Below are 922746 nucleotides of genomic sequence, written 5' to 3'. Positions count from 1 at the left end.
GTGTTGGTTGAGGTTATTGTAAGGAGAAAAGCTTATGGTTACTAACGCATTTTGTTGTAAAATAGGCATTTTTCAAACAAGTATAACTTATGCCACAAAAAATGAGAGTAAGTAACCAAAGAGAATATAATGAGTTTCTAAAAAAAAGAGGAAATGTTTTTCATTTTGTTAATCAAGCCATAGAAAATTGGTATGAAAATAGTCCAAAAGTTGCAGGTGGCAATAACACTTATAGTGATAAAGTTGTAATTTTAATACACATAATAGTTCATCTTTTTAGAATTGGCTTGAGACAAGCTGTAGGTTTTGTAAAAGGTTATATGGTACAAATAGGCAAAAAACTTAAGATTATCAGCTATACACAAGCTTCCAGAAGATTTAAAAAGCTTAATTTGAAGATTGATGACCATAGAAGCAATAAAGATGATCTGGAAAATGTTGAAATTGCCGTAGATAGCACTAGAGTTAGTATCTACAATAATAACGGTGGGCATAGTAAGCTTAATATTCGAAAAAGAAAATACAGTGGTTATGGTCAAGTAAGAAAATTACATGTTATTTTAAACATAAATGATAAGAAAGCAATAAGCATGAACTACACTAGTGGTGTTGCTGTAGACTATTTGCCGGTCTGCGATATGTTAGAAGAAGTCAGTGATAAATATAACATTTGTTCTATTCGAGCAGATGCGGCTTATGATATAAAAAGTGTGTATAAAGAATGCAGAAAATACAATATTGTGCCTATTATTCGCCCTAGGAAGGATACTAAAATTTGTTTAGCTGACTACTTATCAGAAAGAAACAAGTATATTAGTAGAATTAGGTCATATGAGAATTATGAAGATGGTATTAATGAATGGAAGAAAAAAGTTAAGTATGGAGCACGGTCTTATATTGAAGTCTTTTTCTATAGGTTGAAGCAAATATTTGGGTTTGGCTTGAAAAATAAATCAGAGGTAAATCGTGAAAAAGAGCTGTTAATTAAGTGCTACTTACTGAACAAATTTACTGATATTGGTATGGCTAAATTTAAATTAGCTGCGTAAGTTCATTGTGATTTACATGCCTATCAGTGCTATGCAACAAAGCCATTCTGGATCAGAGTTTATTATATCTTCTATGTCTTGCCTAACTTGCTCTAATTGTTTTTTTGCAAATTCTATCTGTTTTTCTATATATTCCCTGGCTTTTCCTGTAACCTTATGCAAACGACACTTATTTGCGTGAACTTCATCGTTTAGATTGCGCTCAATTGCTCTTAGCTCTTTTAGTTCTTCTTGCTTTTGTGAAACTATGTATTCTATTACTTCGTCATTTTTTGTGATAAATTCAGCATATTTTTCTAGTAATTTTGCATCTAATTTATCTGTTTTTGCAAAGTGGTTGCAGGCTTTTGCAAATGCATATACCCGATTTGGGTGAGCTCTGTGAACAGCTATGTTATATTCCCGTAACAACTTTATGACAAGTTTTTCATAACCACCTGTTGATTCTACTACACATAACCTAACAAATACGTTAACTATTTTTGACTTTATAAACTCAGATATAGCTCTTTCTACATTTTCTATACGCTGATGTTTATTGTTAATTGAGATATCAAGTGTTTCTTTTGAAACATCAATACCAATGAAAACTGTTCTAGCCATTTTTGTACCTATAAATATAATCAAATAATAATGTAAATGTTGTACAGGATTGTGATTCGATCTTTTTGATCCCCCTACCGTTCGTACTCCATTTTTTAAAGCAAGGAGTGTACTGAGATGCCTACGATTTCTATCAATCAATCCAATTGACAGTATCACTCCTTGCTCATTATAGCCTTGCGGCTTTGATTTAATATACAATCCAGTTTTTTCATGATCATCAAAACGTTGTATTTTAACATAAAACGGCTACTTTTATGCTTACCAACTTAATAAAATTCCTAAATCCCAGTGTCGGAGCACTGGAATGACAGAAGAAGGAAACACTCGGATAGGGGCAATTTTAATGATACCATCATAGAGATCAGCTACTCTGATGACAACTTTTTATGCGAATAGTTTTATTGATGATATTAAAGATTTCACTATAATGAAAGTTTAAGCTAGCGTTTTTAAGGTGAACAAAGAGCTAATAAGTGAAATACCTTTACTTGAAGATAAGGCAGTTTCTGAGATTGAAAATGCTGCTTCTTTGCAAGATTTAGAAAAAGTTAGGTTGTCATACTTGGGGAGAAAGGGTCTAATAAAGGCTTATTTCGATGACTTAAAGAATATAGATGATGCAGGAGAAAAACGCGACCTAGGTGCAGTGATTAATGTTTTACGCAATAAGATAGACCAGCTTATAACAAGCAAAGAAAATGAACTAAAAGATAAAGAAGTTAAGTTAAAACTGCAAAATGAAGCAGTTGATATCACACTGCCTGTCAGACCAGAAAGAATTGGCAAGATTCATCCACTGAGCAAAGTTATAAGTGAAGTAAAGCTCATTTTTGCACATATGGGCTTCAAAGCAGTTGATGGTCCTGATATTGAAGATGAATTTCACGTGTTTGATGCGCTAAATACTCCAAGTCATCATCCTGCGCGAGAGGAGCAAGATACCTTCTACTTAAAGAATAAAATAAACGATAAAAGAATGGTGCTGCGCACTCATACCTCATCTGTGCAGATTAGAACCATGAAAAAGACAAAAACTTTTCCAATTAAAATAGTAGCTGCAGGCAGGGTATACAGAAATGACTTTGATGCAACTCACACTCCTATGTTTCATCAGATAGAAGGGCTTTATGTTAATGAAAATGTCAATATGGGCCAATTAAAATTTACTATTCATCGCTTCCTTAGTAAATTTTTCGGAGATAAAGGTCTAAAAATACGCTTTCGTAATAGTTTTTTTCCTTTTACTGAGCCTTCTGCAGAAGTGGACATAAGTTATAAAGGTAGTAAATGGATTGAAGTACTTGGATGTGGTATGGTGCATCCAAATGTCTTTAAAAATGTTGGAATAGACCATACTAAATACAGTGGCTTTGCATTTGGGATTGGTATAGAAAGGCTAGCAATGCTGAAATATCAAATTAGTGATCTAAGGAGCTTTTACGACAATAGAGTTAGTTGGCTCAACCATTATGGTTTTCATTTTTTGTCTTTAAGATAAGTGACAAACAAAGCTTATACATTTGTTGTACTTGCTGCTGGGCATGGTAAACGAATGAATTCAAGCTTGCCTAAGGTTCTGCACAAAATAGGTAATTTCTCCATGCTTGAGCATGTCATTTACAATGCAAAGCAGCTGAATCCTGAAAAAATAGTTATTGTAGTCGATTTGCCTTTAACTCAAAGGCTGAAATGCTTTGAGGGTATAAAACTAATTACACAAGAGTCAACGCTCGGTACAGGGGATGCAGTCAAAATTGCAATGAGAAACCTGAAAGAATTGTCAGATATAGTTGTTGTGCAGTATGGGGATACTCCACTAATAAAAAGCAGCACAATAACTAAAATGATAAGCTGCTTAGGAGAGAGCAATGCTTTAGTTTGTCTTGGGTTTAAAACTAATAATAAAGGATACGGTAGACTAATTATTGAGAACGGTTCCCTAAGAGAAATCGTAGAAGCACAAAATGGTAGAAATAATGATGAGGAATTTCTTGCTAATGCCGGAATAATGGTTGCACGTGAAAAGAATCTACGTGAATTGGTGGAGAAAATAGAGTGTAATAACCAAGCTCATGAATATTACTTGACCGATATCGTTGCCATTGCAGTAAAGAGTAATTTAAATGTCGGCTATGTTATTGCTGATGAGGAGGAGGCAACTGGCATAAATAATAGGAATGACCTTGCAACGGCCGAGTTTTACTTTCAAGAAGAAAAAAGAAAGTTTTTCACTAACTCTGGAGTAACGCTTGTTGCTCCAGAAACTGTTTTCTTCTCTCTTGATACGCAAATTGGTATGGATTCGATTGTTTACCCATACGTTTTTTTTGGTCCTGGAGTAAAAATAGGATCTGGTGTTAGGGTTGGTCCATTTGCCAAATGTGAAAATACAACAATAGGTGATGGTGCAATCATAGGTAATTTTGTTGAAACAAAAGCAAGTGATATAGGTATAAATACTAAGATAAAGCATTTAAGTTATATAGGAAATACTCAGGTAGGGCAGGGGAGTAACATAGGTGCAGGTACTGTTGTTTGTAATTATGATGGTAAAAAGAAACGTAAAACAAATATTGGAAGCAATTGTTTTATTGGTGCCAATAGTTCATTAATTGCACCGCTTAATGTGCATGATGACTCTGTCATTGCAGCAGGTAGCGTTATAGTGAAAGATGTGCCAAAGGGAAGTCTTGCAATTGCAAGAGAAAGGCAAGTAACTAAAAAAATAAAATAATTCCAATTTTTTTCTTGATGGTTATGCTTATATATGCATATGCTGAGATCTTAGATAAAAATGAAAAAATTATTTACCTTGTTGGTTTGTTGTTCTCTTTCAGTACCATCTTTTGGAGTTGATTGGATTAAAGATAGAATTTATACTTCTTTGTCATATAGCCGACTTGGTGTTAATTATGACGTTGGTTTTCACTATACAGATAGCGTTAAAATTTCAGTTGGCTATGTAATCAAACCTATTATTAATTCTCTAATCAAACCTACTCTTGATGAAGAATTTGGAGCAGTGGTGGGGCTTATGGCAAAGCTTCATTATCATCATAAATTTGAAAATACGGGTATTACTCCTTATATTACTGCTGGTGTTGGTGCTGTTATAGTGCGTACAATGAAGGCTAAACCTAATGTAGGTAGAGCTGATAGTATAGGTGAAAACATAAGTGCTCTACTTGGAGAGGCTTTCAAAGCTGTAGTCAATGATGAATTTTTCTTATCAAATAGGTTCTGGTATTAATCTTCCACTTTCTGAAAGAACAAGTGTTTTTGCTGGCTACAAATTGCAAAGGTTTCATAAAATTTTCCATGGAATTGAGCTAGGAGTGAGTTTTAATTTATAAACTCTGATTGAATATTTTTAGTAAAGGCTAGTGGGAAATTATATTGAAGTGAAAGTAAGTGATGTAGACTCAAATGATGATTGCAGCAGATAGTGAAAGATATGCCAATTTGCAATTGCAAGAGAAAGACAAATAACAAAAAAAATAAAATAATTCCAATTTTTTACTTGCAATTTATACTATTTTTAATATTTATATGCTTGTATATGCATATATTAATCTTTGGAGGATAAAAATGAAAAAGTTACTTACTTTGTTGGCTTGCTGTTCTTTGTCAGCACCGTCTTTTGGAGTTGATTGGATTAGAGATAGAACCTACACCTCTTCGTCGTATGGTATGCTTGGTATTAATTATGATCTTGGCTATCATTGTACAGATAGCATTAAAATTTCATTTGGTCCTGCAGTTAAACTTGTTATGAGTGAAGGGATTTTAGACGCGGGACTTATGACAAAGCTTCATTATCATTATAAATTTGAAAATACAGATATTACTCCTTATGTTACTTTTGGTGTAGGAGGAGTTGCTAAAATTCCTCTTTCAGAAAATCAAGGGCCAGACGTAGAAGAATTTTTTTCTTATCAAATAGGTTCTGGTATTAATCTTCCACTTTCTGAGAGAACAAGTGTTTTTGCTGGCTACAAGCTGCAGAAGTTTCATGAACTTTCGCATGGGGTTGAATTTGGAATGAGTTTTAATTTGTAAGCTCCGATTGAATGTTTTTAGTGAAGTCTGGTTTGAATTTTTGTTGAAAAAAAGCAAGTGATATAGGCTAAAATGATGATTGCAGTAGGTAATAGAATGTGAAAGAGAAAAGTTTGGTAATTGCAAGAGAAAGGCAAGTAGCTAAGAAAGTGATTCCGATTTTATTATGTAAGTTATGTAATTTTAACTTTTCTGTGAGTATATATGAGTATATTCATGGTTAGAGGGTAAAAATGAAAAAATTACTTACTTTAGTAGTCTGCTGTTCTCTGTCAGCACCGTCTTTTGGAGTTGATTGGATTAGAGATAGAATCTATACTTCGTCGTCATATGGCAATCTTGGTGTTAATTATGATCTTGGTTATCACTATACAGATAGTGTTAAAATTTCGGTTGGTTCTGTAGTTAAACCTATTCTCAATAGTCAGTATAACCTTGCTGGACTAGAGTTGGGACTTATGGCAAAGCTTCATTATCATCATCAATTTGAAAGTACGGATATTACTCCTTATATTACTTTTGGCACAGGAGGCATTATTGCAATGTCTCAAAAACAAGAAGGATTTTTTCCTACCAGATAGGTGCTGGTATTAATCTTCCACTTTCTGAGAGAACGAATGTTTTCGCTGGCTATAAACTTCACAAGTTCAGTAATTTTTCTCATGGGTTTGAACTTGGAATGAGTTTTAATTTATAAGCTCCGATTGAATGTTTTTAGTGAAAGCTTGAGTTTTTATTAACGTCGTAAAGTTTTCATGAGACTAAGAGAATTTGAGAGTAGTCAAGTTTTAAAACTTGACTACTCTCCACGAGGAAAAGCAGATAAAGGTAGAAGTATTTCATGTTTTTATTTATATTGACAGTATGTGTAACATCATTTACGATTAGTGTTAATAACAATAATTGATATTTGTCATGTTTGCAGTAATCGAAACTGGTGGAAAGCAGTATTTAGTAAAAAAAGGCAGCATAATTAAAGTAGAAAGATTACAAGCTGAAGAAAAAGAGGAAGTGGAAATCAATAAAGTGATTTGTGTTTCAAACAATGGCTTATCTTGTTCATCTAATGCTGTTGTTAAAGCTGAAGTACTGGAGCAGTGTAGAGATAAAAAAATTATAATCTTTAAGAAAAAGAGAAGAAAAAATTACCGTAGGAAAAATGGTCATAGGCAGTATATTACTGTTCTTCGTATCAATGAAATTAGTCTTCAAAAGTAAGAGGTAAGATATGGCAACTAAAAAATCAGGTGGTAGTTCCTGTAATGGTAGAGATTCGGCAGGGCGTCGGCTCGGGATAAAGAAGAATGGTGAGGTTATTCCAGGTAACATAATTGTACGTCAAAGAGGTACAAAATTTCATCCTGGAAAGAATGTTGGTATGGGTAAAGATCATACGATTTTTGCTAAAACGAAAGGCTGGGTGAGTTTTAGAAAATCAGCAAATAAAAAGACGTTTATTGATGTTGTGCCTACAGATGATATGCAAGCCTTGGCTTGAATAGATACGGGTCTGTAGCTCAGGTGGTTAGAGCGCACGCCTGATAAGCGTGAGGTCGGAGGTTCAACTCTTCCCAGACCCACCATTTAAATTTGCAATAGTTTTGATATCGTGTAACTAAGCGATGGTTTTACATAAGAATTCAGTAACCAGTGAATCAGTAGCAGCCGGTCATCCAGACAAAGTAGCAGACCAGATTTCAGATGCAATACTTGACGAATACCTTTTTAATGACTCTTCCTCTCGTACTGCAATAGAGACTTTAGTTACTAAAGATAATGTTATTATAGCTGGGGAAGTATTTGGGCCGAACATTGAAAATAGCAAGATTGAAAGTATTGTACGGAATACAATAAAAGATATTGGTTATGAGCATGATGGTTTCCACTGGGAAACAGTGAAAGTAAATATATTACTACATGAACAATCAAATGACATTGCAATAGGTGTGGATCAAGGTGCTGGGGATCAGGGCATAATGTATGGCTATGCAACAATAGAGACAGAAAGCCTCATGCCAGCACCCATTTTTTATGCACACTCGATTCTGAGAAATATCATGAGTATGGTCAAAGAGGTAAAGCTTGGTCCGGATGCAAAATCGCAAATCACTTTGGCGTATGAGAATAACCTTCCAGTGCGTGCTGAAAGTATTGTTGTTTCAATACAGCATCTTGAGGATCTGAGTCAATCGAAAGTGAAGGAAATAATTTATCCTTACATAGCTTCATCTTTACCTGAAGGGTGGATGTGCCCTAAAGAAAATCTCTTAGTCAATCCAACAGGTAGATTTGTTATTGGTGGACCAGTTGGTGATTGTGGATTAACCGGACGAAAAGTTATGGTTGATACTTATGGAGGCTATATTCCACACGGTGGAGGAGCGTTTTCTGGAAAAGATGCAACAAAAGTTGATAGATCCGCAGCTTATATGGCGAGATACCTTGCTAAAAATATTGTCTTTGCAGGTTTAGCTGAACGTTGTCTTGTGCAGCTTTCTTATGCAATTGGTGTCTCAAAACCTACTTCATTTTACATTGATACATTTGGCACGAATACAATAGATGAAGAGAGGATTAAAGGGTTTATTGAAGGTAACATAGATTTATCAACTAAAGGCATAATAAGACATTTATCACTTAACCATCCTATATATAAACGTACAGCCTGCTATGGGCATTTTGGTAAAGAATCGGAAAGTGATGGTGGATTTTCTTGGGAAGGTGTGGACTTATCTACTGATTTTTGTAAAGAATTTAATATAGAAGAAAAGAGAGAATTTCTTTAAACTATTAAACTCTTTTATTTCTAGCTTGATACTTATATAATAACTTATTATAAATTGTAAGTAACTCTTTAGTAACTATACTAGTTTTAATATTTATGAGGCTTGCAAGATGTCCGACAAACCAAAAGAAGAATTTTATGATATTGCTATAAAAGAATCATCTGGTCTTATTGAAAAAATAAAAGGACATCCTTTCAATGTTGAGTTGATGAATAATACGCTAGATTATGAAAAGTTCAAATTTTATCTTCAGCAGGATTTTTTATATTTAGTGGACTGTACTCGTGCTTTATTGATTGTTGCAGCTAAAGTTCATGACATTGAAATAATGAGCAGCTTAATAAATGTGGCAAGAGGAACATTTGATGTTCGGAGGCAATATAAAGAACATTTTGGAGATTGTGATTTATCTGATAATCACAAAAAATCAAGATCCTGTTCTGCCTTTACTGACTTTTCATGCGCGCTGCATATCACAGTTCTGTTGCTGAAGCTTTATCAGCATCTTACCCTTGCTTTAACATATACCAAATCATTCTACATAATATGATGAGTGAGCTAACACCCGATTAGGTTAAAAATAGCAAGTACGAAGGATGGGTCAATATTTACAATAGCAAAGCAATGAATGCTGCAATTGATGAGTTTACTAATGTTACGAATAAATTTTATAAGAAAGCTGGAGATTGTGAAAAAAGAAGGATGCATGAGTTTTTTAAGAGAGGTCTAGAGCTAGAAATAATGTTTTGGGATGAGATGTATTCTCTAGCATAGTCTGTAGTATTAACACTAAATTATGTTATAATTTATGTGATGTTCAGTGGTATAATTAAGAGCTATTATGGGTCAAATCTTTTAAAGGATATTATTGAGCATCCTTTCAATGTTGAATTAGCAAATAATACTTTAAACATAGAAAACTTCAAATTTTATATACAACAAGATGCACTCTTTTTAGCTGATTATGTTCGTACTGTTTTAATGATTGCATCAAAAATGGAGAGTTGTAACAACATTGTTCCATTTATTGAGGTGGCTAAAGGGGTAGTAGAGATTATGAAAGTGTTATACAACCACTACTTTGCTGTGTATTCCATAAATCGTGGAGAAAAGTCGCTTGAGTGTTTCAATTTTACTAACTTTCTTTTGTCTACTTCATATAGTAACGTTTATGAAGCTGTAACAGTTCTCTACTCTTGCCATTTTATATATAAAGTTGTTGTTAATAGTATGAGAAATAAAATTAAAAAAAATAATAGGTATAAGGATTGGCTTGATTTTTTTGGCAGTAGCTTGATGGAATCTGGATGTGTTGCTTTGGAAGGTATTGTTGACGAGTATTGTAACAAAGTAAGGGAAAGTGAAAGGACCAGAATGCTTGAATTATTTAAAATAACTGCACAATTTGAGTTAGACTTTTGGAACAGCGCATATAATTTTTCAAGATTTAATCAATTTCCTAAGAAATATTGACAATTTTAAGCTAATTTGTATGCTTGGTACGTATTTTTGAAGATGATATGAAAAGTAAAGAACATGATTTTCATTTAGTAGACCCAAGTCCCTGGCCAATTGCTATATCAGCAGCAATTCTTGTTCTTGCACTTGGGTTAGTTGGTGCACTCCATAAACAAATTTCTGGAATATTTGGTTTAGTTCTGGGGATCTCTGCAGTATCAGGGATACTGTTTTTTTGGTGGAGAGATGTAATAAGAGAGGCAATTTATGATAAGTGCCATACTGCCATTGTAAAACATGGACTCAAGCTTGCAATGTACTTATTTATCCTCTCGGAAGTTGTGTTTTTTATAGCATTCTTTTGTTCATTCTTTAAAGCCTGGCTTGATCCGGTTTTTTTATTTGAAGCATTTTCTCCTACAAAAAAAGTTGAATGGCCCCCTGAAGGAATTTTACCACCTGATCCGTGGTCGTTACCATTCATGAATACATTAATATTATTACTTTCTGGTACAACAATTACTTCAGCACATCATTTTTTACTTGAAAATGATAAAAAGAGCATGATTAAAATGCTGTCTATAACTATATTGCTTGGAGTTTTTTTTATAATAGTCCAAGCACTCGAGTATCATGAAGCAAGTTTTTCTCTACAAGAGGCAGGAGAGAAACTTATCTATACATCCAACTTTTACATGATTACTGGTTTTCATTGCGTACATGTTATAATAGGGATAATATTTTTATCAGTATGTTTATTTAGAGCTCGAAAAGATCAATTTACACCTCAAGATCACTTATGCTTTGAGTTTGCCTCTTGGTATTGGCACTTCGTGGATATAGTCTGGATATTTTTATTTTTGTTTATTTATTGGTTAAGCCTTTATTAAGTGATTAAAATAATAGGTCTAGATCCAGGGATGAATAAGACTGGTTGGGCCATTATCAGCCTGGAAGAAAAGAATAATATTAAATTTTTGGGTGGTGGTACCATATCAACTGATGGTAAGTTGGGTACAGGTGAACGTTTACATATAATTTTTGAACAATTAAAAAAAGTGATTTCCCTATATTCTCCTAATGAAGCTTCTGTAGAAAAAATTTTTGTTAATAAGAATCCGAAATCTTCACTAACTTTAGGATATGCAAGAGCAATTGTAATTTTAGTATTACAAATGACGGATTTGCTCATGAATGAATATGATGCGAATTATATAAAAAAGAGCATTACCGGAAATGGCCATGCTGATAAGGATCAGATTATATTTATGGTGAAGCAAATAGTTAAAAACTTAAATATAAAATGTCACCATACTGCTGACGCTCTTGCTACAGCAATTTGTCATGCTTATACGAGAAGTTCTTGTTTGATTGAGTAATTTTACATGAATTCAGTTTAAAAAAACTATTTGATGGTGTTTATTTTATCTAATGTTCGTTGCAGAATAATACATGCAGCAATTTTATCATCTATTTTTTCCGATTTTGTGATTGATATTCCGGTAATTTTTAGTGCGTGAGTTGCAAGAGATGTTGATAAACTTTCGTCTTGTAGGTATATGTTTATCTTACATTTTTTTATTATTTTATTTGCAAATTGAATTATTGCTTTACACCATTCGGTCTCTTGGTCATCTATTGTGAATGGTAGTCCTATTACCATTGATCCAGCTTCATTTTCTTTAAATATTCTATACAGACAACCTAAATCTTTGCTCATATTTCTTCTGTAATATATACTATGAGCTGTAGCTATAAGCTGTGTTTTATCGCTAAATGCTACGCCTATTTGTTTTTCTCCCATATCAAGGCACATTATGCGTTTATTTCTTGGAATAGACTTTAGAAACTCGTCTGGATTTCTATGTAGCATCTATTAGATTTCCTTTAAAGCCAAGAATAAACAAATAAGTTGTAGCGTGATATAGAACTGTAAGAACGTTCTGTAAGGCAAGGTGTCATTCGAGTAGCTGACACTGGAATCCAGCCTATTTTATCATAGACGTTGTTTTTGACATATGTTCCTAAAATCCCCTGCCAATTGTATGGTCTGCAAGCACTTTTATACCTGGTCGAGCACTGGGATGACAAGAGGAAGAGCGTTTGGATGATGGTGAGGATTACTTGAATGACGGGGAAGAGAATACTGGACGACAACTGAGTTGCCTTAAAAACATAACTTTTGTACAATTGTATTTTGGTGACAGTAAGGTATGCCCAGTCTACTGGCATGACAGACATTCATCATAATTAATATCTGTTTTTTGTTGCAATATTTCACTTTTTTTGAATATGTCATGTGAGACCTTGTCAGCTCTCTGCATTGATTGTGATCTGCAGTAATACAAGCTTTTTAATCCTTTTTTCCAAGCAAGCATATGTATTTTGTGTAAGTAGCGTTTATGCACATTGGCAGGTAAGAACAGATTTACTGATTGAGATTGACAAATATAAGGAGTTCTATCACTTGCATGTTCTATGATCCATTGTTGATCAAGTTCGTATGCTGTTTTAAATGTCAGTTTTTCATGCTTGCTAAGAAAATCTAAATGCTGAACAGAACCCTCATTTGTTGAAATTGAGGACCATGTTTCATCATTGTCTTGATTTTTTTCTGCTAGTAGTTTTTGCAAGAATTTATTTCGTACTACAAATGAACCTGTAAGTGTCTTCTGTATAAATACGTTTGCTGCATACGGCTCTATTCCAGGAGAAGTGTTGCCTGCGATAATCGAAATTGAGGCAGTTGGAGCAATAGCGAGCTTATGTGTGAACCTTTCCATTAGATCGATTTCTTTAGCGTCAAGACATGGCCCTTTTTCTTCTGCTAATTTTTTAGAAACTACATCCGCTTGCTCGCGCAAATGCTTAAATACTTTTTTATTCCATTGTTGGGCTGTTACTGATTCAAAAGGAACCATTTTACTTTGTAAAAATGAATGAAAACCCATCACGCCAAGGCCGATACTACGCTCTCTTATTGCGGAATATTTTGCTCGCTGTATTTCATTTGGTGCTTGGTTTATGAAATCCTCTAATACATTATCAAGAAAACGCATTATATCTTCTATGAAAAGCTCATTATCTTTCCATTCTTCGTAGTATTCAAGATTTACGGATGATAAACAACATACAGCAGTGCGTGACTTGTTCAGGTGATCGTAACCTGTAGTTAAAGTTATTTCACTGCATAGGTTTGACATTTTGATATCTAAATTGAGCTTTTTGTAAGGTTCTGGTTTATTGTTATTTGTTGCATTAAGAAAGATAATATAAGGTTCTCCAGTTTCAATTCTTGCTGTTAATATTTTAATCCATATATCCCGTGCTTTTACTGTTGAAATAACTTTATTGTTATGAGGGCTTATTAAATCCCATTCTTGATCATCTTCAACAGCTTGCATAAACTTATCTGTTACTATTACAGCATGATGTATATTTAATGCTTTGCGATTTGGGTCACCACCAGTTGGCTTACGTAAATCTAGAAACTCTTCTATTTCTGGATGCCATACAGGAAGATAAACTGCTGAGCTTCCTCTTCTTAAGGATCCTTGGCTGATTGCAAGCGTCAGAGCGTTTTGTACTACGATAAATGGCACAATTCCTGATGTTTTACCGCTACCTTTGACACTTTCACCAATTGAACGTAAATTTCCCCAATAACTACCTATTCCACCACCACGTGCAGCGAGCCAAACATTTTCATTCCATAGATCAACTATTCCCTTCAAGCTATCTTCAGTTTCATTAAGAAAGCAGGAAATAGGCAATCCTCTTTTGGTACCGCCGTTACTAAGTATTGGTGTTGAAGGCATGAACCACAAGTTGCTCATGTAATCATAAAGACGTTGTGCATGTTTTTTATCATCAGAATAGTAATTAGCAATACGTATAAAGAGATCTTGATAACTTTCATTTTCTATTAAATACCTATCCAATAGAACTGCTTTTCCAAAATCGGTTAATTTACTATCTTTTGCGTAATTAATAGTAATGTAATTCATAAGGCTCCTTTTATGATAATATAGAAATTTATTTGAGCGATTTCTCGATTAAGTTGTTGAATTTGTTTGTGGATGTTGTAATGCAAATAAGATACCATCAACCTGACTGCCATATATTTTACAGTAACTCATTTGACTTATTTGCATATTTGTTTCTTTTGCAACATGCTTAATATAATCTTCTGAATGACGAAAATAATCTCCTTTGTTTACAAAGTCAATACCTTTACCTTCCTTTCTTCTTACTAAACATACAATAATCCCTTTTTTGTTTGTCAATCCTTTTGCTAGTTCCAATTCTGCTAGAAAATCATGTAGATAGTGTAGCACTTCAGCAAAGATAATTACATCATACTGCTGGTTCTTCTCTTGTTTAAGAAACTCTTTCATTTCTGTATGTATTAACTCATCGTAAACAGGTTTACCTTTTATAAGGCATCCTCTTGCAATATTGAGCATTCTATTTGAGATGTCAACTCCTGTTATGCGACTTCTAATATTACTTATTTTTAGGAAGTGACCACATATTCCAGTACCGCAACCAAGGTCGAGTATATTCAGTTTAGAAGTGGAGTTGTTAAAGACTTTTGTAATTATCATGTGTACTAGTTCATGCCCTCTGTATTGTTTGGCAATTAGCCAATGCTCAACAAAATATTCACCTGTGTAATCAAAATATTGTTTTATGAGATTTTCAGGCAATTCTACGATATCTGATGTGTTTGTTATTTTTTTTAAGTAGTAAGAAGCTTCTTTGTGACTACTATCTAATTTTAGTGTCTTTGTTAAATAATTATAAGCTTTATTAGTATTTCCTACTGCAAAATGACATCTTCCAATATTATAACAGACTAGAGGTAAATTGGGGTAGAATATGCTAATTAACCAAAATCTTAACTTTGCATCTGATATATTACCTTTATAGAAGTGATATAACCCGATTTCAATGTTGGTATTTAACAGGTTTTTAGATTTTTCAAGAAACACTACAATTTCTTTATGGAGAGTATTGTATTTATCCATAATGAAATTTTTTACTTTTTTAATATTTAATAAGCCAGTGAGCTTAGATATACAATTTAAAGCAAAGTTTTTTATAAAAGATAGATTACTTTTCATACATTAGAAATACTCCAAATGTTCATTTTCATTTTTAGGTAACTAATTTTAACACATTTTATCTTACAAAATATCTTTTTCATTAATTTTTCTGTACATATCAATTTGTCGAATATTTCTCAGATTGTACTGTTTAAGATTGCTGGTATATTGTTGTTGATAATAATAGGTAAATGTTTTGTGTAAAAAGGCGTTGACATATGATTTATCAGATTGTAACATATAAAAGATTAGTTTTTAGATGTTTGAAAAGTTTTATGGTAGAGATTATTTAATCTCAATTCAATTGTAAGTTAATATTTAACTCTGCATATTCTACATATAGTCAGATAAATAAATTATTAAGAGCACTTGATGGATGCCTTGGCGTTAAGAGGCGATGAAGGACGTGGCAGGCTGCGATAAGCTGTGGGAAATTGTCAACAAATTTTGATCCGCAGATTTCCGAATGGGGAAACCCAACTAGTTTAGCTAGTTATTATATACTAAGTATATAAAGCAAACTTGGTGAACTGAAATATCTAAGTAGCCAAAGGAAAAGAAATCAACCGAGATTCTGTTAGTAGTGACGAGCGAAAGCGGAAAAGGCTAGTGATTTAAAAATAAGAATTAGAATACTCTGGAAATGGTAACCATAGAAGGTGATAGTCCTGTATAAATAGAAAGTTTTTAAATCCTTGAGTAGAGCGGGGCACGTGAAATCCTGTTTGAATATGGGGGGACCATCCTCCAAGCCTAAATACTCCTTAACGACCGATAGTGAACAAGTACCGTGAGGGAAAGGTGAAAAGAACCCCGGGAGGGGAGTGAAATAGAATCTGAAATCAAGTGCTTACAAACAGTTGGAGCTCTATATCAATTTATTGATATTTAGAGTGACAGCGTACCTTTTGCATAATGGGTCAGCGAGTTAATCTATGAAGCAAGCTTAAGCCGGTAGGTGTAGGCGTAGCGAAAGCAAGTCTGAATAGGGCGTTTAGTTTTATGGATTAGACCCGAAACCAAGTGATCTAGTCATGACCAGATTGAAGGTATGGTAAAACATACTGAAGGATCGAACCAGTTAATGTTGCAACATTATTGGATGAGTTGTGATTAGGGGTGAAAGGCCAATCAAACTTGGAAATAGCTGGTTCTCCGCGAAATCTATTTAGGTAGAGCGTTGTATGTATGTTGTTGGGGGTAGAGCACTGGATAGACTAGGGGGATTCATCATCTTACCAAATCTAACCAAACTCCGAATACCAACAATTAATTATACAGCAGACACACTACGGGTGCTAAGTCCGTGGTGGAAAGGGAAACAGCCCAGATCACTATCTAAGGTCCCAAAATTACAGCTAAGTGGGGAAGGAAGTGGAAAAACCATTACAGCTAGGAGGTTGGCTTGGAAGCAGCCATCCTTTAAAGAAAGCGTAACAGCTCACTTGTCTAAATAAGTTTTTCTGCACCGAAAATGTACCGGGGCTAAAGCTGTATACCGAAGATGTGGGTGCTTATTAATTTCGATTAATAGGCGCGGTAGCGGAGCGTTCCGTAAGTCTGTGAAGGCGGTTTGTGAAAACTGCTGGAGATATCGGAAGTGAGAATGCTGACATAAGTAGCGTAAAAGAGTGTGAAAAACACTCTCACCAAAAATCTAAGGGTTCCTACGTTAAGTTAATCTGCGTAGGGTTAGTCGGTTCCTAAGGCGAGTCCGTAAAGGAGTAGTCGATGGCAATTAGGTTAATATTCCTAAACCTCTTAAGTGTGACGGGTTTTGTATTTGTATAGGTCTTATTGGATTGATCTATGCTTAAAAGAAGCTCCAGGAAATAGCACTTATATTTATGAGGCCGTACCGTAAACCGACACTGGTGGATGAGTAGAGTATACTAAGGTGTTGAAAGAATGATGTTGAAGGAACTCGGCAAATTATACCTGTAACTTCGGAAGAAGGGTAACCTGCTTTTAGGCAACTATGAGTAGGTGGCACAAAATAGGGAGTAGCGACTGTTTACTAAAAACACAGGACTCTGCAAACACGTAAGTGGAAGTATAGGGTCTGACGCCTGCCCGGTGCTGGAAGGTTAATAGGAGGGGTGCAAGCTCTGAATTGAAGCCCCAGTAAACGGCGGCCGTAACACTGACGGTCCTAAGGTAGCGAAATTCCTTGTCGGGTAAGTTCCGACCCGCACGAATGGCGTAACGATTTCTCCACTGTCTCCAACATCACTTCAGCGAAATTGAATCCCCCGTGCAGATGCGGGGTACCCGCGGTTAGACGAAGAGACCCCGTGCACCTTTACTATAGCTTTACATTGCTATTAAAAGTGTGATGTGCAGGATAGGTGGGAGACTTTGAAGTTATGGCGCTAGCTATAATGAAGTCAACCTTGAGATACCACCCTTTACACTTTTGATATCTAACTATGTTTCATTATCTGGAACTAGGACATTGTATGGTGGGTAGTTTGACTGGGGCGGTCGCCTCCTAAAAAGTAACGGAGGCGTGCGAAGGTAAGCTAGAGCTGGTCGGAAATCAGCTTGATAGTACAATGGCATAAGCTTGCCTGACTGCGAGGCTGACAAGCCAAGCAGAGACGAAAGTCGGTCATAGTGATCCGGTGATTCTGTATGGAAGGGTCATCGCTCAACGGATAAAAGGTACGCCGGGGATAACAGGCTGATGGTGTTCGAGAGTTCATATCGACGACACCGTTTGGCACCTCGATGTCGACTCATCACATCCTGGGGCTGGAGAAGGTCCCAAGGGTTCGGCTGTTCGCCGATTAAAGTGTTACGTGAGTTGGGTTTAGAACGTCGTGAGACAGTTCGGTTTCTATCTGCCGTGGGTGAAGGAAATTTGAGAAGATCTGACTCTAGTACGAGAGGACCGAGATGGATATACCTCTGGTGTACCAGCTGTTATGCCAATAGCATCGCTGGGTAGCTATGTATAGATGGGATAATTGCTGAAAGCATATAAGCAAGAAACCCTCTTCAAAAAGATTTCCCAATTAAGGCCGTGGAAGACTACCACGTTGATAGGCTAGGTGTGGAAGCATGGTAACATGTGAAGCTAACTAGTACTAATAGCCTGATTGATTTATTTCCTTTCTATATGTGTATATGCAGTGTTAAATATTAAATTGAAATTTGTTAAGTCAGAAATTTTTATTGACTTGGTGACTATAGCAAAAATGAACCACCCGATCTCATTTCGAACTCGGAAGTGAAACTTTTTAGCGCCGATGATACTTAAAAAGGGAAAGTAGGTCGTTGCCAAGTTTATAAAAATTTCTTTTTATTTATATCTGTTCAGTAGAGCGATGAAACAAGGTAAACATAGAGTAGCTGTGAGGTAATATAACTGATCTTTTAGAATTTTGCGAAAACTTTAAAATAAAAGTAGAAAATTTAAAAGTAGAATTTGTCACCTATTTGCAAATGAGGAGGAGAGATAGCAACATTTAACAAATCATCAAACAATTGATCTTCCGAAAATCAAACTTTATATAATTGAATATTAATTAAGTTGTTGGAGATGAGGAGAAAGAAGAAGTAGCAAACTACCAAAAAGCAGATACATTTGGTCCAATAGTTAGGTGATAATTGTAGCACTCAGTGGATTTTATAAAAATTCAAAACGTGAAAATTATAAGTGATGTTTTTAATGTGAATTGAAAGCGTATCAAATAGTGAATATAGAATTCCCTCAAAATGCAAAAAGGTGTATGAGCAAATCGAATAAGAAAAGTGAGGTTTTGCGCATCAACGTGTTATAATAAAGGTAAACTTGGTTAGTGCTGAAGCAATACTGCAAGTTTTAAAGGGAAAGAAGATTTAAAAGACAGTGTATGTTGCAATCGTAATAGTCGCTGACAGGTACTTTGAAACATAGCTGGACTATTGAAGTTAAAATTCTGGGCTGTTACTTAAAAAACGCATCCACTGAATTATTTATGCTAAAAAAGTAACCGTTCACGGATTGTGAGAATGAATTAAAGAACTAAGCAGTGACAGCTACTAGATTCTGTAGCTTTTGAAAGGGGTTCTGGCCATTTAGACGTGATGTCAAAAATATCGACAACATTCTTTCCACGAATCTTTCTCCACGTTCTGACCAGGTGAAAAAGCTGTTTTTACGATAAATTACGTACCGTCTAATTTGCCGTTCTGCAAGGTTATTAGTTGTTTCTATCACTTCAGGTTTTCTTAAAAACTTCCACATCATATCCTCAGATCGTAACATCTTAGCGGCCATTCTTGAAGCTTGAGTGCTATTTGCAACCCTCGTCATTTTACGTAAAAAATGTTTTACCCTTTTCCGAATTTTTCGCACCAGTCGATAAAATCTCAAATTATCTATCAAATTTTGTTTTTTTGCCTTATCTACTACAAACACCTTATTGCTGAGCGATTTTAGTGCTTGGCCAATTTTGCTCACTTCAACATTTTTACTATGGGCAAATCTCTCAAAATCTCTTGCCAGATGTGCCCAACATATCTGTCTATTTTCACGATTGAAGTAATTGTATACAGCGTATCTATCGCTCACAACTATACCATCATATTCTGGCAGTAAACTCTTCAACACCTTCTTACCACGAGACTCGCTTACCTTCAGAAGTGTCAACGCTTTGTTTGTTATTACCCAACTCCAGCCTCTCTTTCCTTGATTTCTGTGCCCTGTTTCGTCTATATGCAAATACTCGCTTCCTTGCAACTCTTCCTTCATTTTCTCATATTCAGATGCACACTTCTTCGATACCCTGCGTTCAGTATTTGAGACTAAACCAAGGCTTATATTTAGATTAAAAATACTGCCCAAAATTTGCTGTACCTCTCTTTTTGAGTTAATAAAAAAGCCGCTAAGGCTGCTTATAACTGTTTTAGCATTGGGTCCTAGAAAATCTCTTGCAACACCTTCGGGTAAATTTGCTGTAATTCTTTTATTACATACTCTTATATGTTAAAAACAAGTCTTTATAAATGTCACGAAATGGCGGTATAAAGACACGCAGAGAGGAGGAACCGTACATACTCTTGGTCATAAGGACCGTTTTGCAGCAAGGTTCTCCTCTCTGGTTTATTATACTGAAAGTTCCGAACAACTGGTTGAGCTTTTAGGCTCGTATATAAGGGTGGAAAATGCAGTATACACATTATTTATGGAGGGATTATGAATTTATCAAATATTATTACTGGCATTGATATTAGCAAAAATAAACTAGATATCCATATTCATCCACTTGGACATCATAAAGTATTTGAAAATAACGTTCAAGCTATTGATCAAATAATCGACTTTTTGCGTTTACATAACGTAACCAAAGTTGGACTTGAAGCAACTGGTGGGTACGAAAAATTATGTGCTTATACTTTATTAAGCCATGGTTTTGAAGTATATGTCATTCAACCAAGATGGGTGAGAGATTATGCAAAAAGCCTTGGTATTGCTACTAAAACTGATAAAATAGACTGTAGCATCATCTCACGTTATGTTAGTAATACAGACATGCGTGTCACTCCTTTAAAAGTTAGTAGTATTGACTGTTTGAAGCAAAAATTATCTCGCAGGAATCAACTAGTAGAAATAGCAAAAATACAAAAAACCCAAGCTCATCAAGTAACCGATTTATCTATAATCAAACAAATGGAAGAGCTACTTGCAGTTTTACAAAATCAAATTCAAGTCTTAGAAGATGAGGTAATGGAATTAGTCGATAAAAATCAAGAGCTTAAAAAAAAGTACATGTCAATAACTAGTATACCTGGTGTAGGTGCAATAACAGCTATTACTTTTATTTGTTATCTACCCGAGCTTGGAACTCTCCAACATAAAGAAATATCCAGCCTTTCCGGAGTTGCACCTTTTAATCGAGATAGTGGTTTTAGTAAGGGAAAAAGGTGTATTCAGGGTGGTAGATCACAAATTAGAAAGGTTTTACATATGTGCATTCTTAGTGCGCAAAGGTACAATTCTTATATAAAAATCTTCTTTGATAGGCTATACAATCAATATAAAAAACCATATAAAGTTACCTCTACTGCTGCAATGAGAAAATTACTTATCCTTGCTAACTCTTTAGTAAGAGACGGTAGACTGTTTACTGAGGAGTATAGCCCTAAAACTGCTTCTATATAGCAATAGCATAGCTGTGAATAAGTACGCCCACACAAATTTTAAGTACTTATTCACAGCTACATCAATTTTTCTATTGACTTTTAACACAACTGCTACAATGTCCTCTTTGCAACCTGTACTCAGTTACAATTGGCTTAATTTCTGGCAACTCTGCCTTCTGATGAATAATTTCATCTTCTAAAGTAATCTTACCTCCACACATACAAATTGTATCAATTGTGCATCTCACTACCTCGTCTGCAGCCATTAATTCACGCTTATGCACCTTATGTCCTGGCTGACCTCCTGGTTTTTTATCACTTTTCTTTTTTGCTTTCTTACGATATATATCTCGTGATGGTGGCAGCGATGAGAATTTTGCGAATTTAAGCCCAATTTGTCTTCTAATTCAACTATTTTTGCTTTCAAGCTATCATTTTCTCTGATCAGTGCTTTTATTTCTTCCTTGAGATTAGCGTTTTCTGCTACAACCTTTTCTTGCAGCACTGTTGTCATTTACCCATTCCATATTTAGCTTCCTATCTCTTTACACTTTTATACTTACTTTGTAAACCACCTTATCTCCGTGAACGGTTACCTAAAAAAAGCTTTATTAAAAAATGAAACAGAAGTGTAAGAAAGTTGCAAAACGTATAAGGTATTACTTGAAGCTACCTATCTGAAGCAACTGGAGCTTTTCAAGTTGCGAAAAATATTTTAAAATCTGAAAGAATGATGTGAAATTTTTTAAGTAAACCAGAAAGTATTCCACTATCGCGCTGAACAGCAAATTAGGCATTATATCATTTACTGTAAAAGCTCATATTTTACGTAATCAGAGCTAGGAATTTGAAAGGATAATTTCATTATACTTAACATGGAAACAAAGAGAACTATACAATCCCCTGCCTATCGTTTTTTGAACCACTCCCTTGAACGGGTACTTTTACTTTTATCAAACTATTCTCTTATTGTAATAAGTTGCTTCTATATTTAAATTTAGCAACTTCCCTCTAGGATTATCCTTATTTTGTTCTAAGTATTGGCTTTGTTCAAATGCCATTCCCCATTGTGTACGATAGCTAGACTTTCTATATTCATAAAAACTCTCTTCAGCATTATTTGTATCGAGCTTTTTATCTTCTTTTCTTATACTCTCTACCATCAAGCACCCACATCTATTAATTTATTTTAAAAAGTTTACTTATCTTATCATAAAAAATATATCTGTAAATACTTTAGTGAAAATTTCTTCTTATTTTATCTTTCTTTAAGCAAATATTGAGGTCTTTTTGTAAATTTTTATAGCCTGCTTGCATAATGTTTTTATGGGTTAGTATTATGTAATAGTATCCTACATTACTTATATTAGAAATGCTAACTTTAGCTAGCATTCGTAATTGCCTTTTTATTTTATTTCTTTTTGCTGCTTTTCCGACTTTTTTACTGATAGCCAGACCTACTCTAATAACATGAATATACTTTTCAGGTTCTCTTTCTTTTATAGCATATAGTGATATATATACCCCTCGATAAAAAAGACTGTCAGGTGCTAATCTGTTTTTAAAAGCAAAGGAAAACTCTTTTTTTTTATGCTTACTATGCGCATAATTTATTACACCCTAATGAGCGACGCTTATTAAGAATTTTTCTTCCAGCTTTTGTTGACATACGTGAACGAAATCCATGTTTGTGCTTTTTTTTTAAATTTTTTGGTTGAAATGTTCTTTTCATTGTTTTTATATTAATATAACTATTTATTTTAAATTATTTTTCTCTATTGTCAAATAATGGTCAACTTCTATGGCATTCTTGTTGAATAAAATTTGATATATGGAAAAATGAATTTAATTATAGGCGTACCTGTTTTACTAATCCTTTTATTTTGTTTGAGTAAGTTTCAAGCAGTAAGTAAAGTTAAGTCTTATATATATTTGAGTTGTATGTGGGTGCTACCTTGTTTGTTAGCATTCTATGATGGTTATTTTATAACTTCTATTTCTATAGCGTTACTTTTTTTTATGCTGATTTTTATCTTTAAAGGTAAAAGAAATAAGATGGTAAAATTTTTGTTATTTATGGCTTTAGCAATATCACTTTTTATCACTTTATTTATAATGCTATCTATTTTTGTTCAGTCCATTTCTTTTTTTAATAAAGTAGCTATTTCAGAATTCTTATTTTGCTTAAAATGGAAGCATAATGTAGCTATTATTGGTGAAGGAGAGGTGGGGTGTTTTGGTATAGCGCCACTTTTAGTGGGGACATTACTTATAACTATTGTAGCAATGTTAGTTGCGGTGCCGCTTGGTTTATTTTCTGCAATATATATTAGTGAGTATGCGAGTGAAAAAGTGCGTTATGTTATTAATACAGCCTTACAGGTTTTGTCTGCTATTCCTACTGTTGTATATGGATACTTCTCAGTTGTATTTTTGTCTTTTTTTATAAAGCAGGTAGCGAATTTTTTTAATCTAAGTATACACTCAGAAAGTGCTTTGATTGCTGGTTTATCGATTGGAATAATGATTCTTCCTTTTATTATTTCTTTGCTTGAAGATGCTATAAGATCTGTTCCAAAAAGTTTACGTTATGGTTTTACGGCGCTTGGCGCAACACCAGCGGAAACTATATGGCATATAACAATACCTTATGCAATGCCTACAATTTTAAGTGCAGTTTTATTATCAATTTCAAGGGTGATAGGTGAAACAATGATTGTACTAATGGCTGTGGGAATCAATGCAAATTTGACCTTTAATCCTCTCAATTCAGTTACTACTATCACTGTACAAATTGCTACATTACTTACCGGAGATCAGGATTTCAATAGTGTGCAAACTCTTGCTGCTTATGCGCTTAGTTTGGTGCTGTTTGTTATTACTTGGCTATTGAATGCATTTGCACTATTTATAATGAAACGTAACTAGTAAGTGTTTTAATATTGCAAAATTTCTGTTAATAATATAAGATTTATTTTTTAGAAGTTCTTTTATAGAATTATAGTGTTAGGTGATGAAAGAGATGAATATAGGTAGAACGGTTAAGATAACTCAAGCAGTTGTTGATCTAAAATTTGAAGGCGAGTTACCTAAGATATTTAATGCTTTGAAAAGCAAACTAAAATGTAAGGGCAAGGAGCTAGTTTTAGAGGTTTCACAACATATAGGTGACAATATAGTTCGTTGCATTGCTATGGATAGCACAGATGGTATGTCAAGAGGTGATGAGTTTGTTGATACAGGTGCACCAATATCAGTTCCGGTTGGGCGCTCAACTTTAGGAAGGATTTTTAATGTTGTAGGAGAGCTTATAGATGAGTGTGGTCCTTTAAAAGGAAAGTATAATTTAGAACCTATACATAGATCACCTCCAAGTTTTACCGAGCAGAAGATACAGGAAGAGGTTTTAGTTACAGGAATAAAGGTTATAGATCTTCTTGCTCCTTATCTTAAAGGAGGAAAAATTGGCTTATTTGGTGGAGCTGGTGTTGGTAAAACAGTTCTGATAATGGAGCTGATTAACAACATAGCAAAAGCTCATAAAGGATTTTCTGTGTTTGCTGGAGTAGGAGAGAGAACGCGTGAAGGTAATGATCTTTATAACGAGATGATTACTTCGAATGTAATAGATATAAATGAGCACGAAAAATCTCAAGCCGTTTTGGTTTATGGTCAAATGAATGAACCTCCTGGAGCAAGGGCTAGGGTTGCTTTAACAGCACTAACTATGGCGGAGTATTTTCGTGATCATGAAAATCAAGATGTTCTATTTTTTGTAGATAATATCTTCCGTTTTACTCAAGCTGGCTCTGAAATTTCTGCTTTGCTTGGAAGAATACCGTCGGCTGTTGGTTATCAGCCAACTCTTGCGACTGATATGGGCGCTATGCAAGAGAGAATAGCCTCAACTACTGCTGGTTCTATTACTTCTGTACAGGCTATATATGTTCCTGCAGACGATTTGACCGATCCAGCTCCAGCAACGACATTCTCTCATCTTGATGCAACCACAGTGTTGTCAAGGCAGATAGCTGAAATGGGTATATATCCTGCTGTTGATCCACTTGACTCAACTTCTCAGTCTTTATCTGCTGAAATCATTGGTGAAGAGCATTATAATGTGGCTTCTGAAGTGAAACGTATATTGCAAACTTATAAGTCGCTGCAAGATATTATCGCAATACTTGGTATGGATGAACTATCTGATGAAGATAAAATTATTGTTGATAGAGCTCGTAAAATTCAGAAGTTTCTTTCTCAACCTTTTCATGTTGCGGAGGTATTTACTGGCATGTCTGGCAAATTTGTTTCACTTTCTGATACTATTTCTAGTTTTAAAGGAATTATTGAAGGTAAATATGATCACCTGCCAGAAGCTGCTTTTTATATGGTGGGAAGTATAAGTGAAGCAATAGAAAAGGCTGAATCAATAAAAGCTGAAGTTGGAGCCGGACATTAAAGATTATGAACACTTTTAAGGTGCAATTTTTTTCTCCTGATAATCGAATTTCATTCGATGAAGTGGTTTCGCTTTCAGTGAATGGGCTTGAAGGAGAGCTAGTGATTTTAGCTTACCATTCTCCTTACTTAATTTATTTATTGCCTGGTATAATTACTGTTCAAATGAGTAACCAGACAAAGGAAAAAGTTGTAATTGATAATGGTATATTAGAGGTTGCAAATAATAATTGTAGCATTATAACGAATCAAATTCAGGTTTTTGATCATTTGACTCATGATGAGGAATCATTAAAAAATAAGAGAGTTGGTATATATTTAAGTTATCTTGATGTCAAATCTCTTTAGGGGCTCTTTTTGTGTTCAAGAAATGAGTTTACTCTTGTCATTCCCACTTCAAGTAGCTGACACACAACTGTACGAACATTATGGTTCAGGGAAGATGTCATTCCAGTATCTTCCTTCTTGTCATCCCAGTGCTTGACACTGGGATGGCGTAACCGTTCACGGATTGTGAGAATGAATTAAAGAACTAAGCAGTGACAGCTACTAGATTCTGTAGCTTTTGAAAGGTAACCGTTCACGCAATGGCGTCAACTTAAGAGCCTTCATTAGCAGACTCTCCTAAAGACATGATGGCGTTTAGGCTTATCAACTTTGTCCATTCACGGTATAAGAAAGTAGTTTACAAAAATTGCATAATTAGTATAAAAAACAATAAACTAGATAGATGAGGGGTTGATGATAGAGGTGCTACAAGAAAAGATTGTGGTATTGGAGTCAGAAGTTGGTACTCTGAAAGCAGAGAATGATAAGTTAAGGACAAAAATAATTGAGCTAGAGGATAAGCTGGGTTTAAATTCAAAAAATTCATCGCTGCCACCATCGCAAGATGTATATCGCAAAAAGACAAAAAAGAAGAGCGATAAAAAACCAGGCGGGCAGCCAGGACATGAAGCGCACAAGCGGGAATTGATGGTAGCAGATGAGGTGGTAAAATGTTCAATTGATACAATTTGCATGTGTGGAAGCCAAGTTATTTTAGAAGAAGAAACTGTGCATCAAAAGGTTGAATTGCCAAAAATTAAACCGATAGTGACTGAATATAGGCTACAAAAAGGCTACTGTAAGGCGTGTAAGAAAAGGATCTCAGCTAGTCTGCCTGAAGGTGTGACAAGGGATCTTTTAGGAGCTAATGCAAAAGCAGTAATTAGCAGTTTTAGTGGATTTTTTATCAATTCAAAAAGGGAAGTACAGCAAATTTTGAGCAGCATATTTAATCTGAATATAAGCCTAGGTTTGGTATCAAAGACCGAGGGTAGAGTATCAGAAAAATGTATATCTGAATACGAAAAAATAAGAGAAGAGCTACGGAAAAGCAAGTATTTACATATAGATGAAACAAGCCATAGGAACCAGGGAAAGAAAGGTTGGAGTTGGGTAGTAACGAATAAAACAGCAACACTTATGAAGTTAGTTGGATCTCGCGGAAAGAAGATATTAAAAGGGCTATTGCCAGAGTATGATGGAATAGTTATAAGCGATAGGTATGCTGCGTATAATTACTTTAATCGTGAAAACAGACAGATATGCTGGGCCCATTTAGCAAGGGACTTTGAAAGGTTTTTTTACAGTAAAAATGTTGAAGTGAGCAGAATTGGCGCAGCATTAAAATCGCTGAGCAACAGGGTATTTGTGGTAGATAGAGCACGTAAACAAAACCTGATAGACAATTTAAGATTTTTCCGGTTAATGAGGAAGATTCGAAAAAGGGTGAAACATTTTTTGCGAGAGATAACAAGGGTTGCAAAAGGAACTCAGGCCTCGAGAATGGCTGCCAATATACTACGTTCTGAAGATATGATGTGGAGATTCGTGCGCAATCCTGATCTGATCGAGACAACCAATAACCTTGCAGAACGTCAGGCTAGACGGTACGTCATTTATCGTAAAAATAGTTTTTTCACTTGGTCAGAACGTGGAGAAAAGTTCATTGAAAGAATGCTTTCGATATTTTTGACTGCACGTTTGAATGATCAGAATCCTGTCCAGAAACTACAGAATTTAGTCGCTATTCCTGCCTAATTGGGAATATTCCGTGAACGGTTACTTTGAAAGGGGTTCTGGCCATTTAGACGTGATGTCAAAAATATCGACAACATTCTTTCCACGAATCTTTCTCCACGTTCTGACCAGGTGAAAAAGCTGTTTTTACGATAAATTACGTACCGTCTAATTTGCCGTTCTGCAAGGTTATTAGTTGTTTCTATCACTTCAGGTTTTCTTAAAAACTTCCACATCATATCCTCAGATCGTAACATCTTAGCGGCCATTCTTGAAGCTTGAGTGCTATTTGCAACCCTCGTCATTTTACGTAAAAAATGTTTTACCCTTTTCCGAATTTTTCGCACCAGTCGATAAAATCTCAAATTATCTATCAAATTTTGTTTTTTTGCCTTATCTACTACAAACACCTTATTGCTGAGCGATTTTAGTGCTTGGCCAATTTTGCTCACTTCAACATTTTTACTATGGGCAAATCTCTCAAAATCTCTTGCCAGATGTGCCCAACATATCTGTCTATTTTCACGATTGAAGTAATTGTATACAGCGTATCTATCGCTCACAACTATACCATCATATTCTGGCAGTAAACTCTTCAACACCTTCTTACCACGAGACTCGCTTACCTTCAGAAGTGTCAACGCTTTGTTTGTTATTACCCAACTCCAGCCTCTCTTTCCTTGATTTCTGTGCCCTGTTTCGTCTATATGCAAATACTCGCTTCCTTGCAACTCTTCCTTCATTTTCTCATATTCAGATGCACACTTCTTCGATACCCTGCGTTCAGTATTTGAGACTAAACCAAGGCTTATATTTAGATTAAAAATACTGCCCAAAATTTGCTGTACCTCTCTTTTTGAGTTAATAAAAAAGCCGCTAAGGCTGCTTATAACTGTTTTAGCATTGGGTCCTAGAAAATCTCTTGCAACACCTTCGGGTAAATTTGCTGTAATTCTTTTATTACATACTCTACAATGTCCTCTTTGCAACCTGTACTCAGTTACAATTGGCTTAATTTCTGGCAACTCTGCCTTCTGATGAATAATTTCATCTTCTAAAGTAATCTTACCTCCACACATACAAATTGTATCAATTGTGCATCTCACTACCTCGTCTGCAGCCATTAATTCACGCTTATGCACCTTATGTCCTGGCTGACCTCCTGGTTTTTTATCACTTTTCTTTTTTGCTTTCTTACGATATATATCTCGTGATGGTGGCAGCGATGAATTTTGCGAATTTAAGCCCAATTTGTCTTCTAATTCAACTATTTTTGCTTTCAAGCTATCATTTTCTCTGATCAGTGCTTTTATTTCTTCCTTGAGATTAGCGTTTTCTGCTACAACCTTTTCTTGCAGCACTGCTGTCATTTACCCATTCCATATTTAGCTTCCTATCTCTTTACACTTTTATACTTACTTTGTAAACCACCTTATCTCCGTGAACGGTTACAAACTTAGTAGCTACTGACCAAATTCATTACTAAGTAGATATTCATTTTCCACCAGAATATTCCTGATTGAGAAGCTACTTTATTAAAACATATTTTTAAATTTTTGCCAAAAACCTGGTTGATTATCATTAACCTTTGTGAAGGCTATGTTTAAACTGTATCTCAGATCATTTGGCATATTATATCTAATATTCAGTATTGAAACTTCGTTTTTATTATGAACAGAAACATCGTCATATGATAACTTTGTCGTGTAGCACTTTATATGCTTTTGCTTATCATATACTATATCACCTGATTCCCCTTCTAGTTCTACAAATTTAGTTTTTTCTGACATTCTTTTATTTTTATTAGATCCTTGTCTAGTGATATTGAAACCGGTAGTGTATTACCAGCATACTCTTTAGCTAGAAGCTCACTTTGAGGATACATTTTTATTTCCCTTCCAAAATGTGAGTCTATAAAATTATTGCTCCAAAATTTGTCTCCAGAATGTACATATTCGCCAGTAGCATACGGTACACCACCATAATTGCATTGAACTTTGTAATCTCCAACACCATTATTTTGAAAAAAATCATGAATGGCAGCGTAACTATCAGCAGCATCATTTATGTAATCCATTACCTACCCCTTAAAACCTTTTAATTTATTATATCACAAGAAATTAAATCTATCAATAAAAAGACTTTTTTTGATATCAAGTATCTAGGGAGCATATTGATAGGATTGTGACATTCGTATTTCCCAATTCTTCAAATACTGCTGGACTAATTCAGGATAATTTTCAATAATTAATAAATTTTCAGCGTTTCCCTTTTCAGCTGTCTTACTGAGGTTAAACGATCCTGTGATGACTTTTTGATTATCAACAATTATTACCTTATTATGAGCAATTTTTGGCTTATTATCGATCCAAATCGGTATTCCATTTGAAAACAATTCGCTTATGACACTATATTTTGAATGGAGTTGTGATTTATCTAAGACGACTTTAACATCAACACCACGCTCTTTGGCGTTAATCAAAGATTTTGCAACTGTTCCAAGAGTAAATGTATATTCTTGAACTAAGATAGATTCTTTAGATTGGTCTATCTCGCTGATTATCGGTACAGCACAGTCTTCTTCAGGTGAGAAGCAAACTGTTGCTTTTGGGCAAGGCGAGAATGTAGGACCCACATAGTAATACAGAGAAAAACATGCCGACAAAAATAAAAGATATAAAAGCCTCACAAACCACACCTAAATACACGGCGGTAGTCTACATCATATCTCAATCATCTGTCAACCCATATTCCTTCCACTTCTCTGTAACTTTCTTTATTATTTCCTCGCTCATTTCAATTTTTCTTCCCCATTCTCGTTTGGTTTCAGGTGGAAGTTTGTTTGTTGCATCAAACCCTATTTTACCTCCGAGACCACTTTCAGGAGAAGCGAAGTCTAAATAATCAACTGGAGCATTCTCTATCATGATTGTATCACGTACAGGGTCCATTCTTGTTGACATTGCCCACATTACTTCCTTCCAATCACGTACATTTATATCATCATCAACAACTATAATAAATTTGGTGTATAAGAACTGTTTGAGAAAAGCGAGTATGCCCATAATAATTCTTTTTGCATGCCCTGGATAAGCCTTTTTTATCGACACTACCGCTATTCTATATGAACAACCTTCTGGAGGCAGATAAAAATCTACTATCTCCGGAAACTGATTGATGAGAATCGGCACAAAAATTTCGTTGAGTGCTTCACCAAGAATTGATGGTTCATCTGGTGGCTTGCCAGTGAAAGTGCTGAGATAAATTGGATCTTTGCGCATTGTAATTGCAGTAATGTTAAACTCAGGAAACTGTTCAACAGCATTATAGTAACCGGTATGGTCTCCGTATGGCCCTTCATCTCTATACTTATCTAAACTTACATATCCTTCCAGAACGATCTCAGCATGAGCTGGAACCTGAAGAGGAATAGTTTTACAATTTACAAGCTCAAGTGGTTTTTTTCGCAGCAGCCCGGCAAATTGGTATTCTGATAAAGTCTCCGGCACCGGAGTTACCGCAGCAATAATCGTTGCAGGATCGCTACCAATCACAGCAGCCGCAGGAAACTTCATATTTTGCCCCCTCTCCTCCTTCCACCGTTTATGGTGACCTGCACCACCACGATGTGCAAGCCAGCGCATGAGAGTCGTTTTTTTATTCACAACCTGCATACGATATATTCCAAGATTGAAATTATCTTGCTTGTCTGCTGTTGGTCCTTTTGTTACCACAAGTGGCCAAGTGATAAGCGGTGAAGGCTCGTTTGGCCAGCATGTCTGAATAGGTAGCAAACTAAGATCCACCTTATCCCCAGTTAGCACCACCTCTTGACATGGGGCTTTGCTCACAACTTTGCTCCGCATCGACAATACAACTTTTAGTAGAGGAAACATTTTCACAGCATCTTTGAAGGTTTTTGGCGGCTCAGGTGATCGCAAAAATGCTAGAAGTTTACCCAGATCCCTTAATTCATCAGAATTTATACCAAGTCCGAATGCAATTCTCTCAATAGTACCAAATAAATTCACTAAAACGGGAATTGAATTTTTGCCATTTTCTGTGACAACATTTTCAAAGATGATAGCTGGTCCCTTGTTTGACAAAACCCTACGATGAATTTCTGTCATTTCAAGAATAGTTGAAACTTCTTTTTTAATTCTAATTAGATCTTTTTTTTCTTCTAATGCTCTGATGAAGTCGCGTAAGTTATTGTACATATTTTAAAAATTTTAAGCCTTTTAAGAAGTGCTTTTCCCAGCACAACTCATTCACTTATTATTATAGAGGCTCTAGAAAAATTATTCTCCAATTCGCTTTTTAAGTTTTTATATTCAGCAGTCTTTAATTCTTCATTGGTAATAAAGCTTTTCTTTATGGTTATTAAATTGCTAAATTCGGTTCCATCATTTTGATATTTACACGACCTATTTACATATAACCAAGGAGAATTTATTTCAAAATTCAAATTTTCACAATTTTTAATTTTGATATCTTTTATTATCATATGGCTTTCCTTAGTTTTAGGAACACCAATAAAAAGGTCTGATATTTGGTCAGAAGCTGTATTCACAACATCATTAAGCCAATTATCTCCTAAATTCAAAGCCGGCCCTAGATTTGTCTTGAAAATCTTATTTTTTTGCTGGAACTCATATTTAATTGTCAGATCCTCTACATTACGCAAGGTAAGGTCAGGCAATTCTAAGAACTTCTTTTCTTCTTCATCAAGATATACTCCACTAATCATACGAAAAACAGAATCTCTTAATTGCTCATCTGAATAATATAATCCAACACCTGTTAAGCCTAAGGCTGCTTCCCCTTGCACGGTAAGCTGGCCATATTCATTTACAACATTATCTTCTATAGTTAATTCACTATGGGATATCACTTTTGAATTTTCACCTTGTACAGCAGGAATCTTTATGTAATCTGCTTCCTCAGAATCGAGTACTAGAGCGTTCCTATCAGCAATGTCTGGAAAAATACCCTGTGCCATACTGACGGTATTAGTTGGATCGATCCAATATATTTTTCCATCTCTATTTGTTACTTTGATCATCACATGATTAAAATTACCCATATTAGGTAATGCTTCAGGATTAGAAGTGCTAGTAGTTCCTCTCATAACTAAAATAGGTTGAACTTTATAACCAAGTTCTTGTAAAATAGCAGCCGTGCTAGCAGAAAAGTCTTTGCAATCCCCGACTTGAGAATCAGCAATTTTCTCTAAATCTCGTGGAAAATATTTTCCTGAGACTGTGCGCCAATCTCCCATATATTGAACTTTTTCATTCAATAAAGAAGTGACTGCATTAATTTTCTCCTCATCAGTATTTTTATTGGCAGCAGATTCTGCTATAGCTATAAAAGTTGCAGGAAGTGGCTGATTAATGACGCTATGATATCCAGGAGCTAATTTTTTAGCTAAATCATCCCATTTAGATAGGCTCGACAATGATACCCAAGTGTTGTGTTTTGTATTCAATATTCCATTATGTGGCTCATTTATTGTGTTTTCATAAACTGCTCTCTTTAAAGCAATGCTTATAGAATGTACATCATCCTTTTTTTCCTCAGCAATCTCTAATACGCTTCTTGGATCATTAACTTTAATCTCTAGAGGCAATTCAGAATTGATTTTAGTATTTTCTGCTTGTAAATAATCCCCATAATACGAAAAGCTCAAGCCATAAAAATTATCAACGGGAACCTTTTTGTTAACTTGCTTATATCTTAAATATACTTCCGTACCAATTTCTATTTTAGGGAATGAGATGGTTACTTGCCTTAACTGATCGAAACCTTTGCTAGGGCTAGCCAGCGGTTTATCCTCCATCATGTCTTCAGTTACTATATATTCTTCTCCGTTGTAAGTTGTTTTAGCCTCTAAAACAGTAAAATCTGCACTATCATCATTGTAAACAAGACTGTATAGAGAGAACCTATCACGTCCGGATTCCTTGAGTATTTTTGCTTGTAGTTCTACTTCCGTTTCGTAGGTACCATCTCTATTAACATTAATGTTAACATTAGAAAATTCAACCTCAACGGAAGCATCTTCGTACTTAGCCCACCTTGCTTCAACTGAAGGAGTTATAAAAAGCACTAACAACGTTAAGTTAAAAAGAGTTTTTAAAAATTTCATTATGTTCTCACATTTATTGAAAAGTCATTCTATTAGACCCGCACAATACTACCCACAGTGTATAAACTCAGCTATTGGTTCGTTGATATAATTTATGGCCGTGTTTGTCAGTATTATACGCAGCGGTTATAAAATAATCAACTTTTTACTGCGATGTTTATAATTGCTATACGTGTCGGTAAAGACTGTCTAAAGTTTTTCAAATGACCGATATCGCCAAAATTTCTGATATAATAATATACTAAATTTACATTTTTTGATGCAAATATTTTAACATTCAACATTTCTTTACTATAATGTGTCTTATTATTTCCTTTAAGTAAGTTCATGTCTAAGATACCATTTTTATTGATTTTTATATTTGCAGTAGCAAGTTTACCAGTAATAAACAATTGGCTTTCACATCGCAGTCAAGTCTTAAACGATGATCATATAAGTGAGAGATTAGATGACTACATCAGTAAAAATTTTGATAAGATCATAAAAACTCTCCAGGAAGAGTCAGCTAAAAATAGTTATGCTAATGCAACCAAAAATAAAATTTCTCAGCATAAAAATGAAATATTTGACTCCACTTATCCTTACTCAGGGAATGAAAATAGCAATGTCATAGCTGTAGGTTTTTTTGACTATTCTTGTGGATATTGCAAGGCCATAAAGAACGATATAAAACAGTTGATCAATGATGGCAAAGTTAAGTATATCTTTAGAGATGCTCCAATACTTGGCAACAATTCTTTAAAGGCAGCAAAAGGTGCTTTAGCAACTTATTTTATCGATAAAGAAAAGTACTTAGATTTTCACTACGCTGCACTAAATCACAGAGGAGAATTTTCAGACGAAATTATATTGGGTATAGTAAAAAATATAGGGATTAACGAGGAAGATTTTAATAACTCTATGAAAAATAATGCAGACAAAATTGAGCACATGATAAACAATAGTAAACTTTTAGTAAGGGAGTTGGGAGTAGGCGGTACACCTTTTTTGATAATAGGAGATAGTCTTTTTGTAGGAAAAACTGATTTGAATATATTACGCAAAAAAGTGAATGGGTTAAAAGATTAATAAATTTCCTGCTTGACAGCACAAGAAAGTTTAAGTATAGTTAAGATATAGTAAGTAACAATATGTATAGGCTACATATTAGTTCAAGAAAAGTAGGGTAACCGTTCACGGAATATTCCCAATTAGGCAGGAATAGCGACTAAATTCTGTAGTTTCTGGACAGGATTCTGATCATTCAAACGTGCAGTCAAAAATATCGAAAGCATTCTTTCAATGAACTTTTCTCCACGTTCTGACCAAGTGAAAAAACTATTTTTACGATAAATGACGTACCGTCTAGCCTGACGTTCTGCAAGGTTATTGGTTGTCTCGATCAGATCAGGATTGCGCACGAATCTCCACATCATATCTTCAGAACGTAGTATATTGGCAGCCATTCTCGAGGCCTGAGTTCCTTTTGCAACCCTTGTTATCTCTCGCAAAAAATGTTTCACCCTTTTTCGAATCTTCCTCATTAACCGGAAAAATCTTAAATTGTCTATCAGGTTTTGTTTACGTGCTCTATCTACCACAAATACCCTGTTGCTCAGCGATTTTAATGCTGCGCCAATTCTGCTCACTTCAACATTTTTACTGTAAAAAAACCTTTCAAAGTCCCTTGCTAAATGGGCCCAGCATATCTGTCTGTTTTCACGATTAAAGTAATTATACGCAGCATACCTATCGCTTATAACTATTCCATCATACTCTGGCAATAGCCCTTTTAATATCTTCTTTCCGCGAGATCCAACTAACTTCATAAGTGTTGCTGTTTTATTCGTTACTACCCAACTCCAACCTTTCTTTCCCTGGTTCCTATGGCTTGTTTCATCTATATGTAAATACTTGCTTTTCCGTAGCTCTTCTCTTATTTTTTCGTATTCAGATATACATTTTTCTGATACTCTACCCTCGGTCTTTGATACCAAACCTAGGCTTATATTCAGATTAAATATGCTGCTCAAAATTTGCTGTACTTCCCTTTTTGAATTGATAAAAAATCCACTAAAACTGCTAATTACTGCTTTTGCATTAGCTCCTAAAAGATCCCTTGTCACACCTTCAGGCAGACTAGCTGAGATCCTTTTCTTACACGCCTTACAGTAGCCTTTTTGTAGCCTATATTCAGTCACTATCGGTTTAATTTTTGGCAATTCAACCTTTTGATGCACAGTTTCTTCTTCTAAAATAACTTGGCTTCCACACATGCAAATTGTATCAATTGAACATTTTACCACCTCATCTGCTACCATCAATTCCCGCTTGTGCGCTTCATGTCCTGGCTGCCCGCCTGGTTTTTTATCGCTCTTCTTTTTTGTCTTTTTGCGATATACATCTTGCGATGGTGGCAGCGATGAATTTTTTGAATTTAAACCCAGCTTATCCTCTAGCTCAATTATTTTTGTCCTTAACTTATCATTCTCTGCTTTCAGAGTACCAACTTCTGACTCCAATACCACAATCTTTTCTTGTAGCACCTCTATCATCAACCCCTCATCTATCTAGTTTATTGTTTTTTATACTAATTATGCAATTTTTGTAAACTACTTTCTTATACCGTGAATGGACAAAGTTGATAAGCCTAAACGCCATCATGTCTTTAGGAGAGTCTGCTAATGAAGGCTCTTAAGTTGACGCCATTGCGTGAACGGTTACAAAGTAGGTGATGTTTGCTTGCAACACAGCACGACCTTAAGTAATTAGCCTTCCTAGGCTGATTAATATATTAAAATACAATCATTATTTTGGAGTTATAACATGAAAAATTTCAACAGAAAACCAATTGCTCTTTTTCGGCAAATCAAAGGAAAGAAAAAATCGAATAAATTATTGCATAATTTAAAAAGCACTTATCCTAGAGAGCTAAAAATAGGAGCTGCTATAAAGACAGGGGATTGCTTTTTTGACTCTGTGGCTCAAGGATTGAACGAGTTAAATATAAAACCAGATCATTATTTTACTGCAAAATCATTAAGAAAAGACTGCGCAGATTATGTTGAGCAACATGGTAAACAAGATAGTTGGGCCTATAAAGCAGTAATAAAAGACGCTGCTATTGGTGGCTACTTTGTTGCGCTAGAAGGTCCATATGGTCCTATACAAGATCCAAAAACTAAAATAAATATGATAGATGAGAAAAAGACTTTTCATGAGTACTTAAAAAATATTAAGAATATGGCCACAGGAGCTGGTTCTGCACCTATATGGGGTCGTCCAAACATTGAAGGTAGAATGATATGCGACAAGTACAAAGTGGAACTTTATATTTATTCAATAGAGGAAGGTAGTCAAAAAGTTACGGTAACTAAAATTACAGCACATGATGATGATCCAGCAGTTTTTATACAAGATATAGATCTCAATCAACTAGAGATAGATAGTAGCAAAAAAACTGTAGGAGTAGTGAATTACATGAGGCATTTTGTGCCACTTCTTAGCAAAATCCCTTCTGATATAACAGAAAATCAATCAGTTTCTAATGAAGAAATCTTTGGTGAGGTTACAGAAGCTTCTGCTTCTGAGCAACCAGTACGACAAAAAAGCAGCACTAGTGAGCCGATTTTTTCGAATAAAAGCACTCCTATTTCTAATCAATCAGAGCAGAAACCACTAAAAGAAAGAGCTGCTGATAGAAGTATTGATGAAAGGAATTCACAAAATCATGAAGCAATGTTAGAAAAAACACACAATAAAACTTGTGAAAATACAGCAAAGATCTTGAGTGAAACTTCTAAGGATATGAAAAAAAATTCCAGTGAAGAAATTCTTGAAATAGGTAAAAGGGTTCCTTCCTCTAATCAATCAGAGCAAGAAGAACAATATAATATCAGAACTAGCAAAGCAGCAATTGCGCAAGATCATAAAGAACAAAAAACACAAAAAGAGAGAATTAATACCAGCGCTAGTGAGCCAATTCATACGGATACAGTAATTACTATTTCTCATCCACACGAGCAAAAAACACAACAAGAGGAAATACAAAAGAAATTAATCAATAGTTACAGAGGTGAAGCTATTTATAGCATAACTACTGTAATAACAGCTATAGCATTCACAGCATCTGCTATAGCTGCTGTTTTTACTCAACCAATTCCTTTAGCATGTCTTGCTGGAGTTGCTTTAGCCATTGCATGTGTTTGTGTATATCAGTTAACGCAGAGTCATCAAGACATTAACGAACTGAAAGGTAAGGTAGGAGAAAACAACACCTTTACTTTTTTAGAAGAAACGGGATTTAAAATTTATAGCCTGATTGATAAAGCAGCTTCAAAAATTTAAGATCTTTCCTACTTCATCTATATCAACTCAATTTTATTTTTACAGGAGGGCATATGTCATTTACAGAAATTAGATTTCCAGAAAATATATCTTATGGCTCTACTGGAGGACCGGAATTTTCGACTGACGTTGTAACAACTCATAATGGTTGTGAGCAGCGCAATATTAATTGGTCTCGTGCACGTGCCAGGTATAACATAGCTTATGGAGTTAGGTCAAACGAGCAGCTAACAGAACTCATAACATTTTTTCAGGCACGAAAAGGTAAAGCAATAGGGTTTCGTTTTAAGGATTGGTCAGACTTTACAGTTATCAATCAAGAAATTGGCATAGGAGACGATAAAAAACGATCTTTCAACTGATGAAAACTTACATAAGTGGAAAAGACAAGCATACACGAACTATTAAAAAGCCAGTGCATGATACAATAAAAATTTACCTAGATGGTGAAAAGACAGAAAAATATTCAGTGAATTATTCAACTGGAGAAATAGCATTTATGAAACCACCAGCAAAAGGTACAATAATCACCGCAAGCTTCGAATTTGATGTACCAGTACGATTTGATACAGATTACCTAAACGCTTCTATTGATAACTATGGCAGCAATAGCTGGAACAATATTCCCTTGGTGGAAGTGAAATAAATTAAGTGGGCTACCATAAGCAATGCTAAGCCTCAGTAATCAACCATATATTTATCGAGGGTTGCTGTAAGTTATCTGGGTGTACATAGGCTCAACGAGCCTATGTCTAAATTCTATTGAGCACTATTGATTTCAGATTAAGCACAATATTCAACGCTGATTTTTCGTAACCGTTCACGGATTGTGAGAATGAATTAAAGAACTAAGCAGTGACAGCTACTAGATTCTGTAGCTTTTGAAAGGGGTTCTGGCCATTTAGACGTGATGTCAAAAATATCGACAACATTCTTTCCACGAATCTTTCTCCACGTTCTGACCAGGTGAAAAAGCTGTTTTTACGATAAATTACGTACCGTCTAATTTGCCGTTCTGCAAGGTTATTAGTTGTTTCTATCACTTCAGGTTTTCTTAAAAACTTCCACATCATATCCTCAGATCGTAACATCTTAGCGGCCATTCTTGAAGCTTGAGTGCTATTTGCAACCCTCGTCATTTTACGTAAAAAATGTTTTACCCTTTTCCGAATTTTTCGCACCAGTCGATAAAATCTCAAATTATCTATCAAATTTTGTTTTTTTGCCTTATCTACTACAAACACCTTATTGCTGAGCGATTTTAGTGCTTGGCCAATTTTGCTCACTTCAACATTTTTACTATGGGCAAATCTCTCAAAATCTCTTGCCAGATGTGCCCAACATATCTGTCTATTTTCACGATTGAAGTAATTGTATACAGCGTATCTATCGCTCACAACTATACCATCATATTCTGGCAGTAAACTCTTCAACACCTTCTTACCACGAGACTCGCTTACCTTCAGAAGTGTCAACGCTTTGTTTGTTATTACCCAACTCCAGCCTCTCTTTCCTTGATTTCTGTGCCCTGTTTCGTCTATATGCAAATACTCGCTTCCTTGCAACTCTTCCTTCATTTTCTCATATTCAGATGCACACTTCTTCGATACCCTGCGTTCAGTATTTGAGACTAAACCAAGGCTTATATTTAGATTAAAAATACTGCCCAAAATTTGCTGTACCTCTCTTTTTGAGTTAATAAAAAAGCCGCTAAGGCTGCTTATAACTGTTTTAGCATTGGGTCCTAGAAAATCTCTTGCAACACCTTCGGGTAAATTTGCTGTAATTCTTTTATTACATACTCTTATATGTTAAAAACAAGTCTTTATAAATGTCACGAAATGGCGGTATAAAGACACGCAGAGAGGAGGAACCGTACATACTCTTGGTCATAAGGACCGTTTTGCAGCAAGGTTCTCCTCTCTGGTTTATTATACTGAAAGTTCCGAACAACTGGTTGAGCTTTTAGGCTCGTATATAAGGGTGGAAAATGCAGTATACACATTATTTATGGAGGGATTATGAATTTATCAAATATTATTACTGGCATTGATATTAGCAAAAATAAACTAGATATCCATATTCATCCACTTGGACATCATAAAGTATTTGAAAATAACGTTCAAGCTATTGATCAAATAATCGACTTTTTGCGTTTACATAACGTAACCAAAGTTCGACTTGAAGCAACTGGTGGGTACGAAAAATTATGTGCTTATACTTTATTAAGCCATGGTTTTGAAGTATATGTCATTCAACCAAGATGGGTGAGAGATTATGCAAAAAGCCTTGGTATTGCTACTAAAACTGATAAAATAGACTGTAGCATCATCTCACGTTATGTTAGTAATACAGACATGCGTGTCACTCCTTTAAAAGTTAGTAGTATTGACTGTTTGAAGCAAAAATTATCTCGCAGGAATCAACTAGTAGAAATAGCAAAAATACAAAAAACCCAAGCTCATCAAGTAACCGATTTATCTATAATCAAACAAATGGAAGAGCTACTTGCAGTTTTACAAAATCAAATTCAAGTCTTAGAAGATGAGGTAATGGAATTAGTCGATAAAAATCAAGAGCTTAAAAAAAAGTACATGTCAATAACTAGTATACCTGGTGTAGGTGCAATAACAGCTATTACTTTTATTTGTTATCTACCCGAGCTTGGAACTCTCCAACATAAAGAAATATCCAGCCTTTCCGGAGTTGCACCTTTTAATCGAGATAGTGGTTTTAGTAAGGGAAAAAGGTGTATTCAGGGTGGTAGATCACAAATTAGAAAGGTTTTACATATGTGCATTCTTAGTGCGCAAAGGTACAATTCTTATATAAAAATCTTCTTTGATAGGCTATACAATCAATATAAAAAACCATATAAAGTTACCTCTACTGCTGCAATGAGAAAATTACTTATCCTTGCTAACTCTTTAGTAAGAGACGGTAGACTGTTTACTGAGGAGTATAGCCCTAAAACTGCTTCTATATAGCAATAGCATAGCTGTGAATAAGTACGCCCACACAAATTTTAAGTACTTATTCACAGCTACATCAATTTTTCTATTGACTTTTAACACAACTGCTACAATGTCCTCTTTGCAACCTGTACTCAGTTACAATTGGCTTAATTTCTGGCAACTCTGCCTTCTGATGAATAATTTCATCTTCTAAAGTAATCTTACCTCCACACATACAAATTGTATCAATTGTGCATCTCACTACCTCGTCTGCAGCCATTAATTCACGCTTATGCACCTTATGTCCTGGCTGACCTCCTGGTTTTTTATCACTTTTCTTTTTTGCTTTCTTACGATATATATCTCGTGATGGTGGCAGCGATGAGAATTTTGCGAATTTAAGCCCAATTTGTCTTCTAATTCAACTATTTTTGCTTTCAAGCTATCATTTTCTCTGATCAGTGCTTTTATTTCTTCCTTGAGATTAGCGTTTTCTGCTACAACCTTTTCTTGCAGCACTGTTGTCATTTACCCATTCCATATTTAGCTTCCTATCTCTTTACACTTTTATACTTACTTTGTAAACCACCTTATCTCCGTGAACGGTTACGATTTTTCTGACTCCATTTATTTTATTCTTAAAAGTGCCTCTCTACCTTTACGTCTTAAGATTCAAGCCAGATGACCCCTATTATAGCAGCATTCATTGCATCCATACAAGCTTGGCATTCACTATCATTACACTCTCCTTCAAGCCTATCGTATTGGTTAAGTGTAATATTATCTTTATTATTTAGCATAACTTTAAAGCATTCTTCATAGTTTTTGCCAGTAGATTCACCTGTTTTGACATCAATAAGTTCGTCATTTTCAACCTTAATATCTATTCGAGAATTTGGTCTCTCTTCTTTTTTTGTAATAGCATAAGATTGTAATTGGAAAGTGTTATTATTACTCATAAAATACTCCTTAAAATTTATTCTAGTTATAGAATATAAAATTTAAGAATCTGTAAACTAGTTTTGCTCGCCACAATCTTTTTTGTAATATGGGAAATTTTTTATTGCTATGAGTTATCTAGGTACAATTAATGAGCCTGACCTATTGCCATTTAGTGTTTGCACAATTGTACATGCGCAACTTGCTTCAAAATTTCTGCTTGTTGTTGAGCATGGACATTAGCATAACCACATGCAGGAGATGCAGCAGCAGGTCTTGCAATGCACTTAGGTATTTTTGCTTGAGCATTGAGGCCAGACAATACCTCTTCTATCAATGGGTTGACAAAGAACCATCCTCCCATATTTTTTGGTTCCTCTTGACACCATGTAATTTCAGCGTTCTTATATTTTTCAAGTTCACTGCCTAGTTTATCGGCCGGGAATGGATAAAATTGTTCTAAACGCACTACTGCTATATCGTTTATTTTTTGTGCTTCAAGCATTTCAATTATGTCGTAATAAACTTTACCACTACATATTACAACTTTACGTATTTTATCACTTGCAACTAAACCTTTTCTACACTCTGGAATTACCGTAAGAAATTTTCCTTCAAAGTCAGAAAGGTTAGAAACTGCGCTTTTATGACGCAATAGTGATTTAGGTGTAAACACCACTAAAGGCTTACGAAAATCTCGATTAATTTGTCGGCGCAAAACATGAAAGTAATTTGCTGGAGTAGAGCAATTAACTACTTGCATATTATCCTCTGCGCAGAGTTGCAAAAATCTCTCTATACGAGCAGAACTATGCTCAGGTCCCTGCCCTTCATAACCATGAGGCAAAAGTAGAACTAGACCACTTGACCGCAACCACTTTGTTTCTGCAGATGAGATAAATTGGTCGATCATAATTTGCGCGCCATTTGCAAAATCACCGAACTGCCCTTCCCAGAGCACAAGTGAATATGGAGAGTCAAGGCTATATCCATATTCAAAACCCATCACAGCATACTCAGATAGTGCGCTATCTATAACTTCAAAGCGAGCTTGCTTCTCACTTATGTTGTTTAGTGGAATAAACTCTTCCTCCGTTGCTTGATTGATAAGTCTTGAATGACGGTGCGAGAAGGTGCCGCGACCAGAATCTTGTCCTGACAAGCGCACTCCTATTCCTTCTCTAAGCAATGACGCGAATGCAAGACTTTCAGCAGTTGCCCAGTCTATGTTGCTACCGGAATTTATACTTTCTATTCTGCCATCAAGTATTTTTCTGACCTTATTATTGATATTAAAACTGCTTGGAATATTGCTATTTATGTGTACACCTAATTTTTTTAGCTCATCTGGCGAGACACCAGAGTCCGTATAGTATTCATTCAAATCGTTCAACTTTGCTCTCCTGAGTTTTAACCACACTCCATCAAACCAATCAGCTTTTTTTGGAGTGTAAGTCACTGACTCAGCAAGACTCTTATCCAACCTTACCCTAAATTCGCTGCGTAATTTACTTACTTCATCACTAATTAGGACTTTCTCTGCAGCCAGCTTCTCTTCGTACAGCGTGCCTGGAGTTTTATGCCTTGATATTGCTTTATACATAAGTGGCTGAGTAAAATTTGGTTCATCGCCTTCATTATGGCCATATTTGCGGTAGCATATTATGTCAATCACCACATCCTTTTTAAATTTCTGCACATACTCCATTCCCAAATTCGCGGCAAAACTCACGGCTTCTGGATTATCTCCATTAACATGAAATATTGGAGCTTCTATTGATTTTGCTACATCAGTACAATAAAAAGAAGAGCGTGCACAACTAGGATTTGCAGTAAAACCAACTTGGTTATTAATGACAATATGGACGATACCACCTACTGTATAACCTTCAATGTTGCTCAAAGTAAGGGTTTCGGCAACCACTCCCTGCCCGATGAAAGCTGCATCACCATGAATTGACACTCCAAGCACAGATCTTATATTTTGCTTCGCTCTTACTCTTCCAGCTAGAACTGGATTTACCGCCTCAAGGTGAGATGGGTTAGGACATAAACTTAAGTGTATTTTTTTACCACCAGCAAGTGCTCGATCAGAAGAGTAACCAAGGTGATATTTGACATCACCAGATACCTCAAGACCACTTGGGTATGCAAGATTGCCTTGAAATTCAGACAGCATTGCCGCATATTCTTTCCCCATAACTTTGGTTAGAACATTAAGCCGTCCTCGGTGGGCCATACCAAGAACTATTTCTTCAATACCAAAAGCTGCAGAATCACTAATAACTCTTTCAATTGCAACAATGGCTGACTCCCCACCTTCGATAGAAAAACGCTTATATCCAGGAAATTTCATATGGAGAAATTGCTCGAACATCTCAGATTCAATCAAGTGCCTTAGTATTTCTTTTTTATCCTGAGGGCTTAGCGTATAGACCTGATTTTCAATTTTCTCCTGCAGCCACACTCTTTCCTCATAAGAGGAAATATGCATAAATTCAAACCCGATGTTCTTGCAGTAAATATCTCTATATATTTTAGCATCATGCGCTGGAGAGATATTCAAATATTTCTGATAATCTATTTCTTTATTTACATGCGGTGATAATGGATTTAAGTCCGCAAAAAAATGACCGTAAGATCTGAAGAAATTTGCTAAGCTAGAAATTGAATCATCCGACTTGACTGCGTGCTGTGCATTGCAGGCTTCCGTTTTATTCATTTCTAAATTGCTTGAAAAAATCCTATTCCAATCCTCCCCGATTGATTTATCGCCCTGCAGATAACGGCTATACATTTCTTCTACAAATTCTGCATTATCACCATAAAGGCAGCTTAGACTTAGCATAATCACTACAAAAGATATCAAATACTTATAAGTATAACTTAAGTTTTTTAAAAAAGAACTCCTTTAGTTTCTAATTATTAAGTTATACAAACACTGTAATCCGAGTTTTCCAGAAAGGGTGTCATTCTAGACTGACATCTAATCTTTCCATAAATGCTGTATTTCAACATAAAACAACTATACTCATCAACTTGTGCCCAATCATAATTCCTAGATTCCAGTGTTAGCTACTTGTTTTTTGGATTTCTATACTATTGCTGATTGAAGATTATTGAAATTTTTTGCACATTAAGGAACGCAAGCGTTTATGAGTCAGAGGATAAGTCATATAACATTTACTCGGTCTTAATACTTTGAATTTATATTTAAGTAAACGATAAACAGTAATTGGTATGAGTGATCTATTTAAAAGTGACAATTATGATAAAAATCTCAATTCTTTGATAAGAGTCATAAAGCTGAAGGATACAAAAAAAATTAATGAACAATATGATGAAACACTGAAAGATTTATCTCAAGCTCTGAAGAATTTTACAAACAACGCAAAAGATGTAGCCAAATTTGTTATATATAGCGACTTGAATAATTATGTAGAACCTTTGAGCACAAAGCCACTCGGTTTTATTGGAACATTAAAAGGGATATTAGATAGAGTCTTGGGAAAAGATATTCCAACTAATGATAATGACATAAAAATTTTGTTGGTGATGAATTATCAGGTTTCACTATAGAAAAAGCAGCCGAATACACAAATATTTTAAGTACAATTAATCTATTCAAGAAAGGACTTAAAGAAATTTTAGATTCGAAACAGAGTGGAAAAGGCAATAAAGAACATAAATCATACGAAGTAAGCACGGAAAATAAAACGACATCAAAGCAGAAGGAAGATACTCCTAAGCTGCAAGAAGGAAAACAGCCGGTAGGAAAATTAGTTATGAAGAGAATAAAACGGCCAACAACAGCACCTCCGCCACCTCCTACTGCCTCAAAAAAGGTACACTTTAAACCAGAAATAGAGAATGTATCTCCTGAAGATTCAGGCTATGAAAGTTCATTAAGTGAAGAGTCTGGACATGAGGAAATATCAAATTATCAAGAGAAAAGTAGTAAATCTTCAACAAAAGATTCGGAAGACTCAAAGTTAGCTAAAAAGGAGCCAACTCACAAAACGAAACCTAAGAAAAATGCAGGAACAAGAAGAGGATATAAAAAGAGACAGGCTCCAGAGCCACCAGCGCTAAACGCTACCAATCAAGAAATTAGGCAAGAAACTAAAGAAGATAAATCTGAAATACTGTCAAATCCTAAAAGGCTAGATATTGTTGATCAACAAGTGAGCACGAAACCAATAATAGTAGAAGTGACTTCGCAAAAATCAGCTGAAAGTAAACCAATCCTGAAAAAATCTGCTGATAAAGCAGCATCAGAAGTAAAAGCGGTTATTATAAAAGAAAAAGTAAATAGCAAGAAGGACGGTAGAGTAAAGTCAATAGTAGGAAAATTTGAGCAAAATCAAGTTGCTAAGAGCAAAGCCACCACTGCAACACAAGCAGATATCGGTATGAAGAAAGATCCTGCACCATCGCAAAAAACTGCCTCCCAATCTCACTCATTTCCGGTAGGAAATAAAAGATCTAAAATGAACCCCATAACAGCAAAGTCCGATTCTAAACTTCCGGTTAGTAAAAAACCTCTTCTCACTCATGTTAGTGTAAAGAAAATAGCTGCACGATTTGAAAGCCATGGGAAGAAATAGTTGTAACCTATTGAACAAACCCTATAATATCCTTGATCTTTTTTATATTGTTATTTGCAATCTCTGCTGCTTTTTCTGTACCTTCTTTTAATATTTTATGTAAATGGAGCTGATCCTTCAAAAGACCGTTCAACTTCTCACGTATGGGTGATATAACACTGATGATTAAGCCAGCTAACTCTTTTTTAAAGTGTTTCATATCATGTTTATTCACTTCTTCACACACTTTTTCCACATTTAAATCACTAAGCACTGAATAAATGTTTACCAAATTGTTTACTTCTGGACGGCACTTTAAAGTAGCAAAATCAAAGCCTAGAATTGAATCTGTTTTTGCTTTTTCTATTTTCTTGACAATCAAGTCATCTGTATCGTCAAGGTTAATGCATGAGTATTCTGAAGAATCAGATTTGCTCATCTTGCTTGCTCCATCTCTTAAGCTCATTATCCTTGATGTACAATCCAAAGTTAAGATTTCAGGTATGATGAAATGACTACATTTATAATGATTGTTAAAAGCTGATGCAATATCACGTGCAAGTTCTAAATGCTGTTTTTGATCATCGCCAACAGGAACATATTTAGTTTGATACAGCAATATATCCGCAGCCATAAGTACTGGGTAGCTATATAACCCAAGAGAAGCTTTTTGTCTATCGCTTCCAGCCTTATCTTTAAATTGAGTCATACGATTAAGCCAACCAATTGGTGTATAGCACCCTAGCAGCCAGCCCAATTCTGCATGACCACTAACTGCGGATTGATTGAAAATAATCGACTTTTCCGGATCTATTCCACATGAAATATAAGTTGCTGCTGCTTTAAAAATATTATTTTTTAATTCATTTGCGGGAAGCTTATTTGCTGTGATTGCATGAAGATCAACAACACAAAAAAGAGATTTATATTTATCCTGCAACCCTATCCACTGCTTAATTGCACCAAGATAATTGCCCAAGTGTAATACTCCACTTGGCTGAATACCTGAGAAGACAACTTCTTCCATACCTTGAGTGTTTTATTAGTTACTTTCGCAATCAGCAGATTTTTTAGAAAGAATAACCATTGCAGGACGAAGCAACCTATTTTTAATTGTATAACCAGTTTGTAATACTTCTACAATAGTGCCAGGCTCTTTTTCATTATCTTCTCTTTCCACAACAGCTTGATGTAAATTGCTGTCAAAAGAGTTACCTATTGGATCTATTTCTTCTATTCCATGTTTTTTTAGATCACTCACAATCTTTTGGTGCGCCACTTTTATTCCTTCATGAATAGGATCATCATCTTTCAAGTTTTCCATTGCTTTTTTTAAATTGTCACAAGAGTCGATCATATCACGTGCAAATTTTGTGACTGCATAATCACTTGCATCGCTAATTTGCTTTTGCATTATACGTTTAACGTTTTCATTATCCGCAACAGCGCGACGTAAATGATCTTCAAGCTGAACTGCACGTTCTTTTAATATATTAAGCTCTTCACTTAAATCACCTATTTGCTGATCTTCTTGATCATCCCCTTTTCGTTTACTGACCATATCTGCAAATTTCTTTTTTTTCTCTTTATTACTATCTGACATATCATTCACCCTTACAAACTTAATAAATATATAACAATCAATCTAAAAATATCAAGCGTTAGCTATCCTTGTCTTTCTATGCTTGCATTTAAAAAGTCAATCAAAGCAGTTTTATAAAGAGAATCAGAAAAAGTATCAATATTACTTTGCGCCATATTAATATAGTGTTTAGCTTCTTCCATAGAAACATGAATGGCATTATGATGATTAATATATTGTAATGCTTGGTCAAAATTGTGTCTAGCTGAAGAAAAAGATTTCTCCCAGAATTTTTGTTCTGATGGGCTGCCTTTTTCATATGCTATAATAGAAGGTAAAGTAACTTTACCTTCAAAGAAATCTTTTCCAAGTTGCTTTCCTAAAGTGCCTTGATTAGCAGTATAATCTAGCACGTCATCAATTATTTGGAATGCCATACCAAAATTAAACCCGAAATTCCTTAGCCTCTCTGTTTCGTCACTTGTGGCTCCAGATACTACTGATGCAGCCTCGCAGCATGCAGAAAATAAAGATGCTGTCTTTTCTCCAATGATATTAAAATAATTTTTCCTAATTGTGTTAGGGTCAAAACGCGTTGTCATCTGCTTTATCTCACCCTTGACAAGCAAATTAGATGCCTTAGATAAAATAGAGAGAACACTTAAATTCCCACAGTCTATAAGCCATCTAAATGCTAAGGTCAATAATAGATCACCAACTAAAATGCTTGATTTATTCCCCCAAATTTTATTTGCTGTTGCAACTCCATGGCGTGCCTTACTTTCATCAAGCACATCATCATGAAGTAAAGTAGCGTTGTGTATAAATTCTACCGATGCAGCAATGTTGATCCTACTCTCTCCAGAGTAATTCAGCATTTTACAAATAATAAAAATGAGCTTAGGCCTTATCTTTTTTCCTCCTGAATTAATAAGATGAGATGTAATATCGGTAGCAAGCTTAGTACCTTCATCATTGACATTTTTGAAGATAAAGTCATTCATAGCCAATAAATCAGAAGATACAATATCATCTAATTTACTACTTTTTGTTAAATCAGTGTTTAGCATTTAAGAGGACTTATGCTTCTTGCCCTTGTACTTTCTCAACTTTTTTCTTTTCTATTTTTTTCGATTCTGTTTCTAAATCTACTATGCCTTTTTTAATGAACCACATTACCCTTTCAGTTGCTTGCGCTCCTACACTTAGCCAATGTTTTAATCTATCAGCTTTTACCACAACACGATTTTTATTGTCTTTTGGCAACATTGGATCATATTGTCCTATTCTCTCAATAAAGCGCCCATCTCTTGGTGCTCGTGAATCGGCTACAACTATCCTATAAAAAGGACGTTTCTTTGCCCCAAACCTTGCTAACCTTATTTTAACTGCCATGTCAACCTTTATTCATATATTAATTACAATTTAAATACAATAAACAGCTCAAGTCAAACTAATTGTACCTCTTTTACCTAAAAATACAATATAGCCCCCTCCAATCACTCATAAAAGGAAGATAATAAACTTTTTTATATATCATCAATCATAGCATGATTAACTTCTACTCTATATTTTGATTTTAGATAGCTAATTAACTGTTCCTTTAGCGATATCATCACACGTTTTCCGGTATCAAGCATGTTTAATTTACCATTTGATGAATGCATTTCTTTTAGAACGCCTATTATAATTTCATTATTGTATTGAATAGGATCTGTTACCGAATTAGTTGTTTTCATATTGAAAATCTCTTCTATGAAAGAAAAAGGGTAGTTTTGTTCATTGCGTTGTATTTGCTGGCCTTTAACCAATTTTATACCTTGCATTTCTTCCAAATCTGTCTTTTCTCTTAGTTGAACTGCTACTTCTTGTCCCATTTTAAACATTCTTTCTTTTATAAATTCACTACGCCAAAGCTTTATGGCTGATTCCCTACTTTCTTCAAAATTTTGTAATTTAGGAGGAACGATATCACTGATTTTTACACCAACAACAGTATCTCCAACACCCTTAAAATAATTCTTCTGATCTTTCTCGCGTGAAAAAATGAAAGAAATGAAATCACTGGAATTTCCTACTTCATTACCACTTTGGTCTTTCCCACTAGCATCTACTGGACCAATGGTTTGTATAGGTAAATTGTAATTATTGGAGATTTCTTCAATCGTTGCACCATTGTATATCTTATAATTCACTTGATTTATGAAATCATTGACTTTTTCAAAAGACTTTTGATTGGTTAAAACTGACCTTATGTCTTTTTTTAAATCAACCAAGTCTTCATCAGAGATTTGATGTATGCTTTCTACCTTTATTACGTGCCATCCAAAATTGCTTGTTAAAACTTCACTTACTTCACCTGTTTTGAGAGCAAATACCTTTTCTCTCATATTTTCAGGTAAGAAATCCTTAGTTATATTATTTACTCTGGTTTCATCGAGTTTCACTTTATTAAACTCTTCTATTATTTGTTCAAAGCTTGCTTTACTTTCTTCAAGTGCTCTTCTTGCTATTTCAGCTTTTTCTTTGGTAGGAAATATCACATTGAATATGTCTCTTTGATTTTTAAGTTCCTGATGTTCTATTATACTATCAACCTCTTCATCTGAAATTCTGATTTGATCTTCAAAATATTTTTGATCCAGAGAAATGTATTGCGCAGTTCGATACTCAGGGTAATAAAAATTGGACTTATTTCTTTCATACAAATCAAGTAAGGCTTGATCATCTGGTTCAGGAACGTCTGTAATTGCATCCTCAGTTATTTTAACAATATCAACTACTCTAGTTTGGTAGCGATTTTTGTATATCTGCTCATCAACACCCTCACCAAAAGTTACCGGATAATTATCTTTAAATAACGAAGTCATGAACATTATTGCAGGCAGGATTTTCTCTAGTTTTTCTATATATTCCTTTTCTGTTATATGCAGGCTATTTAGAGTTTGATGGAATTTATTATGGTCAAATTCTCCTTTATCGTCCTGAAAGTACTTGGTATTTTTTATATGGCTTTTGATAGATTCTTCTCCAACTTTTAATCCAAGTTCGCTAATTAGGTTAAACAATAGTTTTTGCTCTATAAGTGCGTTAAGTAAATCATATTTCAGCTTTTTTACTTGTTCTTTACTTACATCAGATCCAGAAATTTGCTTTTCATAATTTTGATATAGTAATTTATATTCATCTGATGTTATAACTTCCTTTCCTACTTTAGCTAATTCTTTCCTTTCATCATCATTTGATAAAAGATTGCCAATCCCCATAAAGATTAATAAGCAAACTAAAAGGAGAACGATTGCCTTGGTAAAAAAATTTCTAATACTCATTGTAAACTCAGTTAACTAACACTTAAATTTAGAATAGCAATAATTTAATATTTGTAAATCTATTAACAAATTAGCTAATATATGTAATATTGTAGTGTATTAAATTGAATGGAAGCTTATATTAACCTAAGAGCCTGTAAGTGATCTCTGAATATGTTAAGATGAGGTATAGTTGACATGAGGTAAAGTATGAGGAATACATATCCAAGTGACATAAGTTGTGAAAAATTCGAAAAGATTAGACTAATTTTAGAAAGCGTGCGAAAGAAAACAAAGCCAAGAAGATTAGGTTTATATGAGTTATTTTGTGGTGTGCTTTATGTACTAAAAAGTTGTAAGTTAAAAATGTGATATAAAAGAGATAAGAGGGAAAGATAACCCTACTCACTATAGGAATAGGGCTATCACGGGCGTGTGCGACCGAATGAAAGTTGGTATTACAACCGTAGCCATCAAGGTAAACTAGCCCCATCTCTCGATACGTTTGAATAGTTGCATGGGACATATGTATGCACCCGTTTACAATCTTAAATTAATTAAACTATCGAGGTTATTTATTATGATTACATCTTATCAAAATTTCATTGGCATTGATATCGGAAAATTTAAAAATGTTGCTGCAGCTTATAACCAAAGGAGCGCTATCAAGTTTGACAATGATGCTACTGGTTGGCAACAGTTGTTTCAAAAATTTTCAGATATCCTACCTAATTCTCTAGTAACTTTAGAAAACACTGGAAAATATGAGCTTGGCTTAGCACATTTTCTTGTTGATAAGAATGTTGCTGTACATCGAGCTAATACTCGTAAAGTAAAAAGTTTTATCATATCACATGGAACTTTAGCAAAGACAGATCAATCAGATGCAAGAGCCCTTGCTCAATATGGTTTTGAACGCTATAGTGCTCTATCTCTATTTGTGCCTATGTCAAAAGAACAAACCGCCTTAGTTGCACTCTGTCAACGTCGTGATGACATTACACAAATGAGAACTCAAGAGAAATGTAGGCTTGCAGCACCTGAAAACGACTATATAAAGGAAAGTTGCCAAAAAACAATAGACTTTTTTACCAGTCAGATAAATGAGTTCAACGATGCCATACAAAGAATTATTGATAAAAATCCAGAGTTACAAAAGCGTCAAAAGATCTTGAGAACAGTGCCAGGAATAGGTCTCAAGTTATCACAAGTTTTTGTGTGTCTAATGCCAGAACTTGGCCACCTAAACAAAAAAGAAGTTGCAAGTCTTGCTGGAGTTGCTCCACATCCAAAAGAAAGCGGTAAAACTATTGGTTACCGAAGGATAACAGGTGGTAGGAGCAATGTTCGTGCAAAGCTTTTCACAGCTGCTATGGCTGCTGCAAGATCTAAATCTGCACTTGGTGCTTTTTATTCTGATCTTATTGGTAGAGGTAAAAAGAAGATGGTAGCTATAACAGCTCTAATGCGAAAAATCATAGTAATTGCCAATGCAAGACTTAAAGAAGCAATTAATATGAAATAAAAAATCTGTATAGAAAATAGGTTAACGAATATGTGCGTCTACACACATTTAAAGCACATATTCGTTAACCATAAAATCTAAGCAGTGCTTGCTGTTTGATATAAATTTCTTTCTGTATAAACTAGGGTTTTTGTTGCCAAAATACATTTTTCAATTGAATAAAAATACAAAATTATCAACAAATGAGACTAAATTCAAAAAATTTTAAAAAACATAGTTGATGGTTACAACGTTTTCGATGAGATTATATGGAAAACTGGATTCCAGTGGGCTTTGTTGCATAGGTCAAATAAAAAGAACTGGCAGTTACTGACAAAATTCACTATAAGACAAGCATTTAACCTACTAAAGAAAAATATGCCACAAAAAATGAGAGTCAGTAACTGCCATGAATATAACAAATTTCTCCAAGAGAGGGGAAATATTTTTTATTACGTCAATGATGCCATAGAAAATTGGTACGAAAAAGGTCCAAAAATGGCTGGTGGCAACTATATTTATAGCGATAAGGTCGTGATTCTGGTTCACATAATAACTTATTTATTTAGAATAGGTCTGAGACAAACAGCGGGATTTATAGCAGGGTACCTTGAGCAAGTAAGGAAAAACTTGCAAGTTATTAGCTATTCCCAGGCCTCAAGAAGGCTTAAAAAACTTAACATCAAAATTAATGATCGAAGACATGATAAAAATAATACAGAAGATATTGAGATTGCCATAGATAGTACTGATCTACAATAATATTCCAGGTCATAGCAAGGCAAATGGTACAGATAGAAAGTATCGCCGCTATGAGCAAACAAGAAAACTGCATGTAATGCTAGAGATAGGTAGCAAAAAAGTTATAGCAGCAAAATACAGTGGCGGAGTTTATTCTGACCACTATGGAGCATGTGATCTTATTGCAAGGATTGATGTTAAATATAATATAAGCACACTATATGCAGACAGGGCATATAATCGAAAGAAGTTATACAAACTGTGCGATGAGCTTGACATAAAGACAAGGATTCCTCCGCAAAATAATTCAGTAGAGCATCCAAAGTTGGATTATATGGATGAGAGAAATTCTACAATCAAGCTCATAAAGTCATATGATGAAGATGGTATGAAGAGGTGGAAAAAAGAGATAAATTATGGGAAGAGATCTTATATAGAAAGTTTTTTCTCGCGACTGAAGCAAACATTTGGGTTTAGTTTTAGAAACAAATCTGAGGTTAATCGTGAGAGAGAACTGCTACTCAAGTGTTATTTGCTTAACAAATTTACTGATATAGGCATGGCTAAATTTGAGATAGCTTCATGAATTTATTCCACGTTACCTATTATCCGAAGAGTGATGCAACAAAGCCATCCCAGTATCAAGCACTGGGATGACAGGAAAAGGGCTACTCGGATGACATCCTTTTTTTCCTGGATACCAGTCGCATGACACTACTATATAGTAGGTCCCAATTTTATTCCAGTCTGGGATCTTCTTTCAAAAATTCAAAACAATCTATTAAAAAGGAGAATATTATGTCTACAATAATTTTATCATCAATTTTAAGTAAAGCGGGCAGTATTTTTGGGCCAATTGGCCAGATTGTTGGCTCAGAACTCGGTGCTCTGCTTGGTGCACAGCTTGATAATGCAATATTTGGTCTTGATGCCGAGCAAAAGATAACGCATGGGGCGAGGTTGAAAAATCTGCAAGTTCAAACCTCAACTTATGGCAAAGCAATTCCAATTATCTATGGCACTGCTCGCATTGCTGGAAACATTATTTGGTCACAGCCAATAAAAGAGGAGGCGATAACCACTCAAAATAAAACAGGAAGAGGTATAAATATTACATATAACTACTATGCAACACTCGCAATTGCAATTTGCAAGGGGAAAGTAGAAAAATTAAATAGAATCTGGGCGGATATAAAATCGCTTAGTTTTGATGAAATAGATTATACTTTTTACCACGGCAGAGAAGACCAAAACCCTGATCCGTTTATGTTATCAATCGAAGGTGAGAAGAATGTACCAGCTTATAGAGGAATATCTTACATAGTCATCAAAAATTTCCCTTTGGCAGACTATAGTAATCGTGTTCCGGTGTTTACATTTGAAGTGCAAACTGCACTGAAGCTCAGTGGATTCTTAGTAGCAGAAAACATTAAAAATATCAATATCATACCAGGTTCAGGGGAGTTTGTGTATGATACGAAAATACAGAAGAAAATTGCACGAGAAAAAATAAGCAGTAGTCAATATATTCCCTATGGACCGGTACAAAGAGTAAATCACAATAATCACACAAAAAAGAGCGATGCTATGCTTTCTTTGGACCAATTGAAGGAAAGTTTACCAAATGTTGAATGGGCATCGGTAGTGGTTAATTGGTTTGCAAGCAGTTTGAATATCAAAGATTGTAAAATATATCCTGCAGTTGAATTTCAAGACGATTCTGCTATAGTGCCTGATGATTGGCAAGTGGGAAATATAACCAGGGATAATGCCCAGCTCATTTCAAAAGATAATCATGGAAATCCAAGATATGGTGGTACAGTTAGCGATGCAGCACTAATAAGATATATAGAAGAGCTGCATAGCAGAGGTTATAAGGTGATGCTCTATCCAATGCTCTTGCTTGACACAAAAAACAAAGAGTGGCGAGGAAAATTGAGCGGTACTCCTCAGGATATAAGTGATTTTTTTGAGAATCAGTATAGCAAATTCATAGAGCATTACACGAGCATTGCCAAACAAACTAAAGTGGAAGGGTTTATTATTGGTTCTGAGTTTGCTCAGCTTACCAGAGTAAAAGATGTAGAGGGTAACTATCCTGCAGTAGCAGAACTAGTTAAAGTTGCAAAGCAAGTAAAGCTTCAGCTTGGAAAAGAAGTAAACGTAACTTACGCTGCCGATTGGAGTGAGTATCATTCATATGATGGTTGGTATAATATGGATGAACTTTGGTCTTCACAGTTCATCGATGTTATTGGCATAGATGCTTATTTTCCACTCACCGATGGCCCAGAACCTCCTTTTGGCTATTCCGCGAAAGATGTAACGGGTGGTTGGAGCAGTGGGGTAGGGTATGATTATTTTTACGATTACTCAAAAAGTGATCCTGAGAAAATAAAGTATAATGACAGCGAATATGCGTGGAAAAATATCGAGAAATGGTGGAGTGAAGTTCATGTAAATCCAGGTGGTAGTAAAACAAAATGGCAACCAAAAATGAAGAAAATATGGTTTACCGAATATGGATTTCCCAGTATGAACGGCTGCACTAATGAGCCCAATGTGTTTGTTGATAAAGGTAGTATAGAGAGTAAATATCCACGATACTCAAACGGAGAGGTGAGCTTTCTTTCGCAGAAAACTGCAATCGAAGGAACATTAAAAAAGTGGCAAAGCTCAGAAATGGTGGAGAAAATGTTCCTCTGGGCGTGGGATGCAAGGCCATTTCCTTATTTCTCCAATTTATGTGACATGTGGGCTGACTGCCATAACTGGCAGACCGGGCACTGGATTCAGGGAAAAATTTCACAACTTAATGTTTCCAATGTTTTGTCTGATCTGTTGCAAAAGGTAGGTCTCAAAGGCGATCAGTTTGATACAAGTGATGTTAAAGGATTACTATCTGGGTATGTAATAAATGATCAGCAACCCGTACGCTCAATTATTAAAATGCTGCGAAGGTGCTATTTTTTGATGTGGTTGAACAGAACTCAAAACTGAAATTTATTCAAAAGGGCAGGGGAGTGACAACTGAAATACCAATTGGCGAGATGGTTACCAATAACGTTGCAAAACTTGTTAATATTAGTCAGCTAGATTTAAATAGTAAAGTCAATGTTGTCTATTTTAACCGCAATTTTGGCTATCCAATTGATGTGAAATATGCTGAACTGCCAAAGCAGGGCAATGCTGCAACAGTTGAAATACCTCTCATTATGGAGGAAGGGGAGGCGCAAAATATAGCTGAAGTTTTACTTTATTCTTCGTGGCAAGAGAGAAATGTATACAACTTTAAGCTCCCGATAAAATATGCATGGCTTTTACCAAGTGATGTCATAGCAATTTCAGATGGCGAGAATGTACTAGACACAACTTAATCTGACAGCAACGAATTAACTGACAGAAGAATTGAGGTAGTTAAAACTAATATCAGTCTCTTGTTTAACGTTACTAATATTTTTCTGAAAAGCAATGTGTTTGCTATCAAGAAAAGTCTGCATAGGCGTTTTACCATAGCAATATTTACCTGAGTGAGGCCTGGTCTCATTGTAAGAGCGTAACCAATGATCAACATCTATCTGCAAATCTTCTAAAGAACTGTAGATTTTCTTTCTAAAGATAATATTGTAACACTCATCTTGCATAGTTTTATGAAACCTTTCGCATATGCCATTAGTTTGTGGTGAATTGGCTTTAGTTCTTGAATGATCAATATTTTCAATTCCCAAATAAAGCTGATAAGCATGATTTTCTGGTTTGCCACAATATTCTGTACCTCTATCAGTCAAAATGCGCAATAATGGCACGTTTTGTACATCGAAAAATGGTATTACTCTATCATTCAGCAAGTCGGCAGCGGTAATAGCAGTTTTATCTGTATAAAGCTTAGCAAAAGCCACTCTCGAATATGTATCAATAAAAGTCTGCTGGTAAATGCGCCCAACGCCCTTGATATTGCCTACGTAATAAGTATCTTGAGACCCTAAATAACCTGAGTGTTCTGTTTCAATTTCACCGTGAGCTTCTCTTTGCTCTTTAACTTTTTCCAATGCTGCAAGTTGCTCTTCAGTTAAAATTATGCCGTCTTGTGCAACCTTTGCTTCAAGGGCTTTAAGTCTTTTTTTGAACGTTTCAATGTCATTTCTTAGCCATACAGATCTTACGCCACCTTCGGAAATTATTACACCCCTTTTTCTCAGCTCATTTGCAGCTCTTTGTTGTCCATATGCTGGAAATTCTGTAGCTATGCCAATTATTGCCCTTTCTATATCTTCGGAAACTCTGTTTGCTAATAGGGGTTTTTTCTTACTTATTTCATGTAATGCTCCTTCTCCCCCACTTTCATATAACTCCTTAAATCGATAAAATGTATCACGCGAATAACCCATCACCTTACACGCTTGTGATACGTTACCTAATTGCTTTGCTAGTTCTAATAACCCTAACTTTGGTTTTAGTATTTTTGTTTGTATCGTACTCATATCTAACACTCCTTTCTTTTATTATTTTATAACTTACTTTTTTAAAGTGTCAGATCAAGTTCTATCTAATACAGAACGGTAATCCTTGTTTTCATCTCTCTCTATAGGTAGTAGATCGGTATACTCTTGACCAGCATTGTAAAATTCTTCAAATTCTTTCTTATATGAATCAGTTTTTTGATTATCAGCAGTTTCAGGATTTTCGCAATGATCCTTCCACAACTCGCCAAATGCATCTTGTACAAGCTCTTTCTCAATATCTTTAAGTACTGAAGCAACAAATGCTTTGCCATGATCCGTATCTATTTCTCTTGTTCCTTTTTTGTTAAATATTTCGTCATTATATATATCATCACTATTAAAAAGTTCGCTTCTGCGGTACTTAGCTCCTTCCTTAAATGCAATAATAAAATTTTTATCTATTTCTTTTCCGTTAATAATAAAATTCATCCTTTGAAAATCTAAGAACATTGTTTCACCGGAATTCGCTAATTTATTATCTTGATTTGTTCTTAATTTACTAAAATTGAATTCTTTAGCTGTAGCCTTTAATCTAACTACTGGATTCTTCTTTGCCTCTTTCATGATTAACACCTTACTATAAATATGCTGTAAGTTGTATCATATAATGATAAATAATTTGATAAGATATTAAGAAAACTGATAGTATATTTTCGAATCCCATTTATAGTACTTTAAACCTGTATGAGGGATTTATAAATAAAGATAGAGATTTATAAGTTTTCTCTACAGCTAAAATCCTCAGCTCCAGGAGTGAATTTTCCTACACCACAAGCAAATGGTCCTGTTGTAACGTCAAGCCACTTATCCTCTCTTGAACCTTTAGACATTCCTTTTACTAACTGCTTCGCCTGTAAAAGTTCCTGTACCATACGTTCTAGTTTGTCTCTTCCCATATTGTGAAAAATTTCAGGTAGCCTATGCCGTTGTTTATATACTCCTGTGCTTCCTGTATGAGTAAATGGATGTCCTGCAATAGCAGATCGTTTAATTGCATTGATAAGGTATATCTTAAGACTTTTATCACTAACATCTTTAACTTTTAATTGCGCTGTTATATCTTCTAGTAGTCCTGTTTCTTGATTTCTTAGGTAAGTACGTACAGTGCGATCAGCTAACCCATTTGCTTTAACAACTGCCCCGGAAAATAAAGCATTTTGTCTTGGAGTCTCACCCATTGACCTAAAGATTTCTTGCTTAGCTGTATCTTCTATTGGCCAAAAAGCATATGAACATCTAACACCATTAACAAGGGCAGAGGTACCTCTAATTGCATCTCTTGCTTGCTCAACAGTTAGTATAGGTTTTTCTCCTTTTGGTTTTCTCATATGGTGAGCAGTAATAATTGAAGCTCCAGTACTACACGCTAGATCAGATAGCAAACACATCAGATAATCTCCTACAGCAGGATGGCTTTGTTGCATAGCTAGTGTTGGTTGAGGTTATTGTAAGGAGAAAAGCTTATGGTTACTAACGCATTTTGTTGTAAAATAGGCATTTTTCAAACAAGTATAACTTATGCCACAAAAAATGAGAGTAAGTAACCAAAGAGAATATAATGAGTTTCTAAAAAAAAGAGGAAATGTTTTTCATTTTGTTAATCAAGCCATAGAAAATTGGTATGAAAATAGTCCAAAAGTTGCAGGTGGCAATAACACTTATAGTGATAAAGTTGTAATTTTAATACACATAATAGTTCATCTTTTTAGAATTGGCTTGAGACAAGCTGTAGGTTTTGTAAAAGGTTATATGGTACAAATAGGCAAAAAACTTAAGATTATCAGCTATACACAAGCTTCCAGAAGATTTAAAAAGCTTAATTTGAAGATTGATGACCATAGAAGCAATAAAGATGATCTGGAAAATGTTGAAATTGCCGTAGATAGCACTAGAGTTAGTATCTACAATAATAACGGTGGGCATAGTAAGCTTAATATTCGAAAAAGAAAATACAGTGGTTATGGTCAAGTAAGAAAATTACATGTTATTTTAAACATAAATGATAAGAAAGCAATAAGCATGAACTACACTAGTGGTGTTGCTGTAGACTATTTGCCGGTCTGCGATATGTTAGAAGAAGTCAGTGATAAATATAACATTTGTTCTATTCGAGCAGATGCGGCTTATGATATAAAAAGTGTGTATAAAGAATGCAGAAAATACAATATTGTGCCTATTATTCGCCCTAGGAAGGATACTAAAATTTGTTTAGCTGACTACTTATCAGAAAGAAACAAGTATATTAGTAGAATTAGGTCATATGAGAATTATGAAGATGGTATTAATGAATGGAAGAAAAAAGTTAAGTATGGAGCACGGTCTTATATTGAAGTCTTTTTCTATAGGTTGAAGCAAATATTTGGGTTTGGCTTGAAAAATAAATCAGAGGTAAATCGTGAAAAAGAGCTGTTAATTAAGTGCTACTTACTGAACAAATTTACTGATATTGGTATGGCTAAATTTAAATTAGCTGCGTAAGTTCATTGTGATTTACATGCCTATCAGTGCTATGCAACAAAGCCCAGCAGGATCAGCATTTATATCTGCATGAATAAATGAAGCAAGTGGATCAAATACTATCAGTTTTAGATCTTTTATTTCCTCGAGCTGCTTCATGATTGATTCAAATTCAGGAGAAATTTCAACGATTTTACCACGAACATTTCTGAGTATTGTAAGTGATCCTCTGACATTTGGCAGTGGTACAATAAATAATTTATCTTTATGTTTTAACCTTTCGCACTTAGGGTCGAGTCGTTCTAAGCGGCGGTGTATCTCACTTGCATCATCTTCTGCTGAAAAAATTACCACTGATCCATGCTCAGTAACAAATGAACCAAAACTACATATCTGATCTTTATCACTTATAACTTTAAGTGCTAGATCAAGAAGAAGCATGCCTTTACCTGTATCTCCCATAGCAGCCACTATTGAAGTAACTCCTAAAGGAAATACTCCCTCAACAAGAAACTTTTGCTCTGGTACCGGACCTACAAAGCGTTCTGCACTCCAGTCTAAAATCTTTAGTGGCGGTTTAATTATTACTTTTTTTGCGTTGTTCTTGATAAAATCAGAGACGTTTATGCTTTCTTGTAAATAGTCAGCAGCATCCCAGCCTTTCGGTTTATTCTCTGGAATTTTAATCATAGAAAGTGATGCAATACCTAAACTAATAAGTTTTGTAGTAGCATTTTCAGCATACTTTTTACCTGGTTCATCATTATCTGGCCAAATAATAATATTTTTACCTTTAAGTGGAGTCCAATCTGTTTTCTCAATAAGTGCATTTGCTCCAGACATTGCTGTTGTTGCTGTAATACCTTGTTTTATCAGCTCTTCTGCACATTTTTCTCCCTCAACCAGAACAACTTTATCGGACTTTAAGATACCTGGAATGTTGTAGAGTGGTCTTATCTCTGGTGTTCCAAAGTCGGATCTTTTAATATCAAAAGGAAGATATCGCTTTCCATTATCATCATAACGATAGACTCTAACAATAGCTTGGCCGTTTTCATCGTAATAATCCCAATATCCAGTTGGATTACCTGAGTTTTGAAATGACCAAGCCACTGAGCTATAGAAGTCATTACTTCAGGAAACTCTATTCTCGTACTTTTTCTATGTACTCCTGCCCAAAGATCAATGATATCACCACCTTCTCCTGTTGCAAAATCATGCCATAGGCCAGCTTCACTGCCACTTAATTCTACTACTAGACTCTTGCCTTTATCACCTTGTATATTGCCTACATAAAACTTATCACTACGAAAAATCCCTCTTGGCAATAGATAAGAAAGGCATGATCTGATATTTAACAGAAGCTGAGCTTTAAGTTGTTCTTTTTCTACTAAAGGTGCATTTTTTCGTGGAGCTGCAGTATTAAAATCACAATAGATACCCATAAAATCTCCAATATATTTAAAGTTTAGAAATTTGGTTAAGCTGTAGCTATCCAGCGTCCGTTAACCATATTTATGAATTTTGTTGGTATTGGTTTGCCGTTTTTAAGTTCGTACATCAATTGCAGAGTATTCCTTTCTGGCCTAAATATCATTATTCCAGATGTATATAAACTTCTTAAAACATTAGCACCACTCAATGCTTGAAATGGATTCTTTTTTAACGTGGTTGTTGACACTTTTTTGGTGTAATGTGTAACTATTACTCCAGCCGTAGGATTAGTTATAGAGCGTAGTTCATCAATACCATTTTGCAGAAAAGAGATCATACTCCTATAATCAAAAAGAGAGTCTATCACTATAAGATCAACTGTTTTTACATCGAGATTTTCCGACATAATTTCTTTTATTTTTTCCACATTCAAAGTTAACTGTACTTTTTTAGTAATAACTAAGTTTTCTGTTCCTTCATCAAGGATTTTCTTGCTGATTCTTAGCTTCTGTAAGCGCTCTCTTATGTAATCATATTCCATTTCATTCTGTAGATAGAATATCTTAAGTGGCCTTGCAGGCTTCATACCAAGAAATGATACTACTACCCCTACAACAACATTGCAAGCATTGATTTTTTTCCATATGAAAAGAGTCTGGAAGCTCTTTTACTCTAAACACGATGTTTACATCCTCAAAATTAATCTCAATTCGCTTAACTAACGTTCTAATAATATCACGTTTAGTTAGCCAGTCTGCATTATTAAGACTTGAGTTAATACTAGAGGAAAACCCCTCTAAATTTGTTACTACTAGAGTTAACTCTTGTGTGAGTTTTTTCTGATCAAATATCTTTTTCTTTTGTTCTTCAACCATTTTTAAGTTTTGTTTCATTGCTTTAATTCTTGGCTCAAATTCTTCTTGATCAATATATTCTTGAGCATAACTATCAATTAACCTTGCAATACCTCGTTTTAATTTATCTTCTTGTGTTTCAAGCAAAGCGCTTTTTTGATCTAGTGGTGATTTTTTAAGTTCTGAAAGTCTACGTTTATACTCCTCTAATATTCTATTCGGATTTTTTAATAGATGTTTCACCTCTTCCCACACAGCCATGTCTAATGTATCTGTACGAATTAATTTGTTGTTACACATTTTATTACCGCCAAAACGGTATGAATCCGTGCCAACACAACGATAATATACCTGATTATTAGTTTTTTTCCCCTCCTTATTCCTTGCAGTGCTAGTACCATAATATGCATAATTGCAAAGCTTACATACTACTAAACCTTGCAATAAATGTCTTGCTCCTCTTTGTCTTGTTCTTGCTATTTTTCTATTCTCAGCTAATTGTTCTTGAACGATTTCAAATAAATCTTCGCTTACTATACTAGGTACTTTAATATAAATCCAATCCTCTTTTGGAACAGGATAAGTAGAATAATTATCTTTTGGATGCTCGCAGGAGTTTTTTTTCGGTCTTATATGTTTTAGTTTTACGCCAAACCTTGTTTTACCAAAAGCTGCTTGTCCTTTATAAGCAGAGTTTTTTAACATACTCAAAACTACAGCCCTATCCCAATACTCTTTTCCAGTTCTCGTCATAATGGACATAGCACTTAGCCTACGACATACTTCTCCTATACTGGCTCTTTCTCTTCCTACCCAAGAGAATACTTTACGAACAACTTCAGCTTCTTCTTCATAAATCTCAAATAAGGCCTGTCCTGTTTCTGTATTTTTGTTTATATAACGATAGCCATAAGGAGCAGCACTCATTACACTTATACAACCCTTATTTGCTGCATAAATCTTTCCTCGACGACTTCGTTCCATGATTTTTGCACGTTCGTATTCTGCTATCATACCTTGCATTTGTAATAGTAATTGAGATTCTGGATGGCTTTGTTGCATAGCTAGTGTTGGTTGAGGTTATTGTAAGGAGAAAAGCTTATGGTTACTAACGCATTTTGTTGTAAAATAGGCATTTTTCAAACAAGTATAACTTATGCCACAAAAAATGAGAGTAAGTAACCAAAGAGAATATAATGAGTTTCTAAAAAAAAGAGGAAATGTTTTTCATTTTGTTAATCAAGCCATAGAAAATTGGTATGAAAATAGTCCAAAAGTTGCAGGTGGCAATAACACTTATAGTGATAAAGTTGTAATTTTAATACACATAATAGTTCATCTTTTTAGAATTGGCTTGAGACAAGCTGTAGGTTTTGTAAAAGGTTATATGGTACAAATAGGCAAAAAACTTAAGATTATCAGCTATACACAAGCTTCCAGAAGATTTAAAAAGCTTAATTTGAAGATTGATGACCATAGAAGCAATAAAGATGATCTGGAAAATGTTGAAATTGCCGTAGATAGCACTAGAGTTAGTATCTACAATAATAACGGTGGGCATAGTAAGCTTAATATTCGAAAAAGAAAATACAGTGGTTATGGTCAAGTAAGAAAATTACATGTTATTTTAAACATAAATGATAAGAAAGCAATAAGCATGAACTACACTAGTGGTGTTGCTGTAGACTATTTGCCGGTCTGCGATATGTTAGAAGAAGTCAGTGATAAATATAACATTTGTTCTATTCGAGCAGATGCGGCTTATGATATAAAAAGTGTGTATAAAGAATGCAGAAAATACAATATTGTGCCTATTATTCGCCCTAGGAAGGATACTAAAATTTGTTTAGCTGACTACTTATCAGAAAGAAACAAGTATATTAGTAGAATTAGGTCATATGAGAATTATGAAGATGGTATTAATGAATGGAAGAAAAAAGTTAAGTATGGAGCACGGTCTTATATTGAAGTCTTTTTCTATAGGTTGAAGCAAATATTTGGGTTTGGCTTGAAAAATAAATCAGAGGTAAATCGTGAAAAAGAGCTGTTAATTAAGTGCTACTTACTGAACAAATTTACTGATATTGGTATGGCTAAATTTAAATTAGCTGCGTAAGTTCATTGTGATTTACATGCCTATCAGTGCTATGCAACAAAGCCATTCTGGATTATCGCTAATTTGATAATTTAAAAAAATGACTTCCACTCCTAATTTCTTAAACTCTTCAAGTAATATCATCTGATATGCATACTTACGAGATAAACGATCAGGAGAATGAATATAAACCTTATCAATGTTACCTTCTGCTATTTTATCACGTAATTTTTCCAAACCAGGACGGATTATGTTAGAACCACTATAACCATTATCAATAAATTTATATTCATTTAATAATTTATGTCCATCCATACTAATTTGATTCTCTATAGCAGCAATTTGGCTTGCTATTGTATCTTCTTGTGCTTGCCTCCCTGAAGAAACTCTTGCATATAAACTAACTGTTACCATTTTACCGTCCTCAAATCTACTTTCTTATATTCAGAGTTTTCTTCCTTTTTGCTCGCTTTTATTGGTTTACTTAACACTAATTTTTCATATGCATCTAATAGATACAACTCTGCTAATCGATTTACTTCATAACTACAACTAATCCGCACTATTAATTTCTTGTTGCCCATGAGCTCTACCATATATTATCCATCGAGACATATGGTTATTTGATCATTAGCTCTATAAATAAATTCAACTCTCCGTTCTTTTTGTAGAAGCTTTCGAGAAATAGTCTTCTCAAGTTTCAGGTTTATTGCAATATTGTTGGCGGAGTCCCTGCTGACATATTAGCGAGCCAAGAAATCAAAAAGTCACTTTTGCCGATTTTAGGTGGGCCACCCAGTACCAATAAGCCTCTTTTTGTTAAAATTCTTGGTGAGATTATATCCTCTGGTATTGGCGATCGATCGTCCAAGTATTCTTTCACACTGAAAAAAGGAATTTTTTGACCAATAGTTAAAAAGTTTTGTAGCATATAATAACCTCCTATATGTTGGGCGTGACAGGTTGAATTGCAAAAGCTTTAGTTTTAATTTTTGTAAGAAGTTTTCCTAGATGCGGTTCTTCAACCATATTAAGGCAACCACTTCGATCTTTAGCAGGATATCCCCAAGAATTAATCGTCTGACAGACAAATGAACGAACCTCTGTACCATCATCTTTCTTGATTCCAACCATACTGATTACCTCATCAACAATACCTGGAATTTCACTTGCAGTTTTAGCTCCTTCACATTGAGGTAGCCAAGTTGAGCGATTGAAATCATCGAGGTATTGTCCAAGAGTTCCAACTGTAATGATGTCTTTATTTGGAATATGTTGAAACTGATTGAGCCAAGCCATCATTTCTTGAGCAAGTAACCCGTAAGCAGCTCTCATATCTTGTTTTCCTGATCTTTCAGAAAAAGCTTCAGGTTGCATTTTTGACCATAAAAGACATAAACGCGAGGCTACTGTAATACTATCGATAAAAACACATCGATACTTGAGAAACTCCGAAGCAAGCTCTTTGTATTTACTGGATACATGCTCATAGTGTCTTTGGCTATATGCTGAGTCAGATTTTAACGCAGGATTAGGACCACCTATGAGACATGCAATATCTCTTGCCTCATTCCAAGTACGAATACTTACAGAATCCCCTTGCCAATCTTGAACAGCAAGTAAACCTGCCTCAAAATCAAGACAAAGTGTTGGTTCATTTATGGTCTTTAAGAGACTAGTTTTACCTATACCATAAGGACCAAAGATGACCATTTTTATACCTGTTTGAACTTTTAGCCGTTCATTGCTGTTCATTATTTTCATTTTTCTCCCAGTACCTAAATATATATGTACGATGACCTAGGCAATTCGTCCGCAATTTGCAAAAAAAAAATTTTGAGCAAATATAATCGAGAGCTTATAACTTCTCTAAAACTGAGAATTTATCGCGTATTCGTTCTAGTGTGCGATAGATAGTTGTCTTTGGTATTTTGGTTATTACAGAAACTTCAGTAATAGTAAATACCTTAAGTAATTGACATAAATTACTATCTTTTTCAGACAAAGTTGAAATTATATTATTTATATCAGTGCGAATTATCGCTTCGATTTCCGAGTTCCTATGATCTGGAATATCGTCGTTTATATCATCAAAAGTTATATTACGTTTTAGACATAACTGATTGCGTAACATATTGCGAGCACAATAATTAGCTAATCTAGCAACGAAAGTACTAAAACTACTTCTTTTCTCATCGTGCTGGTTAAGATATTGCCAAACCTGACAAAAAAGCTCTTGTTCTATATCTTCGAGACTTTCGTTAATAAAACAGCTTTTGGATTTAAGGCGCGAAGCTTGAAATCTCACATGTTTAACAATTGTAGAATCGATTCCTTGATAAGAATTCTTCATAAAAACTCCAAAAGTTTCATGAATAGAGATTTTTACCAAGACTTTGTATGACTAATTTATTATAAAAAAGTAGTAATAATTTTTTTATCTAAAAGAATAAAATCTTTAAAAATTAAAATAAGATTTAAACGTTTTGATACACTACTGAAGCTACTTTTTCATAGGTAAAAAACTACCAATTTCGTACCTAATTTCTGAGTTACTAATTAGTATTTCAGAAAGCAGTAATCGTTAAGTTATTGATAATATTGTCTTTTTTATGTTCTATTCCTAAAAGCCGTTTCTAAAGTTAAGTGGCTAAAATCGGCCAGTAAAGAGGGTTTACGGATTACTGAAGTCTTATATATATTATATATATATTTAAATACAGGTAAAATATAATATATGATAATATAATAATATAAATATTGGCGTAATATAAGTTATGTAAAATAGTTATTAAGATAAGTAAAGATGAAAAAAACTCAAATGGCAGGATATGAAATTTTTTTTAATTTTTTTTCAAAATTGCGGACGAATTTGCGAGTCATCGTACATATATATTATACAGGGCATTGAACTTTAATTACACAAAGGAGTTTTTGTACGTCAATCTTAACGCTAGATCTCGGCAAGCAAACCGGCTGGGCAATTCTTACAGATGGAGTAATTGAAAGTGGAAGCAAAAGCTTTCATGGTAGCCGTTTCAGTGGAGGTGGAATGTGTTTTTTAAGTTTTCACAATTGGCTTAATTCTTTGAAACATGAGTTCACTGCAGTGTATTTTGAGGAAGTAAGAAGACATCTAGGAACTGATGCAGCGCATTGCTATGGCGGTTTTCTCGCAGTTCTGTCTGCTTGGTGTGAAGAGAACAATATTCCCTACCAAGGTGTTAATGTTAAAACTATAAAACGCTTTATAACAGGCAAAGGCAATGCAAGTAAGAGTGAAGTTATTGAAGCGATACGTGAAAAAAGTTTTTCACCTAGAGATGATAATGAGGCCGATGCTTTGGCATTAATGTTCTATATTAGTAAAGATATTAATAAGACAAAAAACCCATAAAAAGTGGGTCCTTTCAGCTAGAATGGCGGATTTGGTGGGTCAGACCCCAGGCCTTCTCTAGCGTCAGATATATTTTGAATATTAACTTTTTAATTATTAAGATATGAATTTAGCAATCCACTACTATCCTACTCGAAACCTAGTTGAATATGAGCGTAATCCTCGTAAAAATGATGACGTAGTAAATAGAATGTGTGCTTCAATCAGGGAATTCGGCTTTCGTATACCAATAGTTGCAAAAAGTGATGGCACTGTGGTTGATGGTCATTTAAGACTTAAAGCAGCAAGAAAACTTGGTATGGAAAGTATACCAGTGGTCTTAAGTGATAATTTAAATGAACCACAAACTAAAGCTTTTCGATTACTGGCAAATCAATCAGCTAATTGGGCAAAGTGGGATGATGAGCTTTTGAAAGTAGAAATTCAAGAGTTAGAAGATTTACAGTTTGATCTTAAAATGACTGGATTTGAATTAGAAAAAGTTCAACATTTCCTTGATGATTTAGATAGTGAAAAAGAAGATTTTTCTGACTTGGTTGGTGATGACAAAAAGGTAGAAATAACAAAACCAGGTGATCTATGGATTTTAGGTGATCATCGAATCTATTGTGGTGATAGCTCTGTAGTTGAATCATATAAAGCGCTGTTAGATGATAAAATGGCAGACATTACTGTTTGTGATCCTCCATATAATGTTGATTATGGTAGCAGTCAAGAAAGAGAGGATAAAAAGATACTAAACGATAATCAAGGTGAAAAGTATGAGCTTTTTCTCTATGATATTTGTACTCATATTTTAGCATATACTAAAGGTGCAATTTACATCTGTGCATCATCATCAGAGTTTTCAACGTTGCAAAAAGCATTTGAGGAAGCGGGAGGAAAATGGTCAACTTTTATCATTTGGGCGAAGAATCACTTTACGCTAGGAAGATCAGATTATCAAAGACAATACGAAGCAATGCTTTATGGATGGAAAAGCGGCAATAAACGTGAGTGGCATGGCGGTAGAAATCAAAGTGATCTGTGGTTTTATGATAAGCCAACGCACAATACACTACATCCAACAATGAAGCCAGTAGAGCTAATGGAGAGAGCAATAGTAAACAGCAGCAGATCAGGAGACATAGTACTTGATCCATTTAGCGGTTCTGGAAGTACACTGATTGCATGTGAGAGAACAGGAAGAATTTGTAGGACAATAGAGCTAGATTCAAAATTTGTAGATGTAACCATAAAACGTTGGCAAGTGTACACAGGTAGGGAAGCAATTCTTTCTGGTGCTGGTAAAACTTTTTCAGAGATTCAAGAAGAAAAACAGTAAGAAAAAAGTGGAAAAGATAACGCAAACAGAAATTTAGTAAGCCTTGGTAGTTGTAATATTAATTTACTGGTATATACCGTATTTTAATGAGTTTAGCGTAACAAATAACTTTGGATTAAATGTGGTGTACTCAATGAATCAAGAAAAGACGTCAGCTGGAGTAGTAACGTCGCAAACAAATAATGAAGCATCGTTTTCTGAAGAAGTAGAAAATAATGTTTCAAATTCTACACTATCTGTTAAGGAGAGAATTGAATTGTTTGAAAAAGGTACGAAGCAAGAACCTGACCTGAACACTGAATGCAAACTAGCTTCTTTAAATGTGATTAGCAATAGTAGCGATAGCAGTATTACAGCAAAAATAGACGAAGCAGGTGCTGATTTTTCAGTGAGTTGTTCTTCTTTAGTATTTGATGATGGTAAAGACATAGAGGACGAATTTAATGCAGTTTGTGAGGCAAATGGAATAGAATATAACCGTCCGTATTCTCTTGATCAGCTTGAGGCAGCATCCAACACATCTTCCAACCCCAAAATAGACAATACAAAAGAAATGCAAAAAGAGGAAGAGGATAAAGAATTAGGAGATAAACCAAAGCCGTTACCTAGGAATGGAATGTTGGAGAAGGACAATATTAGAAATGTAGCTCCACCTTCACCTAGAACAGCAGAAAATCATCGGTTGAGTATTATTCAGGATATTGCACCACCAAAGCTACCACATTCTTCTTTCCAATTAAATGGAGAAAAATGTGATGAGCAAGAAGCTATAGGAGAACCTATGTATGCAACTATAGACAAAAATAAAAAATTCTCGAAAAGAGGTTTAGATGGTGAAATAAACGATCAAAGTCCGGAGATGGAAAAGTCAAATTCTGAAGAAACATCAATTAAGAAAGGATCAGAAGATATAATTGATGAACCTGTAGATCTGAATACAAAATTTTTAAAAAAGAGTTTGGAAGGAAGTGATAGTGGAATAGACAATAGAAGTGCAGAGATGACAAGATCAAATTCTCAAGTAACAGAAATGAGTGAGTTTTGTGGCAGGCAAGGATGGGGGGATATGTCATTAAATCATGATAGTCCAGTTACACTTTCAACTAGCCCATCAGAAAAAAGTGATAATGAAGAAACCCCGTTAATTAAAAAAGAAAAGAAAACAAATAGAATTTTGCCAAGAGTAAAATATGCAATGCAGCAGAAGGAATTTGTAATTTTCGGTATAGCTGCTGTTGCACTTAGCGCTTCTGCAGCTTTGGTATATCTACAGGATAAAGGACAATTTATTGCATTTTTTGCAAACAGCCCTCTCTATATTACTATGCCAATGATAGCAATTACTTCATTGCTTGCAATTAGCACAATATTTTGTGGAATAAAGCAATTTAGAGATACTGAGGAGTGTCAAATAGGGGGAAAGAATGCGAATGAAACTTTGAATCAGGTGCTAAAGTATCAACCAAAAGATAAAGTAATAAAATCAGTCAAACTGGAATACAGCAATGGTACTCATTCACATTTTACACTTAACGCTTGGAAGGGTAAGAACAACTTCATTAATATTGACGACAAAGTCATTAGTAGAAGAAATAAAGTAGAATCAGTAATCAAAGATAGGCCATTATTTACAGCATTATTAAGCAGTTTGGTTGCTGCAAATATAGTATTGCCTTTATTACTGTACGTGGAAGGAGGTATTAATAGTGTACAGAAGTTTTACCAGAACGCTTTGATTAATAACGTAGGGCTATCAGTACTTGTAGGCTCGAGTATACTTGCACTATCAGTGATATTCCTTGGAGTACATTACTACAGAAAAACAAATTGCACAAATCTTGTATATTGTGAGGAAAGAATTGAACCAGAAAAAGTTAATGGAAAGTTCATTGAGGAAATAAAGGAAGCAAGGACAAAAGTGCTTGAAGAAAACCATAGTAAAGATGCCAAATGCAGCAGTTTAACGCTAGAGCAAGTAGTGGTTGAATCTCATAACTACAAAGATGCAATTTATAGTATTAGTTGAAAATGGCCAAATTTCACTATGTAAAAAGAAAGCAGCTATAAACCGGAGTACTTCGCTCTATATTAGTAAAATATCTCTAAGACGCCGGCAAGTATAAACAGGTAGGAAATTGCTGATACTGGCAAAACCTTTTCAGAGATTCAAGAAGAAAATTCGTAGAAACAAGAGAGAGGAGAAAAAAAAGTGAAAATCACACAAACAGAATGGGCAAGAGAGATAGGAGTATCAAAGCAATATGTCTGTTATTTAGTAAAAAAAGGAATAGTTGAGTTGGAGGATGGTTTGATCAATAGAGAACAAGCAAATGAAGCGGTGGCAGCAATAAGAGATCCAAGTCAGCCACTTAGGAGGAAAAATCCAGAAAACGAAAATACAAATAACCTTTCTACAATGTTGCTAAAAACGCGAATAAAAAATGAAATGGAGCGAGGAAGGTTGCTAGAAGCAAAGGCAAAAGCTGAAATAGGAGAACTTGTAGCAGTAGAGGAAGTAAAAAGTGAGGCATTTAACGTAGCAAGAGTTGTACGTAATAATTTGCTTAATGTTCCAAATAGAGTTTCAGCACTGCTTGCATCACTGAGTGACACTGAAAAAATTCACGAGACGCTAACTGAAGAGATTACAAACTCACTTGAAGAATTATCTAACGCTAAATTTAAAATATAAAAAGATTTTGAATACAAAATGGCTGATAACTTAAGTTTAGAGTTAATAAAGTGTTTAATCAATCAACCTGGATTAGATGTTAATGTCAGAGGGTTAAACGGAAAAACTCCACTGCATTGCGCTATAGAGTTTGATGAATTAAGCATGGTAGATTTGTTACTCACGAAGAAGAACATTAATCCTTTTGTGGAAGATAATGAAGGTAAAACATCTCTTGATTACGCCAAAGAAGGGAAAAAAGCAGAAATATTACAAGCACTAATTAATAACAAGTACGGGTCAGAACAAGATAGCTTACTTCATTTAGCTGCAATGATAGGTGAAATTAATGCAGTGAGATATTTGATCAGAAAAGGTATTGACGTTAATGTACGAAATGCTTTGCACCATACTCCATTACATCTAGCAGCAGGCATAGGACATGCAGAAGTTGTAAAGATTTTGATAAGAGAAGGAAAAGCTGAAATAGATGTCTTTGATGCACGAAATCAGACACCAATGCACTATGCAGTTAATAATAAAAAGTTGGAGATAGTAAAGTTACTGCTGAAGCTTGGAGCAGATGTGAATAGTGCACGCATGGGACAAAACTCAATGAAATTGTCACCTGTGCATATAGCTGTAAGTAATGCTAATTACGATGAAAGAGACTTATGTCTTGATATCCTCAAATCCTTAATAAAGGAGCCTAATGCTCAAGTAAATTTGCAAGACTACGAAAATAAAACACCACTACATTATGCTGAAAGACTAAAAACAATAGAAGTTTTACTAACGCGAGAAGATATAGACCCTCTGGTAAAAGACGATAGCGGTAAAACACCATTTGATTACGCTAAACCTGAGATAAAGAAGGCTTTGATGAGTAATAAATACGGTTCTGAAAAGAATAGTCTACTCCATTTAGCTGCACAAAGAGGAGAAATTGAGATTGTAGATGCAATTTTAAGAGAAGAAATCGATATTGATATTGTAAATAATAAAGGTTTATCACCGGTTTACCTTGCTGCGGAAAAAGGGCATTTACATGTAGTAAAGTTATTGCTGAAAAAAGGAGCAAATTATACACCTGTTTTACATTTAGCAATTAAATCAAACAATTTAGAGTTACTTAAAGTTTTGTTTACTGAAAAAAATGGGTCTTTGCTCTGCAGAGATACCGTTGTTAATTTTCCAACCCTTCATAATAAATATATAGCACAGAGAGAAATAGCAGATAAAAGGACGAAAAAACATAATAATATTATCTGCATCTATACTACAGTCAGCGCAATAGCAGTAGCAGTATATATAGAGTTGATAACAACAACAATAAGCAGTGCAATCATTTTTGCAACAATAACAGGGGTATTTGCGCTTGTTATAGCAATAATGATAAGTGAGATGAGCAAAAGATATATAGAAAAGGAATTTCAGAAAAAGATGTTTATGGAATTGGATGAGTGTAGTTCTATTGTTAATGATGTCGAGATAGAACCAGTTATGAGTAGATGCAGACAATGATATACGCTACATCTTTTTCTGAAGGTTTAAGGCCAGATCCCCAGCTTAAAGTATCAGAGTGGGCGAATGAGTATCGAGTTTTAGCGCCAACTGCAGCATCAGAGCCAGGTAAATGGAGAACAGAAAGAACTCCTTATTTAAAAGAAATAATGGATTCACTATCACCATCTTCACCTGCAGAAAAAGTAGTATTCATGAAAGGAGCGCAGATTGGGGGAACAGAAGCTGGCAACAATTGGATTGGCTATATCATCGATCAAACACCAGGTCCAATGCTGGTAGTACAGCCAACAGTTGAAATGGGAAAACGTTGGTCGAAGGGAAGATTTGCACCGTTAATAGAGAGTACACCATGTTTAAAAAGTAAAGTAAAAGACCCAAGGTCAAGAGATTCAGGGAATACTGTACAAAGTAAGGAGTTTCCAGGTGGAATAGTAGTAATAACTGGAGCGAATAGTAGTGTAGGACTGAGATCTATGCCAGTAAAATATCTCTTTCTTGATGAAATAGATGCCTACCCAGGAGATTCAGGAGGAGAAGGAGATCCAGTACTGCTCAGTATTGCTCGAACTAATACATTTGCAAGGCGAAAGATTTTTTTAGTATCGACACCAACGATTCATGGAATAAGCAGAATTGAGAAAGAATTTGAAGCAACAGATAAGAGATATTTTTTTGTTCCTTGTCCGTATTGTAATTACTATCAAGTTCTAAAATGGTCACAAATAAAATGGGAAGATAAAAATCCAAGTACAGCACACTATATATGTATAGAATGTGGTGAAAAGATAGAAAATCATCAAAAGACAGAGATGCTTGAACGTGGAGAATGGAGAGCTACAAATCAAGTACACAATAGCAAAGTAATAGGATTTCACCTTTCAAGTCTTTATAGCCCAGTTGGGTGGTATAGTTGGCAACAAGCAGTAGAGGATTTTCTGCATGCAAAGGAAAGTGAACAATTACTGAAAGTTTGGATCAACACAACGCTTGGAGAAACCTGGGTAGATAAAGGAGAAGTACCTGATTGGAAGCAATTATTTAACAGGAGAGAATTTTTTCAGATTGGCACAGTACCAAGGAGAGAAGTGGTACTTACTGCAGGAGTAGATGTCCAAAAAGATCGTCTAGAGGTGGAAGTTGTAGCATGGGGAAAAAGTCGTGAAAGTTGGTCAATAGACTACCGAGTATTTGAAGGAGATACAGGAAGTAGAGAAGTATGGAAAAAGCTTTCGGAGCTCCTCAATCATCATTTTATTGGTGAAAATGGGCTTGAATATATGATAAGTATGATGGCGGTTGATGCAGGGTATGCAACGCAGGAAGTTTACAACTGGGTGAGAAGTCATCAAGGATCTGGAAGAGTAATGGCAGTGAAAGGTGTAAATAAAGCCCTAGTGCCACTTAGTAGCCCAAGTAGAGTAGATATAACAGTTGGAGGGCAAAAGCTGAAAAGAGGAATAAAGCTCTGGCCAGTCGGAGTATCGATATTAAAGTCAGAGCTTTTTCAATTACTTAATATTTTAAAAGAAGGTGAAGAAACACCGCCAGGGTATTGTCATTTTCCCGAGTATGCACCTGAGTATTTTAAGCAACTAACGGCAGAGCAATTAGTCAGCAAAGTAGTAAAAGGATATACCAAACAAGAGTGGCAAAAGGTAAGAGAAAGAAATGAAGTACTAGATTGCCGAATTTATGCAAGAGCAGCATCGATAGCACTGGGAATAGACAGATGGCCAGAGAGTAAATGGAATAGTTTAAGTGAAAAACCGGAAAGTAAAAAATCAAAGAAAATAGTCAAAAGCAAATGGATCAGCAAGTAATAAATGTATAACGAAGATTATTTAATTCAAGTCGAAGAAGCGATAAAGAAGCTGCAAAACGGAGGTAACCGTTCACGCAATGGCGTCAACTTAAGAGCCTTCATTAGCAGACTCTCCTAAAGACATGATGGCGTTTAGGCTTATCAACTTTGTCCATTCACGGTATAAGAAAGTAGTTTACAAAAATTGCATAATTAGTATAAAAAACAATAAACTAGATAGATGAGGGGTTGATGATAGAGGTGCTACAAGAAAAGATTGTGGTATTGGAGTCAGAAGTTGGTACTCTGAAAGCAGAGAATGATAAGTTAAGGACAAAAATAATTGAGCTAGAGGATAAGCTGGGTTTAAATTCAAAAAATTCATCGCTGCCACCATCGCAAGATGTATATCGCAAAAAGACAAAAAAGAAGAGCGATAAAAAACCAGGCGGGCAGCCAGGACATGAAGCGCACAAGCGGGAATTGATGGTAGCAGATGAGGTGGTAAAATGTTCAATTGATACAATTTGCATGTGTGGAAGCCAAGTTATTTTAGAAGAAGAAACTGTGCATCAAAAGGTTGAATTGCCAAAAATTAAACCGATAGTGACTGAATATAGGCTACAAAAAGGCTACTGTAAGGCGTGTAAGAAAAGGATCTCAGCTAGTCTGCCTGAAGGTGTGACAAGGGATCTTTTAGGAGCTAATGCAAAAGCAGTAATTAGCAGTTTTAGTGGATTTTTTATCAATTCAAAAAGGGAAGTACAGCAAATTTTGAGCAGCATATTTAATCTGAATATAAGCCTAGGTTTGGTATCAAAGACCGAGGGTAGAGTATCAGAAAAATGTATATCTGAATACGAAAAAATAAGAGAAGAGCTACGGAAAAGCAAGTATTTACATATAGATGAAACAAGCCATAGGAACCAGGGAAAGAAAGGTTGGAGTTGGGTAGTAACGAATAAAACAGCAACACTTATGAAGTTAGTTGGATCTCGCGGAAAGAAGATATTAAAAGGGCTATTGCCAGAGTATGATGGAATAGTTATAAGCGATAGGTATGCTGCGTATAATTACTTTAATCGTGAAAACAGACAGATATGCTGGGCCCATTTAGCAAGGGACTTTGAAAGGTTTTTTTACAGTAAAAATGTTGAAGTGAGCAGAATTGGCGCAGCATTAAAATCGCTGAGCAACAGGGTATTTGTGGTAGATAGAGCACGTAAACAAAACCTGATAGACAATTTAAGATTTTTCCGGTTAATGAGGAAGATTCGAAAAAGGGTGAAACATTTTTTGCGAGAGATAACAAGGGTTGCAAAAGGAACTCAGGCCTTGAGAATGGCTGCCAATATACTACGTTCTGAAGATATGATGTGGAGATTCGTGCGCAATCCTGATCTGATCGAGACAACCAATAACCTTGCAGAACGTCAGGCTAGACGGTACGTCATTTATCGTAAAAATAGTTTTTTCACTTGGTCAGAACGTGGAGAAAAGTTCATTGAAAGAATGCTTTCGATATTTTTGACTGCACGTTTGAATGATCAGAATCCTGTCCAGAAACTACAGAATTTAGTCGCTATTCCTGCCTAATTGGGAATATTCCGTGAACGGTTACAAACGGAGAGCGAGTAGTATCAATTGCATATGGTGATCATGTGGTAAGATATGCAGAAGTAGATATAAATGATTTACTAAACTTAAGACAACGAATTAAAGCTGAGCTAAAGATTGCTGGAGTGGAGCCAAAGAGGAAAATTATTTTTTCAACGAGTAAAGGAATTTTATAAATGCTACTAAAAACCTTCAAACAATTATTCAACAAGCCAAAAATCAAAAGTTCAGCCTGGGATGCAGCAGGCTCAGGAAGAAGATTTTTTCACTTTCAACCAGAGTTAGGAAGTATAAACAATTTGCTGTCTCAAAGCCTTGAAACTTTACGTAGTAGATCACGTGATATGGTGAGAAAAAATCCTTACGCTGCAAATATAATTGATACGATAGTAAGTAACTCTATTGGAACAGGAATAAAACCACAATCAAAAGCAAGAGATGGAGAATTTCGAAAGAAAGTGCAAGAATTATGGCTAAAATGGACAGATGAAGCAGATAGCTGTGGAATAAGTGATTTTTATGGATTACAAGCTCTAGTATGCAGAAGTATGATAGAGGGAGGAGAATGTTTTGTACGTTTAAGAACGAGAAAGCTGGAAGATAGATTTTCTGTGCCATTACAACTGCAAGTACTTGAGTCTGAACATTTAGATAATAAAACAAATCAAACTTTAGGAAATGGTAATGTAATAAGAAACGGGATTGAGTTTAACAAGCTTGGGCAAAGAGAAGCATATTACCTATTTAAAGAACACCCTGGTGAAGGCTCGTTTGGAGAATCAGTGAGAGTGCCAGCAAATGATGTTTTACATATTTATAGACCATTAAGACCTGGGCAAATCAGAGGGGAGCCTTGGCTTTCTAATATACTGCTGAAGCTTTATGAGCTTGATCAATATGATGATGCAGAGCTGGTGAGAAAGAAAACTGCAGCAATGTTTGCTGGATTTATTACGAGACTTGATCCAGAAGCAAATATCATGGGAGAAGGTGAAGCAAGTGAGCAAGGAGTAGCACTATCTGGCCTGGAACCTGGAACAATGCAGCTTTTAGACCCAGGAGAGGACATAAAATTTTCAGAGCCATCAGATGTTGGAGGAAGTTATGAAGCGTTTATGAGACAGCAACTGAGGGCAATAGCAATAGGTACAGGAATAACATATGAGCAGCTAACAGGAGATTTAACAGGTGTTAATTATTCATCCATTCGGGCAGGGTTGATAGAGTTTCGCAGAAGGTGCGCAATGTTACAGCATAACGTGATAGTGTTCCAGTTTTGTAGACCTATTTGGAATAGATGGCTAGAATTAGCAGTGTTTTGTGGAGAACTGAGTATAGATGAAAAAGTAGTAAAAGCAGCGAAAGAAGAAGTAAAATGGATACCACAGGGATTTGATTGGGTGGATCCACTGAAAGACCAGCAATCGCAGCAAATGGCAGTAAGGAATGGATTTAAGAGTCGATCGGAAGTAGTATCAGAAATGGGTTACGATGTTGAAGAAATAGATCAAGAAATAGCAGAAGATCAAAAACGTGCAAATAGTCTCAACTTAATGTTTGACTCTGATTGTAAAGGATTATGATGCTCTTAGGAAAACCATTAATGCTTGAACCAAGGAGTTTTGAGCTATTGTCATTAAACAATCAAAAACATCCCACGTTTAAAAACATAAAGCACTCCATCAAAAGTAACGTAGAAAGAACTGCAATTATAGCAATACATGGAATCTTGACTAAAAAACCAGGTGCGTTTGATGAAATGCTCGGGATGACATCATATGAGCAAATAGAAGAACAAATCAAACAAGCATTAGCAGATAGTAGCATAGAGACAATTATGCTGGAAATAGATAGCCCCGGAGGAGAGGTAAACGGTATATTTGACCTAGCTGACTTTATTTATGAATCAAGAGCAAAAAAGAGGATAATAGCGATAGCAAATGATGATGCATACTCTGCTGCATATGCTATAGCTTCAAGCGCTGAGAAGGTATTTGTGAGCAGAACTTCTGGTGTTGGCAGTATTGGAGTAATAGCAAGTCATATAGATCAAAGTAGATTTGATGAAAAGCAAGGTGTTAAGTACACCACAATCTTTGCTGGTAGTCGAAAGAATGATTTAAACCCACATGAGCCAATGACGTCTGAAAGTCTGGGAAGCTTACAAAAAGAAGTAGACCGACTATATGAAATGTTTTTGCAGCTAATAGCAAGGAACAGAGGTCTTTCAATTGAAAAGATTCGATCAACAGAGGCAGGGCTATATTTTGGGGAGAAAGCAGTAGAAATAGGCCTTGCAGACGGAATGACAATTCTTTCATCTATTAATAAAAACAGGAGTATTACTATGAATGAACAAACTACAAATGACCTAGAAACTGATAATTTAACCAAGTATCGTACTGAAGTTCTTGAATTAATACGTTTATGTAATTTATCGAAGATGCCAGAAAAGATAGGAGAATTTATTGAGCAAAGTGTAAGTGTTGAGCAAGCTAGGGAAGTTTTAATGGAATTACTTGCAGAGAGAACAAAGAAGACAGAGATACTGAGTGCAATACCACAGAATTCAGGAGAAGAATTGATGATGCAGGTAGCGAAAAGTCGTAGGAGTTAAAGTATTTTTATAACCGCCGTATATAGCATTGATAAAAGCGGCGGTAAGCAGTTAAGGAGAGAAATTTATGAGTTGTATAAGCGAACAAAATAATCTGGGTGACTTATTAAAGTATGAGGCATCAAGTCTATATTCAAGAGATCAGATAACAGTAGCAAAAGGGCAGAACCTAAAGCTTGGTACAGTAGTGGCTCTCGATAAAGATAGCATGGTTAAGATAATAAATCCAACTGCCACAGATGGTACACAAACAGCGATAGGTGCAGTAGTAAGTGATGTAAATGCGACAGAAAATGCTAAAGCAGTAATTATTACTCGTTGTGCAATACTAGCAGATCATGCGGTTGTGTGGCCAGCAAATATCACTGAAGAGCAGAAAGTTGCAGCAATAAAGCAACTTGAAGCACGAGGGATCATTGTCCGCAAGGGAATTTAACTAAAATTAATAGGAAAAAAAGGAGAGAAAAAATGCAAAATCCATTTACAAATACAGCATTTAGCATGACGGCACTAACAAATGCGATAAATATATTGCCGATAAATTATGGACGAGTTGAAAATCTAAATTTGTTTCCAAGTAGGTCAGTAAGATTTAGACATATTACCATAGAAGAACACAACGGAGTATTAAGTTTATTACCAACGCAAGTACCAGGGGCGCCAGCAACAGTAGGAAAAAGAGGAAAAAGAAAGGTAAGAACATTTACGATTCCACATATTCCGCATGATGATGTAGTGTTACCAGAGGAAGTACAGGGAATAAGGGCATTTGGATCAGAAAGTGAACTTAAAGCGCTAGCAGACGTAATAACTGACCATTTACAGCTAATGAGAAACAAACATGCAATAACATTAGAGCATTTGCGAATGGGAGCGCTGAAGGGAATAATTTTAGATGCTGATGGGTCAGAATTATTAAATCTGTACAACGAATTTGAAATAACACCAAAAGTAGTAAATTTTGCACTGGGAACAGCAACAACAGATGTAAAACGTAAGTGTCTGGAAGTATTGCGGCATATAGAAGATAACCTAAGTGGTGAATATATGACTGGAATTCATGCCTTGGTAAGCCCTGAGTTTTTTGATGCACTAACTTCTCATGCAAAAGTAAAAGAAGCATATGAAAGATGGCAAGAAGGAGCAGCACTTCGAAATGATATGAGGTCAGGGTTTACATTTTGTGGCATAACGTTTGAGGAATATAGAGGGCAAGCAACTGACCCTGAAGGAACGGTTAGAAGATTTATTGTAACCGTTCACGGAATATTCCCAATTAGGCAGGAATAGCGACTAAATTCTGTAGTTTCTGGACAGGATTCTGATCATTCAAACGTGCAGTCAAAAATATCGAAAGCATTCTTTCAATGAACTTTTCTCCACGTTCTGACCAAGTGAAAAAACTATTTTTACGATAAATGACGTACCGTCTAGCCTGACGTTCTGCAAGGTTATTGGTTGTCTCGATCAGATCAGGATTGCGCACGAATCTCCACATCATATCTTCAGAACGTAGTATATTGGCAGCCATTCTCGAGGCCTGAGTTCCTTTTGCAACCCTTGTTATCTCTCGCAAAAAATGTTTCACCCTTTTTCGAATCTTCCTCATTAACCGGAAAAATCTTAAATTGTCTATCAGGTTTTGTTTACGTGCTCTATCTACCACAAATACCCTGTTGCTCAGCGATTTTAATGCTGCGCCAATTCTGCTCACTTCAACATTTTTACTGTAAAAAAACCTTTCAAAGTCCCTTGCTAAATGGGCCCAGCATATCTGTCTGTTTTCACGATTAAAGTAATTATACGCAGCATACCTATCGCTTATAACTATTCCATCATACTCTGGCAATAGCCCTTTTAATATCTTCTTTCCGCGAGATCCAACTAACTTCATAAGTGTTGCTGTTTTATTCGTTACTACCCAACTCCAACCTTTCTTTCCCTGGTTCCTATGGCTTGTTTCATCTATATGTAAATACTTGCTTTTCCGTAGCTCTTCTCTTATTTTTTCGTATTCAGATATACATTTTTCTGATACTCTACCCTCGGTCTTTGATACCAAACCTAGGCTTATATTCAGATTAAATATGCTGCTCAAAATTTGCTGTACTTCCCTTTTTGAATTGATAAAAAATCCACTAAAACTGCTAATTACTGCTTTTGCATTAGCTCCTAAAAGATCCCTTGTCACACCTTCAGGCAGACTAGCTGAGATCCTTTTCTTACACGCCTTACAGTAGCCTTTTTGTAGCCTATATTCAGTCACTATCGGTTTAATTTTTGGCAATTCAACCTTTTGATGCACAGTTTCTTCTTCTAAAATAACTTGGCTTCCACACATGCAAATTGTATCAATTGAACATTTTACCACCTCATCTGCTACCATCAATTCCCGCTTGTGCGCTTCATGTCCTGGCTGCCCGCCTGGTTTTTTATCGCTCTTCTTTTTTGTCTTTTTGCGATATACATCTTGCGATGGTGGCAGCGATGAATTTTTTGAATTTAAACCCAGCTTATCCTCTAGCTCAATTATTTTTGTCCTTAACTTATCATTCTCTGCTTTCAGAGTACCAACTTCTGACTCCAATACCACAATCTTTTCTTGTAGCACCTCTATCATCAACCCCTCATCTATCTAGTTTATTGTTTTTTATACTAATTATGCAATTTTTGTAAACTACTTTCTTATACCGTGAATGGACAAAGTTGATAAGCCTAAACGCCATCATGTCTTTAGGAGAGTCTGCTAATGAAGGCTCTTAAGTTGACGCCATTGCGTGAACGGTTACGATTTATTGAGAAAGATACAGGGCACTGTTTTCCACTAGGAACAGCAAGCACGTTTACAACATATTTTGCACCAGCAGACTTTAATGAGACGGTGAATACTCTCGGACAGCCACTCTATGCAAAACAAGAGCCAAGAAGATTTGATAGAGGGACCGATTTACATACGCAGTCAAATCCTCTACCAATGTGCCACCGCCCGGCCGTTTTGGTCAAGATCGTTGCAGCATAACAATACTGGTAGAGTAACTACAAAGTGGTGAGGCACAGAACGACTCTACCGGTATGCGCTTTCTTAGCATGTAAAGGTTAGTATATCAAAAAGAAATATGCAAGAGAATATTAAGCGATTATTAGAAGATTGTTTTGCCCATTTAGGAGAAGTGGCTTTATATAAATCAAAGGATAAGTCATATATGGTACAGGTGTTAAAGCAAGAGCCAGATAAATTATACGAGATTGGTGAAGGGCAATTTGTAGGAGAAACTTTAGTGTTGGAAATAAGTGCGTTTGATGTACTGCAGCCAATTGTAGGAGATATTTTTGTTATAGGTGACCGTAAATATAAAGTATATTCTCCACCGCTGCAAGATAATTCAGGAATGGTATGGAAAATTCGAGCGTCAGGAGTATAAATGCGTATTAACACCGGTAGTATTATACAAAGTATAGATGCTGAAAGGAAAAAAGTGGAAAAAGTGACGGTGAGTGCATTAAACAAAACAGCAATATGGCTAAAATCAAAAGCAGCTAAGGAAATTAGTGAGGAAAAGAGAATAAAATTAAGTTTGATAAGAAAGAGATTAAGAATTTTTAAAGCAAAAACAAGCAGATTAGAAGTGTTAATTAGAGCAAATCTCTACGACATTAGAGCATCGACAATTGGCAAAATACAAAAAACAAGAAGAGGTGCGAAAGTAGGAAAGCATGAGTTTATAGGAGGATTTGCAGCAGTTATGCCAAAAGGAAATAGCGGTATGTTTAAACGTGAAGGAAGGGCAGCATTGCCAATAAAGGAAGTTAAGTTGCCACTCGAACCTGAGGCTTCAAGGATAATAGGGAATCTTGTTAATTATGAAGTTGAAAAGGTATTTGAAAAATATTTTATACATTACATGAGTTAAATTATATGCATGACAAAGTTCTGGAAAGATTTACATAAAGCAATTTGCAGCACACTGAAGGAAGAAATACTGGCTATACAGACATGTGAAATTTATCCAGCAATAAGGAAAGAATTAGTAGCGCCAGCGGTGTTTGTAGAACTAACAAGTTTAGAACCAGGTAAAGATGCAGGTACTGATGAATTAGCATTGAAAGCCAGGTTTGAGGCGAGGATTGTAGTTGATGGAACAGTAGAGGATTCCTCGGTAGTTGTTAGAACATTAGCTGCTGAGGTTGCGAGAGTAGTAAATAAAAATACTTGGAATGTGGAAAATGTTTCACCAGGAGAATTTATCTCTGCGGAAATTGACGGATTTAGACCCGAATTAGATGCATATTTGGTGTGGATGGTTGATTGGAGTCATCAGCTTCATTTAGGTAAATCGATATGGACAGAAAATAAGATTAAGCCACATACGATTATAATAGAAGAAAATGTTAGAGAGTAATTTTGCTATTTCAGAGCTGCAAAGAAAGTTAGCAAACATTGTACGAATAGGAGTTGTAAAAGAAGTAGATTATGAGAAAGCAAAAGTAAGAGTGAAGATAGGAGAACTTTTAACAGATTTTCTTCCATGGATAACTTCTAGAGCAGGAGAGGAAAGAAGCTGGCTACCACCAAGCATAAATGAACAGGTAGTAATATTGTCACCATTGGGAGAGTTATCATTAGGAGTAGTACTAGCTGGAATATATCAGCAAAATTATTCTGCTCCAGAGAATAGTGAAATGATTAACAGTTTAGTATTTCAAGATGGAACAAAGTTATTGTATGACAAAGAGAGCAAGAATCTTGAAATTTCTGTAGTGGATAAATTAAATTTCAAAGTAGGAAAATCAGAGATAGAAATGACAAAAAGTGGAATAAAACTGAAAGCAGAAAGGATCGACTTAAATTGAACAAAGGAATAGTGAGGTTAGGAGACTACTGTGGAGAAGCTATACCACATTTCTGCATTAGCGGAAGTAATAATGTTTTTGTAAACGGTAAGTCAATATGTAGACAAGGAGACAGTTTTAGTGAAGGAAGAGCATTAACTGAAGGATCAAAAACAGTGTTTGCAAATGGTCTTAGTGTAGGAAGAGTAGGAGATATAGTTTCATGTGGGTTTAAAGTAATAAAAGGCAGTGAAAGCGTTTTTGCAAAATAGAAATGAAGGGTATGGATGCTAAAACAGGAAAAACGTTAGAAGGAATAGAGCACTTAAAGCAGTCGATAATTGATATACTGACCACTCCTATTAACAGTAGAATAATGAGGAGAGATTATGGCTCAAGATTATTTGAATTAGTGGATAAGCCAGTTAATCGTGATTTAACACTAGAAATTTACGCAGCAACTGCAGAAGCTTTGGAAAAATGGGAAAAGAGATTTAAGTTAGAAAAAGTAAAAGTTGAAGGAGTAAAAGAAGGGAGAGTAACATTGAATTTAGAAGGTGTCTATCTTTCAGAAGGCAAGTTCATAAATATTAGTGGAGTAGTTGTTTAGAAATGCAAACATCTAATATTATTGAAAAACTAAGATATGAGGAAATATTTTCGAGAATGAAGGAAGAGTTAGTAAAGCGAGATGCAAGTTTTACAGGATTGGTAGAAAGTGATCCAGCAATGAAGGTATTAGAAGTAGCAGCATGGCGAGAACTTTTGCTTAGAGAAAGAATAAATGAAGCTGTAAAAAGTAATTTACTAAAATTTGCAACGGGAGAAGATCTTGGTAATTTAGCTGAATTTTATGGAGTAGAGAGAGAAAAAGAAGAAGAGGACGAACGATTTAGAAAAAGAATAAAAGCAAAAATAAAAGGCTGGAGTACAGGAGGAAGTAAAGAGTATTATCGTTATCAGGCACTGTCAGCAGATAGTAGAGTAAAAGATGCATTAGTAGAATCACCTATACCAGGGAAAGTACAAATTTCAATCTTATCAACACAATTATCCACAACTGGCATAGTGTCAGAAGAACTACTAGAAATTGTAAAAAAGCAGGTTACTAGAGATGATATAAGGGTTTTAACAGATACGATAACAGTAATTGGTTGCAATATTACGGAAATAGATATTCACAGCAGAATGAGCATGAGTCCTGTAATATCAGAGGAAGAAATCAAGAAGCAGTTTATTAAGAAGTTTGAATTAGTAAAAAGATTAGGGTGGAGTGTAACAAGATCATGGATAATAGCGAATCTATTTGTAGATGGTGTAGAAAATGTGGAATTGATCGAGCCAAGAGAGGATGTTGTGGTTCTGGGAAATGAATCTGCAAATTTGAAAAATTTAAAGATTGAGTTGAATTAATGTTATTGCCACCAAATGCAACAAAACAGGAAAAAGCGCTAGTAGATGCGATAGATTATAAGGTTGATCCAAGCTGTATTAGAGGATTTAAATTTAGATTGGAAGAAGAAACATTGCCGTGGATAATAGAAGAATATGGTTTAGAAGAAATACTACGCTGGGTAAAAGATAGAAGAAAAGCAGTAGTAGAAGGAGTAAAATTTCAAAGACTGCGAGGAACACCTAAATCACTTAAAATAGCACTCAAGTGGGCAAATATAGAAGACATTACAATCATCGAAGAACCACCCGGTAAACACTTTTTTGAGTTGCAAGTAGGGATAAAAGAGGTACCAAATGACTTCTTCGTAGATGCAGTAGTAGAGCTGGCAAAACTATCACTGCCTGTAAGATCGAGGTTGATGAGGATTTTTAACGATTATTATAATGTGCAGAGATTTATATTGGATGAGAGTTTATTTGGAGATCTTCTTTCTGATTATTCAGGGGTAAAAATAGAAAAAGATGGACCAGTGTTATCATTTGGAAGAGTAAATTTTTCAGGTCTAGTGGTCCAGTTATTAGGATTATAGAAAACTATCTACGCGATCATTATGAACGAGCTTTAAGCAATGATATATATCGCCTAGATGTAGCAATCCTTGGAGAAACAGAGCCTCACACAAAGAATTATAACGGTATTTATGAAAGAAATCATTTGTGGTACAACTTAAAAGCACTATATCCATTACCACAGAGTTTATTACCATCGATTAAATTTGCAAAAGCGCAGATAGTATTATCAGATCAACTATGTTTTTTAAAATTTTTTGAATTTAGTTTCATTACAACTTTTGTTTGTAATTTTGTTTTTTATTCGAGTAAAAAGTGCATTTTTGACAATAAAAACCCTAACTTAATCATAGAAAAATTTTGTATCAAACAACAGTTACTGCTTAGATCTTATGGTTAACGAATATGTGCTTTAAATGTGTGTAGACGCACATATTCGTTAACCTATTTTCTATGCAGATTTTTTTAATTCACATTGACTGCTTCTTTAAGCCTCGCATTGGCAATTACTATGATTTTACGCATTAGAGCTGTCATAGCCACCATCTTCTTTTTACCTTTACCAACAAGCCTTGAATAGAAGGCACCAAGCGCAGACTTAGTAACCGTTCACGCAATGGCGTCAACTTAAGAGCCTTCATTAGCAGACTCTCCTAAAGACATGATGGCGTTTAGGCTTATCAACTTTGTCCATTCACGGTATAAGAAAGTAGTTTACAAAAATTGCATAATTAGTATAAAAAACAATAAACTAGATAGATGAGGGGTTGATGATAGAGGTGCTACAAGAAAAGATTGTGGTATTGGAGTCAGAAGTTGGTACTCTGAAAGCAGAGAATGATAAGTTAAGGACAAAAATAATTGAGCTAGAGGATAAGCTGGGTTTAAATTCAAAAAATTCATCGCTGCCACCATCGCAAGATGTATATCGCAAAAAGACAAAAAAGAAGAGCGATAAAAAACCAGGCGGGCAGCCAGGACATGAAGCGCACAAGCGGGAATTGATGGTAGCAGATGAGGTGGTAAAATGTTCAATTGATACAATTTGCATGTGTGGAAGCCAAGTTATTTTAGAAGAAGAAACTGTGCATCAAAAGGTTGAATTGCCAAAAATTAAACCGATAGTGACTGAATATAGGCTACAAAAAGGCTACTGTAAGGCGTGTAAGAAAAGGATCTCAGCTAGTCTGCCTGAAGGTGTGACAAGGGATCTTTTAGGAGCTAATGCAAAAGCAGTAATTAGCAGTTTTAGTGGATTTTTTATCAATTCAAAAAGGGAAGTACAGCAAATTTTGAGCAGCATATTTAATCTGAATATAAGCCTAGGTTTGGTATCAAAGACCGAGGGTAGAGTATCAGAAAAATGTATATCTGAATACGAAAAAATAAGAGAAGAGCTACGGAAAAGCAAGTATTTACATATAGATGAAACAAGCCATAGGAACCAGGGAAAGAAAGGTTGGAGTTGGGTAGTAACGAATAAAACAGCAACACTTATGAAGTTAGTTGGATCTCGCGGAAAGAAGATATTAAAAGGGCTATTGCCAGAGTATGATGGAATAGTTATAAGCGATAGGTATGCTGCGTATAATTACTTTAATCGTGAAAACAGACAGATATGCTGGGCCCATTTAGCAAGGGACTTTGAAAGGTTTTTTTACAGTAAAAATGTTGAAGTGAGCAGAATTGGCGCAGCATTAAAATCGCTGAGCAACAGGGTATTTGTGGTAGATAGAGCACGTAAACAAAACCTGATAGACAATTTAAGATTTTTCCGGTTAATGAGGAAGATTCGAAAAAGGGTGAAACATTTTTTGCGAGAGATAACAAGGGTTGCAAAAGGAACTCAGGCCTTGAGAATGGCTGCCAATATACTACGTTCTGAAGATATGATGTGGAGATTCGTGCGCAATCCTGATCTGATCGAGACAACCAATAACCTTGCAGAACGTCAGGCTAGACGGTACGTCATTTATCGTAAAAATAGTTTTTTCACTTGGTCAGAACGTGGAGAAAAGTTCATTGAAAGAATGCTTTCGATATTTTTGACTGCACGTTTGAATGATCAGAATCCTGTCCAGAAACTACAGAATTTAGTCGCTATTCCTGCCTAATTGGGAATATTCCGTGAACGGTTACACAGCAACACGTATAACTTGGTCACCAGTGTTTTGTCATGCAGGAGAGGAGTATGCAATAGTACTGCTTACTGATGATCCTGGTACCGCAGTAAAGATAGCAGAACTTGGCAAATATGATGCAGTAAATAGCCGTTGGGTAACAAGCCAGCCATATCAAGTAGGAGTATTACTGTCATCAAGCAATGCAAGCACCTGGACTCCACATCAAAATTTAGATTTAACGTTTCGACTACTAGCTGCAAAATTTAGTGAAGTTTCTCATGTTGTTGATCTGGGCAAAGTTACTGTAAATAATGTATCAGATTTAATTGTTTTGACGAACGTCGAAAAAGTAGCATTTGATACCAATGTAGAATTTATTCTGACAGATGAAGAGGGAAAAGAAAACTTTTTGTCTGATAATTTGCCGCTTGCACTGCGTGAAAGACTATCTGGAGAGTTAACGGTAAAAGCAAGCCTAAAAGGAGGGCGAGAAAAAAGTCCAGTTCTTTATCCTGGACTACAGCTAGTTCTAGGTAATCTTTCAGAGTCTGGAGATTATGTTACAAGAAGTATTACAGCAGGAGCTAACACTAAAATTACCATAACGTATGATGCGCTAATACCTGGCACTGCAGATGTTAAAGCATATGTACAAAAAAACGTGGATTGGCAATTAGTAAATTTAACATCAGGAAAACCAATTGGAGAAAATTGGGTGGAAAGAACCCACGTACTGACAAACTTTAATGCCAGTGAAACAAGGGTAAAATTGGTTTTAAGTGGTACGGTTATCTATCGGCCAAAGGTAAAAAACTTGCGGATTGTTATAACATAAGAAAAATGCCAAATGATAAAACAAGGCGTGGATATCCTTTACCGCATCCAGAAAATATTGCAGTTCAAGATGTGGTACGTATCCGTACTACAATTGAGAAAATAGATGAAGATATTACCGAAAGAGAAGATGAGCATAATCAACTTAAGAGTAATTTTGAGCGGTTTAATTTTGAGACTTTTTTAAATTTTTGGAAATGAAAGAAGCAATATACCAAAGGATAAAGGATTTAGCAGCAAATAGCACACCTGATCAACTGGCATATCTTGCAAAATCGCTGGAATTGATAGCAGATAAAAAAGCTATTTCCAACGTTGTACAGATGACTGAAGTAAAAGGAATAATTGATGCACTACAAAAAAGACTTAAGGATTTAGCAGAAAACAGTACTCCAGATCAATTAGCATATCTTGCTAAAGCATTGGAATCAATAGTCGACAAAAGTGCAGTTTCTGAAATTGTACAGATGACTGATGGTAAGCTAAAAGAACTTCTTGATAGTACAAAAAAACACTTAACTGATCTGGATAATAAAAAAGCTAGTTCTTTAGCAGTGATCTCTGAATCAGAGAAGCAGTTATTAAAGAGAATTGATGAAAAAGGAACAACAAATTTATCGCTACTTGATACGAGAAAGAATGCCAATATTGCAGCAATAAATAGCATTAGTAATAGTCATAAAGATGGTCTTAAAGGTTTAGTGAATAACTTCCGTACTGTTAATGATGTACCAAGTGGCTCATCAATCATGAAAGAAGTAAGAAATCGTCATATGATTGAACCTGGAGCATTACCTTTTTTATTTGGTGTACTAAGTAGAAAAAATAATTACTTTGGCCACGGAACTTTTACAACTGAGCTTGGTCAGTGGAGTAGTGATGTAACAAAAACAGACTATATGCTACAACTACTAGCAGGTACTCACACATATGATACAAGCTATGTTAGTTTTTATCGGCCAAGACAACTCAGTTTTTTAGAGGGAAGCAAAGGTACATTTATCTATGGAGAATCATACCCAAGATTTATGTATGATGGATTTTCTGAGCAATTCAATATGCTGAAATACCCTTATGCTGAATTGGGAGTAATATTCGTAAAAAACACAAGCAATGTAGATATAAGTAAAACTCTAAACTTTGTTGGATCTGCAATGTGGTATAAAGAAGAAGTTAATTATGGAGGAGCAGGATTATTTATAGGTACACCTGATAAAACTAATACAAGGAAGTCAGAGATTTCGAGAATTACTTGGACACGTATTTACCAGCATGAAATTAACAGTCCTGAATTTATTGCATCAGGTAACATAATCATTCCAGCAGGAAAAACCGTTACAGTGTTACTTTATACGTCATCTAATCTTCACTCAGAAGGTGAAAGAGTTGGTGAGACACCTGAGTTCTTTGCAAGTGAGCACACGTATAGCACAATCTATGGTCAATTTATTCAGTGGGGAATATATAACTTTCGCAGCAATTTTCTGACTACAGGACTTGAAATAGATGTAGAGAGAACACTAAGAGCTTGGCAGTGTCCTGGGTTAGATGCAACATATAAACTTTGGCATTAAAAAATATATAAGTTGAAAACAAAATACTTTAAAACAAGCCAGAGAGAATTTTTATTGGTAATTGTTTAACAGGAGGGGAAAATTGTTCAACGCAGTAAAAAGAATATTTAAGAAGAGCTATTGCAAAATGCGAAATTTTCTACACTTTCTAGTTTTTGTCTTTATTTTTATAAATATACTAAACCTTAAAAAGTAGCAATCAGAAGAAGAAAATTAAAAGAGTTTTCTTGACAATTTTAAAGAGCAAGTTTTAGCAGATAACTATATGACAGAGGAATTTTTGCACGGAGTAAATGTTATAGAGGTAACCTCTGGAGCAAGGTCAGTACGTACAGCTAAATCATCAGTGATAGGTGTAATTGGTACTGCACCTGAAGCAGATGAGCAAAAATTTCCGCTAAATAAACCAGTGTTAGTTGCAGGAAGCTTAAAGGAAGCAGCAAAGCTTGGAAGGAGTGGAACTCTTTTCTCAGCAGTAAAAGGAATATTTTCCCAAATTGGTGCAACAGTAGTAGTTATTCGAGTTGAAGAAAGTGATCCAAAATTAAAAGAAGAAGAGACGCTGAAAAATATAATTGGCGGTGTTGATAAAGAGACTGGAGAGTATCAAGGGATAGAGGCATTCCTCAGTAGTGAAAGTATAGTTCATGTTGCTCCAAGAATATTAATTGCACCTCAGTTTACTCATCAATTGCCTGAATCTGAAAATCCTAAAAACCCAGTAGTAGCAGCTTTGATAGGAGTAGCAGAAAAGCTGAGAAGCATAATAGTAGCAGATGGACCAAATACCAATGATGAAGAAGCAATCAAGTGGAGAAAAAGTGTAGGCAGCTCAAGAGTTTACGTAGTTGACCCATGGATTAAGTTATTTATTGAAGGAAAAGAAAAAATCTTGCCATCGAGTCCATTTGTAGCTGGTTTAATAGCGAAAGTAGATAGCGAGCAAGGCTTCTGGCACTCACCTTCAAATAAAGAAATAAACGGTATTGTTGGAACAAGCAGGCCTATTGATTTTACGCTCGGTAATACAAATTGTAGAGCAAACCATTTAAATGAAAATGAAGTAACAACGATAATTCATCAAAATGGCTATAGGCTTTGGGGAAATAGAACATGTTCAAACGATTCGAAATGGGCTTTTCTATCAGTAAGGCGCACTGCAGATTTAATTAACGATAGTTTACTTCGAGCTCATCTCTGGGCAGTTGATCGCAATATCACAAAAACTTATATAGATGATGTGATTGAGGGGGTGAATTCTTATTTGGCCAATTTAAAAGCCCAAGGAGCGATTATCAGCGGAAAATGTTTCCAACACCTGAATTCAATACACCAGCAAATATTGCAAATGGCAAAGTGTATTTTGACTTTGAGTTTACACCACCGTATCCGGCTGAACAGATTACTTTTCGTTCACGTTTGGTTAATAGTGAAATATCGTAATTTTATTAAGGGGAAAAAAGATGCTACCAAAGATTTTAAAGAATTTTAATATATTCGTAGATGGTCGGGGTTATGCAGGAAAAATAGATGAAATAACCTTGCCAAAACTTACCATAAAAACAGATGAATATAGAGCTGGTGGTATGGATATTCCAATAAATATTGACATGGGCATGGAGAAATTAGAAGCAGACTTTACTTTTTCTGAATACGATACAGAGCTCTTTCGGCTATTTGGGTTGATAAATGGAAATTCGGTATCTTTGACGCTCAGAGGTGGAATGCAAGGTAGTGGTAGTAATGATATTGAAGCTGTAATAATCAATTTAAGAGGCATTTTTAAAGAATTTGATTTTGGTAGCTGGAAACCTGCTGAAAAAGCCACTCTAAAATGCACTGTAGCTGCTCATTATTATAAACTTACGATAGGTGGCAATGAGCTGATAGAGATCGATGCTGAAAATATGATTAGAAAGATAAATGGTGTTGATCAAATGGCCTTGCTGCAAACGGTTTTAGGTATTTGACAAAATCGCATAAAAATGTTAAAATGTAAGAAGTTGTAGGTATATAGTTGATATGGATTCTAAAGCTCATACAAATTCCATAGAGCAGGAGCAGCTAGCTAATTTACTTGTTAGTGTAGCTCAATCTCAAGACAAGTCCGTTTTAAAATTATTAACTGAGTTAATGGAAGAAGAAATTGAAGATATGGAATTGTCTAAGATTGCTGATGAACGCTATAAAGAAAAGAGGGTTAAACATCAAGATGTCTTTTGGGATTAAACCTTACAATATAGACTATTCAGAATCTGTTATAAAGAAGGACATTCCAGCTCTTCCAGCAAAAGTAAAGTTGATGATTAAGAAGGCAATAATGGAGCGTCTAACAGTTGATCCAATTGGACTTGGAAAGCCATTAAAGCACAACTTAAGTGGGCAACGTAGTCTACGAGTAAGTACCTACCGCATACTCTATTACATAGATGTACCAGAGCATACAGTAGTCATTACTTCAATTGAACATAGGAAAGATTCTTATCAAAGCTAATCCTATTTATAGCACCATAATCATAATAAAGAAATTAGTTATGTAAAAGCCGATATAGACTTTTATTTAATTAACTTTTTAAGGAGGAACATGCAAGCTATAACACTTAATAACCCAATAACAGTTGATGGAATTTCTGTTTCAGAACTTACCATTAGACGTCCAAAAGTTAGAGACTATTTGGCAATAGAACGCATTAATGGTAGTGACCTAAATAAGGAAGTGACTTTGACTGCCAACCTGACATCAGTTGCAAAAGAAGCAATTGAAGAGTTAGATATTGCTGATTATGTAAAAATGCAAGAAGTATTAAAGGATTTTTTTTCACCAATTATCCAAAAAACTTGAGATTAGAAATACTAGTGCTTGGCTCTATCATAGGTGGTGGAGTTGAGCACATTCTTGATATGGAATTTAACGAATTTATCTTATGGGCAGAAACAGCAAAGAGGTCTAAATGTCAACGTTATCTATAAAAATCGGAGCAGTCTTAGATGGCAGCTTTAATACTGTAATAAAAGGAAGTAGTAGTCAACTTACTCGTCTTGGTGAGAACATAAGAAAGCTTGACTCATCTTTAAAATCAGTATCAAAATTTAAGCAGTTGGGTAGTGATGTTTTAACTAGTAGAAGGTCATGGAAAGGTTTTGAGGATCAGGTAAAATCTTTAGCTAAACAAATGAAAGCAATAGAGAAACCGAGCAAAACTTTAAAAGCTGAGTTTGACAAGGCCAAAACCTCCGCAACAAAAGCAAAAGAAGCATATTTAAAAAATAGAGATGCTTTGCATTCATTCAATGAAGAAGTAAGGAAAAGTGGAAGAAATGTTCAGTCCTTGATAAAGGATCAGCATAAACTTGGTGCTTCTGTGGGTATGCTAAAAGGTAGATATAGCAAGTTGAGTACTGCCATCAAAGATCGGGACATGTTTTTGGGGAGAAAAGCATACTTTAAATCACAAATGGTAGAAACGGCTGCACTTGCACTTGGGTTTGCAACTCCAATTAAAGTTGCGATTGACTTTGAAAGTGCTATGGCTGATGTTAAGAAAGTAGTGCAATTTGCTGAGGATGAAGCAGCTCACAATCAAGGAGCCGCAGAATTTGGTCAGACATTAAAGGAACTGTCCCGTACGATACCACTTTCGGCTGCTGAGTTAGCTAAAATTGCTGCAAGCGGTGGACAACTTGGTGTTAAAAAAGATGATCTGATTAAGTTTACGACAACAGTGGCTAAAATGTCCACAGCATTTGATATGTCTGCAGAGCAGGCAGGTGATTCTATAGCTAAACTTGCCAATATCTATGGAATAGATGTAGACAGGATGGAGTGGGTGGGTGACATTATAAACCACTTATCAGATAAGACTGCTGCTAAAGCAAAAGATATGGTTCAAGCGCTTGCTATAGTTGGTGGTACTGCAAAACAGTTTGCTTTGGTATTAAGGAGACAAGTAGTTTAGTAAATGCCTTTATTAGCTTAGGTAAGCAACCAGCAAAAGCAGCAACTGCAATAAATGCTCTACTTAGTAAACTCCAGACTGCTGAGGGACAAAGCAAAGAGTTCAAGGCAGCATTAGAAGACATGGGAATAACTGCAGAAGAGATGACACAAAGGATTGGTGAAAACGGTCAAGATGCACTACTTTATTTTTTTGAAACTATGGAGAAAGTAGATAAACAGGAACGTTCTCAAATCCTCCTTAAGTTATTTGGTCAAGAATACCAAGATGACGTTGCGTTACTAGTTGGAAGCTTAAAAAATTTTAAAGAGGCTATAACTCATGTAGCTAACGAAAAAGAATTTGAAAAATCCATGCAAAAAGAATTTAACAATCGTGCAGCAACTACAGCAAATAATTTACGACTACTGAGAAATGCAATAGCAGAAGTAGGAATGAATTTGGGCTCAGTAATGCTACCTCCTTTAAAATGGGTAAGCAGTCTTTTAAGGGAGATAACTAACCCTATAGCTCGATTTGCAGAAAAATTTCCAGTTATTACTACAGGAATAATGAGCACCATAGCAGCACTAATAGGTCTTAAAGTTCTAGTAGTAAGTGGTGGTTATGCATGGAATTTAATTAGAGGTGGAATGCTCGCTTTCTCAGTTGTTTTGCATGGGATACTGAAGCCTGCACTAATATCACTAGCAACATATGCTATTCCAGCGGTAATTACTGGACTGAGTGTTTTAAAAGCTGCAACTCTGAGCTTAGCAACAAAAGCCTTTCCTCTACTCTCATCAGTTATACCGGTAATAGTAACAGGACTCAGGGCAATTACATTAAGCAACCCTATAGGGCTTTTAATTACTGGACTTGTCACAGGCGCAGCTCTTGTTATAACTAACTGGCAAAAGGTGAAAGACTTTTTCTCTAGCTTTTGGAAATCGATAATAAAACCCATAGAAGAAGCTTTTTCATGGGTAGGAAATACTATTAGCAGTGTGTTTGGAAAAATCTCTGAGAATAGTCCACTAAAAGAATTTGAAAAAAGAAAAAGTATTGTTACTGAAATAAAAGCAGTACATACTCCCCTAAAGAGTAATATTCTCAACAGTGAAAATCCTTTGTTAGGTAACAGTATAATTAAAGAATTTTCCAAGAGAAATCAGAATAGCTTCAGAATCAAAAGCCTTATTGAGGAAAAAAATCCACAGAAAATGATAAGATATTTGCAGATTTTGCAACGAGTAAGTTTGAAAATAAAGAACAGAAAACTATGAATCAAACTCAAAACATCACTAATAATTACACTATCAGCATTAAAGCAGAGCCAAATCAAGATATTCGTAGCCTTGCAGATGAAGTAATAAAAAGGATAAGAGAAAAATCACGAGACGTTATGTTTGATACGGTAGATCCTATTTATTGATGTTGTCTTTTGGTCCATATAAACTTACCCCAACAAGTTTAAAATATAGCAAAGAGAAGCTTTGGAGTGTAGTTGAGTGTATTGGTAAGCAATTGCTACAGAATATTGGTCAGGGAGCAGAAAATATAGATTTAGAAGGAGTAATTTATCTTCATAATGGATTAGATCAGTTAAAGAATATGAAAGAAGCAGAAAAACCTAACATTTTAGTTGATAGCATAGGAAATGTTTTGGGGCAATTTGTAATTACTCGCTTTGAAGAAAAGCAAACATCATTTTTCCCTTGTGGATTGCCGAAAAAAGTTGAATTTAATTTAAGTTTGAAGCGTTATTCATGACTATATACTACTTAGCAAAAGAAAATGATATGTTAGACTATATTTGCTGGAAGCACTATGGATTTACTTCAGGAGCAGTAGAAATAGTATTAGAAGAAAACCCTGGACTTGCGGAATATGGAAGTTTTTTACCGGCAGGACTGAAAATTAAGCTGCCTATAATTGAGAAACCTCTACAGAAATCAATCTTGAAGATTTGGGGGTAAGATGCAACCAGAGTTTATCATTGAAGGGTATGAGTTAGCAAAAGATCGCTTGGTGTCAATGCATGTTACTGATGAATCAGGGACTATAGAAGATATAGCTGAAATATGTGTCGATTACAGGGATGATAACATAAAAGTTCCAAAAGAGCTAAAGATTGCTTTGGGATATAGAGAAACGGAGGTACTACCCATAGGTATATATAGAGTCAATGAAATTACAGTACAAAGTCCACCAAAAACCTTAATAATCAAAGCTCATGCAACAAATTTGATGATATCACTAAAGGAAAAAGTATCCAGAGAGTGGCACCAGATTACGTTAGGTGATTTAGTCAAAGAAATAGCAAATAAACATGGGTATGGATATAAAGTTGCTGAAGAATTTAAAAATGTTTTGATTCCACATATTAATCAAATAGAAGAAAGCGATATAAGTTTGCTAACCAAAATAGCAATAGAACGTGAAGCAATTGCAAAGCTAGCTGGTGGATACATACTTTTTATTCCAAAAGGTGCAGCAAAGTCAGCAACGGGAAAAGCCTTAGGAACAACGACTATTAGACCTCAAGACACAATTAATTGGAAAGTGCATTTTACTGTACGTGATAAATACAATTCAGTAGTAGCAAAATGGCACAGCTATGAAAAGGGTGAAACTATTAAAGAAACAGTTGGTAGCGGTGAACCAAGTTATATCATGCTAGAAATTCATCCAAATGCAGAGTGGCTTTGTTGCATAGCTAGTGTTGGTTGAGGTTATTGTAAGGAGAAAAGCTTATGGTTACTAACGCATTTTGTTGTAAAATAGGCATTTTTCAAACAAGTATAACTTATGCCACAAAAAATGAGAGTAAGTAACCAAAGAGAATATAATGAGTTTCTAAAAAAAAGAGGAAATGTTTTTCATTTTGTTAATCAAGCCATAGAAAATTGGTATGAAAATAGTCCAAAAGTTGCAGGTGGCAATAACACTTATAGTGATAAAGTTGTAATTTTAATACACATAATAGTTCATCTTTTTAGAATTGGCTTGAGACAAGCTGTAGGTTTTGTAAAAGGTTATATGGTACAAATAGGCAAAAAACTTAAGATTATCAGCTATACACAAGCTTCCAGAAGATTTAAAAAGCTTAATTTGAAGATTGATGACCATAGAAGCAATAAAGATGATCTGGAAAATGTTGAAATTGCCGTAGATAGCACTAGAGTTAGTATCTACAATAATAACGGTGGGCATAGTAAGCTTAATATTCGAAAAAGAAAATACAGTGGTTATGGTCAAGTAAGAAAATTACATGTTATTTTAAACATAAATGATAAGAAAGCAATAAGCATGAACTACACTAGTGGTGTTGCTGTAGACTATTTGCCGGTCTGCGATATGTTAGAAGAAGTCAGTGATAAATATAACATTTGTTCTATTCGAGCAGATGCGGCTTATGATATAAAAAGTGTGTATAAAGAATGCAGAAAATACAATATTGTGCCTATTATTCGCCCTAGGAAGGATACTAAAATTTGTTTAGCTGACTACTTATCAGAAAGAAACAAGTATATTAGTAGAATTAGGTCATATGAGAATTATGAAGATGGTATTAATGAATGGAAGAAAAAAGTTAAGTATGGAGCACGGTCTTATATTGAAGTCTTTTTCTATAGGTTGAAGCAAATATTTGGGTTTGGCTTGAAAAATAAATCAGAGGTAAATCGTGAAAAAGAGCTGTTAATTAAGTGCTACTTACTGAACAAATTTACTGATATTGGTATGGCTAAATTTAAATTAGCTGCGTAAGTTCATTGTGATTTACATGCCTATCAGTGCTATGCAACAAAGCCATGCAGAGTCAGCACTGAGTGCAGCAAATGCCAAGTTGAAACAATTGAAACGTAATAATGAGACTTTAGAAATGACAATACCAGGTAATCCAGAGTGGCTTTGTTGCATAGCTAGTGTTGGTTGAGGTTATTGTAAGGAGAAAAGCTTATGGTTACTAACGCATTTTGTTGTAAAATAGGCATTTTTCAAACAAGTATAACTTATGCCACAAAAAATGAGAGTAAGTAACCAAAGAGAATATAATGAGTTTCTAAAAAAAAGAGGAAATGTTTTTCATTTTGTTAATCAAGCCATAGAAAATTGGTATGAAAATAGTCCAAAAGTTGCAGGTGGCAATAACACTTATAGTGATAAAGTTGTAATTTTAATACACATAATAGTTCATCTTTTTAGAATTGGCTTGAGACAAGCTGTAGGTTTTGTAAAAGGTTATATGGTACAAATAGGCAAAAAACTTAAGATTATCAGCTATACACAAGCTTCCAGAAGATTTAAAAAGCTTAATTTGAAGATTGATGACCATAGAAGCAATAAAGATGATCTGGAAAATGTTGAAATTGCCGTAGATAGCACTAGAGTTAGTATCTACAATAATAACGGTGGGCATAGTAAGCTTAATATTCGAAAAAGAAAATACAGTGGTTATGGTCAAGTAAGAAAATTACATGTTATTTTAAACATAAATGATAAGAAAGCAATAAGCATGAACTACACTAGTGGTGTTGCTGTAGACTATTTGCCGGTCTGCGATATGTTAGAAGAAGTCAGTGATAAATATAACATTTGTTCTATTCGAGCAGATGCGGCTTATGATATAAAAAGTGTGTATAAAGAATGCAGAAAATACAATATTGTGCCTATTATTCGCCCTAGGAAGGATACTAAAATTTGTTTAGCTGACTACTTATCAGAAAGAAACAAGTATATTAGTAGAATTAGGTCATATGAGAATTATGAAGATGGTATTAATGAATGGAAGAAAAAAGTTAAGTATGGAGCACGGTCTTATATTGAAGTCTTTTTCTATAGGTTGAAGCAAATATTTGGGTTTGGCTTGAAAAATAAATCAGAGGTAAATCGTGAAAAAGAGCTGTTAATTAAGTGCTACTTACTGAACAAATTTACTGATATTGGTATGGCTAAATTTAAATTAGCTGCGTAAGTTCATTGTGATTTACATGCCTATCAGTGCTATGCAACAAAGCCATCCAGAGTTATGTGCAGAGGCAAAACTTAATCTTGTAGGATTCAATCAGGATATAGATGGTGAATGGGTAATTGATAGAGCAGAACATATTTTAAATAGCTCAGGATATTGTACTACATTATCAGCGTCTTTGAGTAATTATGTTTAAGAGAAAATAAGTACATTGTTGATTTAATGCAAAAAAAATGCCGAACATGAGCAAGAAACAAGCTACATTGTGGTTTATATTGGTAATAGTATGCATTGTTATTACGTATTACTATCAAAAATCCAAGACCGCTGAAGAGTATCAGAAAATGTTAGAAGTGTCAGCTAAGAACTGTGACTTAGAAACTGTAAAATCATTAGTAAAAAAAAGTAGAGATGATTCAAATATTAGCAAAAAGGCATTATATTATGCTTCAGAGAAAGGATGCTTAGAAATTGTTACATTTCTATTAGATCAAGGAGTAGATATAAATATTAGTTTAGCACTACTTGGTGCTGCTGACGGTGGTCAATTAGAGGTTGTAAAACTTTTGTTGAAGAGAGGAGCTAACCCTCATATTAGAGGTTGGAAAGAACAAACTCCAAGAGCTAGGGCATTTAAAAGATCATTTTATTATAGAGATAAACCTTATAGAGAAATTATAGACCTGCTTGATCAGGCGGAAAAACAGTATAAACCAAAGCAGTAAACCGTATGTACAACACGCAGTACAAATTCTCAATAACACAAATTATGCAAAATCAAAAGATTCCAATCACAGTAATAGTAACGATGCTAATACAGACCATAGCAACAATTTGGTGGCTTGCAAAGCTGGATTTACGGGTACACATGCATGATAAATTTGTAGAACAAAATAATGGATTAGCTATTATGGTATATCGTCTGGAGGAGAAAGTAAAAAACCTCTCTGAAGAGTTGGATGAGCTTAAAGCTGATTTAAAGTAATTACTCTTCTATTTTTGGTGTGTAAGCATCAGATTGAGATTGACGATCCTTCCAGTTTTTGATGTATTGCTCGACTAATGGAGGATCTCCTGTTATAATTAGTAGATTCTCAGCGTTTTTTTTTCTGTGCGGCGTCAGAGAAATTGAGTAACCGTTCACGCAATGGCGTCAACTTAAGAGCCTTCATTAGCAGACTCTCCTAAAGACATGATGGCGTTTAGGCTTATCAACTTTGTCCATTCACGGTATAAGAAAGTAGTTTACAAAAATTGCATAATTAGTATAAAAAACAATAAACTAGATAGATGAGGGGTTGATGATAGAGGTGCTACAAGAAAAGATTGTGGTATTGGAGTCAGAAGTTGGTACTCTGAAAGCAGAGAATGATAAGTTAAGGACAAAAATAATTGAGCTAGAGGATAAGCTGGGTTTAAATTCAAAAAATTCATCGCTGCCACCATCGCAAGATGTATATCGCAAAAAGACAAAAAAGAAGAGCGATAAAAAACCAGGCGGGCAGCCAGGACATGAAGCGCACAAGCGGGAATTGATGGTAGCAGATGAGGTGGTAAAATGTTCAATTGATACAATTTGCATGTGTGGAAGCCAAGTTATTTTAGAAGAAGAAACTGTGCATCAAAAGGTTGAATTGCCAAAAATTAAACCGATAGTGACTGAATATAGGCTACAAAAAGGCTACTGTAAGGCGTGTAAGAAAAGGATCTCAGCTAGTCTGCCTGAAGGTGTGACAAGGGATCTTTTAGGAGCTAATGCAAAAGCAGTAATTAGCAGTTTTAGTGGATTTTTTATCAATTCAAAAAGGGAAGTACAGCAAATTTTGAGCAGCATATTTAATCTGAATATAAGCCTAGGTTTGGTATCAAAGACCGAGGGTAGAGTATCAGAAAAATGTATATCTGAATACGAAAAAATAAGAGAAGAGCTACGGAAAAGCAAGTATTTACATATAGATGAAACAAGCCATAGGAACCAGGGAAAGAAAGGTTGGAGTTGGGTAGTAACGAATAAAACAGCAACACTTATGAAGTTAGTTGGATCTCGCGGAAAGAAGATATTAAAAGGGCTATTGCCAGAGTATGATGGAATAGTTATAAGCGATAGGTATGCTGCGTATAATTACTTTAATCGTGAAAACAGACAGATATGCTGGGCCCATTTAGCAAGGGACTTTGAAAGGTTTTTTTACAGTAAAAATGTTGAAGTGAGCAGAATTGGCGCAGCATTAAAATCGCTGAGCAACAGGGTATTTGTGGTAGATAGAGCACGTAAACAAAACCTGATAGACAATTTAAGATTTTTCCGGTTAATGAGGAAGATTCGAAAAAGGGTGAAACATTTTTTGCGAGAGATAACAAGGGTTGCAAAAGGAACTCAGGCCTCGAGAATGGCTGCCAATATACTACGTTCTGAAGATATGATGTGGAGATTCGTGCGCAATCCTGATCTGATCGAGACAACCAATAACCTTGCAGAACGTCAGGCTAGACGGTACGTCATTTATCGTAAAAATAGTTTTTTCACTTGGTCAGAACGTGGAGAAAAGTTCATTGAAAGAATGCTTTCGATATTTTTGACTGCACGTTTGAATGATCAGAATCCTGTCCAGAAACTACAGAATTTAGTCGCTATTCCTGCCTAATTGGGAATATTCCGTGAACGGTTACACAAATAGATCTCCTGTCTTTTTTATAATAGAAACTACCGGAGTTTTAGTCATGGAATATATTGCTAAACTAGCCAGTGCAACAGCAGCAAATGCTAAAACACTTATTCCAAGTGGTGTAGCTGCAAAAACTGCAATTGGCGCTAAAATCGAAGTTGAAGACACCCAATACGGTGTTGAAAGTGCTACTGCTGTGCCTATAACATACAGAGAAGTAAGCGCTACAAGTGCAATGTTTGTTTTGTGACGGTGGTTTTTAAAAATTGACATAATTTCCTCTTAAAATAAGTTAATAATATATTAATATTATATATCAAAAAATCAATACAGTCAACTTACATATAAAAAACTACCTACCGCTTGAGCCAAAGCCCCCTTCATTGCGGACGGTTTCTTCTGTGCAGAATTCTTCTCTGTCATCCCAAATTACCTGAGATACAGGATTGATGAGGATTTGTGCGATTCTATCTCCTCTTTTTATTTCATATGGCTGATTACTTAGATTGATTAGGCAAACTTTAACTTCACCTCGATAATCGGAGTCTATAGTGCCAGGAGAATTTAAGACAGTGATTCCATATTTTGCAGCAAGCCCAGAACGTGGGCGAACTTGTCCTTCAAAACCGTTTGGTATTGCAATCACAATGCCAGTTGGAATAAGTAACCTTTCAAGTGGATTTAAAATAATAGAGTCGTCCAATGCAGCATAAAGATCCATGCCAGCACTCTGCATAGTTGCATAACAGGGAAGAGGCAAGCTTTTGCCATGTGATAACTTTTTTATTTCTACTTTAATTTTATCTCTTTGCATTTTTATTCACCAGTTATGAAAATTTGATTGTAGCATGTAAATTATGCCTGTAAAAGATAAGAAAACTACTTGACAAATTTTTCAGCTTCCTTACTATAAAATTGAAAGTGTTTTATTACCTTCAATCTGTTCAGATTAAACGACAAAAGTATTATACAGTTGGCGTCTTATAAATCTTTCCGCTATGCGCACTTTATGTCTTCACAATAATTTCTACCTAATATAAGCTGAAACGGGCTTATAAAACGTTTAAATACAGTATAGAACGCCAATTTTTAGGATTAGAGAGTAACAACTAGCTAACGCTTTTGCCTTTTTTGCAATTAGTAATAATATTTTGGATTAGTTAGGAGTCTTATAGAGATGTCATTCCAGCACTTGATGCTGGAATCCAGCCTTTCTGCAATCTCATCGAAAACGTTGTACCACCTTTCTATGCTAGTTTGCTTGTGAGCAACTTAGATCCCAGTGTCTGGGCACTGGGATGACAAAAAAGGGCTACTTGAATGACATACTTGAATTTACGCTATAAAGTGAACCGGTTTGGTGTGCTGCTGTTGTTTGCAGTATTGTAGTGCTAATTTTTTACTTCGGTAGTCTTTTTATTGTCATTATAATTACAAGAATAGTTGAGGCCAATTAATATGAAAACTTTTGCAAAAAATTTTAAAGGTAAGGAAAGAAAGCTAGAAGAGTTCAATGAGAAAGTTGAAGACATATCAGCTGTAGCTCAAGATAAGTTTGCACATGAACTTGAAAATATCGCATATGAAAGTGTGCAGAAATTTCGCAGTCTACTTGCTAAAGAAATAAACTCCACTTTCAATAACATTCATTCTCAGAATGTCAATCTACTAAAATCTGGCTTAGTAAACTTGATCAATAAAAAAGGAGAAACAGCGTTAATACGTTCTCTTCTCAATATACTTGTACGATAGAGTTGCTGCTGCAATTTAATATTAAGTGATAACTAAAATAAGTAAGATTTTTTATGGATAAGTCTTACTTATTTTAGCTATATATAGAAAAGGAGGGTTGTTATGTCAACAAGACTAAAGTATCCAATTATAAATATACAACGTAAGTCTAAGCCTAAATCTTTTCCAGTAACTTTAGGAGAGGTTAAATCTTTTTTACGAATTGAAAATGATCAAGATGATAAGTTGATTTCAAGTTTTATTTTTATGGCAACTGATTATGCTCAGTGGCATATGGAAAAGTCTCTAGTAAAGCAAACGTGGCAAGTTTCATATGAAGGTTATATACCTCGTAGAATCTATTTAAGCTATGGTCCTGTGAATAAAATAATATTGGCTACTGATAAGAATAGAAAACTTAGTTATTATTTTAGTGATATAGGAAGCTATATTGAATTTTTCAATTATTTGAGCATAATAAGAGCTGATGTTGTATATGAAGCTGGTTATGATAGTGTTCCTGAGCAAATAAAGCTAGGTGTTATACAGCATGTTTCTGCTCTCTATAAAAATCGTGAATCAGAAGTAAGTAGCCATTTATCTGAAGTGAAGAAGGTGTATTCTCCATTTCGCGAACCAAAGGTTGTTTTGTAGTTCCTGTTTGTCATTCAATAGCAGATACAACAGATGGTGTCATACCAGTACTTGGATCAAGATTGCGAGTAATGAATTGGGTTTTGTGAGTATGGGTTTTGCATTATAGAATGAAGTGTTTTTGGTTAAGAAAACTGGATTCCAGTGCTTACTGTACAAAAATTGTAACTTAATTCCATAAGGGAAGGTGTCATTCCAGCGCTTACTGTAAAAACAGTAACCGTTCACGGAATATTCCCAATTAGGCAGGAATAGCGACTAAATTCTGTAGTTTCTGGACAGGATTCTGATCATTCAAACGTGCAGTCAAAAATATCGAAAGCATTCTTTCAATGAACTTTTCTCCACGTTCTGACCAAGTGAAAAAACTATTTTTACGATAAATGACGTACCGTCTAGCCTGACGTTCTGCAAGGTTATTGGTTGTCTCGATCAGATCAGGATTGCGCACGAATCTCCACATCATATCTTCAGAACGTAGTATATTGGCAGCCATTCTCGAGGCCTGAGTTCCTTTTGCAACCCTTGTTATCTCTCGCAAAAAATGTTTCACCCTTTTTCGAATCTTCCTCATTAACCGGAAAAATCTTAAATTGTCTATCAGGTTTTGTTTACGTGCTCTATCTACCACAAATACCCTGTTGCTCAGCGATTTTAATGCTGCGCCAATTCTGCTCACTTCAACATTTTTACTGTAAAAAAACCTTTCAAAGTCCCTTGCTAAATGGGCCCAGCATATCTGTCTGTTTTCACGATTAAAGTAATTATACGCAGCATACCTATCGCTTATAACTATTCCATCATACTCTGGCAATAGCCCTTTTAATATCTTCTTTCCGCGAGATCCAACTAACTTCATAAGTGTTGCTGTTTTATTCGTTACTACCCAACTCCAACCTTTCTTTCCCTGGTTCCTATGGCTTGTTTCATCTATATGTAAATACTTGCTTTTCCGTAGCTCTTCTCTTATTTTTTCGTATTCAGATATACATTTTTCTGATACTCTACCCTCGGTCTTTGATACCAAACCTAGGCTTATATTCAGATTAAATATGCTGCTCAAAATTTGCTGTACTTCCCTTTTTGAATTGATAAAAAATCCACTAAAACTGCTAATTACTGCTTTTGCATTAGCTCCTAAAAGATCCCTTGTCACACCTTCAGGCAGACTAGCTGAGATCCTTTTCTTACACGCCTTACAGTAGCCTTTTTGTAGCCTATATTCAGTCACTATCGGTTTAATTTTTGGCAATTCAACCTTTTGATGCACAGTTTCTTCTTCTAAAATAACTTGGCTTCCACACATGCAAATTGTATCAATTGAACATTTTACCACCTCATCTGCTACCATCAATTCCCGCTTGTGCGCTTCATGTCCTGGCTGCCCGCCTGGTTTTTTATCGCTCTTCTTTTTTGTCTTTTTGCGATATACATCTTGCGATGGTGGCAGCGATGAATTTTTTGAATTTAAACCCAGCTTATCCTCTAGCTCAATTATTTTTGTCCTTAACTTATCATTCTCTGCTTTCAGAGTACCAACTTCTGACTCCAATACCACAATCTTTTCTTGTAGCACCTCTATCATCAACCCCTCATCTATCTAGTTTATTGTTTTTTATACTAATTATGCAATTTTTGTAAACTACTTTCTTATACCGTGAATGGACAAAGTTGATAAGCCTAAACGCCATCATGTCTTTAGGAGAGTCTGCTAATGAAGGCTCTTAAGTTGACGCCATTGCGTGAACGGTTACTAAAAACATTGTAACTTAATTCCATAAAGGAAGGTGTCATCCCAGTGCTTGACACTGGGATGGCTTTGTTGCATAGGTCAAATAAAAAGAACTGGCAGTTACTGACAAAATTCACTATAAGACAAGCATTTAACCTACTAAAGAAAAATATGCCACAAAAAATGAGAGTCAGTAACTGCCATGAATATAACAAATTTCTCCAAGAGAGGGGAAATATTTTTTATTACGTCAATGATGCCATAGAAAATTGGTACGAAAAAGGTCCAAAAATGGCTGGTGGCAACTATATTTATAGCGATAAGGTCGTGATTCTGGAAGGCTTTGTTGCATAGCTAGTGTTGGTTGAGGTTATTGTAAGGAGAAAAGCTTATGGTTACTAACGCATTTTGTTGTAAAATAGGCATTTTTCAAACAAGTATAACTTATGCCACAAAAAATGAGAGTAAGTAACCAAAGAGAATATAATGAGTTTCTAAAAAAAAGAGGAAATGTTTTTCATTTTGTTAATCAAGCCATAGAAAATTGGTATGAAAATAGTCCAAAAGTTGCAGGTGGCAATAACACTTATAGTGATAAAGTTGTAATTTTAATACACATAATAGTTCATCTTTTTAGAATTGGCTTGAGACAAGCTGTAGGTTTTGTAAAAGGTTATATGGTACAAATAGGCAAAAAACTTAAGATTATCAGCTATACACAAGCTTCCAGAAGATTTAAAAAGCTTAATTTGAAGATTGATGACCATAGAAGCAATAAAGATGATCTGGAAAATGTTGAAATTGCCGTAGATAGCACTAGAGTTAGTATCTACAATAATAACGGTGGGCATAGTAAGCTTAATATTCGAAAAAGAAAATACAGTGGTTATGGTCAAGTAAGAAAATTACATGTTATTTTAAACATAAATGATAAGAAAGCAATAAGCATGAACTACACTAGTGGTGTTGCTGTAGACTATTTGCCGGTCTGCGATATGTTAGAAGAAGTCAGTGATAAATATAACATTTGTTCTATTCGAGCAGATGCGGCTTATGATATAAAAAGTGTGTATAAAGAATGCAGAAAATACAATATTGTGCCTATTATTCGCCCTAGGAAGGATACTAAAATTTGTTTAGCTGACTACTTATCAGAAAGAAACAAGTATATTAGTAGAATTAGGTCATATGAGAATTATGAAGATGGTATTAATGAATGGAAGAAAAAAGTTAAGTATGGAGCACGGTCTTATATTGAAGTCTTTTTCTATAGGTTGAAGCAAATATTTGGGTTTGGCTTGAAAAATAAATCAGAGGTAAATCGTGAAAAAGAGCTGTTAATTAAGTGCTACTTACTGAACAAATTTACTGATATTGGTATGGCTAAATTTAAATTAGCTGCGTAAGTTCATTGTGATTTACATGCCTATCAGTGCTATGCAACAAAGCCATTCAGGTTCACATAATAACTTATTTATTTAGAATAGGTCTGAGACAAACAGCGGGATTTATAGCAGGGTACCTTGAGCAAGTAAGGAAAAACTTGCAAGTTATTAGCTATTCCCAGGCCTCAAGAAGGCTTAAAAAACTTAACATCAAAATTAATGATCGAAGACATGATAAAAATAATACAGAAGATATTGAGATTGCCATAGATAGTACTGATCTACAATAATATTCCAGGTCATAGCAAGGCAAATGGTACAGATAGAAAGTATCGCCGCTATGAGCAAACAAGAAAACTGCATGTAATGCTAGAGATAGGTAGCAAAAAAGTTATAGCAGCAAAATACAGTGGCGGAGTTTATTCTGACCACTATGGAGCATGTGATCTTATTGCAAGGATTGATGTTAAATATAATATAAGCACACTATATGCAGACAGGGCATATAATCGAAAGAAGTTATACAAACTGTGCGATGAGCTTGACATAAAGACAAGGATTCCTCCGCAAAATAATTCAGTAGAGCATCCAAAGTTGGATTATATGGATGAGAGAAATTCTACAATCAAGCTCATAAAGTCATATGATGAAGATGGTATGAAGAGGTGGAAAAAAGAGATAAATTATGGGAAGAGATCTTATATAGAAAGTTTTTTCTCGCGACTGAAGCAAACATTTGGGTTTAGTTTTAGAAACAAATCTGAGGTTAATCGTGAGAGAGAACTGCTACTCAAGTGTTATTTGCTTAACAAATTTACTGATATAGGCATGGCTAAATTTGAGATAGCTTCATGAATTTATTCCACGTTACCTATTATCCGAAGAGTGATGCAACAAAGCCATCCCAGTGTCAGAGCACTGGGATGACACTCTACTGGTGGAGATTGCTCTAAAACTACAATGTTTGCCTGGGCGTTGAGATGGCACCCTTCTGGTAGATTCAAATCACAATGTTTGTATAGTTGTGTGATCTGACACTGATTTTTTTTTACGGATTCCAGTATTGCATGCTGAAATAACATCAAAGAATACATTGTTAACTTCTTACTCAAATAATGGTTAATAAAAAGAGGTATATTTCTATACCTGTTCTATTTGGACTTCAATTATAGGTCTTTTTAGTAAATATTCCTTTAAGATACTAAATATTGAACTTTCAATCTTATTTCTTATTTTTTTTATCGGTTGTGGACTAAATGCTGACTCAACCTTCTCTATGATCTTTTGCATAATGGCTGCATCTTCTTGCGCTTCGAAAACACCAGGTGCAAATACTTTTGGCTTAGCGAGCAATTTGTTTTTCTTATTCACAATTGCTGTTACTACAATAACCCCAGCATCTCTCATTCTCTCACGCATCTTTATAACGCTGCATTCTGGATGGCGTAGCAACGTACCATCAATACCAAAGTAGTCAACATCAATTGAACTAACTTTTTCTCCATTCTCCAAATTAACAATATCACCTGGTGCAATCATTATTGCTTTTTTCACACCGCACTCTTTAGCGAACTTTACATGTGCATCCGTATGAATATACTCACCATGAACTGGAATAGCTATCTTAGGTTTTATCAAAGAATACATTTCCCTTAGCTCTGCTTTTACTGGATGTCCGGAAGCATGAACATTCTCTGTTTTTTCAGTAATAACTTCCACTCCCATCTCAATAAAGGCATTGAGCATGTTATGTGCACGAGTTTCATTGCCAGGAATGATTTTTGATGAAAAGATCATGGTATCACCTTGCTGCATTTTAAATGCTTGATGACTCTTATTAGCAAGCCTTGAGGTTGCTGCCAGTGGCTCACCTTGACAACCTGTGCAAAGTAGCACCAGCTTTTCCCTTGGAAAATTTACTGCCTCCTTTGCTTCTAGAAACTCAGGAGAATCAGTTAAATAACCACTATCCTGAGCAACTTTCACTATTCTCCATAAAGATCTGCCAAGTAAAACCACTTTTCTATTTAGTGCTTGTGCAGCTTTAGCGATAGTCTCAATTCGCGCCACATTTGAGGCAAATAGCGATACAGCAATCAATTTTTTAGACCGCTTTATTATATTGTAAATATTATCATAAATTTCACTTTCTGATTCAGGGTCGTGTTTGCTCAGTATGTTTGTTGAATCACAAATTGCTGCAAGTAGATCACCTTTATCGCCAATTTCTTTTAAACGCTCTATATTAGAAATTAATCTAACAACAGGTTTTGGATCAAATTTCCAGTCCCCAGTATGAAGTGCACTACCTGCTTCAGTGCTAATTAATATTGAATTTGCCTCAGGAATTGAGTGAGTTACATTTATAAACTCAACGGTAAAAGGACCCAAATTTATGCTGCCATTTATGTCTACCTCTTTCACAGGTACCACACCTTCCAATCGAAACTCCTTTAGTTTCTCCTTGAGAAAATTAACTGTAAATTTTGTTGTATATATGGGACATTGCAAATCTTCCCACAGATGAGGCACTGCACCACAGTGATCTTCATGTGCATGTGTAATTATTATTCCAAGCAAATCTTTTTTTCTTTGAGCAATAAAATCTACATCAGCAATGAGTAGCTCAACACCTGGCATAGTTTCATCTGCAAAACCGATACCAAGGTCGATCATAATCCACTTGCCTTGATAATGATATAGGCTAACGTTCATCCCAATTCTTCCTACTCCTCCAAGAGGAAGAAATAAAAACTCATTTTTGTTTATGTTCATTAATTTTAAATTATTAAAATGCGAGGATAGCAAAACTTCGACCTTAAATAAAGGAATTTATCACTTTTGCATAACTTAAAAAAATCTTTTCACTAAAAGAGAAGGCTTTCAAATTGGTAAAAAGAATTAAGTGTAGACAGCTACCTCTTTATATCATTTAGCAAATTTCTCATTTTTTTTTTACTTTTCCAAAGAATCCTTCAGATTTCTGCTCTACACTTTCATGTTCCCCTTCCTCAAGCGCTTTTAATAGCTCAATCTGCTTTTGGGTTAAATTCTTTGGATTTAAAGTCTCAACTATTACCTGTACGTATAAATCACCACGAGCATGTGAGTTCATATATGGCATACCCTTTTCCCTACAACGTAGTTTGGTACCAGTTTGAGTGCCTTCAGGGACCTTTACTTTTATTTTAGCTCCATCAATTGATTGAATATCGATTTCACCACCAAGTACTGCTAGTGTCATTCTTATAGGCACTTTACAGTGTAAATCTGCTCTATTGCGAGTGAAGATCTGATGAGTAGCTATTTTCACACATACGTATAAATCTCCGCTTTTTCCACCTCTTGCTCCAGCTTCTCCTTTACCACTGACCCTTACCTTAGCTCCTTCTTCTATGCCTTTTGGAATTGAAACGGAGATATTTACTTCATCTCTTTTACGTCCACTTCCACCGCATTTCTTACATTTATTTTGTATTATTTCTCCTTCCCCATAGCATGTAGTACACGTTCTTTCAATGGTAAAAAAGCCCTGTTGAGTTCTAATTCTACCGCTTCCCTGGCATGTGTTGCACTGAACTGGTTTGATTGCTCCTTCGCTACCTGTGCCTTGGCATGTATTACATTTTATATTTGTCACATAATGTATAGGTGCTTGTATTCCTTTAAATGCATCTTCCAAGGTAATTTTAAGGTCGTAGCGCAGATCTGCTCCAGATACTCCTGTTGTACTTCTTTTTGTTCTTGACCTACTTGTACTGCCGCCGAATCCTCCACCAAAAAAATCGTTAAATATATCACTAAAATCCCCTCCAGCTTGGCTGAAATCAAATCCACCGGAAGCACCATCGTGACCATAACGATCATAACCTGCTCTTTTTTCAGAGTCAGATAGAACTTCATATGCAGCTGTTACTTCTTTAAATTTTTCCTCTGCTTCCTTATTACCAGGATTTCTGTCAGGATGATATTTTAATGCTAGTTTTTTATATGCCTTTTTTATCTCGTCAGTACTAGCATTTCTGCTCACTTCTAGCAGATCATAGTAGTCTTTTTTGTTCATATATAATAGCTCAGTATTTTACCTTTAAAGATAGGTATTACATATATGAATTTCAAGTATGACCTCTATTTCCTATAAAATATGGTGCACCCTGAGCGACTTGAACGCCCGACCTTTTGATCCGTAGTCAAATGCTCTAATCCAACTGAGCTAAGGGTGCTTGCACAAAGCTGACTTTAACAGATTTTATAGCTTATTTCAATTGGTTTAGCTAAAAATAAAACTCTTATCATGTATGAAACCTGTAAGAAATTGTACTAGCTCTCTTAAAGGATAACTTAAGTTAACAGTTTCCAATTACTTTGATTTTAGAACCGCTATCCGAATAAGAGCTTTTCACATTATACTGCCAAGCTGCTAACAAATAGCGGAATGACGGTTATAGTTAAATCTAAACTATTTTGGCTATATCAGAAGACGGGTTATGCAGAAACCTTAAAATACTTCTTGCTTGCCAAGGAGAATAAATACATTCCTACAAACAAGCAGATACTCAATATCGATGCATAGGAAAACTTGAAAATTAAATCTTTAATATATATTGATAAGCATTTACCTGCAGAAATTTTGTATAGTAGTCCAACACAAATAATCGTACTATCAATGACCGATGCTATAATTAAAGTGATGAAATTTGCCATATGAAAATTCAATTTGTTATCTAAGTGAGGAAAGTCACCTCTCCCCACTCGACTTCAAAACCTTACTATTACCCATAAGTATATAAATGGTAAAAAGCTGCTATTTTACTAATTCAATTTAGTACTATAAATAGACCTATGGTCTAAAAATGAAATATATGATGAAAGGAAGTATAAATACCTCAACTAGTGAATGGGCAGAAAGTGAATTTGGGATTGTTAATTTTGGCGATATAAGATTAAGTAAAAGGCTTTTAAAAGTAGTTAATAGTTTTGCTGAATCGCCTGAATGTTCAATAAATCAAGCTTGTAAAGATTGGTATCAAAGTAAAGCAGCTTATAGATTTTTTCAAAATGATGCCATTTCTGAAAGAAAGATATTAGACAGTCATATAGTTAAAACTGTTGAAAGAGCTAAAGAATATTCAACTATTTTAGCTATCCAAGACACGAGTTATATTTCATATAAAAATCATAAAAAGGCCAAAGGATTAGGGATTATAGCAGCAAGATTAAGATCTGAAACAACCAATTTTAAAACCCATGGATTAGTGATGCATACAACATTTGCAGTTACAACAGAAGGACTACCTATAGGATTATTAGATCAAAAAATTAGTACTAGACCTCCCTTAGCTGAAGACCTAAGAGAGTTGAAAAGGAGAAGCCATAACACTGCTGTTCCTATAGAAGAGAAAGAAAGCATACGGTGGATAGCATCACTAAAAGACTCTACTAATCACCCTGGATTAAAGGATGTTAAGGTAGTTACCGTTTGCGATAGAGAAGGAGATATTTATGATTTATTTGAAGTTGCTTCCACTAATCAATCTCTTTTTGTAGTAAGAGGAAATCAAAACAGAACAGTAAACAAGAGATCAACTTATTCTGAAAAAGGTGGTGAAAAGTTGTGGGATTTGATGAATCGTATGCCTTGCCAAGGAGAAATTCAAATAAGTATTCCTACCCGTGATAATAGGCCTAAAAGAACAGCAGTGTTAGAAGTAAAGTTTAGTAACTTTGTGATGAATGCATCAAAAAACAACGCTAGACGTAAGACTCAAAAACTTCCTAATTTAAATTTGAATGCTGTCTATGTTATAGAAAAGTATTCCCCATTTGGCGAAGAACCTATGAACTGGATCTTATTGACAAATATAAGTGTTAATAATTTTGAAGAAGCAGTAGAAAAAATACAATGGTATTGCTTAAGGTGGAGAATAGAGGTCTTTCATAAAATTTTGAAATCCGGTCTTAAAGTTGAAGAATGTAGACTCCAAACAGCAGATAGATTGATCCGCTTTCTTACAATAATGAGTATAATTGCATGGAGAATATTTTTTATTACATTAGTAGCTAGAACAAATCCCAATCTTCCTTGTACTATCATACTGACTGATGAGGAGTGGAAGGTTTTGTATACAAAAATGCTAAAAACAAAAAACTATCCTGAAGCCCCACCACCCATAAGAAAAATCGTGAGGTGGGTAGCTCAATTGGGAGGGTTTTTAGCTCGCAAAAATGACTTAGAACCAGGTCCTATAGCTTTGTGGAAGGGATGGAAACGTCTCTTTGATTTAGCAGAAGGATGGAGACTTGCTCATGAATCCTATATTTATGGGTAATAGTAAGCTTCTATTCAAGGCTTGTTGGTAAAGGTAAAAAGAAGATGGTGGCTATGACAGCTCTAATGCGTAAAATCATAGTAATTGCCAATGCGAGGCTTAAAGAAGCAGTCAATGTGAATTAAAAAAATCTGCATAGAAAATAGGTTAACGAATATGTGGATAAATACGTCTACACACATTTAAAGTATTTATACACATATTCGTTAACCATAAGATCTAAGCAGTAACTGTTGTTTGATACAAAATTTTTCTATGATTAAGTTAGGGTTTTTATTGTCAAAAATGCACTTTTTACTCGAATAAAAAACAAAATTACAAACAAAAGTTGTAATGAAACTAAATTCAAAAAATTTTAAAAAACATAGTTGATCCGATAATATAACTTGCGCCTTTGCAAACTTAATTTCCGGCAATAAGCTCTGCGGTAGAGGATATAGTGCTTTTAAGTTGTACCACAAATGCTCTCTTTCATAAATGCCTTGGTAATCCTTTATGTGAGGCTCTGTTTCTCCAAGTACTGCCACATCTAACCGATATACATCATTACTAAATGCTTGCTCATAATGAACACGAAAAGTACTAAACTTAAAACTTGGATTTAAGATTTTTAGCTCAAATGCGTTCTTTCTACCAAATGACAACACTGGTCCATCTTTTTCAACTTTTCTACCTGAATAGTCTGACAATAAGCTGCCGAATAAACTTTCATCTAAAATAAACCTATCAACGTTATAGTGATCATTGAAAATCCTCATTAGCCGCGATCTTGCTGGTAACGATAGTTTTGCAAGTTCTACTACTGCATCCACAAAAAAGTCATTTGGAACATCTTTTATTCCTATCTGTAATTCAAAAAAGTGCTTGCCAGGTGGCTCCTCAATAATTGTAATATCTTCTATATTTGCCCATTTTAGTGCTATTTTTAGTGATGCTGGAGTTCCTCTCAGTCTTTGAAATTTTACTCCTTCTACTACGGCTTTTCTTCTATCTTTTACCCAACGCAGTATCTCTTCTAAACCATATTCTTCTATTATCCACGGCAATGTTTCTTCTTCCAATCTAAATTTAAATCCTCTAATACAGCTTGGATCTACTTTATAATCTATCGCATCTACTAGCGCTCTTTCCTGCCTTGTTGAATTTGGTGGCAGTAACATTAATTCAACTCAATCTTTAAATTTCTCAAATTTGCACATTCATTTCCCAGAACCACAACATCCTCTTTTGGCTCGATTAATTCTACGTTTTCTACACCATCTACAAATAAATTCGCTATTATCCATGATCTTGTAACATTCCATCCCAGCCTTCTACTTGCTTCAAACTTCTTGATGAACTGTTCCTTAATTTCCTCCTTTGATATTACAGAACTTATGCTCATTCTGCTGTCAATATCTATTTCCTTAATATTGCAACCAATTACTGTTACTGTATCTGTTAAAACCCTTATATCATCTCTATTAACTTGCTTTCTTACAATTTCAAGTAGCTCTTCTAACACTATGCCAGTTATGGATAATTCTGTTGATAAGATTGAAATTTGTACTTTCCCTGGTATAGGTGATTCTACTAGTGCATCTTTTACTCTACTATCTGCTGACAGTGCATGATATTTATAATATTCCTTACTTCCTCCTGTTGACCAACCTGCTATTTTTGCTTTTACCCTCTTTCTAAATCTTTCATCCTCTTCTTCTTTTTCTCTCTCTACTCCATAAAACTCAGCCAAATTATCAACTGTCGCAAATTTAAGTAAGTTACTCTTTACTGCTTCATTTATTCTTTCTCTAAGCAAAAGTTCTCGCCATGCTGCTACTTCTAATATCTTCATTGCTGGATCACTTTCCACCAATCCTGTAAAGCTTGCATCACGCTTCACTAACTCTTCCTTCATCCGAGAAAAAATCTCTTCAAAGTTCAGTGGTTCGATAATATTTGGCTGCTGCATTTTTAAACAACTACTCCATTAATATTTATGAACTTACCTTCTGAAAGATAGACACCTTCTAAATTCAATGTTACTCTCCCTTCTTTTACTCCTTCAACTTTTACTTTTTCTAACTTAAACCTCTTTTCCCATTTTTCCAAAGCTTCTCCTGTTGCTGCATATATCTCAAGTGTTAAATCTCTATTTATTGGCTTATCCACTAACTCAAATAATCTCGACCCATAATCCCTTCTCATGATCCTACTGTTAACAGGAGTGGTCAGTATATCAATTATTGATTGCTTTAAGTGCTCTATTCCTTCTAACGCTTTTCCTGTTTTAGTATCCATTCCTTTCATTTTTAGTCTGCAAACACGTCTTCACTGCCTTTTCTTACTTTAAACCCACATGAAACTATATCTCCTACTCTTCCTATACTATAGCCATTTGCAAACACTGTTTTTGATCCTTCAGTTAATACTCTACTTTCTGTAAAATTATCTCCTTTTCGGCAAATTGGCTTACCATTTACAAAAACATTGTTACTCCCACTAATGCAAAAATGCGGTGTTACTTCTACACAATAATCTCCTACTCGCACAACCGATTTATTCATTTAATTAAGGTTTATTTTATCTGCCTTCAATTTTATTCCACTTTTTGTCATTTCTATTCTCGATCCCCCAGCTTTCAGTGTTATTTTGTCTACTACTTCAATCTCTAAATGATGCTTTTCCTTATCATATGTAAACTTCGTCCCATCTTGAAATTTTATACTATTTATTTCTTTTTTATTCTCTGGTGCATGGTATTTTTCCTGATATATTCCTGCTAACACCACTCCTAATGATAGTTCACCAAGAGGAGAAAATACCATAACCTGTCCATCAATATCTGGCGGAGACCAATCTCTATCTTTTCCTGCTTTACTTGTTATCCATGGCAGATAATCTGTTACAATATCTCCTATTTTAACTCTTACTTTTGCTTTTTCATAATCTATTTCTTTTACAACTCCTATACGAATGATATTCGCTAATTTTCTACTTAGCTCTGAAATTGCAAAATTATGATCCAACATTTATATTTCCCACGTTTATGGTATGTGGCTTAATCTTATTTTCTGTCCATATCGATTTACCTAAATGAAGCTGATGACTCCAATCAACCATCCACACCAAATACGCATCTAACTCCGGCCTAAATCCGTCAAGGCTTTGTTGCATAGCTAGTGTTGGTTGAGGTTATTGTAAGGAGAAAAGCTTATGGTTACTAACGCATTTTGTTGTAAAATAGGCATTTTTCAAACAAGTATAACTTATGCCACAAAAAATGAGAGTAAGTAACCAAAGAGAATATAATGAGTTTCTAAAAAAAAGAGGAAATGTTTTTCATTTTGTTAATCAAGCCATAGAAAATTGGTATGAAAATAGTCCAAAAGTTGCAGGTGGCAATAACACTTATAGTGATAAAGTTGTAATTTTAATACACATAATAGTTCATCTTTTTAGAATTGGCTTGAGACAAGCTGTAGGTTTTGTAAAAGGTTATATGGTACAAATAGGCAAAAAACTTAAGATTATCAGCTATACACAAGCTTCCAGAAGATTTAAAAAGCTTAATTTGAAGATTGATGACCATAGAAGCAATAAAGATGATCTGGAAAATGTTGAAATTGCCGTAGATAGCACTAGAGTTAGTATCTACAATAATAACGGTGGGCATAGTAAGCTTAATATTCGAAAAAGAAAATACAGTGGTTATGGTCAAGTAAGAAAATTACATGTTATTTTAAACATAAATGATAAGAAAGCAATAAGCATGAACTACACTAGTGGTGTTGCTGTAGACTATTTGCCGGTCTGCGATATGTTAGAAGAAGTCAGTGATAAATATAACATTTGTTCTATTCGAGCAGATGCGGCTTATGATATAAAAAGTGTGTATAAAGAATGCAGAAAATACAATATTGTGCCTATTATTCGCCCTAGGAAGGATACTAAAATTTGTTTAGCTGACTACTTATCAGAAAGAAACAAGTATATTAGTAGAATTAGGTCATATGAGAATTATGAAGATGGTATTAATGAATGGAAGAAAAAAGTTAAGTATGGAGCACGGTCTTATATTGAAGTCTTTTTCTATAGGTTGAAGCAAATATTTGGGTTTGGCTTGAAAAATAAATCAGAGGTAAATCGTGAAAAAGAGCTGTTAATTAAGTGCTACTTACTGAACAAATTTACTGATATTGGTATGGCTAAATTTAAATTAGCTGCGTAAGTTCATTGTGATTTACATGCCTATCAGTGCTATGCAACAAAGCCATTCTGGATTATCGCTAATTTGATAATTTAAAAAAATGACTTCCACTCCTAATTTCTTAAACTCTTCAAGTAATATCATCTGATATGCATACTTACGAGATAAACGATCAGGAGAATGAATATAAACCTTATCAATGTTACCTTCTGCTATTTTATCACGTAATTTTTCCAAACCAGGACGGATTATGTTAGAACCACTATAACCATTATCAATAAATTTATATTCATTTAATAATTTATGTCCATCCATACTAATTTGATTCTCTATAGCAGCAATTTGGCTTGCTATTGTATCTTCTTGTGCTTGCCTCCCTGAAGAAACTCTTGCATATAAACTAACTGTTACCATTTTACCGTCCTCAAATCTACTTTCTTATATTCAGAGTTTTCTTCCTTTTTGCTCGCTTTTATTGGTTTACTTAACACTAATTTTTCATATGCATCTAATAGATACAACTCTGCTAATCGATTTACTTCATAACTACAACTAATCCGCACTATTAATTTCTTGTTGCCCATGAGCTCTACCATATATTATCCATCGAGACATATGGTTATTTGATCATTAGCTCTATAAATAAATTCAACTCTCCGTTCTTTTTGTAGAAGCTTTCGAGAAATAGTCTTCTCAAGTTTCAGGTTTATTGCAATATTGTTGGCGGAGTCCTTGCAGCTATTTGTGCTAACTCTGTAGCCGATAGTGGTATTGTACGTGATAATTCCTTTAATTTCTGACCAAATTCTGCGGCTTTTTTATCATGAATTGCATCATCCTCATCAAATTGCACGACTTTCTTAACATCAGCCATAGCACTTTCAAAGTCAATCGCAACTTTAATTGGCGCTGCAAGCGTTAGCCCTAGCCCAATAGTCTCTATAATTTGTGACTTAAAATGTGCTTTGCTTGCTAAAAAACTTTGGTGACTACGTATTGCAGACCCAAGCTTACCATACTTACCTTTTAGCACTTCAATAGAAGAACCAAGTTTATATTGATCACTTACTAATGACTTAATATTTCTTCCACTTTTTCTTACTTCTTCATTAAATGAATGCAAAGCATCTCTCTTTTTCAAATATGCTTCTTTTGCTTTTGTTGCAGAAAACTTAGCTTTATCAAACTCAGCTTTTAAAGTTTTGCTTGGTTTCTCTATCGCTTTCATTTGTTTAGCTAAAGATTTTACCTGATCCTCAAAACCTTTCCATGACCTTCTACTAGTTAAAACATCACTACCCAACTGCTTAAATTTTGATACTGATTTTAAAGATGAGTCAAGCTTTCTTATGTTCTCACCAAGACGAGTAAGTTGACTACTACTTCCTTTTATTACAGTATTAAAGCTGCCATCTAAGACTGCTCCGATTTTTATAGATAACGTTGACATTTAGACCTCTTTGCTGTTTCTGCCCATAAGATAAATTCGTTAAATTCCATATCAAGAATGTGCTCAACTCCACCACCTATGATAGAGCCAAGCACTAGTATTTCTAATCTCAAGTTTTTTGGATAATTGGTGAAAAAAAATCCTTTAATACTTCTTGCATTTTTACATAATCAGCAATATCTAACTCTTCAATTGCTTCTTTTGCAACTGATGTCAGGTTGGCAGTCAAAGTCACTTCCTTATTTAGGTCACTACCATTAATGCGTTCTATTGCCAAATAGTCTCTAACTTTTGGACGTCTAATGGTAAGTTCTGAAACAGAAATTCCATCAACTGTTATTGGGTTATTAAGTGTTATAGCTTGCATGTTCCTCCTTAAAAAGTTAATTAAATAAAAGTCTATATCGGCTTTTACATAACTAATTTTTTTTACTATAGTTTTTGTGTTTGATTAACGATCCTTCATACTAAATTTCTCAATATAAAGATGATAGTAGGGTTTATTTTTCCTCAACTTGAATTAATTCTTGAACTTCATCGACAGAAAGACCTGTACACTTGACAATAGTGCTAATATCAACATTATTAGTCAACATCGCTTTTGCAACTTCAATCTTTCCTTCAATCTTTCCTTCAATCTTTCCTTCAATCTTTCCTTCAATCTTTCCTTCAATCTTTCCTTCTTTTTTGGCATCATCAAGTTTTTGAGCAAGGACAGCCTTTTCATCAAGAATACGCTTTATCTCTCCTTCATATGCTAAAAACTCCTTTTCTGACCAGTTAAACCTATTTAGCTCTTCATACGCTTTTTTGATTATTACGTCACTTCCTGTTATCCTTTCCAATTCTTCTTCACTTGTTTCATCAGCGTACTTAAAAAAATACACCCACTTCTCAACTATATTTGAAAGCTGATCTTCTTTGGTTTTGGGAAATTTAGGCAATTCAATAAATACAAAATAAAAATCTTTTAGATCATGTTCATTAGTATCTTCATCGCGAATAGTGTGCTTTGATTTATACTCGGACTTATCAGGAAATAAAATACAATCTGCTATAGCAATAAAGATAATTTCCTTAAGGTTATGGTATTGATCACCTTTATCTGCTTGTCTTGAATAGGCTTTAGCAGCGTAATATTGGGCACGTTTTTCAAAGCCTTTGGTTTTAGCGACCTGCATCTCAATTATCCATTGCACTCCTGTGGAATCTCTACATAGCACATCAACAATACTTTGCTTTTTAGATGCAATATCAGGATCTTGAATAGTACTTAAAAACTCTATATCCTGTATTGCATTTTTGCCAGTAAAGCTCAAAATATCATTTAGAAAGTGAATGAGGATATCTTTATTCTTTTCTGTACCAAAGATACGGCGGAATGCTACATCATTCTTAGGGTCGAGAAATTTAGATAAAGCCATAGCACAAATGCCTAAAAAACATCAATAATTATACAGTATTATCAGTAATTTTTCAATAAAGAAGTGAAAAGGCATCCGTCTATTACATTAAATCCCTAGAATCGTTTGCAGCAAGGCCATTTGATCCACACCGTTAATCTTACGGATCATATTCTCAGCATCGATTTCTATTAATTCATTACCACCTATCGTAAGTTTATAGTAATGGGCAGCTACAGTGCATTTTAGAGTGGCTTTTTCAGCAGGTTTCCAGCTACCAAAATCAAATTCTTTGAATATGCCTCTGAGGTTGATAATTACTCCTTCAATATCATTACTACCACTTCCTTGCATTCCACCACGAAGAGTTAAAGATACTGAATTTCCATTTATCAACCCAAATAGCCGAAAAAGCTCTGTATCGTATTCAGAAAAAGTGAAATCTGCTTCAAGCTTTTCCATGCCCATGTCAATATTTATTGGAATATCCATACCACCAGCACGGTACTCTTCTGTTTTTATGGTAAGCTTTGGTAGCGTAATTTCATCTATTTTTCCTGCATAACCACGACCATCTACAAATACGTTAAAATTTCTCAGTATTTTGGGTAACACTTCGCTTTCTCCTAACTTATTACACTATTATTTACAAGATGGGATCTGAATATTATTTGCTCAGCTGGATATGGCGGTGTAAACTCAAAATCAAAAGACACTTTTCCGCTTGCAATATTTGCCGGTGTATTGAGTTCGGGAGTTGCATAACATTTTCCACTGATAATCGCTCCTTGTACTTTTAAATTGGCCAAATAAGAATTCACCCCCTCAATCACATCATCTATATAAGTTTTGGTGATATTGCGATCAACTGCCCAGAGATGAGCTCGAAGTAAACTATCGTTAATTAAATCTGCAGTGCGCCTTACTGATAGAAAAGCCCATTTCGAATCGTTTGAACATGTTCTATTTCCCCAAAGCCTATAGCCATTTTGATGAATTATCGTTGTTACTTCATTTTCATTTAAATGGTTTGCTCTACAATTTGTATTACCGAGCGTAAAATCAATAGGCCTGCTTGTTCCAACAATACCATTTATCTCTTTATTTGAAGGTGAGTGCCAAAATCCTTGTTCGCTATCTACTTTTGCTATTAAACCAGCTACAAATGGGCTTGCTGGCAAGGTTCCTTCTTTTCCTTCAATAAATACCTTAACCCAAGGGTCAACTACGTAAACTCTTGAGCTGCCTACACTTTTTCTCCATTTTATTGCTTCTTCATCATTAGTATTTGGTCCATCTGCAACAATAATTGCTCTTAATTTTTCTGCTATGGAAATTAAAGCACTCACTACTGGATTTACTCCATCTATTTCAGGTAACTGATGAGTAAACTTAGGAGCAATTAATATTCTTGGAGCAATATGAACTATGCTTTCACTACTGAGGAATGCCTCTATCCCTTGATACTCTCCAGTCTCTTTATCAACACCGCCAATTATACTCTTCAGCGTCTCTTCTTCTTTTAGTTTTGGATCGCTGTTTTCACTTTCTTCAACTCGAATAACTACTACTGTTGCACCAACTTGAGAAAATATTCCATTTACTGCAGAAGGCAAAGTTCCTTTTTTCCCAAGCTTTGCTGCTTCTTTTAAGCTTCCCGCTATTAATACTGGACTACTCAGTGGAAATTTTTGCTCGTCAGCATCAGGTGCAGTACCAATTACACCTATCACTGATGATTTAGCTGTACGTACTGTCTTTGCTCCTGAGGTTACCTCAATAACATTTACGCCATGTAAAAATTCTTCAGCCATTTCTTTGTATTTTTTTCCTGAAATCATCTAGCAAAGTCTGTAGCTCATTTTCACTTTTAGCTTCTTCAATCTTTCTTTTGGCTAAATCTTCAAGCTCTTCACATTTAATTATTGCTTTTACTGCTTTTTTCACTTTTTCCTCAATTATTCTTGCCATTTCAATAACTGTAATACCACGTACTTTTGCTAAAGGCTCTATAATTTCTGCATCCTTTTCATTCATAGATTCTGGTGCTGCTAAAATGTTCTCTGCGGCTTTCGCTTGAATCTCATAAGATTTAGCTTTTTGGTGAGAATGCCCTGCGTATTGGTGAGTATAGTTATCATAATAAGCACGAAGATTAGAAAGTGCAGAAAACTTCGCATTTTGCAGTAACTCCAATTCAATGTCTTCTTGATTTCGCTGAGCAATTTTTCCTCCTTCTGTTAAACAATAGCTTTTTTGCCAATCAAAATCTTCTGGTGCTTCATACCAATCATTTCCAGTTGGCTTACTTTCAAGCGTTGTTGTTTCAACTTGTTTATCATTCTCAAATCTAATGTAGATAGACATTGTTTGTTACCTCCAGAGCTCATAGGTTTCAGATAATCCTGGACATTGCCAAGCCCTTAGCGTTCTCTCTACGTCCACCTCAAGCCCTTTGGTGAGAAAATTGCTGCGAAAATTATATATTCCCCACTGAATAAATTGACCATAGATTGTGCTATACGTGTGCTCACTTGCAAAGAACTCAGGTGTCTCACCAACTCTTTCACCTTCTGAGTGAAGATTAGATGACGTATAAAGTAACACTGTAACGGTTTTTCCTGCTGGAATGATTATGTTACCTGATGCAATAAATTCAGGACTGTTAATTTCATGCTGGTAAATACGTGTCCAAGTAATTCTCGAAATCTCTGACTTCCTTGTATTAGTTTTATCAGGTGTACCTATAAATAATCCTGCTCCTCCATAATTAACTTCTTCTTTATACCACATTGCAGATCCAACAAAGTTTAGAGTTTTACTTATATCTACATTGCTTGTGTTTTTTACGAATATTACTCCCAATTCAGCATGGCTTTGTTGCATAGCTAGTGTTGGTTGAGGTTATTGTAAGGAGAAAAGCTTATGGTTACTAACGCATTTTGTTGTAAAATAGGCATTTTTCAAACAAGTATAACTTATGCCACAAAAAATGAGAGTAAGTAACCAAAGAGAATATAATGAGTTTCTAAAAAAAAGAGGAAATGTTTTTCATTTTGTTAATCAAGCCATAGAAAATTGGTATGAAAATAGTCCAAAAGTTGCAGGTGGCAATAACACTTATAGTGATAAAGTTGTAATTTTAATACACATAATAGTTCATCTTTTTAGAATTGGCTTGAGACAAGCTGTAGGTTTTGTAAAAGGTTATATGGTACAAATAGGCAAAAAACTTAAGATTATCAGCTATACACAAGCTTCCAGAAGATTTAAAAAGCTTAATTTGAAGATTGATGACCATAGAAGCAATAAAGATGATCTGGAAAATGTTGAAATTGCCGTAGATAGCACTAGAGTTAGTATCTACAATAATAACGGTGGGCATAGTAAGCTTAATATTCGAAAAAGAAAATACAGTGGTTATGGTCAAGTAAGAAAATTACATGTTATTTTAAACATAAATGATAAGAAAGCAATAAGCATGAACTACACTAGTGGTGTTGCTGTAGACTATTTGCCGGTCTGCGATATGTTAGAAGAAGTCAGTGATAAATATAACATTTGTTCTATTCGAGCAGATGCGGCTTATGATATAAAAAGTGTGTATAAAGAATGCAGAAAATACAATATTGTGCCTATTATTCGCCCTAGGAAGGATACTAAAATTTGTTTAGCTGACTACTTATCAGAAAGAAACAAGTATATTAGTAGAATTAGGTCATATGAGAATTATGAAGATGGTATTAATGAATGGAAGAAAAAAGTTAAGTATGGAGCACGGTCTTATATTGAAGTCTTTTTCTATAGGTTGAAGCAAATATTTGGGTTTGGCTTGAAAAATAAATCAGAGGTAAATCGTGAAAAAGAGCTGTTAATTAAGTGCTACTTACTGAACAAATTTACTGATATTGGTATGGCTAAATTTAAATTAGCTGCGTAAGTTCATTGTGATTTACATGCCTATCAGTGCTATGCAACAAAGCCAGTCCGGTTTTGAAGCTTACTATTACCCATAAATATAGGATTCATGAGCAAGTCTCCATCCTTCTGCTAAATCAAAGAGACGTTTCCATCCCTTCCACAAAGCTATAGGACCTGGTTCTAAGTCATTTTTGCGAGCTAAAAACCCTCCCAATTGAGCTACCCACCTCACGATTTTTCTTATGGGTGGTGGGGCTTCAGGATAGTTTTTTGTTTTTAGCATTTTTGTATACAAAACCTTCCACTCCTCATCAGTCAGTATGATAGTACAAGGAAGATTGGGATTTGTTCTAGCTACTAATGTAATAAAAAATATTCTCCATGCAATTATACTCATTATTGTAAGAAAGCGGATCAATCTATCTGCTGTTTTGTATTAGATAGAACTTGATCTGACACTTTAAAAAAGTAAGTTATAAAATAATAAAAGAAAGGAGTGTTAGATATGAGTACGATACAAACAAAAATACTAAAACCAAAGTTAGGGTTATTAGAACTAGCAAAGCAATTAGGTAACGTATCACAAGCGTGTAAGGTGATGGGTTATTCGCGTGATACATTTTATCGATTTAAGGAGTTATATGAAAGTGGGGGAGAAGGAGCATTACATGAAATAAGTAAGAAAAAACCCCTATTAGCAAACAGAGTTTCCGAAGATATAGAAAGGGCAATAATTGGCATAGCTACAGAATTTCCAGCATATGGACAACAAAGAGCTGCAAATGAGCTGAGAAAAAGGGGTGTAATAATTTCCGAAGGTGGCGTAAGATCTGTATGGCTAAGAAATGACATTGAAACGTTCAAAAAAAGACTTAAAGCCCTTGAAGCAAAGGTTGCACAAGACGGCATAATTTTAACTGAAGAGCAACTTGCAGCATTGGAAAAAGTTAAAGAGCAAAGAGAAGCTCACGGTGAAATTGAAACAGAACACTCAGGTTATTTAGGGTCTCAAGATACTTATTACGTAGGCAATATCAAGGGCGTTGGGCGCATTTACCAGCAGACTTTTATTGATACATATTCGAGAGTGGCTTTTGCTAAGCTTTATACAGATAAAACTGCTATTACCGCTGCCGACTTGCTGAATGATAGAGTAATACCATTTTTCGATGTACAAAACGTGCCATTATTGCGCATTTTGACTGATAGAGGTACAGAATATTGTGGTAAACCAGAAAATCACGCTTATCAGCTTTATTTGGGAATTGAAAATATTGATCATTCAAGAACTAAAGCCAATTCACCACAAACTAATGGCATATGCGAAAGGTTTCATAAAACTATGCAAGATGAGTGTTACAATATTATCTTTAGAAAGAAAATCTACAGTTCTTTAGAAGATTTGCAGATAGATGTTGATCATTGGTTACGCTCTTACAATGAGACCAGGCCTCACTCAGGTAAATATTGCTATGGTAAAACGCCTATGCAGACTTTTCTTGATAGCAAACACATTGCTTTTCAGAAAAATATTAGTAACGTTAAACAAGAGACTGATATTAGTTTTAACTACCTCAATTCTTCTGTCAGTTAATTCGTTGCTGTCAGATTAAGTTGTGTCTAGTACAGCTGTTTGGAGTCTACATTCTTCAACTTTAAGACCGGATTTCAAAATTTTATGAAAGACCTCTATTCTCCACCTTAAGCAATACCATTGTATTTTTTCTACTGCTTCTTCAAAATTATTAACACTTATATTTGTCAATAAGATCCAGTTCATAGGTTCTTCGCCAAATGGGGAATACTTTTCTATAACATAGACAGCATTCAAATTTAAATTAGGAAGTTTTTGAGTCTTACGTCTAGCGTTGTTTTTTGATGCATTCATCACAAAGTTACTAAACTTTACTTCTAACACTGCTGTTCTTTTAGGCCTATTATCACGGGTAGGAATACTTATTTGAATTTCTCCTTGGCAAGGCATACGATTCATCAAATCCCACAACTTTTCACCACCTTTTTCAGAATAAGTTGATCTCTTGTTTACTGTTCTGTTTTGATTTCCTCTTACTACAAAAAGAGATTGATTAGTGGAAGCAACTTCAAATAAATCATAAATATCTCCTTCTCTATCGCAAACGGTAACTACCTTAACATCCTTTAATCCAGGGTGATTAGTAGAGTCTTTTAGTGATGCTATCCACCGTATGCTTTCTTTCTCTTCTATAGGAACAGCAGTGTTATGGCTTCTCCTTTTCAACTCTCTTAGGTCTTCAGCTAAGGGAGGTCTAGTACTAATTTTTTGATCTAATAATCCTATAGGTAGTCCTTCTGTTGTAACTGCAAATGTTGTATGCATCACTAATCCATGGGTTTTAAAATTGGTTGTTTCAGATCTTAATCTTGCTGCTATAATCCCTAATCCTTTGGCCTTTTTATGATTTTTATATGAAATATAACTCGTGTCTTGGATAGCTAAAATAGTTGAATATTCTTTAGCTCTTTCAACAGTTTTAACTATATGACTGTCTAATATCTTTCTTTCAGAAATGGCATCATTTTGAAAAAATCTATAAGCTGCTTTACTTTGATACCAATCTTTACAAGCTTGATTTATTGAACATTCAGGCGATTCAGCAAAACTATTAACTACTTTTAAAAGCCTTTTACTTAATCTTATATCGCCAAAATTAACAATCCCAAATTCACTTTCTGCCCATTCACTAGTTGAGGTATTTATACTTCCTTTCATCATATATTTCATTTTTAGACCATAGGTCTATTTATAGTACTAAATTGAATTAGTAAAATAGCAGCTTTTTACCATTTATATACTTATGGGTAATAGTAAGGAATAGAAGGCACCAAGCGCAGACTTAGACCTTGAAGCAGACATCGCAGCTGTAAAAAGCTTTTCACGAACGTTGCTTCTGCCACCACTTATTCTGCGATAACCAATAGTTTTACCACTTTCTTTCGGATGAGGTGCAACTCCAGCAAGACTTGCAATTTCTCCCCTACTTACATAACCAAGTTCTGGCATTAGACACAGAAAATCTTGAGATAATTTTGCACCTATTCCTGGAACTGTTTTAAGGATTTTTTGGCGCTTTTGTAACTCTGGATTCTCATCAATAATTTTTTGTATGGTATTGTTGAGCTCATCTATCTGGCTATTAAAGAATTCAATAGTTTTCTGACAGCTTTCTTTTATATGGTCGTTTTCAGGTGCTGCAAGCCTAGATTTCTCTTGAGCTCTCATTTTTGTAATGTCATCACGACGTTGACAAAGTGCAACTAAGGTTGTTTGTTCTTTTGACATAGGTGCAAATAGAGATAGAGTACTATAGCGTTCAAACCCATACTGAGCAAGGGCTCTTGCATCTGATTGATCAGACTTTGCTAAAGTTCCATGAGATAGAACAAAGCTTTTTACTTTGCGAGTATTAGCTCGATGTACAGCAATATCTTTATCAACAAGAAAATGTGCTAAGCCAAGCTCATATTTTCCAGTGTTTTCCAGAGTTACTAAAGAATTAGGTAAGATATTTGAAAAATCTTGAAACAATTGTTGCCAGCCAGCAGTATCATTGTCGAATTCGACAGCGTTCTTCTGTTTGTGAACTGCAACAACATTTTTAAATTTTCCGATATCAATGCCAATAAAATTTTGATAAGATGTAATCATAATAACCTCGATTAGTTTTAATTAATTTAAGATTGTAAACGGGTGCATACATATGTCCCATGCAACTATTCAAACGTATCGAGAGATGGGCTAGTGTACCTTGATCCGAACGGTTATAATACCAACAGTTGGTCGGTCGCACACGCCCGTGATAACTCTATTCCTATAGTGAGTAGGGTTATCTTCCCTCTTATCTCCTTTATATCATATTTTTAACTTACAACAGTTGGAATTTAGGAGAAATAAACGCATGTTTTCCAGTTGGTAGTGTAGAGGAAAGAGGGAATAAATTTGTATTGGGAAACGATAAACTTTCAGGGCAACGTTGGAATTTAAAACACAAACCAATTTTAGAAAGGTTTAGCGTTACTCACAACTATAAAGTAGAAAATTATACAGATCAGAAGGTCAGAAAATATGTTTTAGCAGAACACAACGTTTACTATAAAAATGACTCAGATTCAGAGCAAAAAGACTCAATACACGAATTAGAAAATTACATTTTAGTGTTTTACCCAGGAGTACTTAGGTGGCACGAACATCGACATTTGCACAGAAGTTGGAAAAGTAGTCAAGTAATATCTCTAATAAGCTAAGCATTTATATTTAGATCCTCATATATTATATTAATAATAGGTAAAAGTGTATGAAATAAAAAGAAAAAGACTTGCTTTCTTATGCTAAAATAGACATGACTTGAATAGCAGCAGGTAAATATAAGAAATTTATCTGACGCTAGAAAAGCTAATTTTGTGAGGTATGAAATGGTGCGCCAAGAAGTGCTTGGAGAACAGTTGGTGAAAATCCAACATAAACAAAGTCTAGCCAACAGTTTAGAACAGACCACTATGTTGCATGAGGTAACGAGTGTAATAGAGCTAGTGGAATGGACAATGCAGGGTACAACGAAAGTGAAGGGATTGAGTCCCGAAATACCTGAAGACATAGAGGTCGACATTTTCATTTCGGTGGAAGACAGCATGAGGGATAATGCAAAGGCGAGTTATCACTCACTCTATCGGGATCTGAGACCGTGCCATGTATTGAAATGGACTTCAAGTGAACTTGGGAGATCCTATGCATTCCTATAAAGGTACGCTGGAACAAGTCAACAAAGGCAAGAACTAGCGGAAGATGCAGAGGAAGTCGGACTGATTGATAGTACTCGGAGTGTGGGAAAGCCACGTACAAGGGGAAGCGATCAGCAATATAGTAACTGGTATAGGGATTGCTATGCCAATACAACGGAGGTTGGAATAACATGCAAGATAAACTAAACCAGATAGCAGTAAGAGCAAAGCAAGATAAGCGACTGAAATTCACATCGCTAATACATCTAATAAATGTAGGAAACCTTGCAGAGTGTTATAAAGAGCTAAAGCGTAACAAGGCTTGTGGAATAGACTGGGTAACAGTGGAAGCTTACGGAGAAAATCTAAAAGAGCGACTGGAAGGACTAGTGGATAGTATGAAGGGAAAGCAATATCAACCACAACCGGTGAGGAGGGTGTATATACCAAAAGCCGGAAGTAAAGAGAAACGCGGACTCGGAATACCATCAACTGAGGATAAGTTGGTACAGATTATGCTGAAGAAGATATTAGAAAATATTTACGAGGCAAACTTTCTGGACAGCTCATATGGATTTCGACCTGGAAGAAACTGTCATCAAACGGTAAATGCACTAGATAAAGCAGTTAGGTACAAACCAATAAACTACATTGTAGAAGTGGATATCAAGAAGTTCTACGATAATATACAGCATAAATGGCTAATGAGATGTCTAAGGGAACGAATAACTGACCCAAATTTACTGTGGTTAATAAAGCGTTTTCTTAAGGCAGGGATAGTTGAAGCTGGATATTATGAAGCAACAAAACAAGGTACACCCCAAGGTGGTATAGTAAGTCCTGTATTAGCAAATATATACTTACATTATGTGTTGGATTTATGGCTTGAAAAGAAATTTAAACCAAGATCCAGAGGATATATACAACTAATAAGGTTTTGCGACGATTTTGTGGTTTGTTGCGAAAGTAAGGTAGACGCGGAAGAATTTCTGGAATTACTGAAACAAAGGTTAAATAAATTCGGGTTGGAAGTATCTGAAAACAAGACCAGAGTAGTAAAGTTTGGCAAGAGGGAGTGGCAACAAGCGATAAGAGAGAAACGAAGGACGGAAAGTTTCAATTTTCTGGGGTTTACGCACTATGGTGCAAAAAGTCGTCTTGGTAGATTAATGATGGGACATAAAACCTCAAAGTTAAATCTAGCCAGAAAACTAAAAGAAATCAAAGAGTGGTTGGAAAAAGTCCGCGGAAGTATTCGACTTAAAGATTGGTGGCAAGTACTGAAGGCTAAATTAACAGGACACTATAACTACTTTGGTATTAGCGGAAATTATTGGTGTTTAAAACAATTTTATACATCAGTAAGAAAGCTAGCATTTAAATGGATAAATCGGCGTAGTCAGAAAAAGAGTATGACCTGGGAACAGTTTGTACACTACGTAGAAGTAAATCCATTACCAAAGCCAAAAATACATTTTTCTTTATATGCATAAGAGGGACGACTGTGAAAACTAATATTGATGAGCCGTGTGCGGGAAATCTGCAAGCACGGTTCTTTAGGGGGAGTTGTAGTAATAAAACTCAAACGAGAGGAGTAAAGCTACAGCTTCTACCAAACAGTTTTAGCAAGAGTAAGTTTTTTAAAGAAGTATCAAGTAACGATATTAATAAAAGAAATGAAGAAGGAGAGACGATATTGCACCAAGCAGTAGAAATCTCCGATTACACAACAGTGAGGTTATTAATAAAAAAAGGGGCAGAGGTTAATGCAAGAGATAAAAATGGTTATACACCTCTGCACTGTGCAGTATTCGCAAAAAGTTTAGAAAATGTAAAAGTGCTGCTAAGAGAAGGAGCAGAAGTAAATGCCACTCAATATGTCACTGGATGTACGCCACTCCACTCTGCGTGCAAAGGAGCAGGAGTTGAAATAATAAAAGAGCTGGTAAAGGCTGGAGCTGAAGTTAATCAACTGAATAAGTACGGCGCAACGCCAATGTATTACATCTGGGAAAGTGAAAAGTATCGTCTATGTGATAGCAAAGAGAGTGAAAAGGCGAGTAAATTTTTGAGAGAAAAAGGAGGAATAACAAAAAGTAGAGAACTGACGTGCTATGGAATAGAGGGGCTAGTGGGAGAAATAGCAGACATGTTGAATGGGAGTTATTTGCCGGAGTTAAAAATAATAGAGATAGGAGAAATAAGGAAGAGAGACAAATCGCTAATAAAGAAAGAATGTCAAAATTTAGCAAGCAAGATAATGAACCAAGTGAACGAAATGATAGATGAGGTAGCGAAAAGGAAGGTTTAAAAGAGGGATTTAAATTTAAAGAAAAGGTGAGGTGGATTATGTTAAAGCTTGGCAAATTTAATAAGTCAGCAAAAGAATTATTAGAGAACTCATATAAAAATATTTATGAAAGAGACAGAACAGCTCTGCATTATGCAATAGACGCAAAAACAGTGAGGTTATTAGTCGAAAAAGGAGTGAATGTGAATGCAGCAGATGTAGGAGGATACATAGCACTGCACCTAGCGGTAACGGAGAAACGTTTAGAAGTCGTGAGAGAATTGATAAAATCAGGAGGGAATGTAAATGCTGAAGAGTATGGCAGTAAATGTACTCCATTGCACCTTGCATGTATGGTGGGGAAAGTAGAAATAGTAAAAGAGTTAGTGGAAGCAGGAGCAGAAATAGAGCAAGAAGATAAGTTCGGAATGACAGCAATGGATTATGCGAAAAATAGTAAAGAGATAACCGAGGTATTAAAGAAAGAAACAGACAGAATTGAAAAGCTATTTATGAAGGGCTAAAAATATGGAGAAAGAAATAGAAAAGAAAGTAATGAATTTAGAGAAAAAAACGTTAGAAGAGCTAAGGAGAGTTTGGAAGAAGGTATATGGAGAAGAAGCGCCTAGATACTCAAAGAAATATCTGATACCAAGATTATCTTATAGAATGCAGGAGGAAGCGTATGGAAAAATGTCAAGAAAGGGGACAAAAAGACTAGAGTATCTGGCAGATCGGCTAGAGAAAGGAAAAAGAATAAGTAGCGATAAACTACCAGTAGAAGGGACAGAATTAATACTAGAGAGAGGAGAAGAGACACATGCGGTAATGGTAACAGATAAGGGTTTAATCTACAGAGAAGAATTTTACACGTCATTATCAGCAGTAGCCGGAAAAATAATGGGAATGAGCTACAATGGGCCGCTTCTATTTGGAATGAGAGATAAGGAGAAAGAATGCTGAAAGAGGTAAGATGTGCGATATATACTAGGAAGTCAAATGAAGATGGTCTAGAACAAAAGTTTAATAGTCTTGATGCGCAGCGAGTAGCATGTGAGAAATATATAAAGAGCAAAGAAGGTTGGGTAGCATTGGCAAAAAGGTATGATGATGTCGGCTATTCAGGAAAAAACTTAGAAAGACCAGCGATAAAGGAATTGTTTGAAGATGTAAAAAAAGGAGAAGTAGATTGTGTAGTAGTATATACGCTAGATAGGCTATCAAGGGAAACAAAAGACAGCATTGAAGTAACATCATTTTTTAGAAGGCATCGAGTAAATTTTGTAGCAGTAACGCAGATATTTGATAATAATACGCCAATGGGAAAGTTCGTGCAAACAGTGTTATCAGGAGCAGCACAACTAGAAAGAGAGATGATTGTAGAGAGAGTAAAAAATAAAATAGCAACATCAAAAGAGCAAGGGTTATGGATGGGTGGAACTTTACCGCTTGGGTATGATGTAAAAGATAAAGAATTAATAATAAATGAGAAAGAAGCAAAGACAGTGAAGCATATATTTGAAAGGTATTTTGAGCTGAAGTCAATGGCAGAACTGGCAAGGGAATTAAACAAAGAAGGATACCAAACAAGGTCTGATATTTTTAAAAAGGCAACGGTGAGAAGAATAATAACGAATCCAATATATATGGGAAAAATCAGGCATTATGAGAAAGAGTATGAAGGAAAGCACGATGCAATAATAGAAAAAGAAAAATGGCAAAAAGCACAGGAATTGATAAAGGATCAGCCATATAGAAAAGCAAAATATGAGGAAGCATTGCTTAGGGGAATAATTAAGTGCAAGAGCTGTGAAGTAAACATGACGCTGACATACTCAAAAAAGGAGAATAAAAGGTATCGATACTATATATGTAATAATCACTTAAGGGGAAAAGGTTGTGAATCAATAAATCGGACTGTAGTAGCCGGAGAAGTAGAAAAAGAAGTGATGAAGAAAGCGGAGCAGCTATATGAAAATTGGAAAGAAAAGACCGAAGAAGAATGGAAAAATTTAAGTTTTGGAAAGCAGAAAGAAGTAGTGAAAAAGTTAATAAAGGGAGTAATGGTAAAAGAAGGTGAAATAGAAGTGAGTTCAGAGGATAAGGTGGAATTTATACCAATGTGGTTAAAAAAGAAAGGAAATAAATGCACAGTAGTAGAACCGGAAGGCAAAACAAATAATGCGCTACTCAAAGCAGTGGTAAGAGCCCATCTGTGGAAACGTCAACTAGAAGAGGGAAAATACTCAAGTGTGAAAGAGCTGAGTGCCAAAATTAATATAGGTACAAGACGTATACAACAAATTTTAAGATTGAATTATTTAGCTCCAAAAATAAAGGAAGACATAATAAATGGGAGACAGCCAAGTAATTTGAGGCTAGTAGATTTAAAAGAAATACCGATGCTGTGGAGTGGGCAGATGGAGAAATTTTATGTGTATTAAATAAGACTCAACCTGACAAGTCAGTTATAATAACCTCTATTAATCACACGTATATTTATTACAATTTTAGACAAAACTGTTAATATAGAAACTATACTAGACAACGACAGTCGAAATAGCATGTAACTATATATTTGCAGCATACATTCTTTTAACTACTATTGAATGGCAATAAGGATCATAATAAACCATTTTGTGAATTTTTCATAATATCTAATTAAAAACTCTGGGGCAAAAATTAAAGTAACTAATCTCTACCCCGTAAACATTAGCAACTAGTAACCATATTATCTACTACACTAGTGACACCAGGGACAGCCCATGAAGCAGTTCTTGCTTCTTTACGTTCATCAAAATTTCTTATTTTACCTTTGAGAGTCACTTTACTACCATCAACCTCTACTTGAACATTATTTGCATCTATGCGCGCATTACGCTCAAACTCCTTAGTAATTTTATCTTTCACCTCTACTGCATCAACACTAGGTTTTACTTTTATATCATTAGTAAAATATGTCACTCCGTATAGATGTTGTACAGCTTTTCCTGCATATTCTTTCTGATAATAATACTCAACATCACCAGTTAAAGTTAAATGTCCATTTTCCAAAGTTACTTTAATTTGTTGATGCGGGACAAAAAAACTCCACTTCAAAGTAGTAAGAGCAGCTTGGACTATGTCATCATCATTTCTCTTGTAGTCTGGTGTAAGATCCACTTCTAACTCATTAGCTATACCTTTAATTTGTTTAAGTTTTTGTACTGCTTTTTCAGCTAAACATTTTTCAGCATAGCTTTTGACTTTACCACCCAATATGACTACACTATTATCCTTAATTGAAATAGTTATATTTGATTCATCAATACCTGGTTCAAATCGTAACTTGTCCATAACGTTCGTATATAATTCACCACTTGTTACCATAGAGCCTCCAAATTTATAAAAAACCTCACCTCCAAGCCTTAACGTAGGTAAGAAACAAGACATTTTATAATATCTCAATTAAATGATTGTTTGTCAAGCAAATTTTTCGTAATAATTTAATTTATTTTTTGATGACATTACCAGCAAAAGTAGAGAAGACGTTTTTGTCATGAAAATAATGAATCAAATTTCTAAAACAAGTGATGAATGCCTTTGACCAACAGTGAGTAGAAGATTAAGTGTATTTGCAATTGGTGCTTAAAGCCTAATAGGCAATTTAAATGACTCAAGTATTTGATTTACACGGCAAGACATCAATTATCACAGGCGCTTCAGGCGTTCTTGGAGAGCAATTTGCTCGCACTTTGAGTGATGCAGGTGTACGTGTTTTGCTTATAGGCTGAAGGATAGAGAAACTTGAAGCATTTGCTTTGGAGATTAAGAACTCCAAGGCCATCCAAATTGATATATACCAAATAAAGATCGATATCTGCGTAAATAATGCTGGGATTGCTTCTTTGACACCTATCTTTAAGGAAGATAAAATACTGATTTTGAAAGCATTATTCAAACGAACTTGATAGGTGTGTGGTATGTAACAAAAGCAGTTGCTGGTCATATGAAATATAACAACATTCATGGTAGGGTCGAGAACTGGCGCGCCTCTTTAGGGTTTGGTGGCTGATCCATTATTTTCATGTTGGTCCTCAATCCAAAATTCCCATGTTTACGTTTCCAATTCCCGCCTCATCAAACGCAGCATGCGGATTTCCCGCACTACGCTTTCCTAGTAGATTCTTACCAAAGTTTATAACATATTGTGCTGGTAAGGCTTTCGGAACGTAATATCTTATTCTATAGTCCGAATATAGACCAAGGGTCTCATATATACATTCGCTACTCCACCTTTTCCAACCAAATCCTTTTGCTTTTCTGGCTTGCATCATATTGCGTCTTGTTTTCTTCTCTACCCACTGTTTAACGTAGCTGAAGCTTCGACTTGAGTTTCCTATTCTAAAGTAGTTTACCCACCCTCTCAATATCGGATGGCTTTGTTGCATAGCGAGTAGAGATGGGAGAAAAAAAGGGAGAAAATCTAAAGAAAGTGGTTACTCTATTAAGAAATGAACATTTTGTAGAGTATATGCCACAGAAGATGAAAGTCAGTAGTCATAAAGAGTATAATCAATTTTTAGAAAAAAGAGGAAATGTCTTTCATTTTATCGATGAAGCTATAGAAAACTGGTACGAAAGTTCAGAAAAAATTCCTGGAGATTTATAGCGATAAGGTTGTTATTGCAGTACATATAGTTGTTAATCTATTTAGAATAGGCTTAAGGCAAGCAGTTGGATTTATAAAAGGATATTTACAAAGTATAGTGAAGAATCTCCAAGTATTCACAAGCTTCTCGTCAAACTTAATTTGAAATTATGTGACCACAGAACAGATAAAAATGACATAGAGAATATTGAAATTGCTATAGATAGTACTGTAATCCATATTTATAGTAACAGTACTCAACATAACAAAGATAACGCCAAGATAAGGAAGTATAATGGTACAGATCAAATAAGAAAGCTACATGTTGCTTTGGACGAAAACAGCAAAAAGGCAATAGCAATTCGATATACTAATTTTCTGTAACCGTTCACGGAAATAAGGTGGTTTACAAAGTAAGTATAAAAGTGTAAAGAGATAGGAAGCTAAATATGGAATGGGTAAATGACAACAGTGCTGCAAGAAAAGGTTGTAGCAGAAAAGGCTAATCTCAAGGAAGAAATAAAAGCACTGATCAGAGAAAATGATAGCTTGAAAGCAAAAATAGTTGAATTAGAAGACAAATTGGGCTTAAATTCGCAAAATTCTCATCGCTGCCACCATCACGAGATATATATCGTAAGAAAGCAAAAAAGAAAAGTGATAAAAAACCAGGAGGTCAGCCAGGACATAAGGTGCATAAGCGTGAATTAATGGCTGCAGACGAGGTAGTGAGATGCACAATTGATACAATTTGTATGTGTGGAGGTAAGATTACTTTAGAAGATGAAATTATTCATCAGAAGGCAGAGTTGCCAGAAATTAAGCCAATTGTAACTGAGTACAGGTTGCAAAGAGGACATTGTAGCAGTTGTGTTAAAAGTCAATAGAAAAATTGATGTAGCTGTGAATAAGTACTTAAAATTTGTGTGGGCGTACTTATTCACAGCTATGCTATTGCTATATAGAAGCAGTTTTAGGGCTATACTCCTCAGTAAACAGTCTACCGTCTCTTACTAAAGAGTTAGCAAGGATAAGTAATTTTCTCATTGCAGCAGTAGAGGTAACTTTATATGGTTTTTTATATTGATTGTATAGCCTATCAAAGAAGATTTTTATATAAGAATTGTACCTTTGCGCACTAAGAATGCACATATGTAAAACCTTTCTAATTTGTGATCTACCACCCTGAATACACCTTTTTCCCTTACTAAAACCACTATCTCGATTAAAAGGTGCAACTCCGGAAGGCTTTGTTGCATAGCACTGATAGGCATGTAAATCACAATGAACTTACGCAGCTAATTTAAATTTAGCCATACCAATATCAGTAAATTTGTTCAGTAAGTAGCACTTAATTAACAGCTCTTTTTCACGATTTACCTCTGATTTATTTTTCAAGCCAAACCCAAATATTTGCTTCAACCTATAGAAAAAGACTTCAATATAAGACCGTGCTCCATACTTAACTTTTTTCTTCCATTCATTAATACCATCTTCATAATTCTCATATGACCTAATTCTACTAATATACTTGTTTCTTTCTGATAAGTAGTCAGCTAAACAAATTTTAGTATCCTTCCTAGGGCGAATAATAGGCACAATATTGTATTTTCTGCATTCTTTATACACACTTTTTATATCATAAGCCGCATCTGCTCGAATAGAACAAATGTTATATTTATCACTGACTTCTTCTAACATATCGCAGACCGGCAAATAGTCTACAGCAACACCACTAGTGTAGTTCATGCTTATTGCTTTCTTATCATTTATGTTTAAAATAACATGTAATTTTCTTACTTGACCATAACCACTGTATTTTCTTTTTCGAATATTAAGCTTACTATGCCCACCGTTATTATTGTAGATACTAACTCTAGTGCTATCTACGGCAATTTCAACATTTTCCAGATCATCTTTATTGCTTCTATGGTCATCAATCTTCAAATTAAGCTTTTTAAATCTTCTGGAAGCTTGTGTATAGCTGATAATCTTAAGTTTTTTGCCTATTTGTACCATATAACCTTTTACAAAACCTACAGCTTGTCTCAAGCCAATTCTAAAAAGATGAACTATTATGTGTATTAAAATTACAACTTTATCACTATAAGTGTTATTGCCACCTGCAACTTTTGGACTATTTTCATACCAATTTTCTATGGCTTGATTAACAAAATGAAAAACATTTCCTCTTTTTTTTAGAAACTCATTATATTCTCTTTGGTTACTTACTCTCATTTTTTGTGGCATAAGTTATACTTGTTTGAAAAATGCCTATTTTACAACAAAATGCGTTAGTAACCATAAGCTTTTCTCCTTACAATAACCTCAACCAACACTAGCTATGCAACAAAGCCACTCCGGAAAGGCTGGATATTTCTTTATGTTGGAGAGTTCCAAGCTCGGGTAGATAACAAATAAAAGTAATAGCTGTTATTGCACCTACACCAGGTATACTAGTTATTGACATGTACTTTTTTTTAAGCTCTTGATTTTTATCGACTAATTCCATTACCTCATCTTCTAAGACTTGAATTTGATTTTGTAAAACTGCAAGTAGCTCTTCCATTTGTTTGATTATAGATAAATCGGTTACTTGATGAGCTTGGGTTTTTTGTATTTTTGCTATTTCTACTAGTTGATTCCTGCGAGATAATTTTTGCTTCAAACAGTCAATACTACTAACTTTTAAAGGAGTGACACGCATGTCTGTATTACTAACCTTACTATTACCCATAAGTATATAAATGGTAAAAAGCTGCTATTTTACTAATTCAATTTAGTACTATAAATAGACCTATGGTCTAAAAATGAAATATATGATGAAAGGAAGTATAAATACCTCAACTAGTGAATGGGCAGAAAGTGAATTTGGGATTGTTAATTTTGGCGATATAAGATTAAGTAAAAGGCTTTTAAAAGTAGTTAATAGTTTTGCTGAATCGCCTGAATGTTCAATAAATCAAGCTTGTAAAGATTGGTATCAAAGTAAAGCAGCTTATAGATTTTTTCAAAATGATGCCATTTCTGAAAGAAAGATATTAGACAGTCATATAGTTAAAACTGTTGAAAGAGCTAAAGAATATTCAACTATTTTAGCTATCCAAGACACGAGTTATATTTCATATAAAAATCATAAAAAGGCCAAAGGATTAGGGATTATAGCAGCAAGATTAAGATCTGAAACAACCAATTTTAAAACCCATGGATTAGTGATGCATACAACATTTGCAGTTACAACAGAAGGACTACCTATAGGATTATTAGATCAAAAAATTAGTACTAGACCTCCCTTAGCTGAAGACCTAAGAGAGTTGAAAAGGAGAAGCCATAACACTGCTGTTCCTATAGAAGAGAAAGAAAGCATACGGTGGATAGCATCACTAAAAGACTCTACTAATCACCCTGGATTAAAGGATGTTAAGGTAGTTACCGTTTGCGATAGAGAAGGAGATATTTATGATTTATTTGAAGTTGCTTCCACTAATCAATCTCTTTTTGTAGTAAGAGGAAATCAAAACAGAACAGTAAACAAGAGATCAACTTATTCTGAAAAAGGTGGTGAAAAGTTGTGGGATTTGATGAATCGTATGCCTTGCCAAGGAGAAATTCAAATAAGTATTCCTACCCGTGATAATAGGCCTAAAAGAACAGCAGTGTTAGAAGTAAAGTTTAGTAACTTTGTGATGAATGCATCAAAAAACAACGCTAGACGTAAGACTCAAAAACTTCCTAATTTAAATTTGAATGCTGTCTATGTTATAGAAAAGTATTCCCCATTTGGCGAAGAACCTATGAACTGGATCTTATTGACAAATATAAGTGTTAATAATTTTGAAGAAGCAGTAGAAAAAATACAATGGTATTGCTTAAGGTGGAGAATAGAGGTCTTTCATAAAATTTTGAAATCCGGTCTTAAAGTTGAAGAATGTAGACTCCAAACAGCAGATAGATTGATCCGCTTTCTTACAATAATGAGTATAATTGCATGGAGAATATTTTTTATTACATTAGTAGCTAGAACAAATCCCAATCTTCCTTGTACTATCATACTGACTGATGAGGAGTGGAAGGTTTTGTATACAAAAATGCTAAAAACAAAAAACTATCCTGAAGCCCCACCACCCATAAGAAAAATCGTGAGGTGGGTAGCTCAATTGGGAGGGTTTTTAGCTCGCAAAAATGACTTAGAACCAGGTCCTATAGCTTTGTGGAAGGGATGGAAACGTCTCTTTGATTTAGCAGAAGGATGGAGACTTGCTCATGAATCCTATATTTATGGGTAATAGTAAGTATTACTAACATAACGTGAGATGATGCTACAGTCTATTTTATCAGTTTTAGTAGCAATACCAAGGCTTTTTGCATAATCTCTCACCCATCTTGGTTGAATGACATATACTTCAAAACCATGGCTTAATAAAGTATAAGCACATAATTTTTCGTACCCACCAGTTGCTTCAAGTCCAACTTTGGTTACGTTATGTAAACGCAAAAAGTCGATTATTTGATCAATAGCTTGAACGTTATTTTCAAATACTTTATGATGTCCAAGTGGATGAATATGGATATCTAGTTTATTTTTGCTAATATCAATGCCAGTAATAATATTTGATAAATTCATAATCCCTCCATAAATAATGTGTATACTGCATTTTCCACCCTTATATACGAGCCTAAAAGCTCAACCAGTTGTTCGGAACTTTCAGTATAATAAACCAGAGAGGAGAACCTTGCTGCAAAACGGTCCTTATGACCAAGAGTATGTACGGTTCCTCCTCTCTGCGTGTCTTTATACCGCCATTTCGTGACATTTATAAAGACTTGTTTTTAACATATAAGAGTATGTAATAAAAGAATTACAGCAAATTTACCCGAAGGTGTTGCAAGAGATTTTCTAGGACCCAATGCTAAAACAGTTATAAGCAGCCTTAGCGGCTTTTTTATTAACTCAAAAAGAGAGGTACAGCAAATTTTGGGCAGTATTTTTAATCTAAATATAAGCCTTGGTTTAGTCTCAAATACTGAACGCAGGGTATCGAAGAAGTGTGCATCTGAATATGAGAAAATGAAGGAAGAGTTGCAAGGAAGCGAGTATTTGCATATAGACGAAACAGGGCACAGAAATCAAGGAAAGAGAGGCTGGAGTTGGGTAATAACAAACAAAGCGTTGACACTTCTGAAGGTAAGCGAGTCTCGTGGTAAGAAGGTGTTGAAGAGTTTACTGCCAGAATATGATGGTATAGTTGTGAGCGATAGATACGCTGTATACAATTACTTCAATCGTGAAAATAGACAGATATGTTGGGCACATCTGGCAAGAGATTTTGAGAGATTTGCCCATAGTAAAAATGTTGAAGTGAGCAAAATTGGCCAAGCACTAAAATCGCTCAGCAATAAGGTGTTTGTAGTAGATAAGGCAAAAAAACAAAATTTGATAGATAATTTGAGATTTTATCGACTGGTGCGAAAAATTCGGAAAAGGGTAAAACATTTTTTACGTAAAATGACGAGGGTTGCAAATAGCACTCAAGCTTCAAGAATGGCCGCTAAGATGTTACGATCTGAGGATATGATGTGGAAGTTTTTAAGAAAACCTGAAGTGATAGAAACAACTAATAACCTTGCAGAACGGCAAATTAGACGGTACGTAATTTATCGTAAAAACAGCTTTTTCACCTGGTCAGAACGTGGAGAAAGATTCGTGGAAAGAATGTTGTCGATATTTTTGACATCACGTCTAAATGGCCAGAACCCCTTTCAAAAGCTACAGAATCTAGTAGCTGTCACTGCTTAGTTCTTTAATTCATTCTCACAATCCGTGAACGGTTACAATTTTCTTTCACATGATAGCATCTAAAATACTAAAGGAAATGGGTGATATCTATAAGATTAAGTCTCTGCGTGCAGATGGAGCTTATGATACAGATAATTTATATAAGTTGTGCAATCAATACAATTTGAAACCCATCATAAAGCCAAGAAAAAATCTGCAGCAATATAGATTATCTATCAGAAAGAAACAACAACATTAGTATAAGGAAAACTTACAATTTAACCCACTGGAAAAAGAAGACAAGGTATGAAATACGTTCACGTATCGAGAGTTTTTTCCTGAGGCTCAAAAAAACATTTGGATTTAGTTTTAAGAATAAATCTGAGGTAAATCGCTCTCAAGAGGTGCTTTTAAAATGCTATTTGATTAATAACTTTACTGATATAGGTATGCCTATTTTCAAATTTGCCTCGTAAATTCCTTTCATTACTCCTCCTCATTCCTTGCCATTCAACAAAGCCACCCATCTTGAAAACTTCAGAAAAACTTACTTGTCGCTTTTAACCTGCTTAAATTTCCAAAACCAATCTATTTGGATCTTCTATGTAATTTTTGATTTTCACAAGGAAAGTAACTGCTCCTTTGCCATCAACTATTCTGTGATCGTAAGAGAGGGCAATGTACATCATAGGTCTGATTTCAATTGAGCTACTTACAGCAACTGGTCTATTTTGTATTGAGTGCATGCCAAGTATTCCAGATTGCGGAGGGTTTATTATCGGAGTAGAAAGAAGTGAACCATACACACCACCGTTTGAGATAGTAAATGTTGCACCTTCCATTTCCGATACTTGCAGCTTACCTTCTCGTGCTTTTTTGCCAAGAGCAACTAAAGTTAGTTCAATTTCAGCAAATGACATTTGATCAGCATCACGAATAACTGGTACAACAAGACCTTTGTCAGTGCCAACAGCAACACCTATGTCATAGTAATTTTTATATACAATTTCATCACCTGAAATCTCAGCGTTAATCTCACGAATTTCTTTTAGTGCTTGCACTGCTGCCTTTATAAAAAACGACATGAAACCCAGTTTTATTCCATATTTCTTTTCAAAAGTTTCTTTATACTTTGCCCTCAGATCCATGACGTTTTTCATGTCAATTTCATTGAACGTGGTCAGTATTGCAGCAGTATTTTGCGATGCTTTCAAACGAGCAGCAATGACTTGCCTTATTTTGCTCATTTTCACTCGTTCTTCTCTTCTCTCTCCACTTGCTACGCTTTTTGGCGATTCATATTGTTTTACCGCAGGTTGTTCAGCCTTACTCATATGGTCTATCACATCTGCTTTGGTTACTCTGCCTCCCATGCCAGTTCCTTTTACATTTTCTGCACTAATTGCATTTTCTTCCATAATTTTACGAGCTGAAGGGGCATCTTTTTTATCAGGGCTTTCGCCTTTATCTTCTTTTTTCACTTCTTCTTTTACTTCTCCTACAGCAAGTTTTGCCAATAATTGATCAGGGCTGATTACATCATCTTCTTTCACAAGAAATTCGGTTATTTGTCCTGAAGCTTCTGCAGTTAATTCTAGTGCTGTTTTGTCAGTCTCAATTTCAAAGATCAAGTCATCTACTTTTATTGCTTCACCGATATTTTTCTTTATTTTTACTATACCTTCCGTAACCGATTCACCACCAAGAGTTTTTGGCGCTCTGATTTCTATAATTTTGCTCATAAAACAACTTCTTTATAAAACTTTCTATAAATTTATACATGAAAAGAAACATAAATAAACTAATAAATTCATTAGGCCTTTTATCATAATGCTTGATTATTTCTTTTTTATATATTTAAAATTAAAATACTAAGTAAATTGAAATAAGATTATGGATTTTGATAAAGCAGGCAATGCAAGTGAGGAGAATGAAGAAGATTATGGATATTATGATAATTTTGATTACGAGGAAGATGAAAAAAATGATCCGAATAACTTCGCTAAAGAAGCACTAGAAAATAAAGGAAATGATACTGATAATGAAAACCGTGTTGATGATGGTCAGTTTTATATTAATGAAGAAATACTTAAATACATATTTGAAAGCGGTAAGTTTAGTGATGAAGATATTACAAAATTATTAGAAAATAAGGAAATTCTTGAACGCATCAATTCGTTTGCTCCTGAAAGATTTCAACTCATACTTAATAGTGGTAGGTTTAATGGTACCATTATTATAGGATTACTAGAAAGTCAAAATGCTACTAGGAACATCGATCTTCTTGATAAAGAAACGTTGAAATATATAATTGAGAATGATAAATTTAGTCTTAAAGATATCATAAAATTACTGAAAGATCAGGAAATTCTTGAACGCATCAATTCGATTGCTCCTGAAAGATTTCAACTCATACTTAATAGTGGTAAGTTTGATGATATCAATATTATTGTAGAATTACTAAAAAATAAGAAAGTTGCTAAGAACATCAACCTTCTTAGTGAAGAACTGTTTGAACAAATAGTTAAGAATAATGAGTTTAGTAGTGAACATATTATAAAAGCACTAGAAGATCGAGAATTTATTAAGCTTATCAAATTGATTGATCCTGGAAAATCTAAAATCATACTTAATAGCGATAAGTTTAATGATACCAGTGTTATTGTAGAACTACTAAAAAACAAGGGAATTGCTGAGAACATCAATATTATTAGTGAAGAACTGCTTAAATACATAGTTAAAAGTGATAGGTTTAGTAGTGAATATATTATAAAAGTACTAAAAGATCGAGAATTTGTTAAGCTTATCGATTTGATTGATCCTGGAAAATCTAAATCCGTATTTAGGAAATTTGATTATACCATTATTATAGAATTACTAAAAAATCAGGAAGTTGTTGAACGCATCAATTCGATGAATCGTAAAATATTTGACTTAATATTTAACTATTCTGATCAAGGATATATTATGAATTTACTGAAAGATCAGAGTTTATTTGATCAAATCAATTCTCTTGATGAGAGTAAAGTGAGTATCATGAAAAGTGATTATTTTTTTACAGATAAAGAGATTGCAGAAATACTAAAGACTTCATTACCTCAACTCCATTCTATTGATGGTAATAGATTAAAAATTATATGCAAAAGCATTAAGTTTGATTCTACAGATGTTAGAGAAATACTAAAAGATCAGAGTCTATTCGTTCGAGTCAATTCTATCGATCTTGAAAAACTTGAACTTATATCTAGTAGTAGTAAATTTGATCGCTCCATGGTTATGGATTTACTAAAAAGTCGGAATTTTATCGATTCTATTGATACTGAAAAATTTCGACTTCTACTTGATAATGCAAGCTTGAATGACAAAAGGATTATAACACTACTAAAAGATCAAAATGCTGTTGAGAAGATCAATTCTGTTACCACTAAAGAGCTAAAAGCAATAACAGATAATGTTACTGGTAAGGTATTTGTCAATATATTTAAAAATTTTAAACCTAGCGTAAAGTCGACTTTGAGGCTTGCTATACTCCTGCGTAAAGCTGGTAAAATTACAGATATTAATATCGATTACTTGAACAACAAGGAACGTATTTACGAAGATATAATTAAATATGTTCCCCAAGAGCTGGACATAAATATAGAGTCACTTATACCACTCCCTACATTTAAAAGATATACTGAATGCGAAGAACCTGTGTCAAAATTATATAATTTATCTTTAGAGCAGGTTATTGAGAATATAAATCCACATAAAAGAGCCAGGTATTCCTAACACCACTAAATTCATTTGTTTATAATAATTTCACTATATCGTAAAACCATCTATATCAGACTATTTTTACTATATTTTCTTGGTAAAATCACTGGCAGCTGACACCGAGGTTGAGAAAATTTTTGTAATATAGACTATCAATGATTTTTCAGTAATAATATAGTTTTAGGTGGATATAGTGAACGTTTCATACAGAGATATAGACATTAAGCTAATTAGAACAGGTTGAATTCAAATGTTGAATCTAGAATCTCTGCCAAAACATCTAGCAATTATTATGGATGGTAATGGTAGGTGGGCAAACAATCAAGGAAGGGTAAAAATTGATGGCTATAGAAAAGGCAGTGAGGTTGCATTTGATATTGCTAAGCATTGCACAGTCCTGGCCATACCTTACTTAACTTTGTATGCATTTTCCATGGAAAATTGGCTCAGATCTGAAAACGAAACAGACTACCTATTTAATTTATTTTACTCCACTTTAACTAATCAAGATAAAATGAAATTCATTTACAATTGTAACATTAAGTTAAATTTTATTGGCAATTTAAGTCTATTGCCCAGTAAAATATTCGATCAAATCAAAAAAGCAGAAGAAGTGACACATAAGAACGATGGTCTATTACTCACTGTTGCAGTTAGTTATGGAGCAAAGCAGGAAATTATACATGCTATCAACAACGTCATAAAAGGAAATATTGATTGCGTATTGGAAGAGGAATTTGAAAAATTTCTGTATACTAAAGATTTGCCAAAATTGGATTTATTAATTCGCACTGGTGGCGAAAAAAGGTTAAGCAATTTTTTATTATGGCAAGCAGCTTATGCTGAATTGTATTTTTGTGATACTTTGTGGCCCGATTTTTCTTGTCAAGATTTGACCAAAGCACTAGAAGATTATACAAAAAGAGAAAAAAAATATGGTAGATAATAACTTTATGGTTAGAATATTGTCCTCAATAGTAATATTACTCATATTTTCTTTTGCTACATATTTCAGTGATTTATCATTTTATCTACTAATTTTTTCAATTGCAGTTTTATCTTCTTTTGAATGGTATAATCTAACTCAGGGCAATAGAATCTTATACATTTTCGCATTACTATTAATCGCACTACCAAATGCCTCGCTAATATGCCTATATAATCTACCACAGGGAAAATATGCATTAGTATGGCTTATCTTAACTATTTGGAGCATCGATATTGCTGCCTATTTTTTCGGCAAAAATTTTGGTAAAACTAGAATTTGTCCAATCATTAGCCCTGGGAAAACTTGGTTAGGACTTTTTGGTGCAGTCTTAGCTGGAATAGTGTGTGCAATTTTTGGCTCAATATTTTTGAGTTTATTTCCAATTTTTTATTCTCCAATAATTGGTTTGATAGTTGCTATTCTAGCCCAACTTGGAGATTTCACTGAGTCACTCATCAAAAGAGTTTACAATGTTAAAGATAGTGGAGGTATTATACCAGGCCATGGAGGAGTACTCGACCGTATGGATAGTTTCATTTTTACTGCCCCTCTCATTGCTATTTACATAAGCTAAAAAAATGAAGTACTATTAACCTTTGGTTCTTTCCTTCTTGCTTATTACTTTCACCTCAACAGATTGAAATTCTTCGGCACTCACTATTTCATCCATTGACTTATTACAATAAGGACAATACATTTCTCCTTCTTTGTGTAAGTATACTATTGGATGACCAGAACCATCATCATTCTCATCACCACGGCAGCAAACTATTACATTATTATCCCTCACTTTTAACATGTCTCTCCTTTAGCTTACAATATTTTACACATCTAACATACTCGTTTGGAAATAAAAAAGACAACAAATACTTATTCTCCATTTTCTACCCTATTTAGATTAATCAATTCACTTTTGACACTTTTTGACACAAAGTTGCTAACATCTCCTCCTAATCTCGCTATTTCCTTTACAAAACTTGATGAGATAAATTGAGTATCCTCAGATGCAGGAAGAAATATAGTTTCGATTTCAGGAAAGAGCTTATAATTTACCCAACTCATTTGAAACTCGTAATCAAAATCCGATACTGCTCTCAGTCCTCTAATAATAACAGAAGCATTTTGCTCTTTGGCAAACTTCACTAGCAACCCATTAAAGGATATAATATCTGCATCAATTCCTGCTCCTTTCACTTCATTTTTAGCCATGCTTGTGCGCAGTCTTATGTCAAAATTAGTATGTTTATTAACATTCTCTGCAACACCAATTATCAACTTATCGACTAGCTTACATGCTCTTTTTATTATGTCAAGGTGCCCAAAAGTTATGGGGTCAAATGTACCAGGATAAATTCCTATTTTGTTACTAATGTTCATTCTTTGTTTCTATACTTCAAAAACTTTTGATGGACATGATAACGTTTTTTATCTAAAAATGAAAGTACGTAGTTGGCCTGATAGCTCAGTTGGTAGAGCAAAGGACTGAAAATCCTTGTGTCGCTGGTTCGATTCCTGCTCAGGCCACATTCTTTTTCTTAATGTTCTATAATATATTATAATATTAATATAATTATTTAGGAAATAATGTATAAATGTTACAATAGAATATTTAATATACTATTAATTACATTTCTACTATTAAGTAATATCGCTTATAGTGAAAAAGTAAACAAAGAATTATCTGCTTTGACAGTGGAAAATGCAGTAAATTATAATATAATTGTTGGTTTATTGCAAACAGATGAATCTCAAAATATCTATGAGATATTCAATAATTTTGGGGTTAAAACTATATTCATTGACTACGACAAAATAATTAATCTAAAAGAAATCCAAGAAGAGTTCGCAAAACAAGATGAAATATTGGCAAAAAAGCTGATACTAGATCGAATAAAAGTTGAAGTTGCAAAATTTATCAAAGAGCAAAAGATAAACAGAATATTTATTTCAGATAACTTTCATTCAGCTCTTAACCCTTACCGCCAGCTTGTGAATGAAGCAATTGTAAAAACAGTAGATGACAATCCTACAATTCATTTGCTTGCCATATGCGGTGGTTTACAAGACATTATGCATGCAAAAGAAATTGAAATAACAAATGTTGTTAATGATGAGAAGAATCATTTAAAATCATCATCCTATCCACAAAAAGAGAATATATCTCTTCAGCAGATAAAAATTGTTCCAGGTAGTCGTTTGGAAAAAGTGGTAGCTAGATTTTTACTACCTAATCAAAATGGCTGGTTTTCAACTTATTTTCCGAATGCTCATTCAGGTACAGTAAGTAATACTACAGAGAATAGAAGAAGGCTAGAGCTACTTGGATATAAAATTGCAGCATTTGCCAATGACGGGGTAATAGAAGCTATCGAAGATAAGCATGGTAATATTTACTTTCAAAGTCATCTAGAAGCCCTTGTTGTCAAATCAGATAAAAACTCTCGTTTGTCAAGCCAAAAGGTACGTCAGGTTTCAACACTAGTTGCTATAGCGATTATAAATGATTTTCTTCATCGCGTTTAATGCTAAAATAAGGAAAATCATTTAATGTCATGCCAGTACCCTTTTTCTTGTCATTCCAGTGCGTGACGCTGGAATGGCTTTGTTGCATAGGTCAAATAAAAAGAACTGGCAGTTACTGACAAAATTCACTATAAGACAAGCATTTAACCTACTAAAGAAAAATATGCCACAAAAAATGAGAGTCAGTAACTGCCATGAATATAACAAATTTCTCCAAGAGAGGGGAAATATTTTTTATTACGTCAATGATGCCATAGAAAATTGGTACGAAAAAGGTCCAAAAATGGCTGGTGGCAACTATATTTATAGCGATAAGGTCGTGATTCTGGATGGCTTTGTTGCATAGCACTGATAGGCATGTAAATCACAATGAACTTACGCAGCTAATTTAAATTTAGCCATACCAATATCAGTAAATTTGTTCAGTAAGTAGCACTTAATTAACAGCTCTTTTTCACGATTTACCTCTGATTTATTTTTCAAGCCAAACCCAAATATTTGCTTCAACCTATAGAAAAAGACTTCAATATAAGACCGTGCTCCATACTTAACTTTTTTCTTCCATTCATTAATACCATCTTCATAATTCTCATATGACCTAATTCTACTAATATACTTGTTTCTTTCTGATAAGTAGTCAGCTAAACAAATTTTAGTATCCTTCCTAGGGCGAATAATAGGCACAATATTGTATTTTCTGCATTCTTTATACACACTTTTTATATCATAAGCCGCATCTGCTCGAATAGAACAAATGTTATATTTATCACTGACTTCTTCTAACATATCGCAGACCGGCAAATAGTCTACAGCAACACCACTAGTGTAGTTCATGCTTATTGCTTTCTTATCATTTATGTTTAAAATAACATGTAATTTTCTTACTTGACCATAACCACTGTATTTTCTTTTTCGAATATTAAGCTTACTATGCCCACCGTTATTATTGTAGATACTAACTCTAGTGCTATCTACGGCAATTTCAACATTTTCCAGATCATCTTTATTGCTTCTATGGTCATCAATCTTCAAATTAAGCTTTTTAAATCTTCTGGAAGCTTGTGTATAGCTGATAATCTTAAGTTTTTTGCCTATTTGTACCATATAACCTTTTACAAAACCTACAGCTTGTCTCAAGCCAATTCTAAAAAGATGAACTATTATGTGTATTAAAATTACAACTTTATCACTATAAGTGTTATTGCCACCTGCAACTTTTGGACTATTTTCATACCAATTTTCTATGGCTTGATTAACAAAATGAAAAACATTTCCTCTTTTTTTTAGAAACTCATTATATTCTCTTTGGTTACTTACTCTCATTTTTTGTGGCATAAGTTATACTTGTTTGAAAAATGCCTATTTTACAACAAAATGCGTTAGTAACCATAAGCTTTTCTCCTTACAATAACCTCAACCAACACTAGCTATGCAACAAAGCCTTCCTGATTTGAAGGAAAAAAGCAAACTGCTAACTAGCTATAAAGGTGTTGGACGGAAAACCGCAAGTATCCTACTCATAGAGGTACCTGAACTTGGCAGGTTAGATAATAAGGAAATAGCTTGTCTAGTTGGAGTTGCACCAAAAACTAGTGAAAGCGGAAGGAAAGTAAGCAAGGCCCAAGTCATAGGTGGCAGATTTTATGCTCGAAAAGCATTATACATGTCTGCTGTGGTTGCAATGCGTCATAATAAAAAAATGAAAGTATTTTACCAGCGTTTAGTTGACTCCGGCAAAGCCGCTAAAGTTGCTTTAGTTGCTGTAATGAGAAAAATCATCATTTGTTTAAATGCTATGATAAAAAACAATAATTTTTATCTTGATGTTTAAGACGGTAGATGCCAGTGTCTGGGCACTGGCATGACATTATGGAATTTGGGCTCCAGTGTCAACTACTCTAATGACACCTGATTATGATGAAAGAAATCTAATGATTTATATAAACCCCATAGCATGTCGAACGAAGCTTTTTTTAAGAAAATCTGAATTTTCAACTACCATTAAACCAAGATTGCTCAGAACTTTAACGCAAAGTATTCTGTTGGAAAATATTCTATTTAGTCCATCAGTTGCAAGTGCCATAGTAAAATTATCAAAGTATCTATCACGTGAAATTTTCTTCAATAGATAATTACTGCCAACATCAATGCCAGAGGATTTTGCAGCAGTTATTTGTCTAATAACACTCTCTACATCTCTCATTCCAAGGTTAAGTCCTTGACCTGCAACTGGATGGATTGAATGTGCTGCATCGCCAATAAGCAAAATTCTGCTTTTATGAAGCTTTCTCGCAAAAGTAAAACTCAAAGGGTAAGATTTTCTTTCACCCTCTAATTCAATTTCTCCAAAATAAGAACCAAATCTTTTTTTGAGTTCTATGATAAACTCGTCTTCAGATAAGCTCATCAGCATTTTTGAAATTTCGCATTTTTCTGTCCAAACTATTGAAGAAGTATAGCCACCTTTCATTGGCAAAATTGCAAATGGACCACCAGGAAAAAACCGCTCTACAGCTAAGTTTTGGTGATGTAGTTCATGTTTTACATTAAATACCATGCTATTTTGTTTATAATCAAATTTTATTATTGTTATAGAAAACAACTCTGGCAGCTTAGAGTTTTTACCTTCAGCGCAGATAAATAGCGATGATATCAATTTTTGATCATTATCAAGAGTAACTTCCACGTATCCTTCGTCACAAGCGATTGTTTTATAGAAACGTGGAGAATATATATTGAGTTTATGCAAAAAATTATTATTAATTGCATTCCATATAATAGCGCTCTTGATTACATAACCCATTGGCTCTTCACCAACCATTTTATGGTCATAATGAACAGTAAATGGGCTATCTCCATCTAATATGCATATATCAAGTATTGGTTCAGCTTCATCTTCTAAGAACTGCCAAATCCCTAATTTTTCTAGTATTTTTTTTGACCCTTGAGAAATGGCAAATGCTCGATTATCATCAACTGCACGTGGTAAACTATTTTTCTCAATTACGGCTACAGATACAGAGTCATTACTCAGGCCAATAGCAGTAATAAGACCAATTAGCCCACCACCTGAAATGATTACATCGTAATTCATTTTATTTACCTAAAATTACATTTTATTCGTTTTGAAAATAGTTTAAATAAACTTCGTAGATGCTGGACTTCTTATCACTACCTTAGTATACCTCAGATTAGTAATAAAGTATTAATTATTTTATTAAAGGAAACAGCTTATGACTACAGATTGCAAAAAAGAATTACTAAATTGCATTAACAAGTACAGAGAAGAACTTGCAGAAAATAAAGCAGCAATTAGACAAACTTTAACTAGCGATAAAATTAATATAAGCGATTACTTTTATCAGGTTGATAAAATCTGTAACGAAGAAATATTTAATGCAGGAAGCGAGTGTTATGGTACAAAATATGGTGGGAAACAAAAATATACATATGATGAGTGGAAGCCAAAAATTGAAAAATCTAACGCTAACGAGTTGTTAAAAGACAAAAATTTGCAAGAAACGTTAAAAAGCAAAGATTCGCAAGAAGAGTTAAAAGGCAAAATATCAAAGAGTCTTGAGGATTATAAACAGTATCATGAAAAGGTTCTGTCGCATTTGTAGGGAAGTAGAAAGAAGAATGATATAATTGTCTAAAAAAAAGCAAAGATGTTTCGTATCAATCAAAAATTGTTGCCATATTTCAAAGGATTTAGCTTTTCAGCGGATGTTATCTGTATACATGAAATGTCGATTCTCTTTGAGCTATCGAAATTTGGAAGAAATGATGAGTATAAGGGGAGCAAAATGCTACGTTACAAAGGTGGGTTATCACCACTGATAGATGAGGCAGTAAGGAAAAGAAAGAAGCAGGTTGGTAGTAGTTGGAGAGACTTACATTAAATTAAACGGTAAATGGGTTTATTTATATACTGTAGACTTCCTCTTGTGTGTTAGTAGAGACAAGTCTGCAGCACTTGCATTCTTTCGTAAAGCCTTCAGGAGTAACTATCTTCCTGAGAAAATTGTAATTGATAAAAGCGGCAGTAATACTGCTGCTCTTGATGATTTGAATGCAGAAATTTCTGAAGATTACAGTCCTTCAAATAAAATATCTAAATAATATTGTTGATAGATTTATCAAAAAACTAATAAAGCCAATGCTTGGGTTTAAAAGCTTCCATTCCGCAAAGATTACCATCACAGGCATAGAAAATATTCGTATGATTCAAAAAAGACAAATTATTAAATAATGTTTCTACTTTTGAGAATTTTGCTATGTTAATGGCTTCATAACTCCTATAATCCCACCTTTAATGATCTTCTTTCCTATGGTTTATAGATGCGACAGAACCTTTTTTATAGGATTGGGGCTAAAGAAAACTTGCATGTAAATGTATCAAGGTATAAAATTATAAATATTAAGAATGAATAGGTTAGTTATGAATCTTGTAACAAAATCCGCTATCGATTTTACTGCTTCGGCTGTTCTTGCTAGTGGAAAAATAGTTGATGATTTCTGTTTAAGTAAACATATAAAGGATAAGTATGCTGTCCTTTTTTTCTATCCACTTGATTTTACTTTTGTCTGTCCAACTGAGTTGATATCATTTAGCAACAAAATAGAAGATTTTTCAAAACGTAATGTTGAAGTGATAGGAATAAGTATAGATTCAAAATTTTCACACTATAAATGGCGAAACACTCCAGTTAATGATGGTGGTATTGGAGAGGTTAGCTACAATTTAGTGTCTGATATCAAAAAGTCTATATCAAGAGACTATGGGGTCTTATATGATGACTCAATTGCACTAAGAGCAACTTTTGTTATTGATGATAAGTTTGTTGTACGTCATCAATCGATAAATGATTTTCCTTTAGGGCGTAATATCGATGAGTTTATTAGAATTATTGATGCAATAAAACATAATGAAGAGCATGGTGAAGTATGTCCAGCAGGGTGGAAAAAAGGTAAGCCAGCAATGCAGGCAAGCGATGAAGGAGTGGCTGATTATCTAAACTCACACAGTGCAGAATTATAAGTTGAGTACAAAAGTTCTTATTATTGGATCTGGAGCAGCGGGTTATGCTGCTGCTATATATGCAGCACGTGCAAATTTAGAGCCAATTGTAGTAACAGGAATGCAACCTGGTGGTCAGCTTACAATTACTACGGATGTTGAAAACTATCCAGGTTTTATTTCTATACAAGGTCCAGAACTCATGGAACAAAAGAGGTTGCATGCAGAGAAGGTGGGGGCAAGGATAATAGATGACGAAATAAAAAGCGTTGAACAACTTGAGGATTCTAATGAGTATAGATTTAGATCTTGTGGTAATGCTAGTGACTACTATTCGAATGCAATTATAATCGCAGCTGGTGCGCAAGCGAAGTGGCTTGGCCTGGAGAGTGAAAAGAAATTTCAAGGTTACGGAGTTTCGGCATGCGCAACTTGTGATGGTGCATTTTTTAGAAATAAAGTTGTAGCTGTGGTTGGTGGTGGAAATACTGCTGTTGAAGAAGCAATATTTTTAACTCGATTTGCTAAGGAAGTTATACTGATACACAGGCGTGATAAGTTAAGAGCAGAGAAAGTAATGCAAGACAGGCTCTTTAAAAATGATAAGATAAAGGTAATATGGAATCATACCGTAGAGCAGATTCTTGGAGAAGAAAATCCTAAAAAAGTTACTGGCATTACAATTAAATCGACGAAAACCAATACAGTTCAGGAATTAAAAGTGGATGGAGTGTTCATTGCAATTGGGCATGCACCAAATACAGGTATTTTTAAGGGCTTTGTTGAAATGGATCAGCAAGGTTATATAATTACGAAACCTGGAACAACTCTAACCAGTAGGGCAGGGGTGTTTGCTGCTGGTGATGTTCAAGATAAGGTATATCGCCAGGCAGTAGTTGCAGCAGGTACAGGGTGCATGGCTGCACTTGATGCAGAAAAATTTTTGGAATCATAATTAGTTCTAAAATTTTTAACTAAATTACTTGCAATTTTCTTTGTTTTTTTTATAATTATGTCAATAAATGTAACCGTTCACGCAATGGCGTCAACTTAAGAGCCTTCATTAGCAGACTCTCCTAAAGACATGATGGCGTTTAGGCTTATCAACTTTGTCCATTCACGGTATAAGAAAGTAGTTTACAAAAATTGCATAATTAGTATAAAAAACAATAAACTAGATAGATGAGGGGTTGATGATAGAGGTGCTACAAGAAAAGATTGTGGTATTGGAGTCAGAAGTTGGTACTCTGAAAGCAGAGAATGATAAGTTAAGGACAAAAATAATTGAGCTAGAGGATAAGCTGGGTTTAAATTCAAAAAATTCATCGCTGCCACCATCGCAAGATGTATATCGCAAAAAGACAAAAAAGAAGAGCGATAAAAAACCAGGCGGGCAGCCAGGACATGAAGCGCACAAGCGGGAATTGATGGTAGCAGATGAGGTGGTAAAATGTTCAATTGATACAATTTGCATGTGTGGAAGCCAAGTTATTTTAGAAGAAGAAACTGTGCATCAAAAGGTTGAATTGCCAAAAATTAAACCGATAGTGACTGAATATAGGCTACAAAAAGGCTACTGTAAGGCGTGTAAGAAAAGGATCTCAGCTAGTCTGCCTGAAGGTGTGACAAGGGATCTTTTAGGAGCTAATGCAAAAGCAGTAATTAGCAGTTTTAGTGGATTTTTTATCAATTCAAAAAGGGAAGTACAGCAAATTTTGAGCAGCATATTTAATCTGAATATAAGCCTAGGTTTGGTATCAAAGACCGAGGGTAGAGTATCAGAAAAATGTATATCTGAATACGAAAAAATAAGAGAAGAGCTACGGAAAAGCAAGTATTTACATATAGATGAAACAAGCCATAGGAACCAGGGAAAGAAAGGTTGGAGTTGGGTAGTAACGAATAAAACAGCAACACTTATGAAGTTAGTTGGATCTCGCGGAAAGAAGATATTAAAAGGGCTATTGCCAGAGTATGATGGAATAGTTATAAGCGATAGGTATGCTGCGTATAATTACTTTAATCGTGAAAACAGACAGATATGCTGGGCCCATTTAGCAAGGGACTTTGAAAGGTTTTTTTACAGTAAAAATGTTGAAGTGAGCAGAATTGGCGCAGCATTAAAATCGCTGAGCAACAGGGTATTTGTGGTAGATAGAGCACGTAAACAAAACCTGATAGACAATTTAAGATTTTTCCGGTTAATGAGGAAGATTCGAAAAAGGGTGAAACATTTTTTGCGAGAGATAACAAGGGTTGCAAAAGGAACTCAGGCCTCGAGAATGGCTGCCAATATACTACGTTCTGAAGATATGATGTGGAGATTCGTGCGCAATCCTGATCTGATCGAGACAACCAATAACCTTGCAGAACGTCAGGCTAGACGGTACGTCATTTATCGTAAAAATAGTTTTTTCACTTGGTCAGAACGTGGAGAAAAGTTCATTGAAAGAATGCTTTCGATATTTTTGACTGCACGTTTGAATGATCAGAATCCTGTCCAGAAACTACAGAATTTAGTCGCTATTCCTGCCTAATTGGGAATATTCCGTGAACGGTTACCAATAAATTATAGATTGAGGAGAATTTAGTATGCTTTCGAGAAGTAATGTAGGTTTTAGAAGAAGTGTTGTTAATGATACAGGATTACGAGCTCAAAATCAAACAACTTCAGGACAATCAACAACAAAATTATTTAAAGCTATTGATGAAGGAAAGCTAGGAGATTTTGAGCGAGCTCTGGAAGAAGGTGCGAATGTTAATACGTTTGATCAGGGATATACACCATTAATGACTATTATCATGGGTGTTGATGATAGTCCTACAAACTTAAAAATGATGACTTTGCTTTTACAGCACCAGAATTTAAATATTAATGCTCAAGAAACTAAAGAATCCAATACAGCTCTACATCTAGCCTTTCTCATGGAAAATAGGAATTTTGTACAGATGTTACTTAGACATCCTAACATGAATACAAACATTAAAAACAAAGTTTTTCTTCTTTAGGATCAATATCTTGAGCCTCGATATAATGGTTTCAGAGCAGAGCTTATAAAACATGCAGAGTACAAACAATGGTTTTTTTATACTCCTCAGGGATATATTGAAAAAATAGGGCGAATACAAAAAAAGGAGTTTCCACATCTTACAATAGAAATACAAAAAGCACAAACAGGAAAAGAATTATTAGATGCTCTTTCTAACAGAAATATTGACCGAGCAAAAAGACTATTAAATCAAGAACTCAACCCTAATTGTTGGAAAAGAAATTCAAATGGAGAAATAGAAACACCACTTAGCCTGATTATCAAATCATGTTTACAAGGAATAACAGAGGAAAATAAAAAAGAAGTACTGACTAAATTTTTAAAACATAAAGACCTAGATTTTAGTCAAATAAAACCAATACCAGCTATAGAGCAAAATTCAAGATTGAAGCAAATCATTGAAAAAGCTATGAAAGAGCGATTAACTGATGCTATTAATAGAAAAGATTTGGATTATGTAAAAAAATTAGTAGAAGATAATTGCTTCATAAATCGTGCAATTGTCACCGCTGTGTTGAGGAATGTTAATAATCCAATTGAATCTATTAAAAATTATCTCAATGAGAAATTTCCTGCAAGTATGGAACAGCCTTCAGCAAATGCACATAATGTTGCTCCGGAAATAAACGATGAGTTTATTGCTCAAGAATTGCAGCGACTTGAAAACCTGGAAGGTGAACTTGAAAGAACAAAGGCTCAACTTGCAGAAAAAGAGCAAGAGTTGAATAGGACCGTAGATGAAAGAACAAGAGACACTGACAAAATTTCACAGTTAGAAAGGGAGTTGAGACAAGTAAGGCAGGATAAATCAGGAAAGAATTCACACTCTCACTGATCAAGTAGCTCGACTTACTAGAGAAAAAAGTCAACTTGAAAACCTTAGAGATGAGCTTGAAAGAACAAAAATTCGACTTAGAGAAAAAGAGCAAGAGCTGGATAGGGTCGTAAGTGAAAGAACAAGAGACACTGACAAAATTTCACAGTTAGAAAGGGATTTAAGGCAAGAGAGATTAGAACTTCAAGCTCAAAATCAAGACTCAAAGAACAAAAACAGAAAACTTTCAGAAGCAAGCATTTATAATAGAAGGCAAAGTAACTATGCCTCTGCCTCTTTTGTGTTATCTGGAGCGTTTGCTATTGGTGCATGTTTAACAATATCGAATTTAGAAATATGTATTTCACTTGCTGTAGCTGCACTTGTTTTCATTGCAATTGGGTGCTACTGTTCATATAAAGCAAGTACAGTACTGAGTGATGTGACAAGCACTGAATTTGGTAATGTTATCAGTTTAAGATAGAGTTAAGGTTTTTACTTCTTCTCTAAACTCTGCTGAAAGTTTTATACATCCTGAAAATACCTTGATAATTCGAGTGAATGTGAACCTGAGTGGTTTCAAGACTTAAATAGTTGTTGTAAACTTGCTTTTATTATCTTTTAGTTTAAGAAATTAAAAATTTAACGATGAGAATTATAATTACAGACCAAAGTAAAAAGTAGGCTTTTCCATTTGATCTATTTTTCACTTGTAATTTTTTGTCAGCTATTAGGTTTAATTTTTCTATAAGGCTAAATATTCCTTGGATTGTTTTGATGGGATAAGAGCTTTTAATTTTTTCCCTATACCCTATTTTACTTTCATGTTGACTGTTTATCCATGTTTCAACTACTTTCCACATATTGATTTCTGGATAGACTTTCCTACATGTTCCTTCTAATAAAATCATAGTTTTCTGCAGCAATAACAATTGTGTTTGAACTTTCATATCAAAATCACCAGTTATTTTTAGTAGCTGAGTAAGTAATCGAGCAAATGAAATCTTCTGTATAGGCTGTCCAACAATGGGCTCACCTATTGCTCTGCAAGCTGTAACAAAATTTCTATGCTGTGATGGAACATAACCGGCTCTAAAGTGCATTTTTGCAACGTGATCATAATCCCTATTTAAAAAGCCTTTGAGTATCTCTATAACGTAATAGCATGTCTCACGATCTATTCTACCCATGATTCCACAATCCAGGGCAATAATATTGTTATTACTATCGATCATTAAATTTCCAGGATGCATATCAGCATGAAAAAAACAATCCCTATATACCTGATTACAAAAAGATTCTATAAGATTGATAGCTATTTGCTTTCGGTTATTCAGCTTTTCAACTTCGTATATTGGTATAGCTTCCATCCATTCTAATGTTAAAACCTTTTTTGAAGTTCTACTCCAATCTATTTCAGGTACGTAGAAACCTCTGTCATGTTTAGTATTTTCCTTCAGTTCCGAAGAGTGGGCAGCCTCAAAGCGTAGATCTAACTCTAATCGGCAAATTTCAGCAAAAGTTTTGACTAATTCAACTGGCTTCAGCCTTTTTGATTGTTCACTAAATTTTTCTGCAATTTCTGCAAGCCAAGAAAGCATTTTTATATCCCTTGAGAATGTTTTCTCAATATTTGGCCTCAAAACCTTTACAGCAACTTCCTTACCCTCAATTGTAACTGCTCTATGCACCTGAGAAATTGATGCTGCTGCAATTGGCTTTTCAGAAAAACTTGAAAAAATGTCGCTTAATTTACAATTAAACTCACTTTCTATAGTTTTAACTGCTATTTTATACGAAAATGATGGCAATCTATCACATATCAATAGCAAGTTATTTGTTATGTCCTCATTTAAAATATCAGTGCGTGATGAAATGGATTGCCCAAATTTAATGAACACCGGACCTAATCTTTCAAGAGCACGCTTTAGTTTATGACCTTGTATTTTATTTATTGATTTTTTTGATGGTGGAAGTAAATAAGGTAACACATTGTAGCGTGTTAGCACTGTAGTTATTTGCAGAAGACGTAGAATATTTTGAATCATTTCGCTGCGTAACTGCCAAATATTTCATTTATCTCCATAATTTCATCAGGTTTACCTTGACAATAGATAGTATTATTTATGCAAATTATGTAATCTGAGGATGGTAGAGCAGAGTTAAGGTCATGAGAAGTCATGAGAATCGACACTGATCGTTCTTTTGCGATTTTATTTATAATATCATAAAATTTAGCTCGTGCGTTAATATCCATTGCACTGACTGGTTCATCTAAAATGATCAAATCAGATTCTGAAATTAAACAACGTGCAAGTAGCAGTAGTTGTGTTTGTCCTGCAGAAATTTCTAATACTTGATTCTTTAAAATGTTACCGATGCCAACCAATTCTATTGCTTCTGTAACAATGGGTTGATTTTTCTTCAATTTCTTCGAGGAGCTATTGAAAAGGAAAGACTCAACTGTTATTGGCATCAAATTACCAATACTAAAATTTTGTGGCATATAGCTAATTTTTATATTGTCAGCGAATACAATACTGCCAATAAAACCTTTATTTATACCAGCAACTGCTTTCACTAAAGAGGTTTTACCTCCGCCATTTGGACCAAGTATTGTAACTATATCTCCTCTTTGTACTGATATGTTGATATTATCAAGAACTTTTTTATTACCGTATGAAAGAGTAAGGTTTTCTATTTTTAGAATGCAGTTATTGACACTACTTAATTTTTTGGCAAAAATTGACTTCTTCTCAATATTTATATGAGACATTTACTGATTTTTTTTCTATTACTTTCACTTACACTATACTACAATAGTGCCTTTTCATCCAATTTAAAAATTGTAGCTACAATCAAACCTATACACTCACTTGTAGCTTCTGTTACAGATGGGATTTCAAAGCCAGAATTACTAATGTACGAAATAGTGTCTGAACATAACTACATGCTCAGGCCTTCAGATGCAAGTAAATTAGAATCTAGTAATATTATATTTTATATCGATGATTCTTTGGAAACATTCATTAAAACTTTCGCTAAAGAAAATAAGAAGTTAATACCGCTATCAAGTGCAATCGATCTACTTCCTGCTCGACCACATTCATTTTCTAGTCACATTCAAGATGAAAAAGATTTGCATATTTGGCTGAGTCCTGAAAATGCAAAAAGTATGATACTTTCTATCAGTGCAACATTATCTAATATAGATAAAGAAAATGCCTATCGATACAATACTAACGCAGAGGAGGCTATAAGAAAGATAGACCAAGAAGTAGAAAAAATTACGAAAGAATTGGATGAGTTAAAAAATCAAAAATACATAGTTACTCACGATTCTTATCAATATTTCGAAAAATATTTTGATTTAAGTTACCCAAGCGCCATTCTTTCTATAGAAGAGGATTCTTACATAGGTATGAAGAGTTTAATGAAATTAAAAAAGGTAATGAAAGAGGAAAACGTTAAATGTATTGTTTCTCATTCACGAGAGGATAGCATAAAGCCTAATGTCTTTTCTAGTGACGTAAAAATGGTGATTCTTGATCCTATTGGATCAGATGTAGAGCCTGGAAAGGATGCATATCTAGATATAATCAGCAGCATTGCACAAAATTTCAAGTCTTGTTTCACTGAGTAATGAGTTCTTTTATCTATTCAGATAGCATTGCAAACTTAGTGCTTTCTATTCCAATCACAACTATACCGACATTATCTACCAGAAGTATATCATCCCAGTATCAAGTACTGGGATGACACCTTCTACTACGCAAATTAACACAATGTCCGCACGGCTATACACGTGATGCTGGAATTCTTAGCACACCTTTTGATTTATGAAAAATCAGTGTCTGCATTTACTTCTATTTTTTTATCTATTTTATTTTGCCATTTTACTGCTTACTCTGTATTCAAATTACATGAACCTTTTTATATTAGGCAAGCTCAGGTTATTTTTACGTTTATATATTGATCCGATCTAGTCCAATAAACCCTCTAAGGAAAACCCTTAGATTTTTGACCTACTAACGTGTGACAGTAACCGTTCACGGAATATTCCCAATTAGGCAGGAATAGCGACTAAATTCTGTAGTTTCTGGACAGGATTCTGATCATTCAAACGTGCAGTCAAAAATATCGAAAGCATTCTTTCAATGAACTTTTCTCCACGTTCTGACCAAGTGAAAAAACTATTTTTACGATAAATGACGTACCGTCTAGCCTGACGTTCTGCAAGGTTATTGGTTGTCTCGATCAGATCAGGATTGCGCACGAATCTCCACATCATATCTTCAGAACGTAGTATATTGGCAGCCATTCTCGAGGCCTGAGTTCCTTTTGCAACCCTTGTTATCTCTCGCAAAAAATGTTTCACCCTTTTTCGAATCTTCCTCATTAACCGGAAAAATCTTAAATTGTCTATCAGGTTTTGTTTACGTGCTCTATCTACCACAAATACCCTGTTGCTCAGCGATTTTAATGCTGCGCCAATTCTGCTCACTTCAACATTTTTACTGTAAAAAAACCTTTCAAAGTCCCTTGCTAAATGGGCCCAGCATATCTGTCTGTTTTCACGATTAAAGTAATTATACGCAGCATACCTATCGCTTATAACTATTCCATCATACTCTGGCAATAGCCCTTTTAATATCTTCTTTCCGCGAGATCCAACTAACTTCATAAGTGTTGCTGTTTTATTCGTTACTACCCAACTCCAACCTTTCTTTCCCTGGTTCCTATGGCTTGTTTCATCTATATGTAAATACTTGCTTTTCCGTAGCTCTTCTCTTATTTTTTCGTATTCAGATATACATTTTTCTGATACTCTACCCTCGGTCTTTGATACCAAACCTAGGCTTATATTCAGATTAAATATGCTGCTCAAAATTTGCTGTACTTCCCTTTTTGAATTGATAAAAAATCCACTAAAACTGCTAATTACTGCTTTTGCATTAGCTCCTAAAAGATCCCTTGTCACACCTTCAGGCAGACTAGCTGAGATCCTTTTCTTACACGCCTTACAGTAGCCTTTTTGTAGCCTATATTCAGTCACTATCGGTTTAATTTTTGGCAATTCAACCTTTTGATGCACAGTTTCTTCTTCTAAAATAACTTGGCTTCCACACATGCAAATTGTATCAATTGAACATTTTACCACCTCATCTGCTACCATCAATTCCCGCTTGTGCGCTTCATGTCCTGGCTGCCCGCCTGGTTTTTTATCGCTCTTCTTTTTTGTCTTTTTGCGATATACATCTTGCGATGGTGGCAGCGATGAATTTTTTGAATTTAAACCCAGCTTATCCTCTAGCTCAATTATTTTTGTCCTTAACTTATCATTCTCTGCTTTCAGAGTACCAACTTCTGACTCCAATACCACAATCTTTTCTTGTAGCACCTCTATCATCAACCCCTCATCTATCTAGTTTATTGTTTTTTATACTAATTATGCAATTTTTGTAAACTACTTTCTTATACCGTGAATGGACAAAGTTGATAAGCCTAAACGCCATCATGTCTTTAGGAGAGTCTGCTAATGAAGGCTCTTAAGTTGACGCCATTGCGTGAACGGTTACCGTGTGACACTTTAGGTTTTAGAGCGTTTTCTGTGTTTTATACTTTATGTTTATTAATTGTGTAATGATCAACACTATGAGTTTCACCTTCCCTTCCATTATATCTCTGAACTCTATTATTAGAGTATAACTTGATTATAAACTATATATAACAATAAACTTACTTTAATTTTTCTTCTTTAAATAATACGTGTCTTCTGACCACTGGGTCATACTTCCTAAACTCGAGCTTTTTGGGAAGGTTCTTAGGATTACGTTTTTTTACACAAAAATAGCCTGTTAGTTTCTCTTCTCCAGTTTTTGTTGTTTTAGTTGCAGTGCTAACTAGCTTGACAAGCAAAGAAGCATTTTTTTTCGCCATAATTGTTAGTGATATAATAAACTCTATGCAAGTTTAGAACGCAAAACACTGAAAGTCAACCCAATAATGCAGGTCGCAAAATTCTTGACAATCAATAATATATTAAGTAGTATAAAAAGATTTCAGAATGAAAAGCAGACGGTAAATAAGTGGCGAGTGATGGCAAAAGGTTATTATTGATAGAAAGTACTACCTGTTCTAACGAGGTAAGGGTTGCCCTACTAGTTAATGGTAGGGTTGTAGAGTTTGAACAAGAATTCAAGGAAAAAAGACAATTAAGAGGTAATATATACGTTGCTTATGTAAAGCGTATAGAGCCTGCTTTGCAGGCCGTGTTCATTGAGTATGGAAAAAATAAGCAAGGTTTTTTGTCTTTTTCTGAGATATCTCTAAATTACTTTAATATTCCAGAAAAAGAGAAGGAAATTTTCCCTGACGAAGGCTATTCGAGCGGTGTGGACTGTTCAAATGATAATTGCACAGAAGAAGGCCTGGATTCTACAGCTAGTAATGAATCCAGCAGTGGTTTTGTGAGGGAGGTACCTTTACATAGAAAATATAAGTTACAAGATGTGATTTCAGTAAATCAAAAGTTATTGGTTCAATTAACTAAAGAAGAACGAGGAAATAAAGGAGCTTCATTTACAACATACGTAACTTTGGTCGGTAGATACTGTGTTTTCATGCCCAATTCCATAAGTAGGGGTGGAGTATCTCGCAGAATTGAAGATACCAACGTTAGAAAACAGTTAAAGGATATATTAAATTCAATAAATTTACCAAAAGGCTCAGGTTTAATAGTAAGAACTGTTGGTGCAGGAAAAAGTAAGAAAGAAATTGAGCAAGATTACGATAATTTGACCTTATTATGGCAAAATATCCAGCAAAACTTCTCTTCTTTAAATGTTCCATCATTAATTTACAACGAAGCAGATGTAGTTATGAGATCTGTACGTGACTTTTGTAGTAATGATACAGAAATTATAGTATCTGATAGAGAAGTTTGTGAAGCGGTAAGAAAATACACTAAAAATGTGTTACAAGGGAAATTAAGTCCTAGGTTATATAGAGGCTCTGTTCCAATCTTTACTTACTATCGAGTCGAAGATCAAATTTCTGAATTATATAGCAATAGAGTAGAATTACCATCTGGTGGGTCTTTGGTGATAACCTTAACTGAGGCATTTGTTTCAATAGACGTAAATTCAGGGAAAATGACAGGAGAAGATAACATAGAAGAAACAGCTTATAGAACTAATATGGAGGCATTATCTGAAATATCAAGGCAAGCGAATCTCAGGGGCTTATCAGGGTTAATAGTTGTTGATTTTATTGACATGTTGAAACTTGAGTATTGCAAAAATGTTGAATTTGCTATCAAGCAGGCGTTTAAAGATGATAAAGCTAAAGTTCAATTTAGCTTTATCAATGACTTTGGTTTAATGGTCTTTTCAAGACAAAGAATTAAACCAAATATACAGGAAATTAATACTACAGAGTGCTTACGCTGTAAAGGTATTGGAAGAGTGAAATCAAACGAAGTGGTTGTTGCATCGATACTAAGGGATTTGCAACATATTGCTAATAAAAATCAAAATAAGTCCTTTGATTTAATAGCACGCAGTGCAGTTATAGCGCACATTTTTAATAATAAGCGTGATATGGTTTCTACAATCGAAAAAGAGTTCAATATTACATTAAATGTTAGTATTGATAATAGTTTAGATGCAGATACATTTATTTTAAAGCAAGGAGACCATATTAATTTTAATGATTATAAGCCATTGCAGAATTCTGGATGTCAAATTGTGAATAGCAGGGATAAAGAGGCTGGTAGTTCAGATAAACTACCGGGCAACTTTTGGTTAACTAAATGGCTTTCGCGCCTTTTGGGCTCTAACAACTAAACGGGACTTGTAATTAACGAGTTTTATACTTATATATTTTACATCAGATAATATTTAAAAGGGAGTATTCATTATGGGAAGAGCAATAGGTATAGATCTTGGAACAACAAATTCTTGTGTTGCAATAATGCAAGGCAAGGATACAAAAGTAATTGAGAATAAAGAAGGAGCAAGAACTACTCCATCTATAGTTGCATTTACTTCATCTGGAGAAAGGTTGATTGGTGCTCCAGCAAAAAGGCAAGCAACTACCAATGCAAGTAATACTTTTTTTGCAACTAAGAGATTGATAGGTCGCCAATATAGCGATCCTGAAATGAAGAATCTAGGTGTACCGTATAAGGTATTTGCAGCAAAAAATGGTGATGCATGGGTTAAAACAACTGATAGTAAAGAATACTCTCCTAGTCAAATTGGTGCATTTATACTACAAAACCTGAAAGAAGCAGCTGAGGCTTATCTTGGGGAAGAAGTAAAGGATGCTGTGATAACAGTGCCGGCGTACTTCAATGATTCTCAACGTCAAGCAACAAAAGATGCAGGAAAAATTGCTGGATTAAATGTCCTCAGAATAATTAACGAACCAACTGCTGCAGCACTTGCTTATGGTCTTGATAAAAAGCACGGACACACAATAGTAGTGTATGATCTTGGTGGTGGTACATTTGATGTTTCAGTTCTTGAAATAGGTGACGGAGTTTTTGAAGTAAAGGCTACAAATGGTGATACTCACCTTGGAGGGGAAGACTTCGATAATGCAGTAGTAAATTATTTACTGGGTGAATTCAAGAAAAGTAATGGCATTTATTTGAAAAACGATCCAATGGCTATGCAAAGAATCAAAGAAGCTGCAGAAAAAGCAAAGGTAGAATTGTCAAGTGCAATGGAAACAGAAGTAAATCTACCGTTTGTTACAGCTGATGCAAGTGGCCCAAAACACTTAAATATGAAGCTAACAAGAGCAAAGCTTGAAAGTTTAGTGAATGATTTAATTGAAAGGACTATAATTCCTTGCAAAAAAGCTCTTGAAGATGCTGGTTTGTCTGCTAGTCAAATTGGTGAAGTAGTTCTTGTTGGTGGCATGACTCGTATGCCAAAAGTCATAGAGAAAATTAAAGAATTCTTTGGCAAAGATCCACATAGAGGAGTTAACCCTGATGAAGTTGTAGCAATTGGGGCTGCAATACAAGCAGGAATTATTCAAGGTGATGTAAGAGATGTGTTACTACTTGACGTAACTCCACTTTCTCTTGGTATTGAAACTCTAGGGGGAGTGTTCACTCCACTTATTGAACGTAATACTACTATTCCCACAAAAAAATCTCAGGTATTTTCAACTGCAGAAGATAACCAAACAGCCGTTACAATTAAGGTACATCAAGGTGAAAGAAAATTGGCGATTGATAATAAACTGCTTGGTCAGTTTAGTTTAGAAGGAATACCACCTGCTCCTCGCGGGGTTCCTCAAATTGAGGTGACATTTGATATAGATGCAAATGGAATAGCGCATGTTTCTGCAAAGGATAAAGCTACTGGAAAAGAGCAAAAAATACGTATTCAGTCTTCAGGTGGTTTATCGGAGGATGAAATAAATCGGATGGTGAGAGAAGCTGAGGAAAAAGCACAAGAAGATGAAAAGCGTAAGAAATTTATTGAAGTGAAGAATCAAGCGGATAGTTTAGTTCATTCTACAGAAAAATCTCTGACAGAATATGGTGATAAAATTTCTCCAGAAGATAAATCTGCTATTGAAAATGCAGTTAATGAGTTAAAGGAAGTGAGTAAATCTGACAACATTGATGATGCTGATTCAATACAACAGAAAGTTACTAACCTCTCTCAGTTATCTATGAAACTTGGAGAAGCTATGTATAAGGAATCTCAACAACAACAAGGTGGAGAAAGCTCATCCACAACAAATAATGAGGAAGAAAAAGTAGTAGATTCTGATTATCAAGACATGGATAATAAAGAAGAGAATAAGTAATTCGATTGTCATCCCAGTGCCCAGATACTGTGGGATGACAAGAGGAGCGTATTGTTGCTTAAAGGAACTATTGTGGATATTATTAAGACAATAGAAGAAAAATTACGCGATTCAATAGGTGTAATTGATATTAATATTATCGATGAATCAGCAAAGCATGTAGATCATTATTTTGCTTCTTCTTCGACACTACCTTCACATATCAAATTAGTATTAATATCTAACGACTTTTCTGGAATGAGCTCTTTAAAGAGGCATAAATTGATCTATGAATTATTAAAGAGTGAAATAGAGCGATTACATGCGATTTCTCTTCACTTGTATACGCAAAGCGAATACAATCTAAAAAATAAATAATAAAAATGTGAACGAAGAGTCTTTATTAGTTAAAGCAGGAAGAAAATTTAATGATTATAAAGGGTCGATGAACCCACCAGTTTATCATTCTTCTACTATATTATTTCCTACTTACAAGGACTACTTAAATGCAGCAAATGGAGAAAGTATATACGATGTAATCAATGATGGTGTTGCAAGGGATTACAGTTACAGTAATGTTGGTACGCCTACTGTTCATTATTTTTCAAATGCACTGGCTGAAATTGAGGGTAGGGGACAAGCACTCATCTACCCTTCTGGATTATTTGCACTTACTTTTGCTATTTTGACTTTCACTAAAGCAGGTTCGCATGTCTTGATACAAGATAATAGTTATTATAGGCTAAAGAGATTTGCCGAAAATGAGCTACCAAAAAGAGGAGTAGAAGTAACTTTTTATAATCCGACACAGGATATAACTGATTTAGTTCAGAGTAATACTTCACTCATCATGATTGAGACTCCTGGTTCCATAACGTTTGAGATTTCAAATATAGAGCATATAGTAAAAGTTGCTAAAGCACGTGGAATCGTAACCGTTTGTGACAATTCATGGGCCACTCCTTTGTTGTTTAAGCCGCTTGATTATGGAATTGATGTTGCACTATACGCGGTGACAAAGTATCTAGCCGGTCACTCAGATCTAGTGATGGGAGCTATGGTTGCTGAAAGTAAAATTTTTAAATTGCTTTATGAGAGCTATAAAAATTATGGAGTCACCATTCAATCGCATGACTGTTACCTTGCACACAGGGGACTTAGAACACTGCAAACACGCATGAGGAAGCATCAAAGTACAGCAATGCAAGTAGCAAAGTGGCTGGAAAAACATCCAAAAATCAAAAAAGTCTTATACCCCGCACTTTTTTCCTATTCTCAGCATGATTTATGGAAAAGTTATTTCAAAGGGGCAAGTAGCGTATTTAGTATAGTACTCGATAGAGAATATTCATGTGAAGAACTAGGCTGCATGGTTGATCACATGAAAGTTTTCGGCATTGGTGCTTCTTGGGGAGGATGTGACAGTTTGATATTACCAGTAGACCATAGATCTATGTCAAGATCTGTAATGAATTCAGATTATGGTGGAAGTTTTGTGCGAATATTTTGCGGACTAGAAGATCCTGAAGATTTGATTTTTGACTTGAATACTGCATTAATAAGACTGCCATGTTCAAGTGTTAAAGATGATTGTGAGACTGAAAGAGCTACTGCATAACATTGTAAATGCTGACTTTGATATTGAAATCAAAGGCGTCACATGTAATCCTAAGAGAGTTAAAGAAGGTTACCTTTTTGTTTGTGTGTCAGAAAGGAGTAAAGAACACGTAACATGTCTTCCTAATGGATGTGTACACAACTGTGTAGACGTTGTAATACAAGGGGCCAAGAAAGATGTCATCCCAGTGCTCAGACACTGGGATCCAGAAAATTTAATTGTAAACAAGCATACTAGACAATTGTATAATGAAAACTGGATTCCAGTGTCCGCTACTCGAATGACAAGTACTCCAAGTTTTGCAGTGCTTTACCACTCGGACCCTCAAGGAATATACAGTGAAATAGTCAGCAGGTTTTATCAATTCAAACAACCTAAATATGTTGCTGCTGTAACTGGTACGAATGGTAAAACTTCAGTGGTGGAATTTTGTCGCCAGATTTGGCAAGATAATGTAGCGTCTATAGGAACACTGGGAACATGTGTCAATAATAATAGAAAAGATAATAGCCTTACAACGCCAAGTGCAGATGATCTTTATTCCACATTGCGTGACATAAATAATAAGAACGTAGAACACTTAGCATTAGAAGCTTCAAGCCATGGAATCGATCAATACAGAATCCATGGACTCAGGCTCAATGCTGCAGCTTTTACTAATTTTTCTCAAGATCATTTGGACTATCACAAAAGTATCGATGAGTATTTTGAGGCCAAGAAAAGGTTGTTTGATGAGGTATTGCCAAAAGAAAAAACAGCGATTTTAAATGCAGATATAGGCGAATATGGAGAGTTGCTCAACATAGCTGAAAAGCGTGGCAACAAAGTTATAACCTATGGAAAAAAAAACTCTGACATTACTTTATTAAAGCAGATACCCACTGCCAATGGTCAATACCTAACAATTCAAATCGGTGATGAAATTTATAACGCATTTTTTCCGATTTTTGGGCAATTTCAAGCATATAATTTGTTGTGTGCAATCGGTATAGTTATTTCATCTGGTATGGACTATCAAAGAATGTGTATAGATAAACTCGCTTCTCCACCTGGAAGAATGGAAAAAGTGAACACTTTTGCATTTGTCGATTACGCTCATACTCCAAGTGCACTCAAACAAGCTCTGTTGTCTTTAAAATGGCACTTCAATAAAAAGATAGTTCTAGTGTTCGGTTGTGGCGGGAATCGTGATCAAACAAAACGTGCAGAGATGGGTAAAATAGCACAAATGCTTGCAGGTAAAGTTATAGTCACAGATGACAATCCGCGTGATGAAGATCCGGGGAAAATTCGTCACGATATTTTGTTACATTGCCCTGATGCACTGGAGATAGGAGATAGAAAAAAAGCTATAGAGAAAGGTATAAATATAGCACATGATGAAAATATGATTCTGCTAGTTGCAGGAAAAGGACATGAAAGATTCCAAATAATAGAAGGCCAATCCCTTGAATTTAGTGATGTTGAAGTTATTAGAGAGGGCCAAAAATTTGCTACTGCTGTTTTGCTCTCTCCTTCATCCAACGCCTGAATGGCTTTTTTCCTTAAGTCATAACTGTACGCTGCTGGCATTTTTACCTTCTTGTTATACTAAATCACTATCTTATCTTGTTCCTACTATTATGAGAAGAGCTATACAAGGATATGAAAGTGGAGATTGTGGTTACAAGATTAGTGAGAGAATATAGAAAAATTGAGGATGAAATATTGCGTGATATAGTTCATTTAGTGATAAAGGCTCTTACAGGTATAGTAGCGCTTCATAAGTAAGAATATTTTTACAAAGAATTTAATAATCACAATTTAGGCAATGATGAAAGTTCTTTAAGAAAAAAGTTTAATACTATCAAGAAAAGTTTGCATAGGCATAGCAATATAATACATAATAATCAAAATATCTAAAATTCTGTCAATTTATTTGCACAGTCAATCACTTGAGAATTCGGAAATTGATTTTTAAACCAAGTGTACTGGCGTTTTGCATAATGCCTTGTGTTTGTTTGAGCAATCTGTATTGCTTCGTCTAAAGTAATCTCCCCTTTTAAGTATCTTATAATTTCTGGTACTCCATGTGCTTTCATAGCTGGCAAATGTGGAGATGGGTTCATGCTAAGTAGGTTTTTTACTTCATCAATTGCTCCATTTTCAACCATTTCAATAAAACGAGAATTTATTTTTCGGTATATATCCTCACGTTTAGGTAGAATTGTATATACCTTAAAATTATTGAACAAAGGAGGCTGTCTATTTTCTTGCCATACAAAGATTGTCTTGCCAGTTTCAGTGATAACTTCAAGTGCTCTTGAGAGGCGATGTGAGTCATTAATAAATATTTTACCTTGAATCCTTGGATCTTTGCTTAGCACTAATTTGTAGAATTCCTCTTTACTTAAATTTTTCCTAAGTTCATTTACGTTTTCTCTCACTTCCTGGCTTATTTGTGGAATCGATGATAATCCCTTGATTAAGCTGCTAATGTAAAGCCCACTTCCTCCAGTGATGATGGGTATTCGTGAATTTTTCAGCGCGTTGTTAACTTCCCTCTTTAAATCCTCTAGCCATAAACCTACGGAATAATTTTCTCTTGCTGAAACATAACCGTATAGCCTATAAAATTCTTTCTGCTTTGGTGGTTGAGCAGTAATTACGGGAATCTCTTTGTATACCTGCTTTGAGTCACAGTTTATTATGCTAATGTTTTTATACTTTTTTATCAAGTTATCGCATAATTCTGATTTACCTGAGGCTGTAATTCCTGTAATAATTACTATATTATCCTTCATTTATATTAATTTAACTAACCTATGATAGGGTGTAGTAAAAATTTGGATTCTACAATCTAAAATTTGGAGACTTTTATGGCAGAAAATGATAACGATAACTCGTTTACTAAGCGTTTTACAAATAGGACCTCTAATGAGACAAGAGGAGGTTTTTCCAGTAAGTATTCATCTCAAAATACCAAAGAACATGCACTAGGAGCAAAAGGAAAAATTTCTGAATTGGCAAACAAAAAAGCTGAAGCCAAGGAAGCTTTTTCTGAAAGTGGCGGCATAAAGAGTAAAAGCAGAACTATCAACGAAAGATCCTTTGCTGATGCAACAAGAAGAAGTAGATCAGATCTCGTATATCTAGTTCGTGGTAAAGATCGAGGAAGATCAGCTTGGCACTATGTATTAGTTGATAAAGATAAAAGAGAAATGTTTCTGGCAAAAAGTAGAACTGGCTCTATAGATGTTGCAGATTATGGAGAGATTTTATATTCAGGATGGGGAGATGATCCACCACAGACGATAGTCGATAAAATCAATGAGGAGTTCGAATTGTAGTAAATCTGTTGTAAAAGCAACAAGGACAACATTGCAAATTTAGAGTTCAAAAGGGTTATTCCTCGAGAACTACTGCGTCAGAAAGCTGGCGTTGAATTTGTATATAATGTTGACCTTGGAGGTTTTTATGAATAATAGTGAGAGAAAAGAAAAATTGGAAACTCGCATTTTATCAAGTAGAGGCAGGTCTTTACTTGACCATGAGCTACTGGAACGTACTCTATCTGAATGTGAAGAAGGAAGAGAAGTGGCCAAAAAGCTAATAGAGCTCTTTAGTAGTTTAGGAAGGGTAATTAACGCTGACTTTCATGAGCTAAAAAATGTTACAGGAATGAATGATGGAGCAATAGCAAGTATCTTTTGTCTGAAAGAGATTTTCGATAGGATACTGAAAGGTAAGTTAAAAAAGCTGTCGATTCTTGATAACAGAGAAGAGCTACTAAAATACTTTAAAACAGCAATAGGGCAGTCACGAAAGGAAAGCTTGCGAGTAATATACTTAGATCGAAGTGGTCATTTGATATACGAGTATATTCAAGACTGTGGAACTATAGACAGAGTACCTCTATATGTGAGAGAAATAATCAAACAGGGATTACTGATCGATGCATCATCTATTGCAATTTCACATAATCATCCAAGTGGAGATACAGAACCATCAAAGGAGGATGAGGATAACACACTTACATTAGCTGCAACCTGCGAAAATGTAGGAATGAAATTAATAGATCACATAATCGTAACACAGAAGAGCCACTTTAGTTTTTATGATAGTGGTTTATTGTAATCTGTAGACCGGAAGGAAAGTTCTCCAACTTTCCTTCTTTTTTTCTACTTCATAAATTAAAAAATTCAATATAAGCTTGAGCAGCTAAAATTAGTAATGAAAGGTGGAATTAGGCAAAAAAATAAAAGAACTTAGATTATACTGTGGTTTAACACAAACTGAGTTGGGAAAGAAAATAGGCGTTTCGTATAGACAAATACAAAGGTACGAAAATAGTTCAAACCAAATTTTGGCCAGTAGGCTATACGACTTAGCAAAAGCACTATCGATTAATGTGGCTGATTTTTTTACTGATGTGCATGTCGACTCACATGAAACTTATGATGAAGAAATACTAAAATTAGTCAAAGGATATAATGAAATTAAAAGCAAAAGGTTACGTAGCGTAGTTTATATATTGGTAAAATCTTTTTCTCAAAGTTACAATGAGAGTTAGTATTGCTTCAATACCTCAGTTAATATATTAATAAATGATTGTACAAGATGAACAACATCCTATTGATAAACAAATAGGTGAAAGAATAAGGAAGAGAAGGTTAATATGCGGTTTTAGCCAAAGAGACTTAGGAAAAAAGCTCGGAATTTCATTTCAGCATATACAAGGATATGAAACTGGAGAGGTAAGGCTTGTAATTGATAGATTGTATAATTTGGCAGAAGCTTTGTCCGTTGATATGTCATATTTTTTTACCAAAGCTTCTGAAGACTTACACGATAAGGCCTTTTGTAGCGATGTGGGTAGTGAAGAAATATCAAGGCTAGTGAGGGAATACAGGAAAATTAAGGATGAAACGTTGCGTGATATTGTGCATTCAGTGATAAAAGCGCTTGCCAATAAATAATATTGCCTGAATATATCTTCAATCCACTTCTACAAGCAATGCTAGTTAAGGGTAACCGTTCACGGATTGTGAGAATGAATTAAAGAACTAAGCAGTGACAGCTACTAGATTCTGTAGCTTTTGAAAGGGGTTCTGGCCATTTAGACGTGATGTCAAAAATATCGACAACATTCTTTCCACGAATCTTTCTCCACGTTCTGACCAGGTGAAAAAGCTGTTTTTACGATAAATTACGTACCGTCTAATTTGCCGTTCTGCAAGGTTATTAGTTGTTTCTATCACTTCAGGTTTTCTTAAAAACTTCCACATCATATCCTCAGATCGTAACATCTTAGCGGCCATTCTTGAAGCTTGAGTGCTATTTGCAACCCTCGTCATTTTACGTAAAAAATGTTTTACCCTTTTCCGAATTTTTCGCACCAGTCGATAAAATCTCAAATTATCTATCAAATTTTGTTTTTTTGCCTTATCTACTACAAACACCTTATTGCTGAGCGATTTTAGTGCTTGGCCAATTTTGCTCACTTCAACATTTTTACTATGGGCAAATCTCTCAAAATCTCTTGCCAGATGTGCCCAACATATCTGTCTATTTTCACGATTGAAGTAATTGTATACAGCGTATCTATCGCTCACAACTATACCATCATATTCTGGCAGTAAACTCTTCAACACCTTCTTACCACGAGACTCGCTTACCTTCAGAAGTGTCAACGCTTTGTTTGTTATTACCCAACTCCAGCCTCTCTTTCCTTGATTTCTGTGCCCTGTTTCGTCTATATGCAAATACTCGCTTCCTTGCAACTCTTCCTTCATTTTCTCATATTCAGATGCACACTTCTTCGATACCCTGCGTTCAGTATTTGAGACTAAACCAAGGCTTATATTTAGATTAAAAATACTGCCCAAAATTTGCTGTACCTCTCTTTTTGAGTTAATAAAAAAGCCGCTAAGGCTGCTTATAACTGTTTTAGCATTGGGTCCTAGAAAATCTCTTGCAACACCTTCGGGTAAATTTGCTGTAATTCTTTTATTACATACTCTTATATGTTAAAAACAAGTCTTTATAAATGTCACGAAATGGCGGTATAAAGACACGCAGAGAGGAGGAACCGTACATACTCTTGGTCATAAGGACCGTTTTGCAGCAAGGTTCTCCTCTCTGGTTTATTATACTGAAAGTTCCGAACAACTGGTTGAGCTTTTAGGCTCGTATATAAGGGTGGAAAATGCAGTATACACATTATTTATGGAGGGATTATGAATTTATCAAATATTATTACTGGCATTGATATTAGCAAAAATAAACTAGATATCCATATTCATCCACTTGGACATCATAAAGTATTTGAAAATAACGTTCAAGCTATTGATCAAATAATCGACTTTTTGCGTTTACATAACGTAACCAAAGTTGGACTTGAAGCAACTGGTGGGTACGAAAAATTATGTGCTTATACTTTATTAAGCCATGGTTTTGAAGTATATGTCATTCAACCAAGATGGGTGAGAGATTATGCAAAAAGCCTTGGTATTGCTACTAAAACTGATAAAATAGACTGTAGCATCATCTCACGTTATGTTAGTAATACAGACATGCGTGTCACTCCTTTAAAAGTTAGTAGTATTGACTGTTTGAAGCAAAAATTATCTCGCAGGAATCAACTAGTAGAAATAGCAAAAATACAAAAAACCCAAGCTCATCAAGTAACCGATTTATCTATAATCAAACAAATGGAAGAGCTACTTGCAGTTTTACAAAATCAAATTCAAGTCTTAGAAGATGAGGTAATGGAATTAGTCGATAAAAATCAAGAGCTTAAAAAAAAGTACATGTCAATAACTAGTATACCTGGTGTAGGTGCAATAACAGCTATTACTTTTATTTGTTATCTACCCGAGCTTGGAACTCTCCAACATAAAGAAATATCCAGCCTTTCCGGAGTTGCACCTTTTAATCGAGATAGTGGTTTTAGTAAGGGAAAAAGGTGTATTCAGGGTGGTAGATCACAAATTAGAAAGGTTTTACATATGTGCATTCTTAGTGCGCAAAGGTACAATTCTTATATAAAAATCTTCTTTGATAGGCTATACAATCAATATAAAAAACCATATAAAGTTACCTCTACTGCTGCAATGAGAAAATTACTTATCCTTGCTAACTCTTTAGTAAGAGACGGTAGACTGTTTACTGAGGAGTATAGCCCTAAAACTGCTTCTATATAGCAATAGCATAGCTGTGAATAAGTACGCCCACACAAATTTTAAGTACTTATTCACAGCTACATCAATTTTTCTATTGACTTTTAACACAACTGCTACAATGTCCTCTTTGCAACCTGTACTCAGTTACAATTGGCTTAATTTCTGGCAACTCTGCCTTCTGATGAATAATTTCATCTTCTAAAGTAATCTTACCTCCACACATACAAATTGTATCAATTGTGCATCTCACTACCTCGTCTGCAGCCATTAATTCACGCTTATGCACCTTATGTCCTGGCTGACCTCCTGGTTTTTTATCACTTTTCTTTTTTGCTTTCTTACGATATATATCTCGTGATGGTGGCAGCGATGAGAATTTTGCGAATTTAAGCCCAATTTGTCTTCTAATTCAACTATTTTTGCTTTCAAGCTATCATTTTCTCTGATCAGTGCTTTTATTTCTTCCTTGAGATTAGCGTTTTCTGCTACAACCTTTTCTTGCAGCACTGTTGTCATTTACCCATTCCATATTTAGCTTCCTATCTCTTTACACTTTTATACTTACTTTGTAAACCACCTTATCTCCGTGAACGGTTACCATATGTATGCACCCGTTTACAATCTTAAATTAATTAAACTATCGAGGTTATTTATTATGATTACATCTTATCAAAATTTCATTGGCATTGATATCGGAAAATTTAAAAATGTTGCTGCAGCTTATAACCAAAGGAGCGCTATCAAGTTTGACAATGATGCTACTGGTTGGCAACAGTTGTTTCAAAAATTTTCAGATATCCTACCTAATTCTCTAGTAACTTTAGAAAACACTGGAAAATATGAGCTTGGCTTAGCACATTTTCTTGTTGATAAGAATGTTGCTGTACATCGAGCTAATACTCGTAAAGTAAAAAGTTTTATCATATCACATGGAACTTTAGCAAAGACAGATCAATCAGATGCAAGAGCCCTTGCTCAATATGGTTTTGAACGCTATAGTGCTCTATCTCTATTTGTGCCTATGTCAAAAGAACAAACCGCCTTAGTTGCACTCTGTCAACGTCGTGATGACATTACACAAATGAGAACTCAAGAGAAATGTAGGCTTGCAGCACCTGAAAACGACTATATAAAGGAAAGTTGCCAAAAAACAATAGACTTTTTTACCAGTCAGATAAATGAGTTCAACGATGCCATACAAAGAATTATTGATAAAAATCCAGAGTTACAAAAGCGTCAAAAGATCTTGAGAACAGTGCCAGGAATAGGTCTCAAGTTATCACAAGTTTTTGTGTGTCTAATGCCAGAACTTGGCCACCTAAACAAAAAAGAAGTTGCAAGTCTTGCTGGAGTTGCTCCACATCCAAAAGAAAGCGGTAAAACTATTGGTTACCGAAGGATAACAGGTGGTAGGAGCAATGTTCGTGCAAAGCTTTTCACAGCTGCTATGGCTGCTGCAAGATCTAAATCTGCACTTGGTGCTTTTTATTCTGATCTTATTGGTAGAGGTAAAAAGAAGATGGTAGCTATAACAGCTCTAATGCGAAAAATCATAGTAATTGCCAATGCAAGACTTAAAGAAGCAATTAATATGAAATAAAAAATCTGTATAGAAAATAGGTTAACGAATATGTGCGTCTACACACATTTAAAGCACATATTCGTTAACCATAAAATCTAAGCAGTGCTTGCTGTTTGATATAAATTTCTTTCTGTATAAACTAGGGTTTTTGTTGCCAAAATACATTTTTCAATTGAATAAAAATACAAAATTATCAACAAATGAGACTAAATTCAAAAAATTTTAAAAAACATAGTTGATGGTAATGTGAAATTTTACTCATGGGTGTTATTGCTCTTTTTCGAAAGTCGAAATAAGCTCTCAAGTAATTGACAATGATTGACAAACAATAGACATCGTTTGCTATGCAATATTGTATAAATCACAATGCTAGTTTTACTGAAAATTATACTATTTTAGATATAATTATAATATTTAAACTTAAGGTATAGGGATGAACCCTACAATTAGAAAGGTTTTTTGTATTCTACTTATAGTATTATTTATTTCTTTTTCTCATGTTGGAAGTGCTGCTAACTCTAATGACGATACAACTGCTCAAGTATAGCTCTTTTCATAATAATCCGGAAAGTTCATAGAAAAGCAGAATCAACAGCATGACGAAAAGATGTGAATAGAGGGATGTTTTTCCTAGCTCTATTTTTTATAGCAAACCAATGATGCTCAATTTTATTGAAATCTGGGGAATACGTAGGAAGATACAAAATTTCAGCACCAACTCCTTTAGCAAATCTTATTAGACTTATGAAAAGTAGCATTATCAAGGATAACAGTTTGTCCAGGTTCCAAAATCGGTGTCAAAAACTGCTCAAACCATTTATTAAAGATATCCATATTACAATGGCCCTCAAATGTTAACGGAACAACTATTTTTCTACCATTTAGAGCTGCAATCATGCTAATTCGTTGAGTTTTCTTTCCAGATTTTAGGGCATAAAACCGCTGTCCTTTCTGAGAATATCCATAGGGATAGTCTTCGGTATTATCAATACCAGATTCATCTATATATACTAAGTTTTGAGGTTCTTTTGTTGCTATAATTTTCAAAAATTCAGCACGTTTTTCTTCATTCCTTTCTTTGTATCCATATGTCTTTTTTTTCGTGTGAGTCCAATTTTTTTAAGAGCTCGATGAATCGTTGGGATACTAACATTACTCCAAAGCTTAGCCATTTCCGATAGAGTTTTTCCACCGTGTTTTTTGGCAAATTCAGTAAATTTATTCCAGTCGGTAATTTTGTGATTATAACCTCCATTTCCAAGTTTTTTCGACTGAAAATCTCCTGTTTCTTTTTTTCTTTGCTGCCACTCCCATAATGTAGTTCTTCCAATTTTAAATCTTGCTGCTACCGTTTCTCTGCTTTCCCCTTCGTCTAGCACTTCCATTGCTTTTTTTCTTAAATCATAACTATATGCTGCTGGCATACTTACCTTCACTACTATAAACTCTTATTTTAACCCGTTTGGACCATTATGAAAAGAGCTATAATATGTAATATTATTGGCTACGTTTGGGGAATAGGTGGACCGCTTATGACCGTAGTGATAATAGGAGCAGCTTTACTTGCAATATTTGGTAGAATGCCGTGGCCTGCTCTTTTCGCCCTCGGTGTATTTTGCGCTGTGTTTTTTGGCGCTAAAACTATTGTCATAAAAGTAATGGGTGGTATAAACTCTACAAATGCCTCTTTTATGGAAGAATGTGGAACGGGAGATAAAAAAAAGAGTCAATAGGGCTATTTCTTTCTAAAGCAGACTTGGTGCACAGCTTCAACTATATCTTCCACTTGTGGTAATGCTTTCTTTTCTAGGTTTGCAGCATAAGGTAAGGGGACATCCTTGCCGGTTACCCGTACAACCGGAGCGTCAAGGTAGTCAAATCCTTGCTCCATAACCATGGCTGAGAGTTCTGCTCCTATTCCTGCAAATGGCCAACCCTCTTCTATGCTTACTAATCTATTGGTCTTCTTAATAGAGTTAATAACTGTTTCAGTGTCAAGTGGTCTTAAGGTTCTGAGGTCGATAACTTCAGCTTCTATTCCTTCACTAGAGAGTAAATCTGCTGCATTTAACGCATCCATTAGTTTCAATGAAAAAGCAGTGATAGTTACATCCTTTCCTTCCCGTATAACAGCAGCTTTGCCTATCTCAAGTAGATAATCTTTATTTGATAGCTCAGAATCAGGAATCTCATGTTCATGACCATAAGCGATCTCGTTTTCTAGAAATATTACTGGATTAGGATCACGAATTGCAGCTTTAAGCAGACCTCTGCAATCAGAGGCAAAGTAAGGTGCTATTACTTTCAAACCTGGAACATGCGAATACCAAGATGCAAAGCACTGAGAATGTTGTGCGGCAACTCTTGCTGCAGCTCCATTTGGTCCACGAAACACTATAGGGCATCCAAGTTGTCCACCTGACATATAATTTGTTTTTGTTGCGGAATTCACAATTTGGTCAATAGCTTGCATAGAAAAATTAAAAGTCATAAACTCAACAATAGGTTTGAGCCCAGCAAACGCTGCTCCAACAGCAAGACCAGCAAATCCATGTTCGGTAATAGGTGTATCAACTACCCTATTTTCTCCGAACTCTTTCAGTAATCCTTTTGTTACTTTATAAGCACCATCATACTCTGCAACTTCTTCACCCATGATAAATACATCAGGGTCATTTTGCATTTCTTCTCTGATTGCCGTGCATAACGCTTCTCTTACACTTAAGCTTGCCATTTGTAAATCTGTAAATTTCAACTGAAATAACTATATCAAAATTACCAGGAAGCGCACAAGTTAAGTTTTACAAGCATCATGTTGCATTGAGCATTGAATACTTACTTCTTTTAATTCAGTAGGTTGCGGTGATAGTGCGTATGTAACTCCACCGACTATCAATGAAGACATCACAGAAATTGCAATCATTGATAGAATTGGTAATTGGAAAGCTACACTAAAGATAACACCTACTGTCAACATGGTTACAAGATTTACAGAAGCAATTTTTAAGAAAGACAGTTGTGCTTTTTCTGTTTTTTCTAGTAATACTTTATTTGCTTTGGTTTTGCTTAATTCACTATTAAGTGTTGTATTCTCGTTTTCCAGATCTTTTATTTTTTGCTTTAGTGATTGATTCTCTTTACTGAGCTTATCAACTATTTCTAACCGAGTCTCATGTCCAGCTACGTCACTCTTTGATTTTTCTAGTTCTTTCTCAACATGTTTTAATTCTTTACCTGGCTTTTCTAACTTCCGAATTTGGCTATCTTTCAACTGAACTTGAGTTTGCAGGCTTTCTAAAGTTTGGTTATCAACTTCATTAGCTGCCCCGTCGTAATTTATTTCGGAGTAGGAAGAAGTATCAAACGTAGTTTCAAGTGCTAAACCGTTGTCGTCACTACTAACGCTTTCACCAATAGGAGTCTGTTTACCACTATATGTAACACTTCCTATTTGCGGTGACTCAAATTTTTCTACCATATTCTTAACATCAGCATGTAAGTATTGCTCACTTACTATACTGTCACTACTTCCACACGTAACAGGAGCCTGTGCACCACTACGTATGGTATCATATTGTTTCACAGAATTTATAACATCTGCTGGTGCAGCAGTTTTTTTCTCATGCTTTGTACAAAAATTTTGTTCTGCTTCCTTTAACATTTTTACTATAGCTTCTTTATTTTCTATATTACCAATCACCTCCCTTGGAGTCTTATTTTTGCTTTTTAATGAAGGATTAACTCGATCATCACTTAGTAGTTGTTTTACCATGCTTTCATGTCCATAAGAAGCAGCAATATGCAAAGCAGTTAGCCCATCATTTTTAGAGCCATCTTTTACTCGAGCGCTAACACTTGCTTTCTTTTTTAGTAAAAGTTCCACTATTAACATATTGTTGCATGCTGTAGCAAGATGTAACAACGTCCAATCTTCTGCAGCTTCTTCTGAAATTTTTATACTAAATTGATGTTCTTTACTAAAATTTTACTAAACTTGTTGTACTCTCCTGCATCTTTTCCTTTTAACTCATTCTTTATTTTTTCAAGTAAATTATCTTCATCCAAATCGCTACTTTCACTTACCTCATTTATTATTTCAAAAAACTTCTCCTTCTCTATTGCCATAACCTTTCCCTCTCAATTTATTTTTATCACTGCATAATCTCACAAAAAAGTTAAATTTATCAAAATTCTATATTTTATATAAAATAAAATTTCCTGTTTCCAAAAATTGGTAAGCATGTTTTTGATGAGATTGTAGAAAACATACTTTTATGACACCATTTGTTGTACGAACTAACTTGGCGAAAACAGATGTTCATATAGTTGTTTGGCAAAATGTTTTGCACTAGTTATGCTACTTCGTTTTCCATAACAGTTGAAAAAATTAGTAGCAAGTTGTTGTGAGTTTATGTATTTTGAGGCTGTAATGGTCAAAGGTACATGAAGTATGATCAGAGTTAAAGGTGCAAGAGAGCATAATTTGCAGGGTATTGATGTCAATATACCAAAAAATAAGTTAGTTGTTATAACTGGACTAAGTGGTTCTGGTAAGTCTAGCCTTGCATTCGATACGATTTATGCAGAAGGCCAACGCCGATACGTCGAAAGTCTATCGGCTTATGCACGTCAATTTCTTAATATTCAAGATAAACCAGATGTTGAGTCAATCACAGGCCTCTCTCCTGCAATATCAATTAATCAAAAGTCGATCTCAAAAAATCCAAGATCAACTGTTGGAACCGTTACTGAAATTTACGATTATGTACGTTTGATATATGCACGAGTGGGAATACCTTATTCGCCTGTAACTGGGTTGCCAATAACGAAACAGGCTGTATCTCAAATTGTAGATACTATTATAGCATTACCTTTAGAAACTAAAATATATATACTTGCTCCTATTGTGCGTGGCAGAAAAGGAGAGCACTTCAAAGAGATATTGGAAATTAAAAAGCAGGGTTACGTGAGACTAAAAATAGATGGTGAAACATACAATATAGATGACTTGCCTAAACTCGACAAAAACAAGAAACATGATATTTTTGTTATTGCAGATAGAATCTCCATGTCAGATGATATAGGAAATCGACTACCAGGCAGTATAGAATCAGCATTGAGGCTGGGCCATGGCTTAATGTATGCAGAAATAGTGAACTTACCTGATAACCACAATTCCGAGTATAAAAATGGTCAAACTTTAACTTTCTCAGAGAATTTTGCATGTCCTGAGTCTGGCTTTACTCTTGAAGAAATAGAGCCAAGATTGTTTTCTTTTAACAGCCCCTACGGTGCATGCAGTTCATGCAGTGGGCTCGGTAAAAAACTAAGTGTTGATGCAAAGCTAATAGTGCCAGACGAAACGCTCTCGATATCTGAAGGTGCTTTAAAGCCAATTGGATCAATGTTCCGTCAAGTGCATACAAACTATGGATTGCTAAAAAATGCAATTCTATCACTGGCTGAAAATTGCAAATTTAGCCTTGATGTTCCGTGGAAGAATATAGACCAAAAAGTGAAGGATTTAATACTTTTTGGCTCTAGAGAAATGAAATTTCAAGGTTTGGTCAGTATCCTAGAACGCCAGATGCATTACGATGCATCACTTATTGATAGGTATTGTTCTGTTACTAACTGCAAAGAATGTGCTGGCTATAGATTGAGAAAAGAAGCACTTACAGTGAAAATTGACGAAAAACATATAGGTGAAATATCAAGGCTCAGCATCGATGAATCCCTTAAGTGGTTTGGAAATTTATCAGACAAACTTACAGAACAACAAAGGCAAATTTCAAATAAAATATTAAACGAAATAATCAAAAGGCTGACATTTTTAAAGAATGTAGGGCTAAATTACCTTACACTTGACCGTGAATCTAGCACTCTCTCTGGTGGTGAAAGCCAGAGGATCAGGCTTGCTTCGCAAATTGGCTCTGGTTTAACAGGAGTGCTATACGTGCTTGATGAGCCCTCAATTGGCCTTCATCAATGTGATAATGATCGATTAATTACCACACTTAAAAATCTGAGAGACATGGGTAATACTGTGATTGTTGTTGAACATGATGAAGACACAATAATGGCTGCTGATTATGTGATTGATATTGGTCCTGGAGCTGGCGTGAATGGAGGAAAAATCGTTGCAGAAGGAACACCAGATCAGGTACAAAAAAATTCAGAAAGCATAACAGGACAGTATTTAAGTGGAAAGAAGGAAATTTCAATTTCAAAAAGAAGAAAGCAAACAACTCAGTTCATAAAGGTAGTTAATGCTTGTGAGAACAACTTAAAAAATATAAATGTTGAATTTCCTATAGGGAATTTTATTTGTGTTACTGGAATATCAGGAGGAGGGAAATCAAGTTTAGTGATAGAAACATTATATAAATATTCAGCACACAAGATAAATCATTCATCTGCAAGGCATGGTCAATGCGACAAAATAGAAGGCCTTGAGTATATAGATAAAATTATAGAAGTTGATCAATCGCCAATTGGTAGGACCCCAGCATCAAATCCAGCAACATATGTTGGTATGTTTACTCACATCAGAAATTGGTTTGCAGGTCTCCCAGAGTCGAAGGCACGAGGTTACAATATAGGCCGATTTTCATTTAATACCAAGGGAGGAAGATGTGAAGCTTGTAAAGGTGATGGGCATTTAAAGATCGAGATGCATTTCCTACCGGACGTTTATGTGAAATGTGAGCAATGTAGAGGACAGAGGTATAACCGAGAAACATTGGAAGTTACTTACAAGGGAAAATCAATTTCTGATGTGCTTGATATGACAATAGATCAAGCATGTGACTTTTTTGAAAATCTTCCAATGATAAAGGAAAAGTTGATTTCTTTACAGGAAGTAGGGCTTGGCTATATAACGCTTGGACAGTCGTCAACAACGTTGTCCGGGGGTGAAGCACAACGAATAAAGCTGTCTAAGGAACTATCAAAGCGATTTACCGGGAAAACATTGTATATTCTCGATGAGCCAACAACTGGGTTACATTTTGAAGATGTAAATAATTTACTGAAAATACTCCATAGGCTAGTTGATTTAGGAAATACTGTTATAGTTATTGAGCACAATTTACATGTTATAAAAACTGCTGATTACATAATAGATATTGGTCCAGAGGGTGGAGTAAAAGGTGGCGAAGTGGTTGCTGTAGGAACTCCAGAAAAAGTTGCACAGACTCCAAAAAGCGTTACAGGCAAGTATCTTAAAACATATTTATTGGATCAAGTATCGACTATTTCTTAATAATTAGGTTATGAGGAGCATTTTAAAAGGTATACCTAACATATTTAATTCATGAATCTTCTCTTATTAAAAAAAGCTACAGATCTCATATTTCCAAACGTATGCGTAAGTTGTGAACGTATAATTGATAAAAGTTATGATTTATGTAGTGAATGCAATAAAAAAATCAATTTTTTAACTAAGCATTACTGTAATGTTTGTGGTGTAGTAATTCCAGATAACATTGATACATGTGGTAAATGCATCAGTAACCCTTCACCATTTAAAGTATTAAGATCAGTTTTTGCTTATGATGAACATAGCAAAAATATGATTATAAATTTTAAATTTTTTGATAATTTAAATTATGTGAAAGTCTATGCAAAGTGGATGTACAAAGCTAACAAAGACATGTTTCAAAATGCAGAGGTCATAGTTCCCATACCGCTACATAAAATACGCTTATTTAAACGTAAATATAATCAAGCAGCATTGCTCGCGAAGGAATTAAGTAAGTTATCTCACTTATCTTATACACCATTTGCAATAAAACGTATTCGTCACACCAAACCTCAAGCTGGTCTTTCACTTAAACAGCGTGAAAAAAATTTGAAAAATACTTTTAAAGTAAGTAACAGCGAAATTATCAAAAACAAAATCGTGATATTGGTTGATGATGTAGTAACAACTGGCGCAACCGCAAGGTCTTGCTCTCAGGAAATTTTAAACTCTGGTGCAAGAGAAGTGAGAGTGCTATCGCTTGCAAGAACTGTATGAAAATCAGCTTTAAGGTATAATTTTCATTTTTGAAAACTGTTTAGTGTCTTAGTACTAACTTCTGTATCATTCCTCTTAAAAAAAAGTCTAGTTATAGTGTATACGGAGTCTATAATTATAGCCCTTTTTCTAATAGTTCGAATAGCTAAATATTCTTTCTGGCTCAATTTTTTATAGCAAACCAATGGTTTAATTAAAATCAGGAGAATATGGAGGCAGATATATAACTTCAGCACTGACACTTTTAACAAATTCACTTATTTTCTATGAAAAGTTGCATTATCCAAAATCACCCAGCAAAAAGTTTGAACTAGCTATTAAAAACGTCTGTATCGCAATAGCCTTCAAAAATCATGGGCACCATAATTTTTCCCTTATTCAAAGCTGCAATCATATTTTTGAATACTCACTGCATTCAGAAAAAAATAGGTACATGCTAGTGTAATAGCACTGGATGTAATAATTGGAACAAGTAAAAAAGCCTCTATTAGTTTTCTTATAGAGCTGGCTGGTTTAATGCTGTTATTATTCAATGATGCAAAATAATTTTCACTAAGGTTGGCCATCCATTTTGCGCCAGATAAGACCCTCTCACTATTTTTTTTAGATAAGTTGACTTGTATTTGCTTTCCCATGTTTATAATTATGCTAATAATAAATATGATAAGATCAATATAAATTTTTTACTTCCGTGTTTTTTCTATTGTTGTTTATAATGACTATAGTTACATCACATATTTCTTTCAATTAAATGGATCAGTTATTTATTGCAAATCACTGACTTTTTTAATGGATTCTTTTTCTAAATAATTTCCAAAAATGTGTTTACTTTTGTTTGTAATTGTGTAGTAACTGCAACGTAAAGTTATAGGAGGTAAAGATGGATTTTGAAAATCTGAAAAAGATATTAAGTGCAATTGATAAAGATGCAAGTGTAAATAAAGATAACGTAATTAATAAAATAAAAGAGGTATTGCGAAGGGAAGATACAATAGCATATCAAGAGTGGGAAAATGAAGATTTTAGTATAAATCATAAATTCATCCAAAGTGATCCTGATGCCGAATTTACATTATTAATTGCAGCTGCAGCAGCTGGCTGTAAGGATTTAGTGAATGTTTTATTAGATAGGCATGCGGATGTTCATGTAAAAGGTGAAAATAGAGAGACTGCTTTGCATCATGCCGTTTATAGTCGATGTGTAGGTGTAGTAAATGCTCTACTAGGAAAAGGTGCTGATGTTAATGTAAAAGACAGAAGTGGTAGTACTCCTTTGCATTATGCTACTATATATAAATTCATAGATGTAGTAAATGTTCTACTAAAAACAGGTGCAGATATTAATGTAAAAGATGAAAATGGTAGTACTCCTTTGCATTATGCTACTTTAAGTAACCATGTAGAGGTAGTAGATGCTCTGTTAGCTGAAGGCGCAAGTGTTCATGTAAAAGATAGAAATGGTAGTACTCCTTTGCATTATGCTGCTAAAAATGGCTATTTAGAGATAGTAGATGCTCTACTAGACAGAGGTGCAGATGTTTATGAAAAAGATAGTTTGCAGAAAACTCCTTTGTATTATGCCATTATAAATCACCAAGAAGATACGGTAGAGAGTATAAAAGGGTTTTTAAAAAATAAAGTAGTTCAAGGTAGTGTAGTTGTTGGTGGCTTAGTTGCCATGTTAGGGAATTTTGTAACATCGACGCTTTTTATAACCGAGACAATGGAAATTACATTAACATCTGTTACGGCAGCAATAGCTGTATCTGCATCAACAGCATTAACATCTGGTTATGCTAAATATCTAATGTCAAAATTCGATAACGAAATAAAAGAAATAAAAGAGCGACAAAACGTAATGGAAGGGAGGCAAAGCTTAACAGAAGGGTGGCAAAGTGTAGATCTACAAAGCATATGTATACATAATGCTCTTTCGTAAATTTTTACTTCCGCACTTCTTTAGTGTTGCTTATAATAACTATAGATTTAGATCTTAATTAGAGGCTTTAATTACCTACTTTAAGTTATTGAATTTCTTATCATAGCATCTATCATTCCAGTACCCTGGAATGAAAGAAAAAGAACACTGAATTAAAAATACAACATACCATCTTATATCTTAATACTGCATAATACCTCGATCATAGATTGATTAAGGATGCCTTAAGTTAGTCTTGCTTTACTATGAAAAGCTTGTACTCTTTAAATGTATTATTTATAAATTAACTGTTTATAAGCTAAAATATGTCTAATAGAGCTAATATAACTTTTTTTATAGCTGGTGCTATTGCTTCCCTTACATTAATTACATCTGGAGTTTTTGCTGTAGCTCCTTACGTTGCATTTTTATCTTCAGTTGCAGCTTTAAATATAGCTCCCCCTGTTATTTTTATTTTATTTGCGCTTTCTGCAGTAGTAATTGTGTTTTCATATAAAATGATTAAACAAAATAAAAAATCTCAAGAAAACTCGAAAGCTGAAGTCTAAGAGCCGAATAAAGGGTTAAGGAAAGAAGAAAATAAGCTAACTCCAATTAAAGAAGAATTAGAAGATGGAAAGGATAAAGAAAATAAATACGGGTTTAGTGGTCTAGAAGAAAAAGTTCATAGAATTTCAGAGAATTTTGTAACGAAAGATGAAGTGAATGGGTTAAAAAAAGAGGTTAGTGATCTTTCTGCAAGGTTAATTAATAGTCCTGCAACAAAAAATGAAGTAGAAGTAAAGTTGAATATAGCATTTTATGCAAAAGGTGAAGAAAGAGGATGGAATACAACATTTAGTGATATTATATTACCAAGTGACATAAAAGAAAATTTGAGAGAGATTTGTAAATCAAAAAGCGGAGGATATCTCTTAAATGGTAAAGGAGGGACTGGTAAGAGTAGTATTTGTGAAGCGATTGCGAATGAAATTAAATCTCAATTTGCTGTTATACGTATTTCTGCATCTTCCTTATGTAATATATCGAATATAGATCAAGTTTTTGAGAGGGCAAGAAAAAACACTCCTTGTATAATTATTATGGAAGAGATTGACGGCATTGGTCTAGATCGCAAGGGTGGTAAAAACAAGAATGTAGAATCTTTAACTCATTTACTCGATAAATTGAATAAAACCTTTCTTGAAGAAAATATAGTAATTGCCACAACTAATCGTGCGAATGATTTAGACGGAGCACTAGTTAGACATGAACGCTTGAGAAAAATTGAGATTCCTGGGCTAGAGAAAGAAAGTACACGTAGGGGGATACTAAAAGAATATCTAAAAGAATTAAGCCATGTAAATATTGAAACTATTGTAAATAGTACTAATGATTTTTCAGTAGCAAATCTGATTGGTTTAGCCAAGTATATAGAAGAGGAGAGGGAAAAAATGAAAAGTAAAGGCAAAAGTACTCCTTTTTCCACTTTATGTAAAAATTTCAAGAAGGAACATAACATAAAAGATGAGCCAGATAAGAAACATCGTAACAGTAAAACTAAAAACGAGGGGTCTTCTGGAAGCTCATTCTCATCTAGAAGCTTATCTAGTAGAAGTTCATCAGTAAGCTCTTCATTGAGTGATGTATCTTCTCGAGGAAGTAAGCGGCAAATCGAGGAATAAGGAGAATTACTACACAGTCTGGGATGACGCCATGCAAGTGACACAATTCGAATCATGTCATTCCAGTGCTTGACAATAGTTTTTATCCAGAAGGGTCATTGAACTTCTAAAAGGGTGTCATTCCAGTATTGGAATCCAGGAATTTTTTGAGCACGCAAGTTATGCCAAGTTTTTTGTTGGTAAGAAAGGTTGGATCCCAGTACTGGGATGACAGGAAGAGGGCTACTCGGGTGACATCGAAGGGGCTACTTGCATGACAACAAAGGGGCTGCTTGCATAACTCAAATTCAAAGAAAAATCATTTAATGTCATTCCAGTGCGTGACGCTGGAATGGCTTTGTTGCATAGGTCAAATAAAAAGAACTGGCAGTTACTGACAAAATTCACTATAAGACAAGCATTTAACCTACTAAAGAAAAATATGCCACAAAAAATGAGAGTCAGTAACTGCCATGAATATAACAAATTTCTCCAAGAGAGGGGAAATATTTTTTATTACGTCAATGATGCCATAGAAAATTGGTACGAAAAAGGTCCAAAAATGGCTGGTGGCAACTATATTTATAGCGATAAGGTCGTGATTCTGGTTCACATAATAACTTATTTATTTAGAATAGGTCTGAGACAAACAGCGGGATTTATAGCAGGGTACCTTGAGCAAGTAAGGAAAAACTTGCAAGTTATTAGCTATTCCCAGGCCTCAAGAAGGCTTAAAAAACTTAACATCAAAATTAATGATCGAAGACATGATAAAAATAATACAGAAGATATTGAGATTGCCATAGATAGTACTGATCTACAATAATATTCCAGGTCATAGCAAGGCAAATGGTACAGATAGAAAGTATCGCCGCTATGAGCAAACAAGAAAACTGCATGTAATGCTAGAGATAGGTAGCAAAAAAGTTATAGCAGCAAAATACAGTGGCGGAGTTTATTCTGACCACTATGGAGCATGTGATCTTATTGCAAGGATTGATGTTAAATATAATATAAGCACACTATATGCAGACAGGGCATATAATCGAAAGAAGTTATACAAACTGTGCGATGAGCTTGACATAAAGACAAGGATTCCTCCGCAAAATAATTCAGTAGAGCATCCAAAGTTGGATTATATGGATGAGAGAAATTCTACAATCAAGCTCATAAAGTCATATGATGAAGATGGTATGAAGAGGTGGAAAAAAGAGATAAATTATGGGAAGAGATCTTATATAGAAAGTTTTTTCTCGCGACTGAAGCAAACATTTGGGTTTAGTTTTAGAAACAAATCTGAGGTTAATCGTGAGAGAGAACTGCTACTCAAGTGTTATTTGCTTAACAAATTTACTGATATAGGCATGGCTAAATTTGAGATAGCTTCATGAATTTATTCCACGTTACCTATTATCCGAAGAGTGATGCAACAAAGCCATTCCAGTGTCAAGCACTGGAATGACACCGTCTATTATGCAAATTACCTGCTAATTGCAATGTTCGTACAGATGTGGGTCACGCGCTGGAATAACACCCTTGGTGATAACAACTAAAGAAAAACATCAACTAGGTTTATAGTCTATCACTACTGTTTTTGCAATTTTGTCATTAAGGAACTGTTTATGCTTATCAAATGTTGCAAACAATATGATAATAATTGGTAAAATTATAAATAGACTAGAAATACTCAATATTGTATAAAAAATTATAAAATATAACACTCCAAAAGTTCCTGTTCTGATTATTGTTTGTGTTATAGTGATTTTTTCAAGTGTATTTTTGTCTTTTATATGCATACGAAGCAATAATTGTCCCGGAGTTCCACCGAATTCTATTATCGTAAATGCATAAAATGCTAATGCCAATATTAGCGCTGTTACATTAAGAATTGTTGCGTTGTCTGAAATTATTTTAACCGCATTGGGTGTTAAAGAACCTAAGTGTAACCGTTCACGCAATGGCGTCAACTTAAGAGCCTTCATTAGCAGACTCTCCTAAAGACATGATGGCGTTTAGGCTTATCAACTTTGTCCATTCACGGTATAAGAAAGTAGTTTACAAAAATTGCATAATTAGTATAAAAAACAATAAACTAGATAGATGAGGGGTTGATGATAGAGGTGCTACAAGAAAAGATTGTGGTATTGGAGTCAGAAGTTGGTACTCTGAAAGCAGAGAATGATAAGTTAAGGACAAAAATAATTGAGCTAGAGGATAAGCTGGGTTTAAATTCAAAAAATTCATCGCTGCCACCATCGCAAGATGTATATCGCAAAAAGACAAAAAAGAAGAGCGATAAAAAACCAGGCGGGCAGCCAGGACATGAAGCGCACAAGCGGGAATTGATGGTAGCAGATGAGGTGGTAAAATGTTCAATTGATACAATTTGCATGTGTGGAAGCCAAGTTATTTTAGAAGAAGAAACTGTGCATCAAAAGGTTGAATTGCCAAAAATTAAACCGATAGTGACTGAATATAGGCTACAAAAAGGCTACTGTAAGGCGTGTAAGAAAAGGATCTCAGCTAGTCTGCCTGAAGGTGTGACAAGGGATCTTTTAGGAGCTAATGCAAAAGCAGTAATTAGCAGTTTTAGTGGATTTTTTATCAATTCAAAAAGGGAAGTACAGCAAATTTTGAGCAGCATATTTAATCTGAATATAAGCCTAGGTTTGGTATCAAAGACCGAGGGTAGAGTATCAGAAAAATGTATATCTGAATACGAAAAAATAAGAGAAGAGCTACGGAAAAGCAAGTATTTACATATAGATGAAACAAGCCATAGGAACCAGGGAAAGAAAGGTTGGAGTTGGGTAGTAACGAATAAAACAGCAACACTTATGAAGTTAGTTGGATCTCGCGGAAAGAAGATATTAAAAGGGCTATTGCCAGAGTATGATGGAATAGTTATAAGCGATAGGTATGCTGCGTATAATTACTTTAATCGTGAAAACAGACAGATATGCTGGGCCCATTTAGCAAGGGACTTTGAAAGGTTTTTTTACAGTAAAAATGTTGAAGTGAGCAGAATTGGCGCAGCATTAAAATCGCTGAGCAACAGGGTATTTGTGGTAGATAGAGCACGTAAACAAAACCTGATAGACAATTTAAGATTTTTCCGGTTAATGAGGAAGATTCGAAAAAGGGTGAAACATTTTTTGCGAGAGATAACAAGGGTTGCAAAAGGAACTCAGGCCTTGAGAATGGCTGCCAATATACTACGTTCTGAAGATATGATGTGGAGATTCGTGCGCAATCCTGATCTGATCGAGACAACCAATAACCTTGCAGAACGTCAGGCTAGACGGTACGTCATTTATCGTAAAAATAGTTTTTTCACTTGGTCAGAACGTGGAGAAAAGTTCATTGAAAGAATGCTTTCGATATTTTTGACTGCACGTTTGAATGATCAGAATCCTGTCCAGAAACTACAGAATTTAGTCGCTATTCCTGCCTAATTGGGAATATTCCGTGAACGGTTACACCTAAGGTACATCCAACGTTAAATCCAATAAAATACTTTATCGCCGTTAATAAAATATGATCAAACGCAAATGCAAAAATGCGTCTCGTAACTCTTGCATAGCTTATTTTAGTATCCATACACCCCCACCCGCATTACTAACTGACATAAGAACATGTTATTAAATAACTGTAAATATGTCAACTTGTACAGTACTAGCTGCTTGTGCCACTATATTATTTGAATTAACATTAAATCATTTACAGTTAAGGAAGTTATGTCAACATCAGTCACAGTTGCGTATGGTGATGGTATCGGACCAGAAATTATGGAAGCGGTGCTGTCGATATTGCGTGAAGCGAAAGCAAAGATTTCAGTAGATATTATTGAAATAGGAGAGTGTGTTTATAGTAAAGAATGGTCTCACGGCATTTCTCCAAGTGGTTGGGAATCTATTGAAAGGACAAAGATATTACTAAAATCTCCGACGACAACTCCTCAAGGCAAAGGGCACAAAAGCTTAAACGTTGCACTCAGAAAGAACTTAGGGCTGTATGCAAACATTAGACCATGCATTTCGTATCACCCTGTTATAGAAAATAAATTCGATAAATTTGATGTTGTTGTAATACGCGAAAATGAAGAGGACGTTTACACCGGAATAGAGCATAGGCTCACTGGTGACTCGTACCAATGCACTAAAATTATTACTAGATCTGGCTCAGAAAAAATATGCAGGTATGCTTTTGAATATGCGAAAAAACATAACAGAAAGAAAGTAACTTGCCTGACTAAAGACAACATAATGAAAATGACTGACGGCGCTTTTCATGCAGCGTTTGATCGTATTGCAAAAGAATATCCGGATATAAAGGCGGAACATTATATAGTTGATATTGGAATGGCACGTGTTGCCACAGAACCCGAGAATTTCGATGTTATAGTAACTGAAAATCTATATGGCGACATATTATCAGACATAGTAGCACAAACCTCAGGTTCTGTAGGGCTTGCAGGAAGTAGCAATATAGGTAATGAATATGCAATGTTTGAAGCGGTTCACGGCTCTGCTCCTGATATTGCAGGAAAAAATATAGCTAATCCTTCTGGTCTTTTAAATGCCGCAGTACATATGTTGGTCTATATTGGTCAAGTGAGTACTGCAAAACTAATCTACGATGCATGGCTCAAGACTTTGGAAGATGGAGTACATACCGCTGATTTATATAAGGAGAAAAAGAGTAAACAAAAGGTTGGAACAAAAGAATTTGCAAAAGCTGTTATAGATAATCTAGGGAAAAAACCCACAACGTTATCTGAGCTTATAATTAGCAGTGATTTGGATAGTAAAATAAATAAAGTACAAGACCATTACGAACAAGATTACAAAGTTAAAAAGCTAGTGGGTAGTGATATAGCGCTTGCTTGGGACAAATCCAACAATTTTGATCAAATAGTAAGATTATTTGAATCGAGTAATCTGAAAATGATAGCAATATACTCAAAAGGACTTGCAATTTGGCCAGGAGGCTCAAAATCTTCAAGTGACCAAATAACCTGCAGGTTTATCGCAAATAATGAAAAGCAAGCTATTACAAATAGTGATGTAAATAACCTGCTAATCAAAATCGAAGAAAATAGCTTTGACGTGGTGAGAATGGATAAGTTGTATTTATATGATGAAAAAGAAGGTTTTTTCTCTTAATGATTGCTTAACATTTTTATGATTGCATAAAATATATAAATAAAATATACTAAAGATATAGCTTGTTTATTTGAGATATAGTCATGGGTCAACATTTCAAGTTAACTGGTCAGGAGTTTTATGATAATAATGATCTGTTTAACGTACTAGAGATAAAAGCTGAACAAATTGTAGGTAAAGATTATCAAGCTCTTAGCAAGTTTCTGAAAAAACAATATAATAAATTGATACTTGTAAACCATCCTGACAAGGGTGGAGATAAAAATAGATTTAATCAAATTTGTAAAGCTCATCAAGAGCTAAAAAAATACATTGAACCTTTAAAATCAGGAAATCCTTGTGTCAAAGTTAGTGTTGATGCTGAAAGTGATGGGCATTTAACAGCGCGTGAATTCCATTATAGGAAGAAACTATTTGAAAAATTAAATATCACTGAAGAGGAAGTGATAGGAAAGAATTTTGTTGAGCTTGCTTCCATATTGAAAAAGAAAAATAGCTCACTAGAAGAAGACTTGAAACACAAAGATAAATTAATTTGTGATATAAAATATTGGGCAATATATGGCTCACTTTTCGATGATAAAGTCAAAAAGCTAAGAAATGAGCTTGATGAGCACTTAATGAAACCTAACATGCAACTATTTAATTATATCTCTTCTTTAGAAAAGTGTGGGAGTCTAATAAGGGAAGACAAACAAGTACTAACGCAAAAGTTTATAAAACGTAGAGACGATTTGCTATCTAGTATTTTAAAGGCTAAAGTATATACCTTACTTCCTTTAGCTCTTGCTGAAGCAAGTTATTGTTATTATTTCTTGCCTATTTGGTTAATTGCCAGTAATACCTTGATGTGTTTATGCTTGCCACTAGTAGCATTAAATTCTATTATGGTGCAGTTTTTGGCTTTGTTAACAGAACATTACGGAAAAAAATATAAAAACTATGAGATTTCTACTGACAAGTATGTAAGTAGAATGAATTGTATTTACTTATGCTATAGTCTTTGTGTTTTTTACCCTTTGCCTATCTTTTTTACTTATTTAATGATAGAGGGTTTTATCTCTGGCAGTTTTTATGTTGATGTGACAATATTTGGTACTTTGTCATTGTTAGCACTGCTAGCTACTGAGATATTTAGTCCTACATTTTCAAAAGGTTGTGAAATATACACTGAAAAACACATGAAAGATTTACTTGAGGAAGATCCAAGAGATAGAGTACAAAAGGAAACTGATCTGTTAGGACGGTATGATCCACGAAAACTGTTAATGCCAATTATCATGCCTCTTGTTAGAAAATGTTTTGCAGAAGTGGCAAGCGAATTTGCTGAAAGGAATTTTGATGAGGTAAAAACTGATATGTCTGATGTTAATACTGAAGGACTATCTAATCCTCAAGCAATTGAATTTGCACAGCAAACAGTATAGTATAAGCTTTTAGCTCTATGCATGGACTCAAAAAAAGTAGAATTAATATTTGAAAAATTTCAACAGTCAAATCCTGCGCCAAAAATAGAGCTAAATTATACCAATCATTTTACGTTATTAGTTGCAATAGTTCTGTCAGCGCGGACGACCGATATAAGTGTTAATAAAATTACAAAGGAGCTATTTAGTATCGCTGATACGCCAGAAAAAATGTTGAATCTTGGGCAAAGTGAGCTGAGAAAATGCATAAGCAGTATTGGTTTATATAATTCTAAAGCAAAAAATATAATCGGGCTCAGTAAAATATTGATTGAGCGGTACAATAGCAAAGTGCCTACTAATTTCGATGATTTGGTATCTTTACCAGGGGTTGGGAGAAAGAGCGCTAATGTGTTCTTAAATTCAGGGCTTGGTATTCCAACATTGGCAGTTGATACTCACGTTTTTAGAGTGAGCAATAGGGTTGGGCTTGTGAAAGAAAAAGATGTACTTAAAACAGAGCAGTCTCTTTTGAATGTAGTGCCAAAAAAATACCTACTTTATGCTCATCATTGGCTAGTTTTACACGGTAGATACATTTGCAAGGCACAAAAACCTTCGTGTGAAACATGCATAATTCATGATTTATGTGAGTTTGAATGCAAGAGGTTAGTATCTCTTCTTTTTTAATTCAAGTAGCTCACAGAGGTGAAAAAGATTACTTTACACATTTTTCCATTTTCCTTATCATGATATGTATAACAATGTTACAAAAAATAATATCATAGAATTCAAGAAGATAATTCCTAGAGGGTTACTCATCTATAAAAGGCCGAATTTTGTTAGCTATTTAGATGTAAAAGGTAAGCTAAATTTTTATAAGGAAAAAACAATAATTAACTAAAAGAGAGCGCTGGACGAAGCAACTTAATTGGTTTGCTATTTCAACCACCATAACTCAATCAACAAATTTTGGAAAAAAACACCGTGTTTTGAGAACCTTATTTATCGACATATAAAATTTTTCTTGCCTCTTTTCAAAGAATAAAACATCTTAAATTAAGAATATTGATAATTCTTTATGGCTTTGTTGCATAGCTAGTGTTGGTTGAGGTTATTGTAAGGAGAAAAGCTTATGGTTACTAACGCATTTTGTTGTAAAATAGGCATTTTTCAAACAAGTATAACTTATGCCACAAAAAATGAGAGTAAGTAACCAAAGAGAATATAATGAGTTTCTAAAAAAAAGAGGAAATGTTTTTCATTTTGTTAATCAAGCCATAGAAAATTGGTATGAAAATAGTCCAAAAGTTGCAGGTGGCAATAACACTTATAGTGATAAAGTTGTAATTTTAATACACATAATAGTTCATCTTTTTAGAATTGGCTTGAGACAAGCTGTAGGTTTTGTAAAAGGTTATATGGTACAAATAGGCAAAAAACTTAAGATTATCAGCTATACACAAGCTTCCAGAAGATTTAAAAAGCTTAATTTGAAGATTGATGACCATAGAAGCAATAAAGATGATCTGGAAAATGTTGAAATTGCCGTAGATAGCACTAGAGTTAGTATCTACAATAATAACGGTGGGCATAGTAAGCTTAATATTCGAAAAAGAAAATACAGTGGTTATGGTCAAGTAAGAAAATTACATGTTATTTTAAACATAAATGATAAGAAAGCAATAAGCATGAACTACACTAGTGGTGTTGCTGTAGACTATTTGCCGGTCTGCGATATGTTAGAAGAAGTCAGTGATAAATATAACATTTGTTCTATTCGAGCAGATGCGGCTTATGATATAAAAAGTGTGTATAAAGAATGCAGAAAATACAATATTGTGCCTATTATTCGCCCTAGGAAGGATACTAAAATTTGTTTAGCTGACTACTTATCAGAAAGAAACAAGTATATTAGTAGAATTAGGTCATATGAGAATTATGAAGATGGTATTAATGAATGGAAGAAAAAAGTTAAGTATGGAGCACGGTCTTATATTGAAGTCTTTTTCTATAGGTTGAAGCAAATATTTGGGTTTGGCTTGAAAAATAAATCAGAGGTAAATCGTGAAAAAGAGCTGTTAATTAAGTGCTACTTACTGAACAAATTTACTGATATTGGTATGGCTAAATTTAAATTAGCTGCGTAAGTTCATTGTGATTTACATGCCTATCAGTGCTATGCAACAAAGCCATTCTTTATAGGGGGTATTATGCACGTAGGAAATTCTAATAGTCAGCAGGTAAGTCAGAATTTGCTGTCTTTTTCAGCTAATTCCTCTGATGAGGAGTACTGTGATGCTAGTGATAAGGTTGAGAGATCTTCTATATCTTGTGAAAGTGATTCTGACCTGGAGTCTATTCCTACTGTATCACATTTTAAGCAGCATACCTGGAAAGGTAGTCAGCATAAAGAAGTTGATAATATTCATCAAAGCAATCTTGATCAAAGCAAAGAAGGAATAAGAAAAATATTTAACCAAGATAAAAAACAATACATAAAGGAAAAGTTAGAAGATGGTAAATTAGTATGCTCAGGTAAACTTTCTTACGGTAGTATAGATATCAAAATACATGGTTCAGGAAGCTTATTTACTTCTAACCAAGATAATTTTGTTGCGAGGATAAGAGTTCACAATCAAGAAAGGTTAGATTTTACTAAATCTTTCATAGATGTTAAGAGAAAACTTTCTGAAAAGCTTGTAATAACCGAGATTTTAAAAGATGAATTGTTAGATAAAAGAAATACTGCTTATGGGCAGTTTAAACAACTTTTGCATGGTAGAAGTGATAAGACTGCAGATAATCTTGAGTATGCAGAGGATCTTTTACAGCTTTCCATCACACTAGAAAAATATAAGAAACTAAAAGATTTAGATACTTCAATATTAACTGATATAGCTAACAATAACTACATCTCAACTGAACTTAAAGATGTTATTCAAGGCTTGTTAAATATAGAAAAAGCTTTGCGTGAGAGAAACAAGAATTTTCCTAGACTCGATGATTCTGCTCAGCCCAGCATAAAGAATTTATTAGGAGAATTACAAAGAATTCGTAACGAGTTAATAGAGTGTCATAGAAAGTCCTTACGTGATAAATGTTCTTCCTAGAGTTCCTCACTAGCCTATTTAATGATTTCTAATATAGATGCACTGCTTGAACAACAAGCACTTCATGTAAGTAACAAAGACATAAATTTATTTTCTGACCTTGCTAATGCAATGGATGAGCAACTTTTCTCAGAATTTTTAGATAATTTGCAGGATTCTTTTTTTAGAAAGGTAAATGAAATAATGAAGTACAATTCGTTGAAGGATTTTGCGCCTTTAACTCATCCTATTTATTTTTATCTTTGTAAGAGCTTTCAGGAGTTAATTTTAGAGATTAGTAGTAAAATAGACATTCCTGTTAATGATTTGCTTAAAAAAAATGAACAAGGAAAATGGTGCTTGATAAAAACTATAAATTGGCCATCAACTTCCTCTTTAAACCACTCTCTTGAGCAGCAATATCGCTTTATCTTTACACTAATGAAACATTTTGAGCCAGGTTATTATTCTAACGAAAGGAAATTTGAGAATGATAAAACATTATGGCAATTTATCAAGAGCTTGTTTGTTAGCAGTGACGAGTTGTCAGCTATACCTGAAGAGCGCTTAGTATGGATATATATTATTGACAGTGCAATTACTAATCTGCTTTCCGAAAAAGAATTAAAGTTATTTGAACCTCTCATACAAGGCTATATGGATTTTATTAAAAACACAGAAGGTGATCATTATGAGTCATTTCGAATAGCAACACATAATGTTATAAGGTTTATAGCACAAACAAGTCCTTATCTCTCAAAAGAAGTTTCAGAAATTGATCGAGATATTTTAACAAAACAAATAAAATCTATTAAGAAGGCGTTTTTAGATGAACAATCTAGTGATTTTAGAGACTTGGTAGATGTATATAACGAGTATTGGAAGAATAGAAAATTTATTTTAGAAAAAATTCCTGATAAGTTTCCTTATGGGGAGTTCAAGCAAAACATGGAAGCAATACGTAACACACTACTTGATATTGCAAGTACTGCACTTGATAAAAAAGCAAAATCACAAGGGTTCATTAAGTACTTTAGATCGTTTAATGAATTTTTAGAGGATTTAAATAGTATAGAATTCAGTTGGTTTATTAAAGGAACTAATAATGACTTAACTGAAGTAGAAGTAGCCAATAAAGATAAAAATTCATATAAGGTTTTAGATCCTGAAAATTTCATCAAAAAATATAAGGATAATATCCCTAATCACTACTTAATTGAAATCACTCAAGATCTATTAAATAGTGTAAGTAATTTACTTGAGCAAAAAAAATGGTCTGATGACGATAATTTGAGTGCAGCAAGTGAGTTACTGTCAGCAATTAAGAAATCTTTTCTTTATCTAAAGGAGCAACCTAACTACGTGTCTTTCGATATATTCAAAGAAGAAAGTACAAAGCCGTTTATTTCTGTAGTAGGGAATAGCATATCTTATGAGGATTTTAAAAAACGAATTGGTATCATAGGGGAATCTTTTTGGTATTTAAGAAAACAAGATGAGATTGATATAGACAAAGCTTTAGAGCTATATAGAAAAGAAAACAATAATAGCACAGTAGAAACACTAAGAGATTGCTATAACAGATACTTAAAAGAATTTAACTCCTATATACAAGAGACTTCTGACAAAAATTACCAAGATAAAATTAAATTTATTACTGAAAAGGTACGGGAGCAATCAAAACAAATTAAAATTGATGAATGGAACACAAAATTCAAGAGAGAAACTTTACCTGATCTTCTTGCTGGATTAGCTGCTGTGTGGTCTATACAAGAATCAAAGGATATTGCAAGTACAGGAAAAAGCTTAAAGCCACATTGTATTCAAATATTATGCATTTTGCGATTGTTAAGTGTTGATAAAGACTCTAAAGGTGTTGATAAGCATCTTGCGCAAGTCTTAACAGGGCAAGGGAAATCGCTTGTACTAGGTTTACTCTCTTCACTATTAGTATTGACAGGTCATAAGGTCAGAACTGTTTGTTATAGTGAATACTTAGCAGCTCGAGATCAACAAGATTTTAACGGCTTTTTTAAGGAGTTTGGTATTGGTGACAAGATAACTTATGGTACATTTGAGAAGATGGCAAATGAAGTGATAAAGCCTGAGGTAAATGGCAAGAAACAAGATTTAAGAGAATTAGTTGAAGGCCGTATTTTAAATCATAGCGTGGAGCAATCTGGACAGATAAAGCAAGAGGATATCAGCAATACTATTTTACTAATCGATGAAGTAGATGTTTTCTTTTCTGATCAATTCTATGGAAATACTTATGGTGCATGTAATACTATACGTATTTCAGGACTAGCTAGTATTCAAGAGAAAATATGGGGAATGGCCAGCAAAGATTATGAAAAAAGTACTATTTTGAAAGAGGTAGGAGAAAGAAATCAAGAATTTCAAGAGTTTAATAGATTTAAATCTGGAAAATACTATCTTTTGAAGGAAGAAAAGAATGTGGTTATTGAGGAAGAGTATACTAATCAGTCTCTCTATGAAGAGCATCTTGATAAGATGATTGATGCTGCAATATGCGTTACAAAAGGAAGTGATCAAGATTGGTACATTAATAAGTATAAAATTAATGATAATGGAATTATAAGCTATAGAAAAGACAATGGAATTTATTCCATTTATACTTACTCTGGTTACTACAACATATTTAATTATTTTAGATTGAAGAAAAAAGACTTTAATCATAAAAATTATGGTTATTTGAATATAGACTGTGGCAAAGTGTCTTATGTAAAATTGCCGGAGAAATATCCTCTTATCTTAGGAGTGAGTGGTACCTTAACTACGTTAGATGATCATGAGAAAAAAGCGGTAAGAGAATTTTATAACATCAGAGAAAATTCCATCATGCCATCTTTTTTTGGTGATTCTCATTTAAAATTTAATTCAAGTGAAAATTTTTTATCTCAGGATTCAGAGGAAGAATGGCTTAACAAAATTTTCAATCATACAAATTCTAAGATGGGCTCAGGACAATCAGTATTAATATTTTTTGATACAGATACTGAAATAAACAAATTTAAAGAAAAATTCCTCGGCAAATTTGACCGCTTATACACATTAACAGAAAATACGGAAGGACAGGCTAAAGAGAAGTATATTGATGAAGCAGGCATTACAAAAACAGTAACACTAGCAACAAGAGGTATGGGTCGTGGTGTTGATTTTAAGTCTAGTGTTGCTGTAGAAAATAGCGGTGGGGTGCATGTTATACAGACATTCTTTTCACTTGATATAAAAGAAGAAACACAGATTAAGGGTAGAACTGCACGTAAAGATAATAAGGGTAGTTATGAGTTGATACTCTGTAAAGAACATTTGGTAAATGCTGGGTTTCTAAAAGAAGAAGAAAAAGAAATTACTATAAATTATGAAAGCTTGAATAAATCCAGAGAACAAAAAGTAAAAGAAAAAGGCTCAAAAAATGAGAAAAGAATTAGAGAGTCAGAAAGTAATCATAAGACAACGATGGATTTTCTTGAATCTTTTTTTCAAAAAGAATGTAGCACTAATATAGATCAGCCATCTGTGGAACCAGCAGTAAGTAGACAACAAAATAGGTAGGAGTTATATATGTTTAATGTTCAAAATCAACAGATTAGTGACAGTGGAAAAAATGTAAGCTCTTTACTGAATATTGAGCAAGCTATTGAATGTTTAAATTCTTTGGGGAGTTGGGTAGGAAATGAGCCTTGGCTAGCAAACGTGTCAGAAGAATTAAATAAACGGTATAGAGAGCTAAGGAAGGACATAAGAGAAAATACTAATTCTTGGTCTTATTCGCAGTATTGTAAACGCTTAGCTTACCACTATTTTAACCTTGCGTGCTATTATAATGATGAGCTGTTTAATAAGCATAAGGTTGATTTAGAAAGCGTAAAACAATATCTAGAAAAATGTTTAGAGAAGCTTGCTGAAGTTTCTGGAGAAGGCTATTCAGACGGGACAAAAGAATTAAAGAATGATGCTGAAAAGTTTTTGACAGAAGTAAAGAAAATACATGAGCAGCAAGAAGATCTGCTGACAAAATATAGCACTTTTAATAAATTCAAAAAGTACACAAAATTATGTATTGTTTTAGGTAGTATAAATCAGGTTCCTTTGCAACAATGCTCTGCTGAGAATAGACAGCAGATTCAAAATATTCAGCTGTTAAGAGTCATTAATATGCTAGAAGATGCAATTACTGTACCTGAGTATAAAAATACTTTCATTACTGCAGAGCAGTCTGACTATTTAGGTCAAGTGTATCAATTGGCTGGCCAACCTGCACTGAGTATACGATATAAGAGAACTAGTGACAATCTCAAAAAAACTGTAAATGCAACGAAGGAACATAGTGATAAGAAACAGGAGATAAAAGATATTATTAGCAAAGAAGTTAAAGAGTATAAAAGTAATTTAGTGCAAGTTAAAGATTATATAGAAGAAAGGCTTCATAGGTCGCTTAGCACTATTGACAATGCTTATATTGAGAGAAAATATATAAAATATTGCGCAAGGCTTTGGCTACAAGAAACAACAAATTTACTAAAAGAACTGACTGAAAGTAAAAGCCGTGCTGTTATTCAAGAAATTTTTAATTCACTAGATGATATAAAGGATTTAAGCCAGATTCCTAATCCTTTAAACCAACTTGAGTGTTACATCCTTTTAATGAAGCACTATGAATTGGTTAGGAAAGAGGATGAAAAAATTTTCATAAGTCGGTTTAAAAAAGAGTGCTTGGAACAAATAGTTGCCTATAGTGATTCTGCTGAAAAAGAATTAGTTTTTCTAGAAACTTTTGTTGACTTTTTAAGTTCCTCTAAAAATCTTCAATCAATTATTGCTGAACTGGAATTAGGAGACTTTTGTCGTGGTGATTTATCGTTTGATGAATTGATCAATAATATTATGAAGCTTGAAGTAGATACTTATGGTGAAAATCTTACAGTTTTGCAAGAAGCAACAGAGGGCTTGGAGGAAGAAGATCTTTTTTTAATAGACAAGTTTAAGGAAATTATAGGTGCTTATATAAAACCAGTAGAAATACAAAAGAGAAGAATAGATAATCGATTGGTTGTTGAAGTAAAAGGGAAGAACATTGTTGTCAGTGAAACTTTACGGCAATTAGAAAATGCACTTTTAGAAAATCCAAATATAGAGGAAGTACGTTTTGTCGGCGCTGGTATTATACATATTGATACAAACCTTAAGAGTAAAGTTTGGCAGGGAAGGAATGTAGTTATTTTAACCAAAGCAATAAAGGTTTATGATCAAGTAACCTGGGATGTATCTGGAAAAGATAACGATCATACCTATTCCAATAATGCAGGTACTGGAAAAGATGGTCATGGCAAACAAGGAGCAGATGGTTATCCTGGGGAAAGTGGTGGCAATGTTTTAATTTTAACGGAAAAGATAGAAGGCCAAGAAAACTTTACCATTATTTCACATGGTGGCAAGGGTAGTAAAGGCCAGAATGGTGGTAATGGAAGAGATGGTAAGGATGGAGTAGGTATTACGAAGGCAGAATTTGATAAAAAGTTTCCTCCTGTTGCTGATTTTAGTTTAGGGAGTATACAGAGAGAATATACAATAAAAAAGATTGTTGAGAATATTAAAAATGATTCATCAACAGTAGAAACTGTGTGGTATACAGGGGCTAATAATGCAACAATTGAAAAAATTATTAAAGATATTGAAGATATACGCTCTTATAATGAAACAGTATGTCAGATTGCAGTAGCTGGTGATACGACTCCATTACTCAAGAGTTTTGAGGAGAATATTTTTATAAAAACAGTTACAAGTCAAGGAAATGAGGTCACTTTTTCTTTTGAGCGTGGAGGTGGGCTTACAAGTCGTCAGGCTTTTCTACTCTATAAAGGATCGTTAGGACAGCCAGGGTGGCAGGGTGGAGAGTATGGATGGCTTTGTTGCATAGCACTGATAGGCATGTAAATCACAATGAACTTACGCAGCTAATTTAAATTTAGCCATACCAATATCAGTAAATTTGTTCAGTAAGTAGCACTTAATTAACAGCTCTTTTTCACGATTTACCTCTGATTTATTTTTCAAGCCAAACCCAAATATTTGCTTCAACCTATAGAAAAAGACTTCAATATAAGACCGTGCTCCATACTTAACTTTTTTCTTCCATTCATTAATACCATCTTCATAATTCTCATATGACCTAATTCTACTAATATACTTGTTTCTTTCTGATAAGTAGTCAGCTAAACAAATTTTAGTATCCTTCCTAGGGCGAATAATAGGCACAATATTGTATTTTCTGCATTCTTTATACACACTTTTTATATCATAAGCCGCATCTGCTCGAATAGAACAAATGTTATATTTATCACTGACTTCTTCTAACATATCGCAGACCGGCAAATAGTCTACAGCAACACCACTAGTGTAGTTCATGCTTATTGCTTTCTTATCATTTATGTTTAAAATAACATGTAATTTTCTTACTTGACCATAACCACTGTATTTTCTTTTTCGAATATTAAGCTTACTATGCCCACCGTTATTATTGTAGATACTAACTCTAGTGCTATCTACGGCAATTTCAACATTTTCCAGATCATCTTTATTGCTTCTATGGTCATCAATCTTCAAATTAAGCTTTTTAAATCTTCTGGAAGCTTGTGTATAGCTGATAATCTTAAGTTTTTTGCCTATTTGTACCATATAACCTTTTACAAAACCTACAGCTTGTCTCAAGCCAATTCTAAAAAGATGAACTATTATGTGTATTAAAATTACAACTTTATCACTATAAGTGTTATTGCCACCTGCAACTTTTGGACTATTTTCATACCAATTTTCTATGGCTTGATTAACAAAATGAAAAACATTTCCTCTTTTTTTTAGAAACTCATTATATTCTCTTTGGTTACTTACTCTCATTTTTTGTGGCATAAGTTATACTTGTTTGAAAAATGCCTATTTTACAACAAAATGCGTTAGTAACCATAAGCTTTTCTCCTTACAATAACCTCAACCAACACTAGCTATGCAACAAAGCCAGTATGGATTAGGCGGTCAGGGTGGACATGCCGGGGGGATAATAATAAGGCATCCAGAAAATAGCAGCCAGGAATTTAACATTATAAAAAGTACTAAGCAAGGGGAAGAAGGAGAAAAGGGAAAAGGTGGTTTATATGGTAACCATGGAAAAAATGGCCTGGATATGGGTTATTTGGATCACAAATGGTGGAGTAAAGCTAAGTTTCGTGATCAAGGTAAATATAAAGTAGAGTATTATGATAGTGATAATGACCCAAGTGATCGAGTGTGGTGTCCATATAAGAACAAATATGCTGGTATAGATGCTATCAATATTGAACACAAAAAGCAAAAAGAATATGAAGAAAGGAAGAATACTAGACAGAATAGTGAGCAACAACATCACGCACAAGCTGTAAGGAAAAAAATATTTCACAAAGTAGCATTTTAGCTAGTTATTCTCATCATTTGAGTTCTATGGAAAAAAATACATTGCAGGACTTACGATCTGATTTAGAAAATACTAAACAACAAGCCTTACAAGCAATCACTGAAAATCAAGAACAGCAGGAAAAGCAAACTACAGAATTAGGAATTAAGCGTCATTCTCCTTACCATAACAGAAGTAAGCATCATAATAATGTCTTTATTACAACATCTAGTATCACTTACAGAGAGACTATTGATGTTAAAAGTTTTATTGATAAGCTAAAAAAAGAACCATTGCTGCTAGACAATTGGTTTCAGTTAAAAAAGGCAGAACTTAATTTATCTCAGCTTAGTCAGTTATTTTTAGTTTTTGAAACCTTAAAAGGTAGCCCTCCTGAAACGAGTAGCTTACAAAATAATACAGAGCTACAAGACATAGAGAAGCTTTTGATTGATAAGTATAGACTTGCTACATTGCAAGAAGTTGTAAAGCAATTACCACCTTATCAGGAGGTTACAAATAATGTAGAATTAACACCTGAAAATGCAGCAAGATATCTCATTGAAGCAAAAGAAAATGATAACAATATTTCTCACCATATTTTAGGAACTCTGAATCAATATCTTTATGAAAATAGTACAGAACAACATGAAAAAATTTCTAAATTCAGTAAAGAAGAATTACAGAATACAGAGAATAAAGCTTTAAAATACTCAATTAGAGCGTTTGTTTTAGAAGTAGGAAAATTAGAAGAGGAACATACAGATGTTAAAAAATATTATAACGAATATAAAGAATTTCTAGAAAAACAAGAACGCAATTTGAATATATTCTTTGAAGCGTTTAAAAGTGAGTTATCTCAGCCAAGACATGCAGAAATATTTGATTTATGGATTAAAAGTGTTAAAGACAAATCTTTAATAAGTAAGCTAGAGGAAAAAATACAAGAAGATAATTTTCTAAAAGTTCTTTATGATCGTTTTAATAATCAGCTTGAGCTAGAGTATGATTGGGATAAGTGTTGTAAAGATCAAGCTATTCTAAAAGAGTATAATGATTATATTCAAGAAAAAGGCCCATTATCGGGAAGTTACAGAGAATTATTAGCCTACGTTTTTGGTATTAACATCAGATTATATGTTGAAGATCAAGATAATAGATTGTTCCTGCGAGGTGATCACAACCCTTCATCTAAGAAAATTATTCACATATTATGTAGAGACAATAAATTTATACAATTAAATATTGATAAAAGCTACTTAAAGCTAGAAGAAGAGCGCAAAAAGAAAGATAGTCTTTATGCACAGATTTTTGCAAAAATTAGGCCATTTAAACAAAAACAGGAGTTCGATGATTACTTAAATAATCAAGCTTTTCTATCCAATAACAGTCCTTCAGAAGATGAACAATATTTTAATGAAGAGGAAGATATAGAAAAAATTATAGAATACTTTCCTGAAGGGGAAAAACAACAGTTAAAAGAGCGATTGAACAAAATTACATCTCAATATATTGGGCAGCAAGGAATTTTGCATAACATGTTGAAAAGCTTTTCTAGCGAAGGAAGACATGTATCCTCTCAAGAATTATATTGTTTAGTGAACTCAATTCTAACTTCTGTTATTGAAGATAAAAAAGAATTGAATATCTTTTGTTGGATAGTTGCAGCTTATCCTCAAAAGAGTTGGATAGATGAATTGATATTATTACAACTCGAAGATTATTTCAAAAAAACATTAATAGAGAAACCTGAATGGAGAAAGTACTTATCGAAAATAGAAAGTAAGGACGTTTTACTGTTATTTAAAGTAAAGTTGGATCAACATAAATCAAGCAATCCTATTTCTACTCAATGCATTGAAGATATTCTGCATTTATTAAGTAATATTCCAAATGAAACAGTTAGTTTAGAAGGACTAGAGTTATCTGAGTGGCCTTATGCACTGAAAGAAAAATACTGGACATGCAAGCTGTCAAAATTAGTAGATTGGCAAAAGGATGACTTACCAACAGCTTCTTACTATCTTTTATCTATAGAGAATATTTTTGGCGCTCTTTTATCGGAGAAATTTATAGAGGCTCTAGAAAAGAAAAAACAAGAATTGTCACCTGATACGCTTACTAACGTTTTATCTAATTTTCATAATGAAAAATGGAATCTAAGTAAAGAAGAATTAAAAATGCTTTCTGATTGTAATAGTATTAATGAATGGAAAAACGAAATGCAGCAGAAGTTTACTGCTGATGAAAAAGAACGCAATGTAACGCAATTAGTTGAACTCATTAAGGGTAATGGTAATACTTCAAAAAGAATTTCTGACAAATTGCCAGAAATTGAGGATTCTATCAAGAGTATTTATGATGAGAAGTATGTAATCGGTGGAAAATCTGTAGGTAGTTTTACAGAAGTTGGTATTAAAAATTGGGTAAAAGAATTCCAAGGTAGAATTGGAGAAAGAAAGCGAGATATTAAAGAAACACGCAAGGAAATGATTGCTGTAATAGATAGAGCCATAGAATTAAAAAGAAGATTCAAGCTTCGTGACACTCAAAAGTTAACTGTATTGGCGTTATTGACAAATGATCGTAATACTTTAGCACAAGTATCTACTGGGGAGGGAAAATCGTTAATTGTAGTAGCAGCATCAATTATGAAAGCACTTTGTGGAGAGAAAGTAGATGTTATAACTAGTTCTTCTGTATTGGCAAAACGTGATGCTGAGGATAATAGAGATATCTATAGTTTATTTGGTATTAATGTATCACATAACTGTAGTGAAGATATTGAAAAAAGAAAGGAAGCATATTCAGGTAATCAAGTGGTATATGGTGATTTATCTAATTTCCAGCGCGATTATTTATTAGATAAATTTTACGGGAAAAATATTTTAGGAGATCGTAATTTTAACAATGTAATTGTTGATGAAGTAGATAGTATGTTGCTCGATAAAGGTAACAATATGTTGTACTTATCTCATGATCTGGCAGGACTAGATAAGCTGGAATCTGTTTACATTTACATTTGGCAGTGGATTAATAGACCAGCTAGGAACCATGAAGAAATTTCCTATGCTTTTGACACTAAAGCAATCAAAGAAGCAGTGCTAAATGACTTATATGGCTTAATAAAAAAAGAAGATATTGGAAAACTTGGGTCTGAATTAAGCGAGCAGCAAAAAAATATTATGTGGGAACGTTTAATCAAAACTGAGATATTAGATGATCAGGGCAAATTGTTAAAAGGAAACATTAATGACAATGAACTTAATAAAGTACTTTCACCTGAATTTAATTGTTACAAAGATCGTTTTCTTTACCTTTTAAAAGAGTGCATTGAAAGAGAAAAATTTATACATGTTCCCAATAATCTCAGACCGTTTATTGAACAGCACTTAGAATCTTGGATTAATAATGCTATAACCGCGTTCTTCATGAAAGCAGGAGAGGATTATGTAGTGGATGTAGATAAAACCGGAAGTAGTCCAGATCGCAATCCTAATATTACAATTCTTGATAGAGATACAGGAACAGATCAAGCTAATTCTCAATGGGATGAAGCATTACATGTATTAGATAGAACTTGATCTGACACTTTAAAAAAGTAAGTTATAAAATAATAAAAGAAAGGAGTGTTAGATATGAGTACGATACAAACAAAAATACTAAAACCAAAGTTAGGGTTATTAGAACTAGCAAAGCAATTAGGTAACGTATCACAAGCGTGTAAGGTGATGGGTTATTCGCGTGATACATTTTATCGATTTAAGGAGTTATATGAAAGTGGGGGAGAAGGAGCATTACATGAAATAAGTAAGAAAAAACCCCTATTAGCAAACAGAGTTTCCGAAGATATAGAAAGGGCAATAATTGGCATAGCTACAGAATTTCCAGCATATGGACAACAAAGAGCTGCAAATGAGCTGAGAAAAAGGGGTGTAATAATTTCCGAAGGTGGCGTAAGATCTGTATGGCTAAGAAATGACATTGAAACGTTCAAAAAAAGACTTAAAGCCCTTGAAGCAAAGGTTGCACAAGACGGCATAATTTTAACTGAAGAGCAACTTGCAGCATTGGAAAAAGTTAAAGAGCAAAGAGAAGCTCACGGTGAAATTGAAACAGAACACTCAGGTTATTTAGGGTCTCAAGATACTTATTACGTAGGCAATATCAAGGGCGTTGGGCGCATTTACCAGCAGACTTTTATTGATACATATTCGAGAGTGGCTTTTGCTAAGCTTTATACAGATAAAACTGCTATTACCGCTGCCGACTTGCTGAATGATAGAGTAATACCATTTTTCGATGTACAAAACGTGCCATTATTGCGCATTTTGACTGATAGAGGTACAGAATATTGTGGTAAACCAGAAAATCACGCTTATCAGCTTTATTTGGGAATTGAAAATATTGATCATTCAAGAACTAAAGCCAATTCACCACAAACTAATGGCATATGCGAAAGGTTTCATAAAACTATGCAAGATGAGTGTTACAATATTATCTTTAGAAAGAAAATCTACAGTTCTTTAGAAGATTTGCAGATAGATGTTGATCATTGGTTACGCTCTTACAATGAGACCAGGCCTCACTCAGGTAAATATTGCTATGGTAAAACGCCTATGCAGACTTTTCTTGATAGCAAACACATTGCTTTTCAGAAAAATATTAGTAACGTTAAACAAGAGACTGATATTAGTTTTAACTACCTCAATTCTTCTGTCAGTTAATTCGTTGCTGTCAGATTAAGTTGTGTCTAGTACAATATATTATCTATTCTAAACCCTTATTTAGCTCTGCAGAATTTTTTTGGCATTTCTACGTATCAAGATAAAACATCACAGAATTTATCGATTACTTTTTGATTACCTTCTATCATTGCATTTGCCTCTTGCTGAAGAAATTTGATGTTTTTGAGTGTAATATTGTCCATCTCAGTCGATGCTACTTTCAATTGCGATTGTATTCTTATGTATTTATCATCTATTACTTGTTCTAGTTGATAATCAACGCAATCCAATCCAGAAGCAAACATCACATTCAGTAGTGGCTTGATCCACCCTATTTTGCCAAATCTCCTTGAGTTAGCATACTTTATACTTCTATTTGTTCCACCAGTACCTATTGATAGCAGTATAATCTCATCATTTGGAAATAACCTCTTACCACTTGCATATGCACAAGCTGCTGGATTATTTGCAAAAACCCCTCCATCCACTAATACTCTGTCTATCTGGTCAATTTTTAGATATTTTGGTATGAAATAAGTAGGTGCAGCCGTTGTAGCTCTGAGTGCATCTTTTAATTTGACAAAATCTCTATCTTCTCTCCAACTCTTAAAAAAGAAAGGATAGTTGTTATGAATATCATAACTTGTTATCAGTACCTTACTTAAAGTATTTTGTAGAGTATCATCACCAAAATATTTATCCAGTACAAATTCAATATTTTTATGTGGGTATTGTGCACAGTTAAACCAAGATAATATTGATCGCCTGAAGAATGAAGATTTAAAAATATATGACCCGTATTCTTGGTAAAGCTCAACTAAATCATTTGCTGAATATTGGAGATTTCCCCGTTCATCTTTTTTGCATAACCCAGCTACAACAATTCCGCCTGTTGAAGTACCAGCCATAAGATCAAAAATTTGAGAAATAGGTTTCCTTGCTCTCTTTTCTATTTCTGCTAGAATTACTGCTGGTATTATGCCCCTTATACCACCACCGTCAATTGAAAGGATGTATTTAGTCATGAGTAGATATTTATTAGTTTTATTAACTTGCTCACTTTTATCAGGGTGTGTTTCTTGTCCAAGTACTACTGTATGTTTCACTCCTAGAGAAAATTGTACCAATCTAATAATTGATTCTATGGATCATGCTAAAAAATCCGTGTTGGTTCAGGCATACCAATTTACCTCAAAGCCTATTGCACAATCTTTAATTAGAGCAAAAAAACGTGGTGTTGATATTAAGGTTATTCTCGACGAATCGCAAGTGAGCTCAAAGTATAGCGTTATCAATGAGCTGTTTCATCAAAGAATACCAATATATATAGACTATAAACCTGCAATTTCACATAGCAAAATTATGATCATTGATAATCAAAAAATCATTACGGGTTCGTTCAATTTCTCTGATGCTGCCCAGAAAAAGAATGCTGAGAATCTATTGATCATAACTGGAGATTCTCCACTAGTTGAGCAATACATCGAAAATTGGGAAGATCGCCAATCACATTCTAAGCCTTATATGCTAGAATAGTTACTTTGAGTTAGCTTTGAATTCATCCAATTCCTCAGAAAGATTTTTTACCCGCTCTTCCAGACGATATACCGTAACAGTTAATCCATTATTTTGTTCTATGAGTTTTTCATGTATATGCACTCGTAAATCCAGTTTGGCAAGCCACCAAATCGCCGCTACCGTCTGTATTAACATCGTTACAATTACTGCGATTGGGATTTTTTGATTTTTCATAATTACTTAAATGTGGATTTATTATGGATAACTACTTTATAGTAACTACTTCTCTGATTTGTACTGTTCCTCTGCTCTAGCCAGTAACTTTATTATTTCTTTATAAGGTTTGTTTTTATCGTGTCGCGATGCCATTACAGCTATTTTTCTAGCTCCTTTTCCGTCATTATCTTTTATGTTAGGATTCACGCCTTTTTCTAATAAGAACCTTACAATTCCTAAATGCCCTTCACCTGCAGCATGATGTAAAGCTGTCCTTTTAAAAGCATTCTTATCGATTGCATTTATATTTACTTTCTCTTCTACTATTAAAAATCTAATAGTATCTAAGCATCCTTCTCTTGCTGCATAATGTAATGCAGTTTCGCTTAAGTTTGGTATTATATCTTTTACTAAAAATCTCGTTGTTTCTAAACTACAACTTACAGTAGCTACTTGTAGTATCTTTCTGTAATTCTCGTTAGCTTTGGATTTTTGGTAGCAATATGTAATAACAACACATACTATTAATGGTATAAACCATACAAAATGTATTTTATCCTTTTCATTACATTTTAGTTGACTCATATTCAGTAGTTTCTTTACATTGAATAGACTATGTACTTATTTTTCCTTAACATTACTTACTTAAAGATGCTGATAACATAGTAAGGTAACCTGAGCTATTTAGAGTATGCTCTGCTCTATTAACTATCCATTCACCATCTACTGCTTGATTAAAATCTATAAGATTAAGCTTTGCTTCTGCAAATAACTCTGGATTACCAGACATAGTTATATCTAAAGTTTCATTGTTACGCTTCAATTGTTTCAATTTGGCATTTGCTGCACTTAGCGCTGACTCTGCATGGCTTTGTTGCATAGCTAGTGTTGGTTGAGGTTATTGTAAGGAGAAAAGCTTATGGTTACTAACGCATTTTGTTGTAAAATAGGCATTTTTCAAACAAGTATAACTTATGCCACAAAAAATGAGAGTAAGTAACCAAAGAGAATATAATGAGTTTCTAAAAAAAAGAGGAAATGTTTTTCATTTTGTTAATCAAGCCATAGAAAATTGGTATGAAAATAGTCCAAAAGTTGCAGGTGGCAATAACACTTATAGTGATAAAGTTGTAATTTTAATACACATAATAGTTCATCTTTTTAGAATTGGCTTGAGACAAGCTGTAGGTTTTGTAAAAGGTTATATGGTACAAATAGGCAAAAAACTTAAGATTATCAGCTATACACAAGCTTCCAGAAGATTTAAAAAGCTTAATTTGAAGATTGATGACCATAGAAGCAATAAAGATGATCTGGAAAATGTTGAAATTGCCGTAGATAGCACTAGAGTTAGTATCTACAATAATAACGGTGGGCATAGTAAGCTTAATATTCGAAAAAGAAAATACAGTGGTTATGGTCAAGTAAGAAAATTACATGTTATTTTAAACATAAATGATAAGAAAGCAATAAGCATGAACTACACTAGTGGTGTTGCTGTAGACTATTTGCCGGTCTGCGATATGTTAGAAGAAGTCAGTGATAAATATAACATTTGTTCTATTCGAGCAGATGCGGCTTATGATATAAAAAGTGTGTATAAAGAATGCAGAAAATACAATATTGTGCCTATTATTCGCCCTAGGAAGGATACTAAAATTTGTTTAGCTGACTACTTATCAGAAAGAAACAAGTATATTAGTAGAATTAGGTCATATGAGAATTATGAAGATGGTATTAATGAATGGAAGAAAAAAGTTAAGTATGGAGCACGGTCTTATATTGAAGTCTTTTTCTATAGGTTGAAGCAAATATTTGGGTTTGGCTTGAAAAATAAATCAGAGGTAAATCGTGAAAAAGAGCTGTTAATTAAGTGCTACTTACTGAACAAATTTACTGATATTGGTATGGCTAAATTTAAATTAGCTGCGTAAGTTCATTGTGATTTACATGCCTATCAGTGCTATGCAACAAAGCCACTCTGCATTTGGGTAAATTTCTAGCATAATATAACTTGGTTCGCCGCTACCAACTATTTCTTTAATAGTTTCACCCTTTTCATAGCTGTGCCATTTTGCTACTACTGAATTGTATTTATCACGTACGGTAAAATGCACTTTCCAATTAATTGTGTCTTGAGGTCTAATAGTCGTTGTTCCTAAAGCTTTTCCTGTGGCTGATTTTGCCATGTTTTTTGAAATAAATAATATATACCCACCAGCTAATTTTACCATTGCTTCACGCTCTATTGCTATTTTCGTTAGAAGGCTTATATCACTCTCCTCAGTTTGATTGATGTGAGATATAAGTACGTCTTTAAATTTCTCATCGACTTTATGTCCATATCCATGTTTTTGAGCTATTTCTTTCACTAAGTTTTCTATGGTAATTTGATGCCATTCTTTTGATACTTTTGCTTTTAAAGATATTCTTAAATTTGTTGCATGAGCTTTTATTAGTAGAGTCTTAGGTGGGCCTTGTATCGTAACTTCGTTGACTGTATATATACCCATTGGAAAGATTCCCGTTTCCTTATAACCCAGCGCTATGTTCAATTCACTTGGAACTTCCACGTTTTCATTGCCATAATCAACGCACACCTCTGCAACATCATCTATAGTACCAGATTCATCAGTAAGATGCACCGATATTACATGATCTTTTATTCCTTCAATGCTAAATTCAGGTTTCATTTATTCCCATACTTTTAACTTCGATTTTTTTAATTGCTCTTGTATTGTAGGTAACCTGATCTTTAATCCTGCAGGCAAAAAACTTCCATACTCCGCAAGTCCAGGGTTTTCCTCCAATACTATTTCTACTGCTCCAGAGCTATATCCATAGTGTTTAAAACATATGTAATCTAACATTTCATTTTCTCGTGCTATATAATGTACTATCATATATAACGCCTTAAACTTAAGCTAAATTCTATCTTTTTTGGTAATCCACATGGAAAATACGACGTTTGCTTTTCTTCTAACCGCACAATAACAAATCTTCCCAAAACATTTCCTAAATTGTCTACTAAGATACTTGGTTCCTGATTTTCCTCAGCTTCTTTCATACTTTTTAATTGATTTAAATCATTGAGATTATGGAAATAAATTATTCCTTCTAAGTCTATATTTTCTGTACCTTGGCCAATATTTTGTAATGAAGGTATTTTACCAATACACTCAATTGTACTCCAACGGTTTTCTTTACTATACCTTAAACTTGTTGGAGAAAGCTTATGCTGACCAAGTGATAGCATTAGTAAATTGGTTCTATTGAATCAAACAGAACGTCACGCGATTTTTCTCTTATTCTTTTTATTACTGCATCAGCAAGACTACGTACATCTTGGTTAGGTTCTGCTTTTATACTTATATTAAATGTAAAAGTTTGATTAAAAATTTTTTGTTCACACTTTTCACAGTCTTTTAAAACTTTCTCTGAATTATCTGCTACAGAACTTTTTTCTGTAATCACTCTAGCACTTTCAATATTCGTTCTACTATTCGAAATTCCACTAAAAGTATTATTATTTAATAAAGGATTTCCTTTACTAAAAATACTTCTATTTTCACTGATTATCTTAGTTGTATTGCCTATTTTTGCTTCTACTGGTTTCTCAAATGCTTTTATTGGATTATCATTAAACAATTTTCCTACACCAATCCAATTTTCTATAGGTTTTGTAATTGATTTCCAGATACTTGAGAAAAAGTCCTTTACCTTCTGCCAATTAGCGATTACAAGCGCTGCACCAACTGATAGTCCAGCAACAGCAGCTCCTATAGGATTGGTTAGCGTTAAAGCTTTCAGCCCCATGATTACTGCTGGAATTACTCGTGCTGATAATGAAGTTAATACTGGTAAAAGTGTTCCGTGCAAAATAGCCTTAAAAGTTAATATTCCACCTCCAGCCAATGCAAATACATAACCAAAACCTACCACTGCAATCTTACCAATAATAAGAGCTGAAATTATACTCATTATTCCTGTAGTAATAACTGGAAACTTTTCTGCAAACCAAGCTATGGGGTTAGTTATCTCTCTTAGAATATTACTTATCCACTTTAAAGGAGGTAGCATTACTGAGCCCAGATTCATTCCCACCTCTGCTATCGCATTCCTCAGTAATCGTAAGTTATTTGCTGTAGTTGCTGCACGATTGTTAAACTCTTCTTGCATGGACTGTTTAAATTCTTCCTCATCAGCTAAATGATTTATGGCATCTTTATAATTCTTTAAGCTTCCAACTAGTAATGCAATATCATCTTGATACTCTTGACCAAACAGATCAAGAAGGATTTGCGAACGTTCCTGTTTATTTACCTTCTCTAGAGTTTCAAAAAAGTAAAGTAGTGCGTCTTGGCCATTTCTGCTAATCCTTTGTGTCATCTCTTCTGCAGTTATTCCCACATCTTCCAATGCTGCTTTAAACTTTTTCCCCTGTCCTTCAGCAGTCTGAAGTTTACTAAGTAGAGCGTTTATTGCAGTTGCTGCTTTTGCAGGTTGTTTGCCTAGGCTAATAAAGGCATTTACTAAACTACTTGTCTGTTTAATATCAAAACCAAACTGTTTTGCAGTACCACCAACTATAGCAAGCGCTTGGACCATATCCTTTGCTTTAGCAGCACTATTATCTGAAAGGTGATTTATAATATTACCTACTCTTTCCATGCCTGCTACCTCAATTCCATAAACATTGGCAAGCTTAGCTATAGAATCACCTGCTTCTTCTGCAGACATATCAAATGCTGTGGCCATTTTAGCTACTGTTGTTGTAAATCCAATTAACTTATCTTTTTGAATTCCAAGTTGTCCACCACTTGCAGCTATTTGTGCTAATTCTGTAGCTGATAGAGGTATTTCACGGGATAACTTCTTTATATTCTCACTAAACTTATTAAATTCCTCATCATTCTGAAACTTTACAACCTTCTTAACATCAGCCATAGCACTTTCAAAGTTAATCGCAACTTTAATTGGCGCTGCAAGCGAAAGACCTAGTCCTATAGTCTCCATTACTTGTGATCTATAATGCGCTTTTCTTGCTAAAGCATTTTGCTGTTTTTGTATTACAGATCCTAATTTACTGTATTTTCCTTTTAGTACTTCAATAGATGAACCAAGTTTAGTTTGATCTCTCACTAAAGATTTAACATCCTTTCCACTTTTCCTAATTTCTTCATTTAATGTGTGAAGTGCATCTCTCTTTTTAATATAAGCCTCTTTTGCCTTTGATGCCGATGCTTTCAATTTTTCGAATTCATTTCTCAGTGCTTTGCTTGGCTCTTTTTTTTCCTTCTTCTCTTTAGCAATTGCTGTAGCTGATTCTTTCGCTTTCTTCTCCGCTTCCTTCCAATTCTTCATGGCTTGAAGGGCATCATGATTTAATTGCTTAAATTTGGAAACCGATTTCATTGATGAATCAAGCTGCTTTATACTATCACCCAACTTAGAAAGCTTTGCTGCACTACCTGTCATTGCATTATTAAAACTGCCATCTAACGTTGCACCTATTTTTATTGAAAGCATTGACATTTTTTTGTTACTCCTTCACTTACTTCTAACCACTTTAGAAACTCTTTTGTACTCATATTAATAATTTGCTCAATTCCACTTCCTGTTGTTGAGCTAAGTTTTAAAATATTGAATCTTAACTCCTCTGTTCCAGCGGCGACAAAAAACCTTTTAGCACCTTCTGTATTTCTACATAATCTTTAATACATAAATCTTCAACTACTTCTTTTGGTACGGATGCTAGATTAGCAATTAAAGCTACTTCTTTTAAAGCTTCGCCTTCTATGCGTTCTATAGCAAGTAAATCTCTTACTTTAGGTTCACGTATCGATAATTCTGAGACAGAAATTCCATCAACTGTTATTGGGTTATTAAGTGTTATAGCTTGCATACTTCTCCTGAAAAAGTTAATTAAATAAAAGTCTATATCGGCTTTTACATAACTAATTTTTGTTACTATAGTTTTTGTGTTTGATTAACGATTCTTCATACTAAATTTCTCAATATAAAGATGATAATAGGGGTTATTTCCCTTCAACTTGAATTAATTCTTGAACCTCATCGACAGAAAGACCTGTACACTTGACAATAGTGTTAATATCAACATCATTAGTCAACATCGCTTTTGCAACTTCAATCTTTCCTTCTTTTTTGGCATCATCAAGTTTTTGAGCAAGGACAGCCTGTTCATCACGAATACGCTTAGTCTCCTGTTCATAGGCTATAAACTCTTTTTCTGACCAGTTAAACCTGTTTAGCTCTTCATACGCTTTTTTGATTATTACGTCACTTCCTGTTATCCTTTCCAATTCTTCTTCACTTGTTTCATCAGCGTACTTAAAAAAATACACCCACTTCTCAACTATATTTGAAAGCTGATCTTCTTTGGTTTTGGGAAATTTAGGCAATTCAATAAATACAAAATAAAAATCTTTTAGATCATGTTCATTAGTATCTTCATCGCGAATAGTGTGCTTTGATTTATACTCGGACTTATCAGGAAATAAAATACAATCTGCTATAGCAATAAAGATAATTTCCTTAAGGTTATGGTATTGATCACCTTTATCTGCTTGTCTTGAATAGGCTTTAGCAGCGTAATATTGGGCACGTTTTTCAAAGCCTTTGGTTTTAGCGACCTGCATCTCAATTATCCATTGCACTCCTGTGGAATCTCTACATAGCACATCAACAATACTTTGCTTTTTAGATGCAATATCAGGATCTTGAATAGTACTTAAAAACTCTATATCCTGTATTGCATTTTTGCCAGTAAAGCTCAAAATATCATTTAGAAAGTGAATGAGGATATCTTTATTCTTTTCTGTACCAAAGATACGGCGGAATGCTACATCATTCTTAGGGTCGAGAAATTTAGATAAAGCCATAGCACAAATGCCTAAAAAACATCAATAATTATACAGTATTATCAGTAATTTTTCAATAAAGAAGTGAAAAGGCATCCGTCTATTACATTAAATCCCTAGAATCGTTTGCAGCAAGGCCATTTGATCCACACCGTTAATCTTACGGATCATATTCTCAGCATCGATTTCTATTAATTCATTACCACCTATCGTAAGTTTATAGTAATGGGCAGCTACAGTGCATTTTAGAGTGGCTTTTTCAGCAGGTTTCCAGCTACCAAAATCAAATTCTTTGAATATGCCTCTGAGGTTGATAATTACTCCTTCAATATCATTACTACCACTTCCTTGCATTCCACCACGAAGAGTTAAAGATACTGAATTTCCATTTATCAACCCAAATAGCCGAAAAAGCTCTGTATCGTATTCAGAAAAAGTGAAATCTGCTTCAAGCTTTTCCATGCCCATGTCAATATTTATTGGAATATCCATACCACCAGCACGGTACTCTTCTGTTTTTATGGTAAGCTTTGGTAGCGTAATTTCATCTATTTTTCCTGCATAACCACGACCATCTACAAATACGTTAAAATTTCTCAGTATTTTGGGTAACACTTCGCTTTCTCCTAACTTATTACACTATTATTTACAAGATGGGATCTGAATATTATTTGCTCAGCTGGATATGGCGGTGTAAACTCAAAATCAAAAGACACTTTTCCGCTTGCAATATTTGCCGGTGTATTGAGTTCGGGAGTTGCATAACATTTTCCACTGATAATCGCTCCTTGTACTTTTAAATTGGCCAAATAAGAATTCACCCCCTCAATCACATCATCTATATAAGTTTTGGTGATATTGCGATCAACTGCCCAGAGATGAGCTCGAAGTAAACTATCGTTAATTAAATCTGCAGTGCGCCTTACTGATAGAAAAGCCCATTTCGAATCGTTTGAACATGTTCTATTTCCCCAAAGCCTATAGCCATTTTGATGAATTATCGTTGTTACTTCATTTTCATTTAAATGGTTTGCTCTACAATTTGTATTACCGAGCGTAAAATCAATAGGCCTGCTTGTTCCAACAATACCATTTATCTCTTTATTTGAAGGTGAGTGCCAAAATCCTTGTTCGCTATCTACTTTTGCTATTAAACCAGCTACAAATGGGCTTGCTGGCAAGGTTCCTTCTTTTCCTTCAATAAATACCTTAACCCAAGGGTCAACTACGTAAACTCTTGAGCTGCCTACACTTTTTCTCCATTTTATTGCTTCTTCATCATTAGTATTTGGTCCATCTGCAACAATAATTGCTCTTAATTTTTCTGCTATGGAAATTAAAGCACTCACTACTGGATTTACTCCATCTATTTCAGGTAACTGATGAGTAAACTTAGGAGCAATTAATATTCTTGGAGCAATATGAACTATGCTTTCACTACTGAGGAATGCCTCTATCCCTTGATACTCTCCAGTCTCTTTATCAACACCGCCAATTATACTCTTCAGCGTCTCTTCTTCTTTTAGTTTTGGATCGCTGTTTTCACTTTCTTCAACTCGAATAACTACTACTGTTGCACCAACTTGAGAAAATATTCCATTTACTGCAGAAGGCAAAGTTCCTTTTTTCCCAAGCTTTGCTGCTTCTTTTAAGCTTCCCGCTATTAATACTGGACTACTCAGTGGAAATTTTTGCTCGTCAGCATCAGGTGCAGTACCAATTACACCTATCACTGATGATTTAGCTGTACGTACTGTCTTTGCTCCTGAGGTTACCTCAATAACATTTACGCCATGTAAAAATTCTTCAGCCATTTCTTTGTATTTTTTTCCTGAAATCATCTAGCAAAGTCTGTAGCTCATTTTCACTTTTAGCTTCTTCAATCTTTCTTTTGGCTAAATCTTCAAGCTCTTCACATTTAATTATTGCTTTTACTGCTTTTTTCACTTTTTCCTCAATTATTCTTGCCATTTCAATAACTGTAATACCACGTACTTTTGCTAAAGGCTCTATAATTTCTGCATCCTTTTCATTCATAGATTCTGGTGCTGCTAAAATGTTCTCTGCGGCTTTCGCTTGAATCTCATAAGATTTAGCTTTTTGGTGAGAATGCCCTGCGTATTGGTGAGTATAGTTATCATAATAAGCACGAAGATTAGAAAGTGCAGAAAACTTCGCATTTTGCAGTAACTCCAATTCAATGTCTTCTTGATTTCGCTGAGCAATTTTTCCTCCTCCTGTTAAACAATAACTTTTTTGCCAGTCAAAATTCTTTGGTGCTTCATACCAATCATTTCCAGTTGGCTTGTTTTCAAGTGTTGTTGTTTCAATCTGCTTGTGGTTTTCAAAACGTATATAAATAGTCACAAATTCCTCCTCATTGCCATATTTGATCAGTTCGTTCTAACCCTGGACATTGCCAACCCCTGAGCGTCCTTTCCACATCTACCTCAAGCCCTGTGGTGAGAAAATTGCTACGTATGTTATAAATCCCCCACTGAATAAATTGACCATAGTTGTGTACATAATTTGATGCAAGCATACCTTGACTAACTTGTGTTCTGGAATACAGATAAGATGATGTGTAAAGTAATATTGCAACTGTTTTTCCTGCTGGAATCTCCACATTACCAGATCCGGCTAACTTGCTATCAGAACTCATGTATTGGTAAACATTTTTCCATACTATTTTTGAAATACTTGATTTATTAGAATTAGTGTTATCAGGAGTTCCCACAAATAATCCTGCTCCCCCGTACTCCGTACTCGAATACGATGATCCAACAAATTCCATTGTCTTATTTATGTTCACATTGGTTGTATTTTTTACAAATACTACTCCAAGTGCAGCATACGGGTAATAGTATATCTCATCATAACTACCCGAAAAACTTTTTGTGCATAACTCTCCGTAAATAAATGTTCCTTTACTTCCCTCTATAAAACTTAGTTGTCTTGGCCGATAAAAACTAACGTAATCTGTATTGTACGTATGGCTACCTGCTAGTAGTTGTAACATATAGTCAGTTTTTGTTATATCACTACTCCACTTTCCAAGCTCTGTCGTAAAAGTTCCGTGGCCAAAATAATTATTTTTTCTGCCAAGTACACCAAATAAGAAAGGTAATGACCCTGGTTCAACCATGTTGCGCTTTCTTATTTCATTTATAAGAGACGCTTTTAACTGTTCATCCCGAGTTTTTACCTCATTAGAGATGTTTTCAATTCGAGTTTCTATTTCCCTAATAATTGATGAGCCACTTGGCACATCATTAACAGTACGGAAGTTATTCACTAAACCTTTAAGACCATCTTTATGATCATTGCCAACACTATTTATTGCTGCAATACTGGCATTCTTTCTCGTATCAAGTAGCGATAAATTTGTTGTCCCTTTTTCATCAATTCTCTTTAATAACTGCTTCTCTGATTCAGAGATCACTGCTAAAGAACTAGCTTTTTTATTATCCAGATCAGTTAAGTGTTTTTTTGCACTATCAAGAAGTTCTTTTAGCTTACCATCTGTCATCTGCACAATTTCAGAAACCGCACTTTTGTCGACTATTGATTCCAATGCTTTAGCAAGATATGCTAATTGATCTGGAGTACTGTTTGCTACTAAATCCTTAAGTCTTTTTTGTAGTGCATCAATTATTTCTTTTATTTTAGCCATTTGCACTATATTAGAAATAGCTTTTTTATCTGCTATCAATTCCAGTGATTTCGCAAGATATGCCAGTTGATCAGGTGTGCTGTTTGCTGCTAAATCCTTTATTCTTTGGTATATTGCTTCTTTCATTCCCAAAAATTCAAAAAAGTTTCAAATCTAAATCGTTTAAAATTATTTTTTAGTTGATTATGCTCATCTTCTCTTTCGGTAATATCTTCATCTATTTTTTCTATAGCTCTTCGAATACGTACCACATCTTGAACTGCAATATTTTCTGGATGAGGCAGTGGATATTCTCGTTTGGTTTGGTCAACAGTCATTATGTGACAATCACTCTGAGATTTTTTACCTTAGGGCGATAAACAACTGTTCCACTTAAAACTAATTTTACCCTAGTCTCATTGCCATTAAAGTTTGTCAGCACATGAGTTCTCTCTACCCAATTTTCTCCAATTGGTTTTCCTGATGTTAAATTTACTAATTGCCATCCTTTGACGCTTTGTTCCACATATGCTTTAACATCTGCAGTGCCAGGTATTAGCGCATCATATGTTATGGTGATCTTGGTGTTAGCTCCTGCTGTAATGCTTCTTGTAACATAATCTCCTTTTTCCCCTATATTACCCATAACTAGCTGTAACCCAGGATAAAGAACTGGACTTTTTTCTCGCCCTCCTTTTAGGCTTGCTTTTACCGTTAATTCCCCATTTATTCTTTCACGCAGTGCGAGCGGCAAATTATCAGACAAAAAATTTTCTTTTCCTTCTTCATCTGTTAAAATAAATTCCACATTGGTATCAAATGCTACTTTTTCGACGTTCGTCAAAACAATTAAATCTGATACGTTATTTGCAGTAACCTTGCCAAGATCAATAATGTGAGAAACTTCGCTAAATTTTGCAGCCAAAAGCCGAAACGTTAAATCTAAGTTCTGATGTGGAGTCCAGGTACTTGCATTGCTTGATGAAAGTAATACTCCTACTTGATATGGTTGACTTGTTACCCAACGAATATTTACTGTATCATATTTGCCAAGCTCTGCTATTTTTACTGCAGTATCTGCATCATCAGTGAGTAGCACTATTGCATACTCTTGTCCTGCATGGCAAAACACTGGTAACCACTCTATACGTGTTGCTGTGCCATCTATCTTTATATCTTTTGGCTCAATATAACTTTCAGCAATGACAGTCTGCGAGGGCATTCCCACTGCTGTTTCTCTAATCTGCACAACAACACGTTTTTTGCCGCTATTTGTGAACCATAAATCTAGACCCCCTATGTGTCTGCTCTCATTTAAAGTAAATGTTTGTGCTAAAGGATCAACTCTTCTTGCTGCGATAACTCTTCTTCTTTCCTCTATGGTAATTGTTTTTTTACCAGTATAAGTTGCTTCTCCATAACTTCCTTTATCCCCGTAAAATTGCACTAATTTAGTACCGGCTGGAATATTTGCTGGTACTTTCACCTTTCCCTTTAATTTTCCCTGATTGTTAGCTGTTAACATTTGGTTTTCCAGTTTTAAGTTATAGGTTGAATGTTTATTCCGTCAAATTTTATCTCTTTAAGCTTCTCACTTGGCTCAAAACCTTCAATTTCAAAATTCTGTACTGCTTCTCTCATAAATTCAGCTTCGTATGAAGTACTTGACAGCAGCTCTGTCGTTTCTTTAACATTAAAACTCTTGTTACTGGACTTTTCCAATTAGTGGTAACCTCGGTCCAGTGGTCAATGTTTTTATTTAGAGTAATTTGCGCCGGGACTTGATCAAAAGCTTGATACGGATTAATTTTTTCTCCTTTAGTCTGTAAAAGCTGCTCCAGTACCGGTTCAAGTTTATAAGGTAAAAGATAAGGTTCTTTACCTCTTTCAACATCAATAATTTCCACATCTATAGGTAAAATTAATTCTTTGTTTACTATTGCTGCAGACTGCGAAATTCCTTGATCACGCATATCATCATCAAAGAACGAATCAACAAATACTCCTTTTTTGGTGGTAGGTTCTCTTGAATTTGCATCATTGCGTAAACGCTCCTCTGCAACCAGCGCATAAAGATCATTTATTCCTTTTTTCATTGCTTCAAGCTCATTCATCGGTACAGCATGAATAGCATTATTCACTATTTTTACCCCTTCTTTTTCTCCGTTTTTCCATGTCTGATGAATGTAGCAGAGCAAAAGTTGTCCAGAAGGTGCTTGAGGCATCGATGGTCTCCAAGAGTGGGAAATTCCTTTTATTCTTCTTACCACCCCTTTGCTATCGATAGTAATTAAATCAAAGCGTGGCATTTTCCAGGTGTAATCAATCAAAACCAAGCTGTTATCAACTGCTCCCTTTACTTTGCATCCCTCTTCACTTATATCTTCAGGACTTACATGAGTACGACAGCGGTAAGTTATTTGATAACTACTTCCAGGAGCTGGTTCTTTACCTGGTAATGACCAATCAACGTTTCCTGCGTTTAATTTGTAATCTATACTATTTTCATAAATAACATTGCCTTGTTTAATTTGAATAATTTCAAGTACTGCAGAGTCAGGTATCGGATCAATGGCTCCTGAATATGAACCATGAGTAATGGTAATGGTTTTTTGAACGGTTATATCTACTTTTTTGATTTCACTTATTGGAAAATCATTAACTTTAAGTTCCATTACTCTTTGGCTATTTGGCTGAAAAGTATGTGGTTCTGATTCAACTGATTTTATATCCGGATCTTCATCAAAAGAAACACGAATACTGTGAGGAAGTTCAATCTCATAGCCATCAACATGAGCTTTGCCCTCATTAATCACAAATATTTCTTTTTTACCTTTTTTTACCCCTTCTTCTCCCTTTTCTTCTTTGTGGAGGAACATCACTTCAAGGCCATTTACAACGTAGGAACCATTTGCCTCTTTGTCATAACGAGCAAGAGCAGTAGTTACTATATTTGCTTGTGGTGGCGGTGAATGTTCTATCAGTATCCCATTTTCAATGTTATAAATTGGATAGAACTCTCCTTCAGAAAAACGTGGAGAAAGACCTTCTGCTTGATAACCCCAAATAGTGGAAACTTTAAGCCTTGCAGCTCCTACTTCCTGATAGTTTCTTGTACCAATAGCAGGATCACGAAGGTTTTCATCCTCAAGTTCTGTAATCGTAGATTCTACATAATAAACACCTATGCGAACTGTGGTACTCAGTGGAATAACAAATTCTTCTTTTTCAACTTTTCTAACTGCACCGCGCAGATAGATTTTTCCTCCTTCAAGTGTAACTTTACCAGTTTCTCTATCTATAATACAATTGCTTCCTGTTATAACATCGCCATCACGGAATATTGCATCACCTATGCCTTTGAGCTTAGAAAGAGCATACTCCTGAGTCTCATTTAATTCTGCTGACTGCAAACCTCTTCCTGCAAGGAACAAGCTTTTTCGTATTCTTTGTCAGGATTAAAGCGGTTATAATAACTATTTAAGGTCATTTTGTTTCAAAAAGTTACAACAAATGAAAAAGTTTCCCGAGTTGCAGATGTTCTGATAAGTGGTACGGTGTGTTCTAAAACTAACAAAATTCCAGGATTTTCCACGTCTTTTGGCTCGAAATATCTCTGTCCTTCAGGTAATCCTTCTTTTATTTTAGTACCAACCATAACCCCTAATTCCCGTATAACTTGATTTGCTGCATCCGTGAAATCGAAAGTGAATTTGAGAAAAAGATTGTTGGTTGGTACATTAGAAGGGTTAAACCTCCCAGAAGGGGTCAAAAGCTCTCCATTTTCATCACCTGTGCAGAATAGCACTTCATCTGCAGTACGTCTGCCAAGTTCATTGAGCAGCTTTTCAGAAGTTATCAGCTCTGGTGGTGTGCTTTCACTATACTCTACAGTAACTTTATCACTTACTGGAATAGAGCTATTTTCCGTACGTTTAATTACACCAGTACTGCTATCAACTATATTTGGCTGATAAGTTGTTTGTCCTGTAAAAACCCTTACATCTTTAATAGTGTGGTGATCTAGAGCTATTTCACCCTCAACAAAAACTTTTTTGACCTGATGGCTACTTTCCCAATTGGCATCACCACTACCCCAAGCAAGATGTATCGGCTGCTCTTTTATACTTGCGGCTATTGCTGCCCGACCTGATTGTGTAAGAATTGACATTTTTTCCCCTCTTACTATATATATACCGGATTTCTCACAGGTTTTTCCGGAAAAAATGAAAATTTTTTTGAAGTGCATTTTTATGCTTAAACATTCTTTTATCTTAAAAAACCAGAACTACTTTTTTCTTTCGAGAATATCGAAACAATGCTTTTTGATATATTGAAAATCGAGATTAGCTAGCTCACAAACAGTTTCAAAAGATTCAGAATTTAACCATTTTATCGCTTCTTCTTTCAGCTTCACGTTTTTTCCTACTGCATCTTTCATAGCCCTCTCAATGACAGCAGTCCAGTTCGTCGTACCTCAAAACGGGACCCAATCATTTTGAACATTTTTATTTTGTTCTGGAGTAATAATTGTAGTAATCTTGTTTTTTTCTCCATATCGATCAGCTTCAATACCAACTTTTGCAGTAAATTCTAACCCGTTAAAATCAGCTATAGAGTTGATCTTTCTAGCAATAACTGCTTTTTCTGAAGTGTCATTTGAATGAATGTTCCGTGCTGACTCTAAAATACTTCTAAGCATAGAACGTCCAGCTTCTGCCCAAACATCTTCTCCTTCAACGCTTGCTTTGCCACTTTTAATGCCAATTACTTGAAAAATCTTACGTTTTGCATATAGACCTTCAGTGACAGTAAATTCAGCGTTTAAATAGATGCTGCCGGTAGCATAGCTTTTAGTGAACCAATTTTCATAACCTCCTGGTTTAATCGCCATTTTGACTTTTACTGTTGTACCTTTTGGTATCAAATTACTTTGTGATTTTGCAGTATTAAAATCAGTTAAAAAATCTGATAGCATATTGTCCTCCTATAAATTAATTGCAAAACGAAAAAAAAGAATCAACTCCATTGGTCTACAAGTTTCCAACTACCACTTATCTTATCGACAAGTTTGTTTGGCACGCGTTCACCATTACGAAGCTCAAATACTATCTGGCGTACACTGCTTTCTTCATCATGAGCAAACATCACCATACCAGTACTGTAAAATCCACGTAAAGATCCAGCACCGCTTAGGCCTTGAAATGGATCTTCTTCTAACATTTTTTTGGATAGTTTTTTTGTATGGTGGGTGAGTATTATGCCTGAATCTGGATTAATAATATTTCTCAGTCTTTCGAGTGTCTTTTGCAAAAAGAATAGCATAGCGCTATTGTCATTTTCATTGCCATATTCACTTGAGTTAAAAATGTTACGAAGAGGATCAATCGCAATAATATCAGGTTTAAAACGCTCTTTGACAACATTTTTAATTTCATCTATTTCTTCACTACTAAATGATAATTGTACTCTTGGCGTGATAATTAAGTTATTGGCAGCTACATTCAAAAGTTCGTTATCAAGTTGTTGCAACCGTTCTTTCATATATTCATATTCAATTTCAGTTTGCATGTAGAAAATTTTCAAAGGTCTATTTGGTGTCATACCAAGAAATGATCTACCTACCCCTACAACAACATTGCAAGCATTGATTTTTTCCATATGAAAAGAGTCTGGAAGCTCTTTTACTCTAAACACGATGTTTACATCCTCAAAATTAATCTCAATTCGCTTAACTAACGTTCTAATAATATCACGTTTAGTTAGCCAGTCTGCATTATTAAGACTTGAGTTAATACTAGAGGAAAACCCCTCTAAATTTGTTACTACTAGAGTTAACTCTTGTGTGAGTTTTTTCTGATCAAATATCTTTTTCTTTTGTTCTTCAACCATTTTTAAGTTTTGTTTCATTGCTTTAATTCTTGGCTCAAATTCTTCTTGATCAATATATTCTTGAGCATAACTATCAATTAACCTTGCAATACCTCGTTTTAATTTATCTTCTTGTGTTTCAAGCAAAGCGCTTTTTTGATCTAGTGGTGATTTTTTAAGTTCTGAAAGTCTACGTTTATACTCCTCTAATATTCTATTCGGATTTTTTAATAGATGTTTCACCTCTTCCCACACAGCCATGTCTAATGTATCTGTACGAATTAATTTGTTGTTACACATTTTATTACCGCCAAAACGGTATGAATCCGTGCCAACACAACGATAATATACCTGATTATTAGTTTTTTTCCCCTCCTTATTCCTTGCAGTGCTAGTACCATAATATGCATAATTGCAAAGCTTACATACTACTAAACCTTGCAATAAATGTCTTGCTCCTCTTTGTCTTGTTCTTGCTATTTTTCTATTCTCAGCTAATTGTTCTTGAACGATTTCAAATAAATCTTCGCTTACTATACTAGGTACTTTAATATAAATCCAATCCTCTTTTGGAACAGGATAAGTAGAATAATTATCTTTTGGATGCTCGCAGGAGTTTTTTTTCGGTCTTATATGTTTTAGTTTTACGCCAAACCTTGTTTTACCAAAAGCTGCTTGTCCTTTATAAGCAGAGTTTTTTAACATACTCAAAACTACAGCCCTATCCCAATACTCTTTTCCAGTTCTCGTCATAATGGACATAGCACTTAGCCTACGACATACTTCTCCTATACTGGCTCTTTCTCTTCCTACCCAAGAGAATACTTTACGAACAACTTCAGCTTCTTCTTCATAAATCTCAAATAAGGCCTGTCCTGTTTCTGTATTTTTGTTTATATAACGATAGCCATAAGGAGCAGCACTCATTACACTTATACAACCCTTATTTGCTGCATAAATCTTTCCTCGACGACTTCGTTCCATGATTTTTGCACGTTCGTATTCTGCTATCATACCTTGCATTTGTAATAGTAATTGAGATTCTGGATGGCTTTGTTGCATAGCACTGATAGGCATGTAAATCACAATGAACTTACGCAGCTAATTTAAATTTAGCCATACCAATATCAGTAAATTTGTTCAGTAAGTAGCACTTAATTAACAGCTCTTTTTCACGATTTACCTCTGATTTATTTTTCAAGCCAAACCCAAATATTTGCTTCAACCTATAGAAAAAGACTTCAATATAAGACCGTGCTCCATACTTAACTTTTTTCTTCCATTCATTAATACCATCTTCATAATTCTCATATGACCTAATTCTACTAATATACTTGTTTCTTTCTGATAAGTAGTCAGCTAAACAAATTTTAGTATCCTTCCTAGGGCGAATAATAGGCACAATATTGTATTTTCTGCATTCTTTATACACACTTTTTATATCATAAGCCGCATCTGCTCGAATAGAACAAATGTTATATTTATCACTGACTTCTTCTAACATATCGCAGACCGGCAAATAGTCTACAGCAACACCACTAGTGTAGTTCATGCTTATTGCTTTCTTATCATTTATGTTTAAAATAACATGTAATTTTCTTACTTGACCATAACCACTGTATTTTCTTTTTCGAATATTAAGCTTACTATGCCCACCGTTATTATTGTAGATACTAACTCTAGTGCTATCTACGGCAATTTCAACATTTTCCAGATCATCTTTATTGCTTCTATGGTCATCAATCTTCAAATTAAGCTTTTTAAATCTTCTGGAAGCTTGTGTATAGCTGATAATCTTAAGTTTTTTGCCTATTTGTACCATATAACCTTTTACAAAACCTACAGCTTGTCTCAAGCCAATTCTAAAAAGATGAACTATTATGTGTATTAAAATTACAACTTTATCACTATAAGTGTTATTGCCACCTGCAACTTTTGGACTATTTTCATACCAATTTTCTATGGCTTGATTAACAAAATGAAAAACATTTCCTCTTTTTTTTAGAAACTCATTATATTCTCTTTGGTTACTTACTCTCATTTTTTGTGGCATAAGTTATACTTGTTTGAAAAATGCCTATTTTACAACAAAATGCGTTAGTAACCATAAGCTTTTCTCCTTACAATAACCTCAACCAACACTAGCTATGCAACAAAGCCTTCCTGATTTGAAGGAAAAAAGCAAACTGCTAACTAGCTATAAAGGTGTTGGACGGAAAACCGCAAGTATCCTACTCATAGAGGTACCTGAACTTGGCAGGTTAGATAATAAGGAAATAGCTTGTCTAGTTGGAGTTGCACCAAAAACTAGTGAAAGCGGAAGGAAAGTAAGCAAGGCCCAAGTCATAGGTGGCAGATTTTATGCTCGAAAAGCATTATACATGTCTGCTGTGGTTGCAATGCGTCATAATAAAAAAATGAAAGTATTTTACCAGCGTTTAGTTGACTCCGGCAAAGCCGCTAAAGTTGCTTTAGTTGCTGTAATGAGAAAAATCATCATTTGTTTAAATGCTATGATAAAAAACAATAATTTTTATCTTGATGTTTAAGACGGTAGATGCCAGTGTCAGCTACTTGCATGACACCTATTTGTTCCTATGATAGTCTTATCTGTCTATCTTATTTTGCTACTCTGCTGAACAGATACGTTTCTTTTACCTTTTTTATTCTGTAAATTTTTTAGTATTTGTATGTTTAACATAAGAACCTTACTATTACCCATAAATATAGGATTCATGAGCAAGTCTCCATCCTTCTGCTAAATCAAAGAGACGTTTCCATCCCTTCCACAAAGCTATAGGACCTGGTTCTAAGTCATTTTTGCGAGCTAAAAACCCTCCCAATTGAGCTACCCACCTCACGATTTTTCTTATGGGTGGTGGGGCTTCAGGATAGTTTTTTGTTTTTAGCATTTTTGTATACAAAACCTTCCACTCCTCATCAGTCAGTATGATAGTACAAGGAAGATTGGGATTTGTTCTAGCTACTAATGTAATAAAAAATATTCTCCATGCAATTATACTCATTATTGTAAGAAAGCGGATCAATCTATCTGCTGTTTGGAGTCTACATTCTTCAACTTTAAGACCGGATTTCAAAATTTTATGAAAGACCTCTATTCTCCACCTTAAGCAATACCATTGTATTTTTTCTACTGCTTCTTCAAAATTATTAACACTTATATTTGTCAATAAGATCCAGTTCATAGGTTCTTCGCCAAATGGGGAATACTTTTCTATAACATAGACAGCATTCAAATTTAAATTAGGAAGTTTTTGAGTCTTACGTCTAGCGTTGTTTTTTGATGCATTCATCACAAAGTTACTAAACTTTACTTCTAACACTGCTGTTCTTTTAGGCCTATTATCACGGGTAGGAATACTTATTTGAATTTCTCCTTGGCAAGGCATACGATTCATCAAATCCCACAACTTTTCACCACCTTTTTCAGAATAAGTTGATCTCTTGTTTACTGTTCTGTTTTGATTTCCTCTTACTACAAAAAGAGATTGATTAGTGGAAGCAACTTCAAATAAATCATAAATATCTCCTTCTCTATCGCAAACGGTAACTACCTTAACATCCTTTAATCCAGGGTGATTAGTAGAGTCTTTTAGTGATGCTATCCACCGTATGCTTTCTTTCTCTTCTATAGGAACAGCAGTGTTATGGCTTCTCCTTTTCAACTCTCTTAGGTCTTCAGCTAAGGGAGGTCTAGTACTAATTTTTTGATCTAATAATCCTATAGGTAGTCCTTCTGTTGTAACTGCAAATGTTGTATGCATCACTAATCCATGGGTTTTAAAATTGGTTGTTTCAGATCTTAATCTTGCTGCTATAATCCCTAATCCTTTGGCCTTTTTATGATTTTTATATGAAATATAACTCGTGTCTTGGATAGCTAAAATAGTTGAATATTCTTTAGCTCTTTCAACAGTTTTAACTATATGACTGTCTAATATCTTTCTTTCAGAAATGGCATCATTTTGAAAAAATCTATAAGCTGCTTTACTTTGATACCAATCTTTACAAGCTTGATTTATTGAACATTCAGGCGATTCAGCAAAACTATTAACTACTTTTAAAAGCCTTTTACTTAATCTTATATCGCCAAAATTAACAATCCCAAATTCACTTTCTGCCCATTCACTAGTTGAGGTATTTATACTTCCTTTCATCATATATTTCATTTTTAGACCATAGGTCTATTTATAGTACTAAATTGAATTAGTAAAATAGCAGCTTTTTACCATTTATATACTTATGGGTAATAGTAAGCTTCTATTCAAGGCTTGTTGGTAAAGGTAAAAAGAAGATGGTGGCTATGACAGCTCTAATGCGTAAAATCATAGTAATTGCCAATGCGAGGCTTAAAGAAGCAGTCAATGTGAATTAAAAAAATCTGCATAGAAAATAGGTTAACGAATATGTGCGTCTACACACATTTAAAGTATTTATACACATATTCGTTAACCATAAGATCTAAGCAGTAACTGTTGTTTGATACAAAATTTTTCTATGATTAAGTTAGGGTTTTTATTGTCAAAAATGCACTTTTTACTCGAATAAAAAACAAAATTACAAACAAAAGTTGTAATGAAACTAAATTCAAAAAATTTTAAAAAACATAGTTGATCTGATAATACTATCAACGCTTTAGCAAACTTAATTTCTGGCAATAAACTCTGTGGTAGAGGATATAGTGCTTTTAAGTTATACCACTGATGACTTCTTTCATATATACCGTTGTAATTCTTCGTATGAGGCTCTGTTTCTCCTAATATTGCAACATCTAACCTATATAAATCATTACTGTAGCTTCTATCATAATGTGATCTAAAAGTGCCAAATTTAAATCTTGGATTTCCTATTTTTAGCTCAAATGAGTTTTTTCTTCCAAACGATAATACTGGCCCTTCTTTTGCTATTCTTACACCCGAGTAGTCTGAAAGAAGATCTCCAAAAATACTTTCGTCTAATATAAATCGCTGAGCATTGTAATAGTCATTGAATATTCGCATTAATCGAGATCTTGCCGGTGCAGAAAGTTTTGCTAAAGCAATTACACTATCGACAAAAAAGTCATTAGGAACATCAGAGATGCCAATTTGAAATTCAGCAAAATGCTCTCCTGGTGGTTCTTCTTGAATGGTAATATTATCAATGTTTGCCCATTTCAGCGCCATCTTCAGTGACTGTGGTGTACCGCGCAAACGTTGAAATCTTATTCCGTTTTGCTTAGCTAAGACCCATTCTTTTAATGCACTCTTAGTAGCTTTCTTACCCCAGGATAAAATTTCTCCCAAGCCGTATTCCGCTACTAGCCACGGCAACATTTCAGTCTGTGGGTTAAATTTAAATCCCCGTAGAGAATTTGCATCAAGAGAATAATTAATTATGTCTGTAAGTATTTGCTCTTGCTTTGAAGCATTTGGAGGAAGTATCACCAATTTTTACCTAACACTTAAATCACTTAAAGCAACGCATTCATTATTTTGTACAATTATGTCTTCTATTGGCTCTGTAAGCTCTATATTTTGTATACCTTCTGTAAAAAGATGAGCAATAATCCAGGACCTGGTTACATTCCACCCTAAACCTTTAGTAGACTCAAGACCTTTGATAAATTGTTCCTTTGCAGCTTCGATAACATCTTTTGATGCAGTAGGGTAAATATGCACTTTAGCATGAATAGTAATGGGAATAATACCACAGCCAATAACTGTAAGCGTATCTGTTAATACACGAATATCATCGCGAATAACGTGATTTCTGACGATCTCTAGCAATTCTTCTGAAGGTACTCCACCATTTTCTGTGGAAAGTATTGAAATCTGTACACTTCCTGGTATAGGTGATACCACTTGCGCATCTTTTACTCTCGTGTCAGCAGATAATGCATGATAGCGATAATGCTCTTTACTCCCTGCTGTTGACCAACCAACAATTTTGGCTTTTACCCGCTTCCTTAAGGATTCATCATTCTCTGACTCCTTTCTCAGCACACCATAAAATTCAGCCAAGTGATCAAGGTCATTACCTCTTGCAAAAGCAAGTAAATTTGCCTGTGCTGCATCATTAATCCTTTGCCTAAGCAAAAGTTCACGCCAGGCTGCTACTTCCAGTATCTTTATTGCTGGATCACTCTCAGTTAGTGCAGAAAACTTGCATTCCGACGCACTAACTCTTCTTTCATTCGCGAAAAGATTTCCTCAAATTTTAATGTTTCGACAATATTTGGTGTTTTCATCCTACTACCTTATACTATAATACCATCAAGGCGGATCGGCTTTCCATTTGGCAGATAGATTCCTTCTAAAATGAGAGTTACTTTACCTTCTTTTATTTCTGTTATTTGTACACGTTTAAGCTTAAATCGACGCTCCCACTTTTCTAATGCTTCTGCAACTGCTGCATAAAGCTCTTGTGCAAAACCAGGTACAATTGGATGATCAATCAGCTCAAATAACCTTGATCCATAATCTCGGCGCATAACACGAGCACCAATTGGTGTAGTTAAAATATCAACTATTGATTGTTTTAAATGCTCTATACCACTTATTGTTTTACCAGTTTCAGAATTCATACCACGCATATCACTTACCCTGCAAAGACATCATTGCTTCCTTGTTCTGCCACTGCTCCACAGGAAATTAGGTCACCAGTACGAGCAATGGCTTTGCCATTTACAAACACTGAATCTGACCCCTCAAGAAGGGATTGACTAGTATGTGGTGGTTTATAAGGGTCTGTTGATGCATGTTGTGACCATTCATCTCCTTGACGATGCACAGGCCTACCATTTACAAACACATTACTGCTTCCTCCTATGCCAGGGCTTTGTAAATAATCTCCATGTTGGTTACACATATCACCAAAACGAACAACTTTTCCCTGTTTTGCCAAACTTAAATCTTTGTCTGATTCTGAAAGTCGTTTTTGCCCTAACAATGAACCTCTTGTTTCCTCCTCTCTTCTTGACTCATCTTCACATCCTGATTCATATCCACTTAATTCTGATGTTTGAGAGGTATACTCAATATCACCAATCATAATACCCTTATCATTATTAGCTCTAACATTTTTCTCCGGCTAGTTTAAATCTATTTTTTTCGCATTTAACTTAATGCCACTCTCAGTAATCTCTAGACTTGAGTTCCCAACCTGTAAGACAATCTTTTCATCAGTTATATTTGAACTTGATTTTCCCGTTTTTAAAATAACTTCCTTACTAGTTACTTCCATTTGCGTTTCTTTCACTGCAAAAACAAGAGCTCCTTCTTCTTTGACAGAAATTGTAAACTTATGACCATTTCGGTCATAGTAAATAACTGTTCCATCTTTAAAAACAAAACCGCTTACTTCTTCCTTACTTCCTTCTGGAATAGGATATTTTTTATAATAAATTGCAGGTAAGACAATCCCTTTGGCAATTTCACCAGATGGCGAAAGTACTATCACCTGTTCTCCAATACTTGGTGCAGACCAACTTCTGTCTTCTCCAGCTCTTGCTGTTACCCATGGCAACCAGTCTGTTAATATATTACCTATCATTTTTACACGTACCTTAGCCGTTCCACAGCCTACTTCTTCGACTGTGCCAACTCTAATCAAGTTATTAAGTTTTATTAGTAAGTTCGCATCTTCAAAACTATTCATCATTTTTGCCAACCTTTACATATTTATGCTTATTAGCAACTCCAATATCAGGCGTAAACCCAATGTAAACAGTACTCGGCGGAATACTACTCTCTGCCCATACTGAATCACCAAGATGTACTTCATGCACCCACTCTACCATCCACACTAAATATGCATCGAGCTCTGGCCTAAAATCATCTCCTCCTCCTGAGATAAATTCTCCTGGTGAAATTTTCTCCACTTTCCAAGTGTTTTTATTTACCACTCTTGCTACTTCTGCCGCCAATGCTCTGACAATAATAGGTGCATTTTCTATTGTGCTATCAATCACAATTCGTGCTTCAAATTTTGCTCTCAGCGCTAATTCTTCTGTTCCTGGAAGGCTTTGTTGCATAGCTAGTGTTGGTTGAGGTTATTGTAAGGAGAAAAGCTTATGGTTACTAACGCATTTTGTTGTAAAATAGGCATTTTTCAAACAAGTATAACTTATGCCACAAAAAATGAGAGTAAGTAACCAAAGAGAATATAATGAGTTTCTAAAAAAAAGAGGAAATGTTTTTCATTTTGTTAATCAAGCCATAGAAAATTGGTATGAAAATAGTCCAAAAGTTGCAGGTGGCAATAACACTTATAGTGATAAAGTTGTAATTTTAATACACATAATAGTTCATCTTTTTAGAATTGGCTTGAGACAAGCTGTAGGTTTTGTAAAAGGTTATATGGTACAAATAGGCAAAAAACTTAAGATTATCAGCTATACACAAGCTTCCAGAAGATTTAAAAAGCTTAATTTGAAGATTGATGACCATAGAAGCAATAAAGATGATCTGGAAAATGTTGAAATTGCCGTAGATAGCACTAGAGTTAGTATCTACAATAATAACGGTGGGCATAGTAAGCTTAATATTCGAAAAAGAAAATACAGTGGTTATGGTCAAGTAAGAAAATTACATGTTATTTTAAACATAAATGATAAGAAAGCAATAAGCATGAACTACACTAGTGGTGTTGCTGTAGACTATTTGCCGGTCTGCGATATGTTAGAAGAAGTCAGTGATAAATATAACATTTGTTCTATTCGAGCAGATGCGGCTTATGATATAAAAAGTGTGTATAAAGAATGCAGAAAATACAATATTGTGCCTATTATTCGCCCTAGGAAGGATACTAAAATTTGTTTAGCTGACTACTTATCAGAAAGAAACAAGTATATTAGTAGAATTAGGTCATATGAGAATTATGAAGATGGTATTAATGAATGGAAGAAAAAAGTTAAGTATGGAGCACGGTCTTATATTGAAGTCTTTTTCTATAGGTTGAAGCAAATATTTGGGTTTGGCTTGAAAAATAAATCAGAGGTAAATCGTGAAAAAGAGCTGTTAATTAAGTGCTACTTACTGAACAAATTTACTGATATTGGTATGGCTAAATTTAAATTAGCTGCGTAAGTTCATTGTGATTTACATGCCTATCAGTGCTATGCAACAAAGCCATCCAGCAGTAGGGGATTATCTCATGTGTTTATTATCTGATTTAGCATGTAGCACTGGAGCTTCAATAATTACTGCACATCATATGAGAAAGCTGAAGGGAGAAAAGCCTATATCAACAGTAGAGCAAGCACGAGATGCTATTCGAGGCACTTCTGCTCTCGTAAATGGAGTCAGGTGTTCTTTTGCTTTTTGGCCTGTTGAAGATATGACTAAACCAATGATTTTTAGGTCAATTGGAAAAATCCCAAGACAAAATGCACTATTTTATGGAGCTGTTGTTAAAGCAAATGGCCTGGCTGATCGTACCATACGCACTTACCTAAGAAATGAAGAAACAGGGCTATTGGAAGACATCACTGAACAATTAAAAGCTCAAAATATTAGCGATAAAGATCTTAAAATATATCTTATTGATTCAATTGCGCGAGCTGCTATTTCAGGACATCCATTTACTCACACAGGAAGTGCAGGAATACATAAACAACGACATAGACTGCCTGAAGTTTTTCATAGTATGGGAAGAGATAGATTAGAGCGTATAGTGCAAGAGCTTTTACAGGCAAAGCAAATAGTTAAAGGAATGGCTAATGGTTCAAAAGAGGATAAATGGCTCGATATTAAAACAGGACCATTTGCACGTGGAGTGGGAAAATTTATTCATGGAGCTGAAAAAAACTATTTTTGATAACAAAAAACTCTATTTTTTTATAGTCAAAGTAAAAGGGTTAATACGATAACCATATGATGATCTTTGCCAACCAAGGGTTTGTATTACATCATCACGTTCAATACTTAATCCTAATTTCTCAGCAAGTGTAGATTTGATTGTTCTTTGCATCTTATTTAATGGCTTTCTGATTTGTTGTTCTAAATCTGCTTCTAAACTAAGTCCCAAGAGTTTTTCTAACTGATTAATATTGAGAAGTGTATGTTTTTCAGGTGGTAATTCTTTCTCACAGTCATGTAAAAATTGCTTGAACAATATTCGAAAAATATTAAGGCATGATGCAGCTTTTTTATTTATTACTTCAATACTATTAACATATACCATACCTTTAACCACCTGTAACTCCAAAAGCTTTGTTGGCACAATTGGTTCAACAAGTTTAAGCGAAATATATGAAGCTGGTAAAACTTGCAAAGAAGTATTTTCTACTACCTCTGCTACTCCTCTTTTAGCTGCTTCTTGAAATATCTCAGTTAAAGTTTTAAGCTGACAAAACAGTTTCACCATTGGCACTACATATAGATTCAGTAATAGATTTGGTATATCTTTTTTTAGAGTGATGAGAACTGTAGGGTGAACTCTAAGTTTATCTATAGTTAAAAATATCGCATCAGTACAAAAATCAAGGATTATTAGATTTACAATACGACCTTGATTACAAATATAATAAACTCCTTTTTCCACTTTTTCCCACATAAGTTTTGAATCATTCAACTTTGTTTCAAACCAGTCTATGACCTTTTCTGTATTTAAGTATATGGATAAGAGATGAAATCTCTGTTTTTGATAAGTATTAGGCAGAATATGACGAGAACAGTTTTCACAAATAGCGTCATCACATGCTTCATCAAAGTCTGAATCGATAAAAATCTCATTGCTACAACTTGAATCAATTACATTTGGCCAATCAAGATGATCTTCTTCACGAGAGCAAACAATATAATACCTTTCTTGCATTTTTATCAATCCAAGATCGAATAAGTATCTTGCTGCTTTAATATGATTTTGGCTTGGATTAATCCAGGAACTATTTGAACTTAAAAGATCAGCAATTTGCTCGTGAAAGGATCTTAAGGCCATAGGACTGTTCCATATGTTTCTTTAGCTCTTCTCTTTCTTTTTTATTGAGCGGATGCTCTGAATAATAAATTTCCCCACTTGATTTGAAAGAAAATGTTACCTTTTTGTTTTGGAACATTACTTTAGCTGATTGAATAGATTGTAGTATGTTGCCAATAGCTGGCTTTAAAATATGTAACTCTGGTGCAATAGGATCATACGATTTTACACTTAAAGTAAGATATGTATTACTATTTTTAAAATAATCTGACTTAAAATTTAACTCAAATATACAAATGTCAGAGTCAGAACCATCTATACATGCTTGAAGAAATTTGTGCACTTGTAATGGAAAGTTCTTACCTTGTATATTTACAAAAGTACATTCGCAGTCAAAATACCCACTTACAATGCTATTTGCTATTTCCACAGCTTTATTAGTATTTTTAGCACAGAGATTAACCTGAGTGCCATCAAGAGAAAAGTCTAAAATCATCCACTCAGGTTTATGGCCATGAACAACCTTGTTTGAATTAAGTAGTAAATCTATGTCACTTCCTCGGCGTACAAACATATATATCCGATCTTGATGATGGAAAAAACCCTGCAATTGGTTTTCGAACTTTAGTATCTGCTCTACGACTTCTCGTGACATAAATTCCTTGAATGAAGTATTTATTTGTCTTGGTGATTTCTGTAGAGCAAATGATACGAAACCTCTCTTTTGTACTTTATCAAAGTGATAGACAGATTTTAGAAGTTCACAATTTATGTGAAATAGTAAAAATAACAAGGATCTTTTATCATACTTAGTATTATTTTTTATCAGGTACGATCTCATTAACTCTTGAGTAAGGGCAAATCTTGCTACTTCACTAACTGTAGCCTCAAGTTTTGTACGATCAAAGTGGCTAATGAGATAATAGTTAAAAAGAGAGTAAGATTAACTAGCAAGTATCTTACGTTTTTGTTGAGTAGATCTATCATCGTAGTCTCCATCTTGAAAAAGCTGCCCATTTAAATGACTTTTAAAGCGATGCTGAAAAATAATGCTCAGTTGTTTACCAGAAAGGGAATCTAACCAAGACTGACGTATATTAGAATCCTGAAAACGATCTAATAAAAGGTTAACAGGAACTTCTAAGTCGCTCTCCCAGAATTTATGACTTGGATAAATCTCCATAACATATTAAATAAGCCATGTTATACATAATATGATGATTTAGGCAAAGATTTTTTGGACATAATTTCTTCAAATCTTGTATATTTATTAGGGAGAATTTGTGTGAACTAGATAGCTTTCTTAAATAAGGTGTGCATTGGTTTAGTTTAATAGAAGTCTCCTAACCTATAAAAAAAATTCACAGGAAGAAAAACATGCAAAAAGGGGAATTAACTATTAATTGCCGTTATGAGCCTCACAGATTGGCTGGTACATATTTGGCAAATGCTTATGAACAATTGTTGAAATATAAAATAAAGGAGGTAGAAGAAAATGGTAACGGTAAGCTTGTATGCAAGAGTTTCATCAAGACAACAGGCACAGGAGAATACAATAGAGAGTCAGATTGTAGAGTTGGAGCGTCGCATTAGTAGTAATGGACATGAGTTATTAGATGAGCACAGGTTTGTCGATAATGGTTATAGTGGATCAAATTTAGAACGTCCTGGCTTAGAGAGTTTACGTGATAGAGTAGCAGAAGGTAAGATTGATAAGATATACATTCATTCACCTGATCGGCTATCACGGAAATCTGCATACCAAGCGCTCTTACTCGAAGAATTTAGAAAAGCAGGATCAGAGGTTATTTTTCTAAACCACAAATTTGAGGATAACCCAGAATCTAATATGTTTTTAGGAATTCAAGGATTAGTAGCAGAGTATGAGCGTGCAAAAATTATGGAACGTAATCGCAGGGGAAAACTTCATGCAGCTAAAACTGGTCGCATAAGCGTAATGAGTAATGCACCTTATGGTTATCGCTACATAGCAAAACATGTAGGTGAAGGAAGTGCTCAGTTTGAAATTAATCAAGAAGAAGCGGATGTAGTGTGCAAAATATTTAATTGGATTGGCCAAGAAAGAGTAAGCATCAATGAAGTTATACGTAGACTTAGCGAGATACCGGTAATAACACAAACAGGAAAAGAACGTTGGAAAAGAAGTACTATCTGGAAAATGTTAAAAAATCCTGCTTATATAGGACGAGCAGCTTATGGTAAAACTAAGGCATGCTCGAAACCACAAGTAAGAAAGTCAAAAAAAGGAACTTGTGGTAGACTCAAAAATGGTCATTTTAGTAATGATAAAGAGAACTGGATTTATGTTTCAGTGCCAAAAATAATCAGTGATAATTTATTTGATTCAGTGCAAGTACAGCTAACTGAAAATAGACAAAGAGCAAGAGTACGGGAAAGAAAAGAAACGTTTTTGTTGCGGAGTTTAACAGTATGTCAGCGCTGCCAATATACTTATTGTGGTGCATATAGTAGAAATCAACGTTATTCTTACTACCGTTGTTCTGGCTCCAGGTTTAATGGCAACAGAGTATGTGACAATAAATCAATACGTACTGATGTACTCGATACAGTTATATGGGAAGAAGTTAAGAGTATATTAAAAGAGCCAGATAGGATTGCAAATGAATATCAACGTAGATTGTCAGAGAACAAAAAACCTCTACATAATCAAACACGTGAAAAGCAAGAAAATAAGTTAAGATTAAGTATCAAAAAATTTATTGATAGCTATGCCAAAGGGTTTATAAGCCAAGAAGAATTTGAGCCAAGAATTACAACAATGAAACAGCATTTGAAAGAAATTGAGGAGGAAAGAGAAAAAGTACTTGATCAAAGGAAATTACAACAAGAATTGAGCCTTGTTACAGATAGCTTAAAAAACTTTTCCTCAAGTGTTGAATCAAAGCTTGATCAAGTAGATTGGCAGACTAAGCAAAATATTATTAGAATGTTAATTCATCAAATTGAAATCAATCACAATCACTTGTATATAGTATTTCGCATAAAAAGTCTTGCAAATTTTGATCAAAATAGCCATAATAGAATTATGCAATGTTGTACTAGCAGTCAAAACGAGCAGTTGCTAATAAAATTTACTGTAAGTATACAACAGATGCGTGCTAGCCATTTCGGTATCTTAATTGCTACCATATAGGGAGATAACGGTAAACCCAGAGCTATTGTAGACATAAGTTTTAGCTATATGGTATTTGAAGTAATAAATGCAATAAAAAATAATTTGTTAGCATGCTTTCCAACAGAGACAGTATATGCTCTTTCTTGTAATGCGCTAGGTAACGAATCTATAGAAAAAATATATCGAATAAAAAAGCGTTCTCAAAACAAGCCGCTCTCTGTATTTGTTAGTAATATTGATAGTTTGATAAATATAGCAAAGGTAAAGGAAGAGTATATCGATTTAATAAACTATTTTTCTCCTGGACCAATGACCTATATTTTACCACTTCAAGATAACAGTATATTACCAAATGAGTTCTTTAAAGATAGTATAGGCATAAGAATTCCTGATCATCCTATTGCGATTTCAATATTAAATGAACTGAAAACTCCAGTAGTTGCAACTAGTATTAACATTTCAGGAGAAAAAAGTATATGCAAAGCAAGAGATATACCTCAGTCTATTAAGCAACACTTATCTGCAGTAATTGAAGATGATGAGTTAGTTTCTGGTATAGAATCTACTATTATTGACTTAACTGGAGACAAGATTAAGGTTTTAAGAAAAGGTAAAATTTCATTACAAACAATAAATAACGAATTTTCAAACTAAGATCTATAGGAGAAAGAATGAAAAAGGTGATAGGCCACAACCAAGCAAAAAAAAAGATAATGAACAACTTGTCTGTTCAATCTTGGCTGATCTGTGGTAAAAAAGGTATAGGAAAAGCAACATTCGCAAAATCCTTTTCTAATTGGTTTCTTATAAAAAATTACGATGAAGTAGCATTAGACTTACACATTGTTGAAGGTGATACAATAGGAGTGGAAAAGGTGAGAGAAATGAAAAACTTTTTGCACTTAAGCCCCATTCAATCAGAATATAAAATAGCTATAATAGATAGCTTAGAGTCAATGACTAATAATGCTAAAAATGCAATATTAAAAATATTAGAGGAGCCGCCACAAAATTCTAAAATATTTGTAATTAGCCATAAGCCATATGATGTACAAACCACCATCCGGTGTAGGTGTTTTCAGCTGAATTTACTTCCATTAACTTACGATGAAACAAAGCAGGTTGTTTCATCTCAGTGTAAATTCGACGATAAAATATTTAGTGAGATCATTACTTTGTTTCCTGGAACTCCGGGAGTAATAATAAATGCAATAAACAGTGGTGCTTATGAGTCACATAAGCATTTTTATACATTTTTCCGTAATCTAAATAATTCTGATATAGTTAATAAAATAATTAATAGTGAGATTGAGCTAGAACTAGCATCACATATAATTCAAACCTCCATTTTAGAAAGTATAAAGAAAGAAGTAAATAATGTTGAAATTCTACTAAGTCAATGGAAAGAAATAGATGAACTTTTCGTTGCTGCAAAGCAATTTCGCTTAGATAAAAAGCATGTTTTAGCTAATGTAGTTAACATCATGACACAAAAATGTAATACTTTTAACATAAATTTATGATAAAATTCTGCTAATTTAATACTGAAAGTATATAACTTGAATGATAATAAATTAACTGTATGGCAATCAATAGAAGTTTTAACAAACACTATACTGAACATGCAGAAAGAATTGAGTTTAATCAAGAATACATCTTTAGATCAAGACGTCACTTTAGAAAAAGGGAAGGAGCTATCAAGTGGCATCTATGAGGCAAATTTTAAGCTAAACAAGGCAATCAATATAGCTACTTCGCCAAGAATTGGCTATCATATGATTAATGATGAACTTGTTGTACGTAATCATATTACGAAAGAGGAAGTAAAGATCCCTAGAGATTTTCATTACTTTAAAGTTGTTAAATCCAATCACGATGATTGTAAATTAACGTTTTGTAATTTTTTAGGTAATGAGTTTTTTGAATATAAAAAGTATGATCCACAATATTCTGGTCTTTCAGATGAATATAAACTCATGGATTTTGGTAGTATAAAAAAGACTAATAATCTAAAACTTAAGGAGTATGTTGGCCATGCACCTAAATTTTTTGCTGTAGAAGGATCTATTGAGCCTGGATCTGAAAACCATGTAATTGATCTATTTGAGCTAGTCAGAGACGGTAAAGGCAAAAAAGTGGGAACTCTTGCTGATGAATTTGGTTATTTTGATGATCAAAATAAATTACACTACTATAATTATCACAAAAGTGCAGAAAGTAATACTTATGATCCTGAAAGCTTCAGTGTAAAAATGATAAATTTAGATGTGAGCAAAATTGATAAATTTCACCTTATTGCAGAACGAGGTGATATAATAATTCATCCCATTTTGGAAAATTTAGACATATTTTAAAGTTTTTTAGAGTATCCAGTATATTATATAATTGGGTTTGTATTATGGAAGATAAATTACTTGAATCAGTAAAAAACAAAAGTTACTTCAGGAAAGCAGTTGAATGGTATTGCCACAGATACCTGTTCTGCGTTGTAGAAAGATCTTGGATGGCGTTAATAGCGTTACTTCTCTTAGTATGTTTATTTTTATCACTACTAAACATATACCTATTACTTCCTGTTAAAAAAGATTTAAATTTTGTGAAGTATATGAACCACACAGAAGATGAGTTCTCTGCTATACATAAACTTAGTTTTAGTAAAAAAGAAGATGAGTACATTTCCATAGCAAGGTATTTAATAAGTAAATATATTGAAACATATGAGTCCTCTCGGACTGTTGAGCCAAAGTATCAAGAAAATTTTATAAAAAACAATTCTGTATACAAAATCTACCAAAACTTTCAGGAAAAAGTGAACAATGAAGCTGTTTCATCCACAAGAAAAATTACCAACATAAACGTAACAACATTATCTATTGACCGGTTGACCAAGAACTTAGTTACATTTGCTGGAAACGCTACTGTAGTTTTTACAGCTGAGCAAAATAAGAAGATGAAAGATTATGCTGTGGAGGTCAGCTTCACTTTGTCAAATATAAAAGCAACTCTAGCTGGAATAGTGCCATTTAAATTTATTGTTAATAGCTATAAATATAGATGATTATATTTATAACATTATTTGGTAGCTAAAAAAAATAACTAAAGTGCATATAGCAGTAATAACTGGGGGTAAAACTAGAAGCATTGGTGTCTTTTTAATAAAATAATTTCTAGAAGGTTTTGAGAAAAAGGCGTTGTAAATTATTGGTAAAAAGTATAGAGCATTGAGTATAGTACTAACAATTAACACTAGAGTTACAAACACAGAAAGTGTTACATTACTAGAGTTGAAAACAGCTTGAAAGATGAGAAATTTGCTCCAAAAAGTCGGAGCAGGAGGTACTCCTATCATGGACAATGCACCTATAGTGAATGCTATCATGCTAATTGGCATACTACGTCCTATACCGTGAATTCTATCTATATATTTTTCACCCGTTTTCGTTATTATGATACCTGCAAAAAAAAATAAAGTAATTTTTGCAAATGCATGGCAAACTAATTGAAAGATTGCAATCTTCATGCTGAATTCACTAAAAATTGAAGCGAACAATATAATATACGACAATTGGGAGATGGTAGAGTAAGCAAGCAATTTCTTTAATTCTTTTTGCTTTAATGCAATCAACGATGCAGTAATGATAGTAAATCCAGCAGCGTACGGAAGCCACCCTCCAGCAAACCAATTTTGCTGCACAAAACGTTGCATATTATCGACGCCAAAAGTGTATAATATAACTTTGATGATGATGAAAACTCCGGATTTCACAACAGCAACAGCATGTAATAGTGCACTCACAGGAGTTGGTGCAACCATTGCTTTTGGTAACCAAAAATGCATTGGCATTAATGCAGCTTTTCCTATTCCATAAATCAGCATAGCAAAACACACTGCAATAAAAGTGATGAGTGAAGTATCAAACTTGAATATTCCACCACTTACAAAATCTAAAGTATGCAATTCATTATATAATAGGCCTATTGAAGGAAAAAATAATACTAAAGAAGAGAAAAATAGTAAACCAAAGTAATAGCGTCCTGCAATTACTGATTCATTTGTTGAGTTGTAAGTAATCAGAGGGTATGTACTAATAGTTAGAAGCTCATAAAAGACAAATGTAGTGAGCAAATCTCCAGAAAAAGCAATAAACATTGCACAACTGATTGATGTTGAAAAAAAGCATAGAAAACTTGAGTGATTGCTATCAGCATAGTTATTTCTCATATAACATATTGCATATATACTGGTTAGTACCCACAAAAATGATATTAATAAACTGAATATTGCTCCACTAGACTCTAGCTTTAAACTAATATGCAAATTATTACCAAAATCCATGAGAATAAATTGAGAATGATCACCATACACCAAATATAAAGTGCATAGAGATGTATACGCAAACAGAAGCATAGAAGAAGCAACAGTAACGCTACTGTTCACTCTGGGCCATTTACTAGTAAAAGAAATAGCTAATGCACTTAAAAGTGGGATCAACGCAGTAATTAACAAATAATTCTCAGTAATAAAAAGTGGCAAGGAAAGAGATATTAAAACAAAATCCATTAAGTAATTCATCTTTCTGTTTAGGTAAAGCTAAAATTATATTCAAGTTATAGAGAATTTGCTATTTTTTAGTTGTATATCGGAAGTGTTAAATAAACCATACGCATCAAGTTAAGAAAAAGTGGCGTAAGGAAGAAAGGAAATAAGAAAAAACTATTTTATATATTAAGTAATAAAGTTAGTAATTTATAGATTTTTCTAAAAAAATATCTTATCCTAGATAAGAATTTCCTAAAAAAATAAATGTAACAAATAAAATGCCAATCTTAAATATTGCTATATTTCACGATAGCTACTTAATTTGGCACGTATGGTTTGTTAAACACTTCCAACCCCAGTTATGGATTAACCAACACAGTAAGGCTTAGAAATAGAAGGCTTTTTTGACTGCATGGAGTAGGAAATCAGAACAGAAAAAACATGAATTAGGAAATTTGTTGGCGATCTGTGTCTTGTGTGCTCAATCTCAAATTTGTTTTTCAAGGAGTCGAAAACAGTCTCAACAATCGATCTTTTCCTTAGTAAAATCTTCTCTTTCAGCGAAATCAGTGCGTTTTTCATACCTTTTTTCACTTTAGTGACGAGTTTTAGACCTCTATCGAAGAGTTTCTCAAAGAGCTCTTTCTTTATATAGCCCTTATCTCCAAACAAAAGTCCAGTTAGTTTTTTGGTTAGAGTTGGCACAGATTTTCTGTCGTCAACGTTACCTCTAGTTAGAGTAAGTGCTTGAATTTCTCCAATTTCGTTAATCACCAAGTGCAACTTGAAGCCAAAAAACCAACCGTACGTGCTCTTACTAATTTCTGCTAAACCATCAAAAACTTTGTTACTAGAGATCCTTTTTTTGTGGCAAACGGCAATCGTAGAGGTGTCGATGTAGGAAGTACCGGTCATTTTCGCTTGTTCACAGAACCATTGCAAAAGTAATGCTAAATACCACAAAACTCGCGGCTTTAAGGCAATAAATCTGTGATATGAAGGCAGCTTTGAAAACTCTGATCTATAGAATAACTGAAGATAACAAAGATAAAAAGCCTTGAAGTTTTTACATGGTGATTTATGGTATAACAGGATTATGGTTAGAATTTCTGAGTGCGCTATTTCTGTTACTCTGGTTGGTTTTTTGCCTTTTGATAAGAACCTATTTGCAAAATTATCATCTACCGCACGACAAAAATCCTCGACGCAACAGTACAGTTCTGTAATATCTTTCTTCATGGGTAACCTCTTATTATTACTAAAATACTCGAGTTTACCCTGTTTCCCCCTTCTTAGTTCTACTTTTATCTATTTTCTAATCCATAACTGGGGTTTCCAGAATTACTCAAAACCGCTACAGACTATATCTTTCTGTATAATCTTTAAATGCACCTCTATTGGAGTCAAAATGTAGTTTCACACTACCAATTGGCCCGTTTCTTTGTTTTGCAATGATCAGTTCTGCAATATTTCTAATTTTCTCCATTTTCTCTTGCCACTCTCGATGTTTATTACTTCCTTCATTTGGTTGCTTTCTTAATTCATAATATTCTTCTCTATAAAGGAACATTACTATATCCGCATCCTGCTCTATGCTTCCTGAATCACGTAAATCAGAAAGTTGTGGTTTTTTATCATCCCTTTGCTCAACAGAACGAGAGAGCTGTGATAGTGCAACAATGGGAATATTTAGTTCCTTTGCAATTGCTTTTAAACCCTGCGTCACTTCTGAGATTTCTTGCACTCTATTTTCACTACTCCTTTTTGTTGTTCCTCGAATTAACTGCAGATAATCGATAAAGACCAACTCTACATTATATAGTTGATAGAGAAGACGTATTCTGGTACGAAGAGCACTAATTGATAACGCAGGAGTGTCATCTATGATGAAAGGTAATTCGGATAGATCTGTACTAGCATTAATGAATTCGTGTAATTCAAAATCACTAATTCTCCCAGTCAGTGCCTTATAATAACCAATGCCTGAATCTATAGTAATCAATCTTGCGGTCAATTGCTCTGCTGACATTTCAAGTGAAAAGAATGCTACATAATGTTGTTTATCTGTTCTTTTTTGCAAAATCTTACAAGCATTAAGTGCGATGTTCAGCGCCAATGCTGTCTTTCCCATTGAGGGCCTTGCAGCTATAATTAACAGATCAGATTTCTGCAAACCACCAAGAAGCTGGTTTAGGTCTTGAAGTCCGGTTGTAATACCTAGAGCCTCTGGGTTATTCTTCAGCTTGCTGATCTTCTCAACCACATCTTTAATTGAACTTGCAAGCTTTATATATGTCTTATCACCTTGCTTTTTTACTGCTAAGTTGAACAACTTTGTCATTGCCTGCTCAATTTGTACCTGTGCAGGATTTTCAATGTCGTAGTTGTAACTATCGTCAACTATCTCCTGTCCGAGCTTGATTAAGCATCTCCTTAAATAAGTATCACGGATTATTCTGGTCAAGCTATAGATGTCAAGCGCAATGCTTGCCTTTGCTGCAAGTTTTGCTAGGTACTCAACTCCACCACATTCGGCAAATGCTTTATCATTCTCGAAAAACATCTTGAGGCTCAGTTCATTAGCAACTATACCGTGTTTTCTGGTTTTAGATATCTGGGTAAAAATGCTTTGATGTAGTGGATCATAGAAATTATCTGCTGCAATTATATCTTCGACTGCATCACAAATTCTATTATCACGAACCATTGCACCAATGAGCATTTGCTCTGCTTCTAAATTGTGTGGCAATTTACATATTTCTTCTCTTGAATCAATAAGATTGGCTAATTCATTCATTTTAATTTTTCAGAGTAATGATTGATTATTGTAGAATATTCAGTCCTTACTTGAAAGAGAAAAAATTTGACTAATCCTGTGTTGCTTATAGCATTAAAGTAGGCCCCTGTGGTGGAATGGTAGACACGGCAGACTCAAAATCTGTTGCTTGCAAAAGCATGCTGGTTCAAGTCCGGCCAGGGGCACTCAAATATTGGAAAATGCTTTATGTTACACAAGTTTTTTAATCGTTTATTTTCCATTCTTTCTTCGATAAATGCTATTCAAAGGGTAAAGAAAGATGAAAATGGAATATGTTACGTAACAGGACTTAGACGCTATTTGTCAGTGCTGCTTGATTTAATTATCATCGTTTTGTTCTTGCAGCTTTGCGGCCAAGCCTTAAGCCAACTCTTCATGAACTCAGAGAGCAGTAAAATATTAGGCCAAATTGCTGCGAAATATCAGATGCAAACACCATTATCTGAAGAGGAAACAGCAATGCAGAGTAAACTAATCAAGTTACTAGTTCTAAATCAGATAGTTCAATTTATTATGCTTTTTAGTTATGTAGCATATATGTGGATAAGATTTGGCGCTACACCTGGAAAGTTATTACTTGGACTCAGAGTTGTAAATGCACAAACTTTTGAAAAATTGACTCTAAAACAAGCAATAAAGAGGTTTTTTTCCTTTATATTGTCAACTTCACCACTATTCTTAGGTTTCATATGGGCAAGCTTCGACAAACGTTGCCAAACTTGGCACGATAAGATTGCAGGCACAGTAGTTGTAACAAGTAAAAGTCTTAGATGTATGGTCTCAGAACATAATAGAGTGGATTAAGGGTTCTGTCGCATTTGTAGGGAAGTAGAAAGAAGAATGATATAATTGTCTAAAAAAAAAGCAAAGATGTTTCGTATCAATCAAAAATTGTTGCCATATTTCAAAGGATTTAGCTTTTCAGCGGATGTTATCTGTATACATGAAATGTCGATTCTCTTTGAGCTATCGAGATTTGGAAGAAATGATGAGTATAAGGGAAGCAAAATGCTACGTTACAAAGGTGGGTTATCACCACTGATAGATGAGGCAGTAAGGAAAAGAAAGAAGCAGGTTGGTAGTAGTTGGAGAGACTTACATTAAATTAAACGGTAAATGGGTTTATTTATATACTGTAGACTTCCTCTTGTGTGTTAGTAGAGACAAGTCTGCAGCACTTGCATTCTTTCGTAAAGCCTTCAGGAGTAACTATCTTCCTGAGAAAATTGTAATTGATAAAAGCGGCAGTAATACTGCTGCTCTTGATGATTTGAATGCAGAAATTTCTGAAGATTACAGTCCTTCAAATAAAATATCTAAATAATATTGTTGATAGATTTATCAAAAAACTAATAAAGCCAATGCTTGGGTTTAAAAGCTTCCATTCCGCAAAGATTACCATCACAGGCATAGAAAATATTCGTATGATTCAAAAAAGACAAATTATTAAAATAATGTTTCTACTTTTGAGAATTTTGCTATGTTAATGGCTTCATAACTCCTATAATCCCACCTTTAATGATCTTCTTTCCTATGGTTTATAGATGCGACAGAACCGACATATCAGTTGATAAACAGACTAATCAGTTATTGTTTACACCTGTTTCAGCATAAAAATTATTGTAAGACTTGATTTTATACATATCACTACACATAATAGGTTTTAGTATAAATTAGTAATATGCATCCAATCATATACTTGCTTAACCTGTTACTTGATCTTTACAGCTTCGTTCTAATATGCTCAGTTGCTCTCGATTTGTTGATTAAATTGAATGTAGTTAACATGTATAATGAGATTGTAAGCAGCATAATGCAAACTTTAAACAGACTTACCCATCCTCCACTAAAGGTTATCAGAAGGTATATACAACCATTCAATGGATTAGATTTATCCGTGATGATATTGATAATAGCAATTCACTTTGTAAAATATACAATTACTTATTACTTTAAGTAGATGTTAAAAAAACAGCTAAAATCAGTGATATACTTGTCACTATTAATGTGTATATATATATCGGTTTTTAGCTATAATTATAAAGATCAATCCTTAAACACATCTACAAATGAGGAAGTAACAAATTTAGGTGGAATAGTAGGTTCATATTTAGCTGATATATTAGTTCAATTTTTTGGACTCGCTAGTATTACAATAGCTACAACCATAGTTTACTTTTTGATATCAAAAAGGCTGCTGAAAATTCTCTATTTAATATTAATCAATTTAGGAATATGTGCTACATTAGCGCAACTTTCGCTCGGTATCACTACTAGGTACATGCACAGTGGAATAGTCGGCAATACTCTAATTGGCCACTGCCCGTTTTACATATTCACAGTAGTAGCATCAATAGGTATTGTAGGATTGATTGGTTGGAAGAGAACGGTTTATTCTTTGCTTTTCCTATGTAAAAAAATATTTTCCCTTTTTACAAAGGTTCTGTTTTTCAGGTTACGTAAAACTACTGATTATTCAATAGCACCATTAGTAATAGAGGGAAAATATAGAACCACTAGACAACAACCAAAAGAAAGACAGAAAAAAGCTACCGAAGAGATTGTTAAACCACCTTCTAGCGAGTTTGAGTTTCCAAGCATTCACTTACTTTCTAAAGTAGAAGAATCTATGCAGAGAAAACAGTTGAATGCATTAGAGAGCAATAAGAATTTATCTCTGCTCGAACAGGTGCTGAGTGATTTTGGCGTGCAAGGAAAAATTATAAGTGTATGTTATGGACCGGTTGTGACTTTATACAAACTTGAACCACAAGCAGGTACAAAATCTGCAAGAGTGATTGGTCTTGCAGATGATATTGCACGTTCAATGAGTGCACTCTCTGCACGTATTTCAATAATTCGTGGACAAAATGCCATGGGGATAGAATTGCCGAATAAAGAGCGAGAGATTGTGATGCTACGTGATTTACTTGAATCGCCAGAATACCAAAATGCAAACTTAAATCTTCCAATTGCGCTTGGCAAGGAAATAAGCGGAAAACCTGTTATTGCAGATCTGACTAAAATGCCCCACTTGCTTGTTGCCGGGACTACGGGGTCAGGAAAATCAGTTGCGATTAACACGATGATTCTATCGCTCGTTTATCGATTAAGTCCTGATGAATGCAAGATGATAATGATCGACCCCAAAATGCTCGAGCTTTCAATATATGATGCAATACCGCATCTAATAACGCCAGTGGTAACAGAGCCAAAAAAAGCTGTTATTGCTCTTAAGTGGATAGTGAAAGAGATGGAAAATCGCTATCGCATGATGTCATATTTAAATGTGCGCAATGTAATAAACTATAATCAAAAAATTACAGAAGCGATGAATAGCGGAATAGAGTTGGAGCGCGTTGTACAGATTGGCTTTAACTCAACAACGGGTAAACCTTTATTTGAAAAAATACCACTTAAAATGGAGACATTTCCGTATATTGTGGTGATCGTAGATGAAATGGCAGATTTAATGCTTGTTGCTGGCAAAGATATAGAATGCTCTATTCAACGTTTAGCTCAGATGGCTCGTGCTGCAGGAATACACATCATAATGGCAACACAACGCCCATCTGTAGATGTGATAACAGGTGTGATAAAAGCAAACTTTCCAACGAGAATTAGTTTTGCTGTTACTTCTAAGATAGATAGCCGTACAATACTTGGTGAACAAGGGGCCGAACAGTTACTCGGTATGGGTGATATGCTTTATATGGCCTCTGGTGGTAAGATTATTCGAGTTCACGGTCCATTTGTAAGTGATGATGAGGTGCAAAATATAGTTGATCATCTGAAAACGCAAGGTGAGCCAAACTACATGGAGGAAATCACTCAAGAAGATGAAAATTCTTTCGCGGAATCAGAAGGTGAAACAGAAGATGAAGAGAACGATCTATACAAGCAAGCAGTGGCCATCATTCAGAGAGATCAAAAGGTTTCAACTAGTTACATTCAAAGGCAACTTAGAATAGGCTATAACAGAGCTGCAAATATTGTTGAAAGAATGGAGAAAGAAGGTATCGTCAGTGCTCCGAGTTACTCAGGAAAGAGAGAGATATTGGTAGAATAATCGCTAACTTAAACCAAGGAAAGTTATTTTAAGATCAATGTATAGTGATAGTTAATTTAATAATAATTTAAACATTGGGAATGTAAAATTATAATATATTAATTAGCTAGGGGGTTAAAAATGGGTATAACCAAATTTGTATTCGGTTTTGATAAATCAGATGTGAAAGCATTGCAGGAAAGTCAACTAGGTGATGCTGCGCAATTCCAAAATATATCTGATTTGTTAGGAAAATTGAAAAAAGATCAACAAGTTGATGCTGAGCAGTTTGAAAAAGTTTTTGGTGCATTAAAAGAATGGCAAGAAGCTCAAAATATTGATGCTAAACAGTTTGAAGAGGTATTTAGTGCATTAAAAGAGTGGCAAGAAGCTCAAAAGATAGATGTTGAGCAGTTTGAAAAAGTTTTTGGTGCATTAGAAGACAAGATTGGTACTGAGCAGTTTCAAGCTATGCAAGAGCACTTAAGCGGCTTGCAAGAAAAATTTACAGGCTTAGAAGAAAAAGTAGAAACATTTGCAGACATGGTAGGGGGACAAGAACAAGCAATACTAACTTGTGCCATAGTCAGTGCTGTTGCTGTAATAGCGGTAACTAGTTTTGTTGCATTCTGTATCTATCAGGGAGTTAAGCTTGATAAAGAGAAGAAAAACGACTTGTCTCAAGATATGCCAAGCGGAAAGTTTAATAATGTGAATGATACCGGAAAACTGAAGAATAACTTACAGCAAGGAAGAGTGTAATGCTCTTCTTGAAAGGGTGTTACGTAAAATTTGTAACACCTTAAATTTCCTTTAGATTATGTAGGTTTTGGTAGTAAATTTTTTAGAAAGATGTTTGTATTATAAAGTTGGTAGAGATTCTGATTTACTTGAAGTTTGTTAATTGGTATCTTTTAAAGCACAATATTCACTATAGTATGCTTAAGATCTTTTCTAAAGTTTTATTTATATTAATACTTTTGGTTTCTAGTTTCTTTACTGTACATAATGTTGAAGCTAAGTCTAAAGTGAAGCTTAGTAAAAGGTACATACCTCCTGGTAATCCTGGTGGTACAAATTTTCATGCAGATGAGGAATTTGCTGATTCATATAAACTATATGAAAAGCGTAGGGAGATTCTCAAGAAAAGAAAGTTACAAGGTCAAACTAATGTTAACGTAAATAAAGAAGATCTAATCAAAAAATTAAAAGAAAAAAAAATTGCTAGCCTTGATAACGAGCCAAACAACGTGGGAGCTTGCATAGTTGAAGATGGGGAGGATGCTATGATCAATCAGCATGGTATTAATCTTGCACGTTTAAAGGGTGCTGTATTTATAGATCAAGAGCCAGTTTCTCAGTATGAAAGTAAGCAGCATAAAAGTGAACAACAAAAAGGGAAAAAAGTTACTTCAACACGAGAAAAAAAAGTTTCCCCTATAAATGTTACTATAAAAGAAACTCCATCAAGAAGAACGTGCTCTCATGATTCTATTACTGATCTAAATAGAACACCACAGCATAGTTTAAATGGTTCAAGTTCATTTGGCAGTGTAGTTGACACAGTAAAATAGTGTCACGATTAATAATATGCTAGATAGAGAACTGACATTGAGTGATGATGCATATGAGTCATCGCCGGTTTCCAGGCATAAAACTCATACTGTAAAAGTTGGACAAGTGAAGATAGGTGGAAATAATCCTATAGTTGTTCAATCCATGGCACTTGGTGCACATATAGATTCTGACAACATAAAAAGCAGTGCTCAGAAATATGCAAAAGAAGTAATAGAACTAGCTCATGCAGGTTCAGAGTTGGTGCGAATTGCTTTGAACTCAGAGGAAGTAGCAAAAGCAATACCTTATATAGTAGAGGAAATAAATAAAGAAGGCTTTGATGGTAAGATATTAGTAGGCTGTGGACAATATGAGCTCTACAGGCTGATTCAGGATTATCCAGACAACATTAAAATTCTGGGTAAAATTAGGATAAATCCAGGTAATATAGGCTTTGGTGATAAACGTGATGAAAAATTTGAAAAAATTATAGAGTATGCAATAACGCATGATCTTCCTGTCAGAATTGGAGTAAATTGGGGTAGTCTTGATAAGTACCTTTCACAAAAATTAATGGATGAAAACTCCTTGTCTAGTAATCCAAAAACTTCTGATGTTATATTACGTAAGACGCTTGTAATGTCTGCTCTTGGTAGTGCAAAAAAAGCTGAAAAGATTGGCCTTAATGCAGAGAAAATAATCATTTCATGTAAAGTCAGTAGAGTGCAAGATTTAATTTTAGTTTATACTGCACTTGCAAAATCTTCCAATTATGCGCTGCATTTGGGTTTAACCGAAGCTGGTATGGGTAATAAAGGCATAATAAATACCACAGCAGGGCTTACTTATTTATTGCAAAATGGTATTGGAGACACTATCCGGGCTTCTTTAACTCAGCGCCCTGGTGAATCACGCACTAATGAGGTGGTAGTATGTCAGGAAATACTGCAGTCTATAGGTTTGCGCTACTTTAACCCTCAGGTGAGTTCATGTCCTGGTTGTGGACGCACAAGTAGCGATCGTTTTCGTATATTAACTAAGGAAGTAAATGGCTACATAAAAACTCATATGCCGATATGGAAGAAAAATAATCCTGGTGTAGAGTATATGAAAGTTGCTGTTATGGGATGCATAGTAAATGGTCCTGGAGAGAGCAAACATGCAAATCTGGGGATCAGCCTGCCTGGGTATGGAGAAAAACCTGTTTCAGCAGTCTACAAAGACGGCAAATATTTCAAAACTTTACAAGGTGATAATATTTTTGAAGAATTTAAGGAAATTATTAGTGATTATGTGGAGAAGCATTACACATAAGCCTTTCACGAGTTTGTACTTAGACTACATTCTGTTTAGTGAACGTCAAATGAGACAATAAAGAACGTAAATTTAAAAAATAGATAATAGGGTTTCTTCTGCCTTTTTTTTATATGGTAAATTTCTTAATATTTAGATTGGCCCGGAGTAGTATAGAGATGTTATTCCAGTATCAAGGACTGAAGTTTCCTGATCTACAATATTTGTACAGTTATGAAATAGATGCAATTTGACATAAAAGCTTTACTTTTTGAAATTTTGGGTTACGTTTAATTTAACATATTTCAGTGGGGAATTTATTGTAAGTAGAAAGGAAGCTTTAAAAATATTAGGTTTTGAATCAAGCGATGTGCCCAGTGAACAAGAAATTAAATCAGCGTATAGAAAATTAGCCTTGAAATATCATCCTGATAAACATTCAGAAGCTGTAAAGAAACAAAATGAGGAGAAATTTAAAAAGCTAGGTACTGCATATGAATTTCTCACTAAGGAAAATATAGAAGGGGTTAAAAATCTAACTGACGGAAATTTAAATGGAATTAATTCGCCTGAAGATTTGAGGTTTTACTTAAGTAGGGCTCTCTACAATCAGGATATAAAGTTTCTTGAAAAGCTTTTTTCCAAATTCAAAAGCAGTAAAGATGGAAGATTTGGTGATTACATCAATGAAGAACTTATTTGTATTTACTTCCCATTATCTATTGCTTTAATGCAAGCTAAAGATTCAAGAAATTATAGTATTTTGAAACTTCTTTTAGAAAATGGTGCTGATCCTAATATAAAGCTATTCCATAATGAAGCTTCGTTATACTATTATATGGTTCTCGACGACAGCAGAATTGTAGAGTTATTGTTACAATATGGTGCTGATCCTAATATGTTAGATAGAAATGGTAAAAGTCCGTTGTTTGAAGCGTTTTTGTGTGATGATGATCATATTATGGAAATACTTTTGAAATATGGTGCTAATCCTAATATGTTAGATGAAAATGGTCGAGGTCCATTATATCAAGCAATCAATTGTGACAACGATAAACGCGAAAAATATGTAGAGTTGCTTCTAAAGTATGGTGCAGATCCTAATCAGAAGGTTAATGGCTCCAGAGTTATAGAGTATGCTCCATATTCCATTAATAATGGTATAATGAATTGGATTAAAACGCTTACTTTGCCATACGGTAACAATGATAAAGTTAAAAGGTTGATGGCTGAGTACGGTGGAGTTGATAGACGTTATCTACGTGATCAAACGATACTGACTTGTTGTTGCTTAACAGTAGCTTCTGCTACTTTTTTTAGTATAGCTTCTCCTTGGTGTTATATACCAACAGCAATATTTGCACTTGCCGCGTGTTTTTTCATTAAAAATGCTGTACATGCTGCATTTTTTGCAAAAGAACCTTCTACTGAGTTTACCGAAGCTAGAGCTTGTCCAGAGATTAGTAAAAGGCTATAATATCTAAAGTTTTAGTGCTGGGTAAAGATGAGAAAAAGCATCCAGCAGACCTAAGTCAAAGGGAATGGACAAGAATAGAAAGCTACTCCAGAGTATCATACAGGAAAGGAGGAAGGTCGTCAAAGTATAGCAAAAGAGAAATATTAGAAGCAATTTTCTATGTATTGTGTATAGGTGTAAATGGCGGTATTTACTATGTGATGGGATACCAAGGAGAAAATTTAAATCATATAAAGGAAGAATATGGTATGGATATTGAGATTGTCAAAAGGCCTTCATGTAGGTTCTAAGTCAACAAAGACACACCGCCTTAGCTACTACCAATTAGGGGTTTAAAGTACAGCCAAGAAGGTGGGTTGTAGAAAGGACTTTTGCTTTAGGAATAGAAGACTATCGAAAGAATAAGATTTACTCACTGAAAATTTCATATATCTGGCTATGAGTAGAGTTATGTTAAGGAGAGAAATATGCTTGAGTTTATCAATTCCCGGACAAGTTGGGAGTGTTAAATAAACTGTGTCAAATCGCATTTTTAGTTCAACTCGATTTTTAACCTACCAGGAAAAAAGATATCAAGTTGAGAGATAGTTAAAGCCCAATCATGTATAGGCATAGTCCATTTCTCTCCTGCCTTCTTTATAGCACAATATACCTGTTTATACAAGGCATTTGTGCTGGTAAATGAGCCCTTAGTTTTAGTAAATTTTCTGATCTGTCTATGTAACCCTTCAATAGGATTTGTGGTATAAATTAACTTTCTTACAGGGCCGGAATATTTAAAATAACTAGACAGATTTTCCCAATTATTCTCCCAAAACTAAAGTATATTTTTCTCCCCATTTTTCCTCCAGTTCAAGTAAATAATTCTCGGCTATTTCTCTACTTGATATGTTTTTTTCAAATCATTCATGAAAACTTTTGCTCGATACATATTTCAGTGAATTTCTTATCTGATGTACTATACATTTCTGCTTTAGGAAATACGCTATTTATAGCTGTAGGAAAGCTTTTTAACACAAGCTATCAGAATATCATCTACTCCTCTCTCTTTTAGGTCATTTAGTACTCCCAACCAGAACTTCACTTTCAGCCAAATAAAAACCCAAAACTTCTTTTCTGCCATTTTGCTAATATGTTATACATACATTTGCTTACACAATGCCCGTCCTCCTTGACCTTAAAAAACCATGAACACTATTGGATATACAGATTGCAGCGGACGACTGCGCCATTCGTTGATTACCGGTAACAATTTGTCAGTAATACTTGATATCTCTGCTGCAGATATTTTATATTTCTTCTACATGCGATGCTATATCCCATGCCACTGGCATATGTACTTAAAACCTTTGCTTCAAGTTCGGTTGTTTGCCTTTTTCTGACTACTTGTGGCTCGAAACTTCCTTCTCTATCTCTTGGTGTCAATAGTTCAAATACTTGTCCGTAAAGTCTTTGAATTTCTTCGGTTGTTTTCTTCGCTTTCAGCCGACAAATGGTTTTCTATCTCGCCTTCCCTCTAGCAGTTTTTTATAAATGGTGTTAATGCTCCATCTCTTCCTGTCAATGGTCTTCCTTCTCGTATAGATGAGAAGATATTTGTTTCTAATTCTTTATAGTCTACCAAACCGGTAGTTGTGTTTGCTTGACTCATTGTCAAACCTCCATTTTTTTATCAATTTATTACTTTACTTCTCGGTTTGACACAGTTTATTTAACCATACGCGTCAAGTTAAGGAAATATCGTGAAATATAGCAACATTTGAGATGGGCATTTTATTTGTTACATTTATTTTTTTAGGGAGTTCTTATCTAGAAGAAGATGATTTTTTCAGAAGAATCTATAAATTAATAACTTTATTACTTAATATATAAAATAGTTTTTTTTCGTTTCCTTTCTTCCTTATACCACTTTTCCTTAACTTGACGCGTATGGTTTATTTAACACTCCCGCATTTCCAAATTTTGTGAAGATTCAAATTCTTCTTGCATATCCAGTATGTCTTCTATTACTTGCTGATCTTCATCTCTTTCTTCTAATTGAAATGCTGCTGCTTCTTGAGGTGTTTCTAGCAGTTTTTTTAATATTTCTGTGCGCAGTTTCTCTGGTATTGATTTCCACTGTAGCATTACTAGCATTTCATTGTGCAGCACTGACATTTTCTGTAGTGTTTTCACTTTTTCTGACAGTCCTTTATTTTCTTTTTGCAATGCTTCTATTTTTCTTTGCTGATACTGATTATCTGAATTTGTCATTGGTAATCCATGCATAACCTACTCCAAGTTAAAATTTAGATATTATTAATTAAGTGATACAGTTTCTTTAGTCAATCAATATATTATAACATTAGGATTAACATCTAAAAGAATAGAATGAAATATCAGGCAATATCCTCTATAATTAAACTTTTAAGATGGAAAAATGACAATTCGTGTAGGAATTAATGGTCTTGGTAGAATAGGCAGAAGTGTATTGCGTGCTATTTTTGAAGTAGAAAACTATAGCGAGCAAATAGAAGTTGTGGCGGTAAATGGGTCGCTCAGTGCTGAGCAGCATGCACATTTGATTAAATATGACTCTGTTCATGGCAAATTTAACGGCGATATTGATTTTAACGAGTCTGAAAATTGGCTATCTATAAATGGCAGGAAATTTTCTTTATATAGAGAACGTAGCCCTGAAAATATTCCTTGGAATGTTGATGTAGTGCTTGAATGCACTGGTGCATTCAACAAGCGTGCGGAAGCAGCAAAGCATAATGCAGAGAGAGTAATTGTCTCTGCTCCAGTTTCAGATGCTGATGTAACTGTAGTTTACGGCGTAAATAACGATATGCTAAAAAAGGAGCATAAAGTGATCTCAGCAGGTTCTTGTACTACAAACTGTCTGGCTCCGATTGTACACGTTTTACACTCCAATTTAGGTATAAAAAGCGGTTTTATGACCACTATACATGCCTATACGAATGATCAAAATATTCTTGATGGCAACCATAGAGACTTACGTAGGGCAAGAGCTTGTGGCCTTTCTATGGTGCCAACTACAACTGGAGCAGCAAAAACAATTGGTTCTGTCATTCCTCAGTTAAAGGGTAAGCTAGATGGTACTGCTATTAGAGTTCCGGTTAGCAACGTTTCTATGGTTGATTTTAAATTTACGACTGATAAGAAGGTAACAGCTGGAGAAATAAATGAAATGTTTAAGAATTCAGCAAATCATGTGCTTTCCGTATGTAACGAGCCTTTAGTTTCAATAGACTTTGTCCATAACCCTTATAGTGCAATTGTGGATTTAGCTGGTACATATGTCACAGGTGATATCTGTAGAGTTGCAGCGTGGTACGATAATGAATGGGCTTTTTCACTGAGAATGTTAGATATAGCTTTATTGTAAAGTATGAACGAAAACTCACAAAAATATGCTTCATTTTATGAGCACTTTGCGGAACTTAGAAAAAGGGTTATTTTTTGCTTTCTATTTTTTTGTGTTACCTTCGGGTTTTGTTACTACTTTAAAGAAAATATATACCGCTTTTTACTTGCACCTTTAATAGAAGTTACAAAAGATAGCAATGATTTTTCTCTAATCTATACAGACTTAACAGAAGCGTTTTTTGTATATCTCAGGGTTGCAATAATGAGTGCACTGTTGTTTTCTTTTCCTGTGTTTGCATGGCAATTCTATATGTTTCTAGCACCTGGCTTATATAAAAGAGAAAGGGCAGTGTTATTGCCATACTTAATTGCAACACCGGTTTTGTTTGTAACGGGAGCCGCTGTAGTTTACTACTACATATTTCCCCTAGCCTGGAAATTTTTTATTGCTTTTGAACATAGCGGTAAATCTTTCGGTATACCAATAGAGTTTATGCCATCAGTTAGTGAATATTTAGACCTTGTTCTTCAATTCATGTTTGCGTTTGGTACTGCATTTCAAATTCCAGTCATACTAACCTTAATGGTGAGAGTAGGGCTAATCACTGCACAAAGTTTGTCAAATAAACGTAGAATTGCGATAGTAGTAATTTTCATTATTGCTGCAATCTTAACTCCACCTGATGTACTAAGCCAAGTAGGGCTTGCAATTCCAATGTTGGTATTATATGAGCTGTCTATTCTGATATGTAGATATATTGAGAAGAAAGCAAAGGATTGAATTAAGAATATTATTTATAAACAAAGAATGAGCACCGGAGCGCTTTTTCTTGTTTGAGTGTTTTTGGCACCACAGCATTTTATTGATTTATTGACTTGTTTGCTTAAATATATAATAATTAAAGTATATTATTATTTTGAATAGGAGAATTTTATATGCCAAAATATGAAGAGTTAAACGGAACACAACAAGAATTATATGGTAAGTTACAGGCTGCGATGGAAGAACACGAGAATATTATTGATCTTCTTACAGGATTTTCAAAAGAGGATTTGCTGAAAATTCTTACTACTGTGAAATGTATAGAGTTTGAAGATGGTGAAGAACATATTCTAACACCGCTTGGCTGTGCTATAAATCTTATTAATCAGGAAGTTAGTCAGAAAAGTATTAAAGCTATTATAGATGTAGCTCAAGATAATGATATGTTAGAAAAAGTTTTCGCTAGTATAAAAAAAGATCATCTTAACAAAACCAAGAATATTTTAGAAATACTAAAAAATCAAGAGCAAGATGAAGAGCAAAAAGCTAAAATTGATGGTTGGCTAAAAATACTTGCAAAGAGCATATCTAGTTGTGAAAGTAAAGATGATCCTAACAAAATTGAAATGCACGATAGAGTTGAGGAGATATGTAAAAAGCAAGAGCAAGAGGATTGGAAAGTAACCCTTGAAAGGATCGTGCCTAATCACGAAAATAAAGACAAGTGTGAAATATTTTCTAAGATTTTTAACAAGGAGACTTTCAAAGTATCATTAGATCCACAGCGAAATGCTGATATGATAACATTAATTAAAAAGAACCAGCCTGATTACGAAAGTAAAGAACAGTCTTTAGTAGATGAAAGCAGCATACCTAAAACTGAAGGAAATATAACTAAAGATACAGTAAAAACTACTAATAAACCAATAATCATTGGTAGTGTTTGTGGTGCCATAGCTGAATTGGCAGTTGGGTTAGGATTGTATTTTGGTGCTGCATTACCGGTATTGCCTATAATTGGTATAGCTATAGCTGCTGCTGTAGTAGTTGGACTTATTGCTGGTGGTATTACATATGTAATTTCAAAGCCTAGTGAGAATCTAGATAGAGCTAATGTAGAGCAAAGAGTTAGTATAGGGTTAACAGCGTAGTTAAGTAAAAGGAAGAAGTCTATTCTTCCTTTTCTCAAAGTTTTTTTTTGTTGATCATATATTCACAGCATTAAGTTTTATAGGTTGCTGTGTAAAAGATTAGGAAGTAGTTTTGTTAGTGTTGAAAATTATAGCTCTTTTCCTAATAGTGTGAACATGGTGGAATAGGTAAAGTAGCGAAGAGATGTGAATGCCAGTAGCATATAGTTATGATTTAAGGAAAAAAGCATTGGATGTAGGGGAAAGTAGAGCATTTGTAGCCAAGAAGTTTAAAGTTAACATTCTATGAATGGCAAAAAGGTGCAAGAAAATAGGCGATTTTAAATCAAAATGTAGATCCAATAGAGCGTGATTGATATCTTGCTAGTAATAGTGTAACAGCTTTTATTAAGATATTTTTTTGCCATACGGCAGCAATAACAAAATTAGAAAATTGATGGCTGAATATGTTGGCATTGATAAACAGTATATTATGCTTCAAGCAATATTTACTTTAGTAGCTTCTACAACTTTTTTTAGTATAGCTTCTCCTTGGTGCTGTGTACCAACAGCAGTATTTGCACTTGCTACGTGTTTCTTTGTTAAAAATGATGTACATGCTGCATTTTCTGCAAAAGAACTTTCTCCTGAGTTTGCCGAAATTATTACTGAAAAAGTAGTAAATAATGTTGAGCTCAATGCAGAAGACAACTCTCAATCGAGAAGCTATAGCTTTTTTCACAATAATCCGAACGTATCGTAATACGCTACTGGCCTACTATCGACATAAATACATATCTTATCACGTTCGAACTATTATAAGAAAGGCTATACTTGTATGAGACTGTGGTTATATAGCGAAACTAGATTTCACTTTTACACACCTAGATAAGGGGTAACAGCAGACACTAGAATGACGAAATCGTTATTCTGCTAAGTGTTATCGCTGTATATGAACTAAAAAGCTAATATTTACTAGATCTTAATACTTATACCTTATATTTTAATGAAAAGCTGCAATGAGTATGCATGATCCATTTAAAAGTGAGGATTATAAAAAAAATCTTGATTCTCTGATCAAAGCTATAAATCTAGGAAATCCAGAGAAACAATGTTATAAAACAGTAACAGATCTGTCTCATGCTTTAGAGGGTTTTACAGATAAGGCAGAAGATGTAGCTAAGCTTGTTATACGTGATGACTTGAATAATTGTGTAAAGAAGGCAAATAAAAAGCCATTAATTTTTAGGATATTCAATAGAATATTAGGAAGAGATGTTTCGATTAGGAATATAAGTAATTTTATAAAAGATAAATTGCCTCCTTCAACTGCTAGAACAGCAATCGAATATACAGATGTTATTCAAAAAATTTCAGATTTAGAGCGAATAGAAAGAAGTCAAGATAAATATAGGTCATATGGAATAAATTTAGAAAATAGACAGCAAAAGAAAAATCTCTTATATGAGCGAGAAGATTCAGGTTATGGAGGTTCATTAAACGAAGATCCTGAGTATGAAGAAATATCAAATTATCAAGAGGAAAAAAGTAAATCTTTAACAAAAGATTTGCGTAATCTACAATCAATTAAAGAGGAGCCGATTTATGCAACAATCTCTAAAGAACATATAGAAGCAAAAAGAGAACACAGGAAGAAACAACAACTTCAATCTCTTGCACCACCAAAACCACCAAGAGTACCACCAGTACCAGAGAAAATGTTTACTGCCAATCAAAAAATTAGACAAGAACCGAAAAAAGATAAACCTGCAGTACCACCAAAGCCTAAAGATTTAGGCGAAAAAGTAAGCACAGAGCAAAAAATAGTAGTGGAAAAATCAGCTGAGAGTAACCCTATACTACCACTAAAATCTAAAAATCAAGATGGTAAAGAATCAGCAAAAAAAGCTGATGGACCAAAAGTACTAGTAGTTGCTATGAAAAAAGAAGTGACTCGCGAGAGTAGTAAAGTAAAGGCATTAAAAGAAAGATTTGAGCGAAATCAAGTAAAGAACGTGTTGCCTGCTGAAAACAAAACTACTTCAGTAACACAAACGGATATCAGTGTGAAGAGAAAACAATCTCGTTCATTTCCAGTAGGGAATAAAAAATCTTCGATCAACCATCTTGCCAGCAAAAATTTACCTTCCACGAATGTAAGTGTAAAAGAAATGGTTGCACGAATTGAAAAGAGAAAAGATGGAAGATAGTAATATTTTGGTATTTCCCTACTCATGAACATTAGCTCTTATCATAACATTTTTACAGCCATAAGAGGAAGTTTTTCGGTTCTGTCGCATTTGTAGGGAAGTAGAAAGAAGAATGATATAATTGTCTAAAAAAAAAGCAAAGATGTTTCGTATCAATCAAAAATTGTTGCCATATTTCAAAGGATTTAGCTTTTCAGCGGATGTTATCTGTATACATGAAATGTCGATTCTCTTTGAGCTATCGAGATTTGGAAGAAATGATGAGTATAAGGGAAGCAAAATGCTACGTTACAAAGGTGGGTTATCACCACTGATAGATGAGGCAGTAAGGAAAAGAAAGAAGCAGGTTGGTAGTAGTTGGAGAGACTTACATTAAATTAAACGGTAAATGGGTTTATTTATATACTGTAGACTTCCTCTTGTGTGTTAGTAGAGACAAGTCTGCAGCACTTGCATTCTTTCGTAAAGCCTTCAGGAGTAACTATCTTCCTGAGAAAATTGTAATTGATAAAAGCGGCAGTAATACTGCTGCTCTTGATGATTTGAATGCAGAAATTTCTGAAGATTACAGTCCTTCAAATAAAATATCTAAATAATATTGTTGATAGATTTATCAAAAAACTAATAAAGCCAATGCTTGGGTTTAAAAGCTTCCATTCCGCAAAGATTACCATCACAGGCATAGAAAATATTCGTATGATTCAAAAAAGACAAATTATTAAAATAATGTTTCTACTTTTGAGAATTTTGCTATGTTAATGGCTTCATAACTCCTATAATCCCACCTTTAATGATCTTCTTTCCTATGGTTTATAGATGCGACAGAACCTAAAATATACCCTGTATTCCAGGTTGGCTTTGTTGCATAGCACTGATAGGCATGTAAATCACAATGAACTTACGCAGCTAATTTAAATTTAGCCATACCAATATCAGTAAATTTGTTCAGTAAGTAGCACTTAATTAACAGCTCTTTTTCACGATTTACCTCTGATTTATTTTTCAAGCCAAACCCAAATATTTGCTTCAACCTATAGAAAAAGACTTCAATATAAGACCGTGCTCCATACTTAACTTTTTTCTTCCATTCATTAATACCATCTTCATAATTCTCATATGACCTAATTCTACTAATATACTTGTTTCTTTCTGATAAGTAGTCAGCTAAACAAATTTTAGTATCCTTCCTAGGGCGAATAATAGGCACAATATTGTATTTTCTGCATTCTTTATACACACTTTTTATATCATAAGCCGCATCTGCTCGAATAGAACAAATGTTATATTTATCACTGACTTCTTCTAACATATCGCAGACCGGCAAATAGTCTACAGCAACACCACTAGTGTAGTTCATGCTTATTGCTTTCTTATCATTTATGTTTAAAATAACATGTAATTTTCTTACTTGACCATAACCACTGTATTTTCTTTTTCGAATATTAAGCTTACTATGCCCACCGTTATTATTGTAGATACTAACTCTAGTGCTATCTACGGCAATTTCAACATTTTCCAGATCATCTTTATTGCTTCTATGGTCATCAATCTTCAAATTAAGCTTTTTAAATCTTCTGGAAGCTTGTGTATAGCTGATAATCTTAAGTTTTTTGCCTATTTGTACCATATAACCTTTTACAAAACCTACAGCTTGTCTCAAGCCAATTCTAAAAAGATGAACTATTATGTGTATTAAAATTACAACTTTATCACTATAAGTGTTATTGCCACCTGCAACTTTTGGACTATTTTCATACCAATTTTCTATGGCTTGATTAACAAAATGAAAAACATTTCCTCTTTTTTTTAGAAACTCATTATATTCTCTTTGGTTACTTACTCTCATTTTTTGTGGCATAAGTTATACTTGTTTGAAAAATGCCTATTTTACAACAAAATGCGTTAGTAACCATAAGCTTTTCTCCTTACAATAACCTCAACCAACACTAGCTATGCAACAAAGCCTTCCAGGTTTGATTATGTCTGGAACAAGCCTAACGCCATTCTTTATTTCTTGTACTATAGAAATTGTTGTTAAGTTCTTTATGTTAAAATCATTGATATTCATTGCTCTTTTATAAAAAAATTAAGCTATATGCTTTATATCTTAACATTAGTTTAGTTTTAAAACAAATTAATATTTTAATATAAGTTTTCTCTTTTGTAGAGAATCTTCTTTTTCTTGTTTTGTATGAACTTAGAAAATTTTTATTGATGAATGACTTTAAGTTTAAAATTGAGAAAGTAGTTGTTATATATACTAGCAAGTATGAGTTAAATTTGTATTATGGACTTGAATAAATTTACCGAAAAAGCAAAAAGCCTAATCCAGAGCGCTCAAATGAAAGCATTGGGAGCTGGGCATCAGATTTTTATGCCTGAACATTTACTTAAAGTAATGCTTGAAGATGAGTCAGGTTTAGTTCAGGATTTGATAGGCGCTTGTGGTGAAAATGTTCAGAATATTTCTGATGCTGTGAGTAGTGCAATTAAAAAGTTTCCAGTGGTTGGAGGACCAGGTAGTGGTGGACTTCAGCTTTCAAGAGAGGTAGCAAAAGTTTTTGATGATTCAATTGGTATTGCGAGGAGAAATAAAGACACATTTGTTACTGTTGAGCGGTTACTGCAGGGCCTTGCTGCACAAAAAGATGAAATTGTAGGTAAAATTTTAGCAGAAGGTGGTGTAACACCGCAAAAATTAAATTCAGTTATTGCAGAAATGAGAAAAGGTGGCAGTGCAGACTCTCCAAATAGCGAGGAAAAATTAAATGCGGCAAAGAGGTATACAAAAGATATTACAGAGCTTGCTATGCAAGGTAAGCTTGATCCTGTAATTGGTCGTGATGAGGAAATCAGAAGAACTATGCAGGTATCGTTGAGGCGAACAAAAAATAATCCAGTACTGATAGGTGAACCTGGTGTTGGAAAAACTGCAATAGTTGAAGGTTTAGCAAACAGAATTGTTGCAAATGATGTACCACTTGGTTTGCGTGATGCAAAAGTTTTAGCTTTGGATCTAGGTGCGTTAATTGCTGGAACAAAATTCAGAGGAGAATTCGAAGAAAGATTAAAAGCAGTAATCAATGATATTTCAAAAGCAGAAGGGAAAGTTATCTTATTTATAGATGAGCTTCATACTTTAGTTGGAGCAGGAGCAACAAGTGGTGCAATGGACGCTTCAAATTTGTTAAAGCCTGCTCTTGCGCGTGGAGAAATTCGCTGTATAGGAGCTACAACTTTAGATGAGTATCGTCAACATATAGAGAAAGATCCTGCGCTTGCAAGGCGTTTTCAGCCTGTGTTTATTTCTCAACCAACTGAAACTGATACTATTTCAATACTGAGAGGTTTGAAGGAGAGATATGAGGTGCATCATGGTATTAGAATCACAGATGGTGCAATAATTGCTGCTGCAACGCTTTCTAATAGATATATAACAGATAGATTTTTACCTGATAAAGCGATTGATTTAATTGATGAGGCAGCAAGCAGAGTAAGAATTGAGATGGATAGCAAACCTGAGGTTATTGACGAACTTGAGAGAAAGATTATACAACTAAAAATTGAATCAGAGGCTTTGAAAAAAGAAAGTGATGAAAACTCTAAGCAACGTTTAAAAAAGATAAATGAGGAAATTGAGAGTCTAAACAGTAAATTTGCTGACTTAAGCAGTAAATGGCAGATGGAAAAGAATAAGATAGCTAAAATACAAGAAACAGCTGAAAAATTGGATAACTCGAGAAAAGAGTTGGAACTGGCTCAGCGTAATGGAAATTTAGGAAGGGCAGGGGAATTGATGTATGGTGTGATTCCTCAACTTGAAAATGAGTTAAAAAATCAGGAAAAAGTTACTGATAGTTTCCTAAAGAAAGAAGTTACTGAGAGTGATATTGCAAATATTGTTTCAAAATGGACAGGCATTCCAGTTGATAACATGATACATAGTGAAAAGGAAAAGCTCCTTAACATGGAAAATGAAATAGGAAAAAGAGTAATAGGGCAGAGAGATGCAATTGAAGCGATAAGTAATGCAGTAAGGCGCTCCCGCTCTGGTGTTCAGGATACTAATCGACCTTTTGGTTCATTTTTATTCTTAGGTCCAACCGGAGTTGGAAAAACAGAGTTGGCAAAATCCCTTGCCGAATTTTTGTTTGATGATCAATCAGCACTTCTACGCTTTGATATGTCAGAATATATGGAAAAACACTCCGTTTCAAAGTTAATTGGTGCGCCTCCAGGATATGTTGGCTATGAACAAGGTGGCAGGTTAACTGAGGCAGTAAGGAGAAGACCATATCAGGTAATTTTGTTTGATGAGATAGAAAAGGCAAATCCAGATATATTTAATATATTGCTGCAGATCTTGGATGAAGGCAGGCTCACCGATAGCCACGGTAAATTGATTGATTTTCGCAATACCATACTGATTCTAACTTCTAACCTTGGTGCTGAGGTGATGCTAAGAGGAGCTACCGAATCTGTGAATGAGGTGATGAAAATAGTTAAGTCAGCGTTTCGTCCAGAATTTTTAAATAGACTGGATGAAATTATTATATTCCACAGCTTAACCAAAGATGACATTGATAAAATTATAGATGTTCAATTCTCTTATTTACAAAAGATGCTTGCTAAGCGTAAACTGAGTATTAGTTTATCGCAAGAAGCTAAAGAACTAATAGCACAAACTGGATATGACCCTGAATATGGAGCGCGGCCTCTGAAAAGGGTAATACAAGAATGCATTCAAAATAATCTAGCTAAGTTAGTTTTATCGGGGGAAATAGTAGAAGGAGATGAGCTAATAGTGTATACTTCTGGTAACGAAATCTTAGTTAAAAAGATCTAGATTCGCTGTGTATTTTTGTTTTGAAAAATGTGTATAAGTCATAATGTTAATGTTGAGTCTTTATTTAAGCTAGTTGATCAAGGGAATAAAAAAGAGAAAGAAAAAATTAAAGAGTTTATACAGTACTTTTATAATTTTGTTTATAATAGTGACCTAAAAGTCAACGATAAATTTCTTTTATACATTGCAGAAGATGCATACAACTTCATTCTTAAAAAAGAAAAAGAAGAAAGTAAATTGGCAGTAAGTAATGTAAATGATATTTCAGGAATAGAAGGCAATTTCACTATAATTAAAATCACAAATTATGACATGCCCTTTTTAGTGGATTCTGTCATTTCCACTATTAAGTCACACGGTTTAACTATATGCTATTATAGTAACAGCATAATTAATGTTCAAAGAAAAAATAGCCTAATAGATAAAATTCATCTTTTGGAAGAAAGTAATGGAATCAAAGAGTCAGTAATATATGTAATTATTAAAGGCATAAGTGGTAGCTTTGTTGATACACTAGAAGAATCTCTACGAAAGACGCTAAAAGCAGTTAACTGCGTTGTAAAGGACTGGCAATTGATGCTCAAGAAGCTTCTTGAGCATCCGGCATTGGATGCTGGAGGCAGAGATTTTCTAGCTTGGTTGAAAAATAACAATTTTGTATTTTTAGGTTATCAAGAATACATTACTAATAAAGAAGGAAAGCTTGCTCTAAGTGGTAAGGAGAGCCTCGGGTTAATGAGAGCAAGTGAAGAGTACCAAAATTCATCAATTTTTTCTGAAAGCTTGAATTCTTTATACATACTAAGATCAGACCTAATCTCAATAGTTCATCGGCGTACCTATATGAATTGTATAGGAGTGAAAGAATTTAATGATCAGGGTGATGTAATAAGGGAACAGCATTTTTTTGGGCTATTTACTTCTATAGCAGAAGTGCAAGATATTCGAACTATTCCGGTAATAAAGGATAAGGTTACAACAATAGAAAAAAAGGCAGGATTTGTTCCTGGTGGCCATAACAATAAAGCTTTAATTTCCATTTTACAGGCATTTTCTTGTGACGAATTATTCCAATCAAATGAAGATGAGTTATTTGAAATTTGCACCTCGATCATGTCTCTTGCGATTAGACCAAGAGTCAAATTATTTTTGAGAAAGGTAGGGAACTTTATTAGTTGCATAGTATTGATACCGATGCGTTATGCTAGTGCAAGACTAATGTTTAAGATACGCGATATATTGAAAGATGAAACGAATGCAGAAAGTTCAGATATTTATAACAATCACATTATCAATGAATATGATTTGATGAAATTACACGTGGTGCTAAGAACCAAAAGCGCTAGCGTTTTTGATGATGAAGTTTTGCGTATCGAAAACAAGTTAAGAAACATTACAGAAAAGTGGGAAGATCGTTTTATAGACAATTTATATAATACTTTTAGCACTGTTGAGGATATATTTATCCGCTATTGCAAGGCATTTCCGATAAGTTATCAAGAGAATTTTGAACCTCATGATGCGTATTATGATATGAAAAAATTGGAGATAGTGAGAAAGAAAAAAGTCAGCGAAGTTGATTTGAGGCTTACTCGTGACAATCTCAACTATCAATTGAAGGTTTACACTCCAAGCAACGGAGGCCTTGAATTGTCAAAGATATTAAAGGTTACTAAGAATTTAGGGGCTAAGATTCTATCTCATAATGGTTATTATATAGAAATCAACGGTGGAATATGGATACATCATTTTGTGTTGTCAAGAGTTGATGAATTAATAGACAACATTACTTTAAAAGAGCAGTTTGAGGTAACACTTGTAAAAGTGTTCAGCAAGGAAATAAAAAATGACTATTTTAACAGCTTGATCATTATTGCTGGGCTCGAGTGGAAGGAAGTGCTTCTGATTAGAGCGCTAAGCGCCTACCTAAAGCAGACATCATTTAGCTATAACCCAGAATATATCCAGAAAGTAGTATCAGAGTATCCAAAAGTAGTAAGGTATTTAGTAGAATTATTTCATTCAAGATTTGATACTAAAATAGATATTGATAGGGCAGAAACTACTAGCATTTTGATAGAAAAAATTGAAGAACTACTAAAAGAGATCAGCAACGTTTCACATGATTACGTTTTGCGTTCGATATTTAACTTGATAATGGCAATTTTGAGAACCAGTTATTATCAAGATGATAAGCCATACTTATCTATCAAATTTGATTCAAGTAAAATAAATGGTTTACCTGACCCGCGCCCATACCGTGAATTGTATGTTTATTCAAACCTTTTTGAGGGAATACATCTAAGAGGAGGGAAGTTGGCTCGTGGTGGTTTGAGATGGTCGGATAGAACGGAAGATTTTCGCACTGAAGTTTTGGGACTCATGAAAGCCCAGATGACAAAAAATGCGGTCATTGTACCTGTTGGCGCAAAGGGTGGGTTTGTAATAAAGCAAGTTTATAAAGACAAAAACATTTTAAGGGAGAAAGGTGTTGAATGCTATAAGAATTTCATCAGAGGAATGCTTGATATTACTGATAATGTAGTTGATGGTAAAATAACTCCACCAGAAAATGTGATTAGGTATGACGAAGATGATCCATATTTGGTAGTTGCAGCAGATAAAGGCACTGCTTCATTTTCTGATTATGCAAACGAAATATCCTCTGAATGTAACTTTTGGCTCGAAGATGCATTTGCATCTGGTGGATCAGCAGGTTATGACCACAAAAAGATGGGTATTACAGCAAGAGGTGCATGGATTGCAGCACAACGCCATTTTTGGAGAATGAATAAGGATATTTACCAGGATACAACTGTTATTGGAATTGGAGATATGGCTGGCGATCTATTTGGGAACGGCATGCTGCTTTCAAGAAATATGAGTTTAATTGGAGCATTTAATCATATGCATATTTTTGTTGATCCAAATCCTGATGCGGAAAAGAGTTTCGTGGAGCGTAAACGGCTCTTTGAATTACCGTTTTCCACTTGGATGGATTACAATAGAGATTTGATTTCTCATGGTGGCGGGGTATTTGAACGTAGTAGCAAACAAGTAGAAATTTCTCAAGAAATGAAAAAGTGCTTTGATATAACGGAAGATACATTATCTCCAAATGATTTGATTCGATATTTGCTCAAGGCAAAAGTGGATTTCATATGGAATGGAGGAATTGGCACCTTTGTTAAGGCAAAAAGTGAAAGCCATGGCATGGTTGGCGATAAAGCAAATGATGAATTAAGAGTAAACGGTCATGATATTAGAGCTTCTATGTTTATAGAGGGTGGCAACCTTGGTTGCACGCAGCTTGGAAGGGTAGAATACGCTAAAATAGGTGGGTATATCAATGCAGATTTTATTGATAATTCAGCAGGAGTAATATGTTCTGATCTTGAAGTTAACATCAAGATTGCTTTTGTTGCAATTATGAAAGAAGGGGGAATTTCCTTGGAAAAAAGGAATGAAATACTGGCTAGCATGATAGATGAAGTTGCATCTAAGGTACTTGAAAACCATAACAGGATTGAAACAAAAGCATTGCTTCTTGAGTGCTTGCAAGCTAAAGAAAAGTTGGAGCAGCACCATAAATTATTACTCAGTTTAGAGAAATTTGGGCTGCTAAACCGAGATGTAGAATTTCTTCCAGCTGAAGAAGAGGTAGCAAGAATGTTAACTGATGGAGAAGGTTTCTGTTCTCCTCAGCTTTCTGTTCTGATGTCTTATGCAAGAACAGCAATAAAAAATGAAGTTATACACTCTGAGCTACCTGAAAAAGATTTTTTGTGCCGTGATTACTTACTAAATTACTTTCCACAAAGGATGGTAACAGAGTTCAAGGATTCCATATTGAAACACCAACTTTGTAGGGAAATTATTTCTACTTGCATTACAAACGATGTAGTAAATAGGATGGGCTGTATATTTATTAATAATTTGGTTGAGAGTACTGGAATTAAAGTACATGAAGCAGTTAACATATATATCGTTGTTAATCACCTATATAATTTAAGTAGCCTTTGGCAGAAAATTGATGAATTGGATGGAAAAATTGATGTTGATTCATATTTGCAAGTAGTGAGAAGTGTGCAAAAATTTATTGGTAGGGTATCATTTTGGTTAGTAAAAAATCTTGGTAAGCTTAATCTTGTAGAACTAGATGGTGTTACAAAATTTAGGGGTGCAATTGAAACTTTAGGCCATGATATTTTAGATGAGCACCTATTAGAGGTCTATAATCATGGATTAGCTTCTTTGTTAGAGCTTAACATAAATAAAGATCTAGCAAAAAGGGTTGCTGATCTACGTATTCTTATTTATGCGCTGGACGTTATATCTGTTGCTGAGCAGACATCTTTGTCCATCCTTGAGGCTGGTAGAATATACTTTGAATTAAAGTCGCTGCTAAGATTTGATATGATTAGAACAGTTGCTGGCAAGATGAAAAGCCATTCTTCCTATTGGGATCGCAGCTTAATTAATGATTTATTAGATGATTTAAGCAATTATCAACATAAGCTAGCTGTTAAAGTTATAAAAGCTACTGATAATCATGTAGACAAGGTTCAAACTTGGGCTATTAATGATAAGGATTATATAGAGCGCTACAATAGCTTTTTAGATGAGATGGTCGCTTATAAACTTGATTTAAGTAAATTAATACTCATAATCAGAAGAGTTAAAATACTTGCTTCATAGGAAAAATGTTTAATATAGGTCTGTCAGAAGTTTTAGTTGTAGCTTTAGTGAGTATAATTGTTCTTGATAAAAGTAAAGTACCTGTATTTCTTAATCTTATTAAAAATATATATAGGTATTTCTGGGTTGTAAAATCAAGAGTTAGGAAATTGTTGAAGGATACCGGAATTAAAGAATTATATGAAGAGCATAACGTTGAAAAAGTCAATTACATAATTGGTGAAGATGGCAAGCTTTATCCTACTTACAATGTAGATAGTACAAAAAATGACAGCAAAAATCCTAGTAGTAGATGATATACCATCTAATGTTAAGCTTTTGGAGGCTCAGCTAAAAGCAGAGTACTATACAGTTATTGTAGCTTATGATGGCGAGGAGGCGATAGATTTAGTAGCGGAACAGCAGCCAGATATTATCTTACTTGATGTCATGATGCCAAAAATGAGTGGTTTTGAGGTTTGTAAGAAGCTAAAGAATGATCCCTTAACGACTTATATTCCAATAATTATGGTAACTGCGCTGCATGACACTCATGATAGAGTGGAAGGAATTAATGCTGGTGCGGATGACTTTCTAACTAAGCCGATAGATGAAACTGCTTTATCTGCAAGAATTAAGTCTCTTGTGCGCTTAAAGATGATAATAGATGAGTTGTGCTTGAGAGGAGAAACTAATGCTGAGATTGGTGGAGTAGCAGAAAGCAGTATTATGGATTATTCTAATCAGATTTTTGATGCTAACATACTTGTTGTAGATGAGGACACCTTTCAAGCAGAGCAGATACACAATGTTCTAAAGCAACGCTTCAGATCAATTAAAATACTGCACGATCCAAAAGAAGCATTAAAGGTTGGTATTAAGGATAATTACGACCTGATTATTTCTGACATGCAGTTTTCAAAAACTGACGGCCTACGGTTGTGTTCTAAGTTTCGTAGTAAAGTAGAAACACGTTATACACCAATTCTGATCCTTTCTGAAGATTATGATAAAAGCAATTTAGTAAAGGCACTTGATGTAGGTGCTAATGATTATTTAACAGTACCTTTAGATGAGAGTGAATTAATAGCTAGGGTTAATTTGCAAGTGAAACGCAAAAGGTATCAAGATGCCTTGAGAATGAATTTATTTAATAATGTGGAAATGTCTATAAAGGATCCATTAACTAACTGTTATAATAGAAGATATTTTGATGCACACTTAAGAAATATTGTTAAGGATTCTGTGGAAAAAGATAGAAGTTTATCTCTTATGATACTTGATATAGATTATTTTAAGATGGTGAATGATAACTTTGGGCATAATGCTGGAGATGAACTTTTAAAGGAAATACAGAAAAGAATTTCTGAAAATATCAGAGTGACAGATTTATTAGCTAGGTTTGGTGGTGAGGAATTTGTTGTTGTAATGCCAGATACCAATGTATCAGATGCGTATACTATTGCAGAGAGAATAAGGAAAATTATTGCCAAAGAACCTTTTATACTTGTGGATAAAAATACAACCCATAATTTAACTGTGAGCATTGGAATTTCAGCAATGCAAAGATCTGACCTTGATGATGTTAAAAAATTTATAGTACGTGCTGACAAATATTTATATAAAGCAAAAAACAGTGGTAGAAATAGAGTGGTTACTGGTTGAAGTTCTTTTAAATAAGTAGTAACTAAGATTCAAATGATAGCATAAAATTTCTCAACTCCGGAAATTTCGCATTTAACTGCAGAAATAGATATTTATTTAAAAAATACCCTGTAATTTTTAACCCTAGTCTGAATTCTTGATATGAGTAGCTATTTTGTAGGTTGTTATTGTATACATCATGCAACATCTGTGGAAAAGGTAGTAATTTATCTGCATAACAGTCACCTACTTTTTTTGACACTGCTCTACCAGTTTTTGGAGAAATAAATTGTAGATTTTCTTTCACACCTGTTACAGCACATTTTGATAGGTCTAACTTAAATCCAAGTTGCGTAAGAAGCAGAAGCTCTAAGTTAAGGTAATGACTTTGCCAAAACTGGCTATTATGTTTTATTACATCGATGAAGTGTCTAAAATTATCATACAACTTGATGCAGGATTCACTTTCTGGAAGCACTTTTTCTAATATAGACGAGAAAGAAACAATAGCAATGCTTTTTAACCTATCTTGAAAGAAATGATGAAATGGAGATTCAATCAATTCGCACTTTAAAAAACCTAGATTTTCAGGTAGCTTAGCACTCCATTCTGCATGTAATAGATTACTTATTTGAAACTTATAATTGCTATTGTTTGTTAACCTAGTTAATCCTCTGCACTTTCCATGATTTTTTGTAAATAGAGAAAGAATTAAATTTTTATCACCGTATTTTTTAACAGCTATAATAACACCTTCATCTTTCCATCTCATTTAGAGTATATTGACCATATGATATTATAGAGATAATAAAATTAGTGTAGCAAATTTGAGTTTAAGTCAACTGAAATATATTGACTTTATGTGCAATATTAGCTTTAAACCAGTAAAACAAGCTGCTTAACATATGCGCCCTCTCTATTTTAATTATATTCTTCTTTTGTCTCTATGTTGTTTTTTGCTTTTTTCAATGAAAGCCCAAACGAATGATTCATCAGTTATTCCTATACCACAAAGAAAAAAAGAATTAGTTGAGTTAGTACAACCGAGGCAAATTATTGAAATACAGGAAATTGATGAGGGTATTCCAATTCCCAAAAGAAAAAAGGGTGTAGAAAGAAAACTAAGAGAAGACATCAAAGAGGTGAAAAATGAAATAAGAGATAAGAAAAATATTGAGAACAAAGATGATGAATTGGCTGTAACAGAAATTATTAATTCTATAAGGGATAAACTGACAGAGTGTTGGAGCATTCCTGAGGGCATAGTTTATAAAGAAAATTTTAGTATAAAAATTAACTTATTATTATCCAGTAAAGGCGAGATCGTTGTAGCCAACGTAGCAGATAGTAGTTCTTATCAAAATAATCCTCTTTTTAGATCAGCAGCAGATAATGCAATGCGTGCAGTGTATAAATGTAGCCCGTTAATTGGCTTACCTGCTGAGCAGCATCACATTTGGCGCGAAGTCACGTTAGATTTTATTCTAAATAGGTGAATTTACGTTACCTGAATTAGTTACTTGTGATGAAAAATAGATCAGCAAATTTTCAATCAACAACAGCTAAAGACCTTTCTGCAACGTTGATTTCTCTTATATCTGTAACTTCGTCATTCTGATTAAACGAAATTTGCAGAGACTTACTACTGTACTTCCTTTTTCCCAAGAAGTTAGCTTGTTTAATTTTATATGAGACATAGTACCAAACATTTTCGTCGAACTTTGATACTAATGTTGGCAATCCTAAAGTATGAACCACTTTTTCTCTATCATCACCTACTTTTATTTTGCTCCACAGTTCAACATTAATGCCAGGAACTCCGTGATTATAGATAGTGTGCATGCAGCCTACTGAAAACAGCAAAACAGAAAATATTAATACTCGCATTTTGTCAATTAGTTATTTGAAATCATAATACACTGATAAACTATCTGTCGTCAAATTTCAAAAAAGTTAAATTGACTGATTCTCAATATCATTTAATATAATATTTACTTCAAAATAATTAGGTACCTTATGTCGTTGCTAGAAGCAGATCCAATATACAAGCCTTTTAATTATCCTTGGGCATATGATGCATGGTTGCAGCAACAAAGGATACACTGGATACCTGAAGAAGTTCCGCTTGCTGATGATGTGAAAGATTGGAAAACTAAACTTTCTAATGTAGAGAAAAATTTATTGACCCAGATTTTTAGGTTTTTTACTCAAGCAGATATTGAAGTAAATAATTGCTATATGAGGCATTATTCAAATATATTTAAGCCAACAGAAATATGTATGATGCTTGCAAGCTTTTCCAATATGGAGACTATACACATTGCAGCCTATTCATACCTTCTAGATACGATTGGCATACCAGAAAGTGAATATCAAGCATTCTTAAAATATGATGCTATGAGAAAGAAGTATGAATACATGTTAGAATTTGAGGAAAGTAAAAAGCACGATAAAAAACATGTTGCTAAAACTTTAGCAGTATTTGGTGCCTTCACTGAAGGATTGCAGTTATTTGCATCATTTGCAATTTTGCTCAATTTTCAACGGTTTGGAAAAATGAAAGGTATGGGGCAAATAATTGCTTGGTCAGCACGTGACGAAACCTTGCACACCAATTCAATTATCAATTTGTTCAATACGTTTATTAAAGAGAATAATGAAATTTGGAATGACGAGTTCAAAGAAGAATTATATTCTGCATGTCGCACTATTGTTGAACTTGAAGATGAATTTATAAGTCTTGCTTTTGATTTAGGAGATGTTGAAGGGCTATCTGCAGAGGAAGTGCGCAATTATATACGTTACATAGCAAACAGAAGGTTAACGCAATTAGGTCTTAAATCTATATATAATGTTCAAGATAACCCTATTCCGTGGCTTGATGAAATACTAAATGGCGTGGAACATACAAATTTCTTTGAAAATAGAGTAACAGAGTATAGCCGTGCAGCAACTCAAGGCACTTGGGAGGAAGCTTTTGCTAAAAAAGATACAAAAAGTGAATAGCAGTAACTTCACCCTTTTTTATCGTTTCAACGGAAGCTTGCGATACATATCAAAGGTGGAAGGAGGAAGAATTTGATATAAATCATCTATTTAGCTTAGAGAAAAGAGAGTATAGATATAAAGTTACATTATTGCATGTAATAGTTGGAGATTTTGATTGCTTAGAGGAGAAGAAGAAGTTAATACGATATCTATTAGACAAAGGTGCTAATGTTAATGCACGAGATTCTTTTGGAAAAACTCCTTTGCACAATAGTCATGACAAAGAGGTAACACAAATTTTACTAGATGCAGGTACTAATCTTTTTATAAAGGATCATTATGGAATGACTGCAAGAAAACATGCCCGTGATGAATCAAAGCAGCTTTTAAAAAAGGCAGAAGATAAATACAAGCAATAAAGCAATGAAATTTGGTGCTATTGTTGGTATTACGGCTGGAGTGGGAGTTGGTAATGGACTTTTTGCTGCTGCTGGTCTTTCATTACTAATATCGGCTTTTATTGGCGCAGCTGTTGCTATAGCAAGCAATAGGGTTTGTTGTTTTTGGTATTACATATGCAATGTCAAAGCAGGTTCCTAGTGAGAAGCTAGATAGCGTTGATGCAGAACAAAAAGCTAGTACAGCGGCAAGTATGGTAGTGTAGTTAAGTAAAAAAAGGAAGAAGAGACTTCTTCCTTTTTTCTCCAAATTTTTTATATATAATTGAGAACAAAAAAACTGTTGATAACTCTGAAAAAGATCAAAAAAGACATCAAAAAGAGTATGATTAGATTGAAATATTTACAGAAAAACTTACTCAATTGATAAATATCTTAACACTTTTTTGATAAAAGACAAATAGAGGGTCGTATTGGAGCTAAAGGTTGAAATTTTAAGTGTTTTTAAAGTAGCAATTTAATCTTAAAGAGGTACTTTAATAGTTCCTTTTAAGTACTAATCCGGAGGGGCTTTGTTGCATAGCACTGATAGGCATGTAAATCACAATGAACTTACGCAGCTAATTTAAATTTAGCCATACCAATATCAGTAAATTTGTTCAGTAAGTAGCACTTAATTAACAGCTCTTTTTCACGATTTACCTCTGATTTATTTTTCAAGCCAAACCCAAATATTTGCTTCAACCTATAGAAAAAGACTTCAATATAAGACCGTGCTCCATACTTAACTTTTTTCTTCCATTCATTAATACCATCTTCATAATTCTCATATGACCTAATTCTACTAATATACTTGTTTCTTTCTGATAAGTAGTCAGCTAAACAAATTTTAGTATCCTTCCTAGGGCGAATAATAGGCACAATATTGTATTTTCTGCATTCTTTATACACACTTTTTATATCATAAGCCGCATCTGCTCGAATAGAACAAATGTTATATTTATCACTGACTTCTTCTAACATATCGCAGACCGGCAAATAGTCTACAGCAACACCACTAGTGTAGTTCATGCTTATTGCTTTCTTATCATTTATGTTTAAAATAACATGTAATTTTCTTACTTGACCATAACCACTGTATTTTCTTTTTCGAATATTAAGCTTACTATGCCCACCGTTATTATTGTAGATACTAACTCTAGTGCTATCTACGGCAATTTCAACATTTTCCAGATCATCTTTATTGCTTCTATGGTCATCAATCTTCAAATTAAGCTTTTTAAATCTTCTGGAAGCTTGTGTATAGCTGATAATCTTAAGTTTTTTGCCTATTTGTACCATATAACCTTTTACAAAACCTACAGCTTGTCTCAAGCCAATTCTAAAAAGATGAACTATTATGTGTATTAAAATTACAACTTTATCACTATAAGTGTTATTGCCACCTGCAACTTTTGGACTATTTTCATACCAATTTTCTATGGCTTGATTAACAAAATGAAAAACATTTCCTCTTTTTTTTAGAAACTCATTATATTCTCTTTGGTTACTTACTCTCATTTTTTGTGGCATAAGTTATACTTGTTTGAAAAATGCCTATTTTACAACAAAATGCGTTAGTAACCATAAGCTTTTCTCCTTACAATAACCTCAACCAACACTAGCTATGCAACAAAGCCATCCGGAGGTTCGATAGGTTGTTGTTTAAAAGATTGGCGGATATTTTTGTTAGTATCGAAAATTACATAATGTATATTATGGAAAATATAAGAAACACAAGCTTTCAGCAAGAGAAAATGCAATTTTTGCTCTTCTCAAACAGCATAAAAAAGTGCCTGTTGAACCTCCAGATTAATGCTCAAAAATGTTCAATTGATACTTTAAAAGTATTACTTTAAAAATACCTAAAGTATCACTTCAAAAGCACTTAAAAATTTTATCTTTTAGCTCCAATACGACCCTCTATTTGTCTTTTATCAAAAAAGTGTTAAGATATTTATCAATTGAGTAAGTTTTTCTGTAAATATTTCAATCTAATCATACTCTTTTTGATGTCTTTTTTGATCTTTTTCAGAGTTATCAACAGTTTTTTTGTTCTCAATTATATATATATTAGTATTTGGAGATCATATTTATTATAGATCTCCAAAGTACTCAGAAATGTAAAATTATATACTCTACTAGGTTATCAACTTAGTTATTAACAATTCTGTGAATAACTTAAACAAGAAAAAGGTGCTTTTGCTTGAGCGTCATTCTTTATGGTTACACATATTGTCAGGATAAGATATCTAGGTATTTTAGATACCAAGGTATCTAAAATCCTGTTAAGGGTATCTAGATACCTCAAAAAATTTGAAGAAGCTTCTTCTTCCTTTTTTTACTTAACTACACTACAATACTTGCCGCTGTACTAGCTTTTGTTCTGCGTCAACGCTATCTAGCTTCTCACTAGGCTTTGATATTTTATATGTAATACCACCAGCAACAAGTCCTGTTACTAGAGCAGCAGCTACAGCTATGCCAATTAAAGTCAGCATTTGTAATGCAACACCAGCAGCAAAAAGTCCACCACCAACTGCTAATGCAGTTACAACACTACAAACACTACCAACTCTAATTGCTCTATTAGTTGCTATGCTTTTTTCAATTTTATAAATCTCGTTTAGTGTATCCTGGTCTTTATTTTCTTTTAAGAAAATCTTAAGAAAATCTTTTTGATTAAGAACTCCTTTAACATCAAGAACTTCTTTTAATACACCATTCTCCTTAGCTAGATTTATAATAAGTCTAATGTATGAATAATATTTTAACATAATAGCACTTTGAAGCGGTGTAATTAATTCATATTGTGATATCTTTCCAATAAGAAATTCTTTTAATATACCATTCTCTTTAGCTACATCTATAATAGATTGAACGCTTCTATAATGCTCTTTCATTATAGCATAGACAAAAATTTTAGAGTGTAATCCAGGGAAATGAAGAACAGTAAGCAAATCCTTTTTTTCAACTTTTTTGAGAAGAGCAGTAATATCCTTTCTCTTTTCTATTGCAGATATTAACTCAGTGTATAAATCATACATATTGTTCGTTTGTGAAATCTTCATATCTCAAAATATCAAACCGTAATTAAAAAGTATTTTAATTATCATACATTTAAGTAAGAAAGTCAACAATTTAACTAAGTATCACAAACACTTAAACAAGAAAAAGGTGCTTTTACCCGAATAGATATTTTATAACGTCTTAATGCTAACTCCACCGACATATAAATTTGCGTGGCTTTTTCCAGTATTAAGCAATGCAAGTCCAATATTGTCGACACTAGAGCGTAGTTCTCCTACTTCTTCATTATGTTTACTGATTACTTTAGTGCCAATATTTGGAAGTGCATTTTTTCCCTCAACAAGGTAAAGTTTCCTTCTGAATTTTTCTTGTCTGCTCATTCGATTTACAACTTCCTGACCTATATAGCACCCTTTATTAAAGCTTATACCATTTATCTTATCGATTAAATATTGCAGCGGAAATGATGAATTTTGCACCATATCTTTTGCTCCATCTGGGACAAGGTTTTTAATTCTAACTTTTTCATACTGAATAAAATCTCCAACCGGTTCTTTTATTTCATCTTCATGTATGATCCTCATTCCTAGCAGCTTGTGCCTTGGATCTTGAAAAATAACTTGTGACTTACTACTACACTTCGCCAACTTAGCATCAAACAAAACTCCAACCTTATATAGTGAACTAATGTCTTTAATCCTCACTCTAAGGTAAGTTTTGAGCAAGTCTAATTTTTCAATTATTTGCTGTAGATGGGCATTTTCACACTCCAAATAAATATATTTATCATGCTCAATGAGGAAAAAATCGTACAGATATTTTCCCTGAGGGTTGAGTAATAAAGAGTAAATTGCCTGCTGGCTACTTAGTTTATTAATATCATTTGTTATAACACCCTGAAGAAAATCTCTCGTATCTGGTCCGTATAAAGATATTAGACTACGGTTTGCTAGCGGTATGTAACCCATAAAACTTCTGTTCAAACCTTAATTATACACTTTTACTAACTCCAACCCTTGAAATGTAACCTTTAGATGACTACATAGAATTGTAGGTTAATCTATTAATGAGGAAACATAAATGTCAAGTGTAAATTTGAATGTATTAGATGATAACGTGCTAATAAAGCCTATTACTGAAGAAAAACAAGGTGGAATTGTACTACCATCAAGTGCTGAAAAGAAGCCTACTAAAGGTGAAGTTATAGCAATTGGTAGTGGTTCACGCAACTCAAGCGGAGAGCGTATAGCTTTAACTGTAAAAACTGGTGATAAGGTTTTCTACAGTCAGTGGGCTGGGAAAGAAGTAGAGCATGATAATGAAAAGTATGTCGTGATGAAGGAGTCAGACCTACTTGCTGTTATCAAGTAGGTATTCCTATTTTACTAAACTAATGCACTATATAGTGCATTATGTATTTTAATATTCTAAATTTTTTATTAATTTAAGGAGTGATAAAAATGGCTAACATAGTAGTATCAGGCGAACAGTTGCAAGAAGCCTTTCGTGAAGTTGCAGCAATGGTTGACTCAACGGTGGGAGCAACTGCAGGCCCTAGGGGAAATACAGTAGGAATTAGCAAGCCATATGGTGGACCAGAGGTCACAAAGGATGGCTATAAGGTAATGAAAGGTATAAAGCCTGAAAAACCATTACACTCTGCGATAGTAAGCACCATTGCTCAAAGTGCTTCTCAGTGTAATGACAAAGTTGGTGATGGTACCACAACATGCTCAATACTGACTAGCAATATGATAATGGAAGCTTCAAAGTCAATTGCAGCTGGAAATGATCGTATTTGTATCAAAAATGGAATACAGAAGGCAAAAGATGTGATATTAAAGGAGATTACATCAATGTCTCGCACAATTTCTTTAGAGAAAATGGATGAAGTTGCACAAGTTGCAATAATTTCTGCAAATGGTGATAAAGATATTGGTAATAGCATTGCTGATGCTGTTAAAAAGGTTGGAAAAGAAGGCGTCATCACTGTTGAAGAGAGTAAGGGTTCAAAAGAATTAGAAGTTGAACTTACAACTGGTATGCAGTTTGACCGTGGTTATCTCTCTCCATACTTTGTTACAAATAATGAAAAGATGAGCGTGGAACTTGATGATCCATATTTGCTGATTACAGAAAAAAAACTTAATATTATTCAACCTTTACTTCCTATTCTTGAGGCTATTTTTAAGTCTGGTAAACCTTTGTTTATCATTGCAGAAGATGTTGAAGGTGAAGCATTAAGCACTTTAGTGATCAACAAATTACGTGGTCTAAAAGTTGCTGCAGTAAAAGCTCCAGGTTTTGGTGATAGGAGAAAGGAGATGCTCGAAGATATAGCAGCTTTAACAGGTGCTAAGTATGTCATAAAAGATGAGCTTGGAATCAAGATGGAAGATTTGACTCTTGAAGATCTTGGTACTGCTAAAAATGTTAAAATCACTAAAGACAATACCACAATTGTTAGTGAAGACAGCGACTCTGATAAAAAAAACAGAGTAGATGCTAGAGTTAACCAGATTAAATCTCAGATTGAAACTTCAACCTCTGATTATGATAAAGAAAAGCTGAGAGAGCGTTTAGCGAAATTATCAGGCGGCGTTGCTGTGCTCAAAGTTGGTGGAGCAACCGAAGTAGAAGTAAAAGAACGCAGAGATAGAGTTGAAGATGCACTTCACGCAACAAGAGCTGCAATTGAAGAAGGTATAGTTCCCGGTGGTGGAGTTGCACTTCTTTACGCTGCATCTGCTCTTGATAAGCTAAAAGCTTCAAGCGATGAAGAGCAAATAGGTATCAACATTGTCAAAAAAGTTCTCAGTGCTCCAATCAAAAGATTGGTTAAAAATGCTGGTCTTGAATCTGCTGTTATAATTGACTATTTGATTAAGCAGAATGATAAAGAGCTTATATACAACGTTGAGGCTATGAACTACGCTAATGCATCAACAGCTGGTGTAATTGATCCGGCAAAAGTAGTTCGTATTGCTTTTGAAACGGCAGTGTCTGTAGCAAGCGCACTTATTACTACTGAATCTATGATAGTTGATCTACCAAACAAAGAAGAAAATGCTTCATCACCTATGGGTGCAGGAGCAATGGGCGGAATGGGTGGATTCTAAGTAAACAAGAGCCTTGGAGCAAGTTGCTCCAAGGTATCTTTCTAGTTCTAAAAAGTCTTACATTTATAAAGGAAATAAATTTGTGACTTTCTATGCAAAGCCACTACTATTTATATTTGTTACGTCTCTTTAATATTATAACTGCTTAAAAATAAAAAAATAATATATGAAAGTTATAATTGCTACTATATTTGTATTAGCATAATATTATATTAACAAATGATTTATATAATATTTTTATTATAATAGATAGAACTTAAATTATTTTCTTCATAAATAGAGTATTTATGAAAATACGTATATACTCAATCCTACTTTTACTTTTTTCTTGCACTCAATTGTGCGCTGAAGAAGAAGTTGCAAAATTTGATCTGCTCATTGGTAAGGTAAATAAAGCAAGTAACCGTTCACGGAATATTCCCAATTAGGCAGGAATAGCGACTAAATTCTGTAGTTTCTGGACAGGATTCTGATCATTCAAACGTGCAGTCAAAAATATCGAAAGCATTCTTTCAATGAACTTTTCTCCACGTTCTGACCAAGTGAAAAAACTATTTTTACGATAAATGACGTACCGTCTAGCCTGACGTTCTGCAAGGTTATTGGTTGTCTCGATCAGATCAGGATTGCGCACGAATCTCCACATCATATCTTCAGAACGTAGTATATTGGCAGCCATTCTCGAGGCCTGAGTTCCTTTTGCAACCCTTGTTATCTCTCGCAAAAAATGTTTCACCCTTTTTCGAATCTTCCTCATTAACCGGAAAAATCTTAAATTGTCTATCAGGTTTTGTTTACGTGCTCTATCTACCACAAATACCCTGTTGCTCAGCGATTTTAATGCTGCGCCAATTCTGCTCACTTCAACATTTTTACTGTAAAAAAACCTTTCAAAGTCCCTTGCTAAATGGGCCCAGCATATCTGTCTGTTTTCACGATTAAAGTAATTATACGCAGCATACCTATCGCTTATAACTATTCCATCATACTCTGGCAATAGCCCTTTTAATATCTTCTTTCCGCGAGATCCAACTAACTTCATAAGTGTTGCTGTTTTATTCGTTACTACCCAACTCCAACCTTTCTTTCCCTGGTTCCTATGGCTTGTTTCATCTATATGTAAATACTTGCTTTTCCGTAGCTCTTCTCTTATTTTTTCGTATTCAGATATACATTTTTCTGATACTCTACCCTCGGTCTTTGATACCAAACCTAGGCTTATATTCAGATTAAATATGCTGCTCAAAATTTGCTGTACTTCCCTTTTTGAATTGATAAAAAATCCACTAAAACTGCTAATTACTGCTTTTGCATTAGCTCCTAAAAGATCCCTTGTCACACCTTCAGGCAGACTAGCTGAGATCCTTTTCTTACACGCCTTACAGTAGCCTTTTTGTAGCCTATATTCAGTCACTATCGGTTTAATTTTTGGCAATTCAACCTTTTGATGCACAGTTTCTTCTTCTAAAATAACTTGGCTTCCACACATGCAAATTGTATCAATTGAACATTTTACCACCTCATCTGCTACCATCAATTCCCGCTTGTGCGCTTCATGTCCTGGCTGCCCGCCTGGTTTTTTATCGCTCTTCTTTTTTGTCTTTTTGCGATATACATCTTGCGATGGTGGCAGCGATGAATTTTTTGAATTTAAACCCAGCTTATCCTCTAGCTCAATTATTTTTGTCCTTAACTTATCATTCTCTGCTTTCAGAGTACCAACTTCTGACTCCAATACCACAATCTTTTCTTGTAGCACCTCTATCATCAACCCCTCATCTATCTAGTTTATTGTTTTTTATACTAATTATGCAATTTTTGTAAACTACTTTCTTATACCGTGAATGGACAAAGTTGATAAGCCTAAACGCCATCATGTCTTTAGGAGAGTCTGCTAATGAAGGCTCTTAAGTTGACGCCATTGCGTGAACGGTTACATAAAGCAAACCTTACCATTGAAGGCGCAATAAAGGTTACAATAAAACCAGGTTGGCATATATATTACAAAGACCCTGGAGATTTCGGCCTTCCTACTTCCTTTGACTGTCAGGGTAACATATCAAATATAGATATTCATTGGCCTACTCCCAAGGAACATGAAGATAAAGTTGGGGAAGTTACATTTGTTAGTAACATATATGAAGATATGGTGTTATTTCCCTTTAAAAACAATATCATTCTAAATCAGGAATACGCTGATATTAACTTTCATATAAAGTACGCAATATGTAAAGATAGGTGTATCCCTAAAAATGCCGAGATAAAAACCAGTCAACCACTAAAGGATTTTATAGATTCTGATATCAATAAACTCATAAATGAGTGGTATGAAAAATAGAGCTCCCAGCGAGCAAGTGATAGTTATACGATAGCTTAAAAATGTTATTCCTGTCCCTGAATTTTCCAATAAAGATCTTTCCAAAAATTTCGATCATGAAGCCTTTTGGTCCCCAAAAGGCTTCATTTCAATCAATAACGAAAATTATAACTTTGAAAGAACTGCTTGCTTATTAACTCCTGTAGTAATTTGTATGCTTTCCACACTTGTTGGAGGATAAAATCCTTTTATTACTTCAGAGCCTTCTCGCTTTAAATATGATAATGCTTCATATAAAGTCTTCGCTTCATATTGTCTTCCTACTTTTACTTCTTTATGTGCAGCTAATTGATCCCAAGTAACACCATTGCTTTCAATAAACTCTACAGAACCATTATCGCTAATGCTAATTTTCATTTTACACTCTTTCCCCTCAACATACCAATTTAAATTCATATAATATGAGCCATTAGCTACTTCATAAATTCTTACTCCATTCTCATCAACTCTGCAGCGTATTCCCCTTGTTTCACACTTGCTTTTACTAGGCAGTAATAATGTAATTCCATCTACACCATATTTTCTGCATAGATCACTATTTAAAACATCAACCACATTTATTGATTTTGTAGAATCGCCAAGCATAATTCTGAGTGCAGGCTTAATCTTACCTTTCTTTCTACTTTCTTTAATTCCTATATATTCTAAAGTATTGTCTTTTATACTTTCCTTTACATCTTGTGCAATTTTGTTAGCAATTTTGCCTACAATATTTTTGCTATCGTACTTATTAGCATATTTGTATTCATATCTGCCATTAACTTCATATCTATACTTTTCCTGTCCTTCTTCACTAGGAACCACAGTAGAAAAGTGTTTAAACCACACTTCATCATAATCAATACTAACTTCTTCGTTCTTATCTTCAGAATCTATAGATATTTTGCTACCTGGGCTTACATTTTTAAAGAACTTATCCTTTGCGCGTAAATAAAAATTTTCATTTGTATTTTGATTCAGGTCAGTTTTAATTAGACCTTTAGGATTATCTAACATATACCTCCACACATTAAATTATATAGAGGTATATTAGTGTTGACCTTCTAAGTCAACACTAAACAATAACAAAAACTATAGTTGTTTCTTTTCACCTGCTAAAGATTGTGCTTGTGCTCCATCTACACTTGTTGAAGGTTGCTTCAATATGTGATTTAGATATTCTCGTACTTCATCAGTGTATTTAATGCTCTTGTAGCTTAAACTTCTTATCAACACCTTGCCTAAATGAAAAATATTTCCTCTTTCTTGGAGAAATTTGTTATATTCATTGCAGTTACTGACTTTCATTTGCTGTGGCATATTTTTCTTCAATGGTTAAATGGCTATTCTATAATGAATTTTGTCAGTAACTGCCAGTTCTTTTCTCTTGAGTGATGCAATAAAGCCATCCCAGTGTCAAGCACTGGAATGACACCCATTTCTTTCTAGTGTCCCCTTTCTTGTCATTCAAGTATCCTTTTCTTATCATCCGAGTAGCTAAAACTAGGATCCATTGTTCATTTTCTGGATTCCAGTCTGGAATGACATTGTTTTAACATTGTACCATATTACAATGTTCATACAGTTGTGATTGGTATGACAAGATAAGAGGTGCTAGAATAATGGAACCGAAGTCATACATAGAAAATAGGTTAGGTATTTTTCAACTTTTGCTATATGATCAAGTAAAAATCTCTCTTTTACAGATGGATACAGTAAAGTTTGTTTTATTACTGCCAACAATACTACTCATACTAGTTGCTGGTGTTTACCTATCGGTTAAACTAAAATGGTTGCAGATATTTAGACTACCGTATGCCCTTTCACTTATTGGAGCTAAAAGAGGAGAAAATAAATTTTCTTCTATAGCTGCTCTGTTTACAATCTTAGGGGGAAATTTAGGAGTAGGAAATATTTCAGGAACTGCTGTTGCTCTAAAAACCGGAGGACCGGGATCCATTTTATGGATGGCAATAATTATTGTTGTTACTTCTGTGATAAAATATGTTACTTGTTACCTAAGTATAAAAACCAGAAAAGAAAAAAATGGACGGTTTATAGGTGGACCTGTAGCCTACATGAATGACTCATTTAACTCTAGCAAAGCTACAATTGTGTTTCTAATTGTTATGGTAATAGTTTCAATAACAGTTGGTAATCTTGTTCAGGTAAATTCTCTATCAATACCACTCAGCATGGTAGATGTACCTGTAGTTATTGGCGGCATTGTAATGGCCATAATATTTTTTGTTGTTGCAGCTCTCAGCTTAAAAAAAATTAAAATTTTTATATCGGCTATGATACCGATAATGACGGTGAGTTACCTTACACTTTGCGGTATAATATTATTTAAGTTTAGTGAAAATATCCTTCCTTCTCTAAAATTAATAACAAGCAGTTTTTTTACAACTAGTAGCTTTAACTCTGGTTTATCTTTAGGTTTAATTTTAGAAATGTTGACTATTATTCAAGTTGGAACTTTGCGAGGTATTTTTGCAACAGATATAGGACTTGGCCTCGAAGGAATTGTACACTCCTCGATTACTCCTAAAAAAAATAACAATAAATTTATCATTGAACAGAGTCTAATCACAATAATATCTCCTTTTATAGTTGCACTCATAGTATTCATTACAACAATGGTACTGCTTGTCACAGATTCTTGGATTACTGATTTAGAGAGCACTAACATGTGCATATTTGCTTTTAGAAAAGCTATGAATTGGCCCTATATTGACTATTTTATTATGACCATAATGTTTTGCTTTGCATTTACTACTATTTTTACTTGGTTTTTTTGTTCAAAACAAACAATACGCTATGTATCTATGGATAATAAATACACCAAAATCTGGACTGTAGTTTTTACCTTAATCATTCCATTTGGTGCAATTGGTGGAGTTAAGTTACTCTGGGATATAGCTGATATCTCGATTGCTGCTTTGCTTTTTATTAACATACTTGCTATACTCAAGCTCACTTCTCAAGATCCAGAAGTATTTACTATGAGTAGCAAATACTTGAAGTTGCAAAAACAGAGCTAAAGCAATATTTTAAGTTGTCATCCCAGTCTGGAATCCAGCCTTTCATGAACTTCATCAAAAATGTTATGTTTTAACATAATAATTTTATGCTCACTAACTGAGTGCGACTGGATCCCAGTGTCAGCTACTAGAATGACATACTTTTTGGTGAAAATTACTCTTATATTATAACGTTTGTAGTTATGAATTTGACTATAGGATCAAGTCTAGAAAAATCTAGATTCCAGACTGGAATGACAACTTAAATTGCTTGATGTGAACATAAAATAGCTCATGTCATCACGTTAGCAATACAACTTCTTTAATAAAAACTAAATCAATTCCCGTAATAATTGTACTAGCTAAGGTTAAAAGGCAGAGGGTTATTAGTGAGGGAAAATATGAATACTCAAAGCACACAACAATATCATGAATTCATTCGAGGATTTTTTACTTTATTCGATGAAATAAAAAAGGAAGACGACCCAATTTATAATTCCAGAGTTGGTTTTAATGCAGTAAAGTTTCTAATAAAGCACCCCATCTGGAATTTGGAGATAGATGAAGACAAAAATAAAGCTTATGAAGTTATTCTTCCAGAGCAGAACAAGATAAAGAAAGCCGAACAAAAGCTTGAAAGTGAAGTTAAAGCAAGGTTAAAAGAGTATGTTGATGATATCGCAGGAGTTTCAATATATGGCGATCACGCAAGTATTACACTGGGAGATGACAAAAAAGAGTTTAAAATCAGCGAGTTTTTAAATAGTGACTTTTGTCAGAAGAAAGGAATTTCGGGATTTTCAACGCTGCATAGTGATGGAAAGAGCGGAATGCACGGTTTTGTTGCCGAAGAAGGAGAGAAAAGAATAAGGCATTATGTTGTAACCGATGGTTCATATGAAATGACTTTGAATTGGCATGACAAAAATGGAAAAAAATGTACTATCAAAATCAAGATTGATAAAGATGGTGTAGATCTAACTGAACGTAATGGTGTTACTGAGGAACAATTAAAAGCAAACACAGATGTAAAAATAGGTGGCTTATTCCTATATCAAATACAATTCAAGGAGAAAGGACAAGAACAAGAGAAACAACAATCATCTGAAACTTTCATAGAAAGTGATATTAGTAAAGGTATTGGCGTTCAAGCTACTCAAGATCAAGAAGTTGAGTTTAAGCATGTAACGACTAGCACTACAAATTCTAATAACGCATCTGCTAAAAAGATTCCACCGTCACTTCCACCTAGAGCTAGTTCATTACCTAATAATCAAAAAAAAGATGAGTATCAGCCAATACGGATTAATAGTAGAAATAACTACAATTCTCCATATTCTGATGCTTCTTCAAGCAGTACTATTTTCACCAAGTCTGTAATCTACAATCAAGATAATACACAAGAGGATGAACGGTATGACAATCCTACATTTGCTACATTTGGACATGCTGTACCTGGAAGCCGAAAATCAGATGAAAGTGAGCAAATATCTAATAATCGGCAAAAAGGTGCAATTTTTGATCCTACAACTACTGAAAGCGCTGCACCAGTACAAGACGTTGCATTCAAAAAAGTTAAAGATGCATTTAAGTATGAAAACGCTAAAGAATCACGCAATACTGGAAATAAGCAACCACTAAATGATGTAGCTTCGATTCTTGCATGGAAAGCAAAAAATGAGTTATTACGTAGTGAAAGTGAGTATGATGAAGAATTTTCTGACTTCGAAGATGGTTGGAGCGATAACGAAGATGAGTATATAACGCTTTCAAATCCTCAATCAGATTATAAACAAGAAAAAGATTATCTTAGCACTAAGGAAAACGAAGAAAGAGGAAACGATAAACAAAAAGAAACCGAAGATAAATTACAAGAAAATGAATCTCTAGAATACAGCTCAACAGACATAAAAACAAACGATTCGGGCTATTCATCTCCAACTCACTCTAATCATGAAAAATCTCGAGTAAATTCTGGACAGTTAAAAGCGAGCCTAATGAATGTTGAACAAAGAGATGATACCCTACTTGCGGAATTTACCAGTAAGTTGGATAAAGAAACTCAGAAATTCCTGCTAAAACCAGTAAATCAAAAGAAAATGAGTGGGCAAACAAAAGAACATTTATTAGCAGCTGGATTGCTAAAAGACAATGCAGCGGAGAAAGAAATAAACGACTCAGGTTACTCATCTCCAACTTACACTAGCCACTATAATTTTCAGGTCAATTCTGAGCAATTAGAGAAGAGATTAGAAACCATTGAACCAAAAGATACATTGGAAAAATTGAATAAAGGATTGAGAGAACCTTCACACCAGGCTACTAAAGATTTATTCTCAGAAAGTATGTTGAAAGAAATAAAAGAAGGTAAAAAATATGACCCTGTACGTAAGTTATTAGAAAGAAAAGTGGCAGAACAAGAAGCAGAACAAGAAAATGATAATACTAATCTGACTATAGACAAAAATAGCGAACTATATAAATTGCTAGAAAAAGATGCAGCACAACTGAAAGCTGGAATAGTAGAAGAGGAAAGAAAAGATACTTTAACAGAACGCAATGATAGTCCTGATCGCAATAGAATTGCATTAGCAAATAGAAATAGAATCTGGGCTAAACTTATTGCTGAAGAAAAACAAAAAAAGGACAATGGTATTAGTATAGGTTAAAGTAATTACTTAGCAAGCAATGGGTTTCATGTAATGGTAACCCTATTACAGAAGAGTATGAGCCACGTAAAAATAATACAAACATTCCTGCAAGACCTTGTATGTTGCACCCCCCTGCCCTGTTTTTCCACTCTTCTGATGCTAAATAATATTTAATTTCTTGTTCGCTGAGACGCTTAAATTTCACTATTGTAACTACAGTCCTAATATGCTGTTTAGATTGATCAGGAGTTAATAAACACACACTGGTGTATACTCTATGCCTTCTTCCTGATAACAAGCGAACGCATTTTTCTGCTTGCTCAACGTTTTCAGCTTTGAGCAGTATCCTTCTACCACAAGCAACAACTGTATCAACACCAAGCACAAAGTAATTTGGATTTGAACTTTGTGTTTTCTCAGCTTTACTTTTTGCCATACGGATTGAGTAATCTCTTGGAAGTTCCTTTTTTAAAGGAACTTCATCTATGTCTGCTGGCAAAATTAAACCTGGCTCAATATTTATTTGTTTTAGTAAAGCTATACGCCTTTTCGATGATGAAGCAAGAATAAGATTATTTAGAGATCGTTCTGTCACTTGTACCTTTAAGCCTTCTAATTATCCTACCCTTTTTTGCATTCCTATCATAAACACTCATCTCAACCAACACCCTATCGCCTATAATTATGCGTATTTTACTTCTTCTCACTTTCCCTGATACATGACAGATAATATCATGTTCATTGTCCAGCTTCACTCTAAATTCTGCTGCAGGTAGTAAAGCAGTTACTGCCCCTTCCACTTCAAAAATTGTTTTTGATTTGTCTTCTTTTATCATTGTCGTATTATAATTTAATAATCTTTTTCAGTCTACTATAGATTTTAAATTATTATCAATACAGGAGATTTTTATACTCTACTTGAGTATTGCTCTTGCAACTTAACTCCAATCATCTCCTTAACAATGCAAGAGGAAAGTGAGCTACCTACGCTTCTACTCTCTACTACCTTCTCAATAGAAGTTATGTTAGAAGATAAATCATTATCACAATTTTCCTCATCGCTATCAAGTCCACTATCAAAACTTGAAGATCTGGATAACTCTGTCTTCTTTTGTGAGGCACTATCAGGCTCACTAAAAACGTTTCCTGCTAGAGTATAAAATTGATGATTGAAGCTTCTTTGTTCAATAGAACTCATGTTAGAAGATAAACCATTATCACTACCATATCCGCCATCAGAGCTTGAAGATCTGAGTAACGTCATCTTTTCTTCCAGTGGAACACAAGACTCATTATTAGTCTCATTAAAAATATTTCTTGTTGGAGTATAAAATTGATTATTGAGGCTTCATGAATTTTTTCTCCCAGTCCATCAGCTATTTCTACAACTTTATCATCCCATTCATTCTCACACTCTAGCTTGCTTCTTAACTCTTCAACTTCCCATGCTAGTTTGCATATCCCTTGTTCATAAGATTCCAGTTGTGCTTTATGCTCATCTTTCAACTCTTGCACTTGAAGTTTTAAATTGCTTATATACTGCTCCTTTTCCTTCATTATGTGTGCTGCTTCTTTTAATTTGTCTTCTAACTCCTTCTTTTCTGTATTAACACCTTTTAGCTTACCCTCTAGCTTTCCTTTTGCTTCACATACATTTTTAAGTTCTTGTGCTTTCTCTTGTAACTCTGCTAACACACTTGCTAACTTTTCATCTTTTTGTGCCAGTTCAGTTTGCAATTCCGTGTTTTTTCGCTCTTCTTTTCCAAAACTGTTTTGTAAATCAGTTATTTGTTGTGAAGCAATTTCTGGTTGAGTTTCAGTGTGCTGTAAATTGGCTTCCAATGCATTGCTATTAATAGAAGGAGAAGAAGGAAGGCTATTATCAGCATCAACTTTATGATCTAACTTCCCCTCTGGTTCCTTACCTTGATAAGCCACCATAGATTCATTGTAAAGATTAATAGGAGTAGCCCTATTCTCTTCTAGTGATTCCATTACAGCATCATATAAGGAGAGACCTTGAATATATAATTCATCGTTTTGCTTTATTAATTCTAGAATCTCCTTCGATGAAACAAAATCTTCACCATTAAATTTTAGTATTTCAGTTATGCCATCGCTACTCACATTCATAATCATGGTACACATTCCTGATCCATCTTTTGCAGCCCAAGTGCTTGTCATTTCATAATATGCACCTTCTTTAAATTCATAATATCTTTTCTTATCTTTTTTATGAGCGTGTATTTCATGTTTTTTATTGCAATAGATATTCAGTTCTTTAATATCTTTCTCTTGCTGTAAAACGTCACTAATCTTTGTTGGCTCACTATTGTCGTAATGAGTAAGGTTAATATTCAAAACTTTATTATTATTGTCAATTTCTTCACAGTAAACTTGAAAGTCCTCTTTCCATTTTCCAAAATACCTACTTGCAACTTCTTTTCCTTCCTTTACTAACTCTATGTATTTACCTATATTTTTCTCAAAGTCCTCATTAACAGGCTTTTCTCTTTCTTTTACTGCTTCATCCACATACATTCGCTTAAAATCATTATCACCTATTAGATTACTAAAACGCCAATTACCATAAGCTTTTTGTATATCAGTAAAGTCCATCTTTTCTCTCAAAAGCGCTAATAAGCTTATCTTATCTCTCAAATTTTCTAACTCACAATCGAGAAAATCATCGAAACTGCATAACTTTTTATACAGTTCCCTATCTTCTATAATTGAGTGAAGAAATTTCATTATAGTAAGGTTCTTAATGGAAGGCTCATTTTTTTCTGCATCATTAATATAGCTTTTGAGAAATTGAAATATACCAAGCCCATCACTATCTTGGACAAACTTCTCTCTATCATTAAAACAATTGTTGCCCTGTGATGAACATAATCTATTATGCAATTTTTGCAAGTCATGTATTGACTTAACTACATATTCTGCAACTGACAATTCTCTCAGCTGATCACTTGTTTTTTCCGCTTTTACTGCTTTGTCTCCCTTAGTCAAACCTGCAATCATAATACGCCTCCTTTAACTATGTTTATATTATAACAATCAACATGTATTTAAGAAAAATCACACTGCTCACTGTACGTTTACGCTGCTACTTTGCATAATAGATTGCTTGAAGTCACACAAGTATCGTTTTTTATTAGATAAAAGTTAACAAGACGTTTTCATAGATTTTTAAGCTTAATAACATCCTCTCTATTGGGACTAGTTGAAATTAGATGAATTGGTACACCTATTAATTCTTCTATTTTTCTCACATATTTCATCAAATTTGCAGGTAATTCCTTAACTGACCTTTTGCCTTGAGTTTTCTCTTTCCAACCAGGAAATTCTTCATATATTGGCTCTAATTCTTTTTGTATTGAATGTGATGCGGGTAAATAATCATACATTTTTCCGCCATACTTATAACCAGTGCCTATTTTAATAGTATCAAAAGAATCAAGAATATCTAATTTGGTTAATACAATGCTTGAAACTCCAGAGAGTTGTACGGCCTGGCGCACTAAAACTGCGTCAAACCATCCGCAGCGCCTTCTTCTATTGCTTACTGTTCCAAGTTCCTTACCTATAGAAAATAAGCTGTCTCCAATCTCGTTATTTTGTTCAGTAGGAAATGGACCATTACCCACTCTTGTTGTATACGCTTTTGCTACACCAATAATGTGAGCATTGTAGGATAATCCTGAGCCTGTTATCGCTTGCGATGCTACGGTATTACTTGAAGTAACAAAAGGGTAAGTTCCGTGGTCGATATCTAAAAATGCGCCTTGAGCGCCTTCAAATATTATTTTCTTACCTTCTTTCATAAAATCATTTAGTATCTTCCACACAGGTTTTTTATATAAAAGAATTTTTTCTGAAATCTCTTGAATTTCCTTTAATATTTCTTCTTTTTTAACTACCTGGTAGTTAAGTCCTTTTCTGATAGCATTATGGTAACTCAGGAGAGCATCCACTCTTTGATTGAGCTCATCTGTGTTTTCTAAGTCACAAAGGCGTATAGCTCTCCTGCCAACTTTATCTTCATAACATGGCCCTATCCCTTTGTTTGTTGTACCAATTTTGTGATTTCCGTTTAAATCTTCAAATAGCTTTTCCTTGTCCTTATGTACGCTAAGTATTAATGGACAGCTCTCGGATACCATCAAGTTGTTATAGTTTACGTCCACTCCTTTAACTTTCAATGACTCTATTTCTGAGACTAGAGCATGTGAATCAAGAGCAACACCGTTTCCTATAATAGATATTTTGTCCGCTCTCAAAACAGCAGAGGGCAGTAAATTTAATTTATAAACCTCATCATCTATTACTATAGTGTGCCCTGCATTATTTCCTCCCTGAAATCTCACAACTACATCTGCATTCTCAGAAAGATAATCTACTATTTTACCCTTGCCTTCGTCACCCCATTGCAGACCAACAATTACAATATTATTCATCACTATTTTCTAGATTAATACGTAAATATTAATGCAGCATGCTACAAATGAAAAGAGAAATCTACGCCTTTCCTATATCCCTAAAATAAAGAAATAGACTATCGACTTTTTTATATATTATAAAATTATTCATCATTATATGGTACAACTTACAGCATATTTATAGTAAGGTGTTAATTATGAAAGAGGCAAAGAAGAGTCCGGTAGTTAGATTAAAGGCCACAGCTAAAGAATTCAATTTTAGTAAATTAAGAGCAGATCAAGATAATAAATTAGCGAATTCCGGTGAAACAATGTTCTTAGATTTTCAAAGAATGAATTTTATTATTAATGAAAAAGAAATAGATAAAAATTTTATTATTGCATTTAAGGAAGGAGCTAAAGATTATAAAAATGAGATTTTTAACCGTGATAATTTTGATAACCTCTCTGAAGAAGGTAAAGCTTTTATGGAACCAGTACTTAAGGAGCTTGATCAAGATAGACTATCTGAAGTTTGGGAAAATCATTGTAATAGCCCTACAGTTGCTGATGAAAAAAAAATTGATGAATATAGAAAGGAATTTGAGAGATTTTATAACGCAGGGAGAAGCTCTTATCATCTATTCTCCAAAAAAGATTACCGTGCATTAGCAAAGGAAATTTTCAAGGAAATGTTCAGGTACGCTGGGGCAGAAGTTCCAAGTAATGCTATTTTAGAAGAGCTAGTCACCAATTGTAATCAAGCAGGGTATGAAGCTGGTATATTTAATGAATCTCATGCAGCACTCAGTAGTTGTAGCTTGATTCCACATAGTCCTAAAAAAGCGCTAAACATTTACTGCACTGATCACAACCACATAAAAGTGAAGTCTGATATGGCAATGCCTATAACCACGCTTAACAATCCGAAAGAGAAAATATGTGACCTATCCAGCTCATTAGAATTCACACTTGAATCTCAAGATAGCAAAAATGGTATAATATATAAAGAAGGTAAGTTATCACTTACTATTCCTGAAGAGCTAAAAAACTATAAAGATAATGGCAAGAGCTTGTTTGACATTATTAAAGAATATTTTCAGAAATTCTGTGCAGAACTAGGATTTAAATATGAGACAAAAATACAAATAGAGCATGACTTAGGTACTCAAACCAAAGTAAATAACTATTTAGATGGTACGATATCAACCATAGGATCAGATGCAAATGAAGAATTTATTAATCTTTTAAGCAAAAACCTCAGAGAGAAGTTATTGGAATCAGGAGTTGCTCTAGGAGGTGAAGATGTTGATGATATTATTGAAGTCAGAGTATCTGCAGTTATGGATCTACTGCGTGATTATACTAAATTGGAAGATAATAAAGAAAACAGAGAGTTATTAATAAGTGAAGTAGCAGATAATTTAGGGCTTTCCACTCAAGATAAAACAGCATCAGAAGTATTGATGGAATTAAACTCTTTACCTTCTTCGATAAAAGGTCAGGTTAATCATAATCAAGTGCAGTTTGTTGTAAATATTTTTACCAATTTAATTGTTGAAGGAAAAAGCGAAGTATACAAAGAAAAAAATGCAATTAATGCAATTCATCAGAAGATAGATAAGGCAATTGTTGAGCAAGAAAAAAGAGCAACCAACAAACAAGATATAGAGAATGATAAATGGACAGATAAAATAAAAAAACAGAGATTATCTATGGAATCACATGGGCATTTGCATTAAAGATACTGTGTACAGAGGCGTAGTATGCTCAATTTTCGCCTTTCATTTAAAGCACTCAAATTGATCAAACACACTCAATCCAAAGCGTTTGTAGATTCGATATCTTGAGTAACTTGACGCAGAGAGAATTGTATACCTTAGTCAACTTTTCTAGCGGTATCCATAAGGTAAATCATTATTTGAGTGTTACACCCAAGCCCTCTTTATTTTCCTCTGTTATCAAGCTAAAAATACCATTTGGTTTCATTATGTATACGAAACTATTATGCTTGCAAGAAAAAAACCCTAAAAAACTGGAAAAGAGAATAGGAATTTGACATAAGCTATTCCCAAATTTTCAATGTTCATATGGTTATAAGCAGTACAGCTATTAATCATCCATTATTGATATACCTGAATTATTCTCAGTAAATAAATCAAGTATAATGTTAGGTACTCTACCATCAACTATGTGAACAACCCCTGCACATTCTTCTACCATTTTAGTATATGACATAAGCCTTTCAACAAATTTTTCTCCTTTAATTTTTCCACAATCAATCGATTCTTTTAAATTTTTAATCAAGACTCTTCTATTGCCAACTTTGTTTATTTCTTCATCTGTATCACTCAAGATTATCATTTTAGATGCGTAAACTGCAAGTGCAATTGCACTTGCAGTGCTATCAGTATCAATATGATATGTTTCTCCATTTTTTCCATAACCGATAGGTGCAATAACTGGTATAGAATCTGATTCTTCAATAAAGAATAATATATCAGGATTGATTTCAGTTGGTCTACCGATAAATCCCATGTCTAGTATTTTTTCAATATTATTTAATCTATTTTCCCTAAGCGTAGTGCTTATCTTTTCAGCTTTTATGAGGTTGCCATCTTTTCCACATAGTCCAATAGCTGAACCACCAGCAGAATTTATATGCTGAACAATTTTTTTATTAATTGAACCACACAGTGCCATTTCAATGATTTTCATAGTGCTTTTGTCTGTAAGTCTGACACCATTTATAAACTTATCATTCATACCTAGCATTTTTAACACTAAGTTAATTTCATATTCTCCGTCATGAACTACCACCGGATTTATACCAAGCTGTTTCAACAGAACAACATTATGCGCAAAAGCACTAAGCAGCGTTTCATCTGAGATTATTACACTGCTGCATTTGATGATAAAAGTTTCGCCTACAAATTTAGGTATGTTAGACAGAACTTCAAATAATATTTCTGTTTTTTCCTTCAATGGCATCTTACCATTTAAAGATTCATCACTTTTCATTTTTTTATCTTGTAAATTTGAAAAACTCATCTCTTACCTTGGTGATTTTATGCTTAACACGAATGCTTATTTGATGAATTGATACATGTTCATTATTAACCCACTTTTGAGTATTTTCTAGAATAGCATCTAGACTTTCCTGATTCACTTTATCTATTTTTGTTAGCACAATATTAAAGTTAATATTATTACATATTAACCAATAAACAAAGTCTTTGTCTATTTCTTTTAATCCTACCTTGCTATCTATAAGCACACACACTCTTTTTAGATTTCTCCTGTGAATTAGATAGTACTCAATTAGGTTTAAGTATTGTACTGCTTCTTCCTTGCTTGCACAAGAATAGCCATAACCCGGTAGGTCGACAATCCTAAACTTATCATTGTACATAGAGTAAAAATTTATTTGTCTAGTGCATCCAGGTTTAGAAGAAACTCTTGCAGCTTTTTTGCTGTTTATCAGCAAGTTGATTAAACTTGATTTTCCTACGTTTGATCTACCAGCAAATGCAATCTCTGGAGCCGACTCATCTGGTAATGATTTTTTGTCTGAAGCTCCAAATATGAAGCTGCAGATTGATGTTATCTGTTTTGCCATTATACTTAGGTAGAAATATTCGAGACAATTATAGTGTTATTGCTTGATATAAGAAATTTTTTATTTCAGTATATATTACTTACTTAAACAGCTAAAAACTAGACCTGTACTATATGGATATAGAGAATAATTTACAAGACTTAAAAAAAAAGTTTTCTGATGTAGAGAGAAATCTGGAAAACCCTACCAATTTGAGTCAAAAAGAATTCGTTAGTTTTTCAAAGGAATACTCTGAACTCAGACCAATTATCGAGATAATCGATGAATATAATATATTAAAAGAAGAAATTTCAGATTTAGAAGAAATCATGAAAGATGAGAACAGCGATGGTGATATAAAAGAGTTAGCAAAAGAAGAACTTCTTGAGAAGCAAAAGATACTATTACCGAAAGTAAAAGCAAAACTAAAGTTGGCATTATTACCCAAAGATGAAGATGACTCAAGAAATGCAATATTAGAAATTAGAGCAGGCACAGGCGGAGAAGAAGCAGCATTATTTGCAGCGATGTTATTTCGTATGTATCAAAAATATGCAGAAAGAAGAAATTGGAAGTTTGAGCCAATAAGTATTTCTAATACAGGTATAGGTGGCTATAAGGAAGCTTCTGCACTCATTAATGGAACAGAAGTTTTTGCAAGACTGAAATTTGAGTCAGGGGTGCACAGAGTACAAAGAGTGCCAGAAACTGAATCCTCAGGAAGATTGCACACTTCCGCAGCTACTGTTGCAATATTACCTGAAGTAGAAGAGGTTGACTTTGAAATAGAAGAAAAAGATTTACGCATAGATGTTTATAGATCCAGTGGTCCTGGAGGGCAATCAGTGAATACAACTGACAGCGCAGTAAGGGTCACCCACTTGCCAACAGGGATAGTTGTAATACAGCAAGATGAAAAATCGCAGCACAAAAATAAGGCTAAAGCGCTCAAAGTGTTGAGAGCAAGGCTATACGAAATTGAAAGACAAAAAAAAGAAATGGAAAGGTCAACAATGAGGAAAAGCCAAATTGGTTCTGGAGATCGCTCTGAACGTATAAGAACTTATAACTTTCCACAATCAAGAATAACAGATCATAGAATTAATCTCACTTCACATCGACTAGAACAGATTATAAAAGAAGGTGAACTAGATGAATTTATTGAGGCATTGATTTCACGAAATGAAGCAGAAAGGTTGACTGGAGGGGGTAATGTTACTTTTTGATGGAAATTTGAAACAAAGCATAGGTATCAGGTTAAAAAGAAGTAAAGTTAGTTGTTCATAAGGTTGACAATTATTTAAATTTATGCTATAATTAGCAGCTCTATAACTTACAGAAACCATGGAAGTTGACTTTAATCAATATGTTAATAGTAACACCTTAGAGTTAAATAATCTATATGTATATATGGAAAAGCTAGTAAACTTTTTACAGAAAAAGCAAAATATTACAAGCTTGACTTTATCTAATTGTTATATTGATGCTCAGTGCGGAGAAGTTTTAAATGAAGCATTAGAGAATATTAATCTTCCAAATATTACTGAGTGTAAATTAACTTCTAGCATTATTGGCGCAGAAGGCTCAATAGCAATCACTAAATTGTTAAAGAATGGTAACTTTCCAAATCTTATTAAACTTGATTTAATTTCTAATGATATTGATGTTGAAAGTGGAATAATATTAATGAGTGCGCTAAGGGGTGGTAGTTTTTCAAATATTAAAGAATTTAATTTACTTTATGACAACGTCTGCAACGAAGGCATAGCAGCATTACGTGAATCATAGAACAACAATATGCTTCCAAATCTTATTAAGTTTAGTTTTCCCTTTAGTATTACTAATGATAACAAAGATATGGAAATGTCAAGCGAATACCTATTCGGTTAATAGCATCATATAGAAAAAGGCAAGTTACATTTATTTGTTGCTGCTCATAGAACATCCAAATTCAACTATAGACCTGCTAAAAGGTGTAGGAAATCTTACTGCTATTGACATTATTGCGAAAATTCCATCAATTGATAACTTCCTATTCTGTGTAAAAAAATAAGAAAGGAGAGGAAAAAAGGATTAGTTTCTTTTATGATTATCCAAGAAGTCTAGTCTAAATTCAAGTTTTGTGAATAGGCTAGCGCTTAAATTTTTGATCAAAAAGGGACAAGTTTAGTAAAAAATAATGATATTATAAGTGGAACATAAAATAGTCCCACTGCAGTACTAATTAGGAGCAATAAAGTAGCTTTATCTGGTTGGTAATTTAAAATATTAGCAAGTATTATACTGGATCCAGAAATCGGAATAATAGCCAGTAACATCAGTGCTTTATAGATGCTTTCATCGTATATACCTGTAACATGCTTGTCTAGCAAGACAATTCCCAAAACAAATGACGGCCAGAATATGTACTTTGCTACAATAGTGGTCAAGGCAAGCTTCCAATCTACTTTAAAATTTGTAATTTGTGCAATACTTACTCCAAGCAGCACCATTCCTAATGTGATAAATGTACTTCTGATATTTATCATAACATCTGTCAAAAAAGTGGGTATTTGTATATCATATATACTTAAAAAGAAACCTAGAATCATTGCATATAATGAGGGAAGTTTGAGTAACTTTAATACGCATTCTTTTGCAGTATAGATACCATTTGCAGCTATATAAAATCCCAAGCTATTTTCAAATAGTGCCATTCCTATGTAACAGACAACATACACAGACACTGAATCTTCATCAAATAAAGCCATGGCAATCGGTAGACCAAAATAACCCATACTTGTGCTGCCCGAGCTAAACGCTAATATGTTTCTCGTGTTGTCCTTAAATAAAAAAGAAGAAAGATAATACACTGATAAGGACATAGTACTACCTATAAACCATATCAAAATCGGCAGAGAAATTACTTTTAAATTAACTTCTGTATGAGATACTCCGTATAAAATCACTATTGGATTAGCTATATAAAAGAGTATTTGAGATATAGTATTTCTATCAATTTTAAGATATCTTCCTGCTAAGTAACCAATAAGTATTGTAATGTAAATAGGTAATATTTTGAGGAAAAGAGTAAAGAACATACTAGCCTATTGTGATATCTTTGCTGATAAAGTGATATTAGATTTTAAGGTATTGTAAAAGTAAGTAAAATTTATTTTCCAATTAATCAAGTTCATAGTTAGTTAAAAAAGATTCACTGAGTGCCAAAATTTGTTCTTATATAGGACTTAATAATGATATTTTTATGATTAAATTATGTTAAGTTTGTATAAAGCTCCTTGTATATTTTTATAAACCACTTGTAGTAATTTAGGTAGATTGTTGAAAAAACACTCATCTTGAATGGTTCTCAGGAATTCTTGCCTTAATCATTAAAATCGCACTATTACTTTCCATAATTTTTTTAAAGCCAACTTTTTCGTAAACACGGATTGCACAAACATTTGCTATACCTGGGTCGACAAAGGCATTCTCATAAACTTTAAAGACAAATTTGTTTAAAAATATATTCAAAGCTTGTGAACCAACTCCTTTACCTACATAATTCAGCTCTCCGATATACCAGTCTATAGCAGCACAACTTTCTGGAAGCTCTGAAGTATCGTAGCCTTGTTCAGGTGGAAAATCTTGCCTATTATAGTATTGAATATAACCAATATCAACTCCATCACAATTAATAATGAATGCGTGCATTGGTTTTTCAATAATTTGTGTCTCAAACTTCAAACGTTTGAACCCCTTAATGTAGGTACTATATTTTTTCTCAATTAACTCTGGTGTCCAATTTATATCTGCATCCCACCATAGCTTTACGTGAGGTGTTTCTAACCATTTTAATAACAGTAAAAAATGTTCTTCTTTCAACGCTTTAAATGTGATATTTTTATTCATTAATGAAAAATCTCAAATGTTACTACCATTTCTGTTAATCCTGTCTCTAATTGCCAAGTTCATTGAGATTGACATTTCCGTACCTAGTTTTCCTGATATGGTGCGCTATTTTAACGTATCAGAAGGAACAATTCAATTAACTATTGCTTATAATTTCCTAGGCTTTTGCATAGGAGGGTTATTTTTTGGTCCATTGTCTGAATGTTATGGCAGAAGAAGGATTATGATCATAGGTAACACTTTGCTACTCATCGGTGCTGTTGGTTGTGTTTTTGCACCGTCGGTTTTTTCCCTTTTAATTTCTCGTTTTATTCAAGGTATTGGTGCAAGCACATCTGTAGTTGTGTTTGCAATCGTTGCAGACAGTTATCAGGGTGACAAAGCAATAAAATTTATTGGAATCATGAATTCTGTTCTAACAGTTGTCATGGCAATTGCGCCAGTGTTAGGCAGTTTCATCAATGAAATTGTAGGGTGGCGTGGTAATTATGCAACTGTTGCAATACTTTGTTTAATCTCTTGGGTTTTGCTGCTTTTTCTGTTACCAGAAACAAAAAAGGACCGCGATATTTTCAGTTTGAAAAAAATGATGAAAGATTACAGAAAACTACTATCTAGTCCGAGATTTGTTACGTTGTCTTTGGTACCGAGTCTCTTTTCTGCCGCTTATATGTCATTCATCACTTGTGGACCTTTTCTGTATATGAAGACTTTTGGTTTATCTAGCACTATTTATGCACTACATCAAGGTGCAATAGTTGGGTCCTTCTCACTTATTAGCCTGTTTTCCAGTAAGATCTTAAAGAAACTTGGAGCAATATGGTGTGTAATTTCTGGTACAAGCGTGGGTGCTATTGGGTCTCTATTGCTTGTAATACTCAGTTTAATCATGCCCCATTCTTCCTACTTAGTAACACTATCTATGATTATTTTTTCTATCGGTTGTGCAATATGCCAGCCAGTGATTTTTACGCATCAATAAACGTTTTTCCTGAAATTAAAGGTACGGCTTCTTCTGCACTCTCGTTCATTAGAGCTTTTGTTATGGCTATTTTTATCAGCTTAACAAGCTACGTTTACAACGGTCAGGCAATCAATATATCTCTTCTTGTTCTATCTGCAGTAGCGCTAGAACTTATTTTTACTGCCTATTTATTGTTTTCAAGATCTGGAGAAAATCTATAATCACCATATAGATCCTTCTCATTTCTAGTTATTGCGGTAATATGTATTGTAACTTTGCTGGCTGCTCTAGATGTATCTCTTCCAAATCACCTAATCTATATTAGTTAAAGAGTATTATCTTGCTCATGCGTCTAAAGTTTGAGAGCCAATTTTCAGCAATCCAATCAAATTCCAATTTTTTTCAAACAACTGTTTCTTGCTATTTTTGTACCTTAAAAAATTTAGCTTACTTTTACGCTAGCTTGTTCAAATAGCATTAGTACGATTTACTTTTTTTGAATGTAGAGATTTTCTAGGGATTGTCCTCTTAAATTCTATAGTATCTTGTTTAACATTGAAACGAGAATCCAGTTTCAAGCATTGAGGTGATGAAGAAAGGGCTGCTTTTATTCCACCCCTCTCAACTACTCGAGTAGTGGACAATGGAATACGATTACTTTCGTTTATACTAATCAGCACGTCAAATTCTATGCTATTATTGTGTTGTTTGATGTTGCTAGCTCTAATTTTACCATTTCCAAACCAAAACTTTATAGAATTACTCGCATCATGATTGATGTCTGCAGAATCAGGCAAAATAGCAAAATTCGCGTTGTTTACAAATCTAGAAAACGCATTTTTGATGTCGTTAAATGTACCGTAATGGTCTATATGGTCGTCATTAATACTTGTTACAACAGCAATATCTGCAGGAATTTTTAACATAGTTCCATCAGACTCATCAGCCTCAATTAAGAAAATGTCACTTTTGCCAAGTTTTGCATTACTCTGATAGGAATTTAATATTCCTCCAACAATTACAGTGGCGTCAGCACCAGAATGATCAAAAATGGAAGCAATCATAGCTGTCGTCGTCGTCTTGCCACTTGAACCTGAAACTGCTATCACATATTTACCTTTCATAATTTTAACCAGCATGTCTGACCTATGCAAAACGGTTTTATTGTTATTTCTTGCTGCAACTAGCTCCACATTATCAGGTTTTATTGCGGAAGAATGTACAACTATTTGAGCTTGTCTAATACTACTTGCATCGTGACCAATATAGACCTCTATACCTAATTTTTGTAACCTATCTATATTGTCGTTTGATCGCGTATCACTGCCTTGAATTTTATAACTGGAATTATGAAGAATTTCAGCAATTGCGCTCATTCCAATTCCACCTATACCGATTATATGTATTACTTCTTTTTTAGGGTTCTGTCGCATTTGTAGGGAAGTAGAAAGAAGAATGATATAATTGTCTAAAAAAAAAGCAAAGATGTTTCGTATCAATCAAAAATTGTTGCCATATTTCAAAGGATTTAGCTTTTCAGCGGATGTTATCTGTATACATGAAATGTCGATTCTCTTTGAGCTATCGAAATTTGGAAGAAATGATGAGTATAAGGGAAGCAAAATGCTACGTTACAAAGGTGGATTATCACCACTGATAGATGAGGCAGTAAGGAAAAGAAAGAAGCAGGTTGGTAGTAGTTGGAGAGACTTACATTAAATTAAACGGTAAATGGGTTTATTTATATACTGTAGACTTCCTCTTGTGTGTTAGTAGAGACAAGTCTGCAGCACTTGCATTCTTTCGTAAAGCCTTCAGGAGTAACTATCTTCCTGAGAAAATTGTAATTGATAAAAGCGGCAGTAATACTGCTGCTCTTGATGATTTGAATGCAGAAATTTCTGAAGATTACAGTCCTTCAAATAAAATATCTAAATAATATTGTTGATAGATTTATCAAAAAACTAATAAAGCCAATGCTTGGGTTTAAAAGCTTCCATTCCGCAAAGATTACCATCACAGGCATAGAAAATATTCGTATGATTCAAAAAAGACAAATTATTAAATAATGTTTCTACTTTTGAGAATTTTGCTATGTTAATGGCTTCATAACTCCTATAATCCCACCTTTAATGATCTTCTTTCCTATGGTTTATAGATGCGACAGAACCATATAATATAACCAGTGTATTAGGTTACTATGTAAAAATGATTAACATAGAAGCTTTATCATCAAAATATTATTTACTTATTAGTTTAAAATACGTCACAATATAAAAATGAAAAATAGCCGATTAGCGGTAGTATTCGATTGGGATAATACCTTAGTTGATACTCAAGATAATATTTCTAATGCCATTAAGCATACTTTAGATTTGATGGGATCTGGCAGTAAAGTTGTTGATAGAAATTCTCATGAATCAAGAAAGAGCTACATGGTCAATTTGTTTGGTGATCAGTGGAAAAAAGCGAATCAGATATATCAAAAATACCTAGATAATGCATTGTTACAAAATATTACTCTGAATGAAGGAGTAGAGAAAATGCTGCAGACACTGAAAAGCCACAATATTTACCTAGCGATAGTTAGCAATAAGAAAAATACTAATTTACGTCAAGAAGTTGCCTACTTTAAACTAGATTCTTACTTTGAAAGAATAGTTGGATCATGTGATACTGCAGAAGATAAGCCATCTGCAACTCCACTGCTATTTGCACTAGAGGAGAGTACGCTACCTGTAAATAGAGAAAATGTGTTTTTTGTTGGTGACAGCATCACAGACATTCTATGTGCACAAAATGCAAATTGCTTACCTATTGTATACGGACAATCAATAAGAGGTTATGAAGATTTGTTATATTTTCAACATTTTAATAAACTTACAGAATTCATAGTAAAGTATTTGAAAGATAGGTGGTAATGACAGAGATCGCTAGTGTACACAGGCGCTTTTGCGCATATTTAATAGATGTAGCAATTTTATTAATTCCAACCTTACTAATTGTGTTGTCATTAGGGGATTTTCCATTAATTTTACACCTGTCATACATGTGTATAAATTGTGGCTACTTTACATATTTTATATCTTCAACAGCTCAAGCAACTCCTGGTCAACAGTTAATGAATATATATACTATCACTTTAGATAGTTCTAAAATAGGTTTGAGCTTAGCATTTGATCGCACTATCTCTCAGTTTTTTCTTCCTATGCTAAATAATTCAATTATCACCTTTATCAAACTTTTTCAAACATCAGTAAATGCTTTAAGTACACTAGAAGTGATTATAGTGATGCTTACCTTCAGTTGGTATTTAGTTGCTTGCTTCTCTCAGAGGAAACAGGCATTTCATGATGTGCTATTTGATACGATTGTTGTGAGAAAAATGAATTGATGTTGCCTTGATTGTTATGTAGATTACATTGGTATATTAGCTAAAGAAAGGTTATGAATAAAGAAATAGTAGAACATTTAAATAAATTACTTACAAATGAGCTGACTTCTGTACGCCAGTATCTTTTGCATTCTGCGATTCTTAAAAATAGCGGAATCAATAAACTTGCAGAAAAGATGAGAAAGGAGCTTAATGAAGAACTTGAGCATGCAAATAGGCTGGCAGAAAGAATTTTACTGCTTGAGGGCATGCCAAATTTTCAAGATACAAATAAAATCTCAAAGTATGAAGGAAAGTTCACAAAAGATACAATGCAGAAAATCTTAGAAGATAATTCTAACTTAGAAGAAGAAGGTATCAAGGGCATCAAAGAGGCAATTTCCGTTGCTGAAAAAGAAAAGGATTTCGTGAGTGTAATGTTATTAGAAGGACTACTGAAAAATGAGGAAGAGCACTTACATTGGATCAAAGAACAGATTGACCTTATTGAGCTTATGGGTATTGAAAATTACTTGAGAACACAAATATAGAGTGTTAAGAAAAACAGTATTTATTTTCATTATACCTTTTTTACTTCTTTTTTCACTCGGGTTATGGCAGTTATTTAGATTGAGCTGGAAGAATAATATTATCAAAAATATGGATCTTCCAGTTATTCATCTACTGCCTAGTGATAATCTTTCAAAGTTTAACTACAGAAACGTTAAAATCGGCGGAATTTTAAGTGATATAGAACTATATGTTTTCGCAGGTCAACGTGGCTATCATGTGCTGTCTCCTATGTTGCTTATCAATGGACATTACATGTTAATAAATAAAGGAATAGTCAGAGAAAAAAAAGAAGAAAAAGCAAAAATTGAAAAAGTAGCTGCTGATGGCGTTTTGTATTGTGATGGTAGCAAAAATTGGTTTATCAAAAATGATATTGCTTCAAATACATGGTTTACCCTAAGTACAGAAGAGATCTCCAATGAACTAGGTATTAAGCTAGAGAAATGTATATTGTGGCAAGATAATTTTGGTGGCAAATTGACTATACAGCCAATAAAGCATCTTGAATACGCAATTACTTGGTTTGCACTTTCCTTGATTTGGCTCATTATGTGCGTATTTTACTATAGGCAAAATATATATAAGTCGTAGAGATACAGTGTGGAAAAAGAAAAGCTACAAATAGAAAAAATGCAACAAAGTGGAAGAAAATACTTATTACAAGGGTTAGTGATATGTCAGTGTTGCAAATCCGTTTATTATGGAATGAGTAATGCTAAGGGAGGAAGAAGTTACTATCGTTGTCCTGGAAAACGTTTTGGTGAATGTAACAGCAAATCAATACGCGCAGATATACTAGAAGGGGTAGTATGGGAAGAAGTGAAGATGTTAAGAGGGCATATAACGAAGGAAAAGTGTGATTTATCAGAGGTAGATTGGGAGACTAAATTTAATATAATTAGAAAGTTAGTTCAGCGTATTGAAATTGATGATGATAATGTACATATGGTGTTTCGATTAAAAGAACTCTCTCTCGAAGGACAAAAAGAAGATATTCAACCTTGTACAAGAATTATAAAGAATGTAGTGCTATCAAATGCAATAGGAATGCATAAAGTTAGCAACGCCCTGGCTGCAATATCAGCTGCAGTGAAACTTGGAATTAGTGATGAAGAGATTAAAAAAGGTCTTTTGGAATTTAAAGGAGTAGCAAGGAGATTTTCTTTAATTGCCGATATTAAAGGTGTTAAGTTAATTGAGGATTATGCTCACCACCCAAATGAAATACAGGCAACCCTGGCAGCAGCACGTTCGATTGCTAAAAGAAAGGTAATAGGAATTATCGAGCCGCTTCGTTTTGCTCGTATTCGTAATTTTTTTGATGAGTTCGTACGAATTTTCATGATGTTTGATTATGTAATTCTCACTCCTGTCCATCCTCCAGAAGATAAGCCTATTCCTGGCTGTGGAATTGATGATATACAAAAAGCCTTGATCAGTAATGGGTTTAATGATGTGAAGATTATGAATGATGCTTTACTCATTTCACATTTTATTAGTAATTCGACAAGTTCAGGAGATGTAGTATTATTTATTGGTGCTGGTAGTAATATAGCTAAACTAGCGAAAGAAACTGCAAAGCTGCTGCTAGTAAAATAAACTTAAGCATTGGTGATTTATATGATAAAATTGTGTAGTAAAACTGGATCCCAGTGTCTAGGCAAACAACTGTACAGACATTGCGATATGGGGATAGCTTCCATTAAGAATGGTGTCATCCCAGTGCCCAGACACTGGGATCCAGAAGACTTAACTTTAAATAAGTGGCTGTATAATAAAAACTGGATTCCAGTGTCAAGCACTGGAATGACACCATCTGCTACTCAAATTATCTGTTTATCTGTAGGTTGCAATGTTCGTACACTGAAATGTTACAGCGCTGGGGTGACATTTCCCGAACGTGAACACAATTGTGAATCTAGTGGAGGTTTAGCATGATGAAAAAGACGATCAGCAGTGTATTTGCAAGAGAAATTTTAGATAGCAGGGGTTACCCAACAATTGAGGTAGAAATAGAACTATGTGATGGAGCAACAGGTAGAGCCGCTGTCCCTTCTGGGGCTTCGACCGGTAAACTAGAAGCATTGGAGCTGAGAGATCAAGATGAAAAAAGGTATTGTGGTAAAGGAGTGCTGAAAGCTGTTCAATCTGTGAGTGGAGTGATAGCAAATAAAATCATTGGCATGGATGCAGCAAACCAGAGTGCAATTGATAAAGTTTTAATTGAACTAGATGGAACAAAAAATAAATCTAAACTTGGAGCAAATGCAACTTTGGGTGTGTCTCTTGCTGTTGCAAAAGCAGCAGCAAACAGCTTTAAAATGCCGTTATATAAGTATTTGGGAGTAGGGGAAGAGCAGATGCCAGTTCCGCTAATTAACGTCATTAATGGTGGAGTACATGCAGATAATAAACTCGATTTTCAAGAATTTATGATTCTTCCGGTTGGTGCTGAAACTTTCAGTGAAGCAATCAGAATATCTGCAGAGGTATTTCATAACTTGCGCAGCATTCTTAAGAAAAAAGGTTATAGCACAAACGTAGGAGATGAAGGTGGTTTTGCACCAAACATTGGAAGCACTGAAGAAGCTCTTAATTTGATAATTCAGGCTGTTGAATCTGCTGGTTATTCGATGAAAAATCACTTTGCACTGGGTCTTGATGTTGCTTCATCTACTTTTTATGAAAATAGAGTTTACAAATTTGAAAACAGAGAACTCACTTCAGAGGAATTGGTTCAGTATTATTTTGACCTTGTAGGCAAATATCCAATAATTTCTATAGAAGATGCAATGAATGAAGACGACTATGAAGGTTGGAAATTACTTACTGCAAAATTGGGAAGTAAAATTCAATTAGTCGGGGATGATTTATTTGTTACAAATTGTGAACTAATAAGTAAGGGAATAGAGGAAAAAATGGCAAATTCTGTACTAATTAAACCAAATCAAATAGGAACGCTTACGGAAACTTTTGCTGCTATTGAAATGGCAAAATCAAATGGCTATAGGGCTATTATTTCGCATCGCTCAGGTGAAACAGAAGATACAACGATATCCCACATAGCGGTTGCATCGAATTGTGGACAAATCAAGACTGGCTCGCTGTCGCGTTCTGATAGGCTTGCAAAGTATAATGAATTAATGAGAATAGAAAGTTCATTAGGAGAAAATGCTAAATATTATCGTGGGTTGGCATGGATTTCATAGATGAAGTTAAATTATATTTAAAAGCAGGTGATGGTGGCGATGGCTGCGCTAGTTTTCGTCGAGAAAAATTCGTTGAATTTGGTGGCCCAAACGGTGGTAATGGGGGCAGGGGAGGAGACATAATTTTCATCAGTGATGCAAATCTCAACACTTTGCTTAATTTTCGTTGTCGAAGACATATTAAAGCGAGTAGTGGAAAAAGTGGTACAAGTAGAGATAAATCTGGCACAGCAGGAAAAGATATTATACTTAAAGTTCCAGTTGGTACACAAATAATCGATGAAGAAAGTGAGGAAATAATAGTAGATCTTGATAAACCTGACATGGAATTTCAAGTAGTGAAAGGTGGAAAAGGTGGGCTTGGAAATACTAACTTTAAATCTGCTACTAATAGGGCACCAAGACATTTTACCCATGGTCAGCCCGGTGAAGAAAGAAATATAATATTGAAGCTAAAAGTTTTATCTGATGTTGGCATTATTGGTATGACAAATGTAGGTAAATCTAAATTTTTAACCCGCTGCTCGAATTCTGATACGAAAGTAGGCGATTATGAATTTACTACTATAAGACCACATTTAGGTGTAGCAAAAGTGGATTATAGCGAAATTGTAATAGCAGATATTCCTGGAATAATCGCTGATGCTCATCTTGGAGTTGGGCTCGGACACAAATTTTTAAAGCACATAGAAAGGTGCAAAATTTTACTGCATTTAATTGATGTAACTCACGATGACATTATTTCAGCTTATAATTGTACGCATAATGAACTGAAGCTTTACAATAGCGATCTTGTTGAAAAAGAGGAAATTGTAGTGTTAAATAAATGTGACTTATTGGAAGAAACAGAAATTCTTGAGAAGAAGAATCATTTAGCCAATTATCTTGATAGAGAAGTACTGTGCTTATCAATCGACGATGATTTACAGCCCATCTTAAGATTATTAAATGAAAAAGTGAAAATTAAGGAAATTAATGTATATGATCCTTTTAAGATGTGAATTTTTTATTTGACAATCAAAGTCTGGATTCCAGTGGGTAATTTTCCACAGTTGTCTGCATTTTTTGTTCCACAACTTATCTTTTTTTCGGCTTGTGCCATTTCTCATACTGTCTCTTGCTTTCTTGAACTCAGAAATTCAATAGCTACAAAAGCATTTGAGTAGTTTTTTGTTAAGAATTAGGCATAGAATCCCCCATATTTATTAATAAAGAACAGAAAAAATGTAACGCACATACGACAGAGATTAAGCATATGTGTGCACCCATTTGCGCTGAAGAAGATACTCTACATTCTTTACTGAGTTTGATTATTTGATAAAAAAGTCTGCAGACGAAGATAGATTTTGAGCTCTAAAAATATCTCTACTTTGATTATACTAAGATTAGATAAATAGGCGAAGTAATTTTTATATTAATTTTTTAGCTTACAACCGATTTTACGTTCAACAACTTGACATTTATTCAATACTACTGTATAATAAAGATGTGCATTTTTTGTACTATGGCAATAAAATTACCTTGTAATAGGTGTATTGGACCCGAGGGCAGTACTCGGCGCCTCCACCATATTTTTTGATTGATACGGGGGCGAGTAAGGATCGACATGCATAGTAAAGATGGTAGCTTTGCTCGGTTAGATACCACCGCTAAGAGTTCACAATTTAGATGCAAACGATAACTTTGCTGCTGAAGACAATGTTGCATTAGCTGCTTAATTTAGGCACTATAACTTCATTGCTATAAGCACGGTTTAGGGAACGCCGGGTAACAGAAGTTCCCCCAAACATGTAAGGGTTATATGGATAAAACAGATTATCAGAAGTCGCTTAGTTATGCTAAATTTCAAGTTATCAAAAAGGCTTTGAATACTATATTAGATAATGTTTTTACTCCTCACTTAGAGATACTGTTTTTTACGCGCTTTAATGGTGTTGTCATACCAGACTACTTGAAAGAATCATACCCTACTCAAATGCTTATTATATTACAGCATCAATTTTTTGGTCTAAAAGTTCTTGAAGATAAGTTTAGCGTCAGTTTGAGCTTTCGTGGAAAACAAGAACAAGTCACTGTACCGTTTTTTGCTATTAGTGAGTTTCATGATAAAATTTCAGGAGATACTTTAGTATTTAGCGTTGATTCTGATAAAGAATATGAAAGTGAGAAATGTGCTGAAAAGTCATCAAATGGTAGTATTATATCTATAGATCAACTTTACGATAAGTAGTTACTTCATTTTATAAATAAAAAATATTGTATCTGTTCAGGATATCGACAAGACCATAGAGTAAAAGTGAGTTTATAACAAATGGTATCATTTGAGTAGCTGACATTGGCTTTCACATAAAAAACGTTTAAAGCGCTTTCATATTTACCAACGGTTCTGTCGCATCTATAAACCACAGGAAAGAAGATCATTAAAGGTGGGATTATAGGAGTTATGAAGCCATTAACATAGCAAAATTCTCAAAAGTAGAAACATTATTTAATAATTTGTCTTTTTTGAATCATACGAATATTTTCTATGCCTGTGATGGTAATCTTTGCGGAATGGAAGCTTTTAAACCCAAGCATTGGCTTTATTAGTTTTTTGATAAATCTATCAACAATATTATTTAGATATTTTATTTGAAGGACTGTAATCTTCAGAAATTTCTGCATTCAAATCATCAAGAGCAGCAGTATTACTGCCGCTTTTATCAATTACAATTTTCTCAGGAAGATAGTTACTCCTGAAGGCTTTACGAAAGAATGCAAGTGCTGCAGACTTGTCTCTACTAACACACAAGAGGAAGTCTACAGTATATAAATAAACCCATTTACCGTTTAATTTAATGTAAGTCTCTCCAACTACTACCAACCTGCTTCTTTCTTTTCCTTACTGCCTCATCTATCAGTGGTGATAACCCACCTTTGTAACGTAGCATTTTGCTCCCCTTATACTCATCATTTCTTCCAAATTTCGATAGCTCAAAGAGAATCGACATTTCATGTATACAGATAACATCCGCTGAAAAGCTAAATCCTTTGAAATATGGCAACAATTTTTGATTGATACGAAACATCTTTGCTTTTTTTTAGACAATTATATCATTCTTCTTTCTACTTCCCTACAAATGCGACAGAACCGAAAATATTCGTATGATTCAAAAAAGACAAATTATTAAAATAATGTTTCTACTTTTGAGAATTTTGCTATGTTAATGGCTTCATAACTCCTATAATCCCACCTTTAATGATCTTCTTTCCTATGGTTTATAGATGCGACAGAACCTTTTTTATACGTTAGCTACAGTTAAAACATAATTGACTTTGCCTAGTTAATATTTCAAATTATAAAAAAGGCAAATAATTCTATGATATTGCAGGGCAAAAAAGGGTTAATAACCGGAATAATAAATAAAAGGTCAATAGCATATGGTATAGCACAGACCCTCTCAGAACATGGAGCTGAGCTTGCAATCACTTATCAAAATGAAACAATAAAAGAGAAATTATTACCAATAGCAAGTGAATTAAATGTAGAGTTAATATTGCACTGTAATGTTTCAAATGAGGAAACTATAGATAATGCTTTTAAGGAAATAAAGGAGAAGTGGGGTGCTATTGATTTTTTGGTACATGCAATAGCATTCTCCGATAAAAATGAGCTAAATGGTAAATATGTCAATACTTCACTAAACAACTTTATTAATGCAATGCATATATCGTGCTATTCTTTTACTGCTTTAGCGCAAAGAGCGGAAAAAATGATGTTAAATGGCGGTAGTTTACTTACTTTATCCTACTATGGTGCTGAAAAAGTTATGCCAAATTATAATGTGATGGGTTTATGTAAAGCAGCACTTGAAGCAAGTGTAAAATATATAGCATGTGATCTCGGACCACAGAACATCAGAGTAAATGCAATTTCTGCTGGTCCAATCAGAACTTTGGCATCTTCTGGAATAAGTGACTTTCACTCCATATCGGAATGGAATAGAAGTAATTCTCCACTTAGACGCAATGTTACAATAGAAGATGTTGGCAAGGCAGCACTATACTTATTAAGCGACCTGAGTAGTGGTACAACTGGAGAAATTTTACATGTTGATTCAGGGTATAATGTTGTGGGAATGAAGATAGTAGACTAATACAGTACTGCAGATGCATGTGAAGCCTGTGTTTTTTTGTTATCCGAGTAATTGACATTGGAGCCCAGTGTCAGCTACTCGAATGACAACATTTTTTAATTAAATCTCGCACATTAACCATAGAGTTATTATTTTATAAGTATTTGTTGCTGCTGATCTTCTATTTTTATAGCCCTTCTCATAATAGTCCAAAAAGAGTAAGATATGGATTGATAGTAGTGGAAGGTAAGGATGCCAGTAGCATATAGTTATGACTTAAGAAAAAAGGTAATGGAAGCATGGCTTTGTTGCATAGCACTGATAGGCATGTAAATCACAATGAACTTACGCAGCTAATTTAAATTTAGCCATACCAATATCAGTAAATTTGTTCAGTAAGTAGCACTTAATTAACAGCTCTTTTTCACGATTTACCTCTGATTTATTTTTCAAGCCAAACCCAAATATTTGCTTCAACCTATAGAAAAAGACTTCAATATAAGACCGTGCTCCATACTTAACTTTTTTCTTCCATTCATTAATACCATCTTCATAATTCTCATATGACCTAATTCTACTAATATACTTGTTTCTTTCTGATAAGTAGTCAGCTAAACAAATTTTAGTATCCTTCCTAGGGCGAATAATAGGCACAATATTGTATTTTCTGCATTCTTTATACACACTTTTTATATCATAAGCCGCATCTGCTCGAATAGAACAAATGTTATATTTATCACTGACTTCTTCTAACATATCGCAGACCGGCAAATAGTCTACAGCAACACCACTAGTGTAGTTCATGCTTATTGCTTTCTTATCATTTATGTTTAAAATAACATGTAATTTTCTTACTTGACCATAACCACTGTATTTTCTTTTTTGAATATTAAGCTTACTATGCCCACCGTTATTATTGTAGATACTAACTCTAGTGCTATCTACGGCAATTTCAACATTTTCCAGATCATCTTTATTGCTTCTATGGTCATCAATCTTCAAATTAAGCTTTTTAAATCTTCTGGAAGCTTGTGTATAGCTGATAATCTTAAGTTTTTTGCCTATTTGTACCATATAACCTTTTACAAAACCTACAGCTTGTCTCAAGCCAATTCTAAAAAGATGAACTATTATGTGTATTAAAATTACAACTTTATCACTATAAGTGTTATTGCCACCTGCAACTTTTGGACTATTTTCATACCAATTTTCTATGGCTTGATTAACAAAATGAAAAACATTTCCTCTTTTTTTTAGAAACTCATTATATTCTCTTTGGTTACTTACTCTCATTTTTTGTGGCATAAGTTATACTTGTTTGAAAAATGCCTATTTTACAACAAAATGCGTTAGTAACCATAAGCTTTTCTCCTTACAATAACCTCAACCAACACTAGCTATGCAACAAAGCCTGGAAGCATTGGATGAAGGAGAGAGTGGAGAAACTGTTGCCAAGAGATTTAAGATCGGAAAAACAACTTTATATGAGTGGAAGAAAAGACGTGAGAAAATGGGAGATTTTCAGTCAAAAAAGCCTGGAAGCGTGGCATAAAATTACCGACTGGAATGCATTTGCCGAATTTGCAAATGAGCAAGGTGGCAAAACTCAGTCAGAGATGCTGGGGCAATATTAGTAGACAAACAATTCATCGAGCACTTAAAAATATAGGATTCACAAGAAAAAAAAGACCTACGGATATAAAGAAAGAAATGAAGAAAAGCGAGCTCAATTTTCAAAGGTTATAGCAACAAAAGAACCTAAAGAATTAGTGTATATAGATGAGTCTGGCATTGATAACACTGAACCTATGGGTATTGCCAGAAAGGACAGCGGTTTTATGCCCTAAAATCTGGGAAGAAAACTCAACGAATTAGCATGGTTGCAGCCTTAAGTGGAAGAAAAATAATTGCTCCGTTAACCTTTGAAGGCCACTGCAATATGGATATCTTTAATAAATGGTTTGAGCAGTTTCTGACACCGATTTTGGAACCTGGACAAACTGTTATCCTTGATAATGCTACTTTTCATAAGTCTAATAAGATTTGCTAAAGGAGTTGGTGCAGAAATTTTATATCTTCCTCCATATGTAACCGTTCACGGAGATAAGGTGGTTTACAAAGTAAGTATAAAAGTGTAAAGAGATAGGAAGCTAAATATGGAATGGGTAAATGACAACAGTGCTGCAAGAAAAGGTTGTAGCAGAAAACGCTAATCTCAAGGAAGAAATAAAAGCACTGATCAGAGAAAATGATAGCTTGAAAGCAAAAATAGTTGAATTAGAAGACAAATTGGGCTTAAATTCGCAAAATTCTCATCGCTGCCACCATCACGAGATATATATCGTAAGAAAGCAAAAAAGAAAAGTGATAAAAAACCAGGAGGTCAGCCAGGACATAAGGTGCATAAGCGTGAATTAATGGCTGCAGACGAGGTAGTGAGATGCACAATTGATACAATTTGTATGTGTGGAGGTAAGATTACTTTAGAAGATGAAATTATTCATCAGAAGGCAGAGTTGCCAGAAATTAAGCCAATTGTAACTGAGTACAGGTTGCAAAGAGGACATTGTAGCAGTTGTGTTAAAAGTCAATAGAAAAATTGATGTAGCTGTGAATAAGTACTTAAAATTTGTGTGGGCGTACTTATTCACAGCTATGCTATTGCTATATAGAAGCAGTTTTAGGGCTATACTCCTCAGTAAACAGTCTACCGTCTCTTACTAAAGAGTTAGCAAGGATAAGTAATTTTCTCATTGCAGCAGTAGAGGTAACTTTATATGGTTTTTTATATTGATTGTATAGCCTATCAAAGAAGATTTTTATATAAGAATTGTACCTTTGCGCACTAAGAATGCACATATGTAAAACCTTTCTAATTTGTGATCTACCACCCTGAATACACCTTTTTCCCTTACTAAAACCACTATCTCGATTAAAAGGTGCAACTCCGGAAAGGCTGGATATTTCTTTATGTTGGAGAGTTCCAAGCTCGGGTAGATAACAAATAAAAGTAATAGCTGTTATTGCACCTACACCAGGTATACTAGTTATTGACATGTACTTTTTTTTAAGCTCTTGATTTTTATCGACTAATTCCATTACCTCATCTTCTAAGACTTGAATTTGATTTTGTAAAACTGCAAGTAGCTCTTCCATTTGTTTGATTATAGATAAATCGGTTACTTGATGAGCTTGGGTTTTTTGTATTTTTGCTATTTCTACTAGTTGATTCCTGCGAGATAATTTTTGCTTCAAACAGTCAATACTACTAACTTTTAAAGGAGTGACACGCATGTCTGTATTACTAACATAACGTGAGATGATGCTACAGTCTATTTTATCAGTTTTAGTAGCAATACCAAGGCTTTTTGCATAATCTCTCACCCATCTTGGTTGAATGACATATACTTCAAAACCATGGCTTAATAAAGTATAAGCACATAATTTTTCGTACCCACCAGTTGCTTCAAGTCCAACTTTGGTTACGTTATGTAAACGCAAAAAGTCGATTATTTGATCAATAGCTTGAACGTTATTTTCAAATACTTTATGATGTCCAAGTGGATGAATATGGATATCTAGTTTATTTTTGCTAATATCAATGCCAGTAATAATATTTGATAAATTCATAATCCCTCCATAAATAATGTGTATACTGCATTTTCCACCCTTATATACGAGCCTAAAAGCTCAACCAGTTGTTCGGAACTTTCAGTATAATAAACCAGAGAGGAGAACCTGTAACCGTTCACGCAATGGCGTCAACTTAAGAGCCTTCATTAGCAGACTCTCCTAAAGACATGATGGCGTTTAGGCTTATCAACTTTGTCCATTCACGGTATAAGAAAGTAGTTTACAAAAATTGCATAATTAGTATAAAAAACAATAAACTAGATAGATGAGGGGTTGATGATAGAGGTGCTACAAGAAAAGATTGTGGTATTGGAGTCAGAAGTTGGTACTCTGAAAGCAGAGAATGATAAGTTAAGGACAAAAATAATTGAGCTAGAGGATAAGCTGGGTTTAAATTCAAAAAATTCATCGCTGCCACCATCGCAAGATGTATATCGCAAAAAGACAAAAAAGAAGAGCGATAAAAAACCAGGCGGGCAGCCAGGACATGAAGCGCACAAGCGGGAATTGATGGTAGCAGATGAGGTGGTAAAATGTTCAATTGATACAATTTGCATGTGTGGAAGCCAAGTTATTTTAGAAGAAGAAACTGTGCATCAAAAGGTTGAATTGCCAAAAATTAAACCGATAGTGACTGAATATAGGCTACAAAAAGGCTACTGTAAGGCGTGTAAGAAAAGGATCTCAGCTAGTCTGCCTGAAGGTGTGACAAGGGATCTTTTAGGAGCTAATGCAAAAGCAGTAATTAGCAGTTTTAGTGGATTTTTTATCAATTCAAAAAGGGAAGTACAGCAAATTTTGAGCAGCATATTTAATCTGAATATAAGCCTAGGTTTGGTATCAAAGACCGAGGGTAGAGTATCAGAAAAATGTATATCTGAATACGAAAAAATAAGAGAAGAGCTACGGAAAAGCAAGTATTTACATATAGATGAAACAAGCCATAGGAACCAGGGAAAGAAAGGTTGGAGTTGGGTAGTAACGAATAAAACAGCAACACTTATGAAGTTAGTTGGATCTCGCGGAAAGAAGATATTAAAAGGGCTATTGCCAGAGTATGATGGAATAGTTATAAGCGATAGGTATGCTGCGTATAATTACTTTAATCGTGAAAACAGACAGATATGCTGGGCCCATTTAGCAAGGGACTTTGAAAGGTTTTTTTACAGTAAAAATGTTGAAGTGAGCAGAATTGGCGCAGCATTAAAATCGCTGAGCAACAGGGTATTTGTGGTAGATAGAGCACGTAAACAAAACCTGATAGACAATTTAAGATTTTTCCGGTTAATGAGGAAGATTCGAAAAAGGGTGAAACATTTTTTGCGAGAGATAACAAGGGTTGCAAAAGGAACTCAGGCCTCGAGAATGGCTGCCAATATACTACGTTCTGAAGATATGATGTGGAGATTCGTGCGCAATCCTGATCTGATCGAGACAACCAATAACCTTGCAGAACGTCAGGCTAGACGGTACGTCATTTATCGTAAAAATAGTTTTTTCACTTGGTCAGAACGTGGAGAAAAGTTCATTGAAAGAATGCTTTCGATATTTTTGACTGCACGTTTGAATGATCAGAATCCTGTCCAGAAACTACAGAATTTAGTCGCTATTCCTGCCTAATTGGGAATATTCCGTGAACGGTTACAGGAGAACCTTGCTGCAAAACGGTCCTTATGACCAAGAGTATGTACGGTTCCTCCTCTCTGCGTGTCTTTATACCGCCATTTCGTGACATTTATAAAGACTTGTTTTTAACATATAAGAGTATGTAATAAAAGAATTACAGCAAATTTACCCGAAGGTGTTGCAAGAGATTTTCTAGGACCCAATGCTAAAACAGTTATAAGCAGCCTTAGCGGCTTTTTTATTAACTCAAAAAGAGAGGTACAGCAAATTTTGGGCAGTATTTTTAATCTAAATATAAGCCTTGGTTTAGTCTCAAATACTGAACGCAGGGTATCGAAGAAGTGTGCATCTGAATATGAGAAAATGAAGGAAGAGTTGCAAGGAAGCGAGTATTTGCATATAGACGAAACAGGGCACAGAAATCAAGGAAAGAGAGGCTGGAGTTGGGTAATAACAAACAAAGCGTTGACACTTCTGAAGGTAAGCGAGTCTCGTGGTAAGAAGGTGTTGAAGAGTTTACTGCCAGAATATGATGGTATAGTTGTGAGCGATAGATACGCTGTATACAATTACTTCAATCGTGAAAATAGACAGATATGTTGGGCACATCTGGCAAGAGATTTTGAGAGATTTGCCCATAGTAAAAATGTTGAAGTGAGCAAAATTGGCCAAGCACTAAAATCGCTCAGCAATAAGGTGTTTGTAGTAGATAAGGCAAAAAAACAAAATTTGATAGATAATTTGAGATTTTATCGACTGGTGCGAAAAATTCGGAAAAGGGTAAAACATTTTTTACGTAAAATGACGAGGGTTGCAAATAGCACTCAAGCTTCAAGAATGGCCGCTAAGATGTTACGATCTGAGGATATGATGTGGAAGTTTTTAAGAAAACCTGAAGTGATAGAAACAACTAATAACCTTGCAGAACGGCAAATTAGACGGTACGTAATTTATCGTAAAAACAGCTTTTTCACCTGGTCAGAACGTGGAGAAAGATTCGTGGAAAGAATGTTGTCGATATTTTTGACATCACGTCTAAATGGCCAGAACCCCTTTCAAAAGCTACAGAATCTAGTAGCTGTCACTGCTTAGTTCTTTAATTCATTCTCACAATCCGTGAACGGTTACGGTTTGCTGGTCTTACATTTATTCTCTGCAAGACAAAAAATTCACATAATTGTACATAGTATGGAATAAATAAACTTCCACTATATTTTTCGATTAAACTTACCTTTTCTCTATTGAACAGATTTCGTATTAAATCTTAAGCTCAACGCACCTAAATATATAAGCATTCCCAGCAAAATCATAGGTATAGAAAGAAATTGTCCCATAGTTAAATTGAACCATAAATAGCCAATTTGATAGTCTGGCTCGCGGAAAAATTCAACCACAAAACGTGCTATTCCATACCACATAACTGCAATACCAGTTGTTGCACCGTAATACAGTTTCACTCTAGTCAAGAAAAACAGTGAATTTGCAACTACAAAAAGTAGCGCTCCTTCAAAAAATGCCTCATAAAGTTGGCTTGGATGGCGCAATAAATTATCACCATTTTCTGGAAATACCATACCCCACGGCATATTTGTAACCCTGCCAAATAACTCTCCATTTATAAAATTACCTATGCGGCCTAGAAGTAAACCTATCGGAACTCCACAAGAAATTAGATCCAGTGTGTAAAATATAGGAATGTTATGTCTTCTACAGGAGATTATTACTGCAAGCAAAACTCCTATAGCACCGCCATGAAATGACATACCTCCTTCCCAGGTCTTTAGTATTTCGATAGGATTGCTTATATAGAGAACTGGATCATATATCAATACGTACCCAAGCCTACCTCCAAGGATAATGCCTATAATAACGGCTGTTAATAACGAATCGTAAAAATTCTTAGTAAATATTTTTTGATTGTCTAGCTTATGTAAATACCAATATGCAAAAACTATACCCAAAACATATGCTAAAGAGTACCAATATATAGAAACAGGACCGATGCTAAAAATAACTGGACTTAAAGACATATTTTACTACAAATTATTCTTAGACAATCTACTTTTCTCACGGTCCCACTCTCTCTGTTTTATAGTTGCTCTCTTATCGTAGAGTTTTTTTCCTTTAACAATAGCAATTTTAGTTTTTGCCAACCCTTTATCATTAAAATAGATAGAAAGTGGCACAACAGTTATTCCAGAGGTTTTGATTTGACCAATTAGCTTATTTATCTCTTTTTTATGCAAAAGCAATTTACGTTCTCTTTTTGGCTTGTGATTCTTTTGGTTTGCAGCTTTATACTCTGCGATATGCATATTGTTTAGCCATATTTCACCTTTTTTTTCAGTAACGTAAGCATCAGAAATGTTTGCTTTTCTTTCCCTTAGTGATTTCACTTCACTACTTAAGAGTATCATACCTGCTTCAAATTCTTCTAAGATAAAGTATTCAAACCTTGCTTTTCTATTTTCTGCAATAACTTCCATATCTAAAGATATCTTTAAGCTTCAATATATTACAGAACTTTTGGTTTAATTCATAACAAAACAATTATCTCAGTAAATGCAAGTTTGGTTAAAAAAGCTCCAATCTTCCTGCAAGTGTAATTTGTTCCACTCTTCCTACTGCCATTTCAGCCCTAGGACTAGCATTACCTGACAAAGAACTTATTACATCTTTGCAGCCCCATTCAATAGCAAAGTGTAAAGGAGCATATCTATTATTGTTCTGTTTACTAACATATGCCCCACTTTCAATTAAAATATCTCTTATACTTTCATGATCGCTAGCAAAATGCAAAGGAGTACGTCCACAACTATCCCACACATTAACACACGCTCCATGCTCAATCAGAGCTCTTACTACATTTTCATTGCCATCTCTAGTAGCAAAATGCAAGGGAGTATTTCTATCATTATCCCACGCATCAACATATGCTCCGTGTTCAATTAGAGCTATTACTATGTTCTCATAGCCACTCTTAGTAGCAAAATGTAGAGGAGTGTGTCCATCATTGTTCTGCGCGTTAACATCTGCTCCACATGCAATTAGAGCTCTTACTACACTTTCATTCCCACCTTCGGCAGCAAGATGTAAAGGTGTACATACATCATTGTCCCACGCATTAACATTTGCTCCACTTTCAATTAAAATATCTAATATGCCTTTGTGGTTCCATTCAGCAGCAAAATGTAAAGGAGTGCATCCATCGCTGTCCCATGCATCAACATATGCTCCATATTCAATTAGAGCTATTACTATGTTCTCATAGCCACTCTTAGCAGCAAAATGCAACAATGTAGTTTCTACAGGATCTAGATCACTATGTGTAGTGAATATATGATTGATATTAAATCCACTATCTTCCCACCTCCGTAAATCAATTCTTTCTAATTTTATTTTTATTCGTTCAACTATGTTGTTCTTGCTTAAACCTGAAGTATCATTTATTTCTTCAAGCATTTTTAGAAAATCATCAAGCGTCATAATCTCCACTACTTATTAAAATAACTTGGTTATTATGTTCTTTGACACAAAAATCAAGAACTTTTTATTTTCCTAAAAAATCATTTAAGTTATACTCCAAATCATGAAAGTCAGGCAAAATATTAAGTTTTTTTCTCTATCATTTGTGATTTTGTCTTCTCTATGGATTACATTGTCTGGTTATTTTGAGCCTTTTTTTATTCTCTGTGGAGTATTTTCTTCTGTGTTCACATTGATTATCTTTAAAAGGTTAATTGATGCTGAAAGTGCCCTTAGTCAAATTCTAAATGATAGTGGTAGGCTGTCACTTTATCAGCTTATAAGTTATATACCTTGGCTAATTTACCAAATTATTTTTTCAAGTATTTATGTAACAAAAAAGGTGCTACGATTCAAATCTACAGTTGAGCCAATTGTTATTGTAAGAGAATGCATAGGACATAATGATAAGACCATTGCATTATTTGCTAACTCGGTTACGATTACTCCTGGAACTTTAACTATCAATGTTGAAAAGAAGCAGAAAACATATTTATCTACCATATGTTTGATAGATAAAGATCTTGAAAGTGGCATTTCTGAAATAGAAGGTAAAGTCTTAAAAATGCTACACCTAGTTAAGTAATTGCTTTAAATAAGTTAACAGCGTCTCTGTATTCTCTTCTTAGGCTTTCAAGCATTTCTTTTGGAAGGCTATCAATAACAGTAGAACATAAATAATTGTACAAATCTTCTAGCCTTGATATGTTATTTTTCTTCTTGCTGTTGAATTTGTACGGAAAAATGCCCTCCATAATTTCAATATCAACAACCTTATTTAAAAATGCATTTTCACTTGTTATGCTTATTCTTGTAAGTATAGTATTAATTTCAGGTTCATTACTCGTATAAATATCTGATAATTCTGCCATTTTAATGACGTATAAAGTTACTACTTTTGATAAACAATTATCAGAATATTCACAATTTTTTATTACCTCCCACTGAGTAACCTGAGACTTGCTTGTTTTTGCATTGCTTGGTAATTTATTCATTGAATTTTCTCCATTTAATTCAGTGTAGTAAATTATACTAATACTTTGTTAAATAAATAATAACGCAGCCATAAAAATATGCATTTATTTACCATAAATTGTATAATATTCCTAAAATTAAATGTTAAAGTTACTTCAAACTGAATGATTTCTTTAATTCCATGTTATCCAGCAGTGTAAAATATTGCTACACAATAGTATTTATTCTAAAATAAACTTTCCTTTTGAGCTATTTTATTAATATCCATTCTTACGGCTGCACTAAAATGAAAAAGATAAAACTCGGAATACTAATTTCAGGTAGAGGATCAAACATGCAGGCTTTAATAGAAGCATGTCAAGATCAGAATTTCCCTGCTGAAACTGTGTGTGTTATCACAAATAATAGTGAAGCTGGAGGCCTTAAAATAGCAAAGCAAGCAGGAGTTTCAGCGTTTGTTGTTGAAGATAAGCCACTTGATACTGATAAAATTCATGAAATACTTGTTCAACATAAGGTTGATTTAATTTGCCTTGCAGGGTTTATGAGAATTATAAAGGCCAATTTCCTGAATAAATGGCATAACAAAGTTATAAATATTCATCCCTCTTTACTTCCGTCATTTAAGGGCCTAAATGCTCAGGAGCAAGCTCTGAAAGCGGGTGTAAAAATTACAGGATGTACTGTGCATTATGTTACTCCTGAAATTGATGCTGGAGCCATAATCGCTCAAGCTACTGTTCCAGTGTTACCAAATGATGATGTTCACAGTCTCTCAGAGCGCATTCTAGCTGAAGAGCATAAGTGTTATGTAAAAGCAGTAAGATCAATAGCAGAAGGTATTAACTATTGACCTTGAGCGTTTCTTCCAACTTCAACAAAAAATAAATTTTCAGGATTCAGTAAAGAACTTGCCAGCTTGTTTACTTTTTCCAATTGAACATCATTAATGATATTTGCATAATTATTTATATGGTTAATATCACGATCATCTATCTGCATACTATCCAGTAACGTTGCTGGGACTCCGCCAACAATATTGCAATAAACCTGAAACTTGAGAAGACTATTTCTCGAAAGCTTCTACAAAAAGAACGGAGAGTTGAATTTATTTATAGAGCTAATGATCAAATAACCATATGTCTCGATGGATAATATATGGTAGAGCTCATGGGCAACAAGAAATTAATAGTGCGGATTAGTTGTAGTTATGAAGTAAATCGATTAGCAGAGTTGTATCTATTAGATGCATATGAAAAATTAGTGTTAAGTAAACCAATAAAAGCGAGCAAAAAGGAAGAAAACTCTGAATATAAGAAAGTAGATTTGAGGACGGTAAAATGGTAACAGTTAGTTTATATGCAAGAGTTTCTTCAGGGAGGCAAGCACAAGAAGATACAATAGCAAGCCAAATTGCTGCTATAGAGAATCAAATTAGTATGGATGGACATAAATTATTAAATGAATATAAATTTATTGATAATGGTTATAGTGGTTCTAACATAATCCGTCCTGGTTTGGAAAAATTACGTGATAAAATAGCAGAAGGTAACATTGATAAGGTTTATATTCATTCTCCTGATCGTTTATCTCGTAAGTATGCATATCAGATGATATTACTTGAAGAGTTTAAGAAATTAGGAGTGGAAGTCATTTTTTTAAATTATCAAATTAGCGATAATCCAGAATGGCTTTGTTGCATAGCACTGATAGGCATGTAAATCACAATGAACTTACGCAGCTAATTTAAATTTAGCCATACCAATATCAGTAAATTTGTTCAGTAAGTAGCACTTAATTAACAGCTCTTTTTCACGATTTACCTCTGATTTATTTTTCAAGCCAAACCCAAATATTTGCTTCAACCTATAGAAAAAGACTTCAATATAAGACCGTGCTCCATACTTAACTTTTTTCTTCCATTCATTAATACCATCTTCATAATTCTCATATGACCTAATTCTACTAATATACTTGTTTCTTTCTGATAAGTAGTCAGCTAAACAAATTTTAGTATCCTTCCTAGGGCGAATAATAGGCACAATATTGTATTTTCTGCATTCTTTATACACACTTTTTATATCATAAGCCGCATCTGCTCGAATAGAACAAATGTTATATTTATCACTGACTTCTTCTAACATATCGCAGACCGGCAAATAGTCTACAGCAACACCACTAGTGTAGTTCATGCTTATTGCTTTCTTATCATTTATGTTTAAAATAACATGTAATTTTCTTACTTGACCATAACCACTGTATTTTCTTTTTCGAATATTAAGCTTACTATGCCCACCGTTATTATTGTAGATACTAACTCTAGTGCTATCTACGGCAATTTCAACATTTTCCAGATCATCTTTATTGCTTCTATGGTCATCAATCTTCAAATTAAGCTTTTTAAATCTTCTGGAAGCTTGTGTATAGCTGATAATCTTAAGTTTTTTGCCTATTTGTACCATATAACCTTTTACAAAACCTACAGCTTGTCTCAAGCCAATTCTAAAAAGATGAACTATTATGTGTATTAAAATTACAACTTTATCACTATAAGTGTTATTGCCACCTGCAACTTTTGGACTATTTTCATACCAATTTTCTATGGCTTGATTAACAAAATGAAAAACATTTCCTCTTTTTTTTAGAAACTCATTATATTCTCTTTGGTTACTTACTCTCATTTTTTGTGGCATAAGTTATACTTGTTTGAAAAATGCCTATTTTACAACAAAATGCGTTAGTAACCATAAGCTTTTCTCCTTACAATAACCTCAACCAACACTAGCTATGCAACAAAGCCATCCAGAATCTCAATTACTATTACAAATGCAAGGTATGATAGCAGAATACGAACGTGCAAAAATCATGGAACGAAGTCGTCGAGGAAAGATTTATGCAGCAAATAAGGGTTGTATAAGTGTAATGAGTGCTGCTCCTTATGGCTATCGTTATATAAACAAAAATACAGAAACAGGACAGGCCTTATTTGAGATTTATGAAGAAGAAGCTGAAGTTGTTCGTAAAGTATTCTCTTGGGTAGGAAGAGAAAGAGCCAGTATAGGAGAAGTATGTCGTAGGCTAAGTGCTATGTCCATTATGACGAGAACTGGAAAAGAGTATTGGGATAGGGCTGTAGTTTTGAGTATGTTAAAAAACTCTGCTTATAAAGGACAAGCAGCTTTTGGTAAAACAAGGTTTGGCGTAAAACTAAAACATATAAGACCGAAAAAAAACTCCTGCGAGCATCCAAAAGATAATTATTCTACTTATCCTGTTCCAAAAGAGGATTGGATTTATATTAAAGTACCTAGTATAGTAAGCGAAGATTTATTTGAAATCGTTCAAGAACAATTAGCTGAGAATAGAAAAATAGCAAGAACAAGACAAAGAGGAGCAAGACATTTATTGCAAGGTTTAGTAGTATGTAAGCTTTGCAATTATGCATATTATGGTACTAGCACTGCAAGGAATAAGGAGGGGAAAAAAACTAATAATCAGGTATATTATCGTTGTGTTGGCACGGATTCATACCGTTTTGGCGGTAATAAAATGTGTAACAACAAATTAATTCGTACAGATACATTAGACATGGCTGTGTGGGAAGAGGTGAAACATCTATTAAAAAATCCGAATAGAATATTAGAGGAGTATAAACGTAGACTTTCAGAACTTAAAAAATCACCACTAGATCAAAAAAGCGCTTTGCTTGAAACACAAGAAGATAAATTAAAACGAGGTATTGCAAGGTTAATTGATAGTTATGCTCAAGAATATATTGATCAAGAAGAATTTGAGCCAAGAATTAAAGCAATGAAACAAAACTTAAAAATGGTTGAAGAACAAAAGAAAAAGATATTTGATCAGAAAAAACTCACACAAGAGTTAACTCTAGTAGTAACAAATTTAGAGGGGTTTTCCTCTAGTATTAACTCAAGTCTTAATAATGCAGACTGGCTAACTAAACGTGATATTATTAGAACGTTAGTTAAGCGAATTGAGATTAATTTTGAGGATGTAAACATCGTGTTTAGAGTAAAAGAGCTTCCAGACTCTTTTCATATGGAAAAAAATCAATGCTTGCAATGTTGTTGTAGGGGTAGTATTCGCATTATTGGATAGAAAAGAGAAGATAAGGTTATTTACTAAACTGGTTTTTGCATCCTTGAATAATTGTTCGTCAATTCCTTCCTCTTTTATTCTGCTAAATGTATCTTTTACTGCTGATATAGCTTTGCTAGCAGTGGAACTATCAGTACTCATAAATCCAGATATAATATTTCCATGCTTATTAGGAACATTACGTGCACTAACACCATAAGTAATACCTAGATTTTGTCTCAACTCTTTCATCAGTATTGAGTTTAGACTCATACCACCAAGCGCATTAATCAAAACACTAGCATTATAGTAATTAGGGTCTTCATATGCTATGCCTTTTTGAGCAAAAAGTATTACACTCTGTGGTATATCCATAAAAACGCTCTTACTTTCTGAAGGCCCAAATTCATTTTTTACAGATACCTTCCTAACTTTCGATCTTTTTGATGGTAACTTAGATAAATATTTATCGAGCAGCGTACTAACTTCTTCTTTTGTTGCACAACCAACAATACTAATAACGATATTATCCTTAGTAAAACTACGCTTTATGTATGTTAAAACATCGTCTCTAGTAATGCTCATTATAGTGTCTAGAGTTCCATATGGATCTCTTGAGTAAGGATGTTTTTTGAACAACAACGTATCCAACTCTTTTGCAGCAATAAAATAAGGATCTTTTTCAAAATTATTAAAGTTTACTTTGGCTTTTTCAAAAACTCTATTCAATCCTTCAGGATCAATTTTAGGACGCATTATAGCATCACTTAGTAGTGAAATTGCATCCTCTAGATTCTCAGATAAAGTGTTTAATGAAACCCTAAATGCTTCTAAACCAGCAGTAAAATTTAAACTAATTCCTTTATCCTCAAGCTTTTTTACAAAATCTTTGGCATCATTTTTTCCTGCTCCTTCTTGAATTACAAGAGAAGTAAACCAAGCAAGCCCCTGCTTTTCTGCACTTTCATACACACAACCTGCATCTTTGAATGATACATTGAGTGAAACTTTTGGTAGATCAAGGTTTTCAACAAACAAAAACTTAAGCCCTTTATTAGTAGTAACCTCCTCTATATTTAGGTAGCTGCTCGCCTGCAAATTAAAGACCGGACAGAAAAAAAAGTAGAAATACAAACTTACTTATTCTCATCATTATTACCTCCTTTTGGTAGTAGACGACCAACTAATTTATTAGTAGAAAAGATAGCGTGAACTTTATTATTTACATCCTCTAGATTGACATCATTAATTTTGCTATATGAAATGTCTATTTCATCAAGTGGGATACCTAGTGCTAGACGTGGTATATAAAACATTGCTACACTAGTTAAATCAGATAGATTATCAAACTGTGCTGCTTTGTATTTAGACTTTGTGCTTTGCAACTCTTCACTTGTTATTCCTTCAGAGTTAAAGTGATTAATAGAATTTTCTAACTCTCTTGCAACAGCATCCAAATTCACCCCGCTTTTTGGAGTTACCCGAATCTCAATGTAACCATTACTAAAAGCTAAGCTATTATAATAAGCAAACACTTCTACTGCTACATTCTTATCTAGAACTAAATCTTTATATAGCTTACTAGACTTGCCATTCCCCAAAACATCAACTGCCAAATCAACAGGAAAAGTTTCACTTATTTGCTCAAATAAAGGAACACTATAGCGAAAGTATAAAACTGGCTCTTTTACTTCAGTGCTTTCTAAAATTACCGATATATCTGCATTATGTATTGAATCTTGGTTCGGATAATGCTTAACTACAGGCTCAGCTTTAATTGCACCATATTTTTCCTTTGCTAATCCCGCTACTTCTTCAAATTCTACATCACCAACAACGAGCAGTATAGCATTACCTGGATGATAATAGTTATCATGAAACCTTGTTATGTCATCTTGATTGTAAGTTTTAATATCGCTCTCCCAACCAATAACAGACCTACCATAGCCATTACGATAAAATGCACTGTTCATTTCCTCCCATAGTAAAGCTTCAGGATTATTATCAAATCTCATCTTTCTTTCTTCTAATACGATATTTTTTTCTCTATCTATTTTGTCTTGAGTAACATCAAAATTGCCCATTCTATCTGCTTCAATTTCCATTGCTAGTGGTAAATCTTTTTTGAGAACTAATTCGTAGTAGCAGGTGTATTCTTTAGTGGTAAAAGCATTAAATTGGGCCCCAATGCTGCCCAAAGTGGATTCTATGTCTTTAAATTTTCCTGTAGTTTCAAACATTAAGTGTTCAAAGTAGTGAGCCAAGCCTGCTTTGCCAATTGGGTCATCCATTCCCCCAACTTTATATATTATTGCATGAAAAACAGCTGGAATTCGGTGATTAGGTACTACATAAACATCCAATCCGTTACTGAGCTTAGCATGCTTTATGATTTCAGCTTCCAAAGAAATCGGACAAATGAAAAAAAACACAGATAGTATAAAAAAACTAAAGAATTTGCGAAGCATTATTTCATTCCTCATTTTGCTTAGAGATAGACCTATCATATATATACCACTTATATAACAATGTACACATTCCACAAACTATAGATAGATCTGCTAAATTAAAGGCTGGCCAATACCAATCATTGATATGAAAATATATGAAGTCATATACAGCTCCCCAATAGATTCTATCAATTACATTTCCGATCGCTCCACCAATCATCAGAGAAAAACTAAGGTAAATTGACTTATCATTAGATTTATATATCAAGTATGCAAGTATACCAATTATTAATATTGAACATGCTGAAAAAAAGAAGCTGCCATGCGGCAGAGTACTACACATTCCAAAGCTAATTCCTGAATTCCAAACTTCAACTAATTTCATAAAACTAGTAATCTCGATTGACTCCCCCTCATCAATCAAAGAGTTTATATACAATTTACTTGTTTGATCGAATGATACTATAATCAATATAATAACTAAACATATCCTTTTCATAAATTTATCTTTAACTGGTAAGCCTTCATTATATCACGATCTATCTGTTTTGTTAATTCGTTAATACTATGGAATTTTTTTTCTGCCCTAATAAATTTTAAAAGTTGTATATCAACCTTAAAATTGTATACATTTTCGTTGAAGTCAAATATATGCATTTCTACTATAGGTTTTTTTAAGTCCTTAAATGTAGGTCTCATACCAATGTTGACTACTCCATATAGCCAACTTGAACTATTTTCAGAAAATGCAACTTTGGCGTAATATGTACCAAACTTAGGTTTTATCATGTAATCTTCTATCGGAATGTTTATGGTTGGAAACCCTATTTCTCTACCTCTACATGCACCTTTTGTTACAATACCAGAAACTTGATAAGACCTACCAAGCAATTTATTAGCAATTTCTATTTCTCCTTTTTGTAAACACTCCCTGATTGAGGAAGAAGAGCAAATTTTTCTATCGATTATCAATGGCTCTAATTTAGTTAAAGAATATTCATACATCTGAGAATATTTTTCTAGAGTTAATATGTTACCCAATCGTTTGTGACCAAAAGTACAACTTTCTCCAACAGTTATATGTTTAGCACCATACTTCTTTACCAAAATCTTACCAATAAAGTCATCGCAGCTAACCTCAGAAAAACCTCTACTAAAATTAATAATATACAAGTAATCTATACCATAGCTGCTGATTAGTTCCTTTTTTTGTTCTTGATCTATTAACCTAAAATTGTTCCTACTAAATAAAACAGTTGATGGGTGAGGCTCAAAAGTTAAAACTGCAGAGGGTAATCCTCTTTCTTGTGCTACCTTCTTTAGATTGGAAATTGCAAACTTATGTCCTAAATGAACGCCATCGAAATTTCCGAAAGTTAGTGCCACATTATCTTTTATCCCTTGCTCACAGTTGTAAATAATTTTCATACAATTTGATATTTTATATATATTTTTTATATATAATAGTTGTATTTTATAAACTATGGAGATAAATCGTGAAAAACACTAAAGGAAAAGTTGTAATATATGTGAAGAAGTACTGCCCATTCTGCAAGAAAGCAAAAGAGTTATTGGATGAAAAAGGTGTGAAATACGAAGAAATTGATGTACTTAGAAACTCGGATTTGTTTGACGGTATAAAATCAAAATATAACGTCAGGACAGTTCCACAAATTTTTATTACTGATGAAAATGGTGATTATGTACATCATATTGCTGGATGTGACAAATTGATGGATCTTGAAAAAGAAGGAAAGTTGGATAATATGTTAAATAACAATGAAGATAGCATTAATGCAACAGCTTACACAAGCGGCAGTGATGAACACGAGGAATGTAATATAATACATAATGAAGATTTTATGTGATTTTTTTGTCTTACTGTTGCTGGCATACCCACTTTAAACAATTTTTAATGAATTAAAAATACAATTCATCTAGTGAGTTTTTTTAGTGGGAAAAAATGATAAAAAATATTATAATTGTTAGCAAAAACTTAATTAGTATTGAATTAATTAACAAACAAGATTTAGAGAGTTTCATCAAGATTTTCACAGTGCTTGATAAGCATATAGCAGCTAAAACTCTTTTTACAGAAGAAGTGACAATAGAGTATAAACAACACAATTGCATAGAAGTTGTTGAATTGATAAAAGATACAGGTTTTACATATCATGATGTTGAGAATATGTTAAATCACCTAAGTAATCATGGAATGAAAGTACCAAGTAGCGTTATAGCAAGCACCCTTTCTTCTTCATACAATCACGCACTTGAGTCTAAGGATGTAGCATTTGCCTGTTCTAAAGGGTTGCCACAATTTTACATCAGGGTAAATAAGAATACCTTTATAATGACTCCTATAAGTGAAGAGAATCTGGAATTGAATTCGCAAAATAGCAAAATGCTTATAGAGTCATTAAAGAGCGAAAAAAGCACTTATGATTGCATAGTGGAAGAAAATATCATCAAAGTTATAGTGCATTCTGAAATACATCAGGCTATAAACTCGATTATAAAATCACTGATAAAGTCTTGCCTTTTAGCAAGAGATGAAGAAGAAAAATTCAAAGAGAAATTGAGACAACTTGCTTTTAAAGATCAAGCTTTCGTTGAGTATTCTAGCATCAAAACCATTCATAGATATCCGAATAACCATCCTCTGAGAAAGCATGAAAGTGTTATTAAAGATATAGAAAATATTTTATGTGATTTCATAATAAATGAGAACAGCGGGTTTGCTATAGAGCGGTTAAATAGACTGGGCTCAGAAGTCTCTCCAAATACTCCAAGAATCATCACTAAAACTATAGATAAGCTTGTTAAGTTTCACTAAAATGTTGTTGGAATGGTTTTAGCCAATGTCTACATATATCTGATTTTTACTGATTGAGTGGAGCAATTGAGCTGCTCTCTGTCATCCCAGCGTTTAACACTGGGATGATTTCGTTGTATGGTATCTTATATAGTGTTTTACAAATTCACATAGCTATTTCAAATTTACCCATATCAATGTCAGTAAATTTATTGAGAAAATATCACTTAGTTCTTTAAATGTAACCGTTCACGGAGATAAGGTGGTTTACAAAGTAAGTATAAAAGTGTAAAGAGATAGGAAGCTAAATATGGAATGGGTAAATGACAACAGTGCTGCAAGAAAAGGTTGTAGCAGAAAACGCTAATCTCAAGGAAGAAATAAAAGCACTGATCAGAGAAAATGATAGCTTGAAAGCAAAAATAGTTGAATTAGAAGACAAATTGGGCTTAAATTCGCAAAATTCTCATCGCTGCCACCATCACGAGATATATATCGTAAGAAAGCAAAAAAGAAAAGTGATAAAAAACCAGGAGGTCAGCCAGGACATAAGGTGCATAAGCGTGAATTAATGGCTGCAGACGAGGTAGTGAGATGCACAATTGATACAATTTGTATGTGTGGAGGTAAGATTACTTTAGAAGATGAAATTATTCATCAGAAGGCAGAGTTGCCAGAAATTAAGCCAATTGTAACTGAGTACAGGTTGCAAAGAGGACATTGTAGCAGTTGTGTTAAAAGTCAATAGAAAAATTGATGTAGCTGTGAATAAGTACTTAAAATTTGTGTGGGCGTACTTATTCACAGCTATGCTATTGCTATATAGAAGCAGTTTTAGGGCTATACTCCTCAGTAAACAGTCTACCGTCTCTTACTAAAGAGTTAGCAAGGATAAGTAATTTTCTCATTGCAGCAGTAGAGGTAACTTTATATGGTTTTTTATATTGATTGTATAGCCTATCAAAGAAGATTTTTATATAAGAATTGTACCTTTGCGCACTAAGAATGCACATATGTAAAACCTTTCTAATTTGTGATCTACCACCCTGAATACACCTTTTTCCCTTACTAAAACCACTATCTCGATTAAAAGGTGCAACTCCGGAAAGGCTGGATATTTCTTTATGTTGGAGAGTTCCAAGCTCGGGTAGATAACAAATAAAAGTAATAGCTGTTATTGCACCTACACCAGGTATACTAGTTATTGACATGTACTTTTTTTTAAGCTCTTGATTTTTATCGACTAATTCCATTACCTCATCTTCTAAGACTTGAATTTGATTTTGTAAAACTGCAAGTAGCTCTTCCATTTGTTTGATTATAGATAAATCGGTTACTTGATGAGCTTGGGTTTTTTGTATTTTTGCTATTTCTACTAGTTGATTCCTGCGAGATAATTTTTGCTTCAAACAGTCAATACTACTAACTTTTAAAGGAGTGACACGCATGTCTGTATTACTAACATAACGTGAGATGATGCTACAGTCTATTTTATCAGTTTTAGTAGCAATACCAAGGCTTTTTGCATAATCTCTCACCCATCTTGGTTGAATGACATATACTTCAAAACCATGGCTTAATAAAGTATAAGCACATAATTTTTCGTACCCACCAGTTGCTTCAAGTCCAACTTTGGTTACGTTATGTAAACGCAAAAAGTCGATTATTTGATCAATAGCTTGAACGTTATTTTCAAATACTTTATGATGTCCAAGTGGATGAATATGGATATCTAGTTTATTTTTGCTAATATCAATGCCAGTAATAATATTTGATAAATTCATAATCCCTCCATAAATAATGTGTATACTGCATTTTCCACCCTTATATACGAGCCTAAAAGCTCAACCAGTTGTTCGGAACTTTCAGTATAATAAACCAGAGAGGAGAACCTTGCTGCAAAACGGTCCTTATGACCAAGAGTATGTACGGTTCCTCCTCTCTGCGTGTCTTTATACCGCCATTTCGTGACATTTATAAAGACTTGTTTTTAACATATAAGAGTATGTAATAAAAGAATTACAGCAAATTTACCCGAAGGTGTTGCAAGAGATTTTCTAGGACCCAATGCTAAAACAGTTATAAGCAGCCTTAGCGGCTTTTTTATTAACTCAAAAAGAGAGGTACAGCAAATTTTGGGCAGTATTTTTAATCTAAATATAAGCCTTGGTTTAGTCTCAAATACTGAACGCAGGGTATCGAAGAAGTGTGCATCTGAATATGAGAAAATGAAGGAAGAGTTGCAAGGAAGCGAGTATTTGCATATAGACGAAACAGGGCACAGAAATCAAGGAAAGAGAGGCTGGAGTTGGGTAATAACAAACAAAGCGTTGACACTTCTGAAGGTAAGCGAGTCTCGTGGTAAGAAGGTGTTGAAGAGTTTACTGCCAGAATATGATGGTATAGTTGTGAGCGATAGATACGCTGTATACAATTACTTCAATCGTGAAAATAGACAGATATGTTGGGCACATCTGGCAAGAGATTTTGAGAGATTTGCCCATAGTAAAAATGTTGAAGTGAGCAAAATTGGCCAAGCACTAAAATCGCTCAGCAATAAGGTGTTTGTAGTAGATAAGGCAAAAAAACAAAATTTGATAGATAATTTGAGATTTTATCGACTGGTGCGAAAAATTCGGAAAAGGGTAAAACATTTTTTACGTAAAATGACGAGGGTTGCAAATAGCACTCAAGCTTCAAGAATGGCCGCTAAGATGTTACGATCTGAGGATATGATGTGGAAGTTTTTAAGAAAACCTGAAGTGATAGAAACAACTAATAACCTTGCAGAACGGCAAATTAGACGGTACGTAATTTATCGTAAAAACAGCTTTTTCACCTGGTCAGAACGTGGAGAAAGATTCGTGGAAAGAATGTTGTCGATATTTTTGACATCACGTCTAAATGGCCAGAACCCCTTTCAAAAGCTACAGAATCTAGTAGCTGTCACTGCTTAGTTCTTTAATTCATTCTCACAATCCGTGAACGGTTACCTTTAAATTTATGTTTTTGGATGTATATTAATCATTTATTTTCAAAGCCTCAATAAAAGCATTTTGTGGGATGTTTATGTTTCCTACAGAATGCAATCTTTTCTTACCTTTCTTCTGCTTTTCAAGCAGCTTCATCCTTCGTGTGACGTCTCCACCATAGAGCTTAGCTGTTACATCTTTTCTATACGGGTTAATCGTTTCTCTAGCAATAATTTTTCCGCCTACTGCCGCTTGAATCGCGATTTTATATTGCTGGCGTGGTATCAAGTCTTTCAAACGTGCACATATTTCACGGCCTCTTTTTTCTGCCCTGCTTTTATGAACAATGCAGGCTAACGCATCCACAGGTTCTCCATTAACTAAAAAACTTAATTTATCTATCTGACTTTCCTGATAATCGGATATTTCCCAATCTAAACTTGCATATCCCTTGGAAATTGATTTTAGTCTATCGTAAAAATCAAAAACAACCTCAGACAGCGGTAATTTATACTTCAGTAGTGCTGTTGTCGTATTACCAACATAAGATAAATCCTGCTGTTCTCCTCTCCTCTCTTCACACAGAGATAGAATCTCTCCTAAATATTGATCAGGTACCATTATAGTTGCAGTGATCCACGGTTCTTCCACTATTTCAATTTTTGTAGGGTCTGGCATATCGCTTGGGTTATGGATATTTAAAACTTTACCATTTTGTGTTGCAACTTTATATATAACACTCGGTGCAGTTGCTGTTAGATCTAAATCAAATTCTCTTTCGAGTCTTTCTTGAATGACTTCAAGATGTAGCATTCCTAAGAAACCGCAACGAAATCCATAACCTAGGGCATTTGACGTTTCAGCATCAAATGTAAAACTAGCATCATTTAAATGTAATTTTTCTAGTGCTTCCCTTAAATATTTAAAATCATCTGTGTTATTGGGAAAAATACTGCAAAATACTACAGGATGTACTTCTTTAAAGCCAGGTAATGCCTTGCTGCACGGCCTTTTCTCTTCAGTAATAGTGTCTCCTACTTTGCAGTCAGCTACTTCTTTCATTGAAGCAGTTATAAAACCAACTTCACCTGCTGAAAGTTCACCAGTCATAACTTTTTTAGGAGTGAAAATACCGATATTATCGACCTGATATGTAGCATTATTAGACATCATAACGATTCTCATGCCTTTTTTTAGTACTCCATTTTTAACTCGCACTAAAATTACTACTCCTAGGTAAGGATCATACCAACTATCAACTAAAATTGCTTGCAGTGGAGCATTTGTATCACCTTGAGGAGCGGGAAGTTTTGTCACTATAGCTTCAAGTACATCCTTTATCCCAAAACCAGTTTTTGCCGATATCAAAATTGACTCAGTTGCATCAATTCCGATTACCTCTTCAATCTGAAGCTTTATCCTTTCTGGATCTGCAGCAGGAAGATCGACTTTATTAAGCACAACTATTATCTCATGATTATTGTCAATTGCCTTGTAGACATTTGCCAGAGTCTGAGCTTCAACTCCTTGGCTGCTATCTACTACCAAAAGTGAGCCTTCACATGCGGCTAAGCTTCGGCTGACTTCATATGAAAAGTCAACATGACCTGGTGTGTCCATGAGGTTGAGGCAATATTTATTACCATTATTTGCAGTGTAATTGAGTCTTACCGTTTGTGCTTTGATTGTGATTCCGCGTTCACGCTCTATATCCATTGAGTCAAGTACCTGATTGGTCATTTCCCTTGTCTCAAGACCGTTACATTCTTCTATCAAACGATCAGCAAGAGTTGACTTACCATGATCTATATGTGCTATTATTGCAAAATTTCTTATATTGTTCATAGATCTACTTATTTAAGTAGATCTATTTTACATTTTAAGTATTACAAGAGCAATTACTTATCTTCCTTTTTGCTGAAAACATTAAGCTGGCGTCTGTACTGGTCGGAAGTATTCAGTAGTTGATGATTGACTCAGTTTGCTACTTTCCTCATTCTTTTCCTGGTTGCATGTTTTTACTGCATCAGCAAGGCTTAGGTAATCATTACCAACTTTAATTCTTACATCTTTATTTTCTTCTAAATCTTTATCATCTGGCTTATCACTTGCTATTTTAATAGTGCCATCGCTATTAGCACTTAATATAATGATAAATTCCCTTTCATCTATATACCAATTAAACTTTATTCCATATTGAGCTGCAGTACCTAAATTATAACACCTCACTCCATTTTTATCTACAAAGCCACAGACAACTTCTTCTTGATCGCCATTTAAAATACGAATTTCATGAATATTGTTTTTTTTACGAAAATCATTATTTAAAAACTCGCTTATCTCAATATTTATGCTTTTACTGTTGTCTTTTAGATTGATTACTGCATCACACAAACTACAATTATCATATTTTTCAATTGATACTGCATCAATAGTGCCGTTTTCTATATACTTTCTAAACTTTTCTTCAATTTTCTTTTCTAATTCTTCTTGCCTTGCTTCATTTTGTTGTTGCATTCCTTTTAGCTTTTCTTCCATTTTTTTCTGAAGTGATTCGATATCACAAATTAACGTGGATTCATCAATGCCGAGTATCACGTATTCTTGGCCCAATCCTGTCTTCAATCCTTCAATTATGATTACCATCTCTAAGATAGACCCTAAGTTTTGATAATGTATATTAATTTTTCACTACTTAGGCTACCTCGATTGCTATCCCAGTCGATAGCAATGTTAGTAAACATAGAATTAAGGCCTTCATAAATATCTTTCAATAGACTTGATTTCTCTGAGTTTATTCCATCACGTTTAATACTACTAACATAATCATTAAATGACTTTATTTCTTCAGAATATGTAAAGACACTGTACAGTTCTTTACGTGTTACTCTATCTTGTATTTTTTGTTTTATTTTTTTTAATATCTCACTACTAATACATTTTACCTCATAAAACTATTCAATATTATATACATAAACATTAGGGAATGTTAGCACTTTCTATATGCTTGCGCACTTCCTATTATTCCTTTAACATAGCTGACACTTTTTTTGAATGAGAAATCACTTTATTAATCATATAATTCTCATGATTGTTACCTATTTTAGGCAATTCATACAAATAATTTACCATTATCCCGGCTGACTGACTAATGCCTTTTTCAGAAGTATCAGCCATCCAGTTTAGTTGTTTTATTGATGCACCATTGCTTAAATGAAAGTGTGCGACCGGATCATAAGCACCACCACTACTGCTTTTAACCTTTAGCAAATAGTGTGCACAAAGTTTCAGTAGGGACTGTTTTTCGCATTCAATGTTAGTTTTTATGCTTTCTAAAATTTCTGTACCTGATTGTTTTATATTAAGCTTACCTAATAAAGCTACGTCTTGATTTTTTAGCCATTTTGTAAATCCAGGAACTGGAGAAAGAGTTGCATACACTTTTACGCTTTTAAATTCTTGCGATAGTTTTTCTACGACTCTCTTTATTAAAAAGTTACCGAGGCTAATTCCAGATAAACCAGTTTGAGTGTTTGATATTGAATAGAATATAGCAGTACTTGCACTGCTTGGGTCACTTGAGGGCACTGACTCATCCAAAAGGTGTTGAATACTATCTGAAATCTCATTCATCAATGCAACCTCTACAAAAATTAGAGGTTCGTTTGGTATTTTGTAATGAAAGAAAGCAAAACAGAGACGATCAGAATCTAGCCTATTTTTTAGGTCACCCCAAGAAGAAATTTTATGTACAGCTTCATATTTTATAAGTTTTTCCAACAATGATGCAGGTGAATCCCAGGTGATTTGATGAAGATCAAGTAAATCAACATCAACCAAAGTACAGAGTATATTTTTTAATTCATTTTCTAGTGGGTTTAGATTTTCATATTGGTTCTTTAGCTTAAGCACATCAGAACGCATATCAACAATAAACTTAAGACCTTCTGGTAAGGAGATAAACTGCTTCAATATTTTAGAGCGTGGTGATTCAAGGACTTTTATTAAGTCTTGTTCAAACTTATAGCTCGACTCAGAATCTTGATTTTTCTTATATACTTTTATTTCTTCATCTATTTTCGTTTTATCCGGATTGAACTTTTCTGCCAGGGTTTGTAAAAATTTTATTTGACCTGCCTCTGATAAACTCAAGTACAAATTACCAAGAGATACTGTGTTCTTACGTGCTGAGACTTCACCCCCCTTTGGGTTTAAGCATTCGTTCATCTTCAAGACTAAACTATCGACATCGCGACTACTACTTAAATCAGGGTTAATATTGCCAACCCATGATCTTACAGCGTTTGCTACTTCACCTAGTATCTTAAAAAAGCTCTTTGGTGCTTTCTGATCTTCAACTTTCACTATATCAGTTTTTGCTAATGATTCTTTTGTCATATTTCCTTTTATCGTGTATCTATCTTAATTTAAAGAAAAATCTTAGTCTACAAAGAAGGCATATACTTTCATGGTACAACTATTTTATAATCTATTTAAAATTTTCGTAAAGAGAGTTAGATTTTTAATTTTATTATTCTTCTTATAAAAGTACTTTTATTATAAAAATGACCTTTTTTCTCTTCCTTTTTCGGGTAAGGCTGATTTTTTAATTACCTAGGCGAAGTTACTTAATTTTTACACATCTATTGTAAAGTACAAAATCTGACTTTGGAATGAAAATGCTAGCTGATGCTTGGACTTTATTGATACTTACGCTACTTGAAACTATACTTGGTATAGACAATTTAATCTTTATTTCTCTAGCAATAGATAAGGTGCCAAATCTGCTGAGAGAAAGAGCCCGCCTTATAGGTTTTGGCTTGGCGCTATTGATGCGTTTTGTAATACTATTTTTTACATCATATATATTATCAATGCAAAAGCCTATATTTCACACTGTATCGCTGGATATCTCAGTAAAGGATTTGCTTATGATTGCAGGAGGATTATTCCTTATTGTTAAAAGCTCTATAGAATTATGGAGCGACATTTTTGTACATAAGGAGAACCAAACAAAGGCAAACGTTAAATCACAATTTTTTTTAGTTGTGCTACAAATTATATTAATAGATTTAGTTTTTTCGGTTGATTCGATATTAACTGCCATAGCATTAACTCACAATATGATAATCATTGCCATAGCATTTACATTTTCCATACTAGCGATGCTATTTTCATCAAGTTATACCGCTCAGGTAATAAAATCCAACCCAAGCTTAAAAGTAATTGCCATTCTATTTATTTTACTCGTCGGTGTATATCTAACACTTGAAGGGCTTCACATAGAACTACCAAAAGCATATTTGTATTCTTCATTTATGTTTGCATTGCTTGTGGAAGTTATAAGCAAAATAAAGAAAATACAGCCTTGAAACTATTTTACACGAAGCAAAAATCCAATCAGTGCGTGACGTACAACTGTGCGAATATTTTCTAGCAGGAAGGTGTCATTCAGCTTCGGTGTCATCCCAATGCTTGACACTGGCATCCAGTCCTTTTATACAAAAAACGTTGTAAAGTGTTTACCAACTTAATGCCCAATCTGGATGCCAGTGTCAAGCACTGGGATGACACCATCATAAAGGAACTAGTGTTAGCTACTTGAATGATATTACATAGATATGCTTTAACTTAACCCAACTTTTAAATTTTTCGCTGTTAGTACTAATGATTCATCAAAGAAGCTATTAATATCACCAATACTATCTATATTTTTCACACTGATAGATTGGTCAATTCTTTTAACTAGATTAGATAAAACTTTGTTAGGGCCAACTTCAACAAACTTATTAGTGCCATGGCTTATCATATATAAAACCATCTCTCTCCATCTTACTCTACTTACAACTTGCTTAGCGAGCAAAGCTCTTATGATCTCTGGATCACTTTCTTCCTTAGCTGTAACGTTTGATACAAAAGGAATCGAAGGGCGAGTTATGTTGATGCTTTTTAAAAATTCCAGAAGTTTTTCATCAGCAGGTTTCATAAAAGATGAGTGAAAAGGCCCACTAACTTGTAATTTTATCATTTTCTTGACACTTGAGTTTTTGAATAAATCAGGTAAGACCTCAAGAGCCTCTGCAGTACCACTCACCACTACCTGCCCACCACCATTATCGTTTGCAATTTCACAATCAATTTGAGCTGATTTTAATATACCTTCTACTTCACTTATTTCTGCTCCAAGTAGCGCAACCATTCCACCTTTACATTTCAGTGAAGCTTCATGCATTGCTTCGCTACGAACTTTTAGCAATTTGACTGCAGACTCAAGCGTCAATGCCCCTGCAGCACACAGCGCTGTATACTCGCCAACTGAATGCCCACAAACATACTGAACGCTGTAAAGAGATTCACCAAATACGTGCTTCATAACACGTAGCGTTGCAATTGACACTGCCATTATAGCTGGCTGAGCGTTTTCCGTGATGGTTAATTTCTCAATAGGGCCATTGAAAATCAAATGAGACAGCTTTCTACCCAATATGTCATCTACTTCATCAAATACGTTCCTTGCAACTGAAAATTCATCATATAAGCTCTTTCCCATTCCTACAAATTGGGAGCCCTGACCAGGAAAAGCAAAAATCATAAAAAATTTTTCATTCTTCATTGAGAATACTACTTTATTTATTTTTTGTCAATATTTCACAATAATGATTGACCAAATGAACCAGATTCACTAAAATCTTAGCTGGTAAGAAATTTGTAAGAACAATGGCAGAAATCGATTATCACAAAGTTACTATAGTTATGACAGATGGTCAAGAGTTTGAAACTTATTCCACTTATGGAAAAGAAGGTCAAAGAATAAAGCTTGATAGAGATCCTCTTACTCATCCTGCATGGACTGGAAGTTTGACAAGCGGTTCAGGGGAGAAGGATAGTAAAATAGCTAAGTTTAATGATAAATACGGGAGTCTTTTTTAGTTCCTCCCCTCTTTATTTAACATGTATAAATATAAAAATGTAGGCTATATTGCTTCTTCGCTACCCAAGTCTCAGGAAGTATCTAAACTACTACAGAAACTCAATTTTATCAATATAGCAGAAGCAGGTAAGCATGAAGTTGATCTGCTGATAGTTGTTGGTGGCGATGGTTTTATGCTACGCACCCTACACAACTACGTCATAGGAAATAAAGATATACATGTGTATGGAATAAATACCGGTAACGTCGGATTTTTGATGAATAAATGCTTTGAAGATCTAATTGATCATATAGAACATGCAGTTCCTACTCAGCTAACTTTACTAAAAATGGAAGCCACAGACATAAGTGGCAAAAAACACCGTTACATCGCAGTAAATGAAGTGTATGTCTTTAGAAATGCAAATCAAATAGTGGAGATGAATATTACCATTAATGATAAGCTAAAAGTAGAAAAATTCAGAGGAGATGGCATAATATTGTCTACTCCCACAGGCAGCACTGCATATAACTTCTCTGCCGGTGGGCCAATCTTACCACTTAATTCAAATTTACTTGCACTGACTTCCATCAATAGCTACTACCCAAGGAGTTGGAATGGAGCGCTAATCTCAAATGATACAATAGTGCAAATTGATATCAACGACGTGGAAAATCGTCCAGCACTTGTAGTATCAGATTACAAGGAATTTCACGACATATCGCAGGTAAAAATACAGAAAGATCACGAAAATACAGTCACTCTACTTTTTGACAAAGATTGCCCTTTGAATGAAAGGATCTTTGATCAGCAGTTCTTATACTAATATTTATTCTTAAATTAGTATTCACTATATCTTAATAACTATAGCGTAATCAACATAACATTGTAATTAATTTTGGAGCGAATATGCCTGGATCAGGAAATAAAGATAACGTCACACTGCTTTCTCATACAGCAGTGAGTGAAAATAGTAAAGCAACTTCACCAACACCAACTCCCAGAACAAGTACTCCAAAACAAGATGGCAAAAACACAAATCCATTTGAAGAAGCAGGAGAAGCTACCTCGAATAAGCCATCACCTATTCTACCAACTAATCAAGCTTCACAACTTGATGAAACACCCCCTCTCCTTCCGCCAAAAAATCAAGCTTTACGAGATGGAAATTCACTTGATACTCAAATACCACTATCCTCTTCTTCTCAAGAAAAAGAAGGATCTACTTATGTAGAGTTGGGTTTATCCACTTCAGGAGGATCGGTTCGCAATGGATCAGAAAGTGTTACTTATGCAGCTATAGATGAAAGAAAAAAAACTCCCAAAGAGAATGTGGATAATAAAATAGATAACCCAACTCTAAGCAGATCACCTTCTGAAGGAACAATATATAGCGAACCTTGGGATACAAAAAAAACTAAGAACAATATCCTTAAAGGAATGAGTGAAAGTAGCGATACACCTTCAACTTCTCCGCCATCATACACGAGCAGAAGTAGCTCTCAAGAGTCTTCGCCTACAGATAGGGAGTTTAAACTGCAAAAAAACAGATTATGGCCCAAAGCGCAGTATGCTATGCAGCAGAAAGGTGTTATAATTTTTGGTGCGGCCGCTATCGTGCTTGGCACATCTACAGCTTTAGTATATTTACAAGATAAAGCAAAATTTATTGCGTTCTTTACAAACAGTCCGCTCTATACCATCGTACCGATTATTGCAGTTGCTTCATTGTTTGCAATTAGCCCAATGCTGCTTGGAATAAAACAGTTTGTAAATACCAAAGAATATCAAACTCAAGAAAAAAATGCAGATGAAGTTTTAGACAATGTTTTTAGGCATCAGCCAAAAGGTAAAGTTATAAAGTCTGTAAGGCTGGAATATAGCAATGGCACTCATTCAAATTTTGTATTTAATGCTTGGAAATCTGAAAAAGGATTCGTCAATATTGATGAAAAAGTAATCAGTAAAACTAATAAAATAGAGTCTGTAATTAACAATAGGCCACTATTTACTGCATTATTAACTGGTGTAGTTGCTGCAAATATAGCGCTCCCTTTATTGCTTTATGCAGAAGGTGGTGTTAATAATATACAAAAATTTTACCAAAACCCTTTGACCAATAATATAAGATTATTACCACTTACAGGCTTAGGTATATTTGCATTACTAGCTGTATATCTTGGCGTGCATTACTATAGAAAAACAAATTGCACTAATCTTGTATATTCTGAAGAAACGATTGATCCTGAAAATGTTAATGGGAAATTCATTAAGGAAATAAAACGAGAAAGAACAAATGTTCTTGGAGAAAATCATAGTAAAGACGCTAAACGCAGCAGTTTAACACTTGAGCAGGTTGTAGTTCAATCTCACAATTATAAGGATGCTATCTATAGTATAGGTGAATGAAATAAATCTCCTACAATGTCCATTGATTGGAATTTTTACACTTGCTAAGACCTTGCTATTTTGATAGCTTGAGATGATGACAAGGAAGGGGTTTGTTTATGAAAAAAGTTTTAGTATTTATACCTTTAGTAGCAGCTATATTGATAGTCGTTAATTTTTTATATAAAAATAGCGGAATTGATGATTCACAAGTAGTAAACGTTTATTCATCACGTAAAGAAGAATTAGTACATAGTTTATTTGATGAATTTACAAAAAATACCGGTATCAAGGTACGTTATATAATTGATGATTATTCCCAATTGCTTTCACGTATGGAAAATGGTGGTGAAGCTGATTTGTTTTTAACTGCAGATGCAGTGAATTTGATTTTAGCCAAAAAAAGAGGGCTCTTATCTCAAGTGGATTCAGAGACTCTAAAAAATGCCATACCTGCAAAATTTAGAGATAATGAAGATTATTGGTTTGGCCTCACAAAAAGAGCTAGAATATTGGTTTACAATAAAGAATCAGTAGATCCTAAGGAATTAAGTACCTATGAAGATTTAGCGAATGAAAAATGGAAAGGGAAAATATTAGTACGCTCTTCCACAAGTCCATATAACCGATCATTGATCGCTTTTATGATTGCAAAAAATGGTTTTGAAAAAACAAAAGAATGGGTGAGTGGAATTGTAAGCAACATGGCAAGAAAACCAAGCGGTGGTGACACAGATCAAATTTATGCTGTAGCCGCTGGTGAAGGCAATGTTGCAATAGTAAATAGCTACTACTTTGCAAGAATCCTTTCATCAGAAAATAAAAAGAATATCACAGAAAAGTTAGGAGCTTTCTTTCCTAATGATGGTGTAATGGTGAATATTAGTGGTGCAGCAGTAACAAAAAACGCAAAACACAGAGAAAATGCCATAGCTTTATTGGAGTTTTTTGTAAGCAAACAGGCTCAAGAGCTATATGCTAAAAAAAATCAAGAATATCCTATTGTTGAAGGTATTGAAACTTCTGATGTGTTAAAATCTTGGGGAAATTACCTACAAAGTACTCTGCCTATAAGTGAGCTTGAGAAGCATCTCTTTGAGGCTGTTATGATAGCAGATGAATGTAAGTGGAAATAAAATTTTATAGCTTCCTTCTACTTTACTTTACAGTTGTGTAATTGAAATTAAGAAAGTAGAATAAGCTCAAAAAAGGAGCTATGGACAAGAGAAGGAATTTATTAAATATCTCAGACCTCACAATCGGTGATGTAGAAAATATAACTAAATTAGCCAACCAATACCTTGAAGAAAAAGTTGAAAATAGTCATGTTCTGAAAAATAAAATAGTCATAAACCTATTCTTTGAAGATTCAACACGTACGCTCACATCTTTTGAAATAGCAGCAAAAAGCCTTGGAGCAAATGTTATAACTTTACCAATAAAATCTTCTTCTATTAACAAAGGGGAAGATCTAAAAGATATGATAAAAACACTAAATGCAATGAATCCTGACTATATGATAATCAGGCATAAAAGTAGTGGTATTATTAATACATTGGCAAAGCATGTTAACTGCTCGCTAATCAACGCAGGCGATGGAAGCAGTGAACACCCAACTCAAGCTCTTGCAGATTATCTCGTAATTACCAATCATAAAAAACAAATAAAAAACCTCAAAATTGTGATATGTGGAGATATTTTGCACAGTAGAGTTGCAAGATCAAATATAAGATTGCTAAAAATGTTTGGAGCAAAAATAAGCTTAGTTGCACCACCAGCTTTGATTTGTAAGCGTCTTCATGAAGTAGATTCACTTCACTATTCATTAATCGAAGGTATAAAGGATGCTGACGTAATTATGCTTTTAAGATTGCAAAAAGAGCGCATGAATAATAATTATTCAGAAAAAGAATATTTTCACTTGTATGGACTTGATGCACAAAAACTATCGCACGCAAAACCAGATGCAATTGTTATGCACCCAGGACCAATAAACAGAGGTATCGAAATTAGCAGTGATATAGCAGATTGTGTTATTTTACAGCAAGTAAAGTTTGGATTAGCAACACGTAAGGCAGTACTGCACTATTTAATAAATGTTTAAGTTAAAAATTAATGTTTAAGGAATTTTAGACATAATGACCCTCCTATAAAGAAAAGATTTAGAAAAATATAACACACCTCATGATGTAACCGTTCACGCAATGGCGTCAACTTAAGAGCCTTCATTAGCAGACTCTCCTAAAGACATGATGGCGTTTAGGCTTATCAACTTTGTCCATTCACGGTATAAGAAAGTAGTTTACAAAAATTGCATAATTAGTATAAAAAACAATAAACTAGATAGATGAGGGGTTGATGATAGAGGTGCTACAAGAAAAGATTGTGGTATTGGAGTCAGAAGTTGGTACTCTGAAAGCAGAGAATGATAAGTTAAGGACAAAAATAATTGAGCTAGAGGATAAGCTGGGTTTAAATTCAAAAAATTCATCGCTGCCACCATCGCAAGATGTATATCGCAAAAAGACAAAAAAGAAGAGCGATAAAAAACCAGGCGGGCAGCCAGGACATGAAGCGCACAAGCGGGAATTGATGGTAGCAGATGAGGTGGTAAAATGTTCAATTGATACAATTTGCATGTGTGGAAGCCAAGTTATTTTAGAAGAAGAAACTGTGCATCAAAAGGTTGAATTGCCAAAAATTAAACCGATAGTGACTGAATATAGGCTACAAAAAGGCTACTGTAAGGCGTGTAAGAAAAGGATCTCAGCTAGTCTGCCTGAAGGTGTGACAAGGGATCTTTTAGGAGCTAATGCAAAAGCAGTAATTAGCAGTTTTAGTGGATTTTTTATCAATTCAAAAAGGGAAGTACAGCAAATTTTGAGCAGCATATTTAATCTGAATATAAGCCTAGGTTTGGTATCAAAGACCGAGGGTAGAGTATCAGAAAAATGTATATCTGAATACGAAAAAATAAGAGAAGAGCTACGGAAAAGCAAGTATTTACATATAGATGAAACAAGCCATAGGAACCAGGGAAAGAAAGGTTGGAGTTGGGTAGTAACGAATAAAACAGCAACACTTATGAAGTTAGTTGGATCTCGCGGAAAGAAGATATTAAAAGGGCTATTGCCAGAGTATGATGGAATAGTTATAAGCGATAGGTATGCTGCGTATAATTACTTTAATCGTGAAAACAGACAGATATGCTGGGCCCATTTAGCAAGGGACTTTGAAAGGTTTTTTTACAGTAAAAATGTTGAAGTGAGCAGAATTGGCGCAGCATTAAAATCGCTGAGCAACAGGGTATTTGTGGTAGATAGAGCACGTAAACAAAACCTGATAGACAATTTAAGATTTTTCCGGTTAATGAGGAAGATTCGAAAAAGGGTGAAACATTTTTTGCGAGAGATAACAAGGGTTGCAAAAGGAACTCAGGCCTCGAGAATGGCTGCCAATATACTACGTTCTGAAGATATGATGTGGAGATTCGTGCGCAATCCTGATCTGATCGAGACAACCAATAACCTTGCAGAACGTCAGGCTAGACGGTACGTCATTTATCGTAAAAATAGTTTTTTCACTTGGTCAGAACGTGGAGAAAAGTTCATTGAAAGAATGCTTTCGATATTTTTGACTGCACGTTTGAATGATCAGAATCCTGTCCAGAAACTACAGAATTTAGTCGCTATTCCTGCCTAATTGGGAATATTCCGTGAACGGTTACCTCATGATAGAAATTAAGTATGCACTGAAGTAGACTGTACTATATTTTTTTATTGAGAGATTAGTTGAAAAGTCTGCAGACTTGAATAAGGTGGATTTCGAGCTCTAAAATACCCCCATTTTTACTAATAATAATCAACTTACCAAATGTGTCAAGTATTTTTTTGCATTTAATTTACAACTACGAACGTTTATTTGCAAAAAATACTATAAACATAAAATGATAGATGTCATAAAAGTAGCCAGCACTGGCATCCAGTTAAATTTGTGAGTATAAAAGTTATGCTAAAATATAACGTTTCTAATGATGATGGAAAATGGATCCCAGTGTCGGAGCACTGGGATGACATTGTTTAGTACGCAAATTACCACAATGTTCATACAGCTGTATACTGATTTCTTTAATGTCCGTACAGTTGTATGTCAGCTACTCGAATGACAATTTCAGATAAAACCTAGATAAAAGAGAAAAATAAATTTTTACATAATCATACTTGTACAATAACTAAAGCACTTTTTACTGTAGATTAATCATTTGATTATAGTATCATTTTAATTAAGCCTATATTTGCAATGTTTATGAAATATAAAGCATTCTTCATACTATTAATTGTTATATCTAACCTGCTTGCTGCAGAACAGCCTGAAGAAAATAAAAATGAAAGCAGTATAAATCAAGAAGACGTATCGAAAAGCAACACTGATGCTGAAAAAACTTCTCCGCTTCTGAGCGAACTCAAAGAAATCACAGACCCAACAAATGTAATCAATAAAGAAGTACCTTCAAGTAATCAAACAAACCTACAGTCTGAAGAGGAGACTAATATAAAAGATACCAAAGCTCTAACAAGTCCTTTATCAGAAGAAAAAAAAGAAGAACCTGAAGAGAAGAAAATCAGTCACAATAATCAAACAAACCTACAACCTGAAGAGGAGATTAGCAAAAAAGACACCGAACTTTCAACAAGCCAATTAACAGAGAAAAAGAAAGAAGAACAGCCTGACAATATAACACCTGTGAACAAAAAAAATGAAGAAAGCGAAAAATGGACAAAGCTAAACAAAGAAATAAAAAAACATAAAAGCAAGTCTATATATAAAAGACAATATGATAGCCTAAATGAGCACCTTCCTAAAACTATATTTACTGATGATTACAGTAAGCAATTTTTTTACTGCATCAAGAAGGGCAACTTAATTTGTCTAAGAGGAGTAATAAATAAGCTAGAAAAAATTGGATTAACAATTCAAGAAATACTAAGATTTAGAAATAAATTGGGTGATACTCCTCTAATTTATGCAGTGAAACAAGGTGAAATAGACACAGTTCGCTTTCTCTTATTACAAGGTGCTGATCCTAGAGTAGTTGATAATAATTTTAAGTCCCCTATTGAAATAGCAATCGAAAGGAATCAGATCAACATAATAAACGCAATTGCCGAAATGATGCCATACCTTTTAGAGGATAAAGAAATAAACAATCAAGAAAACTCAGAGATGTATAACTTTGCTATAAAAACAAAAGAAAACACGTGTGATGCAAAAGATAATTAGACTTTTGATATTAATTTTAGTTGGTCATTTATGCTATGGAGATGATGCAATCAATGATTTTTTAAGCGCTCTGCATGATGTAAAATACGTATCTTACAATACAAAAGATTTTGCTAAATTTTTAGTACAGTGTAATAAAGCCAGCATACCACAAGATTTTAAGAAAGGTTTTGGTCCTAATTTAAATGGTGCTAATTTTAGTCAATTGTATTTAAGCAAATCTATTTTTGATGGAGTAAGTTTAATTGGTGCCGATTTTTCTAACACCGATTTATCAGATGTGTCTTTTATCGATGTTGATTTACGTGGTGCCAATTTTTCCAATGCTAATTTACATGGCGTTAAAATAAAAGGCACAAATTTAAGTTTTTCAAAATTTGCTTCTACAAATTTAACAGATATCATATTTGATCAGTCTAATATCAGTTATGCTGATTTTATCAATTCTAATCTCAACAAAGTAAGTATGCGTAATATAATTGGTTTGCATACCAAGTTTTTGAATGTAAAAATGAATTTCTCCAATTTATCAAACTCAAGTGCCAGCTACATCAATTTTAGTGATAGTGAAATAAATGACACTGTTATGCAGAAAAATAATTTCGACAACGCAAGTTTCTTTGGAGTGGATGCACATAAGCTCAAGGTACAATTTTCTTCATTAAAAAATGCTAACATATATGGTGCAGAAATAAAAAAATCGGATTTTACAGGTAGCAATCTTTCAAACGCCTATTTTAATTCTTCCATTATAGTCAACAGTAATTTCGAAAAAGCCAATTTAAGCAATTCACAAATTTCCTATGTGAAAGGGGATAATTCAAACTTCATTAAATCTATACTAAATGGTTCCAAGATAAAACATGCATATGTTTTCGAAGCAGACCTTCAGGATGCTGACTTATCTAATATTGATTTTAGTTTTAGTGAATTGTATAAAGTTAACGCCTATGATGCTAACATTTGTCACGGAAAGTTTCATAATACTAAAGTTGTGAATTCTGACATGAATGGTTCGTTCTTTGACCATTCATTGTTTACCTCTGCAAAAATAGAAGATTCAGATCTTTCCACAACTTCAATGTATAAGACAAAAATTAAAGACTCTCAAATTTATAATAGTACTCTTTCCCACCATAATATGGATTCGAGTGAGATAGAAAATTCAATATTCTTCAAATTATTAGCTGATAATTCGAGCTGGTCTAAGTCAAAAGTCACTAATTCAAACTTTATTGAAAGTGATTTCAAATCCTCCGTGTTTTATGATAATGCCTTTAGAAAGACTAGTTTTTTTCTTAGCAATTTGAGTAATTCAACAGTGAGTGATGTCTCTTTCCTCTCTTCAAGCATATATAAAAGTTCAATTGCTGATATTCATTTAACAGATTGCAAATTTGATAATTCAATTTTGATTGACAATCAAGGACAGACAAAAATTACAAATCTAGAGAATGCCATAACTTCAATTAAAGATCTGCAAGAGAAAATATCGCAGGGCAAGAAATTTGATATAAATTATTCTTACTTTGAGTTTAAGGATATGAATTTAGAAAATGCTAATTTTTCTAATTCAATATTAAGTAGAGCAAAGTTTGTAAACGTTAATTTGAATAAGGCAAATCTTGAAAAAGCCGATTTACGTTATACTGTCTTTGATAATTCCTCTCTTATTGATGCCAATTTATCAAATTCTAATTTAGAGGGCTCTAGTCTTTTAAACTTTGATTCAAAAAATACAAAGTCTTAAAAAAGCTCTATAATGTACTTGTTAAATAAAGAAAAATGACCGTAAAAAATGAGGGCATACTACTGATTCTATCCTCTCCTTCTGGAGCTGGAAAAACTACTATATCAGAAAAATTACTTGAGCAATCAACTGATTTAGTTATGTCTGTTTCTATGACTACACGCAAACCTCGTCCCGGTGAAGTAAACGGAAAAGACTATTTTTTCGTTACTGAAGAAAAGTTTCACGAACTATGTAAGGCTGGTCAAATGCTTGAATATGCCAAAGTTTTTGAGAATTTTTACGGTATACCAAAAGATTTTATAGAACAAAACCTGAGCAGTGGAATAAGTGTTTTACTGAATATAGATTGGCAAGGAGCATTTCATTTGTTTGAAATCTTAAGAGAAAAAGTTGTAAGTGTTTTTATACTACCTCCCTCAATGGAAGAGCTTAGACTGCGTCTACAAAGGCGTAATAGTGATGATGAAATTGAAATAGAGCGTAGATTAGCCGAAGCGCAAAAAGAGATAAGTAAAAGTAATAAATATGATTACGTAATAATTAATGATGATCTTGATAAAAGCGTAGAAGAGATAAAATCAATACTAAGTAAAGGAATGCTTAAAAAATTAGAAGAAAAATCAAGTTTGAAAGATCTATAAAAACATTGGTTTGTCTCTTTCAGAGCACTCATGCTTCACAGTTTAGCCACATTTATTATTTTTTAAGATAAAATAGTTAAAATAGTAGACAAGTGCTAAAGTGGGGATTTGACTATGACAATAGATTTTCTAATAGAAACTAGTTTTCTGCCTTTTCACCTATATTTCGATAACATCTAGCTCAATTTAAAAGTTTAATACAATTCGTTAACGCCAAATAGCTTTTAATATTGAGGTTTTAATATGAGTATAGATCTAAGTGTATCAGTTACTAATGCAAACAAACTAGATAAACATATAAACAAAAATGAAAAACAAGATAAAAAAGACAAGCAATTGTATAATATTATAGAGAGAAAGGTAAAAAAAGAAAAACATCAGCATAAAAAACCAGGAAGTCGAGATGGAACACTCAAGGAATGTAAAAGGTTATTTAAGGAAGGCGCTAGTCCTGAAGTATTAACTAAATTAGAAGAATCGCTTAGAGAACAGGAAAAATATCACAGATATTATGTCCAATGTTTCCTTCCAGTGCTAGGTGAAGTAATAGAACGATCGAAAAGAATATCAAATGAAACAAAAAAACAAGTAATTTCTGAAGTCACTAAAAGTTGTTTTAGTAGGTACAGCGAACAAGACAGTGGCTACGGTAGCGATTTTGAAGATGAAATAAACGGAATATCAGATTCTGATAGCGATTTTGAAGATGGAATAAACGGAATATCGGATTCTGATAATGACGTTCAATTACTAAATGCAATCCAAAATGGAAACAACAGGAAATTTAGAAAATACCTAAAAGATTGCACAAATGTCAGTGGCATAACAGATGAAAAAGGAAATAATATTTTACACCTTATTGCATCGCTCAAAAAGAAACAAAAGCTTAAGTTTCTAGATACCTTGATAAAAATAGCTAACGAGAAAAATTTAGTACAACTTGTTGATAGTGAAAATCAAGAAGGAAAGACTCCTTTTCAGGTAGCACTAATTAACAAGATAATAAAAGGGAAACATGAGTCTAATACAGTTAGAAGTAGCGATAATACACTTAAGTTTCTTGCAAAATTGTTAAAGTATGGAGCCAAGCTAAGCTTACCTACAGAGGATTTAGAAAAATTATCTAAAAAGCAAAATGAATACTATCTTAAATTTTTAGAGAAATTGGCTGAGCGAAAACCAGAAATAAAAACAAAAGTTGAAGAAGTTATAGCCCATACCATAAATACTCCAGATAGTAATGATAATTATCAACTACATTTAGCAATTAAAGATAAAGATGAAAAATCTTTTAAGGAATTATTGAAAAAAGGAGCAGATATCAACCTTAAAGATGCAAATGGCAATAATGCTTTACACCATATTGCCTTGCTGAGAGGGAAGCAAAAAGTTACATGCTTGAAATTAATATCAGCCTTAGTAAAAGAAAGAAAAATATCTGAAGATAAATTAGATGAATCTATAAAAGCAACTAACAGGCAAGGCAATAAACCTCTAGAATTAGCACTAAAGAAAAAAGCAGAAAAAAAAAGTATCGAATACCTATCGCAAGAAACAATTTTTGATTTAGCAACTAATTATGATAATACAACAAAGTTTTGTGCAGCATTATTACAAAACGGTGCTAACCCTGATTCTTTATGGTTAGAAGATCCAGAATTCCATACTAAAAAGTACTATTTAACTTTACGAGATCTAAAAGATTGTTCAAGCACTCCACAGAAAGCACAGGAGAAAGCTAAAGAACTAAAAGAGAAGCTTGAGGAAAAATACCACTGTGGAACTGCTTCGAAAAAATGTCAATCAGGCATTAAAAAGCTAGGTTCTGGTGTAAAAAAAGGAGCATCTGCTGTATGGAAATGCATTGATCCGGGCAGGAGAGCTAGTGTATTGTTAGCAATCACAGTAGCAACTACTATTATTACAATGGTAACACTTTCTTGCTTCCAAGGACAAATTGCAATTGGAGCAGCGTTACCCATCATAGCTATAACAGGACTGGTGTGTCTGATATTCACTTTGGGACTTAGCGACATTAGGAAGTCTGTTAAGGAATTAACCAACGATAAGCAAAGCCGTAAAGATGATCACCTAGCTGCAAAACAACCTGAAAATATTACTGAACAACAAAATTTAGCTAACAACTCAGCAGAGCAAGAAGTACAAAGATCGTCAAATCAATCGGAGCATAAAGAAAGCCCAGCTACTCAAATGAGCTATGTATCAATACTACGTCAATTTATAAATAAACCAGATGGGTTAACTAATAAATTCTCTTTTCCGGGGCGATGAAATCAATCTCATCGCTCAGAGTTTTTTCAGCAACTTTTTTATAGTCAATTTCTACACTAACTTGGCTTTTCTCTTCTTTAAGCCATGCTATAGTATGCTTCATCCAGTTTTTATCATCACGTTCAGGGAAATCTTCACGAGCATGAGCACCCCTGCTTTCCTCGCGATTAGCTGCGCATTCCATGGTAATAACTGCTTGTGGAATCATATTGGCAAGCTCCAGCGCTTCAACCAAATCACTATTCCATATCATACTGCGATCTTCAACTGCAATGTTAGGCATCATTTTTGCTACTTCTTTTATAGCTTTTTTACCTTCCTCTAAAACTTCAGCAACACGGAATACCGATGCATATTTCTGCATAGTGTGCTGCATTTCACTTCGTATTTTTGCTACTTTGAACTCTCCAGAAGCAAATCGCATTTTATTAAATCTATCTACTATCAAGTCTGTGCAGTCTGAATGCAATTTTTTATGTGGTGTATCAGGTTTCAATTTTTCTTTTGCCCTAAGCGCGGCAGCTCTACCAAAAACCACAAGATCAAGAAGCGAGTTGGAACCTAGTCGATTTGCACCATGTACAGAAACACATGCTGCCTCTCCTATTGCAAATAATCCTTCTACCACTTCTTCTTTACCTTTTTGCAACGTGATCACTTCCCCATGATAGTTGGTTGGAATACCTCCCATGTTATAGTGAACAGTTGGAATAACAGGTATCGGATCTTTAGTAACATCAACTCCTGCAAAGGTCTTTGCTGTTTCACTAATACCTGGCAATCTGAGCTTTATTACTTCCGGATCAAGATGAGCTATATTCAAGTACATGTGATCTTTCTTTGGCCCAACTCCCCTTCCCTCTCTAATTTCAATTGTCATTGCTCGACTTACTACATCACGAGAAGCCAAATCTTTTGCCTTTGGCGCATAACGTTCCATAAACTTCTCACCCTGAGAATTAACGAGGTACCCACCTTCACCGCGGCATCCTTCCGTCATCAAGCACCCTGAGCCATATATTCCTGTTGGATGAAATTGCACAAACTCCATATCTTCAAGTGGCAACCCAGCTCTTACCACCATGCCATTACCATCACCTGTGCAGGTGTGTGCACTTGTTGCAGAAAAATAAACACGTCCATAACCACCTGTTGCTATTACCACAGAATGTGCACGAAATCTATGCAACGTACCATCACACAGCGACCAAGCTATCACCCCACAGCATGTCCCTTTGTCCATAATCAAATCGATTACAAAATATTCGACAAAAAATTCAGCGTTAAATTTAAGACATTGCTGATATAGAGTATGAAGAATTGCATGCCCAGTTTTATCTGCTGCTGCACAAGTACGCTGAGCCGATTTTCCTTTACCAAAGTGAGTTGTCATTCCACCAAAGGCACGCTGATATATTTTTCCATCTTCCGTACGAGAAAAGGGTACACCAAAATTTTCAAGTTCAATCACAGCTTTGGCAGCATTTTTACACATATACTCTATTGCATCTTGATCGCCAAGCCAGTCTGAACCTTTTATTGTATCATATGCATGCCAGCGCCAGTCATCTTCAGCAATATTACTCAAAGCTGCACTAATTCCTCCTTGCGCTGCAACTGTATGACTTCGTGTAGGGAAAATTTTAGAAATGCAGGCAACTGAAAAATTAGTTGCAGCCATTCCAAGTGTTGCTCTAAGCCCTGCTCCACCTGCACCTACTATCACCACATCATACTCATGCTCTATGATTTCATACGCTGACTTATCCATATCCACTTATTTTATCATCACAGGCTTATAATATCACAGAAGTAGAAAAAATCTATACAAGTTTTCTGGATGTAAGCTTCTGAAACAAATCTATAGTAAACGATGTAATAACAATCATAGGGCGTCATGAAAGTAGCTGAAATTGGAATGACACTATCATAAAGGAATAAGTGTAGTTATTTGCATAACATTGATGACTTATGCCTATTTAATTAGATCTAAAATTAGATAGAAAAAGGTAATCTTGATAAAACTCATTTACAACAAGTTCTCTCGCACTTGAATTTTCCGTTTGCACTTTTTTGTATCCTAATTTATGGCTTATTGAATCTTTATATGCACTAACTGCTTTATATATCTTACTTACCTCTCCTGGAAAGATACCACCAACAATTATAACGCATAACCCTGCAACTGTTGCAAAAGCTAGAGTTAAACTTTGCCTCCAGTTAGCTTTTTTTTCTTGTATACCAGCAGGACACAATTCACTTGACATTTCTTTTAGATACTCATGCCACATGTGATTGCAGTTTGTACATTTCACTTTTCTTCCAGATTCACCTATTTGCCCACGAGATACTAAGTAAGTTTTAGTACAATTATGACATTGTATTTTCATAGTGCTTACGTATAAAATAATATAAATTTGATATCAATATGTATATAATAAATGAAAAATTTGCAACTAAAAAATTACAAGATGAGATAGAAAATATTTGGAAAGATAAAGAAAAACTTAACCTAAAACACGAAGCAAGATTAATAATCAAAGAGGTAATTGAGTTACTTGACAGTGGTAAAATTAGAGTAGCAGAAAAGCTATCAAGTGGAGAATGGATAGTACATAAGTGGATAAAGCAGTCAATATTATTACATTTCCTCACTGAGGAAAGCAAAATAATAGACAACACCAATTGCTGGTTTGACAAAATCGGTAGTAAGTTTAGTGAATGGAATGAAGAAAAATTTTACCATTCAAAAATTAGAGCAGTTCCTGGGTGTTTTGTCCGCCAATCTGCTTACATAGGTAAAAATGTTGTTCTAATGCCAAGCTTTATCAACGTTGGTGCATACATTGATTCTGGCACAATGATAGACACTTGGTCAACAGTTGGTAGTTGTGCACAAATAGGGAAAAACTGCCATATTTCCGGTGGAGTGGGAATAGGCGGAGTTCTTGAGCCCATTCAAGCTTCTCCAGTCATTATAGAAGATAATTGCTTCATTGGAGCGCGTAGTGAGGTAGCCGAAGGTGTTATAATAAGAGAAGGATCAGTCCTTGGCATGGGTGTGTTTATTGGAGCATCAACAAAAATTATTGACAGAGAAACAAGCAAGGTATTTTATGGTGAAGTACCACCTTACTCTGTAGTTGTACCAGGATCTACTCCACCTAAAAATAACATTTCAACCTATTGTGCAGTTATAGTAAAAAAAGTGGACGAGAAGACGAGATCAAAAACTTCTATAAATGAAATATTGAGAACCTAACTACTTGCAGTCATTTTTTTTATCATTATTACTAACTACAGTAATAGCATATGCACATAATTCTGAGAAAGAGATTCCATTTTCTTTAGATAACTTATATAATTTTTGCAGACTTTCTTTGACTCTATTAGGTATGTTTCCTCCACGCTCCTTTGCAAGCCAGGAATCTTGATAGTGAATTGGATGAGTATCACTCTTTGGATCTCCTATGTATATTGCAAAAGGTGAACTTTGCCCTTTGAAATCACACTGTACAGTAAATTTTTTTATAGACTCAACCATTTAAAGACCTCTGCTTTTCTTTTTAACCGATTTTATAGAAGGTACAAGAGGTGGTTTTTTGATAAAATCTTGCCTATTGAAAACACTTTCTTCCCCTTCTAAAGCTCTGCGAATATCAGCTCTGCTCAATTGTGACTCTTTTGCTAACCTCATTCCATGCTTTACCATAATATTAGCATATGCTAACACTTTTTTTACTAACTCTAGGTCACCATTCAGCATTTTAACTAATGCTTGAAATACCTCCGCTAAAGTTAATCCATCAGCACCTACAACCTTATTTTCTACAAAATTGATAGCTTCTTTAAATTTATATTCAATACCATCATCTTGAGGTATAAGGGTAACATAATCCGTATCTTGACTATTCATAACCAAAGCACTATCGCCTTTAAACTTATATTATATATATAAATACTCCACTATTTTATAGTATGGCACGCTATAGTTAAACATTTATTAATAATATGCTTACTTATATACACGAATTAATTGATAAAAGCCAAGGATCAATATCCATCAGTAATTTTATGAATGCTGCTCTATATCATAAAGAGTACGGCTATTACATGAATAAATTACCACTTGGCAAAGATGGTGACTTCATTACTGCACCTGAAATTAGTCAGCTATTTGGTGAAACAATTGCAGTGTGGATAATGAATACATGGGAAAAATTAGGAAAGCCATCAAAATTTTCTCTAGTTGAACTTGGGCCAGGTAAAGGAACACTCATTCATGATGTAATAAGAGTCACCAAAAAATATAGCTGTTTTTTTAGCTCAATGGACATTCATCTAGTTGAGATAAGCCCTATTTTACAGAAAATACAAAAGGAAAAATTAAAGGGATTAGATATTAATTGGCACACAGATGTCGACAACTTACCAAATCAGCCAACTATTTTTTTTGCAAATGAGTTCTTTGATGCTCTTCCAATTGATCAGTTTGTTTATCGTGATGGGCAGTGGTATGAAAATAGAGTAATAAAACAAGATGATGGCAGTCTTTCATTGTCACTCCAGTGCTTAACCAGACCAAAAACTGGATTCCAGACTGGAATGACAGGGGGTTTCAATGGTGCAGTAGTGGAAGTATGCCTAGCCGGAATCGAAATATTAAAGAAACTTGAGAATAAGATAGTCAATAACGGAGGAGCTGCCCTGATTATAGATTATGGTTATGTATATCCTTCATACAAGAGCACTTTGCAATCGATAAGGCAGCATCAGTATGCTAATTTTCTTGAAAATATTGGTAACAGTGATATTACTGCACTTGTAAACTTTCAAGCGTTAAAAGATTCATTAAAATACTTAAATTGTGAGATTTTAACTCAAAGAGAATTTTTATATTTGTTTGGTATAAAGGAAAGAGCGCAAGCTTTAATGGAAAATGCAAGTAATGAACAGAAGAATAAGATCTTCAGTGAATTTTTAAGGTTAACTGAAAATATGGGTACTCTCTTTAAGGTAATGCTGATTCACCATTTGTAGTCTTGTGTAGTTCTTATGCTTACTATTACCCATAAGTATATAAATGGTAAAAAGCTGCTATTTTACTAATTCAATTTAGTACTATAAATAGACCTATGGTCTAAAAATGAAATATATGATGAAAGGAAGTATAAATACCTCAACTAGTGAATGGGCAGAAAGTGAATTTGGGATTGTTAATTTTGGCGATATAAGATTAAGTAAAAGGCTTTTAAAAGTAGTTAATAGTTTTGCTGAATCGCCTGAATGTTCAATAAATCAAGCTTGTAAAGATTGGTATCAAAGTAAAGCAGCTTATAGATTTTTTCAAAATGATGCCATTTCTGAAAGAAAGATATTAGACAGTCATATAGTTAAAACTGTTGAAAGAGCTAAAGAATATTCAACTATTTTAGCTATCCAAGACACGAGTTATATTTCATATAAAAATCATAAAAAGGCCAAAGGATTAGGGATTATAGCAGCAAGATTAAGATCTGAAACAACCAATTTTAAAACCCATGGATTAGTGATGCATACAACATTTGCAGTTACAACAGAAGGACTACCTATAGGATTATTAGATCAAAAAATTAGTACTAGACCTCCCTTAGCTGAAGACCTAAGAGAGTTGAAAAGGAGAAGCCATAACACTGCTGTTCCTATAGAAGAGAAAGAAAGCATACGGTGGATAGCATCACTAAAAGACTCTACTAATCACCCTGGATTAAAGGATGTTAAGGTAGTTACCGTTTGCGATAGAGAAGGAGATATTTATGATTTATTTGAAGTTGCTTCCACTAATCAATCTCTTTTTGTAGTAAGAGGAAATCAAAACAGAACAGTAAACAAGAGATCAACTTATTCTGAAAAAGGTGGTGAAAAGTTGTGGGATTTGATGAATCGTATGCCTTGCCAAGGAGAAATTCAAATAAGTATTCCTACCCGTGATAATAGGCCTAAAAGAACAGCAGTGTTAGAAGTAAAGTTTAGTAACTTTGTGATGAATGCATCAAAAAACAACGCTAGACGTAAGACTCAAAAACTTCCTAATTTAAATTTGAATGCTGTCTATGTTATAGAAAAGTATTCCCCATTTGGCGAAGAACCTATGAACTGGATCTTATTGACAAATATAAGTGTTAATAATTTTGAAGAAGCAGTAGAAAAAATACAATGGTATTGCTTAAGGTGGAGAATAGAGGTCTTTCATAAAATTTTGAAATCCGGTCTTAAAGTTGAAGAATGTAGACTCCAAACAGCAGATAGATTGATCCGCTTTCTTACAATAATGAGTATAATTGCATGGAGAATATTTTTTATTACATTAGTAGCTAGAACAAATCCCAATCTTCCTTGTACTATCATACTGACTGATGAGGAGTGGAAGGTTTTGTATACAAAAATGCTAAAAACAAAAAACTATCCTGAAGCCCCACCACCCATAAGAAAAATCGTGAGGTGGGTAGCTCAATTGGGAGGGTTTTTAGCTCGCAAAAATGACTTAGAACCAGGTCCTATAGCTTTGTGGAAGGGATGGAAACGTCTCTTTGATTTAGCAGAAGGATGGAGACTTGCTCATGAATCCTATATTTATGGGTAATAGTAAGGAATAGAAGGCACCAAGCGCAGACTTAGACCTTGAAGCAGACATCGCAGCTGTAAAAAGCTTTTCACGAACGTTGCTTCTGCCACCACTTATTCTGCGATAACCAATAGTTTTACCACTTTCTTTCGGATGAGGTTCAACTCCAGCAAGACTTGCAATTTCTCCCCTACTTACATAACCAAGTTCTGGCATTAGACACAGAAAATCTTGAGATAATTTTGCACCTATTCCTGGAACTGTTTTAAGGATTTTTTGGCGCTTTTGTAACTCTGGATGGCTTTGTTGCATAGCTAGTGTTGGTTGAGGTTATTGTAAGGAGAAAAGCTTATGGTTACTAACGCATTTTGTTGTAAAATAGGCATTTTTCAAACAAGTATAACTTATGCCACAAAAAATGAGAGTAAGTAACCAAAGAGAATATAATGAGTTTCTAAAAAAAAGAGGAAATGTTTTTCATTTTGTTAATCAAGCCATAGAAAATTGGTATGAAAATAGTCCAAAAGTTGCAGGTGGCAATAACACTTATAGTGATAAAGTTGTAATTTTAATACACATAATAGTTCATCTTTTTAGAATTGGCTTGAGACAAGCTGTAGGTTTTGTAAAAGGTTATATGGTACAAATAGGCAAAAAACTTAAGATTATCAGCTATACACAAGCTTCCAGAAGATTTAAAAAGCTTAATTTGAAGATTGATGACCATAGAAGCAATAAAGATGATCTGGAAAATGTTGAAATTGCCGTAGATAGCACTAGAGTTAGTATCTACAATAATAACGGTGGGCATAGTAAGCTTAATATTCGAAAAAGAAAATACAGTGGTTATGGTCAAGTAAGAAAATTACATGTTATTTTAAACATAAATGATAAGAAAGCAATAAGCATGAACTACACTAGTGGTGTTGCTGTAGACTATTTGCCGGTCTGCGATATGTTAGAAGAAGTCAGTGATAAATATAACATTTGTTCTATTCGAGCAGATGCGGCTTATGATATAAAAAGTGTGTATAAAGAATGCAGAAAATACAATATTGTGCCTATTATTCGCCCTAGGAAGGATACTAAAATTTGTTTAGCTGACTACTTATCAGAAAGAAACAAGTATATTAGTAGAATTAGGTCATATGAGAATTATGAAGATGGTATTAATGAATGGAAGAAAAAAGTTAAGTATGGAGCACGGTCTTATATTGAAGTCTTTTTCTATAGGTTGAAGCAAATATTTGGGTTTGGCTTGAAAAATAAATCAGAGGTAAATCGTGAAAAAGAGCTGTTAATTAAGTGCTACTTACTGAACAAATTTACTGATATTGGTATGGCTAAATTTAAATTAGCTGCGTAAGTTCATTGTGATTTACATGCCTATCAGTGCTATGCAACAAAGCCATTCTGGATTGGATTGCGTTGATTATCAACTAGAACAAGTAGTTGATTATCAACTAGAACAAGTAATAGATGATAAATACATAAGAATACAATCGCAATTGAAAGTAGCATCGACTGAGATGGACAATATTACACTCAGAAATATCAAATTTCTTCAGCAAGAGGCAAGTAAAATGATAGAGGATAACCAGAAAGTGATAGACAAATTCTGCAAGCAAAATCGAAAACTATAACTGAGCTAGAAAAACAAAATAAGCGAGTTTCTAGTATCTACTTTAATAAATTTACTAAAATATTTTTTTAATATTATATATTGAATACAGAAGCACAAGAATTTCATCCAGTAATGCAGATAATTAATTATGTAATCACCTTTGTTGGTATTTTAATATATTGTGTAGAAATCAGTAAACTAATGTTGCTTTTAATTCAGGTTAAGTTTTGGAAGCATGATTTTCAAGTTCCTCAATAGATAAATCTGTTATTTTAGAAATAGCATTAACAGAAACGTCCAACATAAGTAGATTATTTGCAACCTTTATTGACTCTGCTTTGTAAATCAGGAATGTTGCACCAAATGTTGACATTAAACTTTATGATATGAGGTATCTTTGATGTTTTTACGCTACTAAATTCATGATATCCATCTCTTGGCGATTTAAGCCTATTTTTAGAGTATTTATAAAAAGACGATAAGACCCCTTCTACATCTAAAGCCTAAAATGCAATTCTCAGATGATCTCTGACAGACGTTTTTTTCATCAACACATTCAAAACAATAAAAAGATTGAATATTTCTTCACAATTGTGTATAATTATTAATGCTTTGGTGCACGTAACGATTATTCTTTAAAAAGAATATTGGCTACTGAGAAGAATGAAGACATCTTCATCAGAAAAAAAAGGGGCAAAAACAGAGAAAATTGATGTAACTACTTAAGGCAGGTGTCTCTATTGCAGCTGAGACAGCTGATCACTCATGATCAAATAAAAAAGTTATAAGCACACAGATTGGATCACAGTATCTTTTTTAAGAAGAAGATTTATCTTGCTTAAAAACTTGTAGATACTATATTTTACATAAATTCTTCATGCGAGGCCTTTATGTTTACTAATAGAATATCTAATAATCTGGATCAGCTGCAATTTTTTGTAGAGTTTTTAAATGAAAACTATGAAACTCAGAAACATCTTAGTCTTACGCCGCTACATTTAGCAGCAGGAAATGGTCAGTTGGATTTAGTCAACACTTTATTAGGAGAGGGTTTAGATATTAACTCAGAGATTAAGTACGATGCCTTTACGCCACTGTATTTTTCAATTGCAAAAAATCGCTTAGAGATGGTTAACTTTCTTATTACTCATGGAGCAGATGTAAACCATAAGACCATTCTAGGCTTTACACCTTTAAGTTTTGCATCCCAGCAAGGATATTTAGATATAGTCAACACCTTGATTGCAAATGGAGCAGATCTTAGTACTAAAACAGATAAACTTAATACACCTTTACACCTAGCAGCAGAGAATGGTCATCTAGATATAGTAAATGTTTTTATTGAAAAGGGATTAGATGTTAATGCTGTAAATAATGATCGAGCAAGACCTTTGCATTCTGCAGTACAAAATGGTAACCTCGAAGTAGTTAAAGCTCTTATTTCACAAGGGTCTAATATTAACGCTGGATCTTCAGGCATAGGTAATCATAAAGTTGATGCAAACATTACACCCTTACATCTGGGAACACAAACTGGTAGGTTAGATATAGTTAAAGTTCTGCTTGAAGCGGGAGCAAACGTTAATGCAAAAACAGATGATAAGATTACACCTCTACATTTAGCGTCTCAAAATGGCTTTTTAGAGTTAGTAGACATTTTACTAAAAGCAAAATCTAATGTTAATGCTAAGGATTATGAGAATCTTACACCTCTACATTTAGCAGCAGAACGTAATCACTTTGGAGTAGTTAAGTCTCTTCTTCTCGTAAGGGGAATTGATGTTAATGCTAAGGACCACGATAATTCCACAGCTTTACATATAGGATCTCAGAATGGTCACTTAGAAGTAGTGAAGCTACTAATAGAGAAAAAAGCCAATGTTAATGCTAAAAAAAACGAAGGTTTTACACCTTTGCATCTAGCAATTCAGCAAAGTCATTTCGAGGTGAGTGATTTTTTAATTAAAAATGGAGCAAACATTAACACCGTGGATGATCAGAATTGGACTCCTTTACATAATGCAGCATATAATGGTTTTTCTTTAAAAATAGTAGAGAGCTTAATTGCAAAAGGAGCAAATATAAATGCAAAGATGGATGATGGTAGAAGAGCTCTACATTTGGCAGCAGAACATAATCGCTTGGAAATAATGAATTTCTTGATTGAAAATGGAGCAGATATTAATGCTCTAGATAACAGAAGTTGGACTCCTCTACATTGTGCAGCATATGATGGTAATTTAGAAGTTGCTAAATCTTTGCTTGATAAAGGAGCAGACATTAATGCTAAAACAGTTAAAAGTACTACACCTCTACACTTTGCAGTAGACCATGATCATTTAGAGGTGGTTGAATTGCTCTTAGAAAAGGAAGCAGATATTAATGCTTTAGATCACACAAATTGGACTCCTTTACATTTTGCAGCAGAAAAAGGTTATGATCAGATAGCAACCGTTCTATTGAAACATGGTGCTGATGTAAATGTAAAAGAAAATCAAAATAAAGGCACAGCCCTACATCTTGCAGCTCAATATGGTCATCCTAAGGTAGTTAAAACTCTTATTATAAATGGAGCGGATGTTAATGCAAAAATGGATAAAAATGCTACGCCTTTACACTTAGGGGCACAAATTGGTAATTTAGATATAGTTAGGTCTCTACTTATGAGCGGAGCATACTTTAATGCTAGAGCTGAAGGAGGTAGATATGTTTTACCATTACACTTTGCAGAAAGAAGAGGAAACCCAGAAGTTATAAAATTACTAAAATTGACTGAGAAGTTATTTAAGGCTATAGAAGATAATAATTATTTAGGAATTGAGAGTTCCATTAGAGATGGAGCAATCATTGATTCGAAAAACGTGGATGGAAGAACGCCATTACATTATGCTGTTAATAATGGGCACATAAAAGTTGTAAATATCTTGCTAGCAAATGGAGCTGATGCTACTAAAGTTACTAACAAAGGTAATACACCATTACACACTGCTGCTTCCAAAGGTCATAAAGAAATTATTGAAGCTTTGTTACAACGTGTAAGCCACAATAAATTGAGTGATTTTATTAATGCTAAAACAATAGTTAAAGGCACTACATCGTTGCATGTTGCTACTGAAAATAGCTTTTTCGAAGCTGTAAAATCTTTGTTGAAACATGGTGCAATTTATAACATCAAGAATAAAGAAGGTAAAGCACCACTTGATCTTTCTCGAGACCAAAATATTACTAACCTATTGAAATTAGTAGAAGAGCTGTTTGAGAATGCAAAAAATGGTAATGTTGAAATTATCAGTAAGCTGAAAGCAATAAAACCTGATGAGCGCGTAGCTGTAACAAATGCTCGTAATGATCAAGACAAGTCATTAGTCCAGGTTGCAGTAATCAATAAACACTCAAACCTTGCAAGTAGATTATTAGAAATATTAAAAAGTCCAGATCAGAGTTTACAAGATGTCAGCGTAGAAAATCGAGTAAAGAGTTTAAAGTTATAGCTCTCTTAAATGAAACTCTAATGAGGGTGCCAAGATCTAGAAAATATACAAAAATTACAGTGGGATTTACATCTTACTAATTATGAATTAACTTACTACCTAATCAATTCCTGAGTTATGTATGAGTAACATTTTGATAATATTAGCAGCAGGAAAGAGCAGTAGAATGAATTCTGAATATTCAAAAGCGTTGCACCAAGTGGGAAATCTTACTCTTTTAGAACATATAATTTCTAATGCAAAATTGCTGAGTCTAAAAAGCTTATCAATTGTTGTTAACAACTCCCTTCTAAAAGATTTAGAAAACTTTGATACCCTAAAAAGTATAATCGATCAATACAATATAAAACTAATAATTCAAGAAGATATTACAGGTACTGGCACTGCAGTTAAAATTGCTCTAGAAAATCTGGAGGAGTTATCTGATCAAGACATAGTTTTAATACAGTATGGAGACACTCCCTTTATATCTAGTGATACAGTTATGAAAATGACTGATTGTTTAAAGTATAATAATTTAGTTCTTCTTGGATTCAATAGTCAAGATGAACAATATGGAAGATTAGTAATTGATAATTACGGCAATGTTCAAAAAATCCTAAAAAATGGAGATAAAATGCTTCTTGCAAACTCTGGAATAATAGCTTCATATGCTAAAGATCTCTTTACCTTAGTAAAAGAAATAAAATTTAATAATTCGACCAATGAATATTGTCTTAATGATATAGTGCCCATTGCAGCAAACAATAACTTGAGTGTAGGTTATGTAGTTTCTGATGAAAGAGAAGCAATGGGAGTAAATAATAAGGAGGATTTGATTAAAGCCGAACACTATTTTCAAGAAAGAAGGCAGCCAACTTTTCTTTCATAACTACATTTTTTTTATTCATTAATTTAAGTTGACATTTGTTTTATACTGGTTTTATAATACCCTTTAATTCTTACTTGTAAGATAATTGGTATGACAAATTTTCCTAGTTGTAGTAGAGGGTATACATGGGGATATTAATAACAGGTGCTGCAGGTTTGATAGGGTCAACCTTGGTGAAAAAGTTAGAAAACCAAGGCCATGAAGTAATAAGCTGCGATATTAGGTTTCGCGATAATCCACTCAGTTTTTTTTCAGAAGATATAGTACCACTACTTGCTCAGTGTACAGGAATCATTCATCTGGCTGCAATTTCTAGAGTTATACATGGTGAACTTTATCCTACACTGTGTCAAAAAATTAATGTTGATGGTACAATGCGGTTTTTAGGGTTATGTAAGTCACTTCCAAATAAACCATGGTTTATATATGCAAGTAGTAGGGAAGTCTATGGAGAGCAGAAGGAACTGCCAGTTACAGAATCTGCTAGTATCGATCCAATAAATAATTATGCAAAAGGTAAAGCATTTATTGAGGAACAAATAACAAGTTCAAAAGATTTTAATGTAGCAATATTACGCTTTTCAAATGTATACGGTGGTTTACTAGATCATAACAGTAGAGTAATTCCTGCACTCTGTATTAATGCATTAAGAGGTGATCCAATTAAAATAGAAGGTAAAGAATGTGTTTTTGATTTTACCTATTTGGATGATGTTATAGAGGGTATATGCTTAACTGTTAAATATTTACAAAGCGAAAAATCTTCTCTTCCTGCTATTCATCTTACTACTAATAGCCCATGTACTTTAGAAAACTTAGCAAAAACAATATTAAAAGTCACGAAAAGTGATTCTAGAATTGATTTTTATCCTCCAAGAAATTTTGATGTAACTAAGTTCCATGGTGACTTTACTAGAGCTAAAGAGCTACTTGGTTGGTCTCCAAAACATTCATTAGAAGTAGGATTAAGTAAATTTATAAAAAGTCTACAAAACAATACACAAGAACATCCTAACAATATAGATATGGTAATATATGAAAATATTAAAAGTTATTCATGGTTACCCTCCTTATTATAGTGCTGGTTCAGAGGTTTATAGCCAAACTCTTGCTCATGAACTAGCAAATAACAATGAGGTACAAGTATTTACTAGGTATGAAAATAGCTTTTTACCTGATTTTTATTACACTACAGTCCTAGATAGTAGTGACTCTCGAATCTTACTGCATTTAATTAATATACCCACAGCTAAATATCGTTACAAATTTATCAATGAAGAAGTAGATATACAATTTAAAAGAGTAATAGATAACTTTCAGCCAGATCTTATACATTTTGGTCATCTTAATCATCTATCAATTACTTTACCAGAAATTGCTTTTAAAGAAAATATACCTACAATTTTTACGCTACATGACTTTTGGTTAATGTGTCCAAGAGGAAGGTTTATTCAACGCAATTCTGAAGATTTGTTACGGCTTTGTGATGGACAAAAGGATCAAAAATGTGCAACTCAATGTTACAAAGGATATTTTACAGGAGATGAAGAATTCCTGAATTTAGACATAAATTATTGGGAACAATGGGTTGCAACTAGAATGAAGCACACAAGGAAAATAATAGACTATATAGATTACTTTATTTCCCCATCGAAATTCTTGATGGATAAATTTACTCAGGATTTTTATGTTCCGATAAACAAAATTTCTTATCTTGATTATGGTTTTGATCTCAATCGTCTTAAGAATAGAAATAGAGCACAAGAAAAAGAGTTTATTTTCGGTTATATTGGTACTCATACTCCCGAAAAAGGTGTTAATCTATTATTGAAAGCTTTTTCTCACTTATCATCTAAAGCAAAACTTAGAATTTGGGGAGCAGCAAGAGAAGAAACTAAAGCTTTAAAAGCGATTGCCGATCAGTTTTCACCTGTTGTTAAAGAAAGAATAGAGTGGATGGGAAGTTATGATAATAAGAATATAGTTACTGACGTATTTAATAAAGTTGATGCAATAGTCGTTCCTTCAATTTGGGGTGAAAATTCACCATTAGTAATACATGAAGCACAGCAACTTAGAATACCAGTTATAACAGCCGATTATGGTGGTATGGCAGAATATGTAAGAGATGGACTATTATTTAAGCACAGAGATGCAAGTAGTTTGTCAGAAAAAATGCAAGTCCTATCTACAAATCAGGAGTTATACAATAAACTTACCCAAAAAGGCTATCCTTATACTGAAAATGGGAATATACCTTCTATGAGTGAGCATATTGAGAAACTTAACAAGATTTACCGTAATGCTATTGAAAAGAAAGGCAAATCAGTAGCTTTGAAACCTGGTCCTTGGAGAATTACTTTTGATACTAATCCAGATTACTGCAATTTTGCTTGTATAATGTGCGAATGTTTCTCACCATACAGCAAAGTTAAAGAAGATAAGAAAGCCAAAGGAATAAAACCTAAGATACTGTCGATAGAAACTATCAGAAAAGTAATTAAGGAAGCAGCTGGCACACCTTTAAGGGAAATCATTCCTTCTACTATGGGTGAGCCTTTAATGTATAAAAGCTTTGATGAAATAATCAATTTGTGCCATGAGTTCGGCCTTAAGCTTAACCTCACAACCAATGGTTCTTTTCCCATTAAAGGAGCTAGAAAATGGGCTGAACTATTGGTACCAATTTTATCTGATGTTAAGATTTCCTGGAATGGGGCAACTAAAGAAACTCATGAAAGAATCATGAAAGGTTCAAAATGGGAAGTAGTGACAGAAAATTTAAAAACTTTCCTTGAAGTTAGAGATAAATACTTTAGCGATACAGGTGAAAGGTGTACCGTTACTTTACAATTAACATTTTTGGAAAGTAATTTACATGAACTCTATGACATAGTTAAGATGGCCATAAAAAATGGCATAGATAGAGTTAAAGGACATCATCTTTGGGCACATTTTGAGGAAATTAAGGATCTATCTATGAGAAGAGATGAGTTAGCAATTAGTAGATGGAATACAGAGGTGAGAAGGTTATATGAGCTTAGAGATAATATGCTATTACCAAATGGTAAAAAGATAAAATTAGAAAATTTCACAATCCTTTCTCAAGAAGGTATTAAGGATTTGGCTCCAGGTGGTCAATGCCCATTTTTAGGTAAAGAAGCATGGATAAACAATGAAGGAAAGTTTAGTCCTTGCTGTGCTCCAGATGAACTCCGTAAGACATTAGGAAATTTTGGTAATGTTAATGAGGTTAAACTCGAGGAAATATGGCAGAGTAGTGAGTACCTAAGCTTACAAAAGAATTATTTAAATTATAAATTATGCAAAACATGCAACATGAGAAAACCTTTGATCAATTAATCAAAGATAATCTTAAATCTATTAAAATTTCACCGTGTGAGAGGTTTCACGAGTTGCTAGGAAATCCTTTGTATGAAAATAGGTTTATAAAGGTTGGTAAATTTCATGAGCCTGGTCTTGCACCGGTTTATGATCAGACAGGTGCTTATCATATCAATGTAAGAGGAGAAGCAGTTTATCATAATAGATTTCTGAAAACTTTTGGATTCTACTTTAATAGAGCAGCCGTAGAAGATGATACAGGGTGTTACCATATTGATCCATCTGGATGTAGAGTATACAAACAGTCTTATCAATGGATTGGAAATTATCAGGAAGATGCTTGTGTAGTTAGAAGACATGATAAATGTTTTCATATTAATTTAAATGGCAACAGAATTTATCAGGAGGAATATGATTATGTTGGAGATTTTAAGGATGGTATCTCTGTAGTCTATAAGGATGGCAAAGCTACACATATTAATCATCATGGAAAGTTAGTACATAATAAATGGTATAAAAAACTTAATGTTTTTCATAAAGGGTATTCTATTGCAGAAGATCAACATGGTTGGTTTCATATAGATATTAATGGTGATCCTGTTTACCAGCAGAGATTTAAAATGGTAGAAGCATTCTATAATGGCATGGCAAAGGTTGAAACTTTTGAAGGTGTGTTAGGACAAATCAATATTACCGGAAATGTAAAGTTTAGTATTTTTGATTTAGGTAAAGAATCTCAAGTGCATAGGATTTCTGCAGAACTTTCAGCCTTTTGGAAAACTTACCTAACAAGCGTTGCTATTGAACTTGATTTGTTAAATATTTTACCTGCAACTATGCCAGTTTTATCTAAAAAGTTAAACATTATCGTACCAAATCTAGAAAGGCTGTTAAGGGCGTTGTGGGAAATAGGGTTTATTGATTACGATAAGGACAAGGACTTATGGCAACTATCATCAAAAGGTAAGTGTTTTAAGGAAATACCATTTTTGCCAAAAGCAGCAACGATGTGGGCAAGAGTTGCCGCTGAAAAGAATTGGTTAAAGATTGCCGATATACTAAAACAGAAGTCCATCTCTTCATTTGAATCTTTTAAGGAAAGAGAAGCATCAGAAGATAAGAAAATAGCGTTTTACCAAGCATTGCTAGGATATTCTAGGTTTGATACTAAAGAGTTTAATTCTAGGATTAATATAGATGGTGCTAAGAATATATTGCTATTTGGTGTACACTCTTTATTTCTTGCTTGTTCTGATATACACAATAAAGGTTCTATAGGCCTATATAACGAACATAAAGTACCAAGACAGTTAGTAGAAAATTTAAAAGTCAAACTTATAACTCAGGAAGAACTATCAGTTACAAATTATGAATTAGGTGTCTTTTGCCGCTTTCTGCAGCATTATGATGATGATAAAGTATTATCTTATTTAAAATTGGTCAAAGGAATATCTCGTATTTTATTGATAGAAACTATTTTAGATTACCGCTCTCCAACTGGAGGCTCTGTAGATATTAATGTAATGGTTGAAACAGGAGGTAAACTAAGAACATTAAGCGATTGGGAAAAAATATTAAAACAAGTAAAAGGATTCAAAATTTTTGCTGTTGTGCCTTTAACAGATTACTTATCAGTCATTGATGTCAGGTATTAATCATATGGAAATACTACAAAAAAATGGTTTTTTTATTATCAAAAATCTGGTTCCTTTAAAGCTAATAACTCAGTCTTTAAGTGATATAACAAATAAGATATCAGAGCTATCCCAAGAACTAAGTGTTTCAACTTCTGACTACTTAAACTGTACCGGCAGATGGGGCACGTCATCTCAAGTAACTAGAATTATCTCTCAAGCATTAGATGAAATTATTAAAAATTACCTTGAAAAGTCACTTCAGTGTCAGATACTGCAGAAAAAATCAAATGTTATATGTAAAACTGCTGATTTAATAGATGCAGTTCCCTTCCACCAAGACATCTCCTATAGTTTCAATGATCCTTACCACTTTTCTGTTTGGTTAGCTTTGAATAATGTAAGTGAAACTTCAGGTGCACTGCAAATTATAGAAAACAGTCATAAATGGGAAATACAGCCTTTAGTTGATTTTTGGTACCCATATTTTTTTGATCAGTACTCAAACAATCGGGAAAATTACAAAATTAAGTCACTACCTATTTCAGCAGGAGATGGGATAGTTTTTGATTCACGGTTATGGCATGGTAGTGATAAGAATACAGATGCTAAAGATAGATTTGCTTATGTAACAAGGTGGATTGTAAAAGATCAAGATCTTCCCTATGTGCCAAAACCTCAGCCTTCAGTTTTTGGTATACTCAATTGTGGTGAGTTAACAGAATCTGTACTGAGAGAATGCTTGTCATTGTTTGGCTACCAGGAAAGTGTAAAAGCAAAAAACATGGAAGAACTTATCAAGAGCTGGTTAGCCTTTATTACAGACACAACTACAAATATTTCTGAGATCGACACTACTGAGGCTAAGCGAGATTTATATAAGCTACTTATTCTGAATCGAGCATCAGCACTACATGATGCTGGAGACATCTCAGGAAAAATATACAAAAATTTATGGTTTTCACTACTTGTATTTCTCAATAAAAAAGTCAACGTAGTGGAGCTAGCATTATAAATGAACAGAAGTAGAGTTGATAGCTTCAAATGTGTATTGATGTTCATCTTGAATATAGTATCTAAATTCAAACTTAATGTACTTATAATGTCTTTAGTTGCCCTGGTGGTAGCTGTTGATTTGTCTTTTAGAAAGTATTTAGTAAAAAATATTCTAGATACAGCTGTAAAATATCAGGAAGGTAATGTAATTGAGAATCTTTTATTACCTGTAAGCGCTTATCTTGGTATGGCATTACTTATCACTACTGCTTTTAGATTCTATGGCTATTTTGTTGACATTCGAATGTTTACCTTAATGCGTCAAAAGATAGCTGATATATCTTTTTGTAGACTACTCCAACAAGACCATTCCTATTATCAGAACAATTTATCTGGAAGCTTAGTACATAAGGTCAGTAGCTTAATGGATAGTGTGATAGAGTTAATAAGATTGCTTATAGATTGTTTTTTCGGTTACAGCATAGCATTAGTCTTAGCTATTTATACCTTATCATTAGTAAACATAAAATTTGCAATCGCTACATTCACTTGGGTAAGCATTTTTATTTTAGTATCGATTTTCAGCTTTCGTGTACTTACTGAACTAGCTGATAATTACTCTAAACAAAATTCACAAGTAATAGCTAGTATAGCAGATAGTATTTTAAATGTTATATCAGTAAGGCTATTTTCTCAGCAAGCACATGAGAGACACAAATTTTTTCAAATATGCAAGAAAAGAACTATTGCAGAGAGAAAATTACAATGGGCATACTTTTGTCTTTGGTTTATATATGGCTATTCATTTGATATACTCCAAGCAGTAAACTTGTACTTTTTAATTTATGACTATCAATTGAACAAGATCGCAATAGGAGATATAGCTCTTGTACTTGGAATTAATATATCGATTATAGAGTTTCTTAACCATCTAACTAGGAATCTTACGCAATTTTCTACTCATTTCGGCAAAGTTTCAGATGCATTGCCAATCTTAACTACCGTACCAGAAATTCAAGATAAGAAAAATGCTAAAGAATTAAATTTATTAAGTGGAAAAATAACGTTTAATAATGTTTCTTTTTCTTATGAAGGTCAGGAGTCATTATTTCAAGATTTCTCAGTTACCATTAATCCTTGCGAAAAAGTAGGTCTAGTTGGTTGTTCTGGAGGTGGTAAATCTACTTTTATAAACTTAATCCTAAGGCTATTTGATGTTAAAAAAGGTAATATACAGATTGATAATCAAATAGTATCAGAAGTTACACAGAGTTCTTTGAGGCAACAAATATCTGTAATACCTCAAGACCCATTGTTATTTCATGATACTATTTTAGCAAACATCATATATGGTAGACTTCAATCTACTATCGAAGAAATAATGAGAGCTGCAAAGCTGGCTGGTATTCACGATTTCATTATGACTCTACCAGATCAATATGGAACTACAGTCGGAGAAAAAGGCATCAAGCTATCTGGAGGAGAAAGACAAAGAATAATAATAGCCAGGGCATTTTTAAAAAACGCTCCAATATTATTTCTCGATGAACCAACTAGTCAGTTAGATTCTATAACAGAAAAAACAATTCAAATGAGTTTATTCAAATTGATGAAAAATAAAACTACGATTACTATAGCACACCGTATTTCTACACTTTTACACATGGACCGAATTCTAGTATTTAACAAAGGAAAAATTGTCCAAGATGGTAAACACGCTGAATTAGTTTCTAAGCAAGGTCTTTACAAGGAACTTTGGAATGCTCAAATTGGTTGTTTGAATGGCAAAAAATAAGATGGAAAAAATTATTGATCTGAGAAGTGACACTACAACTCTGCAGAGCTCCAACGTTATACATGCAATAAGTAATGCAACTGTTGGAGATTTTGCTTATGGTGAAGACAAAAGCTGTAATGACTTATCAGAATATTGCAAACAATTATTCAAAGTAGAAGAAGCATTATTTGCAACCAGCGGTATGCTTGCAAATAGATTAGCCATTGCCAGTCAAACAAGTCCTGGTGATGAACTAATAACTCATTATAATTATCACGTTAATTTTTTCGATAGCGCAGGCAATGCAAAAGTAAATAATATCGTATTTAATTGTATTAGAAATAATAGCGGAATCTTAGATGTTGCTGAAGTAGAATATGCTATTAATTCTAAGCCAAGGTACAAAATTTTTGCTCAGGTGAGTCTTGTTTCTATAGAAAATAGTATAAACGGGTTTAATGGTAAAATTTATCCTTTTGAAAAACAAGTCGAGTTATATCACTTTTTAAAAGCTCACAATGTAAATCTTCATTTAGACGGTGCAAGAATATTTAATGCTCATGTCGAAACAAATATTGCTTTAGCAGATTATGCTAAATATGTGGATACAATGAGCTTTTCTTTTACCAAAGGACTTGGAGCTCCTTTTGGTTCAATGCTTATGGGTAAAAGAGAGATAATTGAAAGGGCTAAAAAGCTACAGGTTTGGCTAGGTAGTGGTTATCATCAGATAGGGTATTGTGCTAATGCAGCAAAGTATGTACTACAGAACAATATTTCTAGGCTTAAAGAAGACAATAAACTCGCCAAACTGTTTGCAGACAAGATTAAGGAAATTCCACACATAAAACTGGTACTACCTTATCCAGAAACTAATATAGTAAGCTTTAGTATAAAAGCACTAAATGTAACTAATGAGGTTTTCTTGAGTAAGTGCCAAGCTTATGGTTTATTGCTTTTTCCTTGGCTCGAGTCTCATATAAGAGCAGTTACCCATCTTGGCACAAAGGAAACAGACATCATGAAAGCTGCTGAAATTATAAAGGAGGTTGTGTTAAATTTAATATGAGAGTAAAAATAGATTTCTTTAGCGATTCAAACACTGACCCTTCAGCTAAAATGAGGGAAGCGATGGCTAAAGCAAAAGTTGGAAACGAAGCTGCATGTGAAGATCCAACTGTGAACGAATTAGTGGCAACCGCATGTAAAATATTAGGTAAACCTGCAGGAATCTTTTTGATTTCAGGAACGATGTCCAATGTAATTGCTTATAAAGTACACATTCAAAGACCTGGTGATTACTTGCTGCTTGATGAAACTTCACATCCACTCATAGTACAATCTGGCTTGATCGCAGCCCAGGCACATGCTACTCCTTTGCCCATCAAAGGTACAAGAGGAATATTTACTGGAGAACAAATTGTTGAGTTTATTACTCGTCCTAGTTTAAGAAATATTCCGAGAGTTGGGCTTGTTTCTATTGAACAAACGACAAATTTTGGTGGTGGAGCTGTGTGGCCTTTAGAATATATTCAAGAGATCTCAAGTCTCTGCAAAGAGAATGACGTATTCACTCATTTAGATGGAGCAAGACTGTTCAACGCTTGTGCTCATACTAAAATATCTCCAAAGGAGTATGCAAGTTATTTTGATTCGGTATTCATTGATTTTAGTAAAGGATTAGGTGCTCCAATGGGCGCAATATTGCTTGGAAGTGAAGATTTTATTGAAAAAGCTTGGTACTATAAGTTTCAAATTGGCGGAGGTATGCACCAAGCTGGCATTATTTCAGCTGCATGTTTATATGCTCTACGTAATAATGTAAATTCTTTAGAAGAAGATCATAAAAAAATGCAGCACCTTATAGAAGGCCTAGACTCCATAGATCAAGTTATAATTGATATCGACCTGTATAAAACTAATATAGCGTATTTTTCATTACGTACTAATTGTATATCTACTCAAGAATTAATAAACGTACTAATGACAAATTATGGAATTAGAATGGCTAACATCAAAGGTAAAATCAGAGCTATAACACATAGAGATATAAGCTATGAAGATATTAATACTACTGTATCTGCTATAAGAAAGATACTAAGTAATTTTCTGCACTAATTGTTTGCAAACTTCTTGTCAAACAATATTATACCAATATAGTATTATGCTAGCATCTGCATAGAGCTATTTGGGAATAGGTGTGAACTTTGTCTTCTTTCAATATTTACTATTCTTCTGTGGATATATGCTGCTTTATTTATCAAGACAAAGTATACCAATTGCTCTACCACTGTTAATAGATACTGACCATGTAAAATTAAGCTATTTTTTTGCCTGCTTTTCTTTTTTTTATGGAGTATCAAAATTTGTTAATGGAATAATCATGGACTCCAAAAATAATCCATTATTTATGTTTGGGCTATGCAATATTGCAACTGGATTATTAACCATTGGTATAACTTTATCATATAATAATCTAACTTTATTACTGTTAACATTAATATTATTAGCTTGGACACAAGGGTTAGGTTGGCCAGCTATTACCAAGTTTATGGTTACAAACTCTAGCATCTCTTCAATTGCATCATCATGGGGAGTTATGAGCGCATCTCAGCAACTTGGTTCTTGTATTACTTTAATTGTATTACCAAGTATAATTAAAATATATAATGCAAAAAGTGCATTTTTGTACTCTGGTTTCTTATGCTTACTTTTTGGAATTTATATAATATTAAAGGCATATTACAAAGAAAGTGCCAACTTTACTACCTATTATAAGGTGCAGAAATCTCAAATAGGTATCAAGGTAACAAGTTCCATATGGTTTCTATGTTGTGCTACTTTTTGTGCTTATATTATAAAAATGGGAATCTTCTTTTGGTTTCCTATAATTTTAAAGAATAAATTACAAATTTCTCTTGTACAATCCTCACTAATAACAGGCGTATATGATTTAGGTGGAATCCTTGGAACTTTAATAACAGGAAGAATTAGTGATATGTACTTCTTTCAAAATAGAAGCTTGCTGGCATCACTTTATATGTTGGGTATAGCACTCACTTTTATTGCAATGAACTTTGGTCAAAACATAATTCTTATGAACCTTGGTGCAATCTTATCAGGATTCTTTATATTTGGAGTGCAAGTACTGACAGGTGTTATAGCTGTAGAAATTGCTCCACAAAATAATGTATGTGCAATTGTAAGCTTAACAGGATTATTTGGGTATATTGCAAGTTCAATATTTTCATGCGTGCTCTTAGGAGTACTTGTTAAGCACTGTGGTAACAGTATTATGTTTTCATTTTTTTCCATTTGCTCTGTTGTTGCACTCGTTTGCTTTTCCATACTATCAAGCAAAGATCTAAAAAAACTGTAACCGTTCACGGAGATAAGGTGGTTTACAAAGTAAGTATAAAAGTGTAAAGAGATAGGAAGCTAAATATGGAATGGGTAAATGACAACAGTGCTGCAAGAAAAGGTTGTAGCAGAAAACGCTAATCTCAAGGAAGAAATAAAAGCACTGATCAGAGAAAATGATAGCTTGAAAGCAAAAATAGTTGAATTAGAAGACAAATTGGGCTTAAATTCGCAAAATTCTCATCGCTGCCACCATCACGAGATATATATCGTAAGAAAGCAAAAAAGAAAAGTGATAAAAAACCAGGAGGTCAGCCAGGACATAAGGTGCATAAGCGTGAATTAATGGCTGCAGACGAGGTAGTGAGATGCACAATTGATACAATTTGTATGTGTGGAGGTAAGATTACTTTAGAAGATGAAATTATTCATCAGAAGGCAGAGTTGCCAGAAATTAAGCCAATTGTAACTGAGTACAGGTTGCAAAGAGGACATTGTAGCAGTTGTGTTAAAAGTCAATAGAAAAATTGATGTAGCTGTGAATAAGTACTTAAAATTTGTGTGGGCGTACTTATTCACAGCTATGCTATTGCTATATAGAAGCAGTTTTAGGGCTATACTCCTCAGTAAACAGTCTACCGTCTCTTACTAAAGAGTTAGCAAGGATAAGTAATTTTCTCATTGCAGCAGTAGAGGTAACTTTATATGGTTTTTTATATTGATTGTATAGCCTATCAAAGAAGATTTTTATATAAGAATTGTACCTTTGCGCACTAAGAATGCACATATGTAAAACCTTTCTAATTTGTGATCTACCACCCTGAATACACCTTTTTCCCTTACTAAAACCACTATCTCGATTAAAAGGTGCAACTCCGGAAAGGCTGGATATTTCTTTATGTTGGAGAGTTCCAAGCTCGGGTAGATAACAAATAAAAGTAATAGCTGTTATTGCACCTACACCAGGTATACTAGTTATTGACATGTACTTTTTTTTAAGCTCTTGATTTTTATCGACTAATTCCATTACCTCATCTTCTAAGACTTGAATTTGATTTTGTAAAACTGCAAGTAGCTCTTCCATTTGTTTGATTATAGATAAATCGGTTACTTGATGAGCTTGGGTTTTTTGTATTTTTGCTATTTCTACTAGTTGATTCCTGCGAGATAATTTGTAACCGTTCACGCAATGGCGTCAACTTAAGAGCCTTCATTAGCAGACTCTCCTAAAGACATGATGGCGTTTAGGCTTATCAACTTTGTCCATTCACGGTATAAGAAAGTAGTTTACAAAAATTGCATAATTAGTATAAAAAACAATAAACTAGATAGATGAGGGGTTGATGATAGAGGTGCTACAAGAAAAGATTGTGGTATTGGAGTCAGAAGTTGGTACTCTGAAAGCAGAGAATGATAAGTTAAGGACAAAAATAATTGAGCTAGAGGATAAGCTGGGTTTAAATTCAAAAAATTCATCGCTGCCACCATCGCAAGATGTATATCGCAAAAAGACAAAAAAGAAGAGCGATAAAAAACCAGGCGGGCAGCCAGGACATGAAGCGCACAAGCGGGAATTGATGGTAGCAGATGAGGTGGTAAAATGTTCAATTGATACAATTTGCATGTGTGGAAGCCAAGTTATTTTAGAAGAAGAAACTGTGCATCAAAAGGTTGAATTGCCAAAAATTAAACCGATAGTGACTGAATATAGGCTACAAAAAGGCTACTGTAAGGCGTGTAAGAAAAGGATCTCAGCTAGTCTGCCTGAAGGTGTGACAAGGGATCTTTTAGGAGCTAATGCAAAAGCAGTAATTAGCAGTTTTAGTGGATTTTTTATCAATTCAAAAAGGGAAGTACAGCAAATTTTGAGCAGCATATTTAATCTGAATATAAGCCTAGGTTTGGTATCAAAGACCGAGGGTAGAGTATCAGAAAAATGTATATCTGAATGGCTTTGTTGCATAGCACTGATAGGCATGTAAATCACAATGAACTTACGCAGCTAATTTAAATTTAGCCATACCAATATCAGTAAATTTGTTCAGTAAGTAGCACTTAATTAACAGCTCTTTTTCACGATTTACCTCTGATTTATTTTTCAAGCCAAACCCAAATATTTGCTTCAACCTATAGAAAAAGACTTCAATATAAGACCGTGCTCCATACTTAACTTTTTTCTTCCATTCATTAATACCATCTTCATAATTCTCATATGACCTAATTCTACTAATATACTTGTTTCTTTCTGATAAGTAGTCAGCTAAACAAATTTTAGTATCCTTCCTAGGGCGAATAATAGGCACAATATTGTATTTTCTGCATTCTTTATACACACTTTTTATATCATAAGCCGCATCTGCTCGAATAGAACAAATGTTATATTTATCACTGACTTCTTCTAACATATCGCAGACCGGCAAATAGTCTACAGCAACACCACTAGTGTAGTTCATGCTTATTGCTTTCTTATCATTTATGTTTAAAATAACATGTAATTTTCTTACTTGACCATAACCACTGTATTTTCTTTTTCGAATATTAAGCTTACTATGCCCACCGTTATTATTGTAGATACTAACTCTAGTGCTATCTACGGCAATTTCAACATTTTCCAGATCATCTTTATTGCTTCTATGGTCATCAATCTTCAAATTAAGCTTTTTAAATCTTCTGGAAGCTTGTGTATAGCTGATAATCTTAAGTTTTTTGCCTATTTGTACCATATAACCTTTTACAAAACCTACAGCTTGTCTCAAGCCAATTCTAAAAAGATGAACTATTATGTGTATTAAAATTACAACTTTATCACTATAAGTGTTATTGCCACCTGCAACTTTTGGACTATTTTCATACCAATTTTCTATGGCTTGATTAACAAAATGAAAAACATTTCCTCTTTTTTTTAGAAACTCATTATATTCTCTTTGGTTACTTACTCTCATTTTTTGTGGCATAAGTTATACTTGTTTGAAAAATGCCTATTTTACAACAAAATGCGTTAGTAACCATAAGCTTTTCTCCTTACAATAACCTCAACCAACACTAGCTATGCAACAAAGCCTATCTGAATACGAAAAAATAAGAGAAGAGCTACGGAAAAGCAAGTATTTACATATAGATGAAACAAGCCATAGGAACCAGGGAAAGAAAGGTTGGAGTTGGGTAGTAACGAATAAAACAGCAACACTTATGAAGTTAGTTGGATCTCGCGGAAAGAAGATATTAAAAGGGCTATTGCCAGAGTATGATGGAATAGTTATAAGCGATAGGTATGCTGCGTATAATTACTTTAATCGTGAAAACAGACAGATATGCTGGGCCCATTTAGCAAGGGACTTTGAAAGGTTTTTTTACAGTAAAAATGTTGAAGTGAGCAGAATTGGCGCAGCATTAAAATCGCTGAGCAACAGGGTATTTGTGGTAGATAGAGCACGTAAACAAAACCTGATAGACAATTTAAGATTTTTCCGGTTAATGAGGAAGATTCGAAAAAGGGTGAAACATTTTTTGCGAGAGATAACAAGGGTTGCAAAAGGAACTCAGGCCTCGAGAATGGCTGCCAATATACTACGTTCTGAAGATATGATGTGGAGATTCGTGCGCAATCCTGATCTGATCGAGACAACCAATAACCTTGCAGAACGTCAGGCTAGACGGTACGTCATTTATCGTAAAAATAGTTTTTTCACTTGGTCAGAACGTGGAGAAAAGTTCATTGAAAGAATGCTTTCGATATTTTTGACTGCACGTTTGAATGATCAGAATCCTGTCCAGAAACTACAGAATTTAGTCGCTATTCCTGCCTAATTGGGAATATTCCGTGAACGGTTACGATAATTTTTGCTTCAAACAGTCAATACTACTAACTTTTAAAGGAGTGACACGCATGTCTGTATTACTAACATAACGTGAGATGATGCTACAGTCTATTTTATCAGTTTTAGTAGCAATACCAAGGCTTTTTGCATAATCTCTCACCCATCTTGGTTGAATGACATATACTTCAAAACCATGGCTTAATAAAGTATAAGCACATAATTTTTCGTACCCACCAGTTGCTTCAAGTCCAACTTTGGTTACGTTATGTAAACGCAAAAAGTCGATTATTTGATCAATAGCTTGAACGTTATTTTCAAATACTTTATGATGTCCAAGTGGATGAATATGGATATCTAGTTTATTTTTGCTAATATCAATGCCAGTAATAATATTTGATAAATTCATAATCCCTCCATAAATAATGTGTATACTGCATTTTCCACCCTTATATACGAGCCTAAAAGCTCAACCAGTTGTTCGGAACTTTCAGTATAATAAACCAGAGAGGAGAACCTTGCTGCAAAACGGTCCTTATGACCAAGAGTATGTACGGTTCCTCCTCTCTGCGTGTCTTTATACCGCCATTTCGTGACATTTATAAAGACTTGTTTTTAACATATAAGAGTATGTAATAAAAGAATTACAGCAAATTTACCCGAAGGTGTTGCAAGAGATTTTCTAGGACCCAATGCTAAAACAGTTATAAGCAGCCTTAGCGGCTTTTTTATTAACTCAAAAAGAGAGGTACAGCAAATTTTGGGCAGTATTTTTAATCTAAATATAAGCCTTGGTTTAGTCTCAAATACTGAACGCAGGGTATCGAAGAAGTGTGCATCTGAATATGAGAAAATGAAGGAAGAGTTGCAAGGAAGCGAGTATTTGCATATAGACGAAACAGGGCACAGAAATCAAGGAAAGAGAGGCTGGAGTTGGGTAATAACAAACAAAGCGTTGACACTTCTGAAGGTAAGCGAGTCTCGTGGTAAGAAGGTGTTGAAGAGTTTACTGCCAGAATATGATGGTATAGTTGTGAGCGATAGATACGCTGTATACAATTACTTCAATCGTGAAAATAGACAGATATGTTGGGCACATCTGGCAAGAGATTTTGAGAGATTTGCCCATAGTAAAAATGTTGAAGTGAGCAAAATTGGCCAAGCACTAAAATCGCTCAGCAATAAGGTGTTTGTAGTAGATAAGGCAAAAAAACAAAATTTGATAGATAATTTGAGATTTTATCGACTGGTGCGAAAAATTCGGAAAAGGGTAAAACATTTTTTACGTAAAATGACGAGGGTTGCAAATAGCACTCAAGCTTCAAGAATGGCCGCTAAGATGTTACGATCTGAGGATATGATGTGGAAGTTTTTAAGAAAACCTGAAGTGATAGAAACAACTAATAACCTTGCAGAACGGCAAATTAGACGGTACGTAATTTATCGTAAAAACAGCTTTTTCACCTGGTCAGAACGTGGAGAAAGATTCGTGGAAAGAATGTTGTCGATATTTTTGACATCACGTCTAAATGGCCAGAACCCCTTTCAAAAGCTACAGAATCTAGTAGCTGTCACTGCTTAGTTCTTTAATTCATTCTCACAATCCGTGAACGGTTACCTCCATATTCTCCAGATTTTAACAAAATTGAACATTATTGGTTTGCTATAAAAAACAGAACCAGGAAAAACATTCCTTTATTCAAATCTTTTCGTCATGCTGTCGATTCTTCTTTCTTATGACCTTTTTGGACTATTATGGGAAGGGCTATAGTACTCCCAACCAGAACTTCACTTTCAGCCAAATAAAAACCCAAAACTTCTTTTCTGCCATTTTGCTAATATGTTATACATACATTTGCTTACACAATGCCCGTCCTCCTTGACCTTAAAAAACCATGAACACTATTGGATATACAGATTGCAGCGGACGACTGCGCCATTCGTTGATTACCGGTAACAATTTGTCAGTAATACTTGATATCTCTGCTGCAGATATTTTATATTTCTTCTACATGCGATGCTATATCCCATGCCACTGGCATATGTACTTAAAACCTTTGCTTCAAGTTCGGTTGTTTGCCTTTTTCTGACTACTTGTGGCTCGAAACTTCCTTCTCTATCTCTTGGTGTCAATAGTTCAAATACTTGTCCGTAAAGTCTTTGAATTTCTTCGGTTGTTTTCTTCGCTTTCAGCCGACAAATGGTTTTCTATCTCGCCTTCCCTCTAGCAGTTTTTTATAAATGGTGTTAATGCTCCATCTCTTCCTGTCAATGGTCTTCCTTCTCGTATAGATGAGAAGATATTTGTTTCTAATTCTTTATAGTCTACCAAACCGGTAGTTGTGTTTGCTTGACTCATTGTCAAACCTCCATTTTTTTATCAATTTATTACTTTACTTCTCGGTTTGACACAGTTTATTTAACACTCCCGAGCTTAATAGACAAATGGTAGGCTAAAAAGCTTGTTACACCACCTCCAACGTTTCCATTACCCTTTTCCTTAAGTCATAACTATATGCTACTGGCATCCTTACCTTCACTACTATCAATCCATATCTTACTCTTTTTGGACTATTATGAGAAGGGCTATAGTTCCTTCTTTCTTTATCATTTATTTTGATAGTTCCAATCCTATGTTTATCACTATAACCAACACTGCCTGGCTCTAAATTAAAAAGCATCTTCGCTCCTCTTGTTTTTACATTTTAGTATAATGCAGATAATTTGTATTATCATAATCCTGGACCATATCCCCTTGCATTTACTTTGAGTAGTTGATTTTTATTAACCCCCTCTAGAAAGCTAGATGGATTTTCTATTGTATAATCTGACTGTTTAATAGCCTTATCTAACTCTTCAAATACGCTGCTATTTCTTTTAAAATACCCATATTCTATAGCTGTTAAAACACTTTTCCCCCCTAATAGACAATTTAGCCCTAAACTTGATTTATTCTCTAATTTGTTAAATCTTACTTCATCGACAAGCCTCACCTCTATTTTATTACTATCTTTCTCATTAGGACATAGATGAATACTGATCTCTCCTACTTCAGTGGTAAAAGACATTTCAATGATATCTCCTGAGATGTCTGTATAATTTCTCCTTCCTTCTATGTTTTCAACTCTAATTATACTTTTTCCAACTTGAACTATACCAATATTTAGATTTAAATCTTTAGCTTTTTGATTATTGAATATCTTTGCAACTTCAATAGTACTATTTTGTGGGTAATCTATACAAAAATATCCATTATCTATTTCTAGTTCAAAGTCATGTTTATCAATTTGCTCACTTTTACTTATAATACTTTCAAGTGCTAACTCCTTCAGCTTTGAAAGGTTTGCTTTTCGCTGACCTAAGGTATCTTTATCTGAACAAATTACGTTTACTACATCTCCATGCTCTTCATCGCTAAATCTGTTTAAAGATGCACCTTCTGATATTATCTGAAATATTTTTTTCTTGTGTAAAAACTCATAAATTCGAGTAGTGTCAGCAGATAAATATAGCTTTGGGAATGTGTCAGCTATACGATCTATCAAGGACATATCAGATTTATATGGAAAAGTGAACATTATTCCTTGTTTCAGTGCTTCGTTTATAACTTTATCAAGTTCTTTTTCGCACTCCTCATAATCTTCTTCGCTACCAGAGTAACCTAAAATGTCCAGATAATCATGGATCTTATTTATTTTTTGCCAAATACTTTCATACTTTTCTTCTTCTCTTGTATTCGGTTTTACTTTCGCTAAAGAAAAAGAATCTTTTTGACGAATTAAAACAAAAGTATCTTTTTCTTTATGAATTATGGCTTCATCATAGAATAGTTGACTGTAACGCCTACCAAAACTTTCATCATAATCAGGGCAAGGGCTAACATTGTCACTTTCACTATCCGTTTCGTTCCATACTTCAATTGGGAAATCATTATTATCAATAATATGTTTAATTTTCACTTCAGGTACAAACTGAAGCTTTGCTATTTCTTCTCTTACGTTTTCTTTGTTTATTTCATCTGCAAGAGACACTTCATTACTAATATAGAAATTTTTCTGTTTTAAACTTTCGTTTTCCTTCTGCAGACTACTGAATTCTGCAAATAGCTCTTTATACTCTGATAAATAAATACACAATTGATCTCTTATATCATTAAGTTCCTTCTTTTTTTCTAGTATCTGATTTTCATAATTACCTTTCAAATCCTCTATACTGTTTATCAGCACTGTACTTTCTTTTCTTACTCTGTTTAACTCAGCTTCAGTCAAATCCAGTTTTTGCTGTAACTCTTCATTTATTTTGTCTGTTAACTGAATTTCATTCTTTGCCTCTTTTAATTGATTATTTAAGTTCTTAATTATATCACTTTTGTTCTGAGTTTCTAATAATAATATTTCTACTTTCTGTTTTAGCTGTTCGATGTCTTGATCATTTTCAGTTAAATTTCTCGTCCTTCTTTGTAATTCAACTTCAAGCCTTTTAATTTTCCCTTCTAGGGTTTGCATTTCTCTGGTAAGTTCACTTACTTCTTCGTAATACTCTTCTACTCTTTTCTTATAGTGTTTTTGTAACTCTACATTTTTTTTAAGATCAAAATTTTCTTGTTGTAGATTTTCTATTTTACTTTTCAAACTATCTATTACTTGATTTTCTTCACTGCTAATCTCAAATACCTCTTCAGGAAAATGTGCAAATTTACAAGATGAAATGCCTTCAAGGACGTTACTACCAAATAAATTATATTGTACTACCTGCTTCGAACTAAACATACCTATACCCCCTACTAAAATAAACAAGTAATATATTGTATGCGCTATATATCATAAATACAATCGGTTTGAATATAATCTATTTACTAATTCGTATTGTGAATTTTTATAGAATAGATTTAGGTGTAAAATATTATGATACCATTAAAGTAGATGGATAAAGCACAGTCTTTTTGAGAGGATAAATTTAATGAAAAGACCATACTAATTAGTGTTATAAGGAATTGAATTATTTACTTCCTCCAAAAAACATAAAAAGATCGTATATTTGTGAGAACAAGCAGCGTAAAAATAAGGTTATAAAAATAGAAGATTTAAATTATTTTCATAAGCTTAGGCAAAATAGTTCGTATGTAGATATGGATGAAATGGGCTAATGTAGCTAGTTTTAGCGTATAGTAAAGTCAACATATAAAAAAGTTCGTATGTATTGAGTGGTAGACCAATCCATCCCAAAACAAGCAGTTCTCACGCTTGCTGATTTTAGTTATCGGAAATGGCTGTATTGTTTCAGTTTTGAGTAATATGTAAAGTTGAATTAGTACTTAAAAATAGAAAGAGTACATTGCAGTAAAAAAACAGAAGTGTTTTTGCAAGTACTGGCTTTAGTTTTAAAAATACAAACTAAAATAAAATGCTAAAAAGTTCTTGCTCTGCTAGATCTTTTTAGCTATAATGTAATTCAATGTAAAGAATACATGGGGTGTTAGATAAATTGTATTATGTACATCATTCAGAAAGCAATCCTGGCTTTTTTAAGAATATATCTAGTTTAGTAAGAAATCAAAAGAAAGGCGCACTGTTACTCAGCAATCAAAGTTACTTAGGATTACCGTAAAGTTTCTACAGCAAATTGGTTTGGTACAGCTGCATAAGAATCAAATGAATTAGATGTCAAAACCAATCTTCAGAAAAGAGGTGTACGACAAAACAATCAAAATATGAATATTAAAATATAGGGGGCTTTATGTTAGGTAAAGAAAATACAAAGGAACAAGTAACAGATAATCAATCTAGGTTAATAAGAACGCAAAAAGAAGACACATTGTCATCTAGTAGTCAGCAAATATTACAGCTGCCAGAAGGTTTTACAATAGGGAAAGCAGTTGGAGGAGGGGATGGTTTCTTTCACGCGGTTGTACAAGGACTTAAGCAATTAAAGCCAGGAACAAGTGTTACTGTGAAATCTTTGAGAGAAATTTGTAGGAAGCAAGCTTTAATTAGTCAAGAAATGAAAGAAAAGATTATAGCCGATGCTAGAAACCGTGAAGATTCTACAGTCATACCTCCAGGGCCTGGTATTGATGATGATGAATTATGGAAGACTTATTTGGTTGGTATAGAATACAGTAATGAAGATATAGAAAGAATGCAGAAGGACAATAAAGAAGTGGCTTCATCATTAACTGATTTAAAGTATGGAAATACGTTGCAGGTTCCTATATGTGGCAGACCTAAAATTGAGGGAAGCATGATTTGTAATGAATATAATGTTAAGCTGCATGTTATTGAATATCTTCCCATATATGAATGGTCAGGGTCTCTTATTGATGGATTAGGATCCAAATTTGTAAGTACAGATTATAATGAAAAAGATACTATACATATAATAAATAAAGGAGATTTTCATTTTGAGCCAATCTTGAGCGAGACACTATTAATAAGTGAAATACAGAAAGAATTTACTAGTATTCTAGAGGGTTCTAATCTTATAGAAGATAGAAAGCTTGAAAAGCTAAAAAGTTTTTTTGAAGCATATCCGAGTCTAAACGTTAATTTTCAGGTGAATCAATATAATGATACACCGATACATATTGCTGTTCGTGTGGGAGAATTAAAAATTGTTAGGTTTTTGCTAAGGATAGGAGCACAAGTTGATGTTGTAAATGGAGAGGGAAAGACTCCTATAGATATTGCTAAAGATAATAACAGAAAAGATATCGCTAAGATACTGCAACCGCTTATTTCATATGAAGAAGTTGATGTACCGGGAGATGGCAGTTGCTTATTTTGGTCCGTTGCTTTAGCTTACTTAACTCCCGTAAAATTTGATGATTATGCCTTTCATGAAAGGTTTAAAGAATTATTTGCGAGCGACCATGATGTACATTCAATTCAAAGGCTAATGCAAAGTAATGCAAATATTTATGAAGATAGTGTAATGAGGCGGTTGGTAACGAAGACATTTCGTTGTGAGGTTGCTGATGAAGTATGTTTCAGCCAAAGAAGATTTGAAAATAAGGTTGAGATTATGGATCTTTTTGAGAGTAACAGTGGAAGTTATTTTACAGGAGGTACCTTTAAAAAAGAGTTTGAACATGAATTCGGTGCTGAAAAAATTGAGCAGTATAATATTGACACTAGTAAACTCCAACCCAATTTTTTTGATGAAAGTGCAATAAAGGAAATTTGTACTGAACTTAATAAGATAAAAAAACGTGATCAAGTTCAGGAATTTATATTTGATACATACTTGAAATGCATGGAAATGACTCAAACTTGGGGTGGAAAGCATGAAATAAATGCAATGTCTGATCTACTAAATACAGCGATAATAGTGTCTGAGAAAGATTCAAAAGATCTTATATACAATGAAAAGAAAAAATACTGTAACAAAATACGCTTGTCTTATAAAGAAAATAATCATTATCAATTTTATCAAGTAGAGTATTCAAATTTGATGAAGTTTGTTCTGAGTTTCATTCAATCATTTGAAACGAGGCTTATTATATATGATATACTTGCAAGTACACTGAGAGAGGGGAACAGAATATTTTCGGATGGGGTGAGCATTAACAGGTTTGTGCAAAGTATTTTTGGATGTTCAACACATGATGATTGGGAGATGTTTGGTATGAAAGCATCTTTGAGAGAAGGTAATGTAACAAAAGCGACAAAAAGTTTTATTAATCTATCAGACTTAATAGGAACGTTTAATGAATATAAACTGGGCTTTAGAAAAATATTAATGGATGCTGGATGCAATATTTTTCAAAGTTTTGAAATGCAGTTTGAGAAAATAGGTTTTGATCATGTTTCAAAAATAGCAGATGACATTGTAGATAAGATAATTGAATGTTACATTCAGAAAGAACATAAGAGAGATTTGAGCAATATAAGAATAGCTGAAACCCTTGTTCTAAATACATACTTTCAAGGTATGTCTGCGCAGTATGGAGAAATAAGTTATAATCTTAGAGACCTATATGAAAATATCGGAATTGCAGAAGGCAGTGAAGGCTCTTTCGTCTATTATAGAAAGAAAAGTGAGGATAAATCTAGTCAGTATGGTTATCGCCGTTCCCTTATGGGTGAAAAGTCGAAAAGAACATATGATACAAGATATATTAGAGTAGAAGCTACAAACGTAGAACTTGAAAACTATGTGTATACTTTAGATGCCTTAAATATACAAGAATTTAAGGCTAAAGTGGAGAAGGTATTTTATATTGTCAATAAAGAAATCCAAATGCCAAGCAAAAAGATAATTGAGGATCTTATAGTAAAAATTAAATCCCATATTGAACAAGAGGTAAGCTTTTTAAACGAGCATATCTTATTTTGTTGTCAAGAGCGCAAACAAAATTTAGATATGAATTTGAAATACTTAGTTAAAGAAGAAGGAAAAAAAGAACAACATATAATAGGAGGCAAAGAGTTAATAGGAAGAACTGAAAAAAATAGTGATGTTGTATCTTTGATGGAAAAAAATTTAAAAACAATTCCAAATTCGTTTTATTATCTAAAAGTAAAAGAAGCATTTGTAAATCATGCTGAAACAGTCTCTCAAAACTATAGCAACCTACTTGAATCAGAGCATGGTAATACAGCAAGATCTAGGAGTTTTTGGCCTAGTATAAAAGTATCAAATATAAAAAGATTATCATCTCTACTTGGGAAAATGAATTTTAAGGATGTATGTGCTCCAGTAGAAGAATTCACTGGAAGAAAGAAACAAATAGAGGAGATATATACAAAATTACATGGGGGAGAAGTAATAATAGTAGGTCCATCTGGAATTGGCAAAACTCAACTAGCTAGAAAATTTGTTGAAGAAAACAAAGGAGTTTATCTTAATGTCTATGAGGTAAATACTCAAGATATATTGTCCATAGAAAGTTCTTTTGATTCCCTTGTCCGAGATAGCCTAAGCATGTGTATGGAAAGAGAAAGAAATAAAGGAGAGGAAAAATGCCTATTCCTTTTTCAGGGAGTTAAAAAAGAAGATCTAGAGAGAATTTTAAAGATCAGAGGTAAAAGAGGTGGTTTTGACTGCTTATTTACTTCTTCTGATCAAGGTTATCAAGATATAGCAGAAGTGTCTTTAGATAGTCTTGGAGAAAAAGAAGCTATACAACTTGTAAAAAGAATTTTAGAGATAGCAGATAAGTCGCAAGATGAAAAAATAAAAGCACTAATAAGAAAACTCGAAGGTTTTCCATTAGCTATAAATCTAGCAGCAGCGTGTATTAAAAACAAAGGATCAAGCCCTTTGAGCGAAGCATTTGGAATTTTTGAATATTTAATACAATACGAAAGGTTTAATCAGAAATTTCCACGAAACACTAGACAAAATAAATACGATAGAATACTGCAAATAACATTACTAATCTCGATGGAAACAATAGAAAAGATGAGTTCTGGAGAGAAAGTTCTAAAAATTTTAAATGCTATGGCTTATTTTGGTCATGGTACAATTGATCCCAATTTATTTCTTGCCTGGATTAGATATGAGGATAGGCTATACTCCATTTTTAAATTGCTAGAACAATATTCGATAATTTATGCAAAAAAGGAAGGTAAATACAAGGTCTATACTATGCATGAATTAATAAAAAAAGTAATACGTTCACAGTTTACCATAGATGAGGAAAAATACATATTAAGTTGTATCATAGAATTGGTATCTGAAACTGAAGGAGGGTTTTTAGATGTAGTTCACCTCTTATCTTTGTTTGATCATGGTCAAAAATATGACTATCTAATAGAAGAAAATAAGAATTTTCCTTGTTTAATTTTAAGTGGCTTAAATGAGTTATATGAGTATCAAAAAGTTATCAATCTCACGTCACAATTATCTCAATTACTTGCTGTAGATGATCGATATTCAAGATTAATTAAATATGAGTTTGCCTGCGCGCAAGCTGGTTTGGGACTATATGATAGAGCGTTAAAAATCTTTCTGGATTTAAAAAAATTAGAGAAGGTAAATGATGCATTTCCTTCTCTTACTTTGGATAAAAAAATACTTTCTATTTATCTAAAACAAAAAAATTATAAAAAAGCATTGTCGTACAGTAAATACAATAACTTTATATTTACTAGTTCATTTAACGAAGAAATCATGGAACTTATAGAAGAACATCTAGATATGGCAGTTATTATAGCTGAAGTATTTGTAATGCAAAAAAGATATACTGATGCATTTACAACTTTGTACTATGTAAGACAACTGAGAAATGAAATTTTCCTTAAAATAAGTGATTTTAACTCCGATGATGATCCTTATCTTGATCCTTCCGAGGTGTATGAATTTTATAATTTAGATACAAAATATATCTATGCCTTAGCATATTTCTTTATGAGTCAAGAAAGAAAAAAAGTAACTATAAATGAAGAAGCGTTACCACATAAAGAAGATTTACCTCGTGAATTGAGTATACAAGCTTTATTTAGGCAGCTAAAAGATATTCTGATAAATCAAGAGAGTAGTCAGTACTTACAACCGGCTCCTTATTTTGTTGAAATAGAGGTAGGAAAAGTAATTCAAAGAGAATTAAGAGAGAAAGCATTGCAATATTTTGAGAAAGTGCTGAAGCTACAAAAAAATTATGGATTTTTAGATAATCATCCTAACGTACTATCTGTGAAGTTTTATATAGCTGTTTTACATAGTTGCTTAGAGGATAAAGAAAAAGCATTACAAGAACTCCAACAATTGCAAGAATTACAGGAGAAAGTGATAGGAGTAAATCATCCTAGTACTTTAGAAACTGTAAATGCTATACAAGAATTATTTACTGAAGGTGAAGACAAGTTAACATATTTAAGAAATGAGATAGAAAAAAGAGAATCACTCTTACAATTTGAAAAATCTGATTTGAATTCTCAGGGTGTTTCAATCTTAAAAGAGCTTTATGTAGAAAAAAATAGCGAAAGTTCTTCTTCAGTATCAAGTGAAGAGTTACTGCTAGAAAACAAAAGGTTTCTAGACACAGAGAGTACAAAAACTAAAAGGAGAAAAATAGATAACCAGCCAGCCATTAAGAGTTATCTTAACGATGTCAACGTAAATCTTAGCCGTCAGCAAGATGCTATAGTCAATTTATAATATTGACTGGCAAAACATTATCTTCTTACAACAGATGGGTCTAGATGCTTAAATTTTTAATATTATTTAATGATAATCTAAGGACAATTACAGTAAGGTTTCAGCAGAAGTTTAGATACATGGTTCCAGAGTGTGATGGTAGTGTAAATAAATGAGGAGCACTGTAAACATATAAATTCGAAAGGTGTAAGACCATTAAGAGTTTTAATTCTTCTAGCATAATTGTAAGCCATCATAAAATTGTAAAGATGCTTTTTGAGCTGCTGATGTGAGCGGTGGTAATATTTTTTAACTGTAGCATTTTTAAAAGTTTTATTCATACGTTCAACTTGCCCATTTGTCCAAGACTTTTGTCAAACGGTGTTCAGTGTCATTTTCTTCACAAACTCTATTAAATATGTGTTGAAAAGCGTATTTATGGTGCTTCTGGGAGGCTTTGTTGAATGGCAAGGAATGAGGAGGAGTAATGAAAGGAATTTACGAGGCAAATTTGAAAATAGGCATACCTATATCAGTAAAGTTATTAATCAAATAGCATTTTAAAAGCACCTCTTTGAGAGGGAGTGTTAAATAAACCATACGCGTCAAGTTAAGGAAAAGTGGTATAAGGAAGAAAGGAAACGAAAAAAACTATTTTATATATTAAGTAATAAAGTTATTAATTTATAGATTCTTCTGAAAAAATCATCTTCTTCTAGATAAGAACTCCCTAAAAAAATAAATGTAACAAATAAAATGCCCATCTCAAATGTTGCTATATTTCACGATATTTCCTTAACTTGACGCGTATGGTTTATTTAACACTCCCATTTATCTTATTTTTTATTGGCAGACAGCTTGCTTAAACCCATAAAATCTCTTCATCTGCTCACTCCACAGCATCGGTATTTCTCTCAAGTCAACCAACTTCAAATCTCTTGGCTGCCTTCCATTTACTATATCTTCTTTAATTTTTGGTGCTAAATAATTTAATCTTAAAATTTGGTGTATACGTCTTGTACCTATATTAATTTTGGCACTCAGCTCTTTCACACTTCTGTATTTTCCTTCTTCTAGTTGCCGTTTCCACAGATGGGCTCTTACCACTGCTTTGAGTAACGCATTATTTGTTTTTCCTTCTGGCTCGATTACTGTGCATTTGTTTCCTTTCTTCTTCATTGGTATAAATTTTTCCTCTGATTCAGAACTCACCTCTATTCCATCCTCTCTCACCAATACTGTTCTTATTAACTTTTTCACTACTTCTTTCTGTTTTCCAAAACTTAAATTTTTCCACTCTTCTGCTTTTTCTCTCCATTTTTCATATAGCTGCTCCGCTTTCTTCATTATTTCTTTTTCCACTTCTCCTGCTACTATTGTTCGGTTTATTGATTCACAATTCTTTCCCCTTAAGTGATTGTTGCATACGTAATATCGGTACCTTTTATTCTCTTTTTTTGAGTACTACAAAGGGTTCTGTCGCATTTGTAGGGAAGTAGAAAGAAGAATGATATAATTGTCTAAAAAAAAGCAAAGATGTTTCGTATCAATCAAAAATTGTTGCCATATTTCAAAGGATTTAGCTTTTCAGCGGATGTTATCTGTATACATGAAATGTCGATTCTCTTTGAGCTATCGAAATTTGGAAGAAATGATGAGTATAAGGGGAGCAAAATGCTACGTTACAAAGGTGGATTATCACCACTGATAGATGAGGCAGTAAGGAAAAGAAAGAAGCAGGTTGGTAGTAGTTGGAGAGACTTACATTAAATTAAACGGTAAATGGGTTTATTTATATACTGTAGACTTCCTCTTGTGTGTTAGTAGAGACAAGTCTGCAGCACTTGCATTCTTTCGTAAAGCCTTCAGGAGTAACTATCTTCCTGAGAAAATTGTAATTGATAAAAGCGGCAGTAATACTGCTGCTCTTGATGATTTGAATGCAGAAATTTCTGAAGATTACAGTCCTTCAAATAAAATATCTAAATAATATTGTTGATAGATTTATCAAAAAACTAATAAAGCCAATGCTTGGGTTTAAAAGCTTCCATTCCGCAAAGATTACCATCACAGGCATAGAAAATATTCGTATGATTCAAAAAAGACAAATTATTAATAATGTTTCTACTTTTGAGAATTTTGCTATGTTAATGGCTTCATAACTCCTATAATCCCACCTTTAATGATCTTCTTTCCTATGGTTTATAGATTCGACAGAACCTTTTTTAGTGCTGTGCATATTTGGCAGTAGACGTTTACTTATTACTAAATTTATTATAGTATAATTTAAAATCCTCATGGTATCGAACCATTTCACTAAGTACAATGATAAAAAAACTAGCCTTTCTATGTCTAATATTCGTTTTGATGAGTAGTTGTAGTTTTAGCAATAGGTGTAATCACACTGCAGGTCATTATAAAATTGGCAATAGCTATACAATAAATGGTATCACCTACCACCCAAAATACTGTAGCTGTTACGAAGAAGTAGGAATAGCATCGTGGTATGGAATAGAAGATCATGGCACAATTACAGCCAACGGTGAAGTGTTTAATCGTCACTTGATTTCTGCAGCACATAAGACCTTGCCCCTACCCTGCTTTGTTCGTGTTACTAATTTAGAAAATGGAAGAAAGCTTGTTATAAGAGTTAATGATAGAGGGCCATTTGTTGAAGGTAGAATAATAGACTTGTCAGAAAAAGCAGCACAAGTTTTAGGACTTCATAAGTCTGGGCTTGCGAAGGTAAAAGTCGAGTACTTAAGAAAGAGGTCAGAACAATTGATACAAAATACTCCTCATTACAAAAGGCAATATGAAAAAGAAATGCAGAAACGTCACCCAAAACAAAACAATGCAGAAAGTAAGGGATATGTAGCATTTTTTGTAAACGCTCAAGTAGCTAAATCAGCTGCATCAAAGCTTCGTAATCAAGGAATAGAAAATGTTAGATTGCTTTTCAAGAATGATCAATATTGCGTAAAAGTAAGTTAAAACCTGCATTACAGATTGTGTAGCATGCCAGAAACTATTTGACAAATGAGAATGTTCCAAAAGCATGTGCGTCAAGTTGAGAAACTATCGTGAAATATAGCAATATTTAAGATTGGTATTTTATTTGTTACATTTCAGGTAGTGACAGCTACCTCAGCTAGAGCTGTAAAAAATAATCTACCACTCAAGAAATTTCATTAAAAAAATAGCATAATCTTATTTCTCGGGAGTGTTAAATAAACTGTGTCAAACCGAGAAGTATAGCTCTTTTCATAATAGTCCAAACGAGGTAAAATAAGGTTTTATAGTAGTGAAGGTAAGGATGCCAGCAGCATATAGTTATAAAAAAAGCAATGGAAGCACTAGAAGAAGGAGAAAGCAGGGAAACGGTGGCAGCAAGATTTAAAATTGGAAGAACTACATTATGGGAGTGGCAGCAAAGAAGAAAAGAAACAGGAGATTTTCAGTCAAAAAAACTTGGAAATGGAGGTTATAATCACAAAATTATAGCCCTTCCCATAATAGTCCAAAAAGGTCATAAGAAAGAAGAATCGACAGCATGACGAAAAGATTTGAATAAAGGAATGTTTTTCCTGGTTCTGTTTTTTATAGCAAACCAATAATGTTCAATTTTGTTAAAATCTGGAGAATATGGAGGAAGATATAAAATTTCTGCACCAACTCCTTTAGCAAATCTTATTAGACTTATGAAAAGGTAACCGTTCACGCAATGGCGTCAACTTAAGAGCCTTCATTAGCAGACTCTCCTAAAGACATGATGGCGTTTAGGCTTATCAACTTTGTCCATTCACGGTATAAGAAAGTAGTTTACAAAAATTGCATAATTAGTATAAAAAACAATAAACTAGATAGATGAGGGGTTGATGATAGAGGTGCTACAAGAAAAGATTGTGGTATTGGAGTCAGAAGTTGGTACTCTGAAAGCAGAGAATGATAAGTTAAGGACAAAAATAATTGAGCTAGAGGATAAGCTGGGTTTAAATTCAAAAAATTCATCGCTGCCACCATCGCAAGATGTATATCGCAAAAAGACAAAAAAGAAGAGCGATAAAAAACCAGGCGGGCAGCCAGGACATGAAGCGCACAAGCGGGAATTGATGGTAGCAGATGAGGTGGTAAAATGTTCAATTGATACAATTTGCATGTGTGGAAGCCAAGTTATTTTAGAAGAAGAAACTGTGCATCAAAAGGTTGAATTGCCAAAAATTAAACCGATAGTGACTGAATATAGGCTACAAAAAGGCTACTGTAAGGCGTGTAAGAAAAGGATCTCAGCTAGTCTGCCTGAAGGTGTGACAAGGGATCTTTTAGGAGCTAATGCAAAAGCAGTAATTAGCAGTTTTAGTGGATTTTTTATCAATTCAAAAAGGGAAGTACAGCAAATTTTGAGCAGCATATTTAATCTGAATATAAGCCTAGGTTTGGTATCAAAGACCGAGGGTAGAGTATCAGAAAAATGTATATCTGAATACGAAAAAATAAGAGAAGAGCTACGGAAAAGCAAGTATTTACATATAGATGAAACAAGCCATAGGAACCAGGGAAAGAAAGGTTGGAGTTGGGTAGTAACGAATAAAACAGCAACACTTATGAAGTTAGTTGGATCTCGCGGAAAGAAGATATTAAAAGGGCTATTGCCAGAGTATGATGGAATAGTTATAAGCGATAGGTATGCTGCGTATAATTACTTTAATCGTGAAAACAGACAGATATGCTGGGCCCATTTAGCAAGGGACTTTGAAAGGTTTTTTTACAGTAAAAATGTTGAAGTGAGCAGAATTGGCGCAGCATTAAAATCGCTGAGCAACAGGGTATTTGTGGTAGATAGAGCACGTAAACAAAACCTGATAGACAATTTAAGATTTTTCCGGTTAATGAGGAAGATTCGAAAAAGGGTGAAACATTTTTTGCGAGAGATAACAAGGGTTGCAAAAGGAACTCAGGCCTCGAGAATGGCTGCCAATATACTACGTTCTGAAGATATGATGTGGAGATTCGTGCGCAATCCTGATCTGATCGAGACAACCAATAACCTTGCAGAACGTCAGGCTAGACGGTACGTCATTTATCGTAAAAATAGTTTTTTCACTTGGTCAGAACGTGGAGAAAAGTTCATTGAAAGAATGCTTTCGATATTTTTGACTGCACGTTTGAATGATCAGAATCCTGTCCAGAAACTACAGAATTTAGTCGCTATTCCTGCCTAATTGGGAATATTCCGTGAACGGTTACTATGAAAAGTAGCATTATCAAGGATAACAGTTTGTCCAGGTTCCAAAATCGGTGTCAGAAACTGCTCAAACCATTTATTAAAGATATCCATATTGCAGTGGCCTTCAAAGGTTAACGGAGCAATTATTTTTCTTCCACTTAAGGCTGCAACTACCCCTACAACAACATTGCAAGCATTGATTTTTTTCCATATGAAAAGAGTCTGGAAGCTCTTTTACTCTAAACACGATGTTTACATCCTCAAAATTAATCTCAATTCGCTTAACTAACGTTCTAATAATATCACGTTTAGTTAGCCAGTCTGCATTATTAAGACTTGAGTTAATACTAGAGGAAAACCCCTCTAAATTTGTTACTACTAGAGTTAACTCTTGTGTGAGTTTTTTCTGATCAAATATCTTTTTCTTTTGTTCTTCAACCATTTTTAAGTTTTGTTTCATTGCTTTAATTCTTGGCTCAAATTCTTCTTGATCAATATATTCTTGAGCATAACTATCAATTAACCTTGCAATACCTCGTTTTAATTTATCTTCTTGTGTTTCAAGCAAAGCGCTTTTTTGATCTAGTGGTGATTTTTTAAGTTCTGAAAGTCTACGTTTATACTCCTCTAATATTCTATTCGGATTTTTTAATAGATGTTTCACCTCTTCCCACACAGCCATGTCTAATGTATCTGTACGAATTAATTTGTTGTTACACATTTTATTACCGCCAAAACGGTATGAATCCGTGCCAACACAACGATAATATACCTGATTATTAGTTTTTTTCCCCTCCTTATTCCTTGCAGTGCTAGTACCATAATATGCATAATTGCAAAGCTTACATACTACTAAACCTTGCAATAAATGTCTTGCTCCTCTTTGTCTTGTTCTTGCTATTTTTCTATTCTCAGCTAATTGTTCTTGAACGATTTCAAATAAATCTTCGCTTACTATACTAGGTACTTTAATATAAATCCAATCCTCTTTTGGAACAGGATAAGTAGAATAATTATCTTTTGGATGCTCGCAGGAGTTTTTTTTCGGTCTTATATGTTTTAGTTTTACGCCAAACCTTGTTTTACCAAAAGCTGCTTGTCCTTTATAAGCAGAGTTTTTTAACATACTCAAAACTACAGCCCTATCCCAATACTCTTTTCCAGTTCTCGTCATAATGGACATAGCACTTAGCCTACGACATACTTCTCCTATACTGGCTCTTTCTCTTCCTACCCAAGAGAATACTTTACGAACAACTTCAGCTTCTTCTTCATAAATCTCAAATAAGGCCTGTCCTGTTTCTGTATTTTTGTTTATATAACGATAGCCATAAGGAGCAGCACTCATTACACTTATACAACCCTTATTTGCTGCATAAATCTTTCCTCGACGACTTCGTTCCATGATTTTTGCACGTTCGTATTCTGCTATCATACCTTGCATTTGTAATAGTAATTGAGATTCTGGATGGCTTTGTTGCATAGCACTGATAGGCATGTAAATCACAATGAACTTACGCAGCTAATTTAAATTTAGCCATACCAATATCAGTAAATTTGTTCAGTAAGTAGCACTTAATTAACAGCTCTTTTTCACGATTTACCTCTGATTTATTTTTCAAGCCAAACCCAAATATTTGCTTCAACCTATAGAAAAAGACTTCAATATAAGACCGTGCTCCATACTTAACTTTTTTCTTCCATTCATTAATACCATCTTCATAATTCTCATATGACCTAATTCTACTAATATACTTGTTTCTTTCTGATAAGTAGTCAGCTAAACAAATTTTAGTATCCTTCCTAGGGCGAATAATAGGCACAATATTGTATTTTCTGCATTCTTTATACACACTTTTTATATCATAAGCCGCATCTGCTCGAATAGAACAAATGTTATATTTATCACTGACTTCTTCTAACATATCGCAGACCGGCAAATAGTCTACAGCAACACCACTAGTGTAGTTCATGCTTATTGCTTTCTTATCATTTATGTTTAAAATAACATGTAATTTTCTTACTTGACCATAACCACTGTATTTTCTTTTTCGAATATTAAGCTTACTATGCCCACCGTTATTATTGTAGATACTAACTCTAGTGCTATCTACGGCAATTTCAACATTTTCCAGATCATCTTTATTGCTTCTATGGTCATCAATCTTCAAATTAAGCTTTTTAAATCTTCTGGAAGCTTGTGTATAGCTGATAATCTTAAGTTTTTTGCCTATTTGTACCATATAACCTTTTACAAAACCTACAGCTTGTCTCAAGCCAATTCTAAAAAGATGAACTATTATGTGTATTAAAATTACAACTTTATCACTATAAGTGTTATTGCCACCTGCAACTTTTGGACTATTTTCATACCAATTTTCTATGGCTTGATTAACAAAATGAAAAACATTTCCTCTTTTTTTTAGAAACTCATTATATTCTCTTTGGTTACTTACTCTCATTTTTTGTGGCATAAGTTATACTTGTTTGAAAAATGCCTATTTTACAACAAAATGCGTTAGTAACCATAAGCTTTTCTCCTTACAATAACCTCAACCAACACTAGCTATGCAACAAAGCCATTCTGGATTATCGCTAATTTGATAATTTAAAAAAATGACTTCCACTCCTAATTTCTTAAACTCTTCAAGTAATATCATCTGATATGCATACTTACGAGATAAACGATCAGGAGAATGAATATAAACCTTATCAATGTTACCTTCTGCTATTTTATCACGTAATTTTTCCAAACCAGGACGGATTATGTTAGAACCACTATAACCATTATCAATAAATTTATATTCATTTAATAATTTATGTCCATCCATACTAATTTGATTCTCTATAGCAGCAATTTGGCTTGCTATTGTATCTTCTTGTGCTTGCCTCCCTGAAGAAACTCTTGCATATAAACTAACTGTTACCATTTTACCGTCCTCAAATCTACTTTCTTATATTCAGAGTTTTCTTCCTTTTTGCTCGCTTTTATTGGTTTACTTAACACTAATTTTTCATATGCATCTAATAGATACAACTCTGCTAATCGATTTACTTCATAACTACAACTAATCCGCACTATTAATTTCTTGTTGCCCATGAGCTCTACCATATATTATCCATCGAGACATATGGTTATTTGATCATTAGCTCTATAAATAAATTCAACTCTCCGTTCTTTTTGTAGAAGCTTTCGAGAAATAGTCTTCTCAAGTTTCAGGTTTATTGCAATATTGTTGGCGGAGTCCCCATGCTAATTCGTTGAGTTTTCTTCCCAGATTTTAGGGCATAAAACCGCTGTCCTTTCTGGCAATACCCATAGGTTCAGTGTTATCAATGCCAGACTCATCTATATACACTAATTCTTTAGGTTCTTTTGTTGCTATAACCTTTGAAAATTGAGCTCGCTTTTCTTCATTTCTTTCTTTATATCCGTAGGTCTTTTTTTTCTTGTGAATCCTATATTTTTAAGTGCTCGATGAATTGTTTGTCTACTAATATTGCCCCAGCATCTCTGACTGAGTTTTGCCACCTTGCTCATTTGCAAATTCGGCAAATGCATTCCAGTCGGTAATTTTATGCCACGCTTCCAGGCTTTTTTGACTGAAAATCTCCCATTTTCTCACGTCTTTTCTTCCACTCATATAAAGTTGTTTTTCCGATCTTAAATCTCTTGGCAACAGTTTCTCCACTCTCTCCTTCATCCAATGCTTCCACCTTTTTTCTTAAGTCATAACTATATGCTATTGGCATCCTTACCTTCCACTACTATCAATCCATCTTACTCTTTTTGGACTATTATGAGAAGGGCTATACTTAAAACCTTTGCTTCAAGTTCGGTTGTTTGCCTTTTTCTGACTACTTGTGGCTCGAAACTTCCTTCTCTATCTCTTGGTGTCAATAGTTCAAATACTTGTCCGTAAAGTCTTTGAATTTCTTCGGTTGTTTTCTTCGCTTTCAGCCGACAAATGGTTTTCTATCTCGCCTTCCCTCTAGCAGTTTTTTTATAAATGGTGTTAATGCTCCATCTCTTCCTGTCAATGGTCTTCCTTCTCGTATAGATGAGAAGATATTTGTTTCTAATTCTTTATAGTCTACCAAACCGGTAGTTGTGTTTGCTTGACTCATTGTCAAACCTCCATTTTTTTATCAATTTATTACTTTACTTCTCGGTTTGACACAGTTTATTTAACACTCCCGGGCCACTTGAAACTGATTTTTCTTTGCATTCCAGTTATGCAAGAATCTATTATATAATATTATTATCACCCTCTTGATAGTTTGTTAGCTCCTCTCCTCCTGAGTTACTTGGTGCAATTATTTGATCAGATTCAGTTGATGGTTCATCAGATCCAAACAACCATGAAAAGAAATTACCAAAAAATGACCCTATTAAAGAAAAAGGCTTCATAAGTATACTAAACAAGTTACTAAAAAAAGAACTTTCTGTCTCTGTAGATTCTGGAGTAGAAGCAGCATAAGCTTGTACATCTGTTTCTTCTAAAGACCTGCTGCAAAAGGTGATTGAAAAAATGATGTGAGAGAGGTAGAAGAAGAATAAGCAGATCAAGTAAGGAAAAAAATGAGCTTTAGTTACTATAATATGAAAAAACACCCAAGAAACTTTCGTAATATAACAGGTTTAACTATAGAGGAGTTCGAAAAGGTGGTGGAAAAAGTGAGGTCTGAATGGGAAAAACTTGAAAAACAGAAAAAGTGTCATGGTAGAAGATCAAAACTACCAACTCTGGAAGATAAGTTGTTTTGCGTAATTTTGTACTATCGCACTTACATAACGCATAGATTTTTAGGATGCCTATTCAATGTACACAACGCAAATGTATGTAGGTTACTTAAGAGAATAGAGCCATTACTCGCCAAAAAAGTGACTATAACAAAAGATAGAAGTATGACATCAGAAAAAATACTAAAGATTCTGGCTGATGTTACAGAACAGCGCCGGACAGATAAAACCTGTCAAACCAAAAAGAAACTTCCTAGCTGAGTGTATAGCAAATTTTATGTATAATTTTGTAGAGAAGAGCTTTTTGCAGTTATAGCCGAACTGTGCAATGGTGCCTTAAGTGCCCGTAGGACAGCGTGGCTTTGGAGGAACGGTCGAACCACTGATTGAGCCTTTTGGGCTACCTCGATTAGAAGAATGTATAACTCAACCGTCCCAAGCTTAAGCACTTCTCAATTATGGATTATTATATAATGGAGATTAAAAATGGCAAAGTTCAAAAGTAAATTAGAGATCTAATGCAGCAGGAATCGATGTTGGCTAGGCTGTACATTATGTATGTGTACCCGAAGGAAGCGATGAACAACGTATACAAAAATTTAGCTGCTTTACGTAAGATCTCTACAACATAGCAAAATGGTTGAAAAAATGTAAAGTTAATACAGTAGCCATGGAGTCAATAGGAGTGTACTGGATTCCTTTGTTTCAAGTACTTGAATCACACGGATTTGAAGTAAAACTGGTAAACGCAAAACATGTTAAAAATGTACCTGGGAGAAAATCAGATGTGCAAATGGATTCAACAACTACACAGTTACGGGTTACTCCAAGGGTCATTTAGGCCAGATGATCAAATGTGTGTATTGCGTAGTTATGTTCGGCAACGTAAAAATTTAATTGAAAATGCTTCTACACATACTTTGCGTATGCAAAAAGCGCTAACACAAATGAATATTCAACTACATAAAGTTATAAGCGATACAACTGGTGTAACTGGAATGCAAATTATTAAAGCAATAATAGATGGTGAGAATAATCCTGAAAAATTGGCTGAACTAAGAGATGGACGAATAAAAAGTGATAAATCTGTTATTGCAAAAGCATTAGCAGGAAACTATAGAAAAGAACACCTATTTACATTAAAGCAAGAATTTGAGCTATATAATATTTATCAGGAAAAAGTAGCAGAATGTGACAGGAGCATTTAAGAATATTATAAAACATTTTAGACAAAGTCTGATGAGAGTAAAAAGTTAGGTGAAGAGAAAAATAAGCACAGAAAAAGTAAACCAAACTTTGCTTTGCATGAAGAATTATATCGAGTAACTGGTATAGATTTTACCAAAATTCCTGGATTGGATATACTAACTGTACAAACTATCATTTCGGAAGTTGGTATTAACTATAATAAATGGCGATCAGAAAAGCATTTTACTTCGTGGTTGGGGCTAAGCCCTGCTAATAAAATTACAGGGGAAAAAGTGTTTAGCACAAGAACACGTAAAGTCATTAATCGTGCCGCGAATGCATTTCGAATGGCTGCTCACTGTGTATCAAGAAGCAATAGCGGAATAGGTGCATATTGTAGAAGGTTAAAAAAACGACTAGGTGCACCAAAAGCGATTACTGCTACGGCAAGGAAATTAGCATGTATATTTTATAGTATGTTGAAGTATGGACAAGAATATGTAGAAAGAGGAATAGATTATTATGAAACACGTTACAAAGAGAAAGTTGTAAAAAATTTAATCAAAAAGGCACAGGAATTCGGTTATATCTTAGTTCAACAGGAATAACTAATGGGAAGTTTCTTAGAAGCAAATACAGAGACCAGAAGATAGTAAAAAACGGAAGAAATCATATTCAGGAAAAAAAAGAACCAACACTATGAAAACTGAGATTATTATCGAAGAAGGAGGAAGAATTTTATCAGTGTCAAAGTCATACCGTGGTAGAATTAGTGATTTTCGCATAAGGAAACAAGAAAAATATTTACCACTTGATAGCATAAAACATGCCGATTCTGGATATCAAGGTTGGCAAAAATTGCAAAGCAATGTTATAATTCCATATAAAAAGTATCGTAAAAAGCCATTAACTCCAGAGCAGAAAGAGCATAATAGAAGATTAGCATCATTTAGAATGAGAGTAGAAAACAAGATACGAGAGATAAAGATATTTAAGATTATGTCGAATGTTTATCGCAATTTTCAGAAAAAATATAACCTGAGATTCAATATTATTGCTGGTATTGTAAATCTTAAGCACGCCTTTAGTTAACCTTCATTTTAGTCACCCTCCTTTCCTTCTTTTTATCGCTTGATTCGCAGCAGGTCTTTTGCGGAATGGAAGCTTTTAAACCCAAGCATTGGCTTTATTAGTTTTTTGATAAATCTATCAACAATATTATTTAGATATTTTATTTGAAGGACTGTAATCTTCAGAAATTTCTGCATTCAAATCATCAAGAGCAGCAGTATTACTGCCGCTTTTATCAATTACAATTTTCTCAGGAAGATAGTTACTCCTGAAGGCTTTACGAAAGAATGCAAGTGCTGCAGACTTGTCTCTACTAACACACAAGAGGAAGTCTACAGTATATAAATAAACCCATTTACCGTTTAATTTAATGTAAGTCTCTCCAACTACTACCAACCTGCTTCTTTCTTTTCCTTACTGCCTCATCTATCAGTGGTGATAACCCACCTTTGTAACGTAGCATTTTGCTCCCCTTATACTCATCATTTCTTCCAAATTTCGATAGCTCAAAGAGAATCGACATTTCATGTATACAGATAACATCCGCTGAAAAGCTAAATCCTTTGAAATATGGCAACAATTTTTGATTGATACGAAACATCTTTGCTTTTTTTTAGACAATTATATCATTCTTCTTTCTACTTCCCTACAAATGCGACAGAACCCTAAAAAAGGTGGTAGTTTAACCTACCATCTCCTCTGGTTTCACTATCCTTTCAAACTCCTCCTCAGTGAGCAGTTGAAGTTTTGCTGCTGCTTCCTTTAGAGTGATATTTTCTTTATAAGCAAGCTTCGCTATTTTTGCTGCATTGTCATATCCTATATGCGTATTTAATATAGTAACTAGCATTAACGACTGATTTAGTAAATCCTTTATTCTTTCTTCGTTTGCTTTAATATCAACTGCGCATTTCTCTGCAAAATTTAAACTTGTATCAGCTAAAAGTCTTATAGACTGCAAAACATTGTAAATTATCACCGGCTTAAACACGTTCAATTCAAAGTGACCATTTGAGCCACCAATTGTCACTGCAACATGATTTCCCATAACTTGAGCACATACCATAGTCACTGCTTCGCATTGAGTTGGATTCACCTTACCCGGCATGATTGAAGAGCCAGGCTCATTTTCTGGTAACATTATTTCTCCAATTCCACATCTTGGACCAGAACCAAGTAACCTTATATCATTTGCAATTTTCATCAAGCTTACTGCTACTGTATTGAGTGCTCCACTGAGCTCAACTAAAGCATCATTTGCTGCTAGTGCTTCAAACTTATTTTTTGCTGAAATAAATGGAAAATTAGTGATTTTTGCCACTTCTTTAGCAAAATCCTCAGCAAAACCCTTTTTAGTATTGATTCCCGTGCCAACTGCAGTGCCACCTTGTGCAAGTTCATATACATTGCTTAGAGTTGACTTTACTCTCTCTATTCCCTTTTTAATCTGAACTGCATAGCCAGAAAATTCCTGCCCAAGTGTTAGAGGAGTTGCATCTTGCAGATGAGTACGCCCTACTTTTATTATATCTTTAAATTCATGAACCTTATTATTTAGCGCTTTATATAATTCTTCAAGATTGGGAATAAGCAAGCGGTCTATTTGTTCTGCTACTGCTATATGCATTGCTGTTGGAAAAGTGTCATTTGATGACTGACCACAGTTTACATGATCATTTGGATGCACTGGAGATTTACTACCTAAATCACCGCCCAAAATTTCTATTGCACGATTGCTGATCACTTCATTCACATTCATATTGGTCTGCGTCCCAGACCCGGTTTGCCAAACAACAAGTGGAAATTGATTATTAAATTTACCGTCTATTATTTCCTTTGCAGCTGAGCAGATTGCATCCCCTACTCTATTATCTATGCTACCCTGCTTCATGTTAACACGTGCTGCTGCAAGTTTTACTATTGCTAGCGCTTTAATCAGGGGCTCTGGCATTTTCTCTGTACCAATTTTGAAATTTTCCAAAGAACGCTGAGTCTGCGCTCCCCAGTAATGTTCACTTGGTACTTTTACTTCTCCTAAGCTATCTGATTCTATTCTAACTTTTTTATCCATATTTCCTCATTCTAGTGTTTGACATTACCTACATATATGATTAGTTAAATCAAATTGTATTTCAGTGTCAAGTTGAGACATTTTTAGTGAAGACCTTAGAAAACTTTCAAGCCATATCTTTTGCTTCTATTATTTTTTTATTGTTATTAAGGCAATCATGCAACCTTAAGCAATAAACCTACTTTCACTCTCTATAAGGCTATTCTACTTAGAGCTTGAATAGTGAAAACATCTTTAAGCGCAGAAGCTATACCTGTGTTTGCTTTCTCTTTTTTTACTTCTACAACTGTATAACCAAAAATTGCACCTAACGCTAGACTAATGGTAGCTGATGCTGCACAAACTGCAATCGCTGCTCCCGCAGAACATGATATTGTCATACCTGCAACATAACCTATTGCACCACTCACGCCAATGCAGACGTATTTCTTCCGCAGTTCTTTTTGTATGTAACCTTTCAGATATTCTTTTACATCTAAATGCCCGTTTCTAGTAGCATAATTCAGAGCAGTGTTTTCATAGCCATCTTTCACATTAACATTTGCTTTTGCTGTTTCTATCAGGTACTTTACTACCTCTAAATAGCCACTTCCAGCAGCCCACATTAGAGCAGTTCTTCCATAGTGATCTGTTGAATTAATATCTTCTTTCTGTTTTTCTATCAGGTATCTTACTGTTTCTAATTGACCATTTTTGGCAGCTGAAAATAATCCTGCATGATTGTTAATCATTTGTGCAAATGATAATGTTTTTAGTTTAGGGGGTTGTAACTCTTGAGTATTAAAGTTTAATTGTGCTGGAACAATTTCTACTTCAAGCTCTACATGTTCTCTTGTGAAACGATCAAGAGCCTTTTTACCTGATCAATTGTTTGAATTCTTACCTTATAATACCGCGATAAAGAATTGATTATTTCCCTGTTGTTAAGAAAAAATATCACTAATTCTATTTTACCTGTTAAATCTTTAGCATAGATTGAGTATTCTATATTTAATCTATCTTGTGAAATATTTCGTATTGTCTCACTCTCTGTCCAAATTCTTACCTGTTCATTAATTCTCTTACTTACAAGAAAATTATATAATTCACTATCTTCTTCCTTCATTTTATTGAGCTCATCCTTACAGTCATACCAATAAGATGATAACTCTGGTATACAAGTAGGAAGAGGCAAGCGAGGTATTGACATATCAAGATTAGCTATTAAATGATATCTAGTTAGAAGCTTTGCTATCTCCGTATGGCCATTTACAATAGCATATGTTAGGGAAGAGAATTGACCTTTACGTTTCACATTTAAATCAGCTCCATTTGCTATTAGAAGTTGTACTACCTCAAGATGACCATGGGCAGCAGCATGAATTAGAGCAGTTATGTTTCCCGGAGATTCTGCATTAACATTTGCTCCCTCTTCTATCAAGTATTGTAATATCTCTAGTTGACCATTGTCAGCAGCCCATATTAAAGCAGTTCTCCCATAATCATCATCTATTGTATTAATAATTGCTCCACCCTGTATAGCTTGCTGAACAAAATCTAGCTGTCCTTTTTTAGCAGCATCAATTAGCTGCGCATTTAGCTGTTTTTGTGATGGCATATACCCCTCCTAAAATAAATATACAATTTAAAGCTATTTTAGCCACTATTCAAGTTTTAATGGCTAAAATTGATTGAATCACTTTTTAGTTTTTTTTTATGGTTGTTTGAGTCTAGCAAAGATGAGTCTATATCACAATCTAGTAATTCTCCTACTGCACTTAGTAAACCAGCTGTACAACCAGCTATTTTGATCTGGATGAGAGGAGATATAATTTATAACCACTCCCCTATCCTTTCTAGTTGTTTGTAGATGTTAAATCTCAGGAATTTATCAAAATAAGGAGAGGCAATGAAGGGAGTAGTATCTCTTAAATAATTAGATAAGAAATCTGGTAGAATATTCTGAAATTCATGCATTTTTTGTCTATAATCTTTCAAAGCAATAACCTTTATTTTATCATAATCAAGTTTCCAATAAGCAAGCTCCGAGACTTCTTTTTTTGTTGTGTATTCCACTGCTAAAGCTTGTAAAATTAATTGCGGAAAAAATCCTGACATAACTTCCTCATTGGAAGGTGGTGAACCAAGTTTATAGTCTATAATTGCTACTTGCCCACCTGGTAGATACTCAACTCTATCACATCTTGCTGTCAATAAAATTTCTTCTGTCATTCGAGTATCTGACCAGCTCTTATTACACAATTGTCTGGTGTGTTCATTTGCAATCAAATTTTCTGGATCCAAGTAGTCAAGCACTGGGATGACACCCTTATTCTTAGTGGAAGTTGTACAGCATCCGCGCAGTTGTGTGTCACGCGCTGGAATATGAAATATCGGATAGGAAAAGCTCTTCTCCAACTCAACTTGATTGTTTCCAGTCCTATCAAACTCAACAAAAGATTGAATTATCCTCTGCAACCTTACCCACCACATATTTGAAAAGTGGAATCGATTAGACGAGAATATTTCTCGTGCAATACTCATCAGCGACTTTTCGTTGCGTAAATATCTTGCAAAAATATTGTGTACCATAGTGCCAAACTCCAATATCGATGGCTTAAAATTTAAGTCTTTCAACTGTCTAAGGTTCAGTATGTATTCAACATAAAATGAATAAGGGTTACGAATCAGTTTTTCTACCGAACTGCAAGACATCACTTGCATTTTTTCTTCTCTGACTTTGGCTTGAGGTTTTGGCATAGGCTGAGTACATGGAACAATGCACTCAGGTGTATTTAATATTCTTAGCCAATTGCGATAAGGATATTTTGGTTCTTGTAACAGAACCTCCAAACGGCGCAATAGAATTGATTTTCTATCACTCACTAGCCTCGTAATATAAACCTTGCCGGCACCAAATAAATTGCGCAAAGTATACAAAAAGCACCCTTGCTCTTCTTGCACAGAAGGAAGGTTAAATTTTTCTCTATTCAGTGCACTCAAAAACGGATTCTGAAAATTTGGTATATCATTAAATCCAGCAAGTATTACAACTTTATTTTGATATAAGCTAAATTTATCAAAGTTATTTTCTGGAGAAAAAAACTTCCTTTTTAAAAATAATATCAGGATTTGACTATATAACTCTAAGGAACACTCAATTGCTATACCGTCACATGCATTTAAGAAATCACGAGTAAAATTACCTATTTCACCATTTAGCTCTAGAAAATTCACATTAGAAAGCACATTAACACACTGTAAATGAGCTGCTGCTATATCAGAAATAGGATAATTTATAAGATTAAGTAAAAGATTAAATATAGTTTCTAATCTACTGATAATAATTAATATATCTTCTTTATATCTTAGCTTTTTACAAGTACTAATAGCGTTGATAATATCCTTAAGACCATTTATATCAAAGCTACGCAATACTTCTATCTCAAACTCAGATAAAATACGAGTGTACTCTTCTTGAGCGTAACCAAAAGTCACTAGCCTATGTTTAAGAAGAGAAAGCAATGCCACACCGTTCCATTTTGAGTTCAAAATCTCAATACTATAAAGCAGAAGCGTCACATAAGAATAGTTTTTCGATATGGGGCACACCATACGAACTGCAAGTAATTTATCAAAAACAACCAAAGAAACGTTTTCATAACCTTCATTCTCCATAATTAGTGACGTCACCTGTGCTTCTTCCTCTCTGGAATCACAAGTGATGACTTCAATATTGCCAATATATCCATTACTAACTTTACTTAGATCGGCAGTTGTATCAAAGACATAATCTAGTTCAGGACTGCCTGTCATCCCAGCCCTCTGATTTTTAGTGTACGAACATTGTAATTTGCAGGTAATTTGAGTAGTAGATGATGTCATTCCAGTGCTTGACACTGGAATCCAGTTTCTATTGTACAGCCACCTGGTGCACTCATTTAAAGTTAAGTTTTCTGGATCCGAGTGTCTGGGCACTGGAATGACATCAGAACACGCTTCTGGCAGAAAACTTACATCCTCTCTGCCTATACTTAAATAATCGAGCAGATCTTTCAGGCAATATTGATAATGTTTTTTATCAAGTGATTGCCAATCTTTCTCTTTAATTTTCAAATTCAGATTAGGTAAAATTATCTTTCCAAATGGCAGGTCGTATACAGCTTTAATCAACAACTTATAAATCTCCTCCTTTCCAATTCCAATAAAGATCATATGCTGATCTTTCTTCAGGGAGGCTATCATATTGTTTATGTAGTCACTCTTATGCTTTAGTATATCTACTACTCCTAAATTTTTTAAAGTGTTACTCCAAGTTTTGATAAGTAAGTTTATGAAATTCTCCATTTTCTTCGAATGCTCATCAAGCTGATAACAATCCGCTATTTGGGTATATTGAAGTAATGACGGCAAACTGTAAACTAGATCGATTGGAAAACTATCATTGTGTTTTTTATTCCACTCCAATATAAATTGAATGAGTAGCAGCGTTCTCTTTGTCGGGTTAATAACTTTAACTCTATCAAGATTTAATATTAAATCTTCTTCATCAATGTTTTCTAGTGAAACTATCTCTGGCAAAATTATAGTTCTGTAATTCTTGAATGCACTCAGCAATGCTATCACATCCCTCTTGCAGGGAAGTATGATCTTTATCTTGGGAATTTTTTCTCTTTCATATTCAGAAAATATGTGCTGAACCAGCACATCAAAAAGGGACTCATTCACATTAACAGTAAAAACTCTTCCCACTAACAGTAACAATTAATACAACACTTTTATTGTATAGAAATTATTTAAAATATAAATGTGCTCGCAGTTTCTTATGCTATGATATATTAAAGTCTTTCACAATATTACATGGCAAACATCAGAATAGAAGTTTTTAATAAATGTGAACAAGTTGGCCGCAGAAGGGTAGTTAATGTTTACTTGATTTACATAAGCAAAGAATTACCATCAAAATTACATGAAGAAATTTGTGGGCTATTTTATAATAAAGTCATACAAGACTGCCGTTATTATTCCTACAATGAAAACCTTGAAGAAGTTCAATATAACTTCATAGAATCACAAGAAAAGTGGGGCTTGGAGATAAGCTTTTTACCTGGCATGACCGATAACGTAGGAAACACGGCAAAACAAATTGTTAGAGAATATCTAATGAGCAAAGGCCACATTGATGAAAGTGTTTCTATCAAGGCAAGAAGTTCAAAATTGATTCTAAGTCAAGGAGGTTTTCCAACCGAAGATGACATAAAACAGGAATTCAATCCTATTACTGAATATTGCACACTTGTCTATAAAGAAAACGGCAATTGCCATTGGAAGTATTACAGTAAACCAAATACCCCACCTGGTGTCATTACAGCGCGTGACCAGGAAAAAAAAGAATGGATTCCAGTGTCAAGCACTGGGATGACACCAGGTAATAATGGAGCAAAATCTGTCAAACTCAATGTAAGTGACCAAGAGCTTGAAAAAATCAGCAGAGATGGAATCGATGGTAATGGCACTTTAGGGCTCTCGCTGGCAGCAATGAAAGCTATAAAGGATTACTTTAAAAAACTCGGTAGAAATCCATATGATATTGAACTTGAGTCTCTGGCACAGACTTGGTCTGAACATTGTAAACACAATATTTTTTGCTCCCCTATTGATGAAATAAAAGATGGTCTATATGCTCATTATATTAAGCGTGCAACGCGTGAGATAAATTCTAACATATGCGTGTCAGTTTTCTCCGACAACGCAGGAGGAATAATTTTTGATGACGATTACTTGATTGTAGATAAAGTTGAAACTCACAATAGTCCTTCAGCTCTCGATCCGTTCGGTGGAGCAATGACTGGAGTGCTTGGAGTTAATCGAGATATAGTCGGTTTTGGCAAAGGTGCAGAACCTATCATGAATACTTATTACTTTTGCTTTGCCAAAGAATCAAAAGGCAAACTTTATAGAGATAAAGAGCGTACTGATAAAATCTTACCACCAAAATATATAATGAAAGAAGTGATTCACGGTGTTAATGTTGCTGGTAATTGCTCCGGTATTCCAACGCAACTTGGATCGGTATACTTTGACGATAGATTCTGTGGAAAGCCATTAGTTTTTGTTGGAAGCATCGGAATTATTCCACGGAATATAAATAATGCACCTTCACACATAAAAGAACCCAAAAACGGTGATAAAATCGTAATTATTGGTGGAAGAGTTGGAAGGGACGGAATTCACGGTGCAACTTTTTCTTCAGAGGCATTGTCGGGAAACAGCCCTTCAACAATTGTGCAAATTGGTGATCCTATAACACAAAAAAAATTATCCAACGCCGTCGTAAAAGCAAGAGATCTTGGTCTTTATAATGCAATAACGGATAATGGAGCAGGCGGTCTATCATCGTCCATTGGTGAAATGGGAAAAGACGGATTTGAAGTTGATTTGAGCAAGGTTCTCCTTAAAAACGATGGTATGGCTCCGTGGGAAATATGGATATCAGAATCACAAGAGAGAATGACCTTAGCAGTGCCAGAAGAAAATCTTCCTGTGTTTAAGCAAATCATGAAAACACATGATGTGGAGGTCTGTGTAATTGGAGAATTCAACAAAAGTGGCAAAGCCGTTGTTAAATGTCCCCCAGGGGCAGTAATAATGGACATCGAAACTGAATTTCTGCATGATGGTAATCCTAAAATGCATTTACAGACAAAGCCATGGTCTGGAAAATCTAACCCATACGCTGTCATTCCAGAATTCTCTCCTGTTATCCCAGTGCTTGACACTGGAATCCAGCAGGCTTTGTCTGCAAATAAATCTAAAACTTTATGTAAAAATACGTGCGATGGCAGAGTTGAGCTTGAGATAGATTACAGTGTCAAGCACTGGAATGACACCTTTGCACTAAAAGAAATGCTAAGCAGACCAAACATACGCAGCAAAGAGTTTATAGTGGTGCAATATGACCATGAGGTTCAAGGATCGTCAATACTGAAACCACTGCAAGGCAAGGGAAGAGTGTGCAGTGAAGCTGTTGTCTCGAGGCCAGTCCTTTCTTCAAACAAAGGTGTTGTAAAATCGCAGGGATTTGGCTCAAGTTATGGAGAAATTGACACTTATCACATGGCAGCATGTGCGATTGACACTGCAATACGCAACTACGTAGCTGCAGGAGGAAATATAAATCATCTAGCGTTGCTCGACAATTTTTGCTGGTGTGATGCTTATAATCCAGAAAGGCTGTGGCAACTAAAGAGAGCTGCAGAGGCTTGTTACAACTTTGCAACTGCATTTAAAACACCATTTATATCCGGAAAAGATAGTATGTTTAACGACTTTAAGGGATATGATGAAAATGGCGAGAAAGTGATGATATCTGCACCACCTTCACTACTCATTTCAGCAATTGGAGTTATAGACAATATTGAAAATGCGGTATCGCTTGATGTGAAAATGCCAGGGGACTTGATATATGTGCTTGGTACAACCCACGATGAGCTTGGTAGATCTGAATATCAGTTATATAGTGGAATAGATAATAACAACGTGCCAAAAGTTAATGCAAAGAGCGCTAGGAAGTTGTATGAACGTTACAACCAGGCAATAAAAGATGGCATAATTGTCTCTGCAATTGCACCAAACTTAGGCGGCTTAATTATTGCTTTGGCAAAATCGCTAATTGCAGGAGACCTTGGTGCTGAAATTGATCTTTCACTAGTACCAATAGGAAAAACACAAAATACAGACATAATAAACAAGATAATAATGTTTTCTGAATCGCAAAGTAGAATATTAGTAACCATTGCCCCGCAAAATCAGCGGAAGTTTGAAGAATTGTTTAAAGGTATAGTTTTTTCATGTATTGGAAAAGTGACAGAGGAGAAAGCTCTCAATATAAAGGATATTATAAGAATAGATTTGAAAGACTTAGGTACTAGTTTAAATAACTTTTGATTACGCTAGACAAATTTTTCATTATGTGTAATGTCTGATTAAAATAAATGCATATTATTAAATTTGGGTAGGTGATTATGTCCATTTTATCAATACTCTTGCTTATCAGTCTTTCTTTACTTAACACTTCAAATAAATTAATGATATGTGCTGCCTTATTTGTGGGAGCTACTTTAGTTGTAAACTCAATGGTTGAGTTTTATGGTAGAAGCAAAGCTACTTACAGCTTAATAGTGTGTACAGTGATATGCTGTCTTTTTAAATTGCAAAATTTTAGTTTTATGATACTGGTTCTATATACTGCAATTTTAATCTCTCTTCTCTCAAGCATAGTTGTTTTTGAAGAATTAAAGTCGGTGCGGCCCGAAGGTCATAAATGTCGTGATGGTTAAATTCCATCTCCCATAGCATCTGGGTAAAATCATGATCCACACCTTAAGAAAGTGGCAAATTCTCATGGTGTAAGCATGGATCAAAAGGGAGTAATATCAAACCTTATGATAAATCCTCTCGAGAAGAGTTAGATATGGCTACGAAAAGAAACTTATGTTTGAACTGTCGTTAATTCGAATATGCGAAATAAGGTTGAATACGCATATACCAAAAGGTATGAAGAAACGGGTAATTAGGATCGGCTTTTCCTGATTAAGATGCTTCCAATCTTCCGGCAGATAGTAAGAGCCTAAGTTTAACGAGAAACGATTTTATGGAACGGAGTAACTACATAGAAGCTCTTATTATTCTTTATTTTCAAAAGGATAACTAAGAAGGTAGCCAGCCGAATGCTCCTATGTAGAGGGATTGTCTAAGAAGCTAATGCCTAAGGTAATGTTTAGGATATGCAAACATAGACACTGTAGTTTGGAAGGTAAAGTTGTGAATAGTAGTGAATATGTTATGAGCCAACAAAATGTTAGGTATGAATGGAATGAAATTCCTTGGCGCAAGCTGGAGAAATCTTCATTTAAGCTACAAAAACGAATTTACCGAGCTTCACAATGTAATGATATCAAAAAGATGCATAATCTTCAGAGATTGTTACTCAGATCAACAAGTGCAAGAACGCTCGCTGTTAGAAAGGTAACTCAGGATAACAGAGGAAAAAAGACTGCAGGTATAGATGGAAAAGCGAATCTTAATCAAAAAGAAAGGTTACAATTAGTATATTCTTTGGATATAAGAGAAAAAGCAAAACCATCGAGACGAGTTTGGATTCCAAAACCTGGTAAGCCATCGGAGTATCGCCCGCTTGGTATTCCTACAATATCAGATCGAGCAAAACAAACACTTGTAAAAATGGTGATAGAACCGGAGTGGGAAGCAAAATTTGAGCCAAACACATATGGTTTTAGGTCTGGTAGGTCGTGTCATGATGCCATTGAAGCTATATTCATAGCACTAAAACAGAAAACAGCATTTTTACTGGATGCAGATATTTCAGGGTGCTTTGATTATGCATATTGATACTCCTATAAAAAATTTGGATTGTTGAGTTTACCATGTTTAAAATCCATAAGGATTCTAACAGTCTCTGGCGTATTCTCAAATAAATATTTTCCTCTGGTTTTACTGTCATCTTTTCGTACTTTGATTTGACCATTATTAATTCTATCATAAATCCAATGTGTAGTAACATTGAGGATTTTTGCAATTTGTGGAACGGTAAGATATCCAGATACTTTAAGCGGATGTGACTGATTCCTTGCTCGCATAATGTTATTTTTTAACCGAATAGTTTTTACTGTATTTTCTAAAACGATGTTTTTTGTGGGGGAGCGATGTCCCTGTTTTTCTAAGTACTTAGCAATTTCTGCATCTGTTTTACCTTCTTTACTTAACTTTATTATAGACTGTTCCATTTCTTTTGCTTTAGTCAACTCGCGAAAAGAGTTTACTGGAATGGGAACATGAGAAGTAGTAGTTTCGCCACCATGCCATATAATGCGTACCTGAAGACAATCGCGTCTGATTCTGTGTGCTACCACTTTATCAATGAGACAACGAAGAAAGGACTTTTGTTGTTGACGTGATAGAATTGATTCATACCAAATTTCAGGTAATCTTTTGCCTACATCTAAAAATACTGTTTTCAGTTCTTCAGGTAATTGAGGTGTTGGATCACTTGGACGCTGACGTTCGAACATAATTTCTGCTTGTTGGAGTTCTTTCAATGCTTTCTCCCAGCGTCTTTCAAGTTCTGCAGCTACAAGACGATTGTCAGGGTCTACTTGATTAAATTGTCTTTCTGCCAATCTAACTTGGTACTTTAGGCGCTCTAATTGTTGTAAATGTGCTTTATTAATTGCTTGCTCAGATTGCAATTGTGAGTTAATCGCCTGAGTATAAGCATCAAGCTCAATTTGACCAAGTGCAGCAAAAAATTTGGGAACTACTTCATTATCAATAATATCAGCTGGTAAAAGCTGACATACAGGTACACGATACTGCTGACGTAGATAGTTGCATAAATAACGATTTCCTCCTTTATACTGTACCAACATTTTATGTCCACATTCTCCACAATAAATTATTCCATGTAATAATGCTGCACCTGGTCTTGCTATACCACGTGTTTTATTGCGATCGTATTCTGCATAATTATCTTTTAGCATCATCTCAATCTTTGTAAAAGTTTCCCAATCTATGTAAGCTGAGTATTTACCTTTGATCAGAACTTTCCATTCCTCCATTGGTAATTTTTTTGTTGTTTTGTCAGCAGAAGATGGCTTATGGTATGTAGTACGGGAACGCCCATAAACAAATGCTCCAGCATAGGCTGGGTTTTTAGTATTGAGGTAATTGCTGCAACAGTTGGCTTTTTCCACTGTAGTTCTTTGAAATTATTATATCTAGGAAGAGTTAGTTGATGATCATTAAAATGTCTTAAAACCTTTGATGCTGTTCGTTTTTCTAGAAAAGTTTCAAAAATAAGATTGATACGAGACTGAACTTCAAGGTTAGGATCCTTGCTCGCAGAACCATCAATGTTACGAACAAGACCAACTGGGAGAGATAAGGCTAAATCACCTCTGGTTGCTTTATTTAATAGTCCAGCATTTAGTCTAGCTCTTATAGTAGATAACTCCATTTCAGCAAGTTGCCCTTTCAGACCAAGTAACAGCCGACCATTAATAGTACCAGGACCATAAACACCATCCCGGTCAGCTATTAAACACTGTTTATAGCCACATATATCCAGTAAAGGATACCAGTCAGAACAATTACGTGATAAGCGAGTCACATCGTAGGAGAGAATAATTCCTACCTTTGATAAAGTGACTTTAGTGACAATCTCTTTAAACCCTTCACGCTTTTCAGCACTAGCACCAGTTAAACCAAGATCACTATCGATGATTACAACGTTATCAGCTTTCCATCCAAGGTCAATTGCTCTTTGTTTTAGTGCATACTGTAACTCCAAACTTTCTTGGTTGCTCAATGCTTGATGAGGTGTTGATTGTCTGATATAAATTATTGCTTCGCGTGCTAAATGTTGTGCTGTAATTAGCTCTGATGTACTCATAGATAACCTCTTTGGACACTAATAATATATTTTCTAAAACTTCTGACTTGAAACGTTGCGACATTTTCTGCCACACTTGACATGGTTTACATGGCATAATTTATACTCCTTTGCTAGAGAAACAAATTCGTATAATGAAGACCACGTTAACTTGCTGGTGAGAAAGTTTTGCTTACTAGCTAAGTTGGTAGCAGAAAACGGAATACGTAGAATGATGTAATTGCGATAAGTAACAAATACATTGTGGACTTTTGAGCTGACAGAAGATATTGGAAATGTTCTGCCAAATAGTGGATGTGTTGAATCTGTAACTGTAATTTCCTTAGTTACTTGATTATTGAAGAGGGTATTAAGGTGATTGATCGTTCGACAACATTAACCATGAATGGCTTATGAAGCATATTCCTATGGAGAAGAAAATTCTGCATAGTTGGTTAAAGGCTGGTTTCCTAGAGTCAAAAACCTTGTATCCCACAACTGCTGGCACTCCGCAAGGAGGTATAATTTCTCCAATACTAGCTAACTTTACCTTAGATGGTCTTGAACAGTTATTAGAAAGTTGCTTTGGTAAATTAGGTAGCAAAAGAAGAGGAAAAATCAGAAGTGGAGTGAATGTAATTAGGTACTCAGATGACTTTATTATTTCAGGTTTTACACATGAAGTACTGGAAAATGAAGTTAAACCTTTAGTATCATCTTTTCTTCATGAGCGAGGTTTAATTCTGTCAGAAGAGAAGACAAAGATTACATTTATTACAACAGGGTTTGACTTTCTTGGTTGTAATGTACGTAGATATAATAAGAAGTTAATTATTAAACCTTCGAAAGAAAGTATTAAAAGACTTCTGAATAAAGCACGTACATTGATAAAAGCAAATATAGCGAACACTCAGGCTATAGTAATTAAGTCACTCAACTCTCTACTGAGAGGATGGGGAAATTACTATCACCATGTGTGTGCTAAAAAAGCGTTTAGAAAAATCGACAATGAAATTTGGCATAGTTTATGGAAATGGGCAAAGAAAAGACATCCTCGTAAAGGATTACGTTGGATAAAGAATCGTTACTTCAAAGTAATGGGTCAACGACAATGGGTTTTTGCTGCACCCATATGCAAGAACAAACCAAAAGAGATACGGTATTTAAGACTGCTAAAGCTGATTGATATACCTATCAGACGACATGTTAAAATCAGAGCGGATGCAAATCCCCTTGACTTAAAATGGAAAAAGTATTTTGATGAGAGAGTAAAACGAACAAGAATGTTAGCAAGCTCCTTTTCAAGAGAAGGTTCTCTACTGTTAGTGTCACCACTAAAGTTGATGTATTCTGAGGATTTATGAAAGACAAGCCGGTTCGAGAAAAGAAGAACTTAGATAAGGGGCTCAAGCGTAGTGTGGGGAAACCTGCATGCTGCGTTTCTAAGCTTACTATTACCCATAAATATAGGATTCATGAGCAAGTCTCCATCCTTCTGCTAAATCAAAGAGACGTTTCCATCCCTTCCACAAAGCTATAGGACCTGGTTCTAAGTCATTTTTGCGAGCTAAAAACCCTCCCAATTGAGCTACCCACCTCACGATTTTTCTTATGGGTGGTGGGGCTTCAGGATAGTTTTTTGTTTTTAGCATTTTTGTATACAAAACCTTCCACTCCTCATCAGTCAGTATGATAGTACAAGGAAGATTGGGATTTGTTCTAGCTACTAATGTAATAAAAAATATTCTCCATGCAATTATACTCATTATTGTAAGAAAGCGGATCAATCTATCTGCTGTTTGGAGTCTACATTCTTCAACTTTAAGACCGGATTTCAAAATTTTATGAAAGACCTCTATTCTCCACCTTAAGCAATACCATTGTATTTTTTCTACTGCTTCTTCAAAATTATTAACACTTATATTTGTCAATAAGATCCAGTTCATAGGTTCTTCGCCAAATGGGGAATACTTTTCTATAACATAGACAGCATTCAAATTTAAATTAGGAAGTTTTTGAGTCTTACGTCTAGCGTTGTTTTTTGATGCATTCATCACAAAGTTACTAAACTTTACTTCTAACACTGCTGTTCTTTTAGGCCTATTATCACGGGTAGGAATACTTATTTGAATTTCTCCTTGGCAAGGCATACGATTCATCAAATCCCACAACTTTTCACCACCTTTTTCAGAATAAGTTGATCTCTTGTTTACTGTTCTGTTTTGATTTCCTCTTACTACAAAAAGAGATTGATTAGTGGAAGCAACTTCAAATAAATCATAAATATCTCCTTCTCTATCGCAAACGGTAACTACCTTAACATCCTTTAATCCAGGGTGATTAGTAGAGTCTTTTAGTGATGCTATCCACCGTATGCTTTCTTTCTCTTCTATAGGAACAGCAGTGTTATGGCTTCTCCTTTTCAACTCTCTTAGGTCTTCAGCTAAGGGAGGTCTAGTACTAATTTTTTGATCTAATAATCCTATAGGTAGTCCTTCTGTTGTAACTGCAAATGTTGTATGCATCACTAATCCATGGGTTTTAAAATTGGTTGTTTCAGATCTTAATCTTGCTGCTATAATCCCTAATCCTTTGGCCTTTTTATGATTTTTATATGAAATATAACTCGTGTCTTGGATAGCTAAAATAGTTGAATATTCTTTAGCTCTTTCAACAGTTTTAACTATATGACTGTCTAATATCTTTCTTTCAGAAATGGCATCATTTTGAAAAAATCTATAAGCTGCTTTACTTTGATACCAATCTTTACAAGCTTGATTTATTGAACATTCAGGCGATTCAGCAAAACTATTAACTACTTTTAAAAGCCTTTTACTTAATCTTATATCGCCAAAATTAACAATCCCAAATTCACTTTCTGCCCATTCACTAGTTGAGGTATTTATACTTCCTTTCATCATATATTTCATTTTTAGACCATAGGTCTATTTATAGTACTAAATTGAATTAGTAAAATAGCAGCTTTTTACCATTTATATACTTATGGGTAATAGTAAGGTTTCTAAGGGAGGGAGTAGTAGTAATACTGCTTCCTTACCTGACCAACTCGCTCGTGATAAAGGCTTCGAAAAACGGGCGCAATTATATGCTGCTAAGGCTTACTCAAGGCAGGCTGATAAAGGTGGTAAGTACATTGATTTAAAGAAGGTTTTCTTTATTGCTATTTCCAATTGTAATTTATTTCCTGATAAGCTTGATTATATATCTAGCCATACCATAAGAGATGAAAAAACTAATGAGCATGACTTAAAAGATTTTCAATTTATTTTCATTGAGTTACCAAAGTTTCCTAAGAACAGAGAAGAGCAGCTAGAAAATGTAGTAGATCGTTGGCTATTTTTCTTTAAATATGCAGAAGAAACAACTGATGAAGATTTAAGGAAAATAGCAGAAAAATCACCGATAATAAAGTTAGCATATGATGAGTTAGATAAATTTCATTGGAATGAGAAGGACTTATTAGCATATGAAGAAAGAGTAATGGATTTACAGAAAGAAGCTGCTATCTTGGAACAAAAACTCGATGATGCTAAACTAGAAGGTAGACAAGAAGGCATCCAAATCGGCCAGGAAAAAGGTAAAGCGGAAGGTATTAAAATTGGTGCAGAAAAAGGTAGGGAAGAGGGCGAAAAACAAGCTAAAATAGATGTGGCCAAAACCTACTTAAGGCTGGCGTGTCTGTTGACTTAATAGCTGAATCTACAGGCCTTTCTCAAGCTGATATTTCACAGCTCAAGGAAAAAGCTTAAGTACTGTAGCTCCCTTAGAGCGCTTTTCAACTTATTATACTTCTTTATCCATTAGTCTAATATATTAAAGCCTACATCTAACTCTTCCGCTATTCTCGCTATGGCCTATTTGATTTTCTCACCAATTCTACGCATCAGTTAAGTGCAAAATAGATGATATTTAAATATAAAAAATGTTTTTCATAAAATTTTTCTTGTCCTTGATAATTTTAGTGTTGCTATTTGATTCTAACTTTTGCATAATGCAGTAAATATTTTTATATAGGGGGTACAATGCCAAGGAAGACAGATCGCCATGCTACAATACTTAAGAAATTACAGAATATCATTAAACATCCAGATTCTAATATTGCTGCTGGAAGGCGTTTGACTATCGAAAGGTGGGTCAAAACTTACATTAGGCAGTTACAATATCTTGAAGATAACAAGCTACAATTCTTATACAACATATTTCGCGATGAAAGTTGTTGGTCGGGTATAAAATTAAATAATACTACTCTAGGACAAAGATTGACTGAAAGAAGTATAAGCCAAGTAGAAAACCCGCTTTCCAGATACAAAATGGCATGTAGGTATTGTGTGAAAGAAAAAATTAAAGATCTCTTTCAGGAAAAGTTCGATCTCCACAAGAGCAGGTTTTCTCCTGATGCAGTAGATGATGATGGTAGACCTGCAGCTAGCAACAACAAGTATATAAGAAGTGATCTGTTAGACTCTATGGAAAGTTATGATCCTGTATCTAGTTTTTGGATTGATAGAGAATCTGAAGAATTAAAATTAAAAGAATACGGCAATGTAGATGGGTTCCGAGAAGCTGTAGGTTTTAAATGGAATGAGGGAGCGGAACATTTCTATAATCATTTAAGTGAGCAAGAGAGAAAAGAGGAAGTTACTAATGCGATTATTGCTTTGTCTACTATTCAATGCAACTACGATCGTGCTAACGTTTTGGATTTTTGCCTGCATAAAATGGATAATCCAACAAAACGTGAGTTGTTGCTTAAATTGTCAGAAAAAGATCAGGGAGTATATTCACTTCTTAATGGGTTAATCAGGTGGAGTTTTCTTGATACAGTTCAAGATATAGTGAAGCGCTGGTGCTATGAAGAAGTTTCAGTACCTGCAGGAAAAATACTCTCACATCAGGATTATGCACTCCTTCTTTCCTCACTTTCAAATGTGATGTTAGACAGTCCTGAGTTAAGTGTCCAAGCTAGATCAATTTTTATGGTCCTTTGGAGATGTGATCGTTTTAATGAGCACAAAAAGGTTGCGGTTGATTTTTCTAAGAATATAGATCCTATAACAGATGTACTAGCAGAATTAATTGTTGATTGCAGACGCTATGATGATAAGGACAGCTTAACTGTAAAAAAGGGTGAGATGTTAGAAATATTGCAGTTTGCCAAGGAAGTTTGTTCAGATAAAGATTTTGGAGACTTTAAAGGAGATATTATTGGTAATTTAAGAGTGGTTAGAAAGTCTAGTATGAAGAAGAATATTAATTACAGCGGGCTAGCAGAAGAATTGTTTTCTGAGTTAGATAAGAAGGTGTCTATTCCTCATAAAGGTGGCGGTGATCTTGGTGACTCTGGTGACCCGCAGTCCATGTTAGAGGCTCCTGGTGTTAGTGGTTTCCCTGGTCATAGTAGGTAGAGGTGTTTTATGCATAACAATGGTGAGAATATCGGGTTCATTAGGAATTTGTTAGATGGAAATTGTCAGGAGTTTAGAGAAAGGTTTGAGTCTTTCTTGGATCAATGTCCATCTTTTTTGCACTCGGTTGGTAAGGGTCGCTTTTTTCCAGCATTCTTTTTCGGTATGTTTGCTACTGCATTTGATTCTGATATTGCAAACGACAGTGAAAGAATTTTCTTTCGTTTTGACAATGATCCAGATAGACCTGGGAAAGGAAATTTAAAGGTTGCTATTTTAACTGAAGACGGAAACGGCAGGCAAATAGTAAGGTGCTATACTATTGCTGACAGGATAAACAGCATTGGTTCAAGATTCAGTGAAGAAGAGAAGCAGCGGATAGAACGTAAACTACAGGGGGATGGTACTAAAAGAAGAAAACTAAAATTAGAATGGGAAGAGTATAAAACATTTGTATGGGCAGAAAATCTAGGAGAAGACGAGGAAGAGGAAGCAATAAGATGTGAGCGATTTTCTGAAGGTGAAGCATTTACTCAAGGTTCAGCATCTCCATGTAATGATTTTGAAGAGATCATCAGAACTAAACAACAAGGCTACTTATCAGATCTTATAGGAAGGCTAGCAAGTAATAACGGAATAAACGTGAAAAGATCTACCAAAAGAATTTTGCAGTACATAATTGACATCTACAATAGATATAATCATGTACTAGATTTCAATGGCAAGGAGTCAGACTATCATGGCTTTCTGTCAGGGTTTTTGATGAACTTTAGGTATCGCCACACGGCTGGCATTTATCTTGAGTTATTTGTAGGAGGTGGATATACAGATATTACTTTCCTTGTACGTGGTGTGAATAGGTTAAGAGATTCTGTTCCTATTATAATCGAGCTCAAAGCTGGAGAAGAGAGTGCTGATCAAGCATTGGAACAGGCTGAAAATTACGTTACAAGATGTCCTGTTTCATCTATATCCATCCACACCTCATCGGATGATGCCGTTTGTATAGGGTTAAATTTTGATTTAGACAACAACGAACGTTTGCAGCTTAGCACTCAAAATTTTTTGGAAAGAGAATCTTCTTTGGTAGAAAGGCTGTTTAATGGATCTATGGCCGAAATTCGAGAGAGTATTAGAGACTATTTACTATACCCATCTTTTGGTGTGCCTGCTGTGCCTGATATTAGAGGTACTAACAGCAGAATATTTTCCTATACAACTAGATTTACTTTTGCAAGTGCTACGTTTGCAAAAAGAAGAATTGAGTTGGAAGATGGAAGTGAAGTATATGTAGATAAGCACTTGTTTAAATACCATGATGATGATAGGATGCGAGGTCCACATGGAAGAGTCACGCAAGTAAATGTTGGGGATCGTGCCTTAACTATGGTTTTACGAGCATTATGGCAAGGAGAAGAAAGAATTATTGTGCTTGATATTCGTCACGTGTTAGCTCACCAATTTCCCATACAAGGTCTAGACTTGTCACGTTGGCCAGATGCTAGAGTATATGAAGTAGCATGCACGTTGAATCCAAGGAGAAGAGATGAGGATGATCTTGGTTTAGCAGTTGATGTAACACCATTTCAATCACCTGCCGATTATCTACAGAGTAAGGGCAATCAGTCTTTTCAAGGTGAGCTTTTAACAATAGGTGGTGTTAGTAATATACACAGCACTGCAAATGTTATGATGAATACAGGCTGGCAAGATATCAATAGGCATAAGGCATTATTTCAAGCAATTTCCAAAGTGCTATTTCCGTTAATGTGGGTAGTGAATAGAAATAACGCCCGAGAGGTTGGGTTTCATTCTGTGTTGCATGGATTGTTTTATACTTGTAATAATCCAGCTAGGATAATTATAGAGTTCCAGTTGGGAGGAGGAGAGAAGATAGATTTGGTGTTATTAAGGTCTGCAGAAAGTAGAGGTGGTGTTCATCCAATTGGGATAGAGCTGAAGTTTGCTGATACTGGCGAACTACAGAGTAAAATACAAGAGGCAAATAATCAGTTAAATAGTTATTTGCAATGTAGAGGATATAAGCGTATTACCGATGGAGACACAGTAGTTTTGTCGTATGCCGTATGGAATGATCGTGCACAGGGGCCAAATACTCTTATATCAGTTAAGGATGTTCTTCGTATAAAGGACAACTTAGGACATAGTTCTGCAGATGATCTTCCTGGTAGATGAGGGTTACTGAGAGTTTATATTTCAAAAATGAATTCCTATTAATTCAGCAATATATATCGTTAAAATCTTAGATAATTTAGCCATTTTCAGCAACCAAAACCAGCTAGCGTGAGAGCTTTTTGTTTCGGGACGCGTTGGTCTACCAAGTGATCCATACTAACTTTTTTATATGATGATTTCATTGTAACCGTTCACGCAATGGCGTCAACTTAAGAGCCTTCATTAGCAGACTCTCCTAAAGACATGATGGCGTTTAGGCTTATCAACTTTGTCCATTCACGGTATAAGAAAGTAGTTTACAAAAATTGCATAATTAGTATAAAAAACAATAAACTAGATAGATGAGGGGTTGATGATAGAGGTGCTACAAGAAAAGATTGTGGTATTGGAGTCAGAAGTTGGTACTCTGAAAGCAGAGAATGATAAGTTAAGGACAAAAATAATTGAGCTAGAGGATAAGCTGGGTTTAAATTCAAAAAATTCATCGCTGCCACCATCGCAAGATGTATATCGCAAAAAGACAAAAAAGAAGAGCGATAAAAAACCAGGCGGGCAGCCAGGACATGAAGCGCACAAGCGGGAATTGATGGTAGCAGATGAGGTGGTAAAATGTTCAATTGATACAATTTGCATGTGTGGAAGCCAAGTTATTTTAGAAGAAGAAACTGTGCATCAAAAGGTTGAATTGCCAAAAATTAAACCGATAGTGACTGAATATAGGCTACAAAAAGGCTACTGTAAGGCGTGTAAGAAAAGGATCTCAGCTAGTCTGCCTGAAGGTGTGACAAGGGATCTTTTAGGAGCTAATGCAAAAGCAGTAATTAGCAGTTTTAGTGGATTTTTTATCAATTCAAAAAGGGAAGTACAGCAAATTTTGAGCAGCATATTTAATCTGAATATAAGCCTAGGTTTGGTATCAAAGACCGAGGGTAGAGTATCAGAAAAATGTATATCTGAATACGAAAAAATAAGAGAAGAGCTACGGAAAAGCAAGTATTTACATATAGATGAAACAAGCCATAGGAACCAGGGAAAGAAAGGTTGGAGTTGGGTAGTAACGAATAAAACAGCAACACTTATGAAGTTAGTTGGATCTCGCGGAAAGAAGATATTAAAAGGGCTATTGCCAGAGTATGATGGAATAGTTATAAGCGATAGGTATGCTGCGTATAATTACTTTAATCGTGAAAACAGACAGATATGCTGGGCCCATTTAGCAAGGGACTTTGAAAGGTTTTTTTACAGTAAAAATGTTGAAGTGAGCAGAATTGGCGCAGCATTAAAATCGCTGAGCAACAGGGTATTTGTGGTAGATAGAGCACGTAAACAAAACCTGATAGACAATTTAAGATTTTTCCGGTTAATGAGGAAGATTCGAAAAAGGGTGAAACATTTTTTGCGAGAGATAACAAGGGTTGCAAAAGGAACTCAGGCCTCGAGAATGGCTGCCAATATACTACGTTCTGAAGATATGATGTGGAGATTCGTGCGCAATCCTGATCTGATCGAGACAACCAATAACCTTGCAGAACGTCAGGCTAGACGGTACGTCATTTATCGTAAAAATAGTTTTTTCACTTGGTCAGAACGTGGAGAAAAGTTCATTGAAAGAATGCTTTCGATATTTTTGACTGCACGTTTGAATGATCAGAATCCTGTCCAGAAACTACAGAATTTAGTCGCTATTCCTGCCTAATTGGGAATATTCCGTGAACGGTTACGATTTCATTATACGCTAAAACTAGCCACATTAGCCCATCTCATCCATATCTACATATGAACTGTTTTGCCTAAGCTTATGGAAATAATTTAAATCTTCTATTTTTATAATCTTATTTTATGCTGCTTTTTCTCACAAACATGCGCACTGTTTTACGATTTAAAAAAATAAACAGTAAACAAAACAATTTGTTCCCACACTGGTTGTCATGGTATTCCTCTAAGAGCCTGTTCATAATCTTTTCAGAAGCAAAGCAGTGAAAGCCAGACCAACCATTTGTAGGCTGGTATTGAGTTTTCGCTCACAATTTTTCCACAATCTTCTACATTTTTCTAACCAAGCAAAAGATCTCTCAACAACCCATCTTTTCGGCAATACAGCAAAGGTGTGTAATTCGCTCCGCTTTACTACTTCAACAGTTGCACCAATAATATCTTTTATCTGAATTGCAAAATTCTCTCCTGTATAGCCTGCATCAACCAGTATATTTTTTACTCCAGAGAGGTTTTCTTTTGCATTATCGACCATCTTCACAGCACTGCTGCGATCAGTTGTTCCTGCAGTTGTTACATAAATTGCATGTGGTAAACCTTGAGTATCAACTGCTATATGGCGTTTTATTCCTGAAATCTTTTTACCTGCATCATAGCCTTTTTCTTCAGCAGTATCTGTATTTTTAACACTTTGAGCATCAATTATGCAGAAGCTAGTTTTTTCTTTCCGACCATTGTTTTGTCGGACCACGCCAATTATTTTTTTTAACACACGCTCCAAAATACTTTCTTTATTTCCGTTTGGTTTTTCACTCCATTTTTTAAAATAGTCATAACAATTGCGCCATTTTGGAAACTCTTTTGGCAGCATTCGCCATTGACAGCCACTTTTTAGCACATAAAGCACACCGCAAAATAACTCATATAAATCCAGCCTTCTTGGCTTTGTTTTCTTTCGCACGCTTTCTAAAATTAGTCTAATCTTTTCGAATTTTTCACAACTTATGTCACTTGGATATGTATTCCTCATAGTTTACCTCATATCAACTATACCTCATCTTACCGTATTCAGAGATCGCGTACAGGCTCTAAGATGTGTAAATTTCTCATAGTTCAAGATTAACCATACACACAACTTTTTTAGAAAAGAAAATACACTAGACCTTGTACATTTGAACGTTTATAGTCCTGCTGAATGATTTATAATCGTTTGATCCTATCAGAATATTGGACCACACATCTCACACATTATGTTATCAAGTCAGTATCTAACATTATACTAGCAATAGCAATTATTATTATGTAATATTTTATATACTACACTGTTGTAAGGTAAATAAAATGGATTTCAACCTTTATATTAAAAATAACATTTTAACACTAGATGGAGTAACAGTAAATATAGGCAAATTAGTAAGTTTCTTACAGGCAAATATTCATGTTACAAGGCTTTCCTTGGAAAATAGTGAAATTGGCAACGAAGGTGTAAAAGCATTGGCTAACGTCACGAGTCTTACTGAGCTTAGTTTGTCAAACAATGACATTAGCAATGAAGGTGTAGAAGCACTATCTGACTCTACAAGTCTTACCAAACTTAAATTACCGTCCAATCGTATTAGTAGTAAAGGCGTAAAAGCATTAACTAAACTTCAAAATGTTACTGAGCTTGACTTATCACGAAACGATGTTGGTGATGAAGGAGCAGAAGCATTAGCTAACCTTCAAAATCTTGTTTTTCTTAACTTAGCAGATAATCAAATTAGCGATAAAGGTGCAAAAGCACTAACTAGTCTCAAAAAACTTACTGTACTTTATTTACCGTATAATAAGGTTAGTAATGAAGGGGTAAAAGCATTAGCTAATCTTCAAAATCTTACTGAACTTTATTTATGGAACAATGAAATTGGCGATGAGGGAGCAAAAGCACTAGTTAACCTTCCTCATCTAACTGCACTCAATTTGTCATATAATAGGGTTAATCAGACAACGCTAGATAAGCTTGAAAATAAATTAGAAGACAGAGGAAGGAAAATTGAACAGGAAAGTCAAATTAAAATAGGGAAAAAGGTTGAGTTAAATGAAAATGAAATAGAAAGTTCAGTACTGAAAACTACTATAGAGGTTTTAGAAAATAATAAAGAGGAGTTATTCCAACAAGAGAAGGAATTGAATAATGTAAAAGGTAATTGTAATCAACTTTCACAAAAGAAAGCACCATTAGAGTTGCCATTTAAACAATTTAGTGAAATGCCAAAAGAAAACAGAGAAATTCAACTAATAATAAGTAGGCTAAAAAAAGAAAACATAGAATTGAGGAGTGCTATAGAGGATTTCAAAAAGCAAAATATAGGATCTAGCATGGAGAGCCAAAACTTACTCTTGAAGAAGAAAAACGCAGAACTAGAGGAATGGTGTGCAATAATAAATTCAGATAGAGACAATATTTTATCAGAGTTGAATAACTTACGAAAAGAAATGGAAGAGAAACTCGAAGAAAGGATACTTGAAGCCTATGAAAAAAACAAAAAGTTAGAACAACAGGTAAAGAGGTTAAATGAGGATCTGCAAGTTAATAATCATATAAATAATACAAATATAGAACTAACGAAATTGAATAAAAAACTAGAACTAGAAGGGGATAGTTTTTTACTCCAGTTAAATAACACAGAAAGAGAACTAAAAGATGGTAAAGTCACAATAGAAAAACTGAGAGAAGAGCTATATAAAATCCATGAAGAAAATAAAAGATTAGAACAAAAGATAAAGAAGTCAGATGAATATCAGCAAGAAGCAGTAGAGATGTTATATGAATACCTGCAAGATGACGATTCTATTGATAATTCTACAATTAACCGCTTACAGAATGAATTAAAGGATAAAGAAAGCAAAATTCAGTTCACAGATACATTAAATGAACAGCTACAGGAAAGATTAGAGCAAAGTGTGGATTTGATAAATTGGTTAACAAGCGAGAAAAAGTATCTGGAGAATTTAGTAAAGGAATTATCACCAGATAATAATAAAGATTCACCAAAAAGCGAGGAACCTACTCATATAAGGAGTCTGTTGAATCAAAGTAAATTAGAAAATCAAGATTCGATTAGAGAGTTGAACATATTACAAAAAGGAAACAAAGATTTAAAATTTAAACTTCAACAACATCAACCTGGAAGATCGTCATCAGAGGAGTCCAGTAAGACAAATACTAAGGTAGATAGACTTACTCAAACGGAAATTGACTATGATAGATGTGAGTGCAACCAGAGAGGAATGCATAAAAAAGACGAGTTATTAGATGAGGGTTATTATAGTTCTTTTGAGCAAGAATCAAAATGGAAATCAAGTACTGGACAAGAGTGTTCAGAAATAGGTAGCCCAAAAACAGAAGCAACTGAATTACCAGTAGATAGTTATTATGAATTCATTAAGCGAGATTTATTTTGGGCTGATAGAAGTTTGATAGATGATAAAAAATACTTAGAGGATTTAATAGATGAGTGGCTTATTCATGCACCTAACTTAAAACTGGAAGAGAGTCAAAAAGAGTTAAATCAAAAATTACTCAATAGTATTATAAAAGATTTTAATATGGGAAATTATGACTCATTTTCAAATCTTAAGCAATTTTTAGAAAGTAACGAGAAAAATAAAGACCTGAAGTACGTTCTTAATCTAAAAAGAGGGCATCTAGGAACAACAGTATTGAATGTGTTTGTCGCACACGATGAAGCCATTCATCCTCTTCTCAAAGCTGGTGCTGATCTAAATATGCAGGATAATAAAGGTAAAACACTTTTGCATGATACTGCTATTTATTCCAGTGAGTATGAAGGTCTAAAGTATCTCTTAGATGCAAAAACTGATCCAAATATACAAGATAAAAAAGGTAATACACCTTTACACTATTATGCTGCTAATTGTAATGATTATAGCAGAAAGGTTATGGATTTACTCATAAGCAAAGGAGCTGATTTAAACATAAAAAATAACAATGGAAAAACCCCACTGCAAATTGCAATTGATAGCAACAATATTATAGAGTGTTTTTTAACTGACAACCAAAAAAAGTTAAGAGACCAACTACGTAAAATGGTTAAAGCTACAGATTCTGATGAAGATTGGGATAATCCTTATGGTCCAGGTGTTGAAGATCTGAAAAAGTTTTTAGATAAACATAAAAATAACCAAGATTTAAAGATAGTTTTAAATGTTAAGGGTGATAGTTCAATTTGGCCGTTTTGTCAATTTCCTGATGTAAAAGCTTTACTCTTAAAAGCAGGAGCAACTGACTTTGTAGGTAATAAGCAAGATAATTGTGAAAAATGTGATAGTCTCTTATCAGAGATGTATCAAACAAATCAACTTGCTAAGCTAAATAAATTTTTGAGTAAGGTAGTAAAAGCTAAAAGCATGATTGAACTACAGGAAGTTGTAAATGAGATTATAGCTTCTGGAATGAGATTAAATTTTGCTAAAGACAAAGATTATTACTTTGCAGATCACGTACTAGAAAAAATTGCTAAGTTAGAAGGAAGCTATGGAATTGCCAGTGATATAGTATGTGCATTAATATCGAGAGGAGCAAAGTTAAAAAACTCAGATAGTTTAAAAGTCATTGATACAATAGAACGAGAGTTTAAAGATCATAAAGCTAATGTAATCAAGGCTCATGTAGAGTACATTAATTATGCTGAAGAATTTTTTAGAGTTGCAAAGGATGCTACCAGTGGTCAACTGTGTGATGGAAAAATCGATAACAGTGTATCTTACTTAGAATACTCAGAGGATAGTATAATAGATGTTGCAAAAATCACAGATAGAACAAGGAATTTAGGAATACCTCAAGGAGAAAAAGGATATGGAAGGAGTGTAATAAAAATTGGCAAAAGTGAGGTGGAAATTATAACCCAAGATGGCATAAGGAATTACACAGATCTTACAGAATGCAGCGATATAGTATTAACTTTCTATACCAGTTTGGGAAATATAGACGTTAGACTGTATCCTGACGTACAAGATAAAAGCAAAATTATAGTAGAAGTGAGTAATAGAGAGGAAGTATTGGAAAAATTCAAAGGTCATGAAGAAGAATTAGGCGAGGATTGTGCACTTGGTGATTATGATGTCTACTATGCTATTGAACAGGGATATTTTGAAAGGTCTGGAAAATTAATGCATCCTGAAGTAATAAGCGAGTCTAACAACAAATGGACAGAACGTGAAGAGTTAAGAAGGGATTCTATGGAGGAAATTGCTAGAAGGCATAAGTTATCACAAGATTTACGTAATATTGAATCTAGTATTGTTAAAAAGGAGAAGAGCTTTGACATAAAAACTCATCTGATAGATATCTTTAAAACTCTGTCTAGGTTATCTGGAGAAAAAGAGAATATTTCTAAAATAGATTTAGTTAACGCGGCAGAAAGAGAGAGTAAAAGATTGGGACTAGAAGGTAGATACAATTGGGATGGGATTTTTAATTTAGAGAAAGAATTTACTGAAAAGGCAGAAAAACAATGTGATAAAGAGCAAAAATCAAACATACCTGATGATTTTTATGTAGGGCATGCAATCAATAATGGAAGCTGTTTTTTTGATTCATTCAGACAAAGTCTAGAACAACAGAAGGGAATCAAAGTCACTGTAGGGCAGTTAAGGAATGAGTGTAAGAGGTTTGCGCAAGACAATCCTCCAGAGTGGTTTATAAGTAAAGTTCGCAATGACTTTGATGAGGTTGAAGGTAAGTTCGTAAATCGTGGAATTACGTGTGACCAATATATCAATAGCATTGGAAAGAATGAATTTTGGGGACGTTCCGATATCGAGGGCAGAGTACTTTGTGGTAAGTATGGTGTGAAATTGCATGTTGCAGAGAGTAACCGATTGCACACTATTGATAAGCAACAAGATCCGTTCTTGCATCAGTTAATAGATAGCTCAGGATCAAAAGCAGGTAAGATAGATTATAGTCACAATAGTGTCCTACATATGATAAATGGAGGCCATGATCATTTTCAACCCTTACTTTATAGAAATAAGGCCTTGGCAAAACAAACGCAAGAACAAAAAGATTCCTTATGCTATTCAAGCTTGCCAAGCTGTAGTATGGATGAGTTAAAGATAGAAAAAGCATCTCATCAACAGAAGGCACTGCTTGTAAGTAGACCATAGCTTTGTATATGATTTGTTACACAGCAATGATGGGAGAAGTTTATTTAGTAAGTTGAAAAAGAAACTATTTTATTTAAAAAGTTTACTTAATGTTTATGGATTTTCAAGTACACTCTCAGATTCAAAAGGGGCTATAGATTGCTCGACATGTACTATTTCCTGGAGTTGTGTGCTGAAGTTTAGAGTATTGCCTTTTTTGATGTTTAAAGAATTTTCGTAACCGTTCACGGAGATAAGGTGATTTACAAAGTAAATATAAAAGTGTAAAGAAATGTAACCGTTCACGGAATATTCCCAATTAGGCAGGAATAGCGACTAAATTCTGTAGTTTCTGGACAGGATTCTGATCATTCAAACGTGCAGTCAAAAATATCGAAAGCATTCTTTCAATGAACTTTTCTCCACGTTCTGACCAAGTGAAAAAACTATTTTTACGATAAATGACGTACCGTCTAGCCTGACGTTCTGCAAGGTTATTGGTTGTCTCGATCAGATCAGGATTGCGCACGAATCTCCACATCATATCTTCAGAACGTAGTATATTGGCAGCCATTCTCGAGGCCTGAGTTCCTTTTGCAACCCTTGTTATCTCTCGCAAAAAATGTTTCACCCTTTTTCGAATCTTCCTCATTAACCGGAAAAATCTTAAATTGTCTATCAGGTTTTGTTTACGTGCTCTATCTACCACAAATACCCTGTTGCTCAGCGATTTTAATGCTGCGCCAATTCTGCTCACTTCAACATTTTTACTGTAAAAAAACCTTTCAAAGTCCCTTGCTAAATGGGCCCAGCATATCTGTCTGTTTTCACGATTAAAGTAATTATACGCAGCATACCTATCGCTTATAACTATTCCATCATACTCTGGCAATAGCCCTTTTAATATCTTCTTTCCGCGAGATCCAACTAACTTCATAAGTGTTGCTGTTTTATTCGTTACTACCCAACTCCAACCTTTCTTTCCCTGGTTCCTATGGCTTGTTTCATCTATATGTAAATACTTGCTTTTCCGTAGCTCTTCTCTTATTTTTTCGTATTCAGATATACATTTTTCTGATACTCTACCCTCGGTCTTTGATACCAAACCTAGGCTTATATTCAGATTAAATATGCTGCTCAAAATTTGCTGTACTTCCCTTTTTGAATTGATAAAAAATCCACTAAAACTGCTAATTACTGCTTTTGCATTAGCTCCTAAAAGATCCCTTGTCACACCTTCAGGCAGACTAGCTGAGATCCTTTTCTTACACGCCTTACAGTAGCCTTTTTGTAGCCTATATTCAGTCACTATCGGTTTAATTTTTGGCAATTCAACCTTTTGATGCACAGTTTCTTCTTCTAAAATAACTTGGCTTCCACACATGCAAATTGTATCAATTGAACATTTTACCACCTCATCTGCTACCATCAATTCCCGCTTGTGCGCTTCATGTCCTGGCTGCCCGCCTGGTTTTTTATCGCTCTTCTTTTTTGTCTTTTTGCGATATACATCTTGCGATGGTGGCAGCGATGAATTTTTTGAATTTAAACCCAGCTTATCCTCTAGCTCAATTATTTTTGTCCTTAACTTATCATTCTCTGCTTTCAGAGTACCAACTTCTGACTCCAATACCACAATCTTTTCTTGTAGCACCTCTATCATCAACCCCTCATCTATCTAGTTTATTGTTTTTTATACTAATTATGCAATTTTTGTAAACTACTTTCTTATACCGTGAATGGACAAAGTTGATAAGCCTAAACGCCATCATGTCTTTAGGAGAGTCTGCTAATGAAGGCTCTTAAGTTGACGCCATTGCGTGAACGGTTACAAAGAAATAGGAAGCTAAATATGGAATGGGTAAATGACAACAGCGCTACAAGGAAAGATTGTAGCAGAAAACGCTAATCTCAAGGAAGAAATAAAAGCGCTGATCAGAGAAAATGACAGCTTGAAAGCAAAAATAGTTGAATTAGAAGACAAATTGGGCTTAAATTCGCAAAATTCATCGCTGCCACCATCACGAGATATATATCGTAAGAAAGGAAAAAAGAAGAGTAATAAAAACCCAGGAGGTCAGCCAGGACATAAGGCGCATAAGCGTGAATTAATGGCTGCAGACGAGGTAGTGAGCTGCATAATTGATAAGATTTGTATGTGTGGAAGTAAGGTCATTTTAGAAGATGAAATTGTTCATCAGAAGGTAGAATTACCAGAAATTAAGCCAATTGTGACTGAGTACAGGTTGCAAAGAGGACGTTGTAGAGTATGTAATAAAAGAATTACAGCAAATTTACCCCAAGGTGTTACAAGAGATCTTCTAGGGTCTAATGCTACAACGATCATAAGCAGCCTTAGTGGCTTTTTTATTAACTCAAAAAGAGAAGTACAACAGATTTTAAGCAGTATATTTAACCTCAATATAAGCCTTGGTTTAGTCTCAAATACTGAACGCAGGGTATCAAAGAAGTGTGCATCTGAATATGAGAGAATGAAGGAAGAGTTGCAAGGAAGCGAATATTTGCATATAGACGAAACAGGACACAAAAATCAAGGAAAGAGAGGCTGGAGTTGGGTAATAACGAACAAAGCGTTGACACTGCTGAAGGTAACTGAGTCTCGTGGTAAGAAGGTGTTGAAGAGTTTACTGCCAGAATATGATGGAATAGTTGTGAGCGATAGATACGCCGTATACAATTACTTCAATCGTGAAAATAGACAGATATGTTGGGCACATTTGGCAAGAGATTTTGAGAGATTTGCCCATAGTAAAAATGTTGAAGTAAGCAAAATTGGCCAAGCACTAAAATCGCTCAGCAATAAGGTGTTTGTAGTAGATAAGGCAAAAAAACAAAATTTGATAGATAATTTGAGATTTTATCGACTGATGCGAAAAATTCGGAAAAGGGTAAAACATTTTTTGCGTAAAATGACGAGGGTTGTAAATAGCACTCAAGCTTCAAGAATGGCCGCTAAGATGTTACGGTCTGAGGATATGATGTGGAAGTTTTTAAGAAAACCTGAAGGTAACCGTTCACGGATTGTGAGAATGAATAAAGAACTAAGCAGTGACAGCTACTAGATTCTGTAGCTTTTGAAAGGGGTTTTGGCCATTTAGACGTGATGTCAAAAATATCGACAACATTCTTTCCACAAATCTTTCCCCACGTTCTGACCAGGTGAAAAAGCTGTTTTTACGATAAATTACGTACCGTCTAATTTGCCGTTCTGCAAGGTTGTTGGTTGTTTCTATCACTTCAGGTTTTCTTAAAAACTTCCACATCATATCCTCAGACCGTAACATCTTAGCGGCCATTCTTGAAGCTTGAGTGCTATTTACAACCCTCGTCATTTTACGCAAAAAATGTTTTACCCTTTTCCGAATTTTTCGCATCAGTCGATAAAATCTCAAATTATCTATCAAATTTTGTTTTTTTGCCTTATCTACTACAAACACCTTATTGCTGAGCGATTTTAGTGCTTGGCCAATTTTGCTTACTTCAACATTTTTACTATGGGCAAATCTCTCAAAATCTCTTGCCAAATGTGCCCAACATATCTGTCTATTTTCACGATTGAAGTAATTGTATACGGCGTATCTATCGCTCACAACTATTCCATCATATTCTGGCAGTAAACTCTTCAACACCTTCTTACCACGAGACTCAGTTACCTTCAGCAGTGTCAACGCTTTGTTCGTTATTACCCAACTCCAGCCTCTCTTTCCTTGATTTTTGTGTCCTGTTTCGTCTATATGCAAATATTCGCTTCCTTGCAACTCTTCCTTCATTCTCTCATATTCAGATGCACACTTCTTTGATACCCTGCGTTCAGTATTTGAGACTAAACCAAGGCTTATATTGAGGTTAAATATACTGCTTAAAATCTGTTGTACTTCTCTTTTTGAGTTAATAAAAAAGCCACTAAGGCTGCTTATGATCGTTGTAGCATTAGACCCTAGAAGATCTCTTGTAACACCTTGGGGTAAATTTGCTGTAATTCTTTTATTACATACTCTTATATGTTAAAAACAAGTCTTTATAAATGTCACGAAATGGCGGTATAAAGACACGCAGAGAGGAGGAACCGTACATACTCTTGGTCATAAGGACCGTTTTGCAGCAAGGTTCTCCTCTCTGGTTTATTATACTGAAAGTTCCGAACAACTGGTTGAGCTTTTAGGCTCGTATATAAGGGTGGAAAATGCAGTATACACATTATTTATGGAGGGATTATGAATTTATCAAATATTATTACTGGCATTGATATTAGCAAAAATAAACTAGATATCCATATTCATCCACTTGGACATCATAAAGTATTTGAAAATAACGTTCAAGCTATTGATCAAATAATCGACTTTTTGCGTTTACATAACGTAACCAAAGTTCGACTTGAAGCAACTGGTGGGTACGAAAAATTATGTGCTTATACTTTATTAAGCCATGGTTTTGAAGTATATGTCATTCAACCAAGATGGGTGAGAGATTATGCAAAAAGCCTTGGTATTGCTACTAAAACTGATAAAATAGACTGTAGCATCATCTCACGTTATGTTAGTAATACAGACATGCGTGTCACTCCTTTAAAAGTTAGTAGTATTGACTGTTTGAAGCAAAAATTATCTCGCAGGAATCAACTAGTAGAAATAGCAAAAATACAAAAAACCCAAGCTCATCAAGTAACCGATTTATCTATAATCAAACAAATGGAAGAGCTACTTGCAGTTTTACAAAATCAAATTCAAGTCTTAGAAGATGAGGTAATGGAATTAGTCGATAAAAATCAAGAGCTTAAAAAAAAGTACATGTCAATAACTAGTATACCTGGTGTAGGTGCAATAACAGCTATTACTTTTATTTGTTATCTACCCGAGCTTGGAACTCTCCAACATAAAGAAATATCCAGCCTTTCCGGAGTTGCACCTTTTAATCGAGATAGTGGTTTTAGTAAGGGAAAAAGGTGTATTCAGGGTGGTAGATCACAAATTAGAAAGGTTTTACATATGTGCATTCTTAGTGCGCAAAGGTACAATTCTTATATAAAAATCTTCTTTGATAGGCTATACAATCAATATAAAAAACCATATAAAGTTACCTCTACTGCTGCAATGAGAAAATTACTTATCCTTGCTAACTCTTTAGTAAGAGACGGTAGACTGTTTACTGAGGAGTATAGCCCTAAAACTGCTTCTATATAGCAATAGCATAGCTGTGAATAAGTACGCCCACACAAATTTTAAGTACTTATTCACAGCTACATCAATTTTTCTATTGACTTTTAACACAACTGCTGCAAAACTCCATTCCCCATCATTACATGCATTTAGCCTTGCTCCATCATCTATTACTTCATCTATAATTTTATTCATCTCTTTTAAACTTTTTGCTCTTACCACAGCACTTTTAAACCAGCTCAATTTTTCGCTTTCGCTTATACTTGGCTTTATTTTTTGCAAGGCAGAGGTAAATGGATTTTTATCTTCTTGATCACTTATAGGTTTTGTGCCATATATGTAATCAAGCCCTTTTCCGTAGTTGATTTGAACGTCTCTATTAGGGAAGGGCACTTCTCCAGGTTTTTTAGCCTTATTGGTTTTGCTTACAAAGGTGGACTGCTGGTTAACATGACCAATTCCTATAATAGCATTTAACATCTCACCTTTTGATAACTTATCAAGGTCAACGTTTAATTCGTAAGTACCTCCTTTCTTATCATCAAAAGGTACAATTATTTTATTACCCATATTATCCTCACTATTAAAAATACTTTTTAAGCGTACAATAAACTTTATTATTATACATTCTATTACTCATTATAAATTATAGTGAGTAGATTTACAAATACTTTCTACTATAACAATCCGTTTTCTCGAAAGCTGAAATAGCCTCCACTTGTGATGATAATATGGTCAAACAATTTTATGCTTACAGTACTACATGCTGCTGCTAAGCTCTTTGTTACTGCTTGATCTTCTTCTGAAGGTTCTAAACTTCCCCCAGGGTGGTTGTGTGACATTATTACTAATGTTGCATTCTTTATTAATGCTTTTCTTGTAATTTCCTTTATGTATACTGGTGCTTTTTCCATTTCACCAATATAGGATTCTTCTCCAATTAGTTGACGCCTTTTATTCAAGTACAGTATTTTTACACATTCCCTTTCTGAGTGGCCTATACTTACGTTTAAGTACTCTACTAGCCCTTGTAAGTCCATTATTGGCTCACTTTTGAGCTTTTCTCTCAGTACCCTTTCTAGTGTTTCCTTAACGCACATAATCATTGCTACTGCAGAATCAGTTACTCCTTCTATGACTTTCAGGTCATCCATTTCTCGACCTAAAATCCTTCCTACTCCTGCATAAGTATTCACCAGATTTTTAGCAATTTCTTGAGCTTGTGGCCTTTCATGTACTGCACTTAAAAATGTTTCCATTATTTCACGATCAAGTAGTGCTTTGCCTTTGCTTTCTAATATTCTGAATTCGATTTCTTCTTTACTTTTATTCATATAATTTACCCTTCACTAACAACAAACTTTTTTTAAATATTTACTGCTGTTTTTTATCAGCATTGGCATAGAGCCATAGCTTTCGAGTGAAGTCAAATCAATTTTTCAATCTTTTTTACTTATTTTTTCATGAATAGGTGAAGATATTAATATATGGTGATTTTTTTATTTTAAACTTGTTGAATTTCGTCTAAAGAGAGGCCTACCGCTTGCAAAATAATATCAATAGAAATTCCTCCTTTCACTAAATCCTTTGCAATTTTCATCTTTTCTGCTCTTTTCACTTTTTCTTTGCAAATTTGTATGCTTTCAAACAGAGATTTTATTAGCGCATAGCGTAATTCTTGACTCTCAATTTTTTTGTATTCTTTTATTAAATCAGGTAGCTCATTTTCTATCTCATCTCCTGTTAGTTCAAGTAGGTCCATGATATTAATTGATAACACCTTTGCTATTCCATATAATTTATCAAGTGGAACAGCAGTCCTTCCTTGTTCATAATTGCTTATTTCATCACGTGTTGTAACCATTTTCTCTGCTAAATCCTTCTGAGTATACTCTCTCACTAGTCTCCATTCTTTTATCTTCTTTCCTATTTGGCAGTAAATAGAACCTCCTTTTTCTTCAACACATTCATCAGCAGAGAGACCAATTGTTTTTGCAACGATATCAACAGAAATTCCTTCTTTAACCAAACCCTTTGCAATTTTTACTTTCTCTGCTTTCCTACTACTTTTTTCACTGACTTGGATAAATTTGGTTAGTAAACAAAACATCCTACGTAACTCCTGACCGTTAATCTTTTTATATTCTCTTATTAGATTTAGTTCTTCATTTTTAAAGCAGGCTTTCTCATTTGATACAGGAATTAGGTCTATAATATCAACCGATAGCACTTTTGCTATAGCATATAACTTTTCAATCGAAATTTTACGTATTCCTTTTTCATATTGTAGTACTATTTGATACGTTACGCCGATTTTTCCCGCTAAATCTTTTTGAGTATAACCTCGCTTTAACCTCCAGCTCCTTACTTTTTGTGCTATCTGGTATTTTATGGAGATATTTGACATACAGAAATAGATATTATACAGGTTAATACTACCAAATAAAGATATACAAAAACTTCTATGCTTCAATTTTAGTTGAATATTTCTTCACAATTGTGTATAATTATTAATGCTTTTTAGGTTAATTTATCATGGCTTTTTCTAAATTTCTTGATGCACGCAATGATTATGCCTTTAAAAGAATATTTGGCACCGAGAAGAATAAAGATATTCTCATTCATTTCTTGAACGATATTTTAGGTTTTACTGGTTTAGCTGCTATTCACGATGTTGAATTCTTAGCTACCATTTTGGACCCTGAAATTGCCGCTAAAAAGCAGAGTATTGTCGATGTTCTTTGTAAAGACTCTCAAGGTTCAAGATACATCATAGAAATGCAGTTTACTAAGACCAAAGGCTTCGAAAAGCGTGCTCAATATTATGCTGCCAAAGCCTACTCAAGTCAAGCTGATCAGGGTGATGAGTATCATAACCTCAAGGAAATTATCTTTATTGCTGTTGCTGATTGTATTATTTTTCCAGATAAGGCTGAGTACAAATCTAATCATGTCATTTTAGATCAAAATAGCTTTGAACATGACTTAAAGGATTTTTACTTCGTATTCATAGAATTACCAAAATTTACAAAGACGAAGGAAGATCAATTAGAAAATATAGTAGAAAAATGGTGTTATTTTTTCCGATATGCAGCAGAAACAAGCGAAGAGGACCTAGATAAAATAGTTGGTAGTGACGTAATAATAAAACGAGCTTATGAAGAGATGAATAAGTTTAATTGGTCAGAAGAAGAGTTACTAGCATATGAACAAATGAAGAAACGCATAATGGATGAAGTAGCTGCTTTAGCTCAAAAATTTGATGAGGGTCTTAGGGTAGGTCAAGAAAAAGGTAGACAAGAAGGCATCCAAATCGGCCATGAAAAAGGTAAAATTGAAGGTAAAATTGAAGGTAAAATTGAAGGTAAAATTGAAGGTAAAATTGAAGGTAAAATTGAAGGTAAAATTGAAGGTAAAATTGAAGTTGCAAAAAATTCACTCAAGGCCGGTGTCCCTATAGATGTTATAGCTCAAATTACCGGTCTCTCTCATTCTGAAATTTTACAACTCAGGAAAAAAACATAAATACTTACAACTTACTCACTTTAACATTTATGAAAACCTTTCTTAAGTTAAACATACCCCATAATTAAGAGTCTAATGAACTGTCTAAAACAGCTATAAAGATTGCACAAAGAATTATATAAATTACTATCATAACGTTACCCAAACTTCTATATCAAAGCTACGTGCTGTAGTAACCGTTCACGCAATGGCGTCAACTTAAGAGCCTTCATTAGCAGACTCTCCTAAAGACATGATGGCGTTTAGGCTTATCAACTTTGTCCATTCACGGTATAAGAAAGTAGTTTACAAAAATTGCATAATTAGTATAAAAAACAATAAACTAGATAGATGAGGGGTTGATGATAGAGGTGCTACAAGAAAAGATTGTGGTATTGGAGTCAGAAGTTGGTACTCTGAAAGCAGAGAATGATAAGTTAAGGACAAAAATAATTGAGCTAGAGGATAAGCTGGGTTTAAATTCAAAAAATTCATCGCTGCCACCATCGCAAGATGTATATCGCAAAAAGACAAAAAAGAAGAGCGATAAAAAACCAGGCGGGCAGCCAGGACATGAAGCGCACAAGCGGGAATTGATGGTAGCAGATGAGGTGGTAAAATGTTCAATTGATACAATTTGCATGTGTGGAAGCCAAGTTATTTTAGAAGAAGAAACTGTGCATCAAAAGGTTGAATTGCCAAAAATTAAACCGATAGTGACTGAATATAGGCTACAAAAAGGCTACTGTAAGGCGTGTAAGAAAAGGATCTCAGCTAGTCTGCCTGAAGGTGTGACAAGGGATCTTTTAGGAGCTAATGCAAAAGCAGTAATTAGCAGTTTTAGTGGATTTTTTATCAATTCAAAAAGGGAAGTACAGCAAATTTTGAGCAGCATATTTAATCTGAATATAAGCCTAGGTTTGGTATCAAAGACCGAGGGTAGAGTATCAGAAAAATGTATATCTGAATACGAAAAAATAAGAGAAGAGCTACGGAAAAGCAAGTATTTACATATAGATGAAACAAGCCATAGGAACCAGGGAAAGAAAGGTTGGAGTTGGGTAGTAACGAATAAAACAGCAACACTTATGAAGTTAGTTGGATCTCGCGGAAAGAAGATATTAAAAGGGCTATTGCCAGAGTATGATGGAATAGTTATAAGCGATAGGTATGCTGCGTATAATTACTTTAATCGTGAAAACAGACAGATATGCTGGGCCCATTTAGCAAGGGACTTTGAAAGGTTTTTTTACAGTAAAAATGTTGAAGTGAGCAGAATTGGCGCAGCATTAAAATCGCTGAGCAACAGGGTATTTGTGGTAGATAGAGCACGTAAACAAAACCTGATAGACAATTTAAGATTTTTCCGGTTAATGAGGAAGATTCGAAAAAGGGTGAAACATTTTTTGCGAGAGATAACAAGGGTTGCAAAAGGAACTCAGGCCTCGAGAATGGCTGCCAATATACTACGTTCTGAAGATATGATGTGGAGATTCGTGCGCAATCCTGATCTGATCGAGACAACCAATAACCTTGCAGAACGTCAGGCTAGACGGTACGTCATTTATCGTAAAAATAGTTTTTTCACTTGGTCAGAACGTGGAGAAAAGTTCATTGAAAGAATGCTTTCGATATTTTTGACTGCACGTTTGAATGATCAGAATCCTGTCCAGAAACTACAGAATTTAGTCGCTATTCCTGCCTAATTGGGAATATTCCGTGAACGGTTACCTATACCAAGCTTATTATATAACAATCAGAGATATCAATAATAAAAGCTATTTTTACCCATATGCTGGCTTATGTATATAACATTTGTATTATAATGCAACATCTTTTTGACAGAAGCTAAAGTAGTAACAAGAAACCACCACCTGCTTTATAGAATTGCCTTATAATACTTCTCAATTACCCAAACCTAATTGCTCACATGCTTTGCTTAATTTAACCTCAGTTAAGCTAGTAAGCTCTTCAGCTGTAGACTTACCGTATGATAAAAATTTATTTAATGAATCAATGTCTCTTTTCTCTAACACAGATCGTATATACTCTGCTTGTCTAGAATCCATAAATTCTTTGATTTGATCAGGATTAGCCTTATCTAATATTGCCCATATTGGCTCCATATAGCCCTTTTCTACTAAAGGTGTTAATAAATTTGTACAGAAAAGAGGGGATTTATCCTCTAGTTCCTCTCTTATCACTAAAGCACGATGACTATCAAATCCTTCCTGGCTTTGTTGCATAGCTAGTGTTGGTTGAGGTTATTGTAAGGAGAAAAGCTTATGGTTACTAACGCATTTTGTTGTAAAATAGGCATTTTTCAAACAAGTATAACTTATGCCACAAAAAATGAGAGTAAGTAACCAAAGAGAATATAATGAGTTTCTAAAAAAAAGAGGAAATGTTTTTCATTTTGTTAATCAAGCCATAGAAAATTGGTATGAAAATAGTCCAAAAGTTGCAGGTGGCAATAACACTTATAGTGATAAAGTTGTAATTTTAATACACATAATAGTTCATCTTTTTAGAATTGGCTTGAGACAAGCTGTAGGTTTTGTAAAAGGTTATATGGTACAAATAGGCAAAAAACTTAAGATTATCAGCTATACACAAGCTTCCAGAAGATTTAAAAAGCTTAATTTGAAGATTGATGACCATAGAAGCAATAAAGATGATCTGGAAAATGTTGAAATTGCCGTAGATAGCACTAGAGTTAGTATCTACAATAATAACGGTGGGCATAGTAAGCTTAATATTCGAAAAAGAAAATACAGTGGTTATGGTCAAGTAAGAAAATTACATGTTATTTTAAACATAAATGATAAGAAAGCAATAAGCATGAACTACACTAGTGGTGTTGCTGTAGACTATTTGCCGGTCTGCGATATGTTAGAAGAAGTCAGTGATAAATATAACATTTGTTCTATTCGAGCAGATGCGGCTTATGATATAAAAAGTGTGTATAAAGAATGCAGAAAATACAATATTGTGCCTATTATTCGCCCTAGGAAGGATACTAAAATTTGTTTAGCTGACTACTTATCAGAAAGAAACAAGTATATTAGTAGAATTAGGTCATATGAGAATTATGAAGATGGTATTAATGAATGGAAGAAAAAAGTTAAGTATGGAGCACGGTCTTATATTGAAGTCTTTTTCTATAGGTTGAAGCAAATATTTGGGTTTGGCTTGAAAAATAAATCAGAGGTAAATCGTGAAAAAGAGCTGTTAATTAAGTGCTACTTACTGAACAAATTTACTGATATTGGTATGGCTAAATTTAAATTAGCTGCGTAAGTTCATTGTGATTTACATGCCTATCAGTGCTATGCAACAAAGCCATCCTTCCTTTGTCCACATATGCATAAAAAGCTTTACACTTTCGCTTACATAAGGCTCTGAATGTTTTTTGATTTCCATGTCTAACCAGATATTATAATTGTCTTCTGAGACATCACTTGGCCCTAAGCAGTCAAACAATTTTTGGAATTGATCAAAGCGAAGTGCACTCTGTAGCGTATCTAAACTACCATAATAACCATTTTCAGCTAAGTCTCTTTTTAGAAATTCTGGATATCTATCAGGATTTATCTGGCTAAAACAAAATTCGAATATTTCAGGATAACTATTACAACGACTACCTGCTGCATATACCGCTGTTTTCATCAAGATCTCATCCTTTTTCTGTGCGTTCATTTCATTTTCAGGTAATAACTTTATTTTATTCCAGAAAAATTCCACTGCCTGCTCTTGCTTAAAACTCATAGCACATTTAAGCCCGTACTCATATGGATGACAGCCATCTAAATTTAGTTTAGAGATGTAACCACTAACAAAATGTGACCAAAAAACTATTAAAAGGTTGCCTCCTAGAGGCTTAACTAAGTGACCATACTCCAACAGACTGCTCTTACCTTGAGCTGATAGTTTATTTTTTCTCTCTTCAAATAGAGCAATAATATCTTCTTCCAGGCAATAACGACAGGCAATCTCATATCTTTTATCAGTACTAAAAGGATTATTTGAATTTTGCACAATCAATTTTTTACCTACCATTTGCCTATCAAGCTTAACTCCGTGTAAATTGTCTACTTTTTTCCAACAATCCTCACCAGACAACACTTGTGCAAGAAAATTACATCCTTTCTGTCCACTTTTTTGGTGTAGACGCCAATTTGTATAGCACCAGCGTTCAATTTGAAAAAGCTTAGATGCTCTATAGGGATCATCTTCTCTAATGGATGAAAACAAAGCTTCTGGAATATCTGAGCGCAACATAGCCACTACCTTAATTAATTAGATTATCAATTACATTTTAAGTATAGTATTCTATCTTTAAAACTTGTCAATCATTATTGTAGAAAATTTTCTAACCCAAAGTAGTTTTAGGCAAAAGTCTCTTAAGAAGCTCGGTACGGGATTTTTCTTTACCTTCAAATTCTGTTTTCATTATGAGTTTGCCTTAAATTCCTCCTTAAGAAAATTAGTATTAATCTAACAACGTATTTTACTAATAGCTTAAATAATATAGCCATTTCCAGTGCTCAAAATCAAGGAACGTGAGAGCTTTTTGTTTTGGGATGGGATGGTCTACCATGTGTACCATACGAACTTTTTTATATTCTGACTTTGCTATACGCTAAAACTAGCCATATTAGCCGATTTTATCCACATCCACATACGAACTGTTTTGCCTAAGCTTATGGAAATAATTTAAATCTTCTATTTTTATAACCTTATTTTTACGCGGCTTGTTCTCACAAATATACGATCTTTTTTGTAATTTTAGAAAGAGTCAATAATTGAATTTTTTGTGATGCTAAATGAGAGAACTTTTTGAAAACATGCTACCAATAAAAAAGCTTCTATCTCCTACCTAGCGCTCTCTCTTGCATACTTGAAAAAACTACTCAAAAAACTTATACACCAGCCCCACTACCTTTCCCAATTCCTGCACTTGCACCTTGGCTTACATTCACATCATCTAAAACAGTTTCTGGATCTACCCCCATTCTTCTTAATATTTCTTCAAATTTTGTTGCCTTTTGAGCTTCTTGTTCTGCCGTTTGCTCTGCCCTTTGTCTTGCCTGAATTGACTGTCCTCTACTTTGCTCTAATGCTCTAATTCTAACTTCTATTTCTTCTATGTGCCTCCTTATATCGTTTGATTCTTCTATTGCTTTTTTTGTTCTTTTTTTCTCTTTTTCAAAAAAGGTTTCTTTTTTCTCAAACTTTTTTTCAAGCAAATCTGTTAACTGATTTAGCGCAAAAACTGATATACTTCCTATTTCTCTCCTTTTTGGATTGCCACCGTTGTAATACTGACCTACTACATCTTGTATCCCTTTGCCATTTTCCTTATTGTAATAGTAATTTACCATAAGGTTTGCAAATTTGAATAATTCCTGACACGAGAGCTTTTTTATATACTCCTTACTTATTTCAGTAAATTCAGTTTCATCTGCTCCTAACACAAATTTCTGTTGCTCAAAAAAATCACTATTATCCCAACGGAAACAATTTTCTATATTCTCACACAATTTTACTATCAATTTGTAGTATGAATTTATTAAATCAGAATACTCCAATATTGGCTCTACAAATACTTCATCAGGTTGTACTTTATCTTTTTTGTGACTCTTCAATATTTTGTATTGTGCTTCACCCTCTTTTAATAACTTACCCACTTCCAATTTTATTATCTCCAACTCTTTAGAATTTTTACATTCCTTACTTAACGATTTTAGATTTTCTATCCAAATCTCTTCATAGAATTTTTGATACTCTTCATTACGTTGTTCAAATTTCTTTCTTATCCCTTTTGTTGAGTCAAGAATGTTTCTTGCTTCTCTTATAGACATTTCCTTATTAAGTATCTTTTTCACAAAACCTAAGTTATTTTTTAATGGCTTTATATAGTGTTCTCTTACTTCTTCCAAATATTGATTCCTTGATTCCATTAACCTTCCTTCTTCCCAATACGCTATATAATGCAACTTATTACATGCAGCTATATTGATTATCTTAAATAAATCTTGACCGCTATTAATTAGATTGACTGAAATTTCTCCAAATAATCTATATATGTAACCATACCCTTGCTTTTCTTTCATTACATAATCATGTACATTATTTAGTGCTTTCAGTATTGCATTAATTCTCTGTTGCATACTATTTGCATTTTGCATACCTGCTTGTACATCTGGATGATACTTTAATGACAGTCTCTTAACATCATTAATTCTATCCTTAGCATATCTATTGTGTTCTTCTTTACTCTTTTTACCCGCTTCTACATCTTTCAGGCTTATATCAAGATTCATTAGTAACCATTTTAATTCAAATGATTCCAGTGCTTCATTTAAAGTGGCATTAGAATCATTATCAATGTTATTACTTAAAATAACTGTCCTAATCAGACTACTAAACTTATCTGCTATTGCTAGCGTTCCTACTTCTGCAGTATGTCTACCAGTAAGATAAGAAGAACCTGCAGCTATTATCCCTGCTATACCCATTGTTACTCCTGCCCCTAATGTCGTATTTTCTACTCCTAACGCTGTAGCTACTCCTCCTAATACTTTTTTTCCTACATTTAGCATACATCCCTCCTTTGTTAGCTGTTGATAATTATAAATATATCCATATTGAACAATATGCCATTGATGTACTATCACATTTGTAAATACACTAAGCACTAACCTCTGCAAAAAAGAGTAACTATCGTAATTTATTGCCCTTTCCCACTGTTCTTTAGTCAGCTCAACATCTTTTATTTTCTTACTCCATGGCCACCACCAATACACTTTCATTTCACCAAACGCTTCAAGTAACATCAGGCATTCGTTTTTTGATACCTCACCATCTTTATTCTTTTGTAGTAGTACCTTAGAATCAAAACCCTTTTGTTTGCATAAGTGCTCAAATAAAGTAGGACCAAACTCCCACAAAAGTACCCGATATTTTCTATGTTCAGAAAAACGTCTAACTATATTGTTTTGCCATAAAGGTAAACTAACACTACCAAATGTATATTCAGGAAAAATTGGTTCCATTAATTTCTTCCAATTCCTGCACTTGCACCTTGGCTTACGTTCACATCATCCAAAGCAGTGCCTAGATCGACTCCCATTCTTCTCAACATCTCTTCAAGTTTAGCTGACCTTTGAGCTTCTTGTTCTGCCCTTTGCTCTGCCCTTTGTCTCGCTTGATCTGACTGTTCAATACTTTGCTCTAGTGCTCTCTCCCTAGCTCCCGACTCTGCTAGTCTTACACTCTCTTCATGCCTCTCTGCTTTTTCTACCTCTTCAAACTTGTTTTTTGACCATTCTCCTACATCTGTACGGTAATCAGGTCCTGTTAATATTCCCTCCCATGCTGGACTCCAGGTTATTGTACGGGAAATATATCTACAAAACCTAGCAATATACATTGATTTAGGCAGGTCATTATAATCATATAAAAGCGTAAGAAAGTTCTTATACAACTTCTTCAGATATGGATTGTTAGATTTTCTTGCTTCCTCTTCTATCTCACTTATATAATCCACTATTACTCTATCACATCCTGTTCTTATTGCTAAGTAACCAACCTCAATACACTCATAAAGTTTAGCATATGCCTCTTCACGATCTTTTTCAGATGGCTCAGCTTTGCCTACAAAGAATTCTACAATTGAACCGAAAAATGAAGTATTACGAGTATTAATATTTTCTACGCAAGTTTTCAATAGACTCATAAACTCTCTTTCACCCTGACCACCTATCTCATTTAGTAATGGCACCTTCTCCCCACTTTTTACAAAAGACCCGTCCTCAGAAGGAGTTTCTGATACTAGTTTAAGTAAATCTACTTCTTCCTTTCCTATAATCGAAAAATTAAATAGCAATTTATGAACCTTTCTCATTACTGTAAAAATCGATTTATCTATTAGAGCTTTATATTCTCCCCCCAATCCTTGCAACCTCTCCTTTATTGTAATTGATTGATTTGTGCTCGGATCTATAACACAACTTGCTAATAAAGATGCACCATTGACTATCAACACACTTATGATATGCATACTAGGTTGATCTTTATCAGCAGCATATTCCATATACTCTTTCAAAAGTTCATGCCTATTGTTTTTCTTGACCTGTTCCTTTATTCTTTCTTTTATTATTCTAATCTTTTGCTCCTTATCTCCTTCCGTGTTGTTGCATTCTTGATATAAAGGATGATGTCCTTCCTCAATTGCAGCATTGAGTACGTTATCAATTAGTTTATCATAAACTTCCTCAATAAATTCACCATTACGTATTCCATTCACTACTTCTTTACTAATACTGGTTAATATCGACCTTAATTTATCATCACCATCCCTTAAACCATCAAGCTTTTTTACTAGTGATTCATTACCTTCATATAAAAGACGAATTGCCTGACCATTTCTAATTCTCAACTGATATTCTTGAGTAATCTTTGCATACATATCACCATATACTTTATTATAATGATCGGATACATCTAACTTTAATACTGGCTGCAAAGCAAGATTGCTCTTAAACGCTTCAGTAATTTCCTTTAAACACTTATTTCCTTCTGTATAATCATCGCCATCATAAGAGTAAACAAATCTTCCTGCTGGATCAAACATGTCTTGCACGTTGAATACTTGATATTTATTTTCTACAGTTTCATGCTTAAAACCCTTATATCTTTCTAGTATTTCCCGCTCCACATTTTCTAATTCTTTATTTACTTTTTCTACATCATAATTACTTGCTCTTACATCTAAAAGTTCATCAGGCTGTGCAATGTTACTTCTGGTCGGTAACCTGCCGTGTATAAGACGGCCGAAGTTTTTGTCTAAAACTTGTTTTTGTGCAGCAATTATATTAATAGGCAGTTGATATTTTAAAGTTTGAGTTATTCCAATAACTTTATAAGAAAGTATGGAGTGAGTAAGCCAATCTTCCCATAATTGACAATATTTAGTGCTCAATAATATCTGCAGTAACTTAGGATCATTTCTATCTATCGCTGCTTTTACCTGTTCACTAAATTGCTTATCAAAAAAACTCGGCATACTACCTCTCTAGCTATACAATAAGCATACCTTAACTATCATTAAACCACAAATCAACAACTTTTTTTTTGCATAAACTTTTAATTAATTTTGAGCTAAATTTTAATAAAAATCTCTATAGCAGCTCTTTTGTAGTGTTTCTTATTTTTCAGTAATAAACTGAAATATTTTCTTTTTTCATTGTCATCTCTTCTTGTTACTTTTATAAACGTTACATCGCTAATCCATAAAATTTTTCTATTTGCTCGCTCCACAGCATCGGTATTTCTCTTAAATCCACTAACCTCAAACCCCTTGGCTGCCTCCCATTTACTATATCTTCTTTAATTTTTGGTGCTAAATAATTTAATCTTAAAATTTGTTGTATACGTCTTGTACCTATATTAACTTTAGCACTCAGCTCTTTTATATTTGCGTATTTTCCTTCCTCTAGCTGACGTTTCCATAGGTGAGCCCTCACCACTGCTTTTAGCAATGCATTATTTGTTTTTCCTTCTGGCTCGATTACTGTGCATTTATTTCCTTTCTTCTTTATTGATATAAATTTTTCCTCTGATTCAGAACATAACTCTATTCCATCCTCTCTCACCAATACTGCTTTTATTAACTTTTTCACTACTTCTTTCTGCTTTCCAAAGCTTAAATTTTTCCACTCTTCCGCTTTTTCTCCCCGTTTTTCATATAATTGCTCTGCTTCTTTCATCACTTCTTTTTCTATTTCTCCAGCTACTATAGTTCGATTTACCGATTTACAATTTTTCCCTCCTAGATGATTGTTACATACATAGTATCGATACCTTTTATTCTCTTTTTTCGAGTATGTCAGTGTCATATTTACATCACAGCTCTTGCACTTAATTATTCCCTTTAGCAGCGCTTCCTCATATTTTGCTTTTCTATATGGCTGATTCTTTATTAACTCTTGCGCTTTTTGCCATTTTTCCTCTTTTATTATTGCTTCATGCTTTCCCTCATACTGTTTGTCATAATGCCTAATTTTTCCCATATATATTGGATTTGTTATTATTCTTCTCACCGTTGCCTTTTTAAAGATACCTGATTTCGTCCGGTACCCTTGGCTGTTTAACTCTCTTGCCAGTTCTGCCATTGACTTCAGCTCTATATACCTCTCAAATATATGTTTTACCAACTTTGCTTCTTTTTCATTTATTATTAATTCCTTATCTTTCACATCATACCCAAGCGGTAAAGTTCCACCCATCCATAATCCTTGTTCTTTTGATGTTGCTATTTTATTTTTTACTCTTTCCACTATCATTTCTCTTTCTAGTTGTGCTGCTCCTGATAACACCGTTTGTACGAACTTTCCCATTGGCGTATTATTATCAAATATCTGCGTTACTGCTACAAAATTTACTCGATGCCTTCTAAAAAATGACGTTACTTCGATGCTGTCTTTTGTTTCCCTTGATAACCTGTCTAGCGTATATACTACCACACAGTCCACTTCTCCTTTTTTTACATCTTCAAATAATTCTTTTATCGCTGGCCTTTCTAAATTTTTCCCTGAATAGCCTCCATCATCGTACCTTTTTGCCAATGCTACCCAGCCTTCTTTGATCTTTATATATTTTTCACATGCTACTCGCTGCGCATCAAGACTGTTAAACTTCTGCTCTAGTCCATCCTCATTTGATTTTCTCGTATATATCGCACACCTTACCTCTTTTAGCATTCTCTCTCCTCAATTTCCACTTTTGTCACGCATCCCGAATAATAAAGGTCCGTTGTAGCTCATTCCCATTATTTTTCCTGCTACTGCTGATAATGACGTATAAAATTCTTCTCTGTAGATTAAACCCTTATCTGTTACCATTACCGCATGCGTCTCTTCCTCTCTCTCTAGTATTAATTCTGTCCCTTCTACTGGTAATTTATCGCTACTTATTCTTTTTCCTTTCTCTAGCCGATCTGCCAGATACTCTAGTCTTTTTGTCCCCTTTCTTGACATTTCTCCATACGATTTTTCCTGCATTCTATAAGCTAATCTTGGTATCAGATATTTCTTTGAGTATCTAGGCGCCTCTTCCCCAAATACCTTCTTCCACGTTTTTCTCAGCTCACCCAAAGGTTTTCTCTCTAAATTCATTACTTTCTTTTCTATTTCTTCCTCCATATCTTTAGCCTCTCATAGAAGGTTTCCCACTTTGCTGTTCAAATAACTTTTCAATTCTTTCTGTTTCTTTCTTCAATATTTCAGTTATCTCTTTGCTGTTTTTCGCATAATCCATCCCTGTCATTCCAAATTTATCTGCTTGCTCTATTTCAGCCCCTGCTTTCACTAGCTCCTCCACTATTTCTTTTTCACCTACCATGCACGCAAGGTGTAGAGGTATGCATTTATTTCCATATTCCTCAGCATTTACGTCTGCTCCTGATTTTATCAATTCCCTCACGATTTCTAGACGTTTCTCCGTTACCGCTAGGTGCAGTGCTGTGTGTCCTTCTATATCTTTAGCATTCACATTCGCTCCTTTTTCGACTAATAACTTCACTGTTTTTGCGTCTACCGCATAATGCAGAGCTGTTCTTCCATTCTCGTCTCTTGCATAAATATTTTTAAATGAGTTCTCTAATAGTGACTCCTCTTTTCCTTTTTTACTGTTTGGTAGAAGCTGTAGCTTTACTCCTCTCGTTTGAGTTTTATTACTACAACTCCCCCTAAAGAACCGTGCTTGCAGATTTCCCGCACACGGCTCATCAATATTAGTTTTCACAGTCGTCCCTCTTATGCATATAAAGAAAAATGTATTTTTGGCTTTGGTAATGGATTTACTTCTACGTAGTGTACAAACTGTTCCCAGGTCATACTCTTTTTCTGACTACGCCGATTTATCCATTTAAATGCTAGCTTTCTTACTGATGTATAAAATTGTTTTAAACACCAATAATTTCCGCTAATACCAAAGTAGTTATAGTGTCCTGTTAATTTAGCCTTCAGTACTTGCCACCAATCTTTAAGTCGAATACTTCCGCGGACTTTTTCCAACCACTCTTTGATTTCTTTTAGTTTTCTGGCTAGATTTAACTTTGAGGTTTTATGTCCCATCATTAATCTACCAAGACGACTTTTTGCACCATAGTGCGTAAACCCCAGAAAATTGAAACTTTCCGTCCTTCGTTTCTCTCTTATCGCTTGTTGCCACTCCCTCTTGCCAAACTTTACTACTCTGGTCTTGTTTTCAGATACTTCCAACCCGAATTTATTTAACCTTTGTTTCAGTAATTCCAGAAATTCTTCCGCGTCTACCTTACTTTCGCAACAAACCACAAAATCGTCGCAAAACCTTATTAGTTGTATATATCCTCTGGATCTTGGTTTAAATTTCTTTTCAAGCCATAAATCCAACACATAATGTAAGTATATATTTGCTAATACAGGACTTACTATACCACCTTGGGGTGTACCTTGTTTTGTTGCTTCATAATATCCAGCTTCAACTATCCCTGCCTTAAGAAAACGCTTTATTAACCACAGTAAATTTGGGTCAGTTATTCGTTCCCTTAGACATCTCATTAGCCATTTATGCTGTATATTATCGTAGAACTTCTTGATATCCACTTCTACAATGTAGTTTATTGGTTTGTACCTAACTGCTTTATCTAGTGCATTTACCGTTTGATGACAGTTTCTTCCAGGTCGAAATCCATATGAGCTGTCCAGAAAGTTTGCCTCGTAAATATTTTCTAATATCTTCTTCAGCATAATCTGTACCAACTTATCCTCAGTTGATGGTATTCCGAGTCCGCGTTTCTCTTTACTTCCGGCTTTTGGTATATACACCCTCCTCACCGGTTGTGGTTGATATTGCTTTCCCTTCATACTATCCACTAGTCCTTCCAGTCGCTCTTTTAGATTTTCTCCGTAAGCTTCCACTGTTACCCAGTCTATTCCACAAGCCTTGTTACGCTTTAGCTCTTTATAACACTCTGCAAGGTTTCCTACATTTATTAGATGTATTAGCGATGTGAATTTCAGTCGCTTATCTTGCTTTGCTCTTACTGCTATCTGGTTTAGTTTATCTTGCATGTTATTCCAACCTCCGTTGTATTGGCATAGCAATCCCTATACCAGTTACTATATTGCTGATCGCTTCCCCTTGTACGTGGCTTTCCCACACTCCGAGTACTATCAATCAGTCCGACTTCCTCTGCATCTTCCGCTAGTTCTTGCCTTTGTTGACTTGTTCCAGCGTACCTTTATAGGAATGCATAGGATCTCCCAAGTTCACTTGAAGTCCATTTCAATACATGGCACGGTCTCAGATCCCGATAGAGTGAGTGATAACTCGCCTTTGCATTATCCCTCATGCTGTCTTCCACCGAAATGAAAATGTCGACCTCTATGTCTTCAGGTATTTCGGGACTCAATCCCTTCACTTTCGTTGTACCCTGCATTGTCCATTCCACTAGCTCTATTACACTCGTTACCTCATGCAACATAGTGGTCTGTTCTAAACTGTTGGCTAGACTTTGTTTATGTTGGATTTTCACCAACTGTTCTCCAAGCACTTCTTGGCGCACCATGACCTACCTCACAAAACTAGCTTTTCTAGCGCCAGATAAATTTCTTATGTTTACCTGCTGCTATTCAAGTCATGTCCGTTTTAGCATGAGAAAGCAAGTCCTTTTCTTTTTATTTCATACACTTTAAACTATTATTAATATAATATATGAGGATCTAAATATAAGTATTTAACTTATTACACATATTGCTTGACTATTTTTCCAACTTCTGTGCAAATGTCGATGTTCGTGCCATTTCAGTACTCCCGGGTAAAACACTAAAATGTGCTTTTCTAATTCGTGTATTGAGTCTTTTTGCTCTGAATATAAGTCGTTTTTATAGTAAATGTTGTGTTCTGCTAAAACATATTTTCTGACCTTCTGATCTGTATAATTTTCTACTTTGTAACGATGGATAATACTGAATCTTTCTAAAATTGGCTTGTGTTTTAAACTCCAATGTTGCCCTGAAAGTTTATCGTTTCCCAATACAAATTTATTTCCTTCTTCTTCTATTCTACCAACCGGAAAACAGCTATTTATTTCTCCTAATTTCCAGCTATCTGACAGTACAATCTGCGCTTTTGCAAATTTAATCGATGGTAATAAACTCTGTGGTAATGGATATAGTGCTTTTAAGTTGTACCACAAATGATTTCTTTCATAAATACCGTTATAATTCTTTGTGTGAGGCTCTGTTTCTCCAAGTACTGCTACATCTAATCGATATATGTCATTACTAAATGTTTGTTCATAATGCTCTCTTAAATAGTTGTCTACAATCTCTACTAACGGACCTCTAGAACTGAAAAAATTTATTCTTCCAAACGATAACACTGGTCCATCTTTTTCAACTTTTCTACCTGAATAGTCTGATAATAAGCTGCCGAATATACTTTCATCTAATATAAACCTATCAACGTTATAGTAGTCATTAAAAATCCTCATTAGCCTTGATCTTGCTGGTAATGATAGTTTTGCAAGTTCTACTACTGCATCTACAAAAAAGTCATTTGGAACATCTTTTATTCCTATTTGTAATTCAAAGAAGTGTTTACCAGGTGGTTCTTCGATAATTGTAATATCTTCTATATTTGCCCACTTTAGTGCTATTTTAAGTGATGCAGGTGTTCCTCTCAGTCTTTGAAATTTTACTCCTTCTACTATCGCCCTTCTTTTATTTTTTACCCAGCGCAATATCTCTTCTAAACCATATTCTTCTATTATCCATGGTAATGTTTCTTCTTTCAGGTTGAACTTAAACCCTCTGATACAGCTTGGATCAACCTTATAATCTATTGCATCAACCAGTGCTTGCTCTTGCTTTGTTGCGTTTGGCGGTAATAAACTTTTCATTTGTCTTTTCTTTCAAGTTGCTTTAACTTCCTTTATTTAGGTAGCTTATGAGTAAGCAAGAGATCATTGCAGAAAAATAAAGATGTTCTTAATATCGAAAACACTCTCCATAATATTTGACCATATTATCCATACTTTAAAAAACAAGTTACAACTTCTGGAAGAAAATCAATACTTTCGTCTCCCTAACATTGGATCCAGTAAACCTTAAACCACTTATTGCACGCAATCCCCTCACTGGCACAAAACAAAAAAAATACGTTTTAAATCCTATCTAACTTGACGTAGCCAAGCACTGCACACTCATTCCCCAGAACCACAACATCCTCTCTTGGCTCGATTAATTCTACGTTTTCTACACCCTCTACAAACAAATTTGCTATTATCCATGATCTTGTTACGTTCCATCCCAACCTTTTGCTTGCTTCAAACTTCTTAATAAATTGCTTCTTGATTTCCTCCTTTGATATTACAGGACTTATGCTCATTCTGCTGTGAATATCTATTTCCATAATATTGCAACCTATCACTTTTACTGTATCGGTTAAAACCCTTATATCATCTCTAGTAACCTGCTTTTTTACAATTTCTAGTAGCTCTTCTGACGCTGTGGATAACTCTGTGGATAAAATTGAGATTTCTACACTTCCTGGCACTTTTGACTCAACCAGCGCATCCTTTACTCTTCTATCTGCTGAGAGTGCTTGAAACCGATAATGCTCTTTACTCCCTCCTGTGCTTGAGCCAACTATTCTTGCCTTGATTCTTTTTCTGAAGCGTTCATCTTCTTCTCCATCTTGCCTCTCTGCTCCATAAAACTCAGCTAAATTATCAAGCTCTTCTCCCCTTGCAAACTTGAGTAAATTGCTTTTTACCGCTTCATTTATTCTTTGTCTCAGCAAAAGCTCTCTCCAGGCTGCTACTTCTAAAATCTTCATCGCTGGGTCACTTTCAATTAGTGCTGTAAAACTTTTATCTCGACTTATTAATTCTTCTTTCATCCGAGCAAAAATCTCTTCAAAGTTCAGTGGTTCGATAATATTTGGCTGCTGCATTTTTAAACAACTACTCCATTAATATTTATGAACTTACCTTCTGAAAGATAGACACCTTCTAAATTCAATGTTACTCTCCCTTCTTTTACTTCTGTTATCTTCACTTTCTCTAATTTAAACCTTCTCTCCCATTTTTCTAGTGCTCCTGCTACTGCTGCATAAATTTCTAGTGTAAAATCACGATTTATTGGCTTATCCACCAATTCAAATAATCTTGAGCCATAATCTCTCCTCATTATTCTACTGTTAATAGGAGTGGTCAGTATATCAATTATCGACTGCTTTAAGTGCTCTATTCCTTCTAACGTCTTTCCTGTTTTAGCATCCATACCCTTCATTTCTATTTTGCAAAGACGCTTTCACTGCCTTTTATTACTTTAAACCCACATGAAACTATATCTCCTACTCTTCCTACACTAAGACCATTTGCAAACACTATTTTTGATCCTTGAATCATTACTTTTCCTTCACTAAAACTGTCTCCTTGTCTACATATTGACTTACCGTTTACAAAAACATTATTACTTCCGCTAATGCAGAAATGTGGTATAGCTTCTCCACAATAGTCTCCTAACCTTACTATTCCTTTGTTCAATTTAAGTCGATCCTTTCTGCTTTCAGTTTTATTCCACTTTTTGTCATTTCTATGCTCGATTCCCCAGCTTTCAGTGTTATTTTGTCTACTACTTCAATCTCTAAATGATGTTTATCTTTATCGTATGACAACTTTGTTCCATCTTGAAATGTTAAGCTACTCACCTCTTTTTTATTTTCTGGTGCAGAGTACTTTTGTTGATATATTCCAGGAAGTACTACTCCTAAAGATAATTCTCCTAGCGGGGAAAGTATCACTACTTGCTCATCAATACCTGGCGGAGACCAATTTCTATCTTTTCCTGCTTTGCTTGTTATCCATGGCAACCAATCTGTTAAAAATTCGCCTATTTTAATTCTTACTTTTGCTTTTTCATAATCTACTTCTTTTACAAGCCCTATTCGTACAATGTTTGCTAATTTTCTTTGCAGCTCTGAAATAGCAAAATTACTCTCTAACATTTTCTCCTATTGTAATCGTATGTGGTTTAATCTTATTTTCTGTCCATATCGATTTACCTAAATGAAGCTGATGACTCCACTCAACCAACCACAACAAATACGCATCTAATTCGGGTCTAAATCCGTCAATTTCCGTAGAGATAAATTCTCCTGGTGAAACATTTTCCACATTCCAAGTATTTTTATTTACTACTCTTGCTACTTCTGCTGCTAATGTTCTGACAATAATAGGGGCATTTTCTATTGTGCTATCAGTCACAATGCGTGCTTCAAATCTTGCTTTCAGCGCTAATTCCTCTGTTCCAGGATCTTTTCCCGATTCTAAACTCACAAGCTCTACAAATAACGCTGGCGCTAATAATTCTTTTCTTATCGATGGATAAATTTCACAAGTTTGAATTGCTGGTATTTCTCTCTTCAGCGTGGTACAAATTTTATCATGTAAATCTTTCAAATTCATCCTTTATAGCTCAATTCACGTTCAAAAAACTTTGTAAAGACTTCTTCAACTTCATAATTAACAAGATTCCCTATTATCCTTGAAGCCTCTGGTTCCAGTGGTAGTTTTACTTCCTTTATTGGAAATGCTGCTCTTCCTTCACGTTTAAACATACCGCTATTTCCTTTTGGCATAACTGCTGCAAATCCTCCTATAAACTCATGCTTTCCTACTTTCGATCCTCTTTTTGTTTTTTGTTTTTTGTATTTTGCCAATTGCCGATGCTCTAATGTCATAGAGATTTGCTCTAATTAACACTTCTAATCTGCTAGTTTTCGCCTTAAAAATTCTTAATCTCTTTCTTATCAAACTTAATTTTATCTTCTTTTCCTCACTGATTTCCTTAGCTGCTTGCGCTTTTAACCATAGTGCTGTTTTGTTTAATGCTCTCACTATTGCTAATTCTATTTTTTTTCTTTTAGCATTTACACTTTCTATTACCTCAACTTCTATATGCACAGACATTTTACACCCCAGATGCTTCGATTCTCCAGATCATTCCAGACTTATCCCTAAGTGGTGGCGTGTGTATTTTGTATTTGCAATCACCTATAACAAAAATATCTCCTACAATTGGCCTCAGTATATCAAAAATGCTTACCTCAAGAAAAAGCATCTCTCCCACAAATTGTCCTTCACCAATCTCGTATAATTTATCTGGCTCTTGCTTTAATACTTGTACCATATATGACTTATCCTTTGACTCATACAAAGCTTGCTGCCCCAGATGTTCGAAGCAATCTTTAAATAATTTTGATATGTTTTTCACCTTCTGCTACTTTTTCAATGGACTGGAGAAACACCACTGAATACCGTATTCATCCTTTACTACACCAAATCTGTAACCCCAATGCATATTCTCTAACGACTTTTCTACTTGCATTCCTTTACTTACTGCCTTATTAAACAACTCGTCAGCATTTTCAACATAGACACATAGCTTAGCAGCTTGTAAAACATTCCCGCCAGCGATAGAATTACTTTGTACATCATCGATATATACTAATGAATCACCTATCTGTATTGCTGCATGCATTACCATATTCTTATTGTTTTCATCAAAGTGAATTTCCAATACTTTTGCATTTAAGGCTTGTTTATATAATTCAATAGCAGACGTAGCGTCTTTTATAATTAATATTGGAATTATTTTTCCTAATAGTTCTGTCATATTTTACCTATAAATAAAAATATACTGCTAAGATTACAATACGTTCACAAATTTACACAGTAATTTTTACCAAAATGGCCGGACGATGGCACATTGGCAGAGGATTTGACTGCGTATGTAAATCGGTCCCTCTATCGAATCTTCTCGGCTCTTGTTTTGCGTATAGTGGCTGTCCAAGAGTATTTACTGTCTCATTAAAATCTGCTGGTGCAAAATATGTTGTAAATGTGCTTGCTGTTCCTACTGGAAAACAGTGCCCTGTATCTTTCTCAATAAATCTTCTAACCGTTCCTTCAGGGTCAGTTGCTTGCCCTCTATATTCCTCAAATGTTATGCCACAGAACGTAAATCCTGACCTCATATCATTCCGAAGTGCTGCTCCTTCTTGCCATCTTTCGTATGCTTCTTTCACTTTACTATGCGAAGTTAATGCATCAAAAAACTCAGGGCTTACCAAAGCATGAATCCCGGTCATATATTCACCACTTAGATTATCTTCAATATGCCGCAATACTTCTAGACATTTACGCTTGACATCGGTTGTCGCTGTTCCTAGTGCAAAATTTACTACTTTTGGTGTTATTTCAAATTCGTTGTACAGATTTAGTAATTCTGACCCATCAGCATCTAAAATTATTCCTTTCAGCGCTCCCATTCGCAAATGCTCTAATGTTATTGCATGTTTGTTTCTCATTAGCTGTAAATGGTCAGTTATTACGTCTGCTAGCGCTTTAAGTTCACTTTCTGATCCAAATGCCCTTATTCCTTGTACTTCCTCTGGCAGTACTACATCATCATGTGGAATATGTGGAATCGTAAACGTTCTTACCTTTCTTTTTCCTCTTTTTCCTACTGTTGCTGGCGCCCCTGGAACTTGCGTTGGTAGTAAACTTAAAACTCCGTTATGTTCTTCTATTGTAATATGTCTAAATCTTACTGACCTATTTGGAAATAAATTTAAATTTTCAACCCGTCCATAATTTATCGGCAATATATTCATCGCATTTGTTAGTGCCGTCATGCTAAATGCTGTATTTGTAAATGGATTTTGCATTTTTTCTTTTCCCCCTTTGTGTTTTTTATTGTTTAATATAGCTTTAGGCCGCTTTACGGATAATGATTCCTCGTCCTTCAAGTTGCTTTATTGCTGTAGCTTTCTGTTCTTCAGTAATATTTGCTGGCCACACAACTGCATGATCAGCTAGCATGGCACCACGAGCAATAATTACTCCTTTACTATTTTCCTTTGCGTTTACATCGCTTGCTATCACTCCTATCGCCGTTTGTGTACCATCTGTGGCAGTTGGATTTAAAGCTTTAATAAAACCATCTTTAGTATCATAACCAACTACTGTTCCCAGCTTTAGATTTTGTCCCTTGGCTACTGTTATCTGATCTCTTGAATATAAGTTGGACACTTCATATTTCAGAAGATCTCCTAAATTATTTCCTTCAGTTATACTTATCATGTCTTTTTCTCTCCTTTTTTTATTTTTTTACCGCCATATTTGTGGTTGTTATACACGGCGGTTATACACATACTTTAAATGTTTGATTGCGCACGACTTTTCGCTACCTGCATCATCAACTCTTCTCCTGAATTCTGTGGTATTGCACTCAGTATCTCTGTCTTTTTCGTTCGCTCTGCAAGTAATTCCATTAAAACCTCCCTTGCTTGCTCAACACTTACACTTTGCTCAATAAATTCTCCTATCTTTTCTGGCATCTTCGATAAATTACATAAACGTATTAATTCAAGAACTTCAGTACGATACTTGGTTAAATTATCAGTTTCTAGGTCATTTGTAGTTTGTTCATTCATAGTAATACTCCTATTTTTATTAATAGATGAAAGAATTGTCATTCCGTCTGCAAGGCCTATTTCTACTGCTTTCTCCCCAAAATATAGCCCTGCCTCTGTTGATCGAATCTTTTCAATTGAAAGACCTCTGTTCCTTGCTATTAGCTGCAAAAACATTTCATATAGTCGGTCTACTTCTTTTTGTAAGCTTCCCAGACTTTCAGACGTCATTGGCTCATGTGGATTTAAATCATTCTTTCGACTACCAGCAAAGATTGTGGTATACTTAATACCTTGCTTTTCATCAAACCTACTTTGATCTATGTGACTTGCTATTACTCCAACACTTCCTACTCCTGAAGTTCTACTCACAAATACCTTCTCAGTGCTAGAAGCTATAGCGTACGCTGCAGAATATGCATCATCATTTGCTATCGCTATTATCCTCTTTTTTCCTCTTGCACTATAGATAAAATCAGCTAAGTCAAATACTCCATTTACCTCTCCTCCTGGGCTATCTATGTCCAGTAAAATAGTCTCTATACTACTATCTGCTAATGCTTGTGCAATTTGTTCTTCTATTTGCTCATATGATGTCATCCCAAGCATTTCATCAAACGCACCTGGTTTTTTCGTCAAGATTCCATGAATTGGTATAATTGCAGTTCTTTCTACGTTACTTTTGATAGAGTGATTTTTGAAAATTGGCTGTTTTCCTTTGTATAGCGATAGTAGCTCAAAACTCCTTGGTTCAAGCATTAATGGCTTTCCTAAGAGCATCATAATCCTTTACAATCAGAGTCAAACATTAAGTTGAGACTATTTGCACGACTCTGATCTTCTGCTATTTCTTGATCTATTTCTTCTACATCGTAACCCATTTCTGATACTACTTCCGATCGACTTTTGAAGCCATTCCTTACTGCCATTTGCTGTGCTTGTTGATCTTTTAAAGGATCCACCCAATCAAATCCCTGTGGTATCCATTTCACTTCTTCTTTCGCTGCTTTTGCTACTTTTTCATCTATACTTAGTTCTCCACAAAGCACTGCTAATTCTAGCCATCTATTCCAAATAGGTCTACAAAACTGGAACACTATCACGTTATGCTGTAACATTGCACACCTTCTGCGAAACTCTATCAGCCCTGCTCGAATGGATGAATAATTAACACCGGTTAAATCTCCTGTTAGCTGCTCATATGTTATCCCTGTACCAATCGCTATTGCTCTGAGTTGCTGTCTCATAAACGCTTCATAACTTCCTCCAACATCTGATGGCTCTGAAAATTTTATATCTTCTCCTGGGTCTAAAAGCTGCATTGTTCCAGGTTCTAGGCCAGATAGTGCTACTCCTTGCTCATTTGCTTGCTCCTCACCTAAAATATTTGCTTCAGGATCGAGTCTTGTAATAAACCCTGCAAACATCGCAGCAGTCTTTTTTCTTACCAATTCTGCATCATCGTATTGATCAAGTTCATAAAGCTTTAGCAGTATATTAGAAAGCCATGGCTCTCCCCTAATTTGCCCAGGTCTTAGTGGTCTATAGATATGTAAAACATCGTTTGCTGGCACTCTTACTGACTCTCCAAAGGTATTTTCACCAGGGTGTTCTTTAAATAGGTAGTATGCTTCTCTTTGCCCAAGCCTGTTAAACTCAATCCCGTTTCTTATTACATTACCATTTCCTAAAGTTTGATTTGTTTTATTATCTAAATGTTCAGACTCAAGTACTTGCAGTTGTAATGGTACAGAAAATCTATCTTCCAGCTTTCTCGTTCTTAAACGTACAAAACATTCTCCTCCCTCTATCATACTTCTGCATACTAGAGCCTGCAGACCATAAAAATCACTTACTCCGTTACTATCTGCTTCATCTGTCCATTTTAGCCATAATTCTTGCACTTTCTTTCTAAATTCTGCATTCTTTGCTTTTGATTGCGGCTTTATTCCTGTTCCAATAGAGTTACTTACTATTGTATCAATAATATTTGCTGCATATGGATTTTTTCTCACCATATCACGTGATCTACTACGTAAAGTTTCAAGGCTTTGAGACAGCAAATTGTTTATACTTCCTAACTCTGGTTGAAAGTGAAAAAATCTTCTTCCTGACCCTGCTGCATCCCATGCTGAACTTTTGATTTTTGGCTTGCTAAATAGTTGTTTGAAATTTTTCAGCATCATACTAACCAAAATTCTCTTAATTCTTTTAATGTGCCGTTAAATTTATTTCTGTCACATTTTCCGATTCCACTTACTTCATGTGGCTCTGGACCATTTTTACCGTCGGTGTATTGCCATAAAATCCACTTATTCCAGCCTTGCGGTAAAACAGGTTGATCTCCATATCTTGCTATCCATAATGGACATTTAGTCAAAATTGGTGTGGCAAAATCTTTCAAAAATTTAGCACCTCCATACACTAAAGGTGAACGCCCTGTTTCTTCTTGAACTTTTTTAATAAAATCTTCTGCTTGTCTTGGTTCTATATTTTTTCCACTTTCGTTCTCTTCAATATCAAGAGCAACAATTGTATTTTTAGCTTTACCCACTGTATTCAAAAAGTGATTTGCCTGATCCTTTCCATCTTCCCCTACACCGAAATGATATGAACCCCATAATAGACCCAAGTCTTCAGCTTCTTTTCTTCTTTCTTTGTATTTTGAATCTATGTACTCTGTTCCTTGCGTTGCCTTATGAATTACTCCAACTATACCACTCTCTTTAGCTAACTCAAAATCCACATTTTCTTGCCAATGTGACAAATCTATTATTCCATTTACTGAACTCTCTCTATTGTCCCATAGTTTTATGAAAGTTTTTAATTGCTCTAAAAATTCAGAATATTCCTCTTTTACAACTTTTCTCAGAAAATTTTCCCTCATATAACTCCTTTATTTGTTGCAAAAATAATCTTTCGTTTAGGCTTCATACCTGCAACTTTCAGTTCAGCCTTAATACGTTGCCGTAAATTCAGCAAGTCATTTATCTGAACTTCAGCATATCTCACCACATGGTCACCATATGCAATTGATACTACTCGCTCTCCGTTTTGTAGTTTCTTTATCGCTTCTTCGACTTGAATTAAATACTCTTCGCTGTACATCTTACTTCTCATTCAACCATTTGCTTTGTCTCACTTTTTTAGGTTTTTTGCTTTCTGGCTTTTCACTTAAACTATTCCATTTACTCTCTGGCCAACGATCGATTCCAAGCGCAATAGATGCTGCTCTTGCGTAAATTCGGCAGTCTAGCACTTCATTTCTTTCTCTTACCTTTTGCCACTCCTGTTTGGTGTATCCTTTTACTACCTTACTGACTAATTGCTCTGCCGTTAACTGCTTAAAATATTCGGGTGCATACTCAGGAAAATGACAATATCCTGCTGGCACTTTCTCTTCTTCTTTCAAAATATTAAGTAGCTGAAAAAGCTCTGACTTTAATATCGATACTCCTACTGGCCAGAGCTTTATTCCTCTTTTTAGCTTTTGACCACCAACTGTTATATCAACTCTACTTGGGCTGCTAAGTGGCACTAGGGCTTTATTTACACCTTTAACTGCCATTACTCTTCCAGATCCTTGATGACCTCTTACCCAGTTGTATACTTCTTGCGTTGCATATCCAGCATCTACTGCCATCATACTTATCATATATTCAAGCCCATTTTCACCGATAAAATGATGATTGAGGAGCTCCGAAAGCTTTCCCCATACTTCTCCACCTCCTGTATCTCCTTCAAATACTCGGTAGTCTATTGACCAACTTTCACGACTTTTTCCCCATGCTACAACTTCCACCTCTAGACGATCTTTTTGGACATCCACTCCTGCAGTAAGTACCACTTCTCTCCTTGGTACTGTGCCAATCTGAAAAAATTCTCTCCTGTTAAATAATTGCTTCCAATCAGGTACTTCTCCTTTATCTACCCAAGTTTCTCCAAGCGTAGTATTTATCCAAACTTTCAGTAATTGTTCACTTTCCTTTGCATGCAGAAAATCCTCTACTGCTTGTTGCCAACTATACCACCCAACTGGGCTATAAAGACTTGAAAGGTGAAATCCTATTACTTTGCTATTGTGTACTTGATTTGTAGCTCTCCATTCTCCACGTTCAAGCATCTCTGTCTTTTGATGATTTTCTATCTTTTCACCACATTCTATACATATATAGTGTGCTGTACTTGGATTTTTATCTTCCCATTTTATTTGTGACCATTTTAGAATTTGATAGTAATTACAATACGGACAGGGAACAAAAAAATATCTCTTATCTGTTGCTTCAAATTCTTTCTCAATTCTGCTTATTCCATGAATCGTTGGTGTCGATACTAAAAAAATCTTTCGCCTTGCAAATGTATTAGTTCGAGCAATACTGAGCAGTACTGGATCTCCTTCTCCTCCTGAATCTCCTGGGTAGGCATCTATTTCATCAAGAAAGAGATATTTTACTGGCATAGATCTCAGTCCTACACTACTATTCGCTCCAGTTATTACTACTATTCCACCTGGAAACTCCTTACTTTGTACAGTATTCCCTGAATCTCTTGACCTTGGGTCTTTTACTTTACTTTTTAAACATGGTGTACTCTCTATTAACGGTGCAAATCTTCCCTTCGACCAACGTTTTCCCATTTCAACTGTTGGCTGCACAACTAACATTGGACCTGGTGTTTGATCGATAATATAGCCAATCCAATTGTTACCTGCTTCTGTTCCTCCAATCTGCGCTCCTTTCATGAATACTACTTTTTCTGCAGGTGAAGATGGAGAAAGTGAATCCATGATTTCTTTTAAATAAGGAGTTCTTTCTGTTCTCCATTTACCTGGCTCTGATGCTGCAGTTGCTGCTAAAACTCGATACTCATTTGCCCACTCTGATACTTTAAGCTCTGGATCTGGTCTTAAACCTTCAGAAAAAGCTCTAGCGTATATCATTGTCTGCATCTACTCATAATTGGTTCTATCTCAATATTGTTAACAGTAGAGTTTATTCCTCCACACTCCTCCAATTCCATAAACATCTTTTTCTGAAATTCGTTTTCTATATATCTTTTGCTCATCTCACTTATCATTAGTGCTATAATAAGCGCAAATATCCCTGTTGTTGTTGCAAAAATGATTGCACTGCTTATTGTTGTTACTGTTAAACCTATATATGCTGCCATTACTACTGCGCTAACTGTAATACAGATGCAGATAATATTATTATGTTTTTTCATCCTTTTATCTGCTATTTCTCTCTGTGCTATATATTTATTATGAAGGGTTGGAAAATTGATAACGGTATCTCTGCAGAGCAATGCACCATTTTTTTCAGTAAATAAAACTTTAAGTAACTCCAAATTATTTGATTTGATTGCTAAGTGCAAAACAGGTATATAATTTGCTCCTTTTTTCAGTAGTAATTTTACTACATGTAAATGTCCTTTTTCTGCAGCAAGGTAAATCGGTGATAGACCTTTATTATTTACAATATCAATATCGATTTCTTCCTTTAAAATAGATTCTACAATCTCAATTTCTCCTCTTTGTGCAGCTAAATGTAGTAGACTATTCTTTTCAGAACCGTATTTATTACTCATCAAAGCCTTCTTTATCTCAGGTTTAGCGTAATCAAATGGTGTCTTGCCGCTATCGTCTTTTACCAGAGGGTCTATATCTTCTCGCGTTAGTAAAACTTCTATTGTTTTCAGTCTTTCAGCATAATGTAGTGGTGTTTTATTTTCGTAGTCCTGCAAATTGACTTGAGCATTAGGCTCCTTTATTAAGCATTTGAGAATATCGAGACATAAATCTCTTTCATCGTAATTAGTGTTACTTACAGCTATATGCACTGGTGATAATTTCATCGAGTTTTGTCCTACACGTGCGCTATTTACATCTGCTCCTAGCTCCAGTAATAACTTTACTATCTCCAATTTTTTGTTGTTAACTGCATAGTGCATCGGTGTCTGATTTCGTACATCAAAGACATCTATTTCAGCGTTTCCTTCTCTTATCAAAATCTTTACAACTTCTGCATGTCCTATTCCTGCTGCTAGATGTAATGGAGTATGATGCAGAGCATTTCGTACATTAACGTCAACACCTTTTCCTATCAAATATCTAACTGCATTAACTTCACCTATCATTGCAGCTAAATGAAGTAAGTTATCTTGTTCTGATCCGTATTTGTTATTAATTAGCGCTTGTAATATTTCTGCTTTTTTACCTTCTTTGGCGTAATCTAAGGAGGTTTTGCCTTCATTGTCCTCAACAAAAGGATTGATATTCTTTTTTGTGAGTAGCAGATCTACCATGCTTAATTCATCAAATTCTATAGCACAATGTAGTGGTGTCTTTCCATTTAATCCTCTGACATTAACATCTAATCCAGGTTGATTGATTAAACACTTTATTAACTCTAAACTTAAGTTATCAGCCATTTTGTATTCAAAATCTTTTTATATTTTAAATTTAGCGTTAGATAATTCTTCAAGTGAGTTTGTAATCTCTTCAGTTAGCGTCTCGTGAATTTTTTCAGTGTCACTCAGTGATGCAAGCAGTGCTGAAACTCTATTTGGAATATTAAGCAAATTATTACGGACAACTCTTGCTACATTAAATGCTTCGCTCTTTACTTCCTCTACTGCTACAAGTTCACCAATCTCAGCTTTTGCCTTTGCCTCAAGCAGTTTACCTCGTTCCATTTCATTTTTTATTCTAGTTTTTAGCAACATCGTGGAAAGGTTACTTGTATTTTCTGGATTTTTCCTCCTCAGTGGCTGACTTGGATCTCTTATTGCCGCTACTGCTTCATTTGCTTGTTCTCTATTGATCAAACCATCCTCCAACTCAACTATTCCTTTCTTTATTAAATAACAGACATATTGCTTTGAAACTCCTATCTCTCTTGCCCATTCCGTCTGCGTGATTTTTTCCACTCTTTTTGCTCCTTTTTACGAATTTTCTTCTTGAATTTCTGCAAAAGTTTTGTCAGTACCAGAAAGAATTGCCTTCCTACCTGTGTATATTTGCCAACGTTTTATGGTTACATCTACAAATTTTGAATCTAGCTCTATTGTTCTGCAAATTCTTCCTGTTCTCTCACATGCAATCAGCGTACTTCCAGAGCCACTAAATGGATCAAGTACAGTATCCCCAGGTCTGCTGCTATTAACTATTGCTTTTTCCATTAGCTCTACTGGCTTCATCGTTGGATGTAGTGTATTGTGCGTTGGCTTATCATAAAACCACAGATCACTTTGATTTCTACCTCCATGCCACTCACGTTTATTACCGCTTTTCCATCCATAGAGCATTGCTTCATATTGTCTCTGATAATCAGATCTGCCTAGTGTAAAATGATTCTTTGCCCAAATGATAAATGTTGACCATTTTCCTCCTGCCTCCTCAAATGCTTTTTGCAACGTTGAAAACTCTGATGATGATATGCAAATGTAAATTGCACCTTTCGTATATGCTAAAATATGGGAACAGATATCGTAGAGAAAAAGTTCGTACTTTTCACCTTGATTATCGTTTAGTATCTTTTTGTCTTGACTGCTACCATAATCAACGTTATACGGAGGATCACAAACAGTAATGTCTGCCATTTTATCATCTAACAGCGCTTTATATGATTCAACTACAGAGCTATCACCACAATAGATTCTATGATCACCTAAAATCCAAAGATCACCTGGTTTTGTTACTTTTTTGTCATCAATAGCTAAGTCAGAAAGATCTTCTTTTTCACTATCTAAATTATCAAGGAAATGTTGAACTTTTTCTAATTCAAATCCAGTCATTTTAAGATCAAACTGTAAATCTTCTAACTCTTGAATTTCTGCTTTCAAAAGCTCATCATCCCACTTTGCCCAATTAGCTGATTGATTTGCCAGTAATCGAAAAGCTTTAGTTTGTGGTTCATTTAAATTATCACTTAAAACCACAGGAATACTTTCTATACCAAGTTTTCTTGCTGCTTTCAGTCTTAAATGACCATCAACCACAGTTCCATCGCTTTTTGCAACTATTGGTATACGAAAGCCGAATTCCCTGATTGAAGCACACATTCTGTTGACTACATCGTCATTTTTACGCGGATTACGCTCATATTCGACCAGATTTCGAGTAGGATAGTAGTGGATTGCTAAATTCATATAATTACTGTACTAATTAAAAAGTTAATATTCAAAATATCTCTGACGCTAAAGAAGGCCTGGGGTCAGCACCACCAAACCCGCCAGTATGGCTGAAAGGACCCACTTTTTATGGATTTTTCGTCTTGTTAATATTTTTCCATAACATAGAACATCAAAGCTAAAGCATCTGCCTCATTATCATCTTTGGGTAAAAAACCTTTTTCCTTTACAGCTTCAATAACTTCACTCTTACTTGCATTGCCTTTGCCTGTGATAAAGCGTTTGATAGTCTTAACAGGAACGCTCTGATAGGGAATATTATTCTCTTCACACCAAGCAGATAAATGGGCCAAGAAACCTCCGTAGCAATGAGCAGCATCAGTTCCTAAGTGTCTTCTAACCTCCTCAAAATAAACTGTTTCAATACTTGGAAATTTTTCCTTCATTTCATTTAGCCAGCTACGAAAATTTAAGAAGTGCATGCCACCACCACTAAACCGACTAGTATGAAAACTCTCACTTCCACTTTGAATTACTCCGTTGTGAAGAATAGACCAGCCTGTTTGTTTGCCTAGATCTAGCATTAGTATTGACATATTAAAAAACTATAAAAACCCAATTTTGATAACGCAAAGAACTAAACATCACATACGGAGAGCCAATTCTGTACTATAAATTCTTTTTCAGGAGAAAGATTCTCACATATTGAAAAATCTACTTTATTCATCATAAAATTCCCGAATTATTAAATACCTTAAGCTACTGCTTTCATAGCCCGATTTGTTAAGATTAGTATTTGTTAAGTTTGTTATTATGAAACCCTTCAGATCCAAATTTAAATGGCCCCTGTATAATATATACACCGTCGCTTACCAATTCGTCCGCAAATTTAAAAAAATTTTTCATAGTCTGCAGATGTTTTCTATAAATTTTCCAAAAAGCCATTTTTAAAGCCCACATAATATATATACACCGTTACTTGCAAATTCGTCCGCAAATTTAAAAAAAAATTATATGCAAGCTGCTTTTAACTTTCCTAGGAGCGGTCCTTGAGTTTTTGTTCTTCTCTAGTTGTCTTATACTATTCTAGTTCTTTTACATTATTATGTTATTCTAGTATTTATATTATTATTATATTATTATACTCTACCTATATTTAAATATATATATAATATATATAAGGTTTCAGTAATCCGTAACCCCGCTTAATTGGCCGATTTTAGCCACTTAATTTTAGAAACCACTTTTAGGAACAAGATATCAAAAAGACAAGATTATCAAGAGCTTAGTGATTACTGATTTCTAAGCTGTTAATTAGTAATTCAGAAATCAGGTATGAAAAAGCCATTTTTAGAGTAGTTTGATCTCTGTAGAAAAGTAAGTTTCACCTACATAAAAATATAATTCTAATTTTAAAGATCTTATTCTTTTCTGTAAAAAAATTATTACTACTTTTTTATGATAAATTAATCATACACGGACTTGGTAAAAATCTCTATTCATGAAACTTTTGGAGTTTTTATGAATAATTCTTATCAAGGAATCGATCCTATAATTGTTAAGTATGTAACATTTCACGCTTCTAGTCTTAAATCCAAGAGTTGTTTTATTAACGAAAGCCTTGAAGATATAGAGCAGGAGCTTTTCTACCAAGTTTGGCAATATCTTGACCAGTACGATGAGAAAAGAAGTAGTTTTAATACTTTTATTGCTAGATTAACTAATCATCGTGCTCGCAATATGTTACGCGATCAGTTACGCCTAAAACGTAATATTATCTTCGATGACATTAGCGATGATATTCAAGATTCTAGTAACTTAGAAACCGAAGCAATAATTCGCACTGATATAAACAGTATAATTTCAACTTTATCCAAAAGAGATAGAAATTTATGCGAATTACTTAAAACACTTACTGTTTCTGAAGTTTCTGCAATGACCAAAGTATCAAAGGCAAGTATCTATCGTGTCCTAGATAAAATAGTCCGTAAATTCCCATCTTTAAAGTAAATTTCTACTTCTAAGATAATATTTGCTTAAATTTTTTTTTTGCAAATTGCGGACGAATTACATGGGTCACGGTGTATATATATTTAGGCGGTTGAGTTCAGGAGAAAAATGAAAATAATGAACAGCAGTGAACGGCTAAAAGTTCAAACAGGTGTAAAAATGGTCATCTTTGGACCTTACGGTATAGGTAAAACAAGTCTATTAAAGACTATAGATGACCCAACGCTTTGTCTTGATTTTGAAGCTGGTTTGCTTGCTGTTCATAATTGGCAAGGAGACTCTATCAGTATTCGCACCTGGAATGAAGCTCGTGATATAGCTTGTCTTATAGGTGGTCCAAATCCTGCATTAAAATCTGATCAAGCATATAGTCAAAGACACTATGAGCATGTATCGGGTAAGTACAAAGAGCTTTTGCCAGAACTATCTAAATATCGCTGTATTTTCATTGATAGCATTACTGTAGCATCACGTCTATGTCTATTATGGGCAAAAATGCAACCAGAAGCTTTCTCTGACAGAAATGGCAAACAAGATATGAGAGCTGCATATGGCTTACTTGCTCAAGAAATGATGGCTTGGCTTAATCAGTTTCAACATATTCCCAATAAAGACATCATTACAGTCGGTACTCTTGGACAATATCTTGATGATTTCAATCGTCCAACATGGCTACCACAATGCGAAGGAGCTAAAACTGCCAGTGAAATACCTGGTATTGTTGATGAAGTAATTAGCATGGTTGCAATCAAAAAAGATGATGGTACAGAGGTACGTTCCTTTGTTTGTCATACTCTTAATTCTTGGGGATATCCTGCTAAAGATCGAAGTGGTTGCCTTAATATGGTTGAAGAACCGCACCTAGGAAAACTTCTTACAAAAATTAAAACTAAAGCTTTTGCAATTCAACCTGTCACGCCCAACATATAGGAGGTTATTATATGCTACAAAACTTTTTAACTATTGGTCAAAAAATTCCTTTTTTCAGTGTTAAGGAATACTTGGACGACCAATCACCAATACCAGAGGATATCATTCACCCAAGAATTCTAACGCAGAGAGGTTTATTGGTTCTAGGTGGCCCTCCGAAAATTGGCAAAAGTGACTTTTTGATCTCTTGGCTCGTTCATATGGCTGCTGGAATTTCCTTTCTTGGTATGACTCCAAGTAGACCTTTGAAAATCTTTTACATACAAACTGAGATTGAATATGAATACATAAAAGAACGATTACAACAACTTCAACTCAATAAAGAACTTTTGAATATAGCTGCCAATAACTTACTCATTACACCAAGAGTGCATTTATCATTTAATAATGAAGAAATAGATGAAATCAAAGAAATCGGGAAAGAACGCTTTAAACCTGATGTTCTAGCCATTGATCCATTGCGAAACATATTTAGTAGTGAGTATGGAAATGAAAATGATAATAGTGCCATGCTGTTCTTTCTTCAGAAAACACTTGAAAGGTTACGTAATGCTGTTAACCCTAATGCTTGCATAATCTTAACTCACCACACAAAAAAATTATCAAAGAAGATGCTTGAAGAGGATCCATTTCAAGGGCTGAGTGGAGCTGGATCTCTGAGAGGATTTTATAGTACTGGTATGGTTATGTATGGGCAGAATGAGGAGAGTTCCACACGTCAGATAGTTTTCGAACTACGCAATGGCGAACGTATACCAAATAAACTTGTCGATAAGATAAATGGTATTTGGCAAGTTGTTGATCAATGGAGCATTTAACCTTTTTGTTTTTTATGGAGACTTTATGTTAGAAGAGTATTTAACTGATTTTAATACTGCAAAACTACAAAGTAGTTTAATACCTAAAGGTACAATAGTCAAAGTAAAAATGGCAATTAAACCTGGTGGTTACGAAAACTGGTTTACTAAAAGCTATGATACTGGCAGCATCTATTTAAACGCTGAATTTACTGTAATTGAAGGTCCATACGCAAATTGTAAGATTTACCAAATAATTGGTATTAAAAGTGGTAAAGCCGAAGGTAAAGAAGATACTTGGGGAGAATCTGGACGTTCTATGATTCGCAGTATTTTGGAATCAGCCAGAAATATTCATGCAAATGACACTTCAGAAAAAGCAGTTCTTGCGAGAAAAATCAACTCAATTGCAGATTTAAATGGTTTAGAATTTACAGCAAAAGTAAGCATTGAAGCTAATAACACCTATGGAGACAGGAACAGAATTGCTACGGTCATTACTCCTGAAAAAGGGAAAAATTTAGAAGTTGATTGGGTCCCATTTTGAAGTACGACGAAGGAAAGTTGTGGGCTGCTGTTATTACTAGAGCTATTCAGGATGCAGCAGGAAAGAACCTAAAACTGAAAAAAGAGGCTTGTCAATGGATTCGCTCACGATCCTTTGAAACTGTTTGTGAGCTGGCTAATTTTGACTTTCAACGTCTAAAAAGTATGTTGAATAAATTTGGAATAAATCAGGAGGATTCTATGAATTTTTCATCTAAAAACGTTTTGAAAATAAAATTAATTGATAATATCAAAGATTGTGTATCTTATTTGCTACCTGATGGCAAATCTTACCAAAATAAATTTTATATTGGCAGTATAAATGGAAATAAAATAATAATTGAAATAGAAGGAGAAAATGCAGGAAATTGGTACGATCTGATCGAAGAAAAGAAAGGAGATATAGTAGATCTTTGGACTTTAGTTAAAGGTGATGTAGATTCTGCCAAGGCATGGTTGAACACTAAAGGAGATGAAAAAAGCTCAACATTAGAAGAAAAAGCATTTTTCGTAAAGCATTACCTAAATGATAAGTCACCAATGCCACAAGATATAATAGGTCCAAGAATTTTAACTCCAGGTGGTCTTTTGGTTATAGGTGGTACACCAAAGGTTGGCAAAAGTCATTTTCTTCTTTCTCTGTTAGCACATCTTGCAGCAGGATTATCATTTCTTGGTATGAAGTCTACAAGACCACTAAGAATATTCTATCTACAGAACGAAATGGAATATGATTATATTAGAGAACGTATACAACAACTCATCACTAATCAAAAACTTTCTAATTTAGCAACAGAAAATTTAGTTGTGACAAAAAAGATGAAATTGACCTTAAATGCAGAAGGTATAGAAAAGATAAAAAGCATGATAGCAGAAAAATTTGATTTAGTTGATTTAATTGTGATTGATTCTCCCTATATTTCTGTTAGCTATGGTCTGCAACATGGAATAGAAAAACTACGCTCCAGAATTAATCCTATGGCTGGCATAATTATTACAAACCATACCAAAAAAGTATCTACCTCTACGTTGGAAAAAAATCCATTTCAAGCTTTAGTTGGTGCTAACGCTTTAAGGAGTTTTTACACATCTGGAATAGTAATGTTTCAACCTAATAAACGTACAAATATCTTGCAAGTAGTATATGAACTGAGAAACGGTAGATCTATACCAACGAAATTCATCAACAAAGTTAATGGATGTTGGAAAAATGCTAAAGTTATAGCTAGAGCATAATGTAGGTAGGTATGAATATATATTGTGATTTTAATACAGCAACTCCACAAAGAAATAGTAATTATACATTATCGATAGAAAAGGAACGAATAAAAGATCAACTTTTACTAAGCATTAGATCTTGTCTTTCTTATTTACTGCCAAGAGGAGTTTTTCGTGGTGATAAGTTTTATGTAGGTGATGTACAAGGTAATAGAGGAAAGAGTTTAGTAGTAGAGCTATCTGGCAGTAAAGCAGGAGTCTGGCACGATTTTGCAACAGGAGAAGGGGGAGATATATTTGATCTTTGGGCTGCTGTAAATGGAAAAAGTCAATTTACTGACACGATAGAAGATATTGCTAAGTGGCTTGGTTATTCAAGAACTATGCTAGGACATCCAACTGCATCTTGGAATTATTACGATGAAAATAATCAGGTTATTGCTAGAGTTTACCGTTATGATACTGCTTCAGAAAAGCGATATCTGCCTTTTGACGTTAAAAAATCTAGTTTTACTGTACCAGAGATCAGACCTTTATACAATATTCCAGGTATCATGAAATCTGATAAGATGATTTTAGTTGAAGGGGAAAAGTGTGCAGATGCGCTAATAGAGCAAGGTATTGCTGCCACAACTGCAATGTCAGGGGCAAATGCACCAGTAGAAAAAACAGACTGGTCACCACTTAAAGGTAAGCATGTTATTATTTGGCCAGATAATGATGAGCCAGGTAAACAATACGCTGAAAAAGTGGTGAAAAAGCTTACTTGTCTTGGTGTTTTATCACTTGCTTTTCTTGAAATACCTGACAATAAACCAAAAGGATGGGATTCAGCTGATGGTATAGCAGAAAAGATAAATATTGCTGAATTCATTGAAAATAACTCGAAAAAAATCATCGTTAAGCAACTGCTTAATATTCAAGAATGGAGTGTGGAACGTTTTATAGGCCCAGTACCAGAGCAGAAATTCCTTGTTGAAGGTTTATTTCCTTTAGGTGTCACATCTATTTTAGCTGCAATGGGAGATACTGGTAAAGGAATGCTTCTGCTTGATTTAGCACTGAAAGTTGCGAGTAGAAAAGATCAGCCATGTGGTTTTGGTCCTATGGTTACTGAACACGGATCAGTTGTAATTTTTTCTGCAGAAGATGATATGAGTGAAATACATCGTCGTTTAGATCGCCTTGATTCGCAATGCGAGAGATTAAAATATAAGGATAGACTCTTTATTGTACCATTACCAAATGTTAGTGGATCACTTACTATAATAAAGAGTATTTCGAGTAAAATTATAGAGATTTCTCCTGAATTTGAATCTATAACAAAACAACTTCATAAGATAAAAGACTTAAAATTAATCATATTTGATCCACTTGCTTCATTTGTGCACGCTGACTTAAATACTGACCCAGCCGTAGGTGATTATCTTATGTCTTTATTATCTGATTTAGCAGGCAGCACAGGAGCAGCAATAATTACTGCCCATCATATGAGAAAGCCAAAAAGTGAAAAACCTATATCGACTGCTGAGCAAGCACGTGATGCAATTCGTGGTACATCTGCTCTTGTTAATGGTGTTAGGTGTTCATATGCTTTTTGGTCTGTGGAAGATACAGCTAAACTAGTAATTTTCAAATCAATAGGAGAAGCTGCAAGGCAGAATGCATTATTTTATGGAGCAGTTGTTAAGGCAAATGGTTTAGCTGACCGAACTATACGCACCTATTTAAGAAATGAAGAAACAGGGTTATTAGAAGATATAACCGAAAGATTAAGAATTAAAAACATGAACGAAAAAGACTTAAAGCAGCATCTTATAAACGCAATTACACGAGCAGCAATTTCAGGACATCCATTTACTCATACGGGAAATACAGGAGTGTATAAACAAAGGCACAGATTGCCTGAAGAGTTTCACAGTATAGGAAGAGATAGAATAGAACGTATAGTGCAAGAGCTATTACAAGCACGAAAGCTAGTTAAGGGAATGGCTGCTGGTTCAAAAGAAGATAAATGGCTTGATATTCCTACTGGACCATTTGCTCGTGGTATTGGAAAATTTAACTGTGGAGCTGAGCTATGCTCTTAAAGAAATCTAGCTGATATAAAAAATATTTTGATTTTTGCGGACGAATTTTGAAGTGACGGTGTATATATAATATAGGGAGAAAGTTTTATGTCAATTCTCACACAATCAGGAAGAGCAGCAATAGCAGCAAGCATAAAAGAACAACCCTTACATCTTGCTTGGGGCAGTGGTGATGCAAATTGGGAAAGTAGCCATAGAGTAGAAAAAACTTTTACCAATGGTGAAATAATGCTTGATCACTCTCCAGTTAAGAATGTCAAGGTTTTTACAGGAGAAACAATTTATCAGCCAAGTGTTGACTATTTAGTTGATAGCAATACTGGAATGATTAAATGCCTTGAAAATAGCTCTATTGCAGCAAATAGCATAGTAACTGTAGAATACACTCAGAGTACACCGCCAGAGCTCATTACTTCTACAAAATTATTAAAGGAAGTTGGACGTCGCGTTGTTGATGAGGTACTTTTCTGCACAGGTGATGAAAATGGAGAACTAATTACTCCCTCAGGACGGTTTAAGCCATCAAATGTACCAACTAATAATTTATATCTCAAATGCACTTTTGATTTTACTAATGCTGCAAATCAGGTCATCAGAGAGATTGGTGTTATGGTTGGTACTAAAATAAAAGAAGGATTACCTGAAGGACAGAGATATTTCGAGCCAAAAGACGTGGAAAATCCTGGAATTTTGTTAGTTTTAGAACATACCGTACCACTTATCAGAACATCTGCAACTCGGGAAACTTTTTCATTTGTTGTAACTTTTTGAAACAAAATGACCTTAAATAGTTATTATAACCGCTTTAATCCTGACAAAGAATATGAGAAAAGCTTATTTCTTGCAGGAAGAGGTTTACAGTCTGCAGAATTAAATGAAACTCAGGAGTATGCTCTTTCTAAGCTTAAAGGTATAGGTGATGCAATATTTCGTGATGGTGATGTTATAACAGGAAGCAATTGTATTATAGATAGAGAAACTGGTAAAGTTACACTTGAAGGAGGAAAAATCTATCTGCGTGGTGCAGTTAGAAAAGTCGAAAAAGAAGAATTTATTATTCCACTGAGTACCACAGTGCGTATAGGTGTTTATTATCTAGAATCTACGATTACAGAACTTGAGGACGAAAATCTTCGTGATCCTGCAGTTGGTACAAGAAACTATCAGGAAGTAGGAGCTGCAAGGCTTAAAGTTTCCACCATTTGGGGTTATCAATCTGAGGGTGTGACTACTAATGCTTCAGGAGAATTTTATCCAATTTATAACATTGAAAATGGAGTATTGATAGAACATTCACCGCCACCACAGGCAAATATAGTAACTACTGCGCTTGCTCGCTATGACAAAGAAGCAAATGGTTCCTACGTCGTAAATGGGCTAGAAGTGATGTTCCTCCACAAAGAAGAAAAGGGAGAAGAAGGGGTAAAAAAGGGTAAAAAAGAAATATTTGTGATTAATGAGGGCAAAGCTCATGTTGATGGTTATGAGATTGAACTTCCTCACAGTATTCGTGTTTCTTTTGATGAAGATCCAGATATAAAGTCAGTTGAATCAGAACCACATACTTTTCAGCCAAATAGCCAAAGAGTAATGGAACTTAAAGTTAATGATTTTCCAATAAGTGAAATTAAAAAAGTAGATATAACTGTTCAAAAAACCATTACCGTTACTCATGGTTCATACTCAGGAGCTGTTGATCCAATACCTGACTCTGCAGTACTTGAAATTATTCAAATTAAACAAGGCAATGTTATTTATGAAAATAGTATAGATTACAAATTAAACGCAGGAAACGTTGATTGGTCATTACCTGGTAAAGAGCCAGCTCCTGGAAGTAGTTATCAAATAACTTACCGCTGTCGTACTCATGTAAGCCCTGAAGATATAAGTGAAGAGGGATGTAAAGTAAGAGGTGCCGTTGATAACAGCTTGGTTCTGGTTGATTACACCTGGAAAATGCCCCGCTATGATTTAATTACTATCGATAGCAAAGGAGTAGTAAGGAGAATAAAAGGTATAGCTCACCCTTGGCGACCATCAATGCCTAAAGCGCCCTCTGGACAACTTTTGCTCTGCTACATTCATCAGACGTGGAAAAACGGAGAAAAAGAAGGGGTAAAAATAGTGAATAATGCTATTCATGCTGTACCGATGAATGAGCTTGAAGCAATGAAAAAAGGAATTAATGATCTTTATGCTCTGGTTGCCTATGAACGTCTACGCAATGATGCAAATTCAAGAGAACCTACTACCAAAAAAGGAGTATTTGTTGATTCGTTCTTTGATGATGATATGCGTGATCAAGGAATTTCACAGTCTGCAGCAATAGTAAATAGAGAGCTAGTTCTGCCAATAGATGTAGAAGTTGCAGATATTGAAAAAGGTGGGGAAAGATATCTTTTGCCTTATAAACTTGAACCGGTACTGGAGCAGCTTTTACAGACCAAAGGAGAAAAGATCAATCCATATCAAGCTTTTGATCCAGTCCCGGCGCAAATTACTCTAAATAAAAACATTGACCACTGGACAGAGGTTACCACGAATTGGAAAAGTCCAGTAACTAGAGTGTTTAATACTAGAGAAACAACAGAGCTATTGTCAAGTAATTCTTATGAAACTGAATTTATGCGAGAAGCAGTACAGAATTTTGAGATCGAAGGCTTTGAGCCAAATGAAAAGCTCAAGGAGGTGAAGTTCGATGGTATCTTCATTCAGCCTACTGCGTAAGAGGTAAAAATATGCTCACAGCCAACAACCAGGGAAAATTAAAGGGAAAGATAAAAATCCCAGCAAATATTCCAGCAGGTACTAAATTAGTACAGTTTTATGGGGATAAAGGAAGCTATGGAGAGGCAACTTATACTGGTAAAAAAACAATTACCATAGAAGAAAGAAGAAGAGTGATCTCAGCAAGACGAGTTGATCCTTTAGCGCAAACATTTACTCTAAATGAAAGCAGGCACATAGGAGGTCTAGAGTTATGGTTTATAAATAGAGGCAAAAAACGTGTTGCTGTGCAGATTAGAGAAACAGCAGTGGGAATGCCCTCACAAACTGTCATTGCTGAAAGCTATATTGAGCCAAAAGATATAAAGATAGATGGCACAGCAACACGTATAAAGTGGTCACCAGTGTTTTGCCATGCAGGAGAGGAGTATGCAATAGTACTGCTTACTGATGATCCTGGTACTGCAGTCAAAATAGCAGAACTTGGCAAATATGATGCAGTAAATAGCCGTTGGGTAACAAGTCAGCCATATCAAGTAGGAGTATTACTTTCATCTAGCAACGCAAGTACTTGGACACCACATCAAAATTTAGATCTAACTTTTAGGCTTTTAGCAACGAAGTTCACTGAAAATTCTCACGTTATTGATCTTGGTAAAGTTACTGCAAATAACGTATCAGATTTAATTGTTTTGACGAACGTCGAAAAAGTAGCATTTGATACCAATGTAGAATTTATTCTGACAGATGAAGAAGGAAAAGAAAATTTTCTATCTGATAACTTGCCGCTCGCGCTGCGTGAAAGACTATCTGGAGAGTTAACAGTAAAGGCAAATTTAAAAGGGTCAAAAGAAAAAAGTCCAGTGCTATATCCTGGGTTACAGCTAGTTCTAGGTAATCTTTCAGAGTCTGGAGATTATGTTACAAGAAGTATTACAGCAGGAGCTAACACTAAAATTACCATAACGTATGATGCGCTAATACCTGGCACTGCAGATGTAAAAGCATATGTGCAAAAAAATGTGGATTGGCAATTAGTAAATTTAACATCAGGAAAACCAATTGGGGAAAATTGGGTGGAGAGAACTCATGTACTATCAAATTTTAATGGCAATGAGACTAGGGTAAAATTAGTTTTAAGTGGAACAGTTGTTTATCGCCCTAAGGTAAAAAATCTCAGAGTGATTGTCACATAATGACTGTTGACCAAACCAAACGAGGATATCCACTGCCTCATCCAGAAAATATTGCAGTTCAAGATGTGGTACGTATTCGAAGAGCTATAGAAAAAATAGATGAAGATATTACCGAAAGAGAAGATGAGCATAATCAACTAAAAAATAATTTTAAACGATTTAGATTTGAAACTTTTTTGAATTTTTGGGAATGAAAGAAGCAATAGAAGCGTTACATCAAAGGATAAAGGATTTAGCAGTAAGTAGCACAGCTGATCAACTGGCATATCTTGCAAAATCGCTGGAATTGATAGCAGATAAAAAAGCTATTTCTGATATTGCGCAAATGACTAAAGTAAAAGAAATAATTGATGCACTACAAGAAAGGCTTAGGGATTTAGCAGCAAACAGTACACCAGATCAATTAGCATATCTTGCTAAAGCATTGGAATCAATAGTCGACAAAAGTGCAGTTTCTGAAATTGTACAGATGACTGATGGTAAGCTAAAAGAGCTTCTTGATAGTGCAAAAAAACACTTAACTGATCTGGATAATAAAAAAGCTAGTTCTTTAGCAGTGATCTCTGAATCAGAGAAGCAGTTATTAAAGAGAATTGATGAAAAAGGAACAACAAATTTATCGCTACTTGATACGAGAAAGAATGCCAATATTGCAGCAATAAATAGCATTAGTAATAGTCATAAAGATGGTCTTAAAGGTTTAGTAGAAGATTTTCGTGCTGTTAATAATGTACCATCTGGCTCATCAATTATTGGGGAAATAGAAACTCGTGATAACCAATTAAAAACATCCCTGATAAATGAGGTAAAAACTCGGGATGAACAGTTAAAAGTGTCTCTTATAAATGAAATAAGAAAGCGCAACATGGTTGAACCAGGGTCATTACCTTTCTTATTTAGTGTACTTGGCAGAAAAAATAATTATTTTGGCCACGGAACTTTTACGACAGAGCTTGGAAAGTGGAGTAGTGATATAACAAAAACTGACTATATGTTACAACTACTAGCAGGTAGCCATACGTACAATACAGATTACGTTAGTTTTTATCGGCCAAGACAACTCAGTTTTATAGAGGGAAGTAAAGGAACATTTATTTACGGAGAGTTATGCACAAAAAGTTTTTCTGGTAGTTATGATGAGATATACTATTATCCGTATGCTGCACTTGGAGTAGTATTTGTAAAAAATACAACCAATGTGAACATAAATAAGACAATAGAATTTGTTGGATCATCGTATTCGAGTACGGAGTATGGGGGAGCAGGATTATTTGTGGGAACACCAGATAATACCAATTCTAATAAATCAAGTATTTCAAGAATAATATGGAAAAATGTTTACCAATACACGAGTTCTGATAGCAAGTTAGCTGGATCTGGTAATGTGGAGATTCCAGCAGGAAAAACAGTTGCAATATTACTTTACACATCATCTTACCTGTATTCCAGGACACAAGTTAGTCAAGGTATGCTTGCATCAAATTATGTACATAACTATGGTCAATTTATTCAGTGGGGGATTTATAACATACGTAGCAATGTTCTAACTACAGGACTTGAAGTAGATGTGGAGAGAACGCTAAAAGCTTGGCAATGTCCAGGATTAGAACGAACTAATCAAATATGGCAATGAGGAGGAATTTATGACTATTTATATACGTTTTGAAAACCACAAGCAGATTGAAACAACAACACTTGAAAACAAACCAACTGGAAATGATTGGTATGAAGCACCAGAAGATTTTGATTGGCAAAAAAGCTATTGTCTAACAGAAGGGGAGAAAATTGTTGAAAGGAATAAGGAAGATATTGAGCTGGAATTATTGGAAAATGCAAAACTTTCTGCACTTTCTAGTCTCCGTACTTATTATAATAACTATACTCACCAATACGCAGGATATTCTCATCAGAAGCTTAAGTCGTACGAAATACAAGCAAAAGCCGCAGAAAACATTCTAGCAGCACCAGAATCTATAGACGAAAAAGATGCAGAAATTATAGAGCCATTAGCAAAAGTACGTGGTATTACAGTTACTGAAATGGCAAGAATCATTGAAGAAAAAGTAAAAAAAGCAGTAAAAGAAATAATGAAATGTGAAGAGTTGGAAGACATGGCGAAGAGGAAAATTGAAGAAGCCAAGAGTGAACGAGAGCTAGAGAACTTACTAAACGATTTTAAACAAAAGATGCAAAGAAATGGCTGAAGAATTTTTGCACGGAGTAAATGTTATTGAGGTAACCTCAGGGGCCAAAGCAGTACGTACAGCTAAATCATCAGTGATAGGTGTAATTGGTACTGCACCTGAAGCAGATGAGCAAAAATTTCCGCTAAATAAACCAGTGTTAGTTGCAGGAAGCTTAAAGGAAGCAGTAAAGCTCGGAAAGAGTGGAAGTTTACCTTCTGCAGTAAATGGAATATTTTCCCAGATTGGTGTAACAGTTATAGTAATTAGAGTTGAAGAGAGTGAAAACAGCGATCCAAAATTAAAAGAAGAAGAGACGCTGAAGAATATAATTGGCGGTGTTGATAAAGAAACCGGAGAATATCAGGGAATTGAGGCATTTCTCAGCAGTGAAAGCATAGTTCATGTTGCTCCAAGAATATTAATTGCACCTCAGTTTACTCATCAGTTACCTGAAATAGATGGAGTAAATCCAGTAGTGAGTGCTTTAATTTCCATAGCAGAAAAATTAAGAGCAATTATTGTTGCAGACGGACCAAATACTGTTGATGAAGAAGCAATCAAATGGAGAAAAAGTGTAGGCAGCTCAAGAGTTTACGTAGTTGATCCTTGGGTTAAGGTATTTATTGAAGGAAAAGAAGAAATTTTGCCAGCAAGCCCATTTGTAGCTGGTTTAATAGCGAAAGTAGATAGTGAGCAAGGATTTTGGCATTCACCTTCAAACAAAGAGATAAATGGTATTGTTGGAACAAGCAGGCCTATTGATTTTACGCTCGGTAATACAAATTGTAGAGCAAACCACTTGAATGAAAATGAAGTAACAACGATAATTCATCAAAATGGCTATAGGCTTTGGGGCAATAGAACATGTTCAAATGACTCAAAATGGGCTTTTTTATCAGTGAGAAGGACTGCAGATTTAATCAATGATAGTTTACTTCGAGCTCATCTCTGGGCAGTTGATCGAAATATTACCAAAACTTATATAGATGATGTAATTGAGGGGGTGAATTCTTATTTGGCCAATTTAAAAGCACAAGGAGCTATTATTAGCGGAAAATGTTATGCAACACCTGAACTCAATACACCGGCAAATATTGCAAGCGGGAAAGTATATTTTGATTTCGAATTTACACCACCATATCCAGCAGAACAGATTACTTTCAGGTCACATCTTGTGAGTGGTACAATATTATAAAAATGGGAGAAAGAGATGTTACCGAAGATTTTAAAGAATTTTAATGTATTCGTAGATGGTCGGGGTTATGCAGGAAAAATTGATGAGATAACGTTACCAAAGCTCACCATAAAAACCGAAGAATATCGTGCTGGTGGTATGGATATCCCAATAAATATTGACATGGGCATGGAAAAGCTTGAAGCAGACTTTACTTTCGCTGAGTATGATTCAGAACTATTTAGACTTTTTGGCTTGATAGATGGAAATTCAGTATCTTTAACGCTCCGTGGAGGAATGCAAGGAAGTGGTAGCAATGATATTGAAGGAGTAATAATCAATTTAAGGGGCATATTCAAAGAATTTGATTTTGGTAGCTGGAAACCTGCTGAAAAAGCAACGCTGAAGTGTACTGTAGCTGCCCATTACTATAAACTTACTATCGGTGGTAATGAATTAATAGAAATCGATGCTGAGAACATGATCCGTAAGATTAACGGTGTTGATCAAATGGCCTTGCTGCAAACGGTTTTAGGTATTTAGGTTTAGTTTTAAAAAGATTTTAGAATTTTATTTTTTAGGAGAAAGTATGACAACAGTAAAACTTGATAATCCAATAACAGTTGATGGTATTTCTATCTCAGAGCTTACCATTAGACGTCCAAAAGTTAGAGATTATCTAGCTATTGAGAGACTTAATGGTAGTGATCTAAGTAAGGAAGTAACTTTGACTGCCAACCTGACATCAGTTGCAAAAGAAGCAATTGAAGAGTTGGATATTGCTGATTATGTGAAAGTGCAAGAGGTATTAAAGGATTTTTTTTCACCGATTATCCAAAAAACTTGAGATTAGAAATACTAGTACTTGGCTCTATCATAGGTGGTGGAGTTGAGCACATTCTTGATATGGAGATTAGTGAGTTTATTTTATGGAGCAAATTAGCTAGGAAGTTCAAATGTCAGTATTATCGATAAAAATAGGTGCGGTACTTGATGGCAGTTTTAATACTGTAATAAAGGGCAGTAGTAATCAACTTACTTATCTTGGTGAGAATATAAGAAAGCTTGATTCATCTTTAAAATCAGTATCAAAGTTTAAGCAGTTGGGTAGTGATGTTTTGACTAGCAGGAGGTCGTGGAAGGGCTTTGAAGATCAGGTAAAATCTTTAGCTAAACAAATGAAAGCAATAGAGAAACCAAGCAAAACTTTAAAAGCTGAGTTTGATAAAGCTAAGTTTTCTGCAACAAAAGCAAAAGAAGCATATTTGAAAAAGAGAGATGCTTTGCATTCATTTAATGAAGAAGTAAGAAAAAGTGGAAGAAATATTAAGTCATTAGTAAGTAATCAATATAAACTTGGCTCATCTGTTGAAGCGCTAAAAGGTAAGTATGGTAAGCTTGGGTCTGCAATACGTAATCACCAAAGTTTTTTAGCAAGCAAAGCACATTTTAAGTCACAAATTATAGAGACTATTGGACTAGGTCTTTCGCTTGCAGCTCCGATCAAGGTTGCGATTGATTTTGAAAGTGCTATGGCTGATGTAAAAAAAGTAGTAAAATTTGTGCAAAATGATACTAAAGATGAAGCATCAAAGTTTGCTAAAGAATTAAAGAAATTATCTCGTGAAATACCCTTGTCAGCTGCAGAATTAGCACAAATAGCTGCAAGTGGTGGTCAACTTGGTATTGACAAAGATGATCTTATGAAGTTTACAACAGTAGTTGCTAAAATGACCACAGCGTTTGACATGTCTTCAGAAGAAGCTGGTAATGCTATTGCGAAAATATCCAATGTCTATGGAATTAAAGTTGATGGTATGGAAAATGTAGGTAACATAATAAACCATCTTTCAGATAATACTGCTGCCAAAGCTAAGGAAATGGTTCTTACACTGAATAGAATTGGTGGTAATGCTAAACAGTTTGGTTTAGAAATTGATCAAGCAAGTAGCTTAGCAAGTGCGTTCATAAGCTTAGGTAAACAACCTGAAAAAGCAGCAACTGCTATAAATAACTTTCTTAGTAAACTACAGACTGCAAGAGAGCAAAGTCCTGAATTTCATGATGCATTAGATGAGATGGGAACAAGTATAGAAGAGCTTGAACAAACCATTAAAAAAAATCCTCAAGAGGCAATATTGCAATTTCTTGAAACTTTAAAAGAAATAGATGATCAAGAGCGTGCCGGTATTCTTATGAATCTATTTGGTGCTGGGTTTCAAGATGACATTGCTCTTTTAGTAGGAAGCTTAGACATTTACAAGAAAGCTATTGAACATTTAGCTGATAAAGAAAAATATAACGCTTCAATGCAGGACGAATTTAACAATCGGGCAAATACTACAGCTAATAAATTACAATTACTTAAAAATGCAGTATTTGAAGCTGGCATGAATCTAGGGTCAGTAATGTTACCTACTTTAAATTATGTAGCTGGAAGTTTGAAAACAATAACAGAGCGTATAGCTTCTTTTGCAGAAAAACATCCAACTTTAACTACGGCAATCATGAGTACTTTAGCAGCTTTGATAAGTTTAAAAATTGCAGCAGTAGGACTAGGATACGGATTTACATTGCTAGGAAGTACGATTTTTGGTCTGAAAGCAAACCTACTTGGAGTATTTTCATTTTTATCAGCTACAGTTTTTCCTGCAGTAATAACAGGACTAAGAGCAATAACGTTTGCTGTAATGAGTAACCCGATTGGACTTTTAGTAGCAAGTCTTGTCACTGGTGCAGCTCTTGTTATCACTAACTGGCAAAAAGTGAAAGACTTTTTCTCTAGCTTTTGGAAATCACTCATTAAACCTATAGGAGAAGCTTTTTCATGGATGGGAAATACAGTAAGTAGTATATTTGCTGAGAATAGTCCGATTAGAAAATTTGAAAATAATGGAAATGTTGTTAATGAGCTTTCTAAAAATAGCATTTTCAGTAACGGAACCTCATTGACAAATAATAGTGCTATTAAACAATTTTCAGAAAATAGCAAAAGCAATTTTGAGAATTTTAAAATTAAAAGTGTTATAGAAGAAAAAAGAGCTATAGAACAAGAAGAAGTTGAGAAAGCATTCAAGAAAAGTAGATATGAAAATAGGGAATCGAAAGTATATAACCAAGCATTCTATCAAACGTTTAATATCAACATTAAGTCTGAAGATGTGCGCAGTGTTGCTGATGCAGTAATAGAAAGGTTTAGAGAACAAGCACGTGGAGCACTTTTTGATATAGTTGAAGAGTTGCATTAATGTTGCTTGGGAAATGTAAGCTTGAACTAACAAGCCTAAGATACATTAAAGAAGAAAGGTGGTATACAATTGAATGTATTGAAAAAACGTCGCTACAAAACATTGGCTCAGGAATTGAATGTATTGATTTGACAGGAGTGATTTATCCACATTATCAGAGTAATGGCTTAGAACAGCTAAAAAATATACGTGATACTCAAGAACCACACGTTCTAGTTGATAATTCAGGAAATGTGCTTGGAAATTTTGTCACTACTAATGTAGAAGAAAAACAGATATTATTTTTTCCTGATGGAAAACCAAGAAAAGTTGAGTTTATTTTGAAGTTAAAAAGTTACAGCAAGTGATTTATTATTACACTAAAGAAAACGAAATGTTAGATGAAATTTGCTGGAAACATTATGGATACAGTAGTGGAGCAGTGGAGGAAGTATTGCTTGAAAATCCAGGACTTGTAGAACATGGAAGTTTTTTGCCCGCTGGATTAAAAATTAAGCTTCCTAAAATTCAGAGAATATTGAAAGAATCTGTTATAAATATTTTAGATGAATGACACCAGATTTTGATATAGTAGCAAAAAATAACCCAGTAACAGAGGTTTTAAAAAAGAGTTTAATATCACTACGTGTAACTGATGGATCCGGTACTACAAGTGACGAAGCCGAGATATATATTAGTTATAGCTCTAGCGCTTTAGAACTTAAGGGTAATTTACAAATTTTTCTCGGATATAAAGAAACAGGTTTACTACCTATGGGAGTATATAAGGCAAATCAAATTACAATACAAAGTCCACCACAAACTTTAAGAATAAAATGTGATGCTGCAAGTTTAAGAGGATCATTAAAGGAAAGAAAATCAAAGGAATGGAAGGACATTACCTTAGGAGATTTAATTAAAGAAATAGCACAAAAGCATGGGTATGAAGGTAAAGTCGCTGAAAGATTTGAAAATATATTTATACCACATATCATTCAAGCAGATGAAAGCGACATGAGTTTTTTGGAAGGGTTAGGGAAAAAATATGATGCACTAGTAAAACCAGCAGGAGGATATATAATTTTTATTCCAAAGGGAGAAGCAAGATCAGCAACTGGAAAGATGTTAGGCACAACAGTACTTACACCTAAAGATGTTATAAATTGGGAGGTAAATTTTAATGTGCGTAACAAATATGGATCTGTTATTGCAAAATGGCACAGTTATGAAAAGGGAGAAACTATAGAAGAGAAAGTGGGAAATGAGGGTCCAAGTTATACCCTGCAAACGCTTTACTCTACCGCAGAATCAGCAATTAGTGCAGCAGCAGCTAAGTTAAGACAACTAAAACGTAGTACATCAAACTTAAATGTAACTGTTCCTGGTAATCCAGAATTATTTGCAGAAGCTAAGATCAGCCTTTCAGGATTTTGTCAGGAAATTGAAGGTGAATGGATAATTAGCAAGGCAGAACATATTCTCAATAATAGGGGATATCAAACTATAGTAGAGGCAACAGTGAGCAAAGCTGTTTAAGTGAAACTTAAGCAAATGATTATTTAATTCTAGATGGGTATAATTATTGCAGTACTACATGAGCAGAAATGTAAGAAGGCTTTTTCATAAAAATTCAATTATACGTCAAGGAGAATTTGATGGATTAATTTTTCTTATAGTGCTAACGGTGTGTATTGTGGTTATATATTTTTCCTTGTTTAAAAAAGGAGATGAGAGTTACAGCGCCACATTAGAAATCGCAGCTAAGAACTGTGACTTGGAAACTGTGAAATCCTTGATAAAAGATAATATAAGTATTGGTGAAAAATCATTACGTTATGTTGCAGGAGAAGGATGTTTAGAAATCGTAAGGTTTTTAGTAGAAGATGGTATTGATATTAATGCTACTAATAAATTTAAATGGACAGCGCTACATTCTGCTGCAGATCAAGGCTATTTAGAAATCGTTGAGTTTCTATTAGAAAAAGGAGCGAATCCTAACATAAAGGATAGCAATGGAAAAAGCCCTAGAAGAATAGCTGTAATGGCATCAAGGCACAACAAAGATAAACCTTACAGAGAAATAATAAAGCTACTTGCAGAAGCAGAGGATCGATACAAATCAATAGAAAGAAATCACTAAAGCTGTAAGTTTTCTATAATCTGTATATAAACTTCTAAAACTATCCATAACAAGTTAATATTTTCACATGAAAAAGCAAAAAATCCCAATCACAGTAATAGTAACGATAGTAATACAGACCATAGCAACAATTTGGTGGCTCGCTAAGCTTGATTTAAAAGTACAAATTCATGATCAATTTATAGAACGAAATCACGAACTAATGGAAACAGTTTATCGCCTTGAGGAGCGGGTAAAAAACCTCATTGAAGAAGTTAATGAGCTTGAGCAAAAACACAAATAAATTTCACAGTGGCAAAATACATCCTTTCAGTTGACGGCGGAGGCATAAGGGGCATAATACCAGCCATTATTCTAGCAGAAATAGAAAAAAGAACAAGAAAGAGGGTAGCTGAAATCTTTCACTTAATGGCAGGAACCTCAACTGGTGGAATTGTTATTGCTGGATTATGTAAAAAAGATAAACCTCAATATTCTGCTAATGATTTAGTCGAGTTCTATCGGGAATATGGACCATATATTTTTAAGTCTTCATTCTTTAGGCGATCAATATTATCTTGGTTTAATTGCACACAATACCCACATAAAAATATTGAATTTGTACTGGATAAATATTTTGGAGAGGATATTCTAAAAAACACATTAAGTAAGGTACTGATAACAAGTTATGATATTCACAATAATCGTCCATTTTTCTTTAAAAACTGGAAAGAAGGTAATATTAAGCTGAAAGATGCACTCAGAGCTGCAACGGCTGCACCTACTTATTTCATACCAAAACATCTAAAAATTGACCAGATAGATAGAGTATTAGTGGATGGAGGGGTTTTTGCTAATAATCCAGCGTCTTGTGCATATGCAAGTGGTAAGAGGTTATTTCCAAATGATGATATTCTACTGTTATCGATAGGTACTGGAAGAACAGATAGAAGCATAGAGTATGCCAATTCAAAGAGATTTGGAAAAATAGGCTGGATAAAACCTTTGTTAAATGTGATGTTTGCCTCTGGATTGGACTGCGTAAATTATCAGATGAATCAAGTAATAGGCAATAGATACGTAAGAATACAATCGCAATTGAAGCTAGCGTCGGCTGACATGGATAACATTACATCAAAAAATATCAAATCTCTTCAACAAGAGGCAAAGGCAATGGTAGAGGACAATCAGAAATTAATAGATAAACTTTGCGATTTCATATCTTAATTTATACCAAGCAAAATTCAACTGAGCCAAAAAAGTTGGTTAGCAAATTCTTCTGGTTAAATCATTAACTAACTTTACTTATATCTTAAACACATTCAATTTTCACACTCACCCAACTCATCAGCAGTTAGGCCACTTGCTCGCACAATAATATCAATAGCAACACCTTCCTTAACTAGATCTTTTGCAATCTTGATTTTCTCTGCTTTTTTAACCTTTTCTTTACCAGTTTGCATTCCTTCAGATAAAGATCTGGCTACCGTATCCAGTAATTCTTGATCCTCAATTTTTTCGCATTTACCTATAAACCCAAAAACTGGCTCATTTTCATATTCTGTTAGTCCAAGAGCTTTAATGTTAACTGATAATGTCTTTGCTATCTTATATAATATTTCAATTGGAATGTCTGTATATCCTCGTTCATAGTCGTGTATTTCTTTAGGTGTTGAACCGATTTTATTTGCCAAGTCCTCCTGAGTGTATTCCCGTATTAATCTCTGCTCTTTTATCCTTTTCCCCACTTTGTAGAGTATAGAATCAGTACAAATTTCTTTCTCTATATCATCATATTCATAAGTAGATAAGCGAGTCACTTGGGAAATAATATCAACTGAAACTCCTTCTTTCACTAGATTCTTTGCTACTTCTATTTTCGCTTCTTCTTGGCTAATTTTCTCGCTAATATATACAAACCTTACTAATGGATACAGCTTCTTGCGTAATTCCTGATCCTTAATTTCTCTATGTATTTTTGTTAGATAGACTATTTCTTTATCCTCATCTTCATACCAACTGTTTTCTCTTAGTACTGTTGGTTCTGGAAGTAGATCTATAACATTAACTGACAATGCTCCTGCTATTATATACGATTCTTTGATTGTAATAGCCTTGCACCCTAGTTCAAAGTTATGTATTTCCTTATGTGTTAAACCAATTTTGCTTGCTAATTTTGCCTGAGTATACCCTTGTACTATCCTACAACCTTCTATTTTTTTCCCCAGCTCGTAGCTTGCTGAGCCAATATGCTCTGAATTATCATAGATAAATCCTCTAAAAGCTGTTTTTCCTACAGAAGCAAACATATATTCTATCACAAAAAAATCCACTATTGGCTAAGTTTTTATGAAATCACAAAAATTTCTCAATCATATAATTTGATAAGCCTGTCGTTTGCAAGATAATATCAACAGAAATTCCCTCTTTCACTAAATTCCTTGCAACTTCAATCTTCTTTTCCTCTCTGACCTTTTCTCTACAAACATGTATACCTTCAAATAAAGACTTGATTAGCATATCGCGTAATTCCCGACTCTCAATCTTTTTGTATTCTTCTATCAAGTTTGATAGCTTTTCTTCCGCTTCACTATCCTCATCTGATTCGGGAAGTAGATCTATGATACTGATTGATAATACCTTTGCTATTTCATCTAACATTTCAAGTGAGACAGCAGCTCTCCCTTGTTCATACTCGTATATTCCTTGATTTGTTATGCCAACTTTATTCGCTAAATCTTTTTGAGTATATCCTCGTATCAATCTCCACTCCTTTATCCTTTGCCCTACTTTGTATGGAATGGGAATTTTGTTCTCCTCATACTCACCAATAGATAAGTTAGTTGTTCGAGAGATAACATGAGCAGAAACTCCTACTTTCATCAAACCCCTTGCTACTTCCATTTTTACCGCTTTTCTGCTTCTTTCCTCACTCAAACGAATAAATTTGGTTAATAAATAAAATACCTCGCTTAATTCTTTATCCTTATACCCCTTTACTAAATTTAATATTTCTTCATCTTCAAAATATCTTTTTTCATTTGGTAGCATCTCCCCACAAACTAGACCTTTAACATTTACTGATAACGCTTCTGCTATAGCATATAATTTCTTAATTGGAATTTTACGACTCCCTTTTTCATATTGCAGTATTGCCCAGTACTTTACACCAACCTTCTCCGCTAAATCCTTCTGAGTATACCCTCTCTCTAACCTCCAACTTTTCACTTTTTGCCCTACTTCATAGTCTAGACTTTTTTCCATACAAAGAACCATATATAATATTTTCTACTATAGCTCAGATATAACGGCAAGAAAAAACCTCTGGAACCTTAAAGTTGGCTGTAGACGGATTAAAGTTCTCTAAAGGTTTCTTTACTACCTTTACGTATTCTATTTACCCACGGAGACAATACTTCATTATTGCTAACCTCTTTTATAGCATACTTTTCACTCCATATGCCACATCTAGTGAAATTACCTTTCTCTACTGCTTCTTGAAGTTTCACTCCTCCAAAAAGGCAGTTTTTTCCTATTTCTTCGCCTCTTTTTTGTAACTCAGCCCACATTTCTTTGTTTTCTACTCTCACTTGTACTTGATCATATTTTTTTACATCGTGGTACAATATAATATTTAGCTGACCAATGCTTGTAGGAAATTCTAATATAATAGAGCTTTCATCTGACATATCGATATAGTTTCTTATACCTCCCTTCTCACTTTTAACCTCAACTGCATCATTGCCAATTTTTAAAATATTACTTCCTAAATCTCTCAGTATTTTGGCAACCTCTACTTTACTGTCCTCAGAAAATTCTATATATAATGTTGCATTGTCTATCTCGATATCTATTAATTCTCCTTCTTGAAGAGCACTTTCGCCAGCTTTCTCTAGTTCTTCTAGTCTCTCATCTATCTGTGGCTGAACTTCTGGCTGTAGCTCATTATAGATTTCACCTATCAATTTATTCTCCAATAAAGTATCATGAAACTCTGCACCGTTTAGCATTAGTTTACGTATTAGCTTTTTACGATCAGCCTTATCAAATTTATGAAAATGTGTACCCAATATTACATACTCAGCAAAGCTCCACTCCCCATCATTACATGCATTTAGCCTTCCTCCAGATGCTAATACTTGGTCTATGGCTTTATGCAATTCATTTACGCTTTTTGCCTCTACTACAGAACTCTTAAACCAGCTTAACTTTTCACTTTCGCTTGCACTTGGCTTTATTTTTTTCAAAGCTGAAGTAAATGGATTTAAATATTCTGCTTGATCGTTTAAAGGTTTTGTACCATATATATAATCAAGCCCTTTTCCATAGTTGATTTGAACGTCTCTATTAGAGGAGGGCACTTCTCCAGGTTTTTTAGCCTTATTAATTTTGCCTACAAAGGTGTTAGTACGACCAATTCCTATAATCGCATTTGATATTTCACCCTTTGATAATCTATCAAGATCAACATTTAATTCGTAAACACCTCCTTCTTGATCATCAAAAGGTACAATTATTTTATTAACCATATTAGCCTCCGCTATTAAATATACTTTACTAAGTCTATAACCTACTTTATTACTTTATTATTAATTCAATATATACTTTCTCATTAATTATAAGCAATGATTAATGTGATTGCAAATACTTTCTTCATTCAAGTAGTTAAACAACTCATGAAAATCTTCAAATATCTGCTTTATAACAGTCCTTGCTCTTTAAAGCTAAAATACCCAACACTTGTGATGATAATGTGATCCAGTAACCTAATCCCTATAGTCTGACAAGCTTTAGCCAAGTCTTTAGTTACAGCTTCATCCTCATCAGATGGCTTTAACCTTCCTTCTGGGTGGTTATGCGATATTATTATTGACGTTGCTTTTCTTATTAATGCCTTTCTTGTTACTTCTCTTATGTAAAAAGGTACCTTATCCACTGTACCAGTAAACACTTCTTCCCCCTTTAAACGGCACTTTTGATCAAAATATATTATTTTCATCTTTTCCTCCTCTGAATAACCAATACTCACCCTCAAATATTTTACTATGGTTTCCAAGTTATCCATTACAGGTCCTTTCTTTAACTCTTCTCTTGGTACTCTCTTTGCAGCTTCCTTTAGGCATAAAATTACTGCTACTGTAGAGTCAGTTATCCCTTCTATAGTTTTCAAGTCATCTATTTCCTGGCCTAAAACTCCTCCTATTCCAAAACTATCTATTAGCTTTCTAGCAATAATTCGAGCTTCTTCCCTGTCATGCACTGCACTTAGAAACGTTTCTATTACTTCACGATCAAGTAGTGCTTTACCGTTGCTTTCTAATGCTCTGAATTCTATTTCTTCTCTACGATCTTTCTTATTATTCATAAAAATTACCCTTCACTAATAACAAAATGTTTTTATATATTTACTGCTGTTTTTTTGTCAGCATTGGCATAAAGCCATAGCTTTTAAGTAAAGTCAAATCAATTTCTCAATCTTTTTTACTTATTTTTTCATGAATAGGTAAAGATATTAATATATACTGATTTTTTATTTTAAATTTGTTGAATTTCGTCTAAAGAGATGCCCACTGTTTTTAAAATAATATTGATAGAAATTCCTTCCTTAACTAAATTCTTTGCAATTTTCATCTTTTCTACTCTCTTCACTTTCTCTTTGCAAACTTGTATGCTTTCAAACAGAGATTTTATTAGTACATGACGTAATTCTTGGCTTTTAATCTTTTTGTATTCTTCTATTAACCTTGATAGTTCCACTTCACTATTCTCATTTTCTCTTGTTTCTGGAAGCAGACCTGTAATATTAATTAATAGTACCTTTGCTATTTCATCTAACATTTCAAGTGAAACAGCAGCTCGTCCTTGTTCATATTCATATATTCTTTGATTTATTATGCCTACTTTACTTGCTAAATCTTCTTGAGTGTATCCTCTTCTCAACCTCCATTCTTTTATTCTTTGACCTACTTTATACGGAATAGAAATTTTTTTCTCATCATTATCATATTCATCAATAGATAAACTGGTCGTTTGAGAGATAACATGAGCAGAAACTCCTTCCTTAACTAAACCCTTTGCCACCTCTACTTTTACTGCCTTTCCACTTTCTTCCTCACTAATACGGATGAATTTAGTTAATAAATAAAACGTTTCACGTAATTCTTGGTCCTTAATCTCTTTATGTCTTCTTACTAGATTTAATATCTCTTCTTCCTCATACCTTTCCTCATTTGATACTTCTTGTCCGCAAGCTAGATCTCTAGCAGTTGTTGATAATGCTTCTGCTAATTCATATAACTTCTTAATTGAAATTCTGCGTGTTCCTTTTTCATATTGCAGTATTACCTGATATGTTGTTCCGATTTTTTTTGCTAAATCTTTTTGAGTATATCCCTTTGCTAATCTACGATTTCTTACTTCCTGTCCTATCACTTTGTAATCTAAAAAATTAGAGCATTTATTCTCTTTTTTCACATTTTATACTCCATAACCAGAAGAGCTGTTACGTATACTTAATTGGGAACCTTTTTGACAAACTGAACTCATCTCCTTTCAAACAATTTTTCTATATCACTTAGTTTCATTTCTATATACGTTGGTCTTCCGTGATTGCATTGCCCAGCATAAGGTGTTTCCTCCATTTGTCTCATCAACTCATTCATCTCCTCCAACTTCATTGCCCTTCCAGCTCTAATTGACCCATGGCACGCAATGGTAGCTAGTATCTTGTTCACTTTTTCTTCTATAGGTAGCGTATCTCCTATCTCCATTAATCTATCAACTATATTCATCACCATCTCTTTCACATTTATTGTTCCTAAAATTGCAGGTATTTCTTTCACCCTTACTTTATCTTCTGATTCTATTTCAATACCAAAACCCATTTCAAAGAGCCTATCTTTATACATTCCAACCATCTCCATTCCTGCTTGGTTTTTAATCTCAACTGTTTCAGGAAGAAGAAGTTTTTGTCTTTTTATGCTTGATTTTTGCTTTAAGCACTCGTGTATTAATCTCTCATGGGCTGCGTGCTGGTCTACTATAATTAATTTTCCTTTAGCCTCAGCAATAATGTAAGTATTGTAGACCTGACAGCGTGCATATCCTAGAGGATGATCCGCTATTAAATCAATTTGCTTCCTTTCTAAAACCATCGTTCCCTTTTGGGGTAGAGATTCTCCATATTTAAACGTTTCTGGTAAGCTTCGCCTTCTTTCATCTGGTGCATTGAATTCTTTCATTAGACGATTTTCTAAAAGACTTGGCCTCTTCTCATAAAACTCTTTTTGATTTTTTTTCTCTTCACTATTAACCTTCTCTTGACTATCAAACTCTTCAATACTTTGAGACTTAACATCACTTGCTGCGAACGTGCCTATTCTCGTCGATAATGCTTTTATTAGCCCTCTTCTCACTATTTCATATACTAGCCTCTTGTTCTGAAACCTTACCTCTGATTTATTTGGATGCACATTTACATCTACTTGATCGTATGGTATCTCTAAGTGCAGCACTGCAAAAGGATACCTCCCACTTGGAATAAAGTCCTGATACGCATATCGAATTGCACCAATAAGTAGATTGTCTTTTATTGGCCTTCCATTAACAAACGTATAGATCTGAGTTGAATTACCACGACTAATAGTTGGTTTACAGATGTGTCCCGTAAGTTTGATGCCGTCTTCTTCCTCTTTAACTTCCAGCGAATTGCTCTGAAATTCTTCTTCTGTTTCACATAATCTGTTAAATAATGAAGTTTGTTTAACATATTTTAAGAGCTTTTTATTACCGGAAGTGAGAGTAAACCCAATACTATAGTTAATCATTGCTAAGTTATTTACAATGTCAACAATGCTTTGTGTTTCTGCCCTCTCGGTTTTTAGAAATTTTAATCTATTTGGTGTGGCAAAAAATAAGTCACGAATTTCAATATATGTACCTTGCAACAAAGAACAAGGGGTAATCTCTCTTATTTTTTCTCCTCCCTCATACCTTATAGACCATGCTTCCTTTGCTCCACTTGCCTTAGACGATAATTTCATTCTGCTTACTGCTGCAATTGAAGGTAAAGCTTCTCCCCTAAACCCAAGGTGCTTGATTTCTATTAACTCACTATCGCTTAATTTTGAAGTGGCATGCCTCATAAATGCTAGTTCTAAGTCGTCCTTTTCTATTCCATTTCCATCATCTGTCACAGTTATAAGGTTACGTCCACCACTTTCTATTTTGATCTCTATCTCTGAACTTCCAGCATCTATTGCATTTTCTACTAATTCCTTTACTACACTCGCTGGCCTTTCTATTACCTCTCCTGCTGCTATACGGTTTATAGTTTTTGTGTCTAAAAGAATTATTGCCATAACACTCCCTCCAATCTATGAAACTTAGAGCTCCCTCTATTTTTTTGTGATTTCTTGATCTCACAATCTCTATATTTTAGCTTTTTAGATTCCTTTCTAGCAAGTCTATCTGCCTCTTCATTATAGAGGTATTACCACTGTGAGCCTTAACCCACTTCCAGTTAATATCATGCTGCAAGACAATTTCATCCAATTCCTTCCATAACTCAACGTTTTTTACTGATTTTTTATTGGCTGTCTTCCAACCATTTGTTCTCCACTTATTGATCCATCCTGTTATACCTTGTTTAATATACTGACTATCAGTGTGTACAATAACTCTGCAGGAAATTTTTAACATCTTTAGCCCATTAATTACAGCCTTTAGCTCCATCTTGTTATTTGTTGTGTTCTCTTCACCTCCAGAGATACGTTTTTTCACTTTTATTTTCATACATCATCACAGCTGCCCATCCACCAGGACCTGGATTTCCAGAACATGCTCCATCTGTATATATTATAACCTTCTTTTTTTCGCCCATACTTACAGGATATAGATTCAACGTAAATTTGCTACCAAAATATGTTGATATTATTTTTTGAATATTTTAAAATATAAGGTATGATAGATTGACAAACCTATCCTCACGATGTTAGGTAAATCGTAATTGAGCTTTTAGGCTCGTATTTTTATTAGGAGGTTAGTCTCTCACACTGAAAATAAATATTTTTAAGCTCTTAATAGCTCATCAATTCATTTGCTGGGGTTTTAAGGCCTTTTATAAGGCAACTATAAAAAGATGATATCCCCTCTTTCATCTAAAGCCTTAAATGCAATTCTCAGATGATCTCTGACAGACGTTTTTTCATCAACACATTTAAAACAATAAAAAGATTGAACATTTCCTCACAATTGTGTATAATAATTAATGCTTTTTATCTTACTTTCTCATGGCTCTTTCGAAGTTTCTTGATGCACGCAATGATTATGCCTTTAAAAGAATATTTGGCACTGAGAAAAACAAAGATATTCTCATTCATTTCTTGAACGATATTTTAGGCTTTACTGGCTTAGCTGCTATTCACGATGTTGAATTCTTAGCTACCATTTTAGACCCTGAGATTGCCGCTAAAAAGCAAAGTATTGTCGATGTTCTTTGTAAAGACTCTCAAGGTTCAAGATACATTATAGAGATGCAGTTCACTAAGACCAAAGGCTTCGAAAAGCGTGCTCAGTATTATGCTGCTAAAGCCTACTCAAGTCAAGCAGATCAAGGTGATAATTATCATAATCTCAAGGAAATTATCTTCATAGCCGTTGCTGATTGTATTATTTTTCCAGATAAAGCTGAGTACAAATCTAATCATGTCATTTTAGATCAAAATAGCTTTGAACATGACTTGAAGGATTTTTACTTCGTATTCATAGAACTACCAAAATTTACAAAGACAAAAGAAGACCAACTAGAAAATATAGTAGAAAAATGGTGTTACTTTTTTCGCTATGCAGGAGAAACAAGGGAAGAGGATCTAGATAAGATAGTTGGTAGTGACGTAATAATAAAACGAGCTTATGAAGAGATGAATAAGTTTAATTGGTCAGAAGAAGAGTTACTAGCATATGAACAAATGAAAAAACGCATAATGGATGAGGTAGCTGCTTTTGCTCAAAAATTTGATGAGGGTCTTAGAGTTGGTCAAGAAAAAGGTAGACAAGAAGGTAGGCAAGAAGAAAAAATCGAAGTTGCAAAAAACTCACTCAAGGCCGGTGTCTCTATTGATGTTATCGCTCAAATTACCGGTCTCTCTCATTCTGAAATTTCACAACTCAAAGAAAAAACATAATTATTCACTTTAACATTTATAAAAACCTTCTCTAAGTTAGACATATCACCTAATTAAGAATCTAGTGAACTGTCTAAAATGGCTATAAAGATTGCACATAGAATTATATAAATTACTATCATAACGTTACTCAAACTTCTATATCAAAGCTACGTGCTGTAAGTTCAATATGGAAAACACATTAACCACTTAGCATTTAATGTCTACTTCATCCATTTTAGTATTAAGACTATCAAACTTGCTACTGGTTCCCCTAATTATTTTGGCTACCCTCACTTTAAATTTTCCACTACTTGGCATATTATACCTTCCATATTCTCATCTACTTACTCAAAGTATTTCCAAGCTTGGTTACTCCTACATCAGAAAGACAAGTTGATATTTTGTCCTTTGAATGGCTGTGAACTGAAGCATTACTTAAATAACTTTGAGGCTCTAAACTCATCTGCTGTTTTTTTGTACCATCAACTTCTAATCTACCATCTCTGTTGTGTAATATCTGCTCTATTGATTGATTTAGCAGACCCTTATTAAATTGAGCTATAAACTTGTCAAACTTTTTCGGACTTAACTTACCAGGGCATCCTGCTTCTCTACCAGGACATGCTTCTTCTAGGTATGAGTTTAAAACTCCCGAAATCTCATCAAATTTACCACTCATGATTTTTCCTGTAACTTCTTTCTGTATTTCCACAAAATCAATATTTAATCGATGCATTGATACACCACTTTTTAATCCAGCTTGCTCTACTACTTTCTCAAATCCCTCTGTAATATTTAATGCATAGCCCTGTGCTTCTAGTGGGGATATAGACTGATCTACTGTAGAAATATACTTCTGACGTGTAACTTTTCTAATTAATAAATCAAGTAATATTATTGTACCATTAAAATCAACCTGTGATAGATAGTGATCTCCCATTTCTAGTATTGTATTTCCGCCACTCGGTTTAAATTTAACAGGTGTTTGCCTTTCACGCATTTGTTTTATATTTGCATTTACATAACCAATATTATCTCGGGAAAAACCCCCATTTGTAAAATAATTACTTTCTTGTTTTTTATCTGTACCATCAGATGATAGTGTGGTACTTGTTGAGCTACTATTACTTACCGAAGCTTTGGCAAATTGCCCATCAACTTGTGAGATTGAATCCTTAGTGCTTGATATTCCCACAGGTTTAGAACTTAACAATCCACCTATAGAGCTCTTTACCCAACCAAATAAATCATTTATCCATGAAGATGGTCTTGTACTACCACTTACTGCTATCTCAGGTTGATTACTTGAATCTATAGCAAGAAGTTTTCTTGACATATGATGACGAGCATGATCTCCATGGTGATGACGGCGTTTGCGTTGTCTTACACTATCATCAGCTGGGATAACATGATAAATCAACGCTGAAGATGGAACTGCAGACTTGCTCCTTAAATATTCCTTAATTTCTCTATAATTCTGATTGATAGCCAAATCATAGGGTGTTCTACCGTCAGCAGTTAAGGCATTAACATCAGCACCTCTTTCAACAAGACGCTTAACGACATCTAATGAACCCAACTGCACAGCCCAATGAATAGGTGTCCAACCTTCATCATCTTTGACCTTAATATCAGCATTGTTATCTAAAAGAAGTTCAACTATATTAAAATTGTTCTTTTGAATGGCCCAGAACACAGGAGTCCAACCCTGCCTACCCTGAACATTAACGTTAACACCTTGTCTGATACCGTCTCTAACTTTTTCAAGATCTCCTTTTTCTGTAGAAATTAATAATTCTTTATCTAGATCCAATTGTTTTTGTTTCAAAACTTCTACTATATCTTCGTAACCCTTTTGAATAGCTAGGTCTAAAGATGTCTTGCCGTACATTTCTGTAGCCTTTAAATTAGCACCCCTGTCAAGAAGTAGATTTACTACATTCAACCTGTTTGCGTCAACAGCAATATGCAAAGGTTTCCTATTGTATGCATCTTGAGCCTCAATATTAGCACCTTTATCAAGAAGAAATTGAACCATATTTGAATTACCTTCTTGAGCCGCAAAGTGCAAGGGTGTTCCTTGATATGTGATCTCATTATTAAACTTGGCACCCTGAGCTATAAGGAACTTGACCGCATCCCATTTACTTCCCCGAGCGGCATAGATTATAGGTGTCCAACCATTATTACTATCTTGAGTATCTAAGCTAGCACCTCGAACTACAAAATCCTTAACTTCATTAAGATTACCACCTTGTACTGCAGTTAACAACTGCCTATCTAGACCTAATTGTGTTTGTTGTAAGTATTCTACAACATTATTATGTCCTTTATCTCTAGCAAGATCTAGCGGTGTTTTACCATCATTATCTTTAATAGAAAGATTAGCACCTTTCTCTATAAGATGTTGTACTATACTTAAGTGACCATTTCTGGCAGCCCAATGCAGAGGAGTCCGACCAATATTATCTTTAGCATCAATGTTAGCACCTTTATTAATAAGGAGATGAACTATATGCCATTTACCTAAGTAAATAGCAAAAAGCACAGGTGTTCTACCCTTATTATCTTTAGCTTCAATGTCAGCACCTTCATTAATCATAAGATTAGTCATATCAAAACTACCTAATTCTATAGAACTAAACAGCTGCTCTTTTAATAATAAAGTGCTCTTTTCTCTATTAAATTCCTCGATAATGCCTTCTGACTTATAAAATGTAGAAACTATACGTCTTGGATTAGAAATTATCGTATCATTAAAAGCAAAGATCATCTCCCTTGCTGGTTGATAAGTATTCCAATTTTCTACCTTTACAAGGACATCGCCTTCACGTAATAGTAATAAACTATCATTCATAACTTTCATATCGAAATCTAATATAGACTTATCTTTCAAATCAACTAAACCAATATCATTCTTGTTAATAGGTTGATTATGATAAATCTGTAACCCTTGCTCATCTGGCTTATAATACCTGAAAGAACTAAATTCATCAGCTCTTTCTCCAAATTCTTCTGGTTCTATAATTCTATTGTTCAGTTCTACAGATAAATCCCAATTTTTGTGAACAGAAGAATAATAATTTGATATCGATAATGCCCCTTTATCTGATAACAATAGCAAATCATTATTTAGTTTCAAGAAAAGTACTTTGTCTGAGTCAAATGTGAAACAATTATGGTGATTTAATAAGTCAGTACCATTAACACTAAACCTTCCATCTATTTTCAAGCTATGAGAACAATAATCTCGCTCTAATTCTCCATTCTGAAGTTTGTAGTACTCTTGCCCGTCAAATGTAACTGTAACATCTTTATAATTCGGCAACAGGGCTACGTGCAAGCTATTTCTGTTAATCTTTATTTCTCCTTTATTATTTTCTATAAATGGTATATCATCTAACGTACAATTTAATTGGCTAAAATCCAATATGCCATTTGCTTGAGCAATCGTAATATTAGCGTCCCTGTTCTCGAAAAGATAAAGATGACTTATATTACTTGGAGCTTCCCAGTAAAAATTATGATGTTCTTTATCAGGATAAAAAATATGATTGCTAGAACCGCCTATAGTGCTATGATAATTGGCACTTGATAATTGCTTTGTAATATTAAAGCTTGAATTGTCTATCTTTCGTAAATTATCTAATTCATCATCTAACACAATATCACCTCTCAAGCTTTTTATCACATGCAAGTTTGTTACTACGCCAGTCTTATCATCTATTTTCGTTGGTGTTACAAATAAACCATCTGCTGTTTTTACCGATGTTTGTTTATCTACACTTATAGAAGCCCCACTTTTATTATAGATGGTTGTTATGTTATTAACGTGGGTTATGTTATATATATCATTAAAATTTATCGGTAATAATACTAAACCTTTTCCATGAATGGAATCACCAAAATAACCCTTTATTGTAGTAAAGTTTTTTGCTGTTATTACATCATTTCCACCTTTACCATCTACATAATCTACATTGAAGAACTCTAGGTAATTAGTTCTATTACTGCCAATAATAGAATGTATGTTTATTGAATCTGTAGTAAGATTACCTTGTGTTATGACTATGTTCTTTTGTCCATCTGCTCCTAAATCACAAGAAAACTTTCCTGCTATGTGAAAGAAATTTTTACCTGGACTATATACCTTACAACTATCTAATGACTTTTCAAAATAGTACCTATTTTCTATATTATCTCTTCTATCCCGATCACCATTTAAAATATCCTTTTCTTGAAAAACAATATTAACATTAGCATTTTGAGCCGGTATGTAATATATGCTTCCATACCCACGGGAATTCTTATTTCTGTATATAACTGCATTATAACAGTCGCCAGAATGTTCTTGCAAGGACCACTTTTCTAATACTCTATTTAATATCCTACCCCTATGTGGTGATGAATCTCCACATGAAGCTTGACTTGGCAACGTATACAGAATTTCCCTGTTTTTTTCATGTATTGTAATATCATCATCACGTGGTCCACAAGTGACACTATAATTTTCAATAGTACTCGGAACAATTCTAGAATAGTAATTCATATCATCAGCATAAAGAAAGTGCGTAATATTCGTACCTAAGTCAAAACCAAGCCTATTACTAATCACCCTAGTTTGGGTACTACACTTAAATCCGCCTAAAAGTTCTACAATTCCTTTACCAACATCCGATGGCATCATATGCCCCTGTCTTTTATCTCGAAAGTGTTTACTAGTAGCATATTCTTCTTTTGTAACCAGTATAGAAGGCAGTGAAATAGCTATTGTATCGTAGTTACTCTTAAATTGATTTAAGATCTTTGATATATACTGTTTATATATCTCTTCTGCTTGCAGATCATTTCCTATATAATCTGGTACTTTTTTACCAAGAAAGAAATCCCAATACAAGTCATGTTTCTCTTGATCTGTAAGTTTTATATGTTCTCCTAATTTTTCTACTTCAAGTCCCGCTTCTACAAATTGTGCTATAATGATTACAGCAACTGAAATAGCAGCACCAACCGGACCTGCAAATTCTCCTATTATTCCTGCTTCCATACCTATAGCTGACATTGTTTCCGTAACAACCGCAGGGACATCTGCAGCTATAAAGATAGAATTAGTTGCTATGTTTAGATCGGCAATCTTTATGTCTGCAGGATCTGTTGCATTTTGTCTTGCTTTAATCGATTCTGCTAGCCCTAAAAATGCCGCAAAATTACCTATAGCACGTCCCATAACTGGAGCAAACCCCTTCAACATCTGAGAATCAAGCTTTGTTCCTAACTCTAACATTTTTTCAGAGATTTTTTCACCAATCTTTGGCATTACCCAGAGATTTAATGCATCGTAGCCTAACCCCTCTATGTCTCCATTTGCTATATGTTTACCAACCAAAAATGCTGTAAAGGCAAGACCTGCACCTTCTGCTACTTTTCCTATTTTTTCTGCTACTCCGGATCTTCTCAGAATATTTTTCACTTCTTCTTTGTTCTCTATATTATCATTCATTTCTTTCACAATACCCCTAATCTCTGGGTCTATTGAATCCAGATCTATGTCTTTAATCTTTGCTACAAATGCTTCTTCAACATTTTTATCTATAATTTCACCTTTAGATATCTTCTGAGAAACCTTGAAAAGCTGATCATAAAACTCAATATTCTTTACTTTTTCCACTACCTTGTCAGTGTTAAATAACTCTCTAATAAGTTGTTTTTTTTCTTCCTCTGTAATCTTTTCTTCATCACGTGAATCCACGCAGGCCATATTTATATTACGTTTTTTTCTATTTCCATTACATTGCTGATTAAAAATATCCCTTGACTGCTCTAAAATATCTTCCGGTTGAAGAGGAGGTAAAATATGCATTGAGCTATGACTTACTAAAAAAACATCAAACTTGTCACGCGTTTCAATTAATGATTCAGGCGTGCTAGCACCTTTATGGAACACCGCCCAAAACATCTTTGCCCTTTCGCTATCTGTCAAAGATTTAACATTATTTGGTTGTTTCTTATAGCGATCTAACTGGCTTTCAGCCTCTTTAGCTTTTGTTGTTAATCCATCTGCTATACCCTGGGTTTCACTAAACTTCAACTCTATACCAGTAAACTCTTCCCCTCCAATCACCCCAATATCAATACGTTTACCTCTTCCAGATTGAACTTCCGGAATAACACCTATACGTTTCTTGCTACCTCCAGACATTTGCGAATCACTATAATACATAAATAAACCATGCAGTATAGCTTGAAAATCTATTTCATTATTAATCATTTCCTTAATAGGAAATACAGTGCTACTCACCTCTGTAAACAATTTCTTATAATGTTCTGCATTATCAGATTGTGTACCGATTCCCTTTTTATCTACTGCATTATCCAACATATTTTTTAATTTATTGACATCAATGTCTAATTTAGCAAACTCTCCACTGAAGCTTTGGGTCTTTTTTATGTTGTAGTTATCTAAATTATCACAAGAATTCACTTGAACCTTCCGGCACCAATTTTTAAATTCACCTGCTCTTGCCTTTTTCGTTTCTAGTAATAAATTAACCTCTCTTATTTTGAGGTTCCTATTTCCCCTAATTGATTCATGCATGCCAAGCTTTACATTAACCTCTTCATTTTTTCCAATTACTTCATCTATATTAATTTTCTTACTTCTTGAATCACTTCTAATGATATTTAGTAATACCAATTCATTTTTACCTGAATTCACGAACCCAAATGACGTGATATCATTAGAAACACCCCTATCGTGTTGAAAAATATACTTATTCCATACTTCTCTTGTTGTTCTTACAGGTATCAATTCTCCCAACAGCACCTCACTAGTATACCTATAATAGTTTTCAGCTAAATTTGGTATGGAGTAGTAAGTATACTTCAGTTGTTCGCGTATTTGCGCTGGATCAGCAGATTCTAACACTGATTGCAAAAAAGGCTTAGGATGTTGTTTATCTCTAGCCGCTTTATCTATTTTAATTCTATTGTTAGGCAAGTCAGGATTATATACTGCATAAATAACATTATCGTTATTTGTTATCATCCGCTGTGGACCATACTTAAATGCCTCAGCATATTTTTCTGCTTGATCAAAAGGGGTACCTTGAATGGTTAGCGTCTTACCAGCTTTAAGCTCTATTATTATAGGAATGGCATTATCTGACCTTTCAGGCGATCGGACCAGCACAACAATATCACTAAAACCTTCTCCTAAAGACAATTCAAGGTAGGACTTAAGGTTATAACGATACTTAAATAGCATTACAAAAAAGCCAGCAAACAACCCATGGTAATCAGATTCAAGTTTAAAATGTCCACTTTTTTTAATTATGTTCTCCTGAACCACCGAGTCAAAATAATCAAATACTTTTTTAATGCTACCCTGCACTTCTTTTACATCAGGAAGAGAAGATTTAGAAATTAAATCTTCTAAATTTTCTACTTCTGTTCTTTCCTTTAAAAAAAACAGTGCGTTTACTCCATGAATAGCAAACCTCTGTGGCATGAAAGATCGCCTATTAATACCCTTTATTTCTCTTATTTTTACATTACTTTGGTACTCCGTTGAGCGTAGATGTTCTATTGGAATGGAATAACCTACTTTATCCAACCTATCATACTTGCTACCTAACTTAGATTTTATGTAACTTATTTCTTCTGGTGTAAATTCAATATGTACATCATCAGAAACTACAACAAACAGCAATTTCTTGTTATTTTGTTTCTCTATCGGAATAGCAAATTTAACTCCAGAAATATAACCTGTTTTATCCTTTTCAATGTGGTAATATACTTGTTTAACTCCTAAATCCCTTCCCAATTTAGTATCTGGTAAAGTTAGAAAGCCACCTAACATAAACAGAGAGAAAAAACCTTTTTTATTTGCAGAGCGCTTATTATCTGGAAGCTGATCAATAAACGACTGCAACCTTTCCCGGAAGGTTCGAATATCACCGCTTAATAACATTTCAATTAATTCAGGGTATTGTTCGTTATTCACTGCACCTTGCATATTTATATCTCCTAATTTAAATTAATTGTTTCTGTAACTGCTGAAAAATGAAACACTCGCTTAACATGGTGCTGAGCATATGCTCTTCGTTGCCCTGTACTGCAGACGTACTATTTATATTTACACTTACACTCGAAGTTTGTATATCCTGAGTGTTTTGATCAAGAACTTCAATTAATCTTGGTAACGTCTTTTTAATTTTACCAAATACTATTCTGTCACGATTAAGTGCATCTAAGTGAGCATCGGCAGTTGGCATATATCTATTAAACGCGCTATCCAAGTCATCAATAAAGTTATCAATATCTGCTAACACCATTTCATTACTATTAGCATAGTAAAAAAGAAACTCTTTCAATAGCTCTTGATTGCCACCAATATAAAGTAAACCACAAACCGCTTCACCTTTCCCAGATAAAAAAACATGCTGACGTTCTTTGCTGCTATAAGCTTGCCAGAGTTCCTTAAAACCCTCTTCACAACCATTTTTTGCGAATTCTCTTAATAAATAACTGCGACTGCCACAATCAAATGAAGGTAATTCTCTCCAAAACCTTTCTTTTCCTAATTCAATAATGCTATGTAAAAGCTCTGCACGAGATTTGTTAGACTCCAAACTAATAACTGACAGCAGAGTACTGTAATCCTCTAAAGAAAAAAATTGGGCTCGTAATGGAAATAGCTGACAAACTATGCTAAAGTAACCGTTATCAATTAACATGTACAGAACGTTACATTTGCTGAGAAATTTTTCCAAGTGCTGTTTGTTACCTATTACCTTTTGTAAACAAAAGATAGTAGTATCGACGTCATTATTTCCACTCATAGAATACAATGCAGCCTCTATCAATAAATTTAATTTAACTTCTTCTGATATATTTTGTTTCTCTAGTCTTTCATAGAAAAAAGCAACGGCTTCACGTTCACAATCCTGATAAGCTACCTTGAATCCATAAATGTCAAAGTTAGGATCATAACATTCGGTATATTCCTCCTTTATCTGTTCCAGTTTACCAGTAATAAAATGGCCCCAGAATTTCTCTAACAACCTAGAGCTTTCTTCTAGTACTTCATCTTCAGATAGATTATGCACCTTTTTTGCTTGTTCTTTACATAACTTAAATAAATCGCGAATCGTATCTTCATCTAGACAGTTTAAACAAGCTAATGTATAACAGTCACTAACACCTAGAGAATTATCATAATTACTCTCTGAGCAAATACCTATTAGCTTTTGAATAAACATCCGCCAATCTAGTCTTTTTCCATAAACATCATCATCAATCCAGCAATCATCTTGAGAGAGAATACTTGAGGTTATATCATACTTCACATAATAGATTATCCTACTATTACTGTTAATGTGCCTTCTTAATTGTTTTGCCTTAGAATGTTTAAAAGGATCATCATGTTTTATGACTCTTTCTAAGACTTCTTTGCAGTAATATGAATCATCTAATTTGATTAAGCTTTCTTGCTCCATTATAATTTACCCATTGAAAATTAAATACACTATCTTAAAAACCCTATTACTGTAATAAGGACCACCTTACTAATAGATAAAATAGAACTTCTGAATATTTTGATGCTTCATAATTATCCCCTCCTTAATAAATAAATGAAAAATATTGTACCCTCTTACGTACCATAATGAATCGGCTTCTATTATACTTTAGGTATATTACTCCACCTTTAAAACTTGTCAATCACTATTTAAGAAAAATTTTCTAGCCCAAAGTAGTTTTAGGCAAAGGGCTCTTAATAGGCTCGATATAAGATCTTTTGTCTACTTTTGAATTCTGTTTTTTATAAGTTTATCTTAATACTTATTGTTAAATGAATTACTATTAATTTAATATTATATATCGCTAATGAATTAAATAATATAACCATCTCCATCACTAAAAACCAGCAAGCGTGAGAACTGTTTTTCTTGGGATGCGTTGGTCTACCATGTGTACCATACGAACTTTTTTATGTGGTAACCTTATTATACGCTAAAACGAGCTATATTAGCCTACTTTAGCTAAATTTACATACGAACTGTTTTGCTTAAGCTTATGGAAATAATTTAAATCTTCTATTTTTATAATCTTATTTTATGCTGCTTTTTCTCACAAATATACGACCTTTTTTGAAGGAGTAAATAATTGAAATCCTTATGACACTAAATTGAAGTATTTTTCTATCAAATTCGAAATAAAAGATATTCTCCTATACCTATATACAATAAATTTGCTGTTCTGAAAAATATATAAAACTCTTGCTAATTATATCAAGTATATAATAATCAAAACATAGATTTTTAAAGTGAGGTAAAATTATGTGTTCTGATCAGTTGAAAGAACAAGATTTTTATGCAACATTCACTATACCGATTTATCAAGTTGGTGTGAGTGTGAGAACTACGCTGTCATATTTAGCTACTCTCAGTAGTCACTTAAAAATAGATGAACATCATGTACAAGAGAGTAATGATAATACTGATTTACATTGTGCTGCTTTTCATGGTAACTTAGAAGTAGTTCAAGCTCTATTAGATAAAGATGCTGATATTGAGGCAAAAAACAACAATGGCGATACTGCTTTGCATCTTGCTTCTGAAATGGGCCACTTAGGAGTAGTTCAGTACTTTATAGACGAAAAAGGAATTGATATTAACCAAGAGAACGATGATAATGAAACTCCTTTGCATATAGCTGCTAGAGAGGACCGCTTAGAAGTAGTTCAATTTCTATTAGAAAAGGGTGCTAGTTTTGAAGCACGAAACAACGAAAACTGTACTGCTTTGCATTGTGCTGCTAGCGGTGGCAATTTAGAAGTAGTTTTACTTCTATTAGAAAAAGGGGCTAACGTTACCGCGTTGATGATAAACCTTGATACTACTTTGCATTGTGCTGCTAAAGGTGGCAACTTAGAAGTAGTTCAAGCTTTATTAGGCAAAGTGGCTAATATTAATGCACAAAACAGTTATAGAGATACTGCTTTGCATATTGCTGCTGGATTTGGTCATTTCGAAGTAGTTCAATTTCTGTTAGAAAAGGGTGCTAGTTTTGAAACACGAAACAACGAAGGCTGTACTGCTTTGCATATTGCTGCTGAAACTGGTCACTTAGAAGTAGTTCAAGCTCTGTTAGAAAAAGGAGCTAACATTGAAGCAAAAAGCAAAAATGGCAGTACTGCGTTGCATGAAGCTGCTAGAATGGGTCGCTCAGACATAGTTCAATATCTTGTAGAGGAAAAAAAGGCTACTATTGACGTAAAGGACGTTGATTGTAATACCCCCCTGGATTTAGCTGATAGAAACGGCCACAAAAATATAGTTGAGTATCTTAATTTTCAAGAAAAGAAGCATTCTGAAACTTCAAAAGCAATAAAGACTAGTTTCTCTGTAGGTGTAATAGCCATGTTGACAGTAACTATGGGATGTATTGTTACTCATGTTAGTTTATCAATATTAGTTATTGCTGCATTGATAGTTGGAGCCATTGCTGGTGGCATGACATATGCAGTATTAAAGCCTAGTACTAAGCTAAGTGAATATGAAGTAGAGGGACAAAGTTTACCAGAAATCGATAACATCTTAAGAGCAAATGTTACATAGCTCTTGTTTTTTTATGTCAAGTATATAACAATAAAACATGAGGTTTTAAATCGAGGTAGAGTTATGAATTTTGACAATTTGGAAGAAATACTAGCTTTTATTGATGCTAACGTTGGTTTAAATGATAGTAATGTAGTTGGGGAAATAGAAGAGAAGTTAAAACAAGTAGATACATCTGGCCTATTACAGCTTGCTGTTTTGAAAAACAATAAACGAATAGTGGAGGCTCTTATACAAAAAGGGGCTGATGTTAATGGAATGGATATATACAATCGTGATCCATTATATTATGCTATCTTACATGGAAATACACGAATGGTAGAGGTCCTGATAAAAAATGGGGCAAGTGTTAGAAAGAAATATAATGATGGAAGTACTCCTTTGCATCATGCTATCTTGGGTAACAGAACAAAAATAGTAGAGCACCTAATAAACAATGGGGCTGATCTTAATGCAGTAGATGAGAAAGGTAGGACTCCATTATACTTAGCTGGTCGAAATACAAAAATGATCTCAATTCTTATGAAGAATGGAGCATGTCCCTTACTGGAAAATAGAAATGTTGAATTTTTGAAGTATTTAATTGCACTCATTAAAGATGGTGATATAGATAATTTGGAGAAGAGAGAAGCGAAACAGAAAGAAGAGCAAGTAGATGATGAATATGAATCACTTAAATACTCATTGCTGCTTAGTGATAACAGCTCTTTGATCTCTATTATAAAAAGGGAAGAATTTAATAATTTAATATCTGAGTGGTCTTCAGGTGCACCTGACTTAAAAGAGGGCCAAAAAAATTTGAATAAGGCGCTGTTAAGTCTCCTAAAAGACTTTCCATTTTGTAACATTACAAGGTTTGAGAATTTTTTACAAGACAACAAAAGTAATGATGATCTAAGGGTTGTTCTCAATCTTCAAAGAGGAAAGTCCAAGTTGACAATACTGCATGCAATACAAAGTATGGAGCATTTGGCAGTAGAAAAAGATATGGCCTGGGCAGTTGGAGCATTTATAACTTTACTTTTAAAAGCTGGAGCTGACCCCAACATAGTTGACAGTGAAGGGCAAACACCTTTGCACTATGCTGCTTATTATAATACTTTAAATATACCTTTACTTCTGAACAAAGGAGCACGTAATCAACCTGACAAACAAGGGAAAACTCCTCTAGATATTGTAGTTATTAACAAAAAACCTTTTGAAGTGAATATTTTAGAACAAATCTTTTTAACTCAGGAGCAAATGAGAGCAAAAAGCCATTTAGAAAATATTTGCGGTCATAGCCTTGACACTAATCAACTAAGAGAGTTTTTAAATCAGCACAGAGGAAATGAAGGTCTTAAAGAGATTTTAAATCTTCGTGATTGCAAAGGAAAGTCTCGTATTTTTCAAAAGATTAGAGATGCTTGTTATGGTGATAAAATTCGTTTTAAAGAAGCAGAAAGGTTACTGTTAGAAGCAGGAGCAATTGATTACAAAGGATGGCAGGACAAAGAACATTTACCTAAAGCTTCCACTTTATGGGACATTTTAATATTAAACCAACGGGAAGAATTGAAAACTTTTTTAGATATGGCCAGTGCAGCCGAAAACATGAACGAGTTAGAGCAAGTTGTAAAAAGAGCTATAGAAGCAGGAGTAATGCTGAACTTTGCTGTGTCAGGAAGTTTATATGACAAGAAATATGAGAGTAAATATGGCTTTGCAGATTGTGTAATAAGAAAAATTAGTGAATTAAAAAAGAACTCTAAAATTGCAAGTGATGTAGAGGTTGCCAGTCGTATAGTATGTAACTTAGTATCAAAAGGAGTAGTACTACATACTATAAGCAGCATCCTTGTCATTGATGAACTAGAAGAGTTTAAAAGCCACAAAGCTAATATGGTAAAAGCCTATGAAAGTTATGCAAAGCGTAGTTTGAAATTTATGGAAATTGTTAAAAGTGCAACTACTGGCAAGGTGAAAAATGTAAAAGTGGATAACTCTATTCTCTATTTGGAATATTCAGAAAATAGTGTAGTTGAGGTTGCGAAAATCATAAATGAAGCAAATTTAACTCATGGAAGTATAGAATATAGAAGAGATGTAATAGCAATCGGTGAAAGTGAGGTAGAAATTATAACGAAAGATGGGATAAGAAATTATACTAACCTTACGGGCAATATAGTACTGACTTTCCATACTAGTTTAGGAGAATTAGAAGTTAGATTATATCCTGATGAGAACAATAAAAAATTGATAAGAGTAGAGGTGAGTGAAGAAGATCTATTTAAAGAAATAGCAAATCATGAAGAAATAGGGCAAAATTGCTTATTGGGGGGTTTATCGGTTATTAAAGCTATAGATCGAGGTGTTTTTGCTAGATCTGATGGATTAATGCGTCCTGAAGTAGTAAGCGAGTCTAACAACAAATGGACAGAACGTGAAGAGTTAAGAAGGGATTCTATGGAGGAAGTTGCTAGAAGGCATAAGTTATTACAAGATTTACGTAATATTGAATCTAGTATTGTTAAAAAGGAGAAGAGCTTTGACATAAAAACTCATCTGATAGATATCTTTAAAACTCTGTCTAGGTTATCTGGAGAAAAAGAGAATATTTCTAAAATAGATTTAGTTAACGCGGCAGAAAGAGAGAGTAAAAGATTGGGACTAGAAGGTAGATACAATTGGGATGGGATTTTTAATTTAGAGAAAGAATTTACTGAAAAGGCAGAAAAACAATGTGATAAAGAGCAAAAATCAAACATACCTGATGATTTTTATGTAGGGCATGCAATCAATAATGGAAGCTGTTTTTTTGATTCATTCAGACAAAGTCTAGAACAACAGAAGGGAATCAAAGTCACTGTAGGGCAGTTAAGGAATGAGTGTAAGAGGTTTGCGCAAGACAATCCTCCAGAGTGGTTTATAAGTAAAGTTCGCAATGACTTTGATGAGGTTGAAGGTAAGTTCGTAAATCGTGGAATTACGTGTGACCAATATATCAATAGCATTGGAAAGAATGAATTTTGGGGACGTTCCGATATCGAGGGCAGAGTACTTTGTGGTAAGTATGGTGTGAAATTGCATGTTGCAGAGAGTAACCGATTGCACACTATTGATAAGCAACAAGATCCGTTCTTGCATCAGTTAATAGATAGCTCAGGATCAAAAGCAGGTAAGATAGATTATAGTCACAATAGTGTCCTACATATGATAAATGGAGGCCATGATCATTTTCAACCCTTACTTTATAGAAATAAGGCCTTGGCAAAACAAACGCAAGAACAAAAAGATTCCTTATGCTATTCAAGCTTGCCAAGCTGTAGTATGGATGAGTTAAAGATAGAAAAAGCATCTCATCAACAGAAGGCACTGCTTGTAAGTAGACCATAGCTTTGTATATGATTTGTTACACAGCAATGATGGGAGAAGTTTATTTAGTAAGTTGAAAAAGAAACTATTTTATTTAAAAAGTTTACTTAATGTTTATGGATTTTCAAGTACACTCTCAGATTCAAAAGGGGCTATAGATTGCTCGACATGTACTATTTCCTGGAGTTGTGTGCTGAAGTTTAGAGTATTGCCTTTTTTGATGTTTAAAGAATTTTCCTCTAAATCTACTATTACAATATGCAGCTAAAATTGGATACATCTTCTACCATTGTTGCACCTAATATGCTAAAATCTTCATCACTTATATTGATTTTCTACATAATTGATTTTGTAACATTTATTTGCTCTTCTATATCAATTTCAACATCTTTTTGTGTGGCCCTTTGTAGTAGCTCCTTTTGCAATAACCTTTTTTAATTTTCTGGCACATACTTTTTTCGATGTTTTTTCATATTGTTATTTTTATAAACGTTACGACGCTGAGCCGTAAAATTTCTCCCTTTGCTCACTCCATAGCATCGGTATTTCTCTCAAATCAGCTAGCTTCAAGGCTCTTGGCTGTCTCCCATTTACTATGTCTTCTTTAATCTTTGGTGCTAAATAGTTCAACCTCAAAATTTGCTGTATACGTCTTGTACCTATATTAATTTTGGCACTCAGCTCTTTCACACTTTCGTATTTTCCTTCCTCCAGTTGCCGTTTCCACAGGTGGGCTCTTACCACTGCTTTGAGTAACGCATTATTTGTTTTTCCTTCTGGTTCTACTACTGTGCATTTATTTCCTTTCTTTTTTAACCACATTGGTATAAATTCCACCTCATCCTCTGAACTCATTTCTATTCCATCTTCTTTTACCATTACTCCCTTTATTAATTTTTTCACCATTTCTTTCTGTTCTCTGAAACTTAAATTTTTCCATTCTTCCGCTTTTTCTTGCCAATTTTTGTATAGGTGCTCTGCTCTCTTCATTACTTCTTTTTCTACTTCTCCTGCTACTATATTCCGACTCTTTGACGCACAGCTTTTTCCAACTAAATGATTGTTGCATATGTAATATCTATACCTTTTATTCTCTTTTTTTGCGTACGTCAGCGTCATATTTGCATCACAGCTCTTGCACTTAATTATTCCCCTAAGCAACGCTTCCTCATATTTTGCTTTTCTATATGGCTGATCCTTTATCAATTCCTGCGCTTTTTGCCATTTTTCCTCTTTTATTATTGCTTCATGCTTTCCCTCATACTCTTTCTCATAATGCCGTATTTTTCCCATATATATTGGATTTGTTATTATTCTTCTCACCGTGGCCTTTTTAAAGATATCTGATTTTGTTCTGTAACCTTGGCTATTTAACTCCCTTGCCAACTCTGCCATTGATCTCAGCTCCAAATATCTTTCAAATATATGTTTCACTGTTTTCGCTTCTTTCTCATTTATTATTAATTCTTTATCTTTTACATCATACCCTAGCGGTAAAGTTCCACCCATCCACAATCCCTGCTCCTTTGATGTTGCTATTTTGTTTTTTACTCTCTCTACTATCATTTCTCTTTCTAGTTGTGCTGCTCCTGACAATACTGTTTGTACAAATTTTCCCATTGGCGTATTATTGTCAAATATCTGTGTTACTGCTACAAAATTTACTCTATGTCTTCTAAAAAATGATGTTACTTCGATGCTGTCTTTTGTTTCTCTTGATAGTCTGTCTAGTGTGTACACTACTACACAATCTACTTCTCCTTTTTTTACATCTTCAAACAATTCCTTTATCGCTGGTCTTTCTAAGTTCTTTCCTGAGAAACCTCCATCGTCGTACCTTTTGGCCAATGCTACCCAGCCTTCTCTGCTCTTTATGTACTTCTCACATGCTACTCGCTGCGCATCAAGACTGTTAAACTTTTGTTCTAGACCGTCTTCATTTGACTTTCTCGTATATATTCCACATCTTATCCCTTTACACATTTTCCCTTCTCTTTTGATCACGCAAACCAAATAGGAGCGGCCCATTGTAACTCATTCCCATTATTTTTCCGGCTACTGCTGACAATGACGTGAAAAATTCTTCTCTGTAGATTAAACCCTTATCTGTTACCATTACTGCATGCGTCTCTTCCCCTCTCTCTAGTATTAATTCTGTCCCTTCTACTGGTAATTTATCGCTACTTATTCTTTTTCCCTTCTCTAGTCGATCTGCCAGATGCTCTAGTCTTTTTGTCCCCTTTCTTGACATTTCTCCATACGCTTTTTCCTGTATTCTATAAGCTAATCTTGGTATCAGATATTTCTTTGAGTATCTAGGTGCTTCTTCCTCATATACCTTCTTCCATATTTTTCTCAGTTCTGCCAACGCTTTTTTCTCTAAATTCATTACTTTCTTTTCTGTTTCTTCCTCCATATTTTTAGCCTCTCATAAATAGCTTTTCAATCCTGTCTGTTTCTTTCTTTAATACCTCGGTTATCTCTTTACTATTTTTCGCATAATCCATTGCTATCATTCCGAACTTATCTTCTTGCTCTATTTCTGCTCCTGCTTCCACTAACTCTTTTACTATTTCTACTTTCCCCACCATACATGCAAGGTGCAATGGAGTGCATTTATTTTCATATTCTTTCGCATTTACATTCCCTCCTGATTTTATTAATTCTCTCACGGTTTCTAGATATTTCTCCGTTACCGCTAAGTGCAGTGCTGTGTATCCTTCTACATCTGCTGCATTCACATTCGCTCCTTTTTCGATTAATAACCTCACTGTTTTTGCGTCTACTGCATAATGTAGAACTGTTCTTCCATTCTCGTCTCTTTCATAAATATTTTTACTTGAGTTCTCTAATAGTGACTCCTCTTTTTCTTTTTTACTCATAATCTACCTCACCTTTTCTTTAAATTTTAACCCCTCTTTTAGGCCTTCTTTCTCACCACCTCATCTATCATTTCGTTCACTTGGCTCATTATCTTGCTTGCTAAATTTTGACATTCTTTCTTTATTAGCGATTTGTCTCTCTTCCTTATTTCTCCTATCTCTATTATTTTTAGCTCCGGCATGTAGCTTCCATTCAACATGTCTGCTATTTCTCCCACTAGCCCCTCTATTCCATAGCACGTCAGTTCTCTACTTTTTGTTATTCCTCCTTGTTCTCTCAGAAACTTACTCGCCTTTCCATTCTCTTCGCTATTCCATGAACAATACTTTTCACTTTCCCAGATGTAATACATTGGTGTTGCGCCATATTTATTCAGTTGATTAACCTCAGCCCCTGCCTTTACCAGCTCTTTTATTATTTCAACTCCTGCTCCTCCCATTTTACACGCAGAGTGCAATGGCGTACATCCGGCGATGTATTGAGTGGCATTTACTTCTGCTCCTTCCCTTAGCAGCACTTTTACATTTTCTAAGCTTTTTGCGAATACTGCACAGTGCAGAGGTGTATAACCATTTTTATCTCTTGCATTGATCTCTGCTCCTTTTTTTATTAAGAACCTCACTGTTTTGTAATCAGAGATTTCTACTGCTTGGTGTAATATCGTCTCTCCTTCTTCATTTCTTTTATTAATGTTTTTACTTGATACTTCTTTAAAAAACTTACTAAAAGATTCTTTGCTAAACTTCATACTTACCTCACAAAATTAGCTTTTCTAGCGCCAGATAAATTTCTTATATTTACCTGCTACTATTCAAGTCATGTCCTTTTTAGCATGAGAAAGCAAGTCTTTTTCTTTTTATTTCATACACTTTTACCTATTATTAATATAATATATGAGGATCTAAATATAAGTACTTAACTTATTACACATATTGCTTGACTATCTTTCCAACTTCTGTGCAAATGTCGATGTTCGTGCCATTTCAGTACTCCTGGGTAAAACACTAAAATGTAATTTTCTAATTCGTGTATTGAGTCTTTCTGCTCTGAATCTAAATCGTTCTCATACCTAATATTGTGTTCTGCTATAACGTATTCTACTATTTTTTGGTCAATGAAGTTCTTTGTTTGATAAAAATGAGTAACGCCAAATCTTTCTAAAATTGGTTTGTGTTTTAAATTCCAACGTTGCCCTGAAAGTTTATCGTTTCCCAATACAAATTTATTCCCTCTTTCCTCTACACTACCAACTGGAAAACATGCGTTTATTTCTCCTAAATTCCAACTGTTGTAAGTTAAAAATATGATATAAAGGAGATAAGAGGGAAGATAACCCTACTCACTATAGGAATAGAGTTATCACGGGCGTGTGCGACCGACCAACTGTTGGTATTATAACCGTTCGGATCAAGGTACACTAGCCCATCTCTCGATACGTTTGAATAGTTGCATGGGACATATGTATGCACCCGTTTACAATCTTAAATTAATTAAAACTAATCGAGGTTATTATGATTACATCTTATCAAAATTTTATTGGCATTGATATCGGAAAATTTAAAAATGTTGTTGCAGTTCACAAACAGAAGAACGCTGTCGAATTCGACAATGATACTGCTGGCTGGCAACAATTGTTTCAAGATTTTTCAAATATCTTACCTAATTCTTTAGTAACTCTGGAAAACACTGGAAAATATGAGCTTGGCTTAGCACATTTTCTTGTTGATAAAGATATTGCTGTACATCGAGCTAATACTCGCAAAGTAAAAAGCTTTGTTCTATCTCATGGAACTTTAGCAAAGTCTGATCAATCAGATGCAAGAGCCCTTGCTCAGTATGGGTTTGAACGCTATAGTACTCTATCTCTATTTGCACCTATGTCAAAAGAACAAACAACCTTAGTTGCACTTTGTCAACGTCGTGATGACATTACAAAAATGAGAGCTCAAGAGAAATCTAGGCTTGCAGCACCTGAAAACGACCATATAAAAGAAAGCTGTCAGAAAACTATTGAATTCTTTAATAGCCAGATAGATGAGCTCAACAATACCATACAAAAAATTATTGATGAGAATCCAGAGTTACAAAAGCGCCAAAAAATCCTTAAAACAGTTCCAGGAATAGGTGCAAAATTATCTCAAGATTTTCTGTGTCTAATGCCAGAACTTGGTTATGTAAGTAGGGGAGAAATTGCAAGTCTTGCTGGAGTTGCACCTCATCCGAAAGAAAGTGGTAAAACTATTGGTTATCGCAGAATAAGTGGTGGCAGAAGCAACGTTCGTAAAAAGCTTTTTACAGCTGCGATGTCTGCTTCAAGGTCTAAGTCTGCGCTTGGTGCCTTCTATTCAAGGCTTGTTGGTAAAGGTAAAAAGAAGATGGTGGCTATGACAGCTCTAATGCGTAAAATCATAGTAATTGCCAATGCGAGGCTTAAAGAAGCAGTCAATGTGAATTAAAAAAATCTGCATAGAAAATAGGTTAACGAATATGTGCGTCTACACACATTTAAAGCACATATTCGTTAACCATAAGATCTAAGCAGTAACTGTTGTTTGATACAAAATTTTTCTATGATTAAGTTAGGGTTTTTATTGTCAAAAATGCACTTTTTACTCGAATAAAAAACAAAATTACAAACAAAAGTTGTAATGAAACTAAATTCAAAAAATTTTAAAAAACATAGTTGATCCGATAATACTATCTGTGCTTTTGCAAACTTTATTTCTGGCAATAAGCTCTGTGGTAGTGGATGTAGTGCTTTTGAGTTATACCACTGATGATTTCTTTCATAGATGCCTTTGTAATCCTTCGTGTGAGGCTCTGTTTCTCCAAGTACTGCTACATCTAACCGATATATATCATTACTAAATGCTTGTTCATAATGGTTACGTAGATAACTCTCTATAACCTTAATTGATGTACCACTAAACCTGAAAAAATTTACTCTTCCAAACGATAATACTGGTCCGTCTTTTTCAATTTTTATCCCTGAGTAATCCGATAACAAACTTCCAAATAAACTTTCATCTAAAATAAATCTGCTAATATTATAGTGATCATGGCTTTGTTGCATAGCACTGATAGGCATGTAAATCACAATGAACTTACGCAGCTAATTTAAATTTAGCCATACCAATATCAGTAAATTTGTTCAGTAAGTAGCACTTAATTAACAGCTCTTTTTCACGATTTACCTCTGATTTATTTTTCAAGCCAAACCCAAATATTTGCTTCAACCTATAGAAAAAGACTTCAATATAAGACCGTGCTCCATACTTAACTTTTTTCTTCCATTCATTAATACCATCTTCATAATTCTCATATGACCTAATTCTACTAATATACTTGTTTCTTTCTGATAAGTAGTCAGCTAAACAAATTTTAGTATCCTTCCTAGGGCGAATAATAGGCACAATATTGTATTTTCTGCATTCTTTATACACACTTTTTATATCATAAGCCGCATCTGCTCGAATAGAACAAATGTTATATTTATCACTGACTTCTTCTAACATATCGCAGACCGGCAAATAGTCTACAGCAACACCACTAGTGTAGTTCATGCTTATTGCTTTCTTATCATTTATGTTTAAAATAACATGTAATTTTCTTACTTGACCATAACCACTGTATTTTCTTTTTCGAATATTAAGCTTACTATGCCCACCGTTATTATTGTAGATACTAACTCTAGTGCTATCTACGGCAATTTCAACATTTTCCAGATCATCTTTATTGCTTCTATGGTCATCAATCTTCAAATTAAGCTTTTTAAATCTTCTGGAAGCTTGTGTATAGCTGATAATCTTAAGTTTTTTGCCTATTTGTACCATATAACCTTTTACAAAACCTACAGCTTGTCTCAAGCCAATTCTAAAAAGATGAACTATTATGTGTATTAAAATTACAACTTTATCACTATAAGTGTTATTGCCACCTGCAACTTTTGGACTATTTTCATACCAATTTTCTATGGCTTGATTAACAAAATGAAAAACATTTCCTCTTTTTTTTAGAAACTCATTATATTCTCTTTGGTTACTTACTCTCATTTTTTGTGGCATAAGTTATACTTGTTTGAAAAATGCCTATTTTACAACAAAATGCGTTAGTAACCATAAGCTTTTCTCCTTACAATAACCTCAACCAACACTAGCTATGCAACAAAGCCAGTGATCATTGAAAATCCTCATTAGTCGCGATCTTACGGGCAATGATAGCTTTGCTAGCTCTACTACTGCATCTACAAAAAAGTCATTTGGAACATCCCTTATCCCTATCTGCAATTCAAAAAAGTGCTTACCAGGTGGTTCTTCGATAATTGTAATATCTTCTATATTTGCCCATTTTAGCGCTATTTTTAGTGATGCAGGTGTTCCTCTTAAACGCTGAAATTCTACCCCTTCTTTTATCGCTCTTCTTTTCTCTTTTGCCCAACGCAGTATCTCTTCTAAACCATATTCTTCTATTATCCATGGTAATACTTTTTCCCCTGGACTAAATTTAAACCCTCTGATACAGTTTGGATCAACTTTGTAATCTATCGCATCTACTAGCGCTTTCTCCTGTTTTGTTGCATTTGGTGGCAATAACATTACTCAATCTTTAAATTTCTCAAATTTGCACATTCATTTCCCAGAACCACAACATCCTCTTTTGGCTCGATTAATTCTACGTTTTCTACACCATCTACAAATAAATTCGCTATTATCCAAGATCTTGTTACACTCCACCCTAATCTTTTTGCTAATTCAAACTTCTTAATAAACTGCTTCTTGATTTCTTCCTCTGATATTACAGGACTTATGCTCATTCTGCTGTGAATATCTATTTCCGTAATATTGCAACCAATTACTGTTATTGTATCTGCTAAAACCCTTATATCATCTCTAGTAACCTGCTTTTTTACAATTTTAAGTAGCTCTTCTAACGCTATGCCAGTTGTGGATAATTGTGTTGATAAGATTGAAATTTGTACTTTTCCTGGTATAGGTGATTCTACTAGCGCATCCTTTACTCTTCTATCTGCCGAAAGTGCATGATATTTATAATATTCCTTACTTCCTCCTGTTGACCAACCTGCTATTTTTGCTTTTACCCTCTTTCTAAATCTTTCATCCTCTTCTTCTTTTTCTCTCTCTACTCCATAAAACTCAGCCAAATTATCAACTGTCGCAAATTTAAGTAAGTTACTCTTTACTGCTTCATTTATTCTTTCTCTAAGCAAAAGTTCTCGCCATGCTGCTACTTCTAATACCTTCATTGCTGGATCACTTTCTACCAATCCTGTAAAACTTGCATCTCGCTTTACTAACTCTTCCTTCATTCTCGAAAATATTTCCTCATATCTTAGTTTTTCAATAATATTAGATGTTTGCATTTCTAAACAACTACTCCACTAATATTTATGAACTTGCCTTCTGAAAGATAGACACCTTCTAAATTCAATGTTACTCTCCCTTCTTTTACTCCTTCAACTTTTACTTTTTCTAACTTAAATCTCTTTTCCCATTTTTCCAAAGCTTCTGCAGTTGCTGCGTAAATTTCTAGTGTTAAATCACGATTAACTGGCTTATCCACTAATTCAAATAATCTTGAGCCATAATCTCTCCTCATTATTCTACTGTTAATAGGAGTGGTCAGTATATCAATTATCGACTGCTTTAAGTGCTCTATTCCTTCTAACGTCTTTCCTGTTTTAGCATCCATTCCTCTCATATATTTTTCATGGCTCTGACTTAATACTTGCATGTTTTTCACGTGCTATAGCAATAGCCTTTCTCAACTTCTTTTCAAGAATTTCTTTAGAAGGAAGCTGTGTTAAATACTGTGCAACATGAATATTAGAGCCTTCGAGTTCAAGATATTCTATATCCTCTTGATCCTTATCAGCACATAAAATAATCCCTAACGGTTTTTCTTCACCTGCTTTTCGTTCATTTTTATCTAACCAATTTAAATACCATTCCATCTGTCCTTTATAAGCTGGTTCAAAGCGACCTATTTTTAGTTCTATTGCTATAAGGCGTTTTAATCCTCTGTGAAAAAATAGCAGGTCCAAATACCTGTCAGTTGTTTTAGTACTCATCCTTTTTTGACGTGTTACAAAACAAAAATCATTTCCAAACTCTTGTAAAAACTTTGTCAATTCATCCAAGATTGTATTTTCTAGATCAGTCTCACTATAACTTGATGGCAATTCCATGAAGCTAAGGAAGTATGGGTCATGAAAAATGAATTCTGGTGCTAACTTTTCTTCACGTAAATTTTTTATACTCCTTCTTATGAAATCTTCAGGTTTTTTTGCTAGTGCTGTACGTTCATACAACATAGTATCGATTTTACTACGTAGTGCCCTAACACTCCACCTTTCAATACGACACATTTCTATATAATAATTACGCTTCAGCTCATCAGAAATTGCAATAATTTCTACAAAATGTGACCAACTCAATTGTTGTGACAGTGTCGCGACAATTTCTTGATCAGAAAAGAATTTAGAAAATTGCACCATACGAAATAATGACGCTCTATCAAAACCACGTCCATATTTAATCTGAAGTTCTTTTGCAAGTTGGGAGATGATTTGCTTCCCATAATCTGCACGTTTGTGCTTTAGAATATCTTGATCAATTCTAGAGCCAATTTCCCAGTTTAACAATACTAGAGTAGAATTGAATTGAACAGAAAGATGATTTTTTGCTCTATCTATTAAATTACTAATGTCTCCTAATAGGCTAGTAGTTATATCCATATTCATAACTTTATTTTTGATAAGTATAGCATATTTTATCCTGAAAAAATGTTACTGCTACCACTGATCACCTTGGAACCACAAGAAACCATATCACCAACTCTTCCCACTCCAAACCCATTTGCAAACACTGTTTTTGATCCTTCAGTTAATACTCTACCTTCTGTAAAATTATCTCCTTTTCGGCAAACTGGCTTACCATTTACAAAAACATTGTTACTGCCACTAACACAAAAATGTAGTGTTGCTTCTGCACAATGATCTCCTACTCGCACAACCGATTTATTCATTTAATTAAGGTTTATTTTATCTGCCTTCAATTTTATTCCACTTTTTGTCATTTCTATACTCGATTCCCCAGCCTTCAGTGTTATTTTGTCCACTACTTCAATCTCTAAATGATGTTTTTCCTTATCACATGTAAACTTCGTCCCATCTTGAAACTTTATACTATTTATTTCTTTTTTATTTTCTAGTGCAGGGTACTTTTCCTGATATATTCCTGGTAATACTACTCCTAATGATAGTTCACCAAGAGGAGAAAATACCACAACTTGTTCATCAATATCTGGCGGAGACCAATCTCTATCTTTTCCTGCTTTGCTTGTTATCCATGGCAGATAATCTGTTACAATATCTCCTATTTTCACTCTTACTTTTGCTTTTTCATAGTCTATTTCTTTAACTAGGCCTATACGAATGATATTCGCTACTTTTCTATTTAGCTCTGAAATTGCAAAACTATGGTCTAACATGCACTTCACCTATCTCAATAACATGTGGCATTATGCCAGTTGACCATACTGATTTACCCGCATGCACTTCATGAGTCCACTCCACTAACCACACTAAATACGCATCCAATTCTGGCCTAAATCCGTCAATTTCCGCAGAGATAAATTCTCCTGGTGAAACACTCTTCACGTTCCAAGTATTTTTATTTACTACTCTTGCTACTTCTGTAGCTAATGTTCTAACAACTACCGAGGAATCCTCGACTGTTCCATCAACTACAACCCTTGCTTCAAATCTTGCTTTTAGCGCTAATTCTTCTGTTCCAGGATCTTTTCCCGATTCTAAACTCACAAGCTCTACAAATACCGCTGGCGCTAATAATTCTTTTCTTATTGCTGGATAAATTTCACATGTCTGTATAGACGGTATTTCTTTCTTCAGTGTGGTGCAAATTGTTTGATGTAAATCTGTCCAGAACTTTGTCATGCATATAATTTAACTCATGTAATGTATAAAATATTTTTCAAATACCTTTTCAACTTCATAATTAACAAGATTCCCTATTATCCTTGAAGCCTCAGGTTCTAATGGCAACTTAACTTCCTTTATTGGCAATGCTGCCCTTCCTTCACGTTTAAACATACCGCTATTTCCTTTTGGCATAACTGCTGCAAATCCTCCTATAAACTCATGCTTTCCTACTTTCGATTCTCTTCTTGTTTTTTGTATTTTGCCAATTGCCGATGCTCTAATGTCATAGAGATTTGCTCTAATTAACACTTCTAATCTGCTAGTTTTCGCCTTAAAAATTCTTAATCTCTTTCTTATCAAACTTAATTTTATCTTCTTTTCCTCACTGATTTCCTTAGCTGTTTTTGATTTTAGCCATATTGCTGTTTTGTTTAATGCTCTCACTGTCGCTTTTTCCACTTTTTTCCTTTCAGTATCTATACTTTGTACAATACTACCGGTGTTAATACGCATTTATACTCCTGACGCTCGAATTTTCCATACCATTCCTGAATTATCTTGCAGCGGTGAAGAATATACTTTATATTTACGGTCACCTATAACAAAAATATCTCCTACAATTGGCTGCAGTACATCAAACGCACTTACTTCCAACACTAAAGTTTCTCCTACAAATTGCCCTTCACCAATCTCGTATAATTTATCTGGCTCTTGCTTTAATACTTGTACCATGTACGCCTTATTTTTCGACTTATACAAAGCTAACTCTCCTAAATGGGCAAAACAATCTTTAAATAATCTCTTTATATTTTCCTGCATACCATTTTTTCTAAAAGTCTTTACATATTATTTTAAACATATTGCATATCTTATATTTTTATGGTATATTTTTATGGTCATAAATAGAGTTTTCTATGTGGGGACCCTACTATGTTGTTACTATTTTCGCTAAAACGGCCGGACGATGGCACATTGGCAGAGGATTTGACTGCGTATGTAAATCAGTTCCTCTATCAAATCTCCTTGGTTCTTGTTTTGCATAAAGTGATTTTCCTAGTGTATTTACTGTCTCATTAAAATCTGCTGGTGCAAAATATGTTGTAAATGTGCTTGCTGTTCCTAGTGGAAAACAGTGCCCTGTATCTCTTTCTATAAATCTTCTCACGGTTCCTTCAGGATCAGTTGCTTGTCCTCTATATTCCTCAAACGTTATTCCACAGAACGTAAATCCTGATCTCATATCGTTTCTCAGCGCTGCTCCTTCCTGCCATCTCTCATATGCTTCTTTCACTTTAGTATGAGAAGTAAGTGCATCAAAAAACTCAGGGCTTACTAAAGCATGAATTCCAGTCATATATTCACCACTTAAGTTATCCTCAATATGCCGCAATACTTCCAGACACTTACGTTTTACATCTGTTGTTGCTGTTCCCAGTGCAAAATTTACTACTTTTGGTGTTATTTCAAATTCGTTGTACAGATTTAATAATTCTGACCCATCAGCATCTAAAATTATTCCTTTCAGCGCTCCCATTCGCAAATGCTCCAACGTTATTGCATGTTTGTTCCTCATCAATTGCAAATGATCAGTTATTACATCTGCAAGCGCTTTAAGTTCACTCTCTGATCCAAATGCCCTTATTCCTTGTACTTCCTCTGGTAACACTACATCATCATGTGGAATATGCGGAATCGTAAATGTTCTTACCTTTCTTTTGCCACGTTTTCCTACTGTTGCTGGTGCTCCGGGTAACTGCGTTGGTAGTAAACTTAATACTCCGTTTTGCTCTTCTATGGTAATATGTCTAAATCTTACTGACCTATTTGGAAATAAATTTAGATTTTCAACTCGTCCATAATTTATCGGCAATATATTTATCGCATTTGTTAGTGCCGTCATGCTAAATGCTGTATTTTTAAATGGATTTTGCATTTTTTCTTTTCCCCCTTTGTGTTTTTTATTGTTTAATATAGCTTTAGACTGCTTTACGGATAATGATCCCTCGTCCTTCAAGTTGCTTTATTGCTGCAGCTTTTTGCTCTTCAGTGATACCTGCTGGCCATACAACTGCATGATCTGCTAGCATTGCACCACGAGCAATAATTACTCCTTTACTATTTTCCTTTGCGTTTACATCGCTTGCTATCACTCCTATCGCCGTTTGTGTACCATCTGTGGCAGTTGGATTGATTATCCTAATCATGTTGTCTTTATCACGACTAACAACTGTTCCTAGCTTCAGATTTTGCCCCTTGGCTACTGTTATCTGATCTCTTGAATATAGACTTGATGCTTCATACTTTAATAGGTCACCAAGGTTATTTTGTTCAGTTATACTTGTCATACCTTTTTCTCTCCTTTTTTTATTTTTTTACCGCCGCGTTTACAATTGCTATACACCGCGGTTATTACCTTATAATTAGCCATTATGGCGCATTTTGAACACTTGTTTACCACAGAGCACTATATACGGCGGTTATAAAATTTAAATGCACCGACTTTTCGCTACCTGCATCATCAACTCTTCCGGAGAATTCTGTGGTATTGCACTCAGTATCTCTGTCTTTTTCGTTCGCTCTGCAAGTAACTCCATTAAAACTTCCCTTGCTTGCTCAATACTTACGCCCTGTTCAATAAATTCTCCTATCTTTTCTGGCATCTTTGATACATTACATAATCTTATTATCTCTAAAATTTCTCTACGACAGTTCTCGTAGCCTTCCTCAGTTAACTCATTAGTTGTCATACTAACACTCCTACTTTTATGATTATTGATAAATTCAAAAAATGTTGTAACTCCATCTGCAAGACCTATTTCTACTGCTTTCTCGCCAAAATATAGACCTGCTTCTGTTGATCGAATCTTTTCAATTGAAAGACCTCTGTTTCTTGCTATTAGCTGCAAAAACATTTCATATAGTCTTCCTACTTCTTTTTGTAAGCTTTCTAAACTTTCAGACGTCATTGGCTCATGCGGATTTAAATCATTCTTCCGACTACCAGCAAATATTGTGGTATATTTTATTCCCTGTTTTTCGTCAAATCCACTTTGATCTATATGACTTGCTATTACTCCTATACTCCCAATTCCTGAAGTGCGGGTGAGAAAAATCTTTTCAGCGCTAGAGGCTATAGCATATGCAGCAGAGTATGCATCATCATTTGCTATCGCTATTATCCTCTTTTTTGCTCTTGATTCATAAATAAAATCAGCTAGGTCAAAGACACCGTTTACTTCCCCTCCTGGACTGTCTATGTCAAGTAGAATCGTCTCTATGCTTTTATCTTCTAAAGCACTCTCTATCTCTTCATGAATATTTTCATACGAAGTCATGTCTAAAATATGATCAAAAGCTTCTGTTTTTTTTGTCAAAACTCCATAAATACGTATTATTGCTATTCCTTTTGGATTTATATGAAAATGCTTTAAATTCTTAAAGATAGGTTGTTTGCTGTTATATAATGATAGTAGTTCAAAACTTCTTCTCTCTACCATTATTGGTTTATTTATCCACATCACTTTCCTCCCCTTATTGTATTTTATGGCACATTAACGTCACAATCGAAACAAAGTCCAAAAGAATTAGCACGCTTTTGATCTTCTGCTATTTCTTGATCAATTTCTTCTACATCATAACCCATTTCTGATACTACTTCCGATCGACTCTTAAATCCATTCCTTACTGCCATTTGCTGTGCTTGCTGGTCTTTCAGTGGATCTACCCAATCAAATCCCTGTGGTATCCATTTTACTTCTTCTTTCGCTGCTTTTACTACTTTTTCATCTATACAGAGTTCTCCAGAAAGTACTGCTAATTCTAGCCATCTACTCCATACTGGTCTGCAAAATTGAAATACTATAATGTTGTGTTGCAGCATAGCACATCGACGACGAAACTCTATCAGCCCTGCTCGAATGGATGAATAATTAACGCCTGTTAAATCTCCTGTTAGCTGCTCATATGTTATTCCTGTACCTATTGCTATTGCCCTCAGTTGCTGTCTCATGAATGCTTCATAACTTCCTCCAACATCTGACGGCTCTGAAAATTTTATATCTTCTCCTGGGTCTAAAAGCTGCATTGTTCCAGGTTCTAGGCCAGATAGTGCTACTCCTTGCTCATTACTTTCACCTTCTCCTAAAATATTTGCTTCAGGATCGAGCCTTGTAATAAACCCTGCAAACATCGCTGCTGTCTTTTTTCTCACTAATTCTGCATCATCGTATTGATCAAGCTCATAAAGTTTCAGAAGTATACTCGAAAGCCATGGCTCTCCTCTTATCTGACCAGGTCTTAATGGTCTATAAATATGTAAAACATCATTTGCTGGCACTCTCACCGATTCACCAAACGAGCCTTCGCCTGGATGTTCTCTAAATAAGTAATATGCCTCTCTTTGCCCAAGTCTATTGAACTCAATCCCGTTTCTTATTACATTACCATTTCCTAAAGTTTGATTTGTTTTATTATCTAGATGTTCAGACTCAAGTACTTGCAGTTGTAATGGCACAGAAAATCTATCTTCCAGCTTTCTCGTTCTTAAACGTACAAAACATTCTCCTCCCTCTATCATACTTCTGCATACTAGAGCTTGTAATCCATAAAAATCACTTACTCCGTTACTGTCTGCTTCATCTGTCCATTTTAGCCATAATTCTTGCACCCTCTTTCGAAATTCTCCATCTCTTGCTTTTGATTGTGGTTTTATTCCTGTTCCAATAGAGTTACTTACTATCGTATCAATGATATTTGCTGCATATGGATTTTTTCTCACCATGTCACGTGATCTACTACGTAAAGTTTCAAGATTTTGAGACAGCAAATTGTTTATACTTCCTAACTCTTGTTGAAAGTGAAAAAATCTTCTTCCTGAGCCAGATGCATCCCAGGCTGAACTTTTGATTTTTGGCTTGTTGAATAATTGTTTGAAGGTTTTTAGCAGCATTTATAAAATTCCTTTATTGGTTGAAAAAATAATCTTTCTCTTTGGCTTCATACCTGCAACTTTTAACTCAGCCTTAATTCGTTGTCTTAAATTCAATAAATCATTTATTTGAACTTCCCCGTACCGCACAACATGGTCACCATATGCAATTGATACTACTCGCTCTCCATTTTGCAGTTTCTTTATCGCTTCTTCGACTTGAATTAAATATTCTTGATTGTACATTTTACTTCTCATTCAACCATTGACTTCTTCTTACTTTTTTTACCCTTTTAGCTTTTTTATCTGCTAAATTTTCCCATTTACTCTCTGGCCAACGATCTATTCCAAGTGCAATAGATGCTGCTCTCGCATAAATCCGGCAATCTAGTACTTCGTTTCTTTCTCTTACCTTTTGCCACTCTTGTTTGGTGTATCCTTTCACTACCTTGCTGACTAATTGCTCTGCCGTTAACTGCTTAAAATATTCAGGCGCATACTCGGGAAAATGACAGTATCCTGCTGGAGCTTCTTCACCGTCCTTTAAAACATTAAGTAATTGAAAAAGTTCTGACTTTAAAATCGATACTCCCACTGGCCAGAGCTTTATTCCTCTTTTTAGCTTTTGACCACCAACTGTTATATCTACTCTACTTGGGCTGCTAAGTGGTACTAGAGCTTTATTTACACCTTTCACTGCCATTACTCTTCCAGAGCCTTGATGACCTCTTACCCAATTGTATACTTCTTGTGTCGCATACCCAGCATCAACCGCCATCATACTTATCATGTATTCAAGACCATTTTCACCGATAAAATGATGATTTAAGAGCTCAGAGAGTTTTCCCCATACTTTTCCTCTTCCAGTATCACCTTCAAATACTCGGTATTCTATTGACCAACTTTCGCGGCTTTTTCCCCATGCTACAACTTCTACTTCTAAACGATCTTTTTGGACATCTACTCCTGCAGTAAGCACCACTTCTCTCCTAGGTACTGTGCCTACGGGAAAAAATTCTCTTCTGTTAAATAATTGCTTCCAGTCTGGTACTTCTCCTTTATCTACCCAGGTTTCTCCAAGCGTTGTGTTGATCCAAACTTTCAGTAATTGTTCACTTTCCTTTGCATGCAGAAAATCCTCTACTGCTTGTTGCCAACTATACCACCCAACTGGGCTATAAAGACTTGAAAGGTGAAATCCTATTACTTTGCTATTGTGTACTTGATTTGTAGCTCTCCATTCTCCACGTTCAAGCATCTCTGTCTTTTGATGATTTTCTATCTTTTCACCACATTCTATACATATATAGTGTGCTGTACTTGGATTTTTATCTTCCCATTTAATTTGTGACCATTTTAGAACTTGATAGTAATTACAATACGGACATGGTACAAAAAAGTACTGCTTATCTGTTGCTTCAAATTCCTTCTCAATTCTGCTTATTCCATGAATCGTTGGTGTTGACACTAAAAAAATCTTTCGCCTTGCAAATGTATTAGTTCGAGCAATACTGAGCAGTACTGGATCTCCTTCTCCTCCTGAATCTCCTGGGTAGGCATCTATTTCATCAAGAAAGAGATATTTTACTGGCATAGATCTCAGTCCTACACTACTATTCGCTCCAGTTATTACTACTATTCCACCTGGAAACTCCTTACTTTGTACAGTATTCCCTGAATCTCTTGACCTTGGGTCTTTTACTTTACTTTTTAAACATGGTGTACTCTCTATTAACGGTGCAAATCTTCCCTTCGACCAACGTTTTCCCATTTCAACTGTTGGCTGTACTACCAGCATTGGACCTGGTGTTTGATCGATGATATAGCCAATCCAATTGTTGCCAGCTTCTGTTCCCCCAATCTGCGCTCCTTTCATGAATACTACTTTTTCTGCAGGTGAAGATGGTGATAGTGAATCCATTATTTCTTTTAAATAAGGAGTTCTTTCTGTTCTCCATTTACCTGGCTCTGATGCTGCAGTTGGCGCTAAAACTCGATACTCATTCGCCCACTCTGATACTTTAAGCTGGGGATCTGGCCTTAAACCTTCAGAAAAAGATGTAGCGTATATCATTGTCTGCATCTACTCATAACTGGTTCTATCTCGACATCATTAACAATAGAACTACACTCATCCAATTCCATAAACATCTTTTTCTGAAATTCCTTTTCTATATATCTTTTGCTCATCTCACTTATCATTATTGCTATAACAAGCGCAAATACCCCTGTTATTGTTGCAAAAATGATTGCACTGCTTATTGTTGTTGTTATCAACTCTATATATACTGCTACTGCTATTGCGCTGACTGTAGTATAGATGCAGATAATATTATTATGTTTTTTCGTCCTTTTATCTGCTATTTCTCTCTGTGCTATATATTTATTATGAAGGGTTGGAAAATTAACAACGGTATCTCTGCAGAGCAAAGACCCATTTTTTTCAGTAAACAAAACTTTAAGTAACTCTAAATTGTTTGATTTAATTGCTAAATGTAAAACAGGTGTATAATTTGCTCCTTTTTTCAGCAATAACTTTACTACATGTAAATGCCCTTTTTCCGCAGCAAGGTAAACCGGTGATAAACCTTTATTATTTACAATATCAATATCGATTTCTTCTCTTAAAATTGCATCTACAATCTCAATTTCTCCTCTTTGTGCAGCTAAATGGAGTAGACTATTCTTTTCAGAACCGTATTTATTACTCATCAAAGCCTTCTTTATCTCAGGTTTAGCGTAATCAAATGGTGTTTTACCGCTATCGTCTTTTACCAGAGGGTCTATATCTTCTCGCGTTAGTAAAACTTCTATTGTTTTTAGTCTTTCAGCATAATGTAGTGGTGTTTTATTTTCGTAGTCTTGCAAATTTACTTGAGCATTAGGCTCCTTTATTAAGGATTTGAGGATATCAAGACATAAGTCTCTTTCATCGTAATTAGCATTACTTACAGCTATATGCACAGGTGACAATTTCATTGAGTTTTGTCCCATGCGTGCACTATTCACATCTGCTCCAAGCTTCAGCAGTAACTTTACTATCTCCAACTTTTTATTATTAACTGCATAGTGCATTGGTGTCTGATTTCGTGCATCAAAGACATCTATTTCAGCTTTTCCTTCTCTTATCAAAATCTTTACAACTTCTGCATGTCCTATGCCTGCTGCTAGATGTAATGGAGTATGGTGCAAAGCATTTCGTACATTAACGTCAATACCTTTTCTGATCAAATATCTCACTGCATTAATTTCACCTATCATTGCAGCTAAATGAAGTAAGCTATCTTGTTCTGACCCGTACTTGTTATTAATTAGTGCTTGTAATATTTCTGCTTTTTTCCCTTCTTTGGCGTAATCAAGAGATGTTTTACCTTCATTATCTTCCACAAAAGGATTAATGTTCTTCTTCGTGAGTAACAAATCTACCATGCTTAATTCATCAAACTCTATAGCGCAATGCAGTGGAGTTTTTCCGTTTAACCCTCTGACATTAACATCTAATCCAGGTTGATTGATTAAACACTTTATTAACTCTAAACTTAAGTTATCAGCCATTTTGTATTCAAAATCTTTTTATATTTTAAATTTAGCGTTAGATAATTCTTCAAGTGAGTTTGTAATCTCTTCAGTTAGCGTCTTGTGAATTTTTTCAGTGTCACTCAGTGATGCAAGCAGTGCTGAAACTCTATTTGGAACATTAAGCAAATTATTACGTACAACTCTTGCTACGTTAAATGCCTCACTTTTTACTTCCTCTACTGCTACAAGTTCTCCTATTTCAGCTTTTGCCTTTGCCTCAAGCAGTTTACCTCGTTCCATTTCATTTTTTATTCTAGTTTTTAGCAACATCGTAGAAAGGTTACTTGTACTTTCTGGATTTTTCCTCCTCAGTGGCTGACTTGGATCTCTTATTGCTGCCACCGCTTCATTTGCTTGTTCTCTATTTACCAAACCATCCTCCAACTCAACTATTCCTTTCTTTACTAAATAACAGACATATTGCTTTGATACTCCTATCTCTCTTGCCCATTCCGTCTGCGTGATTTTTTCCACTCTTTTCCTCCACTTTTTTTGCTCCTTTTTACGAATTTTCTTCTTGAATTTCTGCAAAAGTTTTACCAGTACTGGCTAAAAGGGCATCTCTTCCGGTATATATTTGCCAACGTTTTATGGTTACATCTACAAATTTTGAATCTAACTCTATTGTCCTGCAAATTCTTCCTGTTCTCTCACATGCAATCAGTGTACTTCCAGAACCGCTAAATGGATCAAGTACTATGTCTCCTGATCTGCTGCTGTTTACTATTGCTCTCTCCATTAGCTCTACTGGCTTCATTGTTGGATGTAATGAGTTATGTGTTGGCTTATCATAAAACCACAGTCACTTTGATTTCTACCCCCATGCCACTCACGTTTATTGCCGCTTTTCCATCCATAGAGCATTGCTTCGTATTGTCTTTGATAATCTGATCTTCCTAGCGTAAAGTGATTCTTTGCCCAAATGATAAATGTTGACCATTTCCCTCCCGCTTCCTCAAATGCTTTTTGCAACGTTGAAAACTCTGATGATGATATGCAGATGTAAATTGCACCTTTCGTATATGCTAAAATATGGGAACAGATGTCGTAGAGAAAAAGTTCGTACTTTTCACCTTGATTATCATTTAATATCTTTTTGTCTTGGCTATTACCATAATCAACGTTATATGGAGGATCACAAACAGTAATGTCTGCCATTTTATCATCTAACAGCGCTTTATATGATTCAACTACAGAGCTATCACCACAATAGATTCTATGATCACCTAAAATCCAAAGATCACCTGGCTTTGTTATTTCTACCTTTTTGTCATCAACAACTAAGTCAGAAAGATCTTCTTCTTCACCATCTAAATCATCAAGAAACCGTTGAACTTTTTCTAATTCAAATCCAGTCATTTTAAGATCAAACTGTAAATCTTCTAGCTCCTGAATTTCCACTTTTAAAAGCTCATCGTCCCACTTTGCCCAATTAGCTGATTGATTGGCCAGTAATCGAAAAGCTTTGGTTTGTGGTTCATTTAAATTATCACTTAAAACCACTGGAATACTCTCCATACCAAGCTTTCTTGCTGCTTTAAGTCTTAAATGACCATCAACCACAGTTCCATCGCTTTTTGCAACTATTGGTATACGAAAGCCGAATTCCCTGATTGAAGCACACATTCTATTTACTACATCATCATTTTTACGAGGATTACGCTTATATTCGACGAGGTTTTCAACAGGATAGTAGTGGATTGCTAAATTCATATCTTAATAATTAAAAAGTTAATATTCAAAATATCTCTGACGCTAAAGAAGGCCTGGGGTCAAACCCACCAAATCCGCCAGTATGGCCGAAAGGACCCACTTTTTATGGATTTTTCGTCTTATTAATATTTTTACTGAAATCCATAATATAGAACATTAATGCCAAAGCATCGGCCTCATTATCATCTCTAGGTGAAAATCCTTTTTCCTTTACAGACTCAATAACTTCACTCTTACTTGCATTGCCTTTGCCCGTTATAAAGCGTTTTATAGTTTTAACATTAACACCTTGGTAGGGAATATTGTTCTCTTCACACCAAGCAGACAGCACTGCAAGAAAACCACCATAACAATGCGCTGCATCAGTTCCTAGATGTCTTCTCACTTCTTCAAAATACACTGCAGTGAACTCATGTTTCAAAGAATTAGTAGGGTCGAGAACTGGCGCGCCTCTTTAGGGTTTGGTGGCTGATCCATTATTTTCATGTTGGTCCTCAATCCAAAATTCCCATGTTTACGTTTCCAATTCCCGCCTCATCAAACGCAGCATGCGGATTTCCCGCACTACGCTTTCCTAGTAGATTCTTACCAAAGTTTATAACATATTGTGCTGGTAAGGCTTTCGGAACGTAATATCTTATTCTATAGTCCGAATATAGACCAAGGGTCTCATATATACATTCGCTACTCCACCTTTTCCAACCAAATCCTTTTGCTTTTCTGGCTTGCATCATATTGCGTCTTGTTTTCTTCTCTACCCACTGTTTAACGTAGCTGAAGCTTCGACTTGAGTTTCCTATTCTAAAGTAGTTTACCCACCCTCTCAATATCGGATTGATGATCTGAATCACTCTCCGTATTGGTTGCGATTTATAGTTACTGAATACCTTCTTCAACTTTTGAAGTAGGCTTGTTCGTGTTTTCATCTGTGGTGTTATCTGTACTCTCCACTTTCCTTGTTTTGTAATTTTCTTTCGAAAGTCAAATCCTAGAAAGCCGAATGTTTCTCCTCTCTTTAGATTGGCAATTTTTGTCTTTTCTTCATTTACACTTACTTCTAGTTTTGCTAATTCTTCTTGTAACCTTTTGTACACTAATTTCTCGAGCCATTCCCATCTCTGGTGCCCATCTATCAGTATCACTAAATCGTCTGCCCATCTGGCGTATTCTATACGTTGATATTTTTCTTCCCTGGTCACCTCTTTTGCTCTCTCTAGCATTTTGTCTACCTCATTGAGGTATATATTGCTCAACAACGGTGAGATAGGCGACCCTTGCGCTATTCTCGTTTTCCTCCTACCTTAAGGATTAGCTTAATCAAGTGCATGATTTCTTTATCATTTATTCTCTTGGCAATTTTCTCCATGAGAATATGATGTCGTACGTTATCAAAATAGGATTTCAGGTCTACATCAATACATTTTGTATTGCCTTTGATTGCTGCTTTCGCTACTCTGCTTACTGCTTCATGCGCTTTTCTCTTGGGTCTATATCCATATGATCCGTCCTGAAAGTCAGATTCATATATCGGTTCAATTATTAGCTTTAGTGCACTTTGCACTATTCTATCCCGGATGGCTTTGTTGCATAGCTAGTGTTGGTTGAGGTTATTGTAAGGAGAAAAGCTTATGGTTACTAACGCATTTTGTTGTAAAATAGGCATTTTTCAAACAAGTATAACTTATGCCACAAAAAATGAGAGTAAGTAACCAAAGAGAATATAATGAGTTTCTAAAAAAAAGAGGAAATGTTTTTCATTTTGTTAATCAAGCCATAGAAAATTGGTATGAAAATAGTCCAAAAGTTGCAGGTGGCAATAACACTTATAGTGATAAAGTTGTAATTTTAATACACATAATAGTTCATCTTTTTAGAATTGGCTTGAGACAAGCTGTAGGTTTTGTAAAAGGTTATATGGTACAAATAGGCAAAAAACTTAAGATTATCAGCTATACACAAGCTTCCAGAAGATTTAAAAAGCTTAATTTGAAGATTGATGACCATAGAAGCAATAAAGATGATCTGGAAAATGTTGAAATTGCCGTAGATAGCACTAGAGTTAGTATCTACAATAATAACGGTGGGCATAGTAAGCTTAATATTCGAAAAAGAAAATACAGTGGTTATGGTCAAGTAAGAAAATTACATGTTATTTTAAACATAAATGATAAGAAAGCAATAAGCATGAACTACACTAGTGGTGTTGCTGTAGACTATTTGCCGGTCTGCGATATGTTAGAAGAAGTCAGTGATAAATATAACATTTGTTCTATTCGAGCAGATGCGGCTTATGATATAAAAAGTGTGTATAAAGAATGCAGAAAATACAATATTGTGCCTATTATTCGCCCTAGGAAGGATACTAAAATTTGTTTAGCTGACTACTTATCAGAAAGAAACAAGTATATTAGTAGAATTAGGTCATATGAGAATTATGAAGATGGTATTAATGAATGGAAGAAAAAAGTTAAGTATGGAGCACGGTCTTATATTGAAGTCTTTTTCTATAGGTTGAAGCAAATATTTGGGTTTGGCTTGAAAAATAAATCAGAGGTAAATCGTGAAAAAGAGCTGTTAATTAAGTGCTACTTACTGAACAAATTTACTGATATTGGTATGGCTAAATTTAAATTAGCTGCGTAAGTTCATTGTGATTTACATGCCTATCAGTGCTATGCAACAAAGCCATCCCGGATGCAGGGTATGTTCAACGTTCTGAGTTTTCCCCCAACTTTTGGTATTTCCTTTCTCCGGTTCCTATTTGGGCTATAGGTTTTGGTTATTAGTTCATGTCTTATTTGCTGAAGATACTTTTCTAAGCCTTCTGCCTCTATCGATTTGAATGTTACCCCATCAATTCCTGGTGCCCCATTGCTTTTCTTTGTTAGCTTATATGCTTCTTCTAGTGTCTCCATCTTGCAGACGTGTACATAGATTCCCCAGAATCGCCATTCCGGTTCTGCTTTCGCTTTGATATATATCTTTCTTCTCAGGTCTTGTAATTTTATTGGCATTTTTGTCATTTTTACCTTTACCTTCCTTTTGTTAAAAGATCTCTACTAGTAGGGTGCCTTTGCTCCATGGGCGTTACCCCACTTCTTCGCTACTACACACCCATCCGCCACCCTTTCATCTTCGGTTCTTTTCCTGTTTTCCAGTTATAGAACCTACCACTCCAAGGTATTTCTCCTTGGGATGAGGAGGGCTTCTCCAGTTGCTTTGTATGTCCTCATTACCATGCTATCACTACCACCCCGCTGAAGTAGAACAATTGTATCAGTCGTTTTTCAACTGCCTATTCTGCTTTCGCCCATTGACCGCTGGCTCAGCCTTCAGTTCTTATCGTTTTCGAGGCCACCTATATGTTTGCTTTCGCTACGGCCTAGTAATTCGCCATTATCCTATGATAACGTTGTCGGTAGGCTTCAACATTTTGCTTTCCCTCCACATTGCTACCCTAGCTACAGGACTTCGACTTTTATCCTGGTGGGTCTACCTCCCACTGAACATACTTGCCTTCTCTGGACACACAGCCAATTACGAAAGTTTAAGAAACACATTCCACCTCCACTGAAACGGCTACCATGAAAGCCTTTGCTTCCACTTTCAATTATTCCATCTGTTAGAATTGCCCAGCCCGTTTGCTTGCCGAGGTCTAGTGTTAGGATTGACATTTATTTGAAACTTTTGTGTTTGAAGCGCGTAGAGGTAAACTAACCTCATTGAAACAATGCCCCTTTATTATATATATACCGGATTTCTTACTACTTTTTCCGAGATTTTCTAAAAAAAAGTTAAAATAATTTTTAATCACAAAAAATGAAGAGACTATAGAAAAAAAGGTTTTCATATTGCCTTTTCTGTTGTTTTCTTGGCATTTTGTAGTGATTTATGTTAGATTACTTGAGTTTATTTAGGCTAAAATATATATAATGTCTATTTACGGGAGAACATGGTGGGGTAAGAAATGGCTTCAATCTTTCAGTGAAGTTGATTACGATAACCGCCTTTCACGTGGTAGAACTTATGCTAATACTGGTCGAGCTTTTGGTATTCAAATCAACGGCAATACAATTACAGCCAAAGTTAGTGGTTCAAGACCTCATCCATATAAAGTTAAAATAACACTCAATGAATTAAATTCATCAGCTATCCGTTGTATTATTGAAAATTCGCCCTCTATATTGCCTAAATTAATAAATAGACAATTACCAACACTTTTGTTTGATAAGCTTAACGACTCAGGTATTAAATTATTTCCTTCGAATTGGGAAGAAATGAACGCAAGTTGCAATTGTCCTGATTGGGCTATGCCTTGTAAACATATTGCTGCTGTAATTTATCTTATTGCTGCAGAAATTGATAAAAACCCTTTCGTAATTTTCAATATTCATAATTGTGACTTGTTGTCGCTGATTGATGATTTTGGAAATGGAAAATTAGAAAACATTCAAAGTATTCTAAAAATTAATGATCTATTTAAATCGTCTTCTAAAGTTAAAGTATATGAACAAGTAAACTTAAATGATATTGATCTATCGACTATTCCTAACCTTGCCAGCTGTATCGAAAATATCTTGACGAATAATCCACTCTTTTTTGAAAAAAAATTTTCACAGTATTCTGCAAACAGCTTACAAGCATTGGCAAAAATATCCTACGGGGAAATCAGATTATTTTTTCTACTCTTCCAAGAAAAAGCTATCGGAAGAAGAATTGTTTACTAGCAAATGGGGAAGTATTGAACACTGGCAAACATTTCAATTATTTATTAATGACCAATACCAAGTTATTCAAGTAAGCAATGGTATAGCTAATTCATTTATGCTCAGCGAAAGTGTTTCGAGGAATATAGCACAATTTTTAAACGATATTCCTATTTCATTACTGCATAAGCTTAATCCTGAGCTTCGCTTCATGCATATGATTTCACAGTTTGCACGTATGCTCATGGAAAAATCAGCACTAGTACCACAAATACTACAAAATAAAAGAGGAGAATTTATAATTAGGTGGATCCCTGCGTTGTTTAATGAATCAGTCAAAGAAATTCATAGAAAAATATCATCTATGTGTCCACCTCTACTAATTCAATATCAGAAAACTTCTATAGAGCCTGAAGAACAGGTTAATATTGCAATTTCTTTAATCCTTTTGGAATACATGGCAAATAATTTTCCTGCAGCACTTGATAAGTATAGAGAAAAGAATACCTTTCCTTCATCAATGGACAAGTATAGAGACAAGCACATCTTTGCATTATTTTTTACTGGATCAGCATACAAGTTTAGTGAGTTTAGCAACAGAGAAATACCTCAAGCAATTAATCTCTGGTTATCACGGCTTTATTTAACAGATAAACCATACAAACTTTACTTAATGGTAAAAGATTATTATGAAAGATTTGAGCTTGATATACAGGTATCTTTAGATGATGGAAAATCGATAATAAAGCTGAAAAAAGCATTGTCTAACTGCAGCACAAAACTGAGCATTTTATCTGATATGGGAATGCTGTCCGAATACATACCTGAGCTAGAAAGATCGATTGACGACAGCAGTAGATTACTGTTTAGCTTAGATGATTTTGCACCATTGTTTTTAAATATCTTGCCGGTGTTAAAAGCAATTGGCGTTACAGTTATCTTACCAAAATCACTGGAAAAAATCCTAAAGCCAAAGTTGAGTCTTAATTTATCTGCTAAAGGCAAAATTGAAGAAGATCGGAAAAGTTTCTTAACGCTTGAAAAATTATTGAAGTTTGATTGGAAAATAGCGATAGGTGATAAAGAGATAAGCATTACAGAATTTAAAAAGCTACTGAAAGATTCTCGTGGACTTATAAAGATTATAGACCAATATGTGCTTTTGGATGATAAGGAGGTAGAAGCTCTACTGAAAAAATTTGATAAATTACCTGAACACTTGAGTCAAGCAGAGCTGATGCAAGCTGCTTTAGGAGGTGAACTAGATGGAGCAAAGGTAGGACTTGATCAGCAGATTAAAAGCCTATTTGAAAAGCTTAACACTTATGTACCTGTTGATGTACCAAGTAACCTAACAGCACAGTTACGTCCATATCAAAAACGTGGATTTAGTTGGCTTGTGCAGAACATAGAGACGGGGTTTGGTAGTATAATTGCTGATGACATGGGTCTTGGCAAAACACTACAAGTTATTGCAGCCATTTTATACTGTAAGAATGCAGGATTTTTAGATGAAGATAAAGTCTTGATAGTAGCACCAACAAGCATATTAAGCAATTGGCAACGAGAGATGGAACGTTTTGCACCAGAATTAAAGCTTTTTATCTATCATGGACAAAATCGAGAATTGGCAAATGATTATGATGTAGCTCTCACATCCTATGGTCTTGCGCGTCGTGATAAAAAAGAGCTTAACAGAGTAGGATGGTTTTTGCTCGTGATTGATGAAGCCCAAAATATAAAGAATCCCCACAGTGAACAGAGCAAAGCTATAAAAGCTATTGCAGCAAAAAATAAAATAGCAATGAGTGGTACACCTGTTGAAAATAGGCTACTAGAATATTGGAGTATTTTTGATTTTACTGATAAATATTACCTTGGTACTCCTAAGGAATTTAAAACTCATTTTGCAACACCAATTGAAAAAGCGAGAGACAAAGTTTGTCTAGAAAGGTTCATGAAAGTTACTCATCCCTTTATGCTACGTAGGGTAAAAAGTGATAAAAGCATTATAGAGGATCTACCAGATAAAATTGAAAATAATCGTTATTGTTCTCTAACTCCAGAGCAAACAGCACTTTATCAAGAAGTAGTTAACACAACTATGAAAAAGATAGAAAAGAGTGAAGGAATTGAGCGTAAGGGTCTAATTCTTAAGCTTATCAATGCTTTAAAGCAAGTTTGTAACCATCCATCGCATTTTGGCAAGAAAAAGCGTGCAAGTATTGAACAGTCAGGAAAGATGCAGATGCTAGAAGAGATATTGATAGGAATTAGTGAGCTTGCAGAAAAATCATTGATATTTACTCAATACACTGAAATGGGTGAGATTATAGCTAGGCTACTTGAAGAAAAGTTTGAATCAAAAGTGCCATTTTTGCATGGAAGTTTATCCCGTAAAGCACGAGACAAAATGGTTAATGATTTTGAAAACTCATTTCGCTCAAATATTCTCATAGTATCTTTAAAAGCTGGTGGAACAGGGCTTAATTTAACAGCAGCAAACCATGTAATACATTACGATTTATGGTGGAATCCAGCAGTGGAAGCACAAGCAACAGATAGAGCGTACCGTATTGGACAAGAACGTAATGTTATGGTGTACAGGCTACTTTCAACAGGTACTTTTGAAGAGCGTATTGATGAGATGATTCAAAGCAAGAAAGAGTTAGCAATCTTAACTATAAGTAGCGGTGAAAGTTGGATTACAGAATTTAGCAATAATCAATTGAAAGATTTGATCAATATAAGAAATGCTGTATAAAAAACAAGTTCAGCTATCCACTTCTTATCTTAAAAATGTAAAAAAACAACATTTGGCCTGCTAACACATATCTTATCGCATTCGGACTATTATAAGAAAGGCTATACAGAGTATGAATCTGATTTTGATGAATTAATTAAAGCAGGTGAGAAAATAACTACAACAAAGACCAGCTTGTAGTTGAGTTATCTGTGTTTGACATCTTGTCTACCACCTTTTGTTTTAATTTCAAGGGGGGTGAAAAATTGTCCCCACCCTTTAGAAAGCCCTATCTGCCAATAAATAGTGAAAACATAAGTCTTTGTCTTCATTATACGCGATAAAATTGGAGACGTAAATAAATAAATTTAGATCTTTATCTCCATTTTAAGCAGTTTTCGAGCTCCATAGCTTATGTTTATGGCAGCAACTTCAAACTTTTTTTCTTTAACTTCACCTACAATTTGTTTATAGAGATTATCTAAAATATTTCCTTAAGAGTTTTAGATAAAAGTTGTTATATTTCTATAAGACCTCTAAAATAACCAGCTTTTATTGCACCGATTTAAAAGACTGTTCACTTCTTTGAAAAAATATTTTACAACAAATAAAAAACGTGATAGACTAAAGTAAGGCTTTTTTATAGCAAGTAAAAGTTTAAGGTAAGAAATAATTTAAAAATGACTCTTAACCGGGTTTTGAGCTACCTTACATGAGTAACTTAGGTTCTGATTGTACCAATTGTACCCTGAAGTCGTAGAATCTTTTTAAAACGCTATTATTAGCCATCTTGTCTTTTGTAAGCATTTATCTTTTTCAGGTTATCCAAAATGCAATAGTAGGTTTTTCATATTTTTGTCTCTATGTTGTATTTTTATTTAGGGCGATCTGATTCATTAAGTCTTTTGGAAATGGAAAAATAACGTCTTATAGGTATTAAATGGATAAAAATGCAGAATTTCAATGGTTTAAGTGTATTATATTTCTATTTCCTTATTTTGAAATTTTGCTGGAAATCACAAAACTCAGAACGGCTTTTTACTCCTTAAAACCTTGCTTTGAAGAATAGGCCACAGTAGTAGATTAGGCATTTACCATAAAAATGTTACCTTTAGCTATTTTTAAAGGCTATTAAAGTTTAGTGATACCTTTAATTATCTTACAATAACTTGGTTTATGTCTACTAATATCATGAAATGCAGATATCTCCTGGTCCACCTGTATGCATAAGTAGTTAGAGTAGGTTATAGGCGGCTTTAAAAAACCGGTTAGTTGCCACTTGAGTTTATTTTTTAAATGACTTTTATATTTCGGTTAAAAATTTAAATGGACGGTATATTAGCCTTTTTGAAAACTATTTCAGTTGAGCAGACGGCCACCGCGGAACTTCTCTTAAGGTTTATATTATAATAAACTTATTACAGTTCATGTTTTTTTGCTTAACTTGTTATTTAAAAGTTAAAAAAGTAATAAATTAAACACTTAAGCGCGTTAATAATATTTAGGTAGGTATTATGAAAGGTACATATCCTATATGTTCTATTATTATATATTATTATTTATTATATATATAATATATAAGGTTTTACCCGAAACTGAGCTACACTCAAAAACCAGCTATAATCCGTAACCGTTCACGCAATGGCGTCAACTTAAGAGCCTTCATTAGCAGACTCTCCTAAAGACATGATGGCGTTTAGGCTTATCAACTTTGTCCATTCACGGTATAAGAAAGTAGTTTACAAAAATTGCATAATTAGTATAAAAAACAATAAACTAGATAGATGAGGGGTTGATGATAGAGGTGCTACAAGAAAAGATTGTGGTATTGGAGTCAGAAGTTGGTACTCTGAAAGCAGAGAATGATAAGTTAAGGACAAAAATAATTGAGCTAGAGGATAAGCTGGGTTTAAATTCAAAAAATTCATCGCTGCCACCATCGCAAGATGTATATCGCAAAAAGACAAAAAAGAAGAGCGATAAAAAACCAGGCGGGCAGCCAGGACATGAAGCGCACAAGCGGGAATTGATGGTAGCAGATGAGGTGGTAAAATGTTCAATTGATACAATTTGCATGTGTGGAAGCCAAGTTATTTTAGAAGAAGAAACTGTGCATCAAAAGGTTGAATTGCCAAAAATTAAACCGATAGTGACTGAATATAGGCTACAAAAAGGCTACTGTAAGGCGTGTAAGAAAAGGATCTCAGCTAGTCTGCCTGAAGGTGTGACAAGGGATCTTTTAGGAGCTAATGCAAAAGCAGTAATTAGCAGTTTTAGTGGATTTTTTATCAATTCAAAAAGGGAAGTACAGCAAATTTTGAGCAGCATATTTAATCTGAATATAAGCCTAGGTTTGGTATCAAAGACCGAGGGTAGAGTATCAGAAAAATGTATATCTGAATACGAAAAAATAAGAGAAGAGCTACGGAAAAGCAAGTATTTACATATAGATGAAACAAGCCATAGGAACCAGGGAAAGAAAGGTTGGAGTTGGGTAGTAACGAATAAAACAGCAACACTTATGAAGTTAGTTGGATCTCGCGGAAAGAAGATATTAAAAGGGCTATTGCCAGAGTATGATGGAATAGTTATAAGCGATAGGTATGCTGCGTATAATTACTTTAATCGTGAAAACAGACAGATATGCTGGGCCCATTTAGCAAGGGACTTTGAAAGGTTTTTTTACAGTAAAAATGTTGAAGTGAGCAGAATTGGCGCAGCATTAAAATCGCTGAGCAACAGGGTATTTGTGGTAGATAGAGCACGTAAACAAAACCTGATAGACAATTTAAGATTTTTCCGGTTAATGAGGAAGATTCGAAAAAGGGTGAAACATTTTTTGCGAGAGATAACAAGGGTTGCAAAAGGAACTCAGGCCTTGAGAATGGCTGCCAATATACTACGTTCTGAAGATATGATGTGGAGATTCGTGCGCAATCCTGATCTGATCGAGACAACCAATAACCTTGCAGAACGTCAGGCTAGACGGTACGTCATTTATCGTAAAAATAGTTTTTTCACTTGGTCAGAACGTGGAGAAAAGTTCATTGAAAGAATGCTTTCGATATTTTTGACTGCACGTTTGAATGATCAGAATCCTGTCCAGAAACTACAGAATTTAGTCGCTATTCCTGCCTAATTGGGAATATTCCGTGAACGGTTACCTATAATCCTAGCTTTTAAAGCAATTAAGAAGTTTTTTTGAATTTCGAACTTAAATTACTCTTAACCCTTTAATATAGCCGGGTTTTTTCCTTTTTGAAGATTTCATTTTCCAATCTAAAATGGCTTAAACTGCCAAAAATCTATGTAATCTCGAATCTAAAGTACTTAATTCACAAATAATTATTATGAATAACTTTACTAATACAGCGTTTTGTGGCTACTTCCTATAGACGGAAAATCTCTCCCCTGAGTATATTGTAAACACGTTAAGCTCTATTAAAGTTTAATAGAAAAATCGTAATAAAAAAAATTTTAGAGCAATTAATATTTCAAACCACATTTACAGTATATATCTGTTATGGAGGAGAAGAAAAGTAGTAGATAGCCTATTTGGTTATTCTCATAAGCAAAGTATAGTATATTTTGCAACATAATGCAGATGCAACTTATAGGCGGCTTTTTTGTTTAAAGTTAAAATGAAATTAAATTTTGTAATTTTTTTGAGGAGTGTAAGTTGAGAGCAGAGTTAAATTTTCAATATCACCATTTACCTCTACAGAAGAGAACTTTTTTAGTGTTGCCTATATATTTTTGTAGTTTTTCGGACGAATTTGAAATTGAACGTATATATATACTACAGGGGCATATGAAAGATAAGAGAACGGAGTTGTGCAAAATTCTCTAAAAAGTGACCAGTTTTTGTAATTTTGTTGAACTTACTATAGTAAGACCTAGCAGCCTGGTCTTCTGAATTGTAAATATTTGGGGTAAATATGGACAGTGTCAACTTACGCTTGAAAAAAATTTCTCCACTCTTCCGGAAAAACCTATGAGAAATCCGGTATTACTATAGTAAAAGGTACAGAGACATCTCTCTACCCATTTATGACTGTATTTTAAATTACCAGCCTTTAAGAACATCATCATTAGCAGAAAAAAAGACATTTTGTCAACAAACATAGCTTATTTAACAGGAGAAAACAATATGCATGATAAGCAAGCTTTATTTGAAAGAGCAGCAGAAGTAAAAGTAGAACTACTCTCAAGAATAGAATCATCTTTATCCTACTTATTACCAAATGGTACTTTCCACGGCGGTAAGTTCTATGTTGGTAATATTAGGGGAGATAGGGGAAAAAGCCTAGTAGTAGAAATAAGAGGAGAAAAAGCTGGATTATGGGTTGATTTTGCCACGAGCGATGGTGGTGACATCTTTGATCTCTGGCGGGACGTTACTGGCAAGACGAAGTTTCTTGATATCATAGAAGATGTAGAAAAATGGCTTGGCTATTCAATACCTCAACGTGACAGAGAAATTTCAGAGCAATGCTGGGATTACTATGATGAAAATAATCAAGTAATAGTTAAAATATACCGTTATGATAACACTTTGGGAGAGAAACGTTACAGTTGTTTTGATACAAAAAAATCAACCAATACTGCACCGGACCCAAGACCTTTATATAATATTCCAGGTATAATTAAATCTGACGAAATTGTTTTTGTTGAAGGTGAAAAATGTGCTGAAAGTTTAATTAGTAAAGGCATAACAGCTACAACAATGATGTTTGGAGCAAATTCACCTGTAAATAAAACAGATTGGGCTCCGCTAAAAGGTAAACACATAACCATATGGCCAGACAACGATAATTCAGGTCAGAAATATGCTGAAAATGTTGCAAAGAAGCTTTTAAATATAGGCGTTGCATCGCTTTCTATTCTTAAAATTCCACAAGATAAACCAAAAGCTTGGGATGCTGCTGATTGTATTAAAGAAGGAGTAGACGTCAAAAGATTTTTAACCTCAACTGTTTCTCTCCCATATACAAAAAACGTTACTTCATTTCCTGTATTGCAGTACCTAAATGACAAATCACCAATGCCAGAAGACATAATTGCTCCTAGAGTTTTAACTCCTAGTGGTCTTTTAGTTTTTGCTGGCGCGCCTAAAGTGGGAAAAAGTGACTTTCTTATTTCTTGGCTTTTTCATATGGCATCTGGGACTCCGCCAACAATATTGCAATAAACCTGAAACTTGAGAAGACTATTTCTCGAAAGCTTCTACAAAAAGAACGGAGAGTTGAATTTATTTATAGAGCTAATGATCAAATAACCATATGTCTCGATGGATAATATATGGTAGAGCTCATGGGCAACAAGAAATTAATAGTGCGGATTAGTTGTAGTTATGAAGTAAATCGATTAGCAGAGTTGTATCTATTAGATGCATATGAAAAATTAGTGTTAAGTAAACCAATAAAAGCGAGCAAAAAGGAAGAAAACTCTGAATATAAGAAAGTAGATTTGAGGACGGTAAAATGGTAACAGTTAGTTTATATGCAAGAGTTTCTTCAGGGAGGCAAGCACAAGAAGATACAATAGCAAGCCAAATTGCTGCTATAGAGAATCAAATTAGTATGGATGGACATAAATTATTAAATGAATATAAATTTATTGATAATGGTTATAGTGGTTCTAACATAATCCGTCCTGGTTTGGAAAAATTACGTGATAAAATAGCAGAAGGTAACATTGATAAGGTTTATATTCATTCTCCTGATCGTTTATCTCGTAAGTATGCATATCAGATGATATTACTTGAAGAGTTTAAGAAATTAGGAGTGGAAGTCATTTTTTTAAATTATCAAATTAGCGATAATCCAGAATGGCTTTGTTGCATAGCTAGTGTTGGTTGAGGTTATTGTAAGGAGAAAAGCTTATGGTTACTAACGCATTTTGTTGTAAAATAGGCATTTTTCAAACAAGTATAACTTATGCCACAAAAAATGAGAGTAAGTAACCAAAGAGAATATAATGAGTTTCTAAAAAAAAGAGGAAATGTTTTTCATTTTGTTAATCAAGCCATAGAAAATTGGTATGAAAATAGTCCAAAAGTTGCAGGTGGCAATAACACTTATAGTGATAAAGTTGTAATTTTAATACACATAATAGTTCATCTTTTTAGAATTGGCTTGAGACAAGCTGTAGGTTTTGTAAAAGGTTATATGGTACAAATAGGCAAAAAACTTAAGATTATCAGCTATACACAAGCTTCCAGAAGATTTAAAAAGCTTAATTTGAAGATTGATGACCATAGAAGCAATAAAGATGATCTGGAAAATGTTGAAATTGCCGTAGATAGCACTAGAGTTAGTATCTACAATAATAACGGTGGGCATAGTAAGCTTAATATTCGAAAAAGAAAATACAGTGGTTATGGTCAAGTAAGAAAATTACATGTTATTTTAAACATAAATGATAAGAAAGCAATAAGCATGAACTACACTAGTGGTGTTGCTGTAGACTATTTGCCGGTCTGCGATATGTTAGAAGAAGTCAGTGATAAATATAACATTTGTTCTATTCGAGCAGATGCGGCTTATGATATAAAAAGTGTGTATAAAGAATGCAGAAAATACAATATTGTGCCTATTATTCGCCCTAGGAAGGATACTAAAATTTGTTTAGCTGACTACTTATCAGAAAGAAACAAGTATATTAGTAGAATTAGGTCATATGAGAATTATGAAGATGGTATTAATGAATGGAAGAAAAAAGTTAAGTATGGAGCACGGTCTTATATTGAAGTCTTTTTCTATAGGTTGAAGCAAATATTTGGGTTTGGCTTGAAAAATAAATCAGAGGTAAATCGTGAAAAAGAGCTGTTAATTAAGTGCTACTTACTGAACAAATTTACTGATATTGGTATGGCTAAATTTAAATTAGCTGCGTAAGTTCATTGTGATTTACATGCCTATCAGTGCTATGCAACAAAGCCATTCTGGATTATCGCTAATTTGATAATTTAAAAAAATGACTTCCACTCCTAATTTCTTAAACTCTTCAAGTAATATCATCTGATATGCATACTTACGAGATAAACGATCAGGAGAATGAATATAAACCTTATCAATGTTACCTTCTGCTATTTTATCACGTAATTTTTCCAAACCAGGACGGATTATGTTAGAACCACTATAACCATTATCAATAAATTTATATTCATTTAATAATTTATGTCCATCCATACTAATTTGATTCTCTATAGCAGCAATTTGGCTTGCTATTGTATCTTCTTGTGCTTGCCTCCCTGAAGAAACTCTTGCATATAAACTAACTGTTACCATTTTACCGTCCTCAAATCTACTTTCTTATATTCAGAGTTTTCTTCCTTTTTGCTCGCTTTTATTGGTTTACTTAACACTAATTTTTCATATGCATCTAATAGATACAACTCTGCTAATCGATTTACTTCATAACTACAACTAATCCGCACTATTAATTTCTTGTTGCCCATGAGCTCTACCATATATTATCCATCGAGACATATGGTTATTTGATCATTAGCTCTATAAATAAATTCAACTCTCCGTTCTTTTTGTAGAAGCTTTCGAGAAATAGTCTTCTCAAGTTTCAGGTTTATTGCAATATTGTTGGCGGAGTCCCAGCAGCCATGTAAACAAGCCAAGAGATCAAAAAGTCGCTTTTGCCAATCTTAGGAGGGCCACCCAGTACCAATAAGCCTCTTTTTGTTAAAATTCTTGGTGAGATTATATCTTCTGGTATTGGCGATTGATCATTCAAGTATTCTTTCACACTGAAAAAGGGAATTTTTTGACCGATATTGAAAAAGCTTTGTTCCATAATAATTATTCTCCAATTTTTAATTAAGCAATAGGAGCCAAAGTTTTGGCTTTAATTTTCGCAAGCAATTTACCAAGATGCGGTTCTTCAACCATATTCAGGCAGCCACTTCGATCTTTAGCTGGATATCCCCAAGAGTTAATAGTTTGACAGACAAATAAACGTTTCTCTGTACCATCATCTTTCTTGATTCCAACCATACTAATTACTTCATCAACAATACCTGGAATTTCACTAGCAGTTTTTGCTCCTTCACATTGAGGAAGCCAGGTTGAGCGATTGCAATCATCAAGATATTGGCCTAATGTGCCAACTATGATGATGTCTTTATTTCTGATATGTTGAAACTGATTGAGCCAAGCCATCATCTCTTGAGCAAGTAATCCATAGGCAGCTCTCATATCCTGTTTTCCTGATCTATCTGAAAAAGCTTCAGGTTGCATTTTTGCCCATAATAGACATAAACGTGAAGCAACGGTTATACTGTCCACAAAGATGCATCGGTATTTAGAAACTTCAGAAAGAAGATTTTTATACTTACCAGATACATGTTCATGGTGTCTTTGGCTGTATGCTTGATCAGACCTCAGCGCAGGATTAGGCCCACCAATAAGACAAGCAATGTCTCTAGCTTCATTCCAAGTGCGAATATTGATTGAATCTCCTTTCCAATCCTGAACAGCAAGAAGTCCTGCTTCAAAATCAAGGCAAAGTGTTGTTGCTTCATCAAGAGTTTTAAGTAAACTAGTTTTGCCAATTCCATAAGGACCAAAGATCACAATTTTCGTTCCTGTTTGCATCTTCAGTCGTTCATTTCTACTAATTATTTTCATTTTTCTCCTGGTTTAACTACCTAGATATATACACGGTGACCTAGGTAATTCGTCCGAAACTTATAAAAAAAGTTCGAGAAAATCTCATTTTAGAGATGAAAATTTATCCCGTATTTGCTTTAAAATGTTGTAGACAGTTGTTTTTGGTATACCTGTTGTTTTTGCAGCTTCAGTAATAGTAGAAACCTTAAGCAGCTCACATAGTTTTCTATGAGATTTCGGTAATTTTGAGATTATATTTTTTACGTCAATGTATACCATTATATCATCTTCAAGATATTTAGAATCTGGTATGTTATCATCAATACCAAAGTTAATCTGACGTTTAGTGCATAGTTGGTTACGCAAGAGGTTACGAGCACGACGTCTAGTTAAATTAGCAACAAAAGTATTAAAGCTACTTCTTGTTTTATCATACAGACTAAGGCAAGGCCAAACCTCACAAAAAAGTTCCAGCTCTATATCTTCAAGACTCTTATCAATAAAGCAGTTAGTATGATTAAGACAGCTAGCATAGTACTTTATATATTTAACAATTATTGGATCAACGCCTGAAAAAGAATTTTTAGATTTCATAAAAACCTCGAATAATCAAAGATTTATTACTAATTCTTCTTTCGAGACTCTGCAGAATTTAAATAAGAATAGTTTATCTATTATGAAAAATAGAATAAGACAATAATTATTTTATTAATAGATCAAATAAGACTTCTCTAAAATTAAATAAGACAGATGAAAATCGGATGAGAGAGAGTTTGATTTTCAGTGAATTGCTGAAATTTAAATATATTCACCTTGGTCTTCCCAATAACGAAATTTGATATAAGCTAGTTAGAAAGACTGGCTAATTTCCAAAAATCTTATTTAAACAGTGGAATATTGTATTGGTGCACTACTTTTCTATGATTTAGTTGATTTTCAAAAGCTGCCTTAAAATTATTTAAACTTTTTTTATATTGTTTGGACGAATTGTTGAGCAACCGTGTATATATATAATACAGGAGCCAAACTTTCAAATGTCAATACTCACACAATCAGGTCGAGCAGCAATAGCAGCAAGTATAAAAGAGCAATCTCTACATCTTGCCTGGGGCAGTGGTGATGCAAGCTCTGGAAGTAGCCATAAAGTAGAAAAAACTTTCGTTAAGGGTGAAATAAAACTTGATCATCAACCTGTTAAAGATGTGAAGGTTGTTACAGGACAAACAATGCATCAGCCAAATATAGTTGATAGCAGTACTGGTGTAATTAAACGTACGGAAAATAGCTCTATTCCAGTAAGTGATAAAGTTACTGTAGAGTATAGTGAAAGCACACCACCAGAGCTGATAACTTCTGAAAAGCTGCTCAATGAACTTGGCAGACGTACTGCAGATGAAGTGCTATTCTGCACAGGTGATGAAAATGGAGAGCTTTTGACCCCTTCTGGGAGGTTTAACCCTTCTAATGTACCAACCAACAATCTTTTTCTCAAATTCACTTTCGATTTCACGGATGCAGCAAATCAAGTTATACGGGAATTAGGGGTTATGGTTGGTACTAAAATAAAAGAAGGATTACCTGAAGGACAGAGATATTTCGAGCCAAAAGACGTGGAAAATCCTGGAATTTTGTTAGTTTTAGAACACACCGTACCACTTATCAGAACATCTGCAACTCGGGAAACTTTTTCATTTGTTGTAACTTTTTGAAACAAAATGACCTTAAATAGTTATTATAACCGCTTTAATCCTGACAAAGAATACGAAAAAGCTTGTTCCTTGCAGGAAGAGGTTTGCAGTCAGCAGAATTAAATGAGACTCAGGAGTATGCTCTTTCTAAGCTCAAAGGCATAGGTGATGCAATATTCCGTGATGGCGATGTTATAACAGGAAGCAATTGTATTATAGATAGAGAAACTGGTAAAGTTACACTTGAAGGAGGAAAAATCTATCTGCGCGGTGCAGTTAGAAAAGTTGAAAAAGAAGAATTTGTTATTCCACTGAGTACCACAGTTCGCATAGGTGTTTATTATGTAGAATCTACGATTACAGAACTTGAGGATGAAAACCTTCGTGATCCTGCTATTGGTACAAGAAACTATCAGGAAGTAGGAGCTGCAAGGCTTAAAGTTTCCACTATTTGGGGTTATCAAGCAGAAGGTCTTTCTCCACGTTTTTCTGAAGGAGAGTTCTATCCAATTTATAACATTGAAAATGGGATACTGATAGAACATTCACCGCCACCACAAGCAAATATAGTAACTACTGCTCTTGCTCGTTATGACAAAGAGGCAAATGGTTCCTACGTTGTAAATGGCCTTGAAGTGATGTTCCTCCACAAAGAAGAAAAGGGAGAAGAAGGGGTAAAAAAAGGTAAAAAAGAAATATTTGTGATTAATGAGGGCAAAGCTCATGTTGATGGCTATGAGATTGAACTTCCTCACAGTATTCGTGTTTCTTTTGATGAAGATCCGGATATAAAATCAGTTGAATCAGAACCACATACTTTTCAGCCAAATAGCCAAAGAGTAATGGAACTTAAAGTTAATGATTTTCCAATAAGTGAAATCAAAAAAGTAGATATAACCGTTCAAAAAACCATTACCATTACTCATGGTTCATATTCAGGAGCCATTGATCCGATACCTGACTCTGCAGTACTTGAAATTATTCAAATTAAACAAGGCAATGTTATTTATGAAAATAGTATAGATTACAAATTAAACGCAGGAAACGTTGATTGGTCATTACCAGGTAAAGAACCAGCTCCTGGAAGTAGTTATCAAATAACTTACCGCTGTCGTACTCATGTAAGTCCTGAAGATATAAGTGAAGAGGGATGCAAAGTAAAGGGAGCAGTTGATAACAGCTTGGTTTTGATTGATTACACCTGGAAAATGCCACGCTTTGATTTAATTACTATCGATAGCAAAGGGGTGGTAAGAAGAATAAAAGGAATTTCCCACTCTTGGAGACCATCGATGCCTCAAGCACCTTCTGGACAACTTTTGCTCTGCTACATTCATCAGACATGGAAAAACGGAGAAAAAGAAGGGGTAAAAATAGTGAATAATGCTATTCATGCTGTACCGATGAATGAGCTTGAAGCAATGAAAAAAGGAATAAATGATCTTTATGCGCTGGTTGCAGAGGAGCGTTTACGCAATGATGCAAATTCAAGAGAACCTACCACCAAAAAAGGAGTATTTGTTGATTCGTTCTTTGATGATGATATGCGTGATCAAGGAATTTCGCAGTCTGCAGCAATAGTAAACAAAGAATTAATTTTACCTATAGATGTGGAAATTATTGATGTTGAAAGAGGTAAAGAACCTTATCTTTTACCTTATAAACTTGAACCGGTACTGGAGCAGCTTTTACAGACTAAAGGAGAAAAAATTAATCCGTATCAAGCTTTTGATCAAGTCCCGGCGCAAATTACTCTAAATAAAAACATTGACCACTGGACCGAGGTTACCACTAATTGGAAAAGTCCAGTAACAAGAGTTTTAATGTTAAAGAAACGACAGAGCTGCTGTCAAGTACTTCATACGAAGCTGAATTTATGAGAGAAGCAGTACAGAATTTTGAAATTGAAGGTTTTGAGCCAAGTGAGAAGCTTAAAGAGATAAAATTTGACGGAATAAACATTCAACCTATAACTTAAAACTGGAAAACCAAATGTTAACAGCTAACAATCAGGGAAAATTAAAGGGAAAGGTGAAAGTACCAGCAAATATTCCAGCCGGTACTAAATTAGTGCAATTTTACGGGGATAAAGGAAGTTATGGAGAAGCAACTTATACTGGTAAAAAAACAATTACCATAGAGGAAAGAAGAAGAGTTATCGCAGCAAGAAGAGTTGATCCTTTAGCACAAACATTTACTTTAAATGAGAGCAGACACATAGGGGGTCTAGATTTATGGTTCACAAATAGCGGCAAAAAACGTGTTGTTGTGCAGATTAGAGAAACAGCAGTGGGAATGCCCTCGCAGACTGTCATTGCTGAAAGTTATATTGAGCCAAAAGATATAAAGATAGATGGCACAGCAACACGTATAGAGTGGTTACCAGTGTTTTGCCATGCAGGACAAGAGTATGCAATAGTGCTACTCACTGATGATGCAGATACTGCAGTAAAAATAGCAGAGCTTGGCAAATATGATACAGTAAATATTCGTTGGGTAACAAGTCAACCATATCAAGTAGGAGTATTACTTTCATCAAGCAATGCAAGTACCTGGACTCCACATCAGAACTTAGATTTAACGTTTCGGCTTTTGGCTGCAAAATTTAGCGAAGTTTCTCACATTATTGATCTTGGCAAGGTTACTGCAAATAACGTATCAGATTTAATTGTTTTGACGAACGTCGAAAAAGTAGCATTTGATACCAATGTGGAATTTATTTTAACAGATGAAGAAGGAAAAGAAAATTTTTTGTCTGATAATTTGCCGCTCGCACTGCGTGAAAGAATAAATGGGGAATTAACGGTAAAAGCAAGCCTAAAAGGAGGGCGAGAAAAAAGTCCAGTTCTTTATCCTGGGTTACAGCTAGTTATGGGTAATATAGGGGAAAAAGGAGATTATGTTACAAGAAGCATTACAGCAGGAGCTAACACCAAGATCACCATAACATATGATGCGCTAATACCTGGCACTGCAGATGTTAAAGCATATGTGGAACAAAGCGTCAAAGGATGGCAATTAGTAAATTTAACATCAGGAAAACCAATTGGAGAAAATTGGGTAGAGAGAACTCATGTGCTGACAAACTTTAATGGCAATGAGACTAGGGTAAAATTAGTTTTAAGTGGAACAGTTGTTTATCGCCCTAAGGTAAAAAATCTCAGAGTGATTGTCACATAATGACTGTTGACCAAACCAAACGAGAATATCCACTGCCTCATCCAGAAAATATTGCAGTTCAAGATGTGGTACGTATTCGAAGAGCTATAGAAAAAATAGATGAAGATATTACCGAAAGAGAAGATGAGCATAATCAACTAAAAAATAATTTTAAACGATTTAGATTTGAAACTTTTTTGAATTTTTGGGAATGAAAGAAGCAATATACCAAAGAATAAAGGATTTAGCAGCAAACAGCACACCTGATCAACTGGCATATCTTGCGAAATCACTGGAATTGATAGCAGATAAAAAAGCTATTTCTAATATAGTGCAAATGGCTAAAATAAAAGAAATAATTGATGCACTACAAAAAAGACTTAAGGATTTAGTAGCAAACAGTACTCCAGATCAATTAGCATATCTTGCTAAAGCATTGGAATCAATAGTCGACAAAAGTGCGGTTTCTGAAATTGTGCAGATGACAGATGGTAAGCTAAAAGAACTTCTTGATAGTGCAAAAAAACACTTAACTGATCTGGATAATAAAAAAGCTAGTTCTTTAGCAGTGATCTCTGAATCAGAGAAGCAGTTATTAAAGAGAATTGATGAAAAAGGGACAACAAATTTATCGCTACTTGATACGAGAAAGAATGCCAGTATTGCAGCAATAAATAGTGTTGGCAATGATCATAAAGATGGTCTTAAAGGTTTAGTGAATAACTTCCGTACTGTTAATGATGTGCCAAGTGGCTCATCAATTATTAGGGAAATAGAAACTCGAATTGAAAACATCTCTAATGAGGTAAAAACTCGGGATGAACAGTTAAAAGCGTCTCTTATAAATGAAATAAGAAAGCGCAACATGGTTGAACCAGGGTCATTACCTTTCTTATTTGGTGTACTTGGCAGAAAAAATAATTATTTTGGCCACGGAACTTTTACGACAGAGCTTGGAAAGTGGAGTAGTGATATAACAAAAACTGACTATATGTTACAACTACTAGCAGGTAGCCATACGTACAATACAGATTACGTTAGTTTTTATCGGCCAAGACAACTAAGTTTTATAGAGGGAAGTAAAGGAACATTTATTTACGGAGAGTTATGCACAAAAAGTTTTTCGGGTAGTTATGATGAGATATACTATTACCCGTATGCTGCACTTGGAGTAGTATTTGTAAAAAATACAACCAATGTGAACATAAATAAGACAATGGAATTTGTTGGATCATCGTATTCGAGTACGGAGTACGGGGGAGCAGGATTATTTGTGGGAACTCCTGATAACACTAATTCTAATAAATCAAGTATTTCAAAAATAGTATGGAAAAATGTTTACCAATACATGAGTTCTGATAGCAAGTTAGCCGGATCTGGTAATGTGGAGATTCCAGCAGGAAAAACAGTTGCAATATTACTTTACACATCATCTTATCTGTATTCCAGAACACAAGTTAGTCAAGGTATGCTTGCATCAAATTATGTACACAACTATGGTCAATTTATTCAGTGGGGGATTTATAACATACGTAGCAATTTTCTCACCACAGGGCTTGAGGTAGATGTGGAAAGGACGCTCAGGGGTTGGCAATGTCCAGGGTTAGAACGAACTGATCAAATATGGCAATGAGGAGGAATTTGTGACTATTTATATACGTTTTGAAAACCACAAGCAGATTGAAACAACAACACTTGAAAACAAGCCAACTGGAAATGATTGGTATGAAGCACCAAAGAATTTTGACTGGCAAAAAAGTTATTGTTTAACAGGAGGAGGAAAAATTGCTCAGCGGAATCAAGAAGATATTGAATTGGAGTTACTACAAAATGCGAAGTTTTCTGCACTTTCTAATCTTCGTGCTTATTATGATAACTATACTAACCAATACACAGGAGTATCTCATCAAAAGTCTAAATCGTATCAAATACAAGAAAAAGCCGCAAAAAGTATTCTAGCAGCACCAGAATCTATGAATGAAAAGGATAAAGAAGTTATAGAGCCTTTAGCAAAAGTCCGTGGTATTACAGTTATTGAAATGGCAAGAATCATTGAAGAAAAAGTAAAAAAAGCAGTAAAAGAAATAATTAAATGTGAAGAGTTGGAAGACATTACCAAGAAGAAAATTGCAGAAGCCAAAAGTGAAAATGAGCTAGAGAACTTACTAAACGATTTTAAACAAAAGATGCAAAGAAATGGCTGAAGAATTTTTGCACGGAGTAAATGTTATTGAAGTAACCTCAGGGGCAAAAACAGTACGTGCAGCTAAATCATCAGTGATAGGTGTAATTGGTACTGCACCTGAAGCTGATGAGCAAAAATTTCCGCTAAATAAACCAGTGTTAGTTGCAGGAAGCTTAAAGGAAGCAGCAAAGCTCGGAAAGAGTGGCAGTTTACCTTCTGCAGTAAATGGAATATTTTCCCAGATTGGTGCAACAGTAGTAGTTATTCGAGTTAAAGAAAGTGAAAACAGCGATTCAAAGCTCAAAGAAAGTGAAACTATCCAAAATATAATTGGCGGTGTTGATAAAGAGACTGGAGAGTATCAAGGGATAGAGGCATTCCTCAGTAGTGAAAGCATAGTTCATATTGCTCCAAGAATATTAATTGCTCCTAAGTTTACTCATCAGTTACCTGAAATAGATGGAGTAAATCCAGTAGTGAGTGCTTTAATTTCCATAGCAGAAAAATTAAGAGCAATTATTGTTGCAGATGGACCAAATACTAATGATGAAGAAGCAATAAAATGGAGAAAAAGTGTAGGCAGCTCAAGAGTTTACGTAGTTGACCCTTGGGTTAAGGTATTTATTGAAGGAAAAGAAGGAACCTTGCCAGCAAGCCCATTTGTAGCTGGTTTAATAGCAAAAGTAGATAGCGAACAAGGATTTTGGCACTCACCTTCAAATAAAGAGATAAATGGTATTGTTGGAACAAGCAGGCCTATTGATTTTACGCTCGGTAATACAAATTGTAGAGCAAACCATTTAAATGAAAATGAAGTAACAACGATAATTCATCAAAATGGCTATAGGCTTTGGGGAAATAGAACATGTTCAAATGACTCAAAATGGGCTTTTCTGTCAGTGAGAAGGACTGCAGATTTAATCAACGATAGTCTACTTCGAGCTCATTTATGGGCAGTTGATCGCAATATTACCAAAACTTATATAGATGATGTGATTGAGGGGGTGAATTCTTATTTGGCCAATTTAAAAGCCCAAGGAGCTATTATCAGTGGAAAATGTTATGCAACTCCCGAACTCAATACACCGGCAAATATTGCAAGCGGAAAAGTGTCTTTTGATTTTGAGTTTACACCGCCATATCCAGCTGAGCAAATAATATTCAGATCCCATCTTGTAAATAATAGTGTAATAAGTTAGGAGAAAGCGAAGTGTTACCCAAAATACTGAGAAATTTTAACGTATTTGTAGATGGTCGTGGTTATGCAGGAAAAATAGATGAAATTACGCTACCAAAGCTTACCATAAAAACAGAAGAGTACCGTGCTGGTGGTATGGATATTCCAATAAATATTGACATGGGCATGGAAAAGCTTGAAGCAGATTTCACTTTTTCTGAATACGATACAGAGCTTTTTCGGCTATTTGGGTTGATAAATGGAAATTCAGTATCTTTAACTCTTCGTGGTGGAATGCAAGGAAGTGGTAGTAATGATATTGAAGGAGTAATTATCAACCTCAGAGGCATATTCAAAGAATTTGATTTTGGTAGCTGGAAACCTGCTGAAAAAGCCACTCTAAAATGCACTGTAGCTGCCCATTACTATAAACTTACGATAGGTGGTAATGAATTAATAGAAATCGATGCTGAGAATATGATCCGTAAGATTAACGGTGTGGATCAAATGGCCTTGCTGCAAACGATTCTAGGGATTTAATGTAATAGACGGATGCCTTTTCACTTCTTTATTGAAAAATTACTGATAATACTGTATAATTATTGATGTTTTTTAGGCATTTGTGCTATGGCTTTATCTAAATTTCTCGACCCTAAGAATGATGTAGCATTCCGCCGTATCTTTGGTACAGAAAAGAATAAAGATATCCTCATTCACTTTCTAAATGATATTTTGAGCTTTACTGGCAAAAATGCAATACAGGATATAGAGTTTTTAAGTACTATTCAAGATCCTGATATTGCATCTAAAAAGCAAAGTATTGTTGATGTGCTATGTAGAGATTCCACAGGAGTGCAATGGATAATTGAGATGCAGGTCGCTAAAACCAAAGGCTTTGAAAAACGTGCCCAATATTACGCTGCTAAAGCCTATTCAAGACAAGCAGATAAAGGTGATCAATACCATAACCTTAAGGAAATTATCTTTATTGCTATAGCAGATTGTATTTTATTTCCTGATAAGTCCGAGTATAAATCAAAGCACACTATTCGCGATGAAGATACTAATGAACATGATCTAAAAGATTTTTATTTTGTATTTATTGAATTGCCTAAATTTCCCAAAACCAAAGAAGATCAGCTTTCAAATATAGTTGAGAAGTGGGTGTATTTTTTTAAGTACGCTGATGAAACAAGTGAAGAAGAATTGGAAAGGATAACAGGAAGTGACGTAATAATCAAAAAAGCGTATGAAGAGCTAAATAGGTTTAACTGGTCAGAAAAGGAGTTTTTAGCATATGAAGGAGAGATAAAGCGTATTCTTGATGAAAAGGCTGTCCTTGCTCAAAAACTTGATGATGCTAAAGAGGAAGGAATCAAAATTGGTGAAGAGAAAGGAAAGATTGAAGGAAAGATTGAAGGAAAGATTGAAGTTGCAAAAGCGATGCTGACTAATAATGTTGATGTTAACACTATTGTCAAATGTACAGGTCTTCCTGTCGATGAAGTTCAAGAATTAATCCAAGTGGAAAGGAAATAACCCCTACTACAACTTTTATATTAGGTTGCCTCTTCAATCAAACACAAAAACTGTAATAAAAAAAATTAGTTATGTAAAAGCCGATATGGACTTTTATTTAATTAACTTTTTCAGGAGAAGTATGCAAGCTATAACACTTAATAACCCAATAACAGTTGATGGAATTTCTGTCTCAGAACTTACCGTTAGACGTCCAAAAGTTAGAGATTATCTAGCTATTGAGAGGCTTAATGGTAGTGATCTAAGTAAGGAAGTAACTTTGACTGCCAATTTGACATCAGTTACAAAAGAAGCAATTGAAGAGTTAGATATTGCTGATTATGTGAAAATTCAAGAGGTATTAAAGGATTTTTTTTCACCGATTATCCAAAAAACTTGAGATTAGAAATACTAGTGCTTGGCTCTATCATAGGTGGTGGAGTTGAGCACATTCTTGATATGGAGATTAGTGAGTTTATTTTATGGAGCAAATTAGCAAAGGAGCTTAAATGTCAACGTTATCTATAAAAATAGGAGCTGTTTTAGATGGCAGCTTTAATACTGTAATAAAAGGAAGTAGTAGTCAACTTACTCGTCTTGGTGAGAATATAAGAAAGCTTGATTCATCTTTAAAATCAGTATCAAAATTTAAACAGTTAGGTCATGATGTTTTGACTAGCAAGAGGTCATGGAAAGGTTTTGAGGATCAAGTAAAATCTTTAGCTAAACAAATGAAAGCGATAGAGAAACCAAGCAAAACTTTAAAAGCTGAGTTTGATAAAGCTAAGTTTTCTGCAACAAAAGCAAAAGAAGCATATTTGAAAAAGAGAGATGCTTTGCATTCATTTAATGAAGAAGTAAGCAAAAGTGGAAGAAATATTAAGTCATTAGTAAGTGACCAATATAAACTTGGCTCGTCCATTGAAGCGCTGAAAGGCAAGTATGGTAAGCTTGGATCTGCAATACGTAGTCACCAAAGTTTTTTAGCAAGCAAAGCACATTTTAAGTCACAAATTATAGAGACTATTGGACTAGGGCTAACGCTTGCAGCGCCAATTAAAGTTGCTGTTGATTTTGAATCGGCTATGGCTGATGTTGCAAAAGTAGTTGAGTTTAACAAAGAAACAAAGGAAGCTGATAAATTTGTTAAGAAGTTAAAAGAGATGTCACGTACTGTACCATTATCTGTATTAGATAGAACTTGATCTGACACTTTAAAAAAGTAAGTTATAAAATAATAAAAGAAAGGAGTGTTAGATATGAGTACGATACAAACAAAAATACTAAAACCAAAGTTAGGGTTATTAGAACTAGCAAAGCAATTAGGTAACGTATCACAAGCGTGTAAGGTGATGGGTTATTCGCGTGATACATTTTATCGATTTAAGGAGTTATATGAAAGTGGGGGAGAAGGAGCATTACATGAAATAAGTAAGAAAAAACCCCTATTAGCAAACAGAGTTTCCGAAGATATAGAAAGGGCAATAATTGGCATAGCTACAGAATTTCCAGCATATGGACAACAAAGAGCTGCAAATGAGCTGAGAAAAAGGGGTGTAATAATTTCCGAAGGTGGCGTAAGATCTGTATGGCTAAGAAATGACATTGAAACGTTCAAAAAAAGACTTAAAGCCCTTGAAGCAAAGGTTGCACAAGACGGCATAATTTTAACTGAAGAGCAACTTGCAGCATTGGAAAAAGTTAAAGAGCAAAGAGAAGCTCACGGTGAAATTGAAACAGAACACTCAGGTTATTTAGGGTCTCAAGATACTTATTACGTAGGCAATATCAAGGGCGTTGGGCGCATTTACCAGCAGACTTTTATTGATACATATTCGAGAGTGGCTTTTGCTAAGCTTTATACAGATAAAACTGCTATTACCGCTGCCGACTTGCTGAATGATAGAGTAATACCATTTTTCGATGTACAAAACGTGCCATTATTGCGCATTTTGACTGATAGAGGTACAGAATATTGTGGTAAACCAGAAAATCACGCTTATCAGCTTTATTTGGGAATTGAAAATATTGATCATTCAAGAACTAAAGCCAATTCACCACAAACTAATGGCATATGCGAAAGGTTTCATAAAACTATGCAAGATGAGTGTTACAATATTATCTTTAGAAAGAAAATCTACAGTTCTTTAGAAGATTTGCAGATAGATGTTGATCATTGGTTACGCTCTTACAATGAGACCAGGCCTCACTCAGGTAAATATTGCTATGGTAAAACGCCTATGCAGACTTTTCTTGATAGCAAACACATTGCTTTTCAGAAAAATATTAGTAACGTTAAACAAGAGACTGATATTAGTTTTAACTACCTCAATTCTTCTGTCAGTTAATTCGTTGCTGTCAGATTAAGTTGTGTCTAGTACACATTATCTGCTGCAGAATTAGCACAAATAGCTGCAAGGACTCCGCCAACAATATTGCAATAAACCTGAAACTTGAGAAGACTATTTCTCGAAAGCTTCTACAAAAAGAACGGAGAGTTGAATTTATTTATAGAGCTAATGATCAAATAACCATATGTCTCGATGGATAATATATGGTAGAGCTCATGGGCAACAAGAAATTAATAGTGCGGATTAGTTGTAGTTATGAAGTAAATCGATTAGCAGAGTTGTATCTATTAGATGCATATGAAAAATTAGTGTTAAGTAAACCAATAAAAGCGAGCAAAAAGGAAGAAAACTCTGAATATAAGAAAGTAGATTTGAGGACGGTAAAATGGTAACAGTTAGTTTATATGCAAGAGTTTCTTCAGGGAGGCAAGCACAAGAAGATACAATAGCAAGCCAAATTGCTGCTATAGAGAATCAAATTAGTATGGATGGACATAAATTATTAAATGAATATAAATTTATTGATAATGGTTATAGTGGTTCTAACATAATCCGTCCTGGTTTGGAAAAATTACGTGATAAAATAGCAGAAGGTAACATTGATAAGGTTTATATTCATTCTCCTGATCGTTTATCTCGTAAGTATGCATATCAGATGATATTACTTGAAGAGTTTAAGAAATTAGGAGTGGAAGTCATTTTTTTAAATTATCAAATTAGCGATAATCCAGAATGGCTTTGTTGCATAGCACTGATAGGCATGTAAATCACAATGAACTTACGCAGCTAATTTAAATTTAGCCATACCAATATCAGTAAATTTGTTCAGTAAGTAGCACTTAATTAACAGCTCTTTTTCACGATTTACCTCTGATTTATTTTTCAAGCCAAACCCAAATATTTGCTTCAACCTATAGAAAAAGACTTCAATATAAGACCGTGCTCCATACTTAACTTTTTTCTTCCATTCATTAATACCATCTTCATAATTCTCATATGACCTAATTCTACTAATATACTTGTTTCTTTCTGATAAGTAGTCAGCTAAACAAATTTTAGTATCCTTCCTAGGGCGAATAATAGGCACAATATTGTATTTTCTGCATTCTTTATACACACTTTTTATATCATAAGCCGCATCTGCTCGAATAGAACAAATGTTATATTTATCACTGACTTCTTCTAACATATCGCAGACCGGCAAATAGTCTACAGCAACACCACTAGTGTAGTTCATGCTTATTGCTTTCTTATCATTTATGTTTAAAATAACATGTAATTTTCTTACTTGACCATAACCACTGTATTTTCTTTTTCGAATATTAAGCTTACTATGCCCACCGTTATTATTGTAGATACTAACTCTAGTGCTATCTACGGCAATTTCAACATTTTCCAGATCATCTTTATTGCTTCTATGGTCATCAATCTTCAAATTAAGCTTTTTAAATCTTCTGGAAGCTTGTGTATAGCTGATAATCTTAAGTTTTTTGCCTATTTGTACCATATAACCTTTTACAAAACCTACAGCTTGTCTCAAGCCAATTCTAAAAAGATGAACTATTATGTGTATTAAAATTACAACTTTATCACTATAAGTGTTATTGCCACCTGCAACTTTTGGACTATTTTCATACCAATTTTCTATGGCTTGATTAACAAAATGAAAAACATTTCCTCTTTTTTTTAGAAACTCATTATATTCTCTTTGGTTACTTACTCTCATTTTTTGTGGCATAAGTTATACTTGTTTGAAAAATGCCTATTTTACAACAAAATGCGTTAGTAACCATAAGCTTTTCTCCTTACAATAACCTCAACCAACACTAGCTATGCAACAAAGCCATCCAGAATCTCAATTACTATTACAAATGCAAGGTATGATAGCAGAATACGAACGTGCAAAAATCATGGAACGAAGTCGTCGAGGAAAGATTTATGCAGCAAATAAGGGTTGTATAAGTGTAATGAGTGCTGCTCCTTATGGCTATCGTTATATAAACAAAAATACAGAAACAGGACAGGCCTTATTTGAGATTTATGAAGAAGAAGCTGAAGTTGTTCGTAAAGTATTCTCTTGGGTAGGAAGAGAAAGAGCCAGTATAGGAGAAGTATGTCGTAGGCTAAGTGCTATGTCCATTATGACGAGAACTGGAAAAGAGTATTGGGATAGGGCTGTAGTTTTGAGTATGTTAAAAAACTCTGCTTATAAAGGACAAGCAGCTTTTGGTAAAACAAGGTTTGGCGTAAAACTAAAACATATAAGACCGAAAAAAAACTCCTGCGAGCATCCAAAAGATAATTATTCTACTTATCCTGTTCCAAAAGAGGATTGGATTTATATTAAAGTACCTAGTATAGTAAGCGAAGATTTATTTGAAATCGTTCAAGAACAATTAGCTGAGAATAGAAAAATAGCAAGAACAAGACAAAGAGGAGCAAGACATTTATTGCAAGGTTTAGTAGTATGTAAGCTTTGCAATTATGCATATTATGGTACTAGCACTGCAAGGAATAAGGAGGGGAAAAAAACTAATAATCAGGTATATTATCGTTGTGTTGGCACGGATTCATACCGTTTTGGCGGTAATAAAATGTGTAACAACAAATTAATTCGTACAGATACATTAGACATGGCTGTGTGGGAAGAGGTGAAACATCTATTAAAAAATCCGAATAGAATATTAGAGGAGTATAAACGTAGACTTTCAGAACTTAAAAAATCACCACTAGATCAAAAAAGCGCTTTGCTTGAAACACAAGAAGATAAATTAAAACGAGGTATTGCAAGGTTAATTGATAGTTATGCTCAAGAATATATTGATCAAGAAGAATTTGAGCCAAGAATTAAAGCAATGAAACAAAACTTAAAAATGGTTGAAGAACAAAAGAAAAAGATATTTGATCAGAAAAAACTCACACAAGAGTTAACTCTAGTAGTAACAAATTTAGAGGGGTTTTCCTCTAGTATTAACTCAAGTCTTAATAATGCAGACTGGCTAACTAAACGTGATATTATTAGAACGTTAGTTAAGCGAATTGAGATTAATTTTGAGGATGTAAACATCGTGTTTAGAGTAAAAGAGCTTCCAGACTCTTTTCATATGGAAAAAAATCAATGCTTGCAATGTTGTTGTAGGGGTAAGCGGTGGTCAACTTGGTATCAAGAAAGAAGATCTTTTGATTATGCATATTGATACTCCTATAAAAAATTTGGATTGTTGAGTTTACCATGTTTAAAATCCATAAGGATTCTAACAGTCTCTGGCGTATTCTCAAATAAATATTTTCCTCTGGTTTTACTGTCATCTTTTCGTACTTTGATTTGACCATTATTAATTCTATCATAAATCCAATGTGTAGTAACATTGAGGATTTTTGCAATTTGTGGAACGGTAAGATATCCAGATACTTTAAGCGGATGTGACTGATTCCTTGCTCGCATAATGTTATTTTTTAACCGAATAGTTTTTACTGTATTTTCTAAAACGATGTTTTTTGTGGGGGAGCGATGTCCCTGTTTTTCTAAGTACTTAGCAATTTCTGCATCTGTTTTACCTTCTTTACTTAACTTTATTATAGACTGTTCCATTTCTTTTGCTTTAGTCAACTCGCGAAAAGAGTTTACTGGAATGGGAACATGAGAAGTAGTAGTTTCGCCACCATGCCATATAATGCGTACCTGAAGACAATCGCGTCTGATTCTGTGTGCTACCACTTTATCAATGAGACAACGAAGAAAGGACTTTTGTTGTTGACGTGATAGAATTGATTCATACCAAATTTCAGGTAATCTTTTGCCTACATCTAAAAATACTGTTTTCAGTTCTTCAGGTAATTGAGGTGTTGGATCACTTGGACGCTGACGTTCGAACATAATTTCTGCTTGTTGGAGTTCTTTCAATGCTTTCTCCCAGCGTCTTTCAAGTTCTGCAGCTACAAGACGATTGTCAGGGTCTACTTGATTAAATTGTCTTTCTGCCAATCTAACTTGGTACTTTAGGCGCTCTAATTGTTGTAAATGTGCTTTATTAATTGCTTGCTCAGATTGCAATTGTGAGTTAATCGCCTGAGTATAAGCATCAAGCTCAATTTGACCAAGTGCAGCAAAAAATTTGGGAACTACTTCATTATCAATAATATCAGCTGGTAAAAGCTGACATACAGGTACACGATACTGCTGACGTAGATAGTTGCATAAATAACGATTTCCTCCTTTATACTGTACCAACATTTTATGTCCACATTCTCCACAATAAATTATTCCATGTAATAATGCTGCACCTGGTCTTGCTATACCACGTGTTTTATTGCGATCGTATTCTGCATAATTATCTTTTAGCATCATCTCAATCTTTGTAAAAGTTTCCCAATCTATGTAAGCTGAGTATTTACCTTTGATCAGAACTTTCCATTCCTCCATTGGTAATTTTTTTGTTGTTTTGTCAGCAGAAGATGGCTTATGGTATGTAGTACGGGAACGCCCATAAACAAATGCTCCAGCATAGGCTGGGTTTTTAGTATTGAGGTAATTGCTGCAACAGTTGGCTTTTTCCACTGTAGTTCTTTGAAATTATTATATCTAGGAAGAGTTAGTTGATGATCATTAAAATGTCTTAAAACCTTTGATGCTGTTCGTTTTTCTAGAAAAGTTTCAAAAATAAGATTGATACGAGACTGAACTTCAAGGTTAGGATCCTTGCTCGCAGAACCATCAATGTTACGAACAAGACCAACTGGGAGAGATAAGGCTAAATCACCTCTGGTTGCTTTATTTAATAGTCCAGCATTTAGTCTAGCTCTTATAGTAGATAACTCCATTTCAGCAAGTTGCCCTTTCAGACCAAGTAACAGCCGACCATTAATAGTACCAGGACCATAAACACCATCCCGGTCAGCTATTAAACACTGTTTATAGCCACATATATCCAGTAAAGGATACCAGTCAGAACAATTACGTGATAAGCGAGTCACATCGTAGGAGAGAATAATTCCTACCTTTGATAAAGTGACTTTAGTGACAATCTCTTTAAACCCTTCACGCTTTTCAGCACTAGCACCAGTTAAACCAAGATCACTATCGATGATTACAACGTTATCAGCTTTCCATCCAAGGTCAATTGCTCTTTGTTTTAGTGCATACTGTAACTCCAAACTTTCTTGGTTGCTCAATGCTTGATGAGGTGTTGATTGTCTGATATAAATTATTGCTTCGCGTGCTAAATGTTGTGCTGTAATTAGCTCTGATGTACTCATAGATAACCTCTTTGGACACTAATAATATATTTTCTAAAACTTCTGACTTGAAACGTTGCGACATTTTCTGCCACACTTGACATGGTTTACATGGCATAATTTATACTCCTTTGCTAGAGAAACAAATTCGTATAATGAAGACCACGTTAACTTGCTGGTGAGAAAGTTTTGCTTACTAGCTAAGTTGGTAGCAGAAAACGGAATACGTAGAATGATGTAATTGCGATAAGTAACAAATACATTGTGGACTTTTGAGCTGACAGAAGATATTGGAAATGTTCTGCCAAATAGTGGATGTGTTGAATCTGTAACTGTAATTTCCTTAGTTACTTGATTATTGAAGAGGGTATTAAGGTGATTGATCGTTGCATTGTGCTGCTCACAATGGACATAAAGAGATAGTAGAACTCCTATTAGACACGGGGGCTAATGTTGATGCAGTAGATAAAGTTAAGATAACTCCTTTACACGCTGCTGTTCGCTTTGGTTATACAGAGATAATAAAAGTTCTCATAGCAAACGGGGCTAATGTTAATACAGCAGATCAAAATGGGTGTACTCCTTTGCATTGTGCTGCTCACAATGAAAATAAAGAGATAGTAGAACTCCTATTAGACACGGGAGCTAATGTTGATGCAGTAAGTCAGGCTGAGAGTACTGCATTACATCATGCTGTTTCTGCTGAAAATTGCCAAGTGGAAATAGTAAAAGCTATCATAGAAAAGGAAGCTGCTGTTGACATAGCGGATAAATACGGGCGTACTCCGTTATGCTGGGCTATTAGAAATGGCTATTCAGAAATAGCAAGAATTCTACTTGAAAACAAAGCAGATCCTTTATTGGGACATAAAAGTTTTAACACATTAAAGCTCTTGATTGAATTAATAAAAAATGATTTTAAGCACTCTAAGAAAGCAGAAGAAACACAGCAACAAGAGGATGATGAATATGAATTGATTAAATACTCACTGGTACTTCGCAATGACTGTTCTTTAACTGATATTGCTGAAAGAGGTGCATTTGGTAAGTTGATATCTACGTGGCTTGTTGACATGTCCAACTTAACAGAGAGTCAGAAGGAGTTGAATAAAAAATTCTTAAGTACTTTTAAAGACTTTCCACATGTTACTTATAAGGATTATAAGAACGATGTTGAAAAAATTAAAAAATTTTTACTGGATCATAAAAGTAATCAAGATCTAAAAACCATCCTCAACCTTAAAAGAGGAGAATCTAAACTGACAATACTGCATATTCTATCAAGTATGGAATGTAGCAATGCGGGAGAATTAATAGATTTACTGTTGAATTCAGGTGCTGATCCTAATGAAAAGGACGACACAGGAAGAACACCTTTACATTATGCTACTCGTTCTGGTCATTGTGATACAATTATCAAATTGCTTCTAAGGAAAGGAGCTAATCTTGATATAAAGGATAAAAAAGGTAAAACCCCAATAGAATTTGCAGTTAATAATCCCAACCTTAATATTAAAGAGTACTTTTTAACTGATGATGTTATTTATGGAACTTTTCGTAAAAAAACACAAGTTGACTATAATGGAAAAAAGTATTTGTGCAAAAGTGTAAATCTATGGGGGGAGGATTTTCTACTAGATGAGCAAGATCCAGGTAAATATTTTTGTAAATTAGATGAAGTTCAAGACATAAATCAGCTAGAACAGGTTGTAAATGAAGCTATAAAATCTAGGGTAAGGTTCAATCTTACTCGTGAGGGAAATATATATGAAAATACTTATGAGAGTAGGTATAATTTTACAGATTATGTAATAAGAAGAATTAGTGAATTAAAGATTTTTCAAGGTGAAAGGGACATAGAAGTTGCTAGTCGCATAGTATGTAATTTGGTAAAAAGAGGTGCAGTATTTGAAACTCTAAGTAGTATAATTGTAATTGATAAACTAGAGAAGTTTAAAGACCACAAAGCTAATCTTAAAGAAGCACGTAAAAGCTATATACATTACTCTCTAAGGTTTTTGGAAGCTGCAAAAAACGCAACTACTGGTAAGGTAAAAGAGGCAAAAATGGACAACTTCACTTTCTACTTGAAATACTCAAAGAATAGTATAGTCGAGGTTGCAAAAATCATAAATGGAACAGATGAAAGCACAGAATTTCGAAGAGACGTGATAGCAATCGGTGAAAGCGAGACAGAAATTTTAACAGAAGGTGGGGTAAGAAATTATACTGACCTTATAGGTAATATAGTACTGACTTTTCATACTGATTTGGGAAAAGTAGATGCTAGATTGTATTCTGATGTCCAAGATAAAGGAAAAATTATAGTAGAAGTGAGTAACAAGGAGGAAATATTGGAAAAGTTTAAAAATTATAAAGAAGAGTTAGGTGAGAACTGCTTGCTTGGTGGTTCTTCTGTCTACGACGCTATTAAGCAGGGATATTTTAAAAGGCCTGAGGAAGTAGATTCCATATATCATGTAAGTTCTTCATTAGAAAATATATCTTTATTTCCTATTGTACAACAGAACATAGAGAAAATTCGCCAGAAAGGTTAGTGTTGCTTAGCTTAAGTTTAAATTGCAAAAAAATGCAAACTTTATGATACTGAAGGAACTACTTTTTTGCTAGAAGGCAAAGCAGCAAGGAGCGAACCAAAAGCGATAAGAAAGGATCCAAGCCAGATTATAGACATTCCAGGTTTATAGTGCACTTTAGCTGCAATTTTGCTCTTACTCTTATCAATCTCTCCAATTACAACATAAATATCAGAAAATAAATTGTGGTAGATACTGCTTTCAACATTTTTCTGACCTTCCGCAAGGTAAAATCTATATTCAGGAGTTACTTCACCTAATATCTTATTATTCAGCAAATTCCTGATATCCATTGTACCCCTCACTGCATGGAAATTTTTTTCTTTTATTAGCTCAATATTTCGTAAAGTAACTTTAAATTTATTGACTGTTATGCTGTCTCCTATTCCCAAGTAGTTTTCTTTTTTCTCCTGCCAACCAACTGAATAAGATATACCAAGCACTAGAATTGCCACTCCAGCATGAGCAAGCATCATTGCATAGTAGGACTTAGAAACTCTTCTTGCTAATAAAATTGATTCACCAAATGCTACCTTAAATAAACAAATTCTTTTACTATATGCTTCTAAAACAAAGATTAATAATGCTATGGAGATGGTAATTGATAGCACAATCATTAGCTCCATGTGAAAGATAAACGGCAAAATAGCTGCAGCACTACAAAATGAAAATCTATATTCACGGAATATTGGCAATAGACTATTTCCCTGCCAACTGCAGTATTGCCCTATCATGGTGAGCACTAGAATAGCTAGTGCAATAGAGTTAAATAAAGAATTGTAATATGGTGCTCCAACTGAAATTAATTCACCGGTTAAATACTCAAGCACTGTAGGGTATAAAGTGCCAACGAACACGATGAAAAAGGCAGTGATGAATAATAAATTGTTCATCAGCATCATCGTAAGGCGTGAAAAGAATCTTCTACCCTCTGTCACTTGAGTAGCAGATTTCTTTTCAGATTCTAATATCGAATACTGGAAAGATGTGTGATTCTTTCTCGTAAACACTACAAATATTACTAAGCTACTGACTGTAATTACACCAAGTAGAGCTAATATATACAATCCATATCTTGGGTCATCTGCAAACGTGTGCACTGAGGTAAGTATTCCTGAGCGGACTAGAAATGTTCCAGTCACACTCAATATAAAAGTTGTGAGCGTAAGTAAAATAGCAACATTCCTTAAAGTATTGAAATTTCGTACAACGAGCAACAAATGTGTCAGCGCCACTGCAATTAGCCACGGCATCAAAGAAACGTTTTCCACTGGATCCCAAAACCAAAATCCACCCCAACCGAGTTCACGATATGCCCACCAGCTACCCAAGCTGATGCCCAAAGTGAGCAGCGACCAAGAAATAAGTACCCAAGGCCTGACAATTTTAGCCCAAACATTTCCTTCAGTATTTAAAATTAATCCAGCTATAGAGAGCGAAAAAGGAACGCTAAATCCAAGGTACCCCAAATATAATACCGGTGGATGAATAGCAAGGCCTATATCCTGCAATATCGGATTAAAACCCAGTCCATCTGTTTCAATGCCTGGCATTTTAGTGAAGGGGCTGGATTCAAGTAAAGTGAACAGTAAAAAACAAAAGCAAATCAAGCCTTGGGTGATAAGAGATATTTTTTTTAATTTACTATCATTAGTTCGTTCTGGTGTCATTCCAGTGCTTGACACTGGAATCCAGTTTTTATTACACTGCCATTTGATGTACTCATTTGCAATTAAATTGTCTGGATCCCAGTTTATGGGCACTGGGATGACAGAAGGTATATAAATATCCATTAGTAATAAATACATGACAAGCACTAAGGTCCAAAGCAACATAGACCCTTCTTTATTTCCCCAAACACCACAAATCTTATAGATCAAAGGTTTTGTTGTGTGTGAGTGGTAATATACGTTTTCAAGTGAGAAATCATTTTTAATGTGGCAGTAGATCAAAATAGCCATTGATGCTGACACACAAAAAAATATGGCAGAGGAGACGAATCGGTAAGAACTAAACGGTAGAAACAAATACGTTAAAGATAACAAACAGGCTACCAATAACAATATATTCCCAAATTCAGGCATAAGATTCATATAATGATATTACTAATAATAAATTGGGAGTTAAAGTTTTAATATAGGAACAAAGTTAATCTTCAATTATATTAATAGTAAGTAAAAATTAAGCATTAAGCTTTTATACTTTATATTATATAACATTAATATTGTGAGGTAATATTATGGGCACAACTAAGATTAGTGAATTTCTATTCAATATAAAAGGTAAAGTGGCAAAACAACATGCTGAACCAATAATTGAAAAAAATCTCTATACTATTTTAGGATTCAAAGATGTAGAAGATTTAGAATATAAGACAAGTAAGTCCGTTAACAAAAAAATTTGGCAGCTATTTATTGATTGCTTTACAAAGGAAATAGATTATGTAGCAACTAAGCAAGTTGTAAAAAACGTTGTTTGTAATATTGCCAAAAGTGCCCAAGGCAATGCTTTTACTGAAGCTGAAAGCTTAATCTTAAACGAAAAACAAGATAATAAAAAGAGAGAAAGAGCGATTAAAAAAGCTACTAGTATTTTAAAAAAAATCAATCCAGAAAAAGCCTTCAATGAACTTTCAGTAATAAAAAAACAAGCCGAAGATTTTTTACAAACCGATTTTTATAAGGCGCAGAGCAAACCACTGCCAGGATTTGCTACATCTGGTGCGCAGCTTTTTGCGGAAACTTTGAAATATATAGAAACACTAGAAAAATTATCAGAAGTTAAAAAGGAAGATTTAACTAAGAGTTTCCTATTAAATTATATTAGTTCACTGAACAAAAAGTATCCTAAATCACAAGGTAAAAGGGAAGATGCTATACGAATACTATCAAGCGATGAGTTGAAGAATTTTTATAATAAAGGTGTAGAGGAAGGAATACTACAACCGCTGGTATCATATAAAGAATGCAGAAATCTGTATGATAAAATGAGCCAAACAAAGAATGAATGTATAATCAAAAAAGAAGAGCATGAGAAAGCAAGTAAGTCAATAACCAGTATAATTAGTGACATAAAAAAATGTAGAGAAGCAGTCCTTAATTGCAAAAATTTTCAGAGCTCCTACATAAAGGAAAAAGCAGAACACTCATTTAGAGGCACCTCATGTCAAAAAATGATTGATATATATCAAGAGAGAATTGCTGGATATCAGGAAAAAATTCGTCAAAACCTAAACCAAATAAGAGCAATATTAAAAGATACGCCGCAAGATGTGAAGGAAATAATCAATTGTGTGCATGAAGCAGAGCAGTATGATGAAATTTTTGATTCGGCTTTAATTTGTTTACCGAACATACAGAATAAGCTAGATATTCAACCAGAAAATCCCCTAACAGAACTCAGAGCTTCACAAATTAACGTTGAAATTGAGCTAACTAGGCTCTGTGAACAAAATATTAGAGTAAGCATGTGAGTGCTTCAACAAAATTCAAAAAACCAATAAAGACCTCATAAGTCTTATCAAAACAGGAGATTTCTAATAGTGGCAAATACCATGTATTTCTTTCAATTTGCCACTATTACGCCATCTAAATCACACATTGTCTTCCAGAAGGAAAATTTTGTTCCACTGGCAACCACCTCATGTATAGCTTTATAGCTCTTCTCACAATAATCCGAACAGGTCATAATAACATACTGCTGGCCTCTTGGATTATAATAGCTATAAAGACGTTTTTACCTCCGTTCGGACTATTATAAGAAGAGCTATACTTCCATAATAAGAAAAATGGCAAAAGCAATTTTAGATCTACTCTAATAAAAGCCTATTTTCCTTGAAACTAAAATAGCTACTAAATGTGATAATAATATGATCTATTAATTCTATTCCTATGCTTTTGCAAGCTTCTGCAAGCTGTCTGGTGAGAAACATATCGCTACTTGAAGGCTGTATATCTCCACTTGGGTGATTGTGGGATATTACAATCGATGTTGAGCCAATCAAAAGAGCGCGTTTTATGATCTCTCTAACATAAAGAGGAGTTTGATCTATTGTACCAAAGTTTTGTAGATCTTCTGCTATTAGACGATATCTTTTATTCATATAGATAACGCGAAAATTTTCTTTATTAAGGCTTCCTATACTTGCTTTTAAATAATCAAGCAATTTTTCCCAATTATTGATTATAGGTAGGTCCTTTACTTCTTCTCGTGCAGAACGAACAAAAGCCTGTTTAACACAAAAGATAGCAGATATAGCTGCATTACTAACTCCTTCGATATTCTGCAGTGCTTCTAAATCGGCATTAAAAACCTTATTTAAACTACCAAAATTTTCTATCAAACTCTTTGCTACTGGCTTTACATCAATTCTACTATATGCTGAATATAAAATGTGTTCTAAAATCTCATAATCAAGTAATGATTGTCCGTTATCTGAAATAATTCTCTCTCTTAGGCGCTTTCTATGACCTTTTTTGTAATCTTTCATTATTCATGAATTGCTTATCTCTTATAATAAGAAATTGAATTTTTAAGTAAAATATTTAATAAAACACATGAAGCATAATTGTAAATTTTTGAAGACAGCAAATGAAAGTTGTAAGTTAAAAATGTGATATAAAAGAGATAAGAGGGAAAGATAACCCTACTCACTATAGGAATAGGGCTATCACGGGCGTGTGCGACCGAATGAAAGTTGGTATTACAACCGTAGCCATCAAGGTAAACTAGCCCCATCTCTCGATACGTTTGAATAGTTGCATGGGACATATGTATGCACCCGTTTACAATCTTAAATTAATTAAACTATCGAGGTTATTTATTATGATTACATCTTATCAAAATTTCATTGGCATTGATATCGGAAAATTTAAAAATGTTGCTGCAGCTTATAACCAAAGGAGCGCTATCAAGTTTGACAATGATGCTACTGGTTGGCAACAGTTGTTTCAAAAATTTTCAGATATCCTACCTAATTCTCTAGTAACTTTAGAAAACACTGGAAAATATGAGCTTGGCTTAGCACATTTTCTTGTTGATAAGAATGTTGCTGTACATCGAGCTAATACTCGTAAAGTAAAAAGTTTTATCATATCACATGGAACTTTAGCAAAGACAGATCAATCAGATGCAAGAGCCCTTGCTCAATATGGTTTTGAACGCTATAGTGCTCTATCTCTATTTGTGCCTATGTCAAAAGAACAAACCGCCTTAGTTGCACTCTGTCAACGTCGTGATGACATTACACAAATGAGAACTCAAGAGAAATGTAGGCTTGCAGCACCTGAAAACGACTATATAAAGGAAAGTTGCCAAAAAACAATAGACTTTTTTACCAGTCAGATAAATGAGTTCAACGATGCCATACAAAGAATTATTGATAAAAATCCAGAGTTTCAAAAGCGTCAAAAGATCTTGAGAACAGTGCCAGGAATAGGTCTCAAGTTATCACAAGTTTTTGTGTGTCTAATGCCAGAACTTGGCCACCTAAACAAAAAAGAAGTTGCAAGTCTTGCTGGAGTTGCTCCACATCCAAAAGAAAGCGGTAAAACTATTGGTTACCGAAGGATAACAGGTGGTAGGAGCAATGTTCGTGCAAAGCTTTTCACAGCTGCTATGGCTGCTGCAAGATCTAAATCTGCACTTGGTGCTTTTTATTCTGATCTTATTGGTAGAGGTAAAAAGAAGATGGTAGCTATAACAGCTCTAATGCGAAAAATCATAGTAATTGCCAATGCAAGACTTAAAGAAGCAATTAATATGAAATAAAAAATCTGTATAGAAAATAGGTTAACGAATATGTGCGTCTACACACATTTAAAGCACATATTCGTTAACCATAAAATCTAAGCAGTGCTTGCTGTTTGATATAAATTTCTTTCTGTATAAACTAGGGTTTTTGTTGCCAAAATACATTTTTCAATTGAATAAAAATACAAAATTATCAACAAATGAGACTAAATTCAAAAAATTTTAAAAAACATAGTTGATGGCCCCTCTCTTGTCATCCCCTGCTCCCTCCTTCTTGTCATTCAAGTAGCCTCATCCCAGTGTCCCTTCTATATATCATCCCAGTGCTCCTTCTATGTCATCCCAGTGCTTGACACTGGGATCCAGCCTTTCTTACCAACAAAAACCTAGCATAACTTTTGTGCTCAAAAAATTTCCAGCATCAAGTGCTGGCCTGAAGCTTTAGCTGTAAATGTTAAGAAATTTACCAAGCGAAAAAAAAGGCAAAAAAATCCCCGTGTAACGAGTTTTGACCCTATAATAATGTAAATTGGCGCTGTAATAATGTGCTAACGCTTAAAATAAGCGCGTTTTGGCTGAATGTAGAAAAAATAAAAAAGACATGCAGCCGCTATAATTTCTATGTAATTTGCCAATAAATATCTTAGTTTTTTACTGAATTTTTGTTGTTGAACCCGCGCGGATCGAAAACAAGGATAAATACTCTTATTGTCATAATAAGGGGGCTGGCGCAGTTTGTCAAGGAAGTTTTATGCGAGAGATCTATTGAAATGCTCGTGCAAAATCATACTATTAATTAGTACACTATAAATTTAAAATTATAAATATGTTAAGCAAATTAGTAACTTTGCTATTAATTTTTATATTTCCTTTTTACTCATACTCATATCAGTTTAGAACCAAAGCAAAGCAAGCAATTGTCTTAGATTTAGCTTCAGACTCGTTCATTTTTGAACACAATTCCAGGGAAAAAATGGCCCCATCTTCAATGAGCAAATTGATGACTTTATATGTAGCTTTTGATTATCTAAAAGCTGGAATAATAAAAATGGAAGATAAATTTCGAGTAAGTAGAAAAGCATGGGAAAGGAAAGGCTCTTCTATGTTTTTGAAAGAAGGTCAATTTGTTACGGTAAAAGAACTACTTGAAGGAGTTACAATTGCCTCAGGTAATGATGCATGCATAGCGCTAGCCGAGGGTATTGCAGGATCAGAGGAGAATTTTGTTGCTGAAATGAATGAAGTTGCACAAGATTTAAATCTTAATGATAGTCATTTTGTTAACTCAAGCGGGTGGCCAGATGAAAACCATTTTATGAGCGCAAAAGACTTGGTAACACTGGCAAAAAGGATTTTTACTGATTTTCCTGAATACTATGATCTATTCTCTGAACAATATTTGACATATAACGATATTGTACAAAAAAATAAAAATCTTTTACTTTTCCATGATATTGGAGTTGATGGTCTAAAGACAGGTCATACAAGTGCTGGTGGTTATGGCATTATAGCATCTGCAAAACGGAACGATAGAAGAATTTTTGCTGTCGTGAATGGTTTGGACACCGAGAAAGAGCGAATAGAGGAAGCAAAAAGACTAATACAATATTCCTTAAATCATTTTAATACCAAGAAAATATTTGCTAAGGATAGCGTAGTTGAAGAAATAAATATTGTTTATGGAAAAGATAAAAAAGTGCCCGTTACAGTTGCAAACGATGTTACCATAACTTATAACCGCAGATTACATGATAAAATTAAAGTGCGTATTGAGTATAAAGATATGGTACCCGCACCAATTAAAAAAGGTCAAGAAGTGGGCAAAATTTTTGTAGAAATACCTGGTACTGAGCAACAAACTATACCTGTTTATGCAGCAAATGATGTGCAGAAATTGAGCTATATAAAAAAAATTTTTAGAAAGTTGTTTTAATCAGCAAATGTAAGTTAAGGAGACCTGAAATACTAATCTACTTTCAACCTCTCAGCATGTAAACTGCGTGGTAAAGATTCCAACTCTTTTGCAGCAGTGAGTTCTTTATTTTTTGCATGTATACCAAGCTTATTGAATTCTCGGGCAGCAGGAAACACTCTTGCCTCAAGCGAACCAGCAGTTTTATTGTAATGATCAACAGCACTTTTTAAGCTTCTGCGTAAATTATCAAAATTTTCGCCCATTGTGCAGATTCGCTCATATAAAATATGGCCTAGTTCACTTATTTTCTTTGCATTTTCAGCTATCATCTCTTGCTTCCATCCATAGGCTACTGCCCTAAGTAGCGCGATTAAAGTGATTGGTGTTGCAATAATTACTTTTTTTTCTATTCCAATTTCTATCAAAGCTGGTTCACATTCTAGTGCTGCGCTGAAAACCCCTTCTCCTGTTAAAAAAAGCACCACAAACTCTGGCGTATTTTCAAATTGGTTCCAATATTCCTTTCTGCCTAGATCGTTTATATGTTTTTTTATCGCCAGAGAATGATTCTTCAACTTTTCCCTTTGTATCTGCAAATCATTTTGTGACATAGCATCCATATAAGAATCAAGTGGCACTTTAGCATCTATTATTATTTGCTTTCCTGATGGCATTTTTATTATTAAATCAGGACGTAACAAATTATCCTCATTTTTATCAACCACTGAAGCTTGAGTAAAAAAATCGCAATATTCAACCATTCCCGCCATTTCTACCACTCTTTTGAGCTGCATTTCACCCCACTTACCCCTAATGTGAGGTTTCCTCAGGGCGTTAGCAAGGTTAGAGGTTTGACTCATTAATGCTCCAATTTGCTCCCTTAAACCTTCATAGGCCCCTACCCTCTCCTTCTCTAGCTCACGTATTTCACTGTCGAATTTTTCTAATTTTTCTTTTATTGGAGTGATAACTTCGTTGATCGTTGCTTGCCTTTTTTTGAAGTCACTTTCTGTTTCTTTTAGCTTATTATCGATCACTTCTTTTGCTAAGTTCAGAAAATTATTATTGTTTACCTGAAGAGCATCAAGAGAAAGTGCTTTAAAAGTGTTCGTAAGCCTCTCCTCTGCTTTTGTTAGTAATTCTATTTCCTTTTTCTTTTCTTCACGCTCTTTTTGAAGAATTACTTCAAGTTCTGCGTTCCTCACTTTCAAATCAACTATTTCCTTATTTTTATCTACTAAAGACTGTTTTGCCTCTTGAAGTTCATGTTCTACTTTAAGTAAATTCTTCTCAAGATTCTCACTAAATTTTCTGTTCTTTCTTACAACAATATAGAGAAATAGTAGTAAAAAAAGGAAATTCAATACAAAAGCTATAGAATTGAAAAGCATCAGAACACAGAAAAAACCGCACTCACAATACTATCTAATTTTTTTATATATAAAAAAGAAAAAAAGAGCACCTGAAGAGATGCGCTTACTGAAGGGCTTGGTTTGCTAATTAATAACCGTTTTCTTCTACACTTGGATTAGTAACAGAATGTCTTTTTATTGAAAATCTTATGTAATAGTTATTTTTATAATATCAAATAGCACATATATTAACAACTCAATTTTACTCTCATTATTACAATACTTACATACCAGTTACTTCACTAAAAACTTAGCTTCAATCCGGCCAAAAGCACATATCCGGAGTTATTATCTTCCACTGCAAGCTCCTTAGTACTAAATCTTACAATATCAAAGTAATATGAAGTACCAACAGCTAATGGATATTCAAGACTGAAAGCCTGTGATGTTAATTCGTTTGTACCTTTGTCTGCAATATCCCTAACACTATTAAAATATGTTAAGCTCACTTTACGAGAATCAGAATGATAAGCAATACCTGCATTTACATAATGCATATTATTTGTTTCATGACTACGCTTATCACCAGATTTACCACCATTCCCGTACGACAAAATGCAATCAAGTTCAAAAAGCTTTAGTTTCACACCAAAATTCCAGTGTAGTAATTGATTATGACACTGAAGATCGCTAGAATTTTTGTTTGTACAATCAGTTAAATTTTCCCTTGCAAATTCACCAGTCAAAGCAGTAGTAAAATTTATTTCATCTGATAGGGCATTTTTATAGGAAAGACCAGCGGCTATTAAATTATTATATTGTAAATTATTTTTACCTGGAACATAACTGAATCCAAGTTGAAAGTTATGAATTTCAGGAGAAATATAGTTTATCATTGGTTGTTTTAACTTCAGCTCTAGTCCATTATAGTCGCTGTAAACATTGGGTTTTACCCAAAATACCTTGTCCTTATCATACCCAGGGTCATCATCTTTTTTTCCATTACCGCGCAGATTTGCATAGTTTGTCCAATGACCATTTATTCCCCCAGCAGCTGTATAAATTTTTGAAGTGTTAATTAACATACTCTGACTAACTAAACTTCCTTTACCATATTCAAATGATCCAAACTCCTGATTCTTTATGATAAAATACCACTTCTCCATTTCTAACTTTTCTATGTCTAGTGCCTTTAAGTTTGCAATACCAGAAACTCCTGCCTTAACATCAAAACCCATTTTAGTATTTGGATAAACTTGCTGTAAATAAAGCAAGCGCAGGTCTGAATAGCTTGAGGTCTTGTCTTTTGTAGAGCTAAAAGAATCTCTGTTGAAAGCGTAGCCAAATCTTAAATCTATTTTTCCATCTAGTTCTGCATAAAATATCTCCTTATCTAGAATTACCCTAGCATTGACACTCCCTACCACGAATAATAATGAAAATAGTTTGATCAGTAACCTCATAGTTAAGCTTAAATTTTTAATATAAGCTTAATAGAAATAAAAAACAATTCTTATATTGTGTAGAACTTAGATACTACAAACCAATTAATGACAAAAGCGTTTAAGCATTCTTCACACTATGTTTTTGAATTATATTTCCATAAATAATTGATATACTTGGTAACTTTCGCTTTAGTAACTGCTTATTAATGGTAGAATATATACGACTAATTATTTTAGATGTGTTCTTTGCATCACAGTTAATCAAAATAAAAAGCACCTTATTCTCATCAATAAATCCTAGAAAATCATCACTACGGCAATTTTTATAAAAATGCTCTGTGATCATACTCAATGCATCGTTTATCTCATTAAATTTATTATTGAAGCCTATTATTCCTATAACTGCATTAATTTGATATTCAAAGGCAAAATTCAATATGACATATAACTCCAAAATCGTTGAATCATTGTCTGGTATATCAAACAAGTTGTGTTTTTTATATTTCTTACCCATCAGATATTTATCCCTAAACATTGCTAGCTTATGAAACAGGCTAATGTCACGTATCAATAGCTCATAATTAATCTTGCTATTAGTAAATTGAGTTGTGCGAAAAACTTTTACCTTTGTTTTTATATCTTCTCCTTTAGCGTCGATTAAAGAAAAGCCTATCACTTTTGGCAATATATCGGGCAAATCGCGCCCATCTTCAGTATACTCCAAATAGCTTTTCATATCTTCAGCTGCTCTTTTACTTAAAATATTGATTAACGGCTTATTAAGTAAATTCTCTCCCTCACATTTTAATAAATTCCTTGCAGCTTGATTGAGTCCCAAGATTAATACGTTCTTTTTCTCATTATCCTGACAAACAGATATCACAGCATCATCTTTCCTTCTTTCAGTTATAAAATCTTCCATATCTTCTCACATATAACGTATTTATAAGTATAATAAGATTGTATTAAAATTCATTTACCCATTAATATACTTGATAAAGTATAGAAAAATCGTCATGTTGCTGCATGTTCTAAGTCATGATAAAGGAATCAAAATTACAAATATAATTTTGCTTATTCTCTTTATACCTTCACTACAACAACTTATTTTGCTGTATTGGATTAGATGGTTGAATATAACCTAAACTACTGTAACACGATTCTTCGTATGAAGGTAGTAGTTCCTCAAGCGGTGCTGAAGGTTGTACTTTTTCATAATTGTCAGAAGGAAAATTGTCTAATTCTTTATTATTAGTTGCCTTATCCATACATTTTATTGGTTGCTCTATATAGTCTTGTATTTCTTTTGTAAAACTATGATTTAGATAACAACTTGTTAAGTAAGCTACACCTGCTACTGTTAGTGCTAATGCTACAAAAACTAAAGGTGAAGCTCCTATACACCTAAAAACCTTTACTTTATACATACTCATATGAGCAGGTGGGTCAATGGTTGTTGCCAAAAAAATAAAAAAACCAAGTGAAAAAAATATTAACACGAAAATTCCACCCAATGAACAAGATCCTAACGCTACTTCTTTTAATGATTCTTCGTTTTTCTTTTTATTATTAAGGCTTCGATACATTTTATTAACGTTAGTATTGCTAATATAATCTTCTAGTTCTTTTAAAATTTGAGTCTTTAACTCTTCAATCTCATTATCTATTAACGAATAGTATTTTTTATACCGCTGCTTCAATTGAACGTCTAATACTGATTTACCACCATTGAGAAGATTTAAAATGTCTTTTTTGCATAACTCAATCTCCTGAGAAATTTTAGAATCGTTTTGTCCTTTTATATCTTGATCCATTTTATCCTGTAGTTTTTGACCAAAATCTTTAAATACAGTTCTGCAAGAAAGGTGTTTTAATATAATAGGTAAAGCTAGCTCATTTCCCTTACTAAGCAAAGATAAAAGCTTCAAAGTGAAAGAATTAGGTACTGCCTCTCTTGGTAGAATTAAGGTGAAATCTTCCAATACTTGGCAAACTAATTTTATTGAAGAATCTTTAAACCCTTTTGTACCAAATTTTAATGAAGCAAAAAATTCTTCTAATTCTTCAAAAGGACAACTATTTTCCTCTAATTTTACTTTTATAATATTGCTTAACATTGTAACTCCACTAACCGTTTTATACATGTAGCTTAACACTATTTTAATAATTTATTAAGAAAGTTTAATTATTAATTATAATATTTAATAAAATAAATAGACTCTTTTACATTTCATCTGCAAGAATCTTTTCCTTAGTTTGTAAATAAAGATTTTCTGAATCTAATTGCCGCAGGTTACGTTTAGTAATATAATCTCATATTAAATAAAACTTTACCTAAGTTTATGCCAGACTCTACGTTAGTTTTAACAACTATTCTTATATTCTTCATCTTTACGTTGTCACTTTTTTTTATAAAAAGGATATTTGGATCAACGAACAAGAAGATAATAAAATCCTTCAGAAAAATTGCTCAGCAGATTAATGCGCTAGAGCAAGAAATGCAGAGCTTATCTGATGAGGATCTTGCTAGTAAAACTGCGGAATTAAAACAAGAACTGAAAAATGGAAAAACACTAAATGACCTTCTCGTACCTGCATTTGCGGTTGTACGAGAAGCATCACGAAGATTCCTTAACATGAGGCATTTCGACGTTCAGCTAATTGGTGGCATGGTTCTCCATAATGGCATGATATCAGAAATGAAAACAGGAGAAGGAAAGACACTCGTCGCAACTTTAGCCGCATATCTAAATTCTTTAGAAGGAAAAGGTGTGCACGTCGTAACTGTTAACGACTATCTTGCAAAACGAGATACAGAGTGGATGAGTAAATTATATAATTCTCTTGGAGTTTCTGTTGCATTTATTACAAATAATTTGACAGACGACGAGAGAAAAAAGGCTTATAGCGCAGATATCGTATACTCAACAAATAATGAACTTGCCTTTGATTATCTACGAGATAATATGAAATTTTCTCAAGAAGATATGGTTCAGAGAGGCTTCAATTATGCAATAGTAGACGAAGTAGACTCCATACTGATTGATGAAGCGCGTACTCCGCTCATTATTTCTGGCCCACTTGAGGAAAATAATCAGATATATAAGCATATCAATAAAATAGTAATCAAATTAGTTGATTCTGACTATGAAGTCGATGAAAAGAGTAGAGCAGTGTTCCTCACTGAAAATGGCATTTCACGAGTGGAGGAATTACTAAAATCGTATAACCTCATTCCTGAAAATTCCTCGCTCTATGATACTAGCAATATTATACTGACTCATTATATAGATCAAGCACTTCGTGCACATAAGCTGTTTACTGCTGATAAAGATTATATAGTGAAAAACGGTAAGGTGGTAATTATTGATGAGTTTACTGGGCGCATGATGGAAGGTAGGAGATATTCTGATGGTCTTCACCAGGCACTGGAGGCAAAGGAGAATCTTGAAATTCAGCATGAAAGTCAAACTTTAGCATCAGTCACATTTCAGAACTACTTTCGTATGTACAACAAACTTTCTGGTATGACAGGAACAGCAGCAACAGAGGCAGAAGAATTTCGTGATATATATAGATTAAATGTAGTAAAAATTCCAACTAATGTGCCTGTTAAAAGAATAGATGTTGATGATGAAATTTATGGCACAGAAAAAGAAAAATTTAGTGCTGTATTGAAGTTTATAGCGGAATGTCACAAACGCCTTCAACCAGTGCTTGTTGGCACTGTGAGTATTGAAAATTCTGAAAAACTTTCCGATCTTTTGAAAAGCCATTCTCTTAAGCATTCAGTATTGAATGCTCGTTATCATGAACAAGAAGCGTATATAATAGCGCAAGCTGGAATACCAGGCAGCATTACTATAGCAACAAACATGGCAGGACGTGGAACTGATATTCAGCTTGGTGGAAATGTTGAAATGATTGCAAAAATAGAGCTCGAGAAAATAAAAAATGCTGATGAAAGAGAAAAAAAATATCAAGAAATAGTCAAAAGAGTAAAAAAAGATAAGGAAATTGCTATAAAAGCTGGTGGCTTATGTGTTATTGGAACCGAAAGGCATGAAAGCAGGAGAATAGATGATCAATTACGTGGACGTTCTGGCCGCCAAGGTGACCCTGGACTTTCTAAGTTCTTTCTATCACTTGAAGATGATTTAATGAGGATATTTGGTTCTGATAGAATGAGGAATTTTTTGCAAAAAGTGGGACTAAAGAACAACGAGGCTATTCATCATCCATGGATTAATAAAGCACTTGAAAAAGCACAGAAGAAAGTTGAAGTTAGAAATTATGATGTGCGGAAGTCTTTGCTAAAGTTTGATGATGTAATCAACAATCAACGTAAAGTTATTTTTAAGCAGAGAAATCATATTTTAAACAATGAAATCAATGGTTTAGTTGAAGTATATAGTGAAGTAAATGAGGATATAATAGAAGGTATAGTACAAAGTGGTTATTACGAAGATTATGTTGAAGATATTGCAAAAGAATTCCACATAAGATACGGGATAACGCTTAATCTAGAAGAGTTTTTGAATAAACAAGAAGCCTTGGATTATATAAATGACAAGATACAAGAATTTTTTACTGAGAAAGAAAAATATTTCAATAGTCAACAAACTACAGATTTGTGGAATACGATAGTGAAACAAGTGATGATCATGACACTTGATCATTTATGGAGGGAGCACCTTTCGGTCTTAGAGAGCCTAAGACAAAGCATAAATTTGCGTGCCATGGGGCAAAAAGACCCACTGAATGAATTTAAACGCGAAGCTTTCTTAATGTTTGAGTCGATGCTTGAAAAGTGGGGGGAGCTTACCATTCACCGCCTAGCGCACTTTAAGTTGCTAGACAATCAAGAAATAGGCAATAGGTCACGCTCTACTAAAAATAGCAGACTTCCAAAAGTTTCAAGAAATGACAAGTGCCCTTGTAACTCTGGAAAAAAATACAAACACTGTCACGGTGCAGTTGCCGTAGTGAATTAGTTGTTGCAAGCACATTATAGCTGCTATAGCTAACCGAAGTAAGATTTGCCCGAGCACTAAAAAACAAAATCAATGTAACCGTTCACGGAGATAAGGTGGTTTACAAAGTAAGTATAAAAGTGTAAAGAGATAGGAAGCTAAATATGGAATGGGTAAATGACAACAGTGCTGCAAGAAAAGGTTGTAGCAGAAAACGCTAATCTCAAGGAAGAAATAAAAGCACTGATCAGAGAAAATGATAGCTTGAAAGCAAAAATAGTTGAATTAGAAGACAAATTGGGCTTAAATTCGCAAAATTCTCATCGCTGCCACCATCACGAGATATATATCGTAAGAAAGCAAAAAAGAAAAGTGATAAAAAACCAGGAGGTCAGCCAGGACATAAGGTGCATAAGCGTGAATTAATGGCTGCAGACGAGGTAGTGAGATGCACAATTGATACAATTTGTATGTGTGGAGGTAAGATTACTTTAGAAGATGAAATTATTCATCAGAAGGCAGAGTTGCCAGAAATTAAGCCAATTGTAACTGAGTACAGGTTGCAAAGAGGACATTGTAGCAGTTGTGTTAAAAGTCAATAGAAAAATTGATGTAGCTGTGAATAAGTACTTAAAATTTGTGTGGGCGTACTTATTCACAGCTATGCTATTGCTATATAGAAGCAGTTTTAGGGCTATACTCCTCAGTAAACAGTCTACCGTCTCTTACTAAAGAGTTAGCAAGGATAAGTAATTTTCTCATTGCAGCAGTAGAGGTAACTTTATATGGTTTTTTATATTGATTGTATAGCCTATCAAAGAAGATTTTTATATAAGAATTGTACCTTTGCGCACTAAGAATGCACATATGTAAAACCTTTCTAATTTGTGATCTACCACCCTGAATACACCTTTTTCCCTTACTAAAACCACTATCTCGATTAAAAGGTGCAACTCCGGAAAGGCTGGATATTTCTTTATGTTGGAGAGTTCCAAGCTCGGGTAGATAACAAATAAAAGTAATAGCTGTTATTGCACCTACACCAGGTATACTAGTTATTGACATGTACTTTTTTTTAAGCTCTTGATTTTTATCGACTAATTCCATTACCTCATCTTCTAAGACTTGAATTTGATTTTGTAAAACTGCAAGTAGCTCTTCCATTTGTTTGATTATAGATAAATCGGTTACTTGATGAGCTTGGGTTTTTTGTATTTTTGCTATTTCTACTAGTTGATTCCTGCGAGATAATTTTTGCTTCAAACAGTCAATACTACTAACTTTTAAAGGAGTGACACGCATGTCTGTATTACTAACATAACGTGAGATGATGCTACAGTCTATTTTATCAGTTTTAGTAGCAATACCAAGGCTTTTTGCATAATCTCTCACCCATCTTGGTTGAATGACATATACTTCAAAACCATGGCTTAATAAAGTATAAGCACATAATTTTTCGTACCCACCAGTTGCTTCAAGTCGAACTTTGGTTACGTTATGTAAACGCAAAAAGTCGATTATTTGATCAATAGCTTGAACGTTATTTTCAAATACTTTATGATGTCCAAGTGGATGAATATGGATATCTAGTTTATTTTTGCTAATATCAATGCCAGTAATAATATTTGATAAATTCATAATCCCTCCATAAATAATGTGTATACTGCATTTTCCACCCTTATATACGAGCCTAAAAGCTCAACCAGTTGTTCGGAACTTTCAGTATAATAAACCAGAGAGGAGAACCTTGCTGCAAAACGGTCCTTATGACCAAGAGTATGTACGGTTCCTCCTCTCTGCGTGTCTTTATACCGCCATTTCGTGACATTTATAAAGACTTGTTTTTAACATATAAGAGTATGTAATAAAAGAATTACAGCAAATTTACCCGAAGGTGTTGCAAGAGATTTTCTAGGACCCAATGCTAAAACAGTTATAAGCAGCCTTAGCGGCTTTTTTATTAACTCAAAAAGAGAGGTACAGCAAATTTTGGGCAGTATTTTTAATCTAAATATAAGCCTTGGTTTAGTCTCAAATACTGAACGCAGGGTATCGAAGAAGTGTGCATCTGAATATGAGAAAATGAAGGAAGAGTTGCAAGGAAGCGAGTATTTGCATATAGACGAAACAGGGCACAGAAATCAAGGAAAGAGAGGCTGGAGTTGGGTAATAACAAACAAAGCGTTGACACTTCTGAAGGTAAGCGAGTCTCGTGGTAAGAAGGTGTTGAAGAGTTTACTGCCAGAATATGATGGTATAGTTGTGAGCGATAGATACGCTGTATACAACTACTTCAATCGTGAAAATAGACAGATATGTTGGGCACATCTGGCAAGAGATTTTGAGAGATTTGCCCATAGTAAAAATGTTGAAGTGAGCAAAATTGGCCAAGCACTAAAATCGCTCAGCAATAAGGTGTTTGTAGTAGATAAGGCAAAAAAACAAAATTTGATAGATAATTTGAGATTTTATCGACTGGTGCGAAAAATTCGGAAAAGGGTAAAACATTTTTTACGTAAAATGACGAGGGTTGCAAATAGCACTCAAGCTTCAAGAATGGCCGCTAAGATGTTACGATCTGAGGATATGATGTGGAAGTTTTTAAGAAAACCTGAAGTGATAGAAACAACTAATAACCTTGCAGAACGGCAAATTAGACGGTACGTAATTTATCGTAAAAACAGCTTTTTCACCTGGTCAGAACGTGGAGAAAGATTCGTGGAAAGAATGTTGTCGATATTTTTGACATCACGTCTAAATGGCCAGAACCCCTTTCAAAAGCTACAGAATCTAGTAGCTGTCACTGCTTAGTTCTTTAATTCATTCTCACAATCCGTGAACGGTTACAAAATCTCCCTGTTGCAGTAGCCATCAATTATCCATGATGCTTTAACTTTTCCTTCATTCAGTGCTCCAATTATGCTTACCCTCTTTCTTTTAAACCCTGGGCAAATAACCTCTTGCCTCTTTGAGACCACCCATATTCATAAAATTCATTGTCCTCTATTCCAGAATGGCTTTGTTGCATAGCACTGATAGGCATGTAAATCACAATGAACTTACGCAGCTAATTTAAATTTAGCCATACCAATATCAGTAAATTTGTTCAGTAAGTAGCACTTAATTAACAGCTCTTTTTCACGATTTACCTCTGATTTATTTTTCAAGCCAAACCCAAATATTTGCTTCAACCTATAGAAAAAGACTTCAATATAAGACCGTGCTCCATACTTAACTTTTTTCTTCCATTCATTAATACCATCTTCATAATTCTCATATGACCTAATTCTACTAATATACTTGTTTCTTTCTGATAAGTAGTCAGCTAAACAAATTTTAGTATCCTTCCTAGGGCGAATAATAGGCACAATATTGTATTTTCTGCATTCTTTATACACACTTTTTATATCATAAGCCGCATCTGCTCGAATAGAACAAATGTTATATTTATCACTGACTTCTTCTAACATATCGCAGACCGGCAAATAGTCTACAGCAACACCACTAGTGTAGTTCATGCTTATTGCTTTCTTATCATTTATGTTTAAAATAACATGTAATTTTCTTACTTGACCATAACCACTGTATTTTCTTTTTCGAATATTAAGCTTACTATGCCCACCGTTATTATTGTAGATACTAACTCTAGTGCTATCTACGGCAATTTCAACATTTTCCAGATCATCTTTATTGCTTCTATGGTCATCAATCTTCAAATTAAGCTTTTTAAATCTTCTGGAAGCTTGTGTATAGCTGATAATCTTAAGTTTTTTGCCTATTTGTACCATATAACCTTTTACAAAACCTACAGCTTGTCTCAAGCCAATTCTAAAAAGATGAACTATTATGTGTATTAAAATTACAACTTTATCACTATAAGTGTTATTGCCACCTGCAACTTTTGGACTATTTTCATACCAATTTTCTATGGCTTGATTAACAAAATGAAAAACATTTCCTCTTTTTTTTAGAAACTCATTATATTCTCTTTGGTTACTTACTCTCATTTTTTGTGGCATAAGTTATACTTGTTTGAAAAATGCCTATTTTACAACAAAATGCGTTAGTAACCATAAGCTTTTCTCCTTACAATAACCTCAACCAACACTAGCTATGCAACAAAGCCTTCCAGACTCATCTATGTATATCAAGTTTCCTTTATTTATTTCTTCTACTTTTTTTATGAACTCTTTGCGTTTCTCTTTATCTCTTTCTCGATAAAGAAAAGTTTTTTTTATATGTATAGTTTACTTTGCTAAGGTAGTTATATACTGTGCTTCTACACATATTACCAAATTCTTCAATTATCTTTTCAATTCTAATATCCTGATTTCCATCCAGAAATTTGATAAATCTATCCATATCTTTAATCTTATGGCCATATCCTTTGTGATAGCCTGAAGATGGTTTCTGTTTCTTTTTTCCTTTTCCTCCACAAATATATTGGTTTTATGCTCACTTTGAATATTTGACTGATTTTTTTATCGTCATTGTTTTTTTATCGACTCCTTTGAGAACACGTTCTTTCAGATCCTCACTATATGGACTTGGCATCTTCTTCTTTCTCATTACTTATTATACCATTCTAACCAATTTTGCCATATAGCTAAACCTTTCTTGGGTTAGCTATAGATGATAAAATATTTGATTCTAGTTCTTTATAGTCTACTAATCCGGTAGTTCTATTTGCTTGACTCATTTCAAACCTCCATTTTTTATATCAATTTATTACTTTTCTTTTCGGCTTGACACACTTTTTTGAACGTTCCCCACTTTTTCTATCACCTTTCCAAATTCTTCTACAGTTAAGCCTGTTATATTACGAAAATTTCTTGGGTGTTTCTTTATATTGTAGTAACTAAAGCTCATTTTTTTACCTTACTCTATCTGCTTATTCCTCTTCCATCATTTTATCATTACCTTTTGCAGCAGGTCTATTGATGCATGAGTCTGGAATCTAGGAATTCTGATTATATATTAAGTTAGCAAGTATAAAAGTTATGTAAAAATACAACGTTTTTAGTGAGATTACGGAAAGCCAGCGTCACACGCTGGAATGACATCTTTCTTGGTGGACTCAAATCATAATGTTTGTACGGTTGTGGATTTATAACTAAAGCAATCTAGAAAATTAATGATATTTTATTCCCCGGCAAACGCTCTATTTTATTTTCCGTCTCTAGTTCCAAAAGAGCCATTAGAGCTATGTTGGTAGAAAGTCCGCTTGCTAATATAAGTTCATCTATATCAACAGGTACAGAGTTAATATGATCAACTATAACAGATTTTGCCTGTTGTAATTTTTCTTGTTTTTGGTCAGCAACGGTATCAAATAGATTTTTTTGCTGAAGAGGTAAACTAAATCTCACGCTCTCTACTATATCATCAGCGGATTCAACAAGTTTAGCGCCGTTCTTAATTAAATAATTACTACCACTACAGCGTGAATCTAAAGGGAAACCAGAAACTGCAAACACCTCTCTTCCTTGATTCAAAGCAAAATCTGCTGTGATGAGAGAACCAGACTTTTTTGATGCTTCAATTACCACAACACCGAGTGAAAGGCCAGATATAATTCGGTTTCTTTGGGGAAAATACTGAGGCTTTGGTTTAGTAGCAAATGGAAGCTCGGTAATTACTAACCCGCCATTTTCAGTGATTCTTTTGTATAGATCAAAATTTTCTCTTGGGTATACTACGTCAATTCCGCTTGCTGTGACAGCAATGGTTGGGTGATTTTTGTATATTACACTGTTTGCTGCAGTATCGATCCCTCTTGCAAGTCCAGAAATTACGATGAAACCAACTTCGCTTAAATCAAGTGCCAACTTATTGGCAAAATTTCTTCCATTGATTGAAGAATTACGTCCACCGATTATTGCAATTATCTCACGGCTTAACAATGATATATCACCAAGTGTAGTTATTACAGGAGGACAACTCGGTATATTCCTTAAAATGTCAGGGTAATCTGGATCACATGCTGGTATTATTTTGGCTCCAATTTTTTCTGCATTCTTAATTTCTTCTTGTACATTTTTAATTCCATAATCCTTGTTAGCCAATTCATTAAGATACTTAAGCACTTCATCTAGTGAGCCACATGCTCTTAGTATACTAAAAAACTTTACTGGTCCCACAGTTCTAGCCAAGCTTAGCCATATTTCTAATTCTTCGTTATTTAATTTATTTATCTTCATAAAAGGCTTGAATTTCTTATCAGTTTAGTGTACCCAAGATAATGCAAATATACAGATTTTATGACGCATTTTGTTACAGATAAATGCATAAAATGTAAATATACGGACTGTGTAGAAGTATGTCCCGTTGACTGCTTTTATGAAGGTAAAAATATGCTCGTGATTAACCCAGATGAGTGTATTGATTGTGGAGTGTGTATACCTGAATGTCCAGTAGATGCAATTGTAACTGATGATTCCATAAAAGATATTCTAGAGCTAGATGAAGGCTTACTGAACAATGAACAAAAAATCTTTAAATCATTTTACAACATAAATGTAGAATATTCGCAAAAGTGGCCAAATGTCACAGCTAAAAAGCAACCCCTAGATACAGCAGAAGAGTATAAAGAAAAAAAGGATAAAACAGCTTATTTTGACGAAAATTTAGGGTAATAGAGTACGAAAGTGGACTCACACTTTTTTGATTAAATAGACATTGAATTGTAAGCATCTATTTCATCTGCCATAGACGATAATTGTGCACTCTCAAACGGAGATTGTTTGCAATGTCTATTAATTTCTCACTAATTTGTGAACGAAGTTCAGGCACTGAAAAGAAAGCATCACATCTAGCCTTGCACAGAGGTTTGTCTGTTTCATTGAACGCCTCTTCACAGTTTTTATGGCAAATATGAGATAGGTTGCGTGCCTGAAACGTTAATGAATTCGAGTTTTGTGTAGACATAACCATAATATACTCCTAAATTAAAAAACCAACTCCACGGTAGCATTTATGTGTTAATAAAATTCTAATATTTATATTAGCATAATTACTTTTCAGATACGTTTATTACTTTATTGAAAAGTTCAGAATAAATAGAGAGTACAAAAGAAGCCTCACATCTTTTTGGTTAAATAGACATTGAATCGTAAATGTGCGTTTCATCAGAAAATATATCAGCAGATGATATATTACTATCAATATTGTCTGGTTTAAGTTCATTGTTCAGATTCTCGAAATCTTTTTGAATTGTTTCAATTGTCTTCTTTAAATTACCATACTCTCCCCATAACTTGGTATTGGTTAAATGAATATTATTGCTTAGATTCTTGAAATCTTCTTTAATTGTTTCAATTGTCTCCTTTGAGTTATAATGCGCTCTCCATAACGGTACAGTGATTGATTTAATACAAACTTCACTTAATGAACATTTATTATTATCTTTTTCTGACATAATATTCTCCTTAATTAATATTATATTTAATATGGAATCAAAAGTAAATAAAGCAATACAGGAACGTCTTACAGTTGATTCAGTGAATCTTGCACCATAGCTTTAAAGGGTTTAGAAGACTAAGAGTTGGCGATATGTATTATACAGACACCAAAAACATGAAGTAACTATCGTTACAATAGGATATAGGGACACCATTTACGTTTGAAGGAAATATGTTTTGCAATAACCCTATTCTATAATGCAAAACCAAATGTATTACTTGCAATCTGGTGTCTAATCACAAAGGAACCAGTTTACATAAAACTACTTGCCACCTGCAAATTGCAATATCTGTACAGCTGTGGAATTTTTCAAAGCGTTTTTTCTATTGAAGATAAAAGTATCTTTTATATATGATATATAGCAAAATATTAGGGTGCTTATGGTTCCAACTATAGCAATTTTAAGTGGTGGATTTTCTTGCGAAAGAGAAATATCGCTTATGAGCGGAAAAGCAGTAAAGAAGGCGCTTGATAGCCTTTCATATAATGCAATAGAAATAGATGTTGATAGCAATATTGCTCAAAAGCTTAAAAAAACTAATCCCGCTCTTGCTTTTATTGCTCTACATGGACCTTATGGTGAAGATGGCTGTATTCAAGGTTTACTGGAGATTTTAGGTATAAAATATACACACTCAGAAGTTATGGCTTCGGCTGTTGCTATGAATAAAGTGATGTCAAAGCATATATTCCATTCTCTTAATATCGACACTCCAAGAGGTTATGTAATTAGTCGAGAAGATGTGCTAAAAAATAATATTAAAGTTGATTATCCGTACGTCTTAAAACCGATTAACGAAGGCTCAAGCATTGGAGTACACATGATTTTCTCACATGAGGATTACTTAGAGCTGAAAAATAACAGTTCTACTATAATGGAAAAGATGATCATAGAAGAATACATACCGGGTATAGAGTTACATACTGCTGTGTTGCTGAATGAAGCAATTGGCACTATGGAAATACGACCAAAAAATAAATTCTATGATTATGAAGCAAAGTATACAGATGGATTTGCAGAACATATATTTCCTGCTAAAATTCCTGACAACATATATAGAATGACCTTGGAACACGCACTAAAAGTTCATCAATTTTTAGGATGCAAAACTGTTTCCCGCTCAGACTTCCGTTATAATCCCCAAAATAACACTTTAAAAATGCTTGAGATTAATACACATCCTGGCTTTACTGAATTATCGTTAGTACCAGAAATTGCAAAATTGACAAAAGGAATTGATTTTAATGAATTAATTAAAATTATTGTCAAAGACAGTTTACACCACAAGAATATTAGAGATCAAGCCGATGTTGAACAATGTTACTAGAAGCCAAAGGAGTTTTTTGCGCAAGTGTGCTTTCATGATTATAACTGCACTTTTCCTTACACTAGTACTTTATAGTTCACTTGATAAAATAACAAATCGATTCAATTACTACTTTACTTGGTGTAACGATCGCTTATCGAGCTTATTAATTAGCAATGGATTTTCAATCGACAAAGTAACCGTTACTGGAAACAAATTTACAAATGAACAGGATATTCTAAGTTTAGTAGATAGAACACAACCTATCATGTATGTATCACTCTCAAAACTAACAGATAATATACAATCTGTAAGCGAATGGATAAAACATGTAAGAATTTATAGGATTTTACCCAACACCTTACGCATTGATGTAAATGAACACAAACCTTTTGCTCTTTGGAAAGATGATAACAGAACTTCAGTAATTGACTCTGAAGGTAAAGTAATCGTAGATGATTACCAGATAGATAACCTCGTTATAATCAAAGGACAAAATTCGTTATCAAGCCTAAAATTCATTAAAGATATACTAGAGAGGAAAACTCAATTAAGTGATCATATTTCTTCTTGTGTTTATGTAGGCAATAGAAGATGGAATATCATACTCGATAACAGTGCCACAGTAAAATTGCCTGAAGATAATCCTTATAGCGCATGGGATTATTTAAGCCACTTGCAAAATACAACCGACTTTACTTTTAGCAATTGGAGCATAATTGATATGCGTGTTGCTGATAAGATCTTTGTGAAGAAGTGATCTGCTCGGTGCTCCTTTTCATTTCATGCAAGTAGCCCTTTCTCTGTCATACGAGTAGCTTAAAACTGGAATCCAGATTGCAAGTAATTGATTGGGTTGGGTGAGTATGGATTTTGCATTATAGAAGGAAGCATTAACCATTACTAAACAAAAAGGGGAGTGTTAAATAAACTGTGTCAAACCGAGAAGTAAAGTAATAAATTGATAAAAAAATGGAGGTTTGACAATGAGTCAAGCAAACACAACTACCGGTTTGGTAGACTATAAAGAATTAGAAACAAATATCTTCTCATCTATACGAGAAGGAAGACCATTGACAGGAAGAGATGGAGCATTAACACCATTTATAAAAAAACTGCTAGAGGGAAGGCGAGATAGAAAACCATTTGTCGGCTGAAAGCGAAGAAAACAACCGAAGAAATTCAAAGACTTTACGGACAAGTATTTGAACTATTGACACCAAGAGATAGAGAAGGAAGTTTCGAGCCACAAGTAGTCAGAAAAAGGCAAACAACCGAACTTGAAGCAAAGGTTTTAAGTATAGCCCTTCTCATAATAGTCCAAAAAGAGTAAGATGGATTGATAGTAGTGGAAGGTAAGGATGCCAATAGCATATAGTTATGACTTAAGAAAAAAGGTGGAAGCATTGGATGAAGGAGAGAGTGGAGAAACTGTTGCCAAGAGATTTAAGATCGGAAAAACAACTTTATATGAGTGGAAGAAAAGACGTGAGAAAATGGGAGATTTTCAGTCAAAAAAGCCTGGAAGCGTGGCATAAAATTACCGACTGGAATGCATTTGCCGAATTTGCAAATGAGCAAGGTGGCAAAACTCAGTCAGAGATGCTGGGGCAATATTAGTAGACAAACAATTCATCGAGCACTTAAAAATATAGGATTCACAAGAAAAAAAAGACCTACGGATATAAAGAAAGAAATGAAGAAAAGCGAGCTCAATTTTCAAAGGTTATAGCAACAAAAGAACCTAAAGAATTAGTGTATATAGATGAGTCTGGCATTGATAACACTGAACCTATGGGTATTGCCAGAAAGGACAGCGGTTTTATGCCCTAAAATCTGGGAAGAAAACTCAACGAATTAGCATGGGGACTCCGCCAACAATATTGCAATAAACCTGAAACTTGAGAAGACTATTTCTCGAAAGCTTCTACAAAAAGAACGGAGAGTTGAATTTATTTATAGAGCTAATGATCAAATAACCATATGTCTCGATGGATAATATATGGTAGAGCTCATGGGCAACAAGAAATTAATAGTGCGGATTAGTTGTAGTTATGAAGTAAATCGATTAGCAGAGTTGTATCTATTAGATGCATATGAAAAATTAGTGTTAAGTAAACCAATAAAAGCGAGCAAAAAGGAAGAAAACTCTGAATATAAGAAAGTAGATTTGAGGACGGTAAAATGGTAACAGTTAGTTTATATGCAAGAGTTTCTTCAGGGAGGCAAGCACAAGAAGATACAATAGCAAGCCAAATTGCTGCTATAGAGAATCAAATTAGTATGGATGGACATAAATTATTAAATGAATATAAATTTATTGATAATGGTTATAGTGGTTCTAACATAATCCGTCCTGGTTTGGAAAAATTACGTGATAAAATAGCAGAAGGTAACATTGATAAGGTTTATATTCATTCTCCTGATCGTTTATCTCGTAAGTATGCATATCAGATGATATTACTTGAAGAGTTTAAGAAATTAGGAGTGGAAGTCATTTTTTTAAATTATCAAATTAGCGATAATCCAGAATGGCTTTGTTGCATAGCTAGTGTTGGTTGAGGTTATTGTAAGGAGAAAAGCTTATGGTTACTAACGCATTTTGTTGTAAAATAGGCATTTTTCAAACAAGTATAACTTATGCCACAAAAAATGAGAGTAAGTAACCAAAGAGAATATAATGAGTTTCTAAAAAAAAGAGGAAATGTTTTTCATTTTGTTAATCAAGCCATAGAAAATTGGTATGAAAATAGTCCAAAAGTTGCAGGTGGCAATAACACTTATAGTGATAAAGTTGTAATTTTAATACACATAATAGTTCATCTTTTTAGAATTGGCTTGAGACAAGCTGTAGGTTTTGTAAAAGGTTATATGGTACAAATAGGCAAAAAACTTAAGATTATCAGCTATACACAAGCTTCCAGAAGATTTAAAAAGCTTAATTTGAAGATTGATGACCATAGAAGCAATAAAGATGATCTGGAAAATGTTGAAATTGCCGTAGATAGCACTAGAGTTAGTATCTACAATAATAACGGTGGGCATAGTAAGCTTAATATTCGAAAAAGAAAATACAGTGGTTATGGTCAAGTAAGAAAATTACATGTTATTTTAAACATAAATGATAAGAAAGCAATAAGCATGAACTACACTAGTGGTGTTGCTGTAGACTATTTGCCGGTCTGCGATATGTTAGAAGAAGTCAGTGATAAATATAACATTTGTTCTATTCGAGCAGATGCGGCTTATGATATAAAAAGTGTGTATAAAGAATGCAGAAAATACAATATTGTGCCTATTATTCGCCCTAGGAAGGATACTAAAATTTGTTTAGCTGACTACTTATCAGAAAGAAACAAGTATATTAGTAGAATTAGGTCATATGAGAATTATGAAGATGGTATTAATGAATGGAAGAAAAAAGTTAAGTATGGAGCACGGTCTTATATTGAAGTCTTTTTCTATAGGTTGAAGCAAATATTTGGGTTTGGCTTGAAAAATAAATCAGAGGTAAATCGTGAAAAAGAGCTGTTAATTAAGTGCTACTTACTGAACAAATTTACTGATATTGGTATGGCTAAATTTAAATTAGCTGCGTAAGTTCATTGTGATTTACATGCCTATCAGTGCTATGCAACAAAGCCATCCAGAATCTCAATTACTATTACAAATGCAAGGTATGATAGCAGAATACGAACGTGCAAAAATCATGGAACGAAGTCGTCGAGGAAAGATTTATGCAGCAAATAAGGGTTGTATAAGTGTAATGAGTGCTGCTCCTTATGGCTATCGTTATATAAACAAAAATACAGAAACAGGACAGGCCTTATTTGAGATTTATGAAGAAGAAGCTGAAGTTGTTCGTAAAGTATTCTCTTGGGTAGGAAGAGAAAGAGCCAGTATAGGAGAAGTATGTCGTAGGCTAAGTGCTATGTCCATTATGACGAGAACTGGAAAAGAGTATTGGGATAGGGCTGTAGTTTTGAGTATGTTAAAAAACTCTGCTTATAAAGGACAAGCAGCTTTTGGTAAAACAAGGTTTGGCGTAAAACTAAAACATATAAGACCGAAAAAAAACTCCTGCGAGCATCCAAAAGATAATTATTCTACTTATCCTGTTCCAAAAGAGGATTGGATTTATATTAAAGTACCTAGTATAGTAAGCGAAGATTTATTTGAAATCGTTCAAGAACAATTAGCTGAGAATAGAAAAATAGCAAGAACAAGACAAAGAGGAGCAAGACATTTATTGCAAGGTTTAGTAGTATGTAAGCTTTGCAATTATGCATATTATGGTACTAGCACTGCAAGGAATAAGGAGGGGAAAAAAACTAATAATCAGGTATATTATCGTTGTGTTGGCACGGATTCATACCGTTTTGGCGGTAATAAAATGTGTAACAACAAATTAATTCGTACAGATACATTAGACATGGCTGTGTGGGAAGAGGTGAAACATCTATTAAAAAATCCGAATAGAATATTAGAGGAGTATAAACGTAGACTTTCAGAACTTAAAAAATCACCACTAGATCAAAAAAGCGCTTTGCTTGAAACACAAGAAGATAAATTAAAACGAGGTATTGCAAGGTTAATTGATAGTTATGCTCAAGAATATATTGATCAAGAAGAATTTGAGCCAAGAATTAAAGCAATGAAACAAAACTTAAAAATGGTTGAAGAACAAAAGAAAAAGATATTTGATCAGAAAAAACTCACACAAGAGTTAACTCTAGTAGTAACAAATTTAGAGGGGTTTTCCTCTAGTATTAACTCAAGTCTTAATAATGCAGACTGGCTAACTAAACGTGATATTATTAGAACGTTAGTTAAGCGAATTGAGATTAATTTTGAGGATGTAAACATCGTGTTTAGAGTAAAAGAGCTTCCAGACTCTTTTCATATGGAAAAAAATCAATGCTTGCAATGTTGTTGTAGGGGTAGTTGCAGCCTTAAGTGGAAGAAAAATAATTGCTCCGTTAACCTTTGAAGGCCACTGCAATATGGATATCTTTAATAAATGGTTTGAGCAGTTTCTGACACCGATTTTGGAACCTGGACAAACTGTTATCCTTGATAATGCTACTTTTCATAAGTCTAATAAGATTTGCTAAAGGAGTTGGTGCAGAAATTTTATATCTTCCTCCATATTCTCCAGATTTTAACAAAATTGAACATTATTGGTTTGCTATAAAAAACAGAACCAGGAAAAACATTCCTTTATTCAAATCTTTTCGTCATGCTGTCGATTCTTCTTTCTTATGACCTTTTTGGACTATTATGGGAAGGGCTATAACTGACACTGAAGTTATGTCTTAAACCTTATCACCAGGCTTAACAAATAGATGGCCCAATGTTATTAACTTTATAGGCTTATCTTCGTTATTTACCACCACCCAAACACCATCGTTTTCATGATCAACAATTTCTATTGGTGTAAATACTACATAATTATTGTCATCAACAATCTTTATTCCAAGAACACCATCGTCACTTAAGCTCAAGGCTGAAGAAGGAATTTTATATGCAAATTTTTCACCTGAAGGTAGGCTTACACTAGCAGTCAGTCCTTGCAAGGATATAATTTCATTATCAGTTACCTTGACCTCCACTCTATAAGATCCAGTTTTAGGCTCAGCAATTTTACTAATAAAACTCACTTCACCTACTAATTCCCTTCCGTCTAGCAAATTAATTTGCGCTGCACTACCCAGTTTTATTTTATTTACTTCATTTTCTGAAACATACAACACTACAAGAACCTGATCAAAATTAACTATGTCAGTTATCTTATGTCCAAGATTAACAAAATCCCCTTCATTTACGTTGATCTTATCTATATAACCATCAATAGGAGATTTAATCGCAGTGTTTTCTAAATCCAATTCTAGCCTTTTTAGGTCAGCTTTTGCACTCTGCAATGCAGTAAAAGCTGATTCCACTCTTATCTGTGCTCCATAGCCTTTTTTATTCAATTTTCGAGAGGAATCATACTCAATTTCACGCTGATTTAATAAAGCTTTGGCTTTCTCAACCTGTGCAACTCTGTCATAATCTTCTATCTTTAAAATTACATCGCCTCTTTTTACTTTTTCACCATCAGACAAATAAATAGCAATAACTTGACCACTTGTTCTTGAGACAAGGCTGACCCTATGCAAGGGATTTACCGTACCAGAAAAATTTAAATATACAGTGCGATTTTGTGGAGTATAATCCTGAGTTTTTACTGAAAAACTACTAATTGGATTATCACTATGAACCGCCTGATCTTTTTTTAAAAATGTACTGTTGATAAAAAACAGTAGAATAAGAGCAATACCAGAAACGATGATTACTTTGTTTCTCATCCTTAAACAGTAAAATTTATTGACCAATCTTGTTAGAAATAACTGCATAAGTTTTCGAATCAGAAGTGTAAGTATAACACAGCTATTGTCACTCTATAAATAGTTTTATATGAGCAAGTTTTCTTACAATAAATAAGTTTTTATTGCAAAAATGCAATTTTTAATCAAATAAAAAAGTTGTGCATAAAATTTCCATCATATTATATGATGAAAATAAGAATATTGTAACAAAACTAAATATATATTTAAACAGAGCTTTAGCCCATCACTAAACCAACACCCAATTGCTCAACACTATCAATCTTAATTTGTAAAGTGCCCTTTATAAATTTATTAGCCTGGTCTGTACTCATAAAAACTGTATGTTTATTGGGCATTAATTTTTCCATATCTGCTCTATTTTTTTTATCTTGCAAATGAGGTTCGCAAATATAGCTATACTTTTTAAAATCTAGAAGTTTAGCAAAGCCATCACGATCATTCTCATGGTGAAAAGCAACATTTATACCTACTATTTCGTCCGTTTCTTGCAGCTTTCCATCTTTATCTATTACCTGTGCCTTAGCAAGCGCAACTGTAGGCTTATGGCCATAATTTGCTCCAATAACCCTTCTTATTGAATGTTCTATTGCTATTTTTTGCACTTCAGGACTTTCATCAAACTCTTTCAAAAAATTAAGGTGTAAGTTAATATATTCAGAGTATTTCAATCTGTGTTTTTTATGTATAGTTGGTTTGTAGGACAGTTCATTTGTATGTGACTTATAGTTTGCAAGAAGCAATTTTTGTTCATATTGCTCATTAAATTTCTTGTAACCGTTCACGCAATGGCGTCAACTTAAGAGCCTTCATTAGCAGACTCTCCTAAAGACATGATGGCGTTTAGGCTTATCAACTTTGTCCATTCACGGTATAAGAAAGTAGTTTACAAAAATTGCATAATTAGTATAAAAAACAATAAACTAGATAGATGAGGGGTTGATGATAGAGGTGCTACAAGAAAAGATTGTGGTATTGGAGTCAGAAGTTGGTACTCTGAAAGCAGAGAATGATAAGTTAAGGACAAAAATAATTGAGCTAGAGGATAAGCTGGGTTTAAATTCAAAAAATTCATCGCTGCCACCATCGCAAGATGTATATCGCAAAAAGACAAAAAAGAAGAGCGATAAAAAACCAGGCGGGCAGCCAGGACATGAAGCGCACAAGCGGGAATTGATGGTAGCAGATGAGGTGGTAAAATGTTCAATTGATACAATTTGCATGTGTGGAAGCCAAGTTATTTTAGAAGAAGAAACTGTGCATCAAAAGGTTGAATTGCCAAAAATTAAACCGATAGTGACTGAATATAGGCTACAAAAAGGCTACTGTAAGGCGTGTAAGAAAAGGATCTCAGCTAGTCTGCCTGAAGGTGTGACAAGGGATCTTTTAGGAGCTAATGCAAAAGCAGTAATTAGCAGTTTTAGTGGATTTTTTATCAATTCAAAAAGGGAAGTACAGCAAATTTTGAGCAGCATATTTAATCTGAATATAAGCCTAGGTTTGGTATCAAAGACCGAGGGTAGAGTATCAGAAAAATGTATATCTGAATACGAAAAAATAAGAGAAGAGCTACGGAAAAGCAAGTATTTACATATAGATGAAACAAGCCATAGGAACCAGGGAAAGAAAGGTTGGAGTTGGGTAGTAACGAATAAAACAGCAACACTTATGAAGTTAGTTGGATCTCGCGGAAAGAAGATATTAAAAGGGCTATTGCCAGAGTATGATGGAATAGTTATAAGCGATAGGTATGCTGCGTATAATTACTTTAATCGTGAAAACAGACAGATATGCTGGGCCCATTTAGCAAGGGACTTTGAAAGGTTTTTTTACAGTAAAAATGTTGAAGTGAGCAGAATTGGCGCAGCATTAAAATCGCTGAGCAACAGGGTATTTGTGGTAGATAGAGCACGTAAACAAAACCTGATAGACAATTTAAGATTTTTCCGGTTAATGAGGAAGATTCGAAAAAGGGTGAAACATTTTTTGCGAGAGATAACAAGGGTTGCAAAAGGAACTCAGGCCTTGAGAATGGCTGCCAATATACTACGTTCTGAAGATATGATGTGGAGATTCGTGCGCAATCCTGATCTGATCGAGACAACCAATAACCTTGCAGAACGTCAGGCTAGACGGTACGTCATTTATCGTAAAAATAGTTTTTTCACTTGGTCAGAACGTGGAGAAAAGTTCATTGAAAGAATGCTTTCGATATTTTTGACTGCACGTTTGAATGATCAGAATCCTGTCCAGAAACTACAGAATTTAGTCGCTATTCCTGCCTAATTGGGAATATTCCGTGAACGGTTACAATTTCTTTATCTTTTCAAAATGTCTTTCATATTGAGTCAATCCATCTTTCCCTTTTTTCTCCATCCTTTTCAAGAATTCCTCTACTGGCTCTCGTTTGGCTAGATTAATTTTGCGTGTAAGCGGAATTTGTTTTTTCAAGCTAATCCAATATGGTAAGCAAACAACTTTCGCATCTTTCGAAAATAGACCTTCTAACTTTTTCACTGCATTGTATAAGTTTGCTGATTCTGGTTTATAATGCCCGCTATTATTGTCTATATAAGTTATTTTACCATTTACCATCAACTATGTTTTTTAAAATTTTTTGAATTTAGTCTCATTTGTTGATAATTTTGTATTTTTATTCAATTGAAAAATGTATTTTGGCAACAAAAACCCTAGTTTATACAGAAAGAAATTTATATCAAACAGCAAGCACTGCTTAGATTTTATGGTTAACGAATATGTGCTTTAAATGTGTGTAGACGCACATATTCGTTAACCTATTTTCTATACAGATTTTTTATTTCATATTAATTGCTTCTTTAAGTCTTGCATTGGCAATTACTATGATTTTTCGCATTAGAGCTGTTATAGCTACCATCTTCTTTTTACCTCTACCAATAAGATCAGAATAAAAAGCACCAAGTGCAGATTTAGATCTTGCAGCAGCCATAGCAGCTGTGAAAAGCTTTGCACGAACATTGCTCCTACCACCTGTTATCCTTCGGTAACCAATAGTTTTACCGCTTTCTTTTGGATGTGGAGCAACTCCAGCAAGACTTGCAACTTCTTTTTTGTTTAGGTGGCCAAGTTCTGGCATTAGACACACAAAAACTTGTGATAACTTGAGACCTATTCCTGGCACTGTTCTCAAGATCTTTTGACGCTTTTGTAACTCTGGATTTTTATCAATAATTCTTTGTATGGCATCGTTGAACTCATTTATCTGACTGGTAAAAAAGTCTATTGTTTTTTGGCAACTTTCCTTTATATAGTCGTTTTCAGGTGCTGCAAGCCTACATTTCTCTTGAGTTCTCATTTGTGTAATGTCATCACGACGTTGACAGAGTGCAACTAAGGCGGTTTGTTCTTTTGACATAGGCACAAATAGAGATAGAGCACTATAGCGTTCAAAACCATATTGAGCAAGGGCTCTTGCATCTGATTGATCTGTCTTTGCTAAAGTTCCATGTGATATGATAAAACTTTTTACTTTACGAGTATTAGCTCGATGTACAGCAACATTCTTATCAACAAGAAAATGTGCTAAGCCAAGCTCATATTTTCCAGTGTTTTCTAAAGTTACTAGAGAATTAGGTAGGATATCTGAAAATTTTTGAAACAACTGTTGCCAACCAGTAGCATCATTGTCAAACTTGATAGCGCTCCTTTGGTTATAAGCTGCAGCAACATTTTTAAATTTTCCGATATCAATGCCAATGAAATTTTGATAAGATGTAATCATAATAAATAACCTCGATAGTTTAATTAATTTAAGATTGTAAACGGGTGCATACATATGTCCCATGCAACTATTCAAGTAACCGTTCACGGAATATTCCCAATTAGGCAGGAATAGCGACTAAATTCTGTAGTTTCTGGACAGGATTCTGATCATTCAAACGTGCAGTCAAAAATATCGAAAGCATTCTTTCAATGAACTTTTCTCCACGTTCTGACCAAGTGAAAAAACTATTTTTACGATAAATGACGTACCGTCTAGCCTGACGTTCTGCAAGGTTATTGGTTGTCTCGATCAGATCAGGATTGCGCACGAATCTCCACATCATATCTTCAGAACGTAGTATATTGGCAGCCATTCTCGAGGCCTGAGTTCCTTTTGCAACCCTTGTTATCTCTCGCAAAAAATGTTTCACCCTTTTTCGAATCTTCCTCATTAACCGGAAAAATCTTAAATTGTCTATCAGGTTTTGTTTACGTGCTCTATCTACCACAAATACCCTGTTGCTCAGCGATTTTAATGCTGCGCCAATTCTGCTCACTTCAACATTTTTACTGTAAAAAAACCTTTCAAAGTCCCTTGCTAAATGGGCCCAGCATATCTGTCTGTTTTCACGATTAAAGTAATTATACGCAGCATACCTATCGCTTATAACTATTCCATCATACTCTGGCAATAGCCCTTTTAATATCTTCTTTCCGCGAGATCCAACTAACTTCATAAGTGTTGCTGTTTTATTCGTTACTACCCAACTCCAACCTTTCTTTCCCTGGTTCCTATGGCTTGTTTCATCTATATGTAAATACTTGCTTTTCCGTAGCTCTTCTCTTATTTTTTCGTATTCAGATATACATTTTTCTGATACTCTACCCTCGGTCTTTGATACCAAACCTAGGCTTATATTCAGATTAAATATGCTGCTCAAAATTTGCTGTACTTCCCTTTTTGAATTGATAAAAAATCCACTAAAACTGCTAATTACTGCTTTTGCATTAGCTCCTAAAAGATCCCTTGTCACACCTTCAGGCAGACTAGCTGAGATCCTTTTCTTACACGCCTTACAGTAGCCTTTTTGTAGCCTATATTCAGTCACTATCGGTTTAATTTTTGGCAATTCAACCTTTTGATGCACAGTTTCTTCTTCTAAAATAACTTGGCTTCCACACATGCAAATTGTATCAATTGAACATTTTACCACCTCATCTGCTACCATCAATTCCCGCTTGTGCGCTTCATGTCCTGGCTGCCCGCCTGGTTTTTTATCGCTCTTCTTTTTTGTCTTTTTGCGATATACATCTTGCGATGGTGGCAGCGATGAATTTTTTGAATTTAAACCCAGCTTATCCTCTAGCTCAATTATTTTTGTCCTTAACTTATCATTCTCTGCTTTCAGAGTACCAACTTCTGACTCCAATACCACAATCTTTTCTTGTAGCACCTCTATCATCAACCCCTCATCTATCTAGTTTATTGTTTTTTATACTAATTATGCAATTTTTGTAAACTACTTTCTTATACCGTGAATGGACAAAGTTGATAAGCCTAAACGCCATCATGTCTTTAGGAGAGTCTGCTAATGAAGGCTCTTAAGTTGACGCCATTGCGTGAACGGTTACCTATTCAAACGTATCGAGAGATGGGGCTAGTTTACCTTGATGGCTACGGTTGTAATACCAACTTTCATTCGGTCGCACACGCCCGTGATAGCCCTATTCCTATAGTGAGTAGGGTTATCTTTCCCTCTTATCTCTTTTATATCACATTTTTAACTTACAACTTTCATTAAACCAGAACATAAAATCGGCTTACCGCCTGCAAGAGTTGAATGACGATAAGCCCATTCGCTTTTGTTAACATTAATATGTTCATGAGTTACTAATTTTCCATCAAGCGTGATAACATAAGCTACACAACCTTTTTTACCCTTACTAATTTTATCAGTTGTATCATATAATTTGCCCTCTAAGTTGTATAACTTAAGTTCCCCATCTTGCTCGCCAATAAATTTTCTTTGATCAAATTGTTCATCAGAGTTAAAATACTTAACCCTTGTATTAGTTCCAGGAATTTTTCTTCCTTCAACTCCAACTTCTGGAAACAAATTATATCGTGGAAAAAAATAAGTAAAATTATTCTCTATCCAATACAGAATCTTATTTATGATACCAAAAACTTTTCTATTACCTAAATCAATAGAGAGTTGCTGTTCCTTTGGTACTGCTAGATGATTGGACTTTGTACCAGACTTGCCAAATTCTTTGGCAGCATATTTAAACTTTTCTAGTAAATATTCCTTACGTTCTTTTGATATTGACATTTTTACCTCACTCACTATTATTTTATCCTATATTATTTTAGACAAAAAGTCAATCTTTCTTAAGATATTAAGAAAAGAAAAAGCAGCAGCAAAATAGCTAAACTGACTTAGATTTATCGACAATTTGAAAAATCATCATTCCGCTACTTGTTAGCGGAATCTATGTTCGCACAGTTAGTTATCGCTATTTACCCAACAAACTTATGCTAAGCTGTGCTGCCACTAATTTTGCAACCAGTACTCTATAAGGCGAGCATGACACATAATCAACCCCTGATTTGATGAAAAACTCTATGGACTGTGGATTCGCTCCATGCTCTCCACATATACCAAGTTTAATTTCTTTTCTGGTTTTTTTGCCCCTTTCGATAGCTATTCTGATTAATTCCCCTACCCCTTCGACATCTAGCACCTCAAAGGGATCGTTTTTGAATATGTTGCTTTCCTTATAAGAATCGAGGAAATTAACTGAATCATCTCGTGAAAGTCCCATAGTTGTTTGTGTTAAATCATTAGTGCCAAAACTAAAAAATTCTGCGTGTTTTGCGAGTTTGTCAGCAATAAGTGCTGCTCTTGGCAGTTCTATCATCGTTCCAATTGAATAGTTCACATCGAAATTTTCGGCTTCTTTCTTTATTAACTCGCATATCAGAATAAACTCTTTCTCACTCATGATAAAAGGAATCATGATTTCAGGTTTCACTTCTATCTTCTTTTCTTTCCTTAATTCACTTGCAGCACTGAGTATTGCCCTAATTTGCATGCCATATATTTCAGGATGAGAAATAGCAAGTCTACAACCTCGATGGCCAAGCATTGGATTTTTTTCTGATAACTGTGCTATTTTATTTTTTACTGATTCAACTGACTTATTCAGTGATTTGGCAATTTTCTCTATAATAGATTGATTGTGGGGCAAAAACTCATGTAGAGGTGGATCAAGTAAACGTATAGTAACCTCCCTGCCCTCCATAATAGAAAATATTTCTTTGAAATCAGACTTTTGCATTTCTTCGAGTTTATTTAATGCATTTGTCCTTTCATTTTCATCATCAGCTATTATCAACTTTTGAATGAATTCGATTCTATCACTAGCAAAAAACATATGTTCTGTGCGACATAATCCTATACCTTCTGAACCGAATTCTTTTGCAATTTTTGCATCTTTTGGAGTATCAGCATTCGCTCTCACCTTCACTGTTTTGATTTCATCTACCCAGTTAATTATCGTTTTGAATTCTTGAGATAATTCAGGCAAAATTGTAGGAAGAATACCAAGCATAACCTCTCCTGTTCCTCCATTGATGGTGATTGATTCACCTTTATTTACTTTTATATCCCCCATAGAAAGAAATTTTTCATCTTTATCAATATAAAGTCCATTTAGACTACAAATGCATGGTTTACCCATTCCACGAGTTACAACAGCGGCATGCGAGGTCATACCTCCTCGCGCTGTTACTATTCCACTTGCAGCATTCATTCCATTAATATCTTCAGGGCTCGTCTCTGATCTTACCAAAATTACTTTTTTACCCTGCTCTGCAGCTTTTTCAGCATCACTTGCACTGAATACTACATATCCAGAAGCAACACCTGGAGAAGCTGGCAGTCCTTTGCCTATTACTTCTTGATCGATTTTAACATCAAGAACTGGATGCAATAAATTGTCAAAAGTTTTTGGATCAATTCTCAATATTCCTTCCTCTTTTGTAATCACTCCTTCGTTTACCATATCAACTATTATGCGAATAGCAGCTTCGGCTGTGCGCTTGCCAGACCTAGTCTGCAAAATCCATAACTTACCGTCCTGTACAGTAAATTCGATATCCTGCATGTCCTTATTATGACTTTCAAGTTTTTCACATACCGCGCATAATTCTCGGTAGACACTTGGTAGCAACTTCTCCATGGTACTTTCTTGCTCCCCGTCAATTGGCATAGGAGTATAAACACCAGAAACCACATCCTCACCCTGAGCATTAACTAAAAACTCACCAAAAAGCTTTTTTTCTCCAGTTGAAGGATTACGTGTAAATATCACGCCGGTTGCAGAATTATCATTTAAATTACCAAAAACCATTGCTTGCACGTTGACCGCTGTTCCAAGGTTTTCAGGAATATTATGTATTCTTCTATAGGAAACAGCCCTATCATTTTTCCAAGAGGCAAATACTGCATTAACTGAGTTTAACAATTGCTCTTCAACGTTCTGCGGGAAATTTTTTCCTATTTTCTCACATACTATCTCTTTAAAATCATTAACAATTTTCTTTAAAACATTAACATCAAGATCAGCTAAGCTTTTTGCTCCACTCTTTTGCTGCTCATTATCAATAACATCTTGAAATAGGTGATGATCAAGCTGTAGTACAACATTGGAGTACATCATGATGAAACGGCAGTAGCTATCGTAAGCAAAACGTTCGCCACTTTTTTTTGCAAGCCCAACAACGGTTTCATCATTTAGACCAACATTTAAAATAGTATCAAGCATGCCCGGCATTGAATTCACACTACCAGAGCGTATGGAAACTAATAAAGGATTATTTGAATCCCCGAATTTACAACCGATGTCACTTTCGAGCATCGCCATGTAGTTTTTTATCTCGTTACGTAGATCACAAGACAATTCATTATCTTGACAATAGGCCTGACAAACAGCAGTGGAAATTGTAAAACCAGGTGGAACAGGAATGCCAATGTTACACATCTCTGCCAGATTTGCTCCCTTCCCTCCTAGTAGATTTCTCATTGCTGCATTACCTTCACAGTTGCTTTGGCTAAAGTAATATATTAACTTTTCTTGCATTTTTTTCGGATTTTCACTAATAAACATACTATACATACTATTCTAATAAATTTGTCAGGCAGGAGTAATAAATTTTGTAAAATTCAGCACAATTAAATAGCCTCTTTTCCTTTCATTCTAGTGTCCCTATTGTCATTCAAGTATTCTTTCCTGTCATCTCAATGACCTCTATGATGTCATTCCTGTTGGAGTATGAATGTAGCCTTATCTCACACTCCTGTCATCCCAGTGCCCAGACACTGGGATCCAGAAGACTGATCAAGTAATAAGAACTAGTCACGCGCTGGCTCTCTTAAATTACTTTAGCTATAAGTGTTAAGAAATTTACCAATCAAAAAAAGGCAAAAGAATCCACATGGTGCTGATTTTATTACTGTAATTGATAATGTGCTAACGCTTAAACGAAGCGTGTTTAGGCTGAATAGAAAAAAATAAAAAAAGGCATGCAGCCGCCATAATTTCGCCAATAAACACAAGATTTGTCAAGAATCTTCTATTAAATGAAAGTTATGAAAAAAATCTATTGCAAGTCTTTTAATATTCTGTTAAGAGCTGGGATAATATAAAAATTATCATGTTCGGATTAGAAGACAGGAAATTTCTGATTACTGGTGCATCAGGCGGAATAGGGCAGGCAATTGTAGAGGTTATGCATAAAGCCGGAGCAACTTTATGTATCTCTGGCACAAAAAAAGAAGTACTAGAAGAAGTTGCTAAAAAATATGAAAAAAACATTCATGTACTTCCTTGCGACTTATCAAATCCTGAAGAGGTAAATCAACTAATAAATAAAGCAAGTGAGTTGATGAAAGGCTTTGATGGGCTCATATGCAATGCAGGCATTACACAAGACAGTTTATTACTGAGAATGACAGATGAATCATGGCAAAAGGTGATTGATATTAATTTGAGCTCTACATTTACACTAAATAGAGAAGCATGCAGCAAATTAATTAAAAATAGCTGGGGAAGAATTATAAATGTTTCCTCAATAGTAGGTTTAACAGGCAATGCCGGGCAAGCAAATTATGCAGCTTCTAAAGCTGGGATAATAGCCATGAGTAAATCTATAGCAAAAGAAGTTGCAAGTCGCGGTGTAACAGTAAATTGCATTGCTCCTGGGTTTATAGATACTAAGATGACTGAAGTTTTAAATGAAAAACAAAAAGAAAAAATATTAGATAATATTCCAATGCAAAGAATGGGAACAGGGAAAGAAATAGCAGCAGGAGTATTGTTTTTAGCAAGCGACGAAGCAAGATATATAACGGGGCATGTGCTTAACATCAATGGTGGGCTATTTATGTAGCAACACTTATTTATGGACAAACTATGAGTTTTACCCTAAAATAAATATATATATAAATTTAGATTCACACTAGTTTATTACTTGGAGGCAAAAGAATGAGCTATATAATAAAAAAATTTTTTAATGCTTTATGTATAGTGCTGTTTCTCTCTTTTTCAGATTACGCAAATGCTGCTACTGATATAGATGATACAACTGCCCAAGTAATATGCAATATTATTGGTTATATTTGGGGAATAGGTGGGCCACTTATGACTGTAGTCATAATAGGTGCAGCTTTGCTTGCAATATTTGGTAGAATGCCATGGCCAGCTCTCTTTGCCCTAGGTATGTTTTGTGGTGTATTTTTTGGTGCCAAAGCGATTATAATGAAAATTATACCCGATAGCATTAAACAAGATAGTATGTTGAGCAAGTGTGGGGAAAAATAACTTAAAAATCAGGATGTTTTTGTGTGTATTGTTCCTTCATGTCTTCAATCTGTAACAAATAATCACTGTCTTTCGGTAAAGTTTTAATAGCTAACTCAGCATACTTCATAAATTTCTCTAAATTACCTTCAATACAAGCCTTTTTCGTCAAAGCAAAATAATACATTGCCATATCAGCGCTACGTTTATATGCAATACTTAAATACTTCCAGACAAAGGCGTTATTTGTTTCTACGTTTGCAACCTGCTCTAGGTAAAAAATTGCCTTCTCTATTTCACCGTGTAATAATAAAGTATGAGATAACGCAAGTTTCACTAAATAGTTATTCTTCTCAGATAAATATCTAAGTGATTCTTCATACATTTTTATTGCTTCACTTAAATTTCCAGCTTTGTATAACATCTCCGCTTTTAATTCATATAAATAAGGATCATTGCGTGGTAACCGTTCACGGATTGTGAGAATGAATTAAAGAACTAAGCAGTGACAGCTACTAGATTCTGTAGCTTTTGAAAGGGGTTCTGGCCATTTAGACGTGATGTCAAAAATATCGACAACATTCTTTCCACGAATCTTTCTCCACGTTCTGACCAGGTGAAAAAGCTGTTTTTACGATAAATTACGTACCGTCTAATTTGCCGTTCTGCAAGGTTATTAGTTGTTTCTATCACTTCAGGTTTTCTTAAAAACTTCCACATCATATCCTCAGATCGTAACATCTTAGCGGCCATTCTTGAAGCTTGAGTGCTATTTGCAACCCTCGTCATTTTACGTAAAAAATGTTTTACCCTTTTCCGAATTTTTCGCACCAGTCGATAAAATCTCAAATTATCTATCAAATTTTGTTTTTTTGCCTTATCTACTACAAACACCTTATTGCTGAGCGATTTTAGTGCTTGGCCAATTTTGCTCACTTCAACATTTTTACTATGGGCAAATCTCTCAAAATCTCTTGCCAGATGTGCCCAACATATCTGTCTATTTTCACGATTGAAGTAGTTGTATACAGCGTATCTATCGCTCACAACTATACCATCATATTCTGGCAGTAAACTCTTCAACACCTTCTTACCACGAGACTCGCTTACCTTCAGAAGTGTCAACGCTTTGTTTGTTATTACCCAACTCCAGCCTCTCTTTCCTTGATTTCTGTGCCCTGTTTCGTCTATATGCAAATACTCGCTTCCTTGCAACTCTTCCTTCATTTTCTCATATTCAGATGCACACTTCTTCGATACCCTGCGTTCAGTATTTGAGACTAAACCAAGGCTTATATTTAGATTAAAAATACTGCCCAAAATTTGCTGTACCTCTCTTTTTGAGTTAATAAAAAAGCCGCTAAGGCTGCTTATAACTGTTTTAGCATTGGGTCCTAGAAAATCTCTTGCAACACCTTCGGGTAAATTTGCTGTAATTCTTTTATTACATACTCTACAATGTCCTCTTTGCAACCTGTACTCAGTTACAATTGGCTTAATTTCTGGCAACTCTGCCTTCTGATGAATAATTTCATCTTCTAAAGTAATCTTACCTCCACACATACAAATTGTATCAATTGTGCATCTCACTACCTCGTCTGCAGCCATTAATTCACGCTTATGCACCTTATGTCCTGGCTGACCTCCTGGTTTTTTATCACTTTTCTTTTTTGCTTTCTTACGATATATATCTCGTGATGGTGGCAGCGATGAGAATTTTGCGAATTTAAGCCCAATTTGTCTTCTAATTCAACTATTTTTGCTTTCAAGCTATCATTTTCTCTGATCAGTGCTTTTATTTCTTCCTTGAGATTAGCGTTTTCTGCTACAACCTTTTCTTGCAGCACTGTTGTCATTTACCCATTCCATATTTAGCTTCCTATCTCTTTACACTTTTATACTTACTTTGTAAACCACCTTATCTCCGTGAACGGTTACCATTGCGTGACTCTTGAATCAATAAATTAACTTTAGTAATAGCCTCTTCTATCTTTCCTTGCCTATAGTGAATTACAGCATTTACATACTTAGAACTACCTTCATATTTATTAGATAACACATGAATAGGAGCAAAGAAAGAGTCTAGCTTTGCAACCATACGCTCAAACTTCAGCAATTTATCTGCAAGGATTGGTTTTATATTGTTTTTAACCTTATAATTCTGTACAGCAAATATACGCTTATCACTAAGTGGGTGAGTGCAGAAATACTCTTCAGTGTTTTCATGCTCAATACTCTTAAAATAGTCAAAAATCTCTTTCATACCCAAATTATCATAGCCAGATTCATCTAGGTATCTTAAAGCATAGCTATCTGCTACACTCTCTTGCTCTTGAGAATAGTTAAAAAACAACCTTGAACTAAGCGTTACACCACTAAGCAAGATTGCACTCGCAACCTGAGGGTTAATGACAATACTAGAAACTAATCCTACCATATAACTAACCATTGCTATTGATTGAAAATAACCTACAGCACTACTCATTTGTAATACATGACCAGCAGATATATGAGCAATTTCATGTGCTAATATACCAAGTAAGACATAAGGTTCAGTCGAATATTGTAAAAGCCCTAAATGAATGAAAATGCTATTATTGTTAATTACAAAAGCATTAATCGATCTATCATCAACTATAAAAACTTTTATTTTATCATTATCAATACCCGCAGCAGAAAATAAAGGTTGCGCTAGATCCTTAACTACCGCTTCCACTTCACTATCTCTAATAATACTAACAGAGTAAGCGCTATTACAGTATACGAAAAAAAATAGTAAAACAAAAAGCTTAGACATGGAAATTCCTTGTTTGTATAACTTTGAGGAATTTTATATTTTAACACTTAAACTATACGAATCTATAAACGCTAGTTTAAATTTTGAACGTAACTGATAAGTTTATCAATGGTAGTTAACTTAATATTATGTTGTTCAGCAAATTCAAGCAACTGGGGTAAGCGCATCATAGAGCCATCATCATTCACTAATTCACAAATAACTGCAGAATGATTACATCCCACTAACTTAGCTATCACAACACTTGCTTCAGTATGACCAGCACGTTGCTCTACTCCACCCTCATGTGCAATCACAGGAAAAATATGACCGGGAGTTATAATGTCATCCTGAGTTCTATTTTTATCAATAGCAACATGTATAGTTTTTGTTCTATCCTCAGCTGAAACACCCGTAGTAATACCATAACGTGCATCAATTGATGTAGTAAAAGCAGTATGATTTTCACCAACATTTTTTTTTTCCATGAAACTAAGGCCTAACCTTTTCATGTGAACTTTAGTCATTGCTAAACAAACAATCCCTGTCCCGTATCTAACCATAAAAGCCACATGTTCTGGCTCTAATTTCTCAGCTAATACAATCAGATCACCTTCATTCTCTCTGTTTTCATCGTCAACTAAAATGAATAATTTACCAGAACTAGCATCCCTCAATACATCTTCCACAGAAGAAATACCGGGTAGACTAATTGAAGGATAAGTTACTTGTACCATGATTTACTTAAACTCAATCTTAACTATTTTATACAATTTCTCTCCATTTGGCACTATCACTTCCACATACTCACCAACTTTTTTGCCAATTAAAGCACTACCGAGTGGTGAATCCGTAGAGATCAACTGCTTTGAAGCATCAGCTTCATACCCACCTACAATCTTATAAACATATTCTATTTCACTGTTATCATCACCGAGCATGCTTACCGTAACAGTTGCACCAAACATTACTGTATCACCAGACAAATTTTTTACTTCTATCACTTCTGCATGTGAAAGTTTACTCTCTACCTCAATTATGCGGCCTTCAATAAAACTTAATCTTTCCCGTGCTGCATGATATTCTGCATTTTCAGATAAATCGCCTTGATCACGAGCATCAGAAATAGCCTGTATGATAGAAGGTTTTTCTTCCTTTAATTTCTCAAGTTCGACTTGCATACTCTCAAAACCTTCCCTTGTAATAGGAAACTTGTTAACAATGGATGAAGTCATAATCACCGCCTAAACGCAATTAAATTGAGTGACAAAATCACTCACAATACCAAGAATATCATCTTTTATATCATCATTCATGTCACCTGACAACTTTTTTAAAACTCCAGGGTGAACAGTTTGAAAATAATTGATAAGATCACACTCGAACCTATTGATGTTGCTCACCTGTACCTTATTTAATTGACCATACAGATTAGAAAAGATATACATAAGCAATACTTGCTCTTCTATTTGCATAGGTGAATACTGTTTTTGCTTTAATAATTCAATAAGGTATTTACCTTTGTTTAAGGACAATTGAACAGTAGCATCAAGATCAGAACCAAATTTAGCAAAGTCTTCCAGTTCTCTATATTGGGCCAAACTCAGCTTTATAGAACCAGCAACTTTTTTCACAGATTTCAATTGTGCAGCAGAGCCAACCCGAGAAACCGATAAACCTATATTCACTGCAGGGCGAAATCCTTTGTGAAACAATTCAGACTCAAGAAAAATTTGTCCATCTGTAATTGAAATCACATTAGTTGGAACATATGCAGATACATCGCCAGCCTGAGTCTCAATAATCGGCAAAGCAGTCAAAGATCCCTGTCCTTTTTCATCAGACATTTTGGCAGCTCTTTCAAGCAAGCGAGAGTGTACATAGAATATATCTCCAGGATAAGCTTCACGACCAGGAGGACGTCTGAGCAATAAGGACATCTGCCTATATGCCACAGCATGCTTAGATAAATCATCATATACCACCAAGCAATGCATTCCATTATCACGGAAAAATTCTCCAATAGTGCAACCGGTATAAGGTGCTAAAAATTGCATAGGCGCGCAGTCAGATGCGCTAGCCACAACTACGGTTGTATACTCTAATGCTCCACTTTCTTTTAGCTTATTCACCACTTTTGCTACTGTCGAAATTTTTTGTCCAATAGCAACATAAACACAGTAAATTTTTTGATTTTCGTTTACCTCATCGTTAATCTTCTTCTGATTGATAATAGTATCAATCGCAATAGTGGTTTTACCAATTTGTCTATCGCCAATAATTAATTCACGTTGCCCTCTACCTATAGGAATCAACAAATCTATAATTTTAATTCCTGTCTGCAGAGGTTCATGCACAGATTTACGGTCAATAATACCTGGCGCTTTAGATTCTATATACATTTTGTTCTTGGCTCTAATTTCTCCGCCATCGTCTATAGGATCGCCTAATGCATTTACAACTCTCCCTAATAATTCATGACCTACAGGCACCTGTACAACATCACCACTACATTTTACAACGTCCCCTTCTTTTACATCACGGTCATTGCCAAGCACAACTATTCCAGCTGTATCATGATCTAAATCAAGAACTATTCCTTCTACACCGCTTGCAAAAGATACCTTTTCACCAAACTTTGCTTTTTCCAGCCCATAGACCAATGTGATACCATCCGTTACTGAAATTACTTCACCTATATTTTCTCGTTTTATAGGATTATCAAATGTCTCAACCTTCTCTTTTATTATGTTTACTACTTCAGAGGCATTTATGCTATTCTTCATATACAATTCCTTATTTTCAACATTTCCATTTTACTCAAATCAACCAATCTATCCAAATAACTCTTAAGCGAAGCATCAATCACGTTAAAACCATACCTAACTACAAAGCCACCTAGTATAGAAGGATCAACCACATGACTGACTTTTATTATTTTACCAAGAAAGTTCAAAGATTCAGTAATTATTTTTATATCAGGTTTCTTTAAAATCTCTGCTGATTTTATAGTAATTTCCAATTCATTTTCACTTTCCCTTACAAGATTTAAGAATTTTTCTAATATAAGGATTAATAAACGGGAGCGCTTGTTTGCAAGTGTAACCATAATAAATTTGACTAAGTTTTCACTCAAGTTCTCCTTTATAGAAAGTATCGCTTCTTTTTTGTGCAAAAGAGAAACCATAGGATGAGATAGATACACAAAAACATCTTGATCTTTAAAAAAAGCTAACAAAAATTCTACTTCTTTTCTTATAATACCTAATCTGCTTCCTGAGACATGAAACAGTGCCCTAGCATAAGATGAAACTAAATTATTGTTTTTCATATTCAATTACCTATTCTAGTAAATCTAAATTATTTTAGCTACCATTGTTCAATCCAAGCATTTTTTATATAAATAGGTCTTCTCCTTAAGGAAAGAAAACATAAATCATATCTGACTGAATAATCTAAAAAATCAAGATTTTTACTTAAGAAATATTTAGAAGAATTTATAATAGACTGACACTGAAAATGAGATATCGGTACTTCTTTTCCAAATAAACTTGTTTTACTTCTATAAAAATCAGCTCCCTTTTTTTTAGATACAATTAAGTCAATTTCACCCAACTTACAACGGAAGCGACGTTTTATAACATTATAGAATTTCAGCTTTAAATATATCGAAACTAACAATTCTCCAAAGTAACCTACAAAATAGCGTAACCTACTTACCATAAAAAGAATAATTAGCTTTGTGTAACTACTTTGCTTCCTTTTTTATTTTTACTATAAATCTCACCTTTTGCTGAAATATCTCTATCAACTAGCTCTATCACTGCCATTGGAGCGCAATCACCCTTTCGAGTACCAAATTTTATTATTCTAGAATATCCACCTTTACAGTCTTGATAACGATTAGCTAGAACGCTTAATAATTTATCAACTACTAACTTACTATTATGAAGACGTGAAAGCAAAAGCCTTCTACCATGTAAAGAATCGTTATTCTTAGCAATTGTAATAAACTTTTCCACATATGGACGAAGTGCTTTAGCCTTTGGTAAAGTAGTTACAATCTGCTCATGATTAATTAACGAGATAGATAGATTCTTTAACATTGATAACCTATGCTCGGTACAACGAGACAGTTTATTTTTCTTTATTCCATGTTTCATATACTACCTAATCCTCATCAGTATGTTGTTTAGCCAGTTCATCTATATCCTTAGGCGGCCAATTTGGTATATTCATACCCAAAGACAAACCTGAATTATTTAAAATTGCCTTGATTTCATTCAAAGACTTTCGGCCAAAATTAGCAGTTCTTAACATTTCAACTTCCGTCTTTTGCACAAGATCACCTATATAAGTGATATTTTCATTTTTCAGACAGTTATGAGATCTAACAGATAATTCCATTTCATCTACTTTACGCAATAGAACAGGATCATAGCCCAAATCTTTAGCACCACTAGACAAAGAAACCTGCGATTTTTTATAACTCATATCAGAACTAATAAAAGGCTGAAATTGCTCCTGTAATATTCTTGCAGCATAGTCAACAGCTTGACTTGGAGAGATTGTACCATCAGTTTCAATTGACAATATTAGCTTATCTTTATCAGTAACTTGACCAACACGACTATTCTCTACTCTATACGAAACCCTCTCGACAGGACTATATAAAGCATTAACTGGAATAAAACCAATTAAATCTTGTTCATTCATAAGCTTTAAAAATTCATTTTCTTTATATTTATTTACAGGAAGATAACCTTTTCCGCTAGCAACATATATAGTAATGTTAAGCTCCACATCTTGACCTAGTGTACATATCACCAAATCTTTATTAACAATAGAGCATTGGTCATCAGTTTCTATCATTCCAGCTAATACTTGACAAGGCCCTTTAGCGCTCAAATTTAAGCACTTATTAGACGTGTTATTTAACTTACATCTCAACATGCCCATATTTAATGCTATATCAGTTATGTCTTCCCTAACTCCTTGGATCGAAGTAAATTCATGATTCACGCCTTCAATTTTTATTCCATAAACAGCACTACCGCGAAGAGAAGACAACATTACACGCCTTAATGCATGACCCAACGTTAAAGCAAAACCACTTTCCAAAGGTTCTAGAACTATATCACTTTTTTTACTTGAATCACCTGATATTACCTTAATCGCATTAGGCTTAGTTAATCTATCTAAATTTCCACAGAAAGAGACATTATCACTATAATACATACAAAAACCTTCCAAATATCCTATACTCTTCTTTTTTTCCTTAGTCTACACCCATTATGAGGTATCGCCGTTTTATCTGCAATTGAAGTGACAATCAATCCACAATTCCGAAGTGCTTTAACTGCAGCTTCTGCACCAAAACCAGGACCACGAATTATTACAGAAACAACCTTCATACCAAATCTCTCTATTACTTTCTTCGCAGCAGAATCGGCAACCTTACCTGCAGCATAAGGTGTGGATTTTCTCGAACCAGAAAAACCACATGCACCAACAGAAGTCTGGTAAAGCGTATTACCACAAACATCAGTCACATTTACAAAAGTATTATTAAAAGTTGCACGAATATGGACAATACCAGTAATAAACCTTTTTGTATTCTTACCAACCGTTTTAACTTTTTTCATAAAAACTCACGATAATAACAAATTTTATTTTTTTCCAGCAATAGGCAATTTAGATCTGCCTTTACGAGTTTTAGCATTAGTATGGGTTCTTTGTCCCCTCACAGGCAAACCTTTTCTATGCCTTAACCCTCTATAGCAACCGATTTCCATTAAAGATTTTATATCCATAGCCACTTTTTTTCTGAGCTCACCCTCTATGACATATTTTTGCCTAATAAAACTACTAATTTTCTCTATATCTTCATCTTGTAATTCTGAAACACGCTTACGCTCATCAATTTTACAGCTACGACAAATTATATTCGCAGTAGTAATACCTATACCATGTATATAAGTTAATGCAAAAGGAATACACTTCTTCACCGGAACATTTATGCCTGCAATACGTGCCACTGATACCTCGATACTTTATTAATAATAACTCTTAATTTATACCATAAAACAACTTATAGTCAAATCAAATTACAAGAAATTTTACTTTCAATCTCTTGCATTACTCTATCAACACTCAAATTAGCGTTAATTGTTAACAACTTGTCCTTATAATACTCGCGCAAACCCTCTATCTGAGAATGATATTCTCTTATCCTCTTATTAATTGCAAGCATATTAGCATCATCAATTCTCTTCTCCAATCTCGTACTTTTACATTTAGCACAAGTAGTATTCTTAAAAGAAGATATACTATATATACTTTTACAATCCAAACAAGTAAGACGATCTTTTAATCTATCAATTGCAATATTATCGTCAAGCTGCAACTCAATTACAAGATCAACATCCCTATTGCATCTTTTTTGCAAAACTTGAGTTAAAAAATGAGCTTGATTTAAATTTCTTGGAAAACCATCTAACAAAAAATCACCATCTATTAATGCAAGCTGGTCACACAATAATTTACATATAACTTCATCTTGAATTAAATTACCAGATTCAACAGTATCCTTTATTCCTTTACCTAATTTACTCCCACTAGATATAATATTCCTTAATAAATCTCCTACTGAAACTAATTTAAAATTATACTTTGCTATTAACAAACTGGACTGAGTACCCTTACCAGAGCCAGGAGGACCAAAAATTGTAATAATCACTTTAGTCTCCTTGTTTTAGACTCATATTTCTTTATCCAACTATCGTACCTATTTGAAAAAACATAAGATTGTACTTGCATAATAGTATCAGTAATAACGTTAACTATAATCAGCAAGCTCGTCCCACCAAAAATAAATGGTATATCATAATGATACCTCATAATTTCAGGTATAGTACATATTACCACCAAATACGCAGACCCAATAAATGTTAATTTAAAAACTATATCTTGAAGATAATCAGAAGTATGTTTTCCAGGCCCTCTACCAGGAATAAAACCACCATTTTTCCTAAGAAAATCAGCATTTTCCTCTGGATTAAATATAAAATTGGTATAGAAAAAATTAAAAAGTACTATGAGTATTAAGTAAGTTATAATGTACATCACTTTATTTGCCATAAAGTAGTTTAAAATAAAATCAGCAATGGCATGACCTTTATAGAAATTTGCAATTGAAATAGGCGTTAATAGAATTGCGTTAGCAAAAATAGTTGGTATTACACCAGATAAATTGATCTTCAATGGAATGTAAGTAAAATCATCATTATGTAATTTTTTAAACTGTTTTTTGGGATATTGAACAATTACCTTTCTATAAGAAGATTCTGTAAAAATGACTAAAAGGAGCAGTAAAAAAAACAATGCTATAACAAAAAGGGTAATGAAAAACGACATACTACCATTTTTATTTAATGTTATCAGAGATGATAAAGCATTATGTAATTCAGATGTTATGCCAGTAAAAATGATTAATGAGATACCATTGCCTATACCGCTCACACTGATCCGCTCACCAAGCCATATTAAAAATATAGTTCCACCTAAAAGGCTAAAGACACCTATAGTACGAAACATAATACCAGGTTCAACTACAACTAATACCCCTTCCCTATTCATTCTTTCTAACCCTATTAAGATCGTAATTGATTGAAAGATACAAAACACTATAGTCATATAGCGTATATAAGAGTTCATCTTTCGACGTCCTAACTCTCCTTCATTTTTAATTTCATTGATTCCTTTAACGGCAGAAGATAATAATTGCATAACTATGGATGCAACTATGTATGGCATAACGTTTAACGCCAAGATCGTCATTCTAGCTAAAGCGCCACCAGAAAATAAATTAAATACTCCAAAAACACCAGAACTCTCTTTTGGAAATATATCATTGATTATATCAAGATTAACTCCAGGAATAGGAACATAAGTGCCTAAACGATAACAAACTAAAGCCATTAGCGTAAAAAATATACGCTTTAGTAAATCACTTTTATATAACAACGTAGAATCCAAACTATTAAATGCAAATTTACTGCTCATGATTTACGATAGTATTTCTACACTACCACCAACTGAAGCTACAGATCTTTTTGCAGCTTCTGATGCAAAATCAACATGAAACACAAATTTTTCGCTTAATTTACCCTTATTAAGAAGTTTGATTTTACTTTTAACAGATCTGATAAAACCTAATTTATGCAGTAGCTCCTTATCTATGATAGAATCCTTGACTATTTTTTTAGCTTCCATTAAGCACTGTACATCACCAACATTAAATATAGAGTATAAGTTTTTGCGTATAGGCTTAAAACCTCTTTTAGGTAAACGAGTATATATAGACTGCTGTCCACCTTCAAAACCATTTATAGAAACGCCACTTCTCGCTTTTTGCCCTTTATGCCCCCTACCAGATGTTTTACCTTTACCACAACCAATACCTCTACCTAATAATTTAGGCTTCTTTTTCTTAGATAATTTGGTAAACACAGAATTTAATTTTACAGCATCATTCATACTTTACCTATTTCCAACTATCTCACTAATCTTTTTACCCCTCTTACCTGCCACTTGGCGAGGAGATAACATAACATCAAAAGCCTTAAGTACTGCACATATAATATTATGGGGATCATTTGATCTAGTAGACTTAGCTACCACATCCTTTATACCTAATACCTCAAAAACCGACCTCATTGCTCCACCAGCAATAATACCTGTTCCAGTTCTTGCAGCTCTTAAAACTATCTCACCAGAACAAAATTTAGCTTTAATATCATGATGTAAAGTTCTACCTTCACGTAAGTACACCCTAATCATCGACTTCTTTGCAGCATTTACAGCTTTCACTCTTGCTTCAGCAACCTCTGCGTGTTTACCTATTCCACATCCTACCCTACCCTTACCATCACCAACAACAACCAAAGTTGAAAATGAAAATCTTCTACCACCTTTAGTAACCGTTGTTACCCTTCGCACTGAAACCAAAAGTTCTGATAAATCATTATTATTTTGTAAATTCTTTACAGCCATATTTAAAACCTTCTAAAATTTAAATCCAGAGCTTCTTAAAGCCTCAGCAAATTGAGAAATCAATCCTGTATACTTATATGCTCCCCGATCAAAGACGAACCGCTGCTGCAATTTTGTACTAGGCAGACGCTCAATCAATAAAGAAGAAACCTGTTTTATAGTTTCAGCATTGACCCTACCTTTACATACATTCCTAATTTTATCATCCAAAGTAGAAGCAGAAGCTAGGGTTATTCCTTTTGCATCGTTAATCAACTGAACGTAAAAATGTTTATTAGACTTAAATACGGATATACGTAAACGTCCAGCGCTCTTATCGAGCTTCGCTCTATTACGAAGTTTCCTTTTTTCATAGCTACTTAAAAAATTATACAATCTTTTCATTTTAATTACTTCTTTTTATTTACAACCTTACGCAGCATAAATTTGCCTTTTATTACAATACCCTTACCTTTATAAGGATCATATTTTCTAATTTTGCATATATCAGAAGCCACCATATAGACTTTTTGCTTATCCATACCGCGAATCACTAAATGAGTTGGCTTTATACACTTAATCTCAACGTCTTTAGGCACTTTATACTTAATATTATGACTATAACCAAGATATAAAGTCAAATACTTATCATCACATTCTGCTTTATACCCCACACCATTAATCTCAAGATCAACAGAAAAATCATTAACCATACCGTTAATCATGTTATTAATATTACTTCTATAAGTGCCCCATATAGATTTTATTTTATCATAATCATCCCTGCCTTGATCAACAGAAAGTAACAATTGATTATCAACTATCTGACACAGAATGCCACTACACAAGTTCAGCTCTTTTTCTGCCCTAACACTTCTTATTAATACCCTACCATCATTATATTCAACTGAAAGATCAGCAGGAATATTGATAGGTGCGGCACCTATACGAGACATACATTTCTCCTATCATTTAAAATACACGACACAAAACTTCTCCACCAACTTTTAATCTACGTGCATTATAATCGGTCATCACTCCTTTCGGTGTAGATATAATAAAAATTCCAAGACCATTATATGCTTTAGAAATGTCCTTACACTTAGAATAATAACGACAACCGGGCTTTGATACCCTAGCTATATCATTAATCACAGGTAATTTATCATAATACTTCAACTGCACAACAAGCGAAGGGATACTATCACTCTCTTGCTTTTCATAATTAAGAATATACCCTTCCTCTTTTAAGATCTTCAATATAGAAGAATTCACTTTAGAGAATAGGACTCTTGTTTCCCTATGCATTGCCAATTGAGCATTACGTATTCTTGTTAAAAAATCACCAATACCATCAGATAACGACACTATTACACTCCTTATATCACATTTACCAACTAGATTTTGTAACCCCTGGAACTTGTCCAAAAGAACACAAATCACGTAAAACAATCCTACATAAACCAAATTTTCTATATACTCCTCTCGGCCTACCAGTTAAAGCGCATCTATTCCTAATTCTGATTTTAGAAGAATCTCTAGGCAATTTTTTAATCAGCTTACTTTGAGCTGCAAACCTTTTTGCAATAGATAAATCCTTATTATTCATTATAGATTTTAATTCTTCCCTTCTCTCCCTATATTGATCGCATAACTTTATTCTACGAAGATTCTTCTGTATCATGGATTTTTTTGCCATATATATTTTCTCTCAATTATCAAAAAAAGGGAATTTAAGAGCCAGTAATAATTCCTTTGCTTCCTTATCACTAACTGCACTTGTTATAATATTAATATCCATACCTCTAATTTTACTTATTTTATCATAGTCTATTTCTAAAAATGATATATGCTCCTTGATACCAAGGGAAAAATTACCATGACCATCAAATTGCTTCACACTGAACCCTCTAAAATCTTTTTCCCTTGGCAAAGCAATATATATTAATCTTTCTAAGAATTCATACATTTTATTTCTACGCAAAGTCACTTTACAACCTACAGTTGCACCTTTTCTAATTTTGAAACCAGAAATAGATTTTTTTGCAAAGGTTAACACAGGCTTTTGCCCAGCAATCAAATGTAGATTATCAAATGGCTCATTTATCGCTTTATTGTCCGTAGCAGCATCTCCAACGCCCATATTGATACACACCTTGACAAGTTTAGGCACTTGCATTACATTGCTGTAATTAAACTTATCCTTTAAGGATTTTACTATATTATCTTTATACAATTGTTTAAACATATCAACCTAATCTATCACTTCTCCAGAAACTTTTGCAAAACGCACTTTTCTACCATCTATAATCTTAAATCCTACTTTAGTTGGAGTTTTACACTTAGGATCCAATATTGCAACATTGGATACATCAATAGCTAACTCTTTATTCAATATACCACCACCACTACCAGCTCTTGATTTAGTATGTCTCTTACACACATTTACGCCAGAAACAACTACTTTCTTTTTAGCATCACGTATTATAACTTTGATTACCTTACCAATTTTTCTCTTATCTTTACCAGTTAAAACTATAATATCATCACCACTTTTTATTTTAGCACTCATTATAAAACCTCATCAGCTAATGACATTATTTTCATAAAAGAACCAGATAACAACTTTTTTACTGGACCAAACACTCGAGTGCCAAGTGGTTCACCTTGATCATTAATTAAAACCACAGCATTGCTAGAAAAACGAATTACAGAACCATCAGATTTCTTAACACTATTTTTTACTCTAACAACAACTGCTTTATATACTTTTCCTTTTTCAACTTTACCTTTTGGGTTAATAGACTTAGTAGATATAATAATCGTATCACCTACAGATGCAGATTTCCTACCACCTAACAAGCCAATACAAAGCACTGCACGCGCACCAGAATTATCAGCTACTTCTAACAATGTATTTTTTTGAATCATATAAATACCTATTCCTTTTTAGCTATTGATAACAACCCATTTTTTAGTAACAGAAATAGGCTTATGTTCCTGTATTAAAAGCCTATCTCCCTTTTTGCAACTATTATTCTCATCATGTGCTGTATACTTCTTGTATTTTTTAATAACTTTTTTATACAGCCTATCCTTATACACTTGTAACACCGAAACCTTTACAGTCTTATCAGACTCAGCATTAGTTACGACACCACAAAAAACCTTCTTAGGCATTTTTTCCCTCTCTCTTTCTTCTATTTAATACAGTTAGACTACGAGCTATGCTCTTTCTTATTAAGCTAAAACGCGAAAAATTGTTGCACTGGCCCAGCTTTTTTTGAAAAGCCAAATTAACAAATTCTTTCCTCAAATTCACAAGAAGTTCATGTAATCCTTGTGAAGATTCTGATTCAAATTTAACTATATCCATTGCAACTCCATTCAATTATGATTAGATATAAATTTACACTTCATAGGAAGCTTAGCAGTCGCTTTTTCAAGCGCCAATCTTGCTAAATGCATGGGAACATCACTACTAATTTCAAACAAAACCCTACCGGGCTTAGCTTTAAATACCCAAAATTCAACACTACCTTTCCCTTTACCCATACGTACATCTGCTGGCTTTTTACTAACCGGGGTATCAGGAAAAATTCTTATCCACACTTTACCAGAGCGTTTTAACGTTCTAGATATTACGCGCCTTGCAGTTTCAATATGCTTAGACTGAACCTTACCTACTTCCATAGCTTTTAATCCATAATCTCCAAAAGACAGCATGCTACCACCCTTAGCATTACCCTTGATTCTCCCCTTAAATACCTTTTTATATTTACTCTTTTTGGGAACAAACATTTCAATATACCTTAACTACCAACATAAACCCAAACTTTAACTCCTATAATACCACATATAGTCTTCGCTTCACAAAAAGCATAATCTATATTAGCACGCAAAGTGTGTAAAGGCAAACGACCTTCTTTGTACCATTCAGTACGAGCTATTTCAGCTCCGCCAAGACGCCCAGAGCAACTTACTTTAATACCCTCAGCACCCATCTTCAAACAATTTTGAATAGCTTTTTTCATCGCTCTTCTACATGAAATCCTTTTTTCTAGCTGATGTGTAATACTCCTTGATATTAAAACTGCATCTATTTCAGACTTTTTAACTCCTACTACATTCACTTCGACACTACTTTCTACTTTTTTAGCTATTTTTTGCTTTATCTTCTCAACATCCAAACCTTTCTTACCTATTATAACCCCAGGTTTAGAAGAATGTATTATTACAGACACTAAAGTAACTGTACGCTCTACAGTTACTTTAGAAATACCAGCATGCTTAAAGGATTCATTTATATAACTGCGAATAAATAGATCTTGATGCAATTTCTGTTTATAATCGTCCGTAGCACACCAAACAGAATCCCAGGTATTACTATTTATTTGCAATCTAAATACTTTAGGATTAACCTTCTGTCCCATATTTTTACACTTTCCTTATTAATTTTCCATTTCTATAAATCATACAATTTCTTTCAATTTTATAGTTATATTACTATAAAATTTGCTCATTCTATTAGCCCTACCCATAGCTTTTGGATATACTCTACGCAAAGTAAGTGACTTACCTATTAAAATTTCCTTTATATATAAATTATCAACGTTCAATCCATAATTATTTTGAGCATTAGCAATTGCAGAATTCAACACCTTCATTATAAAACCGGCAGCCTTTTTTTCACAAAATCTTAATTGTACATTAGCAAAAGAAACTTTTTTATTACGCACTAAATCAGCAACCAAATTTAATTTGCGAGGAGTTGATCTTAAGACCTTAGAACCAGCCTCAACTATTATATCCCTATTTTTCATATCAATTGCCTACCTTCTTGTTGCCTTTTTATCACCACCATGCCCAGTAAATTTACGAGTAGGTGAAAATTCACCGAATTTATGACCTATCATATTCTGATTATCAACACTAACAGGAATGTAATCTTTACCATTATAAACAGCAAATTTTAAACCCAAACAATTAGGAAGAATTACAGAAGCCCTGGAATGAATTTTTATCACCTTATTAATAGAACCCTCCTTTAAAGCTCTCTGAACTAATCTTAGTACAGATGGGTGTAAAAAAGGTGGTTTCCATACAGATCTACTCATAAATTAACCTTTCAATTTTTTTATATACTTATCACTAGATTTATTTTTTTTCCTAGTTTTGTTTCCTTTTGTTGCAACACCCCAAGGAGTAACAGGATGACGACCGCCAGAAGTTTTTCCTTCTCCACCTCCATGAGGATGGTCAACCGGATTCATTGCAACTCCACGTACAGTAGGTCTAATCCCAAGCCACCTACTTCTCCCAGCTTTACCCAACTTTCTATTCTTATGATCAGGGTTAGATACTACACCAATAGTAGCCTTGCAAGAAGATAAAATCAACCTAATTTGACCAGACCTGAGTCGTAATAAAACATATTGGCCATCGCGACCAACGATTTGTGCATAACAACCAGCAGCTCTAGCAATCGCAGCACCATTACCTGGCTTCAGCTCAACATTATGAACGAAAGAACCAACAGGTATATGCTTGAGTAGTAAACAATTCCCTGGCAAAATATCAGCATCATCTCCAGCTGTCACAACATCACCAGGCTTCATACCTTTAGGAGCTAATATATAAGATTTAATATCATCCTCCTTATATGATACTAATGCTAAAAACCCACTTCTATTTGGATCATACTCTATTTTCTCAACTACACCCTGATCACTTCTATTACGTTTAAAATCTATAACTCTATACTTCTTCTTGTGACCACCACCCCTGTGACGAGTTGTAATTCTACCATGATTATTTCTTCCACCACTGGATTTCTTACCAAATACAAGAGACTTCTCTGGCTTATCTTTTGATAAACCAACTTTACTTATTAATATAGTCCCACGAGAAGACGGAGTAACAGGATTAAAAATTTTCATACCCATATTAAACGCTCATTATATCTAATTTTTGACCATCTATCAAAGAAAAATAAACCTTTTTTCTCTGTTTTTTACAACCAACCACACCCCTGAAACGTCTATATTTAGGTTTAACTCTAATAACATTTATAGAAGAAATTCTGACATTAAATAAAGACTCTATTGCCGATTTTATTTGACGCTTATTTACATTTACAAAAACATACAAAGAGTATTTATTAAACTTCTCTCTTAAAAGAGAAGCCTTTTCTGTGATTACAGGAGATTTTATTATATTATTATATTTAATCATAACAATCTACCTTCAAGATGCTTTAAAGTGTCTTTTGTTAACATCACGCATTCATGATTCAATATATCAAAAACATTTAACCCAATAGGTTTGATTAAATCTACATAATGCAAATTTTTAGCAGCACGTAACAAATCATCTCCATAATCACCAACTATTAAAAAAGAAGAAAATTTAAAATTTTTAATATATTCACACATTTTAGATGTTTTCTTCACATCAACATTTAAACTATCAAGAACAATAACTTGATTATTTAAATATTTTAGAGATAAAGCAATTTTCAAACCAAATTTACGTACTTTTTTATTAAGAGAATAAGCATGACTCCTCACAACAGGACCAAAAATAATTCCACCACCTCTAAACTGAGGAGATCGCAAGCTCCCCTGTCTCGCCCTACCGGTACGTTTTTGACCATACGGCTTAGCTGTTGTACCAGAAACATCACTGATACCCTTTGTTTTATGAGCACCAACTCTTCTCTTTGCTAATTGCCATCTCACTATATCATGCAAAATACTCAATTTTTGCTTGGCAGAAAATATCAAGGGATTAAGCTCAACACTACCTACATTATTATTAGATAGATCAACTAATTCACATTCCATAACTAACTCACCAAATTATTAGCATCATCACTCATATTCAACAGCAGACCTGCTGGAAAAGGAACATCTTTATGTAAAGGCTTTTTAACTGCATCTCTCACAAAAACATAAGAGTTTTTAAACCCAGGAACATTATTACCCTTTACAGCAATTATGCTATTTTCATAATCAATGGATAATATTTTCATATTCTGTACAGTTACTCTGCTATTACCTAAATGACCAGCCATTTTCTTCCCCTTGAATACTCTACCAGGATCTTGACATTGACCAGTAGAACCTTGTGATCTATGAGCAATAGAAACACCATGAGATGCCCTAAGCCCACTGAAGTTATGCCGCTTCATCACACCAGCAAACCCTTTGCCTAAAGAATAACCCGTAATATCAAGATATTGACCAACTACAAAATGATTAACCCCCACCTTTTTACCACATTGTATTCCGAATAGATCAGTTAATCTACTTTCGTATAATTTACATTTATTATTTATACCCTTTTTCTTTAAATATTCCAACTGAGGTTTTGCTATTTTTTTTAAATCTCCTGTGCCTAAAATGACTGAACTGTAGCCACATTCATCTTGTCCTTTTATATCGATAATATAAGTTTCGCTGAGATGCAATAAGGTTACAGCCATGCGACTATTATCAAAATACATAGCAGTATGGCCAACATTCATCATTAACAAACCAATTCTCCTAAGCGAATTTATTCTCTTCATTTTCTTTTCCTAAATATTAACCTTCCTTAACCTTTAAATCCACTTCTACACCAGCAGAAAAAGATAAATCTGCAAGCATCTGCATCATAGTAGAAGTAGGATTATGTACAACAATTAACCGCTTAGAAATTCTCATTTCAAATTGCTCACGAGATTTTTTATCAACATGAGGAGACCTATTAACAGTAAGTTTAGAATCTTTTCTTGGCAACGCAATCGGACCAGATAAATCTGCATTAAACTGCTTTAATTGATCAATAAACTCGCGAATACACTTTTCCAACAAAGAACAATCGAAAGCTTTGATTCTAATATATATATCTTGCTTCATCTTAGTTATTATACTCATTCTAAAATTTCCGAAACAACGCCAGAACCAACAGTTCTACCACCTTCTCTTATCGCAAAACGTAATCCTTTATCCATTGCTATTGGTACTTGCAACTCCACTTCTATACTTACATTGTCCCCTGGCATTACCATCTCCTTTCCATCTAGCAATTTTATGCTCCCAGTTACATCCGTTGTCCTTAAATAAAACTGTGGCTGATAATTTCCAAAAAATGGTGTATGCCTTCCTCCTTCTTCTTTCTTCAATATATACACCCCCGCATTAAATTTCTTATGCGGGGTTATTGTCCCTGGTTTTGCCAATACTTGCCCTCTCTCCACTTCTTCTCTCTTTGTTCCTCTTAGTAGTATTCCTACATTGAGTCCTGCACTTCCCTTATCTAGCAACTTCTTAAACATCTCAACACCAGTACATGTCGTCTTTTGCGTCGCTTTCAGACCTATTATCTCTATATCATCCCCTGTCTTTATCTCCCCCTTCTCTATTCTTCCTGTTACTACCGTCCCCCGGCCCGATATTGAAAATACATCTTCTATTGGCAACAAAAACGGCAAATCTACAGGCCTTGGAGGTACTGCCACATACTCATCTAACTTCTCCATCAATTTATCTATTGATTTCTTTCCATACTCACTACTATCATCCTCTAATGCTTTTAACGCAGACCCAACTATCACAGGCACTTCATCACCTGGAAATCCATACTTACTCAGCAACTCTCTCACTTCCATTTCTACCAAATCTATCATATCAGCATCAGCAACATCAGCTTTATTTATATATACCACGATATATCCAACACCCACCTGTTTTGCCAGCAATATATGCTCTCTCGTTTGTGGCATCGGCCCATCAACCCCTGACACTACCAATATCGCTGCATCCATCTGTGCTGCACCTACTATCATATTCTTTACATAATCAGCATGTCCAGGGCAATCAACGTGTGCATAGTGTCTCTTTTCTGTTTGATATTCAACATGCGCTGTTGCTATTGTTATACCTCTCTTTCTCTCTTCTGGCGCTTTATCTATTTGATCATATGCTACAAAATTACCATAATGCTTTGTTATCGCCGCTGTTAACGTTGTCTTCCCATGATCCACATGTCCTATCGTTCCCACGTTTACATGCGGCTTTCCAAATGCTTCTACTATCGCTGTCATAATTTTAACTCTTCTACCTAAAATACAAATACATCAACAAATAATATGTTGATTTTATATAAATACAACAAAAAAAGAGCGGATAGTGGGAATCGAACCCACGTCACTAGCTTGGAAGGCTAGAGCTCTACCATTGAGCTATACCCGCACAATGGAGGAGGTAGGATTCGAACCTACGTACGCAATGCGGACAGATTTACAGTCTGTTACCTTTAACCACTCGGTCACTCCTCCACAAAAATCTGTTAAGAGAACACTACCTTAACTTAAGTTTTATTATTCCTAATATTAAACATCCAAATCCAAAAGATCAAGTAATAAAAGCTAATCTAACTGATTTCAGTTAGATTTTACTTTTATATAACAAAATATTGTCAATAAAACGCCCAAATAAATAATGTGAATCATGTGTACCTGGCGCTTCTTCTGGATGGTATTGAGTAGAAAAGACTGGGTAATCCTTCATCATTATCCCCTCTACACTATTATCAAATAGAGAAATATGAGTAACTTCAACGTTACTTGGAAGAGAAGCTGAATCAACAACAAAACCATGATTTTGGCTAGTTATCTCAACTTTTTTACTCTCCAGATCATAAACTGGATGATTACTCCCTCGATGACCAATATCCATCTTGACAGTCTTTGCTCCCAAAGTAACTGCAAGTAATTGATGGCCCAGGCATATGCCAAAAACTGGTATTTTAGATTTCACAATAATTTCTATTTCTGAAATTACACTCTCTCCTATCTCTTGTGGATCACCAGGGCCATTTGAAAGCACTATACCATCTGGATTCATGCTTAATATTTTGTGAGCAAAACCTGTATCTGGTTTGACTAATTCAACCGTACAATCAAGTTCTACTAAGCGTGAGATTATACTATTTTTTATACCGAAATCAACAATTACAACCCTATATTTTGCATTAAGAACGCTTTGAAAGTTATTACTTAAACTGACTTTCTTAGTTATTTCTATTCCATTTACAGATTTGTATTTCTTCAATTCATCTAATATATGTGCCTCACTTGACGGACATATCATTCCATTTTGAGATCCATGTTTTCTCAAATATCTCGTCAAAGCTCTAGTATCAATTCCCGATATCCCAACTACATTATTTTTCTCCAACCAATCATTTAAACTAATATATGAAGAAGAGTGAGACATAGGAGAAAGTTCACGCATAACCACACCACTTGCAAAAACTTTTTCTCCTTCATTATCTTTGTGATTTATTCCAACATTACCAATATGAGGAAAAGTGAACGCTATTATTTGATCAGCAAAAGAAGGATCTGTTATAGTATGCTGATAACCTGTCATACCAGTGGTAAAACAAACTTCACCTATACATTTGCCTCTTTTACCTACCGATTTTCCCAAAAAGTACTTGCCATCTTGTAAAACTAAAGCTGCATCCTGCATTTAATTCTCTCAACTCATTTAAAATATTATATAAGAATTTTAAATTACAAGTAAGCAAATACTAAATTTCCCTTTAAGTTTATATAAAATTCAAAATTATAAGTAGCTTTCTTTTTTTATTATTTAGCAAAATTATAGCAAACTTAACTTGTGTGAATAGGCAATAGTCATTACATTCATACTTCATGTTATATAAATTCACATGGATAGAAAAACTTGTCTCATTACAGGAGCATCATCTGGCATTGGAGAAAGTCTAGCACGGTTGCTCATTAAAGATCGATGGTTTGTGGTTGGCATTGCAAGGCGCACTGAAAAACTGGAAAAATTAAAAGAAGAATTAGGTAGTAATTTTTTACCTATAACATGTGATGTAAGCAAAAGTGAAAATATTAAAAACTCGTCTGATTTTTTAAAAAAGCAAAATATTATACCAAATCTCTTTTTTCTTAATGCAGGATGTGGCGAAATAGAAGATAAGTTTCATACCAACATTCATAGAAAAACATTTGAAACCAATTATTTTGGCGTTATCAACTGGATTGAAGAATGGATTCATCATAATTCCTTGGCAACTTTTGCGGTTATATCTTCTCTTGTTGCTATGCATGCAACACCACATGCTTCTGCATACTGTGCCAGCAAAGCAGCACTAAAAAGTTGTTTTCAATCACTAAAAATCCAATATGCTAACAGTAGCACAAAGTTTATCACCATAATGCCAGGGCCAGTAAAAACAGATATGTTTAAGTCTAATAAACCACTTCCCTTCATATGGGAGCCAGAAAAAGCTGCAGCATATATTTTAAAAAGTATATTTAAAGGAAAGAAAGTTATAGCGTTTCCAATTTTCTGGCGGTTATTTTTTCATATTTTACAAATTCTTCCCACTAAAATGACTGCAAGAATCTTACGATAATCACCAAATCTACCATCTTGTAAAGCTAAAGCTCTTCAAAACTCAATCGCAAGCTTCTCCACACAAAAACATCTTGACTATCGCATGTTTCATATTATATGAATAAACTGTTAATGGAGGGTTGCAATGCCTAATAATACAGATCAGTCTAAAAAAATAAATGAGAAATGGTTATTTATAGGAGGTGCTTCACTGTTTCTTGTAATAATGCTACCATCAATTTTTCTCTTAGCAAAAATAGCTATGATGTTTGTTATAATCTCAACTACAGCAATAGCAATAAAAATTGCCTCAAAAGCAATATCAAACGTTTTAGAGGATAAAGAGAATCAATCAACACAAAATAAAATTATAAACCTAGCTATTGGAGCAGTGTCCATACTTGCAGGTGGGATATCATTACTTATTACAGCAAAAGTTGGTTTCATCGCAATATGTTCAACTATAGCTATTTTAGCTCTGTATGAATATATTAAAGATGAAAAAATAGGTAAGGATATAAATGATAAATTCGATGAAATAGCTAATAATACAACTGAGTTTTGCGTCAACAGCATTGAAAAACTTATTCCATCACAAAGTTGTGAAGTGTAATCTTTTGTTTATAAATTTTTAGATGCATGGCTAACGTATAAACACTGAAATCAGCACTTCCTTTCTTGTTATCCTAGTAATGGCTTCCATCATCAAAATGTTGTATTACTTTTATACTCGCAAATCTAACTGGATTCCAATGCTGGAATGACATTACCTTGAATGGAAATCGGTGCGTGATGTACATCTGTATAGAGATTAAATATGTCATTCAGTTTGTTATCATTCTAGTACTGCCATTCTATAGGTAACAGCTGTACCTGGGTAACCGTTCACGCAATGGCGTCAACTTAAGAGCCTTCATTAGCAGACTCTCCTAAAGACATGATGGCGTTTAGGCTTATCAACTTTGTCCATTCACGGTATAAGAAAGTAGTTTACAAAAATTGCATAATTAGTATAAAAAACAATAAACTAGATAGATGAGGGGTTGATGATAGAGGTGCTACAAGAAAAGATTGTGGTATTGGAGTCAGAAGTTGGTACTCTGAAAGCAGAGAATGATAAGTTAAGGACAAAAATAATTGAGCTAGAGGATAAGCTGGGTTTAAATTCAAAAAATTCATCGCTGCCACCATCGCAAGATGTATATCGCAAAAAGACAAAAAAGAAGAGCGATAAAAAACCAGGCGGGCAGCCAGGACATGAAGCGCACAAGCGGGAATTGATGGTAGCAGATGAGGTGGTAAAATGTTCAATTGATACAATTTGCATGTGTGGAAGCCAAGTTATTTTAGAAGAAGAAACTGTGCATCAAAAGGTTGAATTGCCAAAAATTAAACCGATAGTGACTGAATATAGGCTACAAAAAGGCTACTGTAAGGCGTGTAAGAAAAGGATCTCAGCTAGTCTGCCTGAAGGTGTGACAAGGGATCTTTTAGGAGCTAATGCAAAAGCAGTAATTAGCAGTTTTAGTGGATTTTTTATCAATTCAAAAAGGGAAGTACAGCAAATTTTGAGCAGCATATTTAATCTGAATATAAGCCTAGGTTTGGTATCAAAGACCGAGGGTAGAGTATCAGAAAAATGTATATCTGAATACGAAAAAATAAGAGAAGAGCTACGGAAAAGCAAGTATTTACATATAGATGAAACAAGCCATAGGAACCAGGGAAAGAAAGGTTGGAGTTGGGTAGTAACGAATAAAACAGCAACACTTATGAAGTTAGTTGGATCTCGCGGAAAGAAGATATTAAAAGGGCTATTGCCAGAGTATGATGGAATAGTTATAAGCGATAGGTATGCTGCGTATAATTACTTTAATCGTGAAAACAGACAGATATGCTGGGCCCATTTAGCAAGGGACTTTGAAAGGTTTTTTTACAGTAAAAATGTTGAAGTGAGCAGAATTGGCGCAGCATTAAAATCGCTGAGCAACAGGGTATTTGTGGTAGATAGAGCACGTAAACAAAACCTGATAGACAATTTAAGATTTTTCCGGTTAATGAGGAAGATTCGAAAAAGGGTGAAACATTTTTTGCGAGAGATAACAAGGGTTGCAAAAGGAACTCAGGCCTCGAGAATGGCTGCCAATATACTACGTTCTGAAGATATGATGTGGAGATTCGTGCGCAATCCTGATCTGATCGAGACAACCAATAACCTTGCAGAACGTCAGGCTAGACGGTACGTCATTTATCGTAAAAATAGTTTTTTCACTTGGTCAGAACGTGGAGAAAAGTTCATTGAAAGAATGCTTTCGATATTTTTGACTGCACGTTTGAATGATCAGAATCCTGTCCAGAAACTACAGAATTTAGTCGCTATTCCTGCCTAATTGGGAATATTCCGTGAACGGTTACGTACCTGGAGCTCCTCTCTTGTCATTCCAGCACTGGAATCCAGAAAACTTAATTTCAAACCAGTACTTTCCCTCTTTTCATCCCAATTTCCAAAATGTTACTCCAGTACTGAAATCCAGCTTTTTTATAACTATCGAAAACACTGTATTACTTTACAAATTTAACTAGATATAATTACTGGCATGGCACGTTCGTAAAATTACGATAAAAAATTACTTGACAAACTCTAATAGTTTTGTTACCATGCACAGTGAAGGTGTTCTAGAGCTCGGAATCTATCTTCGTCTGCAGACTTTTCAATTCAATTAATCTATAATCTTCAGTTAAAATATATTTTAGCTATACTTCGGTCGTAGCTGTATACATTTTTCTCAATCTTTTTTATTAGTGGAGGACTATCATGTTTAAAACACTGAATTACGCATATCATTGACCTACATGTCTTTAAAGGACAGATGGTACCTATGTCCTTTTTATATAAATTATTGTGTTTTTATGTCTTTTTTAGCAATGTCATTTATTGTTTTACGCCCCAGTCTTTTTCAAATATTGCGAGCCCTTGATCAGTAAGTGGATGATTAATTAACTGTCTAAGTATTTTTGCTGGCACAGTAATTGAATGAGCACCGAGCCGTGCAGCTTCTATTACATGTGCTGGACTTCTTACTGATGCAACAAGAACTTTTGTCTTAAAATTATAATTAGAATATATAGTGCATATATCTTCTATTAGCGATAAGCCATCATAGCTTATATCATCAAGGCGACCAACAAAGGGAGAGATAAAACAAGCACCGGCCTTAGCGGCAAACAGTGCTTGTCCAGGAGAAAAACATAATGTGATATTAGCAGGTATTTTATGTTCTGTCCACAACTTTTTACAAGAAATTAATCCTTCATGTGTAAGGGGTAACTTTACTACGATATTACTAGCGATTTTCGCTAACTTAAGGCCTTCCTTAACCATATCTTCATGGCTATCTGCAACAACTTCAACACTAACAGGTCCTTTTATAATAGAACATATTTCGCTTACTAAATCTTCGTACTTATCTTTATGTCCAGATTTTGCTATTAAAGAAGGATTAGTTGTTATACCATCAATGAACTCTTTTAGCTCCTTAATTTCATTCAAATCAACACTATCAAGAAAAATTTCCATATTATTGTCCTATTAAAAACCTATTTTTACAAAATATTGTCATCTTTGAAAAGTATTAAATAAAATCGGATTTTTAACTCAACTCAATTTTCAGTCCGTTAGGAAAGAAAATATTGCACTGAGACACAGTATAGCGCTTTCCTTAATTGGTTGCATTTTATTAACAAAATTAGCATAACCAATTTCTGAAGTTTACTAGCTTTACGTTCAATAGAAATTCTTGCATAGCCTAAAACTTAGTGCTACTATTAGTATAGTAACACAAATAGGTAGTGAGGAACAATAAACAAAATCGACTAAGTTCGAGTTTAGCGCTCGCAATTAAATTCAACTAAAAAGGTTAATATAAAAGGAGTTAATCACTCCTAAAGTAAATATATTATCAGAACAATAGTAACAAGGGGTATACTATGTCAACAAATTTCCCGACATTGAAAAGCATATTATCAGAGCTGAAAAGAAAAAATAGCATTACTGTTTTAGAAGAACATTGTCAGGAAAAATGGGAGGTTTATGACTTGCTCATGGATTTAATAAATGATGAAAATTTTAAGCAAGCATATATAGATCTATCTTTCAACAAGAGCTTTAAAAAAAACTTTATAGAATTAGCAAATCAGGCAAAAAAAGCTGTAAGTAAGTATTTTAGAGACAAAGACATAGACCTTCGAGCTTTTTATGTAGAAACTAACAATTCTGATAAAGTGTTAAACATTAATCTTATTAATTACAATAGAAGTGAGCCAATAAGAATTAGTGATATCTTACAGCAAGAAAGGGATATTAGCACATTGAATATCTATTGCGATAAAAAGCATGACATATACGCTTACCGAAAAGGTAAGGAAAGACATTACGAATTTAAAGAGGGTGCATATTATGAAATGACAAGCACTTGGCCTGTGCAGGACAAGGATGGGAAAACTTTTACCTGTACTATGGTTATGAATGTAAGTAATTCTAGTATAACTAAAGTACTACAGTTTAATGGTAAAGATTTTGAATCGCCACCTGAGGAGTTTTTGGAATTAATAAGACAAAATGAAGAATTATATATTCAAGGTCTCTCTCTACATGACGCTGTAAAAGCATTATTGAAAAAGAACAAAAATGCTAACATTGCACCGGCTGTTAGTAATCTGCAAAATAACGAACATATCGTAATCAATCAAGACGAAAAGATGAAAGATCTTGAAAATGATGCTAAAAGCAATCCTATTCTTTCTTTCACTAGCAACAATGTATCAGAGGTTAATCCACAGCAGATTGCAACTCAGGCAATTGCAACTCAAACAGAAGTTAATTCACAACAACTAGATCAAAAGCTTACAAAAGCTGAGCAAGAAATTAGAGAATTAAATGAACTGAGGAACAATTTACATCATAGGCTCGAAGAGGCCAAGCAAGAATTTGAAAAGCATAATAGTGATTTACAGAATGAACTTGGAGAAGAAAAGCAAAAAAATGCAAAATTGCAAGCTGAACTGACACAAAAAAATGAAAAGCTAGCAAATATGTCAACAGAGCTGCAAGAAAGAGCGCAAGAACTTGAAGGTGCATATGAAGAAAAGAAAGACCTGAAGAAAAAGCTGGAAGTTGCTAATGCAGAAAAAGAAGAGTTGACAAGTGAGGTAAGAAAATTGCAAGAGGAATTAGACCAGCTGTTAAGTAATTGCATAATAAAGCAAAAAAAATCAGAACAGGAACTCATGGAGGCTAAACAAGAAATTGAAGAATTAGAGAAGTGCAATAGTGATTTACAGAATAAACTTGAAGAAGAAAAGCAAAAAAACGTAAAATTGCAAATTGGACTAACACAAAAAGATGAGAAGCTAGAAAATATATCAACAGAGCTGCAAGAGAAAATACAAGAACTTGAAAGTGCACATGAAGGAAAGAAAGATCTAGAGAAAAAGTTAACAATTGCTAATGCAAAAAATGAAAAACTGGAAGATAAATTGAAACAGTTTAAAAAAGCGGAAGAGGAAGCAGAAGATATATTAAATGAAAATTGGAAAGATATACAGAATTTAAAATTTACAATTCTACGCTTAGATGATAAGTACAACACAAATCTGGAATCTTATAAACAATAGGTAGATCAGCTAAAGCAGGAATATGAAGAGTTAAAGAACAAGGTAGAGCTTAAAGATGAGCAAATTAAGAAGTATAAGCAACAGTTGTCGCAGAAGAGAGAAGAAACAAAAGAGGTAGGGTCGAGAACTGGCGCGCCTCTTTAGGTGTATTAGATAGAACTTGATCTGACACTTTAAAAAAGTAAGTTATAAAATAATAAAAGAAAGGAGTGTTAGATATGAGTACGATACAAACAAAAATACTAAAACCAAAGTTAGGGTTATTAGAACTAGCAAAGCAATTAGGTAACGTATCACAAGCGTGTAAGGTGATGGGTTATTCGCGTGATACATTTTATCGATTTAAGGAGTTATATGAAAGTGGGGGAGAAGGAGCATTACATGAAATAAGTAAGAAAAAACCCCTATTAGCAAACAGAGTTTCCGAAGATATAGAAAGGGCAATAATTGGCATAGCTACAGAATTTCCAGCATATGGACAACAAAGAGCTGCAAATGAGCTGAGAAAAAGGGGTGTAATAATTTCCGAAGGTGGCGTAAGATCTGTATGGCTAAGAAATGACATTGAAACGTTCAAAAAAAGACTTAAAGCCCTTGAAGCAAAGGTTGCACAAGACGGCATAATTTTAACTGAAGAGCAACTTGCAGCATTGGAAAAAGTTAAAGAGCAAAGAGAAGCTCACGGTGAAATTGAAACAGAACACTCAGGTTATTTAGGGTCTCAAGATACTTATTACGTAGGCAATATCAAGGGCGTTGGGCGCATTTACCAGCAGACTTTTATTGATACATATTCGAGAGTGGCTTTTGCTAAGCTTTATACAGATAAAACTGCTATTACCGCTGCCGACTTGCTGAATGATAGAGTAATACCATTTTTCGATGTACAAAACGTGCCATTATTGCGCATTTTGACTGATAGAGGTACAGAATATTGTGGTAAACCAGAAAATCACGCTTATCAGCTTTATTTGGGAATTGAAAATATTGATCATTCAAGAACTAAAGCCAATTCACCACAAACTAATGGCATATGCGAAAGGTTTCATAAAACTATGCAAGATGAGTGTTACAATATTATCTTTAGAAAGAAAATCTACAGTTCTTTAGAAGATTTGCAGATAGATGTTGATCATTGGTTACGCTCTTACAATGAGACCAGGCCTCACTCAGGTAAATATTGCTATGGTAAAACGCCTATGCAGACTTTTCTTGATAGCAAACACATTGCTTTTCAGAAAAATATTAGTAACGTTAAACAAGAGACTGATATTAGTTTTAACTACCTCAATTCTTCTGTCAGTTAATTCGTTGCTGTCAGATTAAGTTGTGTCTAGTACACTTTAGGGTTTGGTGGCTGATCCATTATTTTCATGTTGGTCCTCAATCCAAAATTCCCATGTTTACGTTTCCAATTCCCGCCTCATCAAACGCAGCATGCGGATTTCCCGCACTACGCTTTCCTAGTAGATTCTTACCAAAGTTTATAACATATTGTGCTGGTAAGGCTTTCGGAACGTAATATCTTATTCTATAGTCCGAATATAGACCAAGGGTCTCATATATACATTCGCTACTCCACCTTTTCCAACCAAATCCTTTTGCTTTTCTGGCTTGCATCATATTGCGTCTTGTTTTCTTCTCTACCCACTGTTTAACGTAGCTGAAGCTTCGACTTGAGTTTCCTATTCTAAAGTAGTTTACCCACCCTCTCAATATCGGATTGATGATCTGAATCACTCTCCGTATTGGTTGCGATTTATAGTTACTGAATACCTTCTTCAACTTTTGAAGTAGGCTTGTTCGTGTTTTCATCTGTGGTGTTATCTGTACTCTCCACTTTCCTTGTTTTGTAATTTTCTTTCGAAAGTCAAATCCTAGAAAGCCGAATGTTTCTCCTCTCTTTAGATTGGCAATTTTTGTCTTTTCTTCATTTACACTTACTTCTAGTTTTGCTAATTCTTCTTGTAACCTTTTGTACACTAATTTCTCGAGCCATTCCCATCTCTGGTGCCCATCTATCAGTATCACTAAATCGTCTGCCCATCTGGCGTATTCTATACGTTGATATTTTTCTTCCCTGGTCACCTCTTTTGCTCTCTCTAGCATTTTGTCTACCTCATTGAGGTATATATTGCTCAACAACGGTGAGATAGGCGACCCTTGCGCTATTCTCGTTTTCCTCCTACCTTAAGGATTAGCTTAATCAAGTGCATGATTTCTTTATCATTTATTCTCTTGGCAATTTTCTCCATGAGAATATGATGTCGTACGTTATCAAAATAGGATTTCAGGTCTACATCAATACATTTTGTATTGCCTTTGATTGCTGCTTTCGCTACTCTGCTTACTGCTTCATGCGCTTTTCTCTTGGGTCTATATCCATATGATCCGTCCTGAAAGTCAGATTCATATATCGGTTCAATTATTAGCTTTAGTGCACTTTGCACTATTCTATCCCGGATGCAGGGTATGTTCAACGTTCTGAGTTTTCCCCCAACTTTTGGTATTTCCTTTCTCCGGTTCCTATTTGGGCTATAGGTTTTGGTTATTAGTTCATGTCTTATTTGCTGAAGATACTTTTCTAAGCCTTCTGCCTCTATCGATTTGAATGTTACCCCATCAATTCCTGGTGCCCCATTGCTTTTCTTTGTTAGCTTATATGCTTCTTCTAGTGTCTCCATCTTGCAGACGTGTACATAGATTCCCCAGAATCGCCATTCCGGTTCTGCTTTCGCTTTGATATATATCTTTCTTCTCAGGTCTTGTAATTTTATTGGCATTTTTGTCATTTTTACCTTTACCTTCCTTTTGTTAAAAGATCTCTACTAGTAGGGTGCCTTTGCTCCATGGGCGTTACCCCACTTCTTCGCTACTACACACCCATCCGCCACCCTTTCATCTTCGGTTCTTTTCCTGTTTTCCAGTTATAGAACCTACCACTCCAAGGTATTTCTCCTTGGGATGAGGAGGGCTTCTCCAGTTGCTTTGTATGTCCTCATTACCATGCTATCACTACCACCCCGCTGAAGTAGAACAATTGTATCAGTCGTTTTTCAACTGCCTATTCTGCTTTCGCCCATTGACCGCTGGCTCAGCCTTCAGTTCTTATCGTTTTCGAGGCCACCTATATGTTTGCTTTCGCTACGGCCTAGTAATTCGCCATTATCCTATGATAACGTTGTCGGTAGGCTTCAACATTTTGCTTTCCCTCCACATTGCTACCCTAGCTACAGGACTTCGACTTTTATCCTGGTGGGTCTACCTCCCACTGAACATACTTGCCTTCTCTGGACACACAATCAATTACTGACAAAGATTAAAGAATTGGAAGAATATAATGAGCACTTGACAGAAATAATTGGAAATAAAGCTCTGGAAATTGAAAGAATAACTGGAGAAAGAAAAGAGCTAAACGTTACAGTGCAATACTTAAATAGCCAAGTAGAACTGTTAAGTCCAGTAATTGATCAAGTACTTGTTAATAAAAAGGAAGTTTTTGATAATAATTCAAAAATGTTTTACCAGCTTACAGAGAAAATTGATGATTCAGAAAAAAAATCTAGGTCTTTAAGCCTTGATAGCGCATTTCATAGCGATCACTGTAATTCACTTCTAGACTTAATCAGCAGTCCCTCAAAGGTGTGTAGCCAAAGTCAGCGTGGAAATGTTTAAAGATGCACATGAGACCAGCGGCTTCTTTATTCAAGTAGCCCCTCTTGTCATCCGAGTAGTGTAACACATAGCTGTACGAACATTGCAATACGGCACATAATAAACAATGTCATGCCAGTGCGTGACACTGGGATCTAGTTTTTGGACATTGTTTTTGACATATGTCCTTAAGAACTATTGTTTACTGCATAATTTGCAAATACTTTGTAACCGTTCACGGAGATAAGGTGGTTTACAAAGTAAGTATAAAAGTGTAAAGAGATAGGAAGCTAAATATGGAATGGGTAAATGACAACAGTGCTGCAAGAAAAGGTTGTAGCAGAAAAGGCTAATCTCAAGGAAGAAATAAAAGCACTGATCAGAGAAAATGATAGCTTGAAAGCAAAAATAGTTGAATTAGAAGACAAATTGGGCTTAAATTCGCAAAATTCTCATCGCTGCCACCATCACGAGATATATATCGTAAGAAAGCAAAAAAGAAAAGTGATAAAAAACCAGGAGGTCAGCCAGGACATAAGGTGCATAAGCGTGAATTAATGGCTGCAGACGAGGTAGTGAGATGCACAATTGATACAATTTGTATGTGTGGAGGTAAGATTACTTTAGAAGATGAAATTATTCATCAGAAGGCAGAGTTGCCAGAAATTAAGCCAATTGTAACTGAGTACAGGTTGCAAAGAGGACATTGTAGCAGTTGTGTTAAAAGTCAATAGAAAAATTGATGTAGCTGTGAATAAGTACTTAAAATTTGTGTGGGCGTACTTATTCACAGCTATGCTATTGCTATATAGAAGCAGTTTTAGGGCTATACTCCTCAGTAAACAGTCTACCGTCTCTTACTAAAGAGTTAGCAAGGATAAGTAATTTTCTCATTGCAGCAGTAGAGGTAACTTTATATGGTTTTTTATATTGATTGTATAGCCTATCAAAGAAGATTTTTATATAAGAATTGTACCTTTGCGCACTAAGAATGCACATATGTAAAACCTTTCTAATTTGTGATCTACCACCCTGAATACACCTTTTTCCCTTACTAAAACCACTATCTCGATTAAAAGGTGCAACTCCGGAAAGGCTGGATATTTCTTTATGTTGGAGAGTTCCAAGCTCGGGTAGATAACAAATAAAAGTAATAGCTGTTATTGCACCTACACCAGGTATACTAGTTATTGACATGTACTTTTTTTTAAGCTCTTGATTTTTATCGACTAATTCCATTACCTCATCTTCTAAGACTTGAATTTGATTTTGTAAAACTGCAAGTAGCTCTTCCATTTGTTTGATTATAGATAAATCGGTTACTTGATGAGCTTGGGTTTTTTGTATTTTTGCTATTTCTACTAGTTGATTCCTGCGAGATAATTTTTGCTTCAAACAGTCAATACTACTAACTTTTAAAGGAGTGACACGCATGTCTGTATTACTAACCTTACTATTACCCATAAATATAGGATTCATGAGCAAGTCTCCATCCTTCTGCTAAATCAAAGAGACGTTTCCATCCCTTCCACAAAGCTATAGGACCTGGTTCTAAGTCATTTTTGCGAGCTAAAAACCCTCCCAATTGAGCTACCCACCTCACGATTTTTCTTATGGGTGGTGGGGCTTCAGGATAGTTTTTTGTTTTTAGCATTTTTGTATACAAAACCTTCCACTCCTCATCAGTCAGTATGATAGTACAAGGAAGATTGGGATTTGTTCTAGCTACTAATGTAATAAAAAATATTCTCCATGCAATTATACTCATTATTGTAAGAAAGCGGATCAATCTATCTGCTGTTTGGAGTCTACATTCTTCAACTTTAAGACCGGATTTCAAAATTTTATGAAAGACCTCTATTCTCCACCTTAAGCAATACCATTGTATTTTTTCTACTGCTTCTTCAAAATTATTAACACTTATATTTGTCAATAAGATCCAGTTCATAGGTTCTTCGCCAAATGGGGAATACTTTTCTATAACATAGACAGCATTCAAATTTAAATTAGGAAGTTTTTGAGTCTTACGTCTAGCGTTGTTTTTTGATGCATTCATCACAAAGTTACTAAACTTTACTTCTAACACTGCTGTTCTTTTAGGCCTATTATCACGGGTAGGAATACTTATTTGAATTTCTCCTTGGCAAGGCATACGATTCATCAAATCCCACAACTTTTCACCACCTTTTTCAGAATAAGTTGATCTCTTGTTTACTGTTCTGTTTTGATTTCCTCTTACTACAAAAAGAGATTGATTAGTGGAAGCAACTTCAAATAAATCATAAATATCTCCTTCTCTATCGCAAACGGTAACTACCTTAACATCCTTTAATCCAGGGTGATTAGTAGAGTCTTTTAGTGATGCTATCCACCGTATGCTTTCTTTCTCTTCTATAGGAACAGCAGTGTTATGGCTTCTCCTTTTCAACTCTCTTAGGTCTTCAGCTAAGGGAGGTCTAGTACTAATTTTTTGATCTAATAATCCTATAGGTAGTCCTTCTGTTGTAACTGCAAATGTTGTATGCATCACTAATCCATGGGTTTTAAAATTGGTTGTTTCAGATCTTAATCTTGCTGCTATAATCCCTAATCCTTTGGCCTTTTTATGATTTTTATATGAAATATAACTCGTGTCTTGGATAGCTAAAATAGTTGAATATTCTTTAGCTCTTTCAACAGTTTTAACTATATGACTGTCTAATATCTTTCTTTCAGAAATGGCATCATTTTGAAAAAATCTATAAGCTGCTTTACTTTGATACCAATCTTTACAAGCTTGATTTATTGAACATTCAGGCGATTCAGCAAAACTATTAACTACTTTTAAAAGCCTTTTACTTAATCTTATATCGCCAAAATTAACAATCCCAAATTCACTTTCTGCCCATTCACTAGTTGAGGTATTTATACTTCCTTTCATCATATATTTCATTTTTAGACCATAGGTCTATTTATAGTACTAAATTGAATTAGTAAAATAGCAGCTTTTTACCATTTATATACTTATGGGTAATAGTAAGTATTACTAACATAACGTGAGATGATGCTACAGTCTATTTTATCAGTTTTAGTAGCAATACCAAGGCTTTTTGCATAATCTCTCACCCATCTTGGTTGAATGACATATACTTCAAAACCATGGCTTAATAAAGTATAAGCACATAATTTTTCGTACCCACCAGTTGCTTCAAGTCCAACTTTGGTTACGTTATGTAAACGCAAAAAGTCGATTATTTGATCAATAGCTTGAACGTTATTTTCAAATACTTTATGATGTCCAAGTGGATGAATATGGATATCTAGTTTATTTTTGCTAATATCAATGCCAGTAATAATATTTGATAAATTCATAATCCCTCCATAAATAATGTGTATACTGCATTTTCCACCCTTATATACGAGCCTAAAAGCTCAACCAGTTGTTCGGAACTTTCAGTATAATAAACCAGAGAGGAGAACCTGTAACCGTTCACGCAATGGCGTCAACTTAAGAGCCTTCATTAGCAGACTCTCCTAAAGACATGATGGCGTTTAGGCTTATCAACTTTGTCCATTCACGGTATAAGAAAGTAGTTTACAAAAATTGCATAATTAGTATAAAAAACAATAAACTAGATAGATGAGGGGTTGATGATAGAGGTGCTACAAGAAAAGATTGTGGTATTGGAGTCAGAAGTTGGTACTCTGAAAGCAGAGAATGATAAGTTAAGGACAAAAATAATTGAGCTAGAGGATAAGCTGGGTTTAAATTCAAAAAATTCATCGCTGCCACCATCGCAAGATGTATATCGCAAAAAGACAAAAAAGAAGAGCGATAAAAAACCAGGCGGGCAGCCAGGACATGAAGCGCACAAGCGGGAATTGATGGTAGCAGATGAGGTGGTAAAATGTTCAATTGATACAATTTGCATGTGTGGAAGCCAAGTTATTTTAGAAGAAGAAACTGTGCATCAAAAGGTTGAATTGCCAAAAATTAAACCGATAGTGACTGAATATAGGCTACAAAAAGGCTACTGTAAGGCGTGTAAGAAAAGGATCTCAGCTAGTCTGCCTGAAGGTGTGACAAGGGATCTTTTAGGAGCTAATGCAAAAGCAGTAATTAGCAGTTTTAGTGGATTTTTTATCAATTCAAAAAGGGAAGTACAGCAAATTTTGAGCAGCATATTTAATCTGAATATAAGCCTAGGTTTGGTATCAAAGACCGAGGGTAGAGTATCAGAAAAATGTATATCTGAATACGAAAAAATAAGAGAAGAGCTACGGAAAAGCAAGTATTTACATATAGATGAAACAAGCCATAGGAACCAGGGAAAGAAAGGTTGGAGTTGGGTAGTAACGAATAAAACAGCAACACTTATGAAGTTAGTTGGATCTCGCGGAAAGAAGATATTAAAAGGGCTATTGCCAGAGTATGATGGAATAGTTATAAGCGATAGGTATGCTGCGTATAATTACTTTAATCGTGAAAACAGACAGATATGCTGGGCCCATTTAGCAAGGGACTTTGAAAGGTTTTTTTACAGTAAAAATGTTGAAGTGAGCAGAATTGGCGCAGCATTAAAATCGCTGAGCAACAGGGTATTTGTGGTAGATAGAGCACGTAAACAAAACCTGATAGACAATTTAAGATTTTTCCGGTTAATGAGGAAGATTCGAAAAAGGGTGAAACATTTTTTGCGAGAGATAACAAGGGTTGCAAAAGGAACTCAGGCCTCGAGAATGGCTGCCAATATACTACGTTCTGAAGATATGATGTGGAGATTCGTGCGCAATCCTGATCTGATCGAGACAACCAATAACCTTGCAGAACGTCAGGCTAGACGGTACGTCATTTATCGTAAAAATAGTTTTTTCACTTGGTCAGAACGTGGAGAAAAGTTCATTGAAAGAATGCTTTCGATATTTTTGACTGCACGTTTGAATGATCAGAATCCTGTCCAGAAACTACAGAATTTAGTCGCTATTCCTGCCTAATTGGGAATATTCCGTGAACGGTTACTGAAATTTTGCCGAAAATCACGGAAACTATAAAACTCAGATCGGCCTAGCCAAAGTAATGAAATACATCAAGCTTGCCTATAGTTGCGAAATTTGTATTCCCAGTTTGGCTTAAATGCTTTTTGTATGACCCATTTTTTAAATAAAAGTTTTTTCAAGTTTGTAATTAACCTTTTATTATAGCAGATTTATGCTGATGGCTGTAAACTGTTTTTAAAGACTATTAGCAACTTTGAATTTCCCTGCACCCAGCTTAAATTTACCTTCACCTCTTGCAAAAGGACCAGTTGGAACATCAAGCCACTTATCTTCTTTTGAATCTGCAGCCATACCTTTTACTACCCTATTGTCATTTAGTAAACTCTGTACTAAACGTTCAAGTTTATGTCTGCTAACATTATGAAACATAGGTGGTAATTTATGCCTTTGTTTGAAAATTCCAGGACCACCTGTATGCGTAAATGGATGGCCTTCGTGGGCTGAAAGTTTAATGTAGTGAATAAGTATATTTTTTAACTCTTCATCAGAGGACTTAATAGCATTAATTTGTTCAGATATATCTTCTAGCAAGCCTGTTGATGAACGCAAATAAGTTCTTACACTTCTGTCTGCTGCCCCATTGGACTTAACCACTGCTCCCTGATAAATTTTACTATGAGTTCTTTCAAGCTTTAGTGTATTACACACTGAATTTTGATGCTCTACTAGTGCAGGCAATAATGCAAAAGAGCATCTAACTCCATCAACAAGTGCAGTTGTACCTCTTATTGCATCTCTTGCTTGTTCTACGGTTGTAATTGATCCACATTTAGGTTTTCTCATATGATGTGCAGCAATTACAGTCGCTCCTGTTTCAGTTGCCAAACTTGCAAGCAATCCTGTTGAATACCACCCAAGTTCTGGATCTGAATTTATATCAGCATGAACAAACGATACTAATGGATCAAAAATAATCAGTTTTAAATTTTCAATTGCATTTAATTGTTCGCTAATACCTTCAAATTTTTCTGAAGTTTCAGGACATTTACCACGCGTATTGGTTTTTATTATAGAAAATGGTCCTCCTGTGTTTGGCATAGGTACAATAAATACACGATCCTGGTACTTTGCTCTATTACCTTCAGGATCAAGACGTTCTAAGCGACGATGTATCTCATCTGCATCATCTTCTGCTGAAAAAATTACCACTGATCCGTGCTCTTTTACAAGCGAACCAAAACCACAGATCTGATCTGTATCACTTGCAACTTTGAGAGCTAAATCAAGTAGTAGCATTCCTTTGCCTGTATCTCCCATAGCAGCTACTATTGAAGTAACGCCTAAAGGAAATAACCCTTCAACTAGGAACTTTTGTGTTGGTACTTCACCTAAATAACGGCTGAGATTCCAATCTAAAATATTGAGTTTATCATTTTTCTTTAACCTCCTTTCAATAAACTCAGAAGCTCTTATTCCTTCTAACACACAATCAGCAGCATCCCAGCCTTTTGTTTTATTTTGTGGAATATTAAGAATAACAAGTGATTCAACTCCGATCTCTAAAAGCTTTTTTTCAGCATTTTTTGCGTATTTATTACCTGCTTCATCATTATCTGGCCATATAATAATATGTTTACCCTTTAGGGGCGACCAGTCTGTTTTATCAACATCTGCGTTTGCTCCAGACATTGTTGTTGTAGCTACAATTCCTTGTTCTATCAGCGCTTCTGCACATTTTTCTCCTTCAACCAGAATAACTTTATCAGACTTTAAGATTTCTGGAATGTTGTAGAGTGGCCTTATCTCTGGTGCTGCAAACTTAGATTGTTTGACATCAAAAGGCTTGTATACTTTTTTCTTTCCTGGAGGATCAGAACGGTAAACTTTTACAATGACCTGGCCATTTTCATCATAATAATTCCAACTGTGGGTAATAAATTTCTCGAAGTCTTCATCAACATATTGTTTCTCTCTGTATTTTTTATTATTTCCGAGCCATTCACTTATTGAAGCTATTACCTCAGGAAACTCTGTCCTTGCATTCTTTCTATGCACAGCTGCCCAAAGGTCGATAATGTCACCACCTTCTCCAGTTGCAAAATCATTCCATAACCCAGCTCTACTGCCACTTAATTCTACTACCAGACTTTTTCCTTTGTTACCATGCACATCACCTACGTAAAACTTATCACCACGAAAAGTTCCTCTTGGCAAAAGGTAGAAAAGGCAAGATCTTATGTTAAGCAATAGTTCTGTTTTATCATTTAAAGATTTAGAATCGATATTCATAATAAAACCACAAATAACCTTATATAAGAGTTATTCAAGTTTTGAAGGCTAATGTTTACATCGACATTATTTTAAATGCTACCGCAATTATTCTCAAAAAAAAAGCAAGCGAATATCAATAGGTTAAAAATCGCACCGCAATTATTTAAATTTCTCCGAACCTGCAATTAACCGTCTATAAAGGTCATCCTTGACAGTTAGTTATTCAAGGAGCTCCAATGAAATCAAAGAATTCTTACTCAGGAATTGATCCCATAATTGTCAAGTACGTTAGACATTACGCAAAATGTATAAAAAACTTAAAGTGTTTTGTTCATGAAAGTCTTGAAGATATTGAGCAAGAACTTTTCTGTATGATTTGGCCTACTATTGAGAAATATGACGAAAGTAGAAGCTCTTTTTCTACCTTTGTATGTCAACTTGTTAAGTGTCGAGCTATTAATTTTATCAATAAGCAACTCTGCAAAAAACGCGGTGGCAGAGAAGGTATATTCTATGTTGATCCTGATGATCTACATGAAGTAGTTGATGATAGATGTCATTTTATCACTGAAATCACAACTCGTATTGATATGAACGATGTTATCTCAACACTACCCCAAGAATGGCAAGTACTATGCAGACAACTGGAATTTTTCAGCGTTCCAGAAATAGCTGAAATAAATGGAATACCACGCACAACAGTTTATAACACTTTGCAACGAATAAGACGGCACATAAATTTTTTTTAGCAAATCAAACAACAAGTAACAGTTCTAGTATAACTCTTATAGGAGGGCCATGATATATGACTTTAAAAATAATAAACAGCAAAGAAAGGGTAAAAATAGTAACAGGTGTAAAGGTAGTAATCTTTGGACCTTATGGAATCGGCAAAACCAGTCTGCTTAAAACTTTGAATGAACCAACACTTTGTCTTGATTTTGAAGCAGGACTTTTAGCTGTACAAGACTGGAAAGGGGATTCTATCAATATGCGCACTTGGAATGAGGCCAGAGATATTGCTTGTCTTATTGGTGGGCCAAACCCTGCACTAAAATCTGATCAAGCATACAGCCAAAGACACCATGAACATGTATCTAGCAAGTATAAAGATCTTCTTTCTGAAGTTTCTAAATACCGATGCATCTTTGTAGATAGTATAACTGTTGCTTCACGTTTATGTCTATTATGGGCAAAAATGCAACCTGAAGCTTTTTCTGAAAGAAGTGGAAAGCAAGACATGAGAGCTGCTTACGGAATGCTTGCTCAAGAAATGATGGCTTGGCTCAATCAATTTCAACATATTCGAGATAAAGACATCATCATAGTTGGCACACTAGGTCAATATCTCGATGACTGTAATCGTTCAACATGGCTACCTCAATGTGAAGGTGCTAAAACTGCTAGTGAAATTCCTGGGATAGTTGATGAAGTAATCAGTATGGTTGGAATTAAGAAAGATGATGGTACAGAGGTTCGCTCATTTGTCTGTCAGACTATTAATACTTGGGGATACCCTGCTAAAGATCGCAGTGGCTGCCTGAATATGGTTGAAGAACCGCATTTAGGTAAATTACTTGCGAAAATTAAAGCCAAAACCTTGGCTTCTATTATTTAATTAAAAATTGGAGAAATTATTATGGAACAAAGCTTTTTCAATATCGGTCAAAAAATTCCCTTTTTCAGTGTGAAAGAATACTTGAATGATCAATCGCCAATACCAGAAGATATAATTTCACCAAGGATTTTAACAAAAAGAGGTCTATTGGTGCTGGGTGGACCACCTAAAATCGGAAAAAGTGACTTTTTGATCTCTTGGCTTGTCCACATGGCTGCTGGGACTCCGCCAACAATATTGCAATAAACCTGAAACTTGAGAAGACTATTTCTCGAAAGCTTCTACAAAAAGAACGGAGAGTTGAATTTATTTATAGAGCTAATGATCAAATAACCATATGTCTCGATGGATAATATATGGTAGAGCTCATGGGCAACAAGAAATTAATAGTGCGGATTAGTTGTAGTTATGAAGTAAATCGATTAGCAGAGTTGTATCTATTAGATGCATATGAAAAATTAGTGTTAAGTAAACCAATAAAAGCGAGCAAAAAGGAAGAAAACTCTGAATATAAGAAAGTAGATTTGAGGACGGTAAAATGGTAACAGTTAGTTTATATGCAAGAGTTTCTTCAGGGAGGCAAGCACAAGAAGATACAATAGCAAGCCAAATTGCTGCTATAGAGAATCAAATTAGTATGGATGGACATAAATTATTAAATGAATATAAATTTATTGATAATGGTTATAGTGGTTCTAACATAATCCGTCCTGGTTTGGAAAAATTACGTGATAAAATAGCAGAAGGTAACATTGATAAGGTTTATATTCATTCTCCTGATCGTTTATCTCGTAAGTATGCATATCAGATGATATTACTTGAAGAGTTTAAGAAATTAGGAGTGGAAGTCATTTTTTTAAATTATCAAATTAGCGATAATCCAGAATGGCTTTGTTGCATAGCACTGATAGGCATGTAAATCACAATGAACTTACGCAGCTAATTTAAATTTAGCCATACCAATATCAGTAAATTTGTTCAGTAAGTAGCACTTAATTAACAGCTCTTTTTCACGATTTACCTCTGATTTATTTTTCAAGCCAAACCCAAATATTTGCTTCAACCTATAGAAAAAGACTTCAATATAAGACCGTGCTCCATACTTAACTTTTTTCTTCCATTCATTAATACCATCTTCATAATTCTCATATGACCTAATTCTACTAATATACTTGTTTCTTTCTGATAAGTAGTCAGCTAAACAAATTTTAGTATCCTTCCTAGGGCGAATAATAGGCACAATATTGTATTTTCTGCATTCTTTATACACACTTTTTATATCATAAGCCGCATCTGCTCGAATAGAACAAATGTTATATTTATCACTGACTTCTTCTAACATATCGCAGACCGGCAAATAGTCTACAGCAACACCACTAGTGTAGTTCATGCTTATTGCTTTCTTATCATTTATGTTTAAAATAACATGTAATTTTCTTACTTGACCATAACCACTGTATTTTCTTTTTCGAATATTAAGCTTACTATGCCCACCGTTATTATTGTAGATACTAACTCTAGTGCTATCTACGGCAATTTCAACATTTTCCAGATCATCTTTATTGCTTCTATGGTCATCAATCTTCAAATTAAGCTTTTTAAATCTTCTGGAAGCTTGTGTATAGCTGATAATCTTAAGTTTTTTGCCTATTTGTACCATATAACCTTTTACAAAACCTACAGCTTGTCTCAAGCCAATTCTAAAAAGATGAACTATTATGTGTATTAAAATTACAACTTTATCACTATAAGTGTTATTGCCACCTGCAACTTTTGGACTATTTTCATACCAATTTTCTATGGCTTGATTAACAAAATGAAAAACATTTCCTCTTTTTTTTAGAAACTCATTATATTCTCTTTGGTTACTTACTCTCATTTTTTGTGGCATAAGTTATACTTGTTTGAAAAATGCCTATTTTACAACAAAATGCGTTAGTAACCATAAGCTTTTCTCCTTACAATAACCTCAACCAACACTAGCTATGCAACAAAGCCATCCAGAATCTCAATTACTATTACAAATGCAAGGTATGATAGCAGAATACGAACGTGCAAAAATCATGGAACGAAGTCGTCGAGGAAAGATTTATGCAGCAAATAAGGGTTGTATAAGTGTAATGAGTGCTGCTCCTTATGGCTATCGTTATATAAACAAAAATACAGAAACAGGACAGGCCTTATTTGAGATTTATGAAGAAGAAGCTGAAGTTGTTCGTAAAGTATTCTCTTGGGTAGGAAGAGAAAGAGCCAGTATAGGAGAAGTATGTCGTAGGCTAAGTGCTATGTCCATTATGACGAGAACTGGAAAAGAGTATTGGGATAGGGCTGTAGTTTTGAGTATGTTAAAAAACTCTGCTTATAAAGGACAAGCAGCTTTTGGTAAAACAAGGTTTGGCGTAAAACTAAAACATATAAGACCGAAAAAAAACTCCTGCGAGCATCCAAAAGATAATTATTCTACTTATCCTGTTCCAAAAGAGGATTGGATTTATATTAAAGTACCTAGTATAGTAAGCGAAGATTTATTTGAAATCGTTCAAGAACAATTAGCTGAGAATAGAAAAATAGCAAGAACAAGACAAAGAGGAGCAAGACATTTATTGCAAGGTTTAGTAGTATGTAAGCTTTGCAATTATGCATATTATGGTACTAGCACTGCAAGGAATAAGGAGGGGAAAAAAACTAATAATCAGGTATATTATCGTTGTGTTGGCACGGATTCATACCGTTTTGGCGGTAATAAAATGTGTAACAACAAATTAATTCGTACAGATACATTAGACATGGCTGTGTGGGAAGAGGTGAAACATCTATTAAAAAATCCGAATAGAATATTAGAGGAGTATAAACGTAGACTTTCAGAACTTAAAAAATCACCACTAGATCAAAAAAGCGCTTTGCTTGAAACACAAGAAGATAAATTAAAACGAGGTATTGCAAGGTTAATTGATAGTTATGCTCAAGAATATATTGATCAAGAAGAATTTGAGCCAAGAATTAAAGCAATGAAACAAAACTTAAAAATGGTTGAAGAACAAAAGAAAAAGATATTTGATCAGAAAAAACTCACACAAGAGTTAACTCTAGTAGTAACAAATTTAGAGGGGTTTTCCTCTAGTATTAACTCAAGTCTTAATAATGCAGACTGGCTAACTAAACGTGATATTATTAGAACGTTAGTTAAGCGAATTGAGATTAATTTTGAGGATGTAAACATCGTGTTTAGAGTAAAAGAGCTTCCAGACTCTTTTCATATGGAAAAAAATCAATGCTTGCAATGTTGTTGTAGGGGTAAGTGGTGGTCAACTTGGTATCAAGAAAGAAGATCTTTTTATGTTTACAGAAACAGTGGCAAAAATGTCTACAGCATTTGATATGTCTGCAGAGCAAGCAGGTGATTCTATAGCTAAACTCTCTAACGTTTATGGAATTGATGTTAGTAAAATGGAATACGTTGGTAATGTAATCAATCACTTATCAGATAACACTGCTGCCAAAGCAAAAGATATGGTTGAAGCTCTAGCAATAGTTGGTGGTACTGCAAAACAATTTGGTCTTGACATCAAGGAAACAAGTAGTTTAGTAAATGCCTTCGTTAGTTTAGGTAAACAACCAGCAAAAGCTGCAACTGCTATAAATGCTCTACTTAGTAAACTTCAGACTGCTGAAGAACAAGGAGGGGATTTTAAAGCAGCATTAGAGCAAATGGGCATAACTGCAGAAGAAATAGTACAAAGAATAAGCGAAAACGGCGAAGAAGCATTACTCTATTTTTTTCAAACTCTAAAGAAAATGGATAATCAGGAACGTTCTACAATCCTGATGAAACTTTTCGGTCAGGAATATCAAGATGATATTGCATTATTAGCTGGAAGTTTTAATAAGTATGAGGATGCAATAAAGTTACTGGCTAATACAGAAAAGTACGGAAGCTCTCTGCAAGAAGAATTCAAAAATCGTGCAGACACTACAGCTAATAAATTACAATTACTTAAAAATGCAATAGTTGAAGCTGGCATGAATCTAGGGTCAGTAATGTTACCTACCTTGAATTATGTAGCTGGAAGTTTGAAAACAATAACAGAGCATATAGCTTCTTTTGCAGAAAAATATCCAACTTTAACCACGACGATCATGGGTACTGTAGCAGCTTTGATAAGTTTAAAAATTGCAGTAGTAGGACTAGGATACGGATTTACATTGCTAGGAAGTACGATTTTTGGTCTGAAAGCAAACCTACTTGGAGTATTTTCATTTTTATCAGCTACAGTTTTTCCTGCAGTAGTAACAGGACTAAGAACAATAACGCTTGCTGTAATGAGTAATCCTATAGGGCTTTTAATTGCTGGACTTGTTACTGGCGCAGCTCTTGTTATCACTAACTGGCAAAAGGTGAAAGACTTTTTCTCTAGCTTTTGGAAATCGATAATAAAACCCATAGAAGAAGCTTTTTCATGGATAGGGGAAAGTGTATTTGGAAAAGTATTAGGGAATAGCCCACTGAAAGAGTTTGAAAAAAGAAAAACTGAAGTAAAAGCAGTACATAGTCCCCTAAAGAGTAATATTCTCAACAGTGGAAATCCTTTGCTAAGTAACAGTATAATTAAAGAATTTTCCAAGAGAAATCAGAATAATTTCAGAATCAAAAGCCTTATTGAGGAGAAAAAGTTTACAGAGAGCGATAATGATAAGATATTTGCAGATTTTGGAAGGAGTAAATTTGAAAATAAAGAACAAAATAAAACTCAGAACATCACTAATAATTACACTATCAGCATTAAAGCAGAGCCAAATCAAGATGTTCGTAGTCTTGCAGATGAAGTAATAAAAAGGATAAGAGAAAAATCACGTGATGTTTTATTTGATACAGTAGAGACGTTTTATTGATCAACTATGTTTTTAAAAATTTTTTATTTGTGTTATCTCTTGGTCCATATAAATTTACTCCGATAAGTTTGAAGTATAGTAAAGAAAATCGTTGGAGTGTAATTGAATGTATCGATAAAATGCCGTCACTACAAAATATTGGTCGAGGAGTGGAAAATGTAGACATAGAAGGAGTTATTTACCTTAATACTCTCAACAGAGTAAATCAATTAAAGAATATGAAAGAAGCTGAAAAACCGCATGTTTTAGTAGATAGTCTAGGTAATATTTTAGGACAATTCGTAATTACTAGGTTAGAAGAAAAGCAGATGTATTTTTTACCTAATGGACTACCAAGAAAAGTTGAATTTAGTTTGAGTTTGAAGAGCTATAGATGACTATATATTACTTAACTAAAGAAGGAGAAATGCTAGATCTGATTTGCTGGAAACATTATGGATTTACCGATGGAATAGTGGAGGAAGTATTGCTTAAAAATCCAGGCCTTGCAGAACATGGAAGTTTTTTACCGGTAGGACTAAAAATTAAATTGCCTGTAACAGAAAAACCTCTACAAAAGTCAAAATTAAAAGTATGGGAATAAATGCAGCCAGATTTTATAATAGATAAATGTGAATCAATTAGAGATAGAGTTATATCATTGCGCCTTACAGATGAATCTGGAACTATAGATGATGTAGTTGAAGTACATGTTGATTATAGGGATGAAAACACAGATGTTCCGAATGAATTAAATATCGCTCTAGGTTACAGAGAAACTGGAGTCTTACCAATGGGCATATATATAGTCAACGAAGTTACAATACAAAGTCCACCTAAGACTCTACTAATCAAAGCTCATGCAACAAATTTAAGACTATCATTAAAGGAGAAAGCATCTAAAGAATGGCATCAAATTACTCTAGGTAGCTTGGTTAAGGAAATAGCAGAAAAGCACGGATATGGGTGCAGAGTTGCAGAAGAATTTGAAAATGTGTTGATTCCACATATTAACCAAACAGAAGAAAGTGATATAAGTTTACTAACAAAAATAGCAATAGAACGCGAGGCAATGGCAAAGTTAGCTGGCGGATACATACTTTTTATTCCCAAAGGCAAAGCAAAGTCGGCAACTGGAAAAGCTTTAGGAACAACAGCTATTAGACCTCAAGACACAATAAATTGGAAGGTTCACTTTACCGTGAGTAGGTACAACTCAGTAATTGCAAAATGGCATAGCTATGAAAAAGGTGAAACTATATCAGAAATAGCTGGTTCTGGTAGTCCAAGTTATACTATACAGACGCTTTACTCTAATGTAGAATCAGCATTAAGTGCAGCAAATGCTAAGTTAAAACAATTAAAGCGAAATAATGCAGTATTGGATGTCACTATGCCTGGTAATCCAGAACTATTTGCAGAGGCAAAACTTAGCTTGTTAGGATTTCATCAAGACATAGATGGTGAATGGGTAATCGACAGAGCAGAACATGTGTTAGATAGTTCAGGTTATCGCACTGTGTTATCAGCATCAACGTTAAAGAAAAATCAGTAAAACAAATGTTTAATATTGAAAAAGGTATTGAATATGAATAGAGACTCAAGAAATAAGCTACATTTTTGGTGGTTTATAGTAACAGTAGTATGTGTTATTATTACTTATTGCTATATGAAAGCAAAAGCTACAGATAATTATAAAACAATATTACAAATTGCATCTGAAAATTGTAACTTAGAGATTGTTAAATTCTCAGTAGAAAATTTGTTAGATACTAGCGTACAGATTAATAAGTTAACAGCATTACATCATGCATCTGATTCTGGGTGTCTAAGAATTGTTGAGTTTTTAGTGAAAGAAAAAGCAAATATAAATGCTACAGGTGGGTATATGGGATGGACAGCTTTGCACCATGCAGCAGATAAGGGACATTTGGAAATCGTTGAGTTTTTACTAAGCAAAGGAGCAAATCCTACAGCTACAGCTCAAGACGGAAGAAGACCTAGAAATATGGCTGTAGTGGAATCGCGACACAATAAAAATAACAAACATTACGATAAAATCATAAAGCTACTTGCTAAAGCAGAGGATCAATACGAATCAACAAAAAGTAATCACTAAAGCTGTAAGTTTTCTATGATCTCTATATAAATCGTAACCGTTCACGGATTGTGAGAATGAATTAAAGAACTAAGCAGTGACAGCTACTAGATTCTGTAGCTTTTGAAAGGGGTTCTGGCCATTTAGACGTGATGTCAAAAATATCGACAACATTCTTTCCACGAATCTTTCTCCACGTTCTGACCAGGTGAAAAAGCTGTTTTTACGATAAATTACGTACCGTCTAATTTGCCGTTCTGCAAGGTTATTAGTTGTTTCTATCACTTCAGGTTTTCTTAAAAACTTCCACATCATATCCTCAGATCGTAACATCTTAGCGGCCATTCTTGAAGCTTGAGTGCTATTTGCAACCCTCGTCATTTTACGTAAAAAATGTTTTACCCTTTTCCGAATTTTTCGCACCAGTCGATAAAATCTCAAATTATCTATCAAATTTTGTTTTTTTGCCTTATCTACTACAAACACCTTATTGCTGAGCGATTTTAGTGCTTGGCCAATTTTGCTCACTTCAACATTTTTACTATGGGCAAATCTCTCAAAATCTCTTGCCAGATGTGCCCAACATATCTGTCTATTTTCACGATTGAAGTAATTGTATACAGCGTATCTATCGCTCACAACTATACCATCATATTCTGGCAGTAAACTCTTCAACACCTTCTTACCACGAGACTCGCTTACCTTCAGAAGTGTCAACGCTTTGTTTGTTATTACCCAACTCCAGCCTCTCTTTCCTTGATTTCTGTGCCCTGTTTCGTCTATATGCAAATACTCGCTTCCTTGCAACTCTTCCTTCATTTTCTCATATTCAGATGCACACTTCTTCGATACCCTGCGTTCAGTATTTGAGACTAAACCAAGGCTTATATTTAGATTAAAAATACTGCCCAAAATTTGCTGTACCTCTCTTTTTGAGTTAATAAAAAAGCCGCTAAGGCTGCTTATAACTGTTTTAGCATTGGGTCCTAGAAAATCTCTTGCAACACCTTCGGGTAAATTTGCTGTAATTCTTTTATTACATACTCTACAATGTCCTCTTTGCAACCTGTACTCAGTTACAATTGGCTTAATTTCTGGCAACTCTGCCTTCTGATGAATAATTTCATCTTCTAAAGTAATCTTACCTCCACACATACAAATTGTATCAATTGTGCATCTCACTACCTCGTCTGCAGCCATTAATTCACGCTTATGCACCTTATGTCCTGGCTGACCTCCTGGTTTTTTATCACTTTTCTTTTTTGCTTTCTTACGATATATATCTCGTGATGGTGGCAGCGATGAATTTTGCGAATTTAAGCCCAATTTGTCTTCTAATTCAACTATTTTTGCTTTCAAGCTATCATTTTCTCTGATCAGTGCTTTTATTTCTTCCTTGAGATTAGCCTTTTCTGCTACAACCTTTTCTTGCAGCACTGTTGTCATTTACCCATTCCATATTTAGATTCCTATCTCTTTACACTTTTATACTTACTTTGTAAACCACCTTATCTCCGTGAACGGTTACGAGTATTTATCCTTATTTTTGACCTGCAGGCTCAATCACAAAATCAGTAAAAAACTCAAATATTTATTGGCAAATTACACAAAAATTATAGCGGCTTTTTTTATTTTTTCTACATTCAGCCAAAACGCGCTTGTTAGCACATTATTATAGCGCCAATTTACATTATAAAACTCGTCACACGGGGATTCTTCTGCCTTTTTTCTTCGTTTGGTAAATTTCTTAATATTTATAGCTAAAGCTTCAGGCTAGCACTTGATGCTGGAATCCAGAAATCTTTTGAGCACAAAAGTTATGCTAGGTTTTTGTTGGTAAGAAAGGCTGGATCCCAGTGGGCTTTGTTGCATCGCTCAAGTGAAAAGAACTGGCAGTTACTGACAAAATTCATTATAAAACAGCCATTTAACTGTTGAAGAAAAAATATGCCACAAAAAATGAGAGTCAGTAACTGCCAGTTCTTTTCACTTGAGCGATGCAACAAAGCCCACTGGGATCCAGCTTTCATTAGAAACGTTGATTACTTTTATGCTAATAATTTTACTACTCTGCTGAACGGATACAATTGAATATAGTATAGTCTTCTGTTCTGACGAGAATAGTTTTATTCCATCCATCAAAAAATGCTAAATTGAGGTATGTATCACCCTTATAGGGCTTGTGAATTTCAGTTATAATAAATTCTGAGATTAGGTTATGCTCTAAAAAAAGGTGTGCTATTTGTGCCCCACCAATCACAAAGACTTGAGAACTACTTTGAATTGACAGAAATTCTTGCATGGAAGAGACAACAGTACATTTTGGACCTCTATTAAAACACTTGTTACGGGAGAAAACAATAGGTGTACGATTCTTTAGTATGCTTTGAGGCACGGTTTCAAATGTCTTTCTTCCCATCACAATAATTTGTTTGTCGGTCACTTGACAAAAATGTTTAAACTCACTTGGATAACGCCAGGGCAAATCATTATTTATTCCAATTACCCCATTAGGGTCAACAGCCATAATTCCAATAATCTTCATCCTTTTAAGACAGCTTGGGCTACAAAAAATCTCATGTGGTCGCGTACATTATGCACTCTAAGGAAATCAACCTTATTTTGCAGTATAGCAGATGTAGCAATTGTTTCTAAATCTCTATTAGAGGGAGATTCTATGGAAAAAGAGGAAATAAATGACTTTCTGGAATGGCCAACTAAAACCTTGCAGCCAAAATTTTGTAAAGTTTCTATACTGCGTAAAATCTGAATATTCTGATACATAGATTTGCCAAAACCAATACCAGGGTCAATAATTATTGAATTTTCATCAAAACCCAGGCCTAGTAGTTTGTTAATGCTCTTCTCTGCCCAATTATTTATGATATCAATTGGGTCAGTGTCATGTGGAATAATATTGTCCTTATGTGGTGGTATCGAAAGTGAATGCATAATAACGACACTACACCCACTGCTAGCAACTTCTTTTAAGGTATTACTACTCAGATCTCCCTTCTGATCATTTACCCAGGCAATATTGTAGTGCTTCAAAACGTTTAAAATAACGTCTGGCCAAAAACTATCAATGCTGACTTCAATATCACCATTTTTCATATAGTCGCTAAGATTATCAAGTACTGGTTTTAGACGTTCATACTCTTCCTCTGGCGTCTTTATTGAAGCTCCAGGCCTTGTTGATTGAGCTCCAAGATCAACTATGCTTGCACCATCTGATACCAGCTGCAATGCCTGCTTGGTTGCTCGATTCGCATCATAATAAAGACCACCATCTGAAAATGAATCAGGGGTAATATTGACGATACCCATAAGCTTTGGTGAAAGCGTAAAACTCTTTGAAAAACAGTCTTGAACATTGAAAGCAAAGGTTTTGTTAACCATTGCCATCAAGTGGAGCAAAAATGGTCTATTTACTAATTCTGGGTGAGGAATTTTAAGGTCAGGTATATCAAGCGTTAGATCATCCCATAACAAAATATCTAAATCAATAACACGAGGTGCCCATTTTTCGTAGACTTGTGGACGACCAATATCACATTCGATTTGTTTTAAGCCTTTTAGTAGCTCCTCAGGAGAAGAAGAACAACTTCCATAGACAATCATGTTGAGAAATGGCTTGTTCCAATCAGGTGGAGCACCATTTGGTAAAATAGCCTTAGTTTCTAGAATGATCGAAGACTTTAAGTCTTTTAAATAGCACTTCTTTAGTAACTCAGTAGCTCTTTGTAAATGGGAAAGGCGATTCCCTATATTTGATCCAATAGAAATATAGATCATTCTTGCAATTCATTACAGTAAGTAAAAAAAACGCCCCCATGCACACCAGGAACTGGTGGTGCGATTTTGTGAGTAGTCACCCTGACAGAAGAAATAATATGCTTCTTTCGCAGCAAAAGGTTATTAATGGCTCTGTATATCTCATGAGTTAAATGCTCGATTAAATTAAATTGCTTGCCCTGAACAAGAGATTGAATATTTTGCACTACTTCCAAATAGCAGATAGTATCTTTAAGTTGATCAGTTGTAAGCCCTGAAGGAGGAGATTTAAAAGTGAAATCAACGTCAATACTCACCAATTGGGGAGAAAACTTCTCTTCTGCACTACATCCCAAATGAACCCAAAGCCGTAAATCAGATATAAGAAGATTACATGCTACCACTGAATTTAGTATCTACTTATAATTAATGACAAACATCAACATTCATCATGCCATCAAGAAAACCCCATAAGAGTTTTGCTCCTTTTTCAGCGCCTTGCATAACTTTCTCTTGTTCTTCTTCGTTTAAATCTGCAATAAGGTTTGCACATTCTTCAGAATGCCACTCATCAGCTTCCATATGAACGGTAAAAAATTTGAGAGAACGCTCATCATTTATTGAATAGTGTTTTTTCAGACCTTCAATTTTAGACTTAGAAACCTCTGGAGTTTGACGTTCATAAGCGTACAGAGCTCCAAGACCTGCTGCAAAATCTGATTTTACAATGTCAAAATAACCATCAACTAATTCTCGTGTCTCCTTAATTTGTGCATTTTCACAAAGTTCTGAACGTGCTACTCCCAGTCCTTCAGCAAAACGCTGCCATAATTCTGGGTGATTCTCGTCGCCTTGTTCTTCCTCTATTAAATTACCAAGTAAAACTTGCCGCATTTTCAAATTCGGACACAAGGAATGTATACCGCTGATATAACGAGGAAAAGCAGCAACATGGTGATAATATTCCTTAGCGTAGGTTTGCAGAGCCTGCAGGCTTAAGCCACCTTCATTCCATGACTCGTAAAACGGGTGTTTTAATAAGTGTAAACTATCTAATTGATTATTAAGTGATTGAACAAATGTCATAAATAAACAGTAAATTGTTTTAGGCTACGTTTAGGTTTATCAAATGTCAAGAGGCATTTCTCACTACTACTTTAATTCCAATAAATATAAAGATAGATACGCTGTAAGTTAATTTTTTAGTAAAATTGATTTTTTCTAAAATTTCATGTATTATTAAATCAATATAGTGAAAAACGCAAAATGAAAGTAACAGAAGAAAATACAATAAAAATTAGGGAAGAGTTCGTAGAAGTTCAAAATGGAATGCGAATTCAAAAGATAGTGATGTCAAACTCGAAGAGCAGTGCAGATAGCAGAAAGAAAAAGCATATAGTTTACTTTCCAGGGCTTACATATACTTTTGAAAAAGAGCCAAATGAAGACAAAAGTGAATGGAATTGGGCAGCTGAAGCAGGTATGGATGTTCACCTTATTAATTTTCCTGGTTCTGGAAAAAGCAAAGGCCATTCTTTAAACGGTCGAAATCGAGTAAATGCAGGAATTGGAGTCATTTCAGATCTTCTAAAGCAAGGCATTCACCCAGACAATATAGTACTGTATGGAAGCTGTGCTGGAGGACCAATAGCTGCGGAGGTTTATAAAAAGTTTAAAAAAGATGACAATATTCATTTAAGATGCATTATCAATAAATCCTTTAGCTCATTCAAAAAACTTGTAGTGAAATTACTACACATATCAAAACCTAAATGGCTATTTCCTCCTATAATAAAATTCATACTCAAATGCTTTGGTTGGCACTTTAAGCCACACACAATAGTAAACGACATTACTCCATACACAATTTGTTTTAACTTAGAGAACGATGGCTTTATTAGTAAGCAGGCAAATATAGGTACTAAAATTGCTGACATAGAAAAAAGTCATAGGAAAAAAACTACCAAAAAAAAGAAACTTTTGAAGGTTTTGAGCAATATAAAGAGTTTTTTATGGAGCATGCCAACTTAGCTAAAATAAAAAACCTTGAACCTGAAGTTGGAATAATGAAAAAATGCTGGAATAAGTTTCTATCGTTACTACCTATTAAGGCAGATGATATTCACTTTTCTTCGATTACAGAATTGTGCTCATCAAGTGAACACAAATACAATCTTCCTGAGCTGATTTCACTCTTTTTAGAACTCACAGATAATTATTTTGAAAAGAAGGGCTCTCTCAATCAAGAGAAACAACCAGAGATAAAAACAGAAGCGATATGTGGAAAGAATAGTGAAAAAGAAATAGAGGAAAAGAAACAGTATTTTACCAATTTAAAGAATTATTCAATAAGTCAGAATATATCTAAAAAGCTAACATCTCTGCAAATATTGAAATAAGTGTTTCTTTTGTGATTAAAAAAACATTGCATCTAGAGTATCTGCCATAAGTGATAATTTTGTGCTTTCATCATAGAGATTGTTTTCACTAGCTAATAATTTCTCACTAATTTGTGGATAAAGTTTAGAAACGTACTTCTCATAGCATTCATCTAGACATTCTTGGTCTGTCCGTTTTGTTTTGTAGGAATGGCATTTCTGCTTACATTGATTATATCTAAATTTAATCCCTTTCTCTTTGTTTGATGCTTGTTGTTCCATAATATTCTTCAATTTAAATAATATTAATATTAGCATACAAATATTAACATTATGCTAATATCATTACTTTTTAGGTACACATGGCAAATTTATGCCTGGAAACAGTTTTTGCTTATTTCCTAGATTTTCTTTATAAAAACCAAAGGCGCCAGTTGGTTTTTATTAGCTAAGGTAAAGGTCAAATATCTGGAATTCTGGACATAAAATCCTCCTGTATAAATTAGAAAAAAATGCAGCGCACATATGACAGACGTGTGTATACGCTGAAAAAGATACGCTACGTTTTTTATTGAAAAGTTAATTGAAAGTCTGCAGACAAAGATAAATTTTTGAGCTCTTAAAATATCTCTAACTTTAATTATAATTAGATTGAAAATACGCGGAAGTAATTTTTTTTGACAATAGATTTCTTTCATAACCAGGCGTCATCCCAGCTGGGATCCAATAAGAAAACCGCGCTGGAACTTTTGAATTCCAGTTATGCAAGGAATCTAATATCATGGAGTTTTCAAACACTAACAACCACGTACTATAACAAGACAAAATTTTACGTAAGAGAGTAGGCCTTGCAATTTTATCAATAGTGGTGGGATTGGTAGGACTCGAACCTACGACCAATTCGTTATGAGCGAACTGCTCTAACCGACTGAGCTACAATCCCTTTTATCAACACCTATAATACACGCAAAAGGAAATTTGTCTACTCGCTTATTTCACTATCAACCCAACTGTGTAAATCATTTATTGCGCCAATTTTGCGTGCAATTTCCTTACCATCTTGAAATATGATTAAAGTAGGTATAGATTGAACTCCATACTTACTTGGCACCTCAGTTTCTCCATCTATGTCGAACTTGCAGATCTTGATCTTGCCTTTTCTATCCTCAGCCAATTGCTCGATACGTGGCATCAGACTTTTGCATGGTCCACACCATTCTGCCCAAAAATCTACCAGCACAAATCCTTTGTGGTTAGCAACTTCAGATTCGAAATTTTGATCATTTACCGCTTTAATATCATCACTCATAAAATACCTAAATTTTTATAAATATAGCGTATCAATTAACAGCTGATCAACTAAATTTTTCTGGATTCAAGTGAAGTGATTACATATGATGATTAAAGATATCTACACTACCCCAACCCATTGAATCTAGCTCAATACGAGTAGGAAGAAATTCAAAGCACTTTTCGGCTAATTCTTTTCTATTTTCACGTTCTAGCATTAAATCTAGCTTTTCCTTTATTTTATGGAGATATAAAACATCAGATGCAGCATAACTTTTTTGCTTGTCTGTTAAAATTTCATTTCCCCAATCAGAAGATTGTTGTTGCTTATTTAATTTTATATCAAGTAGTTCTAAGCACAACTCTTTTAAGCTATGATTATCTGTGTAGGTGCGAACTAAACGTGAGGCTATTTTCGTGCAATAGCAAGGCAGTGCCCAAGTTTGCAGGTAGTAATGTATTATACTCACATCAAATCGCGCAAAGTGAAATATTTTGGTTATATTTTTATCCTCTAATATTTTTCTCAAATTTGGAGCTGTATAATCGTTTTTGAATTGAACTAAGTGAGCGTTGCCATCATTGAAAGAGAGCTGAACAAGGCATAATCTATCTCTGCTATGCAATAGCCCCATTGCCTCTGTATCAACAGCTATAGATTTTATATCATTCGGTATTGCACTGGCTGGCAGGTCGTCCTTATATATAAATATTCTCATAAATTTAATATGTTTTATGACACATACAATAATCAAAAATGAGTTTTAAGTATACGAAAAGATCATAGAAAATTGGCTCTCATGATTTTCATGCATGTAGGGTTTACAAATTGTAATATGTACCTATAATTAGAAGTAGAATCTAAGCAGAATTTAACTGCGGGAGTAGCTCAGTTGGTAGAGCGCAACCTTGCCAAGGTTGAGGTCGAGGGTTCGAACCCCTTCTCCCGCTCTTTGAGTTTTAATCACACTTAATCATAAAAAAATTAATTGATTTATCTAAGAAATTTAGCTATACTAGAAAAGTTTTTTAGAAATTTATATTTAAGGAGATTATATGAATGATGATACTAAAAAAATATTACTTGCTTTAGGTGTAGCTACAACAATAGGAGCACTTACAGGCTTAGCGCTCAGTTTTACAGCTCTGTCACCTTTGGTGATGGGTGGAATTGTTGCTTCTGTTCTGCCAGCCTTATTTACATGCATAATGATTTATAATAAAAATTTTTCCAAAAAAAGTTTTTTTATTGGTGCTTGTTTTTGTGCTGCAAGCTTTGCAATTGGAGTTGGTCTTGCTGCAGCTACAATGGCTATTTTTCCTGGTGCAACGCTTGGAATGGGATCGGCAGCTTTAGCAGGTGCGGTGATAGCACCCATAGCAGTAATCGCAGGGTTATTTGTAACAGTTTGTGTTATTGAACCAATAGCTGAAAAAGTGAATGATTATATTATATCACCTATAGTTGAAAAAGTTGGAAAATGTTTTTCTTCAAAAGAGGAAGAAAACGGGCTAGTTAAAGAATAATTAAAAAAAGTTGTTTGACGTTAACGTTTAGTTTTCTTTATAATTTCCTTTGTGAAAGAAGAAAAATGCTTATTTGTAACGATAGCTGGTTTGCCAAATGCTGGAAAGTCAACGCTAATTAACAGCATCTTAGGCAAGAAAATTGCAATTGTCACCCCTAAAGTGCAGACAACAAGGACACAGGTAAGGGGTGTTGCTATATGCAACAATGCGCAAATTGTTTTTACTGACTCTCCGGGAGTGTTTTCAGCAGAAACAAATCTTGAAAAAGCTTTAGTCAAATCTGCATGGGGAGCAGTTAAGGATAGTGACATTACTTTATTGCTTGTTGATGTAAACAATTACCTAAAAAATATAGAAAGAATAAAAACGATATTTGCACGACTGGAGCGCACAAAAGGCAGATGCATTTTGGTTATCAATAAAACTGATTTAGTAAAGAAATCAGAGCTCAAGATGGCACATGAGCACCTAAATTTGCTTTATAAGTTTGAAAAAATTTTTACGATCTCGGCACTGAAGAATGATGGACTTTCTGATCTGACTAGTTACTTGTCTAAAATTGCACCGATAGGCCCTTGGTTTTATGAAAAAGATCAAATAACTGATTCCTCAGCTGATTTTTTATCAGCGGAAATTACGAGAGAAAAGTTATTCTTGAACCTACGTGAAGAATTGCCATACTCTACAGCTGTTATAACTGAACAATTTGAGGAAAAAAAAGATAAGAGTTTAGTCATAAAACAGATCATATTTGTATTGAAAGATAATCATAAGAAAATAGTGCTAGGAAAAGACGGCAGTAGCATAAAAAAAATTAATATCGAGGCACGTACAGAATTGGAAAAGTTATTTGAGTGTAAAGTTCATCTCTTTTTGTTCGTAAAAGTGCGACCTTGGACTGATCGCCCTGAGGAATATATAAGTAATGCTTAATTCTTTGTTAGTATTTGATATTGAAACTATACCAGATGTAAATTCCTGCAAGAATTTACTAAATATTAGTGATGATAGCAGTGTAGAAGAAAAGAGGAACGCATTAACAAAATATCATCTTGAAATAACAAACGGGCAAAACTCTTTTCTGCGTCAGCCCTTCCACCTTGTTGTAGTCATTAGTTTTTTACTTTGTAATATAACACGCCAGAGCGGTTATGAAATGTTCACACTACAAGAAATAAGATCTGGAGGCACAGTAAACTCCAATGAAAAAGAGCTAGTAAAGGGATTTTTTAACTACATATCAGAGAAAAAGCCAAGACTAGTTTCGTTCAATGGACGCACTTTTGATATACCGGTACTGAAGTACCGTGCTATGGTTCATGGCATTCAAGCAGAATATTTTCACAAAGCTGGCGATAAGTGGAATAGTTACAATCAGAGGTACAGTAGTGATTGGCATTGTGATTTGCTTGAATCTCTCTCTGATTTTGGAGCTTCTGCAAGAATGAAGATGAACGAAGTTTGCGCAGCATTTAATCTTCCCGGTAAGATTGGAGTTGATGGTTCACAAGTTATGGACTTATATGATAGTGGCAAAATACAAGAGATTCGCGATTATTGTGAAACAGATGTGATTAACACTTATTTGATTTATTTGAGGTTTATGCATCATCAAGGAAGAATTACTACAGAAAGCTATAATAAGAGCATAGAAGAACTGCTTTTAGAATGCGAAAAAAAAGAACACCTAAAGAAATTTAAAGAAGAATGGAAAATAACTTCTGGTGAAAATTTTTATATTGAATTTAAATGAATAGATGCTACAGAGCAATCTAATGATTGCTCTGTATAGTAGTTATAAACTCCTTGTAGTAGAAAAGACATTTTGATGTGCCCTTTGCTTAACTTCTGCTTGTTCAAGCTTAGAAAAATTTTCTAAGTTTTTATCTTGGTATTCCTTTTTTACTTTCTCGAAAAAATTTTGTCCACCAAGAATATAATTACCTAAATTAGCAGCATAATATTGAGCATTACCTAAAACTGCACAGTTAATTCGACTTAATATTCTCGAAGGGTAATAAAAGAGAGAAACGTTATTGTTCGATCGGAAATCTTTTTCATCCATTATTTTAATGGCTTCATGATAACCATCTATTTGATGAACAAAATATCCTTCAGGTACTGATATTCTCAATTGTGCACCTACATGAGCATAACCACAAATACCAGGTGATACCGCTGGTACTGGGTCTTGTCTATGTTGAGTTACTCTAATGGTTTTTTCTTGAAGAACATCATTATAAAATTCACTAGCAGTAAGATCAAAAACTCGTGGATCACCAAAAGTTGCAACATGAACATCTTCAGCTCCTTCTGTTTTATTGAGGCATAAAGCAGCTATCTTAGCAATAGCTCCTCCCATACTGTGACCTGTGAGATTAATTTTAAAATCCTTGATTTCTGATCCCTGTTTTTCAGCATGAGATTTCAAAATGCCATACAGATTAGGCCATGAATCCATAAATGAATTATAGAAACCACAATGAATTCTTCCACCTTCAGGTAAAAATTCCGAAGTAGCAAAAAGTACATTTATATCAGTAATTCCATCATTAAAACTCTGGCTCAGACGAGTACCATGGTAAGCTATTGTTATTTCTTTACCTTTTATAAAAACGTGACCAGCATCTTTTTCAAAGCTATTACCAAATGGAATAATTTCATAACCTTCGCTGATGAGTTCAGCTCTAGTTTTATACATTTTTTCAGTAGATGGAACAATTTCAAAATCTTCTACAATTTCAAATTCAGTTTTGTATACTCTTTGAGCTAGGTTGTTACATCTTTTTTTACTTAATTTACCATCATCATCGCCATAGCTTATCTTGCAGAAATTACCCATTTCTAATAATTTCTCTCGATCAAATCCTGCAATTTTTACAATACTTTCATCTATTTTATAGTCAGAAGGTAAAGAACATGGCTCATTTGGATCAGCACGATTTATAAATTCATAATCTTCAATGATCTCAAATTCATCGTCATATTCTTTTATCTCGTATTTGCCATCATCTACTGAAATAGAATCTGGCTGTTCAGTATTACCTGGCTCTGAGCCTGTAGCAGCACCTGTAGTGCTAAACCAATTTCGTAAAAAACTAAAATCCATAAATACCTTGATTATTAAAAATAAAACAATAATTTACTAATTATAATATAAACTAATATTATTGTCAATAGTTATATTAATATTTTAATCTTTATGTACTTTCACTTGAGTAAATTTTACTTCCATAGAATAAGTATAGAGTTATAATACACTAACAAGCAAACCTCTGTACTAAATTTTGGTTAATATACACGTTGAGCGTATTAAGAAAGTTGCTTTTAAAGTATTGCATTTTACTTTTATTTTCGCTATAAGGTTGCTTTAAGTTGGATTTTCAACACCTTTATACTATTTATGTTATGATTTTAAAATTTTTTGGGGGCACTTCATGAAAAAATCTATTTATACTAGAACTGCTCTAGCTTCTCTATTGACTTTATGTTCTTTCAGTGGCTTTGCTGCTGACTTTTCTGACGAGAGTATGAAGGAAGTAAAAAAGCAAGAGAGTAACGAGTCAATCAAAACTTCTGGAAAGATGGAAGTGATGAAGACGTCAAATAAGAAACTAAAAGAAAAAATGGACAGGATATGTAATGCTGATCCAAGAAAAAAAGCTGAGGAGCTTAAGAAAAAAGAAGAACTAAGATTAGCAGCTGAGCAGAAGAAAAAAGAGGAGTTAAAATTAGCAGCTGAACAAAAGAAGAAAAAAGAAGAGTTAAAATTAGTAGCAAAACAAAAGAAAAAAGATGAAATTAGGCTAGCAAAAGAGAAAAAAGCAAAGCTTATAGAGGATTCAAAGGCGAAAGCTCTAAGTACTAAAAATTCTAATGTAGAAAAGTCAAAAATTAAGGGTTCTAAAACTAAGAATGCTAAAATTGAAGCTAAAGATATAAAAAAGGATGTAAAAGTTGTTAACAGCAATACAGAGGAAAAAGGTAAGGCAAGTCCTGTTGTTTCAGTTGGTGGGATTGATATTATCAATCCCAATCAAGGGGATGGTTTAAGAATAACTTTCGGTGGCGTTGTTGATTCTCAAGGTTATGGTAACCATGGGCTAAGTGGCTATAACCATTATAATGTTATGCCAGGTAAATCTACAGATTATTTTAACAATACTCCAGATAGTATAAAAGGAGCAAATCCAATATTTCCTAAAGGGATAGGGAATATTGGTGATTACAGTGAAAACATGGGCATGATTTCAGATGCAATATTGCACTTAAGAGCTGAAAATAAAAATGAGGATATTGGTCTTCGTTATGGTGCCGATGTACAATTCCATGTTCCAGTTACTGAAGGTAAAGGAGCTTCACAAGGCGTGAATGCTGCAAGAGGTAGAAGTGCACATGTGTTTTTGAATTCAAAATATGGTGATCTGAAACTTGGCTATCAGTTTGGTCCTGAGTCTCTGATGAGACTTGATGCAACAAGAATTGCAACTGTTGATGGAGCTGCAGATAGTGACTGGTTCAGAAAAGTAAACTTAGAAGGAAGTGCTGCAAACTTCCCATTTTACGTAACACCACGTCTTTACACTGAAAGCTTCTCGAGCGAGAGCGAAAAACTCTCCTTCCGTATGGCAGGAAAATACAACAAAGAGGTTATGACCACATTGCCATTTAGAGCTGCTTACTACTCGCCGAATTATATGGGTGCAAGATTTGGTCTTAGCTACTCACCTCGCTACGATAGTGGTTTATCCGTTGTAAAAGAAATAGCTCCAGATTTCCTCAAAGATTCAAGTAATAAGGTAACAGGGGTAAAGAATGAGGAAACGTTAAGACATGTTGGACCAGATTACCAGCATATAATAAGTGCTGGTGCATCATATGAATATGACTTTAGTAAACATAATGTAAAAGTTAAAACTTCCGTAGTTGGTGAATATGGGGTTTCAAAGCAACCGAGTAAAGATAAGCATCTTTATAAGGAATTTGTAGAGTACAATGACCTGATGGGTGTTAATTTGGGTGTAAGCGCTGATTATAAGATTGATGAAGGTCAAAATATAAAATTCGCTGCTTCTTTTGCATATTTAGGCAAATCTGGTCAACCGAAGAGTATCAAGGAACTCAACCCTACTTCAAAAGAATATAAAGATACTAATGATGATGTTAGAAAAAATGGCTTAAAGCAATTTAATGACAAGGACACCATGTATTGGACTGCAGGTGCTGGTTATCAATATGATAATATCTACACAAGCTTGACATACTTTGGTAGCAGAATGAGCGACAAAGATATGCTTCATGATGTTGCACTTGGTGTTCAGTATGATCTATCTTCTTGCAATAAGAGCAAGTTTGTTCCTTATGCAGCCTTACATTATTTTATGACTGATGAACAAGGTGCGCTGAAAGACCAAAAAGGTACTGATGTACCTTCTAACCAAGGAATTCTTCTACTAACTGGTGTGAAGTTTTCTTTCTAATTTGTTCTAGTAATACACACCACAACTTGAATGTGGTGTGTCTTGTCTGTTAGTGTTTATTTGTCGATCAAATAAACATAAGCCAGTGCGTAACAAACTCTACGAGTATTTATTTTATTCACACAATAAGTAATGTCATCCCAGTCACAGCTGTACGAAAATTGTGGCAATTTGCATAGTAAATGGTGTCATCCCAGTGCTTGACACTGGAATCCAGCTAAACACTTTACAACGTTTTTTGTATAAAAGGACTGGATTGTATATTAAATCAAAGCCGCAAGGCTATAATGAGCAAGGAGTGATACTGTCAATTGGGTTGATTGATAGAAATCGTAGGCATCTCAGTACACTCCTTGCTTTAAAAAATGGAGTACGAACGGTAGGGGGATCAAAAAGATCGAATCACAATCCTGTACAACATTTACATTATTATTTGATTATATTTATAGGTACAAAAATGGCTAGAACAGTTTTCATTGGTATTGATGTTTCAAAAGAAACACTTGATATCTCAATTAACAATAAACATCAGCGTATAGAAAATGTAGAAAGAGCTATATCTGAGTTTATAAAGTCAAAAATAGTTAACGTATTTGTTAGGTTATGTGTAGTAGAATCAACAGGTGGTTATGAAAAACTTGTCATAAAGTTGTTACGGGAATATAACATAGCTGTTCACAGAGCTCACCCAAATCGGGTATATGCATTTGCAAAAGCCTGCAACCACTTTGCAAAAACAGATAAATTAGATGCAAAATTACTAGAAAAATATGCTGAATTTATCACAAAAAATGACGAAGTAATAGAATACATAGTTTCACAAAAGCAAGAAGAACTAAAAGAGCTAAGAGCAATTGAGCGCAATCTAAACGATGAAGTTCACGCAAATAAGTGTCGTTTGCATAAGGTTACAGGAAAAGCCAGGGAATATATAGAAAAACAGATAGAATTTGCAAAAAAACAATTAGAGCAAGTTAGGCAAGACATAGAAGATATAATAAACTCTGATCCTGATTGGCTTTGTTGCATAGCTAGTGTTGGTTGAGGTTATTGTAAGGAGAAAAGCTTATGGTTACTAACGCATTTTGTTGTAAAATAGGCATTTTTCAAACAAGTATAACTTATGCCACAAAAAATGAGAGTAAGTAACCAAAGAGAATATAATGAGTTTCTAAAAAAAAGAGGAAATGTTTTTCATTTTGTTAATCAAGCCATAGAAAATTGGTATGAAAATAGTCCAAAAGTTGCAGGTGGCAATAACACTTATAGTGATAAAGTTGTAATTTTAATACACATAATAGTTCATCTTTTTAGAATTGGCTTGAGACAAGCTGTAGGTTTTGTAAAAGGTTATATGGTACAAATAGGCAAAAAACTTAAGATTATCAGCTATACACAAGCTTCCAGAAGATTTAAAAAGCTTAATTTGAAGATTGATGACCATAGAAGCAATAAAGATGATCTGGAAAATGTTGAAATTGCCGTAGATAGCACTAGAGTTAGTATCTACAATAATAACGGTGGGCATAGTAAGCTTAATATTCGAAAAAGAAAATACAGTGGTTATGGTCAAGTAAGAAAATTACATGTTATTTTAAACATAAATGATAAGAAAGCAATAAGCATGAACTACACTAGTGGTGTTGCTGTAGACTATTTGCCGGTCTGCGATATGTTAGAAGAAGTCAGTGATAAATATAACATTTGTTCTATTCGAGCAGATGCGGCTTATGATATAAAAAGTGTGTATAAAGAATGCAGAAAATACAATATTGTGCCTATTATTCGCCCTAGGAAGGATACTAAAATTTGTTTAGCTGACTACTTATCAGAAAGAAACAAGTATATTAGTAGAATTAGGTCATATGAGAATTATGAAGATGGTATTAATGAATGGAAGAAAAAAGTTAAGTATGGAGCACGGTCTTATATTGAAGTCTTTTTCTATAGGTTGAAGCAAATATTTGGGTTTGGCTTGAAAAATAAATCAGAGGTAAATCGTGAAAAAGAGCTGTTAATTAAGTGCTACTTACTGAACAAATTTACTGATATTGGTATGGCTAAATTTAAATTAGCTGCGTAAGTTCATTGTGATTTACATGCCTATCAGTGCTATGCAACAAAGCCATCCTGATTTGAAGGAAAAAAGCAAACTGCTAACTAGCTATAAAGGTGTTGGACGGAAAACCGCAAGTATCCTACTCATAGAGGTACCTGAACTTGGCAGGTTAGATAATAAGGAAATAGCTTGTCTAGTTGGAGTTGCACCAAAAACTAGTGAAAGCGGAAGGAAAGTAAGCAAGGCCCAAGTCATAGGTGGCAGATTTTATGCTCGAAAAGCATTATACATGTCTGCTGTGGTTGCAATGCGTCATAATAAAAAAATGAAAGTATTTTACCAGCGTTTAGTTGACTCCGGCAAAGCCGCTAAAGTTGCTTTAGTTGCTGTAATGAGAAAAATCATCATTTGTTTAAATGCTATGATAAAAAACAATAATTTTTATCTTGATGTTTAAGACGGTAGATGCCAGTGTCTGGACACTGGCATCACACCCTATGGCTACTCAGATAATGGATAAATTATCATAATCCCTTACCTATCGAACGTTTTCAAATTCAATCAATTAAGCAGTATGCAAACCAAACTAAAAAACCATTTAACTGGAGAATTACTTACCATCGCTACTTGCTGGAAATTAACACTTGTAAGTGGGGAGGTAATGGGATTCACTGACTATGATAAAGATTTAAATCTCAATAATATACTCTATAAATCTTCAAGCGGTTTTATAGCCAGCAGTATAATATTAAATAGCGATTTGAGAACTGATAATCTAGAAATTGAAGGAATATTAAATAGTGCTGATATTAAAGAAAAAGATGTTTTATCAGGAAGGCATGACTTTGCAAATATTGAAATATTTCTTGTGAATTATAAAGATTTGAGTCAGGGAATTATGAATTTGCATGCAGGAACTTTTGGTAAAGTAACATTAAATAGTGGGAGGTTTATCGCTGAAATTAGAGGTCTTGCGACAAAGCTTGAGAGAAGCATAACAGAGCTATATTCTCCTGTATGCAGGGCACAATTTTGCGATGATAGATGTAAAGCTGATGCTAAAAAGTTTAGTAGAATGAGCACAATTACTAAAGTGATAGATGAAAGAAGATTTGAAGACACTAATTTAATCGAAAGCGATGGATATTATAAGCACGGAGTGGTAAAATTCTTTAGTTCAGCAACATTTGAAGTTGTAGTTAAAGAATACAAAAATAAAGTAGTTACATTATTTGCTTCTCCTCCATATCAAATTTCTACCGGAGATAAATATTCGATACTTGCAGGTTGTGATAAAGCGTTTTTAACGTGCAAAAACAAGTTTAACAATACTGTGAATTTCCGTGGCGAACCATATATACCAGTTGTTTAGCAGCATAATTTTTAATATTATGAATAAGTATGGAAAGGTGGCTGAGCGGTCTAAAGCACACGCTTGGAAAGCGTGCACATATGAAAATATGTCGGGGGTTCGAATCCCCCCTTTTCCGCACATTATTTCTAGTATAACATAGGATTTTCCGTTTTGTTCTTGAACGTAATAACCATATAGCATTAGCACTTCAGCTCCGCAATTTTTCAGAGTCATCTACGTCAACAAAATAATAGAGTTATCAAGTTGCAGAGCCTTCTTGATTTTTGATGACGAAGAGTAGTTGTTATCATAGAAATACATCCAGTAGCCAGCATACCTTCCCTATTCCTAACAATATCTTGCAATACTATACTTAGTATGTGTCATTTCTCACGAGCATCAGCAAACTGCTATATACTTAACCTACCATAATATGTCAATACAATTCTTTATTGAAAATTCCGGAAAACAAGAGAAGCCTCACGCTTTTTACTGTATCTGCTACAGAACAGAAAATGAATCTGCGAGAGTATAGAAACTATCTCCAATATTTTTTAATGTACTCTTTATGTCACTAGCTTGTGAAGGATATTCAGAACTCTGAGATTTCTCTGGAGCTTGATATTGTCTATTGCATCTGGCCTTGCACATAGATTTATCGAGTCCTTCGTACCATTTAGTGTAGTCACTTTCACACTGTCTATGGCACCAGTAATGTCCATCAAATGGATCATGGTTCAGTACTTCTCCCAGATGTACCCGTGTTACTCCATGTTGTATTAATTGATCCTTCAACTCTTGTTCTGGAGCTTTGAATATATTATCTCCCCACCTTCCTGAATTTGTAGCAACAATACCTCTTTGTAAATTAGATACCATAACATTCTCCTTAATTAAAAAATTAACATAGTTATAACATATAAGCATTAATACTATATTAACAATAGTATGATTGCTTTTATTGAAAATTTCGGAAGACAAAAGAAGCCTCACACTTTTTTGATATTAAACCTGTACCTTCTACAGAACAGACGCTGAATCTGCAAGAGCATAGAAATTGTCTCCAATACCTCTTAATGTATCACTTACATCAATAGATGCTGACTTTTGTGAATCAGATGGGGAAGCCTGTAAATCACACTTGAGTTTGCATAGTGCCTCACCGGGCACAGTCCATGAATTTTTTTCACAGTTGTTGAGGCAATTGCGATGCCATGCGCTCACATACTGTACATCCAACTTTTGTTGTAAATCTACTCCTATTTTTTCACTCTGTAAATTTCCTAACATAATATTCTCCTTAATTAAAAAACTAATATAATATTAACATATCAGTATTAATATAATATTAATACTGATATAATTACTTCGCTTTCTTTATTGAAAATTTTAGGAAAATGTTGTATAATTATTAGTAGATTTCGGTAAAACTTATGGCAAACGCTAATTTAGCTTTCAGTAAAGAAACTTTACAGCATCTTACTGAGTTATCTGAACTTACTAAGCAACCCGCTCAAGAACTAGCAGAGAAACTACTCAAAGAAGCAATAGATAGTGAAATGGAAGATTTTTTGCTATCTGTGGTTGCTGATCAATATGATGTTGAAGGTGCAGAAACAGTTGATTACAAAGATGTAAAGTGGAGATCAAGTGGACTACAAGATTAAATTTTTGAAGAATGTCACTGAAAAAGATCTTCCAGCTTTACCGATAAAAATAGAATCAAGAGTAAATAAAGCAATACAGGAACGCCTTACAGTCGATCCATTGGTGAGCCTTTATACCATAGCTTTAAAGGGTTTAGAAGACTAAGAGTCAGCGATTACCGTATTATGTATTGTGCAGACACCAAAAAACATGAAGTAACTATTATTACAATAGGACATAGGGATACCATTTACGAGAAAGCTTTGAAGGTACTTAAGAACTATGTTTTTCAATAATCGTTAAGTTACGTAAGTAAATTATAAATATTATATTATACACCTCTCCTTCCTCTTCACCTTAGGTGGCTTTGCTCAGCTCAAAAATAACTCATTTTTTGACTATACCCCTATAATTTTACTACTCTACAGACTATAAAATCGATGCTAATAACGAATTAGAGATAAACGTTGCAAAGAATCGCAGTGGCTCAACCGGAAAGGTTACAGTAAGTTAATACTGGAAGGATATTAGTATGGAGCCTCAGACTCGTAAATGTCTTTTCTGTGTTTTATTGAAACACTTCATACTTTGCAGCATTTACATGATACGATAATCGCCAGTTCTCAGTCTTCTGTATCCTTTGAGTTTGTAACAAAACGATTCACCAAAATCAATTGGATTAACTGTAAGTCGCTCTTTTACTATCTCTTCAACTCTTAACTTTATTGTTTTTGGAAAAGCTCTTCTTACCAACATTTTTCAGGAATTTAATCTTATCGCGCTTTAGTCCCACCTATAGTGGTAAGATTATCTACTTATTCTTATATGGGAATTTACCAATTGTTAAGATGCTCAGTGTAATAAAAACATATTCTAATAGTATGGAAAAATAAAATGAATTTTGAAAAATATGTAAAGGATGGCGTTATAAATTTATATGATTTGCATAACGACACAAGTAACAAAGAAATATGTAAGCTTATCAAATTTATAAAAGAAAGAACAGATATAAAAGAATTTGGTTTTGGAGATCATGATACTAGTCATAACATAAAATCTAGAAGAGGTTACAATATTAGTAATAACATGAAACTTAGGTGCATAGGTGTAGGAATTGGTTTAGTTGCTGGTCTAGTTGCAGCATGTTGTTTATGGCAAGAAACTTTAGCTCTTATTGGCGGTTCTGGTGTAGTGTTGATTGCATTTGCTATAGGTAACCGTTCACGCAATGGCGTCAACTTAAGAGCCTTCATTAGCAGACTCTCCTAAAGACATGATGGCGTTTAGGCTTATCAACTTTGTCCATTCACGGTATAAGAAAGTAGTTTACAAAAATTGCATAATTAGTATAAAAAACAATAAACTAGATAGATGAGGGGTTGATGATAGAGGTGCTACAAGAAAAGATTGTGGTATTGGAGTCAGAAGTTGGTACTCTGAAAGCAGAGAATGATAAGTTAAGGACAAAAATAATTGAGCTAGAGGATAAGCTGGGTTTAAATTCAAAAAATTCATCGCTGCCACCATCGCAAGATGTATATCGCAAAAAGACAAAAAAGAAGAGCGATAAAAAACCAGGCGGGCAGCCAGGACATGAAGCGCACAAGCGGGAATTGATGGTAGCAGATGAGGTGGTAAAATGTTCAATTGATACAATTTGCATGTGTGGAAGCCAAGTTATTTTAGAAGAAGAAACTGTGCATCAAAAGGTTGAATTGCCAAAAATTAAACCGATAGTGACTGAATATAGGCTACAAAAAGGCTACTGTAAGGCGTGTAAGAAAAGGATCTCAGCTAGTCTGCCTGAAGGTGTGACAAGGGATCTTTTAGGAGCTAAAGCAAAAGCAGTAATTAGCAGTTTTAGTGGATTTTTTATCAATTCAAAAAGGGAAGTACAGCAAATTTTGAGCAGCATATTTAATCTGAATATAAGCCTAGGTTTGGTATCAAAGACCGAGGGTAGAGTATCAGAAAAATGTATATCTGAATACGAAAAAATAAGAGAAGAGCTACGGAAAAGCAAGTATTTACATATAGATGAAACAAGCCATAGGAACCAGGGAAAGAAAGGTTGGAGTTGGGTAGTAACGAATAAAACAGCAACACTTATGAAGTTAGTTGGATCTCGCGGAAAGAAGATATTAAAAGGGCTATTGCCAGAGTATGATGGAATAGTTATAAGCGATAGGTATGCTGCGTATAATTACTTTAATCGTGAAAACAGACAGATATGCTGGGCCCATTTAGCAAGGGACTTTGAAAGGTTTTTTTACAGTAAAAATGTTGAAGTGAGCAGAATTGGCGCAGCATTAAAATCGCTGAGCAACAGGGTATTTGTGGTAGATAGAGCACGTAAACAAAACCTGATAGACAATTTAAGATTTTTCCGGTTAATGAGGAAGATTCGAAAAAGGGTGAAACATTTTTTGCGAGAGATAACAAGGGTTGCAAAAGGAACTCAGGCCTCGAGAATGGCTGCCAATATACTACGTTCTGAAGATATGATGTGGAGATTCGTGCGCAATCCTGATCTGATCGAGACAACCAATAACCTTGCAGAACGTCAGGCTAGACGGTACGTCATTTATCGTAAAAATAGTTTTTTCACTTGGTCAGAACGTGGAGAAAAGTTCATTGAAAGAATGCTTTCGATATTTTTGACTGCACGTTTGAATGATCAGAATCCTGTCCAGAAACTACAGAATTTAGTCGCTATTCCTGCCTAATTGGGAATATTCCGTGAACGGTTACTGCTATAGTTGGTGCGTTACTTGGAGCTGGAGCGAGCTATGTAGTAGGTAAATGTCTTGATAAAATTGAGGTTAGTAAGTGTGCAATAAGCAGATGTTCTTAGAGGTTCGTATTGAATTCTAGCTTTCTTTCAATACTTAAAGATTTACAATCAGAGCAAACCACTTGGCCACGTGGAACTGATTTCAGCTCATCAGTTGAAACTTTACTTGAGCAGAATATGCATTTTATTTTATCACTTGGGGCGAGTGAGTGATCAACAGCAATTCTATCATCAAAAACAAAACACTCGCCTTCCCAATTACCACTTTTATTACCAGTTTTTTCAAGGTAGGAAAGAATACCGCCTTTAAGGTGATAAACATCGTTAAATCCAAGGCTTTTCATATATGCTGTAGATTTCTCGCATCTGATTCCACCAGTGCAGTACATAGCCATCAACTATGTTTTTTAAAATTTTTTGAATTTAGTCTCATTTGTTGATAATTTTGTATTTTTATTCAATTGAAAAATGTATTTTGGCAACAAAAACCCTAGTTTATACAGAAAGAAATTTATATCAAACAGCAAGCACTGCTTAGATTTTATGGTTAACGAATATGTGCTTTAAATGTGTGTAGACGCACATATTCGTTAACCTATTTTCTATACAGATTTTTTATTTCATATTAATTGCTTCTTTAAGTCTTGCATTGGCAATTACTATGATTTTTCGCATTAGAGCTGTTATAGCTACCATCTTCTTTTTACCTCTACCAATAAGATCAGAATAAAAAGCACCAAGTGCAGATTTAGATCTTGCAGCAGCCATAGCAGCTGTGAAAAGCTTTGCACGAACATTGCTCCTACCACCTGTTATCCTTCGGTAACCAATAGTTTTACCGCTTTCTTTTGGATGTGGAGCAACTCCAGCAAGACTTGCAACTTCTTTTTTGTTTAGGTGGCCAAGTTCTGGCATTAGACACACAAAAACTTGTGATAACTTGAGACCTATTCCTGGCACTGTTCTCAAGATCTTTTGACGCTTTTGTAACTCTGGATTTTTATCAATAATTCTTTGTATGGCATCGTTGAACTCATTTATCTGACTGGTAAAAAAGTCTATTGTTTTTTGGCAACTTTCCTTTATATAGTCGTTTTCAGGTGCTGCAAGCCTACATTTCTCTTGAGTTCTCATTTGTGTAATGTCATCACGACGTTGACAGAGTGCAACTAAGGCGGTTTGTTCTTTTGACATAGGCACAAATAGAGATAGAGCACTATAGCGTTCAAAACCATATTGAGCAAGGGCTCTTGCATCTGATTGATCTGTCTTTGCTAAAGTTCCATGTGATATGATAAAACTTTTTACTTTACGAGTATTAGCTCGATGTACAGCAACATTCTTATCAACAAGAAAATGTGCTAAGCCAAGCTCATATTTTCCAGTGTTTTCTAAAGTTACTAGAGAATTAGGTAGGATATCTGAAAATTTTTGAAACAACTGTTGCCAACCAGTAGCATCATTGTCAAACTTGATAGCGCTCCTTTGGTTATAAGCTGCAGCAACATTTTTAAATTTTCCGATATCAATGCCAATGAAATTTTGATAAGATGTAATCATAATAAATAACCTCGATAGTTTAATTAATTTAAGATTGTAAACGGGTGCATACATATGTCCCATGCAACTATTCAAACGTATCGAGAGATGGGGCTAGTTTACCTTGATGGCTACGGTTGTAATACCAACTTTCATTCGGTCGCACACGCCCGTGATAGCCCTATTCCTATAGTGAGTAGGGTTATCTTTCCCTCTTATCTCTTTTATATCACATTTTTAACTTACAACTTTTATGTGTTATGATAAGCTTAAATTTATAAAGAAAATAAAATTGAAAGAATTGAGAGAGAACCGGATAGCAAGAACGAGAAAGTTTTTATCTTCACTGTTTTTTTTGCTACTAATTGCGCTATCAATACGTAGTTTTTTATTTGAGCCATTTCATATTCCTTCTGGTTCAATGAAAAGCACTCTACTTGAGGGAGATTATATTTTTACTAGTAAATATTCATATGGTTATAGTAAACACTCTTTTCCATTTCCTCCAAACATCTTTAGCGGTAGAATCTTTTATACCCCTCCGGAGCGTGGTGATATAATAGTTTTCAAGCCTACAAGAAATGACAGCATTAGATTTGTTAAGCGGGTAATAGGAATACCTGGCGATAAAGTGCAAATGATAGAGGGGGAGTTATATTTAAATGATCAGAAAGTAAAGCGAAGACAAATTGAAAATTTTTTTGATTATGAGTCAAAGCGTAATATAGCAAGATACATCGAAACACTCCCGAGCGGCAAGGAGCATGAAATTCTAATAGATAATCTTTCTAATAAGTTATCATACAATACTCCAGTTTATTATGTGCCTGATGATCAATTTTTTGTTATGGGAGACAATAGAAATAATTCTTTTGATAGCAGGTTTTCTGAAATTGGGTTAATACCAACTGAAAATATAGTTGGGCGCGTAAGCATGGTTGGTTTATCGTTTAAATTAGGCAAAGTTGATTGGTTGCCGTTTGATTTTAGGTTACCTATTGCTCTGAGATTTGACAGGGTACTTCACAAAGTTTTATGAACTCTATCTGTCTGCTGATTCGCATAATTCTAAAGCAGAGTTTTCTAACTCAGAGATAGCATTATTAATGTTGTCTAAGTCATTTTCCTGTAAAGCGTCTTTTGCGTTCTGTAGTAAAATTTTTAACTTTTGCTCAGTGGAAACATTTTCAACTAGATGTATGAGCTTGTTACCGTTAATTTTAGCCTCTGCAAGGGAACGAGCCTTCATGTCTTCATCAAAGTTACTTACTGACTGATTGACCATATCTTGAATATCTTCTTCACTTAAGCCAGAGCTTGAATTTATTTCAACTGTCTGTTCGACTCCAGTAGTTTTTTCTCTTGCAGTGACAGTCAATATTCCATCAATGCTAACTGTAAATCCTATTTCAACTTGTGCAGAACCTGCAGGCAATTGTGGTATACCTTTGAGTTCAAATCGTGCTAGAGATTTATTATCTTTTATCATTTCACGTTCTCCTTGACAAACGTGAATTTTCATTGCTGTTTGCCCGTTAGCGTAAGTTGTAAACTCTTTTATTTCTGAAACTGGTAGTGGTGTATTTCTTGGTATAATTTTTTCAACTATTCCCCCCATAGTTTCTATGCCAAGTGATAAAGGCAGCACATCAAGGAGAATATTCCTATCTTTTGAGTTTGAAGTTAAATAATGAGCCTGCAAAGCTGCCCCATTGGCAACTGCTTTGTCCGGATCCACATCATTCAGCACTTTATTGCCAAAGAGTTTGATTAGTGAATTTTGCACTAATGGCACTCTAGTTGCGCCACCAACTAAAATTACCCCTTTTATATCATCGATTTTAAGATCTATGTTGCTTATAGTACGAGTAACTATATTTATAGTCTTATTAACCAAAGGACTGATTGCTTGCTCGAATTCTTCTTTGGTAATTTTGCACTTAAATAATTCACCATTGATGCTGAATTCAAAAGTGCCAGAGGTATCTTCACTTAGGTACTCTTTTATAGCACGTATATTGCAGATACCAGTTTTAGTGTATGAATGTTGTAATTTGTAGGTAGTTGTATCAGATGGTGTCATTCCAGTGCTTGACACTGGAATCCAGTTCTTATTATATAACTTTCTGGTGTGTTCACTTGCAATCAAACTTTCTGGATCCCAGTGTCGGAGCACTGGGATGACACTAGAGCATTTTTTATTTAAACCTACCTGTTCTCTATACTTTTTAAGCACGATTAAACTAAGTAGATGATCAAAATCATCACCGCCAAGTTTAGTATCACCACCAACTGCAAGAACTTGAAACACTCCTTGATGTAATTTTAATATTGAAATGTCAAATGTTCCACCACCGAGGTCATAAACTGCATATATGCCACTGTTATTGTTCTTTTCAATGGAGTAAGAAAGTGCTGCAGCGGTTGGTTCATTAATGAGGCGAAGAACATCTATGCCAGCTAATTTTGCTGCATATTTGGTTGCGTTACGTGCTGAATCATCAAAATAAGCTGGTACAGTAATCACTGCTTTGTTAACTTTCATACCTGTGAATTTTTTTACCCTCTCACATAGAGCTTTTAATATCTCAGCAGAGATTTCAATAGGAGTAAGATACTTTTCCTCTGAGCATTTTACTCTAATGATTTTTTCACTTTCGTTGTCTATTTCACAACTGATATTTTCTTTATGCAAGTCTTTAACACTTTTACCCATTAAGCGTTTTACAGAGCAGATAGCATTCTTGCTAACATCGTAGCCTACTTTTAGTACATCATTTTCATATGAAATGACGGAAGGCAGTAACTCACGTTCTTGTTCATCTTTAAATATTTCTACATTGCCAGCTTTATTTACCATGGCAATTAAAGAGTTAGTAGTTCCAAGATCTATACCAAAAACTACCTCATTTGAATTTGGTTCAGAAATTTGAACTGGCCGCATTTTCCTTTATCTCCTCAAATGACTTATATAAATATCTCAATCTAAAAACTTGCGTAGCAGCTTCATCAAAATTTTTTGTAGCAAAAGCATTAATTAGGTTTTTAGTACAATCTTTTACCTTTTCATCAATCATCCTACTTGCAAATTGTAAATCATCGCAGTCTAGAAAGTATTCTCTTATTTCCATTGATTCATTTAATATTTCAGGATCAAGATGCTCTTTTTTGCTTTGTACGTCAAAAAGATCCAACAAATGTTCGGCACGCTTTAGCGGTGACTTCAGTACCTGATAAGCTTTGTTGATACTTTCCATATTTTTGGACTCTCTTTCATTTATATCAGTTTTGCTTAGCTCAATATATTTTTTCTCCAGCTCATCAAAGCTGATGTTAAAAGCCGGTTCAATTCCAAATAATGTGAAATGGTTGCTAGACATGAAAACTCTCTCCACAACCACATTTTCCTTTCTCATTAGGATTTTTGAAAATAAAACCTGATGAGAATTTTTCCTCTACATAATCCATTTCAGAGCCAAGGATAAACATGATAGATTTTGGATCGATCAGCACCTTGACTTTTTGATCATCACTGCAGCTTTCTTCAATTACCGACTCCAAAGGACGAACATCATATGCATATTCAATATCATATTTTAAACCAGAGCATCCTTTTTGCTTAATTAGAACTCTTATTCCTATTGCTTCTTCAAGGTTAGCATGCTTCTTTTTGTCCAATAAAAACCTTACCCTCTCTACTGCATTTGCAGTTAGAGTGATAGGTTTTTTAACAGAATTTACTCCTTGAAATTCACTCATATTCCTCAATGTTTTTGTTTATTTTGATAATCATGAATAGCAGCTTTTATAGCATCCTCAGCAAGTACTGAACAGTGTATCTTTACTGGCGGCAAAGACAATTCTTCCACTATTTGAGTATTCTTTATCTTTGTTACATCCTCAATAGTTTTTCCTTTGATCATTTCTGTAAGCAAAGAACTTGAAGCTATAGCAGAACCACAACCAAAAGTTTTAAATTTTGCGTCTTCAATAACACCTTTGTCATTGACCTTTATCTGCAATTTCATTACATCACCACACGATGGTGCACCCACCAAGCCAGTACCAACATTTGGATCATTTTTATCTAAAGAACCAACATTCCTTGGATTTTCATAATGATCTAAAACTTTCTCATTATAACTCATAAAACTACCTGTAAACCATTACTTACATTATAACATATTTAGATTAAAAACTAAAGTAAAATACACTAGCAAGCGGTACATTTTACTCACAAAATATATGAGTTACGAGTGTATTTACTTTACAAATACATATAGTGCATGTCATTCTTTATATGGTAATTTTGAAAGGAGTATTTCTTGAGTTTATTCAGTAATCTTTATCAAGGACTATTAAAAACCTCCTCCCGTTTTAGTGATGGAGTAAAAAATATTTTTTCTGGCAAAAAAAAATTAGATCAGTCGCTTTTAGATGATCTGGAAGAGCTGCTGATTAGCATGGATATAGGTCATAAAACTTCTAGATTGCTTATTGATAAGCTCGCAAGTATCAAATTTGAATCAAAAGTTGAACATAACATTATCACACAGCAGTTAATGAGCGAAATAGAAACAATATTAAACCCTGTTGTGCAGCCGCTCATTTTGAATAAAAAACCACACATAATAATGGTATGCGGAGTGAATGGTAATGGAAAAACTACAACTATAGGTAAACTTGCCTATAAATATAAGGAAAAAGGAAAATCCGTTATGCTTGTTGCGTGCGACACATTCAGAGCTGCTGCGAGTGAGCAATTAAATATTTGGGCAGAACGTTCTGATTGCTCTATTGTTACTGGAGAGCACGGTAGCGATTCTGCAAGTGTGGCATATAGAGCTGTAAATCAAGCGATAAAAGATAGCGTTGATGTTGTTTTAATTGATACAGCGGGAAGGCTACAAAACAATGTAAATCTCATGCAAGAGCTGTCAAAAATACATAGAACGATAAAGAAATTGGATGATACTGCTCCTCATGATGTTATTTTAGTTCTTGATGCAACTACTGGCCAAAATGCTTATAGCCAATTAGAGGCCTTTAGTAAAATGGTTGGTGTTACCGGGTTAATTGTAACAAAGCTAGATGGTACTGCCAAAGGTGGAGTAGTGATTGGGCTTGCAGAAGCTTATAAGGTGAAATTACACGCTATAGGAATTGGTGAAAGTATAGAAGACCTGAGGGAATTTACTGGCAAAGAGTTTGCTGAAGCGCTGTTTAAATGTGATTGAAGATCTCTTTAATTTTCTCATATGACCAAGCTTAATTATCATGAGAAGCCGTTTTTAGATGTTATCATTCCAGTACTTCCTATTTGAGTAGCCTTTTCTTGTCATCCCAGTCTGGGATCCAGATTGCAAGTGGGTTGGGTGAGCCGTTAACGTATAAAAATTACTTCCGCATATTTTCAATCTCATTATAATTACAAATAGAGATATTTTAAGAGCTCAAAATCTATCTTTAGTCTGCAGACTTTTTAATCAAACTTATTAAAGAATGTATTCTTCAGTGTATATCTGTCGTATGTGCACTGCATTTTTTTCTAACTCTTTTTTACACAGGAGGATTTTATGTCCAGAATTCCAGATACTTGACCTTTACTTTAGCTAAAAACCAACTGGTACCTATGGTTTTAGAAAGTGTAGGAAATAGAAACGTTTCTGTTTTTTGAGTAATTAAAAACCACTTCAGCTTGTCACTCATGCCTAAAAAGTTATTATATTAATGTAATATTGATACTTGTATACCAACATAAATATATTTTAAAAATTTAAGGAGTATATTATGACAATGTCTACCACAAATTAGTGAGAAATTAGCAGCTAGAGCAAAAAGTCTCTTTGATGAGAGCAAAAAATTATTGCTTATAGCAGAGGAAATATATAATCAAGATCCAATGAATTTTTAATTACAGTAAAAACAGTAAAAAAAGAAGCCAGTGTCACCTACTCAGATGACATTATGGAAGCTGGGATAACATCCTTCCCACAAGCAAAATGTTCATGCAGATAATATTTAACTGTGATTGAAGATCTCTTTTAACTCTTTTATATGACCAAGCTTAATTATCTCAATATCATGAGAAGAATAATTGCCATTTTTAGGCATAATCGCTTTTTTAAATCCTAATTTTTGTGCTTCCCTTAGCCTGAGATCAGCATGCGAAACATTCCTAATTTCTCCTGAAAGTGCAACTTCACCGCAGATTATTGAAGAAGTTGGTAGCGGTAAATTTACTAAACTTGAAATAAGGGAAGCAGCAACAGCAAGATCAGCTGATGGTTCCTGTATTTTGAGTCCTCCTGCAATGTTTAGGTATACTTCTTTATCATGCAAAAACATTTTACAACGAGCACTTAGAACCGCGATTATCATAGCTAATCTATTAATATCCCAACCAACTACTGCTCTTCTTGGAGTTGCCATATTAGTCCTTGCTATTAATGCTTGCACTTCCATTAAGATTGGTCTTGAGCCTTCAACTCCTGCAAATACGGCGCTGCCAACTACTTCTCTATCATGTACGGTCAAGAATAATGATGATGGATTATCAACAGGCATGAGTCCTGCTTTAGACATCTCAAAAACACCAATTTCATTTGCAGGGCCAAATCTATTTTTAATAGTACGTAAAATGCGATATTGATTACTATTTTCACCCTCAAAATATAGTACTGTATCTACCATATGCTCCAGGGTTTTAGGTCCCGCTATTTGTCCATCTTTCGTTATATGGCCAACTATTAAGAGAGAAACACCATATTGCTTTGCAAGAACAGTCAATTCATGAGCGCAGGTACGGACTTGAGTTACAGTTCCTGGTGCTGATGTGACTTTGCTATCATACATAGTTTGTATAGAATCAATTATCAAGAACTTAATACTTTTATTTTTCCTTATTGTTGCTACTACATCAGTTAAAGATACTGTAGATAAAAGCTTAATTTTAGGTTCATTTATCTTAAGACGCTTTGCTCTGAGGCTCACTTGCTCTAAAGATTCCTCGCCAGATACATAAAGACATTCAAAAGAGGAAAGTTGTACAACATTAGCTGCAATCCTAAGCAAAAGAGTAGATTTTCCAATTCCAGGTTCACCACCAATTAAAATGCTAGCACCTTGAACGATACCTCCACCAAAAACTCTATCTAACTCTTCTATTCCTGTTAAAAAACGATCGGGGGTAATAATTTCACTATCTGATAACGCTTTTATTGAAATTGGTGCAGATGTACTTCTCGTTTCTGTTTTTAGTACTATTTCTTCGACAACCGTATCCCAACTGTCACATGCAATACACCTTCCTACCCACCTTCCAGTGCTATGACCGCAGAATTGACATACGTATGCAGTTTTCATAAAAGCCAAAATTATAATTGTAATAAAAATTAGCTAAATAAGTGAAATAAATTTAAATAGAGAAAATTACCAATCACACTTTTTATCTTGTGGTTTTATTTGCAATATTGCTACTAAGCTGACTAATAAGCAAAAAATTACATAAAGCCCAGCAGCAAAGTCTATTTTAGGAAACATTATAGTAAACCCAGTGCATATCATAGGAGTAAATCCACCATGCAGGGCATAAGAAATGTTACGTGATAAACTCACACCACTAAATCTAACATTAGTAGGAAAAAGCTCAGCAGTAACTATCCCTATAGGATTAATACCCCTCTCGATTATAGAAAGAGCCATAACACTCAACATGATTATAAGATAGCTTTTATAGTAATATGCAATAGATAACATAGGACAACATAATACCATTGTTATCACTATAAATAAGATTGCAGTGCGTTCTCTTCCTGTTTTATCAGCTAAAATTCCAAGCACTATTGAAGATATCGGCATTAATATACTGGTTATAATGAGTACAACTTCGTTGACATACGTTGTTACATAAGTTTCAACAGACACTATTTCTTTTGCAATTGTTCTAAGAAATATGGTAAATCCAACAGCAACATTAACAGGTACAGATATTAAAATGGCAAGTATCAGGGCTCTTTTATAGCGTTTTGTAAGCTCTATTATTGGTAAATTAGGTAAATTTCTTTGTTCTCGATTTTTTTCATACACTGGAGTTTCTCCTAGTGTATATATACTATATGCGCTTATTAATCCTAAAATGGCTGAAAAAATAAACGGCAGCCTCCAACCCCAAGCGTTAAAATCAGTGGTTTTTTTACAGATGATCACTGCAACCACAGAGAGCAATATGCCAATGGAGCGACCAAAACTTATTATTCCAAAAAACATTCCTAGTTTTTTCTTATTAGGTAAATGCTCTATGAGATAAACAGAGCTACCTCCTTGCTCAGCGCCAAGTGCAACCCCTTGTATCAGATGGATTGTAAGAAGCAACATAGTAGAGGTTATTCCTATTTTACTATAACTTGGAATAAACGCAACGAGACTAGAAGGAATCGATATTAGCAAGATAGCAATCGTTAACGCCATTCTCCTTCCATACCTATCACCAATGTGACCAAATACAGATGCACCAAGTGGTCTTACCATTGCACCCAGTCCTGCAATTCCAAACAATTGCAATATGCTGTAGTAGATATCTTTTGCATAACAAAATTCTCTACTAATTATATTAACCAGATCAATAAAGAGCATATGGTCATACCATATTGCGATTCTACAGAGTATTGTTGCAATCAATACTCTTGTTTGTTGATTGTACACTTAGTTTAATTTGTAAATGTCTACTTATTTTTATTTTGGCTGCTTTTTAGAACTTTGCAACTCAAGCGTATGGCTTATATGTAAATATTATTAAAATTGGAACTTGCATAACCAGCCAGTCTGGGATCAAATAAAAAAATCTGGTCATCCGCTGGAATGACATGGTGGAATGTCCTTCTTGTCATTCCAGTACTCCTTTTCTTGTCATCCCAGTGCTCCGACACTGGGATCCATTTTTCCATCATCAGAAACGTTGATTACTTTTATACTCGTAAATTTAACTGGATCCCAGTGTCGGAGCACTGGGATGACACCTCTCTTAAATTACTTTAGCTACAAATATCAAGAAATTTACCAAGTAGAAAAAAGACAAAAGAAACCCCCTATTAGCTAGCTCTAATCCTGAAAATTGGCCTGTCTTAAACAGCCCGTTTCAGCTTATATGGTTAAAAAACTGGAAGTTTTGTAAAGAAATAAGATGCACATAGTGCAAAAAATTAAAAATAAGACGACAACTGCGTTATGCTTTTGTCGTTTAATCTCCACAGACGAAGATAAATAGTATAGCGTTATCCTTATGATATGTATAACAATGTTACAAAAAATAATATCATAGAATTCAGTAGAATAATTCCTAGAAAACCCCTACATACTAAAAAAAGCAAAATGCTGTTAAAATGAGCTTAAGAATAAATAGCAAACATCTAACATAACAATTCTATTTGTAAATCAGGTGAGGCTTATCCTATAGAAAGCTTTCGAACTACGCAAGCGTATCTTTTGCCTTTAGTATTTCTTTATTGTTTAAGATAACTGTCTGAGCTCCTCTGCCTTAGCATTATATCTCCACTTTCTGCAAGTTATTCCATTAAGTAGTAAAAATATTAGACTTGCCGCAAAACTAAGAAAAAAAGACCAAAGATAGAGCAGATTGAACTTACAGTAAAAATAGAACAAAAAAAACTCCAACAATAAATTATACAAACTTCATCAGGTTAACTTTAACTTAAGAAAACATAAATCAAATTTTCTTGCTCAAAGACCTTGCTTTTTCTCCAACCTTACTCAAACGTACTCTAGCTTAATGCATAATTTTACCCATAAACAACCTTATCTTTGGTACTTTTATTAGTTACAAGTCATCTAGAAAACCCAGATGCTCTACGAAGCCCACCAATCAATATCAGATCCTGCTCTTGTCCTACAGCATTTAATATAGCGTATAACAAAACCATCGCATCTCCCCCAGTAATACGCTTGCATCCTCCACAAAATTCGTATTCACTTAACTGTCGATTTGCCTCCACCCTTTTTCGTTCAACTTGTTCTGCGGTGTTAGCATACTTCAACTCTATTCCAATTGGATGAGTATCATCATTTTCCGCAGATTTTGATAATACTAGGTCTATTTTCCTTCCTCTCTGTAGCTGGAACTCAATAATTACCTTGGCAGGATTATCGCAACTTTGAAATATCCCACGCAACAAAGCCTGAAATTTAGCTTCATTGTTCACGAGTAGACGGTTTCCATTTAATAACGGAGACAACAGACGAGAAATCTCATTAAATAAAACTTCATACCTAGCCCTGTACTCACCATTAACATTACCATCATTACCAAAATTAGGCTCAGCACTCATCAACTGATCTGCAAGTTGATGTAAATTCCTAACATTACCCATTTGTTCTGAAAACCTTCCCTCGAAATAACCTTCACTATGAGAACGTGAGTAAGCACGTAGTGATTCGAATTTCTTTGCAGAAGCCACTTCCAGATGACCCTGGACATCTACTTCACAAAGTACTTGACGCACCTTAGCATCATCTGTGGCTTGAGGCAGTAACGACAGGTTCAATGCCTTGTCTGGTAAAGTCTGCCACTTTAAACGACGAAAAATGTGAAGCACAACAAAACCAATATTTGATAAAAATAGAGCTAAAGTTAACGCATGGCTTACAATATCTGCTGCATCTCCCCTACCACCTGTACGTTTCATTTTCTCTCCCTGAGAGTGGTTAAATAGATACTTGGTAACCCTTACCTCCCGCCCATCATTTGTTTCTAAGTCCCTCCTTGTAGATAAAACATTTCCAAAAACAAACGATGACGTACAGGAAAAAGTGTTACAATGAGGCGATTGAGTGAACTCTGATGCTATGGGTTGTAAAAAACGTTTTACATTTCCCCTAACTCCATTTCCATGAGGATGTAGTAAACCCGGTATTAAGGAAAGACCACCTTCTGAAAAGGCCTGCACAGAAGTTCGGAGACCAGCACCTCCACGTAATTGAAAATTTAACGCTACACAAACAGCACTTGGTGATGAGGTATGAATAGGCAAAGACAAAACAGAACAACTTTTAGCATAATCTTTAGCTTGCTCTAATCCTTCCTCATCACCAACCTTCAACTCAATTATAATTGGAACCGAATCATTTGTCTGATCAACACCACGAACAAGCAAAACAACATCTGCATAACCTTTTCCTATAAGTAGCTCTGGGTAGAAATCAGCCACAGCTCGGTATCTAAAATTTACTAAAAACCCACACAGAAAACCGTGGTAATCAGACTCTGCACGAAACACTAAGCTATCTTCATGTTCATCATGGATATCAATAACATATTCCAAAATTCTTTTAACATTAGTACGCACTTCTCCTGTATCATCATTTGCCAACTCACTCATCAGGTCTAACAATTCACCTTGTTCTCTGATTGGGTTAATTTCATGAAAAATTGGAGCTCCAGGTTCATCACGTTGAGGAAATCTATCTATTTCATGAATAAACCTACATTCTTCTCCAAACCGAAATATTTTATACTCTTCCCAATCCAGATCCTCATCTTCCTGTAATTCTTGTGGAAGATTCTCTTCTACCTGCTGCTTCTCTTCTGCACTAAACCTTGACCCAGGGCTGTTCTCATTATCAGCAACAGTATAACACCTGACTATTCTTCTATTTTCTTTATTAGTGAGAACAGCAACTTTTAGATTTCCATAATTGTCAAAACGAAAATAGACTCTTTCATCTTCAACTAATATACCTGCATCATGTGCAGTAGAAAACATACCAAAAAAGAATGTAGGAAAAAAGCCAGGCTTATTAGACGAATGCAAAAAAGATGGACAGTTGTTTAAAAAACCTACAAATTGTCTACTAAACTCATCACAACCTCCACTTAATAAAGCCCTAACTAATTCACGATCTTCATTATTACCATGCATAAATACTCCTATTTGTTAACAACTGCAGCAGGCGAAATACTAACATTAGTACCCACTAACGTAGATTGAGGACCTTCAGTGCTAGCAGAGAATAAATTCAAATTTCTCGCTGACTTACACAACTCTTCTATTAAATTGCAGGAGCTAGTTGCATCTATCATCTTAGAATTCCTTGTTTTATCTAAACTATTTGCTATCCTCTCTTTTAATGATTTAAAGCTTTTGTCTGAACAACAATCTTTAGCAAACTTTAAAATACTCAAGACCAAATCAACTTTTTCACCATCGCCAGCACTTTGAGTATCCTTGCTGTTCTCCTGATCTACAATCAAATTTGAAATTGCATTTTCCATTGCAACAAAAGCAATCCTATCTTTAAAAGGATCGACAACATTTATTTTATTTTGGTTAAATACACTAGATTCCCAAAGACTGCTAATAGCTGACCTTGCTTCATTCCTGTTATCCAAGTCATAATCTTTAGAAACTACAACAAATGAAAGCGATGAGAGAAGATGTGCATATCCTCTAGGTGAAAGCATTTTCTCTACTTCAGATCTTGAACATCCCTCGCTCAAGTACTGGATAACATACTTAGTTGTGCAAAGAAAACCGTGCTCTACTAAGTAACTAAGAGGACGATAGATCACACCCCTATCTTTCTTATTCGGTAGCCCAAGTAGTGACTTATGATCTACTTTTGCGCTTATGACTTTACCTAGAAGGGAATTTAAGGTAGAAGCAAGTTTATAGCTAGATTGCAATGGAGATAATTTTGCAATAGCAGAAACTAGCAATTTTTCTCTCTCTTCTTTCACTAATTTTTCTTCAGAACACAGACGATTATAGAAGTGTTCCACTCCCTTACTCCACTTGAAATCTACAGCCTTATTAAATCCATCTTCTGCTTCTATATTTTCTCTAAGGTTACCTGATTCTTGATCAATCCAGAAATTGAAAACAGGATCACGTCTTCCCATGGAACTTAACAATTCAACTCTTGCAAGCTTATCACTGCAAGCTAAATTCCTATCTTCCTCACATGCACCTTTATGAGATAAGTCAGATCTAAAAGACTCTAACGCCTTGTCAAATAATTGCTTAATTTCACTCTCTACACACTCAATACATGCTATTTTATATATAGCAAATGGATTCAACACACCTGATTTAGCTAATTCTCCTACCAATTTAGCAACATCTAGTGTCGCACCTGACCAACAAGATTCATCACGAAACGCATTACATAAGAGGTCCGATTGCTCAACGGTTAGACCCTCTACTGTTACAGGGTGAGCCTTGACCCATTCCTCAATAGCTGAAGTTCTATCACCTTTAACAACATCCTTCAGCTTACTTATTACTTTGCTAGAGATAATCTCTTTATTTTTTTTAGGATCAGAACTGAGACGAGATCTTTTGCTTGGGCCTGCATTACCCTTCAAATCTTCCGTTCCACGTTTAGTTTTACTTTTTGGCATCTAATTACCTCAAAATCAAATATTCAATGAAGGTATTATACAAGCATTAGAATAATATATAAATCGAAAAATTAGTGTGCACCTAAATTTAAGCAGTAATTATAGACCTGCTGCAAAAGAGGAGATATTAAAGAGAGATGTAGCAAGAGGGAATGAGCTTAAATTATCAAATCAACGTTATTCTACTTTACCTCACTAGCATTTTCCTTACCTTGAGCCTTACTATTACTCACAAATACAAACGTTCGTTACATAGCTCTTAATATGTCTACAGAGACGAAATTTCCCGAATTATTTATAATGGACCCTTACGATCACATTCTGGGGACGTACATCAGAAAACTTTTATATTATTAGTTTTGTAGTAAAATTATATGAGTACATCGTATCTATTAAATCAAAAGCTTTATGGATTACAGATTGAGAGCTTATTTGTTTGGGGTTATCTGGTTTATACTTAGCTTACTTAGTAGTGTAGCTAATGATACTATATCAAAATATCTAAGTTTACATCTTCAGAGTTTTGAAATAACTTTTTTCCGCTTTCTGTTTACCACTATTACCCTTGTACCTTTTATGTTTTACTATGGAATAGAAGCTTTTAAAACAAGTCAAATATCTATTCAAATAACTAGAGGTGCACTTTTGTTTTGTGGAATGGTCTTATGGACCTATGGATTGACTACTTTCCCCATAGTAACTGCAACGATTATAAGTTTTTCTATACCATTATTTGTTATACTTCTTGCAATCCCTTTACTAAAGGAAAATATAATTTGGCAAAGATGGATAGTAACTATTATTGGTTTTGTTGGTATTGCTATTGCTACCAAAGCTCATAGTGAAGATTTTAATCCTAAAATTCTTATTTTTATTGTATCTGCATTGATCTTTGCTATATTAGATATACTTAATAAGAAACTTGTAATAAAAGAGTCAGTAATAAGTATGTTATTTTATTCAACTCTAACGACAACTATTTTTTCTACTCCACCTTTGTTATTTTATTGGCATATGCCTTCCTTGTCAGAATTAATATTACTGCTGATTTTAGGAATAAGTTCAAACCTAATTCTGTTCTTCATGTTAAAAGCTTTTGCTCTTACTGATGCTACTGCACTTGCACCGTATAGATACATAGAGCTAATAATTTCTGCAATAGTAACATACGTTATATTTAATGAATTACCTGATAAAAGTGCTTTATATGGTACTTTGATATTAATACCATCAACCTTATTTATAGCTTATTCGGAAGGTAAGGCAATTAAGAAAAATAATGTAACAACAAAAGTTTATAATTGTTAATGGTATTTATTTTAGATGCTAAGCTATATTTTTAAGGTGATAATAAAATGCACATAACTATTATAGGAGTAGGGTATGTAGGATTAGTATCTGGTACAATGTTATCTGAGCAGGGCCATAAAGTTGATTGCATTGACATAAATACTGAGAAGATTGAACTTTTGAAATCAGGGAAAATTCCTCTATATGAACCTGGATTAGCAGATTATTTAGAGAATAATATAAAGTCACAAAGGATAAGATTTTTCGATTCGTATTTTCAAATAAATCCCAATACAGAAGTAGTATTTATAACTGTAGATACTCCATCAGACTCCCTAGGAAATGCAAATTTACAGAATGTATATAATGCAGTAAGTGAAGTTTCTGAGAGAGTTAATCAAGATTGCTTAATAGTGATAAAGTCAACTGTTCCTCCTGGTACTGCAGAAAATATATATAATTATTTATCTAATAAGGGCTATAACTTTGATTTGGGGGTTAATCCAGAGTTTCTCAAGCAAGGCTCTGCAGTATCAGATTTTTTATACCCAGATAGGATAATAATAGGAGTAAAAACTAAGCTAGCTAGAGCAAAACTAGAAGTTATATATAGATCATTTATAGATAAGAATATTCCGTTAATAGTCACTGATACAGTTACTGCTGAAATGATTAAATATGCTTCTAATGCTTTTCTAGCAACAAAGGTTGCTTTTATCAATGAGATGGCAGGTTTATGTGAGCTATTAGGAGCAGACATTGACCTTTTAGCTAACAGTATGGGAATGGACCATAGAATAGGTAAGGAATTTCTCAAAGCTGGTCCAGGATGGCTTTGTTGCATAGCTAGTGTTGGTTGAGGTTATTGTAAGGAGAAAAGCTTATGGTTACTAACGCATTTTGTTGTAAAATAGGCATTTTTCAAACAAGTATAACTTATGCCACAAAAAATGAGAGTAAGTAACCAAAGAGAATATAATGAGTTTCTAAAAAAAAGAGGAAATGTTTTTCATTTTGTTAATCAAGCCATAGAAAATTGGTATGAAAATAGTCCAAAAGTTGCAGGTGGCAATAACACTTATAGTGATAAAGTTGTAATTTTAATACACATAATAGTTCATCTTTTTAGAATTGGCTTGAGACAAGCTGTAGGTTTTGTAAAAGGTTATATGGTACAAATAGGCAAAAAACTTAAGATTATCAGCTATACACAAGCTTCCAGAAGATTTAAAAAGCTTAATTTGAAGATTGATGACCATAGAAGCAATAAAGATGATCTGGAAAATGTTGAAATTGCCGTAGATAGCACTAGAGTTAGTATCTACAATAATAACGGTGGGCATAGTAAGCTTAATATTCGAAAAAGAAAATACAGTGGTTATGGTCAAGTAAGAAAATTACATGTTATTTTAAACATAAATGATAAGAAAGCAATAAGCATGAACTACACTAGTGGTGTTGCTGTAGACTATTTGCCGGTCTGCGATATGTTAGAAGAAGTCAGTGATAAATATAACATTTGTTCTATTCGAGCAGATGCGGCTTATGATATAAAAAGTGTGTATAAAGAATGCAGAAAATACAATATTGTGCCTATTATTCGCCCTAGGAAGGATACTAAAATTTGTTTAGCTGACTACTTATCAGAAAGAAACAAGTATATTAGTAGAATTAGGTCATATGAGAATTATGAAGATGGTATTAATGAATGGAAGAAAAAAGTTAAGTATGGAGCACGGTCTTATATTGAAGTCTTTTTCTATAGGTTGAAGCAAATATTTGGGTTTGGCTTGAAAAATAAATCAGAGGTAAATCGTGAAAAAGAGCTGTTAATTAAGTGCTACTTACTGAACAAATTTACTGATATTGGTATGGCTAAATTTAAATTAGCTGCGTAAGTTCATTGTGATTTACATGCCTATCAGTGCTATGCAACAAAGCCACACCGATTTTGGAACCTGGACAAACTGTTATCCTTGATAATGCTACTTTTCATAAGTCTAATAAGATTTGCTAAAGGAGTTGGTGCAGAAATTTTATATCTTCCTCCATATTCTCCAGATTTTAACAAAATTGAACATTATTGGTTTGCTATAAAAAACAGAACCAGGAAAAACATTCCTTTATTCAAATCTTTTCGTCATGCTGTCGATTCTTCTTTCTTATGACCTTTTTGGACTATTATGGGAAGGGCTATACTTCCTCCATTTGGGTTAAGAGATTGTGCGTGAGGGTTGCTCTTGAAGTTGCCTTGCAAGGAAAAAGTCTTTTTCCTCCCGATCTTGGAGTTGCTTTGCAAGCAAGAAATCCTATTGTTCTTGTGTTTGTTTTGCTAAGACTTTATTCTTATTAAGCAGTGGTTAAAATGAGCATGGCTTTTATTATAGAATGCCCCCCCTATAGAAGTATATAGACTATGAAGACTTATCTTACAGGTTGTGGTACTTGTTGTTGATAAAATGTTTTTTCTACACGTGCTTCTTCCACACTGCACCTTCTTGATAAGACTGGCTCCTCAAGGCATTTTATACGTTGCTGTACATCATTAATGCACTGCCCTATAACATCACCAATTTTTCCATCAGCATTTTTTGCCAATAACTCATCAAACTCCCTCTCAATCTCTACTCTCTCAGAGATATCCTTTAAAAGATCACAATATTCCAAAATTTCATCTATCTGAAGTTGTTTTGCTAATAGAAAGTCTTCTTGCTCCTGCTGCTGTTTTATTAACTCTTGAGTTACAATTTTAGCCCTAGAGTAATGATTTCCTTCAAGATATATTGTTTCTCTCTCTTTACTACCCCATAACTCGTCATTTAATTTATAACTCTCACGATTAAACATCTGATTTAGTTGATCATTGTTTATCATTTCAGGATTTGGTTCAAACTTTTGTTGTTTCTCTCTGCCGCTAACTTTACAATGGACATTAATTTCAATGTTAGCTAAAGAAGCTAATAATTGAATTTCTTCAATAAAAGGAAAATAACTTTTACTTTCTATTGCTTCTAGATAGGATTGATAGAGTTCAGGTTTGTCAAGAAATGAGCGTGTAATAAAATCACTTTTATATTCGGCATTATAGTCACTCTCACCAATGCCATCAAGAGCCTCTGCATATTCACTTAGATTAAGCACAGCTTGATTATGCGATATATTAAATTTGCTAACAGCTCTACCTACTAACCTCTTCACATTACCTTCAGCATTTTCAATTTTCCTATTTGTTTGCTTAACCAGACCCTTTATTTTATCAGACTTGCCAGTTAAATCCCCTGGCTTATTAAAAAACATATTAAAAACCTTTTCTAGCTGATCCTTTAAAGGAGCTGGCATACTTAGATCATCTAAAGACGTAAATCGACTTAAAAATTTGTTCCATTCCATTCTCATATCTTGCGCTCTTTCAGCTTTATATGTACCAGAACTGTTATCACCAAACACTGCATGAAAAAAGCAATTGCCATCACCTGCAGTATCATATTTAACTACTTGGTTATTAGAAGGTTCTTTTTCTACATTACTCTCTGAAGTCTTGCGTCCTTTAGCATTTTCAATACTGTCAAAACCATTTGGTAATTTCCGTTTTCTAAGCCCAACCATAATTTCTACCTTAATTCAAGCTATATGTTATTATATTAACTAACTTATTAATAAGTAACTAATTAGGTATAGCAAAAATTTTTTAATTATGCAATAATTAGGGCTTTAAATAGCAAATATGAGCTTTAACTGTGGTATAGTTGGGTTACCAAATATAGGAAAATCAACTTTATTTAATGCACTTACAGAGTCAAGTGCAGCTGAAGCTGCAAATTATCCTTTTTGCACAATCGAGCCAAATGTTGGCAAAGTGCCAATACGAGATCAGCGTTTGAAACAAATTGCCTCGATTGCTCACTCGGGGAAAATAATCTACAATCAACTGGAAGTTGTCGATATTGCCGGCTTGGTTAAGGGTGCGAGCAAGGGTGAAGGACTAGGAAATAAATTTTTGAGTCATATCAGAGAAGTTGATGCCATTGTTCATCTGCTCAGGTGCTTTACGGATGACGATATCAGCCATGTAAACAGTAAAATAGATCCAATATCAGATGCTGAAATAGTGGAAATGGAGTTAATTCTAGCTGATATTGATAGCATAGAAAAAAGGCTTCCTCAATTGGAAAAGAAAGCAAAGCAAGGTGATAAAGAGCTAAAGAGACAACTTGAATTAATGCAAGAGGTATTAGCTACTTTAAAATTAGGTAAACCGGCAAGAAGCTTGGAGAATATCGATGAAGATGAGATGAAGTTGCTTCAATTGCTAACAACAAAGCCTGTTATGTATGTATGCAATGTTGAAGATACGAATATCATAACTGGTAATGAACTATCTAAAAGGGTGGAAAAAATGGCGGAAGAAAATAAAAGCAAATTTTATTGTATTTCAGCGAAACTTGAAGCAGATATTGCAAATCTTGATAGTGAAGAGGAAAAACAGAATTTTTTATCAGAATTTGGCTTACAAGAATCAGGACTTGATGGAGTAGCACGTATTATGTATGAAGTGCTAAGTATGATAACTTTTTTTACTGTGGGCCCCAAAGAAGCACGTGCATGGCCAATAAAGATAGGATCAACAGCTGACAAAGCAGCAGGTGTAATTCACACTGATTTTGAAAAGGGCTTTATAAAAGCAGAAACCATAAGCTTTGAAGACTATATAAAATATGGAAGCGAATTAGCTTGCAAAGATGCAGGGAAAATTCGCTTCGAAGGCAGAGATTATATCGTGCAAGATGGCGATATAATGCACTTTAGGTTTAATGTCTAATTAGTCTAGCACCTTCCTGATGCAGCCCGTGAATTTTTATATTCTCTTCTCTCTTCTTCCTCTATCTCCTCTTCAGATAAAGGAGAGAAAGAGAACTGCCCTATCTCCAGATTATCAAGTTTAGTTCCAGGAGTTTCATCACATCTCTTTATTATCTCTTCCTGTGATTGTACATCTTGCTCCAGATATCCTTCTAAAAATTCATGTAAAGCTTTACCTTCTATAAGCACATCTTCGCTTTGCTCAGCTAATTTCAAAATTTCGTCTAGTTCAACATCTTTACCATTAATATTGGCTTTGTTGCATAGCTAGTGTTGGTTGAGGTTATTGTAAGGAGAAAAGCTTATGGTTACTAACGCATTTTGTTGTAAAATAGGCATTTTTCAAACAAGTATAACTTATGCCACAAAAAATGAGAGTAAGTAACCAAAGAGAATATAATGAGTTTCTAAAAAAAAGAGGAAATGTTTTTCATTTTGTTAATCAAGCCATAGAAAATTGGTATGAAAATAGTTCAAAAGTTGCAGGTGGCAATAACACTTATAGTGATAAAGTTGTAATTTTAATACACATAATAGTTCATCTTTTTAGAATTGGCTTGAGACAAGCTGTAGGTTTTGTAAAAGGTTATATGGTACAAATAGGCAAAAAACTTAAGATTATCAGCTATACACAAGCTTCCAGAAGATTTAAAAAGCTTAATTTGAAGATTGATGACCATAGAAGCAATAAAGATGATCTGGAAAATGTTGAAATTGCCGTAGATAGCACTAGAGTTAGTATCTACAATAATAACGGTGGGCATAGTAAGCTTAATATTCGAAAAAGAAAATACAGTGGTTATGGTCAAGTAAGAAAATTACATGTTATTTTAAACATAAATGATAAGAAAGCAATAAGCATGAACTACACTAGTGGTGTTGCTGTAGACTATTTGCCGGTCTGCGATATGTTAGAAGAAGTCAGTGATAAATATAACATTTGTTCTATTCGAGCAGATGCGGCTTATGATATAAAAAGTGTGTATAAAGAATGCAGAAAATACAATATTGTGCCTATTATTCGCCCTAGGAAGGATACTAAAATTTGTTTAGCTGACTACTTATCAGAAAGAAACAAGTATATTAGTAGAATTAGGTCATATGAGAATTATGAAGATGGTATTAATGAATGGAAGAAAAAAGTTAAGTATGGAGCACGGTCTTATATTGAAGTCTTTTTCTATAGGTTGAAGCAAATATTTGGGTTTGGCTTGAAAAATAAATCAGAGGTAAATCGTGAAAAAGAGCTGTTAATTAAGTGCTACTTACTGAACAAATTTACTGATATTGGTATGGCTAAATTTAAATTAGCTGCGTAAGTTCATTGTGATTTACATGCCTATCAGTGCTATGCAACAAAGCCATTAATAGTTGCCTGACCAATCTCAATTTCACTAGGATTTACATTTAAACTAATAAAGCAGTTAACAGAATTACCTTTCTCATCTTCTGCACTCCACCTAATTTTCATATCGCATGTTGCATCTTTTGCAAAGCGGTAATTTCTTTTTCCATTATCATTCTTCTCAACCGTTGCTATTCTTTTATCGTTACTGTATATTTCTACTATCTTTACCTCATTTTTATTTCTTTCCATCCCTTCAATTTTGTCAGTGAAAAGACGGCTGATTTCTAAGCTACACCCAGGCTTAGAAATATTAATACTAAGATGATCATAATGATTAAGAGAACGTTTTGCATATGCGCATGGCACATAACATCCATCAAAAAAGGCATGCACTATCAGTTTTGAGAAATTCCTGTCCGTTACTCATCCCTTCTTCGACTCGAAGAAGATATCTACCCAACCTCTTTTTAAAATTCTTTCGCTTGTCTTCAGGAATAGACTTTTCATTCAATATACTTATTATTTCTTTTTGCTTACTTAATACTACATAATTAAAAAGGAAAATGTTCTTATTCCATCGATAATAATTCGCTATTTTGTCAAATGGATCTGCAGGCCAGCCTTTATTATAATTTACGTTATCCTTATCATCTTTACACAAATTATCCTTAAGGCCAAAATTCAATTTTCTAAAATCTGATAATACTTCTTCTACCCTATCTTCAAAAAATTGAAGTTTATTTTGAAATTCTTTCCCATAATTCATTTTCTCATTTATTTTAAGAAGATATTCACTAAATTTCTTCCTAAAATTTTCTTGATCTTTGTGGGCAAGCCTCTGATCTAATATATCTGTTATGTATTTTCGCTTATTCAATATTACGTAGTTAAAAAGGTCACTTTTTTTCCTCCTTTCATAATCTTCTGCTATTTCGTTAAAACACTCATTACTGTTCTTAAAATCCAATTTTTCGAAGTCTTGGAGCACGTTTTTTACATCATCCTCACTAAATTGAAGATTTGTTTGGGGAGACACGTCAGTTCTACTTTGATCATCAAGTTGAGGATTTTTTTTAGTAGATTGGACTAATAAACTTTCTGTGCTGTTAGAGAAAGAATGATTATTTTCTTCAGATTGAGAACTTTTCTTTTTAGACGTATTAGTAAAAAAATTAGTTAGTGAACTAAACATTAAGCACCTCTTAGTATTACTATTTAACTATAACTTAATGCCAAATGTTGTAAAGCTAAAATTAATATGTAAATTCATTTTTTTAAGACAATTATAAGTATCTTCCTTCTATAAAAATTTTATAATCAGCATATGACAAATGTTTAAGATATTGATTTTGTTTGTATTTTTATTACTTTACCAGGCAATATTATTAATGAATTAGTCAGACAAATATCTTGGCCAAACTTTACTCCATCCACAAACTCTCCATTTGTTACTCCAGTTGCAATGAACACTGATTTACTTCTTGCCATGTCTTTCACGGTGTAGATTTTTTCTGGGTCAGTGATATTCAAATTTTTTGCTCTTTCTTTTAATTGATCCGTGTCAAATATTAATCTTCCTTCTATCTGCCCACCGATTGAGCTTAGCGCTGATGCTGCAAGCACTCCTTCTGGAGCTCCTCCTGTGCCGATATACATATCGTGATTGCCATTTATTAGCGAAACTATGGCTGCAACATCACCATCATCTATTAATTTCACTTTTGCTCCTAGCTTCCTAATTTTTGCTATTAATTCATCATGTCTTTCACGTTTAAGTACAGTTACTATAAGATCACTTGCTTTACATCCTTTTGCCTTGGCTAAATTGTCCAGATTCTTCTCAATCCTATTTTTTAGTGAGACTACACCCTCTGGGAGATTTTTTCCCACTGCTATCTTTTCCATATAAACATCAGGTGCATGTAAAAAATTACCTTTTTTTGTTGCAGCAAGAACAGACATTGCCCCTTGTTTATAATGAGCGCAAATCGTAGTGCCTTCAAGTGGATCAACAGCGATGTCAATCTCAGGGCCACTTCCTGTGCCAACTTTTTCTCCGATATATAGCATCGGTGCTTCGTCCCTCTCCCCTTCCCCAATCACAATTGTACCATTTATTTCCATTGAGTTTAGCACCGTACGCATTGCATCAACTGCAACCTGATCGGCCTTTTTTTCATTACCAAGGCCTGCCAATTTATATGCAGCAAGTGCTGCAGCTTCGGTTACTTTCACTAACTTATAGGCTAAATCTTCTATCATTTGCTCGAGAATCATAAATCAATATATATCATGCCATTTGATACTGCAAGATTACTTGACTGAATAATGAAAAAGTTGATATAATAAGCGTATAGCAATAATAGTAAGATTTGAATATGATCGGTAATTTAACTTATGAAGATGTAAAGAAATTTGTAACTGATAATCCTAATATAGCTGCTCAGGAATTTGGTGAGAAGCTAAAACAAAGTGGGCCAACAGATGCAAAGATTTGTGATTTGTTTATGGATATTCTCCGCTCAGGGAAAAGCAGTATTTTAAATGATTATGATACATTTCTAAAAATTGTTGAATTGCTCGCAAAGTCAAATATTAAAATTGATATTGGAGATACTACTTCTAAAACTGTATTAGATTACGCTGTGTCAGGTGAAAAACCTAACGTTATAAAGATATTTTTGGATAGCGATAAATTTGATCAAGAAAGAAAATCGAATGCTTTGTTGACCGCCGTTAATGAAGGTAAAGTTCAAGAGTTTGAGATATTTTTAGATTACATAGATCATACGAAAATACTAGAGGTTCTTAACACAGCTCCTCACAATGAGAGCACTGAAGTTATGAAGATACTCTTGAATAACAAAAGATTTACTGGAGAAGAGAAAGTTCAGGCTTTGAGTAATGCCTCTGTAGATGGCGACCTACCAAAAGTTAAGTTACTTTTAAAGTACATGACAGGTATACCAGAAGATGGTATAAGAAATCTTCTAAAAATAATTGAAGAAGGGAAATTATCACTGGCTTTGTTGCATAGCACTGATAGGCATGTAAATCACAATGAACTTACGCAGCTAATTTAAATTTAGCCATACCAATATCAGTAAATTTGTTCAGTAAGTAGCACTTAATTAACAGCTCTTTTTCACGATTTACCTCTGATTTATTTTTCAAGCCAAACCCAAATATTTGCTTCAACCTATAGAAAAAGACTTCAATATAAGACCGTGCTCCATACTTAACTTTTTTCTTCCATTCATTAATACCATCTTCATAATTCTCATATGACCTAATTCTACTAATATACTTGTTTCTTTCTGATAAGTAGTCAGCTAAACAAATTTTAGTATCCTTCCTAGGGCGAATAATAGGCACAATATTGTATTTTCTGCATTCTTTATACACACTTTTTATATCATAAGCCGCATCTGCTCGAATAGAACAAATGTTATATTTATCACTGACTTCTTCTAACATATCGCAGACCGGCAAATAGTCTACAGCAACACCACTAGTGTAGTTCATGCTTATTGCTTTCTTATCATTTATGTTTAAAATAACATGTAATTTTCTTACTTGACCATAACCACTGTATTTTCTTTTTCGAATATTAAGCTTACTATGCCCACCGTTATTATTGTAGATACTAACTCTAGTGCTATCTACGGCAATTTCAACATTTTCCAGATCATCTTTATTGCTTCTATGGTCATCAATCTTCAAATTAAGCTTTTTAAATCTTCTGGAAGCTTGTGTATAGCTGATAATCTTAAGTTTTTTGCCTATTTGTACCATATAACCTTTTACAAAACCTACAGCTTGTCTCAAGCCAATTCTAAAAAGATGAACTATTATGTGTATTAAAATTACAACTTTATCACTATAAGTGTTATTGCCACCTGCAACTTTTGAACTATTTTCATACCAATTTTCTATGGCTTGATTAACAAAATGAAAAACATTTCCTCTTTTTTTTAGAAACTCATTATATTCTCTTTGGTTACTTACTCTCATTTTTTGTGGCATAAGTTATACTTGTTTGAAAAATGCCTATTTTACAACAAAATGCGTTAGTAACCATAAGCTTTTCTCCTTACAATAACCTCAACCAACACTAGCTATGCAACAAAGCCATTATCACTCAGAGAACAACTTCAAATAGATTCTGAGTTTAAAGTCGACTTCAGCAATTCTGATCACAATAAATATCTCTCAAGCTGTGTAATAATTGCACTGCTTAGATCAGCAACAAACAAAAAAGAGAAGCAAAACACACCTGATGGAGCGGAGTCCAATGTCAGTAATACAAGCACTGGTCTCACGCTAAATAATGATGACATTAGGAATCTGTGTCTTGATATAGATAGGGTTACAAAACAGGATAGCACAGTTACTAGTTTTGAAGATTTGCAAAAAAGGTTAAGAAGGAAGGGAATTAATCTTCAGAGCAAATGTGAAAAAAATGCTGTACTAGAATATGCAATTAAAGATCAAAATTTGAACGTTATAAAATTTCTCTTACAAAATGGAATGACCATCATCAATGCAATCGGTCAAGAAGGAAGGTATTACGTTAGCAAAATTGAAGGAGAAAAATCTATATTATGCTTTGTTGTCTCTTACACTGATGATGACAATGCTGAGATTCTGAGCACGTTACTGCAAAGTGTTAATGCAGAGCAATCAAAACTAGATCCTGAAAGTGAATTGTACAGATTATATCAACAGTTAAAGGATGATGCATTCTGCACTGCTTCTTCAAAAAAGAATTCTGTGGCAGCAACAGCACTGATACAAAATGATCGAGAAATAATTGTGCCGCATGGATCAGCAACAAATAAGGAACAAGAAACATTCCACATAGAAACAAATAGTGTATCCAATAGTAATAGAAATGTTATTAGTAGACCTGTAGCAACAGCGCCTCCAGTTAGTACTAATGGTAATAATAACAAAAATGAAGCACCTGTATCAACAAGGACTGGCCCAACTGTCACACCAAATAATGATAAGAAAGCTAACGGCTTTGTAGAGGCTCAATTTTCTCCACCACATGAAAAAGAAACTCAATACAAAAAAAGTAAGGAGAGTTTTTACACCTCATTAAGAAGTGATGTTGTTGGAGTTGTTATTGCAGGATTGTTTGTTGCTGCTGCTGTGACGGTTCCATCTTTAGCTGGTGCATTAGTTTGCAGTGTCCTAGCTATTTTAGTTGTAATGGTAACTGGATTACATGTAAAAAATTTTACACTTCCAAGTTACAGCGAAATGAGAGAAAATAAGGTTGAACCTGTAAATTCAAGTTTGAGAAACCATGCAATCTAGCTCCTAGAATCACTTTTCAAACCAATTATAATTTCTTGATTGTTAAACCACTTTATCAAAATTAAGTGGGACTAGTGCGATTCGAACGCACGGCCTTCGGATTAGGAATCCAACGCTCTATCCTACTGAGCTATAGTCCCATGTCTTCTGCTATTTATGCAAAATTATAGCAAAAAGTCTCGCATTTTTCTAGGCACCCTGTACAATTAATTCACAATAATAAAAAATATTTCTGTATTTCTTGAATGTAATACTGTTATATTTAATAATACGATTCCAATTGAAAGATTAATGCTAGTTAACAATATTAGTTACTTTTATAGTAATCAAGATGGCTTTGCTTTAAGCAACATCAACATTCAAGTGAAGAAAGGAAGTGTTGCCTGTTTACTAGGTCATTCTGGCTGTGGCAAGTCAACAATTCTAAAATTAATCGCAGGAATAGAAAATCCAAAATCTGGAACCATTGTTATAAATGATAAATTAGTTGCAAGTAACAAAGTGTCAATTGCTATAGAGCGTAGAAATATCGGATTGATTTTTCAGCATTCTGCATTATTTCCTCATAAAACAGTAATAGAAAATATAACTTTTGCTATTTGCAGTACTTCTAAGAAAGAAAAATACCTTACTGCATTGGAAATCTTAAAGCTATTTAATATAGAAAAATATGAAAACATGTACCCTCATGCTTTATCAGGAGGACAGCAACAATTAGTTGCAATAGCAAGAGTAATGGCGCAAAATCCTGATGTTGTTTTGCTCGATGAACCATTTTCTAATTTAGATATACTGCTCAAATATCGAATAAGGCACCATATATTGTCACTTTTTAGAAGCAAAAATATTCCTGTACTCATGGTAACTCATGATCCGCAAGAAGCGTTGAAAGTTGCAGATTTTATTTACGTGATGAAAAATGGTAAAATTATTCAATCAGGAGTTCCTAGCTACATATACCACAGACCTAAAGATGATACGTTAGCAAAATTTTTTAGTGAGCTTCCTTTTACTCTACAGCTAAACTAAACTTAATGTTAGGCTAAAACTATTATAAGATAATTAAAAACTCTTGATTTATAATTCAATAAAAGTGATATAATTTATGTATCACTTGGCTTCAGTCAAGTTTTAATACCTAAAAGTTAATATTTTCAACGGAGGTACAAATGAGTTTAGGTCCATGGCAGCTGTTTCTAGTCTTAATAATAATCTTAGTTCTGTTTGGTGCAGGTAGGTTACCACAAGTTATGGGTGATTTAGGCAAAGGCATTAAAAACCTTAAACAAGAACTTAAGGATTCAGAGAAACTATCATCTAATGAACCAGATCGTTAGCTTCCTTATGTTTCGTGACACGCACTAAAGTGCGTGTCATTTGTTTAAACAAGGCTAAAGAATTGAAGAGGTATGATTGAAGTACAGTAATAATTATGTTAGTTAGAATGTTATTAAAGGTTAATCGTGGAAGAAAGTGAGAAATTGACTAAAGATAAAAAATTGGCCTCTGATATTCTAAAAGAGGTTGCAGATACCAATAACAACGATAGTGATAAAGTAACATTGTTCGACATCAAAACAGCTTTACATGAGCGTGGTTTTGGTATTTTAATAATCATCTTCTCTTTACCGCTATCAGTACCTATACCTGTTCCACCTGGCTATACAACCATTCTTTCTATACCTTTAATCTTATTTTCACTTCAGCTTCTATTTGGGTTTGATTCTCCTTGGATTGTATATTAAATCAAAGCCGCAAGGCTATAATGAGCAAGGAGTGATACTGTCAATTGGATTGATTGATAGAAATCGTAGGCATCTCAGTACACTCCTTGCTTTAAAAAATGGAGTACGAACGGTAGGGGGATCAAAAAGATCGAATCACAATCCTGTACAACATTTACATTATTATTTGATTATATTTATAGGTACAAAAATGGCTAGAACAGTTTTCATTGGTATTGATGTTTCAAAAGAAACACTTGATATCTCAATTAACAATAAACATCAGCGTATAGAAAATGTAGAAAGAGCTATATCTGAGTTTATAAAGTCAAAAATAGTTAACGTATTTGTTAGGTTATGTGTAGTAGAATCAACAGGTGGTTATGAAAAACTTGTCATAAAGTTGTTACGGGAATATAACATAGCTGTTCACAGAGCTCACCCAAATCGGGTATATGCATTTGCAAAAGCCTGCAACCACTTTGCAAAAACAGATAAATTAGATGCAAAATTACTAGAAAAATATGCTGAATTTATCACAAAAAATGACGAAGTAATAGAATACATAGTTTCACAAAAGCAAGAAGAACTAAAAGAGCTAAGAGCAATTGAGCGCAATCTAAACGATGAAGTTCACGCAAATAAGTGTCGTTTGCATAAGGTTACAGGAAAAGCCAGGGAATATATAGAAAAACAGATAGAATTTGCAAAAAAACAATTAGAGCAAGTTAGGCAAGACATAGAAGATATAATAAACTCTGATCCAGAATGGCTTTGTTGCATAGCACTGATAGGCATGTAAATCACAATGAACTTACGCAGCTAATTTAAATTTAGCCATACCAATATCAGTAAATTTGTTCAGTAAGTAGCACTTAATTAACAGCTCTTTTTCACGATTTACCTCTGATTTATTTTTCAAGCCAAACCCAAATATTTGCTTCAACCTATAGAAAAAGACTTCAATATAAGACCGTGCTCCATACTTAACTTTTTTCTTCCATTCATTAATACCATCTTCATAATTCTCATATGACCTAATTCTACTAATATACTTGTTTCTTTCTGATAAGTAGTCAGCTAAACAAATTTTAGTATCCTTCCTAGGGCGAATAATAGGCACAATATTGTATTTTCTGCATTCTTTATACACACTTTTTATATCATAAGCCGCATCTGCTCGAATAGAACAAATGTTATATTTATCACTGACTTCTTCTAACATATCGCAGACCGGCAAATAGTCTACAGCAACACCACTAGTGTAGTTCATGCTTATTGCTTTCTTATCATTTATGTTTAAAATAACATGTAATTTTCTTACTTGACCATAACCACTGTATTTTCTTTTTCGAATATTAAGCTTACTATGCCCACCGTTATTATTGTAGATACTAACTCTAGTGCTATCTACGGCAATTTCAACATTTTCCAGATCATCTTTATTGCTTCTATGGTCATCAATCTTCAAATTAAGCTTTTTAAATCTTCTGGAAGCTTGTGTATAGCTGATAATCTTAAGTTTTTTGCCTATTTGTACCATATAACCTTTTACAAAACCTACAGCTTGTCTCAAGCCAATTCTAAAAAGATGAACTATTATGTGTATTAAAATTACAACTTTATCACTATAAGTGTTATTGCCACCTGCAACTTTTGAACTATTTTCATACCAATTTTCTATGGCTTGATTAACAAAATGAAAAACATTTCCTCTTTTTTTTAGAAACTCATTATATTCTCTTTGGTTACTTACTCTCATTTTTTGTGGCATAAGTTATACTTGTTTGAAAAATGCCTATTTTACAACAAAATGCGTTAGTAACCATAAGCTTTTCTCCTTACAATAACCTCAACCAACACTAGCTATGCAACAAAGCCTTCCTGATTTGAAGGAAAAAAGCAAACTGCTAACTAGCTATAAAGGTGTTGGACGGAAAACCGCAAGTATCCTACTCATAGAGGTACCTGAACTTGGCAGGTTAGATAATAAGGAAATAGCTTGTCTAGTTGGAGTTGCACCAAAAACTAGTGAAAGCGGAAGGAAAGTAAGCAAGGCCCAAGTCATAGGTGGCAGATTTTATGCTCGAAAAGCATTATACATGTCTGCTGTGGTTGCAATGCGTCATAATAAAAAAATGAAAGTATTTTACCAGCGTTTAGTTGACTCCGGCAAAGCCGCTAAAGTTGCTTTAGTTGCTGTAATGAGAAAAATCATCATTTGTTTAAATGCTATGATAAAAAACAATAATTTTTATCTTGATGTTTAAGACGGTAGATGCCTAATTGGCTAGAAAGGAAATCTTTTCAACGTTCAACACTAGCTCTCGTGGTAGAGAAAACTTCACCTATATTAAAAAAAATAGAAAAGTTCATGAAACCAAGAATGTCTTTTATTTTTCTTGGTCCGGGTGAAAAGATTCTAGCTTTTATGATGTTGCTTTGTGCAATAATAGCTCTTCCATTACCTTTTACTCACTTCCTTCCTGCAATTGGTATAACTCTTATTTCACTCGGCATTATGGGTAAAGATGGATTTTTATCTACGTTAGGAGTGTTAGTTTCATTCTGTGCGTTATTGGTTACCCTTATTGTAATAGTTAAAGGACCAAAACTTATAGCCGGAACACTTCCTCTTCTTAAAAGCCTTATAACTTAAAAGCTTTACAACACTTTAATAAAAGAATGAAGTACAGCATGAAATGAATAATCGATATTGAAATATAGCAATAACTATGTTAGTTAGAAGTTATATTGTTATTAAAGGGTAACTGTGGAAAAAAGTGTGAAATTGACTGAAGATAAAAAATTGGCCTCTGATATTCTAAAAGAGGTTGCAGATACTAATAATAACGATACTGATAAAGTAACATTATTTGATATTAAAATAGCTTTACATGAGCGTGGTTTTGGTATTTTAATAATCATCTTCTCTTTACCGCTATCAGTACCTATACCTGTTCCACCTGGCTATACAACCATTCTTTCTATACCTTTAATCTTATTTTCACTGCAGCTTCTATTTGGGTTTGATTCTCCTTGGATGCCTAATTGGCTAGAAAGGAAATCTTTTCAACGTTCAACACTAGCTCTCGTGGTAGAGAAAACTTCACCTACATTAAAAAAAATAGAAAAGTTCATGAAACCAAGAATGTCTTTCATTTTTCGTGGTCCTGGTGAAAATATTTTAGCATTTATAATGCTGCTTTGTGCATTATCGATAGCAATCCCACTTCCTTTAACTAACTTCATTCCTGCAATTGGTACAACTCTCATTTCACTGGGTATCATGAGCAAAGATGGATTTCTCTCTATAATGGGAGTATTAGTATCATTGTGTGGGTTATTACTTACTCTTGTCGTAATAGTTAAAGGACCACAGCTTATATTTGGAGCATTTTCTTTTCTAAAAAGCTTTGTATATGGTTAAGCTTTACAACACTTTAACAAAAAAAAAAGAGCCCTTTACACCGATCGATAAAGATCATATAAAAATGTACGTTTGTGGGCCAACAGTATATGATACAGCACATATAGGTAATGCACGTTCTATTGTTGTTTACGATGTATTATTTCGACTGCTTAAATTTTGTTATGGAAAAGTTACTTATGTGCGTAATATAACCGACATCGATGACAAGATAATCAATGCAGCAAATGAGAAAAATAGTAATATAGAAAGCATTAGCAAATATTACACTAAAACTTTTCATGAAGACATGGAAAGCATAAATTGTGCAGAACCAACATATGAACCAAAAGCAACGGAAAACATAGATAACATTATCAAGTTAATTGAGTCTTTGCTGCAAGCTGGTCATGCTTATGAATCCAATAAACATGTATATTTTAGTGTAGAATCTTACCCTGAATACGGCGTTTTATCAGGAAAAAAAATTGATGAATTAAACTACGGTAGTAGAGTTGAAGTTGGTGAAAATAAAAAACACCCAGGAGACTTCGTACTTTGGAAACCTGCAAACGAAACTGACTATAAACTTTCAAGTCACTGGAATAGTCCATGGGGAGAGGGAAGACCAGGGTGGCATATAGAATGTTCAGCAATGTCATATGCTTACCTTGGCAAAGATTTTGACATTCACGGTGGGGGTATAGACTTGCAATTTCCTCATCATGAGAATGAAATTGCACAGAGTAAATCTGCATTTGCTGAGTCAACGTTTGCAAAATATTGGGTACACAACGGGTTTCTTACGGTAAATGAAGAGAAAATGAGCAAATCCTTATTTAATATAGTCAAAGTAAGGGATTTGTTAGATAGTGGAATAAAGGGTGAAGTAATACGTTATGCGCTGCTTAAAACTCACTACAGAAAACCACTTGATTGGACAGAAAATGTTATCTCTGAGTCGCAAGAAACTTTAAACAAGTTTTATCGGTTATTACGTAGTACATGTATTGAGGAAAGTGATGCAGAAGTCTCTAAAGATTTTATAGAGGCTTTGAAAAACGATTTAAACATTCCTGAAGCTGTAGCCATATTGCATGAAATGGCTACAGAAATCAATAAGACAAGTAATGAATGTGAGAGGCTCAAATTAACTAAGAAGTTTGTTAAAAGCGCAAGGTTCATTGGTATTCTTGAGTCAAGTTATCAAGAGTGGTTTGCAAGTGGTGTGAGTCATCAAGAAATAGAAAGGTTGATAGACTTAAGAAAAGTAGCAAAACAAAATAAAGATTATGATACTGCAGACAAAATAAGAGAGCAATTGAAACAAATGGGGGTTACAATTTCTGACAACGAAGATGGTACAACAACTTGGTATGGAAAATTATCTCCTATTGTTTATAGATAGCCTAGTATCATCGCTTATCTTACCCATACATCAAGGTTTTGTACTTTACACTATGTTATGCTTTAGGTCAAACTACGATCAACTACTTATATTACTTTTTGGAGTATTAGGATCCAGTCTTGGTGGAATAGCTAACTGGTATTTAGGTAGAATAACAATTTTTATCAGAAGATCACATCACAAATTAGAGAATGAAGACAAAACACCAAAAATTGTAAGGCACCTACTGATTTGTGCAGTTGCATTGCTTTCGTGGGTACCAGCACTTGGAAGTGTGACTCAGATTTTATCCGGTTACTTCAAGTTAAACCTTTATATTCTTGTTCCCTTAATTATTTTATCTAACTTCCTCTGTTTGTTGTATCTAACGTTTACCATCTAACTAAACATCAATAAACAACTTTTCTTCTGGTCATATTGAGCTAAATTTCTTCTTCAAACTACCTTTTAAAATGCTTTTATTAGTTTTTGTCATAATACGATCAAATACTCCTAATAACCTCTTAAGTAAGCTTGGGGTTAGCGAAGAGATAGGATTAACAGATACGTTGTTGTTTTTATCATCACCATTTGCTTTGTAGTCTATTGAAATAATCCCCCTACTCTTCCCACCAGTCAGAAGTTTTCCGATTATAGGGATTTTCAACAAAGATTTGTTAATTGAGTATGCCGGTATTACTTGTCCTTCAACCTGGAATTTATAACCCTTAATATCGAGCGTACCACTAGTGCTAATGCCTAGTTCCGCTCCTTCAAGCCAAGATTCTTCAATTTCAACAGTGCCATCTTTATATGAAAAAGGTGCATTACACTTATAAAAATGTACACCTTCGTTCTTTATAGCATTTACAATACCAGGCAGTGAAGACATTGATAATAAAGTGGTAAGCAGTGGAGCATCTTTGATATAGAAATTGCTGATAGATAACATACCATAATGTTCTCCATTTTCTCTCTTAGAAGATAGATAAAGAGATAATTTGCCATTTTTAACTGATTTACCAATACCTAAAGAACGCAAAAGCATACCTGAATTATCCGAATATATTTCAAGCCCTATTTCACTATGTTCTACTAGTATATTACTGTTATCTTCTAAAAACTGTCCTGTGAATTGACTTCCACTACAATCACCTTTAGCACAAGTTACATTTAGCTTAGCATCTTTTATGATAATTCCTTCTTTCATAATTATATTATCAACATTCATAGTAACTTCTATTTTGTTATTTAATCGATTACTATCTTTGCCAAGTAAACCTAACACATCACTTAAGTTGATTTTCTCACCGTTAATAGTTATGGCATTTTTCTCCTTACCTGATTCAATTTCTATACTAAAATTATTATCAGGTAATTTAAAGTTGCTAGAATTTAAATATAGATTTCCATTTTCTACTCTTCCGCTAAATTTTATGTCTAGATCATTTCCTACAACGTCTAGTTTGTCTATTAGCAACTCACCTACTCCTTTTAGCCTTGTAGAAAATAAAACTTCATTGTGATCTTCAAAATGGTTTTTCCACCCTAAGTAGCTTGAACGCAACTCGAGCTCTGATAAATCTATATTACCATTAACGTACCCTGTTTTGTCTTGATACATTACTGACTCTATATTTGCATTGATATAACCATCACCGAAATTAAGTATTTGAGCAGGTAAATCTCCAGTCAAACTCCAGACAAAATTTTCATTTTTATTGCTACTTTTGAGGTCAAATAGAAGCTGTGTATTATTCACCATACCACTACCATTTAAATCTATAAAGTCACTCCCAAAATCGAGCTTAATATCATACTTACCAAAACTTCCATTATACACCACCAAATTATCAATTTCAGAATGAAATTTGGCCGAAAAATCTACTTTTTTATCACTAGAGTTTAGATTAAAAATGCGAAAATTGAATACAGACTTTGCTATTCCACCTACTTTATCTCTTTCAAGTTTTACCACATCATCCAGCTTAAATCTTATAGGCTCATATAACCCATAAGCATCACTTACAGCCTGACCGTTAATGGTAAGAACTGAATCTTCCTTATTTAGAGAGTTCATTTCAATATCACTACTATCGATAGTGAAATTCTGGAACTTGGCACTATTTACAATAATTTTGAGATTGTTATCCTTGAGAGTTAACTCACCGTTCAACTTCTCCACTCGTTCAAAATCCTCATCAAATTGAACGCTGCCATTTTCTATATCAGCAACAATTACAATACCTGACAGATCATCATTTATTAAACTATCGATTTTACCGTTAAAACTTATAATTGTATTTATAATATTCCCATCAATATTATTACAATACCACTTTCTAAATTCATTGTTCACTAGACCATCTGGTACATAAGTACATAAATCTTTTGCAACAAGTTTACTAATATTAACTCTAAGCAAAGCATGATTTGTGCCAAAGTTCATTTTGCCAATCAAAGAAAGGTAAGTATCATTTAACTTAAAATGAAAGTTTTTTACGCTAATGATTTCATCACTATATGTCAAATTTACATTTACATTAGTCAAGGCTAAGTTTTTACCTGAGTGACTCTCTGTATTTAACACGTATATGTTTCCATCCATAACTTCATCCTTTCCATTAATTCTCATTGAGAAGTTCCCTTTGAACCCTATTTCTTTGTCCAAATTGTAACTTTTAACTAGTGTGGAAAACTCGTTAAATAGCCCCAACTTTAGGTTATAAAATGTTCCATACAAATTTAACAAATTATTGCGATTTTTTATCATAATAGATAAATCATCTAGAATCCCCTTTTTATCTTTTGTATGAACACGAATATCCAAAACATTAAAATTTTCCTCCTTTCCTACATATACTTTATCAATGAAGAATTCACCTTCCATGCTTTTATTGACAGCAATGTTAGTAATTTCAATCCTTGAGTCTGCATTTAAGTAGAAAAAAATTTTTCTTATTGTCTTCAGTAGATTTTTTGTACTACTCATCTTATCTGTCATTACAGATGTTGTTATTCCTCTGGTCTCTTCCTTCTTGATATATATGTGTACATTATCAGCTAAAACCTGAGAGAACTTTTTGGAACTTAACTTAAAGTGTACGAAAAGCTCAGGAACTTCTATGGTAAAGTCAGGATTTGTTATTTTTAAATCTGTAATGACTAGCTTGCCATCTTTCTGCCAAATAACCGAGGTACTCTCCATGCTGACATCCGAATTGGTAAATATCTTTAATATTTTTTTCTTTATATAAAAATTAATATAACTAATATTGATTTCTAAAGGACCTTCCCCTTTAAAAGGGATAAAGAAGCAGAATATAAATAATAAAATTATAGAAAATGATAGAGCTATTTTTTTAAGCATCGATTATTGCTTTTCTTGCTAAGCTGTCGGCTTCTTCATTGTATTTATCACCATTATGCGCTTTCACCCACTTCCAGTTAATCTCATGTTGCAAAGCAACATCGTCTAATTCTTTCCATAATTCTATATTTTTTACTGACTTCTTATTACTTGTCTTCCAGCCGTTCATTTTCCACTTATTTATCCATTCTGTTATACCGTATTTAATATAGAGGCTATCCGTATACAAACTGATATTACAAGGAAATTTTAATACCTTCAGTCCATTGATCACTGCTGTTAACTCCATTTTATTATTTGTAGTATTTTCTTCTCTACCACAGATGTTCTTTCTATGATTTTGAAATAATATGATTGCTGCCCACCCTCCTGTCCCTGGGTTACCAGAGCATGCTCCATCTGTGTATATTGTCACTTCCTTTTTCTTCATCTTTAACTGTAGTGAATTAATAAAGTATATCGTTGCTTCTATAAAATCACAATTTTTATAGATATAGAGGCAATTTAAGCCGCACCTTTAAATTTTATTATGGAAATAAAAAAAAGTGCTACAACGAGCATTATTAGAAGAGAAAGTAAAAGATAGTTTTTATGTTCTTTCATGGTTAAAACAAATCAATAGAGCAGTAAATAACGCTGGCAAACAGAGAAAATAGATAAGAAATCGAATAAGAAAACATTTTTTTCTGCGAGCTATGACTCTTAAGCCTTATAACGGATGCAGCAAACCAAATAAAAACACACCCTTCAATAATTGCCATACTGAGGTAAAATAGAGCCTTTTTCAAAAATAGTGCTGGAAGTAAGCTAGTTAATACGAGTAACACGCTATAGATTAATATATATTTCCTCGTTTTTTCTGGACCATAAACGATATTGAACATTGGAATCGATGCTTTTGTATAATCTTCAGATCTATTTAAGGATAGAGCCCAAAAATGTGGTGGAGTCCACATAAAAATTATTAAAAATAGAATACAACTTTCCCAGCTTACAGAGTCAGTTACAACCGCCCAGCCAATCATTGGAGGAAAAGCACCTGCTGCACCACCAATAACAATATTCTGCGGAGTACGCCTTTTGAGCCAAATTGTATACACAAAAACATAAAATAATATGCTAATTGCAAGCAAAGCAGCAGAAACATAGTTCACTGCTATTGCCATGATAAATACTGACAATATTGCAAGAGTTATGCCAAATTCAAGCGCGCTTTCTGCAGAAACTCTACCTGAAGGTATAGGGCGGTTTTTTGTTCTCTCCATAAGCAAGTCTATATCTCTGTCATACCACATATTTATTGCACCTGCAGATCCTGAACCAAGAGCAATGCACATAAGAGATATTAGTGCAAGGAAAGGATGAATGCTACCTGGTGCAGCAACCATTCCAGCAATTGCAGTAAACACTACAAGGTACATTATCCTTGGCTTCAGCAAATGACAAAAATCCAGTATTGTTGATTCAACATTTAGCAAAACACTTGTGTACATTCTATTTTATCACTGGTGGTTTTTCAAAAGTATGAAAAGGCGGTGGTGAAGATACCGTCCATTCTAAAGTGTCACCTTCCCAAGGATTATCTCCAGTTTTTTTGCCCCACTTAAAGAGATGTATAACTATAAATACAAAAAACATAACTGAAAGAAAGGACATATATGAGCCAATTGAGGATATATAATTCCAAGGGATAAACGCGTCGGGATAATCAGGTATACGCCTTGGCATACCTGCTAATCCCAGGAAATGCTGGGGTAAGAAAGTGACATTGGTGCTAATAAAAGTGAGCCAAAAGTGTATCTTTCCTAAACACTCGTTATATTGCTTACCTGACATTTTGCCTATCCAATAATAAAAACCGGCGAAAGCTCCAAATAATGCAGCAAGCGACATGACATAGTGAAAGTGAGCAACGACATAATAGGTATCGTGCAAAAGCTTATCTATTCCACCGTGAGAAAGAATTATTCCGGTTATACCACCTCCAACAAACATGAAAATAAAACCTAATGCAAACAGCATTGGTGTCTTCAATTCAATCGCTCCACCCCACATAGTTGCAATCCAACTAAAGACTTTTACACCAGTTATAACACCAATGAAAATTGTGCTAGTGCTAAAAAATATAGCAGCATCCTCGCTAAGCCCAACAGTAAACATATGGTGAGCCCAAACCATGAAGCCAAACGTTGCTATTCCTATCATGGCATAAACCATTCCCATATAACCAAATACTGGCCTATGAGAAAAAGTTGACACAATCTGACTGATGATACCAAATGCAGGAAAAATAGTTATGTAAACTTCTGGATGACCAAAAAACCAAAACAGATGTTGAAATAACACAGGATCACCACCACCAGCAGGATCAAAAAAGGAGGTACCTATATTACGATCAGTGAGCAGCATAGTTATAGCACCAGCAAGTACCGGTAAGGCAACAATTAACATAAATGACGTGAGTAAAATAGACCAAACAAATAGTGGTATCTTAGTGAGTGACATACCTTTTGCACGCATATTGAATATGGTAACTATAAAGTTGATCGCCCCAACAATTGATGACATACCAGCAATATGAAGTGCAAGTATAGCAAGATCAACTCCTGCACTTGGGTGGGACATAATTTGCGACAAAGGTGGGTATAAAGTCCATCCTGTTCCAGGACCTTCGCCAGCAAATACCGAGAGGATAAGCAAAATAAAAGATGAAACTAACAACCAAAAACTTAAATTATTCATACGAGGAAATGCCATATCTGGTGCACCAATCATGAGAGGTACGAACCAATTACCAAATCCTCCCATTAAGGCTGGCATTATCATAAAAAACACCATTATTACCGCATGCCCTGTAATCATTACGTTATATAGCTGGTAATTATTGTTAAGTATATTAATGTGCATTAGCTGAGTACGAATAATTACCGATAATAATCCACCAATAATTCCAGCTAATATGGAAAAAATAATGTATAGTGTCCCTATATCTTTGTGATTAGTAGAAAACAGCCAACGTCTTATACCTTTTGGTACATCACTCATATCTATACTCCAAACTTAACTTACTAATTTTTTATCTTCAATCCACTTATTAAAATCTTCTTTACTCACTGCTTCAACAACAATTGGCATAAATCCATGACCTTGACCACATAGTTCATAACATTGCCCATAATAAATACCGGGCTTTGTAACGTTAAACCATGCTTCATTCAGCCTACCTGGTATTGCATCAATTTTTATACCAAAAGCCGGTATTCCCCAGCTATGTATTACATCTCCTGCTGTCACTTGTAAACGAATATTAGTATTGATAGGTAAAATAACGTTATTATCAACAGAGAATAGTTTTAAATCTCTTTCGGTAAAGTCTTCTTTTCCTTTTATATAGCTGTCAAATGAAATACCTTGATATTCTGGGTACTGGTAACTCCAATACCATTGATGACCAATAACTTTTAGTGTTATGTCAGCTTTTGGCACTTTCTCCTGTAGTTTAATTAATTCAGCATTTTTAAAAGCCAATACCCCAACAATAATCGTTGGTATAACAAACCAGATAATTTCTACAAAGATATTATGAGTTATTTTACTGACATTTTTCACTTTGCCCTTACGAAAGCGAAATACTACATAAGCAAGCAGGGCCCATACAAAAAGCATAATTGCAATCATTACACTCATCACAAACGAATGTGACTTAACTACAGCCTCCATTATCTCAGTTGCAGGCGCAGGAAATCCAAATTGCCAAGAAGTAGGAGCAGAAGCAATTGATATGTTTGAGTAAAACATTATCAATAATGCAAATAACTTCACCATATTTTTTGCTGTAAAACTAACTGTATAATAATATATATACACTTACTATGCAAACAGAGATTATAGAATGTACACAAGTGTTTTGCTAAATATTGAATCAAAAGTAAATGATGATTAATGTTTTTTTAGCATTTAATAAATATACTAATACGATACTAACTTGAGGAAAAAGCATTTACATGAATCTATTTTAACTTAAAATATTATAATATTTTAAGTTAAGTATTTACTTTAAGGAAGTTCTATAATAAGTTTAATAGTGTCTGTTATTGCTAATAACCCTCTAGCCTCACACCTAAAAGCAGTAACAGACACTATTAAACTTTAGGTAAGTTTGCCTATTTATAATTCATTGAGGTAAAAATCTTACTAATTCCTTTAATTCTATTATACAGCTGAGTTTACTAATTAACCTTTAATGTTTACGTTAGCATTTGCATCTTAAATCAAAGATTTACATATTATAGAAAATAATTATAAAATAATACACTACTTGTGTGTAAATTTTTTTGCATATCAAACTCTGTAAACAAATTTTTTAGAAAAGCAAAATAAATTATCTCTCTATGAAAGATCTATCGAATGTTGCAATTATAGGTGTAAACAAGAACGATAAAAGAGTGCGGGATTGAGTAACTATATATACTTCTGCTGGCATACCAGGATATAGGTATACGTTTTTAAATTGAGCAAGTTCTGATTTTGGTATCACCACTCGCACTGAATAATAACGCCCCATCCTTGGATCATCAAGAGCATCAGGGGAAATATGGTTTACTATACCGTTAATTAAACTTAAGCGACGTGCACTATAAGCGCTCAGCCTTACTTTAACTTTTAGCCCTTCTAGTCCGTCGATAGAGACTATATTGCTATCTTTCTTTTTTGCTGACAGTATCTCTTCTATGTTTCTGGTTAGAACTTTAGCATCTATTATTAGATCATCATCTGATGGTACTATACTCATGATTGGAACTCCAGATTGTATAACACCACCTTCAGTGTGGTATCTTATATCTGTAACTATACCATCTTGAGGTGATTTAATTATTGTACGTGCTAACGAATCTTCAGCAACCATCAGCCTCTCTTTTAAGTCTGCAATAGATGTATTGACTTCCTTAAGCTCAGCATTTGCTCTTTCTTGAGCATCATTCTTCACATTTATAATCTCTAACTCATTTTCTCCAATCTTTTGCTGTACTTGAGATATTGCAGAACGGTAATGTCCAACTCTACCCTCAATTTCAGCAAACTGTTTTTCTAAAGCTAAAATGTGTGGTTTGCTTATATGGCCACTATCAAGTAATTGTCTTTTTGTTTCTAACTCCTCAGTTATCAAGTCATATTGCTTATGGGCTGCATTTAGTTGAAAATTTAGCCCTGCTAATTCATCATTTAACTGCTTTATACGTTGTTGCAGTATGTCAGTTTTTCCTAATATACTCTTTCTCTGAGAGTTGAACAACTTTACCTGATTCTTTATCGCTTTATTTACAAGTTCATCGTTAGATAATCTTTTAACCTCATCAGAAAATTCTAGCGTATCTAAGTCTCCCCTAATTGCAATAAGTCTTGCTTCAGTTGCCAAAAGTGATAAGAGTTTTTCTTTAATTATACTCAAATTTGCCTTTTCGTTAACATCACTTAATAAAACTAAAGGCTCATCTTTTTTAACTGTTTGACCTTCTTTTACTAAAATTTTGCTTATTATTCCCCCACCCAAGTGTTGCACTATTTTTCTATTTGAAGAGACAATAACTTCTCCACTTGCATGCACTGCTCCGTCAATTGGAGCTATAGCCGACCAAATACCACCTATTCCAAAAAAGATGAATATCACCACTAAACCAAAAAATAGTGGTCCCCATGTGACTTTTAGGACTTCATTTGCGTTATTACTCTCACGTTTAAAAATAAAATTTATCATCGCATCAATCCATGCGAACGTCTTATCCAAAAATTGATATTTCTTCTTTCTATTTCCTGCCCTTTGCATATCTATATCATCACTACCAATCAGGCCTGTCAAAGAAAGTCCAGCACTAAGCTTTTTTAACTTACTCATTATAATACTACTGCGAATTCTTGTTAATCAGGATAACACACAAAAACAAAGAATCTATATCTTAAGTACTCTACTTAGACTATGGAACATTAGAATAAACTATTTAGTAACAATTCTTATACTCTATTGAATGGTTCAGCATTAGGCTAGAAAATCAAAAAGGTTTTACAATAACCATAATAACTATAATTATTATTAACACTGTTACTGCTTCGTTTAAAACACGAAAATAAACGTGAGTTCTCTTATTCAAGCCCACTACAAAATTTTTCCTATGCTTTGCAAGTAGGACATGAATAGCAAACATTAAGAATAATGCTAGCGCTTTTACATGAAACCACCCTTCGTGATATGGTTCCCTAATAATCATTAGCATAATTCCAAAACTAAGGGAGAAAAGCATTGCAGGGTTTATGATATATCTAAGGAGTCTCTTCTCCATTATTTGAAGTAAGCTGTCATTTTCTGACCCTGGTTTTACAGATGCATGGTAAACATAAAGCCTTGGCAAATAGAGCATACCTGCCACCCACATAATTACAGAGATAACGTGAAAAGCTTCAAGCCAGTGATAGTAGTCCATATAGATAGTATTATAAAATGTTAAAAATTTCTGGTATGATCTCAATTTAATAAAAGAAAGTCAATATGAAAGCAGAAAATTTCACTAAAGAACAGGTGATTGGATTCTACAGAAAAATGCTTCTCATACGCAGATTTGAGGAAAAAGCAGGACAATTATACGGAATGGGATTAATAGGCGGATTCTGTCACTTATCAATAGGGCAAGAAGCAGTTGCAGTTGGGACTCAAGCTGCATCAAAATCTGGTGATGCTTTTATCACAAGCTATAGAGACCATGGCTTAATGCTTGCATGTAATTCTGATCCGAATGTTGTGATGGCAGAACTAACCGGCAAAGAAACAGGGTGTTCAAAAGGCAAAGGTGGCTCCATGCACATATTTGATGTTGAAAAAAATTTCTTTGGTGGACATGGAATAGTAGGTGCACAAGTCCCAATTGGCACAGGAATAGCATTTGCTAATAAATACAAGAAAAAAGATAACGTTGTATTCACATATTGTGGTGACGGTGCTGCAAATCAAGGACAAGTATATGAATCATTTAATATGGCATCTTTGTGGAAGTTACCTGTGGTTTATATCATAGAAAATAACGAATACGCAATGGGAACTTCTGTGCAAAGATCAACTTTAGTAACTGAACTATATAAAAGAGGAGAGAGTTTTGGTATTCCTGGGAAACAAGTTGATGGAATGGATTTTTTCTCTGTCTATGAGGTAACAAGTGAAATAGCTGAGCACGTACGTGGGGGAAAAGGACCTCTCTTGCTTGAAATGAAGACATATCGATATCGTGGCCATTCAATGTCAGATCCTGCTACTTATCGCTCAAAAGAAGAAGTTGAAGATATGAAGCAAAATCATGATCCTATAAGCACCCTAAAGCAGTATATAACAGACAATAAAATCGCTTCTGATGAAGAATGCAAAGCTATTGATAAGGAAATACGAGATTTAGTAAAAAAGTCAGAAGATTTTGCTAAAAATAGTAAAGAGCCAGGCATTGATGAACTATATACTGATGTTTATAAATTTGTTAGCTAATCAGTTGCCATCAAAATTATGTTTTGGCCTACTATAGATATTTTTTGGCAGCACTTAACTTTATTATATAACAGCCTAGTCAATAGAAACTGTAGTAACTCTTATATTATTGATATACACCGCTCTTGGATCATAGGTTAAATGAGTTTTATTTGACTTTTTGTGCTAGTTTGCAGAATATAAAGTTATTAATTGAATAAAATACATGACAAAAGAAAACTGGGAGACAGTAATTGGACTTGAGGTACACGCTCAGGTTTCTTCTAAGACAAAGCTATTTTCTAGTTCACTAACGGAATTTGGCACTGAGCACAATACTCAAGTTTCTCTAGTTGATGCAGCAATGCCAGGTACATTGCCAATATTAAATTATTTCTGCATAGAGCAAGCAATATGTACCGGTCTTGCACTTTCTGCAGAAATTAATAAATGCTCTTACTTTGATCGTAAAAATTATTTTTATCCCGATTTACCACAAGGTTACCAAATAACCCAGTTCTTTGAGCCAATAGTTAAAAATGGTAAAGTGTTTATCAATAATAATGAAAAAGAAATAAGAATCGCAAGAATTCACTTAGAGCAAGATGCAGGAAAGAGTATTCATGAAGAAAGCAAAACTTACGTAGATTTAAATCGTGCAGGTGTTGCTTTAATGGAAATTGTTTCAGAGCCAGATCTTCGTTCATCTGCAGAAGCTGCAGAATTCATGAAAAAATTGAGGCAGATTTTGCGTTACATCGGTTCATGTGATGGTGATATGGAAAAGGGGTCACTTCGCTGTGATGCAAATGTTTCTGTTCGCCCAAAGGGTAGTAGCACATTTGGCACTCGTTGTGAAATAAAAAACTTAAATTCAATACGTTATATTGTACAAGCTATAGATTATGAAGCACAAAGGCAGATCAAAATTTTGGAAAGCGGAGGAGAAATAAGTCAAGATACCTTATTGTTTGATGTCACTTTAGGAAAAACAAAAGTGATGAGAAGCAAAGAAGATTCAAGTGACTATAGATATTTCCCTGAACCTGATTTGCTACCTGTTGAAATAAGCCAAGACAAAATTGATTCTATTAAATCATCTTTACCCGAGTTGCCAGATCAAAAAAAACTTCGATACATAGAGGAATTAGGTATCAATGAATATGATGCAGACGTTATCACTTCTGATAAAGAAATTGCCGATTATTTTGAAAAATTAGCAAAAAAGCATGATTCAAAGATTGCAGTTACCTGGTTAACCGTCGAGCTTTTCGGTCGTTTAAATAAAACAAATATTGATATTGTTAGCTCTCCAATTAAAGCAGATGCTTTATCCGAACTCCTCGACTTTATCGTCGATGGAACGATCTCTGCTAAACTTGGTAAACAAGTTTTTGATATTATGTTTGAAACTGGAAAGCCTGCATCCCTTATTATAGAAGAGCAGAATCTCAAGCAAATAACTGACACATGTCAAATCTCAGAGGTAATAGATAAAATCATCAATGACAACCAAGATAAAGTTCAAGAATATAAGGGTGGTAAAACAAGATTGTATGGGTTCTTTGTTGGTGAAGTCATGAAATCCACCAAAGGAAAAGCCAGCCCTGATGTCGTAAACTTGGTTTTGAGTGAAAAATTAAAATTGAGTGCCTAGGTGTACGGTCCCAGATCTTTTGCTATTTGCTTGACTTGTTTCTTTACATAGCTTCTAATTTAAATTCTGCTGTCTATTCTCTTTCATTCATAACCTTTTGCAAAACGTTTTTGCTTTCTTCTCTGCTGGTCACTATTGCTTATATAAAGCAAGTATAGTACTGAATGATGTTGCAAGCACTCAGTTCGGCAATATTATCGATTTAAGACGAAGTTAAGATTTCGATTTTTTATTCAAACTCTTCTGAAAGTTTTTATACATATTGAAGACATCTTGATAATTTAGGTGAGTGTAAACTTGAGTAGTTTCAAGGCTTGAGTGGCCAAGCAGCTGTTGTATTGATCTTATGTCAATATCTTCCTGAAGCAAATGAGTAGCAAAACTATGACGAAATGCATGTGGAGATAAAATTTCTGGTAAGTTTAAAAATCTTCTTATTTTTTGCAAACGATTAGCAACATAAGTTCTTCCCAATTTTTTTCCTCTTACCCCGACAAAAAGATGTCCCGCTTCGTCAAAGTGGGGACAAGCTTTTATATATTTTTGTATACACTTTTTTACTACTGGAAGAATAAATACCTGCCTTTGTTTATCTCCCTTACCTGTTACTATTAAACTTTCATTGCTAATATCACTAACCTTAAGATTCAGTGCTTCAGTGATTCTTAAGCCCGTACCATATAGCAGAACGACAATTGCAATTTCTCTTTTTACCACCCAAGGCTCGCCTAGATCAGGCAATTTCATTTCTTTCAATAGAGTTTCTATGTTAGATATTGAAAGTGCTTTAGGTAGAGTTCTTCTCTGAATTGGCCTTGATAAAGAAAATACCGCTTCATTATTTATTTCATAATTGTTTTTTATATATTTGAAAAAATTTCTGATTACTGACAATGCGCGAGTGTTAGATCTCGCATTTACACCTCTTGCATAACGAGAGGTAAACCAACTTCTCAGTTCAGGTATGCTTAATTTTTCTAAAGAGCCAACATTTACTTCTTCACCAATGTGAGTATTTAGGAAACTTATAAGATCCTTGAGGTCCCTCATGTATGACTCCAAAGTGTTTGGTGAGTAAGACCTGTTGTACTTTAGCCAATCATACCATTTTTCAATGATTGAACCGAGGTCCACAGTTACTTTTTAAAGAAAGCATCGATGCACGCATCCCTAAAGGCTTCATTTATATCAGGATGAGAGTGACAAATTCTGTATATATCCTCTGCTGCTGCACCATATGCCATTGCAACCGCTGCTTCATTGATTAGCGTATCAGCGTATGCTCCTATGATATGTACACCGAGTATTGTATCTGCTTTGCTACAAGTCAGAACTTTCACGAATCCCTCAGCATCGTCAGTGACTTTTGCTCTACCGTTTGCAGCAAATTGACATTTACCAACTTTATACTTTCGACCAGCACTTTTTAGTTCTTCTTCAGTTTTACCGATTGAAGAAACTGCAGGGTGGGTGTAAATGACTGACGGTATGATTTCATAATCAACGTGAGGCAATTGCCTTGCTAGTATCTCTGCAACTGCCACCCCTTCTTCCTCAGCTTTGTGAGCAAGCATTGCTCCACCAATCACATCACCAATAGCAAATATTCCTTTTACGTTGGTTTCATAACTATTGTTGACTTTAATAAAGCCACGACTGTCTTTTTCTATTTTTTCAAGACCCTCAGAGCATGGTTTGCGTCCTGCTGCCACCAATACCTTATCCGCCTCTATAGTATTTGTTTGATTATCTTTTACAGAGCAAACTTTCACACTCAAAGAGTTACTACTTTGTTTTATTCCCTCAACTTTAGTGCTAAGTAAAAATTTTATTCCTTGTTTTTGTAGACTAGAAAGTAGAGACTTACTTAATTCTCCATCCATTGCTGCAGCGATTCTGTCAAAAAATTCTACTACAGTGACTTCAGACCCTAGCCTCCTCCATACAGAAGACATTTCAAGCCCTATTGCCCCGGCTCCGATTACGACAAGTTTTTTTGGTACTTCAGTTAAAGACAATGCACCAGTTGATGAAATAATACTTTTCTCATCGATATTAATTCCTGGCAAAGAAATAACGTCAGAACCGGTTGCAATTACTATATTTTTTGTCTTCAGCACCTTACCTTCAACTGAAACTTCAAGGTTGCCTTGATCAAAAGAAGTAATTTTTCCAAGTCCATTGATCTTAGTAATTTTGTAAAGGTTAAACAGATATTCTATGCCTTTTCCAAGTTCCTGAACTCTAGCGTCTTTATAGCCTATCATTTCTCTCAAATCGAGACTTACATCCTTAACTTTTATGCCAAGTTTTGATAGATTATTTTTCGCGCTAGCATACTGATAAGAGGAATGGAGTAATGCTTTTGATGGTATACACCCAACTCGCAAACACGTGCCACCAAAAATGCTATTTTTGTCTATACAAGCAACTTTGAGTCCAAGTTTTGCAGCAGTAATAGCGCATTTGTAACCACCTGGACCACCACCTATAATAATCAAATCATAATCAGTCATAAAAAACAAACCTATTTTCTAAAGAATAAACACCATTTCCTTCAGTCGTTATATACATCTTACCATGGGTAAATACTGGAGCATGAAACACATTACCGGGTATTTTAATTACCCTTCCTGTACTTTCAGATCCAGGAAAAGCAAATATTGAACCTTTATTACTTGTTACCCAAAGCGTATGGGCATACATAATTGGAACAAACAATTGCACATTCTCTATAAAATCAGATGTCCAAACTGTTTTTCCACTTTAGTATGTCGATGCCAATTACCTTATTATCTTTAGTCACCATGAAAATTCTTCCGCCTTCTTTTTGTTTCTCTGCAGGAATAAGAGGGCTATAATATGACTCAATGTTTGATATACTTTTTACTTGTAGTGGCCTTGACCATAAAATATTTCCTGAGTTTACGTCAATGCTATAAATATAAGAGTTGCTCGTAGCTATTAAGATATTATCGTGTACTCTAGGTGTAGTAGTTACATCTGTAAGCTGTGTGTCTAAAAGATTTGTAGCTAATTTTTGGCTCCATAGTTTTTTACCTTCTTCATTAAAAGCTATTAACTCGCCATTTGAAAATGGTGCCATTATTTTATCATTAGAGACTGCTGGTGAGATGGAATATAAACCTCGAACCTCATTTATACCATTTTGATAAGCCCAAATGGGGCTGCCATCTTTTACATCAAATACATGTAGATAGTTATCAATAGTCAATACTACCAACTTATTGTTTATTACTATTGCTTTCCCTCTTGCCGGAGCTCTTAATTCTTTTTCCCATTGAATCTCCCCTGTTTTCGCATCTATTGTGTGTAGAATGTTATCCACTACAAAGAAAACATTTTCTTTGTAGCTCGATAAACTCATATTACCAATTTTTTTCCTACTTGAGAGGTATAATTTCCAATTTATAACTCTTGGGTTATCGATATCAAAGGAATATAAGGTACCGTGCTTGTCTGGTAAAATAACGCTATTTTCTGTAAGTATTGGAGCTACATATCCTTGAGATAATTTTTTATCTACTAAACTTATTCGTTCGCTTGCCATTGTATAGTTACTATACAATAACATTATCATGACAATTATTATTTTCATTATTTAGTGAAAACAAGATTCATTAATATACATACTAGAAACGTAAATCACAACGAAAATGTTCTTAATTGTGGATCAAAAGCATTAACGTAATGTCATGCCATTATGTAAAGATTCTCTTACTGTAATAATTTTTATCAAGTATTGATTAAAACACATTTCGATAGCCCAGACTAACGCTGTCAGTAATATTACCATAATATGAAATGGAAATGGACGCAGCATTTTCACGATGAAAGATATTGTTGTAATGTCATTCATTTAAACTATGCATATCAATTTGAAAAATGTACATTGTCTTATGCTATAGTACCTAAAAGTAAATGCTCAACATACAAAATAACGCTTCACTTTGCAGGCAATGGATATTCTTGGCAGTACTTGCTCTTGCTTGTTCTGGACTGCTGTCAATAATTGTTATTTTTCTACGATTGCCTTTTATTTCTTCTCTCATTCCTTCTGCACAATATATCTTTGATAATGCACTGGTGATACACGTAAATTTGTCAATTTTGGTATGGATGTGCTCTATAATATCTCTGCTCTTCATCATAAACTTAAAAAACACCAATCATTGGTTTAACTTCTCATGGATTCTCTCAATCCTTTCCATGCTGCTAATGTTTATATCTGCATTTGTTCCAAATACTGAAGTTATCAAAAGTAACTATATACCTGTATTACAAAACAAATTATTTTTACTTGGACTCAGTCTTTTCATTACCATCATATTGATAAATACAGCTCTAGCCTACATATCAAATAAACAAGACTCATATCTTTCAATCGGACAAATTGGCCTGGTCATTATACTTGTGTCATCATTTCTTTGTGTTGTTTTAGCACATAAAAATATGCCTCCAGGTCTATATCACTCAGACAAGAATTTATTTTATGAATATCTCTTTTGGGGAGGCGGACATTTACTGCAGTTTGCCTTTGCTCAAGCAATGTTTTTAGTTCATTTGATCATACTGAATGCTCGCTATATTAGTCTAAATAAAATTACCATTTTACCACTATTTATAAACACAGTTTTGACCGTAGGTGCGCCGTTTATATACTTTATTTATTCGGCGGATAGTGCTGAATTAATAAAGTTTTTTACCTGGCATATGAGAATTGCTGGAGCAGTTCTGCCGTGCTTTTTAACAATATTAGTGTCTTGCAACATAAAAACTCTGCTCAATGATAAGGGCAATTATCTTCTCCACTCGTTTGTATTGTTCATTTATGGAGGTGTGCTTGGAGTGCTAACTATTGAAGGAAATGTCACTATCCCTGCGCATTATCACGGTTCTGTGGTTGGTATTACTATAGCTTTTATGAATTTTGTCTACTGGCTGTTACCAAAATTGGGCTGTAAAGAAATAAAAAGCTCCATAGTAAGATTACAGATTTATGCATATAGCTTGGGACATTTTCTCCACATTACTGGACTTGTTTGGCTTGGTGGATATGGTGCATTAAGAAAAGTTGCAGATCTGCCAAGTATTTCATCAATGTTGGCACGTGCTTGTTTTATTACGGGTGGAGCTATATCAGTTATTGGTGGAATGTTATTCGTAATAATTGTGATTTTACATCTTCTTAAAGGCAAGGCTCGTACCAACTAACCCACAGAAACAAAACTAAAAATTTTAGTGTAAAATTACTATATTTACTTTGTACTATGGCTCAAATAACCTGCTTCAAATTTGGAAAGGCAATGAAATGAAAAAAACTATATCAAGCTAGACTGAATTCTTATTTGCTACTCCTTGTGGTTCTTGTGTTCCATTTACTTGAGAGCTAGGTTTCATTATTAAACCACCAGCTAAGAATGCAGATAATGTTGCTATAACAACGATTAACCACATGTCCAATTTAGTTGTATGTTCAAGTGTAATATACACTACTAACCCAACAGCAAGACCAGTACTAGCACTTACTATTACCCATAAGTATATAAATGGTAAAAAGCTGCTATTTTACTAATTCAATTTAGTACTATAAATAGACCTATGGTCTAAAAATGAAATATATGATGAAAGGAAGTATAAATACCTCAACTAGTGAATGGGCAGAAAGTGAATTTGGGATTGTTAATTTTGGCGATATAAGATTAAGTAAAAGGCTTTTAAAAGTAGTTAATAGTTTTGCTGAATCGCCTGAATGTTCAATAAATCAAGCTTGTAAAGATTGGTATCAAAGTAAAGCAGCTTATAGATTTTTTCAAAATGATGCCATTTCTGAAAGAAAGATATTAGACAGTCATATAGTTAAAACTGTTGAAAGAGCTAAAGAATATTCAACTATTTTAGCTATCCAAGACACGAGTTATATTTCATATAAAAATCATAAAAAGGCCAAAGGATTAGGGATTATAGCAGCAAGATTAAGATCTGAAACAACCAATTTTAAAACCCATGGATTAGTGATGCATACAACATTTGCAGTTACAACAGAAGGACTACCTATAGGATTATTAGATCAAAAAATTAGTACTAGACCTCCCTTAGCTGAAGACCTAAGAGAGTTGAAAAGGAGAAGCCATAACACTGCTGTTCCTATAGAAGAGAAAGAAAGCATACGGTGGATAGCATCACTAAAAGACTCTACTAATCACCCTGGATTAAAGGATGTTAAGGTAGTTACCGTTTGCGATAGAGAAGGAGATATTTATGATTTATTTGAAGTTGCTTCCACTAATCAATCTCTTTTTGTAGTAAGAGGAAATCAAAACAGAACAGTAAACAAGAGATCAACTTATTCTGAAAAAGGTGGTGAAAAGTTGTGGGATTTGATGAATCGTATGCCTTGCCAAGGAGAAATTCAAATAAGTATTCCTACCCGTGATAATAGGCCTAAAAGAACAGCAGTGTTAGAAGTAAAGTTTAGTAACTTTGTGATGAATGCATCAAAAAACAACGCTAGACGTAAGACTCAAAAACTTCCTAATTTAAATTTGAATGCTGTCTATGTTATAGAAAAGTATTCCCCATTTGGCGAAGAACCTATGAACTGGATCTTATTGACAAATATAAGTGTTAATAATTTTGAAGAAGCAGTAGAAAAAATACAATGGTATTGCTTAAGGTGGAGAATAGAGGTCTTTCATAAAATTTTGAAATCCGGTCTTAAAGTTGAAGAATGTAGACTCCAAACAGCAGATAGATTGATCCGCTTTCTTACAATAATGAGTATAATTGCATGGAGAATATTTTTTATTACATTAGTAGCTAGAACAAATCCCAATCTTCCTTGTACTATCATACTGACTGATGAGGAGTGGAAGGTTTTGTATACAAAAATGCTAAAAACAAAAAACTATCCTGAAGCCCCACCACCCATAAGAAAAATCGTGAGGTGGGTAGCTCAATTGGGAGGGTTTTTAGCTCGCAAAAATGACTTAGAACCAGGTCCTATAGCTTTGTGGAAGGGATGGAAACGTCTCTTTGATTTAGCAGAAGGATGGAGACTTGCTCATGAATCCTATATTTATGGGTAATAGTAAGGTACTAGCAGTAGCGATATATGTTGCTTTTTCTTTTAGTTGTTTATTTGTTTCATTTTTGACTTCTAATATTTTCTTTTCTTGCTGTAAATGCTGGATTTGAGTATTTAGTTTATTTTTTTCAGCTTTTAATTCTATATTTTCGTTCTGAGCTGTCTTCCTTGCATATTCTAAGAATCTATTTAACCCTTTAGCTCTATCCTTTTTAGTTTGTAAGTCTTTATTTTCCGCCTCTAGCTGCTCAAGTTTATTTATTTTTTGTTTCATTTCACTTTTCATTTCATTTTTTAATTCATTTCTTATTTTATCTTTCAATGTAGCTATTGCATCTTCTGAGCTTTTTTTAACTTCTAGTTCCAACACGTCCTCAAGCAATTCTGCTAGTTTTATTTTTTCGTTGGAGGGCAGATAGTATGGATCATATAGAGCATTAACAAGATCTTGTAAATCAGAAAATTTAAAATCAGGCATAATAAACCTCAATACTAAAAATTTATCGTGTAATACATAAAAAACTAAAATCAAGAAATTTTGTATTATAAACTCAACAACCATCACCTACAAGGTGAAGGGTTAAATTTTAATCAATTTGAAATTGATCATTGTCATGAAGTGGCTCGCCTTCCTGGATAGATATGTACTCTTGTATAACCTCATCTGTCAGAACTTACGGCTCAATATCCACGTGCCCAAAGGTGCCTGCCCCAAAATTGCTTACTTAGACTTGCAAAATCTTGCATCAGCAACCTTGAACTTGTTCCTTTCAAAAGTTGTACAATTTTACTAACACTTTGCTGTGGTTTATATGATATAAACATATGAATATGATCTACTGCAACTTTGCCTGAGATAATTTGGCTCTCATTTTCCATAGTAACCTGCCTTAGCAGCTCCCTAACTCTAACAGCAATTTGGCCTATTAGCACCCTTTTCGATATTTGGGAATCCATACCAAGTGTACTCTCATATCGTACTTAGAGTGTGCATTATACCCATAACGTCGCATACGCGACTATTGTAACTTGCCCTTCGCCTCAAGGCGGGACAATCCCCGAAGGGGGACACTAAAATGTCAGACATTAAAATTGCTGTATTTGCTCAATTGTGCTAACTTAAAGCTTAAAACTGAAAAATATTTATGTTAGAAGAAAAATACAGCTTTAGAGAAATTGAAAATAAATACAACATATTATGGGAAGGAAGTAAAGTTTATAAATGGAATGGTGAAGAGAATAACACTTTTACTATAGACACTCCTCCACCAACGATATCAGGAAAGTTGCACATCGGCCATATATTTAGCTATTGCCATACGGATTTTATTGCAAGGTTTCAACGCATGCTGGGAAAAGATGTGTTTTATCCAATTGGTTTTGATGATAATGGCCTTCCGACTGAAAGGTTAGTTGAGCAAACCTATAAAGTTAGTGCAAAAGAAGTTGGCAGAGAAAAATTTATAGAGATGTGCCATGAAGTTATTGAGAAGTCAAAGCAAGAATTCAAGGAGTTATTTAAATCGGTCGGCATTAGTTATGATTGGAGTTTGGAATATCACACGATCAGCAAGAAAGCTGTGGCACTTTCTCAAACGTCGTTTGTTGATCTATATAACAAAGGGTATATATATAGGAAAATGCAACCTATTCTTTGGGACCCAGTTGATAAAACCGCAATTGCGCAAGCGGAAATAGAGGATAAAGTCTTTGAGTCATCTTTGAACACGATAGTTTTTTCCACTGAAAAAAATGAGCAGATTCATATTGCAACTACGCGACCTGAGTTACTTCCTGCATGTGTTGCAGTTTTTTGTCATCCAGAAGATGCACGATATGCCCATCTGATTGGAAAAATAGCCGTAGTGCCAATTACAGAGGCAAAAGTTCCAATAATAGCTGATGATAAGGTCAAAATAGATAAAGGCACTGGGCTTGTTATGTGCTGTACATTCGGTGATGAGCTCGACATATATTGGCAGCAAAAGCATAATCTGCCGGTGACAATTATAATTGATCAGGATGGAAGGATAAACCTGCATGCAGTGTGTGATCAAAAATGGATCCCAGTGTCACGCACTGGGATGACAGGGGAGAAAGATGCCCAGTATCAAGCTACTCAGGTGACAGAGGAGACACATGCCGTTGTCATCCGAGTAGCTGACACTGGGATCCATGGACTAAAAGTTAAAGAAGCAAGAAAGAGGATCATTGAAATCCTCAGTGGAAAAGGACTTTTAATAGAAAGCACTAGCATTTCTCATTCTGTTAAATGTGCTGAAAGATCTGGTGCGCCGCTTGAAATATTACCTACTTATCAATGGTTTGTCAAGACTTTAGAGCAAAAAACTCAAGTATTAGATAAAGTGAGTAAATGTAATTGGCATCCAGAATCTATGCGTAAACGTATGGAGGTGTGGATAGAAGGGCTAAGTTGGGATTGGTGCATCTCAAGACAGCGTTATTTTGGTGTACCATTTCCAGTTTGGTATTCAAAACGTAAGGGAGAAGAAGGCAAAATCATTCTAGCTGAAGTAAAGGATTTACCTGTAGATCCACTCAAAGATTTGCCGAAAGGGTATATTAAAGAAGAAGTTACTCCAGATCAAGATGTGATGGATACTTGGGCAACAAGTGCGATCACTCCTCAATTAAGTGCACTGGCAGTAAACAGTGAGCTCGGTTTACCAAGCCATCGGTATGATAAGATATTTCCTGCAGATCTGCGCAGCCAAAGCCATGAGATAATAAGAACTTGGGCTTTTTATACGATTTTGAAGGCACATTATCATGCAGATTCACTGCCGTGGAAAAATATCATGATTAGTGGTTGGTGTTTGGCTGATGATAAAAAAAAGATGAGTAAATCAAAAGGTAATATCATCACTCCTCATGTAATGCTTGAAACCTATGGAGCTGACGTAGTACGCTATTGGGCAGCAAACTCAAGACTTGGAGTTGACACAGTCTACTCTGAAAATATCTTCAAAATTGGCAAACGACTTGTTACGAAACTTTGGAATGCTAGCAAATTTGTTTCCATGTTTATGGAAAAACATCAAGCATTGAGCATAAATTCCATCAGTGAGACGATGGATAAGTGGATATTGTCCAAATTATATAAAGTGATAGAAAAAACGACGAACAACCTATTACAGTTTGAATACTGCGAAGCTTTGAGCGCAATAGAAGAATTTTTTTGGAAAGATTTTTGTGATAATTACTTAGAGTTAGTTAAAAAACGTGCATATGGAGATGCATTGGACAGCGAGGCAAACATGAGTGCGAAACAGAGTTTGGCATATGTACTCAATATTATTTTGCGGTTATTTGCACCATTTTTGCCATACATTACAGAGGAAATATATCATCAGTTGTATAGTTATAACTCCGTTCACAATAAAAGTAATTGGCCTAACAAGGAAGAACTTACCTATGATAAGTATTCTGAGGAAATGGGAGATAATTTCGTGCAGATATTAAACCTTGTGAGAAAAATAAAAGCAGATAATAACGTATCAGTTAAGCATCTTATACAAAAGTTGATAATAAAAGCGAGTGTAAAAGAGGATGAGTTAAATTATTCTGCTCAGCATGATTTGCAGTCAGTTTGCAATGCTGAAGTGATAGAATGGGTTGAGAGTACAGAAGCAGAGCTTATAACTGAGAATGGAAAATTTACTGTAAGTTTATTGATTGATGTAACTTAGCATTCGTATTACTATACTAATTATTTAGTTGTGAGGTAATAATGATTGGTAATTCATATAATAATAAAATTGAAGAACAAAAAGATGATTATCATGACTTCATTCAAAGGTTTTTGTTTTTGCTCGGTAAGATAAAAGAAAAGAATAAATCAATTCACACTGCTGTAGCTAGTTTTCACATATTATCTTTTTTAATAAAATACAATGCCAATTTTAATGAAGATGAAGTGTATAAAGCCGTTATCCAAGATTTCAATAATATAAAAGAAGCTAGACCAGAGCTTCAAGATGAGGCTAAAAAAGTATTGAATGGGTATATTGCAAATGGTGTTGAAACAGTGTCAATATATGGTAGTTGTGCAGAAGTTAAATTGGGAGCTAATAAAAACAAATTCAAAGTCAGTGAGTTTTTGAATAGTAATTTCTGTCAAGATAATGGAATTTCAGGATTTTCAACTCTGCATAGCAATGGAAAAAATGGAATGCACGGTTTTGTTTCTGAAGAAGGAATAAGGCACTATGTTGTAACTGATGGTGCATACGAAATGACTCTGAATTGGTGTGATGAGGACGGAAAAAAGTGCACTATTATAATTAATATTGATGCTAATGGTATAGAACTTATCGAGCGTAATCGTGTTACTGATGATCAATTGAAAGCAAATAAAGATGTAAAAATAGGTAACTTATTCTTGTATCAAATAAAATTTAGAAATAAGGAGAAAGGCAATCATAAATCATCTGAGATTGTGATAGAAAATAGTAATAGAAATATTAACATTCAAACAACTCAAGAAATTGAGCTTGGCAGCAAAGAAGCTCAAATAGGCAGTACTAAAATGCAAGACAAAATTGCACAAGTTGTAGATGACAGCTTAAACGAAAGAATTAATAAATTGGAAAAAGAAAATACAAGATTAACTGGAAATAATCAAACTATATTAGAACAATTACAGCAAAAAATGAGAGAGGTGGAGGAATTAAATGGAAAGGTAAGGGAAAAAGATGAAGTTTTGGCTGAAGTAACACAAAAACTCAAGCAGCTAAGTGATTCGGTAGAGAGTGAATTTGAAAGGAGAAAAGTAGAGAAGGAAAAGTTAGAGGAGAAGTTAAGGAAAGCGCAAAAAGAGATACAAAAGTTAAGTAAAGAAAAAGCTGAATTAGTGCAAGAAAAGCAAGGCTTGGAAGAATATGCTAAAATTCTAGTTGTCAAAATACAAAAACTAGTTAATCAAATAGGGCGATCAGAGCTTAAACTGGATGGTAGGGTCGAGAACTGGCGCGCCTCTTTAGGGTTTGGTGGCTGATCCATTATTTTCATGTTGGTCCTCAATCCAAAATTCCCATGTTTACGTTTCCAATTCCCGCCTCATCAAACGCAGCATGCGGATTTCCCGCACTACGCTTTCCTAGTAGATTCTTACCAAAGTTTATAACATATTGTGCTGGTAAGGCTTTCGGAACGTAATATCTTATTCTATAGTCCGAATATAGACCAAGGGTCTCATATATACATTCGCTACTCCACCTTTTCCAACCAAATCCTTTTGCTTTTCTGGCTTGCATCATATTGCGTCTTGTTTTCTTCTCTACCCACTGTTTAACGTAGCTGAAGCTTCGACTTGAGTTTCCTATTCTAAAGTAGTTTACCCACCCTCTCAATATCGGATTGATGATCTGAATCACTCTCCGTATTGGTTGCGATTTATAGTTACTGAATACCTTCTTCAACTTTTGAAGTAGGCTTGTTCGTGTTTTCATCTGTGGTGTTATCTGTACTCTCCACTTTCCTTGTTTTGTAATTTTCTTTCGAAAGTCAAATCCTAGAAAGCCGAATGTTTCTCCTCTCTTTAGATTGGCAATTTTTGTCTTTTCTTCATTTACACTTACTTCTAGTTTTGCTAATTCTTCTTGTAACCTTTTGTACACTAATTTCTCGAGCCATTCCCATCTCTGGTGCCCATCTATCAGTATCACTAAATCGTCTGCCCATCTGGCGTATTCTATACGTTGATATTTTTCTTCCCTGGTCACCTCTTTTGCTCTCTCTAGCATTTTGTCTACCTCATTGAGGTATATATTGCTCAACAACGGTGAGATAGGCGACCCTTGCGCTATTCTCGTTTTCCTCCTACCTTAAGGATTAGCTTAATCAAGTGCATGATTTCTTTATCATTTATTCTCTTGGCAATTTTCTCCATGAGAATATGATGTCGTACGTTATCAAAATAGGATTTCAGGTCTACATCAATACATTTTGTATTGCCTTTGATTGCTGCTTTCGCTACTCTGCTTACTGCTTCATGCGCTTTTCTCTTGGGTCTATATCCATATGATCCGTCCTGAAAGTCAGATTCATATATCGGTTCAATTATTAGCTTTAGTGCACTTTGCACTATTCTATCCCGGATGCAGGGTATGTTCAACGTTCTGAGTTTTCCCCCAACTTTTGGTATTTCCTTTCTCCGGTTCCTATTTGGGCTATAGGTTTTGGTTATTAGTTCATGTCTTATTTGCTGAAGATACTTTTCTAAGCCTTCTGCCTCTATCGATTTGAATGTTACCCCATCAATTCCTGGTGCCCCATTGCTTTTCTTTGTTAGCTTATATGCTTCTTCTAGTGTCTCCATCTTGCAGACGTGTACATAGATTCCCCAGAATCGCCATTCCGGTTCTGCTTTCGCTTTGATATATATCTTTCTTCTCAGGTCTTGTAATTTTATTGGCATTTTTGTCATTTTTACCTTTACCTTCCTTTTGTTAAAAGATCTCTACTAGTAGGGTGCCTTTGCTCCATGGGCGTTACCCCACTTCTTCGCTACTACACACCCATCCGCCACCCTTTCATCTTCGGTTCTTTTCCTGTTTTCCAGTTATAGAACCTACCACTCCAAGGTATTTCTCCTTGGGATGAGGAGGGCTTCTCCAGTTGCTTTGTATGTCCTCATTACCATGCTATCACTACCACCCCGCTGAAGTAGAACAATTGTATCAGTCGTTTTTCAACTGCCTATTCTGCTTTCGCCCATTGACCGCTGGCTCAGCCTTCAGTTCTTATCGTTTTCGAGGCCACCTATATGTTTGCTTTCGCTACGGCCTAGTAATTCGCCATTATCCTATGATAACGTTGTCGGTAGGCTTCAACATTTTGCTTTCCCTCCACATTGCTACCCTAGCTACAGGACTTCGACTTTTATCCTGGTGGGTCTACCTCCCACTGAACATACTTGCCTTCTCTGGACACACAATCAATAAATGAAAATAAAAGGTTAGAACAAGAATTGAATGATACTAAAAAAGATTTAGGTGATAAATATAGTGAAATCCAGAGATTAGAAAGTCAATCACATGAATTAGAATCTAAAAAAGTAACAGAATTGATGACATGTTTAGAAAAGAAAGAGAAAAAAATAGCAGAGTTAGAAGCGCAGTTGCAAAAAGAAAGTTCTGAAACTTATGATTTAATACTTAAATCATCGGATTTAGAAGAAGAAAAAAGACGATTACAAGAAAAGTTAAATGAAAAAACTCAAGAAGTGATTAAACTAACTGTAGATTTAGAAGAACTAAGTAAGCAATCGGAAGAGAAAGAAACTAAATATTTCAGTAGGATTAAAGAGTTAGAAAAAATTCTTAATAAAGAAAGAAAAAACAGTGAAGAGTTGGAAAATTATAGCATCAATCTGGAGGAAGAAAGTCAAATTCAACATGAAAAGTACAAAGAGTTACTATTTGAGAAGCATTCTATAAAAGAAGAAATTTCAGATTTGAATGATCAATCTTCATTAGTTCATCAGAATCGTGTGAGCTTAGCACAAGATTTGGCAAAAAACATGATATATTTGTTCAAAGAGAATGTAAGAGAAGGAGATAAAGTGATTATATCGCAGGAAACTGTATTAGAGATTTTGAATAGATTGGAGGAATTAATCAAGAATGTTGGAGTCAGTGATCAAGAAATAAAAGGATTAATTGAAGAAATATCTGTACAAACTAATGATAGCCTTGCTCCTTCAGATATAAGTAATGGAGATTTATCAGCACTACCAAATAAAGAGCTGGATGAAGCTTCATATTCAGAAGATTTTGGATATTCTAGTAGATGTTCTACTCCTGTCTGATGCCACCTTGCATTTTGAGTTTAGTTAGAATATCAACTAAAGTTTATCACTGGTACAATTGTGATAAGTGTTCTCCTCTACAGGTAAGACAATTTTAATCAATATATACAAGACTGCTGAAGTTTTGTATATGGGTGATGAGCAATTTACTTAATAAATATAATACATTTTATTTTATAGCTAGTTCTCTGGCTACTCTCACGTTACTTACATCTTTAGCGCTTATTAATGTACCTAGTTCTTTAATTCTCGCTTTAGCTGTATTATCTGTTTTGGCTTTTATGATTTTGTATAAAATAATTATTGACACTAGTAAAGTGGAGAAGAAATTTGCTCACAAAGAGCGTGAGTTGACTCAAGAAAAGCACAATTTATACGAGGAAGAAAGAAAATTTGGTCAAAAAATAGAAGCTGAGAGGAAATCTTTTCTTAAAGAAGAAAAATCTTTGGAGGAGAAATTAGAAGCAAAAATGATCCATATAATTGGAATAACAGACGAATTAGAAAAAGTAACGAAGGAGAAAGATGAGCTTGCTGCACAAGAAAAAGAACTACTCCATAAAATCTCATATTTGTGTAAACAGTTACAGGAAAAAGAAGCTAATCTAACTGAGAGGAAAAAACTTATAATCGAATTGAAAAGAAAAATAGACAATGATAAATATGAGGAATTATATAAGGAAGTAGAGAAATTATCTGAAGAAAAAGAGGAGTTATCTAAGGAAATAGACAAATTACGTAAAGAGAAACATATACTATATATGAAAAAAGAAGAATTACATAAAAGAAAAGAAGAACTTTGTGTGAAATTAGATGAATTACAATGTAAATTTAAAGAAATTGATCAGAAAAATAAAAACTTATCTCAAGAGTTAAAAAGGAAATTTGAAGAGCTAGATAAAGCAGACGGTTTAATTAAAAATCAATCTTTTGAGTTAGACAGAATAAGACAAGATTGTAATAACGAAGTGAAAAATTTAAGAAATTCACTTTTAGAGCGAGACAGTCAAATAAAACAACTTCAATATGTGATAGATAAGATAGAAGAATCGATAAGAGAAAATGAAACAATTAAAGATTATAGCAAAAAAATAATATTAGGGGAGACTCAGAAAATAAAATTTATATTAGGGCAGCTTGTGCAATTCAAGCCAATGAAAGGTTCCAAAACATCGGAGGAAACGTCTGATTCTTTACAGGAAGATCTTGGATATGCCAGTCGTTCACCCACTCCGACCAGATTATCGTGTTCAGTGTCTGTACAAAGCATTGCAAGTGGACCAATCCCTGAATATGGATGGCTTTGTTGCATAGCACTGATAGGCATGTAAATCACAATGAACTTACGCAGCTAATTTAAATTTAGCCATACCAATATCAGTAAATTTGTTCAGTAAGTAGCACTTAATTAACAGCTCTTTTTCACGATTTACCTCTGATTTATTTTTCAAGCCAAACCCAAATATTTGCTTCAACCTATAGAAAAAGACTTCAATATAAGACCGTGCTCCATACTTAACTTTTTTCTTCCATTCATTAATACCATCTTCATAATTCTCATATGACCTAATTCTACTAATATACTTGTTTCTTTCTGATAAGTAGTCAGCTAAACAAATTTTAGTATCCTTCCTAGGGCGAATAATAGGCACAATATTGTATTTTCTGCATTCTTTATACACACTTTTTATATCATAAGCCGCATCTGCTCGAATAGAACAAATGTTATATTTATCACTGACTTCTTCTAACATATCGCAGACCGGCAAATAGTCTACAGCAACACCACTAGTGTAGTTCATGCTTATTGCTTTCTTATCATTTATGTTTAAAATAACATGTAATTTTCTTACTTGACCATAACCACTGTATTTTCTTTTTCGAATATTAAGCTTACTATGCCCACCGTTATTATTGTAGATACTAACTCTAGTGCTATCTACGGCAATTTCAACATTTTCCAGATCATCTTTATTGCTTCTATGGTCATCAATCTTCAAATTAAGCTTTTTAAATCTTCTGGAAGCTTGTGTATAGCTGATAATCTTAAGTTTTTTGCCTATTTGTACCATATAACCTTTTACAAAACCTACAGCTTGTCTCAAGCCAATTCTAAAAAGATGAACTATTATGTGTATTAAAATTACAACTTTATCACTATAAGTGTTATTGCCACCTGCAACTTTTGGACTATTTTCATACCAATTTTCTATGGCTTGATTAACAAAATGAAAAACATTTCCTCTTTTTTTTAGAAACTCATTATATTCTCTTTGGTTACTTACTCTCATTTTTTGTGGCATAAGTTATACTTGTTTGAAAAATGCCTATTTTACAACAAAATGCGTTAGTAACCATAAGCTTTTCTCCTTACAATAACCTCAACCAACACTAGCTATGCAACAAAGCCAATATGGATTGTAAAATGCAACAATTACTCTTATTATAAAAAAAATTATACAAGATAATGAACCCAATAATATGCGCACTGGATACACAAGATTTGAATGAAGCCATATCTTGGGCTAATGGTCTGCGTGATAAGGTTGGCATGGTAAAACTTGGGTTAGAATTTTTTGCTGCACATGGTCCTTCTGGAGTGAGAGAAGTTGCAAAATGCAATGTACCAATTTTTTTAGATCTAAAATTGTATGATATTCCAAACACTGTAGCTAGAACAGTTGAAGCAATAAAAGCTCTAGATGTTGAAATGCTAACATTGCATATCAGTGGTGGAACAAAAATGCTTAAAGAAGCACTAAGTATAGTGCAAGGAAAGAAAATAAAGCTAATTGGAGTAACAGTACTAACTAGTATGGGCAATGAAGATCTGAGTGAACTCGGAGTAGCAAGGGAAGCAAAATCACAGGTAATTTTGCTAGCAAAGCTTGCAAAAAAGATTGGACTACATGGAGTAGTTTGCTCTGCACTAGAAGCTCAAGAAGTGCGCCAAGAATGTGGTAAAGACTTTAAAATTATTACTCCAGGAATCCGTATGAATCGAGGTCATGATGATCAAAAAAGGACAGCAACACCAAAAGAAGCAATAAATTCAGGAGCTGATTATATCGTAATTGGCAGACCAATTACAAAAAGCGGCAATCCCGCAAGTAGTGCAGAATTAATATTGAAATCCCTTACTGATTGAAGCAGGAGAGCGGCAAGGTAGATAAGGTACCATAGAATAAAAGCAACAAACGGTATGTATCCGTTCAGCAGGGTGGCAAAACAAGGTAGACGAGAAAAGATAACTAAATGGGTGTCATCCTAGTGCTTGACACTGGGATGGCGTAACCGTTCACGGATTGTGAGAATGAATTAAAGAACTAAGCAGTGACAGCTACTAGATTCTGTAGCTTTTGAAAGGGGTTCTGGCCATTTAGACGTGATGTCAAAAATATCGACAACATTCTTTCCACGAATCTTTCTCCACGTTCTGACCAGGTGAAAAAGCTGTTTTTACGATAAATTACGTACCGTCTAATTTGCCGTTCTGCAAGGTTATTAGTTGTTTCTATCACTTCAGGTTTTCTTAAAAACTTCCACATCATATCCTCAGATCGTAACATCTTAGCGGCCATTCTTGAAGCTTGAGTGCTATTTGCAACCCTCGTCATTTTACGTAAAAAATGTTTTACCCTTTTCCGAATTTTTCGCACCAGTCGATAAAATCTCAAATTATCTATCAAATTTTGTTTTTTTGCCTTATCTACTACAAACACCTTATTGCTGAGCGATTTTAGTGCTTGGCCAATTTTGCTCACTTCAACATTTTTACTATGGGCAAATCTCTCAAAATCTCTTGCCAGATGTGCCCAACATATCTGTCTATTTTCACGATTGAAGTAATTGTATACAGCGTATCTATCGCTCACAACTATACCATCATATTCTGGCAGTAAACTCTTCAACACCTTCTTACCACGAGACTCGCTTACCTTCAGAAGTGTCAACGCTTTGTTTGTTATTACCCAACTCCAGCCTCTCTTTCCTTGATTTCTGTGCCCTGTTTCGTCTATATGCAAATACTCGCTTCCTTGCAACTCTTCCTTCATTTTCTCATATTCAGATGCACACTTCTTCGATACCCTGCGTTCAGTATTTGAGACTAAACCAAGGCTTATATTTAGATTAAAAATACTGCCCAAAATTTGCTGTACCTCTCTTTTTGAGTTAATAAAAAAGCCGCTAAGGCTGCTTATAACTGTTTTAGCATTGGGTCCTAGAAAATCTCTTGCAACACCTTCGGGTAAATTTGCTGTAATTCTTTTATTACATACTCTTATATGTTAAAAACAAGTCTTTATAAATGTCACGAAATGGCGGTATAAAGACACGCAGAGAGGAGGAACCGTACATACTCTTGGTCATAAGGACCGTTTTGCAGCAAGGTTCTCCTCTCTGGTTTATTATACTGAAAGTTCCGAACAACTGGTTGAGCTTTTAGGCTCGTATATAAGGGTGGAAAATGCAGTATACACATTATTTATGGGTAACCGTTCACGCAATGGCGTCAACTTAAGAGCCTTCATTAGCAGACTCTCCTAAAGACATGATGGCGTTTAGGCTTATCAACTTTGTCCATTCACGGTATAAGAAAGTAGTTTACAAAAATTGCATAATTAGTATAAAAAACAATAAACTAGATAGATGAGGGGTTGATGATAGAGGTGCTACAAGAAAAGATTGTGGTATTGGAGTCAGAAGTTGGTACTCTGAAAGCAGAGAATGATAAGTTAAGGACAAAAATAATTGAGCTAGAGGATAAGCTGGGTTTAAATTCAAAAAATTCATCGCTGCCACCATCGCAAGATGTATATCGCAAAAAGACAAAAAAGAAGAGCGATAAAAAACCAGGCGGGCAGCCAGGACATGAAGCGCACAAGCGGGAATTGATGGTAGCAGATGAGGTGGTAAAATGTTCAATTGATACAATTTGCATGTGTGGAAGCCAAGTTATTTTAGAAGAAGAAACTGTGCATCAAAAGGTTGAATTGCCAAAAATTAAACCGATAGTGACTGAATATAGGCTACAAAAAGGCTACTGTAAGGCGTGTAAGAAAAGGATCTCAGCTAGTCTGCCTGAAGGTGTGACAAGGGATCTTTTAGGAGCTAATGCAAAAGCAGTAATTAGCAGTTTTAGTGGATTTTTTATCAATTCAAAAAGGGAAGTACAGCAAATTTTGAGCAGCATATTTAATCTGAATATAAGCCTAGGTTTGGTATCAAAGACCGAGGGTAGAGTATCAGAAAAATGTATATCTGAATACGAAAAAATAAGAGAAGAGCTACGGAAAAGCAAGTATTTACATATAGATGAAACAAGCCATAGGAACCAGGGAAAGAAAGGTTGGAGTTGGGTAGTAACGAATAAAACAGCAACACTTATGAAGTTAGTTGGATCTCGCGGAAAGAAGATATTAAAAGGGCTATTGCCAGAGTATGATGGAATAGTTATAAGCGATAGGTATGCTGCGTATAATTACTTTAATCGTGAAAACAGACAGATATGCTGGGCCCATTTAGCAAGGGACTTTGAAAGGTTTTTTTACAGTAAAAATGTTGAAGTGAGCAGAATTGGCGCAGCATTAAAATCGCTGAGCAACAGGGTATTTGTGGTAGATAGAGCACGTAAACAAAACCTGATAGACAATTTAAGATTTTTCCGGTTAATGAGGAAGATTCGAAAAAGGGTGAAACATTTTTTGCGAGAGATAACAAGGGTTGCAAAAGGAACTCAGGCCTCGAGAATGGCTGCCAATATACTACGTTCTGAAGATATGATGTGGAGATTCGTGCGCAATCCTGATCTGATCGAGACAACCAATAACCTTGCAGAACGTCAGGCTAGACGGTACGTCATTTATCGTAAAAATAGTTTTTTCACTTGGTCAGAACGTGGAGAAAAGTTCATTGAAAGAATGCTTTCGATATTTTTGACTGCACGTTTGAATGATCAGAATCCTGTCCAGAAACTACAGAATTTAGTCGCTATTCCTGCCTAATTGGGAATATTCCGTGAACGGTTACCTATTCAAACGTATCGAGAGATGGGGCTAGTTTACCTTGATGGCTACGGTTGTAATACCAACTTTCATTCGGTCGCACACGCCCGTGATAGCCCTATTCCTATAGTGAGTAGGGTTATCTTTCCCTCTTATCTCTTTTATATCACATTTTTAACTTACAATCTTTCATATGCTTCTTTTACTTTAGCATGAGAAGTTAATGCATCAAAAAACTCAGGGCTTACCAAGGCATGAATTCCAGTCATATATTCACCACTTAGATTATCTTCTATGTGCCGGAGTACTTCCAGACACTTACGTTTTACGTCAGTTGTTGCTGTTCCAAGGGCAAAATTTACTACTTTTGGTGTTATTTCAAATTCGTTGTACAGATTTAATAATTCTGACCCATCAGCATCTAAAATTATTCCTTTGAGCGTTCCCATTCGCAAATGCTCTAATGTTATTGCATGTTTGTTTCTCATTAGCTGCAAATGATCAGTTATTACATCTGCAAGCGCTTTAAGTTCACTCTCTGATCCAAATGCCCTTATTCCCTGTACTTCCTCTGGTAACACTACATCATCGTGAGGAATATGTGGAATCGTAAACGTTCTTACTTTTCTTTTGCCACGTTTTCCCACTGTTGCTGGTGCCCCTGGTACTTGCGTTGGTAGTAAACTTAATACTCCGTTATGTTCTTCTATGGTAATATGTCTAAATCTTACTGATCTACTTGGAAACAAATTTAGATTTTCAACCTGTCCATAATTTATCGGCAATATATTCATCGCATTTGTTAGTGCCGTCATGCTAAATGCTGTATTTGTAAATGGATTTTGCATTTTTCCCCTTTTGTATTTTTAATAGTTTTTTTAAGCTCCCTTGCGGATAATGATCCCTCGTGCTTCAAGTTGCTTTATTGCTTCAGCTTTCTGTTCTTCAGTGATATTTGCTGGCCACACAACTGCATGATCTGCTAGTATTGCACCACGAGTAATAATTACTGCTTTGGCATTTTCTGTCGCATTTACATCACTTACTATTGCACCTATTGCTGTTTGTGTGCCGTCTGTTCCAGTGGGATTAAGGACTCTAATAAAACCATCTTCCGTCTTTTTGGCAACTACTGCACCAAGCTTAAGATTTTGACCTTTAGCTACTGTTATTTGGTCTCTTGAATATAGATTTGAAACTTCGTATTTCAGAAGATCCCCAAGGTTATTTTGTTCTGTTATAGTACTCATTCTGCTTTTCCCCTTTATTTTTTACTTTTGTTATACTATGAATATTCTAAATGCCAGATTGTGCACGACTTCTTGCTACCTGCATCATTAAATCTTCTGACGAATTCTGTGGTAATGTGCTTAAAATTTCAGTCTTCATTGTTCGTTCTGCAAGTATCGACATTAATATTTCTTGTGCTTGTTTGCTGCTAACATTCTGCTCTATAAATTCTCCTATTTTCTCTGGCATTCGTGATAAGTTGCATAAACGTATTAATTCAAGAACTTCAGTATGATAACTGTCATTCTTGATTTTATTAGTTAAATTATCAGTTTCTAGGTCAGTTGTCGTTTGTTCATTCATAGTAATACTCCTGTTTTTATTAATAGATGAAAGAATTGTAATTCCATCTGCAAAACCAATATCCACAGCGTTCTTGCCAAAGTATAGCCCTGCTTCTGTTGATCGAATCTTTTCAATTGAAAGACCTCTGTTCCTCGCTATTAGCTGCACAAACATTTCATATAGTCGGTCTACTTCTTTTTGTAAGCTTTCCAGACTTTCAGACGTCATTGGCTCATGTGGATTTAAATCATTTTTTCTACTTCCTGCAAATACTGTGGTATATTTTATTCCCTGTTTTTCATCAAACCCACTTTGATCTATATGACTTGCTATTACTCCTATACTGCCAACACCAGAAGTTCTGCTCACAAATACCTTCTCAGCGCTAGAGGCTATAGCATATGCAGCAGAGTATGCATCATCATTTGCTATCGCTATTATCCTCTTTTTTGCTCTTGATTCATAAATAAAGTCAGCTAGGTCAAATATACCGTTTACCTCTCCTCCGGGGCTATCTATATCAAGCAGAATAGTTTCTATATCTTTGTTTGATAATGCTTCTTCTATTTCTTCTTGAATTTTCTCATATGATGTCATTCCCAGAAAATCGTCAAAAGCCCCTGGTTTTTTGGTCAAAATTCCATGTATTGCTATTACTGCTGTTTTTTCTATATTCTGATTTACTGCATGTTTTATATTTTTCAAGATAGGTTGTTTTCCGTTATATAGTGACAACAGGTCAAAGCTTTTTTGCTCTATCATCATCGGCCTACATAGCCAGTTGGTTTGTAAAATTTCCATAAAGTAAACGAGACTTATTTTGTTTGTGTCCTGACATCAGAATCAAAGAAAAGGTTGAGAGAATCAGCACGCTTTTGATCTTCTGCTATTTCTTGATCAATTTCTTCTACATCGTAACCCAATTCTGAAACAACTTCTGAGCGACTCTTAAAGCCATTTCTTACTGCCATTTGTTGTGCTTGCTGGTCTTTTAAAGGATCAACCCAATCAAACTCCTTGTGGTATCCATTTTACTTCTTCTTTCGCTGCTTTTACTACTTTTTCATCTATACAGAGTTCTCCAGAAAGTACTGCTAATTCTAGCCATCTATTCCATACTGGTCTGCAAAATTGGAATACCATAATGTTATGTTGCAGCATAGCGCATCGACGACGAAACTCTATTAATCCTGCTCTGATTGATGAATAATTAACGCCGGTTAAATCTCCTGTTAGCTGCTCATATGTTATCCCTGTACCAATCGCTATTGCCCTGAGTTGCTGTCTTATAAACGCTTCATAACTTCCTCCAACATCTGACGGCTCTGAAAATTTTATGTCTTCTCCTGGGTCTAAAAGCTGCATTGTTCCAGGTTCTAGGCCAGATAATGCTACTCCTTGCTCACTTGCTTCACCTTCTCCCATGATATTTGCTTCTGGATCGAGTCTTGTAATAAATCCAGCAAACATTGCTGCAGTTTTCTTTCTCACCAGCTCTGCATCATCATATTGATCAAGCTCATAAAGCTTCAGCAGTATATTAGAAAGCCAAGGCTCCCCTCTGATTTGCCCAGGTCTTAATGGTCTATAAATATGTAAAACATCATTTGCTGGCACTCTCACTGATTCTCCAAACGAGCCTTCACCAGGGTGTTCTTTAAATAGGTAATATGCTTCTCTTTGCCCAAGCTTGTTAAACTCAATCCCGTTTCTTATTACATTACCATTTCCTAAAGTTTGATTTGTTTTATTATCTAAATGTTCAGACTCAAGTACTTGCAGTTGTAATGGCACAGAAAATCTATCTTCCAGCTTTCTCGTTCTTAAACGTACAAAACATTCTCCTCCCTCTATCATACTTCTGCATACTAGAGCTTGTAATCCATGTAACCGTTCACGGATTGTGAGAATGAATTAAAGAACTAAGCAGTGACAGCTACTAGATTCTGTAGCTTTTGAAAGGGGTTCTGGCCATTTAGACGTGATGTCAAAAATATCGACAACATTCTTTCCACGAATCTTTCTCCACGTTCTGACCAGGTGAAAAAGCTGTTTTTACGATAAATTACGTACCGTCTAATTTGCCGTTCTGCAAGGTTATTAGTTGTTTCTATCACTTCAGGTTTTCTTAAAAACTTCCACATCATATCCTCAGATCGTAACATCTTAGCGGCCATTCTTGAAGCTTGAGTGCTATTTGCAACCCTCGTCATTTTACGTAAAAAATGTTTTACCCTTTTCCGAATTTTTCGCACCAGTCGATAAAATCTCAAATTATCTATCAAATTTTGTTTTTTTGCCTTATCTACTACAAACACCTTATTGCTGAGCGATTTTAGTGCTTGGCCAATTTTGCTCACTTCAACATTTTTACTATGGGCAAATCTCTCAAAATCTCTTGCCAGATGTGCCCAACATATCTGTCTATTTTCACGATTGAAGTAATTGTATACAGCGTATCTATCGCTCACAACTATACCATCATATTCTGGCAGTAAACTCTTCAACACCTTCTTACCACGAGACTCGCTTACCTTCAGAAGTGTCAACGCTTTGTTTGTTATTACCCAACTCCAGCCTCTCTTTCCTTGATTTCTGTGCCCTGTTTCGTCTATATGCAAATACTCGCTTCCTTGCAACTCTTCCTTCATTTTCTCATATTCAGATGCACACTTCTTCGATACCCTGCGTTCAGTATTTGAGACTAAACCAAGGCTTATATTTAGATTAAAAATACTGCCCAAAATTTGCTGTACCTCTCTTTTTGAGTTAATAAAAAAGCCGCTAAGGCTGCTTATAACTGTTTTAGCATTGGGTCCTAGAAAATCTCTTGCAACACCTTCGGGTAAATTTGCTGTAATTCTTTTATTACATACTCTACAATGTCCTCTTTGCAACCTGTACTCAGTTACAATTGGCTTAATTTCTGGCAACTCTGCCTTCTGATGAATAATTTCATCTTCTAAAGTAATCTTACCTCCACACATACAAATTGTATCAATTGTGCATCTCACTACCTCGTCTGCAGCCATTAATTCACGCTTATGCACCTTATGTCCTGGCTGACCTCCTGGTTTTTTATCACTTTTCTTTTTTGCTTTCTTACGATATATATCTCGTGATGGTGGCAGCGATGAATTTTGCGAATTTAAGCCCAATTTGTCTTCTAATTCAACTATTTTTGCTTTCAAGCTATCATTTTCTCTGATCAGTGCTTTTATTTCTTCCTTGAGATTAGCGTTTTCTGCTACAACCTTTTCTTGCAGCACTGCTGTCATTTACCCATTCCATATTTAGCTTCCTATCTCTTTACACTTTTATACTTACTTTGTAAACCACCTTATCTCCGTGAACGGTTACGTAATCCATAAAAATCACTTATTCCACAGCTATCTGCTTCATCTGTCCATTTTAGCCATAATTCTTGCACTTTCTTTCTAAATTCTGCATTCTTTGCTTTTGATTGCGGTTTTATTCCTGTTCCAATAGAGTTACTTACTATCGTATCAATTATATTTGCAGCGTAAGGATTTTTTCTCACCATGTCACGAGAGCGGCTACGTAAGTGCCCAAGGCTCTGAGAAAGTAAATTATTTATGCTTCCTAACTCTGGTTGAAAGTGAAAAAATCTTCTTCCTGAGCCTGCTGCATCCCACGCTGAACTTTTGATTTTTGGCTTACTAAATAGTTGTTTGAATGATTTGAGTAGCATTACTTCTCCTTATCTGAAATTTTTGATAACTCAGCCTCTAGCTCTTCTACTGTTGGTAAAGCTGTCTTTATATTCTCTGGTAGACTTTCAGTTATTCGGTATTCTGCTAGTCCTATTGGTTTTGTCATATCTTTTAGAGTGTATTTTGCTAGTACATCATTTTTAGATTTACATAAAATCAACCCTACAGATGGTTGATCTGTCTCGTGTTTTAGCAAGTCATCTACTGCTGAAAGGTAGAAATTCATTTTACCGGCGTATTCTGGTTTAAACTTATTATCTTTCAATTCAATTACTATAAAACAACGTAATTTTAGATGGTAGAATAATAGATCGACAAAGAAGTCTTCATCACCAACATCTAAATGAAATTGTCTACCTACAAATGCAAAGCCTTCACCAAGTTCTAACAAAAACTTCTCCATATGTCCTACAAGACCTTTTTCTACTTCTCTTTCATGAGCATCCTTTCCTATACTTAAAAAATCAAAAATATATGGATCTTTTAACGTGTAATGCGCTAGATCTGATTGAGGTGAAGGTAACTTCTCTTTAAAATTAGTGATAGCCTTTCCTTGACGTTTATGTAACCCAAGTTCAATCTGCATTACCATGATGTTTCTTGACCAGCCATGTTCTATAGCTTCTTTTATGTAGAATAGCCTCGCTTCTTTATCCCGAACTAAGTCCATCAGAAATACATTATGTCCCCATGGCAATTGGGCAACAAGTTGTTGCACAAGTTCAATATCTTGATATTCTCCTGCAAACTGCCGCATATATTTTAGATTTCTTGTGCTAAAACCTTTCATTTCTGGAAACTCAGCTTTTAAGTCTCTACTTAACTGCTCAATTACTTTGGATCCCCAACCTTGATTCTTTTGTTTTTCTAGAATCTGCGTTCCAATATAATGATAAAGTAGTAGTAGCTCTTTATTTACTGTCCTTGCTGCTTTATAACGACTAGTAGCAATCTGTTCTTTGAGCTGCTCTAAAAATTCTGTATATTCTTTTGCTATAATTTTTGTCATACGGTTCCTTTCAACGATATTATATGATTTCCTTACTCGTTGAAAAAACAATCTTTCTCTTCGGTTTCATTCCAACAATCTTTAGCTCAGCTTTAATACGTTGTCTTAAGTTTAGTAAATCATTTATCTGAACTTCAGCATATCTTACCACATGGTCACCATATGCAATTGATACCACTCTTTCGCCACTCTGAAGCTTCTTTATTGCTTGTTCAACTTGAATTAAATAATCTTCGTTATACATTTACTACTTGCTTCTAAGAAACTTCCCCTATCAGCTCATCTTTTTTTATCAGGATATAACCAAATTCATTGGCTTTTTTACCCAGATTCTTTACTACTCTTTCCTTATATAACTTTTCATAATAATCCATTCCTTTTTCTACATATTCTTGTCCACATTTCAGCATTTGATAAAAAATACATGCTAATTTTCTTGCTGTAGCAGTTATTGCTTTTGGTGCTCCCAATCGATTTTTCAATCTTCTACAGTACGCACCTAATGCACTTTTACTGTGCAACATAGAATAACCAGCAAGTCGAAAAGCATTTGCAGCACGGTTAATTACTTTACGAGTTCCACTTCTAATCACTCTTTCTCCTGTAATCCTATTAAATGGACATAATCCCAACCAAGAAGTAAAATGTTTTTCTGATGGCCATTTATTAGCATTAAGACCAACTTCTGAGAGGATGGTCTGTATATTTGATGTATTAAGCCCTGGAACTTTGGTGAAATCCATGCCAGTTATTCGATACAATTCTTCGTGTGCAGCAAAGTTTGGTTTGTTTCCTGCAGACCTCTTTACTTTACTGCATTGCTTATTTTCATTTGATCTTGTTTCAAGTGTTTTATAATAGTTTTCCATACTTTTATCACATTCTTTTATTTGCTCTTGAAAAAAAGTATATGCTTCGTATTCTTGCTTTAATGTAAACAAATGCTCTTCTCTATAGTCACCTGTTAGTGCTTTTGCTATGGTTGATCTGTCATTTTTTATTCGTCTATCACTCAATTCAGCCAATCTATTAGAGTTTCTTTCACCCGCAATTATTGCTTTAATGATTCGCATACCAGTTACACCTGTAATATCACTAATAACCTTGTGTAATTGAATGTTCATTTGAATTAATGCTTTTTGCATACGTTGAGTGTGTACAGCTGCACTTTTTATCAGGTTGTCATGTTGTCTATTATAACCACGTAGTACACAAATTTGGTTATCAGGCCTAAATGATCCTTGAAGTAACCCATAGCTATGTAATTGCTGTAACCACTGGCAATCTTGAACGTCTGATTTTCTTCCAGGTACATTTTTTACATGTCGTGCATTTACCAGTTTAACTTCGAATCCATATGATTCAAGTATTTGAAACAAAGGAATCCAATATACTCCTGTTGATTCCATGGCTATCGTTCTAACTTCACACTTTTTCAACCACTTTGCTAGGTTATGAAGATCTACTGTAAAGCACCCAAATTTTTGAACGCGTTGTTTATCTCTCCCTTCTGGTACGCATGCATAATGTACAGATGAACCAATATCAATCCCTGCTGCATTAGGATTCACTACTTCTAATTTACTTTTTGCTTTTGCCATATAAAATCCCTTATATATACCTTATAATGAAGAAGTGCTTTAGCTTGGGGCGGTTATATTACACAATCTTCTAAACGAGGTAGCTAAGAAGCTCCATCAATGGTTTGACCGTCCCTTCCAAAATCATACTGATCCACGGGCATTTATTGCACCATTGCGAACTCGATTATAACTGCAGAAGCACTTCTTCATAAAATTATATCCAAAAATTACTGCAATGTGCATTAGGACGTTTCTTTCTGGTTTAACAGATTTTGTCTGTTCCGGTGCTGATCCATTTGCTTCTGACTATTTTTTTTGATTTTTTACTTTCTGGTTTTTCACTTAAACTATTCCATTTACTCTCTGGCCATCTATCTATTCCCAGTGCTATCGATGCTGCTCTCGCGTAAATTCGGCAATCTAGTACTTCATTTCTTTCTCTTACCTTTTGCCACTCTTGTTTGGTGTATCCTTTTACTACCTTGCTGACTAATTGCTCTGCCGTTAGCTGCTTAAAATATTCAGGTGCATACTCGGGAAAATGACAATATCCAGGTAGAGCTTTTCCCTCTTCTTCTTTCAAAATATTAAGTAATTGAAAAAGCTCTGACTTTAATATCGATACTCCCACTGGCCAGAGCTTTATTCCTCTCTTTAGCTTTTGACCACCAACTGTTATATCTACTCTACTTGGGCTGCTAAGTGGTACTAATGCTTTATTTACACCTTTTACTGCCATTACTCTTCCAGACCCTTGATGACTTCTCACCCAGTTATACACTTCCTGCGTTGCATACCCTGCATCAACCGCTATCATGCTTATCATATACTCAAGCCCATTTTCACCAATAAAATGATGATTAAGTAATTCTGAAAGCTTTCCCCATACTTCTCCTCCTCCAGTATCACCTTCAAATACTCGGTATTCTATTGACCAACTTTCGCGGCTTTTTCCCCAGGCTACGACTTCTACTTCTAAACGATCTTTTTGGACATCAACACCTGCTGTGAGAACTACTTCGCCTTTTGGTACTGTGCCTACGGGAAAAAATTCTCTTCTGTTAAATAATTGCTTCCAGTCTGGTACTTCTCCTTTATCTACCCAGGTTTCTCCAAGCGTAGTATTTATCCAAACTTTTAGTAATTGTTCACTTTCTTTTGCATGGAGAAAATCTTCTACTGCTTGAGTCCAACTATACCAGCCAACTGGGCTATAAAGACTTGAAAGATGAAACCCTTTTTTCTCACCTTTTACTCTATTAGTAGGCCTCCATTCTCCACGTTCAAGCATCTCTGTCTTTTGATGATTTTCTATCTTTTCACCACATTCTATACATATATAGTGTGCTGTACTTGGATTTTTATCTTCCCATTTAATTTGTGACCATTTTAGAACTTGATAGTAATTACAATACGGACATGGTACAAAAAAGTACTGCTTATCTGTTGCTTCAAATTCCTTCTCAATTCTGCTTATTCCATGAATCGTTGGTGTTGACACTAAAAAAATCTTTCGCCGTGCAAATGTATTAGTTCGAGCAATACTGAGCAGTACTGGATCTCCTTCTCCTCCTGAATCTCCTGGGTAGGCATCTATTTCATCAAGAAAGAGATATTTTACTGGCATAGATCTCAGTGCTACACTGCTATTTGCTCCGGTTATTACTACTATTCCACCTGGAAATTCCTTACTTTGTACAGTATTGCCTGAGTCTCTTGACCTTGGGTCTTTTACTTTACTTTTTAAACATGGTGTACTTTCAATCAGTGGTGCAAATCTTCCTTTTGACCAACGTTTTCCCATTTCAACTGTTGGCTGTACTACTAGCATTGGTCCTGGTGTTTGATCGATGATATAGCCAATCCAATTGTTGCCTGCTTCTGTTCCTCCAATCTGCGCTCCTTTCATGAATACTACTTTTTCAGTAGGTGAAGACGGAGAAAGTGAATCCATTATTTCTTTTAAATAAGGAGTTCTCTCTGTTCTCCATTTCCCCGGCTCTGATGTTGCAGTTGCTGCTAAAACTCGATACTCATTCGCCCACTCTGATACTTTAAGCTCTGGATCTGGCTTTAATCCTGAATAAAAGCTGGCACTGTAGATCACTATGCTCCACTCAAACAATTTCTGTGTAAGCTTTCTACTTCAACACTATCAATTTCTGATCTGACGTTTTCTGTGCCTTTCTGCCCTTCTAATTCCATAAACATCTTCTTCTGAGATTCATTTTCTATGTACTTTCGCGTAAGATCATTCATAACTATTGCTACAGTGAATGCAACTATTGCTGTTACTATTATCAGAGTAAGCATTTGATATATTGTTGTTGCTGTTAAGCCTATATATGCTGCCATTGCTACTGCACTTACTGAAGTAAAAATGCAGATCACATTATTGTATTTTCTTACTTTTACTTCTCTATGTTCTATACACCTATTCAGAGCACAATAAACTGGTGAATTTATTACAGATACTCTCCTTTCGTCTGGTAATTTGACGTTCTTTTCTTTAAACAAAGCTTTAAGTAACTCTAAATTATTTGACTTGATTGCTAAATGCAAAACAGGTGTGTAATTTGCTCCTTTTTTCAGCAGTAACTTTACTACATGTAAATGCCCTTTTTCTGCAGCAAGGTAAATCGGTGATAGACTCTTATTATTTGAAACGTCAATATCAATTTCTTCTTTTAAAATAGACTCTACAATCTCAATTTCTCCTCTTTGTGCAGCTAAATGGAGTAGACTATTCTTTTCAGAACCGTACTTATTACTCATCAAAGCCTTCTTTACCTCAGGTTTAGCGTAATCAAATGGTGTCTTGCCGCTATCGTCTTTTACCAATGGATCTATATCTTCTCGAGTTAGTAAAACTTCTATTGTCTTCAGCTTTTCAGCGTAATGTAGTGGTGTTTTATTTTCATAATCTTGTAAATTGACCTTGGAGTTTGGAGCACTTATTAAGCATCTTATGATATCAAGGCATAAGTCGCGTTCATCATAATTACTGCTGCTTACAGCGTTGTGAAGAGCCGACAATTTCATTGAGCTTTGTCCCATGCGCGTGCTATTTACATCTGCTCCTAGCTTCAGTAGTAACTTTACTATCTCCAGCTTTTTGTTATTAACTGCATAGTGCATTGGGGTCTGATTTCGTGCATCAAAGACATCTATTTCAGCGTTTCCTTCTCTTATCAAAATCTTTACAACTTCTGCATGTCCTATTCCTGCTGCTAGATGTAATGGAGTATGGTGCAAAGCATTTCGTACATTAACGTCAATACCCTTTCTTACTAAATATCTAACTGCATTAACTTCACCTATCATTGCAGCTAAGTGAAGTAAGCTATCTTGTTCTGATCCGTATTTGTTATTAATTAGCGCTTGTAATATTTCTGCTTTTTTCCCTTCTTTAGCGTAATCAAGAGATGTTTTACCATCATTATCTTCCACAAAAGGATTAATGTTCTTCTTCGTGAGTAACAAATCTACCATGCTTAATTCGTCAAACTCTATAGCGCAATGTAGTGGTGTTTTTCCGTTTAACCCTCTAACATTAACATCTAATCCAGGTTGATTAATGAGGCACTTTATTAATTCTAAACTTAAGTGAGCAGACATTTTATATTTGGTTAGATAATTCTTCAAGTGAGTTTGTAATCTCTTCAGTGAGCGTCTTATGAATCTTTTCAGTCTCACTCAGTGATGCAAGTAGCGCTGAAACCCTATTTGGAATATTAAGCAAATTATTACGGATAACTCTTGCTACATTAAATGCTTCAGTTTTTACTTCTTCTACTGAGACAAGTTCTCCTATCTCAGCCTTAGCTTTCGCCTCAAGCAATTTGCCACGTTCCATTTCATTTTTTATTCGAGTTTTTAGTAACATTGTAGAAAGATTACTTGTGTTTTCTGGATTTTTCCTCCTAAGTGGCTGACTTGGATCTCTTATTGCTGCCACTGTTTCATTTGCTTGTTCTCTATTGATCAAACCATCCTCCAACTCAACTATTCCTTTTTTTACTAAATAACAGACATATTGCTTTGAAAATCCTTGTTCTCTTGCCCATTCTGTTTGCGTTATCTTTTCCACTTTTTTTCTCCTCTCTCTTTTGTGCCTCTTTTCTACGAATTTTCTTCTTGAGTTTCTGCAAAAGTTTTACCATTATCGGCTAAAATGGCATCTCTTCCCGTGTATACTTGCCAACGTTTTATCGTTACATCTACAAATTTTGAATCTAGCTCTATCGTTCTACAACTTCTTCCTGTTCTCTCACATGCAATCAGCGTGCTACCAGATCCACTAAATGGTAGGGTCGAGAACTGGCGCGCCTCTTTAGGGTTTGGTGGCTGATCCATTATTTTCATGTTGGTCCTCAATCCAAAATTCCCATGTTTACGTTTCCAATTCCCGCCTCATCAAACGCAGCATGCGGATTTCCCGCACTACGCTTTCCTAGTAGATTCTTACCAAAGTTTATAACATATTGTGCTGGTAAGGCTTTCGGAACGTAATATCTTATTCTATAGTCCGAATATAGACCAAGGGTCTCATATATACATTCGCTACTCCACCTTTTCCAACCAAATCCTTTTGCTTTTCTGGCTTGCATCATATTGCGTCTTGTTTTCTTCTCTACCCACTGTTTAACGTAGCTGAAGCTTCGACTTGAGTTTCCTATTCTAAAGTAGTTTACCCACCCTCTCAATATCGGATTGATGATCTGAATCACTCTCCGTATTGGTTGCGATTTATAGTTACTGAATACCTTCTTCAACTTTTGAAGTAGGCTTGTTCGTGTTTTCATCTGTGGTGTTATCTGTACTCTCCACTTTCCTTGTTTTGTAATTTTCTTTCGAAAGTCAAATCCTAGAAAGCCGAATGTTTCTCCTCTCTTTAGATTGGCAATTTTTGTCTTTTCTTCATTTACACTTACTTCTAGTTTTGCTAATTCTTCTTGTAACCTTTTGTACACTAATTTCTCGAGCCATTCCCATCTCTGGTGCCCATCTATCAGTATCACTAAATCGTCTGCCCATCTGGCGTATTCTATACGTTGATATTTTTCTTCCCTGGTCACCTCTTTTGCTCTCTCTAGCATTTTGTCTACCTCATTGAGGTATATATTGCTCAACAACGGTGAGATAGGCGACCCTTGCGCTATTCTCGTTTTCCTCCTACCTTAAGGATTAGCTTAATCAAGTGCATGATTTCTTTATCATTTATTCTCTTGGCAATTTTCTCCATGAGAATATGATGTCGTACGTTATCAAAATAGGATTTCAGGTCTACATCAATACATTTTGTATTGCCTTTGATTGCTGCTTTCGCTACTCTGCTTACTGCTTCATGCGCTTTTCTCTTGGGTCTATATCCATATGATCCGTCCTGAAAGTCAGATTCATATATCGGTTCAATTATTAGCTTTAGTGCACTTTGCACTATTCTATCCCGGATGCAGGGTATGTTCAACGTTCTGAGTTTTCCCCCAACTTTTGGTATTTCCTTTCTCCGGTTCCTATTTGGGCTATAGGTTTTGGTTATTAGTTCATGTCTTATTTGCTGAAGATACTTTTCTAAGCCTTCTGCCTCTATCGATTTGAATGTTACCCCATCAATTCCTGGTGCCCCATTGCTTTTCTTTGTTAGCTTATATGCTTCTTCTAGTGTCTCCATCTTGCAGACGTGTACATAGATTCCCCAGAATCGCCATTCCGGTTCTGCTTTCGCTTTGATATATATCTTTCTTCTCAGGTCTTGTAATTTTATTGGCATTTTTGTCATTTTTACCTTTACCTTCCTTTTGTTAAAAGATCTCTACTAGTAGGGTGCCTTTGCTCCATGGGCGTTACCCCACTTCTTCGCTACTACACACCCATCCGCCACCCTTTCATCTTCGGTTCTTTTCCTGTTTTCCAGTTATAGAACCTACCACTCCAAGGTATTTCTCCTTGGGATGAGGAGGGCTTCTCCAGTTGCTTTGTATGTCCTCATTACCATGCTATCACTACCACCCCGCTGAAGTAGAACAATTGTATCAGTCGTTTTTCAACTGCCTATTCTGCTTTCGCCCATTGACCGCTGGCTCAGCCTTCAGTTCTTATCGTTTTCGAGGCCACCTATATGTTTGCTTTCGCTACGGCCTAGTAATTCGCCATTATCCTATGATAACGTTGTCGGTAGGCTTCAACATTTTGCTTTCCCTCCACATTGCTACCCTAGCTACAGGACTTCGACTTTTATCCTGGTGGGTCTACCTCCCACTGAACATACTTGCCTTCTCTGGACACACAGTCAGCACGAAATATTCATGCACATGACACTTCAGAGAAAGCAGTTATTGCTAGAAAAATCAACTCTATAGCTGATTTTAACGGGTTAGAATTTACTGCAAAAGTTGGTATTGAAGCTGATCAGTATGGAGAAAAGAACAAGATTGCTACGGTTATTACTCCAGAACAATCTGAAGTTGATTGGTTGCCATTTTGAAGTACGACGAACTGGACTGCTGTCATTGAGAAGGCTATGAAAGATGCAGTAGGAAAAAACGTAAAGCTGAAAGAAGAAGCGATAAAATGCAGAGTCTTTTGAAACTGTTTGTGAGCTTTGATTTTCAATATGTCAAAAAGCATTGTTTCGATATTCTCAAAAGAAAAAAGTAGTTCTGGTTTCTTAAGATAAAAGAATATTTAAGCATAGAAATGCACTTCAAAAAAAATTTTCATTTTTTCCGGAAAAACCTGTGAGAAATCCGGTATATATATAGTAAGAGGGGCAAACATGTCAATACTCACACAGTCAGGAAGAGCAGAAATAGCGGCAAGTATAAAAGAACAGCCTATACATCTTGCTTGGGGCAGTGGTGATGCCAATTGGGAAAGTAGTCATCAAGTCGAAAAAGTTTTTGTTGAGGATGAAATAGCCCTAGATCACCATCCCATTAAAGACGTAAAAGTTTTTATCGGACAAACAACTTATCAGCCAAGTGTTGACTATACAGTTGATAGTAGTACTGGTCTAATAAAACGTACGGAAAATAGCTCTATTCCAGTAAGTGATAAAGTTACTGTAGAGTATACTGAAAGCACACCACCGGAGCATATTACGTCTCAAAAACTGTTCAATGAGCTTGGCAGACGTACTGCAGATGAAGTGCTATTCTGCACAGGTGATGAAAATGGAGAGCTTTTGACCCCTTCTGGGAGGTTTAACCCTTCTAATGTACCAACCAACAATCTTTTTCTCAAATTCACTTTCGATTTCACGGATGCAGCAAATCAAGTTATACGGGAATTAGGGGTTATGGTTGGTACTAAAATAAAAGAAGGATTACCTGAAGGACAGAGATATTTCGAGCCAAAAGACGTGGAAAATCCTGGAATTTTGTTAGTTTTAGAACACACCGTACCACTTATCAGAACATCTGCAACTCGGGAAACTTTTTCATTTGTTGTAACTTTTTGAAACAAAATGACCTTAAATAGTTATTATAACCGCTTTAATCCTGACAAAGAATATGAGAAAAGCTTATTTCTTGCAGGAAGAGGTTTACAGTCTGCAGAATTAAATGAAACTCAGGAGTATGCTCTTTCTAAGCTTAAAGGTATAGGTGATGCAATATTTCGTGATGGTGATGTTATAACAGGAAGCAATTGTATTATAGATAGAGAAACTGGTAAAGTTACGCTTGAATCAGGAAAAATCTATCTTCGTGGAGCAGTTAGAAAAGTCGAAAAAGAAGAATTTATTATTCCACTGAGTACCACAGTGCGTATAGGTGTTTATTATCTAGAATCTACAATTACAGAACTTGAGGACGAAAATCTTCGTGATCCTGCAGTTGGTACAAGAAACTATCAGGAAGTAGGAGCTGCAAGGCTTAAAGTTTCCACCATTTGGGGTTATCAAGCAGAAGGTCTTTCTCCACGTTTTTCTGAAGGAGAATTTTATCCAATTTATAACATTGAAAATGGAGTATTAATAGAACATTCACCGCCACCACAAGCAAACATAGTAACTACAGCTCTTGCTCGTTATGATAAAGAAGCAAATGGATCTTACGTAGTAAACGGTCTAGAAGTAATTTGTTTGCAGAGAGAAGAAGGGGACGAAAAGGGGAAAAAATATTTGTGATTAATGAGGGCAAAGCTCATGTTGATGGCTATGAGATTGAACTTCCTCACAGTATTCGTGTTTCTTTTGATGACGATCCAGATATAAAATCAGTTGAATCAGAACCACATACTTTTCAGCCAAATAGCCAAAGAGTAATGGAACTGAAGGTGAATGATTTTCCAATAAGTGAAATTAAAAAAGTAGATATAACTGTTCAAAAAACCATTACCATTACTCACGGTTCATACTCAGGAGCTGTTGATCCAATACCTGACTCTGCAGTACTTGAAATTATTCAAATTAAACAAGGTAATGTTATTTATGAAAATAGTGTAGATTATAAACTAAACGCAGGAAACGTTGATTGGTCATTACCAGGTAAAGAACCAGCTCCTGGAAGTAGTTATCAAATAACTTACCGCTGTCGTACTCATGTAAGTCCTGAAGATATAAGTGAAGAGGGATGCAAAGTAAAGGGAGCAGTTGATAACAGCTTGGTTTTGATTGATTACACCTGGAAAATGCCACGCTTTGATTTAATTACTATCGATAGCAAAGGGGTGGTAAGAAGAATAAAAGGAATTTCCCACTCTTGGAGACCATCGATGCCTCAAGCACCTTCTGGACAACTTTTGCTCTGCTACATTCATCAGACATGGAAAAACGGAGAAAAAGAAGGGGTAAAAATAGTGAATAATGCTATTCATGCTGTACCGATGAATGAGCTTGAAGCAATGAAAAAAGGAATAAATGATCTTTATGCGCTGGTTGCAGAGGAGCGTTTACGCAATGATGCAAATTCAAGAGAACCTACCACCAAAAAAGGAGTATTTGTTGATTCGTTCTTTGATGATGATATGCGTGATCAAGGAATTTCGCAGTCTGCAGCAATAGTAAATAGAGAGCTAGTTCTGCCAATAGATGTAGAAGTTGCAGATATTGAAAAAGGTGGGGAAAGATATCTTTTGCCGTATGAACTTGAACCGGTACTGGAGCAGCTTTTACAGACTAAAGGAGAAAAGATCAATCCATACCAAGCTTTTGATCCAGTACCGGCACAAATTACTCTAAATAAAAATATAGATCACTGGACGGAGGTAAAAACAAATTGGAAAAGTCCAGTAACCAGAGTATTTAATGTTAAAGAAACGACAGAGCTGCTGTCAAGTACTTCATACGAAACTGAATTTATGAGAGAAGCAACTCAAAATTTTGAGATTGAAGGTTTTGCAACTGGTGAAAAGCTTAAGGAATTAAAGTTTGATGGAATTTTTATTCAACCTCAAGCATAGAAAATATTTGAAAGAAAAACATGATCGCAACATTTATTGCTGATAACAGAGGAAAAATAAAAGGAAGATTTACTGTACCAAGAAACATTCCTGCTGGGACTAAGTTAGTGCAGTTCTTCGGTGATAAAGGCAGTTATGGAGAAGCAACTTATACTGGTAAAAAAACAATTACCATAGAAGAAAGAAGAAGAGTTATTGCAGCAAGAAGAATTGATCCTTTAGCCCAGACATTTACACTAAATGAAAGCAGACACATAGGAGGTGTAGAGTTATGGTTCACAAATAGCGGCAAAAAACGTGTTGTTGTGCAGATTAGAGAAACAGCAGTGGGAATGCCCTCGCAGACTGTTATTGCTGAAAGCTATATTGAGCCGAAAGATATAAAAGTAGATGGCACAGCAACACGTATAACTTGGTCACCAGTGTTTTGCCATGCAGGAGAGGAGTATGCAATAGTACTGCTTACTGATGATCAGGGTACTGCAGTCAAAATAGCAGAGCTTGGCAAATATGATGCAGTAAATAGTCGTTGGGTAACAAGTCAGCCATATCAAGTAGGAGTATTACTGTCGTCTAGCAATGCAAGTACCTGGACTCCACATCAAAATTTAGATTTAACGTTTCGACTACTAGCTGCAAAATTTAGTGAAAATTCTTATGTTATTGATCTTGGGAAAGTTACTGTAAACAACGTATCAGATTTAATAGTTTTAACAAATGTTGAAAAAGTAGCATTTGATACCAATGTAGAATTTATCTTAACAGATGAAGAGGGAAAAGAAAACTTTCTGTCTGATAATTTACCACTCGCACTGCGTGAAAGATTATCTGGAGAGCTAACGGTAAAAGCAAGCCTAAAAGGAGGGCGAGAAAAAAGTCCTGTTCTCTATCCTGGGTGGCTTTGTTGCATAGCACTGATAGGCATGTAAATCACAATGAACTTACGCAGCTAATTTAAATTTAGCCATACCAATATCAGTAAATTTGTTCAGTAAGTAGCACTTAATTAACAGCTCTTTTTCACGATTTACCTCTGATTTATTTTTCAAGCCAAACCCAAATATTTGCTTCAACCTATAGAAAAAGACTTCAATATAAGACCGTGCTCCATACTTAACTTTTTTCTTCCATTCATTAATACCATCTTCATAATTCTCATATGACCTAATTCTACTAATATACTTGTTTCTTTCTGATAAGTAGTCAGCTAAACAAATTTTAGTATCCTTCCTAGGGCGAATAATAGGCACAATATTGTATTTTCTGCATTCTTTATACACACTTTTTATATCATAAGCCGCATCTGCTCGAATAGAACAAATGTTATATTTATCACTGACTTCTTCTAACATATCGCAGACCGGCAAATAGTCTACAGCAACACCACTAGTGTAGTTCATGCTTATTGCTTTCTTATCATTTATGTTTAAAATAACATGTAATTTTCTTACTTGACCATAACCACTGTATTTTCTTTTTCGAATATTAAGCTTACTATGCCCACCGTTATTATTGTAGATACTAACTCTAGTGCTATCTACGGCAATTTCAACATTTTCCAGATCATCTTTATTGCTTCTATGGTCATCAATCTTCAAATTAAGCTTTTTAAATCTTCTGGAAGCTTGTGTATAGCTGATAATCTTAAGTTTTTTGCCTATTTGTACCATATAACCTTTTACAAAACCTACAGCTTGTCTCAAGCCAATTCTAAAAAGATGAACTATTATGTGTATTAAAATTACAACTTTATCACTATAAGTGTTATTGCCACCTGCAACTTTTGGACTATTTTCATACCAATTTTCTATGGCTTGATTAACAAAATGAAAAACATTTCCTCTTTTTTTTAGAAACTCATTATATTCTCTTTGGTTACTTACTCTCATTTTTTGTGGCATAAGTTATACTTGTTTGAAAAATGCCTATTTTACAACAAAATGCGTTAGTAACCATAAGCTTTTCTCCTTACAATAACCTCAACCAACACTAGCTATGCAACAAAGCCATCCTGGGTTACAGCTAGTTCTAGGTAATCTTTCAGAGTCCGGAGATTATGTAACGAGAAGCATTACAGCAGGAGCTAACACCAAGATCACCATAACATATGATGCGCTAATACCTGGCACTGCAGATGTTAAAGCATATGTGGAACAAAGCGTCAAAGGATGGCAATTAGTAAATTTAACATCAGGAAAACCAATTGGAGAAAATTGGGTAGAGAGAACTCATGTGCTGACAAACTTTAATGGCAATGAGACTAGGGTAAAATTAGTTTTAAGTGGAACAGTTGTTTATCGCCCTAAGGTAAAAAATCTCAGAGTGATTGTCACATAATGACTGTTGACCAAACCAAACGAGAATATCCACTGCCTCATCCAGAAAATATTGCAGTTCAAGATGTGGTACGTATTCGAAGAGCTATAGAAAAAATAGATGAAGATATTACCGAAAGAGAAGATGAGCATAATCAACTAAAAAATAATTTTAAACGATTTAGATTTGAAACTTTTTTGAATTTTTGGGAATGAAAGAAGCAATATACCAAAGGATAAAGGATTTAGCAGCAAACAGCACACCTGATCAACTGGCATATCTTGCAAAATCGCTGGAATTGATAGCAGATAAAAAAGCTATTGCTGACATTGTGCAGATGACTGAGGTAAAAGAGATAATTGATGCACTACAAAAGAGGCTTAAGGATTTAGCAGAAAACAGTACACCAGATCAATTAGCATATCTTGCTAAAGCATTGGAATCAATAGTCGACAAAAGTGCAGTTTCTGAAATTGTACAGATGACTGATGGTAAGCTAAAAGAACTTCTTGATAGTACAAAAAAACACTTAACTGATCTGGATAATAAAAAAGCTAGTTCTTTAGCAGTGATCTCTGAATCAGAGAAGCAGTTATTAAAGAGAATTGATGAAAAAGGAACAACAAATTTATCGCTACTTGATACGAGAAAGAATGCCAATATTGCAGCAATAAATAGCATTAGTAATAGTCATAAAGATGGTCTTAAAGGTTTAGTGAATAACTTCCGTACTGTTAATGATGTACCAAGTGGCTCATCAATCATGAAAGAAGTAAGAAATCGTCATATGATTGAACCTGGAGCATTACCTTTTTTATTTGGTGTACTAAGTAGAAAAAATAATTACTTTGGCCACGGAACTTTTACAACTGAGCTTGGTCAGTGGAGTAGTGATGTAACAAAAACAGACTATATGCTACAACTACTAGCAGGTACTCACACATATGATACAAGCTATGTTAGTTTTTATCGGCCAAGACAACTCAGTTTTTTAGAGGGAAGCAAAGGTACATTTATCTATGGAGAATCATACCCAAGATTTATGTATGATGGATTTTCTGAGCAATTCAATATGCTGAAATACCCTTATGCTGAATGGCTTTGTTGCATAGCTAGTGTTGGTTGAGGTTATTGTAAGGAGAAAAGCTTATGGTTACTAACGCATTTTGTTGTAAAATAGGCATTTTTCAAACAAGTATAACTTATGCCACAAAAAATGAGAGTAAGTAACCAAAGAGAATATAATGAGTTTCTAAAAAAAAGAGGAAATGTTTTTCATTTTGTTAATCAAGCCATAGAAAATTGGTATGAAAATAGTCCAAAAGTTGCAGGTGGCAATAACACTTATAGTGATAAAGTTGTAATTTTAATACACATAATAGTTCATCTTTTTAGAATTGGCTTGAGACAAGCTGTAGGTTTTGTAAAAGGTTATATGGTACAAATAGGCAAAAAACTTAAGATTATCAGCTATACACAAGCTTCCAGAAGATTTAAAAAGCTTAATTTGAAGATTGATGACCATAGAAGCAATAAAGATGATCTGGAAAATGTTGAAATTGCCGTAGATAGCACTAGAGTTAGTATCTACAATAATAACGGTGGGCATAGTAAGCTTAATATTCGAAAAAGAAAATACAGTGGTTATGGTCAAGTAAGAAAATTACATGTTATTTTAAACATAAATGATAAGAAAGCAATAAGCATGAACTACACTAGTGGTGTTGCTGTAGACTATTTGCCGGTCTGCGATATGTTAGAAGAAGTCAGTGATAAATATAACATTTGTTCTATTCGAGCAGATGCGGCTTATGATATAAAAAGTGTGTATAAAGAATGCAGAAAATACAATATTGTGCCTATTATTCGCCCTAGGAAGGATACTAAAATTTGTTTAGCTGACTACTTATCAGAAAGAAACAAGTATATTAGTAGAATTAGGTCATATGAGAATTATGAAGATGGTATTAATGAATGGAAGAAAAAAGTTAAGTATGGAGCACGGTCTTATATTGAAGTCTTTTTCTATAGGTTGAAGCAAATATTTGGGTTTGGCTTGAAAAATAAATCAGAGGTAAATCGTGAAAAAGAGCTGTTAATTAAGTGCTACTTACTGAACAAATTTACTGATATTGGTATGGCTAAACTTAAATTAGCTGCGTAAGTTCATTGTGATTTACATGCCTATCAGTGCTATGCAACAAAGCCATGCTGAATTGGGAGTAATATTCGTAAAAAACACAAGCAATGTAGATATAAGTAAAACTCTAAACTTTGTTGGATCTGCAATGTGGTATAAAGAAGAAGTTAATTATGGAGGAGCAGGATTATTTATAGGTACACCTGATAAAACTAATACAAGGAAGTCAGAGATTTCGAGAATTACTTGGACACGTATTTACCAGCATGAAATTAACAGTCCTGAATTTATTGCATCAGGTAACATAATCATTCCAGCAGGAAAAACCGTTACAGTGTTACTTTATACGTCATCTAATCTTCACTCAGAAGGTGAAAGAGTTGGTGAGACACCTGAGTTCTTTGCAAGTGAGCATACGTATAGCACAATCTATGGTCAATTTATACAGTGGGGAATATACAATTTTCGCAGCAATTTTTTAACTACAGGGCTTGAGGTGGACGTAGAGAGGACGCTAAGAGCTTGGCAATGCCCAGGATTAGATGCCACTCATAAAATTTGGAATTGATACTAGAAAACGGAGAAAACCAATGCCAATTTATATTAGATTTGAACATAACAAACAAGTAGAAACAACAACGCTTGAAAGTAAGCCAATTGGAAATGATTGGTATGAAGCGCCAAAGAATTTTGACTGGCAAAAAACTTATTGTTTAACAGAAGGAGAGAAAATTGTTGAAAGGAATAAGGAAGATATTGAGCTGGAATTATTGGAAAATGCGAAACTTTCTGCACTTCGTTTTTATTTTAATAACTATACTAACGAATACGCTGGAAATTCTCACCAAAAAGCTAAATCGTATCAAATACAAGAAAAAGCAGCAAAAAGCATTCTAGCAGCACCAGAATCTATAGATGAAAAGGATAAAGAAATTATAGAACCTTTAGCAAAAGTCCGTGGTATTACAGTTATTGAAATGGCAAGAATAATTGAAGAAAAAGTAAAAAAAGCAGTAAAAGAAATAATTAAATGTGAAGAGTTGGAAGACATTACCAAGAAGAAAATTGCAGAAGACAAAAGTAAAAATGAGCTAGAGAACTTACTAAACGATTTTAAACAAAAGATACAAAGAAATGGCTGAAGAATTTTTACACGGAGTAAATGTTATTGAGGTAACCTCAGGAGCAAGAACAGTACGCACAGCTAAATCATCAGTGATAGGTATAATTGGTACTGCACCTGAAGCAGATGAGCAAAAATTTCCGCTAAATAAACCAGTGTTAGTTGCAGGAAGCTTAAAGGAAGCAGCAAAGCTCGGAAAGAGTGGCAGTTTACCTTCTGCAGTAAATGGAATATTTTCCCAGATTGGTGCAACAGTAGTAGTTATTCGAGTTAAAGAAAGTGAAAACAGCGATTCAAAGCTCAAAGAAAGTGAAACTATCCAAAATATAATTGGCGGTGTTGATAAAGAGACTGGAGAGTATCAAGGGATAGAGGCATTCCTCAGTAGTGAAAGCATAGTTCATATTGCTCCAAGAATATTAATTGCTCCTCAGTTTACTCATCAGTTACCTGAAATAGATGGAGTAAATCCAGTAGTGAGTGCTTTAATTTCCATAGCAGAAAAATTAAGAGCAATTATTGTTGCAGATGGACCAAATACTAATGATGAAGAAGCAATAAAATGGAGAAAAAGTGTAGGCAGCTCAAGAGTTTACGTAGTTGACCCTTGGGTTAAGGTATTTATTGAAGGAAAAGAAGGAACCTTGCCAGCAAGCCCATTTGTAGCTGGTTTAATAGCAAAAGTAGATAGCGAACAAGGATTTTGGCACTCACCTTCAAATAAAGAGATAAATGGTATTGTTGGAACAAGCAGGCCTATTGATTTTACGCTCGGTAATACAAATTGTAGAGCAAACCATTTAAATGAAAATGAAGTAACAACGATAATTCATCAAAATGGCTATAGGCTTTGGGGAAATAGAACATGTTCAAATGACTCAAAATGGGCTTTTTTGTCAGTGAGAAGGACTGCAGATTTAATCAATGATAGTTTACTTCGAGCTCATTTATGGGCAGTTGATCGCAATATCACCAAAACTTACATAGATGATGTGATTGAGGGGGTGAATTCCTATCTGGCAAGTTTAAAAGCACAAGGAGCTATTATCAGTGGAAAATGTTATGCAACTCCAGAACTCAATATGCCTGCAAATATTGCAAGCGGGAAAGTGTCTTTTGATTTTGAGTTCACGCCACCATATCCAGCAGAACGGATTACTTTCAGGTCACATCTTGTGAGTGGTACAATATTATAAAAAGGGGAGAAAAATGTTACCGAAAATACTGAGAAATTTTAACGTATTTGTTGATGGTCGTGGTTATGCAGGAAAAATTGATGAGATAACGTTACCAAAGCTCACCATAAAAACCGAAGAATATCGTGCTGGTGGTATGGATATCCCAATAAATATTGACATGGGCATGGAAAAGCTTGAAGCAGACTTTACTTTCGCTGAGTATGATTCAGAACTATTTAGACTTTTTGGCTTGATAGATGGAAACTCAGTATCTTTAACGCTCCGTGGAGGAATGCAAGGTAGTGGTAGCAATGAGGTTGAAGGAGTAATTATCAACCTTAGGGGCATATTCAAAGAATTTGATTTTGGTAGCTGGAAACCTGCTGAAAAAGCAACGCTGAAGTGTACTGTAGCTGCTCATTACTATAAACTTACCATAGGTGGCAATGAGCTGATAGAGATCGATGCTGAAAATATGATTAGAAAGATAAATGGTGTTGATCAGATGGCCTTGCTACAAACGGTTTTAGGCATATAAAAAGATTTCGAAATTTTATTTTTTAGGAGAAAGTATGACAACAGTAAAACTTGATAATCCAATAACAGTTGATGGTATTTCTATCTCAGAGCTTACCATTAGACGTCCAAAAGTTAGAGATTATCTAGCTATTGAGAGACTTAATGGTAGTGATCTAAGTAAGGAAGTAACTTTGACTGCCAACCTGACATCAGTGGCAAAAGAAGCAATTGAAGAGTTAGATATTGCTGATTATGTAAAAGTGCAAGAGGTATTAAAGGATTTTTTTTCACCGATTATCCAAAAAACTTGAGATCAGAAATACTAGTGCTTGGCTCTATCATAGGTGGTGGAGTTGAGCACATTCTTGATATGGAGATTAGTGAGTTTATTTTATGGAGCAAATTAGCTAGGGAGTTCAAATGTCAGTATTATCGATAAAAATAGGTGCGGTACTTGATGGCAGTTTTAATACTGTAATAAAGGGAAGCAGTGGTCAACTTACTCATCTTGGTGAGAATATAAGAAAGCTTGATTCATCTTTAAAGTCAGTATCAAAGTTTAAACAGTTAGGTCATGATGTTTTGACTAGCAGGAGGTCGTGGAAGGGCTTTGAAGATCAAGTAAAATCTTTAGCTAAACAAATGAAAGCGGTGGAGAAACCAAGCAAAACTTTAAAAGCAGAGTTTGACAAGGCCAAAACCTCCGCAACAAAAGCAAAAGAAGCATATTTGAAAAAGAGAGATGCTTTGCATTCATTTAATGAAGAAGTAAGGAAAAGTGGCAGAAATATTAAGTCATTAGTAAGTGATCAATATAAACTTGGTTCTTCTATTGAAGTGCTAAAAGGTAAGTATGGTAAGCTTGGGTCTGCAATACGTAGTCACCAAAGTTTTTTAGCAAGCAAAGCACATTTTAAGTCACAAATTATAGAAACTATTGGGCTAGGGCTAACGCTTGCAGCTCCAGTTAAAGTTGCGATTGACTTTGAAAGTGCTATGGCTGACGTTAAAAAGGTAGTAAAATTTGTACAAAATGACACTAAAGATGAAGCATCAAAGTTCGCTAAAGAGTTAAAGAAATTATCTCGGGAGATACCATTGTCAGCTGCAGAATTAGCACAAATAGCTGCAAGTGGTGGTCAACTTGGTATTGACAAAAATGATCTTATGAAGTTTACAACAGTAGTTGCTAAAATGACCACAGCGTTTGATATGTCGGCAGAGGAAGCTGGTAATGCTATTGCGAAAATATCCAACGTCTATGGAATTAAAGTTGATGGTATGGAAAATGCAGGTAACATAATAAACCATCTTTCAGATAATACTGCTGCTAAAGCAAAGGAAATGGTTCTTACACTGAATAGAATTGGCGGTAATACTAAACAGTTTGGTTTAGAAGTTGATCAAGCAAGTAGCTTAGCAAGTGCGTTCATAAGTTTAGGTAAACAACCTGAAAAAGCAGCAACTGCTATAAATAACTTTCTCAGTAAACTACAGACTGCAAGAGAGCAAAGTCCTGAATTTCACGATGCATTAGATGAGATGGGAACAAGTATAGAAGAGCTCGAACAAACTATTAAAAAAAATCCTCAAGAGGCAATATTGCAATTCCTTGAAACTTTAAAAAGAATAGACGATCAAGAGCGTGCCAGTATTCTTATGAATCTATTTGGTGCTGGGTTTCAAGATGACATTGCTCTTTTAGTAGGAAGCTTAGACATTTACAAGAAAGCTATTGAACATTTAGCTGATAAAGAAAAATATAACGCTTCAATGCAGGACGAATTTAACAATCGGGCAAATACTACAGCTAATAAATTACAATTACTTAAAAATGCAGTATTTGAAGCTGGCATGAATCTAGGGTCAGTAATGTTGCCTACTTTAAATTATTTAGCTGGAAGTTTGAAAGCAATAACAGAGCGTATAGCTTCTTTTGCAGAAAAATATCCAACTTTAACTACGGCAATCATGAGTACTTTAGCAGCTTTGATAAGTTTGAAAGTCTTAGTAGTGGGAGTAGGCTACGGAATTACTTTATTAGGAAGTACAATTTTTGGTCTTAAAGCAACGATATTGGCAACATTTTCATTTTTATCAGCTATAGTTTTTCCTGCAGTAGTAACAGGACTAAGAGCAATAACACTCGCTGTAATGACTAACCCAATTGGACTTTTAATAGCGAGTCTTGTTGCTGGTGCAGCTTATGTTCTAACTAACTGGCAAAAAGTGAAAGACTTTTTCTCTAGCTTTTGGAAATCACTCATTAAACCCATAGGAGAAACTTTTTCATGGATAGGAAATAAAGTTAGTAGCATATTTGCTGAGAATAGCTCGATTAGAAAATTTGAAAATAATGGAAACGTTGTTAATAGGCTTTCTAAAAATAGCATTTTCAGTAATGGAAACCCATTGATAAATAATAGTGCTGTTAAACAATTTTCAGAAAATAGTAAAGGCAATTTTGAGAGTTTTAAAGTAAAAAGTGTTATAGAAGAAAAAAGAGCTATGGAACAAGAAGAAGTTGAGAAAGCATTCAAGAAAAGTAGATATGAAAATAGGGAATCTAAAGTATATAACCAAGCATTCTATCAAACGTTTAATATCAACATTAAGTCTGAAGATGTCCGCAGCGTTGCTGATGCAGTAATAGAAAGATTTAGAGAACAAGCACGTGGGGCACTTTTTGATATAGTTGAAGAGTTACATTGATGTTGCTTGGAAAATGTAAGCTTGAACCAATAAGCCTAAGATACAGTAAAGAAAAAAGGTGGTATACAATTGAATGTATTGAAAAAACGTCGCTACAAAACATTGGCTCAGGAATTGAATGTATTGATCTGACAGGAGTGATTTATCCACGTTATCAGAGTAACGGCTTAGAACGGCTAAAAAATATACGTGATACTAAAGAACCACACGTTCTAGTTGATAATTCAGGAAATATACTTGGAAATTTTGTCATTACTAATGTAGAAGAAAAACAGATATTATTTTTTCCTGATGGAAAACCAAGAAAAGTTGAGTTTATTTTGAAGTTAAAAGGTTACAGTAAGTGATTTATTATTACACTAAAGAAAACGAAATGTTAGATGAAATTTGCTGGAAACATTATGGATACAGTAGTGGAGCAGTGGAGGAAGTATTGCTTGAAAATTCAGGCCTTGCAGAACATGAAAGTTTTTTGCCCGCTGGATTAAGAATTAAGCTTCCTAAAATTCAAAAAATACCGAAAGAATCTGTTATAAACATTTTAGATAAATGACACCAGATTTTGATATAGTAGCAAAAAATAACCCAGTAACAGAGGTTTTAAAAAAGAGTTTAATATTACTACGTGTCACTGATGGATCAGGTACTACAAGTGACGAAGCTGAGATATGTATTAATTATAGCTCTAGCGCTTTAGAACTTAAGGGTAATTTACAGGTTTTTCTAGGATATAAAGAAACAGGTTTATTACCTATGGGGGTATATAAGGCAAATCAAATTACAATACAAAGTCCACCACAAACTTTAAGAATAAAATGTGACGCTGCAAGTTTAAGAGGATCATTAAAGGAAAGAAAATCAAAGGAATGGAAAGACATTACCTTGGGAGATTTGATTAAAGAAATAGCACAAGAACATGGGTATGAAGGTAAAGTCGCTGAAAGATTTGAAAATATATTTATACCACATACCATTCAAGCAGATGAAAGCGACATGAGTTTTTTGGAAGGATTAGGCAAAAAATATGATGCACTAGTAAAACCAGCAGGAGGATATATAATTTTTATTCCGAAGGGAGAAGCAAGATCAGCGACTGGAAAGATGTTAGGCACAACAGTACTTACACCTAAAGATATTATAAATTGGGAGGTAAATTTTAATGTGCGTAACAAATATGGATCTGTTATTGCAAAATGGCACAGTTATGAAAAGGGAGAAACTATAGAAGAGAAAGTGGGAAATGAGGGTCCAAGTTATACTCTGCAAACGCTTTACTCTACTGCAGAATCAGCAATTAGTGCAGCAGCAGCTAAGTTAAAACAACTAAAACGTAGTACATCAAATTTAAATGTAACTGTTCCTGGTAATCCAGAATGGCTTTGTTGCATAGCACTGATAGGCATGTAAATCACAATGAACTTACGCAGCTAATTTAAATTTAGCCATACCAATATCAGTAAATTTGTTCAGTAAGTAGCACTTAATTAACAGCTCTTTTTCACGATTTACCTCTGATTTATTTTTCAAGCCAAACCCAAATATTTGCTTCAACCTATAGAAAAAGACTTCAATATAAGACCGTGCTCCATACTTAACTTTTTTCTTCCATTCATTAATACCATCTTCATAATTCTCATATGACCTAATTCTACTAATATACTTGTTTCTTTCTGATAAGTAGTCAGCTAAACAAATTTTAGTATCCTTCCTAGGGCGAATAATAGGCACAATATTGTATTTTCTGCATTCTTTATACACACTTTTTATATCATAAGCCGCATCTGCTCGAATAGAACAAATGTTATATTTATCACTGACTTCTTCTAACATATCGCAGACCGGCAAATAGTCTACAGCAACACCACTAGTGTAGTTCATGCTTATTGCTTTCTTATCATTTATGTTTAAAATAACATGTAATTTTCTTACTTGACCATAACCACTGTATTTTCTTTTTCGAATATTAAGCTTACTATGCCCACCGTTATTATTGTAGATACTAACTCTAGTGCTATCTACGGCAATTTCAACATTTTCCAGATCATCTTTATTGCTTCTATGGTCATCAATCTTCAAATTAAGCTTTTTAAATCTTCTGGAAGCTTGTGTATAGCTGATAATCTTAAGTTTTTTGCCTATTTGTACCATATAACCTTTTACAAAACCTACAGCTTGTCTCAAGCCAATTCTAAAAAGATGAACTATTATGTGTATTAAAATTACAACTTTATCACTATAAGTGTTATTGCCACCTGCAACTTTTGGACTATTTTCATACCAATTTTCTATGGCTTGATTAACAAAATGAAAAACATTTCCTCTTTTTTTTAGAAACTCATTATATTCTCTTTGGTTACTTACTCTCATTTTTTGTGGCATAAGTTATACTTGTTTGAAAAATGCCTATTTTACAACAAAATGCGTTAGTAACCATAAGCTTTTCTCCTTACAATAACCTCAACCAACACTAGCTATGCAACAAAGCCATCCAGAATTATTTGCAGAAGCTAAGATCAGTCTTTCAGGATTTTGTCAGGAAATTGAAGGTGAATGGGTAATTAGCAAGGCAGAACATATTCTGAATAATAGAGGATATCAAACTATAGTAGAGGCAACAGTGAGCAAAGCTGTTTAAGTGAAACTTAAGCAAATGGTCATTTAATTCTAAAAAAATGTTAGACATGAACAAAATAAGTAAGAACATAAAGAATAAGATAAATTTTCTATGGCTGATGATAACAATTATATGTGTTGTTATTACATGCTGCTATACAAAGAGTAAAGCTGTGGGTAATTATAAAGCAATACTACAAATTGCCTCTAAGAACTGCAGTTTGGCAGTTACAGAATTTTCAGTAAAAAACCTATTAGATATTAACACACAAATTCCTATGATGAGAGCTTTGCATTATTCATCTAGTTCAGGGTGTCTGCAAGTTGTAAAGTTTCTTGTAGAGGAAGGAGCTGATATAAGTGCCACAGGTGGATATATGGGATGGACAGCCTTGCATCATGCTGCAGATAAAGGCCATTTAGAGGTTGTTAAGCTTTTATTAGACAAAGGTGCAGATCCCACTGCTACAGCTAAAGATGGAAGAAGACCTAGAAATATGGCTGTAGTGGAATCAAGACACAATAAAGATAAACCTTACAGGGAAATCATTAAGCTACTTGCAGAAGCAGAGGACCGATACGAATCAACAAAAAGTAATCACTAAAGCTGTAAGTTTTCTATAATCTGTATATAAACTTCTAAAACTATCCATAATAGATTAATACCTTCACATGCAAAATCAAAAAATCCCAATTACAGTAATTATCACGTTATTAATACAAACAGTAGCATTCATATGGTGGTTATCCAAGCTAGACTCAAGGGTACAATTTCACGATAAACTTATTGAATATGGTTTAATGGAAAAAGTGTTAGTACTTGAGGAGAGGGTAAAAAATCTTTCTGAAGAATTAGATGAGTTTAAATTGCAGGTTTTAAGCGGAAAAATTAAATCTTAATACCTTGACCTAAACTTACAATGATTAAATACATTTTATCCGTTGATGGAGGTGGTATTAGAGGCATCATACCAGCCATTATTCTAGCAGAAATAGAGCAAAGGACAAGAAAACCGATAGCTGAAATCTTTGATCTTATGGCAGGGACCTCAACCGGTGGAATTGTTGTAGCTGGATTATGTAAAAAAGATAAACCTCAATATTCTGCTAATGATTTAGTCGAGTTCTATCGGGAATATGGACCATATATTTTCAAGTCTTCATTTTTTAGGCGATCAATATTATCTTGGTTTAACTGTGCACAATACCCATATAAAAATATTGAATTTGTATTGGACAAATATTTTGGTGATGATACTCTACAAAACACTTTAAATAATGTACTGCTTACCAGTTACGACATTCAGAATAATTGCCCATTTTTCTTCAAAAGCTGGAAAGAAGGTAATATTAAGCTGAAAGATGCACTCAGAGCTGCAACGGCTGCCCCTACTTATTTCATACCAAAACATCTAAAAATTGACCAGATAGACAGAGTATTAGTGGATGGCGGGGTTTTTGCAAATAATCCAGCGGCATGTGCATACGCAAGTGGTAAGAAATTGTTTCCAAATGATGAGATTATACTGTTATCGGTAGGTACTGGCAGAACAGATAGAAGCATAGAGTATGCCAATTCAAAGAGATTTGGAAAAATAGGCTGGGTAAAACCACTACTACATGTGATGTTTGCCTCAAGTTTAGATGCAGTAAACTACCAACTTGATCAAGTTATAGCTGATAAATATATACGCATACAATCGCAATTAAAAATAGCGTCACCCGACATGGATAATATTACATCAAAAAATATCAAATCTCTTCAGCAAGAGGCAAAGGCAATGATAGAGGACAACCAGAAAGTGATAGAGAAATTCTGTGATGTTTTATCTTGATAGGTAGAAATACCAAATTCTGCAGAGCTAAACAAAGGTTTAGAATGGATAATATATTAACCATTTTTACTTATATCTTAAACACAATTCAATTTTCACAATCACCCAACTCATCAACAGTTAGGCCACTTGCTCGCACAATAATATCAATTGCAACACCGGCCTTAACTAGATCTTTTGCAACCTTGATCCTTTCTATTTTTTTAACTTTTTCCTTGCCACTTTTCATATCTTCAGATAGAGATTTGACTAATGATTCTTGTTCTCCGTACTCATCCATTAAACTCAATAGCTTTTTGCTTTCTCTTGTTTTAGGTAGCAGAACTTTAATATTCACTGATAATCCTTCTGCTATTTGATATAATTTATCAAATGATATGGCAGTGTATCCTTTTTCATACTCGTGTATTTCTTTGAGTGTTAAACCAACTTTGTTTGCTAAATCTTTTTGAGTATATCTTCTTATCAACCTCCATTCTCTTATTCTTTGCCCTACTCTGTAATATATAGAATCAGTGCAGATTTCTCTCTCTGTATTATCATACTCATAAATAGATAAGCCGGTTGCTTGGGAAATTATGTCAACTGACACTCCTTCTTTAACTAGATTTTTTGCTATATCTAATCTAACCTCTTCTTGATTAATTTTTTCGCTAATATGAACAAACCTGACTAATGAAGGTACTATTTTGCCTAACTTTTGATTCTCGTATATTTTTGTTAGATAGAGTATTTCCTCGTCTTCATCTTCATACTCTCTTACTGTTATTGGTTTAGGTAATAGATCTACAGCATTAACTGACAATACTCTTGCTATTACATATAGTACTCCAACTGGAATAGGAATATACCCATTTTCATAACTGTTTACTTCTTGGTATGTTAAACCTATTTCACTTGCTAATTCTATTTGAGTATGACCTCGCATTAACCTGCTATTTTCTATTTTTTGTCCTATTGCGTAGCTTATAGAACTAATATCTCTTACAGAAACAAACATATATATCTCAATTTAAAAAACAATTTTTTGATCAGCAGATAAACCAACTATTTGCAAAATAATATCAATAGAAATTCCCCCTTTTACTAGATCCTTTGCAACTTTAATCCTTTCTATCTTTCTCACTTTCTCCTCACAAATGCGTATCCCTTCAAACAAAGATTTCATTAGTGCATGACGTAGTTCTTGGCTCTCAATTTCTTTGTATTCTTTAATCAAATCAGGTACTACTGTACTACCTTCATCTTCCTCTATTAGTAGATCTGTAATACTAATCGATAATGTTTCTGCTATTGCATATAATTTTTCCAGTGGAATGGCCACACGTCCTTGCTCATAGTTGCTTATTTCATCACGTGTTGTAACCATTTTCTCAGCCAAATCCTTTTGAGTATACTTCCGTACTGCCCTCCACTCCTTTATCTTTTTTCCTATTTGGTAGTAGATAGAACCTACTTTTTCTTCAATACATTCATCAGCAGACAGACCAATTGTTTTTGCAACAATATCAACAGAAACTCCTGCTTTAACCAAACCTTTTGCAATCTTTATTTTCTCTGCTTTTTTACTACTTTTTTCACTAATTTGGACAAAATTGGTTAGTAAACAAAACATCTTACGTAACTCCTGATCATTAATCTTTTTATATTCTCTTACTAGATTTAATATTTCTTCTCCCTCATCTTCAAGACAGCTTTTTGATATAGGAATAAGATCGGTAATACTGATTGATAGTGCCTCAGCTATAGCATACAACCTTTCAATTGAAATTCTACGGTTCCCTTTCTCATATTGCAGTATTACCCAGTATTTTACACCAATTTTCTCAGCTAAATCTTTCTGAGTATACCCCCTCTCTAACCTCCAACTTTTCACTTTTTCCCCTACTTCACAGTCTAGACTTTTTTCCACGAAAACAACCATGCGTATAATATTTTCTACTATAGCTCAAAGGCTCCAGATATAACGGTAGAAAAAACCTCTGGAACCTTAAAGTTTGCTGTAGACGCATTAAAGTTCCCTAAAGGTTTCTTTACTACCTCCACATACCCTATTTACCCATGAAGACAATACTTCATCATTGCTAATCTCTTTTATAGCATACTTTTCATTCCATATGCCACATCTAGTGAAATTACCTCTTTCTACCACTTCCTTAAGCTTCACTCCCCCAAAGAGGCAATTTTTTCCTATTTCTTCGCCTCTTTTTTGTAACTCAGCCCACATTTCCTTGTTTTCTACTCTGACTTGTACTTGATCATATTTTTTTACATCGTGGTACAATATAACATTTAGCTTACCAATGCTCGTAGGAAACTCTAACATGACAGAGCTGCCATTTGACATATCGGTATAGTTTCTTACACCTCCTTTCTCACTTTTAACCTCAACTGCATCATTACCAATTTTTAAAATATTACTTCCTAACTCTCTCAGTATTTTGGCAACCTCTACTTTACTGTCCTCAGAAAATTCTATATATAATGTTGCATTGTCTATCTCGATATCTATTAATTCTCCTTCTTGCACAGCACTTTCGCTAGCCTTCTCTAGTTCTTCTAGCTGCCTATCTATCTGTGGCTGAACTTCTGGCTGTAGCTCATTATAGATTTCACCTATCAGTTTATTCTGCAGTAGAGTATCATGAAACTCTGCACCACTTAGCATTAATTTACGTATTAGCTTTTTACGATCAGCCTTATCAAATTTATGAAAATGTGTACCTAATACTACATACTCTTATATGTTAAAAACAAGTCTTTATAAATGTCACGAAATGGCGGTATAAAGACACGCAGAGAGGAGGAACCGTACATACTCTTGGTCATAAGGACCGTTTTGCAGCAAGGTTCTCCTCTCTGGTTTATTATACTGAAAGTTCCGAACAACTGGTTGAGCTTTTAGGCTCGTATATAAGGGTGGAAAATGCAGTATACACATTATTTATGGAGGGATTATGAATTTATCAAATATTATTACTGGCATTGATATTAGCAAAAATAAACTAGATATCCATATTCATCCACTTGGACATCATAAAGTATTTGAAAATAACGTTCAAGCTATTGATCAAATAATCGACTTTTTGCGTTTACATAACGTAACCAAAGTTCGACTTGAAGCAACTGGTGGGTACGAAAAATTATGTGCTTATACTTTATTAAGCCATGGTTTTGAAGTATATGTCATTCAACCAAGATGGGTGAGAGATTATGCAAAAAGCCTTGGTATTGCTACTAAAACTGATAAAATAGACTGTAGCATCATCTCACGTTATGTTAGTAATACAGACATGCGTGTCACTCCTTTAAAAGTTAGTAGTATTGACTGTTTGAAGCAAAAATTATCTCGCAGGAATCAACTAGTAGAAATAGCAAAAATACAAAAAACCCAAGCTCATCAAGTAACCGATTTATCTATAATCAAACAAATGGAAGAGCTACTTGCAGTTTTACAAAATCAAATTCAAGTCTTAGAAGATGAGGTAATGGAATTAGTCGATAAAAATCAAGAGCTTAAAAAAAAGTACATGTCAATAACTAGTATACCTGGTGTAGGTGCAATAACAGCTATTACTTTTATTTGTTATCTACCCGAGCTTGGAACTCTCCAACATAAAGAAATATCCAGCCTTTCCGGAGTTGCACCTTTTAATCGAGATAGTGGTTTTAGTAAGGGAAAAAGGTGTATTCAGGGTGGTAGATCACAAATTAGAAAGGTTTTACATATGTGCATTCTTAGTGCGCAAAGGTACAATTCTTATATAAAAATCTTCTTTGATAGGCTATACAATCAATATAAAAAACCATATAAAGTTACCTCTACTGCTGCAATGAGAAAATTACTTATCCTTGCTAACTCTTTAGTAAGAGACGGTAGACTGTTTACTGAGGAGTATAGCCCTAAAACTGCTTCTATATAGCAATAGCATAGCTGTGAATAAGTACGCCCACACAAATTTTAAGTACTTATTCACAGCTACATCAATTTTTCTATTGACTTTTAACACAACTGCTGCAAAACTCCATTCCCCATCATTACATGCATTTAGCCTTGCTCCAGCAGCTAGTGCTTCGTCTACAACTTTGTGCAGTTCATTTGGACTTTTTGCTCTTACCACAGCACTTTTAAGCCAGCTCAACTTTTCTGCACTTGGCTTTATTTTTTGCAAAGCTGAAGCAAATGGATTCAACCCTTCTGGATAATCTGCTTGATTACTCAAAGGTTTTGTGCCATATATGTAATCAAGTCCCTTTCCGTAGTTGATTTGAACGTCTCTATTAGGGAAGGGCACTTCTCCAGGTTTTTTAGCCTTATTGGTTTTGCTTACAAAGGTGGACTGCTGGTTAACATGACCAATTCCTATAATAGCATTTAACATCTCACCTTCTGATAATTTATCAAGATCAACGTTTAATTGATAAGTACCTCCTTTCTTATCATCAAAAGGTACAATTATTTTATTACCCATATTATCCTCACTATTAAAAATACTTTTTAAGCGTACAATAAACTTTATTATTATACATTCTATTACTCATTATAAATTATAGTGAGTAGATTTGCAAATACTTTCTACTATAACAATCCGTTTTCTCGAAAGCTGAAATAGCCTCCACTTGTGATGATAATATGGTCAAATAATCTAACGCTTACAGTACTACATGCTGCTGCTAAGCTCTTCGTTACTTCTTGATCTTCTTCTGATGGTTCTAAGCGTCCCCCAGGATGGTTGTGTGACATTATTACTAATGTTGCATTCTTTATTAATGCTTTTCTTATAATTTCCTTTATGTATACTGGTGCTTTTTCCATTTCACCAATATAGGATTCTTCTCCGATTAGTTGGCGCCTTTTATTCAAGTACAGTATTTTTACACATTCCCTCTCTGCATGACCTATACTTACGTTCAAGTATTCTACTAGCCCTTGTAAGTCCATGATTGGTTCTCCCTTGAGCTTTTCTCTCAGTACCCTTTCTAGTGTTTCCTTAACGCACATAATCATTGCTATTGAAGAATCAGTTACTCCTTCTATGACTTTCAGGTCATCCATTTCTCGGCCTAAAATCCTTCCTACTCCCGTATAAGTATTCACCAGATTTTTAGCAATTTCTTGAGCTTGCGGCCTTTCATGTACTGCACTTAGAAACGTTTCCATTATTTCACGATCAAGTAGTGCTTTGCCTTTGCTTTCTAATATTCTGAATTCGATTTCCTCTTTACTTTTATTCATATAATTTACCCTTCACTAACAACAAACTTTTTTTAAATATTTACTGCTGTTTTTTTATCAGCATTGGCATAGAGCCATAGCTTCCGAGTGAAGTCAAATCAATTTTTCAATCTTTTTTACTTATTTTTTCATCAAGAGGTAAAGATATTAATATATGGTGATTTTTTTATTTTAAACTTGTTGAATTTCGCCTAAAGAGAGGCCTGTTATTTGCAAAATAATATCGGTAGAAATTCCTTTTTTAACTAAGTTCTTTGCAATTTTGATTCTTTCTTCTTCTCTAATTTTCTCCTCACAAATCCGTATGCCTTCAAGCAGAGATTTTATTAGCACATACCGTAATTCTTGACTCTCAATTTCTTTGTATTCTTCAATTAAATTCGGTAATTCATTTTCCACTTTATCATCTGCATCCTCTGTTAGTTCAAGTAGGTCCATGATATTAATCGATAATGTTTCCGCTATTGCATACAATTTTTCCAGTGGAATAGCCACACGTCCTTGTTCATAGTTGCTTATTTCGTCACGTGTTGTACTCATTTTCTCTGCTAAATCTTTTTGAGTATACCCTCTCACTATCCTCCACTCTTTTATCTTCTTTCCTATTTGGCAGTATATAGAACCAACCTTTTCTTCAACACACTCATCAGCAGAGAGGCCAATTGCCTGTGAAACAATATCAACAGAAATCCCTGCTTTAACCAGACCTTTTGCAATTTTTATTCTCTCCGTTTTTTTACTATTTTTCTCACTAACTTGAACAAATTTGGTTAGTAAACAAAACGTCCTACGTAACTCTTGATCGCTAATCTTTTTATATTTTCTTATTAGATTTAATATTTCCTCTCCCTCATCTTCAAGACAGATTTTTTCATTTGATACAGGAATAAGATCTATGATGCCAACCGATAACACTTCTGCTATAGCATACAATTTCTCAATCGAAATTTTACGTGTTCCTTTTTCATATTGTAGTACTATTTGATACGTTACGCCAATTTTTCCCGCTAAATCTTTTTGAGTATAACCTCGCTTTAACCTCCAGCTCCTTACTTTTTGTGCTATCTGGTACCTTATCGAGATATTTGCCATAAATATTATACAGGTTAATACTACCAAATAAAGATATACAAAATGTTTGCATTTTAGTTGAATATTTCTTCAGAATTGTGTATAATTATTAATGCTTTTTAACTTACTTTCTCATGGCTCTTTCGAAGTTTCTAGATCCTAAGAATGACATATCATTCAAACGCATCTTTGGTACTGAAAAAAATAAAGATATCCTTATTCACTTTCTTAATGATATTCTTGGCTTCACTGGCAAAAGTGCAATAAAGGATATAGAGTTTTTAAGTACTATTCAAGACCCTGATATTGCTTCTAAAAAACAAAGCATTGTTGATGTTCTCTGTAGAGATGAAAATGGGCTGCAAGTGATAGTCGAAATGCAGGTCGCTAAAACCAAAGGCTTTGAGAAACGTGCCCAATATTATGCTGCTAAAGCTTACTCAAGACAGGCTGATAAAGGTGATCAATATCATGATCTTAAGGAAATTATCTTTATTGCTATAGCAGATTGTATTTTATTTCCTGATAAGTCTGAGTACAAATCAAAGCACACTATTCGCGATGAAGATACTAATGAACATGATCTAAAAGATTTTTACTTTATATTTATTGAGTTGCCTAAATTTCCAAAAACCAAAGAAGATCAGCTTACAAGTATAGTTGAAAAATGGGTCTACTTCTTTAGATATGCAGATGAAACTAGTGAAGAAGAGCTAGAGAGAATAATAGGAAGTGATCTAATAATTAAAAGAGCATATGAAGAACTAAATAGATTCAACTGGTCAGAAAAAGAATTTATTGCCTATGAACAAGAGATCAAGCGTATTCGTGATGAACAGGCTGTCCTTGCTCAAAAACTCGATGATGCTAAACATGAAGGTAGACAAGAAGGTAGACAAGAAGGCATCCAAATCGGCCATCAAAAAGGTAAAATTGAAGGTAAAATTGAAGGTAAAATTGAAGGTAAAATTGAAGTTGCAAAAAATTCACTTAAGGCCGGTGTCTCTATTGATGTTATAGCTCAAATTACCGGTCTCTCTCATTCTGAAATTTTACAACTCAGGAAAAAAACATAATTATTCACTTCAATATTTATGAAAACCTTTCCTAAGTTAAACATACCACATAATTAAGGTAACCGTTCACGGAGATAAGGTGGTTTACAAAGTAAGTATAAAAGTGTAAAGAGATAGGAATCTAAATATGGAATGGGTAAATGACAACAGTGCTGCAAGAAAAGGTTGTAGCAGAAAAGGCTAATCTCAAGGAAGAAATAAAAGCACTGATCAGAGAAAATGATAGCTTGAAAGCAAAAATAGTTGAATTAGAAGACAAATTGGGCTTAAATTCGCAAAATTCATCGCTGCCACCATCACGAGATATATATCGTAAGAAAGCAAAAAAGAAAAGTGATAAAAAACCAGGAGGTCAGCCAGGACATAAGGTGCATAAGCGTGAATTAATGGCTGCAGACGAGGTAGTGAGATGCACAATTGATACAATTTGTATGTGTGGAGGTAAGATTACTTTAGAAGATGAAATTATTCATCAGAAGGCAGAGTTGCCAGAAATTAAGCCAATTGTAACTGAGTACAGGTTGCAAAGAGGACATTGTAGAGTATGTAATAAAAGAATTACAGCAAATTTACCCGAAGGTGTTGCAAGAGATTTTCTAGGACCCAATGCTAAAACAGTTATAAGCAGCCTTAGCGGCTTTTTTATTAACTCAAAAAGAGAGGTACAGCAAATTTTGGGCAGTATTTTTAATCTAAATATAAGCCTTGGTTTAGTCTCAAATACTGAACGCAGGGTATCGAAGAAGTGTGCATCTGAATATGAGAAAATGAAGGAAGAGTTGCAAGGAAGCGAGTATTTGCATATAGACGAAACAGGGCACAGAAATCAAGGAAAGAGAGGCTGGAGTTGGGTAATAACAAACAAAGCGTTGACACTTCTGAAGGTAAGCGAGTCTCGTGGTAAGAAGGTGTTGAAGAGTTTACTGCCAGAATATGATGGTATAGTTGTGAGCGATAGATACGCTGTATACAATTACTTCAATCGTGAAAATAGACAGATATGTTGGGCACATCTGGCAAGAGATTTTGAGAGATTTGCCCATAGTAAAAATGTTGAAGTGAGCAAAATTGGCCAAGCACTAAAATCGCTCAGCAATAAGGTGTTTGTAGTAGATAAGGCAAAAAAACAAAATTTGATAGATAATTTGAGATTTTATCGACTGGTGCGAAAAATTCGGAAAAGGGTAAAACATTTTTTACGTAAAATGACGAGGGTTGCAAATAGCACTCAAGCTTCAAGAATGGCCGCTAAGATGTTACGATCTGAGGATATGATGTGGAAGTTTTTAAGAAAACCTGAAGTGATAGAAACAACTAATAACCTTGCAGAACGGCAAATTAGACGGTACGTAATTTATCGTAAAAACAGCTTTTTCACCTGGTCAGAACGTGGAGAAAGATTCGTGGAAAGAATGTTGTCGATATTTTTGACATCACGTCTAAATGGCCAGAACCCCTTTCAAAAGCTACAGAATCTAGTAGCTGTCACTGCTTAGTTCTTTAATTCATTCTCACAATCCGTGAACGGTTACGATTTTTTACCCAAGGAATAAACATGGTAACCATATCTTAGTAATAGCTCGCTATCTAATAAATTACGGAAATCAAAAACATTAGGTGCAGCCATAATACTCTTTAAACTTGCAAAATCTTGATTTTTAAATTCTTTCCACTCCGTTAACAATAACAAGGCTTCCGCGTCCCTTGCAGCCCCTATAGCATTGTCCGCGTATTCTATATCCTTTAGAACTTGCCTAGCATTATCCATCCCCATTGGGTCATATGCAGTAATTTTAGCCTTGTTATTCACTAACAATTGTGCAATATCTATAGCTGGGCTATTTCTTACATCATCAGTACCAGACTTAAAAGTTAGCCCCCATATTGCTATTTTTTTATTTTGGACTCCATTTAATACATATTCTACCTTTTTAGCAATGTTTGTTATATGATTATAGTTAGATTCCTTAACTGAATTTAAAATTTGTAGCTTGACATTGTGATCTTCAGCAAGCCTTATTAAAGCTGACAAATCTTTAGGAAAACATGATCCTCCAAATCCTGGACCAGCTTTGAGAAATTCCTTACCTATTCTATGGTCCATTCCCATACTGTTAGCTAAAAGGTCAATGTCTGCTCCTAATAGCTCACATAAACCTGCCATCTCATTGATAAAAGCAACCTTTGTTGCTAGAAAAGCATTAGAAGCATATTTAATCATTTCAGCAGTAACTGTATCAGTGACTATTAACGGAATATTCTTATCTATAAATGATCTATATATAACTTCTAGTTTTGCTCTAGCTAGCTTAGTTTTTACTCCTATTATTATCCTATCTGGGTATAAAAAATCTGATACTGCAGAGCCTTGCTTGAGAAACTCTGGATTAACCCCCAAATCAAAGTTATAGCCCTTATTAGATAAATAATTATATATATTTTCTGCAGTACCAGGAGGAACAGTTGACTTTATCACTATTAAGCAATCTTGATTAACTCTCTCAGAAACTTCACTTACTGCATTATATACATTCTGTAAATTTGCATTTCCTAGGGAGTCTGATGGAGTATCTACAGTTATAAATACTACTTCTGTATTGGGATTTATTTGAAAATACGAATCGAAAAATCTTATCCTTTGTGACTTTATATTATTCTCTAAATAATCTGCTAATCCAGGTTCATATAGAGGAATTTTCCCTGATTTCAAAAGTTCAATCTTCTCAGTATTTATGTCAATGCAATCAACTTTATGGCCCTGCTCAGATAACATTGTACCAGATACTAATCCTACATACCCTACTCCTATAATAGTTATGTGCATTTTATTATCACCTTAAAAATATAGCTTAGCATCTAAAATAAATACCATTAACAATTATAAACTTTTGTTGTTACATTATTTTTCTTAATTGCCTTACCTTCCGAATAAGCTATAAATAAGGTTGATGGTATTAATATCAAAGTACCATATAAAGCACTTTTATCAGGTAATTCATTAAATATAACGTATGTTACTATTGCAGAAATTATTAGCTCTATGTATCTATACGGTGCAAGTGCAGTAGCATCAGTAAGAGCAAAAGCTTTTAACATGAAGAACAGAATTAGGTTTGAACTTATTCCTAAAATCAGCAGTAATATTAATTCTGACAAGGAAGGCATATGCCAATAAAATAACAAAGGTGGAGTAGAAAAAATAGTTGTCGTTAGAGTTGAATAAAATAACATACTTATTACTGACTCTTTTATTACAAGTTTCTTATTAAGTATATCTAATATAGCAAAGATCAATGCAGATACAATAAAAATAAGAATTTTAGGATTAAAATCTTCACTATGAGCTTTGGTAGCAATAGCAATACCAACAAAACCAATAATAGTTACTATCCATCTTTGCCAAATTATATTTTCCTTTAGTAAAGGGATTGCAAGAAGTATAACAAATAATGGTATAGAAAAACTTATAATCGTTGCAGTTACTATGGGGAAAGTAGTCAATCCATAGGTCCATAAGACCATTCCACAAAACAAAAGTGCACCTCTAGTTATTTGAATAGATATTTGACTTGTTTTAAAAGCTTCTATTCCATAGTAAAACATAAAAGGTACAAGGGTAATAGTGGTAAACAGAAAGCGGAAAAAAGTTATTTCAAAACTCTGAAGATGTAAACTTAGATATTTTGATATAGTATCATTAGCTACACTACTAAGTAAGCTAAGTATAAACCAGATAACCCCAAACAAATAAGCTCTCAATCTGTAATCCATAAAGCTTTTGATTTAATAGATACGATGTACTCATATAATTTTACTACAAAACTAATAATATAAAAGTTTTCTGATGTACGTCCCCAGAATGTGATCGTAAGGGTCCATTATAAATAATTCGGGAAATTTCGTCTCTGTAGACATATTAAGAGCTATGTAACGAACGTTTGTATTTGTGAGTAATAGTAAGGCTCAAGGTAAGGAAAATGCTAGTGAGGTAAAGTAGAATAACGTTGATTTGATAATTTAAGCTCATTCCCTCTTGCTACATCTCTCTTTAATATCTCCTCTTTTGCAGCAGGTCTATAGAATTATACAGAGTATTTTATCTTCCAATACAGGCAATCTTGACGTTCTTCCATGGCATTTCTTCTGTTCTTGAACTTTTTCCCACTCTGGGCGCACTTTTTCTACAACCTTTTCGAATTCTTCTATTTTCAAACCTGTTACATCTCGAAAATTTCTCGGATGTTCTTTTAGATTATGGTAGTTTAAGCTCATCTTCCCTCTCTATTCTCTTGCTATACCTCCCTATTTTATAACCATTCCCACTCTTTTGCAGCAGGTTTAAAGAAATACTAAAGGCAAAAGATACGCTTGCGTAGTTCGAAAGCTTTCTATAGGATAAGTCTCACCTGATTTACAAATAGAATTGTTATGTTAGATGTTTGCTATTTATTCTTAAGCTCATTTTAACAGCATTTTGCTTTTTTTAGTATGTAGGGGTTTTCTAGGAATTATCCTATTGAATTCTATGATATTATTTTTTGTAACATTGTTATACATATCATGGCAAGGGAGTTGGCAAAATGTGTCAAGGAGTTTTCTATTGGCTAAGGTTGTGACAATAAAGTTAAGCACTGCCAAAAACTATGGAAGAAGTCATTATAATTTGTATTATATCTTTATAAAATGGTTCGCATAAGTTATCTAGAAGTGCAACTAAACAAATACAAAAATCAAAGTGTTGCGGTTTTCGGCCTTGGTAAAACTGGTTTGTCCGTTATTAATGCTCTAACAAAAAGCAGTGCAAAAATATATGCATGGGATGATAATAAAGAGCAAATAGCAAATGCAAAAAAGATATATAAAGAGTGTAACTTTACTCATCCCAATGAGTATAATTGGCATGAGATAAGCACACTAATTTTGAGCCCTGGAGTGCCAATACCAGCGCATTGGGTAGTAAAACTTGCAAGAAGCTTTGACTGCAAAATAAAATCAGACATTGAGCTATTTCTTGAAACTAAAACTACAAGCCAGAAGGTTGTAGGCATCACTGGAACAAATGGCAAATCAACCACCACGTCACTAATAGGGCACATATTAAAATCCACAGGGAAAAAAGTAGCTATTGGAGGGAATTTAGGTGTGCCTATTTTGGATTTAGAAAGAGATGCAGAAATTTATGTAATTGAATTCTCCTCTTTTCAATTGGAGCTAATAAATAAAATTAATGTAGACATTTCTGTATTGCTCAACATCACACCAGACCACATAGATAGACATGGAAGTATGAATAACTACATAGCAACTAAATTAAAACTGATAAACAGTAGCAAGATTGCCGTGATAGGATGTGATAACAAAATTACCGCTGATGTATTCAATAAATTCACTGGGAACAAAATTCCAATTTCAGTAACATATTCCCTGGTGTCATTCCAGCGCGTGACCAGAAAAGAAAAACCATTGCCAACTACTCAGATGACAGAGGGTAGTGCAAGAGATCTAATATCATTGGCAGATAACAATTTGCTTGATTATAGTGAACAGATTACTGTTATAGATCGAAATTATCTGGATCCCAGTGTCAGCTACTTGGATGACAAAAGGAGTGCTGAGATCCAGGATATCTCGCTAAAACTAGAGAATCACAACTTATCAATGAGTGATATGAAAGTAAACCTAGTATCCAATGTAGAAAATATAGTAGCTGCACACGCTGTGTGCAAGTTACTTGGAGTAGATAGCAGCACTATTGTCAATGAAATCAAATCCTTTCCAGGGCTAAGACACAGAAATGAATTTCTTGGCAAAATACATAATGTACTTTTTATCAACGATAGCAAAGCAACCAATGCAGAATCGACCGAAAAGGCAATTTTATCTTATAAAAACATATATTGGATTGTTGGCGGAAAAAGCAAAAAAGGCGGAATAGAATCATTAAGCAAGCATTTCACCAAGATTAGAAAAGCTTTTCTTATTGGAGAATCAACTGAAGTTTTTGCAAACATTATGGAGAACAAAATAGATTATATGAAGTGCTATAATCTAGAAAACGCATTTAAACTGGCTTTTGAAGAGGCCATAAATAGCAAAGAAGAAGTAGCGATATTACTTTCTCCTGCATGTTCTTCTTTTGATCAGTGGAAAAATTTTGAAGAGCGCGGTGAAGCATTTTGCAGAATGTTTGAAAATCTCAGGTACAATTATATGTGATGTTTAGTATAGTATTGTATGGAACAAAAGTTAATAGTAGATGAGCTGATTAAGGTTATTCCATTTGAAGGAATAAGTGATGCAACCTTATTGAAAGTGTGCACGAACCTTAACCTAGCCAATAGTTTTTGTAAATTTCAGAATGGAATATATAGTGCTTTGGAGCACATAGCAGAGGACTTAAATAGCTCAATGGAAACTGAACTTTGGAATTCCAATTTAGAAGATATGAAGGTAAGAGAGCGGATAAAGTTAGCTGTCCAAATACGCCTTTCAAACTATGCTAAGTTACCAAATTACAGAGAGTTTTTAAAAAATGTTTTATCATTCTCTATATTACCCCAAAATACATATTTTTCTAGTAAACTCTTGTACAGAACTGTTAGCGCGATTTGGTATGGCATTCATGATCAATCAACAGATTTTAACTACTATACAAAAAGAGCAATATTAGCTGGAGTGTACTTAAGTACGATACTTTTTTTTATCAATGATTATTCAGAAGATTTTGCAGATACCCTGTCGTTTCTTGACAAACGTATCAACAATGTCATGACATTTCAAAAGTTTAAAACCCGTTTGAATAGAATGGTAAGAAGCTTCTTATAGCCTCTTTACTTATACGAATTACTCGTATTTATACCTAAAGCTGCCTTGATTTTTATGTTAAGATAATTGAACATCCACTAATAGTGAGCTTAACAAAGAACTTGATTGAAAGCAATACATTAGAAAGTAGTTTTGCTGGAAACTTGAAGTAGACAGAATTGATACACATAAAGCTGATCCATGTACAAAAGTATCTGTTCAGATACACGACTAATGCTGTGTGATCCATAGAGGTTATTACAATAAGAATGTAAGATCAAATAGAAATTTGGATTTGCAGTAGTTTATAGACCTTATTACAATTGCAAAGGATAAATTAGTTAATCTAGGGTTAAACTACGTCTGAGTTGGATAAAACTATACAAAGAGTTGGGTCATGCAGGAAAGGTATGTCAGCATTATGGTATTTCACGTTTTACCTTACGTAAATGGTACAAACGTTATGAAGAGTTAGGTGAAAAAGGATTAGTAGATCTCAGTAGTAAGCCTAAAACTTCACCTTTGCAAAAGATCAATGAATCAGATGAGCAGCTTATTCTTCATCTAAGACAAACTAGAAAGCTAGGGGCAAGGCGTATTCAAACCGAGTTAAGACGTCTATATGATTTATCCTTGTCATTGGCTACTATACACAAAATTTTCAAAAAACATGGTGTAAGTCTTCTGCATGTTAAACGTCATTATCGCAAACAGGTCAAGCGTTATAACTGTAAAGTACCTGGAGAGCGTGTGCAGATGGATGTGTGCAAAATATCGTCAGGGCTTTATTCAGGAAATTGTGGACTTTAATATATCGGAATTTAGTAACTTCAATAAATTGTGATATATCTCTTACAGATTCATTCAAACTTAATTAAGTGGGAGTATTGTTAATGCGAAAAGGGTTTAATTAAAATGGTATGGCGTGTGAGGAAGACATACATCAATTGGTAGAAAGTGGATTTGATATTAACTCAAAAGATGTAAGCGGAGTCACTCTCTTGCATAAGTTTACAAAAGAAGGCGATTTAGTTGGAGTAAAATCATTATTAGAGCACGAAGCTGACTTTAATGTTGTGGACAATGAAAATAGAAATCCACTGCATTATGCTATTATGCATGGACACAAAAAAATTGCTAAACTTCTTGTTAATCAACTGACAATTAATTCTAGAGATAAAAATGGATTTACTCCACTTCACCTTGCTACACTACAAGATGACACAGAATTAATGGATTTTTTAATAACAAAAGGCGCAAAAGTTAATGAAAAAGATGCTGAGGAAGGCTATACTCCTCTTCACATAGCTTCATTATACGGTTCTAAAAAGAGCGTCCAGATTTTAATTGATAGCGGAGCAAATCTTGAATGTGAAGATAACAACTTTCGTACTCCTTTATTTTTGACCATTTATCAATGTACTACACATTATGAAAGTAGAGCAGAGATTATAGAATATCTGATAAAGAAAGGTGCAAACATAGAAGCAAAAGATGCAGAAAATAATACTACGCTTTTTCTAGCAGCATATAACAACAAAATGCAACTGGTAAAGCTTATTGTAAAGCAAGCAAAAGCTAGGTTAAAAGAGTTTATTTGCATAAAAAACAAACATGGCTTTGATGCACTGGATTGCGCTATTGAGCATAATAATAGGCAAATGGTAACATTTCTTGTTTCAAAGGGAATAGAAGCAGATGACCAAGATTGTAGCGGTAACACCAGATTACATAAAGCTAGCTATAATGGTGATACTAAAGCAGTTAAGTTCTTATTGGAGCTTAAGGTAAACGTTAATGCCGTAACTAGATGCAACAGAACTCCTCTGCTACTTGCAGCTAAAAAAGGTCATATAGAAATTGTAAGAATGTTATTAGCAGTAAAAGCCAATATGAATATTTGTGATCAACAAGGTTTTACACCTCTGCATCTTACTATTCAAAAGGATTATTTTGACATAGCTCAGCTGTTAATAGAAAAAGGGGCAATTAAGTGTAGTAACAGTTATACTGCAATAGATATGTTTATTAACAAGGCTCATAGCAAAAAAAATATTGAAGAAAATTACAAAAAATTTTGTAGATTTTTGATACTTTATTTGAAGGAGCTAAATAATAAACACAAAGCCTTTTGTGTACTTTCAATCCTAGCTCTAAGCTTAACAATTATAGGTTTACCATTTATTTTCAAGCCTATTATTAAATATAGAGAAAGAAGTAAAATATATAAAAAAATTAGGGCTATGCTGATTTATATTTAAGTATAACAGGAGAACTAAGCTAATATATGACAATTATCTGCTCGATAAAAATGGAATTAAATGTATCCGTTTAGCAGAGTGGCAAAATAAAATAGACAAAACCATAAAAATAAATGGTGTCATGCAATTTGAGCTTCGGCATAGATCCCACATAAATTTTTTGGTACATATTTTTTCAACATTAATTTCGTATTCCATTCAAAGAATATTAATATTGGCATATAAGTGTGAATATTATGCTAATATAATTACTTTTTAGGTATACATGGCAAATTTATGCCTGGAAACAGTTTTTCCTACACTTTCTTTATAAAAATCACAGGCGCCTGTTATTAGCTAAAGTAAAGGTCAAGTATCTGGAATTCTGGACATAAAATCCTCCTGTATAAAAAGATTAGAAAAAAATGCAGCGCACATATGACAGATCGCTGAAAAAGATACGCTACGTTTTTTATTGAAAAGTTATAGCTCTTTTCATAATAATCCGGAAAGTTCATAGAAAAGCAGAATCAACAGCATGACGAAAAGATGTGAATAGAGGGATGTTTTTCCTAGCTCTATTTTTTATAGCAAACCAATGATGCTCAATTTTATTGAAATCTGGGGAATACGTAGGAAGATACAAAATTTCAGCACCAACTCCTTTAGCAAATCTTATTAGACTTATGAAAAGTAGCATTATCAAGGATAACAGTTTGTCCAGGTTCCAAAATCGGTGTCAAAAACTGCTCAAACCATTTATTAAAGATATCCATATTACAATGGCCCTCAAATGTTAACGGAACAACTATTTTTCTACCATTTAGAGCTGCAATCATGCTAATTCGTTGAGTTTTCTTTCCAGATTTTAGGGCATAAAACCGCTGTCCTTTCTGAGAATATCCATAGGGATAGTCTTCGGTATTATCAATACCAGATTCATCTATATATACTAAGTTTTGAGGTTCTTTTGTTGCTATAATTTTCAAAAATTCAGCACGTTTTTCTTCATTCCTTTCTTTGTATCCATATGTCTTTTTTTTTGTGTGAGTCCAATTTTTTTAAGAGCTCGATGAATCGTTGGGATACTAACATTACTCCAAAGCTTAGCCATTTCCGATAGAGTTTTTCCACCGTGTTTTTTGGCAAATTCAGTAAATTTATTCCAGTCGGTAATTTTGTGATTATAACCTCCATTTCCAAGTTTTTTCGACTGAAAATCTCCTGTTTCTTTTTTTCTTTGCTGCCACTCCCATAATGTAGTTCTTCCAATTTTAAATCTTGCTGCTACCGTTTCTCTGCTTTCCCCTTCGTCTAGCACTTCCATTGCTTTTTTTCTTAAATCATAACTATATGCTGCTGGCATACTTACCTTCACTACTATAAACTCTTATTTTAACCCGTTTGGACCATTATGAAAAGAGCTATAACTGAAAGTCTGCAGACAAAGATAGATTTTGAGCTCTTAAAATATCTCTAATTGTCATTATAATCAGATTCAAAATATGCGGAAGTAATTTTTTTTGACAATAGATTTCTTGCATAACCAAGTGTCATTCCAGCTGGGATCCAACTAAACACTTTACAACGTTTTTTGTATAAAAGGACTGGATTGTATATTAAATCAAAGCCGCAAGGCTATAATGAGCAAGGAGTGATACTGTCAATTGGATTGATTGATAGAAATCGTAGGCATCTCAGTACACTCCTTGCTTTAAAAAATGGAGTACGAACGGTAGGGGGATCAAAAAGATCGAATCACAATCCTGTACAACATTTACATTATTATTTGATTATATTTATAGGTACAAAAATGGCTAGAACAGTTTTCATTGGTATTGATGTTTCAAAAGAAACACTTGATATCTCAATTAACAATAAACATCAGCGTATAGAAAATGTAGAAAGAGCTATATCTGAGTTTATAAAGTCAAAAATAGTTAACGTATTTGTTAGGTTATGTGTAGTAGAATCAACAGGTGGTTATGAAAAACTTGTCATAAAGTTGTTACGGGAATATAACATAGCTGTTCACAGAGCTCACCCAAATCGGGTATATGCATTTGCAAAAGCCTGCAACCACTTTGCAAAAACAGATAAATTAGATGCAAAATTACTAGAAAAATATGCTGAATTTATCACAAAAAATGACGAAGTAATAGAATACATAGTTTCACAAAAGCAAGAAGAACTAAAAGAGCTAAGAGCAATTGAGCGCAATCTAAACGATGAAGTTCACGCAAATAAGTGTCGTTTGCATAAGGTTACAGGAAAAGCCAGGGAATATATAGAAAAACAGATAGAATTTGCAAAAAAACAATTAGAGCAAGTTAGGCAAGACATAGAAGATATAATAAACTCTGATCCAGAATGGCTTTGTTGCATAGCACTGATAGGCATGTAAATCACAATGAACTTACGCAGCTAATTTAAATTTAGCCATACCAATATCAGTAAATTTGTTCAGTAAGTAGCACTTAATTAACAGCTCTTTTTCACGATTTACCTCTGATTTATTTTTCAAGCCAAACCCAAATATTTGCTTCAACCTATAGAAAAAGACTTCAATATAAGACCGTGCTCCATACTTAACTTTTTTCTTCCATTCATTAATACCATCTTCATAATTCTCATATGACCTAATTCTACTAATATACTTGTTTCTTTCTGATAAGTAGTCAGCTAAACAAATTTTAGTATCCTTCCTAGGGCGAATAATAGGCACAATATTGTATTTTCTGCATTCTTTATACACACTTTTTATATCATAAGCCGCATCTGCTCGAATAGAACAAATGTTATATTTATCACTGACTTCTTCTAACATATCGCAGACCGGCAAATAGTCTACAGCAACACCACTAGTGTAGTTCATGCTTATTGCTTTCTTATCATTTATGTTTAAAATAACATGTAATTTTCTTACTTGACCATAACCACTGTATTTTCTTTTTCGAATATTAAGCTTACTATGCCCACCGTTATTATTGTAGATACTAACTCTAGTGCTATCTACGGCAATTTCAACATTTTCCAGATCATCTTTATTGCTTCTATGGTCATCAATCTTCAAATTAAGCTTTTTAAATCTTCTGGAAGCTTGTGTATAGCTGATAATCTTAAGTTTTTTGCCTATTTGTACCATATAACCTTTTACAAAACCTACAGCTTGTCTCAAGCCAATTCTAAAAAGATGAACTATTATGTGTATTAAAATTACAACTTTATCACTATAAGTGTTATTGCCACCTGCAACTTTTGGACTATTTTCATACCAATTTTCTATGGCTTGATTAACAAAATGAAAAACATTTCCTCTTTTTTTTAGAAACTCATTATATTCTCTTTGGTTACTTACTCTCATTTTTTGTGGCATAAGTTATACTTGTTTGAAAAATGCCTATTTTACAACAAAATGCGTTAGTAACCATAAGCTTTTCTCCTTACAATAACCTCAACCAACACTAGCTATGCAACAAAGCCTTCCTGATTTGAAGGAAAAAAGCAAACTGCTAACTAGCTATAAAGGTGTTGGACGGAAAACCGCAAGTATCCTACTCATAGAGGTACCTGAACTTGGCAGGTTAGATAATAAGGAAATAGCTTGTCTAGTTGGAGTTGCACCAAAAACTAGTGAAAGCGGAAGGAAAGTAAGCAAGGCCCAAGTCATAGGTGGCAGATTTTATGCTCGAAAAGCATTATACATGTCTGCTGTGGTTGCAATGCGTCATAATAAAAAAATGAAAGTATTTTACCAGCGTTTAGTTGACTCCGGCAAAGCCGCTAAAGTTGCTTTAGTTGCTGTAATGAGAAAAATCATCATTTGTTTAAATGCTATGATAAAAAACAATAATTTTTATCTTGATGTTTAAGACGGTAGATTGTATCTGCCAATGGGAAGAAAGATTCGCTTCGATGGGGTTGTAGTATAAAGATGCAGCAGCCAAATATTATTGAATCACTGAGCTTTGAGGAAATCTTTTCGAGAATGAAGGAAGAGTTAGTGAAGCGTGATGCAAGCTTTACAGGATTGGTGGAAAGTGATCCAGCAATGAAGATATTAGAAGTAGCAGCATGGCGAGAACTTTTGCTTAGAGAAAGAATAAATGAAGCAGTAAAGAGTAACTTACTTAAATTTGCGACAGTTGATAATTTGGCTGAGTTTTATGGAGTAGAGAGAGAAAAAGAAGAAGAGGATGAAAGATTTAGAAAGAGGGTAAAAGCAAAAATAGCAGGTTGGTCAACAGGAGGAAGTAAGGAATATTATAAATATCATGCACTGTCAGCAGATAGTAGAGTAAAAGATGCACTAGTAGAATCACCTATACCAGGGAAAGTACAAATTTCAATCTTATCAACAGAATTATCCATAACTGGCATAGTGTTAGAAGAGCTACTTGAAATTGTAAGAAAGCAAGTTAATAGAGATGATATAAGGGTTTTAACAGATACAGTAACAGTAATTGGTTGCAATATTAAGGAAATAGATATTGACAGCAGAATGAGCATAAGTTCTGTAATATCAAAGGAGGAAATTAAGGAACAGTTCATCAAGAAGTTTGAAGCAAGTAGAAGGCTGGGATGGAATGTTACAAGATCATGGATAATAGCGAATTTATTTGTAGATGGTGTAGAAAACGTAGAATTAATCGAGCCAAAAGAGGATGTTGTGGTTCTGGGAAATGAATGTGCAAATTTGAGAAATTTAAAGATTGAGTTGAATTAATGTTACTGCCACCAAATTCAACAAGGCAGGAAAGAGCGCTAGTAGATGCGATAGATTATAAAGTAGATCCAAGCTGTATTAGAGGATTTAAATTTAGATTGGAAGAAGAAACATTGCCGTGGATAATAGAAGAATATGGTTTAGAAGAGATACTGCGTTGGGTAAAAGATAGAAGAAAAGCCGTAGTAGAAGGAGTAAAATTTCAAAGACTGAGAGGAACTCCAGCATCACTAAAAATAGCACTAAAATGGGCAAATATAGAAGATATTACAATTATTGAGGAGCCACCTGGCAAGCACTTTTTTGAATTACAGATAGGAATAAAAGATGTTCCAAATGACTTTTTTGTGGATGCAGTAGTAGAACTTGCAAAACTATCGTTACCAGCAAGATCGCGGCTAATGAGGATTTTCAATGATCACTATAACGTTGATAGGTTTATTTTAGATGAAAGTTTATTCGGCAGCTTATTGTCAGACTATTCAGGTAGAAAAGTTGAAAAAGATGGACCAGTGTTGTCATTTGGTAGAAAGAACGCATTTGAGCTAAAAATCTTAAATCCAAGTTTTAAGTTTAGTACTTTTCGTGTTCATTATGAGCAAGCATTTAGTAATGATGTATATCGGTTAGATGTGGCAGTACTTGGAGAAACAGAGCCTCACATAAAGGATTACCAAGGCATTTATGAAAGAGAGCATTTGTGGTACAACTTAAAAGCACTATATCCTCTACCGCAGAGCTTATTGCCGGAAATTAAGTTTGCAAAGGCGCAAGTTATATTATCGGATCAACTATGTTTTTTAAAATTTTTTGAATTTAGTTTCATTACAACTTTTGTTTGTAATTTTGTTTTTTATTCGAGTAAAAAGTGCATTTTTGACAATAAAAACCCTAACTTAATCATAGAAAAATTTTGTATCAAACAACAGTTACTGCTTAGATCTTATGGTTAACGAATATGTGTATAAATACTTTAAATGTGTGTAGACGTATTTATCCACATATTCGTTAACCTATTTTCTATGCAGATTTTTTTAATTCACATTGACTGCTTCTTTAAGCCTCGCATTGGCAATTACTATGATTTTACGCATTAGAGCTGTCATAGCCACCATCTTCTTTTTACCTTTACCAACAAGCCTTGAATAGAAGCTTACTATTACCCATAAATATAGGATTCATGAGCAAGTCTCCATCCTTCTGCTAAATCAAAGAGACGTTTCCATCCCTTCCACAAAGCTATAGGACCTGGTTCTAAGTCATTTTTGCGAGCTAAAAACCCTCCCAATTGAGCTACCCACCTCACGATTTTTCTTATGGGTGGTGGGGCTTCAGGATAGTTTTTTGTTTTTAGCATTTTTGTATACAAAACCTTCCACTCCTCATCAGTCAGTATGATAGTACAAGGAAGATTGGGATTTGTTCTAGCTACTAATGTAATAAAAAATATTCTCCATGCAATTATACTCATTATTGTAAGAAAGCGGATCAATCTATCTGCTGTTTGGAGTCTACATTCTTCAACTTTAAGACCGGATTTCAAAATTTTATGAAAGACCTCTATTCTCCACCTTAAGCAATACCATTGTATTTTTTCTACTGCTTCTTCAAAATTATTAACACTTATATTTGTCAATAAGATCCAGTTCATAGGTTCTTCGCCAAATGGGGAATACTTTTCTATAACATAGACAGCATTCAAATTTAAATTAGGAAGTTTTTGAGTCTTACGTCTAGCGTTGTTTTTTGATGCATTCATCACAAAGTTACTAAACTTTACTTCTAACACTGCTGTTCTTTTAGGCCTATTATCACGGGTAGGAATACTTATTTGAATTTCTCCTTGGCAAGGCATACGATTCATCAAATCCCACAACTTTTCACCACCTTTTTCAGAATAAGTTGATCTCTTGTTTACTGTTCTGTTTTGATTTCCTCTTACTACAAAAAGAGATTGATTAGTGGAAGCAACTTCAAATAAATCATAAATATCTCCTTCTCTATCGCAAACGGTAACTACCTTAACATCCTTTAATCCAGGGTGATTAGTAGAGTCTTTTAGTGATGCTATCCACCGTATGCTTTCTTTCTCTTCTATAGGAACAGCAGTGTTATGGCTTCTCCTTTTCAACTCTCTTAGGTCTTCAGCTAAGGGAGGTCTAGTACTAATTTTTTGATCTAATAATCCTATAGGTAGTCCTTCTGTTGTAACTGCAAATGTTGTATGCATCACTAATCCATGGGTTTTAAAATTGGTTGTTTCAGATCTTAATCTTGCTGCTATAATCCCTAATCCTTTGGCCTTTTTATGATTTTTATATGAAATATAACTCGTGTCTTGGATAGCTAAAATAGTTGAATATTCTTTAGCTCTTTCAACAGTTTTAACTATATGACTGTCTAATATCTTTCTTTCAGAAATGGCATCATTTTGAAAAAATCTATAAGCTGCTTTACTTTGATACCAATCTTTACAAGCTTGATTTATTGAACATTCAGGCGATTCAGCAAAACTATTAACTACTTTTAAAAGCCTTTTACTTAATCTTATATCGCCAAAATTAACAATCCCAAATTCACTTTCTGCCCATTCACTAGTTGAGGTATTTATACTTCCTTTCATCATATATTTCATTTTTAGACCATAGGTCTATTTATAGTACTAAATTGAATTAGTAAAATAGCAGCTTTTTACCATTTATATACTTATGGGTAATAGTAAGGAATAGAAGGCACCAAGCGCAGACTTAGACCTTGAAGCAGACATCGCAGCTGTAAAAAGCTTTTCACGAACGTTGCTTCTGCCACCACTTATTCTGCGATAACCAATAGTTTTACCACTTTCTTTCGGATGAGGTGCAACTCCAGCAAGACTTGCAATTTCTCCCCTACTTACATAACCAAGTTCTGGCATTAGACACAGAAAATCTTGAGATAATTTTGCACCTATTCCTGGAACTGTTTTAAGGATTTTTTGGCGCTTTTGTAACTCTGGATTCTCATCAATAATTTTTTGTATGGTATTGTTGAGCTCATCTATCTGGCTATTAAAGAATTCAATAGTTTTCTGACAGCTTTCTTTTATATGGTCGTTTTCAGGTGCTGCAAGCCTAGATTTCTCTTGAGCTCTCATTTTTGTAATGTCATCACGACGTTGACAAAGTGCAACTAAGGTTGTTTGTTCTTTTGACATAGGTGCAAATAGAGATAGAGTACTATAGCGTTCAAACCCATACTGAGCAAGGGCTCTTGCATCTGATTGATCAGACTTTGCTAAAGTTCCATGAGATAGAACAAAGCTTTTTACTTTGCGAGTATTAGCTCGATGTACAGCAATATCTTTATCAACAAGAAAATGTGCTAAGCCAAGCTCATATTTTCCAGTGTTTTCCAGAGTTACTAAAGAATTAGGTAAGATATTTGAAAAATCTTGAAACAATTGTTGCCAGCCAGCAGTATCATTGTCGAATTCGACAGCGTTCTTCTGTTTGTGAACTGCAACAACATTTTTAAATTTTCCGATATCAATGCCAATAAAATTTTGATAAGATGTAATCATAATAACCTCGATTAGTTTTAATTAATTTAAGATTGTAAACGGGTGCATACATATGTCCCATGCAACTATTCAAACGTATCGAGAGATGGGCTAGTGTACCTTGATCCGAACGGTTATAATACCAACAGTTGGTCGGTCGCACACGCCCGTGATAACTCTATTCCTATAGTGAGTAGGGTTATCTTCCCTCTTATCTCCTTTATATCATATTTTTAACTTACAACAGTTGGAATTTAGGAGAAATAAACGCATGTTTTCCAGTTGGTAGTGTAGAGGAAAGAGGAAATAAATTTGTATTGGGAAGCGATACACTTTCAGGGCAACGTTGGAATTTAAAACACAAACCAATTTTAGAAAGATTCAGTATTATCCATCGTTACAAAGTAGAAAATTATACAGATCAGAAGGTCAGAAAATATGTTTTAGCAGAACACAACGTTTACTATAAAAATGACTCAGATTCAGAGCAAAAAGACTCAATACACGAATTAGAAAATTACATTTTAGTGTTTTACCCAGGAGTACTTAGGTGGCACGAACATCGACATTTGCACAGAAGTTGGAAAAGTAGTCAAGTAATATCTCTAATAAGCTAAGCATTTATATTTAGATCCTCATATATTATATTAATAATAGGTAAAAGTGTATGAAATAAAAAGAAAAAGACTTGCTTTCTTATGCTAAAATAGACATGACTTGAATAGCAGCAGGTAAATATAAGAAATTTATCTGACGCTAGAAAAGCTAATTTTGTGAGGTATGAAATGAGTTTTAGCAAGAGTAAGTTTTTTAAAGAAGTATCAAGTAACGATATTAATAAAAGAAATGAAGAAGGAGAGACGATATTGCACCAAGCAGTAGAAATCTCCGATTACACAACAGTGAGGTTATTAATAAAAAAAGGGGCAGAGGTTAATGCAAGAGATAAAAATGGTTATACACCTCTGCACTGTGCAGTATTCGCAAAAAGTTTAGAAAATGTAAAAGTGCTGCTAAGAGAAGGAGCAGAAGTAAATGCCACTCAATATGTCACTGGATGTACGCCACTCCACTCTGCGTGCAAAGGAGCAGGAGTTGAAATAATAAAAGAGCTGGTAAAGGCTGGAGCTGAAGTTAATCAACTGAATAAGTACGGCGCAACGCCAATGTATTACATCTGGGAAAGTGAAAAGTATCGTCTATGTGATAGCAAAGAGAGTGAAAAGGCGAGTAAATTTTTGAGAGAAAAAGGAGGAATAACAAAAAGTAGAGAACTGACGTGCTATGGAATAGAGGGGCTAGTGGGAGAAATAGCAGACATGTTGAATGGGAGTTATTTGCCGGAGCTAAAAATAATAGAGATAGGAGAAATAAGGAAGAGAGACAAATCGCTAATAAAGAAAGAATGTCAAAATTTAGCAAGCAAGATAATCAGCCAAGTGAATGCAATGATAGATGAGGTGGTAAAAAGGAAGGCTTAGGTTTAAAGAAAAGGTGGGGTAAGTTATGGTAAAGCTGGGTAAAAAAGATAAGTCACTATTAGAGAACTCGTTTAAAAATATTTATGAAAGAGACGAAAAAGGAAGAACAGCTCTACATTATGCAGTAGAGGTAAAAACAGTGAGGTTATTAATCGAAAAAGGAGTAGATGTGAATGCAGCAGATGTAAGAGGACATACAGCACTGCATCTAGCGATAACGGAGAAACGTCTAGAAACAGTTAGAGAATTGATAAAATCAGGAGGGAATGTAAATGCTGAAGAGTATGGCAATAAATGCACTCCGCTGCATCTTGCATGTATGGTAGGAGAAAAAGAAATAGTGGAGGAGCTAGTAAAAGCAGGGGCTGAAATAGAGCAAGAAGATAAGTTCGGAATGGCTTTGTTGCATAGCACTGATAGGCATGTAAATCACAATGAACTTACGCAGCTAATTTAAATTTAGCCATACCAATATCAGTAAATTTGTTCAGTAAGTAGCACTTAATTAACAGCTCTTTTTCACGATTTACCTCTGATTTATTTTTCAAGCCAAACCCAAATATTTGCTTCAACCTATAGAAAAAGACTTCAATATAAGACCGTGCTCCATACTTAACTTTTTTCTTCCATTCATTAATACCATCTTCATAATTCTCATATGACCTAATTCTACTAATATACTTGTTTCTTTCTGATAAGTAGTCAGCTAAACAAATTTTAGTATCCTTCCTAGGGCGAATAATAGGCACAATATTGTATTTTCTGCATTCTTTATACACACTTTTTATATCATAAGCCGCATCTGCTCGAATAGAACAAATGTTATATTTATCACTGACTTCTTCTAACATATCGCAGACCGGCAAATAGTCTACAGCAACACCACTAGTGTAGTTCATGCTTATTGCTTTCTTATCATTTATGTTTAAAATAACATGTAATTTTCTTACTTGACCATAACCACTGTATTTTCTTTTTTGAATATTAAGCTTACTATGCCCACCGTTATTATTGTAGATACTAACTCTAGTGCTATCTACGGCAATTTCAACATTTTCCAGATCATCTTTATTGCTTCTATGGTCATCAATCTTCAAATTAAGCTTTTTAAATCTTCTGGAAGCTTGTGTATAGCTGATAATCTTAAGTTTTTTGCCTATTTGTACCATATAACCTTTTACAAAACCTACAGCTTGTCTCAAGCCAATTCTAAAAAGATGAACTATTATGTGTATTAAAATTACAACTTTATCACTATAAGTGTTATTGCCACCTGCAACTTTTGGACTATTTTCATACCAATTTTCTATGGCTTGATTAACAAAATGAAAAACATTTCCTCTTTTTTTTAGAAACTCATTATATTCTCTTTGGTTACTTACTCTCATTTTTTGTGGCATAAGTTATACTTGTTTGAAAAATGCCTATTTTACAACAAAATGCGTTAGTAACCATAAGCTTTTCTCCTTACAATAACCTCAACCAACACTAGCTATGCAACAAAGCCGTTCGGAATGACAGCAATGGATTATGCGAAAAATAGTAAAGAGATAACCGAGGTATTAAAGAAAGAAACAGACAGAATTGAAAAGCTATTTATGAAGGGCTAAAAATATGGAGAAAGAAATAGAAAAGAAAGTAATGAATTTAGAGAAAAAAACGTTAGAAGAGCTAAGGAGAGTTTGGAAGAAGGTATATGGAGAAGAAGCGCCTAGATACTCAAAGAAATATCTGATACCAAGATTATCTTATAGAATGCAGGAGGAAGCGTATGGAAAAATGTCAAGAAAGGGGACAAAAAGACTAGAGTATCTGGCAGATCGGCTAGAGAAAGGAAAAAGAATAAGTAGCGATAAACTACCAGTAGAAGGGACAGAATTAATACTAGAGAGAGGAGAAGAGACACATGCGGTAATGGTAACAGATAAGGGTTTAATCTACAGAGAAGAATTTTACACGTCATTATCAGCAGTAGCCGGAAAAATAATGGGAATGAGCTACAATGGGCCGCTTCTATTTGGAATGAGAGATAAGGAGAAAGAATGCTGAAAGAGGTAAGATGTGCGATATATACTAGGAAGTCAAATGAAGATGGTCTAGAACAAAAGTTTAATAGTCTTGATGCGCAGCGAGTAGCATGTGAGAAATATATAAAGAGCAAAGAAGGTTGGGTAGCATTGGCAAAAAGGTATGATGATGGCGGCTATTCAGGAAAAAACTTAGAAAGACCAGCGATAAAGGAATTGTTTGAAGATGTAAAAAAAGGAGAAGTAGATTGTGTAGTAGTATATACGCGTAACCGTTCACGGAATATTCCCAATTAGGCAGGAATAGCGACTAAATTCTGTAGTTTCTGGACAGGATTCTGATCATTCAAACGTGCAGTCAAAAATATCGAAAGCATTCTTTCAATGAACTTTTCTCCACGTTCTGACCAAGTGAAAAAACTATTTTTACGATAAATGACGTACCGTCTAGCCTGACGTTCTGCAAGGTTATTGGTTGTCTCGATCAGATCAGGATTGCGCACGAATCTCCACATCATATCTTCAGAACGTAGTATATTGGCAGCCATTCTCGAGGCCTGAGTTCCTTTTGCAACCCTTGTTATCTCTCGCAAAAAATGTTTCACCCTTTTTCGAATCTTCCTCATTAACCGGAAAAATCTTAAATTGTCTATCAGGTTTTGTTTACGTGCTCTATCTACCACAAATACCCTGTTGCTCAGCGATTTTAATGCTGCGCCAATTCTGCTCACTTCAACATTTTTACTGTAAAAAAACCTTTCAAAGTCCCTTGCTAAATGGGCCCAGCATATCTGTCTGTTTTCACGATTAAAGTAATTATACGCAGCATACCTATCGCTTATAACTATTCCATCATACTCTGGCAATAGCCCTTTTAATATCTTCTTTCCGCGAGATCCAACTAACTTCATAAGTGTTGCTGTTTTATTCGTTACTACCCAACTCCAACCTTTCTTTCCCTGGTTCCTATGGCTTGTTTCATCTATATGTAAATACTTGCTTTTCCGTAGCTCTTCTCTTATTTTTTCGTATTCAGATATACATTTTTCTGATACTCTACCCTCGGTCTTTGATACCAAACCTAGGCTTATATTCAGATTAAATATGCTGCTCAAAATTTGCTGTACTTCCCTTTTTGAATTGATAAAAAATCCACTAAAACTGCTAATTACTGCTTTTGCATTAGCTCCTAAAAGATCCCTTGTCACACCTTCAGGCAGACTAGCTGAGATCCTTTTCTTACACGCCTTACAGTAGCCTTTTTGTAGCCTATATTCAGTCACTATCGGTTTAATTTTTGGCAATTCAACCTTTTGATGCACAGTTTCTTCTTCTAAAATAACTTGGCTTCCACACATGCAAATTGTATCAATTGAACATTTTACCACCTCATCTGCTACCATCAATTCCCGCTTGTGCGCTTCATGTCCTGGCTGCCCGCCTGGTTTTTTATCGCTCTTCTTTTTTGTCTTTTTGCGATATACATCTTGCGATGGTGGCAGCGATGAATTTTTTGAATTTAAACCCAGCTTATCCTCTAGCTCAATTATTTTTGTCCTTAACTTATCATTCTCTGCTTTCAGAGTACCAACTTCTGACTCCAATACCACAATCTTTTCTTGTAGCACCTCTATCATCAACCCCTCATCTATCTAGTTTATTGTTTTTTATACTAATTATGCAATTTTTGTAAACTACTTTCTTATACCGTGAATGGACAAAGTTGATAAGCCTAAACGCCATCATGTCTTTAGGAGAGTCTGCTAATGAAGGCTCTTAAGTTGACGCCATTGCGTGAACGGTTACCACGTAGCTTTGATATAGAAGTTTGGGTAACGTTATGATAGTAATTTATATAATTCTATGTGCAATCTTTATAGCTGTTTTAGACAGTTCATTAGACTCTTAATTAAGGGGTATGTCTAACTTAGGAAAGATTTTCATAAATGTTGAAAAGTAAAATGAATAAGTTGTAGTATTTATGTTTTTTCCCTGAGTTGTAAAATTTCAGAATGAGAGAGACCGGTAATTTGAGCGATAACATCTATAGAGACACCGGCCTTGAGTGAGTTTTTTGCAACTTCAATTTTACCTTTTTCATGGCCGATTTGGATGCCTTCTTGTCTACCTTGTTCTTGACCAACTTTAAGACCTTCATCAAATTTTTGAGCTAAAGCAGCTACCTCATCCATTATGCGTTTTTTCATTTGTTCATATGCTAGTAACTCTTCTTCTGACCAATTAAACTTATTCATTTCTTCATAAGCTCGTTTTATTATTACGTCACTACCAACTATCTTATCTAGATCCTCTTCCCTTGTTTCTCCTGCATAGCGAAAAAAGTAACACCATTTTTCTACTATATTTTCTAGTTGATCTTCTTTTGTCTTTGTAAATTTTGGCAGTTCTATGAATACGAAGTAAAAATCCTTTAAGTCATGTTCCAAGCTATTTTGATCTAAAATGACGTGATTAGATTTGTACTCAGCCTTATCTGGAAAAATAATACAATCAGCAACAGCAATAAAGATAATTTCTTTAAGGTTATGATAATCATCACCTTGATTTGAGTAGGCTTTGGCAGCATAATATTGAGCACGTTTTTCGAAGCCCTTGGTCTTAGTGAACTGCATCTCTATAATGTATCTTGAACCTTGAGAGTCTTTACAAAGAACATCGACAATACTCTGCTTTTAGCGGCAATTTCAGGGTCCAAAATGGTAGCTAGGAATTCAACATCGTGAATAGCAGCTAAACCAGTAAAACCTAAAATATCGTTCAAGAAATGAATGAGAATATCTTTATTCTTCTCGGTGCCAAATATTCTTTTAAAGGCATAATCATTGCGTGCATCAAGAAATTTAGAAAAAGCCATGATAAATTAACCTAGAAAGCATTAATAATTATACACAATTGTGAAGAAATATTCAACTAAAATGCAAACATTTTGTATATCTTTATTTGGTAGTATTAACCTGTATAATATCTATGACAAATATCTCGATAAGGTACAAAATAGCACAAAAAGTAAGGAGCTGGAGGTTAAAAAGAAAATATACCCTGAAAAACTTAGCAGGCAAAGCAAACATAAACTATCATACACTGCTAAGATATGAACAAGGAACATGTGGCATTCCAATTGAAAAGTTAAAATATTAGCAGGGGCATTATCAATTCCTGTTGGAAATCTCTTTCCTGGGCGAAAAGTACTAAAAGAAAGTAGTTGTTTCGAGAAAGCTAAGACCGAGGAAATGTATAATTTCATAGAAAAATACAAAAAAATAGAAGGACGAAAAGCAATTTATGCATTAACCAAATCTGTCCGAGCTGAAGAAGAAAGTAATATAAAAGCAGCAAGAATAAGAATTGCAAGGAATCTAGTTAAGGCAGGGTTTGATAATGACATTATCTATCGAGCAACAGGCTTATCAATTGAAGAATATGCTGATAAAGAGAGATACGAGCCAAACAGAGGACAAGAGATAAAAAAGTGGAGAATAATCAGAGGATATACACAAGAAGAGTTAGCAAAAAAGCTTAATGTAGGGCCCTCGCAAATACATCATTATGAGCAAGGTAGCGTTACTCTTTTAAGTGAAAGGTTGTGGGAGATAGCAAGAGAATTATTAGTGGATGCTGAAGATCTGATAAAGGAGTACAAAGAAAATGATTGCGAAGGAGAAAGTGAATTATTAAGTTTGGCAAGAGAATATAGAAAAATTGACAATCAAGAATCACGAGATGAGCTAAATATATGGGTAGAATTTCTATTGCAAAGAAAGCAAATTTACAAAGAAAAGATTTACAAAACAGAGGAAATGAAAGTTGCAAATAATTTACTTCAGTTAGGTTTTTCTACTGATGTTATTTCTAAAATAGTAACAACTTCTTTTACATAAAGAATTAATTTTCAATTAGATAAATAAGCATATATTAATATCTTTACCTATTCGTGAAAAAATAAGTAAAAAAGATTGAAAAATTGATTTGACTTCACTCGAAAGCTATGGCTCTATGCCAATGCTGATAAAAAACAGCAGTAAATAATTAAAAACAATTTGTTATTAACGAGGAGTATATTTTATGAATAATAGTGAAAAACTTACAGAAGAAATTGAGAGAGTACTACAAAGCGGAGGAGGAAGTGCTTTATTTGATCGTGAAATAGTGGCAGTGCTTCTAGGAGCAGTTCATGACAGGAAGCAAGCACAAGATGTTACTAAAACTCTAATGGATAACTGCCCAGGAATAGGAGAAATTTTGGGACGAGAAATCGATGACCTGAAAATGATAGACGGAATGACTGAACATGCAGCCGCAGCGATTGAATGTGTTAAAGAAGCTTACAAGAGGGCACTAAGAGAAGGGTTAAAAAGAGGCCCAGTAATGGATAGCCAAGAAAAGCTGATAGAGTATGTAAGGGTAAACATAGGCTTTTCAGCAAAAGAAGCTGTCCTGATAATATACTTGGATAAACAGAACCGTCTGATAAGAGATGAAGTGTATTTTGGTACAATAGATGAAGTACACCTATCTGAAAGGAAAGTGGTAAAAAAGGCGTTATCAATGGAAGCAGCGTCAATAATATTAGCTCATAACCATCCGGGAGGGAGTTTAGAACCATCAGAAGATGATAAAGTAATGACTAGAGAATTAGTGTCAGCATGTCAAGGAGTGGGAATTGAGCTAGAGGATCACATTATTATGACAGACAAAGGATATTGCAGTTTTAAGGAAAGAGAGCTGTTATAAACCAAATTTCAATTGCTTGAGAAGTTTGGCTACACAATGAAATATAAAATCAAGTAGCAAAAAAACTTAGTCAAGAATCTGTATTGGAGAATTACAAAATATAAAAGATCTTTGTATAGTTTGTATATTAAGTTGTAGTTAAAGAATAAAAGTCCTGATAAAGCCATTCTTTTAGTATAAATAGTTGCAGAATATACAAGATCTTTTTATAATTTGCGTATTAAGTTAATCATAAAGCAATAAATTGCTCTGTAGACTTGAATAACATGATTAATAGGAGGCTATATGACTACTAAAAAAACAGTATCATTTGATGATACAGATGGAAATACTTATGAGTTAATCATTGATTCTAAAAAGTTACCAAAAGGACTATATAGTGCTATTAGGCGTACTAGCAAAAAAAATCAGCAGCTTATACTTGTAGACGAGACTGATCCGAAAATATTTGATGATAAAAGTAGGTTTGAGAAGCCTGAAGGTGTGCCTTCCCCTAGCGATGTTTCTGAAAAATCAATCAATCTTGGAGAAGGACGTGAGATTTATAACACAAAATCTTCAAATCGTCAAAATCCGTTTATTCCAGCCTTAAGTAAGATAGAGCCAAGTGCAAGTGAAAATGCAGAATTGAGATGGTTTAAAAGTAGAGTAGTAAAGGCAAAAAGCGTAGACGAACTGAACAAAACTATAGATCAAGCACTAAGTACTGGAATAAGGATAAATGCGTATAGTGAAGGACAGAAGAGTTTTGCTGATACAGTAATATCGAAAGTATCTTCGATCAAATGCAAAGAAAATGAGAAGGAAGACATAATATGTGAATTGATGCTAAATGGAGCAATATTCAGTTACGATCTATTGCAGGATAAGGGAATAAGTGAAATGTATAACAAACTGTATCAAGAGATTCGTCCACAGATAGATGAATGGCTTAAAGAACTGAGAGAAATCGGTGCAAGTGCTATTGAAAATGAAGGAATCATAGAAGATGTGGAAATAGACAATCAGACATTTTTTATGAAATTTTCTGAAAATAGCAAGGTAAATATTGCAAGAGTATTGGAAGGTACAAAAAATTTAGGATTAACCACAGGAGAGGTAAAATTAGGAGGTGATGTTATAGAAATAGGAAATAGCAAGGTTGAGGTTAGAAGTGAAAAAGAAGGTGAGAGGAATTACGTTGATGTGTCTGACAATAGTGCTTTTGAGATAACATTTCCTACAAGTATTGGTAGCCTAAAAATTGTAGTATACCATAATGCGGAAAATGACAGTCAAGTAGAGGTCAGAGTAGCAGATAAAGAAATGTGGTCTGAACTACAAAAGAGAGGGGAAAATATAGGAAAAGAGTGTTTTTTTGGAGGAATGACGGTCACAGAAGCGGTAGAAAAAGGAAGTTTTCCTAGGAGTGGTAAGTGGAGTAAAGAAAAGGTAAAAGAAGAAATAAAGGCGATTAGTAATAATGAAGCATTATCATGGGTTGATAGGGTGTGTGGAGGTAGTAAAGAAACCTCTCGAAAGCTTTAAACAATCGGAAACTTTTCCTCAATAAAGTTAAGCTATAGCAAAAAATTTTCTAGCAGGGTATATATGTTTATTTCCGCAAAAATAGTGAACAATAATACAAAGAACATTAGCCCTGCAAGATACAAAATAGCACAAAAAATAAGAAGCTGGAGGCTAAAACAAAAGTATACCCTAAAAGATCTAGTAGAGAAAACAGGCATAAAATATCATACATTACTAAGATATGAGCAAGGAGCATGTGGCATTCCAACTAAAAAATTAAAAGTAATAGCGGAAGCATTATCAGTTCATGTTGGCAGCTTATTTCCTAGACAAAAAGTACTGAGAGAAAATTGTTCTTTTAACAAAGAATGGATGATAGCAAAAATAAAGGGACAAGAGTCATGCAAGTTGATTCGCGATTTAACTGGGTTTATTCAAGCTGAAGAGGAAAATAATGTAAAAGCTGCAAGGGTAAGCATGGCCAAGAACTTAGCGAAAGTGGGGTTTGATAATGATATTATCTATCGAGCAACAGGCTTATCAACTGAAGAATATGATAATAAGGAGAAAAAAGGCTCTGAGCATTCAAACGAAGGACAAGAGATAAAAAAATGGAGAATAATAAGAGGGTATACTCAAGAGGATTTAGCAAGAGAGCTAGACATAGGACCTTCACAGATACATCACTATGAACAAGGGAGTGCTACCATTTTAAGTGAAAGATTATGGGAAATAGCAGAAAAGTTATCAGTGAATGCTGAAGATCTGATGAAGAAGTATGAAGAAGATAGTTATAAAGCAGAAAATGAGCTATTAAGTTGGGTGAGAGAGTCTAAAAAGATTGACAATCAAGAATCACGAGATGAACTAGGCATATGGGTAGAATTTTTATCGCAAAGAAAGCAAGTTTACAAAGAAAAGATTTACAAAGCAGAGGCAATAAAAGTTGCGAATAATCTACGTATGCTGGATGTTTCTATTGATGCTATTTCTAAAATAACAGATTTATCTATTGAGGAGCTTGAAAATTATGCTTTCAAAACTTAATCTGGGTTAAAAACAGCAGTAGTTTACTGATTCATAAATAATATATTAACATATAAGTGAAAGTAGTTATATATTTAATATCACGACTTCTACTCTAAAAACTTGTTTAGCTCTACAGAATTTGACGTATCAAGATAAAACATCACAGAATTTTTCGTAACCGTTCACGGAATATTCCCAATTAGGCAGGAATAGCGACTAAATTCTGTAGTTTCTGGACAGGATTCTGATCATTCAAACGTGCAGTCAAAAATATCGAAAGCATTCTTTCAATGAACTTTTCTCCACGTTCTGACCAAGTGAAAAAACTATTTTTACGATAAATGACGTACCGTCTAGCCTGACGTTCTGCAAGGTTATTGGTTGTCTCGATCAGATCAGGATTGCGCACGAATCTCCACATCATATCTTCAGAACGTAGTATATTGGCAGCCATTCTCGAGGCCTGAGTTCCTTTTGCAACCCTTGTTATCTCTCGCAAAAAATGTTTCACCCTTTTTCGAATCTTCCTCATTAACCGGAAAAATCTTAAATTGTCTATCAGGTTTTGTTTACGTGCTCTATCTACCACAAATACCCTGTTGCTCAGCGATTTTAATGCTGCGCCAATTCTGCTCACTTCAACATTTTTACTGTAAAAAAACCTTTCAAAGTCCCTTGCTAAATGGGCCCAGCATATCTGTCTGTTTTCACGATTAAAGTAATTATACGCAGCATACCTATCGCTTATAACTATTCCATCATACTCTGGCAATAGCCCTTTTAATATCTTCTTTCCGCGAGATCCAACTAACTTCATAAGTGTTGCTGTTTTATTCGTTACTACCCAACTCCAACCTTTCTTTCCCTGGTTCCTATGGCTTGTTTCATCTATATGTAAATACTTGCTTTTCCGTAGCTCTTCTCTTATTTTTTCGTATTCAGATATACATTTTTCTGATACTCTACCCTCGGTCTTTGATACCAAACCTAGGCTTATATTCAGATTAAATATGCTGCTCAAAATTTGCTGTACTTCCCTTTTTGAATTGATAAAAAATCCACTAAAACTGCTAATTACTGCTTTTGCATTAGCTCCTAAAAGATCCCTTGTCACACCTTCAGGCAGACTAGCTGAGATCCTTTTCTTACACGCCTTACAGTAGCCTTTTTGTAGCCTATATTCAGTCACTATCGGTTTAATTTTTGGCAATTCAACCTTTTGATGCACAGTTTCTTCTTCTAAAATAACTTGGCTTCCACACATGCAAATTGTATCAATTGAACATTTTACCACCTCATCTGCTACCATCAATTCCCGCTTGTGCGCTTCATGTCCTGGCTGCCCGCCTGGTTTTTTATCGCTCTTCTTTTTTGTCTTTTTGCGATATACATCTTGCGATGGTGGCAGCGATGAATTTTTTGAATTTAAACCCAGCTTATCCTCTAGCTCAATTATTTTTGTCCTTAACTTATCATTCTCTGCTTTCAGAGTACCAACTTCTGACTCCAATACCACAATCTTTTCTTGTAGCACCTCTATCATCAACCCCTCATCTATCTAGTTTATTGTTTTTTATACTAATTATGCAATTTTTGTAAACTACTTTCTTATACCGTGAATGGACAAAGTTGATAAGCCTAAACGCCATCATGTCTTTAGGAGAGTCTGCTAATGAAGGCTCTTAAGTTGACGCCATTGCGTGAACGGTTACTTTGAATAGTTGCATGGGACATATGTATGCACCCGTTTACAATCTTAAATTAATTAAACTATCGAGGTTATTTATTATGATTACATCTTATCAAAATTTCATTGGCATTGATATCGGAAAATTTAAAAATGTTGCTGCAGCTTATAACCAAAGGAGCGCTATCAAGTTTGACAATGATGCTACTGGTTGGCAACAGTTGTTTCAAAAATTTTCAGATATCCTACCTAATTCTCTAGTAACTTTAGAAAACACTGGAAAATATGAGCTTGGCTTAGCACATTTTCTTGTTGATAAGAATGTTGCTGTACATCGAGCTAATACTCGTAAAGTAAAAAGTTTTATCATATCACATGGAACTTTAGCAAAGACAGATCAATCAGATGCAAGAGCCCTTGCTCAATATGGTTTTGAACGCTATAGTGCTCTATCTCTATTTGTGCCTATGTCAAAAGAACAAACCGCCTTAGTTGCACTCTGTCAACGTCGTGATGACATTACACAAATGAGAACTCAAGAGAAATGTAGGCTTGCAGCACCTGAAAACGACTATATAAAGGAAAGTTGCCAAAAAACAATAGACTTTTTTACCAGTCAGATAAATGAGTTCAACGATGCCATACAAAGAATTATTGATAAAAATCCAGAGTTACAAAAGCGTCAAAAGATCTTGAGAACAGTGCCAGGAATAGGTCTCAAGTTATCACAAGTTTTTGTGTGTCTAATGCCAGAACTTGGCCACCTAAACAAAAAAGAAGTTGCAAGTCTTGCTGGAGTTGCTCCACATCCAAAAGAAAGCGGTAAAACTATTGGTTACCGAAGGATAACAGGTGGTAGGAGCAATGTTCGTGCAAAGCTTTTCACAGCTGCTATGGCTGCTGCAAGATCTAAATCTGCACTTGGTGCTTTTTATTCTGATCTTATTGGTAGAGGTAAAAAGAAGATGGTAGCTATAACAGCTCTAATGCGAAAAATCATAGTAATTGCCAATGCAAGACTTAAAGAAGCAATTAATATGAAATAAAAAATCTGTATAGAAAATAGGTTAACGAATATGTGCGTCTACACACATTTAAAGCACATATTCGTTAACCATAAAATCTAAGCAGTGCTTGCTGTTTGATATAAATTTCTTTCTGTATAAACTAGGGTTTTTGTTGCCAAAATACATTTTTCAATTGAATAAAAATACAAAATTATCAACAAATGAGACTAAATTCAAAAAATTTTAAAAAACATAGTTGATGGCAAGAAGGAGCAGCACTTCGAAATGATATGAGGTCAGGATTTACGTTCTGTGGCATAACATTTGAGGAATATAGAGGGCAAGCAACTGATCCTGAAGAAAATGTGAGGAGGTTTATAGAAAGAGAAAGTGGAAACTGTTTTCCACTAGGAACAGCGAATACATTTACGACATATTTCGCACCAGCAGACTTTAATGAAACAGTAAATACACTAGGACAGCCACTATATGCAAAACAAGAGCCAAGAAGATTTGATAGAGGGACCGATTTGCATACGCAGTCGAATCCATTGCCAATGTGCCATCGTCCGGGAGTTTTGGTAAAAATTAGTTCTAGTTGATGAATATAGGAAAATTATTGGAAGATTGTTTTGAGCATTTAGGAGTGGAAGCCACATATTGTAATAAAAACAAGGAGGGCATTCGTAGAATAAAAGTGCTAATTAAACGTCCTGAGACTACGTACTCTCTAGGTGCAGATGGAGCATTAACTCAGCAAATTGCTTCTATAGAAATACGTGATCAGGACGTTACTTCCTTTAGCATAGGTGATTATATCAAGATTGAAAAAAGGTTCTACAAGATTTTTGAACCACCGTTAAAAGATTCTTCGAGTGAAATATGGAAAATTGAGGCAATAGAAAGTGTTTGATATTAAAATTAGTAACAATATTGACGAAAAAGAGCAGAAAGTAAAACTGGCAGCTATAAAAGCACTAAATAGAACAGCACTATGGTTAAAAGCGCAAGCAGCTAAGGAAATCAGTGAGGAAAAGAAGATAAAATTAAGTTTGATAAGAAAGAGATTAAGAATTTTTAAAGCAAAGACAAGCAGGTTGAACGTATTAATTAGAGCGAATCTGTATGACGTCAGAACTTCATTAATTGGTAAAGTGAGACAAACAAGAAGAGGTACGAAAGTAGGAAAACATGAGTTTATTGGAGCGTTTACTGCAACAATGCCAAGAGATTATAAAGGAGCTTTTAAACGCGAGGGAAAAACAGCATTGCCAATAAAGGAAGTTAAATTGCCACTCGAACCTGAAGCATCAAAAGTAATGAGAGATCTTGTTAATTATGAGATTGAGAAAGTGTGTACAAAATTTTTGAACGTGAATTGAGCTATAAAGGATGAATTTGAAAGATTTACATGATAAAATTTGTACCACGCTGAAGAAAGAAATTTCTGCGATACAAACATGCGAAGTATATCCAGCAATAAGGAAAGAATTAGTAGCACCGGCAGTATTTATAGAATTATCAAGTCTAGAGCAAGGAAAAGATCCAGGAACAGAAGAATTAGCTCTGAAAGCAAGATTTGAAGCTAGAATAGTAGTTGATAGCACAATCGAAAATGCTCCTCTTATTGTCAGAACATTAGCTGCCGAGGTGGCAAAAGTTGTAAACAAAAATACATGGAATATAAAAAATGTTTCACCAGGAGAATTTATCTCTGCAGAAATTGACGGATTTAGACCCGAATTAGATGCATATTTGGTGTGGATGGTTGATTGGAGTCATCAGCTTCATTTAGGTAAATCGATATGGACAGAAAATAAGATTAAGCCACATACGATTATAATAGAAGAAAATGTTAGAGAGTAATTTTGCTATTTCAGAGCTGCAAAGAAAGTTAGCAAACATTGTACGAATAGGAGTTGTAAAAGAAGTAGATTATGAGAAAGCAAAAGTAAGAGTGAAGATAGGAGAACTTTTAACAGATTTTCTTCCATGGATAACTTCTAGAGCAGGAGAGGAAAGAAGCTGGCTACCACCAAGCATAAATGAACAGGTAGTAATATTGTCACCATTGGGAGAGTTATCATTAGGAGTAGTACTAGCTGGAATATATCAGCAAAATTATTCTGCTCCAGAGAATAGTGAAATGATTAACAGTTTAGTATTTCAAGATGGAACAAAGTTATTGTATGACAAAGAGAGCAAGAATCTTGAAATTTCTGTAGTGGATAAATTAAATTTCAAAGTAGGAAAATCAGAGATAGAAATGACAAAAAGTGGAATAAAACTGAAAGCAGAAAGGATCGACTTAAATTGAACAAAGGAATAGTGAGGTTAGGAGACTACTGTGGAGAAGCTATACCACATTTCTGCATTAGCGGAAGTAATAATGTTTTTGTAAACGGTAAGTCAATATGTAGACAAGGAGACAGTTTTAGTGAAGGAAGAGCATTAACTGAAGGATCAAAAACAGTGTTTGCAAATGGTCTTAGTGTAGGAAGAGTAGGAGATATAGTTTCATGTGGGTTTAAAGTAATAAAAGGCAGTGAAAGCGTTTTTGCAAAATAGAAATGAAGGGTATGGATGCTAAAACAGGAAAAACGTTAGAAGGAATAGAGCACTTAAAGCAGTCGATAATTGATATACTGACCACTCCTATTAACAGTAGAATAATGAGGAGAGATTATGGCTCAAGATTATTTGAATTAGTGGATAAGCCAGTTAATCGTGATTTAACACTAGAAATTTACGCAGCAACTGCAGAAGCTTTGGAAAAATGGGAAAAGAGATTTAAGTTAGAAAAAGTAAAAGTTGAAGGAGTAAAAGAAGGGAGAGTAACATTGAATTTAGAAGGTGTCTATCTTTCAGAAGGCAAGTTCATAAATATTAGTGGAGTAGTTGTTTAGAAATGCAAACATCTAATATTATTGAAAAACTAAGATATGAGGAAATATTTTCGAGAATGAAGGAAGAGTTAGTAAAGCGAGATGCAAGTTTTACAGGATTGGTAGAAAGTGATCCAGCAATGAAGGTATTAGAAGTAGCAGCATGGCGAGAACTTTTGCTTAGAGAAAGAATAAATGAAGCTGTAAAAAGTAATTTACTAAAATTTGCAACGGGAGAAGATCTTGGTAATTTAGCTGAATTTTATGGAGTAGAGAGAGAAAAAGAAGAAGAGGACGAACGATTTAGAAAAAGAATAAAAGCAAAAATAAAAGGCTGGAGTACAGGAGGAAGTAAAGAGTATTATCGTTATCAGGCACTGTCAGCAGATAGTAGAGTAAAAGATGCATTAGTAGAATCACCTATACCAGGGAAAGTACAAATTTCAATCTTATCAACACAATTATCCACAACTGGCATAGTGTCAGAAGAACTACTAGAAATTGTAAAAAAGCAGGTTACTAGAGATGATATAAGGGTTTTAACAGATACGATAACAGTAATTGGTTGCAATATTACGGAAATAGATATTCACAGCAGAATGAGCATGAGTCCTGTAATATCAGAGGAAGAAATCAAGAAGCAGTTTATTAAGAAGTTTGAATTAGTAAAAAGATTAGGGTGGAGTGTAACAAGATCATGGATAATAGCGAATCTATTTGTAGATGGTGTAGAAAATGTGGAATTGATCGAGCCAAGAGAGGATGTTGTGGTTCTGGGAAATGAATCTGCAAATTTGAAAAATTTAAAGATTGAGTTGAATTAATGTTATTGCCACCAAATGCAACAAAACAGGAAAAAGCGCTAGTAGATGCGATAGATTATAAGGTTGATCCAAGCTGTATTAGAGGATTTAAATTTAGATTGGAAGAAGAAACATTGCCGTGGATAATAGAAGAATATGGTTTAGAAGAAATACTACGCTGGGTAAAAGATAGAAGAAAAGCAGTAGTAGAAGGAGTAAAATTTCAAAGACTGCGAGGAACACCTAAATCACTTAAAATAGCACTCAAGTGGGCAAATATAGAAGACATTACAATCATCGAAGAACCACCCGGTAAACACTTTTTTGAGTTGCAAGTAGGGATAAAAGAGGTACCAAATGACTTCTTCGTAGATGCAGTAGTAGAGCTGGCAAAACTATCACTGCCTGTAAGATCGAGGTTGATGAGGATTTTTAACGATTATTATAATGTGCAGAGATTTATATTGGATGAGAGTTTATTTGGAGATCTTCTTTCTGATTATTCAGGGGTAAAAATAGAAAAAGATGGACCAGTGTTATCATTTGGAAGAGTAAATTTTTCAGGTCTAGTGGTCCAGTTATTAGGATTATAGAAAACTATCTACGCGATCATTATGAACGAGCTTTAAGCAATGATATATATCGCCTAGATGTAGCAATCCTTGGAGAAACAGAGCCTCACACAAAGAATTATAACGGTATTTATGAAAGAAATCATTTGTGGTACAACTTAAAAGCACTATATCCATTACCACAGAGTTTATTACCATCGATTAAATTTGCAAAAGCGCAGATAGTATTATCAGATCAACTATGTTTTTTAAAATTTTTTGAATTTAGTTTCATTACAACTTTTGTTTGTAATTTTGTTTTTTATTCGAGTAAAAAGTGCATTTTTGACAATAAAAACCCTAACTTAATCATAGAAAAATTTTGTATCAAACAACAGTTACTGCTTAGATCTTATGGTTAACGAATATGTGCTTTAAATGTGTGTAGACGCACATATTCGTTAACCTATTTTCTATGCAGATTTTTTTAATTCACATTGACTGCTTCTTTAAGCCTCGCATTGGCAATTACTATGATTTTACGCATTAGAGCTGTCATAGCCACCATCTTCTTTTTACCTTTACCAACAAGCCTTGAATAGAAGGCACCAAGCGCAGACTTAGACCTTGAAGCAGACATCGCAGCTGTAAAAAGCTTTTCACGAACGTTGCTTCTGCCACCACTTATTCTGCGATAACCAATAGTTTTACCACTTTCTTTCGGATGAGGTGCAACTCCAGCAAGACTTGCAATTTCTCCCCTACTTACATAACCAAGTTCTGGCATTAGACACAGAAAATCTTGAGATAATTTTGCACCTATTCCTGGAACTGTTTTAAGGATTTTTTGGCGCTTTTGTAACTCTGGATTCTCATCAATAATTTTTTGTATGGTATTGTTGAGCTCATCTATCTGGCTATTAAAGAATTCAATAGTTTTCTGACAGCTTTCTTTTATATGGTCGTTTTCAGGTGCTGCAAGCCTAGATTTCTCTTGAGCTCTCATTTTTGTAATGTCATCACGACGTTGACAAAGTGCAACTAAGGTTGTTTGTTCTTTTGACATAGGTGCAAATAGAGATAGAGTACTATAGCGTTCAAACCCATACTGAGCAAGGGCTCTTGCATCTGATTGATCAGACTTTGCTAAAGTTCCATGAGATAGAACAAAGCTTTTTACTTTGCGAGTATTAGCTCGATGTACAGCAATATCTTTATCAACAAGAAAATGTGCTAAGCCAAGCTCATATTTTCCAGTGTTTTCCAGAGTTACTAAAGAATTAGGTAAGATATTTGAAAAATCTTGAAACAATTGTTGCCAGCCAGCAGTATCATTGTCGAATTCGACAGCGTTCTTCTGTTTGTGAACTGCAACAACATTTTTAAATTTTCCGATATCAATGCCAATAAAATTTTGATAAGATGTAATCATAATAACCTCGATTAGTTTTAATTAATTTAAGATTGTAAACGGGTGCATACATATGTCCCATGCAACTATTCAAACGTATCGAGAGATGGGCTAGTGTACCTTGATCCGAACGGTTATAATACCAACAGTTGGTCGGTCGCACACGCCCGTGATAACTCTATTCCTATAGTGAGTAGGGTTATCTTCCCTCTTATCTCCTTTATATCATATTTTTAACTTACAACAGTTGGAATTTAGGAGAAATAAACGCATGTTTTCCAGTTGGTAGTGTAGAGGAAAGAGGAAATAAATTTGTATTGGGAAGCGATACACTTTCAGGGCAACGTTGGAATTTAAAACACAAACCAATTTTAGAAAGATTCAGTATTATCCATCGTTACAAAGTAGAAAATTATACAGATCAGAAGGTCAGAAAATATGTTTTAGCAGAACACAACGTTTACTATAAAAATGACTCAGATTCAGAGCAAAAAGACTCAATACACGAATTAGAAAATTACATTTTAGTGTTTTACCCAGGAGTACTTAGGTGGCACGAACATCGACATTTGCACAGAAGTTGGAAAAGTAGTCAAGTAATATCTCTAATAAGCTAAGCATTTATATTTAGATCCTCATATATTATATTAATAATAGGTAAAAGTGTATGAAATAAAAAGAAAAAGACTTGCTTTCTTATGCTAAAATAGACATGACTTGAATAGCAGCAGGTAAATATAAGAAATTTATCTGACGCTAGAAAAGCTAATTTTGTGAGGTATGAAATGGTGCGCCAAGAAGTGCTTGGAGAACAGTTGGTGAAAATCCAACATAAACAAAGTCTAGCCAACAGTTTAGAACAGACCACTATGTTGCATGAGGTAACGAGTGTAATAGAGCTAGTGGAATGGACAATGCAGGGTACAACGAAAGTGAAGGGATTGAGTCCCGAAATACCTGAAGACATAGAGGTCGACATTTTCATTTCGGTGGAAGACAGCATGAGGGATAATGCAAAGGCGAGTTATCACTCACTCTATCGGGATCTGAGACCGTGCCATGTATTGAAATGGACTTCAAGTGAACTTGGGAGATCCTATGCATTCCTATAAAGGTACGCTGGAACAAGTCAACAAAGGCAAGAACTAGCGGAAGATGCAGAGGAAGTCGGACTGATTGATAGTACTCGGAGTGTGGGAAAGCCACGTACAAGGGGAAGCGATCAGCAATATAGTAACTGGTATAGGGATTGCTATGCCAATACAACGGAGGTTGGAATAACATGCAAGATAAACTAAACCAGATAGCAGTAAGAGCAAAGCAAGATAAGCGACTGAAATTCACATCGCTAATACATCTAATAAATGTAGGAAACCTTGCAGAGTGTTATAAAGAGCTAAAGCGTAACAAGGCTTGTGGAATAGACTGGGTAACAGTGGAAGCTTACGGAGAAAATCTAAAAGAGCGACTGGAAGGACTAGTGGATAGTATGAAGGGAAAGCAATATCAACCACAACCGGTGAGGAGGGTGTATATACCAAAAGCCGGAAGTAAAGAGAAACGCGGACTCGGAATACCATCAACTGAGGATAAGTTGGTACAGATTATGCTGAAGAAGATATTAGAAAATATTTACGAGGCAAACTTTCTGGACAGCTCATATGGATTTCGACCTGGAAGAAACTGTCATCAAACGGTAAATGCACTAGATAAAGCAGTTAGGTACAAACCAATAAACTACATTGTAGAAGTGGATATCAAGAAGTTCTACGATAATATACAGCATAAATGGCTAATGAGATGTCTAAGGGAACGAATAACTGACCCAAATTTACTGTGGTTAATAAAGCGTTTTCTTAAGGCAGGGATAGTTGAAGCTGGATATTATGAAGCAACAAAACAAGGTACACCCCAAGGTGGTATAGTAAGTCCTGTATTAGCAAATATATACTTACATTATGTGTTGGATTTATGGCTTGAAAAGAAATTTAAACCAAGATCCAGAGGATATATACAACTAATAAGGTTTTGCGACGATTTTGTGGTTTGTTGCGAAAGTAAGGTAGACGCGGAAGAATTTCTGGAATTACTGAAACAAAGGTTAAATAAATTCGGGTTGGAAGTATCTGAAAACAAGACCAGAGTAGTAAAGTTTGGCAAGAGGGAGTGGCAACAAGCGATAAGAGAGAAACGAAGGACGGAAAGTTTCAATTTTCTGGGGTTTACGCACTATGGTGCAAAAAGTCGTCTTGGTAGATTAATGATGGGACATAAAACCTCAAAGTTAAATCTAGCCAGAAAACTAAAAGAAATCAAAGAGTGGTTGGAAAAAGTCCGCGGAAGTATTCGACTTAAAGATTGGTGGCAAGTACTGAAGGCTAAATTAACAGGACACTATAACTACTTTGGTATTAGCGGAAATTATTGGTGTTTAAAACAATTTTATACATCAGTAAGAAAGCTAGCATTTAAATGGATAAATCGGCGTAGTCAGAAAAAGAGTATGACCTGGGAACAGTTTGTACACTACGTAGAAGTAAATCCATTACCAAAGCCAAAAATACATTTTTCTTTATATGCATAAGAGGGACGACTGTGAAAACTAATATTGATGAGCCGTGTGCGGGAAATCTGCAAGCACGGTTCTTTAGGGGGAGTTGTAGTAATAAAACTCAAACGAGAGGAGTAAAGCTACAGCTTCTACCAAACAGTTTTAGCAAGAGTAAGTTTTTTAAAGAAGTATCAAGTAACGATATTAATAAAAGAAATGAAGAAGGAGAGACGATATTGCACCAAGCAGTAGAAATCTCCGATTACACAACAGTGAGGTTATTAATAAAAAAAGGGGCAGAGGTTAATGCAAGAGATAAAAATGGTTATACACCTCTGCACTGTGCAGTATTCGCAAAAAGTTTAGAAAATGTAAAAGTGCTGCTAAGAGAAGGAGCAGAAGTAAATGCCACTCAATATGTCACTGGATGTACGCCACTCCACTCTGCGTGCAAAGGAGCAGGAGTTGAAATAATAAAAGAGCTGGTAAAGGCTGGAGCTGAAGTTAATCAACTGAATAAGTACGGCGCAACGCCAATGTATTACATCTGGGAAAGTGAAAAGTATCGTCTATGTGATAGCAAAGAGAGTGAAAAGGCGAGTAAATTTTTGAGAGAAAAAGGAGGAATAACAAAAAGTAGAGAACTGACGTGCTATGGAATAGAGGGGCTAGTGGGAGAAATAGCAGACATGTTGAATGGGAGTTATTTGCCGGAGCTAAAAATAATAGAGATAGGAGAAATAAGGAAGAGAGACAAATCGCTAATAAAGAAAGAATGTCAAAATTTAGCAAGCAAGATAATCAGCCAAGTGAATGCAATGATAGATGAGGTGGTAAAAAGGAAGGCTTAGGTTTAAAGAAAAGGTGGGGTAAGTTATGGTAAAGCTGGGTAAAAAAGATAAGTCACTATTAGAGAACTCGTTTAAAAATATTTATGAAAGAGACGAAAAAGGAAGAACAGCTCTACATTATGCAGTAGAGGTAAAAACAGTGAGGTTATTAATCGAAAAAGGAGTAGATGTGAATGCAGCAGATGTAAGAGGACATACAGCACTGCATCTAGCGATAACGGAGAAACGTCTAGAAACAGTTAGAGAATTGATAAAATCAGGAGGGAATGTAAATGCTGAAGAGTATGGCAATAAATGCACTCCGCTGCATCTTGCATGTATGGTAGGAGAAAAAGAAATAGTGGAGGAGCTAGTAAAAGCAGGGGCTGAAATAGAGCAAGCAGATAAATTTGGAATAACAGCGATGGATTATGCGAAAAATAGCAAAGAAATAGCCGAGGTATTAAAGAAAGAAACAGAGAAAATGGAAAGTTTGTTAAAAAAATAAGAGTCGTATCAGAAAGCGCAACAGCAGTTGGTAAAGGAAGGGCTAGACCAAATTTGAAGGCTGTAGCTGATAAAAGTTGGTCTTTTTCATAAGAGTAAATGGATTGATGGAAAAAAGGAGTGGTAAGGCTCCTTGCACTACAAAAACATTTGCAGGAGAAACTATGAGAAAAAGAACATTAACTTGCCGATACGAGCCAGATGAATTAGCGGAACAACATCTAGCAGACGCCTATGAGCTGTTACTAAGGTATGCGGTAAAAAGAAACAATGAAAAGGAGATAAAGAAAAATGATAACAGTGGCCTTATATGCAAGAGTTTCATCGAAGAGTCAAGCGCAGAACAATACAATAGAGAGTCAAATTGCCGAGCTCAAGCATAGAATTGCTGCAGATAAGCATGAGTTATTGAATGAGTATGAATTTAAGGATGATGGGCTTAGTGGGTGGAGTTTAGAACGTGAAGGTTTAGATGCATTACGTGATAAAGTAGGAGAAGATCAAATTGATAAAATTTATATTCATTCACCTGACCGACTATCAAGAAAATCTGCACATCAAATGATATTACTTGATGAATTTGAAAAAGCAGGAGTAGAAGTAATATTCTTAAATCATAAGACTGAAAATAATCCAGAGTCTAAATTGTTATTGGGAATGCAAGGATTAGTGGCAGAATATGAGTGTACAAAGATTATGGAACGTAGTCGTAGGGGAAAACTCCATAGAGCAAAAAAAGGCTGTGTAAGTGTAATTGGCATTGCACCTTTTGGTTATAATCGTATAAAGCATGTAGATAGAGAAAAGACAAAGTTTGAAATAAATGAAGAGGAAGCAAAAATAGTAAAGCAGATATTCATGTGGGTAGGGCAAGAGAGAATAAGTATAAGGGAAGTGATACGTAGACTAAGAGATAAGTCAATTAGAACAAGAACTGGAAAGAAGGTGTGGTGTCCAATAATAATTTGGAAGGTGTTAAGAAATCCAGCATATAAAGGACAAGCAGCGTTTGGTAAATTAAAGAGGGTTGAAAAAAGAGAAAGAAATAAACAAAAGATTTCTATCTGTCGCACAGATGAGGACAGCTGGATTTATATACCAGTACCAAAAATAGTTGATGAAGGGTTATTTAATAAAGTACAAAAGCAACTGGATGAAAATAGAAAAAGAGCAAGGATGCAGAGAGAGGGAGGAAAAAAGAAATACCTATTACAAGGTCTAGTTGTGTGTCAAAACTGTGGATATGCGTATAGTGGTGCACAATGTGGAGTTGAGGGAAAAAAGTTTAGCTATTATCGCTGTAGTAGTACTATACGTATTACTGATGGTAGGGAGAAGTGTACTAATAAATTGGTCCGTACAGATATGTTAGAAACAGCTATATGGGAAAAGGTGAAAAATTTACTAAAAAACCCAGAGATAATAAAAAATGAGTATCACCGTAGAATTGCAGAAAATAAAAATGATGAATCATCAGATAAGAAGTTTGCAAGAAGGGAAAATCAAATAAAACAAGGCATCGAAAAGTTAATGGAAGACTATTATAGTCAAGAAAATGTAGGAGATAAAGGATATATAAGTGAGGAAGAATTTAAACAGACGATGAAAAGAATGAGGGAACGCTTAAGAGGGATAGAAGAAGAGAAGAAAAAGGTAGTTGATCAAAAAGCAATAGAGAAGGGAATGAACCTTATCATCAACAGTATAAAGAGTCTTTATACTAGTATAAAATCGAACTTGGAACAGCTAGATTGGCAAACTAAGCGTGGTATCATTAAAGCATTAGTAGAACGAATTCAGATTAGTCATGACCAGGTAGAGGTGGCATTTAGAATCGAAGAACCAGCCCAGGATGGAGAGATTTTTAATTTGCAACATTGTACTGGACGTCATAAGACTGAAGGTATTTTATTATCTCCAATCTGTGCAGATTAAACGACAAAAGTATTATACAGTTGGCGTCTTATTTTTAATTTTTTGCACTATGTGCACCTTATGTCTTCACAATATTTCTAGGTTTTTACCTACATAAGCTGAAACGAGCTTATAAAACGTTTAAGACAGTATAGAACGCCAATTTTTAGGATTAGAGAGTAACAACTAGCTAACGTGAGAGATCTTTTGCCTGGTTGGAAAAATGTAGGCGACTTTGGAAAAATTGCGAGCGTAAACTTAATACTAGCCTACAAATTTGCTTTTACTTCTTTCCTCCTCAAAAGATTATGAACAGGTTCTAAGAGATAAGAAATATAAACCAAAAAGCCATTGGATGACAAAGTTAATGCTTTTTTAGTTTTAATGGTTTATATTTTATTTCTATAACAGTAAAGGAATATTAAAATGGGAGATGTTTTTTCGATGTCAATGGAATCTTCTAAAGACAATAAAGATAGAAATGAACAATTTCTCATGCAAGTAGCTGCTTGGTTGGTTGATAACACTAGCTTAACTTTTGATCAAATAGCACAATGTTGCAAGTTATCCCTTGAAAAAGTACAAGACATAGCTGATGAGGAAATAGAAGTTGAAAAGTATGACCCTATTATTTCTGAAATAATTACTGAAAAAGAAATCGATAATTGCAAAAAAAATCCAAATCGTGTACCAAATTTGATTATAAAAAATATAAAAAAAAGGGCAAAGACGATTAGCTTTCTTGCCTTTGCTTCCACAGCAAGGCGTAGAGATAAACCTAATGCGATTTATTATTTGGTAAAAAAATTTCCTATCTTGAACAATAATGTGATAGCTAAGCTAGTTAGTACAACAAATTACACAGTTGAGCAGGTAAGAGATGGATCTCATCATAACATACTCAATATCAAACCTCAAGATCCTGTACTACTTGGTTTATGTAGCCAGGAAAATTTAGAAGCGGAAGTAGAAAAAGCGAAAGTAGAAGAAGAGAAGAAACAAAGATTAAAAAATATAAATAATAGCTATTGATGATTCTCAAATTCTTGTACTTTGTTAATATTAAATTGACTTGACTTGTTAGTTTTTATCAGTATAATGTAAGTAAAGTATCTAGTTTAATAATAATTAAGTCTAAATACGCACTAAAAACTAGCTCAGCCTAATTTATTGTTTTATATTCACATTTTAGGTTAGTAAGCATCAATTAAAATTTTTGGAGGATTATGACAACAATCAATGAAGATGTCTTAGCAAAAGGAGAGGTTGTAGGTCAACCTGAAAAAAGCGAACAAATTCATAATGCTGACGCAGTAAAACAAATGACCAGTGAAGGTGCTGAAAAAAACAAGAAAACGTTGGACCTGAGCGAGTTGAAAGAGAAAACAGCAGAAGAATTGTTAGAGCTAGCTGAAGAAAGAAAAATTTCAACTAGTGGTAAAGGCAATGGCAGGATGCTAAAACAGGAAATGATATTCAGTTTAATGAAGAAAATGAGTGAAGAAGGAGGCATAACCACAGGAAGTGGAGTAGTGGAAATATTGCCTGATGGTTTTGGTTTCTTACGTTCATCAAGTGCAAATTATGCTCCAAGTACCGATGATGTTTATATTTCCAATGGCCAAATAAAGAAGTTTAATTTACGTACAGGAGATATGGCATGTGGAGAAATAAGGCCACCTGGTGATAAGGAAAGATATTTTACTTTAACTAAGGTTCAAAGTATAAACTCTACTGAAATCAGTGAATTAAGAAAGTACGTCCATTTTGATAATTTGCTTCCGCTTTATCCTGAAAAAAGCCTCATCCTTGAAAACAACAGTAGCGGAGATAATAAAAAAGATATAAACATGCGTGCTGTAGATATAGTTACACCTCTTGGAAAAGGACAAAGAGCATTGATAGTTGCTCCACCTCGTACAGGAAAAACGATATTGCTTCAGCAAATGGCTCACTCTATAGCTACAAATCATCCTGAAATAGAACTAATAGTATTACTTATAGATGAAAGACCCGAAGAGGTGACAGATATGATACGCTCTGTAAAGGGTGAAGTGGTAAGCTCTACATTTGATGAACCTGCCTACCGTCATGTCCAACTTGCTGAAATAGTAATAGAAAAAGCTAAAAGAATGGTTGAACACAAAAAAGATGTAGTGATTTTGCTTGATTCTATAACTCGCCTTGCACGTGCTTATAATGCAGTCATTCCTTCGTCTGGAAAGGTTCTAACCGGTGGTGTAGATTCAAATGCGCTGCAAAGACCAAAACGCTTTTTTGGAGCAGCTCGTAATATTGAAAATGGTGGTTCTTTGACAATCATCGCTACAGCCCTTATAGAAACTGGTTCAAAAATGGATGATGTTATTTTTGAAGAGTTTAAAGGCACAGGTAATGCTGAAATTATACTAGATAGAAAACTTGCTGATAAACGTATATTCCCTGCTATTGATATTACAAAATCCGGAACAAGGAAGGAAGAGCTATTAGTTGATAAGGCCATACTAAATAAAATATGGGTATTGCGTAGGATACTTAACCCTATGGGATCTGTTGAAGCAATGGAGTTTTTACGTGACAAATTACTTTTAACAAAGAGCAATGCTGACTTTTTTAACTCCATGAATCACTAAAAGTAAGCCAATTCTGATGGAGCAAAAAAGCAAAGCTCTCTTATAGCTAAAATAATTTGGATTTATCAAAATATATTAAGCTGGCAATCTACCTTAAGTTGCTATTCCAACTTATAGCAGTAACCGTTCACGGATTGTGAGAATGAATTAAAGAACTAAGCAGTGACAGCTACTAGATTCTGTAGCTTTTGAAAGGGATTCTGGCCATTTAGACGTGATGTCAAAAATATCGACAACATTCTTTCCACGAATCTTTCTCCACGTTCTGACCAGGTGAAAAAGCTGTTTTTACGATAAATTACGTACCGTCTAATTTGCCGTTCTGCAAGGTTATTAGTTGTTTCTATCACTTCAGGTTTTCTTAAAAACTTCCACATCATATCCTCAGATCGTAACATCTTAGCGGCCATTCTTGAAGCTTGAGTGCTATTTGCAACCCTCGTCATTTTACGTAAAAAATGTTTTACCCTTTTCCGAATTTTTCGCACCAGTCGATAAAATCTCAAATTATCTATCAAATTTTGTTTTTTTGCCTTATCTACTACAAACACCTTATTGCTGAGCGATTTTAGTGCTTGGCCAATTTTGCTCACTTCAACATTTTTACTATGGGCAAATCTCTCAAAATCTCTTGCCAGATGTGCCCAACATATCTGTCTATTTTCACGATTGAAGTAATTGTATACAGCGTATCTATCGCTCACAACTATACCATCATATTCTGGCAGTAAACTCTTCAACACCTTCTTACCACGAGACTCGCTTACCTTCAGAAGTGTCAACGCTTTGTTTGTTATTACCCAACTCCAGCCTCTCTTTCCTTGATTTCTGTGCCCTGTTTCGTCTATATGCAAATACTCGCTTCCTTGCAACTCTTCCTTCATTTTCTCATATTCAGATGCACACTTCTTCGATACCCTGCGTTCAGTATTTGAGACTAAACCAAGGCTTATATTTAGATTAAAAATACTGCCCAAAATTTGCTGTACCTCTCTTTTTGAGTTAATAAAAAAGCCGCTAAGGCTGCTTATAACTGTTTTAGCATTGGGTCCTAGAAAATCTCTTGCAACACCTTCGGGTAAATTTGCTGTAATTCTTTTATTACATACTCTTATATGTTAAAAACAAGTCTTTATAAATGTCACGAAATGGCGGTATAAAGACACGCAGAGAGGAGGAACCGTACATACTCTTGGTCATAAGGACCGTTTTGCAGCAAGGTTCTCCTCTCTGGTTTATTATACTGAAAGTTCCGAACAACTGGTTGAGCTTTTAGGCTCGTATATAAGGGTGGAAAATGCAGTATACACATTATTTATGGAGGGATTATGAATTTATCAAATATTATTACTGGCATTGATATTAGCAAAAATAAACTAGATATCCATATTCATCCACTTGGACATCATAAAGTATTTGAAAATAACGTTCAAGCTATTGATCAAATAATCGACTTTTTGCGTTTACATAACGTAACCAAAGTTCGACTTGAAGCAACTGGTGGGTACGAAAAATTATGTGCTTATACTTTATTAAGCCATGGTTTTGAAGTATATGTCATTCAACCAAGATGGGTGAGAGATTATGCAAAAAGCCTTGGTATTGCTACTAAAACTGATAAAATAGACTGTAGCATCATCTCACGTTATGTTAGTAATACAGACATGCGTGTCACTCCTTTAAAAGTTAGTAGTATTGACTGTTTGAAGCAAAAATTATCTCGCAGGAATCAACTAGTAGAAATAGCAAAAATACAAAAAACCCAAGCTCATCAAGTAACCGATTTATCTATAATCAAACAAATGGAAGAGCTACTTGCAGTTTTACAAAATCAAATTCAAGTCTTAGAAGATGAGGTAATGGAATTAGTCGATAAAAATCAAGAGCTTAAAAAAAAGTACATGTCAATAACTAGTATACCTGGTGTAGGTGCAATAACAGCTATTACTTTTATTTGTTATCTACCCGAGCTTGGAACTCTCCAACATAAAGAAATATCCAGCCTTTCCGGAGTTGCACCTTTTAATCGAGATAGTGGTTTTAGTAAGGGAAAAAGGTGTATTCAGGGTGGTAGATCACAAATTAGAAAGGTTTTACATATGTGCATTCTTAGTGCGCAAAGGTACAATTCTTATATAAAAATCTTCTTTGATAGGCTATACAATCAATATAAAAAACCATATAAAGTTACCTCTACTGCTGCAATGAGAAAATTACTTATCCTTGCTAACTCTTTAGTAAGAGACGGTAGACTGTTTACTGAGGAGTATAGCCCTAAAACTGCTTCTATATAGCAATAGCATAGCTGTGAATAAGTACGCCCACACAAATTTTAAGTACTTATTCACAGCTACATCAATTTTTCTATTGACTTTTAACACAACTGCTACAATGTCCTCTTTGCAACCTGTACTCAGTTACAATTGGCTTAATTTCTGGCAACTCTGCCTTCTGATGAATAATTTCATCTTCTAAAGTAATCTTACCTCCACACATACAAATTGTATCAATTGTGCATCTCACTACCTCGTCTGCAGCCATTAATTCACGCTTATGCACCTTATGTCCTGGCTGACCTCCTGGTTTTTTATCACTTTTCTTTTTTGCTTTCTTACGATATATATCTCGTGATGGTGGCAGCGATGAGAATTTTGCGAATTTAAGCCCAATTTGTCTTCTAATTCAACTATTTTTGCTTTCAAGCTATCATTTTCTCTGATCAGTGCTTTTATTTCTTCCTTGAGATTAGCGTTTTCTGCTACAACCTTTTCTTGCAGCACTGTTGTCATTTACCCATTCCATATTTAGATTCCTATCTCTTTACACTTTTATACTTACTTTGTAAACCACCTTATCTCCGTGAACGGTTACCCTTATGACCAAGAGTATGTACGGTTCCTCCTCTCTGCGTGTCTTTATACCGCCATTTCGTGACATTTATAAAGACTTGTTTTTAACATATAAGAGTATGTAATAAAAGAATTACAGCAAATTTACCCGAAGGTGTTGCAAGAGATTTTCTAGGACCCAATGCTAAAACAGTTATAAGCAGCCTTAGCGGCTTTTTTATTAACTCAAAAAGAGAGGTACAGCAAATTTTGGGCAGTATTTTTAATCTAAATATAAGCCTTGGTTTAGTCTCAAATACTGAACGCAGGGTATCGAAGAAGTGTGCATCTGAATATGAGAAAATGAAGGAAGAGTTGCAAGGAAGCGAGTATTTGCATATAGACGAAACAGGGCACAGAAATCAAGGAAAGAGAGGCTGGAGTTGGGTAATAACAAACAAAGCGTTGACACTTCTGAAGGTAAGCGAGTCTCGTGGTAAGAAGGTGTTGAAGAGTTTACTGCCAGAATATGATGGTATAGTTGTGAGCGATAGATACGCTGTATACAATTACTTCAATCGTGAAAATAGACAGATATGTTGGGCACATCTGGCAAGAGATTTTGAGAGATTTGCCCATAGTAAAAATGTTGAAGTGAGCAAAATTGGCCAAGCACTAAAATCGCTCAGCAATAAGGTGTTTGTAGTAGATAAGGCAAAAAAACAAAATTTGATAGATAATTTGAGATTTTATCGACTGGTGCGAAAAATTCGGAAAAGGGTAAAACATTTTTTACGTAAAATGACGAGGGTTGCAAATAGCACTCAAGCTTCAAGAATGGCCGCTAAGATGTTACGATCTGAGGATATGATGTGGAAGTTTTTAAGAAAACCTGAAGTGATAGAAACAACTAATAACCTTGCAGAACGGCAAATTAGACGGTACGTAATTTATCGTAAAAACAGCTTTTTCACCTGGTCAGAACGTGGAGAAAGATTCGTGGAAAGAATGTTGTCGATATTTTTGACATCACGTCTAAATGGCCAGAACCCCTTTCAAAAGCTACAGAATCTAGTAGCTGTCACTGCTTAGTTCTTTAATTCATTCTCACAATCCGTGAACGGTTACAAAAGATCGGTCAATCTGATGAGACAAAAGTCGATCTTTGGAAAGAGCCTGCAAAGATGATAGTAGTCTCCAATCTCCAAGAAACGCAAGCTACTCTACATAATAAAGGAACTCACACTATACTTTAATACTCTGCTCTGCAAATTCAATTGTTTGAGGTTTTTTAGGTAACTGCTCAGTGCGAGCACTAGATAGATCAGTGCTTATTTCATCAAAATTTCTCTCAGCAAGTTCATTTGTTACCTCTGCAAAGCATTTTCTAACAAGAGGCATAATAATTGGCATTAGTAGTTTTCTTGGATCGTACCATTTCAATAAGTCAGTTTCCTTTTCCACTCTATCCCTTGGATCCTCTTCTAACAAATCTTTTGTATGTTTTTCAGTGTATATTTCACAAGCTTTCAAAAAAACAGGAGCTAATATTTCAATAAATGTTGCTAATAACAACATTGGACCAAGTATAACTCCACCAATAGTTATTCCATTAGCAATGAAATTTGTTGCAATTAAATAAACAGAAAAAGCAGCTAAAGGATACGTAACAAGAAGTTTGCTACCTAGCATTATATAGCTAACTTTATTTATAAATTCATCGGTAGAAATCTCTGAATTTTCATATTTTTTCATATAATGATTTAGTAAAAAAAGAGTGACTTTATTGATAAAGAAGTTGAGTAGTATGATCGCACATGAAAAGTAGCAAGCTATAGTAATAGTAATTAGTAGAGCCAAGGGCACACAAGCAAAATTTCGAAGAGTTAATAAAGCATTTTTACGTTCTATAAACTTTAATGCTAATGCTTTTTTGTCTTCTTTTATTAGATTCTCTTTTTTATTTAGAGGAAGAATGTAAGAATATAATTGCGTAATATAATCTCTTAATAAAACATCCTCAGAAAGCTTTTTTTCTAACATAGAATTCAATTTTTCAAAATCTTCGCCTATAGCTTCTTTACCGATTCCCAGCTTTACAAACAATTTCTGCCTATAGCAAAATTCTCTTTCTGTTAAACGACCATTACTTTCAGCATTAACACTCACTTTAATACAAGGATTACCTGACTCTAAAGGTTCAATGTATTTTTTTAGTCCTTGATAAGCATTATAAATTTGATTAAATCTATTTTTATCTCCACCTTTATCAGGGTGATTTACAAGCACTAGCTTGTTATATTGTCTCTTTAAAATTCTACTAAGCTCCTGATAATTCTTACCTACAACCTGTACAGCTTTTAGTTCTAATAAATCGAATAGCTCAGTATTATTATTAAATTCTTGATTAGTTAATTTGAAGTGTTGATTCATTTTTGTCCCCACACAAATACATAGTACTTTGAGTATATTACACTTAAATATTTTTTGCAAGTGATCAGTAGTAACTTAGATGTATTACACTATAGTGTGAAGGTATATGGAATATTTTAGAAACATTCTTCATTTTGTTTTAGTTTCTATGAACAAGGTTAATTTTCATTATATATGGCAGATATTATTATGGTAATATTAATAATCCTTATGATATAATTATCTTTTAAGGCTTTACTTTAGCTCGAATAAAAAGATCTAGAGCAACATGACGATCTTGAACGCTTGCACTGTGAACATCTGCCATAATAACTAGGCCTACTGTGTCTACAACAATATGACGTTCTCTACCCTTTATTTTCTTGCCAGCTATAGATCCCCTTTTTGAGTAGTCTTCACTGATTAACTATCAATTATTCCTACTGATGGTGTTTCATTTTTGCCAACCATTTTTCTTACCTCTTTTACTAGCATATCATGTATTTTTTCCAATTTGCCACTACCTGAGAAAATAGTCGTACACTGTTTTCCATGCGGAAAATCTTTTGCTCCACTGGCAACCACCTCTCATTATATACCTTATTGTATTGATAATTATTCTGATATTGTGCTTTCTTAGCCGACCTATCGCTCCTTGTGTAACACTTGGCTCTCATTCTTTGTCACTTATATCGCTTGTTACCCTCCTATTTTTTGCTTACCTCATCTTATTCCCTTCTTTATTCACTTTCAAAATAGGTTCTCACAGTTAAAAATTAACCATATACACAACTTTTGAGAAAAGAAAACGTACTAATTATAAGCTGTGGTCCTTTAACCATTACAATAAGAGCAAATAATATTCCACATAAAGATACCAACACTCCAAGTATAGAGACAAGCCCATCCTTACTCATAATACCAAGTGAAATAAGAGTTGTACCGATTGCTGGAATAAAGTGAGTTAACGGAAACGGATTGGCTATCACCAACGCACAAACTAACATTATAAATGCCAAAATCTTTTCACCTGGCTCTAGGAAGATAAAGGACATTCTTGGTTTCATGAACTTTTCTATTTTTTTTAATGCAGGTAAAGTTTTTTTGACCACAAGGTCTAGTGTTGAACGTTTAAAGGATTTGCTTTCCAACCAATTTGGCATCTACCGTCTTAAACATCAAGATAAAAATTATTGTTTTTTATCATAGCATTTAAACAAATGATGATTTTTCTCATTACAGCAACTAAAGCAACTTTAGCGGCTTTGCCGGAGTCAACTAAACGCTGGTAAAATACTTTCATTTTTTTATTATGACGCATTGCAACCACAGCAGACATGTATAATGCTTTTCGAGCATAAAATCTGCCACCTATGACTTGGGCCTTGCTTACTTTCCTTCCGCTTTCACTAGTTTTTGGTGCAACTCCAACTAGACAAGCTATTTCCTTATTATCTAACCTGCCAAGTTCAGGTACCTCTATGAGTAGGATACTTGCGGTTTTCCGTCCAACACCTTTATAGCTAGTTAGCAGTTTGCTTTTTTCCTTCAAATCAGGAAGGCTTTGTTGCATAGCTAGTGTTGGTTGAGGTTATTGTAAGGAGAAAAGCTTATGGTTACTAACGCATTTTGTTGTAAAATAGGCATTTTTCAAACAAGTATAACTTATGCCACAAAAAATGAGAGTAAGTAACCAAAGAGAATATAATGAGTTTCTAAAAAAAAGAGGAAATGTTTTTCATTTTGTTAATCAAGCCATAGAAAATTGGTATGAAAATAGTCCAAAAGTTGCAGGTGGCAATAACACTTATAGTGATAAAGTTGTAATTTTAATACACATAATAGTTCATCTTTTTAGAATTGGCTTGAGACAAGCTGTAGGTTTTGTAAAAGGTTATATGGTACAAATAGGCAAAAAACTTAAGATTATCAGCTATACACAAGCTTCCAGAAGATTTAAAAAGCTTAATTTGAAGATTGATGACCATAGAAGCAATAAAGATGATCTGGAAAATGTTGAAATTGCCGTAGATAGCACTAGAGTTAGTATCTACAATAATAACGGTGGGCATAGTAAGCTTAATATTCAAAAAAGAAAATACAGTGGTTATGGTCAAGTAAGAAAATTACATGTTATTTTAAACATAAATGATAAGAAAGCAATAAGCATGAACTACACTAGTGGTGTTGCTGTAGACTATTTGCCGGTCTGCGATATGTTAGAAGAAGTCAGTGATAAATATAACATTTGTTCTATTCGAGCAGATGCGGCTTATGATATAAAAAGTGTGTATAAAGAATGCAGAAAATACAATATTGTGCCTATTATTCGCCCTAGGAAGGATACTAAAATTTGTTTAGCTGACTACTTATCAGAAAGAAACAAGTATATTAGTAGAATTAGGTCATATGAGAATTATGAAGATGGTATTAATGAATGGAAGAAAAAAGTTAAGTATGGAGCACGGTCTTATATTGAAGTCTTTTTCTATAGGTTGAAGCAAATATTTGGGTTTGGCTTGAAAAATAAATCAGAGGTAAATCGTGAAAAAGAGCTGTTAATTAAGTGCTACTTACTGAACAAATTTACTGATATTGGTATGGCTAAATTTAAATTAGCTGCGTAAGTTCATTGTGATTTACATGCCTATCAGTGCTATGCAACAAAGCCATTCTGGATCAGAGTTTATTATATCTTCTATGTCTTGCCTAACTTGCTCTAATTGTTTTTTTGCAAATTCTATCTGTTTTTCTATATATTCCCTGGCTTTTCCTGTAACCTTATGCAAACGACACTTATTTGCGTGAACTTCATCGTTTAGATTGCGCTCAATTGCTCTTAGCTCTTTTAGTTCTTCTTGCTTTTGTGAAACTATGTATTCTATTACTTCGTCATTTTTTGTGATAAATTCAGCATATTTTTCTAGTAATTTTGCATCTAATTTATCTGTTTTTGCAAAGTGGTTGCAGGCTTTTGCAAATGCATATACCCGATTTGGGTGAGCTCTGTGAACAGCTATGTTATATTCCCGTAACAACTTTATGACAAGTTTTTCATAACCACCTGTTGATTCTACTACACATAACCTAACAAATACGTTAACTATTTTTGACTTTATAAACTCAGATATAGCTCTTTCTACATTTTCTATACGCTGATGTTTATTGTTAATTGAGATATCAAGTGTTTCTTTTGAAACATCAATACCAATGAAAACTGTTCTAGCCATTTTTGTACCTATAAATATAATCAAATAATAATGTAAATGTTGTACAGGATTGTGATTCGATCTTTTTGATCCCCCTACCGTTCGTACTCCATTTTTTAAAGCAAGGAGTGTACTGAGATGCCTACGATTTCTATCAATCAATCCAATTGACAGTATCACTCCTTGCTCATTATAGCCTTGCGGCTTTGATTTAATATACAATCCAAGGAGAATGAAACCCAAGCAGAAGCTACAGTGAAAATAAGATTAAAGGTATGGAAAGTATAGTTGTATAGCCAGGTGGAACTGGTATAGGTACAGACAGTGGCAAGGAGAAAATAATTATTAAAATACCAAAACCACGTTCTTGTAGAGCTGTTTTAATTTCAAACAACGTCACTTTATTACTATTAGTATTACCAACCCCAGTTATGGATTAGAAAATAGATAAAAGTAGAACTAAGAAGGGGGAAACAGGGTAAACTCGAGTATTTTAGTAATAATAAGAGGTTACCCATGAAGAAAGATATTACAGAACTGTACTGTTGCGTCGAGGATTTTTGTCGTGCGGTAGATGATAATTTTGCAAATAGGTTCTTATCAAAAGGCAAAAAACCAACCAGAGTAACAGAAATAGCGCACTCAGAAATTCTAACCATAATCCTGTTATACCATAAATCACCATGTAAAAACTTCAAGGCTTTTTATCTTTGTTATCTTCAGTTATTCTATAGATCAGAGTTTTCAAAGCTGCCTTCATATCACAGATTTATTGCCTTAAAGCCGCGAGTTTTGTGGTATTTAGCATTACTTTTGCAATGGTTCTGTGAACAAGCGAAAATGACCGGTACTTCCTACATCGACACCTCTACGATTGCCGTTTGCCACAAAAAAAAGGATCTCTAGTAACAAAGTTTTTGATGGTTTAGCAGAAATTAGAGTGTTATTAGTAAGTGGTATTGTGTTTTATATTATGGAAATACATATACTAGGGATAGTTATAAGAGCACGTACGGTTGGTTTTTTGGCTTCAAGTTGCACTTGGTGATTAACGAAATTGGAGAAATTCAAGCACTTACTCTAACTAGAGGTAACGTTGACGACAGAAAATCTGTGCCAACTCTAACCAAAAAACTAACTGGACTTTTGTTTGGAGATAAGGGCTATATAAAGAAAGAGCTCTTTGAGAAACTCTTCGATAGAGGTCTAAAACTCGTCACTAAAGTGAAAAAAGGTATGAAAACGCACTGATTTCGCTGAAAGAGAAGATTTTACTAAGGAAAAGATCGATTGTTGAGACTGTTTTCGACTCCTTGAAAAACAAATTTGAGATTGAGCACACAAGACACAGATCGCCAACAAATTTCCTAATTCATGTTTTTTCTGTTCTGATTTCCTACTCCATGCAGTCAAAAAAGCCTTCTATTTCTAAGCCTTACTGTGTTGGTTAATCCATAACTGGGGTTAATAGAACCCCAACTCGCAGTAATTCTGTTAGTAGTTTAGCTTCTAATAATATCCATTCAAGTTTTAGTAGTAGTATGGATGGCAGTATTGAGTCTAAAAGCAGTTCTTTCAGTTACCTTGGTGGTTCTGATAGTGGAAGAGGTACATCTATTCCTTCTACACCAGAGAGGATGATTATTTCTTCGGACGACTTAATTAAAACTAGGTCACAATTGAGAAAAGTAAATTCGCAGGAAAAAATAGGTGAACAACAGCCTTCTACATTCATGTCTGGTCAAGAGCCAATTCAGGTGACACAATCTTTGCAAACATCAAGATAAACAAAACAGCTCACCTTCTTCAAAAGGATGTTACTTATTCAGTAATGTCCTTTTATTTCTTATTACAATATAGATTTTCGATTATATTTTAGATAAGTTGTTAAAAATCTTAGTTTATTGCATACTTTATGCAGATATTATTGTGGAATTATTAATAACTCCTGAAACCTGAATTATGTATTAATAATTAAAAAGAGATCGATAACTTATAATTACGAGATTTACGATGGAAAAGTTAATGAGCATCTTTTAAATTCGATCAGACTTAGCTAAAAAAATCGAGATTTTCAATAATTTATCTAAAATCTAATCCAGAAATCGGGTTTGAAGAGTGGATAGTAGGCTGCTCTACTTTTTCAAGCCTGGTATTAGGCTCTAAATTACTACACAATCCAAAACTTACGCAAGCTAACCCAGCAATTCCAATAACTATCCCTAGTATATGTATTTCCATAATATAAAACACAATACCACTTACTAATAACACTGCACCAACAACTCCAGCTAAAATTGGTTGATTTGATGATTTTCCATCTTTAGTAATGCCATATCCAATATTAAAATATGGTTCAGCTTGAAATGACCTATTTGGTTCTTGCATATTAGTTTGCGTAAAAGTATTTTGGTCTTTCTTATTGATTTTACAGATGGGTTGATTTGTATGACGATTTTCTCTGTGCCACTCAGTGTTATTTTCTGCATCTTTCTCAAATATATTAACGATTTCTTCTTGCTCATCAGTAATAAAATTCAAAGAATTTTCTTCGTCTTTGTTTTCCTCTTTTACACTGGTTTCACATGTGGGCTTAAGATCTTTGCTTCCTGTTGAAATATTTTGGGTTTCTTCACTATTTGCAAACATAGTTTCGTGTATTTCAAGATCTCTACAGTCTTTATTGATACCCTCACATCTAGTTTCAACATTACTACTTGCAGCTTCAACTTCTATATTCAGAACTTCCTCAAACTCCTTCAGAATAAATGCAATTTCTTTACAATTTTGTTTATTAGTATAATCAATCAGTGTATAGCTTATCTCTTGACCTTCTGCTTTCTTTACTTTCACTTTTTGGTTGAGAATTTCTTTCAAAATACCATTCTTTTTAGAAGCTTCTAGAACTCCTCTAACAGCTTTACTATTTTTCTCTAATATGCAGGATACCAGTGCTGTGTAAGTTATTGTTAGACCATTTGGCAATTTTTGGGTCAATTCCTCACTGAGAACATCCTGTAAGATTCCTTGATTTATTGTTTCTTGTAAAAGCTCCTCAAAAGCTTGATTATTTTTATAGAACATAGATTGGCACAGCAGCGTCAGAGTCCCTTCCTTTTCCTCATCTTTGTAAATTATTTTTTTTGTAAGAAGTTTCTTTGTGTTATAATTAGATTTATTAAATTTTTCACTAATACTTTCACCGTTTTCTATCTTCTTTAATAGCTTGAAAAGCTTTTTTTTATCTTCATTTGTAAAATTATCCTGATCACCTGCAAGCTTATAGATTATATTTTTTTTGTTCTTGATCTTTTTGAACTTTGGCATCATATTTCTTTCTCTACAATATTTAATTTTATAAATTAGTTACATTAATAACTTATTAATTGCTTAATTAAGGCACCAATTTGTAAAATTTCTCCATCTGCTCACTCCACAACACCGGTATTTCCCTCAAGTCAGATAAGCTTCAAACCTCTCGGTTGTGTACTAGACACAACTTAATCTGACAGCAACGAATTAACTGACAGAAGAATTGAGGTAGTTAAAACTAATATCAGTCTCTTGTTTAACGTTACTAATATTTTTCTGAAAAGCAATGTGTTTGCTATCAAGAAAAGTCTGCATAGGCGTTTTACCATAGCAATATTTACCTGAGTGAGGCCTGGTCTCATTGTAAGAGCGTAACCAATGATCAACATCTATCTGCAAATCTTCTAAAGAACTGTAGATTTTCTTTCTAAAGATAATATTGTAACACTCATCTTGCATAGTTTTATGAAACCTTTCGCATATGCCATTAGTTTGTGGTGAATTGGCTTTAGTTCTTGAATGATCAATATTTTCAATTCCCAAATAAAGCTGATAAGCGTGATTTTCTGGTTTACCACAATATTCTGTACCTCTATCAGTCAAAATGCGCAATAATGGCACGTTTTGTACATCGAAAAATGGTATTACTCTATCATTCAGCAAGTCGGCAGCGGTAATAGCAGTTTTATCTGTATAAAGCTTAGCAAAAGCCACTCTCGAATATGTATCAATAAAAGTCTGCTGGTAAATGCGCCCAACGCCCTTGATATTGCCTACGTAATAAGTATCTTGAGACCCTAAATAACCTGAGTGTTCTGTTTCAATTTCACCGTGAGCTTCTCTTTGCTCTTTAACTTTTTCCAATGCTGCAAGTTGCTCTTCAGTTAAAATTATGCCGTCTTGTGCAACCTTTGCTTCAAGGGCTTTAAGTCTTTTTTTGAACGTTTCAATGTCATTTCTTAGCCATACAGATCTTACGCCACCTTCGGAAATTATTACACCCCTTTTTCTCAGCTCATTTGCAGCTCTTTGTTGTCCATATGCTGGAAATTCTGTAGCTATGCCAATTATTGCCCTTTCTATATCTTCGGAAACTCTGTTTGCTAATAGGGGTTTTTTCTTACTTATTTCATGTAATGCTCCTTCTCCCCCACTTTCATATAACTCCTTAAATCGATAAAATGTATCACGCGAATAACCCATCACCTTACACGCTTGTGATACGTTACCTAATTGCTTTGCTAGTTCTAATAACCCTAACTTTGGTTTTAGTATTTTTGTTTGTATCGTACTCATATCTAACACTCCTTTCTTTTATTATTTTATAACTTACTTTTTTAAAGTGTCAGATCAAGTTCTATCTAATACAGACAACTATGTTTTTTAAAATTTTTTGAATTTAGTTTCATTACAACTTTTGTTTGTAATTTTGTTTTTTATTCGAGTAAAAAGTGCATTTTTGACAATAAAAACCCTAACTTAATCATAGAAAAATTTTGTATCAAACAACAGTTACTGCTTAGATCTTATGGTTAACGAATATGTGCTTTAAATGTGTGTAGACGCACATATTCGTTAACCTATTTTCTATGCAGATTTTTTTAATTCACATTGACTGCTTCTTTAAGCCTCGCATTGGCAATTACTATGATTTTACGCATTAGAGCTGTCATAGCCACCATCTTCTTTTTACCTTTACCAACAAGCCTTGAATAGAAGGCACCAAGCGCAGACTTAGACCTTGAAGCAGACATCGCAGCTGTAAAAAGCTTTTCACGAACGTTGCTTCTGCCACCACTTATTCTGCGATAACCAATAGTTTTACCACTTTCTTTCGGATGAGGTGCAACTCCAGCAAGACTTGCAATTTCTCCCCTACTTACATAACCAAGTTCTGGCATTAGACACAGAAAATCTTGAGATAATTTTGCACCTATTCCTGGAACTGTTTTAAGGATTTTTTGGCGCTTTTGTAACTCTGGATTCTCATCAATAATTTTTTGTATGGTATTGTTGAGCTCATCTATCTGGCTATTAAAGAATTCAATAGTTTTCTGACAGCTTTCTTTTATATGGTCGTTTTCAGGTGCTGCAAGCCTAGATTTCTCTTGAGCTCTCATTTTTGTAATGTCATCACGACGTTGACAAAGTGCAACTAAGGTTGTTTGTTCTTTTGACATAGGTGCAAATAGAGATAGAGTACTATAGCGTTCAAACCCATACTGAGCAAGGGCTCTTGCATCTGATTGATCAGACTTTGCTAAAGTTCCATGAGATAGAACAAAGCTTTTTACTTTGCGAGTATTAGCTCGATGTACAGCAATATCTTTATCAACAAGAAAATGTGCTAAGCCAAGCTCATATTTTCCAGTGTTTTCCAGAGTTACTAAAGAATTAGGTAAGATATTTGAAAAATCTTGAAACAATTGTTGCCAGCCAGCAGTATCATTGTCGAATTCGACAGCGTTCTTCTGTTTGTGAACTGCAACAACATTTTTAAATTTTCCGATATCAATGCCAATAAAATTTTGATAAGATGTAATCATAATAACCTCGATTAGTTTTAATTAATTTAAGATTGTAAACGGGTGCATACATATGTCCCATGCAACTATTCAAACGTATCGAGAGATGGGCTAGTGTACCTTGATCCGAACGGTTATAATACCAACAGTTGGTCGGTCGCACACGCCCGTGATAACTCTATTCCTATAGTGAGTAGGGTTATCTTCCCTCTTATCTCCTTTATATCATATTTTTAACTTACAACAGTTGGAATTTAGGAGAAATAAACGCATGTTTTCCAGTTGGTAGTGTAGAGGAAAGAGGAAATAAATTTGTATTGGGAAGCGATACACTTTCAGGGCAACGTTGGAATTTAAAACACAAACCAATTTTAGAAAGATTCAGTATTATCCATCGTTACAAAGTAGAAAATTATACAGATCAGAAGGTCAGAAAATATGTTTTAGCAGAACACAACGTTTACTATAAAAATGACTCAGATTCAGAGCAAAAAGACTCAATACACGAATTAGAAAATTACATTTTAGTGTTTTACCCAGGAGTACTTAGGTGGCACGAACATCGACATTTGCACAGAAGTTGGAAAAGTAGTCAAGTAATATCTCTAATAAGCTAAGCATTTATATTTAGATCCTCATATATTATATTAATAATAGGTAAAAGTGTATGAAATAAAAAGAAAAAGACTTGCTTTCTTATGCTAAAATAGACATGACTTGAATAGCAGCAGGTAAATATAAGAAATTTATCTGACGCTAGAAAAGCTAATTTTGTGAGGTATGAAATGGTGCGCCAAGAAGTGCTTGGAGAACAGTTGGTGAAAATCCAACATAAACAAAGTCTAGCCAACAGTTTAGAACAGACCACTATGTTGCATGAGGTAACGAGTGTAATAGAGCTAGTGGAATGGACAATGCAGGGTACAACGAAAGTGAAGGGATTGAGTCCCGAAATACCTGAAGACATAGAGGTCGACATTTTCATTTCGGTGGAAGACAGCATGAGGGATAATGCAAAGGCGAGTTATCACTCACTCTATCGGGATCTGAGACCGTGCCATGTATTGAAATGGACTTCAAGTGAACTTGGGAGATCCTATGCATTCCTATAAAGGTACGCTGGAACAAGTCAACAAAGGCAAGAACTAGCGGAAGATGCAGAGGAAGTCGGACTGATTGATAGTACTCGGAGTGTGGGAAAGCCACGTACAAGGGGAAGCGATCAGCAATATAGTAACTGGTATAGGGATTGCTATGCCAATACAACGGAGGTTGGAATAACATGCAAGATAAACTAAACCAGATAGCAGTAAGAGCAAAGCAAGATAAGCGACTGAAATTCACATCGCTAATACATCTAATAAATGTAGGAAACCTTGCAGAGTGTTATAAAGAGCTAAAGCGTAACAAGGCTTGTGGAATAGACTGGGTAACAGTGGAAGCTTACGGAGAAAATCTAAAAGAGCGACTGGAAGGACTAGTGGATAGTATGAAGGGAAAGCAATATCAACCACAACCGGTGAGGAGGGTGTATATACCAAAAGCCGGAAGTAAAGAGAAACGCGGACTCGGAATACCATCAACTGAGGATAAGTTGGTACAGATTATGCTGAAGAAGATATTAGAAAATATTTACGAGGCAAACTTTCTGGACAGCTCATATGGATTTCGACCTGGAAGAAACTGTCATCAAACGGTAAATGCACTAGATAAAGCAGTTAGGTACAAACCAATAAACTACATTGTAGAAGTGGATATCAAGAAGTTCTACGATAATATACAGCATAAATGGCTAATGAGATGTCTAAGGGAACGAATAACTGACCCAAATTTACTGTGGTTAATAAAGCGTTTTCTTAAGGCAGGGATAGTTGAAGCTGGATATTATGAAGCAACAAAACAAGGTACACCCCAAGGTGGTATAGTAAGTCCTGTATTAGCAAATATATACTTACATTATGTGTTGGATTTATGGCTTGAAAAGAAATTTAAACCAAGATCCAGAGGATATATACAACTAATAAGGTTTTGCGACGATTTTGTGGTTTGTTGCGAAAGTAAGGTAGACGCGGAAGAATTTCTGGAATTACTGAAACAAAGGTTAAATAAATTCGGGTTGGAAGTATCTGAAAACAAGACCAGAGTAGTAAAGTTTGGCAAGAGGGAGTGGCAACAAGCGATAAGAGAGAAACGAAGGACGGAAAGTTTCAATTTTCTGGGGTTTACGCACTATGGTGCAAAAAGTCGTCTTGGTAGATTAATGATGGGACATAAAACCTCAAAGTTAAATCTAGCCAGAAAACTAAAAGAAATCAAAGAGTGGTTGGAAAAAGTCCGCGGAAGTATTCGACTTAAAGATTGGTGGCAAGTACTGAAGGCTAAATTAACAGGACACTATAACTACTTTGGTATTAGCGGAAATTATTGGTGTTTAAAACAATTTTATACATCAGTAAGAAAGCTAGCATTTAAATGGATAAATCGGCGTAGTCAGAAAAAGAGTATGACCTGGGAACAGTTTGTACACTACGTAGAAGTAAATCCATTACCAAAGCCAAAAATACATTTTTCTTTATATGCATAAGAGGGACGACTGTGAAAACTAATATTGATGAGCCGTGTGCGGGAAATCTGCAAGCACGGTTCTTTAGGGGGAGTTGTAGTAATAAAACTCAAACGAGAGGAGTAAAGCTACAGCTTCTACCAAACAGTTTTAGCAAGAGTAAGTTTTTTAAAGAAGTATCAAGTAACGATATTAATAAAAGAAATGAAGAAGGAGAGACGATATTGCACCAAGCAGTAGAAATCTCCGATTACACAACAGTGAGGTTATTAATAAAAAAAGGGGCAGAGGTTAATGCAAGAGATAAAAATGGTTATACACCTCTGCACTGTGCAGTATTCGCAAAAAGTTTAGAAAATGTAAAAGTGCTGCTAAGAGAAGGAGCAGAAGTAAATGCCACTCAATATGTCACTGGATGTACGCCACTCCACTCTGCGTGCAAAGGAGCAGGAGTTGAAATAATAAAAGAGCTGGTAAAGGCTGGAGCTGAAGTTAATCAACTGAATAAGTACGGCGCAACGCCAATGTATTACATCTGGGAAAGTGAAAAGTATCGTCTATGTGATAGCAAAGAGAGTGAAAAGGCGAGTAAATTTTTGAGAGAAAAAGGAGGAATAACAAAAAGTAGAGAACTGACGTGCTATGGAATAGAGGGGCTAGTGGGAGAAATAGCAGACATGTTGAATGGGAGTTATTTGCCGGAGCTAAAAATAATAGAGATAGGAGAAATAAGGAAGAGAGACAAATCGCTAATAAAGAAAGAATGTCAAAATTTAGCAAGCAAGATAATCAGCCAAGTGAATGCAATGATAGATGAGGTGGTAAAAAGGAAGGCTTAGGTTTAAAGAAAAGGTGGGGTAAGTTATGGTAAAGCTGGGTAAAAAAGATAAGTCACTATTAGAGAACTCGTTTAAAAATATTTATGAAAGAGACGAAAAAGGAAGAACAGCTCTACATTATGCAGTAGAGGTAAAAACAGTGAGGTTATTAATCGAAAAAGGAGTAGATGTGAATGCAGCAGATGTAAGAGGACATACAGCACTGCATCTAGCGATAACGGAGAAACGTCTAGAAACAGTTAGAGAATTGATAAAATCAGGAGGGAATGTAAATGCTGAAGAGTATGGCAATAAATGCACTCCGCTGCATCTTGCATGTATGGTAGGAGAAAAAGAAATAGTGGAGGAGCTAGTAAAAGCAGGGGCTGAAATAGAGCAAGCAGATAAATTTGGAATAACAGCGATGGATTATGCGAAAAATAGCAAAGAAATAGCCGAGGTATTAAAGAAAGAAACAGAGAAAATGGAAAGTTTGTTAAAAAAATAAGAGTCGTATCAGAAAGCGCAACAGCAGTTGGTAAAGGAAGGGCTAGACCAAATTTGAAGGCTGTAGCTGATAAAAGTTGGTCTTTTTCATAAGAGTAAATGGATTGATGGAAAAAAGGAGTGGTAAGGCTCCTTGCACTACAAAAACATTTGCAGGAGAAACTATGAGAAAAAGAACATTAACTTGCCGATACGAGCCAGATGAATTAGCGGAACAACATCTAGCAGACGCCTATGAGCTGTTACTAAGGTATGCGGTAAAAAGAAACAATGAAAAGGAGATAAAGAAAAATGATAACAGTGGCCTTATATGCAAGAGTTTCATCGAAGAGTCAAGCGCAGAACAATACAATAGAGAGTCAAATTGCCGAGCTCAAGCATAGAATTGCTGCAGATAAGCATGAGTTATTGAATGAGTATGAATTTAAGGATGATGGGCTTAGTGGGTGGAGTTTAGAACGTGAAGGTTTAGATGCATTACGTGATAAAGTAGGAGAAGATCAAATTGATAAAATTTATATTCATTCACCTGACCGACTATCAAGAAAATCTGCACATCAAATGATATTACTTGATGAATTTGAAAAAGCAGGAGTAGAAGTAATATTCTTAAATCATAAGACTGAAAATAATCCAGAGTCTAAATTGTTATTGGGAATGCAAGGATTAGTGGCAGAATATGAGTGTACAAAGATTATGGAACGTAGTCGTAGGGGAAAACTCCATAGAGCAAAAAAAGGCTGTGTAAGTGTAATTGGCATTGCACCTTTTGGTTATAATCGTATAAAGCATGTAGATAGAGAAAAGACAAAGTTTGAAATAAATGAAGAGGAAGCAAAAATAGTAAAGCAGATATTCATGTGGGTAGGGCAAGAGAGAATAAGTATAAGGGAAGTGATACGTAGACTAAGAGATAAGTCAATTAGAACAAGAACTGGAAAGAAGGTGTGGTGTCCAATAATAATTTGGAAGGTGTTAAGAAATCCAGCATATAAAGGACAAGCAGCGTTTGGTAAATTAAAGAGGGTTGAAAAAAGAGAAAGAAATAAACAAAAGATTTCTATCTGTCGCACAGATGAGGACAGCTGGATTTATATACCAGTACCAAAAATAGTTGATGAAGGGTTATTTAATAAAGTACAAAAGCAACTGGATGAAAATAGAAAAAGAGCAAGGATGCAGAGAGAGGGAGGAAAAAAGAAATACCTATTACAAGGTCTAGTTGTGTGTCAAAACTGTGGATATGCGTATAGTGGTGCACAATGTGGAGTTGAGGGAAAAAAGTTTAGCTATTATCGCTGTAGTAGTACTATACGTATTACTGATGGTAGGGAGAAGTGTACTAATAAATTGGTCCGTACAGATATGTTAGAAACAGCTATATGGGAAAAGGTGAAAAATTTACTAAAAAACCCAGAGATAATAAAAAATGAGTATCACCGTAGAATTGCAGAAAATAAAAATGATGAATCATCAGATAAGAAGTTTGCAAGAAGGGAAAATCAAATAAAACAAGGCATCGAAAAGTTAATGGAAGACTATTATAGTCAAGAAAATGTAGGAGATAAAGGATATATAAGTGAGGAAGAATTTAAACAGACGATGAAAAGAATGAGGGAACGCTTAAGAGGGATAGAAGAAGAGAAGAAAAAGGTAGTTGATCAAAAAGCAATAGAGAAGGGAATGAACCTTATCATCAACAGTATAAAGAGTCTTTATACTAGTATAAAATCGAACTTGGAACAGCTAGATTGGCAAACTAAGCGTGGTATCATTAAAGCATTAGTTGTACTAGACACAACTTAATCTGACAGCAACGAATTAACTGACAGAAGAATTGAGGTAGTTAAAACTAATATCAGTCTCTTGTTTAACGTTACTAATATTTTTCTGAAAAGCAATGTGTTTGCTATCAAGAAAAGTCTGCATAGGCGTTTTACCATAGCAATATTTACCTGAGTGAGGCCTGGTCTCATTGTAAGAGCGTAACCAATGATCAACATCTATCTGCAAATCTTCTAAAGAACTGTAGATTTTCTTTCTAAAGATAATATTGTAACACTCATCTTGCATAGTTTTATGAAACCTTTCGCATATGCCATTAGTTTGTGGTGAATTGGCTTTAGTTCTTGAATGATCAATATTTTCAATTCCCAAATAAAGCTGATAAGCGTGATTTTCTGGTTTACCACAATATTCTGTACCTCTATCAGTCAAAATGCGCAATAATGGCACGTTTTGTACATCGAAAAATGGTATTACTCTATCATTCAGCAAGTCGGCAGCGGTAATAGCAGTTTTATCTGTATAAAGCTTAGCAAAAGCCACTCTCGAATATGTATCAATAAAAGTCTGCTGGTAAATGCGCCCAACGCCCTTGATATTGCCTACGTAATAAGTATCTTGAGACCCTAAATAACCTGAGTGTTCTGTTTCAATTTCACCGTGAGCTTCTCTTTGCTCTTTAACTTTTTCCAATGCTGCAAGTTGCTCTTCAGTTAAAATTATGCCGTCTTGTGCAACCTTTGCTTCAAGGGCTTTAAGTCTTTTTTTGAACGTTTCAATGTCATTTCTTAGCCATACAGATCTTACGCCACCTTCGGAAATTATTACACCCCTTTTTCTCAGCTCATTTGCAGCTCTTTGTTGTCCATATGCTGGAAATTCTGTAGCTATGCCAATTATTGCCCTTTCTATATCTTCGGAAACTCTGTTTGCTAATAGGGGTTTTTTCTTACTTATTTCATGTAATGCTCCTTCTCCCCCACTTTCATATAACTCCTTAAATCGATAAAATGTATCACGCGAATAACCCATCACCTTACACGCTTGTGATACGTTACCTAATTGCTTTGCTAGTTCTAATAACCCTAACTTTGGTTTTAGTATTTTTGTTTGTATCGTACTCATATCTAACACTCCTTTCTTTTATTATTTTATAACTTACTTTTTTAAAGTGTCAGATCAAGTTCTATCTAATACAAGCATTAGTAGAACGAATTCAGATTAGTCATGACCAGGTAGAGGTGGCATTTAGAATCGAAGAACCAGCCCAGGATGGAGAGATTTTTAATTTGCAACATTGTACTGGACGTCATAGCAAGGAAGGCAGAGAGATTTGTTAAGTAGTTTTTGCATCTATATGGTAACCGTTCACGCAATGGCGTCAACTTAAGAGCCTTCATTAGCAGACTCTCCTAAAGACATGATGGCGTTTAGGCTTATCAACTTTGTCCATTCACGGTATAAGAAAGTAGTTTACAAAAATTGCATAATTAGTATAAAAAACAATAAACTAGATAGATGAGGGGTTGATGATAGAGGTGCTACAAGAAAAGATTGTGGTATTGGAGTCAGAAGTTGGTACTCTGAAAGCAGAGAATGATAAGTTAAGGACAAAAATAATTGAGCTAGAGGATAAGCTGGGTTTAAATTCAAAAAATTCATCGCTGCCACCATCGCAAGATGTATATCGCAAAAAGACAAAAAAGAAGAGCGATAAAAAACCAGGCGGGCAGCCAGGACATGAAGCGCACAAGCGGGAATTGATGGTAGCAGATGAGGTGGTAAAATGTTCAATTGATACAATTTGCATGTGTGGAAGCCAAGTTATTTTAGAAGAAGAAACTGTGCATCAAAAGGTTGAATTGCCAAAAATTAAACCGATAGTGACTGAATATAGGCTACAAAAAGGCTACTGTAAGGCGTGTAAGAAAAGGATCTCAGCTAGTCTGCCTGAAGGTGTGACAAGGGATCTTTTAGGAGCTAATGCAAAAGCAGTAATTAGCAGTTTTAGTGGATTTTTTATCAATTCAAAAAGGGAAGTACAGCAAATTTTGAGCAGCATATTTAATCTGAATATAAGCCTAGGTTTGGTATCAAAGACCGAGGGTAGAGTATCAGAAAAATGTATATCTGAATACGAAAAAATAAGAGAAGAGCTACGGAAAAGCAAGTATTTACATATAGATGAAACAAGCCATAGGAACCAGGGAAAGAAAGGTTGGAGTTGGGTAGTAACGAATAAAACAGCAACACTTATGAAGTTAGTTGGATCTCGCGGAAAGAAGATATTAAAAGGGCTATTGCCAGAGTATGATGGAATAGTTATAAGCGATAGGTATGCTGCGTATAATTACTTTAATCGTGAAAACAGACAGATATGCTGGGCCCATTTAGCAAGGGACTTTGAAAGGTTTTTTTACAGTAAAAATGTTGAAGTGAGCAGAATTGGCGCAGCATTAAAATCGCTGAGCAACAGGGTATTTGTGGTAGATAGAGCACGTAAACAAAACCTGATAGACAATTTAAGATTTTTCCGGTTAATGAGGAAGATTCGAAAAAGGGTGAAACATTTTTTGCGAGAGATAACAAGGGTTGCAAAAGGAACTCAGGCCTCGAGAATGGCTGCCAATATACTACGTTCTGAAGATATGATGTGGAGATTCGTGCGCAATCCTGATCTGATCGAGACAACCAATAACCTTGCAGAACGTCAGGCTAGACGGTACGTCATTTATCGTAAAAATAGTTTTTTCACTTGGTCAGAACGTGGAGAAAAGTTCATTGAAAGAATGCTTTCGATATTTTTGACTGCACGTTTGAATGATCAGAATCCTGTCCAGAAACTACAGAATTTAGTCGCTATTCCTGCCTAATTGGGAATATTCCGTGAACGGTTACTCTATATGAGCTAGTTGAATAATGGTTACAATATAATTGTACAGCATGAGCTGAGTTCGCTTAGCCCTTATCTACATATTCAGTTCCACCAACAGTTATTGCATCGACCTTGAGTGTTGGCTGACCAACTCCAACAGGCACATTTTGTCCGTCTTTTGAGCACGTACCAACACCAGGATCTAACTTTAGATCATTACCAATCATTGATACTTTTTTTAGCACTGTTGGCCCATCACCAATTAGCGTTGCTCCTTTGACTGGTTGTGTAATTTTACCATTTTTTATTAGGTAAGCTTCCGAAGATGAGAAAACAAATTTTCCTGATGTTATATCAACTTGTCCACCACCAAAATTTACTGCATATAGGCCTCTCTTTACACTGGATATTATTTCTTCTGGTGTATATTTTCCTGGCAACATATAGGTGTTTGTCATGCGTGGCATGGTAACTTCTTTGTAACTTTCTCTTCTACCATTACCAGTTGGGCTTACACCCATGAGTTTAGCGTTCATATGATCTTGCATATATCCTTTTAGAATTCCATCTTCTATAAGCACATTATAGCCAGGTAAAGTACCCTCATCGTCTATGCTAATAGAACCACGCAAATTAGGTAGAGTTCCATCATCAATTACAGTAATGTTACTGGCTGCCACTTGTTTACCCATAGAATTTGAAAATGCCGAGATTCCTTTACGGTTAAAATCACCTTCAAGTCCATGACCTACAGCTTCATGCAATAATATTCCTGGCCAACCTGAACCTAAAACAACTGTCATCTCTCCAGCCGGAGCTGGAATTGCCTCAAGATTTACCAGCGCTTGCTCTAACGCTTGATTTGCAACTTCTTTCCACTTCTTCTCAGAAACAAACTTACTATAAGAGTCTCTTCCACCGTGCCCTGAAGAGCCTTTCTCAGCTCGGCCATTTTTCTCTAGGATGACTAATACATTAAAACGTACCAAAGGCCTAATATCGCTTAACCTGTGATCACCCTTTATTATTTGTACAACTTGCCATTCTCCACTTAGAGTTATTTTTACTTGCTTCACGTAGTTATTCTTGGACCTTACATACTCATTAACCTCATTGAGTAGTTTAATCTTTGAGTTCAGATCCATTTCATTTATGGGGTTAATCTTTGAATACAGCTCTCTTGTTCCCTCATTTAAGTTTATTGAATTTGTTTTGTTTAAAGATACTGAGTTTTTCACTATAGAAGCAGCGTTACTAATTTCCTTTTCGCTAATTTCAGAAGAGCAAACAAAAGACGTACTATCCTCACAAAAGGACCTTAACCCAAATCCCCTTCTGATATTCAAATCCATGTGTTTCAATATGTTATCATCAAAAACCAGGGACTCTGATTGGCAAAACTCTAAAAATAGCTCACCACCATCACTATTGCTCAAAGCGTTGTTGACTATTTTATATACATTATTAATATTAACATTGTTCTGAGCAAAAAATATTTGATCTAGATTTGGCATTACCTTTGAGCTAAAAATTGTTTAAGTATATTATTTAATTTTAACATAGTAAATCACAAAAAGCCCGGGTGGCGGAATTGGTAGACGCGCTAGCTTCAGGTGCTAGTAACTTTTTAAGTTGTGGAAGTTCAAGTCTTCTCTCGGGCACTCTATATTGATTTTTGAGTTAATTAATGCTATAATATAACATATTTACTATACTTAAGTTTATGAGTTGCGACAAAGAGAGGCTTGTTTACAGAAAGAAAATAAGAACTTATTCAAAACGCTTAGTTACTGCATTATCTATTGCTTCTTTGAGTGGGTACATAGCAGCATTAGCTTTGAATATTTCTGCCTTAAGCTTGTATTTTACTATTGCCAGCACTATACTAAGTGCACTTTCTCTTGTCTTAAATGTATGGTCATTAACTGATCATTTCAGTCAGCGTGACCTTAATAAGCAACTCGTTCCTCGGCAAGAGAAACTAATGAAGATCTGTCTTGATATTGCATCTAGCGTTTCATTTTTAATAGGAGGAATTACATCTATATTACCTCTTGAATTTCCTATTATTCCCTTTATTTCCGTTGCTTTTTTTATTCTAGGTTGTAGCTTTATGGCAACCAATTTCATTCGAACTATGATTAGTCAGCCGCAAATAGATGAAACCAAAACCTCAAAGCTAGTGATCATTTAAACATTCAATCTGCAATAGCTGCCTAATTATTACATGTTAATAAATTAGCTTATTTAACTTGACAAATTACGCCATCTCCCTTACTATAATAGCAAAAGTATTTATCCTTGTTTTTAATCTCTGCAGATTTAACAACAAAATTCAGTAAAAAACTCAGATATTTATTGGCAAATTACATAAAAATTATAGCGGCTGCATGTCTTTTAAATTTTTTCTACATTCAGCCAAATCGCGCTTATTTTAAGCGTTAGCACATTATCAATTTACATTATTAAAACTCGCTATACGGGTTTTTTTGTCTTTTTTTTATTTAGTAAATTTCTTAATATTTGTAGCTAAAGTAATTTTAGAGAGCCAGCGCGTGACGCTGGTTCCTGGATCCCAGTGTCGGAGCACTGGGATGACAACAAAGGGCTACTTGAATGATACCCATATTCCAGGATGGCTTTGTTGCATAGCACTGATAGGCATGTAAATCACAATGAACTTACGCAGCTAATTTAAATTTAGCCATACCAATATCAGTAAATTTGTTCAGTAAGTAGCACTTAATTAACAGCTCTTTTTCACGATTTACCTCTGATTTATTTTTCAAGCCAAACCCAAATATTTGCTTCAACCTATAGAAAAAGACTTCAATATAAGACCGTGCTCCATACTTAACTTTTTTCTTCCATTCATTAATACCATCTTCATAATTCTCATATGACCTAATTCTACTAATATACTTGTTTCTTTCTGATAAGTAGTCAGCTAAACAAATTTTAGTATCCTTCCTAGGGCGAATAATAGGCACAATATTGTATTTTCTGCATTCTTTATACACACTTTTTATATCATAAGCCGCATCTGCTCGAATAGAACAAATGTTATATTTATCACTGACTTCTTCTAACATATCGCAGACCGGCAAATAGTCTACAGCAACACCACTAGTGTAGTTCATGCTTATTGCTTTCTTATCATTTATGTTTAAAATAACATGTAATTTTCTTACTTGACCATAACCACTGTATTTTCTTTTTCGAATATTAAGCTTACTATGCCCACCGTTATTATTGTAGATACTAACTCTAGTGCTATCTACGGCAATTTCAACATTTTCCAGATCATCTTTATTGCTTCTATGGTCATCAATCTTCAAATTAAGCTTTTTAAATCTTCTGGAAGCTTGTGTATAGCTGATAATCTTAAGTTTTTTGCCTATTTGTACCATATAACCTTTTACAAAACCTACAGCTTGTCTCAAGCCAATTCTAAAAAGATGAACTATTATGTGTATTAAAATTACAACTTTATCACTATAAGTGTTATTGCCACCTGCAACTTTTGGACTATTTTCATACCAATTTTCTATGGCTTGATTAACAAAATGAAAAACATTTCCTCTTTTTTTTAGAAACTCATTATATTCTCTTTGGTTACTTACTCTCATTTTTTGTGGCATAAGTTATACTTGTTTGAAAAATGCCTATTTTACAACAAAATGCGTTAGTAACCATAAGCTTTTCTCCTTACAATAACCTCAACCAACACTAGCTATGCAACAAAGCCTTCCAGCATTTGATGCTGAAATCCAGAAATTTTTACTATAAACAAGCATATTGAGCACAAAATTATGCTAAAACACAACGTTTTTGAGATTACGGAAAGCCAGTGTAAGCTACTTGGATGACATCAAAGAGAGGGTACTGGGATTACACAAAAAGGGCTACTTAAATGACAAGATAGATAGAACTGGCATGAATTGGATTTGAGTAACTCAAATGACCAATGAAAACTGTAACCCTAAACATTGAAGCACTATTATGCACTAAATGATAACTTTCATACACTTGTCATGGTAGTCGTGAAAGAAATAATTCATACAATAAGCATGAATGAAAGAATTGACATGATTTGGAAATTTATATATTATAAAGTATTAATAGTTAGTTAATTTATGAGGTGGAGACATGGGCTATAAGCTAAGAACAAAGAGAATATGATTATAATGAAAGTTTATTTAAAGAGATAGGCATTCAAGTGCAAGAAGTAGAAGGTCGTAACTTCTTAGAAATATCTAATATAATAGCAAAAAATTATAGAAGGTTATCAATAAAGTGTCACCCAGATAAACCAGGAGGTAGCGATGAAAAAATGCAGGCCCTCAACAGAAATAAAGCAGCACTTTTGCAATATATTAAACCACTAAGTGGAAAGAATCAGGGATTAATCATTCCTGAAGAAATGCGAAGATGTGTACAATTGATTAAGCAACGTCAGAATGATAAGCATACAAAGTATTATGTTGTTTTTAGTTTAGTAAGCTTCCTACTGTTCATCTCGTCATTAGTGTCGTATATTTACTTGGGGTGTAAGCTATATAAGGCTGCTAATTTTACTGATACACTTGGCATTTTGTTTAGTGCGAGCCTAATAACATTTGTTACAACTTTTTTCTTATCTATTTATTTGATATCACCTTTAATGAAAGAAATTGTAGATTTGCAAAATTCTCAACGGGAACAAGGTGAAAATTTAGATCAAGAAGAGAGATGGGAAGAAATATTAAAAAGTAAAAGATTTAAATATTTCATTTTTACTTCCCAATGTTCGAGTTATCTCCCTCCTATTTTATTAATAGCAGGTTTGGTGTTACAGTACCAATCTAGTTGCTTAAACAGTAAAATACTCATCGGATTTGCTGCATTACTAGGTTGTAGTTTATTACTACACTTAGCAAGTGAAATCTACGAGAGAAAAGTTGTAAATCTTGTAAAAACTGAAGGAATAGGTGATGAACAAAATGTACCTATAGGGTAACCGTTCACGGATTGTGAGAATGAATTAAAGAACTAAGCAGTGACAGCTACTAGATTCTGTAGCTTTTGAAAGGGGTTCTGGCCATTTAGACGTGATGTCAAAAATATCGACAACATTCTTTCCACGAATCTTTCTCCACGTTCTGACCAGGTGAAAAAGCTGTTTTTACGATAAATTACGTACCGTCTAATTTGCCGTTCTGCAAGGTTATTAGTTGTTTCTATCACTTCAGGTTTTCTTAAAAACTTCCACATCATATCCTCAGATCGTAACATCTTAGCGGCCATTCTTGAAGCTTGAGTGCTATTTGCAACCCTCGTCATTTTACGTAAAAAATGTTTTACCCTTTTCCGAATTTTTCGCACCAGTCGATAAAATCTCAAATTATCTATCAAATTTTGTTTTTTTGCCTTATCTACTACAAACACCTTATTGCTGAGCGATTTTAGTGCTTGGCCAATTTTGCTCACTTCAACATTTTTACTATGGGCAAATCTCTCAAAATCTCTTGCCAGATGTGCCCAACATATCTGTCTATTTTCACGATTGAAGTAGTTGTATACAGCGTATCTATCGCTCACAACTATACCATCATATTCTGGCAGTAAACTCTTCAACACCTTCTTACCACGAGACTCGCTTACCTTCAGAAGTGTCAACGCTTTGTTTGTTATTACCCAACTCCAGCCTCTCTTTCCTTGATTTCTGTGCCCTGTTTCGTCTATATGCAAATACTCGCTTCCTTGCAACTCTTCCTTCATTTTCTCATATTCAGATGCACACTTCTTCGATACCCTGCGTTCAGTATTTGAGACTAAACCAAGGCTTATATTTAGATTAAAAATACTGCCCAAAATTTGCTGTACCTCTCTTTTTGAGTTAATAAAAAAGCCGCTAAGGCTGCTTATAACTGTTTTAGCATTGGGTCCTAGAAAATCTCTTGCAACACCTTCGGGTAAATTTGCTGTAATTCTTTTATTACATACTCTTATATGTTAAAAACAAGTCTTTATAAATGTCACGAAATGGCGGTATAAAGACACGCAGAGAGGAGGAACCGTACATACTCTTGGTCATAAGGACCGTTTTGCAGCAAGGTTCTCCTGTAACCGTTCACGGAATATTCCCAATTAGGCAGGAATAGCGACTAAATTCTGTAGTTTCTGGACAGGATTCTGATCATTCAAACGTGCAGTCAAAAATATCGAAAGCATTCTTTCAATGAACTTTTCTCCACGTTCTGACCAAGTGAAAAAACTATTTTTACGATAAATGACGTACCGTCTAGCCTGACGTTCTGCAAGGTTATTGGTTGTCTCGATCAGATCAGGATTGCGCACGAATCTCCACATCATATCTTCAGAACGTAGTATATTGGCAGCCATTCTCGAGGCCTGAGTTCCTTTTGCAACCCTTGTTATCTCTCGCAAAAAATGTTTCACCCTTTTTCGAATCTTCCTCATTAACCGGAAAAATCTTAAATTGTCTATCAGGTTTTGTTTACGTGCTCTATCTACCACAAATACCCTGTTGCTCAGCGATTTTAATGCTGCGCCAATTCTGCTCACTTCAACATTTTTACTGTAAAAAAACCTTTCAAAGTCCCTTGCTAAATGGGCCCAGCATATCTGTCTGTTTTCACGATTAAAGTAATTATACGCAGCATACCTATCGCTTATAACTATTCCATCATACTCTGGCAATAGCCCTTTTAATATCTTCTTTCCGCGAGATCCAACTAACTTCATAAGTGTTGCTGTTTTATTCGTTACTACCCAACTCCAACCTTTCTTTCCCTGGTTCCTATGGCTTGTTTCATCTATATGTAAATACTTGCTTTTCCGTAGCTCTTCTCTTATTTTTTCGTATTCAGATATACATTTTTCTGATACTCTACCCTCGGTCTTTGATACCAAACCTAGGCTTATATTCAGATTAAATATGCTGCTCAAAATTTGCTGTACTTCCCTTTTTGAATTGATAAAAAATCCACTAAAACTGCTAATTACTGCTTTTGCATTAGCTCCTAAAAGATCCCTTGTCACACCTTCAGGCAGACTAGCTGAGATCCTTTTCTTACACGCCTTACAGTAGCCTTTTTGTAGCCTATATTCAGTCACTATCGGTTTAATTTTTGGCAATTCAACCTTTTGATGCACAGTTTCTTCTTCTAAAATAACTTGGCTTCCACACATGCAAATTGTATCAATTGAACATTTTACCACCTCATCTGCTACCATCAATTCCCGCTTGTGCGCTTCATGTCCTGGCTGCCCGCCTGGTTTTTTATCGCTCTTCTTTTTTGTCTTTTTGCGATATACATCTTGCGATGGTGGCAGCGATGAATTTTTTGAATTTAAACCCAGCTTATCCTCTAGCTCAATTATTTTTGTCCTTAACTTATCATTCTCTGCTTTCAGAGTACCAACTTCTGACTCCAATACCACAATCTTTTCTTGTAGCACCTCTATCATCAACCCCTCATCTATCTAGTTTATTGTTTTTTATACTAATTATGCAATTTTTGTAAACTACTTTCTTATACCGTGAATGGACAAAGTTGATAAGCCTAAACGCCATCATGTCTTTAGGAGAGTCTGCTAATGAAGGCTCTTAAGTTGACGCCATTGCGTGAACGGTTACAGGTTCTCCTCTCTGGTTTATTATACTGAAAGTTCCGAACAACTGGTTGAGCTTTTAGGCTCGTATATAAGGGTGGAAAATGCAGTATACACATTATTTATGGAGGGATTATGAATTTATCAAATATTATTACTGGCATTGATATTAGCAAAAATAAACTAGATATCCATATTCATCCACTTGGACATCATAAAGTATTTGAAAATAACGTTCAAGCTATTGATCAAATAATCGACTTTTTGCGTTTACATAACGTAACCAAAGTTCGACTTGAAGCAACTGGTGGGTACGAAAAATTATGTGCTTATACTTTATTAAGCCATGGTTTTGAAGTATATGTCATTCAACCAAGATGGGTGAGAGATTATGCAAAAAGCCTTGGTATTGCTACTAAAACTGATAAAATAGACTGTAGCATCATCTCACGTTATGTTAGTAATACAGACATGCGTGTCACTCCTTTAAAAGTTAGTAGTATTGACTGTTTGAAGCAAAAATTATCTCGCAGGAATCAACTAGTAGAAATAGCAAAAATACAAAAAACCCAAGCTCATCAAGTAACCGATTTATCTATAATCAAACAAATGGAAGAGCTACTTGCAGTTTTACAAAATCAAATTCAAGTCTTAGAAGATGAGGTAATGGAATTAGTCGATAAAAATCAAGAGCTTAAAAAAAAGTACATGTCAATAACTAGTATACCTGGTGTAGGTGCAATAACAGCTATTACTTTTATTTGTTATCTACCCGAGCTTGGAACTCTCCAACATAAAGAAATATCCAGCCTTTCCGGAGTTGCACCTTTTAATCGAGATAGTGGTTTTAGTAAGGGAAAAAGGTGTATTCAGGGTGGTAGATCACAAATTAGAAAGGTTTTACATATGTGCATTCTTAGTGCGCAAAGGTACAATTCTTATATAAAAATCTTCTTTGATAGGCTATACAATCAATATAAAAAACCATATAAAGTTACCTCTACTGCTGCAATGAGAAAATTACTTATCCTTGCTAACTCTTTAGTAAGAGACGGTAGACTGTTTACTGAGGAGTATAGCCCTAAAACTGCTTCTATATAGCAATAGCATAGCTGTGAATAAGTACGCCCACACAAATTTTAAGTACTTATTCACAGCTACATCAATTTTTCTATTGACTTTTAACACAACTGCTACAATGTCCTCTTTGCAACCTGTACTCAGTTACAATTGGCTTAATTTCTGGCAACTCTGCCTTCTGATGAATAATTTCATCTTCTAAAGTAATCTTACCTCCACACATACAAATTGTATCAATTGTGCATCTCACTACCTCGTCTGCAGCCATTAATTCACGCTTATGCACCTTATGTCCTGGCTGACCTCCTGGTTTTTTATCACTTTTCTTTTTTGCTTTCTTACGATATATATCTCGTGATGGTGGCAGCGATGAATTTTGCGAATTTAAGCCCAATTTGTCTTCTAATTCAACTATTTTTGCTTTCAAGCTATCATTTTCTCTGATCAGTGCTTTTATTTCTTCCTTGAGATTAGCGTTTTCTGCTACAACCTTTTCTTGCAGCACTGTTGTCATTTACCCATTCCATATTTAGCTTCCTATCTCTTTACACTTTTATACTTACTTTGTAAACCACCTTATCTCCGTGAACGGTTACCTTATAGCACTGATTTTGATCAAAAATTTTATGTAGTCAGTTTATTTACAATCGATTTTCCAGTGTCAGCCACTTAGATGACATCTTTTTGACTCTTAATATTAATATGTTTATACAATTGTGTACCAGTGTTGAAATGACCCACTCAAAAGGGGATTGTATTTACTCTGAATCAGATGATAAATTAGATGCTTGGTAAGCGTAATTTGGAGCTTCCTGTGTAATGATTATATCATGAGCATGACTTTCTCTTAACCCTGATGAAGTAATAGTGACAAATTTGCAGTTTTTTTTCATCTCTTCTATATTACGGTTGCCAGTGTAACCCATTGCAGCTTGCAACCCACCAATTAACTGACAGATCACTCCTGAAGCTGGACCTTTAAAAGGAACTCTTGCTTCTACTCCTTGTGGGACTAAATCAAGTTTTGAATCTTGAAAATAACGGCTAGCTGACCCTCGTTTCATTGCACTAATAGATCCCATTCCTCGATATTCCTTATATGCTCTACCCTTATACATGATAATCTCACCTGGGCTTTCCTCAGTACCAGCAAAGATTGAACCTATCATCACAGTATCAGCACCAGCTGCAATAGCTTTTGCAACATCTCCCGAATATTTTATTCCACCATCAGCAATTAGTCTGACGTTTTTTGCTCTACACACCTCTGCAACATTCTTGATTGCAGAGAATTGCGGCATACCAACACCTGTAACTATTCTGGTAGTACAAATTGATCCGGGCCCTATTCCAACCTTTACTGCATCAACACCAGCATCAATTAACGCTTCAGCAGCCTCCTTTGTTGTAATATTTCCGCCGATTAATTGCGTATTCGGATACATCTTTTTTATTTCCTTAATGGTGCTGATAACGTTCTCGGAATGACCGTGAGCGGTATCTACAATAACCACATCGACTTCCTCTCCGATCAAAGCTTCACATCTTTCTATACCATCTTTTTTACCAGTACCAATTGCAGCGGCAACTCTGAGTCGACCTTTACTGTCTTTACATGAATTTGGATATCTATTGTATTTTTCGATGTCTTTAACTGTGATTAGACCTATGCAACAAGAATTTTCATCAACAACCAAAAGCTTCTCTATTCTATTTGCATGCAACAATTTCATTGCTGAGGCGCTGTTTACTGCCTGCTCTCGAACTGTTACTAACTTATCTTTTGTCATTACCTCGGAAACTTTTATATTCATGTTCTGGTCTTCAATAAACCTCACATCTCGATTAGTTAAAATTCCCACTAACTTGCGTTGATCAACTACAGGAATGCCGGAATAATTATACTCTCTCATTAATGAAACTGCTTCTGCAACTGTTTTATCTGGGGAAATTGTAATTGGGTTATACACGATCCAGCTTTCATATTTTTTCACCCTTCTTACTTCTAACACTTGTTCATCTATTGATAAATTCTTATGTATGCAACCTATTCCACCATGTTGGGCAATAGCTATTGCAAAGCCTGATTCAGTGACAGTGTCCATTGCAGAGGATATGAGAGGGATATTTAGTTCTATATTATTTGTTAGATAAGTTCTTGTGTCTGCATCGCGAGGCAATACATCAGAATAGGCCGGTAAGAGAAGTACATCGTCAAACGAATAACAAGCTTCCATTTTTTTCATATGCTTTATTTAAAGCTTATACGCCAATTAATGAAATTGCAATAGAGCTTTTGCAAAATTAGCCTGGCTCCAGCTATTTTTAGATCGAAATAGGATAGAAGAGGAATGTAGCTCCTAATATATTTATCGCAAAATTACATTATTTGCTAGCAAACAGAACTGCTCAATAGTTAAGCTTTCTGGACGTTCGTTTCCACTCAGTTTAGCATTCTCAAGAATAGTTGAGACATCACTAGTTATACTTTGCAAGCTATTTCTCAGCATCTTTCTTCTTTGAGCGAACACAGCACGTGTTAGCTTTGTTAAGGTTTCTAAATTTACTGTAAATCTTGGAGTGGGTAAAGGTTTTACTGTAATTACTGAAGAATATACTTTTGGTCTTGGAAAAAATTCCTTAGGTTCAATATCAAATTCCTTTTTTATGTCGCATAGTAACTGGCTTAGCACTGATAGGGAACCATAATCTTTAGAATTAGGTTCTGCTGTAATACGCTCTGCTACCTCCTTTTGGAACATTAACGTCAAATTCGTAAAAAATTTTATATTATTTAACCACTTTAAAAATAACGCTACTGAGATATTGTAAGGCAAGTTAGCAATGACTTTGACTGGACATTCTACCAGCTCTTTTTCTACAACATTAAGTGCATCTGCTTCTATAATTCTATATTTTCCCTGATGCTCATTTAGCAATTGTTCGTGATGTTTCACTAAACTACTATCTTTTTCTATAGAAAGTAGAAACTTTGGATTATACGCCAATATTTCTCTTGTTAACGCACCATACCCAGGACCAATTTCAATAACATTAAAATCTTTCAGGCTACCAGCTAAGGCAACTATTCTTTTTGTTATCTCATTCGATAAAATAAAATTTTGCCCTAGACTCTTTTTTGGCTTCAGTAAAAATTTTTTCATATGATCTTAGTATGCAGTATTTTAAAAATTAGTTGACGAAAATTCATCAATAATTGTATATTGTCAGTGTATTTAATGCCGGCTTAGCTCAATTGGTAGAGCAACTGACTTGTAATCAGTAGGTTGTCAGTTCAAGTCCGACAGCCGGCACTCTCATTCATATAAGAAAAATTGATGTCTTTTTTAATAGTAGCAAATTGGAAAATGAATGGAACACGTTCTTCATTTGTTGACTTTATGAACAAACTCAATAACAAGAGTAACGAGATTACCTCTAAATTAGTAATTTGCCCTCCTTTTACATCATTTCCAAGCAATATAGAGTTGAACAACAATATTAAAATAGGAGGACAGAATTGCCATCATAAAGAGTTCGGTTCTTACACAGGTGAAATTAGTGCAGGAATGTTGAAGGAACTAGGATGTAGTTACGTAATACTTGGACATTCTGAAAGGGCTCATGAAAAAGATAGTGAAATAAAACTTAAATCGAAAACAGCAATAGAATCAGGATTACACCCAATCATCTGTGTAGGTGAAAACTCAGAAGATTATAAAAATAAAAAAACAAAAGAAGTAATAGAATATCAATGCAAAAACCGTTTGCCAACACAAGGTAAATATACCATAGCATACGAACCGATATGGGCAATAGGAACAGGAAATGTGCCAAATAATGACGCAATTGCTGAGGTAATAAAATCCTGTACTGGTAAAAAACACATTATATATGGTGGTTCAGTCAGTTCAGAAAATATAGAAAACTTGCTCAGTATTCCAAATTTATCAGGAGTTTTAATTGGCAGTGCAAGCTTAGATTTTGATCACTTTTATAAAATTATACAACAAGTCGAGAAAAAATTTTCTCTTAATTAATTCTAAAGGATAAATACTCTTATTGTCATGACGTCCAGTACAATGTTGCAAATTAAAAATCTCTCCATCCTGGGCTGGTTCTTCGATTCTAAATGCCACCTCTACCTGGTCATGACTAATCTGAATTCGTTCTACTAATGCTTTAATGATACCACGCTTAGTTTGCCAATCTAGCTGTTCCAAGTTCGATTTTATACTAGTATAAAGACTCTTTATACTGTTGATGATAAGGTTCATTCCCTTCTCTATTGCTTTTTGATCAACTACCTTTTTCTTCTCTTCTTCTATCCCTCTTAAGCGTTCCCTCATTCTTTTCATCGTCTGTTTAAATTCTTCCTCACTTATATATCCTTTATCTCCTACATTTTCTTGACTATAATAGTCTTCCATTAACTTTTCGATGCCTTGTTTTATTTGATTTTCCCTTCTTGCAAACTTCTTATCTGATGATTCATCATTTTTATTTTCTGCAATTCTACGGTGATACTCATTTTTTATTATCTCTGGGTTTTTTAGTAAATTTTTCACCTTTTCCCATATAGCTGTTTCTAACATATCTGTACGGACCAATTTATTAGTACACTTCTCCCTACCATCAGTAATACGTATAGTACTACTACAGCGATAATAGCTAAACTTTTTTCCCTCAACTCCACATTGTGCACCACTATACGCATATCCACAGTTTTGACACACAACTAGACCTTGTAATAGGTATTTCTTTTTTCCTCCCTCTCTCTGCATCCTTGCTCTTTTTCTATTTTCATCCAGTTGCTTTTGTACTTTATTAAATAACCCTTCATCAACTATTTTTGGTACTGGTATATAAATCCAGCTGTCCTCATCTGTGCGACAGATAGAAATCTTTTGTTTATTTCTTTCTCTTTTTTCAACCCTCTTTAATTTACCAAACGCTGCTTGTCCTTTATATGCTGGATTTCTTAACACCTTCCAAATTATTATTGGACACCACACCTTCTTTCCAGTTCTTGTTCTAATTGACTTATCTCTTAGTCTACGTATCACTTCCCTTATACTTATTCTCTCTTGCCCTACCCACATGAATATCTGCTTTACTATTTTTGCTTCCTCTTCATTTATTTCAAACTTTGTCTTTTCTCTATCTACATGCTTTATACGATTATAACCAAAAGGTGCAATGCCAATTACACTTACACAGCCTTTTTTTGCTCTATGGAGTTTTCCCCTACGACTACGTTCCATAATCTTTGTACACTCATATTCTGCCACTAATCCTTGCATTCCCAATAACAATTTAGACTCTGGATTATTTTCAGTCTTATGATTTAAGAATATTACTTCTACTCCTGCTTTTTCAAATTCATCAAGTAATATCATTTGATGTGCAGATTTTCTTGATAGTCGGTCAGGTGAATGAATATAAATTTTATCAATTTGATCTTCTCCTACTTTATCACGTAATGCATCTAAACCTTCACGTTCTAAACTCCACCCACTAAGCCCATCATCCTTAAATTCATACTCATTCAATAACTCATGCTTATCTGCAGCAATTCTATGCTTGAGCTCGGCAATTTGACTCTCTATTGTATTGTTCTGCGCTTGACTCTTCGATGAAACTCTTGCATATAAGGCCACTGTTATCATTTTTCTTTATCTCCTTTTCATTGTTTCTTTTTACCGCATACCTTAGTAACAGCTCATAGGCGTCTGCTAGATGTTGTTCCGCTAATTCATCTGGCTCGTATCGGCAAGTTAATGTTCTTTTTCTCATAGTTTCTCCTGCAAATGTTTTTGTAGTGCAAGGAGCCTTACCACTCCTTTTTTCCATCAATCCATTTACTCTTATGAAAAAGACCAACTTTTATCAGCTACAGCCTTCAAATTTGGTCTAGCCCTTCCTTTACCAACTGCTGTTGCGCTTTCTGATACGACTCTTATTTTTTTAACAAACTTTCCATTTTCTCTGTTTCTTTCTTTAATACCTCGGCTATTTCTTTGCTATTTTTCGCATAATCCATCGCTGTTATTCCAAATTTATCTGCTTGCTCTATTTCAGCCCCTGCTTTTACTAGCTCCTCCACTATTTCTTTTTCTCCTACCATACATGCAAGATGCAGCGGAGTGCATTTATTGCCATACTCTTCAGCATTTACATTCCCTCCTGATTTTATCAATTCTCTAACTGTTTCTAGACGTTTCTCCGTTATCGCTAGATGCAGTGCTGTATGTCCTCTTACATCTGCTGCATTCACATCTACTCCTTTTTCGATTAATAACCTCACTGTTTTTACCTCTACTGCATAATGTAGAGCTGTTCTTCCTTTTTCGTCTCTTTCATAAATATTTTTAAACGAGTTCTCTAATAGTGACTTATCTTTTTTACCCAGCTTTACCATAACTTACCCCACCTTTTCTTTAAACCTAAGCCTTCCTTTTTACCACCTCATCTATCATTGCATTCACTTGGCTGATTATCTTGCTTGCTAAATTTTGACATTCTTTCTTTATTAGCGATTTGTCTCTCTTCCTTATTTCTCCTATCTCTATTATTTTTAGCTCCGGCAAATAACTCCCATTCAACATGTCTGCTATTTCTCCCACTAGCCCCTCTATTCCATAGCACGTCAGTTCTCTACTTTTTGTTATTCCTCCTTTTTCTCTCAAAAATTTACTCGCCTTTTCACTCTCTTTGCTATCACATAGACGATACTTTTCACTTTCCCAGATGTAATACATTGGCGTTGCGCCGTACTTATTCAGTTGATTAACTTCAGCTCCAGCCTTTACCAGCTCTTTTATTATTTCAACTCCTGCTCCTTTGCACGCAGAGTGGAGTGGCGTACATCCAGTGACATATTGAGTGGCATTTACTTCTGCTCCTTCTCTTAGCAGCACTTTTACATTTTCTAAACTTTTTGCGAATACTGCACAGTGCAGAGGTGTATAACCATTTTTATCTCTTGCATTAACCTCTGCCCCTTTTTTTATTAATAACCTCACTGTTGTGTAATCGGAGATTTCTACTGCTTGGTGCAATATCGTCTCTCCTTCTTCATTTCTTTTATTAATATCGTTACTTGATACTTCTTTAAAAAACTTACTCTTGCTAAAACTGTTTGGTAGAAGCTGTAGCTTTACTCCTCTCGTTTGAGTTTTATTACTACAACTCCCCCTAAAGAACCGTGCTTGCAGATTTCCCGCACACGGCTCATCAATATTAGTTTTCACAGTCGTCCCTCTTATGCATATAAAGAAAAATGTATTTTTGGCTTTGGTAATGGATTTACTTCTACGTAGTGTACAAACTGTTCCCAGGTCATACTCTTTTTCTGACTACGCCGATTTATCCATTTAAATGCTAGCTTTCTTACTGATGTATAAAATTGTTTTAAACACCAATAATTTCCGCTAATACCAAAGTAGTTATAGTGTCCTGTTAATTTAGCCTTCAGTACTTGCCACCAATCTTTAAGTCGAATACTTCCGCGGACTTTTTCCAACCACTCTTTGATTTCTTTTAGTTTTCTGGCTAGATTTAACTTTGAGGTTTTATGTCCCATCATTAATCTACCAAGACGACTTTTTGCACCATAGTGCGTAAACCCCAGAAAATTGAAACTTTCCGTCCTTCGTTTCTCTCTTATCGCTTGTTGCCACTCCCTCTTGCCAAACTTTACTACTCTGGTCTTGTTTTCAGATACTTCCAACCCGAATTTATTTAACCTTTGTTTCAGTAATTCCAGAAATTCTTCCGCGTCTACCTTACTTTCGCAACAAACCACAAAATCGTCGCAAAACCTTATTAGTTGTATATATCCTCTGGATCTTGGTTTAAATTTCTTTTCAAGCCATAAATCCAACACATAATGTAAGTATATATTTGCTAATACAGGACTTACTATACCACCTTGGGGTGTACCTTGTTTTGTTGCTTCATAATATCCAGCTTCAACTATCCCTGCCTTAAGAAAACGCTTTATTAACCACAGTAAATTTGGGTCAGTTATTCGTTCCCTTAGACATCTCATTAGCCATTTATGCTGTATATTATCGTAGAACTTCTTGATATCCACTTCTACAATGTAGTTTATTGGTTTGTACCTAACTGCTTTATCTAGTGCATTTACCGTTTGATGACAGTTTCTTCCAGGTCGAAATCCATATGAGCTGTCCAGAAAGTTTGCCTCGTAAATATTTTCTAATATCTTCTTCAGCATAATCTGTACCAACTTATCCTCAGTTGATGGTATTCCGAGTCCGCGTTTCTCTTTACTTCCGGCTTTTGGTATATACACCCTCCTCACCGGTTGTGGTTGATATTGCTTTCCCTTCATACTATCCACTAGTCCTTCCAGTCGCTCTTTTAGATTTTCTCCGTAAGCTTCCACTGTTACCCAGTCTATTCCACAAGCCTTGTTACGCTTTAGCTCTTTATAACACTCTGCAAGGTTTCCTACATTTATTAGATGTATTAGCGATGTGAATTTCAGTCGCTTATCTTGCTTTGCTCTTACTGCTATCTGGTTTAGTTTATCTTGCATGTTATTCCAACCTCCGTTGTATTGGCATAGCAATCCCTATACCAGTTACTATATTGCTGATCGCTTCCCCTTGTACGTGGCTTTCCCACACTCCGAGTACTATCAATCAGTCCGACTTCCTCTGCATCTTCCGCTAGTTCTTGCCTTTGTTGACTTGTTCCAGCGTACCTTTATAGGAATGCATAGGATCTCCCAAGTTCACTTGAAGTCCATTTCAATACATGGCACGGTCTCAGATCCCGATAGAGTGAGTGATAACTCGCCTTTGCATTATCCCTCATGCTGTCTTCCACCGAAATGAAAATGTCGACCTCTATGTCTTCAGGTATTTCGGGACTCAATCCCTTCACTTTCGTTGTACCCTGCATTGTCCATTCCACTAGCTCTATTACACTCGTTACCTCATGCAACATAGTGGTCTGTTCTAAACTGTTGGCTAGACTTTGTTTATGTTGGATTTTCACCAACTGTTCTCCAAGCACTTCTTGGCGCACCATTTCATACCTCACAAAATTAGCTTTTCTAGCGTCAGATAAATTTCTTATATTTACCTGCTGCTATTCAAGTCATGTCTATTTTAGCATAAGAAAGCAAGTCTTTTTCTTTTTATTTCATACACTTTTACCTATTATTAATATAATATATGAGGATCTAAATATAAATGCTTAGCTTATTAGAGATATTACTTGACTACTTTTCCAACTTCTGTGCAAATGTCGATGTTCGTGCCACCTAAGTACTCCTGGGTAAAACACTAAAATGTAATTTTCTAATTCGTGTATTGAGTCTTTTTGCTCTGAATCTGAGTCATTTTTATAGTAAACGTTGTGTTCTGCTAAAACATATTTTCTGACCTTCTGATCTGTATAATTTTCTACTTTGTAACGATGGATAATACTGAATCTTTCTAAAATTGGTTTGTGTTTTAAATTCCAACGTTGCCCTGAAAGTGTATCGCTTCCCAATACAAATTTATTTCCTCTTTCCTCTACACTACCAACTGGAAAACATGCGTTTATTTCTCCTAAATTCCAACTGTTGTAAGTTAAAAATATGATATAAAGGAGATAAGAGGGAAGATAACCCTACTCACTATAGGAATAGAGTTATCACGGGCGTGTGCGACCGACCAACTGTTGGTATTATAACCGTTCGGATCAAGGTACACTAGCCCATCTCTCGATACGTTTGAATAGTTGCATGGGACATATGTATGCACCCGTTTACAATCTTAAATTAATTAAAACTAATCGAGGTTATTATGATTACATCTTATCAAAATTTTATTGGCATTGATATCGGAAAATTTAAAAATGTTGTTGCAGTTCACAAACAGAAGAACGCTGTCGAATTCGACAATGATACTGCTGGCTGGCAACAATTGTTTCAAGATTTTTCAAATATCTTACCTAATTCTTTAGTAACTCTGGAAAACACTGGAAAATATGAGCTTGGCTTAGCACATTTTCTTGTTGATAAAGATATTGCTGTACATCGAGCTAATACTCGCAAAGTAAAAAGCTTTGTTCTATCTCATGGAACTTTAGCAAAGTCTGATCAATCAGATGCAAGAGCCCTTGCTCAGTATGGGTTTGAACGCTATAGTACTCTATCTCTATTTGCACCTATGTCAAAAGAACAAACAACCTTAGTTGCACTTTGTCAACGTCGTGATGACATTACAAAAATGAGAGCTCAAGAGAAATCTAGGCTTGCAGCACCTGAAAACGACCATATAAAAGAAAGCTGTCAGAAAACTATTGAATTCTTTAATAGCCAGATAGATGAGCTCAACAATACCATACAAAAAATTATTGATGAGAATCCAGAGTTACAAAAGCGCCAAAAAATCCTTAAAACAGTTCCAGGAATAGGTGCAAAATTATCTCAAGATTTTCTGTGTCTAATGCCAGAACTTGGTTATGTAAGTAGGGGAGAAATTGCAAGTCTTGCTGGAGTTGCACCTCATCCGAAAGAAAGTGGTAAAACTATTGGTTATCGCAGAATAAGTGGTGGCAGAAGCAACGTTCGTGAAAAGCTTTTTACAGCTGCGATGTCTGCTTCAAGGTCTAAGTCTGCGCTTGGTGCCTTCTATTCAAGGCTTGTTGGTAAAGGTAAAAAGAAGATGGTGGCTATGACAGCTCTAATGCGTAAAATCATAGTAATTGCCAATGCGAGGCTTAAAGAAGCAGTCAATGTGAATTAAAAAAATCTGCATAGAAAATAGGTTAACGAATATGTGCGTCTACACACATTTAAAGCACATATTCGTTAACCATAAGATCTAAGCAGTAACTGTTGTTTGATACAAAATTTTTCTATGATTAAGTTAGGGTTTTTATTGTCAAAAATGCACTTTTTACTCGAATAAAAAACAAAATTACAAACAAAAGTTGTAATGAAACTAAATTCAAAAAATTTTAAAAAACATAGTTGATCTGATAATACTATCTGCGCTTTTGCAAATTTAATCGATGGTAATAAACTCTGTGGTAATGGATATAGTGCTTTTAAGTTGTACCACAAATGATTTCTTTCATAAATACCGTTATAATTCTTTGTGTGAGGCTCTGTTTCTCCAAGGATTGCTACATCTAGGCGATATATATCATTGCTTAAAGCTCGTTCATAATGATCGCGTAGATAGTTTTCTATAATCCTAATAACTGGACCACTAGACCTGAAAAATTTACTCTTCCAAATGATAACACTGGTCCATCTTTTTCTATTTTTACCCCTGAATAATCAGAAAGAAGATCTCCAAATAAACTCTCATCCAATATAAATCTCTGCACATTATAATAATCGTTAAAAATCCTCATCAACCTCGATCTTACAGGCAGTGATAGTTTTGCCAGCTCTACTACTGCATCTACGAAGAAGTCATTTGGTACCTCTTTTATCCCTACTTGCAACTCAAAAAAGTGTTTACCGGGTGGTTCTTCGATGATTGTAATGTCTTCTATATTTGCCCACTTGAGTGCTATTTTAAGTGATTTAGGTGTTCCTCGCAGTCTTTGAAATTTTACTCCTTCTACTACTGCTTTTCTTCTATCTTTTACCCAGCGTAGTATTTCTTCTAAACCATATTCTTCTATTATCCACGGCAATGTTTCTTCTTCCAATCTAAATTTAAATCCTCTAATACAGCTTGGATCAACCTTATAATCTATCGCATCTACTAGCGCTTTTTCCTGTTTTGTTGCATTTGGTGGCAATAACATTAATTCAACTCAATCTTTAAATTTTTCAAATTTGCAGATTCATTTCCCAGAACCACAACATCCTCTCTTGGCTCGATCAATTCCACATTTTCTACACCATCTACAAATAGATTCGCTATTATCCATGATCTTGTTACACTCCACCCTAATCTTTTTACTAATTCAAACTTCTTAATAAACTGCTTCTTGATTTCTTCCTCTGATATTACAGGACTCATGCTCATTCTGCTGTGAATATCTATTTCCGTAATATTGCAACCAATTACTGTTATCGTATCTGTTAAAACCCTTATATCATCTCTAGTAACCTGCTTTTTTACAATTTCTAGTAGTTCTTCTGACACTATGCCAGTTGTGGATAATTGTGTTGATAAGATTGAAATTTGTACTTTCCCTGGTATAGGTGATTCTACTAATGCATCTTTTACTCTACTATCTGCTGACAGTGCCTGATAACGATAATACTCTTTACTTCCTCCTGTACTCCAGCCTTTTATTTTTGCTTTTATTCTTTTTCTAAATCGTTCGTCCTCTTCTTCTTTTTCTCTCTCTACTCCATAAAATTCAGCTAAATTACCAAGATCTTCTCCCGTTGCAAATTTTAGTAAATTACTTTTTACAGCTTCATTTATTCTTTCTCTAAGCAAAAGTTCTCGCCATGCTGCTACTTCTAATACCTTCATTGCTGGATCACTTTCTACCAATCCTGTAAAACTTGCATCTCGCTTTACTAACTCTTCCTTCATTCTCGAAAATATTTCCTCATATCTTAGTTTTTCAATAATATTAGATGTTTGCATTTCTAAACAACTACTCCACTAATATTTATGAACTTGCCTTCTGAAAGATAGACACCTTCTAAATTCAATGTTACTCTCCCTTCTTTTACTCCTTCAACTTTTACTTTTTCTAACTTAAATCTCTTTTCCCATTTTTCCAAAGCTTCTGCAGTTGCTGCGTAAATTTCTAGTGTTAAATCACGATTAACTGGCTTATCCACTAATTCAAATAATCTTGAGCCATAATCTCTCCTCATTATTCTACTGTTAATAGGAGTGGTCAGTATATCAATTATCGACTGCTTTAAGTGCTCTATTCCTTCTAACGTTTTTCCTGTTTTAGCATCCATACCCTTCATTTCTATTTTGCAAAAACGCTTTCACTGCCTTTTATTACTTTAAACCCACATGAAACTATATCTCCTACTCTTCCTACACTAAGACCATTTGCAAACACTGTTTTTGATCCTTCAGTTAATGCTCTTCCTTCACTAAAACTGTCTCCTTGTCTACATATTGACTTACCGTTTACAAAAACATTATTACTTCCGCTAATGCAGAAATGTGGTATAGCTTCTCCACAGTAGTCTCCTAACCTCACTATTCCTTTGTTCAATTTAAGTCGATCCTTTCTGCTTTCAGTTTTATTCCACTTTTTGTCATTTCTATCTCTGATTTTCCTACTTTGAAATTTAATTTATCCACTACAGAAATTTCAAGATTCTTGCTCTCTTTGTCATACAATAACTTTGTTCCATCTTGAAATACTAAACTGTTAATCATTTCACTATTCTCTGGAGCAGAATAATTTTGCTGATATATTCCAGCTAGTACTACTCCTAATGATAACTCTCCCAATGGTGACAATATTACTACCTGTTCATTTATGCTTGGTGGTAGCCAGCTTCTTTCCTCTCCTGCTCTAGAAGTTATCCATGGAAGAAAATCTGTTAAAAGTTCTCCTATCTTCACTCTTACTTTTGCTTTCTCATAATCTACTTCTTTTACAACTCCTATTCGTACAATGTTTGCTAACTTTCTTTGCAGCTCTGAAATAGCAAAATTACTCTCTAACATTTTCTTCTATTATAATCGTATGTGGCTTAATCTTATTTTCTGTCCATATCGATTTACCTAAATGAAGCTGATGACTCCAATCAACCATCCACACCAAATATGCATCTAATTCGGGTCTAAATCCGTCAATTTCCGCAGAGATAAATTCTCCTGGTGAAACATTTTCCACATTCCAAGTATTTTTATTTACTACTCTCGCAACCTCAGCAGCTAATGTTCTAACAACTACCGAGGAATCCTCTACTGTTCCATCAACTACAATCCTCGCCTCAAACCTGGCTTTCAATGCTAATTCATCAGTACCTGCATCTTTACCTGGTTCTAAACTTGTTAGTTCTACAAACACCGCTGGCGCTACTAATTCTTTCCTTATTGCTGGATAAATTTCACATGTCTGTATAGCCAGTATTTCTTCCTTCAGTGTGCTGCAAATTGCTTTATGTAAATCTTTCCAGAACTTTGTCATGCATATAATTTAACTCATGTAATGTATAAAATATTTTTCAAATACCTTTTCAACTTCATAATTAACAAGATTCCCTATTATCCTTGAAGCCTCAGGTTCGAGTGGCAACTTAACTTCCTTTATTGGCAATGCTGCCCTTCCTTCACGTTTAAACATACCGCTATTTCCTTTTGGCATAACTGCTGCAAATCCTCCTATAAACTCATGCTTTCCTACTTTCGCACCTCTTCTTGTTTTTTGTATTTTGCCAATTGTCGATGCTCTAATGTCGTAGAGATTTGCTCTAATTAACACTTCTAATCTGCTTGTTTTTGCTTTAAAAATTCTTAATCTCTTTCTTATCAAACTTAATTTTATTCTCTTTTCCTCACTAATTTCCTTAGCTGCTTTTGATTTTAGCCATATTGCTGTTTTGTTTAATGCACTCACCGTCACTTTTTCCACTTTTTTCCTTTCAGCATCTATACTTTGTATAATACTACCGGTGTTAATACGCATTTATACTCCTGACGCTCGAATTTTCCATACCATTCCTGAATTATCTTGCAGCGGTGGAGAATATACTTTATATTTACGGTCACCTATAACAAAAATATCTCCTACAATTGGCTGCAGTACATCAAACGCACTTATTTCCAACACTAAAGTTTCTCCTACAAATTGCCCTTCACCAATCTCGTATAATTTATCTGGCTCTTGCTTTAACACCTGTACCATATATGACTTATCCTTTGATTTATATAAAGCCACTTCTCCTAAATGGGCAAAACAATCTTCTAATAATCGCTTAATATTCTCTTGCATATTTCTTTTTGATATACTAACCTTTACATGCTAAGAAAGCGCATACCGGTAGAGTCGTTCTGTGCCTCACCACTTTGTAGTTACTCTACCAGTATTGTTATGCTGCAACGATCTTGACCAAAACGGCCGGGCGGTGGCACATTGGTAGAGGATTTGACTGCGTATGTAAATCGGTCCCTCTATCAAATCTTCTTGGCTCTTGTTTTGCATAGAGTGGCTGTCCGAGAGTATTCACCGTCTCATTAAAGTCTGCTGGTGCAAAATATGTTGTAAACGTGCTTGCTGTTCCTAGTGGAAAACAGTGCCCTGTATCTTTCTCAATAAATCTTCTAACCGTTCCTTCAGGGTCAGTTGCTTGCCCTCTATATTCCTCAAACGTTATGCCACAAAATGTAAACCCTGACCTCATATCATTTCGAAGTGCTGCTCCTTCTTGCCATCTTTCATATGCTTCTTTTACTTTTGCATGAGAAGTTAGTGCATCAAAAAACTCAGGGCTTACCAAGGCATGAATTCCAGTCATATATTCACCACTTAGGTTATCTTCTATATGCCGCAATACTTCCAGACACTTACGTTTTACATCTGTTGTTGCTGTTCCCAGTGCAAAATTTACTACTTTTGGTGTTATTTCAAATTCGTTGTACAGATTTAATAATTCTGACCCATCAGCATCTAAAATTATTCCCTTCAGCGCTCCCATTCGCAAATGCTCTAATGTTATTGCATGTTTGTTTCTCATTAGCTGTAAATGGTCAGTTATTACGTCTGCTAGCGCTTTAAGTTCACTTTCTGATCCAAATGCCCTTATTCCCTGTACTTCCTCTGGTAACACTACATCATCATGCGGAATATGTGGAATCGTAAATGTTCTTACCTTTCTTTTTCCTCTTTTTCCTACTGTTGCTGGCGCCCCTGGTACTTGCGTTGGTAATAAACTTAATACTCCGTTGTGTTCTTCTATGGTAATATGTCTAAATCTTACTGACCTACTTGGAAACAAATTTAGATTTTCAACTCGTCCATAATTTATCGGCAATATATTTATCGCATTTGTTAGTGCCGTCATGCTAAATGCTGTATTTGTAAATGGATTTTGCATTTTTTCTCTCCTTTTTTTCCTATTAATTTTAGTTAAATTCCCTTGCGGACAATGATCCCTCGTGCTTCAAGTTGCTTTATTGCTGCAACTTTCTGCTCTTCAGTGATATTTGCTGGCCACACAACCGCATGATCTGCTAGTATTGCACAACGAGTAATAATTACTGCTTTAGCATTTTCTGTCGCATTTACATCACTTACTACTGCACCTATCGCTGTTTGTGTACCATCTGTGGCAGTTGGATTTATTATCTTAACCATGCTATCTTTATCGAGAGCCACTACTGTACCAAGCTTTAGGTTCTGCCCTTTTGCTACTGTTATCTGATCTCTTGAATATAGACTTGATGCCTCATACTTTAATAAGTCACCCAGATTATTTTGTTCGCTTATACAACTCATAAATTTCTCTCCTTAACTGCTTACCGCCGCTTTTATCAATGCTATATACGGCGGTTATAAAAATACTTTAACTCCTACGACTTTTCGCTACCTGCATCATCAATTCTTCTCCTGAATTCTGTGGTATTGCACTCAGTATCTCTGTCTTCTTTGTTCTCTCTGCAAGTAATTCCATTAAAACTTCCCTAGCTTGCTCAACACTTACACTTTGCTCAATAAATTCTCCTATCTTTTCTGGCATCTTCGATAAATTACATAAACGTATTAATTCAAGAACTTCAGTACGATACTTGGTTAAATTATCAGTTTCTAGGTCATTTGTAGTTTGTTCATTCATAGTAATACTCCTGTTTTTATTAATAGATGAAAGAATTGTCATTCCGTCTGCAAGGCCTATTTCTACTGCTTTCTCCCCAAAATATAGCCCTGCCTCTGTTGATCGAATCTTTTCAATTGAAAGACCTCTGTTCCTTGCTATTAGCTGCAAAAACATTTCATATAGTCGGTCTACTTCTTTTTGTAAGCTTCCCAGACTTTCAGACGTCATTGGCTCATGTGGGTTTAAATCATTCTTTCGACTACCAGCAAAGATTGTGGTGTACTTAACACCTTGCTTTTCATCAAATCTACTTTGATCTATATGACTTGCTATTACTCCAATACTGCCAACACCAGAAGTTCTGCTCACAAATACCTTCTCAGCGCTTGAAGCTATAGCATATGCAGCAGAGTATGCATCATCATTTGCTATCGCTATTATCCTCTTTTTTGCTCTTGATTCATAAATAAAGTCAGCTAGGTCAAATATACCGTTTACCTCTCCTCCGGGGCTATCTATTTCCAGCATAATTGTCTCTATGCTACTATCTGCTAATGCTTGTTTGATTTGTTCTTCTATTTGCTCATATGATGTCATCCCGAGCATTTCATCAAACGCACCTGGTTTTTTAGTCAAGATTCCATGTATTGCTATAATTGCAGTTCTTTCTACGTTACTTTTGATGGAGTGCTTTATGTTTTTAAACGTGGGATGTTTTTGATTGTTTAATGACAATAGCTCAAAACTCCTTGGTTCAAGCATTAATGGTTTTCCTAAGAGCATCATAATCCTTTACAATCAGAGTCAAACATTAAGTTGAGACTATTTGCACGTTTTTGATCTTCTGCTATTTCTTGATCTATTTCTTCAACATCGTAACCCATTTCTGATACTACTTCCGATCGACTCTTAAATCCATTCCTTACTGCCATTTGCTGCGATTGCTGGTCTTTCAGTGGATCCACCCAATCAAATCCCTGTGGTATCCATTTTACTTCTTCTTTCGCTGCTTTTACTACTTTTTCATCTATACTCAGTTCTCCACAAAACACTGCTAATTCTAGCCATCTATTCCAAATAGGTCTACAAAACTGGAACACTATCACGTTATGCTGTAACATTGCGCACCTTCTGCGAAACTCTATCAACCCTGCCCGAATGGATGAATAATTAACACCTGTTAAATCTCCTGTTAGCTGCTCATATGTTATTCCTGTACCTATTGCTATTGCCCTCAGTTGCTGTCTCATAAACGCTTCATAACTTCCTCCAACATCTGATGGCTCTGAAAATTTTATGTCCTCTCCTGGGTCTAAAAGCTGCATTGTTCCAGGTTCCAGGCCAGATAGTGCTACTCCTTGCTCACTTGCTTCACCTTCTCCCATGATATTTGCTTCTGGATCAAGTCTCGTAATAAATCCAGCAAACATTGCTGCAGTTTTCTTTCTCACCAGCTCTGCATCATCATATTGATCAAGCTCATAAAGCTTCAGCAGTATATTAGAAAGCCAAGGCTCCCCTCTGATTTGCCCAGGTCTTAATGGTCTATAAATATGTAAAACATCATTTGCTGGCACTCTCACTGATTCTCCAAACGAGCCTTCACCAGGGTGTTCTTTAAATAGGTAATATGCTTCTCTTTGCCCAAGCTTGTTAAACTCAATCCCGTTTCTTATTACATTACCATTTCCTAAAGTTTGATTTGTTTTATTATCTAAATGTTCAGACTCAAGTACTTGCAGTTGTAATGGCACAGAAAATCTATCTTCCAGCTTTCTCGTTCTTAAACGTACAAAACATTCTCCTCCCTCTATCATACTTCTGCATACTAGAGCTTGTAATCCATAAAAATCACTTATTCCACAGCTATCTGCTTCATCTGTCCATTTTAGCCATAATTCTTGCACTTTCTTTCGAAATTCTCCATCTCTTGCTTTTGATTGTGGTTTTATTCCTGTTCCAATAGAGTTACTTACTATCGTATCAATTATATTTGCAGCGTAAGGATTTTTTCTCACCATATCACGTGATCTACTACGTAAAGTTTCAAGGCTTTGAGACAGCAAATTGTTTATACTTCCTAACTCTGGTTGAAAGTGAAAAAATCTTCTTCCTGAGCCTGCTGCATCCCAGGCTGAACTTTTGATTTTTGGCTTGTTGAATAATTGTTTGAAGGTTTTTAGTAGCATTTATAAAATTCCTTTACTCGTTGAAAAAATAATTTTCCTCTTTGGCTCCACTCCAGCAATCTTTAGCTCAGCTTTAATTCGTTGTCTTAAGTTTAGTAAATCATTTATATCTACTTCTGCATATCTTACCACATGATCACCATATGCAATTGATACTACTCGCTCTCCGTTTGTAACCGTTCACGGAATATTCCCAATTAGGCAGGAATAGCGACTAAATTCTGTAGTTTCTGGACAGGATTCTGATCATTCAAACGTGCAGTCAAAAATATCGAAAGCATTCTTTCAATGAACTTTTCTCCACGTTCTGACCAAGTGAAAAAACTATTTTTACGATAAATGACGTACCGTCTAGCCTGACGTTCTGCAAGGTTATTGGTTGTCTCGATCAGATCAGGATTGCGCACGAATCTCCACATCATATCTTCAGAACGTAGTATATTGGCAGCCATTCTCAAGGCCTGAGTTCCTTTTGCAACCCTTGTTATCTCTCGCAAAAAATGTTTCACCCTTTTTCGAATCTTCCTCATTAACCGGAAAAATCTTAAATTGTCTATCAGGTTTTGTTTACGTGCTCTATCTACCACAAATACCCTGTTGCTCAGCGATTTTAATGCTGCGCCAATTCTGCTCACTTCAACATTTTTACTGTAAAAAAACCTTTCAAAGTCCCTTGCTAAATGGGCCCAGCATATCTGTCTGTTTTCACGATTAAAGTAATTATACGCAGCATACCTATCGCTTATAACTATTCCATCATACTCTGGCAATAGCCCTTTTAATATCTTCTTTCCGCGAGATCCAACTAACTTCATAAGTGTTGCTGTTTTATTCGTTACTACCCAACTCCAACCTTTCTTTCCCTGGTTCCTATGGCTTGTTTCATCTATATGTAAATACTTGCTTTTCCGTAGCTCTTCTCTTATTTTTTCGTATTCAGATATACATTTTTCTGATACTCTACCCTCGGTCTTTGATACCAAACCTAGGCTTATATTCAGATTAAATATGCTGCTCAAAATTTGCTGTACTTCCCTTTTTGAATTGATAAAAAATCCACTAAAACTGCTAATTACTGCTTTTGCATTAGCTCCTAAAAGATCCCTTGTCACACCTTCAGGCAGACTAGCTGAGATCCTTTTCTTACACGCCTTACAGTAGCCTTTTTGTAGCCTATATTCAGTCACTATCGGTTTAATTTTTGGCAATTCAACCTTTTGATGCACAGTTTCTTCTTCTAAAATAACTTGGCTTCCACACATGCAAATTGTATCAATTGAACATTTTACCACCTCATCTGCTACCATCAATTCCCGCTTGTGCGCTTCATGTCCTGGCTGCCCGCCTGGTTTTTTATCGCTCTTCTTTTTTGTCTTTTTGCGATATACATCTTGCGATGGTGGCAGCGATGAATTTTTTGAATTTAAACCCAGCTTATCCTCTAGCTCAATTATTTTTGTCCTTAACTTATCATTCTCTGCTTTCAGAGTACCAACTTCTGACTCCAATACCACAATCTTTTCTTGTAGCACCTCTATCATCAACCCCTCATCTATCTAGTTTATTGTTTTTTATACTAATTATGCAATTTTTGTAAACTACTTTCTTATACCGTGAATGGACAAAGTTGATAAGCCTAAACGCCATCATGTCTTTAGGAGAGTCTGCTAATGAAGGCTCTTAAGTTGACGCCATTGCGTGAACGGTTACCTCCGTTTTGCAGCTTCTTTATCGCTTCTTCGACTTGAATTAAATAATCTTCGTTATACATTTATTACTTGCTTCTAAGAAACTTCCCCTATCAGCTCATCTTTTTTTATCAGGATATAACCAAATTCATTGGCTTTTTTACCCAGATTCTTTACTACTCTTTCCTTATATAACTTTTCATAATAATCCATTCCTTTTTCTACATATTCTTGTCCACATTTCAGCATTTGATAAAAAATACATGCTAATTTTCTTGCTGTAGCAGTTATTGCTTTTGGTGCTCCCAATCGATTTTTCAATCTTCTACAGTACGCACCTAATGCACTTTTACTGTGCAACATAGAATAACCAGCAAGTCGAAAAGCATTTGCAGCACGGTTAATTACTTTACGAGTTCCACTTCTAATCACTCTTTCTCCTGTAATCCTATTAAATGGACATAATCCCAACCAAGAAGTAAAATGTTTTTCTGATGGCCATTTATTAGCATTAAGACCAACTTCTGAGAGGATGGTCTGTATATTTGATGTATTAAGCCCTGGAACTTTGGTGAAATCCATGCCAGTTATTCGATACAATTCTTCGTGTGCAGCAAAGTTTGGTTTGTTTCCTGCAGACCTCTTTACTTTACTGCATTGCTTATTTTCATTTGATCTTGTTTCAAGTGTTTTATAATAGTTTTCCATACTTTTATCACATTCTTTTATTTGCTCTTGAAAAAAAGTATATGCTTCGTATTCTTGCTTTAATGTAAACAAATGCTCTTCTCTATAGTCACCTGTTAGTGCTTTTGCTATGGTTGATCTGTCATTTTTTATTCGTCTATCACTCAATTCAGCCAATCTATTAGAGTTTCTTTCACCCGCAATTATTGCTTTAATGATTCGCATACCAGTTACACCTGTAATATCACTAATAACCTTGTGTAATTGAATGTTCATTTGAATTAATGCTTTTTGCATACGTTGAGTGTGTACAGCTGCACTTTTTATCAGGTTGTCATGTTGTCTATTATAACCACGTAGTACACAAATTTGGTTATCAGGCCTAAATGATCCTTGAAGTAACCCATAGCTATGTAATTGCTGTAACCACTGGCAATCTTGAACGTCTGATTTTCTTCCAGGTACATTTTTTACATGTCGTGCATTTACCAGTTTAACTTCGAATCCATATGATTCAAGTATTTGAAACAAAGGAATCCAATATACTCCTGTTGATTCCATGGCTATCGTTCTAACTTCACACTTTTTCAACCACTTTGCTAGGTTATGAAGATCTACTGTAAAGCACCCAAATTTTTGAACGCGTTGTTTATCTCTCCCTTCTGGTACGCATGCATAATGTACAGATGAACCAATATCAATCCCTGCTGCATTAGGATTCACTACTTCTAATTTACTTTTTGCTTTTGCCATATAAAATCCCTTATATATACCTTATAATGAAGAAGTGCTTTAGCTTGGGGCGGTTATATTACACAATCTTCTAAACGAGGTAGCTAAGAAGCTCCATCAATGGTTTGACCGTCCCTTCCAAAATCATACTGATCCACGGGCATTTATTGCACCATTGCGAACTCGATTATAACTGCAGAAGCACTTCTTCATAAAATTATATCCAAAAATTACTGCAATGTGCATTAGGACGTTTCTTTCTGGTTTAACAGATTTTGTCTGTTCCGGTGCTGATCCATTTGCTTTTGACTATTTTCTTTGATTTTTTACTTTCCGGTTTTTCACTTAAACTATTCCATTTACTCTCTGGCCATCTGTCTATTCCCAGTGCTATCGATGCTGCTCTTGCATAAATTCGGCAATCTAGTACTTCATTTCTTTCTCTTACCTTTTGCCACTCTTGTTTGGTATATCCTTTTACTACTTTGCTGACTAATTGCTCTGCCGTTAGTTGCTTAAAATACTCAGGTGCATACTCGGGAAAATGACAATACCCTGGCGGTGTTTCTTCACCTTCTTTTAAAATATTAAGTAATTGAAAAAGCTCTGACTTTAATATCGATACTCCGACTGGCCAGAGCTTTATTCCTCTTTTCAGCTTTTGCCCTCCAACTGTTATATCTACTCTACTTGGGCTACTAAGTGGCACTAGGGCTTTATTTACACCTTTCACTGCCATTACTCTTCCAGATCCTTGATGACTTCTCACCCAGTTGTAAACTTCCTGCGTTGCATACCCTGCATCAACCGCCATCATACTTATCATATATTCAAGCCCATTTTCACCAATAAAATGATGATTGAGGAGCTCCGAAAGCTTTTTCCATACTTCTCTACTTCCTGTATCTCCTTCAAATACTCGGTAGTCTATTGACCAACTTTCACGACTTTTTCCCCATGCTACAACTTCCACCTCTAGACGATCTTTTTGGACATCTACTCCTGCAGTAAGTACCACTTCTCTCCTTGGTACTGTGCCAATCTGAAAAAATTCTCTCCTGTTAAATAATTGCTTCCAATCAGGTACTTCTCCTTTATCTACCCAGGTTTCTCCAAGCGTTGTGTTGATCCAAACTTTCAGTAATTGTTCACTTTCCTTTGCATGCAGAAAATCCTCTACTGCTTGTTGCCAACTATACCACCCAACTGGGCTATAAAGACTTGAAAGGTGAAATCCTATTACTTTGCTATTGTGTACTTGATTTGTAGCTCTCCATTCTCCACGTTCAAGCATCTCTGTCTTTTGATGATTTTCTATCTTTTCACCACATTCTATACATATATAGTGTGCTGTACTTGGATTTTTATCTTCCCATTTTATTTGTGACCATTTTAGAACTTGATAGTAATTACAATACGGACAAGGAACAAAAAAATATCTCTTATCTGTTGCTTCAAATTCTTTCTCAATTCTGCTTATTCCATGAATCGTTGGTGTCGATACTAAAAAAATCTTTCGCCTTGCAAATGTATTAGTTCGAGCAATACTGAGCAGTACTGGATCTCCTTCTCCTCCTGAATCTCCTGGGTAGGCATCTATTTCATCAAGAAAGAGATATTTTACTGGCATAGATCTCAGTCCTACACTACTATTCGCTCCAGTTATTACTACTATTCCACCTGGAAACTCCTTACTTTGTACAGTATTCCCTGAATCTCTTGACCTTGGGTCTTTTACTTTACTTTTTAAACATGGTGTACTCTCTATTAACGGTGCAAATCTTCCCTTCGACCAACGTTTTCCCATTTCAACTGTTGGCTGTACTACCAGCATTGGACCTGGTGTTTGATCGATGATATAGCCAATCCAATTGTTGCCAGCTTCTGTTCCCCCAATCTGCGCTCCTTTCATGAATACTACTTTTTCTGCAGGTGAAGATGGTGATAGTGAATCCATTATTTCTTTTAAATAAGGAGTTCTTTCTGTTCTCCATTTACCTGGCTCTGATGCTGCAGTTGGCGCTAAAACTCGATACTCATTCGCCCACTCTGATACTTTAAGCTGGGGATCTGGCCTTAAACCTTCAGAAAAAGATGTAGCGTATATCATTGTCTGCATCTACTCATAACTGGTTCTATCTCGACATCATTAACAATAGAACTACACTCATCCAATTCCATAAACATCTTTTTCTGAAATTCCTTTTCTATATATCTTTTGCTCATCTCACTTATCATTATTGCTATAACAAGCGCAAATACCCCTGTTATTGTTGCAAAAATGATTGCACTGCTTATTGTTGTTGTTATCAACTCTATATATACTGCTACTGCTATTGCGCTGACTGTAGTATAGATGCAGATAATATTATTATGTTTTTTCGTCCTTTTATCTGCTATTTCTCTCTGTGCTATATATTTATTATGAAGGGTTGGAAAATTAACAACGGTATCTCTGCAGAGCAAAGACCCATTTTTTTCAGTAAACAAAACTTTAAGTAACTCTAAATTGTTTGATTTAATTGCTAAATGTAAAACAGGTGTATAATTTGCTCCTTTTTTCAGCAATAACTTTACTACATGTAAATGCCCTTTTTCCGCAGCAAGGTAAACCGGTGATAAACCTTTATTATTTACAATATCAATATCGATTTCTTCTCTTAAAATTGCATCTACAATCTCAATTTCTCCTCTTTGTGCAGCTAAATGGAGTAGACTATTCTTTTCAGAACCGTATTTATTACTCATCAAAGCCTTCTTTATCTCAGGTTTAGCGTAATCAAATGGTGTTTTACCGCTATCGTCTTTTACCAGAGGGTCTATATCTTCTCGCGTTAGTAAAACTTCTATTGTTTTTAGTCTTTCAGCATAATGTAGTGGTGTTTTATTTTCGTAGTCTTGCAAATTTACTTGAGCATTAGGCTCCTTTATTAAGGATTTGAGGATATCAAGACATAAGTCTCTTTCATCGTAATTAGCATTACTTACAGCTATATGCACAGGTGACAATTTCATTGAGTTTTGTCCCATGCGTGCACTATTCACATCTGCTCCAAGCTTCAGCAGTAACTTTACTATCTCCAACTTTTTATTATTAACTGCATAGTGCATTGGTGTCTGATTTCGTGCATCAAAGACATCTATTTCAGCTTTTCCTTCTCTTATCAAAATCTTTACAACTTCTGCATGTCCTATGCCTGCTGCTAGATGTAATGGAGTATGGTGCAAAGCATTTCGTACATTAACGTCAATACCTTTTCTGATCAAATATCTCACTGCATTAATTTCACCTATCATTGCAGCTAAATGAAGTAAGCTATCTTGTTCTGACCCGTACTTGTTATTAATTAGTGCTTGTAATATTTCTGCTTTTTTCCCTTCTTTGGCGTAATCAAGAGATGTTTTACCTTCATTATCTTCCACAAAAGGATTAATGTTCTTCTTCGTGAGTAACAAATCTACCATGCTTAATTCATCAAACTCTATAGCGCAATGCAGTGGAGTTTTTCCGTTTAACCCTCTGACATTAACATCTAATCCAGGTTGATTGATTAAACACTTTATTAACTCTAAACTTAAGTTATCAGCCATTTTGTATTCAAAATCTTTTTATATTTTAAATTTAGCGTTAGATAATTCTTCAAGTGAGTTTGTAATCTCTTCAGTTAGCGTCTCGTGAATTTTTTCAGTGTCACTCAGTGATGCAAGCAGTGCTGAAACTCTATTTGGAACATTAAGCAAATTATTACGTACAACTCTTGCTACGTTAAATGCCTCACTTTTTACTTCCTCTACTGCTACAAGTTCTCCTATTTCAGCTTTTGCCTTTGCTTCTAGCAACCTTCCTCGCTCCATTTCATTTTTTATTCGCGTTTTTAGCAACATTGTAGAAAGGTTATTTGTATTTTCGTTTTCTGGATTTTTCCTCCTAAGTGGCTGACTTGGATCTCTTATTGCTGCCACCGCTTCATTTGCTTGTTCTCTATTGATCAAACCATCCTCCAACTCAACTATTCCTTTTTTTACTAAATAACAGACATATTGCTTTGATACTCCTATCTCTCTTGCCCATTCTGTTTGTGTGATTTTCACTTTTTTTTCTCCTCTCTCTTGTTTCTACGAATTTTCTTCTTGAATCTCTGAAAAGGTTTTGCCAGTATCAGCAATTTCCTACCTGTTTATACTTGCCGGCGTCTTAGAGATATTTTACTAATATAGAGCGAAGTACTCCGGTTTATAGCTGCTTTCTTTTTACATAGTGAAATTTGGCCATTTTCAACTAATACTATAAATTGCATCTTTGTAGTTATGAGATTCAACCACTACTTGCTCTAGCGTTAAACTGCTGCATTTGGCATCTTTACTATGGTTTTCTTCAAGCACTTTTGTCCTTGCTTCCTTTATTTCCTCAATGAACTTTCCATTAACTTTTTCTGGTTCAATTCTTTCCTCACAATATACAAGATTTGTGCAATTTGTTTTTCTGTAGTAATGTACTCCAAGGAATATCACTGATAGTGCAAGTATACTCGAGCCTACAAGTACTGATAGCCCTACGTTATTAATCAAAGCGTTCTGGTAAAACTTCTGTACACTATTAATACCTCCTTCCACGTACAGTAATAAAGGCAATACTATATTTGCAGCAACCAAACTGCTTAATAATGCTGTAAATAATGGCCTATCTTTGATTACTGATTCTACTTTATTTCTTCTACTAATGACTTTGTCGTCAATATTAATGAAGTTGTTCTTACCCTTCCAAGCGTTAAGTGTAAAATGTGAATGAGTACCATTGCTGTATTCCAGTTTGACTGATTTTATTACTTTATCTTTTGGTTGATACTTTAGCACCTGATTCAAAGTTTCATTCGCATTCTTTCCCCCTATTTGACACTCCTCAGTATCTCTAAATTGCTTTATTCCACAAAATATTGTGCTAATTGCAAGCAATGAAGTAATTGCTATCATTGGCATAGTAATATAGAGAGGGCTGTTTGCAAAAAATGCAATAAATTGTCCTTTATCCTGTAGATATACCAAAGCTGCAGAAGCGCTAAGTGCAACAGCAGCTATACCGAAAATTACAAATTCCTTCTGCTGCATTGCATATTTTACTCTTGGCAAAATTCTATTTGTTTTCTTTTCTTTTTTAATTAACGGGGTTTCTTCATTATCACTTTTTTCTGATGGGCTAGTTGAAAGTGTAACTGGACTATCATGATTTAATGACATATCCCCCCATCCTTGCCTGCCACAAAACTCACTCATTTCTGTTACTTGAGAATTTGATCTTGTCATCTCTGCACTTCTATTGTCTATTCCACTATCACTTCCTTCCAAACTCTTTTTTAAAAATTTTGTATTCAGATCTACAGGTTCATCAATTATATCTTCTGATCCTTTCTTAATTGATGTTTCTTCAGAATTTGACTTTTCCATCTCCGGACTTTGATCGTTTATTTCACCATCTAAACCTCTTTTCGAGAATTTTTTATTTTTGTCTATAGTTGCATACATAGGTTCTCCTATAGCTTCTTGCTCATCACATTTTTCTCCATTTAATTGGAAAGAAGAATGTGGTAGCTTTGGTGGTGCAATATCCTGAATAATACTCAACCGATGATTTTCTGCTGTTCTAGGTGAAGGTGGAGCTACATTTCTAATATTGTCCTTCTCCAACATTCCATTCCTAGGTAACGGCTTTGGTTTATCTCCTAATTCTTTATCCTCTTCCTCTTTTTGCATTTCTTTTGTATTGTCTATTTTGGGGTTGGAAGATGTGTTGGATGCTGCCTCAAGCTGATCAAGAGAATACGGACGGTTATATTCTATTCCATTTGCCTCACAAACTGCATTAAATTCGTCCTCTATGTCTTTACCATCATCAAATACTAAAGAAGAACAACTCACTGAAAAATCAGCACCTGCTTCGTCTATTTTTGCTGTAATACTGCTATCGCTACTATTGCTAATCACATTTAAAGAAGCTAGTTTGCATTCAGTGTTCAGGTCAGGTTCTTGCTTCGTACCTTTTTCAAACAATTCAATTCTCTCCTTAACAGATAGTGTAGAATTTGAAACATTATTTTCTACTTCTTCAGAAAACGATGCTTCATTATTTGTTTGCGACGTTACTACTCCAGCTGACGTCTTTTCTTGATTCATTGAGTACACCACATTTAATCCAAAGTTATTTGTTACGCTAAACTCATTAAAATACGGTATATACCAGTAAATTAATATTACAACTACCAAGGCTTACTAAATTTCTGTTTGCGTTATCTTTTCCACTTTTTTCTTACTGTTTTTCTTCTTGAATCTCTGAAAAAGTTTTACCAGCACCAGAAAGAATTGCTTCCCTACCTGTGTACACTTGCCAACGTTTTATGGTTACATCTACAAATTTTGAATCTAGCTCTATTGTCCTACAAATTCTTCCTGTTCTCTCACATGCAATCAGTGTACTTCCAGAACCGCTAAATGGATCAAGTACTATGTCTCCTGATCTGCTGCTGTTTACTATTGCTCTCTCCATTAGCTCTACTGGCTTCATTGTTGGATGTAGTGTATTGTGCGTTGGCTTATCATAAAACCACAGATCACTTTGATTTCTACCGCCATGCCACTCACGTTTATTGCCGCTTTTCCATCCATAAAGCATTGCTTCGTATTGTCTTTGATAATCTGATCTTCCTAGCGTAAAGTGATTCTTCGCCCAAATGATAAAAGTTGACCATTTTCCTCCCGCTTCCTCAAATGCTTTTTGCAACGTTGAAAACTCTGATGATGATGCACAGATGTAAATTGCACCTTTAGTATATGCTAAAATATGAGTACAAATATCATAGAGAAAAAGCTCATACTTTTCACCTTGATTATCGTTTAGTATCTTTTTATCCTCTCTTTCTTGACTGCTACCATAATCAACATTATATGGAGGATCACAAACAGTAATGTCTGCCATTTTATCATCTAACAGCGCTTTATATGATTCAACTACAGAGCTATCACCACAATAGATTCGATGATCACCTAAAATCCATAGATCACCTGGTTTTGTTATTTCTACCTTTTTGTCATCACCAACCAAGTCAGAAAAATCTTCTTTTTCACTATCTAAATCATCAAGGAAATGTTGAACTTTTTCTAATTCAAATCCAGTCATTTTAAGATCAAACTGTAAATCTTCTAACTCTTGAATTTCTACTTTCAAAAGCTCATCATCCCACTTTGCCCAATTAGCTGATTGATTTGCCAGTAATCGAAAAGCTTTAGTTTGTGGTTCATTTAAATTATCACTTAAGACCACTGGTATACTTTCCATACCAAGTTTTCTTGCTGCTTTAAGTCTTAAATGACCATCAACCACAGTGCCATCACTTTTTGCAACTATTGGTATACGAAAGCCGAATTCCCTGATTGAAGCACACATTCTATTTACTACGTCATCATTTTTACGAGGATTACGCTCATATTCAACTAGGTTTCGAGTAGGATAGTAGTGGATTGCTAAATTCATATCTTAATAATTAAAAAGTTAATATTCAAAATATATCTGACGCTAGAGAAGGCCTGGGGTCTGACCCACCAAATCCGCCATTCTAGCTGAAAGGACCCACTTTTTATGGGTTTTTTGTCTTATTAATATCTTTACTAATATAGAACATTAATGCCAAAGCATCGGCCTCATTATCATCTCTAGGTGAAAAACTTTTTTCACGTATCGCTTCAATAACTTCACTCTTACTTGCATTGCCTTTGCCTGTTATAAAGCGTTTTATAGTTTTAACATTAACACCTTGGTAGGGAATATTGTTCTCTTCACACCAAGCAGACAGAACTGCGAGAAAACCGCCATAGCAATGCGCTGCATCAGTTCCTAGATGTCTTCTTACTTCCTCAAAATACACTGCAGTGAACTCATGTTTCAAAGAATTAAGCCAATTGTGAAAACTTAAAAAACACATTCCACCTCCACTGAAACGGCTACCATGAAAGCTTTTGCTTCCACTTTCAATTACTCCATCTGTAAGAATTGCCCAGCCGGTTTGCTTGCCGAGATCTAGCGTTAAGATTGACGTACAAAAACTCCTTTGTGTAATTAAAGTTCAATGCCCTGTATAATATATATGTACGATGACTCGCAAATTCGTCCGCAATTTTGAAAAAAAATTAAAAAAAATTTCATATCCTGCCATTTGAGTTTTTTTCATCTTTACTTATCTTAATAACTATTTTACATAACTTATATTACGCCAATATTTATATTATTATATTATCATATATTATATTTTACCTGTATTTAAATATATATATAATATATATAAGACTTCAGTAATCCGTAAACCCTCTTTACTGGCCGATTTTAGCCACTTAACTTTAGAAACGGCTTTTAGGAATAGAACATAAAAAAGACAATATTATCAATAACTTAACGATTACTGCTTTCTGAAATACTAATTAGTAACTCAGAAATTAGGTACGAAATTGGTAGTTTTTTACCTATGAAAAAGTAGCTTCAGTAGTGTATCAAAACGTTTAAATCTTATTTTAATTTTTAAAGATTTTATTCTTTTAGATAAAAAAATTATTACTACTTTTTTATAATAAATTAGTCATACAAAGTCTTGGTAAAAATCTCTATTCATGAAACTTTTGGAGTTTTTATGAAGAATTCTTATCAAGGAATCGATTCTACAATTGTTAAACATGTGAGATTTCAAGCTTCGCGCCTTAAATCCAAAAGCTGTTTTATTAACGAAAGTCTCGAAGATATAGAACAAGAGCTTTTTTGTCAGGTTTGGCAATATCTTAACCAGCACGATGAGAAAAGAAGTAGTTTTAGTACTTTCGTTGCTAGATTAGCTAATTATTGTGCTCGCAATATGTTACGCAATCAGTTATGTCTAAAACGTAATATAACTTTTGATGATATAAACGACGATATTCCAGATCATAGGAACTCGGAAATCGAAGCGATAATTCGCACTGATATAAATAATATAATTTCAACTTTGTCTGAAAAAGATAGTAATTTATGTCAATTACTTAAGGTATTTACTATTACTGAAGTTTCTGTAATAACCAAAATACCAAAGACAACTATCTATCGCACACTAGAACGAATACGCGATAAATTCTCAGTTTTAGAGAAGTTATAAGCTCTCGATTATATTTGCTCAAAATTTTTTTTTTGCAAATTGCGGACGAATTGCCTAGGTCATCGTACATATATATTTAGGTACTGGGAGAAAAATGAAAATAATGAACAGCAATGAACGGCTAAAAGTTCAAACAGGTATAAAAATGGTCATCTTTGGTCCTTATGGTATAGGTAAAACTAGTCTCTTAAAGACCATAAATGAACCAACACTTTGTCTTGATTTTGAGGCAGGTTTACTTGCTGTTCAAGATTGGCAAGGGGATTCTGTAAGTATTCGTACTTGGAATGAGGCAAGAGATATTGCATGTCTCATAGGTGGTCCTAATCCTGCGTGGCTTTGTTGCATAGCACTGATAGGCATGTAAATCACAATGAACTTACGCAGCTAATTTAAATTTAGCCATACCAATATCAGTAAATTTGTTCAGTAAGTAGCACTTAATTAACAGCTCTTTTTCACGATTTACCTCTGATTTATTTTTCAAGCCAAACCCAAATATTTGCTTCAACCTATAGAAAAAGACTTCAATATAAGACCGTGCTCCATACTTAACTTTTTTCTTCCATTCATTAATACCATCTTCATAATTCTCATATGACCTAATTCTACTAATATACTTGTTTCTTTCTGATAAGTAGTCAGCTAAACAAATTTTAGTATCCTTCCTAGGGCGAATAATAGGCACAATATTGTATTTTCTGCATTCTTTATACACACTTTTTATATCATAAGCCGCATCTGCTCGAATAGAACAAATGTTATATTTATCACTGACTTCTTCTAACATATCGCAGACCGGCAAATAGTCTACAGCAACACCACTAGTGTAGTTCATGCTTATTGCTTTCTTATCATTTATGTTTAAAATAACATGTAATTTTCTTACTTGACCATAACCACTGTATTTTCTTTTTCGAATATTAAGCTTACTATGCCCACCGTTATTATTGTAGATACTAACTCTAGTGCTATCTACGGCAATTTCAACATTTTCCAGATCATCTTTATTGCTTCTATGGTCATCAATCTTCAAATTAAGCTTTTTAAATCTTCTGGAAGCTTGTGTATAGCTGATAATCTTAAGTTTTTTGCCTATTTGTACCATATAACCTTTTACAAAACCTACAGCTTGTCTCCACTGCCATTAAGTTAAGGGAAAGAGAAGTTAAGATTGGACAAAAAATTTGAAGTGATTGATAATTATGGTAAATACTAGGGTGAATTTTTAAGAAAAGGGAGTCTGAAAAGTGCAAGTTATTTAAAAAAGTAATAATTGCAGGTTATTTTGCAAAGAATGTACTAATGCAATGATACTGAAAAGATATCTTGAATTTAAAACACATGTTTTCTAGCTCTTTTCTGGTAGTTGAGTGAACGAATATCAGATATCTTATGACGATCAACTCTTCTCCCTTTTCTCACCACTAAAGTGTTCATCAAAAATAACTGTGATAGTCGATCCATAATGCAGTCTATGTCTGACTCTGTAGAAAAAATATCAAAGGCTAAGTTTTTAATCGCATTAAATGAGACAGATTTATTGATGCTTTTTTTTAGTTTACTATTCTGTGCGCTCAATGTCTCTTCATCATCTTCTATCATGATACTTTCTAGATTACTGATGAAGATAGTTGACCAAAAATCCTGCTTGATAGTTTCAATACTTTTTCCTGTGAAATTCTCTAAATTTAATCTTCCCTTCAGCCTAGAAAAAAATGTTTCTACTCCCCAGCGCAAGTAATATAATCTCTCAAACTCTTCAACTGTAAAACGTTTCTCATCTAACAGAGATGTTACTAACACTTCAACTTCGCCAGAAGAAAGTATTATTTTGACTAACCTGAATTTCATCTCATCAGGTAATCCTAGCTTTCGTAGCTGTCTTGCTACTTTAATAGGTGCGGTAGACACTACCACCGTACTAGATGGGCTTTCCGGCTTAAACATAGCGTTTATTTCATTGAAAGACGAACTTGAACAGCGAATTATATAATTGATTTTCCTTCCTGTAAGCTCAGCAAGAAATCGATAAGATACGTATCCTCTATCACAGATTAACAAATCGTCTGATTTTATGGATTCAAGCATACCGATTGCTAAATCAACCTCATAGCTGTCACCTCTACTTAGCACAGATTTTATTGCAATATTATTTAGCACATCGTAGCAAACTTCAAAGGTTGCACTTGTATAGTCTTCAAATCTCTGGATTCCATTCCATACTGCTCTTGAGCCAAACTCACCTATTATTTTGTCGCTCTTTGGCAGAATCAGTATTGAAGCATCAAATGCAAGTACTCTGAAGCCATGGTGGGTTTTAAATTCCTGATCTTGGTAGTATAGGGAAACTATATCATCATTTAACTCTGAAAACGCAGTATGCTTTAGCTTCTTTCTTGCTTGAGTAAATGCACTTGCCGTAATTGTATAATCTTTTCTTGTATGCAGAACAAACTCATTAAGCATCACTTGTAATGACTTTACACTCTTTCTAAAAATCAGGAGAAATACATTAACGAAGGGCAGCTTTCTTTTTCGTGAGAAGTCTTTTGAGGATGCTCTGTGTGCGTTTATAAAGTTTAAACTCATCAATTTATTTTTTATAAACATGATTATTCTTTTTTTTACTCATGTCATTACTTCTTTTAATTTGTGGATCTTACCTGATTTTATAATACAGTTCATCACTTTTCCTTAACTTAATGGCAGTGAGCTTGTCTCAAGCCAATTCTAAAAAGATGAACTATTATGTGTATTAAAATTACAACTTTATCACTATAAGTGTTATTGCCACCTGCAACTTTTGGACTATTTTCATACCAATTTTCTATGGCTTGATTAACAAAATGAAAAACATTTCCTCTTTTTTTTAGAAACTCATTATATTCTCTTTGGTTACTTACTCTCATTTTTTGTGGCATAAGTTATACTTGTTTGAAAAATGCCTATTTTACAACAAAATGCGTTAGTAACCATAAGCTTTTCTCCTTACAATAACCTCAACCAACACTAGCTATGCAACAAAGCCATCCTGCGTTAAAATCTGACTCAGCATATAGCCAAAGACACTATGAGCATGTATCCAGTAAATACAAAGAGCTTGCTTCGGAGTTTCTCAAGTATCGATGTGTTTTTATCGATAGTATTACAGTAGCCTCGCGTTTATGTCTTTTATGGTCAAAAATGCAACCTGAAGCTTTTTCTGAAAGATCAGGAAAACAAGATATGAGAGCTGCTTACGGGTTACTTGCTCAAGAAATGATGGCTTGGCTCAATCAGTTTCAACATATTCCAAATAAAGACATCATTACAGTTGGAACTCTTGGACAATACCTCGATGATTTCAATCGCTCAACTTGGCTACCTCAATGTGAAGGAGCTAAAACTGCAAGTGAAATTCCAGGTATTGTTGATGAGGTAATCAGTATGGTTGGAATCAAGAAAGATGATGGTACAGAGGTTCGTTCATTTGTCTGTCAGACGATTAATTCTTGGGGATATCCTGCTAAAGATCGAAGTGGTTGCCTTAATATGGTTGAAGAACCGCATCTAGGAAAACTTCTTACAAAAATTAAAACTAAAGCTTTTGCAATTCAACCTGTCACGCCCAACATATAGGAGGTTATTATATGCTACAAAACTTTTTAACTATTGGTCAAAAAATTCCTTTTTTCAGTGTGAAAGAATACTTGGACGATCGATCGCCAATACCAGAGGATATAATCTCACCAAGAATTTTAACAAAAAGAGGCTTATTGGTACTGGGTGGCCCACCTAAAATCGGCAAAAGTGACTTTTTGATTTCTTGGCTCGCTAATATGTCAGCAGGAAGATCATTTCTTGGCATGAAACCTACAAGACCGCTAAAAATATTCTATCTACAAAATGAAATGGAATATGATTATATTAGAGAACGTATACAACAACTCAATAAACTTCCTCATTTAGCAACAGAAAACTTAGTTGTGACGAACAAGATGAATTTGACCTTAAATGAAGAAGGTATAGAAAAAATAAAAAATATGGTAGAGGAAAAGTTTGATTTAGTTGTGATTGATTCTCCTTATAATTACGTTAACTATGGTCTACAGCATGCAATAGAAAAACTACGTTCCAAGATTAATCCTATGGCTGGAATAATCATCACAAATCACACCAAAAAAGTATCTACCTCTACATTGGAAAAGAATCCATTTCAAGCTCTCGTTGGTGCTAATGCTTTAAGAAGTTTTTATACATCTGGAATAGTAATATTTCAACCCAATAAACGTACAAATATCTTGCAAGTAGTATATGAACTTAGAAACGGTAGATCTATACCAACAAAATTCATCAACAAGATTAATGGATGTTGGAAATCTGCTAACGTTATAGCTAGAACATAAAAATTCTTCAGGTAGGTATGGATATTTATTGTTCACAAAGAAATGGACATTATAAATTATTAGGGAAGAAAGAACAGTTAAGAACTCAACTCCTATCAAATATAAGGTCATGTCTTTCTTATTTACTGCCAAGAGGAACTTTTCGTGGTGATAAGTTCTATGTAGGTGATCTACAAGGCAATAAAGGACAAAGTATGATAGTGGAGTTAACTGGCAGTAAAGCCGGATGGCTTTGTTGCATAGCACTGATAGGCATGTAAATCACAATGAACTTACGCAGCTAATTTAAATTTAGCCATACCAATATCAGTAAATTTGTTCAGTAAGTAGCACTTAATTAACAGCTCTTTTTCACGATTTACCTCTGATTTATTTTTCAAGCCAAACCCAAATATTTGCTTCAACCTATAGAAAAAGACTTCAATATAAGACCGTGCTCCATACTTAACTTTTTTCTTCCATTCATTAATACCATCTTCATAATTCTCATATGACCTAATTCTACTAATATACTTGTTTCTTTCTGATAAGTAGTCAGCTAAACAAATTTTAGTATCCTTCCTAGGGCGAATAATAGGCACAATATTGTATTTTCTGCATTCTTTATACACACTTTTTATATCATAAGCCGCATCTGCTCGAATAGAACAAATGTTATATTTATCACTGACTTCTTCTAACATATCGCAGACCGGCAAATAGTCTACAGCAACACCACTAGTGTAGTTCATGCTTATTGCTTTCTTATCATTTATGTTTAAAATAACATGTAATTTTCTTACTTGACCATAACCACTGTATTTTCTTTTTCGAATATTAAGCTTACTATGCCCACCGTTATTATTGTAGATACTAACTCTAGTGCTATCTACGGCAATTTCAACATTTTCCAGATCATCTTTATTGCTTCTATGGTCATCAATCTTCAAATTAAGCTTTTTAAATCTTCTGGAAGCTTGTGTATAGCTGATAATCTTAAGTTTTTTGCCTATTTGTACCATATAACCTTTTACAAAACCTACAGCTTGTCTCAAGCCAATTCTAAAAAGATGAACTATTATGTGTATTAAAATTACAACTTTATCACTATAAGTGTTATTGCCACCTGCAACTTTTGGACTATTTTCATACCAATTTTCTATGGCTTGATTAACAAAATGAAAAACATTTCCTCTTTTTTTTAGAAACTCATTATATTCTCTTTGGTTACTTACTCTCATTTTTTGTGGCATAAGTTATACTTGTTTGAAAAATGCCTATTTTACAACAAAATGCGTTAGTAACCATAAGCTTTTCTCCTTACAATAACCTCAACCAACACTAGCTATGCAACAAAGCCAAGCCGGATTATGGCATGATTTTTCTACCGGAGAAGGAGGAGATATTTTTGATCTTTGGGCTGCTGTTACTGGAAAAAATCAATTTACTGATACGATAGAAGATATTGCTAAGTGGATTGGTTATTCGGAAAAAAATAACACTCTGGGGCAACCAACGGCATCATGGAACTATTACGATAAAAGTGATCAAGTGATTGTTACAGTTTATCGTTATAACACTGATTCAGGAAAAAGATATCTTCCTTTTGATGTAAAAAGGTCTAGTTTTACTCTACCAGAGACCAGGCCTTTATATAATATTCCAGGTATCATGAAATCTGATAAGGTAATTTTAGTTGAAGGTGAAAAGTGTGCAGATGCTCTGATAGAGCAAGGTATGACTGCCACAACTGCAATGTTAGGAGCAAATGCACCAATAGAAAAAACAGACTGGTCACCACTTAAGGGTAAGCATGTTATTATTTGGCCAGACAATGATGAACCAGGTAAACAATATGCTGAGAAAGTTGTGAAAAAGCTTACTTTTCTTGGTGTTTTATCACTTACTCTTCTTGAAATACCGGAAAATAAACCAAAGGGATGGGATGCGGCAGACGGCATACAAGCAAATATAGATATTTCTGAATTCATTGAAAGTAACTCGAGAAAAGTAATTGTTAAGCAATTGCTTAATATTCAAGAATGGAGCATAGAACGTTTTATAGGTCCAGTACCAGAGCAAAAGTTTCTTGTTGAAGGGTTATTTCCTTTAGGAGTGACATCTATTCTAGCTGCAATGGGAGATACTGGTAAAGGTATGCTTCTGCTTGATTTAGCACTGAAAGTTGCGAGTAGAAAAGATCAGCCATGTGGTTTTGGTCCTTTAGTTACTGAACATGGATCTGTGGTAATTTTCTCAGCAGAAGATGATATGAGTGAAATACATCGTCGTTTGGAGCGTCTTGACTCACAATGCGAGAGATTAAAATATAAAGATAGGCTCTTTATTGTACCATTACCAAATGTTAGTGGATCACTTACAATCATAAAGAGTGTTTCAGGTAAAGTGATAGAGACTTCTCCTGAATTTGAATCGATAACAAAACAACTTAATAAAATAAAAGACTTAAAATTAATCGTATTTGATCCACTTGCATCATTCGTGCATGCTGATTTAAATACTGACCCAGCCGTAGGCGATTATTTGATGTCTTTATTATCTGATTTAGCAGGTAGCACTGGAGCATCAATAATTACTGCCCATCATATGAGAAAGCCAAAAAGTGAAAAACCTATATCGACTGTTGAGCAAGCACGTGATGCCATTAGAGGTACATCTGCTCTTGTTAATGGTGTTAGGTGTTCATACGCTTTTTGGTCTGTGGAAGATGCAGCTAAACCGACAATTTTTAAATCAATAGGAGAATCTGTAAGACAGAACGCATTATTTTATGGAGCAATTGTTAAAGCAAACGGTTTGGCTGATCGCACTTTACGCACTTATTTAAGAAATGAAGAAACAGGATTGTTAGAGGACATAACTGAAAGATTAAGAATAAAAAATATGAACGAAAAAGATTCAAAGCAGCATCTTATAACTGCAATTACACGAGCAGCAATTTCTGGACATCCATTTACCCATACAGGAAGTACAGGAGTGTATAAACAGCGGCATAGACTACCTGAGGAGTTTCACAGTATAGGAAGAGATAGAATGGAGCGTATAGTTCAAGAGCTGTTACAAGCACGGAAGTTGGTTAAAGGAATGGCTACTGGTTCAAAAGAAGATAAATGGCTTGACATTCCTAGCGGACCATTTGCTCGCGGTGTTGGAAAGTTTAGCTGTGGAGCTGAGCTATTCTCCTAAAAAATTTTCCTGATATAAAAAAATATTTTGATTTTTGCGGACGAATTTTGAACTCACCGTACATATATAATATAGGGGGCTTAATTAAAAATGTCAATACTCACACAGTCAGGAAGAGCAGCAATAGCAGCCAGCATCAAAAAGCAATCTATCCATCTTGCTTGGGGAACAGGTGATTCAAGTTGGGAAAGTAGCCACAAAGTAGAAAAAACTTTCGTTAAGGGTGAAATAAAATTTGATCATCAACCTATTAAAGATGTGAAGGTTTTTACAGGGCAAACAACTTATCAGCCAAGTATTGACTATACAGTTAATGGCAGTACTGGTGTAATAAAACTTACGGAAAATAGCTCTATTCCAGTAAGTGATAAAGTTACTGTAGAGTATAGTGAAAGCACACCACCAGAGCTGATAACTTCTGAAAAGCTGCTCAATGAACTTGGCAGACGTACTGCAGACGAAGTGCTATTCTGCACAGGTGATGAAAACGGTGAACTTATAACTCCATCTGGAAGGTTTAGGCCCTCAAATGTACCAACTAATAATCTTGTATCTTGAAAAAAGCATCTAGTGTTTTAAGCTTAAGCATTGGATGGAGAAGGGAAAATTTTGTTAATAATCTTAGATATAAAATCTGTGATAGAGTTAAGAATCCCTTCTCAAAAGTTAAGGCTGGACGGTATCTTAGAAAGACCTAAATGGTTCTAATTCTGTATTCACAAGGTTAGCTTTACTTTTCATTTTAATGGTAACATATGGAGTGATATATGATCAACAACTTTTTAGGAATAGATGTTTCAAAAGAACACTTTGATGTTTCTCTCTCATTCATAAGTAAAAAAGGAAAACGTGAAACTAGAAAAAGGAAATTTAAAAACGATAATACTGGGTTTCAAGGCCTGCTGAACTTGCTACAAAAACATAACGTAGAAGAAGTAAAAGCTTGCATGGAATCCACTGGTTGTTATAGCGAAGCTTTGGCTGAATTTCTGCACAATGCTGGATATTTTGTTAGCATTGTAAATCCTTATTGCATAAAATCTTATGCAAGGAGTAAGCTTGTACGGCAAAAGAATGATCAGACTGACGCAGAAATTATAGTAGATTATTGCCAAAGACAGGAACCTTCTCGTTGGACGCCACCTTCTCCTGAGAAGAAAAAATTAAAGCATCTTTATCGTTGTTCAGATGCATTAAAAGATGAGTTAACATTCGTAAATAATCATTTAGAAAAGAAAGAGAGACTGCATGAAGAAGTTGTAAATGCTTGGGAAAACCTTGCAATGAACATAGAACAATCAATAGAAACAATAAAAAACTCCATACGTGAACTATTAAGACAACACAAAGAATTGCTGGAAGATTTTCAACTCCTATTAACTATTCCAGGAATAGGAGAGGAAACAGCAATAGCTATTTTAGCTGAAATTCCTGATATAAAAGCTTTTATAAATGCCAGGCAATTAGCAGCATATGCAGGAACTATACCACAAAATATAACGTCAGGTTCCTCTGTATATGCCAAGCCCAGATTAAGCAAAGCCGGTTCACAAACATTACGTAAGGCAATATATTTTCCTGCTATAGTAGCTAAAAATCACAACCCTATCATTATGACTTTTTGTGAGAGGCTAAAAGAGAAAGGCAAGCATAATATGGCCGTTGTGGGAGCTGCAATGCGTAAGTTACTCCATATGGTTTTTGGTGTTTTAAGCTCAAAAAAGGCTTTTGATCCTGATCATATAAAAAACCGCAAAACAAGGTTATCTATGGAAAGCTTCCTTGTTTGATAGAGATTAAATGTAAAATTTGTATGTCAATACTCACACAATCAGGCAGAGCTGCTATTGCACTAAGCATCAAAGAGCAATCTATATATCTTGCTTGGGGAACAGGTGATTCAAACTGGGAAAGTAGCCACAAGGTAGAAAAAATCTTCGCAAATGGTGAATTAACGCTTGATCATAACCCTATTAAAGAGGTAAAGATCTCTAAAGAGTTGGCAGTCTATAAACCAAGCAAGGACTACACAGTTGATAGTAACACTGGTATTGTTAAATGTCTTGAAAATAGCTCTATTGCAGCAGGTAGCACAGTTACCGTAGAGTATACTCAAAATACACCAGCAGAGCCTATTACTTCTACAAAGCTGCTTAATGAACTTGGAAGACGCATTGTTGATGAAGTCCTTTTTTGCACAGGTGATGAAAATGGAGAACTTATAACTCCTTCGGGAAGGTTTAAATCTTCAAATATGCCAACCAATAATTTATATCTTAAATTTACCTTCGATTTCACGGATGCAGCAAATCAAGTAATCAAAGAGCTAGGAGTTATGGTTGGCACCAAAGTAAAAGAAGCTTTACCACCAGGGCAAAGATATTTTGAACCTAAAGATATTGAAAATCCTGGGATTTTATTGGTTTTAGAGCACACTGTGCCACTTATCAGAACCGCAGCTACAAGAGAAACTTTTTCCTTTGTTGTAACATTTTGACATATGGCAATAGTCTATTTTTTGAAAGAAAAACACTTAGATCAGAAGAATCAACAAAATCTAAGCTCATTTTTATTGACATGCAAGACGGTATCTCTATCTCAAATTTACTTTCGATTTCACAAACGCAGCAAATCAAGTTATACGGGAATTAGGGGTTATGGTTGGTACTAAAGTAAAAGAAGAATTACCTATAGGACAGAGGTATTTTGAACCACAAGATATAGAAGACCCAGGGATCTTATTAGTTTTAGAACACACTGTACCACTTATCAGAACATCTGCAACTCGGGAAACTTTTTCATTTGTTGTAACCTTTTAGAATAAAATGACTTTAAACGCCTATTATAACCGCTTTAATCCTGACAAAGAATACGAAAAAGCTTGTTCCTTGCAGGAAGAGGTTTGCAGTCAGCAGAATTAAATGAGACTCAGGAGTATGCTCTTTCTAAGCTCAAAGGCATAGGTGATGCAATATTCCGTGATGGCGATGTTATAACAGGAAGCAATTGTATTATAGATAGAGAAACTGGTAAAGTTACACTTGAAGGAGGAAAAATCTATCTGCGCGGTGCAGTTAGAAAAGTTGAAAAAGAAGAATTTGTTATTCCACTGAGTACCACAGTTCGCATAGGTGTTTATTATGTAGAATCTACGATTACAGAACTTGAGGATGAAAACCTTCGTGATCCTGCTATTGGTACAAGAAACTATCAGGAAGTAGGAGCTGCAAGGCTTAAAGTTTCCACTATTTGGGGTTATCAAGCAGAAGGTCTTTCTCCACGTTTTTCTGAAGGAGAGTTCTATCCAATTTATAACATTGAAAATGGGATACTGATAGAACATTCACCGCCACCACAAGCAAATATAGTAACTACTGCTCTTGCTCGTTATGACAAAGAGGCAAATGGTTCCTACGTTGTAAATGGCCTTGAAGTGATGTTCCTCCACAAAGAAGAAAAGGGAGAAGAAGGGGTAAAAAAAGGTAAAAAAGAAATATTTGTGATTAATGAGGGCAAAGCTCATGTTGATGGCTATGAGATTGAACTTCCTCACAGTATTCGTGTTTCTTTTGATGAAGATCCGGATATAAAATCAGTTGAATCAGAACCACATACTTTTCAGCCAAATAGCCAAAGAGTAATGGAACTTAAAGTTAATGATTTTCCAATAAGTGAAATCAAAAAAGTAGATATAACCGTTCAAAAAACCATTACCATTACTCATGGTTCATATTCAGGAGCCATTGATCCGATACCTGACTCTGCAGTACTTGAAATTATTCAAATTAAACAAGGCAATGTTATTTATGAAAATAGTATAGATTACAAATTAAACGCAGGAAACGTTGATTGGTCATTACCAGGTAAAGAACCAGCTCCTGGAAGTAGTTATCAAATAACTTACCGCTGTCGTACTCATGTAAGTCCTGAAGATATAAGTGAAGAGGGATGCAAAGTAAAGGGAGCAGTTGATAACAGCTTGGTTTTGATTGATTACACCTGGAAAATGCCACGCTTTGATTTAATTACTATCGATAGCAAAGGGGTGGTAAGAAGAATAAAAGGAATTTCCCACTCTTGGAGACCATCGATGCCTCAAGCACCTTCTGGACAACTTTTGCTCTGCTACATTCATCAGACATGGAAAAACGGAGAAAAAGAAGGGGTAAAAATAGTGAATAATGCTATTCATGCTGTACCGATGAATGAGCTTGAAGCAATGAAAAAAGGAATAAATGATCTTTATGCGCTGGTTGCAGAGGAGCGTTTACGCAATGATGCAAATTCAAGAGAACCTACCACCAAAAAAGGAGTATTTGTTGATTCGTTCTTTGATGATGATATGCGTGATCAAGGAATTTCGCAGTCTGCAGCAATAGTAAACAAAGAATTAATTTTACCTATAGATGTGGAAATTATTGATGTTGAAAGAGGTAAAGAACCTTATCTTTTACCTTATAAACTTGAACCGGTACTGGAGCAGCTTTTACAGACTAAAGGAGAAAAGATTAATCCGTATCAAGCTTTTGATCAAGTCCCGGCGCAAATTACTCTAAATAAAAACATTGACCACTGGACCGAGGTTACCACTAATTGGAAAAGTCCAGTAACAAGAGTATTTAATGTTAAAGAAACGACAGAGCTGCTGTCAAGTACTTCATACGAAACTGAATTTATGAGAGAAGCAATACAGAATTTTGAAATTGAAGGTTTTGAGCCCAGTGAAAAGATTAAGGAGATAAAGTTCGATGGTGTTGTCATTCAGCCTATGGCATAAGAGGTGAAAAATATGCTAACAGCTAACAACCAAGGAAAATTAAAGGGAAAAATAAAAATCCCAGCAAACATTCCAGCAGGTACTAAATTAGTACAGTTTTATGGGGATAAAGGAAGCTATGGAGAGACAACTTATACTGGTAAAAAAACTATTACCATAGAAGAAAGAAGAAGAGTGATCGCAGCAAGACGAGTTGATCCATTAGCGCAAACATTTACGCTAAATGAAAGTAGGCACATAGGAGGCGTGGAGCTATGGTTTGTAAATAAAGGCAAAAAACGTGTTGTTGTGCAGATTAGAGAAACAGCAGTGGGAATGCCCTCGCAGACTGTTATTGCTGAAAGTTATATTGAGCCGAAAGATATAAAAGTAGATGGCACAGCAACAGTAACCGTTCACGCAATGGCGTCAACTTAAGAGCCTTCATTAGCAGACTCTCCTAAAGACATGATGGCGTTTAGGCTTATCAACTTTGTCCATTCACGGTATAAGAAAGTAGTTTACAAAAATTGCATAATTAGTATAAAAAACAATAAACTAGATAGATGAGGGGTTGATGATAGAGGTGCTACAAGAAAAGATTGTGGTATTGGAGTCAGAAGTTGGTACTCTGAAAGCAGAGAATGATAAGTTAAGGACAAAAATAATTGAGCTAGAGGATAAGCTGGGTTTAAATTCAAAAAATTCATCGCTGCCACCATCGCAAGATGTATATCGCAAAAAGACAAAAAAGAAGAGCGATAAAAAACCAGGCGGGCAGCCAGGACATGAAGCGCACAAGCGGGAATTGATGGTAGCAGATGAGGTGGTAAAATGTTCAATTGATACAATTTGCATGTGTGGAAGCCAAGTTATTTTAGAAGAAGAAACTGTGCATCAAAAGGTTGAATTGCCAAAAATTAAACCGATAGTGACTGAATATAGGCTACAAAAAGGCTACTGTAAGGCGTGTAAGAAAAGGATCTCAGCTAGTCTGCCTGAAGGTGTGACAAGGGATCTTTTAGGAGCTAATGCAAAAGCAGTAATTAGCAGTTTTAGTGGATTTTTTATCAATTCAAAAAGGGAAGTACAGCAAATTTTGAGCAGCATATTTAATCTGAATATAAGCCTAGGTTTGGTATCAAAGACCGAGGGTAGAGTATCAGAAAAATGTATATCTGAATGGCTTTGTTGCATAGCTAGTGTTGGTTGAGGTTATTGTAAGGAGAAAAGCTTATGGTTACTAACGCATTTTGTTGTAAAATAGGCATTTTTCAAACAAGTATAACTTATGCCACAAAAAATGAGAGTAAGTAACCAAAGAGAATATAATGAGTTTCTAAAAAAAAGAGGAAATGTTTTTCATTTTGTTAATCAAGCCATAGAAAATTGGTATGAAAATAGTCCAAAAGTTGCAGGTGGCAATAACACTTATAGTGATAAAGTTGTAATTTTAATACACATAATAGTTCATCTTTTTAGAATTGGCTTGAGACAAGCTGTAGGTTTTGTAAAAGGTTATATGGTACAAATAGGCAAAAAACTTAAGATTATCAGCTATACACAAGCTTCCAGAAGATTTAAAAAGCTTAATTTGAAGATTGATGACCATAGAAGCAATAAAGATGATCTGGAAAATGTTGAAATTGCCGTAGATAGCACTAGAGTTAGTATCTACAATAATAACGGTGGGCATAGTAAGCTTAATATTCGAAAAAGAAAATACAGTGGTTA

General features: G+C 34.5%; 810 protein-coding genes, 12 tRNA genes, 2 rRNA genes, 1 other RNA gene and 156 pseudogenes (1 of these 981 running past the window's edge). 504 read left to right on the top strand and 477 right to left on the bottom strand.

The window, feature by feature from the left end; translation table 11 throughout:
• Positions 1-89: 89 nt before the first annotated feature.
• Complete coding sequence (locus OPR58_RS09565; RefSeq protein WP_265022212.1) at positions 90-1049, top strand: IS5 family transposase; 960 nt, start codon at positions 90-92, stop codon at positions 1047-1049.
• A gap of 48 nt (positions 1050-1097) precedes the next feature.
• Here OPR58_RS09565 and OPR58_RS09560 read toward each other — a convergent pair.
• Positions 1098-1652, bottom strand: a pseudogene (locus tag OPR58_RS09560) (IS110 family transposase); the annotation flags it as partial.
• Positions 1653-2109: 457 nt separating this feature from the next.
• Between OPR58_RS09560 and pheS the strand changes: the two are divergent.
• The 13 genes and pseudogenes from pheS (at position 2110) to ruvC (ending at position 11337) form a co-directional block, all read left to right on the top strand.
• A complete protein-coding gene (pheS, locus tag OPR58_RS09555; protein WP_265022550.1) occupies positions 2110-3153 on the top strand; it encodes a phenylalanine--tRNA ligase subunit alpha in 1044 nt (347 codons plus the stop codon).
• Complete coding sequence (locus OPR58_RS09550; RefSeq protein WP_265022549.1) at positions 3154-4389, top strand: NTP transferase domain-containing protein; 1236 nt, start codon at positions 3154-3156, stop codon at positions 4387-4389.
• A 60-nt stretch (positions 4390-4449) separates the two neighbouring features.
• A pseudogene (locus OPR58_RS09545) lies at positions 4450-5008 on the top strand (hypothetical protein).
• A gap of 235 nt (positions 5009-5243) precedes the next feature.
• The gene (locus OPR58_RS09540) at positions 5244-5714 is read left to right on the top strand and encodes a P44/Msp2 family outer membrane protein (RefSeq protein WP_265022547.1); all 471 of its coding nucleotides are present in this window, start codon (positions 5244-5246) and stop codon (positions 5712-5714) included.
• Between the two features lie 233 nt (positions 5715-5947).
• A pseudogene (locus OPR58_RS09535) lies at positions 5948-6411 on the top strand (P44/Msp2 family outer membrane protein).
• Between the two features lie 218 nt (positions 6412-6629).
• Positions 6630-6932 carry a 50S ribosomal protein L21 gene (gene rplU, locus OPR58_RS09530; protein ID WP_007302510.1) on the top strand — a complete coding sequence of 101 codons (303 nt, stop codon included), beginning with the start codon at positions 6630-6632 and terminating at the stop codon, positions 6930-6932.
• Between the two features lie 10 nt (positions 6933-6942).
• The gene (rpmA, locus tag OPR58_RS09525; RefSeq protein ID WP_006012184.1) at positions 6943-7212 is read left to right on the top strand and encodes a 50S ribosomal protein L27; all 270 of its coding nucleotides are present in this window, start codon (positions 6943-6945) and stop codon (positions 7210-7212) included.
• 8 nt (positions 7213-7220) lie between these two features.
• Positions 7221-7297: transfer RNA gene (locus OPR58_RS09520), tRNA-Ile, on the top strand.
• Positions 7298-7336: 39 nt separating this feature from the next.
• Positions 7337-8500 (top strand): methionine adenosyltransferase, encoded by a 1164-nt coding sequence (gene metK / locus OPR58_RS09515; RefSeq protein ID WP_265022546.1) that lies wholly within the window; start codon positions 7337-7339, stop codon positions 8498-8500.
• Positions 8501-8609: 109 nt separating this feature from the next.
• Positions 8610-9274: pseudogene (locus tag OPR58_RS09510) on the top strand (TenA family protein).
• Between the two features lie 39 nt (positions 9275-9313).
• Complete coding sequence (locus OPR58_RS09500; RefSeq protein WP_265022543.1) at positions 9314-9973, top strand: TenA family protein; 660 nt, start codon at positions 9314-9316, stop codon at positions 9971-9973.
• A gap of 47 nt (positions 9974-10020) precedes the next feature.
• A complete protein-coding gene (locus OPR58_RS09495) occupies positions 10021-10848 on the top strand; it encodes a cytochrome c oxidase subunit 3 (protein ID WP_265023194.1) in 828 nt (275 codons plus the stop codon).
• Positions 10849-11337, top strand: coding sequence for a crossover junction endodeoxyribonuclease RuvC (ruvC, locus tag OPR58_RS09490; protein WP_265022542.1), 489 nt, complete (start codon positions 10849-10851; stop codon positions 11335-11337).
• Positions 11338-11363: 26 nt separating this feature from the next.
• Here ruvC and ruvX read toward each other — a convergent pair whose 3' ends face one another.
• From ruvX to OPR58_RS09475, 3 genes are all read right to left on the bottom strand, one after another.
• The gene (gene ruvX, locus OPR58_RS09485; protein ID WP_265022541.1) at positions 11364-11831 is read right to left on the bottom strand and encodes a Holliday junction resolvase RuvX; all 468 of its coding nucleotides are present in this window, start codon (positions 11829-11831) and stop codon (positions 11364-11366) included.
• Positions 11832-12180: 349 nt separating this feature from the next.
• Positions 12181-13965: a ribonucleoside-diphosphate reductase subunit alpha gene (locus tag OPR58_RS09480; RefSeq protein ID WP_265022540.1), complete on the bottom strand. Its 1785-nt coding sequence runs from the start codon at positions 13963-13965 to the stop codon at positions 12181-12183.
• Between the two features lie 48 nt (positions 13966-14013).
• Positions 14014-15084, bottom strand: a complete 1071-nt coding sequence (locus tag OPR58_RS09475) for a class I SAM-dependent DNA methyltransferase (RefSeq protein WP_265022539.1) — start codon at positions 15082-15084, stop codon at positions 14014-14016.
• A gap of 331 nt (positions 15085-15415) precedes the next feature.
• Here OPR58_RS09475 and OPR58_RS09470 point away from each other — a divergent pair.
• The 3 genes and pseudogenes from OPR58_RS09470 to OPR58_RS11340 all read left to right on the top strand — a co-directional run.
• Positions 15416-18180: ribosomal RNA gene (locus OPR58_RS09470) — 23S ribosomal RNA — on the top strand.
• Positions 18181-18247: 67 nt separating this feature from the next.
• Positions 18248-18354 (top strand): 5S ribosomal RNA (gene rrf, locus OPR58_RS09465).
• 191 nt (positions 18355-18545) lie between these two features.
• Positions 18546-19040: pseudogene (locus OPR58_RS11340) on the top strand (IS66 family transposase); the annotation flags it as partial.
• Between the two features lie 35 nt (positions 19041-19075).
• Here OPR58_RS11340 and tnpC (OPR58_RS09460) read toward each other — a convergent pair.
• Positions 19076-20014: an IS66 family transposase gene (gene tnpC / locus OPR58_RS09460; protein ID WP_265023147.1), complete on the bottom strand. Its 939-nt coding sequence runs from the start codon at positions 20012-20014 to the stop codon at positions 19076-19078.
• A 234-nt stretch (positions 20015-20248) separates the two neighbouring features.
• Here tnpC (OPR58_RS09460) and OPR58_RS09455 point away from each other — a divergent pair, with 234 nt between their 5' ends.
• A complete protein-coding gene (locus OPR58_RS09455; RefSeq protein ID WP_264336652.1) occupies positions 20249-21214 on the top strand; it encodes an IS110 family RNA-guided transposase in 966 nt (321 codons plus the stop codon).
• A gap of 70 nt (positions 21215-21284) precedes the next feature.
• Here the strand turns inward: OPR58_RS09455 and OPR58_RS09450 are convergent, their stop codons facing one another.
• From OPR58_RS09450 to rpmH, 5 genes are all read right to left on the bottom strand, one after another.
• The gene (locus OPR58_RS09450; protein WP_406846499.1) at positions 21285-21461 is read right to left on the bottom strand and encodes an IS66 family transposase zinc-finger binding domain-containing protein; all 177 of its coding nucleotides are present in this window, start codon (positions 21459-21461) and stop codon (positions 21285-21287) included.
• Positions 21461-21709 (bottom strand): DUF6444 domain-containing protein, encoded by a 249-nt coding sequence (locus tag OPR58_RS09445; RefSeq protein ID WP_265022268.1) that lies wholly within the window; start codon positions 21707-21709, stop codon positions 21461-21463. Before OPR58_RS09445 ends, OPR58_RS09450 begins: the two co-directional genes overlap by 1 nt.
• A 439-nt stretch (positions 21710-22148) precedes the next feature.
• A complete protein-coding gene (locus tag OPR58_RS09440) occupies positions 22149-22358 on the bottom strand; it encodes a hypothetical protein (RefSeq protein ID WP_264374615.1) in 210 nt (69 codons plus the stop codon).
• Between the two features lie 73 nt (positions 22359-22431).
• Complete coding sequence (gene rnpA, locus OPR58_RS09435; RefSeq protein WP_080589533.1) at positions 22432-22809, bottom strand: ribonuclease P protein component; 378 nt, start codon at positions 22807-22809, stop codon at positions 22432-22434.
• The gene (gene rpmH / locus OPR58_RS09430; RefSeq protein WP_010404613.1) at positions 22793-22927 is read right to left on the bottom strand and encodes a 50S ribosomal protein L34; all 135 of its coding nucleotides are present in this window, start codon (positions 22925-22927) and stop codon (positions 22793-22795) included. The genes rnpA and rpmH overlap by 17 nt, the downstream gene beginning before the upstream one ends.
• 107 nt (positions 22928-23034) lie before the next feature.
• Here rpmH and pstC point away from each other — a divergent pair, with 107 nt between their 5' ends.
• The 4 genes from pstC to tnpC (OPR58_RS09410) all read left to right on the top strand — a co-directional run bounded on the left by pstC (position 23035) and on the right by tnpC (OPR58_RS09410) (position 27738).
• Positions 23035-24123, top strand: a complete 1089-nt coding sequence (gene pstC / locus OPR58_RS09425; protein ID WP_265022538.1) for a phosphate ABC transporter permease subunit PstC — start codon at positions 23035-23037, stop codon at positions 24121-24123.
• 94 nt (positions 24124-24217) lie between these two features.
• Positions 24218-25654 (top strand): F0F1 ATP synthase subunit beta, encoded by a 1437-nt coding sequence (gene atpD, locus OPR58_RS09420; protein WP_029237661.1) that lies wholly within the window; start codon positions 24218-24220, stop codon positions 25652-25654.
• A 5-nt stretch (positions 25655-25659) separates the two neighbouring features.
• Positions 25660-26001, top strand: coding sequence for a F0F1 ATP synthase subunit epsilon (locus OPR58_RS09415; RefSeq protein ID WP_010404622.1), 342 nt, complete (start codon positions 25660-25662; stop codon positions 25999-26001).
• Between the two features lie 393 nt (positions 26002-26394).
• A complete protein-coding gene (gene tnpC, locus OPR58_RS09410) occupies positions 26395-27738 on the top strand; it encodes an IS66 family transposase (protein ID WP_265022247.1) in 1344 nt (447 codons plus the stop codon).
• Here tnpC (OPR58_RS09410) and tnpC (OPR58_RS09405) read toward each other — a convergent pair.
• The 6 genes from tnpC (OPR58_RS09405) to OPR58_RS09380 form a co-directional block, all read right to left on the bottom strand.
• The gene (gene tnpC, locus OPR58_RS09405; RefSeq protein WP_265022537.1) at positions 27735-29087 is read right to left on the bottom strand and encodes an IS66 family transposase; all 1353 of its coding nucleotides are present in this window, start codon (positions 29085-29087) and stop codon (positions 27735-27737) included. The two genes, tnpC (OPR58_RS09410) and tnpC (OPR58_RS09405), sit on opposite strands and share 4 nt — an antisense overlap.
• Positions 29088-29252: 165 nt before the next feature.
• On the bottom strand, positions 29253-29507 hold the full coding sequence (locus OPR58_RS09400) for a hypothetical protein (RefSeq protein ID WP_265022536.1): 255 nt from the start codon (positions 29505-29507) through the stop codon (positions 29253-29255).
• Positions 29483-29794, bottom strand: a complete 312-nt coding sequence (locus OPR58_RS09395; protein ID WP_265022535.1) for a hypothetical protein — start codon at positions 29792-29794, stop codon at positions 29483-29485. Before OPR58_RS09395 ends, OPR58_RS09400 begins: the two co-directional genes overlap by 25 nt.
• An 84-nt stretch (positions 29795-29878) precedes the next feature.
• Entirely contained in the window at positions 29879-30406 is a 528-nt protein-coding gene (locus tag OPR58_RS09390) for a phospholipase D family nuclease (protein ID WP_265022534.1), read from the bottom strand.
• Positions 30407-30446: 40 nt separating this feature from the next.
• Positions 30447-31937 (bottom strand): UbiD family decarboxylase, encoded by a 1491-nt coding sequence (locus OPR58_RS09385; RefSeq protein ID WP_265022533.1) that lies wholly within the window; start codon positions 31935-31937, stop codon positions 30447-30449.
• 47 nt (positions 31938-31984) lie between these two features.
• Complete coding sequence (locus tag OPR58_RS09380; protein WP_265022532.1) at positions 31985-33868, bottom strand: DUF3857 domain-containing protein; 1884 nt, start codon at positions 33866-33868, stop codon at positions 31985-31987.
• A gap of 327 nt (positions 33869-34195) precedes the next feature.
• Here OPR58_RS09380 and OPR58_RS09375 point away from each other — a divergent pair, with 327 nt between their 5' ends.
• Positions 34196-34936 carry a DsbA family protein gene (locus OPR58_RS09375; protein WP_265022531.1) on the top strand — a complete coding sequence of 247 codons (741 nt, stop codon included), beginning with the start codon at positions 34196-34198 and terminating at the stop codon, positions 34934-34936.
• A 122-nt stretch (positions 34937-35058) separates the two neighbouring features.
• On the opposite strand, the gene tnpC (OPR58_RS09370) is transcribed toward OPR58_RS09375, so the two are convergent.
• Positions 35059-36402 (bottom strand): IS66 family transposase, encoded by a 1344-nt coding sequence (gene tnpC, locus OPR58_RS09370; RefSeq protein ID WP_265022247.1) that lies wholly within the window; start codon positions 36400-36402, stop codon positions 35059-35061.
• Positions 36403-36673: 271 nt separating this feature from the next.
• Between tnpC (OPR58_RS09370) and OPR58_RS09365 the strand changes: the two genes are divergently transcribed.
• Both OPR58_RS09365 and OPR58_RS09360 read left to right on the top strand, forming a co-directional pair.
• On the top strand, positions 36674-38194 hold the full coding sequence (locus OPR58_RS09365; protein WP_265022530.1) for an OTU family ubiquitin thioesterase: 1521 nt from the start codon (positions 36674-36676) through the stop codon (positions 38192-38194).
• 53 nt (positions 38195-38247) lie between these two features.
• A pseudogene (locus OPR58_RS09360) lies at positions 38248-38840 on the top strand (TIGR02217 family protein).
• Positions 38841-39042: 202 nt separating this feature from the next.
• Here OPR58_RS09360 and tnpC (OPR58_RS09355) read toward each other — a convergent pair.
• Complete coding sequence (tnpC, locus tag OPR58_RS09355; RefSeq protein ID WP_265023147.1) at positions 39043-39981, bottom strand: IS66 family transposase; 939 nt, start codon at positions 39979-39981, stop codon at positions 39043-39045.
• Positions 39982-40215: 234 nt separating this feature from the next.
• On the opposite strand from tnpC (OPR58_RS09355), the gene OPR58_RS09350 reads away from it, so the two are divergent.
• Positions 40216-41181 carry an IS110 family RNA-guided transposase gene (locus tag OPR58_RS09350; RefSeq protein WP_265022277.1) on the top strand — a complete coding sequence of 322 codons (966 nt, stop codon included), beginning with the start codon at positions 40216-40218 and terminating at the stop codon, positions 41179-41181.
• A gap of 70 nt (positions 41182-41251) precedes the next feature.
• Here OPR58_RS09350 and OPR58_RS09345 read toward each other — a convergent pair whose 3' ends face one another.
• From OPR58_RS09345 to OPR58_RS09330, 4 genes are all read right to left on the bottom strand, one after another.
• Positions 41252-41428 carry an IS66 family transposase zinc-finger binding domain-containing protein gene (locus OPR58_RS09345; protein ID WP_406846499.1) on the bottom strand — a complete coding sequence of 59 codons (177 nt, stop codon included), beginning with the start codon at positions 41426-41428 and terminating at the stop codon, positions 41252-41254.
• Entirely contained in the window at positions 41428-41676 is a 249-nt protein-coding gene (locus OPR58_RS09340; RefSeq protein ID WP_265022268.1) for a DUF6444 domain-containing protein, read from the bottom strand. Before OPR58_RS09340 ends, OPR58_RS09345 begins: the two co-directional genes overlap by 1 nt.
• Before the next feature lie 137 nt (positions 41677-41813).
• Entirely contained in the window at positions 41814-42107 is a 294-nt protein-coding gene (locus tag OPR58_RS09335) for a hypothetical protein (RefSeq protein ID WP_265022529.1), read from the bottom strand.
• 152 nt (positions 42108-42259) lie between these two features.
• Positions 42260-44935 carry a 2-oxoglutarate dehydrogenase E1 component gene (locus OPR58_RS09330; protein ID WP_265022528.1) on the bottom strand — a complete coding sequence of 892 codons (2676 nt, stop codon included), beginning with the start codon at positions 44933-44935 and terminating at the stop codon, positions 42260-42262.
• 392 nt (positions 44936-45327) lie between these two features.
• Here OPR58_RS09330 and OPR58_RS09325 point away from each other — a divergent pair, with 392 nt between their 5' ends.
• The gene (locus OPR58_RS09325; protein WP_265022527.1) at positions 45328-45666 is read left to right on the top strand and encodes a hypothetical protein; all 339 of its coding nucleotides are present in this window, start codon (positions 45328-45330) and stop codon (positions 45664-45666) included.
• Between the two features lie 206 nt (positions 45667-45872).
• Positions 45873-46694 (top strand): hypothetical protein, encoded by an 822-nt coding sequence (locus tag OPR58_RS09320; RefSeq protein WP_265022526.1) that lies wholly within the window; start codon positions 45873-45875, stop codon positions 46692-46694.
• Between the two features lie 7 nt (positions 46695-46701).
• On the opposite strand, the gene trpS is transcribed toward OPR58_RS09320, so the two are convergent.
• The 5 genes from trpS to OPR58_RS09295 form a co-directional block, all read right to left on the bottom strand.
• Positions 46702-47700 carry a tryptophan--tRNA ligase gene (gene trpS, locus OPR58_RS09315; protein ID WP_265022525.1) on the bottom strand — a complete coding sequence of 333 codons (999 nt, stop codon included), beginning with the start codon at positions 47698-47700 and terminating at the stop codon, positions 46702-46704.
• A 15-nt stretch (positions 47701-47715) separates the two neighbouring features.
• Positions 47716-48276 carry a nucleotide exchange factor GrpE gene (locus OPR58_RS09310; RefSeq protein WP_017531799.1) on the bottom strand — a complete coding sequence of 187 codons (561 nt, stop codon included), beginning with the start codon at positions 48274-48276 and terminating at the stop codon, positions 47716-47718.
• 62 nt (positions 48277-48338) lie between these two features.
• Entirely contained in the window at positions 48339-49325 is a 987-nt protein-coding gene (locus OPR58_RS09305; protein WP_010402250.1) for a polyprenyl synthetase family protein, read from the bottom strand.
• A 10-nt stretch (positions 49326-49335) separates the two neighbouring features.
• Positions 49336-49650: a 30S ribosomal protein S16 gene (gene rpsP / locus OPR58_RS09300; RefSeq protein ID WP_006015540.1), complete on the bottom strand. Its 315-nt coding sequence runs from the start codon at positions 49648-49650 to the stop codon at positions 49336-49338.
• Between the two features lie 134 nt (positions 49651-49784).
• Positions 49785-51584: a peptidylprolyl isomerase gene (locus OPR58_RS09295; protein WP_265022524.1), complete on the bottom strand. Its 1800-nt coding sequence runs from the start codon at positions 51582-51584 to the stop codon at positions 49785-49787.
• A gap of 189 nt (positions 51585-51773) precedes the next feature.
• Here OPR58_RS09295 and OPR58_RS09290 point away from each other — a divergent pair.
• The 5 genes and pseudogenes from OPR58_RS09290 to OPR58_RS09265 all read left to right on the top strand — a co-directional run.
• Positions 51774-51917: pseudogene (locus tag OPR58_RS09290) on the top strand (IS5/IS1182 family transposase); the annotation flags it as partial.
• A gap of 226 nt (positions 51918-52143) precedes the next feature.
• On the top strand, positions 52144-53088 hold the full coding sequence (locus OPR58_RS09285) for an IS110 family RNA-guided transposase (protein ID WP_265022222.1): 945 nt from the start codon (positions 52144-52146) through the stop codon (positions 53086-53088).
• A gap of 357 nt (positions 53089-53445) precedes the next feature.
• Positions 53446-54394, top strand: a pseudogene (locus tag OPR58_RS11440) (IS5 family transposase).
• 212 nt (positions 54395-54606) lie between these two features.
• Positions 54607-56808: a baseplate megatron protein TIM-barrel domain-containing protein gene (locus OPR58_RS09270; RefSeq protein WP_265022523.1), complete on the top strand. Its 2202-nt coding sequence runs from the start codon at positions 54607-54609 to the stop codon at positions 56806-56808.
• Complete coding sequence (locus tag OPR58_RS09265; protein ID WP_320109889.1) at positions 56769-57185, top strand: phage tail protein; 417 nt, start codon at positions 56769-56771, stop codon at positions 57183-57185. The genes OPR58_RS09270 and OPR58_RS09265 overlap by 40 nt, the downstream gene beginning before the upstream one ends.
• A 15-nt stretch (positions 57186-57200) precedes the next feature.
• Here OPR58_RS09265 and OPR58_RS09260 read toward each other — a convergent pair whose 3' ends face one another.
• The 3 genes and pseudogenes from OPR58_RS09260 to OPR58_RS09250 form a co-directional block, all read right to left on the bottom strand.
• A complete protein-coding gene (locus OPR58_RS09260; RefSeq protein WP_019236582.1) occupies positions 57201-58289 on the bottom strand; it encodes an IS481 family transposase in 1089 nt (362 codons plus the stop codon).
• Between the two features lie 72 nt (positions 58290-58361).
• Positions 58362-58874 (bottom strand): annotated as a pseudogene (locus tag OPR58_RS09255) (hypothetical protein); the annotation flags it as partial.
• Positions 58875-59023: 149 nt separating this feature from the next.
• Positions 59024-59719, bottom strand: a pseudogene (locus OPR58_RS09250) (P-loop NTPase family protein); the annotation flags it as partial.
• A 109-nt stretch (positions 59720-59828) separates the two neighbouring features.
• On the opposite strand from OPR58_RS09250, the gene OPR58_RS09245 reads away from it, so the two are divergent.
• A complete protein-coding gene (locus OPR58_RS09245) occupies positions 59829-60788 on the top strand; it encodes an IS5 family transposase (RefSeq protein ID WP_265022212.1) in 960 nt (319 codons plus the stop codon).
• A 45-nt stretch (positions 60789-60833) separates the two neighbouring features.
• Here OPR58_RS09245 and OPR58_RS09240 read toward each other — a convergent pair.
• The 3 genes and pseudogenes from OPR58_RS09240 to OPR58_RS09230 form a co-directional block, all read right to left on the bottom strand.
• Positions 60834-62212 (bottom strand): annotated as a pseudogene (locus OPR58_RS09240) (AAA family ATPase); the annotation flags it as partial.
• 35 nt (positions 62213-62247) lie between these two features.
• On the bottom strand, positions 62248-62742 hold the full coding sequence (locus OPR58_RS09235; RefSeq protein WP_265022519.1) for a helicase RepA family protein: 495 nt from the start codon (positions 62740-62742) through the stop codon (positions 62248-62250).
• A 22-nt stretch (positions 62743-62764) separates the two neighbouring features.
• The gene (locus tag OPR58_RS09230) at positions 62765-64117 is read right to left on the bottom strand and encodes a recombinase family protein (RefSeq protein WP_265022518.1); all 1353 of its coding nucleotides are present in this window, start codon (positions 64115-64117) and stop codon (positions 62765-62767) included.
• Positions 64118-64211: 94 nt separating this feature from the next.
• Here OPR58_RS09230 and OPR58_RS09225 point away from each other — a divergent pair, with 94 nt between their 5' ends.
• Complete coding sequence (locus tag OPR58_RS09225) at positions 64212-65171, top strand: IS5 family transposase (RefSeq protein ID WP_265022212.1); 960 nt, start codon at positions 64212-64214, stop codon at positions 65169-65171.
• Positions 65172-65183: 12 nt separating this feature from the next.
• Here the strand turns inward: OPR58_RS09225 and OPR58_RS09220 are convergent, their stop codons facing one another.
• From OPR58_RS09220 to OPR58_RS09200, 5 genes and pseudogenes are all read right to left on the bottom strand, one after another.
• Entirely contained in the window at positions 65184-65564 is a 381-nt protein-coding gene (locus OPR58_RS09220) for a recombinase family protein (RefSeq protein ID WP_265022244.1), read from the bottom strand.
• Positions 65558-65746: a hypothetical protein gene (locus OPR58_RS09215; protein ID WP_038249248.1), complete on the bottom strand. Its 189-nt coding sequence runs from the start codon at positions 65744-65746 to the stop codon at positions 65558-65560. Before OPR58_RS09215 ends, OPR58_RS09220 begins: the two co-directional genes overlap by 7 nt.
• A 134-nt stretch (positions 65747-65880) precedes the next feature.
• Positions 65881-66081, bottom strand: a pseudogene (locus OPR58_RS09210) (AAA family ATPase); the annotation flags it as partial.
• A gap of 11 nt (positions 66082-66092) precedes the next feature.
• Positions 66093-66914, bottom strand: coding sequence for an ATP-binding protein (locus OPR58_RS09205; RefSeq protein WP_253303059.1), 822 nt, complete (start codon positions 66912-66914; stop codon positions 66093-66095).
• A gap of 94 nt (positions 66915-67008) precedes the next feature.
• Positions 67009-67503 carry a sigma-70 family RNA polymerase sigma factor gene (locus tag OPR58_RS09200; protein WP_019236463.1) on the bottom strand — a complete coding sequence of 165 codons (495 nt, stop codon included), beginning with the start codon at positions 67501-67503 and terminating at the stop codon, positions 67009-67011.
• Between the two features lie 591 nt (positions 67504-68094).
• Between OPR58_RS09200 and OPR58_RS09195 the strand changes: the two genes are divergently transcribed.
• The 11 genes and pseudogenes from OPR58_RS09195 to OPR58_RS09145 form a co-directional block, all read left to right on the top strand.
• Positions 68095-68547 carry a crossover junction endodeoxyribonuclease RuvC gene (locus OPR58_RS09195; protein WP_226079873.1) on the top strand — a complete coding sequence of 151 codons (453 nt, stop codon included), beginning with the start codon at positions 68095-68097 and terminating at the stop codon, positions 68545-68547.
• A 103-nt stretch (positions 68548-68650) separates the two neighbouring features.
• Complete coding sequence (locus tag OPR58_RS09190) at positions 68651-69871, top strand: DNA modification methylase (RefSeq protein ID WP_265022516.1); 1221 nt, start codon at positions 68651-68653, stop codon at positions 69869-69871.
• 133 nt (positions 69872-70004) lie between these two features.
• The gene (locus OPR58_RS09185; protein ID WP_265022515.1) at positions 70005-71897 is read left to right on the top strand and encodes a hypothetical protein; all 1893 of its coding nucleotides are present in this window, start codon (positions 70005-70007) and stop codon (positions 71895-71897) included.
• Positions 71898-72080: 183 nt separating this feature from the next.
• Positions 72081-72563, top strand: coding sequence for a hypothetical protein (locus OPR58_RS09180; RefSeq protein ID WP_015589000.1), 483 nt, complete (start codon positions 72081-72083; stop codon positions 72561-72563).
• An 18-nt stretch (positions 72564-72581) separates the two neighbouring features.
• Positions 72582-74066 carry an ankyrin repeat domain-containing protein gene (locus OPR58_RS09175; RefSeq protein ID WP_265022303.1) on the top strand — a complete coding sequence of 495 codons (1485 nt, stop codon included), beginning with the start codon at positions 72582-72584 and terminating at the stop codon, positions 74064-74066.
• Positions 74063-75889 carry a phage terminase large subunit family protein gene (locus tag OPR58_RS09170; protein WP_015588998.1) on the top strand — a complete coding sequence of 609 codons (1827 nt, stop codon included), beginning with the start codon at positions 74063-74065 and terminating at the stop codon, positions 75887-75889. The genes OPR58_RS09175 and OPR58_RS09170 overlap by 4 nt, the downstream gene beginning before the upstream one ends.
• A gap of 233 nt (positions 75890-76122) precedes the next feature.
• Positions 76123-77466: an IS66 family transposase gene (gene tnpC / locus OPR58_RS09165; RefSeq protein WP_265022273.1), complete on the top strand. Its 1344-nt coding sequence runs from the start codon at positions 76123-76125 to the stop codon at positions 77464-77466.
• A gap of 197 nt (positions 77467-77663) precedes the next feature.
• On the top strand, positions 77664-79070 hold the full coding sequence (locus tag OPR58_RS09160; RefSeq protein ID WP_265022514.1) for a phage portal protein: 1407 nt from the start codon (positions 77664-77666) through the stop codon (positions 79068-79070).
• Positions 79070-80104: a S49 family peptidase gene (locus tag OPR58_RS09155; protein ID WP_019236400.1), complete on the top strand. Its 1035-nt coding sequence runs from the start codon at positions 79070-79072 to the stop codon at positions 80102-80104. Before OPR58_RS09160 ends, OPR58_RS09155 begins: the two co-directional genes overlap by 1 nt.
• Before the next feature lie 67 nt (positions 80105-80171).
• A complete protein-coding gene (locus OPR58_RS09150; protein WP_265022513.1) occupies positions 80172-80540 on the top strand; it encodes a head decoration protein in 369 nt (122 codons plus the stop codon).
• 32 nt (positions 80541-80572) lie between these two features.
• Positions 80573-81355: pseudogene (locus OPR58_RS09145) on the top strand (major capsid protein); the annotation flags it as partial.
• Between the two features lie 25 nt (positions 81356-81380).
• On the opposite strand, the gene tnpC (OPR58_RS09140) reads toward OPR58_RS09145, so the two are convergent.
• A complete protein-coding gene (tnpC, locus tag OPR58_RS09140) occupies positions 81381-82724 on the bottom strand; it encodes an IS66 family transposase (protein WP_265022247.1) in 1344 nt (447 codons plus the stop codon).
• Positions 82725-82892: 168 nt separating this feature from the next.
• On the opposite strand from tnpC (OPR58_RS09140), the pseudogene OPR58_RS09135 reads away from it, so the two are divergent.
• The 9 genes and pseudogenes from OPR58_RS09135 to OPR58_RS09095 form a co-directional block, all read left to right on the top strand.
• Positions 82893-83123 (top strand): annotated as a pseudogene (locus OPR58_RS09135) (major capsid protein); the annotation flags it as partial.
• A gap of 97 nt (positions 83124-83220) precedes the next feature.
• A complete protein-coding gene (locus OPR58_RS09130; protein WP_015588264.1) occupies positions 83221-83526 on the top strand; it encodes a head-tail joining protein in 306 nt (101 codons plus the stop codon).
• Positions 83527-84015 carry a phage tail protein gene (locus OPR58_RS09125; protein WP_265022512.1) on the top strand — a complete coding sequence of 163 codons (489 nt, stop codon included), beginning with the start codon at positions 83527-83529 and terminating at the stop codon, positions 84013-84015.
• 9 nt (positions 84016-84024) lie between these two features.
• Positions 84025-84504 (top strand): hypothetical protein, encoded by a 480-nt coding sequence (locus tag OPR58_RS09120; protein WP_265022511.1) that lies wholly within the window; start codon positions 84025-84027, stop codon positions 84502-84504.
• Positions 84491-84955: a phage baseplate assembly protein V gene (locus OPR58_RS09115; RefSeq protein ID WP_047759504.1), complete on the top strand. Its 465-nt coding sequence runs from the start codon at positions 84491-84493 to the stop codon at positions 84953-84955. The genes OPR58_RS09120 and OPR58_RS09115 overlap by 14 nt, the downstream gene beginning before the upstream one ends.
• Positions 84952-85206 carry a PAAR domain-containing protein gene (locus OPR58_RS09110; protein WP_047759655.1) on the top strand — a complete coding sequence of 85 codons (255 nt, stop codon included), beginning with the start codon at positions 84952-84954 and terminating at the stop codon, positions 85204-85206. Before OPR58_RS09115 ends, OPR58_RS09110 begins: the two co-directional genes overlap by 4 nt.
• Positions 85207-85208: 2 nt before the next feature.
• Positions 85209-85544, top strand: coding sequence for a GPW/gp25 family protein (locus tag OPR58_RS09105; RefSeq protein WP_265022510.1), 336 nt, complete (start codon positions 85209-85211; stop codon positions 85542-85544).
• Between the two features lie 2 nt (positions 85545-85546).
• Complete coding sequence (locus OPR58_RS09100) at positions 85547-86347, top strand: baseplate assembly protein (RefSeq protein WP_265022509.1); 801 nt, start codon at positions 85547-85549, stop codon at positions 86345-86347.
• Positions 86347-87134: pseudogene (locus tag OPR58_RS09095) on the top strand (phage tail protein); the annotation flags it as partial. The gene OPR58_RS09100 and the pseudogene OPR58_RS09095, both read left to right, overlap by 1 nt.
• Before the next feature lie 230 nt (positions 87135-87364).
• Here OPR58_RS09095 and OPR58_RS09090 read toward each other — a convergent pair.
• Positions 87365-87502 (bottom strand): annotated as a pseudogene (locus OPR58_RS09090) (IS110 family transposase); the annotation flags it as partial.
• A gap of 167 nt (positions 87503-87669) precedes the next feature.
• Here OPR58_RS09090 and tnpC (OPR58_RS09085) point away from each other — a divergent pair.
• The 19 genes and pseudogenes from tnpC (OPR58_RS09085) to OPR58_RS08995 all read left to right on the top strand — a co-directional run bounded on the left by tnpC (OPR58_RS09085) (position 87670) and on the right by OPR58_RS08995 (position 101325).
• Entirely contained in the window at positions 87670-89013 is a 1344-nt protein-coding gene (gene tnpC, locus OPR58_RS09085; RefSeq protein WP_265022273.1) for an IS66 family transposase, read from the top strand.
• A 25-nt stretch (positions 89014-89038) separates the two neighbouring features.
• Positions 89039-89857: pseudogene (locus tag OPR58_RS09080) on the top strand (hypothetical protein); the annotation flags it as partial.
• 5 nt (positions 89858-89862) lie between these two features.
• Positions 89863-90057: a hypothetical protein gene (locus tag OPR58_RS09075; protein ID WP_017532579.1), complete on the top strand. Its 195-nt coding sequence runs from the start codon at positions 89863-89865 to the stop codon at positions 90055-90057.
• Entirely contained in the window at positions 90054-91430 is a 1377-nt protein-coding gene (locus tag OPR58_RS09070) for a hypothetical protein (protein WP_265022508.1), read from the top strand. Before OPR58_RS09075 ends, OPR58_RS09070 begins: the two co-directional genes overlap by 4 nt.
• A gap of 265 nt (positions 91431-91695) precedes the next feature.
• Positions 91696-92873, top strand: a pseudogene (locus tag OPR58_RS09065) (phage tail sheath subtilisin-like domain-containing protein).
• A gap of 20 nt (positions 92874-92893) precedes the next feature.
• Positions 92894-93400, top strand: a complete 507-nt coding sequence (locus OPR58_RS09060; RefSeq protein ID WP_265022507.1) for a phage major tail tube protein — start codon at positions 92894-92896, stop codon at positions 93398-93400.
• Between the two features lie 52 nt (positions 93401-93452).
• Positions 93453-93659, top strand: a complete 207-nt coding sequence (locus OPR58_RS09055; protein ID WP_265022506.1) for a hypothetical protein — start codon at positions 93453-93455, stop codon at positions 93657-93659.
• Positions 93643-93924 (top strand): type II toxin-antitoxin system RelE family toxin, encoded by a 282-nt coding sequence (locus OPR58_RS09050; protein ID WP_265022505.1) that lies wholly within the window; start codon positions 93643-93645, stop codon positions 93922-93924. The genes OPR58_RS09055 and OPR58_RS09050 overlap by 17 nt, the downstream gene beginning before the upstream one ends.
• A 90-nt stretch (positions 93925-94014) precedes the next feature.
• Positions 94015-94272 carry a phage tail assembly protein gene (locus OPR58_RS09045; protein ID WP_265022487.1) on the top strand — a complete coding sequence of 86 codons (258 nt, stop codon included), beginning with the start codon at positions 94015-94017 and terminating at the stop codon, positions 94270-94272.
• Positions 94273-94381: 109 nt separating this feature from the next.
• Positions 94382-96800: pseudogene (locus tag OPR58_RS11335) on the top strand (phage tail tape measure protein).
• Positions 96800-97138 carry a phage tail protein gene (locus OPR58_RS09035; RefSeq protein WP_265022504.1) on the top strand — a complete coding sequence of 113 codons (339 nt, stop codon included), beginning with the start codon at positions 96800-96802 and terminating at the stop codon, positions 97136-97138. The pseudogene OPR58_RS11335 and the gene OPR58_RS09035 overlap by 1 nt, the downstream one beginning before the upstream one ends.
• On the top strand, positions 97135-97344 hold the full coding sequence (locus OPR58_RS09030; protein ID WP_406846502.1) for a tail protein X: 210 nt from the start codon (positions 97135-97137) through the stop codon (positions 97342-97344). The genes OPR58_RS09035 and OPR58_RS09030 overlap by 4 nt, the downstream gene beginning before the upstream one ends.
• 1 nt (position 97345) lies before the next feature.
• The gene (locus OPR58_RS09025) at positions 97346-98098 is read left to right on the top strand and encodes a phage tail protein (RefSeq protein ID WP_265022503.1); all 753 of its coding nucleotides are present in this window, start codon (positions 97346-97348) and stop codon (positions 98096-98098) included.
• A 78-nt stretch (positions 98099-98176) separates the two neighbouring features.
• The gene (locus tag OPR58_RS09020) at positions 98177-99136 is read left to right on the top strand and encodes an IS5 family transposase (protein WP_265022212.1); all 960 of its coding nucleotides are present in this window, start codon (positions 98177-98179) and stop codon (positions 99134-99136) included.
• A 31-nt stretch (positions 99137-99167) separates the two neighbouring features.
• Positions 99168-99305, top strand: coding sequence for a hypothetical protein (locus OPR58_RS09015; RefSeq protein WP_265022502.1), 138 nt, complete (start codon positions 99168-99170; stop codon positions 99303-99305).
• 78 nt (positions 99306-99383) lie between these two features.
• On the top strand, positions 99384-100343 hold the full coding sequence (locus OPR58_RS09010) for an IS5 family transposase (RefSeq protein ID WP_265022212.1): 960 nt from the start codon (positions 99384-99386) through the stop codon (positions 100341-100343).
• Positions 100344-100374: 31 nt separating this feature from the next.
• Entirely contained in the window at positions 100375-100536 is a 162-nt protein-coding gene (locus OPR58_RS09005) for a hypothetical protein (protein ID WP_265022501.1), read from the top strand.
• Between the two features lie 148 nt (positions 100537-100684).
• The gene (locus OPR58_RS09000) at positions 100685-101065 is read left to right on the top strand and encodes an ankyrin repeat domain-containing protein (RefSeq protein WP_265022500.1); all 381 of its coding nucleotides are present in this window, start codon (positions 100685-100687) and stop codon (positions 101063-101065) included.
• Between the two features lie 44 nt (positions 101066-101109).
• Positions 101110-101325: a hypothetical protein gene (locus OPR58_RS08995; RefSeq protein ID WP_265022499.1), complete on the top strand. Its 216-nt coding sequence runs from the start codon at positions 101110-101112 to the stop codon at positions 101323-101325.
• Here OPR58_RS08995 and OPR58_RS08990 read toward each other — a convergent pair.
• Positions 101326-101470: pseudogene (locus tag OPR58_RS08990) on the bottom strand (phospholipase D family protein); the annotation flags it as partial. It abuts the gene before it with no gap.
• Between the two features lie 171 nt (positions 101471-101641).
• On the opposite strand from OPR58_RS08990, the gene tnpC (OPR58_RS08985) reads away from it, so the two are divergent.
• Both tnpC (OPR58_RS08985) and OPR58_RS08980 read left to right on the top strand, forming a co-directional pair.
• Positions 101642-102985: an IS66 family transposase gene (tnpC, locus tag OPR58_RS08985; protein WP_265022247.1), complete on the top strand. Its 1344-nt coding sequence runs from the start codon at positions 101642-101644 to the stop codon at positions 102983-102985.
• A gap of 13 nt (positions 102986-102998) precedes the next feature.
• The gene (locus tag OPR58_RS08980; protein ID WP_265022498.1) at positions 102999-103256 is read left to right on the top strand and encodes a hypothetical protein; all 258 of its coding nucleotides are present in this window, start codon (positions 102999-103001) and stop codon (positions 103254-103256) included.
• A 102-nt stretch (positions 103257-103358) separates the two neighbouring features.
• On the opposite strand, the gene dut is transcribed toward OPR58_RS08980, so the two are convergent.
• Positions 103359-103820 carry a dUTP diphosphatase gene (dut, locus tag OPR58_RS08975; RefSeq protein WP_265022497.1) on the bottom strand — a complete coding sequence of 154 codons (462 nt, stop codon included), beginning with the start codon at positions 103818-103820 and terminating at the stop codon, positions 103359-103361.
• Positions 103821-104464: 644 nt separating this feature from the next.
• On the opposite strand from dut, the gene OPR58_RS08970 reads away from it, so the two are divergent.
• Positions 104465-104758: a hypothetical protein gene (locus OPR58_RS08970; protein WP_139686435.1), complete on the top strand. Its 294-nt coding sequence runs from the start codon at positions 104465-104467 to the stop codon at positions 104756-104758.
• A 102-nt stretch (positions 104759-104860) separates the two neighbouring features.
• The gene (locus tag OPR58_RS08965; RefSeq protein WP_265022496.1) at positions 104861-105391 is read left to right on the top strand and encodes a head-tail connector protein; all 531 of its coding nucleotides are present in this window, start codon (positions 104861-104863) and stop codon (positions 105389-105391) included.
• 241 nt (positions 105392-105632) lie between these two features.
• On the opposite strand, the gene tnpC (OPR58_RS08960) is transcribed toward OPR58_RS08965, so the two are convergent.
• Positions 105633-106976 (bottom strand): IS66 family transposase, encoded by a 1344-nt coding sequence (tnpC, locus tag OPR58_RS08960; protein ID WP_265022247.1) that lies wholly within the window; start codon positions 106974-106976, stop codon positions 105633-105635.
• A gap of 330 nt (positions 106977-107306) precedes the next feature.
• Between tnpC (OPR58_RS08960) and OPR58_RS08955 the strand changes: the two are divergent.
• The 3 genes and pseudogenes from OPR58_RS08955 to OPR58_RS11435 all read left to right on the top strand — a co-directional run.
• A pseudogene (locus OPR58_RS08955) lies at positions 107307-107459 on the top strand (IS5 family transposase); the annotation flags it as partial.
• Positions 107460-107569: 110 nt separating this feature from the next.
• Positions 107570-108529: an IS5 family transposase gene (locus OPR58_RS08950; RefSeq protein ID WP_265022212.1), complete on the top strand. Its 960-nt coding sequence runs from the start codon at positions 107570-107572 to the stop codon at positions 108527-108529.
• A gap of 44 nt (positions 108530-108573) precedes the next feature.
• Positions 108574-109363, top strand: a pseudogene (locus OPR58_RS11435) (IS5 family transposase); the annotation flags it as partial.
• A gap of 285 nt (positions 109364-109648) precedes the next feature.
• On the opposite strand, the gene OPR58_RS08935 reads toward OPR58_RS11435, so the two are convergent.
• The 3 genes from OPR58_RS08935 to OPR58_RS08925 all read right to left on the bottom strand — a co-directional run bounded on the left by OPR58_RS08935 (position 109649) and on the right by OPR58_RS08925 (position 112731).
• Positions 109649-111283: a ribonuclease J gene (locus tag OPR58_RS08935; protein WP_265022493.1), complete on the bottom strand. Its 1635-nt coding sequence runs from the start codon at positions 111281-111283 to the stop codon at positions 109649-109651.
• 169 nt (positions 111284-111452) lie between these two features.
• The gene (gene dnaJ, locus OPR58_RS08930; protein ID WP_264337075.1) at positions 111453-112571 is read right to left on the bottom strand and encodes a molecular chaperone DnaJ; all 1119 of its coding nucleotides are present in this window, start codon (positions 112569-112571) and stop codon (positions 111453-111455) included.
• An 82-nt stretch (positions 112572-112653) separates the two neighbouring features.
• A tRNA-Arg gene (locus OPR58_RS08925) sits at positions 112654-112731 on the bottom strand.
• Positions 112732-113370: 639 nt separating this feature from the next.
• Between OPR58_RS08925 and OPR58_RS08920 the strand changes: the two genes are divergently transcribed.
• Together OPR58_RS08920 and OPR58_RS08915 are read left to right on the top strand one after the other, a co-directional pair.
• On the top strand, positions 113371-114837 hold the full coding sequence (locus OPR58_RS08920) for an IS4 family transposase (protein WP_265023151.1): 1467 nt from the start codon (positions 113371-113373) through the stop codon (positions 114835-114837).
• A pseudogene (locus OPR58_RS08915) lies at positions 114834-114962 on the top strand (IS110 family transposase); the annotation flags it as partial. The gene OPR58_RS08920 and the pseudogene OPR58_RS08915, both read left to right, overlap by 4 nt.
• Positions 114963-115043: 81 nt before the next feature.
• Here the strand turns inward: OPR58_RS08915 and OPR58_RS08910 are convergent.
• Genes OPR58_RS08910 through OPR58_RS08885 form a run of 6 tightly spaced genes read right to left on the bottom strand, consistent with a single transcriptional unit; the run spans position 115044 to position 117993 of the window.
• A complete protein-coding gene (locus OPR58_RS08910) occupies positions 115044-115997 on the bottom strand; it encodes a phage tail protein (protein ID WP_265022492.1) in 954 nt (317 codons plus the stop codon).
• A complete protein-coding gene (locus OPR58_RS08905; RefSeq protein WP_265022491.1) occupies positions 115997-116788 on the bottom strand; it encodes a baseplate assembly protein in 792 nt (263 codons plus the stop codon). The genes OPR58_RS08910 and OPR58_RS08905 overlap by 1 nt, the downstream gene beginning before the upstream one ends.
• Before the next feature lie 2 nt (positions 116789-116790).
• Positions 116791-117126, bottom strand: a complete 336-nt coding sequence (locus OPR58_RS08900; protein WP_265022490.1) for a GPW/gp25 family protein — start codon at positions 117124-117126, stop codon at positions 116791-116793.
• A 2-nt stretch (positions 117127-117128) separates the two neighbouring features.
• The gene (locus tag OPR58_RS08895; protein WP_265022489.1) at positions 117129-117383 is read right to left on the bottom strand and encodes a PAAR domain-containing protein; all 255 of its coding nucleotides are present in this window, start codon (positions 117381-117383) and stop codon (positions 117129-117131) included.
• Positions 117384-117848 (bottom strand): phage baseplate assembly protein V, encoded by a 465-nt coding sequence (locus OPR58_RS08890; RefSeq protein WP_265022488.1) that lies wholly within the window; start codon positions 117846-117848, stop codon positions 117384-117386.
• Entirely contained in the window at positions 117835-117993 is a 159-nt protein-coding gene (locus tag OPR58_RS08885; RefSeq protein ID WP_265023210.1) for a hypothetical protein, read from the bottom strand. The genes OPR58_RS08890 and OPR58_RS08885 overlap by 14 nt, the downstream gene beginning before the upstream one ends.
• Before the next feature lie 94 nt (positions 117994-118087).
• Here OPR58_RS08885 and OPR58_RS08880 point away from each other — a divergent pair, with 94 nt between their 5' ends.
• The gene (locus tag OPR58_RS08880; RefSeq protein ID WP_265022212.1) at positions 118088-119047 is read left to right on the top strand and encodes an IS5 family transposase; all 960 of its coding nucleotides are present in this window, start codon (positions 118088-118090) and stop codon (positions 119045-119047) included.
• Positions 119048-119059: 12 nt separating this feature from the next.
• On the opposite strand, the gene OPR58_RS08875 is transcribed toward OPR58_RS08880, so the two are convergent.
• The 9 genes and pseudogenes from OPR58_RS08875 to OPR58_RS08835 form a co-directional block, all read right to left on the bottom strand.
• Positions 119060-119440, bottom strand: a complete 381-nt coding sequence (locus tag OPR58_RS08875; RefSeq protein WP_265022244.1) for a recombinase family protein — start codon at positions 119438-119440, stop codon at positions 119060-119062.
• Positions 119434-119622 (bottom strand): hypothetical protein, encoded by a 189-nt coding sequence (locus OPR58_RS08870; RefSeq protein ID WP_038249248.1) that lies wholly within the window; start codon positions 119620-119622, stop codon positions 119434-119436. Before OPR58_RS08870 ends, OPR58_RS08875 begins: the two co-directional genes overlap by 7 nt.
• A 137-nt stretch (positions 119623-119759) precedes the next feature.
• Positions 119760-120476: pseudogene (locus tag OPR58_RS08865) on the bottom strand (phage tail tape measure protein); the annotation flags it as partial.
• Between the two features lie 109 nt (positions 120477-120585).
• Entirely contained in the window at positions 120586-120843 is a 258-nt protein-coding gene (locus OPR58_RS08860) for a phage tail assembly protein (RefSeq protein ID WP_265022487.1), read from the bottom strand.
• A gap of 133 nt (positions 120844-120976) precedes the next feature.
• Complete coding sequence (locus OPR58_RS08855) at positions 120977-121900, bottom strand: Rpn family recombination-promoting nuclease/putative transposase (RefSeq protein WP_265022486.1); 924 nt, start codon at positions 121898-121900, stop codon at positions 120977-120979.
• An 87-nt stretch (positions 121901-121987) separates the two neighbouring features.
• Positions 121988-122494, bottom strand: a complete 507-nt coding sequence (locus OPR58_RS08850) for a phage major tail tube protein (protein ID WP_019236469.1) — start codon at positions 122492-122494, stop codon at positions 121988-121990.
• Positions 122495-122505: 11 nt separating this feature from the next.
• A complete protein-coding gene (locus OPR58_RS08845; RefSeq protein ID WP_265023190.1) occupies positions 122506-123693 on the bottom strand; it encodes a phage tail sheath subtilisin-like domain-containing protein in 1188 nt (395 codons plus the stop codon).
• Positions 123686-124246 (bottom strand): hypothetical protein, encoded by a 561-nt coding sequence (locus tag OPR58_RS08840; RefSeq protein ID WP_265022485.1) that lies wholly within the window; start codon positions 124244-124246, stop codon positions 123686-123688. The genes OPR58_RS08845 and OPR58_RS08840 overlap by 8 nt, the downstream gene beginning before the upstream one ends.
• A 6-nt stretch (positions 124247-124252) precedes the next feature.
• Positions 124253-124765 carry a hypothetical protein gene (locus OPR58_RS08835; RefSeq protein ID WP_265022484.1) on the bottom strand — a complete coding sequence of 171 codons (513 nt, stop codon included), beginning with the start codon at positions 124763-124765 and terminating at the stop codon, positions 124253-124255.
• Between the two features lie 94 nt (positions 124766-124859).
• Here OPR58_RS08835 and OPR58_RS08830 point away from each other — a divergent pair, with 94 nt between their 5' ends.
• The gene (locus tag OPR58_RS08830) at positions 124860-125819 is read left to right on the top strand and encodes an IS5 family transposase (protein WP_265022212.1); all 960 of its coding nucleotides are present in this window, start codon (positions 124860-124862) and stop codon (positions 125817-125819) included.
• A 66-nt stretch (positions 125820-125885) separates the two neighbouring features.
• Here the strand turns inward: OPR58_RS08830 and OPR58_RS08825 are convergent.
• Positions 125886-126227 (bottom strand): annotated as a pseudogene (locus OPR58_RS08825) (IS4 family transposase); the annotation flags it as partial.
• 78 nt (positions 126228-126305) lie between these two features.
• On the opposite strand from OPR58_RS08825, the gene OPR58_RS08820 reads away from it, so the two are divergent.
• Entirely contained in the window at positions 126306-127394 is a 1089-nt protein-coding gene (locus OPR58_RS08820) for an IS481 family transposase (protein WP_019236582.1), read from the top strand.
• 33 nt (positions 127395-127427) lie between these two features.
• Here OPR58_RS08820 and OPR58_RS08815 read toward each other — a convergent pair.
• Together OPR58_RS08815 and OPR58_RS08810 are read right to left on the bottom strand one after the other, a co-directional pair.
• A pseudogene (locus OPR58_RS08815) lies at positions 127428-128555 on the bottom strand (IS4 family transposase); the annotation flags it as partial.
• An 87-nt stretch (positions 128556-128642) separates the two neighbouring features.
• Positions 128643-129488, bottom strand: a pseudogene (locus tag OPR58_RS08810) (IS110 family RNA-guided transposase); the annotation flags it as partial.
• Positions 129489-129709: 221 nt separating this feature from the next.
• On the opposite strand from OPR58_RS08810, the pseudogene OPR58_RS08805 reads away from it, so the two are divergent.
• From OPR58_RS08805 to OPR58_RS08780, 6 genes and pseudogenes are all read left to right on the top strand, one after another.
• Positions 129710-130084 (top strand): annotated as a pseudogene (locus tag OPR58_RS08805) (phage tail protein); the annotation flags it as partial.
• 665 nt (positions 130085-130749) lie between these two features.
• Positions 130750-132051: a group II intron reverse transcriptase/maturase gene (gene ltrA / locus OPR58_RS08800; protein WP_265022346.1), complete on the top strand. Its 1302-nt coding sequence runs from the start codon at positions 130750-130752 to the stop codon at positions 132049-132051.
• A 170-nt stretch (positions 132052-132221) separates the two neighbouring features.
• A complete protein-coding gene (locus OPR58_RS08795; RefSeq protein ID WP_265023192.1) occupies positions 132222-132869 on the top strand; it encodes an ankyrin repeat domain-containing protein in 648 nt (215 codons plus the stop codon).
• A 38-nt stretch (positions 132870-132907) separates the two neighbouring features.
• Entirely contained in the window at positions 132908-133372 is a 465-nt protein-coding gene (locus tag OPR58_RS08790; protein WP_265022483.1) for an ankyrin repeat domain-containing protein, read from the top strand.
• Positions 133373-133376: 4 nt separating this feature from the next.
• On the top strand, positions 133377-133811 hold the full coding sequence (locus tag OPR58_RS08785) for a DUF2924 domain-containing protein (RefSeq protein WP_265022482.1): 435 nt from the start codon (positions 133377-133379) through the stop codon (positions 133809-133811).
• Positions 133805-135292, top strand: coding sequence for a recombinase family protein (locus OPR58_RS08780; protein WP_265022481.1), 1488 nt, complete (start codon positions 133805-133807; stop codon positions 135290-135292). The genes OPR58_RS08785 and OPR58_RS08780 overlap by 7 nt, the downstream gene beginning before the upstream one ends.
• Positions 135293-135560: 268 nt before the next feature.
• On the opposite strand, the gene OPR58_RS08775 is transcribed toward OPR58_RS08780, so the two are convergent.
• Together OPR58_RS08775 and OPR58_RS08770 are read right to left on the bottom strand one after the other, a co-directional pair.
• The gene (locus tag OPR58_RS08775; protein ID WP_264336594.1) at positions 135561-136217 is read right to left on the bottom strand and encodes a BON domain-containing protein; all 657 of its coding nucleotides are present in this window, start codon (positions 136215-136217) and stop codon (positions 135561-135563) included.
• Positions 136218-136924: 707 nt separating this feature from the next.
• The gene (locus tag OPR58_RS08770) at positions 136925-137278 is read right to left on the bottom strand and encodes a group II intron maturase-specific domain-containing protein (RefSeq protein ID WP_265022480.1); all 354 of its coding nucleotides are present in this window, start codon (positions 137276-137278) and stop codon (positions 136925-136927) included.
• 83 nt (positions 137279-137361) lie between these two features.
• Between OPR58_RS08770 and OPR58_RS11430 the strand changes: the two are divergent.
• The 3 genes and pseudogenes from OPR58_RS11430 to OPR58_RS11330 all read left to right on the top strand — a co-directional run.
• A pseudogene (locus OPR58_RS11430) lies at positions 137362-137853 on the top strand (transposase); the annotation flags it as partial.
• A gap of 87 nt (positions 137854-137940) precedes the next feature.
• Positions 137941-138189, top strand: coding sequence for a DUF6444 domain-containing protein (locus OPR58_RS08755; RefSeq protein WP_265022250.1), 249 nt, complete (start codon positions 137941-137943; stop codon positions 138187-138189).
• Complete coding sequence (locus OPR58_RS11330; RefSeq protein WP_406846499.1) at positions 138189-138365, top strand: IS66 family transposase zinc-finger binding domain-containing protein; 177 nt, start codon at positions 138189-138191, stop codon at positions 138363-138365. Before OPR58_RS08755 ends, OPR58_RS11330 begins: the two co-directional genes overlap by 1 nt.
• A gap of 70 nt (positions 138366-138435) precedes the next feature.
• On the opposite strand, the pseudogene OPR58_RS08745 reads toward OPR58_RS11330, so the two are convergent.
• The 3 genes and pseudogenes from OPR58_RS08745 to OPR58_RS08735 all read right to left on the bottom strand — a co-directional run.
• A pseudogene (locus OPR58_RS08745) lies at positions 138436-138723 on the bottom strand (transposase); the annotation flags it as partial.
• A gap of 45 nt (positions 138724-138768) precedes the next feature.
• A complete protein-coding gene (locus tag OPR58_RS08740) occupies positions 138769-139728 on the bottom strand; it encodes an IS5 family transposase (RefSeq protein WP_265022212.1) in 960 nt (319 codons plus the stop codon).
• Between the two features lie 88 nt (positions 139729-139816).
• On the bottom strand, positions 139817-140215 hold the full coding sequence (locus OPR58_RS08735; protein WP_265022477.1) for a hypothetical protein: 399 nt from the start codon (positions 140213-140215) through the stop codon (positions 139817-139819).
• 82 nt (positions 140216-140297) lie between these two features.
• Here OPR58_RS08735 and OPR58_RS08730 point away from each other — a divergent pair, with 82 nt between their 5' ends.
• The gene (locus tag OPR58_RS08730) at positions 140298-141764 is read left to right on the top strand and encodes an IS4 family transposase (protein ID WP_265023151.1); all 1467 of its coding nucleotides are present in this window, start codon (positions 140298-140300) and stop codon (positions 141762-141764) included.
• A gap of 5 nt (positions 141765-141769) precedes the next feature.
• Here the strand turns inward: OPR58_RS08730 and OPR58_RS08725 are convergent.
• Positions 141770-142102, bottom strand: a pseudogene (locus OPR58_RS08725) (IS110 family transposase); the annotation flags it as partial.
• A 213-nt stretch (positions 142103-142315) separates the two neighbouring features.
• Between OPR58_RS08725 and tnpC (OPR58_RS08720) the strand changes: the two are divergent.
• Together tnpC (OPR58_RS08720) and OPR58_RS08715 are read left to right on the top strand one after the other, a co-directional pair.
• The gene (gene tnpC, locus OPR58_RS08720) at positions 142316-143275 is read left to right on the top strand and encodes an IS66 family transposase (RefSeq protein ID WP_320109902.1); all 960 of its coding nucleotides are present in this window, start codon (positions 142316-142318) and stop codon (positions 143273-143275) included.
• Positions 143276-143324: 49 nt separating this feature from the next.
• Positions 143325-143513, top strand: coding sequence for a transposase (locus OPR58_RS08715; protein ID WP_139686480.1), 189 nt, complete (start codon positions 143325-143327; stop codon positions 143511-143513).
• Between the two features lie 310 nt (positions 143514-143823).
• Here OPR58_RS08715 and odhB read toward each other — a convergent pair whose 3' ends face one another.
• Positions 143824-144996: a 2-oxoglutarate dehydrogenase complex dihydrolipoyllysine-residue succinyltransferase gene (gene odhB / locus OPR58_RS08710; RefSeq protein ID WP_265022476.1), complete on the bottom strand. Its 1173-nt coding sequence runs from the start codon at positions 144994-144996 to the stop codon at positions 143824-143826.
• A gap of 151 nt (positions 144997-145147) precedes the next feature.
• Here odhB and OPR58_RS08705 point away from each other — a divergent pair, with 151 nt between their 5' ends.
• The 3 genes from OPR58_RS08705 (at position 145148) to OPR58_RS08695 (ending at position 148575) form a co-directional block, all read left to right on the top strand.
• Positions 145148-147028 (top strand): hypothetical protein, encoded by a 1881-nt coding sequence (locus tag OPR58_RS08705; RefSeq protein ID WP_265022475.1) that lies wholly within the window; start codon positions 145148-145150, stop codon positions 147026-147028.
• Between the two features lie 235 nt (positions 147029-147263).
• A complete protein-coding gene (gene uppS, locus OPR58_RS08700; protein ID WP_320109886.1) occupies positions 147264-147959 on the top strand; it encodes a polyprenyl diphosphate synthase in 696 nt (231 codons plus the stop codon).
• A complete protein-coding gene (locus tag OPR58_RS08695) occupies positions 147949-148575 on the top strand; it encodes a phosphatidate cytidylyltransferase (protein WP_264375531.1) in 627 nt (208 codons plus the stop codon). The genes uppS and OPR58_RS08695 overlap by 11 nt, the downstream gene beginning before the upstream one ends.
• A gap of 15 nt (positions 148576-148590) precedes the next feature.
• On the opposite strand, the gene OPR58_RS08690 is transcribed toward OPR58_RS08695, so the two are convergent.
• Together OPR58_RS08690 and coaD are read right to left on the bottom strand one after the other, a co-directional pair.
• Positions 148591-148800, bottom strand: coding sequence for a zinc-finger domain-containing protein (locus tag OPR58_RS08690; RefSeq protein WP_007302836.1), 210 nt, complete (start codon positions 148798-148800; stop codon positions 148591-148593).
• 71 nt (positions 148801-148871) lie between these two features.
• Entirely contained in the window at positions 148872-149378 is a 507-nt protein-coding gene (coaD, locus tag OPR58_RS08685; RefSeq protein WP_265022473.1) for a pantetheine-phosphate adenylyltransferase, read from the bottom strand.
• Positions 149379-149452: 74 nt separating this feature from the next.
• On the opposite strand from coaD, the gene OPR58_RS08680 reads away from it, so the two are divergent.
• The 3 genes and pseudogenes from OPR58_RS08680 to OPR58_RS08670 form a co-directional block, all read left to right on the top strand.
• Positions 149453-149525: transfer RNA gene (locus tag OPR58_RS08680), tRNA-Phe, on the top strand.
• Positions 149526-149585: 60 nt separating this feature from the next.
• A complete protein-coding gene (locus tag OPR58_RS08675) occupies positions 149586-150524 on the top strand; it encodes a gamma-glutamyl-gamma-aminobutyrate hydrolase family protein (RefSeq protein ID WP_264375532.1) in 939 nt (312 codons plus the stop codon).
• A gap of 163 nt (positions 150525-150687) precedes the next feature.
• Positions 150688-150852, top strand: a pseudogene (locus OPR58_RS08670) (IS5 family transposase); the annotation flags it as partial.
• A gap of 47 nt (positions 150853-150899) precedes the next feature.
• On the opposite strand, the gene OPR58_RS08665 reads toward OPR58_RS08670, so the two are convergent.
• Positions 150900-151859, bottom strand: a complete 960-nt coding sequence (locus OPR58_RS08665) for an IS5 family transposase (RefSeq protein WP_265022212.1) — start codon at positions 151857-151859, stop codon at positions 150900-150902.
• A 109-nt stretch (positions 151860-151968) separates the two neighbouring features.
• Between OPR58_RS08665 and OPR58_RS08660 the strand changes: the two are divergent.
• A pseudogene (locus OPR58_RS08660) lies at positions 151969-152355 on the top strand (transposase); the annotation flags it as partial.
• 105 nt (positions 152356-152460) lie between these two features.
• Here the strand turns inward: OPR58_RS08660 and ubiH are convergent.
• Positions 152461-153618: a 2-octaprenyl-6-methoxyphenyl hydroxylase gene (gene ubiH / locus OPR58_RS08655; protein ID WP_265022471.1), complete on the bottom strand. Its 1158-nt coding sequence runs from the start codon at positions 153616-153618 to the stop codon at positions 152461-152463.
• A 139-nt stretch (positions 153619-153757) separates the two neighbouring features.
• Here ubiH and OPR58_RS08650 point away from each other — a divergent pair, with 139 nt between their 5' ends.
• The 8 genes and pseudogenes from OPR58_RS08650 to OPR58_RS08615 all read left to right on the top strand — a co-directional run bounded on the left by OPR58_RS08650 (position 153758) and on the right by OPR58_RS08615 (position 159892).
• On the top strand, positions 153758-154147 hold the full coding sequence (locus tag OPR58_RS08650; protein WP_265022470.1) for a hypothetical protein: 390 nt from the start codon (positions 153758-153760) through the stop codon (positions 154145-154147).
• A gap of 45 nt (positions 154148-154192) precedes the next feature.
• Positions 154193-154819 (top strand): annotated as a pseudogene (locus tag OPR58_RS08645) (IS6 family transposase).
• Between the two features lie 146 nt (positions 154820-154965).
• Positions 154966-155565, top strand: coding sequence for a peroxiredoxin (locus tag OPR58_RS08640; protein WP_010401485.1), 600 nt, complete (start codon positions 154966-154968; stop codon positions 155563-155565).
• Positions 155552-156499, top strand: coding sequence for a thioredoxin-disulfide reductase (gene trxB, locus OPR58_RS08635; protein WP_265022469.1), 948 nt, complete (start codon positions 155552-155554; stop codon positions 156497-156499). The genes OPR58_RS08640 and trxB overlap by 14 nt, the downstream gene beginning before the upstream one ends.
• 238 nt (positions 156500-156737) lie before the next feature.
• Positions 156738-158081 carry an IS66 family transposase gene (gene tnpC, locus OPR58_RS08630; protein WP_265022247.1) on the top strand — a complete coding sequence of 448 codons (1344 nt, stop codon included), beginning with the start codon at positions 156738-156740 and terminating at the stop codon, positions 158079-158081.
• 55 nt (positions 158082-158136) lie between these two features.
• On the top strand, positions 158137-158553 hold the full coding sequence (locus tag OPR58_RS08625; RefSeq protein WP_265022468.1) for an ankyrin repeat domain-containing protein: 417 nt from the start codon (positions 158137-158139) through the stop codon (positions 158551-158553).
• 450 nt (positions 158554-159003) lie between these two features.
• Positions 159004-159429 (top strand): hypothetical protein, encoded by a 426-nt coding sequence (locus OPR58_RS08620; RefSeq protein WP_265022467.1) that lies wholly within the window; start codon positions 159004-159006, stop codon positions 159427-159429.
• A 280-nt stretch (positions 159430-159709) separates the two neighbouring features.
• A complete protein-coding gene (locus tag OPR58_RS08615; RefSeq protein ID WP_039950478.1) occupies positions 159710-159892 on the top strand; it encodes a TomO hydrophobic C-terminal domain-containing protein in 183 nt (60 codons plus the stop codon).
• 142 nt (positions 159893-160034) lie between these two features.
• Here OPR58_RS08615 and ubiB read toward each other — a convergent pair whose 3' ends face one another.
• Positions 160035-161456 (bottom strand): 2-polyprenylphenol 6-hydroxylase, encoded by a 1422-nt coding sequence (ubiB, locus tag OPR58_RS08610; RefSeq protein ID WP_010401467.1) that lies wholly within the window; start codon positions 161454-161456, stop codon positions 160035-160037.
• Positions 161453-162184: a metal ABC transporter ATP-binding protein gene (locus tag OPR58_RS08605; protein WP_265022466.1), complete on the bottom strand. Its 732-nt coding sequence runs from the start codon at positions 162182-162184 to the stop codon at positions 161453-161455. Before OPR58_RS08605 ends, ubiB begins: the two co-directional genes overlap by 4 nt.
• Here OPR58_RS08605 and OPR58_RS08600 point away from each other — a divergent pair.
• Positions 162176-163051 carry a zinc ABC transporter substrate-binding protein gene (locus OPR58_RS08600; RefSeq protein WP_265022465.1) on the top strand — a complete coding sequence of 292 codons (876 nt, stop codon included), beginning with the start codon at positions 162176-162178 and terminating at the stop codon, positions 163049-163051. The two genes, OPR58_RS08605 and OPR58_RS08600, sit on opposite strands and share 9 nt — an antisense overlap.
• A 423-nt stretch (positions 163052-163474) precedes the next feature.
• On the opposite strand, the gene tnpC (OPR58_RS08595) is transcribed toward OPR58_RS08600, so the two are convergent.
• The gene (gene tnpC, locus OPR58_RS08595; RefSeq protein ID WP_265022247.1) at positions 163475-164818 is read right to left on the bottom strand and encodes an IS66 family transposase; all 1344 of its coding nucleotides are present in this window, start codon (positions 164816-164818) and stop codon (positions 163475-163477) included.
• Between the two features lie 329 nt (positions 164819-165147).
• On the bottom strand, positions 165148-165348 hold the full coding sequence (rpmG, locus tag OPR58_RS08590) for a 50S ribosomal protein L33 (protein ID WP_012481745.1): 201 nt from the start codon (positions 165346-165348) through the stop codon (positions 165148-165150).
• 149 nt (positions 165349-165497) lie between these two features.
• Here rpmG and OPR58_RS08585 point away from each other — a divergent pair, with 149 nt between their 5' ends.
• The 5 genes from OPR58_RS08585 (at position 165498) to OPR58_RS08565 (ending at position 172370) form a co-directional block, all read left to right on the top strand.
• A complete protein-coding gene (locus OPR58_RS08585; RefSeq protein ID WP_265022464.1) occupies positions 165498-167255 on the top strand; it encodes an Rne/Rng family ribonuclease in 1758 nt (585 codons plus the stop codon).
• Positions 167256-167328: 73 nt separating this feature from the next.
• Positions 167329-169242, top strand: a complete 1914-nt coding sequence (gene dnaK, locus OPR58_RS08580; protein WP_265022463.1) for a molecular chaperone DnaK — start codon at positions 167329-167331, stop codon at positions 169240-169242.
• A 72-nt stretch (positions 169243-169314) separates the two neighbouring features.
• Positions 169315-169599 (top strand): BolA family protein, encoded by a 285-nt coding sequence (locus OPR58_RS08575; RefSeq protein ID WP_064085813.1) that lies wholly within the window; start codon positions 169315-169317, stop codon positions 169597-169599.
• A 7-nt stretch (positions 169600-169606) separates the two neighbouring features.
• Positions 169607-170839 carry a cystathionine beta-lyase gene (gene metC / locus OPR58_RS08570; RefSeq protein WP_006013396.1) on the top strand — a complete coding sequence of 411 codons (1233 nt, stop codon included), beginning with the start codon at positions 169607-169609 and terminating at the stop codon, positions 170837-170839.
• Entirely contained in the window at positions 170808-172370 is a 1563-nt protein-coding gene (locus tag OPR58_RS08565; RefSeq protein ID WP_264687252.1) for a Mur ligase family protein, read from the top strand. The genes metC and OPR58_RS08565 overlap by 32 nt, the downstream gene beginning before the upstream one ends.
• Before the next feature lie 367 nt (positions 172371-172737).
• Here OPR58_RS08565 and miaA read toward each other — a convergent pair whose 3' ends face one another.
• Complete coding sequence (gene miaA / locus OPR58_RS08560) at positions 172738-173622, bottom strand: tRNA (adenosine(37)-N6)-dimethylallyltransferase MiaA (protein ID WP_010407423.1); 885 nt, start codon at positions 173620-173622, stop codon at positions 172738-172740.
• Positions 173623-173697: 75 nt separating this feature from the next.
• On the opposite strand from miaA, the gene OPR58_RS08555 reads away from it, so the two are divergent.
• The 4 genes from OPR58_RS08555 (at position 173698) to OPR58_RS08540 (ending at position 175797) form a co-directional block, all read left to right on the top strand.
• A complete protein-coding gene (locus OPR58_RS08555; protein ID WP_265022462.1) occupies positions 173698-174168 on the top strand; it encodes a hypothetical protein in 471 nt (156 codons plus the stop codon).
• Positions 174169-174295: 127 nt separating this feature from the next.
• The gene (locus OPR58_RS08550) at positions 174296-174955 is read left to right on the top strand and encodes a JAB domain-containing protein (RefSeq protein ID WP_012673223.1); all 660 of its coding nucleotides are present in this window, start codon (positions 174296-174298) and stop codon (positions 174953-174955) included.
• Positions 174956-175058: 103 nt separating this feature from the next.
• Positions 175059-175391, top strand: coding sequence for a helix-turn-helix domain-containing protein (locus tag OPR58_RS08545; protein WP_041582615.1), 333 nt, complete (start codon positions 175059-175061; stop codon positions 175389-175391).
• A 34-nt stretch (positions 175392-175425) separates the two neighbouring features.
• Positions 175426-175797: a helix-turn-helix domain-containing protein gene (locus tag OPR58_RS08540; RefSeq protein WP_041582616.1), complete on the top strand. Its 372-nt coding sequence runs from the start codon at positions 175426-175428 to the stop codon at positions 175795-175797.
• Positions 175798-175884: 87 nt separating this feature from the next.
• Here OPR58_RS08540 and tnpC (OPR58_RS08535) read toward each other — a convergent pair whose 3' ends face one another.
• Positions 175885-176823 (bottom strand): IS66 family transposase, encoded by a 939-nt coding sequence (gene tnpC / locus OPR58_RS08535; protein WP_265023147.1) that lies wholly within the window; start codon positions 176821-176823, stop codon positions 175885-175887.
• 234 nt (positions 176824-177057) lie between these two features.
• Here tnpC (OPR58_RS08535) and OPR58_RS08530 point away from each other — a divergent pair, with 234 nt between their 5' ends.
• The gene (locus tag OPR58_RS08530) at positions 177058-178023 is read left to right on the top strand and encodes an IS110 family RNA-guided transposase (protein WP_264336652.1); all 966 of its coding nucleotides are present in this window, start codon (positions 177058-177060) and stop codon (positions 178021-178023) included.
• A gap of 70 nt (positions 178024-178093) precedes the next feature.
• Here the strand turns inward: OPR58_RS08530 and OPR58_RS08525 are convergent, their stop codons facing one another.
• Positions 178094-178270, bottom strand: coding sequence for an IS66 family transposase zinc-finger binding domain-containing protein (locus OPR58_RS08525; RefSeq protein WP_406846499.1), 177 nt, complete (start codon positions 178268-178270; stop codon positions 178094-178096).
• Entirely contained in the window at positions 178270-178518 is a 249-nt protein-coding gene (locus tag OPR58_RS08520) for a DUF6444 domain-containing protein (protein ID WP_265022268.1), read from the bottom strand. The genes OPR58_RS08525 and OPR58_RS08520 overlap by 1 nt, the downstream gene beginning before the upstream one ends.
• 139 nt (positions 178519-178657) lie before the next feature.
• On the opposite strand from OPR58_RS08520, the gene OPR58_RS08515 reads away from it, so the two are divergent.
• Positions 178658-179602, top strand: a complete 945-nt coding sequence (locus tag OPR58_RS08515) for an IS110 family RNA-guided transposase (protein WP_265022222.1) — start codon at positions 178658-178660, stop codon at positions 179600-179602.
• 415 nt (positions 179603-180017) lie between these two features.
• Positions 180018-180128: pseudogene (locus OPR58_RS11425) on the top strand (TrbC/VirB2 family protein); the annotation flags it as partial.
• Positions 180129-180156: 28 nt separating this feature from the next.
• Here the strand turns inward: OPR58_RS11425 and OPR58_RS08510 are convergent.
• Positions 180157-181008, bottom strand: a pseudogene (locus OPR58_RS08510) (IS630 family transposase).
• A 60-nt stretch (positions 181009-181068) separates the two neighbouring features.
• Here OPR58_RS08510 and OPR58_RS08505 point away from each other — a divergent pair.
• Positions 181069-181317: pseudogene (locus OPR58_RS08505) on the top strand (TrbC/VirB2 family protein); the annotation flags it as partial.
• A gap of 2 nt (positions 181318-181319) precedes the next feature.
• Here the strand turns inward: OPR58_RS08505 and OPR58_RS08500 are convergent.
• From OPR58_RS08500 to OPR58_RS08490, 3 genes are all read right to left on the bottom strand, one after another.
• Positions 181320-182318 carry a pyruvate dehydrogenase complex E1 component subunit beta gene (locus tag OPR58_RS08500; protein WP_063631208.1) on the bottom strand — a complete coding sequence of 333 codons (999 nt, stop codon included), beginning with the start codon at positions 182316-182318 and terminating at the stop codon, positions 181320-181322.
• A gap of 60 nt (positions 182319-182378) precedes the next feature.
• Positions 182379-183476: an ankyrin repeat domain-containing protein gene (locus tag OPR58_RS08495; RefSeq protein ID WP_265023191.1), complete on the bottom strand. Its 1098-nt coding sequence runs from the start codon at positions 183474-183476 to the stop codon at positions 182379-182381.
• 62 nt (positions 183477-183538) lie between these two features.
• Positions 183539-183709, bottom strand: coding sequence for a hypothetical protein (locus OPR58_RS08490; protein WP_265022461.1), 171 nt, complete (start codon positions 183707-183709; stop codon positions 183539-183541).
• A 325-nt stretch (positions 183710-184034) separates the two neighbouring features.
• Between OPR58_RS08490 and uvrA the strand changes: the two genes are divergently transcribed.
• Together uvrA and OPR58_RS08480 are read left to right on the top strand one after the other, a co-directional pair.
• Positions 184035-186848 (top strand): excinuclease ABC subunit UvrA, encoded by a 2814-nt coding sequence (gene uvrA / locus OPR58_RS08485; protein ID WP_265022460.1) that lies wholly within the window; start codon positions 184035-184037, stop codon positions 186846-186848.
• A gap of 51 nt (positions 186849-186899) precedes the next feature.
• Entirely contained in the window at positions 186900-187604 is a 705-nt protein-coding gene (locus OPR58_RS08480; RefSeq protein ID WP_265022459.1) for a ComF family protein, read from the top strand.
• Positions 187605-187770: 166 nt separating this feature from the next.
• Here the strand turns inward: OPR58_RS08480 and OPR58_RS08475 are convergent.
• Together OPR58_RS08475 and OPR58_RS08470 are read right to left on the bottom strand one after the other, a co-directional pair.
• Positions 187771-188001: pseudogene (locus tag OPR58_RS08475) on the bottom strand (transposase); the annotation flags it as partial.
• Entirely contained in the window at positions 187979-188239 is a 261-nt protein-coding gene (locus OPR58_RS08470; protein WP_264375494.1) for a hypothetical protein, read from the bottom strand. The pseudogene OPR58_RS08475 and the gene OPR58_RS08470, both read right to left, overlap by 23 nt.
• A gap of 245 nt (positions 188240-188484) precedes the next feature.
• On the opposite strand from OPR58_RS08470, the gene OPR58_RS08465 reads away from it, so the two are divergent.
• The 5 genes and pseudogenes from OPR58_RS08465 to OPR58_RS08440 all read left to right on the top strand — a co-directional run bounded on the left by OPR58_RS08465 (position 188485) and on the right by OPR58_RS08440 (position 192739).
• Complete coding sequence (locus tag OPR58_RS08465; RefSeq protein WP_265022458.1) at positions 188485-189543, top strand: ankyrin repeat domain-containing protein; 1059 nt, start codon at positions 188485-188487, stop codon at positions 189541-189543.
• 305 nt (positions 189544-189848) lie between these two features.
• Positions 189849-190091 (top strand): hypothetical protein, encoded by a 243-nt coding sequence (locus OPR58_RS08460; RefSeq protein WP_265022457.1) that lies wholly within the window; start codon positions 189849-189851, stop codon positions 190089-190091.
• 153 nt (positions 190092-190244) lie between these two features.
• A complete protein-coding gene (locus OPR58_RS08455) occupies positions 190245-191207 on the top strand; it encodes an AAA family ATPase (protein ID WP_265022456.1) in 963 nt (320 codons plus the stop codon).
• A 421-nt stretch (positions 191208-191628) separates the two neighbouring features.
• A pseudogene (locus OPR58_RS11420) lies at positions 191629-192577 on the top strand (IS5 family transposase).
• Between the two features lie 33 nt (positions 192578-192610).
• Positions 192611-192739, top strand: coding sequence for a hypothetical protein (locus OPR58_RS08440; RefSeq protein ID WP_265022454.1), 129 nt, complete (start codon positions 192611-192613; stop codon positions 192737-192739).
• 9 nt (positions 192740-192748) lie between these two features.
• On the opposite strand, the gene OPR58_RS08435 is transcribed toward OPR58_RS08440, so the two are convergent.
• Entirely contained in the window at positions 192749-193168 is a 420-nt protein-coding gene (locus OPR58_RS08435) for an RDD family protein (protein WP_265022453.1), read from the bottom strand.
• Between the two features lie 129 nt (positions 193169-193297).
• On the opposite strand from OPR58_RS08435, the gene tnpC (OPR58_RS08430) reads away from it, so the two are divergent.
• The gene (gene tnpC / locus OPR58_RS08430; protein ID WP_265022273.1) at positions 193298-194641 is read left to right on the top strand and encodes an IS66 family transposase; all 1344 of its coding nucleotides are present in this window, start codon (positions 193298-193300) and stop codon (positions 194639-194641) included.
• Here the strand turns inward: tnpC (OPR58_RS08430) and OPR58_RS08425 are convergent.
• Positions 194628-194786: a hypothetical protein gene (locus tag OPR58_RS08425; RefSeq protein ID WP_265022452.1), complete on the bottom strand. Its 159-nt coding sequence runs from the start codon at positions 194784-194786 to the stop codon at positions 194628-194630. The two genes, tnpC (OPR58_RS08430) and OPR58_RS08425, sit on opposite strands and share 14 nt — an antisense overlap.
• Before the next feature lie 137 nt (positions 194787-194923).
• On the opposite strand from OPR58_RS08425, the gene icd reads away from it, so the two are divergent.
• From icd to OPR58_RS08390, 7 genes are all read left to right on the top strand, one after another.
• Positions 194924-196351, top strand: coding sequence for an isocitrate dehydrogenase (gene icd / locus OPR58_RS08420; protein WP_265022451.1), 1428 nt, complete (start codon positions 194924-194926; stop codon positions 196349-196351).
• Positions 196352-196434: 83 nt separating this feature from the next.
• A complete protein-coding gene (locus OPR58_RS08415; protein WP_265022450.1) occupies positions 196435-197778 on the top strand; it encodes a molecular chaperone DnaJ in 1344 nt (447 codons plus the stop codon).
• Between the two features lie 21 nt (positions 197779-197799).
• The gene (nth, locus tag OPR58_RS08410) at positions 197800-198447 is read left to right on the top strand and encodes an endonuclease III (RefSeq protein ID WP_265022449.1); all 648 of its coding nucleotides are present in this window, start codon (positions 197800-197802) and stop codon (positions 198445-198447) included.
• Between the two features lie 500 nt (positions 198448-198947).
• A complete protein-coding gene (locus OPR58_RS08405; RefSeq protein WP_265022212.1) occupies positions 198948-199907 on the top strand; it encodes an IS5 family transposase in 960 nt (319 codons plus the stop codon).
• A 63-nt stretch (positions 199908-199970) separates the two neighbouring features.
• Positions 199971-200870: a hypothetical protein gene (locus tag OPR58_RS08400; RefSeq protein ID WP_265022448.1), complete on the top strand. Its 900-nt coding sequence runs from the start codon at positions 199971-199973 to the stop codon at positions 200868-200870.
• Positions 200871-200891: 21 nt separating this feature from the next.
• Positions 200892-204428, top strand: a complete 3537-nt coding sequence (locus OPR58_RS08395) for a hypothetical protein (RefSeq protein WP_265022447.1) — start codon at positions 200892-200894, stop codon at positions 204426-204428.
• Positions 204429-204437: 9 nt separating this feature from the next.
• On the top strand, positions 204438-206810 hold the full coding sequence (locus OPR58_RS08390; RefSeq protein ID WP_265022446.1) for a DUF677 domain-containing protein: 2373 nt from the start codon (positions 204438-204440) through the stop codon (positions 206808-206810).
• A 12-nt stretch (positions 206811-206822) separates the two neighbouring features.
• Here OPR58_RS08390 and OPR58_RS08385 read toward each other — a convergent pair whose 3' ends face one another.
• Complete coding sequence (locus tag OPR58_RS08385; protein WP_265022212.1) at positions 206823-207782, bottom strand: IS5 family transposase; 960 nt, start codon at positions 207780-207782, stop codon at positions 206823-206825.
• A 94-nt stretch (positions 207783-207876) separates the two neighbouring features.
• On the opposite strand from OPR58_RS08385, the gene OPR58_RS08380 reads away from it, so the two are divergent.
• From OPR58_RS08380 to OPR58_RS08370, 3 genes are read left to right on the top strand one after another with little or no spacing between them, the layout of a single operon-like run.
• A complete protein-coding gene (locus OPR58_RS08380; protein WP_265022445.1) occupies positions 207877-208320 on the top strand; it encodes a hypothetical protein in 444 nt (147 codons plus the stop codon).
• A gap of 26 nt (positions 208321-208346) precedes the next feature.
• On the top strand, positions 208347-211883 hold the full coding sequence (locus OPR58_RS08375) for a DEAD/DEAH box helicase (protein WP_265022444.1): 3537 nt from the start codon (positions 208347-208349) through the stop codon (positions 211881-211883).
• 54 nt (positions 211884-211937) lie between these two features.
• A complete protein-coding gene (locus OPR58_RS08370) occupies positions 211938-213026 on the top strand; it encodes an IS481 family transposase (protein WP_019236582.1) in 1089 nt (362 codons plus the stop codon).
• A 95-nt stretch (positions 213027-213121) separates the two neighbouring features.
• On the opposite strand, the gene OPR58_RS08365 is transcribed toward OPR58_RS08370, so the two are convergent.
• Complete coding sequence (locus OPR58_RS08365; protein WP_141456711.1) at positions 213122-214051, bottom strand: patatin-like phospholipase family protein; 930 nt, start codon at positions 214049-214051, stop codon at positions 213122-213124.
• On the opposite strand from OPR58_RS08365, the gene OPR58_RS08360 reads away from it, so the two are divergent.
• Entirely contained in the window at positions 214038-214562 is a 525-nt protein-coding gene (locus OPR58_RS08360) for a phospholipase D family nuclease (RefSeq protein ID WP_038197876.1), read from the top strand. The two genes, OPR58_RS08365 and OPR58_RS08360, sit on opposite strands and share 14 nt — an antisense overlap.
• Here the strand turns inward: OPR58_RS08360 and OPR58_RS08355 are convergent, their stop codons facing one another.
• From OPR58_RS08355 to OPR58_RS08345, 3 genes are read right to left on the bottom strand one after another with little or no spacing between them, the layout of a single operon-like run.
• Positions 214563-214778 carry a hypothetical protein gene (locus OPR58_RS08355; protein WP_019236477.1) on the bottom strand — a complete coding sequence of 72 codons (216 nt, stop codon included), beginning with the start codon at positions 214776-214778 and terminating at the stop codon, positions 214563-214565.
• A 45-nt stretch (positions 214779-214823) separates the two neighbouring features.
• Positions 214824-215345: an ankyrin repeat domain-containing protein gene (locus tag OPR58_RS08350; protein ID WP_265022443.1), complete on the bottom strand. Its 522-nt coding sequence runs from the start codon at positions 215343-215345 to the stop codon at positions 214824-214826.
• Between the two features lie 52 nt (positions 215346-215397).
• Positions 215398-215640 (bottom strand): hypothetical protein, encoded by a 243-nt coding sequence (locus OPR58_RS08345; protein WP_265022442.1) that lies wholly within the window; start codon positions 215638-215640, stop codon positions 215398-215400.
• A gap of 94 nt (positions 215641-215734) precedes the next feature.
• Here OPR58_RS08345 and OPR58_RS08340 point away from each other — a divergent pair, with 94 nt between their 5' ends.
• Positions 215735-216694 (top strand): IS5 family transposase, encoded by a 960-nt coding sequence (locus tag OPR58_RS08340; protein ID WP_265022212.1) that lies wholly within the window; start codon positions 215735-215737, stop codon positions 216692-216694.
• 12 nt (positions 216695-216706) lie between these two features.
• Here OPR58_RS08340 and OPR58_RS08335 read toward each other — a convergent pair whose 3' ends face one another.
• The 19 genes and pseudogenes from OPR58_RS08335 to OPR58_RS08250 form a co-directional block, all read right to left on the bottom strand.
• Positions 216707-217453: a phage tail protein gene (locus OPR58_RS08335; RefSeq protein WP_265022441.1), complete on the bottom strand. Its 747-nt coding sequence runs from the start codon at positions 217451-217453 to the stop codon at positions 216707-216709.
• On the bottom strand, positions 217454-217663 hold the full coding sequence (locus tag OPR58_RS08330) for a tail protein X (protein ID WP_019236474.1): 210 nt from the start codon (positions 217661-217663) through the stop codon (positions 217454-217456). It lies immediately after the preceding gene.
• Positions 217660-218016: a phage tail protein gene (locus OPR58_RS08325; RefSeq protein ID WP_019236473.1), complete on the bottom strand. Its 357-nt coding sequence runs from the start codon at positions 218014-218016 to the stop codon at positions 217660-217662. Before OPR58_RS08325 ends, OPR58_RS08330 begins: the two co-directional genes overlap by 4 nt.
• Positions 218016-220295 (bottom strand): phage tail tape measure protein, encoded by a 2280-nt coding sequence (locus OPR58_RS08320; RefSeq protein ID WP_265022440.1) that lies wholly within the window; start codon positions 220293-220295, stop codon positions 218016-218018. Before OPR58_RS08320 ends, OPR58_RS08325 begins: the two co-directional genes overlap by 1 nt.
• Positions 220296-220410: 115 nt before the next feature.
• A complete protein-coding gene (locus OPR58_RS08315) occupies positions 220411-220665 on the bottom strand; it encodes a phage tail assembly protein (protein ID WP_019236471.1) in 255 nt (84 codons plus the stop codon).
• A 133-nt stretch (positions 220666-220798) separates the two neighbouring features.
• A complete protein-coding gene (locus tag OPR58_RS08310; RefSeq protein ID WP_265022439.1) occupies positions 220799-221662 on the bottom strand; it encodes an Rpn family recombination-promoting nuclease/putative transposase in 864 nt (287 codons plus the stop codon).
• A gap of 87 nt (positions 221663-221749) precedes the next feature.
• The gene (locus OPR58_RS08305; RefSeq protein ID WP_019236469.1) at positions 221750-222256 is read right to left on the bottom strand and encodes a phage major tail tube protein; all 507 of its coding nucleotides are present in this window, start codon (positions 222254-222256) and stop codon (positions 221750-221752) included.
• Positions 222257-222267: 11 nt separating this feature from the next.
• Entirely contained in the window at positions 222268-223455 is a 1188-nt protein-coding gene (locus tag OPR58_RS08300; RefSeq protein ID WP_265023190.1) for a phage tail sheath subtilisin-like domain-containing protein, read from the bottom strand.
• Entirely contained in the window at positions 223448-224008 is a 561-nt protein-coding gene (locus OPR58_RS08295) for a hypothetical protein (RefSeq protein ID WP_265022438.1), read from the bottom strand. Before OPR58_RS08295 ends, OPR58_RS08300 begins: the two co-directional genes overlap by 8 nt.
• Positions 224009-224018: 10 nt before the next feature.
• The gene (locus OPR58_RS08290) at positions 224019-225440 is read right to left on the bottom strand and encodes a M24 family metallopeptidase (RefSeq protein ID WP_265022290.1); all 1422 of its coding nucleotides are present in this window, start codon (positions 225438-225440) and stop codon (positions 224019-224021) included.
• On the bottom strand, positions 225437-225631 hold the full coding sequence (locus OPR58_RS08285) for a hypothetical protein (RefSeq protein WP_265022291.1): 195 nt from the start codon (positions 225629-225631) through the stop codon (positions 225437-225439). The genes OPR58_RS08290 and OPR58_RS08285 overlap by 4 nt, the downstream gene beginning before the upstream one ends.
• Positions 225631-226818, bottom strand: coding sequence for a hypothetical protein (locus tag OPR58_RS08280; RefSeq protein ID WP_265022292.1), 1188 nt, complete (start codon positions 226816-226818; stop codon positions 225631-225633). Before OPR58_RS08280 ends, OPR58_RS08285 begins: the two co-directional genes overlap by 1 nt.
• Before the next feature lie 14 nt (positions 226819-226832).
• Positions 226833-228783 (bottom strand): annotated as a pseudogene (locus OPR58_RS08275) (DUF4815 domain-containing protein).
• Between the two features lie 6 nt (positions 228784-228789).
• Positions 228790-229464 (bottom strand): hypothetical protein, encoded by a 675-nt coding sequence (locus tag OPR58_RS08270; protein ID WP_265022437.1) that lies wholly within the window; start codon positions 229462-229464, stop codon positions 228790-228792.
• Positions 229465-229581: 117 nt separating this feature from the next.
• A complete protein-coding gene (locus OPR58_RS08265; protein ID WP_265022436.1) occupies positions 229582-229734 on the bottom strand; it encodes a hypothetical protein in 153 nt (50 codons plus the stop codon).
• Between the two features lie 36 nt (positions 229735-229770).
• Complete coding sequence (locus tag OPR58_RS08260; protein ID WP_265022435.1) at positions 229771-230271, bottom strand: hypothetical protein; 501 nt, start codon at positions 230269-230271, stop codon at positions 229771-229773.
• 41 nt (positions 230272-230312) lie between these two features.
• A pseudogene (locus tag OPR58_RS11200) lies at positions 230313-230915 on the bottom strand (AAA family ATPase); the annotation flags it as partial.
• A gap of 546 nt (positions 230916-231461) precedes the next feature.
• Positions 231462-232178: pseudogene (locus OPR58_RS11195) on the bottom strand (recombinase family protein); the annotation flags it as partial.
• A gap of 79 nt (positions 232179-232257) precedes the next feature.
• The gene (locus tag OPR58_RS08250) at positions 232258-233217 is read right to left on the bottom strand and encodes an IS5 family transposase (protein ID WP_265022212.1); all 960 of its coding nucleotides are present in this window, start codon (positions 233215-233217) and stop codon (positions 232258-232260) included.
• A 109-nt stretch (positions 233218-233326) separates the two neighbouring features.
• Between OPR58_RS08250 and OPR58_RS08245 the strand changes: the two are divergent.
• Positions 233327-233713: pseudogene (locus OPR58_RS08245) on the top strand (transposase); the annotation flags it as partial.
• 165 nt (positions 233714-233878) lie between these two features.
• Here OPR58_RS08245 and OPR58_RS08240 read toward each other — a convergent pair.
• Positions 233879-235345: an IS4 family transposase gene (locus OPR58_RS08240; protein ID WP_265023151.1), complete on the bottom strand. Its 1467-nt coding sequence runs from the start codon at positions 235343-235345 to the stop codon at positions 233879-233881.
• Positions 235346-235431: 86 nt separating this feature from the next.
• Here OPR58_RS08240 and OPR58_RS08235 point away from each other — a divergent pair.
• Positions 235432-235560, top strand: a pseudogene (locus OPR58_RS08235) (IS110 family transposase); the annotation flags it as partial.
• A 73-nt stretch (positions 235561-235633) separates the two neighbouring features.
• Here the strand turns inward: OPR58_RS08235 and OPR58_RS08230 are convergent.
• From OPR58_RS08230 to OPR58_RS08205, 6 genes and pseudogenes are all read right to left on the bottom strand, one after another.
• Positions 235634-236611, bottom strand: a complete 978-nt coding sequence (locus tag OPR58_RS08230) for a phage tail protein (RefSeq protein WP_265022433.1) — start codon at positions 236609-236611, stop codon at positions 235634-235636.
• 6 nt (positions 236612-236617) lie between these two features.
• Positions 236618-237414, bottom strand: a pseudogene (locus tag OPR58_RS08225) (baseplate assembly protein).
• Positions 237415-237423: 9 nt separating this feature from the next.
• Positions 237424-237759: a GPW/gp25 family protein gene (locus tag OPR58_RS08220; protein WP_015588498.1), complete on the bottom strand. Its 336-nt coding sequence runs from the start codon at positions 237757-237759 to the stop codon at positions 237424-237426.
• Between the two features lie 5 nt (positions 237760-237764).
• A complete protein-coding gene (locus OPR58_RS11190; RefSeq protein WP_318010167.1) occupies positions 237765-238217 on the bottom strand; it encodes a PAAR domain-containing protein in 453 nt (150 codons plus the stop codon).
• Between the two features lie 39 nt (positions 238218-238256).
• Entirely contained in the window at positions 238257-238826 is a 570-nt protein-coding gene (locus tag OPR58_RS08210) for a phage baseplate assembly protein V (protein WP_205517798.1), read from the bottom strand.
• Positions 238816-239184 (bottom strand): annotated as a pseudogene (locus tag OPR58_RS08205) (hypothetical protein); the annotation flags it as partial. The gene OPR58_RS08210 and the pseudogene OPR58_RS08205, both read right to left, overlap by 11 nt.
• A gap of 109 nt (positions 239185-239293) precedes the next feature.
• Between OPR58_RS08205 and OPR58_RS08200 the strand changes: the two are divergent.
• Both OPR58_RS08200 and OPR58_RS08195 read left to right on the top strand, forming a co-directional pair.
• Positions 239294-240253: an IS5 family transposase gene (locus OPR58_RS08200; RefSeq protein WP_265022212.1), complete on the top strand. Its 960-nt coding sequence runs from the start codon at positions 239294-239296 to the stop codon at positions 240251-240253.
• Between the two features lie 43 nt (positions 240254-240296).
• Positions 240297-240983 (top strand): annotated as a pseudogene (locus tag OPR58_RS08195) (AAA family ATPase); the annotation flags it as partial.
• Between the two features lie 12 nt (positions 240984-240995).
• On the opposite strand, the gene OPR58_RS08190 reads toward OPR58_RS08195, so the two are convergent.
• The 3 genes from OPR58_RS08190 to OPR58_RS08180 all read right to left on the bottom strand — a co-directional run bounded on the left by OPR58_RS08190 (position 240996) and on the right by OPR58_RS08180 (position 243267).
• Positions 240996-242105, bottom strand: coding sequence for a hypothetical protein (locus tag OPR58_RS08190; RefSeq protein ID WP_265022431.1), 1110 nt, complete (start codon positions 242103-242105; stop codon positions 240996-240998).
• Entirely contained in the window at positions 242071-242739 is a 669-nt protein-coding gene (locus tag OPR58_RS08185) for a hypothetical protein (RefSeq protein ID WP_265022430.1), read from the bottom strand. Before OPR58_RS08185 ends, OPR58_RS08190 begins: the two co-directional genes overlap by 35 nt.
• 288 nt (positions 242740-243027) lie before the next feature.
• Positions 243028-243267 carry a hypothetical protein gene (locus tag OPR58_RS08180; RefSeq protein WP_265022429.1) on the bottom strand — a complete coding sequence of 80 codons (240 nt, stop codon included), beginning with the start codon at positions 243265-243267 and terminating at the stop codon, positions 243028-243030.
• A 312-nt stretch (positions 243268-243579) separates the two neighbouring features.
• Here OPR58_RS08180 and OPR58_RS08175 point away from each other — a divergent pair, with 312 nt between their 5' ends.
• From OPR58_RS08175 to OPR58_RS08155, 5 genes are read left to right on the top strand one after another with little or no spacing between them, the layout of a single operon-like run.
• Positions 243580-245259, top strand: a complete 1680-nt coding sequence (locus tag OPR58_RS08175) for a recombinase family protein (protein ID WP_265022428.1) — start codon at positions 243580-243582, stop codon at positions 245257-245259.
• A 48-nt stretch (positions 245260-245307) separates the two neighbouring features.
• Positions 245308-245895 (top strand): L-threonylcarbamoyladenylate synthase, encoded by a 588-nt coding sequence (locus tag OPR58_RS08170; RefSeq protein ID WP_006013379.1) that lies wholly within the window; start codon positions 245308-245310, stop codon positions 245893-245895.
• A gap of 17 nt (positions 245896-245912) precedes the next feature.
• Entirely contained in the window at positions 245913-246764 is an 852-nt protein-coding gene (locus tag OPR58_RS08165; protein ID WP_211908312.1) for a DNA polymerase III subunit delta', read from the top strand.
• Between the two features lie 36 nt (positions 246765-246800).
• Positions 246801-247595, top strand: a complete 795-nt coding sequence (locus OPR58_RS08160) for a hypothetical protein (RefSeq protein ID WP_265022427.1) — start codon at positions 246801-246803, stop codon at positions 247593-247595.
• 44 nt (positions 247596-247639) lie between these two features.
• Positions 247640-248299 (top strand): VirB8/TrbF family protein, encoded by a 660-nt coding sequence (locus OPR58_RS08155; RefSeq protein ID WP_139686506.1) that lies wholly within the window; start codon positions 247640-247642, stop codon positions 248297-248299.
• Between the two features lie 6 nt (positions 248300-248305).
• Here OPR58_RS08155 and OPR58_RS08150 read toward each other — a convergent pair whose 3' ends face one another.
• The 3 genes from OPR58_RS08150 to OPR58_RS08140 form a co-directional block, all read right to left on the bottom strand.
• Positions 248306-249802, bottom strand: a complete 1497-nt coding sequence (locus OPR58_RS08150; protein ID WP_265023189.1) for a proton-conducting transporter transmembrane domain-containing protein — start codon at positions 249800-249802, stop codon at positions 248306-248308.
• 345 nt (positions 249803-250147) lie between these two features.
• On the bottom strand, positions 250148-251020 hold the full coding sequence (locus tag OPR58_RS08145) for an IS982 family transposase (protein ID WP_265022426.1): 873 nt from the start codon (positions 251018-251020) through the stop codon (positions 250148-250150).
• A gap of 115 nt (positions 251021-251135) precedes the next feature.
• Positions 251136-252578: a replicative DNA helicase gene (locus OPR58_RS08140; protein WP_139686507.1), complete on the bottom strand. Its 1443-nt coding sequence runs from the start codon at positions 252576-252578 to the stop codon at positions 251136-251138.
• Between the two features lie 102 nt (positions 252579-252680).
• Here OPR58_RS08140 and OPR58_RS08135 point away from each other — a divergent pair.
• The 10 genes and pseudogenes from OPR58_RS08135 (at position 252681) to OPR58_RS08090 (ending at position 261487) form a co-directional block, all read left to right on the top strand.
• A tRNA-Leu gene (locus OPR58_RS08135) sits at positions 252681-252763 on the top strand.
• A 22-nt stretch (positions 252764-252785) separates the two neighbouring features.
• On the top strand, positions 252786-253403 hold the full coding sequence (locus tag OPR58_RS08130) for an RDD family protein (protein ID WP_265022425.1): 618 nt from the start codon (positions 252786-252788) through the stop codon (positions 253401-253403).
• A gap of 66 nt (positions 253404-253469) precedes the next feature.
• Positions 253470-254097 (top strand): annotated as a pseudogene (locus OPR58_RS08125) (IS6 family transposase).
• A 183-nt stretch (positions 254098-254280) separates the two neighbouring features.
• Complete coding sequence (locus OPR58_RS08120; protein ID WP_265022424.1) at positions 254281-254559, top strand: YggT family protein; 279 nt, start codon at positions 254281-254283, stop codon at positions 254557-254559.
• Positions 254560-256668 (top strand): FtsK/SpoIIIE family DNA translocase, encoded by a 2109-nt coding sequence (locus tag OPR58_RS08115; RefSeq protein WP_265022423.1) that lies wholly within the window; start codon positions 254560-254562, stop codon positions 256666-256668.
• A gap of 120 nt (positions 256669-256788) precedes the next feature.
• Positions 256789-257409, top strand: coding sequence for a hypothetical protein (locus OPR58_RS08110; protein WP_265022422.1), 621 nt, complete (start codon positions 256789-256791; stop codon positions 257407-257409).
• Positions 257410-257585: 176 nt separating this feature from the next.
• Complete coding sequence (locus tag OPR58_RS08105) at positions 257586-258221, top strand: TRP75-related protein (protein WP_265023188.1); 636 nt, start codon at positions 257586-257588, stop codon at positions 258219-258221.
• A 16-nt stretch (positions 258222-258237) separates the two neighbouring features.
• Positions 258238-259518 (top strand): flavodoxin-dependent (E)-4-hydroxy-3-methylbut-2-enyl-diphosphate synthase, encoded by a 1281-nt coding sequence (gene ispG / locus OPR58_RS08100; protein WP_265022421.1) that lies wholly within the window; start codon positions 258238-258240, stop codon positions 259516-259518.
• Between the two features lie 250 nt (positions 259519-259768).
• Entirely contained in the window at positions 259769-260974 is a 1206-nt protein-coding gene (locus OPR58_RS08095; protein WP_265022420.1) for an ankyrin repeat domain-containing protein, read from the top strand.
• A 17-nt stretch (positions 260975-260991) separates the two neighbouring features.
• Positions 260992-261487, top strand: a pseudogene (locus tag OPR58_RS08090) (transposase).
• A 19-nt stretch (positions 261488-261506) separates the two neighbouring features.
• Here the strand turns inward: OPR58_RS08090 and OPR58_RS08085 are convergent.
• Together OPR58_RS08085 and OPR58_RS08080 are read right to left on the bottom strand one after the other, a co-directional pair.
• Positions 261507-262625: pseudogene (locus OPR58_RS08085) on the bottom strand (IS256 family transposase).
• Positions 262626-262912: 287 nt separating this feature from the next.
• A complete protein-coding gene (locus OPR58_RS08080; protein ID WP_265022419.1) occupies positions 262913-263227 on the bottom strand; it encodes a hypothetical protein in 315 nt (104 codons plus the stop codon).
• Between the two features lie 166 nt (positions 263228-263393).
• On the opposite strand from OPR58_RS08080, the gene gap reads away from it, so the two are divergent.
• The 7 genes and pseudogenes from gap to OPR58_RS08050 all read left to right on the top strand — a co-directional run bounded on the left by gap (position 263394) and on the right by OPR58_RS08050 (position 269219).
• On the top strand, positions 263394-264365 hold the full coding sequence (gene gap / locus OPR58_RS08075) for a type I glyceraldehyde-3-phosphate dehydrogenase (RefSeq protein WP_019236363.1): 972 nt from the start codon (positions 263394-263396) through the stop codon (positions 264363-264365).
• Positions 264366-264368: 3 nt separating this feature from the next.
• Positions 264369-265127: a twin-arginine translocase subunit TatC gene (gene tatC / locus OPR58_RS08070; protein ID WP_010401503.1), complete on the top strand. Its 759-nt coding sequence runs from the start codon at positions 264369-264371 to the stop codon at positions 265125-265127.
• 155 nt (positions 265128-265282) lie between these two features.
• Entirely contained in the window at positions 265283-266260 is a 978-nt protein-coding gene (locus OPR58_RS08065; protein ID WP_265022418.1) for a magnesium transporter, read from the top strand.
• 190 nt (positions 266261-266450) lie between these two features.
• A pseudogene (locus OPR58_RS11325) lies at positions 266451-266603 on the top strand (IS630-like element ISWpi11 family transposase); the annotation flags it as partial.
• Positions 266604-266732: 129 nt separating this feature from the next.
• Positions 266733-267002 (top strand): hypothetical protein, encoded by a 270-nt coding sequence (locus tag OPR58_RS08060; RefSeq protein ID WP_265022417.1) that lies wholly within the window; start codon positions 266733-266735, stop codon positions 267000-267002.
• 262 nt (positions 267003-267264) lie between these two features.
• Positions 267265-268449, top strand: coding sequence for a hypothetical protein (locus OPR58_RS08055; protein WP_265022416.1), 1185 nt, complete (start codon positions 267265-267267; stop codon positions 268447-268449).
• 142 nt (positions 268450-268591) lie between these two features.
• Positions 268592-269219 (top strand): annotated as a pseudogene (locus tag OPR58_RS08050) (IS6 family transposase).
• A gap of 128 nt (positions 269220-269347) precedes the next feature.
• Here OPR58_RS08050 and OPR58_RS08045 read toward each other — a convergent pair.
• Positions 269348-270307 (bottom strand): IS5 family transposase, encoded by a 960-nt coding sequence (locus OPR58_RS08045; RefSeq protein WP_265022212.1) that lies wholly within the window; start codon positions 270305-270307, stop codon positions 269348-269350.
• A gap of 94 nt (positions 270308-270401) precedes the next feature.
• Here OPR58_RS08045 and OPR58_RS08040 point away from each other — a divergent pair, with 94 nt between their 5' ends.
• The 5 genes from OPR58_RS08040 (at position 270402) to OPR58_RS08020 (ending at position 279637) form a co-directional block, all read left to right on the top strand.
• Positions 270402-270530: a hypothetical protein gene (locus tag OPR58_RS08040; RefSeq protein ID WP_265022415.1), complete on the top strand. Its 129-nt coding sequence runs from the start codon at positions 270402-270404 to the stop codon at positions 270528-270530.
• A 206-nt stretch (positions 270531-270736) separates the two neighbouring features.
• Complete coding sequence (gene clpB / locus OPR58_RS08035) at positions 270737-273295, top strand: ATP-dependent chaperone ClpB (protein ID WP_265022414.1); 2559 nt, start codon at positions 270737-270739, stop codon at positions 273293-273295.
• 27 nt (positions 273296-273322) lie between these two features.
• Complete coding sequence (locus OPR58_RS08030) at positions 273323-277993, top strand: NAD-glutamate dehydrogenase (RefSeq protein WP_265022413.1); 4671 nt, start codon at positions 273323-273325, stop codon at positions 277991-277993.
• Between the two features lie 5 nt (positions 277994-277998).
• The gene (gene tatB / locus OPR58_RS08025; RefSeq protein ID WP_010401887.1) at positions 277999-278289 is read left to right on the top strand and encodes a Sec-independent protein translocase subunit TatB; all 291 of its coding nucleotides are present in this window, start codon (positions 277999-278001) and stop codon (positions 278287-278289) included.
• Complete coding sequence (locus tag OPR58_RS08020) at positions 278261-279637, top strand: PleD family two-component system response regulator (protein WP_010401888.1); 1377 nt, start codon at positions 278261-278263, stop codon at positions 279635-279637. Before tatB ends, OPR58_RS08020 begins: the two co-directional genes overlap by 29 nt.
• Positions 279638-279659: 22 nt before the next feature.
• Here OPR58_RS08020 and recO read toward each other — a convergent pair whose 3' ends face one another.
• Entirely contained in the window at positions 279660-280388 is a 729-nt protein-coding gene (gene recO / locus OPR58_RS08015; RefSeq protein ID WP_007302913.1) for a DNA repair protein RecO, read from the bottom strand.
• Between the two features lie 133 nt (positions 280389-280521).
• Here recO and OPR58_RS08010 point away from each other — a divergent pair, with 133 nt between their 5' ends.
• Complete coding sequence (locus OPR58_RS08010) at positions 280522-281112, top strand: hypothetical protein (RefSeq protein ID WP_265022412.1); 591 nt, start codon at positions 280522-280524, stop codon at positions 281110-281112.
• Positions 281113-281164: 52 nt separating this feature from the next.
• On the opposite strand, the gene OPR58_RS08005 is transcribed toward OPR58_RS08010, so the two are convergent.
• A complete protein-coding gene (locus OPR58_RS08005; RefSeq protein WP_029237605.1) occupies positions 281165-281503 on the bottom strand; it encodes an outer membrane protein assembly factor BamE in 339 nt (112 codons plus the stop codon).
• Between the two features lie 129 nt (positions 281504-281632).
• Between OPR58_RS08005 and OPR58_RS08000 the strand changes: the two genes are divergently transcribed.
• The 3 genes from OPR58_RS08000 to OPR58_RS07990 all read left to right on the top strand — a co-directional run bounded on the left by OPR58_RS08000 (position 281633) and on the right by OPR58_RS07990 (position 283204).
• Entirely contained in the window at positions 281633-282622 is a 990-nt protein-coding gene (locus OPR58_RS08000) for a ribonucleotide-diphosphate reductase subunit beta (protein WP_264730695.1), read from the top strand.
• 131 nt (positions 282623-282753) lie between these two features.
• Positions 282754-283023, top strand: a complete 270-nt coding sequence (locus tag OPR58_RS07995) for an ankyrin repeat domain-containing protein (RefSeq protein ID WP_265022411.1) — start codon at positions 282754-282756, stop codon at positions 283021-283023.
• Positions 283024-283027: 4 nt separating this feature from the next.
• Positions 283028-283204 (top strand): hypothetical protein, encoded by a 177-nt coding sequence (locus OPR58_RS07990; protein ID WP_265022410.1) that lies wholly within the window; start codon positions 283028-283030, stop codon positions 283202-283204.
• A gap of 410 nt (positions 283205-283614) precedes the next feature.
• Here OPR58_RS07990 and OPR58_RS07985 read toward each other — a convergent pair whose 3' ends face one another.
• The 3 genes from OPR58_RS07985 to ygfZ form a co-directional block, all read right to left on the bottom strand.
• Entirely contained in the window at positions 283615-284574 is a 960-nt protein-coding gene (locus OPR58_RS07985) for an IS5 family transposase (RefSeq protein WP_265022212.1), read from the bottom strand.
• Positions 284575-285395: 821 nt separating this feature from the next.
• A complete protein-coding gene (locus OPR58_RS07980; RefSeq protein ID WP_265022409.1) occupies positions 285396-286112 on the bottom strand; it encodes a hypothetical protein in 717 nt (238 codons plus the stop codon).
• Positions 286113-286241: 129 nt separating this feature from the next.
• Entirely contained in the window at positions 286242-287039 is a 798-nt protein-coding gene (gene ygfZ / locus OPR58_RS07975) for a CAF17-like 4Fe-4S cluster assembly/insertion protein YgfZ (protein ID WP_265022408.1), read from the bottom strand.
• Positions 287040-287151: 112 nt separating this feature from the next.
• Here ygfZ and OPR58_RS07970 point away from each other — a divergent pair, with 112 nt between their 5' ends.
• Positions 287152-287442 carry a co-chaperone GroES gene (locus OPR58_RS07970; protein ID WP_265022407.1) on the top strand — a complete coding sequence of 97 codons (291 nt, stop codon included), beginning with the start codon at positions 287152-287154 and terminating at the stop codon, positions 287440-287442.
• Positions 287443-287531: 89 nt separating this feature from the next.
• Positions 287532-289190 (top strand): chaperonin GroEL, encoded by a 1659-nt coding sequence (gene groL, locus OPR58_RS07965; protein WP_264377856.1) that lies wholly within the window; start codon positions 287532-287534, stop codon positions 289188-289190.
• Between the two features lie 424 nt (positions 289191-289614).
• Here groL and tnpC (OPR58_RS07960) read toward each other — a convergent pair whose 3' ends face one another.
• Positions 289615-290958 (bottom strand): IS66 family transposase, encoded by a 1344-nt coding sequence (tnpC, locus tag OPR58_RS07960; protein WP_265022247.1) that lies wholly within the window; start codon positions 290956-290958, stop codon positions 289615-289617.
• 129 nt (positions 290959-291087) lie between these two features.
• Here tnpC (OPR58_RS07960) and OPR58_RS07955 point away from each other — a divergent pair, with 129 nt between their 5' ends.
• The gene (locus OPR58_RS07955; RefSeq protein WP_265022406.1) at positions 291088-291528 is read left to right on the top strand and encodes a protein-disulfide reductase DsbD domain-containing protein; all 441 of its coding nucleotides are present in this window, start codon (positions 291088-291090) and stop codon (positions 291526-291528) included.
• A gap of 144 nt (positions 291529-291672) precedes the next feature.
• Here OPR58_RS07955 and OPR58_RS07950 read toward each other — a convergent pair whose 3' ends face one another.
• Both OPR58_RS07950 and OPR58_RS07945 read right to left on the bottom strand, forming a co-directional pair.
• Positions 291673-292563 (bottom strand): hypothetical protein, encoded by an 891-nt coding sequence (locus OPR58_RS07950; protein WP_265022405.1) that lies wholly within the window; start codon positions 292561-292563, stop codon positions 291673-291675.
• A gap of 75 nt (positions 292564-292638) precedes the next feature.
• A complete protein-coding gene (locus tag OPR58_RS07945) occupies positions 292639-292866 on the bottom strand; it encodes a hypothetical protein (RefSeq protein ID WP_264375294.1) in 228 nt (75 codons plus the stop codon).
• 386 nt (positions 292867-293252) lie between these two features.
• Here OPR58_RS07945 and OPR58_RS07940 point away from each other — a divergent pair, with 386 nt between their 5' ends.
• The gene (locus tag OPR58_RS07940) at positions 293253-294590 is read left to right on the top strand and encodes an alanine:cation symporter family protein (RefSeq protein WP_029237595.1); all 1338 of its coding nucleotides are present in this window, start codon (positions 293253-293255) and stop codon (positions 294588-294590) included.
• 380 nt (positions 294591-294970) lie between these two features.
• A complete protein-coding gene (locus tag OPR58_RS07935; RefSeq protein ID WP_265022404.1) occupies positions 294971-297238 on the top strand; it encodes a hypothetical protein in 2268 nt (755 codons plus the stop codon).
• Here the strand turns inward: OPR58_RS07935 and OPR58_RS07930 are convergent.
• From OPR58_RS07930 to OPR58_RS07910, 5 genes are all read right to left on the bottom strand, one after another.
• Positions 297225-297815 (bottom strand): Maf family nucleotide pyrophosphatase, encoded by a 591-nt coding sequence (locus tag OPR58_RS07930; protein WP_010401248.1) that lies wholly within the window; start codon positions 297813-297815, stop codon positions 297225-297227. The two genes, OPR58_RS07935 and OPR58_RS07930, sit on opposite strands and share 14 nt — an antisense overlap.
• On the bottom strand, positions 297793-298056 hold the full coding sequence (infA, locus tag OPR58_RS07925) for a translation initiation factor IF-1 (RefSeq protein ID WP_265022403.1): 264 nt from the start codon (positions 298054-298056) through the stop codon (positions 297793-297795). Before infA ends, OPR58_RS07930 begins: the two co-directional genes overlap by 23 nt.
• A 71-nt stretch (positions 298057-298127) precedes the next feature.
• Positions 298128-298484, bottom strand: a complete 357-nt coding sequence (locus tag OPR58_RS07920; protein ID WP_246038591.1) for a hypothetical protein — start codon at positions 298482-298484, stop codon at positions 298128-298130.
• Positions 298481-300244, bottom strand: coding sequence for a hypothetical protein (locus OPR58_RS07915; protein WP_265022402.1), 1764 nt, complete (start codon positions 300242-300244; stop codon positions 298481-298483). The genes OPR58_RS07920 and OPR58_RS07915 overlap by 4 nt, the downstream gene beginning before the upstream one ends.
• A gap of 158 nt (positions 300245-300402) precedes the next feature.
• Complete coding sequence (locus OPR58_RS07910) at positions 300403-301680, bottom strand: adenylosuccinate synthase (RefSeq protein WP_010401253.1); 1278 nt, start codon at positions 301678-301680, stop codon at positions 300403-300405.
• A 179-nt stretch (positions 301681-301859) separates the two neighbouring features.
• On the opposite strand from OPR58_RS07910, the gene OPR58_RS07905 reads away from it, so the two are divergent.
• The gene (locus OPR58_RS07905; RefSeq protein WP_265022401.1) at positions 301860-303383 is read left to right on the top strand and encodes a hypothetical protein; all 1524 of its coding nucleotides are present in this window, start codon (positions 301860-301862) and stop codon (positions 303381-303383) included.
• Positions 303384-303753: 370 nt separating this feature from the next.
• Here the strand turns inward: OPR58_RS07905 and argB are convergent, their stop codons facing one another.
• A complete protein-coding gene (gene argB, locus OPR58_RS07900) occupies positions 303754-304692 on the bottom strand; it encodes an acetylglutamate kinase (RefSeq protein WP_010401255.1) in 939 nt (312 codons plus the stop codon).
• On the bottom strand, positions 304667-305263 hold the full coding sequence (gene yihA / locus OPR58_RS07895; protein ID WP_406846510.1) for a ribosome biogenesis GTP-binding protein YihA/YsxC: 597 nt from the start codon (positions 305261-305263) through the stop codon (positions 304667-304669). Before yihA ends, argB begins: the two co-directional genes overlap by 26 nt.
• A 110-nt stretch (positions 305264-305373) precedes the next feature.
• Here yihA and prfA point away from each other — a divergent pair, with 110 nt between their 5' ends.
• Both prfA and OPR58_RS07885 read left to right on the top strand, forming a co-directional pair.
• Positions 305374-306465, top strand: a complete 1092-nt coding sequence (gene prfA, locus OPR58_RS07890; RefSeq protein ID WP_010401258.1) for a peptide chain release factor 1 — start codon at positions 305374-305376, stop codon at positions 306463-306465.
• 118 nt (positions 306466-306583) lie between these two features.
• Entirely contained in the window at positions 306584-307027 is a 444-nt protein-coding gene (locus OPR58_RS07885; protein ID WP_010401259.1) for a leucine-rich repeat domain-containing protein, read from the top strand.
• Between the two features lie 362 nt (positions 307028-307389).
• Here the strand turns inward: OPR58_RS07885 and OPR58_RS07880 are convergent, their stop codons facing one another.
• The gene (locus tag OPR58_RS07880) at positions 307390-308319 is read right to left on the bottom strand and encodes an AEC family transporter (RefSeq protein WP_064125222.1); all 930 of its coding nucleotides are present in this window, start codon (positions 308317-308319) and stop codon (positions 307390-307392) included.
• Positions 308320-308572: 253 nt separating this feature from the next.
• Positions 308573-309130, bottom strand: a complete 558-nt coding sequence (locus tag OPR58_RS07875) for an acetyltransferase (protein ID WP_265022399.1) — start codon at positions 309128-309130, stop codon at positions 308573-308575.
• Positions 309131-309146: 16 nt separating this feature from the next.
• Between OPR58_RS07875 and OPR58_RS07870 the strand changes: the two genes are divergently transcribed.
• Entirely contained in the window at positions 309147-310112 is a 966-nt protein-coding gene (locus OPR58_RS07870) for an MFS transporter (protein WP_320109909.1), read from the top strand.
• 566 nt (positions 310113-310678) lie between these two features.
• Here OPR58_RS07870 and OPR58_RS07865 read toward each other — a convergent pair.
• A pseudogene (locus tag OPR58_RS07865) lies at positions 310679-311527 on the bottom strand (Mur ligase domain-containing protein); the annotation flags it as partial.
• A 52-nt stretch (positions 311528-311579) separates the two neighbouring features.
• Between OPR58_RS07865 and OPR58_RS07860 the strand changes: the two are divergent.
• The 12 genes and pseudogenes from OPR58_RS07860 to OPR58_RS07810 all read left to right on the top strand — a co-directional run bounded on the left by OPR58_RS07860 (position 311580) and on the right by OPR58_RS07810 (position 319479).
• Positions 311580-312206, top strand: a pseudogene (locus tag OPR58_RS07860) (IS6 family transposase).
• Between the two features lie 167 nt (positions 312207-312373).
• Positions 312374-313015 carry an HAD family hydrolase gene (locus tag OPR58_RS07855; protein WP_010401658.1) on the top strand — a complete coding sequence of 214 codons (642 nt, stop codon included), beginning with the start codon at positions 312374-312376 and terminating at the stop codon, positions 313013-313015.
• Complete coding sequence (locus OPR58_RS07850) at positions 313015-313488, top strand: RDD family protein (protein ID WP_064085312.1); 474 nt, start codon at positions 313015-313017, stop codon at positions 313486-313488. The genes OPR58_RS07855 and OPR58_RS07850 overlap by 1 nt, the downstream gene beginning before the upstream one ends.
• A gap of 53 nt (positions 313489-313541) precedes the next feature.
• Positions 313542-314018 (top strand): bacterioferritin, encoded by a 477-nt coding sequence (gene bfr, locus OPR58_RS07845; protein ID WP_265022398.1) that lies wholly within the window; start codon positions 313542-313544, stop codon positions 314016-314018.
• 1 nt (position 314019) lies between these two features.
• A complete protein-coding gene (locus tag OPR58_RS07840) occupies positions 314020-314631 on the top strand; it encodes an SURF1 family protein (RefSeq protein WP_265022397.1) in 612 nt (203 codons plus the stop codon).
• Positions 314632-314670: 39 nt separating this feature from the next.
• Positions 314671-314805 (top strand): annotated as a pseudogene (locus tag OPR58_RS11185) (recombinase zinc ribbon domain-containing protein); the annotation flags it as partial.
• 249 nt (positions 314806-315054) lie between these two features.
• Positions 315055-315639, top strand: a pseudogene (locus tag OPR58_RS11180) (glutamate ligase domain-containing protein); the annotation flags it as partial.
• Between the two features lie 120 nt (positions 315640-315759).
• Positions 315760-315908, top strand: a pseudogene (locus OPR58_RS11415) (WPE palindromic element domain-containing protein); the annotation flags it as partial.
• A 66-nt stretch (positions 315909-315974) separates the two neighbouring features.
• Positions 315975-317249, top strand: a complete 1275-nt coding sequence (gene eno, locus OPR58_RS07825) for a phosphopyruvate hydratase (protein WP_265022396.1) — start codon at positions 315975-315977, stop codon at positions 317247-317249.
• Positions 317237-318250 (top strand): Obg family GTPase CgtA, encoded by a 1014-nt coding sequence (gene cgtA, locus OPR58_RS07820; protein WP_265022395.1) that lies wholly within the window; start codon positions 317237-317239, stop codon positions 318248-318250. The genes eno and cgtA overlap by 13 nt, the downstream gene beginning before the upstream one ends.
• A gap of 448 nt (positions 318251-318698) precedes the next feature.
• Positions 318699-319034, top strand: a transfer-messenger RNA (tmRNA) gene (gene ssrA, locus OPR58_RS07815).
• Positions 319035-319050: 16 nt separating this feature from the next.
• The gene (locus tag OPR58_RS07810) at positions 319051-319479 is read left to right on the top strand and encodes a ClpXP protease specificity-enhancing factor SspB (protein ID WP_010406729.1); all 429 of its coding nucleotides are present in this window, start codon (positions 319051-319053) and stop codon (positions 319477-319479) included.
• A 211-nt stretch (positions 319480-319690) separates the two neighbouring features.
• Here the strand turns inward: OPR58_RS07810 and OPR58_RS07805 are convergent.
• Positions 319691-320317, bottom strand: a pseudogene (locus OPR58_RS07805) (IS6 family transposase).
• 291 nt (positions 320318-320608) lie between these two features.
• Between OPR58_RS07805 and OPR58_RS07800 the strand changes: the two are divergent.
• Positions 320609-321385 (top strand): enoyl-ACP reductase FabI, encoded by a 777-nt coding sequence (locus OPR58_RS07800; protein WP_010406361.1) that lies wholly within the window; start codon positions 320609-320611, stop codon positions 321383-321385.
• Positions 321386-321709: 324 nt separating this feature from the next.
• Here OPR58_RS07800 and OPR58_RS07795 read toward each other — a convergent pair whose 3' ends face one another.
• Positions 321710-322669 (bottom strand): IS5 family transposase, encoded by a 960-nt coding sequence (locus OPR58_RS07795; protein ID WP_265022394.1) that lies wholly within the window; start codon positions 322667-322669, stop codon positions 321710-321712.
• 94 nt (positions 322670-322763) lie between these two features.
• Here OPR58_RS07795 and OPR58_RS07790 point away from each other — a divergent pair.
• From OPR58_RS07790 to OPR58_RS11315, 3 genes and pseudogenes are all read left to right on the top strand, one after another.
• Positions 322764-323451: pseudogene (locus OPR58_RS07790) on the top strand (IS630 family transposase); the annotation flags it as partial.
• A gap of 82 nt (positions 323452-323533) precedes the next feature.
• Positions 323534-323782 (top strand): DUF6444 domain-containing protein, encoded by a 249-nt coding sequence (locus tag OPR58_RS07785; protein WP_265022268.1) that lies wholly within the window; start codon positions 323534-323536, stop codon positions 323780-323782.
• The gene (locus OPR58_RS11315; protein ID WP_406846499.1) at positions 323782-323958 is read left to right on the top strand and encodes an IS66 family transposase zinc-finger binding domain-containing protein; all 177 of its coding nucleotides are present in this window, start codon (positions 323782-323784) and stop codon (positions 323956-323958) included. The genes OPR58_RS07785 and OPR58_RS11315 overlap by 1 nt, the downstream gene beginning before the upstream one ends.
• Before the next feature lie 70 nt (positions 323959-324028).
• Here the strand turns inward: OPR58_RS11315 and OPR58_RS07775 are convergent, their stop codons facing one another.
• A complete protein-coding gene (locus OPR58_RS07775) occupies positions 324029-324994 on the bottom strand; it encodes an IS110 family RNA-guided transposase (protein ID WP_264336652.1) in 966 nt (321 codons plus the stop codon).
• A 279-nt stretch (positions 324995-325273) separates the two neighbouring features.
• Between OPR58_RS07775 and tnpC (OPR58_RS07770) the strand changes: the two genes are divergently transcribed.
• Both tnpC (OPR58_RS07770) and tnpC (OPR58_RS07765) read left to right on the top strand, forming a co-directional pair.
• Positions 325274-326617 carry an IS66 family transposase gene (gene tnpC / locus OPR58_RS07770; protein WP_265022247.1) on the top strand — a complete coding sequence of 448 codons (1344 nt, stop codon included), beginning with the start codon at positions 325274-325276 and terminating at the stop codon, positions 326615-326617.
• Between the two features lie 138 nt (positions 326618-326755).
• The gene (gene tnpC, locus OPR58_RS07765; RefSeq protein ID WP_320109902.1) at positions 326756-327715 is read left to right on the top strand and encodes an IS66 family transposase; all 960 of its coding nucleotides are present in this window, start codon (positions 326756-326758) and stop codon (positions 327713-327715) included.
• A gap of 146 nt (positions 327716-327861) precedes the next feature.
• Here tnpC (OPR58_RS07765) and lgt read toward each other — a convergent pair whose 3' ends face one another.
• The 3 genes from lgt to OPR58_RS07750 all read right to left on the bottom strand — a co-directional run bounded on the left by lgt (position 327862) and on the right by OPR58_RS07750 (position 330109).
• Positions 327862-328653, bottom strand: a complete 792-nt coding sequence (lgt, locus tag OPR58_RS07760) for a prolipoprotein diacylglyceryl transferase (RefSeq protein WP_010402205.1) — start codon at positions 328651-328653, stop codon at positions 327862-327864.
• Between the two features lie 6 nt (positions 328654-328659).
• Positions 328660-329109, bottom strand: coding sequence for an SsrA-binding protein SmpB (smpB, locus tag OPR58_RS07755; RefSeq protein WP_015587785.1), 450 nt, complete (start codon positions 329107-329109; stop codon positions 328660-328662).
• Positions 329110-329197: 88 nt separating this feature from the next.
• Positions 329198-330109: an ankyrin repeat domain-containing protein gene (locus OPR58_RS07750; RefSeq protein ID WP_265022393.1), complete on the bottom strand. Its 912-nt coding sequence runs from the start codon at positions 330107-330109 to the stop codon at positions 329198-329200.
• A 103-nt stretch (positions 330110-330212) separates the two neighbouring features.
• On the opposite strand from OPR58_RS07750, the gene OPR58_RS07745 reads away from it, so the two are divergent.
• Entirely contained in the window at positions 330213-330734 is a 522-nt protein-coding gene (locus OPR58_RS07745; protein ID WP_006015458.1) for a Na+/H+ antiporter subunit E, read from the top strand.
• On the opposite strand, the gene OPR58_RS07740 is transcribed toward OPR58_RS07745, so the two are convergent.
• On the bottom strand, positions 330727-331143 hold the full coding sequence (locus OPR58_RS07740; RefSeq protein ID WP_007301944.1) for a hypothetical protein: 417 nt from the start codon (positions 331141-331143) through the stop codon (positions 330727-330729). The genes OPR58_RS07745 and OPR58_RS07740 overlap by 8 nt on opposite strands.
• Before the next feature lie 266 nt (positions 331144-331409).
• Between OPR58_RS07740 and purN the strand changes: the two genes are divergently transcribed.
• Positions 331410-331976, top strand: a complete 567-nt coding sequence (purN, locus tag OPR58_RS07735) for a phosphoribosylglycinamide formyltransferase (protein ID WP_010402201.1) — start codon at positions 331410-331412, stop codon at positions 331974-331976.
• On the opposite strand, the pseudogene OPR58_RS07730 reads toward purN, so the two are convergent.
• Positions 331970-332143 (bottom strand): annotated as a pseudogene (locus OPR58_RS07730) (insulinase family protein); the annotation flags it as partial. The gene purN and the pseudogene OPR58_RS07730 overlap by 7 nt on opposite strands.
• A 138-nt stretch (positions 332144-332281) precedes the next feature.
• On the opposite strand from OPR58_RS07730, the gene OPR58_RS07725 reads away from it, so the two are divergent.
• Positions 332282-332470, top strand: a complete 189-nt coding sequence (locus OPR58_RS07725) for a hypothetical protein (RefSeq protein WP_038249248.1) — start codon at positions 332282-332284, stop codon at positions 332468-332470.
• Positions 332464-332844 carry a recombinase family protein gene (locus OPR58_RS07720; RefSeq protein WP_265022244.1) on the top strand — a complete coding sequence of 127 codons (381 nt, stop codon included), beginning with the start codon at positions 332464-332466 and terminating at the stop codon, positions 332842-332844. Before OPR58_RS07725 ends, OPR58_RS07720 begins: the two co-directional genes overlap by 7 nt.
• Positions 332845-332856: 12 nt before the next feature.
• Here OPR58_RS07720 and OPR58_RS07715 read toward each other — a convergent pair whose 3' ends face one another.
• A complete protein-coding gene (locus tag OPR58_RS07715) occupies positions 332857-333816 on the bottom strand; it encodes an IS5 family transposase (protein ID WP_265022212.1) in 960 nt (319 codons plus the stop codon).
• Positions 333817-333910: 94 nt separating this feature from the next.
• Here OPR58_RS07715 and OPR58_RS07710 point away from each other — a divergent pair, with 94 nt between their 5' ends.
• Positions 333911-335242 carry a recombinase family protein gene (locus OPR58_RS07710; RefSeq protein ID WP_320109885.1) on the top strand — a complete coding sequence of 444 codons (1332 nt, stop codon included), beginning with the start codon at positions 333911-333913 and terminating at the stop codon, positions 335240-335242.
• Here the strand turns inward: OPR58_RS07710 and OPR58_RS07705 are convergent.
• From OPR58_RS07705 to ribF, 4 genes and pseudogenes are all read right to left on the bottom strand, one after another.
• A pseudogene (locus tag OPR58_RS07705) lies at positions 335222-336371 on the bottom strand (M16 family metallopeptidase); the annotation flags it as partial. The gene OPR58_RS07710 and the pseudogene OPR58_RS07705 sit on opposite strands and share 21 nt — an antisense overlap.
• Positions 336358-337689, bottom strand: coding sequence for a M16 family metallopeptidase (locus OPR58_RS07700; RefSeq protein ID WP_265023185.1), 1332 nt, complete (start codon positions 337687-337689; stop codon positions 336358-336360). The pseudogene OPR58_RS07705 and the gene OPR58_RS07700, both read right to left, overlap by 14 nt.
• A gap of 4 nt (positions 337690-337693) precedes the next feature.
• On the bottom strand, positions 337694-338170 hold the full coding sequence (gene lspA / locus OPR58_RS07695; protein WP_007301940.1) for a signal peptidase II: 477 nt from the start codon (positions 338168-338170) through the stop codon (positions 337694-337696).
• Positions 338167-339099: a riboflavin biosynthesis protein RibF gene (gene ribF, locus OPR58_RS07690; RefSeq protein WP_264375688.1), complete on the bottom strand. Its 933-nt coding sequence runs from the start codon at positions 339097-339099 to the stop codon at positions 338167-338169. The genes lspA and ribF overlap by 4 nt, the downstream gene beginning before the upstream one ends.
• Positions 339100-339167: 68 nt before the next feature.
• On the opposite strand from ribF, the gene OPR58_RS07685 reads away from it, so the two are divergent.
• From OPR58_RS07685 to OPR58_RS11310, 4 genes are all read left to right on the top strand, one after another.
• Positions 339168-339539 (top strand): glutaredoxin, encoded by a 372-nt coding sequence (locus OPR58_RS07685; protein WP_265022392.1) that lies wholly within the window; start codon positions 339168-339170, stop codon positions 339537-339539.
• A gap of 95 nt (positions 339540-339634) precedes the next feature.
• Positions 339635-340507 carry a hypothetical protein gene (locus OPR58_RS07680; protein WP_265022391.1) on the top strand — a complete coding sequence of 291 codons (873 nt, stop codon included), beginning with the start codon at positions 339635-339637 and terminating at the stop codon, positions 340505-340507.
• Between the two features lie 302 nt (positions 340508-340809).
• Positions 340810-341058 carry a DUF6444 domain-containing protein gene (locus OPR58_RS07675; protein ID WP_265022268.1) on the top strand — a complete coding sequence of 83 codons (249 nt, stop codon included), beginning with the start codon at positions 340810-340812 and terminating at the stop codon, positions 341056-341058.
• The gene (locus tag OPR58_RS11310) at positions 341058-341234 is read left to right on the top strand and encodes an IS66 family transposase zinc-finger binding domain-containing protein (protein WP_406846499.1); all 177 of its coding nucleotides are present in this window, start codon (positions 341058-341060) and stop codon (positions 341232-341234) included. Before OPR58_RS07675 ends, OPR58_RS11310 begins: the two co-directional genes overlap by 1 nt.
• Before the next feature lie 70 nt (positions 341235-341304).
• Here the strand turns inward: OPR58_RS11310 and OPR58_RS07665 are convergent, their stop codons facing one another.
• Positions 341305-342270, bottom strand: a complete 966-nt coding sequence (locus OPR58_RS07665) for an IS110 family RNA-guided transposase (RefSeq protein ID WP_264336652.1) — start codon at positions 342268-342270, stop codon at positions 341305-341307.
• Between the two features lie 213 nt (positions 342271-342483).
• On the opposite strand from OPR58_RS07665, the gene tnpC (OPR58_RS07660) reads away from it, so the two are divergent.
• Positions 342484-343443: an IS66 family transposase gene (gene tnpC / locus OPR58_RS07660; protein ID WP_320109902.1), complete on the top strand. Its 960-nt coding sequence runs from the start codon at positions 342484-342486 to the stop codon at positions 343441-343443.
• Between the two features lie 63 nt (positions 343444-343506).
• Here tnpC (OPR58_RS07660) and lepA read toward each other — a convergent pair whose 3' ends face one another.
• The 3 genes from lepA to OPR58_RS07645 form a co-directional block, all read right to left on the bottom strand.
• Positions 343507-345303 (bottom strand): translation elongation factor 4, encoded by a 1797-nt coding sequence (gene lepA, locus OPR58_RS07655; RefSeq protein ID WP_265022390.1) that lies wholly within the window; start codon positions 345301-345303, stop codon positions 343507-343509.
• Positions 345304-345384: 81 nt separating this feature from the next.
• Positions 345385-346104 carry a hypothetical protein gene (locus OPR58_RS07650; RefSeq protein WP_265022389.1) on the bottom strand — a complete coding sequence of 240 codons (720 nt, stop codon included), beginning with the start codon at positions 346102-346104 and terminating at the stop codon, positions 345385-345387.
• Between the two features lie 375 nt (positions 346105-346479).
• Positions 346480-347856, bottom strand: coding sequence for a malonyl-CoA decarboxylase (locus OPR58_RS07645; RefSeq protein ID WP_010402191.1), 1377 nt, complete (start codon positions 347854-347856; stop codon positions 346480-346482).
• A gap of 281 nt (positions 347857-348137) precedes the next feature.
• On the opposite strand from OPR58_RS07645, the gene OPR58_RS07640 reads away from it, so the two are divergent.
• A complete protein-coding gene (locus OPR58_RS07640; RefSeq protein WP_265022388.1) occupies positions 348138-348830 on the top strand; it encodes a TerC family protein in 693 nt (230 codons plus the stop codon).
• 254 nt (positions 348831-349084) lie between these two features.
• Here the strand turns inward: OPR58_RS07640 and fabD are convergent, their stop codons facing one another.
• The gene (gene fabD / locus OPR58_RS07635; protein WP_265023184.1) at positions 349085-350050 is read right to left on the bottom strand and encodes an ACP S-malonyltransferase; all 966 of its coding nucleotides are present in this window, start codon (positions 350048-350050) and stop codon (positions 349085-349087) included.
• Between the two features lie 125 nt (positions 350051-350175).
• Between fabD and rpmE the strand changes: the two genes are divergently transcribed.
• The 10 genes from rpmE (at position 350176) to OPR58_RS07585 (ending at position 362723) form a co-directional block, all read left to right on the top strand.
• Complete coding sequence (rpmE, locus tag OPR58_RS07630; RefSeq protein ID WP_006013575.1) at positions 350176-350388, top strand: 50S ribosomal protein L31; 213 nt, start codon at positions 350176-350178, stop codon at positions 350386-350388.
• 21 nt (positions 350389-350409) lie between these two features.
• The gene (locus tag OPR58_RS07625) at positions 350410-351195 is read left to right on the top strand and encodes an NAD kinase (protein WP_265022387.1); all 786 of its coding nucleotides are present in this window, start codon (positions 350410-350412) and stop codon (positions 351193-351195) included.
• A gap of 83 nt (positions 351196-351278) precedes the next feature.
• Positions 351279-352778, top strand: a complete 1500-nt coding sequence (locus tag OPR58_RS07620) for a hypothetical protein (RefSeq protein WP_265022386.1) — start codon at positions 351279-351281, stop codon at positions 352776-352778.
• 98 nt (positions 352779-352876) lie between these two features.
• The gene (locus OPR58_RS07615) at positions 352877-353893 is read left to right on the top strand and encodes an extracellular solute-binding protein (protein WP_265022385.1); all 1017 of its coding nucleotides are present in this window, start codon (positions 352877-352879) and stop codon (positions 353891-353893) included.
• Positions 353894-353973: 80 nt separating this feature from the next.
• Entirely contained in the window at positions 353974-354861 is an 888-nt protein-coding gene (locus tag OPR58_RS07610) for an aspartate carbamoyltransferase catalytic subunit (RefSeq protein WP_265022384.1), read from the top strand.
• Positions 354862-355115: 254 nt separating this feature from the next.
• Entirely contained in the window at positions 355116-356459 is a 1344-nt protein-coding gene (tnpC, locus tag OPR58_RS07605) for an IS66 family transposase (RefSeq protein WP_265022247.1), read from the top strand.
• 603 nt (positions 356460-357062) lie between these two features.
• A complete protein-coding gene (locus OPR58_RS07600; RefSeq protein WP_265022383.1) occupies positions 357063-358037 on the top strand; it encodes an ankyrin repeat domain-containing protein in 975 nt (324 codons plus the stop codon).
• The gene (locus OPR58_RS07595; protein ID WP_265022382.1) at positions 358021-359787 is read left to right on the top strand and encodes a pentapeptide repeat-containing protein; all 1767 of its coding nucleotides are present in this window, start codon (positions 358021-358023) and stop codon (positions 359785-359787) included. Before OPR58_RS07600 ends, OPR58_RS07595 begins: the two co-directional genes overlap by 17 nt.
• Positions 359788-359822: 35 nt before the next feature.
• Positions 359823-360431: a guanylate kinase gene (gene gmk / locus OPR58_RS07590; RefSeq protein ID WP_010406904.1), complete on the top strand. Its 609-nt coding sequence runs from the start codon at positions 359823-359825 to the stop codon at positions 360429-360431.
• A 243-nt stretch (positions 360432-360674) separates the two neighbouring features.
• Positions 360675-362723, top strand: a complete 2049-nt coding sequence (locus tag OPR58_RS07585; protein ID WP_265022381.1) for an ankyrin repeat domain-containing protein — start codon at positions 360675-360677, stop codon at positions 362721-362723.
• Here OPR58_RS07585 and sdhA read toward each other — a convergent pair.
• Together sdhA and OPR58_RS07575 are read right to left on the bottom strand one after the other, a co-directional pair.
• Entirely contained in the window at positions 362695-364494 is a 1800-nt protein-coding gene (gene sdhA, locus OPR58_RS07580; RefSeq protein WP_010406910.1) for a succinate dehydrogenase flavoprotein subunit, read from the bottom strand. The genes OPR58_RS07585 and sdhA overlap by 29 nt on opposite strands.
• 208 nt (positions 364495-364702) lie before the next feature.
• The gene (locus OPR58_RS07575; RefSeq protein WP_010406912.1) at positions 364703-365113 is read right to left on the bottom strand and encodes a zinc-ribbon domain-containing protein; all 411 of its coding nucleotides are present in this window, start codon (positions 365111-365113) and stop codon (positions 364703-364705) included.
• Between the two features lie 38 nt (positions 365114-365151).
• Here OPR58_RS07575 and dapD point away from each other — a divergent pair, with 38 nt between their 5' ends.
• Positions 365152-365985, top strand: a complete 834-nt coding sequence (dapD, locus tag OPR58_RS07570) for a 2,3,4,5-tetrahydropyridine-2,6-dicarboxylate N-succinyltransferase (protein WP_265022380.1) — start codon at positions 365152-365154, stop codon at positions 365983-365985.
• Here dapD and OPR58_RS07565 read toward each other — a convergent pair whose 3' ends face one another.
• Both OPR58_RS07565 and OPR58_RS07560 read right to left on the bottom strand, forming a co-directional pair.
• Positions 365986-366267, bottom strand: coding sequence for a DUF2610 domain-containing protein (locus tag OPR58_RS07565; RefSeq protein ID WP_010406917.1), 282 nt, complete (start codon positions 366265-366267; stop codon positions 365986-365988).
• On the bottom strand, positions 366268-366639 hold the full coding sequence (locus OPR58_RS07560) for a hypothetical protein (RefSeq protein WP_265022379.1): 372 nt from the start codon (positions 366637-366639) through the stop codon (positions 366268-366270).
• 95 nt (positions 366640-366734) lie between these two features.
• Here OPR58_RS07560 and OPR58_RS07555 point away from each other — a divergent pair, with 95 nt between their 5' ends.
• Positions 366735-367763 carry a class I SAM-dependent methyltransferase gene (locus OPR58_RS07555; protein WP_064085330.1) on the top strand — a complete coding sequence of 343 codons (1029 nt, stop codon included), beginning with the start codon at positions 366735-366737 and terminating at the stop codon, positions 367761-367763.
• Between the two features lie 115 nt (positions 367764-367878).
• Positions 367879-369345, top strand: coding sequence for an IS4 family transposase (locus OPR58_RS07550; protein WP_265023151.1), 1467 nt, complete (start codon positions 367879-367881; stop codon positions 369343-369345).
• Here the strand turns inward: OPR58_RS07550 and OPR58_RS07545 are convergent.
• Positions 369343-369621, bottom strand: a pseudogene (locus OPR58_RS07545) (IS110 family transposase); the annotation flags it as partial. The gene OPR58_RS07550 and the pseudogene OPR58_RS07545 overlap by 3 nt on opposite strands.
• Positions 369622-369733: 112 nt before the next feature.
• On the opposite strand from OPR58_RS07545, the gene OPR58_RS07540 reads away from it, so the two are divergent.
• Positions 369734-370693 carry an IS5 family transposase gene (locus OPR58_RS07540; RefSeq protein WP_265022212.1) on the top strand — a complete coding sequence of 320 codons (960 nt, stop codon included), beginning with the start codon at positions 369734-369736 and terminating at the stop codon, positions 370691-370693.
• Between the two features lie 85 nt (positions 370694-370778).
• Positions 370779-370970, top strand: a pseudogene (locus tag OPR58_RS07535) (patatin-like phospholipase family protein); the annotation flags it as partial.
• A 201-nt stretch (positions 370971-371171) separates the two neighbouring features.
• On the opposite strand, the gene OPR58_RS07530 reads toward OPR58_RS07535, so the two are convergent.
• Positions 371172-371324, bottom strand: a complete 153-nt coding sequence (locus tag OPR58_RS07530) for a hypothetical protein (RefSeq protein ID WP_174516912.1) — start codon at positions 371322-371324, stop codon at positions 371172-371174.
• Positions 371325-371841: 517 nt separating this feature from the next.
• On the opposite strand from OPR58_RS07530, the gene OPR58_RS07525 reads away from it, so the two are divergent.
• The 12 genes from OPR58_RS07525 (at position 371842) to OPR58_RS11305 (ending at position 386947) form a co-directional block, all read left to right on the top strand.
• Complete coding sequence (locus tag OPR58_RS07525; protein WP_265022377.1) at positions 371842-374442, top strand: ankyrin repeat domain-containing protein; 2601 nt, start codon at positions 371842-371844, stop codon at positions 374440-374442.
• Positions 374443-374563: 121 nt separating this feature from the next.
• A complete protein-coding gene (locus OPR58_RS07520; RefSeq protein WP_265022376.1) occupies positions 374564-375313 on the top strand; it encodes an NTP transferase domain-containing protein in 750 nt (249 codons plus the stop codon).
• A gap of 125 nt (positions 375314-375438) precedes the next feature.
• Entirely contained in the window at positions 375439-376392 is a 954-nt protein-coding gene (locus OPR58_RS07515) for an NAD-dependent epimerase/dehydratase family protein (RefSeq protein WP_265022375.1), read from the top strand.
• On the top strand, positions 376349-378676 hold the full coding sequence (locus tag OPR58_RS07510) for a glycosyltransferase (protein WP_265022374.1): 2328 nt from the start codon (positions 376349-376351) through the stop codon (positions 378674-378676). The genes OPR58_RS07515 and OPR58_RS07510 overlap by 44 nt, the downstream gene beginning before the upstream one ends.
• Positions 378637-380313 (top strand): WG repeat-containing protein, encoded by a 1677-nt coding sequence (locus tag OPR58_RS07505; RefSeq protein WP_265022373.1) that lies wholly within the window; start codon positions 378637-378639, stop codon positions 380311-380313. Before OPR58_RS07510 ends, OPR58_RS07505 begins: the two co-directional genes overlap by 40 nt.
• 4 nt (positions 380314-380317) lie before the next feature.
• Positions 380318-381307 (top strand): phytanoyl-CoA dioxygenase family protein, encoded by a 990-nt coding sequence (locus tag OPR58_RS07500; RefSeq protein ID WP_319803921.1) that lies wholly within the window; start codon positions 380318-380320, stop codon positions 381305-381307.
• Entirely contained in the window at positions 381308-383083 is a 1776-nt protein-coding gene (locus OPR58_RS07495) for an ABC transporter ATP-binding protein (RefSeq protein ID WP_253303154.1), read from the top strand.
• A 1-nt stretch (position 383084) separates the two neighbouring features.
• Positions 383085-384134 carry a threonine aldolase family protein gene (locus OPR58_RS07490; RefSeq protein WP_006280069.1) on the top strand — a complete coding sequence of 350 codons (1050 nt, stop codon included), beginning with the start codon at positions 383085-383087 and terminating at the stop codon, positions 384132-384134.
• Positions 384131-385183, top strand: a complete 1053-nt coding sequence (locus OPR58_RS07485) for a threonine aldolase family protein (RefSeq protein ID WP_006280070.1) — start codon at positions 384131-384133, stop codon at positions 385181-385183. The genes OPR58_RS07490 and OPR58_RS07485 overlap by 4 nt, the downstream gene beginning before the upstream one ends.
• A 127-nt stretch (positions 385184-385310) precedes the next feature.
• Positions 385311-386444 carry an MFS transporter gene (locus OPR58_RS07480; RefSeq protein WP_265022372.1) on the top strand — a complete coding sequence of 378 codons (1134 nt, stop codon included), beginning with the start codon at positions 385311-385313 and terminating at the stop codon, positions 386442-386444.
• Positions 386445-386522: 78 nt separating this feature from the next.
• Positions 386523-386771, top strand: a complete 249-nt coding sequence (locus tag OPR58_RS07475; protein WP_265022268.1) for a DUF6444 domain-containing protein — start codon at positions 386523-386525, stop codon at positions 386769-386771.
• Positions 386771-386947 carry an IS66 family transposase zinc-finger binding domain-containing protein gene (locus OPR58_RS11305; protein WP_406846499.1) on the top strand — a complete coding sequence of 59 codons (177 nt, stop codon included), beginning with the start codon at positions 386771-386773 and terminating at the stop codon, positions 386945-386947. The genes OPR58_RS07475 and OPR58_RS11305 overlap by 1 nt, the downstream gene beginning before the upstream one ends.
• Positions 386948-387017: 70 nt before the next feature.
• Here the strand turns inward: OPR58_RS11305 and OPR58_RS07465 are convergent.
• Positions 387018-387599 (bottom strand): annotated as a pseudogene (locus OPR58_RS07465) (transposase); the annotation flags it as partial.
• Positions 387600-387768: 169 nt separating this feature from the next.
• Here OPR58_RS07465 and OPR58_RS07460 point away from each other — a divergent pair.
• Positions 387769-388407 (top strand): DUF6444 domain-containing protein, encoded by a 639-nt coding sequence (locus OPR58_RS07460; RefSeq protein ID WP_406846501.1) that lies wholly within the window; start codon positions 387769-387771, stop codon positions 388405-388407.
• 12 nt (positions 388408-388419) lie between these two features.
• Here the strand turns inward: OPR58_RS07460 and OPR58_RS07455 are convergent, their stop codons facing one another.
• Positions 388420-389379 (bottom strand): IS5 family transposase, encoded by a 960-nt coding sequence (locus OPR58_RS07455; RefSeq protein WP_265022212.1) that lies wholly within the window; start codon positions 389377-389379, stop codon positions 388420-388422.
• Positions 389380-389473: 94 nt separating this feature from the next.
• Here OPR58_RS07455 and tnpC (OPR58_RS07450) point away from each other — a divergent pair, with 94 nt between their 5' ends.
• Complete coding sequence (gene tnpC / locus OPR58_RS07450; RefSeq protein WP_265022370.1) at positions 389474-390232, top strand: IS66 family transposase; 759 nt, start codon at positions 389474-389476, stop codon at positions 390230-390232.
• Positions 390233-390256: 24 nt separating this feature from the next.
• On the opposite strand, the pseudogene OPR58_RS07445 reads toward tnpC (OPR58_RS07450), so the two are convergent.
• Positions 390257-390649 (bottom strand): annotated as a pseudogene (locus tag OPR58_RS07445) (IS110 family transposase); the annotation flags it as partial.
• A gap of 213 nt (positions 390650-390862) precedes the next feature.
• Between OPR58_RS07445 and tnpC (OPR58_RS07440) the strand changes: the two are divergent.
• A complete protein-coding gene (tnpC, locus tag OPR58_RS07440; protein WP_320109902.1) occupies positions 390863-391822 on the top strand; it encodes an IS66 family transposase in 960 nt (319 codons plus the stop codon).
• 32 nt (positions 391823-391854) lie between these two features.
• Positions 391855-391980: pseudogene (locus OPR58_RS07435) on the top strand (transposase); the annotation flags it as partial.
• A gap of 47 nt (positions 391981-392027) precedes the next feature.
• Here the strand turns inward: OPR58_RS07435 and OPR58_RS07430 are convergent.
• The 3 genes and pseudogenes from OPR58_RS07430 to OPR58_RS07420 all read right to left on the bottom strand — a co-directional run.
• A pseudogene (locus OPR58_RS07430) lies at positions 392028-392599 on the bottom strand (transposase); the annotation flags it as partial.
• Between the two features lie 106 nt (positions 392600-392705).
• Positions 392706-392921, bottom strand: coding sequence for a hypothetical protein (locus OPR58_RS07425; protein WP_064085299.1), 216 nt, complete (start codon positions 392919-392921; stop codon positions 392706-392708).
• 51 nt (positions 392922-392972) lie between these two features.
• Positions 392973-395009, bottom strand: a complete 2037-nt coding sequence (locus tag OPR58_RS07420; RefSeq protein ID WP_265022368.1) for a coiled-coil domain-containing protein — start codon at positions 395007-395009, stop codon at positions 392973-392975.
• Between the two features lie 967 nt (positions 395010-395976).
• On the opposite strand from OPR58_RS07420, the gene OPR58_RS07415 reads away from it, so the two are divergent.
• Positions 395977-401340, top strand: a complete 5364-nt coding sequence (locus OPR58_RS07415) for an ankyrin repeat domain-containing protein (RefSeq protein WP_265022367.1) — start codon at positions 395977-395979, stop codon at positions 401338-401340.
• 77 nt (positions 401341-401417) lie between these two features.
• On the opposite strand, the pseudogene OPR58_RS07410 reads toward OPR58_RS07415, so the two are convergent.
• Positions 401418-401754 (bottom strand): annotated as a pseudogene (locus OPR58_RS07410) (integrase core domain-containing protein); the annotation flags it as partial.
• A 408-nt stretch (positions 401755-402162) separates the two neighbouring features.
• A pseudogene (locus OPR58_RS07405) lies at positions 402163-402783 on the bottom strand (recombinase zinc ribbon domain-containing protein); the annotation flags it as partial.
• 72 nt (positions 402784-402855) lie between these two features.
• On the opposite strand from OPR58_RS07405, the pseudogene OPR58_RS07400 reads away from it, so the two are divergent.
• The 3 genes and pseudogenes from OPR58_RS07400 to OPR58_RS07390 form a co-directional block, all read left to right on the top strand.
• A pseudogene (locus tag OPR58_RS07400) lies at positions 402856-403481 on the top strand (IS6 family transposase).
• Positions 403482-403644: 163 nt separating this feature from the next.
• A complete protein-coding gene (locus OPR58_RS07395) occupies positions 403645-404313 on the top strand; it encodes a septal ring lytic transglycosylase RlpA family protein (protein ID WP_012481726.1) in 669 nt (222 codons plus the stop codon).
• Positions 404314-404635: 322 nt separating this feature from the next.
• A pseudogene (locus OPR58_RS07390) lies at positions 404636-404819 on the top strand (IS630-like element ISWpi11 family transposase); the annotation flags it as partial.
• 29 nt (positions 404820-404848) lie between these two features.
• Here OPR58_RS07390 and OPR58_RS07385 read toward each other — a convergent pair.
• Positions 404849-405029, bottom strand: a pseudogene (locus OPR58_RS07385) (transposase); the annotation flags it as partial.
• Between the two features lie 168 nt (positions 405030-405197).
• Between OPR58_RS07385 and tnpC (OPR58_RS07380) the strand changes: the two are divergent.
• Positions 405198-406541 carry an IS66 family transposase gene (gene tnpC / locus OPR58_RS07380; protein ID WP_265022247.1) on the top strand — a complete coding sequence of 448 codons (1344 nt, stop codon included), beginning with the start codon at positions 405198-405200 and terminating at the stop codon, positions 406539-406541.
• A 20-nt stretch (positions 406542-406561) separates the two neighbouring features.
• Here the strand turns inward: tnpC (OPR58_RS07380) and OPR58_RS07375 are convergent.
• The 8 genes and pseudogenes from OPR58_RS07375 to OPR58_RS07340 all read right to left on the bottom strand — a co-directional run.
• A pseudogene (locus tag OPR58_RS07375) lies at positions 406562-406726 on the bottom strand (transposase); the annotation flags it as partial.
• A complete protein-coding gene (locus OPR58_RS07370; RefSeq protein ID WP_265023183.1) occupies positions 406671-407981 on the bottom strand; it encodes a recombinase family protein in 1311 nt (436 codons plus the stop codon). The pseudogene OPR58_RS07375 and the gene OPR58_RS07370, both read right to left, overlap by 56 nt.
• A 79-nt stretch (positions 407982-408060) precedes the next feature.
• Positions 408061-409020, bottom strand: a complete 960-nt coding sequence (locus tag OPR58_RS07365) for an IS5 family transposase (protein WP_265022212.1) — start codon at positions 409018-409020, stop codon at positions 408061-408063.
• A 78-nt stretch (positions 409021-409098) separates the two neighbouring features.
• On the bottom strand, positions 409099-409476 hold the full coding sequence (locus OPR58_RS07360; protein ID WP_265022275.1) for a recombinase family protein: 378 nt from the start codon (positions 409474-409476) through the stop codon (positions 409099-409101).
• The gene (locus OPR58_RS07355) at positions 409470-409658 is read right to left on the bottom strand and encodes a hypothetical protein (protein ID WP_038249248.1); all 189 of its coding nucleotides are present in this window, start codon (positions 409656-409658) and stop codon (positions 409470-409472) included. The genes OPR58_RS07360 and OPR58_RS07355 overlap by 7 nt, the downstream gene beginning before the upstream one ends.
• Positions 409659-409795: 137 nt before the next feature.
• Positions 409796-410299, bottom strand: a pseudogene (locus tag OPR58_RS07350) (IS630 transposase-related protein); the annotation flags it as partial.
• 61 nt (positions 410300-410360) lie between these two features.
• A pseudogene (locus tag OPR58_RS07345) lies at positions 410361-410674 on the bottom strand (transposase); the annotation flags it as partial.
• Positions 410675-410795: 121 nt separating this feature from the next.
• The gene (locus tag OPR58_RS07340) at positions 410796-410972 is read right to left on the bottom strand and encodes a hypothetical protein (protein WP_265022366.1); all 177 of its coding nucleotides are present in this window, start codon (positions 410970-410972) and stop codon (positions 410796-410798) included.
• A gap of 156 nt (positions 410973-411128) precedes the next feature.
• On the opposite strand from OPR58_RS07340, the pseudogene OPR58_RS07335 reads away from it, so the two are divergent.
• The 3 pseudogenes from OPR58_RS07335 to OPR58_RS07325 form a co-directional block, all read left to right on the top strand.
• Positions 411129-411539, top strand: a pseudogene (locus OPR58_RS07335) (helix-turn-helix domain-containing protein); the annotation flags it as partial.
• A 237-nt stretch (positions 411540-411776) separates the two neighbouring features.
• Positions 411777-413086 (top strand): annotated as a pseudogene (locus tag OPR58_RS07330) (IS110 family RNA-guided transposase).
• Between the two features lie 28 nt (positions 413087-413114).
• Positions 413115-413570: pseudogene (locus OPR58_RS07325) on the top strand (transposase family protein); the annotation flags it as partial.
• Positions 413571-413629: 59 nt separating this feature from the next.
• Here OPR58_RS07325 and OPR58_RS07320 read toward each other — a convergent pair.
• The 5 genes and pseudogenes from OPR58_RS07320 to OPR58_RS07300 all read right to left on the bottom strand — a co-directional run.
• Positions 413630-414150: pseudogene (locus OPR58_RS07320) on the bottom strand (IS6 family transposase); the annotation flags it as partial.
• A gap of 81 nt (positions 414151-414231) precedes the next feature.
• Entirely contained in the window at positions 414232-415620 is a 1389-nt protein-coding gene (gene fumC, locus OPR58_RS07315; protein ID WP_265022365.1) for a class II fumarate hydratase, read from the bottom strand.
• Positions 415621-415811: 191 nt separating this feature from the next.
• A complete protein-coding gene (locus OPR58_RS07310) occupies positions 415812-416351 on the bottom strand; it encodes an ankyrin repeat domain-containing protein (RefSeq protein ID WP_265022364.1) in 540 nt (179 codons plus the stop codon).
• An 89-nt stretch (positions 416352-416440) separates the two neighbouring features.
• Complete coding sequence (locus OPR58_RS07305; protein WP_265022363.1) at positions 416441-417217, bottom strand: ankyrin repeat domain-containing protein; 777 nt, start codon at positions 417215-417217, stop codon at positions 416441-416443.
• 215 nt (positions 417218-417432) lie between these two features.
• Positions 417433-420351, bottom strand: coding sequence for a PD-(D/E)XK nuclease family protein (locus OPR58_RS07300; RefSeq protein WP_265022362.1), 2919 nt, complete (start codon positions 420349-420351; stop codon positions 417433-417435).
• A 108-nt stretch (positions 420352-420459) separates the two neighbouring features.
• Between OPR58_RS07300 and OPR58_RS07295 the strand changes: the two genes are divergently transcribed.
• Both OPR58_RS07295 and OPR58_RS07290 read left to right on the top strand, forming a co-directional pair.
• Positions 420460-423546 (top strand): phosphoribosylformylglycinamidine synthase subunit PurL, encoded by a 3087-nt coding sequence (locus tag OPR58_RS07295; protein WP_265022361.1) that lies wholly within the window; start codon positions 420460-420462, stop codon positions 423544-423546.
• 861 nt (positions 423547-424407) lie between these two features.
• On the top strand, positions 424408-425010 hold the full coding sequence (locus tag OPR58_RS07290; RefSeq protein ID WP_265022360.1) for a reverse transcriptase N-terminal domain-containing protein: 603 nt from the start codon (positions 424408-424410) through the stop codon (positions 425008-425010).
• 5 nt (positions 425011-425015) lie between these two features.
• On the opposite strand, the gene OPR58_RS07285 is transcribed toward OPR58_RS07290, so the two are convergent.
• Both OPR58_RS07285 and OPR58_RS07280 read right to left on the bottom strand, forming a co-directional pair.
• A complete protein-coding gene (locus OPR58_RS07285; RefSeq protein WP_265022284.1) occupies positions 425016-426371 on the bottom strand; it encodes a recombinase family protein in 1356 nt (451 codons plus the stop codon).
• Positions 426372-426628: 257 nt separating this feature from the next.
• Positions 426629-427069, bottom strand: a pseudogene (locus tag OPR58_RS07280) (recombinase family protein); the annotation flags it as partial.
• Between the two features lie 407 nt (positions 427070-427476).
• Between OPR58_RS07280 and OPR58_RS07275 the strand changes: the two are divergent.
• Positions 427477-428412 carry a group II intron maturase-specific domain-containing protein gene (locus OPR58_RS07275; RefSeq protein ID WP_265022359.1) on the top strand — a complete coding sequence of 312 codons (936 nt, stop codon included), beginning with the start codon at positions 427477-427479 and terminating at the stop codon, positions 428410-428412.
• A pseudogene (locus OPR58_RS07270) lies at positions 428409-428495 on the top strand (Rpn family recombination-promoting nuclease/putative transposase); the annotation flags it as partial. The gene OPR58_RS07275 and the pseudogene OPR58_RS07270, both read left to right, overlap by 4 nt.
• A 7-nt stretch (positions 428496-428502) precedes the next feature.
• Here OPR58_RS07270 and OPR58_RS07265 read toward each other — a convergent pair.
• Entirely contained in the window at positions 428503-429969 is a 1467-nt protein-coding gene (locus OPR58_RS07265; RefSeq protein WP_265023151.1) for an IS4 family transposase, read from the bottom strand.
• Positions 429970-430111: 142 nt separating this feature from the next.
• On the opposite strand from OPR58_RS07265, the pseudogene OPR58_RS07260 reads away from it, so the two are divergent.
• From OPR58_RS07260 to tnpC (OPR58_RS07245), 4 genes and pseudogenes are all read left to right on the top strand, one after another.
• Positions 430112-430818 (top strand): annotated as a pseudogene (locus tag OPR58_RS07260) (Rpn family recombination-promoting nuclease/putative transposase); the annotation flags it as partial.
• Positions 430819-431091: 273 nt separating this feature from the next.
• Positions 431092-432474 carry a hypothetical protein gene (locus OPR58_RS07255; protein ID WP_265022358.1) on the top strand — a complete coding sequence of 461 codons (1383 nt, stop codon included), beginning with the start codon at positions 431092-431094 and terminating at the stop codon, positions 432472-432474.
• A 9-nt stretch (positions 432475-432483) separates the two neighbouring features.
• Entirely contained in the window at positions 432484-434670 is a 2187-nt protein-coding gene (locus tag OPR58_RS07250; protein ID WP_265022357.1) for a hypothetical protein, read from the top strand.
• Between the two features lie 352 nt (positions 434671-435022).
• A complete protein-coding gene (gene tnpC, locus OPR58_RS07245; protein ID WP_265022247.1) occupies positions 435023-436366 on the top strand; it encodes an IS66 family transposase in 1344 nt (447 codons plus the stop codon).
• A gap of 255 nt (positions 436367-436621) precedes the next feature.
• Here the strand turns inward: tnpC (OPR58_RS07245) and OPR58_RS07240 are convergent, their stop codons facing one another.
• Positions 436622-437413 (bottom strand): IS5 family transposase, encoded by a 792-nt coding sequence (locus tag OPR58_RS07240; RefSeq protein ID WP_265022356.1) that lies wholly within the window; start codon positions 437411-437413, stop codon positions 436622-436624.
• 311 nt (positions 437414-437724) lie between these two features.
• On the opposite strand from OPR58_RS07240, the gene OPR58_RS07235 reads away from it, so the two are divergent.
• On the top strand, positions 437725-442554 hold the full coding sequence (locus OPR58_RS07235; protein WP_265022355.1) for an ankyrin repeat domain-containing protein: 4830 nt from the start codon (positions 437725-437727) through the stop codon (positions 442552-442554).
• Between the two features lie 298 nt (positions 442555-442852).
• On the opposite strand, the gene tnpC (OPR58_RS07230) is transcribed toward OPR58_RS07235, so the two are convergent.
• Positions 442853-444196 carry an IS66 family transposase gene (gene tnpC / locus OPR58_RS07230; RefSeq protein WP_265022247.1) on the bottom strand — a complete coding sequence of 448 codons (1344 nt, stop codon included), beginning with the start codon at positions 444194-444196 and terminating at the stop codon, positions 442853-442855.
• A 202-nt stretch (positions 444197-444398) separates the two neighbouring features.
• Between tnpC (OPR58_RS07230) and tnpC (OPR58_RS07225) the strand changes: the two genes are divergently transcribed.
• Entirely contained in the window at positions 444399-445616 is a 1218-nt protein-coding gene (tnpC, locus tag OPR58_RS07225; protein WP_265022354.1) for an IS66 family transposase, read from the top strand.
• Here the strand turns inward: tnpC (OPR58_RS07225) and tnpC (OPR58_RS07220) are convergent.
• Positions 445596-446534: an IS66 family transposase gene (tnpC, locus tag OPR58_RS07220; protein ID WP_265023182.1), complete on the bottom strand. Its 939-nt coding sequence runs from the start codon at positions 446532-446534 to the stop codon at positions 445596-445598. The genes tnpC (OPR58_RS07225) and tnpC (OPR58_RS07220) overlap by 21 nt on opposite strands.
• Before the next feature lie 234 nt (positions 446535-446768).
• Between tnpC (OPR58_RS07220) and OPR58_RS07215 the strand changes: the two genes are divergently transcribed.
• A complete protein-coding gene (locus OPR58_RS07215; protein WP_265022277.1) occupies positions 446769-447734 on the top strand; it encodes an IS110 family RNA-guided transposase in 966 nt (321 codons plus the stop codon).
• 81 nt (positions 447735-447815) lie between these two features.
• On the opposite strand, the pseudogene OPR58_RS07210 reads toward OPR58_RS07215, so the two are convergent.
• The 3 genes and pseudogenes from OPR58_RS07210 to wmk (OPR58_RS07200) form a co-directional block, all read right to left on the bottom strand.
• Positions 447816-448280: pseudogene (locus OPR58_RS07210) on the bottom strand (hypothetical protein); the annotation flags it as partial.
• 107 nt (positions 448281-448387) lie between these two features.
• The gene (locus tag OPR58_RS07205) at positions 448388-449044 is read right to left on the bottom strand and encodes a JAB domain-containing protein (protein WP_265022353.1); all 657 of its coding nucleotides are present in this window, start codon (positions 449042-449044) and stop codon (positions 448388-448390) included.
• A 170-nt stretch (positions 449045-449214) separates the two neighbouring features.
• Positions 449215-450117: a WO male-killing family protein Wmk gene (gene wmk / locus OPR58_RS07200; protein WP_265022352.1), complete on the bottom strand. Its 903-nt coding sequence runs from the start codon at positions 450115-450117 to the stop codon at positions 449215-449217.
• Positions 450118-450245: 128 nt separating this feature from the next.
• Here wmk (OPR58_RS07200) and OPR58_RS07195 point away from each other — a divergent pair, with 128 nt between their 5' ends.
• Together OPR58_RS07195 and tnpC (OPR58_RS07190) are read left to right on the top strand one after the other, a co-directional pair.
• Complete coding sequence (locus OPR58_RS07195; RefSeq protein ID WP_265022351.1) at positions 450246-451235, top strand: Rpn family recombination-promoting nuclease/putative transposase; 990 nt, start codon at positions 450246-450248, stop codon at positions 451233-451235.
• A 341-nt stretch (positions 451236-451576) separates the two neighbouring features.
• The gene (gene tnpC, locus OPR58_RS07190; RefSeq protein WP_265022247.1) at positions 451577-452920 is read left to right on the top strand and encodes an IS66 family transposase; all 1344 of its coding nucleotides are present in this window, start codon (positions 451577-451579) and stop codon (positions 452918-452920) included.
• 198 nt (positions 452921-453118) lie between these two features.
• Here tnpC (OPR58_RS07190) and OPR58_RS07185 read toward each other — a convergent pair whose 3' ends face one another.
• The gene (locus OPR58_RS07185) at positions 453119-453460 is read right to left on the bottom strand and encodes a hypothetical protein (protein ID WP_265022350.1); all 342 of its coding nucleotides are present in this window, start codon (positions 453458-453460) and stop codon (positions 453119-453121) included.
• 94 nt (positions 453461-453554) lie between these two features.
• Here OPR58_RS07185 and OPR58_RS07180 point away from each other — a divergent pair, with 94 nt between their 5' ends.
• The gene (locus tag OPR58_RS07180; RefSeq protein WP_265022212.1) at positions 453555-454514 is read left to right on the top strand and encodes an IS5 family transposase; all 960 of its coding nucleotides are present in this window, start codon (positions 453555-453557) and stop codon (positions 454512-454514) included.
• Positions 454515-454526: 12 nt separating this feature from the next.
• Here OPR58_RS07180 and OPR58_RS07175 read toward each other — a convergent pair whose 3' ends face one another.
• The 27 genes and pseudogenes from OPR58_RS07175 to OPR58_RS07045 all read right to left on the bottom strand — a co-directional run bounded on the left by OPR58_RS07175 (position 454527) and on the right by OPR58_RS07045 (position 480475).
• Positions 454527-455273 carry a hypothetical protein gene (locus tag OPR58_RS07175; protein ID WP_265022349.1) on the bottom strand — a complete coding sequence of 249 codons (747 nt, stop codon included), beginning with the start codon at positions 455271-455273 and terminating at the stop codon, positions 454527-454529.
• Positions 455274-456136: 863 nt separating this feature from the next.
• Positions 456137-458272, bottom strand: coding sequence for a hypothetical protein (locus OPR58_RS07170; protein WP_264377839.1), 2136 nt, complete (start codon positions 458270-458272; stop codon positions 456137-456139).
• Positions 458272-460284 carry a hypothetical protein gene (locus OPR58_RS07165; protein WP_265022348.1) on the bottom strand — a complete coding sequence of 671 codons (2013 nt, stop codon included), beginning with the start codon at positions 460282-460284 and terminating at the stop codon, positions 458272-458274. The genes OPR58_RS07170 and OPR58_RS07165 overlap by 1 nt, the downstream gene beginning before the upstream one ends.
• 211 nt (positions 460285-460495) lie before the next feature.
• A complete protein-coding gene (locus tag OPR58_RS07160; protein WP_264377837.1) occupies positions 460496-461980 on the bottom strand; it encodes a recombinase family protein in 1485 nt (494 codons plus the stop codon).
• A gap of 9 nt (positions 461981-461989) precedes the next feature.
• The gene (locus OPR58_RS07155; protein ID WP_265022347.1) at positions 461990-462421 is read right to left on the bottom strand and encodes a DUF2924 domain-containing protein; all 432 of its coding nucleotides are present in this window, start codon (positions 462419-462421) and stop codon (positions 461990-461992) included.
• A 4-nt stretch (positions 462422-462425) separates the two neighbouring features.
• Complete coding sequence (locus OPR58_RS07150) at positions 462426-462860, bottom strand: ankyrin repeat domain-containing protein (RefSeq protein ID WP_265023181.1); 435 nt, start codon at positions 462858-462860, stop codon at positions 462426-462428.
• A gap of 173 nt (positions 462861-463033) precedes the next feature.
• Positions 463034-464335, bottom strand: a complete 1302-nt coding sequence (gene ltrA, locus OPR58_RS07145; protein ID WP_265022346.1) for a group II intron reverse transcriptase/maturase — start codon at positions 464333-464335, stop codon at positions 463034-463036.
• Positions 464336-465000: 665 nt separating this feature from the next.
• A complete protein-coding gene (locus tag OPR58_RS07140) occupies positions 465001-466167 on the bottom strand; it encodes a phage tail protein (protein WP_264377833.1) in 1167 nt (388 codons plus the stop codon).
• 263 nt (positions 466168-466430) lie between these two features.
• Complete coding sequence (locus OPR58_RS07135; RefSeq protein ID WP_264377832.1) at positions 466431-467222, bottom strand: baseplate assembly protein; 792 nt, start codon at positions 467220-467222, stop codon at positions 466431-466433.
• 2 nt (positions 467223-467224) lie between these two features.
• Positions 467225-467560: a GPW/gp25 family protein gene (locus OPR58_RS07130; RefSeq protein ID WP_264377831.1), complete on the bottom strand. Its 336-nt coding sequence runs from the start codon at positions 467558-467560 to the stop codon at positions 467225-467227.
• Between the two features lie 2 nt (positions 467561-467562).
• On the bottom strand, positions 467563-467817 hold the full coding sequence (locus OPR58_RS07125) for a PAAR domain-containing protein (RefSeq protein WP_236514961.1): 255 nt from the start codon (positions 467815-467817) through the stop codon (positions 467563-467565).
• A complete protein-coding gene (locus tag OPR58_RS07120; protein ID WP_012481798.1) occupies positions 467814-468278 on the bottom strand; it encodes a phage baseplate assembly protein V in 465 nt (154 codons plus the stop codon). The genes OPR58_RS07125 and OPR58_RS07120 overlap by 4 nt, the downstream gene beginning before the upstream one ends.
• Positions 468265-468738 (bottom strand): hypothetical protein, encoded by a 474-nt coding sequence (locus OPR58_RS07115; RefSeq protein WP_012481799.1) that lies wholly within the window; start codon positions 468736-468738, stop codon positions 468265-468267. The genes OPR58_RS07120 and OPR58_RS07115 overlap by 14 nt, the downstream gene beginning before the upstream one ends.
• Positions 468735-469242: pseudogene (locus tag OPR58_RS07110) on the bottom strand (phage tail protein). The gene OPR58_RS07115 and the pseudogene OPR58_RS07110 overlap by 4 nt, the downstream one beginning before the upstream one ends.
• 1 nt (position 469243) lies before the next feature.
• Positions 469244-469546: a head-tail joining protein gene (locus OPR58_RS07105; protein WP_012481824.1), complete on the bottom strand. Its 303-nt coding sequence runs from the start codon at positions 469544-469546 to the stop codon at positions 469244-469246.
• Positions 469547-469552: 6 nt separating this feature from the next.
• Positions 469553-469948 (bottom strand): VOC family protein, encoded by a 396-nt coding sequence (locus OPR58_RS07100; RefSeq protein WP_007302872.1) that lies wholly within the window; start codon positions 469946-469948, stop codon positions 469553-469555.
• A gap of 52 nt (positions 469949-470000) precedes the next feature.
• On the bottom strand, positions 470001-471002 hold the full coding sequence (locus OPR58_RS07095; protein WP_236514954.1) for a major capsid protein: 1002 nt from the start codon (positions 471000-471002) through the stop codon (positions 470001-470003).
• A 43-nt stretch (positions 471003-471045) separates the two neighbouring features.
• Entirely contained in the window at positions 471046-471417 is a 372-nt protein-coding gene (locus OPR58_RS07090; protein WP_038536951.1) for a head decoration protein, read from the bottom strand.
• Between the two features lie 74 nt (positions 471418-471491).
• A complete protein-coding gene (locus tag OPR58_RS07085; protein WP_214303452.1) occupies positions 471492-472529 on the bottom strand; it encodes a S49 family peptidase in 1038 nt (345 codons plus the stop codon).
• The gene (locus OPR58_RS07080; RefSeq protein ID WP_236514950.1) at positions 472529-473935 is read right to left on the bottom strand and encodes a phage portal protein; all 1407 of its coding nucleotides are present in this window, start codon (positions 473933-473935) and stop codon (positions 472529-472531) included. The genes OPR58_RS07085 and OPR58_RS07080 overlap by 1 nt, the downstream gene beginning before the upstream one ends.
• Entirely contained in the window at positions 473932-474636 is a 705-nt protein-coding gene (locus OPR58_RS07075; protein ID WP_236514948.1) for a glycoside hydrolase family 25 protein, read from the bottom strand. Before OPR58_RS07075 ends, OPR58_RS07080 begins: the two co-directional genes overlap by 4 nt.
• Entirely contained in the window at positions 474633-474857 is a 225-nt protein-coding gene (locus tag OPR58_RS07070; protein WP_143688727.1) for a gpW family head-tail joining protein, read from the bottom strand. The genes OPR58_RS07075 and OPR58_RS07070 overlap by 4 nt, the downstream gene beginning before the upstream one ends.
• A 1-nt stretch (position 474858) precedes the next feature.
• The gene (locus OPR58_RS07065; RefSeq protein ID WP_265022345.1) at positions 474859-476688 is read right to left on the bottom strand and encodes a phage terminase large subunit family protein; all 1830 of its coding nucleotides are present in this window, start codon (positions 476686-476688) and stop codon (positions 474859-474861) included.
• Complete coding sequence (locus OPR58_RS07060; protein WP_265022344.1) at positions 476685-478178, bottom strand: ankyrin repeat domain-containing protein; 1494 nt, start codon at positions 478176-478178, stop codon at positions 476685-476687. The genes OPR58_RS07065 and OPR58_RS07060 overlap by 4 nt, the downstream gene beginning before the upstream one ends.
• 18 nt (positions 478179-478196) lie before the next feature.
• Positions 478197-478676 carry a hypothetical protein gene (locus tag OPR58_RS07055; protein WP_265022343.1) on the bottom strand — a complete coding sequence of 160 codons (480 nt, stop codon included), beginning with the start codon at positions 478674-478676 and terminating at the stop codon, positions 478197-478199.
• 15 nt (positions 478677-478691) lie between these two features.
• A complete protein-coding gene (locus OPR58_RS07050; protein ID WP_265022342.1) occupies positions 478692-479897 on the bottom strand; it encodes a DNA modification methylase in 1206 nt (401 codons plus the stop codon).
• A gap of 128 nt (positions 479898-480025) precedes the next feature.
• Positions 480026-480475: a crossover junction endodeoxyribonuclease RuvC gene (locus tag OPR58_RS07045; RefSeq protein ID WP_265022341.1), complete on the bottom strand. Its 450-nt coding sequence runs from the start codon at positions 480473-480475 to the stop codon at positions 480026-480028.
• Between the two features lie 925 nt (positions 480476-481400).
• Between OPR58_RS07045 and OPR58_RS07040 the strand changes: the two genes are divergently transcribed.
• From OPR58_RS07040 to OPR58_RS06935, 22 genes are all read left to right on the top strand, one after another.
• Complete coding sequence (locus OPR58_RS07040; protein ID WP_265022340.1) at positions 481401-481889, top strand: sigma-70 family RNA polymerase sigma factor; 489 nt, start codon at positions 481401-481403, stop codon at positions 481887-481889.
• Between the two features lie 108 nt (positions 481890-481997).
• Entirely contained in the window at positions 481998-482819 is an 822-nt protein-coding gene (locus OPR58_RS07035) for an ATP-binding protein (protein ID WP_265022339.1), read from the top strand.
• Between the two features lie 11 nt (positions 482820-482830).
• Positions 482831-483637: a helicase RepA family protein gene (locus tag OPR58_RS07030; protein ID WP_265022338.1), complete on the top strand. Its 807-nt coding sequence runs from the start codon at positions 482831-482833 to the stop codon at positions 483635-483637.
• Between the two features lie 25 nt (positions 483638-483662).
• Complete coding sequence (locus OPR58_RS07025) at positions 483663-484163, top strand: hypothetical protein (protein WP_265022337.1); 501 nt, start codon at positions 483663-483665, stop codon at positions 484161-484163.
• Positions 484160-485398 (top strand): AAA family ATPase, encoded by a 1239-nt coding sequence (locus OPR58_RS07020; RefSeq protein WP_265022336.1) that lies wholly within the window; start codon positions 484160-484162, stop codon positions 485396-485398. The genes OPR58_RS07025 and OPR58_RS07020 overlap by 4 nt, the downstream gene beginning before the upstream one ends.
• Before the next feature lie 11 nt (positions 485399-485409).
• On the top strand, positions 485410-487470 hold the full coding sequence (locus OPR58_RS07015; protein WP_265022335.1) for an AAA family ATPase: 2061 nt from the start codon (positions 485410-485412) through the stop codon (positions 487468-487470).
• An 87-nt stretch (positions 487471-487557) separates the two neighbouring features.
• A complete protein-coding gene (locus OPR58_RS07010) occupies positions 487558-488241 on the top strand; it encodes a hypothetical protein (protein ID WP_265022334.1) in 684 nt (227 codons plus the stop codon).
• A 6-nt stretch (positions 488242-488247) separates the two neighbouring features.
• Complete coding sequence (locus OPR58_RS07005) at positions 488248-490197, top strand: DUF4815 domain-containing protein (RefSeq protein ID WP_265022333.1); 1950 nt, start codon at positions 488248-488250, stop codon at positions 490195-490197.
• Between the two features lie 11 nt (positions 490198-490208).
• On the top strand, positions 490209-491393 hold the full coding sequence (locus OPR58_RS07000; RefSeq protein ID WP_265022332.1) for a hypothetical protein: 1185 nt from the start codon (positions 490209-490211) through the stop codon (positions 491391-491393).
• Entirely contained in the window at positions 491393-491587 is a 195-nt protein-coding gene (locus OPR58_RS06995) for a hypothetical protein (protein WP_114517444.1), read from the top strand. Before OPR58_RS07000 ends, OPR58_RS06995 begins: the two co-directional genes overlap by 1 nt.
• Positions 491584-493026, top strand: a complete 1443-nt coding sequence (locus tag OPR58_RS06990) for a hypothetical protein (protein ID WP_265022331.1) — start codon at positions 491584-491586, stop codon at positions 493024-493026. Before OPR58_RS06995 ends, OPR58_RS06990 begins: the two co-directional genes overlap by 4 nt.
• A 10-nt stretch (positions 493027-493036) precedes the next feature.
• A complete protein-coding gene (locus OPR58_RS06985) occupies positions 493037-493597 on the top strand; it encodes a hypothetical protein (RefSeq protein WP_265022330.1) in 561 nt (186 codons plus the stop codon).
• Positions 493590-494774, top strand: coding sequence for a phage tail sheath subtilisin-like domain-containing protein (locus tag OPR58_RS06980; protein ID WP_265022329.1), 1185 nt, complete (start codon positions 493590-493592; stop codon positions 494772-494774). Before OPR58_RS06985 ends, OPR58_RS06980 begins: the two co-directional genes overlap by 8 nt.
• 15 nt (positions 494775-494789) lie before the next feature.
• Positions 494790-495296 carry a phage major tail tube protein gene (locus tag OPR58_RS06975; RefSeq protein WP_208571690.1) on the top strand — a complete coding sequence of 169 codons (507 nt, stop codon included), beginning with the start codon at positions 494790-494792 and terminating at the stop codon, positions 495294-495296.
• A 46-nt stretch (positions 495297-495342) separates the two neighbouring features.
• Positions 495343-495600, top strand: a complete 258-nt coding sequence (locus OPR58_RS06970) for a phage tail assembly protein (protein WP_264376465.1) — start codon at positions 495343-495345, stop codon at positions 495598-495600.
• 109 nt (positions 495601-495709) lie between these two features.
• Positions 495710-498001, top strand: coding sequence for a phage tail tape measure protein (locus OPR58_RS06965; RefSeq protein WP_264376466.1), 2292 nt, complete (start codon positions 495710-495712; stop codon positions 497999-498001).
• Positions 498001-498348: a phage tail protein gene (locus OPR58_RS06960; protein ID WP_226079687.1), complete on the top strand. Its 348-nt coding sequence runs from the start codon at positions 498001-498003 to the stop codon at positions 498346-498348. The genes OPR58_RS06965 and OPR58_RS06960 overlap by 1 nt, the downstream gene beginning before the upstream one ends.
• A 26-nt stretch (positions 498349-498374) precedes the next feature.
• On the top strand, positions 498375-498554 hold the full coding sequence (locus OPR58_RS06955; RefSeq protein WP_264685729.1) for a tail protein X: 180 nt from the start codon (positions 498375-498377) through the stop codon (positions 498552-498554).
• Positions 498551-499516 (top strand): phage late control D family protein, encoded by a 966-nt coding sequence (locus OPR58_RS06950; RefSeq protein ID WP_265022328.1) that lies wholly within the window; start codon positions 498551-498553, stop codon positions 499514-499516. Before OPR58_RS06955 ends, OPR58_RS06950 begins: the two co-directional genes overlap by 4 nt.
• Positions 499517-499574: 58 nt before the next feature.
• Positions 499575-500120 carry an ankyrin repeat domain-containing protein gene (locus tag OPR58_RS06945; RefSeq protein WP_214303457.1) on the top strand — a complete coding sequence of 182 codons (546 nt, stop codon included), beginning with the start codon at positions 499575-499577 and terminating at the stop codon, positions 500118-500120.
• Positions 500121-500187: 67 nt separating this feature from the next.
• Positions 500188-500403 carry a hypothetical protein gene (locus OPR58_RS06940; protein WP_006015629.1) on the top strand — a complete coding sequence of 72 codons (216 nt, stop codon included), beginning with the start codon at positions 500188-500190 and terminating at the stop codon, positions 500401-500403.
• An 8-nt stretch (positions 500404-500411) separates the two neighbouring features.
• The gene (locus OPR58_RS06935) at positions 500412-501326 is read left to right on the top strand and encodes a patatin-like phospholipase family protein (RefSeq protein ID WP_265022327.1); all 915 of its coding nucleotides are present in this window, start codon (positions 500412-500414) and stop codon (positions 501324-501326) included.
• A 95-nt stretch (positions 501327-501421) separates the two neighbouring features.
• Here OPR58_RS06935 and wmk (OPR58_RS06930) read toward each other — a convergent pair whose 3' ends face one another.
• The 7 genes and pseudogenes from wmk (OPR58_RS06930) to rnhA (OPR58_RS06900) all read right to left on the bottom strand — a co-directional run.
• A complete protein-coding gene (wmk, locus tag OPR58_RS06930; RefSeq protein ID WP_265023180.1) occupies positions 501422-502408 on the bottom strand; it encodes a WO male-killing family protein Wmk in 987 nt (328 codons plus the stop codon).
• 46 nt (positions 502409-502454) lie between these two features.
• Positions 502455-503363, bottom strand: a complete 909-nt coding sequence (gene wmk / locus OPR58_RS06925) for a WO male-killing family protein Wmk (RefSeq protein WP_264377705.1) — start codon at positions 503361-503363, stop codon at positions 502455-502457.
• Positions 503364-503452: 89 nt separating this feature from the next.
• Complete coding sequence (locus OPR58_RS06920; protein ID WP_264377704.1) at positions 503453-504628, bottom strand: hypothetical protein; 1176 nt, start codon at positions 504626-504628, stop codon at positions 503453-503455.
• Between the two features lie 170 nt (positions 504629-504798).
• Positions 504799-505464, bottom strand: coding sequence for a JAB domain-containing protein (locus tag OPR58_RS06915; protein WP_262986252.1), 666 nt, complete (start codon positions 505462-505464; stop codon positions 504799-504801).
• A 170-nt stretch (positions 505465-505634) separates the two neighbouring features.
• Positions 505635-506573: a WO male-killing family protein Wmk gene (gene wmk, locus OPR58_RS06910; protein WP_265022326.1), complete on the bottom strand. Its 939-nt coding sequence runs from the start codon at positions 506571-506573 to the stop codon at positions 505635-505637.
• Positions 506574-506641: 68 nt separating this feature from the next.
• Positions 506642-508459 carry a DNA mismatch repair endonuclease MutL gene (gene mutL, locus OPR58_RS06905; protein WP_265022325.1) on the bottom strand — a complete coding sequence of 606 codons (1818 nt, stop codon included), beginning with the start codon at positions 508457-508459 and terminating at the stop codon, positions 506642-506644.
• A gap of 92 nt (positions 508460-508551) precedes the next feature.
• Positions 508552-508980 (bottom strand): annotated as a pseudogene (gene rnhA, locus OPR58_RS06900) (ribonuclease HI); the annotation flags it as partial.
• 409 nt (positions 508981-509389) lie between these two features.
• Between rnhA (OPR58_RS06900) and OPR58_RS06895 the strand changes: the two are divergent.
• Positions 509390-510283: an Rpn family recombination-promoting nuclease/putative transposase gene (locus tag OPR58_RS06895; RefSeq protein WP_265022324.1), complete on the top strand. Its 894-nt coding sequence runs from the start codon at positions 509390-509392 to the stop codon at positions 510281-510283.
• Between the two features lie 322 nt (positions 510284-510605).
• Here the strand turns inward: OPR58_RS06895 and OPR58_RS06890 are convergent, their stop codons facing one another.
• Together OPR58_RS06890 and OPR58_RS06885 are read right to left on the bottom strand one after the other, a co-directional pair.
• Positions 510606-518279, bottom strand: coding sequence for an ankyrin repeat domain-containing protein (locus OPR58_RS06890; RefSeq protein ID WP_265022323.1), 7674 nt, complete (start codon positions 518277-518279; stop codon positions 510606-510608).
• A gap of 16 nt (positions 518280-518295) precedes the next feature.
• Complete coding sequence (locus OPR58_RS06885; RefSeq protein WP_265022322.1) at positions 518296-519762, bottom strand: hypothetical protein; 1467 nt, start codon at positions 519760-519762, stop codon at positions 518296-518298.
• A gap of 840 nt (positions 519763-520602) precedes the next feature.
• On the opposite strand from OPR58_RS06885, the gene OPR58_RS06880 reads away from it, so the two are divergent.
• Complete coding sequence (locus OPR58_RS06880; RefSeq protein ID WP_265022321.1) at positions 520603-521883, top strand: ankyrin repeat domain-containing protein; 1281 nt, start codon at positions 520603-520605, stop codon at positions 521881-521883.
• A gap of 63 nt (positions 521884-521946) precedes the next feature.
• Complete coding sequence (locus OPR58_RS06875; protein ID WP_265022320.1) at positions 521947-525258, top strand: ankyrin repeat domain-containing protein; 3312 nt, start codon at positions 521947-521949, stop codon at positions 525256-525258.
• A 471-nt stretch (positions 525259-525729) separates the two neighbouring features.
• On the opposite strand, the gene OPR58_RS06870 is transcribed toward OPR58_RS06875, so the two are convergent.
• The 5 genes and pseudogenes from OPR58_RS06870 to OPR58_RS06850 form a co-directional block, all read right to left on the bottom strand.
• The gene (locus tag OPR58_RS06870) at positions 525730-527220 is read right to left on the bottom strand and encodes a recombinase family protein (RefSeq protein ID WP_265022319.1); all 1491 of its coding nucleotides are present in this window, start codon (positions 527218-527220) and stop codon (positions 525730-525732) included.
• Entirely contained in the window at positions 527213-527653 is a 441-nt protein-coding gene (locus OPR58_RS06865) for a DUF2924 domain-containing protein (RefSeq protein ID WP_265022318.1), read from the bottom strand. The genes OPR58_RS06870 and OPR58_RS06865 overlap by 8 nt, the downstream gene beginning before the upstream one ends.
• A gap of 4 nt (positions 527654-527657) precedes the next feature.
• Entirely contained in the window at positions 527658-528119 is a 462-nt protein-coding gene (locus OPR58_RS06860; protein WP_265022317.1) for an ankyrin repeat domain-containing protein, read from the bottom strand.
• Positions 528120-528157: 38 nt separating this feature from the next.
• The gene (locus OPR58_RS06855) at positions 528158-528868 is read right to left on the bottom strand and encodes an ankyrin repeat domain-containing protein (RefSeq protein WP_265022316.1); all 711 of its coding nucleotides are present in this window, start codon (positions 528866-528868) and stop codon (positions 528158-528160) included.
• Positions 528869-529035: 167 nt separating this feature from the next.
• Positions 529036-529410, bottom strand: a pseudogene (locus tag OPR58_RS06850) (phage tail protein); the annotation flags it as partial.
• A 221-nt stretch (positions 529411-529631) separates the two neighbouring features.
• Between OPR58_RS06850 and OPR58_RS06845 the strand changes: the two are divergent.
• On the top strand, positions 529632-530576 hold the full coding sequence (locus OPR58_RS06845; RefSeq protein WP_265022315.1) for an IS110 family RNA-guided transposase: 945 nt from the start codon (positions 529632-529634) through the stop codon (positions 530574-530576).
• A gap of 230 nt (positions 530577-530806) precedes the next feature.
• Here OPR58_RS06845 and OPR58_RS06840 read toward each other — a convergent pair.
• From OPR58_RS06840 to OPR58_RS06730, 23 genes and pseudogenes are all read right to left on the bottom strand, one after another.
• A pseudogene (locus OPR58_RS06840) lies at positions 530807-531178 on the bottom strand (phage tail protein); the annotation flags it as partial.
• A gap of 46 nt (positions 531179-531224) precedes the next feature.
• Positions 531225-532184 carry an IS5 family transposase gene (locus OPR58_RS06835; RefSeq protein WP_265022212.1) on the bottom strand — a complete coding sequence of 320 codons (960 nt, stop codon included), beginning with the start codon at positions 532182-532184 and terminating at the stop codon, positions 531225-531227.
• A 105-nt stretch (positions 532185-532289) separates the two neighbouring features.
• A pseudogene (locus OPR58_RS06830) lies at positions 532290-532715 on the bottom strand (phage tail protein); the annotation flags it as partial.
• On the bottom strand, positions 532715-533500 hold the full coding sequence (locus tag OPR58_RS06825) for a baseplate assembly protein (RefSeq protein ID WP_265022314.1): 786 nt from the start codon (positions 533498-533500) through the stop codon (positions 532715-532717). The pseudogene OPR58_RS06830 and the gene OPR58_RS06825, both read right to left, overlap by 1 nt.
• 2 nt (positions 533501-533502) lie before the next feature.
• Entirely contained in the window at positions 533503-533838 is a 336-nt protein-coding gene (locus OPR58_RS06820) for a GPW/gp25 family protein (RefSeq protein ID WP_265023179.1), read from the bottom strand.
• A 7-nt stretch (positions 533839-533845) separates the two neighbouring features.
• Positions 533846-534880, bottom strand: a complete 1035-nt coding sequence (locus tag OPR58_RS06815; protein WP_265022313.1) for a PDDEXK nuclease domain-containing protein — start codon at positions 534878-534880, stop codon at positions 533846-533848.
• A gap of 29 nt (positions 534881-534909) precedes the next feature.
• Entirely contained in the window at positions 534910-535164 is a 255-nt protein-coding gene (locus tag OPR58_RS06810) for a PAAR domain-containing protein (protein ID WP_019236415.1), read from the bottom strand.
• On the bottom strand, positions 535165-535629 hold the full coding sequence (locus tag OPR58_RS06805) for a phage baseplate assembly protein V (RefSeq protein ID WP_265022312.1): 465 nt from the start codon (positions 535627-535629) through the stop codon (positions 535165-535167). It lies immediately after the preceding gene.
• The gene (locus tag OPR58_RS06800; protein ID WP_265022311.1) at positions 535616-536095 is read right to left on the bottom strand and encodes a hypothetical protein; all 480 of its coding nucleotides are present in this window, start codon (positions 536093-536095) and stop codon (positions 535616-535618) included. Before OPR58_RS06800 ends, OPR58_RS06805 begins: the two co-directional genes overlap by 14 nt.
• 9 nt (positions 536096-536104) lie before the next feature.
• Positions 536105-536593 carry a phage tail protein gene (locus OPR58_RS06795; protein WP_265022310.1) on the bottom strand — a complete coding sequence of 163 codons (489 nt, stop codon included), beginning with the start codon at positions 536591-536593 and terminating at the stop codon, positions 536105-536107.
• A complete protein-coding gene (locus OPR58_RS06790) occupies positions 536594-536899 on the bottom strand; it encodes a head-tail joining protein (protein ID WP_265022309.1) in 306 nt (101 codons plus the stop codon).
• A 109-nt stretch (positions 536900-537008) separates the two neighbouring features.
• The gene (locus tag OPR58_RS06785) at positions 537009-538013 is read right to left on the bottom strand and encodes a major capsid protein (protein WP_265022308.1); all 1005 of its coding nucleotides are present in this window, start codon (positions 538011-538013) and stop codon (positions 537009-537011) included.
• A gap of 43 nt (positions 538014-538056) precedes the next feature.
• On the bottom strand, positions 538057-538425 hold the full coding sequence (locus OPR58_RS06780) for a head decoration protein (RefSeq protein ID WP_265022307.1): 369 nt from the start codon (positions 538423-538425) through the stop codon (positions 538057-538059).
• A gap of 141 nt (positions 538426-538566) precedes the next feature.
• Positions 538567-539598, bottom strand: a complete 1032-nt coding sequence (locus OPR58_RS06775) for a S49 family peptidase (RefSeq protein ID WP_265022306.1) — start codon at positions 539596-539598, stop codon at positions 538567-538569.
• A gap of 23 nt (positions 539599-539621) precedes the next feature.
• Positions 539622-541028: a phage portal protein gene (locus OPR58_RS06770; RefSeq protein WP_265022305.1), complete on the bottom strand. Its 1407-nt coding sequence runs from the start codon at positions 541026-541028 to the stop codon at positions 539622-539624.
• Positions 541029-541253, bottom strand: coding sequence for a gpW family protein (locus tag OPR58_RS06765; RefSeq protein WP_265023178.1), 225 nt, complete (start codon positions 541251-541253; stop codon positions 541029-541031).
• A gap of 1 nt (position 541254) precedes the next feature.
• A complete protein-coding gene (locus OPR58_RS06760) occupies positions 541255-543081 on the bottom strand; it encodes a phage terminase large subunit family protein (protein WP_265022304.1) in 1827 nt (608 codons plus the stop codon).
• A complete protein-coding gene (locus OPR58_RS06755) occupies positions 543078-544562 on the bottom strand; it encodes an ankyrin repeat domain-containing protein (RefSeq protein ID WP_265022303.1) in 1485 nt (494 codons plus the stop codon). Before OPR58_RS06755 ends, OPR58_RS06760 begins: the two co-directional genes overlap by 4 nt.
• Before the next feature lie 18 nt (positions 544563-544580).
• Entirely contained in the window at positions 544581-545060 is a 480-nt protein-coding gene (locus tag OPR58_RS06750; protein WP_265022302.1) for a hypothetical protein, read from the bottom strand.
• A gap of 28 nt (positions 545061-545088) precedes the next feature.
• Positions 545089-546299, bottom strand: a pseudogene (locus OPR58_RS06745) (DNA modification methylase).
• A gap of 103 nt (positions 546300-546402) precedes the next feature.
• A pseudogene (locus OPR58_RS06740) lies at positions 546403-546726 on the bottom strand (Holliday junction resolvase); the annotation flags it as partial.
• Positions 546727-546793: 67 nt separating this feature from the next.
• Positions 546794-547552: a group II intron maturase-specific domain-containing protein gene (locus OPR58_RS06735; protein WP_265022253.1), complete on the bottom strand. Its 759-nt coding sequence runs from the start codon at positions 547550-547552 to the stop codon at positions 546794-546796.
• Positions 547553-547578: 26 nt separating this feature from the next.
• The gene (locus tag OPR58_RS06730) at positions 547579-547860 is read right to left on the bottom strand and encodes a reverse transcriptase domain-containing protein (RefSeq protein ID WP_265022301.1); all 282 of its coding nucleotides are present in this window, start codon (positions 547858-547860) and stop codon (positions 547579-547581) included.
• A 122-nt stretch (positions 547861-547982) separates the two neighbouring features.
• Here OPR58_RS06730 and OPR58_RS06725 point away from each other — a divergent pair, with 122 nt between their 5' ends.
• Positions 547983-548942: an IS5 family transposase gene (locus tag OPR58_RS06725; RefSeq protein WP_265022212.1), complete on the top strand. Its 960-nt coding sequence runs from the start codon at positions 547983-547985 to the stop codon at positions 548940-548942.
• A gap of 29 nt (positions 548943-548971) precedes the next feature.
• Here OPR58_RS06725 and OPR58_RS06720 read toward each other — a convergent pair whose 3' ends face one another.
• Positions 548972-549322, bottom strand: coding sequence for a reverse transcriptase family protein (locus tag OPR58_RS06720; RefSeq protein ID WP_265022300.1), 351 nt, complete (start codon positions 549320-549322; stop codon positions 548972-548974).
• A 507-nt stretch (positions 549323-549829) separates the two neighbouring features.
• Positions 549830-549973 (bottom strand): annotated as a pseudogene (locus OPR58_RS06715) (Holliday junction resolvase); the annotation flags it as partial.
• Positions 549974-550231: 258 nt separating this feature from the next.
• Here OPR58_RS06715 and OPR58_RS06710 point away from each other — a divergent pair.
• From OPR58_RS06710 to OPR58_RS06675, 8 genes are all read left to right on the top strand, one after another.
• Complete coding sequence (locus OPR58_RS06710) at positions 550232-551026, top strand: SWIM zinc finger family protein (RefSeq protein ID WP_265022299.1); 795 nt, start codon at positions 550232-550234, stop codon at positions 551024-551026.
• Between the two features lie 97 nt (positions 551027-551123).
• Positions 551124-553769 (top strand): DEAD/DEAH box helicase, encoded by a 2646-nt coding sequence (locus OPR58_RS06705; RefSeq protein ID WP_320109908.1) that lies wholly within the window; start codon positions 551124-551126, stop codon positions 553767-553769.
• A gap of 919 nt (positions 553770-554688) precedes the next feature.
• Positions 554689-554817, top strand: coding sequence for a hypothetical protein (locus OPR58_RS06700; protein ID WP_265022298.1), 129 nt, complete (start codon positions 554689-554691; stop codon positions 554815-554817).
• A 726-nt stretch (positions 554818-555543) separates the two neighbouring features.
• Positions 555544-556887 (top strand): IS66 family transposase, encoded by a 1344-nt coding sequence (gene tnpC / locus OPR58_RS06695; RefSeq protein WP_265022273.1) that lies wholly within the window; start codon positions 555544-555546, stop codon positions 556885-556887.
• A gap of 972 nt (positions 556888-557859) precedes the next feature.
• Positions 557860-558939: a hypothetical protein gene (locus OPR58_RS06690; RefSeq protein WP_265022297.1), complete on the top strand. Its 1080-nt coding sequence runs from the start codon at positions 557860-557862 to the stop codon at positions 558937-558939.
• 110 nt (positions 558940-559049) lie between these two features.
• Positions 559050-559238: a hypothetical protein gene (locus OPR58_RS06685; protein WP_038249248.1), complete on the top strand. Its 189-nt coding sequence runs from the start codon at positions 559050-559052 to the stop codon at positions 559236-559238.
• Positions 559232-559609: a recombinase family protein gene (locus tag OPR58_RS06680; protein ID WP_265022275.1), complete on the top strand. Its 378-nt coding sequence runs from the start codon at positions 559232-559234 to the stop codon at positions 559607-559609. The genes OPR58_RS06685 and OPR58_RS06680 overlap by 7 nt, the downstream gene beginning before the upstream one ends.
• Positions 559610-559687: 78 nt before the next feature.
• Positions 559688-560647 (top strand): IS5 family transposase, encoded by a 960-nt coding sequence (locus OPR58_RS06675; RefSeq protein WP_265022212.1) that lies wholly within the window; start codon positions 559688-559690, stop codon positions 560645-560647.
• Positions 560648-560659: 12 nt separating this feature from the next.
• Here OPR58_RS06675 and OPR58_RS06670 read toward each other — a convergent pair whose 3' ends face one another.
• The 5 genes and pseudogenes from OPR58_RS06670 to OPR58_RS06650 form a co-directional block, all read right to left on the bottom strand.
• Positions 560660-561040, bottom strand: a complete 381-nt coding sequence (locus tag OPR58_RS06670; RefSeq protein ID WP_265022244.1) for a recombinase family protein — start codon at positions 561038-561040, stop codon at positions 560660-560662.
• Positions 561034-561222 (bottom strand): hypothetical protein, encoded by a 189-nt coding sequence (locus OPR58_RS06665; RefSeq protein ID WP_038249248.1) that lies wholly within the window; start codon positions 561220-561222, stop codon positions 561034-561036. The genes OPR58_RS06670 and OPR58_RS06665 overlap by 7 nt, the downstream gene beginning before the upstream one ends.
• Positions 561223-561356: 134 nt before the next feature.
• Positions 561357-561557, bottom strand: a pseudogene (locus tag OPR58_RS06660) (AAA family ATPase); the annotation flags it as partial.
• A 23-nt stretch (positions 561558-561580) separates the two neighbouring features.
• On the bottom strand, positions 561581-562390 hold the full coding sequence (locus OPR58_RS06655; protein ID WP_265022295.1) for an ATP-binding protein: 810 nt from the start codon (positions 562388-562390) through the stop codon (positions 561581-561583).
• Positions 562391-562474: 84 nt separating this feature from the next.
• Positions 562475-562966, bottom strand: a complete 492-nt coding sequence (locus tag OPR58_RS06650) for a sigma-70 RNA polymerase sigma factor region 4 domain-containing protein (protein ID WP_265022294.1) — start codon at positions 562964-562966, stop codon at positions 562475-562477.
• Positions 562967-563406: 440 nt separating this feature from the next.
• Here OPR58_RS06650 and OPR58_RS06645 point away from each other — a divergent pair, with 440 nt between their 5' ends.
• The 14 genes and pseudogenes from OPR58_RS06645 (at position 563407) to OPR58_RS06580 (ending at position 575216) form a co-directional block, all read left to right on the top strand.
• Positions 563407-564081, top strand: coding sequence for a hypothetical protein (locus tag OPR58_RS06645; RefSeq protein WP_265022293.1), 675 nt, complete (start codon positions 563407-563409; stop codon positions 564079-564081).
• 6 nt (positions 564082-564087) lie between these two features.
• A pseudogene (locus OPR58_RS06640) lies at positions 564088-566038 on the top strand (DUF4815 domain-containing protein).
• Positions 566039-566052: 14 nt separating this feature from the next.
• Positions 566053-567240, top strand: coding sequence for a hypothetical protein (locus OPR58_RS06635; RefSeq protein WP_265022292.1), 1188 nt, complete (start codon positions 566053-566055; stop codon positions 567238-567240).
• The gene (locus tag OPR58_RS06630) at positions 567240-567434 is read left to right on the top strand and encodes a hypothetical protein (RefSeq protein WP_265022291.1); all 195 of its coding nucleotides are present in this window, start codon (positions 567240-567242) and stop codon (positions 567432-567434) included. Before OPR58_RS06635 ends, OPR58_RS06630 begins: the two co-directional genes overlap by 1 nt.
• Positions 567431-568852, top strand: coding sequence for a M24 family metallopeptidase (locus tag OPR58_RS06625; RefSeq protein ID WP_265022290.1), 1422 nt, complete (start codon positions 567431-567433; stop codon positions 568850-568852). The genes OPR58_RS06630 and OPR58_RS06625 overlap by 4 nt, the downstream gene beginning before the upstream one ends.
• Before the next feature lie 10 nt (positions 568853-568862).
• Complete coding sequence (locus tag OPR58_RS06620; protein WP_265022289.1) at positions 568863-569423, top strand: hypothetical protein; 561 nt, start codon at positions 568863-568865, stop codon at positions 569421-569423.
• Positions 569416-570603, top strand: a complete 1188-nt coding sequence (locus tag OPR58_RS06615; RefSeq protein WP_265022288.1) for a phage tail sheath subtilisin-like domain-containing protein — start codon at positions 569416-569418, stop codon at positions 570601-570603. Before OPR58_RS06620 ends, OPR58_RS06615 begins: the two co-directional genes overlap by 8 nt.
• A gap of 11 nt (positions 570604-570614) precedes the next feature.
• Positions 570615-571121, top strand: coding sequence for a phage major tail tube protein (locus OPR58_RS06610; RefSeq protein ID WP_019236469.1), 507 nt, complete (start codon positions 570615-570617; stop codon positions 571119-571121).
• Between the two features lie 87 nt (positions 571122-571208).
• Positions 571209-572120, top strand: coding sequence for an Rpn family recombination-promoting nuclease/putative transposase (locus OPR58_RS06605; RefSeq protein WP_265022287.1), 912 nt, complete (start codon positions 571209-571211; stop codon positions 572118-572120).
• 121 nt (positions 572121-572241) lie between these two features.
• Positions 572242-572499 (top strand): phage tail assembly protein, encoded by a 258-nt coding sequence (locus OPR58_RS06600; protein ID WP_265022286.1) that lies wholly within the window; start codon positions 572242-572244, stop codon positions 572497-572499.
• Between the two features lie 109 nt (positions 572500-572608).
• Positions 572609-573295 (top strand): annotated as a pseudogene (locus OPR58_RS06595) (phage tail tape measure protein); the annotation flags it as partial.
• Positions 573296-573358: 63 nt separating this feature from the next.
• Positions 573359-574447 (top strand): IS481 family transposase, encoded by a 1089-nt coding sequence (locus tag OPR58_RS06590; protein ID WP_019236582.1) that lies wholly within the window; start codon positions 573359-573361, stop codon positions 574445-574447.
• Between the two features lie 206 nt (positions 574448-574653).
• Positions 574654-574842 carry a hypothetical protein gene (locus tag OPR58_RS06585; RefSeq protein WP_038249248.1) on the top strand — a complete coding sequence of 63 codons (189 nt, stop codon included), beginning with the start codon at positions 574654-574656 and terminating at the stop codon, positions 574840-574842.
• Positions 574836-575216, top strand: coding sequence for a recombinase family protein (locus tag OPR58_RS06580; RefSeq protein WP_265022244.1), 381 nt, complete (start codon positions 574836-574838; stop codon positions 575214-575216). Before OPR58_RS06585 ends, OPR58_RS06580 begins: the two co-directional genes overlap by 7 nt.
• A gap of 12 nt (positions 575217-575228) precedes the next feature.
• Here the strand turns inward: OPR58_RS06580 and OPR58_RS06575 are convergent, their stop codons facing one another.
• Positions 575229-576188, bottom strand: coding sequence for an IS5 family transposase (locus OPR58_RS06575; protein ID WP_265022212.1), 960 nt, complete (start codon positions 576186-576188; stop codon positions 575229-575231).
• A 94-nt stretch (positions 576189-576282) separates the two neighbouring features.
• Between OPR58_RS06575 and OPR58_RS06570 the strand changes: the two genes are divergently transcribed.
• Entirely contained in the window at positions 576283-577647 is a 1365-nt protein-coding gene (locus OPR58_RS06570) for a recombinase family protein (protein WP_265022285.1), read from the top strand.
• A gap of 5 nt (positions 577648-577652) precedes the next feature.
• Here OPR58_RS06570 and OPR58_RS06565 read toward each other — a convergent pair whose 3' ends face one another.
• Together OPR58_RS06565 and OPR58_RS06560 are read right to left on the bottom strand one after the other, a co-directional pair.
• On the bottom strand, positions 577653-579008 hold the full coding sequence (locus OPR58_RS06565; RefSeq protein ID WP_265022284.1) for a recombinase family protein: 1356 nt from the start codon (positions 579006-579008) through the stop codon (positions 577653-577655).
• A gap of 257 nt (positions 579009-579265) precedes the next feature.
• A pseudogene (locus OPR58_RS06560) lies at positions 579266-579706 on the bottom strand (recombinase family protein); the annotation flags it as partial.
• Positions 579707-580071: 365 nt separating this feature from the next.
• Here OPR58_RS06560 and OPR58_RS06550 point away from each other — a divergent pair.
• Entirely contained in the window at positions 580072-582243 is a 2172-nt protein-coding gene (locus OPR58_RS06550; protein WP_406846500.1) for an ankyrin repeat domain-containing protein, read from the top strand.
• A gap of 41 nt (positions 582244-582284) precedes the next feature.
• Here OPR58_RS06550 and OPR58_RS06545 read toward each other — a convergent pair whose 3' ends face one another.
• Positions 582285-584366, bottom strand: coding sequence for a cytochrome c-type biogenesis CcmF C-terminal domain-containing protein (locus tag OPR58_RS06545; RefSeq protein WP_458694763.1), 2082 nt, complete (start codon positions 584364-584366; stop codon positions 582285-582287).
• A 155-nt stretch (positions 584367-584521) separates the two neighbouring features.
• Here OPR58_RS06545 and OPR58_RS06540 point away from each other — a divergent pair, with 155 nt between their 5' ends.
• The gene (locus tag OPR58_RS06540) at positions 584522-585754 is read left to right on the top strand and encodes a hypothetical protein (protein WP_320109884.1); all 1233 of its coding nucleotides are present in this window, start codon (positions 584522-584524) and stop codon (positions 585752-585754) included.
• 336 nt (positions 585755-586090) lie between these two features.
• Here OPR58_RS06540 and radC read toward each other — a convergent pair whose 3' ends face one another.
• Positions 586091-586771, bottom strand: a complete 681-nt coding sequence (gene radC / locus OPR58_RS06535; protein ID WP_264375899.1) for a RadC family protein — start codon at positions 586769-586771, stop codon at positions 586091-586093.
• A 335-nt stretch (positions 586772-587106) separates the two neighbouring features.
• On the opposite strand from radC, the gene OPR58_RS06530 reads away from it, so the two are divergent.
• Together OPR58_RS06530 and OPR58_RS06525 are read left to right on the top strand one after the other, a co-directional pair.
• Positions 587107-588051 (top strand): IS110 family RNA-guided transposase, encoded by a 945-nt coding sequence (locus tag OPR58_RS06530; RefSeq protein ID WP_265022281.1) that lies wholly within the window; start codon positions 587107-587109, stop codon positions 588049-588051.
• An 808-nt stretch (positions 588052-588859) separates the two neighbouring features.
• Entirely contained in the window at positions 588860-589966 is a 1107-nt protein-coding gene (locus tag OPR58_RS06525; RefSeq protein ID WP_010405178.1) for a D-alanyl-D-alanine carboxypeptidase family protein, read from the top strand.
• Between the two features lie 32 nt (positions 589967-589998).
• Here the strand turns inward: OPR58_RS06525 and OPR58_RS06520 are convergent, their stop codons facing one another.
• From OPR58_RS06520 to OPR58_RS06505, 4 genes are all read right to left on the bottom strand, one after another.
• Entirely contained in the window at positions 589999-591339 is a 1341-nt protein-coding gene (locus OPR58_RS06520) for a DNA recombination protein RmuC (protein ID WP_064085792.1), read from the bottom strand.
• Between the two features lie 263 nt (positions 591340-591602).
• Positions 591603-592763 (bottom strand): porin, encoded by a 1161-nt coding sequence (locus OPR58_RS06515; RefSeq protein ID WP_265022280.1) that lies wholly within the window; start codon positions 592761-592763, stop codon positions 591603-591605.
• Between the two features lie 100 nt (positions 592764-592863).
• The gene (locus OPR58_RS06510; protein ID WP_264375901.1) at positions 592864-593667 is read right to left on the bottom strand and encodes a hypothetical protein; all 804 of its coding nucleotides are present in this window, start codon (positions 593665-593667) and stop codon (positions 592864-592866) included.
• Between the two features lie 172 nt (positions 593668-593839).
• Positions 593840-594862, bottom strand: coding sequence for a hypothetical protein (locus OPR58_RS06505; RefSeq protein ID WP_265022279.1), 1023 nt, complete (start codon positions 594860-594862; stop codon positions 593840-593842).
• Between the two features lie 225 nt (positions 594863-595087).
• Here OPR58_RS06505 and secA point away from each other — a divergent pair, with 225 nt between their 5' ends.
• The 3 genes from secA to OPR58_RS11300 all read left to right on the top strand — a co-directional run bounded on the left by secA (position 595088) and on the right by OPR58_RS11300 (position 598320).
• Complete coding sequence (gene secA / locus OPR58_RS06500; protein ID WP_265022278.1) at positions 595088-597739, top strand: preprotein translocase subunit SecA; 2652 nt, start codon at positions 595088-595090, stop codon at positions 597737-597739.
• Between the two features lie 156 nt (positions 597740-597895).
• On the top strand, positions 597896-598144 hold the full coding sequence (locus tag OPR58_RS06495) for a DUF6444 domain-containing protein (RefSeq protein WP_265022268.1): 249 nt from the start codon (positions 597896-597898) through the stop codon (positions 598142-598144).
• Entirely contained in the window at positions 598144-598320 is a 177-nt protein-coding gene (locus OPR58_RS11300) for an IS66 family transposase zinc-finger binding domain-containing protein (RefSeq protein WP_406846499.1), read from the top strand. The genes OPR58_RS06495 and OPR58_RS11300 overlap by 1 nt, the downstream gene beginning before the upstream one ends.
• Before the next feature lie 70 nt (positions 598321-598390).
• Here the strand turns inward: OPR58_RS11300 and OPR58_RS06485 are convergent, their stop codons facing one another.
• Positions 598391-599356 (bottom strand): IS110 family RNA-guided transposase, encoded by a 966-nt coding sequence (locus OPR58_RS06485; protein WP_265022277.1) that lies wholly within the window; start codon positions 599354-599356, stop codon positions 598391-598393.
• Between the two features lie 213 nt (positions 599357-599569).
• Here OPR58_RS06485 and tnpC (OPR58_RS06480) point away from each other — a divergent pair, with 213 nt between their 5' ends.
• Positions 599570-600529, top strand: a complete 960-nt coding sequence (gene tnpC, locus OPR58_RS06480; RefSeq protein ID WP_320109902.1) for an IS66 family transposase — start codon at positions 599570-599572, stop codon at positions 600527-600529.
• A gap of 248 nt (positions 600530-600777) precedes the next feature.
• Here tnpC (OPR58_RS06480) and OPR58_RS06475 read toward each other — a convergent pair whose 3' ends face one another.
• The gene (locus OPR58_RS06475) at positions 600778-601737 is read right to left on the bottom strand and encodes an IS5 family transposase (protein WP_265022212.1); all 960 of its coding nucleotides are present in this window, start codon (positions 601735-601737) and stop codon (positions 600778-600780) included.
• 1104 nt (positions 601738-602841) lie between these two features.
• Complete coding sequence (gene dprA / locus OPR58_RS06470; protein ID WP_010405215.1) at positions 602842-603918, bottom strand: DNA-processing protein DprA; 1077 nt, start codon at positions 603916-603918, stop codon at positions 602842-602844.
• Positions 603919-603978: 60 nt separating this feature from the next.
• On the opposite strand from dprA, the gene OPR58_RS06465 reads away from it, so the two are divergent.
• Positions 603979-604353: a ferredoxin family protein gene (locus tag OPR58_RS06465; protein ID WP_010405211.1), complete on the top strand. Its 375-nt coding sequence runs from the start codon at positions 603979-603981 to the stop codon at positions 604351-604353.
• Between the two features lie 458 nt (positions 604354-604811).
• Here the strand turns inward: OPR58_RS06465 and OPR58_RS06460 are convergent, their stop codons facing one another.
• Positions 604812-605135, bottom strand: coding sequence for a hypothetical protein (locus OPR58_RS06460; RefSeq protein WP_265022276.1), 324 nt, complete (start codon positions 605133-605135; stop codon positions 604812-604814).
• 418 nt (positions 605136-605553) lie between these two features.
• Between OPR58_RS06460 and OPR58_RS06455 the strand changes: the two genes are divergently transcribed.
• The 9 genes and pseudogenes from OPR58_RS06455 to OPR58_RS06415 form a co-directional block, all read left to right on the top strand.
• On the top strand, positions 605554-606507 hold the full coding sequence (locus OPR58_RS06455; RefSeq protein ID WP_039833309.1) for a D-alanine--D-alanine ligase: 954 nt from the start codon (positions 605554-605556) through the stop codon (positions 606505-606507).
• Positions 606488-607246 carry a cell division protein FtsQ/DivIB gene (locus tag OPR58_RS06450; protein ID WP_010401947.1) on the top strand — a complete coding sequence of 253 codons (759 nt, stop codon included), beginning with the start codon at positions 606488-606490 and terminating at the stop codon, positions 607244-607246. Before OPR58_RS06455 ends, OPR58_RS06450 begins: the two co-directional genes overlap by 20 nt.
• Before the next feature lie 226 nt (positions 607247-607472).
• A pseudogene (locus OPR58_RS06445) lies at positions 607473-607786 on the top strand (transposase); the annotation flags it as partial.
• Positions 607787-607847: 61 nt separating this feature from the next.
• Positions 607848-608351 (top strand): annotated as a pseudogene (locus OPR58_RS06440) (IS630 transposase-related protein); the annotation flags it as partial.
• A 137-nt stretch (positions 608352-608488) separates the two neighbouring features.
• The gene (locus tag OPR58_RS06435) at positions 608489-608677 is read left to right on the top strand and encodes a hypothetical protein (RefSeq protein ID WP_038249248.1); all 189 of its coding nucleotides are present in this window, start codon (positions 608489-608491) and stop codon (positions 608675-608677) included.
• A complete protein-coding gene (locus tag OPR58_RS06430) occupies positions 608671-609048 on the top strand; it encodes a recombinase family protein (RefSeq protein WP_265022275.1) in 378 nt (125 codons plus the stop codon). Before OPR58_RS06435 ends, OPR58_RS06430 begins: the two co-directional genes overlap by 7 nt.
• 78 nt (positions 609049-609126) lie before the next feature.
• Positions 609127-610086 (top strand): IS5 family transposase, encoded by a 960-nt coding sequence (locus tag OPR58_RS06425; protein WP_265022212.1) that lies wholly within the window; start codon positions 609127-609129, stop codon positions 610084-610086.
• A gap of 16 nt (positions 610087-610102) precedes the next feature.
• Entirely contained in the window at positions 610103-611476 is a 1374-nt protein-coding gene (locus OPR58_RS06420; protein ID WP_320109907.1) for a recombinase family protein, read from the top strand.
• Positions 611421-611751: pseudogene (locus OPR58_RS06415) on the top strand (transposase); the annotation flags it as partial. The gene OPR58_RS06420 and the pseudogene OPR58_RS06415, both read left to right, overlap by 56 nt.
• 50 nt (positions 611752-611801) lie before the next feature.
• On the opposite strand, the gene OPR58_RS06410 reads toward OPR58_RS06415, so the two are convergent.
• Both OPR58_RS06410 and OPR58_RS06405 read right to left on the bottom strand, forming a co-directional pair.
• Positions 611802-612836 (bottom strand): efflux RND transporter periplasmic adaptor subunit, encoded by a 1035-nt coding sequence (locus tag OPR58_RS06410; RefSeq protein WP_264375907.1) that lies wholly within the window; start codon positions 612834-612836, stop codon positions 611802-611804.
• A gap of 257 nt (positions 612837-613093) precedes the next feature.
• Positions 613094-613660: a hypothetical protein gene (locus OPR58_RS06405; protein WP_265022274.1), complete on the bottom strand. Its 567-nt coding sequence runs from the start codon at positions 613658-613660 to the stop codon at positions 613094-613096.
• 157 nt (positions 613661-613817) lie between these two features.
• Here OPR58_RS06405 and tnpC (OPR58_RS06400) point away from each other — a divergent pair, with 157 nt between their 5' ends.
• A complete protein-coding gene (tnpC, locus tag OPR58_RS06400; protein WP_265022273.1) occupies positions 613818-615161 on the top strand; it encodes an IS66 family transposase in 1344 nt (447 codons plus the stop codon).
• Positions 615162-615188: 27 nt separating this feature from the next.
• Here the strand turns inward: tnpC (OPR58_RS06400) and OPR58_RS06395 are convergent.
• The 5 genes and pseudogenes from OPR58_RS06395 to ppdK all read right to left on the bottom strand — a co-directional run.
• Positions 615189-615470, bottom strand: a pseudogene (locus OPR58_RS06395) (hypothetical protein); the annotation flags it as partial.
• A gap of 220 nt (positions 615471-615690) precedes the next feature.
• A complete protein-coding gene (locus OPR58_RS06390) occupies positions 615691-616635 on the bottom strand; it encodes an IS110 family RNA-guided transposase (RefSeq protein WP_265022222.1) in 945 nt (314 codons plus the stop codon).
• 100 nt (positions 616636-616735) lie between these two features.
• Complete coding sequence (tnpC, locus tag OPR58_RS06385) at positions 616736-618079, bottom strand: IS66 family transposase (protein WP_265022247.1); 1344 nt, start codon at positions 618077-618079, stop codon at positions 616736-616738.
• A gap of 321 nt (positions 618080-618400) precedes the next feature.
• Positions 618401-618949 (bottom strand): annotated as a pseudogene (locus OPR58_RS06380) (hypothetical protein); the annotation flags it as partial.
• A gap of 184 nt (positions 618950-619133) precedes the next feature.
• Entirely contained in the window at positions 619134-621788 is a 2655-nt protein-coding gene (gene ppdK / locus OPR58_RS06375) for a pyruvate, phosphate dikinase (RefSeq protein ID WP_265023174.1), read from the bottom strand.
• A gap of 547 nt (positions 621789-622335) precedes the next feature.
• On the opposite strand from ppdK, the gene fabG reads away from it, so the two are divergent.
• On the top strand, positions 622336-623070 hold the full coding sequence (gene fabG, locus OPR58_RS06370) for a 3-oxoacyl-[acyl-carrier-protein] reductase (RefSeq protein WP_265022270.1): 735 nt from the start codon (positions 622336-622338) through the stop codon (positions 623068-623070).
• Between the two features lie 95 nt (positions 623071-623165).
• On the top strand, positions 623166-623501 hold the full coding sequence (locus OPR58_RS06365; protein ID WP_007302562.1) for a TrbC/VirB2 family protein: 336 nt from the start codon (positions 623166-623168) through the stop codon (positions 623499-623501).
• A 1-nt stretch (position 623502) separates the two neighbouring features.
• Here the strand turns inward: OPR58_RS06365 and OPR58_RS06360 are convergent.
• From OPR58_RS06360 to carA, 39 genes and pseudogenes are all read right to left on the bottom strand, one after another.
• Positions 623503-623940, bottom strand: a pseudogene (locus OPR58_RS06360) (tetratricopeptide repeat protein); the annotation flags it as partial.
• A 38-nt stretch (positions 623941-623978) separates the two neighbouring features.
• Positions 623979-625088, bottom strand: a complete 1110-nt coding sequence (gene tnpC, locus OPR58_RS06355; protein WP_265022269.1) for an IS66 family transposase — start codon at positions 625086-625088, stop codon at positions 623979-623981.
• Positions 625088-625336, bottom strand: a complete 249-nt coding sequence (locus OPR58_RS06350; RefSeq protein WP_265022268.1) for a DUF6444 domain-containing protein — start codon at positions 625334-625336, stop codon at positions 625088-625090. Before OPR58_RS06350 ends, tnpC (OPR58_RS06355) begins: the two co-directional genes overlap by 1 nt.
• Before the next feature lie 83 nt (positions 625337-625419).
• Positions 625420-626277 (bottom strand): annotated as a pseudogene (locus OPR58_RS06345) (M48 family metallopeptidase); the annotation flags it as partial.
• Between the two features lie 71 nt (positions 626278-626348).
• Positions 626349-626993 (bottom strand): 3,4-dihydroxy-2-butanone-4-phosphate synthase, encoded by a 645-nt coding sequence (gene ribB, locus OPR58_RS06340; RefSeq protein WP_265022267.1) that lies wholly within the window; start codon positions 626991-626993, stop codon positions 626349-626351.
• A 3-nt stretch (positions 626994-626996) separates the two neighbouring features.
• Positions 626997-627491, bottom strand: a complete 495-nt coding sequence (gene greA / locus OPR58_RS06335; RefSeq protein WP_007302559.1) for a transcription elongation factor GreA — start codon at positions 627489-627491, stop codon at positions 626997-626999.
• 9 nt (positions 627492-627500) lie between these two features.
• Positions 627501-629042, bottom strand: a complete 1542-nt coding sequence (atpA, locus tag OPR58_RS06330; protein ID WP_007302558.1) for a F0F1 ATP synthase subunit alpha — start codon at positions 629040-629042, stop codon at positions 627501-627503.
• Positions 629039-629587, bottom strand: coding sequence for an ATP synthase F1 subunit delta (gene atpH, locus OPR58_RS06325; RefSeq protein WP_007302557.1), 549 nt, complete (start codon positions 629585-629587; stop codon positions 629039-629041). Before atpH ends, atpA begins: the two co-directional genes overlap by 4 nt.
• Before the next feature lie 38 nt (positions 629588-629625).
• Entirely contained in the window at positions 629626-629937 is a 312-nt protein-coding gene (locus OPR58_RS06320; protein WP_265022266.1) for a YraN family protein, read from the bottom strand.
• Positions 629938-629990: 53 nt separating this feature from the next.
• A complete protein-coding gene (gene rplQ, locus OPR58_RS06315) occupies positions 629991-630419 on the bottom strand; it encodes a 50S ribosomal protein L17 (RefSeq protein WP_265022265.1) in 429 nt (142 codons plus the stop codon).
• Positions 630420-630426: 7 nt separating this feature from the next.
• The gene (locus OPR58_RS06310) at positions 630427-631494 is read right to left on the bottom strand and encodes a DNA-directed RNA polymerase subunit alpha (protein WP_064085600.1); all 1068 of its coding nucleotides are present in this window, start codon (positions 631492-631494) and stop codon (positions 630427-630429) included.
• Between the two features lie 20 nt (positions 631495-631514).
• Positions 631515-631901, bottom strand: coding sequence for a 30S ribosomal protein S11 (gene rpsK / locus OPR58_RS06305; RefSeq protein ID WP_265022264.1), 387 nt, complete (start codon positions 631899-631901; stop codon positions 631515-631517).
• 24 nt (positions 631902-631925) lie between these two features.
• Positions 631926-632294: a 30S ribosomal protein S13 gene (rpsM, locus tag OPR58_RS06300; protein ID WP_006012270.1), complete on the bottom strand. Its 369-nt coding sequence runs from the start codon at positions 632292-632294 to the stop codon at positions 631926-631928.
• A gap of 59 nt (positions 632295-632353) precedes the next feature.
• Positions 632354-632995 carry an adenylate kinase family protein gene (locus tag OPR58_RS06295; RefSeq protein WP_052265056.1) on the bottom strand — a complete coding sequence of 214 codons (642 nt, stop codon included), beginning with the start codon at positions 632993-632995 and terminating at the stop codon, positions 632354-632356.
• Positions 632992-634320 carry a preprotein translocase subunit SecY gene (gene secY / locus OPR58_RS06290; RefSeq protein ID WP_265022263.1) on the bottom strand — a complete coding sequence of 443 codons (1329 nt, stop codon included), beginning with the start codon at positions 634318-634320 and terminating at the stop codon, positions 632992-632994. The genes OPR58_RS06295 and secY overlap by 4 nt, the downstream gene beginning before the upstream one ends.
• 3 nt (positions 634321-634323) lie before the next feature.
• A complete protein-coding gene (gene rplO, locus OPR58_RS06285) occupies positions 634324-634794 on the bottom strand; it encodes a 50S ribosomal protein L15 (RefSeq protein ID WP_006012263.1) in 471 nt (156 codons plus the stop codon).
• A gap of 3 nt (positions 634795-634797) precedes the next feature.
• Entirely contained in the window at positions 634798-635310 is a 513-nt protein-coding gene (rpsE, locus tag OPR58_RS06280; protein WP_265022262.1) for a 30S ribosomal protein S5, read from the bottom strand.
• Between the two features lie 12 nt (positions 635311-635322).
• Positions 635323-635694: a 50S ribosomal protein L18 gene (gene rplR / locus OPR58_RS06275; RefSeq protein ID WP_052265059.1), complete on the bottom strand. Its 372-nt coding sequence runs from the start codon at positions 635692-635694 to the stop codon at positions 635323-635325.
• Between the two features lie 5 nt (positions 635695-635699).
• Positions 635700-636245, bottom strand: coding sequence for a 50S ribosomal protein L6 (gene rplF, locus OPR58_RS06270; RefSeq protein WP_010404706.1), 546 nt, complete (start codon positions 636243-636245; stop codon positions 635700-635702).
• Positions 636246-636261: 16 nt separating this feature from the next.
• Positions 636262-636657 carry a 30S ribosomal protein S8 gene (gene rpsH, locus OPR58_RS06265; RefSeq protein ID WP_264336941.1) on the bottom strand — a complete coding sequence of 132 codons (396 nt, stop codon included), beginning with the start codon at positions 636655-636657 and terminating at the stop codon, positions 636262-636264.
• A 22-nt stretch (positions 636658-636679) separates the two neighbouring features.
• Positions 636680-636988, bottom strand: coding sequence for a 30S ribosomal protein S14 (gene rpsN, locus OPR58_RS06260; protein ID WP_007302545.1), 309 nt, complete (start codon positions 636986-636988; stop codon positions 636680-636682).
• Positions 636989-637000: 12 nt separating this feature from the next.
• A complete protein-coding gene (gene rplE, locus OPR58_RS06255; protein ID WP_010404703.1) occupies positions 637001-637537 on the bottom strand; it encodes a 50S ribosomal protein L5 in 537 nt (178 codons plus the stop codon).
• A gap of 6 nt (positions 637538-637543) precedes the next feature.
• On the bottom strand, positions 637544-637861 hold the full coding sequence (gene rplX, locus OPR58_RS06250) for a 50S ribosomal protein L24 (protein WP_369800742.1): 318 nt from the start codon (positions 637859-637861) through the stop codon (positions 637544-637546).
• Positions 637861-638220: a 50S ribosomal protein L14 gene (gene rplN, locus OPR58_RS06245; RefSeq protein WP_007302542.1), complete on the bottom strand. Its 360-nt coding sequence runs from the start codon at positions 638218-638220 to the stop codon at positions 637861-637863. The genes rplX and rplN overlap by 1 nt, the downstream gene beginning before the upstream one ends.
• An 18-nt stretch (positions 638221-638238) precedes the next feature.
• Positions 638239-638469, bottom strand: coding sequence for a 30S ribosomal protein S17 (gene rpsQ / locus OPR58_RS06240; RefSeq protein WP_265022261.1), 231 nt, complete (start codon positions 638467-638469; stop codon positions 638239-638241).
• Positions 638462-638665, bottom strand: coding sequence for a 50S ribosomal protein L29 (rpmC, locus tag OPR58_RS06235; RefSeq protein WP_007302540.1), 204 nt, complete (start codon positions 638663-638665; stop codon positions 638462-638464). The genes rpsQ and rpmC overlap by 8 nt, the downstream gene beginning before the upstream one ends.
• Positions 638666-638676: 11 nt before the next feature.
• Positions 638677-639090, bottom strand: coding sequence for a 50S ribosomal protein L16 (gene rplP, locus OPR58_RS06230; protein WP_265022260.1), 414 nt, complete (start codon positions 639088-639090; stop codon positions 638677-638679).
• 11 nt (positions 639091-639101) lie between these two features.
• Positions 639102-639722 carry a 30S ribosomal protein S3 gene (rpsC, locus tag OPR58_RS06225; protein WP_007302538.1) on the bottom strand — a complete coding sequence of 207 codons (621 nt, stop codon included), beginning with the start codon at positions 639720-639722 and terminating at the stop codon, positions 639102-639104.
• Between the two features lie 39 nt (positions 639723-639761).
• Complete coding sequence (gene rplV, locus OPR58_RS06220; RefSeq protein WP_007302537.1) at positions 639762-640112, bottom strand: 50S ribosomal protein L22; 351 nt, start codon at positions 640110-640112, stop codon at positions 639762-639764.
• A gap of 9 nt (positions 640113-640121) precedes the next feature.
• On the bottom strand, positions 640122-640406 hold the full coding sequence (gene rpsS, locus OPR58_RS06215; protein WP_010404687.1) for a 30S ribosomal protein S19: 285 nt from the start codon (positions 640404-640406) through the stop codon (positions 640122-640124).
• Positions 640407-640409: 3 nt separating this feature from the next.
• Complete coding sequence (gene rplB / locus OPR58_RS06210) at positions 640410-641234, bottom strand: 50S ribosomal protein L2 (RefSeq protein WP_265022259.1); 825 nt, start codon at positions 641232-641234, stop codon at positions 640410-640412.
• A gap of 1 nt (position 641235) precedes the next feature.
• On the bottom strand, positions 641236-641523 hold the full coding sequence (locus OPR58_RS06205; protein WP_010404680.1) for a 50S ribosomal protein L23: 288 nt from the start codon (positions 641521-641523) through the stop codon (positions 641236-641238).
• The gene (rplD, locus tag OPR58_RS06200) at positions 641520-642134 is read right to left on the bottom strand and encodes a 50S ribosomal protein L4 (RefSeq protein ID WP_006012216.1); all 615 of its coding nucleotides are present in this window, start codon (positions 642132-642134) and stop codon (positions 641520-641522) included. The genes OPR58_RS06205 and rplD overlap by 4 nt, the downstream gene beginning before the upstream one ends.
• Before the next feature lie 2 nt (positions 642135-642136).
• Positions 642137-642859: a 50S ribosomal protein L3 gene (gene rplC, locus OPR58_RS06195; protein WP_265022258.1), complete on the bottom strand. Its 723-nt coding sequence runs from the start codon at positions 642857-642859 to the stop codon at positions 642137-642139.
• Between the two features lie 16 nt (positions 642860-642875).
• Positions 642876-643190 carry a 30S ribosomal protein S10 gene (gene rpsJ / locus OPR58_RS06190; protein ID WP_265023173.1) on the bottom strand — a complete coding sequence of 105 codons (315 nt, stop codon included), beginning with the start codon at positions 643188-643190 and terminating at the stop codon, positions 642876-642878.
• 14 nt (positions 643191-643204) lie between these two features.
• Positions 643205-644377, bottom strand: a complete 1173-nt coding sequence (gene tuf, locus OPR58_RS06185) for an elongation factor Tu (protein WP_265022257.1) — start codon at positions 644375-644377, stop codon at positions 643205-643207.
• Between the two features lie 77 nt (positions 644378-644454).
• Positions 644455-644525: transfer RNA gene (locus OPR58_RS06180), tRNA-Gly, on the bottom strand.
• Between the two features lie 4 nt (positions 644526-644529).
• A tRNA-Tyr gene (locus tag OPR58_RS06175) sits at positions 644530-644611 on the bottom strand.
• A gap of 109 nt (positions 644612-644720) precedes the next feature.
• Positions 644721-645809, bottom strand: a complete 1089-nt coding sequence (gene carA, locus OPR58_RS06170; protein WP_265022256.1) for a glutamine-hydrolyzing carbamoyl-phosphate synthase small subunit — start codon at positions 645807-645809, stop codon at positions 644721-644723.
• Positions 645810-646011: 202 nt separating this feature from the next.
• On the opposite strand from carA, the gene OPR58_RS06165 reads away from it, so the two are divergent.
• From OPR58_RS06165 to tnpC (OPR58_RS06155), 3 genes are all read left to right on the top strand, one after another.
• Entirely contained in the window at positions 646012-646728 is a 717-nt protein-coding gene (locus OPR58_RS06165; protein WP_265022255.1) for an SDR family NAD(P)-dependent oxidoreductase, read from the top strand.
• A gap of 126 nt (positions 646729-646854) precedes the next feature.
• Positions 646855-647322, top strand: a complete 468-nt coding sequence (locus tag OPR58_RS06160; RefSeq protein WP_010407187.1) for a hypothetical protein — start codon at positions 646855-646857, stop codon at positions 647320-647322.
• A 433-nt stretch (positions 647323-647755) separates the two neighbouring features.
• A complete protein-coding gene (gene tnpC / locus OPR58_RS06155; RefSeq protein ID WP_265022247.1) occupies positions 647756-649099 on the top strand; it encodes an IS66 family transposase in 1344 nt (447 codons plus the stop codon).
• Positions 649100-649641: 542 nt separating this feature from the next.
• Here tnpC (OPR58_RS06155) and fsa read toward each other — a convergent pair.
• Positions 649642-650286, bottom strand: coding sequence for a fructose-6-phosphate aldolase (gene fsa / locus OPR58_RS06150; protein ID WP_007302527.1), 645 nt, complete (start codon positions 650284-650286; stop codon positions 649642-649644).
• Positions 650287-650696: 410 nt separating this feature from the next.
• Here fsa and OPR58_RS06145 point away from each other — a divergent pair, with 410 nt between their 5' ends.
• Entirely contained in the window at positions 650697-652382 is a 1686-nt protein-coding gene (locus OPR58_RS06145) for a coiled-coil domain-containing protein (RefSeq protein WP_265022254.1), read from the top strand.
• 218 nt (positions 652383-652600) lie between these two features.
• Positions 652601-653689, top strand: a complete 1089-nt coding sequence (locus tag OPR58_RS06140; protein ID WP_019236582.1) for an IS481 family transposase — start codon at positions 652601-652603, stop codon at positions 653687-653689.
• Positions 653690-653765: 76 nt separating this feature from the next.
• On the opposite strand, the gene OPR58_RS06135 is transcribed toward OPR58_RS06140, so the two are convergent.
• Positions 653766-654524 (bottom strand): group II intron maturase-specific domain-containing protein, encoded by a 759-nt coding sequence (locus OPR58_RS06135; RefSeq protein ID WP_265022253.1) that lies wholly within the window; start codon positions 654522-654524, stop codon positions 653766-653768.
• A gap of 26 nt (positions 654525-654550) precedes the next feature.
• The gene (locus OPR58_RS06130) at positions 654551-655174 is read right to left on the bottom strand and encodes a reverse transcriptase domain-containing protein (RefSeq protein WP_265022252.1); all 624 of its coding nucleotides are present in this window, start codon (positions 655172-655174) and stop codon (positions 654551-654553) included.
• Positions 655175-655730: 556 nt separating this feature from the next.
• Between OPR58_RS06130 and OPR58_RS06125 the strand changes: the two genes are divergently transcribed.
• The 3 genes from OPR58_RS06125 (at position 655731) to OPR58_RS11295 (ending at position 656770) form a co-directional block, all read left to right on the top strand.
• Positions 655731-656057, top strand: a complete 327-nt coding sequence (locus OPR58_RS06125) for a hypothetical protein (protein WP_265022251.1) — start codon at positions 655731-655733, stop codon at positions 656055-656057.
• 288 nt (positions 656058-656345) lie between these two features.
• A complete protein-coding gene (locus OPR58_RS06120) occupies positions 656346-656594 on the top strand; it encodes a DUF6444 domain-containing protein (protein ID WP_265022250.1) in 249 nt (82 codons plus the stop codon).
• Positions 656594-656770, top strand: coding sequence for an IS66 family transposase zinc-finger binding domain-containing protein (locus OPR58_RS11295; protein ID WP_406846499.1), 177 nt, complete (start codon positions 656594-656596; stop codon positions 656768-656770). The genes OPR58_RS06120 and OPR58_RS11295 overlap by 1 nt, the downstream gene beginning before the upstream one ends.
• A 70-nt stretch (positions 656771-656840) precedes the next feature.
• Here the strand turns inward: OPR58_RS11295 and OPR58_RS06110 are convergent, their stop codons facing one another.
• The 3 genes and pseudogenes from OPR58_RS06110 to OPR58_RS06100 all read right to left on the bottom strand — a co-directional run.
• Complete coding sequence (locus OPR58_RS06110; protein WP_265022249.1) at positions 656841-657500, bottom strand: transposase; 660 nt, start codon at positions 657498-657500, stop codon at positions 656841-656843.
• Positions 657493-658959: an IS4 family transposase gene (locus OPR58_RS06105; RefSeq protein WP_265023151.1), complete on the bottom strand. Its 1467-nt coding sequence runs from the start codon at positions 658957-658959 to the stop codon at positions 657493-657495. The genes OPR58_RS06110 and OPR58_RS06105 overlap by 8 nt, the downstream gene beginning before the upstream one ends.
• Before the next feature lie 95 nt (positions 658960-659054).
• A pseudogene (locus tag OPR58_RS06100) lies at positions 659055-659387 on the bottom strand (IS110 family transposase); the annotation flags it as partial.
• A 279-nt stretch (positions 659388-659666) separates the two neighbouring features.
• On the opposite strand from OPR58_RS06100, the gene tnpC (OPR58_RS06095) reads away from it, so the two are divergent.
• Positions 659667-661010 carry an IS66 family transposase gene (tnpC, locus tag OPR58_RS06095; RefSeq protein ID WP_265022247.1) on the top strand — a complete coding sequence of 448 codons (1344 nt, stop codon included), beginning with the start codon at positions 659667-659669 and terminating at the stop codon, positions 661008-661010.
• A gap of 237 nt (positions 661011-661247) precedes the next feature.
• Here the strand turns inward: tnpC (OPR58_RS06095) and OPR58_RS06090 are convergent, their stop codons facing one another.
• Positions 661248-663302: an AAA family ATPase gene (locus OPR58_RS06090; protein WP_265022246.1), complete on the bottom strand. Its 2055-nt coding sequence runs from the start codon at positions 663300-663302 to the stop codon at positions 661248-661250.
• 218 nt (positions 663303-663520) lie between these two features.
• Between OPR58_RS06090 and OPR58_RS06085 the strand changes: the two genes are divergently transcribed.
• The 5 genes and pseudogenes from OPR58_RS06085 (at position 663521) to OPR58_RS06065 (ending at position 665821) form a co-directional block, all read left to right on the top strand.
• Positions 663521-664033, top strand: a complete 513-nt coding sequence (locus OPR58_RS06085) for an RNA polymerase sigma factor (RefSeq protein ID WP_265022245.1) — start codon at positions 663521-663523, stop codon at positions 664031-664033.
• Positions 664034-664089: 56 nt separating this feature from the next.
• On the top strand, positions 664090-664902 hold the full coding sequence (locus OPR58_RS06080) for an ATP-binding protein (RefSeq protein ID WP_214303314.1): 813 nt from the start codon (positions 664090-664092) through the stop codon (positions 664900-664902).
• Positions 664903-664923: 21 nt separating this feature from the next.
• Positions 664924-665124, top strand: a pseudogene (locus tag OPR58_RS06075) (AAA family ATPase); the annotation flags it as partial.
• Between the two features lie 134 nt (positions 665125-665258).
• The gene (locus OPR58_RS06070; protein WP_038249248.1) at positions 665259-665447 is read left to right on the top strand and encodes a hypothetical protein; all 189 of its coding nucleotides are present in this window, start codon (positions 665259-665261) and stop codon (positions 665445-665447) included.
• Positions 665441-665821: a recombinase family protein gene (locus OPR58_RS06065; RefSeq protein ID WP_265022244.1), complete on the top strand. Its 381-nt coding sequence runs from the start codon at positions 665441-665443 to the stop codon at positions 665819-665821. Before OPR58_RS06070 ends, OPR58_RS06065 begins: the two co-directional genes overlap by 7 nt.
• Positions 665822-665833: 12 nt before the next feature.
• On the opposite strand, the gene OPR58_RS06060 is transcribed toward OPR58_RS06065, so the two are convergent.
• A complete protein-coding gene (locus OPR58_RS06060; RefSeq protein ID WP_265022212.1) occupies positions 665834-666793 on the bottom strand; it encodes an IS5 family transposase in 960 nt (319 codons plus the stop codon).
• Between the two features lie 94 nt (positions 666794-666887).
• On the opposite strand from OPR58_RS06060, the gene OPR58_RS06055 reads away from it, so the two are divergent.
• From OPR58_RS06055 to OPR58_RS06030, 6 genes and pseudogenes are all read left to right on the top strand, one after another.
• Entirely contained in the window at positions 666888-668279 is a 1392-nt protein-coding gene (locus tag OPR58_RS06055) for a recombinase family protein (protein ID WP_320109882.1), read from the top strand.
• Positions 668191-669792: pseudogene (locus OPR58_RS06050) on the top strand (phage tail tape measure protein); the annotation flags it as partial. The gene OPR58_RS06055 and the pseudogene OPR58_RS06050, both read left to right, overlap by 89 nt.
• Before the next feature lie 29 nt (positions 669793-669821).
• Entirely contained in the window at positions 669822-670169 is a 348-nt protein-coding gene (locus OPR58_RS06045; RefSeq protein WP_265027834.1) for a phage tail protein, read from the top strand.
• Positions 670166-670375, top strand: coding sequence for a tail protein X (locus OPR58_RS06040; RefSeq protein WP_064085527.1), 210 nt, complete (start codon positions 670166-670168; stop codon positions 670373-670375). Before OPR58_RS06045 ends, OPR58_RS06040 begins: the two co-directional genes overlap by 4 nt.
• Entirely contained in the window at positions 670376-671326 is a 951-nt protein-coding gene (locus tag OPR58_RS06035) for a contractile injection system protein, VgrG/Pvc8 family (RefSeq protein WP_265022242.1), read from the top strand.
• Between the two features lie 33 nt (positions 671327-671359).
• Positions 671360-671890: an ankyrin repeat domain-containing protein gene (locus tag OPR58_RS06030; protein WP_230609188.1), complete on the top strand. Its 531-nt coding sequence runs from the start codon at positions 671360-671362 to the stop codon at positions 671888-671890.
• 69 nt (positions 671891-671959) lie between these two features.
• On the opposite strand, the gene tnpC (OPR58_RS06025) is transcribed toward OPR58_RS06030, so the two are convergent.
• Positions 671960-673315 (bottom strand): IS66 family transposase, encoded by a 1356-nt coding sequence (gene tnpC, locus OPR58_RS06025; RefSeq protein ID WP_265022241.1) that lies wholly within the window; start codon positions 673313-673315, stop codon positions 671960-671962.
• A 501-nt stretch (positions 673316-673816) separates the two neighbouring features.
• Between tnpC (OPR58_RS06025) and OPR58_RS06020 the strand changes: the two genes are divergently transcribed.
• On the top strand, positions 673817-673960 hold the full coding sequence (locus tag OPR58_RS06020) for a hypothetical protein (RefSeq protein WP_265022240.1): 144 nt from the start codon (positions 673817-673819) through the stop codon (positions 673958-673960).
• Here OPR58_RS06020 and OPR58_RS06015 read toward each other — a convergent pair.
• The 4 genes from OPR58_RS06015 to OPR58_RS06000 are packed head-to-tail and all read right to left on the bottom strand — an operon-like array spanning position 673935 to position 676729.
• The gene (locus OPR58_RS06015) at positions 673935-674414 is read right to left on the bottom strand and encodes a dihydrofolate reductase (protein ID WP_064085991.1); all 480 of its coding nucleotides are present in this window, start codon (positions 674412-674414) and stop codon (positions 673935-673937) included. The genes OPR58_RS06020 and OPR58_RS06015 overlap by 26 nt on opposite strands.
• On the bottom strand, positions 674411-675664 hold the full coding sequence (gene folP, locus OPR58_RS06010) for a dihydropteroate synthase (protein WP_265022239.1): 1254 nt from the start codon (positions 675662-675664) through the stop codon (positions 674411-674413). Before folP ends, OPR58_RS06015 begins: the two co-directional genes overlap by 4 nt.
• The gene (locus tag OPR58_RS06005; protein ID WP_143689820.1) at positions 675661-676047 is read right to left on the bottom strand and encodes a dihydroneopterin aldolase; all 387 of its coding nucleotides are present in this window, start codon (positions 676045-676047) and stop codon (positions 675661-675663) included. The genes folP and OPR58_RS06005 overlap by 4 nt, the downstream gene beginning before the upstream one ends.
• Before the next feature lie 22 nt (positions 676048-676069).
• Positions 676070-676729: a CADD family putative folate metabolism protein gene (locus OPR58_RS06000; RefSeq protein ID WP_265022238.1), complete on the bottom strand. Its 660-nt coding sequence runs from the start codon at positions 676727-676729 to the stop codon at positions 676070-676072.
• A gap of 180 nt (positions 676730-676909) precedes the next feature.
• Between OPR58_RS06000 and OPR58_RS05995 the strand changes: the two genes are divergently transcribed.
• Both OPR58_RS05995 and OPR58_RS05990 read left to right on the top strand, forming a co-directional pair.
• The gene (locus tag OPR58_RS05995; RefSeq protein ID WP_265022237.1) at positions 676910-677674 is read left to right on the top strand and encodes an alpha/beta hydrolase; all 765 of its coding nucleotides are present in this window, start codon (positions 676910-676912) and stop codon (positions 677672-677674) included.
• Positions 677656-678042 (top strand): hypothetical protein, encoded by a 387-nt coding sequence (locus OPR58_RS05990; RefSeq protein ID WP_265022236.1) that lies wholly within the window; start codon positions 677656-677658, stop codon positions 678040-678042. Before OPR58_RS05995 ends, OPR58_RS05990 begins: the two co-directional genes overlap by 19 nt.
• Positions 678043-678057: 15 nt before the next feature.
• Here OPR58_RS05990 and OPR58_RS05985 read toward each other — a convergent pair whose 3' ends face one another.
• The 4 genes from OPR58_RS05985 to OPR58_RS05970 form a co-directional block, all read right to left on the bottom strand.
• Positions 678058-678303, bottom strand: coding sequence for a hypothetical protein (locus OPR58_RS05985; protein WP_265022235.1), 246 nt, complete (start codon positions 678301-678303; stop codon positions 678058-678060).
• Between the two features lie 584 nt (positions 678304-678887).
• Positions 678888-678964: transfer RNA gene (locus OPR58_RS05980), tRNA-Ile, on the bottom strand.
• A 39-nt stretch (positions 678965-679003) separates the two neighbouring features.
• A complete protein-coding gene (trxA, locus tag OPR58_RS05975) occupies positions 679004-679330 on the bottom strand; it encodes a thioredoxin (protein ID WP_007302120.1) in 327 nt (108 codons plus the stop codon).
• Between the two features lie 79 nt (positions 679331-679409).
• Entirely contained in the window at positions 679410-680030 is a 621-nt protein-coding gene (locus OPR58_RS05970; RefSeq protein ID WP_010402854.1) for a ribonuclease D, read from the bottom strand.
• Between the two features lie 159 nt (positions 680031-680189).
• On the opposite strand from OPR58_RS05970, the gene OPR58_RS05965 reads away from it, so the two are divergent.
• The 4 genes from OPR58_RS05965 (at position 680190) to OPR58_RS05950 (ending at position 682594) form a co-directional block, all read left to right on the top strand.
• Positions 680190-680262 (top strand) — tRNA-Gly (locus tag OPR58_RS05965).
• A gap of 105 nt (positions 680263-680367) precedes the next feature.
• Positions 680368-680838 (top strand): hypothetical protein, encoded by a 471-nt coding sequence (locus tag OPR58_RS05960; protein WP_265022234.1) that lies wholly within the window; start codon positions 680368-680370, stop codon positions 680836-680838.
• Between the two features lie 51 nt (positions 680839-680889).
• Complete coding sequence (gene era, locus OPR58_RS05955; RefSeq protein ID WP_265022233.1) at positions 680890-681774, top strand: GTPase Era; 885 nt, start codon at positions 680890-680892, stop codon at positions 681772-681774.
• On the top strand, positions 681767-682594 hold the full coding sequence (locus tag OPR58_RS05950) for a 3'-5' exonuclease (protein WP_019236725.1): 828 nt from the start codon (positions 681767-681769) through the stop codon (positions 682592-682594). The genes era and OPR58_RS05950 overlap by 8 nt, the downstream gene beginning before the upstream one ends.
• Positions 682595-682636: 42 nt before the next feature.
• On the opposite strand, the gene OPR58_RS05945 is transcribed toward OPR58_RS05950, so the two are convergent.
• A complete protein-coding gene (locus OPR58_RS05945; protein ID WP_265022232.1) occupies positions 682637-683950 on the bottom strand; it encodes a lipase family protein in 1314 nt (437 codons plus the stop codon).
• 328 nt (positions 683951-684278) lie between these two features.
• Here OPR58_RS05945 and OPR58_RS05940 point away from each other — a divergent pair, with 328 nt between their 5' ends.
• The 6 genes and pseudogenes from OPR58_RS05940 (at position 684279) to OPR58_RS05915 (ending at position 689870) form a co-directional block, all read left to right on the top strand.
• Positions 684279-686321, top strand: coding sequence for a WD0745 family porin (locus tag OPR58_RS05940; RefSeq protein ID WP_265022231.1), 2043 nt, complete (start codon positions 684279-684281; stop codon positions 686319-686321).
• 457 nt (positions 686322-686778) lie between these two features.
• Positions 686779-687333, top strand: a pseudogene (locus OPR58_RS05935) (IS110 family transposase); the annotation flags it as partial.
• 111 nt (positions 687334-687444) lie between these two features.
• Entirely contained in the window at positions 687445-688404 is a 960-nt protein-coding gene (locus OPR58_RS05930; RefSeq protein WP_265022212.1) for an IS5 family transposase, read from the top strand.
• A gap of 40 nt (positions 688405-688444) precedes the next feature.
• Positions 688445-688837, top strand: a pseudogene (locus OPR58_RS05925) (transposase); the annotation flags it as partial.
• Between the two features lie 117 nt (positions 688838-688954).
• The gene (locus OPR58_RS05920) at positions 688955-689752 is read left to right on the top strand and encodes a DUF2163 domain-containing protein (protein ID WP_265022228.1); all 798 of its coding nucleotides are present in this window, start codon (positions 688955-688957) and stop codon (positions 689750-689752) included.
• 31 nt (positions 689753-689783) lie between these two features.
• A tRNA-Ser gene (locus OPR58_RS05915) sits at positions 689784-689870 on the top strand.
• A gap of 365 nt (positions 689871-690235) precedes the next feature.
• On the opposite strand, the gene OPR58_RS05910 is transcribed toward OPR58_RS05915, so the two are convergent.
• Positions 690236-690613, bottom strand: a complete 378-nt coding sequence (locus OPR58_RS05910) for a hypothetical protein (RefSeq protein WP_265022227.1) — start codon at positions 690611-690613, stop codon at positions 690236-690238.
• Positions 690614-690754: 141 nt separating this feature from the next.
• Positions 690755-691024, bottom strand: coding sequence for a hypothetical protein (locus tag OPR58_RS05905; RefSeq protein WP_265022226.1), 270 nt, complete (start codon positions 691022-691024; stop codon positions 690755-690757).
• 143 nt (positions 691025-691167) lie between these two features.
• Between OPR58_RS05905 and OPR58_RS05900 the strand changes: the two genes are divergently transcribed.
• The 4 genes from OPR58_RS05900 (at position 691168) to tnpC (OPR58_RS05885) (ending at position 694107) form a co-directional block, all read left to right on the top strand.
• The gene (locus tag OPR58_RS05900) at positions 691168-691401 is read left to right on the top strand and encodes a hypothetical protein (protein WP_265022225.1); all 234 of its coding nucleotides are present in this window, start codon (positions 691168-691170) and stop codon (positions 691399-691401) included.
• A gap of 165 nt (positions 691402-691566) precedes the next feature.
• Positions 691567-691677: a hypothetical protein gene (locus OPR58_RS05895; protein ID WP_264375108.1), complete on the top strand. Its 111-nt coding sequence runs from the start codon at positions 691567-691569 to the stop codon at positions 691675-691677.
• Between the two features lie 598 nt (positions 691678-692275).
• A complete protein-coding gene (locus tag OPR58_RS05890; RefSeq protein ID WP_265022224.1) occupies positions 692276-692650 on the top strand; it encodes a hypothetical protein in 375 nt (124 codons plus the stop codon).
• 113 nt (positions 692651-692763) lie between these two features.
• Positions 692764-694107, top strand: coding sequence for an IS66 family transposase (gene tnpC / locus OPR58_RS05885; protein ID WP_265022223.1), 1344 nt, complete (start codon positions 692764-692766; stop codon positions 694105-694107).
• 124 nt (positions 694108-694231) lie between these two features.
• Here the strand turns inward: tnpC (OPR58_RS05885) and OPR58_RS05880 are convergent.
• Both OPR58_RS05880 and OPR58_RS05875 read right to left on the bottom strand, forming a co-directional pair.
• Positions 694232-694573: pseudogene (locus OPR58_RS05880) on the bottom strand (hypothetical protein); the annotation flags it as partial.
• A gap of 217 nt (positions 694574-694790) precedes the next feature.
• Entirely contained in the window at positions 694791-695735 is a 945-nt protein-coding gene (locus OPR58_RS05875; protein ID WP_265022222.1) for an IS110 family RNA-guided transposase, read from the bottom strand.
• Between the two features lie 232 nt (positions 695736-695967).
• Here OPR58_RS05875 and lepB point away from each other — a divergent pair, with 232 nt between their 5' ends.
• Positions 695968-696753 carry a signal peptidase I gene (gene lepB / locus OPR58_RS05870; protein ID WP_265022221.1) on the top strand — a complete coding sequence of 262 codons (786 nt, stop codon included), beginning with the start codon at positions 695968-695970 and terminating at the stop codon, positions 696751-696753.
• A 3-nt stretch (positions 696754-696756) separates the two neighbouring features.
• Here lepB and OPR58_RS05865 read toward each other — a convergent pair whose 3' ends face one another.
• From OPR58_RS05865 to iscU, 4 genes are read right to left on the bottom strand one after another with little or no spacing between them, the layout of a single operon-like run.
• The gene (locus OPR58_RS05865) at positions 696757-698658 is read right to left on the bottom strand and encodes an Hsp70 family protein (protein ID WP_265022220.1); all 1902 of its coding nucleotides are present in this window, start codon (positions 698656-698658) and stop codon (positions 696757-696759) included.
• On the bottom strand, positions 698636-699094 hold the full coding sequence (locus OPR58_RS05860; protein WP_265022219.1) for an iron-sulfur cluster co-chaperone HscB C-terminal domain-containing protein: 459 nt from the start codon (positions 699092-699094) through the stop codon (positions 698636-698638). The genes OPR58_RS05865 and OPR58_RS05860 overlap by 23 nt, the downstream gene beginning before the upstream one ends.
• Entirely contained in the window at positions 699087-699473 is a 387-nt protein-coding gene (locus OPR58_RS05855) for a HesB/IscA family protein (protein ID WP_006012614.1), read from the bottom strand. The genes OPR58_RS05860 and OPR58_RS05855 overlap by 8 nt, the downstream gene beginning before the upstream one ends.
• 5 nt (positions 699474-699478) lie before the next feature.
• Entirely contained in the window at positions 699479-699862 is a 384-nt protein-coding gene (gene iscU / locus OPR58_RS05850; RefSeq protein WP_265022218.1) for a Fe-S cluster assembly scaffold IscU, read from the bottom strand.
• Positions 699863-700039: 177 nt separating this feature from the next.
• On the opposite strand from iscU, the gene ftsY reads away from it, so the two are divergent.
• Positions 700040-700951: a signal recognition particle-docking protein FtsY gene (gene ftsY / locus OPR58_RS05845; RefSeq protein ID WP_265022217.1), complete on the top strand. Its 912-nt coding sequence runs from the start codon at positions 700040-700042 to the stop codon at positions 700949-700951.
• A gap of 784 nt (positions 700952-701735) precedes the next feature.
• On the opposite strand, the gene radA is transcribed toward ftsY, so the two are convergent.
• From radA to OPR58_RS05825, 4 genes are all read right to left on the bottom strand, one after another.
• Positions 701736-703079 (bottom strand): DNA repair protein RadA, encoded by a 1344-nt coding sequence (radA, locus tag OPR58_RS05840; RefSeq protein ID WP_052264751.1) that lies wholly within the window; start codon positions 703077-703079, stop codon positions 701736-701738.
• A 66-nt stretch (positions 703080-703145) separates the two neighbouring features.
• Positions 703146-704417 (bottom strand): MFS transporter, encoded by a 1272-nt coding sequence (locus OPR58_RS05835; protein WP_265022216.1) that lies wholly within the window; start codon positions 704415-704417, stop codon positions 703146-703148.
• 1139 nt (positions 704418-705556) lie between these two features.
• Positions 705557-707647: a PD-(D/E)XK nuclease domain-containing protein gene (locus OPR58_RS05830; protein ID WP_265022215.1), complete on the bottom strand. Its 2091-nt coding sequence runs from the start codon at positions 707645-707647 to the stop codon at positions 705557-705559.
• A gap of 8 nt (positions 707648-707655) precedes the next feature.
• Complete coding sequence (locus tag OPR58_RS05825; RefSeq protein WP_182183394.1) at positions 707656-709128, bottom strand: hypothetical protein; 1473 nt, start codon at positions 709126-709128, stop codon at positions 707656-707658.
• A 408-nt stretch (positions 709129-709536) separates the two neighbouring features.
• On the opposite strand from OPR58_RS05825, the gene OPR58_RS05820 reads away from it, so the two are divergent.
• The 4 genes and pseudogenes from OPR58_RS05820 to OPR58_RS05805 all read left to right on the top strand — a co-directional run.
• Positions 709537-710436, top strand: coding sequence for a DMT family transporter (locus OPR58_RS05820; protein WP_265022214.1), 900 nt, complete (start codon positions 709537-709539; stop codon positions 710434-710436).
• Positions 710437-710483: 47 nt separating this feature from the next.
• The gene (locus tag OPR58_RS05815; protein WP_265022213.1) at positions 710484-711278 is read left to right on the top strand and encodes a UDP-glucose dehydrogenase family protein; all 795 of its coding nucleotides are present in this window, start codon (positions 710484-710486) and stop codon (positions 711276-711278) included.
• 78 nt (positions 711279-711356) lie between these two features.
• Entirely contained in the window at positions 711357-712316 is a 960-nt protein-coding gene (locus tag OPR58_RS05810) for an IS5 family transposase (protein ID WP_265022212.1), read from the top strand.
• Positions 712317-712360: 44 nt separating this feature from the next.
• Positions 712361-712586: pseudogene (locus OPR58_RS05805) on the top strand (transposase); the annotation flags it as partial.
• A gap of 256 nt (positions 712587-712842) precedes the next feature.
• Here the strand turns inward: OPR58_RS05805 and OPR58_RS05800 are convergent.
• Positions 712843-714024 carry a hypothetical protein gene (locus tag OPR58_RS05800; RefSeq protein ID WP_265022211.1) on the bottom strand — a complete coding sequence of 394 codons (1182 nt, stop codon included), beginning with the start codon at positions 714022-714024 and terminating at the stop codon, positions 712843-712845.
• Positions 714025-714142: 118 nt separating this feature from the next.
• Here OPR58_RS05800 and ychF point away from each other — a divergent pair, with 118 nt between their 5' ends.
• Positions 714143-715237 carry a redox-regulated ATPase YchF gene (gene ychF / locus OPR58_RS05795; RefSeq protein WP_010406370.1) on the top strand — a complete coding sequence of 365 codons (1095 nt, stop codon included), beginning with the start codon at positions 714143-714145 and terminating at the stop codon, positions 715235-715237.
• A gap of 5 nt (positions 715238-715242) precedes the next feature.
• On the opposite strand, the gene OPR58_RS05790 is transcribed toward ychF, so the two are convergent.
• A complete protein-coding gene (locus OPR58_RS05790; protein WP_265022210.1) occupies positions 715243-715494 on the bottom strand; it encodes a hypothetical protein in 252 nt (83 codons plus the stop codon).
• 143 nt (positions 715495-715637) lie between these two features.
• Between OPR58_RS05790 and OPR58_RS05785 the strand changes: the two genes are divergently transcribed.
• A complete protein-coding gene (locus tag OPR58_RS05785) occupies positions 715638-716597 on the top strand; it encodes an IS5 family transposase (protein WP_265022205.1) in 960 nt (319 codons plus the stop codon).
• Between the two features lie 29 nt (positions 716598-716626).
• Here OPR58_RS05785 and OPR58_RS05780 read toward each other — a convergent pair whose 3' ends face one another.
• The 3 genes from OPR58_RS05780 to glpX form a co-directional block, all read right to left on the bottom strand.
• Positions 716627-716992, bottom strand: a complete 366-nt coding sequence (locus OPR58_RS05780; RefSeq protein WP_265022209.1) for a hypothetical protein — start codon at positions 716990-716992, stop codon at positions 716627-716629.
• A gap of 10 nt (positions 716993-717002) precedes the next feature.
• On the bottom strand, positions 717003-717818 hold the full coding sequence (locus OPR58_RS05775; RefSeq protein WP_265022208.1) for a hypothetical protein: 816 nt from the start codon (positions 717816-717818) through the stop codon (positions 717003-717005).
• 143 nt (positions 717819-717961) lie between these two features.
• On the bottom strand, positions 717962-718885 hold the full coding sequence (glpX, locus tag OPR58_RS05770) for a class II fructose-bisphosphatase (protein WP_265023171.1): 924 nt from the start codon (positions 718883-718885) through the stop codon (positions 717962-717964).
• A gap of 119 nt (positions 718886-719004) precedes the next feature.
• Here glpX and OPR58_RS05765 point away from each other — a divergent pair, with 119 nt between their 5' ends.
• Positions 719005-719709, top strand: coding sequence for a hypothetical protein (locus OPR58_RS05765; RefSeq protein WP_265022207.1), 705 nt, complete (start codon positions 719005-719007; stop codon positions 719707-719709).
• Here OPR58_RS05765 and OPR58_RS05760 read toward each other — a convergent pair.
• Entirely contained in the window at positions 719693-720652 is a 960-nt protein-coding gene (locus tag OPR58_RS05760; protein WP_265022205.1) for an IS5 family transposase, read from the bottom strand. The two genes, OPR58_RS05765 and OPR58_RS05760, sit on opposite strands and share 17 nt — an antisense overlap.
• 471 nt (positions 720653-721123) lie before the next feature.
• On the opposite strand from OPR58_RS05760, the gene OPR58_RS05755 reads away from it, so the two are divergent.
• On the top strand, positions 721124-721951 hold the full coding sequence (locus OPR58_RS05755) for a hypothetical protein (protein ID WP_265022206.1): 828 nt from the start codon (positions 721124-721126) through the stop codon (positions 721949-721951).
• A gap of 66 nt (positions 721952-722017) precedes the next feature.
• On the opposite strand, the gene OPR58_RS05750 is transcribed toward OPR58_RS05755, so the two are convergent.
• Positions 722018-722091 (bottom strand) — tRNA-Arg (locus OPR58_RS05750).
• Positions 722092-722242: 151 nt separating this feature from the next.
• Between OPR58_RS05750 and OPR58_RS05745 the strand changes: the two genes are divergently transcribed.
• The 4 genes and pseudogenes from OPR58_RS05745 to OPR58_RS05730 form a co-directional block, all read left to right on the top strand.
• Positions 722243-722980 carry an ABC transporter ATP-binding protein gene (locus OPR58_RS05745; protein ID WP_007302769.1) on the top strand — a complete coding sequence of 246 codons (738 nt, stop codon included), beginning with the start codon at positions 722243-722245 and terminating at the stop codon, positions 722978-722980.
• Between the two features lie 140 nt (positions 722981-723120).
• The gene (gene tatA / locus OPR58_RS05740; RefSeq protein ID WP_006013840.1) at positions 723121-723288 is read left to right on the top strand and encodes a twin-arginine translocase TatA; all 168 of its coding nucleotides are present in this window, start codon (positions 723121-723123) and stop codon (positions 723286-723288) included.
• 126 nt (positions 723289-723414) lie between these two features.
• Positions 723415-723687 (top strand): annotated as a pseudogene (locus OPR58_RS05735) (exopolysaccharide biosynthesis protein); the annotation flags it as partial.
• Between the two features lie 199 nt (positions 723688-723886).
• Positions 723887-724441: pseudogene (locus tag OPR58_RS05730) on the top strand (IS110 family transposase); the annotation flags it as partial.
• A gap of 48 nt (positions 724442-724489) precedes the next feature.
• On the opposite strand, the gene OPR58_RS05725 reads toward OPR58_RS05730, so the two are convergent.
• Positions 724490-725449: an IS5 family transposase gene (locus tag OPR58_RS05725; RefSeq protein WP_265022205.1), complete on the bottom strand. Its 960-nt coding sequence runs from the start codon at positions 725447-725449 to the stop codon at positions 724490-724492.
• 109 nt (positions 725450-725558) lie between these two features.
• Between OPR58_RS05725 and OPR58_RS05720 the strand changes: the two are divergent.
• The 5 genes and pseudogenes from OPR58_RS05720 to OPR58_RS11290 form a co-directional block, all read left to right on the top strand.
• Positions 725559-725945, top strand: a pseudogene (locus OPR58_RS05720) (transposase); the annotation flags it as partial.
• 8 nt (positions 725946-725953) lie between these two features.
• Positions 725954-726334: pseudogene (locus tag OPR58_RS05715) on the top strand (exopolysaccharide biosynthesis protein); the annotation flags it as partial.
• Positions 726335-726448: 114 nt separating this feature from the next.
• Positions 726449-727105, top strand: a complete 657-nt coding sequence (locus OPR58_RS05710) for an exopolysaccharide biosynthesis protein (protein WP_265022202.1) — start codon at positions 726449-726451, stop codon at positions 727103-727105.
• Positions 727098-728492, top strand: a complete 1395-nt coding sequence (gene cysS / locus OPR58_RS05705; protein ID WP_064085935.1) for a cysteine--tRNA ligase — start codon at positions 727098-727100, stop codon at positions 728490-728492. Before OPR58_RS05710 ends, cysS begins: the two co-directional genes overlap by 8 nt.
• Positions 728461-728874 carry a YqaA family protein gene (locus tag OPR58_RS11290; RefSeq protein ID WP_012481730.1) on the top strand — a complete coding sequence of 138 codons (414 nt, stop codon included), beginning with the start codon at positions 728461-728463 and terminating at the stop codon, positions 728872-728874. Before cysS ends, OPR58_RS11290 begins: the two co-directional genes overlap by 32 nt.
• Positions 728875-728904: 30 nt before the next feature.
• On the opposite strand, the gene OPR58_RS05700 is transcribed toward OPR58_RS11290, so the two are convergent.
• From OPR58_RS05700 to hemJ, 7 genes are all read right to left on the bottom strand, one after another.
• Positions 728905-731841 (bottom strand): DUF3971 domain-containing protein, encoded by a 2937-nt coding sequence (locus tag OPR58_RS05700; RefSeq protein ID WP_265022201.1) that lies wholly within the window; start codon positions 731839-731841, stop codon positions 728905-728907.
• On the bottom strand, positions 731834-732271 hold the full coding sequence (gene rnhA / locus OPR58_RS05695) for a ribonuclease HI (RefSeq protein ID WP_010401349.1): 438 nt from the start codon (positions 732269-732271) through the stop codon (positions 731834-731836). The genes OPR58_RS05700 and rnhA (OPR58_RS05695) overlap by 8 nt, the downstream gene beginning before the upstream one ends.
• A 175-nt stretch (positions 732272-732446) precedes the next feature.
• A complete protein-coding gene (locus OPR58_RS05690) occupies positions 732447-733334 on the bottom strand; it encodes a heme o synthase (RefSeq protein ID WP_265022200.1) in 888 nt (295 codons plus the stop codon).
• 1 nt (position 733335) lies between these two features.
• The gene (gene ctaD / locus OPR58_RS05685; protein ID WP_265022199.1) at positions 733336-734886 is read right to left on the bottom strand and encodes a cytochrome c oxidase subunit I; all 1551 of its coding nucleotides are present in this window, start codon (positions 734884-734886) and stop codon (positions 733336-733338) included.
• Between the two features lie 15 nt (positions 734887-734901).
• Positions 734902-735666 (bottom strand): cytochrome c oxidase subunit II, encoded by a 765-nt coding sequence (gene coxB / locus OPR58_RS05680; protein ID WP_264375831.1) that lies wholly within the window; start codon positions 735664-735666, stop codon positions 734902-734904.
• A 556-nt stretch (positions 735667-736222) separates the two neighbouring features.
• On the bottom strand, positions 736223-737734 hold the full coding sequence (locus tag OPR58_RS05675; RefSeq protein ID WP_264730728.1) for an HlyD family type I secretion periplasmic adaptor subunit: 1512 nt from the start codon (positions 737732-737734) through the stop codon (positions 736223-736225).
• 154 nt (positions 737735-737888) lie between these two features.
• A complete protein-coding gene (hemJ, locus tag OPR58_RS05670; RefSeq protein ID WP_265023169.1) occupies positions 737889-738317 on the bottom strand; it encodes a protoporphyrinogen oxidase HemJ in 429 nt (142 codons plus the stop codon).
• Between the two features lie 65 nt (positions 738318-738382).
• Between hemJ and pdhA the strand changes: the two genes are divergently transcribed.
• A complete protein-coding gene (pdhA, locus tag OPR58_RS05665) occupies positions 738383-739363 on the top strand; it encodes a pyruvate dehydrogenase (acetyl-transferring) E1 component subunit alpha (protein ID WP_265022198.1) in 981 nt (326 codons plus the stop codon).
• 205 nt (positions 739364-739568) lie between these two features.
• On the top strand, positions 739569-740999 hold the full coding sequence (gene gatB / locus OPR58_RS05660) for an Asp-tRNA(Asn)/Glu-tRNA(Gln) amidotransferase subunit GatB (protein WP_064085943.1): 1431 nt from the start codon (positions 739569-739571) through the stop codon (positions 740997-740999).
• Between the two features lie 213 nt (positions 741000-741212).
• On the opposite strand, the gene OPR58_RS05655 is transcribed toward gatB, so the two are convergent.
• The 3 genes and pseudogenes from OPR58_RS05655 to OPR58_RS05645 all read right to left on the bottom strand — a co-directional run bounded on the left by OPR58_RS05655 (position 741213) and on the right by OPR58_RS05645 (position 744618).
• Positions 741213-742133, bottom strand: coding sequence for a tyrosine-type recombinase/integrase (locus tag OPR58_RS05655; protein ID WP_010401376.1), 921 nt, complete (start codon positions 742131-742133; stop codon positions 741213-741215).
• A 2-nt stretch (positions 742134-742135) separates the two neighbouring features.
• Positions 742136-743515: a dihydrolipoyl dehydrogenase gene (lpdA, locus tag OPR58_RS05650; RefSeq protein WP_265022197.1), complete on the bottom strand. Its 1380-nt coding sequence runs from the start codon at positions 743513-743515 to the stop codon at positions 742136-742138.
• Positions 743508-744618 (bottom strand): annotated as a pseudogene (locus OPR58_RS05645) (outer membrane protein assembly factor BamB family protein). The gene lpdA and the pseudogene OPR58_RS05645 overlap by 8 nt, the downstream one beginning before the upstream one ends.
• A 323-nt stretch (positions 744619-744941) precedes the next feature.
• On the opposite strand from OPR58_RS05645, the gene OPR58_RS05640 reads away from it, so the two are divergent.
• Positions 744942-746234 (top strand): cbb3-type cytochrome c oxidase subunit I, encoded by a 1293-nt coding sequence (locus OPR58_RS05640; protein ID WP_265022196.1) that lies wholly within the window; start codon positions 744942-744944, stop codon positions 746232-746234.
• A gap of 117 nt (positions 746235-746351) precedes the next feature.
• Here the strand turns inward: OPR58_RS05640 and OPR58_RS05635 are convergent, their stop codons facing one another.
• Positions 746352-746513, bottom strand: a complete 162-nt coding sequence (locus tag OPR58_RS05635) for a hypothetical protein (RefSeq protein ID WP_265023145.1) — start codon at positions 746511-746513, stop codon at positions 746352-746354.
• A 128-nt stretch (positions 746514-746641) separates the two neighbouring features.
• Between OPR58_RS05635 and OPR58_RS05630 the strand changes: the two genes are divergently transcribed.
• Positions 746642-748108, top strand: coding sequence for an IS4 family transposase (locus OPR58_RS05630; protein ID WP_265023151.1), 1467 nt, complete (start codon positions 746642-746644; stop codon positions 748106-748108).
• On the opposite strand, the gene OPR58_RS05625 is transcribed toward OPR58_RS05630, so the two are convergent.
• Both OPR58_RS05625 and tnpA read right to left on the bottom strand, forming a co-directional pair.
• Positions 748061-748669 (bottom strand): hypothetical protein, encoded by a 609-nt coding sequence (locus tag OPR58_RS05625; protein ID WP_265023144.1) that lies wholly within the window; start codon positions 748667-748669, stop codon positions 748061-748063. The two genes, OPR58_RS05630 and OPR58_RS05625, sit on opposite strands and share 48 nt — an antisense overlap.
• Before the next feature lie 25 nt (positions 748670-748694).
• Positions 748695-749120: pseudogene (gene tnpA, locus OPR58_RS11410) on the bottom strand (IS200/IS605 family transposase).
• A 132-nt stretch (positions 749121-749252) separates the two neighbouring features.
• Between tnpA and OPR58_RS05615 the strand changes: the two are divergent.
• Both OPR58_RS05615 and OPR58_RS05610 read left to right on the top strand, forming a co-directional pair.
• The gene (locus OPR58_RS05615; RefSeq protein WP_265023142.1) at positions 749253-751817 is read left to right on the top strand and encodes a valine--tRNA ligase; all 2565 of its coding nucleotides are present in this window, start codon (positions 749253-749255) and stop codon (positions 751815-751817) included.
• 41 nt (positions 751818-751858) lie between these two features.
• Complete coding sequence (locus tag OPR58_RS05610) at positions 751859-753124, top strand: coiled-coil domain-containing protein (protein ID WP_265023141.1); 1266 nt, start codon at positions 751859-751861, stop codon at positions 753122-753124.
• Between the two features lie 22 nt (positions 753125-753146).
• Here the strand turns inward: OPR58_RS05610 and OPR58_RS05605 are convergent, their stop codons facing one another.
• Together OPR58_RS05605 and OPR58_RS05600 are read right to left on the bottom strand one after the other, a co-directional pair.
• Complete coding sequence (locus OPR58_RS05605; RefSeq protein WP_265022253.1) at positions 753147-753905, bottom strand: group II intron maturase-specific domain-containing protein; 759 nt, start codon at positions 753903-753905, stop codon at positions 753147-753149.
• Positions 753906-753931: 26 nt separating this feature from the next.
• Positions 753932-754555, bottom strand: a complete 624-nt coding sequence (locus tag OPR58_RS05600; RefSeq protein WP_265022252.1) for a reverse transcriptase domain-containing protein — start codon at positions 754553-754555, stop codon at positions 753932-753934.
• Positions 754556-755098: 543 nt separating this feature from the next.
• Between OPR58_RS05600 and OPR58_RS05595 the strand changes: the two genes are divergently transcribed.
• Positions 755099-755938 (top strand): hypothetical protein, encoded by an 840-nt coding sequence (locus OPR58_RS05595; RefSeq protein ID WP_265023140.1) that lies wholly within the window; start codon positions 755099-755101, stop codon positions 755936-755938.
• A 137-nt stretch (positions 755939-756075) separates the two neighbouring features.
• Positions 756076-757269, top strand: coding sequence for a hypothetical protein (locus OPR58_RS05590; protein WP_265023139.1), 1194 nt, complete (start codon positions 756076-756078; stop codon positions 757267-757269).
• A gap of 12 nt (positions 757270-757281) precedes the next feature.
• Here the strand turns inward: OPR58_RS05590 and OPR58_RS05585 are convergent, their stop codons facing one another.
• Positions 757282-758241: an IS5 family transposase gene (locus OPR58_RS05585; protein WP_265022212.1), complete on the bottom strand. Its 960-nt coding sequence runs from the start codon at positions 758239-758241 to the stop codon at positions 757282-757284.
• A gap of 164 nt (positions 758242-758405) precedes the next feature.
• On the opposite strand from OPR58_RS05585, the gene pyrF reads away from it, so the two are divergent.
• Positions 758406-759086 (top strand): orotidine-5'-phosphate decarboxylase, encoded by a 681-nt coding sequence (pyrF, locus tag OPR58_RS05580; protein WP_017532286.1) that lies wholly within the window; start codon positions 758406-758408, stop codon positions 759084-759086.
• Positions 759087-759264: 178 nt separating this feature from the next.
• Here the strand turns inward: pyrF and tnpC (OPR58_RS05575) are convergent, their stop codons facing one another.
• Positions 759265-760203 (bottom strand): IS66 family transposase, encoded by a 939-nt coding sequence (tnpC, locus tag OPR58_RS05575; RefSeq protein WP_265023147.1) that lies wholly within the window; start codon positions 760201-760203, stop codon positions 759265-759267.
• Positions 760204-760599: 396 nt separating this feature from the next.
• Here tnpC (OPR58_RS05575) and tnpC (OPR58_RS05570) point away from each other — a divergent pair, with 396 nt between their 5' ends.
• Positions 760600-761943 carry an IS66 family transposase gene (tnpC, locus tag OPR58_RS05570; protein WP_265022247.1) on the top strand — a complete coding sequence of 448 codons (1344 nt, stop codon included), beginning with the start codon at positions 760600-760602 and terminating at the stop codon, positions 761941-761943.
• Positions 761944-762128: 185 nt separating this feature from the next.
• On the opposite strand, the pseudogene OPR58_RS05565 reads toward tnpC (OPR58_RS05570), so the two are convergent.
• The 15 genes and pseudogenes from OPR58_RS05565 to OPR58_RS05495 form a co-directional block, all read right to left on the bottom strand.
• Positions 762129-762791 (bottom strand): annotated as a pseudogene (locus tag OPR58_RS05565) (major capsid protein); the annotation flags it as partial.
• A gap of 30 nt (positions 762792-762821) precedes the next feature.
• Complete coding sequence (locus tag OPR58_RS05560; protein ID WP_262986461.1) at positions 762822-763193, bottom strand: head decoration protein; 372 nt, start codon at positions 763191-763193, stop codon at positions 762822-762824.
• A 46-nt stretch (positions 763194-763239) separates the two neighbouring features.
• Positions 763240-764319 carry a S49 family peptidase gene (locus OPR58_RS05555; protein ID WP_265023138.1) on the bottom strand — a complete coding sequence of 360 codons (1080 nt, stop codon included), beginning with the start codon at positions 764317-764319 and terminating at the stop codon, positions 763240-763242.
• Positions 764320-764333: 14 nt separating this feature from the next.
• Positions 764334-765405 (bottom strand): annotated as a pseudogene (locus tag OPR58_RS05550) (phage portal protein); the annotation flags it as partial.
• Positions 765406-765440: 35 nt separating this feature from the next.
• A complete protein-coding gene (gene tnpC / locus OPR58_RS05545; protein WP_265023137.1) occupies positions 765441-766796 on the bottom strand; it encodes an IS66 family transposase in 1356 nt (451 codons plus the stop codon).
• An 80-nt stretch (positions 766797-766876) separates the two neighbouring features.
• A pseudogene (locus OPR58_RS05540) lies at positions 766877-767230 on the bottom strand (phage portal protein); the annotation flags it as partial.
• Positions 767230-768261: a PDDEXK nuclease domain-containing protein gene (locus tag OPR58_RS05535; protein ID WP_265017127.1), complete on the bottom strand. Its 1032-nt coding sequence runs from the start codon at positions 768259-768261 to the stop codon at positions 767230-767232. The pseudogene OPR58_RS05540 and the gene OPR58_RS05535, both read right to left, overlap by 1 nt.
• Positions 768262-768280: 19 nt before the next feature.
• A complete protein-coding gene (locus OPR58_RS05530) occupies positions 768281-768505 on the bottom strand; it encodes a gpW family protein (protein WP_265023136.1) in 225 nt (74 codons plus the stop codon).
• A 13-nt stretch (positions 768506-768518) separates the two neighbouring features.
• Entirely contained in the window at positions 768519-769862 is a 1344-nt protein-coding gene (locus tag OPR58_RS05525) for an IS110 family RNA-guided transposase (RefSeq protein ID WP_262986668.1), read from the bottom strand.
• Positions 769863-770106: 244 nt separating this feature from the next.
• Positions 770107-771951 (bottom strand): phage terminase large subunit family protein, encoded by a 1845-nt coding sequence (locus OPR58_RS05520; protein WP_265023135.1) that lies wholly within the window; start codon positions 771949-771951, stop codon positions 770107-770109.
• Positions 771951-773462, bottom strand: coding sequence for an ankyrin repeat domain-containing protein (locus OPR58_RS05515; protein WP_265023134.1), 1512 nt, complete (start codon positions 773460-773462; stop codon positions 771951-771953). The genes OPR58_RS05520 and OPR58_RS05515 overlap by 1 nt, the downstream gene beginning before the upstream one ends.
• 1 nt (position 773463) lies before the next feature.
• A complete protein-coding gene (locus OPR58_RS05510) occupies positions 773464-773934 on the bottom strand; it encodes a hypothetical protein (protein WP_265023133.1) in 471 nt (156 codons plus the stop codon).
• Between the two features lie 32 nt (positions 773935-773966).
• Positions 773967-774152 (bottom strand): annotated as a pseudogene (locus tag OPR58_RS05505) (DNA methylase N-4); the annotation flags it as partial.
• 65 nt (positions 774153-774217) lie between these two features.
• On the bottom strand, positions 774218-774976 hold the full coding sequence (locus tag OPR58_RS05500) for a group II intron maturase-specific domain-containing protein (RefSeq protein ID WP_265022253.1): 759 nt from the start codon (positions 774974-774976) through the stop codon (positions 774218-774220).
• Positions 774977-775002: 26 nt separating this feature from the next.
• Positions 775003-775626: a reverse transcriptase domain-containing protein gene (locus OPR58_RS05495; protein WP_265022252.1), complete on the bottom strand. Its 624-nt coding sequence runs from the start codon at positions 775624-775626 to the stop codon at positions 775003-775005.
• Between the two features lie 507 nt (positions 775627-776133).
• On the opposite strand from OPR58_RS05495, the pseudogene OPR58_RS05490 reads away from it, so the two are divergent.
• From OPR58_RS05490 to OPR58_RS05475, 4 genes and pseudogenes are all read left to right on the top strand, one after another.
• Positions 776134-776331, top strand: a pseudogene (locus OPR58_RS05490) (hypothetical protein); the annotation flags it as partial.
• 291 nt (positions 776332-776622) lie between these two features.
• Positions 776623-777306 carry a hypothetical protein gene (locus tag OPR58_RS05485; protein WP_265023132.1) on the top strand — a complete coding sequence of 228 codons (684 nt, stop codon included), beginning with the start codon at positions 776623-776625 and terminating at the stop codon, positions 777304-777306.
• Positions 777307-777312: 6 nt separating this feature from the next.
• Positions 777313-779249 (top strand): annotated as a pseudogene (locus OPR58_RS05480) (DUF4815 domain-containing protein).
• A gap of 20 nt (positions 779250-779269) precedes the next feature.
• Positions 779270-780145 (top strand): annotated as a pseudogene (locus tag OPR58_RS05475) (hypothetical protein); the annotation flags it as partial.
• Between the two features lie 45 nt (positions 780146-780190).
• On the opposite strand, the gene OPR58_RS05470 reads toward OPR58_RS05475, so the two are convergent.
• Positions 780191-781150 (bottom strand): IS5 family transposase, encoded by a 960-nt coding sequence (locus tag OPR58_RS05470; RefSeq protein WP_265022212.1) that lies wholly within the window; start codon positions 781148-781150, stop codon positions 780191-780193.
• 106 nt (positions 781151-781256) lie between these two features.
• On the opposite strand from OPR58_RS05470, the pseudogene OPR58_RS05465 reads away from it, so the two are divergent.
• From OPR58_RS05465 to OPR58_RS05405, 13 genes and pseudogenes are all read left to right on the top strand, one after another.
• Positions 781257-781586: pseudogene (locus OPR58_RS05465) on the top strand (hypothetical protein); the annotation flags it as partial.
• The gene (locus tag OPR58_RS05460; RefSeq protein ID WP_265022291.1) at positions 781586-781780 is read left to right on the top strand and encodes a hypothetical protein; all 195 of its coding nucleotides are present in this window, start codon (positions 781586-781588) and stop codon (positions 781778-781780) included. The pseudogene OPR58_RS05465 and the gene OPR58_RS05460, both read left to right, overlap by 1 nt.
• Positions 781777-782658: pseudogene (locus OPR58_RS05455) on the top strand (hypothetical protein); the annotation flags it as partial. The gene OPR58_RS05460 and the pseudogene OPR58_RS05455, both read left to right, overlap by 4 nt.
• Before the next feature lie 111 nt (positions 782659-782769).
• The gene (locus OPR58_RS05450; protein ID WP_265023131.1) at positions 782770-783729 is read left to right on the top strand and encodes an IS5 family transposase; all 960 of its coding nucleotides are present in this window, start codon (positions 782770-782772) and stop codon (positions 783727-783729) included.
• A 46-nt stretch (positions 783730-783775) separates the two neighbouring features.
• Positions 783776-784273 (top strand): annotated as a pseudogene (locus OPR58_RS05445) (hypothetical protein); the annotation flags it as partial.
• A gap of 22 nt (positions 784274-784295) precedes the next feature.
• Positions 784296-784847 (top strand): hypothetical protein, encoded by a 552-nt coding sequence (locus tag OPR58_RS05440; RefSeq protein ID WP_265023130.1) that lies wholly within the window; start codon positions 784296-784298, stop codon positions 784845-784847.
• The gene (locus OPR58_RS05435; RefSeq protein WP_265023129.1) at positions 784840-786024 is read left to right on the top strand and encodes a phage tail sheath subtilisin-like domain-containing protein; all 1185 of its coding nucleotides are present in this window, start codon (positions 784840-784842) and stop codon (positions 786022-786024) included. Before OPR58_RS05440 ends, OPR58_RS05435 begins: the two co-directional genes overlap by 8 nt.
• 13 nt (positions 786025-786037) lie before the next feature.
• Complete coding sequence (locus OPR58_RS05430; RefSeq protein ID WP_265023128.1) at positions 786038-786544, top strand: phage major tail tube protein; 507 nt, start codon at positions 786038-786040, stop codon at positions 786542-786544.
• Between the two features lie 34 nt (positions 786545-786578).
• Entirely contained in the window at positions 786579-786836 is a 258-nt protein-coding gene (locus OPR58_RS05425) for a phage tail assembly protein (RefSeq protein ID WP_264376465.1), read from the top strand.
• Between the two features lie 109 nt (positions 786837-786945).
• On the top strand, positions 786946-789237 hold the full coding sequence (locus tag OPR58_RS05420) for a phage tail tape measure protein (protein WP_265023127.1): 2292 nt from the start codon (positions 786946-786948) through the stop codon (positions 789235-789237).
• A complete protein-coding gene (locus OPR58_RS05415) occupies positions 789237-789584 on the top strand; it encodes a phage tail protein (protein WP_265022941.1) in 348 nt (115 codons plus the stop codon). Before OPR58_RS05420 ends, OPR58_RS05415 begins: the two co-directional genes overlap by 1 nt.
• A gap of 26 nt (positions 789585-789610) precedes the next feature.
• Positions 789611-789790 (top strand): tail protein X, encoded by a 180-nt coding sequence (locus tag OPR58_RS05410; protein ID WP_265022940.1) that lies wholly within the window; start codon positions 789611-789613, stop codon positions 789788-789790.
• The gene (locus tag OPR58_RS05405; RefSeq protein ID WP_265023126.1) at positions 789787-790644 is read left to right on the top strand and encodes a phage late control D family protein; all 858 of its coding nucleotides are present in this window, start codon (positions 789787-789789) and stop codon (positions 790642-790644) included. Before OPR58_RS05410 ends, OPR58_RS05405 begins: the two co-directional genes overlap by 4 nt.
• Positions 790645-790656: 12 nt before the next feature.
• Here the strand turns inward: OPR58_RS05405 and OPR58_RS05400 are convergent, their stop codons facing one another.
• On the bottom strand, positions 790657-791616 hold the full coding sequence (locus OPR58_RS05400) for an IS5 family transposase (RefSeq protein ID WP_265022212.1): 960 nt from the start codon (positions 791614-791616) through the stop codon (positions 790657-790659).
• Between the two features lie 94 nt (positions 791617-791710).
• On the opposite strand from OPR58_RS05400, the gene OPR58_RS05395 reads away from it, so the two are divergent.
• The 4 genes from OPR58_RS05395 (at position 791711) to OPR58_RS05380 (ending at position 793685) form a co-directional block, all read left to right on the top strand.
• Positions 791711-791872, top strand: coding sequence for a hypothetical protein (locus OPR58_RS05395; protein WP_265022937.1), 162 nt, complete (start codon positions 791711-791713; stop codon positions 791870-791872).
• Between the two features lie 151 nt (positions 791873-792023).
• On the top strand, positions 792024-792455 hold the full coding sequence (locus tag OPR58_RS05390; protein WP_319606855.1) for an ankyrin repeat domain-containing protein: 432 nt from the start codon (positions 792024-792026) through the stop codon (positions 792453-792455).
• A 67-nt stretch (positions 792456-792522) separates the two neighbouring features.
• Positions 792523-792750 carry a hypothetical protein gene (locus OPR58_RS05385; protein WP_108784223.1) on the top strand — a complete coding sequence of 76 codons (228 nt, stop codon included), beginning with the start codon at positions 792523-792525 and terminating at the stop codon, positions 792748-792750.
• A 20-nt stretch (positions 792751-792770) separates the two neighbouring features.
• Complete coding sequence (locus OPR58_RS05380; protein ID WP_265023125.1) at positions 792771-793685, top strand: patatin-like phospholipase family protein; 915 nt, start codon at positions 792771-792773, stop codon at positions 793683-793685.
• Between the two features lie 88 nt (positions 793686-793773).
• On the opposite strand, the gene wmk (OPR58_RS05375) is transcribed toward OPR58_RS05380, so the two are convergent.
• The 3 genes and pseudogenes from wmk (OPR58_RS05375) to OPR58_RS05365 all read right to left on the bottom strand — a co-directional run.
• Positions 793774-794685 carry a WO male-killing family protein Wmk gene (gene wmk / locus OPR58_RS05375; RefSeq protein ID WP_265023124.1) on the bottom strand — a complete coding sequence of 304 codons (912 nt, stop codon included), beginning with the start codon at positions 794683-794685 and terminating at the stop codon, positions 793774-793776.
• 12 nt (positions 794686-794697) lie between these two features.
• A complete protein-coding gene (gene wmk, locus OPR58_RS05370; RefSeq protein WP_265023123.1) occupies positions 794698-795609 on the bottom strand; it encodes a WO male-killing family protein Wmk in 912 nt (303 codons plus the stop codon).
• A gap of 87 nt (positions 795610-795696) precedes the next feature.
• Positions 795697-796425, bottom strand: a pseudogene (locus OPR58_RS05365) (hypothetical protein); the annotation flags it as partial.
• 217 nt (positions 796426-796642) lie between these two features.
• On the opposite strand from OPR58_RS05365, the gene OPR58_RS05360 reads away from it, so the two are divergent.
• Positions 796643-797608, top strand: coding sequence for an IS110 family RNA-guided transposase (locus OPR58_RS05360; protein WP_265022277.1), 966 nt, complete (start codon positions 796643-796645; stop codon positions 797606-797608).
• A gap of 81 nt (positions 797609-797689) precedes the next feature.
• Here OPR58_RS05360 and OPR58_RS05355 read toward each other — a convergent pair.
• The 3 genes and pseudogenes from OPR58_RS05355 to wmk (OPR58_RS05345) form a co-directional block, all read right to left on the bottom strand.
• Positions 797690-798157 (bottom strand): annotated as a pseudogene (locus OPR58_RS05355) (hypothetical protein); the annotation flags it as partial.
• A 107-nt stretch (positions 798158-798264) separates the two neighbouring features.
• Complete coding sequence (locus tag OPR58_RS05350; protein WP_264705641.1) at positions 798265-798921, bottom strand: JAB domain-containing protein; 657 nt, start codon at positions 798919-798921, stop codon at positions 798265-798267.
• Between the two features lie 171 nt (positions 798922-799092).
• The gene (gene wmk, locus OPR58_RS05345) at positions 799093-800013 is read right to left on the bottom strand and encodes a WO male-killing family protein Wmk (RefSeq protein ID WP_265023122.1); all 921 of its coding nucleotides are present in this window, start codon (positions 800011-800013) and stop codon (positions 799093-799095) included.
• 113 nt (positions 800014-800126) lie between these two features.
• Between wmk (OPR58_RS05345) and OPR58_RS05340 the strand changes: the two genes are divergently transcribed.
• The gene (locus OPR58_RS05340; RefSeq protein ID WP_265023121.1) at positions 800127-801068 is read left to right on the top strand and encodes an Rpn family recombination-promoting nuclease/putative transposase; all 942 of its coding nucleotides are present in this window, start codon (positions 800127-800129) and stop codon (positions 801066-801068) included.
• A gap of 140 nt (positions 801069-801208) precedes the next feature.
• Entirely contained in the window at positions 801209-802564 is a 1356-nt protein-coding gene (gene tnpC / locus OPR58_RS05335; protein WP_265022241.1) for an IS66 family transposase, read from the top strand.
• A 32-nt stretch (positions 802565-802596) separates the two neighbouring features.
• On the opposite strand, the gene OPR58_RS05330 is transcribed toward tnpC (OPR58_RS05335), so the two are convergent.
• Both OPR58_RS05330 and OPR58_RS05325 read right to left on the bottom strand, forming a co-directional pair.
• On the bottom strand, positions 802597-803892 hold the full coding sequence (locus OPR58_RS05330) for a UDP-glucose dehydrogenase family protein (RefSeq protein WP_265023120.1): 1296 nt from the start codon (positions 803890-803892) through the stop codon (positions 802597-802599).
• A 47-nt stretch (positions 803893-803939) separates the two neighbouring features.
• The gene (locus OPR58_RS05325) at positions 803940-804839 is read right to left on the bottom strand and encodes a DMT family transporter (RefSeq protein WP_265022214.1); all 900 of its coding nucleotides are present in this window, start codon (positions 804837-804839) and stop codon (positions 803940-803942) included.
• A 912-nt stretch (positions 804840-805751) separates the two neighbouring features.
• Between OPR58_RS05325 and OPR58_RS05320 the strand changes: the two genes are divergently transcribed.
• The 4 genes from OPR58_RS05320 (at position 805752) to OPR58_RS05305 (ending at position 810133) form a co-directional block, all read left to right on the top strand.
• Positions 805752-807284 (top strand): Mur ligase family protein, encoded by a 1533-nt coding sequence (locus tag OPR58_RS05320; RefSeq protein WP_265023119.1) that lies wholly within the window; start codon positions 805752-805754, stop codon positions 807282-807284.
• Between the two features lie 18 nt (positions 807285-807302).
• Complete coding sequence (locus OPR58_RS05315) at positions 807303-807893, top strand: COQ9 family protein (protein ID WP_265023118.1); 591 nt, start codon at positions 807303-807305, stop codon at positions 807891-807893.
• Positions 807894-808262: 369 nt separating this feature from the next.
• Positions 808263-808682: a helix-turn-helix domain-containing protein gene (locus OPR58_RS05310; RefSeq protein WP_265023117.1), complete on the top strand. Its 420-nt coding sequence runs from the start codon at positions 808263-808265 to the stop codon at positions 808680-808682.
• Between the two features lie 110 nt (positions 808683-808792).
• Positions 808793-810133 (top strand): ankyrin repeat domain-containing protein, encoded by a 1341-nt coding sequence (locus OPR58_RS05305; protein WP_265023116.1) that lies wholly within the window; start codon positions 808793-808795, stop codon positions 810131-810133.
• A gap of 493 nt (positions 810134-810626) precedes the next feature.
• Here the strand turns inward: OPR58_RS05305 and OPR58_RS05300 are convergent.
• Positions 810627-811478, bottom strand: a pseudogene (locus OPR58_RS05300) (IS630 family transposase).
• A gap of 447 nt (positions 811479-811925) precedes the next feature.
• On the opposite strand from OPR58_RS05300, the pseudogene OPR58_RS05295 reads away from it, so the two are divergent.
• Positions 811926-812480: pseudogene (locus tag OPR58_RS05295) on the top strand (IS110 family transposase); the annotation flags it as partial.
• Positions 812481-812528: 48 nt separating this feature from the next.
• Here the strand turns inward: OPR58_RS05295 and OPR58_RS05290 are convergent.
• Entirely contained in the window at positions 812529-813488 is a 960-nt protein-coding gene (locus OPR58_RS05290) for an IS5 family transposase (RefSeq protein ID WP_265022212.1), read from the bottom strand.
• A gap of 109 nt (positions 813489-813597) precedes the next feature.
• Between OPR58_RS05290 and OPR58_RS05285 the strand changes: the two are divergent.
• The 3 genes and pseudogenes from OPR58_RS05285 to OPR58_RS05275 form a co-directional block, all read left to right on the top strand.
• Positions 813598-813984 (top strand): annotated as a pseudogene (locus OPR58_RS05285) (transposase); the annotation flags it as partial.
• A gap of 62 nt (positions 813985-814046) precedes the next feature.
• Complete coding sequence (locus OPR58_RS05280) at positions 814047-814838, top strand: baseplate assembly protein (RefSeq protein WP_265023115.1); 792 nt, start codon at positions 814047-814049, stop codon at positions 814836-814838.
• Positions 814838-815791 carry a phage tail protein gene (locus tag OPR58_RS05275; protein WP_265022492.1) on the top strand — a complete coding sequence of 318 codons (954 nt, stop codon included), beginning with the start codon at positions 814838-814840 and terminating at the stop codon, positions 815789-815791. The genes OPR58_RS05280 and OPR58_RS05275 overlap by 1 nt, the downstream gene beginning before the upstream one ends.
• 81 nt (positions 815792-815872) lie before the next feature.
• Here the strand turns inward: OPR58_RS05275 and OPR58_RS05270 are convergent.
• The 3 genes and pseudogenes from OPR58_RS05270 to OPR58_RS05260 form a co-directional block, all read right to left on the bottom strand.
• Positions 815873-816001: pseudogene (locus OPR58_RS05270) on the bottom strand (IS110 family transposase); the annotation flags it as partial.
• Positions 815998-817464, bottom strand: a complete 1467-nt coding sequence (locus tag OPR58_RS05265; protein ID WP_265023151.1) for an IS4 family transposase — start codon at positions 817462-817464, stop codon at positions 815998-816000. The pseudogene OPR58_RS05270 and the gene OPR58_RS05265, both read right to left, overlap by 4 nt.
• Before the next feature lie 87 nt (positions 817465-817551).
• Positions 817552-818397 (bottom strand): annotated as a pseudogene (locus OPR58_RS05260) (IS110 family RNA-guided transposase); the annotation flags it as partial.
• A 221-nt stretch (positions 818398-818618) separates the two neighbouring features.
• Here OPR58_RS05260 and OPR58_RS05255 point away from each other — a divergent pair.
• The 3 genes and pseudogenes from OPR58_RS05255 to OPR58_RS05245 all read left to right on the top strand — a co-directional run.
• Positions 818619-818993, top strand: a pseudogene (locus OPR58_RS05255) (phage tail protein); the annotation flags it as partial.
• Between the two features lie 168 nt (positions 818994-819161).
• Positions 819162-819857, top strand: coding sequence for an ankyrin repeat domain-containing protein (locus tag OPR58_RS05250; RefSeq protein WP_265023114.1), 696 nt, complete (start codon positions 819162-819164; stop codon positions 819855-819857).
• Positions 819858-819882: 25 nt separating this feature from the next.
• On the top strand, positions 819883-820314 hold the full coding sequence (locus tag OPR58_RS05245; RefSeq protein ID WP_265023113.1) for an ankyrin repeat domain-containing protein: 432 nt from the start codon (positions 819883-819885) through the stop codon (positions 820312-820314).
• On the opposite strand, the gene OPR58_RS05240 is transcribed toward OPR58_RS05245, so the two are convergent.
• On the bottom strand, positions 820298-821257 hold the full coding sequence (locus OPR58_RS05240) for an IS5 family transposase (protein ID WP_265022394.1): 960 nt from the start codon (positions 821255-821257) through the stop codon (positions 820298-820300). The two genes, OPR58_RS05245 and OPR58_RS05240, sit on opposite strands and share 17 nt — an antisense overlap.
• 108 nt (positions 821258-821365) lie before the next feature.
• On the opposite strand from OPR58_RS05240, the pseudogene OPR58_RS11285 reads away from it, so the two are divergent.
• The 3 genes and pseudogenes from OPR58_RS11285 to OPR58_RS05230 all read left to right on the top strand — a co-directional run.
• Positions 821366-821467, top strand: a pseudogene (locus OPR58_RS11285) (ankyrin repeat domain-containing protein); the annotation flags it as partial.
• A 4-nt stretch (positions 821468-821471) separates the two neighbouring features.
• The gene (locus tag OPR58_RS05235; RefSeq protein ID WP_265022482.1) at positions 821472-821906 is read left to right on the top strand and encodes a DUF2924 domain-containing protein; all 435 of its coding nucleotides are present in this window, start codon (positions 821472-821474) and stop codon (positions 821904-821906) included.
• A pseudogene (locus tag OPR58_RS05230) lies at positions 821900-822160 on the top strand (recombinase family protein); the annotation flags it as partial. The gene OPR58_RS05235 and the pseudogene OPR58_RS05230, both read left to right, overlap by 7 nt.
• A 17-nt stretch (positions 822161-822177) precedes the next feature.
• Here the strand turns inward: OPR58_RS05230 and tnpC (OPR58_RS05225) are convergent.
• Together tnpC (OPR58_RS05225) and OPR58_RS05220 are read right to left on the bottom strand one after the other, a co-directional pair.
• Entirely contained in the window at positions 822178-823521 is a 1344-nt protein-coding gene (gene tnpC, locus OPR58_RS05225) for an IS66 family transposase (RefSeq protein ID WP_265022247.1), read from the bottom strand.
• A gap of 342 nt (positions 823522-823863) precedes the next feature.
• Positions 823864-824759 (bottom strand): annotated as a pseudogene (locus tag OPR58_RS05220) (Rpn family recombination-promoting nuclease/putative transposase).
• A gap of 113 nt (positions 824760-824872) precedes the next feature.
• Between OPR58_RS05220 and OPR58_RS05215 the strand changes: the two are divergent.
• The 5 genes from OPR58_RS05215 to wmk (OPR58_RS05195) all read left to right on the top strand — a co-directional run bounded on the left by OPR58_RS05215 (position 824873) and on the right by wmk (OPR58_RS05195) (position 829192).
• Entirely contained in the window at positions 824873-825043 is a 171-nt protein-coding gene (locus tag OPR58_RS05215) for a hypothetical protein (RefSeq protein WP_265022930.1), read from the top strand.
• Entirely contained in the window at positions 825037-825783 is a 747-nt protein-coding gene (gene wmk / locus OPR58_RS05210) for a WO male-killing family protein Wmk (RefSeq protein WP_458694762.1), read from the top strand. Before OPR58_RS05215 ends, wmk (OPR58_RS05210) begins: the two co-directional genes overlap by 7 nt.
• A 184-nt stretch (positions 825784-825967) precedes the next feature.
• Complete coding sequence (locus tag OPR58_RS05205; protein ID WP_265022932.1) at positions 825968-826636, top strand: JAB domain-containing protein; 669 nt, start codon at positions 825968-825970, stop codon at positions 826634-826636.
• 285 nt (positions 826637-826921) lie between these two features.
• Positions 826922-828163 carry a hypothetical protein gene (locus tag OPR58_RS05200; RefSeq protein ID WP_265022933.1) on the top strand — a complete coding sequence of 414 codons (1242 nt, stop codon included), beginning with the start codon at positions 826922-826924 and terminating at the stop codon, positions 828161-828163.
• 63 nt (positions 828164-828226) lie between these two features.
• Positions 828227-829192, top strand: coding sequence for a WO male-killing family protein Wmk (wmk, locus tag OPR58_RS05195; RefSeq protein ID WP_265022934.1), 966 nt, complete (start codon positions 828227-828229; stop codon positions 829190-829192).
• A 181-nt stretch (positions 829193-829373) separates the two neighbouring features.
• On the opposite strand, the gene tnpC (OPR58_RS05190) is transcribed toward wmk (OPR58_RS05195), so the two are convergent.
• The gene (gene tnpC / locus OPR58_RS05190; RefSeq protein WP_265022247.1) at positions 829374-830717 is read right to left on the bottom strand and encodes an IS66 family transposase; all 1344 of its coding nucleotides are present in this window, start codon (positions 830715-830717) and stop codon (positions 829374-829376) included.
• 245 nt (positions 830718-830962) lie between these two features.
• On the opposite strand from tnpC (OPR58_RS05190), the gene OPR58_RS05185 reads away from it, so the two are divergent.
• The 10 genes and pseudogenes from OPR58_RS05185 to OPR58_RS05140 form a co-directional block, all read left to right on the top strand.
• On the top strand, positions 830963-831907 hold the full coding sequence (locus OPR58_RS05185) for an IS110 family RNA-guided transposase (protein ID WP_265022222.1): 945 nt from the start codon (positions 830963-830965) through the stop codon (positions 831905-831907).
• A gap of 221 nt (positions 831908-832128) precedes the next feature.
• A pseudogene (locus OPR58_RS05180) lies at positions 832129-832470 on the top strand (major capsid protein); the annotation flags it as partial.
• Complete coding sequence (locus tag OPR58_RS05175) at positions 832470-832781, top strand: head-tail joining protein (protein WP_264686591.1); 312 nt, start codon at positions 832470-832472, stop codon at positions 832779-832781. The pseudogene OPR58_RS05180 and the gene OPR58_RS05175, both read left to right, overlap by 1 nt.
• A complete protein-coding gene (locus tag OPR58_RS05170; protein WP_265022963.1) occupies positions 832774-833250 on the top strand; it encodes a phage tail protein in 477 nt (158 codons plus the stop codon). The genes OPR58_RS05175 and OPR58_RS05170 overlap by 8 nt, the downstream gene beginning before the upstream one ends.
• A 10-nt stretch (positions 833251-833260) precedes the next feature.
• Complete coding sequence (locus OPR58_RS05165; RefSeq protein WP_253308731.1) at positions 833261-833734, top strand: hypothetical protein; 474 nt, start codon at positions 833261-833263, stop codon at positions 833732-833734.
• A complete protein-coding gene (locus OPR58_RS05160) occupies positions 833721-834185 on the top strand; it encodes a phage baseplate assembly protein V (protein ID WP_047759504.1) in 465 nt (154 codons plus the stop codon). Before OPR58_RS05165 ends, OPR58_RS05160 begins: the two co-directional genes overlap by 14 nt.
• Positions 834182-834436: a PAAR domain-containing protein gene (locus tag OPR58_RS05155; RefSeq protein ID WP_047759655.1), complete on the top strand. Its 255-nt coding sequence runs from the start codon at positions 834182-834184 to the stop codon at positions 834434-834436. Before OPR58_RS05160 ends, OPR58_RS05155 begins: the two co-directional genes overlap by 4 nt.
• A 2-nt stretch (positions 834437-834438) precedes the next feature.
• The gene (locus OPR58_RS05150) at positions 834439-834774 is read left to right on the top strand and encodes a GPW/gp25 family protein (protein WP_265022510.1); all 336 of its coding nucleotides are present in this window, start codon (positions 834439-834441) and stop codon (positions 834772-834774) included.
• 2 nt (positions 834775-834776) lie between these two features.
• Positions 834777-835577: a baseplate assembly protein gene (locus tag OPR58_RS05145; RefSeq protein ID WP_265022509.1), complete on the top strand. Its 801-nt coding sequence runs from the start codon at positions 834777-834779 to the stop codon at positions 835575-835577.
• Positions 835577-836364, top strand: a pseudogene (locus OPR58_RS05140) (phage tail protein); the annotation flags it as partial. The gene OPR58_RS05145 and the pseudogene OPR58_RS05140, both read left to right, overlap by 1 nt.
• A gap of 230 nt (positions 836365-836594) precedes the next feature.
• Here the strand turns inward: OPR58_RS05140 and OPR58_RS05135 are convergent.
• The gene (locus tag OPR58_RS05135; RefSeq protein WP_264336326.1) at positions 836595-837539 is read right to left on the bottom strand and encodes an IS110 family RNA-guided transposase; all 945 of its coding nucleotides are present in this window, start codon (positions 837537-837539) and stop codon (positions 836595-836597) included.
• Positions 837540-837760: 221 nt separating this feature from the next.
• On the opposite strand from OPR58_RS05135, the pseudogene OPR58_RS05130 reads away from it, so the two are divergent.
• The 9 genes and pseudogenes from OPR58_RS05130 to rho form a co-directional block, all read left to right on the top strand.
• Positions 837761-838135, top strand: a pseudogene (locus tag OPR58_RS05130) (phage tail protein); the annotation flags it as partial.
• Positions 838136-838800: 665 nt separating this feature from the next.
• Positions 838801-840102: a group II intron reverse transcriptase/maturase gene (gene ltrA, locus OPR58_RS05125; protein WP_265022346.1), complete on the top strand. Its 1302-nt coding sequence runs from the start codon at positions 838801-838803 to the stop codon at positions 840100-840102.
• Between the two features lie 170 nt (positions 840103-840272).
• On the top strand, positions 840273-840920 hold the full coding sequence (locus OPR58_RS05120; RefSeq protein ID WP_265023158.1) for an ankyrin repeat domain-containing protein: 648 nt from the start codon (positions 840273-840275) through the stop codon (positions 840918-840920).
• A gap of 25 nt (positions 840921-840945) precedes the next feature.
• On the top strand, positions 840946-841407 hold the full coding sequence (locus OPR58_RS05115) for an ankyrin repeat domain-containing protein (protein ID WP_236514967.1): 462 nt from the start codon (positions 840946-840948) through the stop codon (positions 841405-841407).
• A gap of 106 nt (positions 841408-841513) precedes the next feature.
• Entirely contained in the window at positions 841514-841789 is a 276-nt protein-coding gene (locus OPR58_RS05110; protein WP_017532679.1) for a hypothetical protein, read from the top strand.
• Positions 841698-843341 carry a recombinase family protein gene (locus OPR58_RS05105; protein WP_265023112.1) on the top strand — a complete coding sequence of 548 codons (1644 nt, stop codon included), beginning with the start codon at positions 841698-841700 and terminating at the stop codon, positions 843339-843341. Before OPR58_RS05110 ends, OPR58_RS05105 begins: the two co-directional genes overlap by 92 nt.
• Before the next feature lie 176 nt (positions 843342-843517).
• Positions 843518-843632, top strand: a pseudogene (locus tag OPR58_RS05100) (IS5/IS1182 family transposase); the annotation flags it as partial.
• A gap of 114 nt (positions 843633-843746) precedes the next feature.
• Complete coding sequence (locus OPR58_RS05095; protein WP_010402270.1) at positions 843747-844352, top strand: cell cycle transcriptional regulator TrcR; 606 nt, start codon at positions 843747-843749, stop codon at positions 844350-844352.
• A 194-nt stretch (positions 844353-844546) separates the two neighbouring features.
• Positions 844547-845953 carry a transcription termination factor Rho gene (gene rho / locus OPR58_RS05090; RefSeq protein ID WP_010402274.1) on the top strand — a complete coding sequence of 469 codons (1407 nt, stop codon included), beginning with the start codon at positions 844547-844549 and terminating at the stop codon, positions 845951-845953.
• A gap of 155 nt (positions 845954-846108) precedes the next feature.
• Here rho and tnpC (OPR58_RS05085) read toward each other — a convergent pair whose 3' ends face one another.
• A complete protein-coding gene (tnpC, locus tag OPR58_RS05085; protein WP_265023147.1) occupies positions 846109-847047 on the bottom strand; it encodes an IS66 family transposase in 939 nt (312 codons plus the stop codon).
• Positions 847048-847281: 234 nt separating this feature from the next.
• Between tnpC (OPR58_RS05085) and OPR58_RS05080 the strand changes: the two genes are divergently transcribed.
• On the top strand, positions 847282-848247 hold the full coding sequence (locus OPR58_RS05080; protein ID WP_265022277.1) for an IS110 family RNA-guided transposase: 966 nt from the start codon (positions 847282-847284) through the stop codon (positions 848245-848247).
• A 70-nt stretch (positions 848248-848317) separates the two neighbouring features.
• Here the strand turns inward: OPR58_RS05080 and OPR58_RS05075 are convergent, their stop codons facing one another.
• Positions 848318-848494, bottom strand: a complete 177-nt coding sequence (locus OPR58_RS05075; protein WP_406846499.1) for an IS66 family transposase zinc-finger binding domain-containing protein — start codon at positions 848492-848494, stop codon at positions 848318-848320.
• Positions 848494-848742: a DUF6444 domain-containing protein gene (locus OPR58_RS05070; RefSeq protein ID WP_265022268.1), complete on the bottom strand. Its 249-nt coding sequence runs from the start codon at positions 848740-848742 to the stop codon at positions 848494-848496. Before OPR58_RS05070 ends, OPR58_RS05075 begins: the two co-directional genes overlap by 1 nt.
• 171 nt (positions 848743-848913) lie before the next feature.
• Between OPR58_RS05070 and tnpC (OPR58_RS05065) the strand changes: the two genes are divergently transcribed.
• A complete protein-coding gene (tnpC, locus tag OPR58_RS05065; RefSeq protein ID WP_320109902.1) occupies positions 848914-849873 on the top strand; it encodes an IS66 family transposase in 960 nt (319 codons plus the stop codon).
• Between the two features lie 153 nt (positions 849874-850026).
• Here the strand turns inward: tnpC (OPR58_RS05065) and OPR58_RS05060 are convergent, their stop codons facing one another.
• The 5 genes and pseudogenes from OPR58_RS05060 to OPR58_RS05045 all read right to left on the bottom strand — a co-directional run.
• A complete protein-coding gene (locus OPR58_RS05060; RefSeq protein ID WP_265023111.1) occupies positions 850027-851214 on the bottom strand; it encodes a molecular chaperone DnaJ in 1188 nt (395 codons plus the stop codon).
• A gap of 226 nt (positions 851215-851440) precedes the next feature.
• A complete protein-coding gene (locus tag OPR58_RS11280; protein WP_353281069.1) occupies positions 851441-851551 on the bottom strand; it encodes a hypothetical protein in 111 nt (36 codons plus the stop codon).
• A 162-nt stretch (positions 851552-851713) separates the two neighbouring features.
• On the bottom strand, positions 851714-851797 hold the full coding sequence (locus OPR58_RS11275; RefSeq protein WP_353281068.1) for a hypothetical protein: 84 nt from the start codon (positions 851795-851797) through the stop codon (positions 851714-851716).
• 172 nt (positions 851798-851969) lie between these two features.
• Positions 851970-852356 (bottom strand): annotated as a pseudogene (locus tag OPR58_RS05050) (exopolysaccharide biosynthesis protein); the annotation flags it as partial.
• A gap of 8 nt (positions 852357-852364) precedes the next feature.
• Positions 852365-852751: pseudogene (locus OPR58_RS05045) on the bottom strand (transposase); the annotation flags it as partial.
• A gap of 109 nt (positions 852752-852860) precedes the next feature.
• Between OPR58_RS05045 and OPR58_RS05040 the strand changes: the two are divergent.
• Positions 852861-853820, top strand: a complete 960-nt coding sequence (locus OPR58_RS05040) for an IS5 family transposase (protein ID WP_265022394.1) — start codon at positions 852861-852863, stop codon at positions 853818-853820.
• Positions 853821-853868: 48 nt separating this feature from the next.
• Here the strand turns inward: OPR58_RS05040 and OPR58_RS05035 are convergent.
• Positions 853869-854423, bottom strand: a pseudogene (locus OPR58_RS05035) (IS110 family transposase); the annotation flags it as partial.
• Positions 854424-854655: 232 nt separating this feature from the next.
• Positions 854656-854835, bottom strand: a pseudogene (locus OPR58_RS05030) (exopolysaccharide biosynthesis protein); the annotation flags it as partial.
• An 83-nt stretch (positions 854836-854918) separates the two neighbouring features.
• Here OPR58_RS05030 and OPR58_RS05025 point away from each other — a divergent pair.
• Positions 854919-855853, top strand: a pseudogene (locus OPR58_RS05025) (IS982 family transposase).
• 128 nt (positions 855854-855981) lie between these two features.
• Here the strand turns inward: OPR58_RS05025 and OPR58_RS05020 are convergent.
• The 4 genes from OPR58_RS05020 to OPR58_RS05005 all read right to left on the bottom strand — a co-directional run bounded on the left by OPR58_RS05020 (position 855982) and on the right by OPR58_RS05005 (position 860260).
• A complete protein-coding gene (locus OPR58_RS05020; RefSeq protein ID WP_265023107.1) occupies positions 855982-856137 on the bottom strand; it encodes a hypothetical protein in 156 nt (51 codons plus the stop codon).
• 347 nt (positions 856138-856484) lie between these two features.
• Positions 856485-857732, bottom strand: a complete 1248-nt coding sequence (locus tag OPR58_RS05015) for a WD_0033/WD_0034 family tandem repeat-containing protein (RefSeq protein WP_265023106.1) — start codon at positions 857730-857732, stop codon at positions 856485-856487.
• 189 nt (positions 857733-857921) lie between these two features.
• A complete protein-coding gene (locus tag OPR58_RS05010; protein WP_019236582.1) occupies positions 857922-859010 on the bottom strand; it encodes an IS481 family transposase in 1089 nt (362 codons plus the stop codon).
• A gap of 305 nt (positions 859011-859315) precedes the next feature.
• On the bottom strand, positions 859316-860260 hold the full coding sequence (locus tag OPR58_RS05005; RefSeq protein ID WP_264336326.1) for an IS110 family RNA-guided transposase: 945 nt from the start codon (positions 860258-860260) through the stop codon (positions 859316-859318).
• A gap of 221 nt (positions 860261-860481) precedes the next feature.
• On the opposite strand from OPR58_RS05005, the pseudogene OPR58_RS05000 reads away from it, so the two are divergent.
• The 6 genes and pseudogenes from OPR58_RS05000 to OPR58_RS04975 form a co-directional block, all read left to right on the top strand.
• A pseudogene (locus OPR58_RS05000) lies at positions 860482-860856 on the top strand (phage tail protein); the annotation flags it as partial.
• 665 nt (positions 860857-861521) lie between these two features.
• Entirely contained in the window at positions 861522-862823 is a 1302-nt protein-coding gene (gene ltrA / locus OPR58_RS04995; protein ID WP_265022346.1) for a group II intron reverse transcriptase/maturase, read from the top strand.
• A gap of 170 nt (positions 862824-862993) precedes the next feature.
• Positions 862994-863641 (top strand): ankyrin repeat domain-containing protein, encoded by a 648-nt coding sequence (locus OPR58_RS04990; RefSeq protein WP_265023158.1) that lies wholly within the window; start codon positions 862994-862996, stop codon positions 863639-863641.
• 25 nt (positions 863642-863666) lie between these two features.
• Positions 863667-864128 (top strand): ankyrin repeat domain-containing protein, encoded by a 462-nt coding sequence (locus OPR58_RS04985; protein ID WP_236514967.1) that lies wholly within the window; start codon positions 863667-863669, stop codon positions 864126-864128.
• A gap of 106 nt (positions 864129-864234) precedes the next feature.
• Positions 864235-864510 (top strand): hypothetical protein, encoded by a 276-nt coding sequence (locus tag OPR58_RS04980; RefSeq protein ID WP_017532679.1) that lies wholly within the window; start codon positions 864235-864237, stop codon positions 864508-864510.
• On the top strand, positions 864419-865933 hold the full coding sequence (locus OPR58_RS04975; protein WP_265023105.1) for a recombinase family protein: 1515 nt from the start codon (positions 864419-864421) through the stop codon (positions 865931-865933). Before OPR58_RS04980 ends, OPR58_RS04975 begins: the two co-directional genes overlap by 92 nt.
• A 15-nt stretch (positions 865934-865948) precedes the next feature.
• Here OPR58_RS04975 and OPR58_RS04970 read toward each other — a convergent pair whose 3' ends face one another.
• On the bottom strand, positions 865949-867037 hold the full coding sequence (locus tag OPR58_RS04970) for an IS481 family transposase (protein ID WP_019236582.1): 1089 nt from the start codon (positions 867035-867037) through the stop codon (positions 865949-865951).
• Positions 867038-867441: 404 nt separating this feature from the next.
• On the opposite strand from OPR58_RS04970, the gene tnpC (OPR58_RS04965) reads away from it, so the two are divergent.
• Positions 867442-868785, top strand: coding sequence for an IS66 family transposase (tnpC, locus tag OPR58_RS04965; protein ID WP_265022247.1), 1344 nt, complete (start codon positions 867442-867444; stop codon positions 868783-868785).
• 85 nt (positions 868786-868870) lie between these two features.
• On the opposite strand, the gene tldD is transcribed toward tnpC (OPR58_RS04965), so the two are convergent.
• Positions 868871-870301 carry a metalloprotease TldD gene (gene tldD / locus OPR58_RS04960; protein WP_264686764.1) on the bottom strand — a complete coding sequence of 477 codons (1431 nt, stop codon included), beginning with the start codon at positions 870299-870301 and terminating at the stop codon, positions 868871-868873.
• A gap of 62 nt (positions 870302-870363) precedes the next feature.
• Between tldD and OPR58_RS04955 the strand changes: the two genes are divergently transcribed.
• Both OPR58_RS04955 and OPR58_RS04950 read left to right on the top strand, forming a co-directional pair.
• A tRNA-Leu gene (locus OPR58_RS04955) sits at positions 870364-870448 on the top strand.
• A 62-nt stretch (positions 870449-870510) separates the two neighbouring features.
• Positions 870511-870981: a hypothetical protein gene (locus tag OPR58_RS04950; RefSeq protein WP_265023104.1), complete on the top strand. Its 471-nt coding sequence runs from the start codon at positions 870511-870513 to the stop codon at positions 870979-870981.
• Positions 870982-871468: 487 nt separating this feature from the next.
• Here the strand turns inward: OPR58_RS04950 and OPR58_RS04945 are convergent, their stop codons facing one another.
• On the bottom strand, positions 871469-872428 hold the full coding sequence (locus OPR58_RS04945) for an IS5 family transposase (RefSeq protein ID WP_265022212.1): 960 nt from the start codon (positions 872426-872428) through the stop codon (positions 871469-871471).
• Positions 872429-873006: 578 nt separating this feature from the next.
• Here OPR58_RS04945 and OPR58_RS04940 point away from each other — a divergent pair.
• A complete protein-coding gene (locus OPR58_RS04940; protein WP_265023103.1) occupies positions 873007-873786 on the top strand; it encodes a J domain-containing protein in 780 nt (259 codons plus the stop codon).
• A gap of 32 nt (positions 873787-873818) precedes the next feature.
• Here the strand turns inward: OPR58_RS04940 and tnpC (OPR58_RS04935) are convergent, their stop codons facing one another.
• Together tnpC (OPR58_RS04935) and tnpC (OPR58_RS04930) are read right to left on the bottom strand one after the other, a co-directional pair.
• Complete coding sequence (tnpC, locus tag OPR58_RS04935) at positions 873819-874757, bottom strand: IS66 family transposase (RefSeq protein ID WP_265023147.1); 939 nt, start codon at positions 874755-874757, stop codon at positions 873819-873821.
• A gap of 159 nt (positions 874758-874916) precedes the next feature.
• A complete protein-coding gene (gene tnpC / locus OPR58_RS04930; protein WP_265022247.1) occupies positions 874917-876260 on the bottom strand; it encodes an IS66 family transposase in 1344 nt (447 codons plus the stop codon).
• A gap of 279 nt (positions 876261-876539) precedes the next feature.
• Here tnpC (OPR58_RS04930) and OPR58_RS04925 point away from each other — a divergent pair, with 279 nt between their 5' ends.
• Positions 876540-877505, top strand: coding sequence for an IS110 family RNA-guided transposase (locus OPR58_RS04925; RefSeq protein WP_265022277.1), 966 nt, complete (start codon positions 876540-876542; stop codon positions 877503-877505).
• A 70-nt stretch (positions 877506-877575) separates the two neighbouring features.
• Here OPR58_RS04925 and OPR58_RS04920 read toward each other — a convergent pair whose 3' ends face one another.
• The 3 genes from OPR58_RS04920 to rsmA all read right to left on the bottom strand — a co-directional run bounded on the left by OPR58_RS04920 (position 877576) and on the right by rsmA (position 880648).
• Positions 877576-877998, bottom strand: coding sequence for a DUF6444 domain-containing protein (locus tag OPR58_RS04920; protein WP_265022563.1), 423 nt, complete (start codon positions 877996-877998; stop codon positions 877576-877578).
• Positions 877999-878242: 244 nt separating this feature from the next.
• Positions 878243-879730, bottom strand: coding sequence for an IMP dehydrogenase (gene guaB / locus OPR58_RS04915; protein ID WP_010402276.1), 1488 nt, complete (start codon positions 879728-879730; stop codon positions 878243-878245).
• A gap of 123 nt (positions 879731-879853) precedes the next feature.
• Positions 879854-880648 carry a 16S rRNA (adenine(1518)-N(6)/adenine(1519)-N(6))-dimethyltransferase RsmA gene (gene rsmA / locus OPR58_RS04910; protein ID WP_265023102.1) on the bottom strand — a complete coding sequence of 265 codons (795 nt, stop codon included), beginning with the start codon at positions 880646-880648 and terminating at the stop codon, positions 879854-879856.
• A gap of 77 nt (positions 880649-880725) precedes the next feature.
• Between rsmA and OPR58_RS04905 the strand changes: the two genes are divergently transcribed.
• Together OPR58_RS04905 and OPR58_RS04900 are read left to right on the top strand one after the other, a co-directional pair.
• Positions 880726-880798: transfer RNA gene (locus OPR58_RS04905), tRNA-Thr, on the top strand.
• A 24-nt stretch (positions 880799-880822) separates the two neighbouring features.
• On the top strand, positions 880823-881524 hold the full coding sequence (locus tag OPR58_RS04900; protein WP_265023101.1) for a triosephosphate isomerase: 702 nt from the start codon (positions 880823-880825) through the stop codon (positions 881522-881524).
• Here the strand turns inward: OPR58_RS04900 and OPR58_RS04895 are convergent.
• From OPR58_RS04895 to OPR58_RS04870, 6 genes and pseudogenes are all read right to left on the bottom strand, one after another.
• Positions 881462-883153: a recombinase family protein gene (locus OPR58_RS04895; protein WP_265023100.1), complete on the bottom strand. Its 1692-nt coding sequence runs from the start codon at positions 883151-883153 to the stop codon at positions 881462-881464. The genes OPR58_RS04900 and OPR58_RS04895 overlap by 63 nt on opposite strands.
• The gene (locus OPR58_RS04890) at positions 883062-883337 is read right to left on the bottom strand and encodes a hypothetical protein (protein ID WP_017532679.1); all 276 of its coding nucleotides are present in this window, start codon (positions 883335-883337) and stop codon (positions 883062-883064) included. The genes OPR58_RS04895 and OPR58_RS04890 overlap by 92 nt, the downstream gene beginning before the upstream one ends.
• A gap of 106 nt (positions 883338-883443) precedes the next feature.
• Positions 883444-883905: an ankyrin repeat domain-containing protein gene (locus OPR58_RS04885; protein ID WP_236514967.1), complete on the bottom strand. Its 462-nt coding sequence runs from the start codon at positions 883903-883905 to the stop codon at positions 883444-883446.
• Between the two features lie 25 nt (positions 883906-883930).
• Complete coding sequence (locus OPR58_RS04880) at positions 883931-884578, bottom strand: ankyrin repeat domain-containing protein (RefSeq protein ID WP_265023158.1); 648 nt, start codon at positions 884576-884578, stop codon at positions 883931-883933.
• 170 nt (positions 884579-884748) lie between these two features.
• Positions 884749-886050 carry a group II intron reverse transcriptase/maturase gene (gene ltrA / locus OPR58_RS04875; RefSeq protein ID WP_265022346.1) on the bottom strand — a complete coding sequence of 434 codons (1302 nt, stop codon included), beginning with the start codon at positions 886048-886050 and terminating at the stop codon, positions 884749-884751.
• 665 nt (positions 886051-886715) lie between these two features.
• A pseudogene (locus tag OPR58_RS04870) lies at positions 886716-887090 on the bottom strand (phage tail protein); the annotation flags it as partial.
• A 221-nt stretch (positions 887091-887311) separates the two neighbouring features.
• On the opposite strand from OPR58_RS04870, the gene OPR58_RS04865 reads away from it, so the two are divergent.
• Positions 887312-888256 (top strand): IS110 family RNA-guided transposase, encoded by a 945-nt coding sequence (locus tag OPR58_RS04865; protein WP_264336326.1) that lies wholly within the window; start codon positions 887312-887314, stop codon positions 888254-888256.
• Positions 888257-888486: 230 nt separating this feature from the next.
• Here the strand turns inward: OPR58_RS04865 and OPR58_RS04860 are convergent.
• From OPR58_RS04860 to OPR58_RS04765, 20 genes and pseudogenes are all read right to left on the bottom strand, one after another.
• Positions 888487-889274 (bottom strand): annotated as a pseudogene (locus OPR58_RS04860) (phage tail protein); the annotation flags it as partial.
• Positions 889274-890074 carry a baseplate assembly protein gene (locus tag OPR58_RS04855; protein ID WP_265022509.1) on the bottom strand — a complete coding sequence of 267 codons (801 nt, stop codon included), beginning with the start codon at positions 890072-890074 and terminating at the stop codon, positions 889274-889276. The gene OPR58_RS04855 and the pseudogene OPR58_RS04860, both read right to left, overlap by 1 nt.
• A 2-nt stretch (positions 890075-890076) precedes the next feature.
• The gene (locus tag OPR58_RS04850; RefSeq protein WP_265022510.1) at positions 890077-890412 is read right to left on the bottom strand and encodes a GPW/gp25 family protein; all 336 of its coding nucleotides are present in this window, start codon (positions 890410-890412) and stop codon (positions 890077-890079) included.
• A gap of 2 nt (positions 890413-890414) precedes the next feature.
• Entirely contained in the window at positions 890415-890669 is a 255-nt protein-coding gene (locus OPR58_RS04845; protein WP_047759655.1) for a PAAR domain-containing protein, read from the bottom strand.
• A complete protein-coding gene (locus OPR58_RS04840) occupies positions 890666-891130 on the bottom strand; it encodes a phage baseplate assembly protein V (RefSeq protein ID WP_047759504.1) in 465 nt (154 codons plus the stop codon). The genes OPR58_RS04845 and OPR58_RS04840 overlap by 4 nt, the downstream gene beginning before the upstream one ends.
• A complete protein-coding gene (locus OPR58_RS04835) occupies positions 891117-891596 on the bottom strand; it encodes a hypothetical protein (RefSeq protein WP_265022511.1) in 480 nt (159 codons plus the stop codon). Before OPR58_RS04835 ends, OPR58_RS04840 begins: the two co-directional genes overlap by 14 nt.
• Positions 891597-891605: 9 nt before the next feature.
• Positions 891606-892094 carry a phage tail protein gene (locus OPR58_RS04830; protein WP_265022512.1) on the bottom strand — a complete coding sequence of 163 codons (489 nt, stop codon included), beginning with the start codon at positions 892092-892094 and terminating at the stop codon, positions 891606-891608.
• Entirely contained in the window at positions 892095-892400 is a 306-nt protein-coding gene (locus tag OPR58_RS04825; RefSeq protein WP_015588264.1) for a head-tail joining protein, read from the bottom strand.
• A gap of 97 nt (positions 892401-892497) precedes the next feature.
• Positions 892498-893502, bottom strand: coding sequence for a major capsid protein (locus tag OPR58_RS04820; protein ID WP_019236398.1), 1005 nt, complete (start codon positions 893500-893502; stop codon positions 892498-892500).
• A 32-nt stretch (positions 893503-893534) separates the two neighbouring features.
• Positions 893535-893903, bottom strand: coding sequence for a head decoration protein (locus OPR58_RS04815; RefSeq protein ID WP_265022513.1), 369 nt, complete (start codon positions 893901-893903; stop codon positions 893535-893537).
• Between the two features lie 67 nt (positions 893904-893970).
• Positions 893971-895005, bottom strand: coding sequence for a S49 family peptidase (locus tag OPR58_RS04810; protein WP_019236400.1), 1035 nt, complete (start codon positions 895003-895005; stop codon positions 893971-893973).
• A complete protein-coding gene (locus OPR58_RS04805; RefSeq protein ID WP_265022514.1) occupies positions 895005-896411 on the bottom strand; it encodes a phage portal protein in 1407 nt (468 codons plus the stop codon). The genes OPR58_RS04810 and OPR58_RS04805 overlap by 1 nt, the downstream gene beginning before the upstream one ends.
• 197 nt (positions 896412-896608) lie before the next feature.
• Positions 896609-897952: an IS66 family transposase gene (tnpC, locus tag OPR58_RS04800; protein ID WP_265022273.1), complete on the bottom strand. Its 1344-nt coding sequence runs from the start codon at positions 897950-897952 to the stop codon at positions 896609-896611.
• 243 nt (positions 897953-898195) lie between these two features.
• The gene (locus OPR58_RS04795) at positions 898196-899539 is read right to left on the bottom strand and encodes an IS110 family RNA-guided transposase (protein ID WP_262986668.1); all 1344 of its coding nucleotides are present in this window, start codon (positions 899537-899539) and stop codon (positions 898196-898198) included.
• A gap of 244 nt (positions 899540-899783) precedes the next feature.
• Positions 899784-901628, bottom strand: coding sequence for a phage terminase large subunit family protein (locus OPR58_RS04790; protein ID WP_262986667.1), 1845 nt, complete (start codon positions 901626-901628; stop codon positions 899784-899786).
• Positions 901625-903109 carry an ankyrin repeat domain-containing protein gene (locus tag OPR58_RS04785; protein WP_265022303.1) on the bottom strand — a complete coding sequence of 495 codons (1485 nt, stop codon included), beginning with the start codon at positions 903107-903109 and terminating at the stop codon, positions 901625-901627. Before OPR58_RS04785 ends, OPR58_RS04790 begins: the two co-directional genes overlap by 4 nt.
• Positions 903110-903127: 18 nt before the next feature.
• On the bottom strand, positions 903128-903610 hold the full coding sequence (locus tag OPR58_RS04780) for a hypothetical protein (RefSeq protein ID WP_015589000.1): 483 nt from the start codon (positions 903608-903610) through the stop codon (positions 903128-903130).
• A gap of 183 nt (positions 903611-903793) precedes the next feature.
• On the bottom strand, positions 903794-905686 hold the full coding sequence (locus tag OPR58_RS04775) for a hypothetical protein (protein ID WP_265022515.1): 1893 nt from the start codon (positions 905684-905686) through the stop codon (positions 903794-903796).
• Between the two features lie 133 nt (positions 905687-905819).
• Positions 905820-907040, bottom strand: coding sequence for a DNA modification methylase (locus OPR58_RS04770; RefSeq protein WP_265022516.1), 1221 nt, complete (start codon positions 907038-907040; stop codon positions 905820-905822).
• A gap of 103 nt (positions 907041-907143) precedes the next feature.
• Positions 907144-907596: a crossover junction endodeoxyribonuclease RuvC gene (locus OPR58_RS04765; protein WP_226079873.1), complete on the bottom strand. Its 453-nt coding sequence runs from the start codon at positions 907594-907596 to the stop codon at positions 907144-907146.
• Between the two features lie 591 nt (positions 907597-908187).
• On the opposite strand from OPR58_RS04765, the gene OPR58_RS04760 reads away from it, so the two are divergent.
• Entirely contained in the window at positions 908188-908682 is a 495-nt protein-coding gene (locus tag OPR58_RS04760; protein ID WP_019236463.1) for a sigma-70 family RNA polymerase sigma factor, read from the top strand.
• A gap of 94 nt (positions 908683-908776) precedes the next feature.
• Positions 908777-909016: pseudogene (locus OPR58_RS04755) on the top strand (AAA family ATPase); the annotation flags it as partial.
• Between the two features lie 45 nt (positions 909017-909061).
• On the opposite strand, the gene OPR58_RS04750 reads toward OPR58_RS04755, so the two are convergent.
• From OPR58_RS04750 to OPR58_RS04740, 3 genes and pseudogenes are all read right to left on the bottom strand, one after another.
• The gene (locus OPR58_RS04750; RefSeq protein ID WP_265023099.1) at positions 909062-909790 is read right to left on the bottom strand and encodes a transposase; all 729 of its coding nucleotides are present in this window, start codon (positions 909788-909790) and stop codon (positions 909062-909064) included.
• Positions 909791-910017: 227 nt separating this feature from the next.
• Entirely contained in the window at positions 910018-911295 is a 1278-nt protein-coding gene (locus OPR58_RS04745) for an IS4-like element ISWpi18 family transposase (RefSeq protein WP_264336305.1), read from the bottom strand.
• Between the two features lie 104 nt (positions 911296-911399).
• Positions 911400-911606 (bottom strand): annotated as a pseudogene (locus tag OPR58_RS04740) (IS5 family transposase); the annotation flags it as partial.
• A 106-nt stretch (positions 911607-911712) separates the two neighbouring features.
• On the opposite strand from OPR58_RS04740, the pseudogene OPR58_RS04735 reads away from it, so the two are divergent.
• From OPR58_RS04735 to OPR58_RS04725, 3 genes and pseudogenes are all read left to right on the top strand, one after another.
• Positions 911713-912303: pseudogene (locus tag OPR58_RS04735) on the top strand (ATP-binding protein); the annotation flags it as partial.
• 11 nt (positions 912304-912314) lie between these two features.
• Entirely contained in the window at positions 912315-913070 is a 756-nt protein-coding gene (locus OPR58_RS04730; RefSeq protein ID WP_265023097.1) for a helicase RepA family protein, read from the top strand.
• A gap of 17 nt (positions 913071-913087) precedes the next feature.
• Positions 913088-913297 (top strand): annotated as a pseudogene (locus OPR58_RS04725) (AAA family ATPase); the annotation flags it as partial.
• A 45-nt stretch (positions 913298-913342) separates the two neighbouring features.
• Here OPR58_RS04725 and OPR58_RS04720 read toward each other — a convergent pair.
• On the bottom strand, positions 913343-914302 hold the full coding sequence (locus tag OPR58_RS04720; RefSeq protein WP_265022212.1) for an IS5 family transposase: 960 nt from the start codon (positions 914300-914302) through the stop codon (positions 913343-913345).
• A 94-nt stretch (positions 914303-914396) separates the two neighbouring features.
• Between OPR58_RS04720 and OPR58_RS04715 the strand changes: the two genes are divergently transcribed.
• The 9 genes and pseudogenes from OPR58_RS04715 to OPR58_RS04675 form a co-directional block, all read left to right on the top strand.
• Positions 914397-916256 carry an AAA family ATPase gene (locus OPR58_RS04715; RefSeq protein ID WP_265023095.1) on the top strand — a complete coding sequence of 620 codons (1860 nt, stop codon included), beginning with the start codon at positions 914397-914399 and terminating at the stop codon, positions 916254-916256.
• A 90-nt stretch (positions 916257-916346) separates the two neighbouring features.
• Positions 916347-916805, top strand: a pseudogene (locus tag OPR58_RS04710) (hypothetical protein); the annotation flags it as partial.
• Positions 916806-917023: 218 nt separating this feature from the next.
• Entirely contained in the window at positions 917024-918046 is a 1023-nt protein-coding gene (locus OPR58_RS04705; RefSeq protein WP_264706692.1) for an IS110 family RNA-guided transposase, read from the top strand.
• A gap of 23 nt (positions 918047-918069) precedes the next feature.
• Entirely contained in the window at positions 918070-918753 is a 684-nt protein-coding gene (locus OPR58_RS04700) for a hypothetical protein (RefSeq protein WP_264706695.1), read from the top strand.
• Positions 918754-918847: 94 nt separating this feature from the next.
• Positions 918848-919075, top strand: a pseudogene (locus tag OPR58_RS04695) (hypothetical protein); the annotation flags it as partial.
• Positions 919076-919081: 6 nt separating this feature from the next.
• Positions 919082-921033, top strand: a pseudogene (locus OPR58_RS04690) (DUF4815 domain-containing protein).
• Between the two features lie 12 nt (positions 921034-921045).
• Positions 921046-921420 (top strand): annotated as a pseudogene (locus OPR58_RS04685) (hypothetical protein); the annotation flags it as partial.
• A 169-nt stretch (positions 921421-921589) separates the two neighbouring features.
• Positions 921590-922225 carry a DUF6444 domain-containing protein gene (locus OPR58_RS04680; protein WP_265023093.1) on the top strand — a complete coding sequence of 212 codons (636 nt, stop codon included), beginning with the start codon at positions 921590-921592 and terminating at the stop codon, positions 922223-922225.
• 78 nt (positions 922226-922303) lie between these two features.
• Positions 922304-922746: the 5' portion of an IS5 family transposase gene (locus tag OPR58_RS04675; RefSeq protein WP_265022212.1), read on the top strand. 517 nt of this gene lie beyond the right edge of the window; the window shows 443 of its 960 coding nt (coding positions 1-443); it begins with the start codon at positions 922304-922306; its stop codon lies beyond the right edge, outside the window.

Origin of the sequence: Wolbachia endosymbiont (group B) of Ischnura elegans, from assembly GCF_947251585.1 — a bacterium.
Lineage (GTDB): Bacteria > Pseudomonadota > Alphaproteobacteria > Rickettsiales > Anaplasmataceae > Wolbachia.
Note: the sequence above shows the minus strand (reverse complement) of the source record. Positions and strands in the feature narration are given on the sequence as shown.

Coding starts and splice junctions, on each gene's coding strand:
- OPR58_RS06430 (WP_265022275.1), top strand. CDS start 608,671: ATGGTAACAGTTAGTTTATATGCAAGAGTTTCTTCAGGGAGGCAAGCA.
- OPR58_RS09160 (WP_265022514.1), top strand. CDS start 77,664: ATGCTACTAAAAACCTTCAAACAATTATTCAACAAGCCAAAAATCAAA.
- OPR58_RS09270 (WP_265022523.1), top strand. CDS start 54,607: ATGTCTACAATAATTTTATCATCAATTTTAAGTAAAGCGGGCAGTATT.
- OPR58_RS09395 (WP_265022535.1), bottom strand. CDS start 29,794: ATGGATTACATAAATGATGCTGCTGATAGTTACGCTGCCATTCATGAT.
- OPR58_RS07775 (WP_264336652.1), bottom strand. CDS start 324,994: ATGAATTTATCAAATATTATTACTGGCATTGATATTAGCAAAAATAAA.
- OPR58_RS06580 (WP_265022244.1), top strand. CDS start 574,836: ATGGTAACAGTTAGTTTATATGCAAGAGTTTCTTCAGGGAGGCAAGCA.
- OPR58_RS08775 (WP_264336594.1), bottom strand. CDS start 136,217: ATGGTAACAAGTGGTGAATTATATACGAACGTTATGGACAAGTTACGA.
- OPR58_RS08390 (WP_265022446.1), top strand. CDS start 204,438: ATGTTTAATGTTCAAAATCAACAGATTAGTGACAGTGGAAAAAATGTA.
- OPR58_RS07075 (WP_236514948.1), bottom strand. CDS start 474,636: ATGAGGGAAAATTTTCTGAGAAAAGTTGTAAAAGAGGAATATTCTGAA.
- OPR58_RS07560 (WP_265022379.1), bottom strand. CDS start 366,639: ATGAATAGTCAAGATACGGATTATGTTACCCTTATACCTCAAGATGAT.
- tatC (WP_010401503.1), top strand. CDS start 264,369: ATGAACGAAAACTCACAAAAATATGCTTCATTTTATGAGCACTTTGCG.
- rpsE (WP_265022262.1), bottom strand. CDS start 635,310: ATGGCTGTAAAGAATTTACAAAATAATAATGATTTATCAGAACTTTTG.
- OPR58_RS07030 (WP_265022338.1), top strand. CDS start 482,831: ATGCTACAAAACTTTTTAACTATTGGTCAAAAAATTCCTTTTTTCAGT.
- OPR58_RS07170 (WP_264377839.1), bottom strand. CDS start 458,272: ATGGAACCAATTTTTCCTGAATATACATTTGGTAGTGTTAGTTTACCT.
- smpB (WP_015587785.1), bottom strand. CDS start 329,109: ATGGAAGTTATTGCAGAAAATAGAAAAGCAAGGTTTGAATACTTTATC.
- OPR58_RS05470 (WP_265022212.1), bottom strand. CDS start 781,150: ATGCCACAAAAAATGAGAGTAAGTAACCAAAGAGAATATAATGAGTTT.
- OPR58_RS05105 (WP_265023112.1), top strand. CDS start 841,698: ATGATAACAGTGGCCTTATATGCAAGAGTTTCATCGAAGAGTCAAGCG.
- ppdK (WP_265023174.1), bottom strand. CDS start 621,788: ATGTTTATTAGTGAAAATCCGAAAAAAATGCAAGAAAAGTTAATATAT.
- OPR58_RS09245 (WP_265022212.1), top strand. CDS start 59,829: ATGCCACAAAAAATGAGAGTAAGTAACCAAAGAGAATATAATGAGTTT.
- OPR58_RS05150 (WP_265022510.1), top strand. CDS start 834,439: ATGAAGGGTATGGATGCTAAAACAGGAAAAACGTTAGAAGGAATAGAG.
- OPR58_RS05865 (WP_265022220.1), bottom strand. CDS start 698,658: ATGCGGCCAGTTCAAATTTCTGAACCAAATTCAAATGAGGTAGTTTTT.
- OPR58_RS11295 (WP_406846499.1), top strand. CDS start 656,594: ATGGCTGCAGACGAGGTAGTGAGATGCACAATTGATACAATTTGTATG.
- OPR58_RS09495 (WP_265023194.1), top strand. CDS start 10,021: ATGAAAAGTAAAGAACATGATTTTCATTTAGTAGACCCAAGTCCCTGG.
- OPR58_RS06875 (WP_265022320.1), top strand. CDS start 521,947: ATGAATTTTGACAATTTGGAAGAAATACTAGCTTTTATTGATGCTAAC.
- OPR58_RS05415 (WP_265022941.1), top strand. CDS start 789,237: ATGTTGCTTGGAAAATGTAAGCTTGAACCAATAAGCCTAAGATACAGT.
- OPR58_RS06110 (WP_265022249.1), bottom strand. CDS start 657,500: ATGGGTAATAGTAAGGTTAGTAATACAGACATGCGTGTCACTCCTTTA.
- ltrA (WP_265022346.1), top strand. CDS start 861,522: ATGCAAGATAAACTAAACCAGATAGCAGTAAGAGCAAAGCAAGATAAG.
- OPR58_RS05020 (WP_265023107.1), bottom strand. CDS start 856,137: ATGAATGTAGAAGGCTGTTGTTCACCTATTTTTTCCTGCGAATTTACT.
- OPR58_RS07920 (WP_246038591.1), bottom strand. CDS start 298,484: ATGACGTTACTCAGATCTTCAAGCTCTGATGGCGGATATGGTAGTGAT.
- OPR58_RS05080 (WP_265022277.1), top strand. CDS start 847,282: ATGAATTTATCAAATATTATTACTGGCATTGATATTAGCAAAAATAAA.
- OPR58_RS07500 (WP_319803921.1), top strand. CDS start 380,318: ATGGAAATACTACAAAAAAATGGTTTTTTTATTATCAAAAATCTGGTT.
- OPR58_RS08515 (WP_265022222.1), top strand. CDS start 178,658: ATGATTACATCTTATCAAAATTTCATTGGCATTGATATCGGAAAATTT.
- OPR58_RS06990 (WP_265022331.1), top strand. CDS start 491,584: ATGAAAGAAGCAATAGAAGCGTTACATCAAAGGATAAAGGATTTAGCA.
- OPR58_RS05440 (WP_265023130.1), top strand. CDS start 784,296: ATGCCAATTTATATTAGATTTGAACATAACAAACAAGTAGAAACAACA.
- OPR58_RS06945 (WP_214303457.1), top strand. CDS start 499,575: ATGAGCAGAAATGTAAGAAGGCTTTTTCATAAAAATTCAATTATACGT.
- OPR58_RS07050 (WP_265022342.1), bottom strand. CDS start 479,897: ATGAATTTAGCAATCCACTACTATCCTACTCGAAATCTGGTCGAATAT.
- OPR58_RS09260 (WP_019236582.1), bottom strand. CDS start 58,289: ATGAGTACGATACAAACAAAAATACTAAAACCAAAGTTAGGGTTATTA.
- OPR58_RS04785 (WP_265022303.1), bottom strand. CDS start 903,109: ATGGCTGATAACTTAAGTTTAGAGTTAATAAAGTGTTTAATCAATCAA.
- OPR58_RS08820 (WP_019236582.1), top strand. CDS start 126,306: ATGAGTACGATACAAACAAAAATACTAAAACCAAAGTTAGGGTTATTA.
- dprA (WP_010405215.1), bottom strand. CDS start 603,918: ATGAAGATAAATAAATTAAATAACGAAGAATTAGAAATATGGCTAAGC.
- OPR58_RS06365 (WP_007302562.1), top strand. CDS start 623,166: ATGAGCTATATAATAAAAAAATTTTTTAATGCTTTATGTATAGTGCTG.
- fsa (WP_007302527.1), bottom strand. CDS start 650,286: ATGGAAATTTTTCTTGATAGTGTTGATTTGAATGAAATTAAGGAGCTA.
- OPR58_RS06700 (WP_265022298.1), top strand. CDS start 554,689: ATGGATAAAAATGCAGAATTTCAATGGTTTAAGTGTATTATATTTCTA.
- tnpC (WP_265022247.1), top strand. CDS start 867,442: ATGATAGAGGTGCTACAAGAAAAGATTGTGGTATTGGAGTCAGAAGTT.
- sdhA (WP_010406910.1), bottom strand. CDS start 364,494: ATGGATAAGTCAGCGTATGAAATCATAGAGCATGAGTATGATGTGGTG.
- OPR58_RS05590 (WP_265023139.1), top strand. CDS start 756,076: ATGAGCAATTTACTTAATAAATATAATACATTTTATTTTATAGCTAGT.
- OPR58_RS09310 (WP_017531799.1), bottom strand. CDS start 48,276: ATGTCAGATAGTAATAAAGAGAAAAAAAAGAAATTTGCAGATATGGTC.
- ctaD (WP_265022199.1), bottom strand. CDS start 734,886: ATGAGTGATGTACCAAAAGGTATAAGACGTTGGCTGTTTTCTACTAAT.
- OPR58_RS07080 (WP_236514950.1), bottom strand. CDS start 473,935: ATGATGCTGAAAAATTTCAAACAACTATTTAGCAAGCCAAAAATCAAA.
- OPR58_RS08620 (WP_265022467.1), top strand. CDS start 159,004: ATGAAAGAGCGATTAACTGATGCTATTAATAGAAAAGATTTGGATTAT.
- ltrA (WP_265022346.1), top strand. CDS start 838,801: ATGCAAGATAAACTAAACCAGATAGCAGTAAGAGCAAAGCAAGATAAG.
- gmk (WP_010406904.1), top strand. CDS start 359,823: ATGACCGTAAAAAATGAGGGCATACTACTGATTCTATCCTCTCCTTCT.
- cysS (WP_064085935.1), top strand. CDS start 727,098: ATGGTTAAGCTTTACAACACTTTAACAAAAAAAAAAGAGCCCTTTACA.
- OPR58_RS08300 (WP_265023190.1), bottom strand. CDS start 223,455: ATGGCTGAAGAATTTTTACATGGCGTAAATGTTATTGAGGTAACCTCA.
- rplC (WP_265022258.1), bottom strand. CDS start 642,859: ATGAAGAGAATAAATTCGCTTAGGAGAATTGGTTTGTTAATGATGAAT.
- OPR58_RS08120 (WP_265022424.1), top strand. CDS start 254,281: ATGCATCCAATCATATACTTGCTTAACCTGTTACTTGATCTTTACAGC.
- OPR58_RS06390 (WP_265022222.1), bottom strand. CDS start 616,635: ATGATTACATCTTATCAAAATTTCATTGGCATTGATATCGGAAAATTT.
- OPR58_RS09105 (WP_265022510.1), top strand. CDS start 85,209: ATGAAGGGTATGGATGCTAAAACAGGAAAAACGTTAGAAGGAATAGAG.
- OPR58_RS07940 (WP_029237595.1), top strand. CDS start 293,253: ATGGATACAGTAAAGTTTGTTTTATTACTGCCAACAATACTACTCATA.
- OPR58_RS06805 (WP_265022312.1), bottom strand. CDS start 535,629: ATGTTAGACCATAGTTTTGCAATTTCAGAGCTAAATAGAAAAGTAGCG.
- OPR58_RS08650 (WP_265022470.1), top strand. CDS start 153,758: ATGACTACAGATTGCAAAAAAGAATTACTAAATTGCATTAACAAGTAC.
- OPR58_RS05830 (WP_265022215.1), bottom strand. CDS start 707,647: ATGCATGGTAATAATGAAGATCGTGAATTAGTTAGGGCTTTATTAAGT.
- OPR58_RS06140 (WP_019236582.1), top strand. CDS start 652,601: ATGAGTACGATACAAACAAAAATACTAAAACCAAAGTTAGGGTTATTA.
- OPR58_RS07870 (WP_320109909.1), top strand. CDS start 309,147: ATGTTACTACCATTTCTGTTAATCCTGTCTCTAATTGCCAAGTTCATT.
- metK (WP_265022546.1), top strand. CDS start 7,337: ATGGTTTTACATAAGAATTCAGTAACCAGTGAATCAGTAGCAGCCGGT.
- ltrA (WP_265022346.1), bottom strand. CDS start 464,335: ATGCAAGATAAACTAAACCAGATAGCAGTAAGAGCAAAGCAAGATAAG.
- OPR58_RS09235 (WP_265022519.1), bottom strand. CDS start 62,742: ATGGAATATGATTACATAAGAGAGCGCTTACAGAAGCTAAGAATCAGC.
- OPR58_RS07785 (WP_265022268.1), top strand. CDS start 323,534: ATGACAACAGTGCTGCAAGAAAAGGTTGTAGCAGAAAACGCTAATCTC.
- OPR58_RS06030 (WP_230609188.1), top strand. CDS start 671,360: ATGAATAGAGACTCAAGAAATAAGCTACATTTTTGGTGGTTTATAGTA.
- rpsJ (WP_265023173.1), bottom strand. CDS start 643,190: ATGAAGCAAGATATATATATTAGAATCAAAGCTTTCGATTGTTCTTTG.
- OPR58_RS06590 (WP_019236582.1), top strand. CDS start 573,359: ATGAGTACGATACAAACAAAAATACTAAAACCAAAGTTAGGGTTATTA.
- OPR58_RS09305 (WP_010402250.1), bottom strand. CDS start 49,325: ATGCTAAACACTGATTTAACAAAAAGTAGTAAATTAGATGATATTGTA.
- tnpC (WP_265022247.1), top strand. CDS start 101,642: ATGATAGAGGTGCTACAAGAAAAGATTGTGGTATTGGAGTCAGAAGTT.
- OPR58_RS08325 (WP_019236473.1), bottom strand. CDS start 218,016: ATGCTATCACTTGGTCAGCATAAGCTTTCTCCAACAAGTTTAAGGTAT.
- OPR58_RS06545 (WP_458694763.1), bottom strand. CDS start 584,366: ATGCCTGAATTTGGGAATATATTGTTATTGGTAGCCTGTTTGTTATCT.
- OPR58_RS07725 (WP_038249248.1), top strand. CDS start 332,282: ATGGTAGAGCTCATGGGCAACAAGAAATTAATAGTGCGGATTAGTTGT.
- trpS (WP_265022525.1), bottom strand. CDS start 47,700: ATGGAAGAAGTTGTCTTCTCAGGTATTCAGCCAAGTGGAGTATTACAC.
- OPR58_RS07395 (WP_012481726.1), top strand. CDS start 403,645: ATGATAAAAAAACTAGCCTTTCTATGTCTAATATTCGTTTTGATGAGT.
- OPR58_RS08375 (WP_265022444.1), top strand. CDS start 208,347: ATGGAAAAAAATACATTGCAGGACTTACGATCTGATTTAGAAAATACT.
- OPR58_RS09155 (WP_019236400.1), top strand. CDS start 79,070: ATGCTCTTAGGAAAACCATTAATGCTTGAACCAAGGAGTTTTGAGCTA.
- OPR58_RS09375 (WP_265022531.1), top strand. CDS start 34,196: ATGTCTAAGATACCATTTTTATTGATTTTTATATTTGCAGTAGCAAGT.
- OPR58_RS04805 (WP_265022514.1), bottom strand. CDS start 896,411: ATGCTACTAAAAACCTTCAAACAATTATTCAACAAGCCAAAAATCAAA.
- OPR58_RS06880 (WP_265022321.1), top strand. CDS start 520,603: ATGTGTTCTGATCAGTTGAAAGAACAAGATTTTTATGCAACATTCACT.
- OPR58_RS11305 (WP_406846499.1), top strand. CDS start 386,771: ATGGCTGCAGACGAGGTAGTGAGATGCACAATTGATACAATTTGTATG.
- OPR58_RS07135 (WP_264377832.1), bottom strand. CDS start 467,222: ATGCAGCAGCCAAATATTATCGAACCACTGAACTTTGAAGAGATTTTT.
- rnhA (WP_010401349.1), bottom strand. CDS start 732,271: ATGAAGAAAAAGGAAGTGACAATATACACAGATGGAGCATGCTCTGGT.
- OPR58_RS09035 (WP_265022504.1), top strand. CDS start 96,800: ATGTTGTCTTTTGGTCCATATAAACTTACCCCAACAAGTTTAAAATAT.
- OPR58_RS08370 (WP_019236582.1), top strand. CDS start 211,938: ATGAGTACGATACAAACAAAAATACTAAAACCAAAGTTAGGGTTATTA.
- OPR58_RS04770 (WP_265022516.1), bottom strand. CDS start 907,040: ATGAATTTAGCAATCCACTACTATCCTACTCGAAACCTAGTTGAATAT.
- tnpC (WP_265022247.1), bottom strand. CDS start 823,521: ATGATAGAGGTGCTACAAGAAAAGATTGTGGTATTGGAGTCAGAAGTT.
- fabG (WP_265022270.1), top strand. CDS start 622,336: ATGTTCGGATTAGAAGACAGGAAATTTCTGATTACTGGTGCATCAGGC.
- OPR58_RS07740 (WP_007301944.1), bottom strand. CDS start 331,143: ATGAATAAATTACCAAGCAATGCAAAAACAAGCAAGTCTCAGGTTACT.
- OPR58_RS07650 (WP_265022389.1), bottom strand. CDS start 346,104: ATGGTAATCATAATTGAAGGATTGAAGACAGGATTGGGCCAAGAATAC.
- OPR58_RS09500 (WP_265022543.1), top strand. CDS start 9,314: ATGTTCAGTGGTATAATTAAGAGCTATTATGGGTCAAATCTTTTAAAG.
- OPR58_RS05495 (WP_265022252.1), bottom strand. CDS start 775,626: ATGACAAAAATGCCAATAAAATTACAAGACCTGAGAAGAAAGATATAT.
- rpsK (WP_265022264.1), bottom strand. CDS start 631,901: ATGAAAAAAGTTAAAACGGTTGGTAAGAATACAAAAAGGTTTATTACT.
- OPR58_RS06310 (WP_064085600.1), bottom strand. CDS start 631,494: ATGTATTATAGTGATAATGTCTCTTTCTGTGGAAATTTAGATAGATTA.
- OPR58_RS07955 (WP_265022406.1), top strand. CDS start 291,088: ATGAAGGCTCTTAAGTTGACGCCATTGCGTGAACGGTTACATAAAGCA.
- OPR58_RS07085 (WP_214303452.1), bottom strand. CDS start 472,529: ATGCTCTTAGGAAAGCCATTAATGCTTGAACCAAGGAGTTTTGAGCTA.
- OPR58_RS08055 (WP_265022416.1), top strand. CDS start 267,265: ATGCATGATCCATTTAAAAGTGAGGATTATAAAAAAAATCTTGATTCT.
- OPR58_RS05250 (WP_265023114.1), top strand. CDS start 819,162: ATGAGTTTTAGCAAGAGTAAGTTTTTTAAAGAAGTATCAAGTAACGAT.
- OPR58_RS09050 (WP_265022505.1), top strand. CDS start 93,643: ATGTCTTTTGGGATTAAACCTTACAATATAGACTATTCAGAATCTGTT.
- OPR58_RS05960 (WP_265022234.1), top strand. CDS start 680,368: ATGAATGATGATACTAAAAAAATATTACTTGCTTTAGGTGTAGCTACA.
- OPR58_RS05745 (WP_007302769.1), top strand. CDS start 722,243: ATGCTAGTTAACAATATTAGTTACTTTTATAGTAATCAAGATGGCTTT.
- lpdA (WP_265022197.1), bottom strand. CDS start 743,515: ATGACTGATTATGATTTGATTATTATAGGTGGTGGTCCAGGTGGTTAC.
- OPR58_RS04850 (WP_265022510.1), bottom strand. CDS start 890,412: ATGAAGGGTATGGATGCTAAAACAGGAAAAACGTTAGAAGGAATAGAG.
- OPR58_RS09325 (WP_265022527.1), top strand. CDS start 45,328: ATGAGTGATCTATTTAAAAGTGACAATTATGATAAAAATCTCAATTCT.
- OPR58_RS06465 (WP_010405211.1), top strand. CDS start 603,979: ATGACGCATTTTGTTACAGATAAATGCATAAAATGTAAATATACGGAC.
- OPR58_RS08790 (WP_265022483.1), top strand. CDS start 132,908: ATGTTAAAGCTTGGCAAATTTAATAAGTCAGCAAAAGAATTATTAGAG.
- OPR58_RS08140 (WP_139686507.1), bottom strand. CDS start 252,578: ATGAATGAATTAGCCAATCTTATTGATTCAAGAGAAGAAATATGTAAA.
- OPR58_RS07700 (WP_265023185.1), bottom strand. CDS start 337,689: ATGCTTCGCAAATTCTTTAGTTTTTTTATACTATCTGTGTTTTTTTTC.
- OPR58_RS05395 (WP_265022937.1), top strand. CDS start 791,711: ATGCAACAAAGCCATCCAGAATTATTTGCAGAAGCTAAGATCAGTCTT.
- rplB (WP_265022259.1), bottom strand. CDS start 641,234: ATGGGTATGAAAATTTTTAATCCTGTTACTCCGTCTTCTCGTGGGACT.
- OPR58_RS04985 (WP_236514967.1), top strand. CDS start 863,667: ATGGTAAAGCTGGGTAAAAAAGATAAGTCACTATTAGAGAACTCGTTT.
- OPR58_RS06885 (WP_265022322.1), bottom strand. CDS start 519,762: ATGGAGCAAGAAAGCTTAATCAAATTAGATGATTCATATTACTGCAAA.
- OPR58_RS06350 (WP_265022268.1), bottom strand. CDS start 625,336: ATGACAACAGTGCTGCAAGAAAAGGTTGTAGCAGAAAACGCTAATCTC.
- OPR58_RS08780 (WP_265022481.1), top strand. CDS start 133,805: ATGCTGAAAGAGGTAAGATGTGCGATATATACTAGGAAGTCAAATGAA.
- OPR58_RS07415 (WP_265022367.1), top strand. CDS start 395,977: ATGTTAGGTAAAGAAAATACAAAGGAACAAGTAACAGATAATCAATCT.
- tnpC (WP_265022247.1), top strand. CDS start 325,274: ATGATAGAGGTGCTACAAGAAAAGATTGTGGTATTGGAGTCAGAAGTT.
- tnpC (WP_265022247.1), bottom strand. CDS start 830,717: ATGATAGAGGTGCTACAAGAAAAGATTGTGGTATTGGAGTCAGAAGTT.
- OPR58_RS04730 (WP_265023097.1), top strand. CDS start 912,315: ATGCTACAAAACTTTTTAACTATTGGTCAAAAAATTCCTTTTTTCAGT.
- OPR58_RS08040 (WP_265022415.1), top strand. CDS start 270,402: ATGCAACAAAGCCTTCCAGGTTTGATTATGTCTGGAACAAGCCTAACG.
- OPR58_RS06165 (WP_265022255.1), top strand. CDS start 646,012: ATGGATAGAAAAACTTGTCTCATTACAGGAGCATCATCTGGCATTGGA.
- OPR58_RS08220 (WP_015588498.1), bottom strand. CDS start 237,759: ATGCGTGGTATGAATTCTGAAACTGGTAAAACAATAAGTGGTATAGAG.
- OPR58_RS08180 (WP_265022429.1), bottom strand. CDS start 243,267: ATGGAGATTTATCCAAGTCATAAATTCTGGGAGAGCGACTTAGAAGTT.
- OPR58_RS05585 (WP_265022212.1), bottom strand. CDS start 758,241: ATGCCACAAAAAATGAGAGTAAGTAACCAAAGAGAATATAATGAGTTT.
- coaD (WP_265022473.1), bottom strand. CDS start 149,378: ATGAACATTAGTAACAAAATAGGAATTTATCCTGGTACATTTGACCCC.
- OPR58_RS08550 (WP_012673223.1), top strand. CDS start 174,296: ATGAATAATAGTGAGAGAAAAGAAAAATTGGAAACTCGCATTTTATCA.
- OPR58_RS05700 (WP_265022201.1), bottom strand. CDS start 731,841: ATGCTTAAAAAAATAGCTCTATCATTTTCTATAATTTTATTATTTATA.
- OPR58_RS09450 (WP_406846499.1), bottom strand. CDS start 21,461: ATGGCTGCAGACGAGGTAGTGAGATGCACAATTGATACAATTTGTATG.
- rpmC (WP_007302540.1), bottom strand. CDS start 638,665: ATGGATATAGTTAAATTTGAATCAGAATCTTCACAAGGATTACATGAA.
- OPR58_RS08520 (WP_265022268.1), bottom strand. CDS start 178,518: ATGACAACAGTGCTGCAAGAAAAGGTTGTAGCAGAAAACGCTAATCTC.
- OPR58_RS04745 (WP_264336305.1), bottom strand. CDS start 911,295: ATGTTTATAAAAAATAAATTGATGAGTTTAAACTTTATAAACGCACAC.
- OPR58_RS05675 (WP_264730728.1), bottom strand. CDS start 737,734: ATGAGTAAGTTAAAAAAGCTTAGTGCTGGACTTTCTTTGACAGGCCTG.
- tnpC (WP_265022370.1), top strand. CDS start 389,474: ATGCAACAAAGCCTATCTGAATACGAAAAAATAAGAGAAGAGCTACGG.
- OPR58_RS04760 (WP_019236463.1), top strand. CDS start 908,188: ATGAAGAATTCTTATCAAGGAATCGATTCTACAATTGTTAAACATGTG.
- OPR58_RS07370 (WP_265023183.1), bottom strand. CDS start 407,981: ATGATAGCAGAATACGAACGTGCAAAAATCATGGAACGAAGTCGTCGA.
- OPR58_RS09380 (WP_265022532.1), bottom strand. CDS start 33,868: ATGAAATTTTTAAAAACTCTTTTTAACTTAACGTTGTTAGTGCTTTTT.
- OPR58_RS08890 (WP_265022488.1), bottom strand. CDS start 117,848: ATGTTGGATCATAATTTTGCAATTTCAGAGCTAAGTAGAAAATTAGCG.
- OPR58_RS04840 (WP_047759504.1), bottom strand. CDS start 891,130: ATGTTAGAGAGTAATTTTGCTATTTCAGAGCTGCAAAGAAAGTTAGCA.
- OPR58_RS06160 (WP_010407187.1), top strand. CDS start 646,855: ATGCCTAATAATACAGATCAGTCTAAAAAAATAAATGAGAAATGGTTA.
- OPR58_RS04895 (WP_265023100.1), bottom strand. CDS start 883,153: ATGATAACAGTGGCCTTATATGCAAGAGTTTCATCGAAGAGTCAAGCG.
- OPR58_RS08385 (WP_265022212.1), bottom strand. CDS start 207,782: ATGCCACAAAAAATGAGAGTAAGTAACCAAAGAGAATATAATGAGTTT.
- OPR58_RS06410 (WP_264375907.1), bottom strand. CDS start 612,836: ATGAGAAACAAAGTAATCATCGTTTCTGGTATTGCTCTTATTCTACTG.
- rsmA (WP_265023102.1), bottom strand. CDS start 880,648: ATGAAAAAATTTTTACTGAAGCCAAAAAAGAGTCTAGGGCAAAATTTT.
- OPR58_RS04830 (WP_265022512.1), bottom strand. CDS start 892,094: ATGCGTATTAACACCGGTAGTATTATACAAAGTATAGATGCTGAAAGG.
- OPR58_RS05610 (WP_265023141.1), top strand. CDS start 751,859: ATGATTGGTAATTCATATAATAATAAAATTGAAGAACAAAAAGATGAT.
- OPR58_RS06475 (WP_265022212.1), bottom strand. CDS start 601,737: ATGCCACAAAAAATGAGAGTAAGTAACCAAAGAGAATATAATGAGTTT.
- secY (WP_265022263.1), bottom strand. CDS start 634,320: ATGAGCAGTAAATTTGCATTTAATAGTTTGGATTCTACGTTGTTATAT.
- OPR58_RS05010 (WP_019236582.1), bottom strand. CDS start 859,010: ATGAGTACGATACAAACAAAAATACTAAAACCAAAGTTAGGGTTATTA.
- OPR58_RS07455 (WP_265022212.1), bottom strand. CDS start 389,379: ATGCCACAAAAAATGAGAGTAAGTAACCAAAGAGAATATAATGAGTTT.
- OPR58_RS06615 (WP_265022288.1), top strand. CDS start 569,416: ATGGCTGAAGAATTTTTGCACGGAGTAAATGTTATTGAAGTAACCTCA.
- dnaK (WP_265022463.1), top strand. CDS start 167,329: ATGGGAAGAGCAATAGGTATAGATCTTGGAACAACAAATTCTTGTGTT.
- OPR58_RS06890 (WP_265022323.1), bottom strand. CDS start 518,279: ATGCAAGGTGCAGTGAATAACGAACAATACCCTGAATTAATTGAAATG.
- OPR58_RS07795 (WP_265022394.1), bottom strand. CDS start 322,669: ATGCCACAAAAAATGAGAGTAAGTAACCAAAGAGAATATAATGAGTTT.
- OPR58_RS06575 (WP_265022212.1), bottom strand. CDS start 576,188: ATGCCACAAAAAATGAGAGTAAGTAACCAAAGAGAATATAATGAGTTT.
- OPR58_RS07800 (WP_010406361.1), top strand. CDS start 320,609: ATGATATTGCAGGGCAAAAAAGGGTTAATAACCGGAATAATAAATAAA.
- OPR58_RS07745 (WP_006015458.1), top strand. CDS start 330,213: ATGAAAGTCAGGCAAAATATTAAGTTTTTTTCTCTATCATTTGTGATT.
- OPR58_RS08770 (WP_265022480.1), bottom strand. CDS start 137,278: ATGCAACAAAGCCATCCGATATTGAGAGGGTGGGTAAACTACTTTAGA.
- OPR58_RS08285 (WP_265022291.1), bottom strand. CDS start 225,631: ATGACTGTTGACCAAACCAAACGAGAATATCCACTGCCTCATCCAGAA.
- OPR58_RS05075 (WP_406846499.1), bottom strand. CDS start 848,494: ATGGCTGCAGACGAGGTAGTGAGATGCACAATTGATACAATTTGTATG.
- OPR58_RS06605 (WP_265022287.1), top strand. CDS start 571,209: ATGGCTTTATCTAAATTTCTCGACCCTAAGAATGATGTAGCATTCCGC.
- tnpC (WP_265022273.1), bottom strand. CDS start 897,952: ATGATAGAGGTGCTACAAGAAAAGATTGTGGTATTGGAGTCAGAAGTT.
- OPR58_RS06785 (WP_265022308.1), bottom strand. CDS start 538,013: ATGCAAAATCCATTTAAAAATACAGCATTTAGCATGACGGCACTAACA.
- OPR58_RS06065 (WP_265022244.1), top strand. CDS start 665,441: ATGGTAACAGTTAGTTTATATGCAAGAGTTTCTTCAGGGAGGCAAGCA.
- OPR58_RS07365 (WP_265022212.1), bottom strand. CDS start 409,020: ATGCCACAAAAAATGAGAGTAAGTAACCAAAGAGAATATAATGAGTTT.
- tnpC (WP_265022247.1), top strand. CDS start 355,116: ATGATAGAGGTGCTACAAGAAAAGATTGTGGTATTGGAGTCAGAAGTT.
- tnpC (WP_265022247.1), top strand. CDS start 451,577: ATGATAGAGGTGCTACAAGAAAAGATTGTGGTATTGGAGTCAGAAGTT.
- OPR58_RS08170 (WP_006013379.1), top strand. CDS start 245,308: ATGGTATTTGAAGTAATAAATGCAATAAAAAATAATTTGTTAGCATGC.
- OPR58_RS06655 (WP_265022295.1), bottom strand. CDS start 562,390: ATGAAAATAATTAGTAGAAATGAACGACTGAAGATGCAAACAGGAACG.
- OPR58_RS09335 (WP_265022529.1), bottom strand. CDS start 42,107: ATGAGTAATAATAACACTTTCCAATTACAATCTTATGCTATTACAAAA.
- OPR58_RS04835 (WP_265022511.1), bottom strand. CDS start 891,596: ATGACAAAGTTCTGGAAAGATTTACATAAAGCAATTTGCAGCACACTG.
- OPR58_RS05015 (WP_265023106.1), bottom strand. CDS start 857,732: ATGATGCCAAAGTTCAAAAAGATCAAGAACAAAAAAAATATAATCTAT.
- rpsN (WP_007302545.1), bottom strand. CDS start 636,988: ATGGCAAAAAAATCCATGATACAGAAGAATCTTCGTAGAATAAAGTTA.
- OPR58_RS08480 (WP_265022459.1), top strand. CDS start 186,900: ATGAATCTTCTCTTATTAAAAAAAGCTACAGATCTCATATTTCCAAAC.
- OPR58_RS06765 (WP_265023178.1), bottom strand. CDS start 541,253: ATGTACAATCAAGAATATTTAATTCAAGTCGAAGAAGCGATAAAGAAA.
- OPR58_RS06635 (WP_265022292.1), top strand. CDS start 566,053: ATGTTAACAGCTAACAATCAGGGAAAATTAAAGGGAAAGGTGAAAGTA.
- OPR58_RS06920 (WP_264377704.1), bottom strand. CDS start 504,628: ATGGTTAATAAAATAATTGTACCTTTTGATGATCAAGAAGGAGGTGTT.
- OPR58_RS08400 (WP_265022448.1), top strand. CDS start 199,971: ATGCACGTAGGAAATTCTAATAGTCAGCAGGTAAGTCAGAATTTGCTG.
- OPR58_RS05400 (WP_265022212.1), bottom strand. CDS start 791,616: ATGCCACAAAAAATGAGAGTAAGTAACCAAAGAGAATATAATGAGTTT.
- OPR58_RS07985 (WP_265022212.1), bottom strand. CDS start 284,574: ATGCCACAAAAAATGAGAGTAAGTAACCAAAGAGAATATAATGAGTTT.
- recO (WP_007302913.1), bottom strand. CDS start 280,388: ATGAGATGGAAAGATGAAGGTGTTATTATAGCTGTTAAAAAATACGGT.
- lspA (WP_007301940.1), bottom strand. CDS start 338,170: ATGAAAAGGATATGTTTAGTTATTATATTGATTATAGTATCATTCGAT.
- OPR58_RS07495 (WP_253303154.1), top strand. CDS start 381,308: ATGAACAGAAGTAGAGTTGATAGCTTCAAATGTGTATTGATGTTCATC.
- OPR58_RS05725 (WP_265022205.1), bottom strand. CDS start 725,449: ATGCCACAAAAAATGAGAGTAAGTAACCAAAGAGAATATAATGAGTTT.
- OPR58_RS08885 (WP_265023210.1), bottom strand. CDS start 117,993: ATGCAACAAAGCCTTGACGGATTTAGGCCGGAGTTAGATGCGTATTTG.
- OPR58_RS08690 (WP_007302836.1), bottom strand. CDS start 148,800: ATGTTAAAAGTGAGGGATAATAATGTAATAGTTTGCTGCCGTGGTGAT.
- OPR58_RS04890 (WP_017532679.1), bottom strand. CDS start 883,337: ATGGAAAAAAGGAGTGGTAAGGCTCCTTGCACTACAAAAACATTTGCA.
- OPR58_RS07620 (WP_265022386.1), top strand. CDS start 351,279: ATGCCTGGATCAGGAAATAAAGATAACGTCACACTGCTTTCTCATACA.
- OPR58_RS07355 (WP_038249248.1), bottom strand. CDS start 409,658: ATGGTAGAGCTCATGGGCAACAAGAAATTAATAGTGCGGATTAGTTGT.
- wmk (WP_265023123.1), bottom strand. CDS start 795,609: ATGGTTGTTTTCGTGGAAAAAAGTCTAGACTGTGAAGTAGGGGAAAAA.
- tnpC (WP_265022273.1), top strand. CDS start 193,298: ATGATAGAGGTGCTACAAGAAAAGATTGTGGTATTGGAGTCAGAAGTT.
- OPR58_RS05060 (WP_265023111.1), bottom strand. CDS start 851,214: ATGAATCAACACTTCAAATTAACTAATCAAGAATTTAATAATAATACT.
- ribF (WP_264375688.1), bottom strand. CDS start 339,099: ATGAAAATTATTTACAACTGTGAGCAAGGGATAAAAGATAATGTGGCA.
- rho (WP_010402274.1), top strand. CDS start 844,547: ATGACAACAATCAATGAAGATGTCTTAGCAAAAGGAGAGGTTGTAGGT.
- OPR58_RS08870 (WP_038249248.1), bottom strand. CDS start 119,622: ATGGTAGAGCTCATGGGCAACAAGAAATTAATAGTGCGGATTAGTTGT.
- greA (WP_007302559.1), bottom strand. CDS start 627,491: ATGACTTCATCCATTGTTAACAAGTTTCCTATTACAAGGGAAGGTTTT.
- OPR58_RS08280 (WP_265022292.1), bottom strand. CDS start 226,818: ATGTTAACAGCTAACAATCAGGGAAAATTAAAGGGAAAGGTGAAAGTA.
- OPR58_RS08705 (WP_265022475.1), top strand. CDS start 145,148: ATGGATTTTGATAAAGCAGGCAATGCAAGTGAGGAGAATGAAGAAGAT.
- OPR58_RS06420 (WP_320109907.1), top strand. CDS start 610,103: ATGCCTATCAGTGCTATGCAACAAAGCCATCCAGAATCTCAATTACTA.
- OPR58_RS04680 (WP_265023093.1), top strand. CDS start 921,590: ATGATAGAGGTGCTACAAGAAAAGATTGTGGTATTGGAGTCAGAAGTT.
- OPR58_RS06625 (WP_265022290.1), top strand. CDS start 567,431: ATGAAAGAAGCAATATACCAAAGAATAAAGGATTTAGCAGCAAACAGC.
- OPR58_RS08065 (WP_265022418.1), top strand. CDS start 265,283: ATGCCAAAATATGAAGAGTTAAACGGAACACAACAAGAATTATATGGT.
- OPR58_RS07250 (WP_265022357.1), top strand. CDS start 432,484: ATGCATAACAATGGTGAGAATATCGGGTTCATTAGGAATTTGTTAGAT.
- OPR58_RS09205 (WP_253303059.1), bottom strand. CDS start 66,914: ATGAAAATAATGAACAGCAATGAACGGCTAAAAGTTCAAACAGGTATA.
- rplN (WP_007302542.1), bottom strand. CDS start 638,220: ATGATTCAAAAAAATACATTGTTAGAAGTAGCTGATAATTCTGGTGCG.
- rpmA (WP_006012184.1), top strand. CDS start 6,943: ATGGCAACTAAAAAATCAGGTGGTAGTTCCTGTAATGGTAGAGATTCG.
- OPR58_RS06460 (WP_265022276.1), bottom strand. CDS start 605,135: ATGTCAGAAAAAGATAATAATAAATGTTCATTAAGTGAAGTTTGTATT.
- OPR58_RS09200 (WP_019236463.1), bottom strand. CDS start 67,503: ATGAAGAATTCTTATCAAGGAATCGATTCTACAATTGTTAAACATGTG.
- OPR58_RS08105 (WP_265023188.1), top strand. CDS start 257,586: ATGCTTAAGATCTTTTCTAAAGTTTTATTTATATTAATACTTTTGGTT.
- OPR58_RS09100 (WP_265022509.1), top strand. CDS start 85,547: ATGCAAACATCTAATATTATTGAAAAACTAAGATATGAGGAAATATTT.
- tatB (WP_010401887.1), top strand. CDS start 277,999: ATGTTTAATATAGGTCTGTCAGAAGTTTTAGTTGTAGCTTTAGTGAGT.
- OPR58_RS08335 (WP_265022441.1), bottom strand. CDS start 217,453: ATGAAACCTGAATTTAGCATTGAAGGAATAAAAGATCATGTAATATCG.
- tnpC (WP_265022247.1), bottom strand. CDS start 290,958: ATGATAGAGGTGCTACAAGAAAAGATTGTGGTATTGGAGTCAGAAGTT.
- OPR58_RS07710 (WP_320109885.1), top strand. CDS start 333,911: ATGCAACAAAGCCATCCAGAATCTCAATTACTATTACAAATGCAAGGT.
- OPR58_RS05040 (WP_265022394.1), top strand. CDS start 852,861: ATGCCACAAAAAATGAGAGTAAGTAACCAAAGAGAATATAATGAGTTT.
- OPR58_RS08540 (WP_041582616.1), top strand. CDS start 175,426: ATGATTGTACAAGATGAACAACATCCTATTGATAAACAAATAGGTGAA.
- OPR58_RS07035 (WP_265022339.1), top strand. CDS start 481,998: ATGAAAATAATGAACAGCAGTGAACGGCTAAAAGTTCAAACAGGTGTA.
- OPR58_RS06865 (WP_265022318.1), bottom strand. CDS start 527,653: ATGGAGGAAGAAACAGAAAAGAAAGTAATGAATTTAGAGAAAAAAGCG.
- atpD (WP_029237661.1), top strand. CDS start 24,218: ATGAATATAGGTAGAACGGTTAAGATAACTCAAGCAGTTGTTGATCTA.
- atpA (WP_007302558.1), bottom strand. CDS start 629,042: ATGAAGAATAGCATAAATGCCTCTGAAGTAGTAAACATAATAAAAGAG.
- OPR58_RS06980 (WP_265022329.1), top strand. CDS start 493,590: ATGGCTGAAGAATTTTTGCACGGAGTAAATGTTATTGAGGTAACCTCA.
- OPR58_RS11315 (WP_406846499.1), top strand. CDS start 323,782: ATGGCTGCAGACGAGGTAGTGAGATGCACAATTGATACAATTTGTATG.
- OPR58_RS07875 (WP_265022399.1), bottom strand. CDS start 309,130: ATGAATAAAAATATCACATTTAAAGCGTTGAAAGAAGAACATTTTTTA.
- OPR58_RS07240 (WP_265022356.1), bottom strand. CDS start 437,413: ATGAGGAATACATATCCAAGTGACATAAGTTGTGAAAAATTCGAAAAG.
- OPR58_RS08270 (WP_265022437.1), bottom strand. CDS start 229,464: ATGTCAATTCTTACACAATCAGGTCGGGCAGCAATAGCCGCAAGTATA.
- OPR58_RS08995 (WP_265022499.1), top strand. CDS start 101,110: ATGCAAAATCAAAAGATTCCAATCACAGTAATAGTAACGATGCTAATA.
- OPR58_RS06120 (WP_265022250.1), top strand. CDS start 656,346: ATGACAACAGTGCTGCAAGAAAAGGTTGTAGCAGAAAAGGCTAATCTC.
- pyrF (WP_017532286.1), top strand. CDS start 758,406: ATGAACCCAATAATATGCGCACTGGATACACAAGATTTGAATGAAGCC.
- OPR58_RS08010 (WP_265022412.1), top strand. CDS start 280,522: ATGCGCCCTCTCTATTTTAATTATATTCTTCTTTTGTCTCTATGTTGT.
- OPR58_RS08905 (WP_265022491.1), bottom strand. CDS start 116,788: ATGCAGCAGCCAAATATTATCGAACCACTGAACTTTGAAGAGATTTTT.
- OPR58_RS08460 (WP_265022457.1), top strand. CDS start 189,849: ATGTCTAATAGAGCTAATATAACTTTTTTTATAGCTGGTGCTATTGCT.
- nth (WP_265022449.1), top strand. CDS start 197,800: ATGGACTCAAAAAAAGTAGAATTAATATTTGAAAAATTTCAACAGTCA.
- OPR58_RS09190 (WP_265022516.1), top strand. CDS start 68,651: ATGAATTTAGCAATCCACTACTATCCTACTCGAAACCTAGTTGAATAT.
- OPR58_RS07555 (WP_064085330.1), top strand. CDS start 366,735: ATGCTTACTTATATACACGAATTAATTGATAAAAGCCAAGGATCAATA.
- OPR58_RS07275 (WP_265022359.1), top strand. CDS start 427,477: ATGGAGAAGAAAATTCTGCATAGTTGGTTAAAGGCTGGTTTCCTAGAG.
- OPR58_RS07585 (WP_265022381.1), top strand. CDS start 360,675: ATGAGTATAGATCTAAGTGTATCAGTTACTAATGCAAACAAACTAGAT.
- OPR58_RS09015 (WP_265022502.1), top strand. CDS start 99,168: ATGCAACAAAGCCATGCAGAGTCAGCACTGAGTGCAGCAAATGCCAAG.
- ygfZ (WP_265022408.1), bottom strand. CDS start 287,039: ATGGGTTACATACCGCTAGCAAACCGTAGTCTAATATCTTTATACGGA.
- OPR58_RS07015 (WP_265022335.1), top strand. CDS start 485,410: ATGAATATATATTGTGATTTTAATACAGCAACTCCACAAAGAAATAGT.
- OPR58_RS06060 (WP_265022212.1), bottom strand. CDS start 666,793: ATGCCACAAAAAATGAGAGTAAGTAACCAAAGAGAATATAATGAGTTT.
- OPR58_RS09365 (WP_265022530.1), top strand. CDS start 36,674: ATGAAAAATTTCAACAGAAAACCAATTGCTCTTTTTCGGCAAATCAAA.
- OPR58_RS06870 (WP_265022319.1), bottom strand. CDS start 527,220: ATGTGTAAAGGGATAAGATGTGGAATATATACGAGAAAGTCAAATGAA.
- ribB (WP_265022267.1), bottom strand. CDS start 626,993: ATGGTACAAGTAACTTATCCTTCAATTAGTCTACCCGGTATTTCTTCT.
- OPR58_RS08840 (WP_265022485.1), bottom strand. CDS start 124,246: ATGTCTATCTACATTAGATTTGAGAATGATAAACAAGTTGAAACAACA.
- OPR58_RS05205 (WP_265022932.1), top strand. CDS start 825,968: ATGAATAATAGTGAAAAACTTACAGAAGAAATTGAGAGAGTACTACAA.
- OPR58_RS08145 (WP_265022426.1), bottom strand. CDS start 251,020: ATGAAGAAAGATATTACAGAACTGTACTGTTGCGTCGAGGATTTTTGT.
- pdhA (WP_265022198.1), top strand. CDS start 738,383: ATGAAAGCAGAAAATTTCACTAAAGAACAGGTGATTGGATTCTACAGA.
- tnpC (WP_265022537.1), bottom strand. CDS start 29,087: ATGACAGCAGTGCTGCAAGAAAAGGTTGTAGCAGAAAACGCTAATCTC.
- tnpC (WP_265022247.1), bottom strand. CDS start 444,196: ATGATAGAGGTGCTACAAGAAAAGATTGTGGTATTGGAGTCAGAAGTT.
- OPR58_RS06515 (WP_265022280.1), bottom strand. CDS start 592,763: ATGAGGTTACTGATCAAACTATTTTCATTATTATTCGTGGTAGGGAGT.
- secA (WP_265022278.1), top strand. CDS start 595,088: ATGCCAGACTCTACGTTAGTTTTAACAACTATTCTTATATTCTTCATC.
- OPR58_RS07515 (WP_265022375.1), top strand. CDS start 375,439: ATGGGGATATTAATAACAGGTGCTGCAGGTTTGATAGGGTCAACCTTG.
- OPR58_RS06505 (WP_265022279.1), bottom strand. CDS start 594,862: ATGTTAAGCAATATTATAAAAGTAAAATTAGAGGAAAATAGTTGTCCT.
- OPR58_RS07720 (WP_265022244.1), top strand. CDS start 332,464: ATGGTAACAGTTAGTTTATATGCAAGAGTTTCTTCAGGGAGGCAAGCA.
- OPR58_RS07490 (WP_006280069.1), top strand. CDS start 383,085: ATGGAAAAAATTATTGATCTGAGAAGTGACACTACAACTCTGCAGAGC.
- OPR58_RS05420 (WP_265023127.1), top strand. CDS start 786,946: ATGTCAGTATTATCGATAAAAATAGGTGCGGTACTTGATGGCAGTTTT.
- OPR58_RS09075 (WP_017532579.1), top strand. CDS start 89,863: ATGCCAAATGATAAAACAAGGCGTGGATATCCTTTACCGCATCCAGAA.
- OPR58_RS08435 (WP_265022453.1), bottom strand. CDS start 193,168: ATGAAGGCTCTTAAGTTGACGCCATTGCGTGAACGGTTACACTTAGGT.
- OPR58_RS09185 (WP_265022515.1), top strand. CDS start 70,005: ATGAATCAAGAAAAGACGTCAGCTGGAGTAGTAACGTCGCAAACAAAT.
- OPR58_RS08470 (WP_264375494.1), bottom strand. CDS start 188,239: ATGGGAAAGCAAATACAAGTCAACTTATCTAAAAAAAATAGTGAGAGG.
- OPR58_RS08715 (WP_139686480.1), top strand. CDS start 143,325: ATGATAGCATCTAAAATACTAAAGGAAATGGGTGATATCTATAAGATT.
- OPR58_RS06995 (WP_114517444.1), top strand. CDS start 491,393: ATGACTGTTGACCAAACCAAACGAGGATATCCACTGCCTCATCCAGAA.
- OPR58_RS08380 (WP_265022445.1), top strand. CDS start 207,877: ATGCAACAAAGCCAGTATGGATTAGGCGGTCAGGGTGGACATGCCGGG.
- OPR58_RS07910 (WP_010401253.1), bottom strand. CDS start 301,680: ATGAATAATATTGTAATTGTTGGTCTGCAATGGGGTGACGAAGGCAAG.
- OPR58_RS08860 (WP_265022487.1), bottom strand. CDS start 120,843: ATGCAAGCTATAACACTTAATAACCCAATAACAGTTGATGGAATTTCT.
- OPR58_RS09540 (WP_265022547.1), top strand. CDS start 5,244: ATGAAAAAGTTACTTACTTTGTTGGCTTGCTGTTCTTTGTCAGCACCG.
- OPR58_RS08495 (WP_265023191.1), bottom strand. CDS start 183,476: ATGTTAATAGTGGAACTTTTACTAAAAAAGAAAGCAAGTGTTAGCGCT.
- OPR58_RS08555 (WP_265022462.1), top strand. CDS start 173,698: ATGGCAGAAAATGATAACGATAACTCGTTTACTAAGCGTTTTACAAAT.
- OPR58_RS11330 (WP_406846499.1), top strand. CDS start 138,189: ATGGCTGCAGACGAGGTAGTGAGATGCACAATTGATACAATTTGTATG.
- OPR58_RS05910 (WP_265022227.1), bottom strand. CDS start 690,613: ATGGTATCTAATTTACAAAGAGGTATTGTTGCTACAAATTCAGGAAGG.
- OPR58_RS07425 (WP_064085299.1), bottom strand. CDS start 392,921: ATGCTTTTTAATTTAGAGCCAGGCAGTGTTGGTTATAGTGATAAACAT.
- OPR58_RS07480 (WP_265022372.1), top strand. CDS start 385,311: ATGCTGCTTTATTTATCAAGACAAAGTATACCAATTGCTCTACCACTG.
- OPR58_RS06520 (WP_064085792.1), bottom strand. CDS start 591,339: ATGCTTTTCAATTCTATAGCTTTTGTATTGAATTTCCTTTTTTTACTA.
- OPR58_RS06820 (WP_265023179.1), bottom strand. CDS start 533,838: ATGAGAGGAATGGATGCTAAAACAGGAAAGACGTTAGAAGGAATAGAG.
- OPR58_RS07575 (WP_010406912.1), bottom strand. CDS start 365,113: ATGAAAATACAATGTCATAATTGTACTAAAACTTACTTAGTATCTCGT.
- OPR58_RS08240 (WP_265023151.1), bottom strand. CDS start 235,345: ATGATGAAAGGAAGTATAAATACCTCAACTAGTGAATGGGCAGAAAGT.
- OPR58_RS08490 (WP_265022461.1), bottom strand. CDS start 183,709: ATGGCAATAGAGAAGGAGAAGTTTTTTGAAATAATAAATGAGGTAAGT.
- OPR58_RS04720 (WP_265022212.1), bottom strand. CDS start 914,302: ATGCCACAAAAAATGAGAGTAAGTAACCAAAGAGAATATAATGAGTTT.
- OPR58_RS06080 (WP_214303314.1), top strand. CDS start 664,090: ATGACTTTAAAAATAATAAACAGCAAAGAAAGGGTAAAAATAGTAACA.
- tnpC (WP_265023137.1), bottom strand. CDS start 766,796: ATGACAGCAGTGCTGCAAGAAAAGGTTGTAGCAGAAAACGCTAATCTC.
- OPR58_RS07005 (WP_265022333.1), top strand. CDS start 488,248: ATGACCTTAAATAGTTATTATAACCGCTTTAATCCTGACAAAGAATAT.
- OPR58_RS04920 (WP_265022563.1), bottom strand. CDS start 877,998: ATGACAACAGTGCTGCAAGAAAAGGTTGTAGCAGAAAACGCTAATCTC.
- OPR58_RS05115 (WP_236514967.1), top strand. CDS start 840,946: ATGGTAAAGCTGGGTAAAAAAGATAAGTCACTATTAGAGAACTCGTTT.
- OPR58_RS05855 (WP_006012614.1), bottom strand. CDS start 699,473: ATGAGTGAATTTCAAGGAGTAAATTCTGTTAAAAAACCTATCACTCTA.
- rpsS (WP_010404687.1), bottom strand. CDS start 640,406: ATGAGTAGATCTGTATGGAAACCACCTTTTTTACACCCATCTGTACTA.
- OPR58_RS11300 (WP_406846499.1), top strand. CDS start 598,144: ATGGCTGCAGACGAGGTAGTGAGATGCACAATTGATACAATTTGTATG.
- OPR58_RS09120 (WP_265022511.1), top strand. CDS start 84,025: ATGACAAAGTTCTGGAAAGATTTACATAAAGCAATTTGCAGCACACTG.
- OPR58_RS08320 (WP_265022440.1), bottom strand. CDS start 220,295: ATGTCAATGCTTTCAATAAAAATAGGTGCAACGTTAGATGGCAGTTTT.
- OPR58_RS09220 (WP_265022244.1), bottom strand. CDS start 65,564: ATGGTAACAGTTAGTTTATATGCAAGAGTTTCTTCAGGGAGGCAAGCA.
- tnpC (WP_265022247.1), top strand. CDS start 659,667: ATGATAGAGGTGCTACAAGAAAAGATTGTGGTATTGGAGTCAGAAGTT.
- OPR58_RS06485 (WP_265022277.1), bottom strand. CDS start 599,356: ATGAATTTATCAAATATTATTACTGGCATTGATATTAGCAAAAATAAA.
- rpsC (WP_007302538.1), bottom strand. CDS start 639,722: ATGGGACAGAAGGTTAATCCTAAAGTATTTAGATTGCAAATAAATAGT.
- OPR58_RS07360 (WP_265022275.1), bottom strand. CDS start 409,476: ATGGTAACAGTTAGTTTATATGCAAGAGTTTCTTCAGGGAGGCAAGCA.
- OPR58_RS06710 (WP_265022299.1), top strand. CDS start 550,232: ATGTCTATTTACGGGAGAACATGGTGGGGTAAGAAATGGCTTCAATCT.
- OPR58_RS05555 (WP_265023138.1), bottom strand. CDS start 764,319: ATGGAAATTTTACAAACCAACTGGCTATGTAGGCCGATGATGATAGAG.
- folP (WP_265022239.1), bottom strand. CDS start 675,664: ATGATCTATATTTCTATTGGATCAAATATAGGGAATCGCCTTTCCCAT.
- OPR58_RS09125 (WP_265022512.1), top strand. CDS start 83,527: ATGCGTATTAACACCGGTAGTATTATACAAAGTATAGATGCTGAAAGG.
- lepB (WP_265022221.1), top strand. CDS start 695,968: ATGTGTTATGATAAGCTTAAATTTATAAAGAAAATAAAATTGAAAGAA.
- OPR58_RS08665 (WP_265022212.1), bottom strand. CDS start 151,859: ATGCCACAAAAAATGAGAGTAAGTAACCAAAGAGAATATAATGAGTTT.
- OPR58_RS09170 (WP_015588998.1), top strand. CDS start 74,063: ATGATATACGCTACATCTTTTTCTGAAGGTTTAAGGCCAGATCCCCAG.
- OPR58_RS06680 (WP_265022275.1), top strand. CDS start 559,232: ATGGTAACAGTTAGTTTATATGCAAGAGTTTCTTCAGGGAGGCAAGCA.
- OPR58_RS06670 (WP_265022244.1), bottom strand. CDS start 561,040: ATGGTAACAGTTAGTTTATATGCAAGAGTTTCTTCAGGGAGGCAAGCA.
- OPR58_RS07010 (WP_265022334.1), top strand. CDS start 487,558: ATGTCAATTCTCACACAATCAGGAAGAGCAGCAATAGCAGCAAGCATA.
- prfA (WP_010401258.1), top strand. CDS start 305,374: ATGGATATAGAGAATAATTTACAAGACTTAAAAAAAAAGTTTTCTGAT.
- OPR58_RS07115 (WP_012481799.1), bottom strand. CDS start 468,738: ATGAATTTGAAAGATTTACATGATAAAATTTGTACCACGCTGAAGAGA.
- OPR58_RS06145 (WP_265022254.1), top strand. CDS start 650,697: ATGTCAACAAATTTCCCGACATTGAAAAGCATATTATCAGAGCTGAAA.
- mutL (WP_265022325.1), bottom strand. CDS start 508,459: ATGGCAATAATTCTTTTAGACACAAAAACTATAAACCGTATAGCAGCA.
- OPR58_RS05950 (WP_019236725.1), top strand. CDS start 681,767: ATGCTTAATTCTTTGTTAGTATTTGATATTGAAACTATACCAGATGTA.
- OPR58_RS05185 (WP_265022222.1), top strand. CDS start 830,963: ATGATTACATCTTATCAAAATTTCATTGGCATTGATATCGGAAAATTT.
- OPR58_RS05815 (WP_265022213.1), top strand. CDS start 710,484: ATGCACATAACTATTATAGGAGTAGGGTATGTAGGATTAGTATCTGGT.
- OPR58_RS05970 (WP_010402854.1), bottom strand. CDS start 680,030: ATGAGAATATTTATATATAAGGACGACCTGCCAGCCAGTGCAATACCG.
- OPR58_RS07915 (WP_265022402.1), bottom strand. CDS start 300,244: ATGATTGCAGGTTTGACTAAGGGAGACAAAGCAGTAAAAGCGGAAAAA.
- rplR (WP_052265059.1), bottom strand. CDS start 635,694: ATGAAAAGATTGTATAATTTTTTAAGTAGCTATGAAAAAAGGAAACTT.
- OPR58_RS07060 (WP_265022344.1), bottom strand. CDS start 478,178: ATGGCTGATAACTTAAGTTTAGAGTTAATAAAGTGTTTAATCAATCAA.
- OPR58_RS07475 (WP_265022268.1), top strand. CDS start 386,523: ATGACAACAGTGCTGCAAGAAAAGGTTGTAGCAGAAAACGCTAATCTC.
- ruvX (WP_265022541.1), bottom strand. CDS start 11,831: ATGCTACATAGAAATCCAGACGAGTTTCTAAAGTCTATTCCAAGAAAT.
- tnpC (WP_265022247.1), top strand. CDS start 647,756: ATGATAGAGGTGCTACAAGAAAAGATTGTGGTATTGGAGTCAGAAGTT.
- OPR58_RS08165 (WP_211908312.1), top strand. CDS start 245,913: ATGAAAAAGGTGATAGGCCACAACCAAGCAAAAAAAAAGATAATGAAC.
- OPR58_RS08265 (WP_265022436.1), bottom strand. CDS start 229,734: ATGAAAGATGCAGTAGGAAAAAACGTGAAGCTGAAAGAAGAAGCGATA.
- dapD (WP_265022380.1), top strand. CDS start 365,152: ATGTATATAATAAATGAAAAATTTGCAACTAAAAAATTACAAGATGAG.
- tnpC (WP_265022223.1), top strand. CDS start 692,764: ATGATAGAGGTGCTACAAGAAAAGATTGTGGTATTGGAGTCAGAAGTT.
- OPR58_RS07610 (WP_265022384.1), top strand. CDS start 353,974: ATGGACAAGAGAAGGAATTTATTAAATATCTCAGACCTCACAATCGGT.
- OPR58_RS07460 (WP_406846501.1), top strand. CDS start 387,769: ATGATAGAGGTGCTACAAGAAAAGATTGTGGTATTGGAGTCAGAAGTT.
- tnpC (WP_265022247.1), bottom strand. CDS start 164,818: ATGATAGAGGTGCTACAAGAAAAGATTGTGGTATTGGAGTCAGAAGTT.
- OPR58_RS05200 (WP_265022933.1), top strand. CDS start 826,922: ATGACTACTAAAAAAACAGTATCATTTGATGATACAGATGGAAATACT.
- OPR58_RS05350 (WP_264705641.1), bottom strand. CDS start 798,921: ATGAATAAAAGTAAAGAGGAAATCGAATTCAGAATATTAGAAAGCAAA.
- OPR58_RS07070 (WP_143688727.1), bottom strand. CDS start 474,857: ATGTACAGCGAAGAGTATTTAATTCAAGTCGAAGAAGCGATAAAGAAA.
- OPR58_RS05940 (WP_265022231.1), top strand. CDS start 684,279: ATGAAAAAATCTATTTATACTAGAACTGCTCTAGCTTCTCTATTGACT.
- OPR58_RS08020 (WP_010401888.1), top strand. CDS start 278,261: ATGACAGCAAAAATCCTAGTAGTAGATGATATACCATCTAATGTTAAG.
- OPR58_RS07165 (WP_265022348.1), bottom strand. CDS start 460,284: ATGCCGAGTTTTTTTGATAAGCAATTTAGTGAACAGGTAAAAGCAGCG.
- OPR58_RS05005 (WP_264336326.1), bottom strand. CDS start 860,260: ATGATTACATCTTATCAAAATTTTATTGGCATTGATATCGGAAAATTT.
- OPR58_RS08875 (WP_265022244.1), bottom strand. CDS start 119,440: ATGGTAACAGTTAGTTTATATGCAAGAGTTTCTTCAGGGAGGCAAGCA.
- OPR58_RS06130 (WP_265022252.1), bottom strand. CDS start 655,174: ATGACAAAAATGCCAATAAAATTACAAGACCTGAGAAGAAAGATATAT.
- OPR58_RS08030 (WP_265022413.1), top strand. CDS start 273,323: ATGTGTATAAGTCATAATGTTAATGTTGAGTCTTTATTTAAGCTAGTT.
- OPR58_RS05825 (WP_182183394.1), bottom strand. CDS start 709,128: ATGCCAAAAAGTAAAACTAAACGTGGAACGGAAGATTTGAAGGGTAAT.
- OPR58_RS07880 (WP_064125222.1), bottom strand. CDS start 308,319: ATGTTCTTTACTCTTTTCCTCAAAATATTACCTATTTACATTACAATA.
- OPR58_RS07565 (WP_010406917.1), bottom strand. CDS start 366,267: ATGGTTGAGTCTATAAAAAAATTTACTGTACAGTGTGATTTCAAAGGG.
- tnpC (WP_265022247.1), bottom strand. CDS start 876,260: ATGATAGAGGTGCTACAAGAAAAGATTGTGGTATTGGAGTCAGAAGTT.
- bfr (WP_265022398.1), top strand. CDS start 313,542: ATGAATAAAGAAATAGTAGAACATTTAAATAAATTACTTACAAATGAG.
- tnpC (WP_265022247.1), top strand. CDS start 405,198: ATGATAGAGGTGCTACAAGAAAAGATTGTGGTATTGGAGTCAGAAGTT.
- rplU (WP_007302510.1), top strand. CDS start 6,630: ATGTTTGCAGTAATCGAAACTGGTGGAAAGCAGTATTTAGTAAAAAAA.
- OPR58_RS09225 (WP_265022212.1), top strand. CDS start 64,212: ATGCCACAAAAAATGAGAGTAAGTAACCAAAGAGAATATAATGAGTTT.
- OPR58_RS06020 (WP_265022240.1), top strand. CDS start 673,817: ATGCCACAAAAAATGAGAGTCAGTAACTGCCAGTTCTTTTCACTTGAG.
- ispG (WP_265022421.1), top strand. CDS start 258,238: ATGCTAGATAGAGAACTGACATTGAGTGATGATGCATATGAGTCATCG.
- OPR58_RS09150 (WP_265022513.1), top strand. CDS start 80,172: ATGAGTTGTATAAGCGAACAAAATAATCTGGGTGACTTATTAAAGTAT.
- rpmH (WP_010404613.1), bottom strand. CDS start 22,927: ATGAAAAGAACATTTCAACCAAAAAATTTAAAAAAAAAGCACAAACAT.
- OPR58_RS06040 (WP_064085527.1), top strand. CDS start 670,166: ATGACTATATATTACTTAACTAAAGAAGGAGAAATGCTAGATCTGATT.
- rplF (WP_010404706.1), bottom strand. CDS start 636,245: ATGTCTCGTATAGGTGCCGCACCTATCAATATTCCTGCTGATCTTTCA.
- OPR58_RS05410 (WP_265022940.1), top strand. CDS start 789,611: ATGTTAGATGAAATTTGCTGGAAACATTATGGATACAGTAGTGGAGCA.
- OPR58_RS06085 (WP_265022245.1), top strand. CDS start 663,521: ATGAAATCAAAGAATTCTTACTCAGGAATTGATCCCATAATTGTCAAG.
- OPR58_RS08920 (WP_265023151.1), top strand. CDS start 113,371: ATGATGAAAGGAAGTATAAATACCTCAACTAGTGAATGGGCAGAAAGT.
- OPR58_RS06650 (WP_265022294.1), bottom strand. CDS start 562,966: ATGAAATCTAAAAATTCTTTTTCAGGCGTTGATCCAATAATTGTTAAA.
- tnpC (WP_265022247.1), bottom strand. CDS start 618,079: ATGATAGAGGTGCTACAAGAAAAGATTGTGGTATTGGAGTCAGAAGTT.
- OPR58_RS07645 (WP_010402191.1), bottom strand. CDS start 347,856: ATGACAAAAGAATCATTAGCAAAAACTGATATAGTGAAAGTTGAAGAT.
- miaA (WP_010407423.1), bottom strand. CDS start 173,622: ATGAAGGATAATATAGTAATTATTACAGGAATTACAGCCTCAGGTAAA.
- odhB (WP_265022476.1), bottom strand. CDS start 144,996: ATGAGCAAAATTATAGAAATCAGAGCGCCAAAAACTCTTGGTGGTGAA.
- OPR58_RS05330 (WP_265023120.1), bottom strand. CDS start 803,892: ATGCACATAACTATTATAGGAGTAGGGTATGTAGGATTAGTATCTGGT.
- OPR58_RS04815 (WP_265022513.1), bottom strand. CDS start 893,903: ATGAGTTGTATAAGCGAACAAAATAATCTGGGTGACTTATTAAAGTAT.
- OPR58_RS05945 (WP_265022232.1), bottom strand. CDS start 683,950: ATGGATTTTAGTTTTTTACGAAATTGGTTTAGCACTACAGGTGCTGCT.
- OPR58_RS05485 (WP_265023132.1), top strand. CDS start 776,623: ATGTCAATACTCACACAGTCAGGAAGAGCAGAAATAGCGGCAAGTATA.
- OPR58_RS09000 (WP_265022500.1), top strand. CDS start 100,685: ATGTTAGAAGTGTCAGCTAAGAACTGTGACTTAGAAACTGTAAAATCA.
- groL (WP_264377856.1), top strand. CDS start 287,532: ATGGCTAACATAGTAGTATCAGGCGAACAGTTGCAAGAAGCCTTTCGT.
- OPR58_RS06965 (WP_264376466.1), top strand. CDS start 495,710: ATGTCAGTATTATCGATAAAAATAGGTGCGGTACTTGATGGCAGTTTT.
- OPR58_RS07025 (WP_265022337.1), top strand. CDS start 483,663: ATGTTAGAAGAGTATTTAACTGATTTTAATACTGCAAAACTACAAAGT.
- OPR58_RS07090 (WP_038536951.1), bottom strand. CDS start 471,417: ATGATAAGTATAACTGAAGGAAATAATTTAGGAGATCTTCTGAAATAT.
- OPR58_RS06915 (WP_262986252.1), bottom strand. CDS start 505,464: ATGAATAATAAGAAAGATCGTAGAGAAGAAATAGAATTCAGAGCATTA.
- OPR58_RS07040 (WP_265022340.1), top strand. CDS start 481,401: ATGAATAATTCTTATCAAGGAATCGATCCTATAATTGTTAAGTATGTA.
- ltrA (WP_265022346.1), top strand. CDS start 130,750: ATGCAAGATAAACTAAACCAGATAGCAGTAAGAGCAAAGCAAGATAAG.
- OPR58_RS06510 (WP_264375901.1), bottom strand. CDS start 593,667: ATGGAAGATTTTATAACTGAAAGAAGGAAAGATGATGCTGTGATATCT.
- OPR58_RS08565 (WP_264687252.1), top strand. CDS start 170,808: ATGATTGTGAGACTGAAAGAGCTACTGCATAACATTGTAAATGCTGAC.
- OPR58_RS07140 (WP_264377833.1), bottom strand. CDS start 466,167: ATGAAAAGTTTATTACCGCCAAACGCAACAAAGCAAGAGCAAGCACTG.
- OPR58_RS06540 (WP_320109884.1), top strand. CDS start 584,522: ATGGGCACAACTAAGATTAGTGAATTTCTATTCAATATAAAAGGTAAA.
- OPR58_RS07045 (WP_265022341.1), bottom strand. CDS start 480,475: ATGTCAATACTAATGCTAGATCTAGGCAAACAAACAGGCTGGTCTATT.
- OPR58_RS04970 (WP_019236582.1), bottom strand. CDS start 867,037: ATGAGTACGATACAAACAAAAATACTAAAACCAAAGTTAGGGTTATTA.
- radA (WP_052264751.1), bottom strand. CDS start 703,079: ATGAAAACTGCATACGTATGTCAATTCTGCGGTCATAGCACTGGAAGG.
- tnpC (WP_265022269.1), bottom strand. CDS start 625,088: ATGGCTGCAGACGAGGTAGTGAGATGCACAATTGATACAATTTGTATG.
- OPR58_RS06055 (WP_320109882.1), top strand. CDS start 666,888: ATGCAACAAAGCCATCCAGAATCTCAATTACTATTACAAATGCAAGGT.
- tnpC (WP_265022247.1), bottom strand. CDS start 36,402: ATGATAGAGGTGCTACAAGAAAAGATTGTGGTATTGGAGTCAGAAGTT.
- OPR58_RS05875 (WP_265022222.1), bottom strand. CDS start 695,735: ATGATTACATCTTATCAAAATTTCATTGGCATTGATATCGGAAAATTT.
- OPR58_RS06975 (WP_208571690.1), top strand. CDS start 494,790: ATGTTACCGAAGATTTTAAAGAATTTTAATGTATTCGTAGATGGTCGG.
- OPR58_RS06955 (WP_264685729.1), top strand. CDS start 498,375: ATGTTAGATGAAATTTGCTGGAAACATTATGGATACAGTAGTGGAGCA.
- OPR58_RS09345 (WP_406846499.1), bottom strand. CDS start 41,428: ATGGCTGCAGACGAGGTAGTGAGATGCACAATTGATACAATTTGTATG.
- rplX (WP_369800742.1), bottom strand. CDS start 637,861: ATGAGTGCTAAAATAAAAAGTGGTGATGATATTATAGTTTTAACTGGT.
- OPR58_RS08045 (WP_265022212.1), bottom strand. CDS start 270,307: ATGCCACAAAAAATGAGAGTAAGTAACCAAAGAGAATATAATGAGTTT.
- OPR58_RS08365 (WP_141456711.1), bottom strand. CDS start 214,051: ATGACTAAATACATCCTTTCAATTGACGGTGGTGGTATAAGGGGCATA.
- OPR58_RS05360 (WP_265022277.1), top strand. CDS start 796,643: ATGAATTTATCAAATATTATTACTGGCATTGATATTAGCAAAAATAAA.
- OPR58_RS08755 (WP_265022250.1), top strand. CDS start 137,941: ATGACAACAGTGCTGCAAGAAAAGGTTGTAGCAGAAAAGGCTAATCTC.
- OPR58_RS08425 (WP_265022452.1), bottom strand. CDS start 194,786: ATGGATACTAAAATAAGCTATGCAAGAGTTACGAGACGCATTTTTGCA.
- OPR58_RS08395 (WP_265022447.1), top strand. CDS start 200,892: ATGATTTCTAATATAGATGCACTGCTTGAACAACAAGCACTTCATGTA.
- OPR58_RS05305 (WP_265023116.1), top strand. CDS start 808,793: ATGGCGTGTGAGGAAGACATACATCAATTGGTAGAAAGTGGATTTGAT.
- OPR58_RS08155 (WP_139686506.1), top strand. CDS start 247,640: ATGGAAGATAAATTACTTGAATCAGTAAAAAACAAAAGTTACTTCAGG.
- OPR58_RS05110 (WP_017532679.1), top strand. CDS start 841,514: ATGGAAAAAAGGAGTGGTAAGGCTCCTTGCACTACAAAAACATTTGCA.
- OPR58_RS05380 (WP_265023125.1), top strand. CDS start 792,771: ATGATTAAATACATTTTATCCGTTGATGGAGGTGGTATTAGAGGCATC.
- icd (WP_265022451.1), top strand. CDS start 194,924: ATGTCAACATCAGTCACAGTTGCGTATGGTGATGGTATCGGACCAGAA.
- OPR58_RS09005 (WP_265022501.1), top strand. CDS start 100,375: ATGCAACAAAGCCATCCAGAGTTATGTGCAGAGGCAAAACTTAATCTT.
- OPR58_RS08730 (WP_265023151.1), top strand. CDS start 140,298: ATGATGAAAGGAAGTATAAATACCTCAACTAGTGAATGGGCAGAAAGT.
- OPR58_RS05165 (WP_253308731.1), top strand. CDS start 833,261: ATGAATTTGAAAGATTTACATGATAAAATTTGTACCACGCTGAAGAAA.
- OPR58_RS07520 (WP_265022376.1), top strand. CDS start 374,564: ATGAGTAACATTTTGATAATATTAGCAGCAGGAAAGAGCAGTAGAATG.
- OPR58_RS08190 (WP_265022431.1), bottom strand. CDS start 242,105: ATGGCCTTAAGATCCTTTCACGAGCAAATTGCTGATCTTTTAAGTTCA.
- OPR58_RS05405 (WP_265023126.1), top strand. CDS start 789,787: ATGACACCAGATTTTGATATAGTAGCAAAAAATAACCCAGTAACAGAG.
- OPR58_RS08350 (WP_265022443.1), bottom strand. CDS start 215,345: ATGAGTCAACTAAAATGTAATGAAAAGGATAAAATACATTTTGTATGG.
- OPR58_RS09230 (WP_265022518.1), bottom strand. CDS start 64,117: ATGCAACAAAGCCATCCAGAATCTCAATTACTATTACAAATGCAAGGT.
- OPR58_RS07855 (WP_010401658.1), top strand. CDS start 312,374: ATGAAAAATAGCCGATTAGCGGTAGTATTCGATTGGGATAATACCTTA.
- ubiB (WP_010401467.1), bottom strand. CDS start 161,456: ATGATTCAAAATATTCTACGTCTTCTGCAAATAACTACAGTGCTAACA.
- OPR58_RS06855 (WP_265022316.1), bottom strand. CDS start 528,868: ATGAAGTTTAGCAAAGAATCTTTTAGTAAGTTTTTTAAAGAAGTATCA.
- OPR58_RS08625 (WP_265022468.1), top strand. CDS start 158,137: ATGCTTTCGAGAAGTAATGTAGGTTTTAGAAGAAGTGTTGTTAATGAT.
- OPR58_RS05930 (WP_265022212.1), top strand. CDS start 687,445: ATGCCACAAAAAATGAGAGTAAGTAACCAAAGAGAATATAATGAGTTT.
- ubiH (WP_265022471.1), bottom strand. CDS start 153,618: ATGAATTACGATGTAATCATTTCAGGTGGTGGGCTAATTGGTCTTATT.
- OPR58_RS11190 (WP_318010167.1), bottom strand. CDS start 238,217: ATGATTGGTGATATTGAGTATACCTCTCAAACATCAGAATTAAGTGGA.
- OPR58_RS05600 (WP_265022252.1), bottom strand. CDS start 754,555: ATGACAAAAATGCCAATAAAATTACAAGACCTGAGAAGAAAGATATAT.
- OPR58_RS07205 (WP_265022353.1), bottom strand. CDS start 449,044: ATGAATAAAAGTAAAGAAGAAATCGAATTCAGAATATTAGAAAGCAAA.
- OPR58_RS05785 (WP_265022205.1), top strand. CDS start 715,638: ATGCCACAAAAAATGAGAGTAAGTAACCAAAGAGAATATAATGAGTTT.
- OPR58_RS06105 (WP_265023151.1), bottom strand. CDS start 658,959: ATGATGAAAGGAAGTATAAATACCTCAACTAGTGAATGGGCAGAAAGT.
- OPR58_RS07625 (WP_265022387.1), top strand. CDS start 350,410: ATGTATAAATATAAAAATGTAGGCTATATTGCTTCTTCGCTACCCAAG.
- dnaJ (WP_264337075.1), bottom strand. CDS start 112,571: ATGAACAAAAAAGACTACTATGATCTGCTAGAAGTGAGCAGAAATGCT.
- OPR58_RS06665 (WP_038249248.1), bottom strand. CDS start 561,222: ATGGTAGAGCTCATGGGCAACAAGAAATTAATAGTGCGGATTAGTTGT.
- OPR58_RS08405 (WP_265022212.1), top strand. CDS start 198,948: ATGCCACAAAAAATGAGAGTAAGTAACCAAAGAGAATATAATGAGTTT.
- infA (WP_265022403.1), bottom strand. CDS start 298,056: ATGATAAAAGAAGACAAATCAAAAACAATTTTTGAAGTGGAAGGGGCA.
- OPR58_RS06675 (WP_265022212.1), top strand. CDS start 559,688: ATGCCACAAAAAATGAGAGTAAGTAACCAAAGAGAATATAATGAGTTT.
- OPR58_RS09285 (WP_265022222.1), top strand. CDS start 52,144: ATGATTACATCTTATCAAAATTTCATTGGCATTGATATCGGAAAATTT.
- OPR58_RS06845 (WP_265022315.1), top strand. CDS start 529,632: ATGATTACATCTTATCAAAATTTTATTGGCATTGATATCGGAAAATTT.
- OPR58_RS05135 (WP_264336326.1), bottom strand. CDS start 837,539: ATGATTACATCTTATCAAAATTTTATTGGCATTGATATCGGAAAATTT.
- OPR58_RS07235 (WP_265022355.1), top strand. CDS start 437,725: ATGGATTTCAACCTTTATATTAAAAATAACATTTTAACACTAGATGGA.
- OPR58_RS05800 (WP_265022211.1), bottom strand. CDS start 714,024: ATGGTTGGGCTTAGAAAACGGAAATTACCAAATGGTTTTGACAGTATT.
- OPR58_RS05905 (WP_265022226.1), bottom strand. CDS start 691,024: ATGTTAGGAAATTTACAGAGTGAAAAAATAGGAGTAGATTTACAACAA.
- uvrA (WP_265022460.1), top strand. CDS start 184,035: ATGATCAGAGTTAAAGGTGCAAGAGAGCATAATTTGCAGGGTATTGAT.
- OPR58_RS04750 (WP_265023099.1), bottom strand. CDS start 909,790: ATGGTACAAATAGGCAAAAAACTTAAGATTATCAGCTATACACAAGCT.
- OPR58_RS05320 (WP_265023119.1), top strand. CDS start 805,752: ATGGTTCGCATAAGTTATCTAGAAGTGCAACTAAACAAATACAAAAAT.
- gatB (WP_064085943.1), top strand. CDS start 739,569: ATGACAAAAGAAAACTGGGAGACAGTAATTGGACTTGAGGTACACGCT.
- OPR58_RS09055 (WP_265022506.1), top strand. CDS start 93,453: ATGGATTCTAAAGCTCATACAAATTCCATAGAGCAGGAGCAGCTAGCT.
- OPR58_RS04700 (WP_264706695.1), top strand. CDS start 918,070: ATGTCAATACTCACACAATCAGGCAGAGCTGCTATTGCACTAAGCATC.
- OPR58_RS05095 (WP_010402270.1), top strand. CDS start 843,747: ATGGGAGATGTTTTTTCGATGTCAATGGAATCTTCTAAAGACAATAAA.
- OPR58_RS08310 (WP_265022439.1), bottom strand. CDS start 221,662: ATGGCTTTATCTAAATTTCTCGACCCTAAGAATGATGTAGCATTCCGC.
- OPR58_RS09215 (WP_038249248.1), bottom strand. CDS start 65,746: ATGGTAGAGCTCATGGGCAACAAGAAATTAATAGTGCGGATTAGTTGT.
- tnpC (WP_265022273.1), top strand. CDS start 555,544: ATGATAGAGGTGCTACAAGAAAAGATTGTGGTATTGGAGTCAGAAGTT.
- OPR58_RS06780 (WP_265022307.1), bottom strand. CDS start 538,425: ATGACAAGTATAACTGAACAAAATAACCTTGGTGACCTATTAAAGTAT.
- OPR58_RS09115 (WP_047759504.1), top strand. CDS start 84,491: ATGTTAGAGAGTAATTTTGCTATTTCAGAGCTGCAAAGAAAGTTAGCA.
- OPR58_RS08060 (WP_265022417.1), top strand. CDS start 266,733: ATGCTTCAAGCAATATTTACTTTAGTAGCTTCTACAACTTTTTTTAGT.
- OPR58_RS08175 (WP_265022428.1), top strand. CDS start 243,580: ATGGTAACGGTAAGCTTGTATGCAAGAGTTTCATCAAGACAACAGGCA.
- OPR58_RS05860 (WP_265022219.1), bottom strand. CDS start 699,094: ATGTCTAGCAACCATTTCACATTATTTGGAATTGAACCGGCTTTTAAC.
- OPR58_RS06645 (WP_265022293.1), top strand. CDS start 563,407: ATGTCAATACTCACACAATCAGGTCGAGCAGCAATAGCAGCAAGTATA.
- OPR58_RS06450 (WP_010401947.1), top strand. CDS start 606,488: ATGTTGAACAATGTTACTAGAAGCCAAAGGAGTTTTTTGCGCAAGTGT.
- OPR58_RS08260 (WP_265022435.1), bottom strand. CDS start 230,271: ATGCTATCAGATTTTTTAACTGATTTTAATACTGCAAAATCACAAAGT.
- atpH (WP_007302557.1), bottom strand. CDS start 629,587: ATGAAAAACAATAATTTAGTTTCATCTTATGCTAGGGCACTGTTTCAT.
- OPR58_RS08785 (WP_265022482.1), top strand. CDS start 133,377: ATGGAGAAAGAAATAGAAAAGAAAGTAATGAATTTAGAGAAAAAAACG.
- OPR58_RS07945 (WP_264375294.1), bottom strand. CDS start 292,866: ATGCCACAGCAAATGAAAGTCAGTAACTGCAATGAATATAACAAATTT.
- OPR58_RS08910 (WP_265022492.1), bottom strand. CDS start 115,997: ATGTTACTGCCACCAAATTCAACAAGGCAGGAAAGAGCGCTAGTAGAT.
- OPR58_RS06000 (WP_265022238.1), bottom strand. CDS start 676,729: ATGACATTTGTTCAATCACTTAATAATCAATTAGATAGTTTACACTTA.
- OPR58_RS09295 (WP_265022524.1), bottom strand. CDS start 51,584: ATGAGTATTAGAAATTTTTTTACCAAGGCAATCGTTCTCCTTTTAGTT.
- OPR58_RS04790 (WP_262986667.1), bottom strand. CDS start 901,628: ATGATATACGCTACATCTTTTTCTGAAGGTTTAAGGCCAGATCCCCAG.
- OPR58_RS06585 (WP_038249248.1), top strand. CDS start 574,654: ATGGTAGAGCTCATGGGCAACAAGAAATTAATAGTGCGGATTAGTTGT.
- OPR58_RS08315 (WP_019236471.1), bottom strand. CDS start 220,665: ATGCAAGCTATAACACTTAATAACCCAATAACAGTTGATGGAATTTCT.
- dut (WP_265022497.1), bottom strand. CDS start 103,820: ATGCAAAGAGATAAAATTAAAGTAGAAATAAAAAAGTTATCACATGGC.
- OPR58_RS09020 (WP_265022212.1), top strand. CDS start 98,177: ATGCCACAAAAAATGAGAGTAAGTAACCAAAGAGAATATAATGAGTTT.
- wmk (WP_265022352.1), bottom strand. CDS start 450,117: ATGTCAAATATCTCCATAAAATACCAGATAGCACAAAAAGTAAGGAGC.
- OPR58_RS04855 (WP_265022509.1), bottom strand. CDS start 890,074: ATGCAAACATCTAATATTATTGAAAAACTAAGATATGAGGAAATATTT.
- OPR58_RS09455 (WP_264336652.1), top strand. CDS start 20,249: ATGAATTTATCAAATATTATTACTGGCATTGATATTAGCAAAAATAAA.
- OPR58_RS07265 (WP_265023151.1), bottom strand. CDS start 429,969: ATGATGAAAGGAAGTATAAATACCTCAACTAGTGAATGGGCAGAAAGT.
- OPR58_RS06570 (WP_265022285.1), top strand. CDS start 576,283: ATGCAACAAAGCCATCCAGAATCTCAATTACTATTACAAATGCAAGGT.
- OPR58_RS09445 (WP_265022268.1), bottom strand. CDS start 21,709: ATGACAACAGTGCTGCAAGAAAAGGTTGTAGCAGAAAACGCTAATCTC.
- tnpC (WP_265022273.1), top strand. CDS start 76,123: ATGATAGAGGTGCTACAAGAAAAGATTGTGGTATTGGAGTCAGAAGTT.
- OPR58_RS08415 (WP_265022450.1), top strand. CDS start 196,435: ATGGGTCAACATTTCAAGTTAACTGGTCAGGAGTTTTATGATAATAAT.
- OPR58_RS06985 (WP_265022330.1), top strand. CDS start 493,037: ATGACTATTTATATACGTTTTGAAAACCACAAGCAGATTGAAACAACA.
- OPR58_RS08895 (WP_265022489.1), bottom strand. CDS start 117,383: ATGAATAAATCGGTTGTGCGAGTAGGAGATTATTGTGTAGAAGTAACA.
- OPR58_RS09350 (WP_265022277.1), top strand. CDS start 40,216: ATGAATTTATCAAATATTATTACTGGCATTGATATTAGCAAAAATAAA.
- OPR58_RS06755 (WP_265022303.1), bottom strand. CDS start 544,562: ATGGCTGATAACTTAAGTTTAGAGTTAATAAAGTGTTTAATCAATCAA.
- OPR58_RS07885 (WP_010401259.1), top strand. CDS start 306,584: ATGGAAGTTGACTTTAATCAATATGTTAATAGTAACACCTTAGAGTTA.
- OPR58_RS05615 (WP_265023142.1), top strand. CDS start 749,253: ATGTTAGAAGAAAAATACAGCTTTAGAGAAATTGAAAATAAATACAAC.
- OPR58_RS05460 (WP_265022291.1), top strand. CDS start 781,586: ATGACTGTTGACCAAACCAAACGAGAATATCCACTGCCTCATCCAGAA.
- OPR58_RS07505 (WP_265022373.1), top strand. CDS start 378,637: ATGCAAAACATGCAACATGAGAAAACCTTTGATCAATTAATCAAAGAT.
- rplP (WP_265022260.1), bottom strand. CDS start 639,090: ATGTTTGTTCCCAAAAAGAGTAAATATAAAAAGGTATTTAAGGGGAGA.
- OPR58_RS05435 (WP_265023129.1), top strand. CDS start 784,840: ATGGCTGAAGAATTTTTACACGGAGTAAATGTTATTGAGGTAACCTCA.
- OPR58_RS09030 (WP_406846502.1), top strand. CDS start 97,135: ATGACTATATACTACTTAGCAAAAGAAAATGATATGTTAGACTATATT.
- OPR58_RS04900 (WP_265023101.1), top strand. CDS start 880,823: ATGTCTTTTTTAATAGTAGCAAATTGGAAAATGAATGGAACACGTTCT.
- OPR58_RS08500 (WP_063631208.1), bottom strand. CDS start 182,318: ATGGCAAGCTTAAGTGTAAGAGAAGCGTTATGCACGGCAATCAGAGAA.
- OPR58_RS07180 (WP_265022212.1), top strand. CDS start 453,555: ATGCCACAAAAAATGAGAGTAAGTAACCAAAGAGAATATAATGAGTTT.
- OPR58_RS07195 (WP_265022351.1), top strand. CDS start 450,246: ATGGCTTTTTCTAAATTTCTTGATGCACGCAATGATTATGCCTTTAAA.
- rplQ (WP_265022265.1), bottom strand. CDS start 630,419: ATGAAACATGGAATAAAGAAAAATAAACTGTCTCGTTGTACCGAGCAT.
- OPR58_RS07130 (WP_264377831.1), bottom strand. CDS start 467,560: ATGAAGGGTATGGATGCTAAAACAGGAAAGACGTTAGAAGGAATAGAG.
- OPR58_RS08440 (WP_265022454.1), top strand. CDS start 192,611: ATGCAACAAAGCCATTCCAGTGTCAAGCACTGGAATGACACCGTCTAT.
- OPR58_RS05535 (WP_265017127.1), bottom strand. CDS start 768,261: ATGACAAAAATTATAGCAAAAGAATATACAGAATTTTTAGAGCAGCTC.
- tnpC (WP_265022247.1), top strand. CDS start 26,395: ATGATAGAGGTGCTACAAGAAAAGATTGTGGTATTGGAGTCAGAAGTT.
- OPR58_RS07905 (WP_265022401.1), top strand. CDS start 301,860: ATGAAAGAGGCAAAGAAGAGTCCGGTAGTTAGATTAAAGGCCACAGCT.
- OPR58_RS06810 (WP_019236415.1), bottom strand. CDS start 535,164: ATGAATAAATCGGTTGTGCGAGTAGGAGATCATTGTGCAGAAGCAACA.
- OPR58_RS06940 (WP_006015629.1), top strand. CDS start 500,188: ATGAAAAAGCAAAAAATCCCAATCACAGTAATAGTAACGATAGTAATA.
- OPR58_RS05215 (WP_265022930.1), top strand. CDS start 824,873: ATGACAAATATCTCGATAAGGTACAAAATAGCACAAAAAGTAAGGAGC.
- OPR58_RS09070 (WP_265022508.1), top strand. CDS start 90,054: ATGAAAGAAGCAATATACCAAAGGATAAAGGATTTAGCAGCAAATAGC.
- rplO (WP_006012263.1), bottom strand. CDS start 634,794: ATGAATGATGCTGTAAAATTAAATTCTGTGTTTACCAAATTATCTAAG.
- OPR58_RS06760 (WP_265022304.1), bottom strand. CDS start 543,081: ATGATATACGCTACATCTTTTTCTGAAGGTTTAAGGCCAGATCCCCAG.
- OPR58_RS05160 (WP_047759504.1), top strand. CDS start 833,721: ATGTTAGAGAGTAATTTTGCTATTTCAGAGCTGCAAAGAAAGTTAGCA.
- OPR58_RS06800 (WP_265022311.1), bottom strand. CDS start 536,095: ATGACAAAGTTCTGGACAGATTTACATCAAACAATTTGCACCACACTG.
- OPR58_RS08935 (WP_265022493.1), bottom strand. CDS start 111,283: ATGAACATAAACAAAAATGAGTTTTTATTTCTTCCTCTTGGAGGAGTA.
- OPR58_RS05245 (WP_265023113.1), top strand. CDS start 819,883: ATGGTAAAGCTGGGTAAAAAAGATAAGTCACTATTAGAGAACTCGTTT.
- OPR58_RS08200 (WP_265022212.1), top strand. CDS start 239,294: ATGCCACAAAAAATGAGAGTAAGTAACCAAAGAGAATATAATGAGTTT.
- OPR58_RS06525 (WP_010405178.1), top strand. CDS start 588,860: ATGTTAAGCAAATTAGTAACTTTGCTATTAATTTTTATATTTCCTTTT.
- hemJ (WP_265023169.1), bottom strand. CDS start 738,317: ATGGACTACTATCACTGGCTTGAAGCTTTTCACGTTATCTCTGTAATT.
- OPR58_RS07120 (WP_012481798.1), bottom strand. CDS start 468,278: ATGTTAGAGAGTAATTTTGCTATTTCAGAGCTGCAAAGAAAATTAGCA.
- argB (WP_010401255.1), bottom strand. CDS start 304,692: ATGAGTTTTTCAAATTTACAAGATAAAAAAATGAAAAGTGATGAATCT.
- OPR58_RS08355 (WP_019236477.1), bottom strand. CDS start 214,778: ATGAAAAATCAAAAAATCCCAATCGCAGTAATTGTAACGATGTTAATA.
- OPR58_RS09385 (WP_265022533.1), bottom strand. CDS start 31,937: ATGTACAATAACTTACGCGACTTCATCAGAGCATTAGAAGAAAAAAAA.
- purN (WP_010402201.1), top strand. CDS start 331,410: ATGAAAAAGATAAAACTCGGAATACTAATTTCAGGTAGAGGATCAAAC.
- wmk (WP_265023180.1), bottom strand. CDS start 502,408: ATGTTTGCTTCTGTAGGAAAAACAGCTTTTAGAGGATTTATCTATGAT.
- OPR58_RS07510 (WP_265022374.1), top strand. CDS start 376,349: ATGAAAATATTAAAAGTTATTCATGGTTACCCTCCTTATTATAGTGCT.
- OPR58_RS08675 (WP_264375532.1), top strand. CDS start 149,586: ATGTATAAATGTTACAATAGAATATTTAATATACTATTAATTACATTT.
- fabD (WP_265023184.1), bottom strand. CDS start 350,050: ATGATTTTTGCTTTTCCTGGTCAGGGCTCCCAATTTGTAGGAATGGGA.
- OPR58_RS06790 (WP_265022309.1), bottom strand. CDS start 536,899: ATGCAGGAAAATATAAAGAGATTATTTAAAGATTGTTTTGCCCATTTA.
- OPR58_RS05280 (WP_265023115.1), top strand. CDS start 814,047: ATGCAGCAGCCAAATATTATTGAATCACTGAGCTTTGAGGAAATCTTT.
- OPR58_RS09130 (WP_015588264.1), top strand. CDS start 83,221: ATGCAAGAGAATATTAAGCGATTATTAGAAGATTGTTTTGCCCATTTA.
- OPR58_RS06205 (WP_010404680.1), bottom strand. CDS start 641,523: ATGATTAAATATAATAATATAATAAAATCTCCTGTAATCACAGAAAAG.
- OPR58_RS04715 (WP_265023095.1), top strand. CDS start 914,397: ATGCAACAAAGCCAAGCCGGATTATGGCATGATTTTTCTACCGGAGAA.
- rplD (WP_006012216.1), bottom strand. CDS start 642,134: ATGGAATGTGAATTAGTTGATCTATCTAATAATAATGTAGGTAGTGTT.
- OPR58_RS05265 (WP_265023151.1), bottom strand. CDS start 817,464: ATGATGAAAGGAAGTATAAATACCTCAACTAGTGAATGGGCAGAAAGT.
- OPR58_RS07750 (WP_265022393.1), bottom strand. CDS start 330,109: ATGACGCTTGATGATTTTCTAAAAATGCTTGAAGAAATAAATGATACT.
- OPR58_RS04925 (WP_265022277.1), top strand. CDS start 876,540: ATGAATTTATCAAATATTATTACTGGCATTGATATTAGCAAAAATAAA.
- OPR58_RS06035 (WP_265022242.1), top strand. CDS start 670,376: ATGCAGCCAGATTTTATAATAGATAAATGTGAATCAATTAGAGATAGA.
- OPR58_RS08600 (WP_265022465.1), top strand. CDS start 162,176: ATGAGACATTTACTGATTTTTTTTCTATTACTTTCACTTACACTATAC.
- rplE (WP_010404703.1), bottom strand. CDS start 637,537: ATGTTTAAACAATTGTATAAAGATAATATAGTAAAATCCTTAAAGGAT.
- OPR58_RS09330 (WP_265022528.1), bottom strand. CDS start 44,935: ATGCTAAGTCTAAGCTGCCTTTATGGTGATAATGCAGAATTTGTAGAA.
- OPR58_RS05765 (WP_265022207.1), top strand. CDS start 719,005: ATGATCGGTAATTTAACTTATGAAGATGTAAAGAAATTTGTAACTGAT.
- OPR58_RS08465 (WP_265022458.1), top strand. CDS start 188,485: ATGGATTTTGAAAATCTGAAAAAGATATTAAGTGCAATTGATAAAGAT.
- lepA (WP_265022390.1), bottom strand. CDS start 345,303: ATGAACAATATAAGAAATTTTGCAATAATAGCACATATAGATCATGGT.
- OPR58_RS05385 (WP_108784223.1), top strand. CDS start 792,523: ATGCAAAATCAAAAAATCCCAATTACAGTAATTATCACGTTATTAATA.
- ltrA (WP_265022346.1), bottom strand. CDS start 886,050: ATGCAAGATAAACTAAACCAGATAGCAGTAAGAGCAAAGCAAGATAAG.
- OPR58_RS06630 (WP_265022291.1), top strand. CDS start 567,240: ATGACTGTTGACCAAACCAAACGAGAATATCCACTGCCTCATCCAGAA.
- OPR58_RS07175 (WP_265022349.1), bottom strand. CDS start 455,273: ATGGTAGGTAAAAAATTGATTGTGCAAAATTCAAATAATCCTTTTAGT.
- OPR58_RS09480 (WP_265022540.1), bottom strand. CDS start 13,965: ATGAATTACATTACTATTAATTACGCAAAAGATAGTAAATTAACCGAT.
- tnpC (WP_265022247.1), top strand. CDS start 435,023: ATGATAGAGGTGCTACAAGAAAAGATTGTGGTATTGGAGTCAGAAGTT.
- guaB (WP_010402276.1), bottom strand. CDS start 879,730: ATGAAAAAAATGGAAGCTTGTTATTCGTTTGACGATGTACTTCTCTTA.
- OPR58_RS08250 (WP_265022212.1), bottom strand. CDS start 233,217: ATGCCACAAAAAATGAGAGTAAGTAACCAAAGAGAATATAATGAGTTT.
- OPR58_RS05430 (WP_265023128.1), top strand. CDS start 786,038: ATGTTACCGAAAATACTGAGAAATTTTAACGTATTTGTTGATGGTCGT.
- tnpC (WP_265022241.1), bottom strand. CDS start 673,315: ATGACAACAGTGCTGCAAGAAAAGGTTGTAGCAGAAAAGGCTAATCTC.
- iscU (WP_265022218.1), bottom strand. CDS start 699,862: ATGAGTTATAATGAGAAAGTTTTAGATCATTATGAAAATCCAAGGAAT.
- tnpC (WP_265022247.1), bottom strand. CDS start 82,724: ATGATAGAGGTGCTACAAGAAAAGATTGTGGTATTGGAGTCAGAAGTT.
- wmk (WP_264377705.1), bottom strand. CDS start 503,363: ATGGAAAAAAGTCTAGACTATGAAGTAGGGCAAAAAGTGAAAAGTTGG.
- tnpC (WP_265022273.1), top strand. CDS start 87,670: ATGATAGAGGTGCTACAAGAAAAGATTGTGGTATTGGAGTCAGAAGTT.
- OPR58_RS09440 (WP_264374615.1), bottom strand. CDS start 22,358: ATGGTAGAGAGTATAAGAAAAGAAGATAAAAAGCTCGATACAAATAAT.
- tldD (WP_264686764.1), bottom strand. CDS start 870,301: ATGCCAAATCTAGATCAAATATTTTTTGCTCAGAACAATGTTAATATT.
- OPR58_RS09175 (WP_265022303.1), top strand. CDS start 72,582: ATGGCTGATAACTTAAGTTTAGAGTTAATAAAGTGTTTAATCAATCAA.
- OPR58_RS08845 (WP_265023190.1), bottom strand. CDS start 123,693: ATGGCTGAAGAATTTTTACATGGCGTAAATGTTATTGAGGTAACCTCA.
- OPR58_RS05900 (WP_265022225.1), top strand. CDS start 691,168: ATGGCAAACGCTAATTTAGCTTTCAGTAAAGAAACTTTACAGCATCTT.
- tnpC (WP_265022241.1), top strand. CDS start 801,209: ATGACAACAGTGCTGCAAGAAAAGGTTGTAGCAGAAAAGGCTAATCTC.
- OPR58_RS08525 (WP_406846499.1), bottom strand. CDS start 178,270: ATGGCTGCAGACGAGGTAGTGAGATGCACAATTGATACAATTTGTATG.
- OPR58_RS05990 (WP_265022236.1), top strand. CDS start 677,656: ATGGAGCATGCCAACTTAGCTAAAATAAAAAACCTTGAACCTGAAGTT.
- OPR58_RS07850 (WP_064085312.1), top strand. CDS start 313,015: ATGACAGAGATCGCTAGTGTACACAGGCGCTTTTGCGCATATTTAATA.
- OPR58_RS05070 (WP_265022268.1), bottom strand. CDS start 848,742: ATGACAACAGTGCTGCAAGAAAAGGTTGTAGCAGAAAACGCTAATCTC.
- OPR58_RS09415 (WP_010404622.1), top strand. CDS start 25,660: ATGAACACTTTTAAGGTGCAATTTTTTTCTCCTGATAATCGAATTTCA.
- OPR58_RS07600 (WP_265022383.1), top strand. CDS start 357,063: ATGAAATATAAAGCATTCTTCATACTATTAATTGTTATATCTAACCTG.
- OPR58_RS07305 (WP_265022363.1), bottom strand. CDS start 417,217: ATGCCATCACAAAAACAGCTAAATGCGCAGCTAATTGATGCTGCTAAA.
- OPR58_RS05235 (WP_265022482.1), top strand. CDS start 821,472: ATGGAGAAAGAAATAGAAAAGAAAGTAATGAATTTAGAGAAAAAAACG.
- OPR58_RS07675 (WP_265022268.1), top strand. CDS start 340,810: ATGACAACAGTGCTGCAAGAAAAGGTTGTAGCAGAAAACGCTAATCTC.
- OPR58_RS06090 (WP_265022246.1), bottom strand. CDS start 663,302: ATGAATATCGATTCTAAATCTTTAAATGATAAAACAGAACTATTGCTT.
- OPR58_RS09565 (WP_265022212.1), top strand. CDS start 90: ATGCCACAAAAAATGAGAGTAAGTAACCAAAGAGAATATAATGAGTTT.
- OPR58_RS05145 (WP_265022509.1), top strand. CDS start 834,777: ATGCAAACATCTAATATTATTGAAAAACTAAGATATGAGGAAATATTT.
- OPR58_RS11310 (WP_406846499.1), top strand. CDS start 341,058: ATGGCTGCAGACGAGGTAGTGAGATGCACAATTGATACAATTTGTATG.
- OPR58_RS09025 (WP_265022503.1), top strand. CDS start 97,346: ATGCAACCAGAGTTTATCATTGAAGGGTATGAGTTAGCAAAAGATCGC.
- OPR58_RS08340 (WP_265022212.1), top strand. CDS start 215,735: ATGCCACAAAAAATGAGAGTAAGTAACCAAAGAGAATATAATGAGTTT.
- OPR58_RS04950 (WP_265023104.1), top strand. CDS start 870,511: ATGAGTTGCGACAAAGAGAGGCTTGTTTACAGAAAGAAAATAAGAACT.
- OPR58_RS09320 (WP_265022526.1), top strand. CDS start 45,873: ATGAAGAGAATAAAACGGCCAACAACAGCACCTCCGCCACCTCCTACT.
- OPR58_RS05525 (WP_262986668.1), bottom strand. CDS start 769,862: ATGGCAAAAGCAAAAAGTAAATTAGAAGTAGTGAATCCTAATGCAGCA.
- OPR58_RS08330 (WP_019236474.1), bottom strand. CDS start 217,663: ATGATAGTACATTATATAGCACGAGAAAATGAAATGTTAGATTACATA.
- OPR58_RS04975 (WP_265023105.1), top strand. CDS start 864,419: ATGATAACAGTGGCCTTATATGCAAGAGTTTCATCGAAGAGTCAAGCG.
- OPR58_RS06070 (WP_038249248.1), top strand. CDS start 665,259: ATGGTAGAGCTCATGGGCAACAAGAAATTAATAGTGCGGATTAGTTGT.
- OPR58_RS06835 (WP_265022212.1), bottom strand. CDS start 532,184: ATGCCACAAAAAATGAGAGTAAGTAACCAAAGAGAATATAATGAGTTT.
- OPR58_RS06705 (WP_320109908.1), top strand. CDS start 551,124: ATGCTCAGCGAAAGTGTTTCGAGGAATATAGCACAATTTTTAAACGAT.
- OPR58_RS05640 (WP_265022196.1), top strand. CDS start 744,942: ATGCTCAACATACAAAATAACGCTTCACTTTGCAGGCAATGGATATTC.
- OPR58_RS07255 (WP_265022358.1), top strand. CDS start 431,092: ATGCCAAGGAAGACAGATCGCCATGCTACAATACTTAAGAAATTACAG.
- OPR58_RS05895 (WP_264375108.1), top strand. CDS start 691,567: ATGTATTGTGCAGACACCAAAAAACATGAAGTAACTATTATTACAATA.
- lgt (WP_010402205.1), bottom strand. CDS start 328,653: ATGTCTTTAAGTCCAGTTATTTTTAGCATCGGTCCTGTTTCTATATAT.
- OPR58_RS07680 (WP_265022391.1), top strand. CDS start 339,635: ATGATAAAAAATATTATAATTGTTAGCAAAAACTTAATTAGTATTGAA.
- OPR58_RS08605 (WP_265022466.1), bottom strand. CDS start 162,184: ATGTCTCATATAAATATTGAGAAGAAGTCAATTTTTGCCAAAAAATTA.
- trxA (WP_007302120.1), bottom strand. CDS start 679,330: ATGAGTGATGATATTAAAGCGGTAAATGATCAAAATTTCGAATCTGAA.
- OPR58_RS08080 (WP_265022419.1), bottom strand. CDS start 263,227: ATGACAAATTCAGATAATCAGTATCAGCAAAGAAAAATAGAAGCATTG.
- OPR58_RS05760 (WP_265022205.1), bottom strand. CDS start 720,652: ATGCCACAAAAAATGAGAGTAAGTAACCAAAGAGAATATAATGAGTTT.
- OPR58_RS07160 (WP_264377837.1), bottom strand. CDS start 461,980: ATGCTAAAAGAGGTAAGGTGTGCGATATATACGAGAAAATCAAATGAG.
- OPR58_RS05515 (WP_265023134.1), bottom strand. CDS start 773,462: ATGTCTGCTCACTTAAGTTTAGAATTAATAAAGTGCCTCATTAATCAA.
- OPR58_RS05995 (WP_265022237.1), top strand. CDS start 676,910: ATGAAAGTAACAGAAGAAAATACAATAAAAATTAGGGAAGAGTTCGTA.
- OPR58_RS07095 (WP_236514954.1), bottom strand. CDS start 471,002: ATGCAAAATCCATTTACAAATACAGCATTTAGCATGACGGCACTAACA.
- OPR58_RS06815 (WP_265022313.1), bottom strand. CDS start 534,880: ATGAATATGGATATAACTACTAGCCTATTAGGAGACATTAGTAATTTA.
- OPR58_RS07485 (WP_006280070.1), top strand. CDS start 384,131: ATGAGAGTAAAAATAGATTTCTTTAGCGATTCAAACACTGACCCTTCA.
- OPR58_RS07525 (WP_265022377.1), top strand. CDS start 371,842: ATGTTTACTAATAGAATATCTAATAATCTGGATCAGCTGCAATTTTTT.
- OPR58_RS05630 (WP_265023151.1), top strand. CDS start 746,642: ATGATGAAAGGAAGTATAAATACCTCAACTAGTGAATGGGCAGAAAGT.
- OPR58_RS07665 (WP_264336652.1), bottom strand. CDS start 342,270: ATGAATTTATCAAATATTATTACTGGCATTGATATTAGCAAAAATAAA.
- OPR58_RS08290 (WP_265022290.1), bottom strand. CDS start 225,440: ATGAAAGAAGCAATATACCAAAGAATAAAGGATTTAGCAGCAAACAGC.
- OPR58_RS06950 (WP_265022328.1), top strand. CDS start 498,551: ATGACACCAGATTTTGATATAGTAGCAAAAAATAACCCAGTAACAGAG.
- OPR58_RS04705 (WP_264706692.1), top strand. CDS start 917,024: ATGATCAACAACTTTTTAGGAATAGATGTTTCAAAAGAACACTTTGAT.
- OPR58_RS08530 (WP_264336652.1), top strand. CDS start 177,058: ATGAATTTATCAAATATTATTACTGGCATTGATATTAGCAAAAATAAA.
- OPR58_RS05810 (WP_265022212.1), top strand. CDS start 711,357: ATGCCACAAAAAATGAGAGTAAGTAACCAAAGAGAATATAATGAGTTT.
- OPR58_RS06795 (WP_265022310.1), bottom strand. CDS start 536,593: ATGCGTATTAACACCGGTAGTATTGTACAAAGTATAGATACTGAAAGG.
- rpsP (WP_006015540.1), bottom strand. CDS start 49,650: ATGGCAGTTAAAATAAGGTTAGCAAGGTTTGGGGCAAAGAAACGTCCT.
- OPR58_RS07185 (WP_265022350.1), bottom strand. CDS start 453,460: ATGCAACAAAGCCAGGAAGGATTTGATAGTCATCGTGCTTTAGTGATA.
- OPR58_RS05325 (WP_265022214.1), bottom strand. CDS start 804,839: ATGGATTACAGATTGAGAGCTTATTTGTTTGGGGTTATCTGGTTTATA.
- ychF (WP_010406370.1), top strand. CDS start 714,143: ATGAGCTTTAACTGTGGTATAGTTGGGTTACCAAATATAGGAAAATCA.
- tuf (WP_265022257.1), bottom strand. CDS start 644,377: ATGACAGCGATAGTAGAAGCATTTGGAAAGCCGCATGTAAACGTGGGA.
- carA (WP_265022256.1), bottom strand. CDS start 645,809: ATGCAGGATGCAGCTTTAGTTTTACAAGATGGCAAGTACTTTTTGGGA.
- OPR58_RS07420 (WP_265022368.1), bottom strand. CDS start 395,009: ATGTTTAGTTCGAAGCAGGTAGTACAATATAATTTATTTGGTAGTAAC.
- OPR58_RS08740 (WP_265022212.1), bottom strand. CDS start 139,728: ATGCCACAAAAAATGAGAGTAAGTAACCAAAGAGAATATAATGAGTTT.
- wmk (WP_265023124.1), bottom strand. CDS start 794,685: ATGTTTGTTTCTGTAAGAGATATTAGTTCTATAAGCTACGCAATAGGA.
- OPR58_RS04820 (WP_019236398.1), bottom strand. CDS start 893,502: ATGCAAAATCCATTTACAAATACAGCATTTAGCATGACGGCACTAACA.
- gap (WP_019236363.1), top strand. CDS start 263,394: ATGACAATTCGTGTAGGAATTAATGGTCTTGGTAGAATAGGCAGAAGT.
- tatA (WP_006013840.1), top strand. CDS start 723,121: ATGAGTTTAGGTCCATGGCAGCTGTTTCTAGTCTTAATAATAATCTTA.
- OPR58_RS08110 (WP_265022422.1), top strand. CDS start 256,789: ATGGGTATAACCAAATTTGTATTCGGTTTTGATAAATCAGATGTGAAA.
- OPR58_RS07065 (WP_265022345.1), bottom strand. CDS start 476,688: ATGATATACGCTAGAGCTTTTTCTGAAGGTTTAAGACCAGATCCAGAG.
- eno (WP_265022396.1), top strand. CDS start 315,975: ATGATGAAAAAGACGATCAGCAGTGTATTTGCAAGAGAAATTTTAGAT.
- OPR58_RS05820 (WP_265022214.1), top strand. CDS start 709,537: ATGGATTACAGATTGAGAGCTTATTTGTTTGGGGTTATCTGGTTTATA.
- OPR58_RS06770 (WP_265022305.1), bottom strand. CDS start 541,028: ATGCTGCTAAAAACCTTCAAACAATTATTCAACAAGCCAAAAATCAAA.
- OPR58_RS11290 (WP_012481730.1), top strand. CDS start 728,461: ATGGAAAATTATCTCCTATTGTTTATAGATAGCCTAGTATCATCGCTT.
- OPR58_RS08855 (WP_265022486.1), bottom strand. CDS start 121,900: ATGGCTTTATCTAAATTTCTCGACCCTAAGAATGATGTAGCATTCCGC.
- OPR58_RS07970 (WP_265022407.1), top strand. CDS start 287,152: ATGTCAAGTGTAAATTTGAATGTATTAGATGATAACGTGCTAATAAAG.
- OPR58_RS08360 (WP_038197876.1), top strand. CDS start 214,038: ATGTATTTAGTCATGAGTAGATATTTATTAGTTTTATTAACTTGCTCA.
- fumC (WP_265022365.1), bottom strand. CDS start 415,620: ATGGATAAAAAAGTTAGAATAGAATCAGATAGCTTAGGAGAAGTAAAA.
- OPR58_RS07935 (WP_265022404.1), top strand. CDS start 294,971: ATGAATACTCAAAGCACACAACAATATCATGAATTCATTCGAGGATTT.
- OPR58_RS08640 (WP_010401485.1), top strand. CDS start 154,966: ATGAATCTTGTAACAAAATCCGCTATCGATTTTACTGCTTCGGCTGTT.
- OPR58_RS08210 (WP_205517798.1), bottom strand. CDS start 238,826: ATGATGAATAGTTTTGAAGATGCGAACTTACTAATAAAACTTAATAAC.
- OPR58_RS05625 (WP_265023144.1), bottom strand. CDS start 748,669: ATGGTTGTTGAGTTTATAATACAAAATTTCTTGATTTTAGTTTTTTAT.
- wmk (WP_265023122.1), bottom strand. CDS start 800,013: ATGGCAAATATCTCGATAAGGTACCAGATAGCACAAAAAGTAAGGAGC.
- OPR58_RS05920 (WP_265022228.1), top strand. CDS start 688,955: ATGCAAACCAAACTAAAAAACCATTTAACTGGAGAATTACTTACCATC.
- OPR58_RS05450 (WP_265023131.1), top strand. CDS start 782,770: ATGCCACAAAAAATGAGAGTAAGTAACCAAAGAGAATATAATGAGTTT.
- OPR58_RS07550 (WP_265023151.1), top strand. CDS start 367,879: ATGATGAAAGGAAGTATAAATACCTCAACTAGTGAATGGGCAGAAAGT.
- OPR58_RS08880 (WP_265022212.1), top strand. CDS start 118,088: ATGCCACAAAAAATGAGAGTAAGTAACCAAAGAGAATATAATGAGTTT.
- OPR58_RS08115 (WP_265022423.1), top strand. CDS start 254,560: ATGTTAAAAAAACAGCTAAAATCAGTGATATACTTGTCACTATTAATG.
- OPR58_RS06495 (WP_265022268.1), top strand. CDS start 597,896: ATGACAACAGTGCTGCAAGAAAAGGTTGTAGCAGAAAACGCTAATCTC.
- OPR58_RS07715 (WP_265022212.1), bottom strand. CDS start 333,816: ATGCCACAAAAAATGAGAGTAAGTAACCAAAGAGAATATAATGAGTTT.
- wmk (WP_265022934.1), top strand. CDS start 828,227: ATGTTTATTTCCGCAAAAATAGTGAACAATAATACAAAGAACATTAGC.
- OPR58_RS09400 (WP_265022536.1), bottom strand. CDS start 29,507: ATGTCAGAAAAAACTAAATTTGTAGAACTAGAAGGGGAATCAGGTGAT.
- OPR58_RS05290 (WP_265022212.1), bottom strand. CDS start 813,488: ATGCCACAAAAAATGAGAGTAAGTAACCAAAGAGAATATAATGAGTTT.
- OPR58_RS08830 (WP_265022212.1), top strand. CDS start 124,860: ATGCCACAAAAAATGAGAGTAAGTAACCAAAGAGAATATAATGAGTTT.
- OPR58_RS06895 (WP_265022324.1), top strand. CDS start 509,390: ATGGCTCTTTCGAAGTTTCTTGATGCACGCAATGATTATGCCTTTAAA.
- OPR58_RS07000 (WP_265022332.1), top strand. CDS start 490,209: ATGCTCACAGCCAACAACCAGGGAAAATTAAAGGGAAAGATAAAAATC.
- OPR58_RS05890 (WP_265022224.1), top strand. CDS start 692,276: ATGAATTTTGAAAAATATGTAAAGGATGGCGTTATAAATTTATATGAT.
- OPR58_RS08000 (WP_264730695.1), top strand. CDS start 281,633: ATGTCGTTGCTAGAAGCAGATCCAATATACAAGCCTTTTAATTATCCT.
- clpB (WP_265022414.1), top strand. CDS start 270,737: ATGGACTTGAATAAATTTACCGAAAAAGCAAAAAGCCTAATCCAGAGC.
- OPR58_RS08695 (WP_264375531.1), top strand. CDS start 147,949: ATGGTAGATAATAACTTTATGGTTAGAATATTGTCCTCAATAGTAATA.
- OPR58_RS07155 (WP_265022347.1), bottom strand. CDS start 462,421: ATGGAGGAAGAAATAGAAAAGAAAGTAATGAATTTAGAGAGAAAACCT.
- OPR58_RS07310 (WP_265022364.1), bottom strand. CDS start 416,351: ATGATTAACAATCATGCAGGATTATTTTCAGCTGCCAAAAATGGTCAA.
- OPR58_RS08150 (WP_265023189.1), bottom strand. CDS start 249,802: ATGGATTTTGTTTTAATATCTCTTTCCTTGCCACTTTTTATTACTGAG.
- tnpC (WP_265022247.1), bottom strand. CDS start 106,976: ATGATAGAGGTGCTACAAGAAAAGATTGTGGTATTGGAGTCAGAAGTT.
- rpmE (WP_006013575.1), top strand. CDS start 350,176: ATGGCAGAAATCGATTATCACAAAGTTACTATAGTTATGACAGATGGT.
- OPR58_RS07950 (WP_265022405.1), bottom strand. CDS start 292,563: ATGTTAGATAATCCTAAAGGTCTAATTAAAACTGACCTGAATCAAAAT.
- OPR58_RS06725 (WP_265022212.1), top strand. CDS start 547,983: ATGCCACAAAAAATGAGAGTAAGTAACCAAAGAGAATATAATGAGTTT.
- OPR58_RS09340 (WP_265022268.1), bottom strand. CDS start 41,676: ATGACAACAGTGCTGCAAGAAAAGGTTGTAGCAGAAAACGCTAATCTC.
- OPR58_RS09475 (WP_265022539.1), bottom strand. CDS start 15,084: ATGAAAAGTAATCTATCTTTTATAAAAAACTTTGCTTTAAATTGTATA.
- OPR58_RS09045 (WP_265022487.1), top strand. CDS start 94,015: ATGCAAGCTATAACACTTAATAACCCAATAACAGTTGATGGAATTTCT.
- cgtA (WP_265022395.1), top strand. CDS start 317,237: ATGGATTTCATAGATGAAGTTAAATTATATTTAAAAGCAGGTGATGGT.
- OPR58_RS09060 (WP_265022507.1), top strand. CDS start 92,894: ATGCTACCAAAGATTTTAAAGAATTTTAATATATTCGTAGATGGTCGG.
- OPR58_RS04825 (WP_015588264.1), bottom strand. CDS start 892,400: ATGCAAGAGAATATTAAGCGATTATTAGAAGATTGTTTTGCCCATTTA.
- OPR58_RS05775 (WP_265022208.1), bottom strand. CDS start 717,818: ATGTTTAGTTCACTAACTAATTTTTTTACTAATACGTCTAAAAAGAAA.
- OPR58_RS05240 (WP_265022394.1), bottom strand. CDS start 821,257: ATGCCACAAAAAATGAGAGTAAGTAACCAAAGAGAATATAATGAGTTT.
- OPR58_RS04775 (WP_265022515.1), bottom strand. CDS start 905,686: ATGAATCAAGAAAAGACGTCAGCTGGAGTAGTAACGTCGCAAACAAAT.
- OPR58_RS07990 (WP_265022410.1), top strand. CDS start 283,028: ATGAAATTTGGTGCTATTGTTGGTATTACGGCTGGAGTGGGAGTTGGT.
- OPR58_RS08970 (WP_139686435.1), top strand. CDS start 104,465: ATGAAAACTTTTGCAAAAAATTTTAAAGGTAAGGAAAGAAAGCTAGAA.
- OPR58_RS05690 (WP_265022200.1), bottom strand. CDS start 733,334: ATGTACACAAGTGTTTTGCTAAATGTTGAATCAACAATACTGGATTTT.
- tnpC (WP_265022354.1), top strand. CDS start 444,399: ATGACAACAGCGCTACAAGGAAAGATTGTAGCAGAAAACGCTAATCTC.
- OPR58_RS05340 (WP_265023121.1), top strand. CDS start 800,127: ATGGCTCTTTCGAAGTTTCTAGATCCTAAGAATGACATATCATTCAAA.
- tnpC (WP_265022273.1), top strand. CDS start 613,818: ATGATAGAGGTGCTACAAGAAAAGATTGTGGTATTGGAGTCAGAAGTT.
- OPR58_RS07810 (WP_010406729.1), top strand. CDS start 319,051: ATGGATAAAACAGATTATCAGAAGTCGCTTAGTTATGCTAAATTTCAA.
- OPR58_RS05315 (WP_265023118.1), top strand. CDS start 807,303: ATGGAACAAAAGTTAATAGTAGATGAGCTGATTAAGGTTATTCCATTT.
- OPR58_RS07540 (WP_265022212.1), top strand. CDS start 369,734: ATGCCACAAAAAATGAGAGTAAGTAACCAAAGAGAATATAATGAGTTT.
- OPR58_RS08005 (WP_029237605.1), bottom strand. CDS start 281,503: ATGCGAGTATTAATATTTTCTGTTTTGCTGTTTTCAGTAGGCTGCATG.
- OPR58_RS06425 (WP_265022212.1), top strand. CDS start 609,127: ATGCCACAAAAAATGAGAGTAAGTAACCAAAGAGAATATAATGAGTTT.
- OPR58_RS08735 (WP_265022477.1), bottom strand. CDS start 140,215: ATGGGTAATAGTAAGGTTAGTAATACAGACATGCGTGTCACTCCTTTA.
- tnpC (WP_265022247.1), top strand. CDS start 156,738: ATGATAGAGGTGCTACAAGAAAAGATTGTGGTATTGGAGTCAGAAGTT.
- OPR58_RS06825 (WP_265022314.1), bottom strand. CDS start 533,500: ATGCAAACATCTAATATTATTGAAAAACTAAGATATGAGGAAATATTT.
- OPR58_RS07615 (WP_265022385.1), top strand. CDS start 352,877: ATGAAAAAAGTTTTAGTATTTATACCTTTAGTAGCAGCTATATTGATA.
- OPR58_RS04795 (WP_262986668.1), bottom strand. CDS start 899,539: ATGGCAAAAGCAAAAAGTAAATTAGAAGTAGTGAATCCTAATGCAGCA.
- OPR58_RS08900 (WP_265022490.1), bottom strand. CDS start 117,126: ATGAAAGGAATGGATACTAAAACAGGAAAAGCGTTAGAAGGAATAGAG.
- OPR58_RS08345 (WP_265022442.1), bottom strand. CDS start 215,640: ATGCAACAAAGCCATGCAGAGTCAGCGCTAAGTGCAGCAAATGCCAAA.
- OPR58_RS07640 (WP_265022388.1), top strand. CDS start 348,138: ATGCTAGCTGATGCTTGGACTTTATTGATACTTACGCTACTTGAAACT.
- pstC (WP_265022538.1), top strand. CDS start 23,035: ATGAATTTAATTATAGGCGTACCTGTTTTACTAATCCTTTTATTTTGT.
- OPR58_RS05530 (WP_265023136.1), bottom strand. CDS start 768,505: ATGTATAACGAAGATTATTTAATTCAAGTTGAACAAGCAATAAAGAAG.
- OPR58_RS06530 (WP_265022281.1), top strand. CDS start 587,107: ATGATTACATCTTATCAAAATTTCATTGGCATTGATATCGGAAAATTT.
- OPR58_RS08185 (WP_265022430.1), bottom strand. CDS start 242,739: ATGTCACGAGAAGTCGTAGAGCAGATACTAAAGTTCGAAAACCAATTG.
- OPR58_RS04810 (WP_019236400.1), bottom strand. CDS start 895,005: ATGCTCTTAGGAAAACCATTAATGCTTGAACCAAGGAGTTTTGAGCTA.
- OPR58_RS08950 (WP_265022212.1), top strand. CDS start 107,570: ATGCCACAAAAAATGAGAGTAAGTAACCAAAGAGAATATAATGAGTTT.
- OPR58_RS09010 (WP_265022212.1), top strand. CDS start 99,384: ATGCCACAAAAAATGAGAGTAAGTAACCAAAGAGAATATAATGAGTTT.
- OPR58_RS04865 (WP_264336326.1), top strand. CDS start 887,312: ATGATTACATCTTATCAAAATTTTATTGGCATTGATATCGGAAAATTT.
- rplV (WP_007302537.1), bottom strand. CDS start 640,112: ATGAAAAATAGGGATATAATAGTTGAGGCTGGTTCTAAGGTCTTAAGA.
- OPR58_RS06860 (WP_265022317.1), bottom strand. CDS start 528,119: ATGAGTAAAAAAGAAAAAGAGGAGTCACTATTAGAGAACTCAAGTAAA.
- radC (WP_264375899.1), bottom strand. CDS start 586,771: ATGAAAGATTACAAAAAAGGTCATAGAAAGCGCCTAAGAGAGAGAATT.
- OPR58_RS06015 (WP_064085991.1), bottom strand. CDS start 674,414: ATGAAGATTATTGGAATTATGGCTGTTGACCCTAATGGGGTAATTGGA.
- tnpC (WP_265022247.1), top strand. CDS start 760,600: ATGATAGAGGTGCTACAAGAAAAGATTGTGGTATTGGAGTCAGAAGTT.
- OPR58_RS08965 (WP_265022496.1), top strand. CDS start 104,861: ATGTCAACAAGACTAAAGTATCCAATTATAAATATACAACGTAAGTCT.
- coxB (WP_264375831.1), bottom strand. CDS start 735,666: ATGGTGAAGTTATTTGCATTATTGATAATGTTTTACTCAAACATATCA.
- OPR58_RS06970 (WP_264376465.1), top strand. CDS start 495,343: ATGACAACAGTAAAACTTGATAATCCAATAACAGTTGATGGTATTTCT.
- OPR58_RS05175 (WP_264686591.1), top strand. CDS start 832,470: ATGAATATAGGAAAATTATTGGAAGATTGTTTTGAGCATTTAGGAGTG.
- OPR58_RS04980 (WP_017532679.1), top strand. CDS start 864,235: ATGGAAAAAAGGAGTGGTAAGGCTCCTTGCACTACAAAAACATTTGCA.
- OPR58_RS07215 (WP_265022277.1), top strand. CDS start 446,769: ATGAATTTATCAAATATTATTACTGGCATTGATATTAGCAAAAATAAA.
- OPR58_RS04945 (WP_265022212.1), bottom strand. CDS start 872,428: ATGCCACAAAAAATGAGAGTAAGTAACCAAAGAGAATATAATGAGTTT.
- OPR58_RS06435 (WP_038249248.1), top strand. CDS start 608,489: ATGGTAGAGCTCATGGGCAACAAGAAATTAATAGTGCGGATTAGTTGT.
- OPR58_RS05275 (WP_265022492.1), top strand. CDS start 814,838: ATGTTACTGCCACCAAATTCAACAAGGCAGGAAAGAGCGCTAGTAGAT.
- OPR58_RS06685 (WP_038249248.1), top strand. CDS start 559,050: ATGGTAGAGCTCATGGGCAACAAGAAATTAATAGTGCGGATTAGTTGT.
- rpmG (WP_012481745.1), bottom strand. CDS start 165,348: ATGGCGAAAAAAAATGCTTCTTTGCTTGTCAAGCTAGTTAGCACTGCA.
- OPR58_RS06720 (WP_265022300.1), bottom strand. CDS start 549,322: ATGACAAAAATGCCAATAAAATTACAAGACCTGAGAAGAAAGATATAT.
- OPR58_RS08130 (WP_265022425.1), top strand. CDS start 252,786: ATGTTACACAAGTTTTTTAATCGTTTATTTTCCATTCTTTCTTCGATA.
- OPR58_RS06600 (WP_265022286.1), top strand. CDS start 572,242: ATGCAAGCTATAACACTTAATAACCCAATAACAGTTGATGGAATTTCT.
- OPR58_RS07100 (WP_007302872.1), bottom strand. CDS start 469,948: ATGACAGAACTATTAGGAAAAATAATTCCAATATTAATTATAAAAGAC.
- OPR58_RS05985 (WP_265022235.1), bottom strand. CDS start 678,303: ATGGAACAACAAGCATCAAACAAAGAGAAAGGGATTAAATTTAGATAT.
- OPR58_RS07530 (WP_174516912.1), bottom strand. CDS start 371,324: ATGTCAACATTTGGTGCAACATTCCTGATTTACAAAGCAGAGTCAATA.
- OPR58_RS05425 (WP_264376465.1), top strand. CDS start 786,579: ATGACAACAGTAAAACTTGATAATCCAATAACAGTTGATGGTATTTCT.
- OPR58_RS06775 (WP_265022306.1), bottom strand. CDS start 539,598: ATGTGGATAAATAAACCAATAATGGTAGAGAGAAGAAGTTTTGAACTA.
- OPR58_RS05560 (WP_262986461.1), bottom strand. CDS start 763,193: ATGAGTACTATAACAGAACAAAATAACCTTGGGGATCTTCTGAAATAC.
- rpsQ (WP_265022261.1), bottom strand. CDS start 638,469: ATGCCTAAGAAGGTTTTTTGTGGTGTCGTAACTAATGCTGAGTCTGAT.
- OPR58_RS06960 (WP_226079687.1), top strand. CDS start 498,001: ATGTTGCTTGGGAAATGTAAGCTTGAACTAACAAGCCTAAGATACATT.
- OPR58_RS07595 (WP_265022382.1), top strand. CDS start 358,021: ATGCAAAAGATAATTAGACTTTTGATATTAATTTTAGTTGGTCATTTA.
- OPR58_RS04885 (WP_236514967.1), bottom strand. CDS start 883,905: ATGGTAAAGCTGGGTAAAAAAGATAAGTCACTATTAGAGAACTCGTTT.
- OPR58_RS07295 (WP_265022361.1), top strand. CDS start 420,460: ATGGCAAACATCAGAATAGAAGTTTTTAATAAATGTGAACAAGTTGGC.
- OPR58_RS07980 (WP_265022409.1), bottom strand. CDS start 286,112: ATGAAGATTTCACAAACGAACAATATGTATGATTTATACACTGAGTTA.
- OPR58_RS08835 (WP_265022484.1), bottom strand. CDS start 124,765: ATGCAACAAAGCCATGCTGAATTGGGAGTAATATTCGTAAAAAACACA.
- uppS (WP_320109886.1), top strand. CDS start 147,264: ATGTTGAATCTAGAATCTCTGCCAAAACATCTAGCAATTATTATGGAT.